Here is a 917,665-nt window from a genome sequence, read left to right as displayed (position 1 = left end):
GCAGCACGTCACCCAGCAGGCGACGGAGCAGAATCATCGGTGGCTCCCTCCTCGGACCGCGTAGCCGCATCCTTCTCGCCCCACCGTACCGCCTCGCGCCGCGGCCGTGCGGGGAGCGATGTCGTGTTCACTCTGGGCTGCAAACATCAAAACCCCCCGTTCCGTTCCGTATCCTGTGCTCGCTCATTCCCGGTCTGTTCGCCCGCAAGCTCCGCGAGGAGCAGTGCGAGTACGCTCCGTACACTCTCCATACGAATTTCCGCGCGGTCGCCGTTCAACCGCAGGCGGCGCACTTTTCCGCCAGAGGCGGAACCGTCACCGTCCGCGAAGGGGCCGTCCACGGCCACGTACACCGTGCCGACGGCCTGTCCGTCCTGGGGGTCGGGGCCGGCCACTCCGGTGGTGGCGATGCCCCAGTCGGCGTCGAGAGCCTTGCGCACCCCGGCCGCCATCTGGCCCGCCACCTGCGGATCCACCGCTCCTCGCTGGGCCAGCAGAGTGGCGTCCACGCCCAGCAGCCGGTGCTTCAGCTCCGTGGCGTACGCCGTCACCGAGCCTCTGAAGACCTTGGACGCCCCGGGGACAGAGGTGATCTCCGCCGCCACCAGACCACCGGTCAGCGACTCGGCGACCGCGAGCGTCCCTCCGTTCACGGTGAGTAGTCGCACCACCTCGGTGGCCGTTGAACTCACTCTTCCGTCTCCTCCAACGCCGCCTTGCGCTCGGCGATTCCCTGACTGCGGAGCACAATGGCCTGTTTCACATAGTCGAGTCCGGTCGCCACGGTCAGCACCACCGCCGCGGCCATCACCCACCACCGCAGCGTCGCCAGCCACCCGGTCAGCGCCAGCACGTACATGCCGACGGCCACGCCCTGGGTGAGTGTCTTGAGCTTGCCGCCCCGGCTGGCCGGGATCACCCCGTAACGGATGACGAGGAAACGCAGCAGGGTGATCCCCAGTTCCCGGCCGAGGATCACGCCCGTGACCCACCACGGCAGGTCGCCCAGCGCGGACAGACAGATCAGCGCCGCGCCCATGATGGCCTTGTCGGCGATGGGGTCGGCGATCTTCCCGAAGTCGGTGACCAGGTTGTAGGTGCGCGCCAGATGACCGTCGAACAGGTCGGTGATCATGGCGATGGCGAAGGCCGCCCAGGCCAGCGAGCGCCAGGCCGGGTCGTAGCCGCCGTCGGCCAGCATCAGCATGACGAACGCCGGTACCAGCAGCAGCCGGAGCATGGTCAGCAGGTTGGCGATGTTCCAGACGCTGGCCTGGTCCACGGCCGCGGCCGCGATCTTGCCGCCGCGCGGGGCGCGCGTGGAGCCCTGTCCCTCGGCGGTCCCGGCGCTCCCCTGGGGGGACTGCGGTGAGGAAGGGGCCGCCGGGCGGACCTCCTCGGGGCTCGGCGCGTCACGCCGTGCCCGCCCGTCTCCGAAATCGCCCGGAGCCGTGTCCCTGGCCTCCCGCGCGAGCGCGCGGCCGGACGCCGGTGTCACGCCCCCGGACGCGGGGCCCTTCGCCCTTCTCGCGCCGGAGGGGCCACCTGCCGCCGATGCCGGGACACCCGTCATCTGCCCGCCTCCTCGATGCGCGCGGGCGAGCCCTCGAAGAGCGGCTCGGCCACCAGGTCGACACCTTCCGTGCCGACCACCTTCGCCTCGACCATACGGCCGACACTCAGTCCCTCGCCGCTCGTGAGCAGCACCTGGCCGTCCGTCTCGGGGGCCTGGTGCGCGGCACGGCCGTACACGCCCTCCTCCTCGTCGACGGACTCCACCAGGACGTGCACGGTCTCGCCGACCCGCTCCTCGGCGCGCTGCGAGACGAGTTCCTCGGCCAGCCGGGAGACGCGGGCCAGCCGATCGGCGACCACGTCCTCGTCGAGCTTGCCGTCGTAGCCGGCGGCCTCGGTGCCCTCCTCGTCGGAGTAGCCGAACACACCGATGGCGTCCAGCCGGGCGTGGCCCAGGAACCGCTCCAGCTCGGCGAGGTCGGCCGCGGACTCGCCGGGGAAGCCGACGATGAAGTTGGAGCGCACGCCGGCCTGGGGCGCCTTGCTCCGGATGGTGTCGAGCAGCTCCAGGAAGCGGTCGGTGTCGCCGAAGCGGCGCATGGCGCGCAGCACGTCGGGCGCGGAGTGCTGGAAGGACAGGTCGAAGTAGGGGGCGATCTTGGGGGTGGAGGTCAGCACGTCGATCAGGCCGGGGCGCATCTCGGCCGGCTGGAGGTAGCTGACGCGCACCCGCTCCAGGCCGTCGACCTCGGCGAGTTCGGGAAGCAGGGACTCCAGCAGGCGGATGTCGCCGAGGTCCTTGCCGTAGGAGGTGTTGTTCTCGGAGACCAGCATGATCTCCTTCACGCCCTGCTCGGCCAGCCACCGCGTCTCGTTGAGGACGTCGCTGGGGCGGCGGGAGATGAAGGAGCCGCGGAAGGAGGGGATGGCGCAGAAGGAGCAGCGCCGGTCGCAGCCGGAGGCCAGCTTCACGGAGGCGACCGGGGAGCCGTCCAGGCGGCGACGCAGGGGCGCACGGGGGCCCGAGGCGGGGGCGAGGCCGTCGGGCAGGTCGGCCGGGCCGTGTCCGGGCAGCGCGACGGCGGCGGCGGAATCCTGCCGCTCGGCCGGGCTGACGGGCAGCAGCTTGCGCCGGTCGCGCGGGGTGTGGGCGGCGTGGATGCCGCCGTTCAGGATGGTCTGCAGGCGGTCGGAGATGTTCGCGTAGTCGTCGAAGCCGAGCACGCCGTCGGCCTCGGGAAGGGCTTCGGCGAGCTCCTTGCCGTACCGCTCGGCCATGCAGCCGACGGCGACGACCGCCTGGGTTCTCCCGTGTCCCTTGAGGTCGTTGGCCTCCAGGAGGGCGTCGACGGAGTCCTTCTTGGCGGCCTCGACGAATCCACAGGTGTTGACGACGGCGACGTCCGCTTCCTCGGCGTCCTCGACGAGCTGCCAGCCGTCCGCCTCCAAACGGCCTGCGAGCTCCTCCGAGTCCACCTCGTTACGGGCGCAGCCAAGGGTGACCAGTGCGACGGTACGGCGTTCAGGCATGGGCTCAAGACTACTTCGTCCCGGCGACGCCCCACGTCGACGGGGTTGGCCGGACCCGGCCAACCCCGTGGTGAGCGCCTCTGCGGAAGCCGGTCACCCGGCCTGCGGGTCGCCCTTGGTGTAGGTGAGGCGCTCCACGGCGCCCGGCTGCCAGTCTTCCTCGATCTTCTTGCCGTTGACGAACAGGTCGAGGCCGCCCGCGTCGCCGAGGACCAGGTCGATCTTGGAGCTGTCCTGGAAGGTCTTGTCCTCGCCCTTCTTGAGCAGCTCGGCGAAGAGCACCTTGCCGTTGTGGTCCTTGGCCGAGATCCAGCTGGGTGCGTCGGCGGCGACGACCTTGACGGTCACCTTGTCCTGCGGGGCCGCGGCGATGGCGCTGTCCGACGGATCCGGCGCGGGCACGACGGGCTTGGCGGTCTTGGTGGTGGGGCTGGGCGTGGGCGACTCGGTCGGCTCGGTGTCGCCGGCGACGTTCGTCCCGCCCTCGTCGTCGCCGTTGACCATCGTGAAGCCGACGAAGCCGATCACGACCACGATCGCGGCGACCATGGCGGCGGTCCAGTTGGGTCCGCGCCGCTCCGGACGGATGCGCTCCGCCTCGAAGAGGGGCGCGGCCGGGGTGGGCGCCGGGCGGCCGCCGCCGTTCTGGGCCTCGTACTGGGCGAGCAGCGGGGCCGGGTCGAGCTTCACGGCCTTGGCCAGCGTACGGATGTGCCCGCGCGCGTACACGTCGCCGCCGCAGGGGGCGAAGTCGTCCTGCTCGATGGCGTGGACGATGGCGATGCGGACGCGGGTGGCGGTACTGATGTCGTCGACGGTGAGCCCGGCGGCGATGCGCGCCTGCTGCAACGCACGGCCGACCGAGACGGAAGGGCGGTCTTCCTCGGAAACGTCTTCGAACGGACGCTCGTCTTCAGGGGAGTTGCCGATGGACACGGGGGCGCCTTTCGAGCGTGTAGCCGCCTGTGCTGGAGGTTCAGTCTAGGTGGGGTACGAAGGGGTGGGGCAACCGGGCGTTCGTACTTTGTACGCCATCGGAATGGCCCGACATTCCGATGGTCGTCCTGCTGCCTGACACTTCGTTCAATGTGACGTGCGCCGACGGGATACGGTTGCTCGTTGATCGCTTACGGAAGGGTCACGATCACCCGGCCGGACGTCCCGGCGCGACGACCGTGCCCCCGCCGTCTACCCTTCAGACTCCCCGCGGATCAGCGCGAGCACGCCGTCCAGCTCATCAGGCTTCACAAGAACGTCACGAGCCTTCGAACCTTCGCTCGGTCCGACGATGTTACGGGACTCCATGAGGTCCATCAGCCGGCCCGCCTTGGCGAAGCCGACGCGCAGCTTGCGCTGGAGCATCGACGTGGACCCGAACTGGGTGGAGACGACCAGCTCGGCCGCCTGGCACAGCAGGTCTAGGTCGTCACCGATGTCCTCGTCGATCTCCTTCTTCTGCTTGGTGCCGACGACGACGTCGTCCCGGAAGACGGGCGCCATCTGGTCCTTGCAGTGCTGGACGACCGCCGCGACCTCCTCCTCGGTCACGAACGCGCCCTGCATACGCGTGGGTTTGTTCGCCCCCATGGGCAGGAACAGCCCGTCGCCCTTGCCGATCAGCTTCTCGGCGCCGGGCTGGTCGAGGATGACCCGCGAGTCGGCGAGCGAGGACGTGGCGAACGCCAGCCTGGACGGCACGTTCGCCTTGATCAGACCGGTGACGACGTCGACCGAGGGCCGCTGGGTGGCCAGCACCAGGTGGATGCCGGCCGCGCGGGCCAGCTGGGTGATGCGCACGATGGCGTCCTCGACGTCACGCGGGGCGACCATCATCAGGTCGGCCAGCTCGTCCACGATCACCAGCAGGTACGGGTACGGCTGGAGCTCGCGCTCGCTGCCCTCGGGCGGCTTGACCTTGCCCTCGCGCACCGCGCGGTTGAAGTCGTCGATGTGCCGGTAGCCGTAGGCGGCCAGGTCGTCGTAGCGCAGGTCCATCTCGCGCACGACCCACTGGAGCGCCTCGGCGGCCCGCTTGGGGTTGGTGATGATCGGCGTGATCAGGTGCGGGATGCCCTCGTACGCGGTCAGCTCGACGCGCTTGGGGTCGACCAGGATCATCCGGACGTCCTCCGGGGTCGCCCGCATCATGATCGACGTGATCAGGCAGTTGATGCAGGACGACTTGCCGGAGCCGGTGGCGCCGGCGACCAGCATGTGCGGCATCTTCGCCAGCGAGTCCATGACGTAGCCGCCCTCGACGTCCTTGCCGAAGGCGACCAGCATCGGGTCGTCGTCCTCGGCGGACTCCGCGAGCCGCAGCACGTCGCCGAGGTTCACCATCTCCCGGTCGGTGTTGGGGATCTCGATGCCCACCGCGGACTTGCCGGGGATCGGACTGATGATCCGCACGTCCGGGCTGGCGACGGCGTACGCGATGTTCTTGGTGAGCGCGGTGACCCGCTCGACCTTCACGGCCGGGCCGAGTTCCACGACGTACCGGGTGACCGTCGGGCCGCGGGTGAAGCCGGTGACGTCGGCGTCCACCTTGAACTCGGTGAAGACCTTCCGCAGCGCCTCCACTATGGCGTCGTTGGCCGCGCTGCGTGCCTTGCCAGGACCGCCGCGGTGAAGGAGGTCGAGCGAGGGCAGGGAGTAGGTGATGTCGCCGGAGAGCTGCAACTGCTCGGCGCGCGGCGGCAGGTCGCGGGGTTCGCGCGGCGGCGCCTTGGTCATGTCGAGCACGCCCGCGGGCGGCCGCTCCCGCTGCTCGGCCCCCTCGTCCTTCGCGGGCGCGTCCCGCCGGGACTTGCCCTTCTTGGGCGAGTCCTGCTGCGGGCGGACGGACGGGACCGGCGTCGGGGTGGTCGGCTCGTGGTCTCCGGTGCTGACGCCCTGGGTGAGGTCGGCGACGACCGGGGAGGGCGGCATACCGTGCAGCACGGCGCCGTCGAGCGCGGCGGCCGCGGCGGCGGCCACGTCCACGGCGTCCATGGCCCGGTCGGCGTCGGGCTGCGGCACGGCGGACCGTCGCGGGCGGCGCTGCCGACGCGACGGCGCCTCCCCCTCCGCGCGCTCCGGGTCGTACTCCTCGCTCGCGGGGCGGCGCCTGCGGCGGCTCTGGGGCAGCGCCTCGCGCCACTGCTCCTCGTAGCGCTCGTCGTCCTCGCCGTACTCCTCCGGCTCGTGCACCAGGCCCAGCCGCACGCCGAGCTGACGCAGCCGCTGCGGGATCGCGTTCACCGGGGTGGCCGTGACCACCAGCAGACCGAAGACGGTGAGCAGCACCAACAGGGGCACGGCCAGCACGTCGGTCATGGTGGACGACAGCGGCGCGGCGGCTCCCCAGCCGATGAGGCCGCCTGCGTCCCTTATGGCCTGCATGCCGTCGGCGCGCGCGGGCGAGCCGACGGCGATGTGGATCTGCCCCAGGACGCCGATGACGAGCGCGGACAGGCCGATGACGATCCGTCCGTTGGCCTCGGGTTTCTCCGGGTGCCGGATGAACCGCACGGCGACGACGGCGACGAGGATCGGCACCAGCAGGTCGAGCCGGCCGAACGCGCCGGTGACCAGGATCTCCACCAGGTCGCCGACGGGCCCCTCGAGGTCGGCCCAGGTGCCGGCGGCGACGATCAGCGCGATGCCGAGCAGCAACAGCGCGAGACCGTCCTTGCGGTGGGCCGGGTCGAGGTTCTTGGCGCCCTGCCCTATGCCACGGAACACCGCGCCGACGGCGTGCGCGAGCCCCAGCCACAGGGCGCGGACGAGCCGGTAGACGGCGCCGGTCGGATTCGGGGCCGGCGCGGGGGCGGGCTTCTTCGCCGGAGCCTTCCTGGCGGGCACCTTCTTCGCCGGAGGTTTCCTGGCGGCGGCCTTCTTCGCCGGAGCCTTCGCGGAAGCGGCCGCCTTCTTCGCGGGCGGCTTCTTGGCTGCGGAGGGACGTGAGGCCATGGTGTGAGGTTACCGGGGGAGACGGCACGTGACACGCGTGGCGGATGCTTCACCCGTTCGTGTCGCCCACTTCGAGGCGTGATGCTGACGCGTGGTGTCCGCGAGGCGCCAAGTTGACGCCCCATCAGGGAGAGGGCCGACTCCGGCGCCGGGCAAGGACCGCGCCGGCGCGGTCAGTTCTGCGAGGACACCGACGACGCGCTCCCCGTCCCGGGATCCAGGGCGTCCAGCGCACGCCGCAATCCGGTGAGCTTGCGCTCCAGATGGGCCGCCGTGGCCACCGCGGCCGCGTCCGTCGACTCGTCGTTCAGCTGCTTGGTGAGCGCCTCGGCCTGCTCCTCGACGGCGGCGAGCCGCGCCGACAGCTCGGCGAGCAGCCCCGCGGACTCCTTGGACTCCCCCGAGTCCTTCTCGCTGCCCTCGAGCTGGAGCCGCAGCAGCGACGCCTGCTCCCGCAGCTGGCAGTTCTTCATGTACAGCTCGACGAAGACCGAGACCTTCGCGCGCAGCACCCACGGGTCGAACGGCTTGGAGATGTAGTCCACCGCGCCCGCCGCGTATCCCCGGAAGGTGTGGTGCGGGCCGTGGTTGATCGCGGTGAGGAAGATGATCGGGATGTCCCGGGTCCGCTCCCGCCGCTTGATGTGCGCGGCGGTCTCGAAACCGTCCATGCCCGGCATCTGGACATCCAGCAGAATGACCGCGAAATCGTCCGTGAGCAGTGCTTTGAGCGCTTCCTCCCCGGACGATGCCCGCACCAGCGTCTGATCCAGCGCCGAGAGGATCGCCTCGAGCGCCAGCAGATTCTCCGGCCGGTCATCGACCAGGAGGATCTTGGCCTTCTGCACCATGGCCCGCCCTCCTCGCCCCGGCTTGGGGCCCTCCCTGTCCGCAGGACCTGGCACAGCACCCGCGGGTGCCGCCCCAGGGGACGACTCCCTTGCGCCGCCCGTCCTTGTGCCGGTCATCGTAGCCGCACCCCGCTCGTCGCCACACCCTGTCACCGCGATGTCACTGTGCACGTAGCGGAAACGCCGCAGGAGACCAGAAGGTTCCCCGTATACCGCACTTCTACACGACTTCGCGCACGACGCGTGGACAACTCCGCGCGTCCTCGGAAGCTTCCCGTCACCTTCGCACGCCCCGCCGGTCTCACTCCCCCCTCATCCACTGCTCCATGACCGTCAGCAGGTGATCGGGGTCGACCGGCTTGGTGACGTAGTCGGAGGCGCCCGACTCGATGGCCTTCTCCCGGTCGCCCTTCATCGCCTTCGCGGTGAGCGCGATGATCGGCAGCCCGGCGAACTGCGGCATCCGCCGGATCGCCGTGGTCGTCGCGTACCCGTCCATCTCGGGCATCATGATGTCCATCAGCACGACCGCCACGTCGTCGTGCTGCTCCAGGACCTCGATGCCCTCGCGGCCGTTCTCCGCGTACAGCACGGACAGGCCGTGCTGCTCCAGCACGCTGGTCAGGGCGAAGACGTTGCGGATGTCGTCGTCGACGATCAGCACCTTCTGCCCGCCGAAGCGGATGCCCTGGCGCGGCGTGCGCGCCGCCTGCGCCTCCTGCTCGACGGCCGGCCACTCCTCCAGCTCCGCGGAGGGCCGCTGGTCCTGCCGGAGCGAGACCCGGCGCCGGCGCCGGAACAGCGCCGCCGGACCGTTCTGCGCCTCCCGGTACGACGTCACCTCCGCCGGGGTCTCCTCCGGCGCCGCGGGCAGTTCGGCCGACGCCACCAGGTCCCCGGCCCCCAGCGCCGGCATGGGCGGCTGCTGGTAGCCGTTGGGCGGCAGCTCGCTCGGGTGCAGCGGCAGGTACAGCGTGAACGTCGAGCCGCGGCCCGGCTCGCTCTGCGCGTGGATCTCACCGCCGAGCAGCTGCGCGATCTCCCGCGAGATGGACAGCCCCAGGCCCGTGCCGCCGTACTTGCGGCTGGTGGTGCCGTCGGCCTGCTTGAACGCCTCGAAGATCACCCGCATCTTGCCTGCCGCGATGCCGATGCCCGTGTCGCTCACCGAGAACGCGATCAGGTCCGCGTCGGGGTCGGCCAGCGAACCGGCCTCCAGCAGCTGCTCCCGGATGGCCTGCGGGACCTCGTCCCGGGCGGGCCGGATGACCAGCTCGACCGATCCGGAGTCGGTGAACTTCACCGCGTTGGACAGCAGGTTCCGCAGCACCTGGAGCAGCCGCTGCTCGTCGGTGTGCAGGGTGGCCGGCAGCTCCGGCGAGATCCGCACCGACAGGTCCAGCCCCTTCTCCGCCGTCAGCGGCCGGAACGTGGCCTCCACGTAGTCCACGAGCTGCACCAGCGCGATACGCGTCGGGGAGACGTCCATCTTGCCCGCCTCGACCTTCGACAGGTCGAGGATGTCATTGATGAGCTGCAGCAGGTCCGACCCTGCGCCGTGGATCGTCTCGGCGAACTCCACCTGCTTCGGCGAGAGGTTCCCCTCCGCGTTGTCCGCGAGCAACTTGGCCAGAATCAGGAGCGAGTTGAGCGGCGTGCGCAGCTCGTGCGACATGTTCGCCAGGAACTCGCTCTTGTAGCGCATCGACACCGCGAGCTGCTCGGCGCGCTCCTCCAGGACCTGCCGCGCCTCCTCGATCTCGGTGTTCTTCACCTCGATGTCGCGGTTCTGACGGGCCAGCAGCTCGGCCTTCTCCTCCAGCTCGGCGTTGGACGCCTGGAGCGCCTTCTGCCGCTGCTCCAACTCCGCGGAGCGCTCCCGCAGTTGCTCGGTGAGCTCCTGGGACTGCGCCAGCAGCCGCTCGGTCTTGGTGTTGACCGAGATGGTGTTGACGCTGGTCGCGATCATCTCGGCGATCTGGTTGAGGAAGTCCTTCTGGATCGCCGTGAACGGCGTGAACGACGCCAGCTCGATGACGCCGAGTACCTTCCCCTCGAACACCACAGGCAGCACGATCACCTGGGCCGGCGGCGCCTCCCCGAGCCCCGAGGAGATCTTCAGGTAGCCGCTGGGCGCCTTGTCCACCAGGATCGTGCGCTTCTCCATCGCGGCCGTCCCGATCAGCCCCTCACCGGGCTGGAACGACGTCGGCATCGACCCCATGGAGTAGCCGTACGAGCCGAGCATCCGCAGCTCGAACTGCTCCTCAGCGGCCGCGTTCAGGTCCTCGCCGTCCACCAGCGGCATCGCGAGGAAGAACGCCCCGTGCTGCGCGGACACCACCGGGGTCAGCTCGCTCATGATCAGCGAGGCGACGTCCTCCAGGTCACGCCGGCCTTGCATCAGCGCCGAGATGCGGGCCAGGTTGCCCTTCAGCCAGTCCTGCTCCTTGTTGGCGATCGTGGTGTCGCGCAGGTTGGCGATCATCTTGTTGATGTAGTCCTGGAGCTCCTGGATCTCCCCGGACGCGTCCACGTCGATCTTCAGGTTCAGGTCGCCGCGGGTCACCGCGGTCGCCACGCGCGCGATGGCGCGCACCTGCCGGGTCAGGTTCCCGGCCATCTCGTTCACCGACTCGGTCAGGTCCCGCCAGGTGCCGTCCACGTCCCGCACCCGCGCCTGGCCGCCCAGCTGGCCCTCCGTGCCCACCTCACGGGCCACACGCGTGACCTCCTCGGCGAACGACGACAGCTGGTCGACCATCGTGTTGATCGTCGTCTTCAGCTCGAGGATCTCCCCGCGCGCGTCGATGTCGATCTTCTTCGTCAGGTCACCCTTGGCGATGGCCGTGGTGACCATGGCGATGTTGCGGACCTGGCCGGTCAGGTTGGAGGCCATGCCGTTCACCGACTCGGTGAGGTCCTTCCACGTGCCCGCCACACCCGGCACATGCGCCTGACCGCCCAGGATGCCGTCCGTACCCACCTCACGGGCCACCTTGGTGACCTGTTCGGCGAACGCGCTCAGCGTCTTCACCATCGTGTTGATGGTGTCCGCGAGCTGCGCCACCTCGCCGCGCGCCTCGATGCTGACCTGACGCGTCAGGTCGCCGTTGGCGACCGCGGCGGACACCTGGGAGATGTTCCGCACCTGGGTCGTGAGGTTCTTCGCCATCAGGTTGACGTTGTCGCTCAGGTCCTTCCAGATGCCCGTGACGCCCGGCACGTGCGCCTGACCGCCGAGGATGCCCTCGGTGCCCACCTCGCGGGCCACCCGGGTCACCTGCTCCGCGAACGACGACAGCTGGTCCACCATCGTGTTGACGGTGGTCACCAGCTCCAGGATCTCGCCCTTGGCGTCGACGGTGATCTTCTTCGACAGGTCGCCCTTGGCGACCGCCGTGGTGACCTCGGCGATGTTGCGCACCTGAAGGGTCAGGTTGTTCGCCATGCCGTTCACGGACTGGGTGAGGTCCTTCCAGGTGCCGGAGACGCCCTGCACCTCCGCCTGGCCGCCCAGGATGCCCTCGGTGCCCACCTCGCGGGCCACCCGGGTCACCTCCTCGGCGAACGACGACAGCTGGTCCACCATCGTGTTCAGCGTGTTCTTGAGCTCGAGGATCTCCCCGCGCGCGTCGACGGTGATCTTCTGCGAGAGGTCACCGCGCGCCACCGCCGTCGCCACCTGCGCGATGTTGCGCACCTGGCCGGTCAGGTTGGACGCCATGCCGTTCACGGAGTCCGTCAGGTCACGCCACACGCCGGCCACACCGGGCACCTGCGCCTGACCGCCGAGACGGCCCTCGGTGCCCACCTCGCGGGCCACCCGGGTCACCTGGTCGGCGAACGACGACAGCTGGTCGACCATCGTGTTGATGGTGTTCTTGAGCTCGAGGATCTCCCCGCGCGCGTCCACGTCGATCTTCTGCGACAGGTCGCCGCGCGCCACGGCCGTGGTGACCTGGGCGATGTTCCGCACCTGGGAGGTGAGGTTGCCGGCCATCGAGTTGACGGAGTCGGTGAGCTCCTTCCAGGTGCCGGACACCCCGGGCACCTGCGCCTGACCGCCCAGCCGGCCCTCCGTGCCCACGTCCCGCGCCATCCGCGTGACCTGGTCGGCGAAGCTCGACAGCTGGTCCACCATCGTGTTCACGGTGTTCTTCAGCTGGAGCATCTCGCCGGAGACGTCCACGGTGACCTTCTGCGACAGGTCGCCGTTGGCCACCGCCGTCGTCACCTGGGCGATGTTGCGCACCTGTCCGGTGAGGTTGCGGAACGCGGTGTTGACGGAGTCCGTCAGGTCCTTCCACGTGCCGGCCGCGCCCGGCACCTGCGCCTGGCCGCCCAGCTCGCCCTCGACACCGATCTCCCGCGCCACCCGCGTCACCTCGGCGCCGAACGCGGAGAGCTGGTCGACCATCGTGTTGACGGTGTTCTTCAGCTCCAGCATCTCGCCGGCCACGTCCACGGTGACCTTCTGCGACAGGTCGCCGTTGGCCACCGCCGTGGTGACCGCCGCGATGTCCCTCACCTGGGTGGTGAGGTTCCGGAAGACCGTGTTGACGGAGTCCGTGAGGTCCTTCCAGGTGCCCGCGGCGCCCGGCACGTTCGCCTGACCGCCCAGACGCCCCTCGGCGCCGACCTCGTTGGCGACCCGCGTGACCTCGTCCGCGAAGATCCGCAGCGTCTCGGTCATCTGGTTGATCGTCTCGGCGAGCTGCGCCACCTCGCCGCGCGCCGGCACCGTCACCTTGCGCGACAGGTCACCGTTGGCGACCGCCGTCGTCACCTCGGCGATCCCGCGCACCTGCGCGGTGAGGTTCCCGGCCATGGTGTTGACGGAGTCGGTGAGTTCCTTCCACACACCGTCGACACCCGGCACCTGCGCCTGACCGCCCAGGGCGCCCTCGGTGCCCACCTCGCGGGCAACGCGTGTCACCTCGGAGGAGAACGCGGAGAGCTGGTCCACCATCGTGTTGACGGTGTTCTTCAGCTCGAGCATCTCCCCCTCGACGTGCACCGTGACCTTGCGCGACAGGTCACCGCGCGCCACGGCCGTCGTCACCAGCGCGATGTCGCGCACCTGCGCCGTCAGCCGCTCCGCCATCGTGTTCACGGAGTCCGTCAGGTCCTTCCAGGACCCGGACATGCCCCGCACCTGCGCCTGACCGCCCAGCTTGCCCTCGGTGCCCACCTCGCTGGCCACGCGTGTGACCTCGTCGGTGAACGTCGAGAGCTGGTCGACCAGGTTGTTCACGGTCCGCGCGACCTTCAGGAACTCGCCGCGCAACGGATGCCCGGTCCCGTCCGGCGCCTGCGTCCGCAGCTCCATCCGCGGCGACAGATCACCCTCCGCCACCGCCGACAGCACCCGGCTCACCTCGGAGACCGGCCGTACGAGATCGTCCACCAGGGCGTTGGAGTGGTCGATCGCGGCCGCCCAGGAGCCCTCCGAGGGCCCCGTCTCCAGCCGTTCCGTGAGCTTTCCCTCACGCCCCACCATGCGGCGCACGCGCGCCAGCTCGCCCGTGAGGTGCAGGTTCCGGTCGGCGACCTCGTTGAAGACGGCGGCGATCTCCGCCATCACACCGTCGCCGGTCACCGTGAGGCGTTTGCGGAAGTTCCCGTCCCGCATCGACACCAGGGCGCCCAGCAGGCGGTTCATCGCGGCCGCCTCCACCGTCACCGTGCCGCCCCGGGCCTTCCCCGCCTTACTCAGGGACTGTCCGCCTTTCGCGCGCGTCGTCTTCGTGCTCCGCGTCGCTGCGCCAGACTCCACTGTGTCCCTCCCGCAGGGGTCGACCGTTACCGCTGTGCCCGGTCACACCGTCCAGGGTGCTCCCGTTGCTCCTGACTGCTTTTCCTGTTGGACCGAGATGCCCTGCCCGACGTTCCGAGGCGCGCCAGGAGGCTGCTGCCCACCCGGCCCCGGCGCCACACTGCCTGCCCGGACCTTCCCTACAAGCCTGCCCAGTGTTTCACCCCCGCGGAACCAGGCCATAACAGTTCGGCAGCTTCGCACATCGTCCGCACACCCGCCGGACGGCGAACACCTCGGACGGAAACACTGCAGACCGGCATCCGCTCGGACCGCGAAGGTAAGTAACCTTGCATGCGGCTGTCCAGCCACGCCGGCGCGTCCGGCCTGGGCGGTGGCACGAGCACGAGCGGGCATCGGAGGGGCGGCCGCACAACATGACCACCGGACTGATCCCGGGGGAGCAGCCCCCGGACGACCCACGGCCGACGGACGGCCTGCCGCACCAGCGGCACGAGCCGGCCGGCCAGGGAGCCATGCCCGTCGAGAACCGGTCGAGGAGTTCTGTGATCACCGCGCGCGCGGCCGCCAGCTTCGAGCCCGTCGGACGATCCGTCGCGAGTGCCCGGTCCTTCGTCCGTGACACCCTCCAGGGCTGGGGCTTCGGCGACATCGTCGACGACGCCGTGGTGCTGACCAGCGAGCTGGTGACCAACGCCGTCGTGCACGCGGGCACCTCCGCCGACCTGCTCTGCCTGCGCAGCGAGGACGGCGTCCGGATCGAGGTGGCCGACCGGTATCCCGAGCGTGAGGTCCCTCTCCAGGGCTTCCCGGTCGACATGGGCAACCCCGACCGCGAGGGCGGACGCGGCCTCCAGCTCTGCGCCGCCCTGGCCGGCCACTGGGGCGTCGACTACACGCCCACCCACAAGACCGTCTGGTTCCAGCTCGACCTCCCCGAGCGGCCGGTCGGCACCCGCGCCGCGGGCCCCGCCCTCCCCGCCCATCTGCTGCCGCTCGCCGACACCCGGGTCCGCGTCGCCGTCGTCCAGATCGACCGCTCCGGCTCCATCACCGCCTGGAACGAGGACGCGGAGGAACTGTTCGGCTACACCGCGGAGCAGGTCACCGGCAAGCCGCTCACCGACCTCGCCGCCTGGCCGCACACCCCCGGCACCGGCACCGGCATCGCCGACGCCCTCCAGCTCTCCCGCTGGGAGGGCTCCTACGGCGTCCGCGGCGCCCACGGCCGCGTCATCCCGGTGTACGCCTCCCACCTACGCGTCCGGGACACCGACGGCGAACCGTCAACCGTGTGTCTCCTGGTTCGCGACCACGAACGGGCGGTTCTGCAGACCCCGCTCCGGGCCCCCTCCACCGACTCCTCGGGCGGCTCCGAGGGCCCGAGCGCCGACCCGTTCGAGGTCTTCATCGGCTCCCCCGCCCCCGACGACCTCGACAGCCTGCTGCAGCGCACCGTGGAGCGCGCCCGCGACATGCTCGACGGCGACTCCGCCTTCCTGCTGCTCGCCACCGACGACGAGACGGAGCTGGAGGTCCGCGCCTCCACCGGCCTGCCCTCGGCCCGCCAGCGCTTCGCACGCGTCCCCGTGGAGGGCGGCCCCGGCCGCTACGGCTCCGCACGCATGCCGGCCGTCCACGAGGACCTCGCGGCCGTCCCGGGCGCGGTGCCGCTCCTCAACGGCACCGGGATGCGCTCGGTCGTCACCGTGCCCCTCAAGGTCGAGGGCCGCCTCACCGGCTCCCTCGGCGTCGCCGCCGAGGCCCCCGGCCGCTATTCCAACGAGGAGGCGCTGCGCCTCCAGTTCGCCGCGGACCGCATCGCCCTCGCCGTCGAGTCCGCCCGCCTGGGCGAGCTGGAGCGGCTGCGCCGCGGCTCCCTCAGCTTCCTCGTCGAGGCGTCCGACCTGCTGGCCGGCACCCTCGACCGCGACCAGACCCTGGCCCTGATGGCGCAGATGACGGTTCCGACGCTCGCCACCTGGTGTGCGGTCTACACGATCGCGGACCAGTCCTCCGAGCCGGACCTGTCCTACGTGCTGCACGAGGACGAGGAGCTCATCGACGGCATCAAGTCCCTGCTGTCCAAGATCGCCCCGCCGGACCCGGTACCCACGCCCGGCGCCCGCGTCTGGTCGGCGCCCGCGGAGATCGCCCACCAGGCGGCCCTGCGCACGTCCATGCGCAGCCTCGGCCTGAGCGGCGGCCCCACCCGGCACGTCACCACAGGCATCGGCCCCACCCTCGCCACGGCCTCCGCGGTCGGCGGCGAGACGGTGGTGCTGCCCCTGGTGGCCCGTAACCGCGTCATCGGCATGCTGACGCTGGGCAAGCCCACGGACGAGCACTTCCGCCAGGAGATCCTGGAACTGGCCGAGGACCTGTCCCGCCGGGCCGCACTGGCCCTGGACAACGCCCGCCTCTACTCGGAGCGCACGGCCATCAGCCAGTCCCTCCAGCGCAGTCTGCTGCCGCCGGAGCTGCCGCAGATCGACGGCGTCGAGGTCGAGGTCATCTACCGCGCGGCCGGCGAGGGCAACGAAGTGGGCGGCGACTTCTACGACCTCTTCCCGATCAGCGACGGCGCCTACGGCTTCGCCATCGGCGACGTCTGCGGCACGGGCCCGAACGCGGCGGCCGTCACCGGCCTCGCCCGGCACGCGCTGCGTCTGCTCGCCAGGGAGGGCCTGAGCGGCCCGTCGGTCCTGGAGCGCCTGAACTCCGCGATCCTCGACGAGGGCGAGCGCAGCCGCTTCCTCACGCTTCTGTACGGCGAGATGCGCCCGCAGGAGGACGGCAGCGCGGAACTGAAGGTGGTCTGCGCGGGCCACCCGCTGCCGCTGCGCCTCCGCCAGGACGGCACGGTCGAACCGGCCGCCGAGCCGCAGCCGCTGCTCGGCGTCCTGGAGGACCTGGAGCTGCGCGAGGAAACGGTGACTCTGGACCCGGGTGACGTCCTGCTGTGCGTCACGGACGGCGTCACCGAGCGCCGTGAGGGCTCCAGGATGCTGGGCGACGACGGCCTCGCCGAGGTTCTGACGACATGTACGGGGCTGACGGCCGGCGCCGTCGCGGCGCGCATCATGCGCGCGGTGGAACGCTTCGCCTCGGACGCGCCGTCGGACGACATGGCGATTCTCGCGATGCGCGTGCCGGGCCTCCAGCAGGACTGATCCCCCCACCACGCCAGGGCATGAGAAAGGCCCCGCCCAATTGGGCGGGGCCTTTCTGGCTGAGCCCCCAAACGGAATCGAACCGTTGACCTTCTCCTTACCATGGAGACGCTCTGCCGACTGAGCTATAGGGGCCTGTCGCCGCTTCGGCTTCCCTCGCGGCAACGGAATAGATCATACCCTGTGCGGAGCCGTGCTCCCAACCACGCTCAGAGGGCCGGCGCGAGCAGTCCTCCCAGCGCATTGCACACGGACGCGGTCCGCTGCATGTCCCGCTTCGTCAGGGAGCCGTCGACGGGCAGAGCGAGCGTCTCGTCGGCAGCCCTCTCGGTCTCGGGCAGCGACACGCAACGGCGGAACTCAGGCAGCCGGTGCACGGGCGTCTGCACGGGTATCCGGCACGCAACTCCCTTGGCTCGTACGGCGCGTGCGAAGGCGTCCCGGTCGGGCCGCCCGTTCCCGGGCACCCGCACGACGTACTCCAGACAGCTGTGGCCGGCGCCTCGCTCAGGAGTCCGCACGCCTCGCAGCCGGGTGTCGAGATACGCGGCCCGCTCCCGTCGCCGCGCCGTCTCGTCGCGGGACGCGTCCAGCTCCGTGTGCTCCAGCACCAGAAGACCGTGCCGCTGCCCGAGCGCGCGCAACTGCCCCAGGTCGGCGGGGTGTCCGAAGCGGTGGACGACAACGACCGCCGCGGTCCGTGGAGTCAGCGCCGCGTCGACCGCGGCGGGGTCGAGGCAGTACGTCGCCGGGTCTATGTCCGCGAACGCGGGCAGCGCACCCGCAAGCGTCACGGCCCGCGCGACCTCCACGTTGCCGAAGGCCGGTACGACGACCTCGTCACCGGCTCCTACGCCGGCCGCCCTGAGCAGTGCAGCAGTTCCCATGCCGGAGATGCTCGGCGGGCAACGTGAACGTCAAGTGACGGACAACAAAAAAGGGTTGGTCCCTGAACCGAAGTTCAGGGACCAACCCTTGTAAGAATTGTTCGGCGGCGTCCTACTCTCCCACAGGGTCCCCCCTGCAGTACCATCGGCGCTGTAAGGCTTAGCTTCCGGGTTCGGAATGTAACCGGGCGTTTCCCCTACGCTATGACCACCGAAACACTATGAAACTGACAACCGCCGGCATGCCGTGACCATGGCATGGGGTTGTTCGTGGTTTCAGAACCAACACAGTGGACGCGAGCAACTGAGGACAAGCCCTCGGCCTATTAGTACCGGTCAACTCCACACGTTACCGTGCTTCCATATCCGGCCTATCAACCCAGTCGTCTACTGGGAGCCTTACCCCATCAAGTGGGTGGGAGTCCTCATCTCGAAGCAGGCTTCCCGCTTAGATGCTTTCAGCGGTTATCCCTCCCGAACGTAGCCAACCAGCCATGCCCTTGGCAGAACAACTGGCACACCAGAGGTTCGTCCGTCCCGGTCCTCTCGTACTAGGGACAGCCCTTCTCAAGACTCCTACGCGCACAGCGGATAGGGACCGAACTGTCTCACGACGTTCTAAACCCAGCTCGCGTACCGCTTTAATGGGCGAACAGCCCAACCCTTGGGACCGACTCCAGCCCCAGGATGCGACGAGCCGACATCGAGGTGCCAAACCATCCCGTCGATATGGACTCTTGGGGAAGATCAGCCTGTTATCCCCGGGGTACCTTTTATCCGTTGAGCGACGGCGCTTCCACAAGCCACCGCCGGATCACTAGTCCCGACTTTCGTCCCTGCTCGACCCGTCGGTCTCACAGTCAAGCTCCCTTGTGCACTTACACTCAACACCTGATTACCAACCAGGCTGAGGGAACCTTTGGGCGCCTCCGTTACCCTTTAGGAGGCAACCGCCCCAGTTAAACTACCCATCAGACACTGTCCCTGATCCGGATCACGGACCCAGGTTAGACATCCAGCACGACCAGACTGGTATTTCAACGACGACTCCCACCGAACTGGCGTCCGATGCTCAAAGTCTCCCAGCTATCCTACACAAGCCGAACCGAACACCAATATCAAACTGTAGTAAAGGTCCCGGGGTCTTTCCGTCCTGCTGCGCGAAACGAGCATCTTTACTCGTAGTGCAATTTCACCGGGCCTATGGTTGAGACAGTCGAGAAGTCGTTACGCCATTCGTGCAGGTCGGAACTTACCCGACAAGGAATTTCGCTACCTTAGGATGGTTATAGTTACCACCGCCGTTTACTGGCGCTTAAGTTCTCAGCTTCGCCTGGACGAATCCAAGCTAACCGGTCCCCTTAACGTTCCAGCACCGGGCAGGCGTCAGTCCGTATACATCGCCTTACGGCTTCGCACGGACCTGTGTTTTTAGTAAACAGTCGCTTCTCGCTGGTCTCTGCGGCCACCCCCAGCTCAGAGCGCGAAGCTCATCACCGGACGTGGCCCCCCTTCTCCCGAAGTTACGGGGGCATTTTGCCGAGTTCCTTAACCATAGTTCACCCGAACGCCTCGGTATTCTCTACCTGACCACCTGAGTCGGTTTAGGGTACGGGCCGCCATGAAACTCGCTAGAGGCTTTTCTCGACAGCATAGGATCATCCACTTCACCACAATCGGCTCGGCATCAGGTCTCAGACACATGCCAGGCGGATTTACCTACCTGACGTCCTACACCCTTACCCCGGGACAACCACCGCCCGGGATGGACTACCTTCCTGCGTCACCCCATCACTCACCTACTACCAGCTCGGGTCACCGGCTCCACCACTCCGACCTCGTCCGAAGACTCAGCCGGCGGCTTCACGGGCTTAGCATCACTGGATTCGATGTTTGACGCTTCACAGCGGGTACCGGAATATCAACCGGTTATCCATCGACTACGCCTGTCGGCCTCGCCTTAGGTCCCGACTTACCCTGGGCAGATCAGCTTGACCCAGGAACCCTTAGTCAATCGGCGCACACGTTTCTCACGTGTGAATCGCTACTCATGCCTGCATTCTCACTCGTCAACCGTCCACAACTCGCTTCCGCGGCTGCTTCACCCGGCAGACGACGCTCCCCTACCCATCACAGCACCCGTTGGGGCTATCTGCTGCAATGACACGACTTCGGCGGTACGCTTGAGCCCCGCTACATTGTCGGCGCGGAATCACTAGACCAGTGAGCTATTACGCACTCTTTCAAGGGTGGCTGCTTCTAAGCCAACCTCCTGGTTGTCTGTGCGACTCCACATCCTTTCCCACTTAGCGTACGCTTAGGGGCCTTAGTCGATGCTCTGGGCTGTTTCCCTCTCGACCATGGAGCTTATCCCCCACAGTCTCACTGCCGCGCTCTCACTTACCGGCATTCGGAGTTTGGCTAAGGTCAGTAACCCGGTAGGGCCCATCGCCTATCCAGTGCTCTACCTCCGGCAAGAAACACACGACGCTGCACCTAAATGCATTTCGGGGAGAACCAGCTATCACGGAGTTTGATTGGCCTTTCACCCCTAACCACAGGTCATCCCCCAGGTTTTCAACCCTGGTGGGTTCGGTCCTCCACGAAGTCTTACCTCCGCTTCAACCTGCCCATGGCTAGATCACTCCGCTTCGGGTCTTGAGCGTGCTACTGAAACGCCCTGTTCGGACTCGCTTTCGCTACGGCTTCCCCACCCGGGTTAACCTCGCAACACACCGCAAACTCGCAGGCTCATTCTTCAAAAGGCACGCAGTCACGACGTTGAGTGCAAGCACTCAACGCGACGCTCCCACGGCTTGTAGGCACACGGTTTCAGGTACTATTTCACTCCGCTCCCGCGGTACTTTTCACCATTCCCTCACGGTACTATCCGCTATCGGTCACCAGGGAATATTTAGGCTTAGCGGGTGGTCCCGCCAGATTCACACGGGATTTCTCGGGCCCCGTGCTACTTGGGTGTCTCTCAAACGAGCCGCTGACGTTTCGACTACGGGGGTCTTACCCTCTACGCCGGACCTTTCGCATGTCCTTCGCCTACATCAACGGTTTCTGACTCGTCTCATGGCCGGCAGACCATGAAAGAGAGATCCCACAACCCCGAATGCGCAACCCCTGCCGGGTCTCACACGCATACGGTTTGGCCTCATCCGGTTTCGCTCGCCACTACTCCCGGAATCACGGTTGTTTTCTCTTCCTGCGGGTACTGAGATGTTTCACTTCCCCGCGTTCCCTCCACTTGCCCTATGTGTTCAGGCAAGGGTGACAGCCCATGACGACTGCCGGGTTTCCCCATTCGGACACCCCCGGATCAAAGCCTGGTTGACGACTCCCCGGGGCCTATCGTGGCCTCCCACGTCCTTCATCGGTTCCTGGTGCCAAGGCATCCACCGTGCGCCCTTAAAAACTTGGCCACAGATGCTCGCGTCCACTGTGCAGTTCTCAAACAACGACCAACCACCCATCACCCCAAGCCAAACGGCTCGAGTGCACTGGGGCCGGCACTGAAGGCGACCACACGGCCGTACCCTCAGACACCCAACAGCGTGCCCGGCCAACTCCCGCCCGGAGATCATGCGTTCCACGCTCTTGCGAGCAGTACTAGCAGCCTCCGGCCCAGAACCTGGCCGAGTAGTCAACGTTCCACCCATGAGCAACCAGCATCAGACGTTCGCTGATGAACTGGCCTCTGACCAACCGGAGTTGGTGAGAAGTGCTCCTTAGAAAGGAGGTGATCCAGCCGCACCTTCCGGTACGGCTACCTTGTTACGACTTCGTCCCAATCGCCAGTCCCACCTTCGACAGCTCCCTCCCACAAGGGGTTGGGCCACCGGCTTCGGGTGTTACCGACTTTCGTGACGTGACGGGCGGTGTGTACAAGGCCCGGGAACGTATTCACCGCAGCAATGCTGATCTGCGATTACTAGCGACTCCGACTTCATGGGGTCGAGTTGCAGACCCCAATCCGAACTGAGACCGGCTTTTTGAGATTCGCTCCACCTCGCGGTATCGCAGCTCATTGTACCGGCCATTGTAGCACGTGTGCAGCCCAAGACATAAGGGGCATGATGACTTGACGTCGTCCCCACCTTCCTCCGAGTTGACCCCGGCGGTCTCCCGTGAGTCCCCAGCACCACAAGGGCCTGCTGGCAACACGGGACAAGGGTTGCGCTCGTTGCGGGACTTAACCCAACATCTCACGACACGAGCTGACGACAGCCATGCACCACCTGTACACCGACCACAAGGGGGGCACCATCTCTGATGCTTTCCGGTGTATGTCAAGCCTTGGTAAGGTTCTTCGCGTTGCGTCGAATTAAGCCACATGCTCCGCCGCTTGTGCGGGCCCCCGTCAATTCCTTTGAGTTTTAGCCTTGCGGCCGTACTCCCCAGGCGGGGCACTTAATGCGTTAGCTGCGGCACGGACGACGTGGAATGTCGCCCACACCTAGTGCCCACCGTTTACGGCGTGGACTACCAGGGTATCTAATCCTGTTCGCTCCCCACGCTTTCGCTCCTCAGCGTCAGTATCGGCCCAGAGATCCGCCTTCGCCACCGGTGTTCCTCCTGATATCTGCGCATTTCACCGCTACACCAGGAATTCCGATCTCCCCTACCGAACTCTAGCTTGCCCGTATCGACTGCAGACCCGGGGTTAAGCCCCGGGCTTTCACAACCGACGTGACAAGCCGCCTACGAGCTCTTTACGCCCAATAATTCCGGACAACGCTCGCGCCCTACGTATTACCGCGGCTGCTGGCACGTAGTTAGCCGGCGCTTCTTCTGCAGGTACCGTCACTTTCGCTTCTTCCCTGCTGAAAGAGGTTTACAACCCGAAGGCCGTCATCCCTCACGCGGCGTCGCTGCATCAGGCTTTCGCCCATTGTGCAATATTCCCCACTGCTGCCTCCCGTAGGAGTCTGGGCCGTGTCTCAGTCCCAGTGTGGCCGGTCGCCCTCTCAGGCCGGCTACCCGTCGTCGCCTTGGTGAGCCATTACCTCACCAACAAGCTGATAGGCCGCGGGCTCATCCTGCACCGCCGGAGCTTTCGACCCGCTTGGATGCCCAAGCGGGTCAGTATCCGGTATTAGACCCCGTTTCCAGGGCTTGTCCCAGAGTGCAGGGCAGATTGCCCACGTGTTACTCACCCGTTCGCCACTAATCCCCTCCCGAAGGAGGTTCATCGTTCGACTTGCATGTGTTAAGCACGCCGCCAGCGTTCGTCCTGAGCCAGGATCAAACTCTCCGTGAATGTTTACCCGACAGTGCTTAATTAAAAGCGCGGGTGCACACATCACGAGAGCGGAACATCGGGAGGAATAGTCCCGACGTTCACAGCGTCCTCGCTGTGTTTTTTCAAAGGAACCTCGACCATCCGAAACCGGATGGACGGGGTATCAACATATCTGGCGTTGACTTTTGGCACGCTGTTGAGTTCTCAAGGAACGGACGCTTCCTTCGTACTCACCCTGTCGGGCTTTCCTCCGGGCGCTTCCCTTCGGTCTTGCGTTTCCGACTCTATCAGATCTTTCCGATCCGATTTCCTCGGTGCTTTCCAGGTCAACGCTTTCGCGCTTTCCTTTCCGGCGGATCCGACTTTATCAGAGATTCTGAGCCGGTTTTCCCACCCTCACCGGGCAGTGGTGTCCGACCGCGTGAAGTGGTCGGGTGCCCGCTCGGGAGGAGCTGTAAACGTACTGGAGCGGGGCGCCCCGATGCAAATCGAGGCGCCCCGCTGCCGGTTGACGCGTGTGTGGAGTCCGACGCTCCGTCAGACCTCGACCACCACGGGGAGGATCATCGGCCGGCGCCGGTAGGTGTCGGAGACCCACTTGCCCAGCGTGCGGCGGATGAGCTGCTGCAGCTGGTGGGGTTCGACGACCCCGTCCTGCGCCGAGCGCTCGAGCGTCTCCGTGATCCGCGGGATCACGTCGCCGAACGCGGAGTCCTCGATGCCGGAGCCGCGGGCCTGGATGTGCGGTCCGCCGGTGAGCTTGCCGGTGGAGGCGTCCATGACCACGAAGACCGAGATGATGCCCTCGTCACCGAGGATCTTGCGGTCCTTGAGCGCCGGTTCGCGGACGTCGCCGACGGAGAGGCCGTCGACGTAGACGTAGCCCGCCTGGACCTTGCCGGAGATCTTGGCCTTGCCCTGGACGAGGTCGACGACCACGCCGTCCTCGGCGATGACGATGCGGTCGTGCGGAACGCCGGTGAGGGCGCCCAGCTCGGCGTTGGCGCGCAGATGGCGCCACTCGCCGTGGACCGGCATCAGGTTCTTCGGGCGGCAGATGTTGTAGAAGTACAGCAGCTCACCGGCCGAGGCGTGTCCGGAGACGTGCACCTTGGCGTTGCCCTTGTGGACGACGTTGGCGCCCCAGCGGGTCAGGCCGTTGATCACGCGGTAGACCGCGTTCTCGTTGCCGGGGATCAGCGACGACGCCAGGATCACCGTGTCGCCGTCCACGATGCGGATCTGGTGGTCGCGGTTGGCCATGCGGGACAGCGCGGCCATCGGCTCGCCCTGGGAACCCGTGCAGACCAGGACCACCTCGCTGTCGGGGAGGTCGTCCAGCGTCTTGACGTCCACGACCAGGCCCGGCGGAACCTTCAGATATCCGAGGTCACGGGCGATGCCCATGTTGCGCACCATCGAGCGGCCGACGAAGGCGACCCGGCGGCCGTACTCGTGGGCCGCGTCCAGGATCTGCTGGATGCGGTGGACGTGGCTGGCGAAGCTGGCCACGATGATCCGCTTGCGGGCGCCGGCGAAGACCTGGCGCAGCACGCCCGAGATCTCGCGCTCGGGCGGGACGAAGCCCGGGACCTCGGCGTTCGTGGAGTCGGACAGGAGGAGGTCGATGCCCTCCTCGCTGAGCCTGGCGAACGCGTGCAGGTCGGTGAGGCGGCTGTCCAGCGGGAGCTGGTCCATCTTGAAGTCGCCCGTGTGCACCGCCATGCCGGCGGGTGTGCGGATGGCGACGGCCAGCGCGTCCGGGATGGAGTGGTTGACCGCCACGAACTCGCAGTCGAAGGGGCCGATGCGCTCGCGCTGACCCTCCGCGACCTGGAGGGTGTACGGGCGGATGCGGTGCTCCTGGAGCTTGGCCTCGATGAGGGCGAGGGTGAGCTTGGAGCCGATCAGCGGGATGTCCGGCTTCTCGCGCAGGAGGAAGGGGACGCCGCCGATGTGGTCCTCGTGGCCATGGGTGAGGACGATGCCCTCGATGTCGTCGAGACGGTCCCGGACGGACGAGAAGTCGGGCAGGATCAGGTCGATTCCGGGCTGCTCCTCTTCGGGGAAGAGCACTCCGCAGTCGACGATCAGCAGGCGGCCTCCGTACTCGAAGACCGTCATGTTGCGGCCGATCTCGCCGAGGCCGCCGAGCGGGGTGACCCGCAGGCCGCCTTCGGGCAGCGGCGGGGGCGGGCCGAGTTCAGGATGCGGATGACTCAAAAGACTCTCCTCACCACACGCGCCACGTACCGGTGGGGCACGTGGCGCGCATGACGTTCGTGCAGAAGCAGTTGTCGTGGGTGATGCGGGCACCGGTTGGCCCGCGTATTCAGTTGTGGAGTCGATCTGCGCGCCCGGGGCGCGCCAAGTCTGATTACTGGAGTTCTACCCCGCCCGCGGCAAGATCGATCTTGAGCTGCTCGATCTCTTCGGGCGTGCACTCGACCATGGGGGCGCGCAGGGGGCCGGCGGGGAGGCCCTTGAGTGCGAGCGCCGCCTTGGTGGTCATGACGCCCTGAGTGCGGAACATGCCCGTGTAGACGGGGAGCAGCTTCTGGTGGATCTCGGTGGCCTTCTGGACGTCACCGGAGGTGTACGCCTCGACCAGGGCGCGCAGCTCGGGCGTGACGACGTGACCGACGACGGAGACGAAGCCGACCGCGCCGATGGAGAGCAGCGGCAGGTTGAGCATGTCGTCGCCGGAGTACCAGGCGAGCCCGGTGCGGGCGATGGCCCAGCCGGCGCGGCCGAGGTCGCCCTTGGCGTCCTTGTTGGCGACGATCCGCGGGTGCTCGGCGAGGCGGACGATCGTCTCCGTGCTGATCGGGACGCCACTGCGGCCGGGGATGTCGTAGAGCATCACGGGCAGCCCGGCGGCGTCGGCGACGGCCGTGAAGTGCCGGTAGAGGCCCTCCTGCGGGGGCTTGTTGTAGTACGGCGTGACGACCAGCAGGCCGTGGGCGCCGGCGCGCTCCGCGGCGCGGGCCAGCTCCATGCTGTGGTGGGTGTCGTTGGTGCCGACACCGGCCACGACGTGGGCGCGGTCGCCGACCGCCTCCACGATCGCCCGTACGAGGTCCGCTTTCTCCGCGTCGCTGGTGGTGGGGGACTCGCCGGTGGTGCCGTTGACGATCAGGCCGTCGTTGCCTGCGTCCACCAGGTGGGTGGCGAGCCGCTGTGCGCCGTCGAGGTCGAGTGCGCCGTCCGCCGTGAAGGGCGTGACCATGGCGGTGAGGACCCGCCCGAAGGGGGTCTGCGGAGTCGAGGTCGGAGCCATGGGTTACACGCTACTCGTTGCTCAGGTCGGGGTCCTCCCTCGGGGGAGGCGACGGAGGGGTGCGAAGGGGGCCCGGCACTGCCTGCTCGGGGGTTCAGGCAGTGCCGGGCCCGTTTGATCAGGCTAGATGAACTTCACGAAATGCCGCAATACGGACACTTCGCGCGGCTGATGCGTACATCTGTACTCGGCAGCCGCGCCGGGGCGCGGGAGGGCGCCGCTACGGGGCGACGCGCCCGTTGGCGTTGAAGGCGGCGTAGGTCAGCGGCATCAGGCGGGCCCACTCGGCCTCCATCTTCTCGCCGACCATCTCGATCTCCCGCTGCGGGAAGGACGGCACCTTCGCCAGCTCGTGCTGGGTGCGCAGGCCGAGGAAGTGCATCAGCGAGCGGGCGTTGCAGGTCGCGTACATCGACGAGTACAGGCCGACGGGGAGGACCGAGCGGGCGACCTCGCGGGCCACGCCGGCGGCCAGCATCTCCTGGTACGCCTCGTAGGCCTGCCGGTACGAGTCCTCCATGGCGCGTCCGACGAGCTCCTGCTGTTCCTTGGTGCCCTCGACGAAGCGGTACTTGCCGGGGCGGCCCTCCTGGACCAGCTTGCGGTCGGTGTCCGGGACGTAGAAGACCGGCTGGAGCTCCCGGTAGCGGCCCGACTCCTCGTTGTACGACCAGCCGACCCGGTGCCGCATGAACTCGCGGAAGACGAAGATCGGGGCGCTCACGAAGAAGGTCATCGAGTTGTGCTCGAAGGGGCTGCCGTGCCGGTCCCGCATCAGGTAGTTGATCAGGCCCTTGGACCGCTCGGGGTCCTTCTGCAGCTCGTCCAGGGACTGCTCGCCGAGGGTCGAGACGCGGGCGGCGAACAGCACGTCGGCGTCGGACGCGGTGTGCTTCACCAGCTCGACGGTCACATCGCTGCGGAAACTCGGCTTGAGGTCGTCGGCAGGGGTGTCGGTCACGGCGCGGAGGGTCCTTCCATCACTTCTGGGGCGCCGCCCACTCTACGGCGCGGACGCGGGGCCGTCCGGACCCCCGAGGGTGGTGACCGGGGACACAGATCGATAGCCTCACCGGGCACAGCCCCTGCATGGATCGAGTGAGGACCACCGTGCCCCTGCCCTTCCTGACGGCCGACCGCGCCTTCGACACCACGGACGACGTCGCGCTGCCGTACGACGACCGGGACCGCTGGCGGCGTCCCTACCGACCCGGCCCCTGGCGCGTGGGCGCGGCCGCGGTCCTGCTGCTGCTCGCCTCGTTCGTGCTGTTCTCGTCCGTGGTCATCGCGGCGACCGCCACGCCCGCGTCGGCGGCCACCGTGTTCGGGTTCGCGCTGGTCATCGTGGTGGCCGCACTGCGGCTGCTGCGCATGGGGGTGTGGGTCAGCGCCCGGGGGCTGCGCCACGTGGCCCTCGTCAGCACCCGTACGACGCCCTGGGACCAGGTCACGGCGGTGCGTACGGTGCAGCAGCCGGTGCGCTGGCTGGGGCTGCCGAGGACCGTGCAGGGGCAGGCGCTGGTGATGAACCGGCGGGGCCGCTCGTCCGACGGCCCGGTGCCGCTGCTGACCTCGCACAACGCGGACTTCCTGGGGCGCGACCCGCTGGCCTTCGACCGGGCGGCCGACACGGTCGAGGCCTGGGCGGACGAATACGGGCGGGACTGAGGTCCGCCCGCGCGCTCAGGAGGCGGTCTTGCGCAGGGCGATGGCCCGCTGCATCGCCCTGCGGGCGCGCGGGGTGTCCCGGGCGTCGTGGTAGGCCACGGCGAGCCGGAACCAGCTGCGCCAGTCGTCTGGCGCGTCCTCCGTCTCGGCCTTGCGCAGCGCGAAGACCTCGTCGGCCGACTCACGGTCGACGCGGCCGCTGGGCAGCCGCTTGAGGTTGTCGACGGGCAGGCCGCCCTCGGCGTCCAGCTCGGCGGCGAGCCGGTTGGCGTCCCGGACGAACTGGGTGTTCTTCCAGAGGAACCACACGCCGATGACCGGCAGGATCAGCACGGCCACGCCGAAGGTGACCGTGAGGAGCGTGCCGGCCTTGATGAGCAGCACGCCGCGGCTGCCGACCAGGACGAAGTAGACGACCAGGACGGCGGCCGTCAGGGCGTAGGAGATCTTCGCGCGCATAGGGGTGGGACCGGCTCAGTTCAGGTCGAGGAAGTGTTCCAGGCCGAAGGTGAGGCCGGGAGTGGTCACCACGCGGCGCACGCCGAGCAGGATGCCCGGCATGAAGCTGCTGTGGTGCAGGGAGTCGTGGCGGACGGTGAGGGTCTCGCCCTCAGCGCCGAGCAGGACCTCCTGGTGGGCGAGGAGACCCCGCAGCCGCACCGCGTGCACCGGGACCCCGTCGACGTCCGCGCCGCGGGCGCCGTCGAGGGCGGTGGCCGTGGCGTCCGGGGCGGGGGCGCTGCCGGCCTGGCGGCGGGCCTCGGCGATGAGCTGGGCGGTACGCGTGGCGGTGCCGCTGGGCGCGTCCACCTTGTTGGGGTGGTGCAGCTCCACGACCTCGACGGACTCGAAGTACGGGGCGGCGATCTGGGCGAACTTCATGGTCAGCACGGCACCGATGGAGAAGTTCGGGGCGATGAGCACGCCCGTCTCCGGGGACTGGTCGAGCCATCCCTTGAGCTGCGCGAGGCGGTCGTCGGTCCAGCCGGTGGTGCCGACCACCGCGTGGATGCCGTGGCGCACGCAGAAGTCGAGGTTGCCCATGACCGAGGCGGGGGTGGTCAGCTCGACGGCGACCTGGGCGCCGGTCTCGGCGAGGGTCTCCAGCTTGTCGCCCCGGCCGAGGGCGGCCACCAGTTCCATGTCCTCGGCGGCCTCGACCGCCCGTACCGCCTCGGAGCCGATCCGGCCCTTGGCGCCGAGGACCGCCACGCGCAGCTTGCTCATGTCTGTTGCTTCCTTACCGGGTGTGGTGCCGGGGTGGTCAGGCGACGGCCTCGTGCAGCCGGGCCGCCTGCTTGTCCTTCAGCGGGCCGATGACCGACAGGGAGGGCCGCCGCCCCAGGATGTCGCGGGCGACCGAGCGCACGTCGTCCGGGGTGACCGAGGCTATCCGGGACAGCATGTCGTCGACCGACATCTGCTCGCCCCAGCACAGCTCGCTCTTGCCGATACGGTTCATCAGCGCGCCGGTGTCCTCCAGGCCGAGGACGGTGGAGCCCTTCAGCTGGCCGATGGCGCGCTCGATCTCGTCGTCGGGCAGCCCGTGCGCGGCTACCTGGTCCAGCTCGTCGCGGCAGATCTTCAGCACGTCGTGCACCTGGGAGGGCCGGCAGCCCGCGTACACCCCGAACAGACCGCAGTCGGCGAAGCCCGACGTGTACGAGTACACGCTGTAGGCCAGGCCGCGCTTCTCGCGGACCTCCTGGAACAGCCGGGAGGACATGCCGCCGCCGAGGGCGGTGTTCAGCACGCCGAGCGCCCAGCGCCGCTCGTCGGTGCGGGCGAGGCCCGGCATGCCGAGCACGATGTGCGCCTGCTCCGTCTTGCGGCCGAGGAGCTCGACGCGCCCGGCGGTGCGCAGGGCGCGCCGGCCGCCGCGCGGGGCGATCGGCTGCGCCTCGGGGTCCTTGAGCGCGCCGGCCTTCTCGAAGGCGGCGCGGACCTGGCGGACGACCTTGTTGTGGTCGACGTTGCCCGCGCAGGCGACCACCAGGTGCGTGGGGTCGTAGTGCTTCCTGTAGAAGCGGCGGATGCGGTCGGCGGTGAGGGCGTTGACCGTGTCGACCGTGCCGAGGACGGGGCGGCCGAGGGGGTTGTCGCCGAACATCGTGTGCGCGAACAGGTCGTGCACGCAGTCGCCCGGGTCGTCCTCGGTCATCGCGATCTCTTCGAGGATGGCGCCGCGCTCGACGTCGACGTCCTCCTCGCGGATCACCGAGCCGGTCAGCATGTCGCACACCACGTCGATGGCGAGCGGCAGGTCGGTGTCGAGCACGCGCGCGTAGTAGCACGTGTACTCCTTGGCCGTGAACGCGTTCATCTCGCCGCCGACGGCGTCGACGGCCGCGGAGATGTCCAGTGCGGAGCGGGTGGCCGTGCCCTTGAAGAGCAGGTGCTCCAGGTAGTGGGTGGCGCCGCCCAGGGCCGGGGTCTCGTCGCGGGAGCCGACGTGTGCCCAGATGCCGAAGGTCGCCGAGCGGACCGAGGGCAGGGTCTCGGTGACGATGCGCAGGCCTCCGGGGAGGGTGGTCCTGCGGACCGTGCCGATGCCGTTCTCGCCCTTGATGAGGGTTTGGGTACGGGCGACGGCCCGCGCCTCCGAGGAGGTGCGGGCCGTCGCCTTGGAGCCACGGGACGTCACTTGTCGGCGTCGTCCTTCTTGTCGTCGGAGGCGTCCTCGCCCTCGATCACGGGGATCAGGGAGAGCTTGCCGCGGGAGTCGATCTCGGCGATCTCGACCTGGACCTTGTGGCCCACGCCGAGGACGTCCTCGACGTTCTCCACGCGCTTGCCGCCGGCCAGCTTGCGGATCTGCGAGATGTGCAGCAGACCGTCCTTGCCGGGGAGCAGGGAGACGAACGCGCCGAAGGTCGTGGTCTTGACGACCGTGCCCAGGTAGCGCTCGCCGACCTCGGGCATCGTCGGGTTGGCGATGCCGTTGATCGTGGCGCGGGCGGCCTCGGCGGCCGGGCCGTCGGCGGCGCCGATGTAGATGGTGCCGTCGTCCTCGATCGTGATCTCGGCGCCGGTGTCCTCCTGGATCTGGTTGATCATCTTGCCCTTGGGGCCGATGACCTCGCCGATCTTGTCGACCGGGATCTTCACGGTGATGATCCGCGGCGCGTTGGGGGACATCTCGTCCGGCGTGTCGATCGCTTCCATCATCACGTCGAGGATGTGGAGGCGGGCGTCACGGGCCTGCTTGAGGGCGGCGGCCAGGACGGAGGCCGGGATGCCGTCCAGCTTGGTGTCGAGCTGGAGGGCGGTCACGAAGTCCTTGGTGCCGGCGACCTTGAAGTCCATGTCGCCGAAGGCGTCCTCCGCACCGAGGATGTCGGTGAGGGCGACGTAGTGCGTCTCGCCGTTGATCTCCTGGGAGATCAGGCCCATGGCGATACCGGCGACGGGGGCCTTCAGCGGCACACCGGCGTTCAGCAGCGACATGGTGGAGGCGCAGACCGAGCCCATGGACGTCGAGCCGTTGGAGCCGAGGGCCTCGGACACCTGACGGATCGCGTAGGGGAACTCCTCGCGCGTCGGCAGCACCGGCACGATGGCGCGCTCGGCGAGGGCGCCGTGGCCGATCTCGCGGCGCTTCGGGGAGCCGACGCGGCCGGTCTCACCGACGGAGTAGGGCGGGAAGTTGTAGTTGTGCATGTAGCGCTTGCGGGTCACCGGGGAGAGGGTGTCCAGCTGCTGCTCCATGCGCAGCATGTTCAGCGTGGTGACGCCCAGGATCTGGGTCTCACCGCGCTCGAACAGCGCCGAGCCGTGCACGCGCGGAATGGCCTCGACCTCGGCGGCCAGGGTGCGGATGTCGGTGACACCGCGGCCGTCGATGCGCTTCTTCTCCTTGATGACGCGCTCGCGGACCAGGGACTTGGTCAGCGCGCGGTACGCGGCGGAGATCTCCTTCTCGCGGCCCTCGAACTCCGGCAGGAGCTTCTCGGCGGCGAGACCCTTGACGCGGTCCAGCTCGGCCTCGCGCTCCTGCTTGCCGGCGATGGTGAGCGCCTGGGCGAGCTCGGGCTTGACGGCCGCGGTGAGCGCCTCCAGGACGTCGTCCTGGAAGTCGAGGAAGATCGGGAACTCGCCGGTCGGCTTGGCGGCCTTCGCGGCGAGGTCGGCCTGGGCCTTGCAGAGCACCTTGATGAAGGGCTTCGCGGCGTCCAGACCGGCGGCGACGACCTCCTCGGTCGGCGCCTCGGCGCCGCCCTCGACGAGCTTGATCGTCTTCTCGGTGGCCTCGGCCTCGACCATCATGATCGCGACGTCGCCGTCCTCGAGGGTGCGGCCCGCGACGACCATGTCGAAGACGGCGTCCTCGAGCTCGGTGTGCGTCGGGAAGGCGACCCACTGGCCGCGGATCAGCGCGACGCGGACGCCGCCGATCGGGCCGGAGAAGGGCAGGCCGGCCAGCTGCGTGGACGCGGAGGCGGCGTTGATCGCCACGACGTCGTACAGGTGGTCGGGGTTGAGCGCCATGATCGTGGCGACGACCTGGATCTCGTTGCGCAGGCCCTTCTTGAAGGACGGGCGCAGCGGGCGGTCGATCAGACGGCAGGTGAGGACGGCGTCCTCGGAGGGACGGCCCTCGCGGCGGAAGAACGAGCCGGGGATCTTCCCGGCCGCGTACATCCGCTCCTCGACGTCCACCGTGAGGGGGAAGAAGTCGAGCTGGTCCTTGGGGTTCTTGGAAGCGCTGGTGGCCGACAGCACCATGGTGTCGTCGTCCAGGTAGGCCACGGCGGAGCCGGCGGCCTGACGGGCCAGGCGGCCCGTCTCGAAGCGGATGGTGCGGGTGCCGAAGGAGCCGTTGTCGATGACGGCCTCGGCGTAGTGGGTCTCGTTCTCCACTAGCGTTTTCTCCGTTACTTGTCGTCTTTCGTCCCGCTCGCCCGTGTGGCGAGGGGACGGGGCGGAGAAGCGCTCCACTGGTGCGGGCCGGTCTTCGATCGAAGCACCCGGGGTTGACTCTCCCGGGGGCCACTACCGAGGACCGGCGGCGGCGAGGTGCGCTTCCCCTCGTACGGGGGACGTCGGGTGACGTCCGGTGGACGTCAGGACGGCGTCCGGTGTGGACGTCGGGTGACGTCCGGTGTGATGGTCCGTGGGTCGCATACCCGATGCGGCGCGGGTCATCACGCTGAGTCGTAGTTCTTGCGTTGTGCTACCACACTACAAAGGCGGAGTGACACTCCGCACGTACAGCAAAGGGAGCGGCCCCGTTGTCCCGGGAACCGCTCCCTTCACGGCGTCTTACTTGGCGCCCGCCGCACCGCGGCGGATGCCGAGGCGCTCGACCAGCGCACGGAAGCGCTGGATGTCCTTCTTGGCGAGGTACTGCAGCAGCCGGCGGCGCTGACCGACGAGGATCAGCAGGCCACGGCGGGAGTGGTGGTCGTGCTTGTGGGTCTTCAGGTGCTCCGTCAGGTCGGAGATCCGACGGGACAGCAGAGCGACCTGGACCTCGGGGGAGCCGGTGTCACCCTCCTTGGTGCCGAACTCGGAGATGATCTGCTTCTTCACTGCGGCGTCGAGCGACACGCGTACTCCTCGTGATCTGTGAGTGGCCACCGAGTGCCCCCGGTCTGCTTCTCGGGGGGTCTTCCATGACTCGGAAGGCGGGGATCCGCTGGGCGCGGCCTCCAGAGCGGGTGGCTCCGGGGGTGCGTACACATACGGCCGTCGGCCAGAGTACCAGGTGGTGACGGGCCGCTTTCCCCCGGTCGGTCGAACCCGCCGGAAGGGAAGGGGCTGGCCACTAGGGTGAGCGCTCGGATCGATCGTACGTCGGGAAGGGGTCGCTGGGGCATGGCGGAGACGGCTGAGGAGATCAAGGCACGCAAGGAGCGGGAGAAGAACGAGCTCTACGCCCTCGACATCTCCGGTGTCGAGTGGCACGGCGCGCCGGGCACGGAGGAGCACGAGGAACGGGTGGAGATCGCGTACCTGCCCGGCGGCGCCGTGGCCATGCGGTCCTCGCTCGACCCGGACACCGTCCTGCGGTACACCGAGGCGGAGTGGCGCGCGTTCGTGCTGGGCGCGCGCGACGGGGAGTTCGACCTGGAGCCGACGGAGCGCGAGGCGTAGTCGTCCGCTTGGGGGTTCGGCGTCCGACGGTTCTCCGTCGGACGCCGCGCCTCGTCATGCGGCACAGCTGTGCGCGCATCAGCACGGCCACGCCCGTGGCGAGGGCCAGCAGCTGCGCCCAGAGCCCGCCGGAGACAGCGAGCACCAGGGCCGCGCCCGCCGCCGGAGATAGCGAGCAGCCGTCGGCCAGGCCGACGAGGAGTTCATGGCCGCGCCTGGCCTGAGCCCGGATGCGCTCGGCGTCGACCGGCTCGTGGGGCCGGGGGTCGTTGCCGTAGGTACTGCGCGGGGCGGTGTCCGGCATCTCGAAGCCGATGGGCAACCGGGCGAACCGCAGGGAGACGCCCGGCAGGAAGGCGAGGGCGCCGACGGCGACCGGGGCGCACAGGGCGGCGATCTCGTCCGGGGTCCAGTTCCTCAGCAGAGCCGCGAAGGAGGCGAGCAGCGCGAGGCCCGAGGTCACGGAGGAAGCGACGAACGGGCCGTCGCCGCTCGGGGAGCACAGGGTGAGGATCAACGAGGCCACCAGCACGGCCGCACAGGCGAGAAGAAACTGCAGCTTCCGATGCCCTGTCCCCCCTTGTCCCTGGGAGAGCGACAGCAGTCCTGAACCCGCCACGCCCATGTTGGGCAGCAGGCCCAGCACCACGGCTCCGGCGCGGTCGTCGTGGACGCGGGCACGCACGCAGCCGAGGACGACGAGCAGGAGACCGGCGACGCCCGCGAGAACACCGGAGGTTGTCCATGTCGTGCTGCGGGTCGGCGGTCCAGGCCGCGGCCGGCAGTACGTCACGACGCAGCCGACCGATGCGGAAGTGGGGCTTCTCGGCACACCGCGGTGGATGAACTGACGTCCGGGGTACGGAATTTCGGTGGGGTCGGCGCGCTTTCGTCCCGGTTCCGGGAGTGCGGGCCGCCCTTGCCTCGCGGGCGTGACGCAGGCGTGCCGCGGGCGTCGGAGACCGAGCGAAGGGCGGGCCTCCCGGGGGGACCGTCGTGGTGATTAGGCTGGTACCGGTGTGACGCCAGAACCTGTCGTACGGGTACGGGCGTCCTGACGGGGAGGGCAGATGGTCGCCCCCAGCACGGCACAAGGGTGCTCGACCAACCAGGAGGAACTGTGAGCAGCGATCGGGACGGTACGCACGGGAGCTGGGCGACCCCCGGCGATGACCAGCCCGACGCGGAGTCCGCCGTCGAGACGACGGGCGAGTTCACCATCGACTACGCGCCGCCGGCCTGGTACACGCAGAACGCCTCGGAGGCGTCTTCTCCGGCCTCGGCCGCCGGTTCCTCCACTTCCGCCCCCCACTCGGATTCCGTATCCGAGCCCGAGCCCGAGCCCGAGCCCGAGTCCGGCTCCGGTTCTGGTGACTGGTCCAATTCGCCTGCGGGTTCCGGTGATTCGGGGGCTTCGGGGGCTTCGGGGGCTTCGGCTTCGGGGGCTTCTGAAGGTTCCTCCTCCTTGGCCGCCGGGGCCGTTCCGCCGCTGCCGGGGCTGACTCCGCCGCCACATGCCGTGGGGGCCTCCGGGCCGTCCGCCCTTCCGACGCCTCCGGTGCCCCCGGCGCCGGCTCCCGGGGCGCCCTTCACGCCCCCCGCGCCGGCGTCCGCTCCGGGCGCCCCGTTCACGCCGCCCGCGCCCGCGCCCGGTGCGCCGTTCACGCCTCCCCTGCCGCCCTCCGGAGGGCCCGCCGCCGTGCCGCGGCTGCCGGTGGGGAGCGGCTTCGAGCCTCAGCAGCCGGAGCCGGGCGCGCACGAGGAGAAGCAGGAGGAGAAGGAGCCTGAGACGCCTCCCTCGGACGCTTCTCCGTCTCCTGCCGCCGTGCCCGTCATGCCGGTCGGGCAGGAGCCGTCGCAGCACATCGAGCCGTCCGACGGCACCGACAAGGGCGACATCGAGAGCGGCGCCACCATTCGTTTCTCTGCCGCCGCCCTGAAGCGTGAGATCGCTGAGCGCGACGCGGCGGCTGCCGAGGCGGAGAAGGCGAAGGAGGAGGCCACCTCCGGGGCCGGCGACGCGGCCGACGCCGGGGCCGAGACCGACGCCGGGGCCGAGACCGTCTCCGAGGCCGTTCCCGGTTCCGACAGCCGCGTCGACACCGGCAACTCCGAGGCTTCGGTTGAGCCTGTGGTCGTGGAGTTCGAAGCCTCCGAAGGTTCGGCCGAGTCCGGTGACGACGCCGACGAGCGAGAAGGGCTCGACGCCGACTCCTTCGGTCCCGAGGACGTCGAAAGCGCCGCTGCGGTCGACGCGGACGACGAGGACGAGGCGGCCGACGACGTCGCGGACGAGGTTCCGACAGTGGCCGAGGGCGAGGACGAGCCTCAGGACTCCGTGCCGTCCGACGACGAGCCCGAGGACTCCGTCCCCGCCGGCGTTGACGAGCAGAAGGACGAGCCCGAGGATGCCGTCCCGGCGTCGGTCGACGCTCCTCAGGCGCCTTCGGCTCCGCCCGCGTTCCCGACTGTTCCGCCGACGGGTGGCGACTGGTCCGTGCGGCCTCCGCAGCCGCAGGCGCCGGAGGGCGGCGCGACCGCTCCGCAGGCGCCGTTCCAGCCGCAGGCGCCCCAACCGGCGCCGGCTGCCTGGAACCCCCCGCCGGTGCCTCCGGCACAGCCGACACAGCCGGCAGCTGCGGCGCAGCAGCCGCCGCAGGCTCCGACACCACCCGCGCCTCCCGCCGGGTACGGCTTCCCGCCCGCCGGGCCCACACAGCCGCCCGGATACGGGTTCCCGCAGCCCGCCGCACCGGCGCAGCCGCAGGCCGAGCCCTCCGCACAGCAGCCACCCCAGGCTTCGACACCACCCGCACCCCCCGCCGGATACGGCTTCCCGCCCGCCGGGCACACACAGCCACCCGCCCAACAGCCCGGATACGGCTTCCCGCAGCCCGCCACACCGGCGCAGCCCCAGGCCGAGCCCTCCGCACCCGCCGCACAGCAGCCGCCGCAGGCTCCGACACCACCCGCACCCCTCGCCGGATACGGCTTCCCGCCCGCCGGGCCCACACAGCCGCCCGGATACGGGTTCCCGCAGCCCGCCGCACCGGCGCAGCCCCAGCCGCAGCCGGGTGCTCCCAACCCGCCCGCCGGGTACGGCTTCCCCCAACCCGGTCCCGCCGCCGGCGCTCCGGCTGGGCCAACTCCCCCGGCCCAGCCCAGCGGTTACGGCTTCCCTCAGCAACCCACCCCGCCCGCACAGCCGCAGCCGCAGCCGCACCCCGGCCAGCCCCAGCCGGCCCACCCCGGCGTACCACCCCAGGCTCAGCCCCCGCAGGCGCCCCAGGCCCCGGAGGTCCCGCAGGCAGCCCAGGCTCCGCAGCCGCCCGTCGACCCGCGGACCGGCACCGCCTGGCCGCAGCCCGTGCAGCACGACCAGCGTCAGCCGGTCAACCCCGGTGCCGCGCCTCTCGGTTACACGGCCGCCGTCGAGCTGTCGTCGGACCGCCTGCTCAACAGCAAGAAGCAGAAGGCGAAGAGCAGTCGTCCCGCGACCGGCGGGTCACGGTTCAAGCTGGGCGGGAAGAAGGAGGAGGCCGAGCGGCAGCGGAAGCTGGAGCTGATCCGCACGCCGGTGCTGTCCTGCTACCGCATCGCCGTCATCAGCCTCAAGGGCGGCGTCGGCAAGACGACCACCACCACCGCGCTCGGCGCCACGCTCGCCAGCGAGCGGCAGGACAAGATTCTGGCGATCGACGCCAACCCGGACGCCGGGACGCTCGGCCGCCGTGTGCGGCGCGAGACCGGGGCCACCATCCGTGACCTCGTCCAGGCGATCCCGTACCTCAACTCCTACATGGACATCCGGCGGTTCACGTCGCAGGCGCCCTCCGGCCTGGAGATCATCGCCAACGACGTCGACCCCGCCGTCTCCACGACGTTCAACGACGAGGACTACCGGCGCGCGATCGACGTGCTCGGCAAGCAGTACCCGGTCATCCTCACCGACTCCGGCACGGGTCTGCTCTACTCCGCCATGCGCGGGGTGCTGGACCTCGCCGACCAGCTCATCATCATCTCCACGCCGTCCGTGGACGGTGCGAGCAGCGCCAGCACCACGCTGGACTGGCTGTCGGCGCACGGTTACGCGGACCTCGTGTCCCGGTCCCTCACCGTCATCTCCGGTGTGCGCGAGACCGGCAAGATGATCAAGGTCGACGACATCGTGTCGCACTTCGAGACGCGCTGCCGCGGTGTGATCGTCGTGCCGTTCGACGAGCACCTGGCCGCCGGCGCCGAGGTCGACCTCGACATGATGCGGCCCAAGGTGCGCGAGGCGTACTTCAACCTCGCGGCGATGGTCGCCGAGGACTTCGTCCGGCACCAGCAGTCGCACGGGCTGTGGACGTCCGACGGCAACCCGCCGCCGGTCGCCGCCCCGCCCCTGCCGGGCCAGCCCATGCCGGGCCAGCCGGTCCCGGGCCAGCCCTACCCCGGTCAGCCGGTTCCCGGACAGCCCATGCCCGGGCAGCCCGCCCCGGGGCCGTACGTGCCGGGTCAGGCCGTCCCAGGCCAGCCGGGCGGGTACCCGCAGCAGCCTCAGCCGCCGCAGCACCCCCAGCAGGCGCCGCAAGCCCCACAGGCACCTCAGCCCCAACCGGGCCAGCCCTACGCCCACCCGGGACACCCGGTACAGCCGGGACAGCCGGGACACGGACAGCCGGGTCACCCCGGCCAGCCCCCGGCCCAGCCGGGCCAACAGCCCCACCCCGGCCAGCAGGCCCAGCCGGGCCAGCAACCCCACGCAGATCAGCCGGCCCACCCGGGCGAGCAGCCACAGCCGGGTCACCCCTACCCGCAGGCCCCCGGCCAGCAGCCCTACCCGCCGTACCCCGGCCAGCCCGGCCCCGCGCAGCAGTAGGGCGCCAGGGCACAACCGGACCCCATCCCCACCGCCCGTACAGGAATGCGGCCCCTCCGAACGAGGGGTCGCTTCGGCGCTGGACTCCTGCGCGGTCGAGGACCAGCCGTTGCGTGACGCGCGGGCGGGGTGGCGGGCGGCCTGCGTACGAGTCGGGCGGCTCGCGGGCCGAAGGCGCGGGGCCGGTCCGGCGGCGCGAGGGCGTCCCACACCCCGGCAAGGAGGCGAGGCCCCGCACCCCATGACTCCCATGAAGACCGCGCTGCTCAGCGCGAACCGCGTGCGCGTCGCCTTGCCCGGGCGGCACGGCGCGCCCGACGCCCTGGCCGTGGACGGGGTCGATCTCGGCATCCGGCGCGGCGAGATCGTCGCCCTGGTCGGTGCGTCGGGGTGCGGCAGGACCACTCTGACCCGCACACTGCTGGGACTCGTCGCTCCGAACGGGGGCGGCGTCGTCTTCGACGGACGGCCCTTGGAGTACTCCGGGCGCTCCCTGAAGGCGTACCGCGAGCAGGCGCACTTGGCGTTGCAGGACCCGAGCCGCTCACTCAAACCCCCGGCACACCGTGTACGACGCGGTGGCCGAAGAGCTGCGCACCCACGGCCACCACGGTGACGAACAGGCGGCCGTGACCGAGGCGTTGTCCCGGACCGGGCTGCGGCCGCCGGAACGCTTCTTCCTTCGCCATCCTCACGAGCTGTCCTGCGGTCAGCGAACCCGAACTCCCCTTCGGCGACGCGCCGGTGGCGTCCCTCGACGGGTCCGTACGCGGCGAGACCCTGGCGCTGCTCCTGCGCCTGCGCGACGGACTCGGGCTGTCCACGCTGGTCGTCACGCATCGCCTGGGGCCGGCCTGGAACATCGCCGACCAGGTGGCGGTGACGTAACTGGGCCGGATCGTGGAGACGGGCCCGGTGGAGCAGATGCTGACCGCTCCCCGGCACCCTTGCACGCAGGCGCTGCTGTCGGTGCTCCCCGAGGCGCCCGGCGCCCCCGTGGTCCTCACCGGTGAGCCGCCGGACCCGTCCCGCGTCCCGTCCGGCTGCCGATTCCACGCGCGCTGCCAGATCCCGGCGGGCGACGAGGCGGAACGGGCGGGAGTGACCGAGGCGTACCGGGCACGCGTCCCAGGGGTCCTGAGCGGCGACGGCACCGCTCAGGCCGCGTGCCACCGGGCGGCAGCACGCCGACCGGAGGGCGACGGCTCAGGCGTCCTTGTCCTGCTCGGCGGCCGCGACGAGCTCCTTGCACCGCTCGACGTCCCGCCCCATCTGCGCCAGCAGTTCGTCCAGCGTGTCGAACTTCGCCTGGCCGCGCACGAACGCCAGGAAGTCCACGGCGACGTGCAGCCCGTACAGGTCGAGGCCGACGCGGTCGATGGCGTACGCCTCGACGGTCCGCTCGGTGCCGTCGAACTGCGGGTTGGTGCCGACGGAGATCGCCGCCGGCATCGCCTCGCCCTGGGCGTGCAGCCAGCCCGCGTACACCCCGTCGGCGGGGATCGCGGTGTGCGGGAGCGTCTCCACGTTGGCCGTGGGGAAGCCGAGGTCGCGGCCGCGCTGGGCGCCTCGGACGACGACGCCCTCCACGCGGTGCGGGCGGCCCAGGATCTCGGCGGCGCCCTCGACCTGGCCCTCGGCGACCAGCCGGCGGGTCAGCGTGGAGGAGAACGGCTCGCCGCCGCCCGCCTCACCGGACACGAACAGGTCGACGACCTCGACCTCGAAGTCGTACACCTTGCCCTGCTCGGCGAGGAACTGCACCGTGCCCGCGGCCTTGTGGCCGAAGCGGAAGTTGGGGCCCTCGACGACGGCCTTGGCGTGCAACTTGTCGACCAGCACCTTCACCACGAAATCGGCCGGCGACAGCTTCGAGAACTCGGTGGTGAAGGGCAGCACCAGCACCGCGTCCACGCCCAGCTCCGCCATGAGCTCCGCGCGCCGGTGGTGCGGGGCGAGCAGCGGCGGGTGGCTGCCCGGGCGGACCACCTCGCTGGGGTGCGGGTCGAAGGTGACGACGACCGCGGGGACGCCGAGCGCGCGGGCGCGGTCCACGGCGTGCCGGATGATCAGCTGGTGACCGCGGTGCACCCCGTCGTAGGAGCCGATGGTGACGACGCTGCGCCCCCAGTCGTGGGGGATGTCCTCCAAGCCACGCCAGCGCTGCACTGTGACTGCTCCTTGTCGAAACCTTGTCGGACGAACCCGAGTCCGTGGACTTCTCTGCGCAGCTCTAAGAGTGCCATGCCGGGCCGCCCCGTCTCGCATCGGCATGGGGGCTGTGTGACGACGTGCACGCGCCGGGCGGCGTCAGACGGGCACGGCCACGCCCGTCAGCTCGTCGATCACCTCCCGGGTGGCGGGTCCGACGAGCGGTCCCCAGACGTGCGGGGCGTCCGTGAGCCAGCCGGCCACCGCCGTCGCGAGGCCCGGCACGTGGCGGGCCAGATCGGCGAGGGTGCGGTCGAGGCGGACGGTGCCCTCGGCGGTGCGGACGAGCAGCAGTGCCGTGCGGTGGACGAGCACCCGCAGCTCGGGACCGGTGTTGCGGGCGGCGGCGCGCAGAACCGCGTCGAGCACGCCGGGGTCGGTCTCCCGGTCGAGGAGCGTGTCGAGCAGGCCGCGGCGCAGGGGGCGGGAGGCGGAGGTGCAGGGCGCGGCGAGGACGCCGGCGAGGGACTGCCGCAGGAGGCGCGGGCCGCCGTCGAGCAGTTCGGTGAGCAGCAGACGCAGCACCGCGCGGACAGCGGGGCCGAGGTCGAGGCGGCGGTCGGCGTACTCCGCGACACAGCCGGTCAGCTCGGGTCGCCGGACGGTCGCCTCCCGGACGAGGGCGGCGACCGGCCGGGCCAGGGCGGGCGTGGTGGCGTCCGCGAGGGCGCGGAAGGTGTCGTCCGGGTCCGTGCCCTGCGTGAGCCGTGCGCGGAAGGCGTCGAGGACGGGCTCGGTGTGCGTGGTGAGGGCGTCGGTGAGCGCGCTGGGCGGGAAGTGCGGGTCGCCGGCCGCGAACCGTTCCAGGGCGCGGGCGAGGTGGCGTCCCCTGCTGTCCGGGTCGCGGACGAGGAGGGCGAGGGCGCCGCCGTGCAGGGCGCGGTCGGCGGTGCGCACCAGGACCGCGAGGGCGGCGTACCGCAGCAGGGTGCGGTCGCCGAGGTCGCGGGCGTACGGCGCGACGCGCAGGCCGTGGGTGACGGCCGCGGCGCGGCGCGCGGGGCGCGGGTCCTCCGCCCAGCGGTCGACGGCCCTGCACAGGGCGCCCGGCTCCTCCTCGGCGAGCACGGCGAGGAGTTCGTCGGCGCGCCGGTGCGGGCTGTCGACGAGCGCATCGGTCAGCGCGTCGGGCGCGGCGTGGCGGTGGGTGTGCAGCAGGGCCTGTGCGGCGGTCGCCACGGTGGCGTGCGGGGTGGCCGGCAGGGGCCGCTCGTCGTCGAACCAGCGGATCACGTACGGCAGGACGGTCGCGGGGTCGGCGGTGAGCAGCCCGGCGACGGCGTCGAGGAAGCGGGGGCCGCTCTCGCAGGGGGGCCCGTCGGCCAGGACCAGGCGGCGCAGCAGGGCGCAGCGCGCCTCCACGGGCAGCCGCAGCCGCGTCCAGAAGGCGGGACCCAGTTCGGGCGGGACGGTCCGCCGCTGCTCGCGCCAGGCCACGACACGGTCGGCGAGCAGCCGCAGCACGTCCGTGTACGGGCTCGCGTCGGGGACGCGGGTGAGGACGCCGGTGAGCAGGCGTGAGGCCCACCAGGAGCCGGGGTCGGCGTCCAGGGCGTGCGTCAGGTCCGCGAGGCGGGAGGCGAGCCGGGCGGGGCCGTGCCGGCGGGCGAGGCACAGCAGCGCCTCGACGACGGGGCCGATGCGGTGGCGGGGCACGGGGTCGGTGTCGGCGGCGGGGGCGTGCACCAGGGTGTGCAGGGCGCCGTCGAGGTCGAGGTGGGCGCCCTGGAGCCAGTCCGCGAGCTCCTCGTGCCCGAACCGGTGGCCGTGCCCGGCCGGGACGAGCAGCCCTTCGGCGAGCACGGCGTCCGCCCATCCGGGCGCCGTGCCGCCGTGCTCGTCGAGGGCGGTCCCGGGTCCGGAGGCGGGGAACAGCTCCCCGAACGACGCGCGGTCCAGCACCCCGTCCTCCGTGCCGAGGCAGCGGCGGGCCGCCTCGTGCGCCTTCCCGGCGGCCCGTACTGCCAGTCGGCGTACGGCGGTGCCGCGGGCGCCGAGTCCTCCGGCGAGGCGCTGGGCGATCCGCAGGCACGTCAGGTCCAGGTGGGCGGCGAGCACGTCGTCGCGGTCGACGGGGCCGTCGGGCGTCGTCGCGGCGACGTCGGAGCGGACCTCGGCGAGCAGCCGCAGGGTCAGCGGGTGGGCCGCGTCGGCGTCGGTGACGGCGCCCTCGGGGATGCCGTGGCGGGCGCGGGCCTCGCGTGCCTCGTCGGCGGTGAGGTCGCCGAGGACCACGCACGGCGGGAGGCCCTCGGGGCCCGCGCTGCCATAGTGCAGCAGGGCGGGCGGGTAGCCGGCCTCCTCCCAGTGCGCGGCGCCGCAGGACACCACCAGGCGGGTGCCCGTCGCGTGCAGCCGGCGCACGGTCTCCTCGGTCCACGCGGCGCGCCGCCGGTACAGGCCGGGCGCCATCTGCTCGGGGTCGTCGAGGAGGAGCAGCAGGGGGCGGCCGGCGGTACGGGCGAGCGCGGCGAGACGCTCGGGCGCGAGATCGCCGAGGTCCTGCGGCGGGAACGGCAGCGAGGCCGTCACGTCGGCCGCGGCCCGCTCGAGGGCGCGGCGGGCGGCGTCCGCGACCGAGGTGTCGTCCTCGCGCAGGTCGGCCCCGCGCAGCCACAGCGTGGGCAGGCCCGCGCGGTGACGGCGGGCGGCGAGCGCGGCGAGTTCGGTGCTGCGGCCGCTGCCGGGCGGCCCGACGAGGCCCAGGACGGTCGCCTCGCCCTGCTCGAATGCGTACAACTCGGCACGGACGCCGACCCGTTCGACCGGTTCCACGATCGGCTGCGGGCCGTGGCGGGCCGCCGAGGCGGCGGTGAGCCCGACCAGCCCGGCGAGGTTGAGGTCGGTCCCGTACGCGGGGACCGTGGCCGCGTTGTCCATGAGCAGCGCGGCGAGGGCGGGGACCGTGGGACGGAGGGGGACGGCGAAACCGACGTCGGAGGCGGCGGTGCGCAGCGCGGTGCCGAGGACGCCGACGACGGTGCCGGTCGCCGGGTCGAGCACGGGGCCGCCCGCCGCCCCGCCGCCGAGCCGCAGCGCGTCCCGCCCGGCCGTGCCGACGGCCAGTTCCAGGGCGCCGGGGACGCGGTGGGCGCGGTCGGTGGCGGTGTACGTGACCGTGGTCGTCCCGAGCACCCGCGCCTCGCGCCAGCCCCCGGCGGGGATCCGCACGTACGCGCCGGTCCGCACGGTGTCCCGCGAGGTGACGGGGAGCGGGGCCACGCCGAGGTCGCCGCCGCGGACCAGGGCCAGGCCGAGGGCGGGCAGCGGGACGACGGCGTCGGCGGTCACGATGCTGTGGCGGCCCTCCGCGCCGTGCAGCACGAGACGGGGCAGGCCGTCGACGGCCTCGTGGCTGGTGATCACGGTGCCGTGGCGGTCGGCGACGAAACCGGTGCCGCGGGGGCGGCCGGCCAGGTCGTGGAGCGCGACCAGCCCGGGGTCCGCGGTGGGCCGGAACCGCTCGAGGGCGTGCCCCGGGGCGTCGAGCGACGGCATCATGGAACCTCCTGCCGTGCCGTACCTGGTGCCTTGCCCGTGACCTTAGGGCCCCGAAGATCAGCAGCGCAGCGTGGCAGGAGAACGCGCCCCCTTCCACTCCCCCACTTCACTCCGAGCGCCCGCACGTGAGGGTGAACAGGGAGGGGGTGATGGATAGACCCTAGGCGTGGGGGAACCGAGGGGGGCCGTGGAGCGGCGCAGAGCCGACCCCGTGCCGCGCCGCTCCACGGACGGCCTCCTCCTGGGGGCTGCGCCCCCAGACCCCCTTGTCGGCCCTGGCGGGCCTCGTCCTCAGACGCCGGACGGGCAGGAAGTGGCCCCTCCGGGCCTTCGAAGGACGAGGCCGGACGGGCTGAACTCAGCCCCTCCGGCGTTTGAGGAGCGGGGTCCGGGGCCCTGAGACCTGGTGCCCGGCGCGGTATCTCGCCCCGGGGCGGCCGGCCCCGCGGAACTGGCCCCGCAGGGCCGTCCTCACGTGGCGAAGACCGCCACGCTCTTCGCCTTCCCCCGCTGCTCCTCCACGAGCACCAGGAACCGCCCCTCCGGCCCGAAGACCGCCACCGGCCCCCGGCCGGCGTACTCCTCCGGCATCTCCAGGCGGACGCCGTTCGTCAGCAGCTTGGCGCGGCGTTCGTCGACGTCCCAGCGGGGGAACGCGGCCGCCGCGGCCTCGGCGATCGGCATGACCGTCAGCTTCTCCTGGAGCTCGTCCAGGGTCTTCGCCGCGTCCAGCCGGTACGGCCCGACGCGGGTGCGGCGCAGCGCGGTCAGATGGCCACCGACGCCCAGTCCCGCGCCCAGGTCGCGGGCGAGGGCGCGGATGTAGGTGCCGGAGGAGCAGACGACGGAGACGACCAGGTCCAGCACCGGGGTGCCGTCCTCGGCGACGGCCTCGCGGACGTCGTACACGGAGAACGACGAGACGGTGACCGGCCGGGCGGGGATGTCGAAGTCCTCGCCGTCCCGCGCCCGCTTGTAGGAACGCACCCCGTTGATCTTGATGGCGCTGACCTTGGACGGCACCTGCATGATGTCGCCGGTCAGGGCGGCGATCCCCGCGTCGATGGCCTCGCGGGTGACGCGTGAGGCGTCGGCGGAGGCGGTGATCTCCCCCTCGGCGTCGTCGGTGACGGTGGTCTGGCCGAGCCGGACCGTGCCGAGGTACTCCTTCTCGGTCAGCGCCAGGTGGCCGAGGAGCTTGGTCGCCCGCTCGACGCCGAGGACGAGCACACCGGTCGCCATCGGGTCGAGGGTGCCGGCGTGGCCGACCCGGCGGGTGCGGGCGATGCCGCGCATCTTGGCGACCACGTCGTGCGAAGTGAAGCCCGACGGCTTGTCGACGATGACAAGGCCGTCGGGCGGGGTCTGCTTCTGGGTCATTCGGCGGTGTCGTCCGTCTCGTCGTCTTCCGGCTTGCGGTACGGGTCGGCTCCGCCGGCGTACGCGGCGCCCGCGGACGCCTCGCGCACCTTGGCGTCGGACTGGCGCGCCTTGTCGAGGAGGTCCTCGATGTTGCGCGCGGTGTCCGGCAGGGCGTCCATGACGAAGGTCAGGGTGGGGGTGAACTTCACGCCCGCCGCACGGCCCACCTCGGAGCGCAGCACGCCCTTGGCGGACTCCAGGCCGGCCGCGGCCGCCTCCCGCTCCTCCTCGTCCCCGTACACCGTGTAGAAGACGGTCGCCTCCCGCAGGTCACCGGTGACCCGGGTGTCCGTGATGGTGACGTGCGAGCCGAGCCGCGGGTCCTTGATCCCGCGCTGCAGCTTCTGGGCCACCACCTCTCGGATGAGGTCAGCCAGCCTCTTGGCACGCGCGTTGTCGGCCACTGGTCCGTCTCCTTAAGTGCTTAACGTCTTGCTTCAGTCTTCGTCGCTGTGGAGCCTGCGTCGAACCGAGAGCAGTTCCACTTCGGGCCGTCCGGCGACCAGCCGCTCGCAGCGGTCGAGGACGTCGGTGATGCGGTCCCATTCCCCGGCGACCACCGCGAGGCCGATCTCGGCCCTGCGGTGCAGGTTCTGGTTCCCGGTCTCCGCCACGCTGACCGCGTACTTCCGCTGCAGTTCGGCGACGATCGGACGGACGACGGAGCGCTTCTCCTTGAGCGAGTGGACGTCGCCGAGGAGCAGGTCGAAGGACAGAGTCCCCACATACATGTGTGCATCCGGATGACCCGCCGGTTCGGGATCAGGGACCTCCCCGGCCCGGACGGAGCCGGTACTCCGGGGAAGGGCGCCGCAGCGGCGCCGGTACGGGAACCGTACACGCAACGGCCGGGGCCGATCGACGGAAATACGCTTCCGCCGACCGGCCCCGATCGTGCTGCTGCGGTCAGACGCGCGGCTTCTCGCGCATCTCGTACGTCGCGATGACGTCGTCGACCTTGATGTCGTTGAAGTTTCCGAGGTTGATACCGCCCTCGAAGCCTTCGCGGATCTCGGTGACGTCGTCCTTGAAGCGACGCAGACCCTCGATGTTGAGGTTCTCCGCGACCACCTTGCCGTCGCGGATGAGGCGCGCCTTGGTGTTCCGCTTGACCTCGCCGGAGCGGATGAGAACACCCGCGATGTTGCCCAGCTTGGACGACTTGAAGACCTCGCGGATCTCCGCCGTGCCGAGCTCGACCTCCTCGTACTCCGGCTTGAGCATGCCCTTGAGGGCCGCCTCGATCTCCTCGATCGCCTGGTAGATGACCGAGTAGTACCGGACGTCCACACCCTCGCGCTCGGCCATCTGCTGCGCACGCCCGGCGGCGCGCACGTTGAAGCCGATCACGATGGCGTCGGAGCCCATCGCCAGGTCGATGTCGGACTCCGTGACCGCACCGACGCCGCGGTGCAGGACGCGGATGTCGACCTCTTCGCCGACGTCCAGCTGGAGCAGCGAGGACTCGAGGGCCTCGACCGAACCGGAGGCGTCACCCTTGATGATCAGGTTCAGCTGCTGGACCTCGCCGGCCTTGAGCACCTTGTCCAGGTCCTCGAGGGAGACGCGGCGCGTGCGCTTGGCGAACGCGGCGTTCCGCTCACGGGCGGCACGCTTCTCGGCGATCTGACGGGCCGTACGGTCCTCGTCGACCACCAGGAAGTTGTCGCCCGCACCCGGGACGTTGGTCAGGCCGAGGACCTGAACCGGCGTCGAGGGGCCGGCCTCGGCAACGCTGTTGCCGTTGTCGTCGTGCATCGCCCGGACGCGGCCGTACGCGTCGCCGACCACCATGGTGTCGCCGACCCGCAGGGTGCCTCGCTGGACGAGGACCGTCGACACGGCACCGCGGCCGCGGTCGAGGCGGGACTCGATCGAGATGCCCTGCGCGGGCTGGTTCGGGTTGGCCCGCAGGTCGAGCGAGGCGTCGGCGGTGAGGACCACGGCCTCCAGCAGGGAGTCGATGTGCAGACCCTGCTTGGCGGAGATGTCGACGAACATGGTGTCGCCGCCGTACTCCTCGGCCACCAGGCCGTACTCGGTCAGCTGACCGCGCACCTTGGTCGGGTCGGCGCCCTCGACGTCGATCTTGTTGACCGCGACGACGATCGGGACCTCGGCGGCCTTGGCGTGGTTGAGCGCCTCGACCGTCTGCGGCATGACGCCGTCGTTGGCCGCGACGACGAGGATCGCGATGTCCGTCGACCGCGCACCACGGGCACGCATGGCGGTGAACGCCTCGTGACCCGGGGTGTCGATGAAGGTGATCTTGCGCTCTTCGTCGTTGACCTCGGTCGCGACCTGGTAGGCACCGATGTGCTGGGTGATGCCGCCGGCCTCGCCCGCGATGACGTTCGTCTTGCGGATGGCGTCGAGGAGCCGGGTCTTGCCGTGGTCGACGTGACCCATGACGGTGACGACGGGCGGGCGGACCATCAGGTCCTCCTCGTCGCCCTCGTCCTCGCCGAACTCGATGTCGAAGGACTCGAGGAGCTCGCGGTCCTCCTCCTCCGGGCTGACGACCTGAACCGTGTAGTTCATCTCGTCCGCGAGGAGCTGGAGCGTCTCGTCGGAGACGGACTGGGTCGCGGTGACCATCTCGCCGAGGTTCATCATGACCGCGACGAGCGACGCCGGGTTGGCGTTGATCTTCTCCGCGAAATCGGTGAGCGACGCACCGCGCGACAGGCGAATGGTCTCGCCGTTGCCGCGAGGCAGCATCACGCCGCCGACCGACGGGGCCTGCATGGCCTCGTACTCCTGGCGCCTCTGCCGCTTCGACTTACGGCCACGACGCGCGGGACCGCCGGGACGGCCGAAGGCGCCCTGCGTGCCACCGCGGCCACCGGGACCGCCGGGACGGCCACCGAAGCCGGGACGGCCACCGCCGCCGCCGAAACCGCCGCCCGGACGGCCGGCGAAGCCGCCGCCGCCACCGGGACGACCGGCACCGCCACCGCCGCCGGGACGGCCGGCGAAGCCGCCGCCACCACCGGGACGGCCGCCGCCACCGCCGGGACGGCCCGCACCGCCCGGACCACGGCCGCCGGGGCCGGGACGCGGGCCGGCAGCGGGACGCTGCGGCATCATGCCGGGGTTCGGACGCGGGCCGCCGGGACCGCCGCCGGGGCCACCGCCGGGACGGGGACCGCCCTGCGGACGGGGCATGCCGCCCGGAGTGGGACGCGAACCGCCCGGAGCCTGCGGACGCGGGCCGCCGCCCTGGCCGGGGGCCTGGGGGCGGGGACCGGCGCCGGGGGCGCCGGGACCGGGACGCTGGCCCTGCGGGCGCGGAGCCTGCGGACGGGCCATGCCGGTGGAGCCACCCGAGGTGAACGGGTTGTTGCCGGGGCGCGGACCGGCCGGGCGGGCGCCCGGACGCGGAGCACCGCCACCGGGACGCTGACCCTGGCCTGCCGGACGGCCCTGGCCGCCCTGGCCCTGACCGGGACCGGCGGGACGGCCGCCGGGCTTGGGAGCGCCGGGACGGGCGCCGCCGGGCTTCGGACCGGACTGGGCCGGGGACGCCGCGGGCGGGGCCTGGAACTCGGGGGCGGCCGGCGCCGGACGCGGCGCGGGGCGCGGGCCCGGGGTCGGACGCGGACCGGAGGACGGCGCGGGCGCCGAGGGAGCCGCCGGCGGCTGGGCCGCGGCGGGCTTGGGGGCGGCCGGCGGCTTCGGAGCAGCCGGACGCTCTCCCGCTGCCCCAGCGGCGCGGGAGGGGCCCCCGGCCTGCGCCGGAGAGGGCGCGGCGGGCCTGGGGGCGGCCTTCTTGGGCGCGCCGGGCTTCGCGGCGGACCTGCCGTTGCCCCCGCCCTGCTGGAAGGCGTCTGTCAGCTTGCGTACTACGGGCGCTTCGATGGTCGAAGACGCCGAACGGACGAACTCACCGAGTTCCTGGAGCTTGGCCATGACGACCTTGCTCTCTACACCGAACTCCTTGGCGAGTTCGTATACCCGGACCTTAGCCACTTCGCTCCTTTGAGGTCCGGGTTGCGTCCGGACCGTCGCTAGTTCATGGGCGTACTCATCGCGTACTCATCGAGTGCTCATCGCAATCTCGACCTGCTTTCGACTCGCGAGGTACCAGGCCGCACGGGGGTTTCCGTACGGCAAGTTCTTACGTGTTGCCTGTCAGTCGGCACGGAGCCGCTGCTCAGCAACCTTGTGCCTGCTCGACGTAGTGGCGCAACGCCTTTACGTCGAGCGGTCCCGGGACGCGGAACGCCCGCGGGAACGCCCTGCGGCGCACCGCCTGGTCGAGACAAGCCGGTACGGGGTGCACATACGCACCCCGGCCGGGCAGCGTACCGCGTGGATCCGGGACGCATGCGTCCTCGATCACCACGATCCGCAGCAGCTCGCCCTTGACCGCTCGCTCACGGCACCCCACGCACGTGCGTTCGGGGCACACGCCAGCCTGTGTCCGGCCAGACACTCCTCAGTCTACCTCCCCGAACCGACCTCACCCCTCCGGGGCAAGAATCGAACACCGCCACGAGCAAAGCTGTCGTGATCTCAGCCCATCGCGGCCTGGATCTATTCCCCGGCCTGCTCCGTGTCCGGCCGGATGTCGATCCTCCAGCCGGTGAGCCGGGCGGCCAGACGGGCGTTCTGCCCCTCCTTGCCGATGGCGAGCGACAGCTGGTAGTCCGGCACGGTGACCCGGGCGGACCGGGCCGCCAGGTCGACGATCTCCACCTTGGAGACACGGGCCGGGGACAGGGCGTTCGCCACCATGTCGGCCGGGTCGTCGGACCAGTCGACGATGTCGATCTTCTCGCCGTTCAGCTCCGCCATGACGTTGCGCACACGGCCGCCCATGGGGCCGATGCAGGCGCCCTTGGCGTTCAGCCCGGAGCGGGTGGAGCGCACGGCGATCTTGGTGCGGTGACCCGCCTCACGGGCGATCGCGGCGATCTCCACGGAGCCGTCGGCGATCTCCGGCACCTCGAGGGCGAACAGCTTCTTCACCAGATGGGGATGCGTACGCGAAAGAGTGACGGACGGACCGCGCACACCCTTGGCCACCCGGACGACGTACGACCGCAGGCGCGCGCCGTGCGGGTAGGTCTCGCCGGGCACCTGCTCCTGCACCGGCAGGATGGCCTCCAGCTTGCCGATGTCCACCAGCACGTTCTTCGGGTCGCGGCCCTGCTGGACCACGCCGGTGACGATGTCGCCCTCGCGGCCGGCGTACTCGCCGAGCGTCGCGTCGTCCTCGGCGTCGCGCAGGCGCTGCAGGATGACCTGCTTGGCCGTGGTGGCGGCGATACGGCCGAAATCGGACGGGGTGTCGTCGAACTCGCGGGGCTCCTGGCCCTCCTCGAGGTCGTCGGGGTCCTCCTTCGCCCACACGGTCACATGTCCGGTCTCCCGGTTGAGCTCCACGCGCGCGTGCCGGCGGCTTCCCTCGGTGCGGTGGTAGGCGATGAGGAGGGCCGCCTCGATCGCCTCGACCAGCAGGTCGAAGGAGATCTCCTTCTCCCGTACCAAGCCCCGCAGGGCGCTCATGTCGATGTCCACGGCTACGCCTCCTCTTCCTTCTTGTTGTTCTTCTCGGACGCGTCGTCCTTGCGGTTGAACTCGACCTGGACACGCGCCCCGGCGATGTCGTCGAAGGCGAGTCGGCGCGTGGTGGCCTTGCGGCCCTTGACGCCGGGCACCTCGAGGTCGAGGCCGTCCTCGTCGGCCGCGAGGATGCGGGCGACCAGGTCGCCGCCCTCGGCGAGCTGGAACCGCACCAGTCGGCCGGTGGCGCGCACGTAGTGACGGTGCTCGGTCAGCGCGCGCTCCGCGCCGGGGGTGCCGACCTCGAGGGTGTACTCCGCGCTGCCCATCGCGTCGGTCTCGTCGAGCTTCGCCGAGAGCGCGCGGCTCACATCGGCGATCCGGTCGAGGTCGGCCCCGGTGTCGGAGTCGACGACGACGCGCAGCACACGCTTGCGGCCGACCGTGTCCACGGCGATCTCCTCGAGATCCAGGCCCTGGGAGCTGACGAGCGGCTCCAGAAGTTCTCGAAGCCTCTCGCTCTGGGTCGTGCTCATCCGGGTGACTCCTCGGCCGCGTGTGCTGTTGTGGGACGGTGCGCGTGTCTGCACAAAGGGTATCCGGTCGCAAGGGGTGTTGCCGTCCACCCTTGCCGTCCACCCGGTCGGCGAGGGTGCCGCTGAGGGGCGCCGGGCGGACCTGCGGGTACCGTGATCGCGGGCCCCGCCCGATCTCCTGTTCCCGCCCCGTTCGTCACGAGCCCCCCGAGGACGTCTGCCGTGTCGTTCCCCCTGTCTCCGCGCGCCCGTTCGGGGCCGCGCAGAAGGAGTCTGCTCGCCGCCGCCCCGGCGGCCCTGCTGGTGGCGGGCTGTTCCGCCGGGTCCGACGATCCGGGCGGTCCCGCGGCCGCGCGGCCCTCGGCCGCCGAGCGGACCCGGGCGCGCGCGGCCCGGGACAGCCGGGCGCTGGCCGCGCGGTACGACGCGGTCGCCGCCGCGCATCCGAAGCTGGCGGAGCGTCTGCGTCCGCTGCGGGCGGACGTGGTGCGGCACGCGGAGGCGTTCGAGGCGGGCGCGGACGGCTCGGCGTCGCCCGCGCCGTCCGCCTCCGCCTCGTCCGCCTCTTCCGCTCCCGCGGCTCCTTCGGCCGGGGCGACCGCGGCGGCCGCGCCGTCGTCGGCCCCGCCGGCTCCCGCCTCGCCCGCGGTGCCCGCGAACGAGAAGGACGCGCTCGCCCAACTGGCGGCCGCTGAGCGGGAGATCGCCGACCGCCGGGCCGAGGAGCTGGTGACCGCGCCGGCCGAGCTGGCCCGGCTGCTGGCGTCGGTGTCCGCGTCCGGCGCCGCGCACGTGTACCTGCTGACGGAGGCCCGACGGTGAGTGACGCGCAGGACGAGGTGCTGCGGGCGCTGCAGGCGGCGCTCGCCGCGGAGCACGCGGCGGTGTACGGCTACGGCGTGGTCGGCGGCCGGATCGGCGAGCAGCGGCGCACGGAGGCGCGCACGGCGTACGACGCGCACCGGGCGCGCAGGGACGCGCTGGTGCGGGACGTGAAGGACGCCGGCGGTACGCCGGTGGCCGCGGCGGCCGGGTACGCGCTGCCGTTCCCGGTGCCGGACGCGGCCGCGGCGGTACGGCTGGCGGCGGAGCTGGAGATGCGGGTGGCGGGCGTCTACGCCGACGTGGTGCGGTCGAGCGGCGGCGAACGACGCAGGTCGGCGGCCGAGGCGATGCGTGAGGCGGCGGTGCGGTCGGTGCGCTGGAGCGGGGAGAGCGTAGCCTTCCCTGGGCTCGCCGAGCGGAGTGGAACGGCTGCGGGCGGCCCGGCGCCGGCGCCGTGACATGACGGAGGGCTCCGGCACCGTGTGACAGCAGGGAAGGAACGACTCGCGCATGGCATTCGAACCGCCGCGGCGTCTGGTGAGGGCGCTCGGTGAGACGGCGCCCGAGGGTGACGACTGGCTGGAGAAGCTGCCCGCGCTGGCGCGTGAGGCCGTGGACCGGCGCGAGTTGACGGTGGAGCGGGTGCAGTTGCCGGGCGGGCGCAGCAGCCTGGTGGTGCTCGTCCGCACGGTCCACGGCACACCCGCCGTGCTGAAGCTGGCGCCGCCCCGTGCGCGCCCGGAGAGCGAGCGCGTGGCGCTGGCCCACTGGGGCGGGCTGGGTGCGGTGCAGTTGCTGGAGCCGGTGTCCGAGGGCACCGAGGGGGTGCTGCTGCTCGAGCGGCTCCACCCGGACGTCTCGGTGCGGACGCTCCCTGAGGCGAAGGCGCTGCTGGAGGCGGCGGGCACCCTGCGCAGGCTGTGGGTCGATCCGCCGGAGGACCACGTGTTCGAGACCGTGGCCGAGCGCACCGGACGGCAGGCCAAGGCGATGCGGGCCGGGGCGGACGCGGCTCCCGACGTGGCCCCGCTGGTGGACGCGGCGCTGTCGGCCCGCGAGGAGTTGCTGGACTCGCCGCCCGAACACCGGCTGCTGCACGGCACGTTCCGGCAGAGCAAGGTGCTCTCCGGGGACCGGATGCCGTGGCTCGCGGTGGGTCCCGACCCGGTGGTCGGCGAGCACGCCTTCGATCTGGCGCGGCTGGTCCGCGACCGGGTGGAGGACCTGATCGCCCAGCCGTCGGGCGCGACGACGACCCGCCGCCGCGTGCGGCGCCTCGCGGAGTCGCTTGAGGTCGACCGGGAACGCCTTCGGGGCTGGACCCTGTTCCGAGCGGTCGAGTCGGGCGTCCGCGCGCGGCGGGTGGGTCGCGAACGGGACGCGGAACTCCTGCTGGAGTTCGCGACCTGGCTGTAGGTGGCCCTCCAGGGGCGCGGGGAACTGCGCGCCCGGCCCACGACGGCCCACGGTTGCCCACGACGTCGGGTGCAGGGCCCCTCCAGGGGCGCGGGGAACTGCGCGACCCGCACACGACGGCCCGCGGCCGACACTCAACGTGAGAACCCGGCGCCGGCCGCTGCGGTCGGCCGGGCCTGGCGCCGTGACGAAAGTGCCGCGCCGCGGGGGTGCCGCCGCGCCCACCCGTGCCGCCCCAAGCGGCACGACTGCCCGCAGCGGCAGCGGGTGGGAGCGCCCCACACGACTGCCCGCAGCGGCGACGGGTGGGGAAGCCCCACACGACTGCCCGCGGCGACGGGTGGGAGCGCCCCGTCAGGGGCGCGGGGAACTGCGCGACCGGCCCTCCGCGGCCCGCAGACGACGTTCGGCGCGCCCCCCTGCACGGGCAGGGGGGCGCTCGGGGTCCGGTCGGCGTGCCTCCCGAGCTTGCCGGCCGGAGTCTCTCGGCCGTGCCGTACCGGAGGTCAGGGGGTCCGCCCGGCCAGGCCCGCCTGTACCGCTCCCTCCATCGCCAGCAGCCGCACATGACGGCGGATCAGCGCGCCCTGGTCCACGGCGTCCGGCACGGGATGCGCGTCGACGGACTCCGCGCGGAACGGCACGTGCGCGAACAGCGCGAGGTCGGCGGGCGGTATGTGCCAGGACAGATGCCAGCCGCCGGCGATCAGGCACAGCCGGTGCGTCCCCTCGTGCTCCGGTCCGGTCAGCGGGGTGAGCACCGCGCTGGCGGGGTGCAGCGCCGCGAGCCAGGACAGCAGGTGGGCCCGTTCCCGTTCGGCGTCGCCCAGCCGGCGTTCGTAGGCGTCGGCGTGCTGCTGCCAGCGCGCCAGCCGCAGGCGGCTCACCGCCAGTTCGTGCTCCAGACGCAGCCGGTCCACGGATTCGGCCGCGGGGCGGCGAGGGCGCACCAGTCGGCTGAGCAGGCCCTCCCGCGCGTGCGTGGTCATCGGTCCCCTTCGTCCGGGGCCGGTTCCGACGACGGCTCCGTCACGGGGGTCAGCGGACCGGCGTACTCGGCCACGTGGGCCAGCGAGCACCGCTCCGGGCGGCCGTCGAGCGACATCAGCGGCATCCCGTCGTAGGCGCGCTGCCCCTGGAAGTACCAGGTCTCGCCGTGCACGTCGCGGTACGGCAGGGCCAGGTCGTACGCCGCTCCGCCGAGCAGGAAGGGGCGCATGAGCCCGGCCGGCCCGGGCGGCCGCGGGCCGTCGGGGTCCGGCTCGTCCGCCTCGTCGGTGCCGGCCGGGTCGAGCGGGTCGACCGCCGGGTGGGGGTTTGCGGCCTCCGGGGTCCCCTCCGCCCCGGGGTCCGCCCCCCTGGCGTGTGTCTGCTCGGGCTCACCGTCCGGGCCGGACGGCAGCGGCTGGACCGCGGCGGTGACGCGCACCCCGTCCCGGCTGCCCTCCCCCGCCAGGATGTGCGGCGCGGTGCACTCGGCGGTGGCGGTGATGCCGAAGTACGCGCACCAGCCCGGCCAGCGGGCGTACGGCGGTTCGAGGCGGAGCAGGACGTGCACGGTGTCGCCGTTGGCCCGCACGGTGCGGACGTCCGGGTGGGTGCCGACCTCCCGCTCGATGGTCAGGGCGACGGACCGGGCGCGTGCGCGTGCCGTGTCCCAGGCGAGGGCCTGGCGTTCCAGCTCGGTCGGCGGGGGCGTCCCCGGCGGGTGCCCGGCGTCGGCGCCGGGCGGCACGGCGCCGTGCGGCGGGAGGAGGCTCGGGTGCGGCAGGGCGCCGGCCGGGAAGGCGAGCTCCTCGGCCGGCGAGGAGGAGGCGAGGTACAGGTCGCGGAGGCCGGGCACGGCCACGGTCACGCGGAGGACGGGAACGGCGTCCGGGTACTCGTTCACGCGTGCACCGCCCCCGCCGCCCAGCGCAGCCGGCACATGGCGCGGTGCGTCAGCGCCTTGACCGCGCCGACGGTGCGGCCCATGGTGTGCGCGGTCTGCTCGATGGACAGCCCGCCGAGAAACCGCAGTTCCACGCAGGCCCGTTGGGACGGGGCGAGGGCGCTCAGGGCGCGGTGCACCGTCTCGCGGGCGTCGACGGCGTCCAGGTCGCGCAGGACCAGAGTCTCCGGTTCCGGACCCGGCTGTCCGGGGTCGCCGAACTCGGCGACCAGCATCTCGCGCCGGTGGCGGCTGCGGCCCAGCTCGTCGAGGTGGATGTTGCGGGCGATGGTGGTCAGCCAGGCGGCGGGGTCGGTGCCGCGCCAGGTGAAGCCGGAGATGTTCCGCAGGGCGCGGGCGAAGACCTCCTGGGTCAGGTCCTCGGCCAGGTGCCGGTCCCGGGTGCGGGCCAGCAGATAGCCGTACACCGTGCCGCGGTACTCGCGGTAGAGAAAGGCGAACGCCTCCGGGTCCCCGGTGCGGGCCCGGGTCAGCCACGCCGGTTCCGAGGCGTTCGGGGCGGTTCTCTCCGCGGTGGATGAAGTGGTCGCTAAGGACACGTTCGGTGCTCCTCGGTAAGGGGTGGGCAGGGACGGGCGGGCCGCACGGCACGACCGCACGACGTCTGCGATCTTCATGTAGATGTAGATTTCGGGTGGGCGTCCGACGTGGACCGGCGGGCGGGGATGCGCGCACGCCGGAACGGGTCCGGCCGACGCGGCCGACCGTCGACGCTAGGGGTTCCGACTCCCGAAGGCGTCTACAGTCTTCATGTAGATGAAGATCGGGTCAAGGTTGGCGGGGCATATTCCGACCGATGGGTGAAAGGGCGCAGAGGGGGCGGACGGAGGATCGAAGGGCGGGGCAGGGTAGCGCGAGTGCCCCCGAACGCACCGGCGTGCACCACCTGATCCGGCCGTCGATCTGCAATCTACTTGCGCTTGTAGATGGGCATGACCGATGCTCGGACGCGTGACGAGCCGACAGACACTGCCTCCTTCGCCCGGGACCGCCGAGGGCGGTCCGGAGTCCCCGGGCGAGGATCTGGCGGCGCTGCTGGAGCGCCTCCTCGCACTTCCCCGGAGCGGTACGCAGAAGGACCTCGCGCGCGAGGCCGGCATCTCCTACCCGACGTTGAACGCCTGGATGAACCGCACGCGCGGCACGTCCCGTATCCCGCCCGAGAAGCTGCGGGCGATGGTCGAGGTGTTCCGGCGGTGGGGCGTGAGGACGACACCCAAGGAGTTCTTCGAGGCGGTCGGGCGTCCCGTACCGGGACCCAGCCGCGACGAGCGCGAGGCACGGCTGCTGAAGCTGTACCGGCAGCTCCCGGAGGCCCGGCAGCGTGCGCTGATCAAGGACGCGGAGGCCATGCTGCAGGTCAGCAGGATCACCTGAACCTCCCCGTGCGGCCGGAACCTCCCGACGCCCCACGAATGTCCCGAAAGCCCCACAGGTGCGCACCGGCATCGCTACGATCGGAAGCCGCTGGCCTCCCGAAGCGGAACACCGTGCCCTCGCGCACCCCTGGGGAGACAGTCATGTGCATTCGCGTTCACACGGCGGACGACCTGCCGGACATCGTGGTCTGGGACCCGGACGAGGTCAGCGTGCTGGTGGCGCGCGGCGCCCATCTGCTCGACGTGGTCCGCGAACTGCGCGCGCTCCTCACGATCGACCTCGGCGCCCCCGAGGGCACGGGCACGGCCCTCCTCTGTTTCTGCGGCGAACACGTCGACCTGCCGGCGAGCGTTCTGAGCCGCGCGCTGACGGCGGAGGCATGCTGAGAAGCGGCCCTCCGGCCCGCCGCTCTCGTCTCCGGGTCCCTCTGCGGGCGACCCCGGACCCACGGACGCCGCCCCGGCCGTCGCTACGGACTCCCCGGGCCCGGTGACGGCGCACCCACGCGCTGACCCGGCCCGCCCCTGCCCGCAGGCGGACGGCGCCAGGTGCTGCGGGCGACACCCCGCGCGGCCGACAACGCCGCCTGCACCGGGACGCCCCGGTCGCACCGGCGTCGCCGCGATCTGACCCCCCACATCGGCCCGCGGGCGACAACGACTCCAGGTCCCCACCACCCCAGGGCGCCCGGCCCCGCCAGTCCTGCGGACGGCACACCGCGCGGCCGACACGGCCTCCTCGCTGCGGAACGACGCCCTCGACCGGGGACGGCCCCTCGCCCTGACCCGGCCGCCCCGGCGCACGCGGCAACGACGCGAGGCCCGGCCGCCTGGCCCCGCCGAGGGCTGCGGACCGACCGCACGCGGTCGACGGCGCCGCCCACCGCCGAACGCCCCGGCCCGCGACCGGCGTCGGACAGCCTGACGCGGCCACCGCGGTCCCCAACCGGCGACGGCGTCGGATCGCCGCCGCCCGGCCCCGCGCCGCGCCGGACCTGCGGACGGCACCCCGCGCGTCGACAGCGCCGCCCACCGCGGAACGTCCCGGCCCGGCCGATACGGAAACGTGCGCCGTCGATCGCTGCCTGACGGAATGCGTCCGCGCCATGGGGACACCATCCGGACGTGCGTCATCCCGGCCTCGGACGATGGTGACGTCGGTGGCCGGGACGGAACCCGTGAGGGTCAGCGCGCCGTCGATCGCTGCCGGACGAAGGTGTCCGCGCCATGGGGACACCGTCCGGACGTGGGTCGTCCCGGCCGCGGACGGTGGTGACGTCGGTGGCCGGGACGGAAACGCTCGCCGTCGATCGCTGCCGGACGAAGGTGTCCGCGCCATGGGGACACCGTCCGGACGTGCGTCGTCCCGGCCGCGGACGGTGGTGACATCGGTGGCCGGGACGGAACCCGTGAGGGTCAGCGCGCCGTCAGGCGGGCGATGGCCTCGTCGACCGTGAGCTCCTCGCGTTCGCCCGTGCGGCGGTCCTTCAGTTCCAGGACGCGGTCGGCGGAGCGGCGGCCCGCGACCAGGATCTGCGGGACGCCGATCAGCTCGGAGTCGGTGAACTTCACGCCCGGGGAGACACCCGCACGGTCGTCGACCAGGACGCGGACGCCCGCGGCGGCGAGCTTCTCGGAGACCTCGAGCGCCAGCTCGGTCTGGAGCGCCTTGCCTGCGGCGACCACGTGGACGTCGGCCGGGGCGACCTCGGCGGGCCAGCACAGGCCCTTGTCGTCGGCGGTCTGCTCGGCGAGGGCGGCCACCGCGCGGGAGACACCGACGCCGTAGGAGCCCATGGTGACGCGGACGGGCTTGCCGTTCTGGCCGAGGACGTCGAGCTTGAGGGCGTCGGCGTACTTGCGGCCGAGCTGGAAGATGTGGCCGATCTCAATGGCGCGGTCCAGCTTCAGACCGGTGCCGCACTTGGGGCAGGGGTCGCCCTCCTCGACGACCACGACGTCCACGTACTCGTCGACCTCGAAGTCACGGCCGGCGACGACGTTCTTCGCGTGGGTGTCGGCCTTGTTGGCGCCGGTGATCCAGGCGGTGCCGGGGGCGACGCGCGGGTCGGCGACGTACTTCACCTTGCCCAGGCCCTGCGGGCCGACGTAGCCGCGCACCAGGTCGGGGCGGGCGATGAAGTCGGCCTCGGTGACCATCTCGACCTCGGCCGGGGCGAAGTGCGCCTCGACCTTGCCCAGATCGACCTCGCGGTCACCGGGCACGCCCACGGCGACGATCTCGCCGTCGACCTTGACCAGCAGGTTCTTCAGCGTGGCCGAGGCGGGGACGCCGAGCTGCGCGGCGAGGGTCTCGATGGTGGGGGTGTCGGGCGTGGGGATGTCCTCGGCGGCGGGCACCCCGGCGGCGTCCACCGGCTTCAACTCGTACGAGACGGCCTCGGTGTTCGCGGCGAAGTCGCAGTGGGGGCAGTCGGCGAAGGTGTCCTCGCCGGCCTCGGCGGGCGCGAGGAACTCCTCGGACTTGGAGCCGCCCATGGCGCCGGCGGTCGCCGCGCAGATCCGGTAGTCGAGGCCGAGGCGCTCGAAGATCCGCCGGTAGGCCTGGCGGTGCAGGTCGTACGACTGGGCCAGGCCGTCGTCGTCCAGGTCGAAGGAGTACGAGTCCTTCATCAGGAACTCGCGGCCGCGCAGGATGCCGGCGCGGGGGCGGGCCTCGTCACGGAACTTCGTCTGGATCTGGTAGAGGATGACCGGCAGGTCCTTGTAGGAGGACGCCTGGTCCTTCACCATCAGCGTGAAGATCTCCTCGTGGGTGGGTCCGAGGAGGTAGTCGCCGCCCTTGCGGTCCTGGAGGCGGAACAGCTCGGCACCGTACTCGTCCCAGCGGCCGGTGGCGTCGTAGGGCTCGCGCGGCAGGAGGGCGGGGAGCAGCACTTCCTGGGCGCCGATGGCGTCCATCTCCTCGCGCACGATCCGCTCGACGTTGGCGAGCACCTTCTTGCCGAGGGGCAGCCACGTCCAGATGCCTGCGGCGGTGCGGCGGACGTAGCCCGCGCGGACCAGCAGCTTGTGGCTGAGGACCTCGGCGTCGGCCGGGTCGTCGCGCAGCGTCTTCGCCATCAACTGGGACATGCGCTGGACCGGTGCGTTCGCCATGGTTCTCGTACTCCTGCTGCGTCTAGGTGATGAGGGCGAGGTTAGCCGGGTGGGACGGGACGGCGGAAATCGGTTACGCGCGCGGGAGCGGCAGCGGGGCGCCCATGACGGCGTACGGGGTGGGGGCGCTCGGGAAGTGGACCTGCCGGGCGAGGTCCTCGTAGCCCAGCGAGCGGTACAGGTGGCGGGCGGGGCTCTCGACGTCCAGTGCGGACAGCAGCGACCGCTGCTGGTCGGCGCCGTCGGTGATCGTGGTGATCAGGGCGCGGCCGATGCCGTGCTTCTGGTGCCGGGGGTGGACGTGCAGCTCGGTGATGACGAAGGAGTCGTCGAGCCAGTCGTCGTGACCGCCGGCGCGCAGGTACGGCTCGACGACGGTGGACCACCAGTGGGAGCGGTCGTTCGGCATGCCGTAGACGAAGCCGACCAGGCGTCCCCCGACGGTGGCGCCGAAGGCCCGCGCACCGGGGAAGGTCATGTGGCGCAGCACGATCTGCCGGCGTACGGCCACCTCGTCGGGGCCGAGTCCGAACGCCACCGCCTGGACGGCCAGCGCCTCGTCGACGTGCCCGGGGAGGTCGAGGGGGCCGATCACGATGTCGTCGGGCTCGGGGCGGCCGTGACCGGGAAAGCGCAGCATGCCGGGGAGACTACAGGGACGCGCCCGTCAGAACAGCACGCTCATGAAGGCGCCGACCTCGCGGAAGCCCACCGTGGCGTACGTGCGGCGGGCGGGGGTGTTGAAGTCGTTGACGTAGAGGCTCACCACGGGGGCGACGTCGGCGAGGGCGTACCGCAGGACGGCGGCCATGCCGGGGGCGGCGACGCCGTTCCCCCGGTGTTCGGGGGCGACCCAGACGCCCTGGATCTGGCAGGCGCGGTCGGTGGCGGCGCCGATCTCCGCCTTGAAGATCACGTTGCCGTCGGCGTCGAAACGGGCGAAGGAGCGGCCGGAGCCGACCAGCTCGGCGACCCGGGCCTGGTAGAGCAGTCCCCCGTCGCCGGCCAGTGGGGAGACGCCGACCTCCTCGGTGAACATGGCCACGCACGCCGGCATGATCGTCTCGAGTTCGTCCTTGCGGACGCGGCGGACGTACGGGTCGGGCGCCACGGCGTCGGGCACGCGGTCGGTGACCAGCAGCGGCTGGCGGGCGCGGACCTCGCGGGCGGGACCCCACCGGGGTTCGAGCAGCTGCCAGAGGGCGGCGGTGGGCTCGGCCGGGCCGACGATGGAGGAGCAGCGGCGGCCGGCTCGGCGGGCGCGGTCGGCGAAGGCGCGGACGGCGCGGGGGGTGGCGCAGATGGGGACGAGGTTGGCGCCCGCGTAGCACATCGAGGTCAGGATGCCGTCCTCGTACCAGCCCCACATCTCGCCGCCGAGCCGCCACGGGTCGAGGCCGGCGATCTGCACGCGCGCGGCCACGAAGGCGTTCGCGACCGGGTCGCGGTCGAGTACGGCGAGTGCGGCGTCCAGGTCGCTCGGTTCGAGGACCCGGGAAGTGGTCTGCGTCAACACGTGCGGGGCCTCACACAAAAGGGTTCTGCCTGATTTCCGCACTGTACCCGCGGATGCCGGGGGCCGCCGCCCCCGGATCCCCGGGTGCTGCGAGGACCGGGTCAGCCGGCCACCGCTACCTGCAGCTCGCCGGAGGCCACACCGTCCTTCTCCATCTGCTCGGCGATCTTCATCGCCTCTTCGATCAGGGTCTCCACGATCTTCGACTCGGGCACGGTCTTGATGACCTCGCCCTTCACGAAGATCTGCCCCTTGCCGTTGCCCGAGGCCACACCCAGGTCCGCCTCACGCGCCTCACCCGGACCGTTCACGACGCAGCCCATGACCGCGACGCGCAGCGGCACGTCCATGCCGGTCAGACCCGCGGTGACCTCCTCGGCCAGCTTGTACACATCCACCTGCGCACGCCCGCACGACGGGCAGGACACGATCTCCAGACCGCGCTGGCGCAGATTCAGCGACTCCAGGATCTGGATGCCGACCTTGATCTCCTCCACCGGCGGCGCCGAGAGGGACACACGGATGGTGTCGCCGATGCCCTGCGACAGCAGCGCGCCGAACGCGACGGCCGACTTGATCGTGCCCTGGAACGCCGGACCCGCCTCGGTGACACCCAGATGCAGGGGGTAGTCGCACTGCTCGGCGAGCTGACGGTAGGCCTCGACCATCACCACCGGGTCGTTGTGCTTCACCGAGATCTTGATGTCGCGGAAGTCGTGCTCCTCGAACAGCGACGCCTCCCACAGCGCCGACTCCGCCAGCGCCTCGGGGGTGGCCTTGCCGTACTTCTGCAGCAGCCGCCTGTCCAGCGAGCCCGCGTTCACCCCGATACGGATCGGCGTGCCGTGGTCCTTCGCCGCCTTCGCGATCTCCTTGACCTGGTCGTCGAACTTCTTGATGTTGCCCGGGTTCACCCGCACCGCCGCACAGCCCGCCTCGATCGCGGCGAACACGTACTTCGGCTGGAAGTGGATGTCGGCGATCACCGGGATCTGCGACTTCCTCGCGATCACCGGCAGCGCGTCCGCGTCGTCCTGCGTCGGGCAGGCCACCCGCACGATCTGGCAGCCCGACGCGGTCAGCTCCGCGATCTGCTGGAGCGTCGCGCCGATGTCGGACGTGCGCGTCGTCGTCATCGACTGCACCGACACCGGGGCGTCCCCGCCCACCGCCACGGAGCCGACCTGGATCTGCCGGCTCTTCCGGCGCACGGCGAGCGTGGTCGGGACGGACGGCATGCCGAGAGAAATCGCAGTCATCTGCTGTGCAACCCCAAGTCGTGGATCAAGGTCCGGCTCCCCGTGAGCAGCGGGCTCCGGGCTCCGAGATTACGGCAATGGCCAAGGCTCGAGCACATCGCTCCCCTAAACCCACCCAAAGGGCGACGGCCCGGAACGCCAGGGTTCCGGGCCGTCGTGAACAACGGGTGTCGTGGTGCGGTCGGGTCAGGAGATGCGCACCGGGTTCACCACGTCCGCGATCAGGACGAGGATCGTGAAGCAGACGAAGATCCCCGCCACGACGTAGGCGACGGGCATCAGCTTCGCCACGTCGAAGGGTCCCGGGTCGGGGCGGCGCAGCAGCCTCGCGAGGTTGCGGCGCAGCGACTCCCACAGGGCGCCCGCGATGTGTCCGCCGTCGAGCGGCAGCAGCGGGAGCATGTTGAACAGGAACAGGGAGAGGTTGAAGCCCGCGAGCAGCATCACGAACATCGCGAGCTGCTGCGAGGCCGGGATGTCGAGGGTGGCGATCTCCCCGCCGACGCGGGCGGCGCCGACGACGCCCATCGGGGAGTCGGGTTCGCGCGGTCCGTCGCCGAAGGCCGCGTCCCACAGAGCGGGGACCTTCGACGGCAGCGCGGCCAGGGAGTCGATCGCGTCGCCGACCCTGTCGGTCATCCAGGACACGGACTCACCGAAGTCCTGCTTGACGACGCCGGTGGCGGCGCTGAAGCCGAGGAAGCCGGCCTTGACGTACTCACCCTCGACGTAGGTGCCGTTGCCGTCCTTCTTCGCGACCATGTTGGTGGCGATGGTGGCCTGCAGCGTCACCTCCTTGCCGTCGCGCTCGACGACGATCGGCACGCTCTTGCCCGCGCTGTCGCGGATGAGGTCGGACAGCGTGCCCCAGTCCTCGGTGCGGACCCCGTCGAAGGCGACGATCTTGTCCTTGGCCTTCATGCCGGCCGCGGCGGCGGGCGACTGCGGGTCGGACTTCTGGCAGTCGTCGCGCTTCTCGCTCTGCGAGATCACGCACTGGGAGACCGAGCTGACGGTCGTGGTCTGCTGCTGGATGCCGAAGCCCATCAGCACGATGAGGAACAGCACGACCGCGAGGATCAGGTTCATGAACGGGCCGGCGAACATGACGACGACCCGCCTCCACGGCTTGCGCGTGTAGAACAGGCGCTTCTCGTCGCCGGGCCGCAGTTCCTCGAAGGCGGCGGAGCGGGCGTCCTCGATCATGCCGCGCCACGGGGAGGTGGAGCGGGCCTCCAGCTTCCCGTCGGGTCCCGGCGGGAACATCCCGATCATGCGGATGTAGCCGCCGAACGGGATCGCCTTGACGCCGTACTCGGTCTCGCCCTTGTGCCGCGACCAGAGGGTCGGGCCGAAGCCGACCATGTACTGCGGTACGCGGATGCCGAACATCTTGGCCGTGGACAGGTGCCCCAGTTCGTGCCAGGCGATGGAGAACAGCAGGCCGGCCGCGAAGACGACTATGCCGAGGATGAACATCAGGGTCGTCATGCACGCGCCTCCGCGCTCGCCGTCCGGGCTGTCAGTTCGCGGGCCCGCGCGCGGGCCCAGGTCTCCGCTTCGAGGACGTCCGGCACGGTCAGTGAGGTTCCCGCGGCGGGCGTTCCGTGTTCCTCGACGACCCGGGTGACCGTGTCGATGATGCCGAGGAACGGCAGCGCGCCGGTGCGGAAGGCCTCGACGCACTCCTCGTTCGCGGCATTGAACACCGCGGGGGCGGTCCCCGCGAGTTCGCCGACGCGCCGGGCGAGGTTCACCGAAGGGAAGGCCTCGTTGTCGAGAGGGAAGAACTCCCAGGTGGACGCCTTGCTCCAGTCGAAGGCCGGGGCCGCGTCGGGGACCCGTTCGGGCCAGCCGAGGCCGATGGCGATGGGGCCCCGCATGTCGGGGGGCGTCGCCTGGGCCAGTGTCGATCCGTCCGTGAACTCAACCATCGAGTGGACATACGACTGGGGATGCACGACCACCTCAATGCGGTCGAAGGGAATGTCGTAGAGGAGGTGCGCCTCGATGACCTCCAGGCCCTTGTTGACGAGGGTCGCGGAGTTGATCGTGATGACCGGGCCCATGGCCCAGGTGGGGTGGGCGAGGGCGTCCTCGACGGTGACCGCCGCCAGTTCCTGCCGGGTGCGGCCGCGGAAGGGCCCGCCGGAGGCGGTGACGACCAGCTTGCGGACGTCGGCGCGGGTGCCGGCGGCCAGCGCCTGGAACAGCGCGGCGTGCTCGGAGTCCACCGGGATGATCTGACCGGGCTTGGCCAGCGCCTTCACCAGCGGGCCGCCCACGATGAGCGACTCCTTGTTGGCGAGGGCGAGGGTGCGGCCCGCCTCCAGGGCGGCGAGGGTCGGGGCGAGCCCGATGGAGCCGGTGATGCCGTTCAGGACGGTGTGGCAGTCGGAGGCGGCGACCTGGGTGGCCGCGTCGGGCCCGGCGAGGATCTCCGGCAGCGGCTCCCCCGCGCCGTACCGCGCGGTGAGCGCCTCGCGCAGCTCCCGCACCACGTCCTCGCGGGCGACGGCGACCGTGCGCACCCGCAGGCGGTGCGCCTGCTCGGCGAGGAGGGCGACCCGGCCGCCGTTGGCGGACAGGGCGGTGACCCGGAAGCGGCCGGGGTTGCGCAGCACGAGGTCGATGGCCTGGGTGCCGATCGACCCGGTGGAGCCGAGGATCACCACGTCCTTGGGGCCGTCTCCCGCGACGGGGTCGTACACCAGGTGCGGGTCGGCGAGGGGGGCTGGAGCGTCGGTCATGGGCCCCATTGTGTCCGGTCGCGGCGGCCGTCGGGCCCCCGCCCCGGTACCCCGGGGGCGTGTCCGTGGTACGCGGGGAGCGGGGGGAGGGGACGCGCGCCGTGGGCGGCCCCTCCCCGGGCCGCTCAGCTGATCGGGCGGCGGACGTTCTCCCGGGCGGACGGGCCGGGGGCGGCGTCGGCGATCCAGGGACCCTCGCCGGAGGGGTCGATCACGCCGTCCTCCAGCCAGGTGTAGGAGCCGCCGAGGACGTTCTTCACGACCTTGCGGTCGAGGTCGTCGGTGTTGCTCCAGAGCCGGCCGAACAGTTCCTCGACGCGCAGCCGCGCCTGGCGGCAGAAGGCGTCGGCGAGCTGGTAGGCCTCACGGCCGTGGTCGCCGCGGCCGCGCAGCAGCTCCGCGCGGACGCAGGCGGCGCTCATGGCGAACAGTTCGGCGCCGATGTCGACGATCCGGCCGAGGAAGCCCTGCTTGGTCTCCATCCGTCCCTGCCAGCGGGACATGGCGTAGAAGGTGGAGCGGGCCAGCTTGCGGGAGGTGCGCTCCACGTAGCGCAGGTGCGGGGAGAGGTCGATGCCGTGTCTGAACTCGCCGTAGGTGCCCGGGAGCTGTCCGGGTCCGGCGACGAGCTTCGGCAGCCACCTGGCGTAGAAGGCGCCCGCGCTCGCGCCCGCCCGCGCCTTGTCGCCGAGGGTCTTGTCGGGGTCGATGAGGTCGCCGGCGACGGACAGGTGGGCGTCGACGGCCTCGCGCGCGATCAGCAGGTGCATGATCTCGGTGGAGCCCTCGAAGATGCGGTTGATGCGCAGGTCGCGCAGCATCTGCTCGGCGGGGACCGCGCGTTCGCCGCGGTCGCGCAGCGAGTCGGCGGTCTCGAAGCCGCGGCCGCCGCGGATCTGGACCAGTTCGTCGGCCATCAGCCAGGCCATCTCGGAGCCGTAGAGCTTGGCGAGGGCGGCCTCGATGCGGATGTCGTTGCGGTTCTCGTCGGCCATCTGCGAGGAGAGGTCGACGACGGCCTCCAGGGCGAAGGTGGTCGCCGCGATGAACGCGATCTTGGAGCCGACGGCCTCGTGCAGGGCGACCGGCTTGCCCCACTGCTCGCGCTCGGCGGACCACTCGCGGGCGATCTTCAGGCACCACTTGCCGGCGCCGACGCACATCGCGGGCAGGGAGAGCCGTCCGGTGTTGAGCGTGGTCAGGGCGATCTTCAGGCCTTGGCCCTCCTCGCCGATGCGGTGGGAGGCGGGGACGCGGACCCGGTGGAAGCGGGTGACGCCGTTCTCCAAACCGCGCAGGCCCATGAAGGCGTTGCGGTTCTCCACGGTGACGCCCTCGGAGTCCGCCTCCACGACGAAGGCGGTGATGCCGCCCCGGTGGCCCTCGGACTTCGGGACGCGGGCCATGACGACGAGCAGGTCGGCGACCACGCCGTTGGTGGTCCACAGCTTCACGCCGTCCAGCACGTAGTGGTCGCCTTCCGGTACCGCCATGGTCGCGAGGCGGGCCGGGTCGGATCCGACGTCCGGCTCGGTGAGCAGGAAGGCGGAGATGTCGGTGCGGGCGCAGCGCGGCAGGAAGGTCTCCTTCTGCTCGCGCGTGCCGAAGATCTTCAGCGGCTGGGGCACGCCGATCGACTGGTGCGCCGAGAGGAGCGCGCCGATGGCGGGGCTGGCGGAGCCGACCAGGGCGAGGGCCTTGTTGTAGTACACCTGGGTGAGGCCGAGGCCGCCGTACTTGGTGTCGATCTTCATGCCGAGGGCGCCGAGCTCCTTGAGCCCGTTGATCACCTCGTCGGGGATGCGCGCCTCGCGCTCGATCAGGGCGCCGTCGACCCGCGTCTCGCAGAAGTCGCGCAGCTTGGCCAGGAACTCCTCGCCGCGCCGGACGTCCTCGTCGGCGGGGAGCGGGTGGGGGTGGATCAGGTCGAGCCGGAAGCGTCCGAGGAACAGTTCCTTGGCGAAGCTGGGCTTGCGCCAGTCCTGCTCCCTCGCCGCCTCGGCGACCTCCCGGGCCTCACGTTCGGTGACGGTCGGCCTGGACGGGGCCGCGGGTGTCTCGGGTACTGCGGACATGAGGCTCACCTCGCCGCGAATAGGATGGAGTCATTGCGGTACGGACCGGTGCTACTCGATCGTATGTACCCGATTCGTAGCGACCCCACCACCCTTCGTGCCGCCGTCCGGCCGATCCCCGCGCTGCGGCGACGATGGAGAACTCTCCTGTCGAAGCGCTTCGACTGCCTGGACATCACGACCCTGCGGGAGCTAGGGTCGGACGCGCATTCATAAGCTGTTTTACCGTTCTCGCGCACTGTCGAAGCGCTTCACATCCCTGGGAGATGCCGGATGGTCACCCTCGCCGAGGTCGCCCAGCACGCCGGAGTCTCGGCGAGCACGGTGAGCTACGTCCTCAGCGGCAAGCGGTCGATCTCCGCGACCACCCGGCAGCGGGTCGAGCGCTCCATCCGCGAGCTCGGCTACCACCCCAACGCGGGCGCCCGCGCCCTGGCCAGCAGCAGGTCCAACATCATCGCCCTGATGGTGCCGCTGCGGACCGACATGTACGTGCCGGTGATGATGGAGATCGCCATAGCGGTCGCCACCACCGCCCGCACCCACGGGTACGACGTGCTCCTGCTCACCGGCGAGGAGGGCCCGGACGCGGTCCGCCGGGTGGCCGGCAGCGGTCTCGCCGACGGCATGATCCTCATGGACGTCGAGCTGGACGACGAACGCCTGCCGCTGCTGCGCGAGTCCGCCCAGCCGGCCGTGCTGATCGGGCTGCCCGCCGACACCACCGGACTGACCTGCGTCGACCTCGACTTCAAAGCGACCGGCGCGCTCTGCGTGGAGCATCTGGCCGGGCTGGGCCACCGGGACGTCGCCGTCATCGGGGAGGCCCCCGCGGTCTACGAGCGGCACACCGGCTTCGCCGAGCGCACCCTGGACGGGCTGCGCTCCCGCGCCCGCGAGACCGGGCTGCGTCTGCTGCACCGCCCCTGCGAGGGCGGGTACGACGCGACGGCCGTGACGGTCGCCCGGATCCTCGACGAGCGCCCGGACACCACGGGCTTCGTGGTGCAGAACGAGGCGGCGGTGGAGCCGCTCCTCGCCCTGCTGCGGCAGCAGGGCCGGGCCGTGCCGGAGGACGTCTCGGTGGTCGCGGTCTGCCCGGAGCAGGTCGCCGTGCAGGCGTCGGTGCGGCTGACGTCGGTGTCCCTGCCCGCCCAGGAGATGGGCCGGCACGCCGTGGAGCAACTGGTCGCCAAGCTCGACGGACGCGGCGGCGACGAGGTCGTGCTGCTGCCGCCCGCGCTGACCGTCCGGGCGAGTTCGGGCCCCGCGCCGCTGCGCTGACCGGTCCTGTGCCGTCCGCACGGTACGGACGGCACAGGAGGTGAGCCTCAGCCGCCCGAGACGGTCAGGCTGTCGGTGCGGAAGTCGAGGCCGCCGGCGGACGAGGTGATCTCGTAGCCGAATTGCACGTCGCCGATGGTCTCGTCGCCCATCCAGCCCTTGGTGTCCTTGATCCACTTCAGGACGGGGAGGATGTTCACTGTGCCGGACGTCGAGTCCGAGGTGCGCAGGAACGAGAAGACCTCGTTGGCGCCGTTGCTCCCCTTGTACACGTTCCAGGTGTGCCCGCCGAGACTCACCGTGCCCTGCGCGGTGCCGAGCGGACCGACCGCGCCGTGGTGGTTGACCCAGAGCATGATCTCGTAGTCGTGGTCCGTGTCCCAGATGTCGTACGAGGTGTTGTACGCGCCCGCGGACGGGACGGTGACCCGGTAGGTGCTGGTGAGCGAACTCAGCGAGGAGATCGGCTTGTTGATCACCTTCTTGCTGTTCGGGTAGGACTTGATGCCGCCGGTGTTCGGGTGGTCGGCCCAGACGCCCCAGTTGGTGCCGGAGTTGGCCCAGACGCACTGGGAGCCGGCGCCGGAGCCCCAGATGTTGTTGTAGAGGATGTAGCCGTCCAGGGTGGTGTTGCCCCACTGGTCGCAGGAGTTCCAGACGGCGGCGTGCGCGGGCGCGGAGGCCGGTCCGACCGTCGCGGCGAGGGCGAGGGCGAGAGCGGGGGCGATCAGTGCGCGGACGGTCCCGCGCAGGGTTTTCGGTGCCATGGTGTTCCTTCCATGGGTGGGGGGGATGTGCCTGGCCATCGCGTCGCCGGCGGCAGCGGGACGACGCGTTCCTCGCCGGCGACCAGGTCGAGCGGCTGGGCGCCGGCGGGGGTCCACAGGGCGATACGGGCGGTGCGGTCGGGCCGGAGCACGGCGGTGCCGCCGTCCGGCGTCCAGGTGAGGTCGAGTGCCGCGCCGAAGCGGGTGCGGATCCCGGTGAGCCGGCCGCTCGGGAGCGCAGGAAGCGGGGCGGGCAGCAGCACCAGCCGGTCCGGGGTGGACTGCGCGAGCGCCTCGATCAGCAGGGCGGGCAGGGTGTGCGCGGCGTCGGCGTTGTAGACGTTCCGGCGCGGATAGTGGGCGCTCATCAGGGAGTCGTGGAAGAAGTCGCCGTCGAGGACCCGGCCGAGCCCGTCGGCGACCCGCCTGCCGTCCCGGAGCCGGGCGGCGATCAGGGCGTGGTGCAGATGGCCGTGCGCGGAGCCGTTCTCGGGGCCGCGCAGTTGGAGGGCGCGGCGGGCCGCCTCGGCGAGCTCCGGGGTGTCGTACGGGGAGATCTCGTCCAGGGGCCAGACGCCGTAGAGGTGGCTGAGGTGACGGTGGTCGTAGGTGTCCTCGAGGCCGGGCCACGCCCATTCGGCGAGCGCTCCGTCGGCGTTGACCCGGTGCGGGGGCAGCCGGTCGGCGAGGGCGCGCAGGCGGTCCGCGCGGTCCGGGTGGTACGCGGCGGCGGTGTGCAGGGCGTGCCGGGCGGCGGACAGGTCCATGGCCGCGTTCAGCGCGCCCCAGCCGCCGTTCGCGGGTCGGTTCTCGGGCGAGTAGGAGGGGACGACGACCAGCCTGCCGTCCGGGCCGGTGCGGGTGAGGAAGTCCTCGTAGAAGTCGGCGACTTCGGCGAGCGCTGCGGCGGTGCGCGGGTCGCGGGCGCCGTAGGTCTCGTCGTGGTCGACGAGCGGCTTGAGCAGCCAGTCGGCACCCGCGGTCCACAGATGCAGGGGGTACTCGCGGCTGAAGTGGTAGCTGTGCCCGGACGCGCCGTCGGTGTGCGCGGGCGCGACCACGCCCCGGGCGCCGAAGACCGCGCGGGCGTTGTCCCGCCAGTGGGGCAACTGCCCCTGGATCAGGATCGCCAGGGCCTCGGTGACCTCCGGGAGGGCGGCCGCGGCGGCGGACGCGGTCTGGAGGTTGAGGTTGGCGTCCAGGGTGAAGGCGCCCGACCAGGCGGTGTCCCAGTCGCCGGTCCACAGTCCGGTGAGCCGGGGCGGGAGCGTCCCGCTGGACGACAAAAGGTGGTAGCGGCCGGCCGCGAACAGCCGCTCCAGCAGGGCGGTGCTGCGCGGCCGGGCGAGCAACGCCGAGCCGGGCAGGGCCCGTTCGGCGGGATCGGCGTCGAGATCCAGGGTGACCCGCTCGTACGCGGTGCGGTGCAGGGCGAGATGCCGGCCGAGGAGCGTGTCGTACGCCGGCTCGTCCGTGGTGAGCAGGTCGCGCAGGACGCGGCCCTCGGCGGCCACGTCCGCCTCGCCGGTGTGCCGCAGTATCCGGGTGAGCAGCAGGACCGAGCGCGCTCCGGTGATCCGCACCCCGGGCGGGGCGAGTTCGGTGCGTCCGCCGGTGACGGCGGCCACGGTCACCCCGGTGTACGCCAGGTCGCTGCCGGGGTGGCGGACGCGCAGGCTGAGCAGGGCGCCCTCCGGGGTGAGGACGGCGCCGTGCCCGACGCGCAGGGTGGCGGGCGCGTTCGGCAGCCGGTGGTCCAGGGAGAGGCGGAGGGTGAGGTCGCGGCCGGTGACGTGCTGGACGATCACGTCATCGGCGCGGGAGACGAAGACGCGGCTGGTGCGGCCGTCGTGGCGGGCGGTGGCCTCCCCGGTGGCGAAGTCGACCTCGCGGCGGTGACCGGTCAGGTCGGGGGCGCCTTCATGATGGCGCAGGCGGATCCGGAAGGCGGGGTGGAAGGGCCGCACCCACTGGAGCGGGCGTCCGTCGGTGAAGTCCTCGGCGGCGGTGAGGTCGCCGGACAGCAGCCGGTCCTGGACGTCGGTGAGCCGGTCGGCCAGCAGGGGCGGCAGCCGGTGCCGGCCGCCCGCGTCGTCGTTCGGGCGGACGAGGGTGTGGTGGGTGACGACGGTCCGGTCGTCGTCCGGGTCGCCGAGGACGAGGGCGCCGTGCCGGCCGTTGCCGCACAGGAAGGCGTCCTCCCAGCGGGCGGCCGGCCGGGGCTCCCAGGTGCCGTGCACGGGTCCGCCGGTCATGGCGCCAGCACCGCCACGCCGTAGCGGCCGAGGGTGACCCGGCCGGTGACGGTGGCGCCGGTCAGCAGGTCGCGGTGGGTGCCGGGGACGTCCACGGCGACCTCGCCCCTGCCGTGGTGCAGCAGGAACAGCAGCCCGCCCCGGCGCACCGCCTCCACCGCGTCCGGGAGCCCTTCCAGCACGGGCCGCACACCCGCCCCGTCGGCGACACGGGTGAGCAGGTCCCGCAGGGCATCCGGTCCGGGGAGGGTGGAGACGTACCAGGCGCGGCCCTTGCGCAGCACGGCGGGCAGTCCCTCCAGTTCGCCGCCCCGGTACACGAGGGTCTCGTCGGCGGTGCCGTCGGGCTCCAGCTCCTCCGACCACAGGGTGCCGCGCAGGCCGCCGTCCGCCTCCACGGTCGCGCCGGGCTCCAGCGGCCACCACTCGTGCAGGGTGCGGATGCCGAAGAGGGCGCGCAGCCGCTCGTCCATGCCGCCCGGCCGCACCCGGTCGTCCTCGTCCACGACGCCGGTGCCGAAACCGCAGACCAGGGTGCCGCCGCCGCGCACGTAGGCCACGAGGTTGTCGGCGGCGGGGTCGGTGAGGAGGTGCAGCCGCGGGACGACGACCATGCGGTATCCGGTGAGATCGTGCTCGGGGTGGGCGACGTCCGTGGTGAGGTGGGCCCGCCACAGGGCGCGGTGCCAGGCGCCGAGGATCTCGGCGTGGCCCGCCTCCCGGGACGGGTGGCCCTCCTGGTCGCTCGCCCACCAGGCGTGCCAGTCGTGCAGCACGGCGACCTCGGCGGTGACGGCGCGGCCGACGACGTGCGGGGCGATCCGCGCCAGGTCCGCGCCGAGCCGGCGTATCTCCTGGTGGGCGCGCCCTTCGGGACCGGCGTGGCCGAGCATCCCGGAGTGGTACTTCTCGGCGCCCTGCCGGGACTGCCGCCACTGGAAGTAGCAGACGGCGTCCGCGCCGCGCGCGACGGCCTGGAGCGACCAGAGGCGGTTGAGGCCACGCGGCTTGGGGCGGTTCACCGGACGCCAGTTGACCGCGCCGGCGGCCTGTTCCATGAGCATCCACGGGCCGCGCGCCTGCGAGCGGGTCATGTCCTGCACGAGCGCGCCGTGCTGCGCGCCGGACGGGTCGTCCGGGTCGGGGTAGAGGTCGACGGAGACGACGTCCTCCTCCTCGGCCCAGCGCCAGGCGTCCTGCCCGGACCACAGCGGCATGACGTTGGTGGTGACCGGGAGGTGCGGGGTGTGCCGGCGGACGATGTCGCGCTCGGCGGTGAAGCACTCCAGGAGCATGTCGGAGGTGAAGCGCCGGAAGTCCAGGACCTGCGCGGGGTTCTTCAGGTAGTGGGTGCGCCGGGGCGGCAGCACCTCCTCCCAGTCGCCGTAGGTCTGGCTCCAGAAGGCGGTGCCCCAGGCGGTGTTGAGGGCTTCGAGGCTGCCGTACCGGTGGCGCAGCCAGGTGCGGAAGCGGGCGGCGGCCTCGTCGCCGTGGTCGTAGGTGCAGTACTCGTTGTTGATGTGCCAGAGGGTGAGCGCGGGGTGGGCTGCGTAGCGGGCGGCGAGGTCCTCGGTGATCGCGGCGGCGAGGCGCCGGTAGGTGGCGCTGGAGTGGGAGAAGTGCTGGCGCCCGCCCCACAGTTCGGTGTGGCCGTCGGCGTCGACCGGCAGTGTGTCGGGGTGCAGCCGGCCCGTCCACGGCGGCGGTGACGCGGTGGGGGTGGCGAGGACGACGCCGATGCCGTTCCCGTGCGCCAGGTCCATCAGCCGGTCCAGCCAGCCGAAGTCCCGCTCGCCCGGCCGGGGTTCGATGCGGGACCAGGAGAAGACGCCGAGGGTGACCGAGTTGACGCCCGCCTCACGCATCAGGCGGACGTCCTCCTCCCAGGTCTCCTCGGGCCACTGCTCGGGGTTCCAGTCGCCGCCGTAGAGGATGCGGCCGCGGGTGACGTCGTCCAGGCGGGGCATCAGTCGGCCCCGTGGGGTCGGGCGCCGGACCGGTGGAAGGAGGGCACGGACATGGCAGGTCCTCGGGCAAGGGGTGGACGGGGAGGACGCGAGCGCGGGTGCGGGACGCCCGAAGGCGCCCCGCGCGGGGGTCACCCCTTGACCGCGCCGGTGAGCATCCCCTTCTTGAAGTGCTTCTGGACGAAGGGCGAGAGCACGGCCACCGGCAGCAGGGCCAGCACCATCACGGCCATCTGGATGGCCAGCGGCGACAGCTGCCCGGTGTTGATCTGTGCGGACAGCCCGACGGGGCGTTCCTGTTTCTGCACCAGCTGGATCATGACGTTCTGCAGCGGCATCATGTCCTGGTCGGTGAGGTAGATGGAGGCGTTGAACCAGGCGCTCCAGTAGCCCACCGCGTAGAACAGGGAGATCACCGCGACGACCGCGCGGGACAGGGGCATCACGATGCGGAACAGGATGCGCCACTCCCCCGCCCCGTCGATGCGGGCGCTGTCGACGAGTTCCTGCGAGATGTTCATGAAGAACGCGCGCAGCACCAGGATGTTGAAGACGCTCACGGCGCTCGGCAGGATCAGCGCCAGATAGGTGTCGGTCAGCCCGAGCGCCTGCACCAGCAGGTAGGTCGGGATGAGGCCGGCGCCGAAGAACATGGTGGCGAGCAGGGACATCAGGATCCAGCGGTGTCCCAGGGAACCGCTGCGGGAGAGGCCGTAGGCGCACAGCACCGACACGGCCATGCTGAACAGCGTGCCGACGACGGTGACGCCGACGCTGACCAGGGCGGCGCGCTGCACCTGTCCGCCGCCGAGGAGTTCCTGGTAGGCGACGAAGGTGACGCCCTTGGGGATCACCACCAGGCCGCCCGCCTCGTCGATGGTCCGCTTGGTCTGCAGACTGGTGACGATCACGATCCACAGCGGGAAGAGGATGGCCAGGCAGGCGAGGCCGAGGGCGAGGCCCTTGCCGGCCTGTCCGGCGGGGGACGGCTCCTCCTCCCACACCGGGCGGGGCGGCGCGGACCAGCGGCCGGGCTTCCTCACCCGGGTCTTCCCGGGGTCCGGGCGGGTGCCGAGGACGGCGGTCATTTCTTGTACACCCCCTGCTCGCCCATGAGGTGGGCCACCTTGTTGGCGGTGAGGACCAGGCCGAGGCCCACCACGCCCTTGACGAGTCCGGCCGCTGCGGCGTAGCTGAAGTCCTGGTTGCGGATGCCGTTCCACCACACGTAGGTGTCGAGGACCTCGGAGGCGTCGACGCCCACCGCCTGTCTTTGCAGCAGCAGTTGCTCGAAGCCGACGGTGAGGGCGTCGCCGACGCGCAGCACCAGCAGCAGGGCGATCACCGGACGCAGCGCGGGCAGGGTGACGTGCCACATGCGGCGCCAGCGGCCCGCGCCGTCCATGGCGGCGGCCTCGTACAGGTCGTTGGAGACGGAGGAGAGGGCGGCGAGGAAGACGATGATGCCCCAGCCGGCGTCCTTCCAGACGGTCTCGGCGGTCACCAGGTACTTGAAGATCTCCGGGTTCGTCATCAGGTCGAAGCCCTCGTAGCCGTGGCGGCGGAGGGTCTGCGCGATGATGCCGGCGCCGCCGAAGATCTGCATGAAGACGGTGACGACGAGCACCCAGGAGAAGAAGTGCGGGAGGTACATGATCGCCTGGGCGACCGCCCGCACCCGGGGCCGCACCACGCTGTTGATGAGCAGCGCGAGCAGGATCGGGATCGGGAAGTAGAGCACCAGCTGGAGGAAGAACAGCACGAACGTGTTCCGCACCGCGTGCCAGAAGGCGGAGTCGGCGAAGATCCGCTCGAACTGCTCGAAGCCGATCCACGGGCTCTCGAAGACGGCGACGAAGCCGTTCTCACTGAGATAGGGGTCGTAGTCCTGGAAGGCGACCACGTTGCCGAGGATCGGCACGTAGTTGAAGACCAGGACCAGCAGCAGGGCGGGCACGGTCATCAGGATCAGCGTCCGGTCACGCCGCCATCTGATCCGGAACGGAAGCCGTCCGGCCTTCTTCGCGCGGGGCCCGCGCCCGCCCTTCCCGGACGGGGCCGGGCCCTTGGCGGTCCCGGTCGTCCCGCCGTCGTCGTGCGGGGGTGTCTGCGCCTCGGTCGTCCCCCGGGGCACCGTGCTGTGCGACACGGCCGTCTCCTCGCCTCGCTCCGGGTCAGTCGGCCGAGCCGTTGTCGTCGAGCAGCTTGCGGTACCAGTCGCGCAGTCCGTCGCCGCCCCTGCCCCTCCAGTCGGACACGGCCTGCTGCACGTCGCTGATCTTCTTGCGGCCGCGCACCACGTCGTCCTCGAGCTGCTCGAAGTCGTCGGCGAGGTTGGACCAGCGGTTGGGTTCGGTGACGGTGAGCCCGAAGAAGGAGGACTTCTTGGTGAAGGCGCCCATGCGCTGCTGCCACTCGACCATCCCCCTGGTGACCTCGGGCAGGTCGGGGTAGGCGATGTACGGAGCGGGGTTGCCGGTGTAGTCGTAGGCGCCGTTGACCTCGTTGACGCCCTGCTGGGTCTTGACCGGCAGGCCCTTCTCGACCGTGTAGTCGGTGCCCTCGACGCCGTAGGCGGTGAGCATGAACTCCTTGGTGCCGTACGGCGCGGCGCAGAAGTTGCAGAGGGCGAGGAAGTCCTTGACCTGCTGCTCGGAGGCCTTCTTGGAGACGAAGGTGAAGATGTTGGCCGGCTGGACCGCCCACAGCGTGGGATCGCCGCCGTCGGGGCCGAAGTAGTCGAACGCCGCCATCTCGAAGTCGGCGTTCTGCGTGCGCTGTTCGGCGGTCTTGCCCCACCAGTCGGAGATGTTCTGGTTGTAGACCAGCACCTCGCCGGCGGTGAACCGGTTGCCCGCGTCGCCGCCGGCCTTCCCCTGCACCGCGTCGGGGTGGACCACTCCGGCGGCGTACAGCTTGCGGGTCCACTCCAGCGCCTCGAGGTACTGCTCGGTCTCGATGCGGTTGACCAGCTTGTCGCCCTCCAGGTTCCACCAGAGCGCCTTGTCGCCACCGGAGAGGACGCCGAAGACGTTGAACGCCGTCCACTTCATGTCGTCGCAGGCCCATAGCTTGGACTTGGCGTCGGTGGCCTCCTTCGCCCAGGCCAGGAACTCGGCCGGGCTGCCCGGGACGGCGTAGCCCTTCTTCGCGAACAGGTCCTTGCGGTACAGCGGCGCGATGTCGGTGACGTACGGGGCGGGCATCGGGATGCCGCGCAGCTGCCCGCCGAAGATGCCGCGCTGCCACGCCTCGGTGGGGACGGCGGCGAGGTTCGGGTAGTCCTTCACCTTGTCGCCGGAGAGGTAGGGGCCGAGGTCGGCGAACTTGGCGTTGACGGCGCTGGGGATGCGGCCCATCAGGTTCCACCCGGGGACGACCACCACGTCCGGGATCTCGCTGGAGGCGAGCACCGCGCCGAGTTTCTGGTCGTAGGTGACGCCGTCCTGGTTCTGCCAGGTGACGTCGACGCCGACGGCCTTGTTCATCGCCGTGTAGTAGGGGTTGTCGCCGTTCGGCGGAGTGCCCCAGAAGGGGGACATGACCGTCAGTTTCCCGCCGCTGCCCAGCGTCCTCGGCACGGAGGTCTTCAGCCGGTCCGTCGGGATCGCCCGGGTGAAGCCGGCCGCCGATCCGTTCTTCGCCGGGATGTCGGGGGTGACGACGCTCGACGCCACGAACGCCGGGAGGATCTTCGCCGCCTCCTTGCCCGAGGTGGTGCCCTCCTTGCGGCCCTCCTGGCCCCCGCCGCCGCAGGCGGCCAGCAGCGGCGACCCCACGGCGACCGCCGCGGTGGCGACCGCCGTGGAGGTGAGGAAGCTTCTCCGGCTCGGCCCGGAGGAGGAAGCGGCGTTCGGCGTCATTGCGTCAACCCTTCATGGCGCACCAGGACACCCGGCAGGTGGCCGTCGGCTGTGGTGTCTTCGGTGGAACTGGCCGATCGGAAGCGGTCGTCCGGCGGAAGGTGCACGCCATCACGGCGGCGTCGCTGTCGAAGCGCTTCGATGTTGCTGCGAGGTTAAGTGAACACCCAGAGGCACACAAGGCCCGCTCCGATAATTCCTGTGACGGACGCGCGATCACGAGGGAGGAGAGGCAAGTGAGTTGAGGCGTCGGGTGCCGCGGCGACGGAGTGGCCCACCATCGTGGATCCCTTGACACCCGACCCGGCCGCATCGAGCATCGAAGCGCTTCGAAAGCGCCGTAGCGCTCCATTCCGAGGGGACCCCACGTGACCGCACCCACCCCGCCCACGCCGCCGTTCCGCGACCCGGACCTGCCGTTCGCCGAGCGCATCGACGACCTGCTGTCGCGGCTCACCCTGGACGAGAGGATCGGTTTCCTGCACCAGTTCGGTCCCGCCGTCGAGCGGCTGGGCGTCGCCGCGTTCCGCACCGGCCAGGAGGCCCTGCACGGGGTCGCCTGGATGGGCCCGGCGACCGTCTTCCCGCAGGCCGTCGGACTGGGGGCGACCTGGAACGAGGACCTGGTGCGCCGGGTGGGCGAGGCCGTGTCCCGGGAGGTCCGCGCGATGCGCGCACGCGACGAGCGGGTCGGCCTCAACGTCTGGTCGCCGACCGTGAACCTGCTGCGCCACCCGCTCTGGGGCCGCAACGAGGAGGGCTACTCCGAGGATCCGCGCCTCACCTCGGCGATCGCCACCGCCTACACCCGCGGCCTGCGCGGCGACCACCCGGTGTACTGGCGCACCGCACCCGTCCTCAAACACTGGCTGGCGCACAACAACGAGACGCGCCGGGACACCTCGTCCAGCTCGGTCCGGCCCCGCGTGCTGCACGAATACGACCTGCGGGCCTTCCGCGACGCCGTGGAGGCGGGCGCGGTGGCCGGGGTGATGCCGGCGTACAACCTGGTCAACGGCCGCCCCAACCATGTGTCCCCGTACCTGCGCGAGCACCTGCGCGCCTGGACCGACGAGGAGCTGCTCGTCTGCTCCGACGCCGGCGCGCCGTCCAACCTGGTCGACTCCGAGCACTACTTCGACACGCACGAGGAGGCCACGGCGGCGGCGCTGCGCGCGGGCGTCGACAGCTTCACCGACCACGGCACCGACAGCTCCGAGATCGTCGCCCGGGTCAAGGGAGCGCTGGACCAGGGCCTGTTGAGCGAGGAGGACGTCGACAGAGCCGTCCGGCGGCAGCTCTCCGTGCGGTTCCGGCTCGGCGAGTTCGACCCGGGCCGGGAGCCGTACGCCGGTGAGCGGGCCTTCGACACCCCCGAACACCGGGCGCTCGCCCGGGAGGCCGCCGAGCAGGCGGTCGTGCTGCTGAGGAACGACGGCCTGCTGCCGCTCGACCCGGGCGCCCGGGTCGCCGTGGTCGGACCGCTCGCCGACGAGTGCAAGCTCGACTGGTACAGCGGCAGCCTCATCCACCGCTCCACCCCGCTGGAGGGCCTGTACGAGCGGTTCGGCGCCGACCGTGTGGAGTTCGCCGAGGGCGTCGACCGCGTCCTGCTGCGCACCTCCGCCGGCGCCTTCCTGCACGTGCCGCCCGCGCCGGACGCCCCCGAGGCGGCGCGCGGCGAGGAAGGCGCCCTCGACCCCGCGCTGCTCGCGGGCCGCACCGACCTTCCACCGCTCACCGCGGGGCCGGACGGCACCGAACTCGCCCTCGTCGACTGGGGCGACGGCGTCCTCACCCTGCGCGCCCCGGACGGCCGGTACCTGTCGGTCGCCGACGACGGGTACCTGCGCGCCTCCGCCGATCAGCCGGGCGGCTGGATCGTGCGGGAGACGTTCCGGCTGGAACCGCACGGGGACGGCCATCTGCTGCGCCACCTGGGGACGGGGCACCCTGTGCGGGTCACCCCGGACGGGGTGCGGGCCGCCGAGGGCGGACCGGCGGTGTTCGAACTGGTCGTCACCGAGCGCGGCGAGGACGCCGTGGCCCGCGCCGCCGTCGCGGCCGACGTGGTCGTGGTGGTCGCCGGCAACGACCCGCACATCAACGGCCGGGAGACCGAGGACCGCACCACCCTGCGCCTGCCCGCCCAGCAGGAACGCCTGCTGCACGCCGCCCGCGCCGCCAATCCGCGCACGGTGCTCACCCTGGTGTCCGCCTATCCGTACGCGGTGGACCCGGCGGACCTCCCGGCGGCGCTGTGGACCGCGCACGGCGGCCAGGCGGCCGGCACCGCCCTGGCCAGGGTGCTCGCCGGGGACGTCTCCCCCGCCGGACGGCTGCCGCAGACCTGGTACGCCGACGACGCCGACCTGCCGGAACTCCTCGACTACGACGTGATCGGCGGGCGCCAGACCTACCTCTACTTCGAGGGCACTCCGTTGTTCCCCTTCGGCCACGGTCTGTCCTACGCGGCCTTCGCCTACGGGGAGCTGACGGCCGACGTGACGGAGTCCGGGGTGCGGGCGGCGTTCGAGGTGACCAACACCGGGGCGGTCACGGCCGACGAGGTGGCCCAGCTCTACGGGCGGGCCGTGGACCCGTCGGTGCGGCGCCCGCGCCGCGAACTGCTCGGCCACCGCCGGGTGACGCTCGCTCCCGGCGAGAGCACCCGCCTCCTCTTCGACCTGCCGCTGTCCGCGTTCGCCTTCTGGGACGTGGCGGCGGGGCGGTTGCGGGTGGAGCCGGGGGCGTACGAGCTGCTGGCCGGCGCGTCCAGCGAGGACGTGCGGCTGAGCACCACGATCACCCTGGTGGGTGAGCCGGGCGAACCTCGTCCGGTCGTCGAACGCGGCCTGGAAGCAGCCGACTTCGACGAGCAGAGCGGCACCGAGATCGTCGACCGGACGAAGGAGTCGGGCGACGCGGTGACACCGCTGGGCGGCAAGGACGGTGAACTGCTCTACCGCCGGTGCGACTTGGGCGCCGGGGTGCGGGAGGTGTCGGTGGAGATGTCCGGCACGGGCACGGTGGAGGTCGCCCTTGACGGCGGCCCGTCGCTCGCCGCCCTCTCCCCGGAGGCGCCCACGGCGGATCCGTACACCTACGTCACCATGACCACGCCCGTCGCCGCGGAGCCCGGCGGGGTGCGGGACGTGCGGCTGCGGGTGCGGGGGGCGCTGCGGGTGGCGCGGGTGGGCTTCACGGCCTGAGGCCGGGCACAGGAGATCCCCGGCGGAAGGAAGGGCCCGGCACACGGAAGGGCCCGGCACCGAACGCCTCGGTGCCGGGCCCTTCCCGTGGCCGGTGTGTCGCCGTCAGAGGGCGAGACCGGTGAGGACCATCACCCGCTCGTAGGTGTAGTCCTCCATCGCGAACCGCACGCCCTCGCGGCCCACACCGGACTGCTTGGCGCCGCCGTACGGCATCTGGTCGGCGCGGTAGGAGGGCACGTCGCCGACGACCACACCGCCGACCTCGAGAGCGCGGTGGGCGCGGAAGGCGGTCTGCAGGTCATGGGTGAACACGCCCGCCTGGAGGCCGTACTTGGAGTCGTTGACCGCGGCGAACGCCTCTTCCTCGCCGTTCACCTTCTGTACCGTCAGCACCGGTCCGAAGACCTCCTCGCAGGAGATCGTCACGTCGGCGGGAACGTCGGTGAGCACGGTCGGCGCGTACGAGGCGCCGTCGCGCTTGCCGCCGGTGAGGAGGGCGGCGCCGGCCTCGACGGCCTCGTTCACCCAGGACTCGACGCGCTTGGCTGCGTCCTCGCTGACCAGCGGGCCGACATCGGTGGCGTCGTCGGACGGGTCACCGGTGACCTGCGCCTCCACGGCGGCGACGATGCGCGGCAGCAGCCGCTCGTACACGGAGGCGTCCGCGATGACGCGCTGCACGGAGATGCAGGACTGGCCGCCCTGGTAGTTGGAGAAGGTGGCGATGCGGGCGGCGGCCCGGTCGAGGTCCTCGTCGCTCGCGAAGTCGGCGAGGACGACGGCAGCACCGTTGCCGCCCAGCTCCAGGGTGCAGTGCTTGCGCGGCACCGAGTCCATGATCGCGTAGCCGACCTTCTCGGAGCCCGTGAAGGAGATGACCGGCAGACGCTCGTCCTGGACCAGGGCGGGCATACGGTCGTTGGGCACCGGCAGGACGCTCCAGGAGCCGGCGGGCAGCTCGGTCTCGGCCAGCAGCTCACCGAGGATCAGCGCGGACAGCGGGGTGGCCGGCGCCGGCTTCAGGACGATGGGCGCGCCGGCGGCGATCGCGGGGGCCACCTTGTGGGCGCACAGGTTCAGCGGGAAGTTGAACGGCGCGATGCCGAGGACCACGCCCTTGGGGAAGCGGCGGGTGAAGGCGAGCCGGCCCTGGCCGCCCGCGTCGGTGTCGAGCCGCTGGGCGTCACCGCCGTTGAAGCGGCGGGCCTCCTCGGAGGCGAAACGGAACACGGACACGGCCCGGCCGACCTCGCCGCGCGCCCACTTCATCGGCTTGCCGTTCTCCGCGGAGATCAGCCGCGCGATCTCCTCGGTGCGCTCGACCAGCCGGCGGCTGACGTGGTCCAGGGCGGCGGCACGGACGTGGGCGGGGGTGGCGGCGAACTCGTCCCGCACGGTGTACGCGGCGGCCACGGCCTCCTCGACCTGGGCCTCGGTCGGCACGCTCACGGAGCCGACGACCCGGCCGTCCCAGGGGGAGGTGACGTCGAAGGCGGTCTCGCCGGTGGCCTGGCGGCCGGCGAGCCAGAAGGCGTGGGTGGAAGTCATGTCGAGTCCCGGCCCTTCCGCGTTGGAGGTGTACGTGGGTTGCTGGCCACCACGGTAGGTCCGGGGCGCCGGGACGGCGTTTGTCCGGGGCGGAGTAGTGCCCGGGGCTTCCATGCCACTTTGGCACCAGCCCCCAGGGGCGCGGGGAACTGCGCGCCCAGCCCTCACCGACCCGCGGCCGTGGAGACGACCGTGCACACCATCACCCCAAGGGCCGCGGGGAACTGCGCGCCGAACCCCCACAAGCCCGCACCCGCCGGCGGCAGCCCCCCTCACCCCGTGTCCGCCGTCGTCGCCTTCAAGGCGAGCCACAGCTCCATCCGCACGTCCGGGTCGTCCAGCGACCGCCCCAGAATCTCTTCCACCCGCCGCATCCGGTAGCGAAGCGTGTGCCGGTGCACACCAAGATCCGCTGCCGCCGCGTCCCACTGCCCGTGACGGGACAGCCAAGCCCGCAAAGAGGCGACAAGGTCGCCACGCCCGGTCGCGTCATGGTCCCGCAGCGCCCGCAGCAACCCGTCCGCGAACGCCTTCACCGCGTCGTCGGCGAGCAGCGGCAGCACGGACCCGGCGGCCATCTGCTCGTGCTCCACCAGCGCCCTGCCCCGCCGCCGGGCCACGGACAGCGCCTGCTCGGCCTGCTTGTAGGCAGCGGACGCGGTGATCGGTCCGGCCGGCGCGGACAGCCCGACGACCAGCTCGTCGTCCGTCTTCCGCGCGGCCTCCCGCGCGGCCGCGTGGTCGCAGCAGGCGCCGACGACGGTGCCGCCGTCCGCGGCCAGCACGACCAGCCGCTCCCCCTCCGGTACCACCAGCACCGCCTCACCCGACCGTGCCGCGGCGGACTCGGCGACCTCGGCGAGAGCCCCGAGGACGTCGCCGTTCGCCTCGCCCTGGGCGCGGGCGGCGGCCGACGCCCCGGTCTCGGCGACGATGATCCGGAACGGCGCGTCGAGCAGCCCCCCGTACAGGTCGCCGGCGACCGCGCGGGCGTGGTCCGGCTCCCCCGCGAGCAGCATGCGCAGCACGGCCGCGCCGATGCGCTGTTCGGCGGCGTGCAGCGAGCGGGAGCGTTCCGTCGTGAGGGTGAGCAGCGCGACGGCGGAGTGGACGGCGTAGCGCTCGGCGGTGCCGGGGGCGGACGCGGTGCCGACGGCGAGCGCGGCGCGGGGACGCCGTCCGGTGCCGAGGGAGTGCAGCTCGACCCGGTCCTCGTTCTCCGGTCCCGCGACCACCGAGGAGGCGGGCGCGGGCCGCTCCCGCAGCCGCGTGACCTCCGCGGTGAGCCGGGCGGCACGCCGGCCCGCCCAGTCGGGTGCGGCGGCGACGACCGCCCCCGAGGCGTCGTACAGCGCGGCCCACCCGTCGACCTGGGAGGCGAGCGCGGTGAGCAGCCCTTCCGGGCCGTCCGTGAGGGTGTGCCGGGTGAGTTCCCGCTGGGCGGCGAACCCGGCGGTGACCGCGCGGTACTGGTCGGCGGCGATCGCGGCGGACACGGCCTTGCTGATGGCGAGGAACGGGGTACGGCGCGGCACCTCCAGCAGCGGCAGCCCTTCCTCGCACGCGGCCTCGACCAGCGCCTCGGGGATGTCGTCGTAGTGGACGCCGACGGCGAAGCCGAGTCCGACCACGCCCGCGCCGACCAGCCGTTTCACATAGCGGCGCATCGCCTCCCGGTCCTCCGCGTCGAGTTTCAGCGCGGTGATCAGGAGCAGCTCACCGCCCTCCATGTACGGCACGGGGTCGGCGAGCTCGCTGGCGTGTGCCCAGCGGACGGGCGCGTCGAGACGGTCCTCCCCCGCGCGCACGGTCAGTTTGAGCGCGGAGTGGTGGACGAGCGAGGCGAGCGTCGGGGGCATCGGGGCGGTGAGCCTTCGGTTCGGCGGCCGGGGGGCGGTGTGCGAGAACGGTGATCTTTTGGCCGTCTCGTATGAACGGCCTGTGTCGATTCTGCCTCACCGTACGGTCCCCGGCGGCCGCGACCGCTCACTCCCGCAGGTCCACCAGGAGCGGAGGCGCGTGCTCCCCCTTCACGTTCGTCAGCGACAGCACCGCGTGCCCCGCGGGCACCGCGTGCGCCAGCTCGGACGCCGACCAGCGCTCCCGCTCCACCTGGCGGACGGTGACCGCCCGCGCGGTGGGCGCCTTGCCGGTGATGGCGCGCCGCAGCGCGTGCACGGCCTTGCCGGCGGGGCTCTCGGCGATGATCTGCCGGTCGGTGACGTCCCGCGCCTCGGTCCACTCCTTGCCCCACACCTCGGCGAAGTCCTGCCCGTCCCAGGGGGTGACCCCGGACAGCGCCATACGGCAGCCGGTGGCGCCGAGCAGCGGTCCGCGCAGCGGCCGGGGCACGTCGTCCAGGGTGCGCAGGGTGAGCAGCACGCCCGCGTTCGCGGACCGCAGCCGCTGGATGCCGCGCACGGACTCGGGGGTGATCACGCCGGTGGCGTCGTCCAGCACCAGGCAGGCGAACAGGGAGCGGTCCTCGCGCACCGTGACGCTCGCCGTGAACTGGGCGAGGACCAGCCGGGCCAGCATCCGCGAGGCGTCCGCGTGGCCCCGCTCGGGCAGGTCCACGCGCACCCGGACGGGGTGGTCGAGCGCCTTGAGGGTGAACGGCCGGGACTCGCCGGAGGTGTCGAAGAACCCGGCGAAGGCGGGCCGGTCCAGCAACGCCACCCGGTCGGCGAGGATGCCGCCCACGTCTCCGGGGTGGCCCATCTGCCGTTCCCGCGCGTCGAGTTCGCGCAGCAGCGAGTCCTGGCCGGCGTCCTGGAGGCCCTGGCGCAGGGCGGCCAGGGGCGCGGGGGCGCCGTCGAGCAGCTGCCGCAGCTCCGGCACCGAGGGGAAGCGGCCGTGCACCGCGCGGAACGGTCCGAGAAGCTGGGCGAGGACGGTGGTGGAGCGGCGGGTGTCGCTGCCGGGGTGCGGGTCCGCGAGGTCGCCGACGAGCGCCTCGGCGAGCACGGCGGCGGCCTCGTCCGGGTCGGTGGTCCCGCCGTACAGGTCGAGGTCGTACACGGACTCGGAGCTGCCGATGCGGATGACGACGTCGTAGGCGTCGGCCGGCCCGAGACCCGCGCCGGCCGCGCCGACCACCACCACGGCGGTCCGCCCGGCGAGCGCCTGGAGGCACAGCGACTCGGCGACCGGCCGCACCACGCCGCCGGTCTTGCCGGACCCGGCCGGTCCGACCACGACCATGGAGGTGCCGAGCAGGTCGGTTCCGAGGGCGAGGCCGGCGCCACGGTAGGCGTAGGGGTTGCGCGGGTCGTCGGCGGTGGTGCCGAGCCTCACCTGGCCGGTGAGCAGGTCGTGGCGGGCCTGCCTGACGGGCAGGTCGCGGGCGCCGGACGGGTGCGGACAGGCGGCGGCGCCGTCCCCCAGCACCGCCCCGGTGAAGGTGGCGAGGCTGTGCCGGCCGGTGCGCACGCCCTGCCAGGCGCGGGCGATCCGGGCGTGGTCGACGTCCCGCATCAGCCCGGCGCGGGCGTCGGCGGCGAGTCGCTCGGCTGCGTCGACGGCACCGGCCGCGCGCAGCGCGGGCCAGGCGGCCGGGTCCTCCTCGGCGGCGGGCGGGGGCTCGGTGCGGGGGGTGCGGCGCCAGGCCGGCGGGCCGTAGCGTCGCCAGATCTCGCCCCAGCGGCCGAGCCGGCCCACGCCGACCATGATGATCCCGGCGACGAGCACGTAGTAGGTGTAGACGACCACGACGGAGGCGAAGCTGTGCGGCTCCGCCCAGGAGTCGGGGATCATCGCGTACAGCGGCAGCAGCCACCAGCCGCCCAGGTAGCCGTTCCACAGCAGCGACCAGATCAGCCAGCCGACGAGGAACGCGATCAGCGCGCCGCTGAACAGCTGGCGGCCGGGGACGCGCTCCGGCTCCTCCTCGGGGCGGGACAGGTGGCCGAACCGCCAGATGCCGGGGAGCGTCTCCGGGCGTGCGGTGCGCAGCCAGGCGAGGAACGCGGAGCCGTCCGCGGGCGGCGGCGCGCCCGGAGCGTGCGCGGGGCGCGGTGGCGCCGCCGGTACCTGAGGTGGTCCCGCCGGGCGCGGCACGGGGCCGGCCTGCGTAGCCCGCGCGTCCTGGGTACCCTCGCTGTCCATCGCCCCTGCCCCCTGAGCAGCCGCCTCGTACGCCTACAGACATGTCAATCTAACGCCCCGACAGGCGCGGTCCAGCGATGGCACGGCCGGGCTCATCATCCGCCCGGGACGCAATCTTCGCGCCGCGTCGGCACGGCCGCCGCCCGGCGGGTATGTCCACGACGGACAACCCGGAACCCCGGACAACGCCCACATGGAGCATGCCCAGCCTTCTCCCCCCGCCCTAGCCTGCGAGAAAAGAAGCATCGAGCGTCCGTTACACCCCCCAGGAGCCCCGCATGACCGCACTTCCGCAGGAGCGCCGCGTCGTCACCGCCATCCCCGGCCCGAAGTCGCAGGAGCTGCAGGCCCGCCGCACCGCCGCGGTCGCGCAGGGCGTGGGCTCCGTGCTGCCCGTGTTCACCGCGCGGGCCGGCGGCGGCATCATCGAGGACGTCGACGGCAACCGCCTGATCGACTTCGGTTCCGGCATCGCCGTGACCTCCGTCGGCGCGTCCGCCGAGGCCGTCGTCCGCCGCGCCTCCGCGCAGCTCGCCGACTTCACCCACACCTGTTTCATGGTGACGCCGTACGAGGGCTACGTGGCCGTCGCCGAGGCGCTGGCCGAGCTGACCCCGGGCGACCACGCGAAGAAGTCCGCGCTGTTCAACAGCGGCGCCGAGGCCGTCGAGAACGCGGTGAAGATCGCCCGCGCGTACACCAGGCGTCAGGCGGTCGTCGTGTTCGACCACGGCTACCACGGCCGCACCAACCTCACGATGGCGCTGACCGCCAAGAACATGCCGTACAAGCACGGCTTCGGTCCGTTCGCGCCCGAGGTGTACCGCGTGCCGGTCGCCTACGGCTACCGCTGGCCGACCGGCCCGGAGAACGCGGGCCCGGAGGCCGCCGCGCAGGCCATCGACGAGATGTCCAAGCAGGTGGGCGCGGAGAACATCGCCGCGATCATCATCGAGCCGGTGCTCGGCGAGGGCGGCTTCATCGAGCCCGCCAAGGGCTTCCTGCCGGCGATCAGCGAGTTCGCCCAGGCCAACGGCATCGTCTTCGTGGCCGACGAGATCCAGTCGGGCTTCTGCCGCACCGGCCAGTGGTTCGCCTGCGAGGACGAGGGCATCGTCCCCGACCTGATCACCACGGCGAAGGGCATCGCGGGCGGTCTTCCGCTGGCCGCGGTCACCGGCCGCGCGGAGATCATGGACGCCGCGCACTCCGGCGGTCTGGGCGGCACCTACGGCGGCAACCCGGTGGCCTGCGCGGGCGCGCTCGGCGCCATCGAGACGATGAAGGAGCTGGACCTCAACGCCCGCGCCCAGCGGATCGAGGAGGTCATGAAGGCCCGCCTGACCGCCATGGCGGAGAAGTTCGACGTCATCGGCGACGTCCGGGGCCGCGGCGCGATGATCGCCATCGAGCTGGTCAAGGACCGCGCCACCAAGGAGCCGAACCCGGAGGCCACGGCCGCGCTGGCGAAGGCCTGCCACCAGGAGGGCCTGCTGGTCCTGACCTGTGGCACCTACGGCAACGTGCTGCGCTTCCTGCCGCCGCTGGTCATCGGCGAGGACCTGCTGAACGAGGGCCTCGACATCCTCGAGCAGGCCTTCGCCCGCGTCTGACCGCCCGGACGCCCGCCCGGACGCCCGTCCGGCGACCCGTCCGGATCCGGACAGCGGCAGAGCGTGTGAAGAACGTGTGGGGGGTGGATGACAGGAGCCCGTGAGCCCTGTCGCCGGGCCACCCCCTGCCGTAGGTTTCTACCCGGATGAGAGATACACCCCGCCCACAGGGGACTGTGGGCGGCTCAGGCCGAGGCCTCCCCAGCTTCGACCTGGTCGTGCCTCGCGCACACAACCGGGGCCGGAGGGCCCCGGGTCTCCTCACGATCGGACGGTCGCCCGCCCCAGACCCCCCGGGGCGCGCGACGTTCCGATCCGGACGGCCGTCCGGGCACCGGACACGGCAAGCCGTTCCCCGGAGGGCCGGCGCCCCCCCTTTGTGCCGGCCCTCCGGTGTATCCGCACCCTGCCGCCTGCGAAGCTGTCCCGCATGCTGCTGCTGGTCGTGCCGCTCCTCCTCTTCCTGCTGATCACCTGGCAGGTCCTCGCCGACGGTCCGCTCCTCGGCCTCGACGAGCGTCTGAGCGACGCGCTGGTCCGCCCCGACCGGGCCTCCGAACTCCTCTCCGACCTCGGCAACGTCGAGGTAGCCGTACCCGTCCTCGCGCTCGCGCTGGCGGTGACGGCGTGGCGGCTGCGCGCCACGGGTACGGACCGCTGGTGGCTGCCGCCCGCGGCCGGCGCGGCGGCCATGGTCCTGGTCCCCGTGCTGGTCGCCCCGGTGAAGGCCTGGACCGACCGCCCCGGCACCCCCGCCGTCCCCCCGGCGACCGGCTACTTCCCCTCCGGCCACACGGCCACGGCGACGGTCGCGTACGGCACGGCGACCCTGCTGCTCCTCCCGCTGCTCGGGTCACCGGCCGTCCGCCGGGGTCTGATCGCACTGTGCGCCCTGCTGGTCCTGGGCGCGTCGTACGGGCTGGTGCGCCGGGGCTACCACTGGCCGCTGGACGTGGTGGGGAGCTGGTGCCTCGGCACGATGCTGCTGACCGGCGTGGTGCTCGTCAGCCGAAGTAGCCGTCGAACGTCCGTTGGAACTCCCAGCCGCCGAAGCGGTCCCAGTTGATCGACCAGGTCATCAGTCCCCGCAGGGACGGCCAGGTGCCGTGCGTCCGGTAGGAGCCGCAGTCGGTGTTCCTCGTCAGGCAGTTGAGGGTCTTGACGACCTCCGCCGGGGACACGTGACCGTTGCCCGCGTTGACCGTGGCCGGCATGCCGATGGCGACCTGGTCGGGGCGCAGCGGCGGGAAGACGTGGTTCGCGTCGCCCGCGACCGGGAAGCCGGTGAGCAGCATGTCGGTCATCGCGATGTGGAAGTCGGCGCCGCCCATGGAGTGGTACTGGCCGTCCAGGCCCATGATCGGGCCGGAGTTGTAGTCCTGGACGTGCAGCAGGGTGAGGTCGTCGCGCAGGGCGTGGATGACGGGCAGGTAGGCGCCCGCGCGCGGGTCCTGGCCGCCCCAGGGCCCACTGCCGTAGAACTGGTGGCCGAGCTGGACGAAGAAGGTCTCCGGGGCCATGGTCAGGACGAAGTCGTCGCCGTACTTCGCCTTCAGCGTCTTCAGGGCGGAGATCAGGTTGACGATCACCGGGGTCTTCGGGTTCCTGAAGTCGGTGTCGCCGGTGTCCAGGGAGAGGGAGTGGCCCTCGAAGTCGATGTCGAGGCCGTCGAGTCCGTACTCGTCGATGATGCGGGAGACGGAACTGACGAAGGTGTCGCGGGCCGCGGTCGTCGTGAGCCGGACCTGGCCGTTCTGCCCGCCGATCGAGATCAGCACCTTCTTGCCCGCCGCCTGCTTGGCCCTGATCGCCGCCTTGAACTCGGCGTCGCTCTCCACGCCGGGGCACTCCGTCGCCGGGCAGCGCTCGAAGCGGATGTCGCCGGAAGTGACGGAGGTGGGCTCGCCGAAGGCCAGGTCGATGACGTCCCAGCTGTCGGGGACGTCGGCGAGCCGGGTGTAACCGGAGCCGTTGGCGAAGCTCGCGTGGAGGTAGCCGACCAGAGCGTGCTCCGGGAGACCGGAGTCGCCGCCGCCGGAGTCGGGCGCCGAGGTCGTCGCGGTGACGGTCGCCGAACGGGCCGACTCCCCCGCGTCGTTGAGGGCCGCCACCTGGAACGCGTACGCCGTCGAGGGGGACAGTCCGGTGACGGTGGTGGAGGTGCCGGTGACGGTGCGGATCCGCGCGCCGTCGCGGTAGACGGCGTACGAGGTGGCGCCCGCGGCCGGTGACCAGGACAGCGCGACGCTGGTGGAGGTCGCGCCGGACGCGGTGAGGCCGGTCGGCGGGGCGGGCGGCTGCCCTGTCTCGCCGCCGGGGCCGACGAGGGTGATGTCGTCGGCGTGGTAGGCGCCGGTGCCGTACCAGCCGTGGGTGTAGATCGTGACGCGGGTGGTGGAGGGGCCGGTGCGGAAGGTGGTGGTGAGCTTCTGCCAGTCGGGGGCGGACTGGGTCCAGGTGGAGACGTCGGTGGTGCCGGTGCCGCTCGCGCCGAGGTACACGTAGGCGCCGCGGACGTAGCCGGAGAGGGTGTAGGCGGAGTCGGGCTTCACGGTGACCGTCTGGGCGCAGCGGGCGTTGTCCGAGCCGGCCGGGGTGGCCTTCAGGGCGGAGGCGCCGCTGTGGACGGGTGAGGTGACGGTGGCGCCGGCCGGGCAGTTCCAGCCGTCGAGGCCGGTCTCGAAGCCGCCGTTGCGGGCGAGGTCGGCGTCGGCCGCGCGGGCGTCCGGCGTCAGGGCGGTGACGCCGGCCGCGGCGACGGCGGTGGCGGTGAGCAGGACGGCGAGGGGGCGGCGGGCGTGGGGTCTGGAGCGGTCCACAAGGGCCTCCGGGCAGGGGGGAGTTGGAGGGGTGGAGCGCGCTCAATTTGGTCCAGACCAATTCGGTTGTCAAGACCCCGCGCAGCACCCCCGCACTCCCCTGCCCGCCATCGAGAAGGCTCAGCTGTCGAAACCCAGCCCCAGCCGGTCCATCGTCCGCAGCCACAGGTTCCGCCGGCCCTCGTGCGCGTCCGCCCTGGCCAGCGACCACTTGGTGAGGGCGATGCCGGTCCAGGCGAACGGCTCCGGCGGGAACGGCAGCGGCTTGCTGCGCACCATCTCCAGCTCCGTGCGCTCGGTCCGCTCCCCCGCCAGGAGGTCCAGCATCACCTCCGCGCCGAACCGCGTCGCGCCGACGCCGAGCCCGGTGTAGCCCGCCGCGTACGCCACCCGGCCCGCGTGGGCGGTGCCGAAGAACGCCGAGAAGCGGGAGCAGGTGTCGATCGCGCCGCCCCAGGCGTGGGTGAAACGCACCCCTTCCAGCTGCGGGAAGCAGGCGAAGAAGTGGCCCGCGAGCCTGGCGTACGTGTCCGGCCGGTCGTCGTACTCGGCGCGCACCCGGCCGCCGTACGGGTAGATCGCGTCGTATCCGCCCCACAGGATGCGGTGGTCGGAGGAGAGCCGGAAGTAGTGGAACTGGTTGGCGCTGTCGCCGAGCCCCTGGCGGTTCTTCCAGCCGATGGAGTCGAGCTGCTCGTCGGTGAGCGGCTCGGTCATCAGGGCGTAGTCGTACACCGGGACGGTGTACGCCCGCACCCGGCGGACCAGGCTCGGGAAGACGTTGGTGCCGAGCGCGACCCGGCGCGCGCGGACCGCGCCGTACGGGGTGCGGACGGACATGCCGGCGCCGTACTGCCGCAAGGTGAGCGCGGGCGTGTGCTCGTACACGCGCACCCCGAGGTCGAGGCAGGCGCGCTTGAGGCCCCAGGCGAGGCGGGCCGGGTTGAGCATGGCCACGCCCCGGCGGTCGTACAGTCCGGCGAGGAAGGTGGGCGAGTCGACCTGCTCGCGCACCGCGTCGGCGTCCAGGTACTCGATGCCGTCGGCGAGACCATGCGCGCCGATCTCGTCGTACCAGGCGCGCAGTTCCTCCGCCTGGTACGGCTCGGTGGCGACGTCGATCTCGCCGGTGCGCTCGAAGTCGCAGTCGATGGAGTGGCGGGCGACCGTCTCCTCGATGGCGTCGAGGTTGCGGGCGCCCAGCCGCTCCAGGGCGTGGATCTCGTCGGGCCAGCGGGCCAGCCCGTTGGACAGGCCGTGGGTGAGGGAGGCGGCGCAGAACCCGCCGTTGCGGCCGGAGGCGGCCCAGCCCACCTCGCGGCCCTCGACGAGCACGACGTCCCGGGAGGGGTCGCGCTCCTTGGCGATCAGCGCGGTCCACAGTCCGCTGTAGCCCCCGCCGACGACCAGCAGGTCGCAGGTGGTCCGCCCGGTAAGGGCCGGTTCGGGGGCGGGGCGGCCGGGGTCGTCCAGCCAGTAGGAGACCGGCCGGGCCTCGGAGAGGGACTGCGTCCAACGGCTCATGGCGCTCGGGGCCATGATCTCAACTCCCTGCTGCGGACTGTGGAACGGCGGGCTATGCCTTCTGCCGCTTACGGCGGTTGCCGACGGCCATGGAGACCAGCACCAGCAGCACGGCGACCACGAACATGGCCGTGCCGATGACGTTGATCTGGACGGGCGTGCCGCGCTGCGCGGAGCCCCAGACGAACATCGGGAAGGTGACGGTCGAACCGGCGTTGAAGTTGGTGATGATGAAGTCGTCGAAGGACAGGGCGAAGGCGAGCAGCGCGCCCGCCGCGATGCCAGGGGCGGCGATCGGCAGTGTGACCCGCAGGAACGTCTGCACCGGGCCGGCGTACAGGTCCTGCGCGGCCTGCTCGAGACGCGGGTCCATCGACATCACGCGTGCCTTCACGGCGACCACGACGAAGCTGAGGCAGAACATGATGTGGGCGATGAGGACCGTCCAGAAGCCCAGCTCGGCGCCCATGTTGAGGAACAGGGTGAGCAGCGAGGCCGCCATCACCACCTCGGGCATCGCCATCGGCAGGAAGATCAGCGAGTTGACCGCGCCGCGGGCGCGGAAGCGGTAGCGCACCAGCGCGAACGCGATCATCGTGCCGAGCAGCGTGGCGCCGAGCGTGGCCCAGAAGGCGATCTGCAGGCTGAGGCCCAGCGACTCGCAGAGCCCGGAGACCCCGCACGGGTCCCGCCAGGCGTCGGTGGAGAACTCCTGCCACTGGTAGTTGAAGCGGCCCTTCGGCCGGTTGAAGGAGAACACCGTGACGACGATGTTCGGCAGCAGGAGGTAGGCCAGCGTCAGCAGACCCGCGATGACGACGACGTTGCGCTTGAACCAAGTGACGAAGGCCATTTAAACCAGATCCTCCGTGCCGGACTTGCGGATGTAGACCGTGACGACGGCGAGGATCGCGGCCATCAGGATGAACGAGAGCGCCGCGGCCGTCGGGTAGTCCAGGATCCGCAGGAACTGGGACTGGATGACGTTGCCGACCATCCGGGTGTCGGTGGAGCCGAGCAGGTCCGAGTTGATGTAGTCGCCGGACGCGGGGATGAAGGTCAGCAGCGTGCCGGAGACCACGCCCGGCATCGACAGCGGGAAGGTGACCTTGCGGAAGGTGGTCGACGGCTTGGCGTAGAGGTCGCCGGCGGCCTCGTGCAGCCGGGGGTCGATCCGCTCCAGCGAGGTGTACAGCGGCAGGATCATGAACGGCAGGAAGTTGTACGTCAGACCGCACACCACCGCGAGCGGGGTGGCGAGCACCCGGTCGCCGGCGGTCCAGCCGAGGAAGGCGGTGACGTCCAGGACGTGCAGCGCGTCCAGGGCCCCGACCACCGGGCCGCCGTCCGCGAGGATCGTCTTCCAGGCGAGGGTGCGGATCAGGAAGCTGGTGAAGAACGGTGCGATCACCAGGATCATGATCAGGTTCCGCCAGCGTCCCGCGCGGAAGGCGATCAGGTAGGCCAGCGGGTAGCCGAGCAGCAGGCACAGCACGGTCGCGGAGGCCGCGTAGAGCACCGAGCGGACGAACTGCGGCCAGTACTGGGACAGCGCGTCCCAGTAGGTGGCGAAGTGCCAGGTGACCTTGTAGCCCTCCTCCAGGGAGCCCGTCTGCACGGACGTGGAGGCCTGGTAGATCACCGGCAGCGCGAAGAACACCACGAGCCAGAGCAGACCGGGCAGCAGGAGCAGGTACGGCGTCCAGCGGCCGCGTTTGCGCGGCGGTTTCTTCTCGGGGGCGACGGGCGCCGGCGTCGGCGGCGCCTCGGTGACCGTGGCCATCAGGCGACCTCTTCCTCGGCCGTCCCGACGCCCGCGTCGACATCCTGAGCCGCGTCGAGACCGAAGGTGTGCGCGGGGTTCCAGTGCAGGACGACCTCGGCGCCGGGCACCAGCCGGGCGTCCCGGTCGACGTTCTGCACGTAGACCTCGAAGTCCGGGCAGACCGGGCTGTCGACGACGAACTGCGTGGAGACGCCGATGAAGCTGGACTCGGTGATGCGGCCCGTGATCCGGTTGCGGCCCTCGGGTATCCCGCCCGCGTCGTCGGCGTGCGTCAGGGAGATCTTCTCCGGGCGCACCCCGGCCAGGATCTTGCCGCCCGTGGTGGCGGGCGCGCTCGCGCGCGCCCGGTGCAGCACCAGCTTGCCGCCGCCCGCCTTGAGCACGATGTCGTCGCCGGACGTGGAGTCCACCTCGGCCCCGATGAAGTTGGAGGTGCCGAGGAAGTTCGCGACGAAGGTGGTGCGGGGGTTCTCGTACAGGTCGGCGGGGGTGCCGAGCTGCTCGACCCGGCCGGCGTTCATCACCGCGACGCAGTCGGCCATGGTCATGGCCTCCTCCTGGTCGTGGGTGACGTGCACGAAGGTGATGCCGACCTCGGTCTGGATCCGCTTGAGCTCCAGCTGCATCTGGCGGCGCAGCTTCAGGTCCAGGGCGCCGAGCGGCTCGTCGAGGAGGAGCACCTTCGGGTGGTTGATCAGCGCGCGGGCGACCGCGACGCGCTGCTGCTGGCCGCCGGAGAGCTGGTGCGGCTTCTTGCGCGCCTGCTCGCCGAGCTGGACCAGCTCCAGCATCTCCTCGACCTGCTTCTTCACGCTCTTGATGCCGCGCCGGCGCAGGCCGAAGGCGACGTTCTCGTAGATGTCGAGGTGCGGGAAGAGGGCGTAGGACTGGAACACCGTGTTCACCGGCCGCTTGTACGGCGGCAGCGCGGTGACGTCCTGGTCGCCGAGGTGGACGGTGCCCGCGGTGGGCTCCTCCAGGCCGGCGATCATGCGCAGGGTGGTGGTCTTGCCGCAGCCGGACGCGCCGAGCAGGGCGAAGAAGGAGCCCTCGGGGACGGTCAGGTCGAGCGGGTGCACGGCGGTGAAGTCGCCGTAGGTCTTGCTGATCCCGGTGAGGCGGACGTCGCCGCCGCCGGCGGTGGTCTCTTCGGTGGTCTTCATCTCGTCACGCCCCAGTGAGCTTCGCGAACTTGCCTTCGAATGCCGTCTCTTCCTCGGAGCTCAGCGAGCGGAAGGCACGGGACTTGGCCTGCATGGCCTTGTCGGGGAGGATCAGCGGGTTGTCCGCCGCGTCCTCGTCGAGCTTCGCGAGCTCCTCCTTCACCCCGTCGACCGGACAGACGAAGTTGATGTAGGCGGCGAGCTGGGCGGCCGGCTGAGGCTCGAAGTAGTAGTCGATCAGGCGCTCGGCGTTCGTCTTGTGCCGGGCCTTGTTGGGGATCAGCATGTTGTCGCTGGAGAGCATGTAGCCGCTGTCCGGGATGACGAAGCCGATGTCGGGGTTGTCGGCCTGGAGCTGGACGACGTCGCCGGCCCACGCGACGCACGCGGCGAGGTCGCCCTTGGTGAGGTCCGAGGTGTAGTCGTTGCCGGTGAAGCGGCGGATCTGGCCCTTGTCGACGGACTTCTGCAGCCGGGCGAGGGCCGCGTCGTAGTCGTCGGCGCTGAAGGACCGCGGGTCCTTGTCCATGTCGAGCAGCGTCATGCCCATGGTGTCGCGCATCTCGGTGAGCAGCCCGACCCGGCCCTTGAGCTTCGGGTTGTCCAGCAGGTCGGACAGGGTCTTCACCTCGACCCCGTCGAGCGCCTTCTTGTTGTACGCGATGACCGTCGCGATGCCCTGCCAGGGGTACGAGTAGGCGCGGCCCGGGTCCCAGTCGGGGGTGCGGTACGAGGAGGCCACGTTGGCGAAGGCGTGCGGCAGGTTCGACGCGTCGAGCTTCTGCACCCAGCCGAGGCGGATCAGCCGGGCGGCCAGCCAGTCGGTGAGGACGACGATGTCGCGGCCGGTGTCCTGGCGCGCGGCGAGCTGCGGCTTGATCTTGCCGAAGAACTCGGTGTTGTCGTTGATGTCCTCGGTGTACTTGACCTTGATGCCGGTGCGTTTGGTGAACGCCTCCAGCGTGGGGTGCCGGCGGCCGCTCTCGTCGATGTCCATGTACTCGGTCCAGTTGGAGAAGTTCACGCTCTTCTCCTCGGCCGAGTGGTCCTCCGCGGAGACGCCGCCCTCGGTGTTCCCCGCCGGGGGGATGCCGCAGGCGCTCAGCGCGCCCAGGCCGCCGACCGCGAGCGCGCCGCCCGTCGAGGCGCGCAGCAGGGAGCGGCGGGACAGGGCCGCCCTGCCGTTGCGGAAACTGCGCCGTATCGCGGCCTGCTGGACCGGCGAGAGGCGGTCGGGCTCGTACTGCTCCATGCGCGTGGTGCCCTTTCGGGAAGTGGCCGCGGGTCGGGCGGCCTGGCTGCTATCGGTCCCCGAAGACGGTGCGGTGCCAGTCCTTGCGGACCACCGCGGTGTTGTCGAACATGACGTGCTTGATCTGGGTGTACTCCTCGAAGGAGTACGCGGACATGTCCTTGCCGAAGCCGGACGCCTTGTAGCCGCCGTGCGGCATCTCGCTGATGATCGGGATGTGGTCGTTGATCCACACGCACCCCGCCTTGATCTCGCGGGTGGCCCGCCCCGTGCGGTACACGTCGCGGCTCCAGGCGGAGGCGGCGAGCCCGTACGGGGTGTCGTTGGCGAGTGCGATGCCCTCGTCGTCGGTGTCGAAGGGCAGGACGACCAGCACCGGTCCGAAGATCTCCGACTGCACGACCTCGCTGTCCTGCCCGGCGCCGGCGATCAGCGTGGGGCGATAGTACGCGCCGTCGGACAGATCGCCCAGAGGTGTCTCACCGCCGGTCACCACGCGCGCGTAGGCACGCGCGCGGTCGACGAAACCGGCCACCCGGTCGCGCTGGGCGTGGGACACCAGCGGGCCGAGGTCGGTGCCGGGGGCGAAGGGGTCGCCCAGCCGGACGGTCTCCATCAGCGCGGCGGTGCGCTCGACGAACGCGTCGTACAGGGGGCGCTGCACGTACGCGCGCGTGGCGGCCGTGCAGTCCTGGCCGGTGTTGATGAGCGCGCCCGCGACGGCGCCGTTGACGGCCGCGTCGAGGTCGGCGTCGTCGAAGACCAGGAAGGGGGCCTTGCCGCCGAGCTCCAGGTGGAGGCGCTTGACGGTGGCGGTGGCGATCTCGGCGACGCGCTTGCCGACGGCGGTGGATCCGGTGAACGAGGTCATGGCCACGTCGGGGTGGCCGACCAGGTGCTCGCCCGCCTCCTTGCCGGTGCCGGTGACGATGTTGACGACGCCGTCCGGGATGCCGGCGTCGGTGGCGGCCTGCGCGAACAGCAGCGAGGTCAGGGGGGTGAGCTCGGCGGGCTTCAGCACGACGGTGTTGCCCGCGGCGATCGCCGGGAGGATCTTCCACGCGGCCATCTGCAGCGGGTAGTTCCAGGGGGCGATGGAGCCGACGACGCCGATGGGCTCACGCCGGACGTAGGAGGTGTGATCGCCCGAGTACTCGCCGGCCGACTGGCCCGCGAGGTGGCGGGCGGCGCCCGCGAAGAACGCGATGTTGTCGGTCGTGCCCGGCACGTCGAACTCACGCGTCAGCTTCAGCGGCTTGCCGCACTGGAGCGACTCGGCGCGGGCGAAGTCCTCGGCCCGCTCGGCGACGACGGCGGCGAACCGGTGCAGGAGGTCGGAGCGCTCGCCGGGGGTGGCGGCCGCCCAGGCCGGGAACGCCTCCCGTGCGGCGGCGACGGCCGCGTCGACGTCGTCGGAGCCGGCGAGGTCGTAGGTGTACACCTCCGCGCCGGTGGCCGGGTCGACCACCGCGTGGGTGCGTCCCGAGGTGCCCTTCGTCAGGCGGCCCGCGATGAACTGCGCGCCGTCCGCGAAACGTTCGGCGGCCGGGAAGCGGTCCTGCGGGGTGGAGCCGGGTTCGTGCATGTCGCTCTCCTCCGTGTCCCCGAGGGGGGCGGCGTGGCTTGAGCTCGATTTGAGTGCCGATCCTGACAGAGCAGAGGCACTCCAACAAGTGATTCCGTTGTTGCCATTTGGTTACGCGACGGAATCTGTCGACCAGGTGTCGAGTGGCAACGGAAAAGGCAGGACGGAATGTCGGTGGTGCCTGCGAGACTGCTCTGCGCACGGATCGACATGGGGGGTGATGAGCGTGGACGGAACCGTACGAACGGTGGCGTCCCGGGAGGCGCTGATCGAGGCGGTGCGGGCCGGGGAGCGGGTGAAGTACCTGCACTTCTGGGGCCACAGGCCGCTGCCCGACGGACGCGTCGGGGCGAGCTGCCTGAGCCAGTGGTGGCCGTCCCCCTTCACCGTCGACGGCGTGGAGTACGCGACGGCGGAGCACTGGATGATGGCGGCCAAGGCCCGCCTCTTCGGGGACGCGGAGGGCGAGCGGCGCGTCCTGACCGCGGGGCACCCCTCAGCGGCGAAGAAGGCCGGACGCCTGGTCCGGGGCTTCGACGAGGAGGTCTGGCGGCGGGAGCGGTTCGGGATCGTGGTGGAGGGCAGCGTGCACAAGTTCGCTGCTCACGGTGAGCTGCGGTCCTTCCTGCTGGGCACGGGCGACCGCGTCCTGGTCGAGGCCAGCCCCGTCGACCGGGTGTGGGGCACAGGCCTGGCGGCCGACGCGGAGGGGGCGAACGACCCGGTTCGCTGGCGCGGCCCGAACTTGCTGGGGTTCGCGCTGATGGAGGCGCGGAGGCGGTTGCGGGGGGCGTGATTCGGCGCAGTCCGCGGGGGTCCGTGGCTGATCGCGCAGTTCCCCGCGCCCCTGGAGGGTGCTTCCGCCAGGGTTGCTGCAAGTGACTCGCCGCCGCTGCGGGCATTCGTGCCTCCCCCAGTACCTTGAGGGCCTGGGGGGACCCCCAGGGCGGCACGGGTGGGCGCAGCGGCACCGTTCCAACGCCGGGACGGTCAACGGCACACCGCGCACCTCCACGCCTCGGAGGTGAACCCCGTTCGAAGGAGCCCCGCTCAGGTGACCAGCACGATCACGCCGAAGGCGAGTGCCAACGCACTCCCCACGGCCCCGCAGATCACCCCCGCCAGGGCCTGCCCCCCGTTCGTCGCCGCTCCCCGGTTCGCCTTGCCGCGACCGATCGCCCCGAAGATCACCGCGAGGACACCCAGCACGATGGCCACCGGCCACAAGCAGAACGCGGCCGCCGCGATGATCCCCAGCACCAGGGAGGCGACGCCCATGCCGTTGCTCGGGAGGGGCGGGACCCCGGCCCAGCCGGGGTATCCCTGGGCAGGCGTGCCCGCGTACCCGGCGTGCGGATAGCCGTACGGGACCTGCCCCGGCCCTTCAGGCCCGATGGGCGGCGGCGGAACGGCCGCACCGGCGGCCGGGGGCGCGAACGGGTCGGCGCCCGCCGGGCGGGCGGCGGCCTGCGGCACGGGCCCGGCCGTCCCCGAGGGCCCGGCCCACGGACCGCCGTACACCGGCGCGGGCGGCGTCGTGTCGGAGGGGGCCGGGAAGGAGGTCACCGTCTGCTGGTCGTGCACGGCGGAGGCCCCGGAGGCCCCGGACGCACCCGGCGCCGACCGGTCGTGCACGGTGGGCGACGACCACGGCGCGCTCTCCCCCGCCACCACGGTCTCGCCCGGACCGCCGGAGCCCGCCGCGCGGTCCCCGGGCAGCGCCCAGGGATCGGCCGCGGACGCCTCCGCGTCCCGGTCCCGCGGCGGGGGCGCCGCGCGCCGCGTCTCCGTGGTCCGCGCGTCCACCAGCGAGCCGTCCAGGGGGGCCACGTGCGGCGCCCCGCCGTCGGCCGGTGCCGGCCACGCGTCAGGGGTGGGCGAACCCGCCGGAGGCGCTCCGTCCCCCGTGCGGTCCCCTGCCCCCGGTGCCGGTGCGTCGTCGGACATGCGCTGCGACCCCTTCCTCGGACGAACCGTCATGCTACGGCCCGCGCCGCTCGCGCGTACGCCGGGCCTACGATGATCCCCGCACCACCGATCAGCCGATCACCCGCGTCCCGCCGCGACCCGGACCGGACGCCGTTCCCGGGGAGGAACCTTGACCGACCGCCACGACACCGCGGCCACCGCCGGACAGGTCCGTGACCTGCACGCCTTCATCGCCGGACTGCCCAAGGCCGAACTGCACGTGCACCACGTCGGCTCCGCCTCCCCCCGCATCGTGTCGGAGCTGGCCGCCCGCCACCCGGACTCCAAGGTCCCCACCGACCCCGAGGCCCTCGCGGACTACTTCACCTTCACGGACTTCGCGCACTTCATCGAGGTGTACCTGTCCGTCGTCGACCTGATCCGCACCCCCGAGGACGTGCGGCTGCTGACCTACGAGGTGGCCCGTGAGCTGGCCCGGCAGCAGGTGCGGTACGCCGAGCTGACCATCACCCCGTTCTCCTCGACCCGCCGCGGGATCGACGAGCGTGCCTTCATGGACGCGATCGAGGACGCCCGCAAGGCGGCCGAGAGCGAGCTGGGCACCGTGCTGCGCTGGTGCTTCGACATCCCGGGCGAGGCCGGTCTCGAGGCCGCCGAGGAGACCACGCGGCTCGCCACCGACGACCGGCTGCGCCCGGAGGGCCTGGTCTCCTTCGGCCTGGGCGGCCCCGAGATCGGCGTGCCGCGCCCGCAGTTCAAGCCGTACTTCGACCGGGCCATCGCCGCCGGCCTGCGCTCGGTGCCGCACGCGGGCGAGACCACGGGACCGGAGACCGTCTGGGACGCGCTGAACGAACTGGGCGCCGAGCGCATCGGCCACGGCACCAGCGCCGCGCAGGACCCGAAGCTGCTCCAGCACCTCGCCGAGCGGCGCATCCCGCTGGAGGTGTGCCCGACGTCCAACATCGCCACCCGCGCTGTCACCACCCTGGACGAGCACCCGATCAAGGAGTTCACCCGGGCCGGTGTGCTGGTGACCGTCAACTCCGACGACCCGCCGATGTTCGGTACCGACCTCGCCAACGAGTACGCGGTCGCCGCCCGTCTGCTGGACCTCGACGAGCACGGCCTCGCGGGCCTGGCGAAGAACGCGGTCGAGGCGTCCTTCCTCGACCCGGCCGGCAAGGCGCGGATCACCGCCGAGATCGACTCGTACACCGCCTCCTGGCTCGCCCCCTGACCCTCCTGCGAAGGGCACCATGCAGAACGTGACCGCCGTGGCCCACCGCGGCGACCCCTACCGGGTCCGGGAGAACACCCTCCCGTCCCTGCGCTCCGCGACCCGGCGGGGCGCGGACGCGGTCGAGATCGACGTACGGCTCACCCGGGACGGCGTCCCGGTGCTGCTGCACGACGCGACGCTCGAACGCCTGTGGGACCACGACCGTCCCCTCGCGTCCCTCACCTGGGACGAGGTGCGCGAGGTGACGGACGGCGGGGTGCCCGCCCTCGCCGACGCGCTGGCGGTGACCGAGGGCAGCCGGGTGATGATCGACCTGCCCGGCGTCCCGGGCGAGCGCGCCGTGCGCCGGATCGTGGACGTCGTCCGGCAGCAGGGCGCGCGGGACCGCGTGTACTACTGCGCGGGCGCCCCCGCCATGCTGGCCGTGCGCGCGGTGGACCCGGACGCGGAGATCGCGCTCACCCACACCTCCCGCGCGCCGGTGCGCGCGGGAGTGCTGGAGGCGGTCCGGCCGCGCTGGCTCAACTACCGCTTCAGCCTGGTGGACCGGGCCCTCGCGGACCGCGTGCACCGCGACGGCTTCCTGCTGTCGGCGTGGACCCCGGACAGCCGCCGCTCGATGCGCCGCCTGCTGGCGGCGGGCGTGGACTCGATCACCACCAACCGCGTCGACGTCCTGTGCGCGCTGCGCGAGCGTCTCACGTCATGACGGCCGGCGCGCCGAGCCGAGCAGCCGGCGCGCCACGACGTGCGAGGCGACCGTGGCCCGCCCCTGCGGCCGCCGACCCGGCCACCGTGTCACGCGGCCGTGCGGGACGCAGCACCCCGGCCTTCCGCAGCCGCCCCCGCGCCCACGGCGTGAACGGCAAGACGACCAGCGGTGACGTCACCGAGCCGGGGGTGTAGCCGCGTACGGCGGCGGCCTGGGCCAGGTGCATCACGCCGTGCAGTCCGAAGCCGGTCAGCACGGACTGGCAGAACCCGGACCGTCCGCCGGTGAGGCGTCCGGCGGCCGCGGCGGTTCCGACGACGGCCCCCATCACCCCCACGGCGGTGGCGGACTCGGCCGCGCCCATGGTCTCGGCCCGCCGCCACACCTCCTCCGGCACCTGAGGGGAACCGCTTCCGCAACCCGGGCACGTTGCGCCGCAACCATCCCGGCACGGTGGCCGGTTCCTCGAGATCGTGCACGACCCATGCGCCCGGGAGCCCCCATGTGACGGCTCCGCCCCCCCGTTCACCGGTCATGCGCCCGACCTACGGGGCGGGCGCGGCGGCGCCCGCCGGAACAGCTGCCTCCGCCAGCGCCTCCAGCCGCTTGATCTTCTTCCTGACCACGTACAGCGGGACGGCGCCGAACACCCCGAACGCCATGTCGATGACGCTCCACCAGAAGGGGATGCCGCGGATCGGTCCGCAGATCAGGGCGAGAGGGAGGACCCCGGCGCAGGCGATCAGGCCGAACTCCACGACCCAGACGTTGCGTACGGGGTCCCGGTAGGGGCCGAGGAAGGCGACCGCGATGACGAGGTGGGCGAAGGCCAGCCAGTCGGTGCCGTAGAGCAGGAAGGGGTGGTCGGCGTCGGCGGTGTCGAGCCCGTCCCGTACGCGTTCGATCCACTCCATGAGGCCGGGGAGGTGGTCGGGCGCCCCGAGGGACCGCAACACCTCCTCGGTCCAGCGCAGTTCGTGCACCAGCGGAAAGGCCGTGACCCCGCTGAGCACCAGGCAGATGACGAAGAACACCAGCCACACGCGAATGCCCTTGAGCAGGGCGGCTCTTTCGCTCATGGCAGGAGCGTACGCCCGAAGTTGAACATGTTCAAAAATATTCGCCGGTGCTCTCCGGAAACACGTCGGCCCCGGGTGGTGCGCTACACCGCCCGGGGCCGACGCCCTGTCCGCTAGTCCTCCAGGGACGTCATCACATGCTTGATCCGCGTGTAGTCGTCGAAGCCGTAGGCCGACAGGTCCTTGCCGTAGCCCGACTTCTTGAAGCCGCCGTGCGGCATCTCCGCGACCAGCGGGATGTGGGTGTTGATCCACACACAGCCGAAGTCCAGCTTCTTCGACATCCGCATCGCGCGGGCGTGGTCCTTGGTCCACACCGACGACGCCAGCGCGTACTCCACGCCGTTGGCGTACGCGACGGCCTGGTCCTCGTCCGTGAAGGACTGGACGGTGATGACCGGGCCGAAGACCTCCTTCTGGATGATCTCGTCGTCCTGCTTGAGGCCCGAGACCACGGTCGGCGCGTAGAAGTAGCCCTTGTCGCCGACCCGCTTGCCGCCGGCCTCGACGCGCGCGTGGGCGGGCAGCCGCTCGATGAAGCTCTCGACCTGCTTGAGCTGGTTGGGGTTGTTGAGCGGGCCGTAGAGGACGTCCTCGTCGTCGGGCATGCCCGTCTTGATGCCGGAGGCGGCCTTGGCGAGCGCCTGGACGAACTCGTCGTGCACCGACTCGTGCACCAGCACGCGCGTGGCGGCCGTGCAGTCCTGGCCGGCGTTGAAGTAGCCCGCCTCGGAGATGCCCGCCACTGCCTTGGCGACGTCGACGTCCTCGAAGACGACGACCGGGGCCTTGCCGCCCAGCTCCAGGTGGACCCGCTTGAGGTCCTTGGACGCCGACTCGGCGACCGCCATGCCCGCGCGCACCGAGCCGGTGATGGAGGCCATCGCCGGGGTCGGGTGCTCGACCATCAGACGGCCGGTCTCACGGTCGCCGCAGACGACGTTGAAGACGCCCTTGGGCAGGATCGAGCCGAGGATCTCGGCGATCAGGACGGTGGAGGCCGGGGTGGTGTCCGAGGGCTTGAGGACGACCGTGTTGCCCGCGGCGATCGCCGGGGCGAACTTCCACACGGCCATCATCATCGGGTAGTTCCAGGGCGCGACCTGGGCGCAGACGCCGACCGGCTCACGGCGCACGAAGGAGGTCAGGCCCTCCATGTACTCGCCGGCGCCCTTGCCCTCGAGCATCCGCGCCGCGCCCGCGAAGAAGCGGATCTGGTCCACCATCGGCGGGATCTCCTCGGTGCGGGTCAGCCCGGTGGGCTTGCCCGTGTTCTCCACCTCGGCGGCGATGAGTTCCTCGGCGCGCTCCTCGAAGGCGTCCGCGACCTTCAGCAGCGCCCTCTGCCGCTCGGCCGGGGTGGTGTCGCGCCAGCCGGGAAAGGCCTCGGCGGCGGCCGCCATCGCGGCGTCGACGTCCGCGGCACCGGACAGCGGAGCCGTCGCGTACGCCTCGCCGGTCGCGGGATTGACCACCTCGGTGGTCCGTCCGTCGGCGGCGTCCCGGAACTCACCGCCGATGTAGTTGCGCAGACGACGCAGCTCGGTGCTCACTGCAGGCCCTCCTGGTGTTCCTCGTGGGTGCCCGGGGTGTCGGGTGATTACGGGTAGAGGTGTCCAACCCCTGAGACACCCACCCTAGACGGACGGCTGACGTTTTCAACACCCCCGATCCCCCCGCATCTGCGAAATCCGCAAGCCTGAGCTTCGTTAACAACGGATTTCATCGATCGAGCCTTGCGAAACTGTCGATACGTCGTGCACAGTGACCTCGTGGCCAGTCGAAGCGCAGACCCCAAGGACTCCCGCGAGTCCAGATACGGCGGCGGACCGCAGTTGGACGCCGTCTCCCTCGCCATCATCGAGCAGCTCCAGGAGGACGGCCGCCGGCCGTACGCCGCGATCGGCAAGGCCGTGGGCCTGTCGGAGGCGGCCGTGCGCCAGCGGGTGCAGAAGCTGCTCGACCAGGGCGTGATGCAGATCGTCGCCGTCACGGACCCGCTCACCGTGGGCTTCCGCCGGCAGGCGATGGTCGGCGTCACCGTCGAGGGCGACGTGGAGGCCGTCGCCGACGCGCTGGCCGAGATGGCCGAATGCGAGTACGTGGTGATGACCGCCGGCTCCTTCGACCTGATGGTCGAGATCGTCTGCGAGGACGACGACCACCTGCTGGAGGTCATCAACAAGCGCATCCGCGCCGTGCCCGGTGTGCGCTCGACCGAGAGTTTCGTCTACCTCAAGCTCAAGAAGCAGACCTACATGTGGGGAACCCGATAACCGTGAGCACCGACACCCCCAAGGACCTCAGCAAGTCCGCGTACGACCACCTGTGGATGCACTTCACCCGCATGTCGTCGTACGAGAACGCGCCCGTCCCCACCATCGTCCGCGGTGAGGGCACCCACATCTGGGACGACAAGGGCAAGCGCTACCTCGACGGCCTGGCGGGTCTGTTCGTGGTGCAGGCCGGCCACGGCCGCCAGGAGCTCGCCGAGACGGCCGCCAAGCAGGCGCGGGAGCTGGCGTTCTTCCCGGTCTGGTCCTACGCCCACCCCAAGGCCGTCGAGCTCGCGGAGCGGCTCGCGCACGAGGCCCCCGGCGACCTCAACAAGGTCTTCTTCACCACCGGCGGCGGCGAGGCGGTGGAGACCGCCTGGAAGCTCGCCAAGCAGTACTTCAAGCTGACCGGCAAGCCGACCAAGTACAAGGTCATCTCCCGCGCGGTCGCTTACCACGGCACCCCGCAGGGCGCCCTGTCCATCACGGGCCTGCCGGCCCTGAAGGCTCCCTTCGAGCCTCTGGTGCCGGGCGCGCACAAGGTGCCGAACACCAACATCTACCGGGCGCCGATCCACGGCGATGACCCGGAGGCGTTCGGCCGCTGGGCCGCCGACCAGATCGAGCAGCAGATCCTCTTCGAGGGCCCGGACACGGTCGCCGCCGTCTTTCTGGAGCCCGTGCAGAACGCGGGCGGCTGCTTCCCGCCCCCGCCCGGCTACTTCCGGCGGGTCCGCGAGATCTGCGACCAGTACGACGTGCTGCTGGTGTCCGACGAGGTCATCTGCGCCTTCGGCCGGCTCGGCACCACCTTCGCCTGCGACAAGTTCGGTTACGTCCCGGACATGATCACCTGCGCCAAGGGCATGACCTCCGGCTACTCGCCGATCGGCGCGTGCATCGTCTCCGACCGGCTCGCCGAGCCGTTCTACCAGGGCGACAACACCTTCCTGCACGGCTACACCTTCGGCGGCCACCCGGTGTCGGCGGCGGTCGGTCTCGCCAACCTCGACCTGTTCGAGCGCGAGGGCCTCAACCAGCACGTCCTCGACAACGAGGGCGCGTTCCGCTCCACCCTGGAGAAGCTGCACGACCTGCCGATCGTCGGCGACGTCCGCGGTAACGGCTTCTTCTACGGCATCGAGCTGGTCAAGGACAAGGCGACCAAGGAGTCCTTCGACGCCGACGAGACCGAGCGCGTGCTGTACGGCTTCCTGTCCAAGAAGCTGTTCGAGAACGGCCTGTACTGCCGTGCCGACGACCGCGGCGACCCGGTCATCCAGCTCGCGCCGCCGCTGATCTCGGACCAGGAGACGTTCGAGGAGATCGAGCAGATCCTGCGCGCGACCCTCACGGAGGCATGGACGAAGCTGTAGGCCGACGAGCTGATCGCGGACGTAGGCCGTCCGAGGTACCGATCTTCCCTTTGAATGATCAACACCGGCCCCGGTGCCGCCCGTTCGAGTGAGAAACGGCGTCCCGGGGCCGCGTGCTGTCCGACCGCCCGCCACCGCCTGCCTAGCGTGCCCAGTGACCGATCGGCCCGCCCTTCGTTCCCCCGGACGGGGGATAAACCCGAAGAGCGCACGGCATTTCCGATCCGAACCGAGGTGTACGCCATGGTGGCCCCACCGGACAACGACGTGCTCTGGGCGCGCGCCCTGCACTTCCGTCACGACGACGGCTCGCCCGGCCTGAGCGGGGTCTCGCTCGGCGTCCGGGAGGGCGAGATCCTCGCCGTCTCAGGCCCGCGCGGCAGCGGCAAGTCGACCCTGCTGCGCTGCCTGTCCGGCCTGGTGCCCGCGAACGACGGCGAGGTCTGGTTCAACAGCGTGCCCGTGCACACCATGGGCCCGGCGGCCCGGGAGCGGCTGCGCCGCGACCGGTTCGGCTGGATCGACCCGGCCCCGGTGCTGGTGCCCGAGCTGAACGTCTGGGAGAACGCCGCGCTGCCCCTCATGCTGCGCGGCACCGGGCGCCGCCGCGCCAAGGCGGCCGCCCTGGAGTGGCTGGAGCGTCTCGACGTCGGCGACCGGGCGCGCAGGCACCCCGTGGAGCTGACCCACGCGGAGCGCCAACGGGTGTGCATCGCCCGCGCGCTGGCCCCGGCGCCGTCGGTGCTGTTCGCCGACGAGCCGACCGCGCCGCTGCACCGCGTCGACCGCGCACACGTGCTGCGCACACTGACCACGGCTGCCCGCTCGCACGGCATCACCGTGGTTCTCGCGACGCACGAGGCGCGGACCGCGGCACTCGCCGACCGTACGGTGTCGCTGCTCGACGGGCGGTGCGTGCGGACCGTGCACCTCCCCCCGGTCTCCGGACCGGCCGAGTCGGAAGGCCGGGCGGCGTGCTCGCTCTCCGTCTGAGCCTCGGGGCCCAGCCCGCCGTACAGGTCCGCCGGCTCCTCGTCGCGAGCGCCTCGGCCGGCACGGGTTTCCTGCTGCTGAGTGCACTCGGCCACGCGCTGAGCCACCCCGACCCCGCCGCCTCCGCGCTCCGGCTGGCCTGGTGCACGGCCCCGCTGGCGGCCACCGTCTATCTCGCGGTCGCGGTCGCCCGCACCGATCCCGCGACCCGGCCCCGGCCCGGTCTGTCGGCGGTCGGGCTCGGCCCGGTCAAGCTGATGGCCGTCTCCGCGGCGACCACGGCCCTGTCCTGTGTACTCGGTTCGGTGCTGGCGCTGCTGGTCTTCCTCCAGTTGCGCGGCGACCTGACCGGCATGTCCCTCGGCGGGGACGCGCAGGAGTTCCTGGCCGCCGGGCGTCCCCTGCCGCTGCCGGCCGCTCTGACACTGCTGGCCCTGGTGCCGCTGAGCGCGTCGGCCGCGGCGGCGATGACGCTGCGGCCGCGCGAGCCTGTTTCGGGCGCGGGCCGGGCGGCACGGGCGTACGGCCGGTTCGGCGCCTATCGGCGCACCCCGGTGCGGGAGTCCTTCGGCGCGTACGGGCGGTTCGGCCGGCAGCTCGGGGCCGCCGCGCGCGGGCGGCGCACGGACACGGAGGCGCCCGCGCGGGAACAGGACGGAGCACCGGCCGACGCGGCCGAGGTCACCGGCGCGGAGGCCGCCGACGGCTCCCCCGCCGTCGTCCCGCCCCCGGTACCGACCGCCGCCCCGTCGGGGCTGCCCTGGGGGATCGCGGTGCTCGCGGTGGGGCTGGCGGTGGAGGCGCTGACGAGCCGTACCGGCTCCGAGGGCGGTCCGGCGGCGTTCCTCGGGCTGGCCCTCACCTCTCTCGGACTGGCCCTGGTCGGCCCCGGGCTCACCCATCTGTGCGGCCGGCTGCTCCAGGCGGTGCGGCCGGGTGCGCTGCGGCTGCTGGCCGGGCGGGTGCTGATGACGGAGGCGGCGCGCATCGGACGCCCGCTGGGCGTGGTCTGCGCCGTGGTGTCGGCCGCGTACGCGATGGCGTCGCTGCACGACCGGGACGACCCGTCGGCCGGTCCGCTCGTGGTGCTCGGGGTGCTGCTGGTGGCCGGCTGCACGGTGGCGACGCTGCTCACCGCGGCCGTCGAGGCGAAGCAGGCGCACGCGGACACCACGGCCTCGCTGCGGCGGCTGGGGGCGCCCGCGGGGACACTGCGCCGGGCCGCCGCCCTGCGCGCGGCCGCGCTGCTCGCCCTGTTCGGGCCGCTCACCGTGGCGGTGGCCGAGCTGTCGGCGTGGCCGCTGGGCGGCTGAGCCGAGACGGCCGAAAAAACCTTCCCCCTGGGCGATGAGTTCCGCTCGGCCCCGGGGTCTACCCCCTCGAACGGCAACACTTACAGGGAGAGGCCCCGTCATGTACCAGCAGATGATCTTCGTGAACCTGCCCGTCGAGAACATCGACGCGTCGCGGACGTTCTACACGGCGCTCGGCTACTCCATCAACGAGCAGTTCAGCGACGAGTCCACGGCGTCCGTCGTGATCAGCGACACGATCATCGCGATGCTGCTGACGAAGGAGAAGTACGCGCAGTTCACGAAGAAGGAGATCGCGGACGCCCGCACGAGCAGCGAGGTGCTGCTGGCGCTGAGCGCCGAGAGCCGGGAGAAGGTCGACGAGCTGGTGGAGAAGGCCCTGGCGGCGGGCGGCTCCGTGGCCGGCGACACCCAGGACCTCGGCTTTATGTACGGCCGCTCCTTCGATGACCTCGACGGCCACACCTGGGAGGTCGTCTGGATGGACCCGGCGGCCGTGGAGGGCTGAGGCCAACGTAGGGTGGCGGCAGGGTTGTCGCCCTGCCGCCGTCCCAACTGCGCCTCCGTTCACGGTCGGTGACCGTTCTCGGACGCTGCGGCCGGATCGATGCGGTCCCAAGGGCGCGTAAACGTGCGGGTGGTTAACAAATAGGCAAAGCCCGGGTCCCCGGTAGGCATATGCGTTGACACTACTTATGCGGCGCTTATAGACCTGGGAGCCTCATGGGAGTGCTGATTCTCCATCACGCCTCCCTCAACCCCCCGCATTTGCGCATCATGTAAAGGACAAACGTGGCAGTTCTGTCCGTATCACGCCGTACCGTGACCCGCTCCGTGCGCGCCCTCGGCGTCGTCTCCGCGTCCGCCGCGCTCGCGCTCGGTGCCGCCGGCAACGCCGCGGCGTGCAACATCAACGAGTTCTCGGCCGAGGCCAAGTGCGACGGTGACAAGGGCGTCATCACCGTCACCGACGTCGACCCGGCCGGCGTCCCCGCGACCGTGACCGTGTTCCTGCAGAACAACGGCGCCGACATCGAGAAGGTCGGCGAGCAGGTGGTCCGGGGTTCCAAGGAGGGCACCACCATCACCTTCGAGGAGGACTGGAAGCCCAACGCCGAGTACCGCATCCACGTCACGGCCAAGCCGTACGTGGACGAGGACATCAAGCCGAACCTGGTGACGCCGTCGACGCCGTGCAAGGAGGACGAGGAGGAGTCCCCGGCCCCCGAGCCGACGCCGTCGGAGGAGACCTCGGCCCCGGCCGAGGAGAGCGAGGAGCCGAGCCCGGCCCCGTCGGAGAGCGAGAGCGAGAGCGCCGCTCCCCCGGCGGACACGTCGGACAACGCCCCGTCCCCGGCCGGTGAGTCCAACCTCGCCGAGACCGGCGCCAACTCCAACACCGGTGTGATCGCCGGTGTCGCGGCCGCCCTGGTCGCCATCGGTGGCGGCGCCGTCTTCTTCGGCATGCGCCGCCGCGGGGCGAACAGCCAGCGCTGACGCCTCACGGAAACGCCTGCGGCCCGTCCCCGAGACCGGGGGCGGGCCGCTCGCCGTCGAGGTGGCCGTCAGCCGAACGTGGCCCGCTCCAGCCAGTGTTCGAGCACCGCGCGCTCACCGAGGACCTCGATGCGGGGGTCGTCCAGCGGGACGCGGCGGTAGAAGGCGAGCAGCACCCAGGTGAGCGGCCCGCGCAGCGCGACCGTGGCCTTCTCGTGGCCATGACTCCAGGACACCCCCTCCTCGTCCAGCCTGATCAGCCACTCCGCTGCTCCGTCGGGCGCGGTGTGGGTGGCGTGCAGATGGATCGTGCGCAGGGGTCCGCGCAGCCCGTGCACCTCGTCGTCGGGCAGTGTCCGCTGCGCCCACTCCACGATCTCCAGCCACTCGTCCACCGCGTCGGCGGCCACCTCGGGCGCGACGTCGTAGGGCAGTCCGGCGGCGAGCGTGGCGTCCGCGCGGTGCACGGTCACCTCATGGGTCATACGGCGTGCCCAGAAGCCCGCGTTCGCGACGCCCGCCCAGCTCCACACCCGGGCGTCCGGCCCGGCCTCCCTCAGCGCGCCGACGACGAGGTCGCCGCTCTCCGCCAGCCAGGCGTCCAGCGCGGCGGCGTCCCCGCGCGCCTCGGGCCCGTCGAAGCCCGGCACGTCCTCCTCGGGGGTCTCCCTCTCGGCCCCGGTCCGCACCATCAGGGCCACCCAGCGCAGGGCGCCGCCGAGATGCCGTACGAGCTGTTCCAGTGACCAGTCGGGCGTGGTCGGCACGGCGCGGGACAGGTCCGTCCCCGAGGTCACCACCGACCTCAACTCGCCGACCTGATGGGCGATCTCGTCGCAGTAGCGCTCGTGGGCCAGACGTGTCATACCGCTCACCCTAGGCAGCGACGATCAGCCCAGCACAGCGATTTCCGCGCCGTCGAACTCCACGCCGGTGACGTCCCCGACCTCCGGCGCGTCCCTGAGCGCGCAGGCCGCCTCCAGCGGGGGCGCGTCCTCCGGCTGGAGGCGCACGGCGACATGAGTGCCGCGGAAGGTGCGCGCGGTCACCGTGCAGCGCAGTCCCTCCCCGGCCGGGACCAGCCGTACCCCGGCCGGCCGGACCAGCAGCGGCCGCGTGCCCTCGGGGGCGTCCCGCGGCACCGGCACCTTGCCCCAGGGGGTGACGGCGACGCCGTCGGTGACGGTCGCCTCGACGACGTTCTCGAAGCCGAGGAAGCGGGCCACGAAGGCGTCGGCGGGCCGCTGCCACACCTCGAGCGGCGTGCCGGACTGGGCGATCAGCCCGTCGCGCATCACCACCACCCGGTCGGCGAGCGCGAACGCCTCGCCCTGGTCGTGCGTCACGGCCAGGACCGTGGTGCCCAACCGGCCGAACAGCTCACGCAGTTCGACGACGAGCCGCTCCCTGAGCGACCGGTCGAGCTGGCCGAGCGGCTCGTCGAGCATCAGCAGCCGCGGGCTGGGCGCGAGCGCGCGGGCCAGCGCCACCCGCTGCTGCTCACCCCCGGACAGGGCGGCGACGCCCCGCCCGGACGCACCGGGCAGCCCGACCAGGTCCAGCAACTCCCGCACGCGTCGAATCTGTTCGGCGCGCGGCATACCGTGCATGCGCAGGCCGAAGGCCACGTTGCCGCCCACGTCCCGCTGCGGGAAAAGCTGGTGGTCCTGGAACATCAGCCCGACGCCCCGCCGGTGCGCGGGCACACCCGCCTGGTCCCGTCCGTCGAGCAGGATCCGCCCGGCGTCCAGCGGCTGGAGTCCGGCGACCGCGCGCAGCAGTGTGGACTTGCCGCTGCCGCTGGGCCCGAGCACGCACACGATCTCGTGCTCGGCGACATCGAGGCCGACGGAGTCCAGCACGGCCCGGCCGCCGAAGCGGACGGTCGCGTCCTCGAGACGCAGCAGACTGTCCGCGGGCGGCCGGCTGCCGGCGGGCGGCGGGCTGTCGGTGGGCGGCGGGCTGTCGGTGGGCGACTGGCTGACGGCGGGCGGCAGGCTGTCCGCGGGCGGCTGGCTGCCGGCGGGCGGCCGGCTGTCGGCGGGCGACTGGCTGCCGGTCGGCGGCTGGCTGTCGGTCGGCATCTAGAACTCCCCCGTCCGGTCGGTCCGCAGCCGCTCCAGCACCAGCAGAGCCACGGCGCACACGATCATCAGAATCGTCGACAGGGCCATCGCCTGCCCGTAGTTGAGGTCCCCGGGCCGTCCCAGCAGCCGTGCCACGGCCACCGGCAGGGTGGGGTTGTCCGGCCGCGCGATGAACACCGTCGCCCCGAACTCCCCCAGCGACACCGCGAAGGCGAACCCGGCGGCGATCAGCAGCGCCCGCCGCACCAGCGGCAGGTCCACCTCCCGCCACGCCCGCCACGGCGACGCCCCCAGCACCGACGCCGCCTCCCGCAGCCGCACGTCCACCGCGCGCAGCACCGGCAGCATGGTCCGTACGACGAAGGGGACGCCGACCAGCGCCTGCGCGAGCGGCACCAGGATCCAGGAGGCGCGCAGGTCCAGCGGGGGTTCGTCGAGGGCGATGAGGAAGCCGAAGCCCACGGTCACCGCGGACACGCCGAGGGGCAGCATCAGCAGCGCGTCGAAGCCGCGCACCAGCCGTCCCGCGTCCCGCCGGGTCAGCGCGACGGCGGCGAGACCGCCGATCACCACGGCGATCACGGTGGCGGTGACGGCGTAGCGCAGGGAGTTGCCGATCGCCTCGATCGGGGCGACCAGGAAGACGCCGCCGTCCGCCTCGGTCAGCGCCCGGTAGTAGGCGAGGCCGGCACCGCCGAAGGACCGCTGCACCAGCACGGCGAGCGGCAGCAGCAGGAGGACGACGACCGTGGCGACGACTCCGCCGAGCAGCGCCCACTGCCCGGCCCCGCGCGGGCGGCGGGCGGTCACCGAGGCGTCGACCAGCCTCAGCGCGGTCTCCCGGCGCCGCACGGTCCAGGCGTGCAGGGCGAGGATCGCGCCGACGGCGACGAACTGGATCAGCGTGAGGACGGCGGCCGTGGACAGGTCGAAGAGGTCGGCGGTCTGCCGGTAGATCTCCACCTCCAGGGTGGAGAAGGCGGGTCCGCCGAGGATCTGCACCACGCCGAACGACGTGAAGGTGAAGAGGAAGACCATCAGCGCGGCGGCGGCCACGGCGGGCGCGAGCGCCGGGAGGGTCACGGTCCGCCAGGCGGTGAGGCGGGAGGCGCCGAGCATCTGCGCGGCCTCCTCCTGCCGCGGGTCGAGCTGCGCCCACAGCCCGCCCACGGTACGGACGACGACGGCGTAGTTGAAGAAGACATGGGCGAGGAGGATCGCCCAGACCGTGGTGTCCAGGCGCACGCCCCACAGCTCGTCCAGCAGCCCGCCGCGCCCGACGAGCGCCATGAACGCCGTGCCGACGACGACCGTCGGCAGCACGAAGGGCACGGTGATCACCGCGCGCAGCACCTGTCTGCCGGGGAAGTCGAAGCGGGCCAGGGCGTAGGCGCCGGGCAGGGCGATCACCAGGGTGAGGGCCGTGGAGAGGAGCGCCTGCCAGGTGGTGAACCACAGCACCTGGCGGATGTCGGACTGCGCGAGCACGTCCACGATCCGCCCGGGCTGCCAGCCGCCGTCGGCCTTCAGCCCCCGGGCGACGATCGCGGCGACCGGATAGGCGAAGAAGACGGCGAAGAACGCGGCCGGCACGGCCATGAGGCCGAGCCGGGCCGCGTTCCGGCGCCACCAGCCGGGGCGGCCCGGGCTCGCCTCGGGCGGGCTCACGTCGGGCGGGGTCACTTCAGTACGAGCGAGGTCCACGACTTGACCCACTGGTCACGGTTCTCGGCGATCTTCGCCGGGTCCATGGTCCGCGGCTCCTTCGCCTGCGGCCCGAACTTCACGAACTCCTCCGGCACCTGGGCGCCCTCACGCACCGGGTAGACGAACATGTTGAGCGGCATGTCCTCCTGGAAGGTCTCGCCGACCATGAAGTCCAGCAGCGCCTTGCCACCCTCGGGGTTCTCGGCGTTGTTCAGCAGGCCCGCGTACTCCACCTGCCGGAAGCAGGTGCCCTCGGCGACGCCGGTGGGCGCCGTGTCGGGCCGCGGGTCGGCGTAGATCACCTCGGCGGGCGGCGAGGAGGCGTACGACACGACGAGCGGGCGGTCGGCCTTGGCCTTCTTGCCGCCGGCCGAGCCGGAGAACTCCTCGTTGTACGCCTGCTCCCAGCCGTCGACGACCTTGACGCCGTTGTCCTTGAGCTTCCCCCAGTAGCTCTCCCAACCGTCGTCCCCGTACTCGGCGACGGTGCCGAGCAGGAAGCCGAGACCGGGCGAGGAGGTGGCGGCGTTCTCGACGACGAGGAGATCCTTGTAGGCGGGCTTGACGAGGTCGTCGAGGGATTCGGGCGGGGTCAGCTTCTTCTTCTCGAACCACGCCTTGTCGTAGTTGACGCAGACGTCACCGGTGTCGACGGGGGTGACCCGGTGCTCTTCCTCGTCGACCCGGTACTCGGGCAGGATCAGGTCGGAGCCCTTGGCTTCGTAGGACTGGAAGAGGCCGTTGTCGAGGGCGCGGGACAGCAGGGTGTTGTCGACGCCGAAGAAGACGTCGCCCTGGGGGTTGTCCTTGGTCAGGATCGCCTTGTTCACGGCCTGCCCGGCGTCGCCGTCCTCAAGGACCTTGAGCTTGTAACCGGACTGCTTCTCGAAGGCGGCGACGACGTCCTCGGACACGGCCCACGAGTTGTGACTGACGAGGGTCACCGTCTTGGAGCCCTCGCCGCTGCCGCCGCCGTCCCCGCCGGACGACCCGCAGGCGGACAGCGTGACGAGCCCCAGCCCGACGGCCAGGACGGTGACCTTCTTGGTGATGCCCACTTGATTCCTCCTGGAGTGACCAGGAAGAGACGCGGCCCTGCCCGGGATCCCCGGTCGGGGCCCGGGCAGGGCGCAACAGCTCGAGTGATGACCGATCTCCCTACCCAGAATGACCTGGGCCAGGTTCGGAGGGTCTGCGGCCGGTGCCGCACTCTCAGCGCTGTGGCGCTCCCCTGTCGGAATATGCAGATGTGTTGACGCCGGTCAGACTACCGCTCGGTGGCGGCGAGCTGACCACACGCCCCGTCGATCTCCTGACCACGGGTGTCCCGGATCGTCACCGGCACACCGTGCGCGGCGATCGCCTCGACGAACGCCTTCTCGTCCTCGGGCCGCGACGCGGTCCACTTGGAGCCGGGCGTCGGGTTGAGCGGGATGAGGTTGACGTGCACGGGACGCCCCTTGAGCAGCCGCCCGAGCCGGTCACCGCGCCACGCCTGGTCGTTGATGTCCCGGATCAGCGCGTACTCGATGGACAGCCGGCGCCCGGACTTCGCCGCGTACTCGAACCCGGCGTCGAGCACCTCGCGCACCTTCCACCGCGTGTTCACGGGGACGAGGGTGTCGCGGAGCTCGTCGTCGGGGGCGTGCAGCGAGATCGCCAGCCGGCATTTGAAGCCCTCGTCGGAGAACCGGTGGATGGCCGGGACGAGCCCCACCGTCGACACGGTGATCCCGCGCTGCGACAGGCCGAGGCCGTCGGGCTCGGGGTCGGTGAGGCGGCGGATGGCGCCGACGACGCGGTTGTAGTTGGCGAGGGGCTCGCCCATGCCCATGAACACGATGTTGCTGAGCCGCGCGGGCCCGCCGGGAACCTCGCCCTCGCGGAGCGCCCGCATGCCGTCGACGATCTGGTGCACGATCTCGGCGGTGGACAGGTTCCGGTCCAGCCCCGCCTGCCCGGTCGCGCAGAACGGGCAGTTCATGCCGCAGCCGGCCTGCGAGCTGATGCACATGGTGACCCGGTCCGGGTACCGCATCAGCACGGACTCGACGAGCGTCCCGTCGAACAGCTTCCACAGCGTCTTGCGGGTCGTCCCCTGGTCGGTGGACAGGTGCCGCACGACGCTCATCAGCTCGGGAAGCAGCGCTTCCTGCAGCTTGCCGCGCGAACCGGCGGGGATGTCGGTCCACTGCTCCGGATCGTGCGCGTACCGCGCGAAGTAGTGCTGCGAGAGCTGCTTGGCACGGAACGGCTTCTCACCGACCGCGACAACCGCCTCCTTGCGCTCGGCAGGCGTGAGATCGGCAAGATGCCGCGGCGGCTTCTTGACTCCGCGCGGCGCGACGAATGTAAGTTCTCCGGGCTTAGGCATGGCTGTACCAGTGTCGCAGATCCGGATGGGTGAGCTGCGGGTGTCGGCTGCCACACCTGTCGGCGTTGGTCGTCGATGGTCGCCCTTGGGTGCCCTCGGACGGCCCAGAGACGGCCCAGGGATGATCACTCGCCTGCTGCGAGCCACTCGTCGAGCCGGACCTTGACCTGGTCCGCACCCAGGAAGACCGCATTACTTAAAACGACCCCAAGCGTCGGGAAGCCAACTCCATGCGGCACGGATGTGAGCGTCACCAGCGCTATGGCGTCGTTCGCCCCCCGGCTACGCGCAGGAGAACGCTGGAGGGGTGCCGAGCCTTGACCTCGACTGCGTTCCGGGTCCTACAGACAGGGCCGCGTCGATTACAAGCAGACCCACAAGGTGGAACTTGTGGGACATGATCTCAGTCGTGACACGCTCTGATTTTTGTGTATCATGACTTCTACAGACCCACACTACTCTTCCGCAGCCCGCCCAGCAGTTCGAAGTTGGTGCGGGTACGGGAACTAAGAAGCTAAGGAGACCTCCCCTAAAGAATGAGCGGCGCTCCCTCGCCAGTGGCGGGGGAAAGACTTGCCCTCCAGTGAGAGCAAGCTGCCGGGCATTCCGGATGGACGCCGTTCCTAAGCGGAATAGCGACGGGGGATTCGCAGCCTGGTCCCGTACACATGGCTCGGCAAAGCCACGCGTACGGAACCGGCCCCCTACAAGGAGCAGCCAGCATGAGTGAGCCCACTCGCACCAAGGTCGGCCCCCGTGGCCGGGTGACGGTCCCCGTCGCCCTTCAGCGGGCCGTCGGCCTCACCGAGGGGGCCGAGGTGATTCTCCGGGCCTTGCGCCCCGGCGTCGTCATCATGGAGACCCCGCAGGCAATCAAGGATCGTATTCGCGCCGGCATCCCACCGACTGCGGAGACGGAATACTTCGACGCTGTCGGTGACATCCGCACGCTACGCGACGTCGACGCCACCCGGTTCGACCATCTCGGCGCTTCTCGGGAGTTTCTAAGCCAGCCCGCTTCCGGCGCTGGCCCACCCAACCCCGATGACCTTCCCGAGGAGAATGAGAGTGAATCGCGAAACCCCCGTCGTCCTTGACTCCAGCGCTGTTCTGGCGTGGGTCTTCCGTGAGGAGGGAGCTGACTTCGTCGATGAACTGCTGCCGCAGGCGACGATGTCGACCTCCAACTTCGCCGAAGTGACGACTGTGTGTCTCCGCCGCGGATATCTCAATCCGCCTGAGCAGCTGCACCAGGACCTCGTGGCACTGGGGCTGTCTGTCGAGCCCTCCAGTGTGAACGAGGCGCTTCGGGCCGGGAAGCTCATCAACGAGTCTCACCGTGACCGGCAGCACTATGGCGGTCGGACGCTCGCTCTGGGCGACGCCATGTGCATCGCTCTCGGCGAGCGCCTGAACCAGCCCCTGGTCACCGGCGACACCCTCTGGAAGAACCTGGAGGACAGGTTCACGGTGCCGGTGCATCTCTTCCGGTAGCGCTGCCAGTGGGCCTGCCACTCCTGTGTCAGGCCCACTGGCATTCATGCTTACGTCGGTGCGCCGATGGAAGTGGCGTCGGTGTAAGGCATAGGCAGCTTACGACGACCTCCGGGCTGCAAACCCCAGACCTCTGCGCGGCGCCCGACAGACTAAGGGCGAGTGATCTGCATGCTGGGTATTTCCCCCTTTCCCGTGCACGAGGTCTTGCCCTCACGATGCAGCTCTTTGATGGCGGCACGGATGTGCATTTGCCGCGCCTCACCAAGTGCACTTCCCATGATCTCGGCGTGGTAGCGATCAACGCTCAAGGCAGAGTGTTCTTGCAGTAGACCGAGGATGTTCTTTTTAATCTCAGCCACCCAGCCACGTTCTCGCTGCTTCTCGTCCAGCTCGAACATGGCCTCCTCATCGAACAGCATGCCGTCCATGGGCGGCGGGAGGATTTCACGACGCCACTGCGCTTGAGCATGGCTGATCGCCTCACCGAAGAGCCAAAGGCCGTCTTTGTGTCGGCTGAATAACACCAGGTGGTAGGCCGGTTGGTGATGTTCACGGTTGCGCACCGGGATGGTCCATGAGTGTGCCTTCACTGCGGCACCGACTCGTTCTGCGAAGCCGTTCGCTATGCGCTCGACGGCCTCCCGGTTGTCTTCCGAGGCCAGGTACTCGCTACGCCACCAGTCTCCTCCGCAGGCAGCATCCATCGCTGCTAGTGTCGCCTGCTTTCCCTTTGGCTCCCTGGAGCTGACCAGTAGCCCGCCAATGCGGCGTACTGCGTTGGCGTTGAAGTTCAGCAACACCTCGGTCGCATCCCGGCCGGTGGCTCCCGCCGGTTCCCTTGACCCAAAAAGCTGGGTGGTCAGCGCGTCGAAGCTGAGTCCGAGACCGAAGGGGTCGATGAAGGCCAGGAGCGGCGATCCCTCTGCCTGCTCCAGAACGTAACTCAAGTGCTTCTCGACCTTGCCCTTGAGAGCTTGTGCAGACAGGCCGCGCTCCCGGGCCTCTGCAACAAGCTGATCGAGACGTTTGAAGTCTGCAGGCCGGCGCTCGACGAAGTAGCAGTCAAGCTGGCGGATACTCGCCACATCGGCTGCGGACTCCAAGATCAGTGCTGGCGACCCGGGAGTCCCGTCCTCGTAGCGGCCGGGTCCTGCGTAGCCATCGAGGTATACGACGCGGCCGCCAGGTGCCCACTTGCCCACCTTCGCTGCAAACGGCTTGACGTACCGTTGCAGGATCTCGTGCTTCAGGAGGGCGGCGGCCTTCTTGCTCACGAAGAACTGGCGCGTGGCGTCAGTGACTTCCTCGCCGGCCTCTTCGCCACTGAGAAGTAGCTCTTCATCCTCTACGCGCTCCGGCTCGACCAAAATCCCGCCCCTCCGTCTGAGATGCAGTCGCATTAGACATTTTGAGGGAGCTTGCGTGCAGGCGCATCCACCTTGCGGCGATCACTTGGAAGAACTCGCTCGCCAGGCAGTGAGGTGATCTCAGACGGTAGCTGCCGTGGGCAGCTCGTCCCAGGTGCGACCTTGGAGAAGGCGGCCGTTGGCCTTAGGGGTGCGCCCTCCCCACTGCTTGAAGAAGAACGCCACGCCGTCGTCCTGGCAGGCATCACGGATCGACGTTGCCCACTCTTCTTCCATCGGCCGAGCGCGGGGCCCCGACTCACCTCCAGCGATGACCCAATGGATCCCGTCAAGATCCAAGCCATCCAGGGGGCCGAGGAGTGGTTCACACGACAAGAAGCGGACCGCAGCTGGAACTAGGCGAAGGTCATCGGCACGCGGCAACTCTCGGGCCGTCTCAACCGACACGCCCATCCACAAGTTGGCAGGCCAGTCCAACTTATCCGCAACCTGGCGTAGGCGCCGAGCCCGCTTGGTCAGCACCTGGTAGGTGTGCTGAGGCGTGTCCGCGATCACCTCGAATACGCGACGCACGTATTCGAGAGGTACCCGTGCATGGAACAAGTCGCTCATGGAGTTCACGAACACGGTCCGCGGACTCTTCCACCCGTACGGCACGCGCAGAGCATCCGGGTGCAACGTCAACCCAAACCCAGGACCGGAGGTGCGCGGGTCACCATCAGCCTGATACTTCGGCGACCCCATCGCCTTCAGCCGCTTCGCTAGGGTCAGCGCATAGCAGTTGTCGCATCCTCGGGAGACACGGTCACACCCCGTGGTCGGGTTCCACGTCGCCTCGGTCCACTCGATCGCACTGCGGTCACTCACCGGCCGGCCCTCCATCCCCTCGAACCGAACCCACCCACCGACGGCACGGCCACGGCCCGCTAGCTGTCCAACGACCCATCAGACCACCGGACACCGGCATCCAACCATCCGGCACCCAGACTGTAAGCCTTGAGACCGAACGTCGAACACATGTTCACATCTTCAGTGCGTGCTTCTCAAGGGTGTCGCCCCCACTGCTGCCCCGGTAGCGCCTCGGCGTTATACCGACTGCACTCAATTCAGCCACAACTGATCACCGGCGGCCGTGACCTGCGGCCGCCTTATCGATCAACACGCTGACCTGCTGCTGAGCTGTCGGTAGCTGTCGACGTTGGTCAACGCTGAGCGCCCTTCCACGACCCGAGGACGGCCCGGGAGGGCGCTCGTTGTGTGAGTACTGCATGCAGCAAGCGCCTCGTCCGGGGCTGCGTCCAACCCGGCCCCACCAGCGCGAGGCTGCGCCAGACTCAGATCCTTGCAATGCAGCCCCTGCCTCCACATGTGCGGTCTATCCTCTGAGACGAGTGCGCGAGCCCTTTTGACGCAGGGGGGAAATGTGAATAAGAGAAGCTGCGAGCAGGATAAAGTTGAGCCGGACGGGATTATTTTCATCACCTGCTCGGATGGTTCGTATAAGTCACTGAATTACCATCGCAGCGCGAGCGGTACTAAGAAACGTAAGGCCTGCTGGGTAGTATCAGTAAGGGATGAGTGTCATTGTTTTTGTGAATCGGAGATATCTAGTTGGATTGATGCTAGTGGGAATCATTGGTTCATCTCGAAAGATGCGCTCAAAGTGCTGGGGGACTGTCAGGAGCGAGTCGCATTTTTCCCCGTTGCGCAGAATGGCTCGGATCCTCGCCACGGTTACCCGGTGACAGGCCGGGGTGGTGCAAGGAAGTATAGGCCCCCTAAGGCTATTCTCGACCTGTGGTTGAAGTCTGGCAGGATTAATAACGTTACTTATGAGCGCCTCATGACAGGGAGGATCTAGTGTCGAAAGCTGGTGTATTCCGCCTAAGAGTGCCAGGGGAGTGGCGTGATGCCTGGCTCTACAAGGAGCATGTGCTCCTCTGGGGGCGAGATGGATCCCTGTACATGCTGGATATGGAAAGAATTTCCAAGGCGGTGCTTGCGAAGCACGGCCCCTCTCGGGCTGGCCTTCTGGATTACCTTATCCTGAGAAATGACTGGAAGGCGAGTTCAGCGTTCCGGCGGATCATGAGTATGCCCGAGGTGGCGTCAGCGTTTTTCCGGGATTTCCGCATTGAGGGAAACGAGCTCGATCTGACTGTAAGTCTGGAGCCGATCAAGATCGGGCATGAAAACACGCCTGGCTACCTATTCGACTCTGCGATTTATGCAAACCGTCTATATCAAGCGACTAGTGAGGGTCTCTTCGAGTCGCACTTCAACCCGAACCATGAAATCGATGAAATGCCGCTCATGCAGTTCCTCGAGCACGAGACAAGATGTGTGTCCGCACAGTATATGGCGGTCAACGCTTCTGCCGAAGAGCGTGGCCTGTGGTTTGCCCCTATCAGGCTCTTTGATCGTGACGACTACGGGTACGCGGAGGATGAATACTGGGATGTCCTCGGTGAGAATGAGGAAGGGTATCCTGCCACCCCCATTCGAAGGTCAGATAATCGGATGGAGCAAGTGGCGGACTACTCTTCCGCCTGCTCATCTGCGGCGCGGCATCTTCTGAACTATACGGATGCGCCTATTCCTGGATTTCTTAGGGCTCACGACGTAAGGGGCAGGTCTCACGAGAGGGCGCAATTCGAAGAATGGATGGTCACGGGGTATGAGCAGGAGAGGAGCATCCAAGAGCTTACATATAAGGCATTGGATTTCAGGGATCCGTACGGTGTGAGAGATGATGTTGTGTCTGATTGGGATGATGGTGCCGAAGTTCTGGGAAACTCAAATCATCGCCTACTCGTAAAAAAGGGCGATGTGCTGGAGGTTGTGAACGTCTCGGCGTTCGAGAATCGGGATGTTGCCGTCAAGAAGAACCTAGACTTCGGAAAAGTCAATCTGCAGGACTTTGGGGGATCGGAGATCCTTTCTACCCGCGATCTGGCGTCAGGGTTCGCTATCGAACTCTTTGATAGTGTTTCTGTGGTGACGGCTTCTAGTGTCTTCAGGGTGTACGGGGAGCCTGCTGCGCGGATTCGCACCTTCAGACAGTCCAAACGCTATAAGGACGTGCTGGCTGTCGTGGGAGAGAGAGATCTCTCCCTTGTCGGCTTCATCGAGTTTGATGATGAAGCGGCATTTTAGTGTGTCTCTCGGTGGTGCACTGGGATAGGTGTACCGCGTAGGTCGGTGGAGCGGCTTTGGGCTGGAGCTGCTTTGGGGCGAGTGATCTTGGCCCCGTAAGCTTCCGGCGAGTCGGGCAGTCTGTGGACCTGCCCGTTAAAGCACGACGTTGGGGCCAAGATCTTAGAGGCTCGCCCCAAAGTGGCTGCCTAAAGCCGTGGAGCCGACCGCCCCAGCCACAGAGGGTGTCTCCCCACTTCATGCCCGCAGCCGCCGAGCGCGCCGCCGGGCGCGGCCAGCCGGGGCGCAGACAGGAGGCAGGCCGCGCCGCAGAGGCGGCGCGCGCCCGCGCCGTGCGCGGGCCTTGATGAAGTAGGGAAAGTCTTATCCCGCTGGGATGAGCTGCTTGCCGTCGTGGCTCCGCACGTGTGGGCCGTTGCCGTCCAAGGCGTCCAGCAGCCTGACCGCGAAGACCTCGGACATGCGCTCGCTGACCTCTTCGGGCGTGAGCCAGGAAACGGCCGTCGACTCGCTCGACGTGCGCTCGGTGCCGCCTGAGGGCTTGCACCGAAAGACCAGGGCCACGATGCCCCGCGTCGTGTTCTTGTAGACGCCGGTGAGTTCGTCCACCTCGACGTGGATGCCGGTCTCCTCCAGGACCTCGCGCGCTACGCCGGCCTCCGGGGTCTCGGCCAGTTCGAGCACGCCGCCGGGCAGCTCCCAGGTGCCGTTATCCGCCCGGCGGATCGCCAGCAGGCGCCCGTCTTCCCGCACGACGACTCCGGCCACGGATACGGAGTGCAGCGGCGAGGACGTTGCTTCCTGTGGTTGACTCATATACAGGAGCATAGGAGGCAGAGAAGGACTATGGAAACTGCGGTAGGAGGCGAGCGGTCGGGACCCCGGTACGTGCAGATCGCCGACGAGATCGTGCAGCAAATCCGAGCGGGTGTGCTCAAGCCCGGCGACATGGTGCCGAGTGAGTCGGAGCTGGTCGATCGCTACAGCGTCTCCGGCGGCACGATCCGCAAGGCCATGGTCGAGGTGCGCGCAAGCGGGCTCGTCGAGACCCGGCACGGCAAGGGATCGATCGTGAAGGACCGCCCTCCGGTCCGGCTCCGTTCTTCCGACCGCTTCCGGCGCTCGCTGCGGCAGGGCGGCAAAGCCGCCTACCTGGCCGAGTCCGCCCAGTCCGGCGCCGAAGCCAAGGTCAGCGTCCTCTACATCGGCCCGATGGACGCCCCCGAGGACGCCGCTAGTCGACTCGGCGTCCCCGTCGGTACCAAGGTGCTGGCCCGGCGACGCCTCTACTTCCGCAACGGGACCCCGACGGAGACGGCCACCTCGTACCTGCCGTGGGACGTCGTGAAGGACATCCCCGAGCTGTTTGCCGAGAACCCCGGTGGCGGCGGCATCTACGCCCGGCTCGAGGACCACGGCCATGAGTTCGCGGAGTTCGTCGAGACGCTGCAAGCCCGGCCGGCCTCCAAGGCGGAGGCCACGGAGCTGGCTCTCAGCTCCGGTGCTCCGGTGGTTCACCTGATCCGTGAGGCGCGTACGACTGCGGGTGTCGTGGTCGAGGTGTGCGACACCCTCATGGCCGCTGACCAGTTCATCTTCGAGTACAGGATTCCTGCCGCGGACTGACGCTCGCTCAACTCCTCGCAGCCCGTCGCGACTTCGCAGCCGCGGCGGGTTGACTCATGTATAGGAGTCGTACACTCTTCTTCATGTCACTCATATACATGAGTGACGGAGTCGAGCCTCTATAGAGGAGTGATCCGCTGTGCGTCAGATCCCTGTGGAAACCGCCGGTGCCACCGTGATGGTCGCGAGGGCCCCGCAGCCCAGGTGCGCGACCGCCGAACCGGCGAGATCGCCACGGACGCCGAGACCGGTGCCAAGCTCATGACCGTGGACGTGATGTTCGCGGCCAACAACGAGGTGGAGATCCTGTCCATCACCGTCCCCGAGAGCGGCATCTCCGAGGACCTCACGATGGGCACCCCGGTCGCCCTCACCGGCCTGATCGCCCGGCCGTGGGAGAACGAGTTCAACGGCCAGAAGCGCCACGGCATCGCCTTCCGCGCTGTCGCGGTCACCTCGCTGGTCGACGCCGACCCGGCCTCGAAGGCGGCCTGAGCCATGACGTGGCCGACGCTGTTACTGCTGGTGGTCGTCGTCGCTGCGGGTCTCCTGCGGTGGCGGCGTCCCGCCTGGTACTGGCTGACTTTCGGCGTCACCTTCGCCATCCTGCGAGTCCTGGTCCGCTACGCCTCGGTCATGGAAGCCTGCGGCCTGACGGTCCCGCCCTCCCGCTGGCGTCTGGCTCTGGCCCGGACGTTCGACCGTCCGGCACCGGAGCACCGCGCCCCGCGCATCCTGCGGCTGCGTCCTACCCGTACCGGCCTGGCCCTTCGGCTCAAGCTGCGGCCCGGCCAGGACGCCTTCGACTTCGCCGCCGCGTCGGACCGCCTGCGCCACTCCTTCGGGATGTACGGCGTGACCTCGCGTGAACTGCGCTCGGGGGTGGTCGAGTTGAGGATGACCGGCTACGACGTGCTCAAGCGAGTGCAGATGCCCGCCAAGGTCGACACGCGTCCGATGCGGGTGCCGGTCGCCTTGCGGGCCGACGGCTCGGTGCACTACCGCGACTACCGCGTGGTCCCGCACGGTCTCACGCTCGGGGCGACGGAGTCAGGCAAGTCGGTGTATCAGCGCAACCTCGTCACCGGGCTCGCCCCGCAACACGTGGCCCTGGTGGGCATCGACTGTAAGCAGGGGGTGGAGCTGTTCCCGCTGGCGCGCCGGTTCTCCGCGCTCGCCGACAACCCCGACAGCGCGCTGGAGCTCCTGGAGGCGCTGGTCTCGCACATGGCGGACGTGTACCAGCTCATCCGGTCTGAGCAGCGCATCACCGCTGATGTGCCGGATGCCGAGATCGCAGCCGACATCTGGGACCTGCCCGAGGACATACGCCCGGTGCCGATCGTGGTCCTGGTCGACGAGGTCGCCGAACTCGCCCTCTTCACCACCAAGGAGGAGGAGAAGCGACGGGACCGCATCATCACCGCCTTGGTCCGCCTCGCCCAGCTCGGCCGCGCGGCCGGCATCTACCTGGAGATCTGCGGGCAGCGCTTCGGCTCCGAACTCGGCAAGGGCATCACCATGCTCCGCGCCCAGCTCACCGGCCGCACCGCCCACCGCGTCAACGACGAGACCAGTGCGAACATGGCCTTCGGTGACATCGCCCCCGACGCCGTCCTGGCCGCCATCCAGATCCCGGCGGAGATCCGCGGCCTGGCCATCGCCGGGGACTCGACCGGCGGCTGGCACCGCATCCGTGCCCCGCACACCTCGCTGCGCCAAGCGGTGAACGTGTGCAACAAGTACGCGCACCTGACGCCGGACCTGCCCGCCCTGGCCCCGTTCCGGCCTGCGCTCGGCACCCTCGCCCCGGTCCCGGCTCAGGATCCGGCTGTCGAGTCAGCCCCGGCCGCCGCCTGAACCACCCCGCCTGATCGGTCGGCGCGACCGCTTCGCGCCAGGTCCCTACCCCTCCCATGCCAGAAACCGGAGGTGAACCCGTGCAGCCTCGCGAGGACTTCAACCGCACGGTCCAGCTGCTCAGCGCCCTGGCCCTGTACGCCCACACCTACGGAGCCGACCCCGTCTTCGTCGACGCCGTCGGCCCGTCCCTGGCAGCCTCCCTGCCCGAGCCGCCGCCCGGCGTCTTCCCGCCCGGCTACGCCCCCACCGACGGCCCCCGCTACCCCGGAGGGCAGTGCTGATGCCGCGCCCGCCCTTCCGCGTCGATGCCGTGCTGGTGCAGGCGGTCATCGCCGGGGCGCTGTCCTTCGCCCACCTGCACGACCTGGCCGCCGCTGCCGGACAGGACGGCTGGAAGGCCTGGGCCTACCCGGTCTCGGTCGACCTGCTCCTGGTGGCAGCGTGGCGACGGCTGCGCACGGACGGGCCGTCTCGGTTGGCCTGGTGCTGGTTCCTGATCGCCCTGGTGGCCTCGCTCGGGGCGAACGTCGCCACGGCCGGACTCCTCGACCTGGACGACGTTCCGGCCTGGCTGCGCATCCTCGTCGCTGCCTGGCCCGCCTTGGCATTCATGGGCGGCACCCTCCTCGCCCACTCGGCGACCAGCCGGGAGCAGAGGCCGGCACCCGCCGATCCGGTCACCGAACCGGACCCGGAACCCGCACCGGTAGCCGTCCCAGAGCCGGACCCCGAGCCCGCGACGGTCCCGGCCCGCGAGGAAGCCCCGGCCCTGCCGACTGCCAAGCCGCGTCCAACAGTTCCGGTCCCGGCCGCGCTGGTCGACCACGCCCGCAAGGTCGCCGCCGACCACCAGCAGCGCACCGGCTCCCGAATCGACACCGACACCCTCCGCGCCCGCCTCGGCGTCCCGCCCCAGCTTGCCGACGCCATAGCCGCCCAGCTCACCTGACCCGAAAGGACACCCGTCGATGCCCGCCCGCGACTTCTTCCACTCCGTGATGCGGATCGGTCCGGTGCAGATCGGCACCCACCGCGACCGCAACGGCCAGACCAAGCACGCCGCCGTATGCAGCGCCGACGGCTGCGGCTGGTCCGCCGACTACACCAGCCAGACCGCCGCCCAGCTCGCCGCCCGCACCCACCGCTGCAAGGTCCGTTAGGAGACCCCGTGGACGTCCCCCTCTGGTTCGCCCTGCTCGTCGTCGGAGTCCTCGGCGTCAAGCTCATCCGCCCGCCCTGGTGGCTGATCGCCGTGCTCCTGCTGGGCGGCTACCTCCTCGCCGACAGCCTCCTGGCCCCCGTCATCGACACCGCCGTCAAGTAAGGAGATCCGCTGTTGTTCCGGCCCAAGCTCCCCACCATGCCCCAGCCGACCGGCACGGCCACCCCGCCGACCGTCGTCGTCCCGACCACCATCACCCCCGGCACCCCGACCCCGACGGCACCCGCCGCGCCTGCCCCGGCACCGTCCCGGCCGGCGGTACAGCTCACCCCCGGCACCGCGCTCGCCCTCGTCGGCGGCGGCACCGCCGTGGTCCTGGTCGTCGGCGCCGTCCTGGTCTCCATGCTCCTGGCCGTCGCCGTCACCGCCGTCTCGGTCGCCGTCTGCGCCCTGGTGCTGCGCTCGCTCCTGGCCTCGGACGCCAAGCGCCGCTGACCACTCCCGGAGGGCGTCGCACAAGCCGCCAAGCACGCCGCCGCCTCCCGGACCCCGCACCACTCCAACCGCGATCACCGAAAGGAAGAACGCATATGGAAGCTCACATAGCCGCCGCCCTGGTGCCGTTACTGGGCTGGGCCGTCCACGGAAGCGTCCTCACTCACCGGCTCGCCTCCGCCCGCCGCGACCCGCTGACCGGACTGCACACCCGCGCCGGATGGACCGCCCGCGCCGAACACTGCATCCGCCGGCACCCGTCCGCGGCCGTGCTCCTGGTCGACCTCGACCACTTCAAGACCCTCAACGACACGCACGGCCACGCCGCCGGAGACGCGGCCCTCATCGCAGTCGCCGACCGGCTCCGTACCTGGTGCGGACGCAACGGCACCGCCGGACGCCTCGGAGGGGACGAGTTCGTGGCCGTCGTCCGCGACATGACCACCGCCGACCTCGACGCACTCACCACCGCACTCCACCGGCCCTTGAACCACGCCGGGATGTCGCTGCCGCTGGCCGCCTCCATCGGGGCCTGCCACGTGGCCGAACTGCCGGTACCGGCGCTGAGCGATGCGCTCGCCGCCGCCGACGCGGCCATGTACGCGGCCAAGGGCCGCAGCCGCCGGGGCACACGCCCCTCCCACTGAGAGGCCACCGGGTGGCGCACAAGCCGCCAAGCACGCCGCCACCCGGGGCCGTTCCTTCCAACCGCAATCGAAAGGAACCACCATCATGACCCACCGCACCCCGCCCGCACGACGGATCTGCCCGTCCTGCGACGGCTTCGCCACCGCCGCCATCACCTTGGGCGGCCGCGACCGGCACGGACACCTGCGCACCATCACCGTCCACTGCCCTGCCTGCCACGGCACCGGCACGGTCACTGCTCGCCGCGTCCGGGAGGGCGCTGGTGCCTGAAACGCTGCTCGACCCGACCACCCTCGGCGACCTGCTGAGGGTGGCTTCGGCCGTCGACTACCACCGCTGGGAAGAACAGATACGCCGCACTGGCGGCTGCGCCGACCCCATCCACCTCACCGGCTGGACCCTCCACAAGGACAAGACCACCGGCGAGATCCTGCACCGCTACTCCACCGAGGGCGAGCCGGGCGGACGCCTGCGCATCGCCTGCGGCAACCGCCGCGCCTCCCGCTGCCCATCCTGCGCCTGGACGTACGCGGGCGACACCTACCACCTCATCCGCGCTGGCCTCGCCGGGGACGAACGCCGCGACATCCCCGCCACCGTCCGCGACTATCCCCGCGTCTTCCTCACCCTCACGGCCCCCTCGTTCGGCCCGGTCCACAACCGCCCCGACCACGGCACCTGCCGCTGCGGCACCCGCCACGCCCCCGACGCGCCGGAACTGGGCACCGCCCTCGACCCCGCCACTTACGACTACGCGGGCGCCGTGCTGTTCAACAATCACGCCGGACAGCTCTGGCAACGCTTCACCACCCGTCTGCGGCGGGAACTGGCAGCCCGCGCCGGCCTCTCCCGAAGCCAGCTCGCCGACCACTGTCGCGTCTCGTACGGCAAGGTCGCGGAGTTCCAGAAGCGCGGTGCGGTCCACTTCCACGCCGTGGTCCGCCTCGACGGCCCCGACGGCCCGGACACCGCACCGCCCTCCTGGGCCACCGTGCAGCTGCTCGCCGACGCGATCCGCGCCGCCGCCGCGCACCCCTACACCTCGGTATCCGTCCCGGCTGCCGAAGACCAACCGGCCCGCACCTTCCGCTGGGGCACCCAACTCGACGTCCGGCCCGTCAAGGCGTTCGGAGACGGCTCCGAACTGACCGAGCAGGCCGTTGCCTCCTACGTCGCGAAGTACGCCACCAAAGCGGCCGAGAACACCGGCACCCTGGACCGCCGCATCGGCGAGCTGGCCGAGCTCGACCGCCACCAGGTCCCCGACCACACCCGCCGCCTGATCGAAGCCTGCAAGACCCTCGACCCGCTCTACCCAGACCGGCGGCTCTGGGCCTGGGCCCACATGCTCGGCTTCCGCGGCCACTTCTCCACCAAGTCCCGCCGCTACTCCACCACCCTCGGCGAACTCCGCCAGGCACGCGCCGACTACCGCGCCGCCCAGGAACACGCCGCCCTCGGCCTCGACGACCAGGAGCCGGACACGGTCCTCGTCCTCGCCGACTGGCAGTACGCCGGACACGGCCACACCCCCGGCGAATCCGCCCTCGCCGCCACCATCGCCCGCGACCTCCAACTCAACCGCGAGACCGCCCGCGAAGCCCTGCAAGACCAACTAGCCGACGAAAGGGAGTGCTGACCATGGCCTCAGAGCTGCCGAACCGGTTCCTGACCCCTGAGGACCTGGTCGAGATGTTCGAACTCCCCAGCGTCGAGACCGTCTACCAGTGGCGCCGCAAGCGCACCGGCCCCCGCGGCTTCCGCGTCGGCCGGCACCTCCGCTTCGACCCCATCGACGTACGGGCCTGGGTCGACTCCCGGATTGAAGAGGCGGCTTGATGGCCGGGCACATCCAAGACCGTTGGTACAAGACCGAGCCGGGGCCAGACGGCAAGCCCGTGAAGGTCAAGACCCCTCGGTACGGCACCGGCATGCGCTACCGCGCCCGGTACATCGGTCCCGACGGCACCGAGAAGTCCAAGAGCTTCCCGGACCGACAGAAGCGGCTCGCTGAGCAGTGGCTTACAGAGATCGCTTCGGACATGACTCGCGGTCGGTACATCGACCCACGGGCAGCTCGGATCACCTTCAAGACCTACGCGGAGAGGTGGCTCCGTACGCATGGCATCGACCCCGCCAGCCAGGTGGTGGTCGAGCAGCGGTTACGCCTGCATGCCTTTCGGTTGATCGGCTCCCGACCACTGGACTCGTTCCGACCGGAGCACATTCGCGAGCTGGTGAGTGCGCTGGAGAACGATCCGGCCGTGAGTGGTGGCTACGCGCGCAACATCTACGGCGACGTACGAGCCGTGCTGAGTGCGGCCGTCGACGACGGGCTGTTGCCCCGCAATCCGTGCTCCGCGAAGTCCGTCCGCCCGCCGGCCGCCGAGCAGCGCCGCGTGGTGCCATGGCTGCCCAGCCAAGTTCGGGCGGTTCGTGCAGCGCTCCCCCAGCGGTACCGCCCCATGGTCGACGTGGGCGCCGGGTGCGGACTCCGCCAGGGCGAGATCGTGGGGCTGGCTGAGGACGCACTCGACTTCGACGGTGGCCTCCTTCGAGTGGTCCGGCAGGTGAAGCTGATCCGCGGGAAGGCCGTCTACGCGCCGCCGAAGTGCAACAAGGAACGCGACGTCCCGTTGCCGCCCTCGGTGGCCGACGCACTGCGGGCTCACATGGACGCCTACAAGCCGGTCGAGATCACGTTGCCGTGGCGCAAGCCGGACGGCCCTAAGGTGTCGGCCCGCCTCCTGTTCACGAACACAGTCGGCGGCCTCGTCTGGCGTAGCAACTTCAACGTCCAGGTGTGGAAGCCTGCGCTCGCGGCGGCGGGCCTGATCGCGGAGGCCGGGACGGACGGCAAGCACCAGTCTGCTCGCGAGCACGGCATGCACGCGCTTCGGCACTTCTACGCCTCGGTGCTTCTGGACGCTGGCGAGAGCGTCAAGGCCGTGAGCGAGTACCTGGGCCACTCGGACCCGGGGCTGACACTGCGGGTGTATGCGCACCTGATGCCGTCGAGTAGACGACGAACTCAAAGGGCCATCGATGCGGCTCTTCTGGACAGCGATACATAGGGCCTCTCGCTGGTTCGTTCTACCGAATCTCCCAAAAGCGGCGCATGGGTACCTGCTGATCCGGTTGACTATGAGCGAACGCTAACTGTCGATGCTTCCTGCGTTCTGCGAGCACTGACGCACACCGACACCCGTCCGGGAGTCGACACAGGCTCGCTGTATGGAGGAAGCAACATGGTCAGCCCGTGGGGCCGCTTGAAGGCTCAATGGTTAGCGGTCGTTCAGCGAAGTCGGCTCTGGCACACGCGCATGCGCGGCACTAAAACTTACGGCCGTGTGAAACGCCTAGCCAGGGAGGTGCTCGTGATGGTGGCGGCCACCACCGCCACGAGCGCCCTGACCCAGCTGTTAGGCCGCTAGTTCACCGGGGGCCCTGATGCTGCCTAGGCGGAGGGGCCCCCTTGCCTATGGAGCAGACGGTCTCGTATCAACCCTTGCTCCACCGACGCGCATCTGCAGATGCGCGTGATGGCACTACCGTAGCGCCCTTTTGCACGCCATGTGTCAACTCCGCGCAACTGACGGTGCCAGTCGGGTCATCACGAACCAACCGACGGCCCAGGGACGGCCCAACGAGCTGTAACCGGTGGCTCCCCGTCTTGATTGCCCAGGCTGAAGCCCTCCTGCTGATGGTGCAGTGCCAGTTCTCCGGGCTTAGGCATGGCTGTACCAGTGTCGCAGATCCGGATGGGTGAGCTGCGGGTGTCGTCCGCCACGGCTGCCCTCAGGGGTCGCCACCGGTCGCTGCTGGGCGGCCTTGGACGACCGAAGGACGGCTGATCACGTCCCGTAATCAGGTCGCGCCTTGGTGGAGCCGCGTCCTACTCTGCGCGCCATGGCAAAAGCACCCGTTCTCACACCCCGTGCTGACGACTTCCCCCGCTGGTACCAAGATCTGGTCGGCAAGGCAGAACTGGCCGACAACGGGCCGGTGCGCGGCACCATGGTCGTACGACCGTACGGATACGGCCTGTGGGAGCGGATGCAGCAGGAGGTGGACGCCCGGATCAAGGCGGCCGGCGCGCAGAACGCGTACTTTCCGCTCTTCATCCCGCAGTCGTACCTGACGAAGGAGGCCGAGCACGTCGAGGGCTTCGCGCCCGAACTGGCCGTGGTCACGCATGGCGGAGGCAAGGAGCTGGAAGAGCCCGTCGTCGTCCGCCCCACGTCCGAGACGATCGTCAACGACTACTTCTCCAAGTGGGTGCAGAGCTACCGCGACCTTCCGCTGTTGATCAACCAGTGGGCGAACGTGGTCCGCTGGGAGCTGAGGCCGCGGGTGTTCCTCCGCACGACGGAATTCCTGTGGCAGGAGGGCCACACGGCACACGCCACCTACGAGGACGCCCGGGACTACGCCTCACGCATCCATCAGGAGGTGTACGCCGACTTCTTGCAGAACGTCCTCGCCATGGACGTCGTACCGGGCCGCAAGACGGCCAGGGAGCGGTTCGCCGGCGCGATCAACACGCTCACCCTGGAAGGCATGATGGGCGACGGCAAGGCCCTCCAGCTGACCACAAGCCACGAACTGGGCCAGAACTTCGCCAAGGCGTTCGAGACGCGCTATCTGTCGAAGGACGGCCGTGAGGAATACGTCTGGCAGACGTCGTGGGGTTCCACGACCCGGATGGTCGGCGCACTGGTGATGATGCACGGCGACGATGACGGACTTCGCGTCCCGCCGCGTCTGGCCCCGGTTCAGGTGGTCGTCGTGGCCGTCAAGGGCGACGACGCGGTCCTGGACACGGTCCGCGGGATCGGTGACCGGTTGAAGACGGCTGGTGTCCGCGTACACGTCGACGACCGCACCGACACGCCGTTCGGCCGCCGCGCGGTCGACTGGGAGCTCAAGGGGGTGCCGGTACGCATCGAGGTCGGGCCGCGTGACGTGGAGAGCGGGACCGCCGTGCTGGTCCGCCGCGTAACCGGGACCAAGGAGCCGACGCCGATCGGGGCACTGTCCGAGATCCTGCCCACGGTGCTGGAGGACGACCAGGCGCTTCTGCTGGCGCAGTCACGTGAGCGTCGCACCGACCGCACCGTCGAGGTGACCACGGTCGAGGAGGCTGCGGAGGCGGCGAGCACCGGCTGGGCGCGCATCGCGTGGGAGACGCTGGGCGTGGAGGGTGAGGCAATCCTCGCCGAACAGGGCGTCACCGTGCGGTGCTTGGTCGCCGCGGACGGTTCCGTTCCCGAGAGCGACGACCAGCCTGGCAACATCGCCGTCGTGGCACGCGCCTACTGACCCGCAACCGCCTCCGTCAGGTCCGCGCCGCGACCGCGGGTCGTGATCGGCATGCACACAGACTTTGGGCCCCCGTCCCAGCCGGACGGGGGCCCAGGAGTCATGGCACCAGGGGCGGGATCTCAGCCCGTGCCCACGAAGATCGCCAGCAGCAGCCACACCACCGGCGCCGTCGGCAGGAGGGAGTCCAGGCGGTCCATGATGCCGCCGTGGCCCGGCAGCAGCGTGCCCATGTCCTTGATGCCGAGGTCGCGCTTGATCATCGACTCGCCGAGGTCACCCAGCGTGGCGCTCGCGGCGACCGCGAGGCCCAGCAGCAGGCCCTGCCACCACTGGCCGTCCTCGATGAGGAACTGCATGCACAGCGCGCCCGCCACCATCGAGAAGCCGATCGCGCCCAGCAGGCCCTCGCGGGTCTTGCCGGGGCTGATGCGCGGGGCGAGCTTGTGCTTGCCGAAGCGCCAGCCGACCGCGTACGCACCGGTGTCGCTCACCACGGTGAGCAGCAGGAAGGTCAGCACGCGCCAGGGGCCGTCCTCGGCCTTCAGCAGCATCGCGACGAACGTCGCCAGGAAGGGGACGTAGAACGCCGCGAAGACGCCCGCCGTGACGTCCTTGAGATAGCCCGCCGGCGGCGCCGTCATGCGCCACACCAGCACCGCCAGCGTGGTCAGCGCCATGGCGAGCCACGCGCCCTCCGCGCCCCGGGCGTACCCGGCGACGACCATGGCGGCCCCGCCGAGCGCCAGCGGGACGAGGGGCGCCTTGATCCCCTTGCGCTCGTCCAGCCGCGTCGTCAGCTCCCACAGGCCCACCACGACGGCGACCGCGATCACCCCGACGAAGACGGCCTTCACGAAGAACAGCGACGCGACGATCACCGCGCCGAGTCCGACGCCGACGCCTATCGCCGCGCCGAGGTCCCGCCCCGCGCTCTTCTTCTGCGGTGCGGGGGCCGGCTGCGGGGCGTGGGGCATGGGCTCCGGATTCTGCGGCACCTCCCCCGGCAAGGGGCGGGCCCGCGTCGGCTCGTCTCGGAACAGGGGGCCGCTCAGCCGAGCAACCCCCCGGTCCGCATCCTGGTCTCCGCCGTGTTCGGGTACATCGGGCACGATGGGCATGGGCCGCGTCTGCTGTGCTTGGTGCGCATCGTACGCGGGACCCGCCGGGACAGCTCCCCGGCCGGGTCCCTGGTCGGACGGCCCCCAGTACCCGGTCTGCGGCGTCCCCCAGGAAGAGTCGTTCATCAGACCTCGAGCAGCTCCGCTTCCTTGTGCTTCAGAAGCTCGTCCACCTGGGCGACGTACTTCGCCGTGGTGTCGTCGAGCTCCTTCTCCGCACGGCGGCCCTCGTCCTCGCCGACCTCGCCGTCCTTGATCAGCTTGTCGATGGCTTCCTTGGCCTTGCGGCGCACGGAGCGGATCGAGATCTTCGCGTCCTCGCCCTTGCCCTTGGCGACCTTGATGTACTCGCGCCGCCGCTCCTCGGTCAGCTCGGGGAACACCACTCGGATGATGTTGCCGTCGTTGCTCGGGTTGACGCCCAGGTCGGAGTCACGGATCGCCTGCTCGATGTTGCGCAGGGCGCTCTTGTCGAACGGGGTCACCACGGCCATGCGCGGCTCGGGCACGGAGAACGAGGCCAGCTGGTTGATCGGCGTCGGCGCGCCGTAGTAGTCGGCCACGATCTTGTTGAACATCGCCGGGTGCGCACGGCCGGTGCGGATCGCGGCGAAGTCCTCCTTGGCGACCACGACGGCCTTCTCCATCTTCTCCTCGGCCTCGAGGAGGGTCTCTTCGATCACCACTTGCTCCTGCGTGTCTTGAGTAGGCCCGGCTGCGGTCCTCGGTCGGGGCGGCGGCCGGCTGCGTCGCGTCTTCTTCCTGCACGGTTCACGACCGGCAGGACATTGTCCATCCCCCGGTCAGTCGCGCCCGGCCTGGTCGCCCACCAGCGTGCCGATCTTCTCACCCTTGACGGCGCGGGCGATGTTGCCCTCCTTGAGGAGTTCGAACACGACGATCGGCAGGTTGTTGTCACGGCAGAGGGTGACGGCCGTGGCGTCGGCGACCTTGAGGTTCCGGGTGATGACCTCGCCGAAGCCGAGGGCGTCGAACTTGACGGCGTCGGGGTTGGTCTTGGGGTCGGAGTCGTAGACCCCGTCGACACCGTTCTTGCCCATGAGCAGCGCCTCGGCGTCGATCTCGAGGGCGCGCTGCGCGGCGGTGGTGTCGGTGGAGAAGTACGGCATGCCCATACCGGCGCCGAAGATGACCACGCGGCCCTTCTCCAGGTGGCGCACGGCGCGCAGCGGGATGTAGGGCTCGGCGACCTGGCCCATGGTGATGGCGGTCTGCACGCGGCAGTCGACGCCCTCCTTCTCCAGGAAGTCCTGGAGGGCCAGGCAGTTCATCACCGTGCCGAGCATGCCCATGTAGTCGGAGCGGGCGCGGTCCATGCCGCGCACCTGGAGCTCGGCTCCGCGGAAGAAGTTGCCGCCGCCGATCACGATCGCGATCTCCGCGCCGTCCCGTACGACGGCCGCGATCTCACGGGCGATGGCGTGCACCACGTCGGGATCGACGCCCAGGCCTCCGCCACCGGAGAAGGCCTCTCCGGACAGCTTCAGCAGAAACCGGCCGCGCACTTTGCCGTCGTCGCTCTTCTCAGCCTTGGTCGTCATGGTCGAATCCCGCCTCTTTCACGTGTTGCACATACGAAGAAGGCCATTGCCGGTGGGGCGTGGTTCGCATCCCATGCGGCAATGGCCTCCTCGTCAGATCTGCTGTCGCCCGGCACGCGCGCGTGCGTGGACGCGTGTCCGAACGACTGCTGTCGACCCTATCGGGGTCGCGCGCCCGTCGCGGTGCGGACTCAGATGCCGACCTTGATGCGCGAGAAGCGCTTCAGGGTGACACCGGCCTCGTCCAGCACCTTCTGGACGGACTTCTTGTTGTCGAGCGCGTACGGCTGGCCGAGCAGCGTGGCGTCCTTGAAGAAGCCGTTGAGACGACCCTCGACGATCTTGCCGATCGCGGCCTCGGGCTTGCCCTCGGCGCGGGTGGTCTCCTCGGCGATGCGACGCTCGGACTCGACGACCTCGGCCGGCACGTCCTCCTTGGAGAGGTACTTCGGCGCGAAGGCGGCGATGTGCTGGGCGACGCCCTTGGCGATCTCGGCGTTCGGCTTGTCCAGCTCGACGAGCACACCGATCTGCGGGGGCAGGTCGGGCATCGTGCGGTGCATGTACGCCGTCACGTAGCCGTCGGCGAACTGCGCGAAGCGGTCCAGCACGATCTTCTCGCCGAGGTTGGCGTTGGCCTCGTCCACGAACGCCTGGACGGTCTTGCCGGCCTCGATCTCGGAGGCGAGCAGGGCCTCGATGTCGGCCGGCGAGGTCTTGGCGACGTGCTCGGCGATCGCGGTGGCGACGGCCTGGAACTTCTCGCCCTTGGCGACGAAGTCCGTCTCGCACTTCAGCTCGACGATGACACCGGAGGAGTTGTCGTCGGCGATGACCGAGACCACGGCGCCGTTCTCGGCGGAGCGGCCCTCGCGCTTGGCGACGCCCTTCTGGCCCTTGATGCGGAGCGCCTCGACGGCCTTGTCGACGTTGCCGTCGGCCTCGTCCAGCGCCTTCTTGCAGTCCATCATGCCGGCGCCGGTGAGCTCCCGGAGCTTCTTGACGTCGGCGGCGGTGTAGTTCGCCATGAGTCTGTGAATCTTTCTCGAAGTCTGGAGGTTCGAAGATCGGCGGGGCGGGACCGCTTCGTGGGCAGGTCCCGGGCCACCGCCGGTCTACGGGTGAACGGCGGGAGCGGACGTCATGTCACCGCTCCCGCCGTCATCGGCTCTGACGGAGCGGTCAGGCCTGCTCGGCCTTGGTCTCGGCCTGCGGGGCCTCGGCGGCGGGCGCCTCGGCCGGCTTCTCGCCCTCGGCGGCGGCCGGAGCGGCCTCCTCCGCCTTCTTCTCGCCCTCGGCGGCCGGAGCGGCCTCCTCGGCCTTCTTCTCGCCCTCGAGCAGGTCGCGCTCCCACTCGGCCAGCGGCTCGCCGGCGGCCTTCTCGCCCTTGCCCTCGGCACCACCGCTGCGGGCGATGAGGCCCTCGGCGACGGCGTCGGCGATCACACGGGTGAGCAGGGTGACGGAGCGGATCGCGTCGTCGTTGCCCGGGATCTTGTAGTCGACCTCGTCGGGGTCGCAGTTGGTGTCGAGGATGGCGACGACCGGGATGTTGAGCTTCCGGGCCTCGCCGACCGCGATGTGCTCCTTCTTGGTGTCCACGATCCAGACGGCGCTGGGCACCTTCTGCATCTCGCGGATACCGCCGAGGGTCTTCTCCAGCTTCGCCTTCTCGCGGGAGAGGACCAGCAGCTCCTTCTTGGTGAGGCCGGAGGCGGCCACGTCCTCGAAGTCGATCTGCTCGAGCTCCTTGAGGCGCTGCAGACGCTTGTAGACGGTCGAGAAGTTGGTGAGCATGCCGCCCAGCCAGCGCTGGTTGACGTAGGGCATGCCGACGCGGGTGGCCTGCTCGGCGATGGCCTCCTGCGCCTGCTTCTTCGTGCCGACGAACATGACCGTGCCGCCGTGGGCAACGGTCTCCTTGACGAACTCGTAGGCGCGGTCGATGTACGACAGCGACTGGAGCAGGTCGATGATGTAGATGCCGTTGCGCTCCGTGAAGATGAAGCGCTTCATCTTCGGGTTCCAACGACGGGTCTGGTGACCGAAGTGGACGCCGCTCTCCAGCAGCTCCCGCATCGTGACGACGGCCATGGCCGTATCTCCTTGAATTTCTCGGTTGTGCCGCGGGTGCCGGACGGCTCCCGCGCCTGACGCCCACGACGCGCCGTGCCACGAAGGACCGAGGGGCGCTGACACCGGGCCACGGCCGTGACCGGTCCCGATGTCGGGGCGTGCGAAGTCGACCCGGTGGCCCGGGTCGCCACCAGAAGTGTACGGGACCCGGAGGGCGCCGGGTGACGCCGTTGTCCACAACCCGGCCGTCCGTCCACAGGTCCCGGCGGAGATCACGTCCCCGGGAGACGCTTCCGCCATGCGACGACTGGGACGGAGCGAGGGACGTGGGTGGCGTGAAGTGGCGTGAAGCGAGTGGCGGGGGCGGGCCGGGCAGGTGGATCCGGGGGTGCGTGCAGCTGGTGCTGGTGGTGGCCCTGACCGTGGCGGCGCTGCTGGCGCCGCCGGCGTCACGACTGTTCGCGGCGGGCGCGACCGCGCCGCCGGAGGCCGTTGCGGGGGCCGTCACGGGGGCGCGCCCCGCCGCGGACGACGACACCGTCCCGGCCGTCGGCCGTACGTGGCCGGTGGGAGTACGTCCGCGGGTCCCGCGCGGCTGGGAACCGCCGGCGACCGTCTACGGGCCCGGGCACCGGGGTGTCGATCTCGCCGCGGCGCCGGGGACGCCGGTACGGGCGGTGGCGGACGGCCGGGTGTCGTTCGCGGGCCGGGTGGCGGGGAAGGGCGTCGTGTCGGTGGAGCTGGCAGGCACCGGGGACCCGCCGCTGCGCACGACCTACGAACCCGTCCGCGCCTCGGTGCGGCAGGGCGCGGAAGTCACGGCGGGCGAGGTGATCGGCACGGTGGAGGCGGGCGGCTCGCACTGCACGGCGCCCTGCGTCCACTGGGGCCTGCTGCGAGGCGGGACCTACCTGGACCCGCTCTCCCTGCTGCCCCCGTGGCTGCTTCACCGGGGTCCGTCCCGGCTCCTGCCGGTGCTCGGTGTGCCGTTGCCCTGAGAGGACCGGGACGGACCGGGACGCCCGGGCGGTGCTTCAGCCCCGGACGCCGTGGAGGGCCAGGGAGACCGCCGCCCGGACGATCACGTCGGGATGCTCGGCCGCCCCCAGCTCGATGCGGCGCACCGCGGCGTCGACCACTCCCTGGAGCAGCATGGCGGTGAGGCGCGGCTCGGCGTGCCCCAGTCCGGCGAGCGCTTCGACGATCATCGCGACGAGCCCGCCGTGGGCCGCGCGGATCTTCTCCCGGGCCCCGGCGTCGAGTTCGCTCGCGGAGATGGCGACGACCGCGCGGTGCCGTCGGTCCCCCACCAGTTCGAGCTGCTTGCGGACGTACGCCTCGATCTTGCCCTCGGGGCCCTCGGCGTCCGCCATCGCCGCCTCGACCTCGGCCGCCCAGACGGGGAAGTCGGCCTCGCACAGCTCCTCGACGACGGCCGCCCGCGAGCGGAAGTACTCGTACACGGACGACCGGGCGAGGCCCGTGCGCTCTGCGAGGGCCGGGAAGGTCAGCGCCTCCGTACCGCCCTCGGAGAGCAGGGAGCGTGCCGCGTCCAGCAGGGCGGCTCGCTGCATCGACCGGTGCTCGGCCACGGAGGCCGCTCGAATCCTTGGCACGTCGTCCACTTTACGGACGCCCTGCCCACCGCGGCCAGGGGTTCGGCCGGCCGGTCACTCCGGACGCCGCCGGAGGTCAGCGGCCGAAACTGGCCAGCTTGGCGCGCAGCTGGAGCACCGACTTGGTGTGGATCTGGCTCACACGGCTCTCGGTGACGCCGAGCACGTTGCCGATCTCGGCCAGGGTCAGGCCCTCGTAGTAGTACAGCGTGACCACGGTCTTCTCGCGCTCGGGCAGGGTGTTGATGGCCCGCGCCAGGAAGCGGCGCAGCTCCCGGTCCTCGGCGACCTCCACCGGGTTGTCGGCGGCGGTGTCCTCCAGGGTGTCCATGAAGCTGAGCTGGTCGCCGCCGTCACCGCCGACATGCAGCAGCTCCTCCAGGGCGACGACGTTGGCGAGGGAGAGCTGGCTGAACACCGCGTGCAGCTCGCCGACGGTGATGCCCATCTCGCCGGCGACCTCGTTCTCCGTCGGGGTGCGCCGCAGCCGCGCCTCGAGGGTGGCGTAGGCACGTTCCACGTTGCGCGCCTTCTGCCGCACGGAGCGGGGGATCCAGTCCAGCGCCCGCAGCTCGTCGATCATCGCGCCGCGGATCCGGGTGATCGCGTACGTCTCGAACTTGATCTCGCGGTCGACGTCGAACTTCTCGATCGCGTCGATCAGCCCGAAGACCCCGGAGGAGACGAAGTCCGCCTGTTCGACGTTGGGCGGCAGCCCCACGCTGACCCGGCCGGCGACGTACTTCACCAGCGGTGAGTAGTGCAGGATCAGCTGCTCCCGCAGACGTTCGTCCCCCGTCGCCTTGTACGACCGCCACAGCTCGTCGAGCGTCGAGGGAGCGGGCGGCCGCACGCTGCCACCGTCGCGGGCGGCTGGGGGGATCGCCGCCCGGTCGGACCCGGAGGTGTGCTGGGGCATTCGTCGCCTAGTGCCGTTCTGCCGTGGGCTGGTACTGCCTGGGTGCGTCGTCTGTCCGATGTCTGTTCTCGTGCCCGTTCTGGGCCGTCCGTGTCTGGGTCCTCGTGAGCGTAGCGTGACTGTGGCGTCGCGGTGTGCGAAGAACGAGGGCCGGGCCGTGCGCAGATACGTTCCGGGGGCCGCCCCGCCGGGGCACACCCGTCGCTCTGAGTGATCACCCGGATACCCCAACTGACGTATTCTCCAGGGCGTGTCGGGGTTCCCCCGGACGGCCGAACACGCTGCGTCAGCTGACATCGGCGCCGCCCCGGACCGAGAGCGTCGCCTGGCGCGTCAACTTCCAGCGATCGCCGTGTCGTTCGACGTAACCAAGTGCTCGGAGTTCGTACAGTTTCGCGATCGCGTCGTCCGGGGTGGTCTGCGCCGTGCGGGCGATGTCGTCCGGGCGTGCCGCCCTGCGGGCCGGCAGCGCGGCGAGGACCTGGCGTACCGCCGGGTCCAGCAGGTCGCGGGGCAGGACGGGTCCCCTGCGCTCGGGGGCCAGCTCGCCCATGTCGCCGACCAGTTCGACGATCTCGTCGGCGGCGGTGACGAGGACGGCGTCCTGCCGCAGCAGTTCGTGCACGCCGGCGGAGAGGCCGCTGGTGGCCGGGCCCGGTACTCCTATCGTGTGGCGTCCGAGCCGGCGGGCGGCGCGGGCGGTCACCAGGGAGCCGCTGCGGAGGGCCGCCTCGACGACGACCGTGCCCCGGGTGAGGGCGGCGATCACGCGGTTGCGGAGGATGAAGCGGCTGGGCGTCGGATGCTCGCCCGGCGGCAATTCGCCGACCACGAGTCCCTGTTCCGCGATCCGGCCGATCAGTCCGGCGTGTCCGCGCGGGTAGGGGCGGTCCACCCCGCAGGCCAGCACGGCGACGGTCGCGCCGCCCGCGCCGAGGACCCCCCGGTGGGCGGCGCCGTCGATGCCGTAGGCACCGCCGGAGACGACGATCCATCCCTTCTCGGCGAGTCCGGCCGCGAGGGTGGCGGCCATGAACGCCCCGTACTCGGTGCAGGCGCGGGCGCCGACGAGGGCGACCGAGCGCAGCGCCCAGAGCCGCAGGTCCGCGGTGCCTCGTACCCACAGGCCGAGCGGGCGGGCGTCCCCGAGGTCGTCGAGCTGGCCGGGCCACTCGGCGTCCCCTGGGCACACGAACCGCACGCCTGCGTCCTGCGCGACGGCGAGGTCCCGCCGCGGGTCGGCCCGCTCGGCCCGCGCCAGCAGCCCGGCCCACCGCTTCCGGCTGACGCCCGGCAAGGGTTCCCCGCGCTGCCTCAGCCGCCGCACCACACCGTCCACCCCGAACTCCCGCACCCAGCGCCCGCCGGTCTCGTCACCGGGTTCGATGACACGGGTGAGGAAGATCCGGCCCAGGAGGCCGCCGTGGTCGGTCGGCGGGGGCGGGCCGCCGTGTTCGGACGCTACGGGCGGGCCGCCTGACTCGGTCGGTCGGCGCGAGCCCTCCTGCCCCGTTCCCCCGGCCGCCCCCGACGACTCACCGCACCCCAGCGGGGCGACCGGCCCGGTCCCACCGCTCATGCCCCCGCCCCGATCGCCATCGGCACCCCGCGCGGCACGCCTGTCCGCAGCTGCAGCGCGAGTGCGACATCGCCGGCGTCGGGGCGGTCGTGGCCGGACAGGTCGGCGACCGTCCAGGCGACCCGCAGCACACGGTCGATCCCCCGCGCGGTCAGCACGCCCCGCTCCAGGCTCCGCTCGGCCTCGTCCATGGCGCCCGGCGCGGCCTGCCAGCGGCTGCGGAGCTCCCGGCCCGGGATCTCGCTGTTGAGGCGCCACGGAGTGCCGTGGAACCGCGCGGCGGCCCGTTCGCGGGCCGAGCGCACCCGGTCCGCGACCACGGTGGTGGTCTCGCCCCGGGCGCCGACCGCACTCAGCTCGCGCCGGGTGACGGCGTCCACCTCGACCCGCAGGTCGACCCGGTCGAGCAGCGGCCCGGAGAGCCGGGCCTGGTAGCGGCGGATCGCCGAGGGCGGGCACTCGCACCGGTCGTCCGTACGCGAGAACCGGCCGCACGGGCACGGATTGGCCGCGAGCACCATGAGGAAGCGTGCCGGGAAGCGCACGACGCCCGCGCTGCGCGCGATGACCACGTGTCCCGCCTCCAGCGGCTGGCGCAGGGCGTCCAGCGCCTTGCTGCTGAACTCGGGGGTCTCGTCCAGAAACAGAACACCTCGGTGGGACAGGGACACCGCTCCCGGCCGGGCCGTCCCCGGGCCGCCGCCCACGAGGGCCTGCATGGTGGCCGAGTGGTGCGGGGCGCAGTAGGGCGCGGTGTCGATCAGGGGGCGGCCCGGCGGCAGCAGGCCCGCCACCGAGTGCACGGCGGTCACCTCCAGGGACGCCTGGCGGTCCAGCGGGGGCAGGACGGACGGCATGCGCTCGGCGAGCATCGTCTTGCCCGCGCCGGGCGGGCCCTCGAGGAAGAGGTGGTGACCGCCCGCCGCGGCGACCTCGACGGCCGTGCGCGCCGTGTGCTGGCCCACGACGTCGGCGAGGTCGTGGCCCTGGTCGTACCGGCCGGGACCGCCCCTCGTGCCGGTGACCGCTCCGCCGCCGAGGTCGCGCAGCCCCGCCATCAACGGATCGGGCCGGTCCGGCTCCTGGGGCTCCTCGTCGGGCACCGGCTCGTCGGTGAGGACCGCGACGAGCTGCCGCAGGGTGCGCACGCCCAGCACGGACACGCCCGGCACCAGGGCGGCCTCGGCGGCGGCGCACTCCGGCACCACGACCTGCTCGAAGCCGGCGTCCGCCGCGGCCAGCACCGCCGGCAGGATGCCGCGCACCGGCCGCACCCGGCCGTCAAGGCCCAGCTCGCCGATCATCACGATGTCGGACAGGACCCGGGGGTCGATCCGCTCCGAGGCTCCGAGGACGGCGCAGGCGACGGCGATATCGAACCCGCTGCCGCCCTTCGGCACCGACGCCGGGCTCAGTCCCACGGTGAGCTTCTTCTGCGGCCACTCGCCGCCGGAGTTGACCACGGCGGCCCTGACCCGGTCGCGGCTCTCCGTCAGGCTCTTGTCCGGCAGCCCCACCAGCGTGAACGCGGCGACTCCCGGCTCCAGGTCGGCCTGCACCTCGACGACCACGCCCTCGACGCCGACGAGCGTCACCGAACACGTACGGGCGAATCCCATTCAGGCCACCCCCCTGACGTGCTCGACGACGGGGGCGCCGCGCCTCGGAAGCAGCACGCCGACCAGGTCGATGCGGACGCCGCCGGGCGGTGCTCCCCCGTGCTCCTTGAGCCAGCGCTCCGCGAGCCCCCGCAGCCGGCTCACCTTGGCCTGGGTGATCGCCGCCATCGGGTGCTGGAAGGACCCGGCGCGACGGGTCTTCACCTCACAGACGACCAGGGCGTCGCCGTCCCGCGCCACGATGTCGATCTCGCCGGTCCTGCCGCAGCGCCAGTTGCGCGCCAGCACCGTCATCCCTGCCTGGGTCAGCCGCCGCGCGGCCAGTGTCTCCCCGTACCTGCCGAGCGCCCCGCGGGCCTGCCCGCCGCCGCCCTCACCGCGTACCTGCGTGTCCTGTCGTGCGTCCATGTCGGCACCACCTCCGGCGCCAACCGTCACGCATCACCCGGGACCCCGCCGGGCCCCGTGCACAACCCGGCGACTGTGGACAACCCCGCCACCCGCGAGGGTGAACCTCACGGCCTTCAGCCACGGCCTCACGTCTCACGGCCTTCAGCCACAGCCTCACGTCTCACGGCCTCAGCCACGGCCTCAGCCGCTCGGCAGCTCCAGATCGCTCTTGTTGAGCTCCTCGATGTTCACGTCCTTGAACGTGAGCACCCGCACCTGCTTCACGAAACGGGCCGGCCGGTACATGTCCCAGACCCAGGCGTCCGCCATGGAGACCTCGAAGAACACCTCACCCTGCACCGAGTGGACCTGCATCTCGTAGTCGTTGGTGAGGTAGAAGCGCCGCTCGGTCTCGATCACGTATTTGAACAGACCGACGACATCGCGGTACTCCCGGTAGAGCTTCAGCTCCATCTCGGTCTCGTACTTCTCGAGGTCCTCGGCGCTCATGGCATGTTCCCCTTCAGCCGTGCGATCCCACCATTGTGCGCCAGTCCCGCAAGTCACCGGACGATTTCGGTGTCCAGGGTGACGGGCGCGGCCGGGGGGCCCTCGTCGAGCAGTGTCCGCAGCAGCCCGGCGAGCTTGGTCGGGTACACCGTCTCACGGGCGTGGAGCAGTTCCGGGCAGGTCCACCAGCGAGCTCCGGCGACACTGCGCCGTTCCAGCTCGGTCAGGGCCGTCGCGGCGGTGGCCGTCTGTGTCGTACGGGCCAGGTAGTACCACTCGTCCTGGTCCCACTGGCGGCCCGCGAACGGGAAGGAGCAGCGCCGCCGCCACAGCACGGGGCCGAGGTCGACGTCGGTGATGCCGGTCTCCTCGGCGAGTTCCCTGAGGGCGGCCTGTTCACGGGTCTCGTCGCCCTCCACGCCGCCGCCGGGCGTGAACCACCAGTCCGTGCCGGGGTCGTCCGGTTCATGGCCGTGGAGCAGCAGGATGCGGTCCTGGGGGTCGAGCAGGACCACCCGGGCGACCCTGCGCAGCCCGCCCGTGTACGTGTCCGGTGCGGCCGGCGCCGGCTCAGCGGCCACCGGTGCTCCCTGTGGCGCGCCGGGCCCGGGAGGCGGCCGCACGCTTGGCCAGCGGTCCGTAGGCGGCTCCCGCCAGCACCAGCACCGCCCCGCCGACCACCACGGCGAGCACGCTCGGCAGCGGTCCCGGCGTGGAGAGAGGGCCGAGAGCCTGGAAACCGGCGGGCTTGGCGAGCATGCCGTCCATCGGCCAGACGACGGCGTCCACGCGGGCCTGGACGGCGTCGCGGGCGACGGTGCCGCTGGCGGCGTCGGTCAGGTGGGCCGTGGAGTCGACCGACCCGGAGCGCTCGTCGCCGAGCAGGAACAGGCGTCCCTTCGGCACGGTCACCTCGGGGAAGACGGCGGACCGCGCCATCGGGTCGTCGGGGAGATACGGTTCGTCGATCTCCTTGCCGTTGACCGTGAGCTTGCCGTCCTCGCAGCAGGAGACGGTGTCGCCGCCGACGGCGACGACCCGCTTGACCATGGGCGCGTTCGACCAGGTGGCGTCCCGGAAGACGACGACGTCGCCCCGGCGGACCTCGCCGCCGTCGACGCGCTCCGCCAGCACCCGCTCGCCGGCGTCGATCGTCGGGGCCATGGAGGTGGTCGGCACGGTGTAGGGCAGGTAGACCACCGCTCCCCAGGCGAACCCGCCGAGGAACAGCACGAGCCCGAGCGCGACGGCCACGTTGGACAGCACCTGCCCGGTCCGGCCGCTTCGTGCCGTGCCGGAACCGCCGCTGCCCGGGACCGTACGCGTCGTGCTCTGACCATTCATGGGCGGCACCCTACCCGGCGGTACCCGGGCGGGTCAGCCCTCCCCGCGCCCTCCCTCTCCCGGGCGGGTCCCGGCCGTCAGGCGCGACGGCGCCGCCACAGCGCGAACGGCACCGCGCCGGCCAGCGCGAGCGCGGGAGGCGCGACCGTCAGGGCCGCCGCGTCCTGCGCCGGGGTGTTCAGACCGGGCTGGTCGAACGTGTCCGGGACGGGCAGGTTGGTCCAGCGGTTGATCGGCCAGGCGATGACCACGGCACGGCCGACGACCTTGTCGACGGGGACGAAGCCCTGGTTGTTGTCGGCCGTGTTGTAGCGGGAGTCCCGCGAGTTCTGCCGGTGGTCGCCCATGACCCAGATGTGGCCCTCGGGGACCTTCACCTTGAACTGGCCGCCCTGGTCGTCCTGGCTGCACGGGGTGTTGCCCGGGTAGACGTAGGGCTCGTTGAGCGCCTTGCCGTTCACCTTCAGCGGGCCGGTGCCCTTGCACTCGACCGTGTCGCCGCCGACGCCGATGACCCGCTTGATCAGGTCCTTCTCCTCCGCGGACGGCATCAGGCCGATGAAGCTGAGAGCCTTCTGCAGCGGGTTGGGGTCGGGGGTCGGCTCGCCCGCCAGCCAGTTGTCGGGGTCGTGGAAGACGACGACCTCGCCGCGCTCGGGCTCGGAGCCGAACCACGGGGTCAGCTTGTCGACCAGGACCCGGTCTCCCCGCTGGAGGGTGTTCTGCATCGAGTCGGAGGGAATCGAGAACGCCTGGACGAGGAACGTCTTGATCAGCAGCGCCAGGACGAGGGCGATACCGATGAGGATCGGCAGCTCCTTCCAGAAGGAGCGCTGCTGCTTCTTCGGCCGGCCATGCTCCGGGCCGTCCGGTCCCTGACCGCCCGTCCGCGTCCCGTCCTCGTTCACTCCGCCGTCCTCGACCGCACGCCCGTCATTCCCGGAGAAAGCGGCGTGGTCCGGGTCCGGGTCGCCCGGCCCCGCGGGGCGTCCGCGGTGCTCCTCGCCTCCCTGACCGGACCGTGCGCCTACCGCCACATCCCCCACGCCGACTCCTCACTCTCTGCCGCCGCCCGCGCCATGCCCGGCGCAGGCCCACCACTCCCATAACGAGCGGGAGTTCCGCAGGGCTCGGGAGCTGGACCATCTCTTCACGTTGGCCGGGATCGTCCGGGGCAACCCTATGCGACGGCGGCGCCCCGGCGATCGACCCGGGCGCCGAGTCGGACACGGAGGCGTACGTCGTGGGTTCGTCGAGCGTGTTCCAGTGGCCGAGGGGCCAGGCGATGACCATGGCGCGGCCCACCACCTCGTCCTCGGAGACGGTGCCGCCGTAGTCGGTGTCCTGGTGCGAGCGGGAGTCCGCGGAATTGGCGCGGTGGTCGCCCATCACCCACAGGCGGCCCTCCGGCACGGTGACGTCGAAGGGAGTCAGCGAGGGGGCGTTGCCGGGGTAGAGGTAGTCCTCGTTCAGGGGGACGCCGTTGACGGTGACGCGGCCCTGGGTGTCGCAGCACTGGACGCGGTCGCCGCCGACACCGACGACCCGCTTGATCAGGTCTTTCTCGTTCTCCGACGGCAGCAGACCGATGAAGGTGAGGCCCTCCTTGATCTGCTTGATGCCGACCGGGTCCTCCTTCTTCACCGTGGTCCGCTCGTCCTGGAGCCAGCCGCCGGGGTCCTTGAACACGACGACGTCACCGCGCTGCGGCTTGGACCCGAACCAGGGGGTGAGCTTGTCGACGAGGACGCGGTCGCCGATCTGGATCGTCTGCTCCATGGAGCCGGACGGGATGACGAACGCCTGCACGAGGAACGTCTTCAGCACCAGCGCGATCAGGACGGCGACGCCGATGAGGAGCGGGATCTCCTTGACGGCGCTGCGCCTGCGGCGGCGCTTGACCTTGCGCTGGAGCTTGCGACGCTCGGCGCGGGTGCGGCCGGAGCCCCGGGCTACGGCCCGGCGGGACCCGGTGGGCAGCAGATTCTCGGCGGCGCTCTCCGGCACCCCGCGAGGCTTGCCGCGGTTACCCATGGCCGCCTCCCGTCGGAGCTGCCGCGTGCGCGGATGCCTCCCCCGCCGGCACCTTCGCGTACGCATCCGTCGGTTCCAGGCGGCCGGCGCGGCCGAACGGCCACACGACGCCCTCCGCACGCCCGACGACCTTCTCCACCGGCACCATCCCGCCACCGGGCGACCCGAGACGGTCACGCGAGTCGCTGGAGCTGCCGCGGTGGTCCCCGAGGACGAACAGCCGTCCCTCGGGCACGACCACGTCGAACCGCACCGTGGAAGGGCTGTCGCCGGGGAACAGGAAGCCCGACTCGTCGACCGACCGGCCGTTCACCCGGATCCTCCCCTCCCCGTCGCAGCAGACGACATGGTCCCCGCCCACCCCGACAACCCGTTTGATGTAGTCGGCGTCACCGAAATACCCGGTGCCGTCGAACACAATCACGTCGCCGCGGGCCGGCCCGTCACCGAAGGTGTATGCCAACTTGTTTACGAGAACGCGGTCCCCGACCCTCAATCCCTTCTCCATCGATCCGCTCGGGATCTCGAAGGGGCGCGCCACGAACACGTTGACCGCCAGCAGGAACAGCAGGCAGAGCAGCAGGGTCAGGGTGATCCGCCCGCCGGGCAGCCCGTCCGCGAAGCGCGACACCAACGCGGAACGCGACCGCCCCTCCGGCCCCGGCGCGCCCGAGGAGTCCTCGGGGTCCGGGGGGAGGGAGCGATCGCGCTCCGTCGGCTGTGCTTCGGTGTCCATCGGGGCCAGATGCTATCCGGCCGCGATATGACGCCGGTAAAGCGCTCAGTTCTCGCGCTTCTCCTTGATCTTCGCGGCCTTGCCGCGGAGGTCACGGAGGTAGTACAGCTTGGCGCGGCGGACGTCACCCTTGGTGACGAGCTCGATCTTCTCCACGATCGGGGTGTGCACCGGGAAGGTGCGCTCGACGCCGACGGAGAAGGAGACCTTGCGGACCGTGAAGGTCTCGCGCACGCCGGAACCCTGGCGGCGGATCACCACGCCCTTGAACTGCTGCACACGGGAGCGGTTGCCCTCGATGACGCGCACGTGGACGTTGACGGTGTCGCCGGGACGGAAGCCCGGGACGTCGCTGCGGAGCGACGCGGAGTCGACGGAGTCGAGCAGGTGAGACATCGTGTCTGCTTTCTTCGCTGATGCCGCAGGTCATCAACGGCACTAGGTAACGGATCGGGCTGCGCGATGCGGGGCGGGCGTCGTGTCCCCCTGCGGCAGGGGCGCTCGCCTGACGGCGCACAACAGCGGCCTATTCTTCCACGCCGCCGGTCCTGCGCCAAAATCGGCCGTACGGCTCGCCCTCAGGGTCCGGTTCCCAGCCGAGGATGGACAGCATCTCCCGGTCCTTCTTGTCGAAGGCCTTGGGATCGCAGCGCTCGATGAGGTCGGGGCGGTGCGTGGTGGTCCGTCGCAGTGCCTCGTCGCGCCGCCAACGGGCGATCTTCCCGTGGTGGCCGCTGAGCAGCACGTCCGGGATCTCCCGGCCGCGCCAGACCGGTGGCTTGGTGTGGACGGGGCCCTCCAGCAGGTTGGCCATGGCGCCGGGCGCGAAGGAGTCGTCGCGGTGCGACTCGGCGTTGCCGAGGACGCCCGGGAGCAGCCGCGCCACCGCCTCGGTGATCACCAGGACCGCGGCCTCGCCGCCGGCCAGGACGTAGTCGCCGATGGACACCTCGTACACCGGCATGCGGGTGGCGTACTCGTCGACGACGCGGCGGTCGATGCCCTCGTAGCGGGCCGGGGTGAAGATCAGCCAGGGCCGCTCGGAGAGGTGGACGGCCAGTTCCTGCGTGAAGGGGCGGCCGCTCGGGGTGGGGACGATCAGCGCGGGCCCGTGCGAGCCGCGCTCGTAGCCGTCCGCCAGGACCGAGTCCAGCGCGTCCCCCCAGGGCTCGGTCTTCATGACCATGCCGGGTCCGCCGCCGTACGGGGTGTCGTCGACGGTGTTGTGCCGGTCGTACGTCCAGTCGCGCAGGTCGTGGACGTGCACGCCGAGCTGTCCGCGGGCGCGCGCCTTGCCGACCAGGGAGACGTTCAGCGGGTCGAGGTACTCGGGGAAGATCGTGACGACGTCGAGCCTCATCGGGCGTCGTCCCCGGTCCCGGCGGCGTCACGGGAGGAGGCGACCTCGGCGCGGTCGTCGATCAGGCCGGGCGGCGGGGTGATCACCGCGCGCTGCTCCTCGAGGTCGATCTCGGCGACGATCTCCTCGACGAACGGCACGAACACCTCGCTGCCGTCCGGGCGCTCGACGACGAAGAGGTCCTGGGTGGGCAGGTGGGAGATCTCGGTGATCCGCCCGACCTCCTCGCCCTCCTTGGTGACGACGTCCAGGTCGATCAGCTGATGGTCGTAGTACTCGTCCTCGCCCTCGGGCAGTTCCTCGGGGTCGACGTCGGCGATCAGCAGGGTGTTGCGCAGGGCCTCGGCGCCGGTGCGGTCGTGGACGCCCTCGAAGCGCAGCAGCAGGCGGCCGCTGTGCACCCGGCCGCTCGCGATGGTGAGCGGCCCGGCGGAGGCCGGGTCGGTGGCCAGCACGGCGCCGGGGCCGAGCCTCAGCTCCGGCTCGTCGGTGCGGACCTCGACGGTGACCTCGCCCTTGATCCCGTGGGCGCGGCCGATGCGCGCGACTACCAGCTGCACGGTGTTCGTTCTCCTGTCATACGACTGCGGGCCGGGGACGGCCCAGTGGCCCTCCCCGGCCCGAGCCGGTGCTGCTTACGGCGTCAGCGGACGTGGTCCACGTCGACGAGGTCGACACGGACACCGCGGCCGCCGATGGCGCCCACGACGGTACGCAGAGCGCGTGCGGTGCGGCCGTTGCGGCCGATCACCTTGCCGAGGTCGTCCGGGTGGACCCGGACCTCGAGCACGCGACCGCGACGCAGGTTGCGCGAGGCGACCTGCACATCGTCAGGGTTGTCGACGATGCCCTTCACGAGGTGCTCGAGAGCCTCCTCGAGCATGCTCAGGCCTCGGTCGACGCGGACTCAGCGGGGGCCTCGTCCTTCTTCTCAGCCTTCTTCTTCTGGGTGATCGCCTCACCCTTGCCCTCGTCCTCGCCGCCGATGGCCTCGAAGGACGGGCGGGCGGGCTTCTCGGGCTGCTGCAGCAGAGGCGCCGGGGCGGGCTCGCCCTTGAACTTCTGCCAGTCGCCGGTCTTCTTCAGGATGGCGAGCACGGGCTCGGTCGGCTGGGCGCCGACGGAGAGCCAGTACGCCACGCGGTCGCCGTCGACCTCGATCACCGACGGGTTGTACGTCGGGTGGTACTTGCCGATCTCCTCGATGGCCCGGCCGTCACGGCGGGTACGGGAGTCGGCGACGACGATGCGGTAGTGAGGCGAACGGATCTTGCCCAGACGCTTCAGCTTGATCTTGACTGCCACGGGAGTGGGTTCTCCTGGATTTGACGTGGTTGGGCACGGCGGGAAGGCCGCGTGGGGTTGCGGTACCCGAGTGCCCGATGGACGCGTCAGCCGGAGGAGAGAGGGGTCCTGTGCGGCTGTCGAGTACAGCTAGCCATTGTGCCACACCCCGAGGGGCCGGACGGCCGCGGGGTGAGGGCACGTGGGCACGACGAAGCGGCACCCGGCGCGAGCTGCTTTTCGCGTCGGGTGCGCCCGGTGGCCTGCGGGGCCGAGGCCCCGGCACCCACGAGGTGCCGGGGCCTCAGCTCGCCGCGACGACTTCCGGAATGCGGAACGGCTTCCCGCAGCCGCCGCAGACGATGGGCGCCTGCGCCAGCACGGACGGGACGACGCGCACGTTGCGGCCGCAGTCGCAGACCGCCTTCACACGCACCCCTCCGCCGGACGAGCCGTGCCGCGCGGCCGGACCGCGGAAGCTGCGGGAGGTGTCGCCCGCCGTCGCCGCCGTGTGGGCCTTGAGGGCACGCTGGAGCCGCTCCGTCGTCGGGCGGTACCGGCGCTTCGCCTCGGGGGTGAGCGTGACCAGCGAGAAGCCGCTGCTCGGGTGCGGCTCCTCGGGGTGGTCCAGGCCCAGCTCCTCGGCGATGGCCAGGAACCTGCGGTTGTGGTACCGCCCGGCTCGGGACGTGTCGCGCACGCCGCGCGCGGCGGCGATGCCGTGGACTGCCTCGTGCAGCAGTCGCTCGAAGGAGAGTTCGTGCCCGCACGCGGACGACGACTCTCCGATCAGGGACTCGGGCGCGGCAAGATCGGGCAGTTCGGGGTGGTACCGCTGAATGTCGGCCCACGCCTGTGCCAGCTCTGCGGCGAGAACAGGTGGTGTCTGTGTCGTGCTCACGTAATGACAACGAGCCTGGGTGCCTCTGTGTTCCGATTCCGGGGCATCCCAAATATTTTGCACGTACCCGTCAGTTGCCACTCATGCGTCCTGACGAACACGGGTGCGCCGATCTGCGGAGAAGCCTCGCAGCTCACCGCAAGGTGGTGCGTAGGCTGACGTACGCCCCCGCGTGTATCCGGTCTGTACGCGCCGGCGCGCGTGCGCCCCACCGACGCGCAAGAGCCCTTTCGGACGCCCTCGCGGTGGAAGGCTGCGTCCGGTTCACCCGGAACGCCGTGACGGCAGAACCTACCGGGCCCGCCCCCGCCAGCGCGAACCGGGCCTCCCTTGACCCCCGGCGCCCCGCCGCCGATGGCCGGAACCGTTCCGCGGACCGTCCCCGCCGTGACGTGCCGGGCGGCCCCTGATTACCGGAATGTGAATTCTTGCCACTGGCACGAGCAACTACCAAACGGCCGCCCCCTTCCACTGGACGACACGTCGAGGGCGGAGTTACCTGGCATACGGGGGGTGTGCGGGCGCACTGCACGGGGGCCAGGAAACGGCACTGCGGCAACTCTCGGCTGATTGGGGCGCTTACCTATGACACCTACGCTCGTGCGGCAGCACCCGTCACGCACGGGGGCGGCCCCGCGCGTGGACCTGCGGGCACGCGCGCGTGACTGGTCCGAGATCCAGGAGCGGATGCTCGTACCGCTCTACGAAGCGGTGTACGAGCGACTCGACGTGGGCCCCGCGACCCGGCTGCTGGGCCTAGGCTGCGGCTCAGGACTGGCCCTGCTGATGGCGGCCTCCCGCGGCGCGGCGATCACCGGTGTGGACACCTCGTCCGACCGGCTCGCCCTCGCCCGGGAACGGCTGCTGCCGGACGAGCGGGACACCCCCACCCGGACGGACGCCCGGATCGTGCGGGGCTCCCCCGCCGAGGCGGCCTCCGCCGACGCCGCCGGGTACACCGTGGTGACCGCCTTCGAACCGATCGGGTGCCTCGCCGGCGACGCGGAGGGGCTGGGCGACCTGCTCGCCGAGGCGCTCCCGCTGGCCGGGCACGGGGCGGCCGTGGTGCTGGCCGGCTGGGGTCCGCCCGAGCGCTGCGCCACCTCCACGGTGCTGCGGGTCGCCGCCAAGCTGGCGGAACCGCTGCGCGGCGCTGACGCCTGGCGGCCCGCCGAACGCGACGACCTGGAGCGGGTCGCCGAGCGCGCGGGCCTCCGGCCCGACGGCTCAGGACGGGTGGCCTGCCCCTTCGGCTACGCGGACGCCGACAGCGCCGTACGGGGCCTGAGGTCGACGGGGCTGTTCGACCCGGCGATCACCGCCACCGACCAGGTGCAGGTCGACAAGGAACTGGCCGAGGCCCTCCACCCGTACCAGCGCGCGGACGGCACCGTGTGGATGCCGAACGTGTTCCGGTACCTCGTGGCGCGCGTGCCCTGACGCGCGCACGGCACGCGGAAACGCCGCAGGGGCGCCTCCTCCGACGAGGAGAGCGCCCCTGCGGCGTTCGTGCGCGGGCCTCAGCCCATGAACTTCTTGAACTCGTCGGGCAGCTCGAAGTCCTTGCCGCCCTGCTGCGGGAGCCCGAAGGCGTTGCCGCCCTCGGCCGCCGCGGCCCGGCGCGCGGCCTCCTCCTGCTCCTGCTGCTTGCGCTTCATCGGGTTGCCCGAGCGCTGCTTGCCCTTGGCCTGCTTCTGCTTCTTCTTCGTCCGGCCGGGGCCGCCGCCCATGCCCGGCATCCCGGGCATCCCCGGCATGCCGCCGCCCTGCGCCATGCGGGACATCATCTTGCGCGCCTCGAAGAACCGCTCGACCAGGTTCTTCACCGCGCTGACCTCGACACCGGAGCCCTTGGCGATACGGGCGCGGCGCGAGCCGTTGATGATCGCCGGGTCCTGGCGCTCCCCGGGCGTCATCGACTTGATGATCGCGGCGGTGCGGTCGACGTCCCGCTCGTCCAGGTTGTTGATCTGGTCCTTGATCTGGCCCATGCCCGGGAGCATGCCGAGCAGCTTGGAGATGGAGCCCATCTTGCGGACCTGCTCCATCTGGGCGAGGAAGTCGTCCAGGGTGAAGTCCTGGCCCTTCTTCGACGCCAGCTTGGAGGCCATCCGCTCGGCCTCTTCCTGGCTGAACGTCTTCTCCGCCTGCTCGATCAGGGTGAGCAGGTCACCCATGTCGAGGATGCGGGAGGCCATCCGGTCCGGGTGGAAGGCGTCGAAGTCGTCGAGCTTCTCACCGTTGGACGCGAACATGATCGGCTTGCCGGTCACCTGCCGGATCGACAGGGCGGCACCACCGCGGGCGTCACCGTCGAGCTTGGACAGCACCACGCCGTCGAAGCCGACGCCGTCACGGAAGGCCTCGGCGGTGTTGACCGCGTCCTGGCCGATCATCGCGTCGACGACGAAGAGGATCTCGTCAGGGCTCACGGCGTCCCTGATGTCCGCGGCCTGCCGCATCAGCTCCTGGTCGATGCCCAGGCGGCCGGCGGTGTCCACGATCACGATGTCGTGGACCTTGGCGCGGGCGTGGTCGATGGAGTCCTCGGCGACCTTCACCGGGTCGCCCACGCCGTTGCCCGGCTCGGGCGCGTAGACGGCGACGCCCGCCCGCTCGGCGACCACGCTGAGCTGGTTGACGGCGTTGGGCCGCTGGAGGTCGGCGGCGACCAGCAACGGGGAGTGGCCCTGGTCCTTGAGCCACTTGCCGAGCTTGCCCGCGAGGGTGGTCTTGCCGGCACCCTGCAGACCCGCGAGCATGATCACGGTCGGGGGCTGCTTGGCGAAGCGGAGGCGGCGCGTCTCCCCGCCGAGGATCTGGACGAGCTCGTCGTTGACGATCTTGAGAACCTGCTGGGCTGGGTTCAGCGCCTTGGAGACCTCCGCGCCGAGCGCACGCTCCTTGACGTTCTTGATGAACGAGCGGACGACGGGCAGGGCCACGTCGGCCTCGAGGAGGGCGATGCGGATCTCACGCGCCGTGGCGTCGATGTCCGCCTCGGACAACCTGCCTTTGCCGCGGAGGTTTTTGAAAGTCGCGCTGAGGCGGTCGGAGAGGGTATCGAACACGGTGGCGTCGGTCCTCGAGGTCGGGGGCGGAACTGGGCTGCCCTCCAGGGTATCCGGCCCCGCAAGCAAATCGCCCCCGCCTGCCGTGGCCGGCGGCAGGGGGCGAGGCCGTGCCGCACATGCTTCCGTGCGGCACGGGGGGGGTCACACCCGTAGTGCCTCCTCCAGCTTCCCTGCCACGGCCACCGCCTCTTCACCCGGCAGAGGCACACCCTGCTCCTGCGTCACGTAGAAGACGTCCACCGCGTTCGCCCCCAGCGTGCTCACATGCGCGCTCCGCACCCGTACCGCCGTGTCCTCCAGCGCACGCCCGATGCGGAACAGCAGGCCGGGGGCGTCCTGTGCGCGGACCTCGATGACCGTGGCGTGCCGGGACGCGGCCGGGGCGACCGTCACCCGCGGGGGCGGGGCGACCACCCCGCGGCGCCTCGGGTACGCGGCGTCCCGTTCGGCGAGGCGGCCGGCGATGTCCAGGCTGCCGTCCAAGGCGCGGACCAGGTCGGCGCGGAGCCGGGCGGCCTGCGGAAGCGAGCCGTACTCGGCGGCGACCCGCCAGTCCAGCAGCAGCACGGAGCCGTCGACGCCGTCCGGGAGATCCAGCGAGCGCAGCTCGGCCGTGCGCACCGTCAGCCGGTGCACGGCGAGCACGCCGGCCACCGCGGGCAGCACGCCCGCCTGCTCGGGCACGGCGATCAGCAGCTCCACCCCGAGCGGTTCCGGGTCCCCGGAGGGCTCGGCGGGCGGCTCGGTCTGCGCCCGCAGGGACAGCACGGGCGCGCCGGTGGCGACGGCCTCCAGGGCGAGCCGCTCGTGCTGCGCGGTGGGCGCGGCCTCCTCCGGGTCGGACGGGGCCTGGCCCGCGAGCACGGCGGCGACCCGTTTGACCAGGTCGGCGACGAGTGCGGCGCGCCAGGACGACCAGGCCGCCGGTCCGGTGGCGAGGGCGTCCGCCTCGGTGAGGGCGTGCAGCAGCTCCAGCGTGCCGGGGGAGCCGACGGCCTCGGCGACGGAGCGCACGGTGGCGGGGTCGTCGAGGTCGCGCCGGGTGGCGGTCTCGACGAGCAGCAGGTGGTGGCGTACGAGGGTGGCGATCACGGTGACGTCGTCGGCGTCGAAGCCGATGCGGGCGGCCACGTCCCGGGCGATGACCTCGCCGGCCACCGAGTGGTCGCCGGGCCAGCCCTTGCCGATGTCGTGCAGCAGGGCGGCGATGAGCAGCAGGTCGGGGCGGCTGACCCGGCGGGTGAAGGCGGAGGCGCGCACGGCGGTCTCGATGAGGTGCCGGTCGACGGTCCACAGGTGGACGGCGTTGCGCTGCGGGCGGCATCGCACCCGGTCCCAGTCGGGGAGCAGCAGGCTGATCAGGCCCTCGGCCTCCAGCGCCTCCCACACGTCGACGGTGGGCCGGCCGGAGCCCAGCAGGGTGAGGAGCTGCTGGCGGGCCTCGGCGGGCCAGGGCGAGGGGAGGGCGCGGGCGCCGGCGGCCATGCGGCGTACGGCGTGCAGGTTGAGGGGGAGGCCGGCCTGGGCGGCGGCGGCCGCGGCGCGGAGCGGGAGCACGGGGTCGCGGTCGGGGCGCGCGGCGCGGGCGAGCACCACCTCGCCGTCCTGCTCCACGACCCCTTCGGCGAGCGGGGACCGCTCGGGCGCGGGCTTGCCTCCGCCCAGCGCCCTCCCGTCGCCCGCCACCGCCCTTCTGAGGAAGTCGCTTCGCTCCCTTGCCAGTTTCCGCAGCCGGGGCCGTACCGAGCGGGAGCGCAGGACGCGGCCGACCTCGCGCCAGGTGACGTCGCCGGCGTAGGCGATGACCCGGGCGGCCTCGTAGACCTGGCGGAGCAGGGCGTCGGCGTCGAGCAGGCCGAGTTCGGCGGCGACCTGGTCCTGTTCCTGGAGGGCGAGCCGGTCGGTGGCGCGTCCGGTGGTCAGGTGCAGGGCGTCCCGTACGTCGAGGAGGCGGCCGCGGGCCTCGGCGAGCCCTTCGCGGGGGGCGTCGGCGAGCCAGGAGGCGGCCACCGCGCGCAGGGCGGTGGCGTCGCGCAGTCCGCCGCGGGCCTCCTTGAGGTCGGGTTCGAGGAGGTACTGCAGTTCGCCCTGGCGTGCGGCGCGCTCCTCGCACAGCTCCCGCAGGGCGGGCAGCCGCTTGGGGGCCTGGTTGCGCCAGTCGGCGAGGACGGTGGTGCGCAGGGCGGTGGTGAGGCCGAGGTCGCCCGCGACGTGCCGGGCGTCCAGCAGGCCGAGCTGGACCTTGAGGTCCTCCCCCGCTGTCCTGCGGGCCTCCGTCGGGGTGCGGACGGAGTGGTCGAGGGCGAGGCCGAGGTCCCAGACCGGGTACCAGAGGCGGTCGGCGAGCTTCGAGACGGTCCCGGGGTCGCTGCCGTCGTGGAGCAGCAGCAGGTCGAGGTCGCTGCGCGGGGAGAGTTCCGCGCGTCCGTAGCCGCCTACGGCGACGAGGGACACCCCGCGCGCTGCGGGGGCGCCGGCCGCGAAGAGTCCGGCGAGCCATTCGTCGGTGAGGCCGGCGAGCGCGGAACGGCGCGGCGGCCCGGACCGCGCCTTCTCGTTGAGAAGGCGCAGCCGGGCCGCCGCGTAGCCGCCGGGTCCCGAGTCCTCTGCCTGATGGTGCATGTCCGTCCTCGTCACCCGGCGACTCCTGTTCGGTCGGTCTGCTGTCAGAGCGCGTCCGGGCCGCGCTCGCCGGTCCGGACCCGTACGGCCGTCTCGACGGGGATGGTCCACACCTTGCCGTCGCCGATCTTGCCGGTGCGGGCCGCCTTGACGACGACGTCGACGAGCTGTTCGGCGTCGTCGTCCTCGACGAGGACCTCGATGCGGACCTTGGGCACCAGGTCGACGGTGTACTCGGCGCCGCGGTAGACCTCGGTGTGGCCGCGCTGGCGGCCGTAGCCGCTGGCCTCCGTGACGGTCAGACCGTGCACTCCGAAGGCCTGGAGGGCCTCCTTGATCTCGTCGAGCCGGTGCGGCTTCACGACGGCGGTGATGAGCTTCATGCGTCCACCTTCTTGCTCTCGGCCGGGACGGCGGGGCTGCTGGCCGGCGTACGGGCCGCGCCGCCGCCCGCGCCGCTGAAGTCGTATGCGGTCTCGGCGTGCTCGGCCTGGTCGATGCCGGCCACCTCCTCGTCCTCGGAGACTCGCATACCCATGGTCTTGTGGATCAGGAGGGCCAGGACCGCGGAGGCGACGAAGGAGTAGGCGAGGACACCGAAGACACCGGCGCACTGCTTCCAGAACTGGTCGAGACCGCCCCCGTAGAAGAGGCCCGCGACGTCGGACTGGCCCTTGCCGGTGGCGAAGAAGCCGACGAGCAGGGAGCCGATGATGCCGCCGACGAGGTGGACGCCGACGACGTCGAGGGAGTCGTCGTAGCCCAGCTTGTACTTGAGGCCGACGGCCATGGCGCACAGGACACCGGCGATGATGCCGATCGCGATGGCGCCGAGCGGGGAGACCGCGCCGCCCGCCGGGGTGATGGCGACCAGACCGGAGACCGCGCCGGAGGCGGCGCCCAGCGTGGTGAACGCGCCGTGGCGGATCTTCTCGTAGGCGAGCCAGCCGACGACCGCGGCACCGGTGGCGACCTGGGTGTTGACGAACATCAGCGCGCCGACGCCGTCGTCGTTGCCGAGCCACGAGCCGGCGTTGAATCCGAACCAGCCGAACCACAGCAGACCGGCGCCGAGCATGACCAGCGGGAGGCTGTGCGGACGCATCGGGTCCTTCTTGAAGCCGATGCGCTTGCCGATGACGAGGATGACACCGAGGGCGGCCGCACCGGCGTTGATGTGCACCGCGGTACCGCCGGCGAAGTCGATGACGCCGAGCTCGAAGGCCCAGCCACCGGATCCCCAGACCCAGTGGGCCACCGGGAAGTAGACGACGGTGACCCACAGGGCGACGAACAGGGCCCACGCGGTGAACTTCACGCGGTCTGCGAGGGCACCGCTGATCAGCGCGGGCGTGAGGACGGCGAACATCAACTGGAAGACCAGGAAGACGAACACGGGGATGGTGTAGCCGTCCCACAGCTCGGTCAGGCCGATGTCGCTCAGGCCGACCCAGTCGGAGTTCCAGCCGACGAGGCTGCCCTTGTCGTCGCCGAACGCGACGGAGAATCCGTAGAGCACCCACAGGATGGTGACGATGCCCAGGCTGATGAAGCTCATCATCAGCATGTTCAGCGTGCTCTTGACCCGGACCATGCCTCCGTAGAAGAAGGCCAGACCGGGGGTCATGAGCATCACCAGGGCGGAACAGATGAGCATGAACCCTGTGTTGGCGGCGGACAGCGTGGGCGCGTCTGCTGCCAGGGTGATGGCTTGTGCCATCGGCGTCTCCTCGTCGTTGGTACGGCCCCGTGCGGGCGAAGCCTTGAGCGGATTGAGGGGTGGGCCGGTTATGCGCCATGAGATTGGCGCAGCGCCGTTTCGGTGGAAGCCCCTCGTTGTTTCGCCGCCGTGACGAAGGCACCCGGCGTGTTACGGGTCGGTGAACCGCCGGATCCGGGGTGCGCCGATCGTTATCGTGGCGCAATCTTCGGTGTACGGCGGGCAACCGCGGCCGGGGAGACACACGACCGGCCGCGGCCGGCCTTCCGAATGACTGGCATGGGGGAGCCGAGTCGGGCAGTTCGGGAGGGCCGGCCGCGGCCGGGGTCCAGGGTGTTTCGGCGGGTCAGACCGCCTGGGCGGTCTCGGGCAGCTCGACCGCGAGCCGCTCGGTGAGTTCGACGACCTCGGCGAGCTCACCGAAGTCGCGCACGGCGGTGTCGACGGTCTTTCGGATACGAGTGTTGACGCGCTCGGAACGGACCTTCTTGGCCGCCTTGATGGCCTCGGTGGCGAGAACCGTGCTCTGCTCGGCCTCGCGCTGGAGGAGATGGACCGTGGCCATGCCGATCAGGTTGAGGGCGTAGGAGCGCTGGTGCTCGCCGCCCTCCTGGCCGAACAGCTCCACGGCCCGCTTCATCAGCGGCTCGGCGAGCGAGGCGTAGGTGGGGCTGCGGCCCGCGACGTAGGCGAGGTCGCGGAAGGAGTGGCTGTTCTCCGCGTACAGCTCGGCCTCGGAGAAGAAGCGGATCCAGTCGGGGTCCGGCTCGTCCCACTCGTCGGCCTCGGCGAAGGTGTCCTCTGCCATGCGGACGGCGCGCTTGCAGCGGCCGGGCTGGCCCATGTTGGCGTAGGCGCGGGCCTCCATCGCATACAGCATGGACTGGACGCGGGGACTCGCGCAGTCGCGGCTGCCGTACTGGGCGAGGTGGATGAGCTCCAGGGCGTCCTCGGGGCGGCCGAGGTGGATCATCTGGCGGCTCATGTTGGAGAGGACGTAGGACCCGAGGGGCCGGTCGCCGGCCTCCTTCGCGGCGTGCAGGGCGAGCACGAAGTACTTCTGCGCGGTGGGCTGGAGCCCGACGTCGTACGACATCCAGCCGGCCAGTTCGGCGAGCTCGGCGGCGACCTTGAACAGCCGCTTGGTGGTGGCGTCCGGCTGGGGCTCCTGGAGGAGGTCGGTGACCTCGTGGAGCTGGCCGACGACGGCCTTGCGGCGCAGTCCGCCGCCGCACTGGGCGTCCCACTGCCGGAACATCACGGTGGTGGTCTCCAGCAGGTCCAGCTCCGGCTTGGAGAGCCGGCCGCGGGCGCGCGCCGAGGAGGGGGCGACGTCCGGCTCGGGCCTGGGCAGCGGGCTGGACGGGGAGGGGACGAGCCAGCGCTGCATGGGCTCGATGAGGGACGGGCCCGCGGAGAGGGCCAGCGAGCTCCCGAGGAAGCCGCGCCGCGCCAGCATGAGGTCGCTGCGCGAGAACTCGCTGAGCAGGGCCACGGTCTGCGGGCCCGTCCAGGGAAGGTCGACGCCGGTCGCGGAGGGCGCCGGGCGTGTGGTGCGCAGGCCCAGGTCCTCCACGGAGACGACGACACCGAAGCGCTCGGAGAACAGCTCGGAGAGGATGCGCGGGATCGGCTCGCGCGGGTTCTCCCCGTCCAGCCAGCGGCGCACCCGGGAGGTGTCGGTGGAGATGTGGTTGGCGCCCAACTGCCGGGCTCTGCGGTTCACTTGGCGGGCGAGCTCACCCTTGGACCAGCCGCTGCGGACGAACCACGAGGTGAGCAGCTCGTTCGGGCGCTTCTCCGCACTCGCAGAACTCGTCCCGCCACCGCCGTTGCCGCTCACTGGAACGCCCCCATCCCTGAACACCACTTGCCGCTGAGTGCGCCAAGCCCTATCAGAATGCCGGTAGTTGGGGCCGCCCGTCCGGCGGTTGCCACCCTCCGAACGTAAAGCCGAGTTGCCTCCGGCATACCCACGCGTGCATGTGCCCCATCCAAGCCGTGCACACACAGTAACCCTATGATCACCCGTCCCACCATGGCGGAACCTCAATCGCCACCATTCGCCACCCCTTCGAATGAACGCACCGTCGCCGTCCCGCGATTGACTTGACACAGGGCGGACAAGAGTGGATGCAGCGGTGCACTCCGAGGCGCGCGAACACCCACCGCACCACCCCACGCACATCGAGGCGCTGGTTGGCTCAGGTCGCACCCGGGAAGCCGGAAACAGAGAGTCACACTCTGCGTCCGCTACGTAACCACCGGTACGTCGGACCCGTTGGAGGGGGCATGGGCTTCACGATCGGCATCAGTCGGGGCATCCGTGACATCCGGTCCGGCTCGCGGCGGCGCGGCCGCTCCTCGGACGGCACGGTCGTGGCGGAGTACACGGGACTGTGGGGCTGGGACGTGGTGCCGGGTGTGCGCGCCGTCGCCGGGTCCTGCTCCTGCGGCCGCGCGGGCTGCCGGGCGCCGGGCGCCCATCCCCTGGAGCACGCGCCGGTGATCCGCGCGGGCGCGCCGCTGGACGAGGTGACCGCCCTCTGGTCGGAGTTCCCGGGCGCCTCGGTGATGCTGCCCGTCGGGCAGGCGTTCGACGTGATCGAGGTGGCGGAGCCCGCCGGATGTCACGCCCTGGCGCGGCTGGAGCGGATGGGCCTGCCGGTCGGACCGGTCGCCGCCACCCCGGACGGCCGGGCCCAGTTCTTCGTCGCCCCGGGCGCCGCGGCGGCCCTGCCGGACCTGCTGTACCGCATGGGCTGGGACGACCCGGGCGCCCTCGACCTGCGCGGCCTGGGACGCGGGACGCACGTCACGGCGCCGCCGTCGGACCGCGCCGGCCTCGGCCCGGTGCGCTGGCTGCGCTCCCCCGCCCTGGACTCCGCCTCCCGTCCTCCGGAGGCCCGGCTGCTGCTCGGCACACTGGCGTACGTGGCGCACCGCTCGGGCACCTGACGCCCTTCCCGCTCGCGCGCCCGCCCCTCCCGGTACGGCGAAGCGCCCGTCCCCCGATCGCTCTCGGGGGCGGGCGCTTCCTCGCGTACGGCCGGACGGCTCGGGGGTCATTCCCCCAGCAGGGCGTCCACGAAGGCCTCGGGCTCGAACGGCGCCAGGTCGTCCGCGCCCTCGCCGAGCCCGATCAGCTTGACCGGGACGCCCAGCTCGCGCTGGACGGCGACGACGATGCCGCCCTTGGCGGTGCCGTCGAGCTTGGTGAGCACGATGCCGGTGATGTCCACGACCTCGGCGAAGACCCGCGCCTGCACCAGACCGTTCTGGCCGGTGGTGGCGTCGAGCACCAGCAGCACCTCGTCCAGCGGGGCCTGCTTCTCCACGACCCGCTTCACCTTGCCGAGCTCGTCCATGAGGCCCGTCTTGGTGTGCAGCCGGCCGGCGGTGTCGATGAGCACCGCGCCGGCGCTCATCTCCTTGCCCTCCTTGACCGCGTCGAACGCGACGGAGGCCGGGTCGCCGCCCTCAGGACCGCGCACGATGTGGGCGCCGACCCGCTCGCCCCAGGTCTGCAGCTGGTCGGCGGCGGCGGCGCGGAAGGTGTCGGCGGCGCCGAGGACGACGGTGTTGCCGTCGGCGACCAGGACCCTGGCGAGCTTGCCGGTGGTGGTGGTCTTGCCGGTGCCGTTGACGCCGACGACCATGACGACGCCGGGGCCTCCGTCGGGGTTCTCGGTGTGCACGGTGCGGTCCATCTGGGGACCGACCAGCGTGATCAGCTCCTCGCGGAGCAGCGCGCGCAGCTCCTCGGGGGTGCGGGTGCCGAGCACCATGACCCGCTCGCGCAGCCGCTCGACCAGCTCCTGGGTGGGCTGGACGCCGACGTCGGCGGTGAGCAGGGTGTCCTCGATCTCCTCCCAGGTGTCCTCGTCCAGGTGCTCTCGGGACAGCAGGGTGAGCAGGCCCTTGCCCAGGGCGTTCTGCGACCGGGACAGCCGGGCGCGCAGCCGGACCAGACGGCCGGCGGTGGGCTCCGGGATCTCGATCTCGGGAGCCTCGGCGGCGGGCGGTTCCTCGATGACGACGGGACCGGCGCCCGCCGGAAGATCAACCTCCTCGATGGTGCGCCGCGGTTCCTCCCGCGGCGTCTCGGCCTCTTCGCCGACGTGCGGCTCGGCCGGCGGGGCGGTGATGTCGGGCGCGGCGGGCGGCGGCGGGGGCAGCGGCTTCTTGCGCCGGCTCCCGACGATCAGCCCGCCGAGCGTGCCGAGCACGACCACGGCGATGACTACAGCAAGGATGACGATGTCCATAACCCGTCCAGTATCAGCCATGCTCCCCCCACGCCCCCCATACAGACGCGCGCCGTCCGAGGCGCGACAGGGGCGCGGGGAACTGCGCGCTCAGCCCCGGCGGACGCCGCACCTCACAACTCCACGGCAACCGCCGCTCCCTGAGAGCCGCGGGGAACTGGGCGATCAGCCCTCACCCACCCGCACCTGCCCCGGACACGCCGCCGCCCCGGCTCGGACAACACCGAACCGGGGCGGGTGGGGGGTGGCGCACACGAGGGGCGGGGCAGCGGGGAGGTGACCCCACCCCTCGGGTCCAAGGGGGCAGAGGGGCGTCAGCCCATCTCCTCCAGCCGCTTGCCCTTCGTCTCCTTCACGAACTTCAGCACGAACGGAATCGACAGCGCCGCGAACACCGTGTAGATCACGTACGTGAAGGACAGGTTCCAGTCCGCCAGCGACGGGAAGCTCGCGGTGATCGCCCAGTTGGCGATCCACTGAGCCGCCGCGGCCACACCGAGCGCCGCCGCCCGGAGCCGGTTCGGGAACATCTCGCCGAGCATGACCCACACGACCACACCCCACGACAGGGCGAAGAAGAGGACGAAGACGTGGGCCGCGATCAGGGCCACCCAGCCCTGCGTGGCGGGCAGCTGACCGTCGACGAGGTTCGAGGAGAACGCCCAGGCCTCGAGCGCGAGACCGATCACCATGCCGACGGAGCCGATGATGGCCAGCGGCCGGCGGCCGACGCGGTCGACGAAGATCATCGCGATGACGGTGCCGACGATGTTGATGATCGACGTGGTGAACGAGTAGAAGAACGAGTCCGACGGGTCGACGCCGACCGACTGCCACAGCGTGGCGGAGTAGTAGAACGCGACGTTGATGCCGACGAACTGCTGGAACACCGAGAGGCCGATGCCGACCCAGACGATCGGCTTGAAGAAGAAGCTCCCGCCGAGCAGGTCCTTGAAGCTGGACTTCTCCTCGCGGCGCATGCCGGTCTCGATCTCGGTGACGCGCGCGTCGAGGTCGACCTCGCTGCCCTCGACCTCGGAGAGGATCTGGCGGGCGCGCTCGTGCTTGCCGACGGAGATCAGGTAGCGGGGCGACTCGGGGATGGCGAAGGAGAGCAGCCCGTAGAGGACGGCGGGGATCACCATGACGCCGAGCATGACCTGCCAGGCCTCCAGGCCCATCAGCTCACCGCGCTGGTCGCCGTCGGCGGCGTTCAGGATGCCCCAGTTGACGAGCTGGGAGACGGCGATGCCGATGACGATCGCGGCCTGCTGGAAGGAGCCGAGCCGGCCGCGGTAGGCGGGCGGGGCCACCTCGGCGATGTAGGCCGGGCCGATGACGGAGGCCATGCCGATGGCGAAGCCGCCGACGACCCGCCAGAAGGCGAGGTCCCACAGCGCGAAGGGCAGCGCGGAGCCGACGGCGCTGACCGTGAAGAGGACCGCGGCGATCTGCATGCAGCGGATGCGTCCGATGCGGTCGGCTATCCGGCCGGCGGTGGCGGCGCCGATGGCACAGCCGATCAGCGCGATGGCGATGACCTGGGCGAGCGCGGCGGAGCCGACGTCGTAGCGGTCGCGGATCGCCTCGACCGCGCCGTTGATCACGGAGCTGTCGTAGCCGAAGAGGAAGCCGCCCATGGCGGCGGCAGCGGTGATGAAGATGACATGCCCGAGATGTTCGGGGTGAGCCGTCCTGGCTCCTGACGCTTGTGCCTGCGCGGTGCTGGTCACGTGTACTCCTCGGGCCACCGGCAACATCGCCGGGTGGGGGGTCAGCCCTTCAAGGTTTCTGCCATAGGCACCTGAAGGTAAAAACAACATTGCAGAGACTATGTCTTCAATTCTTGAAGTCAATAGGTCGTCGGCTGTGAGTTACGAGACGCAGGAGCCCGGGGTCGGACCCACCAAGGGTTCACATCTTGAAGAGTTTGAGCCGCTTCAGCGCAGACGCTGGCTGATGACCTTGGACACGCCGTCGCCCTGCATGGAGACGCCGTACAGCGCGTCGGCGACCTCCATGGTGCGCTTCTGGTGCGTGATCACGATCAGCTGCGAGGCCTCCTGCAGCTCCTGCATGATCCGGATCAGCCGCTGGAGGTTGGTGTCGTCGAGGGCGGCCTCGACCTCGTCCATCACGTAGAACGGGCTGGGCCGCGCCTTGAAGATCGACACGAGCAGCGCCACCGCGGTCAGCGACCGCTCGCCGCCCGACAGCAGCGACAGCCGCTTGACCTTCTTGCCCGGCGGACGCGCCTCGACGTCCACGCCCGTGGTGAGCATGTTGTCGGGGTCGGTCAGCACCAGGCGTCCCTCGCCGCCCGGGAAGAGCCGCGAGAAGACGCCCTCGAACTCCCGGGCCGTGTCCCGGTAGGCCTCGGTGAAGACCTGCTCGACGCGTTCGTCGACCTCCTTGACGACCTGGAGCAGGTCCGCGCGCGTCTTCTTCAGATCCTCCAGCTGCTCGCTGAGGAACTGGTGGCGTTCCTCCAGCGCCGCGAACTCCTCAAGGGCGAGCGGGTTGACCTTGCCGAGCTGCTGGTAGGCGCGCTCGGCGGCCTTCAGCCGCTTCTCCTGCTCGGCCCGCACGAAGGGACGGGGCTGGTTGCGCGGATGCTCCGGATCCTCCGGAAGCTGTTCGCCGTCGGCGGGGGGCGAGGGCGGTACGAGCTGGTGCGGGCCGTACTCCCCCACCAGCCCGGCCGGTTCGACACCCAGTTCCTCCAGCGCCTTCGCCTCCAGCTGCTCCATCCGCAGCCGTTTCTCGGCGCCGAGTACCTCCCCGCGGTGAACCGAATCCGTCAACTTGTCGAGTTCCGCCTTGAGATCGCGTCCCTCGCCGCGGGCGCGGGCGAGTTCCTCCTCGCGGCGGGCCTTGGCGGCCTCGGCGGCGGTGCGCTCCTCGGCGGCGCGGGACAGGGACACCTCGACGTGCGCGAGCAGCTGGCGGGCGCCCGCGGCGACGGCGGCGGCGACCTCCGCCTCGTGGCGCAGCCGGGCGCGACGCTGCTCGGCACGCGCGCGTGCCTCACGTTCCGCGCGGGCGGCCCGGTCCAGGGAGTCGGCCCGCCCGGCCAGCCCCTTCACCCGCTCCTCGTGCGTACGGACCTGGAGGCGGGCCTCCATCTCGGTCTGGCGGGCGTTGGCCCCGTCGGCGGCGAGCCGGTCACGCACGGAGGTGTCGGGCTCCTCCTCGAACGGCAGCTCCTCGGCCGCCTCGAGCCGCTCGGCCAGTTCTTCCACCTCGGCGAGCGCCTTGTCGAGGGCCTCCTGCGCGCGTTCGGCGGCGGCACCGGCGCGTTCGGCCTCTCCGGCGGCGCCGCGCGCCTGTCCGGCGAGGCGGCCGAGCTGCTGGGCCACGGCGGACTTCTCCCGGTCGGCGGCCCGGCGCCGCTCCCCCAGCTCCTCCACGAGGGCCGCGCACTCCCGGCGCCGGGCCGATGCCGCCTCCTGCGCCTCTGCCAGCTCCTCGCAGCGCACCCCGAGCTCCTCCAGCTCGGCGGCGGCCTCGTCGACGGACGCCTGCACCTCCAGCAGGCTGGGGGCGCCGGCCGAGCCGCCGTGCGCGAAGTGTGCGCCGAGCAGGTCGCCCTCGGCGGTGACGGCCGTGAGGCCGGGCTTGGCGTGGACGAGTTCCTCGGCGTCCTCGAGGGTGGTGACGACGACGGTGTTGTGCAGGAGCCGTCGTACGGCCGGCATGAGGTCGTCGGGGCCGCTGACGAGGCGCTCCGCGGGGAGGGGGGTGCGCGCTCCGAGCAGGAGGGCTCCGGAGGGAGTGGCGGGTGCGGGTGCTTCGTGGCTGGACGCGCCGTTCCCCGCGCCCCCGGAGGGGACTTCGTGCGCGGTGTCGGGGAACGGGCCGGCCAGGAGGAGAGCGGCCCGGCCCGCGTCCTGTTTGCGCAGGAGCCGGATCGCGTCGGCCGCGGCGGACGGGGAGGAGACCGCGAGGGCGTCCGCCGCCGCGCCGAACGCGGCCGCGAGCGGTACCTCGTAGCCGGGCGTCACCGTCAGCAGTTCCGCGGCCGGGCCCAGCAGCCCGGTGAGGCTGTCCTTCGCGCCGAGCAGCGCGCCGGTTCCGTCCTTGCGGCGCAGGCCGAGCGCCAGGGCCTCGTGGCGTGCCTGGGTCGCGGCGCGTTTCCGCTCCGCGGCGGTGACCGCCTCGCGCGCGGCGGTCAGGGCGGCCTCGGCCTCGGCGAGTCCGCGCTTGGCCTCCTCGTGCCGCTCGGCGAGTTCCGCGTCGCCCGCGTCGAGTCCGTCGACCTCCGTCTGGAGGGCCTCGTACTCCTCCTGGGCGGCCACGGCGCGCTGCCGTGCCTCGTCGCGGGCGGCGGCGAGGCGTTCGATCTCGGCCTGGGCGGCGGCGGCGCGGGAGCGGGCGGCACCGACCTGGCCCTTGAGCCGGGCGAGACCTTCGCGCCGGTCGGCGATGGCGCGGGCGACGTCCTTGAGGCGCCGTTCCTCCTGGGCGAGTTCGCGCTCCAGTTCGGCGCGGTGGGCGACGGTGTCCTCCAGCGCGCGTTCTGCCGCCTCGAGCGCGGCCTCCAGTTCGGCCTCCTGCTCGCGGATGCGGGCGGCCTCGCGCTCCATGTCCTCGGGGTCCCGGCCGCGCCGCTCGTCGGGGGGCGCGGAGGTGGCGCTCTTCACGCGCGCGTCGGCCAGCGAAATGGTGCCGCGCACGCGTTCGGCGAGCTGGGAGAGCTCGTACCAGGTCTGCTGGGCGTTCTGCAGCCGCGGGGTGAGGCGGCGGACCTCGTCCTCCAGGAGCGCCTCGCGCTGGAGGGCCTTCCTCAGCTCGGCCTCGGCCGCCTCCTTGCGCTGTTTGAGGGCGGCCTCGTCGGCGATCTCGGCCTGGAGCGCCTCGCGCAGCGTGACGAGGTCGTCGGCGAGGAGGCGCAGGCGGGCGTCGCGCAGGTCGGCCTGGATGACGGCGGCGCGGCGGGCGACGGCGGCCTGGCGGCCGAGCGGCTTGAGCTGGCGGCGGAGTTCGTCGGTGAGGTCCTGGACGCGCGCGAGGTTGGCCTGCATCGCGTCCAGTTTGCGCAGCGCCTTCTCCTTGCGCTTGCGGTGCTTGAGGACGCCGGCCGCCTCCTCGATGAAGGCGCGGCGGCCCATGGGGTCGGCGTGCAGGACGGAGTCGAGCTGGCCCTGGCCGACGATGACGTGCATCTCGCGGCCGATGCCGGAGTCGGAGAGCAGTTCCTGGATGTCCAGCAGGCGGCAGGTGTCGCCGTTGATCTGGTACTCGCTGCCGCCGTTGCGGAACATGATCCGCGTGATGGTGACCTCGGCGTACTCGATGGGGAGGGCCCCGTCGGAGTTGTCGATGGTGAGGGACACCTCGGCGCGGCCGAGCGGCGGGCGGCCGGTGGTGCCGGCGAAGATGACGTCCTCCATCTTGCCGCCGCGCAGCGACTTGGCGCCCTGCTCGCCCATGACCCAGCTGAGCGCGTCCACCACGTTGGACTTGCCCGAGCCGTTCGGACCGACGACGCACGTGATGCCCGGTTCGAACCGGAGCGTGGTCGCCGAGGCGAACGACTTGAAGCCGCGGAGGGTCAGGGCCTTGAGGTGCACGCCGTCGGACTCTACCCGGCGGGCATGTCTCACTCCATGAGCGCGCGGTTTCGCGGGTGAACGCGCAGGGCATGCCAGACGTTGAGAAGGTGAAAAGGTGCGCGGGACAGAGAGTGCGCCGCGCGGGGGTCGCGGGGGTCAACCGCGGACAGACGGCAGGCTCAGCGGTTCGGGACGCGGAGGGGTGAAGAAAGAAGGGACGCCGAAGCGTCCCTTGCAGTTCTGACTGCTCGGCGGTGGTGACGGGCAAGCCCGACCACTGCGGTGCTGTTCGTGGAGCGTGCAGTGATCAGGTGAGCGCAGGCTCCGCCTGGTGTGCGTCAACGCTCTCCATGATCCTGTCGTGAGAAGCGGCAGCCTTCAGGGCGTCCTTCTCGGCCTGGATCCGCACGAGCTCGGATTCCAGGTCCTGGACGCGCTGCTGGAGCCGTCGCATCTCGGCGAGGAGTCGCGGGTCGGAGCCGCCGACGTAACCGAGAAGCGCCTTTGCCATGATGGATGGTCCTCCACAATGAGTGACCGACCGATGCGGTGTGGGTCGTGAGGGATGAGCACCCGCGGTGCTTGGCAGGCCTGGAGTTGTGCTGCCGTTCAGCCATGCCAAACAGCTAAGGTGCGCGGGGCTTTCAGCGTCTCACCAAAAAGTTTGAGGGTCAACACGATCACGCCCCGTATTGGGGGACAACCGGGCGCATACGGCCGGACGGCGGCGGCGTCGCGTTCCTCGCGGGTCCTCGGGGCGTGGCGATCATCTTGGCGGGCGCAGTTGCCGCTGGCAAGCCGTTCGCTTCGATCACCAGGACTTTTTCCGTCCGGACGGTTCGCGGCGGGTCTTGTGCGGACCTCGGTACGCCCGCCCGGCAGGCGCCGTCAGCGGATCGCGAAGCCGTCGTAGCCGCCGCGAGGTGTGTCCCAGATCTCGGTCACACCGTCCACGTGCCCGGGCGTGTCGCCGGCCTGGAGCCACTCCAGCAGTCGCTCGCAGCGGTCGCGGGGGCCCTCGGCGACCACCTGCACCCTGCCGTCTCCGAGATTCAGGGCGAAGCCCTGCAGGCAGCCGATCTCCAGGGCCTTGGCCCGGGTGAACCAGCGGAAGCCCACGCCCTGCACATGTCCACGGACCCAGGCAACCAGTCGCACATCCTCGCTCATGCCTGCAACCTAACCGGACAAAGTCACACCGGGCACTCCTCCCCCTTGCGCCATGCGGTAGCGTCCCCACCCATGAATCTCATATGAAACTCACTCGTTCGTGTGAGTTTCGTGATCGTCGAGTTTCGGGCTGGTCGCGGGACGCGGCCGACCGCCAGGACGAGGAAGGCCATACATGGGACGCCACCGACGCTCCGACGCCGGCCGCGCCGCCACGAGCCGCGCCGCCGGGGTCACCCACCACGACGGCTCCTACGGTGAAGGCCTGGACCCGCGAGGCGCCGGGACCGACGGCCCGCCGACGATGGGCACCGCGCCGTACCTGACCGACGGCCCGCCCACGATGGGCACCGCGCCGTACCTGAACCCGGAGGCCTACGCGGAGACGTACGCCCGCAGCGAGGCGTACCTGTACGCGGCGGACGAGACCGCGGTCCCCGTCGGCACCGGCTTCCCCCCTGGCGGCCACCCGGACGCGGGCCCCGCCCCGGCGTACGCCCGCATGGCGCCCCCCGCCCACACCGCGCCCCCCGCGGACACCGTCGCGGCCCCGACCGTCCCGGGCCCCCGCACCGCCGAGTACGACTTCACGGGGCACTCCTTCGCCGGTGACGGCCCGCTCCCCGAGTGGGACGTCACGCCCCGGCCCCGCCCCGTACGGACCGCCCGCACCACCGTGACCTCGTCGGTCGGCGCGGACGACCGGCCCGCGAACGGACGGCGCCGCAAGAAGAAGAAGGCCGCGACGCCGGTCCGCACCGGGCTGCTCGGCGTGTCCGCCGCCGTGGCCATCGGCACGGTCGCGGTGGCCACCGGCGCGGTGCCGGGCCTGGAGAACTACAAGCTCGGCGGCGACCGCGGCCCCAGCGACAACGTGCAGGCCGGCGCCGGTGTGGCGACCAACCTGCCGACCGAGCAGGGCGGTACCTCCGGCTCCGCCGAAGCCCCGAGCCGCGACGCCTCGACTCCCGCGAGCCGCGACGGCGGACGCGCCACCTCCCCGGCGCCCTCGGCGACGCCGTCCGCCCCGGCCGCGCCGACGACGGCGCCCGAGGCGGAGAAGACGCCCGAGAAGACGGAGTCCGCGGCCGCCCCGGAGAAGACCGAGGAGCAGGCGCAGGACCGCAGGACGGCGCCCGACACCGAGAGGAAGGCGGGCGACCAGAGCCAGGGCAAGGGCCAGACCTCGGCCGAGTCCACCGCCGCCGCGGCGGTGCTGCGACTGGTCAACGCCGAGCGCGCGAAGGTGGGCTGCAGCCCGGTCACCGCGGACAGCGCACTGACCTCGCTGGCCACGGCGTTCAGCGACGACATGGCCGACCGGGGCTTCTTCGACCACACGGACCCCGACGGCGACACCCCGTGGGACCGCGCACAGGCGGCCGGTGTCAGCAACCTCGGCGGCGAGAACATAGCCCGCGGCCAGGCCGACGCCGAAGCCGTCATGCAGGCCTGGATGAACAGCCCCGGCCACAAGGCGAACATCCTGAACTGCGACTTCAAGACCCTCGGCGTGGGCGTCCACCTGGGCCCGGGCGGCCCTTGGTGGACGCAGAACTTCGGCTACTGAGTCCTCCGCGGACGACTCGGCCCGGGCGCCGGCCGGCAGCGCCACCCTCTTCGGGTGGGCTGCGGGCCGGCGCCCTCGGCCTGTCTCAGGTGGGCGGCGCCGTCCTCTCGACGGCGGCCCGCCTCGCCCTGAGGCAGCACGGTCACTCTCCCCCTTCGCTTACCAGCAGTAAGCGCCACCCTTCGGTGAGCGCTGCTCTGAAGTACGCTGAACCTATGACGACCGCGCAGTCGGCCCCGGAGGACCGGGACCTCCCGTTCAACGTGTTCGCCAAGTCCTGCCCGTCCCGCGGCACGCTGGAACACGTGACCGGGCGCTGGGGGGCGCTGACTCTGGGGGCGCTGTACGAGGGCTCGTTGCGGTTCAACGAGCTGCGCCGGCGGGTCGACGGCGTCAGCGAGAAGATGCTGTCGCAGACCCTGCACGCGCTGGAGCGCGACGGGCTCGTGCACCGCGAGGCGCAGCTGACGAACCCGCCCCGGGTGGACTACGAACTGACCCCGCTGGGCCGCGAGGTCGCCGAGCACCTGCTGGCGCTCATCCGTCTCCTGGAGGACAGCATGGACACCGTCCTCGAGGCCCGGGAGCGTTACGACGCGGCGCGCGGCGCCCGCTGACAGCGCGGGCAGAAGTAGCTGGAGCGGTTCATCCACGCCCGCCGGCGTATCGGCGACCCGCAGCGGCGGCAGGGCAGACCCTCGCGGCCGTACGCGTCCAGGGAACGGTCGAAGTAACCGGACTCGCCGTTGACGTTGACGTAGAGGCTGTCGAAGCTGGTGCCGCCGGCGACGAGGGCCGCGTTCATCACGTCGCGGACATGGCCCAGCAGCTGCAGGGTGCGGGGGCGGGTGAGGCCGGCCGTCGGGCGTTCGTAGTGGATGCGGGCGCGCCACAGCGCCTCGTCCGCGTAGATGTTGCCGACGCCGCTGATCAGCGACTGGTCGAGCAGCGCCCGCTTGATCGTGGTCCGCTTTCGGCGCAGCGCCTGGTGGAAGGCCTCGTCGTCGAAGAGCGGGTCGAGCGGGTCGCGGGCGATGTGCGCGATGACGTCGGGCAGGCCCTCGGGGGTGTTGTCGTGCAGCGACAGACCGCCGAAGGTCCGCTGGTCGACGAAGCGCAGCTCGGTGTCGCCCGCCGGGCCCTCGTCGGGCGACTGCGGCTCGGTGAAGCGGATGCGGATGCGCAGGTGCTTCTCGTCCGGCGCGGCGTGCGGCTGCATCAGCAGCTGGCCGCTCATGCCGAGGTGGGCCAGGACCGACTGGTCGGTGTCCTCGAGCGGCAGCCACAGGTACTTGCCGCGGCGGCGCGGGACGCCGATGCGGTGGCCCTTCAGCCGGTGCGCGAAGTCGTCCGCGCCGGCGACGTGGCGGCGCACGGCGCGCGGGTGCAGGACCTCGGCGTCGGCGACGGTCCGGTGGGCGACCCACCGCTCGAGTCCGCGCCGGACGACCTCGACCTCGGGCAGCTCGGGCATGACGTCCTCCCAGGACCGGTGGAACGAGCACCGAGCGCCCGCCCCGGTGCGGGGACGGGCGCTCGGGCCGTGCGTGCTACGTCAGGCGGAGGCCGACGGGGCGTCGGCGCTCTTGCCGGAGGCTTCGGCCTCGGCGGCCTGGACGACCTCTTCGGCCTCCTGAGCCGCCTTGGCCCGCTCGTCCGCCGCGGCCTTGATGGACCGCCATGCGGACTCGGCGGCCTGCTGCTCCGCCTCCTTCTTGCTGCGGCCGGTGCCGGTGCCGTACGAGACGCCTCCGACGCGGGCGGCAGCAGTGAAGGTCTTCTCGTGGTCGGGGCCGGTCTCCGTGACCAGGTACTCGGGAACGCCGAGCCCCTCGGTCGCGGTGAGCTCCTGGAGACTGGTCTTCCAGTCCAGGCCGGCTCCCAGGTTCGAGGACTTCTCGATCAGCGGGTCGAACAGGCGGTGCACCAGCTCCGCCGCCGATTCCAGGCCCTGGTCGAGATAGACCGCGCCGATCACCGCTTCGAGGGTGTCGGCGAGGATGGACGCCTTGTCCCGGCCGCCCGTTCCCTCTTCACCGCGGCCGAGCCGGATGAAGGAGCCGAGGTCGAGCCCGCGGCCCACCTCCGCCAGCGCACGCGAGTTGACCACCGCGGCCCGCAGCTTGGCCAGCTGGCCTTCGGGCAGGTCGGGGTGGGTGCGGTACAGCGTGTCGGTGACGACGAGGCCGAGCACGGAGTCCCCGAGGAACTCCAGCCGCTCGTTCGTCGGCAGACCGCCGTTCTCGTACGCGTAGGAACGGTGGGTCAGCGCACGCACCAGAAGGGCGGACTCGACCGTGTAGCCGAGCCGCCCTTCCAGAAGCGTTGGGGACGAGGCCTGGTTGTCCGCAGAGTTTTTCTTCGGCGTGGACACAGTGCCTCTCACCAGCCGCTCAGACCTCGAGGACCTGGCGCTTGTTGTAAGTGCCGCAAGACGGGCACGCGATGTGCTGCTGCTTGGGCTCGTGGCAGCGCTCGCACGCAACCAGGGTGGGGACCGCAGCCTTCCACTGCGACCGGCGGTGGCGCGTGTTGCTGCGCGACATCTTCCGCTTCGGAACAGCCACGGCTACTTCTCCTGCTTCTCGTCGACGCCGGCATCGGCGCCGCTCATCTCGTCCTTCTCGCCGTCCTTCATGGTGCCGGCGAGTCCCTGCAATGCCGCCCAACGGATGTCGACGGCGTCGTGATGGTGGTCCGGGTCGTCCGCCAGCCGTGCTCCGCACTCGGAGCACAGTCCCGGGCAGTCTTCCTGGCACACCGGCTGCATCGGCAGTGCGAGCACCACCGCGTCGCGCAGCACCGGCTCGAGGTCGAACAGGCCGTCCTCGAGGAGGAGCCGGTCCTCGTCGTCCTCGGCGTCGTCGCCCGGTTCCGCGATCACGCGGCCCCGGTCGTCGGCGTCAGGGTACGAGAACATCTCCTGGAAGTCCGCTTCGAGCTCCAGCTCGAGCGGCTCCAGACACCTTACGCACTCCCCCTCGGCCTTGGCACGGGCGGTGCCTGTGACGAGCACACCTTCCATGACCGACTCGAGCCGGAGTTCGAGCTCCACCGGGGCGCCTTCCGGCACTCCGACCACTCCCGCGATACCGAGGTCCTGGGGAGCGTCGACCGTACGGGTCAGGCGCTGCAGCGCACCGGGCCGCCGCCCCAGCTCGTGCGTGTCGAACACGAGGGGGTTGCGGTGGTCGAGGCGGGCGTTCAGAGCCATTCCTGCTTTCGATCTTCGAGCTCAGAGGGTGTCGCTGCCGTACGGTGCGTTCCCGGGCAGCGTGGATCGCGGTCATACGCGCGACCGAAGAGCAAGGATACTGGACCTTTCGCTCTCGGCCCAATCCGCCCCTAGAGGCCCCGCTCGCGCTGGTACGCCTCGAGCTGCTCGGGCGTGATCATGCTCGTGTCGAACAGGCTCGTCTCGTCCAGCGCGTACCCCTGCTGCTGCGGCACGTGCTGGGCGGCCTGGCCGGGGTCGTACGCCTGCTGGGAGGCGTCGTAGCCCTGGTAGGCCGCGTACGGGTTGGCCTGGGCGTAGCCGCCCGCCTGGGCGTACGGGTCCTGGGCGCCGCCGTACTGCTGCTGGTAGCCGCCGTAGGGGTCGGCCTGCTGGGCGTCGTAGCCGTACGCGGGCTCCGGCTGGGCGTACGGCTGTGTCTGCGGCTGCGGGGGCTGCTGGGGCCGGGGCGGCTGCTGCGGCTCGGACCGGCGGCCCCGGGCGTCCTGCTCGGCGAGGGAGGCCAGGTCGGCGAGGTAGTCGGCGTCGCTGGAGTGCTGGACGGTGGTGGGGTCGTCGGCCAGCGCGCCCAGGTCGTCGGTGGCGATCCGGCCGTGCAGCTTCTGCCGGCCGCGGCCGACCGCCTCCAGCGTCTTGGCGAGCACCGCCTCGAAGGCGCCGAGCTTGACGTCGACGTAGGCGTCCGCGTTGCGGCGCAGCGTCTCCGGGTCGTGGCTGCGCTCGGGGGCGTCCTCGTCCTCGTAGCCCTGCTCGTCGAGGCCGGGGCCGGTGCCGAGCAGCTTCTCGCGGCCGCGGCCGACGGAGCCGAGGGTCTTGGTGAGGACGACCTCGAAGTTGGCGAGCTTGGAGTCCACGTAGTCGTCGGCCTCCGCGCGGATCTCCTCGGCCTCCTGGCGGGCCTCGGCGAGGATCCGGTCGGCCTCGGCCTGGGAGCGGCGGGCGATCTCGGTCTCGGCGACCAGCGAGCCGCGCTGGGCGTGGGCCTCGGAGATGATCCGCTCGGCCTCCTGGCGGGCCTGTTCGACCATCTGCTCGCGGCCGCCGATCAACTCCTCGGCCTGGGCGAGGGAGTCGGGCAGCGCCGCGCGCACCTCGTCGAGCATGGCGAGCAGTTCGGCGCGGTTGACCACGCACGACGCCGACATGGGCATCGACCGGGCGCTTGAGACCGCGGCGACGATCTCGTCCAGCTTCTTCTGCACGTCCACCGTGTGCTCGCCACTCTCTACAGCTGTGTTGGAGACGGACGGGACGACTGTACGGCCATGGGGCGGCCGGTGGACAACGGATGCCCTTCACCGTCCGTGGCGCCGGGGCGCGTTCAGTCCTTGTTCAGGCGTTCGGTGAGTGCCGTCAGGACCTCGGCGGGCACCAGGTGGGAGACGTCTCCGCCCCAGGCCGCGACCTCCTTGACGAGCGAGGAGGACAGGAAGCTGTAGGTGGGGTTGGTGGGGACGAAGAGGGTCTCCACGCCCGAGAGGCCGTTGTTCATCTGGGCCATCTGCAGCTCGTAGTCGAAGTCGCTGACCGCGCGCAGGCCCTTGACGATGGCGGGGATGTCGCGCTGCTTGCAGAAGTCGACGAGGAGGCCGTGGAAGGCCTCGACCCGGACGTTGCCGTATTCGGCGGTGACGGTGCGGATCAGGTCGATCCGCTCCTCGATCTCGAACAGGCCCTTCTTGGACTTGTTGATCATCACCGCGACGTAGACCTCGTCGTACAGCCGGGAGGCCCGGGCGATGATGTCGAGGTGTCCGTTGGTGATCGGGTCGAACGACCCGGGACATACGGCGCGGCGCACTGGTGGTCCCTCGCTCTCCGGTCCGGTCATCGTGCGTCTTCGCACGTAGAGGCGGCGCGACCGTACCAAAACGTTCCCTCGCCGTAACGACGGGCCCGGATGGCCTCGAAACCCGGCGGGAAGGCGAATTCTCCGCCTCTGGTGCTGCGCTCCACGGTGACGAGGGCGTCGTCGGTGAGCCACCCCTGGGAGCGGAGTGTGAGGAGGATCTCCCGAAGATCGGAGTCGGACACGGCGTAGGGCGGGTCGAGGAAGACGAGGTCGTACGGCTGCTCCGGCGCCGCGGTCCGGACGATCTGCTCCGCTTTGCCGGACCTCACTTCGGCGCCCGGGAGGCCGAGCGACTTCACGTTCTCCCGGACGGTGCGCGCCGCGCGGGCGTCGGCCTCGACGAGCAGGACGTGTCCGGCGCCGCGGGACAGGGCCTCCAGGCCGACGGCGCCGGAGCCGGCGTAGAGGTCGAGGACGCGTTCGCCGTCGAGGGGGCCGCCGAGCAGCGACTGCCAGGTGGAGAAGAGCCCTTCGCGCGCCCGGTCGGAGGTGGGGCGGGTGCCCTGCCCGGGCGGGACGGCCAGGCGGCGTCCGCCGGCGGTGCCGGCGATCACGCGGGTCATGTCCTCGGTCCTTGTCCGTGAGTACGGGTCGGTGGGTGCGGGCCGGTGGCCGCGTCCCAGTCTGTCAGCCCTTCTCCAGGTACTGCTCACGCTCCTCGTCCAGCAGGGCGTCCAGCGCGGTGCGCAGGGCGGGCAGGCGCTCCAGGTCCGGGTCGGCGGCGACGATCCTGGTGGCCTCCTCACGGGCCTCGGCGATGACCTCCTCGTCGTCGATGACGGCGAGCATGCGCAGGCTGGACCGGGTGCCGGACTGGGCCTGGCCCAGCACGTCTCCCTCGCGGCGCTGTTCGAGGTCGATGCGGGAGAGCTCGAAGCCGTCGAGGGTGGACGCGACGGCGTCCAGCCTCTGGCGGGCGGCGCTCGCCTCGGGCATCTCGCTGACCAGCAGGCACAGTCCGGGGGCCGAGCCGCGGCCGACGCGGCCGCGCAGCTGGTGCAGCTGGGAGACGCCGAAGCGGTCGGCGTCCATGATCACCATCACGGTGGCGTTCGGGACGTTGACGCCGACCTCGATGACGGTGGTGGCCACCAGGACGTCCACCTCACCGGCGGCGAACCGGCGCATCACGGCGTCCTTGTCGTCGGGCTGCATCCTGCCGTGCAGGGCCTCGACGCGCAGTCCGGCCAGCGGGCCGCGCGCGAGCTGCTCGGCGGTGTCGAGGACGGCGAGCGGGGGACGCTTCTCCGCCTCGTCCTCGTCGGACTTCTTCTTCGCCTTGGCCCCGTCCTCCTCGTCACCGATGCGCGGGCAGACCACGTACGCCTGGTGGCCCTTCTCCACCTCCTCGCGCACGCGCTCCCAGGCGCGGGCGAGGAAGTGCGGCTTGTCGGCGGCCGGGACGACATGGCTGGCGATGGGCGAGCGGCCGGCCGGGAGCTGGTCGAGGACGGAGGTCTCCAGGTCGCCGAAGACGGTCATGGCGACCGTGCGCGGGATGGGCGTGGCCGTCATGACGAGGAGGTGCGGCGGCTGCTTGCCCTTGCCGCGCAGGGCGTCGCGCTGCTCGACGCCGAAACGGTGCTGCTCGTCGACGACGACCAGGCCGAGGTCGTGGAACTGCACCTTGTCCTCGATGAGCGCGTGCGTGCCGATGACGATGCCGGCCTCGCCGGTGGCCAGGTCGAGCAGGGCGTGGCGGCGGGCGGCGGCGCCCATGGAGCCGGTGAGCAGGACCACCTTGGTGGCGTTCTCCGCGCCGCCGAGCATGCCTCCCTGGGCCAGCTCGCCCATCATCTCGGTGACGGAGCGGTGGTGCTGCTGGGCGAGCACCTCGGTGGGCGCGAGCATCGCCGCCTGGCCTCCCGCGTCGACGACGGCGAGCATGGCGCGCAGGGCGACCAGGGTCTTGCCGGAACCGACCTCGCCCTGGAGCAGGCGGTGCATGGGGTGGTCGGTGGCGAGGTCGGCGAAGATCTCCTCGGAGACCTTGCGCTGGCCCTCGGTGAGCGTGAAGGGGAGACGGTCGTCGAAGGCGGCGAGGATGCCGTCGGGCCGGGGTCGGCGGGGCACGGCCGGGAGCTGGGCGTCCGCGTACCGACGGCGGGCGAGGGCGACCTGGAGGACGAACGCCTCGTCCCACTTGAGGCGGGCGCGGGCCTCCTCGATGTCCGCCTTGGTGTGCGGGCGGTGGATCTTCAGCAGCGCCTCGGGCAGCGGGACCAGGCCGCGGCCCTCTCGCAGCGACTCCGGCAGCGGGTCGGCGGCCTCCTGGGCGCTGGGCAGCACGGTCTGCAGCGCCTTGCCGATCTTCCAGGACTCCAGCTTGGCGGTGGCCGGGTAGATCGGGATGAGCGCGCCCGCCCAGGTCTCTACCGTCTCCTCGGCGTCCTCGCGCAGCAACTCGTAGGCCGGGTGGGCGAGTTGGAGGCGGCGGTTGAAGACGGAGACCTTGCCGGCGAACATCGCGCGGGTGCCCGGCAGAAGTTCCTTGTGCGGCTTGTGGACGCCGGCGCCGAAGAAGACCAGCTGGAGCCGGCCTCTGCCGTCGGTGATCGTCACTTCCAGGCGCTGGCCCTTGCCGCGCGGGGCGCGGCTGGAGGCGAAGGTGTGCAGCCGGGCGTCGGCGACCTGCGCGACCACGGTGACGTGCTCGTCCATCGGCAGGTCGGCGAGGTGGGTGAGCTGGCCGCGCTCCTCGTACCGGCGGGGGTAGTGGTGCAGCAGGTCGCCGACGGTGTGCAGGCCGAGGTGCTCGGCCATCACCTTCGCGGTGGCGGGGCCGAGCACTTTCTTCAGTGGTTCGTCCAGTGCGGGCACGGAATCCATTGGACACCACTCCACTGACAGAGCGGGGACGGCGGGGCCGCCTCCCCGGTCCGCGCCGGGCGACGGCGGACGGGTCACTCGACGCCGATGAGGAGGACGGAGCCCTGCCGGCCGCCGTGGTGGACGACGGTGTCGACGGCCAGGTAGGCCTCGCGGACCCGCGCCTGAAGGCGTTCGGCGACGGACTCCGGGGCGCCGTCGCCGACGACCAGCGTCACCAGCTCCCCGCCGGCCGCGAGCATGCGGTCCAGAACGGCCAGCGCGGTCTCGGTGAGGTCCTGGCCGATGACCGCCACGTCGCCGTCGACCAGGCCGAGGACGTCGCCGGCCTGGCAGATGCCGGCCATGGTCCAGGACTGCCGCTCGGCGACGGTCACCTCCGCGTAGCGGGTCGCGCCGGCGGCGGAGGTCATGGCCACCACGTCCTCGTCGAAGCGGCGCTGCGGCTCGTGCACCGCGAGCGCCGCGATGCCCTGCACCGCGGAGCGGGTGGGGATGAGCGCCACCCGGACGCCCTCCGCCCGCACCTGCTCGGCGGCCGCGGCGGCGGTGTGGCGCAGCTCGGCGTCGTTGGGCAGCAGCACCACCTCGCGTGCGTGGGCGCGCCGTACGGCCTGGACCAGCTCGCCGCTCGCGGGCGGCTCCCCGGGCCGGGCGAGCACGGCCGTGGCGCCGGCCTCCGTGCAGAGCGCCGCCAGGCCCTCACCGGGCACCACGGCCACCACGGCCCGCTGGACGCGCTCGGCGGGCGTCCGCTCGGCCCCCGGCGCGTGCGCGTCCCCGATGCCGAAGTGGGTGATCCGGATGCGGTACGGCCGTCCCGCCTCGACGCCCGCCTCCACGGCGGCGCCGGCGTCGTCGACGTGCACATGGACGTTCCACAGGCCGTCGCCGCCGACCACGACGAGGGAGTCGCCGAGCGCGTCGAGCCGCTCCCGCAGCCGGGCGACGGCCGCGTCCTCGGCCTCCAGCAGGTAGATCACCTCGAAGGCGGGACCTCCGGGCCGCGGTGGGGCGTCGTCGTCCGCGCAGGGAGCGGCGACCGTGTGCGCCGCCTCGGTGCGCGGGTACGGTCCGGGCCCGCGTGCCGCCGGGCCCCGGGGCGTCTCCCCGGTGAGCGACTCCACCAGCGCCGCCAGGACGGTCACCAGGCCGCGTCCGCCCGCGTCGACCACGCCCGCCTGCCGCAGGACGTCCAGCCGGTCCGGGGTCTCGGCGAGCGCCGTGCGGGCGCCCTCGTAGGCGGCACGGGCCACCGCGCCGCAGTCGCCGTCGGCGGCCCCGGCCGCGTCGGCGGCGGCCGAGGCGACCGTGAGGACCGTGCCCTCGACAGGGTGCGCCACCGCCTGCCGGGCGGAGTCGGCCGCGTGCCGCAGGGCGAGCCCGAGGCCCGTGCCGTCGGCGTGCGCCGGGGCGTCGTCGCCGGCCAGCACCTGGGCCATGCCGCGCAGCAGCTGGGCGAGGATCGTCCCGGAGTTGCCGCGCGCGCCGATCAGCGCGCCGTGCGCCATCGCTCGTACCGCGTCGGCGAGGGTGGGGCGGCCGGGGTCCCCGCCACCGCCCGCCTCGTGACCGGCGAACACCGCCTCCACGGCCGTGACCGCGGACTCCAGCGTCAGATAGAGGTTGGTGCCGGTGTCACCGTCCGCCACGGGATAGACGTTGATCGCGTCGATCTCCTCGCGGGCCCGTCCGAGCGCGTCGAGCGCGAGACCGCACCAGGCACGCACCGCGAGAGCATCGAACGTCTGCGGCACCTGCGGCACCTGCGCCTCCTCGAGCTGCTGGACGTGGCACGCAGCGTAGACGGTGGGCCCCCGCCTGCCGGAAGAGGGCCGCAGGCGGCCCTGTGAGCTGGCATGCTAGTTTCGTCCTACGGGTGCAGCCGTTGTATGCTGCTCCGGTTGCCCGATCCGATCGGGCGTCTCCCCTGGCAACGCCACTCAGATCCGCCCGGCTCTTCGAGCTCAGGATCTGTATCCCGGCCTGCCGGGATCAACCGTAAGTGCATCTGAAGTCTTTGGAGTGACCCGTGGCTGCCAACTGCGACGTCTGCGGCAAGGGGCCGGGCTTCGGCAACAACATCTCGCACTCGCACCGCCGTACGCCCCGCCGCTGGAACCCGAACATCCAGCGTGTGCGTACCGTGGTCGGCGGGACGCCGAAGCGCGTGAACGCCTGCACCTCGTGCATCAAGGCCGGCAAGGTCTCGCGCTGACGCAATCGCTGAGCGCGCGGCCACAGCCGGTATCGCCGCAACGAGCCGGTCCACCTCAGGGTGGACCGGCTTTTTGCTGTACCCAGCGGCAGGGCGCCGGCCGGACGGCCGGGTGACGCACGGGAGACTCGAGCGCCCCCGTGCTCGGCACGCGGCGGTCACCCGGCTGTCAGGCGGACCGCCGCGCCCCTGAGCGGCCGGCGCCCGGCGGCCGTTGCGGGATGCGCCAGTCGCGCGGTCCGGGTGCCGCCCGGCGGCGCGGTTCGGTCCGCCCCCAAGGCCGACGCGGCACCACGTGGCCCGGATGGCGGGAGCGACGGAAACGTTCGTTCTCCCGTCCCGGCGGGCCGGCCGACGCCCGTCGGTCGTCCAGGCGTCCTACGCCTCTCCATGCCGCAGCGCCCACCCGTGATCCACCGGGCCGATCCCCCCGCCGAGGGAGAAGCCCGACGCCAGCGCCCCGGTGACGTAGGCCTTCGCCGCGTTCACCGCTTCTGGGACCGTGTGTCCCCGGGCGAGGTACGAGGCGATGGCGGAGGCCAGGGTGCAGCCGGTGCCGTGGGTGTGGCGGTTGTCGTGGCGGGGGGCGCGGAGCCAGTGTTCCTCCGTGCCGTTCGCGAGGAGGTCGACGGCCTCCTGCGACGCGCCGCCGGCGAGGTGGCCGCCCTTGATCACCACCCAGCGCGGGCCGAACTCCAGCACGGCCGCGGCGGCCCGCCGCATGTCCGGCTCGGAGGCCACGCGCACGCCGGTGAGCTGCGCGACCTCGTCCAGGTTGGGGGTGACCACGGTCGCCACCGGCAGCAGTTTCGTGCGGACGGAGTCCAGCGCCGACGCCGCCAGCAGCGCGTCGCCGTGCTTGGAGACGCCCACCGGGTCCACGACCGTCGGCGCGTCCGTGCCGGCCAGCAAGTCGGCGACCGTCCCGACGAGTTCGGCCGAGGACAGCATGCCGGTCTTGACCGCCTGCACGCCGATGTCGTCGACCACGCTGCGGTACTGGGCGCGCACCGCCTCCACCGGCAGCTCCCAGGCGCCCTGCACGCCGACGGAGTTCTGCGCGGTCACCGCGGTGAGCACGCTCATGCCGTGCACACCGAGCGCCAGCATGGTCTTCAGGTCGGCCTGGATGCCCGCTCCCCCTCCGGAGTCGGAGCCGGCCACCGTCAGCACCCGGGGCGGCGCGCTCATGACTCGATGTCCCCGAAGTGGTCCCAGCCGCCCTGACTGGTCCACGGCGCCCCGTCCACCGTCACCTGCGGCAGCGCGGACGGGTTGAGCACCTCCCCGATGACCTTCCACCGGGCGGGCAGCTTCACGTCCGGCGGGAAGGTGGCCACGATCGCGTGGTCCTCGCCGCCGGTCAGCACCCACTGCATGGGGTCGACGCCGACGGCCTGCCCGATGTCGTTCATCTGCGAGGGGATGTCGATCGCCCCGGAGCGGACGTCGATGCGCACCTTGCTGGCCTCGGCGATGTGGCCGAGGTCGGCGATCAGCCCGTCGCTGACGTCGCACATGGCGGTCGCGCCCAGTCCTGCGGCGGCCGGGCCCGCGTGGTACGGCGGCTCGGGGCGCCGGTGCGCCTCGACGAAGGCGCGCGGGGAGCGGAAGCCACGGGAGAGCACCGCGTACCCGGCCGCGGACCAGCCGAGCCAGCCGGTCACCGCGACGATGTCGCCGGGCTGCGCCCCGCCCCGGGTGACGGGCTCCTGGTTGCGCAGGTCGCCGAGCGCGGTGATGGACACCGTGATGGTGTCACCGCGCACGACGTCCCCGCCGACGACCGCCGCGCCGGCCACCTGGCACTCGTCGCGCAGGCCGTCCATGAGTTCGCTGGGCCAGGTCACCGGCAGTTCGGCGGGCACGACCAGGCCGAGCAGCAGCGCGGTCGGCACGGCGCCCATGGCGGCGATGTCGGCGAGGTTCTGGGCGGCGGCCTTGCGGCCGACGTCGTAGGCCGTGGACCAGTCGCGGCGGAAGTGGCGCCCCTCCACCAGGACGTCGGTGCTGGCCACGACCCGCCGGTCGGGCGCGGAGACCACCGCGGCGTCGTCGCCGGGGCCGACCCGGACCGCCGGGGTGGTGGTGAGACGGGAGGTGAGCTCCCTGATGAGCCCGAACTCCCCGAGCTCACCAACAGTGCCCTTCATTTCCCTTACGCCCCTTCTATCCCTGTCCGTGCCCGGTCGCGGGTCGTCCGAGTCCTCGCTACGGTCGAACTGACCGCCGACTTCTCTCGTCCCTGTACCCCGGCGCGGGGGCCCCGGTTCCCGCAGGTCTCCCCGCGACGAGCGGCGACGCGATACCGTGGCGTTCCTTTTCCCCACATGATCCTCGTGGCCGCCCTGGAGGTTCCGTGGTACAGGCGTACATCCTGATCCAGACGGAGGTCGGCAAAGCGTCGACCGTCGCCGATCTGATCGGCAAGATCCCTGGAGTCGTCCAGGCCGAGGACGTGACGGGTCCCTACGACGTCATCGTGCGCGCCCAGGCCGACACCGTCGACGACCTGGGACGCATGGTCGTCGCCAAGGTCCAGCAGGTGGACGGCATCACCCGCACCCTGACCTGCCCGGTGGTGCATCTGTAGCCCCCGTCTACCCTGTCCCGGTGAACTCCTTCCGTCACCGGCACGCCGTTTGCTCCGCCCTCGCGGTGCTGATCACCGTCGCGGGCTGCTCCTCGGCAGACGACGACGTGTCCGCGGCGGTTCCCAGCCCGGACGCGAAGGTCACCGAGCTGTGTCAGAACCTGGACGAGGTCCTGCCGGCGACGGTGGACGGTGAGAGCCGCGACGACCCCGAACCCGCGTCCGAACTGACCGCGGGCTGGGGCGGCGTGGCGATCATACTGCGGTGCGGTGTCGGGCGGCCGCCGAAGATGACGGATCCCAAGGTCGCCAACGGCCAGGACGCCGACGCGGTGCCCGGCGGCGTCAACGGCGTCGACTGGCTGATGGAGCGGCAGGGCGACGGCGTCCAGCGCTTCACCACCGCCAACCGCGAGGCGTACGTCGAGGTCGAGGTGGCCGACGGGCGGGACAGCACGGGTGTGCTGATCGACCTGGCCCCGGCCGTGAAGAAGGCGATCCCCGAAGGGATCGCCTCCTGACACGCACGCGGGGCGCGGCTCAGCGCAGTCCGGTGGACCGGCGCAGCGCCGCCTGGATCAGCAGGTCGACGAGCTCCTGGTAGCTCACGCCGGTCGCCTGCCACATCTGCGGGTACATCGAGATGGGCGTGAAGCCGGGCATGGTGTTGATCTCGTTGATCACGAACTCGCCGTCCTCGGTGAGGAAGAAGTCCGCGCGGACCAGGCCCTCGCAGGAGGCCGCGTCGAACGCCTCGACCGCGAGCCGGCGCACCTCGGCCGTCTCCTCGTCGGTCAGCGGCGCCGGCACGACGCCGGGCGTGGAGTCGATGTACTTCGCCTCGAAGTCGTAGTACGCGTGCGTGTCCGGCGGGGGGATCTCGGCGGGCAGCGAGGCGCGCGGACCGTCCTCGAACTCCAGCACGCCGCACTCGATCTCGCGTCCGCGCAGCGCCGCCTCGACGAGGATCTTCGGGTCGTGGCGCCGGGCCTCGGCGACGGCGTCGTCCAAGCCGGAGAGGCCGTCGACCTTGGTGATGCCGATGGACGAGCCGGCCCGTGCGGGCTTCACGAACAGCGGCCAGCCGTGCTCGCCGGCGAAGTCCACGATCCGCTTGCGGGCGGCGGCCTCGTCCTGCGTCCACTCGCGCGGCCGGATCACCAGGTAGGGGCCGACCTTGAGCCCGAAGGAGGTGAACACCCGCTTCATGTACTCCTTGTCCTGGCCGACGGCCGAGGACAGCACACCGGAGCCCACGTAGGGGATGCCGGAGAGTTCGAGCAGCCCCTGGAGGGTGCCGTCCTCGCCGTAGGGGCCGTGGAGCACCGGGAAGACCACGTCGACCTCACCGAGTGCCTTGGGCACCGATCCCGGCTCGCTGTACACGACTTCGCGGTCCGCGGGGTCGACGGGGAGCACCACCGCGCCCTCCGTGGACTCGGCCAGCTGGTCGACGCTGGGCGTGCGGCGCTCGGCGATCGCCATGCGTTCCGGTTCGTCGGCGGTGAGCGCCCACCGGCCGTCCTGGGTGATGCCGATCGGCAGGACGTCGTACCTGGTCCGGTCGATGGCCTTGAGGACGGCGCCGGCGGTGACCACGGAGATCCCGTGCTCGGAGCTGCGCCCGCCGAACACGACGGCCACACGCGGCTTGCGCGACGGCGAGTCGGGGCTCTGGGGGAGGTTCTCGGTGCTCATATCGCGACGAGCGTACCCGCTGCCGGAGCCGGGACACAGCGCCCGCAACGCCGTGCGTGGGCCGAACGGAGGGGTCCGGCGCCCGACCCGTCGCTCAGCGTCGCTCGGGCTTCGCGCTGCGCGACATCAGCTCCTTCAGGGCCACCTGAGGAGGCTTGCCCTCGTGCACGATCCCGACGACCGTCTCGGTCAGCGGCATGTCGACGCCGTGCCGGCGGGCCAGGTCCAGCACCGACTCGCAGGACTTGACGCCCTCGGCGGTCTGCTTGGTGACCGCGATGGTCTCCTGCAGGGTCAGCCCCTTGCCGAGGTTGGTGCCGAAGGTGTGGTTGCGGGACAGCGGCGAGGAGCAGGTGGCCACCAGGTCGCCCAGGCCCGCGAGTCCGGAGAAGGTCAGCGGGTCGGCGCCGAGCGCGACTCCGAGCCGGGTGGTCTCGGCGAGGCCGCGGGTGATGAGCGAGCCCTTGGTGTTGTCACCGAGCCCCATGCCGTCGGCGATGCCGACGGCGAGACCGATGACGTTCTTCACCGCGCCGCCCAGCTCGCAGCCGATGACGTCGGTGTTGGTGTACGGCCGGAAGTAGGGGGTGTGGCAGGCGGTCTGGAGCCGCCGGGCGACCTCTTCGTCGGTGCAGGCGACGACGGCGGCGGCCGGCATCCGGGCGGCGATCTCGCGGGCCAGGTTGGGGCCGGTCACCACGGCGATCCGCTCCCGGCCGACCTTGGCGACGTCCTCGATCACCTCGCTCATGCGCATCGCGGAGCCGAGTTCCACGCCCTTCATCAGGGACACCAGCACCGTGCGCGGCGCGAGCAGGTCGCGCCACTGCGCGAGGTTGCCGCGGAGCGTCTGCGAGGGCACGGCGAGGACGGTGAAGTCCGCGCCGCGCGCGGCCTCGGCGGCGTCCGAGGTGGCCCGCAGGTTCTCGGGGAGTTCGACCCCGGGCAGGTAGTCGGGGTTGATGCGGGTGGAGTTGATCGCGTCGGCGAGTTCGGGGCGCCGTCCCCACAGCACGACGTCGCAGCCCGCGTCGGCGAGGACCATGCCGAAGGCCGTCCCCCAGGATCCGGTGCCGAAGACGGCCGCCTTGACCGGCTCGCTCACGTGCCCAGCCCCTCTTCGCGTACTTCCCGGACGGCGGCGCGCTCGCCCCGGGTGCCGTCCTGCCGCCGGTTGCGCTGCGTGTGCGTCCTGCGGCGCTGTTCCATGCGCTCCAGGCGCGGGTCGTAGGGGGTCTCGGGGGCCTTCTCGCCGCGGATCTCCTCCAGCTGGCGGGTCACGGCGGCCATGATCGCCTCGGTGGCCTCCTTGAGGAGCTCCGGCGTCATCTCCCGGTCGTGGAAGCGCGACAGGTCGACCGGCGGGCCGGCCAGCACCCTGCTGGTCTTGCGCGGGAACAGCCGCGGCTTCCTGGCGTACGGCGGGAGCAGTTCGTTGGCGCCCCACTGGGCGACCGGGATCACCGGGCACTTGGTCTGCAGCGCGACGCGCGCGGCGCCGGTCTTGGCGGTCATGGGCCAGCCGTCCGGGTCCCGGGTGAGGGTGCCCTCGGGATAGAAGGCGACGCACTCCCCGCGCTCCACGGCGTCGATGGCGGCGCGGAAGGCGCTCAGCGCGTCGGTGCTCTCGCGGTAGACGGGGATCTGCCCGGTGCCGCGCATCGCGGCGCCGACGAAGCCCTTGCTGAAAAGCCCGCTCTTCGCGAGGAATCGCGGAACACGGCCGGTGTTGTACTGGAAGTGCGCGTAGGCCAAAGGATCGATGTGCGAATTGTGGTTCACCGCGGTGATAAATCCACCCTCGGCCGGAATGTTCTCCATTCCGCGCCAGTCCCGCTTGAGCAGTACCACCAGCGGCGGTTTGCAGATCACCGCGGCGAAGCGGTACCAGAAGCCGATTCTGCGGCGCGGCACGAGTACACCTTCCTCTTACGGACGACGGGCCCAGGTCCCGGCCCCCTCAAGGCCGGGCGGGCCGCACAAGTGTCGCCCCGGGCCGCCGGTCTGTCGAGAACACCGTACGCCCGGTCCCCCGGCCGTCGGCCGCCCCGGGTGACAATGGCCGTGACAAGAGAGGGACGCAACACTCGTGCAGTGGACCTTGGTGGTACCCCTGAAGCCCCTGCCGCAGGCGAAGAGCAGGCTGGCGGACACCGCGGACGACGGTCTGCGGCCGGGTCTGGCGCTGGCGTTCGCGCAGGACACGGTGGCCGCCGCGCTCGGCTGTCCGGCGGTGCGGGATGTGGTGGTCGTCACCAACGACGCCCTGGCGGCCAGGGAGCTGGCGGCGCTGGGCGCCGGGACCGTCCCGGACCTTCCGCGGGCCGGGCTCAACGCCGCGCTCGTCCATGCCGCGACGGTGGTGGGCGCCGCCCGCCGCGCGGCCCCGGTGGCGGCCCTGAACGCGGATCTGCCGGCGCTGCGCCCCGCGGAACTGGCCCGGGTGCTGGACGCGGCGGCGGAATTCCCGCGGTCCTTTCTCGCGGATTCCGCCGGACTCGGCACGACGCTTCTCGCCGCGAGGCGCGGCCGTGAACTGCGTCCGCAATTCGGCGTCGGTTCACGCGCCCGGCACCGGGCGTCCGGCGCGGTGGAGCTCACGCTCGACGCTGTCGACTCCGTACGCCAGGACGTGGACACCGGCGGAGACCTGCGGGCCGCGCTGGCGCTGGGCGTCGGCCCCCGCACGGCCGCGGCCGCCGCGCGGCTGCCCGCCGGGCAGCAGTAGGCTGCCGCACATGCAGGCCACCGCGTACACCTACGACCCCGACAGCCGCAGCGGTCAGGTGCTGCTGGACGACGGCACCCCGGTCCCCTTCGACGCCGCGGCGTTCGACGCGGGCGGTCTCCGGCTGCTGCGTCCCGGGCAGCGGGTGCGGCTGGAGACTGAGGGCGAGGGCGCGTCCCTGAGGATCACGCTGGTGACGCTGCAGACGTTCTGACGGGCGCGGGCGGCCCCGGACGCACCGCGGGCCGGGCTCCCGGGGAGTCCGGCCCGACACGTGAGTACCGCTTGCCCGAAGGGGGGGACGAGGCGTCCGCTACTTCTTGCGGGCGGTGGTCTTCTTGGCGGTGGTCTTGCGCGCGGTCGACTTCTTGGCGGGGGCCTTCTTGACCGTCGCCTTCTTCGCCGGGGCCTTCTTCGCCGTGGTCTTCTTCGCGGCGGTGCTCTTGGCCGCGGCAGTCGACTTGGCGGGGGCCTTCTTCGCCGTGGTCTTGCTCGCCGTGGTCTTGGCGGTGGCCTTCTTGGCCGTCGTCTTCTTCGCGGCCGCCTTCTTGGCGGTGGCGGCCTTCTTGGCCGTCGTCTTCTTGGCCGCGGCCTTCTTCACCGTCGCCGAAGCGCCGCCGGTGAGGCTGCCCTTGGGAGCCTTCTTCACGGCGACCTCGCCGCCGCGCGGCAGCTTCTTCGAGCCGCTGACCAGGTCCTTGAAGCCCTGACCCGCGCGGAAACGCGGGACGGAGGTCTTCTTGACCCGAACCCGCTCGCCCGTCTGGGGGTTGCGGGCGTAACGGGCGGGGCGGTCGACCTTCTCGAACGAACCGAAGCCGGTGACCGAGACCCGCTCCCCCGAGACGACCGCGCGGACGATGGCGTCCAGTACGTGGTCGACGGCGTCGGCGGCCTGCTGGCGGCCGCCCACCTTGTCGGCAATCGCTTCTACGAGCTGCGCCTTGTTCACGTCTTCCCCTTCGGAGACATCGCCAGAACGAATGTGTTCAAGCTTTTTCGCACGTTAGGCAGATATATACCGCAAATCAAACACGAAACGGGCTAATCACCCTTGTGCCGCAACGAACTCGGCTGTCCCGAGCGGTTCAGCGTTCCTCGCCGGGGATCCGTCCCTCGTCGAGGTCCGCCATGAACCGCTCCAGACGCCTTGCCGCACCGGCGAGATCGTGCTTGGCCGCGGCCGTAATGACCAACAGCTTCCGGGTCAGCGCCATACGTACGCCCTCCGGGACTTGCAGTGCGCGCACCCTCGAGTGCGCTTCCTTGAGCCGGACCGCGACCGCCGTATAGAGCTGGAGTTGGCCGTCGTGTCCCATGCACAGATTGTGCCATCTGGGGCGAGTTGTCGCCTGCGCAGGGGGCAACTGCCGCGCCGGACGGCCGTCCGCACACACCCCGGACCCACGGGCACGTGACACGTGTACCCCGGCAACCACCTTCTTAACGTGGCAAGTTGGCGGATCCCAAGACGGCACGCGGAGCCGGACGGGTGCAAAGACGCCCGTACCCCCGATCGGTCCGATCGGGGGTACGGGCGGGGTGACGCGGTGGCCGAAAGTCGACCTCTGCCGAGGACTTCGGCGGCGCGAGGGGTCAGGCCGTGAGGGTCCGCGGCTTGAAGGAGGGGCGCTTCGTCTCGTACGCGGCGATGTCCGCCTCGCTCTGCAGCGTGATGGAGATGTCGTCGAGGCCGTTCAGCAGCCGCCAGCGGGAGTTCTCGTCCAGCTCGAAGGGGGCGTTGACGCCCTCGGCGCGCACCTCGCGGGCCTCGAGGTCGACGGTGATCTCGGCGGTGGGGTCGGCCTCGGTGAGCTCCCACAGGGCGTCGACGATCTTCTGGTCGAGGACGACCGTCAGCAGGCCGTTCTTCAGCGAGTTGCCGCGGAAGATGTCGGCGAAGCGGGAGGAGATCACGGCCTTGAAGCCGTAGTTCTGCAGCGCCCAGACGGCGTGCTCACGGGAGGAGCCGGTGCCGAAGTCGGGGCCGGCCACCAGGACCGTGGCGCCCTCGCGCTCGGGCCGGTTGAGCACGAACTCGGGGTCCTTGCGCCAGGCCTCGAACAGCCCGTCCTCGAACCCGTCCCGCGTGACCTTCTTGAGCCAGTGGGCCGGGATGATCTGGTCGGTGTCGACGTTGCTGCGGCGCAGCGGGACGGCCCGGCCGGTGTGGGTGGTGAATGCTTCCATGACTGATCAGACTCCAGCGGGCGTGCGGTCGTCGGCGGCGAGGTCGGCCGGGGAGGCCAGGTGGCCGAGGACCGCGGTGGCCGCGGCGACCTGCGGGGACACCAGGTGCGTCCGGCCGCCCTTGCCCTGCCGGCCCTCGAAGTTGCGGTTGGAGGTGGAGGCGGAGCGCTCACCGGGGGCGAGCTGGTCCGGGTTCATGCCCAGGCACATCGAGCAGCCCGCGTGCCGCCACTCGGCGCCGGCCTCCTTGAAGACCACGTCCAGACCCTCGGAGACGGCCTGCAGACCCACTCGCGCCGAGCCGGGCACGACCAGCATCCGTACGCCGTCGGCGACTTTACGGCCCTTGACGATGTCCGCGGCGGCGCGCAGGTCCTCGATGCGGCCGTTGGTGCAGGAGCCTACGAAGACGGTGTCCACCTTGATGGAGCCCAGCGGCTGCCCGGCCTCCAACCCCATGTATTCCAGAGCCTTTTCGGCGGCGAGCCGCTCCGAGGCGTCCTCGTACGAAGCGGGGTCGGGGACCGACGCGGAGAGCGGCGCGCCCTGGCCCGGGTTGGTGCCCCAGGTGACGAACGGCGACAGCTCGGAGGCCTCGATGACGACCTCGGCGTCGAACTCGGCGTCGTCGTCGGACCTCAGCGTCTTCCAGTACGCGACGGCCGCGTCCCAGTCCTCGCCCTTCGGGGCGTGCGGACGGCCCTCGAGGTAGGCGAAGGTCGTCTCGTCGGGGGCGATCATGCCCGCGCGGGCGCCGGCCTCGATCGACATGTTGCAGATGGTCATGCGGGCCTCCATCGAGAGCTTCTCGATGGCCTCGCCGCGGTACTCAAGGACGTAGCCCTGACCGCCGCCCGTGCCGATCTTCGCGATGATCGCCAGGATCAGGTCCTTGGCGGTGACGCCCTCGGGCAGCTCGCCGTTGACCGTGATCGCCATGGTCTTGGGGCGGGCCATCGGCAGCGTCTGGGTCGCCAGGACGTGCTCGACCTGGGAGGTGCCGATGCCGAAGGCCAGTCCGCCGAAGGCGCCGTGGGTGGAGGTGTGGGAGTCGCCGCACACCACGGTCATGCCGGGCTGGGTCAGACCGAGCTGCGGGCCGACGACGTGCACGACGCCCTGCTCGACGTCGCCCAGCGGGTGCAGCCGGACGCCGAACTCGGCGCAGTTCTTGCGCAGCGTCTCCAGCTGGACCCGGGAGACCGGGTCGGCGATGGGCTTGTCGATGTCGAGGGTCGGGGTGTTGTGGTCCTCGGTCGCGATGGTGAGGTCGAGACGGCGCACCCGGCGGCCGTTCTTACGGAGGCCGTCGAAGGCCTGGGGGCTGGTCACCTCGTGCAGCAGGTGCAGATCGATGAAGAGGAGGTCGGGCTCGCCCTCGGCGCGCCGGACGACATGGTCGTCCCAGACCTTCTCCGCGAGTGTCCTACCCATCGCTTTCCCTCCGGCCGGCACGTTGCCCTCCGGCCCAACTAGAGATCTGTGAGACGGCGCCCGCGCCCCTGACACCGGGCGTCCGCCGTCAGGCCCGGTGGTCCACGGGCCGCGTTGCTTCGTGCTTCAAGAGTGGCGGGTTCCACGAGAAATTGAACTTGCGTTTCACAGAGTGAGACGCAAGTATCGTTGCATGGACAACAGTAGCGGCGTCGGCGTTCTGGACAAGGCAGCACTCGTCCTGAGCGCCCTGGAGTCCGGCCCGGCCACCCTCGCGGGGTTGGTCGGTGCCACCGGACTGGCACGACCCACGGCCCACCGTCTCGCGGTGGCGCTGGAGCACCACCGCATGGTGGCGCGTGACATGCAGGGACGGTTCATCCTCGGCCCGCGCCTGGCCGAACTGGCCGCGGCCGCGGGCGAGGACCGGCTGCTCGCCACGGCGGGCCCGGTGCTGACGCACCTGCGCGACGTGACGGGCGAGAGCGCCCAGCTCTACCGCCGCCAGGGCGACATGCGCATCTGCGTGGCCGCGGCGGAGCGCCTGTCCGGACTGCGGGACACGGTGCCGGTGGGCTCCACCCTCACCATGAAGGCCGGCTCGTCGGCGCAGATCCTCATGGCCTGGGAGGAGCCCGAGCGGCTGCACCGCGGCCTCCAGGGCGCCCGGTTCACGGCCACGGCCCTCTCGGGCGTACGGCGCCGTGGCTGGGCGCAGTCGATCGGAGAGCGCGAGCCGGGCGTGGCGTCCGTCTCGGCGCCGGTGCGCGGCCCGTCGAACCGTGTGGTGGCCGCCGTGTCGGTGTCCGGCCCCATCGAGCGGCTGACGCGTCACCCGGGCCGGATGCACGCCCAGGCCGTCATCGACGCCGCCGGCCGCCTCTCCGAGGCGCTCCGGCGCTCCTGAACGTCTCTCCCGTCCACCGCACCCGCCCCGCGGGAGCGGGTCCGCCTCAACGCCGCGGCGGCCCCCTCTCCCGCCTCACGCGCCGTCGGCCACCGCCGACGGCGCGGTCCTTTCCGCCGCTTCCGGCTGTGCGCGCCGCTCCGGACGGTACGCGAAGCGGTCCTTGGCGCGCCGGCCGCGCTTCTCCAGCGCGATCCGCCCGTGCGCGGCGGCGAGTCCGAACGCGGCATGTCGGCGTGGATCGCCTCGCAGGCGCCCTGCGGCGTCGACGCGACCACGGCCGACCACGGCGAGGAGCACCTGCGCCGGCTGCGGCCGGTGCGCGCTGATCCAGGTCGGCGGCATCCCGGTGGCCAGGGCCCGTGAGGTGCTGAGTCACATCGACGACGACTCGCTGGGCCGCACGATCCGCCTGGGCGCGGCACTGTGGGCGCTGCCGCAGGGCCCGGAGCCGGACGAGGACGACCCGAGTCAGCCGGTCGGTACGGCATCGAGTGGCGGACAGCACGAAAGCCCTCCACCGAGGTGGAGGGCTTTCGCAGGTGTACCCCCGACCGGATTCGAACCGGCGCTACCGCCTTGAGAGGGCGGCGTGCTAGGCCGCTACACAACGGGGGCGTGGATCACGCGTTTCCGCAGATCCTGCTGGTCTACCTGGACTCGAACCAAGACTAACTGAACCAGAATCAGTCGTGCTGCCAATTACACCATAGACCAATGATGGTTTAGACCAGTCAGTACCCCCGACCGGATTCGAACCGGCGCTACCGCCTTGAGAGGGCGGCGTGCTAGGCCGCTACACAACGGGGGCCCTAGCGATCCTGCATCAAGGACAGGGGGAGCTACCCTGACTGTCCTCGCGGGAAGGATCTGTACCCCCGACCGGATTCGAACCGGCGCTACTGCCTTGAGAGGGCAGCGTGCTAGGCCGCTACACAACGGGGGCTTGCGGATGCGATCCGCAAGTGCAGATGAGCTCTGCGAGCTGGCCTACCTGGACTCGAACCAAGACTAACTGAACCAGAATCAGTCGTGCTGCCAATTACACCATAGGCCACTGGAACGCAAGCCCCGGAGGGGATCTCGTTCTAGTTCCGCGCTTCGGGGCTCCGGCCTTCCGGCCCGCTCCCCGCGGCGCAGGAAGAACATTACCTGAAGGACGACGACGCTCCAAAACGAGTATCGCCACGCAGCAGGGAGGGCAGTTCGGCGAGGGACGCGATGCGGCGCGGACCGGTCGGCGGTTCGAGGGTGGCGTGGGCGTCGGCGCGGTCGATCCACACGGAGAGCAGTCCGGCCTCGGCGGCGCCCCGGCCGTCGATCTCCGGGTGGTCCCCGACGTAGGCGACCTGTTCAGGGTGCAGCGCGAGGGCGTCGCAGGCGGCCAGGAAGGCGCCGGGCTCCGGCTTGGAGACGCCCAGCTCGGCGGCGCACAGGATCGCCTCGAAGCGGTCGTGCACGCCCAGCACCCGCAGCTTGCGGTCCTGCACGTGGAGGCTGGAGTTGGAGAGCACCGCGTGCCGGTGGCTGGCGGCGAGGGCGTCGAGCACGGGGAGCACGTCCGGGAACAGGCTCCAGGCGGACTCGTAGTGGACCAGGTAGCGGTCGAACCAGTCGTCCGCCTCGGCGTCGGTCAGCTCGCGCCCGAGGAACACCCGCGTGCGGTCGCGGCGCTGGGTCTCGAAGTCCACCTCACCTGCGGCGAACCGCGCCCACTGCTGGTCGGTGATCTCCCGCCAGCGCGCCAGCGCCTCCTCCACGGAGCCGTGCCCCGCGAGCAGTCCCTCGGCGACGAGGTGGGCGCGCATGCCCTCACGGTCGGCGGAGGTGTAGTCGAACAGCGTGTCGTCGACGTCCCAGACCACGGCGCGGATGTCCATGGCACCGACGGTACCGGGACGGGCCGGAGGGCACCGGGGAACGCCGAGGGGCGGCCCCCGGACGTCTCCGGGAGCCGCCCCTGCGCGGCGGGTGCGCGGTCAGCCGGCGAGCCTCGCCATGGCCGCGTCGATGCGGGCCAGGGACTTCTCCTTGCCCAGCACCTCGAGGGACTCGAAGAGCGGCAGGCCGACGGTACGGCCGGTGACGGCGACGCGGACGGGGGCCTGCGCCTTGCCGAGCTTGAGGCCGTGGGCCTCGCCGGCGGCCAGGACGGCCTCCTTCAGCGACTCCGCGGAGGTCCAGTCGGCGGCCTCCAGGTTGTCCCGGGCGGTGAGCAGCAGGGCGTCGGAGCCCTCCTTCATCGCCTTGTTCCAGGACGCCTCGTCGAAGACCGGCTCCGGCAGGAACAGGAAGTCGACGTTGTCGGTGATCTCGGAGAGCACCTTGAGGCGGGTCTGCGCGTGCGGGGCGATCGCCTGCCACTTGGTCTCGTCGAAGGCCTCCGGCGCCCAGGGGGCGTGGGGGGCCTGGAGCCAGGGGCGGCAGCGCTCGGCGAAGTCCTTCACGTCGAGCATGCGGATGTGGTCGGCGTTGATCGCCTCGCACTTCTTGAGGTCGAAGCGCGCCGGGTTGGGGTTGACGTCGGTGACGTCGAAGGCCGCCACCATCTCGTCGATCGAGAAGACGTCCTGGTCCGCGGAGAGCGACCAGCCGAGCAGCGACAGGTAGTTGAGCAGGCCCTCGGGCAGGAAGCCACGCTGGCGGTAGAGGTTGAGCGAGGACTGCGGGTCGCGCTTGGAGAGCTTCTTGTTGCCCTCGCCCATCACGTACGGCAGGTGGCCGAAGGCGGGGATCTCCTTGGCGACGCCCAGCTCGGTCAGCGCCTTGTACAGGGCGATCTGGCGCGGGGTGGAGGAGAGCAGGTCCTCGCCGCGCAGGACGTGGGTGATCTCCATCAGGGCGTCGTCGACCGGGTTGACCAGCGTGTACAGCGGGGCGCCGTTGGCGCGCACGATGCCGTAGTCCGGCACGTTCTCCGGCAGGTAGGTGATCTCGCCGCGGACGAGGTCGCTGAAGGTGATCGGCTCGTCGGGCATCCGGAAGCGGACGATCGGTTCGCGGCCCTGCGCCGTGTACTCCTCGACCTGCGCGGCGGTGAGCTCGCGGCAGTGGCCGTCGTAGCCGGACGGCTTCCCGGCGGCGCGGGCGGCCTCGCGGCGGGTGTCCAGCTCCTCCTGGGAGCAGTAGCAGTGGTAGGCGTGGCCGCCGTCGAGGAGCTTCCGCGCGACGTCCTTGTAGATGTCCATGCGCTGCGACTGACGGTACGGCGCGTGCGGGCCGCCGACCTCGGGGCCCTCGTCCCAGTCGAAGCCCAGCCAGCGCATGGAGTCCAGCAGCTGGTTGTAGGACTCCTCGGAGTCGCGGGCCGCGTCGGTGTCCTCGATGCGGAAGACCAGGGTGCCGCCGTGGTGCTTGGCGAACGCCCAGTTGAACAGGGCCGTGCGGACCAGGCCCACGTGGGGGTTACCGGTGGGCGAGGGGCAGAAACGGACGCGTACGGAGGAGCCGGATGCGCTAGCCACGCTTGACAACCTTGTTGGTGAGAGTGCCGATGCCTTCGATGGTGACGGCGACCTCGTCGCCGACGTGGAGGGGGCCGACCCCAGCCGGGGTGCCCGTGAGGATGACGTCGCCCGGGAGCAGGGTCATGGCCTCGGAGATGTTGACGATCAGGTCCTCGATGGAGTGGATCATCTCGCTGGTGCGGCCGAGCTGGCGCTGGCCGCCGTTGACCGTGAGCTGGATCGTCAGGTCGTGCGGGTCCAGTTCCGTCTCCACCCAGGGGCCGAGCGGGCAGGAGGTGTCGAAGCCCTTGGCCCTGGCCCACTGCTTCTCGCGCTTCTGGACGTCACGCGCGGTGATGTCGTTGGCGCAGGTGTAGCCGAAGATCACGTCCTTGACGCGTTCGCGCGGGACCTCGCGGCAGAGCCGGCCGATGACGACGGCGAGCTCGGCCTCGTGGTGCACGTCCTGCGAGAAGGAGGGGTACTGGATCTCGTCGCCGGGGCCGACGACCGAGGTGGCGGGCTTGAAGAAGGCGAAGGGGGCGTCGGGCACCTCGTTGCCCATCTCCTTCGCGTGGTCCGCGTAGTTGCGCCCGAAGGCCACCACCTTGTTGGGGAGCACCGGGGGCAGCAGCCTGACCTTGCTCACCGGCACCTTGGTGCCGGAGAGCTCGAAGTCCGCGAACGGGATGCCCTTGATGATGTCCAGGACGAGCTCGTCCTGCTTCTCGCCCTCGACCGCGCCGAAGGCGACGTTCCCGTCGATGGAGAATCTGGCGATGCGCACGGGATGCTGGTCCCCTTGACTGAAGCGGCTGGAGTCTGACGCTCCAGGCTAACGCGCAGGGGTCCCGGCGCCGCGCACCGACGAGGGGCGCCCCACCTCGGCCGGTGGGGCGCCCCTCGTCGGTGCGCGGCGCGCGTTGAGCGTTTCGCGGCGGCCGCGCGTATGGACCGGTGTCAGTTCGCGGCGCCTGCCGTGACCGGGATCTCCATGAGGACGGTGCGCTTGGGGTTGGCTGTCTGGGCCGGGAGTTCGACGGAGTGCTCCTGCTGGACCGGCTTCTGCAGATCGTCGGCACCGTCGAGGTGCGCGAGCGTGGTGCGCCGCGGGTTGGCGATCTTGTGGAACATCGTCGTCGTCTTCACTGTTTACTTGACCCTGTCCTGTGCACGGGCGCCCGGAGGTCCGGGAAGAACCTCGGACGGGCGCGGGTTGTCAGTTCTGCCGTCCCTGTAAAGCGTCAGGCTAAACACTCGATTCCCGGCGGCCCGGGGCGGGGAGCGATGATCTCGGTGTGAGTTTGCTCACGATCCGATTGACATTCCGGGCATCTCGGGCGCACACCACGGTGACCGGAATCGGACATTGACCCACTGAAGCGACCATTCCGCTCCTGATCATGCCGACTGGGACACGACCCCGCCCCCGCCGGTCCGGGCAGATATGCCCGGAATGAACAAGATCCCGCTCTACGTCCGGTGATTCGGTGGACACGAGGTGTCACGTATGTCACGGGTAAGCCCACGGGCCTTGTTGGAGATCCGGCACTGTGCTGGAATCTCACGGACCGCCGCAGGGATCGAGCCGGCGCACAGGGGGCGCGACCACGCGCCGAGCGGCGGCGAGATGGGGGAACCGGCGCCGGACCATCACGACCACCACGGGGGCGTATTCAGGGCGCCCCTATGACGCCGACACCGTGCCTCACCGTTCTCGCGGAGGGGTGCCTGGTTCAGAGGTTGCGACGCTAGTGCAGGGACGTTTCAAGAGGGATGGCAGCGCTTCGGCGGAGCCGGAGCCGCAGGGCGGGACTGGCCCCAAGGCCGTCAGCTCCTCGCCCCAGCACGCCCAGAGCCAGGGGCCGACCCCGCCCGGTGGCAACGGCGGCGAGCGCCCCGGCGCTCCGTCCGCACCCCCGGCCACCCCGCCGGCCTCCCCCGCCGGTCCGACCGGCCCGGGTTCGCGAATAGCCCTGCGCAACTGGCGGATCTCGACCCGTCTGGTGTCGCTGCTCGCGCTGCCGGTGGTCGCGGCCACCTCGCTCGGCGCGCTGCGAATCCAGCAGTCGATGGACGACATCCAGCAGCTCGACAACATGAAGCTGCTGACGGAGATGACCAAACAGGCCACCGAGCTGGCGCACGCGCTCCAGGAGGAGCGCGACCAGTCGGCCGGTCCGCTCGCGCACGGCGGCAAGGGCACGGACTTCTCGGTCAAGGGCTACCGCGAGAAGACCGACCGCGCGATGTCGAACTTCCTCGACAGCTCCGAGGAGATCGACTCCGCGAGCAAGGACGGCAACCTCAAGGGCGTCCGCGACAACCTCGTCCAGCTGGCCGGCGACCTGAGCGAGCTCGCCAAGATCCGCAACACGGCGTTCCAGCAGGAGAACAACTCCACGCAGACCGTCGAGGGCTACCACCGCCTGATCGAGAACCTGATCGACCTCTCGCAGGACATGGCGGAGGCGACCAGCAACCCCGACATGATCCAGCGCACGCGTGCCCTGTCGTCCTTCTCCTCCGCCAAGGAGTACGCGTCGGTCCAGCGCGCCGTCCTGGCCGCGGCCCTGCCCGCCAGCAACACGACCAAGGGCAAGCTCAACGAGAACGACCGGCTCTACGCGCAGTCCGCGCTGGAGAGCCAGAAGTCCGAGCTCCGCGCCCTGAAGAGCATCTACGGCGAGGACGCCGCCGCCGACCTGCTGCTGCCCATCGAAGAGGGCAACCCCACGATCAAGGCGACCGACGAGTACGCCGGCCGCGCGCTGGCCTCCGAGTTCGGTCTGCAGTCGGTGGGCGCGCGCTCCTACCGTGACTGGCTGGACGACAGCTCCACCAAGATCCAGCAGATGAAGAACATCGAGCTCCGGCTGCTCGAGGAGATGGAACAGAAGGCCCGTGAGCTGCGCAGCGCCACCGAGCGCGACGCGATCATCTCCGGTGCGCTGATCCTCCTCGTGCTCGGTGTGTCCCTCGTCGGCGCCTTCGTCGTGGCCCGGTCCATGATCCGGTCGCTGCGCCGCCTGGAGGAGACCGCGACCACGGTCGCCCAGGAGCGCCTGCCCGACCTGGTCAAGCAGCTCTCCGAGTCGGACCCGCAGGACGTCGACACCACCGTCGAGTCGGTCGGTGTGCACTCCCGGGACGAGATCGGCCGGGTGGCCGCGGCGTTCGACGACGTGCACCGCGAGGCGGTCCGCCTCGCGGCCGAGCAGGCCCTGCTGCGGGGCAACGTCAACGCGATGTTCACCAACCTCTCGCGCCGCTCCCAGGGTCTGATCCAGCGCCAGCTGTCGCTGATCTCCGAGCTCGAGTCCCGCGAGGCCGACCCGGACCAGCTGTCCTCGCTGTTCAAGCTGGACCACCTCGCGACCCGCATGCGCCGTAACGGTGAGAACCTCCTCGTCCTCGCCGGTGAGGAGCCGGGCCGTCGCTGGACCCGTCCGGTCCCGCTGGTCGACGTGCTCCGCGCCGCCGCGTCCGAGGTGGAGCAGTACGAGCGCATCGAGCTGGCCGCGGTGCCGTCCACCGAGGTGGCCGGCCGCGTGGTCAACGACCTCGTGCACCTGCTCGCCGAGCTGCTGGAGAACGCGACCTCGTTCTCCTCCCCGCAGACCAAGGTCAAGGTCACCGGTCACGCCCTGCCCGACGGCCGGGTGCTCATCGAGATCCACGACACCGGTATCGGTCTGTCCCCCGAGGACCTCGCGGCGATCAACGAGCGGCTCGCCTCGCCGCCCACCGTGGACGTCTCCGTCTCCCGCCGCATGGGTCTGTTCGTGGTCGGCCGTCTGTCGCAGCGCCACGGCATCCGCATCCAGCTCCGCCCGTCCGACTCCGGCGGTACGACCGCGCTGGTCATGCTGCCCGTCGACCTCGCCCAGGGCGGCAAGAAGCCCCAGGGCAAGCCCGGTCAGCCGGGTGGCGCGGGCGGTCCGGCCGCCGCGCAGGCCGCTGCGGGCGCCGCCGCCGCGCGGCGCTCCGCCGGGGCCGGCCAGTCCGGCGGCGGTTCGCTCGGCGCGGGTGCGCCCGGCGGGCGTCTCGGGGCCGGTCAGGGCCCGCGGGCCGCGCTGCCCGGGCGGGACGGCTCGGGCCGCCCCGGCGGCCGGGGACCGCAGGGTCCCTCGGCGGGCAACCAGACTCCTTCCCTCTTCGACCAGGGCGCTCCCTCCGCTCCCCCGCAGGGCCGTCCCGCTCCGGCGGGCGCCGGCTTCGGGCAGCAGCAGGGCCCGACCGCCCCGCAGGCCGCGCCCCCGTCCGGGAACCAGGGCCAGGTGCCGCAGCAGCGGGGCAACGCCCCCGAGCGTGGCCGCCGCCCCCAGCTCCCGCCGCGCGGCGGCGCCCGTCCGGAACTGCCGGGCGGCGACCAGCAGCAGCGCACGCCGAGCTGGAGCGACGACAACGCCCGGCCGCCGGCGCCACGTCCCTCGATGGACGCCCCGCGCGGCCACGACGAGCCGGACGTCTCCCGCACCGCCGCGATGCCGCGCTTCGACGACCGCCAGGGCCCCGGCGCCACGGCGGAGATCCCCCGGTTCGACGAGCAGCAGCAAGCGCCCGGACAGGACACCGGCCAGTACGGCCGCCCCGGCGCCAACGGCGCCCCGGCCACGGGCCAGTTCGTCCGCGGTGACATCTTCGGCGCCCCGCAGGGCGGCCGTCCCGGCGCGCAGGACCCGGCCGCCACGGGCCAGTTCCCCGCCGCGCAGGGCTACGACAACGGCACGGGTCAGTACCCGGCCCCGGGCCAGGACAACGGCTCGACCGGCCACTACCCGCTGCCCGGCCGCCCGGGCTCCGACCCGTCGAACACCGGCCAGTTCGAGCGTCCGCGGATGAACGGCACGCACGGCGCCGGCCCCGTCCCCCCGCGTCCGCAGCCCCCGCAGCAGCAGGAGCAGCGCCAGCCGTCCGACCAGTGGGCGCTGCCCCCGGCCTCCGGCCCGGGCGACGGCCGTACGCCGCTGTACGACACGCTGGAGACCAACTGGTTCCACGGCGGCCAGGGCGGTGCGCAGGAGCAGGCCAACGGCTCCGCGCCGGCCGCCCCGCCGCAGCCCCAGCAGCCCCAGCAGTCCCCGCAACCGCAGAGCCCGACCGGCTCGCAGCGGTCCAACGCCGCCTGGCGCAGCTCGCCCAACGACGAGCTCGTCAAGCAGGCCGAACGCGTCCGCAAGCCGGCCGCGGGCGGCGTCACCACCTCCGGCCTGCCGCGCCGGGTGCCCAAGGCGAACCTCGTCCCGGGCACGGCTCAGCAGCAGAACCACCAGAGCGGTCCTCAGGTCTCGCGCGCCCCCGATGACGTGCGCGGCCGGCTGACCAATCTCCGTCGGGGTATCGCACAGGGTCGTCAGGCCGGGTCCGGACAGACCGGCAGCTTCCCGCACCCCACTCACCAGCAGGAGCGTTAGTTGAGCCCGATGAGCCAGGCGGCACAGAACCTCAACTGGTTGATCACCAACTTCGTGGACAACACCCCAGGTGTGTCCCACACCGTCGTCGTGTCCGCCGACGGTCTCCTCCTGGCGCTCTCCGAGGGCTTCCCGCGCGACCGCGCGGACCAGCTCGCGGCCGTCGCCTCGGGGCTGACCTCCCTGACGGCCGGCGCCTCCCGGATCTTCGAGGGCGGCAACGTCGCTCAGACGGTCGTGGAGATGGAGCGGGGATTCCTCTTCCTCATGTCCGTCTCCGACGGCTCGTCCCTCGCCGTGCTCGCGCACCCCGAGTGCGACATCGGCCTCGTCGGCTACGAGATGGCGCTCCTGGTCGACCGCGCGGGGGCGGTGCTCACTCCGGACCTGCGCGCCGAACTACAGGGAAGTCTGCTCCACTGAACGGCCCCGGCACCACCCGTCTCACCAAATCACCGTCCGGCCGCCACAATTCCCCCCACCGGCCCCATCACACAGCTTGACTGACCGCTTGCTGTCCCGCCCGGAGGATTCATGACCCCGCCCACCGCCTCTCATGATCCGTACGCGGAGCCGTACGAGGACGAGGGCGACCAGCCGCTGGTTCGTCCGTACGCGATGACCGGCGGCCGGACCAGGCCGCGTTACCAACTGGCCATCGAGGCACTCATCAGTACGACGGCCGACCCGGCAGCGCTCATGGGGCTCCTTCCCGAGCACCAGCGCATCTGCCACCTGTGCCGAGAGGTCAAGTCGGTCGCCGAGGTCTCGGCACTGCTCAACATGCCGCTGGGCGTCGCCCGGATCCTGGTGGCGGACCTGGCGGAGGCGGGACTCGTCGCCGTGCACCAGCCGGGCGGCGACGAGGCGACAGGCGCCCCGGACGTGACACTGCTCGAAAGGGTGCTCAGTGGACTTCGCAAGCTCTAGCGGCGGGACGGTCTCCGAGAGCCGTGCGACCACCTCGGCGAAGATCGTGGTGGCGGGTGGCTTCGGCGTGGGCAAGACCACGTTCGTCGGGGCCGTTTCGGAGATCAACCCGCTGCGCACGGAGGCCGTCATGACGTCTGCTTCGGCAGGCATCGACGACCTCACCCACACCGGGGACAAGACCACCACCACGGTGGCCATGGACTTCGGCCGTATCACCCTGGACCAGGACCTGATCCTCTACCTGTTCGGCACCCCCGGCCAGGACCGCTTCTGGTTCATGTGGGACGACCTGGTGCGCGGCGCCATCGGCGCGGTCGTGCTCGTCGACACCCGCCGTCTCGCCGACTGCTTCCCCGCGGTCGACTACTTCGAGAACAGCGGGCTGCCCTTCGTCATCGCCCTCAACGGCTTCGACGGACAGCAGCCGTACAACCCGGAGGAAGTGCGCGAGGCGCTGCAGATCGGACCCGACGCCCCGATCATCACCACGGACGCCCGCCATCGCGCGGACGCCAAGAGTGCGCTGATCACCCTGGTCGAGCACGCCCTCATGGCACGACTGCGGTAGCGGCACATCAGAAGCGGCATACTGAAGTTGTCGTAGACGTACCGGGGCCGGCTGTGTCCTTTGACACGGCCGGCCCCGGTGTTCATAACGTTTCGGCAGAGGAATCGGGTGAGGCCGACACGCGACGCGGTCGCGCGGTACCACTGTGCACACGGAGACCTCGCCATTTGGCGGCCCTCGCTCTTTATGACCGTTTTATCTGGGGCTTACATCACTCGGAATCCTCGCCTTTCCATGTTTGGAAGAGCGCTGGTCGGCATGCTGGAATGCCTGAACTGCCCATGGGTCAAAGACGTACTCAGTAGTCGATGGCATGCCGGGCTCTGAGACACTGCGGCACGACGAAGGTGCCGACCGCCGAGAGGTTGTTGGTCGAGTGAGGCGAAGCAAGAACAGTCCCGAGCCGTCGGCCCGGGGCAACTTCACGCCGCCGCCGCGCACAGCGGCGCCCGCCCCCGTGCCCGGTCCCGAGCCGAAGGCCCCGCCCGCCCAGAGCGGAGGACGTATGTCCCCGCGGAACTGGCGCGTGGCCACGAGGCTCAACGCGATCCTGCTCATACCCGTGCTGGTCGGCCTTGTCATGGGCGGCTTCCAGGTGAAGAGCTCGATCGACACGTGGACCGAGGCGCAGGACGCCGAGAACACCGCCCGCCTGGTGCGCGCCTCCCTCACGTACGCCAACGCCCTCTACAACGAGCGCGACGTCAGCGCCGTGCCGCTGCTGAGCGGCAAGGGCGAGGACGACCCGGACGTCTCCAAGGCGCGCGAGGCGACCGACCAGGCCGCCGACGCCTTCGACGAGGCCGCGCAGAGCGTGCCCGACAAGCCCGGTCTGCAGCGCCGCCTCCTGCTCGTCCGCGAGGCGGAGCCCAAGCTGTCCGCGTTGCGCGCCGGTGCCTACACCTCCAAGCTCAAGGGCGTCGAGACGGAGGAGGGCTACGTCGCCGTCGCCCACCCCTTGATGGAGATCGCCAACGAGCTCGGCCTCGGCACCGGCAACGTCACCAGCTACGGCCGCACGGTCTACGCGATCTCGCTGACCAAGGCCGCCTCGTCGCTCCAGCGCTCCATCGGCATGCACCTGCTGGTGAAGCCGGGCCCGACCGACAGCCAGCTCGCCAGCCAGCGCGTGGCCTTCCTGTCGTACGCCTACCTCGAGCGCATCGCTCTCGACGAGTACAAGGGCGGCGGCACCGAGGCGGACAACACCAAGCTGGAAGAGGTCGCCGCGCGCATCCAGGCCGAGGGCGCCGCCATGGCGAAGACCGCCGCGCAGAACGACCCGGACTACGTCCCGCCGCCCGCGAAGCCGGAGACGGTGATCTCCGAACTGGGCCGGCTGTCCACCACGGACGAGTCCGCCCGCGAGGACCTCGCCGCCAAGGGCATCACGCCCGAGAACTGGTGGGCGATGAACACCCTCAAGTTCGACGGCTACCGCGAGATCGAGTCCGACCTCGCCGACACCGCCGTGAGCGAGGCCTCGCAGATCGCCTCCGACGCCCAGCGGGACGCCTTCATCACCGGCGCCGCGGTCGTCGTCGCGCTGCTCGCCGCGTTCATCCTGGCCGGCATGGTCGCCCGCCAGATGAGCCAGTCGATGCGCCAGCTGCGCAACGCCGCCTTCGGCATCGCCGAGCAGCGCCTGCCGATGCTGGTCGACCAGCTCTCCCGGACCGACCCGGGCCGGGTGGACACCAAGGTCGCGCCCATCCCGATCAACTCCACGGACGAGATCGGCGAGGTCGCCCGCGCCTTCGACCAGGTCCACCGCGAGGCCGTCCGGCTCGCCGCCGAGCAGGCCCTGCTGCGGGGCAACATCAACGCGATCTTCACCAACCTGTCGCGCCGCAACCAGTCGCTGATCGAGGGCCAGCTGACCCTGATCACGGACCTGGAGAACAACGAGGCCGACCCGGACCAGCTGGAGAACCTCTTCAAGCTGGACCACCTCGCGACCCGTATGCGCCGCAACGGCGAGAACCTCCTGGTCCTCGCCGGCGAGGAGCCCGGCCGCCGCTGGGACCAGCCGGTCCCGCTGGTCGACGTGCTGCGCGCCGCCTCCTCCGAGGTGGAGCAGTACGAGCGCATCGAGCTGTCCGGCGTGCCGGACGCCGAGATCCACGGCCGCGCGGTCACCGACCTCGTGCACCTGCTCGCCGAGTTGCTGGAGAACGCCACCACGTTCTCCTCGCCGCAGACGAAGGTGCGCGTCACCGCGACCCGTCTGCCCGACGGCCGCATCATGATCGAGATTCACGACAAGGGCATCGGCCTCACCGCCGAGGACTTCGCGGACATCAACCACAAGCTGGCCAACCCGCCGACCGTGGACGCCGCGATCTCGCAGCGCATGGGTCTGTTCGTGGTCGGCCGGCTGTCCGACCGGCACGGCATCCGCGTCCAGCTCCGCCCCTCGGGCGAGCAGGCCGGCACCACCTCACTGGTCATGCTGCCGGACGCCATCACCCACGGCGGTGGCGGCGAGGCGGCCCCGGCCCACGACGAGTTCACGGTCTCGCAGATCATCCCGGAGCAGAACTTCCAGGGTGAGAACTTCGGCCAGCCGATGCGCACCGCCGAGGAGCTGGGCTTCGACGACAGCCGCTACTCGGACGTCCCCGACGACATCCGCGAGCTGGACCCGGTCGGCCGGTCCCTGATGCGCGAGGAGCGGCGAGCGGCCCTGGAGTCGCAGCCGCAGCAGGGCGAGTTGACCGCCGGCGACGCCCAGGACGGCGACGAGCAGGGCGGCTACCGCGACGAGTTCGCCGGGCAGCAGCAGGGCTTCGACGACGGCCAGGGGTACGACGCCCAGGGCTACGACAACGGCTACCAGGACCAGCAGCAGGGCGCCGGGTACGACCAGCAGGCGTACGACGACGGTCGGCAGGGCGGCTACGACGACCAGCAGCAGTCGTACGGCGAGGGCTACTACACGCCGAACGGCAACCTGCCGCAGAACGACGCCTTCCAGCAGAACGACGCTTTCCAGCAGAACGGCGGCTACCAGCAGAACGGCAGCTACCGGAACGGCTCCTACGCCGAGCCGGGCCAGGGCGGCCAGGCCCCCGCCGGCGCCACGGGCTCGTTCCCGGGCTTCGGCGAGCGGCGCCAGGAGGACGACTGGCCGCAGCACGACGGCTACCGCAACGGCTACCAGGACCAGTACCCTGCTCAGGCCCCGGAGGGGGAATCCTCGCAGGCCGCTGACGCGCGCGAGTCGGACAGCGTAGGCTTCGACCGTCCGGGACCGGCTTCTTCCGACGCCCACGCGCTGACCGATGCCGGGCTTCCGCGCCGCGGATCCTCCGCGAACGGCGCGGGTGGCACGGGCGGCACGGGACGCCGCGACCAGGAGCCGCCGGCCACCACCGCGGAGAGCAACGGCGACAACACCTGGCGCTCGGCGAACGACGAGCGCTGGGAGCAGGCGTCGGCGCTCCGGAAGCCCAAGGCGGGCGGAGTGACCTCCTCCGGTCTGCCTCGGAGGGTCCCGAAGGCCAACCTGGTCCAGGGAGCCGCCGAAACGACCCCCCAGGGGGGCCCACAGGTCTCCCGAGCCCCGGAGGACGTCCGGGGCAGGCTGAGCAACCTGCGGCGCGGCGTCCAACGAGGCCGCACCGCAGGCAGTGAAACGAACGGCCAGGGCTTCGGTCCTGACAGCACCTACAACCAGGAGCGTTAGTGTGAGCCCGATGAGCCAGGCGGCACAGAACCTGAACTGGTTGATCACCAACTTCGTGGACAACACCCCGGGGGTGTCCCACACGGTGGTGGTCTCCGCCGACGGACTCCTTCTGGCGATGTCCGAAGGCTTCCCCCGCGACCGCGCCGACCAGCTCGCGGCCGTCGCCTCCGGTCTGACCTCACTCACAGCCGGCGCCTCTCGGATCTTCGAGGGCGGCAGCGTGAATCAGACGGTTGTGGAGATGGAGCGGGGATTCCTCTTCATCATGTCCATTTCCGACGGTTCGTCACTCGCGGTTCTCGCACATCCCGAGGCAGACATCGGTCTCATTGGTTACGAGATGGCCCTTCTGGTCGATCGAGCGGGTACGGTCCTCACGCCGGACCTTCGAGCGGAGCTCCAGGGGAGCCTTCTCAACTGACAAACGGACGGTGCGATATGGCGTCCCGGGGCCGTAAGGTTTCGGGACGCGGCTCCACAGAGATGGGTGCCAGGCACAGTCGGAGGAGGAGAAAGTGGCAACACCCCCAGACGGTTCATCGGCGGGCAACTGGTCGTACGGCCCTGCCCAGGGTCAGAACGACGGTTCCCAGAACCGGTACGGTTACCCCTCCACGCCGCAGCACGGTCAGCCGTACGCGCCTCAGGGCCCCGGCCCCTCGCCGTACGACCAGCCGCACAGCCCGCGCATCCAGCCCGTGCAGCCGCAGCGCCGGACACCCGAGGCGGCGCCCGCAGGGGCGTCGAACAACCCCCTGGTGCGCCCGTACGCGATGACGGGCGGCCGCACCAGGCCGCGGTACCAGCTCGCCATCGAGGCGCTGGTGCACACCACCGCGCAGCCGCACCAGATGCAGGGCCAGCTGCCCGAGCATCAGCGGATCTGCAACCTCTGCCGGGAAATCAAGTCGGTGGCCGAGGTCTCGGCCCTGCTGACCATCCCTCTCGGCGTGGCCAGGATCCTCGTCGCCGACTTGGCGGAGGCGGGACTGGTCGCCATCCATCAGCCCGGCGGCGACGAGAACGCCGGCGGCCAGCCAGACGTGACACTGCTCGAAAGGGTGCTCAGTGGACTTCGCAAGCTCTAGCGGCGGTCCTTCCCGCTCCACCACCTCGGCGAAGATCGTGGTGGCGGGTGGCTTCGGCGTGGGCAAGACCACGTTCGTCGGGGCCGTTTCGGAGATCAACCCGCTGCGCACGGAGGCCGTCATGACGTCTGCTTCGGCAGGCATCGACGACCTCACCCACACCGGGGACAAGACCACCACCACGGTGGCCATGGACTTCGGCCGTATCACCCTGGACCAGGACCTGATCCTCTACCTGTTCGGCACCCCCGGCCAGGACCGCTTCTGGTTCATGTGGGACGACCTGGTGCGCGGCGCCATCGGCGCGGTCGTGCTCGTCGACACCCGCCGTCTCGCCGACTGCTTCCCCGCGGTCGACTACTTCGAGAACAGCGGGCTGCCCTTCGTCATCGCCCTCAACGGCTTCGACGGACAGCAGCCGTACAACCCGGACGAGGTCCGGGAGGCTCTTCAGATCGGGCCGGACACGCCGATCATCACGACCGATGCGCGGCATCGGGCCGATGCGAAGTCGACGCTCATCACGCTCGTTGAGCACGCGCTGATGGCGCGGCTCCGCTAGGCGCTCTCCGCGCGAGAACAGCCCCCGGTGCTTTGTGGCACGGGGGCTGTTTCCGTGGGTGCGGCTACCACAACGCCGGGCTCTGTTTCGATGCCGGGTGCGGGCGCGCGCGGGCCGCTCGCGCAGTTCCCCGCGCCCCTGCTGCCCTACGGGCAGACGGCACCTCTGCAGCACCGGGTGCGGGTGGTCCCTGGCCGCTCGCGCAGTTCCCCGCGCCCCTTCAGGGGCCGCTCAGCCCGCGGGCAGTCGTGCCGCTGGGGCGGCACGGGTGGGCGCGGGCGGCAACCATGTTCCCGCCGAGGTGCGAGACACCCCCTACGGCCACCGAGACGCCGGGTGCGGGTGATCCGTGGTGGCCCGCGCAGTTCCCCGGGCCCTTCAGGGGGTTGCAGAAGGGCCCCGCCTTCGAGTGAAGGTGGGGCCCTTCTGGGTCAGCGCCAGCTGTGGGGGGCTCGGAAGCCCGGTTCGCGTTCCAGACGGCGCCAGCCGGCCCGGGGACGGCCCCGGTGAGCCGGCGCAGGCGTCGGCGCGTTGGCCGCACGAGCCATCAGGATCGCCGCGATCGCCGCGACCTCCTCCGGCTCGGCATGCCCCTTCTCCACACGGATGTCAGGTGTCGTCATCGTCAGTTCTCCCAGTTACTGGGGCGGGTTGCCGTGCTTGCGCGACGGCAGGTCGGCGTGCTTGGTCTGCAGCATCGCCAGCGAACGGATCAGCACCTCGCGGGTCTCGGCCGGGTCGATCACGTCGTCGACCAGACCGCGCTCGGCGGCGTAGTAGGGGTGCATCAGCTCGGACTTGTACTCCTTGACCATGCGCGCCCGCATGGCCTCGGGGTCCTCGGCCTCCGCGATCTGCCGACGGAAGATCACGTTCGCCGCGCCCTCCGCGCCCATCACCGCGATCTCGTTCGTCGGCCAGGCGTAGGTCAGGTCGGCGCCGATGGACTGCGAGTCCATGACGATGTACGCACCGCCGTACGCCTTGCGCAGGATCAGCGAGATCCGCGGCACCGTGGCGTTGCAGTACGCGTAGAGCAGTTTCGCGCCGTGGCGGATGATGCCGCCGTGCTCCTGGTCAACGCCCGGCAGGAAGCCGGGCACGTCCAGGAAGGTCAGGATCGGGATGTTGAAGGCGTCGCACATCTGCACGAAGCGTGCGGCCTTCTCGCTGGCCTCGATGTCCAGCACGCCCGCCAGCGCCTGCGGCTGGTTCGCGACGATGCCGACGACCTGGCCGTCCATCCGCGCCAGCGCGCAGATGATGTTGCGGGCCCAGCGCTCGTGGACCTCGAGGTACTCGCCGTCGTCGACGATCTCCTCGATGACCTTCGCCATGTCGTAGGGGCGGTTGCCGTCGGCCGGGACCAGGTCCAGCAGCACGTCGCTGCGGCGGTCGGCGGCGTCCGGGCTGTCCACCCGCGGCGGGTTCTCGCGGTTGTTCTGCGGCAGGAGGGAGAGGAGGTAGCGCACCTCGGCGATGCAGGTCTCCTCGTCGTCGTAGGCGAAGTGACAGACACCGCTCGTCTCGGCGTGCACGTCCGCGCCGCCCAGGCCGTTCTGGGTGATCTCCTCACCCGTGACGGCCTTGACGACGTCCGGGCCGGTGATGAACATCTGCGAGGTGTCCCGCACCATGAACACGAAGTCGGTGAGGGCGGGGCTGTAGGCGGCGCCGCCCGCGCACGGGCCCAGCATCACCGAGATCTGCGGGATGACACCGCTCGCCTTGGTGTTGCGCTGGAAGATCCCGCCGTAGCCCGCGAGAGCCGACACGCCCTCCTGGATACGCGCGCCTGCGCCGTCGTTCAGGGACACCAGCGGCGCCCCGGCCGCGATGGCCATGTCCATGATCTTGTGGATCTTCGTGGCGTGCGCCTCGCCCAGCGCGCCGCCGAAGATGCGGAAGTCGTGGGCGTAGACGAAGACCGTCCGCCCCTCCACCGTGCCCCAGCCGGTGATCACACCATCGGTGTGCGGCTTCTTCTCCTCCAGACCGAAGCCGGTGGCCCGGTGCCGGCGCAGCTGCTCGACCTCGCGGAAGGACCCCGCGTCCAGCAGCAGTTCGATGCGCTCCCGCGCGGTCAGCTTGCCCTTGGCGTGCTGCGCCTGGGTCGCCTTCTCGCTCGGGCCGGCCAGTGCCTGCGCACGGATCTCGTGCAGTTCGGCCACGCGTCCGCGTGCGTCGGTCGGCTCACCCGGCGCCTCATCCAAAACGGTCATGTAGTGACCTTACGAAGCCCGCCGCTGATTGCGAGCCGTCGACTCCTCACAGTCTCCGGGGTGTTTTCCTGGTAGCACTGAACAGAACCAGGCGGCTGTGCAGGCGTTTCGACTGCTCAGAGGGCCTGCTGCTTGTGGGGGTCGCACAAAGCTCAGCGGCTGGGAGCCGCCTCACACGCGGGGTCGCGCATGCCTCCCCCCGAGTGACGCGCAGCCGCGGACGGGCCCGGTGGGCAGAATCTCCACGGCGTCCGGGTGGTCCGGCACCTTCCGTACGGGGCGGCCCCATTCAAGTTCCTGGGGTTCCCCCGTTCGGGTCGGGTGGCTCACGGAGAGCGTACCGGTACGCCCCTGGCGGCGGAGCGGCACGGCTGCCGGGCGGGAGACGGTGAGCCCTCCCGCGTTGCCTGGCCACCAGGAGGCGGCGGCGGTGAGGCCGAGGGAGAGGGCCTCCACGGCCTGCCGGGAGGCGTCGTCGGCGAGGACCCGCGGCCGCCTTGGGCCGACGGCGCGGCGCGCGACCCCGTCGCGGGCCGCGCCCGGCAGGAAGGCGTAGCGGGCGTCGGCCGGGTCGGTGCCGTGGTCGAGCCAGAGGTTCTGCCGACGGCGGGTGGGGCGTTCGGGCCGGGCGCCCGCGTTGACGTCGGACCGGGTGCCGCCCGCCCCGTCGGGCAGCCGCCTCGCCCAGTGCCCGCCCCTGTGGCCGAGGGGGCCGCACGGCCTCGTCCGCAGCGGTCCGGAGGCCCCCGGCAGAGGCCCATGGACGAGGGCGCGGCGCACCCGCCACCTCCCCGTGCCGGGACCGGGTCGCGCTTGCCCACCCGGCAGAAGACACGCATGCTCAGCCGCGACGGCACCGGACCCGGGGGCGGTACTCGCCACCCCCGTCGGCGGAAGCGCCCGCCGCCTCAGCCGAAGCGGTTCAGGAGCCTCCGGTACAGGCCGGGTGTCAGTGCGCGCACGCGGGACGGGAGTGACAGCCAAGACGGGATGTACGTGTCGTCACGGGACTCGCTGACCGCGTCCCAGACCGCCGCCGCGACGCGTCCTGCCGAGGTGGGGCGGGGGTGGGAGCGGTGGTAGGGGCGGCCGCGGCGGGCGAAGAAGCCCGTCTCGACGGGGCCGGGCACGACCAGCGTGACGCCGACGCCGGTGCCGCGCAGCTCCTGCCGCAGGGCCTCGGCGAACGCGGCGAGGCCCGCCTTGGCGGCGGAGTACACCGCCTCCTCGCGGACGCCCACCGCTCCGGCCACCGACCCGACGAGCACCACCCGGCCGCTCCCGGCCGCCACCATCGCGGGCAGCACCTCGCGCACGAGGTGGAGGGTGGCGTTGAGGTCGAGGAAGAGCACCCGGTCGATGTCGGTGTGCGGCATGGTCAGGAAGGGGCCCGCCCAGCCGATGCCCGCCCCGGCGACCAGCAGGTCGATCCGTCCGGCCTCCCGCAGCGCGGCCTCGGCCAGCATCTTCCCCCCGTCGGGTGCGGCGAGGTCGGCGGGCAGCAGGACCGCGGACGTGCCGGACGCGGTCTCCTCCAGCCGCCGCCTGTCGCGTCCGCTGAGCAGCAGGTGCCACCCGCCGGCGGCGAAGCGCCGGGCCGTGGCCGCGCCGATGCCCGAGGACGCGCCGGTGACGAGGGCGACGCGGCGGTCCGTGCGGGGCGGGGTCTGTTCGACCGCCGCGGCCGCGGCGGAGGCGGCGGGGTCGGCCGGGGGGTCGTAGGTGGAATCGGAGCCGGTGGTGGTCACGAGTACGGTCTCCCATGCGCTTCGCTGCGGGCCTCGCCATCCAGGACACCCCCGGTCCGGGGGACCGCGCCAGCGCAGCGGCCCGTTCGCGGCAGTCCCGGCGGCGGGCCTCCTGCGGGCGCATCCACCGGTGATCGCGGGGTCGCGGGGGCCGGTGCGCCGCGCCGCGCAACCACTCCTGCGTGCCGCCGGGTGGGCCATGCGGGCGTACGGGCAGTACGCGACCCGCCGCGCCGGGTTACGAAAGGGACGTCCCGTCCTGTTTCCGGCACCCGTGACGAGGTCCCCTCATGCGCCTGCTGCTCGTCCACCCCAGCGCCCTGATGTACTCCGAGATCTTCCTCCGGCTCGAACCCCTGGGGCTGGAGCGCGTGGCCGGCGCCGCCCGCGAGGCGGGTCACGAGGTGAGGGTGGTCGACCTCCAGGTGCTGAGCGTGCGGCGGCTGCGCGACGAGGTGCGGTCGTTCCGCCCGGAGGCGCTCGGCATCTCGCTGAACTACCTGGCGAACATCCCCGAGGCGATCCGGCTGGCCGAGCGGGTCAAGGAGGAGCTGCCGGACTGCTTCGTGTTCCTCGGCGGGCACAGCGTCTCGTTCGTCGCCCAGGAGGTCATCGAGCAGGCGAAGGGCGCCGTGGACGCCGTGGTCAGGGGCGAGGGCGAGCCCGCCGTCGGGCCGCTGCTCGAGGCGGTGCGGGACGGTGGTGTGGACGGGGTGCCGGGTGTCGTCACGGCATCGGGGCGCGGCCCCGCCCCGCTGATGCTGCACAGCATCGACGAGCCCTTGCCGGCCCGGGACCTGATGCGCAGCCGGCGCCGGTACTTCATCGGCGAGCTGGACCCGTGCGCGTCGATCGAGTTCACCCGGGGCTGCCCCTGGGACTGCTCGTTCTGCTCCGCGTGGACGTTCTACGGCCGCAGCTACCGCAAGGCGTCCCCGGAGGCGGCGGCGGACGACCTTGCGGCGATCCGCGAGCCGAACGTGTTCATCGTGGACGACGTGGCCTTCATCCGGCCGGAGCACGGCGACGCCATCGCCGCGGAGGTGGAGCGGCGCCGCATCCGCAAGCAGTACTACCTGGAGACCCGCTCCGACGTGCTGCTGCGCCATCCGGAGGTGTTCGAGCGCTGGGCGCGGCTGGGGCTGCGGTACATGTTCCTCGGCATGGAGGCGATCGACGCCGAGGGGCTCGACCTGTACCGCAAGCGGGTCAGTCCGGACGAGAACCTGAAGGCGCTGGAGACGGCCCGGCGGATGGGCATCAGGGTCGCCATCAACCTGATCGTGGACCCGGCCTGGGACGAGGAGCGCTTCCGGGTGGTGCGGGAGTTCGCGATGGCCGTGCCGGAGATCGTGCACTTCACGGTGATGACGCCGTACCCGGGCACGGAGATCTGGCACACCGAGTCGCGGCGGCTCACCACCCGCGACTACCGGCTGTTCGACATCCAGCACGCGGTGGTGCCCACCACGCTGCCGCTGGACCGCTTCTACGAGGAGCTGGTGCGCACCCAGGCGGTCATCAACCGCAAGCACCTGGGGTTGCGCACGGCGTTCGGGGCGGCCCAGGTGCTGGCCAGGAACCTGGCGCACGGGCAGACGAACTTCGCCCGGATGCTGTGGAAGTTCAACCAGGTCTACAACCCGCGCCGGCAGCTCGCCGACCACGCGCGTCCGGTGCGTCACGAGCTGCCGCTCCCCCAGCGGCTCGACGTGGGCGACCGGCGCCAGCTGTACGTCCACACCCGCGGCGCGACCCAGGGCGCCCCGACCCGCCGGCTGCCGGACTAGGCCGGGCGGGCCTCACGCCCCGGGCCCTCGCACCCCGGCCGTTCGTTCTCACTCGTGCGAGCGAACGGATCGCGACACCTTCCCCGAAAGATGTTGAACTTTGAAGGGAATGGGTCTACGGTGAGCCGTGTTGAGTAGTTGAACATTCAACGGGATCATATCCGTCCCCCTACCCGTCCCCAGGAGGAACACCATGGGTCTCTTCGGCCGCAAGGACGACGACAAGGGCGCCACCGACTCCGCGGTGACCCCGGACCTGGCAGCACTGACCGGAGACTACGAGCTCGACCCGGCGCACACCTCGATCGGCTTCGTCGCCCGCCACGCGATGGTCACCAACGTGAAGGGCCACTTCGCGGAGTTCTCCGGGACGCTGCACCTCGACGGTGCCGACCCGAGCAGCTCCACGGCCTCCATCGACGTGGCGATGAACAGCATCGACACGGGCAACGCCGACCGCGACGGTCACCTGAAGAGCGCGGACTTCTTCAAGATCGACGAGTTCCCGACCATGACCTTCCGCTCCACCAAGGCGGAGGCCCTGGGCGGCGACGACTACCGCATCACCGGCGACCTGACGATCCTCGGGACCACCAGGCCGATCACCATCGACCTGGAGTTCAACGGCGCCGCGAAGGATCCGTTCGGCAACGAGCGCGTCGGCTTCGAGGGCAAGAGCGAGATCCTGCGCTCCGAGTGGGGTCTGACCTGGAACGCGGCGCTGGAGACGGGCGGCATGCTGGTCTCCGACAAGATCAAGCTGGTCTTCGACATCTCGGCGATCCGCAAGGGCTGACGTCCCGCCGCACCCGAGAGCGCCCGCTCCTCCCGGTACGGGAGGGCGGGCGCTCGGCGTGTCCGCGCGGGACGGCGCACCTGGGGCGCGGCCCGGGTCAGAAGCCTCCGCCGAAGTCGCCGCCGCCTCCGAAGCCGCCGCCCCCGCCGAAGCCGCCTCCGCCGAACCCGCCGCCGAAGTCACCGGAGTCGAAGTCCGCGCCGGAGACGTCACCGCCTCCGTAGCCGCTGAAGTCGCCGTACCCGGAGCCGTAGTCCGACGCGTAGCCGGGGCCGGCCATCATGCCGCCGAGCAGGGTGCCGACCAGCAGTCCGGGCAGCAGCCCGCCGCCGAAGTAGCCGCCGGCCCAGGGGCCGTACGCCGGTCCCGCCTCCCAGTAGGGGCGGCGGCCGTACTCGGTGTCGACCTCGCGGACCGCGGGGTCGAGGCCCTCGGCCAGCCGGGCCTGGTCGGCCGCGCACACCGGCACCTCGCGCTCCGCCCCGCCGGGCGGGGTCCACCGGACGTCGGCGACGGAGGGGCCGTGGCGCGGGTCGAAGAAGCACGGCGGGCGGCGTTCCGGAACCGGCCTGCCCGCACGCCGGGCGGCCAGCGACACGAGCGCGAACCGGCCGTCCTCCACGGCCTGGGTCACCGCCCGGACGTCCTCCGGTTTGCGGGCCGCCGCCATGTACGACTTGGCCTGCTCGTAGGAGTCCAGCGCGCGTGCGTAGTCCGCGCGCATGGCGTCGTCCGCGCCGGGCTCGCCCGGGTGGAAGTCGAGGCGGTCCAGCTCCTCGCCGAACGCGGTGATGTCCTCGTCCACCACGACACGCAGCTTCTCCAGGGCGGCCGCCTGCTCCTCCTCGTGACGGCGCCTGCGGCGGCGGGTCACCGCATACGCGCCGGCGCCGCCGGCCGCCACCAGCGCGCCGACCGTGATCAGCCCGCCGACGGGGACGTCGCCGGAGCCGTCGCTCCAGGAGTTGGGCCCCCCGCCTCCGATGCTGCGGACCGCGGTGTCGACGAAATCGTTGAGCTGGGCCTTGGCGTCCCCGGCGTCCTGCACGGACCCGACCAGGTTGGACACGCCCTGCCGGCTGAGCACGCTGCTGTCGGCGCGGGCGTCGAACCGGTCGCCGAGGCGCACGCCGTACAGGCCGGTGACGCCGGTCTCGGTGCGCAGGTCGCGGAAGAGGTTCTGGGTGGGGAAGTCGGCCGGGAGGACGGCGACGAAGATGGGTTTGTCGGCGTCCTCGATCTTGTCGGCGAGGGCCTCGGCGTCGGACTCCGACAGGATGTCCCGGGCCTCGGGATCGACGTAGACGGGGCTTTCGCGCAGCTTCTCGGCGACGACGGAGACGTCCGTGGCCGCCTGCGCCCCCGGCGTGCCGACCATCAGGACCGCCAGGAGGGCGGCCACCGGCACGAGCAGCAGGCGTACGAGGGTGCGCATCGGTGCGGCCTTCATATCTTCGACGCTACCGGAATACGCCGCGAAACGGACATCCGGACCGGAGGAAGTCCTTCTCCCCTCCGGTCCGGATGTCTCAGGACCTCAGGCGGGCTCCACCCCTGCGCGCAGCAGCCCGTAGGCGTAGGCGTCCTCGAGAGCCTGCCAGGAGGCGGCGATGACGTTCTCCGCGACGCCGACGGTCGACCACTCCCCCGCCCCGTCGGAGGTGGAGATCAGCACCCGGGTCGTGGACTGGGTGCCGTGCTTGCCCTCCAGGATGCGGACCTTGTAGTCGACGAGCTCCAGCTTGGCGAGCTGCGGGTAGATCTTCTCCAGGGCGACGCGCAGGGCGCGGTCGAGGGCGTTGACGGGGCCGTTGCCCTCTGCGGTGGCGACGATGCGCTCGCTCTTGGCCCACAGCTTCACGGTGGCCTCGTTGGCGTGGCTGCCGTCGGGGCGGTCCTCGACGATCGCGCGCCAGGACTCGACCTCGAAGTACTTCAGCGGCCCGCCCTCGACCTCGGAGCGCAGCAGCAGCTCGAAGGAGGCGTCGGCGGCCTCGTAGGTGTAGCCCTTGAGCTCGCGCTCCTTGACCCGCTCCACGACCCGGCCGACCAGCTCGCGGTCGCCGCCGAGGTCGATGCCGAGCTCCTTGCCCTTGAGCTCGATGGAGGCGCGGCCGGCCATGTCGGAGACCAGCATCCGCATGGTGTTGCCGACCTGCTCGGGGTCGATGTGCTGGTACAGGTCCGGATCGACCTTGATCGCGGAGGCGTGGAGTCCGGCCTTGTGGGCGAAGGCGGAGACGCCGACGTAGGGCTGGTGGGTGGAGGGGGTGAGGTTGACGACCTCGGCGATGGCGTGGGAGATGCGGGTCATCTCGCGCAGCCGGCCCTCGGGGAGCACCTTCTTGCCGTACTTCAGCTCCAGGGCCGCGACGACCGGGAACAGGTTGGCGTTGCCGACCCGCTCGCCGTAGCCGTTGGCGGTGCACTGGACGTGGGTGGCGCCCGCGTCGACGGCGGCGAGGGTGTTGGCGACCGCGCAGCCGGTGTCGTCCTGGGCGTGGATGCCGAGCCGGGCGCCGGTGTCGGCGAGGACGGTGGCGACCACGGCCTGGATCTGCGCGGGGAGCATGCCGCCGTTGGTGTCGCAGAGGATCACCACGTCGGCGCCGGCCTCGTGGGCGGTGCGGACGACGGCCTTGGCGTAGGCGGGGTCGGCGCGGTAGCCGTCGAAGAAGTGCTCGCAGTCGACGAAGACGCGGCGGCCCTGGGAGCGGAGGTGGGAGACGGTGTCGCGGACCATCTCCAGGTTCTCGTCGAGGGTGGTGCGCAGGGCGAGCTCGACATGCCGGTCGTGGGACTTGGCGACCAGCGTGATCACCGGCGCGCCGGAGTCGAGGAGCGCCTTGACCTGGGGGTCCTGGTCGGCGGTGGTGCCGGCGCGGCGGGTGGCGCCGAAGGCGACCAGCTGGGCGTGACGGAACTCGATCTCCTGCCGGGCGCGGGCGAAGAACTCGGTGTCGCGGGGGTTCGCGCCGGGCCAGCCGCCCTCGATGAAGCCCACGCCGAACTCGTCCAGGTGCCGTGCGATGGCCAGCTTGTCGGCGACCGTGAGGTTGATGCCCTCGCGCTGGGCGCCGTCGCGCAGGGTGGTGTCGAAGACGTGGAACGAGTCGTCGGGCTCGCTGGTTGCGGTCATGGTCTGAAGGCTCCTGTATTGGATCTCGGTCTACCGGAATGACCGGTTCCACCGTTCCCCCATGGTCCCTCGCGCCCGGTTCCCGGCTGCGGGTGGGCCGAGAAACAGAAAAACCTCTCGCGGGTGCGAGAGGTCTGCGCGCGGGTCGAGGACGACGGTGTCCGCCCGTACGGTGTCGTACGTGCGGTCACTGCGGACCGGCGCGCCTGCTGCCAATAATCGTGGCGAACGAGAGCACGGGGGGATTTTGGCACAACCCGCCCGCCCGCTCACCGCCCGTCTCAGGATGCGGGCGTCCGGCGCGCCGCGGTGAGACGCGGGCCGGCGCTCTCCGGCCGGGGCTCAGGCGTCCGCGGCCAGCGTCTCGTCGAGGAACTCCCGTACGTGGTCGAGGACCTGGGGCCGGCCGGTCCCACGCAGGCCGATCGCCACGTGGATGGCGAGACCGTCCAGCAGGGCACGCAGCCGGACGGCGTAACGGTCGGCGTCCACCGGGCGGAACTCGCCCCGCGAGACGCCCTCGGCGAGCAGCGCCACCAGGTCCCGGTGCCAGGCTCCCTCGATGGCGGCCTGCCGGTCGCGCGCCTCGGCCTCCGCGTTCTGCGAGCGGTTCCACACCTCCAGCCACAGCGTCCAGTGCGGGTCGCGGTGACCGTCGGGCACGTACAGCTCCACATAGCCGTCGAGGCGCTCGCGGGCGGTGCCCGGCCGCGCGAGCAGCCGCGCCCGCCCGGCCCCGAGCCGTCCCTCGCTCCACTCCAGGGTGCGCAGCAGCAGTTCGTCCTTGGACCGGAAGTAGTAGAGCAGGTGTCCGCTGCTCATCCCGACCTCCCGCCCGAGCGCGGCCATGGTGAGCTTCTCCAGCCCTCGCTCGGCGATCATCGCCATGGCGGCGGCGAGCACGTCCTCACGGGGCGGCGCGGGGGTCCGGCGCCGGGGGGTCACTGGGCGGCCTCCGGGGCGGGTGCGCCCGCGGCGGGCCGGGGCGTCTCACGGAGCAGTACGTTCACCCGTACGTTCTACCGGACCGGCGTGCGCGGCTGTTGCTGGGTGATGCAGTGGATGCCGCCGCCGGCCGCGAAGACCGGGCGGGCGTCGACCTGGATGACCGTGCGGGCGGGGAAGAGGCGGCGGAAGAGGGCGGCCGCCTCCTCGTCGCGGGGGTCGTCGAAGGCGCACAGGACCACGCCGTCGTTGCACAGGTAGTGGTTGATGTAGGAGTAGTCGGCCCAGTGGCCGTCGGCCTCCAGCACGGCGGGGGCGGGGACCGGGACGACCTCCAGGGGGCGGCCGAGGGCGTCGGTCGCGGAGCGGAGGATGCCGATGACCTCCTCGGTCACCTCGTGGTCGGGGTGGGCCGGGTCCGGCTGGTGGTGGGCGACGACCACGCCGGGCCGGGCGAACGCGGCGACGATGTCGACGTGCCCCAGGGTGCCGAAGCCGTACGGCGGATAGTCGGCGGTGAGGCCGCGCGGCAGCCAGATCGCCTTGCGGGTGCCGAGGTGGGCGTGGATCTCCGTCTCGACCTCCTCCCGGGTCCGGCCGGGGTTGCGCTCGGGGCCGAGCTGGACGGTCTCGGTGAGCAGCACGGTCCCCTCCCCGTCGACGTGGATCCCGCCGCCCTCGTTGACGAGGTCCGTGGCGTACGTCCGTGCGCCGGCGAGGTCGGCGACGTACGCGGCGATCTTCGCGTCGTGGTCCCAGCGGGCCCACTCCTGGGCGCCCCAGCCGTTGAACGTCCAGTCCACGGCCGCCAGCCGACCGGTGCCGTCGGTGAGGAAGGTGGGTCCGACGTCCCGCATCCACGCGTCGTCCAGTTCCCGCTCGACGGTGTCGACGCCGGGGCCGAGCAGTGCGCGCGCCCGCGCCGACTGACCTGGTCCGCACACCACGGTGACCGGCTCGAAGCGGCGCACGGCGCGGGCGACCGCGGCCCAGGCGGTGCGGGCTGCGGCGAGGGCGCCGGGGTCGGCGAAGGTGGGGTTGGGTCCTGGCCAGGCCATCCAGGTGCGCTCGTGCGGGGTCCACTCGGCGGGCATGCGGAAGCCGTCGGCGGCGGGCGTGTTCATCTGGGTCCTCAGAGGAAGTAGAGGCGGTTGAGGGAGACCGTGTCGGCGGGCCGGGAGCGCAGCGGCTCCCCGTCGAGGGTGACCAGACCGGTGCGCGGGTCGACGTCGACGGCGCCGGTGCGGGAGTTGCGCAGCAGGTCGGCGGGGCCGATGCCCCGGGTGCCGCGCACGGCGACGCGGCGGCGCCGGGTGGGCATCGTGTCGTGGCCCTGCTCGACGGCGGCGCGGGCGACGAACGCCACCGACAGCTCGGCGGGCGTGGCGCCGTACGCGCCGAACTGCGGGCCGAGGACGAGGGGTTCGCAGGTGTCGGTGGCCGCGTTGGGGTCGCCGGTGACGCCGTACGCGGGGAAGCCGGCCTTCAGGACGAGCTGGGGCTTGGCGCCGAACCACTCCGGGCGCCACAGCACGATGTCGGCGAGCTTGCCCGGCTCGAGGGAGCCGACCTCGTGGGAGAGGCCGTGCGCGATGGCCGGGTTGACGGTGAGTTTGGCGATGTACCGCAGCACCCGCTCGTTGTCGTCGTCGCCGTCCGCGCCCAGCTCGGCCTTCATCTTCCCGGCCATGGCGAAGGTACGGCGGACGGTCTCCCCGGCGCGGCCCATGCCCTGCGCGTCGGACGAGGTGATGCCGATGGCGCCCAGGTCGTGCAGCACGTCCTCGGCGCCCATGGTTCCGGCGCGCACCCGGTCGCGGGCCATGGCGGCGTCGCCGGGCAGGTCCGGCTTGAGGTCGTGGACGGAGACGATCATGCCGTGGTGCTCGGCCACCGCGTCCCGGCCGAAGGGGAGCGTGGGGTTGGTGGAGGAGCCGATGACGTTCGGCACGCCCGCCATCTTCAGCACGTTCGGGACGTGCCCGCCGCCGCAGCCCTCGATGTGGAAGGCGTGCACGGTGCGGCCCTCCAGCGCCTTGAGGGTGTCCTCCACGGACAGGCACTCGTTCAGCCCGTCGCTGTGCAGGGCCACCTGGACGTCGTGCTCCTCGGCGACGCGCAGCGCGGTGTCCAGGGCCCGGGTGTGGGCGCCCATGTCCTCGTGCACCTTGAAGCCGCACGCGCCGCCCTCGGCGAGCGCCTCGACCAGCGGGGCCTCGTGGGAGGACGAACCCCGGCCCAGGAACCCGATGTTGACGGGCCAGGCGTCGAAGGCGGAGAACGCGTGACGCAGCGCCCAGGGCGAGTTGACGCCGACGCCCCACACCGGGCCGAACTCCTGCCCGATGATCGTGGTCACCCCGGAGGCGAGGGACGCCTCCATGACGCGCGGCGACAGCAGATGGACGTGGGTGTCGACCGCGCCGGCGGTGGCGACGAGCCCTTCACCGGAGACGATCGTGGTGCCGGTGCCGACGACGACGTCCACGCCGTCGAGGGTGTCGGGGTTCCCGGCGCGCCCGACCGCGCTGATCCGCCCCTCCCGGATGCCGACGGACACCTTCCGGATGCCGAGGACGGCGTCGATCACGACCACGTTGCTGATGACGACGTCGCAGGTCTCGCGCACGGAGGCGGCCTTGAGGTGCAGTCCGTCGCGGGCGGTCTTGCCGAACCCGGCGAGGAACTCGTCGCCGTACCGCTGGGCGTCGGACTCCACCCGGATCACCAGGCCCGAGTCGCCGAGGCGGAGCCGGTCGCCGGCGCGGGGGCCGTGGGTGGCGGCGTAGGCATGGGGGTCGAGGCCGTCGTACTCGCCGGTCTCGCGGCCGAGGGTGCGGCTCATCGCGTCGCTCCTTCCGGGGCGCCGGGGCGGTCGTCGTCGGGGGCGGTGGCGCCCAGGTAGCCGCAGGCCGCCGCACGGCGCAGCGCCTCCGCCTCGGCGCCGGGCGCGTCGAGCGGGCCGTCGACGAGTCCGGCGAAGCCGACGGCGACGCGGTCCCCGCCGATCGGCACGAGACCGACCTGCCGGGTCTCGCCGGGTCCGAAGCGGACCGACGAGCCGGCGGGCACCGCGAGTCGCATGCCGTACGCGTCGGCGCGGGGGAACTCCAGGCGGGGGTTGGCCTCGAAGAAGTGGAAGTGGGAGGTGACCGAGACGGGCACGGCGGCCGTGTTGGTGACGGTCACCGTCGTCACCGGCGCGGGGTCGCCGTGCGCGGGTCCGGGCAGCAGCGCGCCCGGGGCGTCCGCGCCGAGTCCGCCGCCGATGGGGCGGGTGACGACGGCCAGCCGGGAGCCGTCGTCGAACACGGCCTCCACGTGCACCTCGGTGACCACGTCCGCCACCCCGGGCAGCACGTCGTCCGGCCCCAGCACCGACCGGGCCCGCTCGACGGCCTCCGCCAGGCGTGCGCCGTCCCGGGCGGCCTCGCAGACGGTGTCGGCGATCAGCGCCGTCGCCTCGGGGACGTTCAGCCTGAGTCCCCGGGCGCGGCGGGCCCGGGCCAGCTCGGCCGCGCCGAAGAGCAGCAGCCGGTCGCGTTCCGTCGGGGTCAGTCTCACGCCGTGAACACCTCCTTGCCTTCCCTCGTCCCAAAATTAGAGCATCATTCTAAACCTGAGCGTCCAGGAACGGAGCCATTGACGCAGACGACAGAAGAAGACACATTGAACGTCACTCAAAAGTCGTCGACGCACCGTTGAAGGAGAGCTGCCCATGCCGAGGGAACTGCGCGGAGTCGACACCATCCCCGAGGCGGAACGCACCAGCGGCCCGCGCGACCTCGTCTCGATCCTGCTGGGCTCCAACCTCTGCCTGGGCGTGATCGTCTTCGGCTGGCTGCCGCCGTCCTTCGGCCTGGACTGGTGGTCGTCCGTCACCTCGGTGGTGACCGGCACCGTCGTCGGCACGCTGTTCACGGCCCCGCTGGCCCTGGTCTCGCTGCGCACCGCGACCAACCTGTCCACCTCGTCCGGCGCGCAGTTCGGCGTGCGGGGGCGGCTGGTGGGGTCGGTCGTGGGACTGCTGCTGGCCCTCGGTTACACCGCGCTGACCGTGTGGATCGGCGGGGACGTGATGGTGGGCGTGCTGGGCCGGCTGTTCGGGCTTCCGGCCGACGGGACGGCGTACACCGTGGTCTACGCGCTGCTCGCGGCGGCGACGGTGGCGGGCGCGGTGTACGGGTACCGGGTACTGCTCGCCATGTCCCGGGTACTGGCCTTCGGCATGACGGCGCTGCTGGTGCTGGGCGTGTTCGCGTACGCGCCGCACTTCACCACCGAGGCGCTGCCGGAGACCGGCGGCTACCTGCTGGACGGGTACTGGCCGACGTGGCTGCTGGCCGCGGTCGCCGCCGGGCTGTCCGGGCCGATCGCCTTCATCACCCTGCTCGGTGACTACACCCGCTACATCTCCCCCGCCCGCTTCTCCTCCCGGCGCGTGCTGCGGGCCACCTGGCTGGGGCTGATGCTGGGCCTCCTGGTGCCGCAGTTGTTCGGCACGTTCACCGCGTACGCGGCCCGCGCCGCCCTCGACTACGCCGGGCCGCTGGTCGACGCGGCGCCCGGCTGGTACCTGGTGCCGCTGCTGCTGGCCGCGTCCGCGGGGTCGGTGGGGAACGCGGGGCTGATGCTGTACTCGATGGGGCTGGACCTGGACGCGATCCTGCCACGCGCGTCCCGGACGACGGCGACGTACGTCGTCGCGGTCGTCGCGACGGTCTGCGTCTTCGCCGGCCACCACCTCTCGACCGCGCAGGACGCGATGACGTCGTTCGTGCTGCTGCTCACGGCCGTGGGCACGCCCTGGGCGGTGATCACCCTCATCGGCTCGGTCCGCTGCGGAGGGGTCTACGACGCGGACGCCCTCCAGGTCTTCAACCGCCGCGCGCGGGGCGGGGCGTACTGGTACACGGCCGGCTGGAACATCCCGGCGACGGCCTCCTGGGCCCTGGGCTCCCTCGTCGGCCTCCTGGCCGTCTCGCTGCCCTCCTACGAGGGCCCTCTGGTCGCCCTGACGGGAGGGGTGGACGCGAGCTTCCTGCTGTCGGGCGCGGTGGGCGGGGCGGCGTACGTCCTGGCGACGCGCAGCACCCGGGAGGCCCCGGCACCCGCGGCGTCCGTACGGGCCCTGGAGGACGAGCGGGTCTGACAGCGCCGTCCAGGCACGAGGGGTCCGGAGCGGCGGCCCCGGACCCCTCGCCCGTCAGGCCAGTTTGCGCATCCAGCCGTGCTTGTCCTCCGCCGTGCCGCGCTGGATGTCGAGGAGGGCCTGGCGGAGGCGGAGGGTGACCTCGCCCGGCTCGCCGCCGCCCTGCTGCCACTCGCCGCTCGCGCGCTTCACCGTGCCGACGGGCGTGATCACGGCCGCGGTACCGCAGGCGAAGACCTCGGTCAGCGTGCCGTTCTCCGAGTCGCGCTGCCACTGCTCGACCGACACGCGCTCCTCGACCGCCTCGTAGCCGAGGTCGCGGGCGACGCCCAGCAGGGAGTCACGGGTGACGCCCTCCAGGATGGATCCGGAGAGGGCCGGCGTGACGATCTTGTTCCCGTACACGAAGTACAGGTTCATGCCGCCCAGCTCCTCGACCCACGTGTGCTCGACGGCGTCGAGGTAGCACACCTGGTCGCAGCCCTTGGCGGCCGCCTCGGCCTGCGCGAGCAGGGACGCCGCGTAGTTGCCGCCGGTCTTCGCGTCGCCCATGCCGCCGGGGACGGCGCGGACGCGGTCCTCGGAGACCCAGATGGACACCGGCTTCACGCCGCCCGGGAAGTAGGCGCCGGCCGGGGAGGCGATCACCAGGAACAGGTACTCGTTGGCCGGCTTCACACCCAGCCCGACCTCGGTCGCGATCATGAAGGGGCGCAGGTAGAGCGACTCCTCGCCGCCGTGCGCGGGCACCCACGCCTGGTCCTGGGCGACCAGGGCGTCGCACGCCTCGATGAACGTCTCGACCGGAAGCTCCGGCATGGCGAGACGGCGGGCGGACCGCTGGAACCGCTCGGCGTTCTTCTCGGGGCGGAACGTGGCGACGGACCCGTCGGGCTGCCGGTAGGCCTTCAGGCCCTCGAAGATCTCCTGCGCGTAGTGCAGCACCGTGGTCGCCGGGTCGAGGGAGATCGGCGCGTACGGGACGAGCTGGCCGTCGTGCCAGCCGCGGCCCTCGGTCCACTTGATCGTCACCATGTGGTCGGTGAAGTGGCGGCCGAAGCCGGGGTTGGCCAGGATCGCTTCGCGTTCCGCGGCGGAGAGCGGGTGGGCCGAGGGCTTGAGCTCGATCGTGGGCGTCGTCATGAGTGGTTGTCCTTCACCGGTTGTAGTGACGGGCCGCGCACACGCCCGTACGGCCTGTGGCCAGTACTAGGACGTCCGAGCATTCCCTCAATCCGCGGCTCCGCGTTCGATTATCGCCCGGCGGAGGCGGCGGAAGAAACAGGGTGAATGCGGCCCGGTGGTCGTTGACGCCACACCCGGCGGCGGAACACGTCGAAGCCGCCGGGTGCGGATGCGACCCGGCGGCTTCGAGTGTGTCGAGGTGGGCGCCGGGTCAGCCGGCTACTCGTGCGGCGAGGGCGTCGCCGATCTGAGAGGTGCTGCGGGCGGGCAGGCCGCCGCGGTCCGCGAGGTCGGCGGAGACGGCGTCCTCGATGCGGGCGGCCTCGGCGTCGTGGCCGAGGTGGCGCAGCAGGAGGGCGACGGACAGGACGGTGGCGGTGGGGTCCGCCTTGCCCTGTCCGGCGATGTCCGGGGCCGAGCCGTGCACGGGCTCGAACATGGACGGGAACTCGCGGCTCGGGTTGATGTTGCCGGAGGCCGCGACGCCGATGCCGCCGGAGACGGCCGCGGCGAGGTCGGTGATGATGTCGCCGAAGAGGTTGTCGGTGACGATCACGTCGAACCGGCCGGGGTCGGTGACCAGGTAGATGGTCGCGGCGTCGACGTGGATGTAGTCGGTGGTGACGTCCGGGTACTCCGCGGCCACCTTGTCGAAGATGTTCGTCCACAGGTGGCCGGCGAAGGTCAGCACGTTGTTCTTGTGGACCAGCGTCAGCTTCTTGCGCGGGCGGGCCTGGGCGCGGGCGAAGGCGTCGCGGACCACGCGCTCGACACCGAAGGCCGTGTTGACGGAGACCTCGGTGGCGACCTCGTGCTCGGTGCCCTTGCGGATGGTGCCGCCGTTGCCCGTGTAGGGGCCCTCGGTGCCCTCGCGGACGACCACGAAGTCGATCTCGGGCTGTCCGGCGAGCGGGGTGGCGACGCCCGGCAGAAGCTTGGACGGACGCAGGTTGACGTGGTGGTCGAAGGCGAAGCGGAGCTTCAGCAGGAAGCCCCGCTCGAGGACGCCGGACGGCACGCTCGGGTCGCCGATGGCGCCGAGCAGAATCGCGTCGTGCCGCTCGAGCGCGTCGAGGTCGGCGTCGGTGAGGGTCTCACCGGTGGCGTGGTAGCGCCGGGCGCCGAAGTCGTATTCCTTGGTCTCCAGCTTCACATCCTGCGGAAGGACGGCGGAGAGGACCTTCAGGCCTTCGGCCACGACCTCCTGGCCGATGCCGTCACCGGGGATCACTGCGAGATTGATGCTGCGAGACATGCGGGCACCCTACTCCTCGTCCCACGGGATGACATGCGGCGTCCGTCATGCGGACAGCTCGGGTGTGTCGGAGGCCGGCGGCTGCTCAGTGGCCGGTCGAGCCGCCGTTGTCCCGGCGGTCGAGGGCACGCTGCAGTGCGGCGGCGGCGTTCTTGCGGTCGCTCTCGACGCTGCGGACGGAGCGGCGGACACGGCGGCGGGCGGTCGTCTCGGGCATGGCGGATCGACTCCTTCGGGAAGACGCGCGGACTCGAAGATGCGCGGAGGGTGACGAGACGCCGGAAGAGGCGGGGAGCCACGGCCGCAGGGGTCGCCTGCACGGGGCCTGCTCACAACCGCCGTTCGCTGGATCGAGCGATGCGTTCGGCTCCTACAAAAGTAAGGGCGGCGCCCGCATCTGTCTGCACAATTACTTGGGCTTCCTACTATCTGAGACGGCGGCACCCTCACCACCCGGCCGACCTGCGCCTTCACCGATGCCGACTGGGCCACTCGACTGATCCCGGCGCCCGGCGGGCGACTGTCCCCGCCGGGAGGGGAACGGTGACCGGCATGAACGACACGGCGAAGGTGTTCCTCGAAGGCGGGCCGGAAGATCTGCCCGAGCGGATCGTCCCGGCCCCCGACCCGGGCCCCGATGTGAAGGTCGAGTTGCGCAACGGCTACGAGCACTTCCGCCCGAGCTCGCGCCAGGCGGACACGGCGGAGGGGCGGCTGCCGGTGTACGAGTGGTGGGAGCGGACGGAGATGCCGGGCTGACCCCAGGACAGCGCGCAGGGGCCGGGCGCGCCGTGCGCCCGGCCCCTGTCACGTCATGACGGACGTCAGCCCATGTGCGGGTACGTGTAGTCGGTCGGCGGGACCAGCGTCTCCTTGATGGCGCGGGTCAGCGTCCAGCGCATCAGGTTCTGCGGGGCGCCGGCCTTGTCGTTGGTGCCGGAGGCACGGCCGCCGCCGAAGGGCTGCTGGCCGACCACGGCGCCGGTCGACTTGTCGTTGATGTAGAAGTTGCCGGCCGCGTAGCGCAGCTTCTCCATCGTGTACGCCGCCGCCGCACGGTCGTTCGCGACGACCGAGCCGGTGAGGGCGTAGTCCGACACCGACTCCATCTGGGTCAGCATCTCGTCGTACTTGTCGTCCTCGTAGACGTGGACGGCGAGGATCGGGCCGAAGTACTCGGTGCGGAACACCTCGTTCTCCGGGTCGCCGCACTCGATGACGGTCGGGCGGACGAAGTAGCCGACCGAGTCGTCGTAGGTGCCGCCCGCGACGATCGTGCAGGCCGGGTCCTCCTCGGCGCGGTCGATGGCGGCCTTGTTCTTGGCGAAGGACCGCTCGTCGATGACGGCGCCGATGAAGTGGGACAGGTCGGTGACGTCACCCATCGTGATGCCGTCCACCTCGGCCGCGAACTCCTCCTTGAAGCCGGAGTTCCAGATCGAGGCCGGGATGTAGGCACGCGAGGTGGCCGAGCACTTCTGGCCCTGGTACTCGAAGGCGCCACGGGTGAGCGCGGTCTTCAGCACGGCGCGGTCGGCGCTCGGGTGGGCGACGAGGAAGTCCTTGCCGCCGGTCTCGCCGACGAGACGCGGGTAGGTGCGGTACTTCTCGATGTTCTGGCCGACCGTCTTCCACAGGTGCTGGAAGGTCTTGGTGGAGCCGGTGAAGTGGATGCCCGCGAGGTCTCGGTGCTCCAGGGCGACCTTCGACACCTCGATGCCGTCGCCGGTGACCAGGTTGATGACGCCCTTGGGCAGCCCGGCCTCCTCCAGCAGCTGCATCAGCAGCACGGCGGCGTGGGTCTGCGTCGGGGACGGCTTCCACACCACGACGTTGCCCATCAGCGCGGGCGCGGTCGGCAGGTTGGCCGCGATGGCGCTGAAGTTGAAGGGCGTGATCGCGTAGACGAAGCCCTCCAGCGGCCGGTGGTCCAGGCGGTTCCACACGCCCGGGGAGTTGGCCGGGGGCTGCTCGGCGAGGATGCCGCGCGCGTAGTGGACGTTGAAGCGCCAGAAGTCGACGAGCTCGCAGGGGCTGTCGATCTCGGCCTGCTGCACGGTCTTGGACTGGCCGAGCATGGTGGAGGCGGCGATGGTCTCGCGCCAGGGGCCGGCCAGCAGCTCGGCGGCGCGCAGGATGATCGCCGCGCGGTCGTCGAAGGACATGGCGCGCCAGGCCGGGGCGGCGGCGAGGGCCGCGTCGATGGCGTCCTGGGCGTCCTGCTGGGTGGCGTTGGCGTAGGTGCCGAGGCGGGCCTTGTGGTTGTGCGGCTGCACGACGTCGAAGCGCTCGCCGCCGCCCATCCGCCGGACGCCGCCGATGGTGCAGGGCAGCTCGATCGGGTTGTCGGCCAGCTCCTTGAGCTTGGCCTCGAGTCGGGCCCGTTCGGGGCTTCCGGGGGCGTAGCCGTGCACCGGCTCGTTGACGGGGGTGGGGACCTGGGTCACAGCGTCCATGGGTTCCGTAACTCCTTGTCTGAGCGGGGTGTGGTGTCAGCCCTTGGTGATCATGCTGCGGGCGAAGAACCGGAGGTTGGCCGGCTTCTCCGCCAGACGCCGCATGAAGTAGCCGTACCAGTCGGTGCCGTAGGCCGTGTAGACGCGCATGCGGTGGCCCTCCGCGGCGCGCCGGAGGTGCTCCTCGCTGCGGATGCCGTAGAGCATCTGGAACTCGTACTCGTCGAGCTTGCGTCCGGCGGTGCGGGCCAGTTCCTGGGCGATGGCGATCAGACGCGGGTCGTGGGACCCGATCATCGGGTAGCCCTCGCCCTCCATCAGCGTCCGCAGGATGCGCACGTACGCCTTGTCGATCTCGTGCTTCTGCTGGTAGGCGACCTCGGCGGGCTCCTTGTAGGCGCCCTTCACCAACCGTACGCGACTGCCCGCGGCGGCGAGCCGGCGCGCGTCCTCCTCGGTGCGGAAGAGGTAGGCCTGGATGACGCAACCCGTCCCCGGGACGTCCTTCCGCAGCTCCTCGTGGATGGCGAACATCGAGTCGAGGGTGGTGTGGTCCTCCGCGTCCAGGGTGACCGTGGTGCCGATCTCCGCGGCGGCCTCGACGACCGGGCGGACGTTGGCGAGGGCCAGCTCGTGGCCTCCCGGGAGCGCCTGGCCGAACATGGAGAGCTTCACGGACATCTCGGCGCGCTCGCCGAGCTCCAGTGGCTTCAGCCGGTCGATCAGCTCCAGGTAGGCGTCGCGGGCCGCCTCGGCCTGCTCCGGGGTGGTGATGTCCTCGCCGACGACGTCCATGGTCAGTTCGAGGCCGTTGTCGGTGAGCTCCCGCACGATCGGCAGGACGCCGTCCACGGTCTCACCGGGGATGAAGCGGTCGACGACCCGCTTGGTCACCGGGGCCGCCGAGATCAGGCGTCGCATCCGGTCGCTGCGCGACGCGGCGAGAATCACGGGACCCAGCACGGGGCACCTCCACAAGCTGCGAGAGGCCGCCACCCGACGGTTCGGGGACGGCACGGAGAACCACCGTGAAACCTAAGGATGACCCTGATCCTGGGCCATCGACAGACGTCACGCATCCCTGAGCGAGATCTCAGACAGATGTATGAAGGGCGCCGGTTCTTGCGGCAGAATGCCCGGGTGACGTCGGAACACAAGGACGACTACCAGGAGCTGGTGGACGAGATCTCGGAGCTCCTCGGCGCTCCGGCGACCCTGGAGAACCGCGACTTCGAGCTGATCGCCTTCGGCGCGTACGACAGCGAGGGCGACCTCGACCCGTCGGCGCTGGACCCGGTGCGGGCCCGCTCGATCCTGACCCGGCGCTCCACACCCGCCGTCCGCACCTGGTTCGAGGGGTTCGGCATCACCCGCGCGACCGGCCCGGTCCACATCCCGCGCACGCCGGAGGCGGGCGTGCACCGGGGACGCGTGTGCCTTCCCGTACGGCATCGCGGGGTGGCCCTCGGCTATGTGTGGCTGTTGGAGGACGACCCCGGACCTACGGCGGAGCAACTGGACGCGGCCATGCGGGTGACGGCGCGGATCGGCGCGCTGCTCGCGGACGAGGCGCAGCACGGCGCGGACCTCACCCGTGAGCTGCGGGCGGTGCTGACGGCGGAGCGTGGCTGGCAGCGTGACATGGCGGTGGCCGAGCTGCGCACCGCGCTCGGCGCCCGCGCGGAGGGCCTGCACACGGTGGTCTGCGTCGCGCCCTGGCCGTCCGCCGACCCCGACGACGCGCCCTCGGTCCGCACGGTGCCGGGTGCGACGGCGCTGTGCACCCTGCCGTGGGGCGCCACGGCCGTGTCGCTGGCGCTGCTGATGCGGCTGCGCTCCGCCGACGTGCTGACGGCGGCGGAGACCGCGGCCGGGCGGCTGCTGGAACGGGTCCGGGACGGCAGGGCGGCCGGCCCGTCCGGGCCGCCTCCGGCGGCCGCGGGGATCGCCGCGCCGCGTACGGGCCTGGCCGGTCTGGGGACGGCCTGGGACGAGGCGTCGGCGTCGGCGCGGGCGGCGCTGGCCGAGCCGCGCCTCGGACCGGTGGCCCGCTGGGCGTCGATCGGCCCCTACCGTCTGCTGACCGCGCTGTCCCCCGGCGCCGCCCAGGACCCCGCCGTCCGCCCGCTGCTCTCCCCCGCGCACGCGGAACTGGCCCGCACCGCCGAGGTGTACCTCGACTGCGCGGGCCAGGCCGGGCGCACGGCGGCGGAGCTGGGTGTGCACCGGCAGACGCTGTACTACCGGCTGTCGCGGATCGAACGGCTCACCGGCCTGGACCTGGACGACGGCGAGGACCGGCTGCTGCTGCACATGGCGCTCAAGGCGCACCGTCTGTAGACGTGCTGTCGGCGGACGCCGCGCCCGTGGCCGCCTCGACCACCTGGCGCAGACCGGCGGTGAGCCGCTCCGCGTCGGGGGCGCCGGCCGGGTCGAAGGTCCACTGGGCGATGAGTCCGGTCATGAGGGTCACGTAGAACGCGCCGACGGTGTCGGCGGTCGCGTCGGACACGTCCTCCTCCCGGCCGCCCATCAGCAGCGGCACCAGACCGCGCCCCGCCTCGCGCTGGGCCGCCGTGAGGTGCGCGCGCACCTCGGGCAGCCGGTCGCCCATGGCGAGCACCTCCATGCTGAGCCGCCACACCGAGCCGGGGTCCTTCATGGTGGCGATGATGTTCGCCCACACCCGCTCGAACCGCTCCAGCGATCCGGGCGCGGCCTGGTCCACGGTGCCGTCGCCGTCGAAGGCGTCACCCATGCCCTCCACGAGGGAGACGTAGGCCTGGGCGAGCAGCGCGTCCTTGGAGCCGTAGTGGTAGCCGATGGACGCGAGGTTGGTGCCCGACTCCTTGACGATGTCACGCGCCGTGGTGCGCACGAACCCCTTGGCGAGCAGGCAGCGCTTGGCCCCCTCGAGCAGATCCTCACGGTGTCCCATGGCCGCAGCCTACCCCGCACCCCATACGACCGTCTTACACGATCGTTCTAGACGGCTGTATAAGACGTGCGTACAGTCGGCGTCATGACACCGAACCCGCACCGGGCCGGCCGCCGTGAGTGGACCGCGCTGGTCGTGCTGATGCTTCCGCTGCTGCTGGTCTCGATGGACGTCTCCGTCCTCTACTTCGCCGTCCCGGAGATCAGCGCGGACCTGCGTCCGAGCGGTACGCAGCAACTGTGGATCTTCGACATCTACGCCTTCGCCGTGGCCGGCCTCCTCATCACCATGGGCTCGGTGGGCGACCGGATCGGCCGTCGCAGGCTGCTGCTGATCGGCGCCGCCGCGTTCGGCGCCGCCTCCCTGGTGGCGGCGTACGCGCACAGCGCCGAGACGCTGATCGCGGCCCGCGCGCTGCTCGGCATCGGTGGCGCCGCCCTGATGCCCTCCACGCTGGCCCTGCTCCGCTCGCTCTTCCTGGATCCCGCGCAGCGGGCGAAGGCGATCGCGATCTGGTCCGCCGTGATGACGGCGGGCGTGGCACTCGGCTCGGTGCTGAGCGGGCTGCTGGTGGAGTTCTTCTGGTGGGGCTCGGTCTTTCTGGTGAACCTGCCGGCGATGGCCCTGCTGCTGATCCTCGGCCCGCTCCTGCTTCCGGAGTCCAAGGACCCCGATCCGGGCCGCTTCGACTGGATGAGCGTCCCGCTGTCCATGGCCGCCGTGCTGCCCGTCATCTACGGCCTGAAGGAGATCCCGTCCGAAGGCTGGAACGTGCGGTACGTCGTCTCGGTCACCGTCGGCCTGCTCTTCGCGGCCCTGTTCGTGCACCGGCAGCGGACGGCCGCCTCCCCGATGATCTCCCCGGCCCTGTTCCGGGGCCGCGGCTTCGGACCGGCCGCCGCCCTCAACCTGGTCACCATGTTCGGGATGATGGGCTCGGCGTTCTTCACCAGCCAGTACATCCAGTCGGTGCTCGGCAAGAGCGCTCTGGACGCGGCCCTGTGGGCCCTGCTGCCGTCGGTTCCCATCGGCTTCGCGGCCCCCTTCGCGACGTATCTGGTGCAGAAGGGCGTCAATCGGGCCCACGTGGTGACGGCGGGATTCGCCACCGCCGTGTGCGGTTACGCGCTGCTGGCCTCCGTGGACACGGACGACCTGGTGCTCGTCCTGGTCGCCTGCGGTGTGCTCGCCATGGGCGTCACCGCGGTGATGTCCCAGATCATGGACCTCGCGCTGGGCGCCGCTCCGGTGGAACGGGCGGGCTCCGCCTCCTCCCTGATGGAGACCGGCACCGAGTTCGGCGGGGCGCTGGGCATGGCGTTCCTCGGCTCCATCGGCACCGCCGTGTACCGGAACGGGATGCCGGACTCCGCTCCGGCGGCGGCGCACGAGACGCTGGGCGGCGCGCTCGCCGTCGCCGAGCGGCTTCCGGGGCAGGCGGGAGACGCCCTCGCGGCGGCGGCCCGGGAAGCCTTCACCCAGGGGATGAACGCGGCGGCGATCGCGGGCGCCTCGGTGTTCGCCGGGGCGGCGGTCCTGGCGTCGGTGACGCTGCGCCGGGTGCGGGTGCGGCCCGGCACGGAGAACGCCGGACAGGCCGAGGAACTCAGCCCGTCCGGCGTGTGAGCCCGACGAAGGATCGGTCAGACCAGGTTCACGGACCGCGCGGAGGTCGCCCCGATCTCCGCGGCCAGCTCACCCAGCACCGAGGTCGACACCGTGTCGTCGACGGTGAGCACGGCGAGCGCCTCGCCGCCGACCGTCGCACGGGCGACCTGCATGCCGGCGATGTTGATGCCGGCCTCGCCGAGGATGCGGCCGACGGTGCCGACGACACCCGGGCGGTCCTCGTACCGCAGGACGACCATGTGGTCGGCGAGCGCCAGGTCGACGTCGTACTCGCCGACCGCGACGATCTTCTGGACGTGCTTCGGACCGGCCAGCGTGCCGGAGACCGAGATCTCCTCACCGTCGGCCAGCGTGCCGCGCACGGTGACGACGTTGCGGTGGTCGGCCGACTCCGAGCTGGTCGTCAGCCGCACCTCGACGCCGCGCTCCTGCGCGAACAGCGGGGCGTTGACGTAGGAGACGGTCTCGTCGACGACGTCCTCGAAGACGCCCTTGAGCGCGGACAGCTCCAGCACCTTCACGTCGTGCTGGGTGATCTCGCCGTACACCTCGACGTCGAGACGGACCGCGACCTCGCCCGCGAGCGCCGTGAAGATCCGGCCGAGGCGCTCGGCGAGCGGCAGGCCCGGCTTGACGTCCTCGGCGATGACGCCGCCCTGGACGTTCACCGCGTCGGGGACCAGCTCACCGGCGAGGGCGAGGCGCACGGAGCGGGCGACGGCGATGCCGGCCTTCTCCTGGGCCTCGTCCGTGGAGGCGCCGAGGTGCGGGGTGCACACGACCTGGTCGAACTCGAAGAGCGGGGAGTCCGTGCAGGGCTCCTTCGCGTACACGTCGAGGCCGGCGCCGGCGACGCGGCCCTCCTTGAGCGCCGAGTACAGCGCCTCCTCGTCGACGATGCCGCCGCGCGCGGCGTTGATGACGCGCACGGTCGGCTTGACCTTGCGCAGCGCCTCGTCGCCGATCAGGCCCAGCGTCTCGGGGGTCTTCGGCAGGTGGACGGTGATGAAGTCGGAGACCTCGAGCAGCTCGTCCAGCGACAGCACCTTGACGCCCATCTGCGCGGCCCGCGCGGGCTGCACGTAGGGGTCGTAGGCGACGACCTTCATGCCGAAGGCGGACATGCGCTGCGCGACGAGGGCGCCGATCCGCCCCAGACCCACGACACCGAGGGTCTTCTCGGCGAGCTCGACGCCCGTGTACTTGCTCCGCTTCCACTCGCCGTTCTTCAGCGCGGCGTTGGCCTGCGGGATGTTGCGCGCGGTGGCGAGGATCAGACCGCAGGCGAGCTCGGCGGCGGTCACGATGTTCGACGTGGGGGCGTTGACGACCATCACGCCGGCCTTGGTGGCGGCGGAGACGTCGACGTTGTCGAGGCCGACGCCGGCTCGTGCGACGACCTTCAGCTTGTTCGCGGCGGCGATCGCCTCGGCGTCGACCTTGGTGGCCGAGCGGATGAGGATCGCGTCCACGTCGGCGATGGCGGGGAGCAGTTCGGCGCGGTCCGCGCCGTTGCAGTGCCGGATCTCGAAGTCCGGGCCGAGTGCGTCGACGGTGGCGGGCGACAGCTCTTCAGCGATGAGTACGACGGGTTTCGAGCTCACGTGAGTCCTCACAAGTCCCAATGCGGACGGCCGTCCCGACGGCCGCAGGCGGTGAAGAAGTGCTAGCCGCGTGGAAGACGCACGACGCTGTGGGCCTGACGCGTATGTAGTGCAGCAGTGTAGTGGCGCCGAGGGCGTCGTCTTACGCCGCTTCGGAAGGATCACCCGTCCGTGGCGGACGGGACGGACAACGCCGTGCTACCGACGTTACCGCTGGTTCGCCCGAAGGGCCGGGGCGTGGCGCCCCGGCCCTCAGGACGGTCGGGCTCAGGCCTCTTCGTCGACCCAGCTCATCAGCTTGCGCAGCTGCTTGCCGGTGGTCTCCAGGAGGTGCTCGGAGTCCTGCTTCTTGTACTCGTCGTACTTCTTCAGGCCGCCGTGGTACTCGTCCATCCAGGTCTGGGCGAAGGTGCCGTCCTGGATCTCGGCGAGGACCTTCTTCATCTCGGCCTTGGTGGCGTCGGTGATGATCCGCGGGCCGGTGACGTAGTCGCCCCACTCGGCGGTCTCGGAGATCGACCAGCGCATCTTCTCCAGGCCGCCCTCGTACATGAGGTCCACGATGAGCTTCAGCTCGTGCAGGCACTCGAAGTAGGCGATCTCCGGCTGGTAGCCGGCCTCGGTCAGCGTCTCGAAGCCCGCCTTGACCAGGGCGGCGGTGCCGCCGCAGAGGACGGCCTGCTCACCGAACAGGTCGGTCTCGGTCTCCTCGGTGAAGGTGGTCTTGATGACGCCGGCGCGGGTGCCGCCGATGCCCTTCGCGTACGACAGGGCCAGCGCGAAGGCGTTGCCCGTGGCGTCCTGCTCGACGGCCGCGATGCAGGGGACGCCGCGGCCCTCCTCGTACTGACGGCGCACCAGGTGGCCCGGGCCCTTGGGCGCGACCATGCACACGTCGACGCCGGCCGGGGGCTTGATGAAGCCGAAGCGGATGTTGAAGCCGTGGCCGAAGAACAGCGCGTCGCCGTCCTTCAGGTTCGGGGCGATGGACTCCTCGTAGACCTTGGACTGGATCGGGTCCGGGACGAGGATCATGATGACGTCGGCCTCGGCGGCGGCCTCGGACGGGGTCACCACGCGCAGGCCCTGCTCCTCGGCCTTGGCCTTGGACTTGGAGCCCTCGTGCAGACCGACGCGCACGTCGACGCCGGAGTCGCGCAGCGACAGGGCGTGGGCGTGGCCCTGGCTGCCGTAACCGATGACCGCGACCTTGCGGCCCTGGATGATGGACAGGTCGGCGTCGGCGTCGTAGAACAGCTCGGCCACTGGGTTCTCTCCTTGTGTGCAGGTGTCGCGTCCCACCGTATGACGGTGAGGGAGGGGGAAGGTTGGGGGTCTCGCGATACGGGCGGCCGACCGTGTCCCGGCCGCCCGTTCCGTGTCTTAGGCCGACCGGTCCAGGGCGCGCAGCGACCGGTCCGTGATCGATCGGGCACCGCGTCCGATCGCGATGGTGCCGGACTGGACCAGCTCCTTGATGCCGAACGGCTCCAGCATCCGGAGCATGGCGGACAGCTTGTCGCTGCTCCCGGTGGCCTCGATGGTCACGGCCTCCGGGGAGACGTCGACGGTCTTGGCGCGGAACAGCTGGACGATCTCGACGATCTGGGAGCGCGTCTCGTTGTCGGCGCGCACCTTCACCAGAACGAGTTCGCGCTGGACGGCCTGCCCGGGTTCGAGCTCGACGATCTTCAGCACGTTGACGAGCTTGTTGAGCTGCTTGGTGACCTGCTCCAGCGGGAACTCGTCGACGCTCACCACGATGGTGATGCGGGAGATGTCGGGGTGCTCGGTGACACCGACGGCGAGCGAGTCGATGTTGAAGCCGCGGCGGGAGAACAGGGCGGCGATCCGGGCCAGGATGCCGGGGGTGTTCTCCACCAGGACGGAGAGCGTGTGCTTGGACATGATCTCTTCGGTCTCTCTCGCTCAGTCGTCTTCGTTGTCGCCGAAGTCGGGGCGCACGTCCCGGGCGGCCATGATCTCGTCGTTGGAGGTGCCGGCGGCGACCATCGGCCAGACCATCGCGTCCTCGTGGACGACGAAGTCCACGACGACCGGCCGGTCGTTGATGCTGTTCGCCTCCTCGATGACCTTGTCGAGGTCCGCGGGGTCCTCGCAGCGGATCGCGTAACAGCCCATGGCCTCCGACAGCTTCACGAAGTCGGGGACGCGGGTGCCCCTCGCCTCGGGGTTGACGTCGTCGGGACCGGAGTGCAGGACCGTGTTGGAGTACCGCTGGTTGTAGAACAGCGTCTGCCACTGACGGACCATCCCGAGGGCGCCGTTGTTGATGACGGCGACCTTGATCGGGATGTTGTTCAGGGCGCAGGTGGTGAGCTCCTGGTTGGTCATCTGGAAGCAGCCGTCGCCGTCGATCGCCCAGACGGCGCGGCCGGGCGCGCCGGCCTTGGCGCCCATGGCGGCCGGGACCGCGTAGCCCATCGTCCCGGCGCCGCCGGAGTTCAGCCAGGTGGCGGGCTTGTCGTACTGGATGAAGTGCGCGGCCCACATCTGGTGCTGGCCGACGCCCGCCGCGAAGATCGTGCCCTCGGGCGCGAGCTGCCCGATGCGCTCGATGACCTGCTGCGGGGAGAGCGAGCCGTCCGCCGGCTGGTCGTAGCCCAGGGGGTAGGTGTCGCGCCAGCGGTTCAGGTCGTTCCACCAGGCGGAGTAGTCACCGCGGTGGCCGTCGGCGTGCTCCTTCTGGACGGCCTGGATGAGGTCGGCGAGGACCTCGCGGGCGTCTCCGACGATCGGCACGTCGGCGGCGCGGTTCTTGCCGATCTCCGCCGGGTCGATGTCGGCGTGGACGATCTTGGCGTACGGGGCGAAGCTGTCCAGCTTGCCGGTGACGCGGTCGTCGAAGCGGGCTCCGAGGGCGACGATCAGGTCGGCCTTCTGCAGCGCGGTGACGGCGGTGACCGAACCGTGCATGCCCGGCATTCCCACGTGCAGCGAGTGGCCGTCGGGGAATGCGCCGAGCGCCATCAGGGTGGTGGTGACGGGCGCTCCGGTGAGCTCGGCGAGGACCTTCAGCTCGGCGGTGGCGCGGGCCTTGATGACCCCGCCGCCGACGTAGAGGACCGGTCGCTTCGCGGAGGTGATGAGCTTGGCGGCCTCGCGGATCTGCTTGGCGTGCGGCTTGGTGACGGGCCGGTAGCCGGGCAGGTCCATGACGGGCGGCCAGGAGAAGGTGGTCTTCGCCTGGAGGGCGTCCTTGGCGATGTCGACCAGCACCGGGCCGGGGCGGCCGGTGGAGGCGATGTGGAACGCCTGGGCGATGACCCGCGGGATGTCCTCGGCCTTGGTGACGAGGAAGTTGTGCTTGGTGATCGGCATGGTGATGCCGACGATGTCCGCCTCCTGGAAGGCGTCCGTGCCGATCGCCTTGGAGGCCACCTGCCCGGTGATCGCCACCATCGGGACGGAGTCCATGTGCGCGTCGGCGATGGGCGTCACCAGGTTGGTGGCGCCGGGACCCGAGGTCGCCATGCAGACGCCCACCTTGCCGGTGGCCTGCGCGTAGCCGGTGGCCGCGTGACCCGCGCCCTGCTCGTGCCGGACCAGCACGTGGCGCACCCGCGTGGAGTCCATCAGCGGGTCGTACGCCGGAAGGATCGCACCGCCGGGAATGCCGAATACCGTGTCGGCGCCGACCTCCTCGAGAGAGCGGATGAGGGACTGCGCGCCCGTGACGTGCTCGACGGGGGCGGACTGCTGTCCTCCGGTACGGGGCCGCGGCTGCGGGTGATGGGCCCCGGTGGCCTGCTCGGTCATCGGCATTCTCTTCTCGATGCTGAGGGTTTCTGCGAAGTTCGTGCGGGTTACGCGTGCTGCTCGGCAGGTGCCTGTGCAACAAAAAACCCCTCGTGCCGTAAGGCAAGCGAGGGGAGCGCGCCGGGTGGTGGGTCGCTGAGCGTTCGTCGCTCAGCGTCAGCCGACGCGCTGTCCAAGTACGAGAATTCGGGTGCGCATGGCACTGACCCTCCCCCCGGCGCACACTCACTGTCAAGTGGGTGGGACGGGAGTCTCATCATGTGAGCGGAGTGTCGTGGCGCTCTTGAGCACCGCCGTCACCCCCGTGGAGTACACGTGGGAACCGCCTCCGCCGGCCAGCACCGGCTCGGCCGGGCCGTGCGGCATCGGGTAGTGCCCGGCGGCCAGCGCCCGGCGCAGCCGGTACTCGTCGAGCGGCCCCGAGAAGGCCAGTCCCTGCCCGTGGGTGCAGCCCATCGCGCGCAGCGCCTCGGCCTGCTCGGGCAGGTCCACGCCGTCGGCCACGGTCTGCAGTCCGAGGTCGGAGGCGATCCGCAGCAGCCCATGGGTGATCTTGTACAGCCTCGCGGACTCCGCCACCCCGTCGACCAGGCTGCGGTCGAGCTTCAGCATGTCGACGGGCAGCCGCCGGAGTGCCGTGATCGCCGCGCGTCCGCTGCCGAAGCCGTCCAGGGAGATCCGTACGCCGAGCCGTTTGAGCACGGTGAGCCGCCGCTCCAGCTCGTCGAGGGACACCCGGGGATCGGTGTCGGCCAGCTCCACGATCAGCGAGCCGGACGGCAGACCGTGCCGGGTGAGCAGCGCCTCGACCGAGCCGAGGGGCAGCGAGCGGTCCAGCAGCCGGCGCGCGCTCAGCCGTACGGCGACCGGCAGGGGCAGGCCGGTGGCGTGCCGTTCGGCGGCCTGTTCGACGGCCTCCTCCAGCACCCAGCGGCCCAGCTCGGCGGTCTTCTCGCTGTCCTCGGCGACGCGCAGGAACTCCGCGGGCGTGAACAGCACGCCCTGGGAGGAGCGCCAGCGCGCCTGGGCGCACACGGAGGTGATCCGGCCGTCCGCCAGGCACACCACGGGCTGGTGCAGCAGGGCGAACTCGCCGTGGTGCAGCGCCGCGCGCAGCCGGGTGGCCAGCTCCGCCTTGCGGACGACGTCCTGCTGCATGTGCGGTTCGTACAGCTCGACGCGGCCCTTGCCCGCGGCCTTCGCCCGGTACATCGCGAGGTCGGCGTTGCGCAGCAACTCGCCCGCGCCGATGCCCGGTTCGGCGAAGGCGACGCCGATGGAGGCGTTGACGCGGACATCGTTGCCGTCGATGAGGTAGGGCTGGGAGAGCGTGACTCTGAGCCGGTCTGCGAGTTCGAGGATGTGCCGCTCGCGCGCGTCCCGGTCGCGTACGCCGTCGCCGGCGATGAGCGCCGCGAACTCGTCGCCGCCGAGGCGGGAGGCGGTGTCGCCCTTGCGGACGGCGTCCTGGAGTCTGCGGGCGGCCTGCACGAGCAGTTCGTCACCGGCCTGGTGGCCGATGGTGTCGTTGACGCCCTTGAAGCCGTCGAGGTCGATGAAGAGCACCGCCGTCCCGCGCAGGGCGGCGCCCCGGTCCGAGGCGCGGCGGCCGGAGAGGGCCTGCTGCACGCGCCGGGTGAACAGGGCCCGGTTGGGCAGGTCGGTCAGCGGGTCGTGCTCCGCGTTGTGCTGGAGCTGGGCCTGGAGGCGGACCCGCTCGGTGACGTCACGGCTGTTGAAGATGAGGCCGCCGTGGTGCCGGTTGACGGTGGACTCCACGTTGAGCCAGCCTCCCCCGCTCCCGGCTTCTCCCCCACCGCCGGAGCGGAAGCGGCACTCGATGCGCGTGGTGGGCTCCTCCACCGGGTCGGCGGCGAGGAACCGCCGGATCTCGTGCACCACACAGCCGAGGTCCTCGGGGTGGATCAGGGAGGCCAGTTCGGTGCCGACCAGGTCCTCCGCCGGCCGGCCGTACACCCCGGCCGCGGCCGGGGAGACGTAGCGCAGGACGCCACTGGGGGCGGCGATCATGATGACGTCGCTGGAGCCCTGCACCAGGGAGCGGAAGTGGTTCTCCGCCTGGGCCAGTTCCTGGGTGAGGGTGATGTTGTCGAGGAGCATGATGCCCTGGCGCACGACGAGCGCGAGCGCCACGGTGCCCCCGGTGATCAGCACGACCCGGTCGACGCTGCGGCCGTTGAGGACGTTGTAGAGGATCCCGAGAGTGCACACGGCCGCCGCCAGGTACGGGGTGAGCGCGGCGAGGGAACCGGTGACGGGCCGGGAGAGCTGGTACCGGACCGCTCCCCCACCGGTCGGTGGCCCGTACGGGCGGTCGGGGGCGGCGCGCTGCCCGGGCAGGTGCTCGCGGACCACGCGCGTGGACGTCTCCCGGTCGGGTCCGCCGCGGCGGGGCGCGGTCCAGGGGGCGTAGGCCAGCAGCAGCGACCCGGCGAACCAGCCCGCGTCGAGCAGTTGCCCCGAGCGGTAGTCGGCGTGCACCAGCGGGGAGGTGAACAGGGCGTCGCACATCACGGTGAGCGCGAGCGCCCCGATCGCGGTGTTCACCGCCGAGCGGTTGACCGACGAGCGCCGGAAGTGCAGCGCGAGGACCATGCTGACGAGGGCGATGTCGAGCAGCGGGTACGCCAGGGACAGCGCCGTGTGCGCGACGCCCGGCCCCTCGGCCTGGGCGGCCTGGGCGAGGGCGAGGCTCCACGCCAGGGTCAGCAGCGAGCCGCCGATCAGCCAGGCGTCGAGGCCGAGGCACACCCAGCCGGCCCTGGTCACGGGCCGTTTGGCGAGCACCAGCAGTCCGACGATGGCGGGCGGCGCGAAGCAGAGGAAGAACAGGTCGGCGTAGCTGGGGCTCGGCACCTCGCGGTGCAGCACGACCTCGTACCAGCCCCAGACCAGGTTGCCCAGGGACGCCATGGCCGAGGAGATCCCGAACAGCATCCAGGCGGACCGGTACCGGGTGCGGCGGTCGCGGGCGTAGACCGCGCAGGAGACGGCGGCGGCCGCGGCGGCGGCGCTCAGCCCGAAGTCCCCCATGATCAGGGCGAGTCGCTCCGAGCCCCAGCCGAACGCGGCGCCGACGGCGTAGGCACCGCAGACCAGGGCGAGCACCAGCTGGGCCGCGGGGCCGGGGCGGCGGCCGGCGCCCTTCGCCGACAGCAGGGTCCGCGGGGCGGACGCGGGACGCAGCGCACCGTCGAGGGTGGGGGTCGGCGGCGCGCTCACCGGTCCCTCCCGGTCCGCGCCGCCTCCGCGCTCCAGGGGCCCCGGTGCGCCTGGGCCCGGGTCGGGCGGCCCGTCCGCCGGGGCGGGTCCTGAGGGCCGGCGCCGTCGGTCCGTCCGCCGCGCCGGATGTGCTGACCGTGCCTGTGCGTGTCCGCGTGCGCGTGTCGGCGCCGACGCATCCGCCGCGTCGGATCGCTGGTCGTCTGGCCGTGCATCGCCCGTCGCCCCCCTCACAGTCTCCGTGTCGCTCCCCCGCGCCGTTGGTCGGCGGCGCAGCCCCTGTCCGGACGATACACCAGTATCGTCACTCAGGGACATAGGTCTTCTACGCTCCGTGACGATCAAGGGATCGCCGAGTACCCACCGCTCCCGAGGGGTCGCGGACGGTACCCGAAGCGGACTACACGTCTTCCGTTCCCGTCACCAGGATCACGTTCCCGAGCTCCTCGTGGTTCACGTATCGGCGCAACTGGTCGCGCAGCAGGCGCTTCGCGCGGGGGAGGAACGCGGACGTGGGTCCGCCGACGTGCGGGGTGACCAGGACGCCGGGCGCCTCCCACAACGGGTGGTCGGCGGGCAGGGGTTCGGGGTCGGTGACGTCGAGGGCCGCGGTGATGCGGCCGCTCTGCACCTCGGTGAGCAGCGCCTTGGTGTCGACGACCGGTCCGCGGGCGACGTTCACGAGGAGGGCCCCGTCCTTCATCCGGGCCAGGAACGCGGCGTCCACGAGGTGCCGGGTTCCCTCGGTCAGCGGGGTGGTCAGGACGACGACGTCCGCCTCGGGCAGCAGGGAGGGAAGTTCGGTGAGCGGATGCACCGGCCCGCGCTCCGTTGTGCGCGCGGAGCGCGCGACGCGCGCCACCCGCGCGACCTCGAACGGTACGAGCCGGTCCTCGACGGCCGCGCCGATCGAGCCGTACCCGACGATCAGCACGGTCCGGTCGGCGAGCGCCGGCCGGAAGCCGCCCTGCCACTCCCCCCGGTCCTGGGCGCGCACGAAGCCGGGGATGCCGCGCAGGGAGGCGAGGATCAAGGTGAGCGTGAGCTCCGCGGTGCTGGCCTCGTGCACCCCGCGCGCGTTGCACAGCCGCACGCCGGAGGGCAGGTCCTTCAGGCCGGGCCGCACATGGTCGATGCCGGCCGACAGGGTCTGCACCACGCGCACGGACCGCATCCGGGGCAGCGGACGCAGGCACACCTCGGCGGGCTTCATGTACGGCACGACGTAGAAGTCGCACTCCTCGGGGTCGGCCGGGTACGTCTCGCCGCCGTCCCAGAAGTGGTAGCGCGGACCCTCGGGGAGTCCGTCGATCTCGTCCGGAGGGAGGGGAAGCCACACGTCAGGAGTCATGCCACGGAGGCTAGTTCAGGCCGCCCGGACGGCAGAGGTTAGGTTGGGGGACCGGAGAGGGAGGGTCACGAGCAGGTGGAGCGCAGGACGATCGGCGCGGCGGCGCTCTCGGTGGGCGCGGTAGGCCTCGGATGCATGCCGATGAGCTGGGCCTACAGCACGTCCAGGCAGCGCGGTGAGGAGTCGCTGAGGGCGGTGCACCGGGCGCTGGACGCGGGCTCGTCCCTCCTCGACACGGCCGACATGTACGGCCCGTTCACCAACGAGCTGCTGCTCGGGCGGGTGCTGAAGGAGCGGCGTGCCGACGCCTTCGTGTCGACGAAGGTCGGGCTGCTGGTGGGCGACCAGCACATCGTGGCCAACGGCCGTCCCGGGTACGTCAGGCGGGCCTGCGACGCGTCGCTGCGGCGGCTGCAGACCGATGTGATCGACCTCTACCAGCTGCACCGGGCCGACCCGGAGGTCCCGGTCGAGGAGACCTGGGGGGCGATGGCGGAGCTGGTGCGGGCGGGCAAGGTGCGGGCGCTGGGCCTGTGCGCGGTCGGGGCGCGCTCGTCGCGGCGGCCCGGGGCGCGGCTGCACGACGCGACCGTCCGGCAGCTGGAGCGGGTGCAGCAGGTGTTCCCGGTGAGCGCGGTACAGGCGGAGCTGTCGGTGTGGTCGCCGGAGGCGCTGGAGACGCTGCTGCCCTGGTGCGAGGCGCGGAGCGTGGGCTTCCTGGCGGCGATGCCGCTGGGGAACGGCTTCCTGACCGGGACGCTGACGCCGGGCGAGGGGTTCGAGGCGGACGACCTGCGGGCCCGGCACCCGCGGTTCACGGCCGAGATGATGGCCGCGAACCAGCCGATCGTGGCCGGTCTGCGCCGGATCGCGCGCCGGCACGGGGAACACGTCACCCCGGCGCAGGTCGCCCTGGCCTGGGTGCTGAGCCGCGGCCGGCAGGTGATCCCGGTGCCGGGAGCCAAGCGGGAGCGGTGGGTGGCGGAGAACGCGGCGGCGGCCGGGCTCCGGCTGGCCGACGAGGACCTGGCGGAGATCGCGGGCCTGCCTCCGGCCCAGGGGTCGTGGGACTGAGTGGCCCCGCCCCCGCGGTGTCCCGAGGTTCGGGGCCGGCGAAGCGGGAACCTGTGAGGCGCGAGCGGTGTATGACAGACAGAACCCGCCGCGTCGAAGGGACGACATCGTGCAACGACGAGCCGTGCCGGCCGTGCTGGCCGCCGCCGCGCTCCTGCTGACCGCCGGCTGCTCCTCCGACGAGGGGGCGCCACAGGAGAAGGACGCGGCCGCCTCCTCGGCCGCCGCGGCCCCGTCCTCCCCGTCCGGGAAGGCGGAGGAGACCCCGCCCGCGAAGGGCTCGGTGACGGTGGTCCGCGAGGTGGCCACGGGGCTGGCCAGCCCTTGGGGCCTGGCCCCGGTCGGGGACGGCGACCTCCTGGTGTCCTCGCGCGACGAGGCCACGATCACCCGGGTCGACGGGAAGACGGGGAAGAAGACGGAGCTGGGCGAGGTGCCCGGGGTGGCGCCCGACGGCGAGGGGGGCCTGCTGGGCATCGCCCTCTCCCCCGACTTCGCCTCGGACCACATGATCTACGCGTACTTCACCTCGGCCTCCGACAACCGCATCGTGCGCATGCTGTACAACGAGCGGAAGCCGGCGGGTGAGCAGCTCGGGGCGCCCGACACGGTGTTCCGGGGCATCCCCAAGGGCGTGATCCACAACGGCGGCCGGATCGCCTTCGGCCCGGACCGCATGCTGTACGCGGGCACGGGCGAGAGCGGCGACACCGGGCTGTCCCAGGACAAGAAGTCCCTCGGCGGCAAGATCCTGCGGATGACCCCGGACGGCGAACCGGCCCCGGGCAACCCGTTCCCCGACTCCCCCGTGTACTCCTACGGCCACCGCAATGTGCAGGGCCTGGCCTGGGACGGTGAACAGCGGCTGTTCGCATCGGAGTTCGGGCAGAACACCTGGGACGAGCTGAACGCGATCGCGCCGGGCGACAACTACGGCTGGCCGGAGGCCGAGGGCCACGCGGACGAGGGCGGCTTCCACAACCCGATCGCCCAGTGGAGCACCGAGGAGGCCTCGCCCAGCGGCATCGCGTACGCCGAGGGGTCCGTCTGGATGGCGGGGCTGCGGGGCGAGCGGCTGTGGCGGATCCCCCTCAAGGGCACGGAGGCCTCCGCGAAGCCGCAGGCGTTCCTGGAGGACGAGTACGGTCGGCTGCGCACGGTGGTCGCGGCGGGCGGCGACCGGCTGTGGCTGGTGACCAGCAACACCGACGGCCGGGGTGATCCGACGCCGGAGGACGACCGTGTGCTGGAGCTGCGGGTCGAATAGCGGCTACTGCGCCTTCCGCGGGAGGTCCGGGGCGGCGTCCCCGGTGCCGTCCGTCTCCTCGTCCGCGGGGGCCGGGCGGCGGACGGTGACCTTCCCGGAGGCGAGGTCTATCGGCCCGCGTCCGGGGTCGGCGTCGCCGACGTCCTCCCGGGTCAGCGCCAGGCGCTTCTGCTCGTCCTGGGTGTGCTTGCGCCCGGGGGAGAACAGTTCCTCGAAGGCGTTGAACATCGCTCCCCTTTCGCAGGGCGCCCCGGGCCCGGGCCGCTGTGTCCTACACCGATTGTCGCGCGGCGGCGAGATTTCCGGATCCGCCGGGAGAACCGTCCGGGAACAGGCCGAGGCGGTGGGCCACCGCCGCCGCCTCGCCGCGGCCGGAGACGCCCAGCTTGGCGAGGATGTTCGACACATGGACGCTGGCCGTCTTCGGCGAGATGAACAGCTCCTCGGCGATCCGCCGGTTGGTGTGCCCGGCCGCCACCAGGCGCAGCACGTCCCGCTCCCTGCTGGTCAGACCGAGCGCCTCGGCCGGGTCGACGGGCGCCGGAGCCGGCACCTCGCGCGGGGCGGGCGTCAGCGCCAGGCGGCCCCGGCGGGCCAGCAGAGCGGCGTCCCGGGCCAGCGGCGCCGCGCCCAGGTGGGTGGCGACGGCGTCGACCAGGCGCAGCAGCTCGGTGGCGCGGGCCCGCTCGTCCTCGCCCCCGCCGGCGGCCAGCAACGCCTCGGCGAGCCGGAGGCGGACGCAGGCGAGGTCGTGGGGCCGCCCCAGCGGCTCCAGCGCGGCGACGGCCTCGGCCCAGGCGTCCGGCTCGCCCTTGCCCTCGGCGCGCAGCAGTTCGGCGCGCAGCCACTGGTCGTGGGCCTGCCACAGGGGCACCCCCGTGGCGAGGTTCCTCGCCGCCTCCCGGATGCGGTCCAGGACCTCCGGACGGCCCGGTTCGGTGGCGGGGTCGCCGTACCGGTCGGCCTCGGCGGTGGTGGCGGCGAGGAGCAGGGGCCAGGCGTAGCGCTGGGTGCCGGGCGGGAAGCCGGCGTCGAGCGCGGCGAACAGTTCGGCGCGGGCGTCCTCGGGGCGGCCCTCGGCGGCGGCGACGCGGAGGGCGACGTACTTCATCGGCAGGGCGTACTGGGGCATCGGGTCGTGGGTGCCGAAGTGGGCGCGCGCCTCGGCGAGGCAGCGGGCCGCCTCGGCGGTGTCCCCCCGCAGGTGGGCGAGATGCGCCAGGCGCATAGAGCCGCCGGCGCGCGGCTTGGCGCTCTGCTCGATCCGCTGCGAGTTGGCCGCTGCGCGGGCGGCGTCCTCCCAGCGCCCGACGGACAGCAGGGACTCGGCGAGGTTGCCCCACACCCATCCCTCGGAGTCCAGCAGGCCGAGCCGCCGGGTGACCCCGACCCCCTCCTCGAGGAGCCGCACGGCCTCCTCCGAGCGGCCGACGCCCTCCAGCACGGAGGGCAGGTTGACGAAGGCGCGGGCCAGCACCATGTCGACGCCCAGGTCGGTCGCCCGCTGCTTGACCTCGTACATCTCCGCGAGTCCCGCCTCGATGTCGCCGGCGTCGACCATGAGGCCGCCGAGGGTGAGCCGGGCGTGGAGCTCGATGTCGTGGGCCCCGACCATGCGGGCGTACTCGACGGCGCGTTCCGCGTCGGCCATGGCGTCGGGGCCGGGGTCGTGCAGCATCGACCAGCCGGCGACGGAGGCGAGCACCTCGGCGTGCACCTCGGAGGGCGGCAGTCCGCGTACCAGTTCCTGCGCGGTGCCCAGTTCCTCCCAGCCGTCGCCGCGGGCGAGGGCCTGGGTGAGCCGGGAGCGCTGCACCCAGAACCAGGCGGCGCGCAGCGGGTCGGGGTCCTCGTCCAGGAGGCGCAGCGCCCGCCTGGTGAGCTTCAGGGAGCGTTCGCGTTCGCCGCAGAGGCGGCCGGCCACCGCCGCCTCGGCCAGCAGGTCGAGGTGGCGCAGCGGCCGCGTGGCGGCGGCGTCGGCGCGGGGGCCCTCGTCGCAGCCGGGCGGCGGGGGCGGGTAGGCCTCGGCGTGGTCGAGCGGCCGCAGTCCGGCGCGCACGGCGTCGGGGACGGCGTCCCACAGCTCCATCGCCCTTTCCAGCAGGCGGAGTTGCTCGGCGTAGGCGTGACGCCTGCGGGCCACGACGGAGGCGTCGAGGACGGCGGGCAGGGCCTTGGCGGCGTCGTGGGCGTGGTACCAGTAGCTGGCCAGCCGGGTGGGCCGCTCGTCGGCGGGGACGAGCGCGGGATGGGCCTCCAGGGCCTCGGCGAAGCGGCGGTTGAGCCGGGAGCGCTCGCCGGGCAGCAGGTCGTCGCTGACGGCCTCGCGGACCAGGGAGTGCCGGAAGCGGTAACCGTCGCGGTCGGGGGCGGGCGTGAGGATGCCGGCGTTGACGGCGGCGCGCAGGGCCTCGATGAGGTCGTCCTCGCCGAGTCCCGCGACGGCGGCGAGCAGCCGGTCCTCGACGGTGGAGCCGCCCTCGGCGACGGTGCGGACGACCCGCTGGGCGCTCTCCGGCAGGTTCTCGACCCTGACCAGGAGCAGGTCCCGCAGGGAGTCGGTGAGGCCGGTGCGGCAGCCCTCGTCGGCGGCGACGGCGAGTTCCTCGACGAAGAAGGCGTTGCCGTCGGAGCGTTCGAAGATGTCGTCCACGCGGTCCGGTTCGGGTTCGCGGTCGAGGATGCCGGCGATCTGCCGGTGCACCTCCTCGCGGCTGAACCGGCCCAGTTCGACGCGGTGGACGGTACGCAGCCGGTCGAGTTCGGCGAGGAGGGGGCGCAGCGGGTGGCGGCGGTGGATGTCGTCGGAGCGGTAGGTGGCGAGGACGACGAGGCGGCCGGTGCGCAGCGTGCGGAAGAGATAGGAGAGCAGATGGCGGGTGGAGGCGTCGGCCCAGTGCAGGTCCTCCAGGACGAGGACGACGGTGTGCTCGGCGGCGACCCGCTCCAGCAGCCGGGCGGTGAGCTCGAAGAGGCGGGCCATGCCCTGTTCGTCGCGGCGGGCCTCGCGGGCGGCGGCGACGGCGAGTTCGGGCAGCAGCCTGGCGAGCTCCTCCTCCTGCCCCTCGGCGGCGGCCGTGAGCTGTTCGGGCAGTTCCCGGCGCAGCTGGCGCAGGGCCGTGGAGAAGGGGGCGAAGGGCAGGCCGTCGGCGCCGATCTCCACGCATCCGCCGAGGGCGACGACCCCGCCCCGGTCGCGGACGGCGGCGGCGAACTCCTCCACGAGACGGGTCTTGCCCACCCCGGCCTCGCCGCCGACCAGCAGCGCCTGCGGTTCACCGGCGTCGGCCCGGGCGAACGCGTCGATCAGGGTGGCGAGTTCACCGGTGCGGCCGACGAACACGGGACTGACGGACTTGGTCTCCACGCCTCCGAGCATCGCATGCGCCCGCGGCGGCGGCGCAGCGGTTTTCTTCTCCTGGTGCACCGGCACGGGGCCCCTTTCCTCTCGTCCCGGACGTCTCCTCCGGCCGTGCGCGCCGACGAGGGGGCGGCGGTCGCTTCCTGACGGCCGCCGCCCCCGGGCGGTGCTCATGCGGTCCGGGCGAACCAGGACCGGCGCCGGGTATGGCTCTCGGGCTCGGCGCCGCGTGCGGCGGCTCCCCGGCGGGCGGCGCGGCGGACCCGTACCGCCTCGCGGACCCGGCGCTCCGCCTCGGCCTGGCGGACCAGGTCGTCGTGGCGGAGCCGGTGCAGCTCGATCTCGAACATGATGGTTCCCCCCTGGGATCCGGTGTCGGCATCGCGTTCTGCGATGCCTCCACCTTCGTCTCCAAGGCGGGCGGGCCGCATCGGGAGAGTTCCATATCTCCACGGGGGGTGAGGCCTTAGAAGTCGCGTCGGTAGGAGCGGACCCGTGGAGCCGGCACCTAAGAGGGTGCCTAGGACCCCTCAGGAGGCCGCGGGCAGGCCCAGCAAGACGCCCGTGTACGTGAGCGCCGCGAGCAGCAGCCCGATGACGCCGAGGGTGACGCCGGCCCAGGCGACCGACCTGGTCCACGGCGCCTGCACGGTGCGGCCGGGCGCGCCGAACGCGGGCCGGACCAGGACCACCACGCCGGTGATCAGCGCGACGAGGGCGAACAGGCCGCCCCACAGCGCGGTGGTGTTCCAGGCGTCGCCGTAGACCTCCTTGATCTGGGTGGCGACGCTCGCGTCGGCGGCGGTGCGCAGCTGGCCCACCAGGGTCTCGCGGGCCGCGGCCACCGTGCCCGGCCAGCCGCCGGTGAGGGAGACCAGGCCGAGCGCCACGGAGACGACCGCAGCCGCGCCCTGTCCGGTCGCGGAGGGGGCCCCGGCCGGCTCGGCGTGCTCCTCGGCGGCGGTGTCCTCCGGCCCGGCGGCGGCCTCCTCCGGGCGCTCCGCCGTCTGCGCATCGGGTTCCACCGCGGTCGCCGCGGTGGTTCCGGTTACGGTCTCGTCCTCTGTCTTCTCAGCCATACTCCGCACCGTACGGAGGCCGTCTGAGATTCCGCTTAATGCCTTTCGAGCAGTTCGCGCGCAGCGCGCCACTCGGGGGCGAGCAGAGACCAGACCTCCAGGTCGTGCCGTACGCCGTGGTGGAGGTGGGCCTCGCGGCGGACGCCGTCGCGGGTCATGCCGAGCCGGCGGGCGACGGCGACGCTGGCGGTGTTGCCGGACGCGGCGACCCATTCGACGCGGTGGATGCCGCGTTCCTCGACGGCCCAGTCGATCAGGACCCGCATGGCGCGGGTGACCAGTCCGCGTCCGGTGCCGGCGGGCTCCAGCCAGCAGCCGACCTCGCAGGTGCCGGCCGCCGCGTCGAAGTTGAGGGTGAGGACCCCGCCGACCAGCGTGCCGTCGAGCCACAGCCCGTGCAGCGAGGCCGTGTCGGCGGCGCGCAGGTCGGCGTACCGCTGGAGCGCCTCCCGCGCGCCGTCCAGGTCGGTGGCGCGGGAGCCGAAGGGGACGAACCGGTTGATGAACTCACGGCCCCGGTCCAGGTGCGCGAGGAACTCCTCGGCGTGCCAGATCTCCAGGGGGCGCATCTCGGCGCCGTCGTCACCCAGTCGTATCGCGTACATCCCGCTGCCGCTCCTCCTCCGCCAGCACGTCCGCGACCTCGGCGTCCGTGACGGCGGCCAGCCTCTCATGGGCGGCACGGCACTCGGGCGGTTCGATGCTGATCCGGGGCAGGATCCGGTCCAGCCACTTCGGCAGCCACCAGTTGGCACCGCCGAGGAGATGCATCAGCGCGGGCACGAGCAGGGTCCGCAGCACGAAGGCGTCGAGGGCGACGGCCGCGGCGAGGGCGATGCCGAACATGGCGATCACGCGGTCGCCGCTGAGCACGAAGGCGAGGAAGACCGAGATCATGATGACGGCGGCAGAGTTGATCACACGGCTGGTCTCGGCGAGACCCACGCGCACGGCCCGCCGGTTGTCGCCGGTCTCCAGCCATTCCTCGTACATCCGGCTGACCAGGAAGACCTGGTAGTCCATGGACAGCCCGAACAGCACCGACACCATGATCACGGGCAGGAAGGGCTCGATGGGGCCCGCACTGCCGAGGCCGAGCAGGTCGCTCCCCCAGCCCCACTGGAAGATCATCACGACCACGCCGAACGCGCCGGCGACCGCGGCCACGTTCATCGCGGCGGCCTTGAGCGGGATGCCGATGGAGCGGAAGGCGAGGAGCAGCAGCAGACAGCCCAGGCCGATCACCACCCCGACGAACAGGGGCAGCTTCTCGACGATGACGGAGGCGAAGTCGTCGTAGCCGGCCGTCACGCCGCCGACGTGCACGTCGAGCGAGGTGCCCGACTCGGCGCGCGGCAGCACGTCCTCGCGCAGCCGGTCCACCAGGTCGCTGGTCTGCTTCGACTGCGGGGAGGACTCCGGTACGACGGTGAGGAAGGCGGTGTCGCCGCCCTGGTTGTACGTCACCGGCGACACGGAGGCGACGTCCTCGGTGGTGCGCAGGGTGGAGCCCAGGTTGTCCAGGGCGAGCCGGTCCTGGGCGTCGTCGACCTCGGTGACGAGGGTGAGCGGTCCGTTCACGCCCGGCCCGAAGCCGTCGGCGATCAGGTCGTAGGCCTGGCGGGTGGTGGAGGTCTTCGGGTCGTTGCCCTGGTCGGACGTGCCCAGGTGGAGCGAGAAGGTGGGCAGCGCGAGGACGGCCATCACGACGAGGGCGACCGCGCCGAGCAGCTTGGGGTGGCGCTCCACGAACGCCGACCAGCGGGCGGCGAACCCGGTGGGCAACTCCGGTTCCGGCCCGTGCTCGGCGAGCCGGCGCCGCTCCCTGCGGCTGAGGGCGCGGGTGCCGATCAGCGACAGCAGGGCGGGCAGCAGGGTGACGGAGGCGGCGACGGTGAGCACCACGGTGAGCGAGGCGGCCACGGCGACGCCGTTGAGGAAGTTCAGGCGCAGGATCAGCATGCCCAGCAGGGCTATGCAGACGGTCGCACCCGCGAACACGACGGCCCGGCCGGTGGTGGCGACGGCGTTGGTGGCGGCCTCGGTGACGCTCAGGCCGCGTTTCAGTCCGCGCCGGTGCCGGGTCACGATGAACAGCGCGTAGTCGATGCCCACGCCCAGCCCGATCAGCAGGCCGAGCATCGGCGCGAAGTCCGCGACGGTCATCACATGGCCGAGCAGCACGATGCCCGCGTAGGCGGTGCCCACGCTCACCAGCGCGGTGGCGATGGGCAGCAGGGAGGCGGCGAGGGAACCGAAGGCGAGGAACAGCACGACGGCGGCGACGGCCACGCCGACGATCTCGGCGGTGTGCCCGCCGGACGGCTCGCTCAGCTCGACGGCGCTGCCGCCCAGTTCGACGTCCAGCCCGTCGGTCTCGGCGGCCTTCGCCGCCTTGACCACGGCCTCGGCCTCACCGCTGGTGATGTCCTTGCCGGAGTGCTCGAAGGTCACGGTGGCGTAGGCGGTACGGCCGTCGGCGCTGACGCGTCCGGCGCCCCCGTCGTCGTAGGGGCCGCTCACGGAGGCGACGCCGGGCAGTTCCTCGATCCGGTCGAGGGTGCGCGTCATGGTCTGCTCGACGCCGCTGTCCCGGACGGTGCCGGAGGGCGTGTGCCAGACCACGCTGTCGCTGTCGCCCCCCAGCGAGGGGAAGCCTTCCTTCAGCAGCTCGGTGGCGCGCCCCGACTCGGTGCCGGGCACCTTGTAGTCATTGGAGTAGGCGGAGCCGGCGACGAAGGCGCCCGCCGCGATCCCGACCAGGGCGAGCAGCCACAGCAGAACGGTGAAGAGACGGCGCTGAACGCACCAACGTGCTAGGGCTGCCACAGGCGTGCTCCCGGTATGGCTCGGGGTGGATCTTTGAGCGGGCACCGGGCGGCGGACGGCCGAACGGCCCGCAAAGAACGCATGAGCAATGCCCTGCCACTGTTGCAGGTGAAAATGATCGTTTGTCGCCTTCGTTGACTAAGTCACATTTATTCTTCGGGGCCGGTCACAGGCGGTCCCGGGACCGTCCGTCTCAGTCGAACTGGTCGCCCAGCGCCATGATCATGACGCCCGCGACGGCGGCCCACAGCGCCCTGCGGGTGCGGCCGCGCGCGCCCAGCACCGCCGCGAGGGCGCAGACGGCCGCCCCGCAGGCGTAGGCGACGGGGACGAGGGCCGGGGCGGTCCCGGAGGCACGAAGCAGCGCGGCGGCCGTTCCGGCGAGGGCCAGCACGACGCCGGTGCCGGCGGCGGCCCAGCGGGCGCGGCGGGCCTGCTCGTCGAGGAGGCCGTCGTCGCGGAGGTCCTTGTCATCGGCCTCGGCGAGGTCCTCGCGGAGGTCCTCCACGGTCTGAGTGTCCGGGGGCAGGTCGGAATCAGGGCGTCCACTCATGGCGCCGGAGCGTAGCGCCTCACCTCCGGAAACCCGGATGCGGGTCCGCCCGGACGGCTGTTAGCGTCCGTCGGTCCGACACCCCCGCGGCACTCCGCCGCCGGCCGAAGCAGGTGCTTTGATGCTTGTCCGTCCGACCGACGACGCGACCCTTTCCCTCTTCACGGCCTCAAGGAGCCCGCTCACCGATGTCGGACATCACACCGGACACCTCGCACGACGACCTCGCCAGCCGCCTGAGCCTGCCCCGCTACCCGCGCAGCAGCGCCTATGACCCGCAGTGGACCGTCGACAACCAGATGGGCCCGCACGCGCTGTGGCTGCTGGAGTGGCTGGCCCCCGCCCTCGGCCTGGACACCCTGCGTCCCGGCGCCCGGGTGCTCGACCTGGGCTGCGGCCGCGCCATGACCTCCGTCTTCCTCGCCAGGGAGTACGACGTCCAGGTCACCGCCGCGGACCTGTGGATCGAGCCGGACGAGAACGCCCGCCGCATCGCCGAGGCGGGCGTCGCCGACCGCGTCCAGCCCGTCCTCGCGGAGGCGCACGACCTGCCGTTCGGCGCGGAGACCTTCGACGCGATCATCTCCGTCGACGCCTACCAGTACTTCGGCACCGACGACCTGTACCTGCCCACGCTGACCCGGCTGCTGACGCCGGGCGGCCGGATCGGGGTCGTCGTCCCGTCCCTGTCCGAGGAGATCGAGGGCAGTGACCCGCCGGAGCATCTGCGGCCCTTCTGGGAGCCCGCGTTCTGGTGCTTCCACAGCCCCGCCTGGTGGCGCCGCCACTGGACCCGCAGCGGGGCGGTGGACGTCCTGGCGGCCGACTGGCTGGAGGGCGGCTGGCGGGAGTGGCTGCTGTGGAGCGAGGCCGTCGCCGAGCACCACCCGGACGAGTTCCATGTGCGGATGAGCCGGGAGAACGCGCGACTGGTGCGCGCCGACCAGGGCCGCACGCTGGGCTTCACCCGCGTGGTGGGCCGCCGCCGCTGACCGCTCGTCACACGGGAAGGGGGGCGCACCCGGCGGGTGCGCCCCCCTTCCGTCATGCCGTACGTGCTCAGCCCTCGACGCCCAGCTTCTGAAGGATCAGCTCCTTCACCCGGGCCGCGTCCGCCTGGCCGCGCGTGGCCTTCATGACCGCGCCGACCAGCGCGCCGGCCGCGGCGACCTTGCCGCCGCGGATCTTGTCCGCGACGGCCGGGTTGCCGGCGATCGCCTCGTCGACGGCGGCGGTGAGCGCGCCCTCGTCGGAGACGACCTTCAGACCGCGCTTCTCGACGACCTCGTCCGGGGTGCCCTCACCCGCGAGGACACCCTCGATGACCTGGCGGGCCAGCTTGTCGTTCAGGTCGCCCTTGGCCACCAGCTCGGTGACGCGGGCCACCTGAGCCGGGGTGATCGCCAGCTCGTCCAGCGCCTTCTGCGACTCGTTGGCCGCGCGGGCCAGCTCGCCCATCCACCACTTGCGGGCGGAGGCCGCGTCGGCGCCGGCGTCGATCGTCGCGACGATCAGGTCCAGCGCACCGGCGTTGAGGATCGCCTGCATGTCGGTGGCGGAGATGCCCCACTCCTCGCGGAGCCGGTTGCGGCGCACCAGCGGCAGCTCGGGCAGGCCCGCGCGCAGTTCCTCGACCCACTCGCGGGCCGGGGCGACCGGCACCAGGTCCGGCTCGGGGAAGTACCGGTAGTCCTCGGCCTCCTCCTTCACGCGGCCCGAGGTCGTGGACCCCGTGTCCTCGTGGAAGTGCCGGGTCTCCTGCACGATCGTGCCGCCGGACGACAGCACGGCCGCGTGCCGCTGGATCTCGAAGCGCGCGGCCCGCTCGACGGAACGCAGCGAGTTGACGTTCTTGGTCTCGCTGCGGGTGCCGAACTTCTCGGCGCCCTTCGGCATCAGCGACAGGTTGACGTCGCAGCGCATCTGGCCCATCTCCATGCGGGCCTCGGACACGCCGAGCGCGCGGATGAGCTCGCGCAGCTCACGGACGTACGCCCGCGCGACCTCGGGAGCCCGCTCGCCCGCGCCGACGATCGGCTTGGTGACGATCTCGATGAGCGGGATGCCGGCGCGGTTGTAGTCCAGCAGGGAGTGGGACGCGCCGTGGATACGGCCGGTGGCGCCGCCGACGTGCGTCGACTTGCCGGTGTCCTCCTCCATGTGGGCGCGCTCGATCTCCACACGGAAGACCTCGCCGTCCTCCAGCTGCACGTCGAGGTAGCCGTCGAAGGCGATCGGCTCGTCGTACTGGGAGGTCTGGAAGTTCTTCGGCATGTCCGGATAGAAGTAGTTCTTCCGGGCGAAGCGGCACCACTCGGCGATCTCGCAGTTCAGCGCGAGGCCGATCTTGACGGCGGACTCGACGCCGGTCGCGTTGACGACCGGGAGCGCGCCGGGCAGGCCGAGGCAGACCGGGCAGGTCTGGGTGTTGGCGTCCTGGCCCAGGGCCGTCGAACAGCCGCAGAACATCTTGGTCTTGGTGCCGAGTTCGACATGGACCTCGAGGCCCATGACGGGGTCGTACGACGCGAGCGCGTCCTCGTACGACACCAGGTCGGTCGTGGTGGTCACGGTGAAAACTTCCCTCTCAGCCCAGCAGGACGTCGTCGTCGCCCAGCCGCTTCAGCTCGCGGTAGAGGATGGCGAGGCCGGTGACGATCGCGGCGGCGGACACGGTGGCGTCGATCAGGACCAGGGTGTCCTTCTCGGCGCGCGCCGTCTTCAGCCGCTTGGCGACGCCGAACGCGCCGAACGCGGTGGCGGCCATGGACAGGTACGTACCGGACCGGGACTTCTTGAACCCCTTGGCCTTGGTCAGTGCACTCACAGCGACGGAGCCTCCTCGAGCAGCGGGTGGCCCCACTTTTCCACGAAGGCGGCCTCGACGGCGGCACCCACCGTGTAGAGGCGGTCGTCCTTCATGACGGGGGCGATGATCTGCAGCCCGACCGGCAGGTTGTCCTCCGGCGCGAGGCCGCAGGGCAGCGACATGGCGGCGTTGCCCGCCAGGTTGGTCGGGATGGTGCACAGGTCCGCGAGGTACATCGCCATCGGGTCGTCGGCGCGCTCGCCGATCGGGAAGGCGGTGGTCGGGGTCGTCGGGGAGACGATCACGTCGACCTGCTCGAAGGCCCTGTCGAAGTCCCGCTTGATGAGCGTGCGGACCTTCTGGGCGCTGCCGTAGTACGCGTCGTAGTAGCCGGAGCTGAGCGCGTACGTGCCGAGCATGATGCGGCGCTTGACCTCGTCGCCGAAGCCGGCCTCGCGGGTCAGCGAGGTGACCTCCTCGGCCGAGTGCGTGCCGTCGTCGCCGACGCGCGCGCCGTAGCGCAGGCCGTCGAAGCGGGCGAGGTTGGAGGAGCACTCGGAGGGCGCGATCAGGTAGTACGCGGACAGCGCCAGGTCGAAGGACGGGCAGTCCAGCTCGACGATCTCGGCGCCCAGCTCCCTCAGGAGCTCGACCGACTCGTCGAACCGCTGGACGACGCCGGCCTGGTAGCCCTCGCCGCGGAACTGCTTGACGACGCCGACGCGCATGCCCTGGACGCTGCCATTGCGGGCGGCCTCCACGACCGGCGGGACCGGCTCGTCGACGGAGGTGGAGTCCATCGGGTCGTGCCCGGCGATCACCTCGTGCAGCAGGGCCGCGTCCAGGACCGTACGCGCGCAGGGGCCGCCCTGGTCCAGGGAGGAGGAGAACGCCACCATGCCGTACCGGGACACCGCGCCGTACGTCGGCTTCACGCCGACCGTGCCGGTGACGGCGGCCGGCTGGCGGATGGAGCCGCCGGTGTCGGTGCCGATGGCGAGCGGCGCCATGTGCGCGGCGAGCGCGGCCGAGGAGCCGCCGCCGGAACCGCCGGGGATGCGGGTGAGGTCCCACGGGTTGCCGGTCGGGCCGTAGGCGCTGTTCTCGGTGGAGGACCCCATGGCGAACTCGTCCATGTTGGTCTTGCCGAGGATGACGACGTCGGCGGCCTTGAGGCGCTTGGTGAGCGTCGCGTCGTACGGCGGGATCCAGCCCTCGAGGATCTTGGAGCCGACGGTGGTCGGGATGCCCTCGGTGGTGAAGATGTCCTTCAGCGCCAGGGGCACGCCGGCCAGCGGGCCGAGCTTCTCGCCGCGCTCGCGCTTGGCGTCGACGGCGCGGGCCTGGGCGAGGGCGCCCTCACGGTCGACGTGCAGGAAGGCGTGCACCTTCTCGTCGACGGCCTCGATACGGGCCAGATGGGCCTCGGTGACCTCGACCGCGGTGAGCTCGCCTGAGGCGATCTTCGCTGCGGTCTCGGCCGCGGTGAGCTTGATGATCTGATCGCTCATGGCGGTTTACTCCTCCCCCAGGATCTGCGGCACCTTGAAACGCTGCTGCTCCTGGGCCGGGGCGCCGGAGAGCGCCTGCTCGGGGGTGAGCGAGGGACGGACCTCGTCGGCCCGCATGACGTTCGTCAGCGGGAGCGGGTGCGAGGTCGGCGGTACGTCTTGGTCGGCGACCTCGCTGACGCGGGCGACCGCGCCGATGATGTCGTCGAGCTGGCCCGCGAAGTGGTCGAGCTCTTCGGGCTTCAGCTCCAGACGCGCCAGCCGGGCGAGGTGGGCGACCTCCTCGCGCGTGATGCCAGGCATGCAGCGATCCTCTGGGGTGAGTGTGTGTGTTTGGGACCAATCCTATGGGGCGGGCACCCATGCGCGTGAAACCCTTCGCCCGGCGCCGGGCGGTCCTGCGGGCCGCGCCCTCACGAACAGCGGGATCACCGGCTCCCGCAGGTCCCGCTCCTCGGGCGTACCGGGGCTCTCCGTGCGGATCCGGTGCGGAACAGGCCCGGAGCAAGGTGGGGGCCTGATGCCGTGGAGCGCACGGCAAGGAGGGCGGCGGGGGGCCCGATACGTGGAGCGCACGGCAAGGAAGGGCGGCGGGGAGTCCGACCACCATGCCGGCCGACGGCGGCACGGGACCGCGCGGTCGTCCGCCCCTTCCCCGTCTGCGCATGCCCTCGGGCGCCGGCCGGAGTCCTGACCAGGTCCGACCGGGTCCGACCGGGTTCGGAGGAACGAGCACGACCAGCCCGGCACCCGGCGGGCCGACACGGGAAGCGACTCCAGCGGGCAGCGGTGAGACGCGCGTCACATCGCGTCACAAGGGTCCGGAGCGCGGCGTCTTGAGGCCGACACCTTGAAACGGAGGAGGCACCATGACGGGGAACACACATGTGGTGGTGGCCGGCGGCGGCTACGCGGGCGTCATGGCCGCGAACCGGCTGACACAGCGCGACGACGTGACCGTGACGCTGATCAATCCGCGCGAGGAACTCGTCCACCGGGTCCGCCTGCACCAGCTGGTGGGCGGCTCCGACGACGCGCTCGTCGCCTATCGGGACGTCCTGGCCGAGAGGATCCGGCTGGTGGCCGACACCGTCACCCGGATCGACGCGGCCGAACGCAGCGTGACGCTGGCGGCCGGCGGCAGGCTCGGCTACGACTACCTCATCTACGCGGCGGGCAGCAGGAGCGCCGAACCGACTGTTCCCGGGGCCGCCGAGTTCGCCTACCCGATGTCCGTCCTGGAGGAGGCCCAGCGGCTGCGGGCGGTTCTCGACCGCACGCCCGCGACAGCCCGCGTGACGGTGGTCGGCGCCGGCCCCACCGGCATCGAGACCGCCGCCGAGCTGGCGGAGGAGGGCCGCGCCGTGACCCTGGTCTGCGGCGGCGCTCTCGGTCCGTACCTGCACGACCGGGGCAGGCGCTCGGTCGCCGGGCGACTGGCCAAGCTGGGGGTGACGGTCCTCGAGGGCTCCGACACCGAGGTGAGCGCCGTCACCTCCGACGCCGTGCGGCTCGTGAGCGGCCGTGAGCTGCCGGCCGAGGTCACCATCTGGACCGCGGGCTTCGCCGTGCCGGACCTGGCCGCCCGCAGCGGGCTGAGCACCGACGCGCTGGGCCGTGTGCTGACGGACGAGACGCTGACGAGCGTGGACGACGAACGGGTCCTCGCGGCCGGGGACTCGGCAGCCCCGTCGGGCCTGCCGCTGCGCATGAGCTGCCTGAACGCGACGCCGCTCGGGGCGCGGGCCGCCGACACGGTGCTCAGCCGGCTCGCGGGCAGGCAGCCGGACCCCCTGCACCAGGGACTCTACGCCCAGTGCATCAGCCTGGGCCGGAAGGCGGGCATCTACCAGTTCGCCACCAGGTCCGACGTCGCGGTGGGAGTCCACATCGGTGCCGGCCTGGGCGCCAGGATCAAGGAATCGGTCTGCACGGGCATCCTCGGGCATCTGGTCAAGGAGGCGAAGCGGCCGGGAACGTTCCGGCTGCACCGCGTTCCGGGGGGCGTCGCCAAGCGCCGGGAACTGCTGCGGGCCCAGCAGGATGACGAAGCGGCCCTTGCCGAGCGCGCGGTGTGACCCGGACCACGGATCCTCCCGTGACACGCGCGAACGCGGTCGGCCTGCACGGCCGGCCGCGGGGCACCGGAGGACCGCCGCAGGCGCCGAAGGGGAGATGTCTCCGGTCCGGCAGGCCGGGACGCGCCGGCACAGGGGAGCGCGGTCAAGCCGGCCGTCCCCGTCCTGGCACCGCTGAGGAGCCTGTCTTCCGGGACCCGGAAAGGTGAGAGGCGGACGGTGTCCGGCTCAGGGCCGTGAGGAGCGTCCGCTCCCGATGGCAGGGTCGAGTCCCCGCACACCTGTCACGCCCGCACCACGGCCACGGCCGACCCCGCGGGACCCGTCGCCGTGACGCGCGCCTCGTCCCGAAGGAGCGCACACCGATGTCGATGTCCCTGCTGCCCGTGGCTGTCGCGACGCTCCTCGTCCTGGCCGGCTCTGCGATCCTCGCGATCTACCGTGCCTCGTGCCGCGGGGAGGACTCGTAGCCGTCCGGGCAGTCACGGGACCCGGCCCGGGCCGCCGTGCCCTTCCTAGTCCTCCGCCGTGCCCGTGGCCGCCGGCAACGCCGCCGCCGGCCGCTGCCACCCCCGCGACCCCCGGGCGAGCAGCCACGCCGTGGTCTCGTCCGGCGGCATCGCGGCCGCGACCAGCCACCCCTGGACCGCGTCGCACCGCAGATCCCGCAGCCGTTCCCAGGTCTCGTCGTCCTCGACGCCCTCGGCGACGACGAGCAGGCCCAGCGAGTGGGCCAGGTCGATCGTGCAGCGCACGATCTCCGCGTCCTCCGTGTCGACGGCCAGCCGGGCCACGAACGAGCGGTCGATCTTCAGCTCGCTCACCGGCAGCCGCCGCAGGTGCACCAGCGACGAGTAGCCGGTGCCGAAGTCGTCGAGGGACATCTTCACGCCGTGGCCCGTCAGCGCGTTGAGGGTGTCGGCGGCCCGCGTGGGGTCCTCCAGCAGCACGTGCTCGGTGATCTCCAGCTGGAGCGCTCCCGCGGGCACCCCGTGCCGGGCCAGGCGCGCGGCCACCGAGCCGGCGAAGCCGGGGCTGTGGACGTCACGCGGCGAGACGTTGACGGCGACCGGCACGAACAGCCCCTGGGCGCGCCACGCGGCGACCTGCCCGAGCGCGGTCTCCAGCACGTACTCCGTGAGCTGGGGCATCAGCCCCGACGACTCGGCTATCGCTATGAACTCGTCCGGGGGGACCCGCCCGCGCTCCGGGTGCACCCACCGCACCAGCGCCTCGAGGCCGGAGACCTGGCCGTCGAAACGGACCTTGGGCTGGTAGTGCAGCTCCACCTCGTGCGCGTCGAGGGCGCGGCGCAGATCGCCCAGCAGCCCTAGGCGGTCGGGGGTGTTGGAGTCCCGCTTGGACTCGTACGCCTCGACGCCCGTGCGGTCCCGCTTGGCCTGGTACATCGCCACGTCCGCGCGCCGCAGCAGTCCTTCGGCGTCGGACGCGTGGTCCGGGAAGACGGCGACTCCCGCGCTCGCCTCCAGGACGAGGGTGAGCCCGTCGAGGTCGAGCGGGGAGCTGAGGGCCGCGACGAGTCCGCGGGCGGCGCGGGTCGCGGACGTCGTGGAGTCCGCCGCGGGCAGTAACACGGCGAACTCGTCGCCGCCGAGCCGCGCGGCCTCCGCCCCGCGCGGCAGGGCCGCTCTCAGCCGGTCGGCGATCTGCAGCAGCAGCCGGTCGCCGGCGAGATGGCCGAGGGTGTCGTTGACCGACCGGAAGCGGTCGAGGTCGATGAGCATGAGCGCGGCGCGGGACCCTGCCCGCTCGGCGTCGTCCAGCGCGGTCCAGATGCGCTCCTGGAGCCACTGCCGGTTGGGCAGTCCGGTCAGCGGGTCGCGCAGCTGCTCCTCGGCCCGCGCGCGGGCTATCCACAGGGTGGAGTCGAGGGCGATCAGCGGGATGGCGAACAGCGGCAGCAGCACGGGCTTGGCGTCGGCGACCACGCACACCAGCGGGGCGATGCCGAGCAGGGCGACCGCGACGAGCCCTTGGCGGACCAGGGCGGTGCGGGCGACGGTGGGCAGGCCCGAGCGCGGGGTGTGCAGGTACCACAGCAAGGTGCGGGTGACCGCGAGATAGGCGGTGGCCACGAGCACCACCCCGGGACCCGTGTAGAGGGTCCAGGTGTCGGGGGTGGACGGCGACTCCACGGACGGCACGGTGCCGAACGCGGCGAGGACGAGCGCTCCGGCGCCGATGCCGAGCAGGTCGACCGCGCCGTGCAGCACGCCCTGCCGCCAGCGGCCCCGGCGGGCTATGCCGACCAGGACGACGACGGTGAGGCTGACCATGCCGGCCGGGACCCAGCCGTAGAGCAGCAGCACGGCGAGGGTGAGGGCCGCGCCGGAGCCGGTGCCGCCCCACCAGCGGGAGCGGCCCAGCATCACGAGGTGGCCGACGATGATGCCGGTGAGCACGGCCAGCGACCAGCCGACCGTGCCGGACGGGAAGAGGGCGTGGCCGCCGGTGAAGGCGCGCAGGAAGCCTGCGCCGAGGACGAATCCGGCGGCCGCGACGACCGCGGTGGGCAACGCGGGCCAGGACGGGTGCCGTTCGGTCTCCGTGGCGGGCTCTCCGCCGCCGTGCCCGCCGGCCGGGCGTGCCGCGCCGGTCTCGCGCGCGTCCGCGGCGCGTGCCCCGGTGCGCCCCCGCGCGTCCGGTCGCTCCGCGGGCCGCCCGTCCTCACGGCCGCGCCGCCGGACGACCGCAAGGCGGCGCAGGCGCAGCCGTGAGCCCGGGGCGGCGCTCTCGGTCGGTTCCATTCCCGTCCCTCTCACAGCCGGCGGTGCCCACGCCACGCGGCCCGATGCCCGACATCCCTCAGCGGCTCCGCCGTGGAAAGCCCTTCCCCGGACCCGTCACGGGTACGGGGGTTGCCCCGACCGCAACTGGGCACGGCAGGCGCACATCTCAACAGTAGGCCGCGGAAGGCGTGTACGGGCACCGGTCGCCGACGGTTGCCCGAATGCGCCCCAGCCACCCGTATGCATCTGGTATGCGCCGATCGGGGTGCCTTCAACCGCTACTCCTCGGCCGAAAGGGCGGCGTCGGCCGCGGCGTCGGGTCCCTCCTCCAACAGCACCTGGAAACCGTCCTCGTTCAGAACCGGCACCTTCAACTGCATCGCTTTGTCATACTTCGACCCGGGGTTGTCGCCCACGACGACGAACGACGTCTTCTTGGACACCGATCCGGTCACCTTGGCGCCCCGGTTCTGCAGGGACTCTTTCGCGCCATCCCGGGTGAAGTTCTCCAGGGTCCCGGTCACCACGACCGTGAGCCCTTCGAGCGGACGGGGGCCTTCGTCCTCGCCGGAACGCTCGTCCTCCATGCGGACTCCGGCCGCCTTCCACTTGCGGATGATCTCCCGGTGCCAGTCCGCGGCGAACCACTCCTTGAGGGAGGCGGCGATGGTGGGACCGACGCCCTCGGTGGCCGACAGCTCCTCCTCGGTGGCCTGCTCGATGCGGTCGACGGAGCGGAACTCGCGGGCCAGCGCCTCCGCCGCGACGGGGCCGACATGACGGATCGACAGGGCGGTGAGCACCCGGGCCAAGGGGCGCTCCTTGGCCGCGGCGATGTTCTCCAGCATCGCCAGGGCGTTCTTCTTCGGCTCGCCCTGCTGGTTGGCGAAGACGGTGACGACCTTCTCCTCGCCGGTCTTCGGGTCCCGCTTGGGCAGTCCGCTGTCCTGGTCGAGGACGTAGGCCTTGATGGGCAGCAACTGCTCGACGGTGAGGTCGAACAGGTCGCCCTCGTCCTTCAGCGGCGGCTCCTCCGGCTCCAGCGGGCCGGTGAGGGCCGCGGCGGCGACGTACCCGAAGTGCTCGATGTCCAGCGCCTTGCGGCCGGCCAGGTAGAACAGCCGCTCGCGCAACTGGGCGGGGCACGCGCGGGCGTTGGGGCAGCGCAGGTCGACGTCGCCCTCCTTCATGGGCCGCAGCGGCGTGCCGCATTCGGGGCACTCGGACGGCATCACGAACTCCCGCTCGCTGCCGTCCCGCAGGTCGGCCACCGGCCCGAGGATCTCGGGGATGACGTCGCCGGCCTTGCGCAGCACCACCGTGTCGCCGATGAGGACGCCCTTGGCCTTCACCACGTCCTGGTTGTGCAGCGTGGCGAACTCGACCTCCGAGCCGGCCACCGTCACCGGCTCGACCTGCGCGTACGGCGTGACGCGGCCGGTGCGGCCGACGCCCACCCGGATGTTGACCAGCTTGGTGTTGACCTCCTCCGGCGCGTACTTGTACGCGATGGCCCAGCGCGGGGCGCGGGAGGTGGTGCCGAGGCGTCCCTGGAGGGGGATCTCGTCGAGCTTGACGACGACGCCGTCGATCTCGTGGGCCACGGAGTGGCGGTTCTCGCCGTAGTGGGCGATGAACTCCCGCACGCCCTCCAGGCCGTCGACCACCTTGTTGTGCGGGGAGGTCGGCAGGCCCCACTCCTTCAGCAGGTCGTAGCCCTGGGAGAGCCGGGTCAGGCCCTTGTAGCCCTCGAGCACGCCGATGCCGTGCACCACCATGTGCAGCGGGCGGGTGGCGGTGACCCTCGGGTCCTTCTGGCGCAGCGAACCGGCCGCCGCGTTGCGCGGGTTGGCGAAGGGCTTGTCGCCGGCCTCCACCAGGCGGGCGTTGAGCTCCTGGAACTTCTCCATCGGGAAGTAGACCTCGCCGCGGATCTCCACGACGTCGGGGACCTTGTCGCCCTCGAGGCGGTCCGGGATCTCGGCGATGGTGCGGACGTTGGGCGTGATGTCCTCGCCCGTGCGGCCGTCGCCGCGGGTCGCCGCGCGGACCAGCCGGCCGCGCTCGTAGGTGAGGTTGACCGCCAGGCCGTCGACCTTCAGCTCGCACAGGAAGTGGAAGGCCTGGTCGCCCAGTTCGCGGTGGATGCGCTCGGCCCAGGCGGCGAGGTCCTCGTCGTTGAAGGTGTTGTCCAGGGACAGCATCCGGGAGCGGTGCTGGACGGAGGTGAACTCCGTCTCGTAGGCCCCGGCGACCTTCTGGGTCGGTGACTCCGGCGTGCGCAGCTCCGGGTGGCGCTCCTCCAGCTCCTCGAGCTCCCGCAGCAGGCGGTCGAACTCCGCGTCGCTGACGACGGGCGCGTCGTTCACGTAGTACCGGAAGCGGTGCTCCTCGATCTGCTCGGCGAGCGTGGCGTGCTGCTCCCGCGCTTGTGCGGGCACGCTCGTCGTCTCCGCTTGCTTGTCGCCGGCCACCGTGTGTCCTCCCGTTACTCAGGGTTGTCCGCGAGGGATCTCGCCGCCCGGACGCAATGGGCGTAGGCCGAGCGCGCGTACCCGGGAGATGCCCCCGCGAGTCCGCACGCCGGGGTGACCGTGACCGCCTCCGGGAGGAGTCCCGGCCGCAGCCCCAGCCTGCGCCAGAGCGTCCTGACACCCATGACGCTACCGGCAGGGTCCGACAATGGAGCGTCCGTGCCGGGGACGACACCGGCGAACAGGCGGGTGCCGCCCTCGACCGCCTCGCCGATCACCTCGTCGTCACGCTCGGTGAGGAGGGAGAAATCGAACGAGATGCCCGCCACGCCCGCCCGGCGCAGCAGGGCGAACGGGACGTCCGGGGCGCAGCAGTGGACCACGACCGGCCCGCCGTCGTGCACGCCGACCACGTCGCGCAGGGTGGCCTCGACGGTCTGCCGGTCGACCGCGCGGTGGGTGCGGTAGCCGCTGGCCGTCCTCACCTGACCGCGCAGGACGGCGGTGAGGGACGGTTCGTCGAGCTGGAGGACGAGCCGTGCGCCGGGGACGCGGCGGCGCACCTCCTCGAGGTGCTGGCGCAGGCCCTCGGCGAGGGAGGCGGCGAGGTCGCGGCAGGCGCCGGGGTCGGAGAGGGCGGCCTCGCCGTTCTTCAGCTCCAGGGCCGCGGCGAGGGTCCAGGGCCCCACCGCCTGAACCTTCAGGAGTCCTTCGTAGCCCTGTGTGAACTCCTCCAGCGCATCGAGGTCCTCACCGAGCCAGGAGCGGGCGCGGCGGGTGTCCCGGCCCGGACGGTCGCCGATCCGCCAGCCGCTGGGCTCCACGCGCGCGTAGAGCTCGACGAGCAGGCCGGCCGTGCGGCCGATCATGTCGGCGCCGGGGCCGCGGGCGGGGAGTTCGGGGAGGTGGGGGAAGTCCTCGAAGCCGCCGGTGGCCGCCTTGGCGGCCTCTCTCGCGTCCGTACCGGGGAGGGAGCCGACGCCGGTGGCGAGGGCGGGTGGGAGGTGCGGGGTGTCGTTCACACCGGAAGCGTACGCAGTGAGCGGCAGGGGTTTTCGCTCCCGCCGCCCCTTCCCGTCCCGTCCCTGGGGCTGCGCCCAGACCCCCTTTCGGCCCTTCGGGCCTCGTCCTCAAGCGCCGGACGGGCTGGAATTGCCGGACCGGCTCAGTTGCCCGGTCGGACCGTCAGGTCGTTCACTTCCGCGTCCCTCGGCAGGTCGAGGGACATGAGGATCGCCGTGGCCACCGACTCGGGGTCGATCCACTTCCCCGGGTCGTAGTCCTTGCCCTCCTGCTGGTGCACCTTGGCCTGCATGGGGCTGGCGGTGCGGCCCGGGTAGACCGACGTGACGCGGACGCCGTTCGCGTGCTCCTCGTGGCGGAGGGAGTCGGCGAGGGCCTTCAGACCGTGCTTGGAGGCCGCGTAGGCGGACCAGTCGGCGTGGGCGGCGAGGCCCGCGCCGGAGTTGACGAAGACCACGTGACCGCGGCTCGCGCGGAGCTGGGGCAGGAAGTGGCGGGTCAGCTCGGCGGGGGCGACGAGGTTGACGTTGAGCTGGTGACGCCAGCTCTTCGGAGTGAGGTCGCCGACGCGGCCCAGGTCGACGACGCCCGCGACGTGCAGCAGCGAGTCCACCCGGTCGGGCAGCGACTGGTGGGAGAAGGCCCAGCTGAGCCGGTCCGGGTCGGCCAGGTCGCCGACGAGGGTGCGGGCACCGGGGAACTCGGCGGCCAGCTCCTTCGCGCGGCCGGCGTCGCGCGCGTGGAGCACGAGGTCGTCCCCGCGCGCGTGGAGGCGGCGCGCGACGGCCGCGCCGATGCCGGAGCCGGCTCCGGTGATCACATGTGTAGCCATGACCGCCATGCTCGCATCACCGCGCGGTCAGGCCACGCCCAGGCTCTCCTCCAGGTAGGCCAGCGCGCCGGCCGGCTCCTCGGCGAAGAAGACCAGCTCGGTGAGCGGCCGGGGCAGGAAGCCCTCGTCCTCCATGCGGCGGAACTGCACCTTGAGGCCGTCGTAGAAGCCCGCGGTGTTGAGCAGCACCACCGGCTTCTCGGTGTGGCCGTGCTTCTTCAGCTCCAGGATCTCGGTCGCCTCGTCGAGGGTGCCGGTGCCGCCGACCATGATCACCACCGCATCGGCCTTCTCCAGCAGCAGCCGCTTGCGCTCGGCGAGGTCCTTGGCGACCACCATCTCGTCCACGCCGGGGCGCGCCTTCGCCGCGAGGAACTCCACCGAGACGCCGAGGAGCCGGCCGCCGGCCTCCTCCACCCCGTCGGCGACGACCTTCATCAGGCCGACGTCCGAGCCGCCCCAGACCAGGGTGTGCCCGCCCTTGCCGAGCAGGCGCGCGAAGTCGCGCGCGGGGCCCGTGTAGCGGTCGTCGAGGTCGGCGGCGGAGAGGAAGACGCAGATGTTCACGGGCGCCAGCCTACGCCCGGGAAGAAGGCCGCCCCGAGGGACGCTGTACGGGGTGGACCGACCCACGAGGAGGACACCGTGACCACAGGCCATCGCATCACCGTCGAGCCCGGCGACCGGCACGTGCGCGTGGTGCGCGACGGACGCGTGCTGGCGGAGAGCGACCGGGCGCTGGTGCTGCACGAGACGGGATGCCCCGCACGCTGGTACATCCCGCCGGAGGACGTGCGGCTCGACCTGCTGACGCCGTCCGCGACGCACACGTACTGCCCGTTCAAGGGGACCGCGTCGTACTGGTCGCTGCCGGACGCTCCCGACCTGGTGTGGTCGTACCCGGACCCGAAGCCGGCGGTGGCGTCGATCAAGGACCACCTGTGCTTCTACGACGTGGACGTGACTGACCGCTCCTCGCGGGACGTGATCGGCGGACGCGCGGCCCGCCTCACCGACGATCTCCGCGCCGTGCGGCAGTCTCGTGAGACATGGACCAGAACATCTCTTCGCGCGACGGGACCACCCTCGCCCACGAGAGCGCCGGGCGCGGCGCCACGATCGTCCTCGTCAGCGGCGCGATGTCGACGGGCGCCACGGTGGCGCCGCTGGCCGCGCCGCTCTCCGAGCGGTTCCGGGTGGTGGTATACGACCGCCGCGGCCGGGGCGCGAGCGGAGACACGCCGCCGTACGCCGTGGAGCGCGAGGTGGAGGACCTGGCGGCGCTGATCGAGGCGACGGGCGGCGAGGCGGCGCTGTACGGCGTCTCCTCGGGCGGCGCGCTGGCGCTGCGGGCGGCGGCGAGCGGGCTGCCGGTGCGGCAGGTCGCGGTGTACGAGACGCCGTACGCGATGTCGGAGGAACACCTGGCGGAGCGCGCCCGGTACACCGAGCGGCTGACGGCGGCCCTGGAGGAGGGGCGGCGGGGCGACGCGGTCGAGCTCTTCCTCCAGCTCACCGGGCTGGACGACGCGGTGATCCAGAGCGCGCGGCAGTCACCGATGTGGGCGGGGATGGACGCGCTGGCGCCGAGCCTGGCGTACGACGACGCCGTGATGGGCGGCGGGGGCGTGCCTCGGGAGATGCTCGCGTCGATCGAGGTGCCGGTGCTGTCGATCGCGGGCGACGCCAGCCCGGCGTGGATGCGTCAGGCGGCGAAGGCGATCGCGGAGTCGGTCCCCCGAGGCGCGTACCGCACCCTGGAGGGCCAGACCCACATGGTCGAACCGGACGTCCTGGCGCCGGTGCTGGCGGAGTTCTTCTCGCGGTGATCCCGGGAATCCCCGAGATCCCGGTGACCGGCCGGGGCGGCGCCGCTCAGGCCACGTCCGCCGTGGCCCGCTCCGTGGAGGCGATGGTCGCCGAGCCCACCACACGCGTGCCGTCGTAGAGGACGACCGCCTGGCCGGGGGCGACACCGCGGACCGGCTCGGCGAACCGCACGCGCAGCTGACCGCCGACGAGTTCGGCGGTCACCGGGGTCTCGTCGCCGTGGGCACGCAGCTGGGCGGTGTAGGCGCCGGGGCCGGTGGGGGCGGCGCCGCACCAGCGGGGCTTGATCGCGGTGAGGGCTCCGACGTCCAGCGAGGCGGCGGGGCCGACGGTGACGGTGTTGTCCACCGGGGAGATGTCGAGGACGTAGCGCGGCTTGCCGTCGGGGGCGGGGGTGCCGATGCGCAGGCCCTTGCGCTGGCCGATGGTGAAGCCGTACGCGCCCTCGTGGGTGCCGATCCTGGCGCCGGACTCGTCGACGATGTCGCCCTCGGCCTTGCCGAGCCGCTTGGCGAGGAAGCCCTGGGTGTCACCGTCGGCGATGAAGCAGATGTCGTGCGAGTCGGGCTTCTTGGCGACGGCGAGTCCGCGGCGCTCGGCCTCCGCGCGGATCTCCTCCTTGGTGGTGACCGTGTCGCCGAGGGGGAACATGGCGTGGGCGAGCTGGCGGTCGTCGAGCACGCCGAGCACGTACGACTGGTCCTTGGCCATGTCGGAGGCGCGGTGCAGTTCGCGGGTGCCGTCCTCGCGGAGGATCACCTTGGCGTAGTGGCCGGTGCAGACGGCGTCGAAGCCGAGCGCGAGCGCCTTGTCGAGCAGCGCGGCGAACTTGATCTTCTCGTTGCAGCGCAGGCACGGGTTGGGCGTGCGGCCGGCCTCGTACTCGGCGACGAAGTCCTCGACGACGTCCTCGCGGAAGCGGTCGGCGAGGTCCCACACGTAGAAGGGGATGCCGATGACGTCGGCGGCGCGGCGGGCGTCGCGGGAGTCCTCGATGGTGCAGCAGCCCCGCGCGCCCGTGCGGAACGACTGGGGGTTCGCGGAGAGCGCGAGGTGGACGCCGGTCACGTCGTGACCCGCTTCGGCGGCACGGGCGGCGGCGACGGCGGAGTCGACGCCTCCGGACATGGCGGCCAGGACGCGGAGGGGGCGGGTGCGCTGCGGGGTGTCAGTCATAGCCCCTCCAGGGTACGGGGGGCGCGGGAACCACGGCCGCCGGATATGCGTTCACGATCACATGGGGGCCAAGGGAGCATCCGAGGACGGCGACCGGCGCATCGGGCGGCGCGCCCTGATCGTGGGCGGGCTGGCGGCAGCGGCGGGGACGGCGGCGCTGGCCCGTGACGAACTGGCGCGGCTGTGGTGGCGGCTGCCCGGGGTCGAGAAGCCGCGCACGCCGGGCGAGGTCGACTTCGCGGGCGCCCGCTGGGTCGCGGCCTCGGACGCCAACTGGCGCGGCGCGGACCGCCCGGACGACTTCGGCATCGACATGGTGGTCGTGCATGTCACGCAGGGCAGTCTGGACAGCGCGGTGAAGGCGTTCCAGAATCCGGGCCACAAGGCGGCGGCGCACTACATCGTCGGCAAGGACGGCCGGATCACACAGATGATCCGCGAGCTGGACGTGGCGTACCACGCGGGCAACCGCGACTACAACGAGCGCAGCGTCGGCATCGAGCACGAGGGCTTCGTGGACCGCCCGGAGGACTTCACGGACGAGATGTACGCGGCCTCGGCCCGCCTGACGGCCCGCATATGCGCGCGCTACGAGATACCGGTGGACCGCGAGCACATCATCGGCCACGTCGAGGTCCCGGGCACGGACCACACGGACCCGGGCCCCCACTGGGACTGGGACCGCTACCTCAATCTGGTCCGCCGGGCCGGCACGGCGCAGGCAGGACAGGGCCGCACGCCCGCTCCGACGGGCGGCTGAACCCGGCCCCCTGGCCGGTCCCCCGGCGAGCACGCACGGGTCGCGGCGAGTGGGCCGGAGTCGCGGCGAGCACGCACGGGTCGCGGCGAGCGGGCCGGAGTCGCGGCGAGCACGCACGGGTCGCGGCGAGCGGGCCGAGGTCGCGGCCTTCCGCTCGCTCCGGCGGCACGCATCACTCGGCAGCCGTCGCCGCCCGGGGCCGGGCCGGCCCGCCCGCACCGGCCCCCGGCCACTGAGGGACGACGGCCCTCCGACCACTGCGGGACGCGACGGCCGCTCAGCTCAGCCCCGCCGCTCGCGCACGCTCCACCGCCGGGCCGATGGCCTTGGCGAGGGCCTTCACGTCGGCGTCCGTCGACGTGTGGCCGAGGGAGAAGCGGAGGGTGCCTCGGGCGAGGTCGGGGTCGGTGCCGGTGGCGAGGAGGACGTGGCTGGGCTGGGCGACGCCGGCGGTGCAGGCGGAGCCGGTGGAGCACTCGATGCCCTGGGCGTCCAGGAGGAGCAGCAGGGAGTCGCCCTCGCAGCCGGGGAAGGTGAAGTGGGCGTTGGCCGGAAGGCGTCCGCCGGGGGCGGGGTCGCCGCCGAGGACGGCGTCGGGGACCGCCTCCAGGACCGCGGCGACGAGGTCGTCGCGGAGGCGTCCGATCTCCAGGGCGAACCGCTCCCGCTCCTCGGCGGCGACCCGTCCGGCGACGGCGAACGAGGCGATCGCCGGCACGTCGAGGGTGCCGGAGCGGACGTGGCGTTCCTGGCCGCCGCCGTGCAGCACGGGCACGGAGGTGTGCTCGCGGCCCAGGACCAGGGCGCCGATGCCGTACGGGCCGCCGATCTTGTGGCCGGAGACCGTCATCGCGGCGAGTCCGGACGCGGCGAAGTCCACGGGGACCTGGCCGAAGGCCTGGACCGCGTCGGAGTGCAGGGGGATACCGAACTCGGCGGCGACGGAGGCGAGTTCGGTGATCGGCAGGATCGTCCCGATCTCGTTGTTGGCCCACATCACGGTGGCGAGGGCGACGTCGTCGGGGTTGCGGGCGACGGCCTCGCGCAGGGCGTCGGGGTGGACCCGGCCGTGGGCGTCGACGGGGAGGTACTCGACGGTGGCGCCCTCGTGCGTGGCGAGCCAGTCGACGGCGTCGAGGACCGCGTGGTGCTCGACGGGGCTGGCGAGGACCCGGGTGCGGGCCGGGTCGGCGTCGCGGCGCGCCCAGTACAGGCCCTTGACGGCGAGGTTGTCGGCCTCCGTGCCGCCGGAGGTGAAGACGATCTCGCTGGGGCGGGCGCCGAGGGCCTCGGCGAGGGTCTCGCGGGCCTCCTCGACGGTGCGCCGGGCGCGGCGGCCGGCCGCGTGCAGGGAGGAGGCGTTGCCGGTGACGCCCAGGTGCGCGGTGAGCGCCTCGACCGCCTCGGGCAGCATCGGGGTGGTCGCGGCGTGGTCGAGGTAAGCCATGGTGGGGCCGATTCTACGGGGCCCGGTGCATAAGCCACGGATCCCGGTGGCCGGGATGTGACGCCCGTACGGCCGGTGCGGCGGGTCCGCGCGTCAGAAGCTCCAGGAGATCGTGCCGTCCGCCTGCATGAACGCGGCGAGGACGACGAGGTCGGCGACGCCGAGGCCGAGGCCGAGCAGGGCGCGTCCACGGCGGGCGGTGCCCCGCCACAGGGCGACGGACGCCAGCACGATGGCGACGGGACCGAGGAAGACGTTGAGGACGAGCAGGCCGAGCAGGCCCAGGACGAACGACGCGACGGCCATGCCGTCGGTGTCGCGGATCCCGGTGCGGCGGCCGGCCGGTGCGGTGAGCTGCATGGTGACCGGACTCCTTGCGGTCGGAAGGCGGTCGGGCGGGCGGCGTGGGTCAGTGCGCGGAGGTGCCGCGGTCGCGGCCCTGGTGCTCGCGCAGGGCGAAGACGCCGAGCCAGACGGCGATGACGGCGCCGACGGCGACGGAGAAGGTGAGCGGCGCGTGTGCGACGGTGCCGAGGACGACGCCCAGCAGCAGCAGCGCGGCGACGAGGAACAGCATGAGTCGGACCCCCATGATGTGGGTGAACGGTTGCGGTAACACTTGTTCACTGACTTCCCAGTCTAGCGGCGTCCTCACTTCTCAATGTAGGAGAACAGTTGTTAACTGCATGGCATGAGTCACACGCCCGGCATCCGGCAGGCCCGGAAGCAGAAGACCCGGCAGGCGCTCCTCGACGCGGCGCTCGAGCTGCTGGAGGGCCAGAGCCTGAGCAGCCTGGGCCTGCGTGAGGTCACCCGCGCCGTCGGAATCGCCCCGACCGCGTTCTACCGGCACTTCCGGTCGGTCGAGGACCTGGGCGTGGCGCTGGTCGAGGAGGCGCTGGGCAGCCTGCACCCGATGATCCGGACGACGGTGTCCCCGGCCGGCGAGGGAGAGGAGCGCATCGCGCGCGCCATCGAGCTGATCGCCGGTCATGTGGACGCGCACCCGGCCCATGTGAGGTTCATCGCCCGGGAGCGGCACGGCGGGGTGCGTCCGGTCCGCGAGGCGATACAGGAACAGCTGGCCCGGTTCACGGCGGAGGTCGGCGAGGCGCTGGCCGGGGACGCGGAGTCGGCGGGCTGGAGCGAGGAGGACCTGCTGATGCTGGCCCAGCTCTACGTGGACCAGATGCTCATCGTCGCCTCGCTCTACCTGGAGGCGCCGGCGAGTTCGCCCGAGGCGCGGGAGCGGGTGTCGAAGGTGGCGGCGCGTCAGCTGCGGCTGATCCATGTGGGCCGGCGGCACTGGCTCGACGGGACGGGCGCGGCCGGGGGCCGGTGACACGGCAAGGGGCGGTGCGGAGTCACCCGTGACCCCGCACCGCCCCTACGCCCCGGACGGCCGTCGGTTCAGCTCAGGCGGACCCGGGCCAGCTGGCGGGACTGCGCGACGAGACGGCCGGCGCTGTCCCAGACCTCGGCGTCCTCCTCCAGGAAGCCGCCCGCGAGGTTGCGGGTGGTGATGGACACGCGCAGCGGACCGGGCGCCGGGCGGCAGCGCACATGGACGGTCAGCTCGACCGTGGGCACCCAGCCGGTCAGGCCCATCTCGAAGGCGGTCGGCGGCAGTGCGTCCACCGCGAGCAGCAGCGCCAGCGGGTCGGGGTCCCGGCCGTCGGCGAGACCGAACCAGGCGCGCATCTCGCCGTTGCCGGACGGCTTTCCGAGGGCCCAGCCGAGGGTCGACGGGTCGAGCTTCAGCATCAGCCGGCCGGCGATCTCGGAGCTTCCGTCCACCGGGGCGGGGCCGTCCTCGGGGCCGAAGCACTGGTCCATCGGCGGCAGCGCGGGCGGCACGGCGGTCGTACGGACGTCGTCGGGGAGGGAGTCCAGGTCGCCGTAGGAGGCGAGGACCCGGATGCGCTCGACCTCGTTGCCCCGCTCGTCACGCTGGAAGAGGGACGCCTGGCCGGTGGAGAGCGTGCGTCCGGTGCGGACGGTCTCGGTGCGGACGACCGCCGGACCCGGCTGGGAGGCCGTCAGGTAGTGCGCGGAGACCGTGAAGGGGTCGGAGTGCGGCAGCGCGTCCGCGAGCGCGCGGCCCAGGACGGCGAGCAGGTACCCGCCGTTGACGGCGTTGATGATCGTCCAGCCGGCGGAGAGGTCGATGTCGTAGACGCCGGGTTCCCGCGCGGTGAGCGCGGTGTCGCGGTCGAACTCGCTGTCACCGATGACGGCCCGGGTGGCCTGGGCGGAGGCTGCTTCTGGCATGGGTGAACAGTACAAGAAGATAATACTAAGCGGTAGCTTTGTTCATTCCTCGCTGACCGTGGAACGGCGGTGCCAGGCGCGGGGCGCACGCCAGTGGAAGCGCATCGCCAGCAGTCGCAGCACGAAGGCGGTGACGGCCGCGGTGGTGCTGGTCACCGGGTTCAGCACGTCGAAGCGCAGACAGAGGGCGACCATGGCCGCGCCGACGATGGCCGGCACCGCGTACAGGTCGCGGTCCCAGCGCAGCAGCGAGGGCACCTCGTTGGCGAGCACGTCCCGCAGGACACCGCCGCCGACCGCCGTGGCCAGGCCCAGACAGGCGGACGCGGTGAGGCCGAGCCCGTAGTCGTACGCCTTGGTCGTGCCGACGACGCAGAAGAGGCCGAGGCCCGCCGCGTCGAAGACGTTGACGGCGACCTGGATCCGCTCGACGTGCGGGTGCAGGAAGAAGACGAGGACGGTGGCCAGCAGCGGGGTGACGAAGTACCCCAGGTCCGTGAAGGCGGCGGGCGGGACGGCGCCGATGATCAGGTCGCGGAAGAGACCGCCGCCGAGGGCGGTGATCTCGGCCAGCACGGCGATCCCGAACACGTCGAAGTTCTTCCGGACGGCCAGCAGCGCGCCGGAGATGGCGAAGACGAAGATGCCGATCAGATCGAGTGTGTGCAGGACGGACGGGCTGAAGAGTTGCTGAAGCACTTGCATATTGTGGCGTAGAAAGAAGCCCTCACCTTGCAAAGCAAGGTGAGGGCTTCTTCCGGGGTCGATCAGACAGCCTTCTCGGACTCCTCGTCGGCCTTGGCGACCTTCTCCGCCGCGGCCGGCTTCTCGTCCTCCGAGACCTTCTCCGCCGTCGCCGGCTTCTCGTCCTCCGAGACCTTCTCCGCCTGGGCGGGGACCTTGGCCGGGGCGTCCTCCGCCTCGGCGTCCTGCTCCGGGGTGTCGTCGACGCCCTCACGGGTCGCCGGGACGACCTCGCCCTGATTCAGCGAGAGCTTCCCGGACGCGATGTCCTCCGCGTAGTGGCACGCCACCCGGTGGCCGCCGCCGATGTCCCGCAGCTGGGGACGCTCGGTCGCACAGCGCTCGGCCTGGGCCCACGGGCAGCGGGTGTGGAACCGGCAGCCGCTCGGCGGGTTGGCCGGCGAGGGCAGGTCACCGGTGAGCAGGATCCGCTCGCGCTTGTCCTCCACCTCCGGGTCCGGCACCGGCACGGCCGACATCAGGGCCTTGGTGTACGGGTGCTTCGGCTCGGCGTAGAGCGCGTCGCTCGGCGCCTCCTCGACCAGCGAGCCCAGGTACATCACGCCGATGGTGTCGGAGATGTGCCGGACCACCGCGAGGTCGTGGGCGATCACCAGGTAGGTCAGGCCGAGTTCCTCCTGGAGCTCCTCCAGCAGGTTGATGACCTGGGCCTGGACCGACACGTCGAGCGCGGAGACCGGCTCGTCGCAGATGATCACGTCCGGTTCGAGGACGAGGGCGCGGGCGATGCCGATGCGCTGCCGCTGACCGCCGGAGAACTCGTGCGGGTAGCGGGCCAACGCGTTGGAGGGCAGGCCGACCTTGTCGAGGATGGCCTTGATCTTCTCCCGGCGCTCCTCCTGGTCCTTGCCGATGCCGTGGGCGATCATGCCCTCGGACAGGATCGACTCGATGTTCTGCCGCGGGTTGAGCGAGCCCAGCGGGTCCTGGAAGACCATCTGGAGCCGGCGCCGGAAGCGGCGCATCTCCTCGCCGGGCAGCTTCGCCAGGTCGGTGCCGTCGAGGACGACCGAGCCCTCGGTGATGTCCACCAGCCGCAGCACGGACCGCCCGAGGGTGGTCTTGCCGCAGCCGGACTCGCCCACCAGGCCGTAGGTCTCGCCGGCCTCGACCTTCAGCGACACCCCGTCCACGGCGTACACGTGGCCGACCGTGCGGTCGAACAGGACGCCCTTCTTGATGGGGAAGTGGACCTTGACGCCGTCCAGTTCGAGCAGGCTCATGCGGGGACCTCCTCGGCCTTCGCGTCGTCGAGTACGGGGTTGACGCACCGCACCTGGTGACCGGCCTCGCGGGGCTCGCCGAGCTGCGGGGTGCCGGTCAGGCAGCCCATCTCGTACCGGTCGCAGCGGGGCGCGAAGGCGCAGCCGTCGGCCCAGGCGATGCGGTCGTTGATCGAGCCGCGGATGGGGTTGAGCGGCTCGCCCCGGGGCGCGTCGAGCCGCGGGATGGAGCCCAGCAGTCCGTGCGCGTAGGGGTGGGTGGGGTGGGCGAACAGCTCGCGGCGCACGGCGGACTCCACGACCTTGCCCGCGTAGAGCACGTTGACCTGGTCGCAGAGGCCGGCGACCACGCCGAGGTCGTGGGTGATCATCAGCAGGGCGGTGCCCTCCTGGTCCACGAGCTCCTTGAGCAGCTCCAGGATCTGCGCCTGGATCGTCACGTCGAGCGCCGTGGTGGGCTCGTCGGCGATGAGCAGACGCGGGGCGCAGGCCACCGCCATGGCGATCAGCGCGCGCTGGCGCATACCGCCGGACAGCTGATGCGGGTACTCCTTGAGCCGCCGGGTGGGGTCGGGGATGCCGACCCGGTCCAGCAGGTGGGCGGCCTCCTTGCGGGCGGCCTCGCCCTTCATCCCGCGGTGGCGCTCCAGGATCTCGGTGACCTGCACGCCGATCGGGACGACCGGGTTCAGCGAGGACAGCGGGTCCTGGAAGATCATCGCCATCTCGCTGCCGCGCAGGTCGCGGCGGGCGGCGGGACTCATCGTGAACAGGTCCGTGCCGTCGAACTCGGCACGGCCGCCGATGGTGAGGCCCTTCGAGGGCAGCAGGCCCATCAGGGCCAGGGAGGTGACGGACTTGCCGCAGCCGGACTCGCCGACCAGGCCCACGACCTGGCCCTGGTCGACCTCGAAGGAGATGCCGTCGACCGCCCGGGACTCCTTGCGGCCGCGGCCGCCGAAGGTGACGGTCAGTTCGTCGACAGTGAGCAGAGACATGGTGGTTCAGCCCCTCAGCTTCGGGTCGAGGGCTTCCCGCATGGCCTCGCCGAGGAGGGTGAAGCCGAGGGCGGTGATGATGATGCCGACGGCGGGGTAGACCGCCATCGCGGGGGCGTAGCTGAAGAAGCGCTGCGCCTGGGCGAGCATGACGCCCCACTCGGGGATCGCCGGGTCGGGGTTGCCGAGACCCAGGTAGGACAGGGCGGCCGCCTCGATGATCGCCGTGGCCAGGGAGAGCGTGGCCTGCACGATCACCGGGCTGAGCGAGTTGGGCAGGATCTGGGAGAGCACGATGCGCCGCTTGCGCACGCCCAGGGACTGGGCCGCGAGCACGTAGTCCGCGTTGCCCTGGGCCAGCATCGAGCCGCGCAGCAGGCGGGCGAAGACCGGTACCTGGACCACACCCACCGCGATCATCACGGTGGTGAGCGACTGCCCCATGACGGCGGCGATGGACACGGCCAGCAGCAGCGAGGGCAGGGCCAGCATCATGTCGATGAAGCGCATGATGACGGAGTCGACGCGCCGTCCGGTGTCGCCGCCGAGGGTGGCCGCGGCGCCGGAGACGATGCCGATCAGGAAGCCGGCGACCAGGCCGATCAGGGTGGCGACGATGCCGACGAGGAGCGTCTGGCGGGCGCCGACGAGCATGCGGGAGAACAGGTCGCGGCCGAGGTGGTCGAGGCCGAACCAGTTCCCGTCGCGGGCTCCGACGAACTTGCCCTGGTTGGGGAAGACCTCGTTGCGCCAGGTCTGCGCGCTCGGCGAGTAGGGCGCGAGGAACGGCCCGACGACGGCGACGAGCACGAACAGGACGATGATGACGGCGCCGACGATCGCCATCTTGCTGGACTTCAGCCGGCGGAAGGCCTCCCGCCAGAGGCTGGCGCCGGTGCTGGTCTCGCTGACGGCCGTCAGTTCCGCGAGACGCTGGATCTTCTCGGACTTGGTGGCGACAGCCATGTCAGTGCACCCGCACTCTCGGGTCGATGATGCTGTACGCCACGTCCACCAGCAGGTTGATCAGGACGTACACCATCGCGATGAACATGATGAACCCGACCAGCACCGGGTAGTCACGGCCGTCGATCGACGTCTTGATGAAGTTGCCGATGCCGTTGAACGAGAACACGGACTCGGTGAGGACGGCCCCGGACAGCAGGGAGCCGGTGAGCAGACCGACCGACGTGATCACGGGCAGCAGGGCGTTGCGCAGCACGTGCCGGCCGCGGACGACGCTCTGCTTGAGGCCCTTGGCCTGGGCGGTGCGCACGTAGTCCTCGTCCTGCACCTCGAGCACGCTGGCGCGGGTCATACGGACGATGACCGCGAGCGGGATGGAGGCGAGGGTGACGGCCGGCAGGATCAGATGGTGGATCGCGTTCCACGAGGCGTCGAACTCGCCGGTGAGCACGCCGTCCAGGACGGCGAAGCCGGTCACGTCGGTGGCGTTGATGCCGGTGTCCAGGCGTCCGTAGCTGGGGAAGAGGCCCAGCTTCACGGCGAGGACTTCCTTGAGGATCAGACCGAGGAAGAAGACGGGGATGCAGATGCCCACGAGCGAGCCGGAGACCGCGCCGACGTCGAGCCAGCCGCCGCGCTTGCGGGCGGCGAGGTAACCGAGGGGGATGCCGATCGCCACAGCGATGAGCATGGCCAGCAGGGACAGCTCCACCGTCGCCGGGAACCGGAGGAAGAACTCGTCCGTGACGGGCTGCCCGGTCTGGACGGAGGTTCCCAGGTCGCCCTGGAAGATGCGCTTGAGGAAGCGCCAGTACTGGACGTAAATGGGCTGGTCCAGCCCGAGCGCACGGTTGATGCGCGCCACTTCGGCCTCGGTGGCCCTCTCCCCCAGGATCGCTGAGGCGGGTCCACCGGGCAGCCGGTCGAGCCACAGGAAGAGCAGAACCGACAGGCCGAGCAGCGTGGGTATGAGCTGGAGCAGTCTTCGTACGACGAGACGCAGCACCCCGCTTGCCCCTTTCTTGCGTGTTGTCTTACATGAACGGACCCGCCCGGCCGCCGAGTTGCGACGGCCGGGCGGACCCCCCCGTTATCGATTTCCTGCCGGTACGCCTACTTGAAGGAGGCTTCGGCGAAGACTTCCTGCGTCAGCGGCGACACGTTCGGCGGGTTGACGTTCTTGCCGAAGGCGATGGCCGGCGGGGACGACGAGATCGGGACGCCGGGCAGGTAGTCCATGATGACCTCGTTGGCCTTCTGGTAGGCCGCGGTGCGCTCCTCGGCCTTGCCCATCTTCGAGCCGGCGTTCACCGCGTCGAAGACCTTCTTGTCCTTGAAGCCCCACTGCTTGTCGAACCCGGCGAACCAGGTGCCGATGAAGTTGTAGCCGTCGTTGAAGTCACCGGTCCAGCCGAGCATGTGCAGGGCGCAGGAGCCGGCCTCGGTGGCGTCCAGGTAGTCCGGGGCCCACTTCATGGCCTTCGGCCTGACCTTGATGCCGGCCTTCTCCAGGTCGGCCTTCATCAGCTCGAACAGGTCCTGCGGGGCAGGCATGTACGGGCGGGTGACCTCGGTCGGGTAGCAGAACTCGATGGTGAGGTTCTGCGCGCCGGCCTTCTTCAGCAGCGCCTTGGACGCGGCGGGGTCGTACGGGTACTTGGTGACGTTCTTGGAGTAGCCCGCGATCGTGTCCGGCATGAACTGGTCGGCCACCTTGCCGCCCTCGGGCAGCTGGGTCTTGACCAGGTTCTCCTTGTCGATCGCCTGCGCGATCGCCTGGCGGACCTCCTTCTTCTTGAGGGCCGGGTTCGCCGACTGGCTCATGCCCACGTAGAAGAGGTTGAAGACGCCACGGGTCGGGACGACGTAGCCCTCGTTCTCGAGGGTCTTGACGTCGGCCGGGGCGACGAGGTCGTAGCCGTCGATGTCACCGGCCTGGAGCGCCTGGCGGCGGCCCTCCTCGGTGTCGATCGTGCGGAAGACCAGGTTCTTGATCTTGGCCTTCTCGCCCCAGTAGTCGTCGAAGCGCTCGAGGGTGACTTCCTTGTTGCCCTTGTTCCACTTGACGATCTTGTACGGACCGGTACCGGCGACCGTGCCGGCCTCCTGGCTGTACTTGGGGTACGTGATGGCGTCGCCCTTGGCGGTCGCCTCCTGCTTCTCGTACTCCTTGATCGCCTTCGGCGAGTGGATGGCGAGGGCGTTCAGCGAGAAGCCGCCGGGGAGGTTGGCGGAGGGCTGCTTGACCTCGATGACGGCGGTGTTCTCGTCCTTCGCGGTGCAGCTCTTGTAGTTCGCCTCGGGCGTCTCCGGGTCCTCGTTCTTCGCGAACCCGCCCATGATGGTCTGCCAGTAGTAGGAGACCGCGCTCGACTGGTAGGTGCCCTTCCAGTTGAACCAGTGGTCGTAGTTGGCGCAGACCGCGGCGGCGTTGAACGCCTCGCCGTCGTGGAACTTCACGCCCTTGCGGAGGTTGAAGGTCCAGACGGTGCCCGCGTCGTTGCTCGACCAGGTCTCGGCGAGGCCGCCGACCAGCTTGGTGCCGCCCGACTCGTGCTCGAGGAGGGCCTCGAACGCCTGGCGGGTCACGCGGAAGGTTTCACCGTCACTCGCGAGGGCAGGGTCCAGGGAGCCCGGGTCGCCTGCACCGGCGAACACGAAGGTGTCCTTCTTGCCGCCGCTCTCGTTGTCGCTGTCCCGCTCGCTGGCGCAGCCCGTGGCGATCAGGCCGACCGCGACCGCGGCCGTGATCGCCCGAGCGGCTCGGGTCTTGAATATGCGCATACTGGGGCCACTCCGGGTCCGCTATGTGGATGCATCTTGACCGGCCGAACACTACAGACGTTCGCAGTGAGTCAGGAACAGTCCGGATAGCGGTGATACCTACCTGAGATCTGAACAGTCGACATAAGGGACTGATCCGGCATCTTCGCGCGGTGATTTAACACCGGGGACACAAATGACGGTGGCCCAAGTACCGCCGACGCGGCCTCGGATGGCGTGAAGACGCAGTGAAACCGCAGGTGACAGGGGGTCATCGTCAGGTAGCTGATCGCATCCGACGGAATCTGACGCAAAATCAGCGACGGACGCCCCGGGACAGGAGCCACACCCGCGCCCATTGTCCACATGCTGGACACCGTGACGCTGCGTCACCATGCGCGAGACCTCCGGCGGCGGGGCTGCCGCGCCGTGCCGCCTCGGGTAGACGTACCGGTCAGAGGTGGTGCGCGGGCGGATAGCCGTAGCCCGCGGCGGGGGCCGGGGCGTGCGCCTCACGGTCGTAGAACGGACGCCCGTTGACACGCAGCCACATCGCCACCGGGTCGTGCTCGTCGGACAGGGCGACGGTGGAGACCGGCAGACCGTCGGGCACCGCGGGCAGCGACTGCCGCATCATCTGCCGCACCGACTCCACGGCGGGCGGCGAGGTGTCGTACACGTCCAGGCCGATGGCGAGGTACGGGGCGCCCAGCGCGGGCTGCACCCAGGCGCGGCGCAGCGCGCGCACGGCCGGGGTGCGGTGGGCGTTCTGCGCGAGGAGCGCGTAGAACTGCGGGATCTCGATGGCCGGTTCGGACAGCCGCAGCGGTCCTGCGGGCTGCTGGTCGAGCCCGCCGGCGATGCGGCGCAGGTCGAGCCAGGGGATGCCGACGCCGCCGCCGGGCGCGTGCGGGTTGAGCCAGAGGCCGTGGCGGTCCGGATAAAGCGCACGGGCCACCTCGAGCCCGTCGACCACCTCGTACGAACGGTTCCAGCCACTGGCGGACAGCTCCTGGGCGGAGGTCACGCAGGGCGCGTAGCCGTGCCCTTCGACCTCCATGGTCCCGTACTGGGCGTCGGGCGAGCCGGCCTGGCCGTGCCAGAGCAGCATCCAGACCCTGCCGGACGAGGGGGTGGCGAGGGCGCGCAGCAAGGCCTCGTAGGCGTCGTAACGCCCGGGCGTCACCTGGCGCAGCATGTGCTCGACCTGTCCGGCCGCCGCGGTGCCAGCGCTCACTTGTATCGCCCCTCCGTACAACACCCTGCCGGCCAATGCTCCCTAGCTTATGCCGACGGCCTCCGGCGGTCTGCGGTCAGTGCGCGGAAGGTGAGGGCCTGCGGCGGATCAGAGGGGCGCGTCAGGCGCGCTGGTAGAAGGGGCGGACCTTGGCGCGCAGCCAGTCGGCGACCGGGTCCTGGGCCACGTCGAGGACGACGAGGTTGACCGGCCAGCGGGCGGGGCTGCGGCCCAGTGCCCGGCCGAGGGCGTCCAGCGGCAGCGCTCGCGGGTCGCCCTCCCAGTGCAGCAGCTCCACCCCGACGAACAGCACCGGGTCGGCCGTCTCGACGGCGGCCAGGCAGCGGCGGGCGGTCGCCACCACGCCGAGGGCGTCGAACTCCTGCGAGGCGGCGGCGAGAAAATCCACCGGGTCGTCCTGCCAGTCCGGTTCGAACAGCCGGACCCGGCCGCCGCTCGCGCCGCCGTCGAGCGGGGTACGACCGGTCCGGCACAGCTCGGCCACCGCGGGGGGCGGCAGCGGGACGGCGACCGTGCCGCCCGGGTTGACCACGAGGCCGGCCTGCGGGGGCAGTCCGCGGGCGAACTCCACGGCGGGCGCGATGGTGCAGCCCATGTGGGAGCCGACGACCTGGCGGAACTGCTCCTCGGAGCTGAAGACCGGCACGTACGCCTGGCCGTCCAGGTCCATGGTGGGCAGGTCGAGGGGGCCGCTGTGCGGGCCGCCGCCGTTGGGCAGGGGCACCCAGACGAAGCTGCGGCCGAGGACCTCGACGATGCGGGCTCCCGCCGAGGGAACGCCGAGGGAGGCGGAGAGCGCCTCCTCCAGTTCGTTGCCGGGCCACCCGCCGTGCGGGTGGAAGTGCGTCCGCTCCGGGTTGTCCGCCGGGAAGTCCATCTGTCGCCCACCGTCTGCCTGATGCCGCTGCTTGGCGGAAAGGCTAGCCGGTCAGCCGGTGAAGCCGATCCGGCGCAGGGCGTTCACGGCGTCCCGGTCGACGAGCACCGCCGAGGCGCAGCCCTCCGGCACCCGGCCGGACTCCACCGCGTCGAGCAGCCGTCCGCACGCCGTGCGGTGCCGGCGGAAGGCGTAGCGCGAGACGCCCCGGCCGCGCTCCAGCTGCCCGGCCAGGGCCTCCTCGGGCGGGACGTCGAGGAGCAGCAGGTGCAGTGCGGCCCCGCGGCGCCGGGCCTCGCGGGCCAGCCAGCGCCGCACCCAGGCCTGGGTGCCGCAGTCGTGCACGACGACCGGCCGGCCGGAGCGCAGCACGCGCCGCAGCCCGGCGTAGTGGGCGAGCCGGACCAGCGGCCGGTAGACCCCGTAGGGCAGCAGGCGGGGCATGCGGCGGTCCCAGCGGTCGCGGGCGTCCTGGGAGTCGACGCGGTCCTCGTGCACCGTGCGCCGCATCAGCGTGGACTTGCCGCTGCCGGGCAGTCCGGTGACGACGACGAGGTCGCGGGGGCCGAAGAGCAGGGCGCGGGGACTGCGTCCGGAGCGGGAGCGCAGGTCCTGGACGAGCGGGGCGGGCGCCGTGTCAGGGGCGCCGTCGGCCCGGTGCGCGTGCTGCGGCGGCAGCGCCACGCCTGTGGTGCCGGCGTACGCCGTGGGCCTGTTCACCGTGGTCGTCCTCCCCCTGGGGCCGGATAAGGGATCCGGTCCCCGCAGCGTGTAAAGAGAAGGTAATGCCAGGTCGCTCTCGGTTGCGTGCTCATACCGATACAGGCCTGTCACAGCTCCCTGTGACCGAGCCTGCACGAGCGGTGCACGCCCGGCAAGGGTCCCCCTGCCGATGTCCCACGATGCGTGCAATGATGTGCGCGCCAACTGCATACCGGCCGTTTGAATCCGCGCGGGAGAGTCCCCGGCACCGTGTGCCGCCGGGGCGCCGAAGGAGCAAGTCCCTCCCTTGAATCTCTCAGGCACCGTTACCGCGCGGGCGAGGCACATCTGAAAAGCGGGCCGCCGTGGCAGTGCTCCGGGGCCCCACCCAAGGTGCAAGTCCTGATCGCCGTCACCGGTGGTCATGGCGAACCTCTCAGGTTCCGATGACAGATGGGGAGGAACGACCTCGCTGTCATGCCCCCTTGGGAGACCGACCGATGAGCAGTAACGAACCCCGCCGCACCGCGCTCGATGCCCTGCATCGGTCGCTCGGTGCGACGATGACCGACTTCGCCGGCTGGGACATGCCCCTGCGTTACGGCTCCGAGCGGGACGAGCACAACGCCGTGCGCACGAGGGCCGGCCTGTTCGACCTCTCGCACATGGGTGAGATCACGGTCGCCGGCCCGCAGGCCGCCGCGGTGCTGGACTTCGCGCTGGTGGGCAACATCTCGGGCGTGAAGCCGGGCCGCGCCCGCTACACGATGATCTGCCGTGAGGACGGCGGCATCCTGGACGACCTGATCGTCTACCGGCTGGGCGGCACCGAGTACATGGTCGTGGCCAACGCCTCCAACGCCCAGGTGGTCCTGGACGCGCTGACCGAGCGGGCCGCGGGCTTCGACGCCGAGGTGCGCGACGACCGCGACGCCTACGCGCTGCTGGCCGTGCAGGGCCCCGAGTCCCCGGCGATCCTGCGGTCCCTCACCGACGCCGACCTGGACGGCCTGAAGTACTACGCCGGTCTGCCGGGCACCGTGGCCGGGGTCCCCGCCCTGATCGCCCGCACCGGCTACACCGGCGAGGACGGCTTCGAGCTGTTCGTGAAGCCGGAGCACGCCGTGGAGCTGTGGCAGGCGCTGACCAAGGCGGGCGAGGGTCACGGGCTGGTCCCGTGCGGTCTGTCCTGCCGGGACACGCTCCGCCTGGAGGCGGGCATGCCGCTGTACGGCAACGAGCTGAGCACCTCCCTCACGCCCTTCGACGCCGGTCTCGGCCGGGTGGTGAAGTTCGAGAAGGAGGGCGACTTCGTGGGCCGCGCCGCCCTCGCCGAGGCCGCCGAACGCGCCGGGAAGAACCCGCCGCGCGTCCTGGTCGGCCTGGTCGCCCACGGCCGCCGGGTGCCGCGCGCCGGATACGCGGTGGTCGCCGGCGGCGAGAAGATCGGCGAGGTCACCTCCGGCGCCCCCTCCCCCACCCTGGGCAGGCCGATCGCCATGGCCTACGTCGACCCGGGCCACGCGGAGCCGGGCACCGGGAACGTCGGTGTGGACATCCGCGGCAGCCACGAGCCGTACGACGTCGTGGCGCTGCCGTTCTACAAGCGGCAGAAGTGACACCGTCGTAGCCGGCCCCCGGGCGGCTTTCGCGCGTCAGCGGCTCGGAGACCCCACCCGTCCGGCCGCTTCGCGTGCCCTCCCCGTCATCAGCAGTTTCCCGCGTACAGGAGAATTCAGGCCATGAGCAACCCCCAGCAGCTGCGCTACAGCAAGGAGCACGAGTGGCTGTCGGCCGCCGAGGACGGCGTGTCGACGGTCGGCATCACGGAGCACGCGGCCAACGCGCTCGGCGACGTGGTCTTCGTCCAGCTCCCCGAGGTCGGTGACACGGTGAGCGCGGGCGAGACCTGCGGCGAGCTGGAGTCCACCAAGTCCGTCAGCGACCTGTACTCCCCCGTCTCTGGCGAGGTCACCGAGGTCAACGAGGACGTGGTGAACGACCCGGCCCTGGTGAACTCGGCCCCCTTCGAGGGCGGCTGGCTGTTCAAGGTGCGGGTCACCGACGAGCCGGCCGACCTGCTGTCCGCCGCCGAGTACGACGCGTTCGTCGCGGGCTGAGGAGCCGGATCCGCATGTCGCTTCTGAACACGCCCCTGCACGAGCTCGACCCGGCGGTGGCCGCCGCGGTCGACGCCGAGCTGCACCGGCAGCAGTCCACCCTCGAGATGATCGCCTCGGAGAACTTCGCCCCGGTCGCGGTCATGGAGGCCCAGGGCTCGGTCCTCACCAACAAGTACGCCGAGGGCTACCCCGGCCGCCGCTACTACGGCGGCTGCGAGCACGTCGACGTGATCGAGCAGATCGCCATCGACCGGGTGAAGGAGCTGTTCGGCGCCGAGCACGCCAACGTCCAGCCGCACTCGGGCGCCCAGGCCAACGCCGCCGCGATGTTCGCGCTGCTCAAGCCGGGCGACACGATCATGGGTCTGAACCTCGCGCACGGCGGGCACCTGACCCACGGCATGAAGATCAACTTCTCCGGCAAGCTCTACAACGTGGTCGCGTACCACGTGGGCGACGACGGCCAGGTCGACATGGCCGAGGTCGAGCGTCTCGCCAAGGAGAACAAGCCGAAGCTGATCGTGGCCGGCTGGTCGGCGTACCCGCGTCAGCTGGACTTCGCCGCGTTCCGCCGGATCGCGGACGAGGTCGGCGCGTACCTGATGGTCGACATGGCGCACTTCGCCGGCCTGGTCGCCGCGGGCCTGCACCCGAACCCGGTGCCGCACGCCCACGTGGTGACCACCACCACGCACAAGACCCTCGGTGGTCCGCGTGGCGGCGTGATCCTCTCCACGGCCGAGCTGGCCAAGAAGATCAACTCCGCGGTGTTCCCGGGCCAGCAGGGCGGTCCGCTGGAGCACGTGGTCGCCGCCAAGGCGGTCGCCTTCAAGGTGTGCGCCTCGGAGGAGTTCAAGGAGCGCCAGCGCCGCACCCTGGAGGGCGCCCGCATCCTGGCCGAGCGCCTGGTGCGGGACGACGTGAAGGCCGTGGGCGTGGACGTGCTGTCCGGCGGCACGGACGTGCACCTCGTCCTGGTGGACCTGCGGAACTCGGAGCTGGACGGCCAGCAGGCCGAGGACCGGCTGCACGAGGTCGGGATCACCGTCAACCGCAACGCGGTCCCGAACGACCCGCGTCCGCCGATGGTCACCTCGGGCCTGCGGATCGGCACGCCCGCCCTCGCCACCCGCGGCTTCACGGCCGAGGACTTCGCCGAGGTCGCGGACGTGATCGCGGAGGCGCTGAAGCCGTCGTACGACACCGAGGCGCTCCGGGGCCGGGTCGCGGCGCTGGCCGCGAAGCACCCGCTGTACCCCGGTCTGCGGTAATTCCGTCCGCTTTTTGTACGGACGTAGGGGGCATCGCGCACACTGGGTCGGTGGGCGCGGTGCCCCGCACCATGCAGCGCATGAACGATTCATCACCCCGCCCGACCCAGTGAACCGCCCTTCCCCGGCGGACAACGTCGTCCGCCGAACCCTGAGGAGTCCTCCCGTGGCCATCTCGGTCTTCGACCTGTTCTCGATCGGCATCGGCCCGTCCAGCTCGCACACGGTCGGCCCGATGCGGGCGGCCCGGATGTTCGCCCGGCGGCTGCGCAACGAGGACCTTCTGGACTCCGTCGCCTCCGTGCGGGCGGAGCTGTACGGCTCCCTGGGCGCCACCGGACACGGCCACGGCACACCCAAGGCGGTGCTGCTCGGCCTGGAGGGCGACTCGCCGCGCACGGTGGACGTGGAGTCGGCCGACGAACGGGTGGAGAAGATCAAGGACGGCGGCCGGATCCGGCTGCTCGGCGAGCACGAGATCGGCTTCGCCTACGACGACGACCTGGTGCTGCACCGCCGCAAGGCGCTGCCCTACCACGCCAACGGCATGACGTTGTGGGCGTACGACGCCTCCGGCGCGGAGCTGCTGGCCAAGACGTACTACTCGGTGGGCGGCGGCTTCGTCGTGGACGAGGACGCGGTGGGCGCGGACCGTATCGTGCTGGACGACACCGTCCTGAAGTACCCGTTCCGCACCGGTGACGAGCTGCTGCGCCTCACCAAGGAGACCGGGCTGTCGATCTCCGCGCTGATGCTGGAGAACGAGCGCGCCTGGCGGACCGAGGAGGAGATCCGCGAGGGGCTGCTGGAGATCTGGCGCGTGATGCGGGCCTGCGTGGAGCGGGGCATGACCCGCGAGGGCATCCTGCCGGGCGGTCTGAAGGTCCGCCGCCGGGCCGCCACCACCGCCCGCAAGCTGCGCTCCGAGGGCGATCCGCAGGCGCTCGCGATGGAGTGGATCACCCTCTACGCGATGGCGGTGAACGAGGAGAACGCGGCCGGCGGCCGGGTCGTCACCGCTCCGACGAACGGCGCGGCCGGCATCATCCCCGCCGTCCTGCACTACTACATGAACTTCGTGCCGGGCGCCGACGAGGAGGGCGTGGTCCGCTTCCTGCTCGCGGCCGGCGCCATCGGCATGCTCTTCAAGGAGAACGCCTCCATCTCCGGCGCCGAGGTCGGCTGCCAGGGCGAGGTGGGTTCCGCCTGCTCGATGGCGGCGGGCGCGCTCGCGGAGGTGCTGGGCGGCTCCCCGGAGCAGGTGGAGAACGCGGCCGAGATCGGCATGGAGCACAACCTGGGGCTGACCTGCGACCCGGTCGGCGGCCTGGTGCAGATCCCGTGCATCGAGCGCAACGGCATGGCCGCGGTGAAGGCGGTGACCGCCGCCCGGATGGCGATGCGCGGTGACGGCTCGCACAAGGTGTCCCTGGACAAGGTCATCAAGACGATGAAGGAGACCGGGGCGGACATGTCGGTGAAGTACAAGGAGACCGCACGCGGCGGGCTCGCGGTGAACATCATCGAGTGCTGAGAACTCCTCGCCGAACAGGGCTTTGCGTCAAGCAGGTTGAAACAGGGAATCATCACGTCCCGTCCCCACAGCACCACACGGGAGAACCTGCATGCTGCGTGGCATCGACGTCAGTTCCTACCAGTCCTCCTCGTACGACACGGACGGCCTTTCCTTCGTCTTCGTGAAGGCGACGGAAGGCCGTTCGTACGTGAATCCGAAAATGGCCGCCCAGACCAAAAGGGGGCGGGACGCCGGCCTGGTGGTCGGGTTCTACCACTTCCTCTGGCCGGGAAATCTCACCGAACAGGCCGAGTACTTCGTCAGCAAGGCGCCCGAGACGCGGGGGGACATCCTCGCGGTGGACTGGGAGACGACGGGGGACGGCTCGCACGCGAGCAATTCCGAGAAGGACCGCTTCATCCGCGAGGTGAAGGAACTGCGCCCCCACCACAAGGTCGTCCTCTACACCAACCGCCATTTCTGGCTGAGCTACGACACCACGTCCTACGCGGGCGACGGCCTCTGGATCGCCGACTACGTCACCGCCGGAAAGCCCCGCATCCAGGCGAAGTGGCGCTTCCACCAGTACACGGACGACCCGCTGGACAAGAACGTGGCGGACTTCTCCAGCGGGTCGGCGCTACGGGAATGGGCGGGGGCCTGAGGGCTCGGGCCCAGGGTCCTTCGTTCGGATCAGTCCGGGCTCGCGGGCCCTGGCACCGCGCCTCGCCGCGTTGTCGTCGGTTGCCAGGGCTCCGCCCTGCCGCCCTCCTCCGCCTTGCGACGCACGGCACCAGACCCCGCTCCCTGATCCGGCCTGATCCGAACGGAAGACCCTAGCCGCGGAACTCCTCCGGGCGCTCCGGGGACGCCTCGGCGAGGGCGCGGGTCACGGCGTCGACGCCGCCGCGCAGGCCGTAGACGGGGGTGCCGGGCTGCTGGCGCCAGGAGTCGTCGAGGCCGCCCGCGTCGACGGTGTCGAAGCCCAGTTCCTCGATCAGGTCGCGGACCTTGCGCTTGGCGGCCTCGTCGTCGCCGGCGACGGGAAGGGCCATGCGCTCGGGGTCGCCCGCGGGGCGGTGCCGGTCCAGCAGGTCCTGGGCGTAGGTGCCGTTGAACGCCTTGACGACGGGGTGGCCGATCTGGCGCGCGGTCCAGCGGCTCTCGGTGAGGCCCTCGTCCTCGATACCGGCGATCCTGCCGTCGCGCTGCGGGTAGTAGTTGCCGGTGTCGATGACGGCCAGCCCGTCGGCGGCCTCGTCGAACAGCCCGGAGGGCAGGTCCGGCACGGCCTTGAGCGGCACGGTGACGACGGCGATCTCGGCGCCGCGCGCGGCCTCCTCGGCCCGTACCGGGGTGGCGCCGGTCTCGTCGGCGAGTTCCTTCAGGGTGTGCGGGCCGCGGGAGTTGGCGACGGACACGTCGTGGCCGAGGGCCGTGAGCCGTCGCGTGAGGTTTCCGCCGATGTTGCCCGCGCCGATGATGCCGATCTTCATGTCTGCTCGCCTCGCCCTTCCGGGGGTCGATGTCGCCGGGGTTTCCGGGGAAACCTCCATCATCGCCACCAACCCCGGGGACGGGCGGACCATTCCGGGCGCTGTCGCCCGTACGGCCCCTGCGCGGCGTCCGCGCGGATCCCCGGCGCCGGGACTCCGGCGCCGGGGAACGTCCGTTCCCGCGGGTCCGGTCCTACTTGTTCAGGTGGACCCAGAACTCGTCGAAGGACAGGAGCTTGTCACCGTCGAGGTCCCGCGACTTGATGACGGCCTCGGCGACCGCCTCGGTGACGTTCCAGTCGCCGCCCTGGGCCAGCGCGGTCTTGAACTCGGCAGCGGTGATGAACCCGTCCCCGTTCGTGTCGATCCGCTCGAACTGCTTGCGTGCTTCCTCGATGTCCGCCACCGATCCGCCCCTCGTTTCCGTACTGGTACTGACGCGGGCAAGATTATCCGGCGGCCCGCGCCTCCAGTGCGGCGACCACCCACCCGAACCGCTCGGTGTGGGCGGAGGGCCGGTCCCATCCGTTCACCACGGCGGACAGTTCGCGGTAGCGGTTGAGGCGCGGGTCGGCCACCGCCGCGAGGCGCTTCAGCACGGCGGCCGGGTCGGCGTCGCCGATCAGGTCGCGCAGCACGGCCGCGGCGCGCGGAGTTCCCGGCTCGACGCCGTCGCGCAGGGCCTCGCCGGCGCTGCGGATCAGGCGGCTCATGAACCACAGGGAGCTGCCGCCGGGCACGTCAGGACCCCGGTCCGCGGCGTTGAACTCGATCATCCTGCGCATGACGGTCCGGAACTCCGGGTCCTGGATCAGCTCGACCAGTTCCACCCAGGCGTCCACCTGCTCGGGCGTGGGGTCGTCGGGCAGGTCGGCCGCGGCGAACCGCAGGCGTTGCCGGATGTCGGGGTCCGCGGTGTCGAGGCCCCGGAAGATCTCGGCCATGAAGTCGTCGAGGATGCGGGCGCGCTCGGCGGCGGACAGGCGGGCGAGTCGGTTCATCAGGGTCGTCTCCTCGGCGGTCGAGCCCCTGCGGGCCACGGTCGACAGCACGGCGCGGGTCACCTTCAGCGACCGGATCCGCGCGTCCAGCGCGGCCACGTGCGCGGCCGCGACCTGGGCGACCGTGGTCTCGCCGGTGAGCACCCGGCGCACGTCGTCGAGGCCGAGGCCCAGTTCGCGCAGGGTGCGTACCAGTTCCAGCCGGGCGACGGAGCCGGCGTCGTAGAGCCGGTAGCCGCCCGTGGACCGCGCCACGGGCGGCAGGGCGCCCTCGTCGGACCAGTAGCGGATGGTGCGCACGGACAGGCCGGTGGCGCGGGCGAGCGCCCCGATGGTGAGGAGCCCGGTGCCGTCGTGGGTCATGTCGGGGAGTCTGGGCCTTCCAGCGGGTGGAGACTCAAGCCGCGCGGTGGTGCGTGATTCCCGGACGCCTCGGAGCGGGGGTGTCAGCGGTCCACGCGCATCTCGAACCAGGTGGTCTTGCCGTGGGAGAGGAGGTCGACGCCCCAGCGGTCGGCGAGTTTGTCGACGAGGAACAGGCCGCGGCCGCTGATGTCCATCTCCTGCACCGGCATCAGACAGGGCAGGGCGCGGGACGGGTCGCGGACCTCGACGCGGATCCAGCCCCGGCGGTGCCGCATGCGTAGACCGAAGGCGCGGGCCCCGGTGTGGCGTACGGCGTTGCCGACGAGTTCCGAGACGAGCAGCACGGCGTCCTCGGTGAGCTTGGGGGTCAGGCCCCACCGGCGCAGGATGACGATCTGGACCAGTCGGCGGGCGACGGCGGCGGACTCGGGCAGGGACGGGAGCGGAACTTCACCCTCCGTGGGGTCGCCGTGCACCTCCAGCGCGCGCACGGCACGTTCGTCCTCGACCGTCGGCGACCAGCGTGACGCGATGGCGCGTCCGTCTCCCCGCGGCTGTTCCATGCCCTCCAGCCCCGCCATGGCCCCATCATGGCCGCACGCCGGGACGGCCGGGGCCGTTCCGGGGGAATACGCCCCCCTTGCGCCCCCGTCCGCTCCTGGTCCGCCGGCATGTGCCACAGGCATGCCGATGCCCCCGAGCGCCTGCTGGACCTGCGAAAACGACTCGTGCTCGGGCAATCGACGGGCCCCCTCGTCGGAAACGGCTTAAGGGTGCGTTAAGGCTCCCATAATGCGTGCCGCCGAGAGGGCCGGATCAGACATGACGTCAATTGCAAGGCCCTTGCTGGGATTTCAACTGTCCGTCACAGGAACTTCGCCTTGCCGGGGCCCTCCTCCACGAAGCTGCGCATGCCCCGCTCGCGGTCCTCCGTGGCGAACAGCCCCGCGAACCAGTTGCGCTCCACCGCGAGCCCGGTGTCGATGTCCGTCTCCAGGCCGGTGTCGACCGACTCCTTGGCCGCACGCAGCGCGAGCGCCGGCCCCTGCGCCAGCTTCGCCGCCCAGGCGTGCGCCTGGGTGTAGACCTCGTCGGCGGGGACCACGCGGTCCACCAGGCCGAGGGCGAGCGCCTCGTCGGCCCGCACCTGGCGGCCGGTGAAGATCAGGTCCTTGGCCTTGGACGGGCCGATGAGCCGGGCCAGCCGCTGGGTGCCGCCGGCGCCCGGGATCAGGCCGAGCAGGATCTCCGGCTGGCCGAGCTTGGCGTTCTCCCCGGCGATCCGGTAGTCGGCGCACAGGGCGAGCTCGCAGCCCCCGCCGAGCGCGTAGCCGGTGACGGCGGCGACGACCGGCTTGGGGATGCGGGCCACGGCGGTGAAGGAGTCCTGGAGGGCACGGGCGCGCAGGACCATCGCGGTGTGGTCCATGGCCTGCATCTCCTTGATGTCCGCGCCCGCCGCGAACACCTTCTCGCCGCCGTGGATCACCACGGCGCGCACGTCCTCGCGGCGCGTGGCCTCCTCGGCGAGCTCCTTCAGACGGTCCTGCGTGGCGACGTCCAGCGCGTTCATGGGCGGGCGGTCCAGACGCAGCGTGCCGACGCCTTCGGCGACTTCGAGATGTACGGTCATGCCAGCAGGTTAACGGTGACTAACGCCACGCGCTCCGGTGCCGTGGCTCACACCCGGCCGGGGGTCCGGGGGTTGTCCGCCGGGCAAGCACAGCACGGTGGCTGACGCTCCCCGCGCCGGTGCCGTGGCTCACACCCGCTTTCCGGCGCCGGACACGCCTACGGCCCCGGTGCGGACACCGGGGCCGTAGGTCGGGTGAACGACGGGCTTACGCCTTCCACTTCTCCCAGGACATGTTCCAGCCGTTGAGGCCGTTGTCCGGCGCGATCACCGCGTCGTCGCTGTTCTTGACCTCGACCACGTCGCCGATCAGCGAGTTGTCGAAGAACCAGGCCGCCGGGGCCTTCTTGTCCCAGCCGCCCTTCACGTCGCGCAGGCCGACGCAGCCGTGGCTGGCGTTGCGGTTGCCGAAGGCGTCGCCGCCCCAGTAGTTGCCGTGGATGAAGGTGCCGGAGGTGGACAGGCGCATGGCGTGCGGGACGTCCTTGATGTCGTACTCGCCGCCGTAGCCGACGGTCTCGCCGTTCATCCTGGTGACCGTCAGCTTCTCGCTGATGACCATCTTGCCGTTCCAGGTCTCGTAGCCCGGGGCGCCGGTGGTGACCTTGATCTTCTTGATCACCTTGCCGTCGCGGATCACCTTCATGGTGAGCTTCTTGGCGTCGACCACGGAGATCTGGCTGCGGCCGATGGTGAAGGAGACCTTCTTGGACTGCTCGCCGTAGACGCCGTCGCGGCCCTCGACCCCGTCGAGGTTCAGGTCGACAGTGACCTTGGTGCCGGCCTTCCAGTACGTCTGCGGGCGGAAGTCCAGGCGGTCGTTGCCGAACCAGTGGCCCTCGACCTCGACGGCCGGCTCGGTGGTGACGCGGATGGCCTTCTCGACGTCGTCGGGGTTGGTGATGCCCCGGGTGAAGTTGAGGGAGAAGGGCATGCCGACGCCGACGGTGGAGCCGTCCTCGGGGGTGAAGTGCCCGATGAACGTCTCCTTCGGCGTCAGGGTGGTGAAGCGGGAGTCCTGCGTGGTGGTGCGGCCCTCGGCGTCCTCGGCGACCGCGTGCACCGTGTAGCTGGTGGAGGCGGCGAGGTGGGTGGACGGCGTCCAGCTGGCGCCGTCCTTGGATATCGCGCCTTCGACGGCCTTGCCCTTGGCGTTCTTGACGACGACCTCGGTGAGCTTGCCCTGGGCTGCCGTCACCTTCAGCTCACCGCTGGTCTCCACCGACTTGGCGCCGTCGCGCGGCGCGACGGTCACGCGCGCCTCGGACTGCGTGCTGCGCGCCGCCGTGGAGTCCTTGCCCTTGCCCTTGCCGCCCTCCGAGGCGGACCCCGGCTCCGATCCCCCGCCGCAGGCGGTGACCGCCAGCATCACCCCGAGTGCCAGCGCCGCCAGCTTCCTGCCGCCGCGCCGCGCGCCCACCGACGCCCCCGATATCGGCCCCACGTTCACTTGTTTCTCCCCTCGGCGGGTCCGGCCGGACCCGGCCCCCCAGCGCGCCTCTCGCGCACACGGCGAATGGTAACCACTGGCCAGGGGCCTGGAAGGCGGCGGTTTTGTCACCGTTCCGTTCCAAGTTCAACGGCCCGGCCGAGGGGGTGCGGTCAGCGGCGGTTCACCGCGCCGCCCGCCTTCCATTCCTTCCAGTTCATGTTCCAGCCGCCGAGTCCGTTGTCCGGCGCGACCGTCCGGTCCTTGCTGTTGACCACCTCGACGACGTCGCCGATCAGACTGCGGTCGAAGAACCAGCCCGCCGGGGTGTCCGCGCCGCCGCCCTTCACGTCGCGCAGGCCGACGCAGCCGTGGCTGACGTTGTCGCTGCCGAACACCTCGGGCGCGGCCCAGTAGTTGCCGTGCAGGAAGGTGCCGGAGCTGGTCAGGCGGATGGCGTGCGGGACGTCGGGGATGTCGTACTCGCCGCCGAAGCCGACCGTGCGGCTGTTCATGCGGGTGACCTCGAGCATCTCGGTGATCACCATCTTGCCGTTGTACGTGGGCGTCTTCGCCGCGCCCGCCGTGACCGGCACGGTGGTGAGCAGTTCCCCGTCCCGCCGCACCCGCATGGTGTGGGCGGCGGCGTCGACCACGGACACCTGGCTGCGGCCGACGGTGAAGGTGAAGGTGCGGCGCTGGAGGCCGTAGACGCCGGGCGCGCCCTCGACGTCGCGCAGGTTCAGGTCGACGGTGACCTCGGTGCCGGGCTTCCAGTAGTCCTCGGGGCGGAAGTCCAGGCGGGTGTCGCCGAACCAGTGGGGGCGGATCTCGACGGCGGGCCGCGCCGTCACCCTGACCGCGCGCTCCACGGCGGCACGGCGGGTGATCTTCCGGTTGAACTCCAGGGAGACGATCATCCCGGTGCCGACGGTGGAGCGGTCCTCGGGGGCGACGTAACCGATGAAGCGTTCCTCCGGGACGTGCGTGGTGAACGTGGTGTGCCGGGCGGAGCGGCGTCCCGAGCCGTCCACGGCGACCGTGTCGACGGTGTACTTCGCGGCGAGCGCCAGGCGTTCGTCGTCCGGCTTCCAGGTGCGCCCGTCGTCGGAGATCAGGCCCGGGACCGGTGACTCGCGCGCGTCCTGCGACACGACCGCCTTCACCGACTCCAGCCGGCCCTCGGTCACCCGCACCCGCAGCGCGTCGCCGGGGCGTACGCCCTTGCTGCCGTCGCGCGGGGACACCTGGATGGTCTCTTCGCGCCCCGGCGGCCCGAACGCCCCCGGGACGGGACCCTCCGAGCTGCACCCGGCGGTCGCGGTCAGCAGTCCTGCCCATGTCACTACGACGGCCAGCGCGGCCCTCGCGCGCCGTGCGCGCCCTTGTACGTGCCTCACGCGGTACCCAACGACGGGCCTCGCATCCGGAAACGACCGTGCCGCCCCTCGGGGAAACGTGAGTGCGAGGCGCGCTCTGGGCAGAACTGTGGGAGGACGACGCACCGGGGAGCCGCGGCCGAGCCGCACGGGCCGTGGCTCACCTGTCCGCCGTCGTCCCCCACGAGCCGCGGGAGGCTGACAGGTGTCCAGCGCAGCCGAGCAGGAGGCGGTGGCCGGAGAACGGGCCACCGGGGACGGGCGCCCGGCCGTCGTCGTGAACGGCGCGCGGCCGGCGCCGCCCGTGCCCACGGTGCCCGTCCGGCCGGGCCGGCCGACGCCGCTGGGCGCCCGGTTCCGCACGGGCCCCGACGGGGTGGCGGGGACCAACTTCGCGCTCTGGGCGGGCGGTGCGGAGGGCGTGGAGCTGTGCCTGTTCGACGAGCACGGGCGGGAGAGCCGGGCCCGGCTGACCGAGCTGACGCACGGCATCTGGCACGGATTCGTGCCGGGGGTGATGCCGGGGCAGCGGTACGGCTACCGGGTGCACGGCCGCTGGGACCCGTGGACGGGCGGACGCTGGAACCCGGCGAAGCTGCTGCTCGACCCGTACGCGCGCGCCGTGGACGGGGACTTCGTGCTGCCGCCCGAGGTGTACGGGCACGTCCGGGACTGGCCGGAGCAGCACGTCGCGGACACCGTGCGGGACGACCGGGACTCGGCGCCGTACGTGCCGAAGGGGGTGGTCGTGCATGACGACGACGACTGGGCGGACGACCGGCGGCCGAAGACCCCGTGGGCCGACTCGGTCATCTACGAGCTGCACGTGCGCGGCTTCACCAAGCGGCACCCGGACATCCCGGAGGAGCTGCGCGGCACCTACGCGGGGCTCGCGCACCCGGCGGCGGTCGAGCACCTGGTGAAGCTGGGCGTCACGGCCGTCGAGCTGCTGCCGGTGCACCAGTTCGCGCACGAGGACCATCTGCTGCGCCGGGGCCTGCGCAACTACTGGGGCTACAACTCCATCGGCTACTTCGCGCCGCACGCCGCCTACGCGGCCTCCGGGACGGCGGGGCAGCAGGTCGGCGAGTTCAAGCGGATGGTGCGCGCGCTGCACGCGGCCGGCATCGAGGTGATCCTCGACGTGGTCTACAACCACACCGCCGAGGCGGGCGAGCTGGGCCCCACGCTGTCCCTGAAAGGCATCGACAACCGCGGCTACTACCGCCTCCCGCCCGACGCCCGCCGGTACGCCGACTACACCGGCTGCGGCAACACCCTGCACGTGGTGCAGCCGCACGTGCTGCGCCTGATCACGGACTCGCTGCGCTACTGGGTGACCGAGATGGGCGTCGACGGCTTCCGCTTCGACCTGGCGGCGGCGCTGGCCCGCTCCATGCACGACGTCGACATGCTCTCCCCGTTCCTCGCGGTGATCGCGCAGGACCCGGTGCTGCGCCGGGTGAAGCTGATCGCCGAGCCGTGGGACGTCGGCTCCGGCGGCTACCAGGTGGGCGCCTTCCCGCCCCTGTGGACGGAGTGGAACGACCGTTACCGGGACGCCGTGCGGGACTTCTGGCGCCACGCGCTGCCGGACGTGCGGGAGATGGGCTACCGGCTGTCCGGCTCCAGCGACCTGTACGCCTGGGGCGGGCGGCGGCCGTACGCGTCGGTCAACTTCGTCACCGCGCACGACGGTTTCACCCTGCGCGACCTGGTGTCGTACGACCGCAAGCACAACGAGGCCAACGGGGAGGGCAACCGCGACGGCACGGACGACAACCGGTCCTGGAACTGCGGCGCGGAGGGCGGGACGGACGACCCGGACGTGCGCGCCCTGCGGCGGCGGCAGCTGCGGAACCTGCTGACCACGCTGCTGCTGTCGACGGGGGTGCCGATGCTGGTGGCGGGCGACGAGATGGGCCGCACCCAGCGCGGCAACAACAACGCCTACTGTCAGGACAACGAGACCGGCTGGGTGGACTGGAGCCTGCGCGACGACCCGGAATGGCAACCGCTGCTGGAACTGACCTCGCGGCTGGTCGCCCTGCGGCACCGGCACCCGGTGCTGCGCCGCCGCTCCTTCTTCTCCGGCCGGGCGCACTCCGCGGACGGGCTGCGGGACCTGGCGTGGTTCACCCCGCACGGCCGGGAGATGACCGAGGGCGACTGGTACGCGCCGGCCGCCACGCTCGGCATGTACCTCTCCGGGCGGGACATCCCGGGGCGCGACGAGCAGGGGGCGCCGGTGCTCGACGACAGCTTCCTGGCCGTGCTGCACGCGGGCGCGGAGCCGGTGGAGTTCGCGCTGCCGGGGTCTCCGTGGGCGGAGCGGTACGAGGTGGTGGTCGACACCGGGCGGGAGGAGCAGAGCGGACCGCCGGACGTGACGTACCCGGCGGGGACCTCGGTCACGGTGCCGGGGAGGACCGTGCTGCTGCTGCGGGTGGCGGCCTGACGGGCGGCCGTCAGCCCAGGATGCCCCGGTCGTACGCCGTGGCCACGGCCGCCGCGCGGTCCTTGGCGCCCAGCTTGGCGAAGATGTGCGTCAGATGCGTCTTCACCGTGGCCTCGCTGATGAACAGCTCGCGGGCGATCTCCCGGTTGGAGGTGCCCTTGGCGACCAGCGCCAGCACCTCCCGCTCCCGCCCGGACAGCGGTTCGGCGCCCGGAATGCGGGGCGCGCGGACGGCGGACACCAGCCGCGAGGCGACGGCCGGGGACAGCACGGAACGCCCCTCGGCCGCGGCGCGGACGGCCGTGAACAACTCCTCCCGCGGGGCGTCCTTGAGCAGATAGCCGGTCGCCCCCGCCTCGATCGCGGGCAGCGTGTCGGAGTCGGTGTCGTACGTGGTGAGCACCAGCACCCGGGCGCGGGCGCCCCGGCGGGCCAGCTCCCGGATGGCCTCCACGCCGCCCGTGCCGGGCATGCGCAGGTCCATGAGGATCACGTCGGGGTCCAGCTCCGCCGCTCGCCGGAGCGCCGCCGAGCCGTCGGACGCCTCGCCCAGCACGCGGAAGCCGGGCGCGGACTCGAACATGCCGCGCAGACCGTCGCGGACGACGGGGTGGTCGTCGACGACGAGCAGGGTGATCACGGGCACGGCGTCGGCGGCCTGGCCGGGGGCGGCGTCACGGGTCATGGCGGACCAACGGTACGCGGGCCGAGACCGCCGTGCCGCCGCGCGGTTCGGACTCGACCGTGAGGGACCCGGCGACGCGTTCGGCGCGGGCCCGCATGCCGTCGAGGCCGAAGCCGCCGGCGGAGGTGTGCGCGGGGACGGCGAGCGGGTCGAAACCCTGGCCGTCGTCGCGGATGTCGAGGGTGACCTCGTCGCCCATGAAGGAGAGGGTGACGCCGGTGCGGGAGGCCCCAGCGTGGCGCGCGGTGTTGGCGAGGGCCTCCTGGGCGATGCGCAGCAGGGTGGCCGCCATCTCGTCGTGCAGCGGCTCGGCGGTCCCGGTGACGGTGAACTCGGTCCGCACACCGCTGCGTTCGCCCCATTCGACAACGGTCCGTCTCAGCGCGCCGGGCAGTCCGCCGTCGGCGAGCGCGACCGGGGCGAGGTTGTGCACGGAGCGGCGGGCCTCGCCGAGGCTCTCCCGGGCCAGGGCGAGGGCCCGGTCCAGACGGTCGCGGCCGGCGGCCGGGTCGGGGGTGCTCGCGGCGACCTGGAGCTGGGCGATGATGCCGGTCAGGCCCTGGGCCAGGGTGTCGTGGATCTCGGCGGCGAGCCTGCGGCGCTCGTCGGCGACCCCTGCCTCCCGCGCCTGGACGAGCAGTTGGGAGTGGAGGGCGGCGTTCTCGTCGAGCGCCTGCTGCAACGCGGTGTTGGTGCGCTCCAGTTCTGCGATGGTCGCCGCCTGGGTGCGGGCGCGGTCCTCCTCCAGGCAGGCGAGGTGGGAGAAGAGCAGGAGCAGGCCCAGGTTGACGGCCATGAGCCCGAGGAAGACCAGCCAGCCGGTCGGGCCGTCCGGCGGCAGCCCGCCGCTCTGCGAGCCGGCGACCGTGGCGGCCGCCGCCAGCAGTCCGGGGACGACGAGCCTCTTCGGCAACAGCCGCCCGGTGTCCCAGTAGTTGACGGCCACCTGGAAGGCGAACAGCGGGTTCATCCAGGTGAGGGCGAAGCCGATGGCCATGCGGACCGCGAAGTACACCGTGCTCGTGCGGGTCGGTCCCTCGGCACCGCGGGACGCCCGCTCCCACCACAGCTGGAGCACGAGGGCCGCGACGACCAGGACGCCGCAGGCGTACACCTCCGCGCGGCTCATGCCGAGCGGCGCCGCGGTGAACGCCGCCAGCACGGTGCCCGTGCCCAGCAGGACGTACGGACCCCAGCGGTAGAACAGGGCCCACCGCTGCTCGACCCCCGGCCCGTTCCGTGTCACGTCCGTCACGTGCGGCATCGCACCAGTGTCCGCCACGCCCGTCCTCACTCCCAGCGGAACCACCGCACCGCGCCCGCGGTGAGCAGCACCGCCCACCCCGCCGTCACCGCGAGGTGTCCCGCTCCCGGCCAGTGGCCCGCCGACGCCTCGTTCAGGGCCTGGGCGGCCGCGCCGAACGGGGTCCGGCCGACGATGTCGGCCATCAGGTCGGGCATGGCCTCGACGGGGAGCCACACGCCCGCGGTGAACATCGCCGGGAACAGCGCGGTGGAGCCGGCCGCCGTGGCGATCTTCGCCGTGCGGGCCAGGGCGCTGAGCAGCGCGCCGAGCGCGAGGGAGGCGGCCAGGGCGAGCAGCAGCGCGAGCAGGTGGCCGAGCGGCTGCCTCGGCAGGGCGACGTCGAAGGCGAGGCGGCCGACGGCGAGGGTGAGCAGCGCGGAGATCAGCGAGGCGGCGCCGAGCACCGCCATCTGCGCGGCGAGCAGGGCGGAGGGGCGGACCGGTGTGGTGGACATCCGGCGCAGGATGCCTGTCTCGCGGTAGCCGGTGAGGGTGGGCGGCATGCCCTGGAGTCCGCCGATGATCAGGCCGAGGAGGAGGGCGACCGGTACGTAGGCGTCGACCGGCCGCAGTCCGCCGAGGGCGGGGTCGGCCTCCCGGAAGGACGGGATGCAGCCGAGGATCGCCAGCAGCAGGGTCGGGAAGAGCATGGTCCAGAAGATGCCGGCGGGTTCGCGCCGGAAGAGGCGGAACTCGGTGCGCAGCACCGCCGTGTTGACCGGTCCGGTGCTCATGCGGGGCTCTCCGTGAGGTCCAGGAAGGCGTCGTCCAGGGTGGCGTCGGTGACGCGCAGCTGGTGGGCGGTGACGCGGGAGCGGGCGAGGAGGGTGAGGACGGCGTCGACGGTGTCGTCGGTGCCGGACAGGGTGATCCGGCCGTCCTTGCGGGCGATCGAGGTGAGCCCGGGCAGCGCGTTGAGGTCGGCGTCGTCGAGCGGGGCGGACGGGGTGAAGCTGATGACGGTGGCCCCGGCCGAGCGGCGGACGAGTCCCGCGGGGGTGTCGAGGGCGGCGACGCGTCCCTTGTCGATGACCGCGATCCGGTCGCAGAGGCGCTGGGCCTCCTCCATGAAGTGGGTGACGAGCAGGACGGTGACGCCGCCGGCGCGGACGTCCTCGATCAGTTCCCAGGTGTCCCGCCGGGCGCGCGGGTCGAGACCGGTGGTCAGCTCGTCCAGCACCACGATCCGCGGGTCGCCGATCAGGGCGAGCGCGATGAACAGGCGCTGCTTCTGGCCGCCGGACAGCTTCGCGAACCGGGTGGTCAGCTTCTCGGTGAGGCCGAGCCGTTCGGTGAGCGGGCGCCAGTCGGCCGGGCGGCGGTGGAAGGAGGCGTAGAGCTCCAGGGCCTCGCGGACGGTCAGCTTCGGCTGGAGTCCGCTCTGCTGAAGCTGCGCGCCGAGGACGCGGGTGACCTCGTCGTGGTCGGCGACGGGGTCGAGTCCGGCGACCCGGACCCGGCCGGAATCAGGGACGCGCAGCCCTTCCACGCACTCCACGGTGGTGGTCTTGCCGGCGCCGTTGGGGCCGAGGATCCCGAAGATCTCACCCTCCTCGACGGAGAAGGACACCCCGGCGACGGCGGGCCGGCCGCCGTAGGCCTTGCGCAGGTCGGTGACGTCGATGACGGACATGACGGTCAGTGTCGCGGTGGACGGGGCGCGCGGACATCGGCCGTCCCGCTCGGCCGCGCATCGTCCGATCGGCCGATGGAGTGGTACGACTCCCGGGCCCGTGACGGGCGTTCACCGAGGTGGGGCGGTCCCGCGGCGCCGGTCGTAGGACTCACGGCCGAGGCGGACCGGGCCGGAATTCGGTGGGCAGCGTCAGTGGCGAACCGTACTCTCACTGCTGATGTCCACTACACCTTCTCCCCGGGAACCCCGCTCCACCGTGCGGACGCTGCTACGGCTGTGGCCGTACGTGCGGCCTGTGCGGACGCGCCTGTTCACCGCCGCGTTCATCGCCGTCCTGGCGTCCTGCATAGGACTCGTCATCCCGCTGGTGCTCAAGTGGATGGTCGACGGACCCATCGCCGACCGCGACCCGGCGGGGGTGTGGCTCGGCGCGCTGTACCTGCTGCTGCTCGGGCTGGCGGAGGCGCTGCTGTTCGGGTTCCGGCGCTGGCTGGTGGCGCGGCCCCTGTCGCACGTCGAGGCGGAGATGCGGGCCGACCTGTACCGGCATCTCCAGCGGCTGCCGATCGCCTTCCACGACCGCTGGGCCTCGGGCCAGTTGCTGTCCCGGGCGACCACGGACCTCATGCTGCTGCGCATGTTCCTCGCGTTCCCGCTGACCTTCCTGCTGGTCAACGGCGTGACCATCCTGGTCGGCGTGATCATCATGCTGGTGCAGGACTGGACGCTGGGGCTGGTCATCCTGGTGCCGGCGGTGCCCGTGCTGATCACCTGCGTGGTGTTCGAGAAGCAGTACTCGCGGGCGGCCCGGCAGGCGCAGGACCAGGTGGGCGATCTGACGACCGTGGTCGAGGAGAGCGTGCTCGGCATCCGGATCATCAAGGGGTTCGGCCGGCACCGCAGCCAGGCGCGGGCGTTCCGCGAGCTGTCGGGGAAGCTGCGGGGCACGGAGCTGCACAAGGCGCGGCTGCTGGCGGCGATCCTCGGCATCATCGTGACGCTGCCCGAACTGGCCATCGGCGCGGCGCTGGTGCTGGGCGCCGTGCAGGTGGCGGACGGCGAGCTGTCGGCGGGCACCCTGGTGGCGTTCCTGTCCACGGCGCTGGCGCTGCGCTGGCCGGTGGACTCGATCGGCTTCCTGCTGGCGATGAGCCAGGAGGCGGCGACGGCCACCGAGCGGTACTTCGAGGTGATGGACGCGGAGCCGGAGTCGGGCGCCACGGCGTCCCCGGCGAAGGACGGCGGCCCCCGGGAGGGCGGGCTGCGGTTCGAGAACATCACCTTCCGCTACCCGGACGCGCCCGAGGGCTCGCCGCCCGTGCTGGACCGCGTCGACCTGCACATCCGGCCCGGCGAATCGCTGGCGCTGGTCGGGGCGACCGGCAGCGGCAAGACCACGCTGACCGCGCTGGTGCCCCGGCTGCACGAGGTCACCGACGGGCGCATCACCCTGGACGGGCGGGACATCAGGGACATGTCCCGGGAGGAGCTGCGCTCCCGTGTCGCCGTCGCCTTCGAGGAGCCCACACTCTTCTCCGCGACCGTCGGCGAGAACGTCCTGATGGGCGGCGGCAGCGGCGAGGAAGACCTGGACCGCGCGCTGGCCGTCGCCCAGGCGGACTTCGCCCACGCGCTGCCGCAGGGCACCGCCACCCAGGTCGGCGAGCAGGGTCTGAGCCTCTCCGGCGGGCAGCGGCAGCGGCTCGCCCTGGCCCGCGCGGTCGTGGGACGGCCCGACTTCCTGGTGCTGGACGACCCGCTGTCCGCGCTGGACGTGCACACGGAGGCCGCGGTCGAGGCCGCGCTGCGCCGGGTGCTCGCCGACACCACGGCGCTGATCGTGGCGCACCGCCCGTCCACGGTGCTGCTCGCCGACCGGGTGGCGCTGCTGTCCGGCGGGCGGATCACGGCGGTCGGCACCCATCACGAACTGCTGCGGGGCAATGCCGAGTACGCCCACCTGATGTCGGGCGACCCGGCGGAGGAACTGGAGGAGCAGCGATGACGGCGGCCACGACCGCACCGGTCCGCGACGAGGACGACGACCGGACACCGCAGCAGAGCGGCGGCGACCCCTTCGACCGGGACGTGCTGCCCGCTCCCCCGGGCGCCACCGGCGCGCTGCTGCGCTCCCTGCTCGCGCCGATGCGCGGCCGGGTGGCGCTGACCGCACTGCTGCTGCTGCTCCAGCAGGCCGCCGTGCAGGCGGGCCCGCTGCTGGTGGCGTACGCGATCGACCGTGCGGTGCCCGCGTTCCGCGACAGCGACCACGGGCCGCTGATCGCGGTGGCGGCGGGTTATCTGCTGTGCGCGTCGGCGGCCGGGGCGCTGCAGTACGCGTTCATCACCGCCTCCGCCCGGGTCAGCCAGGACGTGCTCCTCGACCTGCGCGGCCGGATCTTCCGGCACGCGCAGGCGCTGAGCGTGGACTTCCACGAGCGCTACACCTCCGGCCGGCTGATCTCCCGCTCCACCACCGACGTCGAGTCGCTGCGGGAGCTGCTGGAGGAGGGCCTGCAGGAACTGGTGATGACCATCCTGTCCGCCGTGTACATCTCGGTGCTGCTGCTCTGGCTGGACCTGGGCCTCGGCGCGGTGGCGGTGGCGTCGTTCGTGCCGCTGTACCTGCTGGTGCGGTCCTACCAGCGGCGGGCGCAGCGGGTGTACCGGAAGCGGTCGACGGCGATCGCCGCGGTGATCGTGAAGTTCGTCGAGACGATGAACGGCATCCGCCCGGTGCGCGCCTTCCGCCGCGAGAAGGCCAACGACGCCGACTTCGCGGTGCTGAACCGGCGGCACGAGAAGACCAACGGCGACGCGCTCCTGGAGATGGCCCGCTACGTCGTCGGCTCCCGGGTGACCGCCAACACCACGGTCGCGCTGATCGTGCTGTGGGGCGCCTACCGGGTGGCCGGGGAGACACTGGCGCTCGGTGTGCTGGCGGCGGCCGTGCTCTATCTGCGGCGGCTGTACGACCCGATCGACCGGCTGGGCATGTTCCTCAACTCCTACCAGTCGGCGGCGGCCTCGCTCGAGAAGATCGCCGGCCTGCTGGCGCAGATCCCGTCGGTGCCCGAGCCGGCGGCGCCCCGCGAGCTGCCGGGGCGGCGCTCCGGTCTCCCCGGGCGGGAGGTGGTCTTCGACGACGTGCGGTTCGCGTACCGCACCGGCGGCGAGGTGCTGCCCCGCTTCGGCCTCACCCTGCCGGCCGGGCAGACCGTCGCCGTGGTCGGCTCCACGGGCGCGGGCAAGTCGACGCTGGCGAAGCTGCTCGCCCGGTTCTACGACCCCAGCGACGGGCGGGTGCTGCTCGACGGCGTCGACCTGCGCGACCTGACGGGACGGGACCTGCGACGCGAGGTGGTGATGGTGACCCAGGAGGCGTTCTTGTTCTCCGGGACGGTCGCCGAGAACATCTCCATCGGCCGTCCGGAGGCCACCCGCGAGGAGATCGAGCAGGCGGCCAAGGAGATCGGCGCGCACGACTTCATCACGGCGCTGCCCGACGGCTACGACACGGACGTCCGCAAGCGAGGCGGCCGTATCTCGGCGGGACAGCGGCAGCTGGTGGCGTTCGCGCGGGCACTGCTCGCGGACCCGGCGGTGCTGATCCTCGACGAGGCGACCAGCTCGCTCGACGTCCCCGGCGAGCGGGCGGTGCAGCGGGCGATGGCCACGGTGCTGAAGGGCCGTACGGCGGTGGTGATCGCGCACCGGCTGTCCACCGTGGAGATCGCGGACCGGGTGCTGGTGATGGAGCACGGGCGGATCGTGGAGGACGGCAGTCCGGACGAACTCATCGGCGGTTCGGGCCGGTTCGCGGACCTGCACCGGGCCTGGCGGGACAGCCTGGCCTGACCGCCGCCGTCGCGGGCCCGCTCCCGGGGGCGCGCCGGGGGACCGACCGAGAGGAGCACACCCGTGACGGAGGCGACGTCGATGCTGCTCGCGCGGCTGCACGCGGCGGGTCTCACGGACGTCGGCGCGGTCGAGCCGGCTTCCGGGGGTCTCGCCGCGACCGCGGGTCTGGCCCGCCGCGCGGACGGCACCCCGCTGTTCGTGAAGGCGTTCGGCGAACCGCCGGCGGACGACGCCTTCGCCACCGAGGCCGAGGGGCTGAGGGTGCTGCGCGAGGCGGGCGGTGCGGTCACGCCGGAGGTGGTGCTCGCGGAGCGGGACCTGCTCGTGCTGTCGGTGCTGCGCCCCCGGCCGGACACGGAGGTGTTCTGGGAGGAGTGCGCGCACGCGGTCGCCCACCTGCACACGGCCACGGCGCACCACCGGTTCGGCTGGCACCGGGACAACTGGCTGGGCCGGCGCCGCCAGGTCAACACCTGGACCGACGACGGCTTCGAGTTCTTCGCCCGGCACCGTCTGCTGCGCTGGCTGGAGGAGCCCCGGGTCCGTGAGGCGCTGGACGCCGCCGACCGCCGCGCGCTGGAGCGGCTGTGCGACCGGCTGCCCGAGCTGCTGCCGGACCGGCCCGCCTGCCTGACCCACGGCGACCTGTGGGCGCAGAACGTGATGGCCGCCCCCGACGGCCGGCCCGCGCTGATCGACCCGGCCGTGTCGTACACCTGGGCCGAGGTGGACCTCGCCCATCTGTGGACGACCGCGCCGCCGCCCGAGGCACGGGTGTTCTTCGAGCGGTACGCGGAGCTCACCGGTCTTGACGCGGGCTGGCGGGAACGGATGCCCATCCTCCAGCTGCGTCAGCACCTGGCCGTGATCGCCCAGTTCGAGCCCGACTGGGGCGCCGCCGCACACGTACGGGCCACGCTCGCTCCGTTCCGGGAGCGCCCGTGAGACGACCGACGAGGCACGCCGGCCGCCGGGCCGCAGGGGGAGGAAGTCGCACGTGATCGACACCTACGGGGATCCCGGCACGCCCGACGGGCGCGGCGGGGCCCGCTATCTGTGGTGGCTGGTGCGCAGGCAGCCTGGGCGCTGTCTGGCGGGGGCGGTGTACGGCAGCGTGTGGATGGTGCTGCTGGCGTCCACGCCGTACCTGATGTCCCGGGCGGTGGACGACGGGCTGGGGACGGGCGACATGACGGCGCTGGCCGGCTGGGCCGGTCTGCTGGTCCTGGTGACCGCGTTCAACGCCTGGCTGGGCACGATGCGGCACCGCACGATGACGATGGTGCGGATGGACGCCAACTTCCGCACGGTGAAGGTGGTCGTCGGGCACACCGTGCGGCTGGGTGCGGCGCTGGACCGGCGGGCGGCTGCCGGGGAGGTCGTCACCATCGGCGTGGGAGACGTGCAGGTGATCGCCCAGTCCCTCACCGCCGTGGGGCCGGGAATCGGCGCGGTCGTGGCGTACGCGGCGGTGGCGGGACTGCTCCTGACGGTGTCTCCGCTGCTGGCCGCTGTGGTGCTGCTGGGGGTGCCGGTGATCGGGCTCGTGGTCGGACCGCTCGCCGGGCGGCTGCAGGGCGCGGAGACGGAGTACCGGGAGCGGCAGGGCGTGCTGACCGCGCGGATCGGGGATCTCGCGGGCGGGCTGCGGGTGCTGAGCGGGCTCGGAGGCAAGGGGCTGGTCGCGGACGCGTTCCGCCGTGACTCGGGGCGGCTGCGCGAGCAGGGCTACCGGGTGGGGGCGGTGACGAGCTGGATGCAGGCGCTGGCCGCGGGCCTGCCGACGCTGTTCCTCGCCGTGGTGACGTGGATCGCCGCCCGGCAGGCCGCGCAGGGCGACATCACCATCGGCGAACTGGTGTCGGTGTACGGGTACGTGACGGTCCTGGTGTGGCCGGTGATGTTCCTGATCGAGTGCGGCTACTACCTCAGCCGGGGCGTGGTCGCGGCGGGCCGGGTGGCGGCCCTGCTGCGGATCCAGCCGCCGCCGGACGCGGCCACCGCCGACCCGCCGGCCGAGCCCTCCACGCTGGAGGACCCGGAGTCCGGGGTGCGGGTGCTGCCGGGGCGGCTGACCGCGCTGGTCTGCGCCCGGCCGGCGGACGCGGCGGCCGTGGTGGACCGGCTGGGCCGGTACACACCGTCCGACGCCAGGTGGGGCGGGGTTCGGCTGGACGAGATCGCACCGGCCCGGGTGCGGGAGCGGATCCTGGTCGCCGAACCGGAGGCCGCGCTGTTCGCCGGCCCGCTACGCGAGGTGGTCGCGGGCCGGGGCGGGGCGTCCGACGCCCAGGTGCTGGGCGCGCTGCACGCGGCGGCCGCCGACGAGGTGGTGCGCGGGCTGCCGGACGGTCTCGACTCGGTGGTGTCCGCGCAGGGCCGCAGCCTGTCCGGCGGACAGCGGCAGCGGGTCCGGCTGGCGCGGGCGCTGCTCGCCGACCCGGAGGTGCTGCTGGCGGTGGAGCCGACCTCGGCGCTCGACGCGCACACCGAGGCCCTGGTCGCCGACCGGTTGCGCGCGGCGCGCGAGGGCCGGACGACGGTGCTGGTCACCACCTCACCACTGGTCCTGGACCGGGCCGACCGGGTCCTGTTCCTCGCCGACGGCAAGGTGACGGCGGCCGGCGCCCACCGCCGGCTGCTCGAGGACGAGCCGGAATACCGGCGCCTGGTCGCCAGGGACGCCGAACAGGACACCCCCGAGGAGGCGGCCCGATGAGCGGGGAACGACTGCCGGTGGCGGAACCGGCCGATGTACGGCGTGCCGCCGGGGAGCTGGTGCGGGCCGGCCGTGTGCTTCCCCTGACTGACGCCAAGGCACCGGCGAGCGGCGCCCACCGCCGACTGCTCGACGAGCCGGAACACCGGTGCCGGGTCGCCCAGGACTCCGAGCAGGACACCCCCGAGGAGGCGGCCCGATGAGCGGGGAACGACTGCCGGTGGCGGAACCGGCCGATGTACGGCGTGCCGCCGGGGAGCTGGCGCGGGCCGACGGGCGGGTCTTCGCGGGTGTGCTCGCGCTGAACGGCGCGGCCGCCCTCGCCGGTCTGGCCGGGCCGTGGCTGCTCGGGCGGATCGTCGACGAGGTGCGGGCGGGCGGCGGCACCGCCGTGGTGGACCGGCTGGCCCCGGTCATCCTGGCGTGCGCGGTGGCGCAGTTGCTGCTGTCCCGCTGGGCCCGTTACGTGGGCCACCGGTTCGGCGAGCGGACGCTGGCGCGGGTGCGCGAGCGGTTCGTGGACCGGGCGCTGGCGCTGCCCTCCGCCGTGGTGGAGCGGGCCGGCACCGGCGATCTGACGACGCGGGGCACGGCGGACGTGACCGCCGTCGGCACCACGCTGCGCGACGCCGGGCCCTCCCTTCTGGTCAACCTGGTGCAGTCGCTGTTCGTGATGGTCGCGATCCTGGTCGTGGACCCGCTGCTGGGCGCGCTGGGCCTGCTGTGTCTCACCCCGATCTGGCTGGTGCTGCGCTGGTACCTGCGGCGGGCCCGGGACGCGTACCTCGCCGAGGGCGCGGCCAACTCGGACGTGGCGGAGGTGGTCGCGTCGACGGCGGTGGGCGCCCGCACGGTGGAGGCGTTCCGGATGGAGGAGCGGCGGATCCGGGCGAGCCGGGAGGCGCTGGAGTCGTCCCGCCGCGCCCGTATGCGCACGCTGTTCCTGCGCTCGGTGTTCTTCCCGGTGGTCGAGCTGTCGTACATCGTGCCGGTGGCGGGGGTGCTGCTGTGCGGCGGATGGCTGCACGCGCGGGACGCGGTGAGCCTGGGCGCGGTCGTGGCGACCTCGCTGTACCTGCTGCAACTGAGCGGCCCGCTGGACGAGGTGTTGATGCGGCTGGAGCAACTCCAGTCCAGCGGCGCCTCGTTCGCACGGGTGGAGGGCCTGGCCCGGGCGCCGCGCGCGGCCGGGCGCAGCGACGCCCCCGACCCGGCGGACGACCGCATCGACGTGACCGGCGTGCGTTACGCGTACGACGGGGGCGGCGAGGTGCTGCGCGGGGTGGACCTGACGCTGACGCCGGGCGAACGGCTGGCGGTGGTCGGGCCGTCGGGCGCCGGCAAGACCACGCTGAGCCGGCTGCTGGCGGGGGTGGACGCGCCGGCCGCCGGGAGCGTGACCGTGGGCGGGGTGCCGGTGGCGGCACTGGATCCCGAGCGGCTGCGGCGGCAGGTGGTGCTGGTGACCCAGGAGCACCATGTCTTCCTGGGGTCGGTCCGGGACAATCTGCGGATCGCCGCGCCGGAGGCCGGGGACGAGGGGCTGTGGGCGGCACTGGCCGTGGTGGGCGCGGACGGCTGGGTGCGGGAGCTGCCGCGCGGGCTGGACACCGAGCTGGGCGAGGGCGGTCACCCCACCGACGGCCCCCAGGCGCAGCAACTCGCCCTGGCGCGCGTGGTGCTGGCCGACCCGCACACGCTGGTCCTCGACGAGGCGACCGCCCTGCTCGACCCGGCGACCGCCCGGCACGCGGAGCGCGCGCTGGCCGCCGTGCTGGAGGGCCGTACGGTCGTCGCCGTCGCGCACCGGCTGCACACCGCGCACGACGCGGACCGGGTGGCCGTGATGGAGGACGGCCGCCTCTCCGAACTGGGCACGCACGACACCCTGGTGGCGGCGGACGGGGTGTACGCGGCGCTGTGGCGATCGTGGCACGGGGACGGGGCGGTCGGCGGCGGGACGTAGGGCTGGGGCCGTGGTGCCGGCCGGCCCGGCCCGGGACCGGCACCAGGACCGAGGCCGTGATGCCGCCGGCCCGGGACCGGCACATGATGACGGCAGGGTCAGGACGAACACGCGGTGGCGGCGGGCCTGAGAATCGGCCCGCAGTAGCGGAAGGCCGGCGACCCGGCCGCGGGTGACGGCGGGGGTGGGGACCTGCCGATGGTGCCGACGGACCCGAGGACCGGCCGGTGGTGACGGCGGGCCCTGGGGCCGGCCGGTCACGGTGGCCGGCCCGGGGACCGGCCGACGATGCCGACCGGCCTGAGGACCCTGCCGGTGGTGCCGGCGGGCCTGAGGACCCTCCTGCCGGTGGTGGCGGCTGGCTTGAGGACCCTCCGATGGTGCCGACGGACCCGAGGACCGGCCGGTGGTGACGGCGGGCCCTGGGGCCGGCCGGTCACGGTGGCCGGCCCGGGGGCCGGCACGTGGCGGCGGGCTCAGGGACCGGCACGTGCGTGTGTGCCCAGGGATCGGCACGTGTCGATGTGCCCGGGGACCGGCAGGTGGCCGCCGAACCCGGGGTGCCGGAGCGCCGCCGTCCCGCCGCTGTCCGATGAGCGGACACCTCCTCCCGGAGACCGAACGGGATCCGGCCAACTTTCTGACGCGCTCCTGACAGAAACCGCGATCCCCTGCCACTCTTCCCACGTCCGCTTCACAGCAACCCCACAGCTTCGGCTGCCCGTTGTGCGGCGGTCACTGCTCGGAGCACTTCCGTTCTGCCCGGCCGGCTGACCCGCCGGCCGGTCTCCCCAGGCCGCGCAACCCCGCGGCCCCGCAGAAGGAGTCAGCGTTGAGAAGCAGGACGTCCCACAGACGCACCCCCCGCACCGCGCAGCGCCGCGTCGCCGCCGTCGCCCTGGCCGGCGTGGCCGCGCTGATCGCCACGGCCGTCCAGTCCGGCGCCGCCACCGCCGCCCCTGACGCGGCGACCCGGACCGCGAGCGCCGCCGCGCCCGGCTCGGAGTCGGTCAAGCTCACCCCCGCCCAGCGTGCCGCGCTGATGCGCCAGGCGGACTCCGTCAAGGCCGAGACCGCGAAGGACCTCGGTCTGGGCGCGAAGGAGAAGCTCGTCGTCCGCGACGTCCTCAAGGACCGCGACGGCACCGTGCACGTCCGCTACGAGCGCACCTACGACGGGCTGCCCGTCCTCGGCGGCGACCTCATCGTCCAGGGTGACACCGCCGGCGAGGCGGACAAGGTCGTCAAGGCGTCCCGCACCGCGGTGAAGCCCGCCACCACCGCCGCGAAGGTGCCGGCCGCGAAGGCCGAGGCGCAGGCCCTGTCCGCCGCGAAGGCCGAGAAGGCCGAAGGCGCGGACGTCGACCGGGCCCCGCGCAAGGTGATCTGGGCGGCGGACGGCAAGCCGGTCGTCGCGTACGAGACGGTGGTCGGCGGTCTCCAGCACGACGGCACCCCGCAGGAGCTGCACGTCGTCACCGACGCCACCACGGGCGAGAAGCTGTACGAGTGGCAGGCCGTGCAGAACGGCACCGGCCACACCGTCTACAGCGGCACCGTCGACCTGACGACCACCCAGTCGGGCTCGACGTACAACCTCACCGACGGCGCGCGCGGCGGGCACAAGACGTACAACCTCAACCGCGGCACCTCCGGCACCGGGACGCTGTTCTCCGGCTCCGACGACGTCTGGGGCAACGGGAGCCCCTCCAACGCGGAGTCGGCCGGCGCGGACGCCCACTACGGGGCGGCGCTGACCTGGGACTACTACAAGAACGTGCACGGCCGCAGCGGCATCCGCGGGGACGGCGTCGGCGCGTACTCCCGGGTCCACTACGGCAACAACTACGTCAACGCCTTCTGGTCGGACAGCTGCTTCTGCATGACCTACGGCGACGGCTCCGGCAACGCCAACCCGCTCACCTCGATCGACGTGGCCGCGCACGAGATGACCCACGGCCTCACCTCGAACACCGCGGGCCTGAACTACAGCGGCGAGTCCGGCGGCCTCAACGAGGCGACCAGCGACATCTTCGGCGCGACCGTCGAGTTCTACGCCAACAACTCCTCCGACGTCGGCGACTACCTCATCGGCGAGGAGATCGACATCAACGGGGACGGCACCCCGCTGCGCTACATGGACAAGCCGAGCAAGGACGGCCGGTCCAAGGACTCCTGGTACTCCGGCATCGGCTCGATCGACGTGCACTACTCGTCGGGCGTGGCGAACCACTTCTTCTACCTGCTGAGCGAGGGCAGCGGAACGAAGACCATCAACGGGGTCACCTACGACTCCCCCACCTCCGACGGCCTGCCGGTCACCGGCATCGGCCGCGCCAAGGCGGAGAAGATCTGGTTCCGCGCGCTCACCACGAAGTTCACCTCCACGACGAACTACGCGGCGGCCCGCACCGGCACCCTGGCGGCGACCGGTGAGCTGTACGGCACGGACAGCGCCGAGTACAAGGCGGTGCAGGACGCCTGGGCGGCCGTCAACGTCGGCACCCGCTCCGGCGGCCCCGGGGGCGGCGGCACCACCTTCGAGTCGACCACCGACGTGGCGATCCCGGACGCCGGCGCCGCCGTGACATCCGCGATCACCGTCACCGGCCGCACCGGCAACGCGCCGAGCAACCTCCAGGTCGCGGTGGACATCGTGCACACCTGGAGCGGTGACCTGGTCGTCGACCTGGTGGCCCCGGACGGCACCTCGTACCGCCTCCGCAACCGCACCGGCGGTTCGGCGGACAACATCAACGAGACGTACACGGTCAACGCGTCGTCGGAGACGGCCAACGGCACCTGGCAGCTGCGGGTCCAGGACGTGGCCCGCTACGACACCGGCTACATCAACGGCTGGAGCCTGACCTTCCCGTAGGCGGGCCCACCCGTCGGACGGTCTCCGTCGGACGACCCGTCGCGGCGCCGTCCCGGGTGGTTCCCACCGCCCGGAACGGCGCCGCTCTGTTCGCCGAGGGCAGCGGCGCCAGGACCGTCAACCGTGTGAGCTGCAACTCGCCCACGTACGACGGCTCCACCGTCACCGGCATGGGCCGCGCCAAGACGCTCCGGATCTGGTAGAAGGCGCTGACCGCGTACCGCGAACAGCACGGAGTACAAGGCGGTCGACGCGGCCTGAAAGGCGGTCGGCGTCAGCCGAGGCCGGCCCTCCCCCGTACCGCGCGACACCCGGAGCGCTTCGCTCCGGGTGCCGCCGGTGCGTTCGGGGCCACCGCTTAGGCTTGGGTCCCATGTCTTCGGCGGACTTCACCTACGACCACGTCGGCGCGAGCCGGGATCCCGAGTTCTGCCCTCCGGGATTTCACCACTTGAGGGAGCGCACCCGGCTCGGCGAGGGAGAGAAGGTGTTCCGGCAGGCCGTGGACGCGCTGTTCAGTTTCGAGATGCACCGGGAGATGGGGGTCGGCATCGACGCCTCGGCGGACCGTGCCGCGCCCGACGTCGGCGTCACCGTCAGCCTGGCGGGGCTGGTGAAGGCGCCGTGCCGGGTGGTGTGGGCGGCGGAGGAGTACCGCGAGGCGGGGTGGGCGTACGGGACGCTGGCGGGGCATCCGGAGAGCGGGGAGGAGGCGTTCGTCGTGCACCGTACGGGGGACGGGACGGTGTGGCTGACCGTCTCGGCGTTCAGCCGGCCGGCCCGCTGGTACGCCCGGGCTGGTGGCCCGGCCACCCGGTCCCTCCAGCACGCGTACGCCCGCCGGGCCGGCAAGACCCTCCGCCGCCTGGCGACCCGGGGCGTGGAGGACGCCTAGCAGCAGCCTGCGGGCAGTCCCCCGCGCCCCTGAAGGGCGCGCAGCCACCCGCAGCCTGCGGGCATTCGTGCCCCCCAGTGCCTTAAGGGCCTGGGAGGCACCCCCAGGGCGGCACGGGTGGGCGCTGGGGATACCCCCTCCGGGGGAGGCCCCTCCCAGCGCCGAGCAGCGCAACGCCCCCCTCCCCTCACGGCCACCGGGGTGCCGGGGCCTGTCGATCGCCGGGTGCGGACCGTTCGGTGCTGGTCGCGCAGTTCCCCGCGCCCCTGAAGGGCGCGCAGTCCGCAGCCTGCGGGCATTCGTGCTCCCTCGGCGCCTAAGGGCCTGGGAGGCGCCCCCAGGGCGGCACGGGTGGGCGCTGGGGGCACCCCCTCCGGGGGAGGCACCTCCCAGCGCCGGGCAGCGCAACGCCCCCACGGCCACCGGGGTGCCGGGGCCTGTCGATCGCCGGGTGCGGGCCGTTCGGTGCTGGGCGCGCAGTCCGCAGCCTGCGGGCATTCGTGCCCCCCAGTGCCTTAAGGGCCTGGGAGGCACCCCCAGGGCGGCACGGGTGGGCGCTGGGGGCACCCCCTCCGGAGGAGGCACCTCCCAGCGCCGAGCAGCGCAACGCCCCCACGGCCACCGGGGTGCCAAGCACTGTTCACCGCCGGGTGCGGGCCGTCGGGGGCTCGTCGCGTAGTTCCCCGCGCCCCTGCGGGGCGACTACCGCATGAGTAAGCCCGCCGCCTCCGCGACGTCCTCCGGTGGCACCGCCACCAACCCCAGCTCCGCCCCCGACGCCAGCAGCCGATGGCTCGGAAGCACCCGCACCGTGTAGCCGAACGGCCCCGTCCGGTCCAGGGACAGCGGGCCCTCGTAGACCCACTCACCCCCGGCCCCGGGCGACCCCACCGGCTTCAGCGGCACGGCGGCCGCATCCGTGATGCGATCCTCCTCGTCCACCCGCCCCGCGACGGCCTGCACCTCCACGTCCTCCGGCCGCAGGCTGCCCAGACCCACCCGCACCCGGAGGGCCAGCGTGCTGCCCAGCTCCGCGGTGGCGGAGGCCACGGACGTCTCGACGTGGTCGACGGTCACCCCGTGCCACGCACCCCGTACCGCCGCCTTCCACTCCGCGAGCTCCCGTGCGGCGTCCGCGTCCATCGCCCGGTGCGCGTGCGCGGCCGGCGTGTACAGCCGGTCCACGTACTCCCGCACCATGCGCCCGGCCAGCACCTTCGGCCCCAGCAGGCTCAGCGTCCGCCGGACCATCTCGATCCACCGGTCCGGCAGCCCGCTGCGCCCGCGCTCGTAGAAGGTGCGGGTCACCCGCTGCTCCAGCAGGTCGTACAGCGCCGCGGCCTCTATGTCGTCACGCCGGTCCGGGTCGGTCCCCGCGCCGTCCGCCGTGGGGATGGACCAGCCGAAGTCGGGCTGGAACCACTCGTCCCACCAGCCGTCCAGCACCGACAGGTTGAGCCCGCCGTTGAGCGCGGCCTTCATCCCGCTCGTGCCGCACGCCTCCAACGGCCGCAGCGGGTTGTTCAGCCAGATGTCGCAGCCGGGGTACAGCTTCTGCGCCATCGCCATGCCGTAGTCGGGCAGGAACACGATCCGGTGCCGCACCCGCGGGTCGTCGGCGAAGCGGACCAGCTCCTGGATGAGCCGCTTGCCGCCGTCGTCCGCCGGGTGGGCCTTGCCGGCGACCACGATCTGCACGGGCCGCTCGGGGTGCAGCAGCAGGTCCATCAGCCGGTCCCGGTCGCGCAGCATCAGCGTCAGCCGCTTGTACGACGGGACGCGCCGGGCGAAGCCGATGGTGAGCACGTCCGGGTCGAGGACGCCGTCGATCCAGCCCAGTTCGGCGGTGCCGGCGCCGCGCTGCCGCCAGGAGGCGCGCAGCCGTTCCCGTACCTCCAGCACCAGCAGTTCGCGCAGCGACCGGCGCAGGTCCCAGATGTCCTGGTCGGCGATGTCGGCGACGGAGTCCCAGCGGTCGGAGTCGCCGATGCTGAGCGCCTCTTCCGCTCGCTGGGTGCCGATCTGCCGGGCGCCGAGCCGGTACACCTCGGGGGCGACCCAGGTGGGCGCGTGCACCCCGTTGGTGACGGAGGTGATGGGCACCTCCTCGGGGTCGAAGCCGGGCCACAGTCCGGCGAACATCTCCCGGCTGACCTGCCCGTGCAGCAGGGAGACGCCGTTGGCCCGCTGGGCGAGGCGCAGGCCCATCACGGCCATGTTGAACAGGTTGGGCTCGCCGCCGGGGTAGGTCTCCATGCCGAGCCGCAGGATGCGGTCGACCTCCAGGTGCGGCAGCTCCGCGTGCGGGCCGAAGTGCCGGGCGACCAGTTCGCGGTCGAAGCGGTCGATGCCGGCCGGCACGGGCGTGTGCGTGGTGAACACGGTCCCGGCGCGGACCGCCTCCAGGGCCGCGTCGAAGTCGAGCCCCTCGGCGCGCAGCTCCGCCATCCGCTCCAGGCCGAGGAACCCGGCGTGCCCCTCGTTGGTGTGGAACACCTCCGGCGCCGCGTGCCCGGTGCGCCTGCAGTACGTGCGGACGGCGCGGACACCCCCTATGCCGAGGAGCATCTCCTGGAGCAGCCGGTGCTCGCTGCCGCCGCCGTAGAGCCGGTCGGTCACCCCGCGCTCGATGAGGTCGTTCTCCTCGATGTCGGAGTCGAGCAGGAGCAGCGGAATCCTGCCCACCTGGGCGACCCAGACGCGGGCGCGCAGGGAGCGGTCGCCTGGCAGGGCGAGGGTGATCCGGGCGGGGGCGCCGTCGGCCTCCTTGAGCTGGTCCAGGGGCAGCTCGTGCGGGTCGAGGACGGGGTAGTGCTCCTGCTGCCAGCCGTCCCGGGACAGGGACTGGCGGAAGTAACCGTGCCGGTAGAGCAGGCCGACGCCGATCAGCGGGGCGCCCAGGTCGCTGGCGGCCTTGAGATGGTCGCCGGCCAGGATGCCGAGCCCGCCGGAGTACTGGGGCAGGGCGGCGGTGATGCCGAACTCGGGTGAGAAGTAGGCGACGGCGGCGGGCAGCCGGCCGCTCTGCCGCTGGTACCAGCGGTCGCCGGTCATGTAGGTGTCCAGGTCGTCCGCGACCGCGGCGAGGCGGTCGAGGAAATCGCGGTCGCCGGCCAGTTCGGTGAGCCGCTCGGTCGGCACGCTGCCCAGCAGGCGCATGGGATCGCCCCCGGCCGCGGCCCAGCGTCCGGGGTCGACGGAGCGGAACAGGTCACGGGTTCCGGCGTGCCAGGACCAGCGCAGGTTGCGGGCCAGATCGCTCAGCGGCCGGAGGGGTTCGGGGAGTACGGGTCGGACGGTGAATCGACGGATAGCCTTCACAAGCCACCTCGGCGCGTTCGTGAGAGACGCGGTGTGCGTCCGGGTATCGCAGCCGACAGTACCGGCGCGGACACCGTCCGCGGGGGAAGCCGGGGGACACGGGTACCTCGCCTGCTCCGTCCAAACGATTCACCGCACGGTGGACATGGCCGATTCCGGCCCCGTGTGCCTCCTTGTCGTACTTCACACCCCGCGTCGCGCCGCCGCTCCGCGACTGTCGCGCACCGCGCGCCCCGGGCAGGCCGCCGGGCAGGACAAGAAACCGGCCGTTTCCGCCGGCCGCCGGATTCGCCCTCACGTCACCTGTGGTGTTCGCGCCCCGCACGCCCCTTCCGCCCCGCCTGTCCCACCGGTCACGTGCCGCCGCCGACGCGCGACGCGGGCACGTCGACGCGCCCCGGACGGGCGACGGGCGGCGCGTGCGGCGAAGCCGCTGGTCACCGCACGGAGCAGGCGGCGCACCCGCGGCTCGTGCCCCGTCCGCCGCGGCGCCCGCGTGCGCCGCGGCGCCGTACGCGCTTCGAAGGGCCCGCGACCGGTGGGAACGAGCCCAGCACGGGCGCGCTCCGGTCCCCCAGGGCGCCGAAGGGCTCCGGCCGGTCTTGTGTGTCGACATACGCGTGAGTAGTTAACAAAGGGCCGGATTGCCCACCCGAACGGTGTGGGAAGGCTCCTGCGGGTACACCCCACTGAGACCTCGCAGGACCCACCTCCCCACAGTCATCCGCCCACCCTCGTTGACGCGGACAGGAGCGGTCATGCCCGCCAAGCACCACTCGTCATCCCCCTCGCCGTCCGGCGCCAAGGCGTCCGCCCGCCCCGGCCCAGCGCCCGCGCGCGACCGCCCGTCCCGCACCGAGGCCGCACCGTCCCTCACACGCGCCACCGCGCCCCCGGCGGCCCCCGAGACCTCCGTGGGACGTATCCCCCTGCTGGACGTCCGGCCGCTGGTGCGGCAGGGGCGCCGGCCCGCGAAGGCCGTCGAGGGCGAGGCGTTCGAGGTGACCGCGACCGTGTTCCGGGAGGGGCACGACGCGGTCGCGGCGAACGTGGTGCTGCGCGACCCGCAGGGACGCCCCGGGCCCTTCACGCCGATGCGGGAGCTGGCGCCCGGCACGGACCGGTGGGGGGCGACCGTCACGCCGACGGGCACGGGCCTGTGGACGTACGCGGTGGAGGCGTGGGGCGACCCGGTCACCACCTGGCGGCACCACGCGCAGATCAAGGTCCCGGCGGGCATCGACACCGAGCTGGTGCTGGAGGAGGGCGCCCGGCTGCACGAGCGGGCGGCGGAACAGGTGCCCGGCCCCGGTGGCCGGGAGGTGCTGCGCGCGGCCGTGGCGGCCCTGCGTGACACGGAACGCCCGGCGGCCACCCGGCTGGCGGCGGCGTTGACGCCGGAGGTGGACGCGGTGCTGGCGAAGCACCCGTTGCGGGAGCTGGTCACCAGCAGTGAGCCGCTGCCCCTGCTCGTCGAGCGGGAGCGCGCCCTGTTCGGGTCCTGGTACGAGTTCTTCCCCCGGTCCGAGGGCACGCCCGAGCAGCCGCACGGCACCTTCGAGACGGCCGCGCGCCGGCTCCCGGCGATCGCCGCGATGGGCTTCGACGTCGTCTACCTGCCCCCCATCCACCCGATCGGCACCACCTTCCGCAAGGGCCCGAACAACACCCTGGACGCCGGCCCGGACGACGTGGGCGTGCCGTGGGCCATCGGCTCCCCCGAGGGCGGCCACGACGCGGTGCATCCGCGCCTGGGCACGCTGGAGGACTTCACCCGGTTCGTGGACCGCGCCCGGGACCTGGGCATGGAGGTCGCCCTCGACTTCGCCCTCCAGTGCTCGCCGGACCACCCGTGGGTGCACAAGCACCCCGAGTGGTTCCACCACCGCCCCGACGGCTCCATCGCGTACGCGGAGAACCCGCCGAAGAAGTACCAGGACATCTACCCGATCGCGTTCGACGCCGACATGGACGGCCTGGTCAGAGAGACCTGCCGGATCCTTCGGCACTGGATGGACGCCGGGGTGCGGATCTTCCGGGTGGACAACCCGCACACCAAGCCCGTCGTGTTCTGGGAACGCGTCATCGGGGAGATCAACGCCGGCGACCCCGACGTCATCTTCCTGGCGGAGGCCTTCACCCGCCCGGCGATGATGCACACCCTGGCCCAGATCGGCTTCCAGCAGTCCTACACCTACTTCACCTGGCGGAACACCAAGCAGGAACTGACGGAGTACCTGACCGAACTGTCGGGGGAGGCCGCCTCCTACATGCGGCCCAACTTCTTCGCCAACACCCCCGACATCCTGCACGCCTACCTCCAGCACGGCGGCCGGCCCGCCTTCGAGGTCCGCGCCGTCCTCGCCGCCACCCTCTCCCCCGCCTGGGGCATCTACAGCGGCTACGAACTGTGCGAGAACACCCCGCTGCGCGACGGCAGCGAGGAGTACCTCGACAGCGAGAAGTACCAGCTCAAACCCCGCGACTGGGAAGCCGCCGCACGCGAGGGCCGCACCATCGCCCCTCTGATCACCCGCCTCAACACCATCCGCCGGGAGAACCCCGCCCTGCGGCAGCTGCGCGACCTCCACTTCCACCAGGCGGACAAGGAGGAGGTCATCGCCTACTCGAAGCGGCGGGACGGCAACACGGTGCTCGTGGTCGCCAATCTCGACACCCGGCACACCCAGGAGGCGACGGTCTCGTTGGACATGCCGCAACTCGGCCTGGACTGGCACGAGTCGGTGCCGGTGCGCGACGAGCTCACCGGCGAGACCTATCAATGGGGCAGCGCCAACTATGTGCGTCTCGGTCCGGGCGGGGCACATGTACTCGTCGTCGGCGGGAGGTCCGGGGACGGGCCTCCCGGGACGCACAGCACGGTTCTGCGACCGTCCACCCCGCAGATCGGAGGGTCATCCGCCACATGAGCGTCAACGAACCCGTCCCGGACACCTTCGAAGACACCCCCGCCAAGGACCGGGACCCCGACTGGTTCAAACGCGCCGTCTTCTACGAGGTCCTCGTCCGCTCCTTCCAGGACAGCAACGGGGACGGCATCGGTGATCTGAAAGGTCTGACCGCCAAGCTGGACTACCTGCAGTGGCTGGGCGTCGACTGTCTGTGGCTGCCGCCGTTCTTCAAGTCGCCGCTGCGCGACGGCGGGTACGACGTCGCCGACTACACCGCCGTGCTGCCCGAGTTCGGCGACCTCGCCGACTTCGTGGAGTTCGTCGACTCCGCCCATCAGCGCGGCATGCGCGTGATCATCGACTTCGTCATGAACCACACCAGCGACCAGCACCCGTGGTTCCAGGAGTCCAGGCGCGACCCCGACGGTCCGTACGGCGACTACTACGTGTGGGCCGACGACGACAAGCAGTTCCAGGACGCCCGCATCATCTTCGTCGACACCGAGGCGTCGAACTGGACGTACGACCCCGTACGCAAGCAGTACTACTGGCACCGCTTCTTCTCGCACCAGCCGGACCTGAACTACGAGAACCCGGCCGTGCAGGAGGAGATGATCTCCGCGCTGAAGTTCTGGCTGGACCTCGGGATCGACGGGTTCCGGCTGGACGCGGTGCCGTACCTGTACCAGGAGGAGGGGACGAACTGCGAGAACCTCCCGGCGACGCACGCGTTCCTCAAGCGGGTCCGCAAGGAGATCGACACCCAGTACCCCGACACCGTCCTCCTCGCCGAGGCCAACCAATGGCCCGAGGACGTCGTCGACTACTTCGGCGACTACACCGCCGGCGGCGACGAATGCCACATGGCCTTCCACTTCCCCGTCATGCCCCGCATCTTCATGGCCGTCCGCCGCGAGTCCCGCTACCCCGTCTCCGAAATCCTCGCCAAGACCCCCGCCATCCCCTCCGGCTGCCAGTGGGGCATCTTCCTGCGCAACCACGACGAGCTCACCCTGGAGATGGTCACCGACGAGGAACGCGACTACATGTGGGCCGAATACGCCAAAGACCCCCGCATGCGCGCCAACATCGGCATCCGCCGCCGCCTCGCCCCCCTCCTCGACAACGACCGCAACCAGATCGAACTCTTCAACGCCCTCCTGCTGTCCCTGCCCGGCTCGCCGATCATCTACTACGGCGACGAGATCGGCATGGGCGACAACATCTGGCTCGGCGACCGCGACGCCGTCCGCACCCCCATGCAGTGGACCCCCGACCGCAACGCCGGCTTCTCCTCCTCCGACCCCGGCCGCCTCTACCTGCCGACGATCATGGACCCGGTCTACGGCTACCAGGTCACCAGCGTCGAAGCCTCCATGGCCTCACCCTCCAGCCTGCTCCACTGGACCCGGCGCATGATCGAGATCCGCAAGCAGAACCCCGCGTTCGGCCTCGGCTCCTACACCGAACTGCCCTCCTCCAACCCCGCCGTCCTCGCCTTCCTCCGCGAGTACGAGGACGACCTGGTCCTCTGCGTCAACAACTTCTCCCGCTTCGCGCAGCCCACGGAGCTGGATCTCAGCGCCTTCGAGGGGCGGCACCCGGTGGAGCTGTTCGGCGGGGTGCGGTTCCCGGCCGTCGGCGAGCTGCCGTACCTGATGACGCTCGGGGGGCACGGCTTCTACTGGTTCCGGCTCCGGAAGGACGCCGCGTAGAACCCGGGGCGGGGCGGTTTCCCCCGCCCCGCCCGGGGCACGCATGAGTAACACCCCGCCCACCGGCGGCGCCCCGTGGCGCGCCGACAGAGGGGAAAGGACGCGACGCCATGTCGGAAGCCGTCACACGCACCGTCACGACCCCGCCCGGCCTCCTTGCGTCACTGGATCCACTGTTGCGGGAGTGGCTGCCGAGACAGCGGTGGTTCGCCGGGAAGGGCCGCCCGGTCACCGGGTTCGACCTGGTCGCGGCCACCGAGCTGTTGCCGGCCGGTGGCAAGCTCGGCCTCTACCACCTGCTGGTGCGCGCCCATCAGCCCCTCCAGCCCGGCCATGTCGGGCACGAGCAGCCGGGCGACTGCTACCAGCTGTTCATAGGCGTGCGCGAGGCGCTGCCGCCCCGGCTGGCGCCCGCGCTGATCGGTCATGTGTCGCAGGGCCCCCTGGCCGGACGGACGGTCTACGAGGCCCTGCACGACACCCGGCCCGCCGATCTGCTCCTTGAGGCCCTGCGCACCCAGGCCCGGATCGGCGGGCTTCGCTTCGAGCGCGACCCGCGCCAGGAGATACGGCCCGGGCTGGTGCCGCGACTGATGACCGCCGAGCAGTCGAACTCGTCCGTCGTCTACGGCGACACGTTCATCCTGAAACTGATGCGCCGGGTGGTGCCCGGCATCAACCCCGACCTGGAGCTGCCGCTGGCGCTGGCCCGCGAGGGCTGTCCCCGGGTGCCCCCGCCGACGGCGTGGCTGGTCGCCGACGCCGAGGACACGGCCGGGCCGTCGCACACGGCCGAGCCGTACGTCCTGGGTGTGCTCCAGCCGTTCGTGCAGGGCGCCACCGACGGCTGGGAGCTGGCGCTGCGGGAGCTGGCCAAGGGCGAGGACTTCGCCGCCGAGGCGCGGGCCATCGGGCGGGCCACCGCCGAGGTGCACACCGCGCTGGCGCGCGCCCTGCCCGCGGTCACCCTGGGTCATGCGCAGATGCGCGCCCTCGTCGACGGCATGACCGAGCGGCTGGAGACGGCCGTGCACGCGGTGCCCGCGCTGCGGCCGTACGCGGAGGATCTGCGCTCGGCGTACACCGCGCTGGACGACCTCGCGTCCGAGGGCCGCACCTGGACCGCCCAACGGGTCCACGGCGACCTGCACCTCGGGCAGTGCCTGCGCTCCCCGGCCGGCATCTGGTCGCTCATCGACTTCGAGGGGGAGCCGGCCCGGCCGCTGGCCGAGCGCCGGATGCCGCAGCCGGCCGTGCGGGACGTGGCGGGCATGCTGCGCTCCTTCGACTACGCGGCGCGCACGACGGACCCGCCGCAGCCCGACTGGGCCACCCACTGCCGGGCGGCCTACTGCGCCGGGTACGCGGAGGCCGCAGGCCGCGACCCGCGTACCGAGCCGGTGCTGCTGCGCGCGTACGAGACCGACAAGGCGGTCTACGAAGCGGTCTACGAGGCCCGGCACCGCCCCGACTGGCTGCCCGTGCCGATGGCGGCGCTGCACCGGCTCGCCTCGGCCGACCCGACCTGATCCACCCGACCCGCGTCCAGGAGGCTTCGCCCGTGACCCCCCGCCCCGAGTCCAGCGGTCCGTTCCCGGAACAGCCGGCCGACCGGCGGCACACCGAGCCACCGGCGCCCGCGCGGAAGAAGACGCCCGCGAAGAAGCAGCCCGCTTCGGCCGCGACGGAGAAGCCCGCCGCGCGCAAGACGCCCTCGAAGAAGACGGCCGCCGCCTCCCGGAGCGCGCCGGCGGCGAAGGCCACGGTGCGGAAGGCCGCCGCCGAGAAGGCGACGGCGAGGAAGACGGCCGGCAGGAGGCAGGCCGGTTCGGCACCGGCGGGCACGACGCCGTCTGGGAAGACTCCGGCCGACAGGGCTCCCGCCGTGGAGGAGGCCCCGGGCGGGACGACGGCGCCTGCCGGGCCGGCGGTCCCCGGGGCCACGCCCACCGGGACGGGTGACGCGCAACGGGCGCCGGGGGGTCGAAAGGCCGCCGGGACCCGCGGCCGTGGCGCCACGCGGACGACACCGGGGCCTTCGACACCGGCAGCGTCGACGGACCCCGTGCCGGAGGACGCCCAACGGCTCGCCCCGCCGGAGGCGGAGATCGCCGTCTCCCCCGCCGTGGACGCCGGCGACCGGGAGCGGCTGCTGCACGGGACCCATCACGCGCCGCACTCCGTGCTGGGCGCGCACCCCGTGCCGGGCGGGATCGCCTTCCGGGCGTTCCGGCCGTACGCGCGGGCGGTGACCGTGGTGTCCGGCGGCATGACCGTCGGCCTGCACGACGACGGCGACGGCTTCTTCTCCGGGCTGCTGCCGCTGCGGGAGGTCCCGGCGTACCGGCTGCGCGTCGCGTACGAGGGGACCGAGGTGGAGACGGAGGACGCCTACCGCTTCCTGCCGACGCTGGGCGAGCTGGACCTGCATCTGATCGGCGAGGGCCGGCACGAGGAGCTGTGGACGGTGCTGGGCGCCCATCCGACGGCCCACCAGGGGGTGAGCGGCACCCGCTTCTCGGTGTGGGCGCCGAACGCGCTCGGGGTGCGGGTCGCGGGCTCGTTCAACTTCTGGGACGGCACCGGCTTCCCGATGCGCTCGCTGGGCTCGTCCGGGGTGTGGGAGCTGTTCGTGCCGGGGATCGGCGAGGGTGAGCTGTACAAGTTCGAGATCACCCGCCCCGACGGCTCGAAGACCCTGCGCGCCGACCCGATGGCCCGCCGCACGGAGGTGCCCCCGGCCACCTCGTCGATCGTCACGTCGTCGCGGTACGAGTGGGGCGACGCGCAGTGGCTGGAGCGGCGGGCGGAGGTGCCCGCGCACCGGGCGCCGCTCTCCGTGTACGAGGTGCACCTGCCGTCGTGGCGGCCGGGGCTCACCTACCGGCAGCTCGCCGAGCAGCTGCCCGCGTACGTGAAGGACCTGGGCTTCACGCACGTCGAGCTGATGCCGGTCGCCGAGCACCCCTTCGGCGGGTCGTGGGGCTACCAGGTCACCGGGTTCTACGCGCCGACCGCCCGGCTCGGCACCCCGGACGACTTCAGGTACCTGGTGGACGCCCTGCACCGGGCGGGGATCGGCGTGATCATGGACTGGGTGCCGGCGCACTTCCCGCGTGACGAGTGGGCGCTGGCCGAGTTCGACGGCCGCCCGCTGTACGAGCACTCCGATCCGCTGCGCGCCGCGCACCCCGACTGGGGCACCCTGGAGTTCGACTTCGGGCGGCGCGAGGTGCGCAACTTCCTGGTGGCCAACGCCCTGTACTGGTGCGAGGAGTTCCACATCGACGGGCTGCGGGTCGACGCGGTCGCCTCCATGCTCTACCTGGACTACTCGCGCGAGCCCGGCCAGTGGACGCCGAACGAGCACGGCGGCCGGGAGAACCTGGACGCGGTGGCGTTCCTGCAGGAGATGAACGCCACCGTGTACCGCAGGGTGCCGGGGGTCGTGACGATCGCCGAGGAGTCCACCGCCTGGGACGGCGTCACCCGCGCCACCCACCACCGCGGCCCGAGCGGCTTCGGCGGGCTGGGCTTCGGGCTGAAGTGGAACATGGGCTGGATGCACGACTCGCTGGAGTACATGAGCCACGAGCCGGTGCACCGCCGGTACCACCACGGCGAGATGACGTTCTCGATGGTGTACGCGTACAGCGAGAACTACGTGCTGCCGATCTCCCACGACGAGGTGGTGCACGGCAAGCGGTCCCTGGTGTCGAAGATGCCCGGCGACTGGTGGCGCCGGCGCGCCGACCTGCGCGCCTACCTGGGCTTCATGTGGGCCCACCCCGGCAAGCAACTCCTCTTCATGGGGCAGGAGTTCGCGCAGGGCGCGGAGTGGTCGGAGGCGCACGGCCCCGACTGGTGGCTGCTCGACCCGCACTACGGCGCGGAGGCCGACCACCGCGGCGTGCGGGACCTGGTGCGCGACCTCAACACCGTCTACCGGGCCAGCCCGGCGCTGTGGCAGTACGACACCGAGCCGGCCGGCTTCCGCTGGGTGACCGGGGACGCCGCCGACGACAACGTGCTGGCGTTCCTGCGGTACGACGCCGACGGCTCGCCGCTGCTCGCGGTGTCCCACTTCGCGCCCGTGGTGCGGCACGACTACCGCATCGGCGTCCCGGACGACGTGCCCGCCTGGCACGAGGCCCTGAACACCGACGCGGCCCGCTACGGCGGCTCCGACGTCCCCAACCCCGACACGGTGAAGCCGGAGCCGCAGGGGTGGCACGGCCTGCCGGCGAGCATCCGGCTGACCCTGCCGCCCCTGGCGACGGTGTGGCTGCGCCCGGCGTGACGGCGGGCGGGCGGTCTACGCGAGCGCCTCGGCCAGCGGCTCCGGGAGCGGCTCGGTGTGCAGCACGCCGAGCCGCTGGGTGGCGCGGGTGAGCGCCACGTACAGGTCGCTGGTGCCGTAGCGGCCCGGCTCGACCACCAGGACCGAGTCGAACTCGAGTCCCTTGGCCTGGCGCGGGTCGAGGAGCACCACCTGGTGGGTGAGGTCCGGCTCGGCGCCCGCCGTGACCCCGTCCAGGCGGGCGGCCAGGGCGCGGTGCAGCTCGCGGGGGGCGATGACCGCGAGACGGCCCTCCTCGGGGGTGAGCTCCTCGACCGCCTCGGCGGTGGCGGCGGGCAGGTCCGCGGCGGCGCGGGCCCACGGCTTCACCCCGGTGGCGCGGACCGAGCTGGGCGGCTCGAAGCCGGGGTGAGCGTCCCGGACCACGGCGGCGGCGACCTCCATGACCTCCGCCGGGGTGCGGTAATTGACGCCGAGCCGGTGGTGCTCCCAGCGGTCCTCGACGTACGGGGCGAGGATGCCCTCCCAGGAGCCGACGCCGCCCGCCTCCGAGGTCTGCGCCGGGTCGCCGACCAGCGTCATCGACCGGGTGGGGCTGCGCCGCATCAGCAGCCGCCACGCCATCGGGGAGAGCTCCTGCGCCTCGTCCACGATGATGTGGCCGAACGCCCAGGTGCGGTCGGCGGCGGCACGCTCGGCGGCGCTGCGGTGGTCGTCCTCCTCGTGCCGTTCGGCGAACCGCTCGGCGTCGATGATGTCGTGCGCGGACAGCACCTCGGAGGACTCGGGGTCGCCCTCCTCCTTGTCCTCGAACTCGAAGGTCCGGGAGGCGTAGGAGACGTCCAGCACGCCCTGGGCGTAGGCGATCTGCCGCTGCCGCTCGCGTTCGGCGCGCTCGCGGGCCAGGCGGTCGTCCTCGCCGAGGAGTTCGGCGGCCTCGTCGAGCAGCGGCACGTCGGAGACGGTCCAGTGCCGGGTGACGGGGCGGCGGATCGCGGCGGCTTCCTCGTCGGGGAGGTAGCCCTCGGGGGCGGCGAGGAAGTCCGCGACCAGGCGCTGCGGGGTGATGCGCGGCCAGAGCTGGTCGATCGCGGACCACACCTCGGGGTTCTCGGCCAGCTCGTCGCGGATCTGGGTGATGTCGCTCGGGTCGAGCAGGTTGGACCCGTCGTACGGGTCGGTGCCGATGCGTTCGGCGAGCATGTCGGTGAGCGTGTTGAGGATGTGTCCCTCGAAGTGCTCGCGGGCGAGGTTGTGCGGCAGCTTCGTGGCGCGGGTGCGCTCCCGGGCGACGTTCACCAGGCCGTCGTCGAGCATCAGGACCTCGCGGTCGTGCTCGATGGCGATGACCGGGTCGGGCAGCGCCTGCCGGTCGCGGACGTACTCCGCGAGCACGCCGGCCATCTCCGCCCGCCCCTTGACGGCGGCGGCCTCCGGGGCGTCCGTACGGGTGGTCCGCACGCCCGGGAACAGCTCGCCGACGGTCGCGAGGAGCACCCCGGTCTCACCGAGGCTGGGCAGCACCTCGCCGATGTAGCCGAGGAACGCCGGGTTGGGTCCGACGATCAGCACGGCGCGGCGGGCGAGCAGTTCACGGTGCTCGTAGAGCAGGTACGCGGCCCGGTGCAGGGCGACGGCGGTCTTGCCGGTGCCGGGGCCGCCCTCGACCACCATGACGCCCCGGTGCGGGGCGCGGATGATGCGGTCCTGGTCCGCTTGGATGGTGCGGACGATGTCGCCCATGCGGCCGGTGCGGGCGGAGTTCAGGGCGGCGAGCAGCACGGCGTCGCCGGTGGGGTCCTCGTGGCCGGTGCGGGTGTCGTCGCCGAGGTCGAGGATCTCGTCGTGCAGGTCGGTGACCCGGCGGCCCTCGGTGGCGATGTGCCGGCGGCGGCGCAGCCCCATCGGGGTATGACCGGTGGCCAGATAGAACGGGCGGGCGACGTCGGCCCGCCAGTCGATGAGGAGCGGGGTGAGCTCGTCGTCGTCGGCGCGCAGGCCGATGCGTCCGATGTGGTGGGTCTGCCCCGAGGCGAGGTCGATGCGGCCGAAGCAGAGGGAGCCGTCCACCGCGTTCAGCGCGGCGAGCAGCCCGGAGCGTTCGGCGACCAGGATGTCCCGCTCCAGCCGGGCCTGCCGGGGTGTGTGCCCCTGGGCGAGGGCGTCCGCCACACCGGCCTCGGCGTCGCCCCGCAGGACGTCCACCCGTGCGTACAGTCCGTCGATGAATTCCTGTTCCTGCCGCAATTCATCGTCCGGATATTCGGTGTTTGACAATTCCACTCCCGCCCGGATATACTGTGCTCACTGAACTTCTTCGCGACTTCTCATAACGAAGGCGTGAATCAACGAATATACGCAAGGAAAACCCCCGGGCGCAATTACCCGGGGGTTTTCTTCGTGCGGTGCGGAGGGCGGCGGGTCAGAGCACGTCGCGCAGTTCCTCCCGCAGCCGCCGGCCCGGCCGCGCGCCGACCATGGAGCGCAGCGGCTCACCGTCGCGGAACACCATGAAGGTCGGCATCGACAGCACCTTGTACGCGTTGGTCGTGGCCGGATTGCGGTCCACGTTCAGCTGGACCACCTTCAGCCGGCCTTCCTCCGCCGCGGCCAGCTCACGCAGCACCGGCGCCATCTGCCGGCACGGCGGGCACCAGTCGGCGGTGAACTCCACCAGCACCGGAAGCCCGGCGCCCAGCACCTCCTCCGCGAAATCCGCGTCGGTCACCTCGGGCACGCCGCTCATCGCGGTCCCCCTCCCAGTTCGCACTCCGGTACCGGACCACCCGGGACCGCCGCGTCGGCGGCCAACGCCGCACGGGCCGCCTCCGCCCTCGCCAGCTGCCGCCCGACCTGCTCCCGCACCGCGCCCAGCTCGGCGATGAGCGTGTCGAGCTCGCCGAGCTTGCGCCGGTAGACCTGGAGCGAGGCAGGGCAGGAGTCGCCCTCGGGGTGCCCGGCGCGCAGGCACTCCACGAACGGCCGGGTCTCCTCCAGGCCGAACCCGAAGTCCTGGAGCGTGCGGATCTGCCGCAGCAGCCTCAGGTCGGACTCGTCGTACGTCCGGTGTCCGTTCCCGTTCCGCCGTGCGGGCAGCAGCCCGCGGGACTCGTAGTACCGCAGCGTCCGCGTCGTGGTCCCGGCGCGTGCGGCCAGCTCGCCGATTCGCATGCCGTCGAACGTAGAGCTTGACGCGGGCGTCAGGGCAAGGGCGGGGGCCGGGGACGGGAAAAGGCCGGGCGGCCGGACTCACGGGGGAGGAGTCCGGCCGCCCGGTGGGAGGCCCTGACGGGGGGTGGGCCTCCGGAGACCGGCCGGCCGGAGCGACGGGGGTGCGGCCCGGCCGGCCGGGGTGTGCGGCGCCTCGGCCCGGTTCAGGCCTTGGCGAGTTCCTTCTCACTGCCCGGCTCGGACGCCTCGGCGCCGTCGCCCCGGCCGGCGCCGTGGTCGTGGCCGTGGTCGTCCAGCAGCGTGCTCTCGTCGAACGGGGCGCGGCCGGCCAGCACCTCGGCGACCCGCTCCTTGTCGATCTCCTTCGTCCAGGTGCCGATCAGCACGGTGGCGATCGCGTTGCCGGCGAAGTTCGTCAGCGCGCGGGCCTCGCTCATGAAGCGGTCGATGCCGACGATCAGGCCGATGCCGTCCACGAGGGCGGGCTTGTGCGACTGCAGACCGCCGGCCAGGGTCGCGAGGCCGGCGCCGGTGACACCGGCGGCGCCCTTCGAGGCGACCAGCAGGAACAGCAGCAGCGGGATCTGCTCGCCGACCGACATCGGCGTACCCATGGCGTCGGCGATGAACAGCGAGGCCATGGTCATGTAGATCATGGTGCCGTCGAGGTTGAAGGAGTAGCCGGTCGGGACGGTGATGCCGACCACCGGCTTGCTGACGCCCAGGTGCTCCATCTTCGCGATGAGCCGCGGCAGCGCGGACTCGGAGGAGGAGGTGGACAGGATCAGCAGGAACTCACGGCCCAGGTACTTGAACAGGGTCCACACGTTCAGGCCGGCGACGATCTTCAGCATCGCGCCGAGCACCACGAAGATGAACAGCACACAGGTGACGTAGAAGCCGAGCATCAGCACGGCGAGGCTCTTGAGCGCGTCCAGGCCGGCCGAGCCGGTGACCGCGGCCATCGCGCCGAACGCGCCGACCGGGGCCGCCCACATGATCATGGCGAGGACGCGGAAGACCAGCCGCTGGATGTGCTCGATGCCACGCAGGATCGGCTGCCCCGCGTTGCCCATGGCCTGCAGGGCGAAGCCGCTCAGCAGGGCGATCAGCAGGGTCTGCAGCACCTCGCCCTGGGTGAACGCGGACACGATGGTCGTCGGGATGATGCCGAGCAGGAACTCGGTGGTGTCCTTCGCCTCCGCGTCGACCTGTGCGTGGCCGGTCTCCTTGACCGCGTCGGTGATCGCGAGGCCGGTGCCCGGCTCCAGGATGTTGCCGACGACCAGGCCGATGGCGAGCGCCACCACCGACATGACCATGAAGTAGCCGAGGGCGATGCCGCCCACCGCGCCGACCTTGGCGGCCTTCCGCACGGACCCGATGCCCAGCACGATGGTGCAGAAGATGATCGGCGAGATCATCATCTTGATCAGGTTCACGAAGCCGGTTCCGATCGGCTTCAGCTCGACCGCGAAGTCCGGCGCGATCAGGCCGACGGCGATGCCGAGGGCGACCGCGATGATCACCGCGATGTAGAGATAGTGCGTGCGGTCCCGCTTGGCCTCGGGTGCGGCTGGTGCCGTATCGGCGGTGCTGGTCACGGCGGCCCTCCTTGACGTCGTCGTCGGCATCACCGGCGTGCGGCTCACGTCCGGGGGATGGTTCGGGGGAACGCGGTGACTATGTCGCGCCCTGTGAGTGCGGTCACCCTTCCGTTCATTTAGTTCACCGCGACGGCGCGAGGCAGACTGGCTGGATGCGCCTCCCCCTCCCCCGGCCCCGCAGTCTCGCGGGACAGCTCTTCGCCATGCAGGCCGTGCTGATCACGGTCGTCGTGGCGGGGTACGCGCTGGCCACCTATCTCAGCCACCGCAGCGAGGCCGAGGAGGCCGCGGGACGGCAGGCCGCCTCGGTGGCCCGCTCCGTCGCCGACTCGCCGTCGGTGCGGGAGGCGATCCGCTCGACCGACCCGTCGGCGCGGCTCCAGCCGTACGCGGTGGCGGTGGTGCGCGACACCGACGTGGACTTCGTCACGATCATGGATCCGCGGGGCATCCGCTGGACCCACCCCGACCCGGCCCAGATCGGCCTGCCCTTCCAGGGGCACACCGGCCCGGCGCTTCAGGGGCGCACCTTCACCGAGACCTACACCGGCACGCTCGGCCCGTCCGTGCGGGCCGTGACGCCGGTGCGGGACGGCGACCGGATCGTCGGCCTGGTCAGCGCGGGCATACGGGTCGAGGAGATCGGCCGGCGGGTGCAGGAGCAGCTCGCCGCGCTGCTGGCGGTCGCGGCGGGCGCGCTCGGGCTCGGCGCGATCGGCACGTACGTGATCAACGCGCGGCTGCGCCGGCACACGCACGGGATGAACGCGACCGAGCTGAGCCACATGCACGACTACCATCAGGCCGCGCTGCACGCCGTGCGCGAGGGACTGCTGATGCTGGACGGGCAGTTCCGGGTGGCGCTGATCAACGACGGCGGCCGGGAGCTGCTCGGGGTGGACCAGGAGGAGGACGTGGTGGGCCGGTCGGTCGCGGAGCTGGGTCTGCCGGCCCCGCTGACGGGTGCGCTGCTCGCCTCCGAACCCCGGGTCGACGAGGTGCACCTCACGGCCGACCGGGTGCTGGTGGTGAACACCTCACCGGTCACCGGCGGCCAGCGGCGCGGCTCGGTGGTGACCCTGCGGGACGTCACCGAGCTGCAGTCGCTGATGGGCGAGCTGGACTCGGAGCGGGGCTTCACGCAGGCGCTGCGCTCCCAGGCGCACGAGGCGGCCAACCGGCTGCACACCGTGGTGTCGCTGATCGAGCTGGGCCGGGCCGAGGAGGCCGTGGAGTTCGCCACCGCCGAGCTGGAGCTGGCGCAGGCCCTCACCGACCAGGTGATGGCGGCGGTGAGCGAGCCGGTCCTTGCGGCACTGCTGCTGGGCAAGACCGCGCAGGCCAACGAGCGGGGCGTGGAGCTGGTGGTGTCGCCGGACAGCCGCCTGGACGACGGTCTGCTCCCGGGGGCGCTGCCCTCCCGCGACCTGGTGACCATCCTCGGCAACCTGATCGACAACGCGGTGGACGCGGCGCAGGGCGGGGTCCGGCCGCGGGTGACGGTGACGGCGCTGACCGAGGAGGACGGCTCGGAGCTGGTCCTGCGGGTCGGCGACACCGGGCCGGGCGTCGACCCGGACCGCGCCGAGGAGCTGTTCCGGCTCGGCTACACGACCAAGCCGTCCGGCCCCGGCGGCCGAGGCCTGGGCCTCGCCCTGGTCCGGCAGGCGGCGTCCCGGCACGGCGGCACCCTCGCGGTGACCTCCGGCGAGGACGGCGGCGCCGTGTTCGACGTGCGGATCCCGCTGCGGGAGACGGCCGGTGCGGTCGTGAACGGCGCGGGCGGTGCCGTGTGACCGGGCAGCCGATCAGGGTGCTGGTCGTCGAGGACGACCCGGTGGCCGCCGACGCGCACGTGATGTACGTGGGGCGGGTGCCCGGATTCGTCGCCGTCGGCAAGGCGCACACCGGGGCGGAGGCCCGCCGGGCGCTCGACCGCACCCGCGTCGACCTGCTGCTTCTCGACCTGCACCTGCCGGACGTGCACGGGCTGCAGCTGGCCCGCACGCTACGGGCGGCCGGCCATCACGCCGACGTGATCGCGGTGACCTCCGCGCGGGACCTCGCGGTGGTGCGGGAGGGGGTGTCGCTCGGCGTCGTGCAGTACGTGCTGAAGCCGTTCACCTTCGCGACGCTCCGCGACCGGCTGTTCCGGTACGCCGAGTTCCGCGCCTCGGCCGGAGAGGCGAGCGGCCAGGACGAGGTCGACCGCGCGCTGGCGACCCTGCGCGCCCCCGGCCCGGCCGCCCTCCCGAAGGGCCTCAGCGGCCCCACCCTGGAACGCGTCTCAACGGCCCTGCGCGACGCCCCCGACGGCCTCACCGCCACGGGCGTCGCGGAGGCGGTCGGCATCTCCCGCATCACGGCCCGCCGCTACCTGGAACACCTGGTCGACGCCGGCTGCGCGGGCCGCCGGCCCCAGTACGGGACGGTGGGGCGGCCGGAGCTGCAGTACCGGTGGGTGCCGGGCCACTGACGCGGGCCGTCACACCGCCCGCGCGCACCGCGCGACCCGCGAGGCGAGCCCGGCCACGGTGAGCGCCTCCGGCACGGACAGCGCGACCATCGGCCCCCCGAACTTCTTCGTCCCGTTCATGCTGCTGCTCAGCCCGGACCTGATGCCGGCGTCGGTGAGCGTCAACGACTTCTTCGGCAACCGCGGGATGGTGGCGTACGACCGGCTCGCCGCGTTCTCCATCGTCTGCTCGACGCCGGTGATCCTGCTGTACGTGCTGCTCTCCCGACGGCTGGGGTCGGGGTTCGCGCCGGGTGGTGCGGTGAAGGGGTGACCGGCGGATTCGCGCCGCGCGCGGGGACGCGGGCGGAGGGGCGCACGGGGCGCGGGGTTCGCACGGGGGTGCGAGGGGCGGGCGTCCGTTCCGTCCGGCTCGTGCGCGGGCCGAGGGCGTGCGAAGACGCATATGCCCACTGAGCTTGCCGTTTCGCCCTACGGAGCACCTCGCTCCGCGACCGGCCCGGCCCTCCCGCCGAAACGCGACCGGCCGGTAGCCGTACCTTCCTACGATCCGTGTTCCTGGCCGAACAGACCGTAGTCACCTCCGGCGGGCGGGCCTAGCTTGTGGGCCGTGCGCCGACCTCCCCCTCGCAGCGACCGCCATCCGCCCCCGCCGTTCAACGCCCCCGCCGCCCGGCGGCTGCGCGCCGCGCTGGGGCTGGGCCCGGACCATGTGGCCCACGCCCTGCGCGCCTCCTACGACCTGCCGTACGTCACGCCGGCCCTCGTCGCCGCGTGGGAGCACGGCAGCGCCTCGCCGTCCCACCCCGAACTCACCGCTCTCGCGGGCGTGCTGTGGTGTTCCCCGGGCGAACTCATAGGCCGGCCGCGCACCTTGCGGGAGCACAGGATGGCCCGCGGCCTGGCCCCGGAGGACGTCGCCCACACCGTGGGGCACGAACTCCAGGTCTATCTTCGGATGGAGGAGACGGGCCGGTGGCGCGGCACCGAGCGCCAGACGGCCGCCCTGACCCGGGTGCGGGGTCTGTCCCTGGCCGACGTCCTCACCGTCACCGGCCGTGAGGAGCGCCTCGCGGAGCTGCTGCGCGACGCGGTGACCACGCGCTGGCAGGCGTACGTCCGGCCGGTGTCGAAGATCGCCCCGCTGGAGCGGCGTGTCCTGGAGGAGGTGCTGCACCGGCTGCACCGGGACTACCAGGGCCACATGGCCGCCACGCTCAGCTGGGGCGGCGGCCCCGCCGACGCGTCCGACCCGGGCCGCGACTTCCTGACCCACGTCGTCGACCACTTCTGGACGGCGGTCTCGGCGGAAGGCGGCTGACCTCCACCGGCCCGGGCTCCCGCGAGAAGCGCCCTCCCACGGACCGTCCCGTGGGAGGGACCACACGGTCGCACGGAGGCGCGCCGCTGGACGCGCCGACACCGTCGGCCCCCTCGGCGGGTCCTGCGCCTGCGCGCCCGGTCGCTCGCAGCGACTGATCACCTGTGGACGGCAAAGGACCGTCCCGCACGGGACTGCCGCTTTCCCGGCCCGCCGTCCCGCAGGGCGCGTACCGAAGGCTCCGGCCCCGGTCGCCGACCGGCCCGCGGCCGGGTCGCACTCGCCCCGCGGGACGAGGAGACCGGTCTAGAAGACCGACTCCGCCTCGTCCATGCGGTCCTTCGGGACCGTCTTCAGTTCCGTGACCGCCTCCGCCAGCGGCACCATCACGATGTCCGTGCCGCGCAGGGCGGTCATCCTGCCGAAGTCGCCCCGGTGGGCGGCCTCCACCGCGTGCCAGCCGAAGCGGGTGGCGAGGACGCGGTCGTACGCGGTCGGCACGCCGCCGCGCTGGACGTGGCCGAGAATGACCGGCTTGGCCTCCTTGCCGAGGCGCCGCTCCAGCTCGTACGCCAGGGCCGTGCCGATGCCCTGGAAGCGCTCGTGGCCGAACTTGTCGATCTCGCCCTTGCCGTAGTCCATGGTGCCCTCGGCCGGGTGGGCGCCCTCGGCGACGCAGATCACCGCGAACTTCTTGCCCCGGTCGAAGCGCTCCTCGACCATCTTGACCAGCTGGGCCGGGTCGAAGGGGCGCTCGGGCAGGCAGATGCCGTGGGCGCCGGCCGCCATGCCGGACTCCAGGGCGATCCAGCCCGCGTGCCGGCCCATGACCTCGACGACCATCACCCGCTGGTGCGACTCGGCGGTGGTCTTCAGGCGGTCCATCGCCTCGGTGGCGACGCCGACGGCCGTGTCGAAGCCGAAGGTGCGGTCCGTGGAGGAGATGTCGTTGTCGATCGTCTTGGGGACGCCGACCACCGGCAGACCGGCGTCGGACAGCATGCGGGCCGCTGTCAGCGTGCCCTCGCCGCCGATCGGGATGAGCGCGTCGATGCCGAACTCGTGGATCATGTCCGAGGCGTTCTCGCAGGCCTCGCGCAGCCGGTCGCGCTCCAGCCGGGAGGAACCCAGTATGGTCCCGCCGCGCGCCAGGATGCCGCTGACCGCGTTGAGGTCCAGCGTCCGGTAGCGGCCGTCCAGCAGGCCGGAGTAGCCGTCCTCGAAGCCGATGACCTCGTCGCCGTAGTTGTCCACCGCCCGGTGCACGACCGACCGGATCACTGCGTTCAGTCCAGGGCAGTCGCCGCCTGCGGTGAGGACTCCTATACGCATCGTGCTGTGTCTCCTGGTCGCTGTCGATACCGGTGAGCCACTGCCGATTGTTTCATGTCCCCCGGAGCACCGCCGACGCCCCGATGCGCGGGCGTCCTAGCCAGCGCCGCAGGTATTGTCAAGAGGGATCCGCTCACCTGTGTGGGCGGTTTCGAGGCCCCGCCGTCGCCCTCGCGGCCCCCGACGAAGCCCCTCGACGAAACGGAGAGCGCGCGTGACCCGCAGCGTGTACGTGACCGGAATCGACCGCGGCGACGGCCGCCAGGTCGTCGAGCTCGGGGTCATGGAGCTGCTGACCCGGCAGGTCGACCGGGTGGGCGTGTTCCGCCCCCTGGTGCACGACGGGCCCGACCGCCTCTTCGAACTGCTGCGCGCCCGCTACCGGCTCTCCCAGGACCCCGGGACCGTCTACGGCATGGACTACGCCGAGGCCTCCGCGCTCCAGGCCGAGCGCGGCACGGACGAGCTGGTGTCCACCCTGGTCGACCGGTTCCACCTGGTGGCCCGTGACTACGACGTGGTGCTGGTGCTGGGCACCGACTACGCGGACACGCAGTTCCCGGACGAGCTGTCCCTGAACGCCCGCCTCGCCAACGAGTTCGGCGCCTCGGTCATCCCCGTCGTCGGCGGAGGCCGGCAGACCGCCGAGTCCGTGCGCGCGGAGACCCGCAACGCCTACCGCGCCTACGACACGCTCGGCTGCGACGTACTGGCGGTGGTGGTCAACCGGGTCGCGCGCGAGGACCGGGACGAGATCGCCGAGCGGCTCGCCACCCGGCTGCCCGTGCCCTGTTACGTGCTGCCCGACGAGCCCGCGCTGTCCGCGCCCACGGTGTCCCAGATCGCCCACACCCTGAGGGCGAAGGTGGTGCTCGGCGACGACTCCGGGCTCGCCCGCGACGCCCTGGACTTCGTCTTCGGCGGTGCGATGCTCCCCAACTTCCTCGCCGCGCTGACCCCTGGCTGCCTGGTGGTGACCCCGGGCGACCGGGCCGACCTGGTGGTGGGCGCGCTGGCCGCGCACAGCGCCGGCACCCCGCCGATAGCCGGGGTGCTGCTGACCCTGGACGAGGTGCCCGGCGAGCGCATCCTCACCCTCGCCGACCGGCTGGCGCCGGGTACGCCGGTGCTCTCGGTGCCGAGCAACAGCTTCCCCACCGCCGAGCAGCTGTTCTCCCTGGAGGGCAAGCTGAACGCGGGCACCCCGCGCAAGGCGGAGCGGGCGCTCGGCCTGTTCGAGCGGTACACCGACACCGCCGAGCTCACCCGCGAGGTGTCCGCGCCCAGCAGCGACCGCGTCACCCCGATGATGTTCGAGCACAAGCTGCTGGAGCAGGCCCGCTCCGACCTGCGCCGGGTGGTGCTCCCGGAGGGCACCGAGGAGCGGGTGCTGCACGCGGCGGAGGTGCTGCTGCGCCGGGGCGTGTGCGAGCTGACGCTGCTCGGCGACGTCGACCAGATCCGCAAGAAGGGCGCCGACCTGGGCGTCGACCTGGGCGACACCCAGCTGATCGACCCGGCCACGTCGGAGCTGCGCGACGCCTTCGCGGAGAAGTACGCGGCGCTGCGCGCCCACCGGGGCGTCACCGTGGAGCTGGCGTACGACGTGGTGTCCGACGTGAACTACTTCGGCACGCTGATGGTCGAGGAGGGCCTCGCCGACGGCATGGTGTCCGGCTCGGTGCACTCCACGGCGGCGACCATCCGTCCGGCCTTCGAGATCATCAAGACCCGCCCCGACGCGGACATCGTCTCCTCGGTGTTCTTCATGTGCCTGGCCGACAAGGTGCTGGTGTACGGCGACTGCGCCGTCAACCCGGACCCGGACGCCGAGCAGCTCGCCGACATCGCGGTGCAGTCGGCGGTCACGGCGGCGCGGTTCGGGGTGGAGCCGCGGATCGCGATGCTGTCGTACTCGACGGGCACGTCCGGGTCCGGCGCCGACGTGGACAAGGTGCGCCGGGCGACCGAGCTGGTCCGCGAGCGCCGGCCCGACCTGAGCATCGAGGGGCCGATCCAGTACGACGCCGCCGTGGAGCCGTCGGTGGCGGCGACCAAGCTGCCGGACTCGGAGGTGGCGGGGCAGGCGACCGTGCTGATCTTCCCCGACCTGAACACCGGCAACAACACCTACAAGGCCGTGCAGCGCTCGGCCGGCGCGATCGCCGTCGGCCCGGTCCTCCAGGGCCTGCGCAAGCCGGTCAACGACCTGTCCCGGGGCGCCCTGGTGCAGGACATCGTCAACACCGTCGCGATCACCGCCATCCAGGCGCAGTCCCCGGCCCCGAGCGAGAAGGCAGCCGCCCAGTGAGTTCCGTCCGCCCGTCTCCCGCCACCACCCCGTCCGACGAGTCTCGCTCGACCCCTCCAGCTCGTGTCCTCGTCCTCAACTCCGGCTCCTCGTCGGTGAAGTACCAGCTGCTGGACATGAGCGACAGCAGCCGGCTGGCGTCCGGTCTCGTGGAGCGGATCGGCGAACGCACCTCCCTGGTGCGCCACACCCCGCTGGTGTCCGGCGGGGAGACCCGGGAGCGCACCGGCCCGGTCGCCGACCACGACGCCGCACTGAAGGCGATGGCCGAGGAGCTGGCGGCGGACGGGCTGGGCCTGGACTCCCCCGAGCTGCTGGCGATCGGCCACCGGGTGGTGCACGGCGGCAAGTACTTCACCGAGCCGACGGTGATCGACGAACGGGTGCTCTCCGAGATCGAGCGGCTGATCCCGGTGGCGCCGCTGCACAACCCGGCCAACCTCACCGGCATCCGCACGGCGACGGCGCTGCGCCCGGACCTGCCGCAGGTCGCCGTCTTCGACACCGCGTTCCACACGACGATGCCGGAGTCGGCGGCGCGCTACGCGATCGACGTGGAGACCGCCGACGCGCACCGGGTGCGCCGCTACGGCTTCCACGGCACTTCGCACGCTTACGTCTCCCGGGCGACGGCGCGGCTGCTGGGAAAGGCGCCCGAGGAGGTGAACGTGATCGTGCTGCACCTCGGCAACGGGGCGTCCGCCTCGGCCGTGCGGGCGGGCCGCTGCGTGGACACCTCCATGGGACTCACCCCCTTGGAGGGGCTCGTGATGGGTACGCGGTCCGGTGACATGGACCCGGCCGTGATCTTCCATTTGATGCGCGTCGGCGGAATGTCCGCCGACGAGGTCGACGCCCTCCTGAACAAGAGGAGCGGGCTGGTCGGGCTGTGCGGGGACAACGACATGCGGGAGATCCGGCGTCGTATCTCCGAGGGCGACGAACGGGCGAAGCTCGCCTTCGACATCTACATTCACCGGTTGAGGAAGTACATCGGCGCCTATTACGCCGTTCTCGGACGGGTGGACGCGGTGGCCTTCACCGCCGGTGTCGGCGAGAACTCCGCCGAGGTGCGCGAGGCCGCCGTGGCGGGCCTGGAGGGGCTCGGCCTGGCGGTCGACGGCGAGCGCAACGCGGTGCGCGGCGGCGGGGCACGGCTGGTCTCGCCCGAGGGGGCTCGGATCGCGGTCGCCGTGGTACCCACGGACGAGGAAATGGAGATCGCACAGCAGACATACGCACTGGTCGGAAAGGACAACTGAGCAGCGGGAACCTCATGTGTACATTCCGCCAGACGGAATATTCCGGAGCGAAACAAACCGATAGGATCGCCCCATGCGCCGTTCGAAAATCGTCTGTACTCTCGGCCCCGCGGTCGACTCCCATGAGCAGCTCGTCGCTCTGATCGAAGCCGGCATGAACGTGGCCCGCTTCAACTTCAGCCACGGCTCGCACGCCGAGCACCAGGGCCGGTACGACCGGGTCAGGGCCGCCGCCAAGGAGACGGGCAGGGCCGTCGGCGTCCTCGCCGACCTCCAGGGCCCCAAGATCCGCCTGGAGACCTTCGCCGAGGGCCCCGTCGAGCTGGTGCGCGGTGACGAGTTCACCATCACCACCGAGGACGTCGCCGGTGACAAGACGATCTGCGGGACCACCTACAAGGGCCTCCCGGGCGACGTCTCCCGCGGCGACCAGATCCTGATCAACGACGGCAACGTCGAGCTGAAGGTCCTGGACGTCGAGGGCACCCGGGTCAAGACGATCGTCATCGAGGGCGGCGTCATCTCCGACCACAAGGGCATCAACCTGCCCGGCACGGCCGTGAACGTGCCCGCGCTGTCCGAGAAGGACGTCGAGGACCTGCGGTTCGCCCTGCGGATGGGCTGCGACCTGGTCGCCCTGTCCTTCGTCCGGGACGCGAAGGACGTCGCCGACGTCCACCGCGTGATGGACGAGGAGGGCCGCCGCGTCCCCGTCATCGCCAAGGTGGAGAAGCCGCAGGCGGTGGAGAACATGGAGGACGTCGTGATGGCGTTCGACGGCGTGATGGTCGCGCGTGGCGACCTGGCCGTCGAGTACCCGCTCGAGAAGGTCCCCATGGTGCAGAAGCGCCTGATCGAGCTGTGCCGGCGCAACGCCAAGCCGGTGATCGTGGCGACCCAGATGATGGAGTCGATGATCACCAACTCCCGTCCGACCCGCGCCGAGGCCTCCGACGTGGCCAACGCGATCCTGGACGGCGCGGATGCGGTCATGCTGTCGGCGGAGTCCTCGGTCGGCGCGTACCCGGTCGAGACGGTCCGGACGATGTCGAAGATCGTCCAGGCGGCCGAGCAGGAGCTGCTGTCCAAGGGCCTGCAGCCGCTGGTGCCGGGCAAGAAGCCGCGCACGCAGGGTGGTTCGGTGGCCCGCGCGGCCTGTGAGATCGCCGACTTCCTCGGCGGCAAGGGCCTGGTGGCCTTCACGCAGTCCGGCGACACGGCCCGCCGGCTGTGCCGTTACCGTGTCGCGCAGCCGATCCTGGCGTTCACCACGGACGAGTCGACCCGCAACCAGCTCACGCTGAGCTGGGGCGTGGAGCCGCACGTGGTGCCGTTCGTGAACAGCACCGACGAGATGGTCGCGCTGGTGGAGCAGGAACTGGTCCGCCTGAGCCGCTTCAACGACGGCGACATCATGGTGATCACCGCCGGCTCCCCGCCCGGCGTCCCCGGCACCACCAACATGGTCCGCGTCCACCACCTGGGCGAGGCGACCGCCTGACCCGGCACCCGGTGGCCACCCGAGGGCGCCCCCTGCTCCTGCAGGAGGCGCCCTCCTCTTTCACTCCGTGCGGTCCGCCTCCGGGGTCAGAGCCCGGCTGCCGCCTCCAGGAGGCCGTGGGCCAGTGCGTCGAAGTTCTCCCGGTAGAAGCCCGTGCTGATGTGGAAGGGCTCCTCCGTGAACGCCCCGCCCCGGACCAGGAACATGGTGGGCACAGAGGTCAGCGCGCTGTGCACCATGTGCAGTTCCCCGACCGTGAACCGGAAGTCCGCGGATTCCACGTGCGGTCCGGCGAGGCGGTCCGTCAGCCTTCCGGCTGTCTCCCGGTCCGCGCCGACCAGCAGGGCCAGTTCCGTGTCGCCCAGTTCCCGTTCCCGGACATGGCTCAGCGCCTCGTACATCGCCGATGCCTGGGAAGGCGCCAGCCTGGCCACCAGGGCGTCGCCGTCACGGGTGAGTCTGAGCTGCGTTCTCACAGGCGTCTCCTCCCCGTGTCACTTGTTGGCCGCGTAGCGGCCGCTGCCATGGAACTTCTGGGAACGGCCGAAAAAGGACGGTGCCCCACGGGGCGGTAGCCCGCGGGGCACCGTCTCCGGCGGCTCCCGGAGAGACCCGAAGGGTCAGTCGGTGACGTACTGGTGGAGTCCCGGTATGTGCAGGGTGCCGCCGAACTGGCCCGCCTGCTGGACCGTGACCTTGGTGAAGTAGATCAGCGGGATGTTCAGCGGCGGCGGGTTCTCCGGGTCGAACGTCACCGGGATCAGGCCCAGCAGGTTGCCGGAGATGCTCTCGGTGTACATCACGGTGTCGCCGTCGCGGATGGTCGACGTCGAGCCCTTGGCGGCCTGGACGTGGTACGTCTTGCCGGACTGCTCGTCCTTGACCGTCTGGTGCAGGTCGCCGATGTCGGTGCCGTCGGAGATGACGTACTTCAGCACCTTCTTCTTGGTGCCGTTCGCGGTCCGCACCTCGACGATGCCCTTGTAGTCGGCGCCCTTCAGCAGCAGCGAGCTGGCGTTCAGATACCACGGGTCGTCGGGGAGCGGGACGTTGTTGTCGACCCCGCCCTCGGCGTCGGTGGCGACCGGGCAGTCCTCCAGGTCCATGCCGGAGGACTCGGAAGGGCTGGGCGAGGCGGTGGCCTCGGGCTCCTTCGTCTCCTCCTGCTCCGGCTCCTCGGTCTGCTCCGTGGCGTCCTCCGCCGCGTCGGCGGCCTTCTCACCGGCGTCGCCGGCGGTCTCGGCGGCCTTCTCCGCGGGCTTCTGCGCGGTCTCCTCGCCCGCGTCCGGCTCCCCGGCGGGGGCGGACGACGACGCGGAGGCGGACGGGCTGGGGCTCGGGGTCTCCTCCGCCTTCTCGCCGGGCGTGAAGACGTCCTTGATGGCGTCCCCGACCTGCTCCAGCAGGTTCTTGTCGGTCTCCGACGGGGACGGGGCGGGCTCGGTGTCCGCCGCCTGTCCGCCCGCGGTCGCGGAGGGCGTGGGCGTCGGCTCGGCCTCGTCGTCGGAACCTGAATCCGGCGAAGAGTCCGATCCCTTGCCCGCGTCCTCGTCCGGGGCCTCCTGGGCGGGAGCCGAGCCGGTCGGGTCCGCCGAGGGCTCCTCGTCGTCCTCGGAGGCGCTCTCGCTCGCGGTGGCGGAGGGCGTGGGCGACGCGCTCGCGTCGCCCTTCTCCGCCTGCTCGATGGCCTCCAGGCACTCCTTGAACTCGTCGGCCGTGAGATTCCTCGACGACGGCTGGTCGTCGGCCTGGGCGAGCGTCGGGGTGAAGCCCATCCCCATCAGGACCGCGGTCGGCATCGCCGCTATGGCTATCGCCTTCCCGGCGGGCATGTGGAACCTGGTGAACAGCGGCTTCTTGGGTGCCGCGTGTCGCGGCCCGGTTCTCACACGGGACGCCTCCACATCAGCCCCGTGGGTCACCTCGTCAGCCGGCACTGTGCCTCCCGTTCGCCCCGTTCGCCGGGCTCGTTCCTGACAGATCGTTCGGCTCACCCGTCGCCGCGGCGCCCTCTGCGGGGCCGGAGACCGTGGATTCGGGGAAGGCGCCCTCGGGTGCGCCGCCGTGCACGCCCTCGTCCGCCCTCAGCTCCTGCTCGGGCGGCTCGCCCGGCACCCACGACACGGCCATCGCCCCGCCCACGAGGGCGAAGAGGAAGCCGATGAGGAAGCCGCCGAGGTTGGACACGGGGATGGACACCAACGCCAGCAGAATCGCCGCGACACCCGCGAACACGCGGATGTGCTTCTGGAACCAGAGGCTGACGCCGAGGACGACGAGCAGCACGCCGATGATCAGGGACCCGGCGCCCGCGGTGGTCGCCATGGCCAGGGTCAGGTGACCGATCTGCAGGTTCGCGTACGGGAAGTAGGCGATGGGGAGTCCGCCGATGATGATGAACAGACCGGCCCAGAAGGGCCGCTGGCCACGCCAGGCGCGGAACTGCAGCCGACGGCGAATGAACTGGCCGGAGGCGGCAGGAGTCTCGGCGCTCATGGAAAACAGCTCCCTGGATGGCGTTGCTGTGGTGGTGATGTGCGCCGCGCGTGAAAGCGCGGTGGGAAGGTGGACGGGCGGGGGCGCCACCGGCTCCCCCGCCCGTCAGCGAGTGCTTAGTAGCACTCCTTGACGCCCGTCGAGAGCGACATCTTCAGGCCGCTGAGCTTGAAGGTTCCGGCGGTGGTCGCCCACGCCGTCTGCTTCACGTCCTTCAGCACGGCCTTGTCGGCCTGCTGCGCGAACCCGAAGGGGTTGGCCTGCTCGCCGCCGCCCTTCATGCCCGGACCCTTGTTGGCGTCCTTGGCGGCAACACCGATGTCGATGTTCGTGAACGTCGCATCGGCGTTCAGGTCGGCGACGTCGATGTACAGGTTCTTGGCCTCGACCGGCTGAGCGCCGTCACCGGCACGCAGGATCAGGCTGACGTTCCCGAGCACCGGAATGTTCGGGGTCACGACCGACTGGCACAGGCTCTTGATGGTCGCCGACTTGAACGCCGACACCGCGACGGGGTGAGCCGTCTTCTTGCCGTCGAGGGTGTAACCCTCGTCCAGAGCGCCGTACTGCGAGAAGCCCTCGCCGACGAGCTCCTTCGTGGTCACCTTGAACGACTGGCCGGAAACGCTGAACGACGCCGCGAGGGCGCCCTGCGCGAGAGCGACACCTATGCACGCCGTGGCGGCCACGCTGGGCACCATGACCACAGCGAACCGCTTCCATCTGGTCCCGCCACGCACCTGGGACTCCATATTTCCTCCTTCTCGGACGTACATCTCCTGTCCTGGCTCGCCGCCTTGAACGGCGGCCGAGTCGGGCAGGGATGGGAGAAGTGCTACGTCCTCGGGAAGGAGAGCGCCCGCATTCGGCGACGCGAGGTACGCGCCCGAATCACCGGCGATCACCCCCGAGCGACAACCACTGGTCGCGCCTGACACGCATCACGCACAACCCTGCTGGACAGGCTTCGCCTGACGGGCGAAGACCCCCCTGTCCAAGGAGCGACGTCATTGCCGGCGCTCCTGCTCGGTGGGGACCCAGGAGTTCCCGCGGCCCGACCGGCTGTCGGGGTACGGGTGATGGACCGAGCGTGGCCGATCGTGGTGCATTCTCGCCGCCCGCACAAGGGGGTTCGTTACTGGCTAGTAACGGCACGATAACCGCGGGACGACCCGGCGGACCCGAGCGGCGACGCTGGGTGCACCGATGGGGGTGTACAAAACTATTGATCCGTGGACATAAGCCGACAGATCAACTCGCTTGACTTACTTGAAGTAACAGCGGCCGCGATTACCAAGATTTGGCAAAGCGCGGCCGCTTCGTCCTCTGTCGGCCAGCCGGCACCTCGTGCCCCGTCCGTCGCCGTAACGGGCGAAAGCGGCAGAACGGGCTCCGGGACCCGGGGAGTTAGAACAGCGCGCGGGCCAGGGCCCGGCGCGCGGTCACCACGGCCGGGTGGTCAGCGCCGACCACGTCGAACAGCTCCAGCAGCCGCACGCGCGCGGTCTCCCGGTCGTCGCCCGCCGTGCGGGCCACGGTGTCGACCAGTCGCCCGAAGGCGTCCTCGACATGACCGCCCGCCAGGTCCAGGTCGGCGGCGGCGATCTGCGCCTGCACGTCACCCGGCCTCCCGGCGGCGTCCTTGCGCACCTGCTGCGGGTCCATGTCCCGCACGCGGCGCAGCAGTTCGGCCTGGGCGAGGCCCAGCTTCGCCTCGGGGTGGGCCGGGTCCTCGGCGAGCACGTTCTTGTAGGCCTGGACGGCGCCGTCCAGGTCGTTGCCGTCCAGCGCGCGGGCGGCCGCCTCCAGGAGGGCGTCGTACGGGCCGACAGGGGCCTCGTCGGCCGCCGGGGCGCCGCCCGGCTCGGCCTCCGGGTCGACGGTCAGGCCGGTCAGACCGAAGCGCTCCTCGGCGACCTGCACCAACTGGTCCAGGGTCTGACGGATCTGCGCCTCGCCCGCGGCGCCCTGGAAGAGCGGGAGGGCCTGTCCGGCCACCACCGCGAAGACGGCGGGGATGCCCTGGATGCCGAACTGCTGCATCAGCATCTGGTTGGCGTCGACGTCGATCTTGGCGAGGAGGAAACGGCCGTTGTATTCGACGGCGAGCCGCTCCAGGACGGGACTCAGCTGCTTGCAGGGCTCGCACCACTCGGCCCAGAAGTCGATGACGACCGGGACCTCGGTGGAACGCTGCAGGACGTCGCGTTCAAAACCGGCCTCGTCGACGTCGATGACGAGATCGGCGGGCGAGACGGCGCCGGTGCCGCCCGTACGGGCCGCCTCGGCGCGCGCCTGCTCCGCCTTCGCCTTGGCCTCCTGGGCCGCCTTCACCGCGGCGAGGTCGACGACTCCGCTCATGGACATGTTCCGTGGCTGCATGCGTCTATCCTCCCCCGTACTCCGCGTGAGTGTGAAAAGCGCCCAGGAAAACCCAGGCGTACGTGTGGTGCTGCTGCGCCTGGTCCCCACCCGGCGCGGTGGTCGTCGCTCGGGCACGTCAGGTGCTCACGTGCTTTCGCTACGAGTCGTAGCGTAATGGCAGGAGCCCGGTGCGCGGTGCCGCTTCCCGGTGATCTCCCTCACGACCGCACGGAATCCGCCGGTTATGGTCGTGCCATGCAGCGCCGCCATCCAGCCAGTCGCACCGGGCGTCCCCGCAGCGCCGCGGCCGACACAGCGATCCTCGCCGCGACCCGGCAGGCGCTGGTGGACCTGGGGTGGTCCAAGCTCACGCTCTCGGACGTCGCGGTGCGCGCCGGGGTGGCCAAGACGACGCTGTACCGGCGCTGGGCCGGCAAGAACGAGCTCGTCGTGGACGCCGTCGCCGAGCTCTTCGACGAGCTGACACTGCCGGACCGCGGCTCGCTGGCCGCCGACATCGAGGGCGTGGTGCTGCAGTTCGCCGCGATCCTGGCCCGCCCGGAGGCCCGCAGCGGGCTGATGGCGGTGGTCGCCGAGGCCACCCGCGACGAGGCGCTGCGCGAGCGGATCCGCGCCTCGATCGTCGACCGGCAGAAGCGCCTGGTGATCGCGGGCCGCGCCCGCGCCCAGGAACGGGGCGAACTCCCCCCGGAGTCCGACGCGGAGCGCTCGGCCCGCGCGGTCGACCTGATCTTCGACATGGTGGCGGGTTCGGTGGTGCACCGGACCCTGGTCAGCAACCAGCCGGCCGACGCGGAGTGGGTGCACGGGCTGACCCGGGTGCTGCTGTCAGGGCTGGCGGCGAGCGCGCGCTGAGCCCCGGGGAGAACGGGTCACGGTCGGCCGATACCCGCCTGTCACCCCGCGGTCACCCGCTGCGATGACCGTGGCCGCTCCCGGGGGCGTCACCCTGGCACCCCGCTCCCGCATGGAGATCGCCCGCTTCCTCGAGGGCCTCGAGCCCGTCGGGCCAGGGGTGGTCCGGGGTGGTCCGGCTGACCGACCGGCACCCGGACCCCGCGGTCGGGGAGACCGTCGACGAGCACGCGGTCGCCTCCCGGTACGGGGCGGTCGCCCGCTAGCCGTGAACGCGCCGCGCCCCGGCAGGCGCGGGGCCTGCCGGGGCGGTGCGGTTCGTCCGACGGGGCGGGCGTCGGTGTCCGGGCGGGTCAGAAGCCGGCGGGCTCCGTGTAGACGCCCCACTCGTCGCGCAGGGCGTCGCAGATCTCGCCCAGCGTCGCCTCCGCGCGTACGGCGTCGAGCATCGGCTCGATCATGTTCGCGCCGGAGCGGGCCGCCTCGACCATCGCGTCGAGCGCGCCGCGCACCTCCGCGTCGTCGCGGGCGCTCCTGCGCTCGCCGAGCAGCCGTACCTGCTCGCGCTCCACCTCGTGGCTGACCCGGAGGATCTCCAGGTCGCCGGTCACCGAGCCGGTGTGGGCGTTGACTCCGACGACCCTCTTGTCGCCCTTCTCCAGCGCCTGCTGGTAGCGGAACGCCGACTCGGCGATCTCGCCGGTGAACCAGCCGTCCTCGATGCCGCGCAGGATGCCGGAGGTGATGGGCCCGATGGGGTGCTTGCCGTCGGGGTGGGCGCGCAGGCCGCGCTCCTTGATCTGCTCGAAGATCTTCTCGGCGTCCGCCTCGATGCGGTCGGTGAGCTGCTCCACGTACCAGGAACCGCCCAGCGGGTCGGCGACGTTGGCGACGCCGGTCTCCTCCATCAGCACCTGCTGGGTGCGCAGGGCGATCTCGGCGGCCTGCTCGCTGGGCAGCGCGAGGGTCTCGTCGAGGGCGTTGGTGTGCAGCGAGTTGGTCCCGCCGAGCACCGCGGCGAGCGCCTCGACGGCGGTGCGGACGACGTTGTTGTACGGCTGCTGCGCGGTGAGCGAGACGCCGGCGGTCTGGGTGTGGAACCGCAGCCACTGCGCCTTCTCGCTCCCGGCGCCGTAGACGTCCCGCATCCAGCGCGCCCAGATGCGGCGCGCGGCGCGGAACTTGGCGATCTCCTCGAAGAAGTCGACGTGCGCGTCGAAGAAGAAGGACAGCCCCGGCGCGAAGACGTCCACGTCGAGGCCGCGGCTGAGGCCCAGCTCGACGTACCCGAAGCCGTCGGCGAGCGTGTACGCCAGCTCCTGCGCGGCCGTCGAGCCCGCCTCGCGGATGTGGTAGCCGGAGACCGACAGCGGCTTGTACGCGGGGATGCGCGCGCTGGTGTACTCCATCAGGTCGCCGATGAGTCGCAGGTGCGGCTCGGGCTGGAAGAGCCACTCCTTCTGGGCGATGTACTCCTTGAAGATGTCCGTCTGCAGCGTGCCGTTGAGCACGCCCGGGTCGACGCCCTGGCGCTCGGCGGCCACGAGGTACATGCAGAAGACGGGCACGGCGGGCCCGCTGATGGTCATCGAGGTGGTGACGTCACCGAGCGGGATGTCCTTGAACAGGACCTCCATGTCGGCCGCCGAGTCGATGGCCACCCCGCAGTGCCCGACCTCGCCCAGCGAGCGCGGGTCGTCGGAGTCGCGGCCCATGAGCGTCGGCATGTCGAAGGCGACGGACAGACCGCCTCCGCCGTTGCCGAGGATCATCTTGTACCGCTCGTTGGTCTGCTCGGCGTTCCCGAACCCGGCGAACTGCCGGATGGTCCACGTCCGCCCCCGGTAGCCGGTCGGATACAGCCCGCGGGTGAACGGGTACTCCCCCGGCCAGCCGATCCGCTCGAACCCGTCGTAGCGGTCCCCGGGCCGCGGCCCGTACACCGGCTCCACGGGGTCCCCGGAGAGCGTGGTGAAGTCTGCGTCGCGCTTGCGCGCGGCGTCGTACCGGGCCTGCCAGCGACGGCGGCCCTCCTCGATGGCGTCAGCGTCCATACCCTCGAATTTACTAGGACGTCCAAGTAAATGTCGATGGGAGACCGCCGTACGCTCGTCCGTACGGCGGTGCGACGCGGGGCGTCAGGCCTTGGCGACGGCCGGCTCCGGGCCCTCCGTCAGGGGCTCCACCTGCTGTGTCACCTTGCGCTCGACGAAGAAGGCGGCGAAGGGGATCGTCCCGGACAGCAGCACCCACAGCAGCTTGCCGAACGACCACCTGGCCTTGGAGCCGAGGTCGAACGCGAAGATCAGATAGATGATGTACAGGAAGCCGTGAGCCTGGGAGACGACGAACGTGATGTCCTCGCCCTTGCCGAAGCCGTACTTGAACACCATGCAGGTTGACAGCACGAGCAGCATGACAGCGGTCACGTAGGCCATGACCCGGTAGCGGGTCAGCACGCTCTTCTTCATAGGATCGAGCGTAACGGCACGTTCCGGGCGATCTTCCGCAGGGTCACCCCTCCTCGAAGTCCCCCGCCGCCACGCGCAGGGGCCGGAGGATGGCGAAGAGTTCCGAGCACTCCTCCGCGTCGTACGCGCTCAGGCCGAAGTCCATCGCCATCAGGTCCCGGGTCGCCGACTCGACCACCTCGCGGCCCTTGTCCGTGATGGACGCCAGGGTGCCGCGGCCGTCGTTGGGGTTGGGGCGCTTGGAGACCAGCCCGGACCTCACCAGCCGGTCCACGGTGTTGGTCACCGACGTCGGATGCACCATCAACCGCTCGCCGATCTTGGACATCGGCAGCTCGCCGGACTTGGAGAAGGTCAGCAGGACCAGCGCCTCGTACCGTGCGAACGTGAGCCCGTAGGGCTTGACCACCGCGTCGACCTCGGCCAGCAGGATCTGATGGGCCCGCATGACCGAGGTGATGGCGGCCATCGCCGGCACGTTTCCCCAGCGCTGCTTCCAGAGCTCGTCGGCACGGGCGATGGGATCGAACGAGAGACTGAGCGGTTTGGGCACGGACCAGACCCTACCGGCGGGTCAGATGCCGGTCAGCCCTGTCTCGCCCTTCGGTCCGCGAGGCGGACGGGAGACAGGGCCGGCGGCGCCCCGTCAGCCGGCCAGGTGCCGCTCGACGGTCTCCACCTTCGACGTCAGCCCGTCCTCCACGCCCGGGCGGATGTCCGCCTTGAGAACGAGGGAGACGCGCGGCGCGCGGGCCTCCACGGCGGCCACGGCGCGCTTCACCACGTCCATGATCTCGTCCCACTCGCCCTCGACCGACGTGAACATCGCGTCGGTGCGGTTCGGCAGCCCGGACTCGCGGACCACCCGTACGGCGTCGGCGACGTACTCCCCCACGTCCTCGCCGACGCCCAGCGGCGTCACGGAGAAGGCGACGATCACGCGTTCACCACCCCTTCGTTGCGGGCGCGGGACGCGATCACCGCGTCCTCGGCCTCACGCTTCAGCCGCCGCTCGGCGAAGAAGCCGCCGGCCGGCAGCACCGACATCACGAAGTAGAAGGCGGCGGTCCCGAGCGACCACTTCGCCCGGTTCCAGGCGTCGGCCCAGAAAATGACGTAGAGGACGAAGAGGATGCCGTGGACCGGGCCCAAGACCGGGACGGCGTTGAACTCGGTGGTCCGCTTCAGAACCGCGCAGACGAGCAGCAGCAGGAACGAGATCGCTTCGGGGCCCGAGACCAGGCGGAGGCGGCGGAGTGCGGAGGCGGTCTTGATGTCCACGGGTCACCTTCGGAAGGGAGAGACGTCGGCGTCGACGATGCTGTCGGCTTGTGAACGCGCGCACAAGCGTAGCCATTGTGGCAAACTCCGTGGGCGATCACCGCAGGGGGTCGGGGCCGTATCAGGGTGCGACTCCTCCCTCAGGATCTGGGCGCGGCGCAAAAGGGCCGCTACCGTCGCACACGTGGCGATGTTCCGACTTCAGAGCAGCAAGGTTCTCGCCGTCGACATGACCGGGGACGCCGTCAAGGCGAAGAACGGCTCCATGGTCGCGTACGACGGGCAGATGGCCTTCAAGAAGCTCACAGGCGGCGGTGAGGGCATCCGGGGGATGGTGACCCGGCGGCTCACGGGCGAGCAGATGACGCTCATGGAGGTGAAGGGGCACGGCACCTGTTTCTTCGCCGACCGGGCCTCCGAGATCAACCTGGTGACCCTGAACGGGGAGAAGCTGTACGTCGAGTCCAGCAACCTGCTGGCGACCGACGGCGGCCTGCGCACGGGGACCACGTTCACGGGCCTGCGCGGCGCCTCCCAGGGCAACGGGCTGTTCACGACCACGGTCGAGGGCCACGGCCAGGCGGCCATCATGTCGGACGGTCCCGCCGTGCTGCTGCGGGTGAGCCCGCAGTACCCGCTGACCGTCGACCCGGGCGCGTACGTCGCGCACCAGGGGAACCTGCGGCAGTCCTTCCAGTCCGGCGTGACGTTCCGCACGTTCATGGGCGAGGGCGGCGGCGAGGCCTTCCAGATCCGCTTCGAGGGCGACGGGGTGGTCCACGTCCAGCCCAGTGAGCGCAACTCGATCGCGGGGGACGTCTGACATGGGCTTCCGGGAGATCAACACCAAGATCGTCGAGGCGACCGTCGCGCCCGGTCAGCGGCTGTTCAGCCAGCGCGGCGCGATGCTCGCGTACCGGGGCGAGGTGAGCTTCACCCCGAACCTGCGCGGCGGCCAGGGCGGGGTGATGTCGATGATCGGCCGGCGTGTGGCGAACGAGGACACGCCCCTGATGACCGTGGAGGGCAGCGGCACGGTGCTGTTCGGGCACGGCGGCCACCACGTCCAGGTGATCCACCTCTCCGGGGACACCCTGTACGTCGAGGCGGACCGGCTGCTGGCGTTCGAGGGGACGCTCGAGCAGGGCACGGTGTTCCTCGGTTCCCAGGGCGGGGTGATGGGGATGGTCCGGGGCCAGGTCTCCGGTCAGGGCCTGTTCACCACCACGCTCAAGGGACACGGGGCGGTCGCCGTGATGGCGCACGGCGGGGTGATCGAGGTGCCGATCACGCCCCAGCGTCCGGTGCACGTCGACCCGCAGGCGTACGTCGCCCACCACGGCGACGTACGCAACAAGCTCTCGACGGCGCTCGGCTGGCGGGACATGGTGGGACGCGGCTCCGGGGAGGCCTTCCAGCTGGAGCTGAGCGGCAGCGGCGCGGTCTACGTCCAGGCCTCGGAGGAGAAGCTGTGAGCACGTACGGAACGCCGGGCGCCGGGGCCGCGGCCTTCGACCCCATGACGCTGCCGTCCGACGACAGCGTCAACGACTACACCTTCTGCGTGGAGCTCAAGGGCACCCAGTGGTTCATGCAGAAGGGGAAGATGATCGCCTACTACGGCGCCATCGAGTTCAACGGCATCGGGCACGGGCGACTCGACCGACTTGTCCGGAAGGCGTTTCATTCGCCACTGCACGCGAGCGACTGGGTCGTGGCGGAGGGCTCGGGCAAGATGCTGCTCGCCGACCGGGCCTTCGACGTCAATTCGTACGACTTGGACGACGGCAATCTGACCATTCGCTCGGGCAACTTGCTCGCTTTTCAGCCAAGTCTGTCGCTGAAGCAGTCGATCGTGCCAGGTTTTCTGACACTGATCGGAACCGGAAAGTTCGTGGCGGCGTCCAACGGACCGGTGGTGTTCATGGAACCGCCGATCAGGGTCGACCCGCAGGCGCTGGTCGGCTGGGCGGACTGCCCGTCACCGTGCCACCACTACGACCACGGCTACATGACCGGCCTCCTGGGCGGTCTACGTGCGATGACGGGCCTGGGCGGGGCGTCCGGCGAGGAGCACCAGTTCGAGTTCGTCGGCGCCGGCACGGTGCTGCTGCAGTCGTCCGAGGCCTTGATGACGGAGCAGGCCACGGGGGCGCCTCCGCAGCAGCCCGGGGTGCCCGGCGGGGGCGGACCGGGCGGGGCCGGACCTGGCGCAGGCGGACCGCGCCTTCCCGGACAGCTGGGAGACCTCCAGCGTCGCTTCGGGCTGTGAGCGGTAATGTGCGGGGTGTGACATCGAACGCCTGCACGTGGTGTCACACGGAAGCCCTATTAGTTCGCCTTTCAACTTCCTTAGGTAGACTTCATTCATGGAGACCGAGACGGCCACCCGCTGGCTGACCAATGCGGAGCAGTGCGCCTGGCGCACCCACCTGGAGGTCAACAAGCTGCTGACCTACCAGCTCGAGAAGGATCTGCAGCCGTTCGGCCTGACAATGAACGACTACGAGATCCTGGTGAACCTGTCCGAGTCGGAGGACCGGCGGATGCGGATGAGCGACCTCGCCTCCGCCACGATGCAGTCCAAGAGCCGGCTCTCCCACCAGATCACCCGGATGGAGAACGCCCACCTGGTCCGCCGGGAGAACTGCGAGTCGGACCGCCGCGGCCTCTACGCGGTTCTCACCGACCACGGCATGGAGACGATGCAGAAGGTCGCCCCGCACCACGTGGCGTCGGTGCGCCGGCACTTCATCGACCTGCTCTCCCCCGAGGCCCTGATCGAGCTCGACAAGGCCCTCAAGCCCATCGCGGAGCACCTGCGGGGGCAGCGGGGACGACTCTGACGTCCCCGGCGTCCTCCTGACGCCTACGCCCGAGGCGTGCCCCGGTCCGCGCCGGCGAGCGGCAGGCGGAGTTCGAAGAGGGCTCCGCCCGCCGGCGCCGCGCCCGCGGTGAGCGTGCCGCCGTGCCGTACGGCCACGTCGCGCGCGATCGCCAGACCGAGACCGGCCCCGCCGTCGTCCCGGCTGCGCGCCGCGTCCAGCCGTACGAACCGCTCGAAGATCCGCTCGCGGTCGGCCTCCGCCACCCCCTCGCCGTCGTCGGCGACGCCCACCACGGCCGCGCCGCCCTCCCGCCGCACGGTCACCGTGATCCGCTCACGGGCGTGCCGCTCCGCGTTGTCCAGCAGGTTGGCGAGCACCCGGGAGAGCTGGCCGCGCGACCCGGAGACCTCGACGGGCTCCGCCTCCACCGTGACGCCCTCGCGTCCCGCGGCCGCCTCCCGGGCCAGCGCGGCCAGGTCCACCCGGGTGCCGGCGGGCCGCTCCCCCGTGTCCAGCCGCGCGAGCAGCAGCAGGTCGGCGGCGAGGTTCTGCAGCCGTACGGTGTCCTCCACCGCGCCGTCCAGATCGAGCAGTTCGGGGTGGGCGGCCGCGACCTCCAGTTGGGTGCGCAGCGAGGCGATGGGGCTGCGCAGCTCGTGGGACGCGTCGGCGACGAAGGCGCGCTGCCGCTCCACGGAGGCCTCCAGCGCGGCGAGCGTGGCGTTGGTGGTGCGGGCGAGCCGGGCGACCTCGTCGTGCGTCGCCGGTTCGGGGACGCGGCGGCGGAGGTCCTCGGAGGCGGTGATCGCGGCCATCTCCCGGCGGATGCCCTCGACGGGCCGCAGGGCCCTGCCGGTGACCAGCCAGGTCACCGCGGCGACGACGCCGAGCAGCAGCGGAAAGCCGATGAGCATGGCGGTCAGCGCGGTGCCCACGGCGCTGTGCTCCGCGGCCAGCGGGGCGCCCGCGTGGACGGTGAGGCGGCCCCGGTCGGGGGTCTCCACCTCGACGGCGGCGAAGCGGTAGTCCTCGGTGTCGCCGTCGATGGTGGCGGTGCCGTTGGTGTAGCTCGCGCCAGGGGCGATCTCGCCGGGGTCGAGGGAGTCGTCGTCCCGGTCGTCGCGGTCGTCGTCCCGGTCGTCGGGGTCGTCACGGTCGTCCTCGTCGGACGGGGCCGGCGCGGGGGTCACCTCGGAGGTGCCCGTGCCGCTGATCCGCTCCAGGTCCTCCGAGGCCGCGAGCAGGACGCCGTCCTCGTCGACGATCTGCACGGGGGTGTCCTCGGCGTCCAGCCCGGAGAGCTTGTCGAGCGGAGTACGGGCGGCCAGTTCGGAGGCGACGGCCTGCGCGGAACGCTCGGCCCGGGTGCCCGCCTCGCCGGTCAGGTTGGCGCGCAGGGACAGCAGGAGGGCCGTGCCGGCCGCGACGAGGGCCACGGCGACGACGAGCGTGGCGCCGAGCGTCGCCCGGGAGCGGACCGAGCCGAACAGCCTGCTCACGGCGCCGTCTCCAGCCGGTATCCGGCGCCGCGCACCGTGCGGATGAGGTTTGCGCGGAGCTTGCGGCGCAGGGCGCTGACGTAGACCTCGACGATGTTGGGGTCGCCCTCGTACGCGAAGTCCCAGACGTGCTCCAGGATGTCGGCCTTGGACACCACCTCGCCGGCCCGCAGCACCAGGTGCTCCAGCACCGAGAACTCCTTGGCCGTCAGCTCGGCCTCCTCCTCCCCGAGCCACACCCGGCGGGCGGCGGTGTCCACCTTCAGGTCACCGTGCACATGGACCGGGGACGCGCCCGCGGTCCGCCGGCGGCGCAGCAGCGCCTTCACCCGGGCGACCAGCACCACGTAGGAGAAGGGTTTGGTCAGATAGTCGTCGGCGCCGGTGTCCAGGCCCTCGGCCTCGTCGTACTCGCCGTCCTTGGCGGTGAGCATCAGGATCGGCACGTCGTGCCCGGCGGCGCGCAGGGCGGCACACACCCGGTAGCCGTTGAGGCCGGGCAGCATGATGTCGAGGATCACCAGGTCGTACGGCTCGGTCGTGGCCCGGTCCAGCCCCTCCCGGCCGTCGTGCACGACGTCGACGGCGTACCCCTCGGCGGTGAGGCCCTTGGCGAGGGAGAGGGCGAGGCGCTTTTCGTCCTCGACGATCAGGAGTCGCATGGGACCCAGGGTCGCAGGGGGAAGCTGAAGATCGCTTCAGGCTGCTTCAGCCTCCGCTCAGCGTCGGTGGGCGACCTTGATGGCAGTACAGCGCGAAGCACACCGACTCGGGAGGAACGCACATGAAGCGCAACATCGTGATCGCCGTCGTCACGGCCGCGGCACTGGTGGGCGGGGGCACGGCGACGGCCCTGGCGGTCGCGGGGGACGACGACGACACGACGTCGGTGACGCGGACGGACGACGACCGGGACGATCGCGGTGAGGACCGCTCGGACGACCGGGACGACCGCGCTGAGGACCACTCGGACGACCGGGACGGCGATGACGACGACGGTGCGGTCCGCGCCGCCGCCGGTGGCGTGACCGCCGCCGAGGCCATCACCGCCGCGCTGAAGCACACGCCGGGTACGGCCGTCTCCGCCGAACTGGACGACGGCTCCTGGGAGGTCGACGTCCTCGCCGAGGGCGACACCTGGCACACGGTCAGGATCGCCCCGGACAGCGGCAAGGTGCTGGGCGCGCAGAAGGACGACGAGGACGACGCCGCGGAGGTGCGCGCCGCCCTCAAGGGTGCCTCGGTGACGGCCGAGGACGCGGCGAAGGCCGCGGCCGCCAAGGGGACCGTCGTCTCCGTGGATCTGGACGACGACGGCGACGACCGGGGCTGGGAGGCGGAGACCCGTGCCTCCGGCGGGGACGAGCGGGACTGGAGCGTCGGCCTGACGAGCGCTTCGGTCACGGCTGACCGCGACGACGACTGACCAAGAGTTTCCTCGCCCCCGCCGCCCCTTCCCGTCCCGTCCCCGGGGGCTGCGCCCCCAGACCCCCATCGGCCCTGGCGGGCCTCGTCCTCAAACGCCGGACGGGCTGAGAATCAGCCCCTCCGGCGTTTGAGGAGCGGGGTCCGGGGCGGAGCCCCGGGTCGGGACGGGAAGGGGCGGCGGGGGCGAGAACGCCGTGCTCAGCCGTCGGACGAGCCACCCTGGGTCAGACCCTCGACCAGCTCGTCCGCCGCCCGGTACGGGTCAAGCTGACCCGCGACGATGCGCTCCGCGAGCGCGCCCAGGCGACGGTCGCCGTGGAGGTCTCCGATGCGCCGGCGCAGGGCCGTGACGGCGATCGTCTCGACCTCGTGGGCCGCGCGGGCGCGGCGGCGTTCCGTGAGGACGCCCCGTTCCTCCATCCACGCCCGGTGTTTCTCCAGCGCCTCGACGACCTCGTCGACGCCCTCCTGGCGGGCGGCGACCGTCTTGACGATCGGGGGGCGCCAGTCGCCGGGGCCGCGGGACTCGCCGAGGCCCAGCATGTGGTTCAGCTCGCGGGCGGTGGCGTCCGCTCCGTCGCGGTCGGCCTTGTTGACCACGTAGACGTCGCCGATCTCCAGGATTCCGGCCTTGGCGGCCTGGATGCCGTCGCCCATGCCGGGGGCGAGGAGAACCACGGAGGTGTCGGCCTGGGAGGCGATCTCCACCTCCGACTGGCCGACGCCCACCGTCTCGACGAGGATCACGTCGCAGCCGGCCGCGTCCAGGACGCGGATGGCCTGCGGCGCGGCCCAGGCGAGGCCGCCCAGGTGGCCGCGGGTGGCCATGGAGCGGATGTAGACGCCCGGGTCGGAGGCGTGCTCCGACATCCGGACGCGGTCGCCGAGCAGGGCGCCCCCGGAGAAGGGGGAGGACGGGTCGACGGCCAGGACGCCGACCCGCTTGCCCTGTTTGCGGTACGCGGTCACCAGCGCCGAGGTGGACGTCGACTTGCCGACGCCCGGGGAGCCGGTGAGACCGACCACGTAGGCGTTGCCCGCGAGCGGCGCGAGGGCCGCCATGACCTCCCTGAGCTGCGGTGACGCCCCCTCCACCAGGGAGATCAGCCGGGCCACGGCCCGTGGCCTGCCCTCTCTGGCCTGGGCCACCAGAGTGGAGACGTCCTGCATCACAGCTCCGTTCGCGTAAGGGAAGTCGGCAACAACCGGGTCAGGCCTTGGGTACTCGCACGATCAGCGCGTCACCCTGGCCGCCGCCACCGCAGAGCGCCGCGGCGCCGACACCGCCGCCGCGCCGCTTCAGCTCCAGCGCCAGGTGCAGCACCAGCCGCGCGCCGGACATCCCGATCGGGTGACCGAGGGCGATGGCGCCACCGTTGACGTTCACCTTTTCGGTGGAAACGCCGAGGTCCTTCATTGACTGGACGGCAACCGCGGCGAAGGCCTCGTTGATCTCGATCAGGTCGAGGTCGGAGACCTCCATGCCCTCCTTCTTGAGAGCGTGGCGGATGGCGTTCGACGGCTGCGACTGGAGCGAGTTGTCGGGGCCGGCCACGTTGCCGTGGGCGCCGATCTCGGCGATCCACTCCAGGCCCAGCTCCTGCGCCTTGGCCTTGCTCATCACGACCACGGCCGCCGCACCGTCCGAGATCTGCGAGGAGGAGCCGGCGGTGATGGTGCCGTCCTTGGCGAACGCGGGGCGCAGCTTGCCGAGGGACTCGGCGGTGGTGTCGCCGCGGATGCCCTCGTCCTTGCTGAAGAGCACCGGGTCGCCCTTGCGCTGCGGGATCTCGACCGGGGTGATCTCGGCCTCGAAGACGCCGTTCTTCTGCGCGGCGGCGGCCCGCTGGTGGGACAGGGCGGCGATCTCGTCCTGCTCCGGGCGGGCGATGCCGAGACGGGTGTTGTGCTTCTCGGTCGACTCGCCCATGGCGATGTTCTCGAAGGAGTCGGTCAGGCCGTCGTGCGCCATCGCGTCGAGCATCTGCACCGCGCCGTACTTGTAGCCCTCGCGGGATTTCGGCAGCAGGTGGGGGGCGTTGGTCATGGACTCCTGGCCGCCCGCCACGACCACGTCGAACTCGCCCGCGCGGATGAGCTGGTCGGCCAGCGCGATGGCGTCGAGGCCGGAGAGGCACACCTTGTTGACGGTGAGCGCCGGGACGTTCATCGGGATGCCGGCCTTCACGGCCGCCTGGCGCGCCGGGATCTGCCCCGCCCCGGCCTGGAGCACCTGCCCCATGATCACGTACTGGACCTGGTCGCCGCCGATCCCCGCACGGTCGAGGGCGGCCTTGATCGCGAAGCCGCCGAGGTCGGCTCCGGAGAACGACTTCAGCGAACCGAGCAGCCGACCCATCGGGGTGCGGGCGCCCGCGACGATGACGGACGTCGTGCCGTTCGTTGCGGATGATGCAGAAGATGCAGAAGTCATGAGCTGCGGTCCCCTTCCGGCTGCACAGCCGAGGAGTGAACGAGGGTTTACTTCGAATGTACTGACGTGCGGGCGACCCCGTCATCGGCCTTTCGGTGTGATCGCGCGCACGTTGCGTAACCGCCCCGGGCGCGCTGCACTGAATCCATGCTGACGCGAATCGACCACATCGGGATCGCCTGCTTCGACCTCGACAAGACCGTGGAGTTCTACCGCTCCACCTACGGCTTCGAGGTCTTCCACTCGGAGGTCAACGAGGAGCAGGGCGTGCGCGAGGCCATGCTCAAGATCAACGAGACCTCGGACGGCGGGGCCTCCTACCTGCAGCTCCTCGAGCCGACCCGCGAGGACTCCACCGTCGCCAAGTGGCTCGCGAAGAACGGCGAGGGCGTCCACCACATCGCTTTCGGTACGGCGGACGTCGACGCGGAGGCGGCCGACATCAAGGAGAAGGGCGTACGCGTTCTGTACGAAGAGCCCCGGCGCGGTTCCATGGGGTCACGGATCACCTTCCTGCACCCGAAGGACTGCCACGGCGTACTGACAGAACTGGTCACTTCCGCGCCCGTTGAGTCGTCCGAGCACTGACCCACGTACATAAGGGCCGGTAGGGTTGGGTCTGGTCGCCGCTCGAAGCGTGGTGACCGGGTCCCGTCGTGTTCGGCGACGGGATCGCCGGGGCCGGGTGGCGGGGGGCGAGCGCGGGGCAGCAGCCCATGCTCCGCCGATGATCTGACACCATTCCCCGGGGGCTCCGTTCGGGATGGGCGGAGCTCGGCCAGACTTGCGACCAGGGGACGGATGGGACCGCGCAGTGCGGGGCTACGAGAGCCAGGAGCGAGAGCCGGCGGCTGACGTCGACCACCTCTCTCGGTTCGAAGCCGAGATGAAGCGGCTGAAGACCGAGCGGGAAAAGGCGATCCAGCACGCCGAGGACCTCGGCTACCAGGTCGAGGTGCTGCGCGCCAAGCTGCACGAGGCGCGGCGCACCATCATGTCCCGCCCCGCCTACGACGGCGGCGACATCGGCTACCAGGCCGAGCAGTTGCTCCGCAACGCGCAGCTGCAGGCCGACCAGCTGCGCGCGGACGCCGAGCGGGAGCTGAGCCAGGCCCGCGCCCAGACCCAGCGCATCCTCCAGGAGCACGCCGAGCAGGCCGCCCGCCTCCAGGCGGAGCTGCACCAGGAGGCGGTGACCCGGCGCCAGCAGCTCGACCAGGAGCTGGCGGAGCGCCGCCAGACCGTCGAGACGCACGTCAACGAGAACGTGGCGTGGGCGGAGCAGCTGCGGGCCCGCACCGAGGAGCAGGCCCGCCGCCTGATGGAGGAGACCCGCGCCGAGCGGGAGCAGGCCCTGGCCGCCGCGCGCGAGGAGGCCGAGCGGCTGACCGCCGAGGCCCGCCGCCGCCTGCAGAGCGACGCGGAGGCGGCCCGCAGCGAGGCCGAGCAGTTGCTGCGCCGCGCCCGCACGGACGCCGAGCGGCTGCTGAACGCCGCGTCGACGCAGGCCCAGGAGGCCACCGAACACGCCGAGCAGCTGCGCACCTCGACGGTCACCGAGTCGGAGTCGGCGCGCCGCCAGGCGCAGGAGATGAGCCGGGCCGCCGAGGAGCGGATGGCCGAGGCGGAGAGCGCGCTGCGCGAGGCGCGCTCCGAGGCCGAGAAGGTGCTCGCCGAGGCGAAGGAGGCCGCCGCCAAGGCGCTGGCGTCCGCCGAGGCCGCCAACGAGACCCGCACACGCACCGCCAAGGAGCAGGTGGCACGGCTGGTCAGCGAGGCCACCAAGGAGGCCGAGTCCACCAAGGCGGACGCCGAGCAGCTGGTCGCCGACGCCCGCGCCGAGGCCGAGAAGATCGTCGCGGAGGCCGCGGAGAAGGCCCGTACGCTCACCGCGGAGGAGTCGGCCACCCAGCTGTCCAAGGCGGCCAAGACCGCCGAGGACGTGCTCAACAAGGCCTCCGAGGAGGCCAAGCGGACCACCAAGGCGGCCGCCGAGGAGGCCGAGCGGATCCGCCGCGAGGCGGAAGCCGAGGCGGACCGCCTGCGCGCCGAGGCGCACGACATCGCCGAGGAGCTCAAGGGCGCGGCGAAGGACGACACCAAGGAGTACCGCGCCAAGACGGTCGAGCTGCAGGAGGAGGCGCGCCGGCTGCGCGGCGAGGCCGAGCAGCTGCGCGCCGACGCGGTCGCCGAGGGCGAGAAGATCCGCGCGGAGGCCCGTAAGGAGGCCGTGGCGCAGATCGAGGAGGCGGCCACATCCGCCGAGGAGCTGCTCGCCAAGGCCAAGGCGGACGCGGACGAACTGCGGTCCACCGCGCAGACGGACAGCGAGAAGGTCCGCACCGAGGCCATCGAGCGCGCCACGACGCTGCGCCGGCAGGCCGAGGAGACCCTGGAGCGCACCCGCAAGGAGGCCGAGCGGCACCGCGCGGAGGCCGTGGAGCAGGCCGACGCGCTCAAGGAGGACGCCGAGCGGGCCGCGCGCGAGCTGCGCGAGGAGACCGAGCGGGCCGTCGAGGCGCGGCGCGCGGAGGCGGCCGACGAGCTGACCCGGCTGCACACGGAGGCCGAGGAGCGCCTCGCCTCGGCCGAGCAGGCGTTGAGCGACGCGCGCGAGGAGGCCGCCCGGATCCGCCGCGAGGCGTCCGAGGAGGCCGAGCGGCTGCGCACGGAGGCCGCCGAGCGGATCCGTACGCTCCGGCAGCAGGCCGAACAGGAGGCCGAGCGGCTGCGCGACGAGGCCGCCGCGGACGCGTCGGCGTCCCGGGCGGAGGGCGAGGCCGTCGCCGTGCGGCTGCGGTCGGAGGCCGCGGCCGAGGCGGAGCGGCTCAAGGCCGAGGCGCAGGACAGCGCGGACCGGATGCGCGCGGAGGCCCAGGCGGCCGCCGAGCGGATCGGCACCGAGGCGTCCGAGACGCTGGCGGCGGCGCAGGAGGAGGCCGCGCGGCGGCGCCGGGAGGCGGAGGAACTCCTCGGGGCGGCCCGCGAGGAGGCCGACGAGGAGCGCCGGCGGGCCCGCGAGCAGAGCGAGGAGCTGCTGGCGGCGGCGCGCACCCGGGTGGAGGAGGCGCAGACCGAGGCCGTACGGCTGGTCGAGGAGGCGGACCGGCGCGCCACGGAGATGGTGTCGGCGGCCGAACAGCACGCCCAGCAGGTGCGGGACTCCGTCGCGGGGCTGCACGAGCAGGCGCAGGAGGAGATCACCGGGCTGCGCAGCGCCGCCGAGCACGCGGCGGAGCGCACCCGGCGCGAGGCCGAGGAGGAGGCGGACCGGGTCCGCGCCGACGCCTACGCGGAGCGGGAGCGGGCCAGCGAGGACGCGGGCCGGATGCGGCGCGAGGCGCAGGGGGAGGCCGAGGAGGCCAAGTCCCTGGCGGACCGCACGGTTTCGGAGGCGATCACGGAGGCGGACCGGATCCGCGCCGAGGTCTCCGAGCACGCGCAGCGACTGCGCACCGAGGCGTCCGACACGGTCGCCGAGGCCGAGCAGGCCGCGGCGCGCACCCGGGCGGAGGCCCGCGAGGACGCCAACCGGATCCGTTCGGACGCGGCGACGCAGGCGGACACGCTCATCACCGAGGCGCGCAGCGAGGCGGAGCGGCTCACCGACGAGACGGTCACCGAGGCCGAGCGGGTGCGTTCGGAGTCGGTGGCCAAGGCGGAGAAGCTGATCGCGGACGCCACCGGCGACGCGGAGCGGCTGCGCGCCGAGGCCGCCGAGACCGTGGGGTCCGCCCAGCAGCGGGCGGAGCGGCTGCGGCACGAGGCCGAGCGGGTCAAGGCGGACGCGGAGTCGGAGGCGGAGCGGCTGGTGTCCTCCGCGCGCGAGGAGGCCGAGCGGACGCTGGACGACGCCCGCAAGGAGGCCAACAAGCGGCGTTCGGAGGCGGCCGAGCAGGTCGACACCCTCATCACGGAGACCACCGCCGAGGCGGACAAGCTGCTCACGGAGGCGCAGCAGCAGGCGCTGAAGACCACGGCCGACGCCGAGTCGCAGGCGGACACCATGGTGGGCGCGGCCCGCAGCGAGGCCGAGCGGCTGGTGTCCGAGGCGCGGGTCGAGGGCAACTCCCTGGTGGAGAAGGCCCGTACGGACGCCGACGAGCTGCTGGTCGGCGCGCGCCGGGACGCGACGCAGATCCGGGAGCGCGCGGAGGAGCTGCGCGACCGCATCACCACCGAGATCGAGGAGCTGCACGAGCGGGCCCGGCGCGAGGCCGCCGAGACCATGAAGTCCGCCGGCGACCGCTGCGACGCGCTGATCAAGGCCGCGGAGGAGCAGCTTGCCAAGGCGGAGGCCAAGGCGAAGGAGCTCGTCTCCGAGGCCAACTCCGAGGCGGGCAAGGTGCGCATCGCCGCCGTGAAGAAGGCCGAGGGCCTTCTGAAGGAGGCGGAGCAGAAGAAGGCCACGCTCGTGAAGGAGGCCGAGGAGCTGAAGGCCGAGGCGGTGCGCGAGGCACGGCGCACCGTCGAGGAGGGCAAGCGCGAGCTGGAGGTCCTCGTCCGGCGCCGCGAGGACATCAACGCGGAGATCTCGCGCGTCCAGGACGTCCTGGAGGCCCTGGAGTCCTTCGAGGCCCCGGCGGGCGGCAAGGACAACGGCGTCAAGGCGGGGGCCGCGGCCGGCGCTACCCGTACGGGTGGCAAGTCAGCCGAGAACTAGCAAACCGGGCTAAATCCCTTGTACGGTGAGGGCTTTGACCATGGCTTTGGCAAGGCTTCCGGCGGCGAGCCACTCAAAAGGGGTGTCATCTTCCGTATCAAACGTGCATCCGCTCGATGACACAGCGCTTCGGCCCCTAGGATTCCACCTATCACCTCACCGGTCTCATTCGACAGGAACCCCATGAGCGACACTTCCCCCTACGGCTTCGAGCTTGTGCGGCGTGGGTACGACCGCGCTCAGGTGGACGAACGTATCTCCAAGCTCGTCTCCGACCGTGACAGCGCTCTCGCCCGCATCACCGCTCTGGAAAAGCGCATCGAAGAGCTCCACCTCGAGACGCAGAACGCCCAGGCCCAGATCAACGACGCCGAGCCGTCGTACGCGGGTCTCGGCGCGCGGGTGGAGAAGATCCTCCGTCTCGCCGAGGAGGAGGCCAAGGACCTGCGCGAGGAGGCCCGGCGCGCCGCGGAGCAGCACCGCGAGCTCGCCGAGTCGGCCGCCCAGCAGGTGCGCAACGACGCCGAGTCCTACGCCGCCGAGCGCAAGGCCAAGGCTGAGGACGAAGGCGCCCGGATCGTCGAGAAGGCCCAGGGCGAGGCCGCCCAGCTCCGCTCCGACGCGCAGAAGGACGCCCAGTCCAAGCGCGAGGAGGCGGACGCCCTCTTCGAGGAGACCCGCGCCAAGGCCGCCCAGGCCGCCGCGGACTTCGAGACGAACCTGGCGAAGCGTCGCGAGCAGTCCGAGCGCGACCTGGCCTCGCGTCAGGCCAAGGCCGAGAAGCGCCTCGCGGAGATCGAGCACCGCGCGGAGCAGCTCCGCCTGGAGGCCGAGAAGCTGCGCACCGACGCCGAGCGCCGGGCCCGCCAGACGGTGGAGACCGCCCAGCGCCAGGCCGAGGACATCGTGGCCGACGCCAACGCCAAGGCCGATCGGATCCGTTCGGAGTCCGAGCGCGAGCTGGCGGCGCTGACCAACCGCCGCGACTCCATCAACGCCCAGCTGACCAACGTCCGCGAGATGCTGGCGACCCTCACGGGTGCCGCGGTCGCCGCCACCGGCGCGCCCGCCACCGAGGACGAGCCCGTCTCCCGCGGCGTCCCGGCGCAGCAGTCCCGGTAACTCCACCGGAGCACCGGCGAACGGACCCAGGGCGAAGCCCTCTGCCACTGCGGTGGCAGAGGGCTTCGCCCCGTTCTAGCGTGGCCGCATGATCGAGCTGGAGGGGCTGACCAAGCGGTACGGCGAGAAGGTCGCGGTGGACAACCTGACCTTCACCGTCCGCCCGGGCATCGTCACGGGCTTCCTCGGCCCGAACGGCGCCGGCAAGTCGACCACCATGCGGATGATCCTGGGGCTCGACCACCCCACGGCCGGGGACGTACGCGTCGACGGCACGCACTACGACCGGCTGAAGGACCCGCTGACGGACATCGGCGCCCTGCTGGAGGCCAAGGGCGTGCACCCGGGGCGCAGCGCCTACAACCATCTGCTGTGGCTCGCGCAGAGCAACGGCATCCCCGAACGGCGGGTGCGGGAGGTGCTGGACGAGGTCGGTCTGACGGCGGTGGCACGGAAGAAGGCCAAGGGGTTCTCGCTCGGCATGGGGCAGCGGCTCGGCATCGCCGCCGCGCTGCTCGGCGACCCGCGGATCCTGATGTTCGACGAGCCGGTGAACGGCCTCGACCCCGAGGGCATCCACTGGATCCGCACGCTGATGAAGTCGCTGGCCGAGCAGGGGCGCACGGTGTTCGTCTCCTCCCACCTGATGAGCGAGATGGCCCTGACGGCGGACCACCTCGTCGTCATCGGGCAGGGCCGGCTGCTCGCCGACACCTCGATGGCGGAGTTCATCCGGCGCAACTCCCGCTCCTACGTCCGGGTGCGCACCCCGCAGCGGGAGGCACTGCTGGACGCGCTGCACCGGGCGGGCGTCACCGCCGTGGACGGCGCGGACGGAACGCTGGAGGTGGACGGGACGCCCGCGGAGGCGATCGGCGAGCTGGCCGCCCGCGACGGGGTGGTGCTGCACGAGCTGAGCCCCCAGCAGGCGTCCCTGGAGGAGGCCTTCATGCAGCTGACGGCGGAGTCGGTGGAGTACCACGCGCACACCGGCGCCCCCCTGCCCCCGCAGCAACAGCAACAGCAGCAGTGGGGCGAGAGCTGGAGGAAGGGCTGAGCATGGCGACGGGACAGGTCGTACGGTCGGAGTGGACCAAGATCCGGTCGGTGGCGTCGACCGTGTGGACGCTGTCGACCGCGGTGGTCGTCACCATCGCGCTCGGCATGCTGATCTCGGCGCTCTCGAAGAACGAGTTCGACAACCTCGGCGAGCGGGAGCAGCTCTCCTTCGACCCGACGTTCATCAGCTTCGCCGGGACCAGCCTGGGCCAGCTCGCGATGATCGTGTTCGGGGTGCTGGTGGTGTCGAACGAGTACAGCACCGGGATGATCCGGGCCTCGCTGGCGGCCGTGCCCAAGCGGGGCGTCTTCCTGTTCAGCAAGCTCGCGGTGGCCACCGCGCTGGCGTTCGTGGTCGGGATGGCGACCAGCTTCGCCACGTTCTTCCTCGGCCAGCTGATGCTCGGCGACCTCAGGGCGTCCATCGGGGATGACGGGGTGCTGCGCGCGGTGGTCGGCGGCGGGCTCTACATGACGCTGATCGCGCTGTTCTCGATGGGCGTGGCCGCGATGCTGCGCTCCCCCATGCTCTCGCTGGGCATCCTGATGCCGTTCTTCTTCCTGATCTCCAACATCCTCGGCAACGTCAGCGCCACCGAGAAGGTCGGCCGGTTCCTGCCCGACCAGGCGGGCAGCAGGATCATGCGGGTGGTCACCCCGGTGGACGACGACACCCCGTACGGCCCCTGGGGCGGGCTCGGCATCATGGCGCTGTGGGTGATCGCGGCGGTCGCCGGCGGCTACGTGCTGCTGAAGCGGCGTGACGCGCAGTGAACGACCGTTCGGGAACGGTTCCGGTCCGCCCGTGATGCACCCTTGAGCGGAACCGTCAGCGCCCCGATAAGCTCCTAACCCTTACGGGGGGCGTATGCCCCGCTGTCCTGAACCTTTCGATGGGTGCGGAGCATGATCGAGGCAGTCGGCCTGACCAAGCGGTACGGCGACAAGACCGCTGTGTACAACCTTTCCTTCCAGGTGCGTCCCGGCGCCGTCACCGGCTTCCTGGGCCCCAACGGCTCGGGCAAGTCGACGACGATGCGGATGATCCTCGGTCTGGACAACCCCACGGCGGGCCATGTGACGATCTGCGGCCACCCGTACGACAAGCTGCCCAACGCTCCTCGGCAGGTGGGTGCGCTGCTGGACGCCAAGGCGGTGCACGGCGGCCGGTCCGCCCGGAACCACCTGCTCAGCCTGGCCCAGCTGTCGGGCATCCCGGCCCGCCGGGTGGACGAGGTGCTGGGCGTGGTGGGCCTGCACGAGGTGGCGGGCCGGCGGTCCAAGGGCTTCTCCCTCGGCATGGGCCAGCGCCTGGGCATCGCCGCCGCGCTGCTGGGCGACCCCCAGGTGCTGCTGTTCGACGAGCCGGTCAACGGCCTCGACCCCGAGGGCATCCTGTGGGTGCGCAACCTGATGAAGGCGCTGGCGGCCGAGGGCCGTACGGTCTTCGTCTCCTCCCACCTGATGAGCGAGATGGCGCTGACCGCCGACCACCTCATCGTGATCGGGCGCGGCCAGCTCATGGCGGACATGAGCGTGCGGGACTTCATCTCCCACAACTCCGCCGACTTCGCGCGGGTGCGCACGCCCGACAGCGAGCCGCAGCAGCGCGAGAAGCTGTCGGCGGCGATCACCGAGGCCGGCGGCCATGTGCTGCCCGAGCAGGACGGCGCGCTGCGGGTGACGGGACTGCCGCTGCCCCGGATCAGCGACCTCGCCCACGATCACGACGTACGGCTGTGGGAGCTGTCGCCGCACCAGGCGTCCCTGGAGGAGGCGTACATGCGGATGACGCAGGGCGCCGTCGACTACCGCTCGACCGTCGACCAGAAGGAAGGGCTCCAGCAGCAGCTGCCGCCGGGCACGCAGCCGCCGATGCCGGTGCCGGGCCAGGGCCAGCCCGGCTGGTACGCCCCGCCGCCGCCCCAGCAGGGCGGGCAGCCCTTCGCCCCGCCGCAGGCCGCTCCCGCGGGCCCCTACGGCGCTCCCCCGGCCCCCGCGGCCGCCCCGGCGGCGAACCCGTACGCGCAGCCTCCGCAGGCGCCGCAGAGCGCTCCCCAGTCCGCCCCCTCCGCCGAGCCGACCAAGTCCGAGGACGCCCGATGAGCACGCCCCAGCCCCCGATGCCGCAGAGTGCCGCAGCCGAGTGGCCGGCCGCCCCCGGTGCCGCGCCCTCCGCCCCCGCCCCGGCGTACCCCACCTACACGTCGCCCATCCCGGTGGTGCGCACCCACCTCGGGCACGCGCTCGCCTCCGAGTGGACGAAGATCAGGTCGGTGCGCTCGACCATGTGGACGCTGGGCGTCCTCGTCGCGCTCGTGGTCGGGATCGGCCTGCTCACCGGTCTGGTGATCGCCAACGCCGACCCCGACCTGGGCGGCGAGAGCCCGCTGTCCCTGGGCTTCTTCGGGCTGCTGCTCGGCTCGATGTGCCTCATCACGCTCGGCGTGCTGACCACCGCCTCCGAGTACGGCACGGGCATGATCCGCACGACGATGGTCGCCTGTCCCAGCCGCGGCCGGGTGCTCGCGGCCAAGGCCCTGGTGTTCTTCCTGGTCGCCTTCGTGGTGACCCTGGTGTGCGCGTCGGTCGTGGGCCTGCTGCACGTGTCGCTGCTGGAGGGGTACAACGCCTCGGAGCCGACCGGCGGGGAATGGCTGAAGGGCACGGTCGGCGTCTCGCTCTACCTGGCGCTGCTCGGCACCCTGTCGCTGGCGGTCGGGTCGATCGTGCGGCACTCGGCGGGCGCCATCACGATCATGATCGCGTTGGTCCTCGCCCCGCTGGTGATCGCGCTGTTCATGTTCTCGCCGTCGCTGTCGGACGTGCAGCAGGCGCTGTTCGAGTACTCCATCCCGAACCAGATGAGCATCTTCTACGCCAACTCCCTGTCGGAGTCGGGCCCGTCGGGCTGGGACCCGCTGTGGATCATGCTGGTCGCCGCGGGCGCCGCGCTCGGCGCCGCGTTCGCCCTGCTGCGGAAGCGGGACGTCTAGGGACGTCCGAAGACCGGGAGGTCCGTCAGAACCTCGGCGCGTTACGGGACCGCTGCACCCGCGTGGTGCGGCGGTCCTTCGCGTTCCAGCAGGCCTTGTGCCAGTGCCTGCGCTCGTCGACGCCGGAGTGCTCGGGCCAGGCCACCACGTGCGGCACCCCGTCCGGGATCAACTGGTCGCAGCCCGGGCACCGGTAGGACTTGCCGCGGGCGCTGCTGCCCGCCACGTGCCGCACGCTCCAGTTCTCGTCCTGCCAGGACTCCGTGGACTGCCAGCCGCCGTACCTCCCGGAGCGGTCGTCCTCGGCGCTCCGGCCGGACGAACCGGCTCCCTTGGGTCGGTTGCGACGCGGGGACACAGGACACCTCACGGGGCTATACAGGATGCACGGACCGCGTCCAGCCTAGCCGCCGCGGACCGGGGTACGCGTACGCCGCCAATCGTCACAAGTCACTCCGTGGCGCGCGGCGGCCCCGTGAGAGCGGCCCATTCTGCAGACAATCCGCAAAATCGCTCACCCGGCCGTGTCCTCGGCACGTGTCGGGGGGTTATGCCCTGCGGGGGAGCTCCGCGTCGGAGCCAAGGAAGCAGGAAGAGCAATGCGCGTTGGAAGTTTCGTGTTGGCCGCCCGGTTCCCCGGGCAGGGCGAAGGGGAAGCGCTGCACCGCGCGGTCCGCTCCGCCGAAGTGGCCGAGGAGTCGGGGCTCGACACGGTCTGGCTGGCCGAGCACCACTTCGTGCCCTACGGCACCTGCCCGTCCGCCGTCACCCTGGCGGCCATGCTGCTGGGCCGCACCCGGCGGCTGCGCGTGGGCACGGCGGTCAGTGTGCTGCCCACCGCCCACCCGGTCGCGCTCGGCGAGCAGGCCGCCCTGCTGCACGTCGCCAGCGGCGGACGGTTCTCGCTGGGCCTCGGCCGCGGCGGCCCGTGGGTCGACCTGGAGGTCTTCGGGGCCGGTCTGGAGGCGTACGAGAAGGGGTTCCCGGAGGCGCTCGACCTGCTGCTGCGCTGGCTGCGCGAGCCGTCCGTGGGAGCCGACGGCGAGCGGTACCGGTTCCGCGAGGTGCCCGTCGTCCCCCGCCCCTCGGAAGCGCTCACCGAGGCCGAGGGCCCGGAGGTCGTGGTCGCCTGCACCTCCCCCGCGAGCGTACGGCTGGCCGCCGAGCGCGGATTGCCGATGCTGCTGGGCATGCACGTCGGCGACGAGGAGAAGGCCGAGATGGTCGCCCTGTGGCGGCGCCACGCGCGGGCCAGTGGCCGCACCTCCGCCGAGGTCGAGGGCGCGGCCCATGTCTCGGCCGGAGTCTGCCAGATCGCGGACCGTCGCCCGGACGCGGCCGAGACCCTGCTGAAGGCCATGCCGGGCTGGCTCAAGCAGGGACTGGACGCGCATGTGACGGTCGACGGCCGTGAGCGCGGTATGCGCGACCCGCTGGCCTACACCGAGCTGCTGTGCGGGCTGCACCCGGTGGGCACCCCGCGGCTGTGCGCCGACCGGCTCGCCGCGACCAGCGAGCGGACCGGCATCTCACGTTTCGCGCTGCTCGTCGAGGGCTCCGGCGACCTGGCTGCGACGGAGGAGAACGTACGGCGGCTGGGGGCCGAGGTCCTCCCCCAACTCACCTGACCGGTCGGGACGTCCAGGGATGCTTGCCGCCCCGGTACAGACTGCACCTCCCGCGTACGGAGCGGCAAGCTATCGATGGAGCGTCAGCAGTCGCGCAGTTCCGGCGACTGGTTGAGCAGTTGGCTGCGCACCGAGGTGAAGCGGGCCAGCGTCTCGTCGACCGAGGAGTCAAGCGGGAACACGGCCACTCGGTGGCAGTTCTGGAAGGCCAGCCGAACACCGAAGTGCCGTTGCAGCGCGCCGCGTATCGCGTCACTCGCGAGCGCACGCAGCAGCTGACCGCGTGCCTGCTCGTCCGGCGGGGGCGTCTGGTTGTCGGCGAAGGTACCGCCGTCCACCTTCAGCTGGGCCACCAGGGAGCTGATCATCTCCCACGCGTAGGGCAGGGAGGTCCGGACGCAGTCGACGAAGGCAGCTTCGTCGACCTCGCCTCGCTCGGCCTGTTCGAGTAGGGCCGGTGAGACGTCGAGCGACATGGGTTCTCCTCTCGCACCCCCAGCACTCGGGGGTTGCCTGACAGATAAGGGAGTGCGCGAAAACGGGCACGCTGCGTACACAGTTCGCGACCTCCCGTTCAATACCGTAAGCACGGGACGGTGACCGCACCAGGAGAACGGGTGGATGCGGAACTTCCTGTAGGCCGGGAATCGGCCATCGCGGAACACGCGTTTTCCAGGAGATACAGGACGCGCCTCATGGGCTTCGAGGGGCGCCTGTGAGGGCGGATCGCGTCCACCCCGGCCGGTCGAGTAGCGTTGCCGACCATGCGTCTCGTCATTGCCCGCTGCTCCGTGGACTACGCCGGGCGGCTCACCGCGCACCTGCCGTCCGCACCTCGTCTGATCCTGGTCAAGGCGGACGGCAGCGTCTCGATCCATGCCGACGACCGGGCCTACAAGCCCCTCAACTGGATGTCGCCGCCGTGCACCCTGAAGGAGGGCGCCGGCGAAGAGGAGGGCGTCTGGACCGTCGTCAACAAGGCGGGCGAGAAGCTCATCATCACGATGGAGGAGGTCCTCCACGACTCGTCGCACGAACTCGGCGTCGATCCCGGCCTGATCAAGGACGGCGTGGAAGCGCACCTTCAGGAGCTGCTCGCCGACCGCATCGAGACCCTCGGCGAGGGCTACACCCTGATCCGCCGTGAGTACATGACGGCGATCGGGCCGGTCGACATCCTGTGCCGGGACGCCGACGGGCAGACCGTCGCCGTGGAGATCAAGCGGCGCGGCGAGATCGACGGCGTGGAGCAGCTCACCCGCTATCTCGAACTGCTCAACCGCGACCCGCATCTCGCTCCGGTGCGCGGCATCTTCGCCGCCCAGGAGATCAAGCCGCAGGCGCGGGTGCTCGCCTCCGACCGCGGCATCGGCTGCCAGATCCTCGACTACGACGCCCTGCGCGGCATCGAGGACGACAAGCTGCGCCTGTTCTGAGCGGCGCGCCACGACGGCACGCGCATGCTCGCCCGCAAGGGCTGGGGGCCGGGTTCCGTGCGGAACCCGGCCCCCAGGTGCGTCCGGTGGGTCAGATCATCGTCTCGTCACCGTCAGGCGTGCCCGGGTCGGTGCTCTGGTCCGCGCTCGCCGAGGTCTCGATGGGGGCGGAGGAGGCGGGACCGCTGGCGGAGTCGCTGGTGGTCGGCTCGCCGGACGGGGTGGGCTCCTCCGTGGGCTCCTCGGTGTCGGGGGACGACGGCGAACCGGTGGGCTCCTCGGTGCCCGTCTCCGTCGGGTCGGGCGAGTTCGAGGTGGGCGGCTTCGGCGACTTGGTCGGCTCGGTGTCCGGCGAGGTCGACTTCGTCGGCTCGCCCGGCTCCTTGCTGCCGGTGTCGTCGTCCGACGGCTCGTCGGACTCCGTGGCCGTCGGTGTCGGGTCGTCCGCGGTGCCGAGCGTGCCGTCGGGACCGGGGTCGGTGGGTCGGCTGGTGGCCTTCCCCGTGTCGCCCTTGTTGCCGGCCGCCGGGTCCGCGTCGAGGCTGCCGTCGTCCAGGCCCTGGCTGGCGGACGGGTTGACGCCGACGTTCTCCGAGGGCGACGCGGGGTCGTTGCCGGACGTGGCGCCGAGGGTGACGACGGTGCCGAGGACGGCGACGAGCAGCGCGCCCGCCCCCGCCGCGACCAGGTTCCGCTTGGCGAGCCCCTTGAGGCCGCCCGGGACGCCGTCCTTGGTCCGCTGCGGGACCGTCGCGGGCGGCACGACGCCGGGGACGACCAGCCCGGTGTCGGCGGGCGGCTGGAGGTCGGGGAAGGCCATCGGCACCCCGCGGGGCGGGGACGCCGACTCCTCGACGTGCGCCTCGGGCACCTCCTCCGCCGCGGTGGGCGCGATGGCGAGCGGGACGCCGGAACGGTCGGCGACGAGCGCCAGCGCCCTGCGGCCCGCGACCGTGCCGCGCTTGTCGGCGAGGGCGCCGCGCAGGCCGATGGAGGCCTCCAGTTCGGCGCGCGCCCGGTCGAGCTGTCCCGCGCACAGCGCGTGGATGCCCAGCTCGTGGTGGAAGTAGGCCTGTTCACCCACGTCCCCGGCGATGCGGGCGGCCTCCGCGCCGGCCCTGAGCGCCCGCTCCCAGGCGCTCCAGTGCAGCCCGGCGGCGAAGGCGGGAGCGGCGGTGCGGGCCAGACGCACGGCCGTACTGGGCTCGTCGGCGGGGCCGGCGGCGAGCGGCGACAGTGCGGTGAGCGCGGCGAGGATCGCGTCGGACTCGGCGCAGACGCGCTCCGGGGTGACCGAGGGGTGCCCGGTCCACCAGGCGTAGTGCTGCGCGGCCTCGCGGATGCGGGCGTCGGCGTCGTCGGTGTACCCGGCGGCCTCCAGCTGGGCGGGGACGCCCGCGGCGAGCCGGTAGCGGGCGCCGACCGGGGAGACCAGCCCGCAGGAGACCAGTTCGCCGAGGGCGGCGTCGGCGTGGGTGTCGCCCACCAGGGCGGGCAGGTGCGCCTGGTGCGGCACCTCCCCGCCGAGCGCGACGGCGAAGCGCAGGGTGGCGCGGGCGGAGGCGCTGAGCCGGGAGGCGAGCAGCGGGGCGGGCGCGGCGGCCTCGCCGAGGGAGGGCAGCGGGACCTCGTCGCCGTCGGCTGGGTCGTAGGGCGCCTCGTCGGGCCGTACGTCCTCGAAGACGCCGAACTCGTCGACGGCGCTGGTGCCGGCCCGCAGCCGGTCGCGCTGTCGCAGCAGGGCGCCCGCCTGGACGAAGCGCAGCGGCAGGCCCTCGGACTCGAACCACAGGTCGCCCGCCCAGGTGGCCTCCTCGTCGGTGAGGGTGCGGCCGACGGCGTGCCCGAGCAGGTCGAGGCCGGCCGCGCGGTCGAGGCCGGACAGCTCGACGTCCTCGACGCCGGCGTCGGCGGAGGGGTCGGCCACGTCCGGGGTGGCGGCGAACAGGAAGGCGCACTCGGGGGTGGCGTCCAGCAGCTCGTCGAGGGCGGCCCCGCCGAACTCCAGGTCGTCCAGGACGACGACGGCGCCGATCTCGCGGACGCTCTCGAGCAGTTCGTCCCGGTCGGGGCGGTGCAGGGGCGCGTCGAAGACCGCGTGGAAGAGGTCGTGCACGAGGTCGTCGGCGGTGCGGCGGTGGCCGTTGAGGCGGACCACACCGTCGGGCGCGAGGTCGGCGCAGTCCTCGGCGACGACGTCGAGCAGCCGGGTGCGGCCGGAGCCGCCGGGACCGACGAGACGCACGGAGCGGCCGCGGGCGAGCAGCCTCACCAGCGACTCCCGCTCGTCCTGGCGGGCCAGCAGGGGCAGCGCGGGCTGCGCGGGGCCCGGGGGAAGGGGCGGGGCGGCTGCGCGCTCCACCTCGGCGCGTTCGGACTCGGTGAGCCTGCCGGGGCGGGCGGGCCGCTCGGCCGGCGGGCAGGGCTCGATCTCGCTGCCGTCGACGGGGTTGACGGTCAGCAGGAAGTCCCCGGAGACGAGCTGCACCGTGCGGGCGGGCACGGGCGTGTGCTGTCCGAGGTCGGAGGTGAGGGATTCCCTGGGAGGGCGCTGGCGCGGCGTGTCGCCGCCGTGGCCGTACTCCTCGGGTCCCGTGTGGTTCGGGTCCATAGGTCCTAGCCCCCCAAAAGCGTCGTGGCTGAAGCCCTCCCCGGCCTCGCTGCACACCGCGCTGTCGCTTCTGGTCCGGGCCCGCTCGAGGGTTGCAAGGCAGCGGGCAGCCGAACCCTAAACCTTCGGTCAGTATCCACGACAGTCCGGGGTGCCAGGGCGTCCGACTGGTCACGGTCTCGTGAGGATTGTGCGCGCGGCCCGGGGTTCGCGGGCCTGGGCCCGGCTTCTCCGGCTCGTCCGTCGTGCACCCGTACGCCCTTACACGCGGGGCAGCGTGTCCACCCCGATGCCCCCCTCGATCGCCAGGATGCGGTGCAGCCGGGTGGCCACCAACAGGCGCTGCATCTGCGGCGGCACGTCGCGCAGCACCAGGCGCCGGCCGCAGCGGCCGGCCCGTCGGTGGGCCCCCATGATCACCCCGAGTCCGGTGGCGTCCCAGGAGTCCAGTTCGGACAGGTCCAGCACCAGGTCGCCGACTCCGTCGTCGACGGCCGAGTGCAGGACCGTACGGGCGTCCGCCGCGCTGCGGACGTCGAGGCGGCCCCCGACGACCAGCTCGGCGTGGTCGCCCCTGATGTGCATATGCGCTCCCCGTGATGCGTGGTGTGCTCCGCGGTGTCCTGACGGCCGGTGTTGCAACCTCTGACTGCGTGACGGCCGCGGAGGTTGCTGGCTGTGAGCGAACCGATACCGAATTCACCCCGGCGTGTGATGCACGCCGGGGTGTGCGCGGTCTCAGTGCTCGTAGAAGCCCTGCCCGCTCTTGCGCCCGATGTCACCGGCGTCAACCATCCGGCGCATCAGCTCGGGTGCCGCGAACTTCTCGTCCTGCGACTCCGTGTAGATGTTGCTCGTGGCGTGGAGCAGGATGTCCACGCCGGTGAGGTCGGCGGTGGCCAGCGGGCCCATGGCGTGGCCGAAGCCCAGCTTGCAGGCGAGGTCGATGTCCTCGGCGCTGGCCACGCCCGACTCGTACAGCTTGGCGGCCTCGACGACGAGGGCGCAGATGAGGCGGGTGGTGACGAAGCCGGCGACGTCGCGGTTGACGACGATGCAGGTCTTGCCGACGGACTCGGCGAACTCCCGCGCCTTGGCGAGGGTTTCGTCGCTGGTCTTGTAGCCGCGGACCAGCTCGCAGAGCTGCATCATCGGCACCGGTGAGAAGAAGTGCGTGCCGACGACCCGCTCGGGGCGCTCCGTCACGGCCGCGATCTTGGTGATCGGGATGGCGGAGGTGTTGGAGGCGAGGACGGTGTCCTCGCGTACGAGCTTGTCGAGCGTGCGGAAGATCTCGTGCTTGACCTCGAGCTTCTCGAAGACGGCCTCGACGACGACGTCCGCGTCCGCGCAGGCGTCGAGATCGGTGGTCGTGCTGATCCGGCCGAGGGCGGCCTCGGCGTCCTTCGCCTCGAGCTTCCCCTTGGCGACGAACTTGTCGTACGACGCCTTGATCCCGTCCGTGCCCCGCGTCAGCGCCTCGTCGGTGACGTCGCGCAGGACGACGTCCCAGCCCGCCTGAGCGGAGACCTGGGCGATGCCGGACCCCATGAGACCGGCCCCGATGACGGCGAGCTTGCGTGCCACTGTGCGACTCCCCTGATACGCGCTGTCCATGTTCTCCAGGAGCGGACATTAGCGTTCGCGGGGAGCCCTGTGACCGGTAAGTAACGCGCGTCACGTCTCACATGACGGACATCACACCGGCGGCAGACGCGGCGAGAGCCGACGGAGCGTCAGGTCGCGGGCGCCCGCCGTCCCTAGGCCCGGTACGGCCGGGCGGGCCGGTGGTCCGGCGGAAAGCCGTCGCGCGGGAGCGCCGCCGGTGCGAGGGTGGGGGCCGGTGTGTCCGCCCGTCGAAGGAGAGCCCCCGGCATGTCCGTCATCCACCGCACCACCCTCGAGCCGGCCAAGCTGGAGCTGCTGACCGGCTGGCTGCCCACCCGGCCCTGGTACCGCGGCGGTCCCCAGGAGCCGAAGCTGAGCAAGGCGGGCGGCTTCCGGCTCGACGACCCCGAGGGCGAGGTCGGCATCGAGTTCATGGTGGTCCGGGACGAGTCGGGCGACACCCCGGTCGACTACCTGGTGCCGCTGACCTACCGCGCCGCGCCGCTCGACGGGGCGGACACGGCCCTCGTCGGCACCGCCGAGCACGGGGTCCTGGGCCGCCGCTGGGTCTACGACGCCTGCCACGACCCGGTGGCAGTCGCGGAGTTGGCGGCGCTGGTCGAGGGCCGGGCGGAGCCGCAGGCGCAGAGCGTGAGCCACACGCCCGACCGTGAGGTGAGCCGCGCCCTGGCGGGCGAGGGCCCGGTGCCGGCGGAGTTCCCGGCGGTCGAGGACACCGAGGAGCACACCGAGCTGACCGCGCCGGACGGCACGGTGCTGCGCGTGCTGCGCACCCCGCACCCCGCCCCGGACGGCGCCCCGCAGGCCGAGCCGGGCACGGCGGGCCATGTCACCGGGGCGTGGGACGCGCCGGACGGGACCCGGGTGCAGGGCCTGCTGGTGCTGCTGCTGACGCCGTCGCCCGCACCGTGACAGTGCGCACACGGGAGCCCCGTGTCGCCGGTGCGTCACTAGGCTGACCTCATGGTCAATCTGACACGCATCTACACGCGGACCGGCGACAAGGGCACCACCCACCTCGGGGACATGAGCCGGGTCGCCAAGACCGATCTGCGGATCTCCGCCTACGCGGACGCCAACGAGGCCAACGCGGTGATCGGCACGGCGCTCGCCCTGGGCGCTCTTCCGGACGAGGTGGTCGCGGTCCTCACACGCGTGCAGAACGACCTGTTCGACGTGGGCGCCGACCTGTCGACCCCGGTGGTGGAGGACCCGAAGTACCCGCCGCTGCGGGTCGAGCAGTTCTACGTCGACCGGCTGGAGGAGGACTGCGACCGCTTCAACGAGCAGCTGGAGAAGCTGCGCTCCTTCATCCTGCCGGGCGGCACGCCTGGCGCGGCCCTGCTGCACCAGGCGTGCACGGTGGTGCGCCGGGCGGAGCGCTCGACGTGGGCGGCTCTGGACGCGCACGGCGAGACGATGAACCCCCTCACCGCGACGTACCTGAACCGCCTGTCGGACCTGCTCTTCATCCTGGCCCGCATCGCCAACAAGGAGACCGGCGACGTCCTGTGGGTGCCGGGCGGCGAGCGCTGAGCCCAGGGCCTGTCCGGCGGATCATGCCGGAGACGCGGGGTCACCTGGGTCGCACGGCGCCGCGTCCTTCCCCCGACGTGATCCGCCGGACAGGTTCTACCGGCGCACGACCCGGTACAGGCCCAGCAGGATCTCCGCGCCACCGAGGAGCATGAGCACGACGCCCGTCTTGGGCAGCGACATCACCGGCAGCTCCACCTCCTGGGTCCAGCGCCACAGGGCGAGGCCCCCGAGTACCGTGCCCGCGCCCGTGGCGCAGTGCTCGGCCGCCCGCCTCACCGGCCCACCCGCTCGCGGTCGGCGGCGCCCGGCTCGGCACCGGCGCCGTCCCTCGGGGCCTTCTTGGGCCACAGCCAGTAGGTGAGGGTGATCAGGCCGTGGATGCCGGCCGCCCGCCAGGCGGTGGACCGCCAGGACTCCAGGGAGGTGACCCGGCTCGGGTCGCCCACGTACCAGATGGCGAGCTGGAGCAGCGCGGTCGCCACGGCGGCGGCGATCAGGGTGCCCAGCCAGACCTTGGTCTCGTGCCGGGCGCGGGCCGGGCCGTAGCGCGGCGGCCGGATCAGCGGGCGTCCGTCCAGGCGGTGCGCCGCGTGCCCGTCGAGCCACTTCACCGTGCGGTGGCCGTGGCCGACGGTGTAGCCGATGTAGAGCGCGGCGAGCCCGTGGGTCCAGTCCGGCTCGGCGCCGTTCTTCAGGTCCCACGCGGTGGCGACGAGCAGCACCACCTCCAGCACCGGCTCGCACAGCAGCAGCGCCAGGCCGGTGCGCGGCATCCGCAGCAGGTAGCGGAAGGCCAGGCCGGCCGCCAGCAGCACCCAGAACCCGATCTCGCAGGCGATGATCAAGGCGACGATCACGGTTCGCTCCTCTCGGTCACCCTTCCAGGCTTCCGTGCGCCCCGGCTCGGCGCGTCGTCGTCGCCGACGAGTCCGCGGTACATCGAAAGATGCAGTCCAGGACCGGCCTCGGGGATCAGGCGCACGCCGCGCGCACCGTGTTGGATGGGATCCATGGCCGTACGACCCTTCCGCCCGCCCCGCTTCGACGTGTCCGTCGCGCTCGCCGGCCTCGCGGGCGGGCTGCTGCTGTGGGGGTTCGGGCTGGGCGTGCGGCCGGACAGCGACCCGATCGTGCTGTTCGGCGGCCGGTGGGCGCTGCTGGTGCCGCTCGGCGTCACGGCGTGCTGCGAGCTGCTGCGGCGCACCGCCCCGCGCACGGCGCTGGCGGTCGGCACGCTGGCGCTGGCCGCGGACGTCATGACGCAGGGCAGCATCGCCACGATCGTGATGTACACCGACCTGATGTACGCCGCCGTGGTCTACGGCTCCCCCGCGACCGCCCGCCGGCTGCCGTGGATCACCGGGGTGCTCACACTGGCCGGGATGCTGGTGCCGTACGCCGTGTACCGGGTGCCCGAGGCGCTGCTGATCGGTCTGGTGGTCGGCGCGGTGACTTTCGCGCCGGCGTCGACCGGTCTGATCGTGCGCAACCACCGGGACGCGGCCGTCGCCGCCCGTCTTCAGGCCGAACAGACCGCGCTGCTGGCGGAGATGGACCGGGTCCAGGCGGTCACCGCGGAACGCTCGCGGATGGCGCGGGAGTTGCACGACCTGGTCGCCAACCACCTCTCCGCGATCGCCATCCACTCCACCGCCGCCCTGTCCCTGGACGACCCGGCGACCTCGAAGGACGCGCTCGCGGTGATCCGGGAGAACAGCGTCCAAGGTCTGTCCGAAATGCGACGGCTCATCGGCATCCTGCGCGACGGAGCCGACGACCGGGAGCCTGCCGCCACCCCGACCCTCGACGGGCTCGGCGGGCTGGCCGACAACGCCCGCGCCAACGGCCTCGACGTCGCCCTGGACGCCGAGCCGGGTGCCGTGCCCGCGCCGGTCGAGCTGGCCGCGTACCGGATCGTGCAGGAGTCGCTGACCAACGCGCTCAAGCACGCCGCTCCCGGCCGGGTGAGCGTGTCCCTGCACCGCTCGCCCGACGCCCTGGAGATCCGTGTGACCAGCCCCTACGGCGACCGTGACGGCCCTCGAGCGCCGGGCTCGGGCGCCGGTCTGGTCGGGATGCGGGAGCGGGCGGCCCTGCTGGACGGTTCCTTCGGGGCGGGCCCGGAGGGCGGCCCCGAGGGCACGCTCTGGGTGGTGCGTGCCACCCTTCCGGTCACCGACGTCGAGCAAGGAGAAATGTGATGATCCGGGTCCTGGTCGCCGAGGACCAGTCCGCCGTCCGCGCGGGGCTGGTGCTGATCCTGCGCAGCGCGCCGGACGTCGAGGTGGTGGGCGAGGCGGCCGACGGCGAGCAGGCGGTGGCGCTCGCCCGGGAACTGCGCCCGGACGTGGTGCTGATGGACGTGCAGATGCCGCGCCTGGACGGGGTGTCGGCGACCCGGAAGGTGGTCGGGGAGAACCTCGCGGACGTGCTGGTGCTGACCACCTTCGACCTGGACGAGTACGTGTTCGGGGCGCTGCGGGCCGGGGCGGCCGGGTTCCTGCTGAAGAACACCGAGGCGAAGGACCTGATCGCTGCGGTGCGCACGGTGGCGGGCGGGGAGGGGATCGTCGCCCCGGCGGTGACGCGGCGGCTGATCGCCGAGTTCGCCTCGAAGCCCGCCCGGCCGGTGACGGCGGACCCGTCGGTGCTGGACGCACTCACCCGGCGGGAGCGGGAGGTGCTGTCGTGCCTCGGGGAAGGGCTGTCCAATGCCGCTGTCGCGGAGCGCCTGGACATGGCCGAGGCCACGGTGAAGACGCACGTCAGCCGGCTGCTGGCGAAGCTGGAGCTGCGCAGCCGGGTGCAAGCGGCGGTGCTGGCCCAGGAATTGGGCATCTGAAGGCGTCGTGAAGGTTTAGAAGCGAAAGAGTTGCGCACAGTGGTCCAGACCTATTGACCCGTGGTCCAGACCTTTCTATTCTCGCCGCACCGTGGGCACGAAGGCTCAGTCGTGCCCCCATCCCCCAGAAGGAGGCGCGGCATGCGCTTCAGACACAGAGTCGCGGCCGGAATCGCGACCCTCGTGCTCCCCTTCGCCGGCCTCGTCGGCCTCGCGAACCCCGCCCAGGCGGCGACGTCGGCGACCGCGACCTACGTCAAGACCCAGGAGTGGGGCTCCGGCTTCGAGGGCAAGTGGACCGTCAAGAACACCGGCACCACCAGCCTCAGCTCCTGGACCGTCGAGTGGGACTTCCCCGCCGGCACCTCGGTCACCTCCGCCTGGGACGCCGACGTCACCTCCTCCGGCACCCACTGGACCGCGAAGAACAAGGCCTGGAACGGCACCCTCGCCCCCGGCGCCTCCGTCAGCTTCGGCTTCAACGGCGCCGGCTCCGGCTCCCCCGCCAACTGCAAGCTCAACGGCGGCAGCTGCGACGGCGGCTCGACCAACCCCGGTGACAACCCGCCGAGCGCCCCCGGCACCCCCAGCGCCTCGGACGTCACCAACACCTCGGTGAAGCTGTCCTGGAGCGCGGCCACCGACGACAAGGGCGTCAAGAACTACGACGTGCTGCGCGACGGCGCCAAGGTCGCCACCGTGACCGCCACCTCGTACACGGACACCGGGCTCACCGCCGGCACCGACTACTCGTACACCGTCCAGGCACGCGACACCGCCGACCAGCTCGGCCCGGTCGGCGGCGCCCGCGCGGTGCGCACCACCGGAGGCACCACCGAGCCGCCCACCGGCGACAAGGTCAAGCTCGGCTACTTCACCGAGTGGGGCGTCTACGGCCGCAACTACCACGTCAAGAACCTGGTGACCTCGGGCACCGCCTCGAAGATCACTCACATCAACTACGCCTTCGGCAACGTCAAGAACGGTCAGTGCACCGTCGACGACACCTACGCCGCCTACGACAAGGCGTACACCGCCGACCAGTCCGTCAGCGGACAGGCCGACACCTGGGACCAGCCGCTGCGCGGCAACTTCAACCAGCTGCGCCAGCTGAAGGCCAAGTACCCGCACATCAAGGTGCTGTACTCCTTCGGCGGCTGGACCTACTCCGGCGGCTTCGGCCAGGCCGCGCAGAACGCCGCCGCCTTCGCCCGCTCCTGCAAGCAGGTCGTGGAGGACCCGCGCTGGGCCGACGTCTTCGACGGCATCGACATCGACTGGGAGTACCCGAACGCCTGCGGTCTCACCTGCGACAACAGCGGTCCGGCGGCCTTCCGCACCCTGATGCAGGCGCTGCGCGCCGAGTTCGGCCAAAACTACCTGGTCACCGCGGCCATCACGGCGGACGGCTCCAACGGCGGCAAGATCGACGCGGCCGACTACGGCGGCGCCGCCCAGTACCTCGACTGGTACAACGTGATGACCTACGACTACTTCGGCGCCTTCAACGCGCAGGGGCCGACGGCCCCGCACTCGCCGCTGACGTCGTACCCGGGCATCCCGCAGGCCGGCTTCAACTCGGCCGACGCCATCGCCAAGCTGAAGGCCAAGGGCGTCCCGTCCAAGAAGCTGCTGCTCGGCATCGGCTTCTACGGCCGCGGCTGGACCGGTGTCACCCAGTCCGCCCCCGGCGGCACCGCGACGGGCGCCGCGCCCGGCACCTACGAGGCGGGCATCGAGGACTACAAGGTCCTCAAGAACAGCTGCCCGGCCACCGGCACGATCGCCGGCACCGCGTACGCCCACTGCGGCAGCAACTGGTGGTCCTACGACACCCCCGCCACCATCAACTCCAAGATGGCGTGGGCGAAGTCCCAGGGCCTGGGCGGCGCCTTCTACTGGGAGTTCAGCGGCGACACCGCGAACGGTGAGCTGGCCTCCGCCGTCGACGCCGGACTGAAGTAACGCGCACCCGCTGAAGCACATCGCCCCTCCTCCCTGCCGGGAGGAGGGGCGATGTGCTTCAGCGGGTGATCAGGCGACGTTCACCCTCTGCCCGGGAGGCGCCGCCTCCAGCCAGGCGAGGAAACCGGTCAGCGCGTCCTCGCTCATCGCGAGCTCCAGACGCGTGCCCCGGTGGAGACAGGCGAGGATCACCGCGTCGGACAGCAGCGCCAGCTCCTCCTCGCCCTCCGGGACGCGGCGGCCGGCCACCTCGATCGCGGAGCGCTCCAGCACGCGGCGCGGACGCGGGGCGTAGGAGAAGACCCGGAACCACTCGACCCGGTCGCCGTTGTAGCGTGCCACCCCGTACGCCCAGCCCTTGCCGCCGACGTCGCCCTTCTCGGGCGCGTCCCAGCGCAGGCTGCAGTCGAAGGTGCCGCCCGACCGCTGGATGAGCCGGCGCCGCAGGCCGAAGACGAAGAGCGCCACCACCACGAGGGCCACGACGATTCCGCACACAGTCAGAGCGAGGACCATCGGCACCGACCTCCTCGTCTCCTAGGTAACGGAACGGAAAAATCATCCAGATCTGCCTCAGCCGCGACCGGCTCCGGATCGCTCCGGTGCCGGCCGCGGCTGAGTGACGTCATCTCACCGCGCCGAAATCAGCGCCCCGCCGTCGCCGCCCGCAGACGGACGTCCGCGGCACGCTGGGCCTCGGCGTCGTCCTCCGCCTTCGCGCGGGCGAGCTCCTGCTCCACGCGCTGGACGTCGATCTCGTCCGACAGCTCGGCGACCTCGGCCAGCAACGACAGCTTGTCGTCCGCGAACGAGATGAATCCGCCGTGCACCGCGGCGACGACCGTCCCGCCCTCGGGCGTGCGGATGGTCACCGGGCCCGACTCCAGCACACCGAGCAGCGGCTGGTGACCGGGCATGACGCCGATGTCGCCGGACGTGGTGCGCGCGACGACCAGGGTGGCCTCGCCGGACCAGACCTCTCGGTCGGCCGCGACCAGCGCGACGTGCAGCTCAGCAGCCAAGGTGGCTCCTCGGGTCACCACCCGGCGGTAGTGCCGGGTGTTGGTTACAAGTCTAGTGGGCGTGGCAGAGGGGGCGGGACGTGCCCGCCCCCTCAAGGGTGAGCCGTTCGGCTCACTTCAGAGCGCGGGGGTCAGGAGACGCCCAGCTCCTTCGCGTTCTTCTTCAGGTCCTCGATGCCACCGCACATGAAGAACGCCTGCTCCGGGAAGTGGTCGTACTCGCCGTCGCAGATCGCGTTGAAGGCCGCGATCGACTCGTCCAGCGGGACGTCCGACCCGTCGACGCCGGTGAACTGCTTGGCGACGTGGGTGTTCTGGGACAGGAAGCGCTCCACGCGACGGGCACGGTGGACGACGAGCTTGTCCTCCTCGCCCAGCTCGTCGATACCGAGGATCGCGATGATGTCCTGCAGGTCCTTGTACTTCTGCAGGATGTTCTTCACGCGCATGGCCGCGTTGTAGTGGTCCTGCGCGATGTAGCGCGGGTCCAGGATCCGGGACGTCGAGTCCAGCGGGTCCACGGCCGGGTAGATGCCCTTCTCCGAGATCGGACGGGAGAGAACCGTCGTCGCGTCGAGGTGGGCGAAGGTGGTGGCCGGGGCCGGGTCGGTCAGGTCGTCCGCGGGGACGTAGATCGCCTGCATCGAGGTGATCGAGTGACCACGGGTCGAGGTGATGCGCTCCTGGAGGAGACCCATCTCGTCGGCCAGGTTCGGCTGGTAGCCCACCGCGGAGGGCATACGGCCGAGCAGGGTCGACACCTCGGAACCGGCCTGGGTGAAGCGGAAGATGTTGTCGATGAAGAACAGCACGTCCTGCTTCTGCACATCGCGGAAGTACTCCGCCATGGTCAGACCGGCCAGGGCCACGCGCAGACGGGTGCCCGGGGGCTCGTCCATCTGGCCGAAGACCAGCGCGGTCTTGTCGATGACGCCCGACTCGCTCATCTCGTCGATGAGGTCGTTGCCCTCACGGGTGCGCTCACCGACACCGGCGAACACCGACACACCGTCGTGGTTGTTGGCGACGCGGTAGATCATCTCCTGGATGAGCACCGTCTTGCCGACGCCGGCGCCGCCGAACAGACCGATCTTGCCGCCCTTGACGTACGGGGTCAGCAGGTCGATGACCTTGACGCCGGTCTCGAACATCTCGGTCTTCGACTCGAGCTCGTCGAAGTTCGGCGCCTTGCGGTGGATCGGCCAGCGCTCGCCCGTGTACTCCTCGTCGGTGTTCAGCACCTCACCGAGGGTGTTGAACACCTTGCCGGTGGTGAAGTCGCCGACCGGCACGGAGATGGAGGAGCCCGTGTCGGTCACCGGGGCCTGGCGGACCAGACCGTCGGTGGGCTGCATGGAGATGGTGCGGACCAGGCCGTCACCGAGGTGCTGCGCGACCTCGAGGGTCAGCGTCTTGAGCTCGCCCTCCTTGGCCGGGTCGGCGACCTGGACGTGCAGGGCGTTGTAGATGTCCGGCATGGCGTCGACGGGGAACTCCACGTCGACGACCGGGCCGATGACCCGGGCGACGCGGCCCGTAGCCGTCGCGGTCTCAACAGTGGTGGTCATTAGTTGTCACTCCCCGCGTTCGCGTCGGCCAGGGCACTGGCGCCACCGACGATCTCGCTGATTTCCTGGGTGATTTCGGCCTGGCGGGCCGCGTTGGCAAGACGGGAGAGCGTGTTGATCAGCTCGCCCGCGTTGTCGGTGGCCGACTTCATCGCGCGCCGCGTGGCGGCGTGCTTCGAAGCGGCCGACTGGAGCAGCGCGTTGTAGATCCGGCTCTCCACGTACCGCGGCAGCAGCGCGTCAAGGACGTCCTCCGCCGAGGGCTCGAAGTCGTACAGCGGAAGGATCTCGCCCTTGCCGGCGGTCTCCGTGGCCGCTTCCTCGAGACGCAGCGGCAGCAGCTGGGAGCCGACCGCCGTCTGCGTCATCATCGAGACGAACTCGGTGTAGACGATGTGGAGTTCGTCCACGCCGCCGTCCGCCGTCTCCGACTGGATGGCCTCGATCAGCGGCGCCGCGACCTTCTTGGCGTCCGCGTACGAGGGCTCGTCGGTGAAGCCGGTGAACGTCTCCGCGATCGTGCGCTCACGGAAGTTGTAGTGGGCCACACCGCGCCGGCCGACGATGTACGTGTCGACCTGCTTGCCCTCGCGCTCGAGGCGCTCGGTCAGCTGCTCCGCCGCCTTGATGGCGTTGGCGTTGAAGGCGCCGGCCAGGCCGCGGTCGCTCGTGAGGAGCAGGACCGCGGCACGGGTCGGGTTGTCCGCCTCCGTGGTGAGCGGGTGCTTGGTGTTCGACCCGGTTCCGACCGCCGTGACCGCGCGGGTGAGTTCCTGCGCGTACGGCGTGGAGGCCGCCACCTTGCGCTGCGCCTTGACGACGCGCGAGGCGGCGATCATCTCCATCGCCTTGGTGATCTTCTTGGTCGCGGTGACGGATCGGATGCGACGCTTGTAGACCCGGAGCTGAGCTCCCATGAGTCAGGTCCCTTCCTTACGTCACTTGGCGGCGGACGGGGCGTCCTCGCCGAGCAGCTTGCCGTCGCTCGTCTCGAACTGCTTCTTGAACTCGGCGATCGCGTCGGCCACGGCCTGCAGGGTGTCGTCCGACATCTTGCCGCCCTCGCGGATGGAGGTCATGAGGCCCTGCTCCTTGCGGTGCAGGTACTCCAGGAGCTCCTTCTCGAAGCGACGGATGTCGGCGACCGGCACCTCGTCCATCTTGCCGGTGGTGCCGGCCCAGACGGAGACGACCTGGTCCTCGGTCGACATCGGCTGGTACTGGTCCTGCTTCAGCAGCTCGACCATGCGCTGACCGCGCTCCAGCTGCGCCTTGGAGGCCGCGTCCAGGTCGGAACCGAAGGCGGCGAACGCCTCCAGCTCACGGAACTGGGCGAGGTCCACGCGCAGACGGCCGGAGACCTGCTTCATCGCCTTGTGCTGGGCGGAACCACCGACTCGGGAGACGGAGATACCGACGTTCAGCGCGGGGCGCTGACCGGCGTTGAAGAGGTCCGACTCCAGGAAGCACTGGCCGTCGGTGATGGAGATGACGTTGGTCGGGATGAACGCCGAGACGTCGTTGGCCTTCGTCTCGACGATCGGCAGACCGGTCATCGAGCCGGCGCCCATGTCGTCGGAGAGCTTCGCGCAGCGCTCCAGCAGACGGGAGTGCAGGTAGAAGACGTCACCCGGGTAGGCCTCGCGGCCCGGCGGGCGGCGCAGCAGCAGCGACACGGCGCGGTAGGCGTCGGCCTGCTTCGACAGGTCGTCGAAGATGATCAGGACGTGCTTGCCCTCGTACATCCACTGCTGGCCGATGGCCGAGCCGGTGTACGGCGCCAGGTACTTGAAGCCGGCCGGGTCGGACGCCGGGGCGGCGACGATGGTCGTGTACTCCAGCGCGCCGTTCTCCTCCAGCGCGCGGCGGACCGACGCGATGGTGGAGCCCTTCTGGCCGATGGCGACGTAGATGCAGCGGACCTGCTTCTTCGGGTCGCCGGTGCGCCAGTTGTCACGCTGGTTGATGATCGTGTCGACGGCCAGCGCGGTCTTGCCGGTCTGGCGGTCGCCGATGATCAGCTGACGCTGACCACGGCCGATCGGGGTCATGGCGTCGACGGCCTTGTAGCCCGTCTCCATCGGCTCGTGCACCGACTTGCGCTGCATGACCGTGGGGGCCTGCAGTTCGAGGGCGCGGCGGCCCTCGGTCTCGATCTCGCCGAGGCCGTCGATCGGGTTGCCGAGCGGGTCGACCACGCGGCCGAGGTAGCCCTCGCCGACGGCGACGGACAGCACCTCGCCGGTGCGGGTGACCGGCTGGCCCTCCTCGATGCCGCTGAACTCACCGAGGACGATGGCACCGATCTCGCGCTCCTCGAGGTTGAGGGCGAGGCCGAGGGTGCCGTCCTCGAACTTCAGCAGCTCGTTGGCCATGGCCGAGGGCAGGCCCTCGACCTTCGCGATGCCGTCACCGGCCAGGGTGACCGTACCGACCTCCTCGCGCGAGGCCGCGTCCGGCTTGTACGACTGGACGAAGTTCTCCAGCGCGTCCCGGATCTCCTCCGGCCGGATCGTGAGCTCCGCCATCTGAGTTCCCTGCTCTCCTTGTTGGGCCCGAAGTTTCACTTGGGGGGGATGGGGACTCCCCCCTACAGGAGGTGAATCCTCTGCACGGCCCAACCAGGGCCGTAAGTACGTACTGCCTATGAAGTATGTGGTGCTCAGCCCGCCAGGCGGCGGCCCGCGTCCTCGAGCCGGTCCGCCAGGGAGCCGTTGATGACCTCGTCACCGACCTGCACCCGGATCCCGCCGACGACCGCGGGGTCGACGTCGAGGTTGAGGTGCATCCGACGGCCGTAGAGCTTCGCCAGGGCGTCGCCCAGGCGCTGCTTCTGTCCGTCGCTGAGCGGCACCGCGGAGGTGACCACGGCCACCATGCGGTCCCGGCGCCCGGCGGCGAGCTTGGACAGGGACTCGAGTCCCGACTCCAGGCTACGTCCACGCGGCGCGGTCACGAGGCGCGTCACCAGACGCACCGTGACCTCGTTCGCCCGGCCTCCGAGCAGGCTGCGGAGCAGCTCGCCCTTGGCGGAGGCGGTGGCGGACCGGTTGGTGAGTGCCGCGCGCAGCTGGGTGTCGGAGGCGACGATCCGGCCGAACCGGAACAGCTCGTCCTCGACACCGTCGAGCGCGCCCGCCTTCTGGGCCGCGGTGAGGTCGGCGATGTTCGCCAGCTCCTCGAGCGCGTCCACCAGGTCGCGGGACTGCGACCAGCGGGAGCGCACCAGGCCGGCCACCAGGTCGGCGGCGGTGCCGCTGACCTGCGAGCCGAGCAGGCGCCGTGCCAGGTCGGCCTTGGCCTCACCGGCCTGCGCCGGGTCGGTGAGGACCCGACGCAGCGACACCTCGCGGTCGAGCAGCGCGGTGACGGCGGCCAGCTCGTCGGCGAGCGCGGCCGCGTCCACGGACGTGGAGTCCGTCAGCGCGTCGAGACGCTCACGTGCGGCTGCCAGGGCCTCGCGGCTCGCTCCGTTCATCGTGCGGCCTCTGCCTTCTGGTCGAGCTCGTCGAGGAAGCGGTCGATCACGCGGCTCTGCCGGGCGTGGTCCTCGAGGGACTCGCCGACGAGCTTGCCGGCCAGTTCGGTGGCGAGCTTGCCGACGTCCTGGCGCAGCGCGGACGCGGCGGCCTTGCGGTCCGCCTCGATCTGGGCGTGACCGGCGGCGACGATCTCCTCGCGCTGCCGCTGGCCTTCCGCGCGCATCTCGGCGATGAGCGTGGCGCCCTGCTCCTGCGCCTCCTGGCGCAGACGCGCGGCCTCGTGCCGGGCCTCGGCGAGCTGGGCCTTGTACTGCTCCAGGACGCTCTGGGCCTCGGTCTGGGCGGCCTCGGCCTTCTCGATACCGCCCTCGATGGCCTCGCGGCGCTCTTCCAGAACCTTGTTGATGTTCGGGAGGAGCTTCTTGGCGAGGAAGCCGAAGACGATGACGAAGGCGAGCAGGCCGATGACAAGCTCAGGGATCGGCGGGACGAGGGGGTTCTCCCCCTCGCTCGCCGCGATGAGCAGCTGGCTCATGTGAGTGCCTTTCGTCTAGTCGGCTGGACTGGTCTGGTGGCTCAGTAGCCGTAGACGAACGGCATGACCAGACCGATGAGGGCGAGCGCCTCACAGAAGGCGAAGCCGAGGATCTGGTTGGCACGGATCAGGCCGGCGGCCTCGGGCTGGCGGGCCAGCGCCTGGGTGCCGTTACCGAAGATGATGCCGACGCCGACGCCCGGGCCGATCGCGGCGAGGCCGTAACCGATGGAGCCGAGGGAGCCTTCGACAGCAGCAAGGGTCGCAGACATGCCAGTTCTTCCTTTTCTTTACGGACCGGTGGGGGTTGGCCACCGGACGATCTGTGGAGGTGGAGGGCAGTGGCTCAGTGGTGCTCGGCCATGGCGCCCTGGATGTACGTGCAGGTCAGCAGCACGAACACGTACGCCTGGAGGGCCTGGATGAACAGCTCGAAGGCCGTCATCACGATCACCATCACGAAGGAGACACCCGCGTAGGCGATGCCGATGCCGTTCAGCATGTACCAGGTGGCGATGGTGAACAGCAGCAGCAGGGTGTGGCCCGCGAACATGTTCGCGAAGAGTCGCACGGCGTGGGTGAACGGCCGGATCAGCAGGTTCGAGAAGAGCTCGATCAGCATGGCCAGCGGCAGCACCGGGCCGAGCGACTTGTCGTAGCCGGTGACGTTCTTCCAGAAGCCGACGAAGCCCTGTCGCTTGAAGGTCAGCACGACCCAGGTGATGTACACGACCAGGGCGAGGACCAGCGGGTACGAGATGATCGACGTCACCGGGAACTGGGCGACCGGGATGATCGACCAGAGGTTCATCATCCAGACGAAGAAGAAGAGGGAGACGACGAACGGAACGTACTTCTCGCCCTCCTTCTTGCCGATCGTCTCGTAGACGACGCCGCGGCGGATGAAGTCGTACCCCGCCTCCGCGACCATCTGGAGCTTGCCGGGGACGACCTGCGGACGGCGGAAGGCGGCCCAGAAGAAGCCGATGATGATCACCGAGCCGAGCAGCGCCAGCAGCATCGTCTTGTTGAAGTACAGGTTGCTGTCTCCGTCGCCCCACAGGGGCTGGAACAGGAACGAGTGCAGGCCCGGAGACACTTCCGCGAAGCCACACCCGTCGAAGAGGTGGCAGTTGGTGTCGAAGGCGAGCACCTGCGTCGGGTCAGCACTCACCGCGGGCTCCTTCAGCGTGGCGCATAGGTACGGCAACCTCGTTGTGTCGGCGCGGCGCTGAGCCGCGGTTCGGCACGGGACTGGTGTTACGGATGTGGGGGCGGCTGGGGGGCATCTCGCCTCGCGATTGAGCAGGCGTCAGCTGGGATGCCCGCGCCCGCGATGCCGCAGTTGGCACCGGACGATAGCAGGGTTGTGCATGCCTCTTTATCCCGGCCCTACCCGTCACGACGAGTGCCCCGATTTTTCGGACTTCGTGTCCGTCGTCGACTCGGGTTCGACGTAGAGAATCTTGGACTTCATGTGGGCCCGCGTCTGCGCCGCGATCCATGTGAGGGTGCCGGCGAGAAGCGTGATCGCGAAGGCCTTGGGGTGGAACAGCGTGGTGTTCTTGAACACGGCCAGGAAGACGAACAGCAGCAGGATCTGCGTCGCGTAGAGCAGCAGCCCCATCGCCTGGAACAGGTGAGGGAGCGACTTGGCGGTGCGCTGCAGGACGTAGAGACCGAGGCCCATGAACAGGACCACCACGACGGTGGCGACGACCGCGCCGATCGCTCCCTTGCCGCCCACCGTCAGGCCACTGACGAGCACGGCTACGGCTCCGACGGCAGCCGTGGGCACGGCGGCCTGGGCCAGGATCCGGGCGTCATTGGACGGCATGGCGGCAACTCCGCAATTCACAGGGGGCGTGGTGTCGTCATGGACGAGCGTAAACCCCCGGGCCGGGTGCGATTTCACCGCACCGGTGAGCCGTCAGAGGGCGGCTCGTCGGCTCTTTCCGGGGACTCGTGAACGGTATCACAAACTATTTGATGCAGTCTTTACCTGAATGGTGTGCGCGGAGTCACACGTGAGGGCGAACGTGCACGTCCGAGCGTGCACCGGACCCCTATGTCTGATATTGGGGCGGTTGGTGAACCCAACTCCGTCCCATAGGTCCCCCACGACTTGGCAATGCTCTAGTCGAATTCTTACCTTGACCGTGACCGGTCGGCCAGGCGTGCGCGGGATCCCACGGCGCTCGCGCCGTTGACGCCGGAGACACCGGCGGCCACCGGCATACGGTCCCCCGCGGCGTTCTCCTGGAGCCCCTCCACGGCCTGGGCGTCCGCCTCCGCGGCGGTCTCCGGGACGTCGGCCTCCGCCGCGCTCCCGCGCCGGTAGCGCGGCGGCACGAACGCCTCCGCCCAGCGCGGGGCGCGCGGGGTGAAGCGCGGCAGCAGAAGCAGCACCAGACCGATCGTCGAGAGGATCACCACGCTCAGCACGATCCACATCGACGCCGAGTTCACCGAGTACGCCAGTGCGCCGAAGGCGATCAGCGCCGACCAGAAGTACATGATCAGCACCGCCCTGCTGTGCGAGTGCCCGATCTCCAGCAGCCGGTGGTGCAGATGCCCCCGGTCCGCGGCGAACGGCGACTGGCCGCGCCAGGTGCGCCGCACGATCGCCAGGATCAGGTCGGCGGCCGGCACCGCGATGATGGTCAGCGGCAGCAGCAGCGGGATGTAGACCGGCACCGTCTGGTGCACGGCCTCCTTCTCCGAACCGGCGAACAGCTTCAGCGCGTCCGGGTCCACCTGCCCGGTGACGGAGATTGCGCCGGCCGCCAGCACCAGCCCGATGAGCATCGAGCCGGAGTCGCCCATGAAGATCCGCGCCGGATGCATGTTGTGCGGCAGGAAGCCCAGGCACATGCCCATCAGGATCGCCGCGAACAGCGTCGCCGGGGCGGCCGCCTCGATGCCGTACGAGTACCAGATGCGGTAGGCGTACAGGAAGAACGCCGCCGCCGCGATGCACACCATGCCGGCCGCGAGACCGTCCAGGCCGTCGACGAAGTTGACCGCGTTGATGGTGATGACCACCAGGGCGACGGTGAGAAGCGTGCCCTGCCACTGGGTGAGCGCGACCGAGCCGACACCGGGGATCGGCAGCCACAGGATCGTCAGACCCTGCATGACCATCACGCCGGCGGCGATCATCTGCCCGCCCAGCTTGATCAGCGCGTCGATCTCGAACTTGTCGTCCAGGACGCCGATCAGCCAGATCAGCGCGGCCCCGGAGAGCAGCGCCCGCGGTTCGTTGGACTTCTCGAACAGCGTGTTGAGGTTGGTCAGGTGGTCGGCGACCAGCAGACCCGCGCACAGACCGAAGAACATCGCGATCCCGCCGAGCCGCGGAGTGGGCTCCCGGTGCACGTCACGTGCCCGGATCTCCGGCATCGCCCCCGCCACGATCGCGAACTTACGCACCGGTCCCGTCAGGAGGTACGTCACCGCGGCCGTGATGCAGAGCGTCAGCAGGTATTCACGCACGGGCTTCCCCACAGATCTCGCTGGCCTTCACAGCCCCACACCCTAGCGAGGGGTGGATACGTGTGGGGACTGCCGGGTGGTGACGATGGTTGCACGGACGGGCCCGTGAAGCGGCCGGGGACGGCTCAGCGCGGGTACGGCGGGAAGGCCGACACCAGGTCGCGGACGTCCTCCCGGGCCCGTGCCGCGTCCGTGCCGCCGCGCAGCACGCTCGCCAACATCCCGGCGACCAGCGTCATCTCCCGGGTACCCATGCCCTGCGTGGTCACGGCCGCGGTGCCCAGCCGCAGCCCCCGGTCGTCGTCGTGCGGCAGCGCACAGCAGTCGAGGACCATGCCCGCCGCCGCCAGCAGGCCGCGCGCGGTGCGCCCGTCGACGCCGAGCGGGGCCGGGTCGGCGGTGATCAGGTGGGTGTCGGTGCCCCCGGTGGTGACGGTCAGCCCTTCCGCGGCGAGCGCGGCGGCAAGCGCCCGCGCGTTGGTGACCACCTGGTGGGCGTACGCGGCGAAGACAGGCGTGGCCGCCTCCCCGAAGGCGACCGCCTTGGCGGCGATGGTGTGCATCTGCGCCCCGCCCTGCGTGAAGGGGAACACCGCCCGGTCCAGTCGCTCGGCCAGCTCCGTGCCGCAGAGCAGCATCCCGCCGCGCGGCCCCCGCAGCACCTTGTGGGTGGTCGCGCAGACGATGTCCGCGTACGGCACCGGGCTGGGCGCCGCTCCCCCGGCGATCAGGCCCATGGGGTGCGCCGCGTCCGCGATCAGACAGGCGCCCACGTCGTCGGCGACCTCACGGAAGAAGGCGTAGTCGATGTGGCGCGGGTAGGAGATGGAGCCGCACACGATCGCCTTGGGGCGGTGGGCGCGGGCCAGAGTGCGGACCTGCTCGTGGTCGATCAGGCCGCTCTCCGCGTCCACCCCGTAGCCGACGAAGTCGAACCAGCGGCCGGAGAAGTTGACCGGCGAGCCGTGGGTGAGGTGCCCGCCGTAGGGCAGGCCGAGGGCGAGGACGGTGTCGCCGGGGCGCAGCAGGGCGGCGTAGGCGGCGAGCACCGCCGAGGAGCCGGAGTGCGCCTGGACGTTGGCGTGTTCGGCGCCGAACAGCGCCTTGGCGCGGTCCACGGCGAGCCGTTCGGCCACGTCGACGATCTCGCAGCCACCGTGGTGCCGGTTGCCCGGGTAGCCCTCGGCGTACTTGTTGGCCAGCGGCGAGCCCAGGGCTGCCAGCACCGCGGGCGACACGAAGTTCTCGGCGGCGATCAGCTGGAGCGTGGTGGACTGCCGCTCGAGCTCCCCGAGCAGCACCTCGGCGAGCTCGGGGTCCTGCCGGCGCAGGACATCGGCCTCGCGCGCAGGGGTGACCGTCATGGTGGACTCCCGGACGTCGGCACTGACGTACGACCAATGTAGGCCCGCCCGTCCCGGTACGCCCGAGTTCTTGCATCCGTCCCGCGGCTCCGTCGGGCGCTCAGGTCCGCGCGGGCACTCCGGTCAGCGCCGTGACCACGGGGTCCAGCGCCTGGTGTATCTCGTCACCGATGGATTGGAAGAAGGTCAGCGGGGCGCCGTACGGGTCGTGCACCTCGTCGGCCTCGGCCGTGGGCGCCAGCAGCCAGCCGCGCAGCGCGGCGGCCGCGCGGACCAGGGCGCGGGCGCGCTTGACCAGGCCGTCCTCCAGGGGAGGCAGGGTCGCCGGGTCGATCGCGTCGACCAGGCGTGTGAACTCCTTCAGCGTGAAGGTGCGCAGCCCCGCCGAGTGGCCCATGGAGATGACCTGGGCGCGGTGGTCGCGGGTCGCGGTCAGCACGAGGTCGGCGCGGATGACGTGCTCGTCGAGCAGCTCCCGGCCGGTGAAGCCGGAGGCGTCCGCGCCGTACTCCGCCAGCACGGTCTCCGCGTGCGCCTCCATCGGGGCGCCCTCGTGGCCCCAGGTGCCGGCGCTCTCGACGATCAGCCCACCGCCCAGGACGCCCAGGCGCTGGTGCACGAAATGCCGGGTCAGCCGCTCGGTGATGGGCGAGCGGCACACGTTCCCGGTGCTGACGTGGAGGATCCGGAAGGTGTCGCGCGGGAGCCCTACGAAGGTGGTCGTGATCTCCGCGGCTCGTTCCCCGTTGCCTATGCCACGCCCCGCCTCAGGGGCCGTCAATTCGCCACCTCGAGGTCGGGTACCACCTTGCGCAGCTCGTCGGGCGAGAGGGCGCCTTCGCGCAGCAGCAGCGGCACCGGGCGGGTGACGTCGACGATGGACGACGGCACGTTGCCCGGGGTGGGACCGCCGTCCAGGTAGACGGAGACGGAGTCGCCGAGCATCTCCTGCGCGGCGTCGCAGTTCTCCGGCGCCGGGTGGCCGGTGAGGTTGGCGGAGGACACGGCCATCGGGCCGACCTCGGTGAGCAGCTCGATGGCGACCGGGTGCAGCGGCATGCGCACCGCGACCGTGCCGCGGGTGTCGCCGAGGTCCCACTGGAGGGACGGCTGGTGGCGGGCGACCAGGGTCAGCGCGCCCGGCCAGAAGGCGTCGACCAGCTCCCAGGCCATCTCGGAGAAGTCCGTGACCAGGCCGTGCAGGGTGTTCGGGGAGCCGATGAGGACGGGCGTGGGCATGTTGCGGCCGCGGCCCTTGGCCTGGAGCAGGTCGGCGACGGCTTCCGAGGTGAAGGCGTCGGCGCCGATGCCGTACACGGTGTCCGTCGGCAGCACCACGAGCTCGCCCCGGCGCACCGCGGACGCGGCCTCACGCAGACCGGTCGCGCGGTCGGTCGCATCGTTGGTGTCGTATCGCCGAGCCATTTGGCGGGCCTCCTCGTACGCGTGTTGCTGGGGGGAAGAAGTATGCGCCGTGCCGGTCACGGCAGCGCCTTGCGTGCGGTGGCGAACCGGGGGCGGTTGTTCAGGTCGGGGTGGTCGGCCGCGTCGGTCCAGCCGCGGTCCTCCGCGAAGATCCACGGCACCTGCCCGCCCTGGGTGTCGGCGTGCTCGACGACGACCACGCCGCCGGGGCGCAGCAGCCGGTGCGCGGTGCGCTCCAGGCCGCGGATCAGTTCGAGGCCGTCCTCGCCGGAGAACAGGGCCAGTTCGGGGTCGTAGTCGCGGGCCTCGGGGGCGACGTACTCCCACTCGGTGAGCGGGATGTACGGCGGGTTGGAGACGACCAGGTCGACCTGGCCGTCGAGGTCCGGGAAGGCCGTCAGGGCGTCCCCCTGACGCAGTTCGACCCTGGACCCCTCCATGTTCTTGCGGGTCCACCTGAGGGCGTCCTCGGACAGCTCCACGGCGTACACGCGGGACCGGGGGACCTCCTGGGCGAGGGCGAGGGCGATCGCTCCGGAGCCGGTGCACAGGTCGACGATGCACGGCTCGACCACGTCCATGGCGCGCACCGCGTCTATGGCCCAGCCGACCACCGACTCGGTCTCCGGGCGGGGCACGAAGACTCCGGGGCCTACCTGGAGCTCCAGGTAGCGGAAGTACGCCCGTCCGGTGATGTGCTGGAGCGGCTCGCGGGCCTCGCGGCGGGCGATGACCTCCCAGTACCGGGCGTCGAAGTCGGCGTCCTTGACCGTGTGCAGCTCGCCGCGCTTGACGCCGTGCACGAACGCGGCGAGCTCCTCCGCGTCGGTGCGCGGCGAGGGCACGCCCGCGTCGGCGAGCCGCTGAGTGGCCTGGGCCACCTCGGCGAGCAGCAGGTTCACTGGTCCTCCGGGCTGTCTTCGGGTGCTTAGGCGGCGGCGAGCTTGGCGGCCGAGTCCGCGTCGACGCAGGCCTGGATCACCGCGTCGAGGTCGCCGTCCAGGACCTGGTCCAGGTTGTACGCCTTGAAGCCGACGCGGTGGTCGGAGATGCGGTTCTCCGGGTAGTTGTACGTCCGGATCTTCTCGGAGCGGTCGACGGTGCGGACCTGGCTGCGGCGGGCGTCGGCGGCCTCGCGCTCCGCTTCCTCCTGTGCCATGGCGAGGAGCCTGGAGCGCAGGATACGCAGGGCCTGCTCCTTGTTCTGCAGCTGGCTCTTCTCGTTCTGGCAGGAGGCGACGACGCCGGTCGGGATGTGCGTGATGCGCACGGCGGAGTCCGTGGTGTTCACCGACTGCCCGCCGGGGCCGGAGGAGCGGTAGACGTCGATGCGCAGGTCGTTGGGGTTGATCTCCACGTCGACCTCCTCGGCCTCCGGGGTCACCAGGACGCCCGCGGCGGAGGTGTGGATGCGGCCCTGCGACTCGGTGGCCGGCACCCGCTGCACGCGGTGCACGCCACCCTCGTACTTCAGCCGGGCCCACACGCCCTGGCCGGGCTCGGTCTGCCCGCGGGTCTTCACCGCGACCTGGACGTCCTTGTAGCCGCCCAGCTCGGACTCGGTGGCGTCGATGATCTCGGTCTTCCAGCCGACGCGCTCGGCGTACCGCAGGTACATGCGCAGCAGGTCGCCGGCGAACAGGGCGGACTCGTCGCCGCCGGCGCCCGCCTTGATCTCGAGGATGACGTCCTTGTCGTCGCTGGGGTCGCGCGGGACCAGCAGCAGCCGCAGCTTCTCGGTGAGCTCCTCGCGCTGCTGTTCGAGGTCCTTGACCTCGGCGGCGAAGTCCGGGTCGTCGGCGGCCAGTTCGCGCGCGGCCTCGATGTCGTCGCCGGTCTGCTTCCAGGAGCGGTACGTGGCGACGATCGGGGTGAGTTCGGCGTAGCGCTTGTTCAGCTTGCGCGCGTTGGCCTGGTCGGCGTGGACCGACGGGTCGGCGAGCTTCTTCTCCAGGTCGGCGTGCTCGGCGACGAGTTCCTCGACGGCCTCGAACATGGTGGGCTCCTGCTGCTGGTACGGGGATGAAGGGCGGGCGACCAAAAACGCCGGTCCCGGCCCGCCCCCGGGCGGGGGCGCGGCCGTGGACCGGCGAATCGGTGCTCGCTACTTCTTGGAGCCGGCAGCCTTGCCGAAGCGGGCCTCGAAGCGGGCCACACGGCCACCGGTGTCGAGGATCTTCTGCTTGCCCGTGTAGAACGGGTGGCACTCGGAGCAGACCTCGGCGCGGATGTTGCCGCTGGAGATCGTGCTACGGGTGGTGAACGACGCGCCACAGGTGCAGCTGACCTGCGTCTCGACGTACTCGGGGTGGATGTCGCGCTTCAAGGTGTCTCCTAGGTTCCGGGAGGGCGCCGGGTCGCCGCCCGCGGGGTGCGGGAGCGTGAACCGGAGCCGACGTACCAGTCTGCCAGGACTGGGGCCGTCTCCCAAAACGGGGGTGGCCCCGGGATCATTCCCGGGGCCACCCCGCGGTCCTCACGGACGGCGTCGCGCTCAGCCCAGCAGGTCGTAGTTCTGGTAGCCGGTGCCCATGGAGACGCGCGTCGAGAAGAACGGCGCCGCGTTGCGGCCGGTGCCCCGGTACGCGTACAGGGTGCCGCTCGGCGTGCGGGCCAGCAGGTCCGCCTTGCCGTCGCCGCTGACGTCACCGACGGTGACGACGGCGTTGTACGTGGTGCTCTTCCACGTGGCCAGCTTGGTGCGGCCCGTGAAGGAGCCGGCGCCGGCCTTGCCCGTGCCCTTGTACAGGTACAGGTCGCCGGTGCTGCGGACGCGGGCCACCAGGTCGGCCCGGCCGTCGCCGGTGAAGTCGCCGTGGCCGCGCAGGACGTCGAACCCGGCCCAGCCCGTGCCCGTCTTCAGACGGGTGGAGAAGGTGCCGTTGCCCTTGCCCGGGTAGGTCCACAGCACGCCCGCCGAGTCCACCATCAGCAGGTCGGGCACGTAGTCGCCGGTCACGTCACCGGGGGTGACGATCTGGCGGACGGACTTCCAGCCGGTGCTGAGCCGCTTGGTGGCCCAGCTGTTGCTGGAGATCACGTAGTGCGCCCAGTACAGGCTCCCGTCCGTGGCGCGGTAGACGAGGTCCTGGTAGCCGTCCCGGTCGAGGTCGGTCTGGAGGACGACGTTGACGCCCCTCCAGTCCCCCCACTCCTCCTGGGCGGAGAACCGGGAGCTGAGCGAGTTCCGTGAGTAACCGACACCCGTGGACTTGTTGCGGACCCACAGGTCGGCGCGGTGGTCGCCGTTCATGTCGGTGTCGTCGATGCGCGGGTAGGTGACGCCGACGTAGCTCGTCACCTTGGTGAAGACGCCGAAGGCGCCCTTCTCCACGCAGTCCCTGACGCCCCAGGAGACGACGCCCACGATCCGGTTGTTGACCACCAGCGGACCACCGGAGTCGCCGTTGCAGGCGGTGGTGGTGCCGGCGTCGCTGCCGGTGGCCGGCGCGCCCGCGCAGACCATGTGACCGCGGACGTAGTCGCTGCCCCAGTAGGCGCCGCAGGTGGCGTCGGACTGGATCGGCAGCGTCGCCGTCTTCAGGTACTCGGAGATCTCGTTGTTGGTGGAGGTGGTGCGCCCCCAGCCGTAGACCCGGGCGTTGGTCCCCGCCGCGTACGACGCGGTGTCGCCCGCGGTCGTCATGCGCAGCGGCGTGGCCTTCACCGGCACCGGCAGCGTGAGCAGCGCGATGTCGTTGTCGATGGTGGCCTCGTTGTACGCCGGGTTGTGCCACTGCCGCCAGACACCGGTGGCGGTGCCGCCGTGCAGGTCGCCGTCCGCGGAGGGCAGCTGGGTGGCGCCCGTGACGACGGCGCCGTTCTGGTACCAGTTGTAGCCCTTGACGCAGTGCGCGGCGGTGAGGATCTTCGTCGGCGCGACGACGACGCCGCCGCAGAAGAAGCCCTCGTCGTAGACCGGGTCGTAGTAGTGCAGCTGCGCCATCCAGGGCGCCGCGGAGATCGTGGTGGTGGTACCACCGATGATCTTCGCGTCGATGCCGGAGTCGGCCTTGCCGCTCGTGCTGAGCGGCGCCTTGTCCTTGGCCCGGGCGGCCTCGTCCGCCGCCATCGCGTCCACGACGCGACGGATCAGCTCGGACTGGGACGGTGACTCCGTCGCCGGAGTGACGTTCGGCTCGGGCAGCGCGGGCGCCGCCTGGGCCGCCGGCGCCGACAGGAGCGCCGCTCCGACGGCCACGGCGGCACCGGCCGCGGCCACGGCGAACCGGCGTCTGCGACGGCCGGGTCCGGACATGGGTGTAACCATGCAATTCCCCCCTCGGGATGCTGAGTTCGAGCGTCGGGTCCCGTTCAGGGACAGCTCGAAGCAGCGTGATCGTACACCTGTCCGACCACATCCGTGCACGAAAAACGGCCGTCCCGTGAAGGGACGGCCGTTCGCGTGGCCCCGCGGGGGCCCGAGAAGGGGGTGACGTCAGTCGCCGTTGCCCGGCGTCGGCGTCGTCTTCTGGATCTGCATCAGGAACTCGGCGTTCGACTTCGTCTGCTTCATCTTGTCGAGGAGTAGTTCGACCGCCTGCTGCTGGTCGAGGGCGTGCAGCACCCGGCGCAGCTTCCAGACGATGGCGAGCTCGTCGCTGGCGAGCAGGATCTCCTCCTTACGGGTGCCGGACGCGTCGACGTCCACCGCGGGGAAGATCCGCTTGTCGGCGAGCTTGCGGTCGAGCTTGAGTTCCGCGTTGCCCGTGCCCTTGAACTCCTCGAAGATCACCTCGTCCATGCGGGACCCGGTGTCCACCAGGGCGGTGGCGAGGATGGTCAGCGAGCCGCCGTCCTCGATGTTGCGGGCCGCACCGAAGAACCGCTTCGGCGGGTACAGGGCGGTCGAGTCGACACCACCGGACAGGATGCGGCCGGAGGCCGGGGCGGCGAGGTTGTACGCACGGCCCAGACGCGTGATCGAGTCGAGCAGCACGACCACGTCGTGACCCAGCTCCACCAGGCGCTTGGCACGCTCGATGGCCAGCTCGGCGACCGTGGTGTGGTCCTCGGCCGGGCGGTCGAAGGTCGAGGAGATGACCTCGCCCTTCACCGACCGCTGCATGTCGGTGACCTCTTCCGGACGCTCGTCGACGAGGACGACCATCAGGTGGCACTCGGGGTTGTTGTGCGTGATCGCGTTGGCGATCGCCTGCATGATCATGGTCTTGCCGGTCTTCGGCGGGGCCACGATCAGACCGCGCTGGCCCTTGCCGATCGGCGACACGAGGTCGATGATCCGCGTGGTCAGCACACCCGGGTCGGTCTCCAGGCGGAGCCGGTCCTGCGGGTACAGCGGGGTCAGCTTGTTGAACTCCGGGCGACCGCGGCCGTGTTCGGGCGCCATGCCGTTGACGGAGTCCAGGCGGACCAGCGCGTTGAACTTCTCGCGCCGCTCGCCCTCCTTGGGCTGACGGACGGCACCGGTGATGTGGTCGCCCTTGCGCAGGCCGTTCTTGCGGACCTGGGCGAGGGAGACGTACACGTCGTTCGGGCCGGGCAGGTAGCCGGAGGTCCGGATGAAGGCGTAGTTGTCGAGGATGTCCAGGATGCCCGCGACCGGGATCAGGACGTCGTCCTCGTTGATCTGCGGCTCCTGCACCTCGTCGCGGCCACGGCGGCCACGGCGGTCGCGGTAGCGGCCGCGACGGCCACGGCGGCCGCCTCCGTCGTCGTCGTACCCGTCGTCCTGACGGCCCCCGCCGCCCTGCTGGCTCTGCTGACGGCCGCCGCCCTGGTTCTGCTGCTGGTCGTCGCCCTTGCTGCGGCGGTCGCCACGGTCACCGCGGTCGCCGCGGTCGCGGCCCCGCTCACGGCGGTCGCGGCGGCGGCCCTCGCCGCCGTCGTGGTCGGACTTGCCCTCGCCCTGCTGGGACTGCTGCTGCGCCGGGGCGTCGGACTTGGTCTCGGTCTTCGCCTCGGCCGTGATCGTCTCGGTCGCGGCGGCCGGGGCGCCCGCGTCGGCGGTGGCACGACGGCGGCGGCGCTCGGGGGCGCCCTCCGGGGCCTGCTCGGCGGCGGAGGCCTTCGGCGAGGGCTGACCGGGGATGTCGATCTGCTGCTGGGCCGCGGCCTTGTCGGCGGGCGCCTGCTCGTCCTTGGCCTCGGTCTTCTTCTCGGCCTTCTCGGCCGTGTCACCCGTGCGCGTGCGGGAGGTCGCGCGGCGCTTGGGCTTGGTCTCGGCGGACTCGGCCTTGGCCGGGGCGTCCCCGGAAGGGGCGCCTCCACCGGCGGCCTGCGCCTCCTTGATGACCTCGATCAGCTGGCTCTTGCGCATGCGCGCCGTGCCCCTGATACCGAGGCCGGATGCGACCTGCTGCAGCTCGGCCAGCACCATGCCCTCGAGGCCGGTACCGCGGCGCCGCCGGGAGCCGGCACCGGAGGCAGGCGCGGAAGCGTCCGTGGCGGGCGCGGCAGCGGTCTCCTCGACACGTGCGCCCATCAGATCGGTGGTGTCGCTCACGAAGGGTCCTTCCCTGGAGCGGACGTCGGCCTGTCTGGCTCGGCGACCGGTTGTGCTGTCCGGCATCGTTCCCTGATGTGTGGACCGTGCCGGGGCGGTTGTCCGCCTGCGCGGCGGAAGAGATATCTGGTGATGGCGCTACCTCGAGCCGTGGCACCCGGTGTCACGTGGCGTGGTCGCACCGATTCCGAAGCTCCCCCAGAGGGGGTGCCCCCGCCTGCGGGCCGTTCAGTGTCCGCGTACGACGTACTGCCCGCGTACGTAGCAGTGAACACAGTGCGGCTTGGGGGGCTCCCGGAAGAATGTCTGTCCCGGACGGGGACACGAGGCACCTCGCCATGGTGGGGTCGGGTGCAGACTTGAGGTTAACACTACCGGATCCAACAAACATTCCCCCTCTCCAAATCCGGCAACCGTGTCAGGTGGCGAGCGGAAGGACGCTCGCTCCCTGGACGTCCAGGCTCAGCCGGTTGGCGGCCCAGTCGGCGCCGGCGAGCGCTTCGACCTTGTCGGCCGTGCCCGCGTCGGCCAGCGCCATGACCGTCGGTCCGGCGCCGGAGATGACCGCGGGGATTCCGTCCCCGCGCAGCCGCTCCACCAGTGCGGCGCTCTCCGGCATCGCCGGGGCGCGGTACTCCTGGTGCAGGCGGTCCTCGGTGGCGGGCAGCAGCAGCTCGGGGCGCCGGGTGAGGGCCTCGACGAGCAGGGCGGCACGGCCCGCGTTGGCGGCGGCGTCGACGTGCGGCACGGTGCGCGGGAGCAGTCCGCGCGCGGTCTCGGTGAGGACCGGCTTCGCGGGCACGAAAACCACCGGAACGATGGAATCGGCGGGCTCCATCCTGATCGCCCGGGCGGCGCCGCCCTCCATCCAGGACAAGGTGAAACCGCCGAGCAGACAGGCGGCCACGTTGTCGGGGTGGCCTTCGATCTCTGTGGCCAGCTCGAGCAGCGCGGTGTCGTCGAGCTTGCTCTCGGCGCCTATGGTCACGGCGCGGGCGGCGACGATCCCGGCGCAGATGGCGGCCGAGGAGGAACCGAGGCCCCGGCCGTGCGGGATGCGGTTGGCGCAGACGATCTCCAGCCCGCGCGGCTGCCCGCCGAGCAGGTCGAAGGCGGTGCGCAGGGAGCGTACGAGAAGGTGGCTCTCGTCCCGCGGGAGGGTTTCGCTGCCCTCCCCCGCGATGTCGATGTGCAGCCCGGAGTCGGCCACCCGGACGACGACGTCGTCGTAGAGACCCAGCGCCAGGCCGAGGGCGTCGAAGCCCGGGCCGAGGTTGGCACTGGTGGCGGGGACGCGCACCCGGACGGCGGCGGCGCGGAACGCGGGACCGGCCATCGCTCGAAGACTCTCCTTGAGCTGCGTGGACTGTCGAATGACGTTCGATGGACATTCGATGACGTACGAGAACCCTGGGGCCGCCGCCGACCGGGCTGGCCGGCCGCTTCCGGGCCGTCCCGGATCACTGGCGGGACCCTGGGGACGACGCACTGCCGCGGCATATGCGGCGGGCGGGTTTCCTACAGCCTATCGAAGGAAGGTTCACCTGCGACATAGGGCGCACAGAAGGCGCACGATGCGTGTCGCAAGCCCCCTGTGCACCCCCTGTGGGAAGCGTCCCCGGGCCAGCGCGTCCTTACGCCGGTTGCGGCGCGTCCTTACGCCGGTTTCGGCGGGTTCGCGTCGCCGGAAACGCGCGGGGTCGCTTCGCCGTAAGCACGCGGGTTCGCACGGGCCGGAAGAGCCGAGCCCTCGTAGGCCGGACGAACCGGGCCACCGTGAGCCGGACGAGCCCGGGACCGCCGTTGGCCGCACGAGCCGAGTCGCCGCGGGTCAGGCGAGCCCGGGGCCGCCGCAGGCCGCACGAACCGAGCCGCCACGGGCCGGACGAACCGGGCGCCCTGGGCCCGACGAACCCGAGGCCGCCGCAGGCCCGACGAGCCGAGCCGCCACGGGCCGGACGAACCGGGCACCGTGGGCCCGACGAACCCGAGGCCGCCGCAGGCCCGACGAGCCCAGGGCCGCCGTGGGCCCGACGAGCCCAGGGCCGCCGTGGGTCAGGCGAGCCCGAGCCGCTGGGCGGCGGTCGCGGCGTCGACCGGGACGGTGACCGGCTGCGGGGCGCCGGCGACGGCCCAGTCGGGGTCCTTCAGACCGTTGCCGGTGACCGTGCACACGATCTTCTGGCCCGGGTCGACCCTGCCCTGCTCGGCCGCCTTCAGCAGACCGGCGACCGACGCGGCGGATGCGGGCTCGACGAAGACGCCCTCCTGAGAGGCCAGCAGCCGGTAGGCGCGCAGGATCTCACGGTCCGTCACCTCGTCGATGCGGCCGCCCGACTCGTCCCGCGCGGCGAGCGCGAGCTGCCACGAGGCGGGGTTGCCGATGCGGATGGCGGTGGCGATGGTCGACGGGTCCTTAACGACCTCGCCGCGCACGATCGGGGCGCTGCCGGAGGCCTGGAAACCCCACATGCGCGGGGTGCGGGAGCTGACGCCGTCGGCGGCGTACTCCTTGTAGCCCTTCCAGTACGCGGTGATGTTGCCCGCGTTGCCCACCGGCAGGACGTGGATGTCGGGGGCGTCACCCAGCATGTCCACGATTTCGAAGGCGGCCGTCTTCTGGCCCTCGATGCGCACCGGGTTGACCGAATTGACCAGCGCCACCGGGTAGTTGTCGCTCAGCGAGCGGGCCAGCGTGAGGCAGTCGTCGAAGTTGCCGTCGACCTGGAGGATCTTCGCGCCGTGCACCAGCGCCTGGCCCATCTTGCCCAGCGCGATCTTGCCCTGCGGCACCAGGACGGCGCAGACCATCCCGGCCCGCACCGCGTACGCGGCGGCGGAGGCGGAGGTGTTGCCCGTGGAGGCGCAGATGACCGCCTTCGCGCCCTCCTCCTTGGCCCGGGAGATGGCCATCGTCATGCCGCGGTCCTTGAAGGACCCGGTCGGGTTCGCGCCCTCGACCTTGAGGTGGACCTCGCAGCCGGTGCGCTCGGAGAGCACCTGCGCGGGCACGAGCGGCGTACCGCCCTCACGGAGCGTCACGACCGGCGTGGTGTCCGACACCGGAAGCCGGTCCCGGTACTCCTCGATGATTCCGCGCCACTGGTGGGTCATTGCTGGTTACTCTCCTTCAACCCGCATGATGCTGGCGACACCGCGCACGGTGTCGAGCTTGCGCAACGCCTCCACGGTCCCGCCGAGGGCCGCGTCGGACGCACGGTGGGTGACGACGACGAGCGACGCCTCCCCGTCCTTGCCTTGCTGGCGGACCGTGTCGATCGAGACACCGTGCTCCGCGAACACGGTGGCGACCTGGGCGAGAACACCCGGTTTGTCGGCCACGTCCAGGCTGATGTGGTAGCGCGTGACGACCTCGCCCATCGGCGAGACGGGCAGCGCCGCGTAGGCGGACTCGCCGGGTCCCGTGGTGCCGCCGAGCCGGTTGCGGCCGACCGCGACCAGGTCGCCGAGGACGGCGGAGGCGGTCGGGGAGCCGCCCGCGCCGGGGCCGTAGAACATCAGCTGTCCGGAGGCGTCGGACTCGACGAACACGGCGTTGTAGGCGCCGCGCACGGAGGCCAGCGGGTGGCTGAGCGGGATCATCGCCGGGTGCACGCGCGCGGTGACCGACGCGCCGTCCTCGGCCCGCTCGCAGATGGCGAGCAGCTTGATGGTGCAGCCCATCTCCCTGGCGGAGGCGAAGTCCGCGGCCGTCACCTCGGTCATGCCCTCGCGGTGGACGTCGTCGAGGCGTACGCGGGTGTGGAAGGCGATCCCGGCGAGGATGGCGGCCTTGGCGGCGGCGTCGAAGCCCTCGACGTCGGCGGTCGGGTCGGCCTCGGCGTACCCCAGGGCGGTGGCCTCGTCGAGGGCCTCCTGATAACCCGCCCCCGTGCTGTCCATCTTGTCGAGGATGAAGTTGGTGGTGCCGTTGACGATGCCGAGCACCCGGTTGACCTTGTCGCCGGCGAGGGACTCGCGCAGCGGGCGGATCAGCGGGATGGCGCCGGCCACGGCGGCCTCGTAGTAGAGGTCCTTGCCGTGCTCCTCCGCGGCGGCGTGCAGCGCGGCGCCGTCCTGGGCGAGGAGGGCCTTGTTGGCGGAGACGACGGACGCGCCGTGCTCGAAGGCGGTGGTGATGAGGGTCCGGGCGGGTTCGATGCCGCCGATGACCTCCACGACGATGTCGAGGTCGCCGCGTTTGACGAGGGCGGTCGCGTCGGTGGTGATCAGCGCGGGGTCGATGCCCTCGCGCACCTTGTCCGGCCGCCGTACGGCCACGCCGGCGAGCTCGACCGGGGCGCCGACGCGGGCGGCGAGGTCGTCGGCGTGCGTCGTCATGATGCGCGCCACCTCTGAGCCGACCACTCCACAGCCCAGCAGCGCCACCTTCAGCGGACGCGTACGCATCATCCGACCTCGTTTCCTGATTACCGTCTCGGTTGCACCAGTCTCACTCACCGAACGGGACTTTCTGTGCAAAGTCCGGATCGTGAGACATCTATTTCATTTCCATGACCGCGCCGACGAAAGATCTTCCGTCGACGCGGTCGCCGCCTTCTGCGGTGTCTCAGCCGACGTCGAGCCGGAGCAGGTCCTCCTCCGTCTCACGCCGGACGATGACACGCGCTTGGCCGTCCTTCACCGCGACCACCGGCGGCCGCAGCACGTGGTTGTAGTTGCTGGCCATGGACCGGCAGTACGCCCCGGTCGCCGGCACGGCGATGAGGTCGCCCGGCGCCAGGTCGCCCGGCAGGAAGGCGTCCTTCACCACGATGTCACCGCTTTCGCAGTGCTTGCCGACGACCCGGGTGAGCATGGGCGCGGCGTCGGAGGAGCGGGAGACGAGGGAGACGCTGTACTCGGCGTCGTACAGGGCGGTGCGGATGTTGTCCGACATGCCGCCGTCGACGGACACGTACGTACGCAGCCCGTCGAGCGGCTTGACGGTGCCGACCTCGTAGAGCGTGAACGCGGTCGGCCCCACGATGGCGCGCCCCGGCTCGACGGAGATGCGGGGGGTGCGCAGCTTCGCGGCCTCACACTCACGGGTGACGATCTCGGTGAGCGCCTTGGCGATCTCGTGCGGCTCGCGGGGGTCGTCGTCGCTGGTGTACGCGATGCCGAGGCCGCCGCCGAGGTCGATCTCGGGCAGCTCGACGCCGTGCTCGTCGCGGATGTCCTTCAGCAGGCCCACGACACGGTGCGCGGCGACCTCGAAGCCGGACATGTCGAAGATCTGCGAGCCGATGTGCGAGTGGATGCCGATGAGCTCCAGGCCGTCGAGCTGCAGCGCGCGCCGCACGGCCTCGGCGGCCTGACCGCCGGCCAGCGGGATGCCGAACTTCTGGTCCTCGTGGGCGGTGGCGATGAACTCGTGGGTGTGCGCCTCGACGCCGACGGTGATACGGATCTGCACGCGCTGCCGGACGCCGAGCTCGCGGGCGATGTGGGCGACGCGGACGATCTCCTGGAAGGAGTCGAGCACGATGCGGCCGACGCCGGCCTCGACGGCGCGACGGATCTCGGCGACGGACTTGTTGTTGCCGTGGAAGGCGATGCGCTCGGCGGGCATCCCGGCGGACAGCGCGGTGGCCAGCTCGCCGCCGGAGCAGACGTCGAGGTTCAGCCCCTCCTCGTGCAGCCAGCGCACGACGGCGCGGGACAGGAAGGCCTTGCCGGCGTAGAACACGTCGGCGTTCTCGCCGAAGGCGGTGCGCCAGGCGCGGGCCCGGGAGCGGAAGTCGACCTCGTCGAGGACGTAGGCGGGGGTGCCGTACTCCTCGGCGAGCCGCTTGACGTCGATCCCGCCGACGGTGAGCACGCCGTCGGCGTCACGGGTGACGGTCTCGGACCACACCTTGGGGTCGAGGGCGTTGGGCGCGGCGGGCGGCGCGAGGTAGTGCCCCTCGGGGAGGACGTCGGCGTGACGGGGCCCGGCGGGGTGTGCGGAACGGCTCATGGCAGGTCTTGCTCTTCCTAGAGATGTTCGGGTGCGTCGATGCCGAGCAGGGACAGGCCACCGGCCAGCACCGTCCCGGCGGCTTCGGCGAGGGCGAGCCGGGCACGGTGGGCGGCCGAGGGTTTCTCGTCGCCGAGCGGCAGTACGGAGGGCAGCAGGGGCGCGAGCGCGTCGGCGACGGCGACGAGGTGCCGGGCGAGCCGGTCGGGGGCACGGTGGGCGGCGGTGGCGGCCAGGACGCGGGGGTGGTCGGCGAGGAGCTGGATGAGGCCTTGGGCCTCTCCGTCAACGGTGACGGGGCCGTCGCCGTCGGAGCTGAGGGGGCCGGGCTCGAGGGTAAGGGGGCCGTCGCCCTCGGGGGTGAGAGGGCCGGGCTCGGGGGTGAAGCCGAGGTCGGCGGCGTTGCGGAGGAGGGCGCGGGTGCGGGCGTGGGCGTACCGGACGCGGAAGAGGGGGTTGGTCTCCCGCTGGGCGAGGTGCTGCTCGCTCCGGCTGTCGCCGATGTGGGGGCGGTCGTGCGGGGCGGGGAGGAGCAGGGCCCAGCGGGCGGCATCGCGGCCGAGGGGGGTGGGGTCGGCGGGGGCGGGGACGGGGCGGAGGGGGGCGCCCGTGCCGATGCCGGTACCGATGCCTGCGGGGATGTCGCTGGGAATGTCGCTGGGGACGCCGAGGATGCGCACCCAGGCGTCCTCGGGCGGCCCGGCGCAGGTGAGGCGGGGCCGAGCCCCCTGTGACCGCAGCACGCGGGCGACGGCGTCCATGAGGACGACGGCGCGGGCGTCATGGGCGGCGTGGAGTTCCACCGTCTGCCCGGCGAGGGTGTCGCTGTGCCCGTACCGGAGACCGGCGCGGAGGATGTCGCGGACGAGGCGGCCGTCGGCATCACCGTCGAGGGAGATGTTGAGAAACCCGGGCCAGGTGACGACGACGTCGCTGATCCCGTCGGTACGGAGCAGTCGGGTGCGCAGCAGCTCGGCGAGGGCGGGGGCGGGCTGCCCGGCCGGGCGGGCGAGCTGGAGGGCAACGTTGGTGGCGTAGTCGCCGCAGCCTCCGGGCCCGGGGGGAGCGACGACGACCCGCTCGGGCAGCACGGCCACGGCGAGTTCTCCCTCGTCGACGGCACGACGCACCGCGTGCAGCACGGTGCGGGAGAGCTCGACGGGGGTCACGGGACAAGCGTAGGCGAGGAGGGGGGTGAGTAGGCGAACAGGCTGGGCGCCTGTCCCGGGATGTGGACGGGCGTGGACAGCTTGGGTGGGCTCGGCGTCAGCTGCCGGCGTGCCCGGCGGCAGCCTCGGCGTCCCCGCTCCCCCGCACCCGCCCGGTCGGGGAATCGATGAGCGACTGCACGACCCGCACAAGCTCCTGCGGCTCGAAGGGCTTGGCGAGGAAGGCGTCGACGCCGACGTCGAGCCCACTCTCGACCTCGTGCTGAGAGCAGGCGCTGACGATGACGAGGGGAATGCCGGCGGTGCGGGGGTCGGACCGCAGCCGGGCGGCGGTCCTGAGCCCGTTGAGCCGGGGCATGACGACATCCAGGGTGATGAGGTCGGGCCGCACCTGCTGAACGACTTCCAGACACTCGGCACCATCGGCCGCGGTCACCACCTCGATGCCCTCCAGCTCGAGGTTGACCCTGATCAACTGCCGGATGACCTTGTTGTCGTCGACCACAAGAACCCGGCCCGAAGTGCTCGGCACGACTCGAGAGTAGGTCGGGACCGGCCATCGCGTCCGGTGTTTCCCCACTTCCACCCCGACCGGGGTACGGGCGACACGCGGGACGGACGCCGCCGGACGCGGAAAGTGGTTCATGACCACCCCGGGAGAACTGGTAGTGTTCTACCCGTCGCCGCGATCACCGCGACCGACACGCCCCCGTAGCTCAGGGGATAGAGCAACGGCCTCCGGAGCCGTGTGCGCAGGTTCGAATCCTGCCGGGGGCACCCTGTATGAGGTGCCCAAAGACCCCGTCACCAGCGGAAACGCTGAGAACGGGGTCTTCGCGTATGTGCAGGCGAGTGCCGCCGGAAGCAGCCGTTTGCCAGTGATCACGTTGTAATAGCGTGTTGATCTTGAAGTGCTCCGCCGCAGGCACGAGTTCCGAAGGCCCTCAGCGTAGCGCTGTGGGCCATACGTGGACGGGCCGGAGGCCCCGGATCTCTCCAAGGCTTCCGGCCCGTTGGTCATGACCGTCCTCAGCTCTCGGTGTCGTCCTCCCCCAGCCCTTGCATGATCCGGTCGTTCATCTCCTGCTCCTGGCCGTCGACGCACTTGGCGTAGATCTTCAGCAGCACGTCCACGGAGTGGCCGGCCCGTGCGGCGACCTCTGGGGCGGGCACACCCGAGTTGAGCCACTGGGAGACGCCCGCGTGCCGGAGGTCGTGCGGCCGGAACGCGAGGACCGAGGACACCTGATCGGGGACGAGCGCCAGTTCCCGAGCCTGTTTCCAGGCACGGGAGTACGACGACGCGGCGATCACGTTGCCCCGCTCGCTGGAAAACAGCCGCCCGTCCTCCGCCGTGCCGAACTCGTCCAGGTGCTCGCGGAGCAACCTCACGAGCGGGGGCGGAATCGGCACGGTACGTACCTCTCCTTGGGCCCGTTGCTTCAGGCCCCGCCGGTCGTGCGCCTCGCCTGAGTCGGTCCACGCCTTCCCGGCCGTGGGGCGGGTCTCCGCCAGCTCGATACGGCCCCAGCCCTGTGCCGGAAGCGTGCAGTCGGAGCGACGAAGCCCCAGTGCCTCCCCCGGCCGCATGGCCGCGTAGTACAGACACCCGAAGAAGGCCCGCAGCCGCCGGCCACTGGCCCGTTCGTAGCCACCCACGTAGGTGAGCGCGGTCAGCAGCTCCCGAGCCTGCCGCGGATTGACCACCACCCGGCGGTCGACCTCCTGCACCGCCCGCTTGCCCCGCTTGCGCCGGACGCGGCTCAGCGGGTTGGAGGTGAGGTGTTCCAGCTCCACCGCGAACTCCAGGGCGTTGAAGACAACAGCCCGCCGACGCCGGTAGGTCTGTGTCGCCGCGGGTTTGCCGTCCAGCCTCCGGCTCAATCCGTCGATCAGCTCGTGTACGCGGGTGATCTCTTGCAGCTCTCCGACCGGAAGCGACGCCCTTTCGATCCACCGCACGGCGGAGGCGATCTCCTCCGGCCGCTCCCTCTCCCTGCGCGGCACAGGCAGGATGTACGAGCGCAGCGCCCGCCGCAGCACCTCCGGAGCGGGCCGCCCCCGCCCCGGTTTGACCAGGACGGGAACGACGTCGCCAAGGCGTCCGTCATGCTGTCCCGCTGCTTGGCGGACGCCTCCGCCCACCGGGCGTCGACGTACTTGACCGCTGGGTCGAGGAAGGACAGTGCCGCTTTGCCACCCCGCAGGGAGTCGGGCAGTCCGGTCACGGTGTCGAACGGCTCGCCCTTATCGAGCGCCCGGACTAGCTTCGCGCGGAAGCGGTCGGCCAATGCCTTGGTCTTGTGCGATTCGCTGAAGGGCTGACCATCGACCACCCAGCGCACCAGGTAGGTCGGTTTCTTGGTGGTCTTGTTGACCGAGAGCTTCCACACGGAAGCCTTGTAGGATTTCACGACGCCGCCCCCTCCGCCCGTTCCTCCAACCACTCGTCGAGCACGTCACGCCGGACCCGCAGTTCGCCGTTCGGAAGGCGGATGCAGGCCGGGGCGATCCGCAGTTCCCGCCAGCGGTAGAAGGTTCGGCGGGAGATGCCGCCCAGTTCGTCGAGCACCTGCCGCACGGTGAGCAGTTCTGTCGCCTTCGTACGGGTGTCACGTGCCATGACGAGCACCGCCCTCCCGCACGGAGGCCGCCAGGAGTGCCGCTTCCGGCGAGTAGCCGCGCCCCGCGTAACGCCAGTGGCCGACCGTGACCGTCGAGTGTTCTGGCAGGCCGAGGGCGTCCCGCTGCTGCTCCGCGCGATGGTCGGCACGGGCCTGCCGGAGGGCGGTCAGCGTAGTCGAGTAGCGGCGCGACTTGGTGGAGAAGTGGCCGCCGTATCCGAGCATGTGGGCCCAGCGCCGCAGCCCGAGCGGGGTGAACTCCGGCAGACCGCCGAGCCACCAACACGTACTGATCATGCGCAGCACGTGAGCGCGAACCGGCAGCATGACCATGTCCCGTGCGTGGTGGATTCGGCCGTCCACGGCGCCGGCGGTCTCCGCTCCCTTGGTGGCGTACTTGGCGATGTAGCCCGCCACGGTCGCCGCTGAGGCAGGCCGCTCCCCCGCTGTCCGTCCGGACGAGGTGACCGGCCGTACGTCGACTTGGGTGCCGAAGCGCAGCACCCGCGGCCCGATGACCGCCGAGCCAGGGGCGGTCAGCCGCACCTTTCCGACCACGGCCCGCACGGAGTCCACGAGGAGCGGCACCGTGGCCCAGCCGGGCGGGTGCGAGTCGGGTCCGTCCGGGCCGTCGAGGCGGATCACGGCGTGGAAGTGGACCAGGCCCCGGCGCTGGTACTCGGCGACCTTCGCGTACGAGAGCCGGGCGACCTCTCCGAACTCCGTACGTGACAGGCCGACCCGCCGGGCGACCTCCCGCCGCAGCTCCAGCCCGAACCGGTGCCAGAGCTGACCGGCGAACGCGTGCCAGAGGACCGCCCCCGCGTAGTCGTAGCAGCGCGGGCAGAGAGGTTCACCGAGACGGGGATCGCCCGCCGGGTGGCGCTCCCGGCACCCAGCCGGAGCCCCGTGCGCGCAGTGGTCACCTGTCCGGCGAGGCCGGCAGGGTCGCACGTGCCCGTCACGTTCGCGGCGTGTGTGGACCGGGCCGAGCCCGGGGGCGGTGAGCGTGGCGAACACCCGTGGGTGATCCCTCACCGCCTCGCGGACGTTCTTCCCTCCGACGAGCCCGGCCCGGACGAGTTGGTAGGTGTCCGCCCGGTACAGGGCCGAACAGGTCGGGCAGACCGTCGCCCGCCGGTTGCCGCACGCGGTGAGCAGGCGACCGCCATAGGCATCCGATCCGTAGGAGAGCAGAGCAGCGCCGGTCGTCGTGTCGTAGACGGTGGCCGCGCCGACCAGGTGAATCGGGTTGGTGCAGCCGCCGAGGCGGACGATGTTCCGGCGCCAGGCGGCGAAATCCGGGTCCGAGGCTCTGGCGACGAGCGCCGAGACACTCCGCGGAAGGGCTGTGGTCATCGCTGACCACTTCCTTTGCCGCCGTCGCCGAACGCCTGCCCCATCACGGCCGAGATGCCCTCCGGCCGTGTCTTGGCGCTGAAGCGCAGCGTCGGGTCAGTGAGCCAGAGGGCGGCGGCGTGCGCGGGGCACAGCCACTGCTCGGTTCCGTCGAGTTCGACGAGGACGATCTGTTCCCGTCCGGCACAAGTCGGGACCTGCGCGTCACGCTGCTTGAGGTCGCAGGCGGGCGGCGGGGATTTGCGCGGACGATGCGCGGTGGACAAAGTGTGAGTGCTCCTTTCACTGCTCACGTGGCGGATGGAGTGGGTTCCTGACGGGGTCGGGTTTGGCGACTTCGCGCCCCGTCGGGAGCCCGTCGTACGGGCGGTCATTGCCGCTCCTCGGGAGGAACCCCGACGACGCCGTACGAGATCGGTCCGAAGTCGCGGCGGGCGCCGAAGTAGCCCCGGCCGATGTCCTCCGCCGGCACACCGAGCGGAGCGGCGACGGACTGCACGCCGTCGAGGCGCGCCGTTGAGCCGGGGGCGTCGACCAGGACGACGAGGGACGCATGACGCGGTACGACCACGTCCGGATGGGCGGTCAGGAAGTCGACCAGCTCCCGCAGGCCGGCCAGGAAGGCGGCTCGGTCGCCGGAGCGGATGACGTGGTTGAACACAGGGATTCCCCTTGTCGGTCGGTAGTGGGTTGGTCAGAAGGCGGAGTTCGCCGAGGAAGCCGTTCACTCCGCCAAGGAGGGCCTGCACCACGGGCGCGGCCACGGTCCGGGCGAGCAGGAAGCCGAAGGTCCCGCAGAGCAGCGCGTCGGCCCACCTGAGGTACCGGATGCGCAGGAGGAACCAGATCAGCAGGCCGAGCAGCAGAACGGCCGACATGGACACCAGCACGGCAAGCCCCTCTCACGGTTCGACGTGCAGTTCGGACAGGACGGGAGTCAGGTGCGCGTACTCGGCGGCCACGGCTTCCGCGTCCGCTTCCGTGATCAGGTGGGACCGGGCGCGCTCCCAGCCGTCGCCGGAAGCGAGGACGGCGGTACCGGCCTGCTCCGGGGCGATGGCCTGGGCCGCCTTCAGCGCGTCGGGATTGAGGTCGCCGAGCGCCATCTCTGCCGTACCGGGATCGGCCACGCGGTGGCACACCCGGCCGCCCAGTTGCGCCCGCAGAGCCGTAACACCGGGCCCGAGGTCGGAGCCGACACGTTGGCCGGCCACAACGAGGAACACCCCGAGTGCGGCTCCGAGTTGGGCCAGCCGGATCAGCGCCGTACCGGCCGCGTGCGCTTCGTCCTTCTCGTTCCGGTTCGCCACGAGGAAGAGTTCCGCGATCTCGTCGACGATCACGACCACGGGGACCGGGCGTTCCTTGTCGGGCAGACCCCAGATGTTCCGAACGCGGGCCGCCCGGCAGAGGGACATCCGGTCGAGGGTCAGGTCAACGAGGGCGGTCAGCAGCCGCACTGCTTGCTCTCGGTTCGTCGCGAGGGCGGACAACCGAGGCTCGTAGAGGGACAGTTCCATGCCACCCTTGCAGTCGATGCCGACCAGGGCGACGGGCTGCGGCGCGAGGCCCGCCACGAGGGCGTTGATCAGCGTCGACTTTCCCGAGCGCGTGGCCCCGACGATCAACCAGTGGGGGACGCTTCGCAGGTCGACCACCCACGCGGCCCCGGTCTCCAGGGCACCCACGGTCACCCGGAGCAGATGGCCGGGCCCTCGCTGCTTCGGCACCTGCGGGTCTGCCAACGGGTCGACCGCCGACGCGACGATCCGTACGACCCCCGGTTTCCAGGAGGTCACCCGCACCGCGTGCACCTGCCAGCTTTCCGCCATGGCGGGGGCTGCTTTGACGAGGTGCTCCGGCACTTGACCCGGCAGCAGCCTCACCAGCAGGACGAAGCCGCCGGAGGTCGGGCGTATGAGCCCCCGGCGAGGCACCCGCGGCTGAGGCGGAGGCGCCCCCTTGCCGACGAGCCCGGACACCACGGTCAACGCCGGCCGACGGCTCACGGCGAGCCCGCAGCCCGCCATCAGGGGCCGCCAGGTCTGCACGACCCGGAAGGCCACGGCCGGGAAGCCGCATAACAACCACCAAGCGCCGGGATAGCGGCTGCGCAGGGCCGGGCCCGCCAGAAGCAGACCCGGAACCAGCACGGCGGCCACCACCAGAACCCAGCTCGGCCACGTCGCGTCGGCCGAAGTAGCGGAGGCCAGTTCCATCACTGCCCGGCTCCCTTGCCCGCCGAGGTGGCGGAAGCGCTCAGGGACCGGATCTCCGCCGCGCGGAACGCGATCCCGTGCCGCCCGTCGTTCTCCCACGGCGTGGCGACCAGGTCCCGCACGGCCACGGGCATGCCGAGCTGCACACCGGCCGGCTCACCGGCCACGCTCACGTTCACGACGTCGGCCGACGTCCCCGCCATCAGGCAGAGACCGACCTGGTACACCGTCTTGCCGGTCTCGCGGTCGACGCGGAGCTGACCGGTCTCACGGTTGGCGACCCGCGGCGCCGGGGGGACTGCGCAGATGATCCCCGTGTACTTCGTGGTGTCGATCGGAAGGCTTGCCACAGTTCGGTTCTCCTCATCACTTGGGCACCCGAAGGGGGATCCTTCGGGCTGCTAGACCACCCGTAGTACGGGAGGCTCAGGCAAGGTTGCCCACCCGTAGTACGGGTTGTCAACCGCTCTGAGGTGAGGGAAGCTTCTTTCTGTCGTGACAGACAGCCATCTGTCACGACAGAAAGAAGCAGTTGTCCACGACCGTGGAGGGCCCGCATGCCGCCGAAGAACACGCAGCCGAAGTACCGGCAGATTGCCGACTACCTGCGCGGAGGCATCCTGGACGGCACCTTCCCCTCCGGCCAACCCCTGCCCTCCGAGGAGGCGTTGGCGAAGCAGTTCGGTGTGACGCGCCCTACGGTGCGCCAGGGCTTGAGCGAGCTACGGGCATCCGGTCTCGTCGAGGCCATCATGGGCCGTGGAACCTTCGCCCGCTCCCCGCACAGCCGACCTAGTCACACACGCCCGCGGGGCGTACGCAGAGCATCTGACGGCCGGTACATCGAGGCCGACGGCATCCGCTGGACCGACGCCGAACCACCGGTAGCCACACGCACCGACGCCCCGCTTGCCCTCGCGGACCTACTCCGCATCCCGCCGGGCGAGCCCATGTTTACGTACGACGCGTTGCAGACCGCAGACCACGGCCACCTCCGCCAGCTCCGCCGGACGTACATCCCGTTCTCGGTACTGATCGACACCAAGTACGAAGACGAGGCCCCGCCGCCGGCCCCGGACCTCTACGCAGCGTTTGTCGACCTGGGCCACGAACTCCACTTCATGGAGTACGTCCGCACCCGCATGCCCCTCCCGGACCAGGCTCAGGCCCTCCGTCTCACGGACGGGGTTCCGCTGCTGCACGTCATCCGCGTGACCCTCACAGAGCCTGACAGGCCCCTCGCCCTAGAGGAGTTCCACCTTCCGGGCGACGAGCTGGAGCTGTCGTTCCGGCTGTAGCACAGCCGAGTTGGCTCAGATTTTCTCTACGTCATCAAGGCGGCTCGCTCCGCTCCCCGCACGCGGCACGGCCCCCGGCCGTGCCTGCGCTCCTGTCTCCGCCCCGCTCCAGCCCGACCGGCGGCCGTGCCGCGCTCACAGCGATCAATCGCTTGAAGTCAGAGAAGGGGTGCGTCGTGGCTGGGGCGGTCGGCCACGCTGACCGTAACCGCCGCGACGTAGCACCAATGCCGTCCCCTGACAAACTGCGCCTCGCCCAGACCGTAGAACGCTTTGATCTGCCTCGGATCACCCAACCCATCCCAGGTGAGTACCAACCGCCTCGCCGATTCCGGCGCAACCGCAGAGCGCATTGCCCTATTCTATGTAGGGCCCACGCGTTACTCTTGCGGCTGCATTGTCGCGACGACGTGGACGTTTTGGCGGCATTGGCAGGCCTCATGAAAGGCTAATTATGCTGAAGCTCTTTATGGACGAGTCAGGTAACGGGAATCCATCTCAGCCGCTGATCGTAGGTGTAGTTGAGCTTGGTGAAGATGCAGACTACATAGAGAAAAAGATTCGGGATCTGCACCGAGACCTATCCGCAAGAAGGAGCTTGGCCGGACTTCCGAGCTTCGAAAAGTTCCGCGAGAACGGTTTCCATAGCTCGACTGATCCCTTAGAGGTCTCCGGTCCGTTCAAAGACCTCATGCGGAGGATTTTTTTCCGGACATATATGGTCACGACCAATCGAGTGAAATTGCAGAATGTCGCGGAATCTGAGCTGATTGAGCTCATGTACGTGAAACTGCTGAGTGATCTATCAATCCGGCATCGCCGTGAAGCCGAATTGCTTTGCTTCATAGAGCAAAGCGAAGAAATGAAGTCGATTCTAACTCGACTTCCCGACAGTGTCGCCAAGCAGGCGCGCAAAACAGCCGGACAACCGATTTCGCTGCCACGACTAAACGCTCAAACGGTCGGTAAGCGTGACTACATGTCTACGGCCATTATTGACTACGTTATGGCAGCCGTAAGCAGATGGCTTAGGGAGAACCGCACGACATCTGCGGAATCGTACGCTTATAGATCGTTCAAAGAAATTGAACCCTCCATTTCCCTGCTTTATTCGTTCGAGGACGGTCGCATCTCCAGCAGAAGGGACCCGCTTCACTGAGGTATGCTAAAATGCCCGGCGAAGGTAGGGTCGCGGTCATCTTTGTGCGCGAGTTCGCGTGCGTTGCAGGATAGCCCTTGCACGGGAGTGCGACCCTACCTTCTCACCTTTCACCAGGGAGGGGCCAGTGCCATACTCGGTTGAAGACCTGGCGCAGCAGGCTGACGTATCGACTGAAATTCTCGAGTGGCTGAGTTCGGAGATCCCTACCGGTTTCGGCCGCCTTTACGAGCAGCGAATATACCGCAAGAGGCACGGCGGAGTACGCGAAGTATTCAAACCGAAGCGGCCATTCGATACCGTCAGTAAAAACTTATATCGGAGCTTCACGCGGCTGTTCTCATATACGGCTCCCGATCATGTCCACGGATTCGTTCGCGAACGTTCTACAATCACCAATGCCAGTCAACACTTGGCTAAGAAGTGCGTACTGCGTATGGATCTAGAGGATTTCTTTCCTTCGATTGGTGCCGCAACAGTGCAGACGATCTTGCGAGAGCAAGGATATGAGGGAAAGGTCGCAGACCTTACTACCAGTCTCGTCACTATCGGCGGCAAGCTCCCCATCGGACTCAGTACGTCGCCCCTCATGTCGAATTTGGCCTTCCTGACCACGGACCACTCTCTTGCCGAGTATGCCCAGTCGGAGGGGTTGTCGTTCACGCGCTATGTGGACGATCTCACGTTTTCCGGCGACGTCACTGACCGCCACGCAACGGACATTGCTCGAATTCTCGACGAGGCTGGCTGGTCGGTGAACACGCGTAAGACCGTTTTCATGCGCCGTGGCGGACCGCAATACGTAACCGGCCTGTATGTGGGAGAGTCGGACGGGCCTCGGATTCCGCGCAAGCTCAAGCGTAAGATGCGATGGATCTTGCATGTCATATCGACATTTGGTTACGACACCTATATGGCAGAGTTCGGCGGCAGGGAGGAGGGGATGCGCCGGCGTCGCCTCTTGGGCTGGGCGTGCTATATCGCCGCAGTTGAGCCGGACGTGGGTTTCCCGCTGTTGCGGAAATTCGATGAACTGGTATCAGAGGGGGATGCAGAATATTGGGATGAAGAATATTAATACGAACTACCCTGAGGCTTTCCGGAAGTTCGGGAGTGATGGGGCTTGGCCGGGATGCGTAGCTGGTCCTAGCGGATGAAACTGGACAGTTCGAGCCCTTCTGAGTCTCAGCGACGTGCAGTTCGCCAGGCTGGCCTGGTGGAGTTGCGAGGCCATTGAATTTAGGCCTCTCGAAGCCTGCGTCTGACGGCATCCTCGATCACCTGCGTGCAAGCTCATCTGGCGGGCCCTCGCCACCAATATCAGCGGTATTTGTACAGAAGCGAAGCAACCGGCGACGACCGCGGGCGAATGACCAAAGCCCTCGGAGGCCCGCGACCAGCGCCCTGCCTCGACAACCTCATTCTCGGTCATGGGCTTATCCTCTCAAATCGGAGCGGTGTAGGCCGTGCCCCGGAGGCGTGGAGTTGATCTAATACTCGTCGCCGTCGGCAGGCACCCCGTCGCTGTGCTGTCCCCGGGCCGTCCGACAGTGACCAACGTCGACAAACGGCGACAGGTGGTCCGCACATCGAACGCAGGAGCCCAGCTCATGGCAGCACCGGTCGAAGCCAGTTCTCCCGTGATCTGACAAACCATCGGCGGCCAACGCTAGCGTCGGTATAGTTGATGCTCCTTCCGCCGGCGCGCATGCTGGCGGATCGCTACCTCTGTTGGAGGTTACAAATTGGCCGACTACGACTTCCGCACTCTCTCGCCTAACGACTTCGAATTATTGATTCGTGATCTCCTCGAAGCCGAGTTTCGCTGGCGCTTGGAGGCGTTCGGTCGTGGTCGCGACGGAGGCATCGACTTACGGGCGAGAACGGCAGCAGGAAAGGTCGTCGTCCAGTGTAAGCACTACCTGGGCTCGTCTTTCTCGGATCTTCGCGCGTCGGCACGTCGCGAAGTGCCAAAGATGGACAAAGAGAAGCCCGACCGCTATCTCTTCGTCACGTCCCAAGATCTAAATAGGACACAGAAAGACACCCTCGCTGGTGACCTCCAGCCGTGGCTTTCTGACACCGCCGACCTACTGACCCAAGCCGATATCAATGGCCTAATCACGCGGCATCCATTGGTAGAGCAGCAACATTTCAAGCTTTGGCTCGCCTCTACAACTATCTTGGAACGCATTGTGCGGAGCGGCGTCTGGGAGCGGAGTGAAGCGCTGCTTGAGGACATCAGGGATCGAGTGAAGCTATATGTTCCAACCAATAGCTTCCAAACGGCATACGAACTACTCGACGCTAAGCATGTGGTCATCCTAACGGGTTCGCCGGGAGTCGGCAAGAGCATGCTCGCCGAAATGCTCGCTCTAAGGTATTGGCACGAAAACTGGCAGATCGTATCAGTGGGAACCGACGTTGACGACGCATGGGAGGCATACAAGTCGGGTCGCAAGCAGGTGTTCCTGTATGACGATTTCCTCGGGCAGACTGACCTCAGCGAAAGGCGCGCGAAGGACAGTTCGGTCATACGTCTAATGGACCGCGTGGCGCGGAACCCAGACAAGCGGCTTGTCATGACTACGAGATCGCAGATCCTTCAACAAGCGCGGCTGACCAGCGAGCCGATCGCACATGCAGACTTACGAGTTGTTGAGTTCGTGCTAAAGGTAGCTGAGTACGGGGCGGTCCAACGAGCCCGCATACTGTACAATCATCTCTACTTTTCCGCCCTGCCGCGAGAAGTCGTCAGGAAGTACGTCGAGAATTCATCCTACTGGACAGTCGTTAGGCATAAGAACTTCTCCCCGCGGATCCTGGAATTGGTCATCAAGCGGCCTCACTCGTCGGCAGATGAACTCGCGCGCGCCCTCAATCGCACGCTTGACCATCCACTGGACCTATGGAGAATGGTATTCAACAATGGATTGTCGGATCTTGCGCAACGGCTAACGCTTACACTTGCCTCATTTCCTGTTTATGGCGCCGACTCCAGAGACCTCAAGAATTTGGTCAAAAAAGAGGCGAAGCCAACGGAGTATACGAGCGCACTTCGAGTACTAGAAGGCACCTTTGTCAGCTTGGAAAAAGGGCGTGACGGGGACACGGTGATCGCCTACGCCAATCCAAGCGTACGTGACTTCACTCTCGCTTTCCTTGACGAAGAGCCGGACTACCTGATGGCCATCGTTGGGGACGCAAGGCATCTGGCTCAAGTGAGTACGCTCCTGGAATACGCGGTATCCGAGCTTGACGGTAAGCTCCGCTTCCCGAATTGCGCCGAAATAGTTACTCGCCACACAAGCTCCATCTTCAAGAAGATGATGGAGCTCATCGCCGAAGAAAAAGAGGCCAGTGAAGTCGATTCACGCAGACTAGCTCGGATCTATCGGCGGACAGTTAAACCCCTTCTTGACTCTCTTCAGCCAGCGCATCGACTGCTAGGTGAATCATTCAATGAGCTCCTAGCAGTGACAATCGAACTTCTTAAGGGCTCAGCCTCGAGGTTTATGGAGCCGGATGATTGGAGGTCCTTCAATGTGGCCTTGATGATGCGCTACGTGGAAGATCCAGGTCCTGTTCGAGATGATCTGCGATGGGCCTTCGAAAGCTGGGGTGAATGTCTGTACACGCTAGATGACGTGACGGAATTCAAGGATTTCTTTGCGTCGTACGGGTCAACCTTGAAGCAACAGTTCGACCCTAGTGAAAAATTTTACGAGAGCGTCTGGTCTGGGTTACGACAGGAGCTGGAGAACTTGTCCGGAAATGAGCAGGATCGTGATTCTGATCATCAGTGGGTTAGTGACGTTGAAAGGCTGGCGATTAGGGTTGGTGTCATCGACGACTTGAGACCAGACATTGCGTCTGCTCGAGATTCGATTGAAAAACGTTACGCAGACGACGAGTATGCCCGCGATCAGCCCCCGTCTGGGATGGTCTACGGATTCCGAGGCACCTCTGTATCGCCTTCCGAGCGTGGGGCGATTGAAGGCATGTTTCGCGAGCTTTCATAGCGCCCGGAGACCGTAGCCGTCTGCCTGAGCGAACTCCTGAAGCGGTGCTCAGCCAGCCATGGACTATCCGCGGACTCGTCCACCCTCAACTGCCGCCGGTAAGGCCGTGACCTGCCGCGTTACCGAGCTCCGAAGCGGCCTCCGAAGCCGCATGCGCAGATTCGAATCCCACCGGGGCACTCGCATGGCGTGCCTGAAGATGCCGCTACCAGCGAGTCAGCTGGGTGCGGGGGCTTGTTCGTATGCGCAGCCGGACACGGCTGTATGCAGCGCCAGGACAGTGGGCAAGTGACAGCCGTGTGATGATCTTGGCGCACTTCCTGGCAGGTGGGGTCACCTTCCCGGGCCGTGCGGAAGCCTGTACGTCTGGGCACAAAGAAGAACTTGTGGTGTCCTGCTCCCCGTGACCGGTGTTCTCTCAGCCTTGATCGCAGTCGTGGGGACTCTGCTCGGCGTTTCCGTGACGCACCTGTTCCAGCGCCGAGCGGCTGCTCGTGACCAGATGTTCGCGGCTCAGCAGCAGCTCCGCTCTGAGCGAATGACCGTATACAGCGACTTCGCCGGAGCAGTGACCGAGTTCCGGCGAGGCCAACACGACCGCTGGCATCGCAAGGACGAGGACCCGGAAGGTCCCGCCTGCTTCGAGGCTCGCGTCGAGGCATACCGCCTTCGCGGGACCGCCCTCCACGCCTTGTTCCGAGTCCAGCTCATCGCAAGCAGCCAGACGGTGATCGATGCCGCACAGCGGGCCTACGAGCTGACGGCCAAGGCACACAAGGCATCCGACAAGACGGAACTGAGTGCGCGTGGCAACCAGGCACGAGAGTCGCTGGAGCACTTCGTGAAGCTCGCGTCTTCGGACGTGCGCTAACAGTGCTCGAGGGACTGCCGCAGGTTGGGGTGACAGTGGGGTCTGTGCAGCCATAGCTGCGGGTTCCAGTCCCTTGACCGGGTAACCGGGGTCCGCGCGTTGATCACGGACATCGGCTGGCGGAGCTGTCGGGAGGACATAGCGGAGATCGGCTCATCAACGAGCTGAGACATCGGGCTGTGGTGCGGCTCCTGACGGGACACCAGAAGTCCTAAGGCACTCGACGACACTAGTCCCGCTCCGTCGAGGCGCTCGGCCTGTCAGCGCGGTAAGAACCGTGCCGGCAGGCCGATCGCTCCGCCGGGCCAACCGTCTCAGCGGTATGAGAGGCCGGCGACCACGGAGGTACCGCGAGTAGGGCGGGGGCGGACGGTCCACGCGGCGGCGATGTGGTCGACGAGGAGCAGGCCGCGGCCGCTTTCTGCGTCTGTGCTCGGGTGTGCCAGCGCCGGCTTGCCGTTGCCGGGGTCGGAGACAGCGAGCCAGTAGTGGCCGTCGGCCGGCCACAGGACGAGTTCGATCAGGTCCCCGTCCTTGCCGTCCGCTCCGTGGAGGATGGCATTGGTGACCAGTTCGGACGTCAGTAGTCCGAGGTCGTCGCCCAAGTCCGGGCGGAGTGCGTGCGGCAGAGATGCGGTCACGGCGTGGCGGGCCCGTCGTACGGACGTGGGGTGGGCGGGGAGATGCCAGTGGAGGGGCACCAGAGGGATTCGAGGCATGGCGAACTCCGTTTGCTCGTACAGGGTTCTTGATGCGCCGGTGGCCTGCCGCCCTGGTCGCGGGCACACCCGTCCCAGGGCAGGCGGGCGTGCTCGCGCGGTGCACTTCCGGCATCGCGTTGTGTAACTTGCGCAATACTGACGGTAGAGCAGCAGGGGCCATATTTGCCATGCAGTCCGGAACAATGGCCTCGATACGGTGAAGCTGTGCTTATAGGACTGATCCGGACGCCAGACCGTACGGAAGGAAACGTCATGCCCCCAAGGACGGTTCTCACGCAGCGTCAGAAGCGTCTGGGCAGTGAACTGCGCAGGATGCGCACCGCGGCCGGCATGTCCGCGGAATACGCCGCCGGGCTCCTCGGCGTCGACCGGAGCCGCATCTCCAACATGGAGTCCGGGCAGCGCGGCATCAACGCCGAACGGCTGCGCAAACTGGCCTGCAACTGTGACTGCACCGACGAGACGTACATCGATGCCCTCGTCGAGATGGCGGAGCCGAGCCAGGCTGGGTGGTGGGAGCGTTACCGGGGCAGCCTGCCGCAGGGTTTACTGGACATCTCGGAAACCGAGGCGTACGCGGCGGGCCTGCGAGGTGCGAACACCGTTCATGTGCCGGGGCTGTTGCAGACGCCTGAGCACGCGATGGCCATCTTCCGCGCCGTCGTACCACAGCTTCCTGAGCATGAGGTCGCTCTCCGACTGGCCCACCGTTCGGAGCGCCAGAGTGTGATCAACCGCGACAACCCCGTCCCGTACGTAGCCGTGATCCATGAAGCGGCACTTCGGATGCAGTTCGGGGGACGAGCCGTTGCCCGAGGGCAGTTGCAGTACTTGCTGGAAGTCTCTGAGTGGGACCACGTCACCGTCCTTGTGCTTCCCTTCACCCACGGCGCCTTCCCAGGATCGGGACAGACGGTGGTCTACGCGGAAGGGCCTGTGAGACAGCTCGACACCGTGCAGATCGACAACTCCCATGGGCCCGATTTCTTGTACGCGGAGGCCCAGCTCGCGAAATACCGTGCACAGCTCGACCTGTTGGAAGGTCTGGCACTGTCACCGGAACGGTCCCGCGACTACATCCGCGAGATCGCTCATCACCTATGAGGAGTGACCACATGGCTGAAATCACCTGGGAAGCCCCGTTCTGCGGTGAGGGCAGCTCCTGCTTCCGCCTCGGTACCGATGCCGACGGCAACGGGTACATAGCCGTCGTCGGTCAGGAGGAGAGTCCCCTCACCGACTCCCTCGAGGCCTTGCGCACCCTCATCACCGACATCAAGGCCGGGAAGGCCGACCACCTGTTGTAGAGCCGGCCGGCGGCCTGGCCGTGGGGCGGCCTCCTGCTGGGTCAGCCATGCGTTTCCCTGAGCAGGTTGTTGTCCTCGTCGTACAGCTCCAGCGTGTACGTCGTCGCCCCGCAACGCGTGAGCAGGGCGGCCAGGTCGTCGAAGTGGGACGGGTCGACGACCCCGTTCAGGAGTACGTCCTGCCCGTCGACGGGCTCCAGTTCGACCTCGCACCGGGTGGTGCCCACCTCGTAGCCGTACCAGGACGACGATCTCGATCTCCAGCCGAGTCGTTCGAAGCGCTCGGCCATAGGGGCGGCGTCCCTGTGGCCGTGCAGGATGCCGCACACGTTGTTGGAGATGTCCGTCCACTCCGGGGCGAGGTCGCCGGACTTCTCAGGCACGAATCGCCCTCACCAGCCAGCAGCTCATCTTCAGCCGCACCCCCTCCCCCGTCGCATACGCCCTGAACACCTCCGTCGCCGCCTCCCGCGCCCGCTCCACCGCATCCTCCGGCACCTCCCGCAGCCAATGCCGCATGGGCCCCCACCCGAAGAGGAACTCCGACGCGTCCGACGGGTCCCTCCCCCACACCTGCTCCGCCTCCAGAGGCGTCACCTCGATCCCCTCGAAGCCCGCCGCCGACAGCACCGCCCTCACCCGGTTCGGGTCGGCGAAAGAGGCCGGGCCCGTCTCCGACGCCGCCGTCAGGTCCGGCAGCGGCGCGTGCTCCGACACCGCCGCGAACACCCTCGCCTGGTCCTGGCTGTCGAAGGACTGGGGGCAGACGAAGGCCAGGCGGCCTCCCGGTCGCAGCGCGCCGGCGATGTTCGAGAACGCCGCCACCGGGTCCGCGAAGAACATCACCCCGAAGCGGCTCACCGCCACGTCGAAGCTCGCCGGTTCGAAAGCGTGAACCTGGGCGTCCCCCTGGACGTGGGTGACATGGGGGAGGTCTTCCGCCTCGGCCGTCGCTCGCGCGCGTTCCAGCATGGGTGCGGAGAGGTCGATGCCGACCGCCTGTCGTGCGCGGCGGGCCGCCAGGCGCGTCACGCTGCCGTTGCCGCACCCGATGTCCAGGACCGAGTCCGTGACCCTGAGCGCCGCCGCCTCCAACAGCGGGGCGTTCATGCCGTCGTTCAGCGCGTCGTAGCGGGCCTGGTGGTCGGCCCAGTGCCGGCCCTCGTAGCCGTTCCAGGCCTCGTACTGATGCGTGTTCGCGGTGTTCGCGGTGTTCGCAGTGTTCGTGAGGGGAGTGTCCGCCATGGGGACATCGTGCCCCCACCCCGGCGAATCCCGCGCCCCCTTTGCGGCAGCCACTTGCGGCAGCCACTTGCGGCAGCCGCGCCGCAAGAGGCCCCAGGGGCGACCAACCTCCGTTCATGTATGTAAATACTGTTCATTCTATTGAGTCGGTGCCACCTCTCTGCATAGAGTCCCGCCACCTCGCCCGTACGGAATGGACGGAGCCTCCCGTGTCGAAGCAACTCCGTAAGCCAGTGCGAACGCGGCGGCTCGGTGCAGTCGGTGCCGTGGTCGTCGCAGCCGTCGTCACCGCCGCCGGGTGTTCCTCGGGGTTGTCCGGGACGGAGCAGGACGCGTCACAGCCGCTGGAGGTCTGGATCCGGCAGGACGCCGGGAGTCCGGCCGCGGAGTCGGCCGAGGCGCTCACCGAGGAGTTCTCCGAGAAGAGCGGCATCGAGGCGAAGCTGGTCGCCGTCGGCGTCAACGACTTCGAGACCAAGCTCCAGCAGCGCACCGCGCAGAAGGACCTCCCCGACATCGTCATCAACGACACCGGCCAGCTGGGCAACCTGGTGACCCAGGGGCTCGTGCGCGAGGTGGACCGGGAGGACACCGCCGGGAGCGGAGATCTCGCCGACCGCGCATGGGAGGCCGCGCAGGGGTACGACGGCAAGTACTACGGGGTGCCCTTCAACTCACAAGCCTTCGCCCTGCTCATACGGAAGGACTGGCGGGAGAAGGTGGGGGCCCAGCTGCCTACCTCCTGGGACGAACTCGTCCAGCTCGCCGCCGCGTTCACCAACGACGATCCCGACGGCAACGGCAAGAAGGACACCGCCGGCATGGTCGTGCCCGGCAGCACCACCCGTGGGTATCTGACCTGGTGGTTCTCCACCATGCTCTGGTCCGAGGGCGGCGACTTCGTCAAGAAGCAGGGGGACGGGTTCAGCGCCGCCGTCGACGACCCCGCCTCCGTCAAGGCCGTCGAGAAGCTCCAGGCCATGTTCTGCGACTCCAAGGTCGTGCAGCCCGGCGCCACCACCGCCGACTCCGCCACCACCCACACCGTGTTCGAGAGCGGCAAGGGCGGCATCTACCTCACGGGGCCCTACATGCTGCCCCGGTTCGACGGGTCGCTCGGCAAGGACACGTACGAGGTCGTCGCCGCCCCGCCCGGCGCCGGCGGCGCGGCGGCCGCCCTCGCCGAGGGGGAGAACGTCTATCTGATGGCCGGGTCCGGCAACGAGAAGGGGCAGCAGGCGTTCGCCGAGTTCGCCGCCTCGCCCGCCGGGCAGAAGATCGGCCTCGGGCTCGACAACGGCGGCATCATCGTCCGGCTGCCCGTGAACACCACCCTGGACGGCGCCGCCGAGCGCAAGGACCCCCGCTGGGACGTCTTCCAGAAGGTGTACGACGAGCACGGCCGCAACGCCCCCGCGCTCCCCAACTGGGCGACCGTCCGGCAGATCTCGTCCGAGGGGCTGAACGGCGTGGTCTCCGAGTGTTCCCGTGACGTCGCCGGCGCGATGGGCGAACTCGCCGACGAGATCGACGCCGAGCTCGAGAAGCAGGGGGCCAAGGGCTGATGGCGGTGACCGAGGCGCGGGCGGCGTCACGGAAGACGCAGGCGCGGCGCCCGGCCCGCACGGCGCCCCCGGTGCGGTCGCGGCTGCGGCGGGGCGCGACGCCGTGGCTGTTCCTCGCGCCGGCGCTGCTGCTCTTCCTGTACTTCAAGTTCATCCCCATGGCGCAGGCCGTGCGGATGAGCTTCCAGGAGGTGCGGCCGTTCCTCGGCAACACCTATGTCGGCGGCGAGAACTACGCCGAGATAGCGGGGAGTTCCGACTTCGGGGCCGCCGTGTGGCACACGGTCGTGCTGGCGGTCGCGACCACCGCCGGTTCCATCCTGCTGGGACTGGCGCTGGCGCTGCTGCTGGAGGGGCAGACCCGCTCGTTGTGGTTCGTCCGCTCGGCCGTCTTCCTGCCGGTCGTCACGGCCATGGCGGTGGTCGCCGAGGTGTGGCGGGTCATGTACTACCCGGCCGAGGGCGGCGCCCTGAACTCCGTGCTCGGCGTGCTCGGTCTGGGGCCGAGCGAGTTCCTCAACTCCCCCGACAGCTCACTCGCGTCCATCGCCTTCGTCGGCATCTGGCGGGGCGCCCCGTACGACATGATGATCTTCCTCGCCGGTCTGGCGGGGGTCGACCGGGTGCTCTACGAGGCGTCCGCGGTCGACGGCGCCTCGCGGTGGCGGCGGATCTGGCACGTCACCCTGCCGGGGCTGCGGCCGGTGTTCGCCATTCTGCTCACGCTCGCCGCGATCCGGGGCCTGCGCATCTTCACGGAGGTGTTCCTGCTGACCAACGGCGGGCCGGACGGCTCCACCGAGGTGCTGCTGACCCTGACGTACAAACTCGGGCTCGAGCGCAACGAGTTGGGGGTCGCCGCGGCCGGGACCGTACTGCTGTTCCTGGTGCTGCTGGTGCTGACCGTGGCCTCGCGGCTGCGCCGGAGGGAGGTCCGATGAGGAACGAGACGGCGCTCGGGCTGGCGGAGGCGCGTGGGCCCTGGGCGCGGGTGCTGCGGTCCGTGCTGTACACCGCCCTGTTCATGGTGTTCGCGGGACCGCTGCTCGCCCTGATGGTCGGCGCGTTCACCCCGACCGTGGACCCCACCCAGTTCACCCTGTGGCCCGACCGGCTGTCCCTGGACAACCTGGAGCGGGCGGTCGACCGCAACGTGCTCGACTATCTGCTCAACTCCTTCCTCGTCGTGGGCGGCGGACTCGCGCTGCAGGTGCTGGTCAGCGTGTTCGCCGGGTACGCCCTGGCCCGCAAGCGGTTCCGCGGCTCGGCGGTCGTGCTGGTGCTCATCCTGGCGACGATGATGCTGCCCGAGGAGGTCCTCGCCGTCCCGCTGTCGGTGCTGCTGGCGGACCTGCCGTTGCTGCACGTCAGCCTGGTCGGCTCGCTCGTCGGCATGATCGTGCCGGTGGCCGCCTGGGGGTTCTCCATCCTGGTGATGACGGAGTTCATGAAGGAGATCCCGAAGGAGCTGGAGGAGTCGGCGCGGCTGGACGGCGCGGGCGAGTTCCGGGTGTTCTGGCAGGTCGTGCTGCCCCTGTGCCGGCCCGCGCTGGGTGTCATCGGCATCTTCGGCTTCACGATGATCTGGGACCAGTACATGCTGCCTCTGCTGGTAGCCACCGACCCCGCCCAGTACACCCTGCCGCTGGCGCTGCGCTCCCTGCGCTCCGACGACCAGGTGGGCATCGGCGTGCTGCTGGTGGGCGCTTTCCTCGCGATGCTGCCGTCGGTGCTGGCGTTCCTCGCGCTCCAGCGGTCCTTCATCCGCGGGCTCACCTCCGGCGCCGTGAAGGGGTGACCCGGCGAAGCGCCCGCGTCGGCCCTTCCCCACGGGGGACAGCACACTCCCTGTCCCCCGTAGGAGCTACGCAAGGGTGTCCACGCGCTGGTGACGCTTCCCGCGACGCGGATCCGTAGCGTCGGGGCGGTCGGAGCGGCGGTCGTCTCACCGCCGCCGTCCCCCCAGTCGAGGAGCAAGACGTGCGTGTCGTATGGCAGTTGCTGGCCGTGGTGCTGGTGTCCATGGTCGCGGGACAGAGTGTGGCCGCGGCCGAGGACGATCCGTGGGCCACGCTCGGCCTGGGCCTGGTGGCGTCGGTGCTGTCCGTGTACGTGTACGCATGGGTCGTGGGGCGCACCGAGAAGCGCGCGGTCACGGAGGTGGCCCGGAAGGGCGCGGTCGGCGCGGTCGGCCGGGGTGTGCTGATCGGGACGCTGGTGTTCGCCGCCGTGGTCGCGAATATCGCCTTCGTCGGGCACTACGAGGTGGGCGGCTGGGGGTCGTACACCGGCGCGGTGGGACTGGCCGGGTTCATGGCCGGCGCCTCCGTCACGGAGGAACTGCTGTTCCGCGGCGTACTGTTCAGGACCATGGAGGAGGGGTTCGGTACTTGGGGGGCGCTGGTCCCCACCAGTGTGCTGTTCGGCGCATGGCATCTGGCGAACCCCGACGCGAGCCTGTGGGGGGCCGCCGTCATCGCGCTGTCGGCGGGTCCGATGCTGGGCGCCGCGTACGTCGCCTCCCGCAGCCTGTGGCTGCCGATCGGCCTGCACTTCGGGTGGAACTTCGCCGCGTCCGGCATCTTCAGCACCGAGGTCTCCGGCAACGACACGCAGCAGGGTCTGCTGGACGCCTCCACCTCCGGGCCGACCCTGATCAGCGGCGGTGCGTTCGGGCCCGAGGCGAGCCTGTACACGCTGGTGTTCTGCGCGCTGGTGACCTTCGGTCTGCTGTGGCTGGCCCGGCGGCGCGGCCGGCTGACGCTCCGCCGCTCGAAGCGGGCCGACGCGGCCGCGCTCGCCCGGTGACCCGTCCGCACGGGTTGCGGCAGGTCTGGGGCCGACTGCACGTCACGGCCCGGGACCTGCCGTTCGCGGTGCTGCTGTTCTCCCTGGCGTTCGTCCCGGGCCTGCGCGGCAGCGGCACCGACATCGGCGCGGTGGCGGAGCGCCCGTACGACGCCCTGGCCGCCGTCGCGGTCGGGCTCCAGGCCCTCTCGCTGACCCTGCGGCGGCAGTGGCCGGTCGTCTGCCTGGCCCTGGTCGCGGCCGGTTTCGTCCTGGACAAGCTGCACGGCTACCACACGGTCGCGGGCAGTGCGCTCCCCCTCGCCCTGCTGAGCACGGGCGCACATCTGGAGCGGTACCGGCGCACCACCGTCGCCATGGGTTCGGTGGCGTACGTGCTGTTCGTGGCCGAGCTGGTGCGGCGCGGGACGGACGAGCCGGCGGCCGAGTTCGTGTCGTTCTACGTGGCGATGTGCCTGCTGTGGGGCGGCGGGGCGTGGCTGCGGTCGACGCGGATCGCCGAGGCGGAGCGGCGTCACCAGGTGGCGGAGCAGACGCGGGCCGCCGAACGGGCGCGGATCGCCCGTGAGTTGCATGACGTGGTGACCCACCATGTGACCGCGATGGTGGTGCAGGCGGAGGCGGCACGGTATCTGACCGCGGCGCCCGAACGGCTCGACGAGACGCTGACCGCCGTCACCGACACCGGGCGGCGTGCCGTCGCCGACCTGCGGCACCTGCTCGACCTGCTGAACCCCGACCACGGCGAGGGCTCCCGGACCCCGCCCGTGGGCCGGCTGCTGACGCTGGTGGAGCAGACGCGCCGGGCCGGGCAGCCGGTGGAGTTCACCGAGAAGGGCACCCCGGCGGCGTCGACAGGGAGCGCGGACCTGGTGGCGTACCGGGTGGTGCAGGAGGCCCTCACCAACGCCCTCAAGTACGCTCACGGGCAGGCTACTTCGGTTCTTGTGCGGCACAGCGAGAGGGACATCACGGTGGAGGTCGGCACGGACGGCCCCGGGAAGCGGCCCGTCACCTCGCCGGGCGGCAGCGGGCGGGGGCTGGCCGGCCTCCGTGAGCGGGTGGACGTCCTCGGCGGCGAGTTCGAGGCGGGGCCGCGTCCCGGCGGGGGGTTCGCCGTGCGGGCGCGGATACCCACCGGGAGCCGGCCGTGACCGGTGCACCGGCACGGCCGGTGCGGGTGGTGGTCTGCGACGACCAGATGCTGGTGCGCACCGGACTGGTCACGATCATCGGCGCGCAGCCCGACATGGAGGTCGCCGGAGAGTGCGCGGACGGACGCGCCGCCGTCGGCCTCGCCCGGAAGGAGCGCCCGGATGTCGTGGTGATGGACGTGCGGATGCCGGTGCTGGACGGCATCGAGGCGACCCGGCTGCTGGCCGGCTCCGGAGTGCGGGACCCCGTGAAGGTGCTCGTGGTGACGACGTTCAACCTCGACGAGTACGTGTACGAGGCGCTGCGCGCGGGGGCGAGCGGATTCCTGCTGAAGGACGCGCCGCCGGACCGGCTGCTGCACGGCATCCGGACGGTGGCCTCCGGCGCGGCGCTGCTCGACCCGGAGGTGACCCGGCAGCTCGTCGGCCGGTACGCGTCCCGGATCCGGCCGTCGGAGGACGGCGGTGACCGGGAGGTTCCGCTGACCCCGCGCGAGCTGGAGGTGCTGCGGCTCATCGCGGACGGGCTGTCCAACAGCGAGATCGCGGCGGCGCTGGTGATCAGCCAGGAGACGGTCAAGACGTTCGTGTCCCGCATCCTGTCCAAGCTTCAGCTGCGGGACCGGGTGCAGGCGGTCGTCTACGCGTACCGGCGCGGGCTGGTCAGCTGAACTCTCAGCGCGTGGTGGTGAGTTCGATCTGGTCGCCGTCGCGCAGCCGGTCGTGCAGCCACTCCGCGTCCCGCGCGCTGAGACCCACCCAGCCCGTGGTGCCGAAGAGGGCGCGCAGCACCTTGGCGTCGAAGGAGAGGGCTCCCGCGTAGACGGGGCGGCCGCCGAGGGCGCGCAGTTCCACCAGGTACGGCACCTTCACCTCGCGGACCTCGGTCCTGCTCCTGAGCGGCAGCACCGCGCCGGAGGTCCGGGCGACCACGGTGAGGCGGGTGCCGGACGGGAGGCGGCCGGCGGCGCGCAGGTCGACCCGCAGCACGCGGCCGGCGAGGGTGAGGGTGCGCAGGTCCACGTCGAGCCGGCCGGAGGGGCGGGGCACGCGGGCCGGGGCGGAGGCGTTGGGGGTCCGGGCGGGGGCGGGCGAGGTGGCCGGGGTGGCGCCGGGGCGGTGCCGTTCCCCGGCAGGGTGGTCGGTGTGAAAGGTGAGGGTCACCACGGTGACGGCGCAGGCGGCCGTGGCCGCGGTGCCGAGCGCGAGGCCGGCCCTGCGGCGGCGTGAGCGGCGCCGGGCGCGGTCCCGGACATCGGCGGCGGGCAGGGGCGGCGGGGTCTCGTGCCGCGCCGCCAACTCGCGCAGAGCGCCGCCGAGTTCATCGGACACGGCCGCCCCCCTCCCAGGCCGGCTCCTCGGCCTCGTCCACCGCCAGATGCCGGGCCAGTGCCGCCCGCCCCCGGGACAGGCGGGCCTTGACCGTGCCCACCGGCGCGCCGGTCTCGGAGGCTACCTGCTCGACACTGAGGTCGCACAGATGGTGCAGCACGACCGCCATCCGCTGGGACTCCGGGAGTTGGCGCAGGGCGGCCACCAGCGCGGTGCGATCGGGGCCAGGACCGGGCGTCGCCTCGGGCGGCGGGGAGTGCCGTACCAGCTCCAGCCAGCGCTTCGCGCGGCGCCAGCGGCTCACGGCGAGGCGCATGGCGACGGTGCGTACCCAGGCCTCCGGCGCCTCGTCGGCCATCAGCCGGTGGCGCCGGTCCCAGGCACGCACGAACGCCTCCTGCACCACGTCCTGGGCCTCGCCGAGGTCCCCGGTGAAGGCGAAGAGCTGGCCGGTCAGACGGGGGAAGGCGGCCGCGTAGAAAGCGTCGAACTCGTCCTCGTCCATGCCCTCCACCGCAGTCTCCGATCACCTGTGAGGCCCGCCCGCCGCCGTCCCGCGGGCCGGGGCCCGGCAGGTCGCGTCGCGTCCTTCGGAACGCGCCCCCGTGGGAAGACGCCGGAACCGGCCTCGGGGATCAGTCGGACCGCCGTGCCGGTGGGACGGAGCCCGGTGGGGCGACCGCGCGGAACGTGATGCGCGTCTCGTTCCGCGGGGGCGGGCTCGGCCGCGCACACGGGCTTCGTGACGTTTTCCACAGTGCCAGTACGTTCCGGTAACTCTGCCCATTCGTCAGCGTCTTGGCGAATGTGTTCCGCGTCACCCGCCTGGTAGATCGGGACGAATCGGACACCCCGTGAAGTGGATCGTGGCCCCTTCGTGAGTCGTACAGAACACTCGGAACCGCCCGCAGTACGACAGTTCGGACCAAAGAGAGCATGCTCGGCCATGACCCACTCCCCCGAAACGCCTGAAGTACCCATACGGCCCCACGAGGTGACCGCCGCGGAGGTCGTCCCCGGCGACCTGTACGCCCTGACCCCCGAGGACGCAGCCGAGCGCCGCTGGCATGTCGTCACGCACACGCTCCCCGTATCCCCCGAGGTGATCCGGGTCACGCTGCGGCCGCCGCTCGGCGGGGTGGACCACGAGGAGGACCTGCGGCGCGAGCGGACGGTTGTCGTCGCCGGGCGGCGGGTCGACGTGGACGCGGTGCCGCTGGTGGAGCCGGAGTCCCTGGAGAGCGTGGAGTTCCGCGACGGCGACCGGCTGACCGTCCTGCGGGCGGTGGACCCGCTGGCCGCCGAGGTGACCTACGTACGCCGCTGGGGCGCCTGGCACCGGGACACCACGGAATCCGCCGACGCCCAGGCCGCGGCCGACGCGGAGGTGCGCCGCTGGGCCGCCGGCGCCGCCCGCGAGGGCACGGTCGTACGGCACGAGCCGCGTCCCGTGCGTCAGGCGCGGGCGGCCGGGCCCCGGCGCGTGGTGGTCACCGGGCTCGGCGCGGTCACCCCGCTGGGCGTGGGCGCCGGCGAGCTGTGGGACGGGCTGCTCGAAGGACGGCACGGCATACGGGAGTTGACGGACCCGGAGTTCGACGGGCTGCCGGTGCGGACCGCCGGCACGGTGCCCGTCGACCCCGCCTCGCTGCTGCCCCGGCAGGCGGCGCGCCGGATGAACCGGGCCGCGCAGTTCGCGGTGCTGGCCGCGCGCGAGGCGTGGACCGACGCCGGGTACGCCGCCGGCGGCACCCGGGAGAGCGGGCTGGACCCCGAGCGGGTCGGGGTGAGCCTCGGCGCGATCCTCGGGGACGCGTCCGTGCTGGTCGGCGGCGACCGGAAGCTGCGGGAGCGCGGGGCCCGGGGTGTGTCCCCGCTCACCACGCCGATGACGGTGCCGTCGCAGGCCGCGTCGCAGGTGTCGCTCGACCTGCACATCACCGGTGAGGCACGCACCGTGACCAGCGCCTGCGCCTCCGGCACCGAGGCGATCGGGCAGGCCGTCGACCGGATCCGGTACGGCCGGGTCGACGTCGCGCTGGCCGGCGGCGCCGAGGCGGTGATCACGCCCGCGATCATGGCGTCGTTCGCGGCGATGCGGGCGCTCGCGGAGGGCGATCCGTCGGAGGGGTCGCCCTCGCGTCCCTTCGCCAAGGACCGGGACGGGTTCGTCAACGGTGAGGGCGCGGGCGTGCTGGTGCTGGAGTCCGAGGAGCACGCCCGGGCGCGCGGGGCGCGGATCTACTGCGAGGCGGCGGGGTGGGGGCTGTCGGCGGACGCGTATCACGTCGCGGCCCCGGACCCGTCCGGTGACGGCATCGCGCTCGCGCTGCGGAGGGCGGTGCGGGACGCGGGGGGCGAGGTGGCCGACGTCGTGCATGTGAACGCCCACGCCACCGCCACGGTGGACGGTGACCTCGCCGAGGCGCGGGCGCTGCGGGGGGTGCTGGGCGGCGGGCAGGGTGTTCCGGTGACCGCGCTGAAGGGGCACCTGGGGCATCTGCAGGGGGCCGCCGGCGGGGTGGAGGCGGTGGCGGCGGTACTGACGCTGCACCATCGGATGGTGCCGCCGACGGTGGGGTGTGGGGAGGTGGACGACGGGATCGAGCTGGACGTCGTCCGTGAGGCCCCGCGTCCGCTGCCGGACAGCGGCGATCTTGTGCTGAGCAACTCCTTCGGGTTCGGGGGGCACAACGCGGTGCTGGCGTTGCGGCGGGTGGGGGCGGCTTAGCGCCGGGCGCGGTTTCCGGGCGCCGGGTGTTGGTGCGGAACGGGGGTGTCGCGCAGCCCGGCGCTACGGGGGTGCCGCCCGCGCCCACCCGTGCCGCCCCAGCGGCACGACTGCCCGCGGTCGGCGAGGGTCGCCCTGCGCCGCAGGCGTCCGACCGCACCCCCCACCCACCCGCGGAGGTCAGGCCGAGCGTTTGCGGGGCGTCGTCTTCTTCGCCGGGGCCTTCTTCGCCGCCGTCTTCTTCGCCGTGCTCTTCGTGCTCTTCTTCTCGGCCTGTGACGTCTTCGACGTCGACTTCCGCGGCGAGGACGCCGTCTTCTTCTTCGCCGTCGACGTCGACTTCTTGCCGCCCGTGTCCTTCGGCGACGAGCGGCTCGTCTTGCGTGGCGGCAGTTCTTTGACCTCGGCGTCCTCACCCCGGGACTCGCGGGCCGCCCGGACGCTGTTCTCCAGGGCCGCCATCAGGTCCAGGACCTTGCCGCCGCCGGACTCCGGCGCCGGGGCCTCCTTCGGGGTCTCGCCGGCCGCCTTCGCCGCGACGACCTCCTCCACCGCCTCGCGGTACTCGTCGTGCAGGTCCTCCAGGTCCACCTCGCCGAGCGTGTCCATCAGCGCGTCCGCGAGGTCCAGCTCCTTGTCGCGCACGGTGACGTCGGCGTCCGGCGCGACGCCCTCCGGGGCGCGGACCTCGTCGGGCCACAGCAGGCCGTGCATGGCGATCGCGTCGCCCACCACGCGCAGCATGCCGAGCCGCTCCCGCCCGCGCAGGGCGTACTTCGTGATCGCGACCTTCTTGCTCCGCTTCAGCGCCTCCCGCAGCAGCGTGTACGGCTTCGCCGCGGGGGCACCGCCCGCCTGGAGGTAGTACGCGGCGTCCATCTGGAGCGGGTCGATGCGGTCCTCGGGCACGAAGGCGACGATCTCGATCGTCTTGGCGGTCGGGATCGGCAGCCCGGCCAGGTCCTCGTCGGTGATCGGGATGATCGTGCCGTCCGAGTCCTCGTAGCCCTTGCCGATCTCCTGGCTGCCGACCTCCCGGTCCTCCAGCTCGCAGAACTTCCGGTAGCGGATCCGGCCGCCGTCCTCGGTGTGGATCTGGCGGAAGGAGATCGAATGGTTCTCGGTGGCGTTCACCAGCTTGATCGGGATGCTGACCAGCCCGAACGAGATCGCGCCGTTCCAGATGGACCTCACGTGCAGCACCTCTCCGGTCGTCCGCCGATCGATGTCGGAGCCTTTGTCATGGTTTGCGTGAGATTCTCATCGTATGGCTCCCATCACGGAGGTGGAGGGGCGACGGCTCCCGCTCAGCAATCTGGAGAAGGTGCTGTATCCCGCCACCGGCTTCACCAAGGCGGAGGTCCTGCACTACTACGCGACCGTGGCCGACGTGCTGCTGCCGCATCTGCGGGAGCGGCCGGTGTCGTTCCTGCGCTATCCGGACGGGCCCGACGGGCAGGTGTTCTTCACCAAGAACGTGCCGCCCGGTACGCCCGACTGGGTCACGACCGCCGAGGTGCCGAGGTCGGAGGGGCCCGCGCGGATGGTGCTGGTGGAGGACCTGCCGAGCCTGATGTGGTCGGCGAACCTGGTCGCGGAGTTCCACACCCACCAGTGGCGGATCACCGACCCGGGCGAGGCGGACCGCATCGTGTTCGACCTGGACCCGGGGCCGCCGGCGACGGTCGTGCACTGCTGCGAGGTGGCGCTGTGGCTGCGGGAGCGGCTGGCCGAGGACGGGTTCGAGGCGTACGCGAAGACGTCCGGGTCGAAGGGGCTGCACCTGCTGACGGCGGTACGAGGCTCCTCTTCCGAACAAGTGTCCGAATACGCCAAGGCGCTGGCCGTGGAGGCGGAGAAGGCGATGCCCCGGCTGGTGCTGCACCAGATGAAGCGCAGCCTGCGGCCGGGGAAGGTCTTCGTCGACTGGAGCCAGAACGCGGCGCGCAAGACCACGGCCGCCCCCTACACCCTGCGGGCGCGCGCCGAGCCGCTCGTGTCGGCGCCGGTGACCTGGCAGGAGGTCGAGGACTGCCGGTCGCCGGGCGGGATGGCGCTGCAAGCGCCCGACATCCCGCCACGGCTCCAGGACTTCGGTGACCTGCTGGCACCGCTGCTGGCCCCGGACGAGGCGGGCACGCTGCCCTGACCGCCGCCCGGTCCGCGGAGGCCGCCAGCCCCGCGCCCACCCCGGACGAGACGGTCACGCCGCCCTGACCACGGCCTGACCCTCCGCGGGACCGCCACCCGGCCCTCCGCGGCCGTCAGCCCCGCACCCTCACAACCCCGCCCACGTCCCGCACCCTCACAGCCCCGCCCCGTCCCGCACCTCACAGCCCCGCCCACGTCCTCCGATCCCGTGCCGCCGCGTACAGCGCCTCGACGTCGGCGGGCTTCAGGACGCCTCCGCCCCGGGCCAGCTCCGGCACGTCCGCGTCCGTCAGGATCCGCACCCCGCGCGGCGCGGCGGCGACCGTCACGCGGCGGGCGCCGGCCAGGACGAGCACCGGGCGGACCTCGGCGGTGAGGGCGTGGGCGGCCCGGTCGGCGTCGGCGCGCACACGGTGCAGCACGGGTTCGGGCGGACGCCGGCCGATGCGCACCTGCGGCTCCGCGACGGTCACCCGCTGCCGGTGGGCGGAGCGGACGTGCAGGGCGTACAGGCCACCGGGGCCGATCAGCAGGTGGTGGACGCGGTGGCCGCCGGGGAGCGGCAGGGAGTGCAGGGCGTGCCCGCCGGCGCCGCCCATGGCGTCGAGGGCGTCGCCGACCGTCCGCTGAGCGTCCAGTTCCGCGCGGCGCGGGTCCGGGCGCAGCCGGCGGGCCGGGCCGGGGGCGCGGTCGAGGTCGACGAGCAGAGCCTCGCCGGGACGGTTCGGGGCGAGGTCGTCGTCGGGGTGGAGGGAGAGCCGGGCGAGATCGACGGGGGTGGGGACGGGGGGCGGGCCGACGGCGACCGGGCCGGTGAGGTACGGGGCCAGGGCGGCGAGCACCTCGTCCTCGCGCTCGGCGTCGAGCAGGTTCACCCGGGCCGCCTCACGGTCGTACCAGGCGATGTTCCTGCCGTCCGGGAGGCGGACGTAGAGCCGGTCCCTGCCGTGCCGGCGGGCCGGCACGACGCGTGGTCGGTCCATGCGCCATCACCCCGCCTCCATGGGAACAGGCGGGGTGCTGCGCGGGCAAGAAGCCGGATACCGTGGACAGCGGTTGGGCGATGAGAGTGGGAGGCGCCGTTGCGTACCCGCGAGAGTCAACCCGGCGTACCGGCTCCGGAGAGCCCGTGGGACGAGATCGAGCCCGGTCTGTGGATGGGCGGGCACCAGGTGTGCGGGCCCGCCGGGCGGGTGGAGCAGGTGGTGGTGCACCGCCAGTTCGACCTGGTGCAGACCCTGCTGCGGCTGCCGGACCACGGCCCCGACCCGGGGGTCGAGCATCAGGTGTGGCCCGTCCCGGACGGCCCGCTCGACGGCACCCAGCTCGCGGGCGTGATCCGGCTGGCCGAGGCGGCGTGCGAGGCCCTGGACGCGGGGCGCACGGTCCTGGTCCGCTGCTGGCACGGCTACAACCGGTCGGGTCTGGTGGTCGCGCACGCCCTGATGCGCAGGGGCCGTTCGGCGGAGGAGGCGATCCGGCTGATCCGGTCCCGCCGTTCCCCCTGGGCCCTGCACAACGACCTGTTCGTCGACTACCTGCGGGCGGGGCTCGTCACCGCGCGGATGCTGGAGGAGCTGGCGGAGTGACGGAGGACCGGCCGCCGGGCCGCGGGTGTGTGACCCGGTAGGCGGAGCGCCCTCCCCGATGGCGCAGCAGGGCGGGCGTGTGCCGGGGGGCGCTCCTAATGTGGCGACAAGTCACCTTCGACCTGTTGTCTCCCCCCATGGAGGTACCGCCATGCCCCTACGACGCCCGCGTCCCCCGCTGACCCGCCGTCTGCCCATAGCGCTCGCCGCCGGCGCCCTGGCGGTCGCGACCGCCGTCACCCCCGCGCTCGCCGCCGACGACCCGGGCCAGGGCAACCAGAACAGCCAGAACAACCAGAGCGGTCAGAGCAACCAGGGCAACAGCCAGAGCGGCCAGGGCGACTGGAGCCAGCAGGGCGGCAACGGCAACAACACGGGCTCCGGCAACAGCACCGGCTCCTACCAGCAGAGCAACAACAACGCCCAGCAGAGCGGAGGCAACCAGAACGGCGGCAACCAGGGCGGCAACGGCGGCGACTGGGGCAACCAGGCCGGCGGCAACCACGGCGACCAGGGGCGGTATCGCGGCGTGGTGACGGCCCAGAAGCTGGCCCTGCGCAGCGCCCCGAACCGCGGCTCACAGGTCATCCGGTACGCCCACAAGGGCGAGGTCGTCTCGATCTTCTGCAAGGTGCCCGGCGACAAGGTCGACGGCAACCCGCTCTGGTACCTGCTCACCGACGGCACCTGGGCCTGGGGCCCGGCCCGGCACATCGACAACATCGGTCCCGCGCCACGCTGGTGCTGATGAGCGCACCACGCGAAGCGTCGCATATGGGTAAGTTCCGGACATGAGCAAGGCCGGTATCACCCTGGCGACGGCGGATCCGCCCGCGCCCGCCGTCCGTCCCACCGGGCGCCGCGGCGTGGAACTCGCCCTCATCGTCCTGGCCGTCGGACTGTCGGTGTACGGCTACTGCGCCGTCGGCCTCGCCAGGAACGGCACCGTCCCGCCCGGCGCCGCCGGTTACGGCGCCGGGCTCGGTGTGATCGCGGTGCTCGCCCATCTGGCGGTGCGCTGGCGGGCCCCGCTGGCCGACCCGCTGCCGCTGCCGATCGGGGTGCTGCTCAACGGGGTGGGCCTGGTGCTCATCTACCGGCTGGACCTGGAGACGCCCGGCGACCGGGCCGCCCCCGCCCAGCTGATCTGGTCGACGCTCGGGGTGGCGCTGTTCATCGCGGTGATCCTGGTGCTGCGCGACCACCGGGTGCTCCAGCGCTACACCTACCTGTGCGTGACCGTCGCGCTGGTGCTGCTGACCGTGCCGATCCTCTTCCCCGCGGTGAACGGCGCCCGTATCTGGATCCGCGTGGCGGGTTTCTCCATCCAGCCGGGCGAGTTCGCGAAGGTGCTGCTGGCGGTGTTCTTCGCCGCGTACCTGGCCGCGAACCGCGGCGCGCTGACGTACGCGGGCCGCCGTGTCTGGGGGATGCAACTGCCCACCGGGCGGGTGCTCGGGCCGATCGTCGCCGTGTGGCTGGTGAGCGTGGGCGTGCTGGTCCTGGAGCGTGACCTCGGCACCTCGCTGCTGTTCTTCGGTCTCTTCGTGGTCCTCCTGTACGTGGCCACCGGCCGCACCGGCTGGATCGCGCTGGGGCTGCTGCTGGCCTCGCTGGGCGCGGTCGCGGTGGGCCGGCTGGAGCCGCACGTGCACCACCGGATCGAGACCTGGCTGCACCCGTTCGCCTCCATCGAGGCGGGTGAGGGCCCCAACCAGATCGCCCAGTCGCTGTTCGCCTTCGCCGAGGGCGGCATCCTGGGCTCGGGGCTGGGGCTCGGGCACTCCGTGCTGATCGGCTTCGCCGTGAAGTCCGACTTCATCCTGGCGACGGCCGGCGAGGAGCTGGGCCTGGCCGGGCTGTCCGCGATCATCCTGCTGTACGGGCTGCTGGTGGAGCGCGGCTACCGGGCCGGGCTGGCGCTGCGCGACCCGTTCGGCCGGCTGCTCGCCGTGGGGCTCGCCTCGCTGGTGGCGCTCCAGGTGTTCGTGATCGCGGGCGGGGTGACCGGGCTGATCCCGCTGACCGGGATGGCCATGCCGTTCCTGGCGCAGGGCGGCTCCTCGGTGGTGACCAACTGGGCGATCGTGGCGCTGCTGGTCCGGCTCAGCGACAGCGCGCGGCGGCAGGACGCCCCGGGTGCGGCCCGGTGACCCGGCACATCCGGCACGCGGCGCTGTTCTGCGCGCTGCTGCTGGTCGCGCTGCTGGTCAACGCGGCCCGGGTGCAGGTGCTGCACGCGGAGGACTACGAGGCCAACCCGGCCAACCGCCGTGCCGCGATCGTGCGGTACCAGCAGCCGCGCGGCGACATCTGGGTCGACGGCCGTCCGGTCACCGGGTCGCGGGACACCGGGGAGCATCTGCGCTACGAACGGACGTACAGCGAAGGGCCGTTGTACGCGCCGGTGACGGGCTTCGCCTCGCAGGAGTACGGCACGACACTGCTGGAGGCCACGGAGGACGCGGTGCTCTCCGGGGCCGCCCCGGTGCTGCAGCCGCTGCCGCTGTGGAACGAGTTCACCCGCTCCCGCAGCGCGGGCGGTGACGTGCTGACCACGATCGATCCCCGGGCGCAGCGGGCGGCGTACGAGGGCCTGCGGGGGCGGAAGGGCGCGGTGGCGGCGGTGGAGCCGTCGACCGGGCGCATCCTGGCGCTGGTGTCGGTGCCGTCGTACGACCCGGAACCGCTGTCGGGGAACGGCAGGACGGCGCGGGAGGCGTGGGCGCGGCTGAACGCCGACCCGGACAAGCCGATGCTGAACCGTGCGGTGCAGCGCACCTACCCCCCGGGATCGACGTTCAAGGTGGTCACCGCGGCGGCGGCGCTGGACGCGGGCGTGCTGAAGGGCCCCGACGAGCCGACCCGCTCCCCCGACCCGTATCTGCTGCCGGGGACGACGACCCGGCTGGTCAACGGGACGGACAAGTGCCGGAACGCCACGCTGCGGGTCGCGTTCGTGCGGTCCTGCAACACGGTGTTCGCCCAGCTCGGGGTCACCACGGGGGTGGAGCGGCTGCGGCGGACCGCGGAGAGCTTCGGCTTCAACGACGCGGACCTGCGCGTCCCCTTCCAGGTGGCGCCCAGCACGTTCGACACCACCGTGGACGCGGCGCAGCTCGCGCTGTCTTCGATCGGGCAGTTCAACACGCGGGCCACGCCGCTGCAGATGGCGATGGTCGCGGCGGCCGTGGCGAGCGGCGGACAGGTGCGGGAGCCGTACCTGGTGGAGCGGACCACGCGGGCGAGCGGCGGCACGGTGTCCGCGGCGGGGTCGGGCGCGGTGCGGCGGGCCATGCTCCCGGCGACGGCGAGCCGGCTGCGGGAGCTGATGCGCGGGGTGGTGGAGGACGGCACCGGCGGGAAGGCGGCGATCGAGGGTGCCGTGGTCGGCGGGAAGACCGGCACCGCCCAGCACGGGCTGGGCAACTCGGGGATGCCGTACGCCTGGTTCATCTCCTGGGCGCAGCGCGAGGACGAACTGGAGCCGAAGGTGGCGGTGGCCGTGGTGGTGGAGGACGGCGAGGGCAGCCGGCGCCAGATCAGCGGCGGCGGCACGGCCGCCCCGGTGGCGCGGGCGGTGATGGAGGCGGTGCTGCGGCCCGAGTGAGGGGCGTGACCGAACTCCCCGCCCTTGGCGCTCGGTTGATGAGACGGGGGTGTCCCGCCCCGCGATCCCCGACCTAACGTTCGGTCCATGACCGCATACGAACTCGCCCAGGTGAACATCGCCCGGCTCAAGGCGCCGCTGGACACTCCCCTGCTGAAGGACTTCGTCGACAACCTCGACCCGGTCAACGCCGCCGCGGACGCCGCCGACGGTTTCGTGTGGCGGCTCCAGAGCGACGACGGCGACGCCACGGCCATTTCCGTCTTCGACGACCCGTGGCTGATCGTCAACATGTCGGTGTGGCGGGACCCGGACGCGCTGACGGCGTTCATGTACCAGGGCCGGCACCGGGAGATGCTGAGCCGGAGGCGTGAGTGGTTTCAGCGCGTCGAGGAGGCCATGACCACGCTCTGGTGGGTGCCCGCGGGCCACCGCCCCACCGTCGCGGAGGCCGAGGACCGGCTGCTGCACCTGCGCACCCACGGCCCGGCCCCGTACGCCTTCACCCTGCGCACCCCCTTCCCGCCCGGCGCGGACGGGGGAGCACGGGGAGCGGACCGGTCGGCGACAAGTCCTGCGTGAGGGATTGACGGGCTTGCTGACAGGCAGTCTCATAAAGGTGACCTGCCGGTAACCCGAGACGCCCCGAGGTGGAACCGTCATGACGACCCTGTCGGAGACCGACGCGCTCGACGGCCTGCGGGACGCCCTCGGGCAGCTCAAGAACCGGGAGACGGTGGCCCTGCGGCTGCTGGAGTCCTCCGCGAAGCACTCCTTCGACCCGGACACGGAGCTCGACTGGGACGCGCCCTTCGAGGACGGCAAGTGGTTCTGGCCGCCGGAGCTGGTGTCGCTGTACGGCACCCCGCTGTGGCGGCGGATGGGCGAGGAGCAGCGGATGCTGCTCTCCCGGCACGAGGCCGCCGCGCTCGCCTCCCTCGGCATCTGGTTCGAGCTGATCCTGATGCAGCTGCTGGTCCGCCACATCTACGACAAGTCCGCGACCAGCGCGCACGTGCGCTACGCCCTCACCGAGATCGAGGACGAGTGCCGGCACTCCAAGATGTTCGCCCGGGTGATCGCGCACAGCGGCACCCCCTGGTACCCGGTGACCCGCGTCCACCACAACCTGGGGCGCCTGTTCAAGACGATCTCCACCACGCCCGGCTCGTTCACCGCGACCCTCCTCGGCGAGGAGGTCCTGGACTGGATGCAGCGGCTGACCTTCCCCGACGAGCGGGTGCAGCCGCTGATCCGGGGCGTCACGCGCATCCACGTGATCGAGGAGGCGCGGCACGTGCGGTACGCGCGTGAGGAGCTGCGGCGGCAGATGATGACGGCGCCGCGCTGGTCGCAGGAGTTCACCCGGGTGTCGTCGGGCGAGTTCGCCCGGGTGTTCTCGGTGGCGTTCGTGAACCCGGAGGTCTACACGAACGTCGGCCTGGACCGGCGCGAGGCCGTCGCCCAGGTGCGGACGAGCGCCCACCGCCGCGAGGTGATGCAGCAGGGCGCGAAGAAGCTGACGGACTTCCTCGACGACATCGGCGTGCTGCGGGGTGTGGGCCGCCGGCTCTGGCGCTCCTCCGGTCTGCTGGCCTGACCAGGCGTTCCACCGGGCGGGGCCGGGGCGGAATCCGGCCGGGGCGGGCGGCCGCGCCCGGCGTGCGCCGGCCACGGCCGGTTACGCTGCGGGCATGACCTCGCAGGCCCCCACCCCCGCCTACCGGCGCCTCAGTGTCGAGGAGCGCCGCAGCCAGCTGCTGGAGGCCGCGCTGTCCCTCTTCGCCCACCGGGCGCCGGAGGAGGTGTCGCTGGACGACGTGGCGGAGGCGGCCGGTGTGTCGCGGCCCCTGGTCTACCGCTACTTCCCGGGAGGCAAGCAGCAGCTCTACGAGGCGGCCCTGAAGTCCGCAGCCGACGAGCTGCGCGACTGCTTCGACGAACCGGAGGAGGGTCCGCTGCTCCCCCGGCTGACCCGGGCCGTGGAGCGCTACCTCGCCTTCGTCGGCCGGCACGACGCCGGCTTCAGCGCCCTGCTCCAGGGCGGCAGCGTGGTGGAGACCTCCCGTACGACCGCGATCGTGGACGGGGTGCGGCGGGCCGCGGCCGAGCACATCCTGCGTCATCTCGGCGTGGAGGAGCCCGGGCCCCGGCTGTGGATGACCATCCGGATGTGGATCACGGCCGTGGAGGCCGCCTCACTGATCTGGCTGGACGAGGACAAGCAACCTCCCCCCGAGGAGCTGAGGGACTGGCTCGTGGAGCAGTTCGTGGCGATGCTGACGGTGACCGCGCGGCGGGACGCGCAGACCGACACTTTGGTCCAGGCGCTGGCCGCGGACCTGTGACCTGAACCGGCGCCCCGGCCGATGGCCGAGACTGGTGGGGTGAAGAGCGAAGACACCCCCTTCGAGGGCGGCCCCATGGACGGGCGCGTCCTGCCCGTGCTGCTCGGCATCACCGGGCACCCGCCCAAGACGTACCGGATCCCCGTCCCGGCCCCGGAGGGCGGCCCGCCCACCGTGCTGGTGTACCGGAGGGTGCCGCGCGGGAACAGCACGCTCACCGGTCTGACCGCCCGCTGGAAGTACCTCTACGACCCCGCCGGCCGGGCCGGGAGCGAACGCCGCTGGCCTTGGTCGAGGCCCGCGCCGCATCCAGACGCCACGCCGCAGGGCAAGCCGGACGACGCCGACGGGTGACCCGGTTGCGCCGAACCGCGCACACTCGGCGAGCGGACCGCGCACGCCCCCCTGATGCTCGCGGTGCGGAGCGGACGAGCCGCCCCGCGTCGGAGGTGATGGCGTGTCAGGAATGCTTCTGCGTCTGGTGTGCACGGCGGCGCTGGCGGCCGGGACCGTGCTGGCGCCCCTGCCCGCGGCGGCCGTCCCGGAACCGGGCGGCGGCAGCGGCCCGTCCGGCGGCCGCTCCGTCCCCGAACTGCTGACGGACCTTCAGACCGTGTACCGGGAGGCCGAGAAGGCCACGGAGCGCTACAACGCCACCGAGGAGGCGCTGGAGAAGCAGCGCGCCGAGACGGAGCGGCTGGAGAAGGCGCTGGCCCGCACCCGGCTCTCCCTCCACGACAGCAAGGGCGCCGCCGGGCGGCTCGCCCGGCAGCAGTACCAGTCGCTGAGCGGCCTCTCCCCCTACGTCCGGCTCCTCCTGGCGCGCGACCCGCAGCGGGCGCTGGAGCAGGGGCATGTGATCGGGCAGCTCGCGCGGGAGCGGGCGCACACGGTGGGCCGGCTGACCGGGGACACGAAGCAGGCCGACGAGCTGGCGCGCCGCGCGCGCAAGGCGCTGGACGTGCGGATCGCGCTCACCGAGCGGCGGAGGAAGGAGCGCGACGAGGTGGTGGAACGGCTGCGGGACGTCGAGGAGTTGCTGGCGTCGCTCACCGCGGACCAGCTCGCCGAGCTGGCCGAGCTGGAGCGCGGCCGGGTCGACGAGGCGCAGCGGGAGCTGGTGGCGTCCGGCGCGCTGAGCGGCGCGGGCGCCCCGTCCGCCGCCGGAGAGCGGGCCGTGCGGTACGCGGTGGAGCAGCTCGGCAAGCCGTACGAATGGGGCGCGGAGGGCCCCGAGACGTACGACTGCTCGGGGCTCACCTCCGAGGCGTGGCGCGCGGCGGGCGCGGAGGTGCCGCGGACCAGCCAGGAGCAGTGGGCGCGGCTGGAGCGGATCGACCTGGTGGACCTGCGGCCCGGCGACCTCGTCGTGTACTTCCACGACGCCACGCACGTCGCCCTCTACCTGGGCGACGGGATGGTGGTGCAGGCGCCCCGGCCCGGCGCGCGGATCAAGGTGTCGCCGATCGCGGCCAACCCGGTGCTGGGCGCGGTGCGGCCCGACCCCGGCGGGGAGCCCGTGGAGCACTATGTGCCACCGGAACTCCCCGAGGGGGCGACGGACGGGTCGGACGAGGGGTACGGCGCCGTCTACGCGCCGGCCGCGCCGGACACCTCGGCCAGGTAGGCGTTCGTCTTCTCCGGCTCGTAGAAGAAGTTCTCGAAGTCGGCCGGGTCGTTGAAACCGTTGGCGAAGCGGTCGGCGACGGGCTGGAGCTGTCCTGCGGCCCCGATCAGGTTGAGGACGTGCTCCGGCGGCGGGGCCAGCATGGCGTTCGTCCACTTGGTGACGTGCTGGGCGGTGTCCCAGTAGCGGTCGAAGGTTCCCCGCATCCAGTCCTCGTCGAACGGCTTGTCGCCGTGCTCGAGGATCGAGGCGAGGTAGGCGGCGGCGCACTTGGACGCGGAGTTGGAGCCCTGCCCGGTGATCGGGTCGTTGGCGACGACGACGTCGGCGACGCCCAGCACCAGGCCGCCCGAGGGCAGCCGGCCGATGGGGTTGCGGACGGTCGGGGCGTAGCGGCCGGCCAGCGTGCCGCCGGCGTCGGTCAGTTCCACCTTGGTGGCGCGCGCGTACTCCCAGGGCAGGAACTTCTCCATCAGCTCCAGGGTCAGGGAGAGGTGCTCGGCCGGGTCCTTGACGTCCGCGAAGGCGTCGAGCGGGCCGCCGGGGACGCCCTCCCAGAACAGGATGTCGGCGCGTCCCGACGTGGTGTACGTCGGCATGATGAACATCTCGCCGACGCCCGGGACCAGGTTGCAGCGGACCGCCTCGGTGTCCGGGTGCTCCGGGCGCGGGCCGAGACCGTGCACATAGGCGACGGCGAGGGCGCGCTGCGGGGTGCTGTACGGGGAGCGCTCCGGGTCGCGGGAGAACATCTGCACCAGCTCGCCCTTGCCCGCGGCGATGAGCACCAGGTCGTAGGTGCGGGAGAGGTAGTCGAGGTCGCCGACGGCCGCGCCGTGGATGACGAGCTGTCCGCCGCGCTGCGCGAAGGTCTCCATCCAGCCGGCCATCTTGACCCGCTGGTCCACCGACTGCGCGAACCCGTCGAGGCGGCCCAGCCAGTCGATCGCCCGCTGCGAGGGGCCCGGGTCGAAGGAGCCGGGGGCGGCGACCGAGACGCCGAGGCCCTGGATCTTCGGGGCCTGCGACTCCCAGAAGTTCAGCTGGAGGTCACGCTCGTGCTGCAGCGCGGTGTGGAACATGCACTGCGTCGACATGACCCGCCCGGTGCGGATCTCGTCCGCGGTCCGGTTGGACATGAGGGTGACCTCGTACCCGTGCGACTGGAGTCCCAGGGCGAGCTGGAGACCGGACTGGCCGGCCCCGACGACGAGTATCTTCCGCATACGGGGGACGCTCCTAAGGGGGCTACTCGGGGGTTTCGTCGAGCGCGTGGCCCACGAGGGACAAGAGGGTCTCGATGACCGAGATCCGGCGGCGCGCATCCATGATCATGACAGGTATGTGCGCGGGGATCGTGAGGGCCTCCCGCACGTCCTCCGGTTCGTACTGCTCGCTGCCGTCGAAGTGGTTCACGGCCACGACGTACGGCAGTCCGCAGCTCTCGAAGTAGTCCAGCGCGGGCCAGCAGTCCTTCAGCCTGCGGGTGTCGGCCAGCACCACGGCGCCGATCGCGCCGCGCACCAGGTCGTCCCACATGAACCAGAACCGCTGCTGGCCGGGCGTGCCGAACAGGTACAGCACCAGGTCGTCGTCGAGCGTGATGCGCCCGAAGTCCATGGCCACGGTCGTGGTCGACTTGCCCGGCGTGGCGGTGAGGTCGTCGGTGCCCTCGCTCGCCTCGGTCATCAGCGCCTCGGTCTGCAGAGGCGTGATCTCGGAGACGGAGCCGACGAGGGTGGTCTTGCCGACGCCGAAGCCGCCGGCCACGACTATCTTCGTGGCGATCGGAGCCCGGGTGGGGTCCGTCTGCCACGGCAGCAGGGGCTCGTCCCCCTCGACGAGCGGGGTGACGCCGGGTGCGGCGTCAGAGACGGCGGAGTCCACTCAGCACCCTTTCCAGCAGCGCGCGGTCCGGGCGGCCCGTGCCGTGGCCGGTGCCCGTCCCGTAGACACGGATCTTTCCCTGGTCCGCGAGGTCGCTCAGCAGGACGCGGACCACGCCGAGCGGCATGTGCAGCAGCGCGGCGATCTCGGCCACCGTCCGCATGCGGCGGCACAGTTCGACGATGGCGCGCACCTCCGGCATGACCCGGGCGAGACCGCCGGAGGTGAGTTCCCTGCGGTCCTCGGCGGCCTCCAGCGCGGCCGTGCCGGCCGTGGCGCCGACGAACGTCTCGACCAGCAGCACGTGGCCGAAGCGGGTGCGGCCCCCGGTGAGCGAATAGGGGCGCACGCGGGCGGGTTTGCGGTCACCGCCGCGGACGGGGAGGTGTTTCTTCGGGGCGCTGGTCATCGAGGGCTCCCGGCGGACTCGTGCTCCGCGCCTTTCGCGGTCTCCTGGTTCCGGCGGAGCTCGCTGCGGAGTTCGGGGGTCAGGACGTGGCCGGCGCGGCCGACGAACAGGGCCATGTGGTAGGCCACGACGCTCATGTCGCAGTCCGCCGAGCCGTGCACGCCGAGCAGCGAGCCGTCGCTGATGGACATCACGAAGAGGCTGCCCTCGTCCATGGCGACCATCGTGTGCTTGACCGGGCCGTAGTCCATCAGCTTCGAGGCGCCGACGGTGAGGCTGCCGATGCCGGACACGACGGTGGCCAGGTCGGCGGAGGAGCCGCGCGGGCCCCGCCCCTGCGAGCCCGGGCCGCTGCGGGCGCGGGCGAGTGTCTCGTCGGAGGAGAGGAGCAGCAGGCCGTCGGAGGAGACCACGGCGACGGACAGGATGCCGGGCACCTCCTCGACGAGGTTCGTCAGCAGCCAGTGCAGGTTGCGGGCCTCACTGCTCAGTCCGAAGGTACTGGGCGCGGTCAACTGCTTGCCTCCTCGACAGTGCCCCCCGTGGCTTCTTCGGTTGTGTCGTCCCCGCGGGGCCGCTCGGCCGCCAGCTCCGCCTCGACGTCCCGCCGCCCGGCGTCCGCGCCCCGGCGGAACCCGCCGAGCCGCTTGCGCAGGGCCTCGGCGTCCACCGAACCGGACCGCGGCCGCGGGGGAGCGACCGGCGCGGTGATCTTCGGCGTCCGCTTGGGCAGTCCCTTGGCGGTGACGGGCTCCTCGTCGACGGCCCCGTCCCCGCCCCCGTCGGCGACCCGCGCGTGCTCGGGCCTGCCGGCGGGGGTGTCGGGGGCGGCTGTGCCGGGGACGTGGCCCCCGGGTGCCGGTACGGCCGTCTCGGGGGCGTGGCCCCCGGGTGCCGGTACGGCCGATTCGGGGGCGTGGCCCCCGGGTGCCGGTGCCGCTTCGGGCGCGGGTGCGGACGGGGACGCGGGCGCGTGCCCGGCACCCGGGCGCACGCCCTCGTCGGCGGGCGCGGCTGAACCGGCGTGCCCTTCGACCGCCGGGGCACGGCCTTCCGGCTGCGCCGGGATGAACAGCTCCATGGTGGTCTCGGCGGGCCGCTCCGCGGGGGCAACCGGCTCGCTGGACCGGGCAGGGGGGACCTCGTGCGACCGAGCCTCGTCGACGCCGACGCCTGCGGGCGCGTCGGGTGCGACGATCCCGTTCTGGTCGGCGGTGCGGGCGGCGGGACCGGCCTCGCCCAGGTCGGCCGACGCGGCAGCGTCCGTCCGCCGGGCGGCGGGGGCGCCGCCCGGAACAGCCGTGGTGTCCGCGGCAGACGCCGTGGCCGACGTCGCCGGGGCGCCGGCCTGCGGCTCCTCCGCAGCGACAGGGGCGGTCTCGCCCGTGGTCGGCTCAACGGCGGCGCCGGGAGCAACCCCGTGCTTGGCCGACGGCCCCGCCTCGGTCCCCGCAAACGGGGCAGCCTGCCCCGGGCCCGCCGACGCAGCGGCCTCCGTCCGGGCGCCGGCCTGCGGCTCCTCCGAGGCAACTCGGACGGCCTCACCCAGGACGGCCGACGCGGCAGCGTCCACCCGGTCCGCGGCGAGGTCGGAGCCCGAAGTCGCCGCGGGGTCCGCGGCAGACGGCGCATCCGACTGCGCGGGCGCGCCCGTCTGCGGCTGCTGCACAGCGACCCCGGCATCGCCCGGAGTCGGCTCCGAGGCGGCGACAGGGGTGTCCGGGCGGGCGGTGGCCTGGGCAGCGCCCGGAACCTCCGCCTCCGGCGCCGTAGGCGTCTCAGGCGTGGCCGCCTCTGCCGCCGCTCGGGCCTCGATGGAGCGTTCTGCCAGGTCGACCAGGGGGTCGCCCGACTTGTCGCGGCCGCGCAGGACGTTGGAGTTGGCCTCCGCGTCGGCGCCCGGCAGGGACACCGTGTGGGCGACGCCCGGGACGGACGCGGGGACGGCGGCGGGTGTGGCCGGAGCAAGAAGAGGGTCCGGCAGGACGACCACCGCGGCGATCCCGCCCTGCTTCTGCTTCCGCAGCTGCACCCGCACCCCGTGCCGGTGGGCGAGCCGGGCGACGACGTAGAGGCCGAGACCGAGACCCTCCTCGGACTCGGCGTCGTACGCCGCCTCCGGGTCGAACTCGGAGAGCCGCGTGTTGAGCCGCTCCAGCCGCTCCTCGGCCATGCCGATGCCCTCGTCCTGCACGGAGAGCATCACCTCGCCGTTCTCCATCAGCCAGGCGGAGACCTCGACGGGCATGTCGGGCGGGGAGAACGCGGTGGCGTTCTCCATCAGTTCGGCGAGCAGATGGGACAGGTCGTCCGCGGCGAACCCGGCGATGTGCGCGTGCGGCGGCAGCGCCGCGATCCGCACCCGCTCGTACCGCTCGATCTCGCTGACCGCGGCCCGCACGACGTCGACCAGCGGGACCGGACCGGCCGTGTGCCGGCCGTGCTCGGTGCCGGCGAGGACCAGCAGGTTCTCGCTGTGCCGGCGCATGACCGTGGCGAAGTGGTCGAGCTTGAACAGCGTGGCCAGACGGTCCGGGTCGTCCTCCCGCTCCTCAAGACCCTCGATGACGCCGAGCTGCCGCTCGACCAGGCCGAGGGTGCGCAGCGCGAGGTTGACGAAGGTGCCGCCGATGCTGTGCCGCATCCGCTCCATGTGGGCGGTGGCCTCGGCGAGTTCGCCGCGCAGTTCCTCCCGGGCGTCGGCCATCTTCTGCCGCTGCCCGACGAGGTGCTTGCGGTCGGCCTCCAGCGTGGCGATCCGCTGGGCGAGCCCGGCGGCGTGCGCGTGCAGGGCGTTGACGGAGCGGACGACCTGGGCGAACTCGTCGTTGCGGCCGGTGAAGGTGATCGGCTCCTCGGCCGCCGGGTCCTCCGCCTCGGCGAGCCGGGCGGAGCCGCGGCGCAGCACCGACAGGGGCCGGGTGAGAGTGCGGGCCATCGCGGTGGCGACGCCGACCGCGAGCAGCAGCAGGGCGCCGAGGACCGCGATCCGGATCTCCAGCTCGGTGACGTCCTCGTCACGGAGCTGGGCGAGGTCCTTGGTGCGCTGCTCGAACAGCGAGGCCTCGACACCGCGCATCATGTCGATCCGCGCGGTGAGCGCCGCCGCGAGCTTCTTGGGGCTGGTCTTGGTCTCGCCGTCGGAGAGGGTCGGCTTGTCGGTGAGCTTGCCGAGGTACTGGTCGGCGGTGTCGACCTCGGGGCCGGTGACCGTGGTGTCGTAGGAGGCGCGGGCGGCCTTGGGGGCGGCGTCGCGGAAGTCGGCGAGGGCCGCGTCGGAGCGGACGCGGGCCTGGAGCGCGGCGGCGGACAGTGCGTCACGCCGCTCCTCGTCCTCCTCGGAGGCGCCGTCGGCGATGACGGGCAGTCCGGTGACCGGGTCGATCACGGTCTCGGTGGAGCTCGGCACGTTCAGCGCGGCGAGCAGCAGCCCGCGGGTGGCGGCGGCCTGCTGGACGGCGGTGTCCAGCTCCGTGAGCGCGTGGGCGCCGGAGCCGGCGCGGGGCGGGGTGGCGTCGGCCAGTCGCGCGGCGAGCTTGTGCAGCTGGGAGACGGCGTCGGAGTACGCCTGGTGGGCCTCCAGCGGGCCGGACTTGCCGGTGAGGGCGGCGCGGCGCACGGCGGCGACGGCGTCGAGCTCGTCGCGCAGGGCCTGCGAGGTCTCCTCGTCGGCGCGCAGTTCCTCGACCTGCCGGTCGACCCGGGCGCTGTGCTCCTCGGAGGGCGCCTTGGACTTGGGGCGGCCCGCCGCGATGTAGGGGACGACCTCGTCACGCTCGTCGGCCAGGGAGTGGGCCAGGGTGAGCGCGTCCTGGGTGCGCTCGGCGAGCGTCACCAGCTCCTGGGAGTCGTGCAGCTGCTGGGACGCCGCCAGCACGGACGGCGCACCGGCCCCGGCGATCGCCGCGGCCACCACGGCGACGGCCACGACGAGGCGGTTGCGTACGTGGGTGGGGCGGCCCTTGCCTACGGTGGGCGTCTGCTGCGCGTCCCCCGCCAGGGCCGCCTGCTTGTCCTTGCGACGAGGCCGCGTCTTCTGCACCGGTGCTCGCATTCCTGACTCGTGTACCCGTGGGCCCGGGTGACGCTCCGTCAACGGGCGCGGGCGCTCTCCCCGAGCCGCTGGGCGCGCTCGGACCGTGAGGCGCCCCCAACGCTCCCCGACCCTCCCAGTGCCCGTGGACAGTGGATGCGCATCACCTGACCCGCCACTCGAAGGAGTGAACATCGGAGGCGAGTTGAGGGGCAAGTTCCGTTGTGCGCCGCAGCGGACCTCCGTGGTAAGCCGGTTGGACGTCTGCGGCGGGCGGTGGCAATATTCGCCGCCACGCCTTCCCGGAGACCTTCATTCCCTCCCAAATCAGGCGCTTGACCTGCGCGCCTGTGGAGAACGGGCGTCGATTGCCGGGCTCCGGGGGTTGTTGTGGGGGGCTCGTGCAGACTGGCCGGATGCGCACGGAGCTTGTTTCGGAACCCGGTGATCCTGGACGTCCCAACGAGGACTTCGCGAGCGTCGCGCTCCCGGCTTCCGGACAGGGCGGCGCGCTCGTGGTCCTCGACGGTGTGACGCCGCCGTCGGACGGGGGCGGGTGTCTGCATTCGGTGCCCTGGTTCACCGCCCGGCTGGGCGGCGCGCTGACCGAACTGACCGTTTCCCTCCCGGATGTGCCGCCGCCCGGGCTGCTGTCCCGGGGGATCGCGCGCACGGCCGAGAGCCATGCCTCCACCTGTGACCTTTCTCACCCCCGAACGCCGCAGGCAACGGTGGTGCTGGCGCGCTGGTCACCCGACTCGGTGGACTGTCTGGTGCTGTCGGACTCGGTCCTGCTGGTCGAGTCGCCGGACGGCACGGTCACGGCGGTCCGGGACGACCGGCTGGACCGGTTGCCCCGTTCGGCCCTGTCCAGCCACACGGTCGTGGACACGACGCTGCGGAACAAGGAGGGCGGCTTCTTCACGGCCGCGGCCGATCCGGCCGTGTCGTCACGTGCCGTGACCGCCTCCCTGCCCCGGGACCGGGTGCGCGCCCTGACCGCGCTGACGGACGGCGCGACGCGCTGGGTGGAACGGTTCGGGGAGGGTGACTGGGCGGACTGCGTCGCCGTGATCCGCGAGGAGGGGGCGCGGGGGCTGGTGCGGCGGGTGCGCGCGCTCGAGCGGGAGCGGCCGCTCGGGGGGAAGGCGCATGACGACGCGACGGTCGTCCACGTCGAGCTGCCACCGGCCGGCTGACGGCGTGGGCGGGTTCAGGGGGTTCAGGAGGTTCAGCGGGTTCACCCGCACGGCCGACCGGTGACGGGGCCTCACTTTTGACGCGGGGTGCGACTCGTCACCCGGCCGGCCGAGGTGGGCCTCCGCTTCACCCGCGGGCCGGTGGGGGCCGGTCGCGCAGTTCCCCGCGCCCCTCACAGGGTTGCGGACGCCGTCGCCGCAACACCTTCGCCGGCCCTTCGCCCGCGGGCCGGTAGGGGTTGATCGCGCAGTTCCCCGCGCCCTTCGGGGGTCGCAGTGACCGCACTGCCGGAGACGGCGCCTCCGCCGATCCTTCGCCCGCAGGCCGGTGGCGGCTGGTCGCGCAGTTCCCCGCGCCCCTGAGGGGGTTGCAGGCGCCATGACTGCAGACGGACCGCGACGGGGCGGTACGCAGGCGCCGGGCCCCGTGAGGACGCGCCCGCCCAGCGGGACCCTTACTTCTCCATTCCGCGGTTCAGCCGGTGCAGCAGCCGTGCCAGTTCGTCGACCTCCGTCGGGTCCCAGTCGGCGAGGCGGCCGGCGTAGCGGGTGCGGCGGGCCTCGCGGACGCGGCTGACGCGGCGACGGCCCTCCTCCGTGAGGGTGACCAGCCAGGCGCGCCCGTCGGCGGGGTCGGGCTCGCGGCCGACGAGCCCGAGCTCCTCCAGGGCGCGCAGCTGGCGCGACATGGTCGCCTTGCCGACGCCGATGTAGGAGGCGAGCTCGGTGGCCCGCTGGCGCCCGCACTCCTCCAGACGGACGAGCAGCCCGTACGCGGACGGCTCGAGGTCGGGGTGGACCTCGCGCGCCATCTCCCCCTGGCTGGCCCGGGCGCGCCGCAGCAGGACCGTCAACTCGCGTTCCAGCGCCAGGAAAGCGGGCTGTTCGACGCCGGACGCGGGCTCCGGCGAGTCGGCGTGCTTCTCGCCGCCGTTTCCGTCTTCGTGCACGTTGGCCCCTGCCTCGGTTTCCCGTTCTGAAAGTTCTGGCCGAGTGGCGGCGTCGCCCCAGCTCCATAAGTATTTCGCAGGCGTAGACCAACGGCAGTGCGCGACGATCCCGCCCGCCGCCACGGTCGGCGTCCGCAGTTTCTCTACCAGGCCATTACGTGGCATGCCCACTACATGCGATGTGGGTCACATTCCGGGTTCGCCCCATGACCGTTCGGAGATGCGTCATGCCTGTGCACAGATCCCGACTCGTCCGCATACGCGCGCTCGGCACCGCCGGCGCCGTCCTGCTCACGCTGCTCGCCCTCCCGGGGACCTCCGCCGTCGCCGACGGCGCCTCCCCCTCCGTCCCGCCGCGCGGCTCCGCCCACATGGGCATGGGCGTCCTCGCCCACGACGGCCAGGCCGGCCTGCCCACCTCCCGCTCCACCCAGACGGAGGGCGTGGACGTCTCCAGCCACCAGGGCAACGTCGCCTGGACCACCCTGTGGAACAGCGGGGTGCGCTGGGCCTACGCCAAGGCGACGGAGGGCACGTACTACACCAACCCGTACCACGCGCAGCAGTACAACGGCTCCTACGACGTCGGCATGGTCCGCGGCGCCTACCACTTCGCCACTCCCGACACCACGAGCGGCGCCGCCCAGGCGGACTACTTCGTGGACCGCGGCGGCGACTGGTCCGCCGACGGGCGCACGCTGCCGGGTGTCCTGGACATCGAGTGGAACCCGTACGGCGACGACTGCTACGGGAAGTCGGCGAGCTCGATGGTGAGCTGGATCCGCGACTTCCTCGACCGCTACCGCGCCCGCACCGGCCGCGACGCCGTCATCTACACCGCGACCAGCTGGTGGAAGCAGTGCACCGGCAACTACGCCGGTTTCGCCTCCACCACCCCGCTGTGGATCGCCCGGTACGCCTCCACCGTCGGCGAACTGCCCGCCGGCTGGGACACGTACACGATGTGGCAGTACACCTCGACGGGGCCGACGGTCGGCGACCACGACCGCTTCAACGGCACCCTCGACGGGGTGCGGATCTTCGCCGCCGGGAGCTGACCCGGGCGGCGGTACGGGAAAGGCCCGGGCCTCCCTCAGGGAGCCCGGGCCTTCCCTCATCCGATGACCTCCGTCACGCGGCCACCGGAACCTCGGGCGCCGCCCCGTTCGTCGCCGGGGACAGCGCCAGCTCGAGGACCTGGCGGACGTCGGTGACGGCGTGCACGTCGAGCTTCTCCAGCACCTCCGCCGGGACGTCGTCCAGGTCGGGCTCGTTGCGCTTGGGGATGATCACGGTGGTGACGCCCGCCCGGTGCGCGGCGAGCAGCTTCTGCTTCACCCCGCCGATCGGCAGCACCCGCCCGGTCAGCGACACCTCGCCGGTCATCGCCACGTCCGTGCGGACCAGGCGCCCGGAGAGCAGCGAGGCCAGGGCCGTGGTCATCGTGATGCCCGCGCTCGGGCCGTCCTTGGGGACCGCGCCCGCCGGGAAGTGGATGTGCACGCCCCGGTCCTTCAGGTCGCCGACCGGGAGCTCCAGCTCGGCGCCGTGGCTGCGCAGGAAGCTCAGCGCGATCTGCGCCGATTCCTTCATCACGTCGCCCAGCTGGCCGGTCAGGGTCAGTCCCGCCGCGCCCGTCTCCGGATCGGCCAGGGACGCCTCGACGTAGAGGACGTCACCGCCGGCGCCGGTCACGGCCAGCCCGGTGGCGACGCCGGGCACCGCGGTGCGCCGCTCGGCGGGCTCCTGGGCGGACTCCGGCACGTGGTGCGGCCGCCCGATCAGGCCCCGCAGGTCGTCCTCGGCCACGGTGAACGGCAGCTCCCGCTCCCCCAGTTCGTGCTGGGCCGCGACCTTGCGCAGCAGCCGTGCGACCGACCGCTCCAGGTTGCGCACGCCCGCCTCGCGCGTGTACTCGCCGGCGAGCTTGCGCAGGGCGCCCTCCTCGATCGTCACCTCGTCCGGCTGGAGGCCGGCGCGCTCCAGCTGGCGCGGGAGCAGGTGGTCGCGGGCGATGACGATCTTCTCGTCCTCGGTGTAGCCGTCGAGGCGGACCAGCTCCATGCGGTCGAGCAGGGCCTCCGGGATGGCCTCCAGGACGTTGGCGGTGGCGAGGAACACCACGTCGGACAGGTCGAGCTCGACCTCCAGGTAGTGGTCCCGGAAGGTGTGGTTCTGCGCCGGGTCGAGGACCTCGAGCAGGGCCGCGGCGGGGTCGCCGCGGAAGTCGGAACCGACCTTGTCGATCTCGTCGAGCAGGACGACCGGGTTCATCGAGCCGGCCTCCTTGATCGCCCGCACGATCCGGCCGGGCAGCGCGCCGACGTAGGTGCGACGGTGGCCGCGGATCTCGGCCTCGTCGCGGACGCCGCCGAGGGCGACCCGGACGAATTTCCGGCCCATGGCGTGGGCGACGGACTCGCCGAGCGAGGTCTTGCCGACGCCGGGCGGGCCCACGAGGGCCAGCACCGCGCCGCCGCGCCGCCCGCCGACGACGCCCAGACCCCGGTCGCTGCGCCGCTTGCGCACGGCCAGGTACTCGGTGATGCGCTCCTTCACGTCCTGAAGACCCGCGTGCTCGGCGTCCAGGACGGCCTGGGCCCCCTGGATGTCGTAGGAGTCCTCGGTGCGCTCGTTCCACGGCATCTCCAGAACCGTGTCGAGCCAGGTGCGGATCCAGGAGCCCTCGGGCGACTGGTCGGAGGAGCGCTCCAGCTTGTCGACCTCCTTGAGGGCGGCCTCGCGGACCTTCCCGGGGAGATCGGCGGCCTCGACGCGGGCCCGGTAGTCGTCGGACTCCTCGCCGTCCTGCTCGCCGTTCAGCTCGCGCAGCTCCTTGCGGACGGCCTCCAGCTGGCGGCGGAGCAGGAACTCCCGCTGCTGCTTGTCGACGCCCTCCTGGACGTCCTTGGCGATGGTCTCGGCGACGTCCTGCTCGGCGAGGTGGTCGCGCAGCTGCTGGGTGGCGAGCTTCAGCCGGGCCACCGGGTCGGTGGTCTCCAGCAGGGCGACCTTCTGCTCGGTGGTGAGGAACGGCGAGTAGCCGGAGTTGTCGGCGAGCGCGGAGACGTCGTCGATGGCCTGGACCCGGTCCACGACCTGCCAGGCGCCACGCTTGCGGAGCCAGGCGGTGGCGAGCGCCTTGTACTCCTTGACCAGTTCGGCCGCGTGCCCCGGCAGGGGGTCGGGCACGCTCTCGTCGATGCGGGTGCCCTCCACCCACAGCGCCGCGCCCGGCCCGGTGGTGCCTGCGCCGATGCGCACCCGTCCCCGGCCGCGGATCAGGGCGCCCGGGTCGCCGTCGGCCAGCCGGCCGACCTGTTCGACCGTGCCCAGCACGCCGATCCCGGCGTAGGTGCCGTCGACGCGCGGCACGAGGAGCACCTTCGGCTTGCCCGGTTCGTCGCGGGCGGCGGCCTGGGCGGCCTCCACCGCCGCGCGCACCTCGGAATCGCTCAGGTCCAGCGGAACCACCATCCCCGGCAGCACGACCTCGTCGTCGAGCGGCAGCACGGGCAGGGCGAGCGGTGTGGACTCAGCAGCCATGATCTCCCCTTCGGCAGTCAAGTTGAGCTACATCGACTCAATGCAGGGGAGCGGCCGAATGTTCCCGGGGCCGCGTTCGCTCTGAGCGATCACCGGGCCGGGCTCCGAGGGGCCGGGCTCCCGCACCGCGGGACCTGCCAGGATGAACGCATGTCCACCCCCTACGGCATTCCCGAAGCTCCTGAGGTCCTGGACCGTCGCGAGGGCCCGTACGGCGAGGTCGTGCTGCGCAGACACGGCGGCCTGCTGCAGATCATCGCCAACGGCTGCTTCCTGATGGACACCTCCGACGGGCGTTCCGAGCGGCTGCTCGTGGACGCGGCCCTGGCGGCCCTGGGCCCGGAGGTCACGGACCCCTCGGTGCTCATCGGCGGGCTGGGCGTCGGATTCTCCCTGACGCACGCGGCCGGACAGGAGCGCTGGGGCCGGATCACGGTCGTGGAGCGGGAGCCCGCCGTCATCGGGTGGCACCGCTCGGGCCCGCTGGCCGAGTTCTCCGGCGCGGCGCTCGCCGATCCGCGGACGCAGATCGTCGAGCAGGACGTGATCGCTTACGTCAACGAGACGTCCGACACATTCGACGCACTGTGCCTCGACATCGACAACGGGCCCGACTGGACCGTCGACGAGGGCAACGAGGGCCTTTATTCGCCGGACGGACTCGCGGCATGTGCAAGGGTGTTGAAGCCGCGCGGGGTCCTCGCGGTATGGTCCGCGAAGCCTTCACCGGAATTCGAGGGAACCTTGCGGAATGCCGGATTCCGGCAAGTGCGTACCGAAGAGATCCCCGTTGCCCGGGGCGTTCCGGACGTCGTGCACATCGGCGTCCGCCCTGGATAGCAAACCCGTGGTGCATCCCCGTACGCTGCTGCCCTGACGCGGATCATTCAAGCGTCAATCGCAGTGATGCGCAGACGACGGATCACCCCACGGATTCCGGAAAAAGCACACCTCAGGGGCGGGCGATGGAGCAGACACACACCTCCCACAACGGCACGGCGACGACCACCCCCGGCGCGCAGCGCAGGGTCCTGGTGGTCGAGGACGACGCGACGATCGTGGACGCCATCGCGACCCGCCTGCGTGCCGAGGGATTCCTGGTGCAAACGGCGGGCGACGGCCCGTCCGCGGTGGACACGGCGGAGGCCTGGCAGCCCGACCTGCTGATTCTCGACATCATGCTGCCGGGCTTCGACGGCCTGGAGGTCTGCCGGCGCGTGCAGGCCCAGCGGCCGGTGCCGGTGATGATGCTCACCGCGCGCGACGACGAGACCGACATGCTGGTGGGCCTCGGCGTCGGCGCCGACGACTACATGACCAAGCCGTTCTCCATGCGCGAGCTGGCGGCGCGGGTGCACGTGCTGCTGCGCCGCATGGAGCGCGCGGCCCTCGCGGCCACCACCCCGCGCAGCGGCATCCTGCGCCTGGGCGAACTGGAGATCGACCACGCGCAGCGCCGGGTGCGCGTGCGCAGTGAGGACGTCCACCTGACGCCCACCGAGTTCGACCTCCTGGTGTGCCTGGCCAACACCCCCCGCGCGGTGCTCTCCCGTGAGCAGCTGCTGGCCGAGGTCTGGGACTGGGCGGACGCCTCCGGCACCCGCACCGTGGACAGCCACATCAAGGCGCTGCGCCGGAAGATCGGCGCGGAGCGCATCCGCACGGTGCACGGCGTGGGCTACGCCCTGGAGACGCCGACGCCATGAGCGCAGGTCCGGCGGGACGCGGACAGGGGAGGAAGCAACCCTGGGGCAATGTGCGGCCGTTCTCGATCAAGACCAAGCTGGGCGCGCTGGTCGTCGTCTCGGTCCTGATCACCACCGGACTCTCGGTGATCGCGGTGCACACCAAGACGGAGCTGCGCTTCATCACGGTCTTCTCGATGATCGCCACGCTGCTGATCACCCAGTTCGTGGCGCACTCCCTCACCGCTCCGCTGGACGACATGAACGCCGTCGCGCGGTCCATCTCGCACGGCGACTACACCCGCCGGGTGCGCGAGAGCCGCCGCGACGAGCTGGGCGACCTGGCCCAGACGATCAACGTCATGGCCGACGAGCTGGAAGCCCAGGACCGCCAGCGCAAGGAGCTGGTGGCCAACGTCTCGCACGAGCTGCGCACGCCCATCGCGGGGCTGCGCGCGGTGCTGGAGAACATCGTCGACGGCGTCACCGAGGCCGACCCGGAGACGATGCGCACGGCCCTGAAGCAGACCGAGCGGCTCGGCCGCCTGGTGGAGACGCTGCTGGACCTGTCCCGCCTGGACAACGGCGTGGTGCCGCTGAAGAAGCGCCGCTTCGAGGTGTGGCCGTACCTGTCGGGCGTGCTCAAGGAGGCCAACATGGTCGCCTCCGCCCGCGCGAGCATGGCCTCCGGCTCCGGCAGCCACACCCGTACGGACGTGCATCTGCACCTGGACGTCTCGCCGCCCGAACTGGCGGCGCACGCCGACCCGGAGCGGATCCACCAGGTGGTGGCCAACCTGATCGACAACGCGGTCAAGCACAGCCCGCCGCACGGCCGGGTGACCGTGCGGGCCCGGCAGGGTGCCGAGCCGGAGTCGCTGGAGCTGGAGGTCCTGGACGAGGGTCCGGGCATCCCGCGCACCGAGTGGCACCGGGTCTTCGAGCGGTTCAACCGCGGCAACGTCAACCGGCCGCACGGCCCCGGCAGCGACGGCGGCACCGGTCTCGGCCTCGCGATCGCCCGCTGGGCCGTGGACCTGCACGGCGGCCGGATCGGGGTGGCGGAATCCGAGCGCGGTTGCCGGATTCTGATCACTCTTCCGGGGCCCTCTTCTGTGCCAAGTTGACGTAAAGTTCGAACCGGAGCCTCAAGATCCATCTGTGTCCGCCCTGGCGGACACGTGTGATCAGGCACAGGCCCGCGCGCGGGGCGCGACGGGCCCTGGTCAAGCGATGCCTGATACCGTCGGAAGAAGCGGAACCTCGCTTGTTTCCCGCCAAATCCAGCGCCGAAACACCCGCTGAGATGTGATGTGCACGACGTTGCACGGGCCCGGCCTGACCTTCTCGCGCGGGGAGGCGTAGCCTTTATTTCCGCTGTCCATCATCTTGCGAAGCGGAAGAGGGCGGTTGACGCCGTGTCGCCACAGTCCCCCAGTAACTCGAGCATCTCGACCGACACCGACCAAGCGGGAAAGAACCCCGCTGCGGCCTTCGGTGCCAACGAATGGCTCGTCGACGAGATCTACCAGCAGTACCTCCAGGACCCGAACTCGGTGGACCGAGCCTGGTGGGACTTCTTCGCCGACTACAAGCCGGGCGCTCCCGCGTCCTCGGCTCCGGCGGGTGACGCGGCCGCGGGGGCCGCGGTGACCCCCACCGCTCCGTCCCAGCCGGCCGCGCCCGCGAAGGCCCAGGCCCCCGCTCAGCCCGCCGCGCCCGCCCCGGCGGCCAAGGCCCCGGCCCAGGCGAAGGCCCCGGCCCAGCCGGCGAAGCAGGCCGCTCCCGCCGCCAAGCCGGCCCCGGCCAGGAAGGCCGAGCCCGCGGGCGAGGCCAAGAGCGGTCCCGAACAGGTCACCCTGCGCGGCCCGTCCGCCGCGGTGGCGAAGAACATGGACGCGTCGCTGGAGCTGCCCACGGCCACGTCCGTGCGCGCGGTCCCGGTGAAGCTGCTGTTCGACAACCGCATCGTCATCAACAACCACCTGAAGCGCGCGCGGGGCGGGAAGATCTCCTTCACGCACCTCATCGGCTACGCCATGGTCCAGGCCATCAAGGCCATGCCGTCGATGAACCACGCGTACGCCAAGGTGGACGGCAAGCCGACCCTGGTGAAGCCGGAGCACATCAACCTCGGCCTCGCCATCGACCTGGTCAAGCCCAACGGCGACCGCCAGCTCGTCGTCGCGGCGATCAAGAAGGCCGAGACGCTGAACTTCTTCGAGTTCTGGCAGGCCTACGAGGACATCGTCCGTCGCGCCCGCGACAACAAGCTGACGATGGACGACTTCACCGGCGTCACGGTCTCCCTGACCAACCCCGGCGGCCTCGGCACGGTCCACTCCGTGCCGCGTCTGATGCCCGGGCAGTCCGTGATCATGGGCGTCGGCGCCATGGACTACCCGGCGGAGTTCCAGGGCACCTCCCAGGACACCCTGAACAAGCTCGGCATCTCGAAGGTCATGACGCTCACGTCGACCTACGACCACCGGGTGATCCAGGGCGCCGCCTCCGGCGAGTTCCTGCGCCAGGTCGCGAACCTCCTGCTCGGCGAGAACAACTTCTACGACGAGATCTTCGAGGCCCTGCGCATCCCCTACGAGCCGGTCCGCTGGCTCAAGGACATCGACGCCAGCCACGACGACGACGTCACCAAGGCCGCCCGGGTCTTCGACCTGATCCACTCCTACCGGGTCCGCGGCCACGTCATGGCCGACACCGACCCGCTCGAGTACAAGGTCCGCAAGCACCCCGACCTGGACATCGTCGAGCACGGCCTCACCCTGTGGGACCTGGAGCGCGAGTTCGCCGTCGGCGGCTTCGCCGGCAAGTCGATGATGAAGCTGCGCGACATCCTCGGCGTGCTCCGCGACTCGTACTGCCGCACCACCGGCATCGAGTTCATGCACATCCAGGACCCCAAGCAGCGCAAGTGGATCCAGGACCGCGTCGAGCGCGGCCACACCAAGCCGGAGCGCGAGGAGCAGCTGCGCATCCTGCGCCGGCTGAACGCGGCGGAGGCCTTCGAGACCTTCCTGCAGACCAAGTACGTCGGCCAGAAGCGCTTCTCGCTGGAGGGCGGCGAGTCCGTCATCCCGCTGCTCGACGCGGTGCTGGACTCGGCCGCCGAGTCCCGTCTGGACGAGGTCGTCGTCGGCATGGCTCACCGCGGCCGCCTCAACGTCCTCGCCAACATCGTCGGCAAGTCGTACGCGCAGATCTTCCGCGAGTTCGAGGGCAACCTCGACCCGAAGTCGATGCACGGCTCCGGCGACGTGAAGTACCACCTGGGCGCCGAGGGCACCTTCACCGGCCTGGACGGCGAGCAGATCAAGGTCTCGCTGGTCGCCAACCCCTCGCACCTGGAGGCGGTCGACCCGGTCCTGGAGGGCGTCTCCCGCGCCAAGCAGGACATCATCAACAAGGGCGGCACGGACTTCACCGTCCTGCCGGTGGCCATCCACGGCGACGCGGCCTTCGCGGGCCAGGGCGTGGTGGCCGAGACCCTGAACATGTCGCAGCTGCGCGGCTACCGCACCGGCGGCACCGTGCACGTCGTCATCAACAACCAGGTCGGCTTCACCGCGGCCCCCGAGTCCTCGCGCTCCTCCATGTACGCGACGGACGTGGCCCGCATGATCGAGGCCCCGATCTTCCACGTGAACGGCGACGACCCGGAGGCGGTCGTGCGCGTCGCGCGCCTGGCCTTCGAGTTCCGCCAGGCGTTCAACAAGGACGTGGTGATCGACCTCATCTGCTACCGCCGCCGTGGTCACAACGAGTCGGACAACCCGGCCTTCACCCAGCCGCTGATGTACGACCTGATCGACAAGAAGCGCTCGGTGCGCAAGCTGTACACCGAGTCCCTCATCGGTCGCGGCGACATCACCCTGGAAGAGGCCGAGCAGGCGCTCCAGGACTACCAGGGCCAGCTGGAGAAGGTCTTCACCGAGGTCCGTGAGGCCACCTCGCAGCCGGCCACGGTCGCCCCGTCCGACCCGCAGGCCGAGTTCCCGGTCGCCGTGAACACCGCGGTGAGCACGGAGGTCGTGAAGCGGATCGCCGAGTCGCAGGTGAACATCCCCGACCACATCACCGTCCACCCGCGTCTGCTGCCGCAGCTGCAGCGCCGGGCGTCGATGGTCGAGGACGGCACCATCGACTGGGGCATGGGCGAGACCCTCGCCTTCGGCTCGCTGCTGCTGGAGGGCGTCCCGGTCCGGCTCGCCGGCCAGGACTCGCAGCGCGGCACCTTCGGCCAGCGTCACGCGGTCATCATCGACCGTGAGACGGGCGAGGAGTACACGCCGCTGCAGTACCTCTCCGAGGACCAGGCGCGGCTGAACGTCTACAACTCCCTGCTGTCCGAGTACGCGGCCATGGGCTTCGAGTACGGCTACTCGCTGGCCCGGCCGGACGCGCTCGTGCTCTGGGAGGCGCAGTTCGGCGACTTCGTCAACGGCGCGCAGACGGTCGTGGACGAGTTCATCTCGTCGGCCGAGCAGAAGTGGGCCCAGACCTCCGGTGTGGTCCTGCTCCTCCCCCACGGCTACGAGGGGCAGGGCCCGGACCACTCCTCGGCCCGCCCGGAGCGCTTCCTGCAGCTCTGCGCCCAGAACAACATGACGGTCGCCATGCCGACCTCGCCGTCGAACTACTTCCACCTCCTGCGGTGGCAGGTGCACAACCCGCACCACAAGCCGCTGGTGGTCTTCACCCCGAAGTCGATGCTGCGCCTCAAGGCCGCCGCGGCGAAGGCGGACGAGTTCACGACGGGCCAGTTCCGCCCGGTCATCGGCGACGACACGGTCGACCCGGCCGCCGTGAAGAAGGTCGTCTTCTGCGCCGGCAAGGTCTACTACGACCTGGCCGCCGAGAAGAAGAAGCGCGGCGCGGACGACACGGCGATCATCCGCATCGAGCGCCTGTACCCGCTGCCGGGTGCCGAGCTCCAGGCGGAGATCAAGAAGTACCCGAACGCCGAGAAGTACCTGTGGGCGCAGGAGGAGCCGGCGAACCAGGGTGCCTGGCCGTTCATCGCGCTCAACCTGATCGACCACCTGGACCTGGCGGTCGGCGCCGACCTGCCGCACGACGAGCGTCTGCGCCGCATCTCGCGGCCGCACAGCTCGTCGCCGGCGGTCGGCTCCGCCAAGCGCCACCAGGCCGAGCAGGAGCAGCTGGTGCGCGAGGTCTTCGAGGCCTGACCCGCGCCGGTACGCGGTACGTGAGCGGGCCGCACCCCCTTCCCGGGGGTGCGGCCCGCCGCGTTTCCCGGCACATATCCTTGACCTCATGTACTTCACGGACCGTGGCATCGAGGAACTGGAGAAGCGGCGCGGCGAGGAGGAGATCACCTTCGAGTGGCTCGCGGAACAGCTCCGCACCTTCGTCGACCTCAACCCCGACTTCGAGGTCCCGGTGGAACGCCTGGCCACATGGCTGGCCCGTCTGGACGACGAGGACGAGGACGAGTAGTCCGCTCCCCGCAGGCAGTCGCGCCCGCCGTGGCGGGACACACCTCCCCTGTCGCACACCCAAGGCACCGTTCACACGAACGTGTGCCTTGACTTTTGCCTGCCGCGATATATCGTGAATCGAGTAATACGCGATATGACGCAATGCTGCCGCATCCACGCCGAGGCGCCCGCGATCAGGAGGCCGTCCATGCCCGAGTGGTCCGTCCAGGACAAAACGAACCTCACCTTCGACGCCCCCCTGACCCGCCTCAACGTCCGCATCGTCAACGGCACGGTGAACGTCGTGGGCACGGACGACCCGGAGGCCCACCTCCAGATCTCCGACGTGGAAGGCCCACCCCTCGTCGTGACCCACGAGGACGGCGTCCTGACCGTCGCCTACGACGACCTCCCCTGGAAGGGCTTCCTCAAGTGGCTCGACCGCAAGGGCTGGCGCCGCAGCGCGGTGGTCTCCCTCGCGGTCCCCGCACAGACCCGCGTGGAGGTCGGCGTCGTCGGCGCAGGCGCCGTCGTCTCCGGCATCCGGGGCCCCGCCGCGGTGAAGGGCGTCGCGGGCGACACCACCCTCGTCGCCCTGTCGGGGCCCGTCCGCGCGGACACCGTCTCCGGCAGCGTGGAGGCCCAGTCGGTGACCGGCGACCTCCACTTCGCCTCGGTCTCGGGCGACCTCACGGTCGTCGAGGGCTCCGGCCCCTCCGTCCGGGCGGACACGGTCAGCGGCTCGATGATCGTGGACCTCGACCCCGAGGGCCCCACCGACGTCCGGCTGACCAGCGTCTCGGGCGAGATCGCCGTCCGGCTGCCCGACCCGGCGGACGCCGAGGTGGAGGCCAACACGGCGAGCGGCGCCATCTCCAACGCCTTCGACACCCTCCGGGTGCAGGGGATGTGGGGCGCCCACAAGCTCACCGGCCGCCTCGGCGCGGGCAGCGGCAAGCTGCGGGCCACCACCGTCTCCGGCTCCATCGCCCTGCTGCGCCGCCCGCCCCGCGAGGACGAGCCCGACCTGCGGGGCGGCCCGGGGGACAATGCCGGTACGACCGACAAGAAGGTGCTCTGACATGCCCCCCGTCTTCGCCCACGGACGCCTCCGCCTCTACCTGCTGAAGCTGCTCGACGAGGCCCCCCGGCACGGCTACGAGGTGATCCGCCTCCTCGAGGAGCGCTTCCAGGGGCTGTACGCGCCGTCCGCGGGCACGGTCTACCCCCGGCTGGCCAAGCTCGAGGCGGAAGGACTCGTCACCCACACCACCGAGGGCGGACGCAAGGTCTACTCGATCACCGACGCCGGCCGCGCCGAACTGGCCGACCGCAGCGGTGAGCTGGCCGACCTGGAACTGGAGATCCGCGAGTCGGTCGCCGAGCTGGCCGCCGAGATCCGGGCCGACGTCAGCGGCGCGGCGGGCGACCTGCGCCGCGAGATGCGCGCCGCGGCGGGGCGGGCCCGCCAGCCGCGCGGCGGCTCCGCGTCCGGCGGCAAGGACGCCCCCTTCGGCGACTTCGACCTCGGCGACTTCTCGATGTTCGGCGACAAGGAGGCCTGGCGGGCCGCCAAGGAGGAGATGCGCCGGGCCAAGCAGGAGTGGAAGGAGCAGGCCCGGCGCGCCAAGGACGAGAGCCGGCGCTCCCGTGAGGAGGCCCAGCGCGCCCGCCGCCAGGCCAAGGAGGCCCAGGACCGTGCGCAGGAGCAGGTGCAGCGCATCGCCCGGCAGGTCCAGGAGCAGGTGCAGGGCCACTTCGCCCGCGGCGACTGGCCGTCCGGACTGCGCGAGGGCCTGGGTGAACTGGTCAAGGAGATGGGCGACTTCGGGAAGGACTTCGGATTCGGCCGTTCGGGTTCCGCCGAGGGTCCGGACTCCCGTCCGTCGTACTCGACGACCCCTGAGGACTTCCCGGCCGGTTACGCGCCCTCCTGGGGTCATGAGAGCGCCGCGGAGTCCACGGGCGACCCGGCGCGCGACCTGGAGCGGCTGCTGGACCGCTTCCGGGACGACGTCCGGGACGCCGCGCGGGACCACGGGGTCACCGAGGAGCAGCTGCGCGACGCCCGGCGGCATCTGTCGGAGGCCGCCGCCCGCATAGGGGCGCTGCTGCGGTCGCCGAAGCCCTGACGCCGATACCCGGGCGCCGGAGCCCTGAGGGGCCCTCAGCCCGCCTTGGCCTCGCCGTCGCCGTAGAGCACGCGGGTGACCGACGCGTGGGTGACGCCGTGGTCGGCGAGGACCTCGGCGGGCAGGCCGGGGCGGGCGGTGAGGGCGAGCAGCAGATGCTCGTCGCCGATGTGGCGGTGGCCACGGGCGGTGGCGGCGCGCAGGGCGCCGGTCAGGACGTCCTTGGCCGCCCGGTCGAAGGGGCGGTGTCCCCGCCACCGGGTGCGGGCCGGCTCCGCGGACAGGGCGCCGGGGCCGTGCGTGTCCTCCACCCGGGCGACGATCTCCGGGACGTCGATGCCCAGTCCGGCGAGGGCGTCGGTCTCGGCCTGGGTGAGGCCGCCCCGCCGCCGCGCCTGCTCCAGGGCATCCCGTACGGGCTCGCGGCGTTCGTCGAGCCCGAGGGCGGTCAGGGCGAAGGAGGCGCGGCTGCCCTCCCGGTCGAGCAGGGCGAGGAGCAGGTGCTCCGTGCCGACGCGGGCCGCTCCCGTCCGTTCGGTGTGGGCGACGGCCTCCTTGACCACGTCCCGGGCATCCTTGGTGAACCGTTCGAACATCAATGCCTCCCATGCTTCTTGTGCACGGCCTGCCTGCTGATTCCGAGTTCGGTGGCGATCTCCTGCCACGACCAGCCGTGGTTGCGCGCGTTGCGCACCTGCACGGCCTCCAGCTGTTCGAGCAGCTTGCGCAGCGCGGCGACGGCCCGTAGGCCGACTCGCGGGTCGCGGTCGCCCGCCCGCTCGGCGAGATCCGTTGCCTCAGTCATGGCGTCAACTTACGTTGACACGCCTTCGTTGTCAACGATGGTTGACATGACTGCGGCCGGCCCGGAGCACCGGGCCGGCCGCGGAAGCAGGGAGGCGCAGGTCAGGGGTTGGTGAGCACGATCTTCCCGAACAGCTCGCCGGACGCCATCCGCTCGAAGCCCTCGCGGGCCCGGTCCAGGGGCAGTACCTCGTCGATGACGGGACGCACCCCGGTCGCGGCGCAGAAGGACAGCAGGTCCTCCAGCTCGTCCTTGGTGCCCATGGTGGAGCCGACGACCTTCAGCTCCAGGAAGAAGATGCGGGTCAGCTCGGCGTGCGAGGGCCGGTCGCCACTGGTGGCGCCGGAGATCACCAGCGTGCCGCCGGGGCGCAGCGACTTCACCGAGTGGGACCAGGTGGCCGCGCCCACGGTCTCGATCACCGCGTCGACCCGCTGCGGCAGCCGCGCGCCGGGCTCGACGGCCTCCACGGCGCCCAGCTCCAGCGCCCGCTTGCGCTTGGCCTCGTCCCGGCTGGTGGCGAAGACCCGCAGCCCCGCCGCCTTGCCGAGGACGATCGCGGCGGTCGCGACCCCGCCGCCGGCGCCCTGCACGAGCACGGAGTCACCGGGGCGCACGCCCGCGTTGGTGAACAGCATCCGGTACGCGGTCAGCCAGGCCGTGGGCAGGCAGGCCGCCTCCTCGAAGGACAGCTCCTTCGGCTTGGGCAGGATGTTCCAGGTCGGCACGGAGACCTGCTCGGCGAAGGTGCCCTGGTAGCGCTCGGTCAGGATGGAGCGGGGCTCCCGGGGTCCCACGCCGTGACCGGTCTGGCCGATCACCGAGTGGAGGACGACCTCGTTGCCGTCCTCGTCGATCCCCGCTGCGTCGCAGCCGAGGATCATCGGCAGCTTGTCCTCCGCGAGGCCGACGCCGCGCAGGGACCAGAGGTCGTGGTGGTTGAGGGAGGCGGCCTTGACCGTGACGGTGCTCCAGCCCGGACGGGACTCGGGAGCGGGTCGCTCTCCCGACTCCAGCCCCGTGAGCGGCTGGTCGCGGTCGATTCGGGCGGCGTAGACAGCGAACATGACCTTGACGATAGGTTCCGCGCCCCGCCTAAGGAACCGTGCCCCCCTGTGACACACGCCCTCTTGCGCCGGACCGGGGCCCTCACGAAAGAACCCCGGACATGCGTGAGCCCCGCCCACGGCGCGGACGGGGCCCTCACATCTGTGCGCTCAGCGCCGCGCGACGCCCTCCGCCCGGGCGGCCGCGGCCACGGCGGCCGTCACCGCGGGGGCGACCCGCTCGTCGAACGGGGACGGGATGACGTAGTCGGCGGCGAGGTCGTCACCGACGACGGCGGCCAGCGCCTCGGCCGCGGCGAGCTTCATGCCCTCGGTGATCCGCGAGGCCCGCACCTGGAGCGCGCCGGCGAAGATGCCGGGGAACGCCAGGACGTTGTTGATCTGGTTCGGGAAGTCCGACCGGCCGGTGGCCACGACGGCCGCGTACTTGTGCGCGACCTCCGGGTGCACCTCCGGGTTCGGGTTGGCCATGGCGAAGACGAACGCACCCTCCGCCATCGACGCCACGGCGGGCTCGGGGACCGTGCCGCCGGAGACGCCGATGAAGACGTCGGCGCCTGCCAGCGCGGACTCCAGCGTGCCGGAGATCCCGGCCTTGTTGGTGAACGACGCCAGTTCCGCCTTGATCGGCGTGAGGTCCTCGCGGTCCCGCGAGACCACGCCCTTGCGGTCGGCCACCGCGACGTCCCCGATGCCGGCCTCGACCAGCATCTTGGCGATCGCGACACCCGCCGCGCCCGCTCCGGAGATCACCGCCCGCAGCTCGCCCAGCGGACGTCCGCTGAGCCGCGCCGCGTTCCGCAGGGCCGCCAGCGTCACGACCGCCGTGCCGTGCTGGTCGTCGTGGAAGACCGGGATGTCCAGGCGCTCCTGGAGCCGCCGCTCGATCTCGAAGCACCGCGGCGCCGAGATGTCCTCGAGGTTCACCCCGCCGAAGGAGGGGGCGAGCCGGACCACGGTCTCGACGATCTCGTCGACGTCGGTGCAGTTCAGCGCGAGCGGGACCGCGTCCACGCCGCCGAACTGCTTGAAGAGGATGGCCTTGCCCTCCATCACCGGGAGGGAGGCCTCGGGGCCGATGTCACCGAGCCCCAGCACGGCCGTGCCGTCGGTCACGACGGCGACGACCGAGGACTTCCACGTGTAGTCGTGGACCAGCTCCGGCTGCTCGGCGATCGCGCTGCACACCTTCGCGACGCCGGGCGTGTACGCCAGGGACAGGTCGTCCTTGTCACGGACCGGCACGGTGGCCTGCACGGCCATCTTGCCGCCGCGGTGCAGCGCGAACGCCGGGTCGAAGGACTCCAGGGGCTCTGCCCCGCCGTCCCGCTCGGAAGCGTCCCGGTTCTCGCTGTCGCTGCGAGGATTGACAATCTCCGCTGCCACTTGGTTTTACCCCTTAAGTGTTCATTGTTTGAGGGTTGCCACTCCTGGTGAGGGGTGGGCGGGACCGCGCCAGGCCCGGAGGGGTTGATGCGTACGGGCCGAACACGACGGGCGCGCCGCACACGCGCCCTGAGCCCCGGATGAGGGGTGTAAAGAACCTTCTTACCGGACGGACGCGGTCGGCGACGAGTCCATAACGCGAAGGTCACATGCCGACGCCATGAAGCATCGTCCGATATCAGGACAAGACCTGGACGAAGTCCCAGCAAGCCCGCAAGTACCCCTCCGGCTCGGCGGGTCGCCCGCTCAACAGGCATATCGGCGAAGATCTTGCGGCCGGAATGAAGGATTCCCGGAGAGTCTGCGGTCGCGTTGTACCCAAGTGGCCGGGTTCGAGGGCCCGCCGTTATCCGATTTTGACATCGCAAGCCCCCTGAACGGTCCAATCCGAATGGCAAGATGCGGTAATCACACGAGGTCGCGGCACTCGAAGGTGTGTGCCCTTGTCGACCCCGCGGCGATACCGACAGGCAGTCGCCGGCCCCATCGGCACTCCACCCATCCGCCGGAGGAATCCACCATGACCGCAAGCACCACCCGTCGTACCACCGCCGCGCGCTCACGGATTGCAGCGGTCGGCGCGATCGCGGTCGCAGGCGCACTGCTTCTCACCGGCTGCGGTGACCAGACCGAAGGCAGCGGAGGCTCGGACACCAAGGGATCGGGCAAGACCAACTCCGCCCCGCTGTTCGACAAGCTGCCCAAGGACATCCAGGACGCCGGCGTCCTGAAGGCGGGCACGAACGCCGAGTACGCCCCGATGGAGTTCCAGGAGGGCGGCAAGATCGTCGGCGTCGACCCCGACATCGCCGCCGCGCTGGGCGAGAAGCTGGGTGTCGAGGTCGAGTTCACCTCCGGCAATTTCGACGGCCTGATCACCGCGCTGAACTCGGGCCGCTACGACATCGCGATGTCGTCCATCACGGACAACAAGCAGCGCCAGGAGGGTCTGGACGACAAGGGCAAGAAGCTCGGTCCGGGCGTCGACTTCGTCGACTACTTCGTGGCCGGCACCGCCGTGTACGTCCAGAAGGGCAACCCCAAGGGGATCAACTCCATCGAGGACCTCTGCGGTCAGCCGGCCGCCGTGCAGCGCGGCACCACGTACGAGAAGGCGCTGCAGGACCAGTCCAAGAAGTGCACGGACGCCGGCAAGAAGGCGATCAAGATCCAGCCGTTCGAGAACGACACCGAGGCGCAGACCCGTGTGAAGTCCGGCGGCGCGGTGGCCGGTGTGAACGACTACCCGGTCGCGGTCGATCTGGTCCGCAAGGCCGACAACGGCAACGCCTTCGAGATCGTCGGCGAGCAGGTGGACGCCGGTCCGTTCGGCATCGCGGTCAACAAGGACAACAAGCAGCTCACGGAGGCCCTGGAGGCCGCCGTCAACGCCATCATCGAGGACGGCACGTACAAGAAGATCCTCGAGAAGTGGGGCGCCGAGACCGGCGCCATCGACAAGGCCGTGATCAACGGCGGCAAGTGACGGTCCCGGGCACGACTGAAGGGCAGTCACAGTGACCGACAAACTCGACAAGGGGACGGACGGCGCCCGACCGGCGGCCACCGTCTCCAAGGACGAAGGGCCCGCCCCCGTGGCGCCCGCGGTGATCAAGGCCATCCCGGTCCGTCACTACGGCCGCTACGTGAGCGCCGTCGTCGTGCTGGCCCTGGTGGGCCTGCTGATCAACGCCTTCGCCACCGCTGAGAAGATCCAGTGGCAGGCCGTCGGCGACTACGTCTTCGACGGCACCGTGCTGGCCGGCGCCGGCCGCACCCTGCTGATCAGCGTCCTGGCCATGGTCATGGGCGTGGTCCTCGGCGTGGTCCTCGCCGTGATGCGCATGTCGAAGAACCCGGTGACCAGCTGGGTCGCCTGGGCGTACATCTGGTTCTTCCGCGGCACCCCGGTCTACGTGCAGCTGCTGCTGTGGTTCAACCTGGCGCTGATCTTCCCGGTGCTGAACCTCGGTCCGCTGTACAAGGACGAGATGGTCGACGTCATGACGCCGTTCATGGCGGCCCTGCTGGGTCTCGGCCTGAACGAGGCGGCGTACATGGCGGAGATCTGCCGTGCAGGCCTGCAGTCCGTCGACGACGGCCAGACCGAGGCGGCGCACGCGCTCGGAATGAGCCACGGCAAGACGCTGCGGCGCATCGTGATTCCACAGGCGATGCGGGTGATCGTGCCGCCGACCGGCAACGAGTTCCTCAACATGCTGAAGACCTCGTCGCTGGTGTACGCCGTGACCTACAACGAACTGCTGCGTGCCACCTCAACGATCGGCTCCACGTCGTACGCCGTGATGGAGATGCTGTTCGTGGCGTGCGTCTGGTATCTGGTCATCACCAGTGTGTTCAGCGTCGGCCAGTACTACCTGGAGCGCCGTTTCGCGCGCGGCTCGTCCCGGAACCTGCCCGCGACCCCGTGGCAGAAGATCAAGGCCAACATGATGGCCTTCAGCCGCGAGAGGAGCAGCACGGTATGACGGCCATGGTGAAGGCCGAGGGCGTCCACAAGTCCTTCGGCGGTGTGCAGGTCCTCAAGGGCATCGACCTGGAGGTCGAGCAGGGCGAGGTGTTCTGCCTCATCGGCCCCTCCGGCTCGGGCAAGTCGACCTTCCTGCGGTGCATCAACCACCTGGAGAAGATCAACGCCGGCCGGCTCTACGTCGACGGCGAGCTGGTGGGCTACCGCCAGAAGGGCGACAAGCTCTACGAGCTGAAGGACAGCGAGGTCGCCCAGCAGCGCCGGGACATCGGCATGGTCTTCCAGCGCTTCAACCTGTTCCCGCACATGACGGCCGTCGAGAACGTCATGGAGGCGCCGGTCCAGGTCAAGGGCCTCAACCGGTCCGCGGCCCGGCAGCGGGCGCTCGAGCTGCTGGACCGGGTGGGCCTCGGCGACAAGGCCGGGAACTACCCCTCCCAGCTCTCCGGCGGCCAGCAGCAGCGGGTGGCGATCGCCCGGGCGCTCGCCATGGACCCGAAGCTGATGCTGTTCGACGAGCCGACCTCGGCGCTCGACCCGGAGCTGGTCGGTGACGTCCTCGACGTCATGCGCGACCTGGCCGAGTCGGGCATGACGATGATCGTCGTCACCCACGAGATGGGCTTCGCCCGCGAGGTGGGCGACAGCCTGGTGTTCATGGACGGCGGTGTGGTGGTCGAGTCCGGCCACCCGCGCGAGGTGCTGACCGACCCGCAGCACGAGCGCACCAAGTCGTTCCTGTCCAAGGTCCTCTGACCTCGGCGCCCGCTCGGCCAAGGGGCGGTACGGATTCCTCCGTACCGCCCCTTCCGCGTGTTCCGGGCCCGCTACTTCAGCGCCAGCAGCAGCGTGTCCGACGGCGAGCACCACACCGGGCGGGCCTCCGCGAAGCCCGCCTCGCGCAGGACGCGCGCGTGCCACGCAGGGGACGGCATGTCGCCGTCGGCGTGCTCGCCGTAGATCTCGAAGCGGCGGGCGGTGGGGCCGGCGAGGACGGGGTCCTTCGCGGCGAGCTGCCACCATTCCGACCAGTCGAGGGCGCCCCGCTCCTTGGCCCGGTCCATGTGGGCGTGGCGCTGGGCCCGCTCGGCGGCGTTGATCCGGGGGGTGGTCTCGTCGATCATGTGGTCGGCGTTCATGAAGACGCCGCCCTCGCGGACCAGGCCCGCGAGGTGTCCGTAGAGGTCCGCGAGGGGTTCCCGGTGCAGCCAGTGCAGGGCCGTCGCGGTGAGCACGGCGTCGTAGGAGTCGTGCGGGAGCTGTGTGGCCCAGCCGGGGTCCTTGAGGTCGGCGGTGACGAAGGTGACCCGCTCGTCGCCCGCGAAGGTGCCCTCGGCGATGGCGAGCAGCGCCGGGTCGAGGTCGACGCCGGTGCTGGTGGCTTCGGGGAAGCGGTCGAGCAGCCGGGCGGTGATGCTGCCGGTGCCGCAGGCCAGGTCGAGGACGCGCGGGGCGGTGCCGACGAGGGCCTCCACCATGTCGAGCATGACCCGGAAGCGTTCCTCCCGGTCGGGCATGTACCACTCCTGCTGTCGGTCCCAGCTCTCCTGCCAGGCCTGCCAGTCGGCGCCGGCCGTGGTGGTGTGCGAGTCCGTCATGGCCCCTCCCTCGCGGTGCACTCCGTAATACCCTGGACGCACGATCGTCTGTTACCCGACCGCACGCACGACCATAGAGCCCCTGCGTAAGGACTACAAGTGGAACTGGCCTATTACTCGGACTACGCCGTACGTCTCGTGAACACCGAGGAGCCGGTCCGGGGCACGGACGTGCTCACCTCGGTCGAGGCCGTGCGGGACCTGTTCGGCGGCAACCGGTCGGCCGCCCGGCGGGCCACCGAGGCGGACGTGACGCGGTTCCGCTCGGTCCGGGCCAGGCTCCGGTCGGTCTTCGCGGCGGCCGACGACGGCGACGAGACCCTCGCCGTGGACCTGCTGAACTCCCTGCTGCTGGAGTTCCCGGTGAGCCCGCAGATCTCCGGCCACGACTTCCGCGACGACGACGGCCGTCCGCTGTGGCACATGCACCTGGCCGACCACCCGTCCAACGCGACCGCCGGGTACGCCGCGATCGCCGCGATGGGCCTGGCCTTCCACCTCACCGAGTACGGCGTCGACCGCCTCGGTCTGTGCGAGGCGGCGCCCTGCCGCAACGCCTACCTGGACACCTCGACCAACCGCTCCCGGCGTTACTGCTCGGACCGCTGCGCCACCCGTGCGAACGTGGCCGCCTACCGGGCCCGCAAACGCCTGGAGGCGGACCGGTCGGAGAGCACGGGACGGGCCGACGTCAGCAGCCAGACCAGCAGCCCAAGCGGCGACCGCCGGGCCGTGGAGCGCGGCCGGTAGCGGAAACGGACCCGGCCCAGCACCAGCTCGTCGGGGACGACGCCGTAGTCGGTGCTGTCGCCGCCCGCGTAGGCGTTGTCCCCGAGCACCCACCAGCCGCCGTCGCGCCGCTCGGCCGCCCGCTTCACGACCAGCAGGTCCTGCTGGAACGGATGACGCAGCACGATCACGTCGCCGCGTCTCACCCGCGCCCCGTAGTGGACCAGGAGCCGGTCCCCGTGGCGCAGCGTGGGCACCATCGACGGCCCGGTCACCTCGGCCACCCCGAAGGGCAGCGGCGCCCTCACCCGCTCGGCGTCCTGCGACAGCTCCGGCATCTCCCGGCACCTCCCCGGTTCTTCTCCCACCAGTCTCAGTCTGACCCCGGACTTTTGTCCTAAGCCCACGGGGGCACTCGCGAAAACCGGTCCGTCACGGAGTAATGTCCCCTGTGAGAAGACGATCACGAGGAAGGAAACGCTTCATGCTTTCCCGCCTGTTTGCCCCCACGGTCAAGGTCAGCGCGCACTGCGACCTGCCCTGCGGTGTGTACGACCCGGCCCAGGCCCGCATCGAGGCGGAGTCGGTCAAGGCTGTCCAGGAGAAGATGGCCGGCAACGACGACCCGCACTTCCAGGCCCGTGCCACGGTCATCAAGGAGCAGCGCGCCGAGCTGGCGAAGCACCACGTCTCCGTGCTGTGGAGCGACTACTTCAAGCCGCCGCACTTCGAGAAGTACCCGGAGCTGCACCAGCTGGTCAACGACACCCTGAAGGCCCTCTCGGCCGCCAAGGGGTCGACCGACCCGGCCACCGGCCAGAAGGCGCTGGACTACATCGCCCAGATCGACAAGATCTTCTGGGAGACCAAGAAGGCCTGACCCGGCCTCGCCGCTCCCAGCGGCCGGCGATCGGTGCACCATCGCAGGTCCTGGGGCTTTTCCGAAGGGGGCCCGCCGCTTCACGCGGCGGGGCCCCTTCGGTGTTTCCCGGCGCCGTCCGCGGGACCCGTGGGATGCTGGGCGCATGGAGCTGGAGGATCTGGTCCGGCTGCGGCGGGCCAGGGACCGGATGGACCGGGAGTACGCCGAGCCGCTCGACGTCGCGGAGCTGGCGCGGACGGCGCTGATGTCGCCGGGCCACTTCCAGCGCAGCTTCCGGGCCGCGTACGGGCAGACGCCGTACGCATATCTGATGACGCGGCGCATCGAGCGCGCCAAGGCGCTGCTGCGCAAGGGCGACCTCTCGGTGACCGAGGTGTGCCTGGCGGTCGGCTGCACCTCGCTCGGGTCGTTCAGCTCGCGCTTCACCGAGCTGGTCGGGGAGACGCCGAGCGCCTATCGCGCCCGCTCGCACGAGGAGAGCGCGGTCATCCCGCCGTGCGTCGTGCGGACGTACACCCGGCCGGTCCGGGTCCGGCGGCGGGTCGACCCGAGCGGGAACTTCTAGAAGAAACGGGACACGGATGGACAGGGCGACGGACGTACGGCTCGCCCAGTGCTTCGTCGCGGTCGACGACCACGACAAGGCGCTGGCCTTCTACTGCGACGTGCTGGGGTTCGAGGTACGCAACGATGTGGGGTTCGAGGGGATGCGCTGGGTGACCGTCGCCTCCCCCGAGCAGGACGTGGAGATCGTCCTGGAGCCGCCGGCCGCGAGCCCGGACATCTCCCCCGCCGACAAGCAGGCGATGGCCGAGCTGCTCGCCAAGGGCGTGCTCCGCGGGGTCAACTTCACCACCACCGACTGCGACGCCCTCTTCGAGCGGGTGCGGGCCGCGGGCGTCGACGTCCTCCAGGAGCCGGTGGACCAGCCGTACGGGATGCGGGACTGCGCGTTCCGCGACCCGGCGGGGAACATGGTGCGCTTCCTGGAGCGCCCCGTGGACTGAGAGCCTGCCGGGCGCCGGCCCGTTCAGCGCTGCCCGCGGTACGTCCGCACGTGCCGAACGTCCTGTACGACGAGGGTTCACTTCGCCAGGTGGGGGGGCGTCCGGTCAGGCCTGGGCGCCGGCCGCGCGGGGTTCGCGCCACATCGGGTACATGAGCGGGCCGCCGGGCAGGCGCAGGGGCTCGCCGGTGAGCTCGAAGCCGAGGCGGCGGTACAGCCGGACGCTGCGCTCGCTGCTCGCCTCCAGGTACGCGGCGCGGCCCTCGCGGTCGCAGCGGTCGAGGACGGAGCCGATCAGCGCGGTGCCGAGCCCTTCGCCCTGCCGGCCGGGGGCCACGCCGATCATCCACAAGTACTCGTGGGCGCGGCCCTGGGGGTGTATGCCCGCGGTGAGCCGGCCGATCATCTCCACCCGCTCGTTGTCCGGGTCGACGGCGTGGCGCAGTGCGGCGAACTCGTCGTCGCCCCCGTCCGCCCCGCCGTGACCGGGGTCCCCCGCCGGGACGGACATCCACAGGGCGCACGCCGAGCCGTCCTCGACGAGGTCGACGCGGCCGTCGGCGAGGGTGGCATCGGTGAAGGCGGCCATGAGCCGGTGGTGCGTCACACGCCGGTACTCCGCTCCGGGGAACACCCAGCTGCTGACCGGATCGTCCTGGAACGCCTCGTCCAGCAGCCGGACCACCAGCTCCCGGTCGTCCCCGCCGGCCGTCCGGATCGCCACGCCCATGTCCGCCCCTTCGTCTCAACGGTCGCCGCCCGTACGGGGGTTGAGACTAGCCGGACCGGCGGGGGAACAGGGGGCGGGCCCCGCACACCGTGGGGAAGTGCGGGACCCGCCGCTCCGGGACCACGGAAGCCGTACGGGTCAGGGTCCGCACGGCGGCACGTGGTCCCGGGGTCGGGGGGACGGCCTGCGCCGTCCGTTCAGGTGGTGCGCCGGGTGACGAACTCGGCGAGGGCCAGCAGCCCTCCCGCCGCCTCCGGGTCCGGCACCGCACGGGCCACCTCCTGCATCGCGCGGGCCATCCGGTCCGCCGCCTGGGTCTGCGCCCAGTCACGGCCACCGGCCCGCTCCACGAGCCGGGTGAGCTCCTCGACCTCCTCCTTCTGGTGCGGGGCGGCGTACGCGGCGGCGAGCTCCGCCGCCTCCGGAGTGCCGGAGGTGAGCGCGGCGACGACCGGCAGCGACTTCTTGCGGGCGGCGAGGTCCGCACCGGCCGGCTTGCCGGTGCGGCGCGGGTCGCCCCACGTGCCGATCACGTCGTCGATCAGCTGGAACGCCAGCCCGGCCTCCCGGCCGAAGGCGTCCATCGCCGCCACCTCCTCGTCCCCTGCGTCCGCGTACAGCGCGCCGAGGGCGCAGGCGCAGCCGAGCAGGGCCCCGGTCTTGGCCTCCGCCATGGCGAGGGTCTCCTCCAGGGTGACCTCGTCGGGTGCGCGGCGCTCCATGGCCGTGTCCGCGTGCTGCCCGGCGCACAGCTCGACCACGCACTGGGTGAGCCGGGCGGCCGCGGCCGGGGCGGCCGGGTGGGGGTCCTCGGCGAGCAGCCGCAGGGCGAGCGCCTGGAGGGCGTCCCCCAGGAGGATCGCGTCGGCGTCCCCGAACACCGTCCACACCGTGGGGCGGTGGCGGCGGGTGGTGTCCCGGTCCATCACGTCGTCGTGGACGAGCGTGAAGTTGTGGACCAGCTCGACCGCGGCCGCCGCCCGCAGAGCCGCCGTGCGTGCGGCGGAACCGCCGAGGGCGGAGGCCGCCGCGAGCACCAGGGCGGGCCGGAGCGCCTTCCCCGAACCACCGGCGGCCGGGGTGCCGTCCGCGTTCTGCCAGCCGAAGTGGTAGAGCGCGAGACGGCGCAGCGGCGCGGGCAGCGACCCGAGGGCCGTGCGCAGCACCGGGTCGACGGCGGCCCGGGTCCGCTCCAGCAGGGCGGCCGCCTCGTGCCCGTCCCCGGCGTGCGGATCCGGCCCGGGCGTGCTGTCGGGCGCGGTGCGTGCCGTGCGCTGCTCCGGGCGGCCCGTGGTCGGCCGGGCCATGGACTCCGTCATCGACTTCCCCCTGGGACCGACTCGGTGAGGGCACGGAGGGACGGCGCTTCCGCACCCGTCGAGCACGTTCCCCCCAGATGTACCCGCCCGGGAGGGCGGGGACACGGCGCGCGTCGCGCGAGCCGGCGGACGGTCACCGCCACCGGCCGATCTCGACGTTCTCCAGGACGCCCAGCGCGTCCGGGACCAGCACCGCCGCCGAGTAGTAGGCCGTGACCAGGTACTTGATGATGGCCTGTTCGTTGATGCCCATGAACCGCACCGACAGGCTCGGCTCGATCTCGTCGGGGATGCCGGCCGCGCGGAGGCCGATGACGCCCTGGTCCTCCTCGCCGGTGCGCAGCGCGATGATGGAGGTGGTGCGGGCCTCGGTCACCGGGATCTTGTTGCACGGGTAGATGGGCACGCCCCGCCAGGTGGGGATGCGGTTGCCGCCGACGTCGACGGTCTCCGGGACGAGTCCCCGCTTGTTGAGCTCGCGGCCGAACGCGGCGATGGCACGCGGGTGGGCGAGCAGCAGCCGGGTGCCGCGGCGCCTGCTGAGCAGTTCGTCCATGTCGTCGGGGCCGGGCACCCCGTCGTGCGGCTGGATCCGCTGGTCGTACTCGCAGTTGTGGAGCAGGCCGAAGTCGCGGTTGTTGATCAGCTCGTGCTCCTGGCGCTCCTTCAGCGCCTCGACGGTCAGCCGGATCTGCTGCTCCGTCTGGTTCATCGGCTGGTTGTACAGGTCTGCCACGCGCGTGTGGATGCGCAGCACGGTCTGGGCGACGCTGAGTTCGTACTCGCGGGGCCGGGCCTCGTAGTCGACGAACGTGTGCGGGATGTCCGGCTCGCCGCTGTGGCCGGCCGCGAGGTCGATCTCCTTCTCGCCGTACTTGTTGGTGGGCTGCTGCGGGATGTCGGCCCGGCGGCGCAGGTGCTCGCGCAGGGTCTCGGACCGCTCGGCGACCTGGTCGACCGCGTCGCGGGGCAGCACCAGGACCGTGCACGCGGTGAGGGTGCGGGCCGTGTACTCCCAGATGGCGTCGTCGTCCTGGAGGGCCTGCTCGCCGAAGTACGCGCCGTCGGCGAGCACTCCGAGGGACTCGTCCTCCCCGTAGGGTCCGGTGCCGACGCGCTCCACCCGGCCGTGCGCCAGCAGGTACACCTCGTCGGCGGGGCTGCCGAAGGAGGCGATGACCTGGCCCGCCTCGATCTCCCGCTGCCGGCAGCGGGAGGCCAGCTCGCTGAGCACCTCCTCGTCCTCGTAGTCACGCAGCACGGGCAGTTCGCCCAGTTCGGCGGGGATGATCTCCACCCGGTCGCCCGTCTTCACGAAGGTCAGCCGGCCGTCGCCCACGGCGTAGGTCAGCCGCCGGTTGACCCGGTACGTGCCGCCCTGCACGTCGACCCAGGGCAGCATCCGCAGCAGCCAGCGCGAGCTGATCTCCTGCATCTGCGGCACGGACTTGGTCGTGGTGGCCAGGTTCCGCGCCGCCGCCGTACCGAGGCTCTGCTGCTGCCTGGTCTGCTCCGTGCGGACCTCTTCGCCTACCGACATAGAGAATTGCCCTCCCCAATAGATCCACGCCCGGCCGTGCCGGGCGTCGTGGTGCGTGATCAAGCGTTCCTCACGCATCGTGTCCGCGCCATTACCCGATCGAGCGGGGTTGGATCTTGGCGGGTCTGGGCAGAGTGACCGGCCTGCCGACGGCGACAACGGCGGCCGTCGGGAAGGAGATTGTCCGGATCGGCTCGCACAGCAGCCGAACGAGTACTTGAAAGGCCGACTTTCGGCTATAGCCCCTGTACCAGACGGCCGCGCCCAGCGGCCGTCGTCCGGTACGAAGGAGGGCGGCATGGCCCCACCCATGTCCGCGAGTGCGTTCCTGCGCGCGCTCAAGGCGGAGGGTCTGACGGTCGTCGAGGTCGGCGACTGGCGTGACCACAACCGCAACCACAAGGGCCCCTGGGGGCCGGTGCACGGGGTGATGATCCATCACACCGTGACCAAGGGCAGCAAGGCGACGGTCGACATCTGCCGCAAGGGCTACTCGGGTCTGCCGGGGCCGCTGTGCCACGGCGTGATCACCAAGGACGGCCGGGTGCACCTCGTCGGCTACGGCCGCGCCAATCACGCGGGGCTCGGCGACGACGACGTGCTGCGGGCGGTGATCGCCGAGAAGAAGACGTTCCCGCCGGACAACGAGGCCAACACCGACGGCAACCGGCACTTCTACGGCTTCGAGTGCGAGAACCTCGGCGACGGGAAGGACCCGTGGCCGGCGGCGCAGCTGGAGGCCGTCGAGAAGGCCGCGGCGGCGGTCTGCCGCCACCACGGCTGGAACGAGCAGTCGGTGATCGGCCACCTGGAGTGGCAGCCGGGCAAGGTGGACCCGCGCGGGTTCACCATGGCGTCGATGCGCAAGCGGATCCGTGACCGTCTGAAGTGACCGGACCGTGTGACCGCCCGGCGTGACCGGCGCCGCGGCGCTCGTCGCCGGTGTTCCGCCCCCGAGGCGCCCCCCACGCGGAACACCGGCCCCCGCGCCTGCCCTCACCTCGGGCGACAATGGCCCGTATGACCAGCTCCGACGCCCTCGCCGGCCTGCGCCCGCGGCTTCCCTCGCCTCTGGAGGAGGCTGTCGACGCGCGGTTCGAGCGGCACGGGGTGCGGCTGCTGCTGAAGCGGGACGACCTCGTCCACCCCGAGCTGGTCGGCAACAAGTGGCGCAAGCTCGCCCCGAACCTGGCCGCGGCCGGCGGGCGGACGGTTCTCACCTTCGGCGGGGCGTACTCCGGCCATCTGCGGGCCACGGCCGCCGCAGGCCGGCTGCTCGGGCTGCGCACGGTGGGCGTGGTGCGCGGCGAGGAGCTGGCGGACCGGCCGCTCAACCCGTCGCTGGCGCGCTGCGCGGCCGACGGCATGCGGCTGCGCTTCGTGGCGCGCTCGGTGTACCGCCGCAAGACCGATCCGGACACGCTCGCGGCCGTGCTGCGCGCGGCGGACGCGGAGGACGCCCACGTCGTGCCCGAGGGCGGCAGCAACGCCGCCGCGGTGCGCGGGTGCGTGGAGCTCGGCCGGGAGCTGGCGGGCGCGGCGGACGTGGCCGCGGTGGCGTGCGGCACGGGCGGCACGCTCGCGGGACTGGCAGCCGGGCTCGCCGGGAGCGCGCGGACGCTCGGCATACCGGTGCTCAGGGGCGGCTTCCTCACGGGAGAGATACGGACCCTTCAGACGGAGGCGTTCGGCGGGCCGCGCGGGGCGTGGAGCCTGGACGAGCGGTTCCACCACGGCGGCTACGCGCGCGTGCCGGCGGACCTGGAGGCGTTCGCCGCGGACTTCGAACAGCGTCACGGCGTCCCTGTGGAACGTATCTATGTCGCCAAGTTGCTTCGTGCCCTTGTCACCCTGGCCGGGGAGGGCGCCTTCCCGCGTGGGAGCACGGTCGCCGCGGTGATCACCGGCCGGCCGTTCCCCTGAAGCACGCGCCCGCTCCGGGAAGGCCTAGTCCGCCTCCCGGTAGGCCGCGGCCTCCTCCAGGTCCAGCCGACGCAGCAGCGTCCGCAGCATCTCGTCGTCGATGTAGCGCGCGTCGCGCAGCTTCACGAACACCTCGCGCTCGGCGCCGATCATCTCCCGGGACAGCCGCCGGTAGGTGTCGTCCACCGACTCCCCGGTGACGGGGTTGACCTGCCCGAGCCGCTCCCAGACGGCGTTGCGGCGACGCTCCAGGACGCTGCGCAGCCGGTCGGCCAGCGGCGCGGGGAGGGCGTTGCGCTCGTCGGCGAGCAGTGCGTCGAGGCGCTCCTCTGCGGCCCGGGACGCCTGCGCCTGCGCGTTGGCCTCGGCGAGGGTCTCGCCCCGCGGGTCGCGCCCGGGCAGCCTCAGCAGCCGGATCAGCGGGGGCAGGGTGAGGCCCTGCACGACGAGGGTGCCGATGACGGTGGTGAAGGTCAGGAAGAGCAGCAGGTACCGGTGCGGGAAGTCCTCGCCCTCCGCGGTGACCGGGATCGAGAAGGCGATGGCGAGCGACACCACCCCGCGCATCCCCGCCCACGAGATCACGAACGGCCCCTTCCAGCCGGGCCTCCGCTCGCGCGCCCTGATCGGCGCGGAGACCAGCCACGGGAGCCAGACCGCCGGATAGACCCACAGGAACCGCACCGCGACGACCACCGCGAAGACGGCCACGGCGTACCAGGCGGAGGCGATGCCCTCGTGCTCGCCGAGCCCGCGCATGACGACGGGCAGCTGGAGCCCGATGAGGGCGAACACGGCCGACTCCAGGACGAACGCGACCATGCCCCACACCGCGCCCTCCTGGAGCCGGGTGGCGAAGTCGACCTCCCACGCGCGGTGCCCGAGGTACAGCGCGACCACCACGACGGCGATCACCCCGGAAGCGTGCACCTGCTCGGCCACGGCGTACGCGACGAACGGGATGAGCAGCGACAGCGTGTTCTGCAGCAGCGTCTCGCGCAGATGGGTGCGCAGCCAGTGCAGCGGCGCCATCAGCACCAGGCCGACCGCCACGCCGCCGACGGCCGCCAGCAGGAACTCCCCCACTCCCCCGGCCCAGCTCACGCCCTCGCCGACGGACGCGGCCACGGCGACCCGGAACGCGGTGATGGCGGTGGCGTCGTTGAACAGCGACTCGCCCTGGAGGATGGTCGTGATCCGCGAGGGCAGGCCGACCCTGCGGGCCACCGCCGTCGCCGCGACGGCGTCCGGGGGCGCCACCACCGCGCCGAACACCAGCGCCGCGGTGAGCGGCAGGTCCGGCACCAGCAGGTACAGCACCCAGCCCACGGCGAGCGTCGCGAACAGCACGTACCCGAAGGACAGCAGGGCCACCGGCCGCAGCTGCGCCCGCAGGTCCAGGTAGGAGCTGTCCACGGCCGCCGTGTAGAGGAGGGGCGGGAGGATCAGCGGCAGCACGATGTGCGGGTCGAGCTCGTACTCGGGCACGCCCGGGATGTAGCTGACCACCAGGCCCACCGCGACCAGCACCAGCGGCGGCGGCACCGGAGTCCGCCGGGCGGCGGCGGCCACCGCGGCGCTGCCCGCGACCAGGAGCAGCAGGGGCATCACGTCCATGTCGGGCCCACCCTCGTTTTTCCGCGCGGCCGTGCGCACGACCGTCGTAATCTGGCAATCATGAAACAGTGCACGCACGTCGAGGCGTTGCCGCACCCGGAACCGGCCGCGCTCGATGAGACGTGTCCGGAGTGTCTGCGGGAGGGGACGGACCCGGTGCAGCTTCGCCTCTGCCTCACCTGCGGCCATGTCGGCTGCTGCGACTCCTCGCCGAACCGGCACGCGGCGCGGCACCACAGGGAAACCGGCCATCCCGTGATGCGGACCTTCGAGCCGGGTGAGGACTGGCGCTGGTGCTTCGTCGACCACGTACTGGTGTGACGTGGCGGGACCACGGTGCCGGACGGTTCGACGGTCCGGCGCCTGGGTACGTCAATGCGGCGCGCGCTCTTCCCATTTGGCCGTCGCAGACCCCTAGCCACGGAGCGTGTTCGCGGTTTTACTATGAGTGACAGCAACGGGTCGGGGTCCCGGCGACAGGACCGCCGGGAGCGCGATAGCGTCACCGCTGAACCACGTAGCGCGTTGCCCGGGGGCGACACAGGCCCTGAAACGCTTGTACCACCTTGGAGGTGAGGGTGTCCCAGATCGCTGGCGAGCCCGCGACCCAGGACTTCGTGGAAGTCCGGCTGCCGGCCGCGGGGGCCTACCTGTCGGTGCTGCGTACGGCCACGGCCGGCCTCGCGGCCCGTTTGGACTTCACCCTCGACGAGATCGAGGACCTGCGCATCGCGGTCGACGAGGCCTGCGCGATCCTGCTCCAGCAGGCCGTGCCGGGGTCGGTGCTCAGTTGCGTCTTCCGGCTCGTCGACGACTCGCTGGAGGTCACCGTCTCGGCGCCCACCACGGACGGCCACGCCCCCTCGCGGGACACCTTCGCCTGGACCGTGCTGTCCGCGCTCGCGGGCAAGGTCTCCTCCGCCGTGGACGAGGACAGAACCGTGTCGATCAGCCTCTACAAACAGCGCGGCGCGGGACCCGGGCCGGCGTGAGGAGCGAGGACGGGCCGGTGCGGGACGAAGAACGCGGCACACGGGAGCTGCCGGCCGAGCGCGTGCCGGACGGTATCGACGGCATCCCCGAGCAGGCCCGGCCGCATCCGGAGGACGACTCCGCGAGGGGCGTCGGGCCGGGCGGCGGGCAGGCCGGCGGTGCCGTGCGGGACACGTCCGCGGCCGGGCCGGCCGCTCCTGGCGGGGAGGCCCCCGCCCTGGCCGAGCCGGTGGCGGGGGACGAGGCGAGCGCTCGGGGAAGGGCGACGGGCGGGACGATGAGCGAGCACGAGCGAGAGGCCGAGGAACAGGCGGCGCCTGCCTCCGGCGCACGGAGCACACCGGGTGTGCCGGGCACGCACGCGCACCACGACCCGCAGGACCGCAGCGGGGCGCGCGCCCTCTTCCTCGAACTGCGCACGCTGGAGGACGGCACCCCCGAGTACGCGGAGCTGCGCAACCGGCTCGTGCGGATGCATCTGCCGCTCGTCGAGCACCTGGCGCGCCGTTTCCGCAACCGCGGCGAGCCGCTCGACGACCTCACGCAGGTCGCCACCATCGGACTGATCAAGTCCGTCGACCGCTTCGACCCGGAGCGGGGCGTGGAGTTCTCCACGTACGCCACCCCGACGGTCGTCGGTGAGATCAAGCGGCACTTCCGCGACAAGGGCTGGGCGGTGCGGGTGCCCCGGCGGCTCCAGGAGCTGCGGCTGGCGCTCACCACGGCCACGGCGGAGCTGTCCCAGCTGCACGGCCGCTCCCCCACGGTGCACGAGCTCGCCGAGAAGCTGGCGATCTCGGAGGAGGAGGTCCTGGAGGGCCTGGAGTCGGCGAACGCCTACTCCACGCTGTCCCTGGACGTCCCCGACACCGACGACGAGTCCCCGGCGGTCGCCGACACCCTCGGCGCGGAGGACGAGGCGCTGGAGGGCGTGGAGTACCGGGAATCGCTCAAGCCGCTGCTGGAGGACCTCCCGCCGCGCGAGAAGCGGATCCTGCTGCTGCGCTTCTTCGGCAACATGACCCAGTCGCAGATCGCGCAGGAGGTCGGCATCTCGCAGATGCACGTCTCCCGGCTGCTGGCCCGCACCCTGGCCCAGCTGCGGGAGAAGCTGCTCGTCGAGGAGTAGGCGCCGGCGCGGCGCGTCACTGCGCGGCGTCGCCCGCGTTCCCTGGTCCGCGGATGCCGAGGGCCCGGGTGGTCTCCGCGTTGATCAGCAGCACCAGCGCGGTCACGGCGACGACGGCGAGCGCGATCCCGGCGGGGATGGCCACGCCGTCCGACGTCAGCATGTTGTAGGCGACGGGCAGCGCCATGATCTGCGTGATGACGGCGGGCCCGCGGCTCCAGCTCCGCCGGGCGAACAGGCCGCGCGCGGCCAGCAGCGGCAGCAGCGCCAGCACGATCAGCGTGACCCCGCCGGTGACGGACTGCTGCCGGTCGTCCGGCTCGCCCGCGAGACCGAGCACCAGCAGCCAGACGCCGCCGACCACCAGCGCGAGCCCCTCCAGCGCGGCGAGGACCGCGGCGTACGTCAGACGGCGCGGACGGGCGCCGGTGTCGTCGGGGCTGGTGGTGGGGGTCTGCTCGCTGCTCACCCCTGCAGGGTAGCCGCCGCCGGGCAGCCGTCCCGTGGCGAGGTTCACGCCCGAGCCGTCCACGGGGCGGGGCCTCGGTCTGGGCCGGGTACCGCTCAGTAGGTACGCTGCACGTCATGCGTGCACTTCTCGTGGTCAATCCGGCGGCAACCACCACCAGTGCGCGCACGCGCGACGTGCTGATCCACGCGCTCGCCAGTGAGATGAAACTCGACGCGGTGACCACGGAGTACCGCGGTCACGCCCGGGACCTGGGTCGGCAGGCGGCGGAGAGCGGCGAGGTCGACCTGGTGGTCGCCCTGGGCGGCGACGGCACGGTGAACGAGGTCGTCAACGGCCTGCTGCACGCGGGACCCGACCCGGAGCACCTGCCCGGTCTCGCCGTGGTCCCCGGCGGCTCCACCAACGTCTTCGCCCGTGCCCTCGGTCTGCCCAACCAGCCCGTGGAGGCGACCGGCGCGCTGCTGGACGCGCTGCGCGAGGGCCGGGAGCGGACGGTGGGCCTGGGGCTGACCTCGGGCACGCCGGGCACCGAGGACGAGGCGGTGCCCGCCCGCTGGTTCACCTTCAACGCGGGGCTGGGCTTCGACGCCGGCGTGGTCGGCCGGGTGGAGCAGCAGCGGGAGCGCGGCCGGCGGTCGACGCACGCGCTGTACATGCGCCAGGTGGTGCGTCAGCTGCTGGGCGACCCGCACCGCCGCAACGGCGTGATCACACTGGACCTCGAGGGCGAGGAGCCGGTCGAGGACCTGGTGCTGTCCATAGTCTCGAACACCTCGCCGTGGACGTTCCTCGGCAACCGTCCGATCTACGCCTCGCCCCAGGCGTCGTTCGACACGGGACTCGATCTCTTCGGTCTCACCCGGATGTCCACGCCCGCGGTTGCCCGGTATGGCACGCAGTTGCTCACTTCGTCCCCGGAGCGCGGACCCCGCGGCAAGCACGCCGTGGTGCGGCACGATCTGACACGCTTCACCTTGCATTCGAAGGTGCCGCTGCCCCTTCAGATGGACGGTGACCACCTCGGGCTGCGTACCAGCGTGACGTTCACAGGCGTTCGCCGTGCACTGCGTGTGATTGTGTGAGCAGAAAGGGCCAAAGTCCTTTCAGTCGAACGTTTAGGCCAGGATCCACCCCATGGAAGTACGGCTGTGACCTAGTCGACACCGAAGAATCAAAAAAAACTTTCCGGAAGGGGTTGTATCCGCCGCCGAGGTTTGCGAGTCTCTTCTTGGCGATCGGGACGGCCCGCAACACCGGCCTCCACAGATCACCGGAACCCCTCTTCAAACTCAAGGACCACGCCAGGCACCCTGGCGGTCGGCCCTTCACTTGTTGGGGGATTCGTGAAAGCGTTCACATTCACAAGCACCTGCAGTAATACCAAGGAGAGGTAGCAGCCATGGACTGGCGTCACAACGCCGTTTGCCGCGAGGAAGACCCCGAGCTCTTCTTCCCCATCGGCAACACCGGTCCCGCGCTGCTGCAGATCGAGGAAGCCAAGGCCGTCTGCCGCCGCTGCCCGGTGATCGAGCAGTGCCTGCAGTGGGCGCTCGAGTCCGGTCAGGACTCCGGCGTCTGGGGTGGTCTCAGCGAGGACGAGCGTCGCGCGATGAAGCGCCGCGCTGCCCGCAACCGGGCGCGTCAGGCCTCCGCCTGACGACCCCGCCCCAGCAAACAGCCTGAGCTTGGCGGCGCGTGTGCGCCCGTCCGGATGATTCCGTGGACGGCGCGCACGCATCTCCCGCCCCGAGCCGCAGCGCGAAGTTCCCCCGACGCCCGTCCCGATCGGGCAGGGGAAGCGAGGAACGAGCATCAGCCCCGGACCATGGTCCGGGGTCTTTTGCTGTTCCGGGGCCTGTCGCCGCCCCCAGGGTGTGCGGGACCCGGAGCGCGCCGGGCCCCGGCGGTCAGGAGTCCGCCTGCACCGGGATGTCGAGGATCACCCGGGTCCCCCGCTCCGGCGCCGGGACCATGTCGAAGGTGCCGCCCAACTCCCCCTCCACCAGCGTCCGTACGATCTGCAGGCCCAGGTTGCCCGCGGTGTGCGGGTCGAAGCCCTCGGGCAGGCCCACGCCGTCGTCCTGCACGGTGACCAGCAGGCGCGCCTCCCGCGAGGTGCCGCCGCGCACCGCGGACACCTCGACGGTTCCGGTCTCGCCCTCACGGAAGCCGTGCTCCAGGGCGTTCTGGAGCACCTCGGTCAGCACCATCGACAGCGGCGTGGCCACCTCGGCGTCGAGTATCCCGAAGCGACCCGAGCGCCGGCCGCTGACCTTGCCCGGGGAGATCTCTGCGACCATGGCGAGCACCCGGTCGGCGATCTCGTCGAACTCCACGCGCTCGTCCAGGTTCTGGGACAGCGTCTCGTGGACGATGGCGATGGACCCGACCCGCCGCACGGCCTCCTCCAGCGCCGCCCGTCCGCGCTCCGACCCGATCCGGCGGGCCTGGAGCCGCAGCAGGGCGGCCACGGTCTGGAGGTTGTTCTTCACCCGGTGGTGGATCTCCCGGATGGTGGCGTCCTTGGTGATCAACTCGCGTTCGCGGCGGCGCAGTTCGGTCACGTCCCGGAGCAGCACCAGGGAGCCGATGCGGGTGCCCTTCGGCTTCAGCGGGATCGCGCGGAACTGGATGACGCCGTCGTCGGACTCGATCTCGAACTCGCGGGGCGCCCAACCGCTCGCGACCTTCGCCAGCGCCTCGTCCACCGGCCCGCGCGAGGGGGCCAGTTCGGCGGTGGTCCGCCCGAGGTGATGGCCCACCAGGTCCGCGGCGAGGCCGAGGCGGTGGTAGGCGGACAGGGCGTTGGGCGAGGCGTACTGGACGACGCCGTCGGCGTCGAGCCGGATCAGACCGTCACCGACGCGCGGCGAGGCGTCCATCTCCAGCTGCTGGTTGGCGAACGGGAAGGCGCCGGCCGCGATCATCTGGGCCAGGTCCGAGGCGCTCTGCAGGTACGTGAGCTCCAGCCGGCTGGGGGTGCGCACGGTGAGCAGGTTGGTGTTGCGCGCGATGACGCCGAGAACCCGTCCCTCGCGCCGTACCGGGATGGACTCGACGCGGACCGGGACCTCCTCGCGCCACTCCGGGTCGCCCTCGCGCACGATGCGGCCCTCGTCCAGGGCCGCGTCCAGCATGGGGCGGCGGCCGCGCGGGACCAGATGGCCGACCATGTCGTCCTGGTAGGAGGTCGGGCCGGTGTTGGGCCGCATCTGGGCGACGGAGACGTAGCGCGTGCCGTCGCGGGTGGGGACCCACAGGACCAGGTCGGCGAAGGAGAGGTCGGAGAGCAGCTGCCACTCCGAGACCAGCAGGTGGAGCCACTCGAGGTCGGTGTCGTCGAGGGCGGTGTGCTGGCGTACGAGTTCGTTCATGGAGGGCACGTCAGCGAGCGTACCTGTGTGTTTGTGACCCCTGGGAACACCCGCGGGCCGCGGCGCCTGGGAGGGACCCTCAACCCTCCCGGCACCGCAGCCCGGAGCAATATCGGCCGGTGGGGTGTGCGGTCCCGGTCGGCCGAAGGATGAGGAGCCGGGGCAGTCAGGGCAGAGAGCCTCGGATCCTCGGTCCGCCTTCCTGTGCGGGGAAGGCAGGTCTGTGTGTCCTGCTACGCATTGTGGACTAGACCACTGCGCCTGTAAATGCGTCGTACGGCGTTCTTCGACGGTCGCCCCGCGCCCCTGGCGGACGCAGACGGGTCCACCACGCAGCCTAACCCGACAGGGGTCCGCGCGGGGCCGGTCGGAGGCCACGATTTCCGGGCACCCGGGCACCGGGAGCGGTTTCGGGCCGGGTGCCCGTTCCGCCTCGGCGGCCGGGCGGGGCTCTGCTAGATTGAGATTGGTCTAAACCACATGGCCCCGGCGTTGCGGGGCCCGTCCCAGTCGAGTCCACCGGAAGATCGGCAGGCCCACCGTGGAAGTTGTCATCGTTGCGGACGCCAAGGCGGGAGGCGAGCTCGTCGCCGAGGCCATGGCGCGGCTGCTGCGGCACAAGCCCGACGCCCTGCTCGGCGTGGCGACCGGCTCCACGCCGCTGCCCGTCTACGAGGCGCTGGCGGCGCAGGTCCGCGCCGGCGCCGTCGACACGTCCCGGGCGCGCGTGGCCCAGCTCGACGAGTACGTGGGGCTGCCCGCCGACCACCCCGAGTCCTACCGCTCGGTGCTGCGGCGCGAGGTCCTGGAGCCGCTCGGCATCCCGATGGACGCCTTCCTGGGGCCGGACGGCACGGCCGAGGACGTGCAGGCCGCGTGCGAGCGCTACGACCGTGAGCTGGCGGAGGCGGGCGGCGTGGACCTCCAGCTGCTCGGCATCGGCACCGACGGGCACATCGGCTTCAACGAGCCGTGCTCCTCGCTCGCCTCGCGCACCCGGATCAAGACGCTGACCGAGCAGACGCGGGTGGACAACGCCCGCTTCTTCGACGGCGACATCGGCCAGGTGCCGCACCACGTCATCACCCAGGGCATCGGCACCATCCTGGAGGCCCGGCACCTGGTGCTGCTGGCCACCGGCGAGGGCAAGGCGGACGCGGTCGCCGCCACCGTCGAGGGCCCGGTCGCCGCGGTGTGCCCGGCGTCCGCGCTCCAGCTGCACCCGCACGCCACCGTGGTGGTGGACGAGGCCGCCGCCTCCAAGCTGAAGCTCGCCGACTACTTCCGCCACACCTACGCCAACAAGCCGGAGTGGCAGGGCCTCTGACCACCGCCCGTGGTCTGGACCATCACTGGTCACAGGGGTATACAAAAGGGATCACGGAGCGCGCGAGGGGCCGTCCCCCGCCCGGAGCCGTGCCACGATGTCAGCCGCGGCCGACGGTCTGTCGGCCGCTTCGGCAGCCGGAGCCGGGAAGGCAGAGCATGAGCACCGACGTCAGCAGTGCGGAGAACGAGGGTGGGACCGCGGTCCGTACGGCGCGCGTGCCCAAGTACTACCGGCTGAAGAAACACCTGCTCGACATGACCGAGACCGCGCCCCCCGGCACGCCGGTCCCGCCCGAGCGCACCCTGGCGGCCGAGTTCGACACCTCCCGCACCACCGTGCGCCAGGCGCTCCAGGAACTGGTGGTCGAGGGCCGTCTGGAGCGGATCCAGGGCAAGGGCACCTTCGTCGCCAAGCCCAAGGTGTCCCAGGCGCTCCAGCTCACCTCGTACACCGAGGACATGCGCGCGCAGGGTCTGGAGCCGACCTCGCAGCTCCTCGACCTCGGGTACATCACGGCCGACGACCGGCTGGCCGGCCTGCTCGACATCACCGCCGGCGGCCGCGTGCTGCGCATCGAGCGGCTGCGCATGGCCAACGGCGAGCCCATGGCCATCGAGACCACCCACCTCAGCGCCAAACGCTTCCCGGCGCTGCGCCGCAGCCTGACCAAGTACACCTCCCTCTACACGGCCCTCGCCGAGGTGTACGACGTCCATCTCGCGGAGGCCGAGGAGACCATCGAGACGTCCCTGGCCACGCCACGCGAGGCGGGCCTGCTCGGCACCGACGTGGGCCTGCCGATGCTGATGCTGTCCCGGCACTCGCTGGACCGGGACGGGCAGCCCGTGGAGTGGGTGCGGTCGGTGTACCGGGGCGACCGGTACAAGTTCGTCGCGCGCCTCAAGCGCCCCCAGGACTGAGACCGTACGGCCGCGGGACGGCGCGCCACGCGACCGCATATCCCGACAGAGCGGGTGGTTGACAGGATTTTCGTTGCTGTTGCCTTGCGGTTGCGCTGCTGCTGCATACCGCCCCTCTTACGGGGGGTTACGACCGCCCCGCACCCTCACCTACATTGCCGCGAGCCAACGTCGGCGATCAGTGAGGGGACGGGAGCCGTCTGATGTCGCACAGCCCGCAAACAACACCAGGGCCGGTGGTGACGCCCATGCGCGTCGTCATCGGCCTCTGTCTGCTCGCACCATTCGTCGCCATGCTCTGGGTCGGGTCCTACGCCAAGACCGACCCGGTGGTCATCGGCATCCCGTTCTTCTACTGGTACCAGATGCTGTGGGTGCTGATCTCGACCGTGCTGACGATGATCGCGTACAAGCTCTGGCAGCGTGACCAGCGCGCCCGCTCGGCCACGAAGGGCGGTGCGGAGCAGTGAACGACGGCGTGAACGGCGTGGCACTCGCCGTCTTCCTCTTCTTCTTCGTGCTCGTCACCGTGATGGGCTTCCTGGCCGCGCGCTGGCGCAAGGCGGCGAACGAGCACACCCTTGACGAATGGGGCCTGGGCGGGCGGTCGTTCGGCACCTGGGTCACCTGGTTCCTGCTCGGCGGCGACCTGTACACCGCGTACACCTTCGTGGCCGTCCCGGCGGCCATCTACGCGGCGGGCGCGGCCGGCTTCTTCGCGGTGCCGTACACGATCCTCGTGTACCCGCTGATCTTCACCTTCCTGCCCCGGCTGTGGTCGGTGTCGCACAAGCACGGCTATGTGACGACCTCCGACTTCGTACGCGGGCGGTTCGGCTCGAAAGGGCTGTCGCTGGCCGTCGCGGTCACCGGCATCCTGGCGACGATGCCGTACATCGCGCTGCAGCTGGTCGGTATCCAGGCCGTGCTGGACGTGATGGGCGTCGGCGGCGGCGAGAACACCAACTGGTTCATCAAGGACCTGCCGCTGCTCCTCGCCTTCGGTGTGCTGGCCGCGTACACCTACTCGTCGGGGCTGCGGGCGCCCGCGCTGATCGCGTTCGTCAAGGACACGCTGATCTACATCGTGATCGCGGTGGCGATCATCTACATCCCGATCAAGCTGGGCGGGTTCGACGAGATCTTCGCCTCCGCGCAGGAGGCGTACAGCGAGACCAACCCGGCCACGGGCGCGCCGCGCGGCTCGCTGGTGCCGGGCGAGGCGGGCCAGTGGACGTACGCCACGCTGGCGCTGGGTTCGGCGCTCGCGCTGTTCATGTACCCGCACTCGATCACCGCGACGCTGTCCTCGCGCAGCCGTGAGGTGATCCGCCGCAACACCACGATCCTGCCGCTGTACTCGCTGATGCTGGGCCTGCTGGCGCTGCTCGGGTTCATGGCGATCGCGGCCGGGGTGAAGGTGCAGAACGGCCAGCTGGCCATCCCGCAGCTGTTCGAGAACATGTTCCCGGACTGGTTCGCCGGTGTGGCCTTCGCGGCGATCGGCATCGGCGCGCTGGTGCCGGCGGCGATCATGTCGATCGCGGCGGCGAACCTGTTCACCCGCAACATCTACAAGGACTTCATCAAGCCGGACGCGACCCCCAAGCAGGAGACCGCGGTCTCCAAGGTCGTGTCCCTGCTGGTGAAGGTGGGCGCGCTGGCCTTCGTCCTGACCATGGACAAGACCGTCGCGATCAACTTCCAGCTGCTGGGCGGCATCTGGATCCTGCAGACCTTCCCGGCGCTGGTGGGCGGCCTGTTCACCCGCTGGTTCCACCGCTGGGCGCTGATCGGCGGCTGGGCGGTCGGCATGATCTACGGCACGGTCGCCGCGTACGGGGTGGCGTCGCCGACGCAGAAGCACTTCGGCGGCTCCGCCAAGGAGATCCCGGGCATCGGGGAGATCGGCTACATCGGTCTCACCGCCTTCGTGATCAACGTGCTGGTCACGGTCGTCCTGACCTTCGTCATGCGGGCGGTCAAGGCGCCGGAGGGCGTCGACGAGACCGAGCCGCGGGACTACACGGCGGACGCCGGCGACCCGGGCGTGCAGGTGGAGCTTCCGCCGGCCACGGCGGGCAGCGCGCACTGACGCCGTCGCGCACAGGGCAGCGGGCCGCCGGTGGAAAACCGGCGGCCCGCTGTCGTTCCCGTACGGCAGACTCCCCCGCATGGACATCGTCATCCGGCCGGCGACGCCCGGCGAGCACGCGGAACTCGGTGAGATCACCGCGCAGGCCTATCTCGGCGACGGACTGCTGGACTTCGGGGAGTCCGACACCTACCTGGGCCAGCTGCGGGACGTGGGCAAACGGGCGGCGGCCGCCGAGGTTCTGGTCGCCGTGGCGGACGGCACGCTGCTGGGCGGGGTGACCTTCGTGCCGGGCCCCGGTCCCATGGCCGACATCGCGGAGCCCGGCGAGGCCGAGATGCGGATGCTGGCCGTCTCCCCCGCCCACCGCGGCCGGGGCGCCGGCGAGGCCCTGGTGCGCGCCTGTGCCGACCGGGCGCGAGCGCTCGGCCGCACGCGGATGGTCCTGTCCACGCAGCGCACGATGCACTCCGCGCACCGGGTCTACGAGCGGCTGGGCTTCACGCGCGCCCCCGGGCGGGACTGGAACCCGCTGCCGGAGTTGGACGACATCATGCTGCTCGTCTACGAACTGACCCTCTGACGGCTCCGTACGGCCCTTCCGCCCGGCCGCACCCTCACCCCAGCGCGACACAACATATGGGCCTGTCGGCGACACCCGACACAAGATGTATGCTCATGCTCGCTGTCGCCGCAGGGGAATCCGGTGCGAATCCGGAACTGTCCCGCAACGGTGTACCCATGCCTGCCCACGGGCGCGCACGGGAGTCAGTCCGAGGACCTGCCGACAGTGCGCCCGGCCCTTCCGGTCCGGGTGCCCTGACGTCCGGGCCTCGCGGAATGGGCCGGTGGACGCGACGCCGCGTGCGTTCGTGTGCTGCCCCCTGCGCTCTTCGAGGCCCCCGTGCCGAGCGAGGGAGAGCCACACGTGACCATCGCGCCAGCCGATCCGGCTTCAGCGACCCGCGTGACCGAGGAGAGCGACGGCCCCGGGGCCGCGCTGCTGCGGACCCTGACCCAGCTGACCGCCGACCTGCCCGACACCGACGCCGGCCGGGTGGCCGCCGCCGCGCTGCGCGGCCGGTCCGCCGCCGCCGACGAGGCGGAGCTGCGGGACCTGGCCACCGAGGCGGCGGCCGGGCTGATCTCCGAGGACCCCGCCTACTCCCGGCTCGCCGCCCGGCTGCTCACCCTCGGCATCCGCGCCGAAGCCGCCTCGCAGGGCGTCACCTCGTTCACCGGCTCGGTGGCCGCCGGTCACCGGGAGGGCCTGATCGGCGACCGCACCGCCGCGTTCGTCCGGCTCCACGCGGCCCGGCTGGACGCGCTGGTCGACGCGGACGCCGACGACCGGTTCGGCTACTTCGGCCTGCGCACCCTGCACAGCCGCTACCTGCTGCGCCACCCTGTCACCCGCAAGGTCGTCGAGACGCCCCAGCACTTCCTGCTGCGGGTCGCCTGCGGGCTCGCCGAGGACGAGAGCGAGCGGGCGCTGGAGGACGTCGCCGCGCTGTACGGGCTGATGAGCCGGCTGGACTACCTGCCCTCCTCCCCCACGCTGTTCAACTCCGGCACCCGCCACCCGCAGATGTCGTCCTGCTACCTCCTGGACTCCCCCAAGGACGAGCTGGACTCCCTCTACGAGCGCTACCACCAGGTCGCCCGCCTCTCGAAGCACGCCGGCGGCATCGGCCTGTCCTTCTCCCGCGTCCGCGCCCGGGGTTCGCTGATCCGCGGCACCAACGGGCACTCCAACGGCATCGTCCCGTTCCTGAAGACGCTGGACGCATCGGTCGCCGCCGTGAACCAGGGCGGTCGGCGCAAGGGCGCCGCCGCGGTCTACCTGGAGACCTGGCACGCGGACATCGAGGAGTTCCTCGAGCTGCGCGACAACACCGGTGAGGACGCCCGCCGTACGCACAACCTGAACCTGGCGCACTGGGTGCCGGACGAGTTCATGCGCCGGGTCGCCGACGACGCGCAGTGGTCGCTGTTCTCCCCGGTGGACGTGCCCGAGCTGGCCGACCTGTGGGGTGAGGAGTTCGACGCCGCCTACCGGGCCGCCGAGGCGAAGGGCCTGGCCCGCAGGACGCTTCCGGCGCGCGAGCTGTACGGCCGGATGATGCGCACCCTCGCCCAGACCGGCAACGGCTGGATGACCTTCAAGGACACCGCCAACCGCACCGCCAACCAGACCGCCGAGCCGGGCCACGTCGTCCACTCCTCCAACCTGTGCACGGAGATCCTGGAGGTCACCGACGACGGGGAGACGGCGGTCTGCAACCTCGGTTCGGTCAACCTCGCGGCCTTCGCCGGCCCGGACGGCATGGACTGGGAGCGCCTGGACGCGGCGGTCCGCACCGCCGTGACGTTCCTGGACCGGGTGGTCGACATCAACTTCTACCCGACCGAGGAGGCGTCCCGGTCCAACAGCCGATGGCGCCCCGTGGGCCTGGGCGTGATGGGGCTGCAGGACGTGTTCTTCCGGCTGCGGATGCCGTTCGACTCCCCCGAGGCGAAGGCGCTGTCCACCCGGATCGCCGAGCGCATCATGCTCGCCGCGTACGAGACGTCCGCCGGTCTGGCCGAGCGGCACGGCCCGCTGCCCGCCTGGGAGAGGACCCGCACCGCGCGGGGCGTGCTGCACCCCGACCACTACGGCGTCGAGCTCGCCTGGCCGGAGCGCTGGGAGGCGCTGCGGACCCGGATCGCCGCGACGGGCCTGCGCAACGCGCTGCTGCTGGCGATCGCGCCCACCGCGACCATCGCGTCGATCGCGGGCGTGTACGAGTGCATCGAGCCGCAGGTGTCCAACCTGTTCAAGCGCGAGACGCTGTCCGGGGAGTTCCTCCAGGTCAACTCGTACCTGGTGGAGGACCTCAAGCGGCTCGGCGTGTGGGACGCGCGCACCCGTGAGGCGCTGCGCGAGGCGAACGGCTCGGTGCAGGACTTCGCGTGGATCCCCGAGGACGTACGGCGGCTGTACCGCACGGCGTGGGAGATCCCGCAGCGCGGCCTGATCGACCTGGCCGCCGCCAGGACCCCGTTCCTCGACCAGGCGCAGTCGCTCAACCTGTTCCTGGAGACGCCGACCATCGGGAAGCTCTCCTCGATGTACGCCTACGCCTGGAAGCAGGGGCTCAAGACCACCTACTACCTGCGCTCCCGTCCGGCGACCCGGATCGCCCGCGCGGCCCGCGCCGCCGTCCCCGTCCAGCAGCCGGCCGACCCCGAGGCCGTCGCCTGCTCCCTCGAGAACCCCGAATCCTGCGAGGCCTGCCAGTGACCACCAGCACGACCAAGAACCTGCTCGACCCCGGCTTCGAGCTGACCCTGCGCCCCATGCGCTACCCGGACTTCTACGAGCGCTACCGGGACGCGATCAAGAACACCTGGCACGTCGAGGAGGTGGACCTGCACTCGGACGTCGCCGATCTGGCGAAGCTGACGCCCGAGGAGCAGCATCTGATCGGCCGGCTCGTGGCGTTCTTCGCCACCGGCGACTCGATCGTGGCGAACAACCTGGTGCTGACGCTGTACAAGCACATCAACTCGCCCGAGGCGCGGCTGTACCTGTCGCGGCAGCTGTTCGAGGAGGCCGTGCACGTCCAGTTCTACCTGACCCTGCTGGACACCTATCTCCCCGATCCGGACGACCGGGCGGCGGCCTTCGCGGCCGTGGAGAACATCCCGTCCATCCGGGAGAAGGCGGAGTTCTGCTTCCGGTGGATGGACTCGGTGGAGGAGATCGACCGGCTGGAGTCGAAGGCCGACCGGCGCCGCTTCCTGCTGAACCTGATCTGCTTCGCGGCCTGCATCGAGGGCCTGTTCTTCTACGGTGCGTTCGCCTACGTCTACTGGTTCCGCAGCCGGGGCCTGCTGCACGGCCTGGCGACCGGCACCAACTGGGTGTTCCGCGACGAGACGATGCACATGAGCTTCGCCTTCGACGTGGTGGACACCGTGCGCAAGGAGGAGCCGGAGCTGTTCGACGAGGAGCTCGGACGGCAGGTCACCGACATGCTGCGCGAGGCCGTCGAGGCGGAACTGCAGTTCGCCCGTGACCTGTGCGGGGACGGGCTGCCCGGCATGAACACCGCGTCGATGCGGCAGTACCTGGAGTGCGTCGCCGACCAGCGTCTGGTGCGGCTGGGTTTCGCGCCGGTGTACGGCTCGGAGAACCCGTTCTCCTTCATGGAGCTGCAGGGCGTGCAGGAGCTGACCAACTTCTTCGAGCGCCGTCCGTCCGCGTACCAGGTCGCCGTGGAGGGCACGGTCGACCTGGACGAGGACTTCTAGGGCCCGGGCCGGGGCCGTCTCACGCCGCCCGTGCGTGGTGGTGCGAGGCGGCCCGGTGCTCCGGGCGGGACGCGGCCCGCGTATCGGGCGGTTCGGTGACGGGCGCCGCCTCGGCCCGCCGGATCTGCCGGTCGATGCGGCGGTCGCGCAGGATGCCGATCACGGCGGGCGCCACCATGAGGACGAACAGGCCGAGAACGGCCACCATCGCGATCAGTGCTTCTGTCTGCGTCGTGTTCATGGACACCACTGTGGCGCCGGACACTCCTGACCGGGAGTGGCAGGACTGCCGTACACCCTCGATTTACTGCCAACGGCGAGGCACACTGGAGTCATGCTCCGGAATGTGGCGGCCGTCCTGCTCGACGGCGTGAATCCGTTCGAACTCGGCGTGGTGTGCGAAGTCTTCGGCATCGACCGCAGCGACGACGGGCTGCCGGTGTACGACTTCGCCGTCGCCTCGGCGGAGGGGCCGGCGGTGCGTACCAGCACCGGCTTCACGCTCCAGACCGAGTACGGCCCGGAGCGGCTGGAGACGGCCGACCTGATCACCGTGCCCGCCGGCGCCTCCTACGCCGCCCGGGAGTTCCCGCCCGAGATGCTGGACGCGCTGCGCCGGGCCGTGGACCGGGGCGCGCGGGTGCTGAGCGTCTGCTCGGGGGTGTTCGTGCTGGCCGCCGCCGGGCTGCTGGAGGGGCGGCGGGCCGCGGTGCACTGGAAGCACGCGGAGGAGCTGAGCCGCCGCTATCCGCACCTGACGGTCGAGCCCGACGTGCTCTACGTCGACGAGGACCCGGTGATCACCTCGGCGGGCACCGCCGCGGGCATCGACGCCTGTCTGCACCTGGTGCGCAAGGAACAGGGCCCGGAGGTGGCCAACCGGATCGCCCGCCGGATGGTGGTCCCCCCGCACCGCGACGGCGGGCAGGCCCAGTACATCGAGCGTCCGCTGCCGGAGCCCGGGGGCGACTCGGTCGCCGGGGTGCTGGTGTGGATGGAGCAGCACCTCGACGAGGAGGTCACCGTCGAGCAGCTCGCCGCCCGCGCCCTCATGTCGCCGCGCACCTTCGCCCGCCGCTTCCAGCAGGAGACCGGCACCACGCCCTACCGCTGGATCCTGCGCCAGCGGGTGCTGCTGGCCCAGCACCTGCTGGAGCGGACGGACGAGACGGTGGACGCGATCGCGGGCCGCACCGGCTTCGGCAACGCGGCCGCGCTGCGCCACCACTTCGTGCGCGCGGTCGGGACCACCCCGCAGTCCTACCGGCGCGCGTTCCGGGGCCCGGAGGCCGCCTGACCGCGCGCCGGACGGCGGGACGTCAGCGGGGCCGCGCCCGCAGCATCAGCCGGCGGGGCCGCAGCGTGATGCCGATGCGGGGCCGGGGGTCGGAGTCCGGCGCCTGCTCGAAGCGGTAGGCGTGGGCGACCACGGCGGTGATGAGCGTGAGCTCCGCCATGGAGAAGTGGTCGCTGGGACACTTGCGGTTGCCCACGCTGAACGGGCTCATCGCGTACTTGGGCACGTCCTTGGACCGCTCCGGGAGCCAGCGGTCCGGGTCGAAGTCTTCGTTCCGCTCGTACGACCGCCGGTCGCGCTGGATCGCGTACGGGCTGTAGATGAGGTCCGCGCCCTTCGGAATGCGGTAACCGCCGAGTTCCGTGTCGGCGACCGCGCGGCGGGTCAATATCCATACGGCCGGATACAGCCGCAGGGTCTCCGTGACGACATTCGCGGTGTACGTCAGCCGGCGCACGTCGTCAAATGCGACCCGACGGTCGCCGACCACGGATTTCACCTCGTCGCGGATCTTGTCACCGAGTTCCGGGTGCTCGGTGAGAACCAGGAGGAGTGACATCACCGTGGACCCGACGGTTTCGGCACCGGGGGTCAGGATGGCGATGACCTGATCATGGATCTCCTGTTCCCCGATGGGGTCGCCATTGTCGTCCTTCGCCTCCAGCAAAGCCGTCAGCAAATCGTCCGGTTTTTGACCGCTCGCCCGTCGGTCGGCGACGATCTCGTCGACCAGGACATGCAAATCGGCCAGTGCGCGGTTGAATTCCCGATTGGCCGGAAGCGGAACCTTGTAGAGCGGTCCGAGCGGCACCACCATGCGCTGGTACATCCCCGCGAACAGGGTGGTGAGGTCGGCGCATATGCGATCGGCGTGGGCGTCCATGTAGCCGCCGCGCATCAGGCAGCGGGCGGCGACCCGCACGGCCACGCGGAACGACTCGTAGGTGATGTCCAGCACCCCGCCCGCGTCCCGCCAGCGCTCCACGAGCGCGTAGGCCTCCTCCGCCATGATCGGGCCGTAGGCGGGGATCGCGTCGAGCCGGAACGCCGGCTGGATGGTGCGCCGCTGGCGGCGGTGCAGCGTGCCGTTGGCGGTGGCCACGCCCTCCTTGCCGAGCAGGCTCTCCAGCGACTCCCACAGGGGCCCGGCGATGATGTAGTCCGGGCTGAGCGCCACCGCTCCGGTGAGGGCGGGGGTGGTGACGGCGTAGACGGTCTTGGGACCCAGTTTCAGGCGCACCACGTCGCCGTGGTCGCGCAGCCGGGACAGGAAGGCCAGCGGGTCGCGCACCAGGCGCCAGCCGTGGCCGAGGAGCGGGACGGCGCCGCCCGCCACAGGCGGCTCGGCCGTCGTGGTGGCGTCCTCCGGGCGTACGGACTCGACGGTCATTTCTCACCTTCCGTTGCGTTGTCGACGTACGGGGGCGTGGACCGGTCGTCCCAGCTGTCGACCCGGTACCGGCCGGACTCGTGGTGGAACCAGTAGACGGAACTGAACCAGTTCCGCATGTTGCCGACGCAGGCGCGCACGGCGGCGCTCGTCTCCTTTCCGCCCACCGTCCCGTCGTCGAGCCGGTCGGCGAACCGTAATGCCTCCTGTTCCGCGTCCAGGAATTCGCTGATGCATTCCTCGACGCGGCGCCGCACGTCGGCGATCGCCTCTTCGAGGGTCATTCCCTCGTGGGTGACGAGACTGATGCCGAGATTGTGCACCTCGTTTCCGGCGATTTCCTTGGGCAGCGAACAGAGGTCGTTGTACCAGGCGGCGAATTCCTGACTGAGCAGCGCCGGTTTCCGATAGGCCGGGTTCTTCCGCACCGCGTCCGGGAGTTCGTACCCCGCGCTCGGTTCCAGAAGGTCCGTCCAGATCCGGTGCGCGAACGTGAGGCGGCGCAGTTCGAGGTATTCCTCGACGGTCGGGACGATGCCTTCGGTGCGGTTGTGGAACTCCCGGTCGTACGCCTCGATCACGGCGTGGAAGTGGCGCGAGAACCGCGCGTTCCAGGTGTCCGGAAGGAATGCGTGGAGCCGCCGCACGCTGTCGGCGAGGCCCGCGACCACGGGGTCCGTGTGGCCCAGGTGGTCACCGGGGCGGTCGAGGGCGCTGTGCAGCAGGTCCTTCAGCAGTCGCCAGGCCTCGGGCCGGCCGTGCACGATGTCACGATCGTGACGGTCGTCCCAGACGAAGAACCAGGCGCTGTAGTCCGCTATCGCCTGGAGGACGTCGTCGGGCGCGCCGATGTAGTAGCCCGCCATGAGGTCCGTGTAGCACAGGCCGTCGGCATATTCCTCCACCTTCTCCGGCGTCATGAGCCGCTTTTCGAGCAGCCATGCCCGGGTCTCCCTCTGGAGCTTCGGCCAATACGGGTGGAGTTGCCGGGGAAACGCCGCCTCGATCACCGGAAGAGACAGCGCCGGTGGAACTGCGATGGTGGTCGGTGTCGACGTGGAGCCGTGTGACAAAGCATGCACGAACATTCCCCTCTCAGCCGCCAGTTGAGCGCCCGCCCCCCGAGCCGGGCGTACGCCGTGCGTATCCCCGTACCTCCATTCAGCACCACAACTGACCGTTCTGGGAACGGATTTGCTTCTTTCACTCCTTTTGGATGCACACAGACGAACGGCGCCCGTCCGGGATGTGCCGGATCGGGCGCCGTGCGCGTGATGTGAAGGGAGCCGTGAGGGCGGTCAGTCGTTGGCGACCACGGGGTAGCGCGGCTCGTTCTCGGCCATCTGCTTGAGCGCGGCCTTACGCTCGCGCTTCGACAGACGGTCGATGTACAGGTAGCCGTACAGGTGGTCCGTCTCGTGCTGGAGGCAGCGCGCGAAGTAGCCCGTTCCGCGTACCCGGATCGGGTTGCCCTTCTCGTCCTGACCGGTCACCTCGGCGTAGTCGGGCCGGGGCAGCGGCGCGTACGCGGTGGGCACCGACAGGCAGCCCTCGCTGCTGTCGTCCAGCCGGCGCTTCTCGGCGGGCAGTTCGACCAGCTTGGGGTTGCAGACCACACCGACGTGGCGCAGGCCTTCGTCGTCGGGGCAGTCGTAGACGAAGACCTTCAGGTCGACACCGATCTGGTTGGCGGCCAGACCCACGCCCTCGGCGGTGCGCTGGCTGGCGAACATGTCGGCGACGAGCTGCTGGAACTCCTCGCCGAAGTCCGTGACGTCCTTGCACTCCTTGTGCAGCACCGGGTTGCCGACCACGGTGATCGGGCGCGAGGTGCCGCGCTCCCGCCACTTGGCCTCGCGCTTCTCGCAGTCCTCCGTGTCGATGACGTAGCCCTCGTCGTCGACGGGGAGCACGCCCGCGTGCTGCTGATCGGTGTCCTGCTGAGCCATGACCGACGTGTGCCTTCCTGAGATGACCGAGAATGCTGTGACAAGGGTAAGTGCAGCGCCCCTCGAAGGGGCGCGGGGAACTGCGCGCTCAGCCCCCACGGCCCCCGCACCCGGCGACGGTGCTAGCAAACCTCTTCGAGATCCCGCCAATCCCTGGAATCAGGACTGTCAGCGACCCACCCGTCCAACAACCCCCGCACCAAAGCCGCAGGCGCGGCAATCCCGCACTCCCTCTCCGGCACCCACAACTGCCCGTCCGTCCGATGCCCCAACGGCCCGGGGTGCCCCGGCTCACTGTGATCGTGAGGATCGAGATGCTCCCCGTCCCCCTCGTCGGACGGCATCCGTGACTCCGAGCACATCCGGCACAGGAGCCGCACCGACGACGACCAGTCCTCGGCCGCGAACCCGGCGTCGGAGGCGAGCTGTTCCAGCGCGTCCCGGTCGGCCTCGGACGCGGCCTCCAGCAGCACCACCCAGGTCGGCACCGGCGAGGGCGCCCACAACTCGATCTCGTCGAACACCGGGTAGGTGTGCCCGGCTGCGGTGCTCCGCTCGCCGTGCGGCACCCCGTCGTGCAGGACGACCTCGCCCCAGCGGCGTCCGGAGGACGGCAGCGGGATGGACAGCACCTCGATGCGGGCGGGGTCGAGCCGCCGCCCCCACACCACTTCGGCCTCCCCCTCCGGTGACAGCCGTACGGCCGCGCTGCCCAGGTCCATGCCGAGAGGCTCGCCCGAGTCGGTCGCTGGTCCCGGCACCTTGAGCCCGTACGCCTGCCAGGCACGGCGGGCCAGCGGCCAGTCCTGGAGGGCGGTGGCGGCGATGCCCACGTTCCACCAGTCGGGCGCCCCGGTGTCGCGGTCGAGCAGGGCGACGGCACGCAGCCCGGCCGCGCGCGCCTGCTCCCAGTCGTGCCGGAACTTGTGCAGCAGCGCGAGGTTGAACCAGGACTCCGACAGCCAGGGCTCCAGATCGGCGGCCCGCGTCAGCAGCGCGCCCGCGTCCTCGTACCGGCCGTCGCCGATGAGCGTGAACGCGCGGTCCGTGGCCTGCCGCCAGGAGGCGGAGGGCCGGTGACGTCCCTTGCCGAAGATCCTCACGATTCCCGCCTGCCAGTTCCGTTCGGTGGGCCGGCCGCAGCGGTCGGCACCCCCGGCCACCCTCTCCTTCGCATCCAACCACGTACGGCCGCGAGGGCGCTCATTACCCATGGGTTACCCAGCTCTGCCGGGAACCAGACCGCCCGGTCCGCCCTCTCACCACGACCGGTCCATCTGCTCACGCGTCCCCTCCGTGTCCCGGGACAGAACCCTGGCCAGGGCCTCGACGACCTCCGGCGCGTACTCCCCGGCGGCCTTGAGCCGCAGTTCCTCCAGCGCGGTCAGCGGCCCCCCGGGCCCTCCTTCCCTGCACTTCTCGTCGTACGCGTTCACCACCCGGACGATACGGGCGGCGAGCGGCTGCTCGGCGTGCGGGTCGGCCTGGCGTTCGACGATCCCGGCGACCCGGGGGTCCACCCCGGTCTGCCGCACCACCGCGCCGCCCAGGAGCGCGATGCGCCGCTGCTCGGCGGGCGGCAGTCCGGCGGTGGCGCCCTCGGGCACCGGGTCCACGAGGCTGAGCTGCCCGATGTCGTGCATCAGTGCCGCGTACTCCAGCACGGTCAGCTCCGGCTCGGTCAGCCCGAGGTCCCGGCCCACCGCCTGGCTGAGCGCGGCGACCCGGCGCGAGTGCCCGTGCGGGGTGCACCCGGCGATCTCGGTGGCGCGCGCGAGGGACGCGATGGTCTGCCGGTAGGTGGCGCGCACCGCCGTGTACCTCCGGTGGGACAGCTGCGCGAGCAGCAGCGGCACGGAGAACACGGGCAGCGCCCACAGCCCCACGACCGCCGCGCCCAGCGCCATCACCGCGCCGGTCGCGACGACGGCGGCCCCGATGCCGGGCACGGACCGCAGTTCGTCGCGCAGCAGCGGCGGGAAGGGCCAGCCGGTGCGGGAGTGGGCCAGCGCGGCGGCGAGCACCGCGTCGCACAGCGCGGTCAGGGTCAGCAGGACGAGCAGCAGCAGCGCGTGCCCCGGCCCGCTGAAGTCGTCGAACGCGCCCCGGGCGTGCAGCGGGTGGAAGCACACGGCGACGAAGCCGACGGTCAGCACCCTGCGGGTCACCGGGTCCAGGGCGGGCCCGTCGCCGCGTCCGACGTGCGGGACGCTGCCGAGCAGCGACGCGGCGAGCACCACGGTGACGACCTGGGCGGCGCCGTGCCCGGCGGGCCGCCCCGCGACCTCGCCGAGCAGCGCGTACGCCAGCGATCCTGCCGCGGCCACCGGCGCGGGCTCCCGGATCCCCCGGCCGCCCCGCCGGGTGAGCTCGCCGACCGCGACGAGCGTGCCGAAGGCGAGGGCGACGGAGCGGTCCTCGACGCCGTGGTAGAGCGTCGTGCCCAGCGACCCGGCCGCGAGGACCGCGGCGCACAGATGCACGACGGTGTGCAGCGGGACGGCGTGCGCGCGGGGCCTCACCGGCGCGCCCCGGGACGGCCGGTGACGTGTCCGGCAGGACCGGGCACGGCCGTCCGCCGCGGCTCGTCGGCGGTCACCGCGGGGTGCCAGCCGGTACGGCCGATCGCGGTGACGAGCGCCTTCACCATCCGCGGGTCGAAGTGCGTGCCCGCGCACCGCTCCAGTTCCTCCAGCGCCACCGGCACCGGGCGCGCCCTGCTGTAGCTGCGGGTGGAGGTCATCGCGTCGAAGGCGTCGGCGACCGCGACCACCCGCGCGGACTCCGGGATCTGACCTCCCGCCAGCCCGTAGGGGTAGCCGGTGCCGTCGAGGCGCTCGTGGTGGTGCAGCACGGCGGCGCGTGCCTCGCCGAGGAAGGAGATGCCGCGCACCATTTCGTGCCCGTACTCGGGGTGCAGTTCGATGACCCGCCGCTCCTCGGGGGTGAGCGGGCCGTTCTTGGTGAGCAGCCGGGTGGGCACGCCCAGCTTGCCGACGTCGTGCAGGATGCCCGCGAAGCGCAGCGTCTCGACCCGCTCGTCGTCCATGCCGAGTTCGCGCGCGATCAGCATGGAGGCGCGGCCGACGCGCTCGCTGTGGCCGCGCGTGTAGCCGTCCTTGATGTCGACGGCCTGCACCAGCGCGCGGATCGTGGCCTGGTGGGCGGCGCGCTCCCGGTGGTACTGGGCGAACGCCCACCACGAGACGCCCATCGGCAGCAGCACCAGCAGTGCCGCGACCGGCCCGTAGGGGCTGCGCCACAGCAGGGCCATCATCAGTCCGGCCAGGCCGTGCACGGTGAGCGGCGCCAGGGAGCCGAGGAACAGCCGCCACCAGGCGGCCACCGGACGGCCGCGCGGCAGACCACCGGGGGCGGGCACCAGGACGCCGCCGTCGAGCAGGGTGAGGACGAGGCAGAACGCCAGCACGGCGGCGCCCGCCGTGGCGAGGGCGCCCGGCATGTCGCAGTGCGCCACCGCGTCGCGGCCGCCGGTCTTCAGATGGACCAGGCCGGCGGCCCACACGGCGACGACGAGCCGGCCCGTGCGCCACAGCCGGCGTGCGAGACGCGGGCCGTGCTCGACGGGGAGCAGCAGTGCCCCGGGCAGCGCGACGAGGGCGGCGGCGGTGGGCGGCAGCAGGAAGGCCCCGGCGAGCAGCACGGGGTGGAAGGTCCCGCCGGGGTGTGGTCCCGCGACGAGTCGGGACCGGGCGAGACGCTCGCAGCCCGCGTACAGGGCGGCGAGCAGGACGACCGGCCACCAGGGGACGCGCGGGTCGGGCAGGGACGACAGCACCCCGGGCCGGGGGACGCCCGTCAGAGGGAGCAGACAGCACAGTCCCAGCAGGGTGACGCCGACGAGATAGACCCGGGCCCGCGCCGGTAACGCCTCCATGAGCCCCTCCCCCGACCGTGCCGCGCGCGCCTTCCGTCGCCCGCCGGCTTCTGGAGCCTAGGACGGGGGAGGGCGCCGCCGCGGGCGGACCGCCCGCGGATTAGCACAATCGGGTGACGCGGCCCAGAGGGTGGGGAGGTGTCAGGACTCCTGCGGAGCGGTCGTCACGTCCTGCTCGGGCACGTTCTGGCCGGAGCGGATCAGGTCGATCCGGCCCATGACCTTCGAGCGGAGGTCGCCGGGCACGTCGTCCTGCCCGCAACACCGCTTCACGAGCTTCTTGACCGCTTGCTCCAGGCCGTACTTCTCCAGGCAGGGCGAGCACTCCTCGAAGTGGTGCTCGAACTTCCGGCAGTCGGCATCCGGCATCTCACGGTCGAGGAACTCGTAGAGATGATCGAGGATTTCGCTGCAATCCGTCTCGTGCGGCTCTCCGCAGCTCATGACCCCGAGCCTTTCGCTTCGTTCGACTCTCCGGCACCGGCCGGGACCAGTCCGCGCTCGCGCGCGTAGTCCTCGAGCATGCCGCGCAGCTGGCGACGTCCCCGGTGAAGGCGGGACATCACCGTTCCGATGGGTGTCCCCATGATGTCGGCGATCTCCTTGTAGGCAAAGCCCTCGACATCGGCGAGATAGACCGCGATGCGGAACTCCTCCGGGATCGCCTGCAGGGCTTCCTTCACGTCCGAGTCCGGCAGGTGGTCCAGCGCCTGCGACTCGGCGGAGCGCAGACCCGTGGACATGTGTGACTCGGCGCGCGCGAGCTGCCAGTCCTCGATCTCCTCGGCCGCGGAGCGCTGGGGTTCGCGCTGCTTCTTGCGGTACGAGTTGATGAAGGTGTTGGTGAGGATCCGGTACAGCCACGCCTTGAGGTTGGTGCCCTCGCGGAACTGGTGGAAGGACCCGTACGCCTTGGCGTAGGTCTCCTGCACCAGGTCCTCGGCGTCGGCCGGGTTGCGCGTCATGCGCAGCGCGGCCGAGTACATCTGGTCGAGGAACTCGAGCGCGTCCCGTTCGAAGCGCGCGCTGCGCTCCGCTGTCGACTCCGCGCGCGTGTCGCCCTGGCCCTCGGGCTGCTCCGCCTGGCCGTGTTCGGTCCCTGCGTCGGTACCGGGAACCGGACCCACCTCCTCAAGTGTCGTCGTGAGACCGAGACCGGCCTCACCCGAATCGGAGGATAGACGACGATCCGGTCCGCCCGCCGCCCGAATCGGGGCGGTCTTGGCCGCGTGCAGCACCGTCCAGTCGAGGTCGGCGCGGGCACTGCGGCTCGGGCAGAACGTGGAACCCATGCGGTGGACTTCCTCTCCTACGGCGGCGGTGCCGTTCGACCGGCACGTACGCACCCCACAACAGCGGGGGCGGTCCGCGCATTCCCGGCGCCCGTCAGCGGAGGCCCGCCGTCCACCGCACGACCGCGTCCGTGATGACGTGGAGCGCCTCCTCCTGTGTGAGGTCCGCCCGCCTGGGCACGGCGAAGCCGTGATCGGCCCGCTCCACCTCCACCAGCTCGTGATCACCCTCGGGGAACTCGGCGGGTTTCCCGAAGGGGTCGTTGCCGCCCTGGACGACGAGCGTGGGGACGCCCGCGCCGAGCAGTTCCCCGGCGCGGGACTTCTCCGGCTTGCCCGGCGGGTGCAGCGGGAAGCTCAGCGCGAGCACGGCGTGCGCGTCCAGTTCGACGGCGGTGCGGCAGGCGACGCGGGCGCCGGCGCTGCGTCCGCCGGAGACCACCGGCAGACCGGGCCTCGTCAGCGCGGGCCAGACGCCGCGCCAGCCGGTGTCCAGGGTCTTCGGCGCCGGGGCGACCTTCTTCCCGGCCACCCGCCAGGGCTGCTCGACGAGGGCGACGGTCACGCCGTGCGCGGGGAGGACGGCGGCGAGCGCGGCGAGGTCGCGGGCCTCGATGCCGCCGCCCGCGCCGTGACCCACGGCGAGGACAAGGCGCGGCCGCCCGGCGTGGTGCCAGGTGATGCGGGCGTCGCCGGCGTCCGTGGTGATCGTCTCGGTGGTGACGTCGGACTCGGGTGTCACTTCGGACTCGGATGTCGCTTCGGACTCAGGTGTCACTTCGGACTCGGGTGTCACGTCAGAAGAGTGTGCCCTCTTCCGGGGCGGCCAGCTCCTTCAACAGCTCCGGACCGTTGTTGCGGACGTTGCTGACGGCGGTGGTGACCGGGTAGGCGCGCATCAGGCCGGGCTCCGGCGGGGCGAGCAGCCCGCGCAGGTCCTCGGGGTCGGTGCGGGAGGGGTCGAGCCAGGCGTCCCAGCGGTCCGGGGTGAGCATCAGCGGCATCCGCGGGTGGATCTCGGCCAGCGTGTGCGGGCCGTCCGCCGGGGCCACGGCCAGCGGGCTCGTCTCCGCCTCCGTGGTGATCACGGAGCAGGTCACCCACCAGGCCCGCGGGTGGTCGTCGGGCAGGGTGCGGTCGCGCCAGAACTCGTACAGTCCGGCCATCGCGAAGACCGAGCCGTCGGCCGGGGTGACGAAGTAGGGCTGCTTGCGGGGCCGCTTCTTCTTGCCCTCGACCTCCAGGTCGCGCTCCTGCTTGCCGGTGACCCACTCGTAGTAGCCGTCGGCGGGGAGGATGCAGCGGCGGGAGGCGAAGGCACGGCGGTACGACGGCTTCTCGTGGACGGTCTCCGCGCGCGCGTTGATCATCCGGGCGCCGCCCTCGGGGGTCTTGGACCAGGAGGGCACCAGTCCCCACTTCAGCGTGCGCAGCTGCCGAACCGGGCGGGGGTCGTCCGCGTCCTTCAGAGGACGGTCGAGGACGGCGTAGACCTCCTTGGTCGGCGCCACGTTGTAGTCGGCCTCCAGGGTCTCCTCGGGCTCCCACTTCTCGACCTCGAAGATCCCGGCGAGATCCTCGGGCCTCCGACTCGCTGCATACCGTCCGCACATACGTGCAACACTGCCAGACTCCGCACGCGCACAGGGAGCGATCCAACACACATGACGAGCATGGTCAGCACCGCGTCCGCGTCCCTCGCCTCCCTCTGGGACGAGGTCGCGGGCACCCAGCCCGACCCGGACCTGTGGGTGGTCGTCGCGACCCTGGTGGCGGCCCTCGCCGTGGTGGTGCCGCAGGCGCCCTGGCGGGTCGCACGGAACGCGATCACCATCGCGCACGAGGGCGGGCACGGCCTGGTGGCACTGCTCACCGGCCGCACCCTGACCGGCATACGCCTCCACTCCGACACCAGCGGCCTGACCCTCAGCCGCGGCAAGCCGACCGGCATCGGCATGATCCTCACGGCCGCCGCCGGCTACACCGCTCCCCCGCTGCTGGGCCTCGGCGGGGCGGCGCTGCTCGGCGCGGGGCGCATCACGCTGCTGCTGTGGCTGGCCACCGCGCTGCTGCTGGCGGTGCTGGTGATGATCCGCAACGCCTACGGTGCGGTGTCGGTGCTGGTCACCGGGGGCACGTTCGTGCTGGTGTCGTGGCTCGCGGGACCGCAGGTGCAGGCGGCGTTCGCGTACGCCGTGGTGTGGTTCCTGCTGCTGGGCGGGGTGCGTCCGGCGTTCGAGCTCCAGGCCAAGCGGCGGCACGGGGGCGCCGGGGACTCGGACGCGGACCAGCTGTCCCGGCTGACGCACGTGCCGGCGGGGCTGTGGCTGTTCCTCTTCCACGCGGTGTCGGTGTGCTCGTTGCTGGGCGGGGGACGCTGGCTGCTGGGTCTGTGACCGGGCGGGCCGGCGGGTGAGCGGGCGGTGTTCCGCCTGGCGGGCACGGAACGGCCGGGCTCCTCACCTCCTTATAAAGTGGCCCCATGGCCCCGAACCCCACGCACACCGCCCTCTGGCCCGCCCCGCACGCGAGCGGAGCCGTCGACGCGACGGTCCACGTGCCCGGGTCCAAGTCGGTCACCAACCGCGCTCTCGTCCTCGCCGCCCTCGCCTCCGAGCCGGGCTGGCTGCGCCGCCCCCTGCGCTCGCGCGACACGCTGCTGATGGCGGGCGGGCTGCGCGCGATGGGCGTGGAGATCGAGGAGGGCGTCGGTCCCGACGGGACGGGTGAGGCCTGGCGTGTGGTGCCGGCCGGTCTGCGCGGCCCGGCCACGGTGGACGTGGGCAACGCGGGCACGGTGATGCGCTTCCTGCCTCCGGTGGCCACCCTGGCGGAGGGCCCGGTGCGCTTCGACGGCGACCCGCGGTCCTACGAGCGTCCCCTGAACGGCGTCATCGACGCGCTGCGCCGGCTGGGCGCCCGCATCGACGACGACGACCGGGGCGCGCTGCCGATGACGGTGCACGGCGGGGGCGCGCTGGACGGTGGCACGGTCGAGGTGGACGCCTCCTCGTCGTCGCAGTTCGTCAGCGCCCTGCTGCTGTCGGCGCCGCGCTTCAACCAGGGCGTGGAGGTGCGGCACACCGGCGCGACGCTGCCGTCGATGCCGCACATCCGGATGACGGTCGACATGCTCCGCGCGGTCGGCGCCCAGGTCGACACCCCCGAGTCGGGCGGCGAGCCGAACGTCTGGCGGGTCACCCCGGGCGCCCTGCTCGGCCGGGACCTGACGATCGAGCCGGACCTGTCCAACGCGCAGCCGTTCCTCGCGGCCGCGCTGATCACCGGCGGCAGGGTGGTGATCCCCGACTGGCCCGCGCGCACCACCCAGCCCGGCGACCGGCTGCGGGAGATCTTCACCGAGATGGGCGGCTCCTGCGAGCTGACCGAGTACGGGCTGGTCTTCACCGGCTCCGGTGCGGTGCACGGCATCGACGTGGACCTCGGCGAGGTGGGCGAGCTGACGCCGGGCATCGCGGCGGTCGCGGCCCTCGCGGACTCCCCGTCGACCCTGCGGGGCGTGGCCCATCTGCGGCTGCACGAGACGGACCGTCTGGCCGCGCTCACCAAGGAGATCAACGAGCTGGGCGGCGACGTCACCGAGACGGCCGACGGCCTGCACATCCGCCCGCGCCGGCTGCACGGCGGGGTCTTCCACACCTACGAGGACCACCGCATGGCCACCGCCGGTGCGATCATCGGCCTGGCGGTCGACGGTGTGCAGATCGAGAACGTGGCGACCACGGCGAAGACCCTGCCGGACTTCCCCGAGCTGTGGACCGGGATGCTCGGGGCATAGGGGTTCACGATGCGCCGCTACGGCAAGCACACCGACGAGGACGACATCCGCTCCCGCCCCAACCGCAAGGGCAACCGGCCGCGCACCCACATCAGGCCCAAGCACGAGGACGCCGCCGAGGGCATGGTGCTCACGGTCGACCGGGGCCGGCTGACCTGCCTCGTCGAGGACCGTGTCGTGACCGCGATGAAGGCCCGCGAGCTGGGCCGCAAGGCCGCCGTGGTGGGCGACCGGGTGGCCCTCGTCGGCGATCTGTCCGGCAGGAAGGACACCCTCGCCCGGATCGTGCGCATCGCGGAGCGCTCGTCGGTGCTGCGCCGCACCGCCGACGACGACGATCCCTACGAGCGGGTGGTCGTCGCCAACGCCGACCAGCTCGCCGTGGTCACCGCCCTCGCCGACCCCGAGCCCCGGCCGCGCCTGATCGACCGCTGCCTGGTGGCCGCCTTCGACGGTGGCCTGGAGCCGCTGCTGGTGCTGACCAAGTCCGACCTGGCCCCGCCCGACAAACTGCTGGAGCTGTACGGCGACCTGGACATCCCGTACGTCGTCACCAGCCGCGCGGAGCTGGAGAGCGGCGAGGCGGTGGAGCGGGTGCGCGAGCAGCTCGACGACCGGATCACGGCGTTCGTGGGCCACTCCGGCGTCGGCAAGACGACCCTCGTCAACGCGCTGGTCCCGGAGGAGCGGCGGCGCACCACCGGTCACGTCAACGCGGTGACCGGGCGCGGCCGGCACACCACGACGTCCGCGCTGGCACTGCCGCTCGCGGGCGCCGAGGGCTGGGTGATCGACACCCCGGGCGTGCGGTCGTTCGGGCTGGCGCACGTCGACCCGTCGCGGGTCATCCACGCCTTCCCCGACCTGGAGCCGGGCACGGAGGGCTGTCCGCGCGCGTGCAGTCACGACGAGCCGGACTGCGCGCTGGACGACTGGGTGGCGGAGGGCCACGCGGACCCGGCGCGGCTGTACTCGCTGCGGCGGCTGCTCGCCGCGCGGGAGCGCACCGACGGGGACTGAGGCACGTCGTGTTTGCCCCGTGGTGTCGCCGGTAAGTGCATAATCGCACCGAGCCGGACACGAACCAGACGAAGCGGTCACTGTACGCGGGGAATGCGGGAGGACACATGGCGTGGCTGCTGGTCATCGTCGCCGGGCTGCTCGAGACCGGTTTCGCCGTGTGTCTGAAACTGTCGCACGGGTTCACCCGGCTGTGGCCGACCATCGCCTTCTGCGCGTTCGCCCTGGGCAGCTTCGGACTGCTCACCCTGGCGCTGAAGAAGCTGGACGTGGGACCGGCGTACGCGGTGTGGACGGGCATCGGGGCGGCGGGGACGGCCATCTACGGGATGGTGTTCCTCGGGGACCTGGTGTCCACCCTGAAGATCGTCTCGATCACCTTCGTGATCGTCGGGGTGATCGGGCTCCAGCTCTCGGGTTCGGCGCACTGAGCCGTTACCCGGTCAAGAGGGCCTGGTGAGAGAAACCTCATGTGAAGAAGGTCTGTGGAGAGGGACCCTCGCTACGGCACCGGCTGCCGCTGCAGCGCGCCCCGGACCAGCTCGGCCACGCCGTCGTCGGGCGGGGGTGCGACGACGCAGGACACGGCGAGTCTGATCACCAGTTCGCAGGACCGGGCGAGGTCGGCGGTGTCGCCGCGAGCGTGCCCCGGACCGGCGAGCACGGCGACGGCCCGGTCCCGGACCAGGTGCACGAAGTCGGAGGGCGAGGGCAGCGGTCCGTCGGCGCGGCGCTGCGCGGGCACCGGTGACCCGGACGCGACGGCCGCGAGGCCGGGCTCGGGCAGGCGCTCGCTCCAGCAGCCGGTGAGCATGGCCCGCACCAGGGCGTTCTCGCGGGCGATCAGCGTGGTCCACTCGGCGGTCGCGGTGAGGCGGTCCCGCGGGTCGGCGTGCGCGGTGAGGGCCCGGTCGACGCCGGCCAGGTAGCCGTCGGCCTCCCGGCGCACCAGGGCCCGCGCGAGACCGTCCTTGCTGCCGAACTCGTTGTAGAGGGTCTGCCGGGAGACCCCGGCCGCGGCGGCGACGTCCACCATCCGCACGGCGGACCACGGACGGCGGGCGAGAGCGGTGTACGCGGCGTCCAGCAGTGATTCCCGCGCTGCAGGCATCATCGCCTCCCTCGGGGCGAACGGCCGGGACCCTGCGGTTCAGATTTGACGGGGTGTCGGGGACTGTCAAGGGGTCGCGGAACCGGCCCCCGGTGGCCCCGAACCGATCTCGGCCGCTACCGTTCGTTGCATGCCCGACTACCTCGACGACCTGCGTCTCGCCCATGTCCTCGCGGACGCCGCCGACGCCGCGACCATGGACCGGTTCAAGGCTCTCGATCTCAAGGTGGAGACCAAACCCGACATGACGCCGGTGAGTGAGGCGGACAAGGGCGCCGAGGAGCTGATCCGCGGCCACCTCCAGCGTGCCCGCCCGCGCGACGCCGTGCTGGGCGAGGAGTACGGCGTGGAGGGCACCGGCCCGCGCCGCTGGGTGATCGACCCGATCGACGGCACCAAGAACTACGTGCGCGGCGTGCCCGTGTGGGCCACGCTGATCGCGCTGATGGAGGCGGGCGGTGGGGGTGCCTCCGGCTCGAGCGGAGTCGAGAGCGGGGGAGGCTTCCAGCCGGTCGTCGGCGTGGTGTCCGCGCCCGCGCTGGGCCGCCGCTGGTGGGCGGCGAAGGGCCACGGCGCCTACGCCGGGCGCAGCCTGTCCTCGGCCACCCGGCTCCAGGTCTCCCGCGTCTCGCGGATCTCCGACGCCTCCTTCGCGTACTCCTCGCTCACCGGCTGGGAGGAGCAGGGGCGGCTGGACGGCTTCCTGGACCTCACCCGCGACGTGTGGCGCACGCGCGCGTACGGCGACTTCTGGCCGTACATGATGGTCGCCGAGGGCTCGGTGGACATCTGCGCGGAGCCGGAGCTGTCGCTGTGGGACATGGCGGCCACGGCGATCGTGGTGACCGAGTCCGGCGGCACCTTCACCGGCCTCGACGGCCGCCCGGGCCCGCACAGCGGCAACGCCGCCGCGTCGAACGGCCTCCTCCACGACGAGCTGCTGGGGTATCTCAACCAGCGGTACTGAACCGGCCGCGGTCGCGCCGAGCGCCCCCGGACGGCCGCGTGCGCCCTCTTGTTGACCCCCGCTTTGCCTGCCACTCTGAGAGTTCCCCCACTTGTGAACTTGTGAAAACGCGAACGAGCGAGCGTCCGAGCCCGTGACCTCGTGTTTTCCGGTAGGAGGTGGCTCCATCCATGCTCGTCCGTGACGCCATGAGCACCGTGGTCCTCACCATCGGCCCCGCCCATACGCTCCGCCAGGCCGCCGCCCTGATGTCCGCGCGCCGGGTGGGCGCGGCCGTGGTCCTCGACCCCGACGGCACCGGGATCGGCATCCTCACCGAACGGGACGTCCTCAACTCCGTGGGCCTGGGCCAGGACCCGGACGCCGAGCGCGCCCACGCCCACACCACCACCGACGTCGTCTTCGCCACCCCCTCCTGGACCGTCGAGGAAGCGGCGGCCGCCATGGCCCACGGGGGTTTCCGGCATCTGATCGTCCTCGACCGGGGCGAGCCCGCGGGCATCGTGTCGGTCCGCGACATCATCCGCCTCTGGGCGCCCGCCCGGGTGCGGGCCCCGCAGGTGCCCGCCTGACGGACACGAGGACGGGCCGGACCCCCGTGAGGGGATCCGGCCCGTCGATCGGCAAACGGTCCAGCGCCGGAATCAGCCGCGCAGGGCCTGCACCGCGGCTTCCAGCCGCTTGCCGAAGTCCTCGTCGGCCTGGCGGAAGTTGTTGATCGCGCGCTCGGCGATGTCGTCGCGCGTCACGCCCGAGATGGCGTTCGCCAGGTTCTTCACCAGGCGCTCCTTCTCGTCCTCGGTCATCAGGCGGTACAGGTTGCCCGCCTGGACGAAGTCGTTGTCCTCGGCATGGACGGGCGTGACCGACTCGCCGGTGACCCCGGTGACCGGGACGCCCTGCCACAGCGGGCGGTCCGTCTGGAAGGGGCCGCCGAAGCTGTTCGGCTCGTAGTTCTTCGCGCCCTTGTGGCGGCCGTCGTACAGGTAGCCGTCACGGGAGTGGGTGCGCGCCTCGGTGGCGTGCGGGCGGTTCACCGGCAGGTGGTCGGCGTTGATGCCGACGCGGTAGCGGTGGGCGTCGCCGTACGCGAAGAGACGGCCCTGGAGCATCTTGTCCGGGGAGGGACCGATGCCCGGCACGAAGTGGGCGGGGCTGAAGATCGACTGCTCGACCTCGGCGAAGATGTTCTCCGGGTTGCGGTTGAGCTCCAGCTTGCCGAACTCGATCGGCGGGTAGTCCGCGTGCGGCCAGACCTTGGTCAGGTCGAACGGGTTGAAGCGGTAGGTGGCCGCCTCGGCCGCCGGCATGACCTGGACGTAGACGGTCCAGGACGGGTACTCGCCGCGCTCGATGGCCTCGCGCAGGTCGCGCTGGTGCGAGTCGGGGTCCTTGCCCGCGAGGACCTCGGCCTCCTCGGCGGTCAGGTTCTTGATGCCCTGGTCCGTCTTGAAGTGGTACTTGACCCAGAAGACCTCGCCGGCCTCGTTGGTCCACTGGTAGGTGTGGGAGCCGAAGCCGTCCATGTGGCGGTAGGACGCCGGGATGCCGCGGTCGCCGAACAGCCAGGTCACCTGGTGGGTCGACTCGGGCGACAGACCCCAGAAGTCGAAGACGTTGTCCGCCTCCTGCGAGCCGGTGTACGGGTCGCGCTTCTGGGTGTGGATGAAGTCGGGGAACTTGATGGCGTCCCGGATGAAGAACACCGGGGTGTTGTTGCCGACGAGGTCGTAGTTGCCCTCCTCGGTGTAGAACTTCACCGCGAAACCGCGCGGGTCGCGCACCGCGTCCGCCGCGCCCAGGTTGCCCGCCACGGTGGAGAAGCGCAGGAAGACCTCGGTCTCCTTGCCCACCTCGGACAGGAACGCGGCCCGGGTGTACTTCGTGACGTCGGCGGTCACCTTGAAGGTGCCGTACGCGCCGGCGCCGCGGGCGTGGACCACGCGCTCCGGGATGCGCTCACGGTTGAAGTGCGCCAGCTTCTCGAGCAGGAGCTGGTCCTGGACGAGGACCGGGCCGCCGACGCCCGCGGTCTCGCTGTTCTGGTTGTCGGCGACCGGGGCTCCGGCCTCCGTCGTAAGCGGTCCCTGCGTCACGTGCGCCTCCTGCGTCATCACTGCAACTTGTGCCTTGGCTAAAGCCGAGCTCGATCCTACAATGGACATTGTCTAAGTCAAGTAGAGCTCCAAAGTCACACCCGTTCGGGATCCGACTCCCCCCTGCTGTTAGGCTGGTGCCTATGAGTGACCTTCTGGAACGACTTCGCGGACGCGGTTGGCGGATGACCGCGCAGCGCCGTGTGGTGGCCGAGGTCCTCGACGGCGAACACGTCCACCTGACGGCCGACGAGGTGCACGCCAGAGCTGTCGCCAAGCTGCCCGAGATCTCCCGGGCGACCGTCTACAACACCCTGGGCGAGCTGGTCTCGCTCGGCGAGGTGCTGGAGGTCGCGACGGACAAGCGGGCCAAGCGCTACGACCCGAACGCGCACCGCCCGCACCACCACCTGGTGTGCGCACAGTGCGGGGCGATCCGCGACGTCCACCCGACCGGCAACCCGCTGGCCGACCTGCCCGACACGGAGCGGTTCGGTTTCACGGTGTCCGACGTCGAGGTGACGTACCGCGGCCTGTGCCCCAACTGCGCGTCGGTCTGACCGGCGCCTAGGGCTTGTACGAGGCCCCGGCCACTTCCGAGTGTCCGGGGCCTCGTCACGCCCGGGCGCCGGACGCGTCCGTCGCAGAAACGACCGAGGGCCGGAACCCTTTCGGATTCCGGCCCTCGGCCATCAGTAGCGGGGACAGGATTTGAACCTGCGACCTCTGGGTTATGAGCCCAGCGAGCTACCGAGCTGCTCCACCCCGCGGCGATGTCTCAAAGCTACGTCAAGGTGCCCGACAGAAGCAAATCGATTCCCACAGGGGCGCGGTTTCCTCCGCGAACGGGGCCGGGGGCAGTGCCCTGCAGGGGCGCAGAGCTCGACGCGAAGAGGGCCGGGGCAGTGCCCCTTCAGGGGCGCGGGGAACTGCGCGACGGGGGTCCGGGGGCGAAGTCCCCGAAGTGCCCGCGGCTAGGCGGACAGTTCCTCCCGAAGCGCGTCCCGCAGCCGCGCCGCCCTCTCGGTGACCGCCGGAGGCCCCAGCTCCGCCGCCCGGTCCGCCCACCGCTGCCCCTCCGCGAGCTCGCCGCGCCGGGCGTACACCAGAGCCAGCCGCAGCGCCGCACGCCCGTGCCCCGCGTCCGCCGCCCGGGTCCACCACGCCGCCGCCTCGGGCTCGCTCCCCTCCCGCGCCAGCAGCAGCCCCAGGTTGAACGCCCCGTTGCGCGACCCGGCCTCCGCTGCCTCCCGGTACCACCGGGCCGCCTCGACGACGTCACCGCGGGCCGCGGCCAGCATGCCGACCCGCACCTGAGCCCGCCGGTGCCCCTGGGACGCCGCCCGCTCGTACCACTCCTCGCACTCGCTGCGCCGGTGCACCGGCTCCCCCAGCTCGTGCGCGGGCTCCGGCGGCCGGCGGGCGTCCAGCACGGTCGCCAGCCGGTAGGCGGCCTCCGCGCTGCCGCCCCCCGCCGCGCACCGCAGGAAACGCTCGGCCTCGCCCTCCTCGCCGTCCCGCAGCCGCGCCATGCCGACCTGGAGCGCCGCCTCGGCGTGCCCGGCGGCCGCGGCGCGTTCGTACCAGCGCAGCGCGGCCCGGTTCTCGCCCCGGCCCGCGTGCAGGATGCCGAGGTTGAACGCGGCGTCGACGCTGCCGGCCTCCGCGGCCTTGGAGAACCACGGCTCCGCGCCGGTCTCGTCGCCGGCCCTCAGCAGCAGGATCGCCAGCGCGTTCGCCGCCTCGCGGTGCCCGGCGTAGGCGGCGCGGCGGTACCACTGCTCGGCCTGGGTGGTGCGCCCCTGGTCGGCGCAGAGCAGACCGAGGTTGTACGCGCCGTTGATGTCGCCGGCGTCCATCGCGGCCCGGTACCACCGCTCGGCGGTCTGCGTCTCGCCGCGCTCGGCGTGCAGGGCGCCCAGCGCGTTGGCGGCGTTGCCGTCGCCGTCCTGGGCGGCGCGCAGCCACCACACGGCGGCGTTCTCCGTGTCGCCCGCGTCGCGCAGCAGGAAGCCGAGCGCACAGGCGGCGCGCGGCTCGCCGTCCTTGGCGGAGGTCAGGTACCAGCGCCCGGCCTCCTTCAGCTCGCCGCGCCTCTCCAGGATCGTGCCCAGGTGCAGGGCGGCCCGGCGGTGTCCGCGCGCGGCGGCCTGCCGGTACCACTGTTCGGCCTCCTCGACCAGTGCCGTGCCCTGGTCGGCGGAGGTCCGCGCGGCCTTGCGGTCCAGGGCGCGGGCGAGCCGGTAGGCGCCCTCGCGGTGGCCGCGTTCGGCGGCGGCGCGCATCCAGCGCTCGCTGCCCTCGGCGTCGCCCCGGTGCTCCAGGAGGTCGGCGAGGGCGTACGCGCCGAGGGTGTGGCCCTGTTCGGCGGACTGGCGCAGCCAGTACTCGGCGGCGGGTTCGTCGCCCCGCTCGCGGTGGTGCCGGCCGAGCGCGTGGGCCGCGGCCGTGGAACCGGCGACGGCGGCGATCCGCCACCATCCGGCTGCTTCGTCGGGGTAGCCCCGCTGGTGCAGCAGGACGCCCAGGTTGTTGGCGGCGGCGCGGTCGCCCGCGGCGGTGGCGGCACGCAGATGGGGTTCGGCACCGTCGAGGTCACCACGGCGCAGCAGCATGGCGCCGAGGACGCTCATCGCCTCGACGTCACCGGCCTCGGCGGCGAGCCGGCGGCGCAGCTCCTCCGCCGCCTCGTCGGCCGCCTCCCCCGCGTCGTCGGGGGTCTCCTCCCGAGGGGAGGACTGCACAAAACGCCCTGACTCGAACAGAGTTGCCTTGTCCCCCATAACATCCATCGTCGCACCACCTGCAACCTGGGTACACCTGGTATACCGCAGCCAGTGAGGTCACTTCAGCGTTTTGTCGACATGCCCACAGAGAGACAAGTCAAACACAGATCGCTCAACTCCCGTCGGCGGCAGGGCCGTCGAGAAGCGGGGCACATGCGTTCGCCCACCACAAAGGCCCGGATTCCCTTGGGAATCCGGGCCTTTGGTGTCGCTGTCGCGACGTCAGTAGCGGGGACAGGATTTGAACCTGCGACCTCTGGGTTATGAGCCCAGCGAGCTACCGAGCTGCTCCACCCCGCGCCGTTGTGTTGCAACCGTAGCACGGCGCGGGGTGGGCCTGTGACCAGGCCTTCGGATCAGCTGTTCGAGCCTGGGCTCGCGCTCGGGCTGCTCCGTGCGCCGCCGGCTCCGCCGGACTGCGCTTCCTCGGCCCTGCGCAGCGCGTCCTCGAGGTCCTCCTGCGCCCGGCCGTAGGCCTCCCAGTCGTTGTTCTTCAGGGCTTCCTGGCCGGCCTCGAAGGCCTTCTGCGCGTCGTTCAGGGCCTCCTGGACCGTCGAGGGCTGCTGGGTGCTCGGCGGGGGCGTGGTGCCCTCGTCCGTGCCTTCGTCCTCGCCCTCGTCGGCCGGCGGCTCGACGGGTGTGCCCTCGCCGCCGAAGACCTTGTCGAGCGCCTGCTCCAACGTGTCCTCGAACGCCGTCTGGCCGCCGTAGGTCACCAGCACCTTGCGCAGCAGCGGGTACTTCAGTCCGCCACCGCGTACGTAGACCGGCTCCACGTAGAGCAGTCCGCCGTCCAGCGGGACGGTCAGCAGGTTGCCGTACTCGACCTCGGAGTCGCCGCCTCGCAGCAGCCTGATCGTCTCGGCGATGTCCTGCTGGGAGTTGAACTGGCTCTGCACCTGCTTGGGTCCGGAGACCGTGGTGCTGGTCGGCAGTTTCAGGATTCTGATCTTGCCGTAGTCCCCGGTGCCCGGATCGGCGTTGACCGCCATGAACGCGCTCAGGTTGTCACGGCCGTTCGGCGTGAACGTCGTGGTGAGCGAGAACACCTGCTCGTCCTGGTCCGGCATCTTCATGCTCAGGTAGTACGGCGGGACCGTCTCACCCGTCTTGTTCGTCGGGTCGTCCGGCACCTGCCAGACCTCGCTGCCGGAGAGGAACGTGTTGGCGTCCTTCACGTGGTAGCGGGTGAGCAGCTCACGCTGGACCTTGAACAGGTCCTGCGGGTACCGCAGGTGGTCCATCAGGTCCCGGGAGATCTCGCTCCGCGGCTCCACGGTGTCCGGGAACGCCTTCATCCACGTCTTCAGGACGGGGTCCTGGGTGTCCCACTGGTAGAGCTTGACCTCGCCGCTGTACGCGTCGACGGTCGCCTTCACCGAGTTGCGGATGTAGTTGACCTGGTTCTGCTGGGCCACCACCGCGCGCTGGTCGTTGGTGGCGGTCAGCGAGTCGGCCGTGGTGTCGCCGAGCGTCGTCCGGGACGCGTACGGGTAGCCGTTGGTGGTCGTGTAGGCGTCGACGATCCACTGGATGCGGCCGTCGATGACCGCCGGGTACGCGTCGCCGTCGATGGTCAGCCAGGGCGCGATCGCCTCGACGCGCTCCTTGGGCGTGCGGTTGTACAGGATCCGCGAACCCTCACCGATGGCACCGGAGTAGAGGATCTGCGGTTCGCCGAACGCGACCGCGTAGGCGGCGCGGTTCATCGGGTTGTCGAGGTTGACGCCGCTGTCGCCCTTGTAGCTGTACGTCTTCTCGCCGCTGTCGTCGGAGTAGTCGATCTCCTTCTGGGGACCGCCGACGATCGAGTACGTGGTCGTCCGCTCGCCGTAGTACACGCGCTGCTCGTACGTGCCGAGGTCGCCCTTGGACGGCAGGTCGGACTCGGTGAACGCCGGGCGTCCGCCGGCGTCGGCGCTGGTGCCCTCGGCGGCGACGACGCCGTAGCCGTGGGTGTAGCGGAAGTGGTCGTTGATCCAGTTCCGCTTCGGGATGCCCGCGTAGTTCAGCTCGCGCAGGCCGATGACGGTGTCCTGCTCCTTGCCGTCCTTGGCGTACCGGTCGACGTCCAGGTTGGTCGGGAACGCGTAGTAGTTCCTGATCTGCTGGAGCTGCTGGAACGTCGGCGAGACGATGTTCGGGTCCATGATGCGGATGCTGGCCGCGCTCGCGACGTCGTCCCGCAGCTTCGCCTGGTCCTTGGTCTCGGCGACGCCCGGGTACTCGGTGACCTGGGAGTCGTCGATGCCGTAGGCCTCACGCGTGGCCGCGAGGTTCTTCTCGACGTACGGCGCTTCCTTGGCCTGCTCGTTGGGCTGGACCTGGAACTTCTGCACGATCGCCGGGTACAGGCCGCCGATGAGGATCGCCGACAGCACCATGAGGCCGAAGCCGATGACCGGCAGCTGCCAGGTGCGCCGCCACAGGGTGGCGAAGAACAGCAGCGCGCAGATCACGGCGATGCAGAACAGGATGGTCTTCGCGGGCAGGTAGGCGTTCGCGTCGACGTACCGCAGACCGGTCCAGCTGTCGGTCGCCTTGAAGTCGCTGGACTTCACGGCCAGTCCGTACCGGTCGAGCCAGTACGCGATCGCCTTGAGGGCGACGAAGATGCCGAGCAGCACCGAGAGGTGTCCGGTGGCGGCCGCCGTGGCGCGCGCTCCGGGGCTGGTGATGCGCAGTCCGCCGTAGAGGTAGTGCGTGAGCGCGGCGGCGATCAGCCCCAGGATGGCGGCGGCGAAGCCGAAGCCCAGCAGGAACCGGTACCAGGGCAGGTCGAAGGCGTAGAAGGAGACGTCCAGGTTGAACTGGGGGTCCTTCTGCCCGAAGGACACGCCGTTGACCCACATCAGCCACGTGCGCCACTGGCTGGAGGCCGAGGCGCCCGCGATCAGGCCGACCAGGGCGGTGATGCCGAGCAGCAGCCACTTCTTGTAGGGCGCGATCCCCATCCGGTACCGGTCGAGGTTCTGCTGCTCCATCGACATGGCGCTCAGCGGCGGCCGCAGACGGTGGGCCAGCCAGATGTTGAAGCCGACCGAGACGGCCATGAGCAGACCGAAGACGACGAACAGCCCGATCTTGGTCGACAGGGTCGTCGTGAAGACCGACGAGTAGTCGACCGATCGGTACCACAGCCAGTCGGTCCAGAACCCCGCGAACATGGTGAACACCATGCCGAGGACGGCAAGGACGCCCAGTGTCATGAGCAGGGTCCGGACCCGTCGGGACGGCCGGCCCACTCTGATCCGTGGCCCCGTCGGGCCTCCGCCGCGGTCCGGCATCTGGAAAGCCAAGGTAGGCACCTCGAAGTTCGCTGTTGATTCGTCGAGCCCGCGTCTTCACGGACCGTCGTGGGCCCCCCTGATCGCGGGTCCACACCTATGCAACTTACTCACCCTTTACTCGGTTCCCGATTCCGGCCAGGAACGAGAGAGGATTGTGACCATGTCCAACACACCCATGGCCGCGAACCCCCTCACCCGGGCCGTGCTCGAGATCGACGAGTACGTGTCCGGGCTGGGCTGGGACCAGCCCGCCCGACTGTTCGCCCTCGTAGACACTGCCCGGCTTCGGGCGGAACAGCCCTCTCTCGCGGACCGCCTCGGCCTGGACGGCGGGGAGGAGTCCGCCGCCCTCACCCCGATCGAGCAGGAGGAGATTCCCGCCGGCAAACCGCTCGACGAGTTCCTCGGCACCATCGCCTGGCCCGACGCGGTCACCGGCTGCGCGCTCACCGTGGAGCGGCTGATGCTGCCGCCGTCCGCGGAGGCGGAGGTTCCGAAGGACCTCGGCGAGGCCGCCCTCACCAAGTGGGTGGCGGAGCACCCGGAGCGTCAGGAGGTCCGGATGACGGTCGCGGTGCTGCGTGACGGTTCCCGTGAGTCGGCGCTCCGGCTGCGGGAGAAGGACTCCCCGACCGAGGTGCTCACCGGCTCGGACCTGGTGCCGGGTCTGGCCCGGGCGCTGACGGCGACGTTCGAGGACTAGCCTCGGCGTCTCAGGACGCGGTGCACGTCGGCAGGTCGGCGGTGTCGCCCGCGCGGATGTCCTTCAGGGCGTCCAGGGCGTCGTCGATCGTGCCGACCTTCACCAGGGTGAGGCCGTCGGGGGTGTCCTTGGCGGCGGCGGCGCAGTTGTCGGCGGGCGTGAGGAAGTACTCGGCGCCCTTGTCTCGCGCGCCGACCGTCTTCATCTCGATGCCGCCGATCGGCCCGACCTTGCCCTCGTCGTCGATGGTGCCGGTGCCCGCGACGAACGAACCGCCGGTGATGCTGCCGGGGGTGAGCTTGTCGTAGATGCCGAGCGCGAACATCAGTCCGGCGCTCGGGCCGCCGACGTCGGCGAGCTTGATGTCGACGGTGAACGGGAAGGTGTGGTCGGTCCCCGCCGAGATGCCGACGACGGCGCGCTTCTCTCCGGCGTCGTCGGAGGCCCGGGTGGTGATGGTGACCTTCTCGGTCTTCGCCGCCGTCCGCTTCTCCTTCTCGGCGGCGGCCTGCTCCTTGGCGGGCACGATGGTGAAGACGACGTCCTCGCCCGGCCGGTGCTCGGTCACCAGGTCGGCGACGTCGGAGGGCTCCTTGACCGGTTGGCCGTCGACGGCCTTGATCACGTCGCCCGCGTGCAGCTTGCCCTCGGCGGGCGCGTCCTTGACGACCGTGGAGACGATCACCCAGGACTTCACCGGGACGTCCAGTTCCTTCAGCGCCGCCACCTTGGCGCTCTCCTGGGACTGGCTGAACTCCTCGGCGTTCTCCTGGGTCGACTCCTCCTCCGTCTTGCCGTCCGGGTAGAGGGTGTCGTGCGGGACGACCTTGGTGTCGTGCGCGAGCCAGCCGTACACGGCCTCGACCAGGTTCATCCGGTAGTCGGCGCTGGTGACCCGCACTGTGGTCATGTTGAGGTGACCGTCCGTCGGGTAGGTCTTGCGCCCGGCGATCTGGAGCACCGGCTCGCCGTCGTGCTCGCCCAGTGTGTTCACCGTCGGCCCCGGCGACATCTCCGCGTAGGGCACGGGGATGAAGACTCCCGCGCACAGGAGCGCGATCAGCATCAGGGTGGAGGCGAGCATCGTCGCCGTACGGCGTGGCATGCCACGACAGTACGGGACGGACCTGTCAGCGCACCGTCAGGGCCGCCCGGTCGAGCGGCCCCGGCCCCGCGTCCGTCCCGGCCTGCGGTGTGCGGGCTCAGCCGCTCGTCCGCTCCTTCTCCATCGCCTCACGGAAACGGGCGTAACCGATGAGTTCGGGACCGTCGCTGCGCACCTTGCGGGTCCGGTTGGCCCAACTGCCCCACAGTCCCGCTCCGACCGCGGCCACCAGCGGAATCAGCAACCAGGCAAGCGCCGCCATGCCGGCCTCCCATCCCCATGAGCGTCCGCAACACTGACTGATCAGCAGATTAACCATCCGCAGTGACAACGCTCACCTCAGGGGTGCGGTTACGCAACCGCACGGCAAAGGCGTGCTGCGCGGGAAGGGAAGGCGTGCTAGACGCCGACCCATTCCTCCGTGCCGTCGGAGAAGCGCTGGTGCTTCCAGATGGGCACGCCGTGCTTGATGTCGTCGACGAGCCGGCGGCAGGCCTCGAACGCCTCGCCCCGGTGGGCGCACGACACGGCGGCGACCACGGCGAGGTCCCCGACCCGCAGATCCCCCACCCGGTGGGCCGCGGCCAGGGCCCGCACGGGGAAGTCCGCGGCGACCTTCTCCGCGATCCGCCGCATCTCCTCCTGGGCGCTCGGATGGCAGGAGTAGCCCAGCTCGTCCACGTCGGCGCCGCCGTCGTGGTTGCGCACGGTCCCCACGAAGAGCGCCGTGCCGCCGGCCGCGTCGTCGCCGACCGCGCGCAGGATCTCGTCCACCGACAGCGCGGTGTCACGGATCGCGATCAGCTTGATCGGGTCCTGGGCGGGCTGCTCACCGGGGTGGTCCGTCACGGGTGCCATGCCTCCATCGTGCCCCACCCCGCCGACAGTGCGGAACAGCCGGATCGCCCATGACGCGCGCGTGGTGCTTCGGAGGGTTCTCCAAGGAGACGCCTCCGCGGGGGCCGGGCCGCGGTCAGATCCGGCGGCGCACCTTCCGTGCCCGGCGCACCACCGCCGCCGCCCCGAGCAGCGCGACCGTCGCGCCCGCCGCGCCAGCGGCAGTCGCGTCCTTGCGGCCCAGCCGGCGGCCCGCGACCGTGTGCCGTCCGGACACCTCGTCGAGCAGCTGCGCGAGCACCTCCTCGTTGGTGTACGCGGGACGCCACCCGGCGTCGTGCAGCCTGCTGCCGCTGACCACCCACGGGTACATCGTGTACGCCAGGTCTCCGGCCGGGGACGGGGTGAGCCCGATGCGGTGCAGCCGGGCCGCCGCGCCGAGCGCCACCGCCGACGGCAGCTCCATCCGCCGGATGCCGCTGAGCTCCTCGACCTCCTCCTGTTCCAGCCAGCCGTCGCAGCCCACGGCCAGCTCGCCGTCGACCTTCTCCAGCACGGCGTACTCCAGGGCGCTGCACAGGTCGTCGACGTGGCAGAACTGCCAGGCCGGCCGGGAACCGGCCACCACCAGCAGCCGTGGCGACTCGAAGTACCTGGTCAGCGCGGTGTCGGTGCCGCCGACCAGCACGGCGGGCCGCACCACGGTGACGTTGAGCCCGGGGTGCGCGCGGGGCGCCCTGCGGGCCAGCCGCTCGATCTCCAGGAGGTCGCCGACGCCCGTGGCCTCGGCAGTGGCGCGCAGCTCCGCGTCCTCGGACAGCGGCAGCTCGTTGTCGGGCAGCGCCCCGTAGACCATGGTCGAGGTGCACAGCACGACCCGGTGCACTCCGGCGGCGGCGGCCGCGGTGAGCACGGTCTGCGTGCCGCGCACGTTGTAGGCCGTACGGGCGGCCGCGTCGGTCTCCAGGTCCAGGTCGAGGGCCAGGTGGACGACTACGTCGGCCCCGCGCAGCCGGTCCGCGATCGCGGGGTCGCGGACGTCCAGGATGTGCCACTCGGCCTCGGCGCACTCGCCGCGCCGCTCGTCGATGGCGACGACCTGCTTGACCTCCTCCGACGCGGCGAGCCGCTCGGTGAGCAGGGCCCCGACGCCGGAGGCGGCACCGGTGACCGCCACGACGGGCCCGCGGGGCTGAGGACTGGTTGACTTGTTTCGCGCTGCGCGAACCTGCGGATCTGGGGAACTCACCGGGCGTCTCCAGCGGTTGTCTTCAGTACGAGCGCAAGCGACGCGTACGTACCAGGTGGCATCCATCCTGCCGCAGGCCTCCTGTCGGCGAAGCACCGAGGCCCGAACCGTCTCAGGTGTCTACGCTGGGTGGTGTTGTCGGGCAGCCGTGCCGCCGGAAAGAACCGGTGGCCCTACAAGCCGAGGAAACCCGTGAGTGACACCCCATTCGGATTCGGCCTTCCGCCGGAGGAGCCGGACGACGGCGACGAAGGCAAGAAGAAGGACCCGCAGGGCGGCGGTGGTCAGGGCCCGGCCAACCCGTTCGGCTTCGGCACGCCCGGGGCGGGCGGCTTTGGCGGCTCCGGCGCGGACAATCCGTTCGCCGCGATGTTCGGGTCGATGAACCCGGGCGATCTGGGCGCCGCGTTCCAGCAGCTCGGCCAGATGCTCTCCTACGAGGGCGGGCCGGTGAACTGGGACATGGCCAAGCAGATCGCCCGCCAGACGGTCGCCCAGGGCACCGCGCAGGGCTCCAAGGACGCCAGCGTCGGCCCCGCCGAGCGCAGGGCCGTGGAGGACGCCGTCCGGCTGGCCGACCTGTGGCTGGATGACGCCACCTCCCTGCCGTCCGGTGCGAACTCCGCGCTGGCCTGGAGTCGCGCGGAGTGGGTCGAGGCGACCCTGCCGGCGTGGCGGGAGCTGGTCGACCCGGTCGCCGAGCGCGTCGGGAACGCCATGGGCGACGTCCTGCCGGAGGAGATGCAGGCCATGGCCGGCCCGCTGATCGGCATGATGCGCTCCATGGGCGGCGCCATGTTCGGCACGCAGATCGGCCAGGCCGTCGGCGTGCTCGCCGGCGAGGTCGTCGGCTCGTCCGACATCGGCCTGCCGCTGGGTCCGGCCGGCAAGGCCGCGCTGCTGCCGCTGAACATCGAGACCTTCGGCAAGGACCTGGGCGTCCCACAGGAGGAGGTGCGGCTGTACCTCGCCCTGCGCGAGGCCGCCCACCAGCGCCTCTTCGCGCACGTCCCGTGGCTGCGGTCGCACCTGTTCGGCGCGGTCGACGGCTACGCCCGCGGCATCAAGGTCGACACCGGCAAGCTGGAGGACGTGGTCGGCCAGTTCGACCCGCAGAACCCGGAGCAGCTGCAGGAGGCGCTCCAGCAGGGCATGTTCCAGCCGGAGGACACGCCCGAGCAGAAGGCGGCCCTGGCCCGTCTGGAGACGGCCCTGGCACTCGTCGAGGGCTGGGTGGACGCGGTCGTGCACGCGGCGGCCAAGCCGCGGCTGTCGTCGGCGGACGCGCTGCGGGAGACGCTGCGCCGCCGCCGTGCCTCGGGCGGTCCTGCCGAGCAGACGTTCGCCACGCTGATCGGCCTGGAGCTGCGTCCGCGCCGGCTGCGCGACGCCTCTCGCCTGTGGGCCTCGCTCACCGACGCGCGCGGGGTGGACGGCCGGGACGCGCTGTGGGCGCACCCGGACATGCTGCCGACGGCGACCGACCTGGACGACCCGGACGGTTTTGTGCACCGGGAGCAGATCGACTTCTCCGAGTTGGACAAGATGCTCGGCGAGGCCGCCGACAAGCCCGACCTGCGCAAGAAGGACGCCGGGGAGGCCAAGGACGCGGACGCCGCGGACAAGGACGGCAAGGACGACGAAGGCAAGGGCGACAGCACCGAGTGAGCCTCCACGACGACGCGGTGCTGGTCCTCAAGGCGTACGAGGGCCAGACCGATCTGAGGGACGCGTACCTGGAGCATCTGGCCGCGCATCCGGACGGCCTGTGGAAGGCATGCGGGGCCGGGCATCTCACGGCGAGCGCGCTGGTGGTCGACCCCGAGCGCGGCAGGGTGCTGCTGACCCTGCACCGGAAGCTGCGGATGTGGCTCCAGATGGGCGGCCACTGCGAGCCCGGTGACGCCACCCTCGCGGCGGCGGCGCTGCGGGAGGCGACCGAGGAGTCCGGCGTCGCGGATCTGACGCTGCTCCCGGGCGGTCCCGTGCGGCTGGACCGGCACCCCGTCCCGCCGCCCTGCCACTGCCACTTCGACGTGCAGTACGCGGCCCTGGCCACGCCGGACGCCGTGCACGCGGTCAGCGACGAGTCCCTGGACGTGCGCTGGTTCCCGTACGACGAGGTGCCGGAGGTGGCGGACGACTCGGTCGTACGGCTGCTCGACGCCACGCGCACGAGGCTCGACATCTGAGACGGGCGAAGGGGCCGCGCCCTTCCGTGGGTACGGCCCCTGCGTGCGTGCGGGGGGGGTCAGCTCCAGACGTTGCCCTGGTTCTGCCCGCGGGCGCCCTGCTGGCCCATGCCGTACTGCGCGGCGAGGCCGCCGCCGATCTGGGCGTTCTGCGGAGGCAGCAGTTCACTCGGCTGGACCAACGCGAACCCGTTGCCCATGAAACTGAGCTCCCAGCCCTCGCCGGTGTTGCCGCGGCGCCGCCACACCCCGGAGGAGTGCGTCTGGGCCTGCATCTGCACCCGCAGTGACGTGGACCAGGCGACGATGGCGTCCGCGTCGCAGTTGACGTACTTGTCCGGCGTCACCTGGAGCAGCAGCGGCATGCCCGAGGTCATCAGCGCGACCTTGCCCCGGCCGGTGATGTTGAGCTGGTACTTCCCCGAGCCGGAAATGCCGTAGAGGCTGTCGACGGCGATGACCTCGTGGTGCAGCGAGGAGTCCATCGCCAGGACGTAGCTGCTGTCGACCGTCAGGCCGTCCTGCTCGACGTCCATGATGTGGATGCGCTGGGCGAGGTTGGCGAGGTAGACGGTGCCCTGCCCGTGGCAGCGCATCAGGTCCAGGCCCTCGCCGGTGTGCGCCCGCGCGCGGGACTGCTGGTTGCTCTGGTACTCGGCGTCGAACTCGACGAGACCCTGGTAGGCGACCATGGCGCCCTTGCGGGCGAGGATGTCGTCGGTCGCTTCGAGGGCGACCCGGAGCATCTGCCCGTTCTGCAGGCTCCAGCGGTCCTGGGTCTGCTGCTCGTTGTGCGCGAAAAGCGGACTCTGCATGGTGTGCTGTTCCCCCTCAGCCCCGGACCCGGAGGCGGTCGGTGCTGTCCTCACTGGGCTGGACGACGACGATGCCCTGACCGGAGAAGGCCATCTGGTAGGCCTCGCCGCTGCCGCGGCCGATCAGCGACTGGGCGCGGAAGCTGCGCTTGCCCTTCACCTTGAGGTTCGGGGACCAGGCGACCAGCGCGTCCGGGTCGACGTACGTCTCGTCCTCGCCGCCTCCGCAGTCGACGACGATGGGCTTGCCGCGCGAGGTCAGCGCGACCCAGCCCTGGCCGGAGATCTTGGTGTTCCACAGGCCCTGCCCGGCGAACTTCGCCAGGCCCTTGACCCGCTCCACGCCCCAGGTGAGGTGCGCGTCGAAGGCGAGCAGGTTGGTGGCGTTGACGGAGATGCCCTCGCCGTTGAGGTTGATCACGACGACGTTGGCGCCGTAGTCGGCCAGGTAGAGCAGGCCGTCGCCGGAGCACTTCATCAGAGGCGCCCCCTCCCCGGTGAGCCAGTCCTTGGCGATCTGGCGGACGGCGGACGGGTTGGGCTCGTACTGGACGAAGCCCTCGTAGGCGACCATCGAGCCGACGCGCGCGAAGAGGTCGTGCCCGGTCTGCATGGCGACCTTCAGCATGTGGTTGCCGTGGTTCTCCATGCGGGCGGTGACGGGTGCGGGGGCGTAGCCCGCGAGTGGCTGGTTCATGACGGGCTCCCTCAGATCTCGTACGGCTGGACGACGATGAAGTTGCCGGGCGCTCCCCGGAACTGCAGGTTCACGCTCTCGCCCGTGGCGCCCGGGTAGGAGTTGCGGCGCATCCGCACCTGGCTGGAGACGACCACCTGGGCGGCGGCCGACCAGGCCACGACGGCGTTGGCGTCGGCGAACGTGGTGGGCGTGACCGGCAGCACCACGGGGATGCCGTGCGTCTTCACGACGATCGTGCCGGTGCCCTGGAACTGCATCGTGAACAGCGCGCCGCCGGGGATGCCGTGCCCCTCGATACGGCGGACCTCGTACTGGAGGCCCTCGTCGAAGGCGAGGACGTTCTCCGCGGAGACGCACACGGCGTCACCCTGGAGCTCGATCGGGTGCAGCATCGTGGAGTTCTCGGCGAAGAACACCTGCCCCTGGCCGGTGCAGCGCATCAGCTGCATCTCCTGGCCGGTGGCGTTGCCGACGATGCGGCCGGTGAAGCCGGCGCCCTTGTAGCTGAAGTCGACCTTGCCCTGGTAGAGCACCATGCTGCCCTGGCGGGCCAGCACGGGCGTGCCGCCGATGCCCAGGTCGGCGCGGACCAGTTTCTTGTTCTGCTGGGTCCAGCGCTGTCCGGTGGGCGTCTCCTTGAACTGCTGGAGCGCGCCGAGCACGCCGGGCGCCTGCGGTGCGCCCTGAGGCATGCCCTGGGGTGCGCCGTAGGGGGCCTGCTGATGGGGCATCTGGCCCGGCGGCATCTGTCCGGGCGGGGGCTGCTGTCCGTAGCCGGGCGGCGGGGCGGGCGCCTGCGGGGCGGCGGGCGGCATGCCGTAGCCGGGCGGAGGCGCGGGGGCCTGCGGCGCGGCCGGGGGCAGGCCGTAGCCCGGCGGCGGGGCAGGGGCCTGCGGCGGGGCGGGCGGCTGTCCGTACCCCGGGGGCGGCGGGGGCGTCTGGCCGCCGTGAGGAGCGGGAGCCGGGGCCGGGGGCGGCACCGGCGAGCCTCCGGGCGGGGTCTGCATGGGCGCCACGATGGTCGGTGCGGAGTGCACCGGCGGCGCGGCGGGGGCGGGGGCCGGCGGGGGCGCGAAGCCCTGGGCGGGCTGCGGCGCGGGCGCCGGACCGGGGATCGGCGCGCTGCCTCCGGGGGCGCCGAACGCGGGCGGCGCGGCGGCCTGCGCGGGCGGGGCGAAACCGGGTGCGGCCTGCGGGGCCTGCGGCTGCGGGGCCTGCTGCGGCTCGGACGCCGCGGGCTCGTCCTCGGCCACCTCGCCGCCGAAGTTCCGCAGGAGCGCGTCGAGACCGCCGTCGAAGCCCTGTCCGACGGCGGCGAACCGCCACACGTCCTTGAAGTAGAAGTCGCCGAGCATCACGGCCCGCTCGGTGGTGAACTCCGAGCCGTTGAACGGGTACCGCGCCACTTCCTCGCCGCCGGCGACGATACGGATGTACCCGGGACCGATCTGCGACATCTGCCCGGCGCCGTCGATGGTCGCCGTGAAGGAGAGCTTCTTGATCTGCTGCGGGATCCGGTCCAGCGTCACGCGGAAGGACTCCGTGTCGCCCGCCTGGGCGCCCAGCAGCTGGATGGACTCCTCGGGGGACTTCGGCTGGTTGTAGAAGATGAAGTACCGGTCGTCGGAGAGCCGTTCGTCGGCGTCGAGTCCGAAGCAGCTGATGTCGAAGCTGAGCCCCGGGCCGGCGATCTGTACCCCGACGTACAGGTCCGTGCCCGCGGTGAGGTCACTGATCCTGGCCTTGTGGCCGCGTTGGAATTCCCTGGCCATACGTACGACCGTCCCCCATCCCGAATGTGAGTGCGTCGCGCCAGGCTAACGGCAATCCCCGACAGCGGAAGAAGTCGGTACAGACCCGGTACACAACGCGCAGGAGCCCTCGCTCCGCGTCCGCACCGGGAGGCGTCCGGGGGTGCCGGTGCGGGGCGGTGTCACTCGTCCCGGGCGCCTGGGACGTGCGGCAGGCGCTCGGCCGCGACCACGCCCTCGAGGTAGCCGCGGGCCCGTTCGGTCCGCGGGTACGCCTCGAGGAGCCGCCAGAACCGGGGTCCGTGCCCCGGCACCAGAAGGTGCGCCAGCTCGTGGCAGAGCACGTAGTCGACGACGTACTCCGGCATGCCCTGGAGCCGGTGGGACAGCCGGATGCTCCCGTCGGAGGGGGTGCAGGAACCCCAGCGCGTGTTCTGGTTGGTCACCCAGCGCACCGAGCGGGGGCGGGCCCGCCCGTCGAAGTACTGCTCCGACAGGCGCCGCGCGCGCTCGGCCAGCTCGGCGTCCCCGAGGGTCCGTCTGCTCTCCTGGGCGGCGAGCTTGTCGAGCATGACGCGCACCCAGCGCTGCTCCTCCGCCTCGGACATGCGGGCGGGGATGAGCACGACGGTGCGATCGCCCTCGCGGTACGCGGAGACCGTCCGGCGTCGGCGGGCACTCCTGCGGACCTCGATCGCGCTCGCCCGTGAGCCGTCCGTCGGCTGGCTCTTCGCGCTGCGCTGAGACGTTCCGGCGCGGTGCAGTGGGTCGGCGGGCACGTCCCGACCGTACCCGCTGGACCGGGGGAAGTCCCGGCTCCGGGACGCTTCTCCGGCGATCCCGTCACCGAGCGCCGGATTTGTACGACAAATTCGGGCACCTGTGGACAACTCTCGACGTCCCCCCGGCGGACCCGGGCATGCTGGCAGCGCCGGCCGGGACCCGCGACGGGTCCGGGACGGCCGGTGAGCAGTGTCACGCCTGGTCGCCGATGGATCAGGCGCGTGTCAGGACAGACGGGGGTCAGTCATGCATCCGATGCTCAAGCCCGCTCTCAGGCGCGGCTGGCGCGACCGCAACACCGTGCAGTTCGGGATGACGCCGGCCCAGGCGCTCACCCTGGGCCCGGTGGACACGGCCACGGGCAGCCTGCTGGAGATGCTCGACGGCACGCGAGGCCTGGAGCTGCTGCGCGAGGAGGGCCGGCGCATGGAACTGCCCGACGGTCATGTCGACCGGCTGGTGCGGCGGCTGTCACGGGCGGGGCTGCTGGACGACTCCCGGGGCGGAGGGCCGGCCGCCGACGCCCTGCGCGGGAGACCCGAGGCGCTGGACAGGCTCCGCCCGGACTGGGCGTCGCTCGGCCTGACCACCGCCGGGCCGGGTGACCCGCTGCGCGTGCTGGCGGCGCGGCGGAGTATGCGAGTGCAGGTCAGAGGCGTGGGCCGGGTGGGCGCGACGGTGGCGGCGCTGCTGTCGGGAGCCGGCGTCGGCGAGGTCGAGGTGCGGGACGTCGGCCGGGTGGAGCCGTGGGACGTGGCGCCGGGCGGGCTGCCGGCCGACGCGGTCGGCGAGCGCAGGGAGGAGGCGGCCCGCCGCGTCGTACGCCGGTGCGCGCCGGACCGCTCTCCGCGCGGTTCGGTCCGCTCGCCCCTGGCCGGTGACGTCACCGGCCGCTCCCTGGTGGTGCTCGCCCCGCGGGACGACGTCGCCGTGCACGCGCCGGATCCGGTGTCGGCCGAACCGCTTCTGGTGTCGGGCACTCCGCATCTCCACGCCGGGGTGGTGGAGGGCACCGGTGTGGTGGGTCCACTCGTCCTGCCCGGCGAGTCGGCGTGCGCGGGCTGTCTCCAGGAGGACCGGATCGACCGGGACCCGGCGTGGCCGCGGCTGGTGGCCCAGTGGCGCTCGGGCCGGCAGCGCAGGGTGGGCGCCTGTGATCTCGCGCTCGCCGCGACGGTCGCGGGACTGGCCGCCACGCACGCGCTGGCCTTCCTCGACGGGCGGGTGCCGTCCAGCGCGGGCGCCCGCTGGGAGGTGTCCCTGCCTCAGCTGCACTGGCAGCCCCGGCCGCTCGTGCCGCACCGCCGCTGCCCCTGCGGAGCCGCGGGCACCGGCCCGGGCGCGGGTGACGGGGGCCCGGAGAAAGGTAAGGGAGAACACACCTCCGCCGACGGGGGGTCGCACGAGACAATGGCCGGGCACGGGCCGTCGAAGGAGTCACGCCGTCAGGCGGACGCGGAGCGGCCGGCAGGGACCTGGAGGGCGCATGTCTGATCTTCCCCGCAAGGCGGTCACCCGCACCGCCAAGCTGGCCGCGCTCCCGCTCGGCTTCGCCGGGCGGGCCACCTGGGGACTCGGCAAGCGGATCGTGGGCGAGTCCGCGGAGCTGGTCGGCCGGGAGCTCCAGCAGCGCACCGCCGACCAGCTGTTCAAGGTGCTGGGCGAGCTCAAGGGCGGCGCCATGAAGTTCGGCCAGGCCCTGTCCGTCTTCGAGTCGGCCCTGCCCGAGGAGGTCGCAGGACCCTACCGAGCCGCCCTGACCAAGCTTCAGGAGGCCGCCCCGCCGATGCCGACCCGCACGGTCCACGGGGTGCTGGCGGAGCGGCTGGGCGAGGACTGGCAGGAGCTGTTCCGGACGTTCGACGACAAGCCGGCCGCGGCGGCCTCCATCGGCCAGGTGCACCGGGCGGTGTGGCACGACGGCCGTGAGGTCGCGGTCAAGGTGCAGTACCCGGGCGCCGGTGAGGCCCTGCTGTCCGACCTCAACCAGCTGAGCCGTTTCGCCCGGCTGCTGGGGCCGCTGGTACCCGGCATGGACGTCAAGCCGCTCATCACGGAGCTCAAGGACCGGGTCTCCGAGGAACTGGACTACGGCCTGGAGGCGCAGGCGCAGCGGGCGCACGCGGAGGAGTTCGCCGGCGACCCGGACGTGGTCGTGCCGGACGTGGTGCACCAGTGCGACCAGGTGCTGGTCACCGAATGGATCGACGGCACCCCGCTGTCGGAGGTCATCGCGGACGGCACCGAGGAGCAGCGCGACCGGGCCGGACAGCTCCTGGCCCGTTTCCTCTTCTCCGGCCCCGCCCGCACGGGTCTGCTGCACGCCGACCCGCACCCGGGCAATTTCCGTCTGCTGCCCGGAGGCCCGGGCGGCGAGGACGACTGGCGCCTGGGCGTCCTGGACTTCGGCACGGTCGACCGGCTCCCGGGCGGGCTGCCCGCCCCCATCGGCGAGGCGCTGCGGATGACGCTGGACGGCGAGGCGGAGGCCGTCTACGAGATGCTCTGCGCGGAGGGCTTCGTCAAGGAATCCGTCGAGCTGGACCCCGACGCGGTCCTCGACTACCTGGAACCGATCATCGAGCCGGCGCGGGTCGAGGCGTTCACCTTCACCCGAGGCTGGATGCGCCGTCAGGCGGCACGGATAGCGGACGTCCGCTCCCCCGCCCACCAGTTGGCCAAGCAGCTCAACCTGCCGCCGGCCTATCTGCTGATTCACCGGGTCACGCTGAGCACCATCGGTGTGCTGTGCCAGCTCGGGGCGACGGTGCGGCTGCGGGACGAACTGGAGGACTGGCTGCCGGAGTTCGTCCCCGGGGAGCCGGGCGAGGAGGAGGAAGCGGCTCAGGCCTGAGCGCGCCCGGGCCGGCGTGCCCGAGTCCCGGCGGAGCCGGGGCGTTCACCACCACTGCGAGTCGAGGCGCCCCTCGATCGCGCGCAGGTTCTCCCGGGAGCAGCGCTCGCAGTAGTGCAGCCGGACGCCGTTCTCCACAGAGAGGGTCCAGGTCGGCGGCGGACCGTCGGCTCGGACATCGCAGCGGGCGCAGGCAAGCGGCTTGGACTCCGTGGCGGAGCCCTCGTCGTCGCCGTCGTGAGGACTGGTCACGCGGTGACGATAACGCTGTGCCGAGCGCGGCGCTTCCTCAACGCACCGCGGGGGCCGGTCCGTTCGCACGGACCGGCCCCCGCGGGGAAGATCAGGGCCTCCGGCTGGGGAGACCGTCGCTTCGGGCGGCGTGCCCTACTGCATGACCGCCATGGCGAGCGCCCGGCGGGCGCGCCGCGAGGCGCGCTCGGCCCGGCGCTGCATCCGGCGCGCGGTCAGCAGGCCGCTGGCCTGCCTCTCCCGCTGCGCCTCCCGCAGTCGGTCGTGCATATGCGCACGAGCCAGGGCTTCTGGGATGAGTTGCATCTCTCGGGTCCTGTTCTGGCGCGAGTCGTTCGCACCGCTGGTGGTGAAGTCTTCGGTCGCGGAGCCTGCGGGCTCGTGGGTGGACGGCGTCATCGGGGCCTGCTTCTGGGGGTCGTGCGTGAGGGGGCGGTCGATCGTTCCGGGGGTGTTCATGCCGAGACCGGGTTCTTGCGCGGGCGGCCACGCGGCCGCTTCCGGGCGACGACAACGCCCTGGACGAACAGCTCGCCACCCCAGACGCCCCAGGGCTCACGCCGCTCCTTGGCGCCGGCGAGGCAGGCCTCGACCAGCGGGCAGGTACGGCAGAGGGACTTGGCGTACTCGACGTCCGCGGGCGACTCGGCGAAGAAGACCTCCGGGTCGTAGGAGCGGCACGGGACGGGTACGCCGAGGTTCTCGATGGCGTCGTCGAGCGCGGTGAGCGCGGTGAGCGGAGTCAAGGTCGGGTCCTCCGTGGAGCCGGGCTTGGGGATCGTGTCGGAAGGCGGTACGGACGGGGCGTGCGCTTCGAGTTGCACGTCGGGTCTTCCTCGTCTGGTCGTTTCCGGCCGGTCGGCCGGGTGTGCGGCTGGTACCGGGTTCTTTTCTTGTCCCGAGGCGCCTTGTCCTGTCTCCCCGTTCGGGGCAAACAGAAGGGCCGCGGATCCCGGATGGGGTTCCGCGGCCCTGAAGGCGCCGGCCTGATAAATCAGGCTGGATCACTCCAGGGTTCTGGCCCACGGAAGGCCCACATCAGGTGGTGCTGCGTCGTCTGCTTCCGGAATCCGGCACCGGCCGCCGCAAAGGCATAGGCCTGCGCCTGTGCCACTACTGCTGCTTCCAGTGCCTTGGTCGGTCGCTCATCGCGCTCACGGACGACAAGGCCCGCGGGAGCGAGGGAGGACGCCGGACGGACGGCACGAATGCCGGACAGACCGGTGCCCTGGTTCGAGGCGCCGAGCATGCACAGGGAGACGGCCGAGCGATCGGTCAGTTTGACGCTGGTGCTGGTGTTGATGCTGATCACTGGACTCGCCTCCTCTCGGCGTCTGGGGGACCGGGCGAACCGGTCCGCGGATACGCAAGTACAACACGGAATCAGGGCCTCCGAGAAGGCCGCTGTCCCCGTGGCTAAGAACCTATGGGGATTCCCGGGGCATGCGCAAACTATTTTTCCGACGAGTTCGTATCAGTCCTGATCTTGTCCATCGGCGGGGTCCCGGCCCGCGCAGAGGGCCAGCACGTCGGCGCCGTAACGGCGCAGCTTGCGCATGCCCACCCCGGGAATGCGGGCCAGTTCGTGCGCGTCGTCGGGGGCCGCCTCGGCGATGGCGATCAGCGTCTTGTCGGTGAAGACGCAGAAGGCCGGCTGACCACTGCGTCGCGCCTGCTCGCCGCGCCACTCGCGCAGTCGCTCGTACAGCCCCTCGTCCATGTCGGAGGGGCAGTCCTCGCAGCGCATCAGTTTCATCTCGCCGCCGTCGGTCAGCGTGCGGCCGCAGACCCGGCAGCGAGCGGGCGTGCGCTGCCTGCGGCGCGGCGCCTGCTCGGGGCCCGCGGTGGCCGCCGCCGTCCAGGAGCCGCGCTCCACTCCGCCCGCTCCCGCAGCGCCCGCGCGGCCCGCGACGGCCTGCGAGCCGGGGCGCAGTCCGGCGAGGAAGCGGCTGGGGCGCCTGTTCGCGCGGCCGCCCGGGGAGCGGGCGAGCGCCCAGGAGAGGTGAAGGTGCTCACGGGCGCGGGTGACGCCGACATAGAGGAGACGGCGCTCCTCCTCGATCTGCTCGTCCGTCTTGGCGTAGGTGATCGGCATCATTCCTTCGGCGACGCCGACCAGGAAGACGACGTCCCACTCCAGGCCCTTGGCCGCGTGCAGCGAGGCGAGCGTGACGCCCTGGACCGTGGGGGCGTGCTGGGCGCCGGCCCGCTCGTCCAGTTCGACGACGAGGTCGGCGAGGGTGGCGCCGGCCTTGGCGGCGGCGAAGTCCTGGGCGAGATGCACCAGGGCGGCGAGGGACTCCCAGCTCTCGCGCACCGCGCCCGACCCGGCGGGCGGCTGGGGCGTCCAGCCCTTGCCGGAGAGCACGGCCCGCACCTGGGAGGGCAGGTCGGGGGCGTCGTCGAGGAGCGCGTCGTTGCCGCCGAAGCGGGCGGCGGCGCGCAGCGCGGTGATCGCGTTGCGCACCTCGGGACGGTCGAAGAACCGCTCGGCCCCGCGCAGCTGGTAGGGCACGCCCGCGTCGGCGAGGGCCTGCTCGTAGGTCTCGGACTGGGAGTTGGTGCGGAACAGGACGGCGATCTCGCTCGCCGGGACGCCCGAGCCGATCAGCTCGCGAATGCGGCGGGCGGCGCCCTCCGCCTCGGCGGGCTCGTCGGTGTACTCGGTGAAGACCGGCTCGGGTCCCGCGGGGCGCTGGGAGACCAGCTCGAGCCGGTGGTCGGCGGCTCGGCCCTTCGCCTGGGCGAGCAGACCGTTGGCCAGGCGGACCACCTGAGGGGTCGAACGGTAGTCGCGGACGAGCTTGACCACGGTGGCGCCCGGGTGGCGGACTCGGAAATCGAGCAGATGGTCCGGGGTCGCGCCGGTGAAGGAGTAGATGGTCTGGCTGGCGTCGCCGACCACGCACAGGTTCTCCCGGTCGCCGAGCCACAGCTCCAGCAGGCGCTGCTGGAGGGGGCTGACGTCCTGGTACTCGTCGACGACGAAGTGCTGGTACTGCGCCCGCACCTGCTCGGCGATGTCGGCCCGGTCCTGGAGGACGGCGACGGTGAGCAGCAGGACGTCCTCGAAGTCGATGACGGAGCGCTCGCGCTTGAGCTCCTCGTAGGCGGAGTAGAGCTGGGCGATCTCGGCGGGGTCACGGGGCGTCTCCCGGTCGGCCTTGGCGGCCGCGGCCGTGTATTCGGCGGGGACGGTCTGGGTGACCTTCGACCACTCGATCTCGGCGGTGACGTCCCGCAGCTCGCCCCGGTCGAGGCGGATCCGGCAGGCGGCGGCCGCGTCGGCGACCAGCTGGATCTTGCGGTCGACGAGCCGGGGCAGGGATCCGCCGACCGCCTTGGGCCAGAAGTACTGGAGCTGGCGCAGGGCCGCGGAGTGGAACGTCCGCGCCTGGACGCCCACGGCCCCGAGCTGGCGCAGCCGGCCGCGCATCTCCCCCGCCGCGCGGTTGGTGAACGTGACGGCGAGGACGCTGGAGGGCTGGAGGATCCCGGCGCGCACCCCGTAGGCGATGCGGTGGGTGATCGCCCTGGTCTTGCCGGTGCCGGCGCCCGCCAGCACGCACACCGGTCCGTGCAGCGCGGTCGCGACGGCGCGCTGCTCGGGGTCGAGACCTTCGAGCACCGCGTCGGCCGAGTCCGGGACCCGCGGGAAGAGGGTGGAGTGCGTTGCTGCTGTCACACCGCCATGCTGCCAGGTCGCCCGGGACAGGTGAGCCGGTTGTCCACAGGGAGGTGCTCGCGGTCGTACAAATGCGACAAGCGTCACGTCTCCGGCTTCAGGGGCCGGGGGACGGCGGGAATGCCTTCGCTTTCAAGTACGTTCCTCCGACAGACCGAGGACTTACCCGAGCCGCCGAAGGAGCGCGAGAGGCATGCAGGGCACTGTGACGATGTACAGCACCACGTGGTGCGGCTACTGCCGTCGGCTGAAGAGCCAGATGGACCGTGAGGGCATCGCGTACACCGAGATCAACATCGAGCAGGACCCCGAGTCGGCGGCCTTCGTGGAGAAGGCGAACGGCGGCAACCAGACGGTGCCCACCGTGCTGTTCCCCGACGGTTCGACGCTGACCAACCCCTCGCTCGCGCAGGTCAAGCAGAAGATCGGCGTCTGAGCGTCCCGCGGACGCACGAAGCGGGCGGCCGTCCCTCACGGGACCGGCCGCCCGCTTCGTCGTGTGCGGGGCGCCGGGCTCAGAAGGCGCTGCGGGTGGGCAGTTCCTCGCCGTACCACTGCTCGATCAGCCGGGCCGCGATGGAGATGCCGTAGGGCGGGAGCACCTCGCCGGACTCGAAGGCGGCGCGCAGTTCGTCGCGGGAGAACCAGCGGGCCTCGTGGATCTCGTCGCCGTCCACGGTGATCTCGGAGGAGGTGGCGTGGGCGACGAAACCGAGCATCAGGCTGGAGGGGAACGGCCAGGGCTGGCTGGCGACGTACTCGACCGCGCCGACAGCGATGCCGACCTCCTCGTGCACCTCGCGGCGCACCGACTGCTCGATGGCCTCGCCCGGCTCGACGAACCCCGCGAGCGTGGAGAACCGGCCCTCGGGCCAGTGGACCTGGCGGCCGAGCAGGATGCGGTCCTTGTCGTCGATCACCGACATGATCACCGCGGGGTCGGTGCGCGGGTAGTGCTCGGCGCCGCAGGCGGGGCAGCGGCGGATGTGGCCCGCTGCGGCGATGACGGTGCGCTCGCCGCAGCGCGAGCAGAAGCGGTGCAGCCGCTGCCAGTTCTCCAGCGCGACGGCGTGCACCATCAGGCCCGCCTCGCGCGGGGACAGCAGCAGCCCGGCCTCGCGCAGGCCCGCCGGGCGGGCGGAGTCGTCCATGCGGCCGGGCAGGGAGTCCTTCTGCAGGGCGAAGTAGCTGACGCCGTCCTCGTCGATGCCGAGGAAGTAGCGGTGGGCCTCGGTGAGCGGGGCCTCGAAGGTCGGGGTCATGACGAGTTCGGTGCGCCCGTCCGGTGTCTCGTCGATGAGGACCTGGCCGCCGGAGACCACGAAGCAGCGGGTCGAGGGGTGGCTCCACGCCGCGGCGAGCCATGCCTCGTCGAGCCGGTGGTGCGCGGCGCGGTCGATGCCGCTCGGGGCGGTGAGCGAGATGGGTCGGTCGGCGGTGTGGTCGGTCCTGGTGGTCACGGGTGCTTCCAACTCCCCCGGGGGAACGGATCGGGTCGCGGGCGGTCTGGCGGACGAGGGCGGGAGGGACCGGCTCCTGCGGGCGCAACGGTGGCGCGGCTCTTCCAGTGTGCCGCGCGCGGACGCCCGCTTCGGACGGCGCGGGTGGTCAGGGGGCGTGCCGCCAGTGCTCGGCGAGGTCGCCCCAGAGGTGGGCGCTGGTCTCGGCGCCCTTGAGCAGCAGGTCCAGCTCGACCTTCTCGTCGGGGGCGTGCCAGCCGTCGGACGGGACGGAGATGCCGAGGAAGAGCACGGGTGCGCCGAGGACGTCCTGGAGGTCGGCGGCCGGTCCGGAACCGCCCTCGCGGGTGAACAGCACAGGTGAGTCGAAGGCGCGGCCCATCGCGCGGACGACCGACTGGAGGGCGGGGTGGTCGAGTGGGGTGAGGCAGGGTCGGGTGGCCGGGCTGAAGCTGATCTCGTGCCGGACGCCCTCGGGCAGCCGGCCGGGCACCCAGGCGGCGACCGCGTCCCGGATGTGCACGGGGTCCTGACCCGCGACCAGCCGGAAGGACAGCTTCACCATCGCGGAGGACGGGATGATCGTCTTGCTGCCGGGGCCCTGGTAGCCACCGCCGATGCCGTTGACCTCGGCGGTGGGGCGGGCCCAGATGCGCTCGAGGGTGCTGTAGCCGGCCTCGCCGCCGGTGCCGTGCGACTTGGCGGTGCGCAGCCACCGCTCCTCGTCGAAGGGCAGCCGTGCGAAGAGCTCGCGTTCCTCGTCGGTGAGCTCGACGACGCCGTCGTAGAAGCCGGGGATCGCCACCCGGCCCTGCTCGTCGTGCAGGGCGGCGACCAGCCGGGCGGCCGCGGTGGCCGGGTTGGGGACCGCGCCGCCGAAGGAGCCGGAGTGGATGTCCTGGTCGGGTCCGTACAGGCGGATCTCGCACTCGGCGAGGCCGCGCATGCCGGTGCACACGGTCGGGGTGTCCTCGGCCCACATGCCGGTGTCGGAGACGATCACGGCGTCGGCGGCGAGCCGGTCCGCGTGCCGCTCGACGAGTTCCCGGAAGTGCGGGGAGCCGGACTCCTCCTCGCCCTCGATCAGCAGCTTGAGGTGGACGGCGGGGCTGGTGCGGCCGGTGGCGGCGAGGTGGGCGCGCACGCCCAGGGTGTGGAAGAAGACCTGGCCCTTGTCGTCGGCGGCGCCGCGCGCGTAGAGGCGGTTGCCGCGGACGACGGGCTCGAAGGGGTCGCTGTTCCAGCCGTCCTCGCGGGCGGCCGGCTGCACGTCGTGGTGGCCGTACACCAGGACGGTCGGCGCCCCTGGGTCGTCGCTGGGCCACTCGGCGTAGACGGCCGGGGCGCCGGGGGTGTCCCAGACCTCGGCGGCCGGGAAGCCGGTGTCCTTCAGGGCGGCGACCAGCCAGTCGGCGCTGCGGCGCACGTCGGGGGCGTGATCGGGCTGGGCCGAGACGGACGGGATGCGGAGCCACGCGGAGAGGTCGTCGAGGAACGCCGTGCGGTGGTCTGCGATGTACGTACGGACGGCGTCGACGGCATTGTCAACGTGCTGGCTCATGTCTACGAGCCTATCGGCACGCGGGGGTGTCCTCGGAGTGCGGTATCTCACCGTGCGACGTGCGGTGTCTCACCGTCCGGGGTGCGGTATCTCAGCGTCCGGTTCGTCGAGCAGCAGGCGCTCCAGCTCGGCACGGCCGGGAAGCCGCTCCGGTCGGACCACCTCGCCGGTGCGGACGTACAGGAACGCGGCGGTGACCGACTCCAGGGGGACGCCCTGCTGCTCGGCCCAGGCGAGCCGGTAGACCGCGAGCTGCAGCGGGTCGGCGGTGCGGCCCCGGCCGGTCTTCCAGTCGACGATCTCGTACGTCACGGCGTCACCGTCCTCGGCGCCCTCGTGCCGGTACACGGCGTCGATGCGGCCCCGGACGACTCGGCCGGCGATCGACAGCTGGAACGGCGCCTCCACGCGGTAGGGCGTGCGGTGGGCGTACTCGGTGCGTTCGAAGGCCTCCTTGAGCTCCTCGAGGTCGCGCTCGTCGGCGATCTCGGCGTCGGCGCCCGGCAGCTCGTCCGGGTCGAGCATGGGCAGGGTCAGCTCCTCGAAGCGCGCCTCGACCCACGCGTGGAAGCGGGTTCCCCGGCGCGCGGCGGGCTGGGGCGGCCGCGGCATGGGGCGGGCCAGCTCCCGGGCGAAGCCGTCGGGGTCGTCGGCCAGCCGGAGCAGCTGGGAGGCGGTGAGGGAGGCGGGCAGCCGCACCTCGGTGACGGTGTCGCGGGCGCGCAGCAGCTCCCCCGTGAGGGCATCCAGGTCGCGGTCCCAGGAGGCGACGGTGCGGGCCTCCTCGGGAGTGAGGGGCGCCTCGGCGGGCGCGGGGAGGTCCGGCCGGGACGGTGCGGACTCGTCCGGGGCGGTCGCCTGGTGGGGGACGACGGGGCGCTCGGTGGGCAGGGAGTCCCAGTCGGCGGCGTCCACCGCGCCGGGCTCCTGCGGGTACGGATCGTCGGCGTGGTCCTCCGGGTACGGCTCCTCGTCGTCCGGCGGTGGCGGCCAGTCCGGGTCGTCGTGGGCGCCCGGGTCGTGGACGGCTGCCGCGCCGTGCGGGTCGGCGGCGAGACGGTCGAGGTGGGCGAGGACGGTCGCGGCGGCGGCGCGGCGCCGGGCCAGGGCCGCGTCGTCCAGGGGCAGCGGCCACGCCTGGACGTCGCCGGCCTGCCGCAGCGCCGGGTTCTCCTCGTCCTCCTCGGGTTCCTCCGCCCACGCTTCGATCTCGCCGTGCCCGGCGGCGCAGTGGTCGTGGAGGGCGAGCAGGAACTCTGAGGGGCCGCGCGGCTTCTTCTGGCTGGGGCCCCACCAGTGGCCGGAGCCGAGCAGCAGGGAGCGGGGGCGGGTGAAGGTGACGTAGCCGAGGCGCAGCTCCTCGGTGTGCTGGTGTTCCTTCATCGCCTCGTGGAAGGCCTTCAGGCCCCGCGAGTCCCAGGACGGCACGTCGGGGAGGGTGTCGGCGTCACCGCGCAGCGCGTGCGGCAGCACCTTGCCCTGCGCCGTCCACTTCTCGCGGCCCCGGTCGCTGGGGAAGGCACCGGTGACCAGGCCCGGGACGGCTACGACGTCCCACTCCAGCCCCTTGGACTTGTGGGCGGTGAGCACCTTGACGGTGTTCTCGCCTCCCGGCAGCGCGTTGTCCAGGCCCTTCTCGTACTGGGCGGCCGTGCGCAGGAAGCCGAGGAAGGCGAGCAGGGTGGCCTCGTTGTCGCCGGAGGCGAAGGACGCGGCGACGTCGAGGAAGTTGGACAGGGTCTCCCGGCGGCGGGCGGCCAGCGCGTGCGGGGACGCGGACAGCTCGACCTCGAGTCCGGTGACGGCGAGCACCCGGTGCAGTACGTCCATCAGCGGGTCGGAGAGGGAGCGGCGCAGGTCTCGCAGCTCGGCGGCGAGACGGGCGAAGCGGACGCGCGCGTCGGGCGAGAAGGGCAGGCCGTCGTCGTCCCCACCGCCCTCCAGCGGGGTCTCCAGGAAGGTGTCGAGGGCGTCGGCGAGCGAGATCACCTCGGCGGGGTCGACGCCCTCGACGGCCTCGGCGAGCCGCCGGTCGGGGTCGTCGTCGCCGTCCACGCGCGCGTGGGACACCAGCCGGCGCGCGCGGCGCCCGAGCAGGGCTAGGTCGCGGGGGCCGATCCGCCAGCGCGGGCCGGTCAGCAGCCGGACGAGGGAGGCGTTGGCGCCGGGGTCCTGGAGGACCTCGCAGACGGCGACCAGGTCGGCGATCTCCGGCAGGTGCAGCAGCCCGGACAGGCCGACGACCTCGACGGGCACGTCCCGGGCGACCAGCGCGGCCTGGATCTCGCCGAAGTCGGTCGCCGTGCGGCACAGCACGGCGATCTCGCCGGGCGCCTTTCCGGTGTTCACGAGGTGCGCGATCGAGTCGGCGAGCCAGTCGATCTCCTCGGCGTGGGTGCGCAGCAGGGCGCAGCGGACGATGCCGTCGCGTTCGGCGCCGGGCGCCGGGCGGAGGGCCTCCACACCCGCGTGCATGGCGCGCAGCGGCTCGGCGAGGCCGTTGGCCAGGTCGAGCAGCCGGCCGCCGCTGCGGCGGTTCTCGCTGAGCGACTGGCGGGTGGCGGGGCGGCCGTCGGCGTGGGGGAAGTGCTCGGGGAAGTCGTCGAGGTTGGCGACGGAGGCGCCGCGCCAGCCGTAGATGGCCTGGCAGGGGTCGCCCACGGCGGTCACCGGGTGGCCGGTGCCGCCGCCGAAGAGGCCCGCGAGGAGGACGCGCTGGGCGACCGACGTGTCCTGGTACTCGTCGAGGAGGACCACCCGGAACTCGTCGCGCAGCACGCGGCCCACCTCGGGCAGGCCGGCGAGCCGGGCGGACAGGGCGATCTGGTCGCCGAAGTCGAACAGGTCGCGTTCGCGTTTGGCTCTCCGGTAGCGCTGCACCAACTCGGCGAGTTCACGGCGGGCGGCGGCGGCCTCGGGGACCTTGCGCAGGTCGGCGTTGCTGAGTTTGGCGTTCTCCAGGGCGCGCAGCAGCTCGGCGTCGTGGGCGCGCACGTCCTCCGGGCGCACCAGGTGCTCGGAGAGCTCCGCGTCGAGGGTGAGGAGGTCGCCCACCAGGTCGGGGAAGGAGCGGGTGAGGGCCGGGTAGAGGCCGGGCGCCTCGCGCAGCACGCGCGCGGCGAGCTGGTAGCGGGTGGCGTCGGCGAGCAGCCGGGACGTCGGTTCGAGGCCGATGCGCAGCCCGTGGTCGGTGAGCAGCCGGCCGGCGAAGGCGTGGTACGTGGAGATCACCGGCTCGCCCGGGGGGTTGTCCGGGTCCGACGGGGAGGGGCCGGTGCGAAGCGCCGTCGTCGAGGGGTGGTGGCCGGGTGACGGGAGGGGGTCCGGGTCGGTGACGCCGGCCTTGATCAGCGCGGTGCGGACGCGTTCGGTGAGTTCGCCGGCGGCCTTGTTGGTGAAGGTGAGGCCGAGGACCTGCTCGGGAGCGACCTGACCGGTGCCGACCAGCCAGACCACGCGGGCCGCCATCACCGTCGTCTTGCCGGAGCCCGCTCCGGCCACGATCACCTGCGGGGCGGGCGGCGCGATGATGCAGGCCGTCTGCTCCGGGGTGAACGGGATCCCGAGCAGCTCCTTGAGCTGGTCGGGACGGCTGATACGGGCGGGCACACCGAGAATCTAGCGGCGGCCACCGACAACGCGGGCCCACCGGGCCCGCCGGGAGGGAAGAAGCGCAGGTCGGCGAGGGTGGTGCGATATGTCACGCACGCCTGGGGGAGCACTTCGCCCGACGCCTCACTCGACGACGTGGCGGCCCTCGGGGCGGGCGCTGCACGACGCCCGGAACGCGCAGTGCGCGCAGTGCTGGCCCGCGGTCGGGGTGAAGCGTTCGTCGAGGACCTTGCCGGCGGCGGTGGCCAGCAGATCGCCGACCCACTCCCCCTCCAGCGGCTCCTGCGCCTGCACCTTGGGGAGGGTCTCGCCGCCGTCCCGCTTGGCGGCGCCCTGCCGCAGCTGGACGAGTTCGGCGCCGCCCGGCTCGGGGCGCGTCCCGTCGAAGACCTCGTCGACGGCGCCCTCGCGGACGGCGAGCTGGTACACGGCGAGCTGGGGGTGGCGTTCCACCTCCTTGGAGCTGGGCGCCTGCTTGCCGGTCTTGAAGTCGACGACGTAGGCGCGGCCCTCGCCGTCGGCCTCGACGCGGTCCATCTGGCCCCGGATGCGGACCTGGTAGTCGCCGGACTCCAGAGTGACGTCGAAGTCGTGCTCGCTGGCCACCGGGGTGCGGCCGGTGCGGTCCATGACGTGCCACTTCAGGAAGCGTTCGAGCGCCACGCGCGCGTTCTCCTTCTCCTGCGCCGACTTCCAGGGCGCGTCGAAGGCGAGGGCGTTCCACACGGACTCGAGGCGCTCCATGAGGACGTCGAGGTCGGCGGGGGTGTGCCCGGAGGCGACCTCGTCTGCGAGGACGTGGACGACGTTGCCGAAGCCCTGGGCGGCGGTGGCGGGCGCGTCGGCCTTCACCTCACGGCCCAGGAACCACTGGAGGGCGCAGGTGTTGGCCAGCTGGTCGAGGGCGCTGCCGGACAGCATCACGGGCCGGTCGCGGTCGCGCAGCGGCACCTTGCTGTGCGTGGGTTCGTACATGCCCCACCAGCGGTAGGGGTGCGCGGACGGCACCAGGGGACGGCCGTCCTCGTCGGTGAGAGCGGCGAGCCGGGCCAGCCGACGGGCCGCGGCCTCGCGCAGGGCGTCCGAGACACGGGGGTCGACCGTGGTGGCGCGCAGCTCGGCGACGAGCGCGGCGACGGACAGCGGGCGGCGCGGGCGGCCGGTGACGTCCCGGGGCTCGACGCCGAGCTCGGTGAGGAAGCGGGAGGGCTGGTCGCCGTCGTCGGACGGCGCCTTCACGGCCGTCACCACGAGGCGGTCACGCGCGCGCGTGGCGGCGACGTAGAACAGGCGGCGCTCCTCGGCGAGCAGCGCGCCGGGGGTGAGCGGCTCGGCGAGCCCGTCGCGGCCGATGCGGTCGGCCTCCAGCAGGGAGCCGCGGCGGCGCAGGTCCGGCCACAGGCCTTCCTGCACGCCGGCCACGACGACCAGGCCCCACTCCAGGCCCTTGGAGCGGTGCGCGGTCATCAGGCGGACGGCGTCGGGGCGGGCGGGGCGGCGGGTGAGGGTGTCGGCGGCGATGTCCTCGGCCTCGATCTCCTCGAGGAAGTTGAGGGCACCACGCCCGCCCGTGCGCTCCTCCGCGCGCGCGGCGGTGGCGAACAGCGCGCACACGGCGTCGAGGTCGCGGTCGGCGTTGCGGCCGGCCGCGCCGCCGCGGCGGGCCGCGCGTTCCAGACGCTGCGGCCAGGGGGTGCCGTCCCACAGCTCCCAGAGGGCCTCCTCGGCCGTGCCGCCGTCGGCCAGGCATGCGCGGGCCCGGCGCAGCAGGGCACCGAGCCGTTGCGCCCCGCGCGCGTAGACGGGGTCGTGCACGGCGAGCCGCTCGGGCTCGGCCAGCGCGCGGGCGAGCAGTTCGTCCGAGGGCGGTGGCAGGGCGTTCCCGGCCGCCCGCTCCTCCTCGCGCAGCGCGCGTCCGAGCCGCCGCAGGTCGGCGGCGTCCATGCCGGCGAGGGGGGAGGTGAGAAGGGTGAGGGCGGTCTCGGTGTCGAGCCAGCAGGGTTCGTCGCCGCCGCCCCCCGAACCGCCCGGCCCGGCTCCCGGCTCGGCTGCGGTGCCCGCCTCGCCGGAGCCACGGTCGGCCTCGCCCGTACCGGTCCCCTCGTCGCCGGTGCCGGCGCCCGTTTCGCCGGCACCGGCGCGCGCACCGGCATCGGTCCCGGCCGAACCACGGTCCGCCTCGCCCGCACCGGCGTCCGCCTCACCTGCACCGCGGCCTGCCTCATAAGAACCGGCGTCCGCCTCGCCCGCCCCGGCGTCCGCCTCAACAGAACCGCTGACCACCTCACCGGGACCCGCGCCCGCACCGGCACCCGCACCTGCACCGCGGCCCGCCTCACCAGAACCGGCATCCGCCTCGCCCGCCCCGGCGTCCGCCGCATCCCCCGCACCCCGCGCGTCCTCAGCGTCCACCGCGTCCGGCCGTCGGTTCTCCTCCGCTCTCGCCACCGCGCGCAGGGCGGTCAGCAGCGGGGCGACGGCCGGCTCGTGCCGCAGGGGCAGGTCGTCGCCGTCGACGTCGACGGGGACGCCGGCGGTCGTCAGGGCGCGACGGACCACCGGCAGGGTGCGGGCGCCCGCGCGGACCAGGACCGCCATGTCGTTCCAGGGGACGCCGTCCTCCAGGTGGGCGCGGCGCAGGATGTCGGCGATGTTGTCCAGCTCGGTGCCGGCCGTCGGGTAGGTGTACACCTCGACCCGGCCGCCGTCGCGCACGGGTGCCGGCTCCCGGTGCAGGCGGACCTTCTCGGCCGGCAGCCGGGGCAGCGGCATGCGCCGGGTGATCAGCCGGGTGGCTTCGAGGAGGGTGGCGCCGGAGCGCCGGGAGGTGCGCAGCACCTGGACGGGCGCCGGACGGCCGTCCGCGCGCGGGAAGGCGTACGGGAACTCCAGGATGCCGTTGACGTCGGCGCCCCGGAACGCGTAGATCGACTGGTCGGGGTCTCCGAAGGCGACGAGGGTGCGGCCGCCGGACGCCAGGGCGTGCAGCAGCCGTACCTGGGCGGGATCGGTGTCCTGGTACTCGTCGACGTAGACGGCGTCGTAGCGGTCGGCGAGCTGTCCGGCGGTCTCGGGGCGCCGGGCGAGGAGCACCGCGCGGTGGACGAGCTCGGCGTAGTCGATGACGCCCTGGAGGTCGAGGACGTCCAGGTACTCGGCGAGGAAGGCCGAGGCGGCGCGCCAGTCGGGGCGGCCGATGCGGCGGGCGAAGGCGTCCAGGGCCCCGGGGCCGAGCCCGAGTTCTCGGCTGCGGGCCAGGACCGCGCGGACCTCGTCGGCGAAGCCGCGGGTGGTCAGGCAGGCGCGGAGCTCGTCGGGCCAGCGGACGTGGGAGAGTCCGGACCGCTCCAGGTTCACCTGCCCGGCGAGCAGCTCGCGCACGGTGACGTCCTGCTCGGGTCCGGAGAGCAGCCGCAGCGGCTCCACGAACAGCTCGCTGTCCTGGTGGGCGCGGACCAGGGCGTAGCAGAAGGAGTGGAAGGTGGTCGCCTGGGGGGCACGGGCGGCCCCGATGCGCAGCGCCATGCGGTCGCGCAGCTCGACTGCGGCCTTGCGGCTGAAGGTGAGCACCAGGATGCGCTCGGGGTCGCCGCCGCGCGCGACACGGGCGGCCACGGACTCGACGAGCGTGGTGGTCTTGCCGGTGCCGGGACCGGCGAGGACGAGCAGCGGCCCGGAGCCGTGCTCAACCACGGAACGCTGGGCGGCGTCCAGTGGAGGGGGGTCCACGCGGGCCGGCGGGGTACGCACCAGTCGATAGGCGCCACGGCTCCCCCGCCGCACCGGGGGGTGCGACAGGCCGCTGGTGGAGGAGAAGGAGCTCACGTGGTTCGCCGGTCCTGGTGGGTGTGCTGTGGGGCGCTGCGCCGCGTGTGCGGGGCGGTGGTCGGAGGGTGAGGGGGCCACGCGCAGCCGACGCTACGCCGGGGACCGGAACGGAAGCAGCGTTTCCGCTTCTTCCCTCCCGTCACTCCGGGCACCCGCGCCCCTCGACCCACGAACGTACGTCATGCCGCGGATGTGCCTCATGTCCCCCTGGTGAATCACACGTCACACGGCGGCGGCGGGGATGGCGGAAGCTGTCAGGTGTGACCCCCGGTGTCCGCGCCGCCGTCCCACCGCGCGCGTCTCATGTCGAGGCGTGGCACATGGCCCTCCGCCGCCCGGCCCGCCTCCCGCAGAGGTGTGCCCTCGGCGCGGTAGTGGCCGAGGGCCCGCAGCTCATGGCCGGGCAGCAGCACGCCGTCCGCGCGGACCACGCGCCACCAGGGGACGGCGCCGCCGTAGAGCGCCATCACGCGCCCCACCTGCCGGGGCCCGCCCTCCCCCAGCCACTCGGCCACGTCCCCGTACGTCATGACGCGTCCCGGCGGGATCAGCTCGGCGACCTCCAGGACCCGCTCGGCGTACGCCGGCAGGGCGTCCGGGTGCTCCGGACCCCCGTCGGACGGAAGACTTTCCTGGCTCATCCGGACCATCCTGCCCCACCCCACCGACAACGCGGCGCCTCCGCGGACACGGGCGGGCGACTCGCCCCGGAGCACCGCTTCGGGCAGACTGTGCCGCCCCGCTTGTGGACCCTGATGCCCCCTTGTGGCGGTACGGCATGCCACCATCGTGCGGGCGGTGACCGGTGATACGAGATCGAGAAGAGACGATGAAGCAGCAGGGTGCGCACCCCGAGGACACGGAGGGCACCCCTGACGCCTCGTCGCGCCCGGACACCGCGAAGGAGCCCGGCGGCGCGCACCGGGACGTCGCGCACATCGACGAGGTGGAGGGCGACGAACCGCTGCTCCCCGCGCGCGTGCACCGTCCGTCCGACCTCATGCGGCTGGTGGGCGGCGTGCTCGCGGTCGTGGTACTGCTGGCGATCGCCGCCTTCGCCCACGGCACCACCTCGGGTCTCGAACAGGACATCAACAAGGGCACCGGACAGGCGCCCGATCTGCTCATCAAGATCGCGGGCCTGGCCTCCAGCATCGCGATCCTGCTCGTCCCGGTCGCCTTCGCGATCGAACGGCTGATCAAACGGGACGGGCTGCGGATCGCCGACGGCGTGCTCGCCGCCGTGCTGGCGCACGGAGTGACGCTCGCCACCGACCTGTGGGTCGCGCGGGCCGCCCCCGACTCGATCCAGGACGCGCTCACCCAGCCCTCCCCCGGCGACATCCACGCCCTCACCGACCCGGTGCACGGCTACCTCGCGCCCGTCATCGCGTACATGACCGCCGTCGGCATGTCCCGCAGACCACGGTGGCGCGCGGTCCTGTGGGTGGTGCTCCTGCTCGACGCCTTCTCGATGCTGGTCACCGGGTACACCACCCCGTTCTCGATCATCCTCACCGTGCTGATCGGCTGGACCGTCGCCTACGGCACGCTCTACGCGGTCGGCTCGCCCAACGTCCGGCCCACCGGCCGCACCCTGATGGCGGGGCTCCGCACGGTCGGCTTCCGTCCGGTGACCGCGTCCCGCGAGGAGGCGGCCGACGCGGCCGAGGGCGGCGACCGGGGGCGGCGCTACTTCGTCACCCTGGAGGACGGCCCGCCCCTCGACGTCACCGTCGTCGACCGCGAGCAGCAGGCTCAGGGCTTCTTCTACCGGGCTTGGCGCAACCTGGCGCTGCGCGGCTTCGCCACCCGCCGGAGCCTCCAGTCGCTGCGCCAGGCGCTGGAGCAGGAGGCCCTGCTGGCCTACGCCGCCATCGCGGCCGGTGCCAACGCGCCCAAGCTGATCGCCACGTCGGAGCTGGGCCCCGACGCGGTGATGCTGGTCTACGAACACACCGGCGGACGCACGCTGGACTCCCTGGACGACGAGGAGATCACCGACGAACTGCTGCGCGACACCTGGCACCAGGTGAAGGCGCTGCAGTCCCGCCGTATCGCGCACCGCAGGCTGGTGGGCGACGCCATCGTGGTGGACCGTTCCGGCACGGTGATCCTCACCGACCTGCGCGGCGGGGAGATCGCGGCCGGCGACCTGCTGCTGCGTATGGACGTCTCCCAGCTGCTGGTGACGCTGGGGCTGCGGGTGGGCGCCGAGCGCGCGGTGGCGTCCGCGCTGAGCGTCCTCGGCCCCGACGCCGTGGCGGACTGTCTGCCGATGCTCCAGCCGATCGCGCTGAGCCGCTCCACGCGCGCGACGCTGCGCCGGCTCGCCCGGGAGCGCGCGGAGCGGGAACGCGAGGCGGTCCTGGAGGCCTCCCGTCACTCCCGCCCGCCCCGCGCGCACGAGGCGGACGACTCCCGCCCCGTCGTGCTCGACAAGGCCGGCAAGAAGGCCGTACGGGCGGAACAGCGGGCCGAGAAGCGGGCCATCGACGAGGCTCTCGACGAGGCGCGCGAGGAGGACATGCTCAGCCAGATCCGGCAGGAGGTGCTGCGGATCAGGCCGCAGGCCCCGGTCGAGCCGGCCCGGCTGGAGCGGGTGCGCCCGCGCACGCTGATCAGCCTCATCGCGGGCGCGATCGGCGCGTACTTCCTGCTGACGCAGCTCACCCACATCGAGTTCGGCCCGCTGATCTCCAACGCGGAGTGGGGCTGGGTGGCCGCGGCGGTGCTGTTCTCGGCGCTGAGCTACGTGGCGGCCGCGATGGCGCTGCTCGGGTTCGTGCCGGAACGGGTGCCGTTCCTGCGCACCGTGGCGGCCCAGGTCGCCGGCTCCTTCGTGAAGATCGTCGCCCCGGCCGCGGTCGGCGGCGTCGCGTTGAACACCCGCTTCCTCCAGCGCGCGGGCGTGCGTCCGGGGCTCGCGGTGGCGAGCGTCGGCGCGTCGCAGCTGTTCGGGCTCGGCTGCCACATCCTGATGCTGCTGGCGTTCGGCTATCTGACCGGTACCGAGAAGACTCCTTCGCTGTCGCCGTCCCGCACGGTCATCGGCGGTCTGCTGACGGTCGCGGTGCTGGTGCTCGTGGTGACCTCCGTGCCGTTCCTGCGGAAGTTCGTCGTCACGCGCGTGCGGTCGCTGTTCGCGGGCGTCGTGCCGCGCATGCTCGACGTCCTGCAGCGGCCGCAGAAGCTGGTCACCGGCATCGGCGGCATGCTGCTGCTGACCGCCTGCTTCGTGATGTGCCTGGACGCCTCGATCCGGGCGTTCGGCGACGAGTCGACCTCGGTGAGCATCGCCGGCGTCGCCGTCGTCTTCCTCGCGGGCAACGCCCTCGGGTCCGCCGCTCCGACGCCGGGCGGTGTGGGCGCCGTGGAGGCCACCCTCACCGTCGGCCTGATCGCGGTCGGCCTGCCCAAGGAGGTCGCCGCGCCCGCCGTGCTGCTCTTCCGGCTGCTGACCCTGTGGCTGCCCGTGCTGCCGGGCTGGCTCGCCTTCAATCACCTCACCCGCAAAGCGGCCCTGTGACCGGCCGATCCCGCCAAGCGGCCTTGTGACCGGCCGATCCCGCCAAGCGGCCTTGTGACCGGCTGAGACGCCGGCCGGACGCGAGCCTCCCTCGGACGGCCCGTGTCCCGCGCGCCACGGCGCGGGCGACCGCAGGATGGGGGCATGTCCCGCCCCTTCCGGCTCCGTGCCGCAGCCCTGTCCGCCTGTGCCCTCCTGATGCCCGCACTGCTGGCGGGCTGTGCCGAGGGGGACGAGCCGGCCCAGGACCTGACGCGGCAGAAGCTGGACTGGAATGCCTGCCCGGCCCCCGACGAGGCCCAGGGCGGGGGCGCGTCGCCGTCGCCGCTTCCGGGTGCCCGGGGTCAGTGGGAGTGCGCGACGCTCAAGGCGCCCCTGGACTGGGACGACCCGGACGGCGACACCATCGGCCTGGCGCTGATCCGCGTCCGGTCGAGCGGCCCGGAAGGGCAGCGGATCGGCTCGCTCATCTTCAACTTCGGTGGTCCCGGCGGCTCCGGCGTCACCACGCTGCCCGCGTTCGGCAGTGACTACGCCACCCTGCGCACCCGGTACGACCTGGTGAGCTTCGACCCGCGCGGGGTCGGCCGCAGCGCGCCCGTCACCTGCGAGGACGACCAGGAGCTCGACGAGCACTTCCAGCAGGACGGCACCCCCGACGACAGCGCCGAACGCACGGAACTGCTGGACAGCACCAAGGAGTTCAACGCGGCCTGCGAGGACAACTCCGGGCGGGTCCTGCCGCACGTGCGCACCACCGACGCGGCCCGCGACCTCGACCTGATGCGCCAGGTCCTCGGCGACGACGAGCTGTACTACTTCGGCATCTCCTACGGCACCGAACTCGGCGGCGTCTACGCCCACCTCTTCCCCGACAAGGTGGGCCGCGCGGTGTTCGACGCGGTCGTCGACCCGGCGCTGGACTACGAGCAGGCCTCGCTCGGACAGGCCCGGGGCTTCCAGCGCGCCCTCGACAACTACGCCGAGGACTGCGTCTCCCAGGTCGAGGAGTGCCCCGTCGGCGACAGCGTCCAGGACGTGAAGAACCGCATCGCCAAGCTGCTGCGGGACCTGGACCGCCGGCCCATCCCCGGCGTCTTCCCGCGCCAGCTCACCGAGACGATGGCGACGAGCGGCATCGCTCAGGCCCTGTACTCGAAGGACTTCTGGGCGTTCCTCACCGACGGTCTGGAGCAGGCGTACGACGGTGACGGCACGATCCTGATGGTGCTGGCCGACTCGATGAACGGACGCAGCGAGAACGGCGAGTACAGCAACCTGGTGCCCGCCAACGTCGCCATCAACTGCGCCGACGCCAAACCCCGTTACACCCCGGCGGACGTGGAGCGGCTGCTGCCCGAGTTCCGCGAGGCCTCCCCGCTCTTCGGTGACTTCATGGCCTGGGGAATGATCACCTGCACCGACTGGGCCGTGCCGGGCGCCGCCGATCAACCGGACGTCAGCGCTCCGGGCGCGGACCCGATCCTGGTGATCGGCAACACCGGCGACCCGGCCACCCCGTACGAGGGCGCGCGCAGCATGGCGAAGGCGCTCGGTGAGGGGGTCGGCGTGGAACTCACGTACAACGGGCAGGGGCACGGCGCCTACAACAGCGAGGACCGCTGCGTGCGGAACGCGGTCCACGGCTATCTGCTGGACGGCAAGGTGCCTGCGGCCGAAGCGGTCTGCCCCTGACCCGCCCGGCCGTGCGACGGCTGGGCGCAAAGGCAGGACCGACGACGAAAGGCCCAGCTCAGAGGGTTTTCCACAGGCCTCCCCGGCCGACGCCGGACCTGCCTACGATGTCGGGACAGCCGTTCGCCGCACGACGCGGACGGACCACGAGGGGGGATGTGCAGATGACCCGGTTCACACGGTGGGCGGCCCTGACCGCCGCCGCCGCACTGCTGACGGCCGGCTGCAGCGGGGGCGGACCGTCGAAGGACGACGCAGGCGAGGACGACAAGGCAAGCGGCGCCGGCGCGATCGACTGGGGGCACTGCGAGGCGACCGAGGACGGTCCGGCGCCCGGCGACGAATGGCGGTGCGCCACGCTCGAGGTGCCGCTGGACTGGTCGCAGCCGGACGGCGAGACGATCGACCTCGCCCTCATCCGCGCCGAGGCGACGGGCGACGACCGCATGGGCTCCCTGCTGTTCAATTTCGGCGGTCCTGGCGGCTCGGGCGTCTCCACCCTCCCCGCCTACGCCGACATGGCCGCCGACCTGCGCGAGCGCTACGACCTGGTGAGCTGGGACCCGCGTGGGACGGGCGCGAGCGGCGGTGTCCGCTGCCGCGACGACAAGGCCATCGAGGCCGCCGAGTCCTCCGTGGACTGGACGCCGGACACCCCGGCGGAGGAGCGGGTCTTCCTCGAGGACGCGGCCGACTTCGGCAAGGGGTGTCAGAAGGCGGCCGGAAAGCTGATGGCGCACGTCTCGACCACCGACACCGCCCGTGACATGGACCGCATCCGGCAGGCCCTCGGCGACGACCGGATGCACTACTTCGGCATCTCCTACGGCACCGAGCTCGGCGGGGTCTACGCCCACCTCTTCCCCGAGAAGGTCGGCCGGATGACGCTGGACGCGGTGGTCGACCCGACGGCCGACGCGATCGGCCACGCCAAGAACCAGACCCGCGGCTTCCAGACCGCCCTCGACAACTACCTCCGGTCCACCGGACGCGACCCCGAGCAGGGCTCGCGGGAGATCGCGGACCTGCTGGACCGGGTCGACGCCGAACCGCTGCCGACGTCCTCCTCCGGCCGCGAGCTGACGCAGTCGCTGGCGATCATCGGCATCGTGCTGCCCCTCTACAGCGAGGCCAGCTGGCCGGCGCTCACCAGCGCGCTGGACGCGGCGCAGGACGGGGACGGCACGGAGCTGCTGGCCCTCGCGGACGGGTACAACGAGCGGGACGCCTCGGGCGGCTACGGCACCACGACCCACGCGCAGCGGGTCATATCGTGCCTGGACGACAAGCAGCGGCCGACGGTCGAGGAGACGAAGAAGCTGCTGCCGGAGTTCGAGAAGCTCTCCCCCGTCTTCGGCCCGTTCCTGGGCTGGGACACGGCCGGCTGGTGCCACGACTGGCCGGTGCCGGGCCAGTTCGAGACGCCGGAGGTGAGCGCCCCGGGCGCGGAGCCGATCCTGGTCGTGGGCAACACGGGCGACCCGGCCACCCCCTACGAGGGCGCGCGGCGGATGGCGGACGAGCTGGGCGAGGGCGTCGGGGTGGTGCTGACCTGGAAGGGCGAGGGCCACGGCGCCTACGGCAGCGGCAGCGACTGTGTCGACTCGACGGTGAACGCCTACCTGCTCGACGGCACGGTGCCTCAGGACGGCAAGGTCTGCTCGTAACGGCGTCGAGGGCTCCGGGCACACCCCGAGGTGGTGCCCGAAGCCCCCGACGAGGACCCGGTGACGGCCGGCGCGGTCGTGCGGACCTCTCCGTCCGGTGCCGCCTAGTAGACCGGCTTCTCCGGCTCGATCTGGTTGACCCAGCCGATGACGCCGCCGCCGACGTGGACGGCGTCGGAGAAGCCCGCGGACTTCAGGACCGCGAGGACTTCCGCACTGCGGACACCCGTCTTGCAGTTCAAGACGATCTTCTTGTCCTGCGGCAGGCTCTCCAGGGCGTTGCCCATGAGGAACTCGTTCTTCGGGATCAGCCGGGCGCCCGGGATGGAGACGATCTCGAACTCGTTCGGCTCGCGGACGTCGATGAGCTCGATGCTCTCGCCGTCGTCGATCCACTCCTTGAGCTGCTTGGGAGTGATCGTGGAGTCGGCGGCCGCCGCCTGGGCCTCCTCGGACACGACGCCGCAGAAGGCCTCGTAGTCGATGAGCTCGGTGACGGTCGGGTTCTCGCCGCAGATTGCGCAGTCGGGGTCCTTGCGGACCTTGACCTGGCGGTACTGCATCTCCAGGGCGTCGTAGATCATCAGCCGGCCGACGAGGGGCTCGCCGATGCCGGCCAGCAGCTTGATGGCCTCGTTGGCCTGGATGGAGCCGATGGACGCGCAGAGCACGCCGAGGACGCCGCCCTCGGCGCAGGAGGGGACCATGCCGGGGGGCGGGGGCTCCGGGTAGAGGCAGCGGTAGCAGGGGCCGTGCTCGGACCAGAAGACGGAGGCCTGGCCGTCGAAGCGGTAGATGGAGCCCCAGACGTACGGCTTGTTCAGCAGGACGCAGGCGTCGTTGACCAGGTAGCGGGTCGCGAAGTTGTCCGTGCCGTCGACGATCAGGTCGTACTGGCTGAACAGGTCCATCACGTTGTCGGCCTCGAGCCGCTCCTCGTGCAGGACCACGTTCACGTAGGGGTTGATCCCCTTGATGGTGTCACGGGCGGACTCGGCCTTGGGGCGGCCGATGTCGGACTGGCTGTGGATGATCTGGCGCTGCAGGTTCGACTCGTCGACCTCGTCGAACTCCACGATGCCGAGCGTGCCCACGCCCGCCGCGGCCATGTACATCAGACCCGGCGAGCCCAGGCCGCCGGCGCCCACAAAGAGCACCTTGGCATTCTTCAGCCGCTTCTGCCCGTCCATTCCCACGTCGGGGATGATCAGGTGGCGGGAGTACCTGCGGACCTCGTCTACGGTGAGCTCGGGGGCCGGCTCGACCAGGGGTGGCAGCGACACGGGGACTCCGTTGGTCGGTCAATCACTACGGTTGTTCTCCGCTTAACACTGCCATGCCCTTTTTCATTCCGAGACACCCGTCCCGACACGCGAGACGATGTCGTCCCAGTAGCCGGGCAGCGGCCCCCAGGGATCCCCCGGTGCCGCGCGGCCGGTGCCCCGGTCCGAGTGGTCGGTGAAGTAGATGGTGCCGGCGCCCTGCCAGCGGGCGATGCGCAGCGCCTCCTCCAGGTGCGGCCGGGGCACGCCGTGCACGAAGTGGCAGAACCGCTCCGGCGGGTGGTCGGCGGTCCACTCGGCCACCTGGGACCAGCGGTAGTCGCTCCACGGGCCGGAGAAGGTGACCAGCTGGTCGGCGTGCTCGGCGTAGCCGGGGTACGGATGGGTGCCGTGCCCGAGGACGACGTGGGCGTCCTCGTGAACGACCCGGAGGGTGGCGACGGTGCGCCGCACCTCGGGCAGGTCCTCGCGGCCGGCGGGGCAGCGGTCCAGGAGGAAGCCGTCGACCCGGTACCAGTCGTGGAAGCGGTGGGCGTCGGAGATGATCTCCCCGAAGCCGCGCAGCCCGTAGGCGGTGTCGATGTGCCCGAGGACGCGGACGCCCGCGTTGCGCAGTCGGCCCGCCGCCTCCAGGCAGTGCGGGTCGGGCTGGACGCCGGGGCCGTCGGCGACGTTGAGCACCACCCAGTGCAGGGGGGTGCCGGGGCGGCCCAGCCGGTTCCACTCGTCAGGGGCGAGGAGTGGATGGGCCACGCCCGGGATGCCGAGGCCGGTGCCGAGCCCCGTGGCGGTGCGGCCCTGTCTGGACCGGGTCAGATACGGCATGCCGCCTCCATCCAGATGTCCGCGAGCGACTCCTCGAGGTTGATGCGAGGGCGCCAGCCGAGGCGGTCGCGTGCGGTGCGTACGTCGGCCTGCTGCCAGGTCCCGCACCCGTCGGGGTACGGGAACGCGGCGGGCGAGGCGGCGGTGGCGTGGTGCTCCGCCTCGGCGCGCGGGTGTCCGATGGTCGCCCGCAGGTGGGTCGCGTGGGCGGTGTGGGTGGCGTGGACGGGCCCGGGGTGGGGCAGGCCGTCGAGCTCGTTGAGGGCGCCGCCGTAGCCGGCCACCCGGGCGAGGATCCCGGCGGCGTCCCGGAGGCGGACGGCGCGGCCGGAGCCGATGTTGATGACGCCCTGCGCGGCGGAGAGCGAGGCGGCGTGCACGGCGCGGGCCACGTCGCGGACGTCGACGAAGTCACGTTGGGCGCCGAGGCCGCCGAGCTTCAGTTCGCCGTCGCCGGACTGCATGGCGCGGCGCATCGCCTCTGCGAGCCGGCCGAGCGGGGAGCCGGCCGGCGTGCCGGGTCCGACGGGCGAGAAGACCCGCAGCACCACGGCGTCCAGGCCGGAGCCGAGGACCAGCTCGGTGGCGGCGAGCTTGCTGACGCCGTACGGGCCGCCGGGGCGGGGGACGGCGTCCTCGGCGGTGGAGGAGCCCGGCTGGCTGGGGCCGTACTCGGAGCCGCAGCCGATCTGGACGAGCCGTGCCCCGCAGCCGCTGCGGCGCAGTGCTTCGCAGATGGTGGCGACGGCGACCGTGTTGTGCCGGGTCAGTTCGCGGGCGCCGCCCCGGGTGGCGCCCGCGCAGTTGATGACGACACCGGGGTGGACGGCGTCGAGGAAGCGGGTGAGGGCGCCCGGGCTGCCGGTGGCGAGGTCGAAGCGGACGTCGGCGTCGTCACCCCGGCCGAGGGCCGTGAGCTGGACGGCGGGGTCGGCGAGCAGGCGGTCGGCGACGAAGCGGCCGAGGTAGCCGTTGGCTCCGATCAGCAGGACCCTCATCGGTCGGCTCCTTCGCGGCGGTCGGTGACGGGACGGCAGGTCATGCGAGGTTCTCCTTAGAGGGGGGTCGAGGGCTCCGGGGCCGCGGTCGTCCGAGCCGTGCGGCGGTCGCGGCCGGTCACCGCGCCTGCTCCGGCCGCAGGTGCGCCGAGGCGCGGGCGAGGGTGCGGGAGGCGTGCACAAGCAGGGTCAGGGCGCCCGCACCGCAGGTCAGGACGGGTACGGCGGAGGGGCCCGAGGCGGCGGTGAGGGCCTCCACCGGTGCGCCCAGCGCGGCGCAGCCGGGCAGCCGGGCCGCGAAGACGGTGGCGGGCGCGAGCACCTGGGCGACGGCGGTGAGCATGAGGATCACGCGCGGGGCGTGGGTGAAGCCGTGCACGGTGAGCAGCCGGGCGACGAAGAGGAGGACACCGAGGGCGAGGACCGCCGGGGAGACGGGCCCCGCGTCCAGGAACGGCGCGCACAGGGCGACGAGCGCGGCCAGCGCCCCCAGGAACAGGGCCACGGCGCCGAGCAGCACGGGCCGGACGGAGGCGGCGAAGTCCTCCAGGCCGCGGCTGGCGGCGAGCTTGCGGCGCGCGTGGGCGAGGAACAGACCGGCCGTCCAGGTCGCGGGCGCGACGGCGAGGGTGAGGGCGAGGAGCGGCGCGAGGGCCACGGGCCAGTCGCCGTCGGCGGTGCCGTCGGGCAGTCCGTCGGGGCCACCGGCGACGGCGGTGCGCAGCAGGCCGTCGCCCAGCACGGCGTAGACGAGGAGCCAGCAGGTCCAGGAGCCGGTCGCCGACCGGGAGGCGAGGGCGTCGGGGAGGGCCAGCGGTCCGCGGCGCAGCGCGGCGCGCAGGGCGAGGGCGACGGCGACCACGCCGGCGGCGGCCGCGTACAGGCGGGTCTGGCCGTGGGTGCGGGCCAGGGCGATCAGCGCGGCGGCGCACAGCGTGCCGGGCAGCAGCGGGAGCAGAAGCACGGCGACGGACCGGCGGCGGTCTCCCTCGCGTGCCGGCGCGGCGGATGCGTCGGCCGCGGTGTCGGCGTCACGCGGGACGCGGGCGTAGAGCTCCTCCGCGAGGGAGAAGACGTCGCGGTGGCGGAAGCGGGCGGCGGTCCTGTCGGTGATGCCGTGGGCCTCCAGGCCCGCCGCGATCTCCAGCGGGTCCACGGCGCGTTCGCACAGCTCGCGGTGGCGGTGCAGCAGCACCTTGACCGGGTCGGCGGCGCCGCGGTCGAGTTCGCTCAGGTCGGTCATCGGACGGTCTCCGTGACGGGCTCCGGCGTCTCCACGGCCCAGGTGGGGACGGCGCGGGGGGTGGGTTCGGTCCAGTGGCCGGGGACGTGGGCCTCGGCGGGCGCGGCGAAGGGCTGCGGGTCTCCGGCGCCGTCGAGGACGGGCCGGCGTACCGGGGTGCGGGCGACGGTCTCGAGGTAGAGGCCGCGGAACGCCGCGACGTTCTGCTCGACGCTGAACAGTTCCAGCGCCCGGGCTCGCGCGGCCGCTCCGAGGCGCGCACGGCGCTCGGGGTCGCGCAGCAGCGAGACGCACGCCTCGGCGAGCGCCCGCGGATTACGCGGCGGTACGACGAGGCCGGTGCCGCCGATCACCTCGACGACCGCGCCGACGTCCGTGGAGACCGTCGCGCGTCCGCAGAACATCGCCTCGATCAGCCCGACCGGGAACCCCTCGACGACGCTGGACAGCACGGTGACGGCCCCGCCGGCGTGGACGTCGGCGGTGGTCTCGGCGCCGGGGCCGCCGGGTTCCTCGAAGGACACCGGGTTCCGCCCCACGGCGTGCGGGCCGTCGGCCTCGTCCGGGAAGAGCTGGGCGGCCAGGGCCCGGCAGTGGCCGAGGTAGGCCTCACCCTCGGGCCCTGAGGGGCGGCCGACGATGCGCAGCCGGGTGCCGGGCTCGGCCGCGCGGACCTCCGCGAAGGCGTGCAGCAGCGAGACCAGGTCCTTGGCGGGCTCCACCCGGCCGAACCAGACGAGGGTGTGCGGCCCGGCGTGCTCCTGCTTCTCCTGCCTCTCCTGCTTCTCCTGCCTCTCCTGCTTCTCCCGCTTCTCGTCCTTCTCCCGGTCCCCCGGCCGGCGGTCCTCGCCGACGCGCGCGAAGGGCGTGGCGTCCAGGCCGGGGTGGATGGTGCGCAGTTTGGCCCGGTCGGCGCCGCAGCGCTCCTGCCAGCGACGGGCGTGGGCGTTGCCGGGGACGAGGTAGGAGGCGGCACGGTAGGTCTCGGCGGTCAGCAGGCCGTGGAAGGCGGCGAGCAGGGACCGCACGGCGGGCGAGGCGTCGGGGCGCGTGAGGTAGTGGGTGCGCAGACGCACGCCGTACTCAGTGACCACGAGCGGGACGCCGAAGAAGTGGCGGGCGAGCAGGCCCGGGAGCGCGGCGATGCCGCCGGACGCGGCGTGGCAGAGATCGACGGCGCCTAGGCCGTCCTCCTCGTACCAGTCGAGCGAGAGGGGGCGCAGGGCGCGCTCCAGGTGGTCGGCGACGGTCAGCAGGTCGGAGACGCGGGCCTCCCGCGCGGCGCGGCGGGCTCCGGGCGCTCGACAGGCACGCTCCAGGGCGCGCACGGCCTGCTCGGAGCGCAGCGCGGCGACCAGTCCGCCCTCGTCGCGGGCGAGCTCGGCGAGCCCGTGCAGCGCGTTGGCGAAACGGTCCGCCTCAGCGGTGCCGGGCTTCTCGGCGATGCCGGGCCCCTGGGCGGTGCCGGGCCCCTGGGCGGTGCCGGGCCCCTGGGCGGTGCCGGGCTCCGCGGCGGTGCAGAGGGCGGCGGCCAGTTCGCCGTAGTGCTCGGTGAAGCGCCGGCGGGCGCGGCGGCCGTGGACCACCCCGTCCTCCTCAGCGACCCACAGCGGCGCCGTGCGCACTCGCTGAACCTGGGGCGGCAGCTCGACCCATCCCGCGTCCTCCTGGGCCTGGCCGGTGCTGAACGCGTAGACGTCGAACTCGTGTCGGTCGAGCCCGCGCACCAGGCGGTCGCACCACACCCCGCCTTCACCGCCCACATACGGATAGCCACCCTCCGTAAGCAGTCCGATGCGCACGTGTGCACCCCCGTTCTCCCGTCGGGAGCCGCCGTTGGCCCGGCGGCTCGCAGCGGGACGAACGTATGCGGACAGGACGGTGGCGTGATGGACGGTTGTCCATCACGCCACCAGAAGGGGTGAACGGGCGTAACTTTCCCGTGCGAATCGCGTTTGGCCGTGCTGAGACCGGCGTACTACGGGCGCTCGCCCGGTCCGGGGCCACCACCCGGCGCGCGCCCCCGCCGCGGAGGGCCGGCCCGGTCGGCGGGGCGGGTCAGCCCTTGGGATAGGGCCAGGCGTTGGGCCGGCAGCTGATCCCGCCGTACTCGAGGAACTTGGTCTGCTGCTGCATCACCGGGGCCAGGTCGCCGTCCTTGTCACAGGTGACGTGGTTGTGGCCGAGGCGGTGGCCGATCTCGTGGTTGATCAGCATCTGGCGGTACGCGAACATCTTGTCGCCGTACGTCTCGGCGCCCTGCGCCCAGCGATAGGCATTGATCATCACCCGCTCGGTGGCCGCGGAGTCGCAGGAGACGTTGTCCTGGGTGGTGTCCAGGCCCGACTTGGCGCACCAGTCGGCGGTCGTCTCGGGACTGGCCAGGGTGATCACGAACTCGGCGTCGCCGGTCTCGATCCGCTCGAAGGCCAGGCCGTCGTGCGCCCAGCTCCGTCTGTCGTTGAGCGTCCGGTGCACGGCCTCGGCGAACAGCGCGCCGTCCAGGTCGAGCCCGCGCTCCACGTCCACGCGGTAGGTGACCTTCCGCCCCTTGCCGGGCGCCTTGTCGATCCCCTTGACGGCGTAGAACGTGCCCGTGCCCGCGCGGGTGGCGGCCAACGGGAACGTGCGGTCCATCTGCTGCTCGTACGTGAGCGGCTTCGCCGTGGGCGCGTCGGGCGTCGCCCTGTCGTCGCCGCGCGAGGCCGACTCGCGCGCGTCGCGCGCCTGCTCGCCGGCGGACTGCGACTGGACGCTCGGACTGTCGTGCTCGTCGGCGACCTGCCCGGCGACGACGACGGCCAGCACGGTGGTGACGGCGGCGGCCGCTATACCGGTGAACGCGCGCCCCTTGCCGCCCCCGGTCTGTGCGGGGACACCCGTCGGCGGCTCGTCGTCGACGGCGTCGGTGTCGGTGTCCGAGGGGACGCCGGTGTCCGGGGCGCCGTCCCAGTCGGTGACGGCGGCGTACGGGTCCCCGGGGCCGCGGGTCACGGGCTTGCGCGGGGTGAAGAGGTCGTCGCTCTCGTCGAACGCCTCCACGTAGTCCCGGCGCGGCCCCTCCACGGGCGCCTGGCGCTGCCTCGGCAGGGGCACCCCCTGCCCGGCGGCCGGCGCGCCGTACCCGGCGCCGGCGGCGGTACGTCCGTGCAGGTTCCCCCAGCCGCCCCCGGTCTCCTGCTGCTCGGGGTGCCCGCCCCGGACCCGGCGAGTGCCGTGCGCGGGGGTGCCGTCCGCAGAGCGCGGAACACCGTGCGGAGCGGTGCCATCGCCGTACCTGGGAACACCGTGCGGAGGGGTTCCGTCCCCGTGGCGCGGCCCGCCTTGCGGAGGAGGTCCGCCCCCAGGGCGGGGCGGGCCCTGTGCGGGAGCCGCGTTTCCGTGGCGCGGGAAGCCGTGGGGGGGAGTCCCCTCGCCGTACTGCGGCACACCGCGCGGCGGGGTGCCGTCGCCGTACCCGGGCGCCCCCTGGCCTTGACCGCCGTACCCGGGCGCGCCCTGCGACTGACCGCCGTACCCGGGCGCACCCTGCGACTGACCGCCGTACCGGGGGACGCCGCGCGCCGGGGTTCCGCTCTGCTGCCATCCGTCCGGCACCGGCGGTACGCCCGGGGCCGGTCTGCCGCGCCCCGGGGCCCCGTACCCGTGCACCGGGGTGCCGTGCGGCGGAGTGCCCTGCGCCTGCTGCCGCGGCAGCGCCGCGCCCTGGCCGGTGTCCCGGCGGTCGTCGAACCGCGCCTCGGGCGCGTCTCGTACGCCGCGTGCGGCGGCGGCTGCGGTGGTGGGGTCCGCGGTGTCGCCCTTGGGGGCGGGCCCGCGCCGGCTGTGGCGTCCCATGTCGCGCCTCAGCCCCTTGTCGTCTCGATCGTGGCGGTCGGGCCACCGGTGTCGGCGGACGGACCCGGATCGCCCTTTGCGTCCGGCTGCACAGTATCGCCCTCGTCCGCAGGACCGGTCGCATCCCTCAGGAGTTCACGGAAGGCCGACGCCACGGTCTCCGGGTACTCCATCATCGCCACGTGTCCCGCGTCCGGGAGTGTCACGAGCCGGGAACCCCGGAAGTGGCGGGCGGCTCGCTGCGCCATGCGGAAGCCGACGAGCTGGTCGCGGCCGCCGTAGACGAGCAGGGTCGGCGCGAGCACCCGCTCGGCCTGACGCCACAGTCCGTGCTGGCCACCCAGCATGTAGGAGCTGACGAGGCCCCGGGCGGAGCGCGCCATCGCGTCCCAGAAGTACGGCAGCCGCTGTCGCCGCTCCATCTCCTGCACGGCGTGCCGGAAGCCCTCCGGCGCCACCCGTGAGGGGTCGCCGTAACAGAGGTTCATCACGCCTCGGACGCGCTGCTCGGCAGTCCACTCACGGGTGAGCCGGGTGAACAGGGGTGCGACGCCGGGCACGGCCAGCAGTCCGGTGGGGACGGCGGAGCGCTGCACGCGCAGCTCCGGCAGGGCCGGGGAGACGAGCGTGAGGGTGCGGACCAGGTCGGGTCGCACGGCGGCGACCCGGGTGGCGACCGCACCGCCGAGGGAGTTGCCGAAGAGGTGCACCGGTCCGCGGTCGGACGCCTCCAGACAGCGGATCACCGCGCGTGCGTGCGCGGTGATCGAGTAGTCGCCGTCGTCCGGCGGCGGGGAGTCGCCGAACCCGGGGAGGTCCACGGCCTCGCTGTCGACGGCGTCCTCCAGCAGGGCCATCAGGGGCGACCAGTTGAGCGACGAGCCGCCGAGTCCGTGGACGTAGAAGGCCGGCGGGCGTCCTTCGCGGACCGGCGGCCGGGATCTGACCGTGAGCGTGACGCCGGGCACCCGCACCGACCTCAGCCGCTCGCCCTCGGCCACCCGGACCGCCGCCGGCTCGGGCAGCACGCTCGTCGGCGGCACGGACGGCAGCTCGGTCGAAGACATGCGGCAATGTTACGAGACGATCACGTCGTGGTTCATGTGTTCGGCGTCACAGGATGGCATGGCGACCGAATCGGGTGTCTCCTAGGCTCGTACTGAGGGCACCCGTACGTGACCCCTGCCTGCCTCAGGGGTGTGACCAGGAAGGGAGCCCAGCGATGGCCGTGGATCCGACCGACCCCGAGACGTTCGAGGAGGACGAGGACGTGCAGGAGAGCCTGGAGTACGACGTCGAGGCGCCGGAGGTCGACGCGGCCGAGCAGCAGACGGAGGTACGGCCGGAGCAGGACGACCCGCTGGAGGATGTCGACCCCGACCGCGCCAACGAGGCGGACCTGGTGGAACAGGCGCGCGTGGTCCAGCTCGACGAGGACGACTACCGGTGAGAGATGCGTCGGCCGGGGCGACAGCCGTTCGGAAGGGGACGTGTTTTGCCCGCTCTGACAGCTTCTGAAACCGTCCGTGCCACTTTTCCCGCTGTCCGGTCCGTGAAATTCTGCACGCGCACCGCGCACATCAGGATTACCGAAAAGTACGATGGCGACGCGGCTGATCCCGCATGTGGACGACTATGGGAGGCGGCGTGACAGCCATCGAGCAGACGGACGCGGTACGCCCGAGGGGTACACGCCTTCCGCGCCGTGCCCGGCGGAACCAGTTGCTGGGCGCCGCCCAGGAGGTCTTCGTCGCGCAGGGCTACCACGCGGCGGCGATGGACGACATCGCCGAGCGCGCGGGTGTCAGCAAGCCGGTGCTGTACCAGCACTTCCCCGGCAAGCTCGACCTGTACCTGGCGCTGCTGGACCAGCACTGCGAGGCGCTGATCCAGTCGGTGCGGCACGCGCTGGCGTCGACGTCGGACAACAAGCAGCGCGTGCGGGCGACCATGGACGCCTACTTCGCGTACGTCGAGGACGACGGTGGCGCGTTCCGCCTGGTCTTCGAGTCGGACCTGACGAACGAGCCCGCCGTGCGCGAGCGGGTCGACAAGGTCACCAACGACTGCGCGGAGGCCATCTGCGACGTCATCGCCGAGGACACCGGCCTGTCGCGGGCGGAGTCGACGCTGCTGGCGTCGGGACTCGGCGGGCTGGCCCAGGTGGTGGCGCGGTCGTGGCTGCACAGCGACCGCAGCGTGCCGCGCGACCAGGCGGTGCAGCTGCTGACGTCGCTGGCCTGGCGGGGCATCGCCGGGTTCCCGCTGCACGGCAGCGACCAGCAGCACTGACCGGCGCGGCCGGCGGTCGTTTGTTCCCGTCGGCTGTTCGCTGTTGGCGTTGCCGGGCGAAGCGTGCGGATCCCCTCACCGGGCTAATGTGTGCAGGTACGGCGCGGAAGGTCGCGCACTTCACTGACCGTCGGAGGGACATAGCCGTGGAGGTCAAGATCGGCGTGCAGCACGCGCCCCGCGAGATCGTTCTGGAGAGCGGTCAGAGCGCCGAGGAGGTCGAGCGCGTGGTGGGCGAGGCGCTGGCCGGGAAGTCGCAGCTGCTGAGCCTCGTGGACGAGCACGGCCGCAAGATCCTGGTCCCGGCCGACCGTCTCGCCTACGTGGAGATCGGCGAGCCGGCCCCGCGCAAGGTGGGCTTCGGCGCGCTGTAGGGCTGTATGCGTGGCGGAAGGGCCCGGCGGTTGTCACCGCCGGGCCCTTCCGCGTGCCTGAGGGCATGCGCCCTCGAAACCCCCGGACGGCCTACAGGCGAGGCCGCGTGGGGAGGATTGGATTCCGCAGGTCAGGGGTAAACCGGGACAGGACCAAGACAGGGACGAGCAGGCCGGCCGTGTGGGAGGGACCCCGACATGCTTCTGGAAGCGCTCAGCTCCGCGATTCTCGGCCTGGCCCTGGCCTGGGGGGCGTACCACCGCCTGTCGCACCGGCTCCCCCGGCGTGCCCTCGTGCTGGCGACCGGTGTGGCGGGGGCTCTGTTCGGCGCCTTCGTCATGAACACCGCGCTGGACGCGGGGAATCTGCTGACGATGCTGGTGGGCGCGGCGATCGTCTCGACCGCCTCCCTCTCCCTGCTGCTGCGCCCGGCGGGCAGGCTCCGCCACTCGGCCACGGCCTGACCGCCGGCGGGCGGTCACCCACCCTCTTCGGCAGTGGGCGCCGACTCGCCACGACCACCTGGCCCGGCAGCTCCGCCTCTGCCGCCCCCGTGCGCCACCCCGCAGACCCGCAGCCCGGCGGCCCCGCAGCCCGGCAGACGGTCACGCCGTTCCGGCCAGGCGCGACGCCCCGTCGCCGTCAGCCAGGCCGTCTTCCGGCACAGTCATGCGGGCGACCGCCGGGCGCTTCTCATCGGGCCGGCCGCCCTGCCGGGCGGTCGCCCGCCGTCTTCCGGGCGCCGCGACCGGGCTGACAGTCCGCCCGGCGGGCGGACTGTCACGTGCGTGACTGCCACAAGGTCCGGCGTCGGCCGTCCCGGCCGGCCCGAGGCCGTGCAACGGATCGCCGTCAGGCGGCCAACCCCAGTGCCGCCATCCGCTTCGTGTGCGCCTCCGTGATGCGGGAGAACATGCGGCCGACCTCGGCCAGGTCGAACCCGTCCGCCACGCCGCCCACGAGCATCGTCGACAGGGCGTCCCGGTCGGCGACCACGCGCTGGGACTGGGACAGGGCCTCGCCCATCAGGCGGCGTGCCCACAGGGCGAGCCGGCCGCCGACGCGCGGGTCGGCCTCGATGGCCGCGCGTACCTTCTCCACGGCGAATCCGCCGTGCCCCGTGTCGTCCAGGACGGCCAGGACCAGCGCGCGGGTGTCGGAGTCGAGGCGCGCCGCGACCTCGCGGTAGAAGTCGCTGGCGATGGAGTCGCCCACGTACGCCTTGACCAGGCCCTCCAGCCAGTCCGACGGCGCCGTCTGCTTGTGGAAGCCGTCGTAGGCGGCCACGAACGGCTCCATGGCCTGCGTCGGCTCCTCGCCGATCTCGGCCAGCCGGTCCCGCAGCCGCTCGAAGTGGTGGAACTCGGCCGAGGCCATCTTCGCCAGCTCCGCCTTGTCCCCCATCGTGGGCGCCAGCTTGGCGTCCTCCGCGAGCCGCTCGAACGCCGCCAGCTCCCCGTACGCGAGCGCGCCGAGCAGATCCACGACAGCGGCACGGTACTGGGGGTCGGCGGAGGCGGCCGCCCAGTCCATGGCGGCGACGCCGGTCCGTGCGGCAGGGGTCTCGGAGGTTTCCGCGGCGTTGTCAGGGCTGTCAGAGCTCGTCATGCAGCGCACAATAGCCCGCTCGGCCTGCCCCGGAAGGTCCTGGTCGATCAGTGTGACGACGACTACGTGACCAAATCGGCCATGGCGTGTGCGCGAATCCGGGGTATGGTGGTAATGCGCCTGCTGAGCACTCTGACGTACTCGGATGTGTTCGACGGGCCGCAGCATGTATGAGGATGCCCGGTCGGTGGCCCGATCGGCTCCGACCCGACAGCCCTCTGTTCGTACGGCACATCGCGTACGGGATGCGGAGGGACACCTCAGCGGTACGAGCGCTCGAGCGTCGGCAGTGGTCCCGTGTCCTACGGCCGCGACCGTATGGCAGCCGTCGTCCCCGGCACGGTCCCTACACGACCCCCGCGCTCGCCTCGCACCGCGCACACAGAAGAGGCAGCACCCTGACTACGACGTTCCGAGAGCTCGGGATCCTTCCCGAGACAGCCGAAGCCCTTGAAGCCGTCGGCATCACCACCCCCTTCCCCATCCAGGAGATGACGCTCCCCGTGGCCCTCACGGGCACGGACGTCATCGGCCAGGCCAAGACCGGCACCGGCAAGACGCTCGGCTTCGGTCTTCCGCTCCTCGAGCGCGTCACCGTCCCCGCCGACGTGGAGGCGGGCCGCGCCAAGCCCGAGGACCTCACCGACACGCCGCAGGCGCTGGTCGTCGTCCCCACCCGCGAGCTGTGCACGCAGGTCACCAACGACCTGCTGACCGCCGGCAAGGTGCGCAACGTGCGCGTCACCGCGATCTACGGCGGCCGTGCCTACGAGCCCCAGGTCGAGGCGCTGAAGAAGGGCGTCGACGTGGTCGTCGGCACCCCGGGCCGGCTGCTCGACCTCGCCGGGCAGAAGAAGCTCAACCTGTCGCACGTCAAGGCGCTCGTCCTGGACGAGGCCGACGAGATGCTCGACCTGGGCTTCCTGCCCGACGTCGAGAAGATCATCAACCTGCTTCCGGTGAGGCGGCAGACCATGCTGTTCTCGGCCACCATGCCGGGGGCGGTCATCGGTCTGGCCCGCCGCTACATGTCGCAGCCCACGCACATCCGCGCCACCGCGCCGGACGACGAGGGCGCCACGGTCGCGAACACCAAGCAGTTCGTCTACCGCGCGCACAACATGGACAAGCCCGAGATGGTCGCGCGGATACTGCAGGCCGACGGCCGCGGCCTGGCCATGATCTTCTGCCGCACCAAGCGCACCGCCGCCGACCTGGCCGACCAGCTCAAGCAGCGCGGCTTCGCCTCCGGCGCGGTCCACGGCGACCTCGGCCAGGGCGCCCGCGAGCAGGCGCTGCGCGCCTTCCGCAACGGCAAGGTGGATGTGCTCGTCTGCACCGACGTCGCCGCGCGCGGCATCGACGTCGAGGGCGTCACGCACGTCGTCAACTACCAGACGCCCGAGGACGAGAAGACGTACCTGCACCGCATCGGCCGCACCGGCCGCGCGGGGGCGAAGGGTACGGCGATCACGCTGGTCGACTGGGACGACATCCCGCGCTGGCAGCTGATCAACAAGGCGCTGGACCTGGGTCTGGGCGACCCGGCCGAGACGTACTCCACCTCCCCGCATCTGTACACGGACCTGGGCATCCCCGAGGGCACCAAGGGCACCCTGCCCCGCTCCGAGCGCACCCGGGCCGGTCTGGACGCGGAGGAGATCGAGGACCTGGGCGAGGTCGGCGGTCGCGGGCCGCGCGGCCGCGGCGGCCGGGACGGCCGTGACGGGCGCCGCGGTGGCCGTTCCGACCGGTCCGAGCGTTCCGACGAGCGCGAGGCGTCGACCCGCACGCCGCGCCGCCGTCGCCGCACCCGTGGCGGTGCGCCGCTCGACGCGGCCGGGCAGCAGTCCGCCGCGCAGGCCGCCGTGGGCGCCGGTGAGACGGAGACCGGTGAGGTCCCGCGCACCCCGCGCCGTCGTCGCCGCACCCGTGGCGGGGCCACCGGCGCCGTGGGCACGGTGGAGCAGGGGGCCGCGGAGGCCGCCGTCGACACGGCCGAGGGCCCGTCGGTGGAGACCGCCGAGCCCGCCGAGAGCGTCGAGAAGCCGCGCCGTCGTCGCACGCGCCGGTCGGCCGAGCAGGCCCCGGCGGTGACGGAGCAGCCGTCGGTTCCGGCTCCCGCCGCCGAGCCCGTGGTGGCGGATTCCGTCGCGGTGGAGGAGGCCGCGCCGCGTCGTCGCCGTACCCGCAAGGCGGCCCAGGCCGCCGGGACGGCGGTCGAGACCGCCGAGAGCACGACGGAGACGGCCGAGGCCGCCCCGACGCGCACCCGGAAGACCGCCGCCAAGAAGGCGGAGGCCGCCGTCGACACCGCCGAAGGCACCGTCGAGGCGCCCGCCGAGGCCAAGCCGCGCCGCACCCGCAAGAAGGCGGTGGCGGCCGAGGCCGACGTCGCGACCGAGGCTCCCGTGGCCGAGGAGAAGCCGAAGCGCGCCCGGAAGACCGCCGCCAAGAAGGCGGAGGCCGCCGTGGACACGGCTGAAGGCGCCGAGGCCACGCCGCGCCGCCGGACCCGCAAGACGGTGCCCGCGCAGACCGCTCCGGAAGGGGAGGTCGCCGAGGCCGCCGCGCCGCGTCGCCGGACCCGTAAGACGGCCGCGTCCGCGCCGGAGGCCACGGAGACGGCGGAGCCGAGGGCGCGCCGCACCCGTAAGGCCGCGGCCCCCGTGGACTCCGCGGAGAGCTGACACCGCACCGACGCCGACGGCCCGGTCCCCGCTCGTGGGGGGCCGGGCCGTCGGCGTGTGCGCACCCGTTACCCTCACCCGGGTGATCACCGCCCTCTCCCCCGCTCACCTCCCCGAGCTCAGTCCTCGCCGACTCCCCACCACACGGGGCGAGTTCGCCGTCCTGGACGTGACGCCGCGTGCCGGTGTCACGGTGCGGGGGACCGTGCTGCTGCTGCCCGGCTACACCGGCAGCAAGGAGGACTTCACCCTGGTCCTCGAGCCGCTCGCCGCGCGCGGCTACCGTGCCGTCGCCGTGGACGGACGCGGCCAGCACGGCTCGGACGGTCCCGCCGACGACGAATCCGCCTACGCGCAGGACGAGTTGGCGAAGGACGTACTGGCGCAGGCGCGCGCGTTCGACGCCCCCGTGCATCTCGTGGGGCATTCGATGGGCGGTCAGGTCGCCCGTGCCGCCGTGCTGCTGGACCACACCCCGTTCCGCTCACTGACGCTCGTCTCCTCCGGCGCCGCACGCGTCTCCGCCTCGCAGGAGCAGCGGGTGACGTTGCTGCGGGACGCCCTCGCGGTGATGTCGATGGAGGAGTGCTGGGAGGCGATCCTGGCGATGGGCCCGCCGGAGGAAGTGGGCGGACCCGCACGGGGCATCGGCGGTCCGGAGCAGCTCCAAAAGCGCTGGCTGTCCACCAAGCCCGCCCAACTGCTGGCGACTGGGCGACAGTTGTGCGCCGAGCCGGACCGGGTCGCGGAACTGGCCGCCGTCCCGCTGCCGTTCCACGTGCTGTCCGGCTCGCACGACGACACCTGGCCGGTCCCCGGCCTCGACGCCATGGCCCGCCGCCTGGAGGCCCGTCGCACGGTGGTCGACGGCGCCGGGCACACCCCCATGACCGACCGCCCCACCCCGACGGCGCAGTACCTCGCCGACTTCTTCGACACCTTGGCGGTCCGATGAACCACGCTCGCAGTGCGGCCGTACTTCTCCTGCTCACGGCGGCCGTCGGCTGCACGTCGCAGGCGGCCACCCCCGAGCCTGTGGCCTCTTCGCCTCCGGCCACCTCCGCCGGCGTCAGCCCCGACCCACTGCCGAGCGACACGGTGACCCCGCCGCGACTCGACAGCCAAGCCGGCAGGTACGGCCCCGCCCGCGGCAGCGCGGTCTTCAGCTACGCGGCCGGCGTCCGGGACGTCCCCCTGCGCTTCTCCTTCCAGTGCCAGGGCTCCGGGAGCCTCAAGGTGCGGATCCCGGTACTGCACGCGAACTTCCCGATCCAGTGCGACAGGGGGGATCTCCCCGAGAGGGGCGTCGACTTCGCCGTCCCGGCCGCCCGTCTGGCCGGTACCGTGCACGTGACCGCGCCGCCCGGCGTGACCTGGGCGGGGGCCGTCGGCCGGGGCGATCCCGAGGAGGAGCCCTCCATCCGGCGGCGGGGGCCCGGCGAAGGGGCCTAGTACTGCGTCTGCAGGTGGTCCCAGAAGCCGTCGCGGAGGGCGCGGCGCAGGTCGGCCTGGCCGCGCAGGGAGTACTGGAGGAGTCCCTCGGCCTCGACCAGCAGGTCCTGGTCGACGGAGCCGGGGAGGTAGGGGTGGCCGGGGAGCAGCTCCGTCATGGTTTCGCGTCCGCGCGACACCAGCCACTTCGCGGCGATCTGCGCGCCGACGAAACGCACGTCCTCGCGGGTGGGCCGGCCGCCCGCCGGTTCGTACGCGGGCGCCGTGCGCCGGGAGACGTACGGCTTGAAGAAGTCGAGGTCGAGGGTGCGCTGACTGTCGACCTCCCAGAGCAGCGGCTCGGCCTGGTTGCGGCCCTCCGGCGCCTCGATGCCCCACAGGTGGACACGGGCGCCGTAGCCCTGGGCGGCCTCGACGGCGGAGACCAGGTCCTCGTCGCCGCCGAGCAGGGCCGCGTCGCTGATGGCGCGGTACCGGGCCAGTGACTCCAGGTCGGAGCGGATCAGGGAGTCGACGCCCTTCTGCTGGTTGTTGGCGTTGAGGTTGCCTAGGCGGACCTTGACGTCGGGCAGTTCGGCGATGGACTGCTGCTCGGCGGTGTGGATGCGGCGCCGGGCGCCGTCGTACCAGTAAACGCGCAGCAGCCTGCTGTCGGCGAAGACGGTGCGGGCGCGGTCGATGAGCGCGTCGATCAGTCCTTCGGCGTCGAGGTCGAAGGCGCGGCGGTCCTCCGTCCCCGCGACGAGCCGCCCCGCGGCCGCGTAGAGATAGCCGGCGTCCACGAAGATCGCGTGCGTCGAGGGTGTCTTGGCCACCTCGGCGAGCATGCGCTGGAGCAGCTCGTTCGTGCGGTCGATACGGGCGTGCAGAGCCGCGAGGTCGTCGTTCATCGCTTCTCATTGTTCCGCCGGTCACGCTACGAACACAACCGGTCCCGGTCGGTCCCGTTCGAAAACCTTACCCGTCAGTATTTAGCTGCTCGAAAATTTTCCTTAGCGTAGGGAATGTTTGCATGACACAGCCCGTTGGGCCATGTGCGGCACACGGGCCCGTCCGGTCCGTGGGCCTTCACCCAGTAGTTCTCCTTCAGGAGGATGACCAGACGAAGGGAGAAGCCCTTGCGCTTCGAAATCATGCGACTCGACGACGTCGACGGCACGGCCGTGGACTCGACCGTCGTGGACGCCGCCTCCGTCAACCGCATCGTTCAGCAGGCTGCCGCCGTGGGGCAGCGCCTGTGGATCCGCCCGGCCGACACATCGGCCTCGTAATCTGTGCGCATGCTTGAGGAGCCCCCGTACCACTCGGGTACGGGGGCTCCGGTGTGCTCGCGGCCGGACGTCACGCGCCCTGGATCACCTGCGTGACGCCGTTGATGATCTGCTGCACGGCGATCGCGGAGAGCATCATGCCCGCGAGCCGCGTCACCAGGACCACGCCGCCGTCCTTGATGACCCGGATGATCAGCAGCGAGTAGCGCATCACCAGCCACAGGACGACGTGGATGGCGAGGATCGCCGACCACACGGAGACCTGTCCCGCCACGCTGTCGGCCTTCTCCACGGCGAGGATGACCGACACGATCGCGCCGGGACCGGCCAGCAGCGGCATGCCCAGCGGGACCAGCGCGACGTTGACGTCCTTGGTCTGCTGGGGCTCGTCGGTCTTGCCGGTGAGCAGGTCCAGCGCGATCAGCAGGAGCAGCAGACCGCCGGCGATCATCAGCGCCGGTATGGAGACGTGCAGGTAGTCCAGGATCTGGTGACCGAGCAGACCGAAGACGACGATCACGCCGCCCGCCACGCACACCGCCTGGAAGGCCATGTGCCGCTGCGCCTTGGCCGGGCGGCCCGCGGTCAGCGCGAGGAAGATCGGGGTGATCCCAGGGGGATCCATGATGACGAAAAGGGTAAGGAAGAGAGAGCCGAAGACGGCGACGTCGAACATGACTGCCTAGCGCGAGAACGAAAGTGAAAGAGAAAGGGCGTGTGGGAGCGGGACGCCGGACCCGGCGGTCACCGCGGGTGTCAGACCGCTCCGCCGGTCCCCGGCACCGGGAACGCCCCGGTCGCGCGCCGCGTGATCTCGCCGTAGACCTCGGGGTCGGTGGAGAACTCGCCGAGGACGCAGGTCTTCCGGCTGCCGTGGTAGTCGCTCGACCCGGTGACCAGCAGCCCCAGCTCGCCCGCCAGGCCGCGCAGCCGCGCCCGGGTGCCGGGGTCGTGGTCCATGTGGTCGACCTCGATGCCGTCGAGACCGGCCCGGGCCAGCTCCGCGATCGCGGAGTCCGGCACGGTCCTGCCCCGCTTCACCGCGGCGGGGTGCGCGAAGACGGCGACGCCGCCCGCGTTCTTCACCAGCCGCACCGCCTCGAAGGGGTCGGTCTCGTGCTTGGGCACGTACGCCCGGCCGCCGTCGGCGAGCCACTCGGGCGTGAAGGCGTCGCTCACGCTGTCCACCACGCCGAGCTCGACCAGCGCGCTGGCCACGTGCGGGCGGCCCACCGAGCCGTTCCCGGCGATCCGCGCGACCTGTTCCCAGGTGACGGGCACGCCCAGCTCGTTCAGCTTGGCGATCATGCCCTTGGCGCGTGGCACCCGGTCGTCCCGGACCAGCTCGCGCTCGGCGAGCAGGGCGGGCTCCTCGGGGTCGAAGAGGTAGGCCAGCAGATGCATGCTGACGCCGTCGAGGCGGCAGGAGAGCTCGGCGCCGGTGACCAGGGTGAGGCCCTGGGGCAGCGCCGCGAGCGCCTCGGCGTGGCCGCGCGTGGTGTCGTGGTCGGTGAGGGCCACGACGTCGAGCCCGGCCGCGGCGGCCTTGCGGACCAGCTCGGCCGGGGTGTCCGTACCGTCGGACGCGGTGGAGTGGGTGTGCAGGTCGATGCGCACGACGCGGTACTCCAAGCGGGGCGGACGGACGGGGACGCTCCAGGATAACCGGATTTTCGGCCACTCCTGTCACACCCGAACCCGGCGGGCGCCCCCTACATCACCGATGACACCGCGCTACTTCTCCAGCAGACGCGGGGACAGCGCTCCGCAGGGCACCAGCTCGACCTCGGCGCCGGCGTCCCGCAGGTCGGCGAGCACCAGCTCGTCGTACATCAGCAGACCCGACTGCTCGGGCCACACCACCGCCCACAGCCACAGGCCGAGCGCCTCGCCCGCGAACACGGCGCGGTCGTCGGGCGTGCGGGCGACATGCCAGAGCGGGGTGGGGCGGCCGGCCGCCAGCACCTTGGCCTGGGGCGGTTTCTCGACGTCCATGAAGGGTCCGGGGTCAGGGCCGTCGATGCCCGCGTACCGCGCGCCGAGTCCGACACCGAGCTCCTCGGCGACCAGGATGAGCTCGCCCATCCCGCCGAGCGGCCCGGGGCCGGTGCACGCGACGGCCGTCGCCCGGCCCCCGCTGCGGTCGTCCCCCGCGGACGCGACACCGGTGAAGAGCCAGCCCACCGGCAGCGGCCACGGCATCCACACCGGCACCTTGGTGCGGTGCACGACGACTTCGAGGGCCTCGACGCTCGGCGGTATCACGGGCTGCAGCGGGTGCACGGTGCCGTGCACGTCGCACTGCCACGCGTCCGAGAAGAGGCCGGGAGCCCTGACCCGGCCACCGCACTTCGGGCAACTGGGTTCGCCCCTCATAGAGCCCCACGGTCCTAGCTCCACGGCGCCACGTCAAGGACGATCACCCGACCGGGCGGAACGGCGGCCCACGAACGAAGATAGATGTAGCTTGCATTAATTAGGTTGGCTAACCTACCGTGTTCGTATCCCAACCATTTCGCGCGGCCGTCCTTGCACCTTCTCTCCGGCGGCCGTCACTCCCACGTCCCGGGATTGGAGCACCCATGGACCCCATCGACACGGGATCGGGCAGCATCCTCAGGCAGCCGAAAGCCGTGTGGGCGACCGCCGGCGCGTCCGTCGTCGCCTTCATGGGCATCGGCCTCGTCGACCCGATCCTGCCGTCCATCGCCGAGGGCCTCGACGCGACAGCGGGACAGGTCTCCCTGCTCTTCACCTCGTACTTCCTGATCACCGCGCTGGCGATGCTGGTGACCGGCTTCGTGTCCAGCCGCATCGGCGGGCGCAGGACGCTGCTGCTGGGCCTGGCGCTGGTCGTGGTGTTCGCCGGGTTCTCCGGCACCTCGGGGTCGGTCGGCGAACTGGTCGGCTTCCGCGCCGGATGGGGACTGGGCAACGCGCTGTTCGTCTCCACCGCCCTCGCCGTCATCGTCGGCGCCGCGGCGGGCGGCAGCGCGGCCGCCATCCTGCTGTACGAGTCCGCCCTGGGCCTGGGCATGGCCTGCGGTCCGCTGCTGGGCGCGCTGCTCGGCGACGCGAGCTGGCGCTACCCCTTCTTCGGCACGGCCGCCCTGATGGCGGTCGGCTTCGCGTGCATCGCCGCGTTCCTGAAGGAGCAGCCCCGGCCCGCCCGCAAGACCTCCCTGCTGGACCCGGTCAAGGCGCTCGGGCACGGCGGGCTGGCCTCCACGGCCGTCTCGGCGTTCTTCTACAACTACACGTTCTTCACGGTGCTGGCCTTCACGCCGTTCGTGCTGGACATGTCCCCCTACCGCTCCGGCGCGGTGTTCTTCGCCTGGGGCGTGCTGCTCGCCGTGTTCTCGGTGATCGTGGCCCCCCGGCTGCAGAAGCGGTTCGGCTCGCTGCGGGTGCTGGGCGGCTCGCTGGTGCTGCTCGCGGTGGACGTGCTGGTGCTCGGCCATGGCGGCCACACCGCGGCCGTCGCCTGCACCGTGCTGTCCGGCGCGCTGATCGGCGTGAACAACACGGTGTACACGGAGCTGGCGCTCGGGGTGTCGGAAGCGCCGCGTCCGGTGGCGAGCGCCGGGTACAACTTCGTGCGCTGGTTCGCGGCCGCCGCGGCGCCGTTCTTCGCGCCGAGGATCGAGGAGTGGAGCGACGTCCACATGCCGTTCACGGTCGCCGCGGTGACGGCGGTGCTGGGCGCGCTGGTGGTGCTGGTACGGCGCCGGTCGCTCACCGCCGAGGCCGAGGAGCTCCGCCCCCGGCACGCCACCGAGGACGGCGTGGGCGTCTTCGCCAACTGAGCCTCGTCGGAACGGCGTTGGTGAGCTTCCTCACTCCGGCGCTAGTCCAGCGGCACGGACTTCCGAGACGGGTCCCTGAGGTCCGTGCCGTGGTTCAGCCACCGCTCCTGGAGCGCCTGGGCGCCGTGCACGCGCTTCCAGGCGGCCTCGTTCGGCGTCATCGGCAGCAGCGGCAGGAAGCGCACGGGCTCCAGGGGCGCGTCGAGTTCGAGGTCCTCCACCAGGCCGCCCGGCTCGGCGACCAGCACCGAGGTGAACGGTGCGCCCGGCCACAGCGGCTCCCCCACGTCCAGCGAGGCGCCAGGGGCCACGACGAGCCCCTCGACCTGCGGGGACGCGGCGAGCACGGCGAGTGGACGGAGCACCTTGTCGGTGTCGGCGACGCCGCCGCGCACGGACAGCACCAGCTCGGCGCGGGGCCCGGCGACCGGGTCGGCGATCACGGCCGTGGGGTCCGTCATGGGCTGCGCGGACATGCCGAGGGACGCGTAGCGCACGATGTCCCCCTCGTGGAACCGCAGCACCTCGATACGGTCCGTGCCCAGAAAGGTGACCGCGGCGCGCGCGTCCGGCTCGCCCAGCGCGCTGCGCAGCCGGGCCTCGACCAGAGGAAGAACATCAGCCATGCGGCGAGCATAGAACTCGTCAGTACCGGGCAAAGCAGAGCCTTGACACAGCAGTCGGCTGATACGCTTGGCCGGTGGTTCGGGCAGCACGCGTCAAGCGTTCCGACACTGCCTGAACGCCTGTGTGACACTCCCCGCTCATCGGGGGATCCCCCAGGGGATCGTGATCGTCCCTCACGAGGGACCGGCCGGAGGAGGTGGGGCTGACATGGACCGAAGTCGACCGTGCAGTATCACCCGCTCTTCCGCCCGCTGAGGTAGCTGTTCCCCTTTCGGCTCCCGCCTTTCGCTTCGCGCGTCTTCATCGGAAGAGCACTCGTTTCGTTCTGACTGATCTGCCCCAGTAGCTGTATCAGCGACGAAGCTCGCCACCGCGACGGTGCGGTGCTCCCCGCTTTGTGGACGTGCCAAACATGCGCAGTCCAGGACGTCCTCATTCCGGGTTGTTCCACCCGTCGCCCCGGCGCCTCTCGTTGCCCGTTCGCGAAGGAGCCCGCCATGTCGATGATCCGTGACCTGCGCGCCGTGGTCCGTCCCGCCTCCCGCATCTCGCTCCGCAAGGAGAGCGGCCCGTACGAGACCTCGCGGGAGCGCGCGGCGGCCACCGCCGTCGTCGACTGCGCCGTCTACCGGGACGGCCGCCGCCAGGAGACCGAGGGCGGCCCGCTCGCCCCTCAGGACGCGATGCGCCGGGTGCGCCGCGACGGGGGCTTCGTCTGGATCGGCCTGCACGAGCCCACCGAGGCCGAATTCGCGGGCATCGCCGCCGAGTTCGGGCTGCACCCGCTGGCCGTGGAGGACGCCGTCCAGGCCCACCAGCGGCCCAAGCTGGAGCGCTACGACGACTCCCTGTTCACGGTCTTCAAGACCGTCCACTACCTCGACCACGACCGTGTCTCCTCCGGCAGCGAGATCGTGGAGACCGGCGAGGTCATGTGTTTCACCGGACGGGACTTCTTCATCACCGTCCGGCACGGCGGCCAGGGCTCCCTGCGCGCCCTGCGCCACCGTCTCCAGGACGACCCCGAGCTGCTGGCCAAGGGCCCCTCGGCGGTGCTGCACGCCATCGCCGACCACGTGGTGGACGGCTACATCGCGGTCGCCGACGCCCTGCAGGACGACATCGACGAGGTCGAGACCAAGGTCTTCTCCCCCGGCCGCAAGGGCACCCCGCGCGGCACCGACGCCGGTGAGATCTACCAGCTCAAGCGCGAGGTGCTGGAGTTCAAGCGGGCCGTGGCGCCGCTGCTGCGGCCGATGCAGCTGCTCAGCGAGCGGCCGATGCGGCTGATCGACCCGGAGATCCAGAAGTACTTCCGGGACGTCGCCGACCACGTCGCCCGGGTGCAGGAGCAGGTCGTCGGCTTCGACGAGCTGCTGAACTCCATCCTCCAGGCCAACCTCGCGCAGGCGTCCGTCGCGCAGAACGAGGACATGCGCAAGATCACCTCGTGGGCCGCGATCATCGCCGTCCCGACCATGGTCTGCGGGGTGTACGGCATGAATTTCGACTACATGCCGGAGACCCACTGGAAGTACGGCTACCCGGTGGTCCTCGGCGTCACGGTCGCCATCTGCCTCGGCATCCACCGCACGCTGAAGCGCAACGGCTGGCTCTGAGACGGCCGGCCCCGCCTGGATAGGCTGGGGGCATGACTGGCGAGCTGCTCGACCGGGCCCTCATCGAGGAGGCCTCGAAGAAGTCCGGCCTCATCTGGGTCGAAGGACCCGGCGCCCCGGCCCGGCCGCTGTGGCACGTGTGGCACGAGGGCGCCGTCTGCGTGGTCGGCGACGGCCCCGGCGAACAGCCCCTGACGGGACTCGCCGACGGGGCGGGGGCCGAGGTGACGGTGCGCAGCAAGGACAAGGGCGGCCGGCTGGCCACCTGGACGGCGACCGTCCGCGAACTGGCTTCCGGCTCCGAGGAGTGGACGGCGGCCGTCGACGCCCTCAAGGGCAAGCGGCTCAACGCCCCCGACGGCGAGGCCATGCCGGAGCGCTGGGCCCGCGAGTGCCGGGTGCTGCGTCTGGAGCCGACCGGCGCGACGGGCGCGCTGCCCGACGGTGACCTCTCCGCGGCCCCGCTGCCCACCCCGGCGACGACCAGGACGCCGATGCCGGCCGGGCTGCCGCGCCTGCTGACGAAGCGCAGGCGGCGCGGCTGAGGCGGCAGCGGCCCGCGGCCCGTGCCCTTCGGAGGATTCCCCTGAACACGTTCGGCGCTCCGGTGGCGGCACACACCTCCAGGCGGTGACGGTCGCTCCCTGTCACGTCCGTCGGATGGCGACCGGCCCCCGATGCTTGCCGGGTTCCGGCAGGGTGTTGCCCTCGAGGCTGCCGTGGCCCGCCGAGGTGCGCGGCGAGCGGCTCGATCATCATGGTGGCGCGGGCCCGCGCATCCGACGGCACCGGCACCGCGTCAGGCCGGTCCGGCTCAAAGGCCGGTGAAGCCAGGGAGGGAGACGCGGTGGTCGAGTCCGTGGTCGATGTGGTCGTCAACGCGGTCCCGCTGCTGATGGGACCGCTGATCGCGGGGGCCGGCTGGAGCACGTTGCGCAGACCGGACGAGATCCCCCACGTGGCGTCGGGCGGTCCCCGGTGGACGCAACGCTGCTGGTCCGTCGGTTTCGTGCTGCTCGGGGTCACGGTCACGGCCCTCGGCGGGTTCGGCCTCGCCGGACGCGAGGAGGTCTGGCCCGTGGGGCTGGTGCGCCTGCTCGCCGTGGGGCTCGTTGTGTCGTCGATGACGGTTGCGGCCGTGTGCCGGGCCCGGAATCGTCGCAGATCAGCGAGAGGGCCGGGGCTCGGGGCAGGGTGACCGACGTGCCCGCCTCGTGCCCGGACGGCCGGTGAGCGCGCTCGCTCGGCGGTCGCCGCGCTTCGTCTTCGGCCGACGGGGCTGGGAACGCGGCCTAAGAGGTCGGGAGCTGCTTGCCGTAGTCGAGGGTGTCGTCCTTGGCGGGCTTCTCCAGCGGGAAGTCGGTGCCCCAGGAGGAGAAGGTGAGGGTGCCGGCCTGCCCGGCGCGCACCAGCCGCAGCGGGTACGGCGTGCCCTCGAGGGAGACGTCCAGGGTGCCGCCGGCGCCGTCGTCGCCGGTGACCCGGACGGTGCGGGTCCCGCCCTGCTCGTGGTGGCCGTCCGTGCTGAGCTTGCCGTGCAGCGTCAGCAACCCGCCGAGCAGCACGTTCTTGTCGGTGAAGCCGATGAACTTGGTGTACGAGGGGTCGCCCTCGGGCACCTTGACGTACTTCGAGGCGAGCTTGTCCGCCGCCTTGGAGTCGCCGTCCCCGTCGCCGCCCTTGCCCCAGAAGGCGGCGTCGGCCTTCAGGTAGAGCTCCTGGCCGACGCGCAGCAGCCGGAAGGTCTCCCCCTCGGTGCTGACCGAGCCGATGCCGCCCTGCGGCTTCAGCCGCATGTCGAGGGTGTAGGTGCGGCCGCTGGTCTGCACCGAGCCGTGCAGCCGCACGGTGCCGGCGGACGCGGCCGCCTTCTGCGCCTTGGTCTGGATCTGGTCGGCGGGGAGTCTGCCGACGCCGTTCGTTCCCTCGTTCGGATCCTCGGAGCATCCCGTGAGCGCCGTCCCCGCCACGAGCAGCGCGCACACGGCGCCGGCCAGCGTGGCCCTGCGGGAACGGCCCGGGGAGATCGGAATCACAGGTGGGCTGCCTCTCTGAGGGGGGACCTGAACGGCGTACCGCAGAGTACCGGGACCGGTGGGGCCGGACGGAGCCAGTCCGTCCGGACCGGCCGCCAGCGCGGCACCGATCGGGACGGGCTAGCCTGAAGCCCGTCCGAGCGGGCAATCCGGAAAACAGACGCACCGGGCAGCACACGGCAAGGAAGACCTCCGCACGCACGCAAAGGAGCCGCCGGAATGGCATCGGGCGCACCCCGGTTCTTCGTCTCCCACGTCTCCGGCGTCGCCGTGTTCGACCCGGCGGGCGACCAGGTGGGCCGTGTGCGCGATCTCGTCGTCATCCTGCGTCCCGGCCGCCGTCCGCCCCGGCTGCTCGGCCTGGTGGTCGAACTCTCCACCCGGCGCCGCATCTTCCTGCCGATGACCCGCGTGACGTCCGTGCAGGCCGGCCAGGTCATCACCACCGGGGTGCTCAACGTCCGCCGCTTCGAGCAGCGGCCCACGGAGCGGCTGGTGTTCGGCGAGCTGCTCGACCGGCGCGTCACCCTCGTGGAGACCGGCGAGGAGGTCACCGTCCTGGACCTGTCGGTGCATCAACTGCAGGCGCGGCGCGAGTGGGAGATCGACCGGGTCTTCGTGCGCAAGGGAAGGAAGGGCGGCGCGTTCCGGCGCGGCAAGGGCGAGACGCTGACCGTGGAGTGGTCCGCCGTCACCGGCTTCTCGCTGGAGGAAGCCGGGCAGGGCGCGGAGAACCTGCTCGCCACCTTCGAGCAGCTGCGCCCCGCCGACCTGGCCAACGTGCTGCACCACCTCTCCCCCAAGCGGCGGGCGGAGGTGGCCGCCGCCCTGGACGACGAGCGGCTCGCGGACGTCCTGGAGGAACTGCCCGAGGACGACCAGATCGAGGTCCTGGGCGTGCTGGCGGAGGAGCGGGCCGCGGACGTCCTGGAGGCGATGGACCCCGACGACGCGGCCGACCTGCTGGGCGAGCTGCCCGAGGCGGACAAGGAGCGGCTGCTGAGCCTGATGCGCCCCGCGGACGCGGCCGACATGCGCCGCCTGATGTCGTACGAGGAGCACACGGCGGGCGGGCTGATGACCACCGAGCCGATCATCCTGCGGCCGGACGCGACCGTCGCGGACGCCCTCGCCCGGATCCGCGAGCCGGACCTGTCGCCCGCGCACGCGGCGCAGGTGTACGTGTGCCGGCCGCCGGAGGAGACCCCGACCGGCAAGTACCTGGGCACCGTGCACTTCCAGCGGCTGCTGCGCGATCCCCCCTACACGCTGGTCGGCTCGATGCTCGACGACGACCTGCGGCCGCTGGACCCGGAGGCGACGCTGCCCGTGGTCGCCGGGTTCTTCGCCACGTACGACATGGTGGCGGCGCCGGTCGTCGACGAGGCCGGGTCGCTGCTGGGCGCGGTGACCGTGGACGACGTGCTGGACCACATGCTTCCGGACGACTGGCGGGAGACCGAGTTCCACCTGGAGGAGGGGGAGGCGCCCGATGGCGGGTGAACGCGACGCCCTGCGGGAGCGGACCCTGGCCGGGGCCACGGCGGCGGGACGGCCGCGCGCGCCGCGGCTGGACCAGCCGCGCCCTCCCCGGCGGCGGATCGTGCCCGAGTGGGACCCGGACGCCTTCGGGCGGCTCTCGGAGCGCATCGCGCGTTTCCTGGGCACCGGGCGGTTCATCGTCTGGATGACGGTCGTCATCATCCTGTGGGTGCTGTGGAACGTGTCCGTGCCGAAGGAGCTGCGGTTCGACGAGTACCCGTTCATCTTCCTGACGCTGGCGCTGTCCCTCCAGGCCTCCTACGCGGCCCCGCTGATCCTGCTCGCGCAGAACCGGCAGGACGACCGCGACCGGGTCAACCTGGAACAGGACCGCAAGCAGAACGAGCGGTCGATCGCCGACACCGAGTATCTGACCCGTGAGATCGCCGCGCTGCGGATCGGGCTCGGCGAGGTGGCCACCCGGGACTGGATCCGTTCGGAGCTGGAGGACCTGGTCAAGGAGCTGGAGATCCGACAGAACGGCCATAAGGAGCATCACGGTACGCATCCGGCGATGCGGGCGGAACACCCGCCGGGACGTGACGCAGACGACCGCTGACGTCCTTACCGGCCGGTGTACCCGGAGCCGTACCATCGTCCTTATGGCTACGGAAGACGCGGTGCGCGAAGCACTGGCGACGGTGAACGACCCCGAGATCAACCGGCCCATCACCGAGCTCGGGATGGTCAAATCGGTGGAGATCGGTGCGGACGGTGCGGTCGCGGTCACCGTGTACCTGACGGTCTCCGGCTGCCCCATGCGCGACACCATCACGCAGCGCGTGACGGACGCGGTCTCCGGCGTCGAGGGCGTGACCCGGGTCGACGTGACGCTGGACGTGATGAGCGACGAGCAGCGCAAGGAGCTGGCGAACGCCCTGCGCGGCGGCCAGACCGAGCGCGAGGTGCCCTTCGCCAAGCCGGGCAGCCTCACCCGGGTGTACGCGGTGGCGTCCGGCAAGGGCGGCGTCGGCAAGTCCTCGGTGACGGTGAACCTGGCGGCGGCGATGGCGGCCGACGGTCTGAAGGTCGGCGTCGTGGACGCCGACATCTACGGCCACTCGGTGCCGCGCATGCTGGGCGCCGACGGGCGTCCCACCCAGGTCGAGAACATGATCATGCCGCCGTCGGCGCACGGCGTGAAGGTGATCTCCATCGGCATGTTCACCCCGGGCAACGCGCCCGTGGTGTGGCGCGGACCGATGCTGCACCGCGCGCTCCAGCAGTTCCTGGCGGACGTGTACTGGGGCGACCTGGACGTGCTGCTGCTCGACCTGCCGCCCGGCACCGGCGACATCGCGATCTCGGTCGCGCAGCTCGTGCCGAACGCGGAGATCCTGGTCGTCACGACCCCGCAGCAGGCCGCGGCCGAGGTGGCCGAGCGCGCCGGCTCCATCGCCGTGCAGACGCACCAGAAGATCGTCGGCGTGGTCGAGAACATGTCGGGGCTGCCCTGCCCGCACTGCGGCGAGATGGTCGACGTGTTCGGCACCGGCGGCGGGCAGACCGTCGCCGAGGGCCTGACCCGCACCACCGGCGCCAACGTGCCGGTGCTGGGCGCCATCCCGATCGACGTGCGGCTGCGCGAGGGCGGCGACGAGGGCAAGCCCGTGGTGCTGTCCGACCCGGAGTCCCCCGCGGGCTCGGCGCTGCGCTCCATCGCGGGCAAGCTGGGCGGCCGTCAGCGCGGTCTGTCGGGCATGTCCCTGGGGATCACCCCGCGCAACAAGTTCTGAGACCCGCACACACGCCGGAGGGCGCCGTCCGCTGCGGACGGCGCCCTCGTGGCGTTTCCGGGCGGCTCGCTCAGCCCTGGTAGGCGGCGATGTCCTTCACCACGGCGAAGCCCAGCCCGTACGCGCTCATCCCCCGGCCGTACGCGCCGACGTGGACGCCGGCCTGGGTGGAACCGGCGAGCACCCAGCCGTACTCGGACTCCCGGTAGTGGAACGGCGTGGGCACGCCGTCCACGGGCAGGGAGAGCGTCGACCAGTCCTCGCCCTCCAGATCGTCCGCCAGCACCCAGGCGGTCTCCGTCTGCTGCTCCAGCCAGTCGTCGCGCAGGGAGTGGTCCATGTGGCCGGGCCAGGTGAAGGACAGCAGCCCCACCCCGGCGAGCCAGGCGGCGGAGGACACCGAGGTGGCCTCCAGCAGTCCCGTGCCGTCGGCGCTGCGGCGGACCGGGTTGGCCGCGACGGTCACCACGACCGCGAACTTCTCCTTGGCGTCCTGGTCACCCCCGGCCGCGAACTCGCTGCGGACGGACGGCTCGTCGCCGTGTCCGACCGATCCGTGCTCCACGGCCCCGTCGGCCGAGTGGCCGACCTGCATCAGCCAGCGCGGCCCCGTGAAGGCCTCGTCGAGGCCGTACCAGGGGAAGGGCGCACGCAGGTAGCCGTCGACCGTACGCCGGGCGGAGGGGACTGGTTGTCCGTCCTCCGCGGCCGGCGCCTGCGCGACTGCAGAACTCGTCGTCTCCATGTGCCCGGACGCCTCCTCGCTCTCGTCGGACCGGGCGGCCCGCCCCCCTTTCGGGCGTACTCGTCCGTTCCGCACAACAACTCGGCAGCATAACCACCCTGCCGCCACAGGCAGGGAAACCGCCCGGCGCGTAGGGCGTTCGGACGCCCGGATCAGGCCGTCCGCAGCCCGGGTGGAGTATGAAACGCGTCACGTACGCGCCGGCGCACGCCCTGTGGGCCGGTCAGGTGGCGTCCATGTCGAAGGGCGGTCGGTCGCCGGCGGCCGGCGTCTCGGGCTTCTTCGTCATGTCCACCCGGCCGCCGGGGGCGGCGGGCGAGGGGGCCGGATCGGCGTCGCGCCCGTGGACGGCGTCCGTGACCTCGGCCATCTCCTTCTTCAGGTCGAAGCCGTTGCGGATCTCCTTCAGCCCCAGGTCGTCGTTGTCCAGCTGCTTGCGGATGAACGTCTTGGGGTTGAGGTCGTCGAACTCGAAGTCCTTGAACTCCGGGCCCAGTTCCTGCCTGATGTCCTGCTTGGCGCTCTCCGAGAAGTCCCTGATCTTCCGGATCGTGCGGGTCACGTCCTGGATGACCTTGGGAAGCTTCTCCGGACCGAAGATGAGCACGGCGAGGACGATGAGCGTCACCAGCTCGAGCGGTCCTATGTCATTGAACACCTGAAGCTCCTCGCGATGCCTTCGGTCCTCGGCCCTCGGTGCCGGTCGTTCGCCCTCCGTGGTCCGGGCCGGGTCCACGGTACCCGGACCTCCCGCACCACCGGTACCGTCCCGGCGTCCCGGCGGCGTCGGACGGGCGGCGCGTCAGTCGCCGTCGGAGGATCCGAGCACCAGCGACACCGTGCGTTCCTCGCCGTTGCGCTCCAGGGTCAGCTCCAGCCGGTCGCCGGGGCGGTGGGCGCGGGTCTTGACGATCAGTTCCTCGCCGGAGTGCACGGGGCGGCCGTCGACCTCGGTGATGACGTCGCCGGGGCGGATGCCCGCCTTGGCGCCGGGGCCGCCGGTGCTGACCGGGGGCCCGCCGTCGCTGCCCTCGGCCGCCACGCGGGCGCCGTCGCCGCCGTACTCCATGTCGAGGGTGATGCCGATCACCGGGTGCGTGGCCTTGCCGTGCTCGATCAGCTCCTCGGCGACCCGCTTGCCCTGGTTGATCGGGATGGCGAAGCCGAGCCCTATGGAGCCGGACTGGCCGCCCTCGGGGTCCAGGCCGCCGTCGGCCGAGCGGATGGCCGAGTTGATGCCGACCACCCGGCCCTTGCCGTCGAGCAGCGGTCCGCCGGAGTTGCCGGGGTTGATGGGCGCGTCGGTCTGCAGGGCGTCGACGTACGACACGTCGCTGCCGTCGCCGTTCTCGCCGCCTGCGGTGATGGGCCGCTCGCGGGCGCTGATGATGCCGGAGGTGACGGTGCCGGCCAGGTCGAAGGGTGCGCCGATGGCGACGACGGGGTCGCCGACCTGCACGTTGTCCGAGTTGCCGAGCGGCAGGGGGGTGAGCCCTCGGACGCCCTTGACCCGTACTACGGCGAGGTCGTAGCCGCTGTCCCGGCCGACGACGGTCGCCTCGGCGGTGTCGCCGCTGTGGAAGGTGACGGTGATGTCGCCGTTCTTCCCGGCGGGCTCGACGACGTGGTCGTTGGTGAGGATGTGGCCCCGGTCGTCCAGCACGAAGCCGGTGCCCGTGCCGGCCTTGCCGCCGCCGCTGACGTGCAGGGTGACGACGCTGGGCAGCGCCTGCGCGGCGATCCCGGCGACGCTGTCGGGGTCCCGGTCGGGCGCCTCCACACCGGCCTGCGGCAGCTCCACGGCGCCGATGCCGCCGTTCCGCTCCAGCTGCACGCCGACGACACCGCCGCCGACGCCGGACACGAGCGCGATGACCAGGGCGCCGCCGACCAGCGCGCGCCTGCGGCGACCGCGCCGGCGCTTCACGTCCTCCTCGACGGGGTCGGCCTGCTGCAACGGGGCGACGGCCGCCGGAGCGGCCCAGGGGTCGTAGCGCGCCCAGGGGCCGGCCGCGGGGGCGTCCTGAGGCGCGGGGGCGGGCTCCGGGGCCGCAGGAGGCGTGCCCGGCCCGGCAACGGCCTCCGGGGCCGCGGGAGACGCGCCCATGGGCACGCCGTGCGCGGGAGTGGCCGCCGGGGCCGCAGGAGGCGCGCCCGGCACGGCAGCGGCCTCCGGGGCCGCGGGAGATGCGCCCGGCCCGGCAACGGCCTCCGGGGCCGCGGGAGACGCGCCCATGGGCACGCCGTGCGCGGGAGCGGCCGGCGCGGGAGTGGCCGGCGCGGGAGTGGCCGGCGCGGGAGTGGCCGCCGGGGCCGCAGGAGGCGCGCCCAGTCCGGCAACGGCCTCCGGCGCCACAGGAGACGCGCCCATGGGCACGCCGTGCGCGGGAGTGGCCGCCGGATGCTGCACAGGTGGAGCAGGCGCCCAGGGGCCGGGCTCCCCGTAGGGCGGGGTGCTGTAGGGGTCGGGGTCGTGGAGCGGCTTGGGCTGCTCGGCTGCGGGCAGCGGGGCGCCGGCAGGGGCGGGGACGGTGCCGGTCACACCGGGCGCGGGGACCTCAGCGGCCGGTGCGGGCACGGTGGGGGCGGGGCCGACGCCCTGCCCGGGGACTGCGGTGCCTGCGCCGGAGGCAGGCGCCTCGGTCGGGGCCGGGTGAGGGGCGGACGCGGTGGGCTGTCCAGCCGCCTGGGCCGTGCCGTCCGCGATGTACTCGACGCCCGTACCGGCGGCGTCGGGCCCACTGCCGGGCGCGGTGTCCGCCGCACCCGCCGGGTGATCCGCGAGGGACTCGGCGCCAGAGCCGGCCGGAGTGCCGTGCGCAAGGGCTCCCGCACCTGATGCGGTCTCGTCGCCCGTTCCTGGGCTCGGGGCCTGGTCCGAGGCTGGGGAGTGGGGCCCCGCGCCGCCGTCGGAAGCCCCGTCCGTCCGGGCGGGGACAGGCTCGGTGCCAAGGATCCGATCCCCGGCCGCGAAGCCGGCGTCCCCGCCGCCGCCAGGGGTGCTGTCCCCCCGGGCCGGGGCGGGCTCGGGGTCGGAGGTCCGGTCCCAGGCCGGGAAATCGGTGCTCGCGCCGCCGCCAGGGGTGCCCTCCGCCCGGGCCGAGGCCGGCTCGGTGTCCGACGACCGGTCCCAAGCCTGGGAAACGGCGTCCCCGCCGCCGCCAGGGGTGCCGTCCGCCCGGGCCGGGGCGACCTCGGGGTCCGAGGACCGGTCCCGAGCCTGGGAAACGGCGTCCCCGCCGCCGCCAGGGGTGCCCTCCGTCCGGGCCGACGCCGGCTCGGTGTCCGACGACCGGTCCCAAGCCTGGGAAACGGCGTCCCCGCCGCCGCCAGGGGTGCCCTCCGTCCGGGCCGACGCCGGCTCGGTGTCCGACGACCGGTCCCAAGCCTGGGAAACGGCGTCCCCGCCGCCGCCAGGGGTGCCCTCCGCCCGGGCCGAGGCCGGCTCGGTGTCCGGGGCCCGGTACCGAGCCGCGGAATCGGCAGCCCCGGCGCCGTCGGGAGCCCCGTCCGTCCGGGCGGGCGCCCCGCTCAGGGGGCGGCCCAGTTCGTAGTCGCCGTCGGGCCCTGTGCGGGGGGACCGCATGCTGTTCGGGCGGGCGAGTTCGAAGTCGCCGTCGGGTTCTTCGGACGCCCCAGGCGTGCCCGGCTTCCCCTCGTTCATGCTCTCCCCACGGCTGGACCGGCACGGATCGTCGGCACCGTGCTCCGGTCCGCCCGCGCGGTGGAGCCCGGCTCGGCGCCCGGCCGCAGTGGGCCTGGGCGCGCCACCCGGAATCTAATCAGGTTCGCGCGCCCGCGCGCAGGGGCCCGGTCAGCGGGCGGCCCGCGCGCTGTGCGTGGGCGAGGGTGCCGGTGACGGCGCGGCCGTGACCAGGCCGGGGCTCTTCAGCCCGACCGCCGACGCCCATGCGCCCAGTCCGAACGGCGGGACCGAGTTCAGCGGACGTATGTGCGGGGACACCGCCGTGGCGCCGCCCTGCGAGGGCGACGGGATGCCGGGCAGCAGGGGGGCCGCGACGCCGGTGGGGACGACGGGACCCGAACCGAGCGCGCTCTGGCCGCCGGCGACCTGTCCGAGCAGCGGGCCGACGCCTCGGCGCCGGGAGTCCGGGGCGGTGGCCGCGCCCGCGCCCTGCGTGCGCGCCGGTGTCACGTTGCTCCCCTTGCCCTGGCCGCGCGTCTCCACGTCGACCGGGGTGACGGTGGAGACGCCGCCGAGGGCGATCGCGGCCAGCGACACCGCTCCGGCGGCGACGAACGCGAGCCGCAGACCACGCGAGGACGGCCGGGCGGCGGCGAGGCCCGCAGCGGCGGCGGCCGCGGGCTGGTGGCGCCGCACGGGCGCGTAGGCGAACTCGAAGCGCTCGCCGCGCCGCGCCCCGAAGACTCCCGCGGTGGAGCCGCCGGGCAGCGCGGAGCCGCCCAGCGGTGAGCCGCCGTCACCGAATCCGCCTCCGGCGGGCAGCCCTTGCAGGCGCGCCAGAAGGCTCTCGGAGGGCGGCGGCGGCGCGGCGGCCGCGAACACGTTCTTCAGGCGGCGCTGCTCGTCCACCTCCGCCTTGCACTTCGCACAGGTGGCGACATGCGCCAGTACGCGCTCACGCGCGTCATGACCCAGCTCCCCGTCCACGAGGGCGGCGAGCCGGTCTCCCAGGTGATGCTCCGCGAGGTGCCCCTCGGGGGACTTCGGCAGTGAACTGCTCACGCGCTCGCGCCCCCTCCTCCCAGTGCGGGAACACGCGGCGCGAAGGAGGGGCGGTCCGCGCGCGCCTTGGGCGAACGGTGCGCGAGGGCCTTGCGCAGCTGGGAACGGCCGCGGTGGATACGGGACCGGACGGTGCCGAGCTTCACGCCCAGGGTGGCCGCGATCTCCTCGTACGACAGTCCTTCGATGTCGCACAGGACGACGGCGGCGCGGAACTCCGGGGCGAGGGTGTCGAGGGCCTGCTGGACGTCGGCGTCGAAGTGCGCGTCGTTGAAGACCTGCTGCGGCGAGGGCTCCTTGCTGGCGAGCCGCTCGGCCGCGTCCTCGCCGAGCGCGTCGAAGCGGATGCGCTGCTTGCGGCGGACCATGTCCAGGAAGAGGTTCGTGGTGATGCGGTGCAGCCAGCCCTCGAAGGTGCCCGGCGTGTACGTCGACAGGGAGCGGAAGACACGGACGAAGACCTCCTGCGTGAGGTCCTCGGCGTCGTGCTGGTTGCCCGTGAGACGGTAGGCGAGCCGGTACACCCGGCCGCTGTGCATGCTGACGATCTCCTCCCACGTGGGCGGAGTCCACGCCTGCCCGTCCGCGTCGCCGGAGAAGGTCGCGGTCTGGGCCGGGTCGCCGGCGCGGTCATGGTCAGCAGCGGTGTTGTTCACGGATTTCGGCCTGCCCGCCGACCCGAGGAAGCGCCGCAGCACTCCCGCACGATCCACGGGCGCAGCCGCACCTCCCCTGTCGGCTCTGGTGGTGTCCAGTGGAGCCCCTACCATAGCCACCTCGCCCGTTAGCTCCGGATAAGCGGTTTTACGAGAATTTGATTCGGGCTGCCACGGCTCGTACGACTGCGCCCGCACTTGCTCGGCGTCCGCGTCCACTCCTCGCCCCCCTTCCCGGCACACGCCTCTCTCTTGTCCCTTTGAACGACTGGTCCCATCTGCGGGTTCCCGACGCCAACGGATACAGTCACGCCCAGGCAACCACGGGGACAGGAGAGGGTCATTACCGCCAACCGGCAGACGAGCTGGGCGTTCTCCGACGCCTATGTCGCCGAGGACGAGGCGCTGCGCTGGGCCCGCGACCGGGCCGGCGAGGCCGGCCTGCGCTCGGTGTCGCCCGGCACGGGCGCGGCTCTGCGGTTGCTCGCCGCCAGCGTGGACGCCAAGGCGGTGGCGGAGATCGGCACGGGCTGCGGCGTGTCGGGGATCCATCTGCTGCACGGCATGCGCCCGGACGGGGTACTGACGACGGTCGACCAGGAGCCGGAGCACCAGCAGTCGGCCCGGCAGGCCTTCCGTGAGGCCGGGTTCGCCGGCAACCGGGCCCGCTTCATCCCCGGCCCCGCGCTGGACGTGCTGCCGCGTCTCGCGGATTCGGGCTACGACCTGGTGTTCTGCGACGGCGACCGGCAGGAGTACCAGGACTATCTCGCCGAATCGTTGCGCCTTCTGCGCCCTGGAGGCCTGGTCGCCTTCGAAGGCGTCTTCGCGAACGGGCGCACCGTGGACTCCGGCCCCCAGCCGACGGAGGTGCTGCGACTGCGGGAACTGGTGCGGACCGTTCGCGAGAGCCAGGAGCTGGTGTCGTCGCTCCTGCCCGTGGGGGACGGGCTGCTGTGCGCCGTGAAGCGGTGACCTGCCGTGTCGCGCCACCTTTTATGGACGTCGGTTCCCCCGGACGTGTGCGCAAACAGCCGCCCCGGCACCGCGTGCGGCACCGGGGCGGCTGAAAGGGTATGGTCGCTTGCGCGTCAGCCGACGACCTTCTTGAGGGCGTCGCCGAGCGCGTCGGCCTCGTCCGGGGTCAGCTCGACGACGAGCCGACCGCCGCCTTCGAGCGGAACGCGCATGACGATGCCCCGCCCCTCCTTGGTCACCTCGAGCGGGCCATCACCCGTCCGCGGCTTCATGGCCGCCATGCTCGTTCCCCTTCCTGAAACCCAGCTAAACCGTCTGAGCCGACGGCCCACTGAAGGGCACCTGCGGTCCCTGAAGCAGGACACACGCCACCGGCATCGAACACATTGCTTCCAGGCCATTATCCCGCATGGCGGGACCCGATGACCAACATCAGTTGGCATCGCTTGGGCAACGCACGCGAGCAAAACCACTCAATTCGGCGATGTGGCTGCCATACTGCGCCCTCGCATGGACATTCGGGCGCCGGAATCCCGACACGAAGGTTTGACGCAGGTCACACCCGGGCCGTCCGCCGGGATCCCTGAACTGGGTCATGCTGTCCTCCGGAAGAGGACGTACTCGTCAGTACGTCCCGAGCCGCACACGGAGGGATACGACCATGGCCGACACCGTGCTCTACGAGGTGAGCGACGGACTCGCGACGATCACGCTGAACCGCCCCGAGGCGATGAACGCGCTGAACGTCGCGGCGAAGGTCGCCCTCCGGGACGCGGTCAGGGCCGCCGCGGACGACGACGCCGTACGGGCCGTGCTGCTGACCGCGGCCGGCGAGCGGGCGTTCTGCGTCGGGCAGGACCTCAAGGAGCACATCGGGCTGCTGGCCGCCGACCGGGAGAACGGGTCGGGGCAGACCATGTCCACGGTGCGCGAGCACTACAACCCGATCGTGCGGGCGATCACGGATGCGCCGAAGCCGGTGGTGGCCGCCGTGAACGGCGTGGCGGCGGGGGCCGGGTTCGGGTTCGCGCTGGCCGCGGACTACCGGATCGTGGCGGAGACGGCGAAGTTCAACACGTCGTTCGCGGGGGTCGCGCTGACCGCGGACTCGGGCATCTCCTGGACGCTGCCGCGGGTGATCGGGCCGAGCCGGGCGACGGATCTGCTGCTGTTCCCGCGGAACATCTCCGCGCAGGAGGCGTACGAGCTGGGGATCGCGAACCGGGTCGTGCCGGCGGACGAGCTGCGGGCGGAGGCGGAGAAGGTGGCGCGGGGGCTGGCCCAGGGGCCGACGGTTGCCTTCGCGGCGCTGAAGGAGTCCGTGGCGTTCGGGATGAGCCACTCGCTCGCGGAGACGCTGGAGAAGGAGGACGAGCTGCAGAGTCGGGCGGGGTCCTCCGAGGATCACGGGATCGCGGTCAGGGCGTTCGTGAACAAGGAGGAGCCGAGGTATTCGGGGCGGTGAGGGTGGTCGCGGCGGGGTCGCGGAGGTGCGGCTCCGTCGTGGCTGGTCGCGCGGTTCCCCGCGCTCCTAGGGGGTGAGGGCTGCGGCGGGCCCGCGCGTGACGGTTCGTCGTGGCTGGTCGCGCAGTTCCCCGCGCCCCTTCAGGGGTGGGTTGGTCGTGCAGTTCCCCGCGCCCCTTCAGGGCGTTTCTCTCGCTGCGCACTTCTCCAAGTGGTCGTTGACCAGACCGCAGGCCTGCATCAGGGCGTAGGCCGTTGTGGGGCCCACGAAGCGGAGGCCCTGCTTCTTGAGGGTCTTGGCCAGGGCCGTGGACTCCTTCGTGACCGCGGGGACGTCCGCGAGGGTGCGAGGGACCGGGCCGGGCTCCTCGGGGGCGTGGGACCAGATCAGGGTGTCCAGCTCACCGGGCTTCCACTCGGCCAGCACGCGCGCGTTGGCCAGCGTGGCGTCGATCTTCGCGCGGTTGCGGATGATGCCCGTGTCGGTCAGCAGGCGTTCGCGGTCGGCGTCGGTGAAGGCGGCGACGTCGGCGATGCGGAAGTCCGCGAAGGCGGCGCGGAAGCCAGGGCGGCGGCGCAGGATCGTGATCCACGACAGCCCGGACTGGAACGCCTCCAGGCTGAGGCGCTCGAAGAGGGCGTCGTCGCCGTGCACCGGGCGGCCCCACTCCTCGTCGTGGTAGGCGAGGTAGTCCGGGGCGGACAGCGCCCAGGGGCAGCGCGGCAGGCCGTCCGGGCCGAGGGGCTTCTCGCCGACGGGGTCGCTCACCGCTGATCGTCCTCCGGGTGCGCGGCGGGCTTGTCCATGGACGGGTGCTCCCCGGCGGCGCGGGCTCCGGCCAGCGCGGACTCCAGGTCGGTGATGCGGGCGTCCCGCTCGGCGAGTTCGGCGGCGAGGCGGCCGAGGGCGTCGTCCACGTCGGCCATGCGGTAGCCGCGGGCGGCGAGCGGGAAGCGCAGGCGGTCGACGTCCGCGCGGCTGACCGGCCGGTCGGGCGGCAGGGAGTCCTGGAGCCGCTCCGGCGCCGCCTCGGGCAGCGGGGCGTTGTCGCCGCCGCCCACCACGGCGAGGGTCACCGCGCCCACCACGACGGCCAGCGCGACGACCAGGAACAGGAACATAACCATCGCCGGGGCCCCCACGGTCGGATGAGTCGGAGTCGGATGTGTGGCTCCGATCGTGCCATGCGAGTCTGACAGTCGGGACCGCCGGGCGGACGGAGGCGGCCCGGACGGCCGGACGAGGAGAGGTTCCGAGGGATGCTCAGGCTGGGCAGGCGGGAATTCGCACCGCACGAGCGGGTGATCATGGCGATCGTGAACCGGACCCCGGACTCCTTCTACGACCAGGGCGCCACCTTCCGCGACGAGCCGGCGCTCGCGCGCGTGGAGCAGGCGGTGGCCGAGGGCGCCGCGATCATCGACATCGGCGGGGTGAAGGCGGGGCCCGGCGAGGAGGTGTCGGCCGAGGAGGAGGTGCGGCGGACGGCCGGTTTCGTGGCCGAGGTGCGCCGCCGCTTCCCGGACGTGGTGATCAGCGTGGACACCTGGCGGCACGAGGTCGGCGAGGCCGTGTGCGAGGCGGGCGCGGACGTGCTGAACGACGCGTGGGGCGGCGTGGACCCGCGTCTGGCGGAGGTGGCCGCGCGGTACGGCGCGGGGCTGGTGTGCACGCACGCGGGCGGGTCCGAGCCGCGGACCCGGCCGCACCGGGTGACGTACGACGACGTGATGGCGGACATCCTCGACGTGACCCTGGGGCTGGCCGAGCGGGCGGTGGAGCTGGGGGTGGAGCGGGAGTCGGTGATGATCGACCCGGGGCACGACTTCGGGAAGAACACCCGGCACAGCCTGGAGGCGACCCGGCGGCTCGGCGAGATGGTGGCCACCGGCTGGCCCGTGCTGGTGTCGCTGTCCAACAAGGACTTCGTCGGCGAGACGCTGGACCGCCCGGTGAAGGAGCGGGTGGTGGGGACGCTCGCGACGACGGCGGTGTCGGCGTGGCTGGGCGCCCGGGTGTACCGGGTGCACGAGGTCGCCGAGACACGTCAGGTGCTGGACATGGTGTCGTCGATCGCCGGGGACCGGGAGCCGGCGGTGGCGCGGCGCGGGCTGGCGTGACGGAAGCCGGGGCAGCCGGGTCGTCGCCCCGGCCGCCCCGCGGGCCCGTGGGCCTCTAGTGGCCCGCTTCCTTGGAGACCAGGGCCACGGCCTCGTCCACGTCGTCCGTGACGTGGAACAGCAGCAGGTCCTTCTCGGCCGCCTTGCCCTGGCCGATCACCGTGGAGCGCAGCCAGTCGACGAGGCCGCCCCAGTACTCGGTGCCGAACAGCACGATGGGGAACTGGGTGACCTTCTGGGTCTGCACCAGGGTGAGCGCCTCGAAGAGCTCGTCGAGCGTGCCGAGGCCGCCGGGCAGGACGACGAAGCCCTGCGCGTACTTGACGAACATCATCTTCCGGACGAAGAAGTACCGGAAGTTCAGACCGATGTCGACGTACCGGTTCAGGCCCTGCTCGAAGGGCAGCTCGATGCCGAGGCCGACCGACACGCCGTCGGCCTCCAGGGCGCCCTTGTTGGCCGCCTCCATGGCGCCCGGGCCGCCGCCGGTGATGACGGCGAAGCCCGCCTCGACCAGGCCGCGGCCGAGCTGCACCCCCGCGTCGTACTCGGGCGAGTCCGCGGGGGTGCGGGCGGAGCCGAAGACGCTGATCGCGGGCGGGAGCTCGGCGAGGGTGCCGAAGCCCTCGATGAACTCCGACTGGATGCGCAGCACCCGCCAGGGGTCGGTGTGCACCCAGTCGCTCGGCGCGCGCTCGTCCAGCAGCCGTTGGTCGGTGGTGCTGGAGTCCACCTGACCGCGCCGGCGGAGGACCGGCCCCAGGCGCTTCTCCTCCGGCGGCTGCCGCTTCCCCTCAGGGTTGCCCGTAGCCATGTGCGCTCCCTCCGTGTGCCAGGTCGTACCGCCTCAGCGTAGATCTACGCGGGTTACGTGCGGGGGACGTCAGCATGTCCACGGGAGAGCCTTCCAAACGCGCATCCGCCCGTACGGGGGTCAGGCGGTCAGCCAGGACCGCAGCCGTTCCTCCCCCGCGAGGATCTTGGCGGTGTCGACGCGCTCGTCCCGCTTGTGGGCCAGGTGGGGGTTGCCGGGGCCGTAGTTCACGGCGGGGATCCCCAACGCGGAGAAGCGGGAGACGTCGGTCCAGCCGTACTTGGGCTGCGGGGTGCCGCCGACCGCCTCGATGAAGGCCGCCGCGGCCGGGTGGGACAGGCCGGGCAGGGCCGCGCCGCTGTGGTCGTCGACGACGAACTCGGTGACGCCGCAGTCCGCGAAGACCTCCCGCACGTGCGCCAGGGCCTCCTCCTCGGTGCGGTCGGGGGCGTAGCGGAAGTTCACCGTGACGACGCACTCGTCGGGGATGACGTTGCCGGCGACGCCTCCGGAGATGCCGACCGCGTTGAGGCCCTCGCGGTACTCCAGGCCGTCGACGACCGGCCACCGGGGCTCGTAGGAGGCGAGGCGCTGGAGGATGGGGGCGGCGGCGTGGATGGCGTTGGCGCCCATCCAGCCGCGCGCGGAGTGGGCACGCTCGCCGGAGGTCTTCAGCAGCACGCGCAGGGTGCCCTGGCAGCCGCCCTCGACCTGCCCGTCGGAGGGCTCCAGGAGGACCGCGAAGTCGCCCTCCAGCCAGTCGGGGTGCGCCTCGGCGACGTGCCCCAGGCCGTTGAGGTCGGCGGCGACCTCCTCGTTGTCGTAGAAGACGAAGGTGAGGTCGCGGTTGGGCTCGGGGACGGTGGCCGCGACGCGCAGCTGGACGGCGACGCCCGCCTTCATGTCGCAGGTGCCGCAGCCCCACAGGACGCCGTCCTCGTCGAGGCGCGAGGGCACGTTGCCGGCGATCGGCACCGTGTCGATGTGGCCGGCGAGGATCACCCGCTCCGGGCGGCCGAGACGGGTGCGGGCCACGACGTTGTTGCCGTGCCGGTCGACCGTCAGGTGCGGCAGCGCGCGCAGCGCCGTCTCGATCGCGTCCGCCAGCGGCTTCTCGGTGCCGCTCTCGGAGGGGAAGTCGACGAGCTGCGCGGTGAGGCGCGCGGCGTCCAGCGTGAGGTCAAGCGGGGTGTCGGACATGCCGCCGACCCTAGCGCGGGCGGCTCACGGACCACTGTCCACACCTGGGTCACACAGGACCGTACTCTCCAGTACCTTGTACGCGTGCCAGAGCCGTCCCCCACTCCCCAGCGCAAGCGCCGTGGCCGTCTGCTCCGTTGCGGCGCGGCCTTCGCGGTGCTGTCAGCGGTCGCCGGTTACCTCGTGGTGCAGTACGTCACCGGAGGCACGGGCGGCCCCGGCTGCAAGGTCGTGTCCGGCAAGGGCGACGGCGCGACCTACGCGTTCACCCCCGAGCAGGCGGTGAACGCGGCGACGATCACCGCCGTGGGCACCGCGCGCGACCTGCCCGAGCGGGCGGTGACGATCGCGCTGGCGACGGCCCTCCAGGAGTCCGCGCTGCGCAACATCGACTACGGCGACCGTGACTCGGTGGGCCTGTTCCAGCAGCGTCCCTCGCAGGGCTGGGGCACGCCGCAGCAGATCATGGACCCGGCGTACGCGTCGGTGAAGTTCTACGAGCACCTGGAGCAGGTGCCGGGTTACACGCGGCTGCCGCTCACCGTGGCCGCGCAGAAGGTGCAGCGCAGCGGCTTCCCGCAGGCGTACGCCAAGCACGAGCCGGACGCCACGCTGCTCGCGGCCGCCCTCACCGGGCGTTCGGGGGCGACGCTGACGTGCGACGGCCGCCCGGCGGCGACCCGGGCGAAGGGCGCGCACGCGGTGCGGGCCGCGCTGGCCCGGGACTTCGGGCGGGACGTGCTGGAGCCGGCGGGCGCCGAGGTGGACGACGGCAAGGGGCGGGCCTCCTCCCCGGAGCCGTCCGGCACGGAAGCGGAATCCGGCGACGGCATCGTGACGCTGCCGGTCACCACCGTTGCCGGCGACCGGCGGGACGCCGGGGCGCGGGGCTGGCAGCTGGCCCACTGGGCCGTGGCCAACGCCTCCGAGCTGCACATACGGAGTGTTTCCTACGCCGGCCGGGAGTGGGTCGCCGGGCACACCGACAGTCAGTGGCGGCCGCTGGACGGCAAGGCGCCGGCGGGATCGGACGGGGAAGCGGACTCGGTCCGGATCACCACCGGGCGGTAGCCCGGGGCATTGCCGAGCAGGCGTGCGAGTGATCACCCGGAGGCGTTGCACGGGTCCGACATTGCGCCGCATTGCCGACTCTTTGCCGGACACGCGCGCAACCTTCTCGGCGGTCGGGCGGTAATCAGTGCGTCCGGTCGGCCGGTCCTGACCGTCCGCCCGGACACCACCGTTGTCTGCCGTCGAAGGAGCACCATGTCCCTCCCCCTGACCCGTCGGATCGCCAGTGCCGCGCTGCTCGTCGCTGCGGGAGCGGCCGCCGGGGTCGGTGCGGCCGGTTCCGCGAGCGCGGCGCCGGCGCTGCCGTCCGCCCCGAACCTCGGGCTGAGCGCCCTGGACGGTGCGCCCGGCAAGACCGTGGACAACGTGACGCGGGGCGTCGACAAGACCACCCCGGACGCCACCGAGGTGGCCCCGGCCGCGGGCAAGACCGTGAAGAAGGCCGTGCCGGTGGTGAAGGAGCTGCCGACCGACTCCCTCGGCAAGAGCGGCCCGACGAAGAACCTGCCGGTCAAGGGCCTGCCCCTCGGCTGACCCCTGCGCCGAAGGCGACCCCCGGCGAAACCGAAGGGGCCCGGGATCTCTCCCCCCGGGCCCCTTCGGTGCGCCTGGAACGGTCTCGGAGTACCTGGAACGGCCTCGGTGTGCCCGCGGACGGTCTCGGTGCGCGGTCAGGCGGTGAGGCGGGCGGCCGCTGCCCGCACCCGTTCGTCCGTCGCGGTCAGGGCCACGCGGACGAAGCGGTCGCCGGCGGGGCCGTAGAAGTCGCCGGGGGCGACCAGGATGCCGCGGTCGGCGAGGTGGGCGACGGTGTCCCAGCAGGACTCGTCGCGCGTGGCCCACAGGTAGAGGCTGGCCTCGCTGTGCTCGATGCGGAAGCCGTGGCCGAGCAGCGCGTCGCGCAGGGCGGTGCGGCGGGCCGCGTACCGCTCGCGCTGGACGCGGACGTGCTCGTCGTCGCCGAGGGCCGCCACCACGGCCGCCTGGGTGGGCGCCGGGGTCATCATGCCGCCGTGCTTGCGGATCTGGAGCAGCGGGCCGAGCACGGCCGGGTCGCCGGCCAGGAACGCGGCGCGGTAGCCGGCCAGGTTGGACCGCTTGGACAGGGAGTGGACGGCGACGATGCCGTCGTAGGAGCCGCCGTTGACGTCCGGGTGGAGCACCGAGACGGGGTCCGCCTCCCAGCCGAGCTCGATGTAGCACTCGTCGGAGAGGACGAGGACGCCGTGCTCGCGGGCCCAGGCGACGATCCGGGTCAGCTCCTCCTTGGCCAGCACCCGGCCCGTCGGGTTGGACGGCGAGTTGAGCCACAGCAGCTTCAGCCGCGAGGGGTCCAGCTCGGTCGGGTCGTCGTACGCCACGTGCTCGGCGCGCGCCAGGCGGGCACCGACCTCGTACGTCGGGTAGGCGAGGCGCGGGAAGGCGACCTGGTCGCCGGGGCCGAGGCCGAGCTGGGTGGGGAGCCAGGCGACGAGTTCCTTGGAGCCGACGACCGGCAGGACGTGCCGGTGGGTCACCTCGCGGGCGCCGAGCCGGTGTTCCACCCAGCGGGTGAGCGCGTCCCGCAGTTCCGGGGTGCCCCACACCGTGGGGTAGCCCGGCGAGTCCGCGGCGGCGATCAGCGCCTTCTGGATGTGCTCGGGCACCGGGTCGACGGGCGTGCCGACCGAGAGGTCGACGATGCCGTCGGGGTGCGCGGCGGCCGTCTTCTTGTACGGCTCCAGCTTGTCCCAGGGGAAGGCGGGCAGCCGGTCGGAGACTGCGGACACGGGCGGGGGACTCACTTTCTGGTTCGGCGAACGCCTCGGCCCCGTACGGCGGGCAGGCCGTACGGGACCGAGGGCGACGCGTCGGTGCGGGACCGCTGCGGGACGATCAGGCCTGCGGCGGCAGCGCGGCGATGAACGGGTGGTCCCGCTCGATCAGACCGAGCTTGCTGGCGCCGCCCGGGGAGCCGAGCTCGTCGAAGAACTCGACGTTCGCCTTGTAGTAGTCCTTCCACTCCTCCGGGGTGTCGTCCTCGTAGAAGATGGCCTCGACCGGGCAGACCGGTTCACAGGCGCCGCAGTCGACGCATTCGTCCGGGTGGATGTACAAGGACCGCTGGCCCTCGTAGATGCAGTCGACCGGGCACTCCTCGATGCACGCCTTGTCCTTGACGTCGACACAAGGCTGCGCGATGACGTAGGTCACGCTGTCGTTCCTCCTCGATAGGGCGCTGGCGGGCCTCCTCAGGCTCCGCCGCCTGGCGCGCGGGAGCGCGGCGTCGTCGATGCCCGCCCCTAGTATCTCCGTTCCGGAGCATGATCCGAACAGGAGGGGTGAACTGACCTGTGGAAATCTCAGCCGCCGGGCGCCTCGAGGTCCGTATCACCGCTGCTGACGTGGGAAAACGGGTCTCCGTGAGGAGCTTGATCGAACATGGTCCCTCGGGTGAGAAGTTCAGCGACGCGGTCGGGGTTCTCACATCATGGGACAACGGTGTGTTGCGGATCACAAGGAAGAGCGGGGAAAGTGTTCGCGTCGCCGAGTCTGCGCTGGTCGCGGGCAAGGTCGTCCCGGCCGCCCCGGCGCGTCGTCGCGGTCCGGCCGCGTCCTACGAGGAGCTGGCGCGGATCACCGCGCGGGGCTGGCGGCCCGTGGAGAGCGAGCGGCTCGGCGACTGGGAGCTGCGGGCGGCCGCGGGGTTCACGCGGCGGGCCAACTCGGTGCTGCCGCTGGGCGACCCCGGCCTGCCGCTCGACGACGCGCTGACGGCCGTACGCCGCTGGTACGCGGCCCGGGGGCTGCCGGCGTACGCGCAGACCGCGACCGGCGCGCAGGGCACGCAGGAGCTGCTGTGCGCGGAGCTGGAGAAGCGCGGGTGGCTCCGCGAGGTGACCGCCGAGCTGTGGACGGGCGGACTGGCCCCGGTCGCCGACCTGGGTGACGGCACGTCCGGGGTGCTGCTGTCCCGGGACGCGGACGAGGCGTGGCTGGCTCGGTACCAGCGTAAGGGCGTCAGTGAGGTGGCCCTGCGGGTGCTGGGCGGAGAATCTCCGGGCGCCCCGGCCCCGGGTGAGCCGTCCGTGTGGTTCGCGACCGTGCCGGGAGAGCCGGGCGCCGAGGCGCCGGCCGCGATCGGGCGGTGTGTCGTGGACGGCCGGTGGGCCGGGTTCGCGGCGGTCGAGGTGGATCCGGCGCGGCGGCGGGAGGGTCTGGCCACGGCCGTGATGGCGGCGCTGGCCGCCCGCGCCCTGGAGGAGGGCGCCTCGGCGGCCTGGCTGCAGGTGGAGACGGACAACGAGGGCGGACGGGCACTGTACGACCGTCTGGGCTTCGCCCCGCACCATGCGTACCACCACTACCGCGCACCGGAGGAACCCGCATCGGAAGGATCTGCTCCGGATTCGTCGGCCCCGGCGGGTGACGGGACGTCGTGAGCGGGCACGAACCGGGTATGCGCTCCCCCTGTCCCCCGCCGCCCGGGCGCTCCGCCGAACTGCGCAGGCGGTTCGCCGAGGAGGTGCGCTGCGAGCGGCCAGGCCTGTCCGCGCTGTGTCTGCTGGTGGCAGCGGAGGGCGACGGCACGCTGGACGAGGCCGGCATGGACGCGGTGGAGATCGAGCTGGACCGGCTGGCGGGCGAGCTGCCGCACCGGCCGGGCTCGCCGCACGCGTGGGCGGTGGCGCTGCGGGACCTGCTGGGAGAGCGGTACGCCTTCCACGGTCTGGCGGACGACTACCGGCGGCTGGAGTCCTCGCTGCTGCACGAGGTGCTGCGGCGGCGGCGCGGGCTGCCGATCCTGCTGTCGGTGGTGTGGATCGAGGTGGCCCGGCGGGCGGGGGCGCCGGTGTACGGCGTGGCGCTGCCCGGGCACTTCGTCGTGGGCTTCGGCGACCCGGGCGGGGCAGGCGCCGGGCAGGTGCTGGCCGACCCGTTCGACGGGGGGCGGGTGCTGACAGGACCGGACGCGGAGCTGCTGGTCGCCGGGGCCACCGGAGGCCCGCTGGAGCCGTCCATGCTGACCCCCGCGGGGACGCTGGAGGTGGTGGCGCGCGTCCTGAACAACGTCCGGGCCTGGGCGGCGACCCGCCCCGAGCGCACCGACGTCGGCCTCTGGGCCCTGGACCTCGCCCTGCTCCTCCCCTCCCACCCGGCCCGCCTGCGCTACGAACGCGCCCAGCTCCTCGTCCAGCGCGGCGAGTTCCTGACGGGCGCGGCCGAACTGGATACGTACGCGGAGGTCGTCGCGGCGGTGGACCCGACGGCCGCGGACCGCATCCGAGGGGAGGCACTGGCCGCACGGGCCCTGCTCAACTGAGACGCCCCGGACTGCCGCCGAGGCACAGCACGTCTCCGCCCGGCCGTCGCCGTCGCCTCGCCGGCCCGACGTTCGGCGGGGGCACCGGCGCGAGTACCGCCGAGCCGCGGTGGGGTCACGCAGCCCTGCTTGCCGGCGTTCGCCGCCTCGACGACCTGGTCGGCGCCGAGGCCGCCGTGGCCGGCATCCGCCACCGCTGCCCCGAGAGGGCCGGCGCCAAGGCCCCCCGCCCAGGTCGCCACGCACCGAGCGCCCGCGGACACGAGGGCGGCGCCGCACGGGGAGTTCCGTGCGGCGCCGCTGTCGTCGTCGGCCGGGATCAGCTCGCGTTCGTCTCGATGACGGCCGTACGGTCGCCCTCGCTGACCAGCGCCTGGCGCAGCGCGCCGTAGACGTCCTGCGGGGTGACCGGGGTCTTCTCGCCGTTGCCGCGGGTGATGAGCACGCCGTCGAAGGCCTGGCCGTACAGGTTCTCCAGGGCCTTCAGGTCGGGCTTCTCGACGAGCTTGCCGTTGACCGCCTCGACGCGCAGGAACTTCCACAGCGACTTCTCGGGGCTCATCGGCACCGAGTGCGCCGGGTCGGTCTGCACGGTGACCCGGTCCGACATCGCGGGCTCGGCGAACTCCTTCATCATCCGGTCGACCTCGGCCTTGGTGACCTTCGGCTGCTGGGTCGTCGTCGGGACGCTCACCGCGGCGGCGGCGCCGGTCTCCACCTGCGTGCGGTACGCGGCGGCGACCACGTCGGCCGCCTTGGCGACGTCGACGCCCTTGCCCGCCTGCGGGTAGACCGGGACGGCCTTGCCGGACTCGAACGTGATCGAGCCCTCCTTGACCGTGCCGGCGCCTCCCGCGGCGCTCTCCAGGGCGGCCTGGAGCTTCTCGTGGTCGACCGGGATCTCCGGCTCGACGACGCGCGACTGGCCGAACAGCGAGCCGATCACGTTGACCGGGTTGTAGTCGCTGGTGGCGGCCTTGCCGACGGTCGCGTCGATGTCGACCTGGAGACCGGCTTTGTCCGGCTGGAGTGCGAAGGTCTTGCCGTCGACGGACAGCTTGAGCGGCTTGTCGAGCCGCCCGTCGAGCGCGCCGTCGAGCTTCTTCACGGCCTCGTCGCGGGTGCCGCCGCCGATCTCGATGCCGAGCACCGTGGTGCCCTTGGGCACGTCGGAACGGTTCATCAGCAGGCCCGCGCCGTAGGCGACGCCGGCGACGAGGACGACGCCGGTGGCGAGGAGGACCAGCTTGCTGCGGCCCTTCTTCTTCGGCGCCTTGGCGGAGCCCGAAGGGGGCGGGCTGACCGGCTCGGGCAGCTTGGGCGGGGTGTGCGGGCCCGGGGCGTTCGGGCCCGTGCCGGGCGCGTCGAAGGAGGCGCTCGGCGGGATCACCGGGATGCCGCTGGTCACGGTGTGCCCGGAGACGTTGTCGTGGCGCGCGTAGCCGCGGTCGGCGGGCTTCTGCGGGGTGAGGATCGCGGTGTCGTCGCTCAGGCCGCCGCCGGGCATCGCGTGCGAGCCGGTGCGCTCCTCCGTGAAGGGCGCGCCGCCGCCAGGCGGGGTCATCGGGCCGTCCCCGGTGACCGGGCCGCCGGTGGGCCCGGCGGGCGCCTGCGGGCCGCCGGGACCGGGTCCGGGCACGCCGCCGCCCGGACGGGCTCCGGGGGCGCCGGGGCCGCGCTGAGGGCCGCCCTTGGCATCGTCGGCGAAGTACGGCAGGTCGTCGCGGCGGGGTTCGCCGCCACGGTCGGCGCGGTTGCCGCCGGGAGCGCCGGCCAGCGCCTCGGTCACGTCGAAGGAGCCGGTGCCGCCGCCGTGCCCGGGAGCCACGGGTCCGCCGGTCGCACCGGCCGCGCCGGTGGGTCCGGGCGCCTTCGGGCCGCCGGGGCGGGGTCCGCCGGGCGCGCCCATGGAGCCGACCACGCCGCCGGGACGTCCGGCGTTGCTCGGGGCGGACGGGCCGCCCGGCGCCTTGGGAGCGCCGCCCGGGGCCTTGGGAACGGCACCCGACGGCGCGTCGGAGGGCGCGCCGGAAGTGCCGGGCGCGGGCGCGCCGTTGGCCGCGCCGCCGGCCTGACCGGGCTTGCCCGCCGAGGACTTGCGCGGCGCGAACCAGTCGCTCGCGGGCTTCTCCTCGGCGGCGGGCCTGTCGGCCGTCTCGGGCCGCGCGGGCGGCTCGACGGGGTCGGCGGCGGGTGCGGCGGGAGCGGGCCCGGCGGCCGCCTCGGTGTCGGCGGCCGCCTTCCTGCCGTCCGCGTCGGTGACGGGCTTGCGCACGACGACCGGCGGAATCGGGCGCGACCCGGGGATGTTGATCCGGATCCGGGTCGTCAGCGTGGTCTCGGTCTTGCGTTCCTCCGGCCGCGCGGCCGGACGGCCCGCGTCCGTGCCCTCGTCCGGAATCGCCGGGATCCCGTAGGGCGGGGTGCCCGACGGGTAGGCGGCTCCGCCGCGCCCGTTGGGCCCGGAGGACGGAGTGTCAGTTTCACGACTCAAGGCAGGTTCTCCCGGTTGGCTCCGCCGCCCGTCACGACCTCACGGTGGGGGTCCTCCCAGCTCGGGCGAGGCCGAGGGTCGAGGGAGGCTCGGCGGCGCGCACCACCTTACTGGCCATATCCGGCCCGTATCCCAGTACCGCCGGGGAAACCCACACCGGACCATCACGCCCCTGGCACGGCGAAGTGGTACGTCACTTGCGAAGTCGGGCGGGGCCCCCGTCCGGTTGCCTCCCGGGCCCGAAGGTGGCACAGATCACAGCCACGGCGATGCCACCGAGGAGGAAGAGGTAGGAACCGCTGCCCGCGGCGAACAGGAAGTCGCCTTCCGGACGGCTGACCGTGAGCAGGACGACGGTGATCATCCAGCCGGCGGCGACGGCGATCCCGCCGGACCGGCTCCGGATCAGCCGCGCCGCCCCGAGCACGGTCCCGGCCTCGCCGGCCAGGGCGAGCAGCAGCCCGCCGGGGAACCACGCGGGCTGGACCAGCGCCCCGGCGACGCCGACGAGGGCGCCGAGCACCAGCAGCCCGAGCAGCGCGGCGGCGCGCCCCGCGGACGGGGGGCGCAGGGGCTGCGCCATCAGGGGCGCGCGGTCGCCGCTCATGTCGTCTCTCCCGTGGCGACGCCCGTGAAGAGGTCGTCCTCACGGCCCGCGGGGCGCCCGCCGCGCACCAGCTCGTAGTACTCGGTGGTGAACAGCGGCTGCGCGAGCTCGTTGGACAGCACGAAGTACGGCTGGTCGGCGACGGTGATCTGGGTGGCGTGGGCGCGCATCGCGGCGGCCTTCGCGCCGGCGTACGCGGTGCCGTCGACGGCGGTGGTGATCCGCTCGTCGTCGACCACGCCGGGGACGTCCCGGACCGACGCCGCCTTGTCGAAGGGGAGGCCGGGCAGGTCGCGCTCCAGCCGGGCGAAGGCGTCCTCGGCCACGGAGCGCGGCACGCGGTTCCAGTAGACCTTGGGCACGTCCCAGCCGCGCCCGGCGGCCAGCTCGACGGCGCGCATGGCGACGCGGTGGGCCTGGATGTGGTCGGGGTGGCCGTAGCCGCCGTTGTCGTCGTAGGTGACCAGCACCTGCGGCCGCGCATCGAGGATCACGTCGGCGAGCAGCCCGGCGGCCTGGTCGACGTCGGCCTGCCAGAAGCAGCCGGGGTCGTCGTTGTCGGGCAGCCCCATCATCCCGGAGTCGCTGTACCGCCCGGCCCCGCCGAGCAGCCGGAAGTCCGTGACACCGAGCGCCGCCATGGCCTCACGCAGCTCGCCCAGCCGGTGTCCGCCGAGGGCGGCGCCGCTCAGGTGCCGCAGCTCGGGCGGGATGACCTCACCACGCTCACCGAGGGTGCAGGTGACCAGCGTCACGTGGCCGCCCTCGGCCGCGTGGCGCGCCATGGTCGCGCCGTTGTTGATCGACTCGTCGTCCGGGTGCGCGTGCACCAGCATCAGACGCCGCTCGGGCAGTTCCGTCATGCGCCCAACCCTATGTGGCGCGGGGCTCTCGCGCGGGCCCCGTCCGGCCGCGCAGGGTGCGGGCCCAGGGGGCGTCGACGGCGGCGGCGTCGATCGCGACCAGCACGTTGCTGAGCAGTGCGTCCGCGAAGTAGCGGCGGATCTGCTCGTCGGAGGCGCCGGACACGGCGCGGAGGTACTCGACCTGCTTGGCATAGCACCGGCGCACGGCCTCGCCGATGCCGGGCTCGGTCGCGCAGCCCTGGGCGTGCATGAGGATCATCAGCACGTCCCGGTCGCCGATGACCTCGTCGTACGCGGCGGTCAGCGCGTCGACGACGGCCTGCGGGTCGGTGGTGCGCACGGAGGCCGCCGCGGTGGCGGCGGCCTCACGCAGCCGGTCCGAGCAATGGTCGACCAGGGCGACGAACAGCGCCTCCTTGTCCTTGAACAGCCGGTACAGGTACCCCTGCGAGATGCCGGCCGCCTTGGCGACGTCCGTCGTGGAGGTTCCGTAGTAGCCCCGGGCGGCGAACGTCCTGATGGCCGTCCGCATGACCGTGGCCCGGCGCTCGTCGGCGGTGGAGCGCTGCCGCGTCCTGGTTTCCATGGAAGTAATCAACCACTTCCAAGAAAGTGGCGTCAAAGCTTCCGCCGTGGGCTCAGTCTCGGCTGAACGCCGCGACCATGTCGTCGGCGGAGCCGAGGGCCTCCATCGCGACCAGCGGGTTCCAGTAGTCGACGTACCGGCTGATCCTCCCGTCCCGGGTCTCCACGACCGAGATGTACGTCTGGTCGTACGGCCGCCCGGTCTCCAGGGCGACGCCCTCGCACCGCAGTTCGGCGATGACGAGGGTCGGGTCGACGGTCTCGTGGATCCGCACGTCCTTCATCTCGATGCGGAACGCCTTGGGGAAGTTGGCCATGTGCGCACGCAGTTCGTCGCGGCCCTGGAGCCGGGTGGGGTAGCCGGGCGGCGCGTACGGGAACTCGAGGACGCCGTCCTCGGTGAAGAGTGCCGCCCACTCGTCGGCCCGGCCGGAGGTGAGGTGGTCGAGGTGGTCGAGGAAGGCCTGGCGGGCGACGGCGCGGGTGGGAGTGTGGGTCATGACTGGAAGTTCCATTCCGGGTGACATGTAAGCGGTTAATCACTTACTTGGCTACCAAAGACAAGCCCCGTCAAGGCTGACGGGGACTGGCACATGAGGCATCCGCCATGATCAGCGAATGGATAAGTAATAGACCACTTACATATGACCGGTCAACCGCTCGAAGGGTCCTGACCGCTCTCATCGTCGCGGTAGCGCGGCAGGCCGTCCGTGGGGATGGTCCATTCGCCGATGGTGACGTCCTCGCCGTAGACGAAGTCCTTGCGGGTGGCGTAGCGGGGACCGTCGGGGGTCGCGTGGATGTCCGTGAAGACGGCGCCGGTGCCGGTGCGGGGATCGAAGATGACGTAGACCGGGATGCCGAGCAACGCGTAGTCGCGCATCTTGCCCACCCAGTCGTTCTCCGGGTTGGAGCGGGAGACGACCTCGACGGCTGCGTGGACCGTACGAGGGTCGATGGATCCTTCGACGTCGAGATCTTCCCAGGCGATCACCATCACATCCGGGTGCCGCATGATGCCCTCGGGCTCGCCCTCTACGTCGGGAGTGCCGTTGTGGGCCAGCAACTCGTCCGGCATGACCCTTTCCAGACGGCGGCTGACGTGCGCGGCCGTAACCTCGTGCGGGCCCCCCGGCGACATCATGTCGTGCACGATCCCTTCCTTGGTGACCTCGAATTTCCCGGGGAGGGTGTCGTCGAGCGACTGCACGACGTCCCTCATGGCCCGGTACTGGGGCGAACTGTCGCGCCGAGCGTCGTCGGGTGCGATGGTCATGGCGCTCGCTCCTCGTGGTCTGTGCCCAGGGGCAAGGATCGTCACATTCATGCTAGGCGGCCTCCTGAAGGTCGGTTCGGCAGTCGCGGCAGTGGGTCGTGGGGGCGGGTGCGCGGAAGGCGCGGTCGCAGCCGTCGCAGTTCCGGAGCGGGTGGCGGACGGGCGGCGGCGGGGCGGCGGCCTGCGCCCGGAACGGGGCCGGCGGCGGGAGCTGTGAGGCGAGGCGGTGGGCCAGCAGGGCTGCCGGGCGCCGCACTCCCTCGGGCGGGAGGTCGACCGTCAGGGCTCTGCGTACGGCCGCTGGAGCCACGTCGCGTTCGAGCCACGCCGCGACGCCGGGTGCCAGGTGGGCGGTGTCGTCGGCCGAGAGGAGCAGGCGGGAGTCGTGGCGGCGCAGGTCCGTCAGGAGGTCGGTGGCGGCCTGGAGGATCCCGGGACCGGAGTACGCGGGACGCGGCACGGCGGGGAGCGCCTTGCGTGCAGGCTTCTTGCGCGGTGCGTGCGGCAGGTGCGGTGCGGGCGTCGTGCTCTCCCGGCACGGCTGCTCCGTCTGCTGCCGCACTGCGGCCGGCTGGTTGCAGGAGATCGTGCGGGTGACGATGCGGCCGGAGGACGTGCGGACGCGTTCCCGCCGCAGATAGCCGTGCGACTCCAACTCCCGCAGAGCGGCGGCGATACGGGTCGCTCCCTCGGGGAAGCGCGCAGCGAGGGTCTTGATGTCGGCAGGGGCGCCCTTCGGCAGGGACTGGAGGTGGGTGCCGAGGCCGATGGCGAGGAGCGACAGCTCCGGGTGCTGGGCCAGGTGGTTGCCGATCACCACGAAGCGGGTGGTGTGGCGGGTGTTGTCGTGCTGGAGCCCGCCGGTGCGGTGGGCCCGGCCGGGGTGCGTGTTGCCTGCAACCCGGACGTGGGCGCGCGGGGGCGCGCTAGGGTTCTGCGTATCCATCAGGAAGGTCCGTTCTTCCTCGGTGGTCAGGCCCTCGCATTGGGATTGCCGTCCCGGCGGGGGCCGTCTCATGTCTGCGGTCGTGGTGGGGCGTTGTGCGTTGCCCTGCGCTGAGCGTCGGGCCTGGACGGCGAGGAAATCCAGCCAGTTCGACACGGTTCACCCGCCCGAGTGAGCGGGATCGCGGGCGGGAGGGGTGGGGCTTGGCGGGGTGCTTTCTCCCGGAGTTTCTTGGTCTCTCAGCCGCCGACGTCACCGAAGCGCGAAGTTCCGCGTTCCGGTGCCGGTGTGAGGTCGATCTCCGCCCACACCGTCTTACGGGGGTGGCGGCCCTCGGCGACTCCCCACCGATCGGCGAGCGCGTCCACCAGGAACAGCCCGCGGCCCGACTCGGCGACACCGTCCGGCTCGCGCAGCACCGGCCGGCGGTCGCCGCGCGTGTCGGTGACCTCGATGCGGAGCGTGGCTCCCACCACGTACAGCGTCAGCCGGAAGCTGCGGCCGGGCACGCGGCCGTGCGTGGCGGCGTTGGCGGCCAGTTCGGCGACGACCTGGCCGGCCGTCTCGTACGGGACCTCCCAGCTCCGCAGCGCGTCCACCGCGAGCAGCCGCGCGAGGCGCGCTCCCCGCGCGGTCGACGACAACAGCACGCTGACGTGCCGCACTTGGCCGTCGGGGCGCATGGTCCCCGTGAGGGCGATTTTCTGATTCACGTGACTCAGCGTGGCCGAACGGCCGTACCGTGATGAGTGATCGCAGCGCTGCGTAGAGTGACCGTCCACTGCTTGTCCGGGGATGTCCGGACTGTCGGCCGGACCCGCGCGCGGCACCCGCGATCACGGAACGGCACCACGGAGGGGCACGCGCATGTCGGTGAACGGTGAGGCGGTACGGGTCGGTCCCGGTACGGGCCGGGCGGACGAGCCGGGCTGGGAGGTGGACCCGGACGACGACTGGGCGCTGGCCGTGGTGGCCACCGTGGGACGTCAGTTGAAGCTGCGGCGGGAGGCCGTGGGCATGCGCGTGCCCGAGTTCGCGGTGGCGGTCGGGTACGGCGAGGACCTCGTCTACAAGATCGAGAGCGGCAGGCGGATCCCCCGCCCCGAGTACTTGGACACGGCGGACGAGATCCTGAGGGCGGGCGGCCTCGTCGCGGCGATGAAGGAGGACGTGAGGAAGGTCCGGTACCCGAAGAAGGTGCGGGATCTCGCGCAGATGGAGGCGCGGGCGGTGGAGCTTCAGCTCTACGATCCGCTCCACATCCACGGCCTGTTGCAGACGCCCGAGTACGCGCGAGCCCTGTTGTCCATGCGGCGACCGGCGTACTCGGCCGAGGAGGTGGAGCGGTTCGCCTCGGCGCGCGCGGCCCGCCGTGCGGTCTTCGACCGTGATCCCGCGCCGGAACTCGGCTTCATCCTGGAGGAGTGGACGCTCCGGCGTCCCCTGGGCGGGAGGGAGGTACTGCGCGCGCAGCTGGAACACCTGCTGACCGTCGCGGTGTTGCCCACCGTCGAGCTCCAAGTGATGCCGACCGATCGGCAGGAGCACGCCGGAGTGGACGGCGGCATCGAGATGCTGAAGTTCGCGGACGGTACGGCGGTCGGACGCTCACCGGCCGTGGCCGGCGGCCGAGCGGTGTCGGACCTGCGGCAGCTCCGTATTCTTGAGCTGCGTTACGGCATCATCCGCGCTCAGGCACTGACACCGCGCGAATCCATCGCCTTCGTCGAAGATCTGCTGGGGGAGACATGATCCGGAGCACGCCCTGCGACCTCGTGTGGTTCAAAAGCAGTTACAGCAGCGGCAGCGAGGGCGACTCCTGCGTCGAGATCGCCACGGAACCCGCCACCGTCCACGTCCGCGACTCCAAGAACGCCGACGGCCCCCGCCTCACCTTCACCCCGGCCGCCTGGGCCGGCTTTCTCACCTCCGTGGACCGCGATGGTCCGGCGTGAGGTCGCTGCCGCGCAGGACCGGTGAGGCGTTCGGGCTTCTGCTCGTGTTCACGGTCGTGGGGCTCTCCCGTGTCTGGCCGCCGAGGTGGATGCTGAGGCGGATCGCCGCCTCGGCCGAGGTGCGGGCCGAGCGCGAGGCGGCCGAGGAGAAACTGCTCACCCGCGTGCGGGAGATCGAGGCGGGCGTGCCGTGGCTGCGGCCGCTCGACGTCGTGATCCGCGACGAGTGCGTCGACGTCCGCAGCAACCACATCAGCTTCTTCGGTGCGAGCCCGTCGAGGCGGCAGTCGATGACCTGCCGGATGTCCGCCTTCATCATCTTCTCCACGGACGGGGACCCCGAGGACGCCGCAGCGGAGATCCACCGCTCGTTCCCTCTGCCGGACGGTCTCTCCGCCGACGGGATTGCGGAGTCGCTGCACTGGGACACGGACGAGGGGAAGGTCGCCCCCTATGTCGCTCCCAAGGCCGTACGGACTCGCGTCACCCGGCACCACGGTGAGAAGTCCCTCGAGCAACTCCGCGAGGAGCACGGCGTCCTCTGCATGTGGGCCCTGTACGGGCAGGCGTACTTCACGGTCGTCTGAGGTCAACACGGACAGACCCCCAGCTCCGGTCATAATGCGCGGGTGTCCAGACGACCCGTGCCGTTGCCGGCCGAGCACATACCCCCCGGGACGCCCGAGTGGCGGACCGCCGACGTCCTCCGCTGGCTCGACGCCGTGCCCGCCCGTTGGGCGCATCCACTGTTCGCCCTCCTCGCGTTGGCCGTCTCCGTCGCCTGGGAGGTGACGGCGGCACCCGTGCCCGCCTGTACGTCCGCCGAGCCGTGCGGGAGCGACTGGACGGGGCTCGCGGTGGCCGTCGTTCTCGTGCTGTCCCTGTACTGGGTGTGGCGGCAGCCGCGGCTCGCGATCGGTGGGCTCGCCGTCACCGTGGTCGCGCTCGCCGTCGAGGAGGGCGTCACCGTGTTCGCCCGGCCGTCCGCGCTCGCGTATCTGGTCGCGACCGGGTTCGCCGTGTCCGGGCTCGTGCACCGGCTGGCCGTCGCCGGACGCCAGCGCGCGCTGGCGTTGGAGGCCGCCGGGTCGGCTGCCCAGCCGCTCCCCGACGCCGCGCGCACATTCCGCCGGGGACGGATGTCCTTCGTACTGGCTGCCCTCTTCCTCACCGTCGCCGGCTTCGGCGTCCACCAAGCCCTCGGGATCGCCGACGCCTACGAGAAGCGCGCCGTCTCCGCCTCCCACCTCTCCGGTGAGGTCACCGCCGTGGACGAGGACGACGGCCTCCTCACCGTCACCGCCGAGGGGCGTACCTACCGCACCGGGACGGCCTTCCCCGAGGACTTCCCTGTCGACAGCCGCGTCGATCTCATCGTGGACGGCGACCAGGCCGTGCTGGTCGCGGAGCCGTACGACGCGTTCGGCTGGGAACTGCTGGTGCTGACCGGCTCGGTGACCGGACTCGCGTTCCTGGTGAACGGCGTCGCCGGGCGTCTCGGCGCGCGGCGGCTGCGGCGCGGGCCGCTGCCGGTGCTGCACGTGATGGTGCGCGAGGGCGAGGAGGACGGCCGTACCTGGGTGTTCGCGGCCGACGACACGGAGGGCCGCCGGCCCGTGCTCTGGTTCCATTCGCTGTACGCCGACGACGACGGCGCCGAGGAGGACGAGGACGACCTCGGAACCGGCGACGACGACGGCGACTTCGGCCTGGACAAGGTCGCGCAGGTGCTGCGCGGTGACGGGCCCGCCCCGCCGCTGCGGGAGGCCGTACTGTACGGCGCCCCGTACACCGGCGCGGAGGTCGCCTTCGTGGCGCGGGACGACGAGGACGATCCGGAGGTCGCGGTCGAGTGCAGCGTCACCTCGGTGAAACCGGCCGTCCCCCTGTGGAACACGGGCGGTCAACAGGCGCGCGGGCGGAAGCACCCCCGGCGGCCGGTCGAGGAGATCGCCGCCGGTCTGACGCCCTCGGCGGAGCCGCGGGTGTGGCGGGCGCACGGCTTCTCGCGAGGGCTCGGCGCGGGGCTGCTGGTGGTGCAGGGCGGCGGCGTGTGGGCCGCGCTGGAGGACGGGCCGTCCTGGCACTGGCTGATGCTCGCCGTGGCGCTGCCGTGGCTGGTGACATCCGTGGCGACCGCGACCACCTGGCGGATCACCGCCGACCGGGACGGACTGTGGGTGCTGACGGCCTGGCGCGTGCGGCGGGTCCCGTGGGACGTGACGCTGTCCGTGACGCACCGGGAGGACGGCATCGACATCGGCCGCGCCGAGGACGACGCCGTACGGGTCTCCCCCACCGGCTGGGCCTGGCTGGAGCGGCGCCTGGGCCGTGAGCCGGGCGCGGAACGCGTCGCCGACGAACTCCGCGCCCTTCTCCTGCGCCCGGACCTCCGCCCGACGGACGAGGCCCTCTCCGACCGCCAGGGGATGCCGGTGGGCCCGCTTCTGGTCGCCCTGACGGTCCTCTGGGGCGCGGCGGCCCTGCTCCTGCTGTGACCAAGACGTCAGGCGTCCTTGATGCTCGGGAACGCCTGGTCCGCCTCCAGCTCGAACGCCAGCTCCAGCAGGGTGCGTTCGGCGCCGGGACGGCCGGAGAACATCACGCCTACCGGCAGGCCGTCCGGCGTCGTGGACGCGGCGGGCAGGGAGATCGACGGGGTGCCGACGACGTTGTTGACCGGGGTGAACGCCACGTAGGCCAGGATGCGTTCGACCAGCGTGGCGTACGGGACGGACGGGCTGAGGTGGCCCAGCGGCGGGGTGGTGTGGGCCAGCACCGGGGACAGGATGACGTCCTGGCCACGGAACGCCGCCGCGTACGCCTCCCGGGTCCGCCGCAGCCGCCGCAGCACCCCGGGCGTACGGCTCCAGTTGGCGACGTAGGTGGCGCGCAGGCCGCGGCTCAGACCGTCCATGCGGTGACGGTCGAACTCCGCGCCCATGGTGCGTCCCGTGGCGCCGATGAGGAACGACAGCAGGCCCCAGTAGGTGAGGAAGTCCTCGGTGAAGCGGGGGTCGATGGCCAGTTCGACGGGGGTCACCGTGTGGCCCAGCCCCTCCAGCCGCCGGGCCGTGTCGGTGACGGCCGCGCGGGTGGCGTCGTCGGTGCGGGCGCCGTTCGGGGAGTCGACGAGGAGCCCGATCCGCAGCCGGCGGTCCGCGGGGCCCTCGACGAGCCCGAGGGAGGGCAGCTTCGGGTTGCGGTGATGCAGCTCCGCCGCCGCGAGGAACGCCGCGCTGTCCCGCACCGTGCGGCTCACGACGCCGTCGGCCACGATGTCGATGGGCAGTTGGCGGCCCTGCGCGTTCGGCACGGTCCGGCCACGGGTCGGCTTGAGGCCGACGAGCCCGCAGGCGGCGGCCGGGATGCGGATGGAGCCGCCGCCGTCGTTGGCGTGCGCGACGGGCACGGCGCCCGCGGCGACCAGGGCCGCGCTGCCGCCGGACGAACCGCCCGCCGAGTGGCCGGTGTTCCACGGGTTGCGGACCGGCGGGCCCTCCTCGAACTCCGTGGTGGGGCTGAAGCCGAACTCGGGCAGCCGCGTCTTGCCGAGCACCGTGACGCCCGTGCTCAGCAGCTGACGGGTGAACGCGGCGTGCCGGCGGGCCGGGCGCGGCACGAACGCGGCGCTGCCGTGGCCCGTGGGCAGCCCCGCGAAGTCGGTGTTGTCCTTCACGAAGGTCGGCACCCCGGCGAACGCACCGCCGTCGGAGGCGTGATGGGCCGGGACGTCGAGGTGCACCTGCACGGCGTCCAGCCGGGCGTCGGCGTCCCGGACCCGGGCCGCCGCGTCCCGAGCCACCTCGGCGGCACTCACCTCGCCCCGCCGGATCGCCGCGGCGAGGCCCACCGCGTCCAGGTCGCCCAGGGCGTCGTCACGGAAGACGTGGACCCTGGTCCGCGCCTGCTCGCGTCCCTGGCTCTGTTCCTCGGAAGTCGTCACCGTCGGCTCCGCCCTGCGCGCGTGAATGCTGGCCCGCCCATCATTGCTTACCGACGGGTAACACGCGAGAGGCCGGCGACGGCCGCGCTCAGAAGTTGAGGCTGCCGATCATCCCCGCGATGTTGTTGGTGACTTCGTTGATCGTGGGCGCGATCGTCGACGAGGCCAGGTAGAAGCCGAGCAGCATGCACACGATCGCGTGCCCTGCCTTCAGACCCGACTTCTTGACCAGCAGGAAGACGACGATCGCCAGCAGCACCACCGCCGAAATCGAGAGTGCCACGGCGGCTCACCTCCAAGGATCCCAGGGGCGCGGGGGGGGCAGGAATATGGGGGCAGTACGTCCACACAGCAGGCAGCAGGTTCCTACCCACTATGTGCTAACGATCATAACTATCCGTACGTGCGCATCGATCGGCGCACAGCCGCACAAGGGGGCGCATGGCCAATATGGTCAAGGCATGACGACCGAGACGGACTCCTTCCCCCGGCGGCACGCCCGCACCCTCCGCTTCACCCTCGGCGCGCCGCGTTCCTTCAGCGTGGCGCCCGACGGCTCACGTGTCGTGTTCCTCCGCTCAGGTTCCGGCACGGACCGGGCCAACGCCCTCTGGGTGCTCGACACGGACGGGGGCGGGGAGCGCGTGGCCGCCGACCCGCGCGCCCTCCTGGGCGGCGCGTCGGAGCAGCTCTCCGCCGAGGAGCGCGCGCGGCGCGAACGCAGCCGTGAGGGAGGCGCCGGCATCGTCGGCTACGCCACCGACGCGGCGGTGGAGTTGGCGGCTTTCGCCTTGTCAGGGCGGCTTTTCACGGCCGAGCTGCGGGCCGGCACGGCACGTGAACTGCCCACGCCGGGAGCGGTGATCGACCCCCGTCCGTCGCCCGACGGGCGCCATGTCGCGTACGTCGCGCGGGGCGCCCTGCGGGTCGTGTCGGCGGAGGGAGCGGACGACCGCGCGCTCACCACCCCCGAGGCGGAGGAGGTGACCTACGGTCTGGCCGAGTTCGTCGCTGCCGAGGAGATGAGCCGTTCGCGGGGCTTCTGGTGGTCCCCGGAGTCGGACCGGTTGCTGGTGGCGCGGGTGGACGACACGCCGGTGCGGCAGTGGTGGATCTCCGACCCGGCCCACCCCGACCGTGAACCGCACCGCGTCCGCTACCCGGCGGCCGGCACCCCGAACGCGGACGTACGGCTGTTCGTCGTGGACCTGGAGGGGACGCGCACGGAGGTCTCCTGGGACCGGGCGCGCTACCCGTATCTGGCACGAGTGCACTGGTCAGCGGCGGGTGCCCCGCTGCTGCTCGTACAGGCGCGCGACCAGCGGGCGCAGCTGATCCTGGCCGTCGACCCGGACACGGGGGCGACGCGGATGGTGCACGCCGACGAAGATCCGGAATGGCTGGAACTTTTCCCCGGTGTGCCCTGCTGGAGCCCTTCGGGGCAGCTCGTGCGGATCGCCGACGAGGGGGGCGCCCGGCGCCTCGCCGTGGGTGAACGTCCGCTCACCGGACCGCAGTTGCACATCCGTGCGGTGCTCGACGTCTCGGACGACGACGTGCTGGTCTCGGCGTCGGCGGGCACGGAGGCGGCCGCTCCGGAAATCGGCGAGGTCCATGTCTACCGGGTGAACGAACTGGGCGTGGAGCGGGTCTCGGAGGAACCCGGCGTGCACACCGCGGTGCGCTCCGGAGGGGTCACGGTGCTCGTCTCGGCGACCCTGGATCGGCCAGGTTCTCGGGTCCGGGTGCTCCGTGACGGGAAACAGACGGCGACTGTCCCCAGTCACGCCGAAGACCCCGGTTTGTCCCCCCGTGTGACGCTGACACAGGGGGGCGCACGCCGCATCCCGTGCGCCGTGCTTATGCCTCGGGACTACGCCGGTGACACCCCTCTGCCGGTGCTCATGGACCCCTACGGCGGTCCGCACGGCCAGCGGGTCGCGGCCGCCCACAACCCGCACCTGACCTCCCAGTGGTTCGCCGACCAGGGCTTCGCCGTGGTCGTCGCCGACGGGCGCGGCACCCCGGGACACTCCCCCGCCTGGGAGAAGTCCGTCAAGGACGACATCGCCGCCGTCGTCCTCCAGGACCAGGTCGACGCGCTGCAGGCGCTGGCCGGGGACTTCCCGCTGGACCTGGACCGGGTCGCGATCCGCGGCTGGTCCTTCGGCGGCTACCTGGCCGCCCTCGCCGTCCTGCGCCGCCCCGACGTGTTCCACGCGGCCGTGGTCGGCGCCCCGGTCACCGACCTGCGCCTGTACGACACCCACTACCAGGAGCGCTACCTCGGGCACCCGGACGAGCAGCCGGAGGTCTACCGCCGCAACTCGCTGATCGACGACGCCGGCCTGGTCGACGCGGCCGAGCCGCACCGGCCCATGATGATCGTCCACGGCCTCGTCGACGACAACGTGGTGGTCGCCCACTCCCTGCGGCTGTCCTCCGCGCTGCTCGCGGCCGGCCGCCCACACGAGGTGCTGCCGCTGTCCGGCGTCACGCACATGACCCCGCAGGAGGAGGTCGCCGAGAACCTGCTCCGCCTCCAGCTCGGCTTCCTCAGGCGCGCCCTGTCCCTCCCGGACACATCCGCCACGTGTTAACACCGGGGCAACTCGACGGAAGCGGTACCGATATACGGACAGGGAACGCTGGTCAGCGTACGGCCGTGCGGGTGCCGTGAGCGGGCCGGGGTGCGCCATGTCACCCCGGCCCGTACCCCGTTCAGCACCGACGCGCCCTCACCGAGGGCCGTCCTCCGTCGGCACCACGTGCCCCGGCGCGTCAGCGCCTCATCGATACGGTCTCCGCGAAGTGGCACGCCGAGTCGTGCGCCGCCGGGCCTCCTGCCTCCGCGAACCAGGGCGGCACCGCCAGCGCCGGCACCTCCACCGCGCACCGCTCCCGCGCCTTCCAGCAGCGGGTGCGGAACCGGCAGCCGGAGGGGATGTTCGTCGGCGACGGCACGTCCCCGGTGAGCACGATCCGCTCCCGGTGCTCCCGGGCCCGCGGGTCGGGGACCGGCACCGCGGAGAGCAGGGCCTGCGTGTAGGGGTGCGTGGGGTGGTCGTAGATCTCGGTGTCCGTGCCGGTCTCCACGATCCGGCCGAGGTACATCACCCCGACCCGGTCGGAGATGTGCCGGACGATCGACAGGTCGTGCGCGATGAAGACGTAGGACAGGTCGAACTCGCTCTGGAGCCGGTCCATCAGGTTGATGACCTGCGCCTGCACCGAGACGTCCAGCGCGGAGACCGGCTCGTCGGCGACGATCACCTCGGGGCGCAGCGCCAGGCCCCGCGCGATGCCGATGCGCTGCCGCTGGCCGCCGGAGAACTGGTGCGGATAGCGGTTGATGTACTCCGGGTTCAGGCCCACCACGTCCAGCAGCTCCTGCACCCGGCGCCGCCGGTCCCCCTTCGGCGCCACCTCGGGGTGGATGTCGTACGGCTCCCCGATGATGTCGCCGACCGTCATCCGCGGGTTGAGCGAGGTGTACGGGTCCTGGAAGACCATCTGGATGTTGCGGCGCACCGCCTTGAGCGCCTTGCCGGAGAGCCGGGTGATGTCCTCGCCCTTGTAGCGGATCGAACCGGCCGTCGGCCGCTCCAGGTTGACCAGCGTCTTCGCGACCGTCGACTTGCCGCAGCCGGACTCCCCCACGATGCCCAGCGTCTCGCCCGCGTCCAGGCGGAAGTCCACGCCGTCGACCGCCTTCACGGCCCCGACGTGCTTGCGGAAGACGATGCCCCGGGTCAGCGGATAGTGCTTGACCAGGCCGCTGACCTCCAGGATCGGCTCAGCCATCCAGGCACTCCCTCCAGAAGTGGCAGGCGCTCCCGCGCGTGCCGGAGACCTCGTACAGCGGCGGATCGTCGGTCGTGCACACGTCCCGGGCCAGCGGGCAGCGCGGGTGGAACGGGCAGCCGGGCGGGATGCGGGTGAGGTTGGGCGGCAGGCCCTTGATGGCGTACAGCTCCCGCCCCTTGTGGTCCAGGCGCGGGATGGAGTCCAGCAGGCCCCGGGTGTACGGGTGCGCGGGGGCCTTGTAGATCTCGTGCACCGGCGCCGACTCCACGATCCGGCCCGCGTACATCACCGCGATGCGGTCGGCGACGTCGGCGACCACGCCCAGGTCGTGGGTGATGAGGATGAGCCCCATCCGGTACTCCCGCTGGAGCTCCGCCAGCAGCTCCATCACCTGGGCCTGGACGGTGACGTCGAGGGCGGTGGTCGGCTCGTCGGCGATGATCAGCGCCGGCTCCAGGGCGATCGCCATCGCGATCATGATGCGCTGGCGCATGCCGCCGGAGAACTGGTGCGGGTACTGCCGCACCCGCTCCCGCGCGGCCGGGATGCGCACCCGGTCCATCAGCTCGACCGCCTTGGCGCGCGCGTCCTTGCGGGACATGCCCCGGTGCACGGTGAACATCTCGGCGAGCTGGTCGCCCACGGTGAGCACCGGATTCAGCGCGGACAGCGCGTCCTGGAAGATCATCGCCATCTCGGCGCCCCGGATCCGCCGGCGCTCCTCCTCCTTGAGCTTCAGCAGGTCCCGGCCCTGGAAGACCACCTCCCCGCCGGTGATCCGGCCGGGCGGGGTGTCGAGGATGCCCATGACCGCCTGCGCGGTCACCGACTTGCCGGAGCCGGACTCGCCCAGCACGGCCAGGGTCTCCCCCTCGTCGACGCCGTAGGTGACCCCGTTGACCGCCTTCGCCACACCGTCCCGGGTCCGGAACTCCACGTGCAGGTCGCGCACTTCGAGCAGCACCGCGGCTCACCTCAGCTTCGGGTCGAGGGCGTCGCGCACCGCGTCGCCGAGCATGATGAACGCCAGGACCGTGATCGCCAGCGCCCCGGCGGGCCACAGCAGCGCGTGCGGGGCGTTGCGGATGTAGGGCGAGGCCGCGGAGATGTCGATGCCCCAGGACACGCTGGGCGGCTTCAGCCCGACCCCGAGGTACGACAGGGTCGCCTCGAGCGCGATGTACGTGCCCAGGGCGATGGTCGCGACGACGATGACCGGGGCGACCGCGTTGGGCGCGATGTGCCGCAGCAGCAGCCGGGAGTTGGAGGCGCCGAGGGCCCGCGCGGCCTGCACGTAGTCGTTCTGCTTGGCGGTGATGACGGCGCCGCGGGCGATGCGGGAGATCTGCGGCCAGCCGAGCAGCACGATGAAGCCGATGACGGGCCAGACGGTGTTGCTGGTGATGACGGAGAGCAGCACCAGACCGCCGAGGACGACCGGGATGGCGAAGAAGACGTCGGTGATCCGGGACAGGACCGAGTCGGAGATCCCGCCGAAGAACCCGGCGAGCGCGCCGAGCACGCTGCCGAGGACGGCGACCCCGAGGGTGGCGAGCACGCCGACCGCGACGGAGGTGCGGGCCCCGTAGACGGTGCGGGTGTACACGTCGCAGCCCTGCCCGTCGAACCCGAAGGGGTGGCCCGGCTGGGAGCCCTCCTGCGCCTTGGACAGGTCGCACTTCAGGGGGGAGCCGGAGGTGATCGCCGACGGCCACAGGGAGATGAAGACCAGGAACAGGATGACCAGCGCGGAGACGATGAACACGGGGTTGCGGCGCAGGTCCCGCCAGGCGTCCGACCACAGCGAGCGCGGCCGGTCCTCCGGCCCTGCGCCGTCCGGCCCCGGCCGCTTCTCCAGCGTCTCGGCCTCGTCGACGCCCAGGTCCATGGCGCCGCCCATGCTGGTGCCGGCGATGACGGCCTCGGGTTCCTCGTGACGGTCAGACATAGCGGATCCTCGGGTCGAGTACGGCGTACAGGAGGTCGACGACGAGGTTGGCGACGAGGAAGACCAGCACCAGCACGGTGACGAAACCGACCACCGTCTGCGTGTTCTGCCGCAGGATGCCCTGGTAGAGCTGGTAGCCGACGCCGTGGATGTTGAAGATCCGCTCGGTGACGATCGCCCCGCCCATCAGGAAGCCGATGTCGGCGCCGATGAACGTCACCACGGGGATCAGGGAGTTGCGCAGCAGGTGCCGGACGACGACCCGGCGCCGGGGCAGGCCCTTGGCGACGGCGGTGCGGACGTAGTCGGAGCGGCGGTTCTCCGCGATGGAGGTGCGGGTCAGCCGGGTGACGTAGGCGAGGGAGACCGAGGCGAGCACCAGGCCGGGCAGGATCAGCTCGTCGAAGGGCGCGTCGGAGGACACCGAGGGCCGGATCCAGCCCCACTTCACGCCGAGCAGCAGCTGGAGCAGCAGACCGGTGACGAAGGTGGGCACGGAGATGACGACGAGGGTCAGCAGCAGCACCCCGGTGTCCACCGGCCGGCCCCGGCGCAGCCCGGTGACCACGCCGAGAGTGACACCGATGACGATCTCGAAGAGGATCGCGATCAGGGTGAGCCGGATGGTGACGGGGAACGCCGTCGCCATCAGCTCGGTGACTCCCTGGCCGTTGAAGGCCGTGCCGAAGTCGCCGGTGAAGACGTTCCCCATGTACGTCAGGTATTGCTGCCAGACCGGCTTGTCGAGGCCGAACTCCTGCTCCAGACGGGCCGCCGTCGCCGGGTCGCACTGCCGCTCCCCGCACAGTCCCGCGATGGGGTCGCCCATCACGTTGACCATGAGGAAGATCAGCAGCGTGGCCCCGATGAAGACGGGGATCATCTGGAGCAGTCGCCGGACGACGTAGCGCCCCATCGCGGATCAGCTCACCTTGATCTGTTCGTACACGGGGACGCTGAAGGGGTTCAGCTTGACGTCGGAGAGCCGCTCCGACCAGCCGGCGCTGCCGTTCTGGTACCAGAGCGGGATCGCCGCCATGTTGTCGCGGACCACCTCCTCGGCCTGCTGGAACAGGTCGACGGCCTTGGCGGTGTCGGTCTCCTGGTTGGCGCGGTCCACCAGGTCGTCGAACTCCTGGTTGGACCACTTGCCGTCGTTGGACGAGGCGTTGGTGTAGTACAGCGGCTGGAGGAAGTTCTGGATGAGCGGGTAGTCCATCTGCCAGCCCGCCCGGAACGGCCCGGTCATCTTCCGGTCGGTGATCTGGTTGCGGAAGTCCGCGAAGGTGCCGACCGGGTTGGCCGTGCAGGCGCGCTCGTTGTCCAGCGCGTTGTTGATGGAGTTGCAGACGGCGTTGACCCACTCGGAGTGGGAGCCGGTGTCGGCGTTGAAGGTGATGGTCACCCTGCCGCCGGGCAGCCCGCCGCCCTCCTCGATCAGCTTCTTCGCCTCGTCGGGCTTGAACTCGCAGAACTCCCCGCACAGTCCGGCCTGGAAGCCGCCGTCCTCGCCGAGCACCGGGGAGGTCCAGTCGGTGGCGGGGGTGCGGGTCTTCTGGAAGATCGTGTCGGTGATCTGCTCGCGGTCGATCGCCATGGACAGGCCCTGACGGACCTTCGTCGCGCCGTCGGTGTTCCAGGCGTCGTCGTAGAACGGGAAGGCGAGGGTCTGGATGATGCCGGCCGGGGTGTTCAGATAGCGGTCGCCCAGGTCGTTCTTCACGTTCCTCAGCTGCGCGGCGGGCACGTCGTCGACCAGGTCGAGGTTGCCGGCCAGCAGGTCGGTGTAGGCGGTGTTGTTGTCGGTGTAGACCTTCAGGTCGACGCCGCCGTTCTGCGCCTTGTCGTCGCCGGGGTAGTCGTCCCACGTGCGCAGCGACATCTGCGAGCCGCGGGTGTACGCATCGACCAGGTAGGGCCCGTTGCCGACGGGCTTGTTGACCCAGGCGTCGTGGTCGTCGAAGAACGCCCGGGGCAGCGGGGCGAAGGCGTTGTAGCCCAGGGTGTCGGGGAACGTCGAGAACTTCTGGGTCAGCTTGACGGTGAAGGTGCGATCGCCGGTCACCTTCAGCCCGGACATGGTGTCCGCGGTCTGCTCACCCTCCTCCGGGTGCACCTGGTCGTAGCCCTCGATGTAGCCGAAGAAGTAGGCGTTGCGCTGGTTGTTGCGCAGGCTCGCGCCGTAGTTCCAGGCGTCCACGAAGGACTGGGCGGTGACTTTCTCGCCGTTGCTGAAGGTCCATCCGTCCTTGACGGTGATGGTGAAGTTCTGCGAGTCGGAGGTCTCGATCTTCTCGGCGAGCATGTCCTGCGCCTCGCCGGTCTCCGGGTCGTACCGCTTCAGGCCCCGGAAGATCATGTCGAGGACCTTGCCGCCCTGCACCTCGTTGGTGTTCGCCGGCTCCAGCGGGTTCTGCGGATCGCCCCAGGAAGCGCTCAGCACGGCCTCGGAGTCACCGCTGTCCCCGCCGCCGCACCCCGCGGTGGCGAGGGCGAGCGCCATCGCGCAGACGGCCCACCTGGCGTGTGTACTGGTGCGCATGGGGTGCCTCCTCGTGCCCGGGTCCCTTACCGGGCCAGCCTGGAAGCGGGGCCCCCGGCGCGCACGCCCGCCGGGGCCGTACGGGGCGCAAGATCCACCGGACGGGGGCACGGCGCCGGGCACGGACAAGGACCGGGGGCGGGAGGTGTCCTCCCGCCCCCGGTCCTCGGGGTCGTGCGTCCTTCGGTGAGAAGGGGTCAGCCCTTGGAGACGTCCCCGTCCTTCTCCAGCGCCTTCAGGGCCGGGTCCATCACGACGGCTTCGGAGCGCGCCCCGACGGTGGGCTCCTCCGGGAAGTGGCACGCCGTCAGGTGGCCGTCACGGCTGCCGGAGAGCTGCACCAGCGGCGGCTCCTCCGTCGCGCACTTGTCCTGCGCCTTCCAGCAGCGGGTGCGGAAGCGGCAGCCGGACGGCGGGGAGATCGGCGAGGGGACGTCACCGTAGAGGCGGATGCGCTCCCGGTCCTGCGGCTCGTCGTCCATGGCCACCTCGGGCACGGCCGAGAGCAGGGCGTGGGTGTAGGGATGCCGGGGGCGGTTGTAGATGGAGTCCCGGTCCCCGACCTCGACCACCTTGCCCAGGTACATCACGGCCACGCGCTGCGAGAAGTGCCGGACCACCGCCAGGTCGTGGGCGATGAACAGGAAGGCGATGCCCAGTTCTTCCTGCACCTTCTGCAGCAGGTTGACGACCTGCGCCTGGATGGACACGTCCAGGGCGGAGACCGGCTCGTCCGCGACGATCAGCTTCGGGTTCAGCGCGAGGGCCCGGGCGACGCCGATGCGCTGACGCTGACCGCCGGAGAACTCGTGCGGGAAGCGGTTGTAGTGCTCCGGGTTCAGGCCGACGAGCTCGAGCAGCTCGCGGACCCGCTTCTCCCGGCCGCCCGCGGGATTGATCCCGTTGACCTCCATCGGCGACTTGATGATCGTGCCGACGGTCTGACGCGGGTTCAGCGAGGAGTACGGGTCCTGGAAAATCATCTGGATCTCGGACCGGACCGGCGCCAGCTGCTTGCGCTTGGCGTGCGTGATGTCCTGACCCGCGTACTCGATCTTGCCGCCGGTCGGCTCCAGGAGCCGGGTGATGAGCCGGCCGGTGGTCGACTTGCCGCAGCCCGACTCACCCACCAGTCCGACGCTCTCGCCGACGCCGACGGTCAGGTCGACGTTGTCGACCGCCTGGACGGCGCCGACCTTCCGCTTGATCGGAAAGCCACCGTAGATCGGGAAGTGCTTGGTCAGGCCCTCCACCTTCAGCAGCGTCTCGGTGGACGCGCCGGTGGAGCCCTGCTGTGCGGGGAGGGTGAGGTTGTCGCTCATGTCTCGGATCTCTCCCTAGCGCAGCCGGGGCTGGATCGTGTCGATGAATATGGTCTGCTTCTGCTCCGCCGTCAGGTGGCAGGCAGCGGCACGGCCCTCGCCGAGCGCCGGGCGCTCGGTGCTGCAGCGGTCGCCCGACACCTTGTCCGTGAAGGCACAGCGCGGGTGGAAGGGGCAGCCGGACGGCGGGTTGAGCAGGCTGGGCGGGGACCCGGGGATCGGGTTGAGCGCCTGCGAGGTGTCGCCCCCCAGACGCGGCATCGAGCTGAGCAGGCCCCAGGTGTAGGGATGCTTCGGCTGACGCAGCACCTCGCGGACGCTGCCGCGCTCCACGGCCCGGCCCGCGTACATCACCAGCAGGTCGTCGGCCATGTCGGAGATGACGCCGAGGTCGTGGGTGATGAAGATGATGGCCGTACCGAATTCCTGCTGAAGGTCCTTGAGCAGGTCGAGGATCTGCGCCTGGACCGTCACGTCCAGGGCCGTGGTCGGCTCGTCCGCGATCAGCAGGTCGGGGTCGCAGACCAGCGCCATGGCGATCATCGCGCGCTGGCGCATACCGCCGGAGAACTGGTGCGGGTAGTCGTCCACCCGGGTCGCGGGCTGCGGGATGCCGACCTTGGTGAGCATCTCGATCGCCCGCTGCCGGGCCTCCTTCTTGGAGGCGCCGGTGTGCTTCATGTACGGCTCGGCGATCTGCCGGCCCACCGTGTAGTACGGCGAGAGCGCCGTCAGCGGGTCCTGGAAGATCATCGCGACCTTGTTGCCGCGGAGCTTCTCCATCTCCTTCTCGGAGGCGGTGACCAGGTCCTGCCCTTCGAGGACGATCTCGCCCTCGACGGTGGTGGTCTTGGGGTTGTGCAGGCCGAGCACCGTCAGGTTGGTCACGGACTTGCCGGAGCCCGACTCGCCCACGATGCCGAGGGTCTTACCGCGCTCGACGTCGAAGGACAGCCCGTCGACCGCCTTGACGATGCCGTCCTCGGTGGAGAACCGCACCCGCAGGTCGCGGACCGAGAGGAAGGAGCCAGGCCCGGTCGGGGCCTTGTCGCCTTCGGTCTTGGTCAGTGTGGTCACGGTGTTTCTCCTAGCTGAGCCGCACGCGCGGGTCGATGTACGCGTAGACGAGGTCCACGAGGATGTTCAGGAGCAGGATGAAGAACGCCCCGAACAGCATGACGCCCATGGTCACCGGCAGGTCCTTCGTGAGCGAAGAATCCACCGCGAGACGGCCGATTCCGGCCAGGTCGAACGTGAACTCCGTGACCACGGCGCCGGACAGCAGAGCGCTGAGGTCGATACCCAGGATGGTGACGATCGGGATGAGCGAACCGCGCCAGGCGTAACGGAAGAAGACGTAGCTCTGCTTCATGCCCTTGGCACGCGCGGTGCGGACGTGCTCCTCCTGGAGCTGCTCGATCATCGTCGAGCGCGACATACGGGTGTACTGCGCGGTGAAGATGGTGGCCATCACCACCCACGGGATCAGCATCCCGGTGGCCCAGGCGAGCGGGTTCTCCGTGAAGGGAGAGTACTTGGGGTTCTCCATCCAGCCCGTCTGGTAGACGGCGATGCCGAGGACGATCGGGCCGAGGAAGTAGATCTGGAAGGAGCTCAGCACGATGGACGCACCGCTGACCGCCCTGTCGGCCACCGTGCCGCGCTTCCACGCGGCCAGCATGCCGGCGCCGAGGCCCACGATGAGGAAGATGATCAGACCGCCGACGGTCAGCGACAGCGTCAGCGGGAAGCGGTCCATGATCGAGTCCCAGACGAACTGCTTTGTCTCGAAGGACTGACCGAGGCAGGGGGCGGCGCAGTGGCCGGTCGCGAAGTCCCGCCCGGTGACGATGCCCGACATGAACTCCCAGAACTGGGTGGTGATGGGCTTGTCCAGGCCGAGGTTCTCGCGGATCACGGCGAGGTTCTCGGGCGAGCAGTTCTTGCCGCAGGACAACGCAGCGAAGTCCTGAGGAACCGTATAGAACAGGAAGAACGTGAAGGCACCGATCAGGAACATGATGACGACGGCGCCGATCAGCCTGCGGATGAGGAACTGAAGCATGGCGGGTGGATGCTCTCTTCGAAACGCGGCGGCATGGAGGGGGAACCGTCCGCGGGGGTGCGCTCCGCCTGGCGCACACCCCCGCGGTCAGCCGAGCTGACGGATTACGGCTGCTTCAGGAACAGGTCGTTGATGTCGATGTAGCTCGACTCCGTGCTGTACCTGGCGCCACCGATGTTCGAACCGTAGAGCTGGATCTGCTTCGAGTAGTAGACCGGGGCCGCGGGGTTGATCTCCTCCACGATGCGGTGGTGAGCCTGCTCCCAGGTCTTGGCGGCCTCCTCCGGCTGCTGGACGAGGGCCTTCTGGATCAGCTCGTTGACCTTCGCGTCGTTGATGTGCGAGTAGTTCGACGCACCGTCGGCGACCAGCTCACCGTCGTAGACCGGGGTGATGACCGTGGACGGCGACGACCAGTCCTGGCCCCAGCCGGTCATGTAGATGTCGTACGGGTTGTTGAGCTTGCCGACCTGCTCGTAGAAGCTGGCCCGGTCGATCTCCTTGGACTGCACGTCGAAGCCGAGCTTCTCGAGCGCGTCCTTGATGATGAGCTGCTGGGCCTGGCCGCGCGGCGTGTTGGAGTAGGCGTAGGTGATCTTCGTGCCCTCCTTGAAGCCCGCCTCCTTCAGCAGCTCCTTGGCCTTCGCCGGGTCACCGTTGGGCTTCTTCAGCTTGCCGAACGGGTCGTACTCGGGGTCGAAGTTCGGCAGGGTCGGGGCGAGCAGACCGCCGGCGACCTCACCGCCGTAGCGGCCGCCGTCCGCCTGGACCATGGACTGGTTCGGGATCGCGTAGGTGATCGCGTCCCGGATCTTCTTGTCCTTCATCCGGTCCAGGTTGAAGGTCAGCTGCCACACATAGGGCTGGTAACCCTGGATGGTGCGCTTCTTGGCGCTCGCGTCACCGATGACGGTGGACAGCTGCGCCGGGTCCACCGGGTCGGTGAACTGGATGGCGTTCTTGGCCTCGCCCTGGTCGGCGATCAGACGCTTGGTCTGGCTGGCCTGGTCGATGGTGGAGCTGAAGTTGTAGCCGTCGACGTACTGGTGACGCACCGAGTCCGTCTTCGGGTCCCACTGGTCGTTCTTGACCAGCTTCATCGACTTGCCCGGCTTGTACTCGGCGATCTTGTAGGGGCCGAGCGCCTTCGGGGCGTCGTCGTACTTCTCCTTCGTGTCCGCCTTCTCGGGGACGATGGCGTAGCCGGCCATGGCCAGGGCCTGCGGGAGGTCCGGGCGCGGCTTGTCGAAGTGGAAGACGACCGTCTTGGCGTCCGGGGTCTCCAGCACGGTGTCCGGCAGGTGCTTGCCCTTGTAGGGGCCGTCCGGCAGCGCCTTGCGGTAGTCGTTGCCCGAGAGCCAGGACTGCACGAAGGTCGGGCCGTCGAAGATGACCTTCGAGTACAGACGCTCGATGGTGTGGCGGACGTCGGCCGAGGTGATGACGTTGCCGTCCTCGTCCTTCACGCCGTCCTTGAGCGTGTACGTCCAGGTCTTACCGCCGTCGGAGGACTTGCCGGAGTCGGTGGCGATGTCACCGACGACCGTCAGGTTGCCGTCCGCGTCCTCCTCGTAGTTCGTCAGGCCGCGGTGGATCAGGTTGGCGAACTGACCGGCGTCGGAGACGTAGATCTGACCCGGGTCCATGTGGGTCAGGTCCGACTGCATGTAGACGTTGATGAAGCCGCCGGGCTTGGCTCCGGGGACTTCGTCGGCCGGGCCGGTGGAGGCGGCGGCGTCACCGTACGCGACAGGATCCTGCTGCTCGGCTGCGTCCTTCTGGCTCTTCGAGTCGTCCTTGCCCTTGCTGCCGCCACCGTTGTCGCTGGAGCAGCCGGTCAGCGCCAGCGAGCCGGCCACGATGGCGACTGCGATGGCACGCGCGGTACGCGTTCTGATGGGCTTCATGATGCCGATGCACCTACCTGTCATTAGTTGTCCACGAGTGCTGCCTGACGGTCCGGTCACCCGGCACGGGGGCGGCAGCTCCCCCACCACCAATGGACGGTTAGCGTCCGGTCTTGGGGTCGAATGCGTCCCGGACGGAGTCGCCGAGAAGGTTGAAGCAGAGAACGAACACCACCAGCGCCACGCCCGGGAAGAACATGAACATCGGGTCCTGCTCGTACACGTCGGCGCCGATGGCGAACATCCGGCCCCAGTCGGGCGTCGGCTCGACGAAGCCGACACCGATGTACGAGAGGAAGGCGATGGAGAGGATCGTTCCCGGAAGGATGTAGGTGGCCTGCACCAGGATCGGGGTGACGATGTTCGGCAGGATCTCCTTGCGCACGATGCGCCACGGAGAGGCACCGGACACCTTGGCCGCCTCGACGAACTCCCTCTCGGCCAGCGAGAGCACGGAGCTGCGCACCAGACGGGCCAGGCCCATCCAGCCGAGGAACCACATGACCAGGGTGATCGCTATGGCCCGCAGGTAGGTGGGGGTCTCGTCCTGCGGGTCGACGAACATCGCGACCACGACCGGCATGAAGGCGATGAAGAAGAGCTGCTGCGGGAAGGCCAGGAAGAAGTCGGTGACCCGTCCGAGCCAGTAGTCCACCCGGCCGCCGAAGTAGCCCATGACCAGGCCGATGACCACGCCCGTGATCACACAGAGCGTCGTGACGACCACAGCCATGTACAGCGAGGTACGGATGCCGTACAGCAGCATCGTGAACACGTCACGACCCAGCTTCGGCTCCACGCCGAACCAGAACTCGCCCGACATGCCGCCGAAGGAGCCCGTCGGCATGGCGAAGTCGTCCAGGAGGAACGGGTACTCCGGCTCCTGCGCGTACAGGGTGTAGGGGTTCTTCCCGTACAGCTTCGCGATGAGCGGGGCACACGCTGAGACGACGAAGAAGAAAATCACTACGCACGCGGACACGACCCCGGTACGGTCGCGCTTGAAGCGCTGCCACATCAACTGGCCGGGGGAACGACCCTCGGACTGCTTCTCGCCCTTGACGACATCGGTGGTCGCCTTGAGCTCAGGGTCCAAGACAGCCGCGGACCCGGTGTCCTCGGCCTTAGTCGGACTGGTCATCGTGTTCGTCCCCCGGGGGGTTGGAGAGTTGAGCGCAGCGCAGATACCGGCAGGTTCTGCGGTTTGGGGGAACTTTCGCCAAGAGACTCAACGCGCGTCAAGGGCGTACGACATAGGGATCTCCCTACCGTCGTTTTTTTGAGGAAATATTGCAGAGATCGACACCTGCGCGCGCTTGACACCTCTGAACAGAATTCGACAATCCGGACATTAGGTGCGCGTTTTTGGTTTACATGTCCGAAACCCGCACGCGCGATCACCGATATCCGAACGAGATGTTGCGTTTGCCGGAAGCACGTGAGAACACCCGAGACGCCCCCCGCTCCCGCCCGCCGGCCCCCCGGAACCCCGGCCCCCCGGCACGCGCGGGCACACGTGGTGGCGGCCCCGTACCATGGAGGCAGGCCGAGGCGTGTCCAGCCCGGCAGGGCCCTCGCACCACAGACGTCTGCGGCGGGCAACCTTCACCACCTCCGGGAGTACGCCTTTCATGGCACCGTCTGTAACGCGTCACGACATCCGCAACGTCGCCATCGTCGCCCACGTCGACCACGGCAAGACCACCATCGTCGACGGCATGCTCAAGCAGGCCGGCGCCTTCGCCGCCCACCAGCTCGACCAGGTCGACGACCGCATGATGGACTCGAACGACCTGGAGCGTGAGAAGGGCATCACGATCCTCGCCAAGAACACGGCGGTGAAGTACCACCCCAAGGACGGCGGGGAGCCCATCACGATCAACATCATCGACACCCCCGGCCACGCCGACTTCGGCGGCGAGGTCGAGCGCGGTCTGTCGATGGTCGACGGCGTGGTGCTGCTGGTGGACGCCTCCGAGGGCCCGCTGCCGCAGACCCGCTTCGTGCTGCGCAAGGCGCTGCAGCAGCGGCTGCCGATCATCCTGTGCATCAACAAGACGGACCGTCCCGACGCCCGGATCGACGAGGTCGTCAACGAGACCTACGACCTCTTCCTCGACCTGGACGCGGACGAGGAGCAGATCGAGTTCCCGATCGTCTACGCCTGCGGCCGTGACGGCATCGCCTCGCTGACCAAGCCCGACGACGGCACGGTCCCCGGCGACTCCGACTCCCTTGAGCCCTTCTTCTCGACGATCCTCGAGCACATCCCCGCCCCCACCTACGAGGAGGGCGCCCCGCTCCAGGCCCACGTCACCAACCTGGACGCCGACAACTTCCTCGGCCGTATCGCGCTGCTGCGCGTGCACCAGGGCGAGCTGAAGAAGGGGCAGACCGTCGCCTGGATGAAGCGCGACGGCTCCGTCTCCAACGTCCGCATCTCCGAGCTGATGATGACCGAGGCGCTCACCCGCAAGCCCGCCGAGAAGGCCGGCCCGGGTGACATCTGCGCGGTCGCGGGCATCCCGGACATCATGATCGGCGAGACCCTGGCCGACCAGGAGAACCCGGTCGCGCTGCCGCTGATCACGGTGGACGAGCCGGCGATCTCCATGACCATCGGCACCAACACCTCCCCGCTGGTCGGCCGCGGCGGCACCGGCAAGGGCGCCGACAACAAGGCGGCCGTCAAGGACCGCAAGGTCACCGCCCGCCAGGTCAAGGACCGCCTGGACCGCGAGCTGATCGGCAACGTCTCGCTCCGCGTCCTGGAGACCGAGCGCCCCGACGCCTGGGAGGTGCAGGGCCGCGGCGAGCTGGCGCTGGCCATCCTGGTCGAGCAGATGCGCCGCGAGGGCTACGAGCTCACCGTCGGCAAGCCCCAGGTGGTCACCAAGGAGGTCGACGGCAAGGTCTACGAGCCCGTCGAGCGCATGACCATCGACGTGCCCGAGGAGCACATGGGCGCGGTCACGCAGCTCATGGGCGTCCGCAAGGGCCGCATGGACAACATGTCGAACCACGGCTCCGGCTGGGTGCGCATGGAGTTCGTGGTGCCCTCCCGCGGTCTGATCGGATTCCGGACGGAGTTCCTCACCCAGACCCGCGGCACCGGCATCGCCCACTCCATCCACGAGGGCCACGAGCCCTGGTTCGGCACGCTGACCACCCGCAACAACGGCTCGCTGGTCGCCGACCGCGCCGGCGCGGTCACCGCCTTCGCGATGACCAACCTCCAGGAGCGCGGCGTGCTCTTCACGGAGCCCGGCACCGAGGTGTACGAGGGCATGATCGTCGGTGAGAACTCCCGCTCCGACGACATGGACGTCAACATCACCAAGGAGAAGAAGCTCACCAACATGCGGTCGTCCACGGCCGACGTGACCGAGTCGATCGTCCCGCCGCGCAAGCTGTCGCTGGAGCAGTCCCTGGAGTTCTGCCGCGACGACGAGTGCGTCGAGGTCACCCCGGAGGCCGTCCGCATCCGCAAGGTGAACCTGGACGCCCGCGAGCGCGCCCGCGCCGCGAGCCGCGCCAAGCACGGCTGATCACCGCACCGCGCACGCGACGCGGCCCGGCGCCCCTGGTGGGGCGCCGGGCCGCGTCGCGTTTCCGGCCGGTCCGGTCAGCTCCCGGACCCGCTGTCCTTCGCCCCCGGCGAGCCCTCAGGACCCTGCGCCGACTTCTTCAGGAAGCCCATGTCCTCGTACACCGGGGTGGCGAAGCCGAAGGCGCCGGCGTTGGCGAGGTTCTCGCGGGCCGCGACCAGCTGCGGGCGCTGGTAAAGGGGGATGGAGCCGGCCGCCGCCCAGATCCGGGAGTCGGCCTTGCGGATCAGGTCGCGGCGCTCGGAGTCGTCGAGGGTGGCGATGGCCTGGTCGAAGAGCTGGTCGACCTGGTCGGTGCCGACCCGGGTCCAGTTCTGCTCCACGTTCAGCGAGCCGTCGGCGGCCGCGACCGGCTTGGAGTAGACCGGGCGGGCGTCGGTGGCGGGGAAGGCGGTCGCCGGCCAGGAGTAGAGGGCCAGGTCGAAGTCGCCGGACGCGATGTGGTCCTTGAAGTAGCTGTCGTTGTCGACCTTGGAGATGTCGGTGCGGATGCCGATCCTCTCCAGCATCGTCGCGATCCGGCCGGCCACCGTCTCCAGCGTCTTCGAGCCCGGCCCCGACGGCAGCACGAACCGCAGCACCAGCGCCTTGCCGTCCTTGGCGACCGGGGCGGTGTCGGCACGGGCCGGGGCCGCGGTGCCCTTGGGGGCGTAGGCGCCGGCGGGGGCGCCGCCCTGCTTCAGCTGACCGGTGCCGGTGCCGGAGTCGTGCGGGGCCTTGCCGTCGCCCGTCCCGTGGTTCTTGCCGTCGTCCTCGCCGACGATGTACGTGCCGTCGTCGCCGTCGCCGGAGTCCTCCGAGCCGCCCGAGCCCTTCGTGTCCTCCTTGCCCTCCTTGTCCGCCTCGGAGCCGGCCGCCTCCTCGTCCTCGTCCTTCTTCGTGTCCTTCTTCTCCTCCTTCACCGGGCCGCCCGGCACCCACCCGGCGTCCGAGAGGAGCGCCCGGGCCTCCTTGGCGTCCGGCTTGCCGAGGGCGCCGCTGCCGTCGGCGTAGGCGGCCTGGCCGGACAGCGCGAGGTGGCTGCCGACGGGCTCGGCGGGCAGGCCGAGCGGCTTCAGCACGGCCCCGGCGAGGTCCTCGCGGTCCAGGGCGCGGGCCACGGCGCGGCGCACCCGCTCGTCGGACAGGGGACCCTCGGCGCCGTTCAGGGCGAGCTGGGTGTAGGCGGGCTCCAGGGACTTGCGCACCTCGAACCCGCCGAGCGCCTTCTGCTGCCGTGCGTACTTCTCCGCCTTCTTGCGCAGCTTCTCGCGGGCCGAGATCTCCTCGTCGGCGGCGTCCTCGTCGGAGCCGTTGGCGACCGCCCAGGAGTGCAGCGCGTCTGCGGCGGAGCGGTCGGCCTCGGGGCCCATCAGGGGCGTGTTCCCCTCCTGCGGGAGGGCGGCGACCGTGATGCGCCGGGCGGCCTCGGGGTCGATCTCGGCCAGGTCGAGGGTGCCGTCGCTGAGGGCGGAGACGCGCTTGTCGTGCGGCACGGCTCGCAGCACGATCTTCCGCAGCTTGGCGGTCCTGCCCCACCAGCGGGGATTGCGGGCGAGGACGACCTCGTCCTCCTTGGTGTCCACCTTGTCCACCGTGAACGGTCCGGCCGTGACCTTCAGCTTCTTGCGCGCCCCGTCGTTGAAGGAGTCCGGGGTGCCCATGACCTCCTTGGGATACAGGGGGCTGAACAGCGACTTCCAGTCGGCGTAGGGGCGGCTGAAGGTGACCTTGACCTCGAGGTCGTTCTTGCCCCGCTCGACCTTCTCGATGCGGTCGTATCCCGCGTTGCGGGCGGTCCAGTAGGCGGTGTCCTTGCCGGACAGGGCGCGCCACTGGGCAGCGAAGTCGGCGGCGCCGATCTCCCGGCCGTCGCTCCAGACGGCCTGCTGGGCGAGCCGGTAGACGACGACCTGCTTGGGCTCGGTGTCGACGACGTCGGCGGAGGCCAGGTAGTCGGCGTTGCGCACGGCCCGGCCCCGGCCGTCGGAGCGGTACATCGACGGCAGGACGGCCTCGGCGATCCGGGCGGTGGTGGTGTCGGCGTCCGCCTGGAAGGTGTTCAGGGTGTCCGGGACGGTGTCCACGGCCCAGCGTAGGGTCCCGCCGTCGGCGATGTCGGACCGGTCCGCGCCCGCGACGTCCGCGCCCGCGAGGGGCTCGCCCGCGGGGTCTTCGGAGCCGCATCCGGCCAGGGCGGGCACCGTGAGCATGCCGGCGGTGAGGAAGGCGACCGAGCGCAGGACCGCGCGCGGTCCGATGCCGTCGTGGGACATCTCTGGGTACCTCCGGAAAGCCGCGGGCATGGTGATCACACTTGGTATGGGGCGTTCATCCGATGTATGCGGCCCACTGAAGGGGAAAGGGTTCCGCGTTCCCGGTCGACACGGCGGCCACGGACGCCAAGCCCACCCATGCGGCGCAACGCACCCGGCGCCACGCGGCTTCGCACCGGACGATGCACCCATGCGCCTCGGCCAATCGATGCACATCCCTTCACAGCGCAAGGTGTGACGCGCAACACTCGCAGGCGCATGACCGTTGCACCGCCTTGGGCCTCGAAGGACCCGTGGAAGTGAGGTCACGTCATGTCCGTGCACGATGAACTGGCGACCGTCCAGCGCTGTCTCGACGACCTGATGAGGTCGGTGGGGCGCCTGGAGAAGCAGCTGGGCAGCGGCAGTCTGGAACTGCGCCGCGTCCGCTCCGACACCAACCACCTGCGCGAGAGCCTCGCGCTGCTCCGGGACACCGCCGTCACCTCGGCGGGCCCGGCCAAGCGGCCAGACCTCGTGACGATCTCCGACACCCCCTACGACGTGTCGCTGTGGGTGGACACCGACGACGAGGGCCTCGGCGCCCGCGACCGCCGCGCGCCCTGACCCCCGCCCGACCGCCGCCCCGCCGACCTGGCGCCCCCCGACCCCTACCGGAGTGGACGACGTGGCCACTGGTACGGAACCCCCTGCGACCGAACCCGAGCACCGCGGCGGCGTGAGATCCGGCACGCGCGCCGCGATCTCCGCCCCGCACCTGCGGACCGACCGCTGGTGGCTGGCCCCCGCCGCCACCGCCGCCGGGCTGCTCGCCTTCGTCGTCTACTCGACCTGGCGGGCCTTCGCGAACGCCGACTACTACGCGGCGCCGTACGTCTCGCCGTTCTACTCGCCCTGCCTCGCGGAGAACTGCGAGCCGATGCGCGGCGGCCCGAACTGGGACCTGTTCGGCGGCTGGTGGGGCATCTCGCCGGCGATCATCATCCTGATCTTCCCGCTCGGCTTCCGGCTGACCTGCTACTACTACCGCAAGGCCTACTACCGGAGCTTCTGGGCGTCACCGCCCGCCTGCGCGGTCGCCGAACCGCACGCGAAGTACACGGGCGAGTCCCGCTTCCCACTGATCCTGCAGAACGTCCACCGGTACTTCTTCTACGCGGCGCTGCTGGTCGCCTGCGTGCTGAGCTGGGACACCGTGCTCGCCTTCCGCGACGAGGACTACGCGTGGGGCCACATGGGGCTCGGCACCCTGGTGTTCCTGGTGAACATCGTCCTGATCTGGGCGTACACCCTGTCCTGCCACTCCTGCCGGCACATCGTCGGCGGGAAGCTCAAGCACTTCTCGAAGCATCCCGTGCGCTACCGGATGTGGCAGTGGGTGGGCCGGCTGAACGCCAGGCACATGCAGCTCGCCTGGGCGTCGCTGGTCAGCGTGGCGGTCGCCGACCTCTACGTCTATCTCGTCGCGTCCGGGGTCTTCGACGACCCGCGCTTCTTCTAGCTGGGGGCCTTCATCCATGTCCGTGGTCGACCGACAGGAGTGGGACGTCGTCGTGGTGGGGGCCGGCGGCGCCGGCCTGCGCGCCGCGATCGAGGCGCGCGAGCGGGGCGCCCGTACGGCCGTGATCTGCAAGTCGCTGTTCGGCAAGGCGCACACCGTGATGGCCGAGGGCGGCATCGCGGCGGCGATGGGCAACGTCAACTCCGGCGACGACTGGCAGGTGCACTTCCGCGACACCATGCGCGGCGGGAAATTCCTCAACCAGTGGCGGATGGCGGAGCTGCACGCCCAGGAGGCGCCTGCCCGGGTGTGGGAGCTGGAGACCTGGGGCGCGCTGTTCGACCGGACCGAGGACGGCCGGATCTCCCAGCGCAACTTCGGCGGCCACGAGTACCCGCGGCTGGCGCACGTCGGCGACCGCACCGGCCTGGAGCTGATCCGCACCCTCCAGCAGAAGATCGTCGCGCTCCAGCAGGAGGACTTCGCGGAGACCGGTGACTACGAGTCCCGGCTGAAGGTCTTCCAGGAGTGCACGGCCACCCGGGTGCTGAAGGACGGCGACCAGGTGAGCGGGGTCTTCGGCTACGAGCGGGAGTCCGGCCGCTTCTTCGTCCTGGAGGCCCCGGCCGTGGTGATCGCCACCGGCGGCATCGGGAAGTCCTTCAAGGTCACGTCGAACTCGTGGGAGTACACGGGCGACGGGCACGCGCTGGCGCTGCTCGCGGGTGCGCCGCTGCTGAACATGGAGTTCGTGCAGTTCCACCCCACCGGGATGGTCTGGCCGCCGTCGGTGAAGGGCATCCTCGTCACCGAGTCGGTGCGCGGCGACGGCGGGGTGCTGCGCAACTCCGAGGGCAAGCGGTTCATGTTCGACTACGTCCCGGACGTCTTCAAGGAGAAGTACGCGCAGTCCGAGGAGGAGGCGGACCGCTGGTACGACGACCCGGACCACAACCGCCGCCCGCCCGAGCTGCTCCCCCGCGACGAGGTCGCCCGCGCCATCAACGCCGAGGTCAAGGAGGGCCGCGGCTCCCCGCACGGCGGGGTGTTCCTGGACGTGTCCACGCGGATGCCGGCGGAGGTGATCAAGCGCCGGCTGCCGTCGATGTACCACCAGTTCAAGGAGCTGGCGGACGTCGACATCACGGCCGAGCCGATGGAGGTCGGCCCGACCTGCCACTACGTGATGGGCGGCATCGCCGTCGACTCCGACTCGGCGGCGGCGCGCGGGGTGCCGGGGCTGTTCGCGGCCGGCGAGGTCGCGGGCGGGATGCACGGCTCCAACCGGCTGGGCGGCAACTCGCTGTCCGACCTGCTGGTGTTCGGGCGCCGGGCGGGCCTGCACGCCGCGGACCACGCGCGCGCCCGGGCCGGGACGCGGCCCCGCGCGGACGACGCCCAGGTGGACGCGGCGGCGGCGGAGACGCTGCGCCCGTTCTCCGCGGAGGGCGGGGAGCCGGCCGACGGCCCGCCGGAGAACCCGTACACGCTGCACCAGGAGCTCCAGCAGACGATGAACGACCTGGTCGGCATCATCCGCCGGGAGCACGAGATGCGGCAGGCCCTGGAGAAGCTCGCCGAGCTGCGGGCACGGGCCCGGCGTGCGGGCGTGGAGGGCCACCGGCAGTTCAACCCGGGCTGGCACCTGGCGCTGGACCTGCGGAACATGCTGCTGGTCAGCGAGTGCGTGGCCCGCGCGGCGCTGGAGCGCACCGAGTCGCGCGGCGGCCACACCCGCGAGGACCACGCGGTCATGGACCGGGCCTGGCGCAACGTCAACCTGCTGTGCTCGCTGACCGACCCCTCCGGCGGCCTCGCCGCCACCGACGCGGTGCGCGGGCAGATCACCCTGACCCGTGAGACCACCGATCCCATCCGCCCCGACCTCCTCGCCCTCTTCGAGAAGGACGAGCTGGTCAAGTACCTGGCCGAAGAGGAGCTCTACGAGTGAGCAGCTACGAGGCCCGCTTCAAGGTGTGGCGGGGGGACGTCGACGGAGGCGGTCTGGAGGACTTCCGCGTCGAGGTGAACGACGGAGAGGTCGTCCTCGACATCATCCACCGCCTCCAGGCCACCCAGGCCCCCGACCTCGCCGTGCGGTGGAACTGCAAGGCCGGCAAGTGCGGTTCGTGCTCGGCGGAGATCAACGGCCGCCCCCGCCTGCTGTGCATGACCCGCATGTCGGTGTTCGGCCGCGAGGAGACGATCACGGTGACGCCGCTGCGGGCGTTCCCGGTGATCCGGGACCTGGTGACGGACGTCGGCTTCAACTACACCAAGGCCCGGCAGGTCCCGGCGTTCGTGCCACCGGCCGGGGTGGGTCCGGGCGAGTACCGGATGATGCAGGAGGACGTGGACCGCTCGCAGGAGTTCCGCAAGTGCATCGAGTGTTTCCTGTGCCAGGACACCTGCCACGTCGTCCGTGACCACGAGGAGAACAAGCCGGCGTTCGCCGGGCCACGGTTCCTGATGCGGGTCGCCGAGCTGGACATGCACCCGCTGGACGCGGCCGAGGAGTCCGGCCTGGACCGCAAGCGCACGGCCCAGGACGAACACGGCCTCGGCTACTGCAACATCACCAAGTGCTGCACGGAGGTCTGCCCCGAGGGCATCAAGATCACGGACAACGCGCTGATCCCGCTGAAGGAGCGTGCGGTGGACCGCAAGTACGACCCGCTGGTCTGGCTGGGCGACAAGATCCGCCGCCGGGGAGCCTGAGGAGGGGTCAGCGGACCCAGCCGTCCTTGAACTCCTTCCAGTTGGTCTCCGTCGCCGCGAAGTCGATGTACGGGGCGAGACCGAAGAGTTCCCGGTCGGGATCCGTGCGGGACAGGCCGAGACGCGCGCCCCGGACGGCGGCGCCGACGGTCTCGGCGTGCCCCCAGTGGCTGGGGTTGCTCTCGTAGTAGAAGGGCAGGCCCATCAGCAGGTGGGTGGTGGGCGGGGTGACCTCCAGCGCGAGCGAGGTCTGCTGGGCCACGTACCCGCCGTAGGTGCTCTCGAAGAGGCGCGCGGTGTCGTACGACATGACGGCGATCTGGTCGACGCGCCGCGCGACCTGGCCGAAGAACTCCTGCGACCACCACTTGGGGTGGTCGGCGACGAGGCCCGCGACCGAGTGGAGGTGCGGCAGCGGGTCGATCTGGTGGGCGGCAACGGACAGCTGCGCGTCCCGGTCCTTGGTGAGTTTCCGCAGATCGTCCAGCAGGTCGAGGTAGTGCCCGTCGCCGGAGTGCAGCGGCTCCAGGTCCAGGTGGACGCCCTCGTAGCCGGTGTCGAGGACCTGGCCGGCGCTGCGCACCACCTCGGCACGGGTGGCGGCGTCGCTCAGCTCCAGGCCTTCGGGGCCGCCGTTGGCGAGAACGTCCCCGAGGAACGCCTGGACGCGCACCCCGGGCAGCTCCCGGTGCACCGCGTCGATGAACCAGCGGGCGCGTGGATACACCGACCTCGGCAGGGTGCCGTCGTGCTCCAGCGGGCCGGTGTGGACGTACAGGTCCCGGACGCCGGTGTCCTTGAGCCGGCCGGCGAGAGCGGTGACGTCGGCGTCCTTCTTGCGTCCGTCGACCCAGGCGTGACCGAGCCACATGGCGTCCCGGTCGCGGGTGTAGGTGCCGTCGGCCGGGTCGCCCATGTAGTTGACCCGCAGCGCAGTCTCGACGGCGACGAGCGGCACGATCAGCACCAGCGCGAGCACGAGGACGGCGCGTCTGACGCGGCGCACCCAGGGTCTGCGGCGCTTCTTGGCCGACTCGGGCACGTGCTCAGGCTCGGGCGCGGACGCGGACGCGGGCGTGGGCGTGGGTCCGGACGCGGACCCGGACGTGGACGCCGACTCGGGCGCAGGCGCCGGCTCGGGCTCGGGCGTTGTCCGGGTGTCGTCCGTGGGCTCGTCCGTGCCGTCCCGCGACTCCGTGTGGTCCATGCCGCCGTTCCCCTCGTCGTCGGATGTTGGGGGTGAGGACGAGGGGAACGGGCGGTGCGGTTGCGCCTACGGCTTCATGATCACGAAAGGTCACGTCGGGGTCTACGGAGCGTCAGAACAGGCTGAGCAGCGCCTCCGCCGGGTCCGTGAGGCCGGTGTCGGCCCCGGGCAGCGGCAGTTCGAACCACACCGTCTTGCCCCGGGGCGTACGGCGTGAGCCCCAGGCGGCGCTCAGCAGGCCGACGAGCTGGAGGCCGCGGCCGCCCTCGTCGGTGTCGCGGGCGCGCCGTCGGCGGGGCTGGACCAGCCCGGAGTCCCAGACCTCGCAGACCAGGGTGCGGTCCAGCAGCAGCCGGAGTCTGATCTCCCCCTCGCCGTACCGCAGGGCGTTGGTGACGAGCTCGCTGACCAGCAGCTCCGTCGTGTCGACCAGCGGCTCCATGTCCCAGGCGAGGAGCTGGGCGCGGGCGTACTCGCGGGCACGGCCCACGCTGCGCGGCTCGCGCGGCAGTGTCCAGTCGCCCACGGAGTCCGCGGGCAGGCCCTGTACACGTGCCATCAGCAGCGCGATGTCGTCCTCGCCGTGATGGGTGTCGAGCGTGTTGAGGACGTGGTCGCAGACGTCCTCCAGTGGCGCGGACGGGTCGGTGAGCGCGCCCACGAACGCCTGGAGGCCCTCGTCGAGGGGGTGGTCGCGGCTCTCGACCAGGCCGTCCGTGTAGAGCGCCAGCAGGGCGCCCTCGGGCAGTTCGACCTCCACCTCCTCGAAGGGCTCACCGCCGACGCCGAGCGGCATGCCGGGCGGCACGTCGAGCATCAGCGCGTTCTCCCCCGGCTCAACCAGGACGGGCGGCAGATGGCCCGCGTTGGCGAACGTGCAGCGGCGGGTGACGGAGTCGTAGACGGCGTAGACGCAGGTGGCCAGGTACACCTCGGAGAGGTCCGCCTCGCGGGGGCGGCGGGCGGCGCGGGTGGCCTGCTGGACGCCTCCGGTGAACGCCTGGGAGGGGCCGCCGGGCGCGCCCAGACCGCGGGCGATCTCGTCCAGCTGGCTGAGCACCTCCGCCGGTTCGAGGTCGAGCTGCGCCAGTGTCCTCACGGCGGTGCGCAGTTCGCCCATGGCGACGGCGGCGCGCAGGCCACGGCCCATGACGTCGCCGACGACCAGCGCGGTGCGGTGCCCGGGCAGTTCGATGACGTCGAACCAGTCACCGCCGACCTCGCCGGTGCGGCCGCTCGCCGCGTTGCCGGGCAGGTAGCGGCAGGCGATGTCGAGACCGGACGCCTCCGGGTCGCCGGGCGGGAGCAGTGAGCGCTGCAGTATCAGCGCGCGTTCGTGCTCGCGGCGGTAGAGGCGGGCGTTGTCGATGCAGACGGCGGCGCGGGCGGCCAGTTCCACGGCCAGGTCGCGGTCGCGGTCGCCGAACGGCTCGCTGCCCTTGGTGCGGGCGAACTGGGCGAGGCCCACCACGGTGTCGTGGGCGACCATCGGCACGGCGAGCGTGGACTGCACCAGGCCGCCGTCCTCGCCGGGCACGGTCTGCGGGCGGGCAGTGCGCAGGGCGTCCGCGCAGGCCGAGTTGAACGGGTAGTGGTGGACGGCGCCCAGCTTCACCGGCTCCTCGGTGCCGCCGATGGGCCCGTCGGACACGGCGCTGGCGAAGGCGACGCGGCGCACCTCGGCGCTGCCGTCGGCGAGGCCGGGCGGGGTCTCGTCGCCAACCAGCAGCCCCTGGTAGAGGTCGACGGTGGCCAGGTCGCAGAAGCCGGGCACGACCACGTCGAGCAGTTCACGCGCGGTGGTCTCCAGGTCGAGGGAGTTGCCGATGCGCGCGCCGGCCTCGTTCAGCAGGGCGAGATTGCGCCGTGCGGCGGCGGCCTCGCGGGCGGCGGCGCGGCGGGCGGTGATGTCGATGCCCAGCCAGGCGATGCCGATGGGGCGGCCGCTGCCGCTGTGCACGCGGTAGAGGTTGACGGACCAGTGGCGCCGCTCGTCGGAGCCGGGGACGAACCCGGTGACGTGCATGTCCGTGATGGAATCGCCGGTCTCCAGCACCCTGCGCAGGGTCGCGGCGACCCGCTCGGCCTCGCCGCGCGGCAGGTAGTCGTGGACGCCCTTGCCGCGGTGGTCGTCGGGCGTGCCGCCGAAGAGGGACGCGAACCGCTCGTTGGCCCGGCGGACCCGCAGGTCACGGTCGATCAGCACGAAGCCGAAGGGGGATTGGCCGAATATGGCCTGCGAGGCGGCCAGATCCGTCTCGATACGGCGCAGGGTGCGGACGTCGACGACGATGCAGACGGCGGCCTTCTCGCCCGCCTCGGTCCGCGTCGGCATGACGTAGACCTCGGCGATGCCCTCCCGGTCGCGGTCGTCCCCGGCCAGGTGGGCGGGCAGCCGGAACGGCACCACGCCGGTCCACTCGCGGCCGTCGAGGATCTCGGCCATCTTGCGCTGGCCGCGCTCCCTGCGGACGGGCTCGAGGAACGCCTCGATGGGGTCGGCGCCGACGGCGCGCTCCGCGGGGATGCCGAAGATCTGCTCGGCGCGCAGACTCCACTGGTCGACCAGCCCGTCGGGGCCGATCGAGAAGGACGCCACCTTGATGTAGTCGTACATGGAGCCGGGCGGGGCGGTCTGCCACATGGCGTCACCGGACGGAGCATCGCCGGATAGGAGGCCGTCGGCGGCCTCGTCCTTCGGGCCGCCCGACGAGTCCTCGGACTCCGTGGCCTTCGCTGGTATCTCGCTCACGCGAACCGTCCCCTCCAGCTCACCGCGTCCGGCACCGGTCACCGGGGGCGGCTGCCCGCAGTATCCAGCACTACGGCGCCGCGCAACACGGTGTTCACGATCACAGCACGGTCCCGATGCTTTTCGGTCCACGCCGTGAGAACACTTCCAGTCTTCTAACCAGCGGACACGCCGTCGAATCCCCCGTTCGACAACCGTCATGGACGGTGGCCGGTCACGGAGCGCGGCGAGGGCCCGCGCACAGCTGCGAACGGCCGTGCGGGACCTCACCGGGGGACCACGAGTTCGCACCACACCGTCTTCCCGTGCGGCCCGGACCGGTGCCCCCAGCGGCGGGAGGAGCGGGCCAGGAGCTGGAGTCCGCGCCCGCCCTCGTCGTCGGGCCGGACGACGCGTTCCTGGGGCGGTTCGGGGACCGGGTCGGACACCTCGACGAGCAGCACCCCGGTCCGTCCGGCGGGCCGGGTCAGGCACACGCCGACGGGTCCGGCGGCGTGCCGCAGGGCATTGGTGACGAGCTCGCTGACCAGCAGCTCCGCGAGATCGGCGGCGCCGTCCAGCTCCCACCGGCGGAGCTGTTCGCGCACGGCGCAACGGGCTGCCCGCACCGCGTTCGGGTCTGCGGCGAAGGTCCACGTGGCCCGGTCGCCGTCGGTGTCGGTCACGCGGATCACCTCCCCCGCCGAGGGAGTCAGGCAGTCCGACCGTGTCCGGTTTCATGTGGTCAATAGCCACATACCCGATATCCCGGACGGAGTACCGCGCACAACGGCGCGTGGCGCGCACCTCGTACGCGGGCGACTGCCGACGGCGCGCTCACGGATCGTCATCTCGCGGCGGTACGCCGGGATCGCGTCACACGTCGTCGCGCGCTTCGAGGTGGGTGAGGGCGTCCCGCACGGCGGGCACGTCGTGCTCGATCCAGTCGACGTCCCAGACGCGGTCGGGGGCGAGCCATCGCAGCTCGTCGTGGTCCTGCAGGGGGCGCGGGGCGGCGGACCCCGGTCGCAGGCGGGCGGTCCACACCTGCATGACGTACGGCGTCCGCAGGGGCCACTGGCCCGGGACGCGCTCCCCGGCCTCGGCGTCGACGCCGAGTTCCTCGCGCAGCTCGCGCACGACGGCGGCGTCCGGAGCCTCGCCCGGTTCGACCTTGCCGCCGGGGAGCTCCCAGAGCCCGGCCAGCTCGGCGGGCGCGCTCCTGCGGGCGACGAGAAGCCGCCCCTCGTGCCACAGGGCGGCACCCACCACCACGATCCGCTCGCTCATACGGCGGAGCCTACGGGAGACGGGCCGGCGCTCCGCGGCGGACCAGAGGGCGGGTCAGCTGACGGTGGAGCCGTTCTGGCCGATGCGTTCGACCCAGTAGAGCTGCTTGTGGCCGCGGCCGTCGAGGCTGTCCGCGATCTTCTCCGCCTCGGCGCGTGTCGCGTAACGGCCCACCCGGTAGCGGTTGCCGTTGTCGTCCTGACGCACGACGAGCCAGGGAAGAGTCACCGTGCCGTCGCTCATCGCTCCCCTCCACTTGCCTTCCGCGACCTGTGCCGCGCCCCGCCCGGTAAGGAAACCGCAGTCCGCATATGCCCGAGCCTACGCCTTACCTTCACTGAGCGAATACGCCTTTTCACAAACAGGCACGCAACCGGCCAGCACGGAGGGGGCGCACGGTGGCGGATGCGCCGTGCGCCGAGGGCGACATGTCCGGTCAGCGCCGTATGACCTTCCTCGCCCGGCCCTTGGGGCGACCTGCAAGAACGGCCAAATCCCTTCGTCCGTCGCCCCGGCGCGGGCCGAGCCCCACGCCGGGGCGGAACCAGGACGCGGGGCGCGAAGGGGAGCGCGAGGGGGCGATGGGGCGGCTGAGGAGGCGTGTTGCCCTGGGCGGGCGGCATGGGGACGGAGCGAGGACGCGGGCGGGCGCGCCACGGCGAGATCGCGGGCGGGCGCGCTGCGGACGGGGCGCCTGCCCGCCGGGCCCGGCGCAAGGGGCGCCCGCCTTCTCCTACTTCACCGGCAGGTGATACGCCGCCCGGTAGCGGTCCGCCGGGATCACCACGTCCGCCGTCTCCACCGGACGGCCCGACGCGAAGTACGTGCGCTGGATGACCAGGACGACGTGGCCGGGGACGCCGCCCAGCAGCATCAGCTCCTCCGCGAGGCCGGGGCGGGCCCCGACCTCCTCCGTCACGTTGTCCACGACGACGTCGATCGCGCGCATGCGCTCGACCACACCCATGCCGCCCAGCGGGCCCTCCTCGGGCAGCATCACCGGCGTGCGCCCGGTGAGGGCGAGGGGCTCCCAGGACGTGGAGAGCATCATCGGCTCGCCGGCCTCCCGGAACAGGTACTTCGTGCGCATCACGCGGTCTCCCGCGTCGACGCCCAGCCGCTGGGCGATCGACGCGCTCGCGTCCGTCTGCTCGCTGCTGGACTCCCAGGTGCCGCGCACACCGATGTCGGCCTGCTCCTGCCGGAACGGCGTCGCCCCCCGCTCCGGGCGGAACCCGGACCGGGCGACCCGCCGCGGCACGGGCCGCTCCCGCACGTACGTCCCCGACCCCGAGCGGCCCTCGACGAGCCCCTCGGCCATCAGCACCTTGCGCGCCTCAAGCGCGACCGTGTCCGAGACGCCGTACTCCTCGCGGATGCGGGCCTGCGAGGGGAGCCGGGTGTGGGGCGGCAGCTGACCGTCGACGATCTTCTTGCGGAGATCACCCGCGACGCGCAGGTACGCCGGCTGCTCACCGAATGTCACTGGCCGCTCCCATCGGGTTGTACAGACAGCAACAGAGTGGCAACCCTGGGTTGTCCGAAGCAAGCAAAGGCCAGAGAATCACTCGATGTGATGACCTTTACCGCGGGAGGGCTTTACGCAGGCACTTTCTCCCCGCTATGGAGGCGCTCACACCTCCATCTCACCGGCTTCCGGCTCTCGCTCGACCTCCTCGTCGTAAGCGGGCGGTGAAGTCGCCAGCCCCAAAGCTTCGCGCACGGTGATCGACAGGGAGGGGTCGGTCGCCTCCCATGCCTCCTCCTCACGGATCCAGTACGCGTCGGGGTCGGCCGTGCCCGCCGCGCGGCCCCAGGCGAGCCGCGCCGCGACCAGGTCGGCGACCAGCTCGTCCACCGGCTCCCGCGCCTGGACCGGCCAGGAGTGCGCGCGCAGCAGCCGCACCTGCTCGGTGACCGCCTCCTCGACCTGTGCGGCCCACTCCCGGTCGTCGCTGACGTCGTCGTCGAAGTAGTCGGACGCGGGCACCTCGTCCAGCGCGACGTTGAGCACCTCGGCCGCCTCCAGGTAGGCCTGCTGATGGGCGTCGAGGGTGGTCGCGTCGCTGCGCAGCGACCCGCTGAAGCGGGTCCCGTCCTCGCGGCCGAGCACACAGGCGACGGAGCGGTCGCCGAAGCGCCAGCTCTGCTCGGACGGGGCGAAGTAGTAGACGCCGATCTCCTCCGGCAGGGACCAGCCGTCCATGACGTAGGCGCTCCGCCGCTCGTAGCAGCGGTCCTCGCCCAGCTCGACGAGGCTGTCGTCGCCGGGGAAGTCGCTCCCGGGGACGGCTACGAGGGCGAAGACCTCGCCGTCGTGCTCGTCGGTGCAGGGAACCTTGAGGGCCTTGACGGTCCAGCCCTCCAGTCCGCCGGGCGAGGTGAAGCAGTCGCCCTTGCGCAGGGACAGGACGCTGTCGGAGCGCGCCCCGTCCCGGAAGCCCTCCCAGAACGCCGCCACGCCACCGGTGACGAGCGCGACCGTCCACAGCGCCAGCCCGAGCGAGGACAGTGTGACGCCGGCGACCGCCATCCCCTTCCCGCGCTCGCCCCGCCGTCTGATCTGGAGCAGCGCGATCACCCCCAGCACCAGCCCCACGGCGGGCAGGAAGCACAGCACTCCGAAGACCAGGGCGGCGATGGCGACACCGTTGACGGCGGCGGGCGGCCGGGGCCCGTACGGGCCGTAGGGGAAGTACGGCCCGGGACCGGGCGGGCCCTGGTGGGGGAAGTGCGGCGGCTGGGCGCCGCCTTCGAACTGCGGCCCGGCGGGCGGAGGTATCGACACGACGCGCATCGTAGGCGGACGGTGACGGGCCCCGCCCCCGGGGATGCCTCCCGGGAGCGGGGCGCCGGTCCGGCGGACCGGCCGGAGCCGGCACCGCCGCGGACGTGCTCAGCCCACGTACAGCAGGCGGTTGGGCGAACCGCTGCCCGGGCTGGTGACCACGCCGGTGGTGGCGGACGAGGTCAGCGCGGACGAGACCTGCGCGGGCGTGGCCGACGGGTTGCCGGCCAGGTACAGCGCGGCGGCGCCGGCGACGTGCGGGCTGGCCATCGAGGTGCCGGAGATGGTGTTGGTGGCCGAGTCGCTGGTGCGCCAGGTGGAGGTGATGGAGGAACCGGGCGCGAACAGGTCCACCACCGAGCCGTAGTTGGAGTAACTGGCACGGGCGTCGGTGGACGTGGTGGCGCCGACCGTGATCGCCTCGCTCACCCGGGCCGGGGACTTGGTGGAGGCGTTGGTCGACTCGTTGCCGGCCGCGACGACGAACGTGACGCCGGCGGCGACGGCGTTGCGGACGGCCGCGTCGAGCGTGCTGTCCGCGCCGCCGCCGAGCGACATGTTGGCGACGGCGGGCTTGACCGCGTTGCGCGCCACCCAGTCGATGCCGGCGACGACCTGCGCGGTGGTGCCGGAGCCTGAGTTGTTCAGGACGCGGACGCCGACGATCCTCGCCTTCTTGGCGACGCCGTACGCGCTGCCCGCGACGGTGCCGGCGACGTGGGTGCCGTGGCCGTTGCCGTCCTGGGCGACGTTGTCGCGGTCGACGGCGTCGTAGCCGTTGGAGGCACGGCCGCCGAAGTCGTTGTGGCTGATACGGACGCCCGTGTCGATGATGTACGCCGTCACGCCCTGCCCGGCCGAGTCCGGGTAGGTGTAGGCGCGGTTGACGGGGCGGTTGCGCTGGTCGATGCGGTCCAGGCCCCAGGAGGGCGGGTTGGACTGGGTCGCGGAGACGGTGAAGGTGCGGTTCTGCACCACCGAGGCGACGGCCGGGTCGGCGGCGAGGCGCTTGGCCTCGGCCTCGGAGGCCTCGATCTCGTAGCCGTTGAGCGCCTTGGAGTAGGTGCGCTCGACGGCGGCGCCGTACTTCTCGGCCAGGGCGCGGCCCTTGGCGGTGGTCGAGCGGGCCGCGTCGGCCTTCAGGGTGACGATGTAGCTGTCGGCGACGGCGTTCGCGGCGCCCGCGTACTGGACACGGCCTTCGGGTGCGGCCGGGGCGGCCCCCGCGGGGAGCGCGGAGACCAGGCTCGCGACGAGCGCCGCGGAGGCCGCGGCGCCGAGGACGGCCAGTCTTCGCCGGGGGTGACGCATCACTGCCATGGAGGGTTCCTCCTCAATCGGTGGTGCGCGTTCGTGTGGGGGGTGGTGCGGTGACGCACGGGGGCGCACGGCCATCCATGTCGGGAGCATGACAAGCAGGGCCGCCGCGTCCGGGTGCGTCAGCCGAAAGATTGAGGGTTCCACAGGAATTCCACAAGAGTGCCTCGGCGGCCTACGGACCTCGCCGTTCCGATTCGGACACCGACGCCGCGCCCCCACGGCACACCGATGTCCGGCACGGAGACGGCACAGCCGGCCCATGGACTCCCCGTCCACCCCCGTTAACATGTTCGAACTCACGACGGATGTCCTCATTCACCGGCTGTCCACCGGAAGACCCTGTCCTCCCGCGCGATGCGCCACTTGCCCGCAAAGCCACCTGCCCGCAACCGAATCACCAGGCGAACCAGTTGATAACCGAACCCACTCGAATACCGCCGCGGGACGACCGCGGGACGCAGCCCGCCCCGTGGCGCCGGCCCCGCGTGGTCCTGTGGACCGCGGCGGGCGTGGCGACCCTCGGCTTCCTCGTCGCGCTGGAGATCGTGGCGCGCGGCTACGGCTTCTCGGGGCCGATCACCGAGCAGTCGCGGGAGGTGATCTTCGCCCCCGAGTCGGGTCCGCTGCTCTACGGCGGCCTGGCGCTGACGATGGTGGTCCTCACCTGGCGGCAGCGGCTGATCGCACTGGGGATCGCGGCGGGCGTGGACGTCGCGTTCTTCCTGGTGCGATGGGCGCTCGACGCCGACATGAACTTCGGCAACGGCGCGCTGTGGGTGGTGCTGGGCGTGGCGGTCCTCGGCCTCACGCGCCGCACCGGGCAGGAACGGCTGCTGCTGCTCAAGGGCACCGGTCTCGGCCTGCTGCTGGTGGCGGGCCACAAGACCGGCGACACCTGGCTGCTCATCACCTCGAAGACCCGGGCGACCGTCCTCGACGCCTACGTGGCCGCCGCCGACCACGCACTCGCCGACCCGTCGTGGCTGGTGGGCCGCTTCCTGAACGCGACCGCGCCGGTCAGCACGGGCATCCTGCACGTGGTCTACGGCCAGCTCCCGCTCGCCGCCGCCCTCGTCGGCCTCTACCAGCTGCGCCGGGTGGCGGTGGAGCGCCGCTTCCCGGCCCATCACCTGGTGCGCACCTTCCTGGTGATCGGCCTGTTCGGCCCCGCGATCTACATGATCTTCCCGGTGGTCGGCCCCGTCTTCGCGTACGGCACGGACGGCGGCGCCTGGGCGACGGCGAACCTCTGGCCGGACGTCCTGCCGCCGGTCACCGACCCGCAGCCGATCCCGTTCGACGGCATCACCCCGCGCAACTGCATGCCCAGTCTGCACACCGCGTGGGCGGTCACCCTGTTCATCCACTCCCGTGACGGCTCCCGGGCGATGCGCTGGGCGGGCACCTTCTGGCTGGTCGGCACCCTCACGGCGACCCTCGGCTTCGGCTACCACTACGGCGCCGACCTGCTCGCCGGCGTGGTCTTCGCCCTGACCATCGAGACGGCGATGCGCTGCTCCGCCCACGGCTGGGACCGCGCGGGCGTCCGCGTGGTCGCCCTCGGCCTGACGGTCTTCGCCGCGCAGCTCGCGTCGTACCGCTGGCTGCCCACGGAGATGGCCGCCCGCCCCTGGCTCTACGGCCCGCTCCTGCTGCTGGTGACGGGCGCGGTGATCTACGCGTACGCGCGGACGGCGCGGGCGGCGCGTGAGCGCGAGCGCGAGCCGAAGCCGGGGGTGCCGCGGCAGCGGCCGGTACCGGAGGCGGAGGCGTCGGCGTCGGCGTCGGCGGAACCCACGGATTCGGCGGGGGCGGCCGAAACTGCGACGACCGGGACCGGCACGACCGGGGAGTCCGGCGCGACGGACGCGAAGCCGGAGCTGGTCTGAACGACGGCGCGTCACGTCCCGGGGCGCGCCACCTCTTCCGCGCGCCGGCGTGAGCGGTGGTCGCGCCATTTGGTGACCAGCCAGAGGACGTTGACCCCGCCGAGGGTGACCAGCACCGCCGCCGAGTCGGCGTACCCGGCGGGCGTGTTGCCGGGCGCCAGCCCCCGTACGGCGCGGGCCAGCAGGGCGATGTCGAGGGGCAGGGTCACGGCGGCCATGAACGCGAGACACGCGGCCGTGCCCACGACGAGGACGACGCTGTACACGCGGACCGCCCGGCGCTCGTGCCGGGGCAGCCGGGCGCCAGGGTCCCCCTCCCCCGCCGCCGTGCGGGCGCCGGGACGCAGCGCGCGCAGCGCCCGGCGGTACCGGTACCGGGCGTAGGCGAGCCCGTCGCCGTACAGGTCCCGGCAGCCGGTGAGGTCCTGCAGCACGAAGTACACGTCTGTCCGTGTGAACACCATGAGCTGGAACGGCAGCGGCATCAGCGCGAGCAGCAGGGCGGCCGCCGACAGCCGGTGGACCGTCGACGCGGGGTCGGTCACGGCGAGGACAAGCACGAGCGCGGAGGCGACGGACAGGTTGAGCGCGATGCCGGACAGGTAGGCCGTCAGCCGGTGGCGGCGCGGGGCGAGTTCGATGCCGCTGATGTCGGTCTGCATGACGAGGAACTGCAGCCGTGTGCCGAGACGCATCCGCCCCGGCACCCCGGCGGCGCGGGCGGTGACCAGATGGGCCAGTTCATGGGCGAGCAGCAGCGTCCATCCGGCCGCCGCCCCGCTCAGCAGCACCACACTGCCGTGCGGGCTCCACAGCAGGTCGCGGTAGCCGGGCAGCAGGCCGGGGCGGAGCAGCAGGATGACGACGGCGACCGCCAGCAGGACGGCGACGGCGACGGGGAACACCGGGTGCAGGGTGAACCGGACATGACGGGGGCGCAGCCATGGCAGCGAGGCGCGCGGCGGCGTCGGGTCGGGCAGCGGACGGTCGTCGATCCGCGCGACGAACCCGAGGGCGGCCAGGTCCGCGACGAAGTCCGCGATGTCGAACTCCTCGCCCGTGTCCGCGCGCAGCCGCTCCTGCGTCCGGGCCACGCTCAGCCCCTCGCCCAGCAGGCGCACGGCCCGCGCCCCGGCGGACGGCAGGGCGACGAAGGTGCGGGTCGCCATGCGTCCGACGATCCACTCGTCGCGGTCGCGCCGCATCGAGAGCTCGTGCAGGGCGACGCGGGAGGCCGGCCCGACGCGCGGCTGTGCCTCGGCGGCGGTGTCCGTCACCGGGCCTCCCCGTCCGGCGCGGTCACCGCCGGCCGCGTGCCGCAGGCGGGGCAGTCGTCGCGCCGTTCGGAGCGTTGCAGGACCGGGTCGCCCGGCACCATGAGGTTGAGGCCGAAGCGGCAGCCGGGTTCCACGGGCGGTATGCCGCACAGCAGGGTGAGCGCTGCGTGCGCGAGCAGACTGCCGGACAGGCCCGCGGTCACGGCGTTGACCGGGTTCCACGGCATGCGCGGCGACGCCACGTCCTCGTCCTGGCCGGGCGCGAGGCGCAGGTCGCGCCGCTCGGCCTCGGCGTCGCGCAGGCACTGCCAGCAGGCGCCGCGGCCGGGGGCGAACACGCCGACGCTGACCAGCGGCCCGCGGTAGCCCGCCTCGGCCCACGGGGTGCCGGTGGCCAGGCACACCCGGTTCGCCCATCTGCGGATCTCCGGGGGGCGGTCGGCGGCGAGGAGGAGCAGGTCGTACGGGCGGTCAGGGTCTCCCGCGGTGTCGGGCGCCCGCGTGAGCAGGTCCTCCAGGTCGTCCGGGCCGCGCACCTCGCGGCGCTCCCCCGTGAGCGTGGTGTCCGCGTTCAGGGCGCGCAGCGCGGCCAGCGCCGCGTCGAGCTTGGGCCGGCCCACGTCGTCCTCACGGAAGAGGGTCTGCCGGTTGAGGTTGGACAGTTCGACGACGTCCGGCTCGACGCAGCGCAGGTGTCCCACGCCGGACGCGACGAGGTCGCGGGCGGCGGCCCCGCCGGTGCCGCCGACGCCGACGAGCAGCACGCGGGCGCGGCGCAGCAGCGCCTGCGGCTCCCAGGAGCTGGTGCGGGGACGCAGGTCCATCCAGCGCATCAGGGTCATCCCCCTGCCGTAGCGCTCGCGTTCCCGCGCGGTCAGCTCCGCGGGCGGCGGGGCGCCGGCGTCCTCGACGTAACCGGCCTCGGTCAGGTCGTCCATGGCCCCGGTGACGTCCTCGTCGTCCAGGGCGAGCCGGACGTGGCGCCGGGTGACCTCGGCGACGACGTCGTCCGGTCCGCGCGTGCCGTCCATGGCCTCGACCAGGGTCCACACCCAGCCGTCGGGGTCGAGGATCTCGGCGCCGATGCCGTGGACGACGCTGCCGATCCGCACGTCGCCGTCGACCGTCCGGTAGGCCCGGTGCTCGGGCTTGATCCGGGGCCGCCGCATCGTCCGGACCGTGGCCCGGTCCGTGGTCCGCACCGTCATCTTCGCGCCAATCTCACTGGTCTCAACTACCGCTCCTCCAACGCACATTGACAACGATCACCCGGTCGGCGAACGCTGGCAAGGGCACATCTGGTCCTTCGCACGGCAACGGACAACGGGAGGAACGGCATGGCGAACAAGATCGAGATCCGTCCGCTGGACAAGAAGGAGACCACCGGCGACAGCGGTGGTAACGGCGGCAGCTGACGGACGGACAGGATGGACCGCTACCTCACGGTCGCGGAGGTCTCGGCAGCGGCGCGGCGGCTGGTCTCCCGGTACCCGGGGGCCGGCCGTCTGCGCCGTGTCGGCACGTCCCGCGCGGGGCGTCCGCTGGAGATGCTGTCCGTCGGGCACGGCCCGGCGCACGTCCTGGTGGTCGCCCGTCCGCACCCCGACGAACCGGTCGGCGCCGTCACCGCGCTCTCCTTGGCCGAGCGGGTGGCACGCGGCGACGGGCGCACCCCGGCCACCGATCCGGCGCGCGTCACCTGGGACGTCGTGCTGTGCCTCGACCCGGACGGGGCAGCGCTGAGCGACGGCGTCGAGGAGGTGACGGCCGGTCCCGCGCCCGCCCTGGAGCGCTACTTCCGCGCCGCGTTCCGCCCGGTCGCGGCGGAGCAGCCCGAGTGGGCGCCGATCGAGTCGGCCCGCCTCCCGGAGAGCGGGGCCCTGTTCGACCTGATCGACGACCGGCGGCCGGTCCTCCAGTGCTCCCTGCACGGCATCGAGGCGGGTGGCGCCTTCGCCCAGCTGACGGACGACCTGCCGGGTTTCGCCGAGGGCTTCCACACGGCGGCCGCCGGCCTCTCCGTCCCGGTCCAGCACGGCACCTTCGACGCCCTGTACTGGGAGAACCCCGCCCCCGGCGTCCATGTCCTGCCCCCGCCGGAGAGTACGGGGCGGCTCGCGGCCGGTTCCGAGAACATCGGCCGGTCCACGTGGTGCGCACCCCGGCGGTACGGCGGTGTCACCGCGATCGTCGAGGTGCCGATGTGGGCGAGCGCGTGGGCCGACGATCCCTCCCCGCGCCCCGACGCCGTAAGCGCCCTGCGCGGGCTGTCGCGGCTGGTGCGGGACGGAGGCGAGCAGGTGACCGCGGTCCTCGACAAGGCGCGCGGCTTCCTGCCGCCGCCCGAGGAGAGCGCGCCCCGGCGCGTGCTGGAGTGGATGGCGGACGGTCTGTACGACCTGGTCGCCACCTCCTGGCAACCCTTGGCCCAGCAGGCGGCCGCGGGCGGGGAGCGCCTCACCACGGCCCAGATCTGCGCTCTGGACGTGGTGGCCCGCCGCCAGCCGCTCCGCGCGGCAGGTCTGCTGCTGCGCCTGCTGTCGGCCTCGGACGACCCTGCGGCGCCCTCGCTCCACGACGAGCTGCACGCCCTGTTCACGGCCTGGTGCGCGGACTTCGCGCGGGAGTCGGGCCTGCGCTGGGTCCCGGTGCGCGACCAGGTGGACCTCCAGTCCCGTACGGTCCTGGCGGCGGCGGAGTGCGCGCTGCGCTCCGCGCGCTGAGCGGGACCGGCGCACGGGTGGCGCCACGCGGGGCCGCGATCGTCGTGGTCGACGGGGTTCCCGTACGGGCCTGACCGGACCCCGTTCCAGGTGCCGCGCCCGTCCCGGACCACGTCTTCTCCACGCGCGCGCCACGGGTGAGGTCCGTGAGGCCCTACGGGAACAGTCCCGGTCCGACTGGGAGGCGTTGAGGTTAGCAACGTCCCGGTCGAATGCATCCCTCACATGACCGGGCGGTTGGCGGACGTGTACCCCTCGGCGACATGGCCAGCGATCAACCAGCTGCGGTGGCACCAGAGCTATATATACCCTCCAAAATAACAATTGGTTTGTTAAAATGGTCGGCATGACTGAGATCGCACCGGCCCCCGGTGAAGGACCCGTCCGTCCCGTGTCCGTGTCCCTGCACGAAGGCACCATCGCCGCCCTGAAGCAGCGCACCGGTCGACGCGGCATGTCCGCCTACGTCGAGAGCCTCATCCAGCGGGAACTGGAGCGGGAACGCCTGCGTGAGCTGATCGCCGCCGCGGAGGCCGAGCACGGTCCGGCGGACCAGCGGGCGGTCGACGCCAAGCGGGAGATTCTGCGCGGTGACGCGGCAAGCTCGGCGGACGCCGCGTGAGCGGGACCCTTGTCCTGGACTGCGAAGGTCTCTCCAAGCTCGTACGCCGGGATCCCGAGCTGACCGAATGGCTCGCGGCAGCCGACGCCGAGGACGTCCGGGTAGTGACCAGCTCGGTCACCCTCGTCGAGGCGCGGGATCCGCGAGTCCACCAGGCACAGTTCGACTACGCCGTCTCGCGCGTCAACATCGTCCCACCCGGTGAGGCCATCGCCCGACAGGCGAGCAAGCTGCTCGCCGAGACGGGGCTGCACGGTCACAAGTACGCGCTGGACGCCATCGTCGCGGCGACAGCGCTCGCCTCGCCCCGCCCCACGACCGTGCTCACCTCCGACCCCGAAGACCTCCAGATGCTCTGCACCGGGGGTGTCACCGTCATCAAAGTCTGACTGTGAGCCCCACATTCGCCTTCCACGGCCGACGAAACCGCCACACGCCAGCCGGTAGGAACCCAGCACCGGGGAAATGTCGACGAGGCCGGACCGAAACCGGGCCGACCCCGCTGACCTGCACGCGTGCCAGCTCGGCCAGAACGAGCCGTGGCTTCACCACACGTTGGCACTGAATGCCTGCGGCCTGCTGCTGACCTGCGGCGAAGCCCCGCCCGCATCTCTGCGGCAAGGCCGGCACCGCGGACATCGTCGACGCCACCGTCGTCGTCATGGCTGCCAGTCTCGGGGCGATCATCTGGACCTCCGACCCGTACGGCATCCGCGCCCTCATCGACGCCCAGGACGTCAAGCCCGCTCCCGTCATCCGCACCGTCTGACCTTCGAAGGTCTGCGGACCCCTACGGACAGCAAGACGGCCTGACCGGCTTTCGCGCAGGTCAGACCGCCTCTGACGATACGGTCACACGTTGAAGCGGAATGTCTGCGGGCTGATCCTGACTCGCGACGGAGCCCCATCCAGGGCTCTGACCTGGGATTCCCCGGTTGGCACGCGTTGGCTCACGACGGCTGTTTACGGGTGTCCTGCGGACTGGCTGCGGACTGGCCGGGGGCTCCGAGGCTGTGAAATCCCTGGCACACCGGTGGGGCCTGCAAGGAGACTGCGCAGGTGAGCGACTCCGACCCCTGTCCCTGCTGCGGGCACCGCGTGCTGGACGCGATGCCCGACTCGTGCGAGATCTGCCCCGTCTGCTTCTGGGAGGACGACGGGGTCCAGTTCCGCTGGCCCACCATGAGCGGCGGCGCGAACAAGGTTTCCCTGATCGAGGCCCAGCGCAACTACCAGGACTTCGGCGCCTGCGACCAACACGGCCGGCAGTACGTCCGCCCTCCGGCCGAGGACGAGCCGCTCGACCCCGCCTGGCGCCCCATCGACCTGACGCGCGACTCCTTTGAGGACTGGGAAGCCGAGGACCGCGCCCCGTGGCCCGACGACCGCTCGGTGCTCTGCTGGTGGCTGCCCACCTTCTGGCGCCGGGACCACTCCGCGTCATGACCTCCCCCATCGAGACACTCGTCCAGCAGCTCGACGGCAAGGCCGACGAGTCCTCCGACGCCCGCGCGGAGCTGATCTGGATCGGCGCCGACGCCATACCCGCCATCATCAGCGGCCTGCCTTCCCTCGGCGGCTTCGGCCGGCTGACCGCCATCGAGGTCTTCGAGGAGGTGGGCGATCCCCGCTGCGGCCCCGCTCTCATCGACCTGCTGAACAGCGACAACCCGACCGTCCGCGAATGGGCGGCCATGGCCTTGGCGAGCCTCGAGATCAACGGTGCCGTCGAGCCCCTGCGCCGCGCCTACCGCGCCTGTCTGGAACGGGCAACCCCACCGGACTGGACCGAGTCTGTCGGCATCCGCTGGGCCCTAACCGAACTCGGCGCACGCACCCCCGTCGTCCCACCGCTCACCGCGCGCCTACGAACCACCGCGGCAGACAACGCCCCGGGCTGGCCCTCGACCCACTTCACCGAGATCATCAACGACCTGGCCGACCACGCCCAGGTGATCCTCTACTCCCAGTTCTGGCGCGTGGACGCCGGCGGCACATACGGCATCTCCGGCCCCGCCCTGGACTGGGAACTCGACTGGACCGCGTCCTGGGAGCACCTGGTCGAGGAGTCCCGCAGCTGGTCCCTGCTGGAAGCCTCGGAAGCCCCCGCCGGCGACGACATCTTCGTCGCTCCCACCTGGATCGACCGTACCGACCTGCACCCGGAGAGGTGACCGATGCCGTTCCAGCACCCCGAGGAGATCGGCTACGGCTACGTGATCGAGCGCTACGCGGCAAGGAAGGACTCGGGCCATGCGCGCTACCTCGTCCTGAAAAGTGGTCGATTCCTGCGGCCCGAGTGGCCTCACGGCGAACGTTTCGCCCATCATCTCGTCGACGACGCGACCACGATCACCGACGCCGAGTTGGAAGCCCTCCTCGGCTACGAGTGGCGCTCGCGCCTCACCGCCGCATGGCTGATCGGCGTCGACCGCCGCGAACGGTTCCGCGAACGCATCGGCGACCTGCTCCTGGCCAGCGAAGTCTGCTTCTCCGGCAGCGCCTACTGCTTCGCCCTGGCCCGCTTCGGCACTCACGCGGACGCCGAGATCCTCAGCGCCTACCTCGACCACTACCTCCCCCGCACCGACCTCCGCTACGACCAGCCCGCAGCCCTCGGCGCCCTCCTCCGCCTCGACGCCCACCTCGGCACCCACCATGCGGACCGCTTCACCCAGCCTGATGGTCTCTGGGACCAGTGGGTCAATGCCCTGGCCCACCTCCGCGGCTACCCCGCGTTCACCCCCGTCGAGCTGCGCCGCTCGACAGACCTCCGGTGCGGATTCGCCAACGGCTGGTCCCGGCCGCAGCCACCTGACCGCGGCTAGGTGGAGTCCGCGTACGCCATGTACCGACCGCACGTGCGGCACATGAAGAGGTAGCCGGTGGGCTGACTGTCCTTGTCCAGAGCACCCAGGTAGCTCTCCACCGCCTCTGCGGACCACCCCCACGCGTCGGCCTCGCTGCGCAGTTCCTCCCGGGCATCCGGGAAAGCGACCAGCTCGGCCGCCCCTACCGCCCCCATGAACGCCGCACCATCACCGCAGTGGAAGAACCACTGCGGGTCCTGCCAGGAGGAGAAGCCCGGCGTACACGCATCGACGGACATCACAACCTCAAGCGGGACATCGTCCCCTATCGGGTCACCTATGAAGTGCGCGCCGTACTTCGCAGCCGCGTTGCCATCCGCGATGCACCACGGGCACAGCAGGTAGGAGAGTTCCTCGACCGCGTACACCGGGCCCGCGTATATGAACCCCCGCGCCCTCCCGCAGCAGACGCACGTCGTGCCGGACGCAACGACCGCCCCGGTCGCCAAGGGGTCGGGGTGGTAGGGAAAACCGGGCAACTCATCGGACATGCCGGTCACGCTACCTGCGCACAGGAAGGTCGTGCCGAACCGCACCCGCTCCGCCCGAAGCCGGTCACGGCCGCAGCGCACGCCCTTGGACTCGCCCCCCACCTCTCAAGAGGTGGGGCAGTGAGAGTCCGTTCAGCTCGGTACGTCAGGTGGATCTTCGGTCCCCGTGTGCCGCGGTCGGTCGGATTCGGTCCGGTCAGCGGCCCCCTTCTGACGCCCACGGACTGACCGAGTCAACCGCGCACCGCGACCACGCTGCGCACTCCGCGCGAACCACAAAGGCCGCCCAACCCACTCCGCCGTAGGTCGGACGGCCTTTCGCCGGACGTATCAGACGTTGAAGCGGAACTCCACCACGTCCCCGTCCTGCATGACGTAGTCCTTGCCCTCCATGCGGGCCTTGCCCTTCGCGCGGGCCTCGGCGACCGAGCCGGACTCGACCAGGTCCCCGAAGGAGATGACCTCCGCCTTGATGAAGCCCTTCTGGAAGTCGGTGTGGATGACACCGGCGGCCTCGGGGGCGGTGGCGCCCTTCTTGATGGTCCAGGCGCGGGACTCCTTGGGGCCGGCCGTCAGGTAGGTCTGGAGGCCGAGCGTGCGGAAGCCGACGTGCGCGAGGGTGGCGAGGCCGGGCTCCTCCTGGCCGACGGACTGGAGCAGCTCCAGCGCCTCGTCCTCTTCCAGCTCGGCGAGGTCCGCCTCCAGCTTGGCGTTGAGGAAGATCGCCTCGGCGGGGGCGACCAGTTCGCGCTGCTCGTTCTTGAAGTCCTCGTCGGTCAGCTCGTCCTCGTCGACGTTGAAGACGTAGAGGAAGGGCTTCGTGGTGAGCAGGTGCAGGTCGTGGAGGAGCTCCGCGCGCTCGGAGCCCTGGACGATGCCCTGCGAGAACAGCGTGTCGCCCTTCTCCAGGATCTCCTTGGCCTCCTCGACCGCCTTGACCTTGGGCGCGACGTCCTTCTTGATCCGCGACTCCTTCTGGAGGCGCGGGAGGACCTTCTCGATGGTCTGGAGGTCGGCGAGGATCAGCTCGGTGTTAATCGTCTCGATGTCGTCCTTCGGCGAGACCTTGCCGTCGACGTGGACGACGTTCTCGTCCTTGAAGGCGCGGATGACCTGGCAGATCGCGTCGGACTCGCGGATGTTCGCGAGGAACTTGTTGCCCAGGCCCTCTCCCTCGGACGCGCCGCGCACGATGCCGGCGATGTCGACGAAGTCGACCGTCGCCGGGAGGATCCGCTGCGAGCCGAAGATCTCCGCCAGCGTGGTCAGCCGGGGGTCGGGGACGCCGACGACGCCCACGTTCGGCTCGATCGTGGCGAACGGGTAGTTGGCCGCCAGCACGTCGTTCTTGGTCAGGGCGTTGAACAGGGTCGACTTGCCGACATTCGGCAGACCGACGATTCCGATCGTGAGCGACACGTTGCGACTTCCCGTACGTGAGGAGGGGGGCGAGGGCCGGCCGAGCGGCCGGCGTGGACCGATCCACCAGTCTACGGCGTGCCCGCGACCGACCGGCCGCTGTGTCGAACGCCCGGCCGACGACCGGATCCCGGCGTGTCTGACGGGCTGCCGGACACATAAAACGACCTAAGTTGGTCCGGTGGAGCAACACAGGACGCGACCCGCCCAGCACGTACCGCGACGCGAGCCGGCGCCTGGCCCGTCGGCGACCCCCCGGACGTCACGGCCGCACGGCCCTCCGCTGCCCCCGCAGGCGGGACGGGCGGCGGGCGGCGGGGTCGCCCGGTCCCCGCGCGCCCAGCGGCCCCAGCGGTCCCCGCGGCCGGCCGGACGCCGGCCCGCTCCCTCGCCGCCCGCGCGGCGCGTGCCCGGGCCCCGGCTCACCGGGCTGGGCGGCGGACTGTTCTGCGGAGCCGTGATGCTGGTGCTCGGGCTGCTCACCGAGGCGCTGTTCGGCGCGTCCCTGACCGTCTACGGGGTGCTGTTCCTGCCGGTGTGCGTGCTGACCGCGCTGTGGGTGCGCGAGGGGGACGTGCTCATCGCGCCCGTCGTGGTGCCGATCGCCTTCGCGGTGGGTCTGGTGCCGGTCGCCGACGAGGGCGGCGGGAGCGTGCCGGACCGGCTGATGGGCATGGTGACCGGCCTCGCCACCCAGGCGGGCTGGCTCTACGGCGGGACGTTGCTGGCGGGCGCGCTGGTGCTCGTCCGCCGGGTGAGGCGGGTGCGGCGGGTCAGGACCGCCGGCCGTCGCCCCGCCCGGAACCGGGCGGGCAAGGCGCCGGCCTGAGGGGCCTGCCGAGGCACTCGCCTCAAGGCCCCTACACCCCCGTGGCGGCCCGCATCGCCGCGCCGACGATGCCCGCGTTGTTCTGCAGGTGCGCCGGGACGATCTCCGCCTTGATGCCCTCGAGCTTCGGCAGGAACTTGTGCGCCTTGCGGCTGACGCCGCCGCCGATCACGAACAGCTCGGGCGAGAACAGCATCTCGACGTGGGCGAGGTACTTCCGCACCCGGCGCGCCCACTCGTCCCACGACAGGTCGTGGTCCTCCTTGACCTTGGTGGCGGCCCGCTTCTCCGCGTCGTGCCCCTTCAGCTCCAGGTGACCCAGCTCGGTGTTGGGGACGAGGACGCCGTCCACGAAGAGGGCGCTGCCGATGCCGGTGCCGAAGGTCAGCACGATCACCGTGCCCTTGCGGTGGCGTCCGGCGCCGAAGTGCATCTCGGCGACGCCGGCCGCGTCCGCGTCGTTGACGACCGTCACGGGCAGGCCGCCCAGGCGGTCGCCGAGCAGTACGCGCGCGTCGGTGTCGATCCAGCTCTTGTCGACGTTGGCCGCGGTGCGGATCGTGGCGCCGTCGGTGACGACTCCTGGGAAGGTGACGCCGACCGGGCCGGTCCAGCCGAAGTGGTCGACGACCTGCTTGACCCCGTCGGCCACCGCGTCCGGCGTGGCCGGGTGCGGGGTGAGGACCTTGCAGCGCTCCTGCGCCAGGTCCCCCTTGTCGAGGTCGACCGGGGCGCCCTTGATCCCGGATCCGCCGATGTCCACGCCGAAGATCTCCATGGCACCACGTTACGACGACCGGGGGAAGCCCACCGGTCGTCGTGGCGGCGACCGCCCATGAGGGCCGGCGTCGTGGTAGGGACTTTCGTCCGGATCGGGCCGGCTGTGAGGTACGGCGTGTCCTCGGCCGCCCCGCGATGCCGGGACGACTCGGCCGGCCCGCGTCGCCGGGACGACCGAACGAAGGGCCTAGGCCTCGCTGCCCGCGCCGCCCCGCTCGGCCGCCAGCGCGGCGGCCTCCTCGCGCAGGTCGCGGCGGAGCTCCTTCGGCAGGGAGAAGGTGATGGACTCCTCGGCCGCCTTGACGATCTCCACGTCCTCGAAGCCGCGCTGCGACAGCCACTCGAGGACCTGCTCGACCAGCACCTCCGGCACCGAGGCGCCCGAGGTCACGCCGACCGTGGTGACGCCCTCCAGCCAGGCCTCGTCGATCTCGTCGGCGAAGTCCACCAGGTACGCCTCGCGGGCGCCGGCCAGCTTGGCGACCTCGACCAGGCGCTTGGAGTTGGAGGAGTTGCGGGAGCCGACGACGATGACCAGGTCGGCCTCGGCGCCCATCTGCTTCACCGCGAGCTGGCGGTTCTGCGTGGCGTAGCAGATGTCGTCGCTGGGCGGGGAGATGAGCTGCGGGAACTTCTCCTTGAGGGCGTCGACGGTCTCCATGGTCTCGTCGACGCTGAGCGTGGTCTGGGAGAGCCAGACGACCTTCGACGGGTCGCGGACCTCGACCTTCTCCACGTCGGCCGGGCCGTCCACCAGCTGGATGTGGTCGGGGGCCTCGCCGGAGGTGCCGATGACCTCCTCGTGGCCCTCGTGCCCGATCAGGAGGATGTCGTAGTCCTCGTTGGCGAAACGGACCGCCTCCTTGTGGACCTTGGTGACCAGCGGGCAGGTGGCGTCGATGGTGGCGAGGCGGCCGCGCTCGGCCTCCTCGTGGACGACGGGGGCGACGCCGTGCGCGGAGAACATCACGATGTTGCCGGGGGGCACCTCCTCCGTCCGCTCGACGAAGATCGCGCCCTTCCTCTCCAGGGTCTGCACGACGTACTTGTTGTGCACGATCTCGTGCCGTACGTAGACGGGAGCCCCGTACTGCTCGAGGGCCTTCTCGACGGCGATCACGGCGCGGTCCACCCCCGCGCAGTAGCCCCGGGGGGCGGCGAGCAGGACACGGCGGCCAGTCGAAGCGGTCATGCGTCCCATCGTACGGGCCGTGTGCGCGGGGTCCTGGCACGGTGCGCCGTCGGTGGCGGCGCACCGGTGTCGGCGGGGCGCACTACGCTCGCGGGCATGGCTGTGAACACGTCCGCGGAAGCCCCCCTGCCGGTGGGAGAGGTGTCGCGGCTCATCGGCGGGTGGATCGACCGGCTCGGCGCGGTGTGGGTGGAGGGGCAGATCACCCAGTTGTCGCGGCGTCCGGGCGCGGGCGTGGTGTTCCTGACGCTGCGCGACCCCTCGTACGACATCTCGGTGGGGGTGACCTGCTACCGCCAGGTGTTCGACGCCGTCGCGGACGTCGTGAGCGAGGGCGCGCGGGTGGTCGTCCACTGCAAGCCGGAGTGGTACGCGCCCCGGGGGCAGCTGTCCCTGCGGGCCGCGGAGATCCGCCCGGTGGGGGTCGGGGAGCTGCTGGCGCGGCTGGAGCAGCTGAAGAAGTCGCTGGCGCGGGAGGGACTGTTCGCGCCGGAGCGGAAGAAGCCGCTGCCGTTCCTGCCGCAGCTGATCGGGCTGGTGTGCGGGCGCGCGTCGGCGGCCGAGCGGGACGTGCTGGAGAACGCGCGGCACCGCTGGCCGGCGGTCCGCTTCGAGGTGCGGAACGTGGCGGTGCAGGGGGTGCACGCGGTGCCGCAGGTGGTCCAGGCCGTGAAGGAGCTGGACGCGCTCGAGGACGTGGACGTGATCGTCGTCGCGCGGGGCGGGGGCAGCGTGGAGGACCTGCTGCCGTTCTCCGACGAGCAGCTGGTGCGCGCGGTGGCGGCCTGCCGGACGCCGGTCGTGTCGGCGATCGGGCACGAGCCGGACAGCCCGCTGCTGGACCTGGTGGCGGATCTGCGCGCCTCCACGCCGACCGACGCCGCCAAGAAGGTGGTGCCGGACGTGGGCGAGGAGTACGAGCGGGTGCGGATGCTGCGGGACCGCGCGCGCCGCTGTGTGGGCGCCCTGCTGGAGCGGGAGGAGCGAGGGCTGGCGCACGCGCTGGCCCGGCCGTCGATACAGGACCCGCACCGGATGATCGACGCGCGCGCCGAGGAGGTCTCGACGCTGCTGGACCGGGGGCGGCGGGCACTGCGCCACCAGCTGGACCGGGCCGACTCCGAGCTGACGCACACGCACGCGCGCGTGGTGGCCCTCTCCCCCGCCGCCACGCTGAAGCGGGGGTACGCCGTGCTGCAGCGGGAGGACGGGCACGCGGTGCGCGCGCCCGGTGAGGTGGAGGCGGGCGAGATGCTCCGGGCGCGGGTGTCCGCGGGCGAGTTCACGGTACGGGTCGATGCATAGGGTGGGCGGAATGACCGGAAAGACGGAGCAGACGGCGGTGGCCGAGGCGCTCGGCTACGAGCAGGCGCGGGACGAGCTGATCGAGGTCGTGCGCCGCCTGGAGGCGGGCGGTACGTCGCTGGAGGAGTCGCTCGCGCTCTGGGAGCGGGGCGAGGAGCTGGCGAAGGTGTGCCGGCGCTGGCTCGACGGGGCGCGGGCCCGGCTGGACGCGGCGCTCGCGGAGGAGGAGCGAGGGGAGGCGGACGACGGCGAGCGGTAGGCGGTTGAACATTGAACTTCATAGAGGTACTGTCGGTGCGGTAAACCGGACCGCGGTCCGCTAATGCCCCTACGGACCGCCGAATCCCCGATGAGGTTCACGCATGTCTCTCGTTCTCGACCCCGCCGCTCAGGACCTGCTGTTCCGCGAGGCGCGCACCGCCAACACGTTCACCGACGAGCCGGTGACCGACGAGCAGGTGCGGGCGATCTACGACCTGGTCAAGTACGGCCCCACGTCCATGAACCAGTCGCCGCTGCGCGTCACGCTGGTCCGCTCCGCCGAGGCGCGCGAGCGGCTGGTGCGGCACATGGCCGAGGGCAACCAGCCCAAGACGGCCGCCGCCCCGCTGGTGGCGATCCTGTCCGCGGACAACGAGTTCCACGAGGAGCTGCCGCACCTCTTCCCGCACTTCCCCCAGGCCAAGGACGCCGTTTTCGCCGAGCGCCCGGTCCGTGAGGGTTCCGCCGCACTGAACGCCGCCCTCCAGGCCGCCTACTTCATCATCGGAGTGCGCGCCGCCGGCCTGGCCGCCGGCCCGATGACCGGCTTCGACTTCGAAGGCGTGCGCAAGGAGTTCCTGGACGACGACCACACCCCGCTGATGGTCGTGAACATCGGCCGCCCCGGCCCCGACGCCTGGTTCCCGCGCAGCCCGCGCCTGGACTACGAGCAGGTCGTCACCACCGTCTGAGCCCGAGCGGCCCGGCACGAAGGGGCGGGGCCCCGGATCGTCCGATCCGGGGCCCCGCCCCTGTGCGCGTGCACGCCGGTCACTCCGTGCGCAGCGCCTCCGCCAGCTTCGTCATCTCCGCGAAGGACGCCGTGCCGGTGACCACGGTCGTCGAGCCCGGGGTGCTCTCCAGCACCAGGGCGTCGTACTGCTCGCCCTCGTAGCGCGTCCAGGTACGGCCGTCGATGCGCTGCGTCGCGCCGGTCCCCTCGGCGCGCAGCGTCTTGTCCTCGATGAAGTTCTCGCGCTTGCCCGCGGACTGCTCGACCGCCGCGTACTCGCCCTCGGGGGTGCGGAAGCCCAGGTGCCAGGCCTCGTCCTCGGCGCCGCGGTAGCGCACGGAGGTGGGCTTCCAGGTCTCGGGCAGCCCTTCCGGTGCGGCTACGGGGTAGGAGGCGGCGCGGCGGGCGGTCAGCAGGTCGACCCGGTAGTCGACGCGCTTGATCTCGGGCTCACCGTCCGTGTGCGGGATGAACAGCCACACCACTCCCGCCGCGAGCACGATGAGGGCCAGGGAGAGAACCATGTCCCTGGCGGTCTTCTGCATGCTGTTCGTTCCTGCCACGCCCCCTATCGTCGCAGGTGCTCGGAGCGCTCTTCCGTGGGGTCCCCTGCGCGCTCATCCGTGGGTCCCCCTGCTCATATTGTCTGCCTGGCGATAGAGTCATGGCCATACCCTCATCCGGCCGTCGTCGTACAGAAAGGTGCGCTCCGATGACCGAACACCACCACCTGCCGTCCGAGCTCGATGTCCCCTCCGAGGCCCCCGACCGCAACCTCGCCCTGGAGCTCGTAAGGGTCACCGAGGCGGCCGCGATGGCCGCCGGCCGCTGGGTAGGGCGCGGCGACAAGAACGGCGCCGACGGTGCCGCGGTGCGCGCCATGCGCACCCTGGTCTCCACCGTCTCGATGAACGGCGTCGTCGTCATCGGCGAGGGCGAGAAGGACGAGGCCCCGATGCTCTTCAACGGGGAGCGCGTCGGCGACGGCACGGGCCCCGAGTGCGACATCGCGGTGGACCCGATCGACGGCACCACGCTCACCGCCAAGGGCATGACCAACGCCATCGCGGTACTGGCGGCGGCCGAGCGCGGCTCGATGTTCGACCCGTCGGCCGTGTTCTACATGGACAAGCTGGTCACCGGCCCGGAGGCGGCGGACTTCGTCGACATCAACGCCCCGGTGAGCGTGAACATCCGCCGGGTCGCCAAGGCGAAGCGGGTCACTCCCGAGGACGTCACCGTGGTGATCCTGGACCGGCCGCGGCACGAGGGCATCATCAAGGAGATCCGGGAGACCGGGGCGCGCATCAAGCTGATCTCCGACGGTGACGTGGCCGGCTCGATCCTGGCACTGCGCGAGGGCACCGGCATCGACCTGCTGCTGGGCATCGGCGGCACCCCCGAGGGCATCATCTCGGCCTGCGCGGTGAAGTGCCTGGGCGGCACGATCCAGGGCAAGCTGTGGCCGAAGGACGACGAGGAGCGGCAGCGGGCGATCGACGCGGGGCACGATCTGGACCGGGTGCTGACCACGGAGGACCTGGTCACCGGGGACAACGTGTTCTTCGTGGCGACGGGCATCACCGACGGTGAGCTGCTGCGGGGTGTGCGGTATCGCTCGGAGACGGCGACGACCGACTCGATCGTGATGCGGTCCAAGTCGGGGACGGTGCGGCGGATCGACTCCGAGCATCGGTTGAGCAAGCTGCGGGCTTACAGTGCGATCGATTTCGATCGCGCCAAGTAGTGGCGTGGGTGGCTGAGGCGCTTGGGCGGGCGCGGGTGCGTCGGGGCTGATCGCGCAGTTCCCCGCGCCCCTGAGGGAGTCGTTTCGCCCGGCGCCATGAGGTGCCCGCACCGGGAAGGCGGGGGTCTGCGGCTCGCGGGCGGGCGCGGGTGCGTCGGGGCTGATCGCGCAGTTCCCCGCGCCCCTGGGGGAGTCGCTTCGCCCGGTGCCATGAGGTGCCCGTGCCGGGTAAGCGGGGGGTCTGCGGCTCGCGGGTGCGTGCGGGTGCGTCGGGGCTGATCGCGCAGTTCCCCGCGCCCCTGGGGGAGTCGGTCTTCCCGGTGGCGAAGAGGAACCGGCGGCCCCGCGTCACTGAGGAGTTGTTCCGCCCCGCGGCGGGAAGAAGCCGATGCCGAAAGGGCGCCCCCTGTGCGGAGGGGCGCCCCTTTTGCCTGGCGGTCAGCCCGCCGCGGCTATGCGGTTCTGCCGGGCGGCCTTCTTCAGTTCCATCTCGCGGCGCCTGCGGCGGGCCAGGACGACGCGGCGCTCCGCCGCGGTCAGGCCGCCCCAGACGCCGTAGGGCTCGGGCTGGAGCAGGGCGTGCTCGCGGCACTCCACCATGACCGGACAGCGGGCGCAGACCCGCTTGGCCGCCTCCTCGCGGGACAGCCGCGCGGCGGTCGGTTCCTTCGACGGCGCGAAGAACAGGCCCGCCTCGTCACGCCGGCACACCGCCTCGGTGTGCCAGGGGGCGTCCTGGTCCCTGTCCCGCGCTGCCACTCGCTGGGCCGGAACGGCGGCTACCTGCAGGGACGAATGCGGCGGTTGCAGCACGGTCTACTCCTGACGACGGCTTCGCGAGCTGGCGAGTGCCGTGGATGCACGCGGGTCGGCCCCCGGCGTGAATCCCTGGCGCCCTCCAAGGAGACGATGCGTCAAGGCTTACCCGATGTGCGCGCGCCTATGCACAGAGTCCCCAACGGGCTCCGGCCGGCGCCGCGTTCAGTGCCCCAGGTGCTTGCGCATGCTGCGGTCCACCGTGCGCTGCACGCGGTCCAGGATGTCCTTCACGAGCTTGCCGCGCTTGGGCCGGGCCTCGACACTGCCGAGGATTGCCCAGCCGTCGACGTAGATCACGGGGGCGTTGTCGTCGGGCGAGTCCTGCGGGACCACCTCGAAGGCGCCGAGCACGCCTCCGCCGGTGCCGCGCAGCGACACGTTCTCCGGGACGCGGATCTCGACGCTGCCGAAGACGGAGAAGGCCTTGATCATCACCTGCTGGTGGTCGAACAGCGCCTCGCTGAGGTCTATCTCCACGCTGCCGAAGACCGCGTACGCGTGGATGCGGCGGCCGGTGCGCCAGCGGCCCTTGCGGGCGGCGGCGCTGAACACCGCGACGACGCTGTCGTCGGGGTCGACCGGGAAGACGCCGGCGGCGGGGCGCCCGGGCGCGGAGAGGGGGGCCGCGCGCCGCTCGTGGGCGGCGGGAAGGTCCTGGATGAACCTTTCCAGCTCGCCCAGCGTCTTGGCGGTCAGCGCGCCCTCGACGCGCTCGGCGTGCTCGTCGGCCGTGAGCCGGCCCTCGGCGTGCGCGTCGTGCAACAGCTCGACGATGCGGTCCCGGTCGGCGTCGGAGGCGCGCAGCTCGGTGCTCCGCGGCGTCGTGTCCGGCTGCTGGGCGTGCTTCTGAAGGTCCACGGCAGCAGCGTACCCAAACGCGATAGATCGCGACTACCCCGCGACGCGGACAACTGAGGACAACCTCACAGGATCGGCGTCCGAGGCAGGTCCTAGGCTGGGAAGGCCCGCCGACGGAGGCGGGCGGTCTTCCGTCGAGTGAGGAATGGGCGAGATGCCTGAGTTCGAGTACGCCGATCTGCTCCCCATGGGAGAGGACACCACCCCCTACCGGCTGGTGACCTCCGAAGGTGTGTCCACCTTCGAGGCCGACGGCCGGACGTTCCTCAAGGTCGAGCCGGAGGCGCTGCGCAAGCTCGCCGAGGAGGCCATCCGCGACATCCAGCACTACCTGCGCCCCGCGCACCTCGCCCAGCTGCGCCGCATCATCGACGACCCCGAGGCGTCGGGCAACGACAAGTTCGTCGCGCTGGACCTGCTGAAGAACGCGAACATCGCGGCGGCGGGCGTGCTGCCCATGTGCCAGGACACCGGCACGGCGATCGTCATGGGCAAGCGCGGGCAGAACGTGCTGACCGCGGGCCGCGACGAGGAGGCCCTCTCCCGGGGTATCTACGACGCGTACCAGAAGCTCAACCTGCGCTACTCGCAGATGGCTCCGCTCACCATGTGGGAGGAGAAGAACACCGGCTCCAACCTCCCCGCGCAGATCGAGCTGTACGCGACGGACGGCGACGCCTACAAGTTCCTCTTCATGGCCAAGGGCGGCGGCTCCGCCAACAAGTCGTTCCTGTACCAGGAGACGAAGGCCGTCCTGAACGAGGCCTCCATGATGAAGTTCCTGGAGGAGAAGATCCGTTCGCTGGGCACGGCCGCCTGCCCGCCGTACCACCTGGCGATCGTCGTCGGCGGCACCTCCGCCGAGTACGCGCTGAAGACCGCGAAGTACGCCTCCGCGCACTACCTGGACGAGATCCCCGACGAGGGCTCGCCGCTCGGGCACGGCTTCCGGGACAAGGAGCTCGAGGAGAAGGTCTTCGAGCTGACCCAGAGGATCGGCATCGGCGCGCAGTTCGGCGGCAAGTACTTCTGCCACGACGTGCGCGTGGTGCGGCTGCCGCGGCACGGCGCCTCCTGCCCCGTCGCCATCGCCGTGTCCTGCTCCGCCGACCGCCAGGCCGTCGCGAAGATCACCGCCGAGGGCGTCTTCCTTGAGCAGCTGGAGACGGACCCGGCGCGCTTCCTGCCGGAGACGACGGACGAGCAGCTCGACGAGTCCGGCGACGTCGTGAGGATCGACCTCAACCAGCCGATGAAGGCGATCCTCGCCGAGCTGTCCAAGTACCCGGTGAAGACCCGGCTCTCGCTGTCCGGCCCGCTGGTCGTGGCGCGCGACATCGCGCACGCCAAGATCAAGGAGCGGCTGGACGCGGGCCAGGAGATGCCGCAGTACCTCAAGGACCACCCGGTGTACTACGCCGGCCCCGCGAAGACGCCCGAGGGCTACGCGTCCGGCTCCTTCGGACCCACGACGGCCGGGCGGATGGACTCCTACGTGGAGCAGTTCCAGGCGGCCGGCGGTTCGCTGGTGATGCTGGCGAAGGGCAACCGCAGCAAGCAGGTCACCGACGCGTGCGCCGCGCACGGCGGCTTCTACCTGGGCTCCATCGGCGGTCCCGCGGCGCGGCTCGCGCAGGACTGCATCAAGAAGGTGGAGGTCGTCGAGTACGAGGAGCTGGGGATGGAGGCGGTCTGGAGGATCGAGGTCGAGGACTTCCCCGCGTTCATCGTCGTCGACGACAAGGGGAACGACTTCTTCCAGGACCCGGCCCCGCAGCCGACGTTCACGTCGATCCCGGTGCGGGGGCCCGGACTCGCCTGAGCTCGTATCGGCCCTGACGGGCCTCGCCCTCGAACGCCGGAGGGGCTACAAGTAGCCGGTCCGGCGTTCGAGGAGCGGGGTCCGGTGCAGAGCCCGTGTCCGCATACCGGAATCCCCGTGCTGCTTTCGGACAAACATGGCCCTGCCCACCCTGTGCCGTTGATTCGATCAACAACCACTGTGACCCTTCCTGACAGCCCGGCATGCACATGCCATGCACGGGCCACCGCGTGGCAACCCCACAGCCACCGTCCGGAGGAGTCCAGGTGAAACGAAGATTCGCCATGGCGGGCACCCTGCTCGCCCTCGTGCTCGGCTTCGGCACACTCCCCGCCGCGGCCACCCCGTCCGGCACGTCCCCCGCCTCCACCCCCGCCGCTCTCGCCGCCCCCGACATCAGCATCACCGCGGTCCGGGCCCACCTCGACGAGCTCAGCGCCATCGCCGCCCGCAACGGCGGCAACCGCCGGTCCACCACCCAGGGTTACCGCGACTCCGTCGCCTACGTGAAGGGCAGGCTGCAGGCCGCCGGCTACACCGTCACCGAGCAGCCCTGCACCTCCGGCTGCACCAGCGGCGCCGGGCCCAACCTGATCGCCGAGTGGCCCCGGGGCGACGCGAACAACGTCTACATGTTCGGCGCCCACCTCGACGGCGTCTCCGCCGGACCCGGCATGAACGACAACGGCTCCGGCTCCGCCGCCCTGCTGGAGAACGCCCTGACGCTCGCCCGGGAGAACCCGGACATGCGCAACCGCGTCCGCTTCGCCTGGTGGACCGACGAGGAGCAGGGCCTCAACGGCAGCTACTTCTACGTCCGTACGCTGTCCTCGGCGGAACGCGCCAGGATCAAGGCGTACTACAACTTCGACATGGTCGCCTCGCTCAACGGCGGTTACTTCATCAACCACATCACCTCCGCGGCCGCCGCGCCGATGAAGGCGTACTGGGACTCGCTCGGCCTGCGGCCCGAGGAGAACACCGAGGGCGCCGGCCGCAGCGACGACTACTCCTTCGAGCGGTACTCCATCCCCACCTCCGGTTACGCGATGGGCGCGAGCGCCCGCAAGACCTCCACGCAGGCCGCCAAGTGGGGCGGCACCTCCGGCTCGGCGTACGACCCCTGCTACCACCGGGCGTGCGACACGCTGACCAACATCAACACCACCGGTCTCGACCGCGCCGCCGACGGCATCGCGTACACCCTGTGGCAGCAGGCCGTCGGCACCGGCGGCGGAGGGGGCACCTGCGACCCGGCCGGGGTCGTCGGCAACGGCGGGTTCGAGAGCGGGACCGCGCCCTGGACCGGGACCACCGCGGTCATCGCCGCCCACTCCGGCCGGACCGCGCACGGCGGCACCCGCTTCGCCTGGCTCGGCGGCAACGGCTCCACGAGCACCGAATCGGTGAGCCAGACGGTGACCGTGCCGGCGGACTGCACGCGCGCGTCGCTGGTCTTCTGGCTGCAGATCGAGACCGCCGAGTCCGGCAGCCGGGCGTACGACACCTTCACCGTCCGGGTGAACGGGTCCACGCTGGCGACCTGGTCCAACGTGCACGCGGGCGGAGGCTGGATCCAGCGGTCGGCCGACCTGTCCGCGTACGCCGGGCAGACGGTCACCGTGGCCTTCACCGCCACCGAGGACTACAGCCTGCAGACCGGTTTCCTGCTGGACGACGTGAGCCTGCAGAGCTCCTGACACCCCCCACGGGTCCCCGCCCCGCCGCGCGACGCGCGGCGGGGCGGACGGCGTTTTCGGGGAATACGCTCGTCCGACACCGCTGCTGTGCTCCACGGAGGTACACGATGACGACGACGGACGACGACCGGAACTACCGCATCGAGCACGACTCCATGGGAGAGGTGCGGGTCCCCGCGGACGCCAAGTGGCGGGCGCAGACCCAGCGCGCGGTGGAGAACTTCCCCGTCTCGGGGCAGCGCCTGGAGCGCGCCCACATCGAGGCGCTGGCCCGCGTCAAGGGCGCCGCGGCCAAGGTGAACGCCCGGCTCGGGGTGCTGGACAAGGACATCGCCGAGGCGATCCAGGAGGCGGCCGCGGAGGTCGCGGAGGGCCGGTGGGACGAACACTTCCCGGTGGACGTGTTCCAGACCGGGTCCGGCACCTCGTCCAACATGAACACCAACGAGGTGATCGCCACCCTCGCCACCGAGCGGCTGGGCCGGGACGTCCACCCCAACGACCACGTCAACGCCTCGCAGTCGTCCAACGACGTCTTCCCCTCGTCGCTGCACATCGCCGCCACCGCCGCGGTCACCCGGGACCTGGTTCCGGCGCTGGAGCACCTCGCCGACGCCCTGGAGCGCAAGGCGGAGGAGTTCGCGGACGTGGTGAAGTCCGGACGCACCCATCTGATGGACGCCACGCCCGTCACGCTGGGCCAGGAGTTCGGCGGCTACGCCGCCCAGGTGCGCTACGGCGTGGAGCGGCTGCACGCGTCGCTGCCCCGGCTGGCCGAGCTGCCGCTGGGCGGCACCGCCGTCGGCACCGGTATCAACACCCCGCCCGGGTTCTCCGCCGCCGTCATCGAGGAGGTGGCGCGGGCGACCGGGCTGCCGCTGACCGAGGCACGGAACCACTTCGAGGCGCAGGGCGCCCGGGACGGCGTGGTGGAGACCAGCGGGCAGCTCCGCACGATCGCCGTCGGCCTGACGAAGATCGCGAACGATCTGCGGTGGATGGCGTCCGGTCCGCGCACCGGCCTCGCCGAGATCGCCCTGCCCGACCTCCAGCCCGGCTCCTCGATCATGCCCGGCAAGGTCAACCCGGTGATCCCGGAGGCCGTGCTCATGGTGTGCGCCCAGGTCATGGGCAACGACGCGACCGTCGCCACGGCCGGCGCGTCCGGCAACTTCGAGCTGAACGTGATGCTGCCGGTGATCGCCAAGAACGTGCTGGAGTCGGTGCGGCTGCTCGCCAACGTCTCCCGCCTCCTCGCCGACCGCACGGTCGACGGGATCGTCGCCGACCGGGAGCGGGCCCGCGAGTACGCCGAGTCCTCGCCGTCCGTGGTCACCCCGCTGAACAAGTACATCGGCTACGAGGAGGCCGCCAAGGTCGCCAAGAAGTCGCTCGCGGAACGCAGGACCATCCGTCAGGTCGTACTCGAGGGCGGCTATGTCGAGCGCGGCGACCTGACCGTGGAACAGCTGGACGAGGCGCTGGATGTCCTGCGGATGACACGGCCGTAAAGCCTGGCGCGCCCGGGGTGAACCGTAATGGGTGCCACAGCGCTGTGTGGTCCGGCCACCTAATATCTGCGCATGACAGAGGGTGGAACCACGATGCGCGGCCACGCGGGCGGAGCGGCCCGTCACTGGGAGCCCGGGACGCAGATCCTGTGGCGGTACCGGGAGAACGGCGGCGCGCGCATCCACATCGCGCGCCCCGTCACGGTCGTGCGCGACGACTCGGAGCTGCTCGCCGTCTGGATGGCGCCGGGCACCGAGTGCGTGAAGCCCGTCCTCGCCGACGGCACCCCGGTCCACCGGGAGCCCCTCGCCACGCGTTACACCAAGCCGCGCACGGTGCAGAAGGACCGCTGGTTCGGCACCGGCGTGCTGAAACTGGCCCGGCCCGGCGATCCCTGGTCGGTGTGGCTGTTCTGGGAGCCGGGCTGGCGGTTCAAGAACTGGTACGTGAACCTGGAGGAGCCGCTCGTCCGCTGGGCGGGCGGGGTGGACTCCGAGGACCACTTCCTGGACATCTCCGTGCGGCCGGACGGGAGCTGGCACTGGCGGGACGAGGACGAGTTCGCGCAGGCCCAGCTGGACGGCCTGATGGCCCCCGCGCCGGCCCGGCGGGTGCGCGAGGCAGGGCGCGCCGCGGTCGCGGTGATCGACGCCTGGGGGCCGCCGTTCTCGGACGGCTGGGAGAACTGGCGTCCGGATCCGTCCTGGACGGTACCGTCACTTCCACAGGACTGGGACCGCACGGCGGCGCACGCGTCCCCGTGAGACCCTTGCTGCGCCCCCGGGCAGGAAACGTAGGATCGTCGTCCGCAAGGGCGCGGAGCAGCAACCACGGGAGCGCGCGCGAAGCTTGACCGGACGTCACCGAGGGGCGGCAGGACGTGAGCGAGGGGTACGGAAACACCGGCACGGGCCGACGACGGCCCGCCGGCGTCGCAGGAACAACCTCTGACCACACGCGAAATCCGTTCCGGGGGCGCCTGTTCCGGGTATCGGAGTTTCGGCGGATCGAACCGCGCGCACGGCGTGCGCCGGACGGATGGACTCGACACGCGTGACGGAGCAGCCGACCTCCTTCGAGCGCCCCCAGCCGGGCGTGGACCCCGCGGATCCCCGCGGGGCGTTCCTGCGTTCCCCGGCTCCCGCGGCCGGTACGGGGGCCGCCTTACCGGCACAGGGCCGCTCCGGCGGTGAGCCGCCCGCGCCCGGCGCCGCCACCCCCGGCGGGCCGGCGCCCGACGCGGCGGACGGTCCCGCGTCCGAGCACTCCCAGCCGGGCGCCGGCCCGGACGCGGAGCCGGACGCCCACCGTCCGCGGCCCGCGCCGGACGGCATCCCGGTGCAGCCGGCCGACGGACAGGGCCGGGTGGACCGGGCCCCGGGCGGCGCGGAGCGCCGAACGGGCCAGGTGACGCGGCCGGGCCGTCCCACGCCCATGCGGCGGGACGGGGACCGGCTGCGCTTCGTCGGCGCGGCCACCCGGCGGATCGCCCGCGGCATCGACCTGGACGAGATCGTGATGGGGCTGTGCCGGGCGACCGTGCCGACCTTCTCCGACGCGATCCTGGTGTATCTGCGCGACCCGCTGCCGGTCGGCGACGAGCGGCCGACGGGCCCGCTGGTGCTGCGGCTGCGCCGCACCGACCGGATCCCGCCCGAACGGGACACCGAGGGCGGCGGGTTCATGCCGATCGCGCCGCCGGAACAGCCGTCCGAGCTGGACTCGGTCGGCGAGGAGCTGTGCACGGTGCAGCCCGGCAGCGCGCTCGCCGAGGTGCTGCGCGGGGTCCGGCCGGTGTTCACGGACGCCCCGGCCGCACGGGCGGCGCTGCCCGAACTCCTCGGCGAGGAGGGCGCGGCGGCCGTCCCGGACGGCCAGCGGGCGGTTCTCGCGCCGCTGCGCGGCCGTCGCCGGGTGATCGGCGCGGCGCTGTTCCTGCGGCGTCCCGAGCGCATCCCGTTCGAGGCCGACGACCTGCTGGTCGCGGCGCAGCTCGCCACGCACAGCGCGCTGGGCATCGACAAGGCGGTGCTGTACGGGCGTGAGGCGTACATCGCGGACGAGCTCCAGCGCACGATGCTGCCGGAGACGCTGCCGCGCTGCACCGGCGTCCGGCTGGCGTCGCGGTACCTGCCGGCCGCGGAGACCGCTCGGGTCGGCGGCGACTGGTACGACGCGATCCCGCTGCCGGGCAGCCGGGTCGCGCTGGTGGTCGGCGACGTGATGGGCCACTCCATGACGTCGGCGGCCATCATGGGTCAGCTGCGCACCACCGCGCAGACCCTCGCCGGGCTCGACCTGCCGCCGCAGGAGGTGCTGCACCACCTCGACGAGCAGGCCCAGCGGCTCGGCGTGGACCGCATGGCGACCTGTCTCTACGCGGTGTACGACCCGGTCGCCCACCGCATCACCGTCGCCAACGCCGGCCATCCGCCGCCCGTGCTGCTGCACCTGGGCGGACGCGCGGAGGTGCTGCGGGTGCCCGCGGGCGCCCCGATCGGCGTGGGCGGGGTGGACTTCGAGGCCGTGGAGCTGGAGGCGCCCGCCGGGGCGACCCTGCTGCTCTACACCGACGGCCTGGTCGAGTCCCGGCTGCGTGACGTGTGGACCGGCATCGAGCAGCTGCGGGAGAAGCTCGCCGCGACCGCGCAGCTCACCGGGCCCGATCATCCGCCGCCGCTGGAGGCGCTGTGCGACGAGGTGCTCGACATGCTCGGTCCGGGCGACCGGGACGACGACATCGCGCTGCTCGCCGCCCGCTTCGACGGGATCGCGCCGAGCGACGTGGCGTACTGGTTCCTGGAGCCGGAGGACGCGGCGCCCGGCCGGGCGCGGCGGCTGGCCCGGCGGCAGCTGTCCCGCTGGGGCATGGACGAGCTGAGCGACTCGGTGGAGCTGCTGGTCAGTGAGGTCGTGACCAATGCCGTTCGGTACGCGTCGCGGCCGGTGACGCTGCGCCTGCTGCGCACGGATGTGCTGCGGTGCGAGGTCGGGGACGACGTGCCGCAGCTGCCGCGGCTGCGGCAAGCCCGTGCGACGGACGAGGGCGGGCGTGGGTTGTATCTCGTGAACCGGCTGGCCCGGCGGTGGGGGGCGACGCGGTTGAGCACGGGGAAGGTGGTGTGGTTCGAGCTGAACCACGGCTAGCGGTTTGCTGACGCGTGAGGGGGGCGCCTGGTGAGGTCACCGGGCGCCCCTTTTGTGTGGGTCGCCGCCGCGGGGGTTGCCGGCCTGCTGGTGGGTGCGGGTTGTCGTGGGCTGGTCGCGCAGTTCCCCGCGCCCCTGAAAGGGCGCGACCCGCCGCGGCGTTGCCGGCCCGCTGCCGGGTGCGGCCTGGCGTGGGCTGAGCGCGCAGTTCCCCGCGCCCCTGAAAAGGCGCGACCCGCCGTAGGGGTTGCTCGGCTGTGCCGGGTGCGGGTTGTCGTCGGCTGAGCGCGCAGTTCCCCGCGCCCCTGAAGGGGCGCGGGGAACTGCGTGTGTTGGGCCCTATTCGCGGTCGTTGTCCTGGGGCTCGTCCGGGCCGCCCGGGAGCTCGAAGGTGGGCGGCGAGGTCGTCGGCGTCTGCGACGGCGGAGGTGACGTCGGGGTCTGGGACGGGGGTTCCGTCGTCGGCGGCGGGGACGTGGTGGTCGGCGGGGCCGACGTCGTCGGCTCCTCCGTCGTCGGCGTCTGCGACGGCGTCTCCGACTGTGTCTCCGACTGCGACGGGCTTCGGGTGGGGGCCACGCCCGCGCCCTGCTCGGTCTCCAGGTCGAACTCGGAGACCTCCTTCATCACGCCGAAGGTGTACGCGGACCAGATCTCGGCCGGGAAGCCACCGCCGTTGACGCGGTAGTCGACGCCGCCGGCCTTGTACATCGGGACCTGCTTGCCGGTCTTCGGGTCCTCGCCGAACAGGCCGACGGAGGTGACCAGGCCTGGCGTGTAGCCGGTGAACCAGGCCGACTTGTTGTCGTCGGAGGTGCCGGTCTTGCCCGCGACCTGCTGGCCGTCGCGCAGCGGGTTGTCCCGCACGGACGCCTTCGCCGTACCGTCGTCGACCACGCCGGTGAGCACCGAGGTGACCGTGTCGGCGGCCCGCCGGCTGATGACCGACCCGCCGACCGGGTCGGGCATCTCGATCGTGCGGTCCTTGTGCTCGACCGACTTCACGATCGACGGCGTGACCTGCTTGCCGTGGTTGGCGAGGGTGGCGTAGACGCCGGCCATCTGCATCGGGCTGGCGCCCATGGTGCCGAGCGTCTGCGCGGGGAACGGGTCGAGGTTGTCGCTCATGCCGAGCGCGGACGCGGTCTTCATCACGTCCGTCATGCCGACGTCGACGCCCATCTGCGCGAAGACGGAGTTGACGGACTTGTTCATCGCCTCCTGGACGGTGATGTCGCCGTAGTCTCGGTCGTCCTCGTTGGGCGGGGCGAAGCCGACCTTCTCGCCGTCCTGGACCACGGGGCGCTTGCTGTCGCCGTCGTAGAGCGTGTCGGCCGTGATGGGCACGCCGTCCTGGGTCTCGGCGCCCCGCTCGAGGGCTGCCGCGAGGATCACCGGCTTGAAGGTGGACGCCGGCTGGTAGTCCTTGCGGGTGGCGTTGTTGGTGTAGTGCTTCACGTAGTCGACGCCGCCGTACAGGGCCACGACCTTGCCGGTCTTCGGGTCGACGGAGACGGCGCCGGCCTGGACGTCGGCGTCGACGGCCCGCTTCTTCGGGTCGAGCTTGCTGGTGAGCCGGTCCTTGACCGCCTTCTCCAGCTCCTTCTGCTTCTTCTTGTCGATGTTGAGCGTGATCGTGTAGCCGCCGCGGTCCAGCAGCGCCTTGGCCTGTTCCAGGTCCTCGGCGACGCCCTGCTCGACGAGCTGCTGCTTGACGGCCGTGTTGGCCGCCTCGACCAGGTAGCCGGTCTGGCCCTCCATGCCGGGGGCCGCCTTGGGCTCCTTCGGCACGGGGAACTTCATGCCGGCGCGCTCGCCGGCGTCCAGCCACTTCTGCTCGACCATGTTGTCCAGGACGTAGTCCCAGCGCTCCTGGACGAGCTTCTTGCCCCGGTCGCTGGCGATCGCCCAGTCGTACTGGTTGGGCGCCTGGAGCAGCGCGGCGAGGTAGGCGCCCTGTTCGACGGTGAGGTCCTCGGCGTCGACGCGGTAGTAGGCCTGGGCGGCGGCCTGGATGCCGTAGGCGCCGCGGCCGTAGTAGCTGGTGTTGATGTATCCGGCGAGGATGTAGTCCTTGGACTTCTCCCGGTCCAGCTTCAGGGAGATGACCAGCTCCTTGAGCTTGCGGGAGACGGTCTGTTCCTGCGTGAGGTAGTAGTTCTTGACGTACTGCTGGGTGATCGTCGAGCCGCCCTGCGCGCCCTTGCCGGACAGGGTGTTGAGGACACCGCGGGCGGTGCCCTTCAGGTCGACGCCGGAGTCCTTGTAGAACGTCTTGTTCTCGGCGGCGACGAACGTGCGCTGCACGGGCTTGGGGACCCGGGCGAGGTCGACGATCTCGCGGTTGCGGTCGCCGTCGCGGGCCATGAGGCTGCCGTCGCTGTACTCGTAGACGTTGCTCTGCAGCTCGGCGTCGGCGTTCCCCTCCGGGATGTCGATCATCATGTACAGCACGATGAAGGCGCCCATGCCGAGCAGGCACAGGGCGAAGAAGGTGCCGACGATCTTCTTCCAGGTGAAGAGGCGGCGTATGCCGGTGCGGCCGCCCGCGGCGGCAGCGCGGCGGCCCTTGGGTGCCGCACGGCGCCCGCCGCGCTGTCGTGCGCGTCTTTCTTCCGCTCGTCCCATACGCCTGTTCCGCTCCGCTTCGTATCTGTGCGCTCATGCGGCACACACGTTCGCCGCTCAGGTCAGCTCAGCAAGCTAACACCGGGAGCTATGACAAAGGGCCGCCGATCCGGCCTTTACGGACGTGACAATCAGCACCCACTTCAACGGAACCGACGTACGAGAGACGCCCGAGGTTGCCATGAACAGATAATGTGATATCACTTAGATAGAACGTTGACAGACCGAGCGACAGAGACACGGAAGACCGCGCCGAGGCGCGCGGAGAAGCGGGGGATCCTCCATGACCACACACGACGCGCAGGTCACGGCCGACGTGCCCGAGATGCCGGCCCCACGCGTCCGGGAGACCCCGGCGCACAGCATCGGCGGCGGACTGGCCCTGCTGCTGGGCCTGGTCGGACTGCTGGGCGGCGTGGCGATGATCGTCGTGGCCACGGCGGTCGAGGGCACGGGCGCGAAGGCCGGCCTCATCACCGGCGGCATCCTCGTCGCGCTCGCCTCGTTCGTCGCGATGTGCGGGCTGAACATGGTGGCGCCGGGCGAGGCGCGGGTGGTGCAGCTCTTCGGCCGCTACCGGGGCACCATCCGCCAGGACGGCCTGCGCTGGGTGAACCCCTTCACCTCCCGCACCAAGATCTCCACCCGGGTGCGCAACCACGAGACCGCAGTGCTGAAGGTGAACGACGCCTACGGCAACCCGATCGAGCTGGCCGCGGTCGTGGTGTGGCGGGTCGAGGACACCGCCCAGGCCACCTTCGAGGTGGACGACTACGTCGAGTTCGTCTCCACCCAGACCGAGGCGGCCGTGCGGCACATCGCCATCGAGTACCCCTACGACGCCCACGACGAGGACGGCCTGTCGCTGCGCGGGAACGCCGAGGAGATCACCGAGAAGCTGGCGGTCGAGCTGCACGCGCGCGTCGAGGCGGCCGGCGTGCAGATCATCGAGTCCCGCTTCACGCACCTCGCCTACGCCCCCGAGATCGCCTCGGCGATGCTCCAGCGACAGCAGGCGGGCGCGGTCGTCGCGGCGCGGCAGCAGATCGTGGAGGGCGCCGTGGGCATGGTCGAGACGGCCCTGGCCCGCATCCAGGAGCAGGACATCGTGGACCTCGACCCCGAGCGGAAGGCCGCGATGGTGTCCAACCTGATGGTCGTGCTGTGCGGTGACCGCTCGGCGCAGCCGGTCCTCAACACCGGGACGCTCTACCAGTGACGGCACCGTCCGGGGGCCCGGCCCCGCAGCGCCGGCCGCAGCGCAAGCAGGTGCTGCTGCGGCTGGACCCGGCGGTGTACGAGGCGCTGGCCCGCTGGGCGGGCGACGAGCTGCGCTCGGCGAACGCGCAGATCGAGTTCCTGCTGCGCCGCGCCCTCGCGGAGGCGGGCCGCCTCCCCGGCGAAACGGGCCCACTCCCCCGCCGGGGCCGCCCCCCTGGCACCCGCCCCCCGACCGGCGGAACCCCACCCTCCGACTGAACCGGCCCCCGCCCCGCGAGGCGGGGGCCGGACGCATGACCGACCTCAGTGACAGAACCGTGACAACGGGCCCTCACCTGCGGTGTCCGCAGTTCGGCCGTGATCTGCGCACACCGCGTATACATGCCGCGTATACACGGTGTGTAGAGTGCTCCGCATGTCCATCGGTCACACCCTCCTGGGGCTCCTGGAGTCCGGGCCGCGTCATGGTTACGACCTGAAGCGCGCCTTCGACGCGAAATTCGGTCACGACCGGCCGCTGCACTACGGCCAGGTCTACTCGACGATGTCGCGGCTGCTGAAGAACGGCCTCGTCGAGGTCGACGGCATCGAGGCCGGCGGCGGCCCCGAGCGCAAGCGGTACGCCATCACCGAGGCCGGCGTCACCGACGTCGCCCAGTGGCTCGCCACGCCCGAGAAGCCCGAGCCGTACCTCCAGTCGACGCTCTACACCAAGGTCGTCCTCGCCCTCCTCACCGAGCGCGACGCCGCCGACGTCCTCGACACGCAGCGCTCGGAGCATCTGCGCAGCATGCGCGTGCTCACCGACCGCAAGCGCAAGGGTGACCTCGCCGACCAGCTGATCTGCGACCACGCCCTCTTCCACCTCGAGGCCGACCTGCGCTGGCTGGAACTGACCGCCGCGCGCCTCGACAAACTCCGTGAGGCGGTGGCCCGATGACCCTGTCCGCACCCGCCGGTTCCCTGCTCGCCGCACGGGACCTGGAGAAGACGTACGGTCCGACCAAGGCTCTCGACGGGGCCGCGTTCTCCATCCACCCGGGCGAAGTCGTCGCCGTCATGGGCCCCTCCGGCTCCGGCAAGTCGACCCTGCTGCACTGCCTCGCCGGGATCGTCACCCCCGACGCCGGATCCATCACGTACAACGGCCGCGAGCTGACCACGATGAACGACTCCGGGCGCAGCGCCCTGCGCCGCTCCGAGTTCGGCTTCGTGTTCCAGTTCGGCCAGCTCGTTCCGGAGCTGACCTGCGTGGAGAACGTCGCGCTGCCGCTGCGGCTGAACGGCACCCCCCGCAAGGAGGCCGAGCGCACCGCCCTCACCTGGATGCAGCGCCTGGAGGTCGACGACGTCCGCGGGAAGCGGCCCGGCGAGGTGTCCGGCGGTCAGGGCCAGCGGGTCGCGGTCGCCCGCGCGCTGGTCACGGGACCGCGCGTGGTGTTCGCCGACGAGCCGACCGGCGCGCTGGACTCGCTGAACGGCGAGCGCGTGATGGAGCTGCTCACCGAGGCCGCCCGCTCCACCAACGCCGCCGTGGTCCTCGTCACCCACGAGGCGCGGGTCGCCGCGTACTCCGACCGCGAGGTCGTCGTCCGCGACGGCAAGGCGCGCGACATGGAGCGGGCCGTATGAGCACCCGTCAGTGGGCTCGGGACCTCGCGCTCGGCGCCCGCTTCGCCGTCACCGGCGGCCGCGAGGGCTGGACCCGGGCCCTGCTCACCGCCGTGGGCGTGGGCCTCGGTGTGGCGTTGCTGCTGCTCACCGCCGCCGTGCCGAACCTGCTCGACGGACGCGACCGGCGGGAGGACTCCCGCCAGGACCACGCATACGCCCAGGACACCCTGCGCCCGTCGGACGACACCCTGCTCATCGCGCACGCCAACAGCGACTTCCGCGGCAGCGACCTGCGCGGCCGGCTGGTGGAGCCCGAGGGGCCGGACGCCCCGGTGCCGCCCGGCGTGAACGAACTGCCGAAGCCCGGCACGATGGTGGTCTCCCCCGCGCTGAAGGAGCTGCTCGGGTCCGACGAGGGCAGGCTGCTGCGGGACCGGCTGCCGTACGACATCGTGGGCACCATCGGCGACCCGGGACTGATCGGCTCCCAGGAACTCGCCTGGTACGCGGGCGGAACGGGCCTGGCCGAGCAGCTGGGCAGCCCGACGGTCATGCGGATCGACGCCTTCGGCGCGGACCCCAGCCAGTACACAGAACCGCTCGACCCGGTCCTGGTGATGCTGACGCTGGTCATCTTCGTGGTGCTGCTGGTGCCGGTCGGCGTGTTCATCGCCACCGCCGTGCGGTTCGGCGGCGAGCGGCGCGACCGCAGGCTCGCCGCCCTGCGGCTGGTCGGTTCGGACAGCCGGATGACCCGGCGGATCGCCGCGGGCGAGGCGCTCGCCGGCGCGGTGCTCGGGCTGCTCTTCGGTACCGTGTTCTTCCTGGCCGGACGCGAATTCGCGGCATCCGTCGAGCTGTTCCGCATCAGCGTCTTCCCGAGCGACCTCAACCCCTCCCCGCTCCTTGTGCTGCTGGTCGCGGCCGCGGTCCCGGCCGCCGCGGTGGTCGTCACCCTGCTCGCGCTGCGCGGCGTGGTGATCGAGCCGCTGGGCGTGGTCCGCACGGCGCGGCCGGCCCGCCGCCGGCTGTGGTGGCGGCTGCTGCTGCCGCTCGCCGGTGTCGGCATGCTCGTGCCGATGCTCGGACAGGGGCGCCACAACGGCGACTTCAACCAGTACCTCGTCGTCGGCGGTGTGCTGTGCCTCCTCGTCGGGGTCACCGCGCTGCTGCCGTGGCTCGTGGAGGCGGTCGTCGCCAGGCTCGGCGCGGGCGGTCTGGCCTGGCAGCTCGCCGTGCGCCGGCTCCAGCTGAGCAGCGGCACGGCGGCCCGCATGGTCAACGGCATCGCCGTGGCCGTGGCCGGCGCGATCGCCCTGCAGATGCTGTTCACCGGCATCGACAGCCAGTACACCCGCGACACGGGACAGGACGTGTCCCGCGCGCAGATGCAGGTCGAGCTGCCCGACGGCGTCCCGGTGGCCCCGGCCGCGGCGGCGTTCGAGAAGACCGAGAGCGTGCGCGACGTCCAGGCGCTGTCCTACGGATACGCCTACGAGAAGCTCACCGACGACCCCGAGGAAGCGGCGCGGGGAGCGCAGCTGACCGTCGGCGACTGCGAGGCCCTGCGCATGCTCGCGAAGCTGACCGCCTGCCGGGACGGTGACGTCTTCGCGCTCACCGGCGCGGACTACGACACGGACACGCCGGCCCTCAACAAGCCCGGCCGCGCCCTGCACATGCAGCCTGTCGGCGATCCCACCGCCCCTCAGCAGGACGTCGTCTGGACCGTGCCCGAGGGCGTGAAGAGCGCGGCGGCCGTCCAGGACCCCACCGGGAATCTGAGCAGCGGATTCCTGCTGACGCCGGGCGCCGTGACGCCCGGCGTCGAGAAGCGGGTGTCCGGAAGGCTGTGGCTCGGCATCGACGAGTCGGTGGCCGACGCCCAGGAGCTGGTGCGCAACACGGCCGCCTCCGTCGACCCGCTGGCCCATACCTCGACCTGGGTCGCCACCGAGCGCACCACTCGGTTCGACTCCATCCGCACCGGCCTGTTCGTCGGCGCCACCGCAGTGCTGGTGCTCATCGGGGTGAGCCTGCTGGTCTCGCAGCTGGAGCAGCTGCGGGAGCGCCGCAAGCTGCTGTCGGCCCTGGTCGCGTTCGGCACCCGGCGCCGCACGCTGAGCCTGTCGGTGCTGTGGCAGACGGCGGTGCCGATCGGGCTGGGCCTCGCCCTGTCGGCGGTGGTGGGCACCATCCTCGGCGCGGTGCTGCTGCGCATGACGGCGACACCGGTCCGGGTGGACTGGGGCAGCGTGCTCGGCATGACGGGCGTCGGCGCGGGCGTGGTCGCCCTGGTGACCGCGCTCAGCCTCCCGCCCCTGCTGCGCATGATGCGCCCGGACGGTCTCCGTACGGAGTGACCTCCGGGGGCGTCAGGACCCCGCCCCGTCCTCCACCGTGCGGACCGGCAGGTCGCGCATCGCCCCGCGGAGCGCCGCCGCCAGCTGTTCGTACTCCGTCGCCCTCGCCGTGCCCGTGCGCATGGCGAGGGCGATGCGGCGTTTCGGGGCGGGGTCGGCGAAGCGCGCGGTGAGGAGGCGGTCGGCGCGGCTGGTCTCCACCTCGACGGCGGTGCGCGGCAGCAGGGTGACGCCGAGGCCGCCCGCGACGAGCTGGACCAGCGTGGAGAGTCCGGCCGCCGTGGTGGTTGCCGCGACCCCCGCGCTGCCGGCCTCACGGCAGATGTCGAGGGCCTGGTCGCGCAGGCAGTGCCCTTCGTCGAGCAGCAGCAGGTTCAGCTCGCGCAGCACCGTGCGGGGTATGCCGTCGCGCCCGCCGAGCCGGTGTCCGGGCGGGGTGACCAGCACGAAGTCCTCGTCGAACAGCGGCAGTTCGGTGACCCCGGCGACGCCGAGCGGCACGGCGAGCAGCAGCAGGTCGAGCCGCCCCGCGGCCAGCCCGTCGAGCAGGCTCGCGGTGTGCTCCTCGTGCACCTGGAGGTCGAGGCGCGGATAGCGGTCGTGGACCAGCCGCAGCACCGTCGGCAGCAGATACGGCGCCACGGTCGGGATGACGCCGAGCCGCAGCACCCCGGTGAAGGGCGCCCGCAGCGCGTCCGCCTCCTCCATGAGCGCGCCGACCTCCGTGAGCACGGACTTCGCGCGTGCGGCGAGCTGTTCCCCGGCCGGGGTGAGCAGCACTCTGCGTGTCGTACGCTCCACGAGCGTCACGCCCAGCGTCTCCTCCAGCGCGGACAGCGCTCCGGACAGCGCGGGCTGACTCATCCCCAGGGCTCCGGCGGCGTCGCGGAAGTGCAGATGCTCGGCCACCGCCGCGAACGCCCGCAGCTGGGCCAGGCTCGGCTGCCTGCGCCGGTCACCGACAGTCACTGATAGGTCCCTCCGATCAACCCGACCGAGTGTAGCTATTTCACTGATCAATGCACTCTGTGCCAACATCAACCAGGTCCAACCCATGGGAAACACCCGCAATCGGGGTGTTTCTTCGCTGCAAGGAGAGCGCGTGCTCACTGTCGGTGACAAGTTCCCCGAGTTCGAACTGACCGCCTGCGTCTCGCTGGAGAAGGGCAAGGAGTTCGAGACGATCGACCACAAGACCTACGAGGGCAAGTGGAAGGTCGTCTTCGCCTGGCCCAAGGACTTCACCTTCGTGTGCCCGACCGAGATCGCCGCGTTCGGCAAGCTGAACGACGAGTTCGCCGACCGCGACGCCCAGGTCCTGGGCTTCTCCGGTGACTCGGAGTTCGTCCACCACGCCTGGCGCAAGGACCACGACGACCTGCGCGACCTGCCGTTCCCGATGATGGCGGACCCGAAGCACGAGCTGATGCGCGACCTCGGCATCGAGGGCGAGGACGGCTACGCCAAGCGCGCCGTGTTCATCGTGGACCAGAACAACGAGATCCAGTTCTCCATGGTGACCGCCGGCTCCGTCGGCCGTAACCCGAAGGAGGTCCTGCGGGTCCTGGACGCCCTGCAGACCGACGAGCTCTGCCCGTGCAACTGGTCCAAGGGCGACGAGACCCTGGACCCGGTCGCGCTGCTGTCGGGGGAGTGAGCTGACATGTCCCTCGACTCCCTGAAGTCCCGCATACCGGACTACGCCAAGGACCTGAAGCTCAACCTGGGCTCGGTCATCGGCAATTCCGACCTGCCCGCCCAGCAGCTGTGGGGCACGGTGCTGGCGACCGCGATCGCCTCGCGCTCCCCGATCGTGCTGCGCGAGCTGGAGCCGGAGGCCAAGGCGAACCTGTCGCCCGAGGCGTACACGGCCGCCAAGGCCGCCGCCGCGGTGATGGCGATGAACAACGTCTTCTACCGCACCCGCCACCTGCTGTCGGACCACGAGTACGGCAACCTGCGGGCCGGGCTGCGGATGAACGTCATCGGCAACCCGGGCGTCGACAAGGTCGACTTCGAGTACTGGTCCTTCGCGGTCTCCGCGATCAACGGCTGCGGCATGTGCCTCGACTCGCACGAGCAGGTGCTGCGCAAGGCCGGCCTGGACCGTGACGTCGTCCAGGAGGCGTTCAAGATCGCCGCGGTGGTCCAGGCCGTCGCCGCGACCCTCGACGCCGAGGCGGCCCTCGCGGAGTAACTCCGCGCCCGCCCCGTCGTGTACGGGCCCGTCCACCCCGCAGGGGTGGACGGGCCCGTCGCCGTTTCCACGCGCCTCGTGGGCGCCGGTCCGTGGGGGGCGCGCCCGCCACGGGCGCCGTGAGCGGCTGCCGTTCGCGCGCAGGCGCCCCGCGTCAGCGCTCGCCCGAGGGACGGTCGGATTCCCCGGGCCGCTCGGACTCCGTGGCCGGGGGCTGCGGTTCGGAGTGCGCCGGGCCCGGGGCGTCCGGGGCGGACATGGCCGTCGCGCCCCGCGGCCGGGGCGACTGGGCGAGGGCCGCCTCGTGGGAGAACGCCCGCAGATAGCCGACGACGGTGTTGGAGACGGCGACCAGCGGCACGGCGACCACCGCGCCGCCGATGCCCGCCACCAGACCTCCGGAGGCCACCGCCAGCACCACCGCGAGCGGGTGGACCCGCACCGCGCGCCCGAGGATGAACGGCTGGAGGATGTGGCCCTCGATCTGCTGGACCGCCAGCACCACCACGAGCACCATCACACCGGTGAACACGCCCTGGGTGACGAGCCCGACGACGACGGCCAGCGCGCCGGACACCACCGCGCCGACGAGCGGGATGAACGAGAACAGGAAGATGAAGACGGCCAGCGGCACGGCCAGCGGCACGTCGAGGAAGTAGATGCCGAGCCCGATGAAGATGGCGTCGATCAGCGCCACCACCACCGTGCCCCGCACGTACGCGGTGAGCGTGCGCCAGGCCACCGGGCCGGCGCCGGCGACGCCCGGACGGGCCGCGGCCGGGACCAGCTTGAGCGACCACTGCCAGATCCGCTTGCCGTCGTAGAGCAGGAACAGCGTCGAGAAGACCGCCAGCAGGATGCCGGTGAGCGCCTCGACGACGACCGTGACGCCCTCCAGGCCGGCCGAGGTGATCTGCTCGGTGTTGGCGCCGACCGCCTCGCGCAGGTTCTTGGCGATCTCGTTGATCTGTTTGTCGGTGACGTGGAAGGGGCTGTTGAGCAGCCAGTTGCGCAGCTCGTCGATGCCGTCCTGGATCTGGTCGGCGAGGGTGTCGACGTTCTCCATGACCTGCCAGGTCACGAACCAGCCGATGAGGCCGATCACGACGAAGCCGAACAGCGCGGTCAGCGCGGTGGCCGGTCCGCGCGGCACCCCGAGCCGCCGCAGCCGGGCGACGGTGGGCTGGAGCAACGCGGTGATGAGCAAGGAGGCGACGAACGCCAGCACCACCAGCTGGACGGCGCTGATGATGCGCATCAGCACCCAGACGGTGCCCGCGAGGATCAGCAGGCGCCAGCCGGCCTCGGCGGCGACCCTGACGCCCCAGGGCACGGCCTGCGCCGGGTCGGGGCGCGCCGGGAGCACCACCGGGGTGTACTCGGGGGGCGGGAGTGTCCGGTCGGGGTCGGCGGTGTAGCGCGCGGAGTCGTCGTCCGGCCCCTGGTCGCGGGTGACTTCGGCGCGGCGCTCCTCCAGTCGTCTGCCGACCTTCGTCAGTCCGGCTCCGACCCGGTCGAGCCACCCTGGCAGTCGCGACATGATCCGTCCTCTTCCCCCGTTTCCGCCCACCAGTCCCCCTGGCACCGTCGGTCAGACGGTACAGGGCGACAGCCCCGCACCGTAGGACGGTGCGGGGCTGTCGCGGAGTCGAGCGCGCCGCGGGGCGGCGGGGCGGTCCTGAGGACCTAGTACCAGTGGTTGGCCTGCCAGAACTCCCAGGCACCGCACGGGCTGCCGTAGCGGCTGTCCATGTAGTTGAGGCCCCACTTGATCTGGGTGGCCGGATTGGTCTGCCAGTCGGCGCCGGCGGAGGCCATCTTGGAGCCCGGCAGGGCCTGCACGAGGCCGTAGGCGCCGGAGGAGGGGTTCTGGGCCTGGTAGTTCCAGCTGGACTCGTGGTCCACGATGTTGCTGAAGCACTGGAACTGGTCGGCGGGCACCATCTGGCGGGCCATGGCCTGGACGTCGGCGACCGAGTAGGAGGCCTGGGCGGCGAAGGAGGACGCGTCACGCACGGCGGAGCGGCTGGCGGCCTTCTCGGCCTCCTCGCGCTCCTTGGCCTCCTGTGCGGCCTTCTCCGCTTCCTTCTTCTTCGCGATCGCGGTCTCGGCGGCGGCCTTGCGGGCTGCCTCCTCCGCGTCCTTCTTGGCGGTCGCGTCGGCGGCGATGGCCATCGTCTGGGCCTGCTGCGTCAGCGACGCGGTCTGCACCTGCGCCTGCTGCCCTGCGGGGATGTCCGCGAGCAGCGTGGTGCCGGCTGCCGTCGCTTCGGCGTCGTTGTTCTGCGCTGCGGTGCTGCCTGTGGCAACGCCGACGACGCTTCCGACAGCGGTGACCGCCGTGGCCGAGGCCACTGCGAATCCCCGGACCGAGATCCGGCTCACACGGTTTCCTTCCAGCGTCGCCCGCTTCGGTGACCCTCGCGGACGCAATCGTGCCCCTGACACTGGCCTCCCCAACTACGGGTCACGGGAGGCACGGGCCCGGTGGGCAACTCCCTCGACAGGAGCGCCGCGTGGTGCTCGGGCGGCATACGACGACGCTATGGAGTTGAAACGGTGTTCCTGGTGGTTCTGCAACGCTGGGGTTGCAGCTGTGTCGTATGCGGGGCCTGACAGGAGTGAGACTCTGCCGTAACCGGGCGGCGCAAGGCAATTCTCTGTTGCGTGTGAAAGCTCACATGCCGTTTGGCCCTGGTGATTATCGGAAAGCCACACACGCGCCGACGCCGCCCGGCTAGGCTCTACGCCTTTCCCGGACGGCGCCAACTCGCGCGTAACCGCCCCGCGTTGGGACGCGAGGGTCAGATGTGACCGTCTTCGAGCATTTCGGTCACAAGGGCCGCGATCTGGGACCTCTCGGACCGGTTCAGGGTCACGTGGGCGAACAGTGGATGCCCCTTCAGCTTCTCGACGACGGCGACCACACCGTCGTACCGGCCGACCCTCAGATTGTCCCGCTGTGCCACGTCATGCGTCAGGACGACCCGGGAATTGGCCCCGATCCGGGACAGAACGGTCAGCAGGACGTTCCGCTCCAGCGACTGGGCCTCGTCCACGATGACGAACGCGTCGTGGAGCGAGCGGCCCCGGATGTGGGTGAGCGGCAGGACCTCCAGCATGCCGCGCGCGGTGACCTCCTCGATGACCTCCCGGCTGGTGACCGCCGACAGCGTGTCGAACACGGCCTGGGCCCAGGGGCTCATCTTCTCGGCCTCGGAACCGGGCAGATAGCCCAGCTCCTGCCCGCCCACCGCGTACAGCGGGCGGAAGACCATCACCTTCTGGTGCTGCCGCCGCTCCAGCACGGCCTCCAGGCCCGCGCACAGCGCGAGCGCCGACTTGCCGGTGCCGGCCCGGCCGCCCATGGACACGATCCCGACGTCCGGGTCGAGCAGCAGGTCGAGCGCGATCCGCTGCTCGGCGCTGCGGCCCTTGATGCCGAACGCCTCCCGGTCGCCGCGCACCAGGCGGACGTTGCCCTCCGGGGTGACCCGGCCGAGCGCCTTGCCGCGCTCGGACTGGATGGTCAGGCCGGTGTGCACGGGCAGCTCGGCCGCCTCGGGCACGTACACATGGCCTTCCTCGAAGAGGATGTCCACCTGCTCGCCGGGCAGGGTCAGTTCGGACATTCCGGTCCAGCCGGAGGAGTCCGTGATGGCGAGCTCCGCGCGGTACTCCTCGGCGAGGAGTCCCACGGAGGACGCCTTGATCCTGAGCGGGAGGTCCTTGGAGACGACGGTGACGTCGAACCCCTCCGCCTGCAGGTTGCGGGCGACCGCGAGGATGCGGGAGTCGTTGTCCCCCAGGCGGTAGCCGCTGGGCAGCACGCTGGGGTCCGAGTGGTTGAGCTCGACCCTCAGGGTCCCGCCGAGCTCCCCGGTGGGGATGGGGGCGTCGAGACGGCCGTACCGCACCCGGTAGTCGTCCAGCAGGCGCAGGGCCTGGCGGGCGAAGTAGCCGAGCTCGGGGTGGTTCCGCTTGGCCTCCAGCTCCGTCACCACGACGACGGGGAGCACGACCTCGTGCTCGTCGAAGCGGCTCGGGGCATGGGGGTCGGCCAGCAGGACGCTGGTGTCGAGAACGTAGGTGCGCCGGTCTGGCTTGTGGCGCTTTGCGCTGGTCACCACGGAAGGACGAACCCCCTCGGATGAGGTCGGGGAGCGACGAGGCGGAGCTGGACCGGTCGACGGCCCTGATGCACGACGGGCCGAGAACCGGCCCTCCGCCGCTTCTTCCGTGCCGTGACCGCACGGTCGGGCTGGTGCAAAGGGCCTCCCGGGCGGACGGCTCCCGTGCCGTCCGCTGAGATCCGACACCCGTGGTTCGGGCGTCGACCTGACTGAGTTATGCCCTCGAACAAGCGCTGCCATGCCACAGCCCGTGACGGCGCGCGGGTGAACGGCGCGTGACCCCTGGTGACACACGGGGGGCGCCGGAGGAGCGGGGTGATGCGGGAGGTGCCCCGCGGTGACGCGATGACGCGGTGGTGCGGGGAGAGGAGGAGCGGGAGACGGGGCGTGGAGGCCGGGTGCGGGCTCAGCCGCCGAAGCGGCGGTGACGGGCCGCGTAGTCGCGCAGCGCTCGCAGGAAGTCCACCTTGCGGAAGGCCGGCCAGAAGACCTCGCAGAAGTAGTACTCCGAGTGGGCCGTCTGCCAGAGCATGAATCCGGACAGCCGCTGTTCGCCGCTCGTACGGATGACGAGGTCCGGGTCGGGCTGCGCCTTGGTGTAGAGGTGACGTCCGATCATGTCGACGTCCACGGACTCGGCGAGCTCGTCCATCGGGAGGCCCTTGTCGTGGGCCTCGAGGAGCATGGAGCGCACGGCGTCGGCGATCTCCTGGCGCCCGCCGTACCCGATGGCGACGTTGACGACTATTCCGTCGACGTGCGCCGTGGCCGCTTCCGCTTCCTTCAGGACCGTCTGCATCCCGGAGGGCAGGAGGTCGAGGGTGCCCACGTGGTGGACCCGCCAGCGCCCGTCGGCGGCGAGGGTGCGCACCACGTCCTCGATGATGCCGAGGAGCGGGACCAGCTCCTCCTTGGGCCGGTCGAAGTTGTCCGTCGACAGCAGCCACAGGGTGACCACCTCGACGTCCGTCTCGGAGCACCAGCCGAGGAACTCCTCGATCTTCTCGGCGCCGGCCCGGTGGCCGTGCATCGTGCTGGAACCGGCGGCCTTCGCCCAGCGGCGGTTGCCGTCCATGATGACGCCGATGTGCTTCGGCACCTGAGCGGTGTCCAGGTGGCCTTCCACCCGGCGCGCGTACAGCCTGACCAGCAGGCTCCGCAGCTTGTCGCGCAGGTTCACGTGATCGTCAGCCCCTCCGTGCGGATCGGACAGGCGCGGCACCCCGCCGCGTCGCGCGGCAAGCGGCCCGGTCTCGGCCGCGGGCGGCCCCTGCCCGTATGGCGGTCCCCAGAGGCGAAGCGTACCCCCGCCGGGGCGGGGGTCCCCAACGTCCGGGCTGACGCGCTTTTGTCAGCTGTGCTGTGGCGGCACGCCGTTTGTGCGGTCACAGCAGCACGCCGATCCCGGAGGTCGTGAGCATGACGAACGGCGTGGCACGGAGGGATCGGCCGCTGGGCCGGGGGGAACCGGGCTGGGCGGCTGGCGGCTGGCGGCTGGCGGCTGGCGGCGGGGCAGCGTCCGGCGGAGGCCCGGAAAGCGGGCATGAAAAAACGGGCCGGTCCGTGGGGGGGAGACGGACCGGCCCGAGGGGGGGTTTCCACCATAACCCTTCGTAAGTGATGCTGCGTGCATCGGCGCGACACAACTACTCTCCGAAACCGTCCGACGACGCCCGGAAGCCCTCGGAGAGGCCGATTCAGGGGGTCTTTGTGGCCGGAACCCGGCGAAATCGCGCGAAAAAAGAGCGCTGAGGGGACTCTGTGCACGGTGTGACACCAACCCTGCACCTTTCCGGCCACTCTTCCGGCCGTCCCCCCGACGGGTGACCCCGACGAAGGCCGCGGCTTGACCCGGAGGCGGGACGCAGCGATGGGAAGGAGAGGCGGCCGGGAGGAGAGGGGGCAAGGAGGAGAGGGGGCGGTGCGAGCCCGGGAGCGCGGCCACCGCGCAGCCCCCTCCACTGCGCGGTGACCCTTCCGCGCAGCTTTGCTCGCGCGAATCAATTGGTCCGAACCTAAGCGATGCGTCGCCACGGAGACCAGCCCTCACCCATAACGATGCGGACACTACGCGCGTGGACCGCGGGCGCTCCTCCCTACCTGCGGGCTTCGACGAGGTGCCGTGAGCTGTGGGCGACGAAGGGCCCCTCGCCCTCGATCCGCTCGTGCAGCTCCCGCAGTCGCGGCCGGTAGGCCTCGACCGCGAAGCCGGGGACCAACCAGACCACCTTGCGCAGGAAGTGCACGACCGCGGCGATGTCGTGGAACTCCATGCGCAGCCGCTCGGCCCGCAGGTCCACGACCTCAAGACCGGCCGCCTCGGCGTCCCGCCGCTCCCGTTCCGGGTCGCGCGCGGTGCGGCTGTCCTCCGGCAGCGGGCCGAGGAAGTACTCGACGAGTTCGAAGGCGCTGGCGGGCCCGACGTGCTGGGCCAGGTAGGTGCCGCCGGGCCGGAGCACACGGGCGGTCTCGCGCCAGTGCGGCCGGACGGGGTGCCGGCTGGTGACGAGGGAGAAGGACGCGTCGGCGAAGGGCAGCGGCGCTTCCTCGGCTGCCGCGACGACGGTGGCGCCGTACGGCCGGAGCGTGTGCGCCGCCTTGCGGACGTTGGGCGGCCAGCCCTCGGTGGCGGCGACCAGCGGGGGCTGCCGTGACGCCCGGCCGAGGGAGAACGCGAGGACCTCTCCCCCGCCGGTCTGGACGTCGAGGACGGGCCCGTCGACCGAGCCCAGCCTGCGGGCGACGGTGGTGGCGTACCCCCAGGACGGCCGGGCCTCGGTGGCGCGCCCCTCGAACCAGGAGAAGTCCCACCCCTCGGTGGGCACGGAGGCGCCTTCGGCGAGGAGCTCGTCGAACGTACGGGCCGGGGGGCGGGGTCGAGGCTGGCTCATGCGGCGAGGATGCCCGAGGGCGGGGCGGCTCGTCGCGTGCTTTTCCCCGGCCCTCGGCGGGACGGACTACGCGAGGAGCGGCCGCACGTCCTCCGCGGCGAAGCGGACGAAGCCTTCCGGGTCGGGTTCGTCGCCGGTGGGCTGGAGGACGACCGTGTCGGCGCCCGCCTCGGCCAGCCGCCGTACGGCGTCTGCGACGGCGCGGGCGTCCCCGGCGACCCCGAGGCCTGCGTCCGCGGCGTGCCCCTCGGCGACCAGCTCGGCCTCCAGCCGCTCGCGCGCCCCGTCGCCGGTCGCGGTCAGCAGATAGACGACGACCCGGTGGCCGTCCGGGTCACGCCCGGCCGCGACGCGGCCCTCCCGGATCAGCCCGCACGCCTGCCGGACGCCGTCGGCGGAGGTGTCGGCGGTGAGGATGGTGCCGTCGGCGGCCTCCCCGGTGAGCCGTACGGTGCGGGGGCCCATACCGCCGGCGAGGACGTCGACGGGGCCGGGCGGAGGCCAGTCGAGCGTGACGTCGTCGAGGGCGACGTAGCGGCCCTTGGTCGTGACCGTCTCGCCGGCCAGCAGCGCGCGCAGGGCGCGGAGATGCTCGCGGAGCAGGGTGAGGGGCGACTCGACGCGCGCGCCGACCTGCCCCATCCAGTCCTGCACGCCGTGCCCGACGCCGAGGATCGGGCGGCCGGGGAACATTCGGTGCAGGGAGGCGGCCTCCATGGCGGTCACGGCGACGTTCCGCAGGGGGACGGGCAGCAGTCCGATGCCGACGCGCAGGCGCTCGCTCCACGCGAGGGCGGCGGCGCCGGTGGAGATACCGCCCTCCCGGAAGCAGTCCTCCCACAGCCACAACTCGTCGAGCCCGGCCGCGTCGGCGGCACGCACGACGGAACGCAGCCGCTCGGGGGCGAGCTGGGGGCGGAACACAGCGCCGAGTGTCGTCGTCATGCGGGTGTACCTACCCACGGGGGCCCGCCCCGGAAAACCTCGGCCGGGGCGGGCGGGGGCGGTGTGCGTCCGGTCAGCGGTTGACGGACTGGATCTCCTGGACGACGACGTCCTGCTCGCCGCCGAACGTGCCGTCCGGGAGCGGCTGCTCATCAGCGACTCCGGTGCCGGTCCAGTGGATCTTCCAGGTGACCGTGGCCTGGAGCTTGTAGGCGTCGTCGCCCGAAGAGCGCAGGTACTTCACCCCGCACGGCGGCGTGCGGTTCGCCTTACCCTCGGCGTACGGCTCACCGATCCGGCCGTTGTCGATCTCGCAGACACCGGAGGCCGGGTACGTCTCCGCGTCGGAGGTACCCGGTTCGATCCTCACGGACACCGGCTCGGCCGTAGTGGTCGCCTGGACACCCAGCAGGGGCACGGACGCCGTGACCGAGACCGGCTTGAAGTCCGCCCCGTCCAGCCACATCCAGGTCGGCAGATTCACCTTGGTCGCGCCGTTCGGAGCGAGATCCACCTCGGTGCCGGGTACGCGGATCTCGGCGTAGGCGAGCTGCGCCAGCATCTCGGGGGTGATGGCCTGCGGGATGTCGGCCGGCGGATCGTCGTTGGTGTCCACCCAGAAGAAGGGCTCGTCGCAGTCGAGCGCCCCCGGGTCACCGATGCGGCCCGGCGTGACATAGGAATCCCACCAGTAGCCCTCGCCGGTCTTCTCCTTGTTGAAGTCCTTGTAGGGCTCGCCCTCGACATACCGCTTGCGCTGCGAGAGGTCCCACTCGTGTCCCGTACTCCCCGCCTCCCAGATCGGCTCCAGATACTTCTGCAGCTGCTCCGGGGTGTACTTCGGCGCGTAGTAGCAGGCGGGCGGGGTCCAGGTGGTGGCGGAGGTGACGGCGCCGGCCTTCGGACCGGATCCGTTCTTCGAGCGGTCGAACACGACGGCTCCGGCCGAGGCCGAGATCGTCCCGTCACCCTGGTCGCCGTCGACCTGTGTCTCGCTTCCCGTTCCCTTGCCGCCCGGCACGAAGTCAGCACGTGCCATCGGGCTTGAGGCCAGCACAGTGAGCGCGGCCATGAGTGCCGCCCCCACCGAGATCCTCGCTACGGCTGGCATTGAGCCGCCCCCCTCGTAGAGATGATCTGGGATGTCTGCCAGACGCCTTCAGCGTTCTTGTCGAGCCTCGTGTTGTACAGCACATAGCTGTTCTTCGTGACCGGCGTCTTGTGAATCTTGTTGGTCTTCTTGTCCTTGCTGAAGCCCTTGCTCTCGTCCGCGCAGAAGACCAACGTCGCGGAGTTCTTGTTCTTGAGCGTCACCTCGCGGTCGTAGTAGCGGGCCTCGCCTGTCATGGTGGCCCCGGCCTCCTCGAACTGGGCAACCCAGCTCAGCGCGGCCTCCAGAGCCTTACCCGTGTTGTAGAAGGCGAGGGCCTCGCCCTTGGGGTCCGTCCCCGTGATGGCAGCGTCCACAGCACGCATCCGCTCCGCGCTGTCCGCAAGGATCGCGTCCTTAACGGGGTCCCCCGTCTCACCGCCCTCGAAGGTCAGCTTGAGGTCCGGTGGCAGCTCAATCTTGGGTCGGTCTGTGGGCGTTGCGGCCGATGCACTCGGGGGCGCGGACTTCCCACCCCCGGTGTCGGCGCCGGCGATCTCGTCGGAACCCTTGGACGGACTGTCGTCGTCGCTTCCGCACGCGGACAGCGTCAACGCCGCGGTGGCGGTCAGCGCAAGCGCTGCGAGCAGGGTGGGACGGCGGTTCACAGTCGGCTCCCGGTGGGGCGAGGCGTCACATCAGCACGCCAACGCTATCCAGCCGTCGCAGTGCGACACCAGAGAGGTTGGGTCAACTGCAACACAGCTAGTACCGAATTGGGACGCGAACGCCCGTCAAGGCCGGCACTTCTCACTCCCGGACTGCGAAACGATCTCCTGGATCACCCACACGCCCTTACCCTCGTCCCTTCTCAGCGAGCTGTGGTAGCTCACATAGCTCTTGGCCGTCACCTCGGTCTCCTCGATCTTGTCGGTCTCGAGGTACTTCACATACGCCTTGCCCTGGTCCTCGCAATAGCTGAAGGACGCCGTGCCGTCCTTGTCGACGCTCACTTCAGGTGCGTAGAAGCGGTAGGAGCCTGTGATGCCGGCCTTGTGATCCACGTAGTTCTGCACGAACTTCTCAGTGGTGGCGGCAGCTTCACCCTCGTAGTAGTAGAGGTACGCCTTGTCGAAGGCGTTCTGGTTCACGATCGCCTGGTCGACGGCCTTGATGGACTGCTCGCTGTCGGCCAGGACCGCGTCCTTCTCCTTGTCGCCGGTCTTCGGCCAGTCGAAGGTGTAGGAGAGGTCGCTGGGCAACTCGACCGCCGGGCGCCCGTCCGACGCTGGGGCAGACGACGCCGGCGCCGTGGACGGGGTCTCCTTGCCGCTGCCCTTGGCCGGCGCGTCGGGGTCCTCGCTGCCGCACGCGGCCAAGCTCAGGGCCGTGGTCACGGCGAGCGTAGTGAGGAAGGCGGTGCGGCGGTTCAAGGAAGCTCCCGGTGGGGCGAGGCGTCGCATTGGTGGGGTCACGCTATCCAGTGACGCGGGGTACGGTCGGCGGGGTGAGGGGAGGCAAGGTCGTGCGGTGGCGGGACGGGCGTGGGGAGTTGGTCGTGCGAGGGTCGCCGGACGAGGGCGTGAGCGCCCGGGTGCCGTTGGAGATCGCGGCTTCCTACCGGGCGCGGACGCGCGGACTGCTCGGGCGGGAGAGTCTCGAAGGCGCGCTGTTGCTTTCGCCCGCCAACAGCATCCACACCTTCCGTATGCGCATGCCCATCGACGTCGCCTACCTGGACCGGCGGCTCCGCGTCCTCGCCGTACGCACCATGCCGCCCGGACGGCTGGGTCGCCCGCGCGTCCGTGCACGGCATGTCCTCGAGGCCGAGGCGGGGGCCATGGAAGGGTGGGGGCTCCGCGTGGGCGCGGTGGCGGAGGTGCGCGCACTCCGCTGAGTCAGCTCAGTTCGCCCCTCGCGGGAACGAGATCTCCACCCGCCGGTTCTTCTTCCGGCCCTCCTCCGTCGAGTTGTCGGCGATCGGGTAGTCCTCGCCGTAACCGCGCACCTCGTACGTGATGTCCGCGTCGCTCATCTCCTGCTCGAGGATGCCGTGCACCGCGTTGGCCCGCTTACGGGACAGCACGTCGCCGTGCGCGGACGAGCCGAGGTTGTCCGTGAAGCCGAAGACGCGGATGCGGGTCGCGTTCTGCGTCTTGATCTCGTTCGCGATGACGGAGATGCGTGCCCTCGCCTGCGCGGAGATCTTGGCGCTGTCCTTGCCGAAGAGGACCTCCGCCTGGAGGGCGAACGTCACGTTCGTGTTCGTGTCCTCGCGGCGCTCGTCCCCGCTCTGGTCCTCGACGACGGACTTGATGTCCAGCACCTTCGGCTCGGCGAGCGTGGCCCCGTCGGGGAGCTTCAGGTCGGGATCGTTGGGGTCCAGTTCCACCGGCGCGGACGCGCTGGCTTCCGTGCCCGGCGGGACGCTCGGTCCGTCGTCGGCCCGGGCCACGGCGGGGCCGGCGGCCAGCAGGGTGGCGACCGTGCCGATGAGTAGGAGGCGCGTGTGTGTCATCCCGGCCTCACCCGGAGATTTGGATGGTGCCGCTGGCGAACATGGGCAACTGGAGGGACACCTCGACCGTGTCAGTGGGCGGCGCGGGGAACTGCATGAAGACCGGCACCGACTCGCCCGACTTGATTCCGGTGATGCCGGTGGTCGTCAGCGGGCGGCCGTCCGTGTCGCGCAGGACGTAGTAGCGCTTCTTGCCCTTGCTGTCGACCAACGTCGCCCCGCCGAGCGACCGGCCGTTGCGGATGACCTCGGTCTCGTTGCCGCTCAGCTGCGCGGGCAGGTTCAACGACTTGTCGCTGTCGTTCTTCAGGGTCCCGTTGACCGTGACGAATCCGCCGTCGTCCCGCTGGGCCGAGGTCACCTGGAGCAGCAAGCCGTCCGGCCCCCTGAGCTCCACGAGCGTCTCCGTGTCTTCGTTCTCCTGAGCGCTCGGTTCGGATCCGCGTTCCTGTGATGTGGACGCGGCGCTCTCCGGCTTGCCGTCGTCGTCTCCGCCACCGCCGCAGCCGGCCACGCCCAGGGCCAGTCCGGCCGCAACCACCAGCGCGACGGCCCCGCTACGGGCCCTCGTTGTGAACCGAACGCTCATACCCTGCATCCTCAGTCACTCGTCGTTAGCTTGTCAGTCCGCCAGGTGAACGTCGAAAAGGTCCTCGGGCTTCGGCAGCAAATCCTTCGGCGCCTCAGGGTCCAGCTCCCAGTCGGTCCCGCCCTTGCAATTGAGCGTCGGAAGCTCCTGCTCTTCGTCGGCTCCCTCACCCTCTGCGGGGAGTTCGAAACCACAGCGTGGCTCGATCACCGCGCTGGCCGTTGCTCGCGACTTCTTCGTCTCGGTACCGGGCACGATGGAATCGCCGACCGTCTTGTTCGTCCGCACTTCGACCGTGTAGCCGAGGAGACCATCCGCATCGCAGTTAAGGACCGTCGCGTCGTTGGCGGCGGCCAGCTGCTCGGCCCTCCAGCACGACGGTGTCAGCCCTTCCGCCATGCCATCGAAGATGTCCTGCCACTTCTCGGGGTCGAGGAGGTTCTTCACCCACGCACCGGACAGCTGGTCGCGCCTCTCCTGTGCGGCTGCGAGAGCCGCAGCGTCGGCGGCGGTCTGCGCACCGTTCCGGTTCGCAGCAGCCTGACCGACGGCCAGGTACGCGAACGCGAGAAAGAGCAGACCCCCCACCACCGTGATGTAGATGGGAAAGGCCTGCCCGGAATCGGCGAAGCGCCGTCGACGGGTCAGATGCCGGTGACCTCGCTGATCTTGTCGGTGATGGCATTGAAGATCGTCTGCCCGATGTCCGTCCCCGTGATCGCCAGCACAATCGCCACCACCACCGCAATAATCCCCAGGTACTCCACCGCCGTCTGCCCGCGGTCGTCGCGGCGGGATGCGCGGGACTGGAGGTACCTGACCGTCGTGTTGATCCAGTTGCCCATGGTGTTCCCCTCCGACTGACCCGGTGGCGGCCCGGGTCACGGGGCCGCCGTCGACCTCGGCACCGTACGAGGGGTTGGTCAGGCCCCTCAAGGGTCCCGGGGCCCATTTCCGGGCCCAAAAGCGGGCCCATCGCGTCGTCGGCGTGCGCCTCACCACCGGCCACCTCCGTCCCGCGTCGAACTCCGCCCGTCACCGCGCCACTTCGCCGTGGCCTCGGCGCGGCTCGTGCTGTGCAGCTTCGCGAAGATGCGGTTGATGTGGTTCTTGACCGTCTTCTCGCTGATGAAGCAGGTGGCGGCGATCTGCTGGTTGCTCATGCCGGACGCGATGAGCTCCATGATCTCCGCCTCCCTCGCACTCAGCCCGTACGTCGACCTGTCAGACACCGACTGTGCCACATCCGGTTGCAGTTGCGAAAGGTTTTTCGTAGAAGTAGGCCCGGAGAGCGGCCAACTCCCCTCGGGTGCATCGCTGAAAGTGGAATCCTCCGCACCCCCCTCTCGCAATTGCGCCAGCAACCTCCCCGCCGCCGTCGGCGTCAAGTGCGGCCTCCCCCGCCTCGCGTCCCGTACCGCCGTCACCAGCTCGTCCGGCGTGAACTCCCCGTGCACCAGATACCCGTTGGCGCCTCGGCGCAGTGCCTCGTGGACGATCTCCGACTCGCCGCTGTACGTCAGCATCAGCACCGCCGTCAGCGGCACCAGGTGCGGGAGGGCCGTGAGGCCGTCCACCCCCGGCATGCGGACGTCCAGCAGGACCACGTCGGGACGGTGGGCGAGCGTCGCCTCGTACGCCTCCCTGCCGTCCGCCGCCTCCGCGACGACCTCCAGGCCGTCCCTCCCGGTCAGGAGGGCCGACAACCCCGCGCGCACCACCGGGTTGTCGTCCGCCACGACCACCCGCAGAGGCTCGGGAGGCCGCACCTCCCCGAACGGGTCCGCTTCACCGGTCATGGCCGGCCTCCGTCCTCCGTGACGCGAGCGGCCACTCCACACGCACCTCCGTGCCGCGCCCCCGCTCGCCCCGTCCGAAGCTGACGCGCGCCCCGACCGAGGCGGCCCGTTCGGCCATGCCCACCAGGCCGAAGTGGCCCGAGCGGCGCAGGCGGTCGAGGTCGGGAGCGGCGGGGAGGCCGGGCAGGCCCGTGCCGTCGTCGCGGACACCGACCGTCAGGACGCCGCACCGAACGCCGGCCCGTACGTCCACCCGCGCCGCACGTGCGTGGCGGTGGGCGTTCTCCATCGCCTCCTCGGTGATGGAGAGGAGCTGGCGGGCCACGGCCGGCGGGACCGAAGGGAGCCCGCCGCCCGCGCCGCCCTCATCCGTCCTCCTGTACGTCACCGGCGCACCGCAGCGGGCCCCGAAAGTCCGCACCGCGTCCTCCAGTTCGGCCAGGACGTCCACCTCCCGCCCAGGCTCCCCCTCCCTCCGCAGGTCCGTCAGCAGTTCCCGCGACTCCGCGGCCGCCCTGCGCGCGGACCGTGCCACCAGTTCCGCCTGGCGTTTCACCAGCGCCGGGTCCATGCGTGCGGCCCCCGCCGAGCAGGCCAGGCCGTCCGCCGCCAGGGCGACCCCGTGCAGCGTCTTGGCCACCGAGTCGTGCATCTCCCGTGCCAGACGCGCCCGTTCGGCGTCGACCGCCTCCGTGACCGCGAGGCGGGCCCGGACCGCGGCCAAGGCGCGGGTCGCCTCGCCGAGGTGGAGCATCAGCTTGCGCAGGCTGGAGCCGACCGCCCCCGCGATCACGCACAGGCCGGGCAGGATCAGCGTCTCGGCGGGTTCGGTGTGCGGGTTGTCCAGCGTGGCGTGGACGAGCAGCAGGATCACGCCCTGGAGGGAGGCGAAGACGGCCGCGCCGCGCCAGCCGTAGATGAGGCCCGCGAGCAGGGGCGTGCAGACGCTGACGTAGGCGAGGGTGGTGTCGGGTCCGGCGGAGACCAGCAGCAGGGCGCCGAAGAGGGTGTCCGCCGCGAGGAGCGTGGGGTGGCGCAGGAGGAGGGGACCGAAGCGCTCCCAGTCGCGGAAGAGGGCGTACGACACCATGAAGGTGACGACGACGGCGATGCCGACCAGGCGTACGCCCCAGCCAGGGCCCGCGTTGAGGAGGGCGGACGGGGCGGCCACGGCGATCATCGCGAGCCGGAAGCCGAAGGCCTGCCGGCACAGCGCCTGGAGGGCGTTCACCTGCAACTGCGTGTCCGGCACGGTCTCCGTGTCCCGGACAGTCCCCGTGGCCGGTGCGGCAGGCGGCTTCTGAAGTACGCGAGCGGCATCAGGCTCGGCCCCCGGGCCCCCCGCCCCCGTCACTCCCTGCGGCGTCCGCGCACGCGCCGCCACCGCCGCCACCGCCGTGACCGGCGGGGCCGCTGTGACCGCCGTGACCTGCGCGCCCTGCGGTACCTGCGCGCCCTGCGCGCCCGCCGCGACCGGCCCCGCCCCCGTCCGCCGCCGCACGGCCGGGCCGCGGCGTCGCCGCCATGCCCGTCCTCTCCGTGTCCGAGTCGTCGTCATCGCACTCCGCCTCCCGTCACTCGCCCGTGAGTGAGCCGAAGTCGGTGCCGGAACCGAGGATCAGGCCGGCGCCGAGGAGGATCATCGTGGCCGGGACCATGAACGTGGTGATCATCAAGGTGGCCTTGGGGACCGCTCGGGCCGCCTTGCGGCGGGCGTTCTGCGCGTCCGTGCGGCGCATGTCCTTGGCGAGCGCCACCAGTGTGTCGACGATGGGCGCGCCCAGCTCCTCGCCCTGCTGGAGGGCGGTGACGAACATGGCGACCTGTTCGGAGTCGTTGCGGCGGCGCAGCTCGGCGAAGGCCTGTCTGCGGCTCATGCCGAGGTCCATCTGGCGGAGGGTGATGCGCAGTTCGTCCGCCCAGGGGCCCTCGTACTGGGAGGAGACGCGTTCCAGGGCCTGCCGGAAGCCGAGTCCCGCGCTGACCACGACGGCGAGCACGTCGAGGAAGTCGGGCAGGGTCCGCTCGATGACGTCCTTGCGGACGCGGATCGCCGACCAGATGCCGACCTCCGTCCAGAACGCCCCGAACGCGAGCAGCAGCAGCGCCACGAACAGCTGGCCGCGCATCAGGAACACCAGGAAGCCGAAGCCGCCGAGGGCGCCGTAGACGGCGCGGCGGGCGGCGTAGCGGTGGATGGTGAGGCCGCCGGGGTTGCCCGCCAGGTCGATCTTGCGGCGGTACTTGGCGACCTGCTTCGGTCCCATGAGGCGCAGCACGGCGGGCGCGTAGCGCATGCCCATGCGGTCGATGAGGGAGTCGACCGCGCCGGTGCGGGTGGAGCCGACCTCCAGGGCGAGCATCAGGTCTCCGGGGAGTTTCGCCTCCGCCCGGTACATGCGGATGCCGGCGAAGATGCCGCACACGGCGAGGGCCATGAGCGCGGCGAGCAGGAGTGCCATGTCGTCGTCCCCTTCCCGGCTCAGACGTCGATGCGGGACAGGCGGCGGATGAGCAGGAAGCCGACGGCGTAGAGGCCGAAGGCGACGAGGACCGCGATCTGTCCGGCCGTCGATCCGGTCATACGCTCCAGGGCGCCGTCCTTCACCCCGTTCATCAGGAACAGCGAGCCGACGCCGAGCACGGGCACGGCGTACGAGGTCATGCTGACCTGGGAGAGCTGGGTGCGGACCTCGCGCCGGGTCTCCTTGCGTTCCTCCAGCGTCTCGGTGAGGTTGCGCAGGGCGCTCACCACCTGGCCGCCCGCCCGGTTGGCCAGCACCAGCGTGGTGACGAGGACGACGAGTTCGCGGGAGGGGAGCCGGTCGGACAGTTCGCCGAGGGCGTCCTCCATGGAGGCGCCCATCGCCAGCTGGTTGGCCACCTTCGCGAGTTCCTCCCCCGCCGGGGCCTCCAGCTCCTCCGCGGCGATGCCGACGGCGGTGCGCAGGGCGAGGCCCGCCTGGGTGGCGTTGGCCAGGATGCGGGCCAGCTCGGGAAGCTGGTTGATGAACCGCTCGATGCGCTTCTGCCGCTGCCAGTCGAGGAACTGCACGGCCGCCCACACCCCGAGCAGTCCCGCGATCGGGCCGAAGAAGGGCGCGAGGGCGGCCTGCCCGGCCATCCACAGCCCGGCGACGGCGACGAGCATCACCACGAAGAACTCGCCCGGTGTGACGTCCAGTCCGGTGGCCAGCAGGCGCAGCTCCAGCTTGCGGCCGAGGCGGGTGCGGCGCAGCCGGCGGTCCAGCGTGGGGAAGCGGCGCCGGCGGCCGGACGGGAGCTCACCGGTGGCCGACAGCCGGTCCACCAGTGCCTGCCGCTGCGCCCGTCCGGCCGCGTGGACGTGTACGCCGGCGACCGCGAGGACGCAGGCGAGCAGGGTGACCCCGGTGGTCAGCGTGATCAGGTTCTGCAGCTCCATGGGGGCGGTACCTACCTGGCTTCTCGGGTGGCGAGCTGGTCGGCGGAGTGGGCGATGCCGAACGCCTGCGGGACGGGCTGGCCGGCCATGTAGAGGCGGTCGGCGGTCCGCCGGGGCAGGGGGTGGTGGACGAACGAGCCGTGGACGCGGCCGTCGTGGGTCATCGGGAGCGCGTCGAAGCGGGCGACCGTGGCCAGCCGGTACGGCTCCCCGCCGTGGCTCTCCAGCAGGGCGATCTCGGTGATGCGGCGGGCGCCGTCGGCGAACCGGGTGAGCTGGACGATGACGTCGACGGCGCTGTTGATCTGGTCGTGCAGGGCGACGAAGGGGATCTCCACGTCGGACATGGAGGCGAGCGTCTGCAGCCGGGTGAGGGCGTCCTCGGCGCTGTTGGCGTGGACGGTGGCGAGGGAGCCGTCGTGGCCGGTGGACATCGCCTGGAGCATGTCCAGGGACTCGCCGCCGCGGACCTCGCCGACGACGATGCGGTCGGGGCGCATCCGCAGGGAGTTGCGGACCAGGTCGCGGATGGTGACGCGGCCCTTGCCCTCGACGTTGGGCGGGCGGGACTCCAGGCGGATGACGTGCGGCTGCTGGAGCTGGAGCTCGGCGGAGTCCTCGATGGTGATGATGCGTTCGCCCTCGGGGATCAGCCCGGACAGGGCGTTGAGGAGGGTGGTCTTGCCGGTGCCGGTGGCGCCGGACACGATGATGTTGAGGCGGGCCTGCACCAGCCCGGCCAGCAGGTACAGCATGGGCTCGTCGAGCGAGCCGAGGCCGATCAGCTCCTGGAGGGTGAAGGAGCGTGGGAAGCGGCGGATCGTGAGGACCGCGCCGGTGAGGGACAGCGGCGGGATGATGACGTTGACGCGCTCCCCGGACGGCAGCCGGGCGTCGACCATGGGGTTGGACTCGTCGACGCGGCGGTTCACGGTGGAGACGATGCGCTCGATGGTCTGCATCAGCTGGTCGTGGGAGGCGAACCGCAGCGGCAGCTGCTCCACCCGGCCGCCCCGCTCGACGAAGACGGCGTCGGGGCCGTTCACCATGATCTCGGTGACGGACGGGTCCTCCAGCAGCGGTTCGAGGATGCCGAGGCCGAGGGCCTCGTCGACGACGCGTCGGATCAGCTGGGAGCGTTCGACCGTGGACAGGACGGGACCCTCGCGGCTGATGATGTGGCCGAGGACGCGCTCCAGCCGGGCCCGGCGCTCGGCCGGGGACAGCGCGCTCATCTCCGCGAGGTCGATCTCCTCGAGGAGCTTGGCGCGGAAGGACGCGACGAGGTGGCCGTCCTCGCCCCGCCCGGTCCTCTCCTCGGGGGAGTTGATGCGTGCCCGCAGGCTCATGAGTGGCTCGCTCCTCGTCGTCCTCGTCCCGTTCCTGGTTCGCCGGGCGCAACGGTGGTGGTGGGGTCAGTGGTCGACGGGCATCGTGGCGCTCCTCCCCGCCGATCCGAAGTCCCAGCCGGGCACGACGGACGGGATGTCGACCCGGGCGGTGACGGTGACCTCGTCGTCGCCGCCCGACGTGCCGCAGGAGGTGCCGCCGGCCAGCCAGGAGCTGACGGCGGCCGCGCAGGCGGCCTGGGCGCCCCGGTCCAGGGAGGCGCTGCGGGCGCCCGCGCGGGCGGCGGTGCCGGCCTGCTGGGCGGTGTAGGCGATCAGGCCGAGCTGCACCCCGGCCATCGCCACGATCACCAGGATCGGCAGGAAGCCCAGGTACTCGATCGCCACCTGCCCCCGGTCACGGCGGCGGCCGTCCCCGCGTCGGTCCGGCCGGTCGGGTGCGTACGGCATGTCGGGTCGGTGGGCCATCAGTCCGTCTCCTCCTCGACCGCGCCCGCGTGACCGGTCACGTCGAACGGGAACGACAGGGTGCCGGGGAAGAGGATCGGCACCCTGATCCTCACGTCGGCGGTGACCATGCCGCCGCCCGTCGCGCAGGTCACGGTGGCGCCGCTGCCCCAGGCGCCCGACAGCTTGGCCGTGCCGGCCGCCTGGCAGGCGCCCTGGCGTGCGCCGGGGGGCGCGGCGGTCCCGGCGCGGGCCGCCTCGTCGGCGGCGTTCCCGGCGAGGGTGAAGGTGTAGCCGACGAGCACGAGCTGCCACAGCACGACCAGTGTGACGAGGATCGTCGGGGTCATGCCGAGGAACTCGACGGTCACCTGCCCCCGGTCGCGGTGCGGCCCGGTCGCCCTCGCCCGCCTGCCGCCGCTCATCCCGTGCCGTCCCTGCGCCGCCGGAAGCCGGCCGCGCCCCGGTCGCCGCGCGGCCGGCCGCCCTTGTGACCGGTCTGCGGGGCCCGTACCAGGCCGAGTTCGCCGGCCAGCGCCCACATCGCCTGCTTCACGGTGCTCTTCGCCTCCAGTTCGTGCACGCGCCCGGCGTCCACCACGCCCTGGAGTTCCTTGAAGTGGGCGGGGACCGTGGTGGCGGCGACCGCGGTGCCGGTGATCCGTGCGATGAGCGGCGGCTGGATCTCCGTGGACCGGGTGTGCCGGTTGACGACGACCGTGGTCTCCTCCGCCTTGCGGATCTGCAGCCGGTCCCACATCCGCACGGTGCGCTTGGCGCCCCGTACGGCGATGACGTCGGGGGTGGTGACCAGCAGGGCCCGGTCGGCCATCTCCACGGCCGCCGCGCCCGCGCCGCCGAGCTGGGCGCCGCAGTCGACGACGACGACCTCGTAGCGGGAGCGCAGGGCTCCGACGATGTGGCGGGCGGCCCGGTCGGTGACCTCCTCGCCGCGTTCGCCCTCGGCGGGGGCGAGCAGCAGGGCGAGTCCGCTGTCGTGGCGGAAGACGGCGTCGGCGAGGACGCGCGGGGAGATGTCGTTGATCGCGGCGAGGTCGACCACGGACCGGCGGAACTGGACGTCCAGGTAGGAGGCGACGTCGCCGGTCTGGAGGTCCATGTCGACCAGGGCGGTGGCGCGTCCGGAGGTCTGGGCGGCGAGCGCGAGCTGCACGGCGGTGAGGGTCGCGCCGACCCCGCCCTTGGCGCCGCTGACGGTGACGACGGTGCCGCCGGCGCCGGGGACCGGGTCGCCGCCGGCGCCGAGGTGGCGTCGTACGCCGGCCGACCACTGGGCGACCGCCTGGACGCGGCTGGCGAGTTCCTCGTAGCTCAGCGGGAGGGCGGCCAGGCCGCGGGCGCCGTGGTCCATGGCGGCCTGGAAGAGGCCGGGGCTCGCGTCGGAGGTGACGAGGACGACGCCGACGGCGGGGAAGCGCAGGGCGACCTCGCGGATCAGTTCCAGCGCGGGGACGGGGCCGATCCGTTCGTGGACGACGACCACCTCGGGCAGTTCGTCCAGGGACTCGGCGGCCAGCCGGGAGAGGGTGTCGACGAGCTGCGTGGAGTCGGTCACCGGGGCCAGCGGCTCCGCGTCGGGGAGCTGGCCGATCAGGGTGGTGAGGGACCGGACCGCGTCCGCGTCACCGACTGCCGGGAGGATCCTGGTGGACATGCGGGCCTCTCACTTGTCCTGCGCGAGTTCGTACGTCCGGTCCTTCTCGGGGACGCCCGTGTCGCCCCCGGGTCCGACCAGCGCGAGCCGCACCCGCTGGGCGAACGACTCGGCGTAGGTGATGCGCTGGGCGTCGAGGGGGGACAGCGCGAAGGTGATGGGGACGGCGTCGGCGGGCCCGCGGCGGTCGTCCTCGTCGGGCTGGAGGGCGGTGAGCCGGCCGACGTCGAGGACCTTGGCGCCGGTGACGATGATCTTCGACTGGTCGGGGTCGCCCTCGCGCCGCCCTTCGAAGGTGGCGTACACGTTGACCGTGGAGCCAGGGGTGATCTTGCCGGCCACGCCGGTCGCCGCGTCGATCATGATGGCGACCTCCTGCTGCCCCGGCCGGAGGGCGGGCCGGTCCACGATCATGTCGGTCTGCAGCAGTGAGCCCTTGCGCAGGGTGGTGACGGCGATCTTGCCGCGGAGGTCGTCGAGGTCGGTGACGGCGTTCTCCGACAGCCAGCGCTCGGGCATCTCGATCCGCTCGAACTGGTCGGCGCCGAGCGTGGTGTAGGGCGCGATGTCGGTCTTCAGCCGGTAGGCGGCGACCTCGGGGCCGACCTTGGAGCGCACGTCGTTGATGACGGAGAGCACGCCGGCGAACGCGCCGAGGGCGCACAGGACCGACAGGAGGATGAGTATCACGCCGCGGCGCTGACGGGAGTTCATGAACCGTGCAACCTCGTTGGGGGGTGGCGGTCGAGCGGGACGGTGCGGGCTCGTGCGGTGGACGGACGGGTCAGGTGCGTCGGGTGAGGGCCGGTCTGGCCTCGGGGGCGGGCGGGGTGGCCGAGCAGAACACGCAGCGGTCGCCGATGACGTCGATGCCGCACCAGTGGCAGGTGCCGCGCCGTACGGACGTGACCAGTTGGTAGAGCACGGACAGGTCGGGCAGGAAGGTGCAGAACTCGACGAGCTTGCCGGTGCCCCACCAGCGCCCGGACTCCGCGGGCAGCCGTGCCTCGCGCAGGCCCTGCACCTGCCAGGCGGGCGCCAGGGTGGTGGTGACCCAGTCGGACGGGAGCTGGCCCCGGGCGACGAGCATCCAGGTGCCGAACTCGGGTCCGTCCAGCTTGGCGTCGGGGCCGAGGCGGACGAGTTGCGGCTGGGGATGGGCGAGGACGGCGAACTGGCTGCCGGGCAGCCAGGACTTGGCGTGCTGCTTGAGGTCGACGGGGACCCGGTCGAGTCGGGTGACGGAGCCCAGCAGCGCCCCGGCGTGCAGGTAGTGGGTGAGCAGCCGGCCGGCCGAGGCGAGCACGCCGGGTCCGATGTCGCAGGAGGCGAGCTGCCGTAACTGGCGGGCCAGTACGGCCACGGCGAGCGGCGGCAGGTCGGGGCGGAACAGGGCTATCCGGTCGCTCTCCAGCAGGGAGCGCAGGGTGTGGAGCCGCCGCAGGACGGAGGCCGGGGTGGCCGGGGAGCACACGACGACGACATGGCCGTGGGCCTCGACGACGGCCTGGATCTCGGTCAGCACCTCGTCGAGCGGGCGGGTGCCGACGTCGCGCAGCACGACGGCGGGCAGGGTCCGTTCGTCCTGCGCCGGAAGCGCCATGTCGGCGCCGGTCACGGCAATGGCAGTTGGCACGCGCGGCTCCCCGTTCTCCCCATGCCCGTCGGTCCACCGGGTGTTACTCCGGCGCACCCTCGTGACTTCACTGCGTGACTACCTCAGCACTGTATCCGCGGGTCTGTGACCGGAGAACAGCCTTTGGGCAGCCGAACAGCAACTTCTGGTCCTCACAATGCGCCAAATCGGGGCAGGCCGATCATCTCGCCGGTCTCAATACGGCACCGACCGTGTGGGTTTGGTGCACCCGGCTTGACGCCGGACCCGCGCCGGACCCTCCGGGCCACGCTTCCCACCCGCCCGACGCCCTACGCACCCACGAGCGCCGCCGTTTCCGGTCTGGACCTATTGACAAGCGGATTGGTCTGGACCACGGTGTGACGCATCAACGGTGGCCACCGTCGCTTCCCTCCCCAACTCCCCCACCGGAGGCCCCAAGTGGACCGCGCACCCCGTACGCCCGGACGCGGCAGACGCCCCTGGGCGGCCGCCCTCGTCTCCGCCCTGGCCCTCGCCCTCCCGCTCGCCGGAGCGGGCCAGGCGACCGCGGCCGACGTCAACAACGCGAAGAACGCCGGGTTCGAGTCGGGCCTGAGCGGCTGGACCTGCTCCGCCAACAGCGGCAGCGTCGTCTCCTCCCCCGTGCACGGCGGTGCGGCCGCGCTGAAGGCCACGCCCGCCGGTCAGGACAACGCCCGCTGTTCCCAGACGGTCGCGGTGCGGCCCAACTCCACGTACCGGCTGACCGGATGGGTGCAGGGCGGGTACGCCTACCTGGGCGTGACCGGCACCGGCACCACGGACGTGTCCACCTGGACGCCGGACTCCTCCGCCTGGAAGCAGCTGTCGACCAGCTTCTCCACCGGCTCGAACACCACGTCTGTGACGGTGTACACCCACGGCTGGTACGGCCAGCAGCCCTACTACGTGGACGACGTGTCCGTCCTCGGCCCCGACGGGGGCGGCGGCGGTGACCCGGAGCCGACGGTCCCGGCCACCCCCGGAGGGCTCACCGTCTCCGGCACGACGGCCAGTTCGGTGACGCTGGCGTGGAACGCGGTGTCCGGCGCGACCGGCTACGCCGTCTACCGCGACGGCACCCGGGTGACCGCCGTGACCGGCACCTCGGCGACCGTGACCGGGCTCGCGGCCGCCACGTCGTACAGCTTCCAGGTCGCGGCGACCAACGCGGCGGGCGAGTCCGCGAAGTCCGCGGCGGTGTCCGTGCGCACCCGGGAGAACGGCGGCGGGGGCGGAGACCTGCCCCGGCACGCGGTGACCGGCTACTGGCAGAACTTCAACAACGGCGCGGCCGTGCAGAAGATCTCCGACGTGCCCGGCCAGTACGACATCATCGCGGTCGCCTTCGCCGACGCCACCGGCACCCCGGGCGCCGTCACCTTCAACCTGGACTCGGCGGGCCTGAACGGCTACACCGTCGACCAGTTCAAGGCGGACGTCCGCGCCAAGCAGGCGGCCGGGAAGAAGGTCATCATCTCGGTGGGCGGCGAGAAGGGCACCGTCGCGGTGAACGACTCCGCCTCCGCGACGAACTTCGCCAACTCGGTGTACGCCGTGATGCAGGAGTACGGCTTCGACGGCGTCGACATCGACCTGGAGAACGGCCTCAACGCGACCTACATGACGCAGGCGCTGCGGGCGCTGTCCGCGAAGGCGGGTCCGTCGATGATCCTCACGATGGCACCGCAGACCATCGACATGCAGTCGACGTCCAACTCCTACTTCCGGACGGCGCTGAACGTGAAGGACATCCTCACGGTCGTCAACATGCAGTACTACAACAGCGGTTCCATGCTGGGCTGTGACGGCAAGGTCTACAGCCAGGGCTCGGTGGACTTCCTCACCGCGCTGGCCTGCATCCAGCTGGAGAACGGCCTCGACCCGTCCCAGGTGGGCCTCGGCCTGCCGGCCTCCACGCGGGGCGCGGGGAGCGGCTACGTCGCACCGTCCGTGGTGAACGCCGCCCTGGACTGCCTGACCCGGGGCACCAGCTGCGGCTCGTTCAAGCCGTCGAAGACCTACCCGGCCCTGCGCGGCGCGATGACCTGGTCCACCAACTGGGACGCCACGGCGGGCAACGCCTGGTCGAACGCGGTGGGCCCGCACGTCCACGCGCTGCCGTAACCGGCACGTCCCTCTCCCCCACGACGGCGTCCTGCTCCGGATCAGCTGATCCGGAGCAGGACGCCGTCCCCGTCACGGGCCGCCGCGCGGAAGTACGGCACCAAGGCCCCGTAGTGGGCCGTCACCACGTCCAGCGGCTCACCGCGCTCCCGGACGATCGTCGGGTAGATGCCCGCCGCGGCCAGGTCGGCCGGGGTGACGCCCTCGGTGAGTCGGGCGGGGGGGCGTGGCGGCGAAGGCGTTGGCGGCGGCGCGGACGCGGTCGTCCTGACAGCGGCCACCGACAACGGACCGCGCGCCGTGTCCGCCGCCCCATGAAACATTTCTCCGGGTCCACCGCATCAATGAGGTGAGAGCGGTTCGGGGAGCACGACGGGGGACGGAATGGGACAGCAGCGCAGCGCGGACTACGCGGAGTTCGCCTCCGCGCGGGCGGGACACCTGTACCGGTCCGCGTGCCTGCTCACCGCCGGGGACACGCACCTGGCCGAGGACCTCGTCCAGGAGACCTTCGGCCGGCTGTACGTCCGCTGGGGACGCGTCTCGCGGGCGGAGAACCCGGCCGCGTACGCGCAGACCGTGCTCACCCGGACCTTCCTCGCCCACCGGCGGCTGCGCAGCAGCCGGGAGCGGGCGACCGACACCTTCCCCGACCTGCCCGGCGCCGCCGACGGCGACGCACCGCTGCGGCTGACACTGATGGCCGCGCTCGCCCGGCTGCCCGCCAAGGACCGCGCCGTCGTCGTCCTGCGCTACTGGGAGGACCGCTCGGTGGAGCAGACCGCCGACGTGCTGAACGTCAGCTCGGCGGCGGTGCGCACGCGGTGCGTCCGCGCGCTCGGCCGGCTGCGGGAGCTGCTGGGCGAGGACCTCCACGAGTTCTCCCGCCCCTGACCCCGGCCGCTCCATCACCTCATACGCCCGTACCCGCAGAAAGGTGGGTTCGTCATGCCCGAGAACCAGCACGAGGACCCCTTCGAGGACCGGTTCGCCGCAGCGCTGCGCGACACCGGCCACAGCTTCCGTACCGACGACCCGGCCGCCCTCGTCGGCAGAGGCGAGGTGCGCGGGCGACGCAAGCAGCTGCTGCGGCGTACGGCCGTGCTGGGCGGGATGACCGGTGTCGCCCTGGTCGGCGTGGGCGCGACGCTGCTCCTGGCGCCCGACGTGCACGACCCCCGGCGGACCTCCGCCGCGGCCGGTCCTGCCGCGACCGCGAGCCCTTCGGCGGCGAGCCCTTCGCCCGCCGAGCCTTTCACGGGCGACGACATCCTGCGCTCGCTCAAGGAGCTTCTGCCGCAGGGCGCGTACAAGGAGGAGCAGGCCCAGGGCACGGACTCGCTGATGCCCCCGTACGCGCACGTGGTGTTCGACGACGGCAGGGGTGCGGCGGCCCTCGGGCTGAGCTTCGGCCGCGTGGAGCCCGGCAGCGAGCAGGCCCGGCAGCGGGCGACCTGTCCGGACAAGGCACTCGTCAAGTACGACGACTGCACCACGGCCAAGCTGCCCGACGGCTCCCGGCTCGCGCTGTTCCAGGGCTACGAGTACGCGGACCAGCGGGCGGACACCAAGCGCTGGTACGCCGAACTGCTCACGCCCGAGGGGCACCACGTGCTGCTGACCGAGTGGAACGCGCCGGCCGAGAAGGGCGCCCCGGTGTCCCGGCCACAGCCCCCGCTGTCCGTGGAGCAGCTGAAGGAGGTCGTCACCGCCGACGTGTGGCCGCGGGTGGTGGACTCCATGCCGTCGCGCGGGGACCGGTCGGCCACCGGCGAGGCGCCCTCGCCGGGGACGCGGGACAAGACGATCGGCGACACGCTCGCCGGTCTGCTGCCCAGGGAGCTGAACATCGTCGGTGAGGGTGGCCAGGAGAGCGAGTACGCCTACCTCGTCGTCGACGACGGCAAGGGCGGGAGCCTCGTCCAGATCAATGTGCAGCCCGGCATGTCGGACATGGCCGGCGTACTGTTCGAGGACGCCGAGGAGCTGGCCGACGGCAGGCTGGTCACCACCCGGCAGTCGCCCGGGGAGAAGGGCGCCGAGGGCGTCGTCATGTGGACGGTGGACACCCTGCGCCCCGACGGACTGCGCGTCGTCATCAGCGCCTTCAACACGCCCGCGCAGCACCAGGACGCCACACGCGACACCCCCGCGCTCACCATGGAGCAGTTGCGGGAGATCGCGCTGAGCACGGTGTGGGACGCGGGGGCGTGAGGCGGGTCCGGCGGAGCGTCAGAAGAACTCCGACCACGGCTGGTCCCAGATCTGCTTGACCGCCAGGACCAGGAACAGCAGGCCCGCGGCGGCCAGCATGCCGTTGCTGAGGTGTCCGTTGCGCCATTCGCGCGGGGTGCGCGAGGAGTTCAGGAGCCACAGCAGGGTGAGGGCCAGGAACGGCATGAACGCCGCGCCCAGCACACCGTAGATGATGATCAGGCGGAACGGCTCGTCCTGGAACAGCAGGATCATCGGCGGGAACGTCAGCCACAGCAGGTACGCGCGGAAGGTCCAGGAGCGTTCCCGGCGGCCGGAGGCCAGTTCGTCGGCGCGCGCCTGCCGCTCGCCGCGCCGCCGGGCGAGGAAGTCGGCGAACATCAGGCTCACGCCGTGCCAGACGCCGATCAGCGAGGTGAAGGAGGCGGCGAAGAAACCGACCAGGAACAGGGTGCCGGTGGTCGTCCCGTACCGGTCGTCCAGGATGTCGCCGAGCTGGACGAGGCCTTGGTCGCCGCCGGAGAGGGCGATGTTCGCCGAGTGCAGCAGCTCCGCGCCGACGAAGAGCATCGCGACGACGAAGACGCCGGTGGTGAGGTAGGCGACCCGGTTGTCCAGCCGCATGACCTTCATCCAGCCGCTGTTGGTCCAGCCCTTGGCGTTGACCCAGTAGCCGTAGGCGGCCAGTGTGATGGTGCCGCCGACGCCGCCGATCAGGCCGAGGGTGTTGAGGATGGAGTCCTTCTCGTCGGGCACCACGGGGAGGAGGCCGGCGAAGGCGTCGCCCAGGTTGGGCGTGACGCGGAACGCCAGGTAGACGGTGACCACGAACATGACGCCCACCAGGACGGTCATGACCTTCTCGAACACCGCGTACTTGTTGAACCAGACGAAGACCAGGCCCACGAGGCCGCAGGCGATGCCCCAGTACTCGAGGTCCATCACGCTCGGGAACAGCGCCTGGAGCGGCAGCGCGCTGGACGACATGGCGGCGGCGCCGTAGACGAAGCCCCAGACGACGGCATAGACGGCGAAGAACCAGGTGGTCCAGGAGCCGAGGCTGGCCCAGCCGTCGAACAGGGTGCGCCCGGTGGACAGGTGCCATCGTCCGCACGCCTCCGCGAGGGAGATCTTCACCAGGCAGCCGACGACGGCGGCCCACAGCAGGGTGTAGCCGAAGTTGCTGCCGGCGATGAGGGTGGCCACGAGGTCGCCGGCGCCCACGCCGGTCGCGGCGACGACGATGCCGGGGCCGATGTAGCGCCAGCTGGACCGGCGCGGCTGGGGGCCGGGCCCGTCCTTCGCGCCGAGGTCCTGGGTGTTGCCCGTGGTGTCCGCCATGGGGCCAAGAAAGCGGACGGGTGCCGGTCCCACAAGAGGGCGTGCCGGGATCTTCACCGGTTCCCCCTGGCGGGGCGGCCGACTCCGCGCTCTTGACCTGATCATGTCAGCTCTCGACGATGACCGCACCGCACCACGCACGTCGCCATGAACCACCCCACCTCCTCACAAGGAGAATTCATGCGACTCCGTTCCCGCGGCAGACGCCCCGCCGCGCTCGCCGCACTCCTCGCCCTCGCGCTCGCCGCGCCCCTGTCACTCACCGCCGCCGCCCCGGCCGGCGCCGACGGGGCACACGCGGCGGCCCCCTCGGCGGACGACATCCGCCAGTACGAGATCCACCAGCACACCACGCCCGTGACCCGCACGGCGATCCAGCGGGCCGGCGTCACCGTGGACGAGGCCGACGAGGAGACCGTGGTCGTCTCCGGCCGCGCCGACCAGATCCGCCAACTCCGCCGGCAGGGCTACGAGATCACCCCGCTGGGCGCGGCCCCCGACCGCTCCACGGCCGCCGACGGGCCGCGCCTGTTCGACTTCCCCTCGGCGGACTCCCGCTACCACAACTACGCCGAGATGAACGCGGAGATCGACCAGCGGATCGCGGCCTACCCGTCGATCATGAGCAAGCGCGTGATCGGCAGGTCGTACCAGGGCCGGGACATCGTCGCGGTCAAGGTCAGCGACAACGTCCGCACCGACGAGGCCGAGCCCGAGGTCCTCTTCACCCACCACCAGCACGCCCGTGAGCACCTCACCGTGGAGATGGCCCTGTACCTGCTGCGGGAGCTGGGCGCCGGCTACGGCGGCGACGCCCGGATCACGAAGATGGTGCGGGAACGGGAGATCTGGATCGTCCCCGACCTCAACCCGGACGGCGGCGAGTACGACATCGCCACCGGCTCCTACCGCTCCTGGCGCAAGAACCGCCAGCCCAACTCCGGTTCGTCGTACGTCGGCACCGACCTGAACCGCAACTGGGACTATCGCTGGGGCTGCTGCGGCGGCTCCTCGGGCAGCAAGTCCTCGGAGACGTACCGGGGTCCGGCGCCCGAGTCGGCCCCCGAGGTGAAGGTGGTCGCCGACTTCGTGCGCAGCCGGGTCGTCGGCGGGGTGCAGCAGATCAAGGCCGGCATCGACTTCCACACCTACAGCGAGCTGGTGCTGTGGCCGTTCGGCTACACGTACTCCGACACCACCACCGGCATGACGGCCGACGACCACGCCGCGTTCAAGGCCGTCGGCCAGAAGATGGCCGCGAGCAACGGCTACACGGCCCAGCAGTCCAGCGACCTGTACATCACCGACGGATCGATCGACGACTACCTCTGGGGCACCCACAAGATCTTCGGCTACACCTTCGAGATGTACCCGAGGTCGGCGTCCGGCGGCGGGTTCTACCCGCCCGACGAGGTCATCGAGCGGGAGACGTCCCGCAACCGCGACGCCGTGCTCCAGCTGCTGGAGAACGCCGACTGCATGTACCGGGCGATCGGCAAGGAGGGACAGTACTGCCGTTAGGCGCGGTCGGCGTCCTCGGCCTTGTCCTTCTCGCCGGACGGGTCGTCCTGGTGGTCCTCCCCCTCGGACTTCTCGTCCGGCGCCTCGGCGCCGTCGTCGAAGTACGCGTCGAGGACCTCGTCCAGGGCTGCGTCCCACTCGGCGAACCGACGGCGTGAGTCGGCCTCGATCTCGATCGGGTACCAACGCCGGTCGGGGGTGTGGACGGTGACGGTGAACCGCTTGCCGAAGCGGGCCGTCTCCGTCTCCACCGCGCCGATCTCGTCCCAGCGGAACTCGCACTCCTGGTCGTCCAGCCTCAGCCGCACGCCGCGGTGGTCGGCGACGAGGGCGGCACGGCGGTCGGACGCCTCGAAGGCGGGCCCGTCCGGGGCGTTCTCCGGCTCGTCGTCCCCGGTCCCCTCGTCGGCCCCGGCGGCCGGGGAGCCCGAGGGTTCCCGGGCCGCCGCGACCTCGTCCGGTGCGGCTTCCGTCGCGGTGTCGTCGACGCCCCCGCCCTCGTCCGTGCCGGGCGCGTCCTTCGTGTCCTTCGCGTCCTCCTCGCGGCCGGTCGCGGGCGCGGTGAGCCCGGGGATGAAGGCCGGGTCGAACCCGGCGCCCTCCAGGGGCTTGCTGCTGCTCGAACCTATGCGCTGCTCCACACCGCAGGAGTATGGTCGACGATCCTGTGCGCGTCACAGCCAGCCCCGACTTCGTTATCAGACGCCTACACGGGCACCACGCGTCACCGCGCCCGCCGGGGTCACACCACCAGGCTCAGCGCCGCCGCGACCGCGAACCCGGCGACGGACAGCACGCTCTCCAGCACCGTCCACGTCTTGAGCGTGTCCCGCTCGCTGATGCCGAAGTACTTGGCGACCATCCAGAACCCGCCGTCGTTGACGTGCGAGGCGAAGATGGAGCCCGCCGAGATGGCCATGATGACGAGCGCGACGAACGCCTGCGAGTGGTCGCCCTCGGAGAGCAGCGGCGCCACGATGCCGGCCGTGGTGACGATGGCGACGGTCGCCGAGCCCTGCGCGACCCGCAGCACCACGGAGATCAGGTACGACAGCACGATCACCGGCAGGCCGACGTCGTTGAAGGTGTCCGACAGCGCCTGCGCGACGCCGCTGCCCTTGAGGACGGCACCGAAGACGCCGCCCGCGCCGACCACCAGCAGGATGTTGCCGACCGGCTTGAGGGACGAAGTGGACACGGTCTCCAGGGACTTGCGGGACCAGCCGCGCCGGATGCCGAGCAAGTAGTACGCGAGGAACAGGGCGAGGGTGAGCGCCACGAACGGGTGACCGAAGAACTCGATGACCGAGCGCAGGGTGGAGGGGTCCAGCGCGATGGAGGAGAAGGTCGCGGCGAGGATGAGCAGGAGCGGGGTGCCGATGATCCCGAGGACCGTGCCGAGCGGCACCGGCGTCTCCCGCGGCTGCACGCCCGACGCGCGCTGTTCGGCGGCGACGGCGTCCTTGGCCTCCTGCGCGGCCTCGACCATGTCCTGCGGCACGGCGACGAAGATGCGCTTGCCGATCCAGGCGGAGTAGACCCACGCGGCGACGACGGCGGGGAGGCCGCAGACGACGCCCATGAGGATGACCCAGCCGAGGTCGACCTGCAGCAGTCCGGCGGCGGCCACCGGGCCCGGGTGCGGGGGCAGGAAGGCGTGGGTGACGGAGAGTCCGGCGAGGAGGGGGAGACAGTAGAGCAGGATCGACTTTCCGGAGCGCTTGGCGGCCGCGTAGACGATCGGGGCGAGGACGAAGATGCCGACGTCGAAGAAGACCGGGATGCCGAAGATGAGGCCGGTCAGGCCCATCGCGAGGGGCGCCCGCTTCTCGCCGAACAGCCCGAGCAGCCGGGACGCCAGCACTTCGGCGCCGCCGCTGACCTCGAGGATCGCGCCGAGCATGGTGCCCAGGCCGATGATGATCGCGACGTGGCCGAGGATGCCGCCCATCCCGGACTCGATGGTGGACACCGCGTCCGACTTCTGCACGGTGCCGAAGAGTTCGGTGACGGACAGTCCCGCGAGCAGGCCGACGGCTATGGAGACGCCGAGCAGCGCGACGAACGGCTGGAGGCGGACCTTGATGATCAGGAACAGCAGCAGGGCGATGCCGACGGCGGCCACGGTGAGCAGGCCCGCGGTGCCGTCGATCAGGAGGAGCAGTCCTCCGGTGTGCGGGGGTGTCTCCGCGGGCGCGGAGGCTGCGAGCGGGAGGGACGGATGGGACATCGGGGGTCCTCTGGGTAAGGGCATGGTCTCGGGGAGTCTGGGGGTCCCCCCAGAAGGCACAGCCGGGCAGGGGGGATCGCGGCACGGCGTCCCGGGGTGCGGGACGCCGTGCCGTGACGACGTGCGAGGTGCGGGTGAGGAAAGGGCTCAGCCGAGGACGGCGAGCGCGTCGATCTCGATGAGGAGGCCGGCGGGGAGACCGACGTAGACGGTCGTGCGGGCGGCCGGGGGCTGGGTGAGGCCCTGCTCCTCGAAGTAGGCGTTGTAGAGGTCGTTCATCTCCGCGAAGTGGTCCACGTCGGTGAGGTAGACGCGGATCATCATCACGTCGTCCCAGCCGGCGCCGCCCTCCTCGAGGATCGCCTTGACGTTGGCGAGGGTCTGGAGGGTCTGCTCGCGCAGGGTGGGACCGGCGGGCGTGGGCGGCTTGCCCTCCTCGGCGGGCAGGAAGCCGACCTGGCCGGCGACCTGGAGGATGTTGCCCTTGCGGACGCCGTGCGAGAACTTCGCGGGCGGGGTGGTGTGGGTCTTCGGGGTCAGCGCGACTTTCTCGGTCATGCGGGGGATGTCCTTACTTCGGTTCTGCCGGGGTCCGGCCGGAGTACTCGCCGCTGATGGCGTCCGCGGTACGGCGCACCAGAGGGAGCAGGGTGAGGAGCTCGTCGGCGGTGACGACGACGTTCGGCGCGGAGACCGACATCGCGGCGACCACCCGGCCGTCGGCGCCGCGGATCGGCGCGGCGACGCAGTTGATGGACTCCTCGTGGCCGCCGAGGTCGGTGGCCCAGCCCTGTTCGCGCACCTTGGCCAGCTCCTGGAGGAACGCGGCCGCGTGGGGCGTCGAACGGGGCGTGTACATGGGGTAGTCGAGCTTCTCCGCGAGGGCGCGGCGCTCGTGTTCGGGCAGGTCGGCGAGGAGCAGCTTGGCCACGGCGGCCACGGTGATGGCGACGGGCTTGCCGATGCGGGAGTACATCCGCACGGGATAGCGGCTCTCCACCTTGTCGATGTAAAGGACCTCGTTCTCCTCGTACACGGCGAGGTGGACGGTGTGCCCGCACTGCTCGTTGAGGCGTACGAGGTGGGCGTGGGCGATCTCGCGCACGTCGAGGTTCTCCATCGCCTCCTGGGCGAGCGCGAAGAGGCGGGCGCCGAGGCGGTAGCGCTGGTCGGACTGGCGGTAGACCAGACCGTGTTCGTGGAGGGTGCGCAGCAGGCGCAGGGCCGTGGACTTGTGCACGCCGAGGCGGTCGGCGACCTGGCCGAGGTCGGCGGGGCCCTCCGCGAGCAGCGGAAGGATGCTCAGGGCGCGGTCTACGGTCTGGCTCATGGGGTGCGTGCCTCCTCTGCGGCCTCTGCGTCGGCGTCTGTCCAGCCGGGGCCGAGACGCAGTGTCTCCCATGCGGGGTCGTCGAGAGCGGCAAGGCGGTCGGCCAGGGGCCGGGGCGGGGGTGTCGCCAGGTCGCCTGGGGCGGTGAGGGTGGCTGCGGCCGTGAGGTGGCCGTGCCTCAGCCGTGTTGTCAGCGGGAGGCCGCGCAGGGTTGCTGAGAGAAAGCCCGCTGCGAACGCGTCGCCTGCGCCGGTTGTGGCGACCACGTCGACTTTCAGGGCTGCGGCCGTTGCGGCTGGGTGGGGGGGCGTTTCGCAGCCCGGCGATTGCGGGGTGCCGTCGCGCCCACCCTCCCCCACTCCCGGCTTCGCTCGAGCGGGGGGACCCCCATCGCCCCTGGGGGTCCCTCCCAGGCCCTTGAGGCACTGGGGGAGGCCCGACTGCCCGCGACCGGCGCGGAATGCGACCGCACCCTCCCTGCCCTGTTTCACCACCAGGGTGCCCGGTTCCGGGAGGGCTTCTCGGATGGCCGTCGGGCCGCCCGTGAGGCCCCAGGCTTCCTCTGCCTCGTCCTCTCCCACGAAGACGATGTCCGCCCCGCGGGCCAGGTCCAGCAGGACCTCCGGGCCGTACGCGTCGCCCCACAGTCCCGGGCGGTGGTTCACGTCGAAGGAGATCAGGGGGCGGTTCGGATGGGGGGCGGTCAGCTCCCTCAGGAGGTCCAGGCAGTCCGGCGAGAGCGCCGCCGTGATGCCCGACAGGTGCAGGACGCGTCCGGCACGTACGGCGTCCAGGTCCACGCCGGCCGGCGACATCGCCGACGCCGCCGAGCCCGCCCGGTAGTAGGCGACCTCGTGGGTGTCGCCCGCCCGGTCGCCCGCCGTGCGGAAGTAGACGCCCGTGGGGCGGGACGGGTCGCGGCGGACGTACGCCACGTCGACGCCGTACGCGCCGATCGCCTCGACGAGGTGGTCGCCGAAGCCGTCCGCGCCCACCCGGCTGACCCAGCGGGTGGTGTGGCCGGCCACCGCGAGCGCGCACGCCACGTTGGACTCCGCGCCGCCGATCGACCGGTGGAAGGAGGGGACGTCGGCGAGGCGGCCGGGCCGCGTCGGCAGGAACGTCACCATGGACTCGCCGAGCGCGACGACGTCCACGACGTCGGGGGCGTTTCCGGTTCCGGTGACGGTCACGATGGCGGGGCTCCTCGTCGGGGCGGGGACGCGGTGTCCGTTGACCGCGTGTGGCGGAGATGTTAGACAGCGGTGAGCGATATACGCAATGGGTGTTGCAGTAAGTGCAACACCGCTGATCAGGGAGGCTGTCATGGTCCTCGATGCTCTCGCCCGCCTCGCCGAGGAACGGGTCGGCCACCGCTTCAAGGGCCTCCCGCCGGACGCCGCGGACCTCACCGTGGGCGAGCTGGCCGCGCAGCGCCGGAACCTCTTCACCGACGGCTTCACCACCCCCGTGCTCGCGCTGTCCGCCGAGCGTCTGGAGCACAACCTGGCGGCGCTGGAGACGTACGCCGAGCGGCACGGACTCGCGTTCGCGCCGCACGGCAAGACCTCCATGGCACCGCAGCTCTTCCAGCGCCAGATCGAGCGCGGCGCGTGGGGCGTCACGCTCGCGGTCCCCCACCAGGTGCGCGTCGCGCGGGAGTTCGGGGTCGAGCGGGTCTTCCTGGCGAACGAGCTGGTGGACGCGGCGGCCCTGCGCTGGGTCGCCGCCGAGCTGGACGCCGACCCCGGCTTCCGCTTCGTCTGCTACGTCGACTCCGTGCGCGGGGTGGAGCTGATGGAAGCGGCGCTGGACGGGGCGTCCCGGCCGGTGGACGTGGTGGTCGAGCTGGCCGCCGGTGAGGGCGCACGCACGGGGGTGCGGACGGAGGCGGAGTGCGCGGCCGTCGCCGACGCCGTGGCGGGCGCGCGGGCGCTGCGGCTGGTGGGGGTGGCCGGGTACGAGGGCGAGGTGCCGCAGGCCGACCCGGAGCGGGTGCGGGCCTGGCTGCGGCGGCTGGTGGCGCTGGCCGTGGACTTCGACGAGGCGGGGCGGTTCGCGGCGCTGGACGAGATCGTGGTGAGCGCGGGCGGCAGTGCCTGGTTCGACGCGGTGGCGGACGTCTTCGCGGAGGTGCCCGAGCTGTCGGCGCCGGTGCTGAAGCTGCTGCGGTCCGGGGCGTACGTGTCGCACGACGACGGGCACTACCAGCGGCTGACCCCGTTCAACCGGGTGCCGGGCGAGGGCGGTCTTGAGCCGGCGTTCCGGCTGTGGACGCAGGTGGTGTCGCGGCCGTCGGCGGAGCAGGCGTTCACCAACGCGGGCAAGCGGGACGCCGCGTACGACCTGGATCTGCCGGTGGCCCGGGTGGTGCGCCGCGACGGGGTGGAGCGGCCGGCCACGGGCATCGAGGTGACCGGTCTGTCCGACCAGCACGCGTGGCTGCGCACCTCCTCGGAGGCGGATCTGGAGGTGGGAGACTGGGTGGGCCTCGGTCTGTCGCACCCTTGCACGTCCTTCGACAAATGGGCGCTGATCCCCGTGGCGGAGGCGGACGGCACGGTCGTCGACTACATCCGTACCTTCTTCTAGGAGGCAGGGCCGTGGAAGAACTCGTCATCCGGGACGCGGACGTCGTCGACGGCTCCGGCGACCACTCCTACCGCGCGGACGTGGTGGTGGACGGCGGACGCATCGTCTCCATCGTCAAGGAGGCGGCGGACGCGGGCTGCCAGCGTCCGAAGGCGCGGCGCGAACTGGACGCGGAGGGGCTGGTGCTGGCCCCCGGATTCATCGACATGCACGCGCACAGCGACCTGGCGCTGCTGCGGGACCCCGACCACAGCGCGAAGGCCGCGCAGGGCGTCACCCTCGAAGTGCTGGGCCAGGACGGCCTGTCGTACGCGCCGGTGGACGACCGGACGCTGGGCGAGGTGCGGCGGGCGATCGCCGGGTGGAACGGCCCGGGTGACGACGTGGACTTCGACTGGCGGTCGGTGGGCGAGTACCTGGACCGGCTGGACCGGGGCGTCGCGGTGAACGCGGCGTACCTGATCCCGCAGGGCACCGTGCGCGCCCTCGCCGTCGGCTGGGAGGACCGCGAGGCGACCCCGGACGAGCTGGACCGCATGCGGCGGTTGGTCGCGGAGGGCATGGAGCAGGGCGCGGTCGGCATGTCGTCGGGGCTGACGTACACGCCGGGCATGTACGCCCCGGACGCCGAACTGACCGAGCTGTGCCGGGTGGTGGCGTCGTACGGCGGCTACTACTGCCCGCACCACCGGTCCTACGGCGCGGGCGCGCTGGAGGCGTACGCGGAGATGGTGGCGCTGACCCGGGAGGCGGGCTGTCCGCTGCACCTGGCCCACGCCACCATGAACTTCGGCGTGAACAAGGGCCGGGCGCCCGAGCTGCTGGCGCTGCTGGACGACGCGCTGGACGCGGGCGCCGACATCACCCTGGACACCTACCCGTACACCCCGGGCTGCACGACCCTGGTGGCGCTCCTGCCGAGCTGGGCGAGCGAGGGCGGCCCTGAGGCGATCCTGCGGCGGCTCGCGGACGAGGCGACGGCCGAGCGGATACGGCACGACCTGGAGGTCACCGGCTCCGACGGCTGCCACGGGGTGCCGGTGGAGTGGGAGACCATCGAGATCTCCGGGGTCGGCGACCCGGCGCTGGACGAGTACGTGGGCCGTACGGTGCTGGACGCGGCTCGGGCGCGTGGCGAGACGCCCTGGACGGTGGCGCGGGAGCTGCTGCTGAAGGACAGGCTCGCCCCGACGATCCTCCAGCATGTGGGCCACGAGGAGAACGTGCGGGCGATCATGCGCCACCGGGTGCACACGGGCGGCTCGGACGGCATCCTCCAGGGCGCGAAGCCGCACCCGCGCGCGTACGGGACGTTCCCCCGCTATCTCGGTCACTACGTGCGGGAGCTGGGAGTGCTGTCGCTGGAGGAGTGCGTGGCGCATCTGACCTCGCGGCCGGCGGCGCGGCTCGGGCTGCCGGACCGGGGACTGGTCCGCGAGGGCCACAAGGCGGACCTGGTGCTGTTCGACCCGCGGACGGTGGACGCCGGGTCGACCTTCGCCGAGCCGCGGACCCTGCCCACGGGCATCCCGTACGTGCTGGTCGACGGGCGGTTCGTGATCGAGGACGGGCGGCGCACGGACGTGCTGGCGGGGCGGGCGGTGCGCGGGACCCCGCGCTGACCGCCCGCCGCGCCGGGCCCGTCAAGGCTTGGGCACGGTGCAGCCGCTGGCGCTCAGGTCGAGGCGGTTGCCGGTGGTGAAGCAGGCGGTGAAGGGGTAGGTCTGCTGGGCGTAGTTGATGCCCTGGCGGACCGTGACACCGCCGTTCTGGTCGACCTCGCACGGGTTGTTGACCGTGCAGCGGGCGCCGTCCTCGTTGCCGGTGTTGTTGACGGCGACCACCTTGCCGGTGGCGTCGTCGACCACCGGGGAGCCGGAGGTGCCGCCGATGGTGTCGCAGGCGGAGGTGTAACGGACCGAGTCCTTCCAGGTCCAGTCACCCTCCTTCAGCCGGTACGCGAAGCCGTCGACGGAGCAGCTGTAGATCCGCTTCCAGTAGCCGGAGACCACGCTGATGGCGGTGCCGGCTGCCGGGCGGGAGCCGCTGAGGGTGAGCGGGTCGATCCCGTACGCGCTCTTGATCCGCGCGTACGTGGTGTTCAGGCGGTAGATCGCCGCGTCCGTGTCGGTCATGGTCGCGTAGACCAGCCTGTCGGCGCGCAGGGTGGCGACCTTGGCGCCGGAGGCGTTCAGCAGGCCGAAGGTGCGGCTGGACGCCCGGTCGGTGAGGACCTGGCCGGGCGCGGGGAAGCCGCTCTCCAGGCAGTGGCCGTTGGTGAGCACCAGCGCCGGGTCGGAGGCGGCCGAGTCCGGCATGCGGACGACGGAGCCGGAGCAGTTGCTCAGCGAGACGGTGCCCGCGAAGTTCACCGCGGCCGACTTCGGCGCGGTGATCCCCGACAGGGTGTCCGCGACGGCCCCGGCCGTGTCGTTGACGACGTCCGTCAGCGACGTGGCCGGGGCCGTGCCCGTGGTCGTGTCCGCGCCCGTGGGGGATGGCGCGGCGGCGACCGCGGGGGTCGCGCCCGCGCCGGCGAGTGCCAGGGCGCAGAGCGCGACGACGAGAGGTTTTCTCATGGGGGTCCCCTCAATGCGGCGTCGGGCGGCCGGATGGCTCCGGCCGCCCATAAAGTTGTCATGCGCATTGTCAGCACGGGGACGTCGGCGGGGCAAGGCCGTGTTTCCGCCGGTAACGCCACCGTGCGACACGGCCCGACAGGGGTGCCACCCACCAGTGGGGGTTCCGCCGGTGCGCGCGATCGCCGGGCCGGCCCACCCGGACGCCCGGGCGGCCCACCGCACCCGCGCCCGCCTACAACACGGCGGTCCCCAGGACGCCCGGCAGGCGGGACCGGATCAGCCCACCCACCGGACACCGGCCCGCACGAAGGTGGCCCACCACGCCCGCGGCCGCCTGGAACACGGCGATCCCTGGGCCGCCCGGCAGCGCGGAGCCGAAGCCCACCCACCGGACACCGGCCCGCACGGAGGCAGCACCGCACAGAACCGCGCCCACCCGGAACACGACGCCCCCTGGGCCGCCCGGCAGCGCGGAGCCGAAGCCCACCCACCGGACACCGGCCCGCACGGAGGCGGCCACCGCACCCGCGCCCGCCTGGAACACGACGATCCCGAGCTCCCCCGACAGGGCGGAACCGGGTCGGCCCACCCGCCAGGCACACGCCCGCACGAAGGCGGCACCGAACGGGACCGTGTCCACCTTGTCTACCTGGTCCACTTCGGTCCCCGGCCCCGGCCCGGCCGGTCGTCGCCGCCGGCCGGACCAGGGTCGCCCGGCGAGGTGGAGACAGTGGGGGCCGCCGTGGGGAGGCTCGGTGCGGAAGTGGTGGAGGCGCTCGCGGCAGGCGTGGACGGTGACCCACCGGCCTCCCGGTCCCCGCCGGAGGCCCTCGCACCCGGAGAGGCGGACCCGGCCGACGGGGTGCCGGTGGCATCCGGCCCGCGTTCCTGTGCGGAGGCGTCCGCCTCCGGGGACGGCACGTCGGATCGCCCGGTGGTCGCCCCCTCACGGTCACCCTGCTCCCCGGCGCCCTTGGACGACGACCCCGAGAAGGCGAAACCGGCGATCAGCGCCGCCACGGACACGGCGCCGACCGCCGACACGGCCGCCACCGCGCGACGCGTGCGCGGTGGCGCGGGGGCCCTGCGCCGGCCCCGCCCGCCGGGACCCGGGCGCGGAAGGCCACCGCGCGGCCGGTCCGGAGCGTCACCCGCCGCGCGCCCGCCGCCGGAGGGCGGCGCCTCCCCCGGCGGGGCGGGCTCGCCGTCGGCCCGCCCGGGCGGCGCCGGCTCGCCGGCCGCGACCGGCGGCAGCTCGCGTGTCTCGTCGTACGCGTTCTGCCAGCCGTGTGCGGCCGCCGGATCGGCGTAGGCGTCGTACGCCGGAGGCGGGGCGGCCTGCGGAAGGTAGACGCTCGGCGGAGTCCGGGGATCCGACGCGTCGTTCCCCCTGTCGGCGTACGGGAGTGGGCTGGACATGGCGGCGCATTGTAGGGAGGTCGGGGCCCTCCAGGACAGCGAGAGGACAAACCACCCGAACCGACGCGTCCCACGTGGCGGAAAACACGGCCCGAAGGGCCATACCGGGCCGTAAGCTCCCAGCATGCAGGTGATCCAGTCGACCAAGCTCGCCAACGTCTGTTACGAGATCCGGGGCCCGGTGCTCGAGGAGGCGATGCGGCTGGAAGCTGCCGGTCACCGCATCCTCAAGCTGAACACGGGCAACCCGGCGGCGTTCGGCTTCGAGTGCCCGCCCGAAATTCTCGAGGACATACTGCGCAACGTGTCGTCGGCGCACGGCTACGGGGACGCGAAGGGTCTGCTGGCCGCGCGCCGCGCCGTCGTCATGCACAACCAGACGCTGGGCATCGAGACCGACGTCGAGCACGTCTTCATCGGCAACGGCGTGTCCGAGCTGATCGTGATGGCGATGCAGGGCCTGCTGGACGACGGCGACGAGGTACTGGTCCCGGCCCCGGACTACCCGCTGTGGACGGCGGCCGTCTCCCTCTCCGGCGGCACGGCGGTGCACTACCGCTGCGACGAGCAGTCCGACTGGATGCCGGACCTCGCCGACGTGGAGCGCAAGGTCACCGACCGCACCAAGGCCCTCGTCATCATCAACCCGAACAACCCGACCGGCGCGGTCTACGACGAGGCGGTCGTCAAGGGCCTCACCGACATCGCCCGCCGCCACAACCTGCTGGTCTGCTCCGACGAGATCTACGACAAGATCCTCTACGACGACGCGGAGCACGTGCCGACCGCGAAGGTCGCCCCCGACCTGCTCACCCTCACCTTCAACGGCATGTCGAAGGCGTACCGGGTGGCCGGCTACCGGGTGGGCTGGATGTCGATCTCCGGCCCGCGCGCCCACGCCGACTCCTACATCGAGGGCCTGACGATCCTGGCGAACATGCGCCTGTGCGCGAACATGCCGGGCCAGCACGGAGTGGTCGCCGCGCTCAGCGGGCGCCAGACGATCAACGACCTCGTCCTGCCCGGCGGGCGGCTGCGCGAGCAGCGGGACACGGCGTACGAGCTGCTGACCCAGATCCCGGGCGTGAGCTGCGTGAAGCCGAAGGGCGCGCTGTACCTCTTCCCGCGCCTCGACCCGGACGTCTTCAAGGTCAAGGACGACCGGCGGATGGTCCTGGACCTGCTGCGCCGCGAGAAGATCATGGTCGTGCAGGGCACCGGCTTCAACTGGCCCGAGCCGGACCACTTCCGCGTGGTCACGCTGCCCTCGGTCACCGACCTGCGGGACGCGGTCGGCCGCATCGCACGCTTCCTCGACGGCTACAGCCAGCACTGAGACCCTCGCACTCCGCACTGAGGACTGATCACTTCCGAGCACGGCTCAACTTTAGACAGAATCTAAGCTAGGATGGCTTCCTGTCAGCACCCAGGAGGCCATCCATGTACGAACCGATCCGCTCCAAGTCGGTCCACAGCACGATGGCCGGCCCCGACGACTTCCCCCACAGGTCCCGCGAGGAGGAGCTGGACATCCAGCTCGCGGGCCATCTCGCCGCGCTGCTCACCGTCACCGACGAACTGCGGGCGGCGGCCCCCTCGGCCGATCTGGACACCGCGGCCGAGCGGCTCACCCAGGAGATCACCCGCCTGCGGGGAGGACGCACGCCGGCCCGTGCGACGACGTCCACGCGCGGCCGCGAGCCGGACGCGACGGCCCTGCACCGCAAGGCGCACGCGCTCGCCGGGCGCGCCCTGGTCGTCGCCGCGTCCCGCGCGGACACGGCGGCGGCGATCCTGGCCGCCGAGCGGATGGACGCGCACACCGCGGCTCTGAAGCCGCGCCCGCTCGCGTCCTCCGCACACTGAGCCCCTCACCGGGCTCCCCACGTACGGCCCCGGTCCGCGCGCACCCGCAGCGACGCGCGGACCGGGTGCCCTCTCACTTCCCCGGCCGGCCCGCGTACACCGACGCGCCCGCCGCACCGCGGATCTCCGGAAGCGCCGAGTGGAGCGCGGCGCCCGGGCACAGGGTGGCGTAGGCATGGCAGTGGCCGGAGATCCCGCGCCCTGGCTGTTCCCGGCGCGCCTTGATCTGCTCGCCCCTGCGGTGGCCCTCTTCGATCCGGCCGGCCGGCCTCACAACGACATCCAGCAGTAGAGCTGTTCCTCGGCGTCTCGGGCCCGTCCGGCGAGACGGAAGAGCTCATCGGCGAGTGGCCGCATACTCTCGGCGCTCGCTCCTTCGAGTTCTTCCGCCTGCACCCACCTCGCGACGACCGCGGGCACTTCGAAGTCACGCACTCCGGCCAGCGTGTCCCGTACCTGGGGAGAGAGTTCCGACACCCACGGCCCGGTCGTCCACGGGTCGTCCTCGGACTCGCGGCCCTCCGGTCCCGGGGCCGGGGAGGCCGGCCACACGGTTGTCTCCTCCACCAGGCCCACGCGCCATGCGGTGCCACGGATGGCGGCGATCAACTGCCCGAGGACCACAGCCGGATCCATGCCCTTGGCGTCGACTCCCTCGAACCGAGGGGGTTCCGTCGAGAGCGGGGACCCGCCGTCCGTCTCCTCCAGCGACTGCACCACCGCCGCGCTGTTCGGTGCGCGGAAGTAGTCGGTCAGAACACCCATCGCATGCCTCCCGGTCTGCGTCTGCCGGGAGGCAGTAGATCAGATGGAGCGGCGGCGTCAGTGCCGTCCGCTATGCGAGCGTGAGCATGGCCCGAGTGATCTCCCCGACCGCCGTATCGGGGATCGTCGTGGCGGCCTCCTCGAGGACGAGCAGCCTCGCCCCGGGGATCTCGCGTGCGATCGCTTCGGCGTTGCCGACGGGGAAGAACCGGTCGCGGCGGCCGTGGACGACGAGTGTGGGGAGCTTGATCTCGGGCAGGCGCTCGCGCCAGCGGGGTGTGCAGTCGAGCCTGGAGAACACCATGCCGAGCTGGTTGGCCATCTGGACCGCCGGGGCGGTGCCGGGCGTGCGGTCCCAGATGCGCGCGGCAACCTCACGTGCGGCAACGGGGTCGTCGCCGAGGATCTCCGCACCGGCGGCGGCGAAGTCCGCCACCGCCTCCCTGTCGCTCCAGTCGGGCATCGCGTGCGCGAACAGCCGGCCCATCGTCGCCTGGTCGTGGTCGGGGAGGTCGTCGTCGGGCGGGCCGGGCGCGACCGCGCGGGTGCCGACCAGCGTGAGCGCCGAGAAGGCGTCCGGGTGGTCGAGCACGACGACCTGGGCGACCATCCCGCCGACGCCGATCCCCGCGAGGTGCGCGGGCCGGCCGCCGAGCACGTCGGCGAGGGCCGCCGCGTCGGCGGCGAGGTCGCGCAGGGTGTAGGCGGGAGCCTCCGGGTCGCGCGTCGTCGACGCGCCGCTGTCCCGCAGGTCGTAGCGCACGACGCGGCGCCCGCCGTCGGCGAGGCGCTCGCACAGCGCGTCGGGCCAGGAGAGCATCGTCGTCCCGCCGACGAGCAGGACGAGCGGCGCGTCGTCGGCACCGAACGACTCGACGCCCGAGGTGACGCCGTTGGCTGTGACGGTGGTGGTGTGACCAGTCATGACAGAGCAGACTCCGTCTGCAGCCCGAACTCATCGCTCATGCGCCGGACGACCGGAGCACCGTCCGGCGACTGCCCCGCTCCATGTCAGTGGGCGGTCCCAGGATCACGTCGGCTCAGACGCCTGCCGGTGAGCCAGGACGGACGGACTGGCGCCGAGCGAATGGCGCTCGTCCGACCCGGTCACGGCCGACGGCCGCCTCGTGCCCTGGTTCTGGGAGGCTCCACAGCCGCCGCCAGCCCGAAGGGTTGCGCTCCGGCGGCCGTCTTCCCGGTGAACCAGAACTGACCCCGGATCACTTGAGGGAGGTGACGAACGACGTCCAGGCCGGGGCCGTGACGGTGAGGACCGGGCCGTGGGGGACCTTGGAGTCACGGACGGGGACGACGGCGGTGTGCGCGTCGCAGACTTCGAGGCAGTCGCCGCCGTCGCCGTTGCTGTAGGTGCTCTTGCGCCAGCGGGCGGCGCCGGGGAAGGCCTCGGCTACCTCCAGACAGTCGCCGCCTGTTCCATTGCTGTAGCTGCTCTTGCGCCAGACGGCGGTGCTCAAGTCATTCGCATTGCTTGCCATTTCGCACATCCTCAGCAGCTTGCTCGATAAGGGCCAGGGACGCCTCGGGGGGCAGTGCGGCGGCCCTGAGCAGATCGTACGACTTGCGGTACTCCTCCACGAGGGCCGGATCGTCGATGGTGTCCCCACTGTGCTGTGACTCCAAGTAGACCAACGGTGGAGCATCCGGGAAGGTCATGACCTTGGCCATGCCCATCATGAGCGGGTGGGGCCCACAGTTCCACGGAAGAATCTGGGGAACGATCCGGCGGCGGCGCGCCAGCGCAGCCACGTGCTCCAGTTGCTCGGCCGTCTGCTCCGGGGGGAGGACTGGCTGCCGCAGCAGCACCTCGGACAGGATCGCCCAGTACATCGGCGTCTTGTGGTTGTCCTCGAAAAGGCGGGCCCGCGCCAGTCGGGCGCTGACCTTTTCCTCCACCTCCTCGTCCTGCGCCAGCGGCATGGCCGCCTGGACGAGCGCCCGGGCGTAGGCGTCCGTCTGGAGCAAGCCGGGAATCAAGGTCGGACACCACTCCTCGATGGACTTGGCGTGCTTCTCCGCCTCCAGCACCCGCTCGAAATAGCTCGCGTGCCCCCGCCGTTTCGCCCGCCGCACGTCCTCGCACCGGCGCCGGAAGAAGCCGTCCGTGCCGAGCACCTTGTCCACGTGCTCGGCCAGTTCCGCCGGCATCCGGCGCGTCCCCCGCTCGATCTCGCTGAGGTGGCTCGGGCCGTAGAAGCTGCCCTCCACCAACTGCTGGAGGGTGAGCCCCGCTTCCTCCCGTTTCCAGCGCAGTTCGCTGCCGTAGAAGGTCGGGACGCCGGTCGAACCGTCGATGTCCTTGCGCTGCCCCATCGTTCACCGTCCATGGGTTGCCGTTACCGCCCGCTCCCTCTTCCCGCACCTCATACGTGCAGTTCAGGGCCGGGATGCCGAAGGTCTGTCACGCTACGCCGACCGGCGGCACAGTGTGAGCGGTTCGTCACACAGCGCACTGAAAGGTGTGAACCCCATGCACAGCCCCACCGAAGCCGACGCCTGCGCCGAGGAGTTGCGGGCGGCGCTCGCCGCGCACGGCATCACGCTGCCGTCCCTCGGCGTCGACCTCCCCACGTTCGCCTCCCGTTGCCCCGTCCGGCCGTTGATCGCGCTCGGCAACTGCAACGTCCTGACCGCGCAGGCCCTCACCGCCGCCCTCCGCAAGGGGGCCGCGTGATGCGACCGGCCACGACGCTGGAACTGCTCGCGACGCCGGCCGAGGTGTCCGGCGTACGGCGTGCCCTGAGCGCGTACGGCGCCGACGTCCAGCTCTGCGCGAGCGAGCTCGTCACGAACGTGGTCCAGCACCTCGGGGAGGGTGTCCCCGTCACCGTCCGGGTGTGGTGCGACGACGGCGGGCGCACGCGCCTGGAGGTGACCGATCCCGACCCGCGTGCGCTGCCCGTCCTGCGGGCGTCGGTGGGCGCCGACGAGGAGTCGGGGCGGGGGCTGGCGCTGCTGGACGCGCTGGCGGCCAGGTGGGGCGTGGCATACGGGCCCGGCCGCGGCAAGACCGTGTGGTGCGAGCTGGAGGGGGGTCCGGGCGGCGGTGCGGTGCCCGTGGCATCCGCCGGAGGGCCCGGTCGTACGGCTACCGCGGGCCGCGACCCGCAGTAGCCGTCCTGCTGCGGGACGGCCCCCGGTGCACGGCCGGTCAGCGCGCGGTCTGCCGGGACCGGCCGTGCAGGGTGAGGTAGAAGGTGCGCAGCGACTCGCGCCGACTGCCCGCCTCGAAGCAGTTGCGGACCTTGCCGAGAGGGCTCCACACCCGCCCGTCCGGCATCCGCACGCCGACCGGCTGCACGAAGTACGCCCGCTGGTCGGCGTCGAAGTCGACCCAGGTCGCGCCGGCCCGGCGGACCAGCACCTCTCCCACGTACGCTCCGAGCCCCGTCAGCACACCGCTCACCCGTGCCTCGTCCGCTCCGTGCTTGCGCAGTCCGTCGATCAGGAAGTCGACGAGGCGGAGGCTGGCCTCGGAGTAGTCCAGGGGGAGCCGATTGCCGGCAGTGGCGTGTCCGACGAAGGCAGCGGCACGCGCCCGCATCTCCTCCGCGTGCATCAGGTGTTCGCCCACGTCGCTCACGGGAACCACTCCGTTCCGTTGGAATCGGGGAGAACGTTCGCCCGTTCCCCGCGAAGTCCAGCGGATCCGTTCCCGGAAGCGTCACGACCCACGGACGTGCGCGATGCCACAGGAAGGCATGCGGGCGCGGGCACGTCCTGTGCGTCCGCTGTGCGTCCTGGAGCCCTGCCCGTCCGCGCGTCTGCAACGGCCTCCGTGCCGCTCCGGCCTGACGGGCGACGGTGCTGTGAGCACCAGAGGTCACGCGATCACGCCCCCGGGCCGGCCGGCGCGGGTGGGAGCGGCCGACCCGCCCGGGCTCGCGCGCGCCCTCACGGAGCGACGAGCGGCCCGGGCGTCCTTCACGTCCCGGCTCAGGGTGTGAGCACCACCCGGCCGAACACCTCCCCCGCGTCCATCGCGCGGTGGGCGTCCGCCGCCCGGTCCAGCGGCAGCACGTCGTGCACGACGGTGCGCAGCTCACCGCGCGCGGCCTCGGCGAACTGTTCCGCGCGGACGGCCTGACGGTCGGGGCCGGGCACGGTGTCGGCGCTGAACGTGGCGAACGTCAGGGACTTGCGGAAGCCGTGCACCAGCCGCATGCCGAACTCCTCCGGCGGCTGCCCGCCGACGACGCCGACCAGCACGTACCGCCCGTCGGCGTTGAGCGCGTCAAGGGCCTCCGGCAGTCCGGGCCCGCCGACGACGTCGATCACGACGTCGAAGCCGGTCGGCGCGTCCGGGTCGTCACTCTTGCCCGAGCGGTCGAGTACGTGGGTGGCGCCCAGCTCCCGCAGCCGTGCGCCCCGCTCCTCGGACGAGGTGGTGACCGCCAGGGCGCCCGCGCCGCCCCGTGCGGCGAGCTGGACGGCCGTGATCCCGATGCTTCCCGCCGCCCCGCGCACGAGCACGGTCTCGCCGGGCGCGAAGTGGGCCTTGCGCAGGGCGAAGTGCGCGACGATTCCGGAGCCGCCGAGGGTCACCGCGTCCGCTCCGCTCAGCCCGTCGGGCAGCGCGAGCACGTCCTCGACGCGGGCGACGGCCCGCTCCGCGTACCCGCCGGAGAGTCCGGTGAAGGCCCACACCCGCCGCCCGGTCCAGGAGGCGTCCACGCCCTCCCCCACGGCGGTGACCGTCCCCGCGACCTCGCTGCCGAGAAGGTGCCCCTCGCGGAACCCGTAGGCGGCGAGGGCACCCCGGCGGATCACGGCGTCCACGCCGCCCACCCCGATCGCCCCGGTGGCGACCACCACCTGCCCCGGTCCGGGGACGGGCACGGGAAGGTCGACGACCTCCAGCCCTTCGGGCGCTCCGAACGCGCGGATCACCACGGCTTTCATCTCCGCTCCTTAAGGTCGGTGGCAGCACCGCCGTCGGACCGTAACGGACGCCCCCGTCCGCTCGACCGAAGTGAGAGACGATGACCCCCGAAGTGCCTCACCCCGTCCGTTCCGACGCCCGCGACAACCGGGCCCGGATCCTGGAAGCGGCGCGCACGGTGTTCGGCGAGGAGGGCCTGGGCGCGCCGATGCGGGAGGTCGCCCGGCGGGCGGGCGTGGGCCCCGCCACGCTGTACCGGCACTTCCCGGCCAAGCGGGACCTGCTCGCGGAGACGTTCGCCGAGCAGCGGCGCGCCTGCCGTACGGCCGTCCGGGACGCGCTCGCGGACCCGGACCCGTGGCGCGGCTTCCGCACCCTGATCGAGCGGGTCTGCGAACTGCACGCCCACAGCCGGGGGTTCGCGGACGCCTTCATGACGGCGTTCCCGGAGTCGATGGACTTCGCCGCGGACCGGGAGCAGACGGTGCGCGCGGTGGCCGAGCTGGCGCGCCGCGCGCAGGGGACGGGCCGGCTGCGGCCGGATTTCGTCGTCGACGACCTGGTGCTGGTCCTGATGGCCCACCGGGGCCTGCAGGACACTCCACGAGCGGCCAGGGCCGCCGCCTCCCGCCGCTACGCGGCCTACGTCATCGAGGCGTTCCGCGCGGCACCGGCGCCGGAGGCGGCGACTCCGCTGCCGCCGGCTCCCCGTCTTTCCACGTGAGGGACTCCGTCCACAGTTCGGTGAGTGCCGAACCGTCCGGCCCGTAGCGTCCGAATTCCCGCGCGGGAGACGCCCGCGCCCCAGGAGGCCGGAGGCGCCCCGTGTCGCAGACGGATCTGAAGCAGCAGCTCGCCCAGCGGTTCCGGGAAGTCAACGGGGACCATCCGATGACCGACGCGGACGACGCCTACGTCAGCGCGCAGTTCGTCGTCATGGAGGAGCTGTGCGCGGTACAGGGCCGCGACGCCGACGAGGTGCGGCGGCTGATGCTGGACGGTCGTCTCCCGCTCCCTGGCTATCTGCGGTCCGACGGCGCCGAGATGGTGCCGGCCGACCTGTTCGCGCTCGCCGACGAGGCCGGCGGGGCCGACCTGCTCGAAGCCTGGTTCACCGCCCACTGGGCCGACCCGGCCACCGGGAAGGCGGAGTGGGACGCGTACCTCAGCGGACAGTACGTGTGTCTGCACGCGGTGACCCCGGCCACCATCCGGCGGAAGGACGAACTGACGGCCGCGATCGGCGCCGCGATCGACGATCCGGACGCCCCCGCGGCGCACCTGCACGCCCTGGTCGACGAGCTCGACGCCCTCGAACCGGCGTTCACGGCCTACGACCGCCTCCGCTTCGGCGGACCCACCTCCCGCGACACCTGCATCGACGCGATCCGCGCCCGCTTCCCGCGCCCGGAGCGGCCGGAGCGTAGGTAGCGTAGGCCGGACGGGTGACCGAGGACGCTCCTGGGGCGGGGCGGGGCGGGACGGGGAGGGACACGGCATGGCGGGGGACGCGCAGGACACGGCGCTCCGGCTGCGGGCGGTCTGCGAGGAGCTGTCGGAGCGGTTCTTCGAGCGGGACGACGTCGTACGGACGCTGGTGGTGACGCTGCTGGCCGGGCAGCACTCGCTGGTGCTGGGCCCGCCCGGCACGGCGAAGTCGGAGCTGGCGCGGGAGCTGACGGGCCGGATCGACGGGGCCGCGTACTGGGAGATCCTGCTGTCGAAGTTCACCGCGCCGACGCGGATGTTCGGGCCCATCGACGTGGCCGCGCTGGCGCGGGGCGAGTACCGGCAGGTGTACGACGGGCGGGCGACGACCGCGCACGTCGCCTTCATCGACGAGATCTTCAAGTGCTCGACGGCCGCGCTGAACGAGACGCTCGGCTATCTCAACGAGCGGATCTACCACCCCGAGAACGGCGGCGCCCCGATCCACTGCCCGCTGATCGGCGCCATCACCGCGAGCAACGAACTCCCCGACGGGGAGGACTCCGCCGCGATCTACGACCGGCTGCTGGTGCGGATCGAGGTCGGTTATCTGGAGGACCCGTCGAACTTCGCCGCGCTCGTACGGTCCGCCGTCGGCCGCCCCGCCGAGTCCGCACCGCGCACCACCCTCGAACTGGGCGCGCTGCGCAGGGCGGTGACCGAGGGCGTCCCGGCGGTGGACGTGCCCGACGCGATCGTGGACGCGGTGGTGACACTGCGGGCCGCCCTGCGCCGCAAGGAGCTCGTCGCCTCCGACCGGCGGTGGCGGCAGGCGGTCGGGCTGCTCCAGGCGTCCGCGTACCTGGACGGGCGGACGGAGGTCGCCGAGACCGACCTGTCGGTGCTGACCCACGTGCTGTGGGACTCCCCCGCGCAACGCCCCGTCGTCGAGCGGGAGGTGCTGCACCTCGTGAACCCCGACGCCAAGGAGGCGCTCGACCTCGCCGACGTCGTCGAGGAGCTGGAGGCGCAGCTCGACGCGATGGCCGGTCAGTCGCGGGAGGCGCTGAGCGAGTGGGTCATCAAGAACGCCCATCACAAGCTGGCCATGGCGGGCAAGCGGCTGGAGCGGCTGCGGGAGGAGGCGGCGGGGGCCGGACGGTCCACGGCGGCCATCGACCGGGTGACCGGCCGCCAGCGCGCGGTCCGCGCCCGGGTGCTCACCGAGGCGCTGGGCGTGGACGCGTCCATGGTGCCGACCCAGCTCTGAGGCGCGCATGGACGAGGGGACCGAGCGGCTCGACGCGCTCACGCGGCAGGCCGGCCGGTGGCTGGCCCTGGCCGCCGCCCCCGCCGAACGGCACACGACGGCCGTGGTGGCGGGCCCGTACGACCGGGTGGCGTGGCGGGACGTCCACGCGCGGTCGGCGGCGCTGCGTGAGCTGTCGGCGCAGCTCCTCACCCGGCACGCGCACGCGCCCGACCTGCTGAGGGACGTCTTCCTGTGCGCGTACCAGGCGGCCCCGCGCCTGCGGGAGCGCGCCGTCATGGCCCCGTCCCACCTGGTCCACCACCAGGTGGTCACCGCACTGACGCAGTCCCCCGACTTCGCCGCCCTGCGCCGGGACACGGCGGGCGACGCCTACGCCGCCGCCATGGCCGTCCTCGCCCAGGCGTCCGCGCTGCGCGGGCTGCTGGAGCGGTCGCGGGAGGCGCGGGAGCGGACCGGGCGGGCGGACCGGGCCCGGCAGGAGGCCGAGGCCGCGGCGACCGCCGTGGGCGAGGCGCTGCGGCGGGCCGCCGAGGAGGCCGACGGGCAGGGGGACGTGCCCGCCCCGGCCGCCGCCGCCGTGCGCCGCGCGGTCGAGGCGGCTCGCGACGCCGAGGAGAGCGCCCGGCGGGAGGACGGCGCCGCCGCGCGGGCGATGGCGGCGGCGGTCCCCGGCATCCGGTCCGCCGCCCGGAACGCGGCGTCGGCGGCGGCCGAGGCCGTCAGGCAGGAGGCCGCGCTGATGCGGGCGTGGGGCGTCGACCCGGGCGAGACGGAACGGATGCCGTTCGAGGAGCGCGCCCGCCTCGCCGAACGGCTGCGCTCCGGACGGCTCGCGCGATGGGCCGAACTGATCGGCCGTTTCCGGCAGATGGCGGCCGGTGAACGCGCCCGCAAGGTGGAGGACGCCACCGGCGAGCTGGTCGGTGTCACCCTCGGCGACGACCTCTCCCGCGTCATCCCCTCCGAGCTGGCGGTCCTCGGCGTGCCGGAACTGCGCGCGGTGTTCGCCGCGCGGTACGCCGCCGGGGAGCTGATGCTGTACGACAGCCGGGGCGAGCAGGGCACCGGCAAGGGCGCGGTGATCGCCTGCGTGGACACCTCGCACTCCATGTACGCGGAAGGGCCCGGCGGGGTCACCCGGGAGGCATGGTCGAAGGCGTGCGCGCTGGCCTTGCTGGACCAGGCGCGCCACGGCGGCCGGGACTTCGTGGGCATCCTGTTCTCCGCCTCCGACAAGCTCCAGGTCTTCCGCTTCCCGGGCGGCCGGCCCGCCCCCGTCACGGACGTCCTGGACTTCGCGGAGACGTTCCTCGGCGGCGGCACCGACTTCCAGCGCCCGCTGGGCACGGCCGCGAAGATCCTGGAGGAGGAGTTCGACTCCGCGTCCCGCGCCCGCGGCGACATCGTCCTGATCACCGACGACGCCTCCGAGGTCTCGGAGAACTGGACCCGCCTGTGGAACGAGATCAAACGCCGCCTGGACTTCCGGCTCTTCGGCATCGCCATCGCCACCCCCGGCACGGCCACCGCCTCGGGCTCGGTCCTGGAGTCCCTCTGCGACAACCTCCGCACGGTCGACGACCTGACGGACGTCCACACCACGGCGGACCTGTTCCGCGTCATCTGACCTCGCGCAGGCCCACTGGCACATTGCGTATGTCGTTTACGACATATACCGTGACGGCGTGGATGGACTGTTCACCATCGAGCTGGAACCCGAAGTGCGCGACTGGCTGGACACCCTGTCGGCCAAGCACTTCCTCAAGATCGACGAGTACGTCGGTCTGCTGGCGGAGCAGGGCGCCGAGCTGGGCGAGCCCTATGCCCGGTATCTCGGCGACGGTGTCCGCGAGCTGCGTCCGACACTCGACGGCGCCGCCATACGAGTCACCTACTGGTTCACACCCCAACGCACCGCTGTCCTGCTGACCGTCTTCCGGAAGACGAGAATGCGGGAGGACGCCGAAGTCAGGCGCGCGAAACTCGTACAGAAGGTGTGCGAGGCGGAACACGAACCGGCGCACGAGGAGTTCATCCGAACCGTCGGCGAGGGAGAGGTGAGGCAATGAGCCACAGCCGCTGGAAGAGCCTGCGCGAGCGGAAGCTGGCCGAAGGTCTGACCGAACCGGAGGACGTGGCCGAGGCCCGGCGCGAGATCCGGCTGTCCATGGCGCTCGCGAAGGCCGTCCACGACCGTCGGACGGAACTCGGACTGACCCAGACCGAACTGGCCGACCGTGCCGGTCTCACCCAGGCGAAGATCTCCCGGATCGAGGGGTCCGACACCGTCCCGACGCTGCCGCTGCTCGCGAAGCTGGCGACGGCACTCGACGCGACGCTGAACATCGCCCTGGACGACGACGACACGCGCGTGTCCTTCACTGCGCACGACCACGCGGCCTGAGCGCCCGTCGCGAAAGCGCATGCACAGCCGGACGCCCCGGTCCGGATGGACCGGGGCGTCCGTCGGGTCTCGGCACGTTCGTGAGCCCCTGGGCGGGCCGTGCCGAAGGGGGCGGGGGTGGGCCCGGTGACGCGGGTTCCCGTCGGGGCGGACGGGAGGGACGGCGCCGGGACCGGCACCCCGCACGCCGTTGTGCGGGGCCCCGCCGGTGTGTTCCGCGGCCGGCCGTGGCGTGACGATCGCTGGTCAGGGCATCCTCATACCGGCCGGCCGCGGGGTCTGTGCGGGCGTGGTCAGCCCAGGCGCTCCACGAGCGCCCGGTGCTGGTCCCACAGCTCCTTCGGGGTGTGGTCGCCGAAGGTGTTGAGGTGCTCGGGGACCAGGGCGGCCTCCTCGCGCCACACCTCCTTGTCCACGGTGAGCAGGAAGTCGAGGTCGCCGTCGGAGAGGCCGAGGCCGTCCGTGTCGAGGGAGTCCTTCGTCGGCAGGATGCCGATCGGGGTCTCGACGCCCTCCGCCTTGCCCTCCAGTCGCTCCACGATCCACTTCAGGACGCGGGAGTTCTCGCCGAAGCCGGGCCAGACGAACGTGCCCTCGTCGTTCTTGCGGAACCAGTTGACGTAGTAGATCTTCGGCAGTTTGGACTGGTCCTTGTCCTTGGCGACGTCGATCCAGTGCCCCATGTAGTCGCCCATGTTGTAGCCGCAGAACGGCAGCATGGCGAACGGGTCGCGGCGCAGCTCACCGACCTTGCCCTCGGCGGCGGCGGTCTTCTCGGAGGCCACGTTGGCGCCGAGGAAGACGCCGTGGTTCCAGTCGAAGGACTCCGTGACCAGCGGGACGGCCGTGGCGCGGCGTCCGCCGAAGAGGATCGCGGAGATCGGCACGCCCTTGGGGTCCTCCCACTCCGGCGCGATGATCGGGCACTGCGACGCGGGCACCGTGAACCGGGCGTTCGGGTGGGCGGCCGGGGTCCCCGACTCCGGGGTCCAGTCGTTGCCCTTCCAGTCGGTGAGGTGGGCCGGGGTCTCCTCCGTCATGCCCTCCCACCACACGTCGCCGTCGTCGGTGAGGGCGACGTTGGTGAAGACGGAGTTGCCCCACAGGGTCTTCATGGCGTTGGCGTTGGTGTGCTCGCCGGTGCCGGGCGCGACGCCGAAGAAGCCGGCCTCGGGGTTGATCGCGTAGAGGCGGCCGTCCTCGCCGAAGCGCATCCAGGCGATGTCGTCGCCGATGGTCTCGACGGTCCAGCCGGAGATCGTCGGCTCCAGCATGGCGAGGTTGGTCTTGCCGCAGGCGGAAGGGAAGGCCGCGGCGACGTACTTGCTCTCCCCCTGCGGCGGGGTGAGCTTGAGGATGAGCATGTGCTCGGCGAGCCAGCCCTCGTCGCGGGCCATGACGGACGCGATGCGCAGGGCGTAGCACTTCTTGCCGAGCAGGGCGTTGCCGCCGTAACCGGAGCCGTAGGACCAGATCTCGCGGTCCTCGGGGAAGTGCGAGATGTACTTGGTCCGGTTGCAGGGCCAGGGGACGTCTTCCTGGCCGGGCTCCAGGGGGGCGCCGACGGAGTGCACGGCCTTGACGAAGAAGCCGTCGTCGCCGAGCTCGTCGAGGACGGGCTGCCCCATGCGGGTCATGGTGCGCATGGAGACGGCGACGTACGCGGAGTCGGTGATCTCCACACCGAGCGCGGACAGCGGCGAGCCGAGCGGGCCCATGCAGAAGGGGACGACGTACATGGTGCGGCCGCGCATGGAGCCGCGGAAGACGCCCTTCTCGCCCTGGAAGGTCTCCCGCATCTCGGCGGGGGCCTTCCAGTGGTTGGTCGGGCCGGCGTCCTCCTCCTTCTCGGAGCAGATGAACGTCCGGTCCTCGACCCGCGCGACGTCGGTCGGGTCGGAGGCGGCGTAGTAGGAGTGGGGACGCCTGACCGGGTCGAGCCTGGTGAACGTGCCCTTGGCGACGAGCTCCTCGCACAGGCGCTCGTACTCGGCTTCGGAGCCGTCGCACCAGACCACACGGTCCGGCTGCGTCAGCTCTGCGATCTCGTCGACCCAGGAGATCAGTCCCTGGTGGGTGGTGGGGACGCCGGGTTCCGCGATGTCGCGCGCCACGTTTGCTCCTAAATGAGGGTTTTGTGGTTGGAGGCCCCGTGGGGGCTGCGACCCGGATGCTGAAAGTGGTGACTCTGGCGCTCATCCGGTGTCGACCGCACTCATTTGATCATCCGACGCGTGCGCCCATCTGTCCAGAGGGCCGCACAGGTGAGCAACGTGACGCTGACCACGGTTGTCGTGCGGCTTTACACGCACGTTGAGTGAAGGAAACCGACTTTTTGCATGACGGCCGGCGCGGCCCGCCATGAGAGGATGGCCACTTCACGTGGCCCAACAGGACACCCAGAGGTGTAACTTACGGTCCCGTAGGTACCATGCGGACATGACTGCGTTCGCCCCCGACACGCCCAAGGACCCTCAGGCCGAAGGCCGGGGCCCGGTGGTGACCTCTCTGCCCCACCCCGTGAAACCGAAGCTCCGCGGCTGGCTCCACCTCGGCATGTTCCCGGCCGCGCTGGTCGCGGGACTGGCCCTCACCGCGTTCGCCGACTCCCCCCGCGCCCGCCTCGCCTGCGGTGTGTACGCCCTGACGGCCTGCCTGCTGTTCGGCGTGAGCGCGCTGTACCACCGGGGCAACTGGAGCCCCCGCATGGACGGGGTGCTGCGCCGCCTCGACCACGCCAACATCTTCCTGATCATCGCGGGCACCTACACCCCGCTGACGATCCTGCTGCTGCCCGACTCCAAGGGCCGCTGGCTGCTGTGGGGCATCTGGGCGGCAGCCGCCGCCGGGATCATCTTCCGGGTCTTCTGGGTCGGCGCCCCACGCTGGCTCTACACGCCGTGCTACATCGCGATGGGCTGGGCTGCGGTGTTCTACCTGCCGGACTTCATGCGCAACGGCGGCATCGCCGTGCTCGTCCTGGTCGTGGTCGGCGGCCTGCTCTACAGCGCCGGCGGCATCGTCTACGGCATCAAGAAACCCAACCCCTCACCCCGCTGGTTCGGCTTCCACGAGGTGTTCCACTCCTTCACCCTGGCCGCCTTCATCGCCCACTACGTGGGGATCTCACTGGTGGCGTACCAGCAGGCGTAGGGGCACGCATGGGGCGGCCCCCGCCCCCCGCCCCGCACGCAAGGCCGCGGCATCGACGCCGCGGCCTTTTCCGTGCCCGCCCTTCCACGCACTGACAGTAGCCACCCTTTGAAAGTTGCTTTCAGTACATGGCAGGCTGCCCGGCCACCGGCCCGCGACGGGGGCGGGAGCCGCTGACGAGGACATGGCCGGGGCGTAGGCCGGTGCCGGACAATGAACGTCATGACGGCCGCACGAGCCCCCCTCGCCCCCGACGCCCCGCCGCGCCCCGGACTGCGCGAACGCAAGAAGATCAAGACACGGGAGGCCATCCGCGGCGCCACCTACGCGCTGGTCGCGGAGCAGGGGTACGACTCCACGACGATCGAGCAGATCGCCGAGCGCGCGGAGGTGTCCGCGTCGACCGTCTTCCGCTACTTCCCCACCAAGGAGGACATCGTCATCACCGACGAGTACGACGAGCCGCTGCTCGCCGAACTCGCCGCACGGCCCGCCGACGAACCCTGGACCGACTCCGTCCGGTACGTGATCCGCAAGGCCGTCCACCTCGCCGTGACCGAGCAGCCGGAGATCACCACGCTCCGCGCCCGGCTGATGCTGGAGGTCCCCGCGGTCCGCGCGCGGATGCGGGAGACCCTCACGGGCATCGGGCGGACGCTCGCCGACGCCATCGCCGGCCGCACCGGGCTCGCCCCGGACGGACTGGAGGCGCGGGTGCACGCCATGTCCCTGATCGGCGGCCTGCTGGAGGCCACGATGTACTGGGCCGAGCACGGCCACCGCGAGGACTACGCCGACCTCGTCGACCGGGCGATCGACGTGATCGAGCACGGCCTGCCCACCGGAAAAAGCTGAGGCACCAGGTCCCCGTCGTGCCATCCTGACCGGGTGAACGGTCCAGAGATCTGCGTCGAGTTCGCTCCCGAGCTGCTCGTCTTCGTCCCCGCGGCACGCACCACGGGCAGCCTCAGGACGGCCACCGACGGCTTCTCCAGCCTCGGTCACGTCGTCGAGTCCCTCGGCGTCCCGCTGACCGAGGTCGGCACCCTGCTGGTGGACGGCCGCGAGGCGCCCACCGGGCACGTCCCGGCCGCGGGCGAGTCGGTGACCGTCCGCCCCCACACGCATCCGCAGCGGGTACCCGGCGCTCCCATGCGTTTCCTGCTCGACGTCCACCTCGGCACGCTCGCCCGCCGGCTGCGGCTGCTGGGCGTGGACACGGCGTACGAGTCCACGGACATCGGCGACCCGGCACTGGCCGCCCGCTCGGCAGCCGAGAAGCGGGTCATGCTCAGCCGCGACCGGGGCCTGCTGCGCCGCCGCGAGCTGTGGGCGGGCGCCTTCGTCTACAGCACCCGCCCCGAGGAACAACTGACGTACGTCCTCGACCGCTTCGACCCCGAGCTGCGGCCCTGGACCCGCTGCACCGCCTGCAACGGGCTGCTGCGCGCGGCAGGCAAGGAGGACGTCGCCGACCAGCTCGAGGAGGGCACCCACCGCACGTACGACGTGTTCGCCCAGTGCACCGGCTGCGGGCGCGCCTACTGGAAGGGCGCGCACCTCGAGCAGCTGGAGGCGATCGTGGAGCGCGCCGTGGCGTCGCGGGCGGACCGCGGCGCCTGAGCGCTCCCCCTGCTGTCCCCCGCCTACGCCCGTCCGCCGAGCGCCGTGCGCAGACGGCCCGGGTCGGTCGTCGGGGCGTCGCAGGTGAAGTTGCGGCAGACGTAGGCGGCGGGGGCGCCGTCGACGAGCGGCCGGTCGGCGAGCAGCGGGAATGCGTCGCTGCCCTCCGTGCCCAAGGCGACCACCGCGCCGGGCGCGGTGCCCAGCAGGGCGGTGCGGTGCAGCTCCGCGGTCGCCGGGTCGTCCGCGCCCCGCCCGACCACCGCGACCTCGCGCGGCCCGTCCAGTGCGGCCTCGGCGACGGCCAGCCCCCAGCCGATGAACCGCGGCACCCGCGGGCCGAGCGCCTTCACCACGCCCAGGGCCCGCTCGGCGGCCGTGCGGTGCGGCTCGGAGCCGGTGTGCGCCGCGTAGCCCAGCAGCGCGCCCGCGGCGGCGGTCCAGCCGGACGGGGTGGCGTTGTCCGTGGGGTCCTGCGGGCGCCGGATCAGCCGCTCCGCGTCCGACGCCGTGTCGTACAGCGCGCCCGACCCGGCGTCCAGGAAGCGGGCCAGGACGTGGTCGACGAGCAGGCCGGCGAAGTCCAGCCACACGCCCTCGCCGGTCACCGACGCCAGCGCCAGGAAGCCCTCGGCGACGTCGGCGTAGTCCTCCAGCACGCCCGCGTTGGTGCCCACCTGCCCGTCCTTGCTGGTCCTGGCGATACGGGCCTGCTCGTCCAGGTGCACCCGCACCAGCAGGTCGCCCGCGGCCACCGCGGCCTCCACCAGGTCCGGCCGGTCGAAGTAGGCACCGGTCTCGGCGAGCGCGGCGATCGCCAGGCCGTTCCAGGCGGCGACCACCTTGTCGTCCCGGCCGGGCGCGGGCCGCCGGCCGCGCGCCGTGAGCAGCCGCTCCCGGATGCCGTCGATCCGGGCCGCGTCGGACACCTCGTCACGCTGCGGCAGCTGCAGCACGGACGCGCCCTCCTCGAAGGTGCCCTCCTCGGTCACCCCGAAGTACCGCGCGGCCAGATCGGCGTCCGCGTCGCCCAGCACCTCGCGCAGCTGCTCGGGCGTCCACACGTAGTAGGCGCCCTCGACGTGCCGCCCAGTGCCGTCGTCGCTGTCGGCGTCCAGCGCGGAGGCGAAGCCGCCTTCCGGTGTGCGCAGCTCGCGGACCATGAAGTCGGCCGTCTCCAGCGCCACGCGGCGCGCCAGCTCCGAGCCGGTGGCCCGCCACAGGTGTGCGTAGACCCGGCACAGCAGGGCGTTGTCGTAGAGCATCTTCTCGAAGTGCGGGACCACCCAGTCGCGGTCCACGGAGTAGCGGGCGAAGCCGCCGCCGAGCTGGTCGTAGATGCCGCCGCGCGCCATCCGCTCGCAGGTGTCCGCCGCCATCTGCAGCGCGCCCTCCGCGCCGGTGCGGGCGTGGTGCCGCAGCAGGAATTCGATGACCATGGACGGCGGGAACTTCGGCGCCCCGCCGAACCCGCCGCGCTGCGGGTCGTACTCCCGGGTCAGCCCGAGCAGCGCCTGCGCCAGCTCCTGCTCGCCGGGCACCTCGTCGCCGCCCACGGACAGCTCCCGGCCCGCCAGGTCCCGCGTGATCTTCCCAGCGACCTCGCCGACCTCGTCCCGCCGCTCCTGCCAGGCCTGCCGGACGCCCTCCAGCACCTGCCGGAACGACGGCATGCCGTGCCGGGGGGCGGGCGGGAAGTAGGTGCCGAAGTAGAACGGCTCGGCGTCCGGCGTGAGGAACACCGTCATCGGCCAGCCACCGTGCCCGGTGGCCGCCTGCACCGCCTCCATGTACACGGCGTCGACGTCGGGGCGCTCCTCGCGGTCCACCTTGACGCTGACGAAGTGCGCGTTCATCTCGTCGGCTGTGGCCCGGTCCTCGAAGGACTCGTGGGCCATGACGTGGCACCAGTGGCAGCTGGAGTAGCCGACGCTCAGCAGCACCGGCACGTCACGCCGCCGCGCCTCCTCGAAGGCCTCCTCGGACCAGGTCCACCAGTCGACGGGGTTGTCGGCGTGCTGGAGGAGGTAGGGGGACGTGGCCTGCGCAAGTCGGTTCGCCATGTCTCCATCCTGACGCACTCCGCCCGCCCGGCGCGGGACGGGCGGGGACGCGGCCCGTCGTACGCCCCGACGTGTGAGGGGATCTTGACGGGGCGGCCGTTGATCGCCGCACCCTCGCGCGGCGGGCGTGTCCGCAGGACACTCGTAGCGACACGATCGCCGCCGGAGGGGGACGGGACATGAGGGACGGTCATCGGGCCGACGCCGAACGGCTGTTGGCGCGGGCCGTGGAGGAGGAGGTGCGCCGGTCGGGCGGGCGTACCGACGGGAAGGTGCTGCTGTCCCGGGCGCGGGGGGCGCTGGACGCGATGGCGCGCACGGCGGCCGAGGAGTACGAGGCGTACACCCGCGCCCTGGACGAGGCGGAGGCGGGCCGGCTGTCGTTCCGGCAGCGGTACGCGCGCGAGGGCGGCGGGACGCCGTTACTGGTGGCCGGGGTCGCGGGCGTCGCGGCGGTGGTCGCCGACCTGGCGTTCGGCACGGACACCGGGACCGCGCTCGGCGCGGGTGTGGCCGTCGGCGTGGCCGGGGCGGCGGCGACCGTGGTGAAGGTCGCCGGGGCGCACCTGCCCGCCGCCCACCACCAGGCCGGCGCGGCGGGCCAGCCGGGCGGGGTGGAGCAGCTGCGGCTGCAGTGGCTGACCGCACTGGAGGTGCGGGGCATCCGGCCGTTCCTCGACCAGCAGCGGGTCCTCGCCGCGTCCACGGCGCCGAAGCGGACCGGGCCGCGGCTGCGCGGCACCGACAAGAGCGCGGCGGCCCGTGGGAGAAGCGTCCTGGAGCAGTCGTTCGGGCAGCTCCCGGAGCCACTCGGCCCGTTCGCGGGGCGGCGGCAGGAGACGGCGCGGATCCGGCAGTGGGTGCAGTCGGCCCGCGCGAGCACGGAGACCCGGCCCACGGTGGTGGTGCTGCACGGAGAGCCCGGCAGCGGCCGTACGACGCTGGCGGTACGGGCCGCGCACGAGCTGAAGGACTACTTCCGCGGGGCCTGTGTGGTCGATCTGCGCGGTGACGGCTCAGGCGAGCCCCCGCTGTCCACGCGGGACGCGCTGCTGCATCTGCTGAACCGGCTCGGCGCGCCCCGCGAACAGCTGCTGTTCCGGGAGCGGACCTCCCCGGAGCAGCAGGTCAAGCGGCTGGGCGAGCTGTACCACCAGCATCTGACCGGCACGCCCGTCACGATCGTCCTCGACGACGCCTCCGACCCGCAGCAGGTGCGCACGCTCCTGCCGGAGCGCTCCGACAGCCTGGTGCTCGTCACCTCGCGCTCCCCGCTCGGGCTGCCCGAGGACCTGCCCGCCCGGGTGCACCGGCTGGCGGTGGAGCCGCTGGACGCGGCGGGGGCGGAGGAGCTGCTGACCGCCGCCGCGCAGGACGCCTCCGGGCCGTACGACGCCGAGTCCGCGGAGCGGGTGCGGGAGCTGTGCGGGGGCCTGCCGCTGGCGCTGCGGCTGGCCGGCGCCGCCCTCGGGCCGCGCTCCCCGCTCGCCCTGGCCACCGACCTGGGCGCCTACGGGCCCGTCGAGCCGGTCGAGCGGGCCCTGTGGCTGCGCTACACCGACCAGCCCGACACCGTACGGCGGCTGTTGCGGCGGCTGGCGCTGGCCGGGCGCGCCTCGCTCGGCGCGGCCGCCGCGGCGGCGCTGCTCTCCACCGACGAGGCGGAGGCCACCCGGCATCTGGAGGCGCTGCACCGGGCCGGGCTGATCGACCGGGTCCGGCACAGCCGGTACCGGCTGCACGCCCTGGTGCGGGCGTTCGCGCACGCCCGCCTTCTCGACGAGGAGGACCCCGACGAGCGCGCCGCCGCGCAGGAGCGGCTGATCGTCAACTACGCCGAGCTCGCCGACTCGGTGCTGCGGCTGGTCGACGGCAACATGTCGACCCGCTCCGACCGCTTCGGCCCGTACGGCTTCACCTCGCTGGACGAGGCGCTGCGCTGGCTGGACGACGAGTCCAGCTTCATCACCGCCGCGCTGCGGCACGCCGAGGGCGTCGACCAGGGGGCGGTGCTGAACCTGCTGGGCGCGCTGTGCGACTACTGCCTGCTGCGCGGCGACCTCTACCGGCTCGGCGAGATCAACGAGCTGGCGCAGGCCGTCGACGAGGGGCTGCTGGTCCGCTCGGTGCAGTGGCGCACCGGCATCGCGGCACGTCAGCTCGGCGAGCTGGACACGGCGCGGACCACGCTCACGTCGGTGGTGGACCTGTACCGGGAGGCACAGCACGAGGCGGGCCAGGCGCGGGCGCTGACCTCGCTCGGCATCACGCTGCACCACCAGGGCAACCTGACGGAGGCGTCGGCACGGCTGCGGGAGGCGCTGGACCTCCAGGCGTCCGACGCGCTGGCCGCCGACCGCGCCTGGACGATGCACGCGCTGGCGGCGGTGGAGCGGGACCGGGCCCGGCTGGCCGAGGCGCTGGAGCTGCTCACGGAGTCGCTGGTGCTGCACCGCGCGGGCGAGTCCCTGCACGGGCAGGCGTGGGCGCACTTCCAGCTCGGACAGCTGCACCTGCGGCGCGGGGACGTGCCGCGCGCGGAGGGCGAGCTGCGCACCGCCCTCGACCTGTACGCCCGCACCCGGGACGCGCGCGGCGAGGCGTGGGCGCTGACCGAGCTGGCGCGGGCCCGGCTGGTCGACGGGGACGCGGGTTCCGCGGTGGAGGAGCTGCGCCGGGCCGCCGCCCGGCACCGGGACAACGAGGACGCGCGCGGCGAGGCGTGGACGCTGTACTACCTGGGGCAGGCGCTGGAGGAGAGCGGCGACCTGGACCGCGCGGTGCGCGAGCTGGAACGCGCCCGCACGATGTTCTCCCGCATGCGGGACGTCTACGGGCTGGCCTGCGCCCGGCACCACTCGGCGCGGGTCACCCGCGACCAGCGGGCGGCGCAGACGGGCTCGCTGCGCAACTCCGGGTTCGCCCGGCAGCTGCTGGTGGACGCGCGCGCCGACTTCCAGCGGATCGGGGTGGCGCACGGTGAGGCGTGGACGTGCCTGGAGCTGGCGGTCGTCGACGCGGGCAACGCGCGCATCCAGCAGGCGCTGGCGCTGTGCGACGAGGCGGTCGCGCTGTTCGCCTCCTACGGCGACCGGCGCGGCGAGGACTGGGCGCGCTTCCTGCGCTGCACGCTCCTGCCGTACGCGGCGCCGGGCGGCACGGAGGTCGGCACGGCGGTGGCCCAGCAGGAACTCACGGAACTGGCCGCCGCGTCCCACCCGGCCCGCGATCCGAAGCTGACCGACTGCGTCGACGCCTGCCGGCTCCTCCTGGAGCGGGGCGTCAGCCTCGACACGGGCTGGCAGCCCTGGCACCTGGGCCTGGTCCCCACCCGCCACGCCCGGGAGGTGATGGGGGTGGCTGTGCCACTGGACGCGTGAGGGTCCCCGCGGGGTGCGTCCGGGGTGCGGGGCCCGCCGGGGTCGCTCAGCGCCGCCGTCGGCGCGCCACGCCAGGCGCGCCGCATCGTGCGCGCGACGGGCGTGGCCCCGCGAGGTCGTGGGCAAGGCGGGTGAGCCCAGCGCCGGGGCTCACCCCGGGACGCTCAGCCGCGACGGCGGTGCCGCACCCCCGGGCACACGGGTGCGGCACCCGGCGTGGATGCCGGGTGCCGTACGGCGCGGCCCGGGATCAGGCCGTGGACTTGCCGGTGTCGGGGACGGCGCCGTCCGCGGCCTTGTCGTCCGCCTCCGCGAAGTTCACGCGGCCCATGTGCCGGTTCATCGACTTCATCAGGCCCCAGACCGCCAGGGCCATCACCGCGAAGACGATGAAGCCGAGGACACCGGGGGTGACCTTGTCCTCGTCGAACTCCTTGGCGAGGGGGACCAGGTGCGTCATTGCCAGGCTTGCGCTTGCGCTCATGTCAGCCATTGTCCCGGATGCCCGCGAAGAGGTCGTCCTCGGGGAGGGAGGTGTCCACGAGCGACTTCGCGAGCTCGTACTCCTCCGTCGGCCAGACCTCCTTCTGGAGGTCCAGCGGCACCCGGAACCAGCCCCCGTCGGGGTCGATCTGCGTGGCGTGCGCGATCAGCGCCTTGTCCCGGATCTCGAAGAAGTCGGCGCACGGCACGTGCGTGGTGAGCGTCCGCTCCTTCCGCTCGAACTCCTCCCACCGCTTCAGCCAGTCCCCGTACGGCGACTCCAGCCCGCGCTCCAGCATCGCGTTGTGCAGCGCCTCGGTGCGGGGCCGGTTGAAGCCCTGGTTGTAGTACACCTTCAGCGGCTGGTACGCCGGACCGAACTCGTCCTCCGGGTACTTCCCGGTGTCCGCCGCGCCCTCGAACGCCACCATCGTGATCTTGTGGGTCATGATGTGGTCGGGGTGCGGGTAGCCGCCGTTCTCGTCGTAGGTCGTGATCACCTGCGGCCGGAAGGAGCGGATCTTGCGCACCAGCTCGCCCGCCGCCTTGTCGACGTCCTCCAGGGCGAAGCAGCCCTCCGGCAGCGGCGGCAGCGGGTCGCCCTCGGGCAGGCCCGAGTCGACGAAACCCAGCCACTCCTGCTTCACGCCGAGGATCTCGCGGGCCTCGTCCATCTCCTTCTTGCGCACCTCGTGGATGTGCTCCTCGATGTACGGGTCCCCCTGGAGCTTCGGGTTGAGGATGGAGCCGCGCTCCCCGCCCGTGCAGGTCACCACCAGCACGTCCACCCCCTCGGACACGTACTTCGCCATGGTGGCCGCGCCCTTGCTCGACTCGTCGTCGGGGTGGGCGTGCACGGCCATCAGTCGCAGCTTGTCGGTCAAGACTCAATCCTCAAGTCGTTGGGCGCCCTGTGTGCGGCGGCGCAGTCGCAGGCTTCTATAGTGACGGAACCGGGGGGCGAAAAATTCCGGAGCGCCGCTCCCGGGGACGGTCCGGGGACGCGGGCCCCTTCCTTCCGAGGAGACGATCATGAGTACGTCGAGCACGCGGCTGCCCGAGGGCCGCTACGGCCGCTCCTCGGACCAGCGTGCCGACCGCACCCTCAAGGTCGTCGGCGGTGTGCTCGCCGTCCTGTTCACCGCCCTGATCGGCTGGTTCGGCTACCACTACGTAGCGCAGAACGAGATCAGCGCCGAGCTGATCCGCTTCGAGACCGGCCAGGACGCGGTGAAGGTGCACCTGGAGGTGCACAAGGACGCCGGCGTCGTCGGCTACTGCACCGTGCGCTCCCAGGCCTCGGACGGCGCCGAGGTCGGCCGGGCCGACTTCCGCTTCGACGGCGACGCCACCCGTATCGACCAGGTGGTCACGCTGCGCACCACCTCCCCCGGCACCAGCGCGGAGCTCGTCGGCTGTCACGCCGAATGACCGGGCGGGGAATACCCGGCCACTGACCTGCGCTGACGTGAAAACAGTGGCTTATGTCCTCCCCCTGCGGGCACTGAATTGTTAGGCTCGTGGTTTCGCCCGTCCCTGGGGGACCATCCTTCTGGGGAGGGCGATGCTTTGTATTCCCAGTACCTACGAGGAGCACCTGTGACCCAGACCAGCGAGAACGTCACCTGGCTGACCCAGGAGGCGTACAACAAGCTCAAGGACGAGCTTGAGTACCTTACTGGTCCCGCGCGCACGGAGATCGCCGCCAAGATCGCCGCCGCGCGTGAGGAGGGCGACCTGCGTGAGAACGGCGGGTACCACGCGGCCAAGGAGGAGCAGGGCAAGCAGGAGCTCCGGGTGCGCCAGCTCACCCAGCTTCTCGAGAACGCCAAGGTGGGCACGCCCCCGGCGACCGACGGCGAGGTGGCGCCCGGCATGGTCGTCACGATCGCCTTCGACGGTGACGAGGACGACACGCTGACCTTCCTGCTCGCCTCCCGCGAGTACGCGAGCTCCGAGATCGAGACCTACTCGCCGCAGTCCCCGCTGGGTTCCGGCGTGATGGGCCACAAGGTCGGCGAGGACGCGGAGTACGAGCTGCCGAACGGCAAGAAGGCCTCGGTGACGATCCTCAAGGCCGTGCCGTACGACGGCTGACCCGCCGCGCGCGAGTCCCCACGGGCCCCCGGCGCCCCGAGCGGCGCCGGGGGCTTCGTCATGCCGCCGCCGAGCGGTACTTGCGCACGGCCAGGGTGCGGAAGATCGCGATGATCAGCACCGAGTAGATCACCGACGCCCACACCGGGTGCTGCATCGGCCAGGCGTCCGAGGTGGAGACGCCCGGGTTGCCGAACAGCTCGCGGCACGCCTGGACGGTGGCGCTGAACGGGTTCCAGTCCGCGATGTGCCGCAGCCAGGGCGTCATGTTGCTGGAGTCGACGAAGGCGTTCGACACGAAGGTGACCGGGAACAGCCAGACCAGGCCGCCGGAGGTGGCCGCCTCGGGCGTGCGGACCGACAGGCCGATGACCGCGCCGATCCAGGTGAACGCGTACCCGGTGAGCAGCAGCAGGCCGAACGCGCCGAGCACCTCGCCGAAGCTGGTGTGCGTGCGCCAGCCGACCAGCAGGGCGACGACGGCGAGCACGAGCAGGGTGAGCGCCGTCTGCACCATGTCGGCGAGGGTGCGGCCGGTGAGCACCGCGCCGCGCGCCATCGGCAGGGAGCGGAAGCGGTCGATGAGCCCCTTGTGCATGTCCTCGGCGATGCCCGCGCCGGCCCCCGCCGTGGCGAAGGTGACGGTCTGGGCGAAGATGCCGGCCATCAGGAACTCGCGGTAGACCTGCGGGCTGGTGGAGCCGCCGATGTCCAGCGAGCCGCCGAACACGTACGAGAACAGCACCACGAACATGATCGGCTGGATCAGCCCGAAGATGACCACCTCGGGGATGCGGACCATGCGGATCAGGTTGCGCTTGGCGACGACCAGCGAGTCGCGGACGGAGCGGCTGAACGCGTTCCCGGGGGACGCGACCCGCACGGATTCGGTGACGGCACTCACTTCGCGGCCTCCTCGTCGTCGGACTGCGCGGACTCGGCGACATGGCCGGTGAGGGAGAGGAACACGTCGTCGAGGGTGGGGCGGCGCAGGCCGATGTCGTCGATCTCGATGCCCTCGGCGTCGAGCTCGCGGATGATCTCGGCGAGCAGCTTGGCCCCGCCGGAGACCGGCGTGGTGATCTTGCGCATGTGCTCCTCGACCGTGGTGTCGCCCTGGCCGATGCCGCGCAGGCTGTACTTGTCGAGGAGGGCGGCCGCGGTGCGGATGTGCTCGCGGTCGTGCACCACGACCTCGACGCGCTCGCCGCCGGTGCGGGCCTTGAGCTGGTCGGAGGTGCCCTGGGCGATGACCTTGCCCTGGTCGACGACCGCGATGTCGTGCGCCAGGTGGTCGGCCTCCTCCAGGTACTGCGTGGTGAGCAGCAGCGTGGTGCCGCCGGAGACGAGGTCCTTGATCACGTCCCAGAGCTGCTGGCGGTTGCGCGGGTCGAGTCCGGTCGTCGGCTCGTCCATGAACATCACGGGCGGGGAGACGACCAGGGCGGCGGCCAGGTCGAGGCGGCGGCGCATGCCGCCGGAGTAGGTCTTGGCCGTGCGGTCGGCCGCGTCCGCCAGGTGGAACTGCTCCAGCAGCTCGTCCGCGCGGGCCCGGGCGGCCTTGGCCCTCATCTGGTACAGCTGGCCGACCATCTGGAGGTTCTCCCGGCCGGTGAGGTACTCGTCGACGGCGGCGAACTGACCGGACAGACCGATCGAGCGGCGCACGGCGTCGGGGTGCTTCAGCACGTCGATCCCGGCGACGACGGCTCTGCCGCTGTCGGGACGCAGAAGCGTGGTGAGGCAGCGGACGGTGGTGGTCTTGCCCGCGCCGTTCGGCCCGAGCAGCCCCAGGACGGTCCCCTGCGGGACCTCGAGGTCGACGCCGTCCAGTGCCTTGACGTCTCCGAAGGTCTTCACCAGACCTTCGGCTTGGATGGCACCTGGCATATGAATCTCCACGTCATCGTGATTCTTCGGAAAAGCCTAGGTTCGTGTGCCTGCGTGTGCCGGGCGCCGCCCCGGGAGGAGGGCGGGGATCGCCGACGGTCACACCGTGACAGAGCACACACCATAACGCGATGTATCGCGTCTCTCAATGGGATTACCCGAAGGGGTGAAGCCGCGTCCGGCGTCAGCCCATGACCGTGTAACCCGCGTCGCGCAGGGCCTGCTGAACCTCGGCGCAGTGCGCCGGTCCCTTGGTCTCCAGGTGCAGCTCGACCTCCGCCTCCGTGAGTCCCAGCCGCGGGTCCGTCCGCACGTGGCTCACGTCGAGGACGTTAGCGTCGACCACTGACAACGCCCCCAGGAGCGAGGCCAGGGCGCCCGGCCGGTCTGTCAGGCGCAGTCGTACGGCCAGGTAGCGGCCCTGCGCCGCCATGCCGTGCCGCAGCACCCGCTCCATCAGCACCGGGTCCACGTTCCCGCCGGACAGCACCGCGACCACCGGTCCCTCGAAGGCCTCCGGCCGGCTCAGCAGCGCCGCGACCGGGCTCGCCCCGGCCGGCTCGACGACCAGCTTGGCCCGCTCCAGGCACAGCAGCAGCGCGGCCGACAGCTCGTCCTCGGTGACCGTGCACACCTCGTCCACCAGCTCGCCGACCAGCGCGAACGGCACGTCACCCGGCCGCCCCACCTTGATCCCGTCGGCCATCGTCACGGGGTGGTTCAACGACACCGGGCGCCCGGCGGCCAGCGACGGCGGGTAGGCGGCCGCGCCCTCCGCCTGCACGCCGACGATCCGCACGTCCGGCCGCAGCGACTTCACCGCGACCGCGATCCCGGCCGCCAGCCCTCCCCCGCCGACCCCGACGACGATCGTCCGCACCTCGGGGCACTGCTCCAGGATCTCCAGACCCACCGTGCCCTGCCCGGCGATGATGTCCGGGTGGTCGAAGGGGTGGATGAACACCGCGCCCGTCTCGCGCGCGTACTCCTGCGCCGCGGCCAGCGACTCGTCCACCACCTGCCCGTGCAGGCGGACCTCGGCGCCGTACTCCCGGGTCGCGCTGATCTTCGGCAGGGGGGCGCCCTTCGGCATGAACACCGTCGAGTGCACGCCGAGCAGCGACGAGGCCAGTGCCACTCCCTGCGCGTGGTTGCCCGCGCTCGCCGCGACGACCCCCGCGGCCCGCTCCTCGGGGAGCAGCCCGGCGATCCGCACGTACGCGCCGCGCAGCTTGAAGGAGCCGGTGCGCTGGAGGTTCTCGCACTTCAGCAGCACCGGCGCGCCCACCTGCGCGGACAGGTGCCGGCTGCCCTCCATCGCGGTCGTGCGGGCCACGCCGGAGAGCATCTTGTGAGCGCCGCGCACGTCGTCGAGGGTGACGGTGCGCAGACGGTCGGCCGTGCTGTAGCTCATGCCTCCAGCATCGCAGTTTCCACAGGGACGGCCCCGGTGTGACCAACCCGCGGACGACCGCTTTGCACAGCCCCGGTACGGTCCGCGCCCCGGCCGCGTACCCTGTCGTCCCATCAGCAGCCCATCACGAAGTGAGCCCCCCGCCATGCCCACTACACCTGAAATGTCGATGGACATGACGCCCGATCTGACCGCGGTCGGCGACACCGGTCTTCTCGACACTCTGCAGCACGAGGTGGCGCTCTTCGCCCGCCGCGCCGAACAGACCCGGCTCGGCGGGGTCGGCCAGGTGCGGAACTCCATGGACCGCGCCGCCTACCTGCTGCTCAACCGGCTGGACAAGGAAGGCCCGATGGGCGTCAAGGCCCTGGCCGCGAGCATGGGGATCGACTCCTCCACCGTCACCCGGCAGGTGGCGCCGCTCGTGGACACCGGCCTGGTCACGCGGACCTCGCACCCCGACGACGGCCGCGCCGTCGTGCTCCAGCTCTCCCCGCGCGGCCAGGCCCGCCTGGAGGAAGTACGCGCCTCCCGGCGGCAGTTGATGGCCGAGCTGACCGAGGACTGGGCGCCGGAGGAGCGGGAGGCGTTCTGCGCGCTGCTCACCCGGTTCAACGGCGCGCTGTCCGCCCGGATGGCCGGGCACGACCGCGGCGACTCCTGACCCGGCAGCGCTCCCGCAGCGTGCGCGCCTCTTGACCCGGGGCGCGCCCTGGCCTGATATGTGGAGGGGGACCTCGTCCGGCGCACGGCGCGGGGCGGCTCTCCGCGGGGGCTTCGGGAGGTGCGGGTGCGACCACGGCATGCGTGTGACGACGTCCGTCGCGCCCAGGAGTTCCGGGCGTACGTGGCGGGCGCGGGCGGACGGCTGCTGCACACCGCGACCCTGCTGACCGCCGAGCCCCGGGACGCCAACCCGCGCGCCCAGCGCCTGCTCACCCTGGCCCTGACCCGTACGTACGCCTGCTGGGACCGTCTGCACGGCGAGGACCCGTACGACCACACCCGGCGCTATCTGATGATCAGGTTCGCGCTCAGCACCCTGCGGTACGGCGGGCGGCTCCCCTTCCGGCCGCCGCCCGGCGGCCCGCTGGCCGGGCTGAGCCCGCAGGAGCGGCTGATCCTGGTGATGCGGCTGCACGAGGGCATCGGCGAGGACCAGACGGCGGCCCTGCTGGGCCTGCCGACGGAGCGCGTACGGGCCGTGCAGAACCGTGCGATGGCCGTCGTGCTGCGTCCCGCGCCCAGGCCCGCCCCCTCGCTGGGCCGCGCCGGCACGGTGCCGTCATGACCGGGGAGGGGGCGGCCGGTGAACCGTTCACACCGTGAGGAGCGGGTGCGGAGGCTGATGGTGGCGGGCCCGCCGGCGCTGCCGCCCGACCTCGCCGCGGAGGCGGTGCGGCGCGGTGCCCGTAAGCTCCGGCGCCGCACCTGCGCCCGGCGCGTGCTGTGGCTGCTGCTGTGCGCGGCGGCCGTGGTGTTCACGGTGTGGGCGCTGACCGCCCGGCCCTGGGTGGAGCCGCCGTCCGACACGACCCCACCCCTGACCGGCTGGTGACCGGGCCTTTCTCCGCTGTCCGGCAGCGTTCTAGCGGCCGAGTGCTTGCTGAAGGTCCTCGAGCAGGTCGTCGGCGTTCTCGATGCCGACGGACAGACGCACCAGGTCGGCCGGTACCTCCAGCTGCGAGCCGGCCACCGACGCGTGCGTCATCCGGCCCGGGTGCTCGATCAGCGACTCGACGCCGCCCAGGGACTCACCCAGGGTGAACACCTTCGCACGGTTGCAGACCTCGACGGCCGCCTGCTCGCCGCCCTCGACGCGGAAGGAGATCATGCCGCCGAAGGAACGCATCTGCTTGGCGGCGACCTCGTGACCGGGGTGGTCGGGCAGACCCGGGTACAGCACGCTCGTGACGCGCGGGTGGCGGGTGAGCATGTCGGCGACGCGGGTCGCGTTCTCGCTGTGGCGGTCCATGCGCACCGACAGCGTCTTGGTGCCGCGCAGCACCAGCCACGAGTCGAAGGGCCCGGCTACCGCGCCCATCGCGTTCTGGTGGAACGCGAGCTCCTCGCCCAGCTCCGCGTCGGCGGTGACCAGGGCGCCGCCGACGACGTCCGAGTGGCCGCCCATGTACTTGGTCAGGGAGTGCACGACGACGTCCGCGCCGAGCGCCAGCGGCTGCTGGAGGTACGGCGTGGCGAAGGTGTTGTCGACGACCAGCCGTGCGCCGGCGTCCCGCGCCACCTGGGCCACGGCGGCGATGTCGGTGATGCCGAGCAGCGGGTTGGAGGGGGTCTCCACCCAGACCACCTTGGTCTTCGGGGTGATCGCGGCCCGCACCGCCGCCGGGTCGGAGGTGTCGGCCACCGACCACTCCACGCCCCAGCGCGCCACGACCTTCGCGAACAGGCGGAACGTGCCGCCGTACGCGTCGTTCGGGATGACCACGTGGTCGCCGGGCGCGAGCAGCGTGCGCAACAGGCAGTCCTCGGCCGCCAGTCCGGACGCGAACGCGAGCCCGCGGCGGCCGCCCTCGAGGGCGGCCAGGTTCTCCTCCAGCGCGGTCCTGGTCGGGTTGGCGCTGCGGCTGTACTCGTAACCGCCGCGCAGGCCTCCGACGCCGTCCTGCTTGTAGGTGGACACCTGGTAGATCGGCGGGACGACCGCGCCCGTCAGGGGGTCGGCGGTGTTGCCCGCGTGGATCGCGAGCGTCTCGAAGTGCTGACTGATGTGCCTGTCGCTCATGCGCCCGAGGGTAGTGCGCGGAACGGTGTGATGACGTCCGCCGCCGGTCCGGGCGGGGCGAAGGGGCCTTTTCGGGCGGGCGCCGGGGTTTTTCCACAGGTACGGGCCACGGGTTGGCCATTCGGCCGCGCGGTCTGGTTCGCTTGTGACATGGAGATTCTGTGGGTTCTGATCGCCCTCCTCATGATCGGCTTCGTGCTGCTGCCGTTCCTGCGGCGCCGGCGCGGCGCCGTGGGTCTCGTCCCGGCCGGCCACCCGGACGCGGCGGACCCGGCGAACTACGGCTTCGCGCGCCAGGAGGAGCTGGACATCCGCATGCCCGGCCCCGACCAGGACCTGCTGGACGTCCTCGACGTGGTCCAGCGCACCCAGGACTACCGCGCGGCGCAGCAGCTGCTGGCGGGCACACCCGCGGACGGCGAGCAGCGCTGGCAGCGGGTGCAGGCGTTCGCGGGCGCCGCGTCCCTGGAGCTGGCGCAGCGGCCCGGCGGGGTCTCCGAGGCGCCGGGCGGCCAGTGGCTGCGGGTGTGGCGCTCGGAGATGCCCAAGGACGCGGGCGGCGCCGCGGTCCACGCGGAGTTCCTGGTGCAGCAGGCGTGGCGCACGGCCGCGCCCGGCTCGGACGAGTTCCGGATCATCATGGAGGAGGCGAAGGCGGCGTGCGGCGAGGCCGCCCTGCTGGCCCCCGGCGACCCGGTGCCGTACATCGTGGAGCTGTCCGTGGCGCGCGGACTCGGTTACTCGCAGCAGGAGTTCGAGCAGGTCTGGCTGAAGATCCTGGACCGCGCCCCGGCGCACATGGGCGCGCACCTGGCCGCGCTGCACTACTGGTGCGAGAAGTGGCACGGCTCTCGGCAGCAGGCGTACGACTTCGCGGAGGCCGCGGCGGCGCGGGCGCCCGAGGGGTCGCTGCTGGCCGCGATGCCGCTGTTCGCGGTGTTCGAGCACCTCCCGGAGGTGAATCTGGTCAGCGGGTTCTACCAGACCGAGGTCGTCTCCAAGGCGATACACGGCGCGCTGCACGCGGTGCACTCGGCCCGCCCGGACGACCCGATGCTCGCGCACGCACGGCACATGCTGATCTTCTTCCTGGTGCGCTCCGAGCGCTGGGCGGAGGCCATGGGCCAGCTCGTACACGTCGACGGGCACGTCGGCGCCCTGCCGTGGACGCTCTCCCCGGACCCGGCCGCCGAGTTCGCGGTGTACCGCGCCCTGGCGGTCGCCGGCTACGAGGCGAACGGCGGCAGCCCGGCCACGCTGCCGCACTGACGTCAACACCCGCGCGACGCCCCGGTGTTTGTCCGTATTTTGACCCGTCCGCACCCATATTCTTGACCCCTGCGAGGCCACAACGGGCCTCCGGTGGAGGAGTCGGGTGTGGCGAACGTGCGGGTCTACGAGCTGGCCAAGAAGGTCGGGGTCGACAGCGAGGTCGTCCTGGACAAGATGACCGAACTGGGCCACTTCGTGCGGTCGGCGTCGGCCACCGTGGAGGCGCCGGTGGTCCGGGAGCTGATCGACGCCCTGGGAGTCGTGCGGGAGACGGCCGCGTCCCTGCCCCGGGTGCCGCCGCCCGCGGCGCCGCCCGCCGGTTCGGTGCTGCGGCCGACGCACCACGAGTGGGACCCCACGTCCCGCTGGAAGCCGCTGCAGTCCTTCGACCCGCGCCGGGTCGGGCCGTACACGGTGCTGCGGCGGATCGGCAGCGGGTCGATGGGCCGGGTGTTCCTCGGGCGCACCCCGGCCGGGAGGCTGCTCGCCGTCAAGGTCGTCAAGGAGGAGCTGGCCGACGACCTGGAGTTCCGCGGGCGCTTCCAGCGTGAGGTGGCCGCCGCGCGGGGCGTGAACGGCTTCTACGCACCACCCGTCGTGGACGCGGACACCACCGGGGACATCCCCTGGCTGGCCACCGCGTACGTCTCGGCGCCGTCCCTGAAGGACCTCGTCGACGCGTGCGGGCCGCTGCCGCTGAGGGCGCTGCGCTGGGTGGCCGCACAGCTGGTCGAGGCGCTGCGCTCGGTGCACGCGGCGGACATCGTCCACCGCGACCTCAAGCCGTCCAACGTGCTGGTCGGCGTGGACGGCCTGCGCGTGATCGACTTCGGGCTCGCCCTGGCGGCGGCCGCCGCGGCCAGCAAGCTGACCGTCGCGCACACCACGCTGGGGACGCCCGCCTTCATGTCGCCCGAGCAGGCGCTGGACGCCCGGAAGGTGACGTCCGCGAGCGACGTGTACGCGCTGGGCGCGGTGCTGGTGTTCGCCGCGACCGGGCACAGCCCGTACCCGGGCAGCGACCCGGTGCGCACCATGCTCCGCATGCAGACCGAGGCGCCCGACCTGAGCGGGGTGCCGGAGGCCTTCGTGGACGTGGTCGCGCCCTGTCTGCGGCCGGCCCCGGACGGGCGCCCCGGTCTGGACGAACTGCTGGACCGCATCGTGCGGGACATGGAGCCGGGCCCGGACGGGCTGTACCGGCCCTCGGAGCTGCTGCCGCCGGCGGCCTTCGAGTTCCTCGGACTCCAGGACGTGTGACGAGCGGGGACGTGCCGAAGAACGGGACGTGTGATGAACGGAGCAGGAGTGCAGGAAGTCATCTACCTGTCCGACCGGAAACTCTCGCAGTTTCTGCCCGGACTGCGGTCCGCCTGGCCCCGGCAGCGGGTCAGCGTCTCCATGCCGTTCGGCGGGGTGGAGGTGGACCCGTCGCCCGGCCCCGCGTCCGACCTGTGGGGCAGGCATCTGCTGCGGGTGGTTCGCCGGGTCGAGGAGTCGGCGCGCTGGTACACGGAGGCGGGGGTGCGGCCGGGGCAGTGGATCGCCTTCGAGGCGCCGCTCAACTACTTCGTCCTGGACGGCGCCGACCCGACGATGGTGTTCTTCGCGGACGCCCCGGTGCCGGACCGCCCGGTCCGGCTGCTGCTGCACGGCTCGGTGGACCATCTGATCGCGGGTCCGCCGGCCCGCGTCACCGACGAGACCCGCCAGTCCGGCACGCTCGTGCGGAATCTGCTGGGCTCGGACGCCAGCGCGCCCGGCGCGCTGCTCGCCGCCCTCTCCGACGACCTCGGCACCGGTCCGGACGGCCGCCGCCCCTCCCTGGTCACCGCGCTCCACGCCCTGCTGGCCCGCATCGACGCTCAGACCCACCCGGAGACGGCGGCGACGATGCGCGGCTACGCCCGCGTCACCACGGGCTTCCCCGCCACGAAGCTGCCCGGCCTGCTGGTCGCGAGCCCTCTGTACGTGGAGTACACGGACGCGTGATGTCCAGGGTCACGGCGCTTCCCGGAGGAGGGGCGGGCGGCTCAGGCGGTCCAGGCGGCCGGCAGGGCGTCCAGGGACAGGCCCTCCTCCTCCGGTTCCTCCGCGTCGGGAGGGGCGGGCGCGTTCTCGGGCGCGTCGGGTCCTTCCTGCACCGGGGCCTCCTGGCGACGGCTGCGGCCGGGTGGGGCCGGTCGGTGGGCTGATCGTCACCGTGCCACCTTCCCGGGCCACGGCGCAGTAGTCCGTCCGGCACCGGGCCGTCGCGGCGGCACGGCCGCGACGGCACGGTGCGCGCGGACTCAGATCGTGGCCGTGTCGATCACGAAGCGGTAGCGGACGTCGCTGTTCTCGACGCGCTCGTAGGCCTCGTTGATCTCGGACGCGGCGATCAGCTCGATCTCCGCGCCGATGCCGTGCTCGGCGCAGAAGTCCAGCGTCTCCTGCGTCTCGGAGATGCCGCCGATCATCGAGCCGGCCAGCGACCGGCCGCCGCCGATCAGCGAGAACAGGTTCAGCGAGATCGGCTCCTCGGGGGCGCCCACGTTCGCCAGGGTGCCCTCGGGCTTGAGCAGCGACAGGTACGCGGCGAAGTCCAGCGGCGCCGACACCGTCGACACGATCAGGTCGAAGGAGCCGCGCAGCTCCTCGAAGGTCTTCGGGTCGCTGGTGGCGTGGTAGTGGTCGGCGCCGAGCCGCAGCCCGTCGTCCTTCTTGCGCAGGGACTGCGACAGCACCGTCACCTCGGCGCCCATCGCGTGCGCGATCTTCACGCCCATGTGGCCCAGGCCGCCCATGCCGACGATCGCGACCTTGCGGCCGGGGCCCGCACCGAAGCGCTTCAGCGGGGAGTACAGGGTGATGCCCGCGCACAGCAGCGGCGCGGCGACGTCGAGGGCGAGCCCGTCGGGGATGCGCACGACGAAGTTCTCGTCGACGACGACCTTCTCGGAGTAGCCGCCGTAGGTGGGCTCACCGTCCCGGCCGATGCCGTTGTAGGTCGGGGTCTGGCCGTTCAGGCAGTACTGCTCCTTGCCCGCCCGGCACATCTCGCACTCGCGGCAGGAGTCGACCATGCAGCCCACGCCCACCCGGTCGCCGACCTTGAACCGGGTCACGCCGGGGCCGACCTCGGAGACGACTCCCGCTATCTCGTGGCCGGGGACCATCGGGAAGATCGCCTCGCCCCAGCCCTCACGGACCTGGTGGATGTCCGAGTGGCAGATCCCGGCGAACTTGATGTCGATCAGCACGTCGTGCTCGCGGACGGCCCGCCGCTCGACGGTGGTGCGCTCCAGCGGTGCCTTGGCGGCGGGCGCGGCGTACGCGGCGACAGTGGTCATACGAAGGTTCTCCTCCTCGAAGGGTCGTGCGCCCGGGATCTCTCCTCCCGGGCCCGCACGGTGTCCAGCCTGCGACAACGGGCGGCGCGTACCCGGACTTCCCGGTTGCCTACGCACGCTGTGCCTACCACTGGCGGGGACAGGCACGAGGTGCGTACGAACGGGCACCATGGACCTATGGACGAGCACAGGGACGACCCGGCCGGCGTGCGGGGCGGCCTGGACCCGCGTGCCGAGCTGAGCGAGTTCCTGCGCACGCGGCGGGCCCGGCTGAAGCCGCGGGACGTGGGGCTGCCGGACCTCGGACGGCACCGCAGGGTGCCCGGTCTGCGCCGGGAGGAGCTGGCGCAGCTCGCCGGGGTGTCCGTGGCGTACTACACACGTCTGGAGCAGGGCAACGGGCGCAACGTGTCGGCGGAGGTCCTCGACGCGATCGCCCGCGCGCTGCGGCTGAGCGACGCCGAGCACACGCATCTGACGCATCTCGCCCGGCCGGGCCGGCGCCGCAGGCCCCCGGAGCCCCGCAGCCGTCAGACCCGTCCGGCGCTGCGGCAGCTGCTGGAGGCGATGGAGACGGTGCCGGCGTACGTGGTGGGCCGGCGCTCGGAGATCCTCGCCTGGAACCGGATGGCGACGGCGGTCTTCGGCGACTGGGGCGCGCTGCCGCCGCAGGAGCGCAACTGGGCGCGGATGGTCTTCCTCGACCCCGCGCAGCGCGAGCTGTTCGTGGAGTGGGAGCAGAAGGCCTGCGACATGGTCGCCTATCTGCGCATGGACGCGGGACGACACCCGGACGACCCCGCGCTGTCCGCCCTGGTGGGCGAACTGTCCGTGAAGAGCGAGGAGTTCCGCACGCTGTGGGCGCGGCACGACGTCAAGGAGAAGAGCCACGGCGTGAAGCGGCTGCGGCACCCGCTGGTCGGTGAGCTGACGCTGCTGTGGGAGTCGCTCCGCCCGGCCGGGGAGGCCGAGCAGTCGCTGGTGACGTACTGCGCGGAGGCCGGGTCGCCGTCGGCCGAGGCGCTGCGCCTGCTGGGCAGCTGGAACGCGCACGCGCCGGCGGACGGGCCGCGGACACCGGCCGCCTGAGAGGCGGGACGGGCAGGGAAACGGCAACGGCCCGCCGGAGGCAGGCGCCTCCGGCGGGCCGTCACCGGTCGCGGACTACTTGCCGTAGTAGGCGTTGTGGACCGTGATCAGGGACGCGTTGCCCTTCTTGTCGGTGATCTTGGCGCGGAAGGAGACCGCCTTCCCCTTCGCGGGGTTCTTGACGGTGATCCTGCCCTTCGTGACCGTGGTCTTCTTCCAGGTCTTGCCGCCGTTGTAGGAGACGTGGACCGCCAGGGACTTGAGGTTCTTGCCCCGGGCGGCGCCTTCCACGACGACCGGGAAGGTGGCCTTCTTGCCGGCCGGGACCTTGCTGTCCAGCCCGGTGACCGCGGCGAACCGGGCCGAGGAGACGGGCAGCTGCTTCTCGCCCGACGTCTTCTTGGAGCGGAAGGTCCAGCTCGCGTCGATGCGGGTGGACGCGGCGGCGACCTTGGCGCTCCGCCTGACCGAGGTGGTCAGCCGGTAGGCGGCGTCACCGGACGGGACGGTGAAGCCCTCCTCGCCGAACAGCGGGTCGTTGTTGGAGCCGACCTTCTTGCCGTTGCGGTAGAGGGTCGTGACGGCGGACGAGAAGTCCGAGGAGCCCGCGTGCCCCTTGCCGTCCGCGAACAGCGGAATCAGGCCGTAGATGCTGTTGCCGTCGCGGAAGACGCCGTAGGACGAGGTGAGACGCGGGCCGAAGACGGCCGTGTTCACGGTCTCCTTGTAGGTCTTGCCGCCCTTGTAGGTCCTGCCGGCGCCGATGCTGTAGCCGGCTTCGTAGACGGGCCAGCCCTCCTCGTCGACCCCGCCGAGCTGCTCGAAGTCGAGGTCCCACGTCACGCCGTTGACCGTGGACAGGTACAGCGTGCGGGTGCTGGGCAGCTTCTGCTCCTGGGAGAAGCCGGTCGCGCCCGAGCCGCCTGGCAGCCAGCCGAACGCGCCGACGGCGCCCTTCTTGCCGCTCGCCGCGGCGCCCATGCCGACCTGGACGGTGGCGAACTCCTTGGCCTTGAAGGCGCGGGTGTAACCGGTGGCGACCTTCTTCACCTTGCCGCCGCTGACGGCGCTGTACTGCGCCTTGGCGCCGTTGCTGAAGTGGGCGTTCCACTGCTGGCTCAGCGTGCCGTTCGTGATCTGCGGGCCGAGGTGCGCGGTGCGGAAGCCGCTGAAGCTGTCCAGCCACCAGCCGTAGGAGACCGCGCCGTCGTTCGTCTCGATCGTGAAGTCGGTCGCGGCGAACTGCGCCTTGGCGCCCTTGCCCGGCACGGTCACCTTGACCGGCTTGGCCTTGCGGGCGTCCAGCGTCACCGATGTGTTCCTGGTGACGTCCAGCCTGGGCTGCGCGAGCCAGTCGGCGCCCCGCCACTTCTCCGGGTCGGCGCCCACGAACACGCTGGCGTCCAGGACGTAACCGCCCTTGGGCACGCGCACGCTGACCGTGCCGTCGGCCTCGTACGGCGCGTACGACCGGTCCTTGCCGAGGCCGGTGAGGCCCGACAGGTACGCCGAGTAGTTCGCGGTGGCCTTGCCGGAGCGGTCGAGGACCTTCAGCGTGACGGTGTAGGACTCGACCTCGCGCTCCACCGCGGCGGCGGTGCGCACGCTCTGGCCGGCGCCGGTGGCGACCACGTACGCCGAGTACGTGCCGTCGACCGTGCCGCCGAGGCGGGTGTCCGCGGTGACGTCCACGGAGGCCGTGCCGTTCGCCGGGACGGTCAGGGTGGAGGCGCCGAGGGTGAAGAAGCCGGCCGGGGCGGCCTTGCCGTTCGGGCCGGTCGCGGTCGACGTCAGCTTCAGCGTGACGTCCTCTGTGCCGAGGTTGCGGTAGGTGAGCTTCTTGGTGACCGGCTTGTCGTCGGCGTGCGGCCACTGCTGCACGCCGAAGCTCAGCGACACCGGCTCCGCGATCACGGTCTGCGCGATCGCCTTGTCCACCTGGACACGTCCCGAGCCCTGCTCGAACGGGGTGTACTTGCCGTCCTTGGTGGAGGCGGTCAGCGCGCCCTTCAGCTCCGTGTACTTCCACTCCGGGTGCTGTTGCTTGAGCAGCGCGGCGGCGCCCGCGACGTGCGGGGTGGCCATCGAGGTGCCGGAGATGGTCATGTAGCCGGCCGGCTTCTCGCCGACCTCCTTGGCGATCTCGTTGCCCTTCGCCGAGGCGGCCGTGATGTCCACGCCGGGGGCGGTGACGTCCGGCTTGACGGCGCCGTCGCCGAGGCGCGGGCCGGTGGAGGAGAACTCGGCGAGCTTGTCCTTGTCGTCGACGGCGCCGACGGTGAGGGCCGATTCCGCGCTGCCCGGCGAGCCGATCGACTGCGGGCCCTCGTTGCCCGCCGCGATGGCGAACAGGATGCCCTTCTCGGCGGACAGCTTGTCGACCGCCGCCTCCAGCGGGTCGGTCTCCGGGGTGTCCATGCCGCCGAGGCTCATGTTGACGATGTCGGCGCCCTGGGCGGCCGCCCACTCCATGCCGGCGAGGATCCCGGAGTCGTCGCCGAAGCCCGAGTCGTCGAGGACCTTGCCGTTGAGGATCTTCGCGCCGGGCGCGACACCCTTGTACTTGCCCTTGGACTGTGCGCCCGTGCCGGCCGCGATGGACGCGACGTGGGTACCGTGGCCGACCACGTCACCGGTGCCGGGCGCGGAGGTGAAGTTCTTGGCCGCGGTCACCTGGCCCTTGAGGTCCGGGTGGGCCGCGTCCACACCGGTGTCCAGGACGGCGATCTTGACGCCCTTGCCGTCGTAGCCGGCCTCCCACGCCTTCGGGGTGCCGATCTGTCCGACCGAGGTGTCCAGGGACGCCTTGCGGACGCCGTCCAGCCAGACGCGGGCGACACCGGAGGCGGTGCGGTCGCCGTCGGTGACGGCCTCCCACAGTTCGGCCGTGGCCTCGCGCGGCGTCTGCACCGCGTCAGCGTTCAGGGACGTCAGCGCCCGGCGGACCGTGCCCGCGTCGCGGACGTCGGCCTTGGCGGTCTTCGCGGCGCCCCGGTAGCCGACGATGACCTGCAGACCGCCGCGGTGCGCGGTGCGGGTCGCCGCCTTGTTCAACTCGGTGACGTCGAAGAGACGCTGGTCCAGCTTGCCGGTCGCGACCAGCCGCGCGGCGTCGGCCGGGACGACCAGCGTGCGGCCGTCGCTGCGGCGGATCTGGACGGGTATGTTCTCCCGGCCCTCGGCCGGCTCCAGGCCCACGACGCGGCCCTTGGCGTCCAGTGCGACCCGGTCACCGGTGATGAGGGTGACCCGGTGCTTCCCCTTGAGCGCGGCCGCGTCGGCGGACGAGCCGGCGGCCGTGCCGCCCTCCCCGTTCGCCGACGCGGGGCCGGCCATGCCCGCCGCGAGCGCCACAGCGGTCGCCGTGGCGATCGTGGCCGCGCATGCTCTTTTGACTTGTCTGCGCAAGGTTCCCCCTAGCGAGATCTCCGGGCGGCAGAAGTGTCACCCGGCCGGGGGTGGTCTCGTACGCCTGCGCGCACCCCCCGGTGCTCGGAGTATGCCGACCGGTGATCAAGCGGCTCAAGGGGGATCGGGAGTGGTCGCGAAGTCGCCGGGTGACTGTGATGTGGCCGTCGGAACTCCGTTACAGAATCGCGTGGTTGGGGCGGGAGGGGCAGAGACGGACGATGCCCCCGTCACCGCTCCCGAGGGAGGGGACGAGGGCATCGGCCGGGTGGTGTGGGTCCGTCGTGGCGGAGGGGGCGTCAGACCGCGGAGCCCGCCTTCCACTGCTCCCAGCTCATGTTCCAGCCGTTGAGGCCGTTGTCCGGGGCGATGGTCTTGTCGCCGGTGTTCTGCACGACGACGACGTCACCGACGATGGAGTTGTTGTAGAACCAGGCGCCCGGCGTGCTCGGGTCGTTGGCGCCCTTGGTGTCGGCGAGGCCCACGCAGCCGTGGCTGGTGTTGACGCTGCCGAAGATGGACTTCGCACCCCAGTAGTTGCCGTGGATGAAGGTGCCGGAGGTGCTCAGCCGCATGGCGTGGGGCACGTCCTTGATGTCGTACTCGCCCTTGCCGTCGTCGTCGGTGAAGCCGACCGTGGCGCCGTTCATCCGGGTCTCCTTGAACTTCTCGGAGATCACCATCTGGCCCTCGTACGTCTTGTTCTCGGGCGCGCCGGCGGAGATCGGGATGGTCTTGACGGTCTTGCCGTTCTGCGTGACCTTCATCTGCTTGGTCTTGGCGTCGACGTAGGAGACCTGGTTGCGCCCGATCTTGAAGGTGACCGCCTTCTGCTGGACGCCGTAGACGCCCTCGGCGCCCTCGACCCCGTCGAGGGCCAGCTTCAGCGTGACGGTGGAGCCCTCCTGCCAGTACTGCTCGGGGCGGCAGTCCATGCGGTTGGCGTTGAACCAGTGGCAGGCCACCTCCTGGCCGCTGCTGGAGGACACCTCGATGCCCTTCTGCACGGCGGCCTTGTTGGTGATGGCCTTGTCGAAGTTGATCGACACGGGCATGCCGACGCCGACCGTGGTGCCGTCGTCCGGGGTGAAGTTGCCGATGAAGCTGTTGGACGGGGAGACCGTCGTGAAGGACGCGTTCTCGTGGGCGACGAGGCCCTCGGAGTCCTTCGCGGAGGCCGACAGCTTGTAGGTGGTGGCGCGCTCGAGCTGGCCGCTGGGCTTCCAGCTCTTCTTGTCGGCCGATATCTGGCCCTCGACGGCGGTGCCGTCGGCGGTGGTCATGGTGACCTCGGTGAGCTCGCCCTTGTCGACGGTCACCGTGGCCGAGTTGTTGATGGAGGCGTTCGTCGAGCCGTCCTTGGGCGTGATCTTGATCTGCGCCTCGGAGGACTTCTTGGCCGCCGCCTCGTCGACCTGCGCCTGCGAGGTGTCCTTGCTGTCGGACCCCGCGGCGTCGTCGCCCCCGCCGGAGCACGCCGAGAGCACCAGAACTCCGCCGAGCAGAGCGGACGCGGCCGCCAGACCCCTGCGCCGCCGCTTACCGTCCGTCATCACACGCTTCTCCATCGTTGCCAGAATCCCAACCCCACGAGGCCCCTGGCGGGAGCCGAGACGCCTCGTCCACAACCTTCAACGCTACGACCGGGTGATCCGGTTCCCGAGTCCCACGCATGTGGGACTCACCACGTCCGCCGTTGCGGACCGCGGGAACGCCGGTCAGTGCGCCGATTGAGACGTGCAACCCCGGGACGTCGGTTGCCCCCCGGGGTCAACTTTTCCCCAAGTCGCCTCAGCCGGCGCGAAACCCGCCGCCTGGGACGCGTCGTGGTGGGACTCTTCGTCGTCGGACTCGTCTTCGCAGTCCTCGTCGAACCGGTCGCCATCCTCGTCGCCCTTTCCCCCTTCACGCGAGTACGGGTCGTGATCCAACCGTCCACCGCCTCACACCCTCCACCCCGGCCGACCCCCCGGAACCCCCGCCGACCAGTACGAACGGATACGTAAGAGAGCACGGGGATTCTTACTGTGGCCTCGGTCACAAGCCTTTGTGCGCAAGCTCGTTCACCACCTGCGCATCCTCCCCTTGGGGCGAAACCGGGCAATTCCCCACACACCTCGCGGACTCACCGCCGGAGCGCACAGAGAAGGGCTCCCGTGACTTTCCTGTGACCCGCGCGGTTCACTACCATCAGCCCACACGGCCAATTCGCCAGCGCCACAAGGGGATCGATATTCCGTGTCATCCGCGCTCCGTCCGTTGCTGACCGCCACCGCCGCGGGCACCCTGCTGTGCGCCCTGTGGTTCGTCCCGTCCGCGAACGCGACCTCGGACGCCCCGGCCAGGACCTCGCCGTCCGCGAGCCCGTCCCCGCAGGTCACCGAGCAGGCGAGAAGCGTGTCGAGCGCGACGACGGCCAACCTGGAGAGCACCGGCCAGGAGGTCCGCCTCGCGGACACCGGCAGCTTCGACAGCACCCCGTACATCGTCGGCGGCACGGCCTGTCTGGCCCTCGGCGCCGGCTTCGTCGTCTATTCGGTCCGCCGGGAGCGCCTGGAGTTCTGAGCGCCCCCTCCCCACGGCGTACCGGGGCCCCGCGGAGTCGTCCGCGGGGCCCCGGCCGTTTCACCTCAGAGGCCCTGTGACCCGCTCCACGGCCTCGACCAGCCGCCCGTCGCGCACGAAGGTCTCCGCGGCGGCGAGGTCGGGCGCCAGGTACCGGTCGGGGCCGGGACCGCCCACACCGGCCTCCCGCAGCGCCTTCAGCACCGCCCGCGTCGCCGGGGCGGGCGTGAGGCCCTCGCGCAGTTCCACGGCCCGTGCGGCGGCGTACAGCTCCACGGCGACGACCCTGGTCAGGCCGTCGACGGCGGTGCGCAGCTTGCGTGCCGCGGACCAGCCCATGGAGACGTGGTCCTCCTGCATCGCGGACGACGGGATGGAGTCCGCCGACGCCGGCACGGCGAGCCGCTTCAGCTCGCCGACCAGGGCGGCCTGCGTGTACTGGGCGATCATCAGCCCGGAGTCGACGCCGGCGTCGTCGGCGAGGAACGGCGGCAGTCCGTGGCTGCGGTTCTTGTCCAGCAGCCGGTCGGTACGGCGCTCCGTGACGGAGGCGAGGTCGGCGGCGGCGATGGCGAGGAAGTCCAGGACGTAGGCGACCGGAGCGCCGTGGAAGTTGCCGTTGGACTCGACGCGCCCGTCAGCCAGAACCACCGGGTTGTCCACGGCGGCGGCGAGTTCCCGCTCGGCGACCAGCCGGGCGTGCGCGAGGGTGTCGCGTCCGGCGCCGGCGACCTGCGGGGCGCAGCGCACGGAGTAGGCGTCCTGGACCCGAGGCGCGTCGTCCTGGTGATGCCCGGTCAGACCCGAACCCTGTAGAACGGCCAGCATGTTGGCGGCGCTGGCGGCCTGACCGGGGTGCGGGCGGATGGCGTGCAGCTCGGGCGCGAGCACCTTGTCGGTGCCGAGCAGCGCCTCCAGGCTCAGCGCGGCGGTGACGTCGGCGGACCGGTAGAGGAGGTCCAGGTCGGCGAGGGCCATGACCAGCATGCCGAGCATGCCGTCGGTGCCGTTGAGGAGGGCGAGTCCTTCCTTCTCGCGCAGTTCGACGGGCCGGATCCCGTGCTTGGCCAGCAGGTCGCCGGCGGGCCGCACGCTGCCGTCGGGGCCCTCCGCCTCCCCCTCGCCCATCAGCGCGAGGGCGCAGTGCGAGAGCGGGGCGAGATCGCCGGAGCAGCCGAGGGAGCCGTACTCGTGCACCACCGGGGTGATCCCGGCGTTCAGCACGTCGGCCATGGTCCGCGCGACCTCGGGCCGGACGCCGGTGCGCCCGGAGCAGAGGGTCTTGAGCCGCAGGAACATCAGCGCGCGGACGACCTCCCGCTCCACCCGCGGCCCCATGCCGGCGGCGTGCGAGCGGACGATGTTGCGCTGGAGCTGCGCGCGCAGGTCCGGGCTGATGTGCCGGGTCGCCAGGGCGCCGAAGCCGGTGCTCACCCCGTAGACCGGGTCCGGCTTGGCGGCCAGGGCGTCCACGATCTCGCGGGACGCGGCGAGGGCGGCGACCGCCTCCTCGGACAGTTCGACGCGGGCGCCGTCGCGCGCCACGGCCAGCACGTCGGACGCGGTCACGCCCGACGTCCCCACCACCACTGTGCGCATATCCATATTCAGGAGCCTACGCAGTGAATGCCCCACTGTCACCACCGGACCCGGTCCGCGCCCCTTACCCGGGCGCGTGCCGCCCGCGGAACCGGCGCCGCTCCCCGTCGGCCTCCCGCGAGGGTTCGTCCGCGAGCCGCACCACGGGGTCGTCCGGCCCCGCCCGCCCGGCCACCACGGGGTGCGCGGCCCGTTCGGCCTTGGCCCGGTACTGCGCCGCGTCGGCCAGCCGGAACAGCCGCCGCGCCGAGTGGACGGGCCCGATCGGGTCGTCCGTGGACGCCACCCCGCACGCGACACCGTCGCCGATGCCCAGCTCCACGGCGCGCCGGCACACCTCGTCGGCCGCCTTGACCACCTCGTCGGCGGACGGTCCCACCGCCAGCAGACAGAACTCGTCCCCGCCGAGCCGCGCCGCCAGGGCGCCCGGCAGCATCGCCCCGCACAGTGACAGCACGCCCCCGAACCGCTCCAGCAGCCGGTCCCCCACGGAGTGCCCCAGGGTGTCGTTGACCCGCTTCAGCCCGTTGACGTCGCACACCACCAGGCTGACGACGGCCCCGTCACGCCGGTGAATCTCGACCGCCTCGTCCAGCCAGGCGTCCACGGCCCGCCGGTTCGCCAGCCCCGTCAGCGAGTCCGTGAAGGCCAGCCGCCGCGCCTCCTCGAGACGCTCGGTCTGCGCGATCCCCGCGGCCACCACGGCGGCCAGCACGGTCGCGAAGTCGGCGTCCGCCCGCCCGAACACGGGCTCGCCGACCGGCCGGGCCACGTACAGCTCGCCCCAGGCCCGCCCGTGCAGCACGATCGGCGCGACCACGCAGCAGCCGCGCCCGCGCCGCCGCAGCGCCGCCACCCGCTGGTGGCAGTACCCGGCGCGCCCCTCCTCGGGGCCCTGCGCGGTCTCCACCCAGGCGTCGGGCTCGCCTCCGCCGGCCCACTGCTCGTGCAGGAACTCGGTGATCTCGGCGAACTGGTGCACCGGGTACGACTCGTCCTCGGGGAACTCCTCCTCCCCCTCGGCGAGCTCCCCGACGTTCACCAGCACCCGCAGCCGTCCGAGCTCCCGCTCCCACACCGACAGCGCGGCGAAGCTCCCGCCCAGGGCCCGGCGGGCCCCGCCGGCGGCGGCCCGCCATGCCTCCCGCGAACTGTGCGCGGCGGCCATGCCCTGAGCCAGCGCCACCACGGCCGCCAGGCGGCTCTCCTCACCCATTCCCCCAGATTAGGGAGATTTTCCGCTTATCGAGACATCGAGGGCGACGGGGGAGTCACTCCCCCGGCCACTCCGGCCGCCGCCTCTCGTTGAAAGCGGCGACCCCTTCCGCCCGGTCCCCGGAGAACGCCACCGACCGCCAGGCCGCGTCCTCGACCTCGAGACCGGCCGGCAGGTCGAGCCCGTGCCCCAGCCGCAGCGCCCGTTTGGCGGCCCGCAGCCCCACGGGCGAGTTGCCGGCGATCCGCGCGGCCATGGCGAGCGCCGCCTCACGGTCCCGCCCTTCCTCCACCAACTCGTCCACGAGCCCGATCTCCCGCGCCTCCCCGGCCTCGACCCGCCGCGCGGTGAAGATCAGCTCGGCCGCCCGCGCCGACCCGACCCGGCGGGGCAGCAGCTGCGTACCGCCCCCGCCCGGGATGACGCCGACGGACACCTCGGGCAGCCCCATGACGGCCGTACGGTCGGCCACGATCACGTCGCACGACAAAGCAAGCTCGCACCCACCGCCCAGGGCGAACCCGTGCACGGCGGCAACGGCAGGCACCGGCAGTTGCAGCACCCCGGTGTAGGCGGCCCGCGCCACAGGCCGCTGCCGCACAAGATCAGCGTCGCTGAACGAGTTCCGCTCCTTCAGGTCGGCCCCCACACAGAACGCCCGCTCGTGCGACGAGGCCAGCACCACCGCCCGTACGTCACGGTCCTCGCCCAGCGCCGCGCAGGCCCTGGCGATCGAACGGGCCATCTCGGTCGACACCGCGTTCATGGCCTTCGGCCGGTCGAGGACGAGCTCCGCGACATGCCCCCGCTCGTGCCGCCGCACCAGCACGAACTCCCCGAACCGTTCCTCACTCATGACACCCTCCGGTTAACGCGGGTTAACTTGGCTCGCCCCGATCATGGCAGCCGCGAGCCACAGAGGAAAAGGGTCCACCCGTTCGAGTGACATACGACCGACTCGCCTGAGCCGCACCGCCCCCGCCGCATACCGTGCGCACACCGCGCGCGCCGGGGGCGCGCGCAGGGGGGAGCCAGACGATGACACCGGACGAGACACGCGCCGTCCCCCGAGGACGCCACCGCAAACCCCGCCACCGCCGCGCCCTCCTGGCCGCGGGCGCCCTGACCCTGACGGCGGGCGCGGCGACGCTCATCCACCTGTCGACGCCGGACGCCCCGCCGAGGGACACGACGGCGGTCTCGCTCCCCTCTCCGGAGGAGAGCGGCGCCGCCACCGCACCGAGCGAAGAAACCAATCCCCCAGGGGGCACGACACGCCCGCCCGCGCCCCACCCGAGCCCGACGTCACCGAGGGCGCAGGGAGGAAAGGCACAGGCTCCGCTCACTCAGCAGCCGCCCGCACCACCGCAGCCGTCCACGGCGCCACCGAGCCCGCACGCGGCGACACCCCCGCCACCCCGGACGTCACCGACGCCCGAGCCCCCACCGGAGCAGAAGCCGACACCGTCACCGCCGGCAACGACACCCGCACCCCCGCCCCCGCCACCCGACGACGAGGACGACGACGATGACCGCGGCCTCTGCCTCCCGCTGCTGAACATCTGCCTGGGCGGCTGAGAACCGCGCCGACGGTCAGTCGGAGGACGCCTCCGGGGGAGTCCTCCGGGTGAGCAGCCAGGGCTCGACCACGCCGAGACCACGGACGGGCCGCTGCCACATCGGCTGGAGGGCGAACCGGTACGTGGGCGGCTCCTCGCCCTCCTTCTCCGCCGCGGCCGCAGCCTCGGCGGCGGCCGCCTCACTGGCCGGCGCGTCACCGGTGCGGATCAGCTCATGGGCGAAGTCGGCGTCGACAAGAACGGCGTCGCGGGGGGCTATGGAGGTCAGCCGGGAGGCGAGGTTGACGGTGGTGCCGAAGACATCGCCCATCCGGGTGGTGACGGTGCCGAAGGCCATGCCGACGCGCAGCTCCGGCATGGTCTCGTCGTTCGCCATGGTCTCTATCAACCGCAGGGCGATCTCCGCGGCGGTCCCGGCGTCGTCGGCGGCGTACAGCACCTCGTCGCCGAGGGTCTTGATGAGCCGCCCGCCGCGCGCAGCGACCAGATCGGCGGCCGTCGTCTCGAAGGCCTCGACCAGCTCGCCGAGCTCCTCCTCCTCCATCCGCCGGGTGAGGCGGGTGAAGCCCACGAGGTCGGCGAAGGCGACGGCGAGCCGCCGGTCGACCATCTCCTCGTCGTCGGCCTCCTGCACGACACGCCCGGCCGAGGCGGCGAGCTGCCGCCGCCACACGTAGACCAGGAACTCCTCCAGCTCGGGCAGGAGCAGCTCGACGATCGGATACGTGACCTCGGTGCGGGTCATACCGGGCTCGGGCGGCTCCGTGAGCCCTTCCAGGAACGAGTCGATCTGCCATTCGGCCAAACGCGCGGTGGTCTGACCGGTGGACCGGGCGACCTGGACGGCCATGGCCTCGCTCAGCAGGCCGGCCTCCACCAGACCCGCGAGGCGGCGCAGGGCGAGGACGTCCGCCTCCGTCAGGGCCTTCGCCTGACCCACGTCGGCGAAGCCCATGGCACGCCAGAAGCGGGTGGCGAGCTCCATCGTGACGCCGGCGCTGCGGGCCGCCTGGAACGGCGTGTACCGGCGCTCGGCGCCCAGAATGAGCTGCTCGAGGCGCAGAGCAAGCGGATCCTCGCCGTCGCCCTGCGCGTCCGCACCGGAACCCGAGTCGTCGACGCTCACGCGTTGCTGCCCTTCCGATCTGTCACGGCCATGTCTCGACCGGGCTCAACTCTACGGCAGGTGTGCGGTAGCTCACTCCGTCAGGTTGGGCCGTGGGTGAGGTGTGGGGGGGCGTGCCTCCACCTACGCGCCGGGGGTGCGTTTTCAGCCACGGTCGTGTGGCGGGGGTGGGCGTTGCACACCCGGCGCGGGTCTGTGCGGGGGTGTTGCACACCCCGTGTGCTGCGTAGGTACGCGGCACGGGTGCGGGCCGGTGGGAGTCGGCGCACCTGGCGCCAGCAGGGTGCCGCCGCGCCCACCCTCCCCCACTCTCGGCTTCTCCCCCACTCTCGACTCCGCTCGAGCGGGGAGACCCCCATGAGCGGGAGGTACCCCCATCGCCCTGGGGGCACCTCCCAGGCCCTTGAGGCACTGGCGGAGGCACGACTGCACGCAGTTGGCGACACTCGCGAACGCCACCGCGCGCCCGGGGGCGGCGAATGGCGGCATCCGCCACCGGTGTCGGTGCAGCCGCCCACGGCGGGGAGGGGACGGGGTGGGGGTGGGCGCCCGCAGCGGCTGGCGCGTCCACGCCCCGAACCTCTCCAGCACGCACTCTCGCGCCAGACCGAGGACGACCGCCCCCACCGCGGCCCCGCACCACCCACCCGCCGTAGGCGCTACATCAACCCCCACCGCACAGAACCCTGCGCCGCAGGCACACGACCTCAACCCCCACCGCTCCGCAGGCGTCAACCCGCAGCCCTCACCGCACCACACCCCCACGCCGCAGGCGTCAAACCCAAGTCCTCACCGCACCACCCACCCACCGCAGGCGCCACGCCCGCCCCCACCGGCCGCCCCCGGCGTCCCCTCACCCCGCCGCCCGCAAGTGCACGATGTCCCCCGCCCCCACCGGCTCCTGCACCCCCGCCTCCGTAGCCAGCACCAACCGCCCGTCGCCGTCCACCGCGACCGCCTCCCCCACCAGCGCCCGATCCCCCGGCAGCTCCGCCCGCACAACCCGCCCCAGCGTCGCGCACCCCGCCGCGTACGCCTCCTGCAGCCCACATGCCCCGGCGTCCCCGCCGGCCGCCCGCCACCGCCCGTACCAGTCCTCCAGCCCCCGCAGCACCGCCCGCAGCAGCGGATCCCGGTCCGTGCTCACGGCCCCCGCCAGCCCCAGCGACCCCGCCGTGGGCACGGGCAGTTCCTCGGCCCGCAGGCTGACATTCACGCCGACCCCCACCACCACACCCCCGTCCCCGGCGGCCTCCGCCAGGATCCCCCCGGCCTTCCGCTCCTCTCCCCTCACCGTCACCAGGACATCGTTCGGCCACTTCAACGCCGTATCCACACCCCCGGCCCGAGCCAGCCCCGTAGCCACGGCGACCCCCGTCAGCAGCGGCAGCCACCCCCACCGCTCCATCGGCACACCGGCATCCCCGGGCCGCAGCGACACGGAGAAGAACAGCCCCGACCGAGCCGGAGCCACCCACTTCCGGTCCAGCCGCCCCCGCGCGGCGCTCTGCTCCTCGGCGACGAGGACAACCCCCTCCCCCAAGCCGCGGCCGCCCCCCGCCGCCCGCGCCACAAGGTCGGAGTTCGTGGACCCGGTCCGCTGCACCACGTCCAGCTCCCGCCACAAACCCCCCTCCCGCACCAGAGCCCGCCGCAACGCGGCGGCGTTCAACGGGGGCCGGTCAAGGTCGGACCACCGGCTACGACGGGGCTCAGGGGATCCGGAGTCATCTCGGGGTGTCATGCAACCCACACTAGGTGTGGGAAACACCGCACTGCCGAACACACAGCCCCCCACTACGCTACGGATGAGTAACCGTCCCCCCTTTTGAGCAGGCAGGGAGCCGCATCCCGATGTCCGAGCCGGAAGAGCAGCAGCCTGACATCCACACCACCGCGGGCAAGCTCGCGGATCTCCAGCGTCGTATCGAAGAGGCGACGCACGCCGGCTCCGCACGTGCCGTCGAAAAGCAGCACGCCAAGGGCAAGCTGACGGCCCGTGAGCGGATCGACCTCCTGCTCGACGAGGGCTCCTTCGTCGAACTGGACGAGTTCGCCCGGCACCGTTCCACCAACTTCGGCCTCGACGCCAACCGCCCGTACGGCGACGGCGTCGTCACCGGCTACGGCACGGTCGACGGCCGTCCGGTCGCCGTCTTCTCGCAGGATTTCACCGTCTTCGGCGGCGCCCTGGGCGAGGTCTACGGCCAGAAGATCGTCAAGGTGATGGACTTCGCCCTCAAGACGGGCTGTCCCGTCATCGGCATCAACGACTCCGGCGGCGCCCGTATCCAGGAGGGCGTGGCCTCCCTCGGCGCGTACGGGGAGATCTTCCGCCGCAACACCCACGCCTCGGGCGTGATCCCGCAGATCAGCCTGGTCGTCGGCCCCTGCGCCGGCGGCGCGGTCTACTCTCCCGCGATCACCGACTTCACGATCATGGTCGACCAGACCAGCCATATGTTCATCACCGGCCCGGACGTCATCAAGACGGTCACCGGCGAGGACGTCGGCTTCGAGGAACTGGGCGGCGCCCGCACCCACAACTCGACCTCCGGCGTCGCGCACCACATGGCGGGCGACGAGAAGGACGCGATCGAGTACGTCAAGCAGCTCCTCTCCTACCTGCCCTCCAACAACCTCTCCGAGCCGCCCGCCTTCCCCGAGGAGGCGGACCTGACGATCACCGACGAGGACCGCGAACTCGACGCGATCGTGCCGGACTCGGCGAACCAGCCGTACGACATGCACACGGTCATCGAGCACGTCCTCGACGACGCGGAGTTCTTCGAGACGCAGCCCCTGTTCGCGCCGAACATCCTCACGGGGTACGGCCGCGTCGAGGGCCGTCCCGTCGGCATCGTGGCGAACCAGCCGATGCAGTTCGCCGGCTGCCTGGACATCACCGCGTCGGAGAAGGCGGCCCGCTTCGTGCGGACCTGCGACGCCTTCAACATCCCGGTGCTGACCTTCGTCGACGTCCCCGGCTTCCTGCCCGGTGTGGACCAGGAGCACGACGGCATCATCCGCCGCGGCGCGAAGCTGATCTACGCCTACGCGGAGGCCACGGTCCCCCTGATCACCGTCATCACCCGCAAGGCGTTCGGCGGCGCGTACGACGTCATGGGCTCCAAGCACCTGGGCGCCGACCTCAACCTGGCCTGGCCGGCGGCGCAGATCGCGGTGATGGGCGCGCAGGGCGCCGTCAACATCCTGCACCGCCGCACCATCGCCGAGTCGGACGACGCCGAGGCGACCCGCGCCCGGCTGATGCAGGAGTACGAGGACGCCCTCCTCAACCCCTACGTCGCCGCCGAGCGGGGTTATGTCGACGCGGTGATCATGCCGTCCGACACCCGCCGCCACGTCGTCCGCGGTCTGCGTCAGCTGCGGACCAAGCGCGAGAGCCTGCCCCCGAAGAAGCACGGCAACATCCCCCTGTAAGGAGCCGCTGTGACGATCAAGGTCGTACGGGGCAACCCGACCCCGGAGGAGCTGGCCGCCGCACTGGCGGTGGTCCGGGCGCGCGCCGCGGCGGCGGCCGCCCTGCCGTCCGACGCGCCCACGATCCCCGACGCATGGTCCGACCCGTCCCGCATCGCCGCGCGCCGCGTGCCCCAGCCGGGCCCGGCGTCGTGGTCACGGACGTACTGGCCGGGCGGCTGACACCACACCACGTCCCGGACGGGCCGTACGCACCGCGTACGGCCCGTCCGGGCGTGTCCGGCGTCTGTCACCAAGTTGAGTACGCGTACTCAGGCGCCCCCCGCCGGCTCCGCCGCACGCTGGAGGAATGCTGTGGTCCGACCCCGAGAACAAGCCGCCGAAGGAACTGCGTGACACGCAGGAGATGCTGCGGCGGCTGGGCGTTCTCATGGCACTGGCCATGGTCCTGGCGATGCTGGTGATCGGCGTGAGGTGAGACGCGCCGCCCACCCCTGCGCGAGACTCCGTGACGCGGGATGAGGCGTCCGGGCGACGCCGATACGCTGACCGTATGACAGATCAGCCGCGTCGCCGCCTCGTTCTCGCCTCCCAGTCCCCCGCCCGGCTCGGGCTGCTCCGCCAGGCCGGGCTGACGCCCGAGGTGATCGTCAGCGGCGTCGACGAGGACGCCGTCTCCGCCCCCACCCCCGCCGATCTGGCGCTGGCCCTGGCCGAGGCGAAGGCGTCCGTGGTCGCGGCGAGGCCCGAGGTGAAGGGCGCGCTGGTGATCGGCTGCGACTCGGTGCTGGAGCTGGACGGCCAGGCCCTCGGCAAGCCGAAGGACGCCGAGGAGGCCACCGCGCGCTGGAAGGCGATGCGGGGCCGCGCGGGCACGCTCCAGACCGGCCACTGCGTCTACGACACCCTCAGCGGCCGTTACGCCTCCGCCACCGCCTCCACGGTGGTCCGTTTCGGTGAACCCTCGGACGAGGAGATCGCGGCCTACGTGGCCTCGGGCGAGCCGCTGCACGTGGCGGGGGCGTTCACCCTGGACGGCCGCTCGGCGCCGTTCATCGACGGCATCGACGGCGACCACGGCAACGTGATCGGCATCAGCCTGCCGCTCGTGCGGCGCCTGCTGGCCGAACTGGGCGTCGGCATCACGGAGCTGTGGGCGCCGCGGGAGGACTGACGGGCGTTCCGGCGTCGACGGGCTCGTCGGGCTCCCCCGGCCGCCCGTCGTACGTCATCAGGAGCAGCACGATGAGCGTGAGGACGACGACCATGAAGAGGAACGCCGTCCACCCGATCAGGCCCCACGCGAAGGCGCCGAGCAGCGCGTGCACCACGGCCGCGCTGATCAGCAGCACCTTGCCGAAGCCGGCCGGGGCCCGGTCGCGCAGGGCGACCAGCAGGGACACCACGCCGCACAGGCCGAAGTAGAGCCCGAAGACCACTCCGCCGGCCTTCGACGACACCGACATCACGTCCGGGTCGAGGCCGGCCAGCGACATGTCCTGCCGGTCGACGACGACACCCAGGAACCAGTTCACCCCCAGCACGCCCAGCGCCTCGGCGAACAGCACGAGCGCGACGATCCACGCCACCGGTCTGCGGACCACCGGCCCCCACCCACTTCCGAACACGACTGTGGTTACCCCGAGTACGTTCGGGACGACGCGAAGGCTACTAACCGGTAAACCTCGGGACAAGGGGCGTGCGGCGGGCAAAGAATCATTGGGCCATTCGTAGGGACTCCACAAAGAAACGAAGTGGGCCGCAGCACGCTCTCACAGAGACCTTGACCACACGACGGGGCTAGGGTTTCCGGGAGGAGCCCTGCGTACCGAGGTGCGACAAGGGCTTTCGCGGGTCGAGCGAGCCTCGCATCACGCTCCGTGTGGGCAAGCTCACCACTGGGGACGGGTCGAAGTGCCGTGTCGGCAGTCCCTAAACTCGGCTTGTTTCAAGGAGGGAGCCTCAATCGTGCGCAAGGTGCTCATCGCCAACCGTGGCGAAATCGCTGTCCGCGTTGCCCGGGCCTGCCGGGATGCCGGAATCGCGAGCGTTGCCGTCTACGCCGACCCGGACCGGGACGCTCTGCATGTCCGCGCAGCGGATGAGGCGTTCGCCCTGGGCGGTGACACTCCGGCCACCAGCTACCTCGACATGGACAAGGTGCTGAAGGCCGCGCGGGAGTCGGGGGCCGACGCGATCCACCCCGGTTACGGCTTCCTCTCGGAGAACGCCGAGTTCGCCCAGGCCGTGCTGGACGCGGGCCTGATCTGGATCGGCCCGCCCCCGCAGGCCATCCGCGACCTCGGTGACAAGGTCGCCGCCCGGCACATCGCCCAGCGCGCCGGCGCCCCGCTGGTGGCCGGCACGCCCGACCCGGTGTCCGGCGCGGACGAGGTCGTCGCGTTCGCCGAGGAGCACGGCCTGCCGATCGCCATCAAGGCCGCCTTCGGCGGCGGCGGGCGCGGCCTGAAGGTCGCCCGGACCCTCGAAGAGGTCCCCGAGCTGTACGACTCCGCCGTGCGCGAGGCGGTCGCCGCCTTCGGCCGCGGCGAGTGCTTCGTCGAGCGCTACCTGGACAAGCCGCGCCACGTGGAGACCCAGTGCCTGGCCGACAGCCACGGCAACGTGGTCGTGGTCTCCACCCGTGACTGCTCCCTCCAGCGCCGCCACCAGAAGCTGGTCGAGGAGGCCCCAGCGCCGTTCCTGTCGAAGGAGCAGAACGCCGAGCTGTACCGCGCCTCCAAGGCCATCCTGAAGGAGGCCGGCTACGTCGGCGCGGGCACCGTGGAGTTCCTCGTCGGCAACGACGGCACGATCTCCTTCCTCGAGGTCAACACCCGCCTCCAGGTGGAGCACCCGGTGACCGAGGAGGTCTCCGGCATCGACCTGGTGCGCGAGATGTTCCGCATCGCCGACGGCGAGGAGCTCGGCTACGACGACCCGCCGCTGCGTGGTCACTCCTTCGAGTTCCGCATCAACGGCGAGGACCCGGGCCGTAACTTCCTGCCCGCGCCCGGCACCGTCAGCACGTTCGCCCCGCCGTCCGGCCCGGGTGTGCGTCTGGACGCGGGCGTGGAGTCCGGCAGTGTGATCGGCCCGGCGTGGGACTCCCTGCTGGCGAAGCTGATCGTCACCGGCGCCACCCGCGAGCAGGCCCTGCAGCGCGCCTCGCGCGCCCTTGAGGAGTTCACGGTGGAGGGCATGGCCACGGCCATCCCGTTCCACCGCGCGGTGGTCAAGGACCCGGCGTTCGCCCCCGAACTGACCGGCTCCACCGAGCCCTTCACGATCCACACCCGCTGGATCGAGACCGAGTTCGTCAACGACCTGAAGCCCTTCGCCTCGGCCGTGGACGCGGACGCCGAGGAGGAGGCGGGCCGCGAGACGGTCGTCGTGGAGGTCGGCGGCAAGCGCCTGGAGGTCTCCCTGCCCGCTTCGCTCGGCATGAGCCTGGCGCGCACGGGTCTGGCCGCCGGCGCCAAGCCGAAGCGCCGCGCCGCCCGCAAGTCGGGCCCGGCGGCCTCCGGCGACACCCTCGCCTCCCCGATGCAGGGCACGATCGTCAAGGTCGCGGTCGAGGAGGGCCAGGAGGTCAAGGAGGGCGACCTGGTCGTCGTCCTGGAGGCGATGAAGATGGAGCAGCCCATCAACGCCCACCGCTCCGGCACCGTCAAGGGCCTGAACGCCGAGATCGGCGGCTCGGTCACGTCCGGCGCGGCGATCTGCGAGATCAAGGACTGACGCTCACGTCACGGCGCCCGGCACCCTCCCACGGGGGGCCGGGCGCTGTCGTACGTCCGCGGGCCCCTCAGCGCCGCCGCATGTCCGCCACCCTGGCGGCCCGCTCGGCGCCCTGCCCCTGGTCGGACGCCGCGCCCAGCGCGACGGCCGTGCGCAGCCCGGGGGCCTGGCGCCTCGGGCCGGGCAGCGGGACGTCACGGCGCTGCCGCCCCGACGGAGGGCCGTCACCCCCCGCGCTGCCGTTTCCCCCCGGCGCCCCCGCGACGGCGATCTGCACACCCTGGTCGGCGAGGGCCTGGAGCTCGGTCGCCGCGCGGTCGTCGTGCGCGGGCGGCTCGTCGGTGACCAGCCGGGTGATGAGGTCCGTGGGCACCGTCTGGAACATGGTGTCCGTGCCGAGCTTGGTGTGGTCGGCGAGGACCACCACCTCGGCGGCGGCCTGCACCAGCGCCCGGTCGACGGACGCCGACAGCATGTTGGACGTGGACAGCCCTCGCTCGGCGGTCAGGCCACTTCCCGAGAGGAACGCCCTGGACACCCGCAGCCCTTGCAGGGACTGCTCGGCGCCGCTGCCGACGAGGGCGTAGTTGGAGCCGCGCAGCGTGCCGCCGGTCATCACGACCTCGACCCGGTTGGCGTGGGCGAGCGCCTGGGCGACCAGCAGGGAGTTGGTGACGACCGTCAGCCCGGGCACCCGGGCGAGCCGACGGGCCAGCTCCTGCGTGGTGGTGCCCGCGCCGACCACGATGGCCTCGCCCTCCTCCACGAAGTTCGCGGCGAGGTCGGCGATGGCGGTCTTCTCGGCGGTGGCGAGGTGCGACTTCTGCGGGAAGCCGGACTCGCGTGTGAAACCGCCCGGCAGCACCGCACCACCGTGCCGGCGGTCGAGGAGTCCTTCTGCCTCCAGCGCGCGCACGTCCCGCCGTACGGTCACTTCGGAGGTCTGGACGACGCGGGCGAGCTCACGGAGCGACACGGCCCCGTTCGCTCGCACCATTTCGAGGATCAATTGGCGACGTTCTGCAGCGAACACGAAACTGACAGTAACGCCGACGACCGTCTGCTTTCAGCAGTTTGCGCTGAATAGCAGAAGTTGTTCGCACGGCCCCACGGCAAGTGGTATAGGGCCGGGTCAGGCCTCGCCGCCCGCCTTCCGCGTGTGCAGCTGCCGTGCCACCTCGGCGATCGAGCCCGACAGCGACGGATACACGGTGAAGGCGTTCGCGATCTGTTCGACGGTCAGGTTGTTGTCGACCGCGATCGAGATGGGGTGGATGAGTTCCGAGGCGCGCGGCGCCACGACGACACCGCCGACGACGATGCCGGTACCGGGGCGGCAGAAGATCTTGACGAAGCCGTCGCGGATGCCCTGCATCTTGGCGCGGGGGTTGCGCAGCAGCGGCAGCTTCACGACCCGCGCGTCGATCTTCCCGCCGTCCACGTCGGCCTGCGTGTACCCGACGGTGGCGATCTCGGGATCGGTGAAGACGTTCGACGAGACGGTCTTCAGGTTGAGCGGAGCGACCGCGTCCCCGAGGAAGTGGTACATGGCGATGCGCCCCTGCATGGCGGCCACCGAGGCCAGGGCGAACACGCCCGTGACGTCACCCGCCGCATAGACGCCCGGAGCCGTCGTCCGCGACACCTTGTCGGTCCAGATGTGCCCCGAGTCGCGCAGCCGCACCCCGGCCTCCTCCAGACCCATGCCCGCGGAGTTCGGGATGGCGCCGACCGCCATCAGACAGTGCGTACCGGTGATGACCCGCCCGTCGGCGAGCGTGACCTCGACCCGGTCACCGACCCGCTTGGCGGACTGGGCGCGCGAGCGGGCCATGACGTTCATGCCGCGCCGCCGGAAGACGTCCTCCAGCACGGCGGCGGCGTCCGGGTCCTCACCTGGCAGCACGCGGTCGCGCGAGGACACCAGCGTGACACGGGAGCCGAGTGCCTGGTAGGCGCCGGCGAACTCGGCGCCGGTGACGCCGGAACCGACCACGATGAGCTCCTCGGGGAGCTCGTCCAGGTCGTACACCTGGGTCCAGTTCAGGATCCGCTCGCCGTCGGGCTGTGCGTCGGGCAGTTCCCGGGGATGCCCACCGGTCGCGATCAGGACCGCGTCCGCCGTGAGCGTCTCCTCACTCCCGTCGGCGGCGGTCACGACGACCTTCCGCGACCCGTCGAGCCCCTGCATCCCGTCCAGCCGCCCGCGCCCGCGCATGACGCGCGCGCCGGCGCGCGTCACGGAGGCGGTGATGTCGTGCGACTGCGCGAGGGCGAGCCGCTTCACACGCCGGTTGACCTTGCCCAGGTCGACACCGACCACCCGGGCGGCCTGCTCCAGGGGCGGGGTGTCGTCGGCGACGATGATCCCCAGCTCCTCGTAGGAGGAGTCGAAGGTGGTCATCACCTCGGCCGTGGCGATCAGGGTCTTGGACGGCACGCAGTCGGTCAGCACCGACGCACCGCCCAGGCCGTCGCAGTCGACGACGGTCACCTCCGCGCCGAGCTGCGCGGCGACCAGCGCCGCTTCGTATCCGCCGGGTCCGCCACCGATGATCACGATCCGAGTCACGTACTCCATTGTCCCGCACACTTCACCGTGCGCCTGCCCGGGGGTGCATCCCCCGAGCCACGACCGTCGCGGCACCCCCTGCCGTACCCTTCCCCCATGTCGCTCTACGCCGCCTACGCCGGCAACCTCGACGCCCGGCTGATGTCCCGCCGCGCCCCGCACTCGCCGCTGCGGGCCACCGGCTGGCTCAACGGCTGGCGGCTGACGTTCGGGGGCGAGCACATGGGCTGGGAGGGCGCACTCGCGACCCTGGTCGAGGACCCGCTCTCCCAGGTCTTCGTCGCCCTCTACGACATCGCGCCCATGGACGAGGAGTCCATGGACCGCTGGGAGGGCACGGGCCTGGACATCTACCGCCGCACGCGGGTCCGGGCGCACACCCTGGACGGCGAGGAACACGCCTGGACGTACGTCCTGAACTCCTACGAGGGCGGTCTGCCCTCCGCCCGCTACTTGGGCGAGATCGCCGACGCCGCGGAGTCCGCGGGGGCGCCCCACGACTACGTGATGGAGCTCCGTAAGCGCCCCTGCTGACGGAAACGACAAGACAACGATCGCCATCCCGTCACCTTCCACATCTACGCGCGTAGGCGAATTGCGGCTACCCTCGTCGACGTGAACGCTTCTCTTCTTCCGGACGACATCCAGGGCGACCCGTACGCCGCAGCCGACGCCGCCGCAGCCCGCCTGCGCGAACTCACAGGCGCCGAGACCCACGACGTCGCCCTCGTGATGGGCTCCGGGTGGGCCCCGGCAGCGGACGCGCTCGGCACCCCCGAGGCCGAGCACCCGGTCACCGAGCTGCCCGGCTTCCCGCCGCCGGCGGTCGAGGGCCACGGAGGCAAGATCCGCTCCTACCGCATCGGGCAGAAGCGTGCCCTGGTCTTCCTGGGCCGCACCCACTACTACGAGGGCCGCGGGGTGGCAGCCGTCGCGCACGGCGTCCGCACGGCCGTGGCGGCGGGCGCGAAGACGATCGTGCTGACCAACGGCTGCGGCGGGCTGCGCGAGGGCATGCGCCCCGGGCAGCCGGTCCTGATCAGCGACCACATCAACCTGACGGCGACGTCGCCGATCGTCGGCGCGAACTTCGTCGACCTCACCGACCTGTACTCCCCGCGCCTGCGCGCGCTGTGCAAGGAGATCGACCCCTCCCTGGAGGAGGGCGTCTACGCCCAGTTCCCCGGCCCGCACTACGAGACGCCGGCGGAGATCCGCATGGCGCGCGTCATCGGGGCGGACCTGGTGGGCATGTCCACGGTCCTGGAGGCGATCGCCGCGCGCGAGGCGGGTGCGGAGGTCCTGGGCATCTCCCTGGTGACCAACCTCGCCGCCGGCATGACCGGCGAGCCGCTGAACCACGAGGAGGTCCTCCAGGCGGGCCGCGACTCGGCGACACGCATGGGCGCGCTGCTCACCCAGGTGCTGGGGCGTTTGTAACCCACCTGCTCGCAGCGCGGCGCTTCCGTGGACGCGGGTGCCTTCGGCGAGGGTGGACTCCGATGAGACCCGGCGTAGGTGGGGGCCGGGGCGTGTTCGCGCACCTCGGCGCCAACGAGGTGCGGCCGCGCCCACCCTCCCCCACTCTCGGCTTCTCCCCCATGAGCGGGAGGTACCCCATCGCCTGGGGCACCTCCCAGGCCCTCAAGCCCACAATGGGCAGGGGCAACAGGCGCCGGCGTCGGTGCGGGCCGGGGGGTGTTCGCGCACCTGGCGCCGACAGGGTGCCGCCGCGCCCACCCGTGCCGCCCTAAGCGGCACGAATGCCCGCGGTTGGCGACAACTTGCGGCCGCCACCGGTGTCGGTGCAGCCGCCCACGGCGGGGAGGGGACGGGGTGGGGGTGGGCGCCCGCAGCGGCTGGCGCGTCCACGCCCCGAACCTCTCCAGCACGCACTCTCGCGCCAGACCGAGGACGACCGCCCCCACCGCGGCCCCGCACCACCCACCCCACCCTGGGCGCTACAGCAACCCCCACCGCACAGAACCCTGCGCCGCAGGCATCAAACGGCAACCCCCACCGGCCGTCGCAGGCAACTGACCCCAGCCCCCACCGGGCGAACCCCACACCGCACGCGCCGCAGGCCCCCCCACCCGGCGGACCCCGTGCCCCAGGCACGCACCCCCCGCCCCCCATGCGAACCTGACACCCCACCGACCAAGAGAGGCCGACCGACCGTGGAAGACGACGCGCTCATCGCACAGGCCCAGGCATGGCTCGCCGAGGACCCCGACCCGGACACCCGCGAGGAACTCGCCCGCCTCATCGAGGACGGCAACCACGCCGAACTCACCGCCCGCTTCGCCGGCACCCTCCAGTTCGGCACCGCCGGCCTCCGCGGCGAACTCGGCGCCGGCCCCCTCCGCATGAACCGCTCCGTGGTCATCCGCGCCGCAGCCGGCCTCGCCGCGTACCTCAAGAAGCAGGGGACCCCCCACGGGAACGACACGGCCGGCCTCGTCGTCATCGGCTACGACGCCCGCCACAAGTCACAGACCTTCGCCGAGGACACCGCCGCCGTCATGACCGGCGCCGGCCTCCGCGCCGCAGTCCTCCCCCGCCCCCTCCCCACCCCCGTCCTCGCCTTCGCCATCAGGCACCTCGGCGCGGTCGCCGGCGTGGAGGTCACCGCCAGCCACAACCCTCCCCGTGACAACGGCTACAAGGTGTACCTGGGCGACGGCTCCCAGATCGTCCCCCCGGCGGACGCCGAGATCGCCGCGGAGATCGACGCCGTGGCGTCCCTCACCACCGTCCCCCGCCCCACCACCGGCTGGGACACCCTCGACGACACCGTCCTCGAGGCCTACCTCGCCCGCACGGACGCCGTCCTCTCCGAGGACTCCCCCCGCACGGCCCGCACCGTCTACACGGCCATGCACGGCGTGGGCAAGGACGTCCTCCTCGCCGCCTTCGCCCGCGCGGGCTTCCCCGCCCCCGACCTCGTCACCGAGCAGGCCGACCCCGATCCGGACTTCCCGACCGTCGCGTTCCCCAACCCGGAGGAGCCCGGCGCGATGGACCTCACCTTCGCGAAGGCCCGCGAGACGAACCCCGACCTGGTCATCGCCAACGACCCCGACGCCGACCGCTGCGCCGCAGCCGTGCAGGACGGCGGCGACTGGCGCATGCTCCGCGGCGACGAGGTCGGCGCGCTCCTCGCCGCCCACCTGGTGCGCCGCGGCGCGACCGGCACGTTCGCGGAGTCGATCGTCTCGTCGTCCCTCCTCGGCCGTATCGCCGAGAAGGCGGGTCTCCCGTACGAGGAGACGCTGACCGGCTTCAAGTGGATCGCCCGCGTCGACGGTCTGCGCTACGGCTACGAGGAGGCCCTCGGCTACTGCGTGGACCCGGACGGCGTACGCGACAAGGACGGCATCACGGCCGCCCTCCTCCTCACGGAACTGGCGTCCGAACTCAAGTCGCAGGACCGCACCCTCCTCGACCTCCTCGACGACCTCGCCGTGGAGCACGGCCTGCACGCCACGGACCAGCTCAGCGTCCGCGTGAAGGACCTGGGCCTGATCGCCGCCGCGATGCGCCGCCTGCGCGAGCAGCCCCCCACCGAACTGGCGGGTCTGCGCATCACCAAGACCGAGGACCTCACCGAGGGCACGGACAAGCTGCCGCCCACCGACGGCCTCCGCTACACCCTGGACGGCGCGCGGGTCGTCGTCCGCCCCAGCGGCACGGAGCCGAAGCTGAAGTGCTACCTGGAGGTCGTGATCCCGGTAGCCGCCAAGGCGGACCTCCCCGAGGCCCGCACCAAGGCGACGGCCCTCCTGACCGCCGTCAAGCAGGACCTGTCCGAAGCGGCGGGCATCTGAGAGACCGAAGCCGCAGGCATCCGAAAATCCGAAGCCGCAGGCGTCCGAACCGGAAGCCGCAGGCATCGAAGAACCCGGAGCCGCGAGCATCGGAAAATGCGGGGGGCGGCCCGAACCCGGGCCGCCCCGCCGTAACTCACAGCTCACACGCCCGAGCCCACCCCTCAGCCCAGCCCTCTCAGCCCAGCCCCCACAGCACACCCAACAGCACAGCCCCCGCCACAGCAGGCGCGATGATCTCGTAGGCCCACCGCACGGTGACCTCCCCCTGCGTCCCCGGCTCCCCCTGCCGCCGCTCGTGCAGCTCGCGCAGCTCGTCCATGGCCCGGTCCGTCTCGGCCCGGCGCGGCCCGTCGGCGGCCAGGGCGGCACCCGCCCCCAGATCGGCGGCACCCACCGCACCGCCGCGCAGGGACCCGCCCTGCCCGGCGCGGGCGTCCGCGCGGGCGGCCGCACGGGCGGCCCGCGCGTCCTGCCGTGCCGCCTTGCTGCGCGCCCGTACGGAGACGGGCAGCGCCCACAGCTGGTACTTGGTGCCGGAGTCGTCGACGACCTCGTTGGAGAACCCGGACCGCAGCGATGCGACCTGCCCCCACGGCAGCACGATCAGCCGCAGCGGGTTGCGGACGCGCAGTCCGTCGTCGTTGACGAAGACGGCGGGCCGCAGGGTGTAGGCGAACACCACGGGCCCGAGGAAGAGCATGGTGGCGAGGGCGAGCCACGGCGTGCGGCCCTCGCCGACGACGACCGCGTCGATGCCGAGCCAGGCGACGATGGCGAGCACCAGCGCGCCTCCGACGACGCCGGCGGGCGAGCGGTAGACGCGGTCCTTGTACGGGGTCGTCGCGGTCCCGGCGGGCTTCGTGGGCTCCGGCACGCGCGACGGGTCGGGGGTCGTCATGCCCCCGATTCTGCACGACCCGCGCACCGGACCCGAAGGCCGCTCGTCCCGCCCCCTCCCCCTCGGCCCCCGGCCAGACTCCGCAGCCCCGGATCCGTTTCGGGGCTGTACAGCCGCTACGCGCGTAGATATGCTCGTCTGGTGACCATGCCCACCACTGCACCCCATGCTCTGAGCGACGTCACCGCGTCCGACAGCACGCTGCGCCGTTTCCTCCACGGGCTGCCCGGCGTCGACGCGGTCGGCCTGGAGGCGCGTGCCGCCTCCCTCGGCACCCGCTCGATCAAGACGACCGCGAAGGCGTTCGCCATCGACCTCGCCATCTCGATGGTCGACCTGACGACGCTGGAAGGCGCGGACACCCCGGGCAAGGTCCGGGCGCTCGGCGCGAAGGCGGTCCGCCCCGACCCGACCGACCGCTCGGCGCCCGCCACGGCCGCGGTCTGCGTCTATCCCGACATGGTGGCCACGGCGAAGGAGGCCGTCGCCGGCTCCACCGTCAAGGTCGCCTCGGTCGCCACCGCGTTCCCGGCCGGCCGCGCCCCGATCTCCGTGAAGCTGGCGGACGTCCGCGAGGCCGTCGCCGCCGGCGCGGACGAGATCGACATGGTCATCGACCGCGGCGCGTTCCTCGCGGGGAACTACATGAAGGTGTACGACGAGATCACCGCCGTGAAGGAGGCCTGCGGGACGGACGCCCGCCTGAAGGTCATCTTCGAGACGGGCGAGCTGTCGACGTACGACAACATCCGCCGGGCGAGCTGGCTCGGCATGCTGGCCGGGGCGGACTTCATCAAGACCTCGACGGGCAAGGTCGCGGTGAACGCGACCCCGGCGAACACCCTCCTGATGCTGGAGGCGGTGCGCGACTTCCGCGCGCAGACCGGGATCCAGGTCGGTGTGAAGCCGGCCGGGGGCATCCGCACCAGCAAGGACGCGATCAAGTTCCTGGTCCTGGTCAACGAGACCGCGGGCGAGGACTGGCTGGACAACCACTGGTTCCGCTTCGGCGCCTCCTCGCTGCTGAACGACCTGCTGCTGCAGCGTCAGAAGCTGGCCACCGGCCGCTACTCCGGCCCCGACTACGTGACGGTGGACTGATCACCATGGCACCTGTTTTCGACTACGCCCCGGCGCCCGAGTCCCGCTCGGTCGTCGACATCGCCCCGTCCTACGGCCTCTTCATCGACGGCGAGTTCACCGAGGCGGCCGGCGGCAAGGTCCTCAAGACCGTCTCCCCCTCCTCCGAGGAGGTCCTGTCCGAGGTCGCCGAGGCGTCCGAGGAGGACGTCGACCGCGCGGTGCGGGCGGCCCGCAAGGCCTTCGAGAAGTGGTCCGCGCTGCCGGGCTCCGAGCGCGCGAAGTACCTCTTCCGCATCGCCCGCGTCATCCAGGAGCGCAGCCGTGAGCTGGCCGTCCTGGAGACGCTGGACAACGGCAAGCCGATCAGGGAGACCCGCGACGCGGACCTCCCGCTGGTCGCCGCGCACTTCTTCTACTACGCGGGCTGGGCCGACAAGCTGGAGCACGCCGGTTACGGCGCGAACCCGCGCCCGCTCGGCGTCGCCGGCCAGGTCATCCCCTGGAACTTCCCGCTGCTGATGCTGGCGTGGAAGATCGCCCCGGCGCTCGCGACCGGCAACACGGTGGTGCTGAAGCCCGCCGAGACCACCCCGCTCTCCGCGCTGTTCTTCGCGGACATCTGCCGCCAGGCGGGCCTGCCGAAGGGCGTCGTCAACATCGTCACCGGTGACGGCCGCGCCGGAGCCGCGCTGGTCGCCCACCCGGACGTGAACAAGGTCGCCTTCACCGGCTCGACCGCCGTCGGCAAGGAGATCGCGCGCACGGTCGCGGGCACCCGCAAGAAGCTGACGCTGGAGCTCGGCGGCAAGGGCGCCAACATCGTCTTCGACGACGCGCCGATCGACCAGGCCGTCGAGGGCATCGTCAACGGCATCTTCTTCAACCAGGGCCAGGTCTGCTGCGCGGGCTCACGCCTGCTGGTGCAGGAGTCGATCCACGACGAGCTGCTGGACTCCCTGAAGCGCCGGCTGTCCACGCTGCGCCTCGGCGACCCGCTGGACAAGAACACCGACATCGGCGCCATCAACTCCGCGGAGCAGCTGGCCCGGATCACCGCGCTGGCCGAGCAGGGCGAGGCGGAGGGCGCCGAGCGCTGGTCCCCGGCATGCGAATTGCCGGAGAACGGCTACTGGTTCGCCCCGACGCTGTTCACGAACGTCACCCAGGCGCACACGATCGCCCGTGACGAGATCTTCGGCCCGGTCCTGTCCGTCCTGACGTTCCGCACGCCGGACGAGGCGGTCGCCAAGGCCAACAACACGCCGTACGGCCTGTCGGCGGGCATCTGGACCGAGAAGGGCTCGCGGATCCTGGCGGTGGCGAACAAGCTGCGCGCGGGCGTGATCTGGTCCAACACGTTCAACAAGTTCGACCCGACCTCGCCGTTCGGCGGTTACAAGGAGTCGGGCTTCGGCCGCGAGGGCGGCCGCCACGGCCTGGAGGCGTACCTCGATGTCTGACAAGAACGAGAAGACCGAGAAGAACGAGCGCCTCTCCGTCTTCAAGACCTACAAGCTGTACGTCGGGGGTAAGTTCCCGCGTTCCGAGAGCGGCCGGGTGTACGAGGTGACTGACGCCAAGGGCAAGTGGCTGGCCAACGCACCGCAGTCGTCCCGCAAGGACGCCCGCGACGCGGTGGTCGCGGCCCGCAAGGCGTTCGGCGCCTGGTCCGGCGCGACGGCGTACAACCGCGGCCAGATCCTGTACCGGATCGCGGAGATGCTGGAGGGCCGCCGGGACCAGTACGTCCGGGAGGTCGCCGAGGCCGAGGGCCTGTCGAAGTCCAGGGCGGCTGCGCAGGTGGACGCGGCCATCGACCGCTGGGTCTGGTACGCCGGGTGGACCGACAAGATCGCCCAGGTGGTGGGCGGCGGCAACCCGGTCGCGGGCCCGTTCTTCAACCTGTCCTCGCCGGAGCCGACCGGCGTGGTCGCCGTGCTGGCCCCGCAGGAGTCGTCGTTCCTCGGCCTGGTCTCGGTGGTCGCCCCGGTCGTCGCGACGGGCAACACGGCGGTCGTGATCGCGTCCGAGAAGGCCCCGCTGCCCGCCCTGTCGCTCGGCGAGGTGCTGGCCACCTCCGACCTGCCCGGCGGAGTGGTCAACATCCTCTCCGGCCGTACGGCGGAGATCGCCGCGCCGCTCGCCGCGCACCAGGACGTCAACGCGATCGACCTCGCGGGCGCCGACGAGGTGCTGGCGAAGGAGCTGGAGGTCGCGGCCGCGGACAACCTGAAGCGCGTACTCCGTCCACAGCCTGTGGACGACTGGTCGGCGGCGCCCGGCACGGACCGCATGACGGCCTTCCTGGAGACCAAGACGGTCTGGCACCCCACGGGTTCGCTGGGCGCGTCGGGCTCCGCCTACTGAGCCGCACGCAGGCCCCGCAGCGGGAGCGCCGTGCCCCTGGCTCCGTCCGGGAGGGGCACGGCGCTCCGTCGTGTCGTACGCGCCCGTCAGCCCCGCAGGGCGTCCGTCGCCCGCCCCGCCACCGGGATGCCGCCCACCGACTCCGCCTGGGCGACCGGGCCGGTCACCTCGCGGGAGTCCAGCCCCCGGAAGTCGGCGACCTGCGTGGCGACGCCGTTGTCGAGCGGGTCCACACCCGTGCCGGCGAGCGGGTTCGGCTTGAGGTCCGCGACCGTCCCGACGACCTGGCCGGCGTCGTCGGGCAGCACCTGTGCCTCCGCGGCGGACGCTCCTGCGGCCGCGACGCCGAGCGCCGCTCCCGCCGTCGCCAGTACGGCCATGGAGCGCCGGACGACGGGCGTCCTGGGTGCCTTGTGTCGGGCCATCGCTGTGCCACCTCTTGGCTTCGCAGGGTCAACGGTCAGACGCGCAGCGTAGTTGAGATGTGAGGCGCGCTTCAAAGTCGGGCCGCCGGGTCGTACGCCACCCGCGCGATGCCTCACACTGGTGTCCTGTGAGTTCCCAGTCGCCCATATCCGCGCGAGTCGTGCTGCTCTGCGGCCCTTCCGGCTCCGGCAAGTCCCTCGTCTCGGCCCGCTCCGGCCTTCCGGTGCTGCGCCTGGACGACTTCTACAAGGAGGGCGACGACCCGACGCTGCCGCTGGTGGCGGGCACCTCCGACATCGACTGGGACGACCCCGCCTCGTGGGACGCGGACACCGCGGTCGCCGCGATCGAGCGGCTGTGCAGGACGCGCACGGCGCAGGTCCCGGTGTACGACATCTCGTTGAGCGCCCGTACCGGTGAGACGACCGTGGACATCGGCGGGACGCCGCTGTTCATCGCCGAGGGCATCTTCGCGGCGGAGATCGTCGAGCGCTGCCGCGAACTGGGCCTGCTGGCCGACGCGCTGTGCCTGAGCCGCGGTCCGGTGCGGACCTTCCGGCGCCGGTTCCTGCGGGATCTGAAGGAGGGCCGCAAGTCGGTGCCGTTCCTGCTGCGGCGCGGCTGGCGGCTGATGCGTCTGGAGCGGTCGATCATCACCCGTCAGACGGCGCTGGGCGCGTACGCCTGCGACCGCGAGGAGGCGCTGACCCGTCTGGCCGCGGCGGCGGTCGCCGGACGGCCGGCGCCGACGGGCACGCCGTGAGTTCCGAGGGCCGTGCCAGCCGTCAGAACGCGCCGATCAGCCGGTCCAGGACGAAGAACTCGGCGAGGTAGAACGCCCCGGCGAACAGGGGCGCGAGCACGGCGCACAGCCACCACCGGCGCACCCCGGCGTGCGCGAGGTACCAGCTCAGGCCGGCGGTGAGGAGCGCGCCAACGGCGAGGTACACGGCGGCCTCGCCCCAGTAGTGGAGTGTCAGGCCCAGCCAGAGACCCTCGCCCAGCACCACCATCGTCACGGCCGCGCCCGCCGCCGCCCGCGCGTCGCCCTGCCCGTGCCGTACGGTCCAGCCGCCCCAGCCGAGCAGCGGCCCGCCCGCGAGTCCGGCCGCAGACCAGACGACGGCGGTGCCCAGCGTGTCGCCGACCCCGGCGGTCAGGTAGTAGCCGGCGCAGGTGGCGAGCATCATCAGGCCGCCGCTCCAGACGGCGAGCCACCGTGTGCGGACGAGCGCCCCGGCCAGGGCGGTCCAGACGATCCAGGTGGACACCGAGTTGGTGGCCCGCTCCAGCAGCGGCGTCGTGCCGTGGAAGGTGTACGTCGCCCAGCCGAGGAGCAGCCCGAAGGCCGTCACGGCGGCGAGCGTGACGGCGGGTGTGCCCCGGCGGGGCGCGGTCAGGGTCGTCATGGATCGCACTATACACACGACGTATACACAGAGTGTGTAGTGGGATGGTGAACGAAAAAGCGGGACCGCGTGACGGGCCCCCCGGCCCCGCGCAGTCCCGCTGTTTCCGCACCCCCCTGTGGTGCTCCCCCTCCTTGTTCCCCCGTGCTCCCCCCGCTGTGTTCCCCCGGATCCCCCGATCCCCGTTCACCGCGCGGACGTCCCCCGACGTCCTGGCGGTCCCCCCGGTTCTCCCCCGTGTCCCCCGAACCCTCAGGCGACGAGCTCCCCGAAGGCGTTCTCCTCGTCACGGCCGAAGCTGAGGACCTCGTCCTCGCGCAGCCGGCGGAGCGACCGCCAGATGCTGGACTTCACCGTGCCGACACTGATGTTGAGGATGTCCGCGATCTCCGGGTCCGTGCGGCCCTCGTAGTAGCGCAGGACCAGCATGGTGCGCTGGAGTTCGGGCAGCCGGGCCAGCGCCTGCCACAGGACCGCGCGCAGCTCGGTGCCGCGCATCGCGTCCGTGTCGCCGGCCGTCTCCGGCAGCTCCTCGGTCGGGTACTCGTTCAGCTTGCGGCGGCGCCACGCGCTGATGTGCAGGTTGGTCATGGTGCGGCGGAGGTATCCGCCGACCGCCGCCTTGTCACTGATCCGGTCCCAGGCCCGGTAGGTCGAGAACAGCGCGCTCTGCAGCAGGTCCTCGGCCTCGAAGCGGTCGCCGGTCAGGTGGTAGGCGGTGGCGTACAGGGAGGCGCGGCGCTCCTGGACGTAGGCGGTGAACTCCGCCTCGCTCACCGAGCGGCGCTCCCCCGGTCCCTCCCTGTAGGCGCTTCCCCCGTCGGTGTCCCCCGTGGACGCGTCAACCACCGTCATGATGGCGGTGTGCTGACGCCCGGCGCCGCGAGCGCACCCCCGCATGCCCGCGGCGCCGGACTTCTCGGAACCCCGGTGCACGTCGTGCAGACGCGTGACAACTGCGCTGGTGCTGGTGCCGTGCAGCGTGTTCATCTCGCGCCCCCCGTCGTGGACTTCCGGTGCTCTCGCCTGCGGTTGTGCTGTGCCGAAAAGCTTGCCGCGCCACTTTCATGGCCGTGTCCGCCGACTGTCACAGACGTGTCACAGGGGTCGGTCACCGTGACCGCACACTTCCTCCACAGCTCGGCGGGTGCGAAGCGGCACGTATCCGGGCCCAAGGGGCACCCGCCGCGCACGGGTCGAACAGGAAGCCCTCCATGGGCCAGAATGAGCGCGTGCCTTCCCTGTTGCTGATCGAGGACGACGACGCCATCCGCACGGCCCTGGAGCTCTCACTGACGCGCCAGGGTCACCGCGTGGCGACCGCTGCCAGTGGTGAGGACGGTCTGAAGCTGCTGCGTGAGCAGCGGCCGGACTTGATCGTGCTGGACGTGATGCTGCCCGGCATCGACGGCTTCGAGGTGTGCCGTCGCATCCGGCGCACGGACCAGCTGCCGATCATCCTGCTCACCGCGCGCAGCGACGACATCGACGTCGTGGTCGGCCTGGAGTCCGGCGCCGACGACTACGTGGTCAAGCCCGTGCAGGGCCGGGTGCTGGACGCCCGGATCCGCGCGGTGCTGCGGCGCGGGGAACGCGAGTCGAGCGACTCGGCGACCTTCGGCAGCCTGGTCATCGACCGTTCGGCGATGACGGTGACGAAGAACGGCGAGGACCTCCAGCTCACGCCGACGGAGCTGCGGCTGCTCCTCGAGCTGAGCCGGCGGCCCGGACAGGCGCTCTCCCGTCAGCAACTGCTGCGGCTGGTGTGGGAGCACGACTATCTGGGCGACTCCCGGCTGGTGGACGCCTGCGTCCAGCGGCTGCGCGCCAAGGTCGAGGACGTGCCGTCGTCCCCGACGCTGATCCGTACCGTCCGCGGTGTCGGCTACCGGCTGGATCCGCCTCAGTGACACAGGAACACCAAGGGGGAGGCCGCGGCTGGTCCGCGGCGCGCAAGGGAGTCTGGTCGCGGCTGCGCTTCACGAGCCTGCGCCTGCGGCTGGTCGTCGTGTTCGGCCTGGTCGCGCTGACGGCCGCCGTGTCCGCGTCCGGGATCGCGTACTGGCTGAACCGCGAGTCGGTGCTGACGCGTACGCAGGACGCGGTGCTGCGCGCCTTCGAGCAGGAGATGCAGAACCGCGCGGGCGCGCTGCCCGAGCACCCCACGCAGGACGAACTGCAGCGCACGGCGGGCCAGATGGCCAACAGCAGCCAGCGCTTCACGGTGCTGCTCGTCGCCGAGAACCCCGCGGGACAGACGGTGTACGGCAGCTCGGGCGGCCTGAACGGCTTCTCGCTGGGGGACGTGCCGGAGTCGCTGCGCGAGGCGGTGACCGAGCGGCAGAAGGTCACGTCGAACAACAAGTACCCGCATCACCTGTACTGGCAGCGGATCGTCGAGGACGACACCCCGTACCTGGTGGCGGGGACCGAGCTGATCGGCGGCGGCACCACCGGCTACATGCTGAAGTCGCTGGAGCCCGAGGCGAAGGACCTGAGCTCGCTGGCCTGGTCGCTGGGGATCGCCACCGGGCTGGCGCTGATAGGTTCCGCCCTCCTCGCGCACGCCGCCGCGACGACCGTGCTGAAGCCGGTGCAGCGGCTGGGGACCGCGGCGCGGCGGCTCGGGGAGGGGAAGCTGGACACCCGGCTGAGGGTGTCGGGCACCGACGAACTGGCTGATCTGTCCCGGACGTTCAACAAGGCCGCCGAGGCGCTGGAGAAGCGGGTCGCGGACATGGCGGCGCGGGACGAGGCGTCCCGCCGGTTCGTCGCGGACATGAGCCACGAGCTGCGCACGCCGCTGACCGCGATCACCGCCGTGACGGAAGTCCTCGAGGAGGAGCTGGAGTTCGAGGGCGGCGGTATCGACCCGATGATCCAGCCCGCGGTCCGGCTGGTGGTGAGCGAGACCCGGCGGCTGAACGACCTGGTGGAGAACCTGATGGAGGTCACCCGCTTCGACGCGGGCACCGCCCGTCTGGTCCTCGACGACGTCGACGTCGCCGACCAGATCACCGCCTGCATCGACGCGCGCGCCTGGCTGGACGCGGTGGAGCTGGACGCCGCGCGCGGCATCCACGCCCGGATCGACCCGCGCCGCCTGGACGTCATCCTCGCCAACCTCATCGGCAACGCCCTCAAGCACGGCGGCTCGCCGGTGCGGGTCTCGGTGCGGGAGGAGCCCGGCGACGACGGGGACGCGTCGGGCGGCTCGGTCGTCATCCAGGTGCGGGACCACGGTCCGGGCATCCCGGAGGAGGTCCTGCCGCACGTCTTCGACCGCTTCTACAAGGCCAGCGCCTCCCGTCCGCGCTCCGAGGGCAGCGGTCTGGGCCTGTCCATCGCGCTGGAGAACGCGCACATCCACGGCGGTGAGATCACGGCGGCCAACTCCCCCGAGGGCGGCGCCGTGTTCACCCTGCGGCTGCCGCGGGACGTGTCCGCCGCGGAGTCCGGGGAGAAGTCCGGCGACGCCGGGGACGAGGGCGCCGAGGGGGACGCCTGATGAACGGACGACACGGACGACACCGGGCCGCCCTGCCGGCCCTCGCCGGGGTCGTGGCGCTGGGCGCGCTGCTGTCCGGGTGCGGTATCCGTGCGACCGAGGTGCCGACCGACTTCGGTCCCGCGCCCTCCCGGGTGCGCTGCTCGCTGGGCGAGCCCGAGGGGGCCGGACAGGGCGAGCGCGGGCTGCCGGTGCAGGTGTTCCTGGTGTGCGGGCCGTCGCTGGTGGCCGTGGACCGGGCGGTGCGGGTGGCCGACGGGGCGACGGACGCGCGCCGGGTGCTGGTCGCGCAGGGCCTGATGGACGAGCTGACGCGGGAGCCGACGGAGCCCGAGCGGGAGGCCGGCTACACCACGCGGGTGCGGCAGGGGACGACCGTGACCGGACCGCGGGCCGGCGACCCGGAGGACACGCTGCGGCTGAGCACTCCGCCCGCCGAGCTGTCCGCGACGGCGCTCGCCCAGATCGTGTGCACCTTCTCCGACTCGGCGGCGGCCGAGGGCAACGGCTCGGTGATCCTGGGCGGCCCCGACGACGCGACACCGCGCCGCTACCGCTGCACCGACGACGTACGGGCCCGTCCGGCGGCCGGGAAGCCGCCCTCCACCGAGGCCACCGGAAGCTGACCCTGCGGTCGCCCGCGGGGGCGGCGCCACAGTGTGGTGCACGCCTCAGCGGTTGAACGGGTGACATCCCGGAACCGGCCGAGGCGCGCGCCGCGTCTTGGGGAGCGTGCAGCGTCAAGGCTTCATCGGCGGCACCGCCGCATCCCGTATCCGTGTGACCGGAGGCGTCCTCCTGGCCGCGCATCTGGCGTTCGTCGCCTGGTACACGCTGCGCCCCCTGGACGTCCCGTGGGTGATGCCCGCCAATCTGCGGCCGCTGGACGGGATCCGCGCCGACTTCGCGCTGGGCTGGGCGACGGGGCTGCGGCGCACCGGGGAGTCGATGGCGCTGCTCGCGCCGCTGGGAGTGCTGCTGCCGATGGCGGGGGGCCGGCAGGCGGTGTCCCGGCTGGGTTCGCTGGTCCGCACCATGGCCGCGACCGCCCTGGTGTCGCTGGCCGTGGAACTGCTGCAGACCGCGGTGCCGGGCCAGGTGGTGGACGTCGACTCGCTGCTGCTGAACACGGCGGGCGCCGCGCTCGCCCACGCCGCCGTGGTGCCCGCCGGACGCGCCTGGCTGCGCCGGCGGACGCTCCTCCCGGCGGCGGACGGGGCCGTCCGGAGGGAGGAGGCCCCTCAGGGCCGGACCCCGACGATTCCCAGGGTCGGGATCGCCCCGTGGAGCGACGTTTTGCCCCCTTCGTCTCCGTAACGTGGAGGTACGGAGGCAGCCGCACGGGATGCCTCGCACCGTTCACGAAGGAGTCGCGATGAGCAGCCTCGTCCGCCCCACCGACGACCGCATGATCGGCGGTGTCTGCGCCGGGCTGGCCCGGCGGTTCGGCACCTCCGCGAAGACGATGCGTGTCGTGTTCCTGGTCTCGTGCCTGCTCCCGGGCCCGCAGTTCCTGCTGTACTTGGCGCTGTGGATCCTGCTGCCCTCGGAGGACAAGGCCCGCACGGCCTGGTAGGGCGGCCCGCGCGGCGCCCTCACCCCCGAGGCGCCGTACGACGCCGGCCTCCCGGCCCCTGCGCGGCATCATCTCCCTGAGGCCTCGCGCGGGGCCGTGGACCTCCGAGCACGCCGATGGGGCGCGACCCGTTTCCGGGTGCGCCCCATCGGCCTGTCTCCGGCCGGGAGGGTCAGCGGCCGCCGAGCGGGAGGCCGTTGACGTTGAGCCCCTTGGTCGGCAGCTGGTTCACCGGCAGCCCGCCGAGGAGGCCGGCGCCCGGCACCTGGGAGCCGAGCTCGCCGGCGACCGGCTTGGCGGCGCCGAGCCCCTTGCCGGCCACGTCCTGGCCCGTCGTCAGCGCCTCGGCCGTCCCGGGCAGCGCGCCGGCCGCCTGGTCCGCCGGCAGAGCCTGGGTGACGGTGTCCAGCCCCGGCGCGGCGTCCGGCAGGGCCGGGGCCGCCTGGGCGGCACCCGCACCGGCGGCGGCGAAGGCGGCACCGAGAGCGGCGACACCGAGGGTCTTGACAGCAGACTGCTTCATGAAAGGCGTCCTCGAAATGGGATACGGGGATGTGAGCGGTGCTGCGACCGTAATCAGGCGCCCCCGTCCGCCGCAAACATCGAAATGCGGACGGATGGTGAAAGCGTTGCGCGTTCACCTTTCCCAGTGACGCCCCTTTCAGCCTTCCGTGAGGGAAGAAGCGCTGGTGGAAGCGGTCTGACGGAACAGCCATTCGGATTTCAGTTCTGCATATCCGGGCTTGATCACGTCATTGATCATGGCCAGCCGTTCATCGAAAGGAATGAATGCGGACTTCATCGCATTGACGGTGAACCACTGCATGTCGTCGAGCGTGTATCCGAAGGCCTCGACCAGGTGCTCGAACTCGCAACTCATGCTGGTGTGGGACATCAGCCGGTTGTCCGTGTTCACCGTGGCCCGGAAGTGCAGCCGCCGCAGCAGCCCGATCGGGTGATCGGCGTACGAGGAGGCGGCGCCGGTCTGGAGGTTGGAGCTGGGGCACAGCTCCAGCGGGATGCGCTTGTCGCGGACGTAGGCGGCGAGCCTGCCGAGCTCCACCGTGCCGTCGTCGCGCACCTGGATGTCGTCGATGATCCGCACCCCGTGCCCGAGCCGGTCGGCGCCGCACCACTGGAGCGCCTGCCAGATGGACGGCAGCCCGAACGCCTCACCGGCGTGGATGGTGAAGTGGTTGTTCTCCCGCTTCAGGTACTCGAAGGCGTCGAGGTGCCGGGTGGGCGGGTGGCCGGCCTCGGCGCCCGCGATGTCGAAGCCGACGACGCCCTGGTCGCGGTAGGCGTTGGCGAGTTCGGCGATCTCCAGGGCGCGGGCGGCGTGCCGCATCGCGGTGAGCAGGGCGCCGACGCGGATGCGGTGGCCGTTCTCCCTGGCCCGCCGCTCACCCAGGCGGAACCCCTCGTTGACGGCCTCGACGACCTCCTCCAGCGTCAGCCCGCCCTCGAGGTGCTGCTCGGGCGCGTAGCGCACCTCGGCGTAGACGACGCCGTCCTCGGCGAGGTCCTCGGCGCACTCGGCGGCGACCCGGACCAGCGCGTCACGGGTCTGCATGACGCCGACGGTGTGCGTGAAGGTCTCCAGATAGCGCTCCAGGGAGCCGGAGTCGGCGGCCTGGTGGAACCAGAGGGCGAGCTTGTCGGGGTCGGTGTGGGGCAGGTCGGTGTAGCCCGTCCCGCGGGCCAGGTCGACGACGGTGCCGGGGCGCAGTCCGCCGTCGAGGTGGTCGTGCAGCAGGACCTTGGGCGCCCGGCGGATCTGGTCCGAGGTCGGGGCGTTCGCGATGGTCTGGCTCGTCATTTCCGCACCATAACTCCTACGCGCGTAGATCACCCGGCGCCCGGAAGCGCCGATACGGAAAGGTGACCGCACGGACGGGTCGCGTCCACCCCGTCTTCTGAGAATGTTCTGCCATGGCACAGCAAGCGACGCCGGTACGCACGGCCCGGCTGGGGAGGACGCTCGGCTCGGAGCCGGCCACGGTGAACGGGGTGGCGTTGCTGCTCCCGAACGGCGAGGAGTCCTCCGCCCGCAGACCGTCACCGCTGGCCGCGGTCTCCGTACGGGGCCTGGGACGCCGGCTGGCCCGCGCGGGACACGACCAGCATCTGGCCACACATGTCGTCCACTACCGCTACCGCGGCTGGAACGGCGACGAGGCGCACCTCGCGCACGACGCCGCCTGGGCCGCCGACGAGGCCGTACGGCGCTACGGGGACGTGCCCGTCTGCCTGGTGGGCCTCGGCATGGGCGGCAGGGCGGCGCTGCGCGCGGCGGACCACGCGGCCGTCAACTCCGTGGTGGCGCTGGCCCCCTGGCTGCCGGAGGAGGACGGGACGGCCCCGGCCGAGCCGGTGAAGCAGCTCGCCGGCCGCCATGTGCTGATCGTGCACGGCACGAACGACGCGCGCACCGACCCCGAGCTGTCCTTCCGCCTGGCGGCCCGGGCGAAGAAGGCGAACCGCGAGGTGTGCCGCTTCGAAGTCCACGCGGACGGCCACGGGTTGAACCAGTACCGGGACGAAGTGCTGGCGCTCGCCGAGGACTTCTTGATGGGCGCGCTGTTCGGCCGGGGTTTCTCCCGCCCGGTGCAGGACGCGCTGGCGGCTCCCCCGCCGCTGGGGCTGCGGATGCCGCTGGCGGCGGGGTTCGGGACGACGTTACGGCACTGAGGACGCCCCGCTACCCGGGCAGCAGTCTCCCCCGCTTCGACAGCAGGAACTTCTTGAACGCCGCCACCGGCGGGGTGTCCGGGCGGCCCGCGAGCCAGGCCACGCCGATCTCCCGGGCCGCCCTGGGGGCGGTCACCGTCAGTTCGACCACGCCGGGCCGCGGGAAGGGCGGCGGAGGCAGCAGGGCGACGCCCAGGCCCGCCGCGACCAGACCGCGCAGTGTCTCGGCCTCCTCGCCCTCGAAGGCGATGCGCGGGGCGAAGCCGGCCTCGGCGCACAGGTCGTCGGTGATGCGGCGCAGCCCGTAGCCCGGTTCCAGGGTCACGAACGTCTCGTCGGACGCCTCGGCCAGGCGGACCCGGCGGCGGGAGGCGAGGCGGTGGTCGGCGGGGACGACGAGGCGCAGCTTCTGCTCGTCGAGGCGGCGGGCCACCAGGTCCGGGGCGGACGGCACCGGCGAGGTCAGGCACAGGTCGAGCTCGCCGCCCCGCAGCCCCTCCAGCATGGCCTCGCCGTAGTTCTGGACGAGGCTGAAGCGGATGCCGGGGTGGTCGGCGCGGAAGGCGTGCAGCAGGCCGGGGACGGTCTCGGCGCCCATGGTGTGCAGGAAGCCGAAGGCGACCTTGCCGGTGGCGGGGTCGGCGTCGGCGCGGACCGCCTCTGCCGCGCGGCCGATCTCGTCCAGGGCGCGGTCGACGGAGGCGTAGAAGGTGCGGCCCGCCGGGGTGAGGGAGACGGTGCGGCCGTGCCGGGCGAACAGCTCGACGCCCAGGTCCTCCTCGAGGCGGACCAGGGCGCGGGAGAGGGTGGACTGCGGCACCTGCATCTCCTGCGCGGCCCGCGTGACGTGCTCGGTGCGGGCCACCCCGGCGAAGTGGGCGAGGCGCGGGGCGAGCAGGCGCGCCATCTCTTCCCTGTCTCGTGTGTCACCGGTTCGTGACAGGCGACCGTCCGACCTCTGCTGATGCACCATGGGAACGATTATGACGATTCCATGCATTGGACGGATCAGCGGAGACCTCCGTACGTTCGAGGCATGACTCCCGCCAGTACCGGGGCGTCCACCCGCGTGGACGCCGTCGCATCCGTTCCCTCCGCCCCGCCGCCCGCCGTCGAGACCCGGATGTCCCCGGGCGGTCCCGGTTACCGCCGGATGAGTCTCGCCCTGTTCCTCGCGGGTGTCGCGACCTTCGCGCTCCTCTACTCCACGCAGGCCCTTCTGCCGCTGGTCTCCTCCGACCTCGCGGTCAGCGCGAGCGACGCGAGCTGGACCGTGTCGGCGGCGACCGGCGGTCTGGCGCTGTTCGTGCTGCCGATGAGCGCCCTGTCCGAGCGGTTCGGGCGGCGTACGGTCATGACCGCGTCGCTGGCCGTCGCGGTGACCCTCGGGCTGCTGGTGCCGTTCGCCCCGTCGCTCGGGGCGCTGGTGGCGCTGCGGGCGCTGCAGGGCGCGGCGCTGGCCGGGCTGCCCGCCTCGGCGACGGCGTACCTCGCGGAGGAGGTCACGCCGAGGGCGCTGGTGACGGCGATCGGGCTGTTCGTGGCCGGCAACAGCGTCGGCGGGATGAGCGGCCGGGTGATCACCGGCTGGGTGGCGCAGGAGTGGGGCTGGCGGGCAGCCGTCGGTGTGATCGGGCTGGTCGCGGTGGCGTGCGCGGTGGCGTTCCGGCTGCTGCTGCCCGCGCCGCGGCACTTCAAGGCGGGGTCGCTCGCACCCCGCGTGCTGGCCGGCGCCGTCCGCCGGCACGTCGGGAACCCGCTGCTGCGGCGGCTGTTCGCGATCGGCGCGCTGTTCATGACGGTGTTCGGGGGCGTGTACACGGTCATCGGGTACCGGCTGACCGAGGAGCCGTTCTCGCTGCCGCAGGGCGTCGCCGGGTCGGTGTTCCTGGTGTACCTGGTGGGCACGGTGTCGGCGTCCGCGGCCGGACGGCTGGTGGGCCGGCTGGGCCGCCGGGGAGCCCTGTACGCGGGAGGCGCCACCACCGCGGCCGGGCTGCTGCTGTCGCTGGCGGACACGCTGCCGCTGGTGCTGCTGGGTCTGGTGCTGATCACGGCCGGGTTCTTCGCGGGGCACGCGGTGGCCTCGTCGGCGGTGGGCAGGACCGCGACGGAGGGCCGGGCGCAGGCAGCCGCGCTGTACCAGTCCGCGTACTACATCGGGTCGAGCGCGGGCAGCGCGGCGGGCGCGCTGGCCTTCCACGCGGGCGGCTGGTCCGGGACGGTGGCGGTCGGTCTGGTGGCCGTGACGGGCGTCGCGGCGATCACCCTGGCCGGGACCCGGGCGGCGGCCCGGGCCGGGGAGGGCGCCCCCGCCTGACGGCCGGGGCGGGGCGCGCGCCCGACCGGTCCGCACCACCCTTCACCTGCGGATTCGTCCACTCGGGGGGCCGTTGTCAGTGGGCTGCGGTAGCTTCCGAGGTGGTGGGCGCGACGGCGCGCCGCCATGAGGCCGCTTGGGGTGGGTGGACGATGACGAACGGCACGGCGACGACGGACCTGGACGCCACGCTGGAGCGGTACCGGGTGGAGCTCACCGGGTACTGCTACCGGATGCTCGGTTCGTCCTTCGAGGCCGAGGACGCGGTGCAGGACACGATGATCCGTGCCTGGCGCAGCCTCGACAAGTTCGAGGGGCGCTCCAGCCTCCGCTCCTGGCTCTACCGCATCGCGACGAACGTCTGCCTGGACATGCTGTCCGCGGGCAACAAGCGCGCGCGTCCGATGGACCTCACGGAATCCACGCCGCTCGCGCAGGCCGCCCTGTCCCCCCGCCCGGACCACACCTGGCTGGAGCCGATGCCCGACGACCGGGTGCTGCCCACCCCCGCCGACCCGGCGGAGGCCGCGGTCGCCAAGGAGTCCGTACGGCTGGCGTTCATGGCGGCGCTGCAGCGGCTGCCCGCGAAGCAGCGCGCGGTGCTGATCCTGCGCGAGGTGCTGGCGTGGAAGGCGAGCGAGGTCGCCGAGCTGCTGGACACGTCCGTCGCGTCGGTCAACAGCGCGCTGCAGCGGGCCCGGGCGACGCTCGCCGAGCGGCGGGAGCCGGGCGCCGACGCGTCGGTCTCCGACCCGCTGGACGAGGACCAGAAGAAGCTCCTCGACCGGTACGTGGCCGCCTTCGAGGGGTACGACATGTCGGCGCTGACCGCCCTGCTGCACGAGGACGCCGTCATGACGATGCCGCCGTTCGACCTGTGGCTGACCGGCGCCGACGACATCACGGGCTTCATGACGACGCTGGGCGCCGCCTGCGCGCACTCGAAGCTGGTGCCCGTCGAGGTCAACGGCCTGCCCGGGTTCGCGCAGTACAAGCCCGACCCGGACAACGGCGGGTACACGCCGTGGGCGGTCCAGGCGCTGGAGATCTCAGACGGCCGGATCACCGGGTTCCACTGCTTCCTGGACACGCAGCGGTGGTTCCCGCTGTTCGGGCTGCCCCTCCGTCTCGAAGCGGAGACCGACGAGGTCGAGCAGGGCGCACAGCGCGGGTGAGGGGTCGCGCAGCCGTATCCGCCCGCCGGCCCGGCGGGCGGTGAGCTGGAGCCGGGCCAGCAGGTTCACGGCGTCCAGGCCCGGTGGTCCCAGCCCGGCGACGTCGCACACCACGACACGGCCGCGCCCTCCGCCGTCCAGCAGGGCGCGCAGCGCCTCGCACGGCCCGCTCACCTCTCCCGGGGTGAGGGGGCCGCTGATCACGAGTACGGGCGGTGTCGTGGCGTCCACGAGCGGTAGACCGGCCGGGCGCCCGTAACTCATCGGGCGGCGTCCCGTCGCCCGGCGCCGAGGATCACATTGACCCGGGCGCGGCCCTCGCCGGAGGGTTGCCTGTATGCGCCACAGATCACCGTCCCGCCTGGTGTCCCGTGCCCTCGGCCGTCACGGGGAGCCGCCGTGCAGGGGGTGCTGAGCGGCTTCCTGGTGATCGCCGTCGTCATCGGCGTCGGCTACGTCATCGGACGGCGGGGAAATCTCGGGGCACAGGGCAGCGAGGTGCTGACCAAGCTGGCGTTCCATGTGGCGTCCCCGGCGCTGCTGTTCACCACGCTCGCCCGCGCGGATCTCTCGGTGGTCTTCTCCGGCCGGCTGCTGGTCACCGCGTTGAGCACGGCGGCGGTTGCGGGCGTCTTCGTCGCGGTGGGCGTGGCGCGCGGCTGGGGCGTGGGCCGCACCACCATCGGCGCCCTGTGCTCCAGCTACGTCAACTCCGGCAACCTGGGCATCCCGATCGCCGTGTACGTGCTGGGGGGCGCCTCGCTGGTGGCGCCGGTGCTGCTGTTCCAGCTGGTCGGGGTCACGCCGGTCGCGCTGACCATCCTGGACCTGTCGACGGCGGGCGGGACGCAGCCCCTGTGGCGGCGGCTGCTCACCCCCTTGCGCAACCCGGTCGCGCTGGGGTCGCTGGCGGGGGTGGCGGTGTCGGCGGCGGGGGTGCGGATCCCCGGCCCGGTGTGGGACCCGGTGCAGCTCATCGGCAACATGGCGGTCCCGGCGGTGCTGCTCGCCTTCGGCATCTCGCTGCGGGGCAGTACTCTGCCGCTGCGCAGCGGCGACCGGGGCGCGGTGCTGCTGGCCGTGGGCCTGAAGGCGGTGGGCCAGCCGCTGGCCGCCTGGGCGCTGGCGGTGGGCGTGTTCGGCCTGCGCGGGGCGCACCTGCTCGACGTGGTGGTGACCTCGGCCCTCCCGGCCGCCCAGAACCTCTTCACCTACGCGAGCAGCTACGGCGTCGGCGAACGCCTGGCCCGCGAGTCCATCCTGATCTCGACGGCGCTCTCGGTCCCCGTCCTGGTGGCAGTGGCGGCGGTGCTGGGGTGATCAGGCCCCGGGGAACTCGGCCGTGTCGATGACGAGGTCGAAGGGGGCGGGAAGCGCGATCGGCTCGCCGAACTTCGCGGACCTCAGCGGCCGGTAGACGTCGTCCTTCGGTTCCCCGTAGAGCGTCACGGTCGGACCGCCGGGGGCCCAGGCGTCGACCAGCAGGTAGAGAGGGATGCCGGCGGCCGCGTAGGCGGCGGGCTTGCTGACGCGGTCATGGCGGGCATTGGACTTCGAGGTGACCTCGACGACCAGTTCGGCCAGGCCGGCCGGGATGTGGGTCTCGGACTCGGTGTGGTCCCGCCTGGGAGCGGCTACAAGGTCCGGGATGAGCATGCCCAGGCGCGACGGGACTGCGATCGCCAGTGTCTGAAAGATTCCCCAGTCCCGCGGGATCACTGAGTACAGGCGCCGCTGAATACTCTCAGCGATCAGATTGTGGCGATACGCGGGAGCGGGTGACACGGTGACGATCCCCTCGATGATCTCCACCTTGCTGCCCTCGGGCCACTCCATCTCCTCCCAGAACCGGACGAGGTCGTCCCAGCTCTGCTCGGGGTCCTGGCTCACGGTGAGTGCGCTCACGGCGGTCTCCTATCGGTACGTCGCCGAGTACAGCATGACGAACGGGACCGGCGGGGGTCCACCGGTCCCGTTCACCCGAAAGGAGAAAGCGCTGGTCAGGCGATGCGTTCCAGGACCACCGGCGTGGCGGTGAAGTCCGTGCTGGAGCCGATGTCGAAGGCCCCCTCCAGGGACTGCAGCGCGTACTCGAAGCGGTCCGGGGTGTCCGTGTGGAGGGTGAGGAGGGGCTGGCCCTCGGTGACCTCGTCGCCGGGCTTGGCGTGCATCTCGACGCCCGCGCCCGCCTGCACCGGGTCCTCCTTGCGGGCGCGGCCCGCGCCGAGGCGCCAGGCGGCGACGCCGATGTCGTAGGCGTCCAGGCGGGTGAGGACGCCCGAGGACGGGGCCTTCACCACGTGCTGCTCGCGGGCGACCGGGAGCTGCGCGTCCGGGTCGCCACCCTGTGCGGCGACCATGCGGCGCCAGACGTCCATCGCGGAGCCGTCGGCGAGGGCCTTCGCCGGGTCGGCGTCGCGGATGCCGGCCGCGTCCAGCATCTCGCGGGCCAGCGCGATCGTCAGCTCGACGACGTCCGCGGGGCCGCCGCCCGCCAGGACCTCGACCGACTCGCGGACCTCCAGGGCGTTGCCCGCCGTGAGGCCGAGGGGGGTGGACATGTCGGTGAGCAGGGCGACCGTCTTCACGCCGTGGTCCGTGCCGAGCCCCACCATGGTGGAGGCCAGCTCGCGGGCGTCCTCGATCGTCTTCATGAAGGCGCCGGAGCCGACCTTCACGTCCAGGACCAGCGAGCCGGTGCCCTCGGCGATCTTCTTCGACATGATCGAGGACGCGATCAGCGGGATCGCCTCGACCGTGCCGGTGACGTCGCGCAGCGCGTACAGCTTCTTGTCGGCCGGGGCGAGGCCGTCGCCGGCCGCGCAGATCACCGCGCCGGTGGTGTCCAGCACGGACAGCATCTCCTCGTTGGAGAGGAGGGCGCGCCAGCCGGGGACGGACTCCAGCTTGTCGAGGGTGCCGCCGGTGTGGCCGAGGCCGCGGCCGGACAGCTGCGGGACGGCCGCACCGCAGGCGGCGACCAGCGGCGCGAGCGGCAGGGTGATCTTGTCGCCGACGCCGCCGGTGGAGTGCTTGTCGGCGGTGGGGCGGGACAGGGACGAGAAGTCCATGCGCTCGCCGGAGGCGATCATCGCGGCGGTCCAGCGGGCGATCTCCCGGCGGTTCATGCCGTTGAGCAGGATCGCCATGGCGAGGGCCGACATCTGCTCGTCGGCCACCTCCCCGCGGGTGTACGCGTCGATGACCCAGTCGATCTGCTCGTCGGTGAGTTCGCCGCGGTCCCGCTTCGTGCGGATGACGGAGATGACGTCCATGGCCATGGCTGGCGTTCCTTCCGGGGTGCGAAGAGCACGGCCCCTCCGCTCGACGCCGTCCGGGTTGCCGGGCGTCGTCGGGAGGGGCCGCACGGGAGTTACTTGGTGAGGTGCTGGGGGCCGAAGGCCTGGGGCAGCATCTCGGACAGGGGCAGGATGCCCTCGGGCGTCTCCAGCAGCAGTCCGGGCCCGCCGAACTCGTACAGCAGCTGACGGCAGCGGCCGCACGGGACGAGGATCTCGCCGCCGCCGTCCACGCACGTGAAGTGCGTGAGCCGGCCGCCCCCGGTGCGCTGCAGCTCCGAGACCAGTCCGCACTCGGCGCACAGGCCCAGTCCGTACGACGCGTTCTCGACGTTGCAGCCGGTGACCGTGCGTCCGTCGTCGACCCGGGCCGCGACGCCGACCGGGTACCCCGAGTAGGGGGCGTAGGCGTAGGACATGGCGTCCCGCGCCGCCGCGCGCAGCGCCTCCCAGTCGACGTCGGCGGCCGCGGTCACTTGCCCTGTCCCTTCCGGTACGGCATGCCGTTCGCCTTCGGCATGCGCAGCCGCTGGGCGGAGAGGGCGAGGACGACCAGGGTGACGACGTACGGCGTGGCGGCGACGACCTGGCTCGGGACCTCGTTGGTGCCGGCGTACCAGGCGAAGACGAGGGCGCCGACGACCAGGGTGACGGCCGCCTGGACGTACTTCTTGCGGATCGCCAGCCAGACGGCGCCGATGATCAGCAGCAGCGCGCCGAGCAGCAGCAGGGCGTGCACGTTGGTGGAGCCGCCGCGCAGGTTGAGGCTGTCGGTGTAGCCGAAGAGGCCGGCGCCGATGGCGAGACCGCCCGGCATCCAGTTGCCGAAGATCATCGCGGCGAGGCCGATGTAGCCGCGTCCGCTGGTCTGGCCCTCCAGGTAGAAGGGGTTGGCCACGATGGAGAGGAAGACGCCGCCGAGGCCGGCCAGTCCGCCGGAGATGATCACGGCGAGGTACTTGTACTTGTAGACGTTGACGCCGAGGGACTCGGCGGCCACCGGGTTCTCGCCGCAGGAGCGCAGCCGCAGACCGAACGGGGTGCGCCACAGGATCCACCAGGTGGCGGGGATCAGCGCGATGGCGATCAGGGTCAGCCAGGAGACGTCGGTGACCAGGCCGCCGAGCAGGCCGGCGATGTCGGAGACGAAGAACCAGCCCTTGGCGTTGAGGTCGGTCAGCCAGTCGGACAGTCCTGGCACGGTGAAGTGGCCGAGGGACTCGACCGCCGGGGACTGCTTGGCGGAGCCGCCCTGGTGGCCCTCGAAGGCGAGGGGTGCCAGGTAGCGGGTGGCGCCGAGGGCGAGGATGTTGATCGCCACACCGGAGACGATGTGGTTGACGTTGAACGTGATGGTCACGATGGCGTGCAGCAGGCCGCCGAGGCAGCCGCCGATCAGGCCGACGAGGACGCCGGTCCACGGGCCCCACTGGAATCCGGCCCAGGCGCCGAACCAGGTGCCGAGGATCATCATGCCCTCGAGGCCGATGTTCACCACGCCCGCGCGCTCGGCCCACAGGCCGCCGAGGCCGGCGAGGCCGATCGGCACGGCGAGCTGGAGGGCGGTGGACATCTGGCTGACGTTGGTGATGCCGTCGGCGCCGGTGATCAGGCGCACGATCGAGGTCAGCGCCAGGGCTCCGGCGATGACCAGCATCAGGACGGGCAGCGACAGGCGGCGGCCGGTCTGCGGGGCGTGCTCCAGCGACGGCTGGTTGACGTCGGTCGCTGTGGTCGGAGCGGTCATCGGCCGGCCACCTCCTTCGTGGTGTTGTTGGCGCCGAGGACGTGGCCGGCGGCGAGCTCCGCGCCGACCCGGCGCTGCTGGCGGCGCAGGCCCCACTCGCGGACGGCCTCGTAGGAGACGACCACCGAGAGGACGATCAGGCCCTGCATGATGACCGCGATCTCCTTGTCGTAGCCGTGGAAGTCCAGCTCGGGCGACGCCTTGTCGAGCCAGGCCCACAGCAGGGCGGCGAAGACGATCCCGACCGGGCTGTTGCGGCCGAGCAGGGCGATGCCGATGCCGAGGAAGCCGATGCCGGTGGGGAAGTTCAGGTTGTACGTGTGGGAGTCGCCGAGCAGGATCGGCAGGCCCGCGAGGCCGGCGATGGCGCCGGAGAGCAGCATGGCGGTGAGGACCATGCGCTTGGGGTCGACGCCGCTGGCGGCCGCGGCGGAGCTGGACGCGCCGGAGGCGCGCAGGTCGAAGCCGAAGCGGGTGCGGTTGAGGGTGAGCCAGTAGCCGATGCCGAGGAGCACGGCGAGGATGACCAGGCCGTAGATCTCGCCGGCCGCGCCTAGGTCGATGCCCGGGATCCAGCCGGACTCGTACATCTCGCCGGTGGTGCTGTTGTTGCCGATCTTGACGCCGAAGACGTCCGGCTTCCACATGTAGACGATCAGCGAGGTGGCGATCGCGTTGAGCATGATCGTGGCGACGACCTCGCTGACGCCGCGGGTGACCTTGAGGAAGCCGGCGATGCCGGCCCAGAAGGCGCCGGTGAAGACGGCGGTCAGCAGCAGCAGCGGCACCTGGAGGAACGCCGGCAGGTTGGCGTGCGCGCCGACGATGGCGGCCATCATCGCGCCGAGCTGGTACTGGCCGTCGACGCCGATGTTGAACAGGTTCATCCGGAAGCCGATGGCCACCGCCAGGGCCGCGATGTAGTACATCGAGGCCTGGTTGATGATCAGCACCTGGACGTCCGCGTACCCGGCCTGCTCGAACATGAGGGCGAACGGCTCGACGGGGTTCTTGCCGGAGGCGACCAGGACGATCGCGCTCAGCACGAAGGCCACGGCGAGCGCGATGACCGGGCCGGCCACCGCGAGGAGCACGCGCTCCTTGTCGAACTTCTTCATCAGCGGGCCTCGTCTTCCGGAGACTCGGCGGACTTGGACACGTCGGCCTGGGTCTCGGCAGGGGTCTCTTCGTGTTCGAGGTGGCCCTCGGCGGCGCCGGTCATGGCGGTGCCGAGTTCCTCCGGGGTGATGGTGGCCGGGTCGGCGTCGGCGACCAGCTTGCCGTCGTAGATCACGCGGAGGGTGTCGGACAGGCCGATCAGCTCGTCCAGGTCGGCGGAGATCAGCAGCACGGCCAGGCCCTCGCGGCGGGCCTCGCGGATGTGGTCCCAGATCGCGGCCTGCGCGCCGACGTCCACACCGCGGGTGGGGTGGGCGGCGATCAGGAAGCGCGGCTTGTGGCTCATCTCGCGGCCGACGATCAGCTTCTGCTGGTTGCCGCCGGACAGGGAGGCCGCGGTGACGTCGATGCCGGGGGTGCGGACGTCGTAGGTGGTGACGATGCGGCGGGTGTCCTCCTGGGCGGCCTTCGGGTCCAGCCAGATGCCCTTGGCGTTGGGCTTCTCGGTGACGTGGCCGAGGATGCGGTTCTCCCAGAGGGGCGCCTCCAGCAGCAGGCCGTGGCGGTGGCGGTCCTCGGGGATGTAGCCGATGCCCTCCTCGCGGCGCTTGCGGGTGGGCCAGGCGGTGATCTCCTCGTCGGCCAGCCGGATGACGCCGGAGTCGGCGTGGCGCAGGCCGATGAGCGCGTCGACCAGTTCGGTCTGGCCGTTGCCCTCCACGCCGGCGATGCCCAGGATCTCGCCCTCGTGGATGGTGAAGGAGATGTCGTCGAGGAGGGCCTTGCCGCCGGGGGCGGCCAGGCGCAGCTTGTCGACGGTGATGACGGGCCGGTCGGTGACCGTGGACTCGGCCGTCTCCGGGGTGGGCAGCTCGCTGCCGACCATCAGCTCGGCCAGCTGGCGCGGGGTGGTCTCGGAGGGCACGGCGGTGCCGACCGTGGTGCCGCGGCGGATCACGGTGATGTCGTCGGCGACGGACAGCACCTCGCCCAGCTTGTGGGAGATGAAGATGACGGACAGGCCCTCGGCCTTGAGCTCGCGCAGGTTGTCGAAGAGCGCGTCGACCTCCTGCGGGACGAGCACGGCGGTCGGCTCGTCGAGGATCAGGGTGGTGGCGCCGCGGTAGAGGACCTTGAGGATCTCCACGCGCTGGCGGGCGGCGACGCCCAGTTCCTCGACCAGGAGGTCGGGGCGCACGTCCAGGCCGTAGCGCTCGGACAGCTCCTTGATGCGGCGGCGGGCCTTGCCGCCGATGCCGTGGAGCTTCTCGCTGCCGAGGACGACGTTCTCGAGGACGGTGAGGTTGTCGGCCAGCATGAAGTGCTGGTGCACCATGCCGATGCCGCGCGCGATGGCGTCGGCGGGCGAGGAGAAGTTCACCTGCTCACCGTGGACCGTGATGGTGCCCTCGTCCGGCTTCTGCATGCCGTAGAGGATCTTCATCAGGGTCGACTTGCCGGCGCCGTTCTCGCCGACGAGAGCGTGGACGGTGCCCTTGCGGACGGTCAGGTGGATGTCGTGGTTGGCGACGACACCGGGGAAGCGCTTGGTGATCCCGGCGAGCTCCACGGCGGTCACCGTCTTGTGGACCGCCGCTCCGGTCGGAGGGCTGCTGGACGCGTTGATGACGCACTCTCCTGGGGACGGGGGCCGTCTACGCGCGTAGCGCCCCTTCGGCATACAAAGGGGTGGCACACCTGACCGACGGGGTGCGAGGAGCCAGGCTCCTCGCACCCCGTCGAGCGGTCGCGACCCCGCGGTGGTTCAGGGTGTGACTCAGCTCGACTTGACCTCGATCTCGCCGCTGATGATCTTCTCCTTGGCCGTCTCGATGGCTTTCTGGAGCTCGGCGTCGTCCGCGAACTTCGGGTTGGAGTTCGACAGGCTCACCTCACCCGTCTTGAGATCGCCCTTGACGATACCGGTCGCGGGCTTGCCGTCCTCGACCGACTTCGCCAGGTTGTAGACCGCCTTGGCGACGTCCTTCATCGCCGAGGTCAGGATCGAGTCCTTGTACTTGGCGAGGGCTTCCTGCTTGTACTGGTCGGAGTCGACACCGATCGCCCACACCTTGTTGGCGGCGGCGGCCTCGATGACGCCCTGACCGGACAGACCGGCGGCCGCGTAGACCACGTCGGCCTTCTTCTCGATCTGGCCCTCGGCGGCGCTCTTGCCCTTGTCGGGGCTGGAGAAGCCGCCCTCCTCCGCGGTCTGCGTGAGGAACTGGGAGATGACCTTGACCTTGGGGTCGGTGTCCTTGACGCCCTGCTCGAAGCCGGCGCGGAACTTGTGGATCAGCGGGATGTCCACACCGCCCACGAAGCCGACGACGTCGGTCTTGGTGCTCTTGGCGGCGGCGACACCGGCCAGGTAGGAGGCCTGCTCCTCGGAGAACACCAGGTCGGCGACGTTCTTCGCCTCGACGGTGGCGTCGTCGACGATGCCGAAGGTGGTGTCGGGGAACTTCTCCGCGGCGGCCTTCACGGCGGACGCGTAGGCGTAGCCGACGCCGACGACCGGGTTGTAGCCCTGCTTCGCCAGCGAGGCGAGACGCTGCTCCTTGTCGGCGTCGGTCTCACCGTCGGTGGGCTCGACGTCGGCCGTCTCGTAGCCGAACTCCTTCTTGGCCTTCTCCAGACCCGCGTACGCGGCGTCGTTGAAGGACTGGTCGCCCTTGCCGCCGACGTCGTACGCGATGGCGAGGCCCTTGCCCTCCTTCGACTCCGAGGAGCCCGAGGAGGTCGAGGTGCCGCCGCAGGCGGAGAGGGCGAGGGCCAGGGAGGCGGTCGCTGCGCCTGCGACCGTGATCCGGGAAATCCGGCGCATGTGTGGTGCTCCTAGTCTTACAAGCGCCGGGAACGGTACGGAGTACGGCGCTGGCTTCGCCGCAGATTAACGCGCGTAGACCTGCCTGAAAACCCCTTCTGTCCACCTTGTTATGCGCCCGTGTTCAAGCCGGTTCCGCCTGCCGGGACGAGGCGTTGCTGTTCGCGAACGGAAGGTGGCGGTGGGTGAACGCCGGAGCCCTCCCGGGCCGCGTGCGGACGGCCTGTCCGGGGGACGACGAAGCGGGCGGGCGCGAGTGCGCCCGCCCGCTTCGTACGGGAGGCCGGCGCCGGACCGGGTCCGGCGGCGGGGTCACTCCGTGTTGACCTTGATGGTGCCGTCGATGATGCCCTTCTTGGCCTCGTCCACGGCCTCCTTCAGGCCCGGGATCTCGGCCATCTTGGGGTTGCTGTCGGACAGGCCGACGCCGTTGACCTTGAGGTCGAAGACCTGGGTGCCGGTGAGCGGCTTGCCGTCCTGGACCGACTTGGTCAGCGTGTAGACGGCGCCGCCGACGTCCTTCAGGGCGGAGGTGAGGATGTAGTCCTTGTAGCCGGCGAGGGCTTCCTGGTTGTACTGGTCGGAGTCCACGCCGATCGCCCAGACCTTGGCCTTGGCCGCGGCCTCGATGACGCCCTGGCCGGAGAGGCCGGCGGCCTGGTAGATGACGTCCGCGCCCTTCTCGATCTGACCCTCGGCGGCGGCCTTGCCCTTGTCGGGGCTGGAGAAGCCGCCCTCCTCCGCGGTCTGCGTCAGGTACTGCGAGACGACCTTGACCTTGGCGTCGGTGTCCTTGACGCCCTGCTCGTAGCCTGCCTGGAACTTGTGGATGAGCGGGATGTCCACGCCCCCGACGAAGCCGACGGTGTTGCTCTTGGTGGCCTTGGCGGCGGCGACACCGGCGAGGTAGGAGGCCTGCTCCTCGGCGAAGACCAGGGAGGCGACGTTCTCGCCCTCGACGACGGAGTCGACGATGCCGAAGGTGGTGTCGGGGTACTTGGCGGCGACGGCCTCCATCGCGGGGCCGTAGGCGAAGCCCACGCCGATGACCGGGTTGTAGCCCTGGCGGGCCAGCGAGGCCAGGCGCTGCTCCTTGTCCGCGTCGGTCTCGCCCTCGGTGGGCTCGACGTCGGCGGTCTTGAAGCCGAATTCGTCCTTGGCCTTGGTGAGGCCGGCGAATGCGGCGTCGTTGAAGGACTGGTCGCCCTTGCCGCCGATGTCGTAGGCGATGGCGACGCCGAGGTCGTCCTTGGAACCGCCGCTGTCACCGTTGTCACTGCTGGTTCCGCCGCAGGCGGTGGCGGCGAGCGCGAGCGAAGCGACCCCCACCGCTACGCGGGTCAGTTTGGATATCCGACGCATCTGAAGTTCCCCATTCTCCAAAGCCCCGCAGCGGGTGCTCGGTTCGGCGCACATTAACGCGCGTAGACACTCCTGGGAACGGGGTCGAGCGGGGCCGTTATCCATTCGTGCCGATGGCCGGTTACGCCCTTGTGAACCAGGGGGTCGCAGGGGAGCGAAACGGGCACACGCGTCTGCACGGCCCCCACGCTGCACCCCCGGGGGCAGCCTCGCAAGCGGAGGGGGCCGGGTGGAGGCGGCACGCGAAAGGGCGGCCGTGTCCACCGGGGACACGGCCGCCCTCGTGAGCGGGGGTGCGCCTGGTCGCGAGGCACCCGCGCCGTCTACCGCAGCGCGTCCAGCAGGGCCGCCGCGGTGAACAGCTCCACGCCGACGGTGATGGCGTGCTCGTCCACGTCGAAGTCGCCCTGGTGCAGGTCGCGCACGATGCGCTCGCCGGGGGTGCGGACGCCGAGGCGGGCCATGGCGCCCGGGACGCGCTCCAGGTACCAGGAGAAGTCCTCCCCGCCCAGGCTCTGTTCGGTGCCCTCCACGGCCTCCGTGCCGCGGCGCGCGATCATCGCGTCGCGCAGCAGCTCGGTGGCCCCGGCCTCGTTGACGACCGGCGGGACGCCCCGCACGTAGTTGATCTCCGACTTGGCGCGGTGCAGATTGGCCACCTCGTCGATGGCGGCGACCACGAGGTCCGGCGCCTGCCGCCAGGTCTCCAGGTCCAGGCAGCGGACGGTGCCGGAGAGTTCGGCGTGCTGCGGGATGACGTTGGGCGCGTGGCCGGACTCGATCCGGCCCCAGGTGACGGCGAGCCCGCTGCGGGTGTCGACCCGGCGGCCGACCAGCGCGGGCACGTCGGTGACGACCCGGGCGGCGGCGGTGACCAGGTCGGTGGTCAGGTGCGGGCGGGCGGTGTGGCCGCCGGGGCCCTCCAGGGCGATCTCCAGCCGGTCGCACGCGGAGGTGATGGCGCCCTGGCGCAGTCCGATCTTCCCGGCGTCGACGCGCGGGTCGCAGTGCACGGCGAGGATCCGGCCGACGCCCTCGAGCGCGCCGTCGGCGATGACGTCGGCGGCACCGCCGGGCAGCACTTCCTCGGCGGGCTGGAAGATCAGCCGGACCGGGCGGGGCAGCAGGCCTTGACGGTGCAGCTCGGCCAGCACGAGGCCGGCGCCGAGCACCACGGTGGTGTGCACGTCGTGACCGCAGGCGTGGGCGCGGTCGGGCACGGTGGACTGGTAGGCGCAGCCGGCCTTCATGTCGGGGATGGGCAGGGCGTCGATGTCCGCGCGCAGGGCGAGCATGGCGGCGTCGGTGCCGGCCTCCTCGTCCGTCCCGATGTCACAGATCACCCCGGTCCCGCTGGACAGTACGCGGGGGCGCAGGCCCACGCGCTGCAGGCGCTCCTTGATCGCGGCGGTCGTACGGAACTCCAGGTTGCCCAGCTCCGGGTGCATGTGGAGGTCTCGCCGGAACGCCACGAGTTCCGCGCGCAGTGCCTCGGGCAGCGCGCCGGGGAGCACCGCTCCCCCGGGGAGATCGATCTCGGACTCCAGTGACATCAGTGGCTTCACCCTTTGAAGAGTAGGGCTCCGAAGCGCTCCACCGACCCCTGATCAAGAAAAATCAGCCCGTTGGAGGGAGAAAATCCGGCTGCCCTACGCATAGCCGTTCAGCGAGATGGGTACACTCAGCGCCCTTTCGGGAGGGTAGGGGCGCTCGGCCTGCGGGGCCATGAGGCCGGTCACAGCCCCCGCGCGGGCGTCGGCACCTTCCGTACCTCCACGGTTACCACGTCCGGCCCAACCCACGCCGGGCGGTTCATCTGGCGGACAGCGGGCCGGTGTCCGGGGGCGCGGCGGGGCGCAGGGGGTGGGCGCCGCGCGCGGTGCCGACGACGTCGGCGAGGAAGCCCCGGGCGCGCGGGGAGGCGTGGGCGGTGAGCCACGCGGGGTCGATGTCGCACACCGCGACCCGCACACCTGTTCCGGCCAGGGCGAGCGGCAGGGTGTGGACGACGGTGGAGGGGAAGCTGACGACCGTGCGGCCCACGGGACCGCGGCGGGCGACGAGTTCCAGGGGCAGTTCGGGGCGGACGATCTCCAGGCCGGTCTCGACGGCCAGCCGGTGGAGTTTCTCGGTGGTCTCGCGGCGGTGCGCGAAGTACCGCCGGGCGCCGTGGGTCCGGGCAAGGGCGCCGACCGCCGCCACGTAGGCGTCGGCGTCGACCACGCCCGTCTCGACCAGGGAGGTGCCCACCAGGTCGGCCCCGCGGGTGACGCGCGGCGGTCCGAAGCGGTCGCGGGTCCAGGCGAAGGTGTGGGCGCGGACGGTGACGCCGGGTGGGACGTCCTCCATCGGCATCGAGGTGAACACCTCCACGGTGCGGCCGTCGCCGGGGCTGAGCCGGCGCCGGGCGGCGGCGGACACCGGGGCGAGAGCCAGGTCGCGGGGTCCGGGGCGGCCGCCCTTGCGGTGCCAGCGCACCAGGCGTTCGCCGCGGGCGAGCTGGCCGGCGAACTCCATGGTCGCCGTGCCGTCGTCGACGACCACCACCTCGGGCGCCCGGGTGATGGTCAGCAGCAGCTGCACGTACCGGGAGAACGGGTCGCCGAGGACGACCCGCCGGGCCCGGCGCAGCGGCACGGCGAGGCCGCCTATGGTGCGCAGCGGGGCGGACGCTCCCCCGCGCGCCTCCTCCCAGCGGACGTCGTGCCCCTCCTCACGGGCCAGTTCGGCCATGCGGCGGAGCTGACCGCGGGTCATCGGATCGACCGGGGACAGCACCACGAGGGCGAGTCCCGCGCCGGGCGCGTGGGCGTGCGCCCACTCCAGCACGTTGAGCAGCTGGACCGGGCTCTCCACGAAGGCGAGCGTGCGGGGGCCGGTGCGGCCGGCGCGGGGGCTCATCGACGTACGACCGTTCCCGTCGTAGGGGTGGGGGTGAGGGCGGGTCAGACCGACACGGGCTCGCCGGCGGCCGTGGCGATCTCCGCCTCGGCGACGACACCGGCCACCCGGCGCAGCTTCTTCATCGGGCCGAGCTCGGACTCGTAGACCTTCTTCACGCCGTCGCCGAGGGAGTCCTCGATGGTGCGGATGTCGCGGACGAGGCGCTGGAGGCCCTGGGGTTCGACGGAGGCGGCCTGGTCGGAGCCCCACATGGCGCGGTCGAGGGTGATGTGACGCTCGACGAAGACCGCGCCGAGGGCGACGGCGGCCAGCGTGGTCTGCAGGCCGGTCTCGTGGCCGGAGTAGCCGATCGGGACGTTCGGGTACTCCTGCTGGAGGGTGTTGATGACGCGCAGGTTCAGCTCCTCCGCCTTGGCCGGGTAGGTGGAGGTGGCGTGGCAGAGCAGGATGTTGTCGCTGCCGAGCACCTCGACCGCGTGCCGGATCTGCTTCGGGGTGGACATCCCCGTCGAGAGGATGATCGTGCGGCCGGTGGCGCGCAGTTCGCGCAGCAGCTCGTCGTCGGTGAGGGAGGCGGACGCCACCTTGTGGGCGGGCACGTCGAACTTCTCCAGGAAGGCGACGGCCTCGGTGTCCCACGGGGAGGCGAACCAGGCGATGCCCTTCTCCTTGCAGTGGGCGTCGATCTGCCGGTACTCGTCCTCGCCGAACTCCACGCGGTGCCGGTAGTCGATGTACGTCATCCGGCCCCAGGGGGTGTCGCGTTCGATGTCCCACTGGTCGCGGGGGGTGCAGATCTCCGGGGTGCGCTTCTGGAACTTGACGGCGTCGCAGCCGGCGTCGGCGGCGGCGTCGATCAGCCGGAAGGCGTTGTCGAGGTCGCCGTTGTGGTTGATGCCGATCTCGCCCGTGACGTAGACGGGGCGGCCGGGTCCGGCCTCGCGGTTGCCGAGGGTGCGGATGCGGGAGTCGCTCATGACCAGGGGTTTCCTTACTGGGGGAGGGAATCGAGAGAGGGACCGAGGATCCAGCCGGCGATCTCTCGGACGGCGCCGTCACCGCCGGGGAGGGTGGTGACCGCGCGGGCGGCGCCGCGTACGGCGTCGTGGGCGCTCGCGACCGCCACGGGCCAGCCGACGAGGGCGAAGCACGGGAGGTCGTTGACGTCGTTGCCGACGTAGAGCACGCGTTCGGGCGCGATGCCCTGTTCCTCGCACCACTGCTTGAGGGCGAGGTCCTTGCGGTCGACGCCGTGCAGCACGGGGATCTTGAGCTTGCGTGCGCGGGCGGCGACGACCGGGTTCTGTTCGGTGGACAGGATCAGCAGCTTCAGGCCGCCGCGGCGCAGGGCGGCGACGCCGAGGCCGTCTCCGCGGTGCACGGAGACGAACTCCCGTCCGTCCGCGTCGATCAGCACCCGGTCGTCGGTCTGGGTGCCGTCGAAGTCGAGGACCACCGCGTCGATGTCGTCGGCGGTGGGCAGGCCGGTGCGGCCGGCGTCGAGGAGCGGCGCGAGGGCGCGGGCCCGGGCGAGGTCGTGCGGGTCGTCGACCTCCAGGACGCGCGCGGGGTCGGTGCGCACGAGGTCGGTGCGGCCGAAGAAGCGGTGGCCGTGCTCGCGCAGCCCCGCGGCGTCCATGGCGTAGGCGGCCCCGGTCTCCAGGAAGTCCTGCGGGCGGTCCTGACGGCGGGGGCGGAAGGACTTGTCGTGGTTGACACCATGGCCTCCGGCGGCAGGCTCCGCGCGGGCGGCGGCCGGGTCGTCACCGGGGCCGGAGGGCACGCCGGCGCCCGGCACCGGACCGTGACCGGCGGGGACGTCGGCGCCCGGCGCACCGGCGCCCGCCTCGCGCCACAGGAAGCCGTGGAACGGGGCCACGGTCACCGCCGTGTCGGCGCCGCCGTCGGCGACCGCGGCGGCCACCCCGTCGACGTCCTCCCGGGTGAGGAAGGGGCTGGTGCACTGCACGAGCAGGACGACGTCCACGCGGGCGCCGTGCAGCGCCTCGTGGGCGTCCAGGGCGTGCAGCACGGCCGCCTCGGAGGTGGCGGTGTCCCCGGCGAGGTCCGCGGGCCGCAGCACGACCTCGGCGCCCGCCTGCCGCGCGGTCTCGGCGATGGCCGCGTCGTCGGTGGAGACGACCACGTCCGTGACGTGCCGGGCGGCGCGGCACTCCCGTACGGCGCGGGCCACGAGGGGCACGCCGCCGACGGGGGCGAGGTTCTTGGCGGGGACGCCCTTGGAGCCGCCGCGTGCGGGGATCACGGCTAGCACCCGGCGGACGGCGGCCGTTGACTCGGGCATGGGGTCAGCTCCTCGATGGGGGGCTCGGTGGAGGGGTCGGGCGGTCACAGCTCGCCCATGCGGCGGATCACGGGGGCCACGCGCTGCACGCCGTGGCGGTAGACGCCGCGTGCGGTGCGGCGCACGATCCGCCGGACCGGGCCGGGGTCCCGGTCCGCGGCGGGCGCGCCGGGCAGCGGCGTCCCGTCGGGGCCGAGGTGGTGGCGGGCGAGGACGCCGGGCAGGTAGCCGGGCGCGGTGACGGGTGTGTAGTACGGGGCGAGCGGCGGCAGTCCGCCGGTCCTGCCGAGCAGTTCGGCGATGCGGGCGCGGGCCGTGTCGAAGGCCGTCGCGTACGTGCCGTCCGCGGCGACGCCCTGCCGGGCCAGCCACTTCTCGTCGGGCGCTGGGCGGTGTCCGGCGTCGAGCTGGTCCCAGGAGGCGAGGCAGCCGGAGCCGACGAAGTGGTGGTTGCCGAGCGCCTCGCGGATGCCGAGGTCGGTGAGGACGGCGGTGGGGATGCGCCGGTGCAGGGCCTCCAGAGCGGCCGTCGAGCTGACGGTGACGAGCAGGTCGGTGCGGTCCAGGACCTCGCCCATGTGCCCGTAGACGAGGCGCAGGTTGGCGGGCAGGTCGAGGCCGCGGGCCAGCTTCTGGTAGGGCAGTTCCTCGATGTGCGTGGTGTGTTCGCCGGGCCGGGAGCGCAGCTTCAGCAGCACCTCGCGCTCGGGGTGACGGCGGGCGTGCTCCACCAGCCTGTTCAGCAGGTACGTGCGGTCCGTGCGGGTGTCCGGCACGGACGGCTGGGCGGCGAACACCACCGTGTACGGCGTGTGGCCGCCGGTGTGGGGATCGCCCCCGAGGAACGGCAGCGCGACCTCGGTGACCGCGTCCGCGTCGGCGCCGACGCCCTCGTACACGGCGCGGAAACGCTCCGCGTCCTGGCGGGAGTTGGCCAGCACCAGGTCGGCGCCGTGGCGCAGCAGCAGGCCGTCGGTGAGCTTCTCGTAGACGACGCCGACGTAGCCGGTGACGACGACGGGCCGGCGGGGCCGGTCCCGCCAGACGCCGCGCAGCCCGTGCAGCATCGCCTGCACCCCGCCGCCGACCAGCGCGAGCACGAGGACGTCGCAGGGCTCCTCGTCCATGGCGCGCAGGAACTCGGCCGCGGTGACCTCCCGCAGGGAGTCCGCGCGGACCCCGACCTCGCCGAGCTGGCGGGCGGTGGGCGTGGCGCGGCCCCGCAGCAGGAATCCGTCCAGGCGGATGTCACGCGGCGCGATGCGTTTCGCGGTGAGAGTGCCCCATTTCCAGCGGGTGTCGGAATCCGCGAGGACCGCCACCCTGAGGGGCTTGTTTGCACTTGCTGGCACGTCCAGGACGCTAGGAATCGAATTCCGCGAACTGCCCAACCGCGCCTCAACGAAAAGTTAACAACACCCCACCGAGAACCGAACCGGCCCGGGAAATGACCCGAGGTAGAAGCGGTCCACCGGACCGACACATCGAGTTCACCGTCCGTACGGCCGGTGGAAATAAAGCGCGCCGGGCGGCCTTCTAATGTTCTGCGGGTGCCGAAGCTTTCCGTGATCGTCCCTTTCCGTGATGTCCGGCCGTACGCGCCGGACGCGCTGAGAAGTCTGCGCGCGAATGCCCGCCCGGATTTCGAGTTCGTTCTGGTCGACGACGGTTCGGAGGACGACACCCCGGACCTCGTGGAGCGGGCCGCCGAGGAGCTGTCCCGGCTCGCGCGGGTGCGCGTCCTCCGCCGGGAGCGGCCCGGCGGGATCGCCACCGCGCGCAACGCCGGCCTGGACGCGGCGGAGGGCGAGTACCTGACCTTCCTGGACGGCGACGACTGGTACGCCCCCGGGTATCTGCCCCGACTGGTGGCGGCGGCTGAGGGGCTGGGCTGCGACTTCCTGCGCACGGACCACGTCCGGGTCACCGGGCGCGTCCGGACCGTGCGCCGGGTGCCGGTGGGGCTGCGGGACGAGGTGCTGGACCCGCGGGAGGCGATCCTGCCCGCCGACCGGACGACCGCGGTGGACTACCCGCAGGCGTGGGCCGGTGTCTATCACCGGCGGCTGCTGGAGCGGGGGTTGCTGCACTTCCCGGACGGGCTGCGCACGGCGGAGGACCGGCCGTGGATCTGGCGGCTGCACCGGGAGGCCGAGTCGTTCGCCGTGGTGGGTCTGCTGGGCGTGTTCTACCGGAAGGGCGTCGCCTCCTCCCTCACCCGCGTCGGGGACGAGCGGCAGCTGGACTTCGTGCCCGCCTTCGACCGGGTGGTGGCTCAGACGGCGGAGGACCGGGACGCGGACCGGCTGCTGCCGAAGGCGGTGCGGACGTACTGCGCGGTGATCGACCGTCACCTGGCCGAGCGGGACAAGTTCGAGCCGGCGGTGGCCGCGCGGCTGCGGGCGCTGTGCGCGGACGCGCTGCGGCGGCTGCCGCGGGACGTGCTGGACGAGGTGCTGGACTCGATGGACGCGGGACGGGCGGGGCGGCTGCGACGGCTGCGAAGGGCGCCCCTGCGCGCGGGGAGGGGGGTCGCGTGAGGGCGGCCGGTACGCAGGTGTTCTGCGCGAGCAGTCCGTCGGCGGTGGTGCTGATGGCCGCGGCGGTCGAGGCGGGGCTGCTGCCGGAGGCGGGGCGGCGGGTGCTGCTGGTGTGCGACGACGCGCCGGTCCCGGAGGCGGCCCCGCCCTGGGACGAGGTGCCGGGCTTCGCGCGGCTGCGGGCCCGCTTCGACGCGGTGCTGTCCTGGAACGAGGCGATACGGCCCTTCCACCCGGCGGCCTGGACGCCCCGCACGGAGGACGTGCCGCTCCTCGAACGGCACCTGCGGCGGTCGTGGGGGCTCGGGGAGGACCGGGTGGAGCTGGTCCTCGGCGCCCCTGACACCCCTCCGGCGCAGGCGGTGGCCCGCGTGTTCACGGGCGCGCCCCTGCACGTGTGCGCGGGCGGACCGGCGGACTACGGGCCCACGCGCGGCAAGCTGGACCCGCTGATCGGCACGCGGGTACGGCAGGTGCTGCACCCGGACCTGATACCGGGCCTGACGCCCCTGCTGCTGGGCGAGTTCGGGGCGCCGACGCGGGTGATCCCGGCGGACGCCTTCCGCGCGGTGACGGGCGAGGCCGCCTCGGCGGTGACGGGGGTGCCGGAGGGGGCGGCACTGGTCGTCGGGGAGCGACCGTCGGGCACGGCGGGCGAGGAGGACGCGCTGCACGCGGAAATGGTGCGGACGGCCGTCGGACGCGGCCACCACCATGTGGTGTTCGCGCCCCACCCCGCCTCCCCGTCCCGGCACGCCGGCGCGGTGCGGGCGGAGGCGGCCCGCCTGGGCGTGGACCTGACGGTCCTGGACACGCCCGTCCCCGTGGAGGCGCTGTACGAGGCTTCCCGCCCGGCGCTGGTCGTCGGCTGCGCGTCGGCCGCCGTGTTCACGGCGTCCGCGCTGTACGGCCTGCCGGTCGCACGCGTCGGCACCCGGCGGCTGCTGGACGGGCTGACGCCGTATCACCACCCGCGGCGGGCCGCCCTGGTGCTGGCGGAGGCGGTGCTGCCGGGAGAGGCGCCCGTCGACGGCGACCCGCGTGGTCTGCTGGCCGCCCTCGCGTTCACCATGCGGCCGCAGGTGCGCCCCTCGCTGCGGGCCGACGCCGAGCGGTATCTCGCGGCGGGGTCGTGGGACCGGCGGTGGTTCCCGCGCAGGCGGCTCACCGCGCTGGGGCTGCCCGGGGGCGTGCCGAGGCGGCTGGCGTTCCTGCCGCGGAGCCGGGTCGCCCGGCGGGTGGTGCGGCGGGCGCGGGCGGTACGCAAGGCCGTGGGGCGGTGAGCGCGCCCGCCGTCGCGGCCGGCTGCTGTCCGGGGACTGTTCACCGCGTGTCCATCCGGACGCCACCGGCGGCCCGCCGTGCCGGGGCACATTCGGCGTCCGGAACGAGGACGGTGGCACGGATGACGAACTCCCTGGCGGGACTGTTCAGGGCGCGGCGGCAGGAGGCCGCCGGGCAGGCACTCCTCGCCCGGGGGCTGCACCTGGTCGGTGACCACCTCGCCGAGCGGGGCGAGGGGTCCGGTCCGGGCGGCACGCGGCTGCTCCGGGCGATCGGCGGGTACGCCGGGGCGCTCGCGCGACCGTCGGCGGACCCGTTCGACGCCCTGCTGCGGGTCGGCGAGCGGGCCCTGGAGTCGGGCGGTCCGGGCGCGCCGGAGCTGGCGCTGGGCGTCGCGGACACGGCGGTGGAGATCCGCCGGCGGTCCAAGGGCGCCTGGCGGCTGCGCGGTCTCGCGCTGGACCGGCTGGGGCGCGAGGCGGAGGCGCTGGAGTGCTACGAGCGCTGCCTGGAGCTCGGCGCGGAGGCGGCCGGTGAGGTCGCCCGCCGGGTGGACACGCTGCGCCGCCGCCGGGCCTGCCTGGAAGAGGCCGCCGCGCTGTTCCCCGGGTCGGCGGGGACGCTGCTCGGCCCGGCCGGCCGGTCGACGGCGGGCACGGCGGCGGAGTTCGCCGCCTTCGTGCGGGCGCGGCTGTCCGAGCGAGGGCCGGACGATCCCGCGGTACGGCGGCTGCTGGCGCTGCACGCCGCCTACCGGCGGCTGCTGGAGCGGTCCGCGCTGTCCGACCCGCTGCTGGGCGGGGCCGAGCCGGTCGGCGTCACAGGGCTGCGGCGGCTGCTCGCGGGCCGGACGGTGTGCCTGGTGTCGGGCACCCCGGCGGTGGCCGGCGGCACGCTGGGCGGGCTGATCGACGGCTACGACGTCGTGGTGCGCTGCGACGCGTTCCGGCTCCGCGCCGAGGGCACCGGGGAGCGCACAGGGCTGCACGCGGTGACGCTGCGCGGCGACACCCCGTGGGAGGGGCCCGCCTGGACCCGCCCGGCCGGGATCCGGCTGGTGTTCGGCGACCCGGCGGCCGCATGGCGGCGCGCCCTGCGGCAGCGGCTGGCGGCCGGGGCGCAGGAGCACGTCGGGGACGCCTCGCTGCGCCGCCCGCTGGGCGACCCGGCGCTGCTCGGCGAGGACGGCTGGGACGCGGCGACCACCACCGCCTTCACCGTCCTGCGCCTGCTGGATTTCCTGGACGTCACGCCCCGCCTGGACCTGATCGGCTTCGACGACGGAGGCACGCTGCGGCCGCGGGAGGCCGCATGGGTCCGGGACCGCGCCACGCACGTCGACGACCGCACGATGAGGACCGCCCTGCGATGAACCACGCCCAGGCGGACGACCGGAGCGCCGTCACCGGCCGGCGCCGGATCGCCTTCGCCGTCCGTACCGACGCCGCCGGACTGCCCGGCACGGCCGCCCTGCTGCGCAGCCTGGCCCTCGCCGCCCCCGGCGTCTGCGAGGACGTGGTGGTGCTGCACCCGGGCCTGCCCGACCCGGCGTTCGACCCGCTGCGCCGGCTGCATCCCCGCGTGGTCGCGCGCCGCGACGCCGGTCTCGCGGACCTGCTGCGTCCGGCCGGGTACGACACGGTCGTCGTGCTCACCCCGGACACGGTGGTGCTGGGCGACATCGGCCCGCTGCTGCGGCTGCGCCACGGGGTCGGCGCGGTGCCGCGCTGCGGGGCGGACGACGTGCGGGGCGGGCTGCTCGACGGCCTGCTGGTGGTGCAGCGCGCCGACCTGGACGACGTGCTCCTCGCGCGGCTCGCGGCGGGCGAGGACCCTCGGACGGTGCTGGAGAAGGTGCTGACCCCGGTCGACGGGCGGTACGACTTCCCCGCCGCCCGGCTGGGCGACGACCTGCCGGTGCCGCCGCACGTGGCGGTGCTGCGCTTCCCCGGGGCGTCCGGCGTGCCCGCGTCGGGTCCCGCCGCCGAGGCGTGGCGCCGGTTCGCGTCGGACGACGACGCGTTCCGGGCCGCGTACTGCGCGCTGCCCGGCGAGAAGCACCCCGAACTGCTCGCGCACCTCGCGCCGCCGCTGCTGACGGCCCGTCCCTCGCTGGACCTGGCCCGGACGGTCGCGGAGGTGTACCGCAGGCAGGGCCGGTACGACGAGGCGGTCGAGGTGCTCGCCCCGGTGGTGGGCGACCGGCTGGACGCCCCGCGCTGCCAGGAGACGCTCGGCGTGTGCCTGATGGCGCTGTCGCGCTACGCGGAGGCGGAGGCGCGGCTGCTGCTCGCGGCGGCCTCCCCCGACGTCGCGCCTCGCGCCTACGCCCAGCTGGCGCGGCTCGCCTGGATCCTGGGCCGCGACGAGGACGCGCGCCGGTACGCCCTGGAGGGCCTGGACGCCGACCCCACCGACGCCGGCTGCCACGCCTGGCAGGTCCGCACCCGGCCGGAGCGCGCGGCGGCGGACGGCGGCGGGGAGCCTGTGGCCGCGGGCGGGCAGCTCGCGCACGTCGCGCTGTTCGCCGAAGGGCGGGAGAACGCCGGGGACAAGGTGCTCCCGGAGGCCGTGCGGCTGTGCTTCGGGCCCGGCACCGGGCCGCGCCACTGGTACGCGCAGCCCGTGCACCGGCTGGTGGACGAGGCGGCGCTGGAGGAGCTGAACGCGCGGCGCGGGGTGGTCGTGGGAGGCGGCGGGCTGTTCCTGCCGGACACCTCCCCCAACGGCCACAGCCACTGGCAGTGGAACGTCCCGGACGCCCTGCTGGAGCGGCTCACCGCTCCCCTCGCGGTGTTCGCGGTCGGCTACAACGTGTTCGACGGGCAGCTCTACCGCCGCACCCGGTTCGCGGAGAGCCTGCGCGTCCTGGTGGAACGGTCGGCGTTCTTCGGCCTGCGCAACCACGGCTCCATCGACCGCGTACGCGAACTGCTCCCCGCCGCGCTGCGCGACAAGGTGCGTTACCAGCCCTGCCCCACCACCGTGGCCCGCCATCTGGTACCCGGCTGGACCGACCCGGCCGAGCGGGACGACACGGTGCTGGTGAACTGCGCGTACGACCGCGCGGGGCTGCGCTTCGGGCACGACTACGGGCACTTCCTCGGCCAGATGGCGTTCGCGCTGCGGGGCCTGCGGGAGCGGGCCGACGTGCGGTACGCGGCGCACATGCCCGCCGACGAGCGGTTCGTGGACGACCTGCGCCGCGTCCACGGCCTCACGCTGCCCGTGGAGCAGCTCTACGACCGGACGAACGACGGCATCCGCGCGCTGTTCCGGCGGTCCCGGCTGGTGATCGGTATGCGCGGGCACGCCGGGATGATCCCGTTCGGCTGCGGCACACCGGTCCTCAGCCTCGTCTCGCACCCGAAGCTCGCCTACTTCCTGTCCGACATCGGCCGTGCGGAGTGGGGCCTTTCGGTGCACGACCGGGACCTCGGGCCGCTGCTCCTCGAGCGGGCCGAGACGGTCCTCGACGACCATCCGGGCGCGGTGGCGGACGTGCTCGCCGCGCAGCGGCCCCTGTGGGAGACCACGCGGGCCAACCTCGCCGAGCTGAGAGAGGTGTTCGCACCGGTCTGAGCCACCGCCCCGCCGCCGCTTCCCGCCCCGAGAGAGAGAACCCCGTGCCGAAACTGTCCGTCGTCGTCCCGATGCACAACGTGGAGGCGTTCGCGGAGAGCACCCTGCGCAGTCTCGCCGCCAACGCGCATCCGGACGTCGAGTTCCTGATCGTCGACGACTGCTCCACCGACGCCACGCCGTCGGTGATCGACCGGTGGACGGAGAAGCTGCCGGGCGCGCGGGTGATCCGGCACGACACCAACCAGGGGATCGCGCAGGCGCGGAACTCCGGCATCGACGCGGCCGAAGGGGAGTACCTGGCGTTCCTCGACGGCGACGACTGGTACGGGCCCCGCCATCTGGCCGCGCTGGTGCGGGCGATGGACGAGCTGGGCTGCGACTTCGCCCGCACCGACCATGTGCAGGTGACCGGCACGGAGCGGGTGATCAAGCGGCCCCCGGCGCCGGTGCGGAACGCGGTGATGGACCCGCGCGACGGGATCGCGCCCGCCGACACGGAGACCATGGTCGACTACCCGTTCGTCTGGGCGGGCGTGTACCGCCGGCACCTCTTCGACGACGGCGGGATGCGCTTCGTCACCGAACTGCGCACCGCCGAGGACCGGCTGTGGATCTGGCGGCTGCACCTGACGGCGCGCACCTACGCCTCCCTCGGACTGCACGGGGTGTTCTACCGGCGGGGCGTCGCGACCTCCCTCACCCAGATCAAGGACTCCCGCCAGCTCGACTTCATCCCGGCCTACGACCTGCTGCTGCAAGACGTACAGGGCGACCCGGAGCGCGACCGCTTCCTGCCGAAGGCCATGCGCACCTACTGCGCCATGATCGCCTTCCATCTCGGCAAGGCGGACGCGTACGAGCCGTCGGCGGCCCGGCGGCTGCGGCAGGAGGCGCGGGAGGCGCTGCTGCGGATGCCGCAGGACGCGCTGGAGGAGACCCTGGCCACCATCGACAGCACCCGGAGCAGGCTGCTCGGCCGCCTGCGCGACGGGCGGAAGGCTGCCTGACCCATGCACCGCACGACCCAGATCTTCCAGGTCTCGACCCTCTACGGCGCCGCCACCCTGGCCGCGGCGCTGGACGCGGGCCTGTTCGGACCGGGCGGCGCGGCCCGCCGGATCCTGCTGGTCTCGCACAACGCCGCCGTCCCGGAGACCGCGCTGCGCCTGGACGAGATGCGCGGCTACGGTCCGCTGGCCGCCCGCTTCGACGAGGTGGTGAGCTGGAACGAGGCGATCAGCCCGTACCACCCGAGCGCCTGGGGCCCGCGCGGCTCCGACACGGTGCTGTGGCAGCGGGCGCTGCGGCTGCTGTGGGACATCGGCGAGGACGAACGGGTCGACCTGGCCGTCGAGTCGATCCAGGCCAACCCGGCCCGCGCGCTGGTCGCGATCTTCTCCGAGGCGTCCGTCGACGTGTACGCGGACGGGCTGATGAGCTACGGCCCGACCCGGGAGAAGCTGCCGCTGACCCTCGGCCGGCGCGTCCGGCGCCTGCTGCACCTCGCCCTGGTGCCGGGTCTGCGGCCTCTGCTGCTCTCCGAGTACGGCGTGGAGCCGGTGATCGTGCCGGACGGGGCGTTCCGCGCCGTGCTGGACGAGGTCGCCCGGGAGGCGGCGGACGACCCGCTCCTCGGGCCCGTGCGCGAGGAGCGGCCGACGGCCGTGCTGCTCGGGCAGTACCTGGCGGCGATCGGCATCCTGAGCGCGCGAGAGGAGGAGGACCTGCACGTGCGCATGCTCACCGGGGCCGTGCGCGCGGGGCACCGCTCGCTCGTGTTCAAGCCCCATCCGACCGCCCCCGCAGGCTACTCGGCGGCGCTGCACAAGGCGGCGGCCGACGCCGGGGTGCGGCTCACCGTGCTGGACGCGCCGCTGCTCGCGGAGACGCTGTACCACCACGCCCGCCCGGAGCTGGTCGTCGGCTGCTTCTCCACGGCGATGGTGACCGCGTCCGCCTACTACGACGTGCCCGTGGCGCGGGTCGGGACGGCGCTGGTGCTGGACCGGCTGCGGCCCTACCAGAACAGCAACCGGATCCCGCTGACGCTGGTCGACCACCTGGTGCCGGACCTGGAGCGGGACGAGACCCCGGCCGTGCTGGGCGCGGCGCCCGCGTCGCTGGATCCGCTGGTGCGGACGATGGGCTTCTGCATGCAGCCCCGGACGTATCCGGCGCTGCGAGAACAGGCGGAGGCGTGGCTGCGCGCCCACCTCGCCGGCAGCCCCGCGCCGTACTTCCCCGCCCTGCGCCTGGCCGAGCTGGGCCTGCCCGGCAGCAGCCCGGCCACCCGGGCGCGGGTCCGCGCGGCGCGCGCGAAGCGGAAGGTGGGGCGTGCGGTCCGCCGCACCCGGGCGCAGTGAAGCGGGGCCGCGAGCGTGGTCCCGGCACTCCCGCGCGGCACATCCGAAACGCACCGGCCACGGACGAGCCACCGGCCCGTCAACTCCCGTACACGCCGCCGGTGCACGGTAGGGCGGTGATCGAAGACACCGTCGTACGCCTGCCGCAGCAGCGCGTAACCGGTTCCGCCCCGGCGCGGACCGACGGACGGGAGCACCGTTACGACGTCGACCTGCTGCGGCTGGTCTGCTCCGCGACCATCATGGTGGGCCACGTCGGCGCCCTGTTCATCCACGCGACCGGCAACGACCCGGCGAACGGCGCCGGCTCCTACTGGGCCGGCCACGTCGCCGAGGCGGTCAACCCGTTCGCCGTCCCGGTGTACTTCGCGATCGCCGGCTGGGCGGTGCTCGTGGGGGCGCCCCCACGCGACGGCGCGCACATGCAGAGGCGGATCGTCCGCAACCTTGTGCCGCTCTTCGTGTGGACGGGCGTCTACCTGGTGTGGGCCTGGCTGCGCGACCGCAACGAGCGGCCCATGACGGAGCTGGCGGCGGACTCGCTCTTCGGCTCGGTACGGCCCGCCTACCACCTGTGGTTCATGTACGACTACATCCCGGTGATCGCGCTGCTGGCGTTCGTGGCCCTGCTGCGGGCGGGCCGCCGGCCCTGGGCGCTGGGCGCGGCGCTGCTCGGCGTCGCGGTGACGCCGAGCGTGCTCACCACGGCCGCCGAGGTGACGGGCCGGGACATGCCCGAGTCCTCCTGGGGGTTCGGGTTCTACGCGATCGTGTACGCGGTGGTCGGCGCGCTGCTGCTGTCCCTGCCGGCCGGGACGGTACGGCCGCGGTGGCCGCTGTGGGTGCTGCTGCCGCTCTCCATGACGGGGGCGCTCTGGTACAACACGCAGGTCCACTACGTGATGCCCAACGCCCACCTGTTCGTCGCCCTCATGTGCGTCTGTGTCCTGCTGCTGATCGGCAGGGTGCGGGTGCCGGAGCGGTGGCGGCCGGCGCTGCGGACACTGGCCGGTGCGGCGCTCGGTGCGTACATGGTGCACGTGCTGGTCGTCGAGGAGATCGCCGCCCCTCTCGTGTCGCCGGATCTGAGCGGGCCCGCCGCCGCGCTGCTGCTGGCCGGTCTGCTGGTCGCGGTGACGACCCTGTCGTTCGCCGCCAGCCTCCTGTGGGGCCGACTGAACCTGCGCCGCCTGCTCGGCTGACGCCGGGCCGGCCGCCACGACCGCCACCGGGCGGCGACCATGCCGTGGAGCCCACCCTGCGAGGAGACCCCGGCCACCGGGACCCCGCCCTCGGCGCGGAGACGCGCGCCGGGCCGGCACCGGTGCACCCGGGCGACCGGGCCCCGGACGGCCGCGTGGACGGCCCACGCCTCTTCGACGCCTTCCGCGGTCCGCACTTGGGCCCTGCCGTCGCTGGGCACGGACGCCCCGGACCGCCCAGGGTCTACGGCTCGTGCGCGGCCCGTCCCACCGGCCGGACGTACGGCACGGGCCTGTTCCTGGTCCGCCCGGACGGCTACGTGGGCTGGGCCGGGGACACCCCGGACGGTCTCGGCGCGTGCCTGGCCCGGTTCGGGAGGCGCTGACGGCACGTCCGCGCACGCCGGGCCGCGTACGCCCTACGCGCTCGCCGTGGACAGCTTCGCCGCGAAGCCCAGGAACAGGGCGCCCGCCGCCGAGGTGGCGCCCGCCGACAGCCTGCGGCGACGGCGGAAGGCGGCGGCGAGCCGGGTGCCGCTGAAGATCAGCGCGCTGAGGTAGAGCACGCTCGCGACCTGGGCGAACGCGCCGAGCACCACGAAGGACAGGGCCGGGTAGGCGTAGGCCGGGTCGACGAACTGCACGAAGAAGGCGATGAAGAACAGGATCGCCTTCGGGTTCAACAGGCTGACGACCAGCGCGCGGCGGAACGGACGCTCACCGGGCGCGGCGGCCGGACCGGTCTCCTCCGCGCACTCCTCCCCGCGTCCGCGCCACATGCCCCACGCGGCGCGCAGCATCCCGACGGCCAGCCACGCCAGATAGCCGGCGCCGGCGTACTTCACGATGCCGAACAGCACGGCGTTCGCCTGGAGCAGGGAGGCGACACCGGCGGCCGACAGCGTCATCAGGACGGCGTCCCCGCACCAGACGCCGGCGGCGGCCGTGTAACCGGAGCGCACCCCGCGGCGGGCGGCGACGGACAGGACGTACAGCGAGTTGGGCCCCGGCAGCAGGATGATCAGCACCAGGCCCGCGAGGTAGGTGGGAAGGTCGACGACACCGAACATGGCAAGGAGTGTCGCACGCCGTGCGACACTCCTTGTCCCTGTCTCGACCTGCGAGAACGCTGCCGGGAAGCCTAGAAGGCGTCGCTCGGCACGTAGGTGCCCCACACCTCGCGCAGGGCGTTGCAGACCTCGCCGACCGTGGCGCGGGCCTTCAGGGCGTCCTTCATCGGGTAGAGGACGTTGTCCTCGCCCTCGGCGGCCTTCCTCAGCGCGGCCAGCGCCGTGTCGACCGCCTCCTGGTCGCGCTCGGCGCGCAGTTTGGCGAGGCGTTCGGCCTGCTGGGCCTCGATGGCCGGGTCGACGCGAAGCGGCTCGTAGGGCTCCTCCTCGTCGAGCTGGAAGCGGTTGACGCCGACCACGACGCGCTCGCCGGAGTCGGTCTCCTGCGCGATGCGGTAGGCGGAGCGCTCGATCTCGTTCTTCTGGAAGCCGCGCTCGATCGCGTTGACCGCGCCGCCGAGGTCCTCGACCTTCTCCATCAGCTCCCTCGCGGCGGCCTCCACGTCGTCGGTCATCTTCTCGATGACGTAGGAGCCGGCGAACGGGTCGACCGTGGCGGTGACGTCGGTCTCGTAGGCGAGGACCTGCTGGGTGCGCAGCGCCAGCCGGGCGGACTTGTCCGTCGGCAGCGCGATCGCCTCGTCGAAGGAGTTGGTGTGCAGCGACTGCGTGCCGCCCAGCACCGCCGCCAGGCCCTGCACGGCGACGCGCACCAGGTTCACCTCGGGCTGCTGGGCCGTCAGCTGCACCCCGGCCGTCTGCGTGTGGAAGCGCAGCATCAGCGACTTGGGGTTCTTCGCCCCGAACTCCTCCTTCATCACCCGCGCCCAGATCCGGCGCGCGGCACGGAACTTCGCGACCTCCTCCAGGATCGTGGTGCGGGCCACGAAGAAGAACGACAGACGCGGGGCGAAGTCGTCCACGTCCATGCCCGCCGCCACCGCGGTGCGTACGTACTCGATGCCGTCGGCGAGGGTGAACGCGATCTCCTGCGCGGGCGAGGCGCCCGCCTCCGCCATGTGGTAGCCGGAGATCGAGATCGTGTTCCACCTCGGGATCTCGGCCCTGCAGTACTTGAAGATGTCGGCGATCAGCCGCAGCGACGGCTTCGGCGGGAAGATGTACGTGCCGCGGGCGATGTACTCCTTCAGCACGTCGTTCTGGATCGTGCCGGTCAGCTTGTCCGCCGGGACGCCCTGCTCCTCGGCGACCAGCTGGTACAGCAGCAGCAGAAGCGCGGCCGGCGCGTTGATCGTCATCGACGTGGACACCTTGTCCAGCGGGATCCCGCCGAACAGCACCCGCATGTCGTCGATCGAGTCGATCGCCACACCCACCTTGCCGACCTCACCGCTCGCGATCGGCGCGTCCGAGTCATGGCCCATCTGGGTCGGCAGGTCGAACGCGACCGACAACCCCATCGTGCCGTTCGCGATCAGCTGCTTGTACCGGGCGTTGGACTCCGTCGCCGTGCCGAAACCCGCGTACTGACGCATCGTCCAGGGGCGGCCCGTGTACATCGTCGGGTACACGCCCCGCGTGAACGGGTACGCGCCCGGCTCACCCAGCTTCCCGGCCGGGTCCCAGCCCTGGAGAGCCTCCGGTCCGTAGACCGGTTCGATGGGCAGTCCGGACTCCGACTCACGCGCCATGATGTGCATGCCTCCCGCTGAGCAGCGTTGCTCGATCCGATCGCCGGTCACTCGCCGGTTACCCACCGGTTACTCACCAGTACAGGCCGACCCTTCGACGGACTGTAGCGGTGCGCGTGCGGCCTGGTGGAGGGGCACACGCTGGGACCTTCCTCACAACCTCCGTGGGACCCCGCTCACAGGCCCGACCCGACGCCGTTCACGTCCGGTCACTTCCCACCATGCCCCTTGGTTCCGCCCCGGTCACGTCCGGGGTACAACACAGGTGACGACCGGGCAGGACCGGTGCGGCGGGACGACGGGGGCTGGGGTGCGCGGGAGGGGCATGAGCCGGAGGGGCACGGGCCGGAGGAGTACGGCCCGCAGGGGGAGGAAAGGCATAGCCGTGCTGGCGGCGCTGGGCGCGGTGGCCGTGGGTGCGGCCGGGTGCACGGTGCAGCCGGCCGGGGCGGGCGGGGAGGGCGCGCCGCCGGTGCGGATCGAGGTGCCGTCCCGGACGCCGGACGCACCGGGCGGGCCCGCGTCGCCGAGCCGGACACCGGAGGCGCCCGCGAAGCCGTCGCCGTCCGCTTCGGCCGCGAAGCCGTCCAGCAGTCCGACGCCGGCCCGGGTGCTGTGGTCGCCGGGCGACGACGGACGTGACGTCCGTGAACTCCAGGCGCGGCTGCGGCAGATCGCCTGGATATTCCACGGCCCCACCGGCACCTACGACGACCTGACGGCGGAGGCGGTCCGCGGCTTCCAGGGCAAGCGCGGACTGCCGGAAACGGGCGTGACGGACACGGTGACCTGGCAGCGGCTGCTCGCGATGACGCGGGAGCCGGGCCGCTGGGAGCTGTATCTGATGGGCGGCCAGCCGGCCGACCCGCCCGACCCGCGCTGCATGACCGGCCGGGTGATGTGCATCAGCAAGTCCAGCCGCACCCTGCGCTGGATGATCGACGGCCGGACGGTGTCGACGATGCCGGTCCGCTTCGGCTCGGAGTACACACCGACCCGCGAGGGCGTCTTCCGCGTCTACTGGAAGTCCCGGCACCACGTCTCGACGCTGTACGACTCGCCGATGCCGTACGCGATGTTCTTCAGCGGCGGGCAGGCGGTGCACTACTCGTCCGACTTCGCCGCCCGGGGCTACGCGGGCGCCTCGCACGGCTGTGTGAACGTACGCGACGAGGACGCGATCGCGCGGCTGTACGAGCAGGTGCGGGACGGCGACAAGGTCGTCGTCCACTGGTGAACCAGAAGTGACCGATGTGACCTGAGGAGAGAGGGGCGCGGGCGGGACCGGGGGAACGTGTCCCGCCCGCGCCAGGTGCACGAGCCGTGGGTACGGGGGGAACCCCGGCTCAGTGCTACGGCCGATGACCAGTCGGCTCACTCAGTACTGCGTCACAAGGGCCGGAAGTGTCACACCGGTCGGTACGTTCGCGGGGCGCGTGGGCGTCTGCGCAGGTCAGAGGAGTCCGGAAGCCTGTGGGTTCTCGGCCTCTCCCCCTAGTCCCGCTTGCCGTTTCCGTTGCCGTTGCCGTTTCCGTTCCCGTTGCTTCCCTTGCCGTTCCCGTTGCCCTGGCCCTTGGCAGGGTGGTCGTCGGCGTCGGAGCCGCTGGGGCCGCGACCGCCGCCGTTCCCGTTGCCCTTCCCGTTGCCGTTGTTGCCCTTGCCCTCACCTTCGTCGCCGGTGTCCGGGCGGCCGGCGCCCTGGCCGGGGAGGGTGTTCTGCGGCTCGCCCTCGTCACCGTCGAGGCGTGTCTCGGCGTCGTGCATACCGCCCCCGGCGCCCTTGTCGCCCTTGTCCGCCGTGCCGTCCTTGGTGCCGGCGCCTTCCTCGGCGGTGACGCCGCGGCAGTACGCGGCGACGCGGGAGGCGCCGCCGGCCGCCTCGTGCAGGACGCGACGGCGTTCGCCGTTCACCGGCCGGCCCTGGTGCCAGGACCGGCACGCGGAGACGACGAGCTTCCAGCGGGCGCCGTGGGCGGCCTTGCCGTCGCCGGGCGCCGGGGCCGCGGGTGTGCGGCCGGGGTCCTCGCCGCCCTGGGCGCCGTCACGGCCCTCGTCGGCGGCGTCGCCCTGGTGACGGTCGTCCGGAGTGGCGCCCTGGGCGGGCGGGGAGATCAGCGGACGCTGGGGGTGCGTGGCCGTGGCGGCGCCCGCGGGGCCGGAGCGGGAGTCGTCGAAGGGTGTGCGCAGCAGCCCGGTCCCGGCGAGCACGGCGGTGCCGCCGACCATGCCGGCGACCAGCGCGGCGGCCAGCATGAGCCGGGCGGGACGCGGTCCGCGGGCTCCGCCGGGCGTTCCGTTACGGCCGGTGCGCGGAGCGCCGAGACGGATCAGGCCGACGTCGGAGTCCCCGGTGCCGGTGCCGTGACCGGTGTGCGGGGCCGAGTCGGCCTGCCCTGTCCGTCCGTCCCTCGACGCGCGGAAGGCGGCCAGCGCGGCCGCCTCCCCGGGGAGTTCGCCTTCGGCCGTCGGCGGAGGCGCGGAAAGCGCGCGGAGTACTCCGGCGAGTTGTTCGGCCTGGTCACCGGCGGGTGGATCGGCAGCCCGGGGTGACTCACCGCTCAGCAGGCGCTCCGCCGCCTCCGCGTCCAGCCACCTGTACCGCTCATCGGCCATCACAAGTCCTTCTGCGTCCGCGCTCGCAACTGCGTCACACTCGCGGACGTCACCGTACGACGGCGTGGTTCTCTTTGGGGTGGCAGGGCGTCGAGCACACCCGCGGATTCCGGATGGCCGTCCGGATCGTCGCCGAGCAGTTCGGCGAGCCGGCGCAGGCCGCGGTGCGCGGCCGTCCGTACGGCGCCGGGGCGCTTGCCCAGGGTCTGCGCGGCCGTCTTGGCGTCGAGGCCGACGACCACGCGCAGGACGACGGCCTCCGCCTGGTCCTGCGGCAGCCGGGAGATCAGGGTGAAGGCATCGTCGGTGGCGAGCGCCTCGATCGCCTCGCCGGCCGTGTCGGACTCGGCGGGCCGCCCGGTCAGCTCGGTCTCGTCGCCGCCTATCGCCGGGCGGCGGCCGCGCATGCGGATGTGGTCGAGCGCGCGGTTGCGGGCGATACGGGCGGCCCAGCCGCGGAAGCGGTCCGCGTCGCCGGAGAACCGCTCCAGGTCACGGGCTATCTGCAGCCAGGCCTCGGACGTGACGTCCTCGGCGTCGGGCTCGCCGACCAGTGTCCGGACGTACCCGAGCAGCCGCGGATGCACGGCGCGGTACACGGTCCGGAACGCGGTCTCGTCCCCGTCCTGTGCCGCGCGCACCGCGGCGGTCAGCTCCGCGTCGTCCCCCAGCACGCGTGCGCCCTTCTGCGCCTAAGCCGGCGCCGCTCTCGCGGGCCGGGTTGCTCGCCGTTGTCATTGCTCAATCGGTCGTTGCGGTCTCAAGGCCGCTCGCGGAGGTTGTGGTCGTTTGTCTCCCGCGGCCTGGCGCGAAAGGCACGTTACGACCTGAAACCGCTCCCCGTCCATGACCGTACAAGATGCAACTAACCCGTGACACGGGACGTGTGACAGAAAACGCATGCCCGGCGCTGTAGAAGATACGGGTCGCGCGCGGCCCGTACCGCGCGACGGCCGGGGCCTCTCCTGTGGGGGGTGGCGGCCCCGGCCGTCTCCGCGAAGACGTTCCACTCGGGGCAGCAGGGGTGGAAGCGGGCGGCACCCCGTGAGCGCCGGGTGCGGGCGGTCCGTGGCTGGCCGCGCGGTTCCCCGCGCCCCTGAGGCATCCGCGGCTGCGGGGCATGCGTGCCGCTTGGGGCGACGGAGCCCCCGCTCGAGCGAAGCCGGGAGTGGGGGAGGGTGGGCGCGACGGCACCGGCGAGCGCCGGTCGGCGCGAACACCCGAGTCCACATGACCCACGTCGGCCCTCAGGGCTTCCGCCCGGCCCCCTCGCCTTCACCCCTCCCCTTGCCCTCGCCAGAGGATCCGGTGCCGGCCGCCTCCCCCGTGGGGCGGCCGGCACCCGCTTCACCCCTCGCCACGGGAGGAACACTCGCCGGCGCCGGCGCGGAAGCCGTGGGCAAGGCGCCCCCGGCGCGCCCCGCGCAGTACGCGTCGACCCGCGCCGCGCCCCCCGCAGCGGCGACCAGCCGCTCCCAGACCGGCGCGTCCGGCGCCCGCCCCCGACCGGCGGCCCGCTCGTACGCCCGGCACTGCGCCTCGACGTCCCCCGCGGCCTCCGCCGGCCCCGAGCCGTGCCGCGCGCCGTCCCGCGCCGACTCCGCGGCGGACGCCGATGCCGACACCCCCGGGGCCTCACCGGCACCGGAGGTTCCGGATACGTCCGGTACGGCAGGCGCCGAGCTCGCGGACGGCGTACGGGTCGGCCCGGTGTCCTCGGACCGCCCTCCGCCCGGCGTTCCCGCCGCCTGGATCCCGGCCCAGGCCACCCCGCTGAGGGCACAGCCGGCGACCAGGGCTCCCAGCGTCGCCCGCAGCGACCGCCCGCCGAACCGCCGTCGAGAGGCCCGCCAGTCGTCCCGGCGGCGGGTGCGCGCGCCATGCGCCCCCGCCTCCCGGGCGGCCACGAACGCGGCGACGGCCCGCTGCTCGGCCCCGGCGTCCACGCCGTCACGCACCAGGGCGGCGACGAGCAGCGCCTCCAGCCGGGCCGTGTCACCGGCCGGCCCCTCGACGGAGACGGGTGCGGCACGCCCGGCCGCGGCCGGCACGCCCACGGGGCACACGGAACGCTCTGGGCGCACACGCCGGCGGCCGGCCCGCCCGCCGTCGCTCTGCCGTTCACCCATGCCGTTTCCGTCCCTGCTCGATCGTGTCCGGCCTGCCCGGCCTGTCCGGTTCCGTCCGTCGGCCCCGCGGCCCCGCGGCCCCGGCTCGACGGACGGTGCGCACCCCCTCCCACCAGCGGGGTGCCGTGCGGGTCCCGGACAAACGGATACGTTCCGTCCGCCCGGCCCGTTCAGCCGCCGCAGCGGCCGCCAAGGCCCCGCCGTGCGGCGCGACCGCCGTTCCGGCCCACGGTCACGTCGACTCACCCAGCGTCCTGGGCGCCTCATCCGTCACACCGTCGGCCTCGAGCTGCCGCGCCAGGCGCCGCAGACCCCGGTGCGCGGCCGTCCGCACGGCGCCCGGCCGCTTGCCGAGCACGCGGGCGGCGGCGGGCCCGTCGAGACCCACGACGACGCGCAGCAGCACCGCCTCCGCCTGGTCCCGGGACAGCCCGCCCACGAGGGCGAGGGCCTGCTCGGTGGACATGGCCTCCATCGCCTGATCGTGCGTGCTGTGCGGGGCGGGCAGCTCCAGGACGTCCTGCTCCAGTGCGGACGCGCGGGGGCGTACGCGCTGGCGGCGCAGATGGTCCAGGGCGCGGTGCCGGGCGATGGTGGCCGTCCAGCCGCGGAAGCCGGCGCCGTCGCCCTTGAACCGGCCGAGGTCACGGGCGATCTCCAGCCAGGCGTCGGACATCACGTCCTCGGCGTCTGCGCCCACCAGTCCCCGGACGTACGCGAGGAGTCCGGGCTGCACGAGCCGGTAGGCCACGGCGAACGCAGCCTCGTCGCCCTGCTGGGCGCGCGCGACGGCGTCACCCAGTTCCCCGTCGAACGCCTGCGTGCGGCGGGATTCCCCTCCGTGGCCCAAGAACCGTCCTCGTCCGTACCGAGCGCGATGCGCCTCGCATGACGTGTGCACGTCCGCCGTGCCACACCCCCCAGCGACCTCAGCGTGCGGGGCGGCCAAAGTGTCACAGGTCAACCCACGTCCCAGGCCTCTCACGGCCCCCACACGCCACGGCGACACACCACCCCGGGACACCCCCGGAGACCCTTGGAGGCCGGCCCGGCGGGGCTCAGTCCGGCCGCGCCCCCGTCGTCGCGTCCCGGCACAGGAGCCGGAGTGAGCCGTCCTGGGTGTAGCAGCGGCGGGCCTCGTCGATGGGGTCCCAGAGGCGGCCGTCGGGAGTGCGGACCCAGTGGTCGCCGCCGGAGGCCCACCACTCGCCGCCGGCCTGGCGCACGATCACCTCGCCCGCGTAGGCCCCGAAGCCCCGCAGCACCAGCTCCACGGCGGCGTACGGGGCAGACTCGCGGCGGATGTCCTCGATCATCCGGTCGACGCTCCACAGACTGCGCGCCGAGTAGTCGAGGCGCAGCCGTGCCCCCTCGCGCATCGCCGCCACCGCGTCCGCCGCCCAGCGGACCGGCTTCGTCGCCGCCGAGGGCCTGGTCTCCTGCTGTGTCGTCACAGTCGTCGCAGTCGTCACACTCTGGAGAGCGCTGCGGCGAAGCGTTTCGTCACCCCGATCCCGCGGTTCCCCACAACGGGTGCACGACCGCCCCAGGACGCTCACAGGGCCCTCGCCGTATGTCCCGGACCCGGGTCCCGAGAGGGCTCTCAGGCATCCCGTCGGCTGCGGCGCGAGACCGCCGCGCGCAGCACCCGGCGCCCCTCCGTGGACACCTCCAGCGCGCTGCGCAGGCCGGCCGCTCCGTGGGCGGCGACGAGTTCCAGGACGGCGGTCTGCCGCCGCAGTTCGGCGGCGAGCAGCGGCGACAGCCCGTCCGTGCGGCCCTCACGGCGGGCGGCCGTCAGGTCGGTGACCTCGGCGTCGCCGCCGCCGTCCAGCAGCAGGTGGATCCGCAGCGCGCCGGCCGAGCACCCGTCGGCCCACTGCCGCAGCGCCGTCCCGGACCGGTCCAGCGGGGCGGTGGCGAGCATGCCCCGCGCCAGCTCCGCCGCCTCGCCGGCGCCGCCGCCCGCGGCTTCGCCCGCCGCCGCGTCCAGCTTTTCGCGCGTCTGCTGGAGCACCTCGCCCCAGTCGCCGTCGGAGGGACCCCCGGCGAGGGTGCCCCACAGCGGCCGCAGCGCCTCGTCGTCACCGCCCAGCAGCGGCACGCACCGATCCAAACAAGCCACCCCGCTGACGGCCAGTCCGCGCTCGTCGGCCTGTGCGATCAGTTCCTCCAGGCTCATCCACGCCTCCCTCTGCGGGTTCCGCAGGCCCCCTGATGAGGCCTTGACGGGCGTCGTCCCTCACGGAGCCCGCATTTCCCCTTACTGCGTGCGACAAGCCGGGAGTGTCACTCGGGCACCACGCGCAACCGGTCGAGCAGCCGGAAGAAACCGTTTTCGGCCATCGGCCCGGGGTCGGCGGTCAGCACTTCCAGGACGTCCTCGGCGGCGACCTCGCGCCCGGCCTCCTCGGCCCAGAAGACGGCCCGCTCGGCGGCGTCGGCCGGTTCCAGGAAGTAGTCGTCGACGGTGAGGCCCTCCTGACGTCCGTCGAGGTACCCGGCCATCGCGTCCCGGCCGAGGCAGGCCGTCCACACCCCGCTCTCGGGGGACGCGGCCTCCACGGCCACGCACTCGCCGGCCATCACGTAGCCGAACAGCGCGGGCGCACCCGTCTCCTTCGCCAGTTCCTTCATGCTGCCCAGCTCGCCCTCGCGGCCCGGCAGTTCCCACACCTGCCAGCCGTCCGGGGCCTCCGTGCGCAGGGTCAGCTCCCCGGCCGCACCGGCCAGCGCGTCCAGTCCTGTCAGCGGCCGCTCCGCGCGGCCCACGACGAAATAACCCCAGTAGCCCATGTGCCGGTGTTCCCCCCGCATGTCGGTTCCCGGCCCGGCGTGCCGAGCCGTCGGCTCGCCCAGAACACCACCACAGCCGTACGGGGGTTCGCAGGCGTTCGCGGCAATCCGTCAGCCGAGCCGGCCCGCCAGGATGCGGAACTCCGCCCAGGACAGCGTGGGTTCGTCCGCGTCCCACAGTTTCTGGGAGAGGGCCCGCAACGGCATCCGGATGCCGGCCGCGACCTGCTCCTGGGTCTGGGAGCGGGGCAGGTCGCCCCAGACGGCGAAGGAGCCGCCGAGGATCTGCCGGTCGTACCGGGCGGGGACGGGCTCGGTGCCGCGCAGCACCCGCGGGGTCCACTGCTCGTAGATGCGCTCGCCGGTCGGGTAGACGAAGGTGAGCGGCTCGCCGAGGACGTAGTAGAGGAACTCGTCGTTGTAGTTGATCACCTCGCGGCCCTCGGCCAGGTACTCGGCGGGCTTGCGCGCACCGATCTCCTTGCCGGTCCAGTAGGCGACCCGGATGTCCTCGTCGGCCTGGACGGACCCGCCGGAGAAGAAGCCGTCGTTCCAGGCGCGGGGGACGCGGTCGTGGGCGCGGACGGTGGCGGCGCGGTCGTTGAGCCAGCCGGTGGTGAGGTCCTCGACGGTGGCGCCGGAGCCGTACTTCTCGCGGGCCGCGGTGGCGAGTCCGGGGAAGGTCGCCTCGGGGTCGGGGACGACGAGGGCCTGGTACTCGTCACCGCCGAGGTGCCACCGGTCGCCGGGGAAGAGGCCGGCGTACTCGTCCAGCAGGTCGTCGACGATCCGGGCGGACTCCGGGTTCGCGATGTCGATGGCGCCGCGCACCGCCTCCCCGTTCGCCGTGCGCAGCTGGAGGTCGGGGTGGGCGTCGATGACGGCGCCGAGGTGGCCGGGCGAGTCGATCTCGGGGACGACGGTGATGTGCCGGCTCTCCGCGAGCTCGACGATCTTCCGGACCTGCGCCTTGGTGAGGTGGTCCTCGGACACGATCTCCGGATGCGAGTCGGACGCGATGCGGAAGCCCTGGTCGTCGGAGAAGTGCAGACCGATCTCGTTGTACTTCAGGTCGCCCAGCTCGCGGACGCGGTCCTCGATCCAGCCGGCGTCGTAGTGCTTGCGCGCGATGTCCAGCATCATGCCGCGCCGCGGCTTGGCAGGTTCGTCGCGCACCACGCCCTCGGGGGCGGCGCCGGCCCCGCGTATCTCCTGCTTGAGGGTGCGGGTGCCGTAGAAGACGCCCGCCTCCCCCGGCCCGCTGACGGTGACCCGCCCGCCGCGCACGGTCAGGGCGTACGACTCCGGGTCGGCGCCGGAGTCGCGGTTCAGCTCCAGGCGCACGTCGCCGGGCCGCTCGTCGTCCTTCTCCCCCGCGTACGTCAGGCCCAGCTCCCTCGCGGTCAGCCGGCCCTCGTCGGCGAGCGCCGGGTCGGACACGACCACCCGGTGCCCCGGGACGGGCCGCCAGCCGGGGCCGCGCTCCGCGGTGTGCTCGCGCACGGCGGGTATGGTCCGGGGCGCCTCGGACAGCGGGTAGCTGCGGGTGGGGCTCGGCGTAGGCGACGGCGAGGAGGGGGCGGCCGCCGGACCGCCGTCGTCGTTCGAGGCCCACAGGCCGAGGCCCACGCCGGAGGCCACCACCACCGCCCCCACGGCCACCGCGACGGCGGTGACCCTCCGCCGCCTCGCCGTCGCCTCCGCGCCGGGACCGCGCCTGCGCTGACCGTGCTGCCTGTGGTGCCTGTGCCGACTCACCCTGCCAACGTACGACCCGTTCGGGTGAGAAGCGTCCACATGCCGTTCTCAAACTCTGCCGTCCGGGTGAAATGGGGGTACCGATCGGACACGTCTCGGACTCACTCGATAACGTGACGTCACAACTCTCACAGCATCCGCCAACGACACTCACGCGACGCCCACGAGGAGCCACGCTGCCTGCGCACCGACTCCCAGAGCTCCCCGGCCGAGTCGCCATACCCGAACAGTCCCGCGGCACGCCCGGAACGCCGCCCCCGCTGGAGTGGTTCAACGACGCTCCCGGGCCGGACGCCGAACGCGTCCTGCTGTCCTGCCTGCACAGCCCCCGCTGGGCCCGCCTGCTGGCCGGCCACCGCCCCTACCCCGACACGGCGTCCCTCCTGGCAGCCGCGGACGAGGCGGCGTACGACCTCTCCCCGGAGGAGATCGCCGAATCCCTGGCCTCCGAGCGCCTGCCCTCGCTCCCCGAGGACACCTACTCGGCCGCCCACACCGCCCTGAACGCCGCCCACGCGGCCTACGAGGCCAAGTTCGGCCACGTCTTCGTCCTCTGCCTGGACGGCGTCCCCGAGGACGAGGTCCTCGACCGCGTCCTGGAGAACATCCGGTCACGATTGGCGAACGATCCCGAGGACGAGCACCAGACCACCAGGGACCAACTCCGCCTGCTCGCCAGGGAGCGCCTGACCAACACCCTCAGGGGCGCGGGGCTGTGAGGATGTGCGACTCCGCCGCGTGAGCGCGAGCAGCCCCCACACCACCGCACCCGGCAAATGACCGCAAACACCCCATATCCGTGGCCGCGTCCACACCACAGGCCCCCTTTTCGGGTGCAAGTTTGATCACACCGGCAGGCCCCCCGTAAGCGCCGCAGGCAACCGTCGCTACCATGCTGGGGGCCGGTGGACCGTACCCGGCCGGGCCCGACCGACAAGGAAAGCCGGCGCGGCCCCAATCCCCGCTCCCGGAGGAAATTTCCGTGCCGGCTGGAACGCTGTACCGCGGCCGGGAAGGAATGTGGTCCTGGGTGGCTCACCGAGTCACCGGCGTCCTCATCTTCTTCTTCCTGTTCGTTCACGTGCTGGACACCGCTCTCGTGCGGGTGTCCCCGCAGGCCTACGACGACGTCGTGGCCACGTACAAGACGCCGATCGTCGCGCTGCTGGAGTACGGCCTCGTCGCCGCCATCCTCTTCCACGCGCTCAACGGCCTGCGTGTCATCGCCGTCGACTTCTGGATCAAGGGCGCCCGGTACCAGAAGCAGATGCTCTGGACCGTCGTCGCCGTGTGGATCGTGCTGATGCTCGGGGCGATCTACCCCGTCCTCGGCCACGCCGCTCGTGAACTGTTCGGGAGCTGACGCAGATGTCCACGACTGAAACCTCCGCCTCGGGCGTCGGCCCCGTCGAAGGCGCCTCGCTGTACTCCGTCGACAACCCGGCGCCGGTCATCGAGCCGCCGCGCAAGCGGACCAAGAAGACCCCGAAGAGCACCCGCGGCAACTTCGAGCTGGCCGCGTGGCTGTTCATGCGCCTGTCCGGTGTCGTCCTGGTCGTGCTGGTCATCGGCCACCTGCTGATCCAGCTGGTGCTGGACGGCGGTGTCTCCAAGATCGGCTTCGCCTTCGTGGCGGGCCGCTGGGCGAGCCCCTTCTGGCAGGTCTGGGACCTGGCGATGCTGTGGCTGGCGATGCTGCACGGCGCCAACGGCCTGCGCACGGTCATCAACGACTACGCCGAGCGGCCGAACACCCGCCTGTGGCTGAAGGGCCTGCTCTACACGGCCACGGTGTTCACCATCCTGCTGGGCACGCTGGTGATCTTCACCTTCGACCCGAACATCCGCTAGGCACGGGGCTGCGAGAATCATGCTGCATTTCCCGGAGGACAACCCCCGGACCCCCGGCGGATGCTCGCACCACCGTCTCCGACAAAGCCCCGCAGTGAGGCGAGATCAGTGAAGATCCACAAGTACGACACAGTCATCGTCGGCGCCGGTGGCGCCGGTATGCGCGCCGCCATCGAGTCGACGAAGCGCAGCCGCACCGCCGTGCTGACCAAGCTCTACCCCACCCGCTCCCACACGGGCGCCGCGCAGGGCGGCATGGCCGCCGCGCTGGCCAACGTGGAGGAGGACAACTGGGAGTGGCACACCTTCGACACGGTCAAGGGCGGTGACTACCTGGTCGACCAGGACGCCGCCGAGATCCTGGCGAAGGAGGCCATCGACTCCGTCCTCGACCTGGAGAAGATGGGCCTGCCGTTCAACCGCACCCCGAACGGCACCATCGACCAGCGCCGCTTCGGCGGCCACTCCCGCAACCACGGCGAGGCCCCGGTCCGCCGGTCCTGCTACGCCGCGGACCGCACCGGCCACATGATCCTCCAGACGCTGTACCAGAACTGCGTCAAGGAGGGCGTGGAGTTCTTCAACGAGTTCTACGTCCTGGACCAGCTGATCACCGAGGTCGACGGCGTCAAGAAGTCGTCCGGCGTCGTGGCGTACGAGCTGGCGACCGGCGAGATCCACGTCTTCCAGGCGAAGTCCGTGATCTACGCGTCCGGCGGCACCGGCAAGTTCTTCAAGGTGACGTCGAACGCGCACACGCTGACCGGTGACGGCCAGGCCGCCGTGTACCGCCGGGGTCTGCCGCTGGAGGACATGGAGTTCTTCCAGTTCCACCCGACCGGCATCTGGCGCATGGGCATCCTGCTCACGGAGGGCGCCCGCGGTGAGGGCGGCATCCTGCGCAACAAGGACGGCGAGCGCTTCATGGAGAAGTACGCGCCCGTCATGAAGGACCTCGCCTCGCGCGACGTCGTCTCCCGCTCCATCTACACGGAGATCCGCGAGGGCCGCGGCTGCGGTCCCGAGGGCGACCACGTCTACCTGGACCTCACGCACCTCCCGCCGGAGCAGCTGGACGCCAAGCTGCCCGACATCACGGAGTTCGCGCGGACCTACCTCGGCATCGAGCCCTACACGGACCCGATCCCGATCCAGCCCACCGCGCACTATGCGATGGGCGGCATCCCCACCAACGTCAAGGGTGAGGTCCTCGCGGACAACACCACGGTCGTCCCCGGTCTGTACGCGGCCGGCGAGGTGGCCTGCGTGTCGGTGCACGGCGCCAACCGTCTGGGCACCAACTCGCTGCTGGACATCAACGTGTTCGGCAAGCGGGCCGGCATCGCGGCGGCGGAGTACGCGCAGACCGCGGACTTCGTCGAGCTGCCGGAAAACCCGGAGTCCCTCGTGGTCGGCCAGATCGAGCGGCTGCGGTCCTCCACCGGCAACGAGCGGGTGGCCGAGCTGCGCCGCGAGCTGCAGGAGACCATGGACGCGAACGTCATGGTGTTCCGCACCGAGCAGACCATCAAGACGGCGGTCGAGAAGATCGCCGAGCTGCGCGAGCGCTACAAGAACGTCGCCATCCAGGACAAGGGCAAGCGGTTCAACACCGACCTGCTGGAGGCCGTCGAGCTGGGCAACCTGCTGGACCTGGCCGAGGTCATGGCCGTGTCCGCGCTGGCCCGCAAGGAGTCCCGCGGCGGTCACTACCGCGAGGACTACCCGAACCGCGACGACGTCAACTTCATGCGCCACACGATGGCGTACCGCGAGGTCGGCGCCGACGGCACCGAGACCGTCCGTCTGGACTACAAGCCGGTCGTCCAGACCCGCTACCAGCCGATGGAGCGTAAGTACTGATGGCTACCCCCGTACTGGACAAGGCGGACGCGGCCGGCTCCCCCGAGCCCGGCTTCGCCGACTCCCCCTACATCACCGTCACCCTGCGGATCCGCCGGTTCAACCCGGAGATCTCCGCGGAGGCGACCTGGGAAGACTTCCAGCTGGAGATCGACCCCAAGGAGCGTGTCCTCGACGCGCTGCACAAGATCAAGTGGGATCTGGACGGCACCCTGACCTTCCGCCGTTCCTGCGCCCACGGCATCTGCGGCTCCGACGCCATGCGGATCAACGGCAAGAACCGCCTGGCGTGCAAGACGCTGATCAAGGACATCAACCCCGAGAAGCCGATCACGGTCGAGGCCATCAAGGGCCTGACGGTCCTCAAGGACCTGGTCGTGGACATGGAGCCGTTCTTCCAGGCGTACCGGGACGTGATGCCCTTCCTGATCACGAAGGACACCAACGAGCCGACGCGTGAGCGGCTCCAGTCCGCCGAGGACCGTGAGCGCTTCGACGACACGACCAAGTGCATCCTGTGCGCCGCGTGCACCTCGTCGTGCCCGGTGTTCTGGAACGACGGCCAGTACTTCGGCCCGGCCGCGATCGTCAACGCGCACCGCTTCATCTTCGACTCGCGTGACGAGGCCGGCGAGCAGCGCCTGGAGATCCTCAACGACAAGGACGGCGTGTGGCGTTGCCGCACCACGTTCAACTGCACGGACGCATGCCCGCGCGGTATCGAGGTCACCAAGGCGATCGCCGAGGTGAAGCGCGCGCTCATCACGCGCCGCTACTGAGGCACGGCGCCGTACCACCCCGAGGGCCCGTCTCCGATCCGGAGACGGGCCCTCGGGCGTTCGCGGTGACCGCGTGCGGGCGCCACTGCCCGCGTGTAGTGCGTCCGCACCAGGCCGTGCGCCCGTCCGGTGCCCGTGCACCAGAGGGGACGGCACCGCGGGACGATGCCCGGCCGGCGGCGGGACCGGAGGGTGGGAAGCATGCGATCCGGTCCGTGCCTGACACGCTCCCCCGCCCCCGGCGCCTTCGCGCTCCGGTGGCCGCCCCCTATCCTGGGCCGCGTGCTGCCAGGTCCGGACGTCGCGGGTGAGGCACCGGTCCGGTGCGTCCCGGCGCGGCTCCCGGCGGGCCCGCGGTGAACCCGGTGGTGACGCCTACCGGCACCCGCCGGTGGCGGGAAGGGGCGGTCGTCGCGGCCGCGTTCGTGGTCTGTCTGCTCGGGGGGACCGTGCGGGTCGAGGACACGCTCACCGCGCCGCCGCCGGCCTCCTGGCTGCTCGCGCTGGTGTCCTGCGCCGTGCTGCCCGCGCGGCACCGGCGTCCCCTGGCTGTGCTGGCCTTCACCACCGCGGCCGGTGTCGCCGCCCAGCCTCTCGGCCTGTTGCTGAGTCCGCTCGTGATCGCACCCGCCCTCGTCGCCGCCTACGCCTGCACGCTGCACGTGCCCGGCGAACGGCGTGCGGCGGGCGCCGTGACGCTGGCAGCCGTGACGCTGCTGGCCGGGTCCGGTCCGCTGGCCGCCGACCTCTCCTGGCGGGACGCGAGCCGGATGGGGACGGTGGTGGCGGCGCCGCTGCTGGCGGGGCTGATCGGGCACGCGGTGCGGACCCGGCGGGCGTATCTCGCGGCCGTGGAGGAGCGGGCGCGGCGGGCCGAGGAGAGCAGGGAGCTGGAGGCGCGGCGGCGGGTCGCGGAGGAGCGGGTGCGGATCGCCCGTGAGCTGCACGACCTGGTGGCGCACCAGATCACGCTGGCCAACGCGCAGGCCACGGTCGCCGCCCACTTCTTCGACAGCCGCCCGGAGCAGACCCGCGTGAGCCTGCGCGAACTCGTCGAGACCACCGGGCACGCCCTGGACGAACTGCGCGCCACGGTCGGGTTGTTGCGGCAGACCGGGGACACGGCCGCGCCCGACGGGCCCGCGCCCGGGCTGGACCGGCTGCCGGACCTGCTGGAGTCCTTCCGGCGGGCCGGGCTGGAGGTGTCGGTGCGTGAGGAGGGCGCGGCGCGGGCGCTGCCGCCGGGCGTGGACCTCACGGCGTACCGGATCGTGCAGGAGGCTCTGACCAACGTGACCAAGCACGCGGCGGGCCGTGGTGCCCGGGTGGGACTCGACTGGGGCGGCGGGCGGCTCACCGTCACCGTCTCCGACGACGGGGGCGCTGCGGCCGGGCCGCCCGCCCTGTCGGACCGGCCGCCCGGGTACGGGCTGATCGGCATGCGGGAGCGCGCCGCCGCGGTGGGCGGGGAGCTGACGGCGGGCCCGCGCCCGGAGGGGGGCTTCCTGGTGACCGCCCGGCTGCCCCTGCCGCCCGTACGGGAACCGGCGACGACCGACGAGGAAGGACGGACCGCATGACGCCGGCAGTGCCGCCCGCCGACGGCCGGGGGGCGGTGCGGCCGGCCCGCGCACCGCGGCCGCACGGGCACCTCCTGCCCCTACGCGACCCGGCGGCGGACGGTGAGACGACCGCTGCGGACGAAGGACGGACCGCATGACGCTGAGAGTGCTGCTCGCCGACGACCAGGCGCTGCTGCGCGGCGCGTTCCGGCTGCTGCTGGAGAGCACCGAGGACATCACCGTGGTGGGCGAGGCCGGCGACGGCCGGGAGGCGGTGCGGCTGACCCGCGAACTGCGCCCGGACGTCGTGGTGATGGACATCCGCATGCCGGAGGCGGACGGTCTCGCCGCCACCACGGAGATCTGCGCGGACCCGGACCTGCGGGCCACCCGCGTGCTGATCCTCACCACGTACGAGACGGACGAGAACGTGGCGCGGGCGCTGCGCGCGGGCGCCGCCGGCTTCGTGGGGAAGGGCATCGGCGCCGAGGACCTGGCGGACGCGGTGCGGACGGTCGCCGAGGGCGAGACGCTGCTGTCCCCGGCCGCGACCCGCTCCCTGGTAGCCCGGTTCCTGGCCGCGCCGGCCGGCACCCCGTCGCAGGACGCCGGCCGGCTGGCCGTGCTCACCCCGCGCGAGCGCGAGATGGTGGCGCTGGTGGCGACCGGCCTGTCCAACCAGGAGATCGCCGAGCGGATGGTCCTCAGCCCGTTCACCGTGCGCGCCCATGTGCAGCGCGCGATGACGAAGCTGGAGGCCCGCGACCGCGCGCAGCTCGTCGTCATCGCCTACCGGACCGGCCTGGCGCGGGTCACCCCGGAGGACGAGGCCGGACGCCCCTCGTAGTCGGGCAGGGTCAGGGCGGTGTGGGCCGGGCGGGGCCGCGCGGAGGGCAGTGTGTCGAGGGTGCGCAGCCGCGCGTCGCGCTCTTCCAGGGCCTGGGCCGTGACGGGGAAGAGCGTGGCGCCGCCCTCGTCGACGAGCGCCTGGTTGGCCGTCACGTAGGGGCGCATACGGTGCTCGTAGGCGGCGAAGGCCGCCGTGTGGTCCCGGTGGGCGGCCAGGGCGTGGGCGAGCACGTAGGCGCCGGACAGCGCGAGGCTGGTGCCCTGCCCGGTGAGGAAGGACGGGGCGTACGCGGCGTCGCCGACGAGGGCGGCGCGGCCGTGCGTCCAGCGGGGCATGCGGATCTGTCCGGCCGTGTCGAAGAACAGGTCGTCGGTGTCGCGCACGGCCGCCACCATGCGCGGGATCTCCCAGCCCTCCCCCGCGAACACCCCGGCCACCAGGGCGCGCTGGGCGTCCGGGTCGCGGAGGACGCCGAGCGGTGGTTCCGGGCGGTGGAAGGTGAGGAAGCCGTGCACTTCGGGGCCGTCGCCGGTGGCGTAGAGGGCGGCGGCCTTCCCCGGGGTGTTCCACAGCACCAGTTCGCGGTGGAGGTGCGCGGGGTTCGGCAGGGTGAAGAGGGCGAAGCAGTGGCCGAGATAGCGGTGGTGGCGTTCCTCGGGCCCGAACAGGGCGGCGCGGGTGGCCGAGTGCATGCCGTCCGCGCCGATCACCAGGTCGTACGTGCCCTGGCGCCCGCTGCGGAAGGTGACGTCCACGCCGTGCCCGGCCGGTTCGAAGCGGGAGACGGAGTCGCCGAAGAGGAACTCCACGTCGTCACGGACCAGCCCGTACAGGGCGTCGGCGAGGTCGCCCCGCCGTATCTCCAGATCGCGGGGCTCGCCCTCGTCGGCCGGGGCCCGGAGTGTGGCGACGGTGCGGCCGGCGGCGTCGAGGAAGGTGGCGCGCCGGGGGCCGACGTGCGCCTGGCGCAGCCGCGGCCACAGGCCCATCCGCCGGACCACCTCGGTCGCCGTGCCGCGGATGTCGACGGGGTAGCCGCCGCCGCGCAGGGCGCCGGCCTTCTCCACCACGGTGACCGCGAACCCGGCCCGGTGGAGCCAGTACGCGAGGGCGGGTCCGGAGACGCTGGCTCCGGAGATCAGGACGGTGCGCGGGGTGGTCATGAGCGGGTTCCCTTCTTCGCGGAGGTGTGAGCGGCCTCGGGGGTGTGCGGCGCGGGGAGTGCGGCCTCGGGGGCGTGCGGCACGGAGGCCTGTGCGGCCCCGGGGGTGTGCGACACGGAGGCCTGCGCGGCCCCGGGGGTGTGCGACACGGAGGCCTGCGCGGCCCCGGCGGGGTGCGCGGGGCTGACGGGGTGCGCGGGCTCGGTGGTCCGCGAGGACTCGACGGGACGCGCGGACCCGGTGGTGCCCTGGGTCCCGGTGCCACGCGCGACCCTGGTGGCGCGGACGAGGAGCAGGCCGAGCGCCGCGGTGACGCCGGTGACGGCGAAGCCGATGGTGAAGGCCGCTTCGGCGGGCACCTTCGTGCCGGCCTCGGTCCCGGCGGTGAGCAGGGCGCCCGCGATCTGGGTGCCGACGATCACGCCGATCACCCGGGTGACCACGAGCAGGCTGGTGGCGATGCCGGTGTCCCCGGGGTCGACGGCGGTGGCGGTGTTGGCCAGCAGCGCGGTGGTGGCGAGGCCCGCGGCGAACGCGGTCAGCGTCTTGGCGAGGGCGAGCTGCCAGGCGGAGTCGTGCTGGGCCGCCAGCCCGAACATGGCGGCGGCGGTGGCGAGGACGGCCACGACGACCACGGCACGGGCACCGAACCGTCGGGCGGCGACCCCGCCGACCGCGTCGCTCATGGCCCCGGCGATCGCGCCGGGCAGCAGGTAGAGACCGATGTCCGTGGTGTCGGCGTCGAAGCCGTAGCCGTCGCCCGACACGGCGAGGAGCTGCGGCAGCAGCAGGGTGACCATGCCGAGGGTGATGGTGACGAGCAGCGTGAGCAGGCCCGCCTGCCACATCGCGGGCCGGGCGAGCATGCGCAGGTCGACCATCGGGGAGACGGCCCTGCGCTCGACGCGCACCCAGGCGGTGGCGAGCACGGCCACGAGCACGAGCAACGCGCCCGCGGCGAGGGGCGGAAGACCGCCGCCGGTCAGCAGGACGAGGCCGAGCACGAAGGCGAGCAGGGTGGCGCTCAGCAGGATGACGCCGGGCCAGTCGATCCGCTCGCCCTGCCGGACCGGTTCGTCGGACGGCATCAGCCGCGCCACGAAGACGGCCGCCGCGACGACCACGAGGGTGGGCAGCACGAACATCCAGTGCCAGGACAGGTGCTCCGCGATCAGTCCGGCACCGAGCATGCCGAGCATGCCGCCGCCGGTGAACAGGGCGACGACCACGCCGATGGCCGCCTGGGTGCGTCCGGCCGGCAGATGGGCGCGGACCAGGATGAAGGACAGCGGGAGCACGCCGACCATGGCTCCCTGGAGGACCTGCCCGACCAGCAGCACCGGCAGTCCGGGGGCCAGCCCGGCCAGCAGCCCGCCGGCCGCGACGACGGCCATCAGCCTCATCAGCACGCGTTTGCCGCCGTAGCGGTCACCGAGCTTCCCGGCGACGGGGGTGAGGACCGCGCCGGTGACGAGCAGGGTGTTGGCGACCAGCGCGCCCTCGGAGGGGCCGAGCCCCAGCTCACGCTGGAGCAGCGGGAGCGCGGGCTCCACCACGGACTGGAGCGCGCCCAGGGCGAGCGCCAGCACCCCGAGGGCGGCGATCGCGGGCCGCGGTAGACGCGGCGGAGGGAGCAGGGTGTCGGACATGGACGTCCCGTTCTCGTAGGGGTCGGTGAGCACGTCCCACAGTTCCGTCCGGCGGCCCCCACGGGCATCGTCGCCCGTCACCGTCTTCACCTGGTGCGCGCGCACCGGTCGGGCCGCCGTCCTGGTGCCGGGAGACGACACGGGCCGCCGGCGCAAGGAGTTGAACATGTTCAAAAGAAGCCGCTACAGTCATCCCGTCAGCGTTTTGAACGCGTTCAAGAAGGGGTGGGGCATGGACCGCACCGTCATCGCCTACGTCATCTACCTGGTCGTCAGCATCGGACTGACCGTCTGGGTGGCCCGCACGCTCAGCCGCAACGGGCGGGTCTTCCTCGCCGACGTGCTGCACGGCAACGAGAAGCTCGCGGACGCCGTCAACCACCTCCTGGTGGTCGGCTTCTACCTGGTGAACCTCGGCTTCGTCGCCCTCTACCTGAGCGACGACGACACCGTCACCGACACCCGCGGCGTCTTCGAGGCGCTCTCCACCAAGCTGGGCGTGGTGCTGCTGGTCCTGGGCGTGATGCACCTGGCCAACGTGTACGTGCTGAACCGCATCCGGCGGCGCGGGGTGATGGAGCGGGAGCAGAACCCGCCGGTGCCCCCGCAGGGCTGGACCGTCCCGGCGGCCCAGGCGTGAACGCGGTCGCCGGCGGGCCGACGCCCCCGGGGGCGCGGGGAACTGCGCGCCCAGCCCCCGACGGGCCGCACCGGGCGTACGACACCGCGAGGCACCCCCTCGGCCGCGAGTACGACGCCGGCCGCCTCCCGCTCCGCAGGCTGACCGTGCTGTACGACGCGGACTGCCCCCTGTGCACGTATGTCCGCAACTGGCTCATCAAGCGGCCCCAGCTCGTCCCCCTGGAGTTCGTCCCGGCGGGGTCACCCGCCGCCCGGACCCGCTTCCCCGGCCTCGACCACGGGTCCACCCTGTCCGAGATCACCGTGGTCGGGGACGGCGGGCAGGTGTACCGGGGCGCGGCCGCCTGGATCGTCACCCTGTGGGCGCTGCGCGACCACCGGCGGCTGGCGCACCGGCTGAGCACCCCCTCCGGGATGCGGTTCGCCAAGGGTGCGGTGCTGGCCGCCGCCAAGTGGCGCGGGGAAACGGCGTCGGGGGGCGGCCGGGTGCACCGCCGGGCCGACGGGTGGACGTACGACCCGCGTGACGGCTGGCACCACACCCCGCCCGGCTGCGGCTCCGAGGCCTGCGCCGCCCCGTAGCCCGGGCGGCGGACGTTAGGCTCTGTTCCCGTGCCCGCGAAGAACGACGGCCCCGACCCCGGCGCCCACCTCAGCAAGTCCGAGCAGACCCGCGCCCTGATCCTGGAGACCGCCATGCGGCTGTTCCAGGAGCGCGGCTACGACCGGACCACCATGCGGGCGATCGCCAAGGAGGCCGGGGTCTCCGTCGGCAACGCGTACTACTACTTCGAGGGCAAGGAACACCTGATCCAGGGGTTCTACGACCGGATCGCCGCCGAGCACCAGGTTGCGGTCCGGGACGTGCTCGCCCGGGAGACCGACCTGGAGGCCCGCCTCGCCGGCGTGCTGAAGGCGTGGCTGGACATCGCCACGCCGTACCACGAGTTCGCGGTGCAGTTCTTCAAGAACGCCGCCGACCCGGACAGCCCGCTCAGCCCCTTCTCGCCCGAGTCGGAGCACGCGCGCGAGGAGGCGATCAGCGTGCACCGGGCGGTGCTGGCCGGGACGAGGACCAAGGTGCCCGAGGAACTGCGGGACATCCTGCCCGAGTTGATGTGGCTGTCCCAGATGGGGCTGTGCCTGTACTGGATCTTCGACCGCACCGAGGGCCGCGAACGCAGCTACCGGCTCGCCGAGCGCGGTGCCCGGCTCACCGCGCGGGGCGTCGCCCTGGCCCGGTTCCGGGTGCTGCGGCCGCTGGTGCGGGACGTGCACGAGCTGTTCACGGAGTTCCTGCCCGGGATGACCCGGGCGCTGCCCGACCCCGCCGGCCGGAGGAACTCCGGCCGGCGGGGCGAGGGCGCGGGGGACGACGGGGAGAAGCGCCCCGGCGACGACGGCTGACCTCGCCCTCGGCCGTCCCCGTCGGGCCGTCTCCGTCAGCTGACGACGTCCACCCCGCCGGGCGCCAGCTCCACGTCGTGGACGAGCGGCCCCTCCCCCACGGTCACGTGCGCCGCCCGCGCCCCGTGCGGCGAGGCCGACACCGCCAGCAGATAGGTGCCCGGCGACGGGACCGCCACGACGTACGCCCCGTCCGCCAGGGACGCCACCCGGTCCAGTTGACGGCCGCCGGGGGTGAGCAGCGTGACGGCCGCGCCCCGCACCGGCTCGCCCTCCGGGGTGCGCACGAAGCCGTGCACCACCGAGGCGGCCCCGTCCACGGCCTTCTCCTCCGGCGCGGGTGCCGGCGGACCGTCGTCGTCCTCCTCCTTCGGCTCGACCGCCAGGTGCGGCAGCCGCTTCTCCAGCCCGGCCGGGAGCCACCAGTTGGCCCGCCCCAGCAGATGCATCACCGCCGGGACCAGCGCGGTGCGCAGCACGAACGCGTCCAGCGCGACCGCTGCGGCCAGTCCCACGCCGGCCATGGCGGCGCCGTAGTCGCCGCTGAGCACGAAGGCGAGGAAGACGCAGACCATGATGAGGGCGGCGGAGTTGATGACCCGGCTGGTCTCCGCCAGTCCGACCCGCACCGCGCGGGCGTTGTCCCGGGTGTGCACCCACTCCTCGTGCATCCGGCTCACCAGGAACACCTGGTAGTCCATGGAGAGCCCGAACAGCAGCGACAGCATGATGATCGGCAGGAACGACGCGATCGGGCCCTCCGTGCCGAGCCCCAGCACGTCCAGGCCGACGCCCCACTGGAACACCATGACCAGCACGCCGAACGAGGCCGCCGCCGCGAGCAGGTTCATCACGGCGGCCGTCAGCGGCACCACCAGGGAGCGGAACGCGAGCAGCAGGAGCAGGAAGCCAAGACCGATGATCGTGCCGACGAAGAGGGGGAGCCGGTCGCCGGTCACCGAGGCGAAGTCCTTGGACACCGCCGTCACACCGCCGACGTGCGCCTGAACGCCCGCCGCGGGGATGACGTCCTCGCGCAGGGTGTCGATCAGCCGGTCCGTCTCCACGTCCTGCGGGGAGGTGGTGGGCACGACCTGGATGACGCTGACCCCGTTCGCGGGCGGGGCCGCCGCCACCTGGGCGACGCCCTCGGTGTCCTCGACCGCCTTGACGAGTCCGGTGGGCGCCTCGCCGTCCACGACCACCTGGAGCGGGCCGTTGAAGCCGGGACCGAAGCCCTCGGCCAGCAGGTCGTATGCCTTGCGGGTGGTGGTCGAGGCGTCGTCGTTGCCCTGGTCCACGGTGCCCAGACGCAGCGACAGCAGCGGCACCGCGAGCGCGGCCATCAGCACCACCGCCACGGCGGCCACCGCGCGCGGCCTGCGCTGCACGGTCGCCGACCAGCGCACGGCGAGACCGCTCACCTGCTCGCCCTTCGTCTCCGAAGCCGCGAGCCGGCGGCGCTGACGGCGGCTGAGCACCCGGTGCCCCAGCACACCGAGGAGGGCGGGCAGCAGGGTGATCGCGGCGAGCACGCTGAGCACCACCGTCAGGGAGGTGCCGATGACGACGCCGTCCAGGAACCGCAGGTTGGTCACCAGCATCCCGGCGAGCGCGATGCACACCGTGCCGCCCGCGAACAGCACCGCCCGGCCCGAGGTGTTGAGCGCGGCGACCGCGGCCTCCTCCGGGTCCTTGCCGCTCAGGATGCCCTTCCGGTGCCGGGTGACGATGAACAGGGCGTAGTCGATGCCGACGCCCAGACCGATCAACGTGGCGAGCAGCGAGGCCAGTTCGGGGACGTCGGTGACATGGCTGATCAGCTGCGTGCCGAACATGCCGCCCGCGACGCCGAACACGGCGACCACGATCGGCAACAGCATCGCGAACACCGACCCGAACGCCAGGAACAGCACCACGGCAGCCGCGAGGATGCCGACCAGTTCGGCCGTGCCCGTCGGCGGCTCCTGGACCCGGGTGATGGCCTGGCCGCCGAGCTCCACCTGGAGCCCGTCACCGGCCGCCGCCCGCGCCGTGTCGACCACGTCCTGCACCAGCGCCTTCGGCACCGCGTCCGCCTGCTCGGCGAACGTCACCTGCGCGTAGGCGATCCGCCCGTCCTCGCTGATCTGCGCCGCGCCCCGCTCGTCGTAGGGCCCGGCGACCGCGCCGACGCCCTCCATGCGCCCGATCTCCGCGAGCGCGTCCTCCATCCGGGAGCGCACCGCCGCGTCGCGCACGGTGCCCTCGTCGGTCTTCCACACCACGGTGTCCGTGTCCCCGGCGCGCTCCGGGAAGGCCTTGCGCATCAGGTCGTAGGCCCGCTTGGAGTCCGTGTCCGGGAGGGAGAAGACCTCCGCGTAGTTCGTGCCCGCGCTGCTCGCCGTCACGCCCAGTCCGAACAGCGCCCCCACCCACAGCACCAGGACCACCAGCCGATGCCGATAGCACCAGCGTGCCAATACCGCCACGTGTCCGCTCCTTCGTCGCTCCGTCGGTCCCCCGGGTCCTGGCGTCAGAATCGACGGCGGCGCCCGCCCGGGGACACGACTCGCCCGGGACTCTCAAGGAACTCCAAAGCGACAACCGGCACTTCGCCGGACGGTCACGCCGATACTGGGGACATGACGACAGCTCCCGGCACCGTGCTCGTCGTGGAGGACGAGGAGAGCATCGCGGACGTCCTCGCGATCGCGCTGCGCTACCACCGCTTCGAGGTCATGACCGCGGGCACGGTCCGCGAGGCGCTCGCCCTCACCGAGCACACCCGGCCCGACTGCGCCCTGCTCGACGTGATGCTGCCGGACGGCGACGGCCGCGCCCTCGGCCGCGAGCTGCGCGAGCGCAGGCCGGAGACGGCGCTGGTGTTCCTCACCGCGCGGGACGCCCCGGCCGAGATCGTGGGGGCGCTCGGCTTCGGCGACGACTACATCACCAAGCCGTTCAACATCGACGAGGTGGTCGCCCGCATCACGGCCGTGCTGCGCCGTACCCGCCCCGCCGACGTGCTGCCGCAGCGGGCGCCGCTGCGCCACGGCGACCTGGAGCTGGACGAGACGACGTACTCGGTGCGCCGCGCGGGCCGCAGCGTCGAGCTCACCCCGACCGAGTACGCGCTGCTGCGCTTCCTGGTGCGCAACGCGGGCCGGGTCGTGCCCAAGGAGCAACTGCTGCGGCACGTCTGGCAGTACGAGCACGTCCCGCAGGAGTCGACCGTCGTGGAGACCTACATCAGCTATCTGCGGCGCAAGCTGGACACCCTCGGCCCGCCGGTCATCACCACCCGGCGCGGCGTCGGGTACGGGCTGACGTGACACGCCGGACACGCCTGCCGCACCCCGGCCGCCCCCGGGTGCGGTCGCTGCGCGCGCAGCTCACGCTGGCGAACGTGGTGCTGCTGGCGCTGGGCATCGTCGCCGCGACCGCGGTGAGCGTCCTCGGCATGCGCTACTACCTGCTCGACCAGATCGACACGGAACTGGTCCGCACCCGCGACTCCCTCGGCGGCTCCGAGCTGACGCTGCGGCAGATCGACTCGCTGAGCGCGCTGCGCTTCCTCCGCGACCGGGTGGATCCCGAATGGAACCAGGACGACGACGCCCCCGACTCGGTCTTCGCCGCCGTGGACCGCGAAGGCGAGCCGGTCCCCGTGTTCGGCTTCGCCCCGTCCCGGGCGCAGCGCGACCTGGCGGACGCCGTGGGCGACCCGGGCGCGCTGATCCGGGACCCGGAGCCGCAGGACCTCACCGTGCGCGGCAACGCCTACCGGGTCACCGCCGCCCGCCTCGCCGACGGCACCGGTGTCCTCATCGCCGGCTCCACCGAGCCGCTGCACGACGGCGTCGCCAAGGCGGTCAGGTTCGACCTGGCCATCGGCACGCTGCTGCTGCTCGTGCTGGCCTGCCTCACCATGATGGCGGTACGGCGGCGGATGCGGCCGCTGGAGGACATGGTGGAGACGTCGTCGGCGATCGCCGAGGGCGACCTGACCCGGCGGGTGCCCTCCAGCTGCGACACCTCCCTGGAGGTGGAGCAGCTGCGGCTGGCGCTCAACTCGATGCTCCAGCAGGTGGAGTCGGCGTACCGCACCCGGGAGCGCAGCGCGGCGCAGCTGCGGCGGTTCGTCGCCGACGCCTCCCACGAGCTGCGCACTCCGCTCGCGGCGATCCGCGGTTACCTCCAGCTCTACGAGCGGGGCATGCTGCGCGACCCCACGGAGCGCAGGCGGGCCTGGGACCGGATGACGACCGAGTCCGACCGGATGGGACGGCTGGTCGACGAACTCCTGGTGCTGGCCCGCCTCGACCAGCGTCCGGAGCTGCGGAAGCGGAACGTGGACGTGTGCCGGCTGGCGCGGGACGCGGCGCAGGACCTCCGGGTGCAGCAACCGGACCGTCCGGTGCGGGTGGACGCGGAGGGTGCGGTCCTGGTCCACGCCGACGAGGCGGGCCTCCGCCAGATCCTGGGCAACCTGGTCGGCATCGTCCGCACGCACACCCCCGCCGACGTGCCGGTACGGCTCGGTGTGGCCCGCGCGGACGGCGAGGTGCGGCTGTGGGTCGCGGACGAGGGCCCGGGTCTCGCCCCGGAGGACGCGGGCCGGGTCTTCGACCGCTTCTTCCGCGCGGGCGGCGGCGCGGGCAGCGGCCTCGGCATGGCGATCGTGCAGGGTGTCGTCCACGCCCACGGCGGCGAGGTCACGGTGGACACGGCCCCGGGGGAGGGCCTGACGGTCACGGTGACGCTGCCGCCGTGCACGGAGACATTCACGCGGGCGGACTGAGCGGGCGCCCTGAGTGGGGCCGGCCGCCCCGGGGAGCGCGGCAGGCGGACGCTCCCTCCGCGGCCCGGGGAGCCGAGACCGGGCCCGCCGACCGGCCCTACGGCCCGATCACGAACCGGCCACGGACACCCCGACCGGCCGGAGGCCGAGCATCCCCGGGCAACACGCGGGTCGCCGGCCACCCCGGGGAACATCGATGACGGGCACCCCGACCGGCCCGGAAAGCCTGGGCCGACCACACCTACCGGCCCCGCCGACCGATCACGGACCGCCGCCGACCCAGCGCCAACCGGCCACGGACACACCGACCAGCCGAACCCCGAGCATCCCCGGGCAACACGCCGGTCGTCCCCCGCGGGGGACCCGCCGGCCCGTCGCCGGAGGGGAACGCGTCGGTCGGGGCTACGCCTGGCGGGAGGCCAGTTCGATCACCGTGATGTCGGAGGGGGCGCCCACGCGGGTGGGCGGGCCCCACGCGCCGGCGCCTCGGCTGACGTAGAGCTGGGTGTCGCCGTAGCGGTCGAGGCCGGCCAGGGTCGGGTTCGCGCCGCGGGCGATCAGGTTGCCCGGCCAGAGCTGGCCGCCGTGGGTGTGGCCCGAGAGCTGGAGGTCCACGCCGTGGTCGACGGCCTCGTGGATCTGCACCGGCTGGTGGGCCAGCAGCACGCAGGCCCGCGCGCGGTCCCGGTCGCCGAGGGCGCGGGCGAAGTCCGGCCCCTGGCCCTCGTCCTCGCCGGCGACGTCGTTCACGCCCGCGAGGTCGAAGTGGGGCAGCTCCGTGCGGGCGTTCTCCAGCGGGTTCAGGCCGAGCCGGCGGACCTCCTCGACCCACTGCTCGGCGCCGGAGAAGTACTCGTGGTTGCCGGTGACGAAGAACGACCCGTGACGTGCGGTCAGCTGGGCCAGCGGGGCGGCCGCGGGGCCGAGGTCCTGCACGCTGCCGTCGACCAGGTCGCCGACGACCGCGATCAGGTCGGGCTGGGTCGAGTTGATCGTGTCGACGACCTTCTGCGCGAAGCCGCGCCCCAGCACCGGGCCCAGGTGGATGTCGCTGACCACGGCGATCCGGTATCCGTGCGCGGCGCGCGGCAGCTTGGCCAGCGGCACGGTGACCCGCTTCACCTTCGGTCCGCGCAGGACGCCGTAGGTCCCGTACCCGACGGTCCCGACCGCGGCCGCCGCGGCGGCTCCGCCGACGACCCGGGAGACGAACAGCCGACGGGAGGGGCCGGAACCGTCCGTCGCGGAGCCCTCCTCCGTCGTGGCGCCCGCCTCGGGGCCCTTCGTGGTGTCCTGCGCCGAGCCGGTCGCCTCCGGACTCTGCACCGGCTCCGGGTCCGCGCTCGCCGCCCGGCCCGCCGGTATCAAGTCGCGGGCCGGCTCCGGGGCGGACGCCCGTGCCCGGCGCTCCAGCACCCTGCGCAGCACGGGGCGGACCAGTTCGCCGGCCAGCAGGGCCAGCAGCAGGTACAGGGTGAGGGCCAGCCACAGGTACCCCGGCCAGGCCAGCAGGCGCTGGAGGGTGAACGGAGCCTCCGTGCGGGAGGCGACCATGCCGCCGATGAACAGCAGCCACCCTCCTACGACCACCGCCGCGCCGATGCGGCGCACGGGGCCGGGCCCCGCCGTGGTGTCCCGGAACAGTCGGCGCCACACATACCAGTTGCCCGTCACCAGGACGGCGACGACCAGCAGTGCGACGAATACGAAGACGATGGCCACGAGGCGGACTTCCCCTGTTTCCCGTTACGGCGTCACGAGGTTCGTGACGTCCGGCTCAATGCGCGCAGACCGCGCAACCCGATGCCCCCGACGACCGTCCCCAGTACGAAGGAGACGACGGCGAGCGTCAGGTGAACGAAGAAGTACGCCGTGGGGTGCCCGTCGTCGAAGGCGAGCCCACTGCTGTCCTTGACCAGGTTCTTGACGAAAGTGATCCAGATGACCCAGCTCCACACCCCGAAGGCGAGCAGGAACCAGGAGACGGGGCGGCTGAGCTTCATGCGTCCAGTATCGCCACGCGGTGTCCGGTTCCCGTCGCGGGGTGGGGACCGGGCAGGGACGTCCACCGAGATGGCATGTACCTTGCGGACCGTGCCCGCTACCGAGAAGACCGTACGGCGCTCCGCGCTGGTCGCCTCCGCCGTCCTGCTGTCCACCGCGCTGACCGCGCCGGCCGCCCTCGCGGCGCCCAAGCCGACGACGTCCCCGTCCGCCGCACCGCCGGCCCGCATGTCGACCGTGGGCGGCGAGCGGCTGGGCAGGCCGGGGACCCAGGTGAACCTGGCCGCCGGGGTGCCGGTGCTGCCGAAGGAGCTGTCCGCCCGCTCGTGGATCGTCGCGGACGCCGAGAGCGGCGACGTGCTCGCCGCGCACAACGCGCACTGGCGGCTGGCCCCCGCGAGCACGCTGAAGATGCTGTTCGCCGACACGCTGCTGCCGAAGTGGCCGCGGACGACGACGCACCGGGTGGAGCCCTCGGACCTGGCGGGTGTCGGCTCCGGGTCCAGCATGGTGGGCGTCAAGGAGGACGAGACGTACACCGTCCACGACCTGTGGCTCGGCGTCTTCCTGCGCTCCGGCAACGACGCGGTGCACGTGCTGTCCGCGATGAACGGCGGCGTGGAGAAGACCGTCGACGAGATGAACGAGCACGCCGAGGAGCTCCAGGCCCTCGACACGCACGCCGTGAGCCCCGACGGCTACGACGCCCCGGGCCAGGTGTCCTCCGCGTACGACCTGACCCTGATCGCCCGCTCCGGGCTGCAGAAGAAGGACTTCCGGGAGTACTGCTCGACGGTGCGGGCGCAGTTCCCCGGGGAGACGAGGAAGAACAAGAAGGGCAAGCGGGTCCGCGGCTCCTTCGAGATCCAGAACACCAACCGGCTGCTCAGCGGCGACTACGACGTGCCCGTCTACCAGGGCATAGCCGGGGTCAAGAACGGCAACACCACCCACGCCGGGGCGACCTTCACCGGCGTCGCCGAACGCGACGGCAAGGTGCTGCTGGTCACCGTGATGAACCCGGTGAAGAAGGAGTCGAACGAGGTCTACAAGGAGACCGCGCGCCTCTTCGACTGGGGCTTCGCCGCGGCCGGCAAGGTCGAGCCGGTCGGCGAGCTGGTTCCGCCGAAGAGCGTCGAGGAGGCGAACGCCGCGGCCGGTCCGTCCGCGTCGCCCGGCCAGGCGGGCGGCGGCACCGGCGCCGGGTCGAAGCCGGTGGCGAGCGCGCACACCGGCGGCGGCGCCGACGGCATGGGCGTGGCGCTGGGCATCGCCGGCGGGGTGGTGGCGCTGCTCGCGGGCGGCGTGTTCCTGGTCAACCGGCGCTGGCCGCTGCCGGACCTGGTGCGCCGTCGTCCCCGTCCCTGACCTCGTCGGGCTCGTCCTCCTTGCTGGGCGTGGCCGTCCAGGCGGCGCAGAACAGGACGAGTTTCGTGGTGAGGTTGATCCACAGCAGCAGCGCCACGGGGACGCCGAACGCGCCGTACATGCTTTTCGCGGCGACGGCCTGGATGTAGCCGCTGAGCAGCAGCTTCAGCAGTTCGAAGCCGACGGCCCCGGTGAGCGCGGCGACGGTCACCCGGCGCCGGGACGGCTGGACGCCGGGCAGCAGGGTGAGGACGTAGAGCAGGAGCAGGAAGTCGGTGCCGGCGGCGACGGCGAACGCGGCGGTCTGCAGGACGATTCCGCCCCAGCCGCCCTTCTCCAGTCCGGCGGCGTCGCTGATCCGGCCGACCAGCGCGGTGGCGACGGCGGAGGCGGCCAGTGTGACGAGGATCGCCCCGCCGAGGCCGACGAGGATGCCCGCGTCCTTGGCCTTGCGCAGGAGGAGGTTCTCGTCGTCGTCGGGCAGCTCCCACACCACGCGAAGGCACTCCCGCATGAGGCCGGCCCAGCTGATCCCGGTGAACACCAGGGCGGCGCCGGCGATCAGGCCGACGGTGCCCGCGTTGGCCGCCAGCTCCCCGACGTCGATCTGGTCGGAGATGCCGGGCACCTGGTCGGTGATCTTGTCCTGAAGGGTGTCCTGGCGTTCCTTGCCGAGGGTCGCCGCGCCGATCGCGGCGGCCACGGTGAGCAGCGGGAACAGCGCGACGAAGCTGCGGAACGTCATCGCCGCGGCGAGCCGCGTCCAGTGCACCCGGTCCAGCCGCTCGAACGACCGCCACGCGTGCGTGAGCGACATACGGGTCACCCACGGCCCCACCACCGGGAGCTTTCTCAGCCAGTCCACGATCCGACTCTGCCCGCGTCACGGAAGACCAATGTCCTGGTGCCCCAGAAACGGACGACGGTGGCCAGTGCCATGCCGACCACCGCACCGGACACGGTGTCCGCGCGCTGCGAGGTGTAGCCCAGCCCGTAGTGGCTGACGGCGAGGCAGAGGAGCTGTACGGCGGCGCCGGCGAGGTTGACGGCGAAGAACACCGCGTACGGGCGGGCGCCGCGCACGCGCCGGTCGCGGTAGGTGCCGTGGGCGTTGGCCGCGTAGGCGACGGTGCAGCCGGCGACGAAGGACAGCGCCTTCGCGGTGAGCGGCCCGAGTCCGCCGGGGCCGCGCAGATACGTGAAGAGGGCGAGGTCGACGGCGTAGGCGAGGAGTCCCGCGGTCGCGAAGCCGAGGAGCTCCCGCCGGTGCCGGCGCAGGCGGTCCCTCACCAGTCGGCCACCGCCAGGGCGTACATCGCCGCCCACACCAGTCCGATGAGGGCGAGGGCGCGGTCGCCGAGCACCACGTCCTCCGGTTCGCCCGCGGTGCCCCGGTCGGCGAAGACGGCGTAGCGCAGCACGGCGAGGACGAAGGCGACGACGGACAGCTGACGCCAGGGCAGAACGCTGGTGTGCGGCACGCCGCCCTCCTCCAGGGCCCACAGGCAGTAGCCGAGGACGGCGACCCCGGCCGCGAGCTGCCACACGAACCGCAGGTAGCCGGTGGTGTACTCGGTGAGCAGCGCGCGCGTGGCGCCGCCGTTCCCGGCGAGCTGCACGGCCTCGGAGTAGCGCTTGGCGGCGACCATGAACAGGGCGCCGAAGCCGGTGGTGATGAGGAACCAGCGGGACAGCGGGATGCCGAGGGCGAGCCCGCCCGCCGTCGCGCGCATCACGAACCCGGCGGTGACGACGGCGAGATCGACGACGAGGACGTGCTTGAGGCTGACGCAGTAGGCCAGTTGCATCACGAGGTAGCCGGCGAGCAGCGCGGCCAGCTCCGGCGGGCACAGCAGCGCGGCAGCGGCCGGGGCGAGCACGCCGAGGGCGGTCCCGGCGGCGTAGGCGACGGGCACCGGGACCTGTCCGGCGGCCACCGGGCGGCGGCACTTGACGGGGTGGGCGCGGTCGGCCTCGGCGTCGCGCGCGTCGTTGACCAGGTAGACGGCGGCGGCGCAGGCGGTGAACAGCACGAACACCAGGGCGAGCCGGGTCAGGGCGTGCGCGGTGAAGAGGACGCCCGCGGCGGCGGGGGCGGCGGCCACCAGGACGTTCTTGACCCACTGCTTGGGGCGCGCGGTGCGCAGCAGACCGATGAGGAGCCCGCCCCGGACGGACGGCGTGGCCTGCCCGCGGTCGGAGCGTTCGCCGAGCAGCGTCACGCCGTGCCTCCCGTCATCCAGCGGGCGCCGAGCCTGGCGGTGAGCGCCCCGAGGGCGGCGCCGGCGGCCACGTCCGACGGGTAGTGGACGCCGGCCACCAGCCGGGACACGCACACGGCGGCGGCCAGCGGAGGCACCGCGCGGGCGCCGAGCGTCCCGAAGGCGACGGCGGCGGCCGCGGCGGAGGTGGCGTGGGAGCTGGGGAAGGAGTGCCGTCCGACGGTGCCGACCAGCGGTTCGACGTGCGCCGGACGGGGGCGGCGCACGACCCGCTTCACCACCGAGCTCGCCGCGTGCGCGCCCGCGGTGAGCGCGGTGCCGCGCAGCCAGGCGCCGCGCCGGGGACGGTCCACGACGGCGCCCGCGAGGCCCGCCGCGACCCATACGGCGCCGTGCTCCCCCGCCCAGGACAGGGCGCGCGCGGCCCCGGCCACGCGCGGATCGGAGCCGCACGCCCTGAGCGCGGAGACGATCCGGTGGTCCACCCCGTGGAGACCGCGGGGCCGGAAGAGGTCGTGCTGGTCGTCCATGTGGCTCACTGTTCACCTCCGGCGCACCGGAATTCCATCACTTCGGGACGACATCCCATTAATCACCCGTTTCGGGGACGGGATTGACGTTTCAAAACCAACGGCCCACAGAGGGGCGATACGGTCGCCGTCATGCCTGCCGACACCGTTTCCGTCACGGGGTGGGGCCGCACCGCTCCGTCCGCCGCCCGGCTGGTCCGTCCGCGGACGTTCGAGGAGGCCGCCCTGGCCGTCCGGGGGTGCGGGGCGCGCGGCGGCATCGCGCGCGGTCTCGGCCGGGCGTACGGGGACGCCGCGCAGAACGCGGGCGGCGAGGTCTTCGACATGACCGGCCTGGACCGGATCCACGCGATCGACGCCGACGGCGGCACCGTGCTGTGCGACGCGGGCGTGTCCCTGCACCGGCTGATGGAGGTGCTGCTGCCGCTCGGCTGGTTCGTGCCGGTGACGCCCGGCACCCGGTACGTGACGGTCGGCGGGGCGATCGGCGCCGACATCCACGGCAAGAACCATCATGTCAGCGGGTCCTTCTCGCGCCATGTGCTGTCGTTCGAGCTGCTCACCGCCGACGGGCAGGTCCGCACGGTGGTTCCGGGCACGCCGCTGTTCGAGGCGACCGCGGGCGGCATGGGACTGACCGGGGTGATCCTCACCGCGACGGTCCGGCTCCAGCCCGTGCGGACGTCCTGGATGTCCGTCGACACCGAACGCGCGTCCGATCTTGACGATCTGATGGCCCGTCTCGCCGACACCGACCACCGCTACCGCTACTCGGTCGCCTGGATCGACCTGCTGGCGCGCGGGAAGGCCACCGGCCGCGCCGTCCTCACCCGCGGCGACCACGCCCCGCTCGAGGCCCTGCCGCGCTCCGCCCGCCGTGAGCCGCTGTCGTTCCGCACCTCGCGTCTGCCCGCCCCGCCCGCCTTCGTGCCGGAGGGGCTGCTCAGCCGGACCACCGTGGGGCTGTTCAACGAGCTGTGGTTCCGCAAGGCGCCCCGTGCGCGGACCGGGGAGCTCCAGCGGATCCCCGCCTTCTTCCACCCGCTGGACGGTGTGCCGCACTGGAACCGGATCTACGGGCGGGGCGGCTTCGTGCAGTACCAGTTCGTCGTCGGGCACGGCCGGGAGGAGACCCTGCGCCGGATCGTGCGCCGCATCTCCGAGCGCCGCTGCCCGTCGTTCCTCGCCGTCCTCAAGCGGTTCGGGGACGCCGACCCCGGCTGGCTGTCGTTCCCGTTGCCCGGCTGGACCCTGGCGCTGGACATCCCGGCGTCGCTGCCGGGCCTCGGCGCCTTCCTCGACGAGCTCGACCAGGAGGTCGCCGCCGCCGGCGGCCGCGTCTACCTCGCCAAGGACTCCCGGCTGCGCCCCGGCCTGCTCGCGGCCATGTACCCCCGGCTGGACGACTTCCGCGCCCTGCGCGCCGAGCTGGATCCGCGCGGGGTGTTCACCTCGGACCTGTCCCGCCGCCTGTGCCTGTGACCCCCTCCCCTCTCCCGGCCCCCTGAGGAGCTGTCGTGAAGGACGCCTTCGGCCTCCCCCAGTCCCTGCTCGTGCTCGGCGGTACCTCCGAGATCGCGCTGGCGGTCACGCGGCGGCTGATCGCCCGCCGCACCCGCACGGTGTGGCTGGCCGGCCGCCCCTCCCCCGGCCTCGACGAGGCGGCCGGGCAGCTGCGCGCGCTCGGCGCCGAGGTGCACACCGTCGACTTCGACGCGCTCGACCCGGCCGGCCACGAGGACGCGCTCGGCAAGGTGTTCGCCGAGGGCGACGTCGACATGGTGCTGCTCGCCTTCGGCATGCTGGGCGACCAGGCGCGCGACGAGCGGGACCCGGGGGCCGCGGTGCGGGTCGCGCAGACCAACTACACCGGTGCGGTCTCCGCGGGCCTGGTCTGCGCGGGCGCGCTCCAGGCTCAGGGGCACGGCTCGCTGGTGGTGCTGTCGTCCGTCGCGGGCGAGCGGGCCCGCCGCGCCAACTTCATCTACGGCTCCAGCAAGGCCGGCCTGGACGCGTTCGCGCAGGGCCTCGGCGACGCGCTGTACGGCACGGGCGTGCACGTGATGGTGGTGCGCCCCGGGTTCGTGCGCACCCGGATGACGGCGGGGCTGCCGGAGGCGCCGCTGGCCACCACTCCGGAGGCGGTGGCGACGGCCGTGGAGCTGGGGCTGCGACGCCGCTCGGAGACGGTGTGGGTGCCGGGCGCGCTGCGCGTGGTGATGTCGGCGCTGCGGCATCTGCCGCGGGGCGTGTTCCGCCGGCTGCCGGTGTGAGGGCCGGCCGCCCGGGTCAACGCGCGGAGACCGAGCCCCGGTCGGCGTGTCCGGCCTGCGGTGGCACCACGACGGTCCCGAAGGGGAAGTCGCGCAGCTTCCGCCACACCGCGTCGGCGCCCTGCTCGTAGAGGGCGAAGCCGGTGCAGGGCCACTCGGCCTCGTAGCCCGCCAGGTCCTCGTAGGCGCGGTCCATGGCCGCCTCGTCGATGCCGTGCGCCACGGTGACGTGCGGGTGGTACGGGAACTGCAGCTCGCGGGCGACCGGACCGGCGGGGTCGCGGACCTGCTGCTGCAGCCGCGTGCAGGCCTCGGCGCCCTCGACGACCCTGACGTACACCACCGGCGACACCGGCCGGAAGGTGCCCGTGCCCGACAGCCTCATCGGGAACGGCCTGCCCGCCGCCGCGACCTCCGCGAGGTGCGCCTCGACGGCCGGGACGGCCGTGTCGGCGACCTCCGTCGGCGGCAGCAGGGTGACGTGCGTGGGGATGCCGTAGGCGGCGGCGTCGCCGAAGCCCGCGCGCAGCTGCTGAAGCCGGCTGCCGTGAGGCTCCGGGACCGCGATCGACACACCGATCGTTACGGTCCCCACGTCGTCTCCTGTCGTTGTGGTGGTGAAGCGCGGTGGTGGAACGGATGCGCGTCCGGGTGGCCGCCGAAGCGGCCACCCGTTCTCGACTGTACGGCCACGACCCGGATGCGGGCAGGCGCAGTCGGAGTGATGTACAGCGCTGTGCGGTGGTACGGACGGGGCCCGTGGGCCCGTTCACCGCGCCGGCGCCGTGACCGGCGCGGTGCTCTCAGTGCTTGGCGGACAGGAAACCGACCCGCTCGTACGCCTGGGCGAGGGTCTCCGCGGCGACGGCGCGGGCCTTCTCGGCGCCCTTGGCGAGGATCGAGTCGAGCGTCTCCGGGTCGTCCAGGTACTGCTGGGTGCGCTCCCGGAACGGGGTCACGAAGTCGACCATGACCTCGGCCAGGTCCGTCTTGAGCGCGCCGTAGCCCTTGCCCGCGTACTTCTCCTCCAGGTCCGCGATCTCGGTGCCGGTGAGAACGGAGTAGATCGTGAGCAGGTTGCTGACGCCGGGCTTCTCCGCCACGTCGTAGCGGATCACCGTGTCGGTGTCGGTGACGGCGCTCTTGACCTTCTTGGCGGTGGCCTTCGGCTCGTCGAGCAGGTTGATCAGGCCCTTGGGGGTGGACGCCGACTTGCTCATCTTGACCGCCGGGTCCTGGAGGTCGTAGATCTTCGCCGTCTCCTTGAGGATGTACGGCTTCGGGAGCGTGAAGGTGTCGCCGAACCGGCCGTTGAAGCGCGTGGCGAGGTCGCGGGTCAGCTCGATGTGCTGGCGCTGGTCCTCGCCCACCGGCACCTCGTGGGCCTGGTAGAGCAGGATGTCCGCGACCTGGAGGATCGGGTACGTGAACAGGCCGACGGAGGCGCGGTCGGCGCCCTGCTTGGCGGACTTGTCCTTGAACTGGGTCATGCGGGAGGCCTCGCCGAAGCCGGTGAGGCAGTTCATCACCCAGGCGAGCTGGGCGTGCTCCGGCACATGGCTCTGCACGAAGAGCGTGCAGCGGTCCGGGTCGAGGCCGGCGGCCAGCAGCTGGGCCGTGGCGAGCCGGGTGTTGGCCCGCAGCTCCTCGGGGTCCTGCGGAACCGTGATCGCGTGCAGGTCGACGACCATGTAGAAGGCGTCGTGGGTCTCCTGGAGCGCCACCCACTGGCGGACGGCGCCGAGGTAGTTGCCGAGGTGGAAGGAGCCTGCCGTGGGCTGGATTCCGGAGAGCACGCGGGGTCGGTCAGTCGCCATGCACACCATTCTCTCAGGTTCCGGAAGGCGGTCAGGAACGAGTCCGGAACAGGTGGGAACCGAGCCGTTCCGTGCGGTACGACAAGGGAGTGAGGTCGCGGAGCATGTGGTGCGGCACGCCCCGTGGCTGTTGTCGATCATGGCCGATGAGACGAGGAACACACGGTGAGCGCGGCGGCTCGCTCAAGCGCCGGACGGGCTGCACGTAGCCCGTCCGGCGTTTGAGGACGAGGCCCGAAGGGCCGAAAGGGGGTCTGGGGCGCAGCCCCAGGGACGGGAAGGGAAGGGGCGGCGGGGGCGAGGAAACCCGACGGGAACCCCACCGCACCGGCCGGTGCGTCACAGGCGAACCGGGGCGACGGCCCCCGCCGGCAGCTGCTCGGCGTGTGGCCGAGTCACCCGGCCGGAACCCGGCGGGCGGCCTCAGCCGAGGTCGACCTCCGGGTACAGCGGGAAGCCCGCGACCAGATCGGTGGCCCGGCGCGAGATCTCGTCGGCGACCTTCTCGTCGAGGACGTGGGACGCCTTGGACGGCGCACCGGACTTGGTGGTGCCGGGCTCGGCGGTGGTGAGGACGCGGTCGATGAGACCGGCGACCTCGTCCATCTCCGCGGTGCCGAGTCCGCGGGTGGTCAGCGCCGGGGTACCGATCCGGATGCCGGAGGTGTACCAGGCGCCGTTGGGATCGGCCGGGATGGCGTTGCGGTTGGTGACGATGCCGGAGTCGAGCAGCGCCGCCTCGGCCTGGCGGCCGGTGAGGCCGTAGGAGGTGGCGACGTCGATCAGGTTGAGGTGGTTGTCGGTGCCGCCGGTGACGAGGGTGGCGCCGCGGCGCATCAGGCCCTCGGCGAGCGCGCGGGAGTTGTCGACGATCCGCTGCGCGTAGTCCTGGAACGAGGGCCGGCGCGCCTCGGCGAGGGCGACCGCCTTCGCGGCCATGACGTGCGGCAGCGGGCCGCCGAGGACCATCGGGCAGCCGCGGTCGACCTGGTCCTTGAGGGAGTCGTCGCACAGCACCATGCCGCCGCGCGGGCCGCGCAGCGACTTGTGGGTGGTGGTGGTGACGATCTGGGCGTGCGGCACGGGGTCGAAGTCGCCGGTGAGGACCTTGCCCGCGACGAGACCCGCGAAGTGCGCCATGTCGACCATGAGCGTGGCGCCGACCTCGTCGGCGATCTCCCGCATGATCCGGAAGTTCACGAGCCGGGGGTAGGCGGAGTAGCCGGCGACGATGATCAGCGGCTTGAACTCGCGGGCGGTGGCGCGCAGCGCCTCGTAGTCGATCAGGCCGGTGGCCGGGTCGGTGCCGTAGGAGCGCTGGTCGAACATCTTGCCGGAGATGTTGGGCCGGAAGCCGTGGGTGAGGTGGCCGCCGGCGTCCAGGGACATGCCGAGCATGCGCTGGTTGCCGAAGGCCTGGCGCAGTTCGGCCCAGTCGGCGTCGGAGAGGTCGTTGATCTGGCGGACGCCGGTCTTCTCCAGGAAGGGCGCCTCGACGCGGTCGGCGAGGACGGCCCAGAAGGCGACCAGGTTGGCATCGATGCCGGAGTGCGGCTGGACGTAGGCGTGGCGGGCGCCGAACAGCTCGCGGGCGTGCTCGGCGGCGAGCGACTCGACCGTGTCGACGTTGCGGCAGCCGGCGTAGAAGCGGCGGCCGACGGTGCCCTCGGCGTACTTGTCGCTGAACCAGTTGCCCATCGCCAGCAGGGTGGCCGGGGAGGCGTAGTTCTCGGAGGCGATCAGCTTGAGCATCTCGCGCTGGTCGGCGACCTCCTGCCCGATCGCGTCGGCGACGCGCGGCTCGACGGCGCGGATCACGTCGAGGGCGGAGCGGAAGGCGGTGGACTCGGGGGTGAGCGAAGGCTCGGCAGACATGGGGACCTCCGGACGTAGCGTTCAGCGTTCACGGTACGGATGGCCCAGGCGCACGGCACGTTTCTCGCGGGCCGCTCCCCGATGGTTGGTCCCATCCCAGCGCGCCAGTCACGGCCCGCGGGCCAGGTTACCGGGTGGGCCGCACCGGCGCGGCGGGTGTCCGCGATGCGGGAGTGCCCGGCGTCCTGCCGGCGGCGGGGACGACGGTCAGAGGATGACGTGCGGCAGGAAGCGGGCGTACGTGTCGGTGACCAGGCCGGAGGACTCACGGATGCCGAGGCCGGCGGCCTCGTTCTCCACGACCCAGGTGCCGAGGACGACGCGGTTGCCGTCGTACTCGGGCAGCGGGGCGAGCTGCTGGTAGCAGCAGGGTTCGTCGCGGAGGGCCGGCGCGGTGCCGGGCTGGTGCACGGTGACGCCGGCGCCCTCGCGGCCCAGCAGGGGCTTGGCGACCCAGCCCGTGGTCTCCGCGAGTTCGCGGGGGCCGTCGAGGTGGGCGGGGAGGAGGTTGGGGTGGCCGGGGTTGAGTTCCCAGAGGATCGCCAGCAGGGCCTTGTTGCTGAGCAGCATCTTCCAGGCGGGTTCGATCCACAGGGTGGAGCCGGTGCCGCCGCCGTTGTCCAGGGTGTCGAGCACGTGGCCGGCGAAGCGGTCGGTGGTGAGCCACTCCCACGGGTACAGCTTGAAGATGCTGCGGATGAACCGCAGACGGTTGTCGACGAAGCGGCCGGAGAGGCGGTCCCAGCCGATCTCCTCCATGGACAGCCAGTCGGTCTCCAGGCCGGCCTGTTCGGCGGTCTCCTTGAGGTAGGCGACCGTCATCAGGTCCTCGCCGCACTCGTCGCCCGCGGTGTGGGCGAAGTACAGCGGGCTGCCGGGCGGGAGCAGCGCGGACTGCTTCCTCCAGGCGTCGACGAGCCGCTCGTGCAGGGAGTTCCACTGGTCGGCGCCGGGGAAGCGCTCCTCCATCCAGAACCACTGCGGGGAGGCCGCCTCCACCAGGGAGGTCGGGGTGTCCGCGTTGTACTCGAGGAGCTTCGCGGGGCCGGTGCCGTCGTAGCGGAGGTCGAAGCGGCCGTACAGGGACGGCAGTTCGTCCCTGCGGCGCCAGGACTCGGTCACGGCGTCCACGACCCGGGGGTCGGTGATGCCGAGGTCGGCGAAGCGGCCCTCGGCGACGATGTGCCCGGCAGCGGCCAGGCTCATCGCGTGCAGTTCCTCGACGGTCTCCTCGAGCGCCTCGACCTCGTCCAGGCCGAAGACGTAGTAGGCGCTCTCGTCCCAGTAGGGGCGCAGGGAGTCGTCGGGGTAGCGGGTCAACGGGTAGACGAGCCCCTGCTCCTCGACGGTCCGCTGCCAGCCGGGGCGGGGCTCGGTGGTGCGCCGTTCCACGGCGGCTCAGCCCCCGCCGCTGCCGGAGCAGCCGAAGCCGCCCCGGTCGACGGCCTCGCTGCGGCTGAAGGTGCCGTGCTCGGCGTAGCCGTTGCGGACGTCGGAGTCGTAGTACCAGTCGGCGTCGGTGGAGCGGGACCTGCTCTTGCCGAGGGAGCCGGAGGAGCCGCCGGAGCAGTTCTTGTCGGAGACGACCTCGTACCCGTCGCCGAGCGTGTAGCTGTTGCGGTCCACGCACCGCCGGTCCGGATCGGACCCGCAGGCCGACAGTGCCGCCGCGAGCACACCCATGCCGCCCAGCACCACCGTGCTGGACCGCAGCCGTCGCCGTGTCTGCGCCATGCCCTTCGCTCCCCCTCGTGTCGCGCCGGACCGTTCCCGTGTCGCCCGGCTCGCGGCGGACAGCCTAGAGACCGTCCGGCCGGGACGCACGGGAGCCCCCGGGCCCGCCCCCGTCACGACTGACGTTTTGTCACCGTGCGACGGGATATGGCCGTGGGCGCTCACGGAAGATCCACAGGTGCCCGGCCGCGGAAGGCGGCTCGGGCGCGGTCACGGCAGGGAGCGGAGCAGCGCGTCCAGGGTGCCGGTCCAGGCGTGGTCGGGCGGGGTGGCGTAGCCGACCACCAGGGCGTCGCCGACGGGGTCGGTGACGCCGGGGTGGCGGAAGGAGTCCAGGCCCTTCACGGCGAGGCCCTGCCAGGTGGCCGACCGCTGGACCGACCGCTCGGTGCCGGGCGGCAGTTCGAGCACGGCGTGCAGTCCGGCCGCGATGCCGGTGACGCGGACGTGGGGCGCCCCGGCGGCGAGGGCCTTCACGAGGGCGTCGCGGCGGCGCCGGTAGCGCAGACGGGCGGCGCGGACCTGGCGGTCGTAGGCGCCGGAGGTCAGGAACTCGGCGAGGGCGAGCTGTTCCACGACGCTCACCGTGCGGCCGCCGCCGTGGTCGACGACGTCCGGCAGCAGCCACGGCGGCACCACCGTCCAGCCCAGCCGCAGGCCGGGGGCGAGGGACTTGCTGACGGTGCCGAGGTGCACCACCCGGCCGGGGTCGAGGTCCTGGAGGGCGCCGACGGGCTGGCGGTCGTAGCGGAACTCGCCGTCGTAGTCGTCCTCCAGGATCAGGCCGCCGGTGCGGCGCGCCCACTCGACCACGGCGGCCCGGCGCTCCGGGAGGAGGGCCCCGCCGAGCGGGAACTGGTGGGCCGGGCTGAGCAGCACCGCGTCGGCGTCGCCCGGGTCCTGGGCGCGGGTGCCGAGGGCGTCCCTGGCGAGCGGCGCGGTCTCCAGGCCGGCGCGGTGGACGAGGTCCCAGTGGACGTCGAGGCCGTACGGCTCGACGGCGAGGGTGCGGGCGCCGCGGGCACGCAGCACCTCGGACAGCAGCTGGAGGCCGTGGGCGAAGCCGGAGCAGACGACGACGTGCCCGGGGTCGGCACGCACACCGCGGACCCGGGAGAGGTAGTCGGCGAGGGCCTCGCGGAGTTCCGGCCGGCCGCGCGGGTCGCCGTAGCCGAGGGCGTCGTGGGGCGCGGCGGCGAGCGCGCGGCGGGTGGCCCTGAGCCACTCGGCGCGGGGGAAGGAGGCGAGGTCGGGGGTGCCGGGCATCAGGCTGTACGGGAGCCGGCCCGGGGTGCGGCGGGGCGTGGGGGCGGCCGGGCGCTCGGGGACGGCGCGCGGGGCGACGCGGGTGCCGGAGCCCTGGCGCGCGGTGAGCCAGCCCTCGGCGATCAGGTCGGCGTAGGCGTCGGCGACGGTGTTGCGGGCGATGCCCAGGTCGGCGGCGAGGGAGCGGGAGGAGGGCAGCCGGATGCCGGGGGCCAGCCGGCCGCCGCGGACGGCCTCCCGCAGGGCGTCCGTGAGGCCGCGCCGCAGCCCGGGACCGCTCGGGTCCAGATGCAGGTCGATGCCGAAAGTGGCCCAGCGTTCCGCCATGGAACTGGACCATACCCCTGGGCTGCCCGGCTCCTAGGCTCGACGGCATGACGAACACCGACACGACCGGGACGCTCTCCTACGCGGCGGAGGAGCCCGCCCGCATGGAGTGGGCGAAGCACGCCCCCGAGGTCTACAAGGCGATGGTCCGGCTGGACGCCGCGGCCCGGCAGGGTCTCGACCCGAAACTGGCCGAGCTGGTCAAGATCCGCGCCTCCCAGCTCAACCACTGCGCGTTCTGCCTGGACATGCACAGCAAGGACGCCCTCGCGGCGGGCGAGAGCGTCGAGCGGATCGTCCAGCTGTCCGCGTGGGAGGAGTCGCGGCACTTCTACACGGAGAAGGAGATCGCCGCGATCGAGCTGACCGAGGCGGTCACCGTCCTCACCGAGGGCTTCGTGCCGGACGAGGTGTACGAGCGGGCCGCGAAGCAGTTCGACGAGGCGGAGCTGTCCCAGCTGATCGCCGCCATCGCGGTGATCAACGCCTGGAACCGGTTCGGCGTGACCTGCCGGATGACGCCCGGCCACTACCAGCCGGGACAGCACCACTAGCCGCGTCTCAGGGCAGCCACTTCTCCCAGACGGAGCGGTGGCTGTCCACCCACTTCTCCGCCGCCTCGCGCGGCGACAGCTTCTGCTCGGCGATCATCAGGGAGACCTCGTTCTGGTCCTCGGTCGTCCACTCGAAGTTCCTCAGCAGCTCCGCCGCCTTGCCGCCGCTGCGCGCGAAGTCCGCGTTGAGGTACTTCTGCAGCGGGGTGTGCGGGTAGGCGCAGGCGACCTTCTCCGGGTCCGCGTCGCAGCCCTCCTCGTACGGGGGCAGTTCCACCTCCGTCATCGGCACCTGCTCGGACAGCCACTGGGGCGTGTACCAGTAGGTGAGGAACGGCTTCTTCTCCTTGGCGAACTGCTGGATCTGCGTGATCTGCGCGGCCTCGGAGCCGGCGAACACCACCCGGTAGTCCAGCTTCAGGTTCTTCACCAGCGCCTTGTCGTTGGTGACGTAGGAGGGGGAGCCGTCGAGGAGCTGGCCCTTGCCGCCGCTCTCCGCGGTGCGGAACCTGTCGGCGTACTTGTTCAGGTTCTTCCAGTCGGTGACGTCCGGGTTCTGCTTCGCGAAGTACGTCGGCACGAACCAGCCGATGTGCCCGGTGACGCCCAGGTCGCCGCCGTTCACGATCGTCTTCTTCTCCTCGACGTACCGCTGCTCCTGGTCGGGGTGGCCCCAGTCCTCCAGGATCGCGTCCACGCGGCCCTGGCTGAGGGCGTCCCAGGCGGGCACCTCGTCGACCTGCACGGTGTCGACGCGGTAGCCCAGCTCGTGCTCCAGCAGGTACTGGGCGACGGCCACGTTGGCCTGGGCGCCGACCCAGGACTGCACCGACAGGGTGACCGTCTTCGCCCCCCGCGCGTTGGCGAACGGCGAGGCCTGCTTGGTCATGTCGGCGGCCCCGCAGCCGGTCAGCAGCAGGAGCGCGCAGCCCGCCGCCACGGCGGGCATCGTACGGATCCGCATGTCACGCTCCCTTCGTCGCGCGGCGTCCGGTGGGCTGGGTGACCCGGTCGAGCATCAGCCCCAGGCAGACGATCGCGGCGCCGGCCACCAGACCGGTCGCCAGGTCGCCCTGCGCGAGACCGAAGACGACGTCGTAGCCGAGGGCGCCGCCGCCGACCAGGCCGCCGATGATCACCACGGCGAGGACCAGGACGACGCCCTGGTTGACGGCGAGCAGCAGCGCCGGGCGGGCCAGCGGGAGCTGCACCTGCCGCAGCTGCTGGGCGCCGGTTGCGCCGAGCGAGCGCGCCGACTCCAGGGCGGCCGGATCGACCTGCCGCAGCCCCTGCGCGGTGATGCGGACGACGGCGGGCAGCGCGTAGACGACCGCGGCGGCGACCGCAGGGGCGCGGCCCACGCCGAACAGGGCGACCACCGGGATCAGGTACACGAACTGCGGCATCGTCTGGAACACGTCCAGCACCGGGCGCAGCAGCCGCTCGACGCGGTCGCTGCGCGCGGCGGCGATGCCCGCGGCGAACCCGATGACGAGGGTCACGGCGACGGCGGCGAGGACCTGCGACAGCGTGTCCAGTGACGGCCCCCACACACCGAGCACACCGATGGCGGCCATCGCGAGCACGGCGGTGAGCGCGGTGCGCCAGGTGCCGATCAGCCAGGCCAGGGCGGCGACGATCAGCAGCACGGCCCACCAGGGCAGCCACTGGAGTCCGTCGCGGAGCGGGTCGAGCACCCAGGTGGTGAAGCGGCCCGCCCAGTCGGCGGTGCCGCCGACCACGGGCACGCCCGAGTAGAGGTGCGCGGTCATCCAGTCGACGGCCCGGTTGACCGGCTCCGTGATGCCGACGACCCAGCTCTCCGGCCACTCCAGCCGGCCCGCGAGACGTCCGGCGACCGCGACGACGGCCGCGGCGGCCAGGGCGCACGCCCCGAGCAGACGGGCGTCGGGGGCGGGCGCGTCGCCGAGCCGGGCGCCGGCCGCGCCGGTCACCCGGTCCAGGACGACCGCCAGCAGCACGATCGGGACGCCCGCGGCGAGCGCGGCGCCCACGTCGACCGAGGCGAGCGCCTGGTAGACGCGGTCGCCGAGGCCGCCCGCGCCGATCACCGACGCGATGACGGCCATGGACAGGGCCATCATGATCGTCTGGTTGAGCCCGAGCAGCAGCTCCTTGCGGGCCAGCGGGACGCGGGCGGTCAGCAGGCGCTGGCGCGCGGTCGTCCCGAGCGACTCGACCGCCTCCAGCACCTCCTTGTCCGCGCCACGCAGCCCGAGCGCGGTGAGCCGGGCCATCGGCGGGGCGGCGTAGACGACCGTGGCGAGCACGGCCGCGGGGACGCCGATGCCGAAGACCAGCACGACCGGCAGCAGGTAGGCGAAGGCCGGCAGGACCTGCATGGTGTCGAGGACGGGGCGCAGCGCCCGGTGCATACGGTCGGACAGCCCGGCCGCGAGCCCGAGCAGAGCGCCCGCCGCGACGGACGCGGTGACCGCGACCACCATGAGCGCGAGCGTCTGCATGGTGGGCACCCACATGCCCAGCAGCCCGCAGGCGAGGAACGCGGCGGCGGTCCCCAGCGCGAGCCGGATCCCCGCGACGCGCCAGGCGGTCAGCGCGGCCACGGCCGTCACTCCCGCCCAGCCGACAGCGAGGAGGGCGAGATAGACGGCGCGTACGGCGATGACGACGGCGTTGCTGACGTGGCCGAGGAAGTAGAGGAACAGGGGGTGGGAGTCTCGGTTGTCGACGATCCAGTCACTGACGGTGCCGAGCGGCCCGGACACGTCGACGGTCAACGCCCCGGGCCACGCCCCGCTCCCCCACCGACTCGCCGCGAACGGCACGACGACGACGGCGAGGACGAGCAGGACGCCGAGCTTGCGGACGAGGGGGTTGCCGAGGACGCCGGATGTCGCGGTCTCCCGCGCGGTGGCGGCGAGGGTCGCCATCAGACGGACTCCTTGCCGGCGGGCGGGGCGGGGACGCCGGAGCTGCCGCCCGCGGCCTCATCGGCGGACGCGTCCGCGCCCGGGCCGGCGGGAGCGTCCCCGCCTGCGGCCGGCCTCCCGGCGGACACGTCCGCGCCCCGGACGGCGGAGCCGTCGGCACCTCCCGGTCCGGCCGACCCTGCGTCGTCGGGACCGCCCGCGTCCGACACGGCGGAACTGCCGCCCACGGCCTCAACCGCGGACACGTCCGCGCCCCGGCCCGCGGGAGCCTCCCCGCCTGCCGCCGGCCTCCCGGCGGACACGTCCGCGCCCCGGACGGCGGAGCCGTCGGCACCTCCCGGCCCGGCCGACCCTGCGTCGGCGGGACCGCCCGCGTCCGACACGGCGGAATTGCCGCCCACGTCCTCAACCGCGGACGCGTCCGCGCCCCGGCCCGCGGGAGCCTCCCCGCCTGCGGCCGGCCTCCCGGCGGACACGTCCGCGCCCCGGACGGCGGAGCCGTCGGCGCCCCCGGCAACAGCAGTCGGCCCGGCCGGCACTTCGTCGGCGGGACCGCCCGCGTCCGACACGGCGGAATTGCCGCCCACGTCCTCAACCGCGGACGCGGCCGCGCTCAGGGCGGCGGGCGTGTCCGCGGGCGCGGTGGCGGGGTGGCCTGCCACCACGTTCAGCAGCGTCTCCGCGTCCACGACGCCCACGCATGCGCCCGCGTCCAGGACGCGGGCGGGGGCGCCCTCGCGGGAGACCGTGGTGATCGCCTGCGACACCGTGGTGTCGGGGGTGACCGTCGGGCCCGTGGCCGTCCGTTCCGCCGGTGAGGCGGGGCGCATGGCCGTCCGGACGGTGAGGACCTGCTCGCGCGGCACGTCCTGGACGAACGCGCGCACGTAGTCGTCGGCGGGCGCGCCCACGATCTCCTCGGGTGTGCCGAGCTGCACCACACGGCCGTCCCGCATCAGCGCGATGCGGTCGCCCAGCTTCAGCGCCTCCTGGAGGTCGTGCGTGATGAAGACCATCGTGCGGCCCTCCTCACGGTGCAGCCGCACCACCTCGTCCTGCATGTCCCGCCGGATCAGCGGGTCGAGCGCGCTGAACGGCTCGTCGAACAGCAGTACTTCGGGGTCGACGGCGAGCGCGCGGGCCAGCCCGACCCGCTGTCGCTGGCCGCCGGAGAGCTGGGCGGGCCTGCGCTGTTCCATGCCCGCGAGACCGACCTTGGCGACGACCTCGGCAGCCCTCTCGCGCCGCGCGGCGCGGCCCATGCCCTGGATCTCCAGGCCGTAGGCGACGTTGTCGAGGACGGTGCGGTGCGGCAGCAGACCGAAGTGCTGGAAGACCATGGCGGCGCGATGGCGCCGCAGTTCCCGCAGCCGCGTCCCGTCCATCGCGCGGACGTCCTCGCCGTCGATGGCGATACGGCCCGCGGTCGGCTCGATCAGCCGGGTCAGGCAGCGCACCAGCGTGGACTTGCCGGAGCCGGACAGGCCCATGACGACGAAGACCTCGCCCTTGCGGACGTCGAAGGAGACGTCCCGCACGGCGGCCGTGCAGCCGGTGCGGGCGCGCAGTTCGGCGGCGTCGAGCGCGGCCAGCGCGGGGTCGGCGGGCACCCTGTCGGCGCGGGGCCCGAAGACCTTCCACAGTCCCTCGACGGAGAAGACGGGCGGGGCCCCGGCGTCGGACGCGGGGGCGGAGCCGGCGGCGGGGACGGCCGCTGTCGCCGCGCTCATCGGGCATCACCGCCGAGGAGATCGACGGCCCGCTCGCCGACCATCAGTACGCCGATCATCGGGTTGACGGCGGTCATGGTCGGGAAGACGGAGGCGTCGGCGACGCGGATGCCCTGAAGGCCCCGGATCCGCAGCTCGGGGTCGACGACCGCGGTCTCGTCGTCGGCGGCGCCCATCTTGCAGGTGCCGGCCGGGTGGTAGACGGTGTGCGCGACCTTGCGGGCGTACTCGCTCAGCTCCTCGTCACCGGTGACGTCGGGCCCGGGCGCCACCTCGCGCTTGAGCCAGTGTGCGAGCGGCTCCGTCTTCGCGATCTCGCGGGCGATGCGGATGCCGTCGACGAGCGTGCGGCCGTCGTAGTCGTCCTCGTCGGTGAAGTACCGGAAGTCCAGCGCCGGCTTCACCTCGGGGTCGGCGCTGGTCAGGTACAGCCGGCCGCGGCTCTTCGGCTTCGGGATGTTCGGCGTCATGGAGACCCCGAACTCCGGCCGCTCGTAGCCCAGTCGCTCCGGGTTGTCCGTGAACGGGATCTGGTAGAAGTGGAACATCAGGTCGGGGCCCGCGTGTTCGGGGTCGCGGCGCACGAACAGACCGGCGTCGGAGTCCATCGCCGAGTTCTCGGGGATGGGCCCGTCGGTCTCCCACACGATCACCGACTCCGGGTGGTCGAGCAGGTTCTCGCCGACGCCCGGCAGGTGGTGCGCCACGGGGATGCCGAGCGCCTCCAGGTCCTCGCGCGGTCCGATGCCGGAGTGCAGCAGCAGCCGCGGCGAGTCGACGGCGCCGGCGCACAGCACCACCTCGTTGCGGGCGCGGATCAGCACCTCCTCGCCGTCCTTGGTGCGCACACGGACGCCCTCCGCGCGGGTGCCGTTCAGCTCCAGCCTGTACGCCCAGGTCTCCAGCCAGAGCGTCAGGTTGGTCCGCTCGTCCATCACCGGGTGCAGGTACGCCACCGACGCGGACGACCGCTTGTTGTTCTCGGGGTGGTAGGCGAGGTCGAAGAAGCCGGCGCCCTCGGCGAAGGGCTTCTTGTTGAAGCCCTCGATGCGGGGCACCTCGAGCGCGGTCCGCGCGGCGTCGACGAAGTCGCGGGCGATGGCGTTCCGGTCCTTCTCGTCGACCGGGACGATGTTGTTCTTCAGCCGGGCGTAGTACGCCTCCATCTGCACGGCGCCCCAGCCCTTGGCGCCGGCCTGCTCCCACTCGTCCCAGTCGGACGGCAGCGGCTTGAACGCGATGAGCGTGTTGTGCGAGGAGCAGCCGCCGAGGACGCGGGCGCGGCTGTGCCGGATGTGGGAGTTGCCGCGTGGCTGCTCGGTGGTGGGGTAGTCGTAGTCCAGCTCGCCGCCGAGCAGGCCCATCCAGCGGCGCAACGTCAGCACGTCGTCACGGCCGACGTCGCTGGGGCCGCCCTCGATGACGGCGACGGTGACGTCCGGGTTCTCGGTGAGCCGGGAGGCGATGACGGAACCTGCGGTCCCGCCGCCTATGACGACGTAGTCGTAGACAGGTGTGTTCATGGAGACTCCAGGACATGAGGCGCCCCGAAGGGGCGCGGGGAACTGCGCGATCGGCCCCCGCGGCGCCGCACCCGCCCACGAAGCGACGCGGCACCGCCGGGACGCGGCGGCCTCAGCCGCGGAACCACCGAACCGGTGCCGGCGCCAGGTTCTGGTAGACGTGCTTGGTCTCGCGGTACTCCGCGAGCCCCGCCGGTCCGAGTTCGCGCCCGGTGCCGCTCTTGCCGAAGCCGCCCCACTCGGCCTGCGGGAGGTAGGGGTGGAAGTCGTTGATCCACACGGTGCCGTGGCGCAGCCGTCCGGCCACCCGGCGGGCGCGGCCCGGATCGGCCGTCCACACACCGCCGGCCAGGCCGTACTCGGTGTCGTTGGCGAGGGCGACGGCCTCGTCCTCGGTGCGGAACGTCTCGACGGTGAGGACCGGTCCGAAGACCTCCTCGCGCACGACGCGCATCTCGCGGTGGCAGCGGTCGAGGACGGTCGGCTCGTAGAAGTAGCCGGACGCGGGGCGTTCGGGCGCCGACTCGGGCCGCTTGCCGCCGCAGCGCAGCACCGCGCCCTCCTTGAGGGCGGAGTCGACGTACGACTCGACCTTCTCGCGCTGCTGCGCGGAGACGAGCGGGCCGCATTCGACGCCGTCCTCGGTGCCCCGGCCGAGCCGGATCTTCTCGGCGCGGCGGGCGAGTTCGGCGACGAAACGATCCCGCACGGACTCCTCGACGATGAGGCGCGCACCGGCCGAGCAGACCTGGCCGCTGTGGATGAAGGCCGCGTTGAGGGCCTGGTCGACGGCGGTGTCGAAGCCCTCCTCGGTGGCGCAGGCGTCGGCGAACACGACGTTGGGGTTCTTGCCGCCGAGTTCGAGGGCGACCTTCTTCACGGTCGGCGCGGCCGCCTGGGCGACCTTGGTGCCGCTGACCAGACCGCCGGTGAAGGAGACCAGGTCCACGTCGGGGTGCTCGGCCATCCGTGCGCCGACGGTGTGACCGGGGCCGGTGACGATGTTGGCGACGCCGGCGGGCAGACCCGCCTCGGTGAGCAGGCCGATCAGGGCGACGGTCGTCATCGGGGTGATCTCGCTGGGTTTGACCACGAAGGTGTTGCCCGCGGCGAGCGCCGGGGCGATCTTCCAACTGGCCTGCAGAAGAGGGTAGTTCCAGGGGGTGATAAGGGCGCAGACGCCGACCGGCTCGTGCACGACCACACTGTGGATGTCGGGCGAGCCCGCGTCCACGACCCGGCCGGGCGCCTCGGCGGCGACCAGGTCGGCGAAGTAACGGAAGGCGTCGGCCACGCAGTCGATGTCGACGCGGCCCTCCTCGACGGTCTTGCCCGCGTCCTGGGCCTCCAGCAGGCCCAGTTCCTCGCGGTCCCGGACCAGGAGGTCGGCGACACGGCGCAGCAGCGCGGCCCGCTCGGTGACGGGGGTGCGCGGCCAGGGCCCCTCGTCGAAGGCGCGGCGCGCCGCCGCCACGGCGAGGTCGGTGTCCTTCTCGTCGCCCTCCGCGACGACGGCGAACGCCCGGGCGTCCGCCGGGTCGAGGATCTCCCGGGTGGCCCCGGAGACGGCGGCCCGCCACTCGCCCCCCGCGTAGATGGTGTCGCGCGCCCGCAATGCTGTGCTGTCCGCCATGATCGGTGCTGCCTTCCGTTCTTTTCCGCGCCCGTGAGTCACATGCCTGTTACCCGCGAGACCGGGTGCGCCTGCCCTGCCGGGCGCCATACATGCGAAATCCCCGCGCGAAGTGCGCTTCGTCACGCGGCCCTCTGAGGGGGCCCGCGCCCCCGACCCCGGCCGACCCGGACGACCGGGTCGGGACGCGATCCCGCCAACTGCGGCCAAAACCACGGCGAGGGCGGCACCCGGTCCGCCACCCGCGGGCACTCGCAGGAACGCAGCGGCATTCTGTCCGCCCCCCGCAGGCAATCGCCCGGACGCAGCGGCACCCTGCCCCGCCACCCGCAGGCAATCGCAGAGACGCAGCGGCACCCTGCCCCGCCACCCGCAGGCAATCGCCCGGACGAAACGGCACCCTGCCCCGCCACCCGCAGGCACTCGCCGGGGCCGGGGCGGCATGCGATCACGCCAAGCGCCGGCAGCCACGTGGCCGGGGGGCATCCATTCCGCCCCCCGCGGGCGATTCCCCCCCAGTGACTTGAGGGCGTGGGGGCGTCCCCGTAGCAACAGTGGTGGGCACGTCGGCGCCCCCTTCCGCCACCCGCGGGCATGCGTGCCTCCCCCAGGGCATGCGTGCCTCCCCCAGTGCCTTGAGGGCCTGGGAGGCACTCCCGGGGCGATGGGGGTACCTCCCGCTCGAGCGCAGTCAAGAGTGGGCGAGGGCGGGCGCGGCGGCACCACGTCGGCGCCGAGCTGCGCGAACACCCCCCCGCCCTCACCGACGCCGGTGCCTGTCGCGGCCGACAGAACGTCAGTTCACGGCGAGCCACACACCGCGGACGGCGGACAGAAGCGCTTCACCGCCGTCAGCGCGAGCTCCAGCTCCGGATCGATCCCGTCCGTAGGGGCCGCGTACGCCGCGATCGCGTACACCTTCCCGTCGTGCGGCGACCGGAAGCGCACGTCCTGCACGTGCCAACTCCCCACGTCGGGCTCGCCCCGCAGCGAGTCGGCAAGGTACGCGAGACGCATCCCGTCCACGCCCTCCTCGTCGAGCCGCACCATCTCGACCCGCTGGAAGCCGTCCGGCTTCGGCGTGTCCTCCGACAGGTACAGCTCGAAGGACTCCTCCGGCGTGGACTCGGCGATCTCGTACACCTGAAGCCGCCGGAACCCGTCCGGACTCCGGTAGTTCACGACGTCGAAGCCGTGCTGCGAAGGCACCGTCTCCCGCTCCCACCCCGTGGGCCGGGCGATGGTGAACCCCTCGGCATCCTGGTGCAGCTCGAACCCCTCGGGCAGCGGCGACGCCTCGCCCCCGGGCGACTCCGACGACTCGGACGACTCGGACGGCTCGAAGGACTCCGTGGGCACCGCATCCGACTCCCCCACCGGCGACGGCGACACCTGCGCGGTGCTCGTATCCGTACCCCCCGCCCGGTCGTCCGCGCCGCCGCCCTCCCCGTCGTCCCCCACGACCAGGCTCAGCACGAGCGCCACCGCGACCCCCACCGCCGCGGCCCCGCCCAGCACACCCCACACCATCCGCCGACGCCCGGCGTCGGGCACTCCCGGCTTCGGCGGCTCCGGGACGGACCACCCCCCGCCGACCGGGGCGTCGGGATCGGTCACCCCGCCCGGGGCGGCCGGGGGCACGACCGGCTGGAAGGACGGCGGAGGAGGCGGCGGCGGAGTCACCGGGGCGGCCTCGCCGCCGCCCTCCCAGCGCTGGGTGTCCTCGTTCCAGTACCGCTGTCCGCCGTTCATGGCGCCCCTCTCACATCCCCAGCAGCGCGGCGACGGCCCCGGCCGACGAGAACAGGGTCAGGACGCTCTGGGCGTCCGTGAGTGCCTCGCGCAGCCGCTGTATGCGGCCCTCGCCCGCGGCCCCGGTGCGGGTGATCTCCTCCTCGGTGTCGGCGAGGGTGGAGTCCAGCCGCGCGACCTGCTCGTTCTCCCTAAGCCGGGCGAGGTCCTCGCGCAGTTCCCGCACGGCGGCCAGCAACTGCTCGGCGGTCTCGTCGCGCGCCGGGGCCGTGGTGTTGTGCGTCTCGGCGCGGGCGTTGGCGCCGAACGCGAAGGAGGAGTTGTCGGCGCGGCCGATGCTGACGTTCGGGTCGTCGGTTGCCATCGTCAGTCGGATCCCTTCTGCGGCTCGGGGCCGCCGGTCGTGGTCTGGGCGCGCGCGTGGTCACCGAAGGCGAACGACGAGTTGTCGGCGCGCCCGATGTGCACCGCGCCGCTGCTGATGTTGACGATCTTCTGCACGAACTCGCCGGTCTCGTAGCCGGCTTCGCCCAGCGCCAGCCGCACCCCGCGGCTGATGCGGTCCTGCACGCTGCGCAGGTACCGGGCGACGTCCATGTCCTGGAACGTGGACCCGGCGGGCGCCTCGGCCAGCTCCCGCACGGACAGGGCGGGCCCGTCGGGCAGCGCGTGGGCGTGGCCGCCGGTCAGCAGCCGCCACGCGAAGCGCAGGCCCCGGCCGAGTGTGATCAGCGCTTCACCGGCGGAGCGAGGCACCAGGACGGCGGCGCCGGCGATCCTGCCCGTCCGGTCGTCACGGAAATCCTGGTAGGCACGGTCGGCGTCCTTGAAGTCCGCGCGGACCGGCAGCAGCACGTGCGGCGCGATCTCCAGCATCAGCATCCGTCCCTGGGTGTGGACGCGAACGAAGACGGTGACGACCAGCTCCTCCTCCCAGCCGGCGACGCGGACGCGCAGGAAGTGCCTCCGCTTCTCGCCGCCCTCCTCGACGGCCCGCGTCCGGTGCTGCTCGAAGTCGTCCGGCGCGTACGGCGCCTCGTCCCGGCGCAGCAACCCTTCGACGGGCAGGAACACGCACTCGTCGACCTCCAGCCGCCGCAGCCGGTCCCGTACGCCGGGGCCCGCGTGCTCGGCCGGGATCCTCAGCTGCTCGATGAGGGGCCGGACCCGGTCGAGGATGGCCCGGTTGCTCAGCGGCTGCTGGTCCGCGTCCTCGTCGGGCCGCAGTTCGACGGCGAGCACCCAGGTGTCGTGCGGCGCGCCCGCCCCGCAGAAGGGGCGCGCCTCGTGGTACATGACGAGCGGCGTGTGCTGCTCCAGCCGGATGCGCTGGATCAGTCTCCGCAGGCGGTGCCCTCCGGACTGCTCGGCGCGGTCGCCGGCGGCGTCGGGGAAGCGGTCCCTGGAGAGTTCCTCGGCGAGGACGCGGGCGAACTGGTCACGCCGTCCCGCAACGCACAGGCCGATCACCACGAGCACGCCGATCCCGAACCACGCCTGCCAGGGTTCGGCGCTTCCCGCGAGGCCGTCGCTGATCGCGCTCAGCGGGTTGTCACCGCCGGATTCGTAGGAGGACTCGTACCCGGAGCCGCCGTCCGCCCCGCCGAAAGCGGCGGCGCCGAGGCTGTACAGGAGGAACGCGCTGATGACGCGGCCGCTCCAGCGGACCAGAGGCGCGGCGGCCCGGGGCGCCAGGGGCGCGAAGGCGAGCAGCAGACTGGGGATCAGGAAGTAGGCGAGCAGGCCGCCGCTGACCAATGCGCCGACGATCCACAGGCCGACGACGGCGGCCGCCCACAGCATCTCCAGCCGCCGGGCGCGCAGCGCGTGCGCGAGGACGCGGGCCGCGTCGAAGCCCAGCGAGGGCGCGACGACCCGCTGTTCGTGCAGGTAGAGCTCCTCGACGACCCGGTCGCGGTAGCCGGCGTCCAGGTAGGTCCCCGCACACAGCAGCCGGGACGCCTCACTGGCGTACGGGGGCACGGGCGGCGGGCCGTCCGGCGTCCCGCCCGGGTGCTGTGGCTGCTGCTGGGGCACGAAGGCAGTGCTCACGCGGATCCCCCGATACGCGAATCGACGTCACCACCACGTGGAGTGACGGGGCATCAGCATAGGGGAAGGGCGGGCGGACGCGAACCGGATTGACCACAGGGGCCGACGAGACCGTGCGAAGCACGGGGCCCCGTACCGGACGAACCGGTACGGGGCCCCGCGAAGGCCGTGGTGGCCGGGCTCAGATGAGGCCGAGGCCGCGGACCGCGTCGCGCTCCTCCGCCAGCTCGGCGACGGAGGCGTCGATGCGGGTGCGGGAGAACTCGTTGATCTCCAGGCCCTGGACGATCTCGTACGTGCCGTCCTTGCAGGTGACGGGGAAGGAGGAGATGAGGCCCTCCGGGACGCCGTAGGAGCCGTCCGACGGAATGCCCATGGAGACCCAGTCGCCGTCGGCGGTGCCGTTGACCCACGAGTGGACGTGGTCGATGGCGGCGTTGGCGGCCGAGGCGGCGGAGGAGGCCCCACGGGCCTCGATGATCGCCGCACCGCGCTTGGCGACGGTCGGGATGAAGTCGTCGGCCAGCCACTTCTCGTCGCTGACGACCTCGGCGGCGTTCTTGCCGGCGATCGTGGCGTGGAAGATGTCCGGGTACTGGGTGGCGGAGTGGTTGCCCCAGATCGTCAGGCGCTTGATGTCGGCGACCGTGGAGCCCGTCTTCTTCGCGAGCTGGGTGAGCGCGCGGTTGTGGTCCAGGCGGGTCATCGCGGTGAAGCGCTCGGCCGGTACGTCCGGGGCGGCGGCCTGGGCGATCAGGGCGTTGGTGTTGGCCGGGTTGCCGACCACGAGGACCTTGATGTCGTCCGCGGCGTGGTCGTTGATGGCCTTGCCCTGCGGCTTGAAGATGCCGCCGTTGGCCTCCAGGAGGTCGCCGCGCTCCATGCCCTTGGTGCGGGGGCGGGCGCCGACGAGGAGGGCGACGTTGGAGCCGTCGAAGGCGACGTTCGGGTCGTCGGTGATCTCGATGCCCTGCAGAAGCGGGAACGCGCAGTCGTCCAGCTCCATGGCCGTGCCCTCGGCGGCCTTCAGCGCGGGCGTGATCTCCAGGAGGCGCAGCTTGACCGGCACGTCCGCGCCGAGCAGCTGGCCGGAGGCGATGCGGAAGAGCAGGGCGTAACCGATCTGGCCGGCCGCGCCGGTGACGGTGACGTTCACGGGAGTGCGGGTCATGGCGTTCTCCGTATGACAGCTGGCGGTGGGGCGGTCCCTGCCCCCTGGTGCGGGATCCCCGCTCCGGCTCGTGACCGGTGGCCGCCACGATGATCGATCACCGGTTCGAATGATCGATCTCTTGGCGTCAAGAGAGATCCAGCGGTCAGGCTATCGCGCATCCGTCGGCGCGCACGGCCGGGCTCCCTGTGGCCCGTCCCACAGAGTGACCGCGTACGCACGCGGGTAGCCGAGGGCGACGGAGAGCTGGGGAGACGGGCAATGAGGGGCGGCCGCTCCGTCCGGGAGAGGTGAGGGCGGGGCGGCCGCCGTCCGGGACCGACCGTGCCGGTATCCCGTGGGGGTACTACTCGCGTGCCCGCCCCACGCGGCCGCATTCACGCCACCACGCTTCCCTCACATGTCACGACCCGTACGGCCTACACGGGCGAGGGAACCGGCCACCCGGTCCCGACGCCCCGGTGGTCCGGGATCCGGCCGCCCCGCGGGAGCGGCCGGACCGTCAGTCCGTGCAGCCCTTCTCGCCCGTCGCGGCCAGCACCGCGCAGGCCTTCGCCTCGGTCGCGGAGGCGACCGGCACCATCATCGTGTAGGCGACCGTGTCGCCCGGGGCGTCGACCGAGTCGGTCTCCTGGGACGCGCCCGAGCTGATCTCGACGGTGTCCCCCTGCGTGGCCTGCGTGACGCGTCCCCACGCGGCGGCGCAGACCTCGCTGTAGCGGACCTCGACGGTGGCGGCGCCGACGACCGCGGAGCCGGCCGTGGTGACCAGGTCGCCGCTGCACCCCATCACCTCGGCGTCCTTGCCCGCGCAGCTCTTGCCGCTGCACTTCACGCCGGGAGGCAGCTGCGCCTCCTTGGTGACGGTGGGCGACGGGGAGGGCCTGGCCTCCTTCTTGTCGCCCTGGGTCTCGGTGACGTACAGCCCGGCGGCGACCACCACCAGCGCGCCGAGCGCGCCGACGAGGAACATCGCCGTGCGCCGCTTGCCCGCGGGACGGCCGGAACCGCCGCCCGGACCCGACGGCTCCACGGGCGGCGGGCCGTACCCGCCCGCCGCGGGGGCCCCGGGACCGTACGCCCCCGGGTAACCGGCGTCCGGATGGGCGACCCCCCAGGAGTTGCCGCTGCCCGACGCGTCACGCACGTCGGTGGCGGTCGGCTGCGGCGGCACGCTCGGCGACACCCCGGCCGGACCGGCGACCCCCGTACGGGGTCCGCCGCCGCGGGCGCGTCCGCCTCCGCCCGACGACGGCCCGGCCAGCTCGCTCAGCGCGGCGCGCGCCTGCGAGATCCGGATCGCCTCCATGGTCATGTCGTGCCGCATCTCCGAACGGCTCCAGGCGCGCTCGGCGAGCTCCCACATGGTGGTCAGGTGCACCGGGTTGGTCCCGGTGACCTCGGCCAGCGCCACGATCGCGCCCTTCGGCGCGAGCAGCCGCCCGTTCAGATAGCGCTCCCAGGACGTCTTGCTGTAGCCCGTGCGGTCGGCGACCGACGCGACGCTCAGCCCGCTGCGGTCCACCAGCCGCCTGAGCTGGCTGGTGAACTCCCTGATCTGCGGATCGAGCTCATCCGGCAAGGCCTTCCAACGAGGCATTGCTCTCCCCCTCTTCCCCCCGGTTCGTGCCGGTGTTTCCTTCGCGCATGGTGCCCGCTGCCACGTCCCGTCCGGCTACCCACAGGGATGCCACCGGGACGGGTCTCAGTTCCCGGGGTGGGGGCGCGCGGGAGCAACAGGGCGCGTGCGGCGTCGCACGCCCAGTCGCTTGCGCTCCAGTGTCCCACCGGTCGGCCCCCCGGCCGAACGGAACCCCGGAACCCGCGCACCGTGTGAACCGGACCGGTACGACCGTCCCACCGTCTTCTTGTCCTACCACCCCGGCGCCCGGACGCGGGGGTGTCCGTGGCCACATCACCCCTGCGCGGTCACCCGTGTCGTGAACGGGGGCCGGGGTCATCGCAAGGGTGTACGGGGATTCCGGGGCGCGTACCGGAATGGTCACTTCCGTGCCACAGCGGCCGGGCCTCCGTTGATCGGGCCGTCCGCCGTGCAGGAACGTGGTGCGCGGCGGCGGCCCGTCCTCTCACGGGGGTGTGGACGGGCCGCCGTGTCGCCGCTCGGGCGGCTCAGCTGTCGACCGTGAAGTGCAGCATGTCCTGCAGCCACGGGAACCGCAGCAGCGGATCCGGCTGCATCATCAGCGCCAGCAGCACGATCACCAGGCCCAGGCCGCCGTAGGTGACGATGTCGGTGAAGCGGGAGCGCACGGCGAGCATGCCGACGTCCGGCACCGTCCAGCGCAGCACCGCCCCGGCCACCAGCGCCACGCCGATCAGCAGCAGCCCGACCCGGAACACGTCCAGCGCGGTCAGCAGCAGGCCCAGGCCCACGGTGAGCAGCACGGCCAGGATCGGCCACTGCCGGGCGGGCGCGGGGGCGTCGCCGGGGGCCGCGCGACCGCCGCCCTCGGGGCGCGCGGTGTCCCGCGTGAACAGCGGGAACCTGCGGGTGGCGCGGCGCGGGGCGCCCTCGGCGTCGGGCGCACTGACCGCGTCGCGCACGGTGACGTCCTCGGGGGACTCCTCCGCCGCGGGGGCCCCGGGGGCGTCCGGTGCCTTCCGCTCAGCCGACACTGCGCTCCGCCGCCTCGACCACGTTGACGAGCAGCTGCGCCCGGGTCATCGGGCCGACGCCGCCGGGGTTGGGCGCGACCCAGCCGGCCACCTCGGCCACGCCCGGGTGGACGTCGCCGACGATCTTGCCCTCGGCGCTGCGGGAGACGCCGACGTCCAGGACGGCCGCGCCAGGCTTGACGTCCTCGGGACGGATCAGGTGGGCGCTGCCGGCGGCGGCGATGACGATGTCCGCGCGCTTGAGGTGCGCGGACAGGTCGCGGGTGCCGGTGTGGCACTGGGTCACGGTGGCGTTCTCGCTGCGCCGGGTCAGCAGCAGCGGCATCGGACGGCCGATGGTGACGCCGCGTCCGACGACCACGACCTCGGCGCCCTTGATCTCCACGCCGTGGCGGCGCAGCAGCGTGATGATGCCGTTCGGCGTACAGGGCAGCGGGGCGGGCTCGTTGAGGACGAGACGGCCGAGGTTCATCGGGTGGAGGCCGTCGGCGTCCTTCTCCGGGTCCATCAGCTCGAGGATGCGGTTCTCGTCGATGCCCTTGGGGAGCGGCAGCTGGACGATGTAGCCGGTGCAGGCCGGGTCCTCGTTCAGCTCGCGGACGACCGCCTCGATCTCCTCCTGCGTGGCGGTGGCGGGCAGTTCGCGCTGGATGGAGGCGATGCCCACCTGGGCGCAGTCGCGGTGCTTGCCGGCGACGTACTTCTGGCTCCCGGGGTCGTCCCCCACGAGGATCGTGCCGAGGCCGGGCGTGACGCCCTTCTCCTTCAGCGCCGCCACGCGGGCGGTCAGATCGGACTTGATCTCGGCTGCGGTGGCCTTGCCATCGAGAATCTGGGCGGTCATGACCCCATCCTCGCGGATGACCGGTCCCCTGTTCCAATCAGCCCGCATTCCGGTCGGCCGCGACGTCGGGAGCGGGCATTCGCTCACCATCGGTGGCGATACGAGCAAGATCGCATTGTTGCACTTGCACAACACATATGTCGTACGGCTGGACAAGGAAAGGAACGGTCAAGAACGATGAACGCACAGTGCCGCGGGCAGAACCGGGGGGACGGACCGCATCTGTAGTACTTCCTCCGCGCCGTGCCTCGCGTCGTCCCCGCAACTGAAGCGCAACGGAGGAAGAACCGCCATGAGTTTCGGCGACCCGAACAACCCCTACGGGCAGCCGCCCCAGCAGCCCCAGGCCGGCCCCGGCTACGGCTACCCCCAGCAGCCCGGCCAGCCCGCGCAGCCCGGATACGGCTACCCGTCGGCGCCCCCGGTGGGCCAGCCCTACGGCGGCGGTTACGTCCCCACCCAGATGCCCGGCATCACGCGCGCCGCGCAAGTCCTGGTCGGCGTGATCGCGCTCGCACACGTCGTCATCGCGGCCGTGTACGGCGTGGCGCTGGCGCAGTGGGACGAGTCGATGCGCCAGGCCGACCTCACGGCCGAGGCCGAGCAGTACGCCGACCTGGGCAAGGGCGTCATCGTCTTCTTCGCCGGCCTGGCCGCCGTCTTCGCGATCCTCGGCCTGGTCCTCCTGCTCCAGTACGCCAAGGGCGGCAGCTCGGTCCGCGTCTGCTCGATCGTGTACGCCTCGTTCGCGATCGTCAGTGGTCTCTTCGCGCTGGCCATCTACCTGCTCGGCCTGGTCATCTGGGTCGTGTCGATCCTGGTGATCGTGTTCTGCGCGAAGCGGGCGAGCGCCGAGTGGTTCCGGCGCCCGAGGTACTGACCACGGGTGACGGTCCCGCCGACGGTCCACCACAAGGCCGTGTCCGCCCCGTACAGGGGGGACACGGCCTCGGTGTTTCCGGCGCCGGACCCGTCCGGTTCGCGCCGGTCCCGCCGCTCATCCCGCCGCGCACCCGTGTCGCACCCGAAGGGGGCCACCTGGGACCCGATCCGGTCCCAGGTGGCCCTGCTGACGCGGGCACACACGACGGCGGTGGCCCCGGTCCGGGTGAGGACCGGGGCCACCGCCCTCCGGCTCAGGGCTGAGGGCTCCGTGCTCAGGGGGCTCCGTGCTCAGGGCTCATGGCTCCGGGCTCAGAGCTCAGGGCTCCGGGCTCAGAGCTCGCGGCTCAGTGGAAGAAGTGCCGCGTCCCCGTGAAGTACATCGTCACGCCCGCCTTCTCCGCGGCCTCGACCACCAGCTCGTCGCGGACCGAACCGCCCGGCTGGACGACCGCCTTCACGCCGGCCTCGGTGAGGATCTCCAGACCGTCGGGGAAGGGGAAGAACGCGTCGGAGGCGGCGAAGGAGCCGCGGGCGCGCTCGGCGCCGGCCCGCTCGACCGCCAGCTTCGCGGAGTCGACGCGGTTCACCTGGCCCATGCCGACGCCGACCGACGCGCCGTCCTTGGCGAGCAGGATCGCGTTGGACTTCACCGCGCGGCAGGCCTTCCAGGCGAACGCCAGGTCGGCCAGGTCGGCCTCGGACAGGGCCTCGCCGGTGGCCAGTGTCCAGGTCGCCGGGTCGTCGCCCTCGGCCTGGAGCCGGTCGGTGACCTGGAGCAGCGCGCCGCCGTCGATGGGCTTGACCTCGACCGGGGCGGACGGCGCCTCGGGGGCGCGCAGCACGCGGATGTTCTTCTTCTTGGTGAGCGCCTCGAGAGCGCCGTCCTCGTAGTCCGGGGCGACGATGACCTCGGTGAAGATCTCCGCGACCTGCTCGGCCATCTCCTTGGACACCGGGCGGTTCACGGCGATCACGCCGCCGAACGCGGACAGCGGGTCGCAAGCGTGCGCCTTGCGGTGCGCCTCGGCGACGTCCGCGCCGACCGCGATGCCGCACGGGTTGGCGTGCTTGATGATCGCGACGGCCGGGGCGTCGTGGTCGTACGCGGCACGGAGCGCGGCGTCCGTGTCCGTGTAGTTGTTGTACGACATCTCCTTGCCGTGCAGCTGCTCGGCCTCGGCGAGGCCGCCCGTGCCCGACACGTAGAGCGCGGCCGGCTGGTGCGGGTTCTCGCCGTAGCGGAGGGTGTCCTTGCGCTCCCAGGTGGCGCCGAGGAAGTCGGGGAACTGCGAGTCGTCGACGGGTGCGTACTCGGAGGCGAACCAGGAGGCGACGGCCACGTCGTACGCGGCCGTGTGCTGGAAGGCCTCGGCGGCGAGCCGCTTGCGGGTGGCGAGGTCGAAGCCGCCGTCCCGGACCGCGGCGAGGACGTCGCCGTAGCGGGCGGGGCTGGTGACGACGGCGACCGACGGGTGGTTCTTGGCGGCGGCGCGGACCATCGAGGGGCCGCCGATGTCGATCTGCTCCACGCACTCGTCGGGCGAGGCGCCGGAGGCGACGGTCTCACGGAACGGGTAGAGGTTCACGACGACCAGGTCGAACGGCTCCACGCCGAGCTCCTTGAGCTGCTGCTCGTGGTCGGCGAGACGCAGGTCGGCGAGGATGCCGGCGTGCACCTTGGGGTGCAGCGTCTTGACCCGGCCGTCCAGGCACTCGGGGAAACCGGTCAGCTCCTCGACCTTGGTCACGGGGACGCCCGCGGCGGCGATCTTGGCGGCGGTGGACCCGGTGGAGACCAGCTCCACCCCGGCCTCGTGCAGGCCGCGCGCGAGATCCTCGAGGCCGGTCTTGTCGTAGACGCTGACGAGCGCCCGTCGAATGGCCCGCTTGTTGCTCTCGGCGGTCACTGGATAACTACCTTTCGTCCCTCGATGCGATAGCCGTTGCGGGCGAGGCGCCCCACGACCTCGACGAGCAGCCTTCGCTCGACTTCCTTGATGCGCTCGTGCAGAGCGCTCTCGTCGTCCTCGTCCCGGACCTCCACCACGCCCTGCGCGATGATCGGCCCGGTGTCGACGCCGTCGTCGACGAAGTGGACGGTGCAGCCGGTGACCTTGGCGCCGTACGCGAGCGCGTCCCGTACGCCGTGGGCTCCCGGGAAACTGGGCAGCAGGGCGGGGTGGGTGTTCACGAACCGCCCGCCGAAGCGCGCGAGGAACTCCTTCCCCACGATCTTCATGAACCCGGCGGACACCACGAGGTCGGGCTCGTACGCGGCGACGGCCTCGGCGAGCGCCGCGTCCCACTCCTCGCGGGTGGGGTGGTCCTTGACCTTGCACACGAAGGTCGGCAGCCCGGCCCGCTCGGCTCGGGCCAGCCCCTCGATGCCGTCGCGGTCGGCGCCGACGGCGACGACCTCGGCCCCGTAGGCGTCGGGTCCGACGGCGGCGATCTCGTCGAGGAGCGCCTGCAGGTTGGTGCCGGATCCGGAGACCAGCACGACGAGACGGCGCCTGGCGCGCTCGGCCACGGGCTTGGCGGCCACGGTGGGGCCCTTTCTCGGGGAGCGTCTGTACGGCCGGCGGCACAGCGCTTTGTACATTCCTACGAATGCTTCGCGCCCCCTGATACGGGGAAGCCTACGAAGCGGCCGACCGGCAGCAACGATACCGGCACTCCCGACGGGCCCCCACGGGACGGGGGCGTGGCCGGAAGGTAGCGTCTGGTAGGAGCCGGCCGGGGTACGAGCCGATGGACACCGGGGCGCACGGGAACGCCGACAGCGCACCGTTCGTTCACAGGGCGACGGACCCGGGCCGCGCGGAGCTGACGGAAACGCACCAGCTCACCGCTCACTCGTAGTCGATACGTCGTGCGAGGCGGTCACACCGCACTCACGCCGTGCTTCACAAAGGGGAAGACGCTCACTTGATGCCGGACCGCAGCCTGCGACTCCTCACGTTCCCCCAGCAGTCGGCCCAGGGAGGGGAGCGTGGCGCCGTGCTGCTGCGGGAGCGCCCCTCCTCGCCGCCCGACGCCTCCCGAGGCGACGGCGACGACCGCCGTGACGGCCAGGGCCAGGACTCCCGGGACGGTCGGGGGTCGGGCCAGGACGACAACCCGTTCGCGCCCCCTCCGGAGGGCACGCCCGACCGCCCCTGGCAGCCGCGCCACCCCTCGGGCGGCGACGGCGAGGGCGGCGGCCGCTCCCCGTGGGGCCGCAACTGGAGCGACCGGCAGCCCGGCCGCTCCTCCGGCGGCTTCGGCGAGCGTCCGCGCGGCCCCGAGGGGCAGGGCGGCGGCCAGCAGGGACAGGGCGGCGGCCAGCAGGGTCCGGGCATGCGCTGGGACCCCACGGACCCGGCCCAGCGCCGCGCGCGCTACGCCCTGCTGGGCGGTATGTGGGCCTTCTTCTTCGCCCTGTTCAACTGGCCGTACCTGGCGCTGCTGCTGGGCGCGCTCGCCCTGTACTGGAGCATCAGCGCCCTGCGCGCCAAACCCCGCGGGCAGGACCCGGACGCCCCGGCGTCCGAGCAGAAGGGCCGCCCGCAGACCACGGCGGCGGTGAGCGGCCTGGTCACGGCCGGCCTGGCGCTGCTGCTGGTGGCCGGGGTCTTCGGCGCCCGCCTGGTCTACAGCGACTACTACGAGTGCACCAGCGACGCCCTCACGCAGCAGGCACGCCAGTCCTGCGGGGACCACCTGCCGGAACAGCTGCGGGGCCTGCTGGACGAGGAAGGCTGACGGGTCGCCCTCCGGACGTTTCTCGGATCGCGCCGCACCCCGCCCGCCCGCTCACGCGGGTGGGCGGGGTGCGGTGTTCTCGGAGCCGGAGGGTGAGGGGCCGCGAGGTCGCTCACGGGCTCGGGGCGGTCGGGGAGCTCGCGTGGGGGGCGCGGGTTCCGGTGCCGTCCGGGGCCGAGCGCCATCGGCGGAACGCGAGGGCGGAAGGTTCCGCCAGCGCGGCGGGCCGGCGCGGATCGCGTCGTCCCCGGCCCGACGGGCGGGCTGGGGCCGGCGGTCGTGTCGCTGCCGTCCCGGTCGTCGCTGTCGAGGTCGGGAAGCAGCTACGGCTGCTCGTCACGGGCGGCGGTCGCGCTTCGCGCGCTCACGCGGGCGGGCGGGGTTCGGTGTCCCCGGTGCGGCGGGGGGTGAGGGGGTGGGGAGGTCGTCCAAGGGCTCGGGGCGCGGGCGGAGGCCGAAGGGGTCTGTGCCGTCATGGAGGTCACGGAGGTCACCGGGGGCGCCGTGGGCGCGGTCGTCGCCGTCGTCGTCGTCGAGGAGCAGGTAGGGCTCGTCGGCGGCGACGGGCGCGGGGGCGGGGGCGCTTCGTCCGGGCTTCCGCTTGAACCAGGTGCGACGGGGGAGCCGTTCCCTCCGGGCTGGGCGCGGGAGGGCCGGACGGCGCCGGGGGGCGACCACACGGTCCGCACGACGCTCGCCCCTCCTGTACGACCGGCGCAGGCGCCACGCCCGTACGGTCAGGGCCGTCGCGGCGGCCGTCAGCCCGAGCCACACCGCCGTCGCCAGGCCCACCTGCCACCAAACCGGGCCGAACCGGGCCAGCGCGGCCGTGCCCAGGGGGCCGCCCGCCAGCCCGGCGAGCAGCGCCATCAGCACCCCGCACAGCCCCGCCGCGAACGCCGCCGCACCGGCGGTCCGCCCGGTCGTCCAGACGCCGAAGCGTCCGCCGCCCGTCACGGACCCCCGCCCCACGAACCACCCCACCACGACCCCCGCCGTCAGCGGCAGCGCCACGACCGTCCCGTGCAGCGCCGTGCCCGCGCCCGGGTCCGGCACCGCCGCCAGCAGCGGGAACGGCGGCAGCAGCGGCGCGGCCCGCGCACCGAGCGGCGTCACCGCGACGCCCGTGCCCAGGAGGAAGCCGGGGCCGAGGGCGTAGGCCGCCGCCCACACCGCCGCGTTCGGCAGCAGCGTGACGCAGAGCAGCAGCACCGCCAGCCACCCCGACCAGCCCTCGGTCAGCCGTCCGAACGTGCGGCGGGTCTCGCCGAAGTGCCAGCCCAGCGACACCGTCAGCAGCACCGCACCGCCCGCGACCAGCACCGTCGCCCCGGCCGCCGCCGCGCGCGCCGCGACTCCGGGACGGCCGTCGGGGCCGAGCACCAGGTGCCGCGCCCCCCGGGGCAGCACCGCGCCCAGCACCTGCTCCAGCGGTCCGCTGGGCCGTCCGTACGCGGTCCACACGCCCGTCCCGGCGGCCACCAGCGCGACCAGCGGCACGCACAGCGCCGTCCATGCCCACGAGGGGCGCAGGGCGCCGCCGGCGGCGTAGAGGGCGGCGGGGGCGGCGACGGCGAGGTAGCCGAGGACGACGCCCGCCCAGGCGGTGCGGCCCGGCATCAGCGGGGCGTTGTCGCGGGCGCCTCCCTCGGCGGTGTCCCGTGCCGCCCGGTGCAGCAGCCACACCGGCACCACGGCGAGCAGCAGCGGGGGCACGCCCATCGGGGCGGGGGCGCCGGAGAGGGTGTCGACGCGGACCAGTTCGGCGCCGTGCGCCAGCAGCCACAGGGCCGCCGCGACGTGCAGGGCGCCGCCGGGTCCGCTGTCCGGGTAGGGGGAGCTGACCCACAGCAGCATCACGAGCACGGTGAACGCCGCGAGGCCCAGCCCGGCCGCGAGGGCGCCACCGACCAGGCCGTTGGCCAGCCCGGGCGAGCGGTGACGCACCCGGAGGAGCAGGGAGGCCGGCATCGATCGGCGTACGGTCGTCTGGATCACGCCCGCCATGCTGCCAACGACACGCGCTTTACCGGCGTAACGGGCGAACCTCGGCTGTGTCGCTCAATATATGTTTATGCACTTTTCTGTACTGAGGGACGCCCAGTGACGCGGAGCCCTGCCGTTCCGCTCCCCCCGCCGAACGAACGCCGACGCCTGCGGGAGGCCCGCGCGCTGACGCGCGCTCAGCTCGCGCGCCGTCTCGGGGTACGCCCCGACACGGTGCGCGCCTGGGAGTCGGGGCGCAGCACGCCTCGGGGGCGCAACAGGGTCGCGTACGCGGAGGTGCTGTCCGCACTGGCGGCGGACACGCCCCGTCAGGTGCCGCAGGTGCGGGATGGGGTGACGGTCCGTACGGCACCGGTCGAGGGCGCCGGGGACGCGGCCGCCCTGGACCCCGCCGAGTTCGCCCTGACCCCGACGGCGCTCTTGTCGCCGCCGGGGGCGGACACGTCGTCGGAGCGGGGCTCGTCGTCGGCAACCGCACCGAGGGCGGGGGTCCGACGTGCGTCGGAGCCGACCGCCGAGACGGGAGCGGCGGGTGGGCCGCAGTCGGCGCACGGACCCACACCGGACGCCGGGCGCGCGCCGGGCCACGGCCAGGAGTCGGAGGACAGGACCGAGTTGGACAGCGAACCAGCGTCGGAGAGCGGCCCGAAGCCGGACAGCGGACCGAAGCCAGACAGCGGACCCGAGCCTGGGAGCGGGCCCGGGACAGAGGGTGGCCCGGTGACGGAAGACGGGCGCGAGTCCGGGAACGGCACCGCGTCGGGCGAGTCCGGGCACGCCACCGCGTCGGAGCGGGAGGCGACGCCGGCCGGCGACCCCAGGCCAGGCGGCGGGACCGAGCCGGGGCACGGCTCAGCACCAGAGCGAGAGGCTCTGCCGGCAAGCGACCCCGAGTCGGAAAGCCGAGTCGAGTCGGCGCCCGGTGCAACCCCCGAGCGGCAGGGGATGCACGCCGGCAGCCGCAGGTCAGGGAGCGAGGCAACCCCCGAGCGGGAGGCGACGCCCGCCGGCGACCGCAGGTCAGGGAGCGGGGCAGCGCCCGAGCGGGAGGCGACGCCCGCCGGCGACCGCAGGTCAGGGAGCGGGGCAGCGCCCGAGCGGGAGGCGACGCCCGCCGGCGACCGCAGGTCAGGGAGCGGGGCAGCGCCCGAGCGGGAGGCGGTGTCGGCCGGCAGCCCCGCGTCGGGCCACGGGGAGTCGTCCAGGGGTGGGGTCCTGTCAACGCGTGGTCGTGCGGACCGTGGCGGTGGGCGTCGGCGGCCGCGGCCGTCCTGGGCGCGGGTGTTGCGGCCGTCGGGGCGGGAGCGCGCGCCGGGGGCCGTCCCCGCCGCGCGGGGGGCGGGGCCGTATCTGACGCCCGCGCAGGCCTTCGACGCGCTGTACGCGTACTGCGCCCCCGCCCTCGTCCGGCAGGCGTACCTGCTCGCCGGGCGGCGCGACCTCGCGCACGAGTCCGTGGAGCGGGCCTTCCAGCGGGCGTGGGACCACTGGCCGGAGGTGGCCCGCGACCCGGACCCGGCGGGGTGGGTGCGGGCGGCCGCGCACGACTGGGCGCTGTCCCCCTGGCACCGCCTCCGCCGCCGCCACCGCCGGCCCGAGCCCCCGCCGCCCGGGGAGGACGACCGCGCGCTGCTGGACGCGCTGCTGAGCCTGGCCCCGCCGTACCGCCGCACGCTCGTGCTGTACGACGGCGTCGGCCTGGACCTGCCCGAGACCGCCGCGGAGACGGAGGCCAGCACACGGGCCACGGCCGGAAGGCTCATGTTCGCGCGGGAGGTCATCGCGGAGCGGCTGCCGGAGCTGGCCGATCCGGGGGAACTGCACGACCGGCTGGCGGAGCTGGCGTCCACCGGCCGGACGCGGGCGGCGGAACCGGCGGCGGTCCGCGGCGGCAGCGAGCGCCGGGCGCGCCTGTGGACACGGACGGCGGCGGCCGTGACCGTCGTCCTGATCGGCAGCACGGCGATGACCCTGCACACGGCGCCCACGCACTACGTACCGCCCGTACCGCCGGGCGAGACGGTGCGGGGCGTGCCGCCCCGGGTTGCGCCGGGGCCCCTCTCGGACGAGCAGCGCGAGCTGCGCGACCGCCTGCGCAAGGCCCTGCTCGACGGCCCGGAACGCCTCTCCCCCCAGGCCCGCTGAGCCGCGCCCCGCGCGGGAGAAGACGGGTGGGCCCGTCCCCCACCAGGGGAGCGGGCCCACCCGTACGATGCGCTGTCGCGCCGGCGGTTCAGCCGGCGAGGATCGCGCGCGCCAGCTTGGCGGTCTCGGTCGGCGTCTTGCCGACCTTGACGCCGGCGGCCTCGAGGGCCTCCTTCTTCGCCTGCGCGGTGCCGGAGGAACCGGAGACGATGGCGCCGGCGTGACCCATGGTCTTGCCCTCCGGCGCGGTGAAGCCCGCGACGTAGCCGACGACCGGCTTGGTCACGTTGTCCTTGATGAAGGCCGCGGCCCGCTCCTCGGCGTCGCCGCCGATCTCACCGATCATCACGATGAGGTCGGTGTCGGGGTCGGCCTCGAACGCGGCGAGCGCGTCGATGTGCGTGGTGCCGATGATCGGGTCGCCACCGATGCCGACGGCGGTCGAGAAGCCGATGTCGCGCAGCTCGTACATCATCTGGTACGTCAGCGTGCCGGACTTCGAGACCAGGCCGATGCGGCCCGGCTTGGTGATGTCGCCGGGGATGATGCCGACGTTCGAGCCGCCCGGGGTGATGATGCCGGGGCAGTTCGGGCCGATGATCCGGGTCTTGTTGCCCTTCTTGCCGGCGTACGCCCAGAACGACGCCGAGTCGTGCACGGCGATGCCCTCGGTGATCACGACGGCCAGCGGGATCTCGGCGTCGATGGCCTCGACGACCGCGTCCTTGGTGAACTTCTCCGGCACGAAGATGACGGAGACGTTGGCGCCGGTCTTCTCGATGGCCTCCTTGACGGTCCCGAAGACGGGTACCTCGGTGCCGTCGAAGTCCACGGTCTGACCCGCCTTGCGCGGGTTCACGCCGCCCACGACGTTGGTGCCGTCACCGAGCATGAGCTTGGTGTGCTTCATGCCCGTGGCGCCGGTCATGCCCTGGACGATGACCTTGCTGTCCTTGTTGAGCCAGATAGCCATGGTGTGTTGTGTCCTCGTCCTGAGTGCTTACTTGGCGGCGTGGGCCAGCTCGGCGGCCTTGTCGGCCGCGCCGTCCATGGTGTCGACGCGCTGCACCAGCGGGTGGTTGGCGTCGGTGAGGATCTGCCGGCCGAGCTCGGCGTTGTTGCCGTCGAGGCGCACGACGAGCGGCTTCTCGACCTTCTCGCCGCGGTCCTCGAGCAGCTTCAGGGCCTGGACGATGCCGTTGGCGACCTCGTCGCAGGCGGTGATACCACCGAAGACGTTGACGAAGACGGACTTGACGTCCGGGTCGCCGAGGATGATCTCGAGGCCGTTGGCCATGACCTGGGCGGAGGCGCCACCGCCGATGTCCAGGAAGTTGGCCGGCTTGACGTTGCCGTGCTTCTCACCGGCGTACGCGACGACGTCCAGGGTGCTCATGACGAGACCCGCGCCGTTGCCGATGATGCCGACCTCGCCGTCGAGCTTGACGTAGTTGAGGTTCTTCTCCTTGGCCGCGGCCTCGAGCGGGTTCGCCGCGGCCTTGTCGTGGAGCTCCTCGTACTCGGGGTGACGGAACTCGGCGTTGTCGTCGAGCGACACCTTGCCGTCCAGGGCGATGACGTCACCGGAGGCGACCTTCGCCAGCGGGTTGACCTCGACGAGGAGGGCGTCCGACTTGATGAAGGTGTCCCACAGCCTGATCAGGACGTTGGCGACCTTGTCCGCGACCTCGGCCGGGAACTTGGCGGCCTCGACGATCTCGCGGGCCTTCGCCTCGTCCACGCCGTCGATGGCGTCGATGGCGATCTTGGCGACGGCGTCCGGACGGGTGGCCGCCACCTCCTCGATCTCCACGCCGCCCTCGACGGACGCGATGGAGAGGAAGGTGCGGTTGGCACGGTCGAGGAGGAAGGAGACGTAGTACTCCTCCAGGATCTCCGGGGCCGTCTCGGCGATCATCACCTTGTGGACCGTGTGGCCCTTGATGTCCATGCCGAGGATGTCCGTCGCGCGGGCGACGGCCTCGTCCGGGGTGGCGGCGAGCTTCACGCCGCCGGCCTTGCCACGGCCGCCGACCTTCACCTGGGCCTTGACGACGGACTTGCCACCGAGACGCTCAGTGGCTGCGCGGGCCGCCTCAGGCGTGTCGATGACTTCACCGGCCAGCACCGGTACATCGTGCTTGGCGAAGAGGTCCCTCGCCTGGTACTCGAACAGGTCCACGCGCTTCCGTCCCTATCAGTGATCTCGCGGTTCGTTGGATGCGTGGGCGTGCCGCGAAGGGCAACGTGACGTCCGCTCTGTCACAAGGGAGGCGCACACGGTGTCCGAGCGCGCGGCATGTCCGTCTCGCAGGTTATCGCCGCATGGGGGGAGCCTCTAAATCGCGAGTCACACGTGAGCGGTGATACCTGTCACATGATGTCGGCTTCTCCGGCACCGCGTGCCGCGCGTGAGGGGCCTCACCGGGCTGGGGTTGGCCCGGTGAGGCCCTGCCGAACAACCCGGACGGGGCGGTGACGCCCGGGTCCGGGGTTGCGGGGTGGCCGGCCTCCATTCCCCAATGGGGCCGGTCTCCCCTCCGCGAGGTCGCGGCCGGACGAGCCGACGGCTTTCGGCTGTCCGGATCCTGATGCCCCGCGGAGTCCTTTGTTACCCGTGAGTCAGGAACGGGTGACAGGCGGGTGCGCACCGGAGAACGTCGGGACGGCCGGTCCACGGCGGATTCGGCCGGGACGGGTCATCTGTCCGTGTGAACGGCTGCGCGCGCCTGCGCGGGAGTGGCGCCGTACGGCCTAGGCGGGCGGGACGTGGACGTCCCGGCTGTGCTCGCGCGTACGGGGGGTCTCCGCGGGCGCGGCGGCACCCGGCACGAGCCGGGGCACGGGCCGGTGGACGGCGGGCACGGCGCCGGCGTCGACGTGCCGGGCGGTGCCCTGGTTGGCGGACGACCGACTGCCGAGAGCGCCGTCTCCCTCACCACCGTCCCTGGGGGCGGGCGCCTGAGGCGGGGCGGCGGTGGTCCGGGAGGCGGGGGTCGCGTGGCGGGCGGCGGGAGCGCGCTCGGGGGTGGCCACGGAGGGCCGGGGGCCGTGGGCGACGGGGGCAGCCGGTACCGAGGGGGTGTCTGCCGCGGTGGGCGGGAGTGCGGGCGCATGCGCGTGCGCGCCGGGGGCGGTGGGAGCGGGGAGGAGATGCGCGGGGAGGCCCGCGAGCCCCGGGAGGTCCGGCAGGGCGGGAAGCCCCGGCATCACCTGGGGCGGCAGCACGGCGGGCTGCTCCAGCACGGGCAGGGGCACGGCGGGGAGGGACACGGCGGGCAGGGACACGGCGGGGAGGGTCGAGGTGACGGCGCCCAACTCCTGGGTCACGCCACGGACCACCTGCCCGACGGGCCGCAGTACGTGTTCGAGAGGCCTCTCCACGGGGCCCTGCTGCTCCACAGGGCCCTGCTGCCTGCCCGACTGCTCCGCGACCGGCTGCACGACAGGTCGCACCACGCGCTCGTCCGCGACACGCACCGCTTCACCGAGAGACAGCGCGACCCGCTTCTCCCCCGACCGCGCACCGGACTCGGCCCCAGGCCGCGCCGCCTGCTCGCCGGCCGTCACGCCCCACATGACCGCAGACCGCGCACCCCGCTCACCACCCGACCGCGCCACCCGCGTCTCCACAGACCGCGCGCCCGACTCCGCCACGGCCGCCACGCCCCACATGACCGCAGACCGAGAACCCCGCTCACCACCCGACCGCGCCACCCGCGTCTCCACAGACCGCGCGCCCGACTCGGGCACGGGCTGTGCAACCGGCCCGGCGTCAGGACGCGAGCCCCGCTCGCGCGCCGCCGACTCAGCCGCAGGGCGACCGGCGCTCCCGGCCGGATTCTTGGCCGCAGGTCCGTCGCCCTCCGCCGTGAGGCCGTCCCACACGGACCCGACGGCTCCGACGTCGACCCGCACAACGCCTCCGGCGGACGGGCCGTCCGCAGCCTGGGCCTGCTCCCCGAACAGGACGCCCAGAACGAACACGGCCCCCGTCACCAGCGCCAGCCGGACCGCACGCCTGCGAGCCGCGGCGCGCACCACACGCACGGCGGCCCCGGGCACGGCTGTTGCTGACCAGGTCGACAGGGCGTTCCCTCTCCGGACTGCGGGGACCACCGGACACCTTCACGGGTCCTCGATCGAACGCCCCCGATCCTTGCACGTGACGCCCGCGGTCCCGCAACCCCCGTGTCACCGATGGGCACTCATGTCCGTTTTCAGCGCGGGGAGTCCGGCCCGGCCGCTCCCCCGTCCGGTATCGGCAGCGGCCGCTTCTCGAGCGCCGCCGCCATCACCTCAGGGAAGAGGTCGGGGGTGCAGGCGAACGCCGGCGCACCCAGCGCCGCGAGGGCCGCCGCGTGCTCCCTGTCGTAGGCGGGCGCGCCCTCGTCGGAGAGGGCGAGCAGCGACACGAACTGGGCGCCGGACGCCTTGATCGCCGCCACCCGCTTCAACATCTCGTCGCGTATCCCTCCTTCGTAGAGGTCGCTGATCAGCACGACGACCGTGTCGGCGGGCCGGGTGATGCGCGACTGGCAGTACGCGAGCGCCCGGTTGATGTCCGTGCCGCCGCCGAGCCGGGTGGCGAAGAGGACGTCGACCGGGTCGTCCAGACGCTCGGTCAGGTCGACGACCTCCGTGTCGAAGACGACGAGCCGGGTGGCGACCGCCCGCATGGACGCGAGGACCGCCCCGAACACCGAGGCGTACACGACCGACGACGCCATCGATCCGGACTGGTCCACGCAGAGCACGACCTCCTTCTTCACCGACCGCGAGGCGCGCCCGTAGCCGACGAGCCGCTCGGGCACGACCGTGCCGTGCTCCGGGAGGTAGTGCCGGAGGTTGGCGGCGACGGTGCGGTTCCAGTCGATGTCGCCGTGGCGGGGCCGGCGGACGCGGGCGCCGCGGTCGAGGGCGCCGGTGAGGGTGGCCCGGGTGCGGGTGGCGAGCCGCTTCTCCAGGTCCTCGACGACCTTGCGCACGACCTCCCGTGCCGTCTCCCTCGTCGTCTCGGGCATCGCCTTGGTGAGGGAGAGCAGCGTGCCGACGAGGTGCACGTCGGCCTCGACCGCCTCGAGCATCTCGGGCTCCAGCAGCAGCGTGCCGAGGCCGAGCCGGTCGATGGCGTCGCGCTGCATGACCTGGACGACGGAGGTGGGGAAGTACGTGCGGATGTCACCGAGCCAGCGCGCCACCGACGGCGCCGACGCCCCGAGCCCTCCCGCCCGTTCGCGCCCCGCCGCGGGGTTGTCGTCCCTGCCGTAGAGGGCGGTGAGGGCGCCGTCGATCGCGGCGTCCTGCCCGGACAGCGTGTGTCCGGTGCCGTCGGCCGTGTCGCCGCCGAGCACGAGCCGCCACCGGCGCAGCCGCTCCCCCGTCGCATCCTCCGTCATCGCCGCACCTCCACTCGCTCCCCGCGCGTCCCCTCGTCGCAGTCCGGTCCCAGCAGCAGCCGCAGCACCGGCAGGACTGCGTCCGCCCGTGCCTCGTCCACACCCGGCCCGAAGCCGGGCGCGCCGGCCGCCGCCGTGTCCGTGCGGTCGCGCCGCCCTGGTCCCCGGCGCACCAGTTCCCCGAGCGTGCGCCGCACCCCCGACTCGTACGCCGAGAACGTCCGCCGCAGCAGCGGCAGCACGTCTGTGAACGCCTCCGTCGGGACCGCCGTCAGCCACCGGTCGACCAGGCCGAACAGCCGCTCGTCGTGGACCAGCAGCAGCCCACCGCCGGAGCCGCCGACGAACCCCTCGATCCACGCGGCCGCGTCCGCCGGGGGCGTGCCGGGCGACAGCGCGAGCCCCATGAACCGAGCCGCCTCATCCTGCGCCAGCTCACCCTCGTCGAGCAGCAGGCGCACGGCCCGCCCGCGCAGCACCCCGGGCACGGTGTCCCGCGCGGACAGCGTCCGCAGCACGGCACGCCAGCGTGCGCGCAGTCTCCCGTCGGGCGCCGCGGGGACGTCGCCGAGCAGGCTCAGCGCGCCGTGCACCGCGTCGACATGGCCCCGCATCTCCTCGGCCGCGTCGGCGTCCAGCCCGGCGCAGGCCGGGGGCAGTCCGACGAAGACCCGCTCGGCGAGGCCCGCGGCGACCTCGGTGAGGGCTGCCGTGCCGGTGCCGCGGACGTCGCCGTAGCGCAGCGAGCGGACGAGGGCGGGCAGCGCCTGCGCGAGGTGGGCGACGTCGGTGTCGAGGGCGGCGCGGTCGGCGAGGACGCGCATCACCACCGGCAGGGCGTCGGGCAGGGCGGCCAGCAGGCAGTGCTCCGCGAGAGTCGTGACGTCGGCGAGGCCGCGCGCGTCGACCGCGTCCGCCTCCGCCTTCGCGGTCGCCGCGGCGAGCACGGTCGTCCCCCACACTCCCGCCTCGGCGGTGCGCACGGCCAGTTCGGGCTCCCAGCGCAGCCGCCAGGTCTCCCGGAAGGTCCCGGTGCCGGAGCGTGAGACGGCCGGGCGTCCCCAGTCGATGCCGAGCAGCCGCAGCCGGTGCAGCAGCCGGCTGCGCTCCGCGCCGGTCTCCTCGCGCAGGTCGAGGTCCAGCTCCCGCTCGGCCGCCTCCGGTCTGAGCCGCAGCCGGCGCTGCGTCCGCTCCAGGTCCCGCTGCAACGGCACCGCGGGCACCGTGTGCGGCACCTCCCCCAGCACGTCGCCGACGACCAGCCGGTCGTGCACCAGCGCCAGCGGCACGTCGGAGCCCTCGCACATCACCGCCCGTACGGCGTCGGTGGCCTCCCCCAGGCCGGGCAGCGGCCGCCCGCGCAGCGCGGCGAGGGTCTCGGCGAGCCGCACCGCCTCGATGACATGGCCGGGTGACACGGTGCGGTCCTCGGCCCGCAGAAGTCCCGCGACCTTGGTCAGCCACCGCTCGACCGGCCGGTCCGGGACGGCGAACAGATGCGCGTACCACCCGGGCGAGTCGATGCCCGCGCCGTAGCCACCGGCCCGGGACAGCCTGCGGTGCGTCCACGGCACCCACGTCACGTCCGTCTTCACCTTCGGCAGCCCTTTGAGCAGCGCCCGGTCGGCCGTCACGCCCGTACGCCGCCGCAGGGCCGGCACGTGCCACGCCCCGCAGACCACGGCCACGCCGTCCTCGAACTCCCGCCGCGCGTCCCGTATCCGCAGCCGCATATGGGCCTCACGGATCAGGTCCCGCCCGTGCCCGCCGCTGCCGTAGGTCTCCCGCAGCGCCGTCATGGCCTCCTCCAGGGCGGTGAACGGCGCGAGCGCGTCCCCCTTTCCCGCGCCCCGGTGTTCGACGACGTCCTCCCACCAGCGCTCGGCGTCGTCGTACCCGGCGGTGTCGGCGAGCACTCCCAGCGGATCGACCCGCACGTCCTCGCCCAGGGCGTCCTGCTCCGCCCCGGCGTCCGTACCGCCGTCCTCCCCGTCCTTCTCTCCCCCGTCCATGTCCTCCTCGTCCCGCTCCCAGGCGAGCGTGTGGGCGGCCGGCAGGTCGATGAAGCGGGCCGGCACCCCGTGCTCCAGCGCCCAGCGGAGCGCGACCCACTCCGGGGAGAACCCGGCGAGCGGCCAGAACGCCGACCGGCCGGGCTCGTCCACGGCGTGGGCGAGCAGGGCGACCGGCGGGCGCATGTCCTCCGCAGCGGCCAGCGGGACCAGCGGGTCGGCCTCGGGCGGGCCCTCGATGAGCACGACGCGCGGCCGGGACGCCTCCAGCGCGGCCCGCACGGCCTTCGCCGACCCGGGCCCGTGGTGCCGCACGCCGAGCAGCAGCGGCTGCCCCGCGTCCCGTGCCCGGCTCCCGTTCATGCGCCGGCCTCGCGGCAGGCCCGGTAGAAGTCCGACCAGCCGTCGCGCTCACGGACGACGGTCTCCAGGTACTCCTGCCAGACGACACGGTCCGCCGCCGGGTCGCGGACGACCGCCCCGAGCACGCCCGCGGCGACGTCACCGGCCCGCAGCACGCCGTCGCCGAAGTGGGCGGCGAGAGCCAGCCCGCCCGTGACGACGGAGATCGCCTCGGCCGTCGACAGCGTGCCGCTGGGCGACTTCAGTTTCGTCCGCCCGTCGGCGGTCACGCCGTCGCGCAGTTCCCGGAAGACGGTGACGACCCGGCGGATCTCGTCGACGCCGTCCGGCACCGCCGGCAGGTCCAGCGACCGCCCGATCTGCTCCACTCGGCGGGTGACGATGTCGACCTCCGCCTCCGGTGTCTCCGGCAGCGGCAGCACCACCGTGTTGAACCGGCGGCGCAGGGCGCTGGACAGCTCGTTGACGCCGCGGTCGCGGTCGTTGGCCGTGGCGATCAGGTTGAAGCCGCGGACGGCCTGCACCTCCTGCCCGAGCTCCGGTATCGGCAGGGTCTTCTCGGACAGGATCGTGATCAGGGAGTCCTGGACGTCGGCCGGGATCCTGGTCAGCTCC

The 917,665-nt window shown here is 71.9% G+C and carries 804 protein-coding genes, 9 tRNA genes, 3 rRNA genes, 18 pseudogenes and 4 riboswitches (2 of these 838 cut by a window edge); of the genes and pseudogenes, 329 read left to right on the top strand and 505 right to left on the bottom strand.

Annotated features, from left to right (window positions below; genetic code table 11):
- From MTR79_RS07940 to MTR79_RS07905, 8 genes are all read right to left on the bottom strand, one after another.
- Positions 1–37, bottom strand: the 5' portion of a protein-coding gene (locus MTR79_RS07940) for a helix-turn-helix transcriptional regulator (RefSeq protein WP_003993396.1). 344 nt of this gene lie to the left of the window's left edge; the window shows 37 of its 381 coding nt (coding positions 1–37); it begins with the start codon at positions 35–37; the stop codon falls past the left edge of the window.
- Positions 38–146: 109 nt separating this feature from the next.
- Positions 147–692 (bottom strand): CinA family protein, encoded by a 546-nt coding sequence (locus MTR79_RS07935; protein ID WP_086702460.1) that lies wholly within the window; start codon positions 690–692, stop codon positions 147–149.
- Entirely contained in the window at positions 689–1,573 is an 885-nt protein-coding gene (gene pgsA, locus MTR79_RS07930) for a CDP-diacylglycerol--glycerol-3-phosphate 3-phosphatidyltransferase (RefSeq protein ID WP_086702458.1), read from the bottom strand. Before pgsA ends, MTR79_RS07935 begins: the two co-directional genes overlap by 4 nt.
- A complete protein-coding gene (rimO, locus tag MTR79_RS07925) occupies positions 1,570–3,045 on the bottom strand; it encodes a 30S ribosomal protein S12 methylthiotransferase RimO (RefSeq protein ID WP_086702457.1) in 1,476 nt (491 codons plus the stop codon). Before rimO ends, pgsA begins: the two co-directional genes overlap by 4 nt.
- Positions 3,046–3,138: 93 nt before the next feature.
- On the bottom strand, positions 3,139–3,981 hold the full coding sequence (locus tag MTR79_RS07920) for a helix-turn-helix domain-containing protein (RefSeq protein ID WP_114874938.1): 843 nt from the start codon (positions 3,979–3,981) through the stop codon (positions 3,139–3,141).
- 252 nt (positions 3,982–4,233) lie between these two features.
- Positions 4,234–6,996, bottom strand: coding sequence for a DNA translocase FtsK (locus MTR79_RS07915; protein ID WP_244789616.1), 2,763 nt, complete (start codon positions 6,994–6,996; stop codon positions 4,234–4,236).
- A gap of 173 nt (positions 6,997–7,169) precedes the next feature.
- Complete coding sequence (locus tag MTR79_RS07910) at positions 7,170–7,847, bottom strand: response regulator (RefSeq protein WP_048456288.1); 678 nt, start codon at positions 7,845–7,847, stop codon at positions 7,170–7,172.
- 301 nt (positions 7,848–8,148) lie between these two features.
- Positions 8,149–13,626, bottom strand: a complete 5,478-nt coding sequence (locus tag MTR79_RS07905) for a HAMP domain-containing protein (protein WP_244789615.1) — start codon at positions 13,624–13,626, stop codon at positions 8,149–8,151.
- A gap of 416 nt (positions 13,627–14,042) precedes the next feature.
- On the opposite strand from MTR79_RS07905, the gene MTR79_RS07900 reads away from it, so the two are divergent.
- Positions 14,043–16,799: a SpoIIE family protein phosphatase gene (locus tag MTR79_RS07900; protein ID WP_189365575.1), complete on the top strand. Its 2,757-nt coding sequence runs from the start codon at positions 14,043–14,045 to the stop codon at positions 16,797–16,799.
- Between the two features lie 62 nt (positions 16,800–16,861).
- Here MTR79_RS07900 and MTR79_RS07895 read toward each other — a convergent pair.
- From MTR79_RS07895 to thyX, 8 genes are all read right to left on the bottom strand, one after another.
- Positions 16,862–16,934, bottom strand: a tRNA-Thr gene (locus tag MTR79_RS07895).
- Positions 16,935–17,008: 74 nt separating this feature from the next.
- A complete protein-coding gene (locus MTR79_RS07890) occupies positions 17,009–17,686 on the bottom strand; it encodes a DegT/DnrJ/EryC1/StrS family aminotransferase (RefSeq protein WP_086702252.1) in 678 nt (225 codons plus the stop codon).
- 99 nt (positions 17,687–17,785) lie between these two features.
- Positions 17,786–17,902 (bottom strand): 5S ribosomal RNA (gene rrf / locus MTR79_RS07885).
- Between the two features lie 90 nt (positions 17,903–17,992).
- Positions 17,993–21,117 (bottom strand): 23S ribosomal RNA (locus MTR79_RS07880).
- 310 nt (positions 21,118–21,427) lie between these two features.
- A 16S ribosomal RNA gene (locus MTR79_RS07875) occupies positions 21,428–22,955 on the bottom strand.
- Together the 16S, 23S and 5S rRNA genes form the textbook arrangement of a ribosomal RNA operon.
- A gap of 519 nt (positions 22,956–23,474) precedes the next feature.
- On the bottom strand, positions 23,475–25,160 hold the full coding sequence (locus MTR79_RS07870) for a ribonuclease J (RefSeq protein ID WP_244789614.1): 1,686 nt from the start codon (positions 25,158–25,160) through the stop codon (positions 23,475–23,477).
- Positions 25,161–25,314: 154 nt separating this feature from the next.
- Positions 25,315–26,217, bottom strand: coding sequence for a 4-hydroxy-tetrahydrodipicolinate synthase (dapA, locus tag MTR79_RS07865; protein ID WP_189366754.1), 903 nt, complete (start codon positions 26,215–26,217; stop codon positions 25,315–25,317).
- 220 nt (positions 26,218–26,437) lie between these two features.
- Positions 26,438–27,178: an FAD-dependent thymidylate synthase gene (gene thyX / locus MTR79_RS07860; protein WP_102639431.1), complete on the bottom strand. Its 741-nt coding sequence runs from the start codon at positions 27,176–27,178 to the stop codon at positions 26,438–26,440.
- 149 nt (positions 27,179–27,327) lie between these two features.
- Between thyX and MTR79_RS07855 the strand changes: the two genes are divergently transcribed.
- Complete coding sequence (locus tag MTR79_RS07855) at positions 27,328–27,885, top strand: hypothetical protein (RefSeq protein WP_244793085.1); 558 nt, start codon at positions 27,328–27,330, stop codon at positions 27,883–27,885.
- Positions 27,886–27,900: 15 nt separating this feature from the next.
- Here MTR79_RS07855 and MTR79_RS07850 read toward each other — a convergent pair whose 3' ends face one another.
- From MTR79_RS07850 to rpsO, 5 genes are all read right to left on the bottom strand, one after another.
- Positions 27,901–28,344: a membrane protein gene (locus MTR79_RS07850; protein WP_048460742.1), complete on the bottom strand. Its 444-nt coding sequence runs from the start codon at positions 28,342–28,344 to the stop codon at positions 27,901–27,903.
- A gap of 15 nt (positions 28,345–28,359) precedes the next feature.
- A complete protein-coding gene (gene dapB / locus MTR79_RS07845; RefSeq protein ID WP_048460743.1) occupies positions 28,360–29,112 on the bottom strand; it encodes a 4-hydroxy-tetrahydrodipicolinate reductase in 753 nt (250 codons plus the stop codon).
- A 37-nt stretch (positions 29,113–29,149) separates the two neighbouring features.
- Positions 29,150–30,529, bottom strand: a complete 1,380-nt coding sequence (locus MTR79_RS07840) for a pitrilysin family protein (protein WP_102639429.1) — start codon at positions 30,527–30,529, stop codon at positions 29,150–29,152.
- Positions 30,526–32,745, bottom strand: coding sequence for a polyribonucleotide nucleotidyltransferase (locus MTR79_RS07835; RefSeq protein ID WP_048460745.1), 2,220 nt, complete (start codon positions 32,743–32,745; stop codon positions 30,526–30,528). Before MTR79_RS07835 ends, MTR79_RS07840 begins: the two co-directional genes overlap by 4 nt.
- 402 nt (positions 32,746–33,147) lie before the next feature.
- Positions 33,148–33,435, bottom strand: coding sequence for a 30S ribosomal protein S15 (gene rpsO / locus MTR79_RS07830; protein ID WP_006130415.1), 288 nt, complete (start codon positions 33,433–33,435; stop codon positions 33,148–33,150).
- A 267-nt stretch (positions 33,436–33,702) separates the two neighbouring features.
- On the opposite strand from rpsO, the gene MTR79_RS07825 reads away from it, so the two are divergent.
- Positions 33,703–33,981, top strand: a complete 279-nt coding sequence (locus MTR79_RS07825) for a DUF397 domain-containing protein (protein WP_033277435.1) — start codon at positions 33,703–33,705, stop codon at positions 33,979–33,981.
- Positions 33,982–34,027: 46 nt separating this feature from the next.
- Here the strand turns inward: MTR79_RS07825 and MTR79_RS07820 are convergent.
- A pseudogene (locus MTR79_RS07820) lies at positions 34,028–34,754 on the bottom strand (type VII secretion integral membrane protein EccD); the annotation flags it as partial.
- Between the two features lie 347 nt (positions 34,755–35,101).
- Here MTR79_RS07820 and MTR79_RS07815 point away from each other — a divergent pair.
- Both MTR79_RS07815 and MTR79_RS07810 read left to right on the top strand, forming a co-directional pair.
- The gene (locus MTR79_RS07815; RefSeq protein WP_244789613.1) at positions 35,102–38,845 is read left to right on the top strand and encodes an SCO5717 family growth-regulating ATPase; all 3,744 of its coding nucleotides are present in this window, start codon (positions 35,102–35,104) and stop codon (positions 38,843–38,845) included.
- Between the two features lie 241 nt (positions 38,846–39,086).
- Positions 39,087–40,030, top strand: a pseudogene (locus MTR79_RS07810) (oligopeptide/dipeptide ABC transporter ATP-binding protein); the annotation flags it as partial.
- 21 nt (positions 40,031–40,051) lie between these two features.
- Here MTR79_RS07810 and MTR79_RS07805 read toward each other — a convergent pair.
- From MTR79_RS07805 to rimP, 9 genes are all read right to left on the bottom strand, one after another.
- Positions 40,052–41,014 carry a bifunctional riboflavin kinase/FAD synthetase gene (locus MTR79_RS07805; RefSeq protein ID WP_048460748.1) on the bottom strand — a complete coding sequence of 321 codons (963 nt, stop codon included), beginning with the start codon at positions 41,012–41,014 and terminating at the stop codon, positions 40,052–40,054.
- A gap of 141 nt (positions 41,015–41,155) precedes the next feature.
- Positions 41,156–44,557, bottom strand: a complete 3,402-nt coding sequence (locus MTR79_RS07800) for a serine protease (RefSeq protein ID WP_244789612.1) — start codon at positions 44,555–44,557, stop codon at positions 41,156–41,158.
- A gap of 471 nt (positions 44,558–45,028) precedes the next feature.
- Positions 45,029–45,937: a tRNA pseudouridine(55) synthase TruB gene (gene truB, locus MTR79_RS07795; RefSeq protein ID WP_244789611.1), complete on the bottom strand. Its 909-nt coding sequence runs from the start codon at positions 45,935–45,937 to the stop codon at positions 45,029–45,031.
- Complete coding sequence (gene rbfA / locus MTR79_RS07790; protein WP_048460751.1) at positions 45,934–46,383, bottom strand: 30S ribosome-binding factor RbfA; 450 nt, start codon at positions 46,381–46,383, stop codon at positions 45,934–45,936. The genes truB and rbfA overlap by 4 nt, the downstream gene beginning before the upstream one ends.
- A 33-nt stretch (positions 46,384–46,416) precedes the next feature.
- On the bottom strand, positions 46,417–46,710 hold the full coding sequence (locus MTR79_RS07785; protein WP_048460752.1) for a DUF503 domain-containing protein: 294 nt from the start codon (positions 46,708–46,710) through the stop codon (positions 46,417–46,419).
- 175 nt (positions 46,711–46,885) lie between these two features.
- Complete coding sequence (gene infB / locus MTR79_RS07780; RefSeq protein WP_078895332.1) at positions 46,886–49,951, bottom strand: translation initiation factor IF-2; 3,066 nt, start codon at positions 49,949–49,951, stop codon at positions 46,886–46,888.
- 184 nt (positions 49,952–50,135) lie between these two features.
- Positions 50,136–50,417, bottom strand: a complete 282-nt coding sequence (locus MTR79_RS07775; protein WP_102642147.1) for a YlxR family protein — start codon at positions 50,415–50,417, stop codon at positions 50,136–50,138.
- A gap of 101 nt (positions 50,418–50,518) precedes the next feature.
- The gene (gene nusA, locus MTR79_RS07770) at positions 50,519–51,505 is read right to left on the bottom strand and encodes a transcription termination factor NusA (RefSeq protein WP_189366748.1); all 987 of its coding nucleotides are present in this window, start codon (positions 51,503–51,505) and stop codon (positions 50,519–50,521) included.
- Positions 51,506–51,507: 2 nt separating this feature from the next.
- Positions 51,508–52,026: a ribosome maturation factor RimP gene (gene rimP / locus MTR79_RS07765; protein ID WP_244789610.1), complete on the bottom strand. Its 519-nt coding sequence runs from the start codon at positions 52,024–52,026 to the stop codon at positions 51,508–51,510.
- Positions 52,027–52,248: 222 nt separating this feature from the next.
- Between rimP and MTR79_RS07760 the strand changes: the two genes are divergently transcribed.
- The 3 genes from MTR79_RS07760 to MTR79_RS07750 are packed head-to-tail and all read left to right on the top strand — an operon-like array spanning position 52,249 to position 54,267.
- Positions 52,249–52,848: a hypothetical protein gene (locus MTR79_RS07760; RefSeq protein WP_048460756.1), complete on the top strand. Its 600-nt coding sequence runs from the start codon at positions 52,249–52,251 to the stop codon at positions 52,846–52,848.
- Positions 52,845–53,309, top strand: coding sequence for a ferritin-like domain-containing protein (locus MTR79_RS07755; RefSeq protein WP_189366745.1), 465 nt, complete (start codon positions 52,845–52,847; stop codon positions 53,307–53,309). The genes MTR79_RS07760 and MTR79_RS07755 overlap by 4 nt, the downstream gene beginning before the upstream one ends.
- Before the next feature lie 52 nt (positions 53,310–53,361).
- Complete coding sequence (locus tag MTR79_RS07750; protein WP_189366744.1) at positions 53,362–54,267, top strand: aminoglycoside phosphotransferase family protein; 906 nt, start codon at positions 53,362–53,364, stop codon at positions 54,265–54,267.
- A 506-nt stretch (positions 54,268–54,773) separates the two neighbouring features.
- Here the strand turns inward: MTR79_RS07750 and MTR79_RS07745 are convergent.
- Genes MTR79_RS07745 through MTR79_RS07735 form a run of 3 tightly spaced genes read right to left on the bottom strand, consistent with a single transcriptional unit; the run spans position 54,774 to position 56,757 of the window.
- Positions 54,774–55,256 carry a hypothetical protein gene (locus tag MTR79_RS07745; RefSeq protein WP_048460890.1) on the bottom strand — a complete coding sequence of 161 codons (483 nt, stop codon included), beginning with the start codon at positions 55,254–55,256 and terminating at the stop codon, positions 54,774–54,776.
- Positions 55,253–56,158: a BN159_2729 family protein gene (locus MTR79_RS07740; protein ID WP_244789609.1), complete on the bottom strand. Its 906-nt coding sequence runs from the start codon at positions 56,156–56,158 to the stop codon at positions 55,253–55,255. Before MTR79_RS07740 ends, MTR79_RS07745 begins: the two co-directional genes overlap by 4 nt.
- Positions 56,155–56,757, bottom strand: coding sequence for a sigma-70 family RNA polymerase sigma factor (locus tag MTR79_RS07735; protein WP_244789608.1), 603 nt, complete (start codon positions 56,755–56,757; stop codon positions 56,155–56,157). The genes MTR79_RS07740 and MTR79_RS07735 overlap by 4 nt, the downstream gene beginning before the upstream one ends.
- A gap of 412 nt (positions 56,758–57,169) precedes the next feature.
- On the opposite strand from MTR79_RS07735, the gene MTR79_RS07730 reads away from it, so the two are divergent.
- On the top strand, positions 57,170–57,595 hold the full coding sequence (locus MTR79_RS07730) for a helix-turn-helix transcriptional regulator (RefSeq protein ID WP_234309987.1): 426 nt from the start codon (positions 57,170–57,172) through the stop codon (positions 57,593–57,595).
- 143 nt (positions 57,596–57,738) lie between these two features.
- Positions 57,739–57,984: a hypothetical protein gene (locus MTR79_RS07725; RefSeq protein ID WP_048460888.1), complete on the top strand. Its 246-nt coding sequence runs from the start codon at positions 57,739–57,741 to the stop codon at positions 57,982–57,984.
- A 1,029-nt stretch (positions 57,985–59,013) separates the two neighbouring features.
- Here MTR79_RS07725 and MTR79_RS07720 read toward each other — a convergent pair.
- The 7 genes from MTR79_RS07720 to MTR79_RS07690 form a co-directional block, all read right to left on the bottom strand.
- Positions 59,014–60,717, bottom strand: a complete 1,704-nt coding sequence (locus MTR79_RS07720; protein ID WP_121719135.1) for a proline--tRNA ligase — start codon at positions 60,715–60,717, stop codon at positions 59,014–59,016.
- A 73-nt stretch (positions 60,718–60,790) separates the two neighbouring features.
- Positions 60,791–61,357 carry a GNAT family N-acetyltransferase gene (locus MTR79_RS07715; protein WP_086702661.1) on the bottom strand — a complete coding sequence of 189 codons (567 nt, stop codon included), beginning with the start codon at positions 61,355–61,357 and terminating at the stop codon, positions 60,791–60,793.
- A gap of 27 nt (positions 61,358–61,384) precedes the next feature.
- A complete protein-coding gene (locus MTR79_RS07710; RefSeq protein ID WP_048460885.1) occupies positions 61,385–62,233 on the bottom strand; it encodes a GNAT family N-acetyltransferase in 849 nt (282 codons plus the stop codon).
- A gap of 101 nt (positions 62,234–62,334) precedes the next feature.
- Positions 62,335–63,492 (bottom strand): flavodoxin-dependent (E)-4-hydroxy-3-methylbut-2-enyl-diphosphate synthase, encoded by a 1,158-nt coding sequence (ispG, locus tag MTR79_RS07705; RefSeq protein WP_244789607.1) that lies wholly within the window; start codon positions 63,490–63,492, stop codon positions 62,335–62,337.
- A 186-nt stretch (positions 63,493–63,678) separates the two neighbouring features.
- Positions 63,679–64,971, bottom strand: coding sequence for a site-2 protease family protein (locus MTR79_RS07700; protein WP_175448951.1), 1,293 nt, complete (start codon positions 64,969–64,971; stop codon positions 63,679–63,681).
- A gap of 8 nt (positions 64,972–64,979) precedes the next feature.
- Positions 64,980–66,242, bottom strand: a complete 1,263-nt coding sequence (dxr, locus tag MTR79_RS07695; RefSeq protein WP_244789606.1) for a 1-deoxy-D-xylulose-5-phosphate reductoisomerase — start codon at positions 66,240–66,242, stop codon at positions 64,980–64,982.
- 125 nt (positions 66,243–66,367) lie between these two features.
- On the bottom strand, positions 66,368–68,317 hold the full coding sequence (locus MTR79_RS07690; RefSeq protein WP_048459284.1) for an acyl-CoA dehydrogenase family protein: 1,950 nt from the start codon (positions 68,315–68,317) through the stop codon (positions 66,368–66,370).
- Between the two features lie 273 nt (positions 68,318–68,590).
- Here MTR79_RS07690 and MTR79_RS07685 point away from each other — a divergent pair, with 273 nt between their 5' ends.
- Positions 68,591–69,601: a LacI family DNA-binding transcriptional regulator gene (locus MTR79_RS07685; protein ID WP_102640393.1), complete on the top strand. Its 1,011-nt coding sequence runs from the start codon at positions 68,591–68,593 to the stop codon at positions 69,599–69,601.
- Positions 69,602–69,648: 47 nt separating this feature from the next.
- On the opposite strand, the gene MTR79_RS07680 is transcribed toward MTR79_RS07685, so the two are convergent.
- The 6 genes from MTR79_RS07680 to MTR79_RS07655 all read right to left on the bottom strand — a co-directional run bounded on the left by MTR79_RS07680 (position 69,649) and on the right by MTR79_RS07655 (position 78,453).
- Positions 69,649–70,368: a hypothetical protein gene (locus MTR79_RS07680; RefSeq protein WP_244789605.1), complete on the bottom strand. Its 720-nt coding sequence runs from the start codon at positions 70,366–70,368 to the stop codon at positions 69,649–69,651.
- On the bottom strand, positions 70,329–72,623 hold the full coding sequence (locus MTR79_RS07675; RefSeq protein WP_244789604.1) for a glycoside hydrolase N-terminal domain-containing protein: 2,295 nt from the start codon (positions 72,621–72,623) through the stop codon (positions 70,329–70,331). The genes MTR79_RS07680 and MTR79_RS07675 overlap by 40 nt, the downstream gene beginning before the upstream one ends.
- On the bottom strand, positions 72,620–74,590 hold the full coding sequence (locus MTR79_RS07670; RefSeq protein ID WP_244789603.1) for a beta-galactosidase: 1,971 nt from the start codon (positions 74,588–74,590) through the stop codon (positions 72,620–72,622). The genes MTR79_RS07675 and MTR79_RS07670 overlap by 4 nt, the downstream gene beginning before the upstream one ends.
- Before the next feature lie 131 nt (positions 74,591–74,721).
- Entirely contained in the window at positions 74,722–75,678 is a 957-nt protein-coding gene (locus MTR79_RS07665; RefSeq protein WP_086702216.1) for a carbohydrate ABC transporter permease, read from the bottom strand.
- Positions 75,675–76,739 carry an ABC transporter permease subunit gene (locus MTR79_RS07660; RefSeq protein WP_086702214.1) on the bottom strand — a complete coding sequence of 355 codons (1,065 nt, stop codon included), beginning with the start codon at positions 76,737–76,739 and terminating at the stop codon, positions 75,675–75,677. Before MTR79_RS07660 ends, MTR79_RS07665 begins: the two co-directional genes overlap by 4 nt.
- Positions 76,740–76,764: 25 nt before the next feature.
- A complete protein-coding gene (locus MTR79_RS07655) occupies positions 76,765–78,453 on the bottom strand; it encodes an extracellular solute-binding protein (protein WP_086702213.1) in 1,689 nt (562 codons plus the stop codon).
- Positions 78,454–78,821: 368 nt separating this feature from the next.
- Here MTR79_RS07655 and MTR79_RS07650 point away from each other — a divergent pair, with 368 nt between their 5' ends.
- Positions 78,822–81,665 (top strand): glycoside hydrolase family 3 C-terminal domain-containing protein, encoded by a 2,844-nt coding sequence (locus MTR79_RS07650; RefSeq protein ID WP_244789602.1) that lies wholly within the window; start codon positions 78,822–78,824, stop codon positions 81,663–81,665.
- A 105-nt stretch (positions 81,666–81,770) separates the two neighbouring features.
- On the opposite strand, the gene MTR79_RS07645 is transcribed toward MTR79_RS07650, so the two are convergent.
- From MTR79_RS07645 to MTR79_RS07635, 3 genes are all read right to left on the bottom strand, one after another.
- Positions 81,771–83,216: an aldehyde dehydrogenase family protein gene (locus tag MTR79_RS07645; RefSeq protein ID WP_244789601.1), complete on the bottom strand. Its 1,446-nt coding sequence runs from the start codon at positions 83,214–83,216 to the stop codon at positions 81,771–81,773.
- A 272-nt stretch (positions 83,217–83,488) separates the two neighbouring features.
- Positions 83,489–85,075, bottom strand: a complete 1,587-nt coding sequence (locus MTR79_RS07640; protein WP_244789600.1) for a PucR family transcriptional regulator — start codon at positions 85,073–85,075, stop codon at positions 83,489–83,491.
- Between the two features lie 127 nt (positions 85,076–85,202).
- A complete protein-coding gene (locus MTR79_RS07635; RefSeq protein WP_244789599.1) occupies positions 85,203–87,323 on the bottom strand; it encodes an ATP-binding protein in 2,121 nt (706 codons plus the stop codon).
- Positions 87,324–87,601: 278 nt separating this feature from the next.
- Here MTR79_RS07635 and gabT point away from each other — a divergent pair, with 278 nt between their 5' ends.
- The gene (gabT, locus tag MTR79_RS07630) at positions 87,602–88,936 is read left to right on the top strand and encodes a 4-aminobutyrate--2-oxoglutarate transaminase (RefSeq protein WP_086701502.1); all 1,335 of its coding nucleotides are present in this window, start codon (positions 87,602–87,604) and stop codon (positions 88,934–88,936) included.
- 430 nt (positions 88,937–89,366) lie between these two features.
- Entirely contained in the window at positions 89,367–90,002 is a 636-nt protein-coding gene (locus tag MTR79_RS07625) for a phosphatase PAP2 family protein (protein WP_107500423.1), read from the top strand.
- Here MTR79_RS07625 and MTR79_RS07620 read toward each other — a convergent pair.
- The 7 genes from MTR79_RS07620 to MTR79_RS07590 all read right to left on the bottom strand — a co-directional run bounded on the left by MTR79_RS07620 (position 89,941) and on the right by MTR79_RS07590 (position 99,065).
- Entirely contained in the window at positions 89,941–91,755 is a 1,815-nt protein-coding gene (locus tag MTR79_RS07620; RefSeq protein ID WP_244789598.1) for a glycoside hydrolase family 18 protein, read from the bottom strand. The two genes, MTR79_RS07625 and MTR79_RS07620, sit on opposite strands and share 62 nt — an antisense overlap.
- A gap of 120 nt (positions 91,756–91,875) precedes the next feature.
- The gene (locus tag MTR79_RS07615; RefSeq protein WP_244789597.1) at positions 91,876–93,294 is read right to left on the bottom strand and encodes an FAD-dependent oxidoreductase; all 1,419 of its coding nucleotides are present in this window, start codon (positions 93,292–93,294) and stop codon (positions 91,876–91,878) included.
- Positions 93,295–93,331: 37 nt separating this feature from the next.
- Positions 93,332–94,132, bottom strand: a complete 801-nt coding sequence (locus MTR79_RS07610; RefSeq protein ID WP_244789596.1) for an ABC transporter permease — start codon at positions 94,130–94,132, stop codon at positions 93,332–93,334.
- Positions 94,133–95,062 carry an ABC transporter permease gene (locus MTR79_RS07605; protein ID WP_086703885.1) on the bottom strand — a complete coding sequence of 310 codons (930 nt, stop codon included), beginning with the start codon at positions 95,060–95,062 and terminating at the stop codon, positions 94,133–94,135. It lies immediately after the preceding gene.
- Positions 95,062–96,228 (bottom strand): ABC transporter ATP-binding protein, encoded by a 1,167-nt coding sequence (locus MTR79_RS07600; RefSeq protein WP_086703884.1) that lies wholly within the window; start codon positions 96,226–96,228, stop codon positions 95,062–95,064. The genes MTR79_RS07605 and MTR79_RS07600 overlap by 1 nt, the downstream gene beginning before the upstream one ends.
- Before the next feature lie 4 nt (positions 96,229–96,232).
- Complete coding sequence (locus tag MTR79_RS07595) at positions 96,233–97,480, bottom strand: spermidine/putrescine ABC transporter substrate-binding protein (RefSeq protein ID WP_086703882.1); 1,248 nt, start codon at positions 97,478–97,480, stop codon at positions 96,233–96,235.
- A gap of 49 nt (positions 97,481–97,529) precedes the next feature.
- Complete coding sequence (locus MTR79_RS07590) at positions 97,530–99,065, bottom strand: gamma-aminobutyraldehyde dehydrogenase (protein WP_086703881.1); 1,536 nt, start codon at positions 99,063–99,065, stop codon at positions 97,530–97,532.
- Between the two features lie 220 nt (positions 99,066–99,285).
- Here MTR79_RS07590 and MTR79_RS07585 point away from each other — a divergent pair, with 220 nt between their 5' ends.
- Positions 99,286–99,861, top strand: a complete 576-nt coding sequence (locus MTR79_RS07585) for an NADAR family protein (RefSeq protein ID WP_244789595.1) — start codon at positions 99,286–99,288, stop codon at positions 99,859–99,861.
- A 254-nt stretch (positions 99,862–100,115) separates the two neighbouring features.
- On the opposite strand, the gene MTR79_RS07580 is transcribed toward MTR79_RS07585, so the two are convergent.
- Positions 100,116–100,895, bottom strand: coding sequence for a DUF4190 domain-containing protein (locus MTR79_RS07580; protein WP_244789594.1), 780 nt, complete (start codon positions 100,893–100,895; stop codon positions 100,116–100,118).
- A 268-nt stretch (positions 100,896–101,163) separates the two neighbouring features.
- Between MTR79_RS07580 and MTR79_RS07575 the strand changes: the two genes are divergently transcribed.
- Positions 101,164–102,234: an adenosine deaminase gene (locus tag MTR79_RS07575; protein ID WP_244789593.1), complete on the top strand. Its 1,071-nt coding sequence runs from the start codon at positions 101,164–101,166 to the stop codon at positions 102,232–102,234.
- A gap of 19 nt (positions 102,235–102,253) precedes the next feature.
- On the top strand, positions 102,254–102,946 hold the full coding sequence (locus tag MTR79_RS07570; protein WP_244789592.1) for a glycerophosphodiester phosphodiesterase: 693 nt from the start codon (positions 102,254–102,256) through the stop codon (positions 102,944–102,946).
- On the opposite strand, the pseudogene MTR79_RS07565 reads toward MTR79_RS07570, so the two are convergent.
- From MTR79_RS07565 to MTR79_RS07555, 3 genes and pseudogenes are all read right to left on the bottom strand, one after another.
- Positions 102,941–103,485, bottom strand: a pseudogene (locus MTR79_RS07565) (HXXEE domain-containing protein). The gene MTR79_RS07570 and the pseudogene MTR79_RS07565 sit on opposite strands and share 6 nt — an antisense overlap.
- Before the next feature lie 9 nt (positions 103,486–103,494).
- Complete coding sequence (locus MTR79_RS07560) at positions 103,495–104,028, bottom strand: hypothetical protein (protein ID WP_244789591.1); 534 nt, start codon at positions 104,026–104,028, stop codon at positions 103,495–103,497.
- Between the two features lie 113 nt (positions 104,029–104,141).
- Positions 104,142–105,581: a gamma-aminobutyraldehyde dehydrogenase gene (locus MTR79_RS07555; protein WP_244789590.1), complete on the bottom strand. Its 1,440-nt coding sequence runs from the start codon at positions 105,579–105,581 to the stop codon at positions 104,142–104,144.
- A gap of 204 nt (positions 105,582–105,785) precedes the next feature.
- On the opposite strand from MTR79_RS07555, the gene MTR79_RS07550 reads away from it, so the two are divergent.
- From MTR79_RS07550 to MTR79_RS07525, 6 genes are all read left to right on the top strand, one after another.
- A complete protein-coding gene (locus tag MTR79_RS07550; protein ID WP_048459309.1) occupies positions 105,786–106,304 on the top strand; it encodes an Lrp/AsnC family transcriptional regulator in 519 nt (172 codons plus the stop codon).
- A gap of 2 nt (positions 106,305–106,306) precedes the next feature.
- Positions 106,307–107,680 carry an aspartate aminotransferase family protein gene (locus MTR79_RS07545; RefSeq protein WP_086700485.1) on the top strand — a complete coding sequence of 458 codons (1,374 nt, stop codon included), beginning with the start codon at positions 106,307–106,309 and terminating at the stop codon, positions 107,678–107,680.
- A gap of 243 nt (positions 107,681–107,923) precedes the next feature.
- Positions 107,924–108,673 carry an ATP-binding cassette domain-containing protein gene (locus MTR79_RS07540; RefSeq protein ID WP_048459311.1) on the top strand — a complete coding sequence of 250 codons (750 nt, stop codon included), beginning with the start codon at positions 107,924–107,926 and terminating at the stop codon, positions 108,671–108,673.
- Positions 108,655–109,986, top strand: a complete 1,332-nt coding sequence (locus MTR79_RS07535; RefSeq protein ID WP_086700486.1) for a hypothetical protein — start codon at positions 108,655–108,657, stop codon at positions 109,984–109,986. The genes MTR79_RS07540 and MTR79_RS07535 overlap by 19 nt, the downstream gene beginning before the upstream one ends.
- A 100-nt stretch (positions 109,987–110,086) precedes the next feature.
- Positions 110,087–110,494, top strand: coding sequence for a VOC family protein (locus MTR79_RS07530; RefSeq protein ID WP_033275934.1), 408 nt, complete (start codon positions 110,087–110,089; stop codon positions 110,492–110,494).
- A gap of 314 nt (positions 110,495–110,808) precedes the next feature.
- Positions 110,809–111,483 carry an LAETG motif-containing sortase-dependent surface protein gene (locus tag MTR79_RS07525; protein ID WP_086700488.1) on the top strand — a complete coding sequence of 225 codons (675 nt, stop codon included), beginning with the start codon at positions 110,809–110,811 and terminating at the stop codon, positions 111,481–111,483.
- 68 nt (positions 111,484–111,551) lie between these two features.
- On the opposite strand, the gene MTR79_RS07520 is transcribed toward MTR79_RS07525, so the two are convergent.
- The 5 genes from MTR79_RS07520 to rlmN form a co-directional block, all read right to left on the bottom strand.
- Positions 111,552–112,349, bottom strand: coding sequence for a maleylpyruvate isomerase family mycothiol-dependent enzyme (locus MTR79_RS07520; protein WP_244789589.1), 798 nt, complete (start codon positions 112,347–112,349; stop codon positions 111,552–111,554).
- Positions 112,350–112,373: 24 nt separating this feature from the next.
- A complete protein-coding gene (locus MTR79_RS07515; protein WP_244793083.1) occupies positions 112,374–113,390 on the bottom strand; it encodes an ABC transporter ATP-binding protein in 1,017 nt (338 codons plus the stop codon).
- A 177-nt stretch (positions 113,391–113,567) separates the two neighbouring features.
- A complete protein-coding gene (locus MTR79_RS07510) occupies positions 113,568–115,169 on the bottom strand; it encodes an iron ABC transporter permease (protein ID WP_244793081.1) in 1,602 nt (533 codons plus the stop codon).
- Positions 115,170–115,249: 80 nt separating this feature from the next.
- The gene (locus MTR79_RS07505) at positions 115,250–116,335 is read right to left on the bottom strand and encodes a thiamine ABC transporter substrate-binding protein (RefSeq protein WP_244789588.1); all 1,086 of its coding nucleotides are present in this window, start codon (positions 116,333–116,335) and stop codon (positions 115,250–115,252) included.
- A gap of 79 nt (positions 116,336–116,414) precedes the next feature.
- A riboswitch (TPP riboswitch) is annotated at positions 116,415–116,520 on the bottom strand.
- Between the two features lie 24 nt (positions 116,521–116,544).
- Positions 116,545–117,651, bottom strand: a complete 1,107-nt coding sequence (gene rlmN / locus MTR79_RS07500) for a 23S rRNA (adenine(2503)-C(2))-methyltransferase RlmN (protein WP_086700492.1) — start codon at positions 117,649–117,651, stop codon at positions 116,545–116,547.
- A gap of 722 nt (positions 117,652–118,373) precedes the next feature.
- Between rlmN and MTR79_RS07495 the strand changes: the two genes are divergently transcribed.
- Together MTR79_RS07495 and MTR79_RS07490 are read left to right on the top strand one after the other, a co-directional pair.
- Positions 118,374–118,748, top strand: coding sequence for an AbrB/MazE/SpoVT family DNA-binding domain-containing protein (locus MTR79_RS07495; protein ID WP_244789587.1), 375 nt, complete (start codon positions 118,374–118,376; stop codon positions 118,746–118,748).
- Positions 118,720–119,145 carry a PIN domain-containing protein gene (locus MTR79_RS07490; RefSeq protein ID WP_244789586.1) on the top strand — a complete coding sequence of 142 codons (426 nt, stop codon included), beginning with the start codon at positions 118,720–118,722 and terminating at the stop codon, positions 119,143–119,145. Before MTR79_RS07495 ends, MTR79_RS07490 begins: the two co-directional genes overlap by 29 nt.
- Before the next feature lie 152 nt (positions 119,146–119,297).
- Here the strand turns inward: MTR79_RS07490 and tcmP are convergent, their stop codons facing one another.
- Entirely contained in the window at positions 119,298–120,515 is a 1,218-nt protein-coding gene (gene tcmP / locus MTR79_RS07485) for a three-Cys-motif partner protein TcmP (protein WP_244789585.1), read from the bottom strand.
- Between the two features lie 120 nt (positions 120,516–120,635).
- Positions 120,636–121,382 carry a phage Gp37/Gp68 family protein gene (locus tag MTR79_RS07480; protein WP_244789584.1) on the bottom strand — a complete coding sequence of 249 codons (747 nt, stop codon included), beginning with the start codon at positions 121,380–121,382 and terminating at the stop codon, positions 120,636–120,638.
- A gap of 993 nt (positions 121,383–122,375) precedes the next feature.
- On the opposite strand from MTR79_RS07480, the gene MTR79_RS07475 reads away from it, so the two are divergent.
- Entirely contained in the window at positions 122,376–123,671 is a 1,296-nt protein-coding gene (locus MTR79_RS07475; RefSeq protein WP_244789583.1) for a hypothetical protein, read from the top strand.
- 363 nt (positions 123,672–124,034) lie between these two features.
- Here the strand turns inward: MTR79_RS07475 and MTR79_RS07470 are convergent, their stop codons facing one another.
- Positions 124,035–124,499 (bottom strand): NUDIX domain-containing protein, encoded by a 465-nt coding sequence (locus tag MTR79_RS07470; RefSeq protein ID WP_244789582.1) that lies wholly within the window; start codon positions 124,497–124,499, stop codon positions 124,035–124,037.
- 18 nt (positions 124,500–124,517) lie between these two features.
- On the opposite strand from MTR79_RS07470, the gene MTR79_RS07465 reads away from it, so the two are divergent.
- From MTR79_RS07465 to proS, 14 genes and pseudogenes are all read left to right on the top strand, one after another.
- Complete coding sequence (locus tag MTR79_RS07465; RefSeq protein WP_244789581.1) at positions 124,518–125,297, top strand: GntR family transcriptional regulator; 780 nt, start codon at positions 124,518–124,520, stop codon at positions 125,295–125,297.
- 139 nt (positions 125,298–125,436) lie between these two features.
- Positions 125,437–125,792 (top strand): annotated as a pseudogene (locus tag MTR79_RS07460) (hypothetical protein).
- A gap of 3 nt (positions 125,793–125,795) precedes the next feature.
- Positions 125,796–127,157: an FtsK/SpoIIIE domain-containing protein gene (locus MTR79_RS07455; RefSeq protein ID WP_244789580.1), complete on the top strand. Its 1,362-nt coding sequence runs from the start codon at positions 125,796–125,798 to the stop codon at positions 127,155–127,157.
- 80 nt (positions 127,158–127,237) lie between these two features.
- Positions 127,238–127,441, top strand: a complete 204-nt coding sequence (locus MTR79_RS07450) for a hypothetical protein (protein ID WP_244789579.1) — start codon at positions 127,238–127,240, stop codon at positions 127,439–127,441.
- Positions 127,441–128,109 (top strand): DUF2637 domain-containing protein, encoded by a 669-nt coding sequence (locus MTR79_RS07445; RefSeq protein ID WP_244789578.1) that lies wholly within the window; start codon positions 127,441–127,443, stop codon positions 128,107–128,109. The genes MTR79_RS07450 and MTR79_RS07445 overlap by 1 nt, the downstream gene beginning before the upstream one ends.
- 19 nt (positions 128,110–128,128) lie before the next feature.
- The gene (locus tag MTR79_RS07440) at positions 128,129–128,320 is read left to right on the top strand and encodes a mobile element transfer protein (RefSeq protein WP_189481966.1); all 192 of its coding nucleotides are present in this window, start codon (positions 128,129–128,131) and stop codon (positions 128,318–128,320) included.
- An 8-nt stretch (positions 128,321–128,328) separates the two neighbouring features.
- Positions 128,329–128,484, top strand: coding sequence for a hypothetical protein (locus MTR79_RS07435; RefSeq protein ID WP_189480439.1), 156 nt, complete (start codon positions 128,329–128,331; stop codon positions 128,482–128,484).
- 12 nt (positions 128,485–128,496) lie between these two features.
- The gene (locus MTR79_RS07430; RefSeq protein WP_244789577.1) at positions 128,497–128,817 is read left to right on the top strand and encodes a SpdD-like protein; all 321 of its coding nucleotides are present in this window, start codon (positions 128,497–128,499) and stop codon (positions 128,815–128,817) included.
- Positions 128,818–128,912: 95 nt separating this feature from the next.
- Positions 128,913–129,464: a GGDEF domain-containing protein gene (locus tag MTR79_RS07425; protein WP_244789576.1), complete on the top strand. Its 552-nt coding sequence runs from the start codon at positions 128,913–128,915 to the stop codon at positions 129,462–129,464.
- A gap of 85 nt (positions 129,465–129,549) precedes the next feature.
- Entirely contained in the window at positions 129,550–129,735 is a 186-nt protein-coding gene (locus MTR79_RS07420; protein WP_161108134.1) for a hypothetical protein, read from the top strand.
- The gene (repSA, locus tag MTR79_RS07415; protein WP_244789575.1) at positions 129,728–131,104 is read left to right on the top strand and encodes a replication initiator protein RepSA; all 1,377 of its coding nucleotides are present in this window, start codon (positions 129,728–129,730) and stop codon (positions 131,102–131,104) included. Before MTR79_RS07420 ends, repSA begins: the two co-directional genes overlap by 8 nt.
- 2 nt (positions 131,105–131,106) lie before the next feature.
- Positions 131,107–131,304, top strand: a complete 198-nt coding sequence (locus MTR79_RS07410) for a helix-turn-helix domain-containing protein (RefSeq protein WP_244789574.1) — start codon at positions 131,107–131,109, stop codon at positions 131,302–131,304.
- A complete protein-coding gene (locus MTR79_RS07405) occupies positions 131,304–132,539 on the top strand; it encodes a site-specific integrase (protein ID WP_244789573.1) in 1,236 nt (411 codons plus the stop codon). The genes MTR79_RS07410 and MTR79_RS07405 overlap by 1 nt, the downstream gene beginning before the upstream one ends.
- An 835-nt stretch (positions 132,540–133,374) precedes the next feature.
- The gene (gene proS / locus MTR79_RS07400; RefSeq protein WP_189366107.1) at positions 133,375–134,787 is read left to right on the top strand and encodes a proline--tRNA ligase; all 1,413 of its coding nucleotides are present in this window, start codon (positions 133,375–133,377) and stop codon (positions 134,785–134,787) included.
- A 122-nt stretch (positions 134,788–134,909) separates the two neighbouring features.
- Here the strand turns inward: proS and MTR79_RS07395 are convergent, their stop codons facing one another.
- The 5 genes from MTR79_RS07395 to rpsB form a co-directional block, all read right to left on the bottom strand.
- Positions 134,910–136,034: a phosphatidate cytidylyltransferase gene (locus MTR79_RS07395; protein ID WP_244789572.1), complete on the bottom strand. Its 1,125-nt coding sequence runs from the start codon at positions 136,032–136,034 to the stop codon at positions 134,910–134,912.
- Entirely contained in the window at positions 136,034–136,591 is a 558-nt protein-coding gene (frr, locus tag MTR79_RS07390) for a ribosome recycling factor (protein ID WP_006136598.1), read from the bottom strand. The genes MTR79_RS07395 and frr overlap by 1 nt, the downstream gene beginning before the upstream one ends.
- Positions 136,592–136,711: 120 nt before the next feature.
- Complete coding sequence (gene pyrH / locus MTR79_RS07385) at positions 136,712–137,470, bottom strand: UMP kinase (protein ID WP_048459319.1); 759 nt, start codon at positions 137,468–137,470, stop codon at positions 136,712–136,714.
- A 191-nt stretch (positions 137,471–137,661) separates the two neighbouring features.
- A complete protein-coding gene (gene tsf / locus MTR79_RS07380; protein ID WP_086700497.1) occupies positions 137,662–138,498 on the bottom strand; it encodes a translation elongation factor Ts in 837 nt (278 codons plus the stop codon).
- Between the two features lie 154 nt (positions 138,499–138,652).
- Positions 138,653–139,564, bottom strand: coding sequence for a 30S ribosomal protein S2 (rpsB, locus tag MTR79_RS07375; protein ID WP_086700498.1), 912 nt, complete (start codon positions 139,562–139,564; stop codon positions 138,653–138,655).
- 383 nt (positions 139,565–139,947) lie between these two features.
- Between rpsB and MTR79_RS07370 the strand changes: the two genes are divergently transcribed.
- Entirely contained in the window at positions 139,948–140,544 is a 597-nt protein-coding gene (locus MTR79_RS07370; RefSeq protein ID WP_189366134.1) for a M23 family metallopeptidase, read from the top strand.
- Between the two features lie 36 nt (positions 140,545–140,580).
- Here MTR79_RS07370 and MTR79_RS07365 read toward each other — a convergent pair whose 3' ends face one another.
- From MTR79_RS07365 to MTR79_RS07285, 17 genes are all read right to left on the bottom strand, one after another.
- A complete protein-coding gene (locus tag MTR79_RS07365; protein ID WP_048459322.1) occupies positions 140,581–141,138 on the bottom strand; it encodes a TetR/AcrR family transcriptional regulator in 558 nt (185 codons plus the stop codon).
- Positions 141,139–141,238: 100 nt separating this feature from the next.
- Positions 141,239–142,081, bottom strand: a complete 843-nt coding sequence (whiG, locus tag MTR79_RS07360) for an RNA polymerase sigma factor WhiG (RefSeq protein ID WP_048459323.1) — start codon at positions 142,079–142,081, stop codon at positions 141,239–141,241.
- Between the two features lie 286 nt (positions 142,082–142,367).
- Positions 142,368–143,660: a DNA-processing protein DprA gene (gene dprA, locus MTR79_RS07355; RefSeq protein ID WP_244789571.1), complete on the bottom strand. Its 1,293-nt coding sequence runs from the start codon at positions 143,658–143,660 to the stop codon at positions 142,368–142,370.
- Positions 143,657–145,279: a YifB family Mg chelatase-like AAA ATPase gene (locus tag MTR79_RS07350; RefSeq protein ID WP_244789570.1), complete on the bottom strand. Its 1,623-nt coding sequence runs from the start codon at positions 145,277–145,279 to the stop codon at positions 143,657–143,659. Before MTR79_RS07350 ends, dprA begins: the two co-directional genes overlap by 4 nt.
- Complete coding sequence (locus MTR79_RS07345; RefSeq protein WP_086703957.1) at positions 145,280–145,687, bottom strand: YraN family protein; 408 nt, start codon at positions 145,685–145,687, stop codon at positions 145,280–145,282.
- A gap of 183 nt (positions 145,688–145,870) precedes the next feature.
- Positions 145,871–146,179, bottom strand: coding sequence for a DUF2469 domain-containing protein (locus MTR79_RS07340; protein ID WP_003993268.1), 309 nt, complete (start codon positions 146,177–146,179; stop codon positions 145,871–145,873).
- Positions 146,180–146,232: 53 nt separating this feature from the next.
- Entirely contained in the window at positions 146,233–146,760 is a 528-nt protein-coding gene (locus tag MTR79_RS07335; protein WP_048459326.1) for an NUDIX hydrolase, read from the bottom strand.
- Positions 146,750–147,523, bottom strand: coding sequence for a signal peptidase I (lepB, locus tag MTR79_RS07330; protein ID WP_244789569.1), 774 nt, complete (start codon positions 147,521–147,523; stop codon positions 146,750–146,752). The genes MTR79_RS07335 and lepB (MTR79_RS07330) overlap by 11 nt, the downstream gene beginning before the upstream one ends.
- 77 nt (positions 147,524–147,600) lie before the next feature.
- Positions 147,601–148,569: a signal peptidase I gene (gene lepB / locus MTR79_RS07325; RefSeq protein WP_086703956.1), complete on the bottom strand. Its 969-nt coding sequence runs from the start codon at positions 148,567–148,569 to the stop codon at positions 147,601–147,603.
- A complete protein-coding gene (gene lepB, locus MTR79_RS07320; protein WP_086703955.1) occupies positions 148,457–149,557 on the bottom strand; it encodes a signal peptidase I in 1,101 nt (366 codons plus the stop codon). The genes lepB (MTR79_RS07325) and lepB (MTR79_RS07320) overlap by 113 nt, the downstream gene beginning before the upstream one ends.
- Positions 149,550–150,293: a signal peptidase I gene (lepB, locus tag MTR79_RS07315; protein ID WP_122213714.1), complete on the bottom strand. Its 744-nt coding sequence runs from the start codon at positions 150,291–150,293 to the stop codon at positions 149,550–149,552. The genes lepB (MTR79_RS07320) and lepB (MTR79_RS07315) overlap by 8 nt, the downstream gene beginning before the upstream one ends.
- A gap of 45 nt (positions 150,294–150,338) precedes the next feature.
- Positions 150,339–150,689 carry a 50S ribosomal protein L19 gene (rplS, locus tag MTR79_RS07310; protein WP_048459331.1) on the bottom strand — a complete coding sequence of 117 codons (351 nt, stop codon included), beginning with the start codon at positions 150,687–150,689 and terminating at the stop codon, positions 150,339–150,341.
- Positions 150,690–150,819: 130 nt separating this feature from the next.
- Positions 150,820–151,653, bottom strand: a complete 834-nt coding sequence (trmD, locus tag MTR79_RS07305) for a tRNA (guanosine(37)-N1)-methyltransferase TrmD (RefSeq protein ID WP_086703286.1) — start codon at positions 151,651–151,653, stop codon at positions 150,820–150,822.
- Positions 151,650–152,213 carry a ribosome maturation factor RimM gene (gene rimM / locus MTR79_RS07300; protein WP_086703288.1) on the bottom strand — a complete coding sequence of 188 codons (564 nt, stop codon included), beginning with the start codon at positions 152,211–152,213 and terminating at the stop codon, positions 151,650–151,652. Before rimM ends, trmD begins: the two co-directional genes overlap by 4 nt.
- An 83-nt stretch (positions 152,214–152,296) precedes the next feature.
- Positions 152,297–152,536, bottom strand: a complete 240-nt coding sequence (locus tag MTR79_RS07295) for an RNA-binding protein (protein ID WP_003973401.1) — start codon at positions 152,534–152,536, stop codon at positions 152,297–152,299.
- A 2-nt stretch (positions 152,537–152,538) separates the two neighbouring features.
- Entirely contained in the window at positions 152,539–152,958 is a 420-nt protein-coding gene (rpsP, locus tag MTR79_RS07290; RefSeq protein WP_048459334.1) for a 30S ribosomal protein S16, read from the bottom strand.
- A gap of 283 nt (positions 152,959–153,241) precedes the next feature.
- Positions 153,242–153,838, bottom strand: coding sequence for a hypothetical protein (locus MTR79_RS07285; RefSeq protein ID WP_048459335.1), 597 nt, complete (start codon positions 153,836–153,838; stop codon positions 153,242–153,244).
- A 585-nt stretch (positions 153,839–154,423) separates the two neighbouring features.
- Here MTR79_RS07285 and MTR79_RS07280 point away from each other — a divergent pair.
- A complete protein-coding gene (locus tag MTR79_RS07280) occupies positions 154,424–155,278 on the top strand; it encodes a methyltransferase domain-containing protein (RefSeq protein ID WP_244789568.1) in 855 nt (284 codons plus the stop codon).
- Positions 155,279–155,358: 80 nt separating this feature from the next.
- Here the strand turns inward: MTR79_RS07280 and ffh are convergent, their stop codons facing one another.
- The 5 genes from ffh to MTR79_RS07255 all read right to left on the bottom strand — a co-directional run bounded on the left by ffh (position 155,359) and on the right by MTR79_RS07255 (position 163,097).
- Positions 155,359–156,909, bottom strand: coding sequence for a signal recognition particle protein (gene ffh / locus MTR79_RS07275; protein WP_048459337.1), 1,551 nt, complete (start codon positions 156,907–156,909; stop codon positions 155,359–155,361).
- A 144-nt stretch (positions 156,910–157,053) separates the two neighbouring features.
- Positions 157,054–159,549 carry a [protein-PII] uridylyltransferase gene (locus tag MTR79_RS07270; RefSeq protein WP_086703291.1) on the bottom strand — a complete coding sequence of 832 codons (2,496 nt, stop codon included), beginning with the start codon at positions 159,547–159,549 and terminating at the stop codon, positions 157,054–157,056.
- A gap of 29 nt (positions 159,550–159,578) precedes the next feature.
- The gene (locus MTR79_RS07265) at positions 159,579–159,917 is read right to left on the bottom strand and encodes a P-II family nitrogen regulator (RefSeq protein ID WP_006130453.1); all 339 of its coding nucleotides are present in this window, start codon (positions 159,915–159,917) and stop codon (positions 159,579–159,581) included.
- Positions 159,914–161,254: an ammonium transporter gene (locus MTR79_RS07260; protein ID WP_086703292.1), complete on the bottom strand. Its 1,341-nt coding sequence runs from the start codon at positions 161,252–161,254 to the stop codon at positions 159,914–159,916. The genes MTR79_RS07265 and MTR79_RS07260 overlap by 4 nt, the downstream gene beginning before the upstream one ends.
- A gap of 346 nt (positions 161,255–161,600) precedes the next feature.
- A complete protein-coding gene (locus MTR79_RS07255; RefSeq protein WP_048459340.1) occupies positions 161,601–163,097 on the bottom strand; it encodes a hypothetical protein in 1,497 nt (498 codons plus the stop codon).
- A 449-nt stretch (positions 163,098–163,546) separates the two neighbouring features.
- Between MTR79_RS07255 and MTR79_RS07250 the strand changes: the two genes are divergently transcribed.
- Positions 163,547–164,212, top strand: coding sequence for a bifunctional DNA primase/polymerase (locus tag MTR79_RS07250; protein WP_048459341.1), 666 nt, complete (start codon positions 163,547–163,549; stop codon positions 164,210–164,212).
- A gap of 107 nt (positions 164,213–164,319) precedes the next feature.
- Here MTR79_RS07250 and ftsY read toward each other — a convergent pair whose 3' ends face one another.
- The 5 genes from ftsY to MTR79_RS07225 form a co-directional block, all read right to left on the bottom strand.
- The gene (gene ftsY, locus MTR79_RS07245) at positions 164,320–165,522 is read right to left on the bottom strand and encodes a signal recognition particle-docking protein FtsY (protein WP_086703293.1); all 1,203 of its coding nucleotides are present in this window, start codon (positions 165,520–165,522) and stop codon (positions 164,320–164,322) included.
- 314 nt (positions 165,523–165,836) lie between these two features.
- The gene (locus MTR79_RS07240; protein WP_189366121.1) at positions 165,837–167,255 is read right to left on the bottom strand and encodes a sugar porter family MFS transporter; all 1,419 of its coding nucleotides are present in this window, start codon (positions 167,253–167,255) and stop codon (positions 165,837–165,839) included.
- Positions 167,256–167,462: 207 nt separating this feature from the next.
- Positions 167,463–171,095 (bottom strand): chromosome segregation protein SMC, encoded by a 3,633-nt coding sequence (gene smc, locus MTR79_RS07235; RefSeq protein WP_244789567.1) that lies wholly within the window; start codon positions 171,093–171,095, stop codon positions 167,463–167,465.
- Between the two features lie 289 nt (positions 171,096–171,384).
- On the bottom strand, positions 171,385–171,588 hold the full coding sequence (locus tag MTR79_RS07230) for a hypothetical protein (protein WP_006130460.1): 204 nt from the start codon (positions 171,586–171,588) through the stop codon (positions 171,385–171,387).
- Positions 171,589–171,965: 377 nt separating this feature from the next.
- Complete coding sequence (locus MTR79_RS07225) at positions 171,966–172,247, bottom strand: acylphosphatase (RefSeq protein ID WP_086701962.1); 282 nt, start codon at positions 172,245–172,247, stop codon at positions 171,966–171,968.
- 175 nt (positions 172,248–172,422) lie between these two features.
- Between MTR79_RS07225 and MTR79_RS07220 the strand changes: the two genes are divergently transcribed.
- Together MTR79_RS07220 and MTR79_RS07215 are read left to right on the top strand one after the other, a co-directional pair.
- A complete protein-coding gene (locus MTR79_RS07220; RefSeq protein ID WP_244789566.1) occupies positions 172,423–173,817 on the top strand; it encodes a CAP domain-containing protein in 1,395 nt (464 codons plus the stop codon).
- A 215-nt stretch (positions 173,818–174,032) separates the two neighbouring features.
- Positions 174,033–174,434: a helix-turn-helix domain-containing protein gene (locus MTR79_RS07215; RefSeq protein WP_086702278.1), complete on the top strand. Its 402-nt coding sequence runs from the start codon at positions 174,033–174,035 to the stop codon at positions 174,432–174,434.
- Here the strand turns inward: MTR79_RS07215 and mutM are convergent.
- The 9 genes from mutM to MTR79_RS07170 form a co-directional block, all read right to left on the bottom strand.
- Positions 174,407–175,291 carry a bifunctional DNA-formamidopyrimidine glycosylase/DNA-(apurinic or apyrimidinic site) lyase gene (gene mutM / locus MTR79_RS07210; protein ID WP_244789565.1) on the bottom strand — a complete coding sequence of 295 codons (885 nt, stop codon included), beginning with the start codon at positions 175,289–175,291 and terminating at the stop codon, positions 174,407–174,409. The two genes, MTR79_RS07215 and mutM, sit on opposite strands and share 28 nt — an antisense overlap.
- A gap of 81 nt (positions 175,292–175,372) precedes the next feature.
- Positions 175,373–176,191 (bottom strand): ribonuclease III, encoded by an 819-nt coding sequence (gene rnc, locus MTR79_RS07205; protein WP_086702276.1) that lies wholly within the window; start codon positions 176,189–176,191, stop codon positions 175,373–175,375.
- Positions 176,192–176,210: 19 nt separating this feature from the next.
- Positions 176,211–176,384, bottom strand: a complete 174-nt coding sequence (rpmF, locus tag MTR79_RS07200) for a 50S ribosomal protein L32 (protein ID WP_003951102.1) — start codon at positions 176,382–176,384, stop codon at positions 176,211–176,213.
- A gap of 2 nt (positions 176,385–176,386) precedes the next feature.
- Positions 176,387–177,031: a YceD family protein gene (locus MTR79_RS07195; RefSeq protein WP_048459351.1), complete on the bottom strand. Its 645-nt coding sequence runs from the start codon at positions 177,029–177,031 to the stop codon at positions 176,387–176,389.
- A gap of 131 nt (positions 177,032–177,162) precedes the next feature.
- Entirely contained in the window at positions 177,163–178,260 is a 1,098-nt protein-coding gene (locus tag MTR79_RS07190) for an ATP synthase F0 subunit B (RefSeq protein ID WP_244789564.1), read from the bottom strand.
- Between the two features lie 113 nt (positions 178,261–178,373).
- The gene (coaD, locus tag MTR79_RS07185; protein ID WP_048459353.1) at positions 178,374–178,853 is read right to left on the bottom strand and encodes a pantetheine-phosphate adenylyltransferase; all 480 of its coding nucleotides are present in this window, start codon (positions 178,851–178,853) and stop codon (positions 178,374–178,376) included.
- Positions 178,854–178,879: 26 nt separating this feature from the next.
- Complete coding sequence (gene rsmD / locus MTR79_RS07180) at positions 178,880–179,467, bottom strand: 16S rRNA (guanine(966)-N(2))-methyltransferase RsmD (RefSeq protein WP_086702272.1); 588 nt, start codon at positions 179,465–179,467, stop codon at positions 178,880–178,882.
- A gap of 64 nt (positions 179,468–179,531) precedes the next feature.
- The gene (recG, locus tag MTR79_RS07175; protein ID WP_244789563.1) at positions 179,532–181,733 is read right to left on the bottom strand and encodes an ATP-dependent DNA helicase RecG; all 2,202 of its coding nucleotides are present in this window, start codon (positions 181,731–181,733) and stop codon (positions 179,532–179,534) included.
- A 74-nt stretch (positions 181,734–181,807) separates the two neighbouring features.
- On the bottom strand, positions 181,808–183,499 hold the full coding sequence (locus tag MTR79_RS07170) for a DAK2 domain-containing protein (protein ID WP_244789562.1): 1,692 nt from the start codon (positions 183,497–183,499) through the stop codon (positions 181,808–181,810).
- A 266-nt stretch (positions 183,500–183,765) separates the two neighbouring features.
- Between MTR79_RS07170 and rpmB the strand changes: the two genes are divergently transcribed.
- A complete protein-coding gene (rpmB, locus tag MTR79_RS07165) occupies positions 183,766–183,951 on the top strand; it encodes a 50S ribosomal protein L28 (protein ID WP_004924906.1) in 186 nt (61 codons plus the stop codon).
- 378 nt (positions 183,952–184,329) lie between these two features.
- Here rpmB and thiD read toward each other — a convergent pair whose 3' ends face one another.
- On the bottom strand, positions 184,330–185,142 hold the full coding sequence (gene thiD / locus MTR79_RS07160) for a bifunctional hydroxymethylpyrimidine kinase/phosphomethylpyrimidine kinase (protein WP_244789561.1): 813 nt from the start codon (positions 185,140–185,142) through the stop codon (positions 184,330–184,332).
- Complete coding sequence (locus tag MTR79_RS07155) at positions 185,139–186,104, bottom strand: thiamine-phosphate kinase (protein WP_048459358.1); 966 nt, start codon at positions 186,102–186,104, stop codon at positions 185,139–185,141. Before MTR79_RS07155 ends, thiD begins: the two co-directional genes overlap by 4 nt.
- Positions 186,105–186,310: 206 nt before the next feature.
- On the opposite strand from MTR79_RS07155, the gene MTR79_RS07150 reads away from it, so the two are divergent.
- Positions 186,311–186,544 (top strand): Lrp/AsnC ligand binding domain-containing protein, encoded by a 234-nt coding sequence (locus MTR79_RS07150; protein ID WP_004983019.1) that lies wholly within the window; start codon positions 186,311–186,313, stop codon positions 186,542–186,544.
- A gap of 20 nt (positions 186,545–186,564) precedes the next feature.
- Positions 186,565–187,065 carry a DUF3515 domain-containing protein gene (locus tag MTR79_RS07145; RefSeq protein WP_086702266.1) on the top strand — a complete coding sequence of 167 codons (501 nt, stop codon included), beginning with the start codon at positions 186,565–186,567 and terminating at the stop codon, positions 187,063–187,065.
- A gap of 19 nt (positions 187,066–187,084) precedes the next feature.
- On the opposite strand, the gene MTR79_RS07140 is transcribed toward MTR79_RS07145, so the two are convergent.
- The 3 genes from MTR79_RS07140 to MTR79_RS07130 all read right to left on the bottom strand — a co-directional run bounded on the left by MTR79_RS07140 (position 187,085) and on the right by MTR79_RS07130 (position 190,156).
- The gene (locus tag MTR79_RS07140; protein WP_086702264.1) at positions 187,085–188,242 is read right to left on the bottom strand and encodes a D-alanine--D-alanine ligase family protein; all 1,158 of its coding nucleotides are present in this window, start codon (positions 188,240–188,242) and stop codon (positions 187,085–187,087) included.
- Positions 188,243–188,336: 94 nt separating this feature from the next.
- A complete protein-coding gene (locus MTR79_RS07135) occupies positions 188,337–189,347 on the bottom strand; it encodes an NAD(P)H-dependent glycerol-3-phosphate dehydrogenase (protein ID WP_244789560.1) in 1,011 nt (336 codons plus the stop codon).
- Complete coding sequence (locus tag MTR79_RS07130) at positions 189,344–190,156, bottom strand: lysophospholipid acyltransferase family protein (protein WP_086702261.1); 813 nt, start codon at positions 190,154–190,156, stop codon at positions 189,344–189,346. The genes MTR79_RS07135 and MTR79_RS07130 overlap by 4 nt, the downstream gene beginning before the upstream one ends.
- A gap of 175 nt (positions 190,157–190,331) precedes the next feature.
- On the opposite strand from MTR79_RS07130, the gene cofC reads away from it, so the two are divergent.
- Both cofC and MTR79_RS07120 read left to right on the top strand, forming a co-directional pair.
- On the top strand, positions 190,332–190,970 hold the full coding sequence (cofC, locus tag MTR79_RS07125; protein WP_086702260.1) for a 2-phospho-L-lactate guanylyltransferase: 639 nt from the start codon (positions 190,332–190,334) through the stop codon (positions 190,968–190,970).
- Between the two features lie 10 nt (positions 190,971–190,980).
- Positions 190,981–191,184, top strand: coding sequence for a hypothetical protein (locus tag MTR79_RS07120; protein ID WP_031024169.1), 204 nt, complete (start codon positions 190,981–190,983; stop codon positions 191,182–191,184).
- 99 nt (positions 191,185–191,283) lie between these two features.
- Here the strand turns inward: MTR79_RS07120 and MTR79_RS07115 are convergent, their stop codons facing one another.
- The 4 genes from MTR79_RS07115 to leuC all read right to left on the bottom strand — a co-directional run bounded on the left by MTR79_RS07115 (position 191,284) and on the right by leuC (position 194,594).
- The gene (locus MTR79_RS07115; protein ID WP_244789559.1) at positions 191,284–191,922 is read right to left on the bottom strand and encodes an HU family DNA-binding protein; all 639 of its coding nucleotides are present in this window, start codon (positions 191,920–191,922) and stop codon (positions 191,284–191,286) included.
- Between the two features lie 136 nt (positions 191,923–192,058).
- Positions 192,059–192,289, bottom strand: a complete 231-nt coding sequence (locus MTR79_RS07110) for a hypothetical protein (RefSeq protein ID WP_048459365.1) — start codon at positions 192,287–192,289, stop codon at positions 192,059–192,061.
- Positions 192,290–192,566: 277 nt separating this feature from the next.
- A complete protein-coding gene (leuD, locus tag MTR79_RS07105; protein ID WP_048459366.1) occupies positions 192,567–193,160 on the bottom strand; it encodes a 3-isopropylmalate dehydratase small subunit in 594 nt (197 codons plus the stop codon).
- Positions 193,161–193,166: 6 nt separating this feature from the next.
- The gene (gene leuC / locus MTR79_RS07100) at positions 193,167–194,594 is read right to left on the bottom strand and encodes a 3-isopropylmalate dehydratase large subunit (RefSeq protein ID WP_086702258.1); all 1,428 of its coding nucleotides are present in this window, start codon (positions 194,592–194,594) and stop codon (positions 193,167–193,169) included.
- 193 nt (positions 194,595–194,787) lie between these two features.
- Here leuC and ndgR point away from each other — a divergent pair, with 193 nt between their 5' ends.
- Positions 194,788–195,501, top strand: a complete 714-nt coding sequence (ndgR, locus tag MTR79_RS07095; RefSeq protein ID WP_004924944.1) for an IclR family transcriptional regulator NdgR — start codon at positions 194,788–194,790, stop codon at positions 195,499–195,501.
- A 75-nt stretch (positions 195,502–195,576) separates the two neighbouring features.
- Here the strand turns inward: ndgR and MTR79_RS07090 are convergent.
- A pseudogene (locus MTR79_RS07090) lies at positions 195,577–195,764 on the bottom strand (DUF4188 domain-containing protein); the annotation flags it as partial.
- A 1-nt stretch (position 195,765) separates the two neighbouring features.
- Between MTR79_RS07090 and MTR79_RS07085 the strand changes: the two are divergent.
- Positions 195,766–195,970: pseudogene (locus tag MTR79_RS07085) on the top strand (transcriptional regulator); the annotation flags it as partial.
- Positions 195,971–196,046: 76 nt separating this feature from the next.
- On the opposite strand, the gene MTR79_RS07080 reads toward MTR79_RS07085, so the two are convergent.
- The 9 genes from MTR79_RS07080 to MTR79_RS07040 all read right to left on the bottom strand — a co-directional run bounded on the left by MTR79_RS07080 (position 196,047) and on the right by MTR79_RS07040 (position 200,096).
- A tRNA-Glu gene (locus MTR79_RS07080) sits at positions 196,047–196,119 on the bottom strand.
- 27 nt (positions 196,120–196,146) lie between these two features.
- Positions 196,147–196,218: transfer RNA gene (locus tag MTR79_RS07075), tRNA-Gln, on the bottom strand.
- Between the two features lie 21 nt (positions 196,219–196,239).
- Positions 196,240–196,312 (bottom strand) — tRNA-Glu (locus tag MTR79_RS07070).
- Between the two features lie 62 nt (positions 196,313–196,374).
- Positions 196,375–196,447, bottom strand: a tRNA-Glu gene (locus MTR79_RS07065).
- A 39-nt stretch (positions 196,448–196,486) separates the two neighbouring features.
- Positions 196,487–196,558, bottom strand: a tRNA-Gln gene (locus tag MTR79_RS07060).
- Between the two features lie 91 nt (positions 196,559–196,649).
- Entirely contained in the window at positions 196,650–197,381 is a 732-nt protein-coding gene (locus tag MTR79_RS07055) for an HAD family hydrolase (RefSeq protein ID WP_086702257.1), read from the bottom strand.
- Between the two features lie 99 nt (positions 197,382–197,480).
- On the bottom strand, positions 197,481–198,965 hold the full coding sequence (gltX, locus tag MTR79_RS07050) for a glutamate--tRNA ligase (protein WP_244789558.1): 1,485 nt from the start codon (positions 198,963–198,965) through the stop codon (positions 197,481–197,483).
- The gene (locus tag MTR79_RS07045; protein ID WP_033275873.1) at positions 198,958–199,734 is read right to left on the bottom strand and encodes a fumarylacetoacetate hydrolase family protein; all 777 of its coding nucleotides are present in this window, start codon (positions 199,732–199,734) and stop codon (positions 198,958–198,960) included. Before MTR79_RS07045 ends, gltX begins: the two co-directional genes overlap by 8 nt.
- 173 nt (positions 199,735–199,907) lie before the next feature.
- Entirely contained in the window at positions 199,908–200,096 is a 189-nt protein-coding gene (locus MTR79_RS07040; RefSeq protein WP_048459371.1) for a hypothetical protein, read from the bottom strand.
- A 605-nt stretch (positions 200,097–200,701) separates the two neighbouring features.
- Between MTR79_RS07040 and MTR79_RS07035 the strand changes: the two genes are divergently transcribed.
- The 8 genes from MTR79_RS07035 to MTR79_RS07000 all read left to right on the top strand — a co-directional run bounded on the left by MTR79_RS07035 (position 200,702) and on the right by MTR79_RS07000 (position 211,206).
- Positions 200,702–204,364: a nitrate- and nitrite sensing domain-containing protein gene (locus MTR79_RS07035; RefSeq protein WP_244789557.1), complete on the top strand. Its 3,663-nt coding sequence runs from the start codon at positions 200,702–200,704 to the stop codon at positions 204,362–204,364.
- A 9-nt stretch (positions 204,365–204,373) separates the two neighbouring features.
- Complete coding sequence (locus tag MTR79_RS07030; RefSeq protein WP_004983056.1) at positions 204,374–204,787, top strand: roadblock/LC7 domain-containing protein; 414 nt, start codon at positions 204,374–204,376, stop codon at positions 204,785–204,787.
- 111 nt (positions 204,788–204,898) lie between these two features.
- Positions 204,899–205,294 (top strand): DUF742 domain-containing protein, encoded by a 396-nt coding sequence (locus MTR79_RS07025; protein ID WP_006130593.1) that lies wholly within the window; start codon positions 204,899–204,901, stop codon positions 205,292–205,294.
- A complete protein-coding gene (locus tag MTR79_RS07020; protein ID WP_086703409.1) occupies positions 205,275–205,865 on the top strand; it encodes an ATP/GTP-binding protein in 591 nt (196 codons plus the stop codon). Before MTR79_RS07025 ends, MTR79_RS07020 begins: the two co-directional genes overlap by 20 nt.
- Before the next feature lie 376 nt (positions 205,866–206,241).
- Positions 206,242–209,553: a nitrate- and nitrite sensing domain-containing protein gene (locus MTR79_RS07015; protein ID WP_244789556.1), complete on the top strand. Its 3,312-nt coding sequence runs from the start codon at positions 206,242–206,244 to the stop codon at positions 209,551–209,553.
- 10 nt (positions 209,554–209,563) lie between these two features.
- Complete coding sequence (locus MTR79_RS07010) at positions 209,564–209,977, top strand: roadblock/LC7 domain-containing protein (RefSeq protein WP_004983065.1); 414 nt, start codon at positions 209,564–209,566, stop codon at positions 209,975–209,977.
- Positions 209,978–210,071: 94 nt separating this feature from the next.
- Positions 210,072–210,644 (top strand): DUF742 domain-containing protein, encoded by a 573-nt coding sequence (locus tag MTR79_RS07005; RefSeq protein WP_033278186.1) that lies wholly within the window; start codon positions 210,072–210,074, stop codon positions 210,642–210,644.
- Positions 210,625–211,206 (top strand): ATP/GTP-binding protein, encoded by a 582-nt coding sequence (locus MTR79_RS07000; RefSeq protein WP_026243582.1) that lies wholly within the window; start codon positions 210,625–210,627, stop codon positions 211,204–211,206. Before MTR79_RS07005 ends, MTR79_RS07000 begins: the two co-directional genes overlap by 20 nt.
- Before the next feature lie 431 nt (positions 211,207–211,637).
- Here the strand turns inward: MTR79_RS07000 and MTR79_RS06995 are convergent, their stop codons facing one another.
- From MTR79_RS06995 to MTR79_RS06980, 4 genes are all read right to left on the bottom strand, one after another.
- Positions 211,638–211,829 carry an acyl-CoA carboxylase subunit epsilon gene (locus MTR79_RS06995; protein WP_086703406.1) on the bottom strand — a complete coding sequence of 64 codons (192 nt, stop codon included), beginning with the start codon at positions 211,827–211,829 and terminating at the stop codon, positions 211,638–211,640.
- A 15-nt stretch (positions 211,830–211,844) separates the two neighbouring features.
- Positions 211,845–213,428 (bottom strand): acyl-CoA carboxylase subunit beta, encoded by a 1,584-nt coding sequence (locus tag MTR79_RS06990; protein ID WP_086703404.1) that lies wholly within the window; start codon positions 213,426–213,428, stop codon positions 211,845–211,847.
- Positions 213,429–213,599: 171 nt separating this feature from the next.
- Entirely contained in the window at positions 213,600–214,208 is a 609-nt protein-coding gene (locus MTR79_RS06985) for a polysaccharide lyase beta-sandwich domain-containing protein (protein WP_244789555.1), read from the bottom strand.
- A 128-nt stretch (positions 214,209–214,336) separates the two neighbouring features.
- A complete protein-coding gene (locus MTR79_RS06980) occupies positions 214,337–215,176 on the bottom strand; it encodes an SDR family NAD(P)-dependent oxidoreductase (RefSeq protein ID WP_189366172.1) in 840 nt (279 codons plus the stop codon).
- Between the two features lie 290 nt (positions 215,177–215,466).
- Between MTR79_RS06980 and hpnR the strand changes: the two genes are divergently transcribed.
- Together hpnR and MTR79_RS06970 are read left to right on the top strand one after the other, a co-directional pair.
- On the top strand, positions 215,467–216,966 hold the full coding sequence (gene hpnR / locus MTR79_RS06975; RefSeq protein ID WP_086702447.1) for a hopanoid C-3 methylase HpnR: 1,500 nt from the start codon (positions 215,467–215,469) through the stop codon (positions 216,964–216,966).
- Positions 216,967–217,159: 193 nt separating this feature from the next.
- Positions 217,160–217,762 (top strand): YceI family protein, encoded by a 603-nt coding sequence (locus MTR79_RS06970; protein ID WP_086702448.1) that lies wholly within the window; start codon positions 217,160–217,162, stop codon positions 217,760–217,762.
- A gap of 97 nt (positions 217,763–217,859) precedes the next feature.
- Here the strand turns inward: MTR79_RS06970 and MTR79_RS06965 are convergent, their stop codons facing one another.
- From MTR79_RS06965 to ureA, 6 genes are all read right to left on the bottom strand, one after another.
- A complete protein-coding gene (locus tag MTR79_RS06965; RefSeq protein WP_244789554.1) occupies positions 217,860–219,212 on the bottom strand; it encodes a hypothetical protein in 1,353 nt (450 codons plus the stop codon).
- An 87-nt stretch (positions 219,213–219,299) separates the two neighbouring features.
- Positions 219,300–220,901, bottom strand: coding sequence for a citramalate synthase (gene cimA, locus MTR79_RS06960; protein ID WP_086702451.1), 1,602 nt, complete (start codon positions 220,899–220,901; stop codon positions 219,300–219,302).
- A 342-nt stretch (positions 220,902–221,243) separates the two neighbouring features.
- Positions 221,244–221,846: a TetR/AcrR family transcriptional regulator gene (locus MTR79_RS06955; RefSeq protein ID WP_086702453.1), complete on the bottom strand. Its 603-nt coding sequence runs from the start codon at positions 221,844–221,846 to the stop codon at positions 221,244–221,246.
- A 74-nt stretch (positions 221,847–221,920) separates the two neighbouring features.
- Positions 221,921–222,970 carry an agmatine deiminase family protein gene (locus MTR79_RS06950; protein WP_189366173.1) on the bottom strand — a complete coding sequence of 350 codons (1,050 nt, stop codon included), beginning with the start codon at positions 222,968–222,970 and terminating at the stop codon, positions 221,921–221,923.
- A gap of 8 nt (positions 222,971–222,978) precedes the next feature.
- Positions 222,979–224,691 (bottom strand): urease subunit alpha, encoded by a 1,713-nt coding sequence (locus tag MTR79_RS06945; RefSeq protein WP_244789553.1) that lies wholly within the window; start codon positions 224,689–224,691, stop codon positions 222,979–222,981.
- Positions 224,688–225,410: an urease subunit gamma gene (ureA, locus tag MTR79_RS06940; RefSeq protein WP_086698586.1), complete on the bottom strand. Its 723-nt coding sequence runs from the start codon at positions 225,408–225,410 to the stop codon at positions 224,688–224,690. Before ureA ends, MTR79_RS06945 begins: the two co-directional genes overlap by 4 nt.
- A gap of 154 nt (positions 225,411–225,564) precedes the next feature.
- Here ureA and MTR79_RS06935 point away from each other — a divergent pair, with 154 nt between their 5' ends.
- Complete coding sequence (locus tag MTR79_RS06935) at positions 225,565–226,998, top strand: cytosine permease (RefSeq protein ID WP_244789552.1); 1,434 nt, start codon at positions 225,565–225,567, stop codon at positions 226,996–226,998.
- Positions 226,999–227,052: 54 nt separating this feature from the next.
- Here MTR79_RS06935 and MTR79_RS06930 read toward each other — a convergent pair whose 3' ends face one another.
- From MTR79_RS06930 to MTR79_RS33560, 3 genes are all read right to left on the bottom strand, one after another.
- Positions 227,053–228,141, bottom strand: a complete 1,089-nt coding sequence (locus tag MTR79_RS06930) for a branched-chain amino acid aminotransferase (RefSeq protein WP_086698589.1) — start codon at positions 228,139–228,141, stop codon at positions 227,053–227,055.
- 253 nt (positions 228,142–228,394) lie between these two features.
- A complete protein-coding gene (locus MTR79_RS06925; RefSeq protein WP_189366177.1) occupies positions 228,395–229,438 on the bottom strand; it encodes a 3-isopropylmalate dehydrogenase in 1,044 nt (347 codons plus the stop codon).
- An 85-nt stretch (positions 229,439–229,523) separates the two neighbouring features.
- Entirely contained in the window at positions 229,524–229,655 is a 132-nt protein-coding gene (locus MTR79_RS33560) for a hypothetical protein (RefSeq protein ID WP_086698592.1), read from the bottom strand.
- Between the two features lie 335 nt (positions 229,656–229,990).
- Between MTR79_RS33560 and MTR79_RS06920 the strand changes: the two genes are divergently transcribed.
- Positions 229,991–230,197, top strand: coding sequence for a DUF5988 family protein (locus MTR79_RS06920; protein ID WP_048459866.1), 207 nt, complete (start codon positions 229,991–229,993; stop codon positions 230,195–230,197).
- 65 nt (positions 230,198–230,262) lie between these two features.
- On the opposite strand, the gene pruA is transcribed toward MTR79_RS06920, so the two are convergent.
- On the bottom strand, positions 230,263–231,894 hold the full coding sequence (pruA, locus tag MTR79_RS06915; RefSeq protein WP_086698593.1) for an L-glutamate gamma-semialdehyde dehydrogenase: 1,632 nt from the start codon (positions 231,892–231,894) through the stop codon (positions 230,263–230,265).
- Between the two features lie 36 nt (positions 231,895–231,930).
- Positions 231,931–232,857, bottom strand: a complete 927-nt coding sequence (locus MTR79_RS06910) for a proline dehydrogenase family protein (RefSeq protein WP_244789551.1) — start codon at positions 232,855–232,857, stop codon at positions 231,931–231,933.
- A gap of 138 nt (positions 232,858–232,995) precedes the next feature.
- Between MTR79_RS06910 and MTR79_RS06905 the strand changes: the two genes are divergently transcribed.
- Complete coding sequence (locus MTR79_RS06905; protein WP_244789550.1) at positions 232,996–234,234, top strand: helix-turn-helix domain-containing protein; 1,239 nt, start codon at positions 232,996–232,998, stop codon at positions 234,232–234,234.
- Here MTR79_RS06905 and MTR79_RS06900 read toward each other — a convergent pair.
- The gene (locus MTR79_RS06900) at positions 234,215–234,832 is read right to left on the bottom strand and encodes a TetR/AcrR family transcriptional regulator (protein WP_086698598.1); all 618 of its coding nucleotides are present in this window, start codon (positions 234,830–234,832) and stop codon (positions 234,215–234,217) included. The genes MTR79_RS06905 and MTR79_RS06900 overlap by 20 nt on opposite strands.
- Before the next feature lie 84 nt (positions 234,833–234,916).
- Between MTR79_RS06900 and MTR79_RS06895 the strand changes: the two genes are divergently transcribed.
- Positions 234,917–236,458: an MFS transporter gene (locus MTR79_RS06895; protein ID WP_244789549.1), complete on the top strand. Its 1,542-nt coding sequence runs from the start codon at positions 234,917–234,919 to the stop codon at positions 236,456–236,458.
- Between the two features lie 17 nt (positions 236,459–236,475).
- Here the strand turns inward: MTR79_RS06895 and serA are convergent, their stop codons facing one another.
- The 6 genes from serA to MTR79_RS06865 all read right to left on the bottom strand — a co-directional run bounded on the left by serA (position 236,476) and on the right by MTR79_RS06865 (position 246,439).
- Positions 236,476–238,065, bottom strand: a complete 1,590-nt coding sequence (gene serA / locus MTR79_RS06890) for a phosphoglycerate dehydrogenase (protein WP_019524399.1) — start codon at positions 238,063–238,065, stop codon at positions 236,476–236,478.
- A gap of 267 nt (positions 238,066–238,332) precedes the next feature.
- On the bottom strand, positions 238,333–239,331 hold the full coding sequence (gene ilvC / locus MTR79_RS06885; protein ID WP_033275993.1) for a ketol-acid reductoisomerase: 999 nt from the start codon (positions 239,329–239,331) through the stop codon (positions 238,333–238,335).
- Positions 239,332–239,448: 117 nt separating this feature from the next.
- A complete protein-coding gene (ilvN, locus tag MTR79_RS06880; protein ID WP_019524397.1) occupies positions 239,449–239,973 on the bottom strand; it encodes an acetolactate synthase small subunit in 525 nt (174 codons plus the stop codon).
- Between the two features lie 21 nt (positions 239,974–239,994).
- On the bottom strand, positions 239,995–241,845 hold the full coding sequence (locus MTR79_RS06875; protein WP_086698601.1) for an acetolactate synthase large subunit: 1,851 nt from the start codon (positions 241,843–241,845) through the stop codon (positions 239,995–239,997).
- Between the two features lie 231 nt (positions 241,846–242,076).
- Positions 242,077–245,088 carry an EAL domain-containing protein gene (locus MTR79_RS06870; RefSeq protein WP_189366180.1) on the bottom strand — a complete coding sequence of 1,004 codons (3,012 nt, stop codon included), beginning with the start codon at positions 245,086–245,088 and terminating at the stop codon, positions 242,077–242,079.
- Between the two features lie 400 nt (positions 245,089–245,488).
- Entirely contained in the window at positions 245,489–246,439 is a 951-nt protein-coding gene (locus MTR79_RS06865) for a 2-hydroxyacid dehydrogenase (protein ID WP_086698606.1), read from the bottom strand.
- 75 nt (positions 246,440–246,514) lie between these two features.
- On the opposite strand from MTR79_RS06865, the gene MTR79_RS06860 reads away from it, so the two are divergent.
- Together MTR79_RS06860 and MTR79_RS06855 are read left to right on the top strand one after the other, a co-directional pair.
- A complete protein-coding gene (locus tag MTR79_RS06860) occupies positions 246,515–247,513 on the top strand; it encodes an aldo/keto reductase (RefSeq protein ID WP_086698607.1) in 999 nt (332 codons plus the stop codon).
- Positions 247,514–247,637: 124 nt separating this feature from the next.
- Positions 247,638–248,780: a PQQ-dependent sugar dehydrogenase gene (locus tag MTR79_RS06855; RefSeq protein ID WP_086698609.1), complete on the top strand. Its 1,143-nt coding sequence runs from the start codon at positions 247,638–247,640 to the stop codon at positions 248,778–248,780.
- A 3-nt stretch (positions 248,781–248,783) separates the two neighbouring features.
- Here MTR79_RS06855 and MTR79_RS06850 read toward each other — a convergent pair whose 3' ends face one another.
- The 7 genes from MTR79_RS06850 to MTR79_RS06820 form a co-directional block, all read right to left on the bottom strand.
- A complete protein-coding gene (locus MTR79_RS06850) occupies positions 248,784–249,008 on the bottom strand; it encodes a DUF6191 domain-containing protein (RefSeq protein WP_244789548.1) in 225 nt (74 codons plus the stop codon).
- A 43-nt stretch (positions 249,009–249,051) separates the two neighbouring features.
- Positions 249,052–252,159, bottom strand: a complete 3,108-nt coding sequence (locus MTR79_RS06845; RefSeq protein ID WP_244793079.1) for a helix-turn-helix transcriptional regulator — start codon at positions 252,157–252,159, stop codon at positions 249,052–249,054.
- Between the two features lie 152 nt (positions 252,160–252,311).
- Positions 252,312–252,491 carry a hypothetical protein gene (locus tag MTR79_RS06840; RefSeq protein ID WP_048459813.1) on the bottom strand — a complete coding sequence of 60 codons (180 nt, stop codon included), beginning with the start codon at positions 252,489–252,491 and terminating at the stop codon, positions 252,312–252,314.
- A gap of 180 nt (positions 252,492–252,671) precedes the next feature.
- On the bottom strand, positions 252,672–253,220 hold the full coding sequence (locus MTR79_RS06835; RefSeq protein WP_189366183.1) for a hypothetical protein: 549 nt from the start codon (positions 253,218–253,220) through the stop codon (positions 252,672–252,674).
- A 35-nt stretch (positions 253,221–253,255) separates the two neighbouring features.
- Complete coding sequence (locus MTR79_RS06830; protein ID WP_086698616.1) at positions 253,256–253,825, bottom strand: GNAT family protein; 570 nt, start codon at positions 253,823–253,825, stop codon at positions 253,256–253,258.
- Positions 253,803–256,049: an MMPL family transporter gene (locus MTR79_RS06825; RefSeq protein WP_244789547.1), complete on the bottom strand. Its 2,247-nt coding sequence runs from the start codon at positions 256,047–256,049 to the stop codon at positions 253,803–253,805. Before MTR79_RS06825 ends, MTR79_RS06830 begins: the two co-directional genes overlap by 23 nt.
- 193 nt (positions 256,050–256,242) lie before the next feature.
- Complete coding sequence (locus MTR79_RS06820; protein WP_086698619.1) at positions 256,243–256,602, bottom strand: hypothetical protein; 360 nt, start codon at positions 256,600–256,602, stop codon at positions 256,243–256,245.
- 188 nt (positions 256,603–256,790) lie between these two features.
- Between MTR79_RS06820 and MTR79_RS06815 the strand changes: the two genes are divergently transcribed.
- On the top strand, positions 256,791–257,594 hold the full coding sequence (locus MTR79_RS06815) for a methyltransferase domain-containing protein (protein WP_244789546.1): 804 nt from the start codon (positions 256,791–256,793) through the stop codon (positions 257,592–257,594).
- A gap of 67 nt (positions 257,595–257,661) precedes the next feature.
- Here the strand turns inward: MTR79_RS06815 and gatB are convergent, their stop codons facing one another.
- From gatB to gatC, 4 genes are read right to left on the bottom strand one after another with little or no spacing between them, the layout of a single operon-like run.
- Positions 257,662–259,173, bottom strand: coding sequence for an Asp-tRNA(Asn)/Glu-tRNA(Gln) amidotransferase subunit GatB (gene gatB / locus MTR79_RS06810; RefSeq protein WP_086698622.1), 1,512 nt, complete (start codon positions 259,171–259,173; stop codon positions 257,662–257,664).
- A 16-nt stretch (positions 259,174–259,189) separates the two neighbouring features.
- Positions 259,190–259,429 carry a hypothetical protein gene (locus MTR79_RS06805; RefSeq protein ID WP_033276008.1) on the bottom strand — a complete coding sequence of 80 codons (240 nt, stop codon included), beginning with the start codon at positions 259,427–259,429 and terminating at the stop codon, positions 259,190–259,192.
- Positions 259,426–260,922, bottom strand: coding sequence for an Asp-tRNA(Asn)/Glu-tRNA(Gln) amidotransferase subunit GatA (gene gatA / locus MTR79_RS06800; protein WP_086698623.1), 1,497 nt, complete (start codon positions 260,920–260,922; stop codon positions 259,426–259,428). Before gatA ends, MTR79_RS06805 begins: the two co-directional genes overlap by 4 nt.
- 6 nt (positions 260,923–260,928) lie before the next feature.
- Complete coding sequence (gene gatC / locus MTR79_RS06795) at positions 260,929–261,225, bottom strand: Asp-tRNA(Asn)/Glu-tRNA(Gln) amidotransferase subunit GatC (protein ID WP_006130840.1); 297 nt, start codon at positions 261,223–261,225, stop codon at positions 260,929–260,931.
- A 566-nt stretch (positions 261,226–261,791) separates the two neighbouring features.
- Here gatC and MTR79_RS06790 point away from each other — a divergent pair.
- Positions 261,792–263,000: an FAD-dependent oxidoreductase gene (locus tag MTR79_RS06790; RefSeq protein ID WP_244789545.1), complete on the top strand. Its 1,209-nt coding sequence runs from the start codon at positions 261,792–261,794 to the stop codon at positions 262,998–263,000.
- A 515-nt stretch (positions 263,001–263,515) separates the two neighbouring features.
- Here MTR79_RS06790 and MTR79_RS06785 read toward each other — a convergent pair.
- The 5 genes from MTR79_RS06785 to MTR79_RS06765 all read right to left on the bottom strand — a co-directional run bounded on the left by MTR79_RS06785 (position 263,516) and on the right by MTR79_RS06765 (position 270,646).
- The gene (locus MTR79_RS06785) at positions 263,516–265,768 is read right to left on the bottom strand and encodes a bifunctional diguanylate cyclase/phosphodiesterase (RefSeq protein ID WP_244789544.1); all 2,253 of its coding nucleotides are present in this window, start codon (positions 265,766–265,768) and stop codon (positions 263,516–263,518) included.
- A gap of 260 nt (positions 265,769–266,028) precedes the next feature.
- Complete coding sequence (gene ligA, locus MTR79_RS06780) at positions 266,029–268,224, bottom strand: NAD-dependent DNA ligase LigA (protein ID WP_244789543.1); 2,196 nt, start codon at positions 268,222–268,224, stop codon at positions 266,029–266,031.
- Positions 268,225–268,238: 14 nt separating this feature from the next.
- On the bottom strand, positions 268,239–269,246 hold the full coding sequence (locus MTR79_RS06775; protein WP_244789542.1) for a methionine synthase: 1,008 nt from the start codon (positions 269,244–269,246) through the stop codon (positions 268,239–268,241).
- A 143-nt stretch (positions 269,247–269,389) separates the two neighbouring features.
- Positions 269,390–270,088 carry an SDR family oxidoreductase gene (locus MTR79_RS06770; protein WP_244789541.1) on the bottom strand — a complete coding sequence of 233 codons (699 nt, stop codon included), beginning with the start codon at positions 270,086–270,088 and terminating at the stop codon, positions 269,390–269,392.
- An 18-nt stretch (positions 270,089–270,106) separates the two neighbouring features.
- Positions 270,107–270,646 carry a TIGR00730 family Rossman fold protein gene (locus MTR79_RS06765; protein ID WP_086699992.1) on the bottom strand — a complete coding sequence of 180 codons (540 nt, stop codon included), beginning with the start codon at positions 270,644–270,646 and terminating at the stop codon, positions 270,107–270,109.
- Between the two features lie 78 nt (positions 270,647–270,724).
- On the opposite strand from MTR79_RS06765, the pseudogene MTR79_RS06760 reads away from it, so the two are divergent.
- Positions 270,725–271,042 (top strand): annotated as a pseudogene (locus MTR79_RS06760) (DUF427 domain-containing protein); the annotation flags it as partial.
- Positions 271,043–271,128: 86 nt separating this feature from the next.
- Positions 271,129–271,908 carry an alpha/beta hydrolase gene (locus MTR79_RS06755; RefSeq protein WP_048459827.1) on the top strand — a complete coding sequence of 260 codons (780 nt, stop codon included), beginning with the start codon at positions 271,129–271,131 and terminating at the stop codon, positions 271,906–271,908.
- A 46-nt stretch (positions 271,909–271,954) separates the two neighbouring features.
- On the opposite strand, the gene mnmA is transcribed toward MTR79_RS06755, so the two are convergent.
- Entirely contained in the window at positions 271,955–273,085 is a 1,131-nt protein-coding gene (gene mnmA, locus MTR79_RS06750; RefSeq protein ID WP_244789540.1) for a tRNA 2-thiouridine(34) synthase MnmA, read from the bottom strand.
- A gap of 61 nt (positions 273,086–273,146) precedes the next feature.
- Here mnmA and MTR79_RS06745 point away from each other — a divergent pair, with 61 nt between their 5' ends.
- Positions 273,147–273,845 carry an N-acetylmuramoyl-L-alanine amidase gene (locus tag MTR79_RS06745; RefSeq protein WP_086699990.1) on the top strand — a complete coding sequence of 233 codons (699 nt, stop codon included), beginning with the start codon at positions 273,147–273,149 and terminating at the stop codon, positions 273,843–273,845.
- Between the two features lie 277 nt (positions 273,846–274,122).
- Here MTR79_RS06745 and MTR79_RS06740 read toward each other — a convergent pair whose 3' ends face one another.
- The 3 genes from MTR79_RS06740 to MTR79_RS06730 all read right to left on the bottom strand — a co-directional run bounded on the left by MTR79_RS06740 (position 274,123) and on the right by MTR79_RS06730 (position 275,884).
- Positions 274,123–275,292, bottom strand: coding sequence for a cysteine desulfurase family protein (locus tag MTR79_RS06740; RefSeq protein ID WP_244789539.1), 1,170 nt, complete (start codon positions 275,290–275,292; stop codon positions 274,123–274,125).
- A gap of 93 nt (positions 275,293–275,385) precedes the next feature.
- Entirely contained in the window at positions 275,386–275,652 is a 267-nt protein-coding gene (locus tag MTR79_RS06735; RefSeq protein ID WP_048459831.1) for a hypothetical protein, read from the bottom strand.
- Positions 275,653–275,701: 49 nt separating this feature from the next.
- The gene (locus MTR79_RS06730) at positions 275,702–275,884 is read right to left on the bottom strand and encodes a hypothetical protein (RefSeq protein ID WP_053077013.1); all 183 of its coding nucleotides are present in this window, start codon (positions 275,882–275,884) and stop codon (positions 275,702–275,704) included.
- 99 nt (positions 275,885–275,983) lie between these two features.
- On the opposite strand from MTR79_RS06730, the gene MTR79_RS06725 reads away from it, so the two are divergent.
- Positions 275,984–276,634, top strand: a complete 651-nt coding sequence (locus MTR79_RS06725; RefSeq protein ID WP_086699987.1) for a TetR family transcriptional regulator — start codon at positions 275,984–275,986, stop codon at positions 276,632–276,634.
- Positions 276,635–276,702: 68 nt separating this feature from the next.
- Here the strand turns inward: MTR79_RS06725 and MTR79_RS06720 are convergent, their stop codons facing one another.
- The 10 genes from MTR79_RS06720 to MTR79_RS06675 all read right to left on the bottom strand — a co-directional run bounded on the left by MTR79_RS06720 (position 276,703) and on the right by MTR79_RS06675 (position 287,133).
- Complete coding sequence (locus MTR79_RS06720; RefSeq protein ID WP_086699985.1) at positions 276,703–277,563, bottom strand: thioesterase family protein; 861 nt, start codon at positions 277,561–277,563, stop codon at positions 276,703–276,705.
- Between the two features lie 42 nt (positions 277,564–277,605).
- Positions 277,606–278,262 carry a trimeric intracellular cation channel family protein gene (locus MTR79_RS06715; protein ID WP_048459834.1) on the bottom strand — a complete coding sequence of 219 codons (657 nt, stop codon included), beginning with the start codon at positions 278,260–278,262 and terminating at the stop codon, positions 277,606–277,608.
- A 68-nt stretch (positions 278,263–278,330) separates the two neighbouring features.
- Positions 278,331–279,551, bottom strand: a complete 1,221-nt coding sequence (locus MTR79_RS06710; RefSeq protein WP_244789538.1) for an oligopeptide/dipeptide ABC transporter ATP-binding protein — start codon at positions 279,549–279,551, stop codon at positions 278,331–278,333.
- Positions 279,548–280,549 carry an ABC transporter ATP-binding protein gene (locus MTR79_RS06705; protein WP_048459836.1) on the bottom strand — a complete coding sequence of 334 codons (1,002 nt, stop codon included), beginning with the start codon at positions 280,547–280,549 and terminating at the stop codon, positions 279,548–279,550. Before MTR79_RS06705 ends, MTR79_RS06710 begins: the two co-directional genes overlap by 4 nt.
- 6 nt (positions 280,550–280,555) lie before the next feature.
- Positions 280,556–281,515 carry an ABC transporter permease gene (locus MTR79_RS06700; RefSeq protein WP_086699675.1) on the bottom strand — a complete coding sequence of 320 codons (960 nt, stop codon included), beginning with the start codon at positions 281,513–281,515 and terminating at the stop codon, positions 280,556–280,558.
- Between the two features lies 1 nt (position 281,516).
- Complete coding sequence (locus MTR79_RS06695) at positions 281,517–282,521, bottom strand: ABC transporter permease (RefSeq protein WP_086699677.1); 1,005 nt, start codon at positions 282,519–282,521, stop codon at positions 281,517–281,519.
- Positions 282,522–282,628: 107 nt separating this feature from the next.
- A complete protein-coding gene (locus tag MTR79_RS06690) occupies positions 282,629–284,299 on the bottom strand; it encodes an ABC transporter substrate-binding protein (protein WP_048459839.1) in 1,671 nt (556 codons plus the stop codon).
- A 433-nt stretch (positions 284,300–284,732) separates the two neighbouring features.
- Positions 284,733–285,515 (bottom strand): enhanced serine sensitivity protein SseB C-terminal domain-containing protein, encoded by a 783-nt coding sequence (locus MTR79_RS06685; protein ID WP_225252531.1) that lies wholly within the window; start codon positions 285,513–285,515, stop codon positions 284,733–284,735.
- Positions 285,516–285,636: 121 nt separating this feature from the next.
- A complete protein-coding gene (locus tag MTR79_RS06680; RefSeq protein ID WP_086699680.1) occupies positions 285,637–286,413 on the bottom strand; it encodes an enhanced serine sensitivity protein SseB in 777 nt (258 codons plus the stop codon).
- 51 nt (positions 286,414–286,464) lie between these two features.
- On the bottom strand, positions 286,465–287,133 hold the full coding sequence (locus MTR79_RS06675; RefSeq protein WP_086699681.1) for an AAA family ATPase: 669 nt from the start codon (positions 287,131–287,133) through the stop codon (positions 286,465–286,467).
- Positions 287,134–287,356: 223 nt separating this feature from the next.
- Positions 287,357–287,457: riboswitch (glycine riboswitch) on the top strand.
- A gap of 158 nt (positions 287,458–287,615) precedes the next feature.
- Here MTR79_RS06675 and gcvT point away from each other — a divergent pair.
- The 5 genes from gcvT (at position 287,616) to MTR79_RS06650 (ending at position 292,689) form a co-directional block, all read left to right on the top strand.
- Positions 287,616–288,734, top strand: coding sequence for a glycine cleavage system aminomethyltransferase GcvT (gene gcvT, locus MTR79_RS06670; protein WP_244789537.1), 1,119 nt, complete (start codon positions 287,616–287,618; stop codon positions 288,732–288,734).
- Positions 288,735–288,857: 123 nt separating this feature from the next.
- A complete protein-coding gene (gcvH, locus tag MTR79_RS06665; RefSeq protein ID WP_048459843.1) occupies positions 288,858–289,235 on the top strand; it encodes a glycine cleavage system protein GcvH in 378 nt (125 codons plus the stop codon).
- A gap of 14 nt (positions 289,236–289,249) precedes the next feature.
- Positions 289,250–290,509, top strand: coding sequence for a serine hydroxymethyltransferase (gene glyA / locus MTR79_RS06660; RefSeq protein ID WP_086699684.1), 1,260 nt, complete (start codon positions 289,250–289,252; stop codon positions 290,507–290,509).
- Positions 290,510–290,675: 166 nt separating this feature from the next.
- Positions 290,676–292,043 carry an L-serine ammonia-lyase gene (locus tag MTR79_RS06655; RefSeq protein WP_102638732.1) on the top strand — a complete coding sequence of 456 codons (1,368 nt, stop codon included), beginning with the start codon at positions 290,676–290,678 and terminating at the stop codon, positions 292,041–292,043.
- Positions 292,044–292,134: 91 nt separating this feature from the next.
- Positions 292,135–292,689 carry a glycoside hydrolase family 25 protein gene (locus MTR79_RS06650; RefSeq protein WP_199205043.1) on the top strand — a complete coding sequence of 185 codons (555 nt, stop codon included), beginning with the start codon at positions 292,135–292,137 and terminating at the stop codon, positions 292,687–292,689.
- A gap of 172 nt (positions 292,690–292,861) precedes the next feature.
- Here MTR79_RS06650 and MTR79_RS06645 read toward each other — a convergent pair whose 3' ends face one another.
- From MTR79_RS06645 to MTR79_RS06615, 7 genes are all read right to left on the bottom strand, one after another.
- Positions 292,862–293,581, bottom strand: a complete 720-nt coding sequence (locus tag MTR79_RS06645) for an NAD(P)-binding domain-containing protein (RefSeq protein WP_279953962.1) — start codon at positions 293,579–293,581, stop codon at positions 292,862–292,864.
- A gap of 133 nt (positions 293,582–293,714) precedes the next feature.
- Complete coding sequence (locus tag MTR79_RS06640) at positions 293,715–293,927, bottom strand: EF-hand domain-containing protein (RefSeq protein ID WP_048459848.1); 213 nt, start codon at positions 293,925–293,927, stop codon at positions 293,715–293,717.
- A 43-nt stretch (positions 293,928–293,970) separates the two neighbouring features.
- Positions 293,971–294,885, bottom strand: a complete 915-nt coding sequence (locus tag MTR79_RS06635; protein WP_244789536.1) for a MerR family transcriptional regulator — start codon at positions 294,883–294,885, stop codon at positions 293,971–293,973.
- A gap of 83 nt (positions 294,886–294,968) precedes the next feature.
- Positions 294,969–295,574, bottom strand: a complete 606-nt coding sequence (locus tag MTR79_RS06630; RefSeq protein WP_078895277.1) for an ATP-binding protein — start codon at positions 295,572–295,574, stop codon at positions 294,969–294,971.
- Positions 295,575–295,753: 179 nt separating this feature from the next.
- Positions 295,754–296,521, bottom strand: coding sequence for an enoyl-CoA hydratase-related protein (locus tag MTR79_RS06625; protein ID WP_048459851.1), 768 nt, complete (start codon positions 296,519–296,521; stop codon positions 295,754–295,756).
- 208 nt (positions 296,522–296,729) lie between these two features.
- The gene (locus tag MTR79_RS06620; RefSeq protein WP_244789535.1) at positions 296,730–297,971 is read right to left on the bottom strand and encodes an Ig-like domain-containing protein; all 1,242 of its coding nucleotides are present in this window, start codon (positions 297,969–297,971) and stop codon (positions 296,730–296,732) included.
- 152 nt (positions 297,972–298,123) lie between these two features.
- The gene (locus MTR79_RS06615; RefSeq protein WP_244789534.1) at positions 298,124–299,350 is read right to left on the bottom strand and encodes an Ig-like domain-containing protein; all 1,227 of its coding nucleotides are present in this window, start codon (positions 299,348–299,350) and stop codon (positions 298,124–298,126) included.
- A gap of 184 nt (positions 299,351–299,534) precedes the next feature.
- Here MTR79_RS06615 and glgX point away from each other — a divergent pair, with 184 nt between their 5' ends.
- Positions 299,535–301,787 carry a glycogen debranching protein GlgX gene (gene glgX, locus MTR79_RS06610; RefSeq protein ID WP_244789533.1) on the top strand — a complete coding sequence of 751 codons (2,253 nt, stop codon included), beginning with the start codon at positions 299,535–299,537 and terminating at the stop codon, positions 301,785–301,787.
- A gap of 10 nt (positions 301,788–301,797) precedes the next feature.
- On the opposite strand, the gene MTR79_RS06605 is transcribed toward glgX, so the two are convergent.
- Genes MTR79_RS06605 through MTR79_RS06590 form a run of 4 tightly spaced genes read right to left on the bottom strand, consistent with a single transcriptional unit; the run spans position 301,798 to position 305,411 of the window.
- Positions 301,798–302,472 (bottom strand): response regulator transcription factor, encoded by a 675-nt coding sequence (locus MTR79_RS06605; RefSeq protein ID WP_280518306.1) that lies wholly within the window; start codon positions 302,470–302,472, stop codon positions 301,798–301,800.
- Complete coding sequence (locus tag MTR79_RS06600) at positions 302,462–303,736, bottom strand: sensor histidine kinase (RefSeq protein ID WP_189366196.1); 1,275 nt, start codon at positions 303,734–303,736, stop codon at positions 302,462–302,464. The genes MTR79_RS06605 and MTR79_RS06600 overlap by 11 nt, the downstream gene beginning before the upstream one ends.
- A gap of 26 nt (positions 303,737–303,762) precedes the next feature.
- Complete coding sequence (locus MTR79_RS06595) at positions 303,763–304,512, bottom strand: ABC transporter permease (RefSeq protein ID WP_244789532.1); 750 nt, start codon at positions 304,510–304,512, stop codon at positions 303,763–303,765.
- Positions 304,509–305,411, bottom strand: a complete 903-nt coding sequence (locus tag MTR79_RS06590; protein WP_086699699.1) for an ABC transporter ATP-binding protein — start codon at positions 305,409–305,411, stop codon at positions 304,509–304,511. The genes MTR79_RS06595 and MTR79_RS06590 overlap by 4 nt, the downstream gene beginning before the upstream one ends.
- Positions 305,412–305,631: 220 nt before the next feature.
- Here MTR79_RS06590 and MTR79_RS06585 point away from each other — a divergent pair, with 220 nt between their 5' ends.
- The 9 genes and pseudogenes from MTR79_RS06585 (at position 305,632) to MTR79_RS06545 (ending at position 317,733) form a co-directional block, all read left to right on the top strand.
- A complete protein-coding gene (locus tag MTR79_RS06585; RefSeq protein WP_086699700.1) occupies positions 305,632–307,419 on the top strand; it encodes an ABC transporter ATP-binding protein in 1,788 nt (595 codons plus the stop codon).
- Complete coding sequence (locus MTR79_RS06580) at positions 307,416–309,272, top strand: ABC transporter ATP-binding protein (protein ID WP_189366198.1); 1,857 nt, start codon at positions 307,416–307,418, stop codon at positions 309,270–309,272. The genes MTR79_RS06585 and MTR79_RS06580 overlap by 4 nt, the downstream gene beginning before the upstream one ends.
- Positions 309,273–309,335: 63 nt before the next feature.
- Entirely contained in the window at positions 309,336–310,220 is an 885-nt protein-coding gene (locus MTR79_RS06575; RefSeq protein WP_244789531.1) for a fructosamine kinase family protein, read from the top strand.
- A 52-nt stretch (positions 310,221–310,272) separates the two neighbouring features.
- Positions 310,273–311,994: an ABC transporter ATP-binding protein gene (locus MTR79_RS06570; protein ID WP_244789530.1), complete on the top strand. Its 1,722-nt coding sequence runs from the start codon at positions 310,273–310,275 to the stop codon at positions 311,992–311,994.
- Positions 311,991–312,197 (top strand): hypothetical protein, encoded by a 207-nt coding sequence (locus MTR79_RS06565; RefSeq protein ID WP_244789529.1) that lies wholly within the window; start codon positions 311,991–311,993, stop codon positions 312,195–312,197. Before MTR79_RS06570 ends, MTR79_RS06565 begins: the two co-directional genes overlap by 4 nt.
- The gene (locus MTR79_RS06560; protein ID WP_244789528.1) at positions 312,194–313,960 is read left to right on the top strand and encodes an ABC transporter ATP-binding protein; all 1,767 of its coding nucleotides are present in this window, start codon (positions 312,194–312,196) and stop codon (positions 313,958–313,960) included. Before MTR79_RS06565 ends, MTR79_RS06560 begins: the two co-directional genes overlap by 4 nt.
- 832 nt (positions 313,961–314,792) lie before the next feature.
- The gene (locus MTR79_RS06555) at positions 314,793–316,838 is read left to right on the top strand and encodes a M4 family metallopeptidase (protein ID WP_086699707.1); all 2,046 of its coding nucleotides are present in this window, start codon (positions 314,793–314,795) and stop codon (positions 316,836–316,838) included.
- Positions 316,839–316,924: 86 nt separating this feature from the next.
- Positions 316,925–317,099, top strand: a pseudogene (locus MTR79_RS06550) (peptidase M4 family protein); the annotation flags it as partial.
- Between the two features lie 112 nt (positions 317,100–317,211).
- Positions 317,212–317,733, top strand: coding sequence for a DUF1990 domain-containing protein (locus MTR79_RS06545; RefSeq protein WP_086699709.1), 522 nt, complete (start codon positions 317,212–317,214; stop codon positions 317,731–317,733).
- Between the two features lie 702 nt (positions 317,734–318,435).
- Here the strand turns inward: MTR79_RS06545 and MTR79_RS06540 are convergent.
- On the bottom strand, positions 318,436–321,054 hold the full coding sequence (locus MTR79_RS06540; protein ID WP_244789527.1) for a glycosyltransferase family 1 protein: 2,619 nt from the start codon (positions 321,052–321,054) through the stop codon (positions 318,436–318,438).
- 758 nt (positions 321,055–321,812) lie between these two features.
- Between MTR79_RS06540 and MTR79_RS06535 the strand changes: the two genes are divergently transcribed.
- The 4 genes from MTR79_RS06535 to glgB all read left to right on the top strand — a co-directional run bounded on the left by MTR79_RS06535 (position 321,813) and on the right by glgB (position 329,981).
- A complete protein-coding gene (locus MTR79_RS06535; protein WP_244789526.1) occupies positions 321,813–323,984 on the top strand; it encodes an alpha-1,4-glucan--maltose-1-phosphate maltosyltransferase in 2,172 nt (723 codons plus the stop codon).
- Positions 323,981–325,681, top strand: coding sequence for a maltose alpha-D-glucosyltransferase (gene treS, locus MTR79_RS06530; protein ID WP_114874847.1), 1,701 nt, complete (start codon positions 323,981–323,983; stop codon positions 325,679–325,681). Before MTR79_RS06535 ends, treS begins: the two co-directional genes overlap by 4 nt.
- A gap of 110 nt (positions 325,682–325,791) precedes the next feature.
- Positions 325,792–327,210, top strand: coding sequence for a maltokinase (locus MTR79_RS06525; protein ID WP_086702117.1), 1,419 nt, complete (start codon positions 325,792–325,794; stop codon positions 327,208–327,210).
- A gap of 536 nt (positions 327,211–327,746) precedes the next feature.
- Positions 327,747–329,981: a 1,4-alpha-glucan branching enzyme gene (gene glgB / locus MTR79_RS06520; protein ID WP_244789525.1), complete on the top strand. Its 2,235-nt coding sequence runs from the start codon at positions 327,747–327,749 to the stop codon at positions 329,979–329,981.
- A 15-nt stretch (positions 329,982–329,996) separates the two neighbouring features.
- Here glgB and MTR79_RS06515 read toward each other — a convergent pair whose 3' ends face one another.
- From MTR79_RS06515 to MTR79_RS06500, 4 genes are all read right to left on the bottom strand, one after another.
- Complete coding sequence (locus tag MTR79_RS06515) at positions 329,997–332,228, bottom strand: AAA family ATPase (protein ID WP_244793077.1); 2,232 nt, start codon at positions 332,226–332,228, stop codon at positions 329,997–329,999.
- Positions 332,229–332,403: 175 nt separating this feature from the next.
- Entirely contained in the window at positions 332,404–332,727 is a 324-nt protein-coding gene (locus MTR79_RS06510; protein WP_048459272.1) for a thioredoxin family protein, read from the bottom strand.
- Positions 332,724–333,152 carry a MerR family transcriptional regulator gene (locus MTR79_RS06505; RefSeq protein ID WP_048459271.1) on the bottom strand — a complete coding sequence of 143 codons (429 nt, stop codon included), beginning with the start codon at positions 333,150–333,152 and terminating at the stop codon, positions 332,724–332,726. The genes MTR79_RS06510 and MTR79_RS06505 overlap by 4 nt, the downstream gene beginning before the upstream one ends.
- Before the next feature lie 203 nt (positions 333,153–333,355).
- Positions 333,356–334,756, bottom strand: coding sequence for a cation:dicarboxylase symporter family transporter (locus MTR79_RS06500; protein ID WP_189364153.1), 1,401 nt, complete (start codon positions 334,754–334,756; stop codon positions 333,356–333,358).
- 155 nt (positions 334,757–334,911) lie between these two features.
- Between MTR79_RS06500 and MTR79_RS06495 the strand changes: the two genes are divergently transcribed.
- The 4 genes and pseudogenes from MTR79_RS06495 (at position 334,912) to MTR79_RS06480 (ending at position 338,556) form a co-directional block, all read left to right on the top strand.
- The gene (locus MTR79_RS06495; RefSeq protein WP_086702123.1) at positions 334,912–336,555 is read left to right on the top strand and encodes a sensor histidine kinase; all 1,644 of its coding nucleotides are present in this window, start codon (positions 334,912–334,914) and stop codon (positions 336,553–336,555) included.
- On the top strand, positions 336,552–337,235 hold the full coding sequence (locus MTR79_RS06490) for a response regulator (protein WP_244789524.1): 684 nt from the start codon (positions 336,552–336,554) through the stop codon (positions 337,233–337,235). Before MTR79_RS06495 ends, MTR79_RS06490 begins: the two co-directional genes overlap by 4 nt.
- 100 nt (positions 337,236–337,335) lie before the next feature.
- Positions 337,336–337,548 (top strand): annotated as a pseudogene (locus MTR79_RS06485) (carbohydrate ABC transporter permease); the annotation flags it as partial.
- Between the two features lie 288 nt (positions 337,549–337,836).
- Entirely contained in the window at positions 337,837–338,556 is a 720-nt protein-coding gene (locus MTR79_RS06480) for an XRE family transcriptional regulator (RefSeq protein WP_244789523.1), read from the top strand.
- Between the two features lie 306 nt (positions 338,557–338,862).
- On the opposite strand, the gene MTR79_RS06475 is transcribed toward MTR79_RS06480, so the two are convergent.
- Positions 338,863–339,888, bottom strand: coding sequence for an ATP-dependent 6-phosphofructokinase (locus tag MTR79_RS06475; RefSeq protein WP_033275475.1), 1,026 nt, complete (start codon positions 339,886–339,888; stop codon positions 338,863–338,865).
- 214 nt (positions 339,889–340,102) lie between these two features.
- Here MTR79_RS06475 and pta point away from each other — a divergent pair, with 214 nt between their 5' ends.
- From pta to pyk, 3 genes are all read left to right on the top strand, one after another.
- Entirely contained in the window at positions 340,103–342,199 is a 2,097-nt protein-coding gene (gene pta, locus MTR79_RS06470) for a phosphate acetyltransferase (protein ID WP_244789522.1), read from the top strand.
- Complete coding sequence (locus MTR79_RS06465) at positions 342,196–343,461, top strand: acetate kinase (RefSeq protein ID WP_280518305.1); 1,266 nt, start codon at positions 342,196–342,198, stop codon at positions 343,459–343,461. Before pta ends, MTR79_RS06465 begins: the two co-directional genes overlap by 4 nt.
- A gap of 73 nt (positions 343,462–343,534) precedes the next feature.
- Entirely contained in the window at positions 343,535–344,962 is a 1,428-nt protein-coding gene (gene pyk / locus MTR79_RS06460; protein ID WP_048459264.1) for a pyruvate kinase, read from the top strand.
- 86 nt (positions 344,963–345,048) lie between these two features.
- Here pyk and MTR79_RS06455 read toward each other — a convergent pair whose 3' ends face one another.
- From MTR79_RS06455 to MTR79_RS06435, 5 genes are all read right to left on the bottom strand, one after another.
- Positions 345,049–345,438: a hypothetical protein gene (locus MTR79_RS06455; RefSeq protein ID WP_244789521.1), complete on the bottom strand. Its 390-nt coding sequence runs from the start codon at positions 345,436–345,438 to the stop codon at positions 345,049–345,051.
- Between the two features lie 144 nt (positions 345,439–345,582).
- The gene (locus tag MTR79_RS06450) at positions 345,583–346,899 is read right to left on the bottom strand and encodes a hypothetical protein (RefSeq protein WP_244789520.1); all 1,317 of its coding nucleotides are present in this window, start codon (positions 346,897–346,899) and stop codon (positions 345,583–345,585) included.
- A complete protein-coding gene (locus MTR79_RS06445) occupies positions 346,889–347,458 on the bottom strand; it encodes a DUF6114 domain-containing protein (RefSeq protein ID WP_086698758.1) in 570 nt (189 codons plus the stop codon). Before MTR79_RS06445 ends, MTR79_RS06450 begins: the two co-directional genes overlap by 11 nt.
- 116 nt (positions 347,459–347,574) lie before the next feature.
- Positions 347,575–348,210, bottom strand: coding sequence for a DUF6230 family protein (locus MTR79_RS06440; protein ID WP_244789519.1), 636 nt, complete (start codon positions 348,208–348,210; stop codon positions 347,575–347,577).
- 655 nt (positions 348,211–348,865) lie between these two features.
- Entirely contained in the window at positions 348,866–349,840 is a 975-nt protein-coding gene (locus MTR79_RS06435; RefSeq protein ID WP_244789518.1) for a tetratricopeptide repeat protein, read from the bottom strand.
- A gap of 237 nt (positions 349,841–350,077) precedes the next feature.
- Here MTR79_RS06435 and MTR79_RS06430 point away from each other — a divergent pair, with 237 nt between their 5' ends.
- A complete protein-coding gene (locus tag MTR79_RS06430) occupies positions 350,078–350,698 on the top strand; it encodes a TetR/AcrR family transcriptional regulator (protein WP_048459258.1) in 621 nt (206 codons plus the stop codon).
- A gap of 353 nt (positions 350,699–351,051) precedes the next feature.
- On the opposite strand, the gene MTR79_RS06425 is transcribed toward MTR79_RS06430, so the two are convergent.
- From MTR79_RS06425 to MTR79_RS06405, 5 genes are all read right to left on the bottom strand, one after another.
- Positions 351,052–352,752: a methylmalonyl-CoA mutase family protein gene (locus MTR79_RS06425; protein ID WP_086698764.1), complete on the bottom strand. Its 1,701-nt coding sequence runs from the start codon at positions 352,750–352,752 to the stop codon at positions 351,052–351,054.
- A gap of 84 nt (positions 352,753–352,836) precedes the next feature.
- A complete protein-coding gene (locus MTR79_RS06420; RefSeq protein ID WP_086698766.1) occupies positions 352,837–353,169 on the bottom strand; it encodes a DUF3817 domain-containing protein in 333 nt (110 codons plus the stop codon).
- A gap of 43 nt (positions 353,170–353,212) precedes the next feature.
- Positions 353,213–353,722: a MarR family transcriptional regulator gene (locus MTR79_RS06415; protein ID WP_244789517.1), complete on the bottom strand. Its 510-nt coding sequence runs from the start codon at positions 353,720–353,722 to the stop codon at positions 353,213–353,215.
- Positions 353,723–353,815: 93 nt separating this feature from the next.
- On the bottom strand, positions 353,816–354,109 hold the full coding sequence (locus tag MTR79_RS06410) for an MTH1187 family thiamine-binding protein (protein WP_244789516.1): 294 nt from the start codon (positions 354,107–354,109) through the stop codon (positions 353,816–353,818).
- Positions 354,106–354,450: a DUF3817 domain-containing protein gene (locus MTR79_RS06405; RefSeq protein WP_086698770.1), complete on the bottom strand. Its 345-nt coding sequence runs from the start codon at positions 354,448–354,450 to the stop codon at positions 354,106–354,108. The genes MTR79_RS06410 and MTR79_RS06405 overlap by 4 nt, the downstream gene beginning before the upstream one ends.
- A gap of 190 nt (positions 354,451–354,640) precedes the next feature.
- Here MTR79_RS06405 and MTR79_RS06400 point away from each other — a divergent pair, with 190 nt between their 5' ends.
- From MTR79_RS06400 to MTR79_RS06385, 4 genes are all read left to right on the top strand, one after another.
- On the top strand, positions 354,641–355,273 hold the full coding sequence (locus tag MTR79_RS06400) for an AIM24 family protein (RefSeq protein ID WP_244793075.1): 633 nt from the start codon (positions 354,641–354,643) through the stop codon (positions 355,271–355,273).
- Between the two features lies 1 nt (position 355,274).
- Positions 355,275–355,925 (top strand): AIM24 family protein, encoded by a 651-nt coding sequence (locus MTR79_RS06395; protein ID WP_086698771.1) that lies wholly within the window; start codon positions 355,275–355,277, stop codon positions 355,923–355,925.
- Entirely contained in the window at positions 355,922–356,722 is an 801-nt protein-coding gene (locus MTR79_RS06390) for an AIM24 family protein (protein WP_048459251.1), read from the top strand. The genes MTR79_RS06395 and MTR79_RS06390 overlap by 4 nt, the downstream gene beginning before the upstream one ends.
- A gap of 97 nt (positions 356,723–356,819) precedes the next feature.
- Complete coding sequence (locus tag MTR79_RS06385; RefSeq protein WP_006130189.1) at positions 356,820–357,296, top strand: MarR family transcriptional regulator; 477 nt, start codon at positions 356,820–356,822, stop codon at positions 357,294–357,296.
- Positions 357,297–357,319: 23 nt separating this feature from the next.
- Here MTR79_RS06385 and MTR79_RS06380 read toward each other — a convergent pair whose 3' ends face one another.
- Positions 357,320–358,777: a HAMP domain-containing sensor histidine kinase gene (locus MTR79_RS06380; RefSeq protein WP_244789515.1), complete on the bottom strand. Its 1,458-nt coding sequence runs from the start codon at positions 358,775–358,777 to the stop codon at positions 357,320–357,322.
- The gene (locus tag MTR79_RS06375; RefSeq protein WP_244789514.1) at positions 358,774–359,439 is read right to left on the bottom strand and encodes a response regulator transcription factor; all 666 of its coding nucleotides are present in this window, start codon (positions 359,437–359,439) and stop codon (positions 358,774–358,776) included. The genes MTR79_RS06380 and MTR79_RS06375 overlap by 4 nt, the downstream gene beginning before the upstream one ends.
- Positions 359,440–359,561: 122 nt before the next feature.
- On the opposite strand from MTR79_RS06375, the gene MTR79_RS06370 reads away from it, so the two are divergent.
- On the top strand, positions 359,562–360,203 hold the full coding sequence (locus MTR79_RS06370) for a PepSY domain-containing protein (RefSeq protein WP_244789513.1): 642 nt from the start codon (positions 359,562–359,564) through the stop codon (positions 360,201–360,203).
- Between the two features lie 200 nt (positions 360,204–360,403).
- Here the strand turns inward: MTR79_RS06370 and meaB are convergent, their stop codons facing one another.
- A complete protein-coding gene (meaB, locus tag MTR79_RS06365) occupies positions 360,404–361,375 on the bottom strand; it encodes a methylmalonyl Co-A mutase-associated GTPase MeaB (protein ID WP_199205085.1) in 972 nt (323 codons plus the stop codon).
- A 40-nt stretch (positions 361,376–361,415) separates the two neighbouring features.
- Complete coding sequence (locus MTR79_RS06360; RefSeq protein ID WP_086705033.1) at positions 361,416–362,639, bottom strand: acetyl-CoA C-acetyltransferase; 1,224 nt, start codon at positions 362,637–362,639, stop codon at positions 361,416–361,418.
- A 147-nt stretch (positions 362,640–362,786) separates the two neighbouring features.
- On the opposite strand from MTR79_RS06360, the gene mce reads away from it, so the two are divergent.
- The 7 genes from mce to MTR79_RS06325 all read left to right on the top strand — a co-directional run bounded on the left by mce (position 362,787) and on the right by MTR79_RS06325 (position 372,479).
- Positions 362,787–363,227 carry a methylmalonyl-CoA epimerase gene (gene mce, locus MTR79_RS06355; RefSeq protein WP_031023179.1) on the top strand — a complete coding sequence of 147 codons (441 nt, stop codon included), beginning with the start codon at positions 362,787–362,789 and terminating at the stop codon, positions 363,225–363,227.
- Between the two features lie 226 nt (positions 363,228–363,453).
- Positions 363,454–367,302, top strand: coding sequence for a polarized growth protein Scy (gene scy, locus MTR79_RS06350; protein WP_244789512.1), 3,849 nt, complete (start codon positions 363,454–363,456; stop codon positions 367,300–367,302).
- Positions 367,303–367,485: 183 nt separating this feature from the next.
- Positions 367,486–368,424 carry a cellulose-binding protein gene (locus MTR79_RS06345; RefSeq protein ID WP_048459244.1) on the top strand — a complete coding sequence of 313 codons (939 nt, stop codon included), beginning with the start codon at positions 367,486–367,488 and terminating at the stop codon, positions 368,422–368,424.
- Positions 368,425–368,512: 88 nt separating this feature from the next.
- Positions 368,513–369,481 (top strand): ABC transporter ATP-binding protein, encoded by a 969-nt coding sequence (locus MTR79_RS06340; protein WP_189364165.1) that lies wholly within the window; start codon positions 368,513–368,515, stop codon positions 369,479–369,481.
- Between the two features lie 2 nt (positions 369,482–369,483).
- Positions 369,484–370,257, top strand: a complete 774-nt coding sequence (locus MTR79_RS06335) for an ABC transporter permease (protein WP_175449541.1) — start codon at positions 369,484–369,486, stop codon at positions 370,255–370,257.
- Positions 370,258–370,389: 132 nt separating this feature from the next.
- The gene (locus tag MTR79_RS06330; RefSeq protein WP_189364166.1) at positions 370,390–371,589 is read left to right on the top strand and encodes an ABC transporter ATP-binding protein; all 1,200 of its coding nucleotides are present in this window, start codon (positions 370,390–370,392) and stop codon (positions 371,587–371,589) included.
- Positions 371,586–372,479, top strand: a complete 894-nt coding sequence (locus tag MTR79_RS06325) for an ABC transporter permease subunit (RefSeq protein ID WP_048459240.1) — start codon at positions 371,586–371,588, stop codon at positions 372,477–372,479. Before MTR79_RS06330 ends, MTR79_RS06325 begins: the two co-directional genes overlap by 4 nt.
- A gap of 25 nt (positions 372,480–372,504) precedes the next feature.
- Here the strand turns inward: MTR79_RS06325 and MTR79_RS06320 are convergent, their stop codons facing one another.
- Positions 372,505–372,837: a hypothetical protein gene (locus MTR79_RS06320; protein ID WP_048459239.1), complete on the bottom strand. Its 333-nt coding sequence runs from the start codon at positions 372,835–372,837 to the stop codon at positions 372,505–372,507.
- A 241-nt stretch (positions 372,838–373,078) separates the two neighbouring features.
- Here MTR79_RS06320 and MTR79_RS06315 point away from each other — a divergent pair, with 241 nt between their 5' ends.
- Positions 373,079–374,107: an LLM class flavin-dependent oxidoreductase gene (locus MTR79_RS06315; RefSeq protein WP_122213601.1), complete on the top strand. Its 1,029-nt coding sequence runs from the start codon at positions 373,079–373,081 to the stop codon at positions 374,105–374,107.
- Between the two features lie 83 nt (positions 374,108–374,190).
- On the opposite strand, the gene MTR79_RS06310 is transcribed toward MTR79_RS06315, so the two are convergent.
- Positions 374,191–374,583 (bottom strand): SCO5389 family protein, encoded by a 393-nt coding sequence (locus MTR79_RS06310; protein ID WP_033275506.1) that lies wholly within the window; start codon positions 374,581–374,583, stop codon positions 374,191–374,193.
- Positions 374,584–374,871: 288 nt separating this feature from the next.
- Between MTR79_RS06310 and nucS the strand changes: the two genes are divergently transcribed.
- A complete protein-coding gene (nucS, locus tag MTR79_RS06305; RefSeq protein WP_048459237.1) occupies positions 374,872–375,543 on the top strand; it encodes an endonuclease NucS in 672 nt (223 codons plus the stop codon).
- A gap of 91 nt (positions 375,544–375,634) precedes the next feature.
- Here the strand turns inward: nucS and MTR79_RS06300 are convergent, their stop codons facing one another.
- The 3 genes from MTR79_RS06300 to MTR79_RS06290 all read right to left on the bottom strand — a co-directional run bounded on the left by MTR79_RS06300 (position 375,635) and on the right by MTR79_RS06290 (position 379,741).
- On the bottom strand, positions 375,635–378,154 hold the full coding sequence (locus MTR79_RS06300) for an ATP-binding protein (RefSeq protein ID WP_244789511.1): 2,520 nt from the start codon (positions 378,152–378,154) through the stop codon (positions 375,635–375,637).
- 261 nt (positions 378,155–378,415) lie between these two features.
- Positions 378,416–378,739 (bottom strand): STAS domain-containing protein, encoded by a 324-nt coding sequence (locus MTR79_RS06295; RefSeq protein ID WP_019524073.1) that lies wholly within the window; start codon positions 378,737–378,739, stop codon positions 378,416–378,418.
- A gap of 153 nt (positions 378,740–378,892) precedes the next feature.
- Positions 378,893–379,741 carry a 3-hydroxyacyl-CoA dehydrogenase family protein gene (locus MTR79_RS06290; RefSeq protein WP_086700751.1) on the bottom strand — a complete coding sequence of 283 codons (849 nt, stop codon included), beginning with the start codon at positions 379,739–379,741 and terminating at the stop codon, positions 378,893–378,895.
- Positions 379,742–380,029: 288 nt separating this feature from the next.
- Here MTR79_RS06290 and MTR79_RS06285 point away from each other — a divergent pair, with 288 nt between their 5' ends.
- On the top strand, positions 380,030–380,695 hold the full coding sequence (locus MTR79_RS06285) for a 1,4-alpha-glucan branching protein (RefSeq protein WP_244789510.1): 666 nt from the start codon (positions 380,030–380,032) through the stop codon (positions 380,693–380,695).
- 51 nt (positions 380,696–380,746) lie between these two features.
- On the top strand, positions 380,747–381,319 hold the full coding sequence (locus MTR79_RS06280) for a cob(I)yrinic acid a,c-diamide adenosyltransferase (protein WP_086700748.1): 573 nt from the start codon (positions 380,747–380,749) through the stop codon (positions 381,317–381,319).
- A gap of 96 nt (positions 381,320–381,415) precedes the next feature.
- Here MTR79_RS06280 and MTR79_RS06275 read toward each other — a convergent pair whose 3' ends face one another.
- Entirely contained in the window at positions 381,416–381,598 is a 183-nt protein-coding gene (locus MTR79_RS06275; protein WP_244789509.1) for a DUF5708 family protein, read from the bottom strand.
- Positions 381,595–382,179, bottom strand: coding sequence for a hypothetical protein (locus MTR79_RS06270; protein ID WP_189364171.1), 585 nt, complete (start codon positions 382,177–382,179; stop codon positions 381,595–381,597). Before MTR79_RS06270 ends, MTR79_RS06275 begins: the two co-directional genes overlap by 4 nt.
- Positions 382,180–382,332: 153 nt before the next feature.
- Here MTR79_RS06270 and MTR79_RS06265 point away from each other — a divergent pair, with 153 nt between their 5' ends.
- From MTR79_RS06265 to MTR79_RS06255, 3 genes are all read left to right on the top strand, one after another.
- A complete protein-coding gene (locus MTR79_RS06265; RefSeq protein WP_163041172.1) occupies positions 382,333–383,523 on the top strand; it encodes a histidine kinase in 1,191 nt (396 codons plus the stop codon).
- Positions 383,523–384,164, top strand: coding sequence for a response regulator transcription factor (locus tag MTR79_RS06260; protein ID WP_048459229.1), 642 nt, complete (start codon positions 383,523–383,525; stop codon positions 384,162–384,164). Before MTR79_RS06265 ends, MTR79_RS06260 begins: the two co-directional genes overlap by 1 nt.
- A 141-nt stretch (positions 384,165–384,305) precedes the next feature.
- Positions 384,306–386,129 carry a glycoside hydrolase family 18 chitinase gene (locus MTR79_RS06255; RefSeq protein WP_244789508.1) on the top strand — a complete coding sequence of 608 codons (1,824 nt, stop codon included), beginning with the start codon at positions 384,306–384,308 and terminating at the stop codon, positions 386,127–386,129.
- Positions 386,130–386,198: 69 nt separating this feature from the next.
- Here MTR79_RS06255 and MTR79_RS06250 read toward each other — a convergent pair whose 3' ends face one another.
- The 25 genes from MTR79_RS06250 to MTR79_RS06130 form a co-directional block, all read right to left on the bottom strand.
- The gene (locus MTR79_RS06250; protein ID WP_048459227.1) at positions 386,199–386,645 is read right to left on the bottom strand and encodes a DUF2550 domain-containing protein; all 447 of its coding nucleotides are present in this window, start codon (positions 386,643–386,645) and stop codon (positions 386,199–386,201) included.
- 128 nt (positions 386,646–386,773) lie between these two features.
- Positions 386,774–387,151, bottom strand: coding sequence for a F0F1 ATP synthase subunit epsilon (locus MTR79_RS06245; RefSeq protein ID WP_048459226.1), 378 nt, complete (start codon positions 387,149–387,151; stop codon positions 386,774–386,776).
- 131 nt (positions 387,152–387,282) lie between these two features.
- Complete coding sequence (atpD, locus tag MTR79_RS06240) at positions 387,283–388,719, bottom strand: F0F1 ATP synthase subunit beta (protein WP_086700741.1); 1,437 nt, start codon at positions 388,717–388,719, stop codon at positions 387,283–387,285.
- Complete coding sequence (locus MTR79_RS06235; RefSeq protein WP_048459225.1) at positions 388,719–389,636, bottom strand: F0F1 ATP synthase subunit gamma; 918 nt, start codon at positions 389,634–389,636, stop codon at positions 388,719–388,721. Before MTR79_RS06235 ends, atpD begins: the two co-directional genes overlap by 1 nt.
- 21 nt (positions 389,637–389,657) lie before the next feature.
- Positions 389,658–391,247, bottom strand: coding sequence for a F0F1 ATP synthase subunit alpha (gene atpA, locus MTR79_RS06230; RefSeq protein WP_048459224.1), 1,590 nt, complete (start codon positions 391,245–391,247; stop codon positions 389,658–389,660).
- Between the two features lie 134 nt (positions 391,248–391,381).
- Positions 391,382–392,197, bottom strand: coding sequence for a F0F1 ATP synthase subunit delta (locus MTR79_RS06225; RefSeq protein ID WP_086700739.1), 816 nt, complete (start codon positions 392,195–392,197; stop codon positions 391,382–391,384).
- A complete protein-coding gene (locus tag MTR79_RS06220; protein ID WP_048459222.1) occupies positions 392,194–392,736 on the bottom strand; it encodes a F0F1 ATP synthase subunit B in 543 nt (180 codons plus the stop codon). The genes MTR79_RS06225 and MTR79_RS06220 overlap by 4 nt, the downstream gene beginning before the upstream one ends.
- 41 nt (positions 392,737–392,777) lie before the next feature.
- Positions 392,778–393,008: an ATP synthase F0 subunit C gene (atpE, locus tag MTR79_RS06215; protein ID WP_006130155.1), complete on the bottom strand. Its 231-nt coding sequence runs from the start codon at positions 393,006–393,008 to the stop codon at positions 392,778–392,780.
- Positions 393,009–393,082: 74 nt separating this feature from the next.
- Complete coding sequence (gene atpB / locus MTR79_RS06210; protein ID WP_048459221.1) at positions 393,083–393,910, bottom strand: F0F1 ATP synthase subunit A; 828 nt, start codon at positions 393,908–393,910, stop codon at positions 393,083–393,085.
- A gap of 225 nt (positions 393,911–394,135) precedes the next feature.
- A complete protein-coding gene (locus MTR79_RS06205) occupies positions 394,136–394,573 on the bottom strand; it encodes a hypothetical protein (RefSeq protein ID WP_086700738.1) in 438 nt (145 codons plus the stop codon).
- Between the two features lie 311 nt (positions 394,574–394,884).
- Positions 394,885–396,231, bottom strand: coding sequence for an MraY family glycosyltransferase (locus MTR79_RS06200; protein ID WP_244789507.1), 1,347 nt, complete (start codon positions 396,229–396,231; stop codon positions 394,885–394,887).
- Between the two features lie 125 nt (positions 396,232–396,356).
- Entirely contained in the window at positions 396,357–397,595 is a 1,239-nt protein-coding gene (gene glyA / locus MTR79_RS06195) for a serine hydroxymethyltransferase (protein WP_244789506.1), read from the bottom strand.
- 100 nt (positions 397,596–397,695) lie between these two features.
- Entirely contained in the window at positions 397,696–398,376 is a 681-nt protein-coding gene (locus tag MTR79_RS06190) for a low molecular weight phosphatase family protein (protein WP_048459217.1), read from the bottom strand.
- Entirely contained in the window at positions 398,373–399,020 is a 648-nt protein-coding gene (locus MTR79_RS06185; protein WP_048459216.1) for an L-threonylcarbamoyladenylate synthase, read from the bottom strand. The genes MTR79_RS06190 and MTR79_RS06185 overlap by 4 nt, the downstream gene beginning before the upstream one ends.
- 56 nt (positions 399,021–399,076) lie before the next feature.
- Positions 399,077–399,922 (bottom strand): peptide chain release factor N(5)-glutamine methyltransferase, encoded by an 846-nt coding sequence (prmC, locus tag MTR79_RS06180; protein WP_086700733.1) that lies wholly within the window; start codon positions 399,920–399,922, stop codon positions 399,077–399,079.
- A gap of 26 nt (positions 399,923–399,948) precedes the next feature.
- On the bottom strand, positions 399,949–401,016 hold the full coding sequence (gene prfA, locus MTR79_RS06175) for a peptide chain release factor 1 (RefSeq protein WP_048459214.1): 1,068 nt from the start codon (positions 401,014–401,016) through the stop codon (positions 399,949–399,951).
- A gap of 108 nt (positions 401,017–401,124) precedes the next feature.
- Positions 401,125–401,346, bottom strand: a complete 222-nt coding sequence (gene rpmE, locus MTR79_RS06170; RefSeq protein ID WP_006130146.1) for a 50S ribosomal protein L31 — start codon at positions 401,344–401,346, stop codon at positions 401,125–401,127.
- Between the two features lie 168 nt (positions 401,347–401,514).
- Complete coding sequence (locus MTR79_RS06165; protein ID WP_086700731.1) at positions 401,515–403,278, bottom strand: trypsin-like serine protease; 1,764 nt, start codon at positions 403,276–403,278, stop codon at positions 401,515–401,517.
- Between the two features lie 180 nt (positions 403,279–403,458).
- Positions 403,459–405,486: a transcription termination factor Rho gene (gene rho, locus MTR79_RS06160; RefSeq protein ID WP_244789505.1), complete on the bottom strand. Its 2,028-nt coding sequence runs from the start codon at positions 405,484–405,486 to the stop codon at positions 403,459–403,461.
- A gap of 418 nt (positions 405,487–405,904) precedes the next feature.
- Positions 405,905–406,822 (bottom strand): homoserine kinase, encoded by a 918-nt coding sequence (thrB, locus tag MTR79_RS06155; RefSeq protein ID WP_086700728.1) that lies wholly within the window; start codon positions 406,820–406,822, stop codon positions 405,905–405,907.
- 719 nt (positions 406,823–407,541) lie between these two features.
- A complete protein-coding gene (gene thrC / locus MTR79_RS06150; RefSeq protein ID WP_048459210.1) occupies positions 407,542–408,600 on the bottom strand; it encodes a threonine synthase in 1,059 nt (352 codons plus the stop codon).
- A gap of 6 nt (positions 408,601–408,606) precedes the next feature.
- Positions 408,607–409,899, bottom strand: a complete 1,293-nt coding sequence (locus MTR79_RS06145) for a homoserine dehydrogenase (protein WP_048459209.1) — start codon at positions 409,897–409,899, stop codon at positions 408,607–408,609.
- 157 nt (positions 409,900–410,056) lie between these two features.
- Positions 410,057–411,448 carry a diaminopimelate decarboxylase gene (lysA, locus tag MTR79_RS06140; RefSeq protein ID WP_244789504.1) on the bottom strand — a complete coding sequence of 464 codons (1,392 nt, stop codon included), beginning with the start codon at positions 411,446–411,448 and terminating at the stop codon, positions 410,057–410,059.
- Positions 411,449–411,465: 17 nt separating this feature from the next.
- Positions 411,466–412,617, bottom strand: a complete 1,152-nt coding sequence (nrtL, locus tag MTR79_RS06135; RefSeq protein WP_244789503.1) for an ArgS-related anticodon-binding protein NrtL — start codon at positions 412,615–412,617, stop codon at positions 411,466–411,468.
- Positions 412,618–412,714: 97 nt separating this feature from the next.
- Positions 412,715–413,263, bottom strand: coding sequence for a response regulator (locus tag MTR79_RS06130; protein WP_244789502.1), 549 nt, complete (start codon positions 413,261–413,263; stop codon positions 412,715–412,717).
- A 59-nt stretch (positions 413,264–413,322) separates the two neighbouring features.
- Between MTR79_RS06130 and MTR79_RS06125 the strand changes: the two genes are divergently transcribed.
- Positions 413,323–413,394, top strand: a tRNA-Arg gene (locus MTR79_RS06125).
- Between the two features lie 252 nt (positions 413,395–413,646).
- On the opposite strand, the pseudogene MTR79_RS06120 reads toward MTR79_RS06125, so the two are convergent.
- From MTR79_RS06120 to MTR79_RS06090, 8 genes and pseudogenes are all read right to left on the bottom strand, one after another.
- Positions 413,647–415,031, bottom strand: a pseudogene (locus tag MTR79_RS06120) (site-specific integrase).
- Positions 415,028–415,240: a helix-turn-helix domain-containing protein gene (locus MTR79_RS06115; protein ID WP_244789501.1), complete on the bottom strand. Its 213-nt coding sequence runs from the start codon at positions 415,238–415,240 to the stop codon at positions 415,028–415,030. The pseudogene MTR79_RS06120 and the gene MTR79_RS06115 overlap by 4 nt, the downstream one beginning before the upstream one ends.
- Entirely contained in the window at positions 415,230–416,600 is a 1,371-nt protein-coding gene (locus MTR79_RS06110; RefSeq protein ID WP_244789500.1) for a replication initiator, read from the bottom strand. Before MTR79_RS06110 ends, MTR79_RS06115 begins: the two co-directional genes overlap by 11 nt.
- Positions 416,597–416,866 carry a hypothetical protein gene (locus MTR79_RS06105; RefSeq protein WP_244789499.1) on the bottom strand — a complete coding sequence of 90 codons (270 nt, stop codon included), beginning with the start codon at positions 416,864–416,866 and terminating at the stop codon, positions 416,597–416,599. Before MTR79_RS06105 ends, MTR79_RS06110 begins: the two co-directional genes overlap by 4 nt.
- Before the next feature lie 104 nt (positions 416,867–416,970).
- Positions 416,971–417,261: a hypothetical protein gene (locus tag MTR79_RS06100; protein ID WP_244789498.1), complete on the bottom strand. Its 291-nt coding sequence runs from the start codon at positions 417,259–417,261 to the stop codon at positions 416,971–416,973.
- 40 nt (positions 417,262–417,301) lie between these two features.
- Positions 417,302–417,490: pseudogene (locus MTR79_RS33680) on the bottom strand (hypothetical protein); the annotation flags it as partial.
- 12 nt (positions 417,491–417,502) lie between these two features.
- Positions 417,503–418,819, bottom strand: a complete 1,317-nt coding sequence (locus tag MTR79_RS06095; RefSeq protein ID WP_244789497.1) for an FtsK/SpoIIIE domain-containing protein — start codon at positions 418,817–418,819, stop codon at positions 417,503–417,505.
- Complete coding sequence (locus MTR79_RS06090; RefSeq protein ID WP_244789496.1) at positions 418,819–419,169, bottom strand: hypothetical protein; 351 nt, start codon at positions 419,167–419,169, stop codon at positions 418,819–418,821. Before MTR79_RS06090 ends, MTR79_RS06095 begins: the two co-directional genes overlap by 1 nt.
- 207 nt (positions 419,170–419,376) lie before the next feature.
- Here MTR79_RS06090 and MTR79_RS06085 point away from each other — a divergent pair, with 207 nt between their 5' ends.
- The 5 genes from MTR79_RS06085 (at position 419,377) to MTR79_RS06065 (ending at position 426,169) form a co-directional block, all read left to right on the top strand.
- Positions 419,377–420,117: a GntR family transcriptional regulator gene (locus tag MTR79_RS06085; RefSeq protein ID WP_244789495.1), complete on the top strand. Its 741-nt coding sequence runs from the start codon at positions 419,377–419,379 to the stop codon at positions 420,115–420,117.
- A gap of 454 nt (positions 420,118–420,571) precedes the next feature.
- Positions 420,572–421,276 carry a hypothetical protein gene (locus tag MTR79_RS06080; RefSeq protein WP_244789493.1) on the top strand — a complete coding sequence of 235 codons (705 nt, stop codon included), beginning with the start codon at positions 420,572–420,574 and terminating at the stop codon, positions 421,274–421,276.
- A gap of 127 nt (positions 421,277–421,403) precedes the next feature.
- The gene (locus tag MTR79_RS06075) at positions 421,404–422,354 is read left to right on the top strand and encodes a reverse transcriptase family protein (RefSeq protein WP_244789491.1); all 951 of its coding nucleotides are present in this window, start codon (positions 421,404–421,406) and stop codon (positions 422,352–422,354) included.
- 667 nt (positions 422,355–423,021) lie between these two features.
- A complete protein-coding gene (locus MTR79_RS06070; protein WP_244789489.1) occupies positions 423,022–425,298 on the top strand; it encodes a restriction endonuclease in 2,277 nt (758 codons plus the stop codon).
- 403 nt (positions 425,299–425,701) lie between these two features.
- Positions 425,702–426,169, top strand: coding sequence for a hypothetical protein (locus MTR79_RS06065; protein WP_244789487.1), 468 nt, complete (start codon positions 425,702–425,704; stop codon positions 426,167–426,169).
- A gap of 314 nt (positions 426,170–426,483) precedes the next feature.
- Here MTR79_RS06065 and MTR79_RS06060 read toward each other — a convergent pair whose 3' ends face one another.
- Positions 426,484–426,888: an ATP-binding protein gene (locus tag MTR79_RS06060; protein ID WP_244789484.1), complete on the bottom strand. Its 405-nt coding sequence runs from the start codon at positions 426,886–426,888 to the stop codon at positions 426,484–426,486.
- 255 nt (positions 426,889–427,143) lie between these two features.
- Here MTR79_RS06060 and MTR79_RS06055 point away from each other — a divergent pair, with 255 nt between their 5' ends.
- On the top strand, positions 427,144–427,995 hold the full coding sequence (locus MTR79_RS06055) for a helix-turn-helix transcriptional regulator (RefSeq protein ID WP_244789482.1): 852 nt from the start codon (positions 427,144–427,146) through the stop codon (positions 427,993–427,995).
- An 11-nt stretch (positions 427,996–428,006) separates the two neighbouring features.
- Positions 428,007–428,198, top strand: a complete 192-nt coding sequence (locus MTR79_RS06050) for a hypothetical protein (protein WP_244789481.1) — start codon at positions 428,007–428,009, stop codon at positions 428,196–428,198.
- A gap of 41 nt (positions 428,199–428,239) precedes the next feature.
- On the opposite strand, the gene MTR79_RS06045 is transcribed toward MTR79_RS06050, so the two are convergent.
- Entirely contained in the window at positions 428,240–428,581 is a 342-nt protein-coding gene (locus MTR79_RS06045) for a hypothetical protein (protein ID WP_244789480.1), read from the bottom strand.
- Positions 428,574–429,443 carry a class I SAM-dependent methyltransferase gene (locus MTR79_RS06040; RefSeq protein ID WP_244789478.1) on the bottom strand — a complete coding sequence of 290 codons (870 nt, stop codon included), beginning with the start codon at positions 429,441–429,443 and terminating at the stop codon, positions 428,574–428,576. The genes MTR79_RS06045 and MTR79_RS06040 overlap by 8 nt, the downstream gene beginning before the upstream one ends.
- Before the next feature lie 266 nt (positions 429,444–429,709).
- Between MTR79_RS06040 and MTR79_RS06035 the strand changes: the two genes are divergently transcribed.
- The 6 genes from MTR79_RS06035 (at position 429,710) to MTR79_RS06010 (ending at position 435,641) form a co-directional block, all read left to right on the top strand.
- Positions 429,710–431,008, top strand: coding sequence for a sugar ABC transporter substrate-binding protein (locus tag MTR79_RS06035; RefSeq protein ID WP_244789476.1), 1,299 nt, complete (start codon positions 429,710–429,712; stop codon positions 431,006–431,008).
- The gene (locus MTR79_RS06030) at positions 431,008–431,949 is read left to right on the top strand and encodes a sugar ABC transporter permease (RefSeq protein WP_244789474.1); all 942 of its coding nucleotides are present in this window, start codon (positions 431,008–431,010) and stop codon (positions 431,947–431,949) included. The genes MTR79_RS06035 and MTR79_RS06030 overlap by 1 nt, the downstream gene beginning before the upstream one ends.
- Positions 431,946–432,806: a carbohydrate ABC transporter permease gene (locus MTR79_RS06025; RefSeq protein ID WP_086704787.1), complete on the top strand. Its 861-nt coding sequence runs from the start codon at positions 431,946–431,948 to the stop codon at positions 432,804–432,806. The genes MTR79_RS06030 and MTR79_RS06025 overlap by 4 nt, the downstream gene beginning before the upstream one ends.
- A 182-nt stretch (positions 432,807–432,988) precedes the next feature.
- Entirely contained in the window at positions 432,989–433,816 is an 828-nt protein-coding gene (locus tag MTR79_RS06020; protein WP_244789472.1) for a CPBP family intramembrane glutamic endopeptidase, read from the top strand.
- Positions 433,813–434,970, top strand: coding sequence for a sensor histidine kinase (locus MTR79_RS06015; protein ID WP_244789470.1), 1,158 nt, complete (start codon positions 433,813–433,815; stop codon positions 434,968–434,970). Before MTR79_RS06020 ends, MTR79_RS06015 begins: the two co-directional genes overlap by 4 nt.
- On the top strand, positions 434,967–435,641 hold the full coding sequence (locus MTR79_RS06010; RefSeq protein ID WP_280518300.1) for a response regulator transcription factor: 675 nt from the start codon (positions 434,967–434,969) through the stop codon (positions 435,639–435,641). Before MTR79_RS06015 ends, MTR79_RS06010 begins: the two co-directional genes overlap by 4 nt.
- Before the next feature lie 4 nt (positions 435,642–435,645).
- Here MTR79_RS06010 and MTR79_RS06005 read toward each other — a convergent pair whose 3' ends face one another.
- Together MTR79_RS06005 and MTR79_RS06000 are read right to left on the bottom strand one after the other, a co-directional pair.
- Positions 435,646–436,302 (bottom strand): hypothetical protein, encoded by a 657-nt coding sequence (locus MTR79_RS06005; RefSeq protein ID WP_244789468.1) that lies wholly within the window; start codon positions 436,300–436,302, stop codon positions 435,646–435,648.
- Positions 436,292–436,807, bottom strand: a complete 516-nt coding sequence (locus MTR79_RS06000; RefSeq protein ID WP_048455756.1) for a SigE family RNA polymerase sigma factor — start codon at positions 436,805–436,807, stop codon at positions 436,292–436,294. The genes MTR79_RS06005 and MTR79_RS06000 overlap by 11 nt, the downstream gene beginning before the upstream one ends.
- A 441-nt stretch (positions 436,808–437,248) precedes the next feature.
- On the opposite strand from MTR79_RS06000, the gene MTR79_RS05995 reads away from it, so the two are divergent.
- A complete protein-coding gene (locus tag MTR79_RS05995) occupies positions 437,249–439,033 on the top strand; it encodes a beta-ketoacyl-[acyl-carrier-protein] synthase family protein (protein ID WP_244789466.1) in 1,785 nt (594 codons plus the stop codon).
- Between the two features lie 180 nt (positions 439,034–439,213).
- Here the strand turns inward: MTR79_RS05995 and MTR79_RS05990 are convergent, their stop codons facing one another.
- Positions 439,214–440,236, bottom strand: coding sequence for a Ku protein (locus MTR79_RS05990; RefSeq protein WP_244789464.1), 1,023 nt, complete (start codon positions 440,234–440,236; stop codon positions 439,214–439,216).
- 64 nt (positions 440,237–440,300) lie between these two features.
- Between MTR79_RS05990 and ligD the strand changes: the two genes are divergently transcribed.
- Positions 440,301–441,182 carry a non-homologous end-joining DNA ligase gene (gene ligD, locus MTR79_RS05985; RefSeq protein WP_244789462.1) on the top strand — a complete coding sequence of 294 codons (882 nt, stop codon included), beginning with the start codon at positions 440,301–440,303 and terminating at the stop codon, positions 441,180–441,182.
- A 181-nt stretch (positions 441,183–441,363) separates the two neighbouring features.
- Here the strand turns inward: ligD and MTR79_RS05980 are convergent, their stop codons facing one another.
- Positions 441,364–442,167 (bottom strand): NERD domain-containing protein, encoded by an 804-nt coding sequence (locus MTR79_RS05980; protein ID WP_244789460.1) that lies wholly within the window; start codon positions 442,165–442,167, stop codon positions 441,364–441,366.
- Between the two features lie 99 nt (positions 442,168–442,266).
- On the opposite strand from MTR79_RS05980, the gene MTR79_RS05975 reads away from it, so the two are divergent.
- The 9 genes from MTR79_RS05975 (at position 442,267) to MTR79_RS05935 (ending at position 450,358) form a co-directional block, all read left to right on the top strand.
- The gene (locus MTR79_RS05975) at positions 442,267–442,773 is read left to right on the top strand and encodes a dual specificity protein phosphatase family protein (RefSeq protein ID WP_078894963.1); all 507 of its coding nucleotides are present in this window, start codon (positions 442,267–442,269) and stop codon (positions 442,771–442,773) included.
- A gap of 151 nt (positions 442,774–442,924) precedes the next feature.
- Positions 442,925–443,521 carry an SH3 domain-containing protein gene (locus tag MTR79_RS05970; protein ID WP_244789458.1) on the top strand — a complete coding sequence of 199 codons (597 nt, stop codon included), beginning with the start codon at positions 442,925–442,927 and terminating at the stop codon, positions 443,519–443,521.
- A gap of 43 nt (positions 443,522–443,564) precedes the next feature.
- Positions 443,565–444,926 (top strand): FtsW/RodA/SpoVE family cell cycle protein, encoded by a 1,362-nt coding sequence (locus MTR79_RS05965; RefSeq protein WP_086700297.1) that lies wholly within the window; start codon positions 443,565–443,567, stop codon positions 444,924–444,926.
- Positions 444,923–446,383, top strand: a complete 1,461-nt coding sequence (locus MTR79_RS05960) for a penicillin-binding protein 2 (protein ID WP_086700295.1) — start codon at positions 444,923–444,925, stop codon at positions 446,381–446,383. Before MTR79_RS05965 ends, MTR79_RS05960 begins: the two co-directional genes overlap by 4 nt.
- 87 nt (positions 446,384–446,470) lie before the next feature.
- On the top strand, positions 446,471–446,965 hold the full coding sequence (locus tag MTR79_RS05955) for a DUF3291 domain-containing protein (RefSeq protein ID WP_244789456.1): 495 nt from the start codon (positions 446,471–446,473) through the stop codon (positions 446,963–446,965).
- 79 nt (positions 446,966–447,044) lie between these two features.
- Positions 447,045–447,983: a diiron oxygenase gene (locus MTR79_RS05950; protein ID WP_244789454.1), complete on the top strand. Its 939-nt coding sequence runs from the start codon at positions 447,045–447,047 to the stop codon at positions 447,981–447,983.
- A gap of 94 nt (positions 447,984–448,077) precedes the next feature.
- Complete coding sequence (locus tag MTR79_RS05945) at positions 448,078–448,731, top strand: TetR/AcrR family transcriptional regulator (RefSeq protein ID WP_086700291.1); 654 nt, start codon at positions 448,078–448,080, stop codon at positions 448,729–448,731.
- Between the two features lie 39 nt (positions 448,732–448,770).
- The gene (locus MTR79_RS05940; RefSeq protein WP_086700289.1) at positions 448,771–449,085 is read left to right on the top strand and encodes a hypothetical protein; all 315 of its coding nucleotides are present in this window, start codon (positions 448,771–448,773) and stop codon (positions 449,083–449,085) included.
- Between the two features lie 103 nt (positions 449,086–449,188).
- A complete protein-coding gene (locus MTR79_RS05935; protein ID WP_244789452.1) occupies positions 449,189–450,358 on the top strand; it encodes a C40 family peptidase in 1,170 nt (389 codons plus the stop codon).
- On the opposite strand, the gene MTR79_RS05930 is transcribed toward MTR79_RS05935, so the two are convergent.
- From MTR79_RS05930 to MTR79_RS05910, 5 genes are read right to left on the bottom strand one after another with little or no spacing between them, the layout of a single operon-like run.
- Positions 450,322–451,584, bottom strand: a complete 1,263-nt coding sequence (locus tag MTR79_RS05930; RefSeq protein WP_086700286.1) for a styrene monooxygenase/indole monooxygenase family protein — start codon at positions 451,582–451,584, stop codon at positions 450,322–450,324. The genes MTR79_RS05935 and MTR79_RS05930 overlap by 37 nt on opposite strands.
- Positions 451,585–451,606: 22 nt before the next feature.
- Positions 451,607–452,245: an ATP/GTP-binding protein gene (locus MTR79_RS05925; protein WP_048455658.1), complete on the bottom strand. Its 639-nt coding sequence runs from the start codon at positions 452,243–452,245 to the stop codon at positions 451,607–451,609.
- Positions 452,226–452,654 (bottom strand): DUF742 domain-containing protein, encoded by a 429-nt coding sequence (locus MTR79_RS05920; protein ID WP_048455659.1) that lies wholly within the window; start codon positions 452,652–452,654, stop codon positions 452,226–452,228. Before MTR79_RS05920 ends, MTR79_RS05925 begins: the two co-directional genes overlap by 20 nt.
- A complete protein-coding gene (locus MTR79_RS05915) occupies positions 452,651–453,169 on the bottom strand; it encodes a roadblock/LC7 domain-containing protein (RefSeq protein WP_048455660.1) in 519 nt (172 codons plus the stop codon). Before MTR79_RS05915 ends, MTR79_RS05920 begins: the two co-directional genes overlap by 4 nt.
- Complete coding sequence (locus MTR79_RS05910; RefSeq protein WP_244789449.1) at positions 453,166–456,696, bottom strand: nitrate- and nitrite sensing domain-containing protein; 3,531 nt, start codon at positions 456,694–456,696, stop codon at positions 453,166–453,168. Before MTR79_RS05910 ends, MTR79_RS05915 begins: the two co-directional genes overlap by 4 nt.
- Positions 456,697–457,103: 407 nt before the next feature.
- On the opposite strand from MTR79_RS05910, the gene MTR79_RS05905 reads away from it, so the two are divergent.
- On the top strand, positions 457,104–457,886 hold the full coding sequence (locus MTR79_RS05905) for a hypothetical protein (protein WP_189364220.1): 783 nt from the start codon (positions 457,104–457,106) through the stop codon (positions 457,884–457,886).
- Positions 457,887–458,341: 455 nt separating this feature from the next.
- On the opposite strand, the gene MTR79_RS05900 is transcribed toward MTR79_RS05905, so the two are convergent.
- The gene (locus tag MTR79_RS05900) at positions 458,342–458,836 is read right to left on the bottom strand and encodes a MarR family transcriptional regulator (RefSeq protein ID WP_048455662.1); all 495 of its coding nucleotides are present in this window, start codon (positions 458,834–458,836) and stop codon (positions 458,342–458,344) included.
- 227 nt (positions 458,837–459,063) lie between these two features.
- Here MTR79_RS05900 and MTR79_RS05895 point away from each other — a divergent pair, with 227 nt between their 5' ends.
- On the top strand, positions 459,064–459,894 hold the full coding sequence (locus MTR79_RS05895) for a lysozyme (RefSeq protein ID WP_048455663.1): 831 nt from the start codon (positions 459,064–459,066) through the stop codon (positions 459,892–459,894).
- 73 nt (positions 459,895–459,967) lie between these two features.
- Here the strand turns inward: MTR79_RS05895 and lon are convergent, their stop codons facing one another.
- Complete coding sequence (lon, locus tag MTR79_RS05890; protein WP_244789447.1) at positions 459,968–462,382, bottom strand: endopeptidase La; 2,415 nt, start codon at positions 462,380–462,382, stop codon at positions 459,968–459,970.
- A gap of 150 nt (positions 462,383–462,532) precedes the next feature.
- Here lon and MTR79_RS05885 point away from each other — a divergent pair, with 150 nt between their 5' ends.
- The 7 genes from MTR79_RS05885 (at position 462,533) to MTR79_RS05855 (ending at position 471,658) form a co-directional block, all read left to right on the top strand.
- Positions 462,533–463,222: a spermidine synthase gene (locus tag MTR79_RS05885; RefSeq protein WP_244789445.1), complete on the top strand. Its 690-nt coding sequence runs from the start codon at positions 462,533–462,535 to the stop codon at positions 463,220–463,222.
- A gap of 125 nt (positions 463,223–463,347) precedes the next feature.
- Entirely contained in the window at positions 463,348–464,088 is a 741-nt protein-coding gene (locus MTR79_RS05880; protein WP_030223674.1) for a response regulator transcription factor, read from the top strand.
- A complete protein-coding gene (locus MTR79_RS05875; protein ID WP_086700277.1) occupies positions 464,085–465,194 on the top strand; it encodes a HAMP domain-containing sensor histidine kinase in 1,110 nt (369 codons plus the stop codon). The genes MTR79_RS05880 and MTR79_RS05875 overlap by 4 nt, the downstream gene beginning before the upstream one ends.
- Positions 465,195–465,485: 291 nt before the next feature.
- Positions 465,486–469,274: a multifunctional oxoglutarate decarboxylase/oxoglutarate dehydrogenase thiamine pyrophosphate-binding subunit/dihydrolipoyllysine-residue succinyltransferase subunit gene (locus MTR79_RS05870; protein WP_244789443.1), complete on the top strand. Its 3,789-nt coding sequence runs from the start codon at positions 465,486–465,488 to the stop codon at positions 469,272–469,274.
- 88 nt (positions 469,275–469,362) lie between these two features.
- On the top strand, positions 469,363–469,545 hold the full coding sequence (locus tag MTR79_RS05865) for a DUF6104 family protein (RefSeq protein ID WP_014176503.1): 183 nt from the start codon (positions 469,363–469,365) through the stop codon (positions 469,543–469,545).
- Between the two features lie 189 nt (positions 469,546–469,734).
- The gene (locus MTR79_RS05860; protein WP_244789441.1) at positions 469,735–470,607 is read left to right on the top strand and encodes a DUF4097 family beta strand repeat-containing protein; all 873 of its coding nucleotides are present in this window, start codon (positions 469,735–469,737) and stop codon (positions 470,605–470,607) included.
- A 1-nt stretch (position 470,608) separates the two neighbouring features.
- Entirely contained in the window at positions 470,609–471,658 is a 1,050-nt protein-coding gene (locus MTR79_RS05855) for a PadR family transcriptional regulator (RefSeq protein WP_244789439.1), read from the top strand.
- 35 nt (positions 471,659–471,693) lie between these two features.
- Here the strand turns inward: MTR79_RS05855 and MTR79_RS05850 are convergent, their stop codons facing one another.
- The 4 genes from MTR79_RS05850 to MTR79_RS05835 form a co-directional block, all read right to left on the bottom strand.
- Positions 471,694–472,254 (bottom strand): Clp protease N-terminal domain-containing protein, encoded by a 561-nt coding sequence (locus MTR79_RS05850; protein WP_048455670.1) that lies wholly within the window; start codon positions 472,252–472,254, stop codon positions 471,694–471,696.
- Entirely contained in the window at positions 472,254–472,463 is a 210-nt protein-coding gene (locus MTR79_RS05845; RefSeq protein ID WP_033272022.1) for an HTH domain-containing protein, read from the bottom strand. The genes MTR79_RS05850 and MTR79_RS05845 overlap by 1 nt, the downstream gene beginning before the upstream one ends.
- Before the next feature lie 101 nt (positions 472,464–472,564).
- Positions 472,565–473,530, bottom strand: coding sequence for a zinc-binding dehydrogenase (locus MTR79_RS05840; protein ID WP_114874782.1), 966 nt, complete (start codon positions 473,528–473,530; stop codon positions 472,565–472,567).
- Between the two features lie 150 nt (positions 473,531–473,680).
- Positions 473,681–474,916 (bottom strand): NADP-dependent malic enzyme, encoded by a 1,236-nt coding sequence (locus MTR79_RS05835; RefSeq protein WP_048455672.1) that lies wholly within the window; start codon positions 474,914–474,916, stop codon positions 473,681–473,683.
- A 580-nt stretch (positions 474,917–475,496) separates the two neighbouring features.
- Here MTR79_RS05835 and MTR79_RS05830 point away from each other — a divergent pair.
- Genes MTR79_RS05830 through MTR79_RS05820 form a run of 3 tightly spaced genes read left to right on the top strand, consistent with a single transcriptional unit; the run spans position 475,497 to position 478,223 of the window.
- Positions 475,497–476,462 carry an ABC transporter substrate-binding protein gene (locus tag MTR79_RS05830; RefSeq protein WP_189364228.1) on the top strand — a complete coding sequence of 322 codons (966 nt, stop codon included), beginning with the start codon at positions 475,497–475,499 and terminating at the stop codon, positions 476,460–476,462.
- Between the two features lie 31 nt (positions 476,463–476,493).
- Positions 476,494–477,465, top strand: coding sequence for an amino acid ABC transporter permease (locus MTR79_RS05825; protein ID WP_122213537.1), 972 nt, complete (start codon positions 476,494–476,496; stop codon positions 477,463–477,465).
- Positions 477,462–478,223, top strand: a complete 762-nt coding sequence (locus tag MTR79_RS05820; RefSeq protein WP_048455675.1) for an amino acid ABC transporter ATP-binding protein — start codon at positions 477,462–477,464, stop codon at positions 478,221–478,223. Before MTR79_RS05825 ends, MTR79_RS05820 begins: the two co-directional genes overlap by 4 nt.
- 71 nt (positions 478,224–478,294) lie before the next feature.
- On the opposite strand, the gene MTR79_RS05815 is transcribed toward MTR79_RS05820, so the two are convergent.
- A complete protein-coding gene (locus MTR79_RS05815; protein WP_189364229.1) occupies positions 478,295–479,065 on the bottom strand; it encodes a class I SAM-dependent methyltransferase in 771 nt (256 codons plus the stop codon).
- 99 nt (positions 479,066–479,164) lie between these two features.
- On the opposite strand from MTR79_RS05815, the gene MTR79_RS05810 reads away from it, so the two are divergent.
- Positions 479,165–479,815 (top strand): CGNR zinc finger domain-containing protein, encoded by a 651-nt coding sequence (locus MTR79_RS05810; protein ID WP_122213535.1) that lies wholly within the window; start codon positions 479,165–479,167, stop codon positions 479,813–479,815.
- Here MTR79_RS05810 and sodX read toward each other — a convergent pair.
- Entirely contained in the window at positions 479,698–480,132 is a 435-nt protein-coding gene (gene sodX / locus MTR79_RS05805) for a nickel-type superoxide dismutase maturation protease (protein WP_078894965.1), read from the bottom strand. The two genes, MTR79_RS05810 and sodX, sit on opposite strands and share 118 nt — an antisense overlap.
- A 146-nt stretch (positions 480,133–480,278) precedes the next feature.
- Here sodX and sodN point away from each other — a divergent pair, with 146 nt between their 5' ends.
- The 3 genes from sodN (at position 480,279) to MTR79_RS05790 (ending at position 481,684) form a co-directional block, all read left to right on the top strand.
- Positions 480,279–480,674: a superoxide dismutase, Ni gene (sodN, locus tag MTR79_RS05800; RefSeq protein ID WP_086701670.1), complete on the top strand. Its 396-nt coding sequence runs from the start codon at positions 480,279–480,281 to the stop codon at positions 480,672–480,674.
- 145 nt (positions 480,675–480,819) lie between these two features.
- On the top strand, positions 480,820–481,242 hold the full coding sequence (locus tag MTR79_RS05795) for a helix-turn-helix transcriptional regulator (RefSeq protein WP_033272030.1): 423 nt from the start codon (positions 480,820–480,822) through the stop codon (positions 481,240–481,242).
- A gap of 16 nt (positions 481,243–481,258) precedes the next feature.
- Entirely contained in the window at positions 481,259–481,684 is a 426-nt protein-coding gene (locus MTR79_RS05790) for a VOC family protein (RefSeq protein WP_244789437.1), read from the top strand.
- Positions 481,685–481,789: 105 nt separating this feature from the next.
- Here MTR79_RS05790 and MTR79_RS05785 read toward each other — a convergent pair whose 3' ends face one another.
- From MTR79_RS05785 to MTR79_RS05775, 3 genes are all read right to left on the bottom strand, one after another.
- Complete coding sequence (locus MTR79_RS05785; RefSeq protein ID WP_189364230.1) at positions 481,790–482,413, bottom strand: GNAT family N-acetyltransferase; 624 nt, start codon at positions 482,411–482,413, stop codon at positions 481,790–481,792.
- A 197-nt stretch (positions 482,414–482,610) separates the two neighbouring features.
- Positions 482,611–483,732: a family 2 encapsulin nanocompartment cargo protein polyprenyl transferase gene (locus MTR79_RS05780; RefSeq protein ID WP_086701676.1), complete on the bottom strand. Its 1,122-nt coding sequence runs from the start codon at positions 483,730–483,732 to the stop codon at positions 482,611–482,613.
- A 133-nt stretch (positions 483,733–483,865) separates the two neighbouring features.
- Positions 483,866–485,272 carry a family 2B encapsulin nanocompartment shell protein gene (locus tag MTR79_RS05775; RefSeq protein ID WP_122213533.1) on the bottom strand — a complete coding sequence of 469 codons (1,407 nt, stop codon included), beginning with the start codon at positions 485,270–485,272 and terminating at the stop codon, positions 483,866–483,868.
- Between the two features lie 310 nt (positions 485,273–485,582).
- Between MTR79_RS05775 and MTR79_RS05770 the strand changes: the two genes are divergently transcribed.
- Together MTR79_RS05770 and MTR79_RS05765 are read left to right on the top strand one after the other, a co-directional pair.
- Positions 485,583–486,164 (top strand): N-acetylmuramoyl-L-alanine amidase, encoded by a 582-nt coding sequence (locus MTR79_RS05770; protein WP_114874777.1) that lies wholly within the window; start codon positions 485,583–485,585, stop codon positions 486,162–486,164.
- 128 nt (positions 486,165–486,292) lie between these two features.
- The gene (locus MTR79_RS05765) at positions 486,293–487,195 is read left to right on the top strand and encodes a pyridoxal-phosphate dependent enzyme (protein WP_048455684.1); all 903 of its coding nucleotides are present in this window, start codon (positions 486,293–486,295) and stop codon (positions 487,193–487,195) included.
- Positions 487,196–487,219: 24 nt separating this feature from the next.
- Here MTR79_RS05765 and MTR79_RS05760 read toward each other — a convergent pair whose 3' ends face one another.
- Entirely contained in the window at positions 487,220–488,812 is a 1,593-nt protein-coding gene (locus MTR79_RS05760; protein WP_244789435.1) for a Na+/H+ antiporter, read from the bottom strand.
- A gap of 60 nt (positions 488,813–488,872) precedes the next feature.
- Here MTR79_RS05760 and MTR79_RS05755 point away from each other — a divergent pair, with 60 nt between their 5' ends.
- The 3 genes from MTR79_RS05755 to MTR79_RS05745 all read left to right on the top strand — a co-directional run bounded on the left by MTR79_RS05755 (position 488,873) and on the right by MTR79_RS05745 (position 490,934).
- Entirely contained in the window at positions 488,873–489,133 is a 261-nt protein-coding gene (locus tag MTR79_RS05755; protein WP_048455686.1) for a UBP-type zinc finger domain-containing protein, read from the top strand.
- A 257-nt stretch (positions 489,134–489,390) separates the two neighbouring features.
- Positions 489,391–489,804: an anti-sigma factor gene (locus MTR79_RS05750; RefSeq protein WP_006136266.1), complete on the top strand. Its 414-nt coding sequence runs from the start codon at positions 489,391–489,393 to the stop codon at positions 489,802–489,804.
- Between the two features lie 17 nt (positions 489,805–489,821).
- A complete protein-coding gene (locus MTR79_RS05745) occupies positions 489,822–490,934 on the top strand; it encodes an RNA polymerase sigma factor SigF (protein WP_163080900.1) in 1,113 nt (370 codons plus the stop codon).
- A gap of 16 nt (positions 490,935–490,950) precedes the next feature.
- On the opposite strand, the gene MTR79_RS05740 is transcribed toward MTR79_RS05745, so the two are convergent.
- Entirely contained in the window at positions 490,951–491,403 is a 453-nt protein-coding gene (locus MTR79_RS05740) for a hypothetical protein (RefSeq protein WP_244789433.1), read from the bottom strand.
- Between the two features lie 116 nt (positions 491,404–491,519).
- Here MTR79_RS05740 and MTR79_RS05735 point away from each other — a divergent pair, with 116 nt between their 5' ends.
- On the top strand, positions 491,520–492,488 hold the full coding sequence (locus MTR79_RS05735) for a diacylglycerol kinase family protein (protein ID WP_048455687.1): 969 nt from the start codon (positions 491,520–491,522) through the stop codon (positions 492,486–492,488).
- Between the two features lie 317 nt (positions 492,489–492,805).
- Entirely contained in the window at positions 492,806–493,063 is a 258-nt protein-coding gene (locus tag MTR79_RS05730; protein ID WP_003992873.1) for a WhiB family transcriptional regulator, read from the top strand.
- Positions 493,064–493,313: 250 nt separating this feature from the next.
- Here MTR79_RS05730 and MTR79_RS05725 read toward each other — a convergent pair whose 3' ends face one another.
- A complete protein-coding gene (locus MTR79_RS05725) occupies positions 493,314–494,780 on the bottom strand; it encodes a PAS domain-containing sensor histidine kinase (protein WP_086701684.1) in 1,467 nt (488 codons plus the stop codon).
- Positions 494,781–495,321: 541 nt separating this feature from the next.
- Between MTR79_RS05725 and nagB the strand changes: the two genes are divergently transcribed.
- The 7 genes from nagB to MTR79_RS05690 all read left to right on the top strand — a co-directional run bounded on the left by nagB (position 495,322) and on the right by MTR79_RS05690 (position 503,424).
- Complete coding sequence (gene nagB / locus MTR79_RS05720) at positions 495,322–496,107, top strand: glucosamine-6-phosphate deaminase (RefSeq protein WP_048455689.1); 786 nt, start codon at positions 495,322–495,324, stop codon at positions 496,105–496,107.
- Positions 496,108–496,265: 158 nt separating this feature from the next.
- Entirely contained in the window at positions 496,266–497,030 is a 765-nt protein-coding gene (locus MTR79_RS05715; RefSeq protein ID WP_086701685.1) for a GntR family transcriptional regulator, read from the top strand.
- Positions 497,031–497,278: 248 nt separating this feature from the next.
- Entirely contained in the window at positions 497,279–497,500 is a 222-nt protein-coding gene (locus tag MTR79_RS05710) for a DUF3311 domain-containing protein (RefSeq protein ID WP_086701687.1), read from the top strand.
- Entirely contained in the window at positions 497,497–499,125 is a 1,629-nt protein-coding gene (locus tag MTR79_RS05705) for a sodium:solute symporter family protein (RefSeq protein WP_048455692.1), read from the top strand. Before MTR79_RS05710 ends, MTR79_RS05705 begins: the two co-directional genes overlap by 4 nt.
- Positions 499,126–499,204: 79 nt before the next feature.
- Entirely contained in the window at positions 499,205–499,708 is a 504-nt protein-coding gene (locus MTR79_RS05700) for a GNAT family N-acetyltransferase (protein ID WP_086701688.1), read from the top strand.
- 52 nt (positions 499,709–499,760) lie between these two features.
- Positions 499,761–499,929, top strand: a riboswitch (cobalamin riboswitch).
- 124 nt (positions 499,930–500,053) lie between these two features.
- Positions 500,054–502,411, top strand: a complete 2,358-nt coding sequence (locus MTR79_RS05695) for a ribonucleoside-diphosphate reductase subunit alpha (protein ID WP_086701689.1) — start codon at positions 500,054–500,056, stop codon at positions 502,409–502,411.
- Positions 502,412–502,467: 56 nt separating this feature from the next.
- Positions 502,468–503,424: a ribonucleotide-diphosphate reductase subunit beta gene (locus MTR79_RS05690; protein ID WP_233230340.1), complete on the top strand. Its 957-nt coding sequence runs from the start codon at positions 502,468–502,470 to the stop codon at positions 503,422–503,424.
- A 19-nt stretch (positions 503,425–503,443) separates the two neighbouring features.
- Here the strand turns inward: MTR79_RS05690 and MTR79_RS05685 are convergent, their stop codons facing one another.
- Positions 503,444–503,665 (bottom strand): hypothetical protein, encoded by a 222-nt coding sequence (locus MTR79_RS05685; RefSeq protein ID WP_063837933.1) that lies wholly within the window; start codon positions 503,663–503,665, stop codon positions 503,444–503,446.
- Between the two features lie 93 nt (positions 503,666–503,758).
- On the opposite strand from MTR79_RS05685, the gene MTR79_RS05680 reads away from it, so the two are divergent.
- On the top strand, positions 503,759–504,721 hold the full coding sequence (locus MTR79_RS05680) for a helix-turn-helix domain-containing protein (RefSeq protein WP_086701691.1): 963 nt from the start codon (positions 503,759–503,761) through the stop codon (positions 504,719–504,721).
- Positions 504,722–504,743: 22 nt separating this feature from the next.
- On the opposite strand, the gene MTR79_RS05675 is transcribed toward MTR79_RS05680, so the two are convergent.
- The 10 genes from MTR79_RS05675 to MTR79_RS05630 all read right to left on the bottom strand — a co-directional run bounded on the left by MTR79_RS05675 (position 504,744) and on the right by MTR79_RS05630 (position 514,863).
- Positions 504,744–506,111 (bottom strand): cytochrome P450, encoded by a 1,368-nt coding sequence (locus MTR79_RS05675; RefSeq protein ID WP_086701692.1) that lies wholly within the window; start codon positions 506,109–506,111, stop codon positions 504,744–504,746.
- Positions 506,108–507,193, bottom strand: a complete 1,086-nt coding sequence (gene cyc1 / locus MTR79_RS05670; RefSeq protein ID WP_086701717.1) for an epi-isozizaene synthase — start codon at positions 507,191–507,193, stop codon at positions 506,108–506,110. The genes MTR79_RS05675 and cyc1 overlap by 4 nt, the downstream gene beginning before the upstream one ends.
- Positions 507,194–507,409: 216 nt before the next feature.
- A complete protein-coding gene (gene def / locus MTR79_RS05665; protein WP_086701694.1) occupies positions 507,410–508,060 on the bottom strand; it encodes a peptide deformylase in 651 nt (216 codons plus the stop codon).
- Between the two features lie 122 nt (positions 508,061–508,182).
- Positions 508,183–509,163, bottom strand: a complete 981-nt coding sequence (locus MTR79_RS05660; protein WP_048455762.1) for a tetratricopeptide repeat domain-containing protein — start codon at positions 509,161–509,163, stop codon at positions 508,183–508,185.
- 156 nt (positions 509,164–509,319) lie between these two features.
- The gene (locus MTR79_RS05655) at positions 509,320–510,582 is read right to left on the bottom strand and encodes an HD domain-containing protein (protein ID WP_244789431.1); all 1,263 of its coding nucleotides are present in this window, start codon (positions 510,580–510,582) and stop codon (positions 509,320–509,322) included.
- Positions 510,579–511,958 (bottom strand): HD-GYP domain-containing protein, encoded by a 1,380-nt coding sequence (locus tag MTR79_RS05650; protein ID WP_086701695.1) that lies wholly within the window; start codon positions 511,956–511,958, stop codon positions 510,579–510,581. The genes MTR79_RS05655 and MTR79_RS05650 overlap by 4 nt, the downstream gene beginning before the upstream one ends.
- A 141-nt stretch (positions 511,959–512,099) precedes the next feature.
- Positions 512,100–512,402 carry a mycothiol system anti-sigma-R factor gene (gene rsrA, locus MTR79_RS05645; RefSeq protein ID WP_048455700.1) on the bottom strand — a complete coding sequence of 101 codons (303 nt, stop codon included), beginning with the start codon at positions 512,400–512,402 and terminating at the stop codon, positions 512,100–512,102.
- Positions 512,399–513,085 carry an RNA polymerase sigma factor SigR gene (gene sigR / locus MTR79_RS05640; RefSeq protein ID WP_033272060.1) on the bottom strand — a complete coding sequence of 229 codons (687 nt, stop codon included), beginning with the start codon at positions 513,083–513,085 and terminating at the stop codon, positions 512,399–512,401. Before sigR ends, rsrA begins: the two co-directional genes overlap by 4 nt.
- A gap of 259 nt (positions 513,086–513,344) precedes the next feature.
- The gene (locus tag MTR79_RS05635; RefSeq protein WP_244789429.1) at positions 513,345–513,992 is read right to left on the bottom strand and encodes an alpha/beta family hydrolase; all 648 of its coding nucleotides are present in this window, start codon (positions 513,990–513,992) and stop codon (positions 513,345–513,347) included.
- A 55-nt stretch (positions 513,993–514,047) separates the two neighbouring features.
- Positions 514,048–514,863, bottom strand: coding sequence for an SOS response-associated peptidase (locus MTR79_RS05630; RefSeq protein WP_048455702.1), 816 nt, complete (start codon positions 514,861–514,863; stop codon positions 514,048–514,050).
- Between the two features lie 60 nt (positions 514,864–514,923).
- Here MTR79_RS05630 and MTR79_RS05625 point away from each other — a divergent pair, with 60 nt between their 5' ends.
- The 4 genes from MTR79_RS05625 (at position 514,924) to MTR79_RS05610 (ending at position 518,500) form a co-directional block, all read left to right on the top strand.
- Positions 514,924–515,646, top strand: a complete 723-nt coding sequence (locus tag MTR79_RS05625) for a M50 family metallopeptidase (protein WP_086701721.1) — start codon at positions 514,924–514,926, stop codon at positions 515,644–515,646.
- Positions 515,647–515,732: 86 nt separating this feature from the next.
- Positions 515,733–517,049, top strand: coding sequence for a 3-phosphoshikimate 1-carboxyvinyltransferase (gene aroA / locus MTR79_RS05620; RefSeq protein WP_086701696.1), 1,317 nt, complete (start codon positions 515,733–515,735; stop codon positions 517,047–517,049).
- 9 nt (positions 517,050–517,058) lie between these two features.
- On the top strand, positions 517,059–518,069 hold the full coding sequence (rsgA, locus tag MTR79_RS05615) for a ribosome small subunit-dependent GTPase A (RefSeq protein ID WP_086701698.1): 1,011 nt from the start codon (positions 517,059–517,061) through the stop codon (positions 518,067–518,069).
- Positions 518,070–518,176: 107 nt separating this feature from the next.
- Complete coding sequence (locus MTR79_RS05610) at positions 518,177–518,500, top strand: multidrug efflux SMR transporter (protein WP_048455705.1); 324 nt, start codon at positions 518,177–518,179, stop codon at positions 518,498–518,500.
- A gap of 71 nt (positions 518,501–518,571) precedes the next feature.
- Here the strand turns inward: MTR79_RS05610 and MTR79_RS05605 are convergent, their stop codons facing one another.
- Positions 518,572–519,183, bottom strand: a complete 612-nt coding sequence (locus MTR79_RS05605; protein WP_086701699.1) for a TetR/AcrR family transcriptional regulator — start codon at positions 519,181–519,183, stop codon at positions 518,572–518,574.
- Between the two features lie 127 nt (positions 519,184–519,310).
- Here MTR79_RS05605 and hisN point away from each other — a divergent pair, with 127 nt between their 5' ends.
- Together hisN and MTR79_RS05595 are read left to right on the top strand one after the other, a co-directional pair.
- Entirely contained in the window at positions 519,311–520,147 is an 837-nt protein-coding gene (gene hisN, locus MTR79_RS05600; RefSeq protein ID WP_244789427.1) for a histidinol-phosphatase, read from the top strand.
- A gap of 170 nt (positions 520,148–520,317) precedes the next feature.
- Positions 520,318–520,719, top strand: a complete 402-nt coding sequence (locus MTR79_RS05595; RefSeq protein ID WP_048455708.1) for a CBS domain-containing protein — start codon at positions 520,318–520,320, stop codon at positions 520,717–520,719.
- A 72-nt stretch (positions 520,720–520,791) separates the two neighbouring features.
- On the opposite strand, the gene MTR79_RS05590 is transcribed toward MTR79_RS05595, so the two are convergent.
- Positions 520,792–522,243 (bottom strand): catalase, encoded by a 1,452-nt coding sequence (locus MTR79_RS05590; protein WP_220450271.1) that lies wholly within the window; start codon positions 522,241–522,243, stop codon positions 520,792–520,794.
- Between the two features lie 143 nt (positions 522,244–522,386).
- On the opposite strand from MTR79_RS05590, the gene MTR79_RS05585 reads away from it, so the two are divergent.
- Entirely contained in the window at positions 522,387–522,803 is a 417-nt protein-coding gene (locus MTR79_RS05585) for a Fur family transcriptional regulator (RefSeq protein WP_078894967.1), read from the top strand.
- 136 nt (positions 522,804–522,939) lie between these two features.
- Here MTR79_RS05585 and MTR79_RS05580 read toward each other — a convergent pair.
- From MTR79_RS05580 to MTR79_RS05565, 4 genes are all read right to left on the bottom strand, one after another.
- Positions 522,940–523,013, bottom strand: a tRNA-Met gene (locus tag MTR79_RS05580).
- 204 nt (positions 523,014–523,217) lie between these two features.
- Positions 523,218–525,035 (bottom strand): tetratricopeptide repeat protein, encoded by a 1,818-nt coding sequence (locus MTR79_RS05575; RefSeq protein ID WP_189364240.1) that lies wholly within the window; start codon positions 525,033–525,035, stop codon positions 523,218–523,220.
- 220 nt (positions 525,036–525,255) lie between these two features.
- Positions 525,256–525,329 (bottom strand) — tRNA-Met (locus MTR79_RS05570).
- A gap of 56 nt (positions 525,330–525,385) precedes the next feature.
- Positions 525,386–528,316, bottom strand: a complete 2,931-nt coding sequence (locus MTR79_RS05565) for a UPF0182 family protein (protein WP_244793071.1) — start codon at positions 528,314–528,316, stop codon at positions 525,386–525,388.
- Positions 528,317–528,479: 163 nt separating this feature from the next.
- Here MTR79_RS05565 and MTR79_RS05560 point away from each other — a divergent pair, with 163 nt between their 5' ends.
- The gene (locus tag MTR79_RS05560) at positions 528,480–529,022 is read left to right on the top strand and encodes a PPA1309 family protein (protein WP_048455766.1); all 543 of its coding nucleotides are present in this window, start codon (positions 528,480–528,482) and stop codon (positions 529,020–529,022) included.
- A 10-nt stretch (positions 529,023–529,032) separates the two neighbouring features.
- Here the strand turns inward: MTR79_RS05560 and MTR79_RS05555 are convergent, their stop codons facing one another.
- From MTR79_RS05555 to MTR79_RS05540, 4 genes are all read right to left on the bottom strand, one after another.
- Complete coding sequence (locus MTR79_RS05555; RefSeq protein ID WP_086701707.1) at positions 529,033–530,127, bottom strand: PDZ domain-containing protein; 1,095 nt, start codon at positions 530,125–530,127, stop codon at positions 529,033–529,035.
- 97 nt (positions 530,128–530,224) lie between these two features.
- The gene (locus tag MTR79_RS05550; protein WP_189364244.1) at positions 530,225–530,389 is read right to left on the bottom strand and encodes a hypothetical protein; all 165 of its coding nucleotides are present in this window, start codon (positions 530,387–530,389) and stop codon (positions 530,225–530,227) included.
- 137 nt (positions 530,390–530,526) lie between these two features.
- Positions 530,527–530,985: a molybdenum cofactor biosynthesis protein MoaE gene (locus MTR79_RS05545; protein ID WP_048455713.1), complete on the bottom strand. Its 459-nt coding sequence runs from the start codon at positions 530,983–530,985 to the stop codon at positions 530,527–530,529.
- 115 nt (positions 530,986–531,100) lie between these two features.
- The gene (locus MTR79_RS05540) at positions 531,101–532,213 is read right to left on the bottom strand and encodes an SDR family oxidoreductase (RefSeq protein WP_086701708.1); all 1,113 of its coding nucleotides are present in this window, start codon (positions 532,211–532,213) and stop codon (positions 531,101–531,103) included.
- Positions 532,214–532,405: 192 nt separating this feature from the next.
- Here MTR79_RS05540 and MTR79_RS05535 point away from each other — a divergent pair, with 192 nt between their 5' ends.
- Together MTR79_RS05535 and MTR79_RS05530 are read left to right on the top strand one after the other, a co-directional pair.
- Positions 532,406–533,881 (top strand): zinc-dependent metalloprotease, encoded by a 1,476-nt coding sequence (locus MTR79_RS05535; protein WP_244789425.1) that lies wholly within the window; start codon positions 532,406–532,408, stop codon positions 533,879–533,881.
- On the top strand, positions 533,878–534,405 hold the full coding sequence (locus MTR79_RS05530) for an NUDIX hydrolase (RefSeq protein WP_189364246.1): 528 nt from the start codon (positions 533,878–533,880) through the stop codon (positions 534,403–534,405). Before MTR79_RS05535 ends, MTR79_RS05530 begins: the two co-directional genes overlap by 4 nt.
- Positions 534,406–534,464: 59 nt before the next feature.
- Here the strand turns inward: MTR79_RS05530 and MTR79_RS05525 are convergent, their stop codons facing one another.
- The 4 genes from MTR79_RS05525 to MTR79_RS05510 all read right to left on the bottom strand — a co-directional run bounded on the left by MTR79_RS05525 (position 534,465) and on the right by MTR79_RS05510 (position 538,450).
- Entirely contained in the window at positions 534,465–535,220 is a 756-nt protein-coding gene (locus MTR79_RS05525; RefSeq protein ID WP_244789422.1) for an AIM24 family protein, read from the bottom strand.
- Positions 535,221–535,236: 16 nt separating this feature from the next.
- Positions 535,237–535,917: an AIM24 family protein gene (locus MTR79_RS05520; protein ID WP_048455718.1), complete on the bottom strand. Its 681-nt coding sequence runs from the start codon at positions 535,915–535,917 to the stop codon at positions 535,237–535,239.
- 11 nt (positions 535,918–535,928) lie between these two features.
- Positions 535,929–537,692 (bottom strand): TerD family protein, encoded by a 1,764-nt coding sequence (locus tag MTR79_RS05515; protein ID WP_244789420.1) that lies wholly within the window; start codon positions 537,690–537,692, stop codon positions 535,929–535,931.
- Between the two features lie 161 nt (positions 537,693–537,853).
- Positions 537,854–538,450, bottom strand: a complete 597-nt coding sequence (locus tag MTR79_RS05510; RefSeq protein WP_033272092.1) for a M48 family metallopeptidase — start codon at positions 538,448–538,450, stop codon at positions 537,854–537,856.
- 250 nt (positions 538,451–538,700) lie between these two features.
- On the opposite strand from MTR79_RS05510, the gene MTR79_RS05505 reads away from it, so the two are divergent.
- Both MTR79_RS05505 and MTR79_RS05500 read left to right on the top strand, forming a co-directional pair.
- Positions 538,701–539,948 carry a ThiF family adenylyltransferase gene (locus MTR79_RS05505; RefSeq protein WP_244789418.1) on the top strand — a complete coding sequence of 416 codons (1,248 nt, stop codon included), beginning with the start codon at positions 538,701–538,703 and terminating at the stop codon, positions 539,946–539,948.
- Positions 539,941–541,308 (top strand): AarF/ABC1/UbiB kinase family protein, encoded by a 1,368-nt coding sequence (locus MTR79_RS05500; RefSeq protein WP_048455722.1) that lies wholly within the window; start codon positions 539,941–539,943, stop codon positions 541,306–541,308. The genes MTR79_RS05505 and MTR79_RS05500 overlap by 8 nt, the downstream gene beginning before the upstream one ends.
- 45 nt (positions 541,309–541,353) lie before the next feature.
- Here the strand turns inward: MTR79_RS05500 and MTR79_RS05495 are convergent, their stop codons facing one another.
- The 5 genes from MTR79_RS05495 to MTR79_RS05475 form a co-directional block, all read right to left on the bottom strand.
- Positions 541,354–541,560 carry a hypothetical protein gene (locus MTR79_RS05495; protein WP_244789416.1) on the bottom strand — a complete coding sequence of 69 codons (207 nt, stop codon included), beginning with the start codon at positions 541,558–541,560 and terminating at the stop codon, positions 541,354–541,356.
- A 135-nt stretch (positions 541,561–541,695) separates the two neighbouring features.
- Positions 541,696–542,019, bottom strand: a complete 324-nt coding sequence (locus MTR79_RS05490; protein ID WP_048455724.1) for a hypothetical protein — start codon at positions 542,017–542,019, stop codon at positions 541,696–541,698.
- Positions 542,016–542,384, bottom strand: a complete 369-nt coding sequence (locus MTR79_RS05485) for a WhiB family transcriptional regulator (protein WP_006134966.1) — start codon at positions 542,382–542,384, stop codon at positions 542,016–542,018. The genes MTR79_RS05490 and MTR79_RS05485 overlap by 4 nt, the downstream gene beginning before the upstream one ends.
- A gap of 170 nt (positions 542,385–542,554) precedes the next feature.
- Entirely contained in the window at positions 542,555–542,872 is a 318-nt protein-coding gene (locus MTR79_RS05480) for a hypothetical protein (protein ID WP_086699451.1), read from the bottom strand.
- Between the two features lie 162 nt (positions 542,873–543,034).
- Entirely contained in the window at positions 543,035–545,245 is a 2,211-nt protein-coding gene (locus MTR79_RS05475) for an ATP-dependent DNA helicase UvrD2 (protein WP_244789414.1), read from the bottom strand.
- Between the two features lie 193 nt (positions 545,246–545,438).
- Here MTR79_RS05475 and MTR79_RS05470 point away from each other — a divergent pair, with 193 nt between their 5' ends.
- Positions 545,439–545,681 carry a mycoredoxin gene (locus MTR79_RS05470; RefSeq protein WP_033272097.1) on the top strand — a complete coding sequence of 81 codons (243 nt, stop codon included), beginning with the start codon at positions 545,439–545,441 and terminating at the stop codon, positions 545,679–545,681.
- A gap of 79 nt (positions 545,682–545,760) precedes the next feature.
- On the opposite strand, the gene nudC is transcribed toward MTR79_RS05470, so the two are convergent.
- From nudC to MTR79_RS05445, 5 genes are all read right to left on the bottom strand, one after another.
- Positions 545,761–546,705, bottom strand: a complete 945-nt coding sequence (gene nudC, locus MTR79_RS05465; RefSeq protein WP_189364251.1) for an NAD(+) diphosphatase — start codon at positions 546,703–546,705, stop codon at positions 545,761–545,763.
- 148 nt (positions 546,706–546,853) lie between these two features.
- Positions 546,854–548,266 (bottom strand): dipeptidase, encoded by a 1,413-nt coding sequence (locus MTR79_RS05460; protein WP_244789412.1) that lies wholly within the window; start codon positions 548,264–548,266, stop codon positions 546,854–546,856.
- A gap of 69 nt (positions 548,267–548,335) precedes the next feature.
- Positions 548,336–551,875 carry an ATP-dependent DNA helicase gene (locus tag MTR79_RS05455; RefSeq protein ID WP_244789410.1) on the bottom strand — a complete coding sequence of 1,180 codons (3,540 nt, stop codon included), beginning with the start codon at positions 551,873–551,875 and terminating at the stop codon, positions 548,336–548,338.
- A 126-nt stretch (positions 551,876–552,001) separates the two neighbouring features.
- On the bottom strand, positions 552,002–555,607 hold the full coding sequence (locus MTR79_RS05450; RefSeq protein WP_244789408.1) for an ATP-dependent DNA helicase: 3,606 nt from the start codon (positions 555,605–555,607) through the stop codon (positions 552,002–552,004).
- A gap of 353 nt (positions 555,608–555,960) precedes the next feature.
- Positions 555,961–556,347, bottom strand: coding sequence for an MGMT family protein (locus MTR79_RS05445; RefSeq protein WP_086699442.1), 387 nt, complete (start codon positions 556,345–556,347; stop codon positions 555,961–555,963).
- A gap of 188 nt (positions 556,348–556,535) precedes the next feature.
- Here MTR79_RS05445 and MTR79_RS05440 point away from each other — a divergent pair, with 188 nt between their 5' ends.
- The 3 genes from MTR79_RS05440 (at position 556,536) to MTR79_RS05430 (ending at position 562,597) form a co-directional block, all read left to right on the top strand.
- On the top strand, positions 556,536–559,235 hold the full coding sequence (locus MTR79_RS05440) for a lysylphosphatidylglycerol synthase transmembrane domain-containing protein (protein WP_156698535.1): 2,700 nt from the start codon (positions 556,536–556,538) through the stop codon (positions 559,233–559,235).
- A gap of 144 nt (positions 559,236–559,379) precedes the next feature.
- Positions 559,380–560,930 carry an alpha/beta hydrolase gene (locus MTR79_RS05435; protein WP_244789406.1) on the top strand — a complete coding sequence of 517 codons (1,551 nt, stop codon included), beginning with the start codon at positions 559,380–559,382 and terminating at the stop codon, positions 560,928–560,930.
- Positions 560,931–561,094: 164 nt separating this feature from the next.
- On the top strand, positions 561,095–562,597 hold the full coding sequence (locus tag MTR79_RS05430; RefSeq protein ID WP_244789404.1) for an alpha/beta hydrolase: 1,503 nt from the start codon (positions 561,095–561,097) through the stop codon (positions 562,595–562,597).
- 104 nt (positions 562,598–562,701) lie between these two features.
- Here MTR79_RS05430 and moeZ read toward each other — a convergent pair whose 3' ends face one another.
- From moeZ to MTR79_RS05395, 7 genes are all read right to left on the bottom strand, one after another.
- Positions 562,702–563,880: an adenylyltransferase/sulfurtransferase MoeZ gene (moeZ, locus tag MTR79_RS05425; RefSeq protein WP_048455732.1), complete on the bottom strand. Its 1,179-nt coding sequence runs from the start codon at positions 563,878–563,880 to the stop codon at positions 562,702–562,704.
- Positions 563,881–563,943: 63 nt separating this feature from the next.
- Positions 563,944–564,705 carry a spherulation-specific family 4 protein gene (locus MTR79_RS05420; protein WP_244789402.1) on the bottom strand — a complete coding sequence of 254 codons (762 nt, stop codon included), beginning with the start codon at positions 564,703–564,705 and terminating at the stop codon, positions 563,944–563,946.
- Positions 564,693–565,703 carry an NAD-dependent epimerase/dehydratase family protein gene (locus tag MTR79_RS05415; RefSeq protein ID WP_086699436.1) on the bottom strand — a complete coding sequence of 337 codons (1,011 nt, stop codon included), beginning with the start codon at positions 565,701–565,703 and terminating at the stop codon, positions 564,693–564,695. The genes MTR79_RS05420 and MTR79_RS05415 overlap by 13 nt, the downstream gene beginning before the upstream one ends.
- Before the next feature lie 118 nt (positions 565,704–565,821).
- Entirely contained in the window at positions 565,822–566,946 is a 1,125-nt protein-coding gene (locus MTR79_RS05410; protein ID WP_244789400.1) for a hypothetical protein, read from the bottom strand.
- A complete protein-coding gene (locus MTR79_RS05405; protein ID WP_244789398.1) occupies positions 566,943–568,748 on the bottom strand; it encodes a DUF3492 domain-containing protein in 1,806 nt (601 codons plus the stop codon). The genes MTR79_RS05410 and MTR79_RS05405 overlap by 4 nt, the downstream gene beginning before the upstream one ends.
- 256 nt (positions 568,749–569,004) lie before the next feature.
- On the bottom strand, positions 569,005–570,783 hold the full coding sequence (locus tag MTR79_RS05400; protein WP_244789396.1) for a DUF3152 domain-containing protein: 1,779 nt from the start codon (positions 570,781–570,783) through the stop codon (positions 569,005–569,007).
- 8 nt (positions 570,784–570,791) lie between these two features.
- Complete coding sequence (locus MTR79_RS05395) at positions 570,792–571,850, bottom strand: alpha/beta hydrolase (protein WP_244789394.1); 1,059 nt, start codon at positions 571,848–571,850, stop codon at positions 570,792–570,794.
- A 155-nt stretch (positions 571,851–572,005) separates the two neighbouring features.
- On the opposite strand from MTR79_RS05395, the gene MTR79_RS05390 reads away from it, so the two are divergent.
- From MTR79_RS05390 to MTR79_RS05375, 4 genes are all read left to right on the top strand, one after another.
- On the top strand, positions 572,006–572,233 hold the full coding sequence (locus MTR79_RS05390) for a hypothetical protein (RefSeq protein WP_244789392.1): 228 nt from the start codon (positions 572,006–572,008) through the stop codon (positions 572,231–572,233).
- 197 nt (positions 572,234–572,430) lie between these two features.
- Positions 572,431–573,075 (top strand): TetR/AcrR family transcriptional regulator, encoded by a 645-nt coding sequence (locus MTR79_RS05385; RefSeq protein WP_048455769.1) that lies wholly within the window; start codon positions 572,431–572,433, stop codon positions 573,073–573,075.
- Positions 573,076–573,221: 146 nt separating this feature from the next.
- The gene (locus MTR79_RS05380; protein ID WP_048455740.1) at positions 573,222–573,449 is read left to right on the top strand and encodes a DUF3107 domain-containing protein; all 228 of its coding nucleotides are present in this window, start codon (positions 573,222–573,224) and stop codon (positions 573,447–573,449) included.
- A gap of 198 nt (positions 573,450–573,647) precedes the next feature.
- On the top strand, positions 573,648–573,914 hold the full coding sequence (locus tag MTR79_RS05375) for a hypothetical protein (protein ID WP_189364261.1): 267 nt from the start codon (positions 573,648–573,650) through the stop codon (positions 573,912–573,914).
- Positions 573,915–574,302: 388 nt separating this feature from the next.
- Here MTR79_RS05375 and MTR79_RS05370 read toward each other — a convergent pair whose 3' ends face one another.
- Positions 574,303–575,058, bottom strand: a complete 756-nt coding sequence (locus tag MTR79_RS05370; RefSeq protein WP_156698526.1) for a ferritin-like fold-containing protein — start codon at positions 575,056–575,058, stop codon at positions 574,303–574,305.
- A gap of 491 nt (positions 575,059–575,549) precedes the next feature.
- Between MTR79_RS05370 and MTR79_RS05365 the strand changes: the two genes are divergently transcribed.
- The 3 genes from MTR79_RS05365 (at position 575,550) to MTR79_RS05355 (ending at position 579,200) form a co-directional block, all read left to right on the top strand.
- Positions 575,550–577,748, top strand: a complete 2,199-nt coding sequence (locus MTR79_RS05365; protein WP_348538681.1) for a DEAD/DEAH box helicase — start codon at positions 575,550–575,552, stop codon at positions 577,746–577,748.
- A gap of 82 nt (positions 577,749–577,830) precedes the next feature.
- Entirely contained in the window at positions 577,831–578,703 is an 873-nt protein-coding gene (locus tag MTR79_RS05360; RefSeq protein ID WP_244789387.1) for an alpha/beta hydrolase, read from the top strand.
- The gene (locus MTR79_RS05355) at positions 578,700–579,200 is read left to right on the top strand and encodes a hypothetical protein (RefSeq protein ID WP_086699421.1); all 501 of its coding nucleotides are present in this window, start codon (positions 578,700–578,702) and stop codon (positions 579,198–579,200) included. Before MTR79_RS05360 ends, MTR79_RS05355 begins: the two co-directional genes overlap by 4 nt.
- On the opposite strand, the gene MTR79_RS05350 is transcribed toward MTR79_RS05355, so the two are convergent.
- The gene (locus MTR79_RS05350) at positions 579,197–580,090 is read right to left on the bottom strand and encodes an NYN domain-containing protein (protein WP_086699420.1); all 894 of its coding nucleotides are present in this window, start codon (positions 580,088–580,090) and stop codon (positions 579,197–579,199) included. The two genes, MTR79_RS05355 and MTR79_RS05350, sit on opposite strands and share 4 nt — an antisense overlap.
- A 228-nt stretch (positions 580,091–580,318) precedes the next feature.
- Here MTR79_RS05350 and MTR79_RS05345 point away from each other — a divergent pair, with 228 nt between their 5' ends.
- On the top strand, positions 580,319–580,471 hold the full coding sequence (locus tag MTR79_RS05345) for a hypothetical protein (protein WP_086699418.1): 153 nt from the start codon (positions 580,319–580,321) through the stop codon (positions 580,469–580,471).
- 70 nt (positions 580,472–580,541) lie between these two features.
- Here MTR79_RS05345 and MTR79_RS05340 read toward each other — a convergent pair whose 3' ends face one another.
- The 3 genes from MTR79_RS05340 to MTR79_RS05330 all read right to left on the bottom strand — a co-directional run bounded on the left by MTR79_RS05340 (position 580,542) and on the right by MTR79_RS05330 (position 582,847).
- On the bottom strand, positions 580,542–581,147 hold the full coding sequence (locus tag MTR79_RS05340; protein ID WP_048455747.1) for a MarC family protein: 606 nt from the start codon (positions 581,145–581,147) through the stop codon (positions 580,542–580,544).
- 80 nt (positions 581,148–581,227) lie between these two features.
- Positions 581,228–582,088: a PHP domain-containing protein gene (locus tag MTR79_RS05335; RefSeq protein WP_048455770.1), complete on the bottom strand. Its 861-nt coding sequence runs from the start codon at positions 582,086–582,088 to the stop codon at positions 581,228–581,230.
- A 117-nt stretch (positions 582,089–582,205) separates the two neighbouring features.
- A complete protein-coding gene (locus MTR79_RS05330; RefSeq protein ID WP_086699417.1) occupies positions 582,206–582,847 on the bottom strand; it encodes a DUF6758 family protein in 642 nt (213 codons plus the stop codon).
- A gap of 206 nt (positions 582,848–583,053) precedes the next feature.
- On the opposite strand from MTR79_RS05330, the gene MTR79_RS05325 reads away from it, so the two are divergent.
- Positions 583,054–584,277, top strand: a complete 1,224-nt coding sequence (locus MTR79_RS05325) for an MFS transporter (RefSeq protein WP_244789385.1) — start codon at positions 583,054–583,056, stop codon at positions 584,275–584,277.
- Positions 584,278–584,318: 41 nt separating this feature from the next.
- On the opposite strand, the gene MTR79_RS05320 is transcribed toward MTR79_RS05325, so the two are convergent.
- The gene (locus tag MTR79_RS05320) at positions 584,319–584,903 is read right to left on the bottom strand and encodes a suppressor of fused domain protein (RefSeq protein ID WP_048455772.1); all 585 of its coding nucleotides are present in this window, start codon (positions 584,901–584,903) and stop codon (positions 584,319–584,321) included.
- Positions 584,904–585,401: 498 nt separating this feature from the next.
- Between MTR79_RS05320 and MTR79_RS05315 the strand changes: the two genes are divergently transcribed.
- From MTR79_RS05315 to MTR79_RS05305, 3 genes are all read left to right on the top strand, one after another.
- Positions 585,402–586,523: a magnesium and cobalt transport protein CorA gene (locus MTR79_RS05315; protein ID WP_086699414.1), complete on the top strand. Its 1,122-nt coding sequence runs from the start codon at positions 585,402–585,404 to the stop codon at positions 586,521–586,523.
- A gap of 32 nt (positions 586,524–586,555) precedes the next feature.
- Positions 586,556–587,068 (top strand): hypothetical protein, encoded by a 513-nt coding sequence (locus tag MTR79_RS05310; protein ID WP_114874739.1) that lies wholly within the window; start codon positions 586,556–586,558, stop codon positions 587,066–587,068.
- A gap of 302 nt (positions 587,069–587,370) precedes the next feature.
- Positions 587,371–587,721 carry a hypothetical protein gene (locus MTR79_RS05305; RefSeq protein WP_244789383.1) on the top strand — a complete coding sequence of 117 codons (351 nt, stop codon included), beginning with the start codon at positions 587,371–587,373 and terminating at the stop codon, positions 587,719–587,721.
- Positions 587,722–587,815: 94 nt separating this feature from the next.
- On the opposite strand, the gene MTR79_RS05300 is transcribed toward MTR79_RS05305, so the two are convergent.
- Positions 587,816–588,559, bottom strand: coding sequence for a hypothetical protein (locus tag MTR79_RS05300; RefSeq protein WP_086699410.1), 744 nt, complete (start codon positions 588,557–588,559; stop codon positions 587,816–587,818).
- A 219-nt stretch (positions 588,560–588,778) separates the two neighbouring features.
- Between MTR79_RS05300 and MTR79_RS05295 the strand changes: the two genes are divergently transcribed.
- The 3 genes from MTR79_RS05295 to MTR79_RS05285 are packed head-to-tail and all read left to right on the top strand — an operon-like array spanning position 588,779 to position 591,837.
- Complete coding sequence (locus tag MTR79_RS05295; RefSeq protein WP_086699408.1) at positions 588,779–590,062, top strand: CBS domain-containing protein; 1,284 nt, start codon at positions 588,779–588,781, stop codon at positions 590,060–590,062.
- Positions 590,052–590,660 carry a DUF1003 domain-containing protein gene (locus MTR79_RS05290; protein WP_086699407.1) on the top strand — a complete coding sequence of 203 codons (609 nt, stop codon included), beginning with the start codon at positions 590,052–590,054 and terminating at the stop codon, positions 590,658–590,660. Before MTR79_RS05295 ends, MTR79_RS05290 begins: the two co-directional genes overlap by 11 nt.
- Positions 590,661–590,703: 43 nt before the next feature.
- A complete protein-coding gene (locus MTR79_RS05285; protein WP_086699405.1) occupies positions 590,704–591,837 on the top strand; it encodes an Mrp/NBP35 family ATP-binding protein in 1,134 nt (377 codons plus the stop codon).
- A gap of 70 nt (positions 591,838–591,907) precedes the next feature.
- On the opposite strand, the gene MTR79_RS05280 is transcribed toward MTR79_RS05285, so the two are convergent.
- The 5 genes from MTR79_RS05280 to sigE form a co-directional block, all read right to left on the bottom strand.
- On the bottom strand, positions 591,908–592,582 hold the full coding sequence (locus tag MTR79_RS05280) for a hypothetical protein (RefSeq protein WP_175448810.1): 675 nt from the start codon (positions 592,580–592,582) through the stop codon (positions 591,908–591,910).
- A gap of 223 nt (positions 592,583–592,805) precedes the next feature.
- Positions 592,806–593,240, bottom strand: coding sequence for a sec-independent translocase (locus MTR79_RS05275; protein ID WP_114874738.1), 435 nt, complete (start codon positions 593,238–593,240; stop codon positions 592,806–592,808).
- Positions 593,241–593,384: 144 nt separating this feature from the next.
- Positions 593,385–595,124: a trypsin-like peptidase domain-containing protein gene (locus MTR79_RS05270; RefSeq protein WP_244789381.1), complete on the bottom strand. Its 1,740-nt coding sequence runs from the start codon at positions 595,122–595,124 to the stop codon at positions 593,385–593,387.
- A gap of 1,272 nt (positions 595,125–596,396) precedes the next feature.
- Positions 596,397–597,290 carry a zf-HC2 domain-containing protein gene (locus MTR79_RS05265; protein WP_189364269.1) on the bottom strand — a complete coding sequence of 298 codons (894 nt, stop codon included), beginning with the start codon at positions 597,288–597,290 and terminating at the stop codon, positions 596,397–596,399.
- On the bottom strand, positions 597,287–597,946 hold the full coding sequence (gene sigE, locus MTR79_RS05260) for an RNA polymerase sigma factor SigE (RefSeq protein WP_086705233.1): 660 nt from the start codon (positions 597,944–597,946) through the stop codon (positions 597,287–597,289). The genes MTR79_RS05265 and sigE overlap by 4 nt, the downstream gene beginning before the upstream one ends.
- A gap of 276 nt (positions 597,947–598,222) precedes the next feature.
- On the opposite strand from sigE, the gene MTR79_RS05255 reads away from it, so the two are divergent.
- Positions 598,223–598,921 (top strand): O-methyltransferase, encoded by a 699-nt coding sequence (locus tag MTR79_RS05255; protein WP_078894975.1) that lies wholly within the window; start codon positions 598,223–598,225, stop codon positions 598,919–598,921.
- A 116-nt stretch (positions 598,922–599,037) separates the two neighbouring features.
- On the opposite strand, the gene MTR79_RS05250 is transcribed toward MTR79_RS05255, so the two are convergent.
- Positions 599,038–599,205, bottom strand: coding sequence for a DUF3117 domain-containing protein (locus tag MTR79_RS05250; protein ID WP_003966491.1), 168 nt, complete (start codon positions 599,203–599,205; stop codon positions 599,038–599,040).
- Between the two features lie 380 nt (positions 599,206–599,585).
- On the opposite strand from MTR79_RS05250, the gene MTR79_RS05245 reads away from it, so the two are divergent.
- Positions 599,586–600,389 carry an enoyl-CoA hydratase-related protein gene (locus tag MTR79_RS05245; RefSeq protein ID WP_086705229.1) on the top strand — a complete coding sequence of 268 codons (804 nt, stop codon included), beginning with the start codon at positions 599,586–599,588 and terminating at the stop codon, positions 600,387–600,389.
- 177 nt (positions 600,390–600,566) lie between these two features.
- Here MTR79_RS05245 and MTR79_RS05240 read toward each other — a convergent pair whose 3' ends face one another.
- Both MTR79_RS05240 and MTR79_RS05235 read right to left on the bottom strand, forming a co-directional pair.
- Complete coding sequence (locus MTR79_RS05240; RefSeq protein ID WP_048455785.1) at positions 600,567–601,157, bottom strand: DNA-3-methyladenine glycosylase I; 591 nt, start codon at positions 601,155–601,157, stop codon at positions 600,567–600,569.
- A complete protein-coding gene (locus MTR79_RS05235) occupies positions 601,154–601,516 on the bottom strand; it encodes a DivIVA domain-containing protein (protein ID WP_078894994.1) in 363 nt (120 codons plus the stop codon). Before MTR79_RS05235 ends, MTR79_RS05240 begins: the two co-directional genes overlap by 4 nt.
- A 132-nt stretch (positions 601,517–601,648) precedes the next feature.
- Between MTR79_RS05235 and folP the strand changes: the two genes are divergently transcribed.
- Positions 601,649–602,509 carry a dihydropteroate synthase gene (folP, locus tag MTR79_RS05230; protein WP_244789379.1) on the top strand — a complete coding sequence of 287 codons (861 nt, stop codon included), beginning with the start codon at positions 601,649–601,651 and terminating at the stop codon, positions 602,507–602,509.
- Between the two features lie 55 nt (positions 602,510–602,564).
- Here the strand turns inward: folP and MTR79_RS05225 are convergent, their stop codons facing one another.
- Together MTR79_RS05225 and dapE are read right to left on the bottom strand one after the other, a co-directional pair.
- On the bottom strand, positions 602,565–603,323 hold the full coding sequence (locus tag MTR79_RS05225) for a TIGR00730 family Rossman fold protein (RefSeq protein WP_048455788.1): 759 nt from the start codon (positions 603,321–603,323) through the stop codon (positions 602,565–602,567).
- A 120-nt stretch (positions 603,324–603,443) separates the two neighbouring features.
- Positions 603,444–604,523, bottom strand: coding sequence for a succinyl-diaminopimelate desuccinylase (gene dapE, locus MTR79_RS05220; protein ID WP_244789377.1), 1,080 nt, complete (start codon positions 604,521–604,523; stop codon positions 603,444–603,446).
- A gap of 84 nt (positions 604,524–604,607) precedes the next feature.
- Here dapE and MTR79_RS05215 point away from each other — a divergent pair, with 84 nt between their 5' ends.
- Positions 604,608–605,594, top strand: a complete 987-nt coding sequence (locus MTR79_RS05215) for a heavy metal transporter (RefSeq protein WP_244789375.1) — start codon at positions 604,608–604,610, stop codon at positions 605,592–605,594.
- Positions 605,595–605,789: 195 nt separating this feature from the next.
- Positions 605,790–606,128 (top strand): ATP-binding protein, encoded by a 339-nt coding sequence (locus MTR79_RS05210; RefSeq protein ID WP_086705224.1) that lies wholly within the window; start codon positions 605,790–605,792, stop codon positions 606,126–606,128.
- Between the two features lie 137 nt (positions 606,129–606,265).
- Here MTR79_RS05210 and MTR79_RS05205 read toward each other — a convergent pair whose 3' ends face one another.
- Together MTR79_RS05205 and fdxA are read right to left on the bottom strand one after the other, a co-directional pair.
- Complete coding sequence (locus tag MTR79_RS05205; protein ID WP_086705223.1) at positions 606,266–607,363, bottom strand: bifunctional succinyldiaminopimelate transaminase/glutamate-prephenate aminotransferase; 1,098 nt, start codon at positions 607,361–607,363, stop codon at positions 606,266–606,268.
- A 106-nt stretch (positions 607,364–607,469) separates the two neighbouring features.
- Positions 607,470–607,787, bottom strand: coding sequence for a ferredoxin (gene fdxA, locus MTR79_RS05200; protein WP_004926152.1), 318 nt, complete (start codon positions 607,785–607,787; stop codon positions 607,470–607,472).
- Positions 607,788–607,927: 140 nt separating this feature from the next.
- Between fdxA and MTR79_RS05195 the strand changes: the two genes are divergently transcribed.
- Both MTR79_RS05195 and MTR79_RS05190 read left to right on the top strand, forming a co-directional pair.
- Positions 607,928–609,016 (top strand): GNAT family N-acetyltransferase, encoded by a 1,089-nt coding sequence (locus MTR79_RS05195; RefSeq protein WP_244789373.1) that lies wholly within the window; start codon positions 607,928–607,930, stop codon positions 609,014–609,016.
- Between the two features lie 17 nt (positions 609,017–609,033).
- Positions 609,034–609,897: a transglutaminase-like domain-containing protein gene (locus MTR79_RS05190; RefSeq protein ID WP_244789371.1), complete on the top strand. Its 864-nt coding sequence runs from the start codon at positions 609,034–609,036 to the stop codon at positions 609,895–609,897.
- 319 nt (positions 609,898–610,216) lie between these two features.
- On the opposite strand, the gene MTR79_RS05185 is transcribed toward MTR79_RS05190, so the two are convergent.
- The 8 genes from MTR79_RS05185 to MTR79_RS05150 form a co-directional block, all read right to left on the bottom strand.
- A complete protein-coding gene (locus tag MTR79_RS05185; protein ID WP_244789369.1) occupies positions 610,217–612,391 on the bottom strand; it encodes a hypothetical protein in 2,175 nt (724 codons plus the stop codon).
- Positions 612,392–612,584: 193 nt separating this feature from the next.
- Positions 612,585–612,998, bottom strand: a complete 414-nt coding sequence (locus MTR79_RS05180) for a DUF6113 family protein (protein WP_048455796.1) — start codon at positions 612,996–612,998, stop codon at positions 612,585–612,587.
- Entirely contained in the window at positions 612,995–613,861 is an 867-nt protein-coding gene (gene mshB / locus MTR79_RS05175) for an N-acetyl-1-D-myo-inositol-2-amino-2-deoxy-alpha-D-glucopyranoside deacetylase (RefSeq protein WP_244789367.1), read from the bottom strand. Before mshB ends, MTR79_RS05180 begins: the two co-directional genes overlap by 4 nt.
- A gap of 10 nt (positions 613,862–613,871) precedes the next feature.
- A complete protein-coding gene (locus tag MTR79_RS05170) occupies positions 613,872–614,450 on the bottom strand; it encodes a TetR/AcrR family transcriptional regulator (protein ID WP_078894979.1) in 579 nt (192 codons plus the stop codon).
- A 52-nt stretch (positions 614,451–614,502) separates the two neighbouring features.
- Positions 614,503–614,949 carry a nuclear transport factor 2 family protein gene (locus MTR79_RS05165; protein WP_244789365.1) on the bottom strand — a complete coding sequence of 149 codons (447 nt, stop codon included), beginning with the start codon at positions 614,947–614,949 and terminating at the stop codon, positions 614,503–614,505.
- Between the two features lie 152 nt (positions 614,950–615,101).
- The gene (locus MTR79_RS05160) at positions 615,102–615,725 is read right to left on the bottom strand and encodes a Uma2 family endonuclease (RefSeq protein ID WP_086702943.1); all 624 of its coding nucleotides are present in this window, start codon (positions 615,723–615,725) and stop codon (positions 615,102–615,104) included.
- Between the two features lie 52 nt (positions 615,726–615,777).
- Entirely contained in the window at positions 615,778–616,671 is an 894-nt protein-coding gene (locus MTR79_RS05155; RefSeq protein WP_244789362.1) for a helix-turn-helix domain-containing protein, read from the bottom strand.
- A gap of 239 nt (positions 616,672–616,910) precedes the next feature.
- Positions 616,911–617,354 (bottom strand): ATP-binding protein, encoded by a 444-nt coding sequence (locus MTR79_RS05150; RefSeq protein WP_244793069.1) that lies wholly within the window; start codon positions 617,352–617,354, stop codon positions 616,911–616,913.
- Between the two features lie 184 nt (positions 617,355–617,538).
- Between MTR79_RS05150 and MTR79_RS05145 the strand changes: the two genes are divergently transcribed.
- From MTR79_RS05145 to MTR79_RS05130, 4 genes are read left to right on the top strand one after another with little or no spacing between them, the layout of a single operon-like run.
- On the top strand, positions 617,539–618,423 hold the full coding sequence (locus MTR79_RS05145; RefSeq protein WP_175448679.1) for a helix-turn-helix transcriptional regulator: 885 nt from the start codon (positions 617,539–617,541) through the stop codon (positions 618,421–618,423).
- Complete coding sequence (locus MTR79_RS05140; protein ID WP_244789360.1) at positions 618,420–618,626, top strand: DUF397 domain-containing protein; 207 nt, start codon at positions 618,420–618,422, stop codon at positions 618,624–618,626. The genes MTR79_RS05145 and MTR79_RS05140 overlap by 4 nt, the downstream gene beginning before the upstream one ends.
- A complete protein-coding gene (locus tag MTR79_RS05135) occupies positions 618,623–619,213 on the top strand; it encodes a hypothetical protein (protein WP_244789358.1) in 591 nt (196 codons plus the stop codon). Before MTR79_RS05140 ends, MTR79_RS05135 begins: the two co-directional genes overlap by 4 nt.
- A 42-nt stretch (positions 619,214–619,255) precedes the next feature.
- Entirely contained in the window at positions 619,256–621,124 is a 1,869-nt protein-coding gene (locus MTR79_RS05130; protein WP_244789356.1) for a hypothetical protein, read from the top strand.
- Positions 621,125–621,132: 8 nt separating this feature from the next.
- Here the strand turns inward: MTR79_RS05130 and MTR79_RS05125 are convergent, their stop codons facing one another.
- Together MTR79_RS05125 and MTR79_RS05120 are read right to left on the bottom strand one after the other, a co-directional pair.
- Complete coding sequence (locus MTR79_RS05125; protein ID WP_210906975.1) at positions 621,133–622,572, bottom strand: amidase; 1,440 nt, start codon at positions 622,570–622,572, stop codon at positions 621,133–621,135.
- Positions 622,573–622,660: 88 nt separating this feature from the next.
- Positions 622,661–622,855, bottom strand: a complete 195-nt coding sequence (locus MTR79_RS05120) for a hypothetical protein (protein WP_048455805.1) — start codon at positions 622,853–622,855, stop codon at positions 622,661–622,663.
- Positions 622,856–623,033: 178 nt separating this feature from the next.
- Between MTR79_RS05120 and MTR79_RS05115 the strand changes: the two genes are divergently transcribed.
- Positions 623,034–625,172 carry a prolyl oligopeptidase family serine peptidase gene (locus MTR79_RS05115; RefSeq protein ID WP_244789353.1) on the top strand — a complete coding sequence of 713 codons (2,139 nt, stop codon included), beginning with the start codon at positions 623,034–623,036 and terminating at the stop codon, positions 625,170–625,172.
- Between the two features lie 181 nt (positions 625,173–625,353).
- Here MTR79_RS05115 and MTR79_RS05110 read toward each other — a convergent pair whose 3' ends face one another.
- The 10 genes from MTR79_RS05110 to MTR79_RS05065 all read right to left on the bottom strand — a co-directional run bounded on the left by MTR79_RS05110 (position 625,354) and on the right by MTR79_RS05065 (position 637,304).
- On the bottom strand, positions 625,354–626,376 hold the full coding sequence (locus MTR79_RS05110; protein WP_244789351.1) for a dipeptide ABC transporter ATP-binding protein: 1,023 nt from the start codon (positions 626,374–626,376) through the stop codon (positions 625,354–625,356).
- Positions 626,369–627,343 (bottom strand): ABC transporter ATP-binding protein, encoded by a 975-nt coding sequence (locus MTR79_RS05105; protein ID WP_086704379.1) that lies wholly within the window; start codon positions 627,341–627,343, stop codon positions 626,369–626,371. The genes MTR79_RS05110 and MTR79_RS05105 overlap by 8 nt, the downstream gene beginning before the upstream one ends.
- Positions 627,344–627,349: 6 nt before the next feature.
- Positions 627,350–628,327, bottom strand: coding sequence for an ABC transporter permease (locus MTR79_RS05100; RefSeq protein WP_048455809.1), 978 nt, complete (start codon positions 628,325–628,327; stop codon positions 627,350–627,352).
- On the bottom strand, positions 628,320–629,243 hold the full coding sequence (locus MTR79_RS05095; protein ID WP_244789349.1) for an ABC transporter permease: 924 nt from the start codon (positions 629,241–629,243) through the stop codon (positions 628,320–628,322). The genes MTR79_RS05100 and MTR79_RS05095 overlap by 8 nt, the downstream gene beginning before the upstream one ends.
- A 6-nt stretch (positions 629,244–629,249) precedes the next feature.
- Positions 629,250–630,869, bottom strand: coding sequence for an ABC transporter substrate-binding protein (locus MTR79_RS05090; protein WP_244789347.1), 1,620 nt, complete (start codon positions 630,867–630,869; stop codon positions 629,250–629,252).
- 197 nt (positions 630,870–631,066) lie between these two features.
- Positions 631,067–632,191, bottom strand: coding sequence for a dipeptide ABC transporter ATP-binding protein (locus MTR79_RS05085; protein WP_244789345.1), 1,125 nt, complete (start codon positions 632,189–632,191; stop codon positions 631,067–631,069).
- A gap of 15 nt (positions 632,192–632,206) precedes the next feature.
- The gene (locus tag MTR79_RS05080; protein ID WP_244789343.1) at positions 632,207–633,268 is read right to left on the bottom strand and encodes an ABC transporter ATP-binding protein; all 1,062 of its coding nucleotides are present in this window, start codon (positions 633,266–633,268) and stop codon (positions 632,207–632,209) included.
- A 10-nt stretch (positions 633,269–633,278) separates the two neighbouring features.
- Positions 633,279–634,256, bottom strand: a complete 978-nt coding sequence (locus MTR79_RS05075; RefSeq protein ID WP_244789340.1) for an ABC transporter permease — start codon at positions 634,254–634,256, stop codon at positions 633,279–633,281.
- 104 nt (positions 634,257–634,360) lie between these two features.
- Positions 634,361–636,163: an ABC transporter substrate-binding protein gene (locus tag MTR79_RS05070; RefSeq protein WP_244789338.1), complete on the bottom strand. Its 1,803-nt coding sequence runs from the start codon at positions 636,161–636,163 to the stop codon at positions 634,361–634,363.
- A 100-nt stretch (positions 636,164–636,263) separates the two neighbouring features.
- Positions 636,264–637,304: an ABC transporter permease gene (locus tag MTR79_RS05065; protein WP_244789336.1), complete on the bottom strand. Its 1,041-nt coding sequence runs from the start codon at positions 637,302–637,304 to the stop codon at positions 636,264–636,266.
- 490 nt (positions 637,305–637,794) lie between these two features.
- Between MTR79_RS05065 and typA the strand changes: the two genes are divergently transcribed.
- Positions 637,795–639,711, top strand: a complete 1,917-nt coding sequence (typA, locus tag MTR79_RS05060) for a translational GTPase TypA (RefSeq protein WP_033272166.1) — start codon at positions 637,795–637,797, stop codon at positions 639,709–639,711.
- A gap of 77 nt (positions 639,712–639,788) precedes the next feature.
- On the opposite strand, the gene MTR79_RS05055 is transcribed toward typA, so the two are convergent.
- On the bottom strand, positions 639,789–642,026 hold the full coding sequence (locus tag MTR79_RS05055; RefSeq protein ID WP_189364286.1) for an ABC transporter family substrate-binding protein: 2,238 nt from the start codon (positions 642,024–642,026) through the stop codon (positions 639,789–639,791).
- Positions 642,027–642,338: 312 nt separating this feature from the next.
- On the opposite strand from MTR79_RS05055, the gene MTR79_RS05050 reads away from it, so the two are divergent.
- From MTR79_RS05050 to MTR79_RS05035, 4 genes are all read left to right on the top strand, one after another.
- Positions 642,339–642,632: a hypothetical protein gene (locus MTR79_RS05050; protein ID WP_122215649.1), complete on the top strand. Its 294-nt coding sequence runs from the start codon at positions 642,339–642,341 to the stop codon at positions 642,630–642,632.
- A 61-nt stretch (positions 642,633–642,693) separates the two neighbouring features.
- A complete protein-coding gene (locus tag MTR79_RS05045; protein WP_048455982.1) occupies positions 642,694–643,527 on the top strand; it encodes a hypothetical protein in 834 nt (277 codons plus the stop codon).
- A 16-nt stretch (positions 643,528–643,543) separates the two neighbouring features.
- Positions 643,544–645,478 (top strand): fumarate reductase/succinate dehydrogenase flavoprotein subunit, encoded by a 1,935-nt coding sequence (locus MTR79_RS05040; RefSeq protein WP_244789334.1) that lies wholly within the window; start codon positions 643,544–643,546, stop codon positions 645,476–645,478.
- A complete protein-coding gene (locus MTR79_RS05035) occupies positions 645,475–646,245 on the top strand; it encodes a succinate dehydrogenase/fumarate reductase iron-sulfur subunit (RefSeq protein ID WP_086702880.1) in 771 nt (256 codons plus the stop codon). The genes MTR79_RS05040 and MTR79_RS05035 overlap by 4 nt, the downstream gene beginning before the upstream one ends.
- A 7-nt stretch (positions 646,246–646,252) precedes the next feature.
- Here MTR79_RS05035 and MTR79_RS05030 read toward each other — a convergent pair whose 3' ends face one another.
- From MTR79_RS05030 to MTR79_RS04995, 8 genes and pseudogenes are all read right to left on the bottom strand, one after another.
- Positions 646,253–647,452, bottom strand: coding sequence for a glycoside hydrolase family 18 protein (locus MTR79_RS05030; protein WP_244789332.1), 1,200 nt, complete (start codon positions 647,450–647,452; stop codon positions 646,253–646,255).
- 112 nt (positions 647,453–647,564) lie between these two features.
- Entirely contained in the window at positions 647,565–650,204 is a 2,640-nt protein-coding gene (locus tag MTR79_RS05025) for a SpoIIE family protein phosphatase (RefSeq protein ID WP_086702877.1), read from the bottom strand.
- A 266-nt stretch (positions 650,205–650,470) separates the two neighbouring features.
- Positions 650,471–650,899, bottom strand: coding sequence for an ATP-binding protein (locus tag MTR79_RS05020; RefSeq protein WP_189364341.1), 429 nt, complete (start codon positions 650,897–650,899; stop codon positions 650,471–650,473).
- A gap of 160 nt (positions 650,900–651,059) precedes the next feature.
- Positions 651,060–651,473, bottom strand: coding sequence for a (deoxy)nucleoside triphosphate pyrophosphohydrolase (locus MTR79_RS05015; protein ID WP_244789330.1), 414 nt, complete (start codon positions 651,471–651,473; stop codon positions 651,060–651,062).
- A gap of 54 nt (positions 651,474–651,527) precedes the next feature.
- Complete coding sequence (locus MTR79_RS05010) at positions 651,528–651,716, bottom strand: SPOR domain-containing protein (protein WP_048455826.1); 189 nt, start codon at positions 651,714–651,716, stop codon at positions 651,528–651,530.
- Between the two features lie 490 nt (positions 651,717–652,206).
- Entirely contained in the window at positions 652,207–652,959 is a 753-nt protein-coding gene (locus MTR79_RS05005; RefSeq protein ID WP_086699627.1) for a GntR family transcriptional regulator, read from the bottom strand.
- Positions 652,960–653,106: 147 nt separating this feature from the next.
- The gene (locus MTR79_RS05000) at positions 653,107–654,270 is read right to left on the bottom strand and encodes a DUF4190 domain-containing protein (RefSeq protein ID WP_244789328.1); all 1,164 of its coding nucleotides are present in this window, start codon (positions 654,268–654,270) and stop codon (positions 653,107–653,109) included.
- Positions 654,271–654,375: 105 nt separating this feature from the next.
- Positions 654,376–655,581, bottom strand: a pseudogene (locus MTR79_RS04995) (S8 family peptidase); the annotation flags it as partial.
- Positions 655,582–656,066: 485 nt separating this feature from the next.
- Between MTR79_RS04995 and MTR79_RS04990 the strand changes: the two are divergent.
- Positions 656,067–657,470 carry a phosphatase PAP2 family protein gene (locus MTR79_RS04990; protein WP_244789326.1) on the top strand — a complete coding sequence of 468 codons (1,404 nt, stop codon included), beginning with the start codon at positions 656,067–656,069 and terminating at the stop codon, positions 657,468–657,470.
- Between the two features lie 11 nt (positions 657,471–657,481).
- Here MTR79_RS04990 and MTR79_RS04985 read toward each other — a convergent pair whose 3' ends face one another.
- Both MTR79_RS04985 and MTR79_RS04980 read right to left on the bottom strand, forming a co-directional pair.
- A complete protein-coding gene (locus MTR79_RS04985; protein ID WP_244789324.1) occupies positions 657,482–658,747 on the bottom strand; it encodes a hypothetical protein in 1,266 nt (421 codons plus the stop codon).
- Positions 658,744–659,955, bottom strand: a complete 1,212-nt coding sequence (locus MTR79_RS04980; RefSeq protein WP_244789321.1) for a ThiF family adenylyltransferase — start codon at positions 659,953–659,955, stop codon at positions 658,744–658,746. Before MTR79_RS04980 ends, MTR79_RS04985 begins: the two co-directional genes overlap by 4 nt.
- A 219-nt stretch (positions 659,956–660,174) precedes the next feature.
- Here MTR79_RS04980 and MTR79_RS04975 point away from each other — a divergent pair, with 219 nt between their 5' ends.
- The 6 genes from MTR79_RS04975 (at position 660,175) to MTR79_RS04950 (ending at position 664,920) form a co-directional block, all read left to right on the top strand.
- Positions 660,175–661,470, top strand: a complete 1,296-nt coding sequence (locus tag MTR79_RS04975) for a M14 family zinc carboxypeptidase (protein ID WP_244789319.1) — start codon at positions 660,175–660,177, stop codon at positions 661,468–661,470.
- Between the two features lie 346 nt (positions 661,471–661,816).
- On the top strand, positions 661,817–662,092 hold the full coding sequence (locus MTR79_RS04970) for a hypothetical protein (RefSeq protein ID WP_122215637.1): 276 nt from the start codon (positions 661,817–661,819) through the stop codon (positions 662,090–662,092).
- Positions 662,089–662,481, top strand: coding sequence for a PIN domain-containing protein (locus tag MTR79_RS04965; protein ID WP_122215636.1), 393 nt, complete (start codon positions 662,089–662,091; stop codon positions 662,479–662,481). The genes MTR79_RS04970 and MTR79_RS04965 overlap by 4 nt, the downstream gene beginning before the upstream one ends.
- 670 nt (positions 662,482–663,151) lie before the next feature.
- Positions 663,152–663,538, top strand: a complete 387-nt coding sequence (locus tag MTR79_RS04960; protein WP_244789317.1) for a CPCC family cysteine-rich protein — start codon at positions 663,152–663,154, stop codon at positions 663,536–663,538.
- Complete coding sequence (locus MTR79_RS04955) at positions 663,535–664,266, top strand: HEAT repeat domain-containing protein (protein WP_244789315.1); 732 nt, start codon at positions 663,535–663,537, stop codon at positions 664,264–664,266. Before MTR79_RS04960 ends, MTR79_RS04955 begins: the two co-directional genes overlap by 4 nt.
- A 3-nt stretch (positions 664,267–664,269) precedes the next feature.
- Positions 664,270–664,920, top strand: coding sequence for a DUF6000 family protein (locus MTR79_RS04950; protein ID WP_244789314.1), 651 nt, complete (start codon positions 664,270–664,272; stop codon positions 664,918–664,920).
- Here the strand turns inward: MTR79_RS04950 and MTR79_RS04945 are convergent.
- The 3 genes and pseudogenes from MTR79_RS04945 to ychF form a co-directional block, all read right to left on the bottom strand.
- Entirely contained in the window at positions 664,917–665,453 is a 537-nt protein-coding gene (locus MTR79_RS04945) for a CbrC family protein (protein WP_244789312.1), read from the bottom strand. The genes MTR79_RS04950 and MTR79_RS04945 overlap by 4 nt on opposite strands.
- A gap of 146 nt (positions 665,454–665,599) precedes the next feature.
- Positions 665,600–665,706 (bottom strand): annotated as a pseudogene (locus MTR79_RS04940) (IS5/IS1182 family transposase); the annotation flags it as partial.
- Between the two features lie 77 nt (positions 665,707–665,783).
- Positions 665,784–666,872: a redox-regulated ATPase YchF gene (ychF, locus tag MTR79_RS04935; RefSeq protein WP_086699613.1), complete on the bottom strand. Its 1,089-nt coding sequence runs from the start codon at positions 666,870–666,872 to the stop codon at positions 665,784–665,786.
- A 181-nt stretch (positions 666,873–667,053) separates the two neighbouring features.
- Here ychF and MTR79_RS04930 point away from each other — a divergent pair, with 181 nt between their 5' ends.
- A complete protein-coding gene (locus MTR79_RS04930) occupies positions 667,054–667,701 on the top strand; it encodes a DUF6542 domain-containing protein (RefSeq protein WP_189364300.1) in 648 nt (215 codons plus the stop codon).
- A 31-nt stretch (positions 667,702–667,732) separates the two neighbouring features.
- Here MTR79_RS04930 and ppgK read toward each other — a convergent pair whose 3' ends face one another.
- Positions 667,733–668,479 carry a polyphosphate--glucose phosphotransferase gene (gene ppgK, locus MTR79_RS04925; protein WP_086699611.1) on the bottom strand — a complete coding sequence of 249 codons (747 nt, stop codon included), beginning with the start codon at positions 668,477–668,479 and terminating at the stop codon, positions 667,733–667,735.
- Between the two features lie 189 nt (positions 668,480–668,668).
- Positions 668,669–669,682 (bottom strand): 4-hydroxy-3-methylbut-2-enyl diphosphate reductase, encoded by a 1,014-nt coding sequence (locus MTR79_RS04920; protein ID WP_189364301.1) that lies wholly within the window; start codon positions 669,680–669,682, stop codon positions 668,669–668,671.
- An 87-nt stretch (positions 669,683–669,769) separates the two neighbouring features.
- Between MTR79_RS04920 and xseA the strand changes: the two genes are divergently transcribed.
- The 3 genes from xseA (at position 669,770) to MTR79_RS04905 (ending at position 671,931) form a co-directional block, all read left to right on the top strand.
- Positions 669,770–670,978: an exodeoxyribonuclease VII large subunit gene (gene xseA, locus MTR79_RS04915; protein ID WP_244789310.1), complete on the top strand. Its 1,209-nt coding sequence runs from the start codon at positions 669,770–669,772 to the stop codon at positions 670,976–670,978.
- Positions 670,979–670,988: 10 nt separating this feature from the next.
- Positions 670,989–671,237: an exodeoxyribonuclease VII small subunit gene (locus MTR79_RS04910; RefSeq protein ID WP_086705275.1), complete on the top strand. Its 249-nt coding sequence runs from the start codon at positions 670,989–670,991 to the stop codon at positions 671,235–671,237.
- A gap of 103 nt (positions 671,238–671,340) precedes the next feature.
- Entirely contained in the window at positions 671,341–671,931 is a 591-nt protein-coding gene (locus tag MTR79_RS04905; protein ID WP_086705276.1) for a malonic semialdehyde reductase, read from the top strand.
- Between the two features lie 79 nt (positions 671,932–672,010).
- Here MTR79_RS04905 and MTR79_RS04900 read toward each other — a convergent pair whose 3' ends face one another.
- Positions 672,011–672,517: a DUF4245 domain-containing protein gene (locus tag MTR79_RS04900; protein WP_189364342.1), complete on the bottom strand. Its 507-nt coding sequence runs from the start codon at positions 672,515–672,517 to the stop codon at positions 672,011–672,013.
- 167 nt (positions 672,518–672,684) lie between these two features.
- Between MTR79_RS04900 and glpX the strand changes: the two genes are divergently transcribed.
- Positions 672,685–673,719, top strand: coding sequence for a class II fructose-bisphosphatase (glpX, locus tag MTR79_RS04895; RefSeq protein ID WP_033272195.1), 1,035 nt, complete (start codon positions 672,685–672,687; stop codon positions 673,717–673,719).
- A gap of 438 nt (positions 673,720–674,157) precedes the next feature.
- Here glpX and MTR79_RS04890 read toward each other — a convergent pair whose 3' ends face one another.
- Positions 674,158–674,532: a WhiB family transcriptional regulator gene (locus tag MTR79_RS04890; protein WP_048455846.1), complete on the bottom strand. Its 375-nt coding sequence runs from the start codon at positions 674,530–674,532 to the stop codon at positions 674,158–674,160.
- A 168-nt stretch (positions 674,533–674,700) separates the two neighbouring features.
- Positions 674,701–675,396 carry a DUF1707 domain-containing protein gene (locus MTR79_RS04885; RefSeq protein ID WP_048455847.1) on the bottom strand — a complete coding sequence of 232 codons (696 nt, stop codon included), beginning with the start codon at positions 675,394–675,396 and terminating at the stop codon, positions 674,701–674,703.
- Positions 675,397–675,541: 145 nt separating this feature from the next.
- Here MTR79_RS04885 and MTR79_RS04880 point away from each other — a divergent pair, with 145 nt between their 5' ends.
- The 5 genes from MTR79_RS04880 (at position 675,542) to MTR79_RS04860 (ending at position 683,577) form a co-directional block, all read left to right on the top strand.
- The gene (locus tag MTR79_RS04880; RefSeq protein WP_086705378.1) at positions 675,542–677,218 is read left to right on the top strand and encodes a fumarate hydratase; all 1,677 of its coding nucleotides are present in this window, start codon (positions 675,542–675,544) and stop codon (positions 677,216–677,218) included.
- Positions 677,219–677,502: 284 nt separating this feature from the next.
- Positions 677,503–678,918, top strand: coding sequence for a M20/M25/M40 family metallo-hydrolase (locus tag MTR79_RS04875; RefSeq protein WP_244793067.1), 1,416 nt, complete (start codon positions 677,503–677,505; stop codon positions 678,916–678,918).
- Positions 678,919–679,025: 107 nt separating this feature from the next.
- Positions 679,026–680,429, top strand: coding sequence for a class II fumarate hydratase (locus MTR79_RS04870; protein ID WP_244789308.1), 1,404 nt, complete (start codon positions 679,026–679,028; stop codon positions 680,427–680,429).
- Between the two features lie 72 nt (positions 680,430–680,501).
- Complete coding sequence (locus tag MTR79_RS04865; RefSeq protein ID WP_244789306.1) at positions 680,502–681,194, top strand: DUF402 domain-containing protein; 693 nt, start codon at positions 680,502–680,504, stop codon at positions 681,192–681,194.
- Positions 681,195–681,468: 274 nt separating this feature from the next.
- On the top strand, positions 681,469–683,577 hold the full coding sequence (locus tag MTR79_RS04860) for a SpoIIE family protein phosphatase (RefSeq protein WP_189364306.1): 2,109 nt from the start codon (positions 681,469–681,471) through the stop codon (positions 683,575–683,577).
- A 339-nt stretch (positions 683,578–683,916) separates the two neighbouring features.
- Here the strand turns inward: MTR79_RS04860 and MTR79_RS04855 are convergent, their stop codons facing one another.
- Positions 683,917–686,205 (bottom strand): transglycosylase domain-containing protein, encoded by a 2,289-nt coding sequence (locus MTR79_RS04855; protein WP_244789304.1) that lies wholly within the window; start codon positions 686,203–686,205, stop codon positions 683,917–683,919.
- Between the two features lie 283 nt (positions 686,206–686,488).
- Between MTR79_RS04855 and MTR79_RS04850 the strand changes: the two genes are divergently transcribed.
- The 5 genes from MTR79_RS04850 (at position 686,489) to MTR79_RS04830 (ending at position 691,403) form a co-directional block, all read left to right on the top strand.
- Positions 686,489–687,424 (top strand): SPFH domain-containing protein, encoded by a 936-nt coding sequence (locus MTR79_RS04850; RefSeq protein ID WP_086704677.1) that lies wholly within the window; start codon positions 686,489–686,491, stop codon positions 687,422–687,424.
- The gene (locus MTR79_RS04845) at positions 687,421–687,684 is read left to right on the top strand and encodes a hypothetical protein (protein WP_122215624.1); all 264 of its coding nucleotides are present in this window, start codon (positions 687,421–687,423) and stop codon (positions 687,682–687,684) included. Before MTR79_RS04850 ends, MTR79_RS04845 begins: the two co-directional genes overlap by 4 nt.
- Before the next feature lie 157 nt (positions 687,685–687,841).
- Positions 687,842–688,366 (top strand): PadR family transcriptional regulator, encoded by a 525-nt coding sequence (locus MTR79_RS04840; RefSeq protein WP_114876135.1) that lies wholly within the window; start codon positions 687,842–687,844, stop codon positions 688,364–688,366.
- Entirely contained in the window at positions 688,363–689,058 is a 696-nt protein-coding gene (locus MTR79_RS04835; protein WP_189364308.1) for an ABC transporter ATP-binding protein, read from the top strand. The genes MTR79_RS04840 and MTR79_RS04835 overlap by 4 nt, the downstream gene beginning before the upstream one ends.
- Positions 689,055–691,403 (top strand): ABC transporter permease, encoded by a 2,349-nt coding sequence (locus MTR79_RS04830; protein WP_244789302.1) that lies wholly within the window; start codon positions 689,055–689,057, stop codon positions 691,401–691,403. The genes MTR79_RS04835 and MTR79_RS04830 overlap by 4 nt, the downstream gene beginning before the upstream one ends.
- A 12-nt stretch (positions 691,404–691,415) precedes the next feature.
- Here MTR79_RS04830 and MTR79_RS04825 read toward each other — a convergent pair whose 3' ends face one another.
- Positions 691,416–692,372, bottom strand: a complete 957-nt coding sequence (locus MTR79_RS04825; RefSeq protein WP_086704890.1) for a LysR substrate-binding domain-containing protein — start codon at positions 692,370–692,372, stop codon at positions 691,416–691,418.
- Between the two features lie 133 nt (positions 692,373–692,505).
- Between MTR79_RS04825 and MTR79_RS04820 the strand changes: the two genes are divergently transcribed.
- The gene (locus MTR79_RS04820; protein WP_033272205.1) at positions 692,506–693,060 is read left to right on the top strand and encodes a peroxiredoxin; all 555 of its coding nucleotides are present in this window, start codon (positions 692,506–692,508) and stop codon (positions 693,058–693,060) included.
- Positions 693,061–693,066: 6 nt separating this feature from the next.
- Complete coding sequence (locus tag MTR79_RS04815; RefSeq protein ID WP_048455859.1) at positions 693,067–693,600, top strand: alkyl hydroperoxide reductase; 534 nt, start codon at positions 693,067–693,069, stop codon at positions 693,598–693,600.
- 154 nt (positions 693,601–693,754) lie between these two features.
- Here the strand turns inward: MTR79_RS04815 and MTR79_RS04810 are convergent, their stop codons facing one another.
- The 9 genes from MTR79_RS04810 to MTR79_RS04770 all read right to left on the bottom strand — a co-directional run bounded on the left by MTR79_RS04810 (position 693,755) and on the right by MTR79_RS04770 (position 704,092).
- Entirely contained in the window at positions 693,755–695,140 is a 1,386-nt protein-coding gene (locus MTR79_RS04810) for an AI-2E family transporter (RefSeq protein ID WP_086704889.1), read from the bottom strand.
- Between the two features lie 146 nt (positions 695,141–695,286).
- Entirely contained in the window at positions 695,287–695,985 is a 699-nt protein-coding gene (locus MTR79_RS04805) for a transglycosylase SLT domain-containing protein (RefSeq protein ID WP_086704888.1), read from the bottom strand.
- A 419-nt stretch (positions 695,986–696,404) separates the two neighbouring features.
- Positions 696,405–697,730: a PhoH family protein gene (locus MTR79_RS04800; protein ID WP_048455862.1), complete on the bottom strand. Its 1,326-nt coding sequence runs from the start codon at positions 697,728–697,730 to the stop codon at positions 696,405–696,407.
- 409 nt (positions 697,731–698,139) lie between these two features.
- Positions 698,140–698,913: an isoprenyl transferase gene (locus tag MTR79_RS04795; protein WP_086704887.1), complete on the bottom strand. Its 774-nt coding sequence runs from the start codon at positions 698,911–698,913 to the stop codon at positions 698,140–698,142.
- A gap of 916 nt (positions 698,914–699,829) precedes the next feature.
- The gene (locus MTR79_RS04790) at positions 699,830–700,624 is read right to left on the bottom strand and encodes a methyltransferase domain-containing protein (protein WP_244789300.1); all 795 of its coding nucleotides are present in this window, start codon (positions 700,622–700,624) and stop codon (positions 699,830–699,832) included.
- A 66-nt stretch (positions 700,625–700,690) separates the two neighbouring features.
- Entirely contained in the window at positions 700,691–701,569 is an 879-nt protein-coding gene (locus MTR79_RS04785; RefSeq protein ID WP_244789298.1) for an LLM class flavin-dependent oxidoreductase, read from the bottom strand.
- Positions 701,570–701,642: 73 nt separating this feature from the next.
- Positions 701,643–702,680, bottom strand: coding sequence for a hypothetical protein (locus MTR79_RS04780; RefSeq protein WP_244789296.1), 1,038 nt, complete (start codon positions 702,678–702,680; stop codon positions 701,643–701,645).
- On the bottom strand, positions 702,668–703,327 hold the full coding sequence (locus MTR79_RS04775; RefSeq protein WP_244789294.1) for a hypothetical protein: 660 nt from the start codon (positions 703,325–703,327) through the stop codon (positions 702,668–702,670). Before MTR79_RS04775 ends, MTR79_RS04780 begins: the two co-directional genes overlap by 13 nt.
- A 126-nt stretch (positions 703,328–703,453) precedes the next feature.
- Positions 703,454–704,092 carry a hypothetical protein gene (locus MTR79_RS04770; protein WP_244789291.1) on the bottom strand — a complete coding sequence of 213 codons (639 nt, stop codon included), beginning with the start codon at positions 704,090–704,092 and terminating at the stop codon, positions 703,454–703,456.
- 74 nt (positions 704,093–704,166) lie between these two features.
- Between MTR79_RS04770 and MTR79_RS04765 the strand changes: the two genes are divergently transcribed.
- A complete protein-coding gene (locus MTR79_RS04765) occupies positions 704,167–704,556 on the top strand; it encodes a DUF192 domain-containing protein (RefSeq protein ID WP_244789289.1) in 390 nt (129 codons plus the stop codon).
- Between the two features lie 6 nt (positions 704,557–704,562).
- Here the strand turns inward: MTR79_RS04765 and MTR79_RS04760 are convergent, their stop codons facing one another.
- From MTR79_RS04760 to MTR79_RS04695, 14 genes are all read right to left on the bottom strand, one after another.
- On the bottom strand, positions 704,563–705,177 hold the full coding sequence (locus MTR79_RS04760; RefSeq protein ID WP_199217998.1) for an OmpA family protein: 615 nt from the start codon (positions 705,175–705,177) through the stop codon (positions 704,563–704,565).
- Between the two features lie 7 nt (positions 705,178–705,184).
- A complete protein-coding gene (locus tag MTR79_RS04755) occupies positions 705,185–705,766 on the bottom strand; it encodes a DUF3426 domain-containing protein (protein ID WP_244789287.1) in 582 nt (193 codons plus the stop codon).
- 33 nt (positions 705,767–705,799) lie between these two features.
- Positions 705,800–706,414, bottom strand: coding sequence for a pilus assembly protein TadG-related protein (locus tag MTR79_RS04750; RefSeq protein WP_244793065.1), 615 nt, complete (start codon positions 706,412–706,414; stop codon positions 705,800–705,802).
- Positions 706,411–706,611 (bottom strand): Flp family type IVb pilin, encoded by a 201-nt coding sequence (locus MTR79_RS04745; protein ID WP_048455871.1) that lies wholly within the window; start codon positions 706,609–706,611, stop codon positions 706,411–706,413. Before MTR79_RS04745 ends, MTR79_RS04750 begins: the two co-directional genes overlap by 4 nt.
- 150 nt (positions 706,612–706,761) lie before the next feature.
- Entirely contained in the window at positions 706,762–707,565 is an 804-nt protein-coding gene (locus MTR79_RS04740) for a response regulator transcription factor (protein ID WP_244789285.1), read from the bottom strand.
- Complete coding sequence (locus MTR79_RS04735; RefSeq protein ID WP_244789283.1) at positions 707,555–709,123, bottom strand: histidine kinase; 1,569 nt, start codon at positions 709,121–709,123, stop codon at positions 707,555–707,557. Before MTR79_RS04735 ends, MTR79_RS04740 begins: the two co-directional genes overlap by 11 nt.
- 16 nt (positions 709,124–709,139) lie before the next feature.
- Positions 709,140–710,027, bottom strand: a complete 888-nt coding sequence (locus MTR79_RS04730) for a DUF5936 domain-containing protein (RefSeq protein ID WP_086703283.1) — start codon at positions 710,025–710,027, stop codon at positions 709,140–709,142.
- A gap of 20 nt (positions 710,028–710,047) precedes the next feature.
- Positions 710,048–710,989, bottom strand: coding sequence for a type II secretion system F family protein (locus tag MTR79_RS04725; RefSeq protein ID WP_048455874.1), 942 nt, complete (start codon positions 710,987–710,989; stop codon positions 710,048–710,050).
- Between the two features lie 11 nt (positions 710,990–711,000).
- Complete coding sequence (locus MTR79_RS04720) at positions 711,001–712,338, bottom strand: CpaF family protein (RefSeq protein WP_086703282.1); 1,338 nt, start codon at positions 712,336–712,338, stop codon at positions 711,001–711,003.
- A 66-nt stretch (positions 712,339–712,404) separates the two neighbouring features.
- Positions 712,405–712,788, bottom strand: a complete 384-nt coding sequence (locus tag MTR79_RS04715; protein ID WP_244793063.1) for a TadE/TadG family type IV pilus assembly protein — start codon at positions 712,786–712,788, stop codon at positions 712,405–712,407.
- A 17-nt stretch (positions 712,789–712,805) separates the two neighbouring features.
- Entirely contained in the window at positions 712,806–713,210 is a 405-nt protein-coding gene (locus MTR79_RS04710; RefSeq protein ID WP_244789281.1) for a TadE/TadG family type IV pilus assembly protein, read from the bottom strand.
- The gene (locus MTR79_RS04705) at positions 713,207–714,460 is read right to left on the bottom strand and encodes an AAA family ATPase (RefSeq protein WP_086703279.1); all 1,254 of its coding nucleotides are present in this window, start codon (positions 714,458–714,460) and stop codon (positions 713,207–713,209) included. The genes MTR79_RS04710 and MTR79_RS04705 overlap by 4 nt, the downstream gene beginning before the upstream one ends.
- Before the next feature lie 9 nt (positions 714,461–714,469).
- A complete protein-coding gene (gene cpaB, locus MTR79_RS04700) occupies positions 714,470–715,174 on the bottom strand; it encodes a Flp pilus assembly protein CpaB (protein ID WP_086703277.1) in 705 nt (234 codons plus the stop codon).
- Positions 715,175–715,244: 70 nt separating this feature from the next.
- On the bottom strand, positions 715,245–716,063 hold the full coding sequence (locus MTR79_RS04695; protein WP_244793061.1) for a hypothetical protein: 819 nt from the start codon (positions 716,061–716,063) through the stop codon (positions 715,245–715,247).
- Positions 716,064–716,516: 453 nt separating this feature from the next.
- On the opposite strand from MTR79_RS04695, the gene MTR79_RS04690 reads away from it, so the two are divergent.
- On the top strand, positions 716,517–718,223 hold the full coding sequence (locus MTR79_RS04690) for a glycoside hydrolase family 18 protein (RefSeq protein ID WP_244789279.1): 1,707 nt from the start codon (positions 716,517–716,519) through the stop codon (positions 718,221–718,223).
- Between the two features lie 41 nt (positions 718,224–718,264).
- Here MTR79_RS04690 and MTR79_RS04685 read toward each other — a convergent pair whose 3' ends face one another.
- A complete protein-coding gene (locus MTR79_RS04685) occupies positions 718,265–718,504 on the bottom strand; it encodes a DUF1877 family protein (RefSeq protein WP_348538679.1) in 240 nt (79 codons plus the stop codon).
- Between the two features lie 103 nt (positions 718,505–718,607).
- Between MTR79_RS04685 and MTR79_RS04680 the strand changes: the two genes are divergently transcribed.
- Both MTR79_RS04680 and MTR79_RS04675 read left to right on the top strand, forming a co-directional pair.
- Positions 718,608–719,117 carry a SigE family RNA polymerase sigma factor gene (locus MTR79_RS04680; RefSeq protein ID WP_189364323.1) on the top strand — a complete coding sequence of 170 codons (510 nt, stop codon included), beginning with the start codon at positions 718,608–718,610 and terminating at the stop codon, positions 719,115–719,117.
- Positions 719,118–719,171: 54 nt separating this feature from the next.
- A complete protein-coding gene (locus tag MTR79_RS04675; protein WP_244789277.1) occupies positions 719,172–720,437 on the top strand; it encodes a hypothetical protein in 1,266 nt (421 codons plus the stop codon).
- An 18-nt stretch (positions 720,438–720,455) separates the two neighbouring features.
- On the opposite strand, the gene MTR79_RS04670 is transcribed toward MTR79_RS04675, so the two are convergent.
- Positions 720,456–721,778, bottom strand: coding sequence for an Nramp family divalent metal transporter (locus tag MTR79_RS04670; protein ID WP_244789275.1), 1,323 nt, complete (start codon positions 721,776–721,778; stop codon positions 720,456–720,458).
- A gap of 180 nt (positions 721,779–721,958) precedes the next feature.
- Here MTR79_RS04670 and MTR79_RS04665 point away from each other — a divergent pair, with 180 nt between their 5' ends.
- Positions 721,959–723,299: a M14 family metallopeptidase gene (locus MTR79_RS04665; RefSeq protein ID WP_244789273.1), complete on the top strand. Its 1,341-nt coding sequence runs from the start codon at positions 721,959–721,961 to the stop codon at positions 723,297–723,299.
- On the opposite strand, the gene MTR79_RS04660 is transcribed toward MTR79_RS04665, so the two are convergent.
- The 5 genes from MTR79_RS04660 to MTR79_RS04640 form a co-directional block, all read right to left on the bottom strand.
- Positions 723,296–723,940 (bottom strand): hypothetical protein, encoded by a 645-nt coding sequence (locus MTR79_RS04660; protein WP_086703267.1) that lies wholly within the window; start codon positions 723,938–723,940, stop codon positions 723,296–723,298. The genes MTR79_RS04665 and MTR79_RS04660 overlap by 4 nt on opposite strands.
- Before the next feature lie 101 nt (positions 723,941–724,041).
- Positions 724,042–725,529: a gluconate:H+ symporter gene (locus tag MTR79_RS04655; protein WP_086703266.1), complete on the bottom strand. Its 1,488-nt coding sequence runs from the start codon at positions 725,527–725,529 to the stop codon at positions 724,042–724,044.
- 147 nt (positions 725,530–725,676) lie between these two features.
- Positions 725,677–726,087: a RidA family protein gene (locus MTR79_RS04650; protein ID WP_048455887.1), complete on the bottom strand. Its 411-nt coding sequence runs from the start codon at positions 726,085–726,087 to the stop codon at positions 725,677–725,679.
- A 13-nt stretch (positions 726,088–726,100) separates the two neighbouring features.
- Positions 726,101–726,859 carry an IclR family transcriptional regulator gene (locus MTR79_RS04645; RefSeq protein ID WP_019522387.1) on the bottom strand — a complete coding sequence of 253 codons (759 nt, stop codon included), beginning with the start codon at positions 726,857–726,859 and terminating at the stop codon, positions 726,101–726,103.
- Positions 726,856–728,052 carry a sugar kinase gene (locus tag MTR79_RS04640; RefSeq protein ID WP_244789271.1) on the bottom strand — a complete coding sequence of 399 codons (1,197 nt, stop codon included), beginning with the start codon at positions 728,050–728,052 and terminating at the stop codon, positions 726,856–726,858. Before MTR79_RS04640 ends, MTR79_RS04645 begins: the two co-directional genes overlap by 4 nt.
- A 133-nt stretch (positions 728,053–728,185) precedes the next feature.
- Here MTR79_RS04640 and MTR79_RS04635 point away from each other — a divergent pair, with 133 nt between their 5' ends.
- Both MTR79_RS04635 and MTR79_RS04630 read left to right on the top strand, forming a co-directional pair.
- The gene (locus MTR79_RS04635; RefSeq protein ID WP_244789269.1) at positions 728,186–729,451 is read left to right on the top strand and encodes an alanine racemase; all 1,266 of its coding nucleotides are present in this window, start codon (positions 728,186–728,188) and stop codon (positions 729,449–729,451) included.
- An 11-nt stretch (positions 729,452–729,462) separates the two neighbouring features.
- On the top strand, positions 729,463–731,073 hold the full coding sequence (locus MTR79_RS04630) for a D-aminoacylase (protein ID WP_216717189.1): 1,611 nt from the start codon (positions 729,463–729,465) through the stop codon (positions 731,071–731,073).
- 21 nt (positions 731,074–731,094) lie between these two features.
- Here MTR79_RS04630 and MTR79_RS04625 read toward each other — a convergent pair whose 3' ends face one another.
- The 3 genes from MTR79_RS04625 to MTR79_RS04615 all read right to left on the bottom strand — a co-directional run bounded on the left by MTR79_RS04625 (position 731,095) and on the right by MTR79_RS04615 (position 733,452).
- Positions 731,095–732,030, bottom strand: a complete 936-nt coding sequence (locus tag MTR79_RS04625; RefSeq protein WP_244789267.1) for a serine protease — start codon at positions 732,028–732,030, stop codon at positions 731,095–731,097.
- Positions 732,031–732,265: 235 nt separating this feature from the next.
- Positions 732,266–732,691 (bottom strand): hypothetical protein, encoded by a 426-nt coding sequence (locus MTR79_RS04620; protein WP_244789265.1) that lies wholly within the window; start codon positions 732,689–732,691, stop codon positions 732,266–732,268.
- Positions 732,679–733,452 carry a hypothetical protein gene (locus MTR79_RS04615; protein ID WP_244789263.1) on the bottom strand — a complete coding sequence of 258 codons (774 nt, stop codon included), beginning with the start codon at positions 733,450–733,452 and terminating at the stop codon, positions 732,679–732,681. The genes MTR79_RS04620 and MTR79_RS04615 overlap by 13 nt, the downstream gene beginning before the upstream one ends.
- A gap of 124 nt (positions 733,453–733,576) precedes the next feature.
- Here MTR79_RS04615 and MTR79_RS04610 point away from each other — a divergent pair, with 124 nt between their 5' ends.
- Both MTR79_RS04610 and MTR79_RS04605 read left to right on the top strand, forming a co-directional pair.
- Complete coding sequence (locus MTR79_RS04610) at positions 733,577–734,788, top strand: pyridoxal phosphate-dependent aminotransferase (protein WP_048455892.1); 1,212 nt, start codon at positions 733,577–733,579, stop codon at positions 734,786–734,788.
- A 104-nt stretch (positions 734,789–734,892) separates the two neighbouring features.
- Entirely contained in the window at positions 734,893–735,318 is a 426-nt protein-coding gene (locus tag MTR79_RS04605) for a hypothetical protein (protein ID WP_244789261.1), read from the top strand.
- Positions 735,319–735,588: 270 nt separating this feature from the next.
- Here the strand turns inward: MTR79_RS04605 and MTR79_RS04600 are convergent, their stop codons facing one another.
- The 4 genes from MTR79_RS04600 to MTR79_RS04585 all read right to left on the bottom strand — a co-directional run bounded on the left by MTR79_RS04600 (position 735,589) and on the right by MTR79_RS04585 (position 738,414).
- On the bottom strand, positions 735,589–736,083 hold the full coding sequence (locus MTR79_RS04600) for a hypothetical protein (protein WP_244789259.1): 495 nt from the start codon (positions 736,081–736,083) through the stop codon (positions 735,589–735,591).
- Between the two features lie 70 nt (positions 736,084–736,153).
- On the bottom strand, positions 736,154–737,008 hold the full coding sequence (locus MTR79_RS04595) for an alpha/beta hydrolase (protein ID WP_244789257.1): 855 nt from the start codon (positions 737,006–737,008) through the stop codon (positions 736,154–736,156).
- 295 nt (positions 737,009–737,303) lie between these two features.
- Entirely contained in the window at positions 737,304–737,579 is a 276-nt protein-coding gene (locus tag MTR79_RS04590; protein WP_244789255.1) for a DUF397 domain-containing protein, read from the bottom strand.
- Entirely contained in the window at positions 737,560–738,414 is an 855-nt protein-coding gene (locus MTR79_RS04585; RefSeq protein ID WP_136238424.1) for a helix-turn-helix transcriptional regulator, read from the bottom strand. Before MTR79_RS04585 ends, MTR79_RS04590 begins: the two co-directional genes overlap by 20 nt.
- A 157-nt stretch (positions 738,415–738,571) precedes the next feature.
- On the opposite strand from MTR79_RS04585, the gene MTR79_RS04580 reads away from it, so the two are divergent.
- On the top strand, positions 738,572–738,775 hold the full coding sequence (locus MTR79_RS04580; RefSeq protein ID WP_244789253.1) for a hypothetical protein: 204 nt from the start codon (positions 738,572–738,574) through the stop codon (positions 738,773–738,775).
- Positions 738,775–739,215 (top strand): ATP-binding protein, encoded by a 441-nt coding sequence (locus MTR79_RS04575; protein WP_244789251.1) that lies wholly within the window; start codon positions 738,775–738,777, stop codon positions 739,213–739,215. Before MTR79_RS04580 ends, MTR79_RS04575 begins: the two co-directional genes overlap by 1 nt.
- 37 nt (positions 739,216–739,252) lie before the next feature.
- Here MTR79_RS04575 and MTR79_RS04570 read toward each other — a convergent pair whose 3' ends face one another.
- Positions 739,253–739,684: a hypothetical protein gene (locus tag MTR79_RS04570; RefSeq protein ID WP_244789248.1), complete on the bottom strand. Its 432-nt coding sequence runs from the start codon at positions 739,682–739,684 to the stop codon at positions 739,253–739,255.
- 353 nt (positions 739,685–740,037) lie between these two features.
- Positions 740,038–741,003 carry a zinc-binding dehydrogenase gene (locus tag MTR79_RS04565; RefSeq protein WP_244789246.1) on the bottom strand — a complete coding sequence of 322 codons (966 nt, stop codon included), beginning with the start codon at positions 741,001–741,003 and terminating at the stop codon, positions 740,038–740,040.
- 80 nt (positions 741,004–741,083) lie between these two features.
- Here MTR79_RS04565 and MTR79_RS04560 point away from each other — a divergent pair, with 80 nt between their 5' ends.
- From MTR79_RS04560 to MTR79_RS04535, 6 genes are all read left to right on the top strand, one after another.
- The gene (locus MTR79_RS04560) at positions 741,084–741,707 is read left to right on the top strand and encodes a TetR/AcrR family transcriptional regulator (RefSeq protein WP_189366628.1); all 624 of its coding nucleotides are present in this window, start codon (positions 741,084–741,086) and stop codon (positions 741,705–741,707) included.
- 101 nt (positions 741,708–741,808) lie between these two features.
- On the top strand, positions 741,809–742,414 hold the full coding sequence (locus MTR79_RS04555; protein ID WP_086701951.1) for a DUF6058 family natural product biosynthesis protein: 606 nt from the start codon (positions 741,809–741,811) through the stop codon (positions 742,412–742,414).
- Between the two features lie 67 nt (positions 742,415–742,481).
- Positions 742,482–743,681, top strand: a complete 1,200-nt coding sequence (locus MTR79_RS04550; RefSeq protein ID WP_244789244.1) for an AAA family ATPase — start codon at positions 742,482–742,484, stop codon at positions 743,679–743,681.
- 7 nt (positions 743,682–743,688) lie between these two features.
- Positions 743,689–745,311, top strand: a complete 1,623-nt coding sequence (locus MTR79_RS04545; protein ID WP_244789242.1) for a VWA domain-containing protein — start codon at positions 743,689–743,691, stop codon at positions 745,309–745,311.
- Positions 745,312–745,369: 58 nt separating this feature from the next.
- Positions 745,370–745,753, top strand: a complete 384-nt coding sequence (locus MTR79_RS04540) for a type II toxin-antitoxin system RelE/ParE family toxin (RefSeq protein WP_086701947.1) — start codon at positions 745,370–745,372, stop codon at positions 745,751–745,753.
- Complete coding sequence (locus tag MTR79_RS04535; RefSeq protein ID WP_048455903.1) at positions 745,750–746,088, top strand: helix-turn-helix transcriptional regulator; 339 nt, start codon at positions 745,750–745,752, stop codon at positions 746,086–746,088. Before MTR79_RS04540 ends, MTR79_RS04535 begins: the two co-directional genes overlap by 4 nt.
- Positions 746,089–746,381: 293 nt before the next feature.
- Here MTR79_RS04535 and MTR79_RS04530 read toward each other — a convergent pair whose 3' ends face one another.
- Positions 746,382–748,202 (bottom strand): phosphoenolpyruvate carboxykinase (GTP), encoded by a 1,821-nt coding sequence (locus tag MTR79_RS04530; protein WP_244789240.1) that lies wholly within the window; start codon positions 748,200–748,202, stop codon positions 746,382–746,384.
- A gap of 325 nt (positions 748,203–748,527) precedes the next feature.
- Between MTR79_RS04530 and MTR79_RS04525 the strand changes: the two genes are divergently transcribed.
- The 3 genes from MTR79_RS04525 (at position 748,528) to MTR79_RS04515 (ending at position 750,864) form a co-directional block, all read left to right on the top strand.
- The gene (locus tag MTR79_RS04525) at positions 748,528–749,241 is read left to right on the top strand and encodes a hemolysin III family protein (protein WP_048455905.1); all 714 of its coding nucleotides are present in this window, start codon (positions 748,528–748,530) and stop codon (positions 749,239–749,241) included.
- A 222-nt stretch (positions 749,242–749,463) separates the two neighbouring features.
- Positions 749,464–750,096, top strand: coding sequence for a TetR family transcriptional regulator (locus MTR79_RS04520; protein ID WP_244789238.1), 633 nt, complete (start codon positions 749,464–749,466; stop codon positions 750,094–750,096).
- A gap of 33 nt (positions 750,097–750,129) precedes the next feature.
- Complete coding sequence (locus tag MTR79_RS04515) at positions 750,130–750,864, top strand: Mut7-C ubiquitin/RNAse domain-containing protein (protein WP_244789236.1); 735 nt, start codon at positions 750,130–750,132, stop codon at positions 750,862–750,864.
- A 23-nt stretch (positions 750,865–750,887) separates the two neighbouring features.
- Here the strand turns inward: MTR79_RS04515 and MTR79_RS04510 are convergent, their stop codons facing one another.
- The gene (locus tag MTR79_RS04510; protein ID WP_244789234.1) at positions 750,888–752,927 is read right to left on the bottom strand and encodes a thioredoxin domain-containing protein; all 2,040 of its coding nucleotides are present in this window, start codon (positions 752,925–752,927) and stop codon (positions 750,888–750,890) included.
- Between the two features lie 179 nt (positions 752,928–753,106).
- On the opposite strand from MTR79_RS04510, the gene MTR79_RS04505 reads away from it, so the two are divergent.
- The gene (locus MTR79_RS04505) at positions 753,107–756,307 is read left to right on the top strand and encodes an ATP-binding protein (RefSeq protein ID WP_244789232.1); all 3,201 of its coding nucleotides are present in this window, start codon (positions 753,107–753,109) and stop codon (positions 756,305–756,307) included.
- A gap of 250 nt (positions 756,308–756,557) precedes the next feature.
- Here the strand turns inward: MTR79_RS04505 and MTR79_RS04500 are convergent, their stop codons facing one another.
- Entirely contained in the window at positions 756,558–756,800 is a 243-nt protein-coding gene (locus MTR79_RS04500) for a hypothetical protein (RefSeq protein ID WP_048455911.1), read from the bottom strand.
- On the bottom strand, positions 756,793–757,674 hold the full coding sequence (gene mca, locus MTR79_RS04495; RefSeq protein ID WP_048455912.1) for a mycothiol conjugate amidase Mca: 882 nt from the start codon (positions 757,672–757,674) through the stop codon (positions 756,793–756,795). The genes MTR79_RS04500 and mca overlap by 8 nt, the downstream gene beginning before the upstream one ends.
- 148 nt (positions 757,675–757,822) lie before the next feature.
- Here mca and MTR79_RS04490 point away from each other — a divergent pair, with 148 nt between their 5' ends.
- Both MTR79_RS04490 and greA read left to right on the top strand, forming a co-directional pair.
- Positions 757,823–758,221 carry a DUF4307 domain-containing protein gene (locus MTR79_RS04490; protein WP_086703178.1) on the top strand — a complete coding sequence of 133 codons (399 nt, stop codon included), beginning with the start codon at positions 757,823–757,825 and terminating at the stop codon, positions 758,219–758,221.
- A 168-nt stretch (positions 758,222–758,389) separates the two neighbouring features.
- Positions 758,390–758,887, top strand: coding sequence for a transcription elongation factor GreA (greA, locus tag MTR79_RS04485; RefSeq protein WP_086703177.1), 498 nt, complete (start codon positions 758,390–758,392; stop codon positions 758,885–758,887).
- Positions 758,888–758,945: 58 nt separating this feature from the next.
- Here greA and MTR79_RS04480 read toward each other — a convergent pair whose 3' ends face one another.
- The 3 genes from MTR79_RS04480 to ilvA form a co-directional block, all read right to left on the bottom strand.
- On the bottom strand, positions 758,946–759,791 hold the full coding sequence (locus MTR79_RS04480; protein ID WP_086703175.1) for an ABC transporter permease: 846 nt from the start codon (positions 759,789–759,791) through the stop codon (positions 758,946–758,948).
- A complete protein-coding gene (locus MTR79_RS04475) occupies positions 759,788–760,777 on the bottom strand; it encodes an ATP-binding cassette domain-containing protein (RefSeq protein WP_086703174.1) in 990 nt (329 codons plus the stop codon). Before MTR79_RS04475 ends, MTR79_RS04480 begins: the two co-directional genes overlap by 4 nt.
- 184 nt (positions 760,778–760,961) lie before the next feature.
- Positions 760,962–762,191 carry a threonine ammonia-lyase gene (gene ilvA, locus MTR79_RS04470; RefSeq protein ID WP_189366621.1) on the bottom strand — a complete coding sequence of 410 codons (1,230 nt, stop codon included), beginning with the start codon at positions 762,189–762,191 and terminating at the stop codon, positions 760,962–760,964.
- A 145-nt stretch (positions 762,192–762,336) separates the two neighbouring features.
- On the opposite strand from ilvA, the gene MTR79_RS04465 reads away from it, so the two are divergent.
- The 3 genes from MTR79_RS04465 to MTR79_RS04455 all read left to right on the top strand — a co-directional run bounded on the left by MTR79_RS04465 (position 762,337) and on the right by MTR79_RS04455 (position 763,749).
- Positions 762,337–762,855, top strand: coding sequence for a MarR family transcriptional regulator (locus MTR79_RS04465; protein WP_231628093.1), 519 nt, complete (start codon positions 762,337–762,339; stop codon positions 762,853–762,855).
- Between the two features lie 126 nt (positions 762,856–762,981).
- The gene (locus MTR79_RS04460) at positions 762,982–763,482 is read left to right on the top strand and encodes a sigma factor-like helix-turn-helix DNA-binding protein (RefSeq protein WP_086703171.1); all 501 of its coding nucleotides are present in this window, start codon (positions 762,982–762,984) and stop codon (positions 763,480–763,482) included.
- 18 nt (positions 763,483–763,500) lie between these two features.
- A complete protein-coding gene (locus MTR79_RS04455; RefSeq protein ID WP_086703169.1) occupies positions 763,501–763,749 on the top strand; it encodes a hypothetical protein in 249 nt (82 codons plus the stop codon).
- Between the two features lie 30 nt (positions 763,750–763,779).
- Here MTR79_RS04455 and MTR79_RS04450 read toward each other — a convergent pair whose 3' ends face one another.
- Complete coding sequence (locus MTR79_RS04450; RefSeq protein ID WP_189366620.1) at positions 763,780–764,937, bottom strand: cystathionine gamma-synthase; 1,158 nt, start codon at positions 764,935–764,937, stop codon at positions 763,780–763,782.
- A gap of 150 nt (positions 764,938–765,087) precedes the next feature.
- Between MTR79_RS04450 and MTR79_RS04445 the strand changes: the two genes are divergently transcribed.
- From MTR79_RS04445 to MTR79_RS04435, 3 genes are all read left to right on the top strand, one after another.
- Positions 765,088–766,206, top strand: a complete 1,119-nt coding sequence (locus tag MTR79_RS04445) for a hypothetical protein (RefSeq protein ID WP_086703166.1) — start codon at positions 765,088–765,090, stop codon at positions 766,204–766,206.
- A gap of 108 nt (positions 766,207–766,314) precedes the next feature.
- Entirely contained in the window at positions 766,315–767,469 is a 1,155-nt protein-coding gene (locus MTR79_RS04440) for a translation initiation factor IF-2 N-terminal domain-containing protein (RefSeq protein ID WP_244789230.1), read from the top strand.
- Positions 767,470–767,502: 33 nt separating this feature from the next.
- On the top strand, positions 767,503–768,201 hold the full coding sequence (locus MTR79_RS04435; RefSeq protein WP_244789228.1) for an SAVMC3_10250 family protein: 699 nt from the start codon (positions 767,503–767,505) through the stop codon (positions 768,199–768,201).
- 299 nt (positions 768,202–768,500) lie between these two features.
- Here MTR79_RS04435 and MTR79_RS04430 read toward each other — a convergent pair whose 3' ends face one another.
- Positions 768,501–769,541, bottom strand: coding sequence for an NAD(P)-dependent alcohol dehydrogenase (locus MTR79_RS04430; protein WP_175447728.1), 1,041 nt, complete (start codon positions 769,539–769,541; stop codon positions 768,501–768,503).
- 177 nt (positions 769,542–769,718) lie between these two features.
- Between MTR79_RS04430 and MTR79_RS04425 the strand changes: the two genes are divergently transcribed.
- Complete coding sequence (locus MTR79_RS04425; protein ID WP_244789226.1) at positions 769,719–770,630, top strand: helix-turn-helix transcriptional regulator; 912 nt, start codon at positions 769,719–769,721, stop codon at positions 770,628–770,630.
- 75 nt (positions 770,631–770,705) lie between these two features.
- Here the strand turns inward: MTR79_RS04425 and MTR79_RS04420 are convergent, their stop codons facing one another.
- A complete protein-coding gene (locus MTR79_RS04420) occupies positions 770,706–774,038 on the bottom strand; it encodes a S8 family serine peptidase (RefSeq protein WP_244789224.1) in 3,333 nt (1,110 codons plus the stop codon).
- A gap of 299 nt (positions 774,039–774,337) precedes the next feature.
- On the bottom strand, positions 774,338–775,591 hold the full coding sequence (locus MTR79_RS04415; RefSeq protein WP_086703159.1) for an Ig-like domain-containing protein: 1,254 nt from the start codon (positions 775,589–775,591) through the stop codon (positions 774,338–774,340).
- A gap of 685 nt (positions 775,592–776,276) precedes the next feature.
- Between MTR79_RS04415 and MTR79_RS04410 the strand changes: the two genes are divergently transcribed.
- Positions 776,277–776,603, top strand: a complete 327-nt coding sequence (locus tag MTR79_RS04410) for an LAETG motif-containing sortase-dependent surface protein (RefSeq protein ID WP_189366617.1) — start codon at positions 776,277–776,279, stop codon at positions 776,601–776,603.
- 60 nt (positions 776,604–776,663) lie between these two features.
- Here the strand turns inward: MTR79_RS04410 and hutH are convergent, their stop codons facing one another.
- The 5 genes from hutH to MTR79_RS04385 form a co-directional block, all read right to left on the bottom strand.
- On the bottom strand, positions 776,664–778,202 hold the full coding sequence (hutH, locus tag MTR79_RS04405) for a histidine ammonia-lyase (RefSeq protein ID WP_244793059.1): 1,539 nt from the start codon (positions 778,200–778,202) through the stop codon (positions 776,664–776,666).
- A 64-nt stretch (positions 778,203–778,266) separates the two neighbouring features.
- Positions 778,267–779,418, bottom strand: a complete 1,152-nt coding sequence (locus MTR79_RS04400; protein WP_244789222.1) for a GGDEF domain-containing protein — start codon at positions 779,416–779,418, stop codon at positions 778,267–778,269.
- A 55-nt stretch (positions 779,419–779,473) separates the two neighbouring features.
- Positions 779,474–780,274 carry an enoyl-CoA hydratase-related protein gene (locus MTR79_RS04395; protein ID WP_244789220.1) on the bottom strand — a complete coding sequence of 267 codons (801 nt, stop codon included), beginning with the start codon at positions 780,272–780,274 and terminating at the stop codon, positions 779,474–779,476.
- A gap of 737 nt (positions 780,275–781,011) precedes the next feature.
- Positions 781,012–782,124 carry an adenylate/guanylate cyclase domain-containing protein gene (locus MTR79_RS04390; protein ID WP_048455931.1) on the bottom strand — a complete coding sequence of 371 codons (1,113 nt, stop codon included), beginning with the start codon at positions 782,122–782,124 and terminating at the stop codon, positions 781,012–781,014.
- Positions 782,125–782,977: 853 nt separating this feature from the next.
- A complete protein-coding gene (locus MTR79_RS04385; RefSeq protein WP_114874635.1) occupies positions 782,978–783,868 on the bottom strand; it encodes a biotin--[acetyl-CoA-carboxylase] ligase in 891 nt (296 codons plus the stop codon).
- 110 nt (positions 783,869–783,978) lie between these two features.
- Between MTR79_RS04385 and MTR79_RS04380 the strand changes: the two genes are divergently transcribed.
- From MTR79_RS04380 to MTR79_RS04370, 4 genes are all read left to right on the top strand, one after another.
- Positions 783,979–785,568, top strand: coding sequence for an acyl-CoA carboxylase subunit beta (locus tag MTR79_RS04380; protein WP_244789218.1), 1,590 nt, complete (start codon positions 783,979–783,981; stop codon positions 785,566–785,568).
- Between the two features lie 9 nt (positions 785,569–785,577).
- On the top strand, positions 785,578–785,790 hold the full coding sequence (locus MTR79_RS04375) for an acyl-CoA carboxylase epsilon subunit (protein WP_086703398.1): 213 nt from the start codon (positions 785,578–785,580) through the stop codon (positions 785,788–785,790).
- A 127-nt stretch (positions 785,791–785,917) separates the two neighbouring features.
- Entirely contained in the window at positions 785,918–786,046 is a 129-nt protein-coding gene (locus tag MTR79_RS33555; RefSeq protein WP_086703397.1) for a hypothetical protein, read from the top strand.
- A 75-nt stretch (positions 786,047–786,121) separates the two neighbouring features.
- Positions 786,122–786,742 (top strand): nucleoside triphosphate pyrophosphatase, encoded by a 621-nt coding sequence (locus MTR79_RS04370; RefSeq protein WP_086703395.1) that lies wholly within the window; start codon positions 786,122–786,124, stop codon positions 786,740–786,742.
- Here MTR79_RS04370 and MTR79_RS04365 read toward each other — a convergent pair.
- On the bottom strand, positions 786,711–787,172 hold the full coding sequence (locus MTR79_RS04365) for a hypothetical protein (RefSeq protein WP_086703394.1): 462 nt from the start codon (positions 787,170–787,172) through the stop codon (positions 786,711–786,713). The two genes, MTR79_RS04370 and MTR79_RS04365, sit on opposite strands and share 32 nt — an antisense overlap.
- A 364-nt stretch (positions 787,173–787,536) precedes the next feature.
- Between MTR79_RS04365 and MTR79_RS04360 the strand changes: the two genes are divergently transcribed.
- Positions 787,537–789,309 carry a biotin carboxylase N-terminal domain-containing protein gene (locus tag MTR79_RS04360; protein ID WP_086703392.1) on the top strand — a complete coding sequence of 591 codons (1,773 nt, stop codon included), beginning with the start codon at positions 787,537–787,539 and terminating at the stop codon, positions 789,307–789,309.
- A gap of 67 nt (positions 789,310–789,376) precedes the next feature.
- Here the strand turns inward: MTR79_RS04360 and MTR79_RS04355 are convergent, their stop codons facing one another.
- Positions 789,377–790,318 (bottom strand): DeoR/GlpR family DNA-binding transcription regulator, encoded by a 942-nt coding sequence (locus tag MTR79_RS04355; protein WP_225252509.1) that lies wholly within the window; start codon positions 790,316–790,318, stop codon positions 789,377–789,379.
- 123 nt (positions 790,319–790,441) lie between these two features.
- Positions 790,442–791,890 (bottom strand): NAD(P)H-quinone dehydrogenase, encoded by a 1,449-nt coding sequence (locus MTR79_RS04350; RefSeq protein ID WP_048455939.1) that lies wholly within the window; start codon positions 791,888–791,890, stop codon positions 790,442–790,444.
- An 87-nt stretch (positions 791,891–791,977) separates the two neighbouring features.
- Between MTR79_RS04350 and MTR79_RS04345 the strand changes: the two genes are divergently transcribed.
- The 3 genes from MTR79_RS04345 to MTR79_RS04335 all read left to right on the top strand — a co-directional run bounded on the left by MTR79_RS04345 (position 791,978) and on the right by MTR79_RS04335 (position 795,708).
- Positions 791,978–792,415 (top strand): gamma-glutamylcyclotransferase, encoded by a 438-nt coding sequence (locus MTR79_RS04345; protein WP_189366833.1) that lies wholly within the window; start codon positions 791,978–791,980, stop codon positions 792,413–792,415.
- An 81-nt stretch (positions 792,416–792,496) separates the two neighbouring features.
- Complete coding sequence (locus MTR79_RS04340; protein WP_048455940.1) at positions 792,497–793,321, top strand: purine-nucleoside phosphorylase; 825 nt, start codon at positions 792,497–792,499, stop codon at positions 793,319–793,321.
- Positions 793,322–794,058: 737 nt separating this feature from the next.
- Positions 794,059–795,708, top strand: coding sequence for a phospho-sugar mutase (locus MTR79_RS04335; RefSeq protein ID WP_244789216.1), 1,650 nt, complete (start codon positions 794,059–794,061; stop codon positions 795,706–795,708).
- 178 nt (positions 795,709–795,886) lie between these two features.
- Here MTR79_RS04335 and MTR79_RS04330 read toward each other — a convergent pair whose 3' ends face one another.
- A complete protein-coding gene (locus tag MTR79_RS04330) occupies positions 795,887–796,609 on the bottom strand; it encodes a PH domain-containing protein (RefSeq protein ID WP_189366831.1) in 723 nt (240 codons plus the stop codon).
- A gap of 147 nt (positions 796,610–796,756) precedes the next feature.
- Here MTR79_RS04330 and deoC point away from each other — a divergent pair, with 147 nt between their 5' ends.
- From deoC to MTR79_RS04315, 3 genes are read left to right on the top strand one after another with little or no spacing between them, the layout of a single operon-like run.
- The gene (gene deoC / locus MTR79_RS04325; RefSeq protein WP_048455943.1) at positions 796,757–797,710 is read left to right on the top strand and encodes a deoxyribose-phosphate aldolase; all 954 of its coding nucleotides are present in this window, start codon (positions 796,757–796,759) and stop codon (positions 797,708–797,710) included.
- A 5-nt stretch (positions 797,711–797,715) separates the two neighbouring features.
- Positions 797,716–799,152: an aldehyde dehydrogenase family protein gene (locus MTR79_RS04320; protein WP_086704636.1), complete on the top strand. Its 1,437-nt coding sequence runs from the start codon at positions 797,716–797,718 to the stop codon at positions 799,150–799,152.
- Positions 799,145–800,059, top strand: a complete 915-nt coding sequence (locus tag MTR79_RS04315) for an aldehyde dehydrogenase family protein (protein ID WP_086704637.1) — start codon at positions 799,145–799,147, stop codon at positions 800,057–800,059. Before MTR79_RS04320 ends, MTR79_RS04315 begins: the two co-directional genes overlap by 8 nt.
- Positions 800,060–800,145: 86 nt before the next feature.
- On the opposite strand, the gene MTR79_RS04310 is transcribed toward MTR79_RS04315, so the two are convergent.
- Complete coding sequence (locus MTR79_RS04310) at positions 800,146–800,484, bottom strand: hypothetical protein (protein ID WP_048455946.1); 339 nt, start codon at positions 800,482–800,484, stop codon at positions 800,146–800,148.
- A gap of 59 nt (positions 800,485–800,543) precedes the next feature.
- Here MTR79_RS04310 and MTR79_RS04305 point away from each other — a divergent pair, with 59 nt between their 5' ends.
- Positions 800,544–801,248, top strand: a complete 705-nt coding sequence (locus MTR79_RS04305; protein WP_086704640.1) for a uridine kinase — start codon at positions 800,544–800,546, stop codon at positions 801,246–801,248.
- A 22-nt stretch (positions 801,249–801,270) separates the two neighbouring features.
- Here the strand turns inward: MTR79_RS04305 and MTR79_RS04300 are convergent, their stop codons facing one another.
- Both MTR79_RS04300 and MTR79_RS04295 read right to left on the bottom strand, forming a co-directional pair.
- Entirely contained in the window at positions 801,271–801,894 is a 624-nt protein-coding gene (locus tag MTR79_RS04300; RefSeq protein WP_086704642.1) for a DUF6518 family protein, read from the bottom strand.
- A 252-nt stretch (positions 801,895–802,146) separates the two neighbouring features.
- Entirely contained in the window at positions 802,147–802,884 is a 738-nt protein-coding gene (locus MTR79_RS04295; protein ID WP_048455949.1) for a SigE family RNA polymerase sigma factor, read from the bottom strand.
- Between the two features lie 242 nt (positions 802,885–803,126).
- Between MTR79_RS04295 and afsQ1 the strand changes: the two genes are divergently transcribed.
- The 5 genes from afsQ1 (at position 803,127) to MTR79_RS04270 (ending at position 806,978) form a co-directional block, all read left to right on the top strand.
- Entirely contained in the window at positions 803,127–803,804 is a 678-nt protein-coding gene (gene afsQ1 / locus MTR79_RS04290; RefSeq protein ID WP_033272295.1) for a two-component system response regulator AfsQ1, read from the top strand.
- Entirely contained in the window at positions 803,801–805,402 is a 1,602-nt protein-coding gene (locus tag MTR79_RS04285) for a HAMP domain-containing sensor histidine kinase (RefSeq protein ID WP_189366829.1), read from the top strand. Before afsQ1 ends, MTR79_RS04285 begins: the two co-directional genes overlap by 4 nt.
- A complete protein-coding gene (locus MTR79_RS04280; protein ID WP_048455951.1) occupies positions 805,402–806,028 on the top strand; it encodes a hypothetical protein in 627 nt (208 codons plus the stop codon). Before MTR79_RS04285 ends, MTR79_RS04280 begins: the two co-directional genes overlap by 1 nt.
- Before the next feature lie 106 nt (positions 806,029–806,134).
- Positions 806,135–806,719, top strand: a complete 585-nt coding sequence (locus MTR79_RS04275) for a VanZ family protein (protein WP_189366828.1) — start codon at positions 806,135–806,137, stop codon at positions 806,717–806,719.
- Positions 806,720–806,777: 58 nt separating this feature from the next.
- Positions 806,778–806,978, top strand: coding sequence for a PspC domain-containing protein (locus MTR79_RS04270; protein WP_048455952.1), 201 nt, complete (start codon positions 806,778–806,780; stop codon positions 806,976–806,978).
- A 172-nt stretch (positions 806,979–807,150) separates the two neighbouring features.
- Here the strand turns inward: MTR79_RS04270 and MTR79_RS04265 are convergent, their stop codons facing one another.
- The gene (locus MTR79_RS04265; protein ID WP_048455953.1) at positions 807,151–807,501 is read right to left on the bottom strand and encodes a hypothetical protein; all 351 of its coding nucleotides are present in this window, start codon (positions 807,499–807,501) and stop codon (positions 807,151–807,153) included.
- Between the two features lie 138 nt (positions 807,502–807,639).
- Positions 807,640–808,797: an adenosine deaminase gene (locus MTR79_RS04260; RefSeq protein ID WP_244789215.1), complete on the bottom strand. Its 1,158-nt coding sequence runs from the start codon at positions 808,795–808,797 to the stop codon at positions 807,640–807,642.
- A 113-nt stretch (positions 808,798–808,910) separates the two neighbouring features.
- Between MTR79_RS04260 and MTR79_RS04255 the strand changes: the two genes are divergently transcribed.
- On the top strand, positions 808,911–809,669 hold the full coding sequence (locus MTR79_RS04255) for an alpha/beta hydrolase (RefSeq protein ID WP_244789214.1): 759 nt from the start codon (positions 808,911–808,913) through the stop codon (positions 809,667–809,669).
- A 10-nt stretch (positions 809,670–809,679) separates the two neighbouring features.
- Here MTR79_RS04255 and MTR79_RS04250 read toward each other — a convergent pair whose 3' ends face one another.
- On the bottom strand, positions 809,680–810,642 hold the full coding sequence (locus tag MTR79_RS04250) for a LysR family transcriptional regulator (protein WP_086701528.1): 963 nt from the start codon (positions 810,640–810,642) through the stop codon (positions 809,680–809,682).
- A gap of 63 nt (positions 810,643–810,705) precedes the next feature.
- Between MTR79_RS04250 and MTR79_RS04245 the strand changes: the two genes are divergently transcribed.
- Both MTR79_RS04245 and MTR79_RS04240 read left to right on the top strand, forming a co-directional pair.
- On the top strand, positions 810,706–811,989 hold the full coding sequence (locus tag MTR79_RS04245; RefSeq protein ID WP_244789213.1) for an MFS transporter: 1,284 nt from the start codon (positions 810,706–810,708) through the stop codon (positions 811,987–811,989).
- Between the two features lie 152 nt (positions 811,990–812,141).
- Positions 812,142–813,164, top strand: a complete 1,023-nt coding sequence (locus MTR79_RS04240) for a sigma-70 family RNA polymerase sigma factor (protein WP_048455958.1) — start codon at positions 812,142–812,144, stop codon at positions 813,162–813,164.
- Between the two features lie 21 nt (positions 813,165–813,185).
- Here the strand turns inward: MTR79_RS04240 and MTR79_RS04235 are convergent.
- Positions 813,186–813,428, bottom strand: a pseudogene (locus tag MTR79_RS04235) (hypothetical protein); the annotation flags it as partial.
- Between the two features lie 135 nt (positions 813,429–813,563).
- Here MTR79_RS04235 and MTR79_RS04230 point away from each other — a divergent pair.
- Entirely contained in the window at positions 813,564–814,484 is a 921-nt protein-coding gene (locus MTR79_RS04230; RefSeq protein WP_244789212.1) for an AEC family transporter, read from the top strand.
- On the opposite strand, the gene MTR79_RS04225 is transcribed toward MTR79_RS04230, so the two are convergent.
- From MTR79_RS04225 to MTR79_RS04165, 13 genes are all read right to left on the bottom strand, one after another.
- A complete protein-coding gene (locus tag MTR79_RS04225) occupies positions 814,485–815,069 on the bottom strand; it encodes a Uma2 family endonuclease (protein ID WP_244789211.1) in 585 nt (194 codons plus the stop codon).
- 95 nt (positions 815,070–815,164) lie between these two features.
- Positions 815,165–816,445, bottom strand: coding sequence for a thymidine phosphorylase (locus MTR79_RS04220; protein ID WP_086701520.1), 1,281 nt, complete (start codon positions 816,443–816,445; stop codon positions 815,165–815,167).
- A gap of 92 nt (positions 816,446–816,537) precedes the next feature.
- Entirely contained in the window at positions 816,538–816,939 is a 402-nt protein-coding gene (locus tag MTR79_RS04215; protein ID WP_078894992.1) for a cytidine deaminase, read from the bottom strand.
- Positions 816,936–818,210: an ABC transporter permease gene (locus MTR79_RS04210; protein WP_244789210.1), complete on the bottom strand. Its 1,275-nt coding sequence runs from the start codon at positions 818,208–818,210 to the stop codon at positions 816,936–816,938. Before MTR79_RS04210 ends, MTR79_RS04215 begins: the two co-directional genes overlap by 4 nt.
- On the bottom strand, positions 818,207–819,328 hold the full coding sequence (locus MTR79_RS04205; RefSeq protein ID WP_048455962.1) for an ABC transporter permease: 1,122 nt from the start codon (positions 819,326–819,328) through the stop codon (positions 818,207–818,209). The genes MTR79_RS04210 and MTR79_RS04205 overlap by 4 nt, the downstream gene beginning before the upstream one ends.
- Complete coding sequence (locus MTR79_RS04200; protein WP_086701516.1) at positions 819,328–820,908, bottom strand: ABC transporter ATP-binding protein; 1,581 nt, start codon at positions 820,906–820,908, stop codon at positions 819,328–819,330. Before MTR79_RS04200 ends, MTR79_RS04205 begins: the two co-directional genes overlap by 1 nt.
- 198 nt (positions 820,909–821,106) lie before the next feature.
- The gene (locus MTR79_RS04195) at positions 821,107–822,156 is read right to left on the bottom strand and encodes a BMP family ABC transporter substrate-binding protein (RefSeq protein ID WP_048455964.1); all 1,050 of its coding nucleotides are present in this window, start codon (positions 822,154–822,156) and stop codon (positions 821,107–821,109) included.
- A 312-nt stretch (positions 822,157–822,468) separates the two neighbouring features.
- Complete coding sequence (locus tag MTR79_RS04190; protein WP_086701514.1) at positions 822,469–823,518, bottom strand: BMP family ABC transporter substrate-binding protein; 1,050 nt, start codon at positions 823,516–823,518, stop codon at positions 822,469–822,471.
- A 323-nt stretch (positions 823,519–823,841) separates the two neighbouring features.
- Complete coding sequence (locus MTR79_RS04185) at positions 823,842–825,071, bottom strand: M20 family metallopeptidase (RefSeq protein WP_244793057.1); 1,230 nt, start codon at positions 825,069–825,071, stop codon at positions 823,842–823,844.
- Positions 825,072–825,330: 259 nt separating this feature from the next.
- Positions 825,331–826,419 carry a hypothetical protein gene (locus MTR79_RS04180; protein ID WP_086701511.1) on the bottom strand — a complete coding sequence of 363 codons (1,089 nt, stop codon included), beginning with the start codon at positions 826,417–826,419 and terminating at the stop codon, positions 825,331–825,333.
- A 44-nt stretch (positions 826,420–826,463) separates the two neighbouring features.
- Positions 826,464–827,399 carry an N-acetylneuraminate synthase family protein gene (locus MTR79_RS04175; protein ID WP_048455968.1) on the bottom strand — a complete coding sequence of 312 codons (936 nt, stop codon included), beginning with the start codon at positions 827,397–827,399 and terminating at the stop codon, positions 826,464–826,466.
- Between the two features lie 14 nt (positions 827,400–827,413).
- Positions 827,414–828,727 (bottom strand): N-acylneuraminate cytidylyltransferase, encoded by a 1,314-nt coding sequence (locus MTR79_RS04170; protein ID WP_244789209.1) that lies wholly within the window; start codon positions 828,725–828,727, stop codon positions 827,414–827,416.
- 44 nt (positions 828,728–828,771) lie between these two features.
- Positions 828,772–830,079 (bottom strand): DUF6716 putative glycosyltransferase, encoded by a 1,308-nt coding sequence (locus MTR79_RS04165; RefSeq protein ID WP_244789208.1) that lies wholly within the window; start codon positions 830,077–830,079, stop codon positions 828,772–828,774.
- A 198-nt stretch (positions 830,080–830,277) separates the two neighbouring features.
- On the opposite strand from MTR79_RS04165, the gene MTR79_RS04160 reads away from it, so the two are divergent.
- The 8 genes from MTR79_RS04160 to MTR79_RS04125 all read left to right on the top strand — a co-directional run bounded on the left by MTR79_RS04160 (position 830,278) and on the right by MTR79_RS04125 (position 840,087).
- Positions 830,278–831,267, top strand: coding sequence for a glycosyltransferase family A protein (locus MTR79_RS04160; RefSeq protein ID WP_244789207.1), 990 nt, complete (start codon positions 830,278–830,280; stop codon positions 831,265–831,267).
- Entirely contained in the window at positions 831,264–832,550 is a 1,287-nt protein-coding gene (locus MTR79_RS04155; RefSeq protein WP_244789206.1) for an alpha-2,8-polysialyltransferase family protein, read from the top strand. Before MTR79_RS04160 ends, MTR79_RS04155 begins: the two co-directional genes overlap by 4 nt.
- A 122-nt stretch (positions 832,551–832,672) precedes the next feature.
- On the top strand, positions 832,673–833,923 hold the full coding sequence (locus MTR79_RS04150; RefSeq protein ID WP_244789205.1) for a tetratricopeptide repeat protein: 1,251 nt from the start codon (positions 832,673–832,675) through the stop codon (positions 833,921–833,923).
- Positions 833,920–836,133: a polysaccharide pyruvyl transferase family protein gene (locus tag MTR79_RS04145; RefSeq protein WP_244789204.1), complete on the top strand. Its 2,214-nt coding sequence runs from the start codon at positions 833,920–833,922 to the stop codon at positions 836,131–836,133. The genes MTR79_RS04150 and MTR79_RS04145 overlap by 4 nt, the downstream gene beginning before the upstream one ends.
- Positions 836,134–836,177: 44 nt before the next feature.
- On the top strand, positions 836,178–837,143 hold the full coding sequence (locus MTR79_RS04140) for a glycosyltransferase family 2 protein (protein ID WP_244789203.1): 966 nt from the start codon (positions 836,178–836,180) through the stop codon (positions 837,141–837,143).
- 3 nt (positions 837,144–837,146) lie between these two features.
- Positions 837,147–838,499, top strand: a complete 1,353-nt coding sequence (locus MTR79_RS04135; protein ID WP_086704975.1) for a polysialyltransferase family glycosyltransferase — start codon at positions 837,147–837,149, stop codon at positions 838,497–838,499.
- Positions 838,500–838,615: 116 nt separating this feature from the next.
- Entirely contained in the window at positions 838,616–839,701 is a 1,086-nt protein-coding gene (locus tag MTR79_RS04130; RefSeq protein WP_244789202.1) for an acyltransferase, read from the top strand.
- A gap of 44 nt (positions 839,702–839,745) precedes the next feature.
- A complete protein-coding gene (locus MTR79_RS04125; RefSeq protein ID WP_348538676.1) occupies positions 839,746–840,087 on the top strand; it encodes a hypothetical protein in 342 nt (113 codons plus the stop codon).
- 33 nt (positions 840,088–840,120) lie between these two features.
- Here MTR79_RS04125 and leuE read toward each other — a convergent pair whose 3' ends face one another.
- Positions 840,121–840,771, bottom strand: coding sequence for a leucine efflux protein LeuE (gene leuE, locus MTR79_RS04120; RefSeq protein ID WP_244789201.1), 651 nt, complete (start codon positions 840,769–840,771; stop codon positions 840,121–840,123).
- A 71-nt stretch (positions 840,772–840,842) separates the two neighbouring features.
- Positions 840,843–842,423 (bottom strand): methylmalonyl-CoA mutase family protein, encoded by a 1,581-nt coding sequence (locus MTR79_RS04115; protein WP_244789200.1) that lies wholly within the window; start codon positions 842,421–842,423, stop codon positions 840,843–840,845.
- Positions 842,424–842,802: 379 nt separating this feature from the next.
- On the opposite strand from MTR79_RS04115, the gene MTR79_RS04110 reads away from it, so the two are divergent.
- Positions 842,803–843,660 carry a L,D-transpeptidase family protein gene (locus tag MTR79_RS04110; protein ID WP_244793055.1) on the top strand — a complete coding sequence of 286 codons (858 nt, stop codon included), beginning with the start codon at positions 842,803–842,805 and terminating at the stop codon, positions 843,658–843,660.
- Positions 843,661–843,917: 257 nt separating this feature from the next.
- Here MTR79_RS04110 and MTR79_RS04105 read toward each other — a convergent pair whose 3' ends face one another.
- The 8 genes from MTR79_RS04105 to MTR79_RS04070 form a co-directional block, all read right to left on the bottom strand.
- Positions 843,918–845,036: a hypothetical protein gene (locus tag MTR79_RS04105; RefSeq protein WP_189365833.1), complete on the bottom strand. Its 1,119-nt coding sequence runs from the start codon at positions 845,034–845,036 to the stop codon at positions 843,918–843,920.
- Positions 845,036–845,710, bottom strand: a complete 675-nt coding sequence (locus tag MTR79_RS04100; protein WP_086705293.1) for an RNA polymerase sigma factor — start codon at positions 845,708–845,710, stop codon at positions 845,036–845,038. The genes MTR79_RS04105 and MTR79_RS04100 overlap by 1 nt, the downstream gene beginning before the upstream one ends.
- Before the next feature lie 573 nt (positions 845,711–846,283).
- Entirely contained in the window at positions 846,284–847,093 is an 810-nt protein-coding gene (locus MTR79_RS04095) for a hypothetical protein (RefSeq protein WP_244789199.1), read from the bottom strand.
- 304 nt (positions 847,094–847,397) lie between these two features.
- Positions 847,398–848,015, bottom strand: a complete 618-nt coding sequence (locus MTR79_RS04090) for an RNA polymerase sigma factor (RefSeq protein ID WP_244789198.1) — start codon at positions 848,013–848,015, stop codon at positions 847,398–847,400.
- A gap of 208 nt (positions 848,016–848,223) precedes the next feature.
- The gene (locus MTR79_RS04085; protein ID WP_175449547.1) at positions 848,224–848,619 is read right to left on the bottom strand and encodes a hypothetical protein; all 396 of its coding nucleotides are present in this window, start codon (positions 848,617–848,619) and stop codon (positions 848,224–848,226) included.
- Positions 848,620–848,768: 149 nt separating this feature from the next.
- Complete coding sequence (locus MTR79_RS04080; RefSeq protein WP_086704306.1) at positions 848,769–849,347, bottom strand: hypothetical protein; 579 nt, start codon at positions 849,345–849,347, stop codon at positions 848,769–848,771.
- A gap of 107 nt (positions 849,348–849,454) precedes the next feature.
- Positions 849,455–849,961, bottom strand: coding sequence for a hypothetical protein (locus tag MTR79_RS04075; RefSeq protein ID WP_048460813.1), 507 nt, complete (start codon positions 849,959–849,961; stop codon positions 849,455–849,457).
- Between the two features lie 111 nt (positions 849,962–850,072).
- A complete protein-coding gene (locus MTR79_RS04070) occupies positions 850,073–851,623 on the bottom strand; it encodes a glycoside hydrolase family 20 protein (RefSeq protein ID WP_244793053.1) in 1,551 nt (516 codons plus the stop codon).
- 209 nt (positions 851,624–851,832) lie between these two features.
- Between MTR79_RS04070 and MTR79_RS04065 the strand changes: the two genes are divergently transcribed.
- From MTR79_RS04065 to MTR79_RS04035, 7 genes are all read left to right on the top strand, one after another.
- The gene (locus MTR79_RS04065; RefSeq protein WP_244789197.1) at positions 851,833–852,438 is read left to right on the top strand and encodes a 2-oxo-4-hydroxy-4-carboxy-5-ureidoimidazoline decarboxylase; all 606 of its coding nucleotides are present in this window, start codon (positions 851,833–851,835) and stop codon (positions 852,436–852,438) included.
- 263 nt (positions 852,439–852,701) lie between these two features.
- On the top strand, positions 852,702–853,082 hold the full coding sequence (gene sdhC / locus MTR79_RS04060; protein WP_078895343.1) for a succinate dehydrogenase, cytochrome b556 subunit: 381 nt from the start codon (positions 852,702–852,704) through the stop codon (positions 853,080–853,082).
- Between the two features lie 5 nt (positions 853,083–853,087).
- The gene (locus tag MTR79_RS04055) at positions 853,088–853,570 is read left to right on the top strand and encodes a succinate dehydrogenase hydrophobic membrane anchor subunit (protein WP_048460817.1); all 483 of its coding nucleotides are present in this window, start codon (positions 853,088–853,090) and stop codon (positions 853,568–853,570) included.
- A gap of 108 nt (positions 853,571–853,678) precedes the next feature.
- Positions 853,679–855,433: a succinate dehydrogenase flavoprotein subunit gene (gene sdhA / locus MTR79_RS04050; RefSeq protein WP_086704312.1), complete on the top strand. Its 1,755-nt coding sequence runs from the start codon at positions 853,679–853,681 to the stop codon at positions 855,431–855,433.
- On the top strand, positions 855,433–856,212 hold the full coding sequence (locus MTR79_RS04045; RefSeq protein WP_048460819.1) for a succinate dehydrogenase iron-sulfur subunit: 780 nt from the start codon (positions 855,433–855,435) through the stop codon (positions 856,210–856,212). Before sdhA ends, MTR79_RS04045 begins: the two co-directional genes overlap by 1 nt.
- A gap of 365 nt (positions 856,213–856,577) precedes the next feature.
- Entirely contained in the window at positions 856,578–857,792 is a 1,215-nt protein-coding gene (locus tag MTR79_RS04040) for a sensor histidine kinase (protein WP_244789196.1), read from the top strand.
- A 136-nt stretch (positions 857,793–857,928) separates the two neighbouring features.
- Complete coding sequence (locus MTR79_RS04035; RefSeq protein WP_086704315.1) at positions 857,929–858,621, top strand: response regulator transcription factor; 693 nt, start codon at positions 857,929–857,931, stop codon at positions 858,619–858,621.
- On the opposite strand, the gene MTR79_RS04030 is transcribed toward MTR79_RS04035, so the two are convergent.
- Positions 858,564–859,787 carry an FAD-dependent monooxygenase gene (locus MTR79_RS04030; protein WP_244789195.1) on the bottom strand — a complete coding sequence of 408 codons (1,224 nt, stop codon included), beginning with the start codon at positions 859,785–859,787 and terminating at the stop codon, positions 858,564–858,566. The two genes, MTR79_RS04035 and MTR79_RS04030, sit on opposite strands and share 58 nt — an antisense overlap.
- A gap of 185 nt (positions 859,788–859,972) precedes the next feature.
- Positions 859,973–861,436: pseudogene (locus MTR79_RS04025) on the bottom strand (MFS transporter); the annotation flags it as partial.
- A 232-nt stretch (positions 861,437–861,668) separates the two neighbouring features.
- On the opposite strand from MTR79_RS04025, the gene MTR79_RS04020 reads away from it, so the two are divergent.
- The 3 genes from MTR79_RS04020 (at position 861,669) to MTR79_RS04010 (ending at position 863,485) form a co-directional block, all read left to right on the top strand.
- On the top strand, positions 861,669–862,076 hold the full coding sequence (locus MTR79_RS04020) for a hypothetical protein (RefSeq protein ID WP_086700053.1): 408 nt from the start codon (positions 861,669–861,671) through the stop codon (positions 862,074–862,076).
- Between the two features lie 140 nt (positions 862,077–862,216).
- A complete protein-coding gene (locus MTR79_RS04015; protein WP_244793051.1) occupies positions 862,217–862,660 on the top strand; it encodes a DUF393 domain-containing protein in 444 nt (147 codons plus the stop codon).
- A gap of 30 nt (positions 862,661–862,690) precedes the next feature.
- Positions 862,691–863,485, top strand: coding sequence for a TetR family transcriptional regulator (locus MTR79_RS04010; RefSeq protein ID WP_199217929.1), 795 nt, complete (start codon positions 862,691–862,693; stop codon positions 863,483–863,485).
- A gap of 35 nt (positions 863,486–863,520) precedes the next feature.
- Here MTR79_RS04010 and MTR79_RS04005 read toward each other — a convergent pair whose 3' ends face one another.
- Positions 863,521–865,947, bottom strand: coding sequence for an MMPL family transporter (locus MTR79_RS04005; RefSeq protein WP_244793049.1), 2,427 nt, complete (start codon positions 865,945–865,947; stop codon positions 863,521–863,523).
- Positions 865,948–866,109: 162 nt separating this feature from the next.
- Between MTR79_RS04005 and MTR79_RS04000 the strand changes: the two genes are divergently transcribed.
- Both MTR79_RS04000 and MTR79_RS03995 read left to right on the top strand, forming a co-directional pair.
- Positions 866,110–866,799: a response regulator transcription factor gene (locus MTR79_RS04000; protein ID WP_048457921.1), complete on the top strand. Its 690-nt coding sequence runs from the start codon at positions 866,110–866,112 to the stop codon at positions 866,797–866,799.
- Positions 866,796–868,268: a HAMP domain-containing sensor histidine kinase gene (locus tag MTR79_RS03995; protein ID WP_244789194.1), complete on the top strand. Its 1,473-nt coding sequence runs from the start codon at positions 866,796–866,798 to the stop codon at positions 868,266–868,268. The genes MTR79_RS04000 and MTR79_RS03995 overlap by 4 nt, the downstream gene beginning before the upstream one ends.
- Positions 868,269–868,670: 402 nt before the next feature.
- On the opposite strand, the gene MTR79_RS03990 is transcribed toward MTR79_RS03995, so the two are convergent.
- Positions 868,671–869,990, bottom strand: coding sequence for a metallophosphoesterase (locus tag MTR79_RS03990; RefSeq protein ID WP_086700045.1), 1,320 nt, complete (start codon positions 869,988–869,990; stop codon positions 868,671–868,673).
- A gap of 32 nt (positions 869,991–870,022) precedes the next feature.
- Entirely contained in the window at positions 870,023–870,271 is a 249-nt protein-coding gene (locus MTR79_RS03985) for a hypothetical protein (protein WP_048457923.1), read from the bottom strand.
- Between the two features lie 91 nt (positions 870,272–870,362).
- Between MTR79_RS03985 and MTR79_RS03980 the strand changes: the two genes are divergently transcribed.
- Complete coding sequence (locus tag MTR79_RS03980; protein ID WP_346153546.1) at positions 870,363–871,640, top strand: D-alanyl-D-alanine carboxypeptidase; 1,278 nt, start codon at positions 870,363–870,365, stop codon at positions 871,638–871,640.
- Here MTR79_RS03980 and MTR79_RS03975 read toward each other — a convergent pair.
- The 4 genes from MTR79_RS03975 to MTR79_RS03960 are packed head-to-tail and all read right to left on the bottom strand — an operon-like array spanning position 871,588 to position 874,392.
- Positions 871,588–872,505 carry a YihY/virulence factor BrkB family protein gene (locus MTR79_RS03975; RefSeq protein WP_086700042.1) on the bottom strand — a complete coding sequence of 306 codons (918 nt, stop codon included), beginning with the start codon at positions 872,503–872,505 and terminating at the stop codon, positions 871,588–871,590. The genes MTR79_RS03980 and MTR79_RS03975 overlap by 53 nt on opposite strands.
- Complete coding sequence (locus MTR79_RS03970) at positions 872,493–872,930, bottom strand: GtrA family protein (RefSeq protein WP_244789193.1); 438 nt, start codon at positions 872,928–872,930, stop codon at positions 872,493–872,495. Before MTR79_RS03970 ends, MTR79_RS03975 begins: the two co-directional genes overlap by 13 nt.
- On the bottom strand, positions 872,927–873,862 hold the full coding sequence (locus tag MTR79_RS03965; RefSeq protein ID WP_086700041.1) for a decaprenyl-phosphate phosphoribosyltransferase: 936 nt from the start codon (positions 873,860–873,862) through the stop codon (positions 872,927–872,929). Before MTR79_RS03965 ends, MTR79_RS03970 begins: the two co-directional genes overlap by 4 nt.
- Positions 873,859–874,392: a phosphatase PAP2 family protein gene (locus MTR79_RS03960; RefSeq protein ID WP_086700039.1), complete on the bottom strand. Its 534-nt coding sequence runs from the start codon at positions 874,390–874,392 to the stop codon at positions 873,859–873,861. Before MTR79_RS03960 ends, MTR79_RS03965 begins: the two co-directional genes overlap by 4 nt.
- A 132-nt stretch (positions 874,393–874,524) precedes the next feature.
- Here MTR79_RS03960 and MTR79_RS03955 point away from each other — a divergent pair, with 132 nt between their 5' ends.
- Together MTR79_RS03955 and MTR79_RS03950 are read left to right on the top strand one after the other, a co-directional pair.
- Complete coding sequence (locus MTR79_RS03955; RefSeq protein ID WP_086700038.1) at positions 874,525–875,874, top strand: FAD-binding oxidoreductase; 1,350 nt, start codon at positions 874,525–874,527, stop codon at positions 875,872–875,874.
- Between the two features lie 35 nt (positions 875,875–875,909).
- A complete protein-coding gene (locus tag MTR79_RS03950) occupies positions 875,910–876,665 on the top strand; it encodes a decaprenylphospho-beta-D-erythro-pentofuranosid-2-ulose 2-reductase (protein WP_102640873.1) in 756 nt (251 codons plus the stop codon).
- A 16-nt stretch (positions 876,666–876,681) separates the two neighbouring features.
- Here MTR79_RS03950 and MTR79_RS03945 read toward each other — a convergent pair whose 3' ends face one another.
- From MTR79_RS03945 to MTR79_RS03920, 6 genes are all read right to left on the bottom strand, one after another.
- Positions 876,682–877,260 (bottom strand): 2'-5' RNA ligase family protein, encoded by a 579-nt coding sequence (locus MTR79_RS03945; RefSeq protein WP_086700035.1) that lies wholly within the window; start codon positions 877,258–877,260, stop codon positions 876,682–876,684.
- A gap of 208 nt (positions 877,261–877,468) precedes the next feature.
- On the bottom strand, positions 877,469–878,482 hold the full coding sequence (trpS, locus tag MTR79_RS03940) for a tryptophan--tRNA ligase (protein WP_048458016.1): 1,014 nt from the start codon (positions 878,480–878,482) through the stop codon (positions 877,469–877,471).
- A 423-nt stretch (positions 878,483–878,905) separates the two neighbouring features.
- Positions 878,906–880,357, bottom strand: a complete 1,452-nt coding sequence (locus tag MTR79_RS03935; RefSeq protein WP_086700033.1) for a glycine hydroxymethyltransferase — start codon at positions 880,355–880,357, stop codon at positions 878,906–878,908.
- Positions 880,358–880,392: 35 nt separating this feature from the next.
- A riboswitch (ZMP/ZTP riboswitch) is annotated at positions 880,393–880,479 on the bottom strand.
- 85 nt (positions 880,480–880,564) lie between these two features.
- Entirely contained in the window at positions 880,565–881,749 is a 1,185-nt protein-coding gene (locus MTR79_RS03930; RefSeq protein WP_244789192.1) for a glutathionylspermidine synthase family protein, read from the bottom strand.
- A gap of 6 nt (positions 881,750–881,755) precedes the next feature.
- Complete coding sequence (locus tag MTR79_RS03925; protein WP_048457934.1) at positions 881,756–882,091, bottom strand: hypothetical protein; 336 nt, start codon at positions 882,089–882,091, stop codon at positions 881,756–881,758.
- Between the two features lie 210 nt (positions 882,092–882,301).
- Positions 882,302–883,684, bottom strand: a complete 1,383-nt coding sequence (locus MTR79_RS03920; RefSeq protein WP_244789190.1) for a PLP-dependent aminotransferase family protein — start codon at positions 883,682–883,684, stop codon at positions 882,302–882,304.
- 47 nt (positions 883,685–883,731) lie between these two features.
- Between MTR79_RS03920 and MTR79_RS03915 the strand changes: the two genes are divergently transcribed.
- On the top strand, positions 883,732–884,238 hold the full coding sequence (locus MTR79_RS03915; RefSeq protein ID WP_086703056.1) for a carboxymuconolactone decarboxylase family protein: 507 nt from the start codon (positions 883,732–883,734) through the stop codon (positions 884,236–884,238).
- Between the two features lie 7 nt (positions 884,239–884,245).
- Here the strand turns inward: MTR79_RS03915 and MTR79_RS03910 are convergent, their stop codons facing one another.
- The 12 genes and pseudogenes from MTR79_RS03910 to MTR79_RS03855 all read right to left on the bottom strand — a co-directional run bounded on the left by MTR79_RS03910 (position 884,246) and on the right by MTR79_RS03855 (position 900,495).
- Complete coding sequence (locus MTR79_RS03910) at positions 884,246–885,202, bottom strand: ABC transporter substrate-binding protein (protein ID WP_244789188.1); 957 nt, start codon at positions 885,200–885,202, stop codon at positions 884,246–884,248.
- A gap of 1 nt (position 885,203) precedes the next feature.
- Positions 885,204–887,153, bottom strand: a complete 1,950-nt coding sequence (locus tag MTR79_RS03905) for an ABC transporter permease subunit (protein ID WP_244789186.1) — start codon at positions 887,151–887,153, stop codon at positions 885,204–885,206.
- A 653-nt stretch (positions 887,154–887,806) separates the two neighbouring features.
- Positions 887,807–888,883: pseudogene (locus MTR79_RS03900) on the bottom strand (glycine betaine/L-proline ABC transporter ATP-binding protein); the annotation flags it as partial.
- A complete protein-coding gene (locus tag MTR79_RS03895; protein ID WP_244789184.1) occupies positions 888,880–890,406 on the bottom strand; it encodes a GMC oxidoreductase in 1,527 nt (508 codons plus the stop codon). The gene MTR79_RS03895 and the pseudogene MTR79_RS03900, both read right to left, overlap by 4 nt.
- A 112-nt stretch (positions 890,407–890,518) precedes the next feature.
- A complete protein-coding gene (locus MTR79_RS03890) occupies positions 890,519–892,039 on the bottom strand; it encodes an aldehyde dehydrogenase family protein (RefSeq protein ID WP_244789182.1) in 1,521 nt (506 codons plus the stop codon).
- Positions 892,040–892,840: 801 nt separating this feature from the next.
- Complete coding sequence (locus tag MTR79_RS03885; RefSeq protein WP_244789180.1) at positions 892,841–893,791, bottom strand: hypothetical protein; 951 nt, start codon at positions 893,789–893,791, stop codon at positions 892,841–892,843.
- Positions 893,792–893,801: 10 nt separating this feature from the next.
- Entirely contained in the window at positions 893,802–894,155 is a 354-nt protein-coding gene (locus MTR79_RS03880) for a hypothetical protein (RefSeq protein ID WP_086702603.1), read from the bottom strand.
- Positions 894,156–894,157: 2 nt separating this feature from the next.
- Complete coding sequence (locus tag MTR79_RS03875; protein ID WP_244789178.1) at positions 894,158–895,843, bottom strand: hypothetical protein; 1,686 nt, start codon at positions 895,841–895,843, stop codon at positions 894,158–894,160.
- A gap of 181 nt (positions 895,844–896,024) precedes the next feature.
- Positions 896,025–897,014 carry a malate dehydrogenase gene (locus MTR79_RS03870; RefSeq protein ID WP_048457944.1) on the bottom strand — a complete coding sequence of 330 codons (990 nt, stop codon included), beginning with the start codon at positions 897,012–897,014 and terminating at the stop codon, positions 896,025–896,027.
- 502 nt (positions 897,015–897,516) lie between these two features.
- The gene (locus MTR79_RS03865) at positions 897,517–898,614 is read right to left on the bottom strand and encodes an XRE family transcriptional regulator (protein ID WP_244789176.1); all 1,098 of its coding nucleotides are present in this window, start codon (positions 898,612–898,614) and stop codon (positions 897,517–897,519) included.
- A 530-nt stretch (positions 898,615–899,144) separates the two neighbouring features.
- Entirely contained in the window at positions 899,145–899,651 is a 507-nt protein-coding gene (locus MTR79_RS03860) for a DUF3017 domain-containing protein (RefSeq protein WP_086702607.1), read from the bottom strand.
- The gene (locus MTR79_RS03855; RefSeq protein WP_033272374.1) at positions 899,641–900,495 is read right to left on the bottom strand and encodes a bifunctional methylenetetrahydrofolate dehydrogenase/methenyltetrahydrofolate cyclohydrolase; all 855 of its coding nucleotides are present in this window, start codon (positions 900,493–900,495) and stop codon (positions 899,641–899,643) included. Before MTR79_RS03855 ends, MTR79_RS03860 begins: the two co-directional genes overlap by 11 nt.
- A gap of 292 nt (positions 900,496–900,787) precedes the next feature.
- On the opposite strand from MTR79_RS03855, the gene MTR79_RS03850 reads away from it, so the two are divergent.
- Positions 900,788–901,375 carry a hypothetical protein gene (locus tag MTR79_RS03850; protein WP_086702609.1) on the top strand — a complete coding sequence of 196 codons (588 nt, stop codon included), beginning with the start codon at positions 900,788–900,790 and terminating at the stop codon, positions 901,373–901,375.
- Between the two features lie 349 nt (positions 901,376–901,724).
- Here MTR79_RS03850 and purH read toward each other — a convergent pair whose 3' ends face one another.
- Together purH and purN are read right to left on the bottom strand one after the other, a co-directional pair.
- Positions 901,725–903,287 carry a bifunctional phosphoribosylaminoimidazolecarboxamide formyltransferase/IMP cyclohydrolase gene (purH, locus tag MTR79_RS03845; RefSeq protein ID WP_086702610.1) on the bottom strand — a complete coding sequence of 521 codons (1,563 nt, stop codon included), beginning with the start codon at positions 903,285–903,287 and terminating at the stop codon, positions 901,725–901,727.
- Complete coding sequence (gene purN / locus MTR79_RS03840; RefSeq protein WP_086702611.1) at positions 903,284–903,925, bottom strand: phosphoribosylglycinamide formyltransferase; 642 nt, start codon at positions 903,923–903,925, stop codon at positions 903,284–903,286. Before purN ends, purH begins: the two co-directional genes overlap by 4 nt.
- A 386-nt stretch (positions 903,926–904,311) precedes the next feature.
- Between purN and MTR79_RS03835 the strand changes: the two genes are divergently transcribed.
- On the top strand, positions 904,312–905,124 hold the full coding sequence (locus tag MTR79_RS03835) for a hypothetical protein (RefSeq protein ID WP_086702613.1): 813 nt from the start codon (positions 904,312–904,314) through the stop codon (positions 905,122–905,124).
- A 336-nt stretch (positions 905,125–905,460) separates the two neighbouring features.
- Here MTR79_RS03835 and MTR79_RS03830 read toward each other — a convergent pair whose 3' ends face one another.
- Positions 905,461–907,131, bottom strand: a complete 1,671-nt coding sequence (locus tag MTR79_RS03830) for a DUF6350 family protein (protein ID WP_244789174.1) — start codon at positions 907,129–907,131, stop codon at positions 905,461–905,463.
- Positions 907,132–907,227: 96 nt separating this feature from the next.
- Between MTR79_RS03830 and MTR79_RS03825 the strand changes: the two are divergent.
- Positions 907,228–907,425, top strand: a pseudogene (locus tag MTR79_RS03825) (helix-turn-helix transcriptional regulator); the annotation flags it as partial.
- Positions 907,426–908,481: 1,056 nt separating this feature from the next.
- Positions 908,482–909,276 (top strand): annotated as a pseudogene (locus MTR79_RS03820) (Cro/Cl family transcriptional regulator); the annotation flags it as partial.
- 88 nt (positions 909,277–909,364) lie between these two features.
- On the opposite strand, the gene sucD reads toward MTR79_RS03820, so the two are convergent.
- The 6 genes from sucD to MTR79_RS03790 form a co-directional block, all read right to left on the bottom strand.
- Positions 909,365–910,249 (bottom strand): succinate--CoA ligase subunit alpha, encoded by an 885-nt coding sequence (gene sucD, locus MTR79_RS03815; RefSeq protein WP_086704293.1) that lies wholly within the window; start codon positions 910,247–910,249, stop codon positions 909,365–909,367.
- A gap of 27 nt (positions 910,250–910,276) precedes the next feature.
- Positions 910,277–911,458, bottom strand: a complete 1,182-nt coding sequence (gene sucC / locus MTR79_RS03810) for an ADP-forming succinate--CoA ligase subunit beta (protein ID WP_048457953.1) — start codon at positions 911,456–911,458, stop codon at positions 910,277–910,279.
- Between the two features lie 572 nt (positions 911,459–912,030).
- A complete protein-coding gene (locus MTR79_RS03805; protein ID WP_244789172.1) occupies positions 912,031–912,735 on the bottom strand; it encodes a hypothetical protein in 705 nt (234 codons plus the stop codon).
- A 761-nt stretch (positions 912,736–913,496) separates the two neighbouring features.
- Positions 913,497–914,675 carry a VWA domain-containing protein gene (locus MTR79_RS03800; protein WP_244789170.1) on the bottom strand — a complete coding sequence of 393 codons (1,179 nt, stop codon included), beginning with the start codon at positions 914,673–914,675 and terminating at the stop codon, positions 913,497–913,499.
- On the bottom strand, positions 914,672–917,050 hold the full coding sequence (locus MTR79_RS03795; RefSeq protein ID WP_244789168.1) for a DUF5682 family protein: 2,379 nt from the start codon (positions 917,048–917,050) through the stop codon (positions 914,672–914,674). Before MTR79_RS03795 ends, MTR79_RS03800 begins: the two co-directional genes overlap by 4 nt.
- Positions 917,047–917,665, bottom strand: partial view of an AAA family ATPase gene (locus tag MTR79_RS03790; protein ID WP_048457957.1) — the 3' portion only. Its footprint extends 539 nt past the window's final position; only the last 619 of its 1,158 coding nucleotides appear in the window; its start codon lies off the right edge, out of view; it ends in the stop codon at positions 917,047–917,049. The genes MTR79_RS03795 and MTR79_RS03790 overlap by 4 nt, the downstream gene beginning before the upstream one ends.

It is taken from the genome of Streptomyces sp. BJ20 (genome assembly GCF_022869105.1).
GTDB classification, from domain to species: domain Bacteria; phylum Actinomycetota; class Actinomycetes; order Streptomycetales; family Streptomycetaceae; genus Streptomyces; species Streptomyces griseoincarnatus.
Note: the sequence above shows the minus strand (reverse complement) of the source record. Positions and strands in the feature narration are given on the sequence as shown.

What these genes read in the sequence shown, in the direction of transcription:
- pgsA (WP_086702458.1), bottom strand. Translation starts at nt 1,573, where the DNA reads ATGACGGGTGTCCCGGCATCGGCGGCAGGTGGCCCCTCCGGCGCGAGA.
- rimO (WP_086702457.1), bottom strand. Translation starts at nt 3,045, where the DNA reads ATGCCTGAACGCCGTACCGTCGCACTGGTCACCCTTGGCTGCGCCCGT.
- MTR79_RS07915 (WP_244789616.1), bottom strand. Translation starts at nt 6,996, where the DNA reads ATGGCCTCACGTCCCTCCGCAGCCAAGAAGCCGCCCGCGAAGAAGGCG.
- MTR79_RS07910 (WP_048456288.1), bottom strand. Translation starts at nt 7,847, where the DNA reads ATGGTGCAGAAGGCCAAGATCCTCCTGGTCGATGACCGGCCGGAGAAT.
- MTR79_RS07900 (WP_189365575.1), top strand. Translation starts at nt 14,043, where the DNA reads ATGACCACCGGACTGATCCCGGGGGAGCAGCCCCCGGACGACCCACGG.
- MTR79_RS07890 (WP_086702252.1), bottom strand. Translation starts at nt 17,686, where the DNA reads ATGGGAACTGCTGCACTGCTCAGGGCGGCCGGCGTAGGAGCCGGTGAC.
- dapA (WP_189366754.1), bottom strand. Translation starts at nt 26,217, where the DNA reads ATGGCTCCGACCTCGACTCCGCAGACCCCCTTCGGGCGGGTCCTCACC.
- MTR79_RS07850 (WP_048460742.1), bottom strand. Translation starts at nt 28,344, where the DNA reads ATGCGCGCGAAGATCTCCTACGCCCTGACGGCCGCCGTCCTGGTCGTC.
- dapB (WP_048460743.1), bottom strand. Translation starts at nt 29,112, where the DNA reads ATGAGCAAGCTGCGCGTGGCGGTCCTCGGCGCCAAGGGCCGGATCGGC.
- MTR79_RS07825 (WP_033277435.1), top strand. Translation starts at nt 33,703, where the DNA reads ATGGCGGAGACGGCTGAGGAGATCAAGGCACGCAAGGAGCGGGAGAAG.
- MTR79_RS07800 (WP_244789612.1), bottom strand. Translation starts at nt 44,557, where the DNA reads ATGATGCCGTCGCTCGACGCCCCGGGGCACGCCCTCGAGCGGTTCCGG.
- truB (WP_244789611.1), bottom strand. Translation starts at nt 45,937, where the DNA reads ATGACCCAGAAGCAGACCCCGCCCGACGGCCTTGTCATCGTCGACAAG.
- MTR79_RS07785 (WP_048460752.1), bottom strand. Translation starts at nt 46,710, where the DNA reads ATGTATGTGGGGACTCTGTCCTTCGACCTGCTCCTCGGCGACGTCCAC.
- rimP (WP_244789610.1), bottom strand. Translation starts at nt 52,026, where the DNA reads ATGAGCACGACCCAGAGCGAGAGGCTTCGAGAACTTCTGGAGCCGCTC.
- MTR79_RS07750 (WP_189366744.1), top strand. Translation starts at nt 53,362, where the DNA reads ATGGCATTCGAACCGCCGCGGCGTCTGGTGAGGGCGCTCGGTGAGACG.
- MTR79_RS07745 (WP_048460890.1), bottom strand. Translation starts at nt 55,256, where the DNA reads ATGACCACGCACGCGCGGGAGGGCCTGCTCAGCCGACTGGTGCGCCCT.
- MTR79_RS07725 (WP_048460888.1), top strand. Translation starts at nt 57,739, where the DNA reads ATGTGCATTCGCGTTCACACGGCGGACGACCTGCCGGACATCGTGGTC.
- MTR79_RS07720 (WP_121719135.1), bottom strand. Translation starts at nt 60,717, where the DNA reads ATGGCGAACGCACCGGTCCAGCGCATGTCCCAGTTGATGGCGAAGACG.
- MTR79_RS07715 (WP_086702661.1), bottom strand. Translation starts at nt 61,357, where the DNA reads ATGCTGCGCTTTCCCGGTCACGGCCGCCCCGAGCCCGACGACATCGTG.
- ispG (WP_244789607.1), bottom strand. Translation starts at nt 63,492, where the DNA reads ATGACTGCGATTTCTCTCGGCATGCCGTCCGTCCCGACCACGCTCGCC.
- MTR79_RS07700 (WP_175448951.1), bottom strand. Translation starts at nt 64,971, where the DNA reads ATGTTCATCCTCGGCATAGTCGTCTTCGCGGCCGGCCTGCTGTTCTCC.
- dxr (WP_244789606.1), bottom strand. Translation starts at nt 66,242, where the DNA reads ATGACCGACGCTCCAGCCCCCCTCGCCGACCCGCACCTGGTGTACGAC.
- MTR79_RS07690 (WP_048459284.1), bottom strand. Translation starts at nt 68,317, where the DNA reads ATGTCCGCAGTACCCGAGACACCCGCGGCCCCGTCCAGGCCGACCGTC.
- MTR79_RS07685 (WP_102640393.1), top strand. Translation starts at nt 68,591, where the DNA reads ATGGTCACCCTCGCCGAGGTCGCCCAGCACGCCGGAGTCTCGGCGAGC.
- MTR79_RS07680 (WP_244789605.1), bottom strand. Translation starts at nt 70,368, where the DNA reads ATGGCACCGAAAACCCTGCGCGGGACCGTCCGCGCACTGATCGCCCCC.
- MTR79_RS07675 (WP_244789604.1), bottom strand. Translation starts at nt 72,623, where the DNA reads ATGACCGGCGGACCCGTGCACGGCACCTGGGAGCCCCGGCCGGCCGCC.
- MTR79_RS07670 (WP_244789603.1), bottom strand. Translation starts at nt 74,590, where the DNA reads ATGCCCCGCCTGGACGACGTCACCCGCGGCCGCATCCTCTACGGCGGC.
- MTR79_RS07665 (WP_086702216.1), bottom strand. Translation starts at nt 75,678, where the DNA reads ATGACCGCCGTCCTCGGCACCCGCCCGGACCCCGGGAAGACCCGGGTG.
- MTR79_RS07655 (WP_086702213.1), bottom strand. Translation starts at nt 78,453, where the DNA reads ATGACGCCGAACGCCGCTTCCTCCTCCGGGCCGAGCCGGAGAAGCTTC.
- MTR79_RS07645 (WP_244789601.1), bottom strand. Translation starts at nt 83,216, where the DNA reads ATGACTTCCACCCACGCCTTCTGGCTCGCCGGCCGCCAGGCCACCGGC.
- MTR79_RS07640 (WP_244789600.1), bottom strand. Translation starts at nt 85,075, where the DNA reads ATGCCCCCGACGCTCGCCTCGCTCGTCCACCACTCCGCGCTCAAACTG.
- MTR79_RS07635 (WP_244789599.1), bottom strand. Translation starts at nt 87,323, where the DNA reads ATGGACAGCGAGGGTACCCAGGACGCGCGGGCTACGCAGGCCGGCCCC.
- gabT (WP_086701502.1), top strand. Translation starts at nt 87,602, where the DNA reads ATGACCGCACTTCCGCAGGAGCGCCGCGTCGTCACCGCCATCCCCGGC.
- MTR79_RS07625 (WP_107500423.1), top strand. Translation starts at nt 89,367, where the DNA reads ATGCTGCTGCTGGTCGTGCCGCTCCTCCTCTTCCTGCTGATCACCTGG.
- MTR79_RS07615 (WP_244789597.1), bottom strand. Translation starts at nt 93,294, where the DNA reads ATGGCCCCGAGCGCCATGAGCCGTTGGACGCAGTCCCTCTCCGAGGCC.
- MTR79_RS07610 (WP_244789596.1), bottom strand. Translation starts at nt 94,132, where the DNA reads ATGGCCTTCGTCACTTGGTTCAAGCGCAACGTCGTCGTCATCGCGGGT.
- MTR79_RS07605 (WP_086703885.1), bottom strand. Translation starts at nt 95,062, where the DNA reads ATGGCCACGGTCACCGAGGCGCCGCCGACGCCGGCGCCCGTCGCCCCC.
- MTR79_RS07600 (WP_086703884.1), bottom strand. Translation starts at nt 96,228, where the DNA reads ATGAAGACCACCGAAGAGACCACCGCCGGCGGCGGCGACGTCCGCCTC.
- MTR79_RS07595 (WP_086703882.1), bottom strand. Translation starts at nt 97,480, where the DNA reads ATGGAGCAGTACGAGCCCGACCGCCTCTCGCCGGTCCAGCAGGCCGCG.
- MTR79_RS07590 (WP_086703881.1), bottom strand. Translation starts at nt 99,065, where the DNA reads ATGCACGAACCCGGCTCCACCCCGCAGGACCGCTTCCCGGCCGCCGAA.
- MTR79_RS07585 (WP_244789595.1), top strand. Translation starts at nt 99,286, where the DNA reads ATGAGCGTGGACGGAACCGTACGAACGGTGGCGTCCCGGGAGGCGCTG.
- MTR79_RS07570 (WP_244789592.1), top strand. Translation starts at nt 102,254, where the DNA reads ATGCAGAACGTGACCGCCGTGGCCCACCGCGGCGACCCCTACCGGGTC.
- MTR79_RS07560 (WP_244789591.1), bottom strand. Translation starts at nt 104,028, where the DNA reads ATGAGCGAAAGAGCCGCCCTGCTCAAGGGCATTCGCGTGTGGCTGGTG.
- MTR79_RS07540 (WP_048459311.1), top strand. Translation starts at nt 107,924, where the DNA reads ATGGTGGCCCCACCGGACAACGACGTGCTCTGGGCGCGCGCCCTGCAC.
- MTR79_RS07530 (WP_033275934.1), top strand. Translation starts at nt 110,087, where the DNA reads ATGTACCAGCAGATGATCTTCGTGAACCTGCCCGTCGAGAACATCGAC.
- MTR79_RS07520 (WP_244789589.1), bottom strand. Translation starts at nt 112,349, where the DNA reads ATGACACGTCTGGCCCACGAGCGCTACTGCGACGAGATCGCCCATCAG.
- MTR79_RS07510 (WP_244793081.1), bottom strand. Translation starts at nt 115,169, where the DNA reads ATGGCCGTGCCGGCCGCGTTCTTCGCCGTCTTCTTCGCCTATCCGGTC.
- rlmN (WP_086700492.1), bottom strand. Translation starts at nt 117,651, where the DNA reads ATGCCTAAGCCCGGAGAACTTACATTCGTCGCGCCGCGCGGAGTCAAG.
- MTR79_RS07495 (WP_244789587.1), top strand. Translation starts at nt 118,374, where the DNA reads ATGAGTGAGCCCACTCGCACCAAGGTCGGCCCCCGTGGCCGGGTGACG.
- MTR79_RS07470 (WP_244789582.1), bottom strand. Translation starts at nt 124,499, where the DNA reads ATGCTCCTGTATATGAGTCAACCACAGGAAGCAACGTCCTCGCCGCTG.
- MTR79_RS07465 (WP_244789581.1), top strand. Translation starts at nt 124,518, where the DNA reads ATGGAAACTGCGGTAGGAGGCGAGCGGTCGGGACCCCGGTACGTGCAG.
- MTR79_RS07455 (WP_244789580.1), top strand. Translation starts at nt 125,796, where the DNA reads ATGACGTGGCCGACGCTGTTACTGCTGGTGGTCGTCGTCGCTGCGGGT.
- MTR79_RS07445 (WP_244789578.1), top strand. Translation starts at nt 127,441, where the DNA reads ATGCCGCGCCCGCCCTTCCGCGTCGATGCCGTGCTGGTGCAGGCGGTC.
- MTR79_RS07440 (WP_189481966.1), top strand. Translation starts at nt 128,129, where the DNA reads ATGCCCGCCCGCGACTTCTTCCACTCCGTGATGCGGATCGGTCCGGTG.
- MTR79_RS07425 (WP_244789576.1), top strand. Translation starts at nt 128,913, where the DNA reads ATGGAAGCTCACATAGCCGCCGCCCTGGTGCCGTTACTGGGCTGGGCC.
- MTR79_RS07420 (WP_161108134.1), top strand. Translation starts at nt 129,550, where the DNA reads ATGACCCACCGCACCCCGCCCGCACGACGGATCTGCCCGTCCTGCGAC.
- MTR79_RS07410 (WP_244789574.1), top strand. Translation starts at nt 131,107, where the DNA reads ATGGCCTCAGAGCTGCCGAACCGGTTCCTGACCCCTGAGGACCTGGTC.
- MTR79_RS07405 (WP_244789573.1), top strand. Translation starts at nt 131,304, where the DNA reads ATGGCCGGGCACATCCAAGACCGTTGGTACAAGACCGAGCCGGGGCCA.
- proS (WP_189366107.1), top strand. Translation starts at nt 133,375, where the DNA reads ATGGCAAAAGCACCCGTTCTCACACCCCGTGCTGACGACTTCCCCCGC.
- MTR79_RS07395 (WP_244789572.1), bottom strand. Translation starts at nt 136,034, where the DNA reads ATGAACGACTCTTCCTGGGGGACGCCGCAGACCGGGTACTGGGGGCCG.
- pyrH (WP_048459319.1), bottom strand. Translation starts at nt 137,470, where the DNA reads ATGACGACCAAGGCTGAGAAGAGCGACGACGGCAAAGTGCGCGGCCGG.
- tsf (WP_086700497.1), bottom strand. Translation starts at nt 138,498, where the DNA reads ATGGCGAACTACACCGCCGCCGACGTCAAGAAGCTCCGGGAGCTCACC.
- rpsB (WP_086700498.1), bottom strand. Translation starts at nt 139,564, where the DNA reads ATGGCCGTCGTCACGATGCGGGAGCTGCTGGAGAGCGGCGTCCACTTC.
- whiG (WP_048459323.1), bottom strand. Translation starts at nt 142,081, where the DNA reads ATGCCCCAGCACACCTCCGGGTCCGACCGGGCGGCGATCCCCCCAGCC.
- dprA (WP_244789571.1), bottom strand. Translation starts at nt 143,660, where the DNA reads ATGAGCGGTGGGACCGGGCCGGTCGCCCCGCTGGGGTGCGGTGAGTCG.
- MTR79_RS07350 (WP_244789570.1), bottom strand. Translation starts at nt 145,279, where the DNA reads ATGGGATTCGCCCGTACGTGTTCGGTGACGCTCGTCGGCGTCGAGGGC.
- MTR79_RS07345 (WP_086703957.1), bottom strand. Translation starts at nt 145,687, where the DNA reads ATGGACGCACGACAGGACACGCAGGTACGCGGTGAGGGCGGCGGCGGG.
- MTR79_RS07340 (WP_003993268.1), bottom strand. Translation starts at nt 146,179, where the DNA reads ATGAGCGCCGAGGACCTCGAGAAGTACGAGACCGAGATGGAGCTGAAG.
- lepB (WP_244789569.1), bottom strand. Translation starts at nt 147,523, where the DNA reads ATGAATGGTCAGAGCACGACGCGTACGGTCCCGGGCAGCGGCGGTTCC.
- lepB (WP_086703955.1), bottom strand. Translation starts at nt 149,557, where the DNA reads ATGGGTAACCGCGGCAAGCCTCGCGGGGTGCCGGAGAGCGCCGCCGAG.
- lepB (WP_122213714.1), bottom strand. Translation starts at nt 150,293, where the DNA reads ATGGACACCGAAGCACAGCCGACGGAGCGCGATCGCTCCCTCCCCCCG.
- rplS (WP_048459331.1), bottom strand. Translation starts at nt 150,689, where the DNA reads ATGTCTCACCTGCTCGACTCCGTCGACTCCGCGTCGCTCCGCAGCGAC.
- trmD (WP_086703286.1), bottom strand. Translation starts at nt 151,653, where the DNA reads ATGAGGCTCGACGTCGTCACGATCTTCCCCGAGTACCTCGACCCGCTG.
- MTR79_RS07295 (WP_003973401.1), bottom strand. Translation starts at nt 152,536, where the DNA reads ATGCTCGAGGAGGCTCTCGAGCACCTCGTGAAGGGCATCGTCGACAAC.
- MTR79_RS07280 (WP_244789568.1), top strand. Translation starts at nt 154,424, where the DNA reads ATGACACCTACGCTCGTGCGGCAGCACCCGTCACGCACGGGGGCGGCC.
- MTR79_RS07265 (WP_006130453.1), bottom strand. Translation starts at nt 159,917, where the DNA reads ATGAAGCTCATCACCGCCGTCGTGAAGCCGCACCGGCTCGACGAGATC.
- MTR79_RS07260 (WP_086703292.1), bottom strand. Translation starts at nt 161,254, where the DNA reads ATGGCACAAGCCATCACCCTGGCAGCAGACGCGCCCACGCTGTCCGCC.
- MTR79_RS07250 (WP_048459341.1), top strand. Translation starts at nt 163,547, where the DNA reads ATGGGCTTCACGATCGGCATCAGTCGGGGCATCCGTGACATCCGGTCC.
- ftsY (WP_086703293.1), bottom strand. Translation starts at nt 165,522, where the DNA reads ATGGACATCGTCATCCTTGCTGTAGTCATCGCCGTGGTCGTGCTCGGC.
- MTR79_RS07230 (WP_006130460.1), bottom strand. Translation starts at nt 171,588, where the DNA reads ATGGCAAAGGCGCTTCTCGGTTACGTCGGCGGCTCCGACCCGCGACTC.
- MTR79_RS07225 (WP_086701962.1), bottom strand. Translation starts at nt 172,247, where the DNA reads ATGAGCGAGGATGTGCGACTGGTTGCCTGGGTCCGTGGACATGTGCAG.
- MTR79_RS07220 (WP_244789566.1), top strand. Translation starts at nt 172,423, where the DNA reads ATGGGACGCCACCGACGCTCCGACGCCGGCCGCGCCGCCACGAGCCGC.
- MTR79_RS07215 (WP_086702278.1), top strand. Translation starts at nt 174,033, where the DNA reads ATGACGACCGCGCAGTCGGCCCCGGAGGACCGGGACCTCCCGTTCAAC.
- mutM (WP_244789565.1), bottom strand. Translation starts at nt 175,291, where the DNA reads ATGCCCGAGCTGCCCGAGGTCGAGGTCGTCCGGCGCGGACTCGAGCGG.
- MTR79_RS07195 (WP_048459351.1), bottom strand. Translation starts at nt 177,031, where the DNA reads ATGGCTCTGAACGCCCGCCTCGACCACCGCAACCCCCTCGTGTTCGAC.
- rsmD (WP_086702272.1), bottom strand. Translation starts at nt 179,467, where the DNA reads ATGACCCGCGTGATCGCCGGCACCGCCGGCGGACGCCGCCTGGCCGTC.
- recG (WP_244789563.1), bottom strand. Translation starts at nt 181,733, where the DNA reads ATGGATTCCGTGCCCGCACTGGACGAACCACTGAAGAAAGTGCTCGGC.
- thiD (WP_244789561.1), bottom strand. Translation starts at nt 185,142, where the DNA reads ATGAGCGCGCCGCCCCGGGTGCTGACGGTGGCCGGCTCCGACTCCGGA.
- MTR79_RS07155 (WP_048459358.1), bottom strand. Translation starts at nt 186,104, where the DNA reads ATGAAGGGCACTGTTGGTGAGCTCGGGGAGTTCGGGCTCATCAGGGAG.
- MTR79_RS07140 (WP_086702264.1), bottom strand. Translation starts at nt 188,242, where the DNA reads ATGAGCACCGAGAACCTCCCCCAGAGCCCCGACTCGCCGTCGCGCAAG.
- MTR79_RS07120 (WP_031024169.1), top strand. Translation starts at nt 190,981, where the DNA reads ATGCAGGCCACCGCGTACACCTACGACCCCGACAGCCGCAGCGGTCAG.
- MTR79_RS07110 (WP_048459365.1), bottom strand. Translation starts at nt 192,289, where the DNA reads ATGGGACACGACGGCCAACTCCAGCTCTATACGGCGGTCGCGGTCCGG.
- leuD (WP_048459366.1), bottom strand. Translation starts at nt 193,160, where the DNA reads ATGGAAGCATTCACCACCCACACCGGCCGGGCCGTCCCGCTGCGCCGC.
- leuC (WP_086702258.1), bottom strand. Translation starts at nt 194,594, where the DNA reads ATGGGTAGGACACTCGCGGAGAAGGTCTGGGACGACCATGTCGTCCGG.
- ndgR (WP_004924944.1), top strand. Translation starts at nt 194,788, where the DNA reads ATGGACAACAGTAGCGGCGTCGGCGTTCTGGACAAGGCAGCACTCGTC.
- MTR79_RS07055 (WP_086702257.1), bottom strand. Translation starts at nt 197,381, where the DNA reads ATGGACATCCGCGCCGTGGTCTGGGACGTCGACGACACGCTGTTCGAC.
- MTR79_RS07030 (WP_004983056.1), top strand. Translation starts at nt 204,374, where the DNA reads ATGAGCCAGGCGGCACAGAACCTCAACTGGTTGATCACCAACTTCGTG.
- MTR79_RS07025 (WP_006130593.1), top strand. Translation starts at nt 204,899, where the DNA reads ATGACCCCGCCCACCGCCTCTCATGATCCGTACGCGGAGCCGTACGAG.
- MTR79_RS07010 (WP_004983065.1), top strand. Translation starts at nt 209,564, where the DNA reads ATGAGCCAGGCGGCACAGAACCTGAACTGGTTGATCACCAACTTCGTG.
- MTR79_RS06995 (WP_086703406.1), bottom strand. Translation starts at nt 211,829, where the DNA reads ATGACGACACCTGACATCCGTGTGGAGAAGGGGCATGCCGAGCCGGAG.
- MTR79_RS06990 (WP_086703404.1), bottom strand. Translation starts at nt 213,428, where the DNA reads ATGACCGTTTTGGATGAGGCGCCGGGTGAGCCGACCGACGCACGCGGA.
- hpnR (WP_086702447.1), top strand. Translation starts at nt 215,467, where the DNA reads ATGCGCCTGCTGCTCGTCCACCCCAGCGCCCTGATGTACTCCGAGATC.
- MTR79_RS06970 (WP_086702448.1), top strand. Translation starts at nt 217,160, where the DNA reads ATGGGTCTCTTCGGCCGCAAGGACGACGACAAGGGCGCCACCGACTCC.
- MTR79_RS06965 (WP_244789554.1), bottom strand. Translation starts at nt 219,212, where the DNA reads ATGAAGGCCGCACCGATGCGCACCCTCGTACGCCTGCTGCTCGTGCCG.
- cimA (WP_086702451.1), bottom strand. Translation starts at nt 220,901, where the DNA reads ATGACCGCAACCAGCGAGCCCGACGACTCGTTCCACGTCTTCGACACC.
- MTR79_RS06950 (WP_189366173.1), bottom strand. Translation starts at nt 222,970, where the DNA reads ATGAACACGCCCGCCGCCGACGGCTTCCGCATGCCCGCCGAGTGGACC.
- MTR79_RS06945 (WP_244789553.1), bottom strand. Translation starts at nt 224,691, where the DNA reads ATGAGCCGCACCCTCGGCCGCGAGACCGGCGAGTACGACGGCCTCGAC.
- MTR79_RS06935 (WP_244789552.1), top strand. Translation starts at nt 225,565, where the DNA reads ATGCCGAGGGAACTGCGCGGAGTCGACACCATCCCCGAGGCGGAACGC.
- MTR79_RS06930 (WP_086698589.1), bottom strand. Translation starts at nt 228,141, where the DNA reads ATGACGACGCCCACGATCGAGCTCAAGCCCTCGGCCCACCCGCTCTCC.
- MTR79_RS06925 (WP_189366177.1), bottom strand. Translation starts at nt 229,438, where the DNA reads ATGTCTCGCAGCATCAATCTCGCAGTGATCCCCGGTGACGGCATCGGC.
- MTR79_RS33560 (WP_086698592.1), bottom strand. Translation starts at nt 229,655, where the DNA reads ATGCCCGAGACGACCGCCCGCCGCCGTGTCCGCCGCTCCGTCCGCAGC.
- MTR79_RS06920 (WP_048459866.1), top strand. Translation starts at nt 229,991, where the DNA reads ATGAACGACACGGCGAAGGTGTTCCTCGAAGGCGGGCCGGAAGATCTG.
- pruA (WP_086698593.1), bottom strand. Translation starts at nt 231,894, where the DNA reads ATGGACGCTGTGACCCAGGTCCCCACCCCCGTCAACGAGCCGGTGCAC.
- MTR79_RS06905 (WP_244789550.1), top strand. Translation starts at nt 232,996, where the DNA reads ATGTATGAAGGGCGCCGGTTCTTGCGGCAGAATGCCCGGGTGACGTCG.
- MTR79_RS06900 (WP_086698598.1), bottom strand. Translation starts at nt 234,832, where the DNA reads ATGGGACACCGTGAGGATCTGCTCGAGGGGGCCAAGCGCTGCCTGCTC.
- MTR79_RS06895 (WP_244789549.1), top strand. Translation starts at nt 234,917, where the DNA reads ATGACACCGAACCCGCACCGGGCCGGCCGCCGTGAGTGGACCGCGCTG.
- ilvN (WP_019524397.1), bottom strand. Translation starts at nt 239,973, where the DNA reads ATGTCCAAGCACACGCTCTCCGTCCTGGTGGAGAACACCCCCGGCATC.
- MTR79_RS06875 (WP_086698601.1), bottom strand. Translation starts at nt 241,845, where the DNA reads ATGACCGAGCAGGCCACCGGGGCCCATCACCCGCAGCCGCGGCCCCGT.
- MTR79_RS06865 (WP_086698606.1), bottom strand. Translation starts at nt 246,439, where the DNA reads ATGACTCCTGACGTGTGGCTTCCCCTCCCTCCGGACGAGATCGACGGA.
- MTR79_RS06850 (WP_244789548.1), bottom strand. Translation starts at nt 249,008, where the DNA reads ATGTTCAACGCCTTCGAGGAACTGTTCTCCCCCGGGCGCAAGCACACC.
- MTR79_RS06845 (WP_244793079.1), bottom strand. Translation starts at nt 252,159, where the DNA reads ATGCTCGGAGGCGTGGAGACCAAGTCCGTCAGTCCCGTGTTCGTCGGC.
- MTR79_RS06840 (WP_048459813.1), bottom strand. Translation starts at nt 252,491, where the DNA reads ATGTTCGAGATCGAGCTGCACCGGCTCCGCCACGACGACCTGGTCCGC.
- MTR79_RS06835 (WP_189366183.1), bottom strand. Translation starts at nt 253,220, where the DNA reads ATGGCTGAGAAGACAGAGGACGAGACCGTAACCGGAACCACCGCGGCG.
- MTR79_RS06830 (WP_086698616.1), bottom strand. Translation starts at nt 253,825, where the DNA reads ATGTACGCGATACGACTGGGTGACGACGGCGCCGAGATGCGCCCCCTG.
- MTR79_RS06820 (WP_086698619.1), bottom strand. Translation starts at nt 256,602, where the DNA reads ATGAGTGGACGCCCTGATTCCGACCTGCCCCCGGACACTCAGACCGTG.
- MTR79_RS06815 (WP_244789546.1), top strand. Translation starts at nt 256,791, where the DNA reads ATGTCGGACATCACACCGGACACCTCGCACGACGACCTCGCCAGCCGC.
- gatA (WP_086698623.1), bottom strand. Translation starts at nt 260,922, where the DNA reads ATGAGCGATCAGATCATCAAGCTCACCGCGGCCGAGACCGCAGCGAAG.
- gatC (WP_006130840.1), bottom strand. Translation starts at nt 261,225, where the DNA reads ATGCCTGGCATCACGCGCGAGGAGGTCGCCCACCTCGCCCGGCTGGCG.
- MTR79_RS06790 (WP_244789545.1), top strand. Translation starts at nt 261,792, where the DNA reads ATGACGGGGAACACACATGTGGTGGTGGCCGGCGGCGGCTACGCGGGC.
- MTR79_RS06785 (WP_244789544.1), bottom strand. Translation starts at nt 265,768, where the DNA reads ATGGAACCGACCGAGAGCGCCGCCCCGGGCTCACGGCTGCGCCTGCGC.
- MTR79_RS06770 (WP_244789541.1), bottom strand. Translation starts at nt 270,088, where the DNA reads ATGGCGGTCATGGCTACACATGTGATCACCGGAGCCGGCTCCGGCATC.
- MTR79_RS06755 (WP_048459827.1), top strand. Translation starts at nt 271,129, where the DNA reads ATGGACCAGAACATCTCTTCGCGCGACGGGACCACCCTCGCCCACGAG.
- mnmA (WP_244789540.1), bottom strand. Translation starts at nt 273,085, where the DNA reads ATGACTGACACCCCGCAGCGCACCCGCCCCCTCCGCGTCCTGGCCGCC.
- MTR79_RS06745 (WP_086699990.1), top strand. Translation starts at nt 273,147, where the DNA reads ATGGGGGCCAAGGGAGCATCCGAGGACGGCGACCGGCGCATCGGGCGG.
- MTR79_RS06740 (WP_244789539.1), bottom strand. Translation starts at nt 275,292, where the DNA reads ATGGCTTACCTCGACCACGCCGCGACCACCCCGATGCTGCCCGAGGCG.
- MTR79_RS06735 (WP_048459831.1), bottom strand. Translation starts at nt 275,652, where the DNA reads ATGCAGCTCACCGCACCGGCCGGCCGCCGCACCGGGATCCGCGACACC.
- MTR79_RS06730 (WP_053077013.1), bottom strand. Translation starts at nt 275,884, where the DNA reads ATGGGGGTCCGACTCATGCTGTTCCTCGTCGCCGCGCTGCTGCTGCTG.
- MTR79_RS06725 (WP_086699987.1), top strand. Translation starts at nt 275,984, where the DNA reads ATGAGTCACACGCCCGGCATCCGGCAGGCCCGGAAGCAGAAGACCCGG.
- MTR79_RS06720 (WP_086699985.1), bottom strand. Translation starts at nt 277,563, where the DNA reads ATGCCAGAAGCAGCCTCCGCCCAGGCCACCCGGGCCGTCATCGGTGAC.
- MTR79_RS06710 (WP_244789538.1), bottom strand. Translation starts at nt 279,551, where the DNA reads ATGAGCCTGCTCGAACTGGACGGCGTCAAGGTCCACTTCCCCATCAAG.
- MTR79_RS06705 (WP_048459836.1), bottom strand. Translation starts at nt 280,549, where the DNA reads ATGTCTCTGCTCACTGTCGACGAACTGACCGTCACCTTCGGCGGCCGC.
- MTR79_RS06700 (WP_086699675.1), bottom strand. Translation starts at nt 281,515, where the DNA reads ATGGCTGTCGCCACCAAGTCCGAGAAGATCCAGCGTCTCGCGGAACTG.
- MTR79_RS06690 (WP_048459839.1), bottom strand. Translation starts at nt 284,299, where the DNA reads ATGCGCATATTCAAGACCCGAGCCGCTCGGGCGATCACGGCCGCGGTC.
- MTR79_RS06680 (WP_086699680.1), bottom strand. Translation starts at nt 286,413, where the DNA reads ATGGACTTCCCGGCGGACAACCCGGAGCGGACGCACTTCCACCCGCAC.
- gcvT (WP_244789537.1), top strand. Translation starts at nt 287,616, where the DNA reads ATGAGCAGTAACGAACCCCGCCGCACCGCGCTCGATGCCCTGCATCGG.
- gcvH (WP_048459843.1), top strand. Translation starts at nt 288,858, where the DNA reads ATGAGCAACCCCCAGCAGCTGCGCTACAGCAAGGAGCACGAGTGGCTG.
- glyA (WP_086699684.1), top strand. Translation starts at nt 289,250, where the DNA reads ATGTCGCTTCTGAACACGCCCCTGCACGAGCTCGACCCGGCGGTGGCC.
- MTR79_RS06650 (WP_199205043.1), top strand. Translation starts at nt 292,135, where the DNA reads ATGCTGCGTGGCATCGACGTCAGTTCCTACCAGTCCTCCTCGTACGAC.
- MTR79_RS06645 (WP_279953962.1), bottom strand. Translation starts at nt 293,581, where the DNA reads ATGGAGGTTTCCCCGGAAACCCCGGCGACATCGACCCCCGGAAGGGCG.
- MTR79_RS06635 (WP_244789536.1), bottom strand. Translation starts at nt 294,885, where the DNA reads ATGACCCACGACGGCACCGGGCTCCTCACCATCGGGGCGCTCGCCCGC.
- MTR79_RS06630 (WP_078895277.1), bottom strand. Translation starts at nt 295,574, where the DNA reads ATGCCTGTGGCACATGCCGGCGGACCAGGAGCGGACGGGGGCGCAAGG.
- MTR79_RS06625 (WP_048459851.1), bottom strand. Translation starts at nt 296,521, where the DNA reads ATGACCGTACATCTCGAAGTCGCCGAAGGCGTCGGCACGCTGCGTCTG.
- MTR79_RS06605 (WP_280518306.1), bottom strand. Translation starts at nt 302,472, where the DNA reads ATGACCCGTGACGCCGCCCCCGGCCAGGCCGCCGACGCCGTGCCCGTG.
- MTR79_RS06600 (WP_189366196.1), bottom strand. Translation starts at nt 303,736, where the DNA reads ATGCCGCACGTGACGGACGTGACACGGAACGGGCCGGGGGTCGAGCAG.
- MTR79_RS06595 (WP_244789532.1), bottom strand. Translation starts at nt 304,512, where the DNA reads ATGAGCACCGGACCGGTCAACACGGCGGTGCTGCGCACCGAGTTCCGC.
- MTR79_RS06590 (WP_086699699.1), bottom strand. Translation starts at nt 305,411, where the DNA reads ATGTCCGTCATCGACGTCACCGACCTGCGCAAGGCCTACGGCGGCCGG.
- MTR79_RS06585 (WP_086699700.1), top strand. Translation starts at nt 305,632, where the DNA reads ATGTCCACTACACCTTCTCCCCGGGAACCCCGCTCCACCGTGCGGACG.
- MTR79_RS06580 (WP_189366198.1), top strand. Translation starts at nt 307,416, where the DNA reads ATGACGGCGGCCACGACCGCACCGGTCCGCGACGAGGACGACGACCGG.
- MTR79_RS06565 (WP_244789529.1), top strand. Translation starts at nt 311,991, where the DNA reads ATGAGCGGGGAACGACTGCCGGTGGCGGAACCGGCCGATGTACGGCGT.
- MTR79_RS06560 (WP_244789528.1), top strand. Translation starts at nt 312,194, where the DNA reads ATGAGCGGGGAACGACTGCCGGTGGCGGAACCGGCCGATGTACGGCGT.
- MTR79_RS06545 (WP_086699709.1), top strand. Translation starts at nt 317,212, where the DNA reads ATGTCTTCGGCGGACTTCACCTACGACCACGTCGGCGCGAGCCGGGAT.
- MTR79_RS06535 (WP_244789526.1), top strand. Translation starts at nt 321,813, where the DNA reads ATGCCCGCCAAGCACCACTCGTCATCCCCCTCGCCGTCCGGCGCCAAG.
- treS (WP_114874847.1), top strand. Translation starts at nt 323,981, where the DNA reads ATGAGCGTCAACGAACCCGTCCCGGACACCTTCGAAGACACCCCCGCC.
- MTR79_RS06525 (WP_086702117.1), top strand. Translation starts at nt 325,792, where the DNA reads ATGTCGGAAGCCGTCACACGCACCGTCACGACCCCGCCCGGCCTCCTT.
- MTR79_RS06510 (WP_048459272.1), bottom strand. Translation starts at nt 332,727, where the DNA reads ATGAGCGGCGTGCCCGAGGTGACCGACGCGGATTTCGCGGAGGAGGTG.
- MTR79_RS06505 (WP_048459271.1), bottom strand. Translation starts at nt 333,152, where the DNA reads ATGCGAATCGGCGAGCTGGCCGCACGCGCCGGGACCACGACGCGGACG.
- MTR79_RS06495 (WP_086702123.1), top strand. Translation starts at nt 334,912, where the DNA reads ATGCGCCTCCCCCTCCCCCGGCCCCGCAGTCTCGCGGGACAGCTCTTC.
- MTR79_RS06475 (WP_033275475.1), bottom strand. Translation starts at nt 339,888, where the DNA reads ATGCGTATAGGAGTCCTCACCGCAGGCGGCGACTGCCCTGGACTGAAC.
- pyk (WP_048459264.1), top strand. Translation starts at nt 343,535, where the DNA reads ATGCGCCGTTCGAAAATCGTCTGTACTCTCGGCCCCGCGGTCGACTCC.
- MTR79_RS06445 (WP_086698758.1), bottom strand. Translation starts at nt 347,458, where the DNA reads ATGAGCGCCGAGACTCCTGCCGCCTCCGGCCAGTTCATTCGCCGTCGG.
- MTR79_RS06440 (WP_244789519.1), bottom strand. Translation starts at nt 348,210, where the DNA reads ATGGAGTCCCAGGTGCGTGGCGGGACCAGATGGAAGCGGTTCGCTGTG.
- MTR79_RS06435 (WP_244789518.1), bottom strand. Translation starts at nt 349,840, where the DNA reads ATGCAGCCACGGAACATGTCCATGAGCGGAGTCGTCGACCTCGCCGCG.
- MTR79_RS06430 (WP_048459258.1), top strand. Translation starts at nt 350,078, where the DNA reads ATGCAGCGCCGCCATCCAGCCAGTCGCACCGGGCGTCCCCGCAGCGCC.
- MTR79_RS06425 (WP_086698764.1), bottom strand. Translation starts at nt 352,752, where the DNA reads ATGGACGCTGACGCCATCGAGGAGGGCCGCCGTCGCTGGCAGGCCCGG.
- MTR79_RS06420 (WP_086698766.1), bottom strand. Translation starts at nt 353,169, where the DNA reads ATGAAGAAGAGCGTGCTGACCCGCTACCGGGTCATGGCCTACGTGACC.
- MTR79_RS06400 (WP_244793075.1), top strand. Translation starts at nt 354,641, where the DNA reads ATGTTCCGACTTCAGAGCAGCAAGGTTCTCGCCGTCGACATGACCGGG.
- MTR79_RS06395 (WP_086698771.1), top strand. Translation starts at nt 355,275, where the DNA reads ATGGGCTTCCGGGAGATCAACACCAAGATCGTCGAGGCGACCGTCGCG.
- MTR79_RS06385 (WP_006130189.1), top strand. Translation starts at nt 356,820, where the DNA reads ATGGAGACCGAGACGGCCACCCGCTGGCTGACCAATGCGGAGCAGTGC.
- MTR79_RS06375 (WP_244789514.1), bottom strand. Translation starts at nt 359,439, where the DNA reads ATGCGACTCCTGATCGTCGAGGACGAAAAGCGCCTCGCCCTCTCCCTC.
- MTR79_RS06370 (WP_244789513.1), top strand. Translation starts at nt 359,562, where the DNA reads ATGAAGCGCAACATCGTGATCGCCGTCGTCACGGCCGCGGCACTGGTG.
- meaB (WP_199205085.1), bottom strand. Translation starts at nt 361,375, where the DNA reads ATGCAGGACGTCTCCACTCTGGTGGCCCAGGCCAGAGAGGGCAGGCCA.
- MTR79_RS06360 (WP_086705033.1), bottom strand. Translation starts at nt 362,639, where the DNA reads ATGACTTCTGCATCTTCTGCATCATCCGCAACGAACGGCACGACGTCC.
- mce (WP_031023179.1), top strand. Translation starts at nt 362,787, where the DNA reads ATGCTGACGCGAATCGACCACATCGGGATCGCCTGCTTCGACCTCGAC.
- MTR79_RS06345 (WP_048459244.1), top strand. Translation starts at nt 367,486, where the DNA reads ATGAGCGACACTTCCCCCTACGGCTTCGAGCTTGTGCGGCGTGGGTAC.
- MTR79_RS06340 (WP_189364165.1), top strand. Translation starts at nt 368,513, where the DNA reads ATGATCGAGCTGGAGGGGCTGACCAAGCGGTACGGCGAGAAGGTCGCG.
- MTR79_RS06335 (WP_175449541.1), top strand. Translation starts at nt 369,484, where the DNA reads ATGGCGACGGGACAGGTCGTACGGTCGGAGTGGACCAAGATCCGGTCG.
- MTR79_RS06330 (WP_189364166.1), top strand. Translation starts at nt 370,390, where the DNA reads ATGATCGAGGCAGTCGGCCTGACCAAGCGGTACGGCGACAAGACCGCT.
- MTR79_RS06325 (WP_048459240.1), top strand. Translation starts at nt 371,586, where the DNA reads ATGAGCACGCCCCAGCCCCCGATGCCGCAGAGTGCCGCAGCCGAGTGG.
- MTR79_RS06315 (WP_122213601.1), top strand. Translation starts at nt 373,079, where the DNA reads ATGCGCGTTGGAAGTTTCGTGTTGGCCGCCCGGTTCCCCGGGCAGGGC.
- MTR79_RS06310 (WP_033275506.1), bottom strand. Translation starts at nt 374,583, where the DNA reads ATGTCGCTCGACGTCTCACCGGCCCTACTCGAACAGGCCGAGCGAGGC.
- nucS (WP_048459237.1), top strand. Translation starts at nt 374,872, where the DNA reads ATGCGTCTCGTCATTGCCCGCTGCTCCGTGGACTACGCCGGGCGGCTC.
- MTR79_RS06300 (WP_244789511.1), bottom strand. Translation starts at nt 378,154, where the DNA reads ATGGACCCGAACCACACGGGACCCGAGGAGTACGGCCACGGCGGCGAC.
- MTR79_RS06295 (WP_019524073.1), bottom strand. Translation starts at nt 378,739, where the DNA reads ATGCACATCAGGGGCGACCACGCCGAGCTGGTCGTCGGGGGCCGCCTC.
- MTR79_RS06285 (WP_244789510.1), top strand. Translation starts at nt 380,030, where the DNA reads ATGTCCGTCATCCACCGCACCACCCTCGAGCCGGCCAAGCTGGAGCTG.
- MTR79_RS06280 (WP_086700748.1), top strand. Translation starts at nt 380,747, where the DNA reads ATGGTCAATCTGACACGCATCTACACGCGGACCGGCGACAAGGGCACC.
- MTR79_RS06265 (WP_163041172.1), top strand. Translation starts at nt 382,333, where the DNA reads ATGGCCGTACGACCCTTCCGCCCGCCCCGCTTCGACGTGTCCGTCGCG.
- MTR79_RS06260 (WP_048459229.1), top strand. Translation starts at nt 383,523, where the DNA reads ATGATCCGGGTCCTGGTCGCCGAGGACCAGTCCGCCGTCCGCGCGGGG.
- MTR79_RS06255 (WP_244789508.1), top strand. Translation starts at nt 384,306, where the DNA reads ATGCGCTTCAGACACAGAGTCGCGGCCGGAATCGCGACCCTCGTGCTC.
- MTR79_RS06250 (WP_048459227.1), bottom strand. Translation starts at nt 386,645, where the DNA reads ATGGTCCTCGCTCTGACTGTGTGCGGAATCGTCGTGGCCCTCGTGGTG.
- atpD (WP_086700741.1), bottom strand. Translation starts at nt 388,719, where the DNA reads ATGACCACCACTGTTGAGACCGCGACGGCTACGGGCCGCGTCGCCCGG.
- MTR79_RS06235 (WP_048459225.1), bottom strand. Translation starts at nt 389,636, where the DNA reads ATGGGAGCTCAGCTCCGGGTCTACAAGCGTCGCATCCGATCCGTCACC.
- atpA (WP_048459224.1), bottom strand. Translation starts at nt 391,247, where the DNA reads ATGGCGGAGCTCACGATCCGGCCGGAGGAGATCCGGGACGCGCTGGAG.
- MTR79_RS06225 (WP_086700739.1), bottom strand. Translation starts at nt 392,197, where the DNA reads ATGAACGGAGCGAGCCGCGAGGCCCTGGCAGCCGCACGTGAGCGTCTC.
- MTR79_RS06220 (WP_048459222.1), bottom strand. Translation starts at nt 392,736, where the DNA reads ATGAGCCAGCTGCTCATCGCGGCGAGCGAGGGGGAGAACCCCCTCGTC.
- atpE (WP_006130155.1), bottom strand. Translation starts at nt 393,008, where the DNA reads ATGTCTGCGACCCTTGCTGCTGTCGAAGGCTCCCTCGGCTCCATCGGT.
- MTR79_RS06205 (WP_086700738.1), bottom strand. Translation starts at nt 394,573, where the DNA reads ATGCCGTCCAATGACGCCCGGATCCTGGCCCAGGCCGCCGTGCCCACG.
- glyA (WP_244789506.1), bottom strand. Translation starts at nt 397,595, where the DNA reads ATGACGGTCACCCCTGCGCGCGAGGCCGATGTCCTGCGCCGGCAGGAC.
- MTR79_RS06185 (WP_048459216.1), bottom strand. Translation starts at nt 399,020, where the DNA reads ATGGCTCGGCGATACGACACCAACGATGCGACCGACCGCGCGACCGGT.
- prfA (WP_048459214.1), bottom strand. Translation starts at nt 401,016, where the DNA reads ATGTTCGAGGCCGTCGAGGAACTCGTCGCCGAGCACGCCGACCTGGAG.
- MTR79_RS06165 (WP_086700731.1), bottom strand. Translation starts at nt 403,278, where the DNA reads ATGTCCGGACCCGGCCGTCGCAGACGCCGGTTCGCCGTGGCCGCGGCC.
- thrB (WP_086700728.1), bottom strand. Translation starts at nt 406,822, where the DNA reads ATGGCCGGTCCCGCGTTCCGCGCCGCCGCCGTCCGGGTGCGCGTCCCC.
- thrC (WP_048459210.1), bottom strand. Translation starts at nt 408,600, where the DNA reads ATGACCCACCAGTGGCGCGGAATCATCGAGGAGTACCGGGACCGGCTT.
- MTR79_RS06145 (WP_048459209.1), bottom strand. Translation starts at nt 409,899, where the DNA reads ATGATGCGTACGCGTCCGCTGAAGGTGGCGCTGCTGGGCTGTGGAGTG.
- lysA (WP_244789504.1), bottom strand. Translation starts at nt 411,448, where the DNA reads ATGAGCCGTTCCGCACACCCCGCCGGGCCCCGTCACGCCGACGTCCTC.
- MTR79_RS06130 (WP_244789502.1), bottom strand. Translation starts at nt 413,263, where the DNA reads ATGAACCACTTTCCGCGTCCGGCGGCGTCCGTCCCGCGTGTCGCCCGT.
- MTR79_RS06115 (WP_244789501.1), bottom strand. Translation starts at nt 415,240, where the DNA reads ATGGCACGTGACACCCGTACGAAGGCGACAGAACTGCTCACCGTGCGG.
- MTR79_RS06110 (WP_244789500.1), bottom strand. Translation starts at nt 416,600, where the DNA reads ATGACCACAGCCCTTCCGCGGAGTGTCTCGGCGCTCGTCGCCAGAGCC.
- MTR79_RS06095 (WP_244789497.1), bottom strand. Translation starts at nt 418,819, where the DNA reads ATGGAACTGGCCTCCGCTACTTCGGCCGACGCGACGTGGCCGAGCTGG.
- MTR79_RS06085 (WP_244789495.1), top strand. Translation starts at nt 419,377, where the DNA reads ATGCCGCCGAAGAACACGCAGCCGAAGTACCGGCAGATTGCCGACTAC.
- MTR79_RS06080 (WP_244789493.1), top strand. Translation starts at nt 420,572, where the DNA reads ATGCTGAAGCTCTTTATGGACGAGTCAGGTAACGGGAATCCATCTCAG.
- MTR79_RS06060 (WP_244789484.1), bottom strand. Translation starts at nt 426,888, where the DNA reads ATGCCTCGAATCCCTCTGGTGCCCCTCCACTGGCATCTCCCCGCCCAC.
- MTR79_RS06055 (WP_244789482.1), top strand. Translation starts at nt 427,144, where the DNA reads ATGCCCCCAAGGACGGTTCTCACGCAGCGTCAGAAGCGTCTGGGCAGT.
- MTR79_RS06050 (WP_244789481.1), top strand. Translation starts at nt 428,007, where the DNA reads ATGGCTGAAATCACCTGGGAAGCCCCGTTCTGCGGTGAGGGCAGCTCC.
- MTR79_RS06040 (WP_244789478.1), bottom strand. Translation starts at nt 429,443, where the DNA reads ATGGCGGACACTCCCCTCACGAACACTGCGAACACCGCGAACACCGCG.
- MTR79_RS06030 (WP_244789474.1), top strand. Translation starts at nt 431,008, where the DNA reads ATGGCGGTGACCGAGGCGCGGGCGGCGTCACGGAAGACGCAGGCGCGG.
- MTR79_RS06025 (WP_086704787.1), top strand. Translation starts at nt 431,946, where the DNA reads ATGAGGAACGAGACGGCGCTCGGGCTGGCGGAGGCGCGTGGGCCCTGG.
- MTR79_RS06000 (WP_048455756.1), bottom strand. Translation starts at nt 436,807, where the DNA reads ATGGACGAGGACGAGTTCGACGCTTTCTACGCGGCCGCCTTCCCCCGT.
- MTR79_RS05995 (WP_244789466.1), top strand. Translation starts at nt 437,249, where the DNA reads ATGACCCACTCCCCCGAAACGCCTGAAGTACCCATACGGCCCCACGAG.
- ligD (WP_244789462.1), top strand. Translation starts at nt 440,301, where the DNA reads ATGGCTCCCATCACGGAGGTGGAGGGGCGACGGCTCCCGCTCAGCAAT.
- MTR79_RS05980 (WP_244789460.1), bottom strand. Translation starts at nt 442,167, where the DNA reads ATGGACCGACCACGCGTCGTGCCGGCCCGCCGGCACGGCAGGGACCGG.
- MTR79_RS05970 (WP_244789458.1), top strand. Translation starts at nt 442,925, where the DNA reads ATGCCCCTACGACGCCCGCGTCCCCCGCTGACCCGCCGTCTGCCCATA.
- MTR79_RS05965 (WP_086700297.1), top strand. Translation starts at nt 443,565, where the DNA reads ATGAGCAAGGCCGGTATCACCCTGGCGACGGCGGATCCGCCCGCGCCC.
- MTR79_RS05955 (WP_244789456.1), top strand. Translation starts at nt 446,471, where the DNA reads ATGACCGCATACGAACTCGCCCAGGTGAACATCGCCCGGCTCAAGGCG.
- MTR79_RS05950 (WP_244789454.1), top strand. Translation starts at nt 447,045, where the DNA reads ATGACGACCCTGTCGGAGACCGACGCGCTCGACGGCCTGCGGGACGCC.
- MTR79_RS05945 (WP_086700291.1), top strand. Translation starts at nt 448,078, where the DNA reads ATGACCTCGCAGGCCCCCACCCCCGCCTACCGGCGCCTCAGTGTCGAG.
- MTR79_RS05930 (WP_086700286.1), bottom strand. Translation starts at nt 451,584, where the DNA reads ATGCGGAAGATACTCGTCGTCGGGGCCGGCCAGTCCGGTCTCCAGCTC.
- MTR79_RS05920 (WP_048455659.1), bottom strand. Translation starts at nt 452,654, where the DNA reads ATGACCAGCGCCCCGAAGAAACACCTCCCCGTCCGCGGCGGTGACCGC.
- MTR79_RS05905 (WP_189364220.1), top strand. Translation starts at nt 457,104, where the DNA reads ATGCGCACGGAGCTTGTTTCGGAACCCGGTGATCCTGGACGTCCCAAC.
- MTR79_RS05895 (WP_048455663.1), top strand. Translation starts at nt 459,064, where the DNA reads ATGCCTGTGCACAGATCCCGACTCGTCCGCATACGCGCGCTCGGCACC.
- lon (WP_244789447.1), bottom strand. Translation starts at nt 462,382, where the DNA reads ATGGCTGCTGAGTCCACACCGCTCGCCCTGCCCGTGCTGCCGCTCGAC.
- MTR79_RS05885 (WP_244789445.1), top strand. Translation starts at nt 462,533, where the DNA reads ATGTCCACCCCCTACGGCATTCCCGAAGCTCCTGAGGTCCTGGACCGT.
- MTR79_RS05880 (WP_030223674.1), top strand. Translation starts at nt 463,348, where the DNA reads ATGGAGCAGACACACACCTCCCACAACGGCACGGCGACGACCACCCCC.
- MTR79_RS05875 (WP_086700277.1), top strand. Translation starts at nt 464,085, where the DNA reads ATGAGCGCAGGTCCGGCGGGACGCGGACAGGGGAGGAAGCAACCCTGG.
- MTR79_RS05865 (WP_014176503.1), top strand. Translation starts at nt 469,363, where the DNA reads ATGTACTTCACGGACCGTGGCATCGAGGAACTGGAGAAGCGGCGCGGC.
- MTR79_RS05860 (WP_244789441.1), top strand. Translation starts at nt 469,735, where the DNA reads ATGCCCGAGTGGTCCGTCCAGGACAAAACGAACCTCACCTTCGACGCC.
- MTR79_RS05855 (WP_244789439.1), top strand. Translation starts at nt 470,609, where the DNA reads ATGCCCCCCGTCTTCGCCCACGGACGCCTCCGCCTCTACCTGCTGAAG.
- MTR79_RS05850 (WP_048455670.1), bottom strand. Translation starts at nt 472,254, where the DNA reads ATGTTCGAACGGTTCACCAAGGATGCCCGGGACGTGGTCAAGGAGGCC.
- MTR79_RS05845 (WP_033272022.1), bottom strand. Translation starts at nt 472,463, where the DNA reads ATGACTGAGGCAACGGATCTCGCCGAGCGGGCGGGCGACCGCGACCCG.
- MTR79_RS05840 (WP_114874782.1), bottom strand. Translation starts at nt 473,530, where the DNA reads ATGTTCGCTGTCTACGCCGCCCGAATCGACCGCGACCAGCCGCTCACG.
- MTR79_RS05830 (WP_189364228.1), top strand. Translation starts at nt 475,497, where the DNA reads ATGACCGCAAGCACCACCCGTCGTACCACCGCCGCGCGCTCACGGATT.
- MTR79_RS05820 (WP_048455675.1), top strand. Translation starts at nt 477,462, where the DNA reads ATGACGGCCATGGTGAAGGCCGAGGGCGTCCACAAGTCCTTCGGCGGT.
- MTR79_RS05815 (WP_189364229.1), bottom strand. Translation starts at nt 479,065, where the DNA reads ATGACGGACTCGCACACCACCACGGCCGGCGCCGACTGGCAGGCCTGG.
- sodX (WP_078894965.1), bottom strand. Translation starts at nt 480,132, where the DNA reads ATGCCGGAGCTGTCGCAGGACGCCGAGCGGGTGAGGGCGCCGCTGCCC.
- sodN (WP_086701670.1), top strand. Translation starts at nt 480,279, where the DNA reads ATGCTTTCCCGCCTGTTTGCCCCCACGGTCAAGGTCAGCGCGCACTGC.
- MTR79_RS05795 (WP_033272030.1), top strand. Translation starts at nt 480,820, where the DNA reads ATGGAGCTGGAGGATCTGGTCCGGCTGCGGCGGGCCAGGGACCGGATG.
- MTR79_RS05790 (WP_244789437.1), top strand. Translation starts at nt 481,259, where the DNA reads ATGGACAGGGCGACGGACGTACGGCTCGCCCAGTGCTTCGTCGCGGTC.
- MTR79_RS05785 (WP_189364230.1), bottom strand. Translation starts at nt 482,413, where the DNA reads ATGGGCGTGGCGATCCGGACGGCCGGCGGGGACGACCGGGAGCTGGTG.
- MTR79_RS05780 (WP_086701676.1), bottom strand. Translation starts at nt 483,732, where the DNA reads ATGACGGAGTCCATGGCCCGGCCGACCACGGGCCGCCCGGAGCAGCGC.
- MTR79_RS05775 (WP_122213533.1), bottom strand. Translation starts at nt 485,272, where the DNA reads ATGTCGGTAGGCGAAGAGGTCCGCACGGAGCAGACCAGGCAGCAGCAG.
- MTR79_RS05770 (WP_114874777.1), top strand. Translation starts at nt 485,583, where the DNA reads ATGTCCGCGAGTGCGTTCCTGCGCGCGCTCAAGGCGGAGGGTCTGACG.
- MTR79_RS05765 (WP_048455684.1), top strand. Translation starts at nt 486,293, where the DNA reads ATGACCAGCTCCGACGCCCTCGCCGGCCTGCGCCCGCGGCTTCCCTCG.
- MTR79_RS05760 (WP_244789435.1), bottom strand. Translation starts at nt 488,812, where the DNA reads ATGGACGTGATGCCCCTGCTGCTCCTGGTCGCGGGCAGCGCCGCGGTG.
- MTR79_RS05755 (WP_048455686.1), top strand. Translation starts at nt 488,873, where the DNA reads ATGAAACAGTGCACGCACGTCGAGGCGTTGCCGCACCCGGAACCGGCC.
- MTR79_RS05735 (WP_048455687.1), top strand. Translation starts at nt 491,520, where the DNA reads ATGCGTGCACTTCTCGTGGTCAATCCGGCGGCAACCACCACCAGTGCG.
- MTR79_RS05730 (WP_003992873.1), top strand. Translation starts at nt 492,806, where the DNA reads ATGGACTGGCGTCACAACGCCGTTTGCCGCGAGGAAGACCCCGAGCTC.
- MTR79_RS05725 (WP_086701684.1), bottom strand. Translation starts at nt 494,780, where the DNA reads ATGAACGAACTCGTACGCCAGCACACCGCCCTCGACGACACCGACCTC.
- MTR79_RS05715 (WP_086701685.1), top strand. Translation starts at nt 496,266, where the DNA reads ATGAGCACCGACGTCAGCAGTGCGGAGAACGAGGGTGGGACCGCGGTC.
- MTR79_RS05710 (WP_086701687.1), top strand. Translation starts at nt 497,279, where the DNA reads ATGCGCGTCGTCATCGGCCTCTGTCTGCTCGCACCATTCGTCGCCATG.
- MTR79_RS05700 (WP_086701688.1), top strand. Translation starts at nt 499,205, where the DNA reads ATGGACATCGTCATCCGGCCGGCGACGCCCGGCGAGCACGCGGAACTC.
- MTR79_RS05690 (WP_233230340.1), top strand. Translation starts at nt 502,468, where the DNA reads ATGCGCTACCCGGACTTCTACGAGCGCTACCGGGACGCGATCAAGAAC.
- MTR79_RS05685 (WP_063837933.1), bottom strand. Translation starts at nt 503,665, where the DNA reads ATGAACACGACGCAGACAGAAGCACTGATCGCGATGGTGGCCGTTCTC.
- MTR79_RS05680 (WP_086701691.1), top strand. Translation starts at nt 503,759, where the DNA reads ATGCTCCGGAATGTGGCGGCCGTCCTGCTCGACGGCGTGAATCCGTTC.
- MTR79_RS05675 (WP_086701692.1), bottom strand. Translation starts at nt 506,111, where the DNA reads ATGACCGTCGAGTCCGTACGCCCGGAGGACGCCACCACGACGGCCGAG.
- def (WP_086701694.1), bottom strand. Translation starts at nt 508,060, where the DNA reads ATGGCTCAGCAGGACACCGATCAGCAGCACGCGGGCGTGCTCCCCGTC.
- MTR79_RS05650 (WP_086701695.1), bottom strand. Translation starts at nt 511,958, where the DNA reads ATGGAGGCGTTACCGGCGCGGGCCCGGGTCTATCTCGTCGGCGTCACC.
- rsrA (WP_048455700.1), bottom strand. Translation starts at nt 512,402, where the DNA reads ATGAGCTGCGGAGAGCCGCACGAGACGGATTGCAGCGAAATCCTCGAT.
- MTR79_RS05630 (WP_048455702.1), bottom strand. Translation starts at nt 514,863, where the DNA reads ATGTGCGGACGGTATGCAGCGAGTCGGAGGCCCGAGGATCTCGCCGGG.
- MTR79_RS05625 (WP_086701721.1), top strand. Translation starts at nt 514,924, where the DNA reads ATGGTCAGCACCGCGTCCGCGTCCCTCGCCTCCCTCTGGGACGAGGTC.
- aroA (WP_086701696.1), top strand. Translation starts at nt 515,733, where the DNA reads ATGGCCCCGAACCCCACGCACACCGCCCTCTGGCCCGCCCCGCACGCG.
- rsgA (WP_086701698.1), top strand. Translation starts at nt 517,059, where the DNA reads ATGCGCCGCTACGGCAAGCACACCGACGAGGACGACATCCGCTCCCGC.
- MTR79_RS05610 (WP_048455705.1), top strand. Translation starts at nt 518,177, where the DNA reads ATGGCGTGGCTGCTGGTCATCGTCGCCGGGCTGCTCGAGACCGGTTTC.
- MTR79_RS05605 (WP_086701699.1), bottom strand. Translation starts at nt 519,183, where the DNA reads ATGATGCCTGCAGCGCGGGAATCACTGCTGGACGCCGCGTACACCGCT.
- hisN (WP_244789427.1), top strand. Translation starts at nt 519,311, where the DNA reads ATGCCCGACTACCTCGACGACCTGCGTCTCGCCCATGTCCTCGCGGAC.
- MTR79_RS05595 (WP_048455708.1), top strand. Translation starts at nt 520,318, where the DNA reads ATGCTCGTCCGTGACGCCATGAGCACCGTGGTCCTCACCATCGGCCCC.
- MTR79_RS05585 (WP_078894967.1), top strand. Translation starts at nt 522,387, where the DNA reads ATGAGTGACCTTCTGGAACGACTTCGCGGACGCGGTTGGCGGATGACC.
- MTR79_RS05575 (WP_189364240.1), bottom strand. Translation starts at nt 525,035, where the DNA reads ATGGATGTTATGGGGGACAAGGCAACTCTGTTCGAGTCAGGGCGTTTT.
- MTR79_RS05565 (WP_244793071.1), bottom strand. Translation starts at nt 528,316, where the DNA reads ATGCCGGACCGCGGCGGAGGCCCGACGGGGCCACGGATCAGAGTGGGC.
- MTR79_RS05560 (WP_048455766.1), top strand. Translation starts at nt 528,480, where the DNA reads ATGTCCAACACACCCATGGCCGCGAACCCCCTCACCCGGGCCGTGCTC.
- MTR79_RS05555 (WP_086701707.1), bottom strand. Translation starts at nt 530,127, where the DNA reads ATGCCACGCCGTACGGCGACGATGCTCGCCTCCACCCTGATGCTGATC.
- MTR79_RS05550 (WP_189364244.1), bottom strand. Translation starts at nt 530,389, where the DNA reads ATGGCGGCGCTTGCCTGGTTGCTGATTCCGCTGGTGGCCGCGGTCGGA.
- MTR79_RS05545 (WP_048455713.1), bottom strand. Translation starts at nt 530,985, where the DNA reads ATGGCACCCGTGACGGACCACCCCGGTGAGCAGCCCGCCCAGGACCCG.
- MTR79_RS05525 (WP_244789422.1), bottom strand. Translation starts at nt 535,220, where the DNA reads ATGCAGAGTCCGCTTTTCGCGCACAACGAGCAGCAGACCCAGGACCGC.
- MTR79_RS05520 (WP_048455718.1), bottom strand. Translation starts at nt 535,917, where the DNA reads ATGAACCAGCCACTCGCGGGCTACGCCCCCGCACCCGTCACCGCCCGC.
- MTR79_RS05515 (WP_244789420.1), bottom strand. Translation starts at nt 537,692, where the DNA reads ATGGCCAGGGAATTCCAACGCGGCCACAAGGCCAGGATCAGTGACCTC.
- MTR79_RS05505 (WP_244789418.1), top strand. Translation starts at nt 538,701, where the DNA reads ATGCATCCGATGCTCAAGCCCGCTCTCAGGCGCGGCTGGCGCGACCGC.
- MTR79_RS05500 (WP_048455722.1), top strand. Translation starts at nt 539,941, where the DNA reads ATGTCTGATCTTCCCCGCAAGGCGGTCACCCGCACCGCCAAGCTGGCC.
- MTR79_RS05490 (WP_048455724.1), bottom strand. Translation starts at nt 542,019, where the DNA reads ATGAACACCCCCGGAACGATCGACCGCCCCCTCACGCACGACCCCCAG.
- MTR79_RS05470 (WP_033272097.1), top strand. Translation starts at nt 545,439, where the DNA reads ATGCAGGGCACTGTGACGATGTACAGCACCACGTGGTGCGGCTACTGC.
- MTR79_RS05460 (WP_244789412.1), bottom strand. Translation starts at nt 548,266, where the DNA reads ATGAGCCAGCACGTTGACAATGCCGTCGACGCCGTCCGTACGTACATC.
- MTR79_RS05445 (WP_086699442.1), bottom strand. Translation starts at nt 556,347, where the DNA reads ATGAGCCAGGAAAGTCTTCCGTCCGACGGGGGTCCGGAGCACCCGGAC.
- MTR79_RS05440 (WP_156698535.1), top strand. Translation starts at nt 556,536, where the DNA reads ATGAAGCAGCAGGGTGCGCACCCCGAGGACACGGAGGGCACCCCTGAC.
- MTR79_RS05435 (WP_244789406.1), top strand. Translation starts at nt 559,380, where the DNA reads ATGTCCCGCCCCTTCCGGCTCCGTGCCGCAGCCCTGTCCGCCTGTGCC.
- MTR79_RS05430 (WP_244789404.1), top strand. Translation starts at nt 561,095, where the DNA reads ATGACCCGGTTCACACGGTGGGCGGCCCTGACCGCCGCCGCCGCACTG.
- MTR79_RS05420 (WP_244789402.1), bottom strand. Translation starts at nt 564,705, where the DNA reads ATGCCGTATCTGACCCGGTCCAGACAGGGCCGCACCGCCACGGGGCTC.
- MTR79_RS05415 (WP_086699436.1), bottom strand. Translation starts at nt 565,703, where the DNA reads ATGAGGGTCCTGCTGATCGGAGCCAACGGCTACCTCGGCCGCTTCGTC.
- MTR79_RS05410 (WP_244789400.1), bottom strand. Translation starts at nt 566,946, where the DNA reads ATGACCGACCTGAGCGAACTCGACCGCGGCGCCGCCGACCCGGTCAAG.
- MTR79_RS05400 (WP_244789396.1), bottom strand. Translation starts at nt 570,783, where the DNA reads ATGGGACGCCACAGCCGGCGCGGGCCCGCCCCCAAGGGCGACACCGCG.
- MTR79_RS05395 (WP_244789394.1), bottom strand. Translation starts at nt 571,850, where the DNA reads ATGTCTTCGACCGAGCTGCCGTCCGTGCCGCCGACGAGCGTGCTGCCC.
- MTR79_RS05390 (WP_244789392.1), top strand. Translation starts at nt 572,006, where the DNA reads ATGGCCGTGGATCCGACCGACCCCGAGACGTTCGAGGAGGACGAGGAC.
- MTR79_RS05375 (WP_189364261.1), top strand. Translation starts at nt 573,648, where the DNA reads ATGCTTCTGGAAGCGCTCAGCTCCGCGATTCTCGGCCTGGCCCTGGCC.
- MTR79_RS05370 (WP_156698526.1), bottom strand. Translation starts at nt 575,058, where the DNA reads ATGACGAGCTCTGACAGCCCTGACAACGCCGCGGAAACCTCCGAGACC.
- MTR79_RS05365 (WP_348538681.1), top strand. Translation starts at nt 575,550, where the DNA reads ATGACGCTCCCCGTGGCCCTCACGGGCACGGACGTCATCGGCCAGGCC.
- MTR79_RS05355 (WP_086699421.1), top strand. Translation starts at nt 578,700, where the DNA reads ATGAACCACGCTCGCAGTGCGGCCGTACTTCTCCTGCTCACGGCGGCC.
- MTR79_RS05350 (WP_086699420.1), bottom strand. Translation starts at nt 580,090, where the DNA reads ATGAACGACGACCTCGCGGCTCTGCACGCCCGTATCGACCGCACGAAC.
- MTR79_RS05340 (WP_048455747.1), bottom strand. Translation starts at nt 581,147, where the DNA reads ATGTTCGACGTCGCCGTCTTCGGCTCTCTCTTCCTTACCCTTTTCGTC.
- MTR79_RS05330 (WP_086699417.1), bottom strand. Translation starts at nt 582,847, where the DNA reads ATGAGGGGCGAACCCAGTTGCCCGAAGTGCGGTGGCCGGGTCAGGGCT.
- MTR79_RS05325 (WP_244789385.1), top strand. Translation starts at nt 583,054, where the DNA reads ATGGACCCCATCGACACGGGATCGGGCAGCATCCTCAGGCAGCCGAAA.
- MTR79_RS05320 (WP_048455772.1), bottom strand. Translation starts at nt 584,903, where the DNA reads ATGGCTGATGTTCTTCCTCTGGTCGAGGCCCGGCTGCGCAGCGCGCTG.
- MTR79_RS05315 (WP_086699414.1), top strand. Translation starts at nt 585,402, where the DNA reads ATGTCGATGATCCGTGACCTGCGCGCCGTGGTCCGTCCCGCCTCCCGC.
- MTR79_RS05310 (WP_114874739.1), top strand. Translation starts at nt 586,556, where the DNA reads ATGACTGGCGAGCTGCTCGACCGGGCCCTCATCGAGGAGGCCTCGAAG.
- MTR79_RS05295 (WP_086699408.1), top strand. Translation starts at nt 588,779, where the DNA reads ATGGCATCGGGCGCACCCCGGTTCTTCGTCTCCCACGTCTCCGGCGTC.
- MTR79_RS05290 (WP_086699407.1), top strand. Translation starts at nt 590,052, where the DNA reads ATGGCGGGTGAACGCGACGCCCTGCGGGAGCGGACCCTGGCCGGGGCC.
- MTR79_RS05285 (WP_086699405.1), top strand. Translation starts at nt 590,704, where the DNA reads ATGGCTACGGAAGACGCGGTGCGCGAAGCACTGGCGACGGTGAACGAC.
- MTR79_RS05280 (WP_175448810.1), bottom strand. Translation starts at nt 592,582, where the DNA reads ATGGAGACGACGAGTTCTGCAGTCGCGCAGGCGCCGGCCGCGGAGGAC.
- MTR79_RS05250 (WP_003966491.1), bottom strand. Translation starts at nt 599,205, where the DNA reads ATGGCGGCCATGAAGCCGCGGACGGGTGATGGCCCGCTCGAGGTGACC.
- MTR79_RS05245 (WP_086705229.1), top strand. Translation starts at nt 599,586, where the DNA reads ATGGCCGACACCGTGCTCTACGAGGTGAGCGACGGACTCGCGACGATC.
- MTR79_RS05235 (WP_078894994.1), bottom strand. Translation starts at nt 601,516, where the DNA reads ATGGTTATGTTCCTGTTCCTGGTCGTCGCGCTGGCCGTCGTGGTGGGC.
- folP (WP_244789379.1), top strand. Translation starts at nt 601,649, where the DNA reads ATGCTCAGGCTGGGCAGGCGGGAATTCGCACCGCACGAGCGGGTGATC.
- MTR79_RS05225 (WP_048455788.1), bottom strand. Translation starts at nt 603,323, where the DNA reads ATGGCTACGGGCAACCCTGAGGGGAAGCGGCAGCCGCCGGAGGAGAAG.
- dapE (WP_244789377.1), bottom strand. Translation starts at nt 604,523, where the DNA reads ATGTCCGACACCCCGCTTGACCTCACGCTGGACGCCGCGCGCCTCACC.
- MTR79_RS05210 (WP_086705224.1), top strand. Translation starts at nt 605,790, where the DNA reads ATGTCCCTCCCCCTGACCCGTCGGATCGCCAGTGCCGCGCTGCTCGTC.
- MTR79_RS05190 (WP_244789371.1), top strand. Translation starts at nt 609,034, where the DNA reads ATGCGCTCCCCCTGTCCCCCGCCGCCCGGGCGCTCCGCCGAACTGCGC.
- MTR79_RS05180 (WP_048455796.1), bottom strand. Translation starts at nt 612,998, where the DNA reads ATGAGCGGCGACCGCGCGCCCCTGATGGCGCAGCCCCTGCGCCCCCCG.
- mshB (WP_244789367.1), bottom strand. Translation starts at nt 613,861, where the DNA reads ATGACGGAACTGCCCGAGCGGCGTCTGATGCTGGTGCACGCGCACCCG.
- MTR79_RS05170 (WP_078894979.1), bottom strand. Translation starts at nt 614,450, where the DNA reads ATGGAAACCAGGACGCGGCAGCGCTCCACCGCCGACGAGCGCCGGGCC.
- MTR79_RS05165 (WP_244789365.1), bottom strand. Translation starts at nt 614,949, where the DNA reads ATGACCCACACTCCCACCCGCGCCGTCGCCCGCCAGGCCTTCCTCGAC.
- MTR79_RS05160 (WP_086702943.1), bottom strand. Translation starts at nt 615,725, where the DNA reads ATGACCATCGCACCCGACGACGCTCGGCGCGACAGTTCGCCCCAGTAC.
- MTR79_RS05155 (WP_244789362.1), bottom strand. Translation starts at nt 616,671, where the DNA reads ATGGATACGCAGAACCCTAGCGCGCCCCCGCGCGCCCACGTCCGGGTT.
- MTR79_RS05150 (WP_244793069.1), bottom strand. Translation starts at nt 617,354, where the DNA reads ATGCGCCCCGACGGCCAAGTGCGGCACGTCAGCGTGCTGTTGTCGTCG.
- MTR79_RS05145 (WP_175448679.1), top strand. Translation starts at nt 617,539, where the DNA reads ATGTCGGTGAACGGTGAGGCGGTACGGGTCGGTCCCGGTACGGGCCGG.
- MTR79_RS05140 (WP_244789360.1), top strand. Translation starts at nt 618,420, where the DNA reads ATGATCCGGAGCACGCCCTGCGACCTCGTGTGGTTCAAAAGCAGTTAC.
- MTR79_RS05115 (WP_244789353.1), top strand. Translation starts at nt 623,034, where the DNA reads ATGACGACCGAGACGGACTCCTTCCCCCGGCGGCACGCCCGCACCCTC.
- MTR79_RS05110 (WP_244789351.1), bottom strand. Translation starts at nt 626,376, where the DNA reads ATGGCTGAGCCGATCCTGGAGGTCAGCGGCCTGGTCAAGCACTATCCG.
- MTR79_RS05100 (WP_048455809.1), bottom strand. Translation starts at nt 628,327, where the DNA reads ATGTCTGACCGTCACGAGGAACCCGAGGCCGTCATCGCCGGCACCAGC.
- MTR79_RS05095 (WP_244789349.1), bottom strand. Translation starts at nt 629,243, where the DNA reads ATGGGGCGCTACGTCGTCCGGCGACTGCTCCAGATGATCCCCGTCTTC.
- MTR79_RS05090 (WP_244789347.1), bottom strand. Translation starts at nt 630,869, where the DNA reads ATGCGCACCAGTACACACGCCAGGTGGGCCGTCTGCGCGATGGCGCTC.
- MTR79_RS05085 (WP_244789345.1), bottom strand. Translation starts at nt 632,191, where the DNA reads ATGAGCGACAACCTCACCCTCCCCGCACAGCAGGGCTCCACCGGCGCG.
- MTR79_RS05075 (WP_244789340.1), bottom strand. Translation starts at nt 634,256, where the DNA reads ATGCTTCAGTTCCTCATCCGCAGGCTGATCGGCGCCGTCGTCATCATG.
- MTR79_RS05070 (WP_244789338.1), bottom strand. Translation starts at nt 636,163, where the DNA reads ATGAAGCCCATCAGAACGCGTACCGCGCGTGCCATCGCAGTCGCCATC.
- MTR79_RS05065 (WP_244789336.1), bottom strand. Translation starts at nt 637,304, where the DNA reads ATGACCAGTCCGACTAAGGCCGAGGACACCGGGTCCGCGGCTGTCTTG.
- typA (WP_033272166.1), top strand. Translation starts at nt 637,795, where the DNA reads ATGGCACCGTCTGTAACGCGTCACGACATCCGCAACGTCGCCATCGTC.
- MTR79_RS05055 (WP_189364286.1), bottom strand. Translation starts at nt 642,026, where the DNA reads ATGTCCCACGACGGCATCGGACCGCGCGCGGTCCTGCGCTCGGTCGCC.
- MTR79_RS05050 (WP_122215649.1), top strand. Translation starts at nt 642,339, where the DNA reads ATGTCCGTGCACGATGAACTGGCGACCGTCCAGCGCTGTCTCGACGAC.
- MTR79_RS05040 (WP_244789334.1), top strand. Translation starts at nt 643,544, where the DNA reads ATGTCCGTGGTCGACCGACAGGAGTGGGACGTCGTCGTGGTGGGGGCC.
- MTR79_RS05030 (WP_244789332.1), bottom strand. Translation starts at nt 647,452, where the DNA reads ATGGACCACACGGAGTCGCGGGACGGCACGGACGAGCCCACGGACGAC.
- MTR79_RS05015 (WP_244789330.1), bottom strand. Translation starts at nt 651,473, where the DNA reads ATGAGCGAGCGGATCGTGGTGGTGGGTGCCGCCCTGTGGCACGAGGGG.
- MTR79_RS05010 (WP_048455826.1), bottom strand. Translation starts at nt 651,716, where the DNA reads ATGAGCGACGGCACGGTGACTCTTCCCTGGCTCGTCGTGCGTCAGGAC.
- MTR79_RS05000 (WP_244789328.1), bottom strand. Translation starts at nt 654,270, where the DNA reads ATGCGCGTCGTGTCGATACCTCCGCCCGCCGGGCCGCAGTTCGAAGGC.
- MTR79_RS04980 (WP_244789321.1), bottom strand. Translation starts at nt 659,955, where the DNA reads ATGACGGTGCGGACCACGGACCGGGCCACGGTCCGGACGATGCGGCGG.
- MTR79_RS04975 (WP_244789319.1), top strand. Translation starts at nt 660,175, where the DNA reads ATGGACCGCTACCTCACGGTCGCGGAGGTCTCGGCAGCGGCGCGGCGG.
- MTR79_RS04970 (WP_122215637.1), top strand. Translation starts at nt 661,817, where the DNA reads ATGACTGAGATCGCACCGGCCCCCGGTGAAGGACCCGTCCGTCCCGTG.
- MTR79_RS04955 (WP_244789315.1), top strand. Translation starts at nt 663,535, where the DNA reads ATGACCTCCCCCATCGAGACACTCGTCCAGCAGCTCGACGGCAAGGCC.
- MTR79_RS04950 (WP_244789314.1), top strand. Translation starts at nt 664,270, where the DNA reads ATGCCGTTCCAGCACCCCGAGGAGATCGGCTACGGCTACGTGATCGAG.
- MTR79_RS04945 (WP_244789312.1), bottom strand. Translation starts at nt 665,453, where the DNA reads ATGTCCGATGAGTTGCCCGGTTTTCCCTACCACCCCGACCCCTTGGCG.
- ppgK (WP_086699611.1), bottom strand. Translation starts at nt 668,479, where the DNA reads ATGGAGATCTTCGGCGTGGACATCGGCGGATCCGGGATCAAGGGCGCC.
- MTR79_RS04920 (WP_189364301.1), bottom strand. Translation starts at nt 669,682, where the DNA reads ATGGGACGCATGACCGCTTCGACTGGCCGCCGTGTCCTGCTCGCCGCC.
- xseA (WP_244789310.1), top strand. Translation starts at nt 669,770, where the DNA reads ATGGCTGTGAACACGTCCGCGGAAGCCCCCCTGCCGGTGGGAGAGGTG.
- MTR79_RS04910 (WP_086705275.1), top strand. Translation starts at nt 670,989, where the DNA reads ATGACCGGAAAGACGGAGCAGACGGCGGTGGCCGAGGCGCTCGGCTAC.
- MTR79_RS04905 (WP_086705276.1), top strand. Translation starts at nt 671,341, where the DNA reads ATGTCTCTCGTTCTCGACCCCGCCGCTCAGGACCTGCTGTTCCGCGAG.
- MTR79_RS04900 (WP_189364342.1), bottom strand. Translation starts at nt 672,517, where the DNA reads ATGCAGAAGACCGCCAGGGACATGGTTCTCTCCCTGGCCCTCATCGTG.
- glpX (WP_033272195.1), top strand. Translation starts at nt 672,685, where the DNA reads ATGACCGAACACCACCACCTGCCGTCCGAGCTCGATGTCCCCTCCGAG.
- MTR79_RS04880 (WP_086705378.1), top strand. Translation starts at nt 675,542, where the DNA reads ATGGGCGAGATGCCTGAGTTCGAGTACGCCGATCTGCTCCCCATGGGA.
- MTR79_RS04875 (WP_244793067.1), top strand. Translation starts at nt 677,503, where the DNA reads ATGGCGGGCACCCTGCTCGCCCTCGTGCTCGGCTTCGGCACACTCCCC.
- MTR79_RS04870 (WP_244789308.1), top strand. Translation starts at nt 679,026, where the DNA reads ATGACGACGACGGACGACGACCGGAACTACCGCATCGAGCACGACTCC.
- MTR79_RS04865 (WP_244789306.1), top strand. Translation starts at nt 680,502, where the DNA reads ATGACAGAGGGTGGAACCACGATGCGCGGCCACGCGGGCGGAGCGGCC.
- MTR79_RS04860 (WP_189364306.1), top strand. Translation starts at nt 681,469, where the DNA reads ATGGACTCGACACGCGTGACGGAGCAGCCGACCTCCTTCGAGCGCCCC.
- MTR79_RS04855 (WP_244789304.1), bottom strand. Translation starts at nt 686,205, where the DNA reads ATGGGACGAGCGGAAGAAAGACGCGCACGACAGCGCGGCGGGCGCCGT.
- MTR79_RS04850 (WP_086704677.1), top strand. Translation starts at nt 686,489, where the DNA reads ATGACCACACACGACGCGCAGGTCACGGCCGACGTGCCCGAGATGCCG.
- MTR79_RS04840 (WP_114876135.1), top strand. Translation starts at nt 687,842, where the DNA reads ATGTCCATCGGTCACACCCTCCTGGGGCTCCTGGAGTCCGGGCCGCGT.
- MTR79_RS04835 (WP_189364308.1), top strand. Translation starts at nt 688,363, where the DNA reads ATGACCCTGTCCGCACCCGCCGGTTCCCTGCTCGCCGCACGGGACCTG.
- MTR79_RS04830 (WP_244789302.1), top strand. Translation starts at nt 689,055, where the DNA reads ATGAGCACCCGTCAGTGGGCTCGGGACCTCGCGCTCGGCGCCCGCTTC.
- MTR79_RS04815 (WP_048455859.1), top strand. Translation starts at nt 693,067, where the DNA reads ATGTCCCTCGACTCCCTGAAGTCCCGCATACCGGACTACGCCAAGGAC.
- MTR79_RS04810 (WP_086704889.1), bottom strand. Translation starts at nt 695,140, where the DNA reads ATGTCGCGACTGCCAGGGTGGCTCGACCGGGTCGGAGCCGGACTGACG.
- MTR79_RS04790 (WP_244789300.1), bottom strand. Translation starts at nt 700,624, where the DNA reads ATGAGCCAGCCTCGACCCCGCCCCCCGGCCCGTACGTTCGACGAGCTC.
- MTR79_RS04785 (WP_244789298.1), bottom strand. Translation starts at nt 701,569, where the DNA reads ATGACGACGACACTCGGCGCTGTGTTCCGCCCCCAGCTCGCCCCCGAG.
- MTR79_RS04780 (WP_244789296.1), bottom strand. Translation starts at nt 702,680, where the DNA reads ATGCCAGCCGTAGCGAGGATCTCGGTGGGGGCGGCACTCATGGCCGCG.
- MTR79_RS04760 (WP_199217998.1), bottom strand. Translation starts at nt 705,177, where the DNA reads ATGACACACACGCGCCTCCTACTCATCGGCACGGTCGCCACCCTGCTG.
- MTR79_RS04755 (WP_244789287.1), bottom strand. Translation starts at nt 705,766, where the DNA reads ATGAGCGTTCGGTTCACAACGAGGGCCCGTAGCGGGGCCGTCGCGCTG.
- MTR79_RS04745 (WP_048455871.1), bottom strand. Translation starts at nt 706,611, where the DNA reads ATGGGCAACTGGATCAACACGACGGTCAGGTACCTCCAGTCCCGCGCA.
- MTR79_RS04740 (WP_244789285.1), bottom strand. Translation starts at nt 707,565, where the DNA reads ATGACCGGTGAAGCGGACCCGTTCGGGGAGGTGCGGCCTCCCGAGCCT.
- MTR79_RS04735 (WP_244789283.1), bottom strand. Translation starts at nt 709,123, where the DNA reads ATGACGACGACTCGGACACGGAGAGGACGGGCATGGCGGCGACGCCGC.
- MTR79_RS04730 (WP_086703283.1), bottom strand. Translation starts at nt 710,027, where the DNA reads ATGGCACTCCTGCTCGCCGCGCTCATGGCCCTCGCCGTGTGCGGCATC.
- MTR79_RS04725 (WP_048455874.1), bottom strand. Translation starts at nt 710,989, where the DNA reads ATGGAGCTGCAGAACCTGATCACGCTGACCACCGGGGTCACCCTGCTC.
- MTR79_RS04720 (WP_086703282.1), bottom strand. Translation starts at nt 712,338, where the DNA reads ATGAGCCTGCGGGCACGCATCAACTCCCCCGAGGAGAGGACCGGGCGG.
- MTR79_RS04715 (WP_244793063.1), bottom strand. Translation starts at nt 712,788, where the DNA reads ATGCCGTACGCACCCGACCGGCCGGACCGACGCGGGGACGGCCGCCGC.
- MTR79_RS04710 (WP_244789281.1), bottom strand. Translation starts at nt 713,210, where the DNA reads ATGAGCGGCGGCAGGCGGGCGAGGGCGACCGGGCCGCACCGCGACCGG.
- MTR79_RS04705 (WP_086703279.1), bottom strand. Translation starts at nt 714,460, where the DNA reads ATGTCCACCAGGATCCTCCCGGCAGTCGGTGACGCGGACGCGGTCCGG.
- cpaB (WP_086703277.1), bottom strand. Translation starts at nt 715,174, where the DNA reads ATGAACTCCCGTCAGCGCCGCGGCGTGATACTCATCCTCCTGTCGGTC.
- MTR79_RS04695 (WP_244793061.1), bottom strand. Translation starts at nt 716,063, where the DNA reads ATGGCGCTTCCGGCGCAGGACGAACGGACCCTGCCCGCCGTCGTGCTG.
- MTR79_RS04680 (WP_189364323.1), top strand. Translation starts at nt 718,608, where the DNA reads ATGGGACAGCAGCGCAGCGCGGACTACGCGGAGTTCGCCTCCGCGCGG.
- MTR79_RS04675 (WP_244789277.1), top strand. Translation starts at nt 719,172, where the DNA reads ATGCCCGAGAACCAGCACGAGGACCCCTTCGAGGACCGGTTCGCCGCA.
- MTR79_RS04670 (WP_244789275.1), bottom strand. Translation starts at nt 721,778, where the DNA reads ATGGCGGACACCACGGGCAACACCCAGGACCTCGGCGCGAAGGACGGG.
- MTR79_RS04665 (WP_244789273.1), top strand. Translation starts at nt 721,959, where the DNA reads ATGCGACTCCGTTCCCGCGGCAGACGCCCCGCCGCGCTCGCCGCACTC.
- MTR79_RS04655 (WP_086703266.1), bottom strand. Translation starts at nt 725,529, where the DNA reads ATGTCCCATCCGTCCCTCCCGCTCGCAGCCTCCGCGCCCGCGGAGACA.
- MTR79_RS04650 (WP_048455887.1), bottom strand. Translation starts at nt 726,087, where the DNA reads ATGACCGAGAAAGTCGCGCTGACCCCGAAGACCCACACCACCCCGCCC.
- MTR79_RS04645 (WP_019522387.1), bottom strand. Translation starts at nt 726,859, where the DNA reads ATGAGCCAGACCGTAGACCGCGCCCTGAGCATCCTTCCGCTGCTCGCG.
- MTR79_RS04635 (WP_244789269.1), top strand. Translation starts at nt 728,186, where the DNA reads ATGGTCCTCGATGCTCTCGCCCGCCTCGCCGAGGAACGGGTCGGCCAC.
- MTR79_RS04625 (WP_244789267.1), bottom strand. Translation starts at nt 732,030, where the DNA reads ATGAGAAAACCTCTCGTCGTCGCGCTCTGCGCCCTGGCACTCGCCGGC.
- MTR79_RS04615 (WP_244789263.1), bottom strand. Translation starts at nt 733,452, where the DNA reads ATGTCCAGCCCACTCCCGTACGCCGACAGGGGGAACGACGCGTCGGAT.
- MTR79_RS04610 (WP_048455892.1), top strand. Translation starts at nt 733,577, where the DNA reads ATGCAGGTGATCCAGTCGACCAAGCTCGCCAACGTCTGTTACGAGATC.
- MTR79_RS04605 (WP_244789261.1), top strand. Translation starts at nt 734,893, where the DNA reads ATGTACGAACCGATCCGCTCCAAGTCGGTCCACAGCACGATGGCCGGC.
- MTR79_RS04600 (WP_244789259.1), bottom strand. Translation starts at nt 736,083, where the DNA reads ATGGGTGTTCTGACCGACTACTTCCGCGCACCGAACAGCGCGGCGGTG.
- MTR79_RS04595 (WP_244789257.1), bottom strand. Translation starts at nt 737,008, where the DNA reads ATGACTGGTCACACCACCACCGTCACAGCCAACGGCGTCACCTCGGGC.
- MTR79_RS04590 (WP_244789255.1), bottom strand. Translation starts at nt 737,579, where the DNA reads ATGGCAAGCAATGCGAATGACTTGAGCACCGCCGTCTGGCGCAAGAGC.
- MTR79_RS04585 (WP_136238424.1), bottom strand. Translation starts at nt 738,414, where the DNA reads ATGGGGCAGCGCAAGGACATCGACGGTTCGACCGGCGTCCCGACCTTC.
- MTR79_RS04580 (WP_244789253.1), top strand. Translation starts at nt 738,572, where the DNA reads ATGCACAGCCCCACCGAAGCCGACGCCTGCGCCGAGGAGTTGCGGGCG.
- MTR79_RS04575 (WP_244789251.1), top strand. Translation starts at nt 738,775, where the DNA reads ATGCGACCGGCCACGACGCTGGAACTGCTCGCGACGCCGGCCGAGGTG.
- MTR79_RS04565 (WP_244789246.1), bottom strand. Translation starts at nt 741,003, where the DNA reads ATGAAAGCCGTGGTGATCCGCGCGTTCGGAGCGCCCGAAGGGCTGGAG.
- MTR79_RS04560 (WP_189366628.1), top strand. Translation starts at nt 741,084, where the DNA reads ATGACCCCCGAAGTGCCTCACCCCGTCCGTTCCGACGCCCGCGACAAC.
- MTR79_RS04550 (WP_244789244.1), top strand. Translation starts at nt 742,482, where the DNA reads ATGGCGGGGGACGCGCAGGACACGGCGCTCCGGCTGCGGGCGGTCTGC.
- MTR79_RS04545 (WP_244789242.1), top strand. Translation starts at nt 743,689, where the DNA reads ATGGACGAGGGGACCGAGCGGCTCGACGCGCTCACGCGGCAGGCCGGC.
- MTR79_RS04535 (WP_048455903.1), top strand. Translation starts at nt 745,750, where the DNA reads ATGAGCCACAGCCGCTGGAAGAGCCTGCGCGAGCGGAAGCTGGCCGAA.
- MTR79_RS04525 (WP_048455905.1), top strand. Translation starts at nt 748,528, where the DNA reads ATGACTGCGTTCGCCCCCGACACGCCCAAGGACCCTCAGGCCGAAGGC.
- MTR79_RS04520 (WP_244789238.1), top strand. Translation starts at nt 749,464, where the DNA reads ATGACGGCCGCACGAGCCCCCCTCGCCCCCGACGCCCCGCCGCGCCCC.
- MTR79_RS04510 (WP_244789234.1), bottom strand. Translation starts at nt 752,927, where the DNA reads ATGGCGAACCGACTTGCGCAGGCCACGTCCCCCTACCTCCTCCAGCAC.
- MTR79_RS04505 (WP_244789232.1), top strand. Translation starts at nt 753,107, where the DNA reads ATGAGGGACGGTCATCGGGCCGACGCCGAACGGCTGTTGGCGCGGGCC.
- MTR79_RS04500 (WP_048455911.1), bottom strand. Translation starts at nt 756,800, where the DNA reads ATGGCTGACATGAGCGCAAGCGCAAGCCTGGCAATGACGCACCTGGTC.
- MTR79_RS04490 (WP_086703178.1), top strand. Translation starts at nt 757,823, where the DNA reads ATGAGTACGTCGAGCACGCGGCTGCCCGAGGGCCGCTACGGCCGCTCC.
- MTR79_RS04475 (WP_086703174.1), bottom strand. Translation starts at nt 760,777, where the DNA reads ATGCCAGGTGCCATCCAAGCCGAAGGTCTGGTGAAGACCTTCGGAGAC.
- ilvA (WP_189366621.1), bottom strand. Translation starts at nt 762,191, where the DNA reads ATGAGCTACAGCACGGCCGACCGTCTGCGCACCGTCACCCTCGACGAC.
- MTR79_RS04465 (WP_231628093.1), top strand. Translation starts at nt 762,337, where the DNA reads ATGCCCACTACACCTGAAATGTCGATGGACATGACGCCCGATCTGACC.
- MTR79_RS04450 (WP_189366620.1), bottom strand. Translation starts at nt 764,937, where the DNA reads ATGAGCGACAGGCACATCAGTCAGCACTTCGAGACGCTCGCGATCCAC.
- MTR79_RS04445 (WP_086703166.1), top strand. Translation starts at nt 765,088, where the DNA reads ATGGAGATTCTGTGGGTTCTGATCGCCCTCCTCATGATCGGCTTCGTG.
- MTR79_RS04435 (WP_244789228.1), top strand. Translation starts at nt 767,503, where the DNA reads ATGAACGGAGCAGGAGTGCAGGAAGTCATCTACCTGTCCGACCGGAAA.
- MTR79_RS04430 (WP_175447728.1), bottom strand. Translation starts at nt 769,541, where the DNA reads ATGACCACTGTCGCCGCGTACGCCGCGCCCGCCGCCAAGGCACCGCTG.
- MTR79_RS04425 (WP_244789226.1), top strand. Translation starts at nt 769,719, where the DNA reads ATGGACGAGCACAGGGACGACCCGGCCGGCGTGCGGGGCGGCCTGGAC.
- MTR79_RS04415 (WP_086703159.1), bottom strand. Translation starts at nt 775,591, where the DNA reads ATGACGGACGGTAAGCGGCGGCGCAGGGGTCTGGCGGCCGCGTCCGCT.
- hutH (WP_244793059.1), bottom strand. Translation starts at nt 778,202, where the DNA reads ATGCGCACAGTGGTGGTGGGGACGTCGGGCGTGACCGCGTCCGACGTG.
- MTR79_RS04400 (WP_244789222.1), bottom strand. Translation starts at nt 779,418, where the DNA reads ATGGGTGAGGAGAGCCGCCTGGCGGCCGTGGTGGCGCTGGCTCAGGGC.
- MTR79_RS04395 (WP_244789220.1), bottom strand. Translation starts at nt 780,274, where the DNA reads ATGAGTGAGGAACGGTTCGGGGAGTTCGTGCTGGTGCGGCGGCACGAG.
- MTR79_RS04385 (WP_114874635.1), bottom strand. Translation starts at nt 783,868, where the DNA reads ATGACACCCCGAGATGACTCCGGATCCCCTGAGCCCCGTCGTAGCCGG.
- MTR79_RS04380 (WP_244789218.1), top strand. Translation starts at nt 783,979, where the DNA reads ATGTCCGAGCCGGAAGAGCAGCAGCCTGACATCCACACCACCGCGGGC.
- MTR79_RS33555 (WP_086703397.1), top strand. Translation starts at nt 785,918, where the DNA reads ATGCTGTGGTCCGACCCCGAGAACAAGCCGCCGAAGGAACTGCGTGAC.
- MTR79_RS04370 (WP_086703395.1), top strand. Translation starts at nt 786,122, where the DNA reads ATGACAGATCAGCCGCGTCGCCGCCTCGTTCTCGCCTCCCAGTCCCCC.
- MTR79_RS04350 (WP_048455939.1), bottom strand. Translation starts at nt 791,890, where the DNA reads ATGGAGTACGTGACTCGGATCGTGATCATCGGTGGCGGACCCGGCGGA.
- MTR79_RS04345 (WP_189366833.1), top strand. Translation starts at nt 791,978, where the DNA reads ATGTCGCTCTACGCCGCCTACGCCGGCAACCTCGACGCCCGGCTGATG.
- MTR79_RS04330 (WP_189366831.1), bottom strand. Translation starts at nt 796,609, where the DNA reads ATGACGACCCCCGACCCGTCGCGCGTGCCGGAGCCCACGAAGCCCGCC.
- deoC (WP_048455943.1), top strand. Translation starts at nt 796,757, where the DNA reads ATGCCCACCACTGCACCCCATGCTCTGAGCGACGTCACCGCGTCCGAC.
- MTR79_RS04320 (WP_086704636.1), top strand. Translation starts at nt 797,716, where the DNA reads ATGGCACCTGTTTTCGACTACGCCCCGGCGCCCGAGTCCCGCTCGGTC.
- MTR79_RS04315 (WP_086704637.1), top strand. Translation starts at nt 799,145, where the DNA reads ATGTCTGACAAGAACGAGAAGACCGAGAAGAACGAGCGCCTCTCCGTC.
- MTR79_RS04310 (WP_048455946.1), bottom strand. Translation starts at nt 800,484, where the DNA reads ATGGCCCGACACAAGGCACCCAGGACGCCCGTCGTCCGGCGCTCCATG.
- MTR79_RS04300 (WP_086704642.1), bottom strand. Translation starts at nt 801,894, where the DNA reads ATGACGACCCTGACCGCGCCCCGCCGGGGCACACCCGCCGTCACGCTC.
- MTR79_RS04295 (WP_048455949.1), bottom strand. Translation starts at nt 802,884, where the DNA reads ATGAACACGCTGCACGGCACCAGCACCAGCGCAGTTGTCACGCGTCTG.
- MTR79_RS04280 (WP_048455951.1), top strand. Translation starts at nt 805,402, where the DNA reads ATGAACGGACGACACGGACGACACCGGGCCGCCCTGCCGGCCCTCGCC.
- MTR79_RS04270 (WP_048455952.1), top strand. Translation starts at nt 806,778, where the DNA reads ATGAGCAGCCTCGTCCGCCCCACCGACGACCGCATGATCGGCGGTGTC.
- MTR79_RS04265 (WP_048455953.1), bottom strand. Translation starts at nt 807,501, where the DNA reads ATGAAGCAGTCTGCTGTCAAGACCCTCGGTGTCGCCGCTCTCGGTGCC.
- MTR79_RS04260 (WP_244789215.1), bottom strand. Translation starts at nt 808,797, where the DNA reads ATGACGAGCCAGACCATCGCGAACGCCCCGACCTCGGACCAGATCCGC.
- MTR79_RS04255 (WP_244789214.1), top strand. Translation starts at nt 808,911, where the DNA reads ATGGCACAGCAAGCGACGCCGGTACGCACGGCCCGGCTGGGGAGGACG.
- MTR79_RS04250 (WP_086701528.1), bottom strand. Translation starts at nt 810,642, where the DNA reads ATGGTGCATCAGCAGAGGTCGGACGGTCGCCTGTCACGAACCGGTGAC.
- MTR79_RS04245 (WP_244789213.1), top strand. Translation starts at nt 810,706, where the DNA reads ATGACTCCCGCCAGTACCGGGGCGTCCACCCGCGTGGACGCCGTCGCA.
- MTR79_RS04240 (WP_048455958.1), top strand. Translation starts at nt 812,142, where the DNA reads ATGACGAACGGCACGGCGACGACGGACCTGGACGCCACGCTGGAGCGG.
- MTR79_RS04220 (WP_086701520.1), bottom strand. Translation starts at nt 816,445, where the DNA reads ATGGCCATGGACGTCATCTCCGTCATCCGCACGAAGCGGGACCGCGGC.
- MTR79_RS04210 (WP_244789210.1), bottom strand. Translation starts at nt 818,210, where the DNA reads ATGACCGCTCCGACCACAGCGACCGACGTCAACCAGCCGTCGCTGGAG.
- MTR79_RS04205 (WP_048455962.1), bottom strand. Translation starts at nt 819,328, where the DNA reads ATGAAGAAGTTCGACAAGGAGCGCGTGCTCCTCGCGGTGGCCGGCCCG.
- MTR79_RS04195 (WP_048455964.1), bottom strand. Translation starts at nt 822,156, where the DNA reads ATGCGCCGGATTTCCCGGATCACGGTCGCAGGCGCAGCGACCGCCTCC.
- MTR79_RS04190 (WP_086701514.1), bottom strand. Translation starts at nt 823,518, where the DNA reads ATGCGTCGGATATCCAAACTGACCCGCGTAGCGGTGGGGGTCGCTTCG.
- MTR79_RS04185 (WP_244793057.1), bottom strand. Translation starts at nt 825,071, where the DNA reads ATGTCACTGGAGTCCGAGATCGATCTCCCCGGGGGAGCGGTGCTCCCC.
- MTR79_RS04180 (WP_086701511.1), bottom strand. Translation starts at nt 826,419, where the DNA reads ATGAGCCCCCGCGCCGGCCGCACCGGCCCCCGCACGCTCGCCTTCGTG.
- MTR79_RS04175 (WP_048455968.1), bottom strand. Translation starts at nt 827,399, where the DNA reads ATGAGCGACTCCCGCATCCGCACCCTCGGCAACCGCGAGGCCGGACCC.
- MTR79_RS04170 (WP_244789209.1), bottom strand. Translation starts at nt 828,727, where the DNA reads ATGCCCGAGTCAACGGCCGCCGTCCGCCGGGTGCTAGCCGTGATCCCC.
- MTR79_RS04150 (WP_244789205.1), top strand. Translation starts at nt 832,673, where the DNA reads ATGACGAACTCCCTGGCGGGACTGTTCAGGGCGCGGCGGCAGGAGGCC.
- MTR79_RS04145 (WP_244789204.1), top strand. Translation starts at nt 833,920, where the DNA reads ATGAACCACGCCCAGGCGGACGACCGGAGCGCCGTCACCGGCCGGCGC.
- MTR79_RS04135 (WP_086704975.1), top strand. Translation starts at nt 837,147, where the DNA reads ATGCACCGCACGACCCAGATCTTCCAGGTCTCGACCCTCTACGGCGCC.
- leuE (WP_244789201.1), bottom strand. Translation starts at nt 840,771, where the DNA reads ATGTTCGGTGTCGTCGACCTTCCCACCTACCTCGCGGGCCTGGTGCTG.
- MTR79_RS04115 (WP_244789200.1), bottom strand. Translation starts at nt 842,423, where the DNA reads ATGGCGCGTGAGTCGGAGTCCGGACTGCCCATCGAACCGGTCTACGGA.
- MTR79_RS04105 (WP_189365833.1), bottom strand. Translation starts at nt 845,036, where the DNA reads ATGGCCGATGAGCGGTACAGGTGGCTGGACGCGGAGGCGGCGGAGCGC.
- MTR79_RS04080 (WP_086704306.1), bottom strand. Translation starts at nt 849,347, where the DNA reads ATGAGCCTGGAGGAACTGATCGCACAGGCCGACGAGCGCGGACTGGCC.
- MTR79_RS04075 (WP_048460813.1), bottom strand. Translation starts at nt 849,961, where the DNA reads ATGGGCTACTGGGGTTATTTCGTCGTGGGCCGCGCGGAGCGGCCGCTG.
- MTR79_RS04055 (WP_048460817.1), top strand. Translation starts at nt 853,088, where the DNA reads ATGTCCACGACTGAAACCTCCGCCTCGGGCGTCGGCCCCGTCGAAGGC.
- MTR79_RS04045 (WP_048460819.1), top strand. Translation starts at nt 855,433, where the DNA reads ATGGCTACCCCCGTACTGGACAAGGCGGACGCGGCCGGCTCCCCCGAG.
- MTR79_RS04035 (WP_086704315.1), top strand. Translation starts at nt 857,929, where the DNA reads ATGACGCTGAGAGTGCTGCTCGCCGACGACCAGGCGCTGCTGCGCGGC.
- MTR79_RS04030 (WP_244789195.1), bottom strand. Translation starts at nt 859,787, where the DNA reads ATGACCACCCCGCGCACCGTCCTGATCTCCGGAGCCAGCGTCTCCGGA.
- MTR79_RS04020 (WP_086700053.1), top strand. Translation starts at nt 861,669, where the DNA reads ATGGACCGCACCGTCATCGCCTACGTCATCTACCTGGTCGTCAGCATC.
- MTR79_RS04000 (WP_048457921.1), top strand. Translation starts at nt 866,110, where the DNA reads ATGACGACAGCTCCCGGCACCGTGCTCGTCGTGGAGGACGAGGAGAGC.
- MTR79_RS03985 (WP_048457923.1), bottom strand. Translation starts at nt 870,271, where the DNA reads ATGAAGCTCAGCCGCCCCGTCTCCTGGTTCCTGCTCGCCTTCGGGGTG.
- MTR79_RS03960 (WP_086700039.1), bottom strand. Translation starts at nt 874,392, where the DNA reads ATGGACGACCAGCACGACCTCTTCCGGCCCCGCGGTCTCCACGGGGTG.
- MTR79_RS03955 (WP_086700038.1), top strand. Translation starts at nt 874,525, where the DNA reads ATGCCTGCCGACACCGTTTCCGTCACGGGGTGGGGCCGCACCGCTCCG.
- trpS (WP_048458016.1), bottom strand. Translation starts at nt 878,482, where the DNA reads ATGGCGACTGACCGACCCCGCGTGCTCTCCGGAATCCAGCCCACGGCA.
- MTR79_RS03935 (WP_086700033.1), bottom strand. Translation starts at nt 880,357, where the DNA reads ATGTCTGCCGAGCCTTCGCTCACCCCCGAGTCCACCGCCTTCCGCTCC.
- MTR79_RS03925 (WP_048457934.1), bottom strand. Translation starts at nt 882,091, where the DNA reads ATGGCGCAGACACGGCGACGGCTGCGGTCCAGCACGGTGGTGCTGGGC.
- MTR79_RS03920 (WP_244789190.1), bottom strand. Translation starts at nt 883,684, where the DNA reads ATGGCGGAACGCTGGGCCACTTTCGGCATCGACCTGCATCTGGACCCG.
- MTR79_RS03915 (WP_086703056.1), top strand. Translation starts at nt 883,732, where the DNA reads ATGACGAACACCGACACGACCGGGACGCTCTCCTACGCGGCGGAGGAG.
- MTR79_RS03910 (WP_244789188.1), bottom strand. Translation starts at nt 885,202, where the DNA reads ATGCGGATCCGTACGATGCCCGCCGTGGCGGCGGGCTGCGCGCTCCTG.
- MTR79_RS03905 (WP_244789186.1), bottom strand. Translation starts at nt 887,153, where the DNA reads ATGGCGACCCTCGCCGCCACCGCGCGGGAGACCGCGACATCCGGCGTC.
- MTR79_RS03895 (WP_244789184.1), bottom strand. Translation starts at nt 890,406, where the DNA reads ATGAACACACCTGTCTACGACTACGTCGTCATAGGCGGCGGGACCGCA.
- MTR79_RS03890 (WP_244789182.1), bottom strand. Translation starts at nt 892,039, where the DNA reads ATGGCGGACAGCACAGCATTGCGGGCGCGCGACACCATCTACGCGGGG.
- MTR79_RS03885 (WP_244789180.1), bottom strand. Translation starts at nt 893,791, where the DNA reads ATGAACGGCGGACAGCGGTACTGGAACGAGGACACCCAGCGCTGGGAG.
- MTR79_RS03880 (WP_086702603.1), bottom strand. Translation starts at nt 894,155, where the DNA reads ATGGCAACCGACGACCCGAACGTCAGCATCGGCCGCGCCGACAACTCC.
- MTR79_RS03870 (WP_048457944.1), bottom strand. Translation starts at nt 897,014, where the DNA reads ATGACCCGCACTCCCGTGAACGTCACCGTCACCGGCGCGGCCGGCCAG.
- MTR79_RS03865 (WP_244789176.1), bottom strand. Translation starts at nt 898,614, where the DNA reads ATGCCTCGTTGGAAGGCCTTGCCGGATGAGCTCGATCCGCAGATCAGG.
- MTR79_RS03855 (WP_033272374.1), bottom strand. Translation starts at nt 900,495, where the DNA reads ATGACCGCCCAGATTCTCGATGGCAAGGCCACCGCAGCCGAGATCAAG.
- MTR79_RS03850 (WP_086702609.1), top strand. Translation starts at nt 900,788, where the DNA reads ATGAGTTTCGGCGACCCGAACAACCCCTACGGGCAGCCGCCCCAGCAG.
- MTR79_RS03835 (WP_086702613.1), top strand. Translation starts at nt 904,312, where the DNA reads ATGCCGGACCGCAGCCTGCGACTCCTCACGTTCCCCCAGCAGTCGGCC.
- MTR79_RS03830 (WP_244789174.1), bottom strand. Translation starts at nt 907,131, where the DNA reads ATGGCGGGCGTGATCCAGACGACCGTACGCCGATCGATGCCGGCCTCC.
- sucD (WP_086704293.1), bottom strand. Translation starts at nt 910,249, where the DNA reads ATGGCTATCTGGCTCAACAAGGACAGCAAGGTCATCGTCCAGGGCATG.
- MTR79_RS03800 (WP_244789170.1), bottom strand. Translation starts at nt 914,675, where the DNA reads ATGACGGAGGATGCGACGGGGGAGCGGCTGCGCCGGTGGCGGCTCGTG.
- MTR79_RS03795 (WP_244789168.1), bottom strand. Translation starts at nt 917,050, where the DNA reads ATGAACGGGAGCCGGGCACGGGACGCGGGGCAGCCGCTGCTGCTCGGC.